Below are 922,746 nucleotides of genomic sequence, written 5' to 3' on the forward strand. Positions count from 1 at the left end.
CCGCGGCGAGAAACCCTTCCCGGCGCAGATTCGTGATCCACGGCAGGCTGCCGTTCAGCGTCCAGCCTGCTGTCACGCCGGCGCCGGACAGCGGCGCCGCGTTCATTTGCAGCGGTTCGATATTCGACAGATACTTCATCGCGTTCGACAGACCCGTCGCGCCCGCCAGTTCGCCACGCAAAAGCATCGGCAGTGAGCGCGTGCGCAGCGCTTCGTTGGGGCTTTGCAGCAGGTATTCGATGAACGTGCGCTGGCCCCAGAATACGAATGCCGCCGCCAGAGAATGCCCCGCGACACCGGCCACGGCTTCGATCGCCTCGACGGTCGTGCCGCCGAGGCCGCCCAGCTGGCCCGGCACACCGATCCGGAACAGCTCCGCGCGGCCGAGCTGCGGCAGGATCTGCGGCGCGAGTTCCTGGCCGGCGTCGATCGCTTCGGCGTTGGCATCGAGCCACGTGGCCAGTTGCGGCGTCACGGCGGTCAACGGTGCGTGATTCATGCGGCGTGAGCGCTGGCTTCCCAGCGATAGGCGGCGAGTTGCGGATTCAGTTCGTTCTGCGCGAGATTGTTGGCGAAATTGCAGAGCGTCGCCAGACTCACGCCGAGCACGATCTCGAGCGCGTGGGCGTCGCTGAAACCTGCGCGGTGAAATGCCGCGAGCTGTTCGTCGGCAACCGCGCCACGGGTGGCTATCACGGCACGGGTAAAAACCGCGACCGCGTCGAGGCGCGAATCGCTGAGCGTGCGCTGTTCGCGGATTGCATCGACGAGTGCCGGTTCGAGTTGCGCCTTCTTCAGCGCGACCGCCGTATGGCCCGCGACGCAGAAGCCGCAGCCGTGAATGCCCGCGGCCGTGATCTGCACAGTCTCGCGTTCGGCAAGCGTCAAACTGCCGCGGCCGTTGATTTCGGCAACGGTCAGATACGCTTCGAGCGCTGCCGGTGCATTGGCGAGCGACGCCACGAGGTTGGGCAGAAACCCGTTGGCGGCCTGCGCGCGTGCGAGGTACGGACGGCTCGCTGCGGGAGCGCTTTCGAGGGTTTGCAGTGGTAGACGGCTCATGTCGGATCCTTGCAGAAGAGCGTTCATTGTCGTCGATGGCCATGCGCACGACAATGCGCCGCTGTCCACGATTTCTGCGGATTCGTCTCGCGACGACGGACGCTTTGCGGAATCAGTGCAGCGTGGCTCGTCCGGCCTCGCGAGCAATACGCGCGCGCCGCCATGCGCCAGGCTGCACGCCTGTGACGCGCTTGAACGCCTGCGCGAATGCCGACTCCGACTGATAGCCAACCCGCTCGGCGGCGTCCGGCGTGCGCGCGCCCCCGCGCAGCATCGCGGCTGCCAGCTTCATCCGGATCAGCGTGACGAGTTGCGCGGGCGGCTGCCCCGATATCTCGACGAACTGCCTGCAAAAACGGGCTCGCGACATGTGCACGAAACTGGCCATCGTATCGGTGGTCCAGCGCTCGCCAGGGGACTCGATGATGGCGCTCAGCAGCGGCGCGAATTCGGCGCGGCGCATCAAGGCCCAGAAGCAGCGCGTGATCCCGTCGGTACCGTTCGAGGCGCGCAGCGCATAGACGAACAGCAGATCGGTCAGACGCGCGATGAGCGGTGAGGGCACATTCGGATCACGTAACGCTTCCGCGCGAATCAGCTCGAAGATCGCGCGGGCACCCTCCAGCGACGGATTGTCGCGGCGGGCCACCACGCGATCGGGCAACAGGCTGAGCAGCATGTTGTCGAGCCCCGAGTTGAATTCGAAAAAGCCACACGCGATGCCGACGCTTCCTTGCGCCGAAGCCCGTGCGTCCGCCGTCAAGGTCAGGGGCGACATGGTCCCGATGCGTTCGCTTTCGCGACCGCTCGCGGGTGGCTGCGGATCGGGAGAGAGGCAATGGGGCATGTCGTGTAGCAGGAATACCGCGTCGCCCGTTTCAAGTTGCAGGCTCTGTGCTTCGCCTTGCGGGTTGGCCGCCAGATGCAGCCAGCATTGACCGTGCAGGACAACATGAAAGCTCGCGCGACGGCGTCCCGCTGTCGACGCCTGCCAGGTCCCGCAATACTGGCCGACGTGAAATATCGTGCTCTTCAATTCGAGGCTGGAGAGCAGCCAGTCGGCAATCCTGTCGTCGTTGGGCAACATGACTTCACAAGCGAAATGGCGCGCCGACATGGCGCGCAGGCCTGTTACGTTAAGCCGGCATGGCGCGATAGCAACGATTTTTCTGTTGGAAGCTTATGAGCGCATTGCATTAGCGGGCTGGGGCCCGGCGTAGCGCTCCCGGCTGATGCTTCGTGGGCGGCAGAGGCGCCGGGCGCAGCGCGAAGCGGTGCGCAGGCCGCCATTGCCGCCCCGTGCGTGACGCCGTGTGCGAACCCTCGCCCGCGAGATAAGCAATGCGGATCCTGTTGGTTCCTTCCGCGTTCCCCAGACCGTAAGATCGGCGTGCGCCGTTCCCGGCGCCTCGCAGCCGGGTCTATCACTCTCCAGATATTGCATATATGACGCGTCATTCATCACCAGGCCGCCGCCATTTCATTGAGGCCGGGCTCGCGCTGGCTCTCGCCTCCGCGATCCCCGGCGCGCACGCGCAGGGCGGCGCGAGTTCGGCACGCGTGCTGCGGATCGGCTATCAGAAGGGGCCGTTTAGTATTCTCAAAGGTCGGGGCACATTGGATAAGCGGCTCGCGGCGCTTGGCACGCGAGTCGAATGGACCGAATTTCCTTCCGGACCGCCGCAACTCGAGGCGCTCAACGTCGGCTCGATCGACTTCGGCGACGTCGGCGAGGCGCCGCCGATCTTCGCGCAGGCTGCGGGCGCGCCGTTTGTCTACTACGGACAGACCGCAAAGCGGCCGGTCAGCGAAGCGGTGGTCGTGCCGGACGATTCGCCGGTTACGTCGTTCTCCGAACTGAAGGGGAAACGGATCGCGCTCGTCAAGGGCTCCAACACGCACTTTCTGCTGGTACGCCTGCTCGCCGCCGCCAAAATCGATTACCGCGACGTGACACCCGTGTGGCTGTCGCCGTCCGACGCGCGCGCGGCATTCGAGCGCAAGGCGGTCGACGCATGGGCAATCTGGGATCCGTTTCTCGCGGTCGCGCAGAAAACGGCGAATGCGCGGATCATTGCCGACGGGTCGGGCGTCGTCGCCAATCGTGCGTTCTATTTCACGTCACACAATTACGTGCAAAAGAACGACGACGTGTTGCGTGTAGTGCTGGGCGAGATCGGCGCGCTCGACAAATGGGTCGAGGCGAATCGCAGCGAAGCGGCCGGTGAGTTCGCCCAGCTATGGGGAGTGCCGCGCGAGATCGTCGAGGTAGCGCTCGCGCGCTTGCAATACGGCGTCGAGCCGATTTCGCGCGAAACCCTGGCGGACCAGCAGCGCATCGCCGACGCTTTCTATGAGCTGAAACTGCTGCCGAAGCGGATCGAAGTGGCGCATGCGGCGCCGCCGTCGCTTGCCTGATGTGCCGTGCCTGGCGCATGCGGGACGCACGTCGTGCGGTTACCGGCGCATGGTGTTCGGGGAACAGCGCGAAACGCGCACGGCACAGACCGAGCAATCCTGACGGAACAGGCGGCCCGCAACGGATGGCCGCCTAAACCCCGGTCTTCCGTTTTCGGGCGAACCCGTCGAGGAAGACCGGGATGCGTCCGGCTCGTGATCCTCGCCGAAACGTCATCGCGACAGCCTAGAACCGGTGCGTGATGCCAACGATCGCCGCGAGCTGGCGGTTGTTCGACGAGTAGGACGCGCCGCTAAAGTCCGCGACGGCCTGCTTGCCCGTCGAATCGACGCCTGAAGCGGTCTCGTAGAAGCCGATCGCGTAAAGCGAGGTCCGTTTGCTCAGTGCATAGATGGTGCCGAGGTTGACCTGGCTGTAGTTGGCGCTTCCCACGCCGTCCGCGCCGCTGTTGTGGGTGTAGATGTAAGCGCCGGCCAGCGTCAGCGCCGGAGTCAACAGGTACTTCACGTTCAATTCCCCGGAATTGAACGTGGCGGTGCCGCCGTTATATCGGGTGCCGAAGCTGCCCACCGCGTTCACTGTGCCGAGATTCTGGAACTGCGTGTTCGAGTACAGCACCGCGATCGTCGCCGCGCCGAGTGCATAGGAACCGCCGGCCGTGATGATCTGCTGCGAACCTGCCGACGCATAGCCGCCATAAATCCTGCTCGGCATGTTGTTGTTCGAGCCCGTCGCCGACGAGGTGGGTGTCGACGAGTTGCCCTGGTCGCCGAACGTGGCGTAGTACGGGTCCTTGGTGAACATGTAGCTCGCGCCGAGCTTGACCGGGCCATTGGCATACGAAACCGCGACGTCGGTCACGGCGTTCCTCGAGAACTGGCCGGCCTGACCGCCGAAGCTGTACAGCACGCCGAACGACAGGCCGCGGAATACCGGGCTTTGATACTTGAGCGCGTTCTGGATACGGTTGCTCGTGTCGACATTGTCGACGTCGCCCGCGCGCGTGCCGTAGCCGAGACCGGATGCGGCCCAGTCCGCGCCCGACGCGAACGACGAGGTTGCGTCGTTGCTCACGGAATACTGCCGGCCGGCCGTCAGCGTGCCGTATGTATCGCTCTTCAGGCCGACAAAAGCTTTTCGTCCGAAGAGCAGGCCGCCTTGTCCCAACGCGCCGGTGCCGACCGTATAGCCGTTTTCCAGAGTGAAAATCGCCTTGAGGCCGCCGCCCAGATCTTCCGTGCCGAGCAAACCGAAGCGCGACGAGGTGGCACTGGAAAGCGCATAGAGCTTCTCGCCCTTCACGTTGTTATTGAAGAGAAGCCCTGCATCGGCAACCCCGTACAGGGTTACGCTGCTCTGCGCATGAGCCGTGGCGGCAAACGTGCCGAGTGCCAGAAGGGTCGCTGTGGTTGTCTTTTTCATTTGTCTGACTCAGGTTGAGAGGAGAAAAAATCGCTTTTTCGACGAGAAGTTGATAAGTACACCAACGTTTTCCTGTCCGGCTAATGCCGGTGAGCAGCCCAAATCGGCGCACCCGGCTTCGCCGTGCAGCATAAAAGGCCAGCATGAAGCTCGATCGCCGCGTGCCGATTGGGGGCCGTTCGGGGATAGCGCTGCTGGAGCGTTGGCGGCTCAGAGTTTCGGCAAACCCGGCGGATTGGTGGATGCCTTGCTGATCGCCTCCGAACCGAGATTCCACTTGTCCAGCACATGCGTATACGTGCCCGACTTGATCAGGTCGTTCAGCGCGGTGGTGAGCGCATCGGCGAGGCCGCTTCCCTTGCGCGTCGTGATCGCGACTTCCGCGGTGCGCGGCCAGCCGCCGCTTACCGTGCCGACCAGCCTGGTCTTGCGTTGCTCCGCGGCCTGATACGCTTGCACCGCATTGACGCTGAACACGGCGTCGGCACGGCCTGACTGGATTGCCAGGTTCTTGACGGCGTCGTCGTCGTAATACTGCACGGTGATGGGCTTCAGACCGTGCGCGACATTCTGCTTGTCCCATTCCAACAGGATTTTTTCCTGGTTCGTACCTGGATCGGTGATGATCCGCAGGCCGGCAATGTCCTTCGGTTCCTGCAGCGACGTGATCTTGCTGTCGGACTTCACGTAGAAGCCGAGTTGGTCCTTGCGATAGGTCGAGAAATCGAATTTGGCCTTGCGCTCCTCGGTCACCGTGACGTTCGAAATCACCGCGTCGAACTTGCCCGATTGCAGCGCGAGCGGCCAGTCGGCCCACGCAACCGGCACCAGTTCGAGTTTTTTGCCGAGGCTATCCGCGATCACCTGGGCGAGATCCGCATCGAAGCCGACGATGGTCCTGGCATCGGTCGCATAGGTGCTGATTGGCGGAATGAACGGATGGATGCCGATGGTCAGCGTGTCGTCCTTGACGAAACGATACGAGCCGCCGACTGCGTTGATGGCCGCCGGGTCCTTCTCCACGCGGATCCGGTCGCGCTGCTCGGGGTTAAGATCCAGCGTGTTGGCGGCCAGCGCGAGCGTGCTGAGACTCATGGCGAGCGAGGCGATCGCGCTCAGGAAGATCGAGGCGGTGATACGTTGAGACTTCATGAAGGGACTCTCGTTGTGATAGTGGGCGGTATGGTCAAAGAACTGACCGCCTGGGCGATCGAGTGGGGATGCATCGTTATCCTACGAATCCAACAATCGTTTGGCCAGATCGGGATACTGTCGCGCGATTTCATAGCGCAACTCGTGAGCAGGGTGCGCATGCCCATAGTTGCGCGACGATCCTTCGTGTGGCGAGGTCACCGCATTCCAGCCCGTACGACCACCGCTGAGCAGATCGAGCGACGCGAATTGCCGCGCGAGCATGCACGGGTCGCTATACGAAGTCGAGACCGTACCGATCAGCCCGATTGGCAATATGGATTCCGGCAGCGCCGCGCTCGCCGGCTGATCCGCTCCGATTGGACTCTTGTCCAGCAAGCTCAGTGCGTAGCTCATCGTTGTCTGTTTGATTACCGCCTGTCGTTGCAGCGCACAGTTCCACGCGCCGGATGAAGTTGACGGCGGAAATCCTGTTGCGCCCGTTGGGGATTCGACAATAGCGTTTCGGCGAATGGCGGCGAACCAACGAATAAGAATAAGGATATCTAACCTTAACGACGTAGCGCCCTGCGGGATCGCGCTCTTCGCCTGATATGCGGCCTCTGCCGTGGCCAGCCGGCCTACCGGGCAGATCAGCTTCGGCAAGCCGAACGCGCGGCCGCTGGTGGCCTGACGTATCAGGCTGGCCCGGGTGCGCTTCGCACGCGGCGAGCGCTCATACCTTGCCGAGTACGCCTAACCACGCCTGGCCGATCACTTCATGCGTCGCATCGGCGTTTGGCGGGTGAAACGCGCCGGCACGCACATCGCGATAGAGTCGTTCCAGTTCGTTGTTCTTCGAGAGCGCGCCGGCGCCCGCGATTTTCAGCGCCAGGTTGACGACGCGCAACGCGCCGTCAACCGCATGCTGTTTCGACGCGAGCAATCTGGCGATCCACGGCTCGCCGTCCGGATAGCCTTGCCACCATTGCGCCGCCACACGTTCGACGAGCGCTTCGATGCTGTCCAGTTCGATGGCCGCCTGTGCCACGCTGAGTTGCGTCAACGGCTTGTATGCATACGTCTTTCCGGCCAGCGCCTGCGAGGTGCGCGTCTTTGCCGTCGCGATGGCCAGTTCGAGCGCCCGCTTTGCGATGCCGTAATACACCGCGGCAAGGCCGGGCAGCACGGCGCCCAGAATGCCGTCGACGAACGGGTCGTCCGGAATGCCCGCGGGCAAAACGCGAATCACATGCTGGTGCTGCGCGATTGCACCTTCCAGATAGGTGTCGTCACTACGGGTTGCACGCAGCCCGAGGGCGTCCCACGTTTCCACGGTTCGATGTCCGGCGGCGTCGCGATGAATGAACGCGTGGACGATTTTCGGCGCGGCAGGATCGGAGTCGTCGAGCCCGTGCACGCCGAGCCAGTCCCATGCGGGCGCAAGCGACGTCAGGATCTTGCGGCCGTCGAAACGATAACCGCCGTCGCCCAGCGGCGTGGCTTTGACGAACGAATGAGCGAGGCCGAGATCGTTGCCGGGCTCGCCGTGGCCGGCTGCAAAGACCTTGCCCGCGGCGGCTTCGGTGAGGATCCATCGCGCGGACGCGTCGCCGCGTCGATACAAATGCAGCGCCGCGCCGATCCAGTATAAATGCATGTTCAGCGCGAGCGCGGTGGCAGGTGCGCGCGTCGCGAGCCGGACCTGCTCGCGCAGCAGCTGCGGCAGCGTCAAGCCGAGCCCGCCCAGTTCGACGGGTACGCTCGCGCGCAGGAAGCCGACGCGTTGCAGATCTTCGAGGTCACCGGCGAAGAAGCGGTTTTCGCGGTCATAGCCTGCGGCGCGCGCGCCTATGGTCTCGAGAAGCGGGTGCGGCAGCAAAGTAGGCGGGGCAACGCTGGTCTGAAGCGCCGCGGATTGCGGGTTCGTTGCGGCCGCGTGGCCGGCGGGTTCGAGTACTGTGCTCATCGTCTGCCTCCGTTACGCCGCCGGACCGCAATACTTGTCGTCCGGCACGACACCGGCGGCAATGACGCGCCCGGCAAGCGGCAGGTTGTTGCCGTCCGCGCTGGAGAGATGCTCGAAATAACGGGTGAAACGGCGTGCGGTAGCCGCATTTAGCGAAAGCGCGCGGATCCCGTTGTCGCCGCCTTGCCGCGCGATGAGTCGCGCGGTCTCTCCGGCTAACGCGTCGTCATCGGGGACACCGAGGCGGTAAATGCGCCGTTGATGATTGTCACTCACGACCTCTGCCATTTTCACGCTCCTTGAGCGAAACAGTGGGAATTCGTGAATGCATTATGAGCAGCCGCTTTGCGCACAAGCCAATATCGATTTCCGATTTGCAAATCGATGCGCGCGCGATTCGATGCTGCGAAAGCGCGACACGCGCGATCGCGGAACGAGCTGGCGTCGGCGCGTGCGTCGCGATGCGCAGGCGGCCGCCGATGCACTGCTGCACGCCGCATTCACGCGCAACGGCCCACGGGCACCCGCCTGCTCCGACTGCATGAAGCTTGCCGCGTTGATTGCCGCGCGGCGTCGTCCGGCGAAGCTTCAGACGAAAACTTCAGACCGTGAAATGGCCTTCTGTCGCGATCGCGCTCAGAGGATTGCGCGGACTCGGAATCTCGCGCGCCTGAAGCGCCTCGGGCAGCGTCGATTTATCGCCCGGAAGGCCGATCGCGATGCCCGCCTCGATCGAGTACACGTCGGGCACCGCAAGTTCTGCGCGGATCCTTTCGCGCTCGATTCCGGCCAGGCCGTGAGCGTGCCATCCGGCAAGACTGGCCTGCAGCGCGAGATAGCCCCACGCCGCCCCGGTGTCGAACGAGTGGGTGGGCGCGGGCACTTCCTCGTTGCCGCCGGGCGGGACGAAAGTGCTCTTCGACAGCACGATGATGATGGCCGCCGCATGCTGCGCCCAGCCGCGATTGAAGTCGTTGAGAAAGCCAAGGAACCGTTCCCAGTGGGCGGTGCCCCGTCTCGCATAGACGAACCGCCACGGCTGGGAGTTGTACGAAGAGGGGGCCCAGCGTGCGGCCTCCAGAAACGTCAGAAGCGTGGATTCGGGAATCAGGTCCTGCGTGAAGGCGCGCGGCGACCAGCGGTTGAGAAACAGTCTGTCTACCGGATGGTCCGCGGTGCGCGAGTTCGATGTCGTCATAGATGAATCCGTTGAGGGGAAATCTGCAATGGTGAAATGAGGTGTCCCGGTGAATGGCCGTCCGCCCGTATGCGCTCAGTTCAGCGCGACCGCCGCGGCCGCGCTGACAGGCGAGCCTTCGATCGCCACTGATTGACGGCCATCGGGGCCGACCGGCACGTCGCCGACGAGCGTCGTGCGATATAACTGGCGGTCGAAGTCGAGATCGAAAATATCCGTGGGCGCCAGGTGAGCGGTGGCGCGGTTGTCCCAGAACGCGACACTGCCGGCTTCCCATTTGAAGCGCACGGTGAATTCCGGTCGCGTCGCATGTTCCCAGAGCAATTCCAGCAGCGCCTCGCTCTCGCGGGGCGTCACGCCAACAATCGATTTCAGAAAGCTCGGACTGACGTAGAGCACCCGTTCGCCGGTTTCCGGATGCACCCTGACGAGCGGATGCTCGGTCACGAGCACGCGCTGTTCGACGGCTTTGACAAACGCCTCGGTGCCGCTCGCGCCGGCCGGCGGCGTGAAGCGGTGAACGCCGCGCAGGCCGTCCACGAAAGCGCGCAGCGGCGCCGAAAGCTTTTCATAGGCGAGCGCCAGATTGGTCCACTGCGTATCGCCGCCGTAGGGCGGAATCGTCACGCCGCGCAGGATCGACGCCCACGGCGGATTGAGCGCCGCAGTCACGTCCGTGTGCCAGCCGGTCCACGGACGCAGCAGCGCCTGGCCCTCGAAACGCGTCGCCTTGCGGTACTTCGAAATCGAATAAACCTCGGGATGACCGTCGACATGACCGAATACCGGATGTCCCAGCGTCGGTTCGCCGAATTGAGCAGAGAACGCGACATGCTGCTCATGGGTCAGAAACTGCTCGCGGAAGAACACGACCCGCCACCTCAGTAACGCCGCGCGAATCTGCGCGACCTCGCTCGGGTCGAGCTTGCGCGTCAGGTCGACGCCGTGAAGCTCGGCGCCGATGTGCGCGGAGAGCGGCTTGACTTGAATCGACGGTGTTTCCTGCAATGCGGCTGCGCTCATGCAAGGCTCCTGGCGAGGGGAAACGTGTTGGCGGTCGGCTCACACGTTAAATTCGCCGCGGCTCGAATTCAACCAATCATTGCACATAAGAAAATCAGCCGAAGCGCGAATCCGGGCGCGCCCGGTCATCGTGTCAGGCGGCAGTGCGCAGGCACTGCGTAATTCCCGCTTTGCATAGATAAATTCGTCGTTTTGCCAGCACGGATCAGATGGCTACCATGCAACGCTTCAGTCATTCATCCGAAAACCGACATCATGTCCACAGTAGCTTTTCCGTCGGCTGCCGCCGACCCGCAAGCGCCCGCGGACAGCGCGGGCCGTGCCGCTGTCATCCGCAGCGCGCAGGACGTTGCGCGCATCGTCAATGCGGGTGCCGCAAAGGGTAGCAACGCCCGCATCGTGATCGCGATTGCACTCGGCGGTGTTTTCCTCGACGCCTATGACCTGACCTCGCTCGCCTACGGAATCAAGGACATCGCGCGCGAGTTCTCGCTGTCGCCGGTGCAGGTGGGGTTCGTCTCTTCGGCGATCACGTTCGGGGCCATTCTCGGCGCGCTGTTCGGCGGCTATCTGACTGACCGTATCGGCCGCTATCGGGTCTTCATGGCCGACATGCTGTTCTTCGTGGTCGCGGCGATCGCGGCGGGTCTCGCGCCGAACGCCTGGGTGCTCGGCGGCGCGCGTTTTCTGATGGGCTTCGGCGTCGGCCTCGATCTGCCGGTGGCGATGGCCTTTCTCGCGGAATTCTCGCGAGTGGCGGGCAAAGGTAACAAGGCGGCCAGCGTCGCTGCGTGGTGCCCGGCGTGGTACGCGGCCACCAGCGTCTGCTATCTGCTGATTCTCGGGCTGTACGCGATTCTGCCGGCACATCATCTCGGCTGGCTTTGGCGTTTGACGCTCGCTTTCGGCGCCGTGCCGGCCATCGCGATCATTCTCGTGCGTAGCCGCTATATCAGCGAATCGCCGGTATGGGCCGCCAATCAAGGTGATCTCGATGGGGCGGCGCGGATTCTGAAGCGCTCTTACGGCGTCGACGCGGTCGTCGAGCGCAGCGATACGCCGGTCAAGGCGCCGCGCGCCGCATCGTGGCGCAACTATGGGGTTCTCTTCAACGCGACCTACCGGCGGCGCACGATTCTCGCCGCGGTGATCGGCAGCGCCTCTTCGTTCGGTTACAACGCGATCATCTTCGGCTTGCCGGTGATCATTACGAGCTTTTTCCACCAGGGTCCGCTCACGACCATCATCGCGGCACTGGCGCTGAATCTGGCGTTTGCGTTCGTGGGCGGATTGATCGGCGTACGCACGGCGCCGACCGTCGGCGCGTGGAAGATGACGGTGCTGGGCCATGCGCTGCAATTCGTCTCGCTGATCGGGCTCGCGCTGATCGGCAAACCGGGCAACGGCGCGCTCGTCGTGCTCGCGCTGCTGCTGCTCGGCGGCTATCTGTTCGGCCAGGGTTTCGGGCCAGGCTCGCACTCGATGACGTATGCGTCGCTTAGTTATCCGACTTCGCTGCGCGGGATCGGCGTGGGCTTCAACCAGACGCTGGTGCGCTCCGCCTCAACGGTATCGCTGTTTCTGTTTCCGGTGCTGGCTGCCGCGTTCGGCACCAAGGTGTTCTGGGTGATCGCGATTGCGCCGCTAAGTTCGCTGCTCGTGCTGCTGGCAATCCGCTGGGAGCCGTCGGGCTATGACATCGATGGCGAGGACTACGCGCAGCCGCCAGTCACCGCAAAGACGGCGCACGCGTAGCGCGAAGCGGAATAAATAAGCAAAGCGAAATTTGTTGGTTTGGGACAGCCTTGTGCACCGCGATACTTGATCCCCGGGCGCAGGCGCCATCCGCTCCGAACCCGTTGAACCCGTCTCAACCCATCCACTTGCCCGCCGTTCAATTTCCTGGCCGAGCCCGACACCATGACGCTATCCACTCATCCCGATCAGCACGCGATCGATACCTTGCGCCTGATCGGCCCAGCGCCGGACAACTGGGTTCCGCCACGCGCCGGCATCGACCATAACGTGGTGATTGTTGGCGGTGGACAGACCGGCACTGCGTTCGCTTTTGCGCTGAGGCGCGCCGGCATCGGCCAGGTCAGCGTAATCGACGCCGCGCCTGACGAAGACCACGCGGGTGTGTGGCTGAATCGCGCACGGATGAACAAGCTGCGCACGCCAAAAACGCTGGTCGGTCCCGAGGCGGGGTTGCCGGGATTGAGCTTTCAGGCATGGTACGAAGCGCGCTTCGGCGCCGCTTCGTATGAGGAAATCGACCGGATTGCGCGCACGCGATGGGCGGAATATCTCGCGTGGTACCGGCATTTTCTCGACATTCCGATTCGCTACGGCACGCGCCTCACGCTGATCGAGCCGGTGGACGAGCATTTCCGTTTGCACCTGGAGGTGCGCGACGGCGCCACGGTCAAAAGCGTGGTGGAAACGGCGCGCAAGATCATCCTCGGCAACGGCGTGGCCGGCAATGGCGCGCCTTACATTCCCCCTGCGCTGAAGAACCTGCCACCCAGTCATCTGGCACACACCGCCGACGCTATCGATTTCGCGGCGCTGCGCGGCAAATCCGTGGCGGTGATCGGCGCCGCGGCATCCGCGTTTGATGCAGCGGCGACGGCGCTCGAAGCGGGGGCGGCCGAGGTTCATCTGTTCGCGCGGCGTGAACGTATTGCATCGGTGCCGGTGATCCGCACGCGCGCTTACCCCGGCGCCTACGACAATTATTTTCATCTGCCCGACGCGATTCGCTGGGCCCAGGCGCGGCGCTTTCGCCGTGCCGGCTCGACACCCCCTGTGGATGCCGTCGAGCGCGTCACCCGTTTTCCGAACTTCCATCTGCATCCCGGCACATCGTGGACCGAGGCAGACGTGAGGAACGGACGCGTCGAAACCAGCGTGGCGGGCGAGCCGTTCGCATTCGATTTCGTGATCGCTGGCACCGGGTATGTGGTCGACCCGGCGCTACGCCCCGAACTCGCGCAGTTGGCCGGGCGCATCCGTCTGTGGCGCGATCAATACGTGCCCGCTTCGAACGACAGCGACGACGCACTGGGTGCGTATCCGTATCTCGGCGCCGCGCTCGAATACCTGGAAAAGACCGAGGGAGACGCACCTTACCTGAGAAATATCCACGTTTACAACCCGGCCGCGTTCGTCAGTTTCGGCTTGCCGGTCGGTGACGTGCCGAGCATGAAGCGCGACATTCCGGCAGTGGTCCAACGCATTAGCCGCGATCTGTTTCTCGCCGATCTGCATGCGCATGAAGCGCGCATCAACGGCGACATCGCGGCGGATTTCGACGCTTCCATTTACGCCGGGAGCATATGGCAGCGCGACAAGGCCGACATCGCGTAAAGCGTTTGCACGCGCGCGCTCATCCAACCCAGTCAGGAGGACGAACCCCTATGTCCACCCAGTTCGAATCGATCGCGCCCCATGCTCCGGCCAGCGGCACGCCCGCTGGCGACGCGACTCGTGCCGCCCCCCGGCGGGGGCTTTCACGCGGAGTACTGAGCGCCGGCCTCGCAGCGATAGCGTGGCTGGCGAGCGCGGCGCAGACCACGTGGTGGCCGAGTCTCGACGACTGGCCGTACACACGGGAATTCATCGTGCTGAAGCTGGCGCTTGCGGCGTTCGCTGTCGCATTGGGCGTCGCGGGCTGGCGCGGCTCGCAAAGCCCGTCGCCGACAGCCGCGCGCGCGAGTGCGTGGCTTCGCGCGATGCCCTGGCTGCTTGCGCTGGCGCTTGGCGTCAGTGCATGGGAAGCCGTCACCGCGCAACTGGAGTGGCTGCCGCGGCCATTTTTTGCGCCGCCGCAGGCACTGATCGGTGTCTTTGCCGAAGACTATCCGCGGCTGGGTTCGAGTGTCGTGCATTCGTTCGGCTTGCTCGCGTATGGGTACGTGCTCGGCGCAGTGGCGGGTTTCGTGACGGGTGTGAGCATCGGCTGGTCGCAGGCCGTGAGCTATTGGGTCCATCCGGTTCTGCGCCTGATTGGACCGTTGCCGGCCACCGCATGGTTGCCGCTGGCCTTCTTCTTCTTTCCGTCGAGCTTCAGCGCGAGCGTGTTTCTGATCGCGCTGGCGACGGCTTTCCCGGTCGCCGTACTGACCTGGTCGGGCGTGGCCAGCGTCAATCCGGCCTACTACGATATCGCGCGCACGCTCGGCGCGCGGCCCAGCTTTCTGATCCTGCGCGTGGCGATTCCGGCTGCGCTGCCGTCGGTGTTCGTCGGGCTGTTCATGGGGCTCGGGGCGTCGTTTTCGGTGCTGATCGTCGCGGAGATGATGGGCGTGAAAGCGGGTCTCGGCTGGTATCTGCAATGGGCGCAAGGCTGGGCCGCGTATTCGAATATGTATGCCGCGTTGCTCGTGATGGCGCTGATGTGCTCCGGTCTGATTACGTTGCTGTTCCGCGTGCGCGACCGGTTGCTGGCCTGGCAAAAAGGATTGCTCAAATGGTAGCCGTACCCGAAGTGCTGAATCAGTCCGCCGCCGCTTCGCCGGTGCGCGATGCCGCGCGCATCGACGTACGCCACGTCAGCCATCGCTTTGCGTTGCGCGGCGCGGCACTGCCGGTGTTGCAGGACGTCAGCTTTACGGTGGAGCCGGGCGAGTTCGTCGCGCTGCTTGGCCCGAGTGGTTGCGGCAAGTCCACTTTGCTGCGGCTCGTGGCCGGGCTCGACGCGCCGACCCAAGGCAGCGTGCACGCCAATGGCGCTGCGATTACGGGTCCCGATCCGTCGCGCGTGGTCGTGTTCCAGGATCCGACGTTGTATCCGTGGCGTACGGTGCGCGGCAATGTCGCGATCGGTCCGCAGGCACAGCGCCGTCGCTTTGCCCGGCGCGACGCGGCGCAGGAAGATCACGCGCGGCAAAGAATTGACGCCGCACTGGAACTGGTCGGTCTCAGCGAATTCGCCGAAGCGTTTCCGCATCAATTGTCAGGCGGCATGGCGCAGCGCGTCGCGTTGGCTCGCGCGCTCGTCAATGATCCGGCGTTGCTGGTGCTGGACGAGCCGTTCGGCAAGCTCGATTCGCTGACACGCATCCGCATGCAAGGCGAACTGGCGCGGCTGTGGCAGGACGCCCGCTTTTCCGTGCTGCTGGTGACGCACGACGTGGAAGAAGCGCTGCTGCTCGCCAACCGCGTGATCGTCTTCAGCGAGCGCCCGGCACGGGTCGTCGCCGAAGTGCGCAACGACGCGCCGTATCCGCGCCATCGCGACGATCCGAAACTGGTGGCGCTGCGTCGCGAGGTGCTGGCGCAACTTGGACTCGACACCTGAACGAATAAAACAATCTATCGCGACCTGAGGAACAGTTAACCATGAATCCCTACAATGAATTTCCGCTGAGCCCGGCGCGCCGCGCATGGCTGCGCAAGACCGCCTGGAGCGCGGGTGCCGCCGCGCTGGGCGGCGCGGTGCTGAGCCTGCCGGGCTCGCTCGCGCTGGCGCAAACGCCGTCCGCGCCGCTCAAGCCGCTCAAGCTCTCATGGAATGCGGGCGCGATCTGTACCGCGCCTGTAGCGGTCGCGGTGAAGCAGGGCTTTTTCGCGCGGCACGGTTTGCAGGTCGAACTCGTGAATTTCTCGGGCTCGACCGATCAGTTGCTCGAAGCCATCGCGACGGGCAAATCCGACGCGGGCGTCGGCATGGCATTACGCTGGATCAAGCCGCTGGAACAAGGTTTCGATGTGAAACTGACCGCCGGCATCCATGGCGGCTGCATGCGCTTGCTGGCCACGCGCGCGTCGGGCATCGTCGACGTGGCGGGACTGAAGGGCCGCACGATCGGCGTCAGCGATATGGCCAGCCCGACCAAGAACTTTTTCGCCATCGTGCTGAAGAAGATCGGCGTCGATCCCGAGCGTGACGTGAGCTGGCGCCAGTATCCGGCGAACCTGCTGGGCGAGGCGCTGAAAAAGGGCGAAGTGCAGGCCATCGCCGACGGCGACCCGACCATCTGGTCGATCCGCGAATCGGATCATTTGTATGAGGTCTCGAATAACCTGTGCGGCGAATACCAGACGCGCTCCTGCTGCGTGCTCGGCGTGCGCGGGTCGCTGGTGCGGAAGGATCGTGCGACCGCACAGCAGTTGACCCAGGCGCTGCTCGAAGCGACCGAGTGGACCGCCAATCATCCGGCGGAAGCCGCCGCGATTTTCTCGGCTTATACGCCGTCCGCCGACGTGGGCCAACTGACTGCGATGCTCAAGACCCACACCGACCACCATCACCCCGTTGGCGACGCGTTTAAAAAGGAAATCTCGCTGTATGCCGACGACCTGAAGACGGTCGGCGTGCTCAATAGCGGAACCGATTCGAACCGGCTGGCGGACCGGGTGTTCTCGAACGTGCTGACTGCGTGAGGGGTCGGGCAGGTTCCGGTGCAACGCGCGGTAAGTACGCTGATTGCGGAACCGTGACGCATGGCGGATGCGGCCGGGCGCGTGCGCCCGGCAAACGCGGTAAGCGAGCGTGAATTGCGACGCCGCTCTGCCGTTCGCGCATTGGCGCAAGCCGGAACATGCGGTTGAAACGCTGTGAACGACGCGTTGACGCAGTGGCGCCGCCGCATCCATAGCGCTGCCATTCGTAGATGCGGATCAGGCCGGTGAAGCGTGTTCCGGCGAGTCTTTTTCGAGGCCAGGCAGCTTTGTTGCGACGCGATTAAACTGGCGCGACACGGCCTGCAATGGAGATGGACTCACATGACACGTCAGCTTCGCCTTGGCGCTTTCATGCGCCCTGCAACGATCCATACCGGCGCGTGGCGCTACCCTGGTGCCTATCCTGACGCGAACTTCAATTTCGCGCATCTGAAGCGCTTTGCGCAGACCCTCGAACGCGGACGCTTCGATGCGTTCTTCATGGCCGACCACCTCGCCGTGCTCAACATGCCGGTCGACGCGCTCAAGCATAGCCACACGGTGACGTCATTCGAACCGCTGACGCTGCTTCCCGCGCTCGCCGCCGTGACCGAAAAGCTGGGCCTCATCGCCACCGCGTCGACGACTTTCGACGCGCCCTACCATGTCGCCCGGCGCTTTGCATCGCTCGACCACATCAGCGGCGGACGCGCGGGCTGGAATCTTGTAACCACGTCGAATCCGGACGCGGCGCTTAATTTTGGTCTTGAAGAGCACGTCGAGCATGACGAGCGCTACCGGCGCGCGCGCGAATTCTTCGATGTCGTCACGGGCCTCTGGGACAGCTGGGCCGACGACGCATTTATCCGCGACACGGAAACCGGCACGTTCTTCGATCCGCAGAAGCTGCACGTGCTGAACTACAAGAGCGCCAATTTTTCAGTGCGGGGTCCGTTGAATATCGCGCGACCGGTACAAGGCTGGCCGGTCATCGTGCAGGCCGGTTCGTCGGAAGCGGGGCGCCAGATCGCGGCCGAGACGGCGGAGGTGGTGTTCACCGCGCAAAGCTCTCTCGCGGACGGCAAACGCTTCTACGCCGACGTGAAAGGCCGCATGGAGGCGCTCGGCCGGCCGCGGGACCATATGAAAGTGCTGCCGGCGGCGTTCATAGTGGTCGGCGACACGCTGGAGCAGGCGCGCGAGACGCGTGCGCGGCTCGATACGTTCGTGCATTACGAAAGCGGGACCGCGTCGTTATCGATTGCGTTGGGGCACGACATCTCCGGATTCGATCCGGACGGCCCGCTGCCTGCGATTCCCGAGACCAATGCGAGCCGGACGGCGCGGCAACGCGTCGTCGAATGGGCGCAGCGCGACGGTCTGACGATACGTCAGCTGGCGCAGCGCATTGGGGGTTACTCCGGGCTGGAAATGGTCGGCACGCCCGCGATGATCGCCGATCAGATGGAGCAGTGGCTGACGGAGGAGGGCTCGGACGGCTTCAATGTGATGTTTTCGCATCTGCCGGCGGGGCTCGATGACTTCGTCGACAAAGTTATTCCCGAGCTGCAGGCACGCGGCATTTTCCGGCGCGAGTATGAAGGCGCGACATTGCGCGAAAACCTCGGTTTGCCGCGGCCGGAGAACCGGTACTTTGCGCCGGGCAGTGAACGGGCGTGACGCGTTTTGCCAGTAGCGCCGGTATTCGCATCCAACTGCGCAGCGTTTGATTGATTCTCCGAAAATCATTCCACAAAAGCTTGTTTGCCCTTCGTCTTCCGGATAGCTAGATTGATTGGAAATGCATCAAATCGACGGAGGTCGCGTGATGGCACATTCAGCAATGGCTATCTGGGATGGATTTCGGCACCCACGTGCTTTTCTTCGGAGTTGGGTAAAGCGTGCGCCCGGCACGGCTGTGCTCCCGCACGAAGCGCAAGCGGCGTGCACGCATGCATGCAATTCGGCCGAGCGGCTTGAACGCATCGCGGCGTACGCACGAAGCGGCTATTTTCATATCGAATATACGGCCGGCATGTTCGTGGTGCCGCTCGACATTCCGCCGGATTGACGGGCCGCGTAAGACGGTTGTGCCGGCTCGGCGGCTGGCTGGGTCGCCACCCAAGCCCCAGCGGCCAAACCGATGCTTCTTTAGAAATGAAAATTAATTGGTTCGGGTTCGGCCGTATCTCTTTCATAGTGTCTCCTGATGGCTATAGGCGGTTGATATCGCCGATATGCCGGAACCTGCGCGCATTGATCGCGCGATATTGAAGGAGACGTCATGACGCTTGAAGTCGCAGAACGACCGACACATACGCTGCTCGAAGCCGCGCGCACGCGTGCAACCGAAGCGGGTCTGCCCTATGCCGGCGGCCTCGCGCCACAAGACGCGTGGGCGCTCGTCCAGACAGGCAATGCATTGCTGGTCGACGTGCGCACAGCCGAGGAGCGCAAGTTCGTCGGATTGGTGCCGGGCAGTCTGCACGTTGCCTGGGCGACCGGCACGAGCCTCACGCGTAATCCGCGTTTCGTGCGCGAACTCGAGGCGAGGACCGGCAAGGACGCCGTGGTGCTGCTGTTGTGCCGCAGCGGCAACCGTTCGGCGCTCGCCGCCGAGGCCGCCGCGAAAGCGGGCTTCACCCAGGTGTTCAATGTTCTGGAAGGTTTCGAGGGGGATCTGGACGGCGCGCAACGACGCGGCTCCAGCAACGGCTGGCGCTTTCACGGCCTGCCGTGGATTCAGGACTGATTTTCTCGCGGGTCCGCGCCGCACTATACGGGGAGTAACTTCTGTGGCTGTTTTCGATGTCGATGATATTGTCCTGGCGCTTCAGACGGTGCGCCAGCAATGGCGCGAAGTGCAGAAGCGCTCGCTCGAACCGGGCGGGCGCGAGTTGCCGGGACGCGAAGCACTGTCGCAGGTCGTCGACACGCTCAAAGGCGTGCTCTTCCCGATGCGGCTCGGGCCGCCCGATCTGCGCCAGGAAAGCGAGAACTTCTATGTCGGGCACGCGCTCGACGCCGCATTGCACGCATTGCTGAGCCAGGCGCGCCTCGAACTCCATTATCGCAGCCGGCATGCGCCGCCCGCGGCGGACGTCATCGAACGTGAGGCCAGTGTCGCGGTGCGCGCGTTCGCAGCACGCTTGCCGGCGATTCGCACGCTGCTCGATAGCGACGTGCTTGCCGCTTTCCACGGCGACCCGGCCGCGGGCAGCGTGGACGAAGTGCTGCTGTGTTATCCGGGCGTACTGGCGATGATCCACCATCGTCTCGCGCACGAGCTCTACCGGCTGGGCCTGCCGTTACTGGCACGGATCGTCGCCGAGCTCGCGCATGCGCAAACCGGTATCGACATTCATCCCGGCGCGCGGATCGGCGCGGGTTTTTTTATCGATCACGGCACGGGCGTGGTGATCGGCGAGACCTCGATCATCGGCGAGCGGGTACGCGTCTATCAGGCGGTGACACTAGGGGCGAAGCGTTTTCCACGCGATGCCGAAGGGCATCTGGAGAAGGGCCATGCGCGCCATCCGATCGTCGAGGACGATGTCGTGATCTACGCGGGCGCAACTATTCTCGGCCGCGTGACGCTCGGCCGCGGCGCGGTGATCGGCGGTAACGTGTGGCTCACGCAGGATGTCGCGCCGGGTTCGCATGTGACGCAGGCCGTATCGCGCAGCGAGGGAATCGGCGTGGTGTCTGCCGCGCCTCACAAGCCGGTGCCGCCCAATACGTTGGCTGAGGAACCGGCCGTGGCCGGGGGTGCACGGTGACCCTGATCGTCAGAAACTTCGGGGCGGCGGTGCGGCGCCTTCGCGAGTTACAGGGTTGGTCGCAGGAACAGTTGGCTGAATACGCCGGCCTGAACCGCTCCTATGTCGGCGAGATCGAGCGCGGTTCCGCGATTGCGTCGATCGTCACCGTCGACAAACTCGCACGCGCTTTCGGTGTGTCGATCGAATGTCTGTTGCGGTCTTCGTCCGATCAGGCGGGCGTGATTCTGCCCGAAGCGTCCGCCCCGATCAATCCGGCCCCCGCCAGCTAGAAATCCCATTTGCTGTCTATAGCATGTTGAGCGGCTTCGGCTCGCTGCCGATAATCGTGCTCGTTCATAAGCTTTCCCGTTTTTCTTCTATAGACCTCCGGAGCACGAGATGACAGCAACTGTGGGCGGCCTGACGGCGCTCGGCGATACCGCAGCACGGCAACTAGCGAATGCCACCAAAACCGTTCCGCAACTTGCCACGATCACGCCGCGCTGGCTGACGCATCTGCTGCAATGGCTGCCGGTCGAAGCGGGCATTTATCGCCTGAATCAGGTGAAGAATCCCGAAGCCGTGGTGGCGGCCTGCACCGCGCGCGAGGACGAAAGCATTCTGCCGCGCACTTTCGTGCCATACGAAGAGCAGCCGCGCGAATACTTCCTGAATGCGGTCAGCACCGTGCTCGACGTGCATACGCGCATTTCCGATCTGTATAGCAGCCCGCACGACCAGATCAAGGAGCAACTGCGCCTGACGATCGAGACGATCAAGGAACTGCAGGAAAGCCAGCTGATCAACAACCCCGATTACGGCTTGCTTGCGAATGTGGCAGAGGAGCAGCGCGTGTTTCCGCTGACCGGCGCGCCGACGCCCGACGATCTCGACGAGCTGCTGACGAAGGTATGGAAGGAGCCGGCGTTCTTCCTGACCCATCCGCTGGCAATCGCTGCGTTCGGCCGCGAATGCACGCGCCGGGGCGTGCCGCCGCCGACCGTGAGCCTGTTCGGTTCGCAGTTCCTGACGTGGCGTGGCATTCCGCTGATTCCGTCGGACAAGGTGCCGGTCGCCGACGGCAAGACCAAGATCCTGCTGCTGCGCGTGGGCGACAAGCGCCAGGGCGTAGTCGGGCTGTTCCAGCCGGGCGTGGCCGGCGAACAGGGGCCGGGCCTGTCGGTCCGCTTCATGGGGATCAACAATCATGCGATCGCCTCTTACCTGATCTCGCTGTACTGCTCGCTTGCCGTGCATTCGCCGGATGCGCTGGCGGTTCTCGATGACGTGGAGATCGGCAAGTACCATGACTACCCAGACACCTACAAGTAAGCCCATGGATAGCGTTCTGCCGCATGACGTGCCGTCCGGGCCCCCTGCTGGTCTGCCCGATCCTGCGCTTCTGGCAACGCTCGCCAATGCGTTTTTCTCGGCGCTGCCCGGCAGCGCGCCGCAGCCGGATGGCGGCGGTGTCGTGGGCGGTGCGCCCAGCCTGGCCGGCACATTGCCGCTGAGCGCGCCGGTGCTCGGTGAACTCAGCAATCCGGTGCCAGCCGGTTCTCCGCTTGCCGGCCCTGGCGGCGCGGGGACCGGCGTGCCAGGCGCGGCGTTGCCGCAAGGGCGCTTGCCGGGTGGCAACCTGCTGCCGTCCGCGCCCACGCATGTGCTGTCGCTGGGAAACCGGGCGCCGGCGCTGGCGCCGCACGCGGCGGCGCAGAACGGTCTGCCGGATAGCGCCGTGACGGTCGCGCCTGCGCTGGCCCCGCGCTTTGGCGGCGCCGCGCTGGGCGTGTCCGAAGGACATGGTGCGCAGCGTCCGTCGGCCGGCGGCGCGCCTGCGCCTTCGGCGGTTTCGTCGCCGTCCGCGTCGCCTTTTTACTTTCTCGGTGATGCGGGACCCGCGCATCCGGCCGCCGGCGCGTCATCGGATATCGTCGTGCCGGGCTGGAGCGAAGTGACCGCCCAATCGCTCGGGTTGCCGGGTGTCGACGAACCATTGTCCGGGCAGCGCTTTTCCTACGACCGGCCGGATGAGCCCGCGTCCGCGGCGAACACACATACGGCAAGAGCCGCGCAACCCGCTGGCAGCTCTCACTATTTCCTGAACGAAGCGCAAGCATCGCGCTTGCCAGGGCAAAAAAGCGGCATGGCCGACGCGGTGCCGCATGCCGGCGCGTCCGCGCATCCGCCGTTCGATGTGAACGCGATTCGCCGCGACTTTCCGATTCTTCAGGAGCGCGTCAACGGCCGGCAACTGGTGTGGTTCGACAACGCCGCAACGACGCACAAGCCGCAAGCGGTGATCGACCGGTTGGCGTATTTCTACGCACACGAAAACTCGAATATCCACCGCGCGGCACATGCGCTCGCCGGACGCGCCACCGACGCATACGAGGCGGCGCGCAGCAAGGTGCAGCGGTTCATCGGCGCGTCGTCGCCGGACGAGGTTATCTTCGTGCGCGGCACCACGGAGGCGATCAACCTGATCGCGAAGACGTGGGGCGCGAAGAACGTCGGCGAGGGCGACGAGATCATCGTGTCGCATCTGGAGCATCACGCCAATATCGTGCCGTGGCAGCAACTTGCCGCGCAAACCGGCGCGAAGCTGCGGGTGATTCCGGTCGACGACAGCGGCCAGGTGTTGCTCGACGAATACCGGCGGCTTCTGAACGATCGCACGAAGATCGTATCGGTCACGCAGGTATCGAATGCGCTCGGTACGGTGGTGCCGGTCAAGGAGATCGTCGAACTGGCGCATCGTGCCGGCGCGAAGGCTTTGGTGGACGGCGCGCAGTCGGTGTCGCATATGCGGGTGGACGTGCAGGCGCTCGACGCGGATTTCTTCGTGTTCTCCGGTCACAAGGTATTCGGCCCGACCGGCATCGGCGTGGTGTACGGCAAGCGCGCGATTCTCGAAGACATGCCGCCGTGGCAAGGCGGCGGCAATATGATTGCCGACGTCACGTTCGAGCGCACCGTGTTCCAGCCGCCGCCCAACCGTTTCGAAGCAGGCACGGGCAATATCGCCGATGCAGTGGGTCTCGGCGCGGCAATCGATTACGTGCAGCAGGTGGGCATCGAAAACATCGCGCGCTATGAGCACGATCTGCTGGCTTATGCGACCAGCGTGCTGCAACCGGTGCCGGGCGTGCGCCTGATCGGCACGGCGCGCGACAAGGCCAGTGTGCTGTCTTTCGTGTTGAAAGGCTACGAGACGGAAGAGGTAGGCCACGCGCTGAACGAAGAGGGCATTGCCGTGCGCTCGGGCCATCATTGTGCGCAGCCGATCTTGCGGCGTTTCGGCGTCGAAGCGACAGTCAGGCCGTCGCTCGCGTTCTACAACACTTGCGACGAGGTCGATGCGCTGGTGTCGGTTGTGCGGCGTTTGTCTGCGCGCCGATAGAAGTTCCGGCAGCTGACCGACGGCTGTCTATCGTGCTTTTCAAAATGAGGCAGGCGTTGTGCGGCCGGACCGAGGTCCGCCGCGCAATGCCTGTTGTCCGATCAAATAGCCGCTTCGGGCAATCCTCCGCGCGTCAAGCTCCGGCGCGTCATGCCACGCGCCCGCGTGGTGCGCCTTATCCGCCCGGATTCGGCGCATAACTTTTCACGATTCGTTATTTCCATCGCACGCAGCGATCGCCTAGTCTGAAATGGCAGATGACGCCTACTCATAGCCGCTCACGCATCGCGTGCCGCGGCTATATGCAATGGAGATTCCAATGACCGAACCCCTCGAGCGGCAAAACGACCACCCGCGTCTTGCGTGGATAGCCGGTGTCGGCGCGAGCGCCGGACTGGGGGCCGCGCTCGCTCGCCGCTTCGCCCGCGAGGGACTCACCGTTGTAGTGACCGGGCGCTCGCACGAGCGGCTCGACGCGCGGGTGGCTGAAATTCGCGGGGCCGGCGGCCATGCGCTCGCGTTGCCGGGCGATGTCACCAGCGAAAGCGATCTGGCCGCGATCACGCGGCAACTCGCCGACGCCGGCACCCTCGAAGTCGCCATCTTCAATGCCGCCGGCGCGACTCGCGCGCCGACGCTCGAACTCACCGCGGAGCAGTTCGAAGCAGCCTGGCGTGTCACGACGCTTGGTGGCTTTCTGTTCGCGCGGGCGGCGCTACAGCCGCTACTGGCGCGCGGGCACGGCTCGTTGCTTTTCACCGGTGCAACCGCGTCACTGCGCGGCCGGCCGCCGTTTGCGGCATTTGCCTCGGCCAAGGCCGGTTTGCGTTCCCTCGCCCAAAGCCTCGCGCGCGAATTCGGTCCGCGCAATATCCATGTTGCGCATGTGGTGATCGACGGCGGCATCGACGGCGAACGTTTGCGCACCTCCGCGCCGCAACGGGTGTCCGAGCGCGGTCCGGACGGTCTGCTGGACCCAGCCGATATCGCCGACGCTTACTGGTATCTGCACCGGCAGAGTCGTAGCGCGTGGTCGCAGGAAATCGATCTGCGGCCCTTCAATGAATCGTTTTAACGTGATGGGGACGTGAACATGAGCGACATCGTCATCGATACGCCTGCGTCGGCCACGACGATCGAGGCGGAGCTGAACTACCTTGAATTCACCGGTGAAAAGCCCGTGTCTTACCAGTACGAGCCGCCGCCCGGCGTGCCGAAGCGCAGTGGAGTGTACCGGCCGTACCGTGTGCAGATTTCGAACGCGCGCTTAGCGCCGCCGCCCGGTCCGTTGTCGCTGGATCGTAACGGTTTCGAACTGCATCGGCAGGCGAGTGCGCTCAGCGATTTTTCCGACCCGGCGAAAATCGAATCCATTTACTACCCGGAGGCGCAAACGCTACTCAAGCAGGCCACCGGCGCGAAGCGGGTGGTGGTGTTCGATCACACACTGCGCGACGGCAAGCCCGAGCGCGCCGCAGGCGTGCGGGAGCCGGTCAAGTACATCCATAACGACCAGACGTTTGTGTCGGGGCCGCGCCGCGTGCGCGATCATTTGCCGGCGGAAGAGGCGGAGCGGTTGTTGCAAGGCCGCGTGGCGATCGTCAATCTATGGCGGCCGATCGGCGAGACCGTGCAATCGTCGCCGCTCGCGTTGTGCGACTCGCGCAGTATCGCGCTCAACGATCTGGTCGCGTCCGATCTCGTCTATCCAGACAAGGTCGGCGAGACCTATGCGCTCGTGTTCAATCCGCGGCACCGTTGGTATTACTTTCCGCGCATGACGCCCGATGAATTCCTGCTGCTGAAAATCTACGATTCCGCGGGCGACCCGATTGCGCGCCTGTCGGCGCACTCGGCATTTGACGATCCGACTTCTCCAGCGAATGCGCCGGGCCGCCGTAGCATCGAGTTGCGCTCGCTGCTGTTCTTTTGATGTTTTGTGCAACGCGAAACAGGGACCGGTGTCCTCCTACGCCGTGCGGACTTCCGCAGGTCTCGATCACGGCGTGCGCCACTCCGGGGGCGCACGCCATTATGACTTCGCCGACTTAGCACCTGATAAATCGTTGGTTCGTCCCGAAGTCGCGCACTGCTACAGTCGCCGCCAAGGGCGCGGGAAGCGCCCGAAACAATACAGAAACATTGCATGGATAACCACGGGACCTGGATATGAAGATCTGGACTCGCAGCGCCGCTGTCGTCGGGCTGCTACTGACCTTGTCGGGCGTCGCGCACGCCGATCGACTTGACGATATCAAGAAAGCCGGCGTGCTGCGCGTTGCTACTTTCGACAGCAATCCACCATTCGGCTTCGTGGACCCGAAGACGAACCAGATCGTCGGCCTCGACGTCGACTATGCGCGCGCTGTCGCCGCGAAGCTTGGCGTCAAGCTCGAGATCCAGCCGACCAACCCCGCCAACCGGATTGCGTTTCTGAAGTCCAACAAGGTGGATCTGGTCTTCGCCAACTTCACGATCACCGACGAGCGCAAGAAGGAAATCGATTTCAGCACACCGTATTTCGCGTCGGGCACCCAGTTCATCGCGAAGAAGGGCGTGCTGAAGTCGCCGCAACAACTGGACAGCTTGAGGATCGGCGCCGACAAGGGCACGACGAACGAACAGCAGGTTCGCGCTCAGTTCCCGGCCGCGACCATCGTCGCCTACGACGACACGCCGTTCGCCTTCGCCGCGCTGCGTGCGGGCAACGTCCAGGCGATCACGCAGGACGGCCCGAAGCTGGTTGCGTTGCTGGCCAATGTACCGGACAAGGAAAAGTACGAGATCCCGCCGTTCACGATTTCGAACGACTACGAAGGTGTCGGCGTACCGAAGAACGAGGCGCGTCTGCTGAATGTCGTCAACGAGACGCTGGTGGGGCTCGAAGCAAACGGCAATGCCGCGAAAATTTACGACCAGTGGTTCGGTCCGGGCAGCAAAGCGCCGCTGCCCCGTCTGTTCAAGATTGGCGATCCGCAAAAGAGCTGAGTTTTTTCCGCGTTCACTGTCCGGCCTGCCGTTCCTACGACGGCGGGCCGGTTTGTTTTATTTCCGCTGCAGATAGTTTTCGGATGATGACGATGAACGCGTGGCTCGAACCTCGCTATGTCGCGTGGATATGGCGCGGCTTTGCGATGACGCTGGCGCTGTCGGCCAGCGTCGCCGTTTGTGCGACGCTGCTGGGCTTTGCGCTGGCGCTCGCCCGCAGCGCTCCTTCCGCCGCGTTGCGCCGTGCGGCGGCCGGCTACGTTCTGATATTCCGGAACTCACCGTTGCTCGTTCAATTGCTGTTCTGGTATTTCGGTGCGGCGGTCCTGTTGCCGGATGGCTTGATGAACTGGCTCAATACTCCGCATGTCGTCGTGCTTGGACCTGTCACGCTGAGTTGGCCGACGTTCGAATTCGTCGCGGGCTGGCTCGGTCTCACGTGCTATTCGACGACCTTCATCGGCGAGGAATTCCGCGCGGGAATGCGCGGCGTGCGCGATGGCCAGTATCAGGCGGCCGCCGCGCTTGGCTTGACGCGGTTCGCAACGTTTCGCCACGTGATTTTGCCGCAGGCGGTGCGGATCGCGACGCCGCCGCTCGCCGGGCAATATATGAATGTCATCAAGAATTCGTCGCTGACGATGGCCATCGGCTTCGCCGAATTGTCGTACTCGTCGCGCCAGGTCGAGACGGAGACGCTCAAGACGTTCCAGTCGTTCGGAATGGCGACCTTGCTCTACATTGCGGCGATCGCCACGATTGAAGTCGCGTTGCTGATCTGGCAGCGCCGCGGCGCGTATGGATCGGGTGGCGTGCGGTTTCCGCGCGGAGGCCGCTCATGAGCGCAGTGGACTGGCTGCCGATCCTGCGCTATCTGCTCGCCGGCGCGTTTCCCAATGGCCCGCTTGGCGGCATCGCGCTGACCGTGATGCTGACGCTGACGTCGGCCGCGCTGTCGGCGCTGCTCGGCCTTGCAGGCGGCGTCTCGCTGGTGATGACGCGGGGCTTGCCGCATCTGCTGCTGCTCGCCGTGGTGGGCTTGTTTCGCGCGATTCCGGTGCTGATGCTGATCTTCTGGACGTTCTTTCTGATGCCGGTGCTGCTGCATGTCGACGTCCCAGGACTCGCGACCGTGGTGTGCGCGCTCGCGTTGATCGGCGGCGCGTATCTGTCGCATTCGGTGCAGGCCGGTATTGTCGCGGTCGGCGATGGGCAATGGCAGGCCGCGCAGTCGCTCGGCATGACGCGCGGCCAGGCGCTGCGCCATGTGCTGCTGCCTCAGGCGATACGCACGATGACGCCGTCGTTCGTCAACCAATGGGTGTCGTTGATCAAGGACACCTCGCTCGCCTATATCGTCGGCGTGCCGGAATTCACGTTTCTGGCCAATCAGGTGAACAGCCGCCTGATGGTTTATCCGGCGCAGATATTCCTGTTCGTCGGTCTGGTATATCTCGTGTTGTGCTGCACTTTTCAGTGGGGCGTCACACGTCTGCTGAGCGGCGCGTTCGACGCGGGTGCAGCGCGCCGATAACGGCACGCGGCGGCCGTGGCGGCGCTACGGATCAATCGCGCAGCCAATCGGCGCTCCAGACGCTTACTACCGGGCGGCGACCGCTGCCGCGTTTTTTCCTGCCAGCACATGGCGATTCACCGGCCGCGGCAGTCCGGGATTTTCACGCAGCGTGCGCCCCTCGTATTCGGTTCGGAACAGTCCACGCCGCTGCAATTCCGGCACGATCTGTTCGGTGAATGCACTGAGCCCGCCGGGAAGCCACGGCGGCATGACGTTGAAACCGTCCGTTCCTTCTTCCTTCTCGCGCACGCTGACGCTGTTGGCGAAAAAGATTACGTCGAACTTCGCGCGCTCTGCAATCCGCGCGAGCTGTACATAGTGCTGGAAATCGGGTCCGCCGCTCGCATGCATGTCGGGATGCCGCCATGCGGCGATATGGTGGCCGGTCTCCATCAGAAAGGCGCCTGGCCTGATCTGCCGTTTGCTTTCGCTCATGGTCTGCTCCTTCGTGCCATGCCGCTGATCTTCGGTTGTGGGCCGCGCGTCACCACGCTAGCCGCCATTCGGTAATCGGTGGGTGCGCGGCCTCGACCGATGGCGAGCCGTCGTCGCCGTCGCTCGGCAGGTCGCCGGACTCTCCGAAATCCGCCACGATTTCGTCGCGCAGCCGGAGAAAGCGCGCGTCGCCGCGCTTGCGCGGCCGCGGCAACCCGACGTCGACGATTCGCTTGATGCGGCCCGGGCGCGGCGCCATCGTCACGACCCGGTCTCCGAGATAAACGGCCTCGTCCACGTCGTGCGTGACGAGAATCATCGTGATGCGTTCCTGTTCCCAGATGCGCTGCAATTCGTTTTGCAGGCGGCCACGGGTGAGCGCGTCGAGCGCGCCGAATGGCTCGTCGAGCAGCAGCACACGCGGCCGGTTGACCAGCCCGCGAGCAATCGCCACGCGCTGCGCCATGCCACCCGACAACTGATTCGGGTAAGCGTTCTCGAAGCCCGCGAGGCCGACGAGGGCGATGTGTTCAGCGACGGCGTCGCGCTTCTGCTTCGCCGTCAGCGGCGCATTGCGCAGCGCCGCCAGGATATTCTGCGACGCGGTGAGCCATGGGAACAGCCGGTGGTCCTGAAACACGATGCCGCGTTGCAACGAAGTGTCGCGCACCCGTTCGCCGGCAACGAAAATGTCGCCGCTGTAATCGGTATCGAGACCCGCTATCAGGCGCAGCAAGGTCGACTTGCCGCAGCCGCTCGCGCCGAGCACGCTGATGAATTCGCCGGGGCGGACCCGCAGCGTGATGTCGTCGAGCACATCCAGCGCTGTGCCACGCTGGACATAGCGCTTTCGCACATGACGGATGTCGAGTCCTTCCGATGTCGCAAGGGTCATGGGAGAGTCCGGTAAGAGTTGGCGGGCGCGTCTTGCATCGATCACGACGCGCGCAGCGGGCGGCGCGCGAAAATCGCCCGCTCGATCGCGCGGGCCAGCGCATTGAGAGCCCAGCCGGTCAAGCCCACTACGATGATGCCGAACAGCACGAGGTCCATCCGGAATTGCTCGCTACCGTCGATTAGCAGATTGCCGATGCCGCTGCCCGACACCAGCAGATATTCGGCGCCGAGCGTCGCGAGCCACGAATAGATCAGCGCGAGATAGATCCCGGTGAAAATCGACGGGAGTGCTGCCGGAAGAATCACATGGGCGATCAGTTGCAGCCGGGAATAGCGGAACGCGCGGGCCACCTCGACATAGCTGCGCGGCACCGCATGGATGCCGTCGCAGGTGTGCGCGGTAACCGGCAGCAGCGCGGCCAGCGACAGGAACACCACCTTCGCGGCATCGCCCAATCCGAACCATACCGAAATCAGCGGTATCCAGGCGAACAGCGAGATCTGCTTGAACGTGTCGAAGCTCGGTCCGACCATCCGGCGCGCGAGACGCGAAAAGCCGAGCAGGCTGCCGAGCAGCAAGCCGCCCACCGTGCCGATGACGAAGCCGCTCGCCTCGCGCGCGAGAGAAGCGGACAGCGCGCGCAGCAGAGCGCCGCTCACCGTTTGCTGCCAGCCGGTTTGCAGGACGGCGAGCGGGCTGACCAGCAGGCCGCTTTTCACGAGGTGCAACGCCGATACGGCGGACCAGAGTGCAATGGCGACAAGCGGCAACAGCACGCCGCGCCACGCGGCGCCGCGCCGGGTGACAACGGTTCTGATTTTCTTGCGTGGTTCCGGCAATGCGCAATCGCATGGCGGCGGTCCCTTTCTTCCTGAACGTCCTGGACCAGTTCGTGTGCGGAGCTTCGAAAGAAAACTCATGGGGTTCCTTTGCCTCGCGGCGGCTTCACTCGCGGAACGCGGACGGCTGTCCGCGCCGCAGACGCGCTTCGAGTGAATCGAGCAGGCGGTTCACGACGAGGCCGATCGCGCCGACCACGACGACCGACGCCATCACCAGATCGAGTTGAAACAGTTGCCGTCCATAAACGATCAGATAGCCAAGGCCCTCTGACGACGCGACCAGTTCGACGACGACGAGCGCCAGCCATGCCTTCGTGAAGGCCAGCCGCACGCCGGTCGCGAGCGTGGGAACGGCGGCGGGCAACACCACGTAGACAATCCGCTGCCATTCGCTGTAGCCGTATCCGCGTGCGACTTCCTCCAGGCTGTGAGGCGACTGGCGGAAACCTTGCAAGGTGCTGAGCGTGGCCGGTACGAGCGCCGCATGCGCGATCAGGATGTACTTGAGCGGCTCGCCGACTCCGACGAGCAGCAGCAGAAACGGCAGCCAACCGAGTACCGGAATCTGGACGAGCGCATTGAAGCCGGGCAAAACATAGGCTTCCAGCGTGCGCGACAGACCGAGCGCCGCGCCGATCGCAAAGCCCCCCATGGTGCCGATGCCGAAGCCGACCACGACCCGCTGCAAGCTGATCAGCGTGTGACGCACAAGGTCGCCGCTGTGCGCGAGTTCCATGAAGGTTTCATAGACGCGCGCGGGTGGCGGCAGAATTTGCGGGGCGATCCAGCCGCGCTCACAACCGATCGTCCAGAGCGCCAGCAGTGCCGCCGGCAGCAGCCACGGTGCGAGAAGCCAGGCGACGCTGCGCAGCCGTTCGCCTGTGCGCCGCGCTTTGTGCTGACTGCGCGCGTCGCCGCCAGCAGCCGTGGCGACGGGGATGGCTGTCTCGCTCATCGTCGGGCTCCGTTAGCTGAGCGGCTTGCCGGCCGCATCGTAGCGGGTCCAGTACCGATCGAGCTTCTGCGCATGCAATGCGTTGTCGAGATAGCGCGGTTCAAACCAGTTGTCGACATCGACCGGCTGGCGGATCAACTTCAGCTTGAGCGCGTCCTGAGCGACCGCCTTGTAGCGCGCGACAATGAACGCATCGATCAGCGGCGAGTTGCGGTCCTTCAGCGACTGGTGCGCGAACTCGGCTTGCCATGACGCATAGCTCACGCCGCTTTGAGCCCATAGCTTGAAAAGTGCATCGCGGTTGGCTTCGTCGGACGACCATTGCGCGCCCTTGACGAACGCGTTGACGACGCGCTGGACCACCTCGGGATGGGCATGCTCGAAGTCGTCCAGCACGAGCAGATGCGATTGCCGCGTGAATTGCGGGCCATCGGTCTGCGACTCGTAGATGATCTTCGCCAGGCCCTGGTCACGCAGCTTGTAGAGGTGGTAATCGTTGACCGACGCGTCGATACCCTTCGACGCCAGCGCTGCGAGCGAGCTTGCCGTGTCGAGGTTGATCACGCGCAGATCGCGTTCATCGAGCTGGTTCGCCGCGAGCGCGTTGTCGACCACCAGTTGCAGATTGGTGCCGCGGAAAATGGCGGTGCGGCGCCCTTTCAGATCCTTGATCGTATGAATGTCGGAGTCGGGTGGCACGGCGATCTTGATGCCGGCGCGAACACCGGATTCGAGCAGAATGCGCGTCTTCAGGCCATTGGCCCGCGCGAGCACCGCGGGCAGATCGCCTTGAAACGCGAAGTCGAGCGACTTGTCGGCGATCGCTTCGTTGACCGCGGGGCCGGCGCCTTTGAAGAAAAGCCACTCGACCTTGATGCCGTCCGCCGCGAATTCCTTTTCGAGCAACTGCTGCAATTGCACGGTCGCGGCGGGTGAGCCGCCGAAGGTGGGCGGGTCGCCCGCGCCTTGCTGCGCGACGCCAATGCGGATGACGGACAGCTTGTCGGCATACGCGTTAAGCGTCGCCGCTGCCAATGCGGCGCATACCGTCAGGGACTTCAGTAGCTTGAAATAGCGCATGTTTTCCGTGGTGTACGAGCTCGACCGGCGCATTCACGCGAGTGAGATGCGCCGGTGCGGGCAGAAGGTCAGAAGTCGTAGCCGGCGCCCGGGGCGCCCGGTCCAGCCGCGGACGTCGCCGGTGCCGGATCCTTCGGCGCTTCATATACGGTGGCGTCGGTGGTCAGCAGCAGCGCGGCGACCGATGCCGCGTTCTGCAGCGCCGTACGCGTCACCTTGGTCGGATCGAGCACGCCCGATTCGACCAGGTCGCCATACTCTCCGGTCTGCGCGTTGTAGCCGAAGTTGCCACTGCCTTCGGCGACCTTCGCGACCACCACGCTCGCTTCCTCGCCCGCGTTCGTCACGATCTGGCGCAACGGTTCTTCGAGCGCGCGCAGCACGATCTTGATGCCCGCATCCTGATCCGCATTCGCACCCTTGAGTCCGCTGATCGCATTTCGCACGCGGATCAAGGCGACCCCGCCGCCCGGCACGATGCCCTCTTCGACGGCCGCGCGCGTGGCGTGCAGCGCGTCGTCGACGCGATCCTTCTTTTCCTTGACTTCGATTTCCGTCGCGCCGCCCACCTTGATGACGGCCACGCCGCCGGCCAGCTTCGCCACGCGTTCCTGGAGTTTTTCGCGGTCGTAGTCCGAGCTGGCTTCGTCGATCTGCGCGCGAATCTGCTTCACGCGCGCTTCGATGTTCTTGTGTTCGCCGGCGCCGTCGATCACGGTGGTGTTTTCCTTGCCGACCTCGATGCGCTTGGCCTGGCCCAGTTCAGCAAGCGTTGCCTTTTCCAGCGTCAGGCCCGTTTCTTCGGCGATCACCTGGCCGCCGGTCAGGATCGCGATGTCTTCGAGCAGCGCCTTGCGGCGGTCGCCGAAGCCCGGCGCCTTCACCGCCACCGTTTTCAGAATGCCGCGAATATTGTTCACCACCAGCGTCGCGAGCGCTTCGCCTTCGACGTCTTCAGCGATGATCAGCAGCGGCCGGCTCGCTTTCGCAACCTGCTCCAGAACCGGCAGCAGATCGCGAATGTTCGAGACTTTCTTGTCGTGCAGAAGCACGTACGGGTTGTCGAGAACCGCGACCTGCTTGTCCTGATCGTTGATGAAGTAGGGCGACAGGTAGCCGCGATCGAATTGCAGTCCTTCCACCACGTCGAGTTCGTCGTCGAGCGATTTGCCGTCTTCGACGGTGATCACGCCTTCCTTGCCGACGCGGTCGATTGCCTCGGCAATGCGCTGGCCGATCGATTCTTCGCCATTCGCGGAGATCGTCGCGACCTGCGCGATTTCCTTGCTCGTCGTGGTCGGCTTGCTGATCTTCTTCAGTTCGTCGATGGCGGCTACCACCGCCTTGTCGATACCGCGTTTCAGGTCGAGCGGATTCAGGCCGGCTGCGACATACTTCTGGCCTTCGCGCACGATCGCCTGCGCGAGCACGGTGGCGGTGGTCGTGCCGTCACCCGCGGCGTCGCTGGTGCGCGAAGCGACTTCCTTCACCAGTTGTGCGCCGATGTTCTGCACGCGGTCCGGCAATTCGATTTCCTTCGCGACCGACACGCCGTCCTTGGTGACGACGGGCGAACCGAAGCTGCGCTCCAGAACCACGTTGCGGCCCTTCGGGCCGAGCGTCACCTTGACGGCGTTCGCGAGGATGTTCACGCCTTCGACGAGTTTCGAGCGTGCTACATCGCTGAAAATGATTTCCTTTGCTGCCATGTTCGAGGCTCCTTTATTGAGTAACGACGGCGACCACGTCTTCTTCGCGCAGCACCAGCAGTTCGGTGCCATCCACCTTCACCGACTGGCCCGCGTATTTGCCGAACAGCACACGCTCGCCAACCTTCAGATCGGGTTCGATACGCTTGCCGTCGCTATCACGCTTGCCCGGTCCGATGGCGATGACTTCGCCCTGGTCGGGTTTTTCCGCCGCGCTTTCGGGAATGACGATTCCCGATGCTGTTTTGGTTTCCTGATCAAGACGTTTGACGATCAGGCGGTCGTGCAATGGACGTAGGCTCATAAGTCGAATTCGCTCATGTGGAAATTTGGCACTCTTCACTGGTGAGTGCTGACCGGAGTCGAGTATAGGAATGTGCCGCCGCGTGCTCCAATAACGAATCCTCGAATCGTTATCGGCGTTTGTTATTTACGTTATGGGCTGGCGTGCAAACGTGTCGTAGCAGGAGACGAATGATTCGGGCGGCGGCGCGAAAGGCGACGTGGCAAAGCGGCCCGGCGGTCGCGCCGTGCTGAAGTGCACTAATCCAGAAGTGTGCATATTCATATTTCAATTCACTTGTTTTGCGGCGTTCGCGGCCTCCCTATACTGGTCCGTCGCGTTGGCATGGCCAGTTCGCACTTACGATTCATTCAGGTCAAACAGCCGGATCGCTCCGATCCGCGCGCATTTAAAGAGGAACGATCGCATGCAGGCATCTCTCGACACTGCGGCGCCGCCGACGCTTCATGCCGCACTGGCCGCATTGCCGGCGCTGGCCCGCGCAATCGGCGAAGACGCCGCGCAACGGGAAGCACGGCGTGAACTCCCGTTCGACCGCTTTGCGTTGTTCCGCCAATCGGGGCTCGGACTGCTGCGTTTTCCCGCCGAGTGGGGCGGCCTGGGTGGCTCGCTCGAAGATCTTTTTCATGTCGTTGCCACGCTGGCTGCCGAGGAGTCGAACGTCGCGCATGCGTTGCGAATTCATTACGACCTGACCGAGCAACTGTTGTTGTCGCCGCGCTCGGCGTTCAACGACACCCAGATCGAGCGCGTGCGCCAGGGTGCAATTTTCGGCGGTGCATCGACCGAACTCGGCACTTCGCGCCCGGGCGAAATTGTCACGGCACTCGTGCGCGACGGCGAGCATTTTCGAGTAACAGGCAAGAAGTACTATTCGACCGGCACGGCGTTTTCGGACTATGCGCGTATCAACGTGCAGGATGAAAACGACGAAAAAGCGTCGATCGTCATTCCAGTAGACCGTGAAGGCGTGCGCGTGCTCGACGATTGGGACGGCATGGGTCAGCGCATGACGGCGAGCGGCAGTCTCGTGCTGGACAACGTACAGGTGTTCGCACATGAAGTGGCCACGCGCGGTTATACGAGTCTCGCCGGCCGCCACGGCAGTGCGGTGCGGCAGCTGCATCTGGTCGCCGTGGCGGCCGGCATCGTGCGCAATATTCTCGCCGACGCGCGACGCTACGTGGTTCACTACGGTCGCCCCGTGCTTCACAGCCCGGCGCCGTCCGCCCGGGAAGACGGTTTCGTGCAGCAGGTGGTGGGCGATCTCGCCGCGCACAGCCTCGCGGTCGACGCGCTGGTTCAGCAGAATGCGCGAACGCTGGACCAGTCGGCGAATGCGATTCGCAGTGGCGCCGCCAACGCCGAGGAGCGGGTGCTGGAAGGGGCGCTCGCCACTGCCAAGACCCAGCTGGTGGTCAGCAAACTGGCGTTGCATGCGGGAGAGCGTCTGTTCGAGATCGGCGGCGCGTCGGCTACCGCACGCTCGCATAATTTCGATCGTCACTGGCGCAATCTGCGCACCATCTTCAGTCATAACCCGCTGCTGCATAAAGCGCGGGTGATCGGCGACTACGAATTGAACGGCGTCACGACTCATCTCACCGAAGGCCGCGTGTTCTGACGAATCACTGTTGTCGCCGTCTCTCTTTCACGCACTGTCCGTCATGGAAAAATCATGAGCCGAGATCTGCTGTTGTTGCTGGAACCGGGTTTCACCGATCCGAACCGTCCCGGTGAGCGTTTCATCTGTCCGGACGGCGCGCCCATTGAAGGTCTGCTGGCGAGCGACCCGGCACTCAACGCGCGACTGGATATTCACCGCCTGCCGTTCACGCGTCCGCGCGCGGCGGTCGTCGAGGCGCTCGATGCCGAACATCAGGGCCTGCCGGTGCTGATCTTTGGCGACGAACAGCCGGCGCCCGCTGATGCGCAGACGCTCGGAGACAAGCGTTTCGTGACCGATACACGCCGGATACTCGAACTGCTGGCGCAGCGCCATGGTTTTCCAAAGGTGCATTGAACAGGCAACGTCGAGCGGGCGGGGCGCGATACGAATCGCCGCGCCCGCCGGTCAATCGCCATGTAGACAGCTAATTCCCAATTCATTCTTTCATATTGTTGGTGGCGGTTGCTATCTTGCGACGCTTCCGACGCTTCCGATAGACGTCGCCTCGCGTGTCAGGCGGAGGTCAAAGGAACAGCCATGAATCGCGACGGCGCGCTTCATTCGGGACTTCGCAATGCGCTGACCGGACTTGCGGAAGTGCGCCGGTCTGGCTGCAACAGGTCACGCTGGTTAGCCGGCGCGTGCACCGTCACAGGGCCACGGCCGACGGTCTTGACGGCAATCTGTCCGACGTGTGCGTTGCGTGAGGCCGCGAGCCGGTGCGACGGCGGGTCCTTTGTCCGTGGCCTGCTTTGCATATGCGGAACCATTGGTTCTGTTGGCGCCGCAGCGGTTTTATCGTGAGCGTTGCAGCAGCACGGCCAACCACACAACTACGACACCACGACAACATACCCGGCGGCCCGCGCCGGCCGGCCCGTCGGCAACAAGGATCTGGATCACATGGCAGGACTGAATCGACGCGACTTTCTGATCTCATCGGGCGCGGCGCTCGCCGCGGCCAGCATGCCCTCATTGGCGTTCGCACAGGGCGAGGCCACCGCGCCGAAGCGAGGCGGCACCTTGAACATGCTGATCAACCCGGAGCCACCGGTGCTCGTGTCGATCTTCCAGACGACGGGCCCCGCACTCGTCGCGAGTTCGAAAGTGCTCGAGGGCTTGCTGGCCTATGATTTCGATCTGCGGCCGAAGCCGCAATTGGCCACCGCATGGACGGTTAGCGCGGACGGCCTGAAATATGCCTTTACGCTGCGTCAGAACGTCAAATGGCATGACGGCGAGCCGTTCACGTCGGCGGACGTCGCGTTTTCGATCGATCTGCTCAAAGCGGTGCATCCCCGCGGTCGCAGCACGTTCGCCAACGTGACGCGCGTCACCACGCCCGATGCGCGCACCGCGGTCATCGAACTGTCGAAGCCTGCGCCATACCTGTTGAAGGCTTTGTCCGCGGGCGAATCGCCGATCGTGCCGAAGCACCTGTACGCATCCGGCGATCCGCTGACGAACCCGCACAACAACGCGCCGATCGGCACGGGTCCGTATCGTTTCAAGGCATGGACGCGCGGCGCCAATATCGTCTATGAACGCAATCCGGACTACTGGGACGCCGGCAAGCCGTATATCGACGGCCTGGTATTCAAGGTGATCCCCGACGCGGCCGCCCGCTCGGCGGCCTTCGAAACCGGCGCACTCGATCTGGGCGGCGAAAATCCGGTACCGTTGACGGACCTGCCGCGTCTCACGCAATTGCCGCAACTGGCGGTGGAAACGCGCGGCTACCGCTTTCTCGAGCCTTTGTCCGAGATCGACTTCAACCTGGATCACCCGATCCTCAAGGATTTGCGGGTGCGCCAGGCGATTGCTCATGCGATCAATCCGCAAGTCGTGCAGCGCACGATTGCATACGGTTATGCGGACCTGTCGCCTACGCCCATCACGCCGGGTTCGCCGTATCACGATGCGAAGATCACCGCTTATGCGTTCGATATCGCCGGTGCGGAAAAGCTGCTCGACGCGGCCGGTTATCCGCGCAAGGATGGCGGCATGCGCTTCGGACTGACGCACGATTTCCTGCCTTACGGCGACCTGTATCGCCGCCAGGCCGACTACGTGAAGTCGGCGCTGGCGCGTGTGGGCATCGACGTGACGGTGCGTTCGCAAGACCTGCCGGCGTTTCTGAAGCGCGTCTACGCGGACCGCCAGTTCGACTTCACGAGCATCGGCGTGAACACGCTGTTCGATCCGAGCGTCGGGGTCCAGCGTCTCTACTGGTCGAAGAACATTCGCCCGGGCGTGCCATTTTCGAATGCGCCGCACTACAGCAATGCCGAGGTCGACCGCCTGCTCGAAAGCGCTTCCGTTGAAACCGACGAAAGCAGGCGCGTCGCGCTGTACCAGCAATTTCAGCAGATCGTTTATCGCGATCTGCCGATTCTCAACCTCGTCGCGCCGCGCATGATCACGCTGGCGAACCGGCGCGTGCACAACCACACCGTATCCGCGCAAGGCCTCGAAGGCAATCTCGCGGATGTCTATCTGAGCGCGTGACAGGAGATCGCCGATGAGCCGCAGTTTGCGTGTCGGCGCGATAGCGCGACGTACCGCGTGGCAGGTCTTGCCGACGGTGGTCGGCATCGTGATCCTGAACTTCTTTCTGCTGAAACTGATGCCTGGCGATGCCGCCGACGTGCTTGCCGGCGAGTCCGGCTCGGCAACGGCGGAAACGATGCAGGTGCTGCGTGCGAAGTTCGGGCTCGACCAGCCGGTGCTGCATCAGTTGTGGTCGTACCTGACGCATCTGTCCCATTTCAGCCTGGGTTATTCACCGCGTTACGACATGCCTGTGATGCAACTGATTCTGTCGCGCTTGCCGAATACATTGTTTCTGATGGGAGTGGCGCTGTCGTTGGCGATCGTGGCCGGCGTGACGCTCGGCGCGGTGATGGCCCATTGGGCCGGCAAATGGCCGGATCGGCTGCTGTCGGTACTGGCCTTGCTGTTCTATTCGACGCCGGGCTTCTGGATCGGTCTGCTGGCAATCGTGCTCTTTTCGGTGCACCTCGGCTGGCTGCCGAGCGGTGGCAACATCACACTCGGCGTGCAGTTGCATGGCGTCGCCTATCTCGCCGATGCGGCAAAGCACGTGCTGTTGCCCGCAGCGACACTGGCGACGTTTTTCGTCGCGATCTATGCGCGGCTTACTCGTGCCGCCATGCTCGAAGTGCAGCGTCAGGACTTCGTGCGGACCGCTCAGGCCAAGGGCCTGCATCCGTGGCGCGTGACGGTGCGGCATGTGCTGCGCAACGCATTGATGCCGCTGACCACCATCGTCGGGATTCATTTCGGTACGCTGCTGGGCGGCGCGGCGGTGACGGAGACCGTGTTCAGCTGGCCGGGCCTCGGACGCCTTGCGCTCGACGCGGTGATGGCGCGCGATTTCAGCGTGCTGCTCGGCGTGCTGCTGCTGTCGTCGCTGCTCGTGATCGTCGCGAATGTCCTCGTCGATCTGCTGCAGGCCTGGCTCGATCCACGCATTGCGTGACTATTGCTGACTGTCGGATGACTTTTAGCGTTTTCGCCGACACGTTGTTCACCTGAGGGACGCAATGGCTTCCGACTCTCCCGATCTGATCTCCAGCTCGCCTGAGCCGGGTGCTTCTTCGTGGCGGCGGCAACTGGCCGGCACGCTGTTCGGTCAGCGCCGCGCCGGCGCGGCACGCGCGCCCGGCCCGCAGCGGACGGGGCGCGGCGTGTGGCGCGCGCTGCTGCGCAATCCGTCGGCGCTCGCGGGGCTCGTGCTGTTCACCGCGTTCATCGCGCTCGCGCTCGGTGCGGGGCATCTGTTTCCTGGCGACCCACTCGATATGGTCGCGGCTCCCTTCGAATGGCCGGGCGCTGATCCGCAGTACTGGCTCGGCACCGATTCGCTCGGGCGCGATGTGGCTGCAGGCATTGCGCATGGCACGCGCGTGTCGCTGCTGATCGGCGCGGCGGCGGCGGCAATCGGGCTCGTGATCGGCACGCTGGTCGGCGCGGCGGGGGGCTTCTTCGGCGGAGTGGTCGACAACGTGCTGGTGCGCGTCACCGAACTCTTTCAAACCATTCCGTCGTTTCTGCTGGTAATCGTCATTGTTGCCATTGGCCGGCCGGGCGTGACGGTTATCGCGCTGGCCATCGGCATCGCGTCGTGGCCGACCGTCGCGCGGATCGTGCGCGCCGAATTCCGTACCCTGCGCGAGGCGGACTTCGTGCTCGCGGCGCGTAGCCAGGGGTTCAGCAACGCACGCATCATCTTCGGCGAAATTTTGCCGAATGCGTTGCCACCGGTGATCGTCACCGCGTCGGTCATGGTGGCGAGCGCCATCCTGATCGAGTCGTCGCTGTCGTTTCTCGGCATGGGCGACCCGAACGTCGTCAGCTGGGGCGGAATGATCGGCGCGGGCCGGGATTCGTTGCGCACCGCGTGGTATCTGACCGCAATTCCCGGCACGGCGATCGTCGTCGCGGTGCTCTCGCTGAATCTGCTCGGCGACGGCCTGAACGACGCGCTCAATCCGCGTTTGCGGGAACGCACCTGATCATGACACCGAGGACGCACGAAGTGGATAGAGCGGCAAACCTGCTGGAAGTACGCGACCTGCGCGTGAGCTTCGGCGCGCACGAAGCGGTGCGCGGCCTGAATTTCGAGGTCGCGCAAGGCGAGACGCTTGCCCTCGTAGGCGAATCGGGTTGCGGCAAATCCGCGACCGCGCTTTCGTTGATGCGGCTCGTGCCCGCCCCAGCGCAGGTGACCGGCAGCGTGTGTTTCGATGGCCGCGAACTGCTCGATCTGTCGGCGCCGGAGATTCGCGCGGTCCGTGGCCGGCAGATTTCGATGATTTTCCAGGAGCCGATGACGTCGCTTAATCCGGTGCTGTCGATTGGCGCGCAGATCGTCGAGACGCTGCGCCAGCATGAGCGTCTGTCCAAAGCCGCCGCGTGGAAGCGGGCGATCGAATTGCTGGAGCTGGTGCGGATTCCCGAACCGCAACGACGCGTATTCGATTATCCGCATGAACTCTCCGGCGGTCAGCGGCAGCGCGTGATGATCGCGATGGCGGTGGCCTGCCGGCCGCGTCTGCTGATCGCGGATGAACCGACCACGGCGCTCGACGTCACGATCCAGGCGCGCATTCTCGAGTTGCTCGACGGTTTGCGGCGCGAGTTGTCGATGTCGCTGCTGCTGATCACTCATGATCTGGGCGTGGTCGCCCAGCATGCGGATCGTGTCGCGGTCATGCTGGCGGGCGAATTGGTGGAAGAAGCACCGGTCGAGCAACTCTTCACGCGGCCCGGTCACGCCTACACCCAGGGCTTGCTCGGCGCTTCGTTGAATCTCGCCGACGATCTGCATTACCAGGGCTGGAAGCTGCCTGAGATCCGCCACGGTATTGCCGATGACGGCAAGCCGACGTTTGCCGTCGTACCGCGCTCGGCGCGCACCGGGCAGTATGTCACGCAGACGGCTGTTCGCAGCGCGGCGCATGACGATGCGCCGCTGCTGGCGTTGCATGACGTGCGGATCGACTATCCGCATCGGCATGGCAAGTCGACGCTGCGTGCCGTCGACGGTGTGTCGTTGCAGATCGCGCGGGGCGAAACGGTGGGGCTCGTCGGCGAATCGGGGTGTGGAAAGTCGACGCTATCGAAAGCGATCCTGCGGCTCATACCGGCCACGCGCGGTCAGATCCGTTTGCGCGGCACCGACCTGGTGCCACTACGCGAGCGCGAATTGCGGCCGTTGCGCCGCCACGTGCAGATGGTGTTTCAGGATCCGTATGCGTCGCTCAATCCGCGCCGCACGGTGGGAGAAATTCTGAATACGGTGCTGGTGGTCAATGGTGTGGACGACGCACGGCAACGCCAATTACGCATCGCCGCGATACTCGACCGGGTTGGGCTGCCCGGTTCGGCATTGGGCCGCTTTCCACATGAATTCTCGGGCGGACAACGGCAGCGCATCGGTATCGCGCGAGCGCTCGTGCTCGAACCGGATCTGCTGATCTGCGACGAACCGGTGTCCGCGCTCGATGTGTCGATTCAGGCGCAAATCCTGAACCTGCTGGTGGAGCTCAAACGCGATCTCGGGCTGGCCTACCTGTTCATCTCACACGATCTTTCCGTAGTGCGCTATATCGCGGACCGCGTGCATGTGATGCAGGCGGGGCGTATCGTCGAAAGCGGCGATCATCGCGAGATCTGGCGTGCGCCGCAGCACGCGTACACGCGCACGCTGCTCGAAGCGATTCCCGGCAGGAGCTTCGACGCGCAGGCGGCGTAAGCCGCCTGCGCCGTCTTTCACTTTACGCCCGCTCACGGGTTGCCGAAGTACGCCGGCAGGCGGAAGCCGTCATAAAAGTGGTTGCCGCGAATCGCCCGCTGGAATTGCACGGATTGATACGCCTGCACGATATCCTGGGTCGCGCGCGTTTTGCGGTTGGCCGCCTTGACGACGACCTGGTTGATATACGGCGGCGTCATCTGTTCGAGCGCGAGTGCATCCGTCAGCTTATGGCCGCTGAAAATCGCGAAGTTGCCCTGAATCGTCGCGTAGTCGACGTCGTCGAGCGCGCGCGGCGCCTGCGCCGATTCCAGCGGCACGATCTTGATGCCGGCCGGATTGGCGATCACATCGCGCTCGGTGACATCGACCGGGTTAGGGTTCGGCTTGATCCTGATCCAGCCGATGCGCTGCAGGATCTTCAGCGCGCGTTCCAGATTGACCGGATCGTTCGGTACGGCGACGCGCGCACCGGGTTTCACCTCGGAAAGCGAACGATGTCGGCTCGAATAGAGACCCATTGGCGGCGTCGGCACCTGCACGACGCCGACCAGATCGGTGCCGTTGCGATCGTTATACGACTTCAGATAGACCTCGTGCTGCATCACGTCCGCAATGATTTCACCGCGATATACCGCCTGATTCGCTTCGAGTCCCGTACTGAACTCAACGTACTGGATCGTGTAACCTTTCTCGCGCAGTTGCGGTTCGACGCCGGCCTTGAACTCGTCTGCATAAGGGCCGGGAACGAAGCCGATGCGCAACGGCTGCGCGGTGCTGCTGTCGGCCGCATGGGCGGCCAGTGGCGCGAGCGCGGCGAGCACGATGAACGCGCAGGCCAGGCGCGGGTTGAAAAACCTCAACAGTGCGGTTCGATAGAGCATCGTTGCGATGACCGGATAAAGTGAGTGGCGCGCTTATCGTCGTTAAGCGCAATAGGGCTCGTCCTGCGGCGCACCGCGGCGCGCAATCCGGCCACAGAACGGACGGCCCGGGTCGTTGAATTCCGGCGTCGACGGCTGGCCGCTCGCGACGAGCGAATCGACAAACGCTGTGTCTTCGGCAGTGAGCCGGTAACACAAGGCCGGCAGGTAGTCGTGCCATTGCGCCTCGGTGCGCCATTCGGTTTGCTGCAGCCGCCGGTTGATGCGCTGCTCGTGAGCCAGGTCGATGATGCGGGCGGCAGCGGCTTCGTCGGTGGGGCTGCCGAACATCATCGTGCCGAGCGTCAATGTCGAGACCTTGATACCGCAGCAGCCGAGCTGTCTGTATTCCATGTGTGACGTATTCCGTGAAATGAAAAGCGCGAAGCGGTTCAGTGCTGGAGCCAGAGATCGGCGAAACTCGCCGATACGCCGTCAGGCGAAATCGTATGGTTGTGCACCGCGCGCGAGTACACCGTGATGTATTGCGGGGACACCAGGTTGATATCTGGCAGATCGCGCTCGACGATGCGCTGGATCTGCGAAAACAGCTGCCTGCGTTTGACTTCGTCGGTTTCTTCGGCCACTTGGGAGAACAACTGGTCGATCTCCGGATTGCTGTAGTGCGAGCCATTGGTGAAAGGCACGCCGCGCCGGAAATTGCCGGTTGTGTAGAGCCGCGCGACCCCGACCACCGGATCGAACAGATTGCTCATGCCGTTGATGCTGAAATCGAAATCCCGGTCGGTGTAGATTCGCTTCAGGTAGGCCGGCAAGTCCTGGCTGCGCACCGTCACGGCAATGCCGACTCGCGCCAGCGCGGATTTGACGTAGGCGGCGGTGCGCGCCGGCAGGTCGCCGATCGGCAGCGGGTCGACGGTCAGCGCGAAGCGGGTACCATCGGCTTTGCGCGGATAACCGGCCTGGTCGAGCAATCCGTTCGCGTGTTCGACATTGAACGGATAGGGGGTCGGCGCCGGATCGTGGTAGGGATTCGATGGAATGATCGGACTCGCGAGCGGCGTCGCGTAACCATAGTAGATGACTTTGCGGATCACTTCGCGATCCAGTGCGGACGCAATGGCCTGACGCACTTTCGGATCCTTCAGCAACGGATTGTCGAGATTGAACTCGATGCGTGCCACGCCCGCCTGGAATTCGTACCCGCGCGACTCGATCCCGAGCTTCGGGTTGTCCTTCAGACGCGCAAGGTCGGACAACGGCACCGGCGTGTCGCCGCTCAGATCGACCGAGCCGTCCTCGAACGCGACGGTGCGGGCTGCCGGATCGTTGATGATCTTGACGACGATCCGGTCGAGCCACGGCTTGCCCTTGTCCCAGTAGTCGTCATTGCGCGCGTACTCGATATAGCTGCCGCGCACCCATCTGACGAAGCGGAAGGGGCCCGTGCCGATCGGCGCATTGTTGGCGGGATTGGCGAGTACGTCGGTGCCGTCATAGACATGCTTCGGCACGATAGGCGTTTCCGACGACGAAAATGCCTTGATCAGCCAGGGTGCGGATCTGGACAGCGTAATGATCACCGTATAGGGATCGGGCGTCGCGATATGGGTGACGTTGGCGAAGGTGGTTTTCGCGCGCGGATGGACTTGTCGGAGTGTCTGGATCGAGTACGCGACGTCCGCGGACGTGAAGGGCTTGCCGTCGTGCCATTTGACGCCGTGGCGCAGATGGAACACGTATTTGCGGCTGTCGTCGCTGATTTCCCATGAGGTCGCGAGCGACGGCTTCGGCGCGAAGTTGAAATCATACTCGAGCAAGCCTTCGGTCACTTTCGGACTGACCTTCAGCACATTGGTCGCCGTAGTCGCCAGATCGACTAGCGCAGTCGGTTCCGGTGTCACGACGAAATTGAGCGTGCCGCCGCGCGTCTGCGCCTGCGACGCCTGGCTGGCAAGCGCGACGACGAGCGTCATTGCAAATCCGAGTGTCCCGCTGAGTACCCGCTTGCCGTAGCGACGCAGTGCGGCCTGCGTGGTGACATGTGCCATTTTTTTGTCATGCAGGAGAAAAAGAGGAAACGGAATCGGCTCAAGCTGTCGACACAGCGAACGCCCGGCGTCGCTCAAGTGCCGCCGCGAGCGGAGCCGGCTCGACCCATGCATCGAAGTCGAAATCCGTCGCGATGAAACCCCACTTGAACAGGAAGCGCTTGAAGTCGGAAAGGGCGGCCAGCGCGTGTGGATCGAGGCCTATTGTCAACTGCCGGTGCAGACCACCCGGATACGCGCGTTCGACCCAATGCTCGGCGCTGCGAACCTCCCGGCCGACATAACTCGCGAGCTCGGCAACGTGGCCCTGGGCCCAGTCGCCGGCGGCGAGCGTGCGCGCCAGTACGCGTTCGACCAGGTCGGGACGTTCACGCAACAGTTGCGCGTCGACGGTCAGCGGTCGCGGCGTACCATTGTTCGCATGCAACGCGCGATTGGGTTGCGCGCCGATCTCGATGAGGATTTTCGCGTTGAGCAGGTTGGTAATATCCAGTCCGGTCGCGCCTTTGACGAACACGACATCGGCCTCACCGCGCAGAAGCGCCTCGGTTTCGCGGGCGAACTCATGCGAACGCTGAGCGTCGAGCCACGCGTCCAGCGGTGCGTCGCCGGCGGGCTTCGCGCCGTCGAGTCCGCGAGGCGTGTGCGGCAATTCGACAAAGTCGATATCTTCGAACTGCACGCCGAGCGCATTGAGCAGCGACGAGAACCCGCGCAGCGCGGTGGCGCGGTGAAAGTCCACCACGCCCCCCGCCCGGGTGCTGCGCGGAAATCCGAAGCGGCGTCCGGCGAGCGCGTGAGGCGTGGCGTCGAGTTGCCGGTCGAGCGTGATCAACGCCTGGAACTCGTCGACCCAGCTCAGGCCGATCAGGCGCGTGTCGCTGCCTTGAGCACGCGCCCATAGCGCCGGGATATTGCCGCCTTGCCGAAACGACCACGGCTGGCTATGCGTGAAATGAGAACGGCGGACCAGCACGTCGTCAGCATCCTGCAATGCCTTGACGTCGATGCCGTCGGCCGCGAACTCCTGCTGTAGCCAACCTTTTTGCGCCGCGATGCCGAACGGGGTGGGTGCGGGGCAGCGTGTGTACCAGATTCGGCTCATGCGGGTCACCTGTAAGGTTGCGGGGAGCATTGCTGTCGGGGGTGCCATGTCGTTGAACGCGGCACGGTTTGCAATCAATGTCGCAAGCCAGCGTCGCGCAGCAACGGCAGCACGCGGTCGCCGAAGAATTCAAGGTCGGGCTTGAAATCGAAAAAACTCAGTTGCACGCCGTCGATGCCGGCGCGATGCAAACGCACGATGTAATCGGCAATCTGCTGTGGGGAACCGACTATCGCGATGTTGCCGCCCACCGCGCGTGCGGCCGCCGAATTGCGTTGCCCGGCACCGCCGCGCCACGCATGCGCGTCGCTGTCGAAGCGATGAAAGCTGCCTTCGTCGCCGTGCGCGACGATTGCGTCGTGGTAAGCGCGAGCTTCGGCGGCCGTCTCGCGGCAGATCACCATTGGATTGATCAAGGTGCGGATCGGGCGGCCGTGCGCCGCCGCGGCGGCTTTCACGCGAGCGGTATGCGCGGGCAGCGCTGCTAGCGCAGCTTCGATCTCCGAACCTGCCGGACTCGTGATGAAGACCACGTCCGAATAGCGCGCGGCGAATTCGATACCGGCGTCCGAGCCGGTCGCGTTGACGAGCAGCGGGCGTCCAAAGCGCGGCTTCGGCGTGACGAAGGCCTTGTCCAGTTTCCAGCTCGACAGCTGCGGAGCGAAGCTGAAGTTGTCCGGTTGCGCCCACAGTTGCTGGACGGCATCGAGGAATTCCGCAGCCAGCTGATAACGGCGGTCGTGATCGATCCGGTGCCAGCCGAACATCTCGTGTTCGATCGCGCGATGACCGGTGACGACGTTGATGCCCCAGCGGCCCTTCGAGATGTGATCGAGCGTCGCCGTGAATTTGGCGAAATGCAGCGGATGCCAGGGCCCATACAATACATGACTGGTGGCGACGAGGATGATGCGTTCGGTGCGCGCGGTCATTGCCGCGAGCGACATGAACGAGTCGAGCGCTTGCCCATTGAATACGCCGCCGTAGCCTCCGTTGGGCAACCATTGCGACAGCGCGAACACGAGATCGAACCCGAACGCTTCGGCTTTTTGCACCAGTTCCAGGTTGTAGTCGAACGTCCAGTCGGTCGTGCGCGGCAACGTGGACGCGCTCCAGCCGCCTGCCTGGATCGGCAGGAACAGTCCCAGCAGCAACGGCTGCCCGAATGCGAGGGAGACGGGGCTTTGAGCGAAGGTAGCGGGCGAGCGCACCGGCACGAAAGGCGAAGCATCGCGTGCGCCGTCGGCATGGGGCGCCGATGCGCGCATGGGTGGGGTGACGATTGATTCAGGCACAGTGAGTATCCTTGCCATGCGGTAGGGAAGTGCGCGTGAAGTGGGAGGTTCGCGACACCGCCTGAGATCGTGCCGTGGGCGCGCGCATTAAACCTACGCGTCGCGGCGCCAGGAATCTGGCGCTGGAACAGTAAAGCACGTCGATGTTTGGAACGCCAAACAACGAAATCTGCTTTTTATCTGAAACGACGGATCTGTCCGGCGTATTTGTGTGGATCGGCTCTGCATGAAAGGTTCCCGCGGGAGCCGGTCGGGAAGCCATATTGGCGTTCCTGACGCGAGCCGCTGATCGCTGCAGACCGGTTCGATGCGCTGATGCGCTGATTCATGCAGATAAAGCGGAACGCCTGATGCGATCCAACCGACGGTTCAATGCATCGGCGATGCAAACGTGCCGGCCATACGAGGTTCATAAAGTTATGAGTTTCCCTTCGTTGCCATTCATAGCTCGTACCGCTAACTTCGACTGACCAGACGATCGGACCATTCAATCCGTCGCTGGTGTGCGCACCGGCTCGACGCCGCTCCGGAAGAGCAGGCGGCGCGACGTATCGTCAACCCTTCTTCGTGGACCTTCATGAGCAGACGTAGCGGGCAGTTGCGCCTCGGCGCCTTTCTTTATCCCGCGGGACATCACATTGCGGCGTGGCGGCATCCGCAAGCGCAGGCGGATGCCGGCGTCAATTTTCGCCACTATGTGCAACTCGCGCAGGCGGCCGAAGCGGCGAAGTTCGATCTTGTGTTTCTGGCGGACGGCGTGGGTACGCGTGGCGACAACGTCGACTTTCTGAGCCGCACGGCGCACAGCTACGTCGCGCAGTTTGAACCGATTACGCTGCTGTCGGCGCTGGCGGCGGTGACCGGACGCATCGGTCTGGTCGGCACGGCATCGACGAGCTTTAACGAGCCGTATCACATCGCGCGCAAGTTCGCTTCGCTCGACCACATCAGCGGCGGGCGCGCGGGCTGGAATCTGGTCACGTCGTCGAGCGAGCACGAAGCGAAGAACTTCAATCGCGACAAGCATTACGATCACGCCGAACGCTATGAGCGTGCGACCGAGTTCGCGCAGGTCACACAAGGACTGTGGGATAGCTGGGAAGACGACGCGTTTGTCCGCGACAAGGCCAACGGGCGTTTCTTCGACCCGCGCAAGCGGCATGTGCTGGAACACAAGGGGCGCTTTTTTCAGGTCAAGGGTCCGCTGAACGTCGCGCGTTCTCCGCAGGGGCATCCGGTCGTCGTGCAGGCCGGGTCGTCCGAAGCGGGAAGAGAGCTGGCGGCCAGCACGGCCGAGGTGATTTTCACCGCGCAGCAAACGCTGGAGGACGCAGTCGCCTTTTACGCGGACGTGAAGGAACGCATGCGAGCCTATGGCCGCGATCCGGACGATCTGAAGATCATGCCGGGCGTGTTTCCGATTGTCGGACGCACTGAAAGCGAGGCGAACGAGAAGTTCGAGCAGTTGCAGTCGCTCGTCGATCCGAAGGTGGGGCTCGCGCTGGTATCCGGGCTGACCGGTGGCTTCGATCTGTCGGACTATCCGCTCGACGGGCCGATTCCCGAGTTGCCCGAAACGAATGCTAGCAAGAGCCGGCAGTCCTTGACGATCGAACTGGCGCGCCGCGAGCATCTGACTATCCGCCAGCTCTATTTGCGGGTTGCCGGCGCACGTGGCCATTGGCAACTCGTCGGCACACCCGCGCAGATCGTCGATCAACTCGAAGAACGCTTCGTGAACCACGGCGCCGACGGCTTCAACGTCATGCCGCCAGTGCTGCCGCACGGTTTGACCGATTTCATCGAACTGGTATTGCCCGAGTTGCGACGACGCGGGTTGTTTCGCACCAGCTATGAAGGAAGCACGTTGCGCGAGAACCTCGGCTTGCGGCGGCCGGCGCATCGCGTTCGATAGACGTGCGCAGCGGCGCTGGACCCTGTCGTTCGGCGCTGCAGCGAGTGGCCACATCAATGCCAGATCAGCGGCGCTGCGATCGATATCACAATTGATCGGTTGGTGGCGGGGCACGGCATTGCTAGCATCACAGGCTTGCCTACGAAGCGCCCGCGCCATCATGAATGCCCGCAATATGCCGCTGAATCCATCGCCGTCACGCACTCGCCGCCGGCTGCTTGGCCGTCTGGCCGCAGGCGGGCTCGTTGCGTCGCACGCGGCGGCGGCCGCCGAACTGCTCAAGCCGCTCGAGGTCGCGCCGTCGAGTCGCGTGCCCGGCGCTCCCATACTCGAGCATCCCTACGGCGTGCCGTCGCCGCACGAGGCGAATGTCGTGCGGCGCAGCGCACGGGTGTGGCCGCTGCCCGGCGCGGCTTCGTCGATGACCCCGCTCGCCGATCTGCACGGTGCGCTCACACCGAACGGCCTGGTCTACGAACGTCATCATGGCGGCGTGCCCGACATCGATCCCGATCAGCACCGGCTGGCGATTCACGGACTGGTGCGCACCCCGAAACTGTTCACGATGGACGACCTGCTGCGTTTGCCGTCCGAATCGCGCATCCATTTTCTCGAATGCTCCGGCAACACCGGCAATGAATGGAGCGGTCCGAGCGGCCAGCCGGTGCAACTCACGCATGGTCTGCTGTCGTGCTGCGAGTGGACCGGCGTGCGTTTGTCGACCTTGCTGGAGGAAGTGGGCGGTCTGTCGAAGCAGATCGATCCGGCCCGCGGCTGGTTGCTCGCGGAGGGTGCGGACGCCGCGGTGATGGCGCGCAGTCTGCCGCTCGAACGGATACTTGACCGCGCGCTCGTGGTCTATGCGCAAAACGGCGAACGCCTGCGTCCGGAAAACGGTTATCCGTTGCGTCTGATCGTGCCCGGCTTCGAAGGCAATACGAACGTGAAGTGGCTGCGTCGGCTGAAAGTGGTCGACGCGCCGTTGCAAACGCGCGAAGAGACCTCGAAGTACACCAGCCTGCTCGCGAACGGCACCGCGCGCCAGTTCGCGTTCGAGATGGACGCGAAGTCGGTGATCACGCGGCCGTCGCCCGGACATCGCCTGACTACGCACGGTTATTACCCGATTACCGGCCTGGCATGGTCAGGGCGGGGCACCGTCCGCAAGGTCGAGGTGTCGACCGATGGCGGGGCGACGTGGCGTGTTGCGCGTCTGGACGGCGCGATTCGCGATCGCGCGCTCACGCGCTTTCAGGCGGATTGGCGCTGGGACGGAGGCCCCGCCGCGATTCTTTCGCGTGCGACCGATTCGACCGGCTATGTGCAGCCGACGCGCGCCGAACTCGTGGCCGCGCGCGGCCTGAACTCGCAGTACCACTACAACGCGATCCAGCAATGGCGGGTCGACACGAGCGGCGAGGTGCGTAATGCGTGAAGGCCGTTCCAGGTGCGTGCGGATGCATGCGGCGCTGGCCGCGTTTCTGTTACTGATGGCGCTGGCGTCCTGTTCGTCGATCGCGCCGGACGCGCCCGGCGCCCAGAACGCGACGGCGGGCCACGACATCGGCACGCCGGTCACCGCGCAAGAACTGGCTGCCTGGAACATCGACGTCGCGCCGGATGGCCGGGGACTGCCTCCGGGCAGCGGCGACGTCGCCACAGGCGCTCACGTGTTCGCGGCCAAATGCGCGGCTTGCCATGGCGCGCAGGGCCAGGGCGGTCTCGGCGATCCGCTGGTCGGCGGCCAGGGCACGCTGGCGAGTGCGAAGCCCAAGCGCACGGTGGGCAGCTACTGGCCCTACGCGACGACGCTGTTCGACTATATCCGCCGCGCGATGCCCTACAACGCGCCCGAATCGCTTTCCGCCGACGAGGTTTACGCGCTCAGCGCGTTCCTGCTCAACCAGAACGGCATCGTGGCGGCGAATACGCGGCTCGACGCGGCATCGCTGCCGCGCGTTGTGATGCCGAATAGGAACGGTTTCGTGATCGATCCGCGTCCGGCGCGACTGTGATGAGCTCCCGGCCTCGCGGATTGAGGGCAGGAGCAGCGGGAGCTTGCAGAATACTTACGCCAGTTGCATCTCGTTAAAGCAGCGGGTTTATCACTCCAGCAGATAAACGTATCGGATTTGCTTCGTTGTCGCCGCGTGCGCATGTCGGTAAATTCATTTGACTGCGCCCTCGACGGCGTCCTCAGAACAGATTCGACGAAGAGTTTCCTGTGACGACTGCCTTTGCATCTACTGCCGCGAGCCACGCTGGCCAGGCCATTGAAACCCAGCCCATCGAGATTCGCGCTTTCGACGGTCCCGTCGGCGCAGAGGTTTTCGGACTCGACCTCGGCCAGCCGCTGAGCCCTGAGGACTTCGCGCGCATTCATCGCGCTCACCTCGATCACCATGTGCTGGTGTTTCGCGATCAACGCATCACGCCGGATCAGCAAGTCGCCTTCAGCCGCCGTTTCGGCCCGTTGCAGATCCACGTGCTGCATCAATTCCAGTTGCCGGGCTACCCGGAAGTGCTGGTGGTGTCGAACATCGTCGAAGACGGCAAACCGATTGGTCTGGGCGATGCCGGCCATTACTGGCATTCCGACCTGTCGTACAAGGAAAAGCCGAGTCTCGGTTCACTGCTGCATGCGCAGGAACTGCCCGCCGAAGGCGGCGACACGCTGTTTGCCAACATGCACCTTGCGTGGGACACATTGCCCGCGCATTTGCGCACCGCGGTGGAAGGGCGTTCGGCCGAGCACACCTATCTCGCCAAATACGCGGAACTGCAGAAGCGCAGCCCGTGGCGGCCCAATCTGTCCGCCGAGCAGATCGCCTCGGTGAAACCGGTCGTGCATCCGATCGTGCGCACGCATCCCGAGACCGGGCGCAAGGCGCTCTTCGTCAGCGAGCATTTCACGACCCGCGTGATCGGTTTGCCCGAAGACGAGAGCCAGACCCTGCTCGACGAACTCTTCGCGCATAGCGTGCGCCCCGAGCATCTTTACCGGCACCGATGGGCGGAACACGACATGGTGTTCTGGGACAACCGCTCGCTGATGCATCTTGCGGCCGGCACGCCGGACCATCTGCGCCGCAAGCTTTATCGCACGACGATTGAAGGCGACGTGCCGTTCTAACGGCAACGTCGCCCGCTTTGACTACACTACACGCTGACCGGAGTTCCAATGCTTGCCAGGTTTCGCTCGACCGCCACGCGGTCGTCGTTTGGCCGCCGTTTCACCGCGGCGCTGCTGACTTTCTCGATGGGCGTCGCGGGCTTTGCCGCCACTGCACCCGCGCATGCCGAAGGGCAGATCCGCGTGGCCGAGCAGTTCGGCATTGTCTATCTGCTGCTGAACGTGGCGCGCGACCAGCAGTTCGTCGAGAAAGAAGGGCGTAAGCAGGGGCTCGACATCAAGGTCGACTGGGTGAAGCTCTCGGGCGGCGCGGCGGTCAACGACGCGCTGCTGTCCGGCGCGGTGGACATCGCCGGCGCGGGCGTCGGGCCGTTGCTGACGATCTGGGACCGCACGCGCGGCAAGCAGAACGTCAAGGGCGTCGCCTCGCTCGGCAATCTGCCGTATTACCTCATCAGCAACGATCCCAATGTCAGGACGATTGCCGACTTCACGGAGAAGGACCGCATCGCGGTGCCGGCTGTGAACGTTTCGGTGCAATCGCGCGTGCTGCAATATGCGGCGGCCAAACGCTGGGGCGACAAGGATTACAACCGGCTCGACAAGTTCACCCAGGCGTTGCCGCATCCCGATGCGGCTGCGGCGATCATTGCCGGCGGTACGGAAATTACCGGCCACTTCGGCAATCCGCCATTTCAGGAGCAGGAACTGGCGGGCAATCCGAAGGCGCATATCGTGCTGAATTCGTACGATGTGCTGGGCGGCCCGAGTTCGGCGACCGTGCTTTACGCAACCGAGAAATTCCGCGACAACAATCCGAAGACGTACCGCGCATTCGTCGATGCGCTGGCCGACGCCGCGCGCTTCATTACGGCAAATCCGGATGCGGCCGCCGATATCTACATTCGCACGAATCAATCGAAAATCGACCGCAATCTGCTCGTGAAGGTGATCAAGAACCCGCAGGTGCAGTTCAAGGTCGCGCCGCAGAACACGTTCGGGCTCGCGCAGTTCATGTATCGCGTCGGCGCGATCAAAAACGAACCGAAGTCGTGGAAAGATTACTTCTTCGACGACCCGGCGACCGCGGCGGGGAGTTGAGCATGTTGACCGTCGCCGGACCTGTATCGGTCCATTTAGTCCGCACACAGGGAACGATCTGATGGTGGCCAATCCTACGCTTCTGTTTCCAGACAGCGCCGGGCACCCCGGCGCGGCAACCAGCGCGAAACTACTCGCGGTCGAGCACGTCAACCTCGAATATCGCACGCGCGAGCGGATCGTGCGCGCGACCCACGATGTCAGCTTCGACGTCTACGGCGGCGATCGCTTCGTGCTGCTCGGGCCGTCGGGCTGCGGCAAATCGACGTTGCTCAAGGCCGTGGCCGGCTTTATCCAGCCGACCTCGGGCAGCATTTCGCTCGACGGCCAGCACGTGCGCGGCCCCGGCGCCGACCGGATCGTGGTGTTCCAGGAGTTCGACCAGTTGCCGCCATGGAAGACGGTGCTGCAGAACGTCGTATTCCCGCTGCGCGTCGCGAAAAAGCTGTCCCGCGCGGAAGCCAGGGAGCGCGCGCTGCACTACCTGGAGAAGGTGGGGCTGGCTTCGTTTGCGAACGCTTATCCGCATACGTTGTCGGGCGGCATGAAGCAGCGGGTCGCGATTGCCCGCGCGTTGGCGATGCAGCCGCGCGTGCTGCTGATGGACGAACCCTTTGCCGCACTCGATGCGCTCACGCGCCGCAAGATGCAGGAGGAACTGTTGCGGCTGTGGGAAGAGGTGAATTTCACGCTGCTGTTCGTCACCCATTCGATCGAAGAGGCGCTGGTGGTCGGCAATCGGATCCTGCTGCTATCGCCGCACCCCGGCCGCGTGCGTGCCGAACTCAACAGCCATCAGTATTCGCAGGACAGTTTTGGACGCAGCGACTTTCAGCGCAGCGCCGCGCATATTCATCACCTGTTGTTTGAGCAGACGGAGACTGTGCAATGAGTTCGCCCGCCACCTTGCTGCCCCCGGTTCGCGAAGAATATGAACGTCCGCTCGAACCGCTCGGTGAACTCGTTCTCGAAGCACCGCTGCCGCTCGGCAAGCGGCTCCTGGCGCAGAGCTGGCTGCGCAAGACACTGATTGCGCTGGTGCTGATCGCGGGGTGGGAGGTCGCCGCGCGCGTGGTCGACAACGATTTGCTGCTACCCACTTTCGGTGCAACGTTCAGCGCGTTCGTGCAGGGTGTGTGGTCCGGAGAATTGCTGCAGAAAACCGCAGTGTCGATGTCTGTGCTGCTGCGTGGCTATCTGCTTGGGGCCGCGCTCGCGTTCGTGCTGACCTCGCTCGCCGTTTCGACGCGAGTGGGCCGCGATTTACTGTCGATGCTGACCGCGATGTTCAATCCGTTGCCGTCGATCGCGCTGTTGCCGCTTGCGTTGCTATGGTTCGGGCTCGGCACGGGCAGCCTGTTGTTCGTGCTGGTGCATTCGGTGCTATGGCCGCTCGCGCTCAATACGTACTCCGGTTTTCAGTCGGTGCCGGCCACGCTGCGCATGACAGGGCGCAACTATGGGCTGACTGGCATGCGCCATGTGCTGTTGATTCTGGTGCCCGCGGCGCTGCCGTCGATTCTGGCCGGTTTGCGAGTGGGCTGGGCGTTTGCATGGCGCACGCTGATCGCGGCCGAACTGGTGTTCGGCGCAAGCTCGGGCAGCGGGGGGTTAGGCTGGTACATCTTCCAGAATCGCAACGAACTGTATACGGACCGGGTTTTCGCGGGCCTCGCAGCGGTGATCGTGATCGGCTTGCTGATCGAGCATCTGGTGTTCGATACGCTGGAGCGCATCACCGTGCGGCGCTGGGGTGTGCAGCAGTAGCCAGTAGCCGTTCAGGCGCGCGCTGCGGCAACACGGGCCCTCCGGCAACGGCCGGGCGGGGGGCAGACTCGAAGCGCCGTGCATTAGCGCTTCTCGTGTAACCATAGTGTGCCGCTCGTACCATACTTCCGCTCGATATCCGTCAGGTAGCGGAAAAGTCCGTTTCGAGCCTGTCGATCGCTAGCGCTTCAACCCCATCGCGCGTGACCCGAACCCGAGCGCAGTGACAGCGCGGACTCAGCGGCCGCACTGCGGCCGCCCCTTTTTACCCCGTCATTTGGGTGATTCATTCCAGGCTGGCAGCGTCGCTCCGTGATACACCCGGAGGATCTCCGCAGCGACGTTAGGCTCCTGATAACTTTCGACCAGAGCGTGGACCCACGGCGCTTTCTGGTCGTTTTCATTCACGGCGATGAAGTTGCGATAAGGATTGCCTGCGACCTTTTCCTGCGCGATCCGTTCCTGAGGGATTTTGATGCCGGCCTTGATGGCCCAGTCGGTGTTGATGACGGCTGCGTCCAGATCGCCGATTGCGCGCCCGACGATACCCGCGTCGAGTTCCTTGATGTGGATGTTTTTCGGATTGTTCGCGATATCGCGCACGGTGGGAAGGAGCCCCACGTCCGGACGTAGCGTGATCAGGCCCTGGGCCTGAAGCAGGAGAAGTGAGCGGCCTTCGTTGCTCGGGTCATTCGGCACGCCGATGGTCGCGCCGGTCGGCAAGTCAGCCACCGATTTCACCTTGCGCGAATACAGGCCGATCGGCTGAACGTAGGTATAACCCACCGGGATGATGCGATAGCCGCGCGCGGCAATCTGTGCATCGAGATAAGGCTTGTGCTGGAAGGAATTTGCATCCAGATCGTGCTGGGACAACGCCGCATTGGGTTGCGTATAGTCGTTGAACGTCGTCGTCTTTACCAACAGGCCGTGCTTTGCCGCGTTTGCGGCGACCACGCGCCAGACGTCTTCGTCTTCCCCGGACATGATGCCGACGCGCACGGTCTGATCCGCAGCGTGGGATAGCGGCGACGCCACAATGCCCCAGCCGAGTATCAGCGTGGCCAGCACGCTTCCAATGATCTTTTGCCCTTTCATTTTCTTCACCGCTTTCCTTTCCTTTGGTTGAGATTGCTACGGATGCCAGGCAGCGCAACTCTGCTCTGGTAAATATCTTTTCGGGGAAATCGTCAGAACCGCAATGGCGGTGCCGTCAACCGCGCGGCAATCGCCGGTTGTCGATCCACATGCGAGCCCAACGGGCCGCATACGCAATGGCGAGATCGGATTCAAAGAAATAATCCAGCGCGTCGAATACGTATGCACGTTTTTGCAGCGACGCTTCGTCCTGAATGACGAGATTGGCCGCGAATAATCCGCTCGGCAGCGCCTGTGCGGCGGGAGCGACTTCATAACCTTTGTAGTACATGCTCGTTTCACCCTCGCGATGCAATGGAGCGTGCGATCAGATTAGCGAGCCTCGCAAAACAAGGGAAACAAGCATTTGGCAGAAGCAAACCCGCTGCGGCGCCGAATTGAAAAGAAGCAGAAGTGGCGAAGCTTGCGCTGTGGGCAACGTGACTCCGGGCAACATGCCGACGCTATGCCGATTCACGCGCTGAATCGCCGTATGCGCGGCGGCCATGCAATCACCCGCGGCGCGAACCCGGCCTGATGCAAGCTTCGCTGCGGACCCCGGTCGAATCAGCTCCCGGCGGGTTCCGCGCGCTTCGTGGCGAAATCCCATCGCTGTGCTTCGCCCGTATCCACGCGTGCCGGCAGCAGGCCGGCCTGCAGGAACGTATCGGCGATCTTCTGCTGTTCGCTGAAATTCTGCGGGACGACGGGTCGCACCACATAACTGCGGCGCGCATTCGCCCGCTCGATTGTCGTGGTATCGAGTCCCCAGATCGGCGAGAGCGTTTTCGCGGCATCCTCGGGATGCGTGCGCAGCCACGTGCCCGCCTGAGACAACTGGTCGAACAGGATCTGAATGACTGCGGGGTGCGCCGCGGCGAAATTGCTCGAAGCGAGGTAGTAACGCTGATACGACGCGAGTCCGTTGCCGTCCGCGAGAATGCGCACGCTGGTGTCTCTGTCGACCGAAGCGACATACGGATCCCATGTGATCCAGGCGTCGACGCTGCCATGCTCGAACGCCGCCCGCCCGTCCGCCGGCGCGAGGTAGTGGATCGTCACGTCTGCCGGAGAAAGGCCGGCTTTGGCGAGCGCGGCGAGCAACAGATAGTGGCTTCCCGCCGCCTTCGTTACCGCGATGTGCTTGCCTTTCAGGTCGGCCAGCGTGTGCAGCGGACCGTCTTTTCTTACGATGATTGCCTGAGCGCCCGGCGACGGCGCTTCCTGCGCGATATAGACGAAGTTCGCATGCGCGGCCTGGGCGAAGACCGGCACCGTATCCGCGACGTCGGCGCTGAAGTCGACCGCATCGACGTTAAGCGCTTCGGTAAGCGGCAGGCCACTTGCGAATTCGTGCCACGAGACGTTCACGCCGAGCGGCGCGAGCGCCTGTTCCAGCGAGCCGCGCGCCTTGAGCAGCGTGATTAGCGTCGACGATTTCTGGTAGCCGATACGCAAGGCGACGGGAGACCCGGCCGTTCGCGATGCCTGGGCATGGCCCTGCGTGCCGGTGATGGTCAGTGCGGCAGCCAGCATGGCGCGCGTAAAAGCGCGCCGCGTCATTAACGTCATGAATCCTGTTCCTTCGAGCGGGTTGGAAAACCAGGCGGTTACCCTAGCAATTGTCGGGCCGAACGATAACCGACAAATTCAGCTATCGATCTGATGGAATGGCATAAGCACCGACGATTGCGCGTCGAGTTGCGCTGCTTGCGCCGAACCGGGCGCTCGGTGTCCCGTTCGCCGGCAGAAGCCTTTGACATCGACAGCAGCCCACCTCGCGGCGTGGCCTGACCGGCCTCTGAACCGGCTGTGCAACCGGAATGCGGCGCGCGCTTCATGCCGTGACGGCGGCCTCCTGCCCTGCCGGATGAGCACTGACGGGCCGCGGCAGCCCGAGGTGATCGCGCAGCGTGCTGCCTTCGTAGTCCGTGCGGAACAGTCCGCGCCGGCGCAGGATCGGCACGACGCCGTCCACGAACTGCTTCAAGCCGTCGGGCAGCGCGTCGGGCATCAGATTGAAACCGTCGGCCGCGCCACCCACAAACCATCGTTCGATGTCGTCGGCAATCTGCTCCGGCGTGCCGACGACGACCCGATGTCCGCCGCCGCCGGCGAGTGCCCGGATCAATTGCCGCGCCGTGTAGCCGTGGTTGCGCGCCTGCGCGAGCGTCGCGTTGAAGAACGTGTGATTACCGTTGCCGCCGCCGGGCAGCGGCAGATCGTCAGGCAGCCGCTGATCGAGTTCGAGGCGCTCCACAGGGAGTCCGAGGATGCCTGCGAGCCGGGTCAGACTGTAGCTCCACGGAATCAGATCCACCAGCTCATCACGCCGGCGCAATGCTTCGGTCTCGGTCGAACCGATGATCGTTGTCAGGCCCGGCAGGATCCTGATCGCGTCGGGACCGCGTCCCAGGGCGGCCGCGCGCGCCTTGAGGTCGCGACCGTAGGCGGCCGATTCGTCGAACGACTGCGCGGCCGAGAAGACGGCTTGCGCATGTCGCGCCGCCAGTTCGCGCCCGTCCGCGGAGCCGCCGGCCTGTACGAGCACCGGATGCCCTTGCGGCGAACGGGGCAGATTCAAGGGGCCGGCCACGTCGAAGTATTTGCCGTGGTGTGAGACCGGACGCACCTTGGTCGTGTCGATGAACCGTCCGCGCGTTTTGTCGCCGACCAGCGCGTCGTCTTCCCAACTGTCCCACAGCTTCTTGACAACCTCGGTGAATTCGGCCGCACGTGCATAACGCTCCGCATGAACCGGCACGGTTTCGCGCCCGAAATTGCGCGCGGAGCCGAGGTCGGCCGTCGTGACGATATTCCAGCCCGCCCGGCCGCCGCTTACGTGATCGAGCGTCGAGAAGCGGCGGGCAATGTTGTACGGCTCGTTGTAACTGGTGGATGCGGTGCCGATCACGCCGATTCGCGTGGTCGCCGCCGCGATGCTGGCAAGCAGCACCGTCGGCTCGAGCGCGGTGATCGGGCGGAAGTCGATCTGATCGGCAATCGATGCGTTGTCCGCGAGGAACACCGCATCGAACTTCGCCGCCTCGGCGATTTGCGCGACGCGGATGTAGTGCGCGACGTCGATGAACGCACGCGGGTCGGCGTCGGGAAGCCGCCACGCGGAGGGTACGAATCCGGAATGCAGGATGTTGACGTTCAGGTGCAGCCGGCGGGGCGGGGAAGTATACACAGGCGTCTCGCGGAAATGAGGAGAAAGCCGGAGTGGCGTCGCCGCGCCCGGCATCCTGCGATTTTCAGGCGGCGCAGCGGCCCTCGCCACGAATCATTTGGCGCATCGATATGCACGGAAGCAATAAGGAGGGCGGTTCGGCCGGATGCGTTGCGGGCCGGCCGCTCAACATATAACGCAAAGCTAATCACTTTTGCTTGTTTTTCGCGTCTTTCAAAACGCCTTAGTATCCGTAATTTTTATAATAAACAGGACGGGTATGAGCTTGCGGAACTCATCGCGGGGATATGTTTTCGGGGCGCTGTCTGCCTTCATACTGATTTGCGCCAGCTCGCTCCCCGTTCTGGCGGCACCCAATCATGGCGGCACATTGACATGGCTCGTCACGCCGGAGCCGGCGTCGATCATTCCTTTGACGAGCACCGCTGGCGGTAACGCGGAGATCGGGCCGAAGGTGGTAGAAGGCCTGCTGACCTACGACAAGGATCTCAATCCTCAACCGCTGCTGGCTACCGCGTGGTCCGTGAGCAAGGACGGACTTGAGTATCGCTTCACGCTGCGTCGTGGCGTGAAATGGCATGACGGCAAGCCATTTACTTCTGCCGATGTCGCATTCTCGATTCTGACGCTGAAGCAGGTGCATCCGCGCGGCCGAAGCACGTTCGCCAACGTGGTCGACGTCAGGACGCCCGACCCTTATACAGCGACGATCCAGTTGTCGAAGCCCGCGCCGTTTCTGCTGACCGCGCTGTCGGGCTCCGAATCGCCGATCATTCCAAAGCATTTATACGAAGGCACGGACATCGTTTCGAATCCGTATAACAGCGCGCCGGTCGGCACTGGCCCGTTCGTTTTCAAGTCGTTCGTCCACGGCAGCTACATTCTTCTCGAACGCAATCCGGACTACTGGGACAAGCCCAAGCCGTACCTCGACAAGATCGTCGTGCGCTTTCTCCCCGATGCGGCGGCCCGCGCGGCGGCGCTCGAATCGGGCGCCGCCAACCTCGGCGATCAGGCGATCCCGCTATCGGATGTCAAACGGTTCAGCGCGCTGCCGGAGTTCAAGGTGGACACGACTAACTGGCCGTATGTCAGCAATCACCAGCAGTTGATCTTCAACCTCGATACGCCGGTCCTGAAAGACAAGGCGGTGCGCAAGGCGATATCCCAGGCGGTCGACGTCAACGCATTGAACCGGGTGGTCTGGTACGGCTACGGCCAGGTGTCTGCGGCGGCGATCGGCGCGGCGAATACGAAGTACCACGACGCCGATATCCACTATTTTCCGTATGACATAGCTCAGGCCAATGCCGCGCTGGATGCCGCCGGATTGAAGCGTGGCCCGGACGGCAAGCGGTTCACGCTGCGACTGCTGTTCAATCCGTTCCAGGATCCCCGTGCCGCGGATTTTGTCCGCCAGTCGCTCGCGCGTATCGGCATCGACGGCGAAATCGAGAGTTATGACTTCGCGACGTATGTGAAGAAGGCCTATACCGATCGCGCATTCGACATCACACTCGAAGCGCTTGCGAATGTATTCGATCCGACGGTAGGCGTGCAACGCGTTTTCTGGTCGAAGAACTTCAAGATCGGACTGCCGTTCTCCAACGCGGCGCATTATTCGAATCCCGAGGTCGACCGTCTGCTGGAGGCGGCCTCGGCGGAAACCAACGAAGCGAAGCGCCGTCAGCTATTCATTCAGTTCCAGCAGATCGTCCACGACGATATCCCGTCAATCGAATTCGGCGCGAATCCCAACATCACCATTGTTTCGAAGAAGGTGAAGGACTACGCACCGACCGGCGAAGGTTTGCGCGGCAATTTTTCCGACCTGTACATTGAGCCATGATGCGCGGCGACGCGAACAGGAGCCTTGCGCGTGACGCGTCGTCAGGAAAAGTCCGGCGGGAAGAGACTGGCGCTCATGTCCATGTTGCCGGTCTGTGCGTAGATCAGGGGGCGCCCATGCGGGCTGACCACCGTTCCGTCGATCACGCGCCCCACCACTAGCCGATGATCACCGGCCTCGATGTCGCTGACCACCCGGCAGTCGAAGTGAGCCAGCGCGTCGCGCAACAGCGGTGCGCCCGATTTGCCGGGCCGCCAGGGTATCGACGCCAGTTTGTCGACGGTGCGGCCCGATTGGGTCCCGAAGTGCCTGGCGAGCGCCTGTTGTTGTTCGCCCAGCACATTGATCGAGAACACCCGGCCGCCGCCAAGAAGTGCATAAGACTCGTGTGCCGGACTGATACTGATCGCCAGAAGCAATGGGGAAAATGAAATCTGCATGATCGAACTCGCAGTGAATGCATTCCTGCGATCACCGTCCGCTACGCCGATGACATACACGCCCGCGGTCAAATGTCTGAAAAGATCTGCGATGCCGTTGCTCATGGTCCATTCTCTCCCGGTCTGGCGTGGCGAATCGCACGAACGCCAGGTTCATTGCAAAAAACGGAATCGGCACCGGCGTTCTGGAAGCGCGATTTCGCTGTCCGTCGTTCGCCCCCGGAACCATAGCTGACCAGGCCTTCTCCTGTCACGTCCCACGCGGAGGCTGGGGCGATAGGCAAAAAGGCACAAGGGCACAAGGACCGGCCTGCCCCGGATAGATGGTCTACCTGTTCGCCGGATTCACCGAGACAGGAAGGGCGCGCTTATGGCGGGTCGCCGTATGGAAACGGCGAATCGTGGTCAGCACCTCGTCGCTGACGGGTTTCCCTTCCAGGAAATCGTCGATGTCTTCATAGCTGATTCCATAACTGTCCTCGTCCGGCTTCTGGGGCGTCAGGGATTCGAGGTCCGCCGTCGGAACCTTGTTCGCGAGGCGCTCCGAGGCGCCCAAGGCCCGGGCGAGGGCACGCACCCGACGCTTGGTGAGCCCGGACAGTGGCAGAATGTCCGCGCCGCCGTCGCCGTATTTCGTAAAGAAGCCCATAAGGGACTCGGCGGCGTGGTCGGTTCCAATCACCACACCCACCCTGGCGCCGGCGATGGCGTACTGCGCGACCATCCGTTGACGGGCCTTGATGTTGCCGAGGACGAAATCTTCCTGGAAGTCGTCCACGTACTGGGCGCCGCCACGCTTCAGCGACTGCAGCATCGCGTCCGACGGCTCCTTGATATTCACCGTGAGCGTTTCGTCCGGACGGATGAATTCGAGCGCGAGAGCGGCGTCTTCTTCGTCGCGCTGGCTACCGTAGGGAAGGCGCACAGCGAGGAATTTCGCCTCATAGCCGCGAGCCCGAAGGCGATCGACGGCAAGTTGCGCAAGCCGGCCAGCCGTGGAGGAATCGACGCCGCCACTAATGCCCAGCACATACGTGCGGAGCCCCTGCGAAGCCAGATAGTCGCCGAGAAAGCCAATACGCCGCTCGCGCTCCGCGTCGACGTCGAAGTCGCGCGGCACGCCGAGCTCGCTTAGGACCTCCTGTTGCCACGCATTGCCGTAGGGGGAGGATGACGGGTTCATGACGTTCACCTCGTGTGTCGTTCCCGCCTCGCTGACGGGAGTTGATTGAAGTAGTGCTCGATGCGCGAGAGCGCGTACAGCGCCGCAGCGGAGCGGACATCGTTCCTGCCGCCGGAAAAGCGCCGCGTTTCGGAAAACGTGACGATATTCGCCTCGCGCATGCGAAAAGACCACGCGAAACACTGGGTGCCTGCGGGCGGACTGCCGGCGGCCGCTGGATCGGCAAGCCCTGTGTTGGACACCACCACGTCGGCACAGCAGCCTTCCTGACGAAGGGCGCCTTCCGCCATTTCGCGGGCGACTTCCTCGCTGGTCAGGCCGAACTGCTTCATTGTCGATTCCTTCACGCCGAGAAAGCCTGCCTTTCCCGAAGGGGAATAGCTGACAAAACCGACATCGAGGCATGACCCGCTGCCGGGCACGCTCGCGAGGTAAGACGCGATCTGACCAGCGGTGCATGACTCGGCGGTAGCCAGCTTGAGACCGCGCGACGACAGGAAAGACACGGCCTGCATGGGAATGTTCATGGCGTATTCACCTGAGCGTGAGTACCGTCGATGATTTGCAAACCCCTAGCAATTCGCGGTCCGCGACGGACGGGCTGGTTCGGACGGGCACCTGGAAGTCGTACCTCGTTGAAACACGCTCCGGTCGACGGAAGAGGCATAGCCATTGCTGGATCTTCGCAGGCTGTCGCGCGACAGCATAGTGTGCCCATCCGTTCGGCTCGCTAGGGCGGTGAGCCATTTCTTCTGACAGGAGTCGTCATGAACAAGGACCAGCGTGAAGGCCTCAAGGAGGAGCTCAAAGGTTACGTCAACAAGGGCATCGGCTCGATCACCGGAAACGAAGACCGGAAGGTCAAAGGCGAAGTGCAGATCACCAACGGCGACAACCGCAAGGATCTGGGCGATCAGGAAGACAGTATCGACAGGAACGCGATAGATCCGGGAAATCCATCAAACCTCTAGTGGGGCTAGCAGAGGGTGCATGAAGGGTGTGCGCAGGCCAGTGTCGCCTGACTGCATGCGGCCCTCGCTGTACCGGCGCGCTGCCCCGTCACGGCACACGAGTTGCTGGCGTCGATAGCCGCTATGCTGGTTCTTTCGCTCCACGGTATCGCGGGCGCAGCGATAGAACCGTTCCGCTGCCCTCCCCCAGGAGGGCAGCCGTGTCACACCGGGAGCAATGACATGAGAGCGCTTTGCTGGCATGGAAAAAAGGACGTCCGGATCGACAACGTCCCCGACCCGATGATCGAACATCCACGGGATGCGATCATCAAGGTATCGAGTTGCGCAATCTGCGGATCGGATCTTCACCTGTTCGACGGATTCATGCCGACGATGAAATCGGGCGACGTGCTTGGACACGAGTTCATGGGCGAGGTCGTCGAGGTCGGCGCGGAAAACCAGAAGCTGAAGATCGGCGACCGGGTGGTCGTACCGTTCACGATCGCGTGCGGCGAATGCGACCGGTGCCGCCGCGGCTTCTTTTCAGTGTGCGAACGCTCGAACCGTAACAAGGAGATGGCCGACAAGGTATTCGGCCACAGCACGGCGGGCCTGTTTGGCTACTCGCATCTCACGGGCGGATATCCGGGCGGACAGGCTGAATACGTGCGCGTGCCGTTCGCCGACTTCACGCCCGTCAGGATACCGGACGGTCTTACGGATGAGCAGGTGCTGTTTCTGGGCGACATCTTTCCGACCGGATGGCAGGCCGCGGCGCAATGCGAGATCGAACCCACGGATACGGTTTCGATCTGGGGCGCCGGGCCGGTCGGGCAGTTCGCCATCCGAAGCGCGATTCTGCTGGGCGCCCGGCAGGTCATCTCGATCGACCGCGTACCCGAGCGCCTGGCCATGGCCAGGGCCGCCGGAGCGATCACCATCAACTTCGACACCGAAAGCGTGCTGGACCGGCTCAATGAGCTGACTCAAGGCAAGGGACCTGAAAAGTGCATCGACGCTGTCGGCATGGAATCGCACGCGACGCGTTCGTTCGACGCGCTCTACGATCGCGCCAAGCAGGCCCTGATGCTCGAGACCGATAGACCGCACGTGCTGCGCGAAATGATCTACGTATGCCGCCCCGCCGGCATTCTATCGATCCCCGGCGTATACGGCGGCCTGATCGACAAGATTCCGTTCGGCGCGGCAATGAACAAGGGCTTGACGTTCCGCATGGGACAAACCCACGTCAACCGCTGGACCGACGACCTCTTGCGCCGGATACAGGAAGGGCAGATCGATCCGTCTTTTGTGATCACCCACACGGTGCCGCTCGAACAGGGACCGGAGATGTACAGGGTTTTCAGGGAGAAAGAAGACGGTTGCGTGAAAGTCGTTCTGAAGCCATCGCCGTCGATGGGTCAGTGAAGACCGGCAGTGCGCTGGCGGCCAGGCGGTCTTCACCATTGCGCGCAGCGGCCATTGCCGCGCTGAAGGAAATCGGCTCGACCGCGTTGTAGCGGCTACATCGCCCACGTGTAATTACTACAGGCGGCCGCCACCGCATGGCCGTGACGTCCGGCAGGAGCGATGCGCCGGCCGTCGGGCACCTGCGCTCAAGACGATCACAGGTGGCAACCGGCTACCCGCACGCGCTTTCATCTGTTGCCGCATCCGGTAATCAGGTACGTAAAGTGCTAAAACCGGCGCACACGAAGCTCACCTACCACAATGATCCCCGGCGTTGGATTCGACATGTGCGCGGCCGCGCCGCAATGCAGCATGGGCGCGTGGCCCAGGCGGAGACGGCTGGGGCCTCTCGCGGCCGTCTCGCTATGCCCCATGTCGTACGTCGCGAAGGTGGGGGCGCAGCCGCAGCAAAGCGCATTGCAGCCAGCAGGCGTACAGGCAGCACACATCGCGAAGCTGTGGAATCTGTCACTGATCGTCTGCGGGATCGTCTTCGCGCTCGTGCTGCTCGCCACGCTCGTCGCGCTGATCCGCAACGGACGACATGCCGCCACGCCGGCGCAGACGACCCAGCCGCCCGATCTGAGTTCGCTCACGCGGCCGGAGCATCGCACGCGGCGTATCGTCATCGGCGTGAGCGTGATGTCCGTCATCGTTCTCGTCGGACTGATCGTCGCGGACGTGCTCACGGACCGCGCACTGTCGAAGCTGCCGGTCGACGACCCATTGCGTATCGATATGGTCGGCGCGCAATGGTGGTGGCAGGCGTCATATCGCCCTGAAGGCGGACGGCCGGGCTTCGTCACCGCGAACGAATTGCATGTGCCGGTCGGCCGTCCGATCGTCGTATCGTTGCAGGCGGCCGACGTGATCCATAGTTTCTGGGTGCCGAACCTGCACGGCAAGAAGGACCTGTTGCCCGGCATCGATACGACGATCGAGTTTCGCGCCGACCAGCCGGGCGTCTATCGCGGGCAATGCGCTGAATATTGCGGCGCCGAACATGCGTTGATGGCGATGCTCGTCGTCGCCGAGCCGCGCGAGCGTTACGCGGCGTGGGTCGCACGCCAGGCGCGGCCCGCCGCGCAGAGCGCCGACGCCGTCGCGCTGCAGGGCCGCGCGGTGTTCGAGCGCGCGAGTTGCGCGCATTGCCATACGGTACGCGGCAGTTCCGCGCAGGGCACGCCCGGCCCCGACCTCACGCATCTGATGAGCCGTGAGACGATCGCCGCCGGTGTGCTTGCCAATACCCCGCAGAACCTCGCCGCGTGGATACGCGATCCGGACGCGCTGAAGCCCGGCACGACGATGCCGGCGGTGCCGCTCTCGGACACCGATCGCGTCGCCGTCGTCCGATGGCTTAGGACACTGCAATGAGCACGACCGAACCGCTACTCGACGCCGAAGCCGCCGCGCGGATCAAGGACGGCCCCGACGCGGACGCCGGCACGCTGGCGGCGCTGGCGCAGACATGGGCCGATCCGCGCGGCGTGAGCGGCTGGTTCAGCGCGATCGATCACAAGATCATCGCGCGCCGCTTCATGGTCACGACGTTCGTCTTCTTCGTGCTGGCCGGGCTGATGGCGCTCGTCATGCGCACGCAACTCGCGCGTCCCGCGAGCCACGTCGTGGGCCCGGACATGTACGATCAGCTCTTCACGATTCATGGCACGGCAATGATGTTCCTGTTCGCCGTTCCGGTAATGCAGGCCGTGGCGATGTACCTGATTCCGCTGCTGATCGGCGCTCGCAGTGTCGCCTTTCCGCGGATGAACGCGTACGCGTACTGGGTCTTTCTGTTCGGCGGCCTCACGCTCTTTATCGCGTTCCTGCTCGGTGCGGGTCCGCGTTCCGGCTGGTTCAGCTACGTGCCGCTCGCCGGTCCCGATTACGCGACCGGCAAGGGCAGCGACATCTGGGCGCAGATGATCACCTTCACTGAGCTGGCCGCGTTGCTTGTCGCAGTCGTGCTGATCACGACGATCCTCAAGATGCGCGCGCCGGGCATGTCGCTGAACCGGATGCCGCTGTTCGCGTGGGCCACGCTCGTCACGCAGTTCATGGTGATCTTCGCGATGCCCGCGGTGATGCTGGCGAGCACCGCGCTGATTCTCGATCGTCTCGTGGGTACACAGTTCTATAACCCGTCGCTCGGCGGCGACGTGCTGTTGTGGCAGCACCTGTTCTGGTTTTTCGGCCATCCCGAGGTCTACCTGATCTTCATTCCGGCGCTCGGTTTCATGTCTTCGATCATCGAGACGTTCTCGCGCCGCCCGATCTTCGGCTATTCGGCGATGGTGCTCGCGCTGATCGCCACCGCGTTCCTCGCGTTCGGCCTGTGGGTCCACCACATGTTCGCGACGGCCGTGCCCGATCTCGGCAAGACGTTCTTCACGGCGGCGAGCGTCATGATCGCGGTGCCTTCCGGCATTCAGATCTATTGCTGGCTGGCGACGCTGCTGACCGGCCGCCTGAATCTGAAGCCGCCGCTTCTTTTCGTGCTCGCATTCTTCTTCATCCTCGTGCTCGGCGGAATGACGGGCATCATGCTCGGTTCGGTGCCACTCGATCTGCAGGTGCACGACACGTATTTCGTCGTCGCGCATCTGCATTACGTACTGCTCGGCGGCGCGGTGTTTCCGCTTTTCGGCGCCTTCCATTACTGGTTTCCGAAGTTCACCGGACGCATGCTCGGCGAGCGTCTCGCGCATTGGCAGTTCTGGCTGTTCTTCATCGGCTTCAACGTCACGTTCTTTCCGATGCATCTGCTCGGCCTGCACGGTATGCCGCGCCGCGTATGGACTTACCCGGCCGGCATGGGCTGGGACGGCATGAACCTGATCGCGACGCTAGGCGCGTACATGATCGGCGTGAGCGTGCTGCTGTTTATCGTCAACGTGGTGATGAGCCTGCGGCATGGAGCGCGGGCCGCCGCGAATCCGTGGGGCGCGGGCACGCTCGAATGGAGCGTGCCCAGCGCGCCGCCGCCGCACAACTTCGACGTGCTGCCGGTCATCCACGGCCGCGCGCCGCTGTGGGAACCCGCGGCCGCGCCGCGCGCGGTGGCGGGCCTCGCCGTGCACGCGCGCGAGGTACTGACGACGAGCGCCCTCGACGCGCGGCCGGACACGCGTCCGCTTTTTCCAGGACCATCGCTCTGGCCGTTTCTCAGCGCCATCGCGACCACGATCTTTTTCATCGGCTCGATCTTCACGCCGTCGGCGGTGTGGTGGGGTACCGTGCCGGTTGCGGTGGCGATGATCTGCTGGTTCTGGCCTGGGCGGCGCGAGAATCGCGTCGCGCGCGCGCTCGAGCGCTGGCCCGCTTCGAGCGCCGCGCAAAGGGCCGCGCGGCGTGCGCCCGCGCGCCCATCGTCGCGCGAAGCGGCCGGGCGCGGCCCCCAGCCGCGGCTTGCCGTGCTCGACGTGCGCGCCTTACCGAGCTTCGGTTTCAGTCATCGCAGCTTGATGTGGTGGGCGACGGCGGGTTTGATGCTGATCGAGGGCACGGTGTTCGCGATGGCCGTCGGCATGTACTTCTATCTGCGCACGGTCAACGCCGCGTGGCCCATGAACGCGCCGCCGCCGTCGCTCGTGTGGGGCTCGCTCAATACGGCGGTGCTGGTCGCGAGCCTGTGGCCCAATCAGCTCGCGAGGCGCGCGGCGGAAAACGGTGAACGGGAACGGGCGCGCCTCTGGCTGCTGGTCTGCCTCGCGTTCGCGGTCGCGTTCCTCGTCGTGCGCGGTTTCGAATTCGCCGCGCTCAACGTGATGTGGTATGCGAATTCGTACGGTTCCATCGTCTGGCTGCTGCTCGGTTTGCACACGACGCATCTGATCACCGATACCGTGGATACGGCCGTGCTCGCAACGCTGCTCTACACCGGCCCGTTCGAGAAGAAACGTCTGCTCGACACCAGCGAGAACGCGGTCTACTGGTACTTCGTCGTGTTGAGCTGGCTGCCGATCTATGCGGTCATCTACTTCGTGCCGCGGATGCATCCATGAAGCGCACAGGCCTATCCGTGTGGCTCGGTCTACTCGCGGCGCCCGCAGTCGTGCTCGGCGCGCAGAGCCTCAACTACGCGCTCGTGCAGCTCGCCTGCGCGACCGGCCGGCATACCGCGCTCGACGCGGTGAGCGCGGTCGCGTTCCTGTTCTCGATGGTCGCGGCGTGGCTCGCCTACCGGCGCTGGCGCGGCACGGCCACCCCGTTTGACGCGAGCTACGTGCGGCGCGACGCGCGTCGGCCGTTTCTCGCGCTGATGGCGATGCTCGTGGCCGCGTTGTGCGCGGTGATCCAGTTGACGATGTGGTTTCCGCAATGGCTGCTTTCGCCCTGTCGATGACCGCGCGCCTTCACGCGGCCTGCCGCGTGGCCGGCCGCGCACGCGAGCGCGGCGCGCGCGCGGGGGTGTGCGCCGGGCTGCTGGCGCTGGCCCACGCGCCGCTCGCGTGCGCGCACGTGCTGACCGGCGCGGAGCGTGCCGCGCCGACCTTCGGCTGGTCGTTCGACGCGTGGGTGGTCGTGTTGATGCTCGCGAGCACGCTCGCGTATGCGGTGGGCTATGTGCGGCTGCGGCTGCGCGGCTCGCCGCGCAGCCGCGCAACGCGCGCGTGGCACGCGAGCGCGTTCGCGGCCGGCATGGCCGCGCTCGTATTCGCGCTGTGCTCGCCGCTCGACAGCTTGTCGGCGGCGCTCTTCTCGGCGCACATGGTCCAGCACGAAACGATGATGCTGATCGCCGCGCCGCTGCTGGTGCTCGGGCGCCCTCTCGGCGTATGGATCTGGGCGTTGCCGCGCGCCGCGCGTCGGCGTATTGGCCGCGCGGTGCGCGCGCCCGCTGTCGCGCGGGCGTGGCGCGGGCTTACCGCGCCCCTCGCCGGATGGACCCTGCATGCGGCCGCGCTGTGGGGCTGGCACGCACCGGTGATGTTCGAAGCCGCGCTGGCGCACCCGTGGGTGCATACGCTGCAGCACACGAGCTTCATGCTGACGGCGCTCGTGTTCTGGTGGACGGTGTTTGGCGACGGCGCATCCCGTCAGTCGGGCGGTCACGCCATGCTGTCCGTTTTCACCACGATGGTCCATACGAGCGCGCTCGGCGCGTTGATTTCGCTCGCGCCGGGGCTCTGGTATCCGTCGTACGTCGAGCCGACCAGCGCGCTCGGCATCGATCCGCTGCACGACCAGCAGGCCGGTGGACTCATCATGTGGGTGCCGGGCGCGATGGCCTATCTGATTGGCGGATTGGCGATCGCAGCGCGCTGGTTAAGGGGCCACGAGCCGCCGCGCGTCATCGCCGATCCCGCTGCGGCATTGCCGCAGGACGGTGGGCGATGAAGCCGCGTCCACTCATGGCAGGCGCGACCGCGCGTCGTCACGCGGCGCTGTGCGCGTGCATGGCCGCGCTGGCGGTAGCCGTTGCCGGCGTGGCGACGCGCGAGGCGCGCAGTGAAGAGGCGCGGGCGCCGGCCGGGCCGGCAACGGTCTTGCCGTCAGCTTCGGCGCGGCCTGCTTTGCCTCAACCTGCTTCCCCTCAACCCGACGCCGTCATGCTGGCACGCGGCGAGTACATTGCGAAAGCCAGCGACTGCGCGGGCTGCCACACCGCGCCGCAAGGCGGCGCGCCGTATGCGGGCGGCAACGGCCTCGGCTCGCCGTTCGGCACCATCATGTCGACCAATATCACACCTGATCCGCACTACGGGATTGGCCAGTACACCTACGACGACTTCGCGCGCGTGCTGCGCAAGGGCGTCGCGCGCGGCGGCAAGCGGCTCTATCCGGCGATGCCGTACAACGCATTCGCGAAGATCGACGACGCGGATCTGCATGCGCTATACGCGTACATGATGCACGGCGTCGCGCCGGTCGCGAAACCGAACCGGAAATCGGACGTCTCGTTTCCGTTCAACCAGCGCTGGGGCCTGTGGTTCTGGCAACTGGCGTTCGTCCCGCGCGAGCCGTATCAGCCGCATGCGGACCGCGACGCGCAGTGGAATCGCGGCGCGTACCTCGTGCAGTCGGTCGGCCATTGCGGGAGCTGCCACACGCCACGCGGCATCGCGTACCAGGAAAGAGGCACCGACGAATCGTCGTCGACGTTCCTCACGGGCGGCGTCAACGACCACTGGTTCGCGCCGGATCTGACCGGCGATGCGGGGTCGGGACTCGGCCGCTGGCGCGCCTCGGAAATCGCTGCTTTCCTGAAGACGGGGCATGGCGGCGGCAATATCGCGTACGGCAGCATGGTTGAGCAGATCGAGGACAGCTCGCAGTACCTCACCGACGACGATCTGCTGGCGATTGGCCGCTATCTGAAGTCGCTGCCGCCGCGCAATCCGTCGGCAACCTATGCGCCGCACGACGACGTGGCGCGTAAGCCGCTCAATGGCAGTCGCGTGCCGGAGGCGCTGTCGGTGGGCTACAACGTCTATCGCTCGTTCTGCGCGCAATGCCACGGTGGCGACGGTAGGGGCGTGCCGAACGTGTTCCCGGCGCTCGCGGGCAATTCGTCGGTGCTGGCGGAAGATACGACTTCGCTGATTCGCCTGCTGGTCGAAGGCGGCAACAGTCCGTCGACGCTCACCGGGCCGCCGCGGCAACAGATGCCGCGTTTCGCGGACACCCTCGCCGATGTGCAGATCGGTCAGGTACTCACGTACATACGCAGCGCGTGGGGCAACAACGCGCAGCCCATCACGGCGAACGACGTGAGTTCGCTGCGGCAAAAACTGCATAAATAGCGCCGTGCGTCGCCTGGCGAGGGTGGCCGCGAAGGGCGGCGGAACGCCGCTTGCTTGGGTCCATGTGCAAGGGCTGCCGTGCAGATGGGCGGCCGGCCCGTTCCCATTCCCTCTACCCAACCTCGATATGATCGCGGAAGCCGTCTGGTTCCTGCTGATTGGCGGGCTGCTCACGTTCATCGCGCTCGCGCGCGGACCGATCGGGCGTCTGCCGCTGACCGGCGCCATGATCTATCTCGTCGTCGGGGTGTTCATCGGGCCGGCTTTCGCGGGCCTCGTCGACGTCGACCTCACGCGCGATCCGGGCCTCGTGCGCATGCTCGCCGAAGTGGGTCTCGTCATCTCGCTGTTCGCGATCGGCATGCATCTGCGCGTGCCGCTGCGCGACCGGCTGTGGATGCTGCCGCTGCGGCTCGGCGGTCCCGCGATGCTCGTCACCATTGCATTGATGACCGCTTTCGTGATGCTCGTGGAGGGCCGCCCGCTCGGCACGGCGCTTTTTCTCGCGGCCACGCTCGCGCCAACCGACCCGGTCCTCGCGAACGAACTGCGTGTGAAAGAGGCTGGCGACGACGAACCGGTGCGCTTCGCGCTATCCGGCGAAGGCGGCCTCAACGATGGCGCGGCCTATCCGTTCGCGATGCTGGGCCTTGCATTGGTCGGGGCGCCACAGTTCGGAACCGGCGACGGCTTGACGTTCGCGGGATCGGTGGGATGGGGCGTCGGTAGTGCGCTCGCGATCGGCTGGGTGCTCGCAGTCGTGTTCGTGAAGACGGTGTTCTATCTGCGCACGCGTTATGGCGAAGCCATCGGCCTCGACGGCTTTCTCGCGCTCGGCCTGATGTCGGCCTCGTACGGCGCGGCGCTGATCGTGCATGCGTATGCTTTCGTCGCGGTGTTTGCCGCGGGCGTCGCGTTGCGTCACGAGGAGTTGCGCGCGACTGGCGACACCAACCCGGCGGAAGTGCTGGAAAACGTCGAGCGCGGCGCGCGCGTCGACGCGGCCAAAGACCCCGAGCGCGCGCACGCCTATCTGGCCGAAGCCATGATGGGATTCACGCTCGAGATGGAGCGCATCGCGGAGTTGTCGCTGATGCTGCTGATCGGCTGCGTCGTGTCCGCGCATTGGCGCGAGATGCTCGACGCAAAGGCAGTGTTGCCCGCGCTCTTTCTGTTCTTCGTCGCGCGTCCGCTGTCGGTCTATACGGCGATGGCGGGTTCGCAAGCCGATGGCGGTCAGAAGCGGATCATCGGCTGGATGGGCATACGCGGCGTCGGCGCGTTCTATTACGCCGTGCTCGGCATCCAGGAAGCCGGCGATACGCTGCGAGCGCTGCTGCCGGCGGTACTCGATACGATCGTGCTGTCGGTGTTGGTGCACGGATCGACCGCGGGGTATGCGTTGCAGCGGTATTTCAGGCGGTATCGCGAGCCGAAGGAGCAGGAGCAGCGGGCCTGAGCCGCACCAGGCCGCGTCCCGGTCTGGCGGTGGCCGCGCGCATCGTGGCGCGGTCTTGCTCAGGCGGCGACGCACACCGCACGCCGCGCGACCGTATCGGGCGGGAGGCGCCACGCGGCGGCGTTCCTGTTTTAAAAGAACGCGGTGCCGCCCGCCCTCCAGGTATGTCGTCTTACTGTCCGCCAGATGCCGCCGGCGCGGCGTCCGAAGCGGGCGGATTCGCGACCGACGTGCTGCCGGGTCCCGAGATCTTCTCTCCATTCGGCTTGCAACCGACGACGCCTGTTGAAAGAATGCCAATGAGTAGAGCGCGTACCGTCCAGCTTGAATAGAAGTGTTTCATCACGGGTTCTCCTTGCTGACCCGAGCGCTGCCGCAATTCTGGTGCCGCGTCCTGACCACCGGACGTGGCGGCTCTGTGTGAAACACGGGATTCCTTGCCGCATTGCCGGCCGAGGCACGAATTTTGCGTCCCGGCAGGGCAATTTGCCGCGCGTTCAACGGGTACTTCGCGACTCCACGCGACTGGGCGGGATCGAACCTCTTATCTCGCCGGCCCATCGTTTCCAACCTTGAAGGGTGATCCGGATGCACAGTTCCGCCTCAATTCGCGTAGCGCATTTGCTTAGCGTTCTGTTTGCCTCATTGTCGGGGGTGTACCTGCTGGTCGGCGGGATCTGGCTAGCGGCGACCGGCGGATCGCTGTACTACGTTTTCGCCGGTATCGTCATGCTCGTTACGGCGGTTCTGATTTATCGGCGTTCCCCACTAGCACTCGGCCTCTACGCATTACTGCTGTTGTGCACGATCGTGTGGTCGCTGTGGGAGGTCGGCACGGATTTCTGGGCTCTTGCCCCGCGTCTGGACGTACTGGTCGTCTTCGGCATCTGGCTGCTGTTGCCGTATGTCTATCGCGCGTTCGAGCCGTCCGCAAAAACGCATGGTCTCGCGCTCGGGGCCACGTTGATCGTGAGCGTCGCAGTGCTGGTTTTTGCAGTCTTCAACGACCCACAGGAAATCAACGGCACGCTGGCGAGCGCGCCTGCCCAGGCGGCGGCGACGCCCGCCGGCGAGCGCGTCGCCGAGGGCGACTGGCCCGCCTACGGCCGTACCCAGCACGGTACGCGCTACTCTCCGCTCAAGCAGATCAACGCGGATAACGTCAAGGATCTGAAGGTCGCGTGGATATTCCGGACCGGCGACATGAAGCGCTCCACCGACCCAGGTGAAATCACGAACGAAGTTACCCCGATCAAGGTGGGCGACATGCTGTATCTGTGCTCGCCGCACCAGATACTGTTCGCGCTTGACGCTGCCACCGGCCAGGAAAAATGGCGCTTCGATCCCAAGCTGAAGACCGATCCCAGTTTTCAGCATGTCACGTGCCGTGGGGTGTCGTACCATGATTCGACCGCTTCGGGCAGTAACAACGACAGCCCGGACCAGGCCCCGGCTACGGCGCCTGCAATCTGCGCGCGCCGCGTCTACCTGCCTGTCAACAACGGGCATCTGTACGCGCTCGACGCGCAGACCGGCCAGCTATGCCCGGACTTCGCCAATCACGGCGACCTCGACCTGCAAGTGGGCCAGCCCGTGACGACCGCGGGTCAATATGAACCCACTTCGCCGCCGGTCATCACCGGGAAGGTGATCGTAATCGCAGGCTCAGTCGAGGATAACTATTCGACGCGGGAGCCCTCGGGAGTGATCCGGGGTTTCGATGTCAACACCGGCAAACTGTTGTGGGCGTTCGATCCGGGCGCGAAGAACCCGGAAGCGGTGCTCGGCGCAGGCCAGCATTATTCGGTCAACTCGCCGAACTCCTGGGCACCGGCTGTTTATGACGCAAAGCTCGATCTTGTCTATCTGCCGATGGGCGTAAGCACGCCCGACATCTGGGGCGGCTACCGCACGCCGGAGCAGGAACGCTTTGCGAGCGGGCTGCTCGCGCTCAACGCGACGACCGGCAAGCTCGCCTGGTTTTATCAGACGGTCCACCACGACCTGTGGGACATGGACCTGCCGGCGCAGCCGACGCTCGCCGATATCACGGACCGGTCGGGCAACCTCGTGCCGGCGGTCTACGCCCCGGCAAAGACGGGCAACATTTTCGTTCTTGACCGCCGCACAGGCACGCCGATCGTTCCTGCTCCGGAGAAGCCGGTTCCGCAAGGCGCGGCGCAAGGCGATCACGTGTCGCCCACCCAGCCGTTTTCGGCGCTGACCTTCCGGCCGGACAGGAAACTGACCGGCGCGGACATGTGGGGCGCAACGATGTTTGACCAGCTCGTGTGCCGAGTGATGTTCCAGCGCCTGAACTATGACGGCACGTTTACCCCTCCGTCGGTGAAGGGCACCCTGGTTTTTCCGGGTAACCTCGGGATGTTCGAGTGGGGCGGCATAGCAGTGGATACCGATCGCCAGATCGCGATTGCGAACCCGATCGCACTGCCGTTCGTGTCCAGGTTGATGCCGCGTGGGCCGGGCAACCCGATCGAACCGGCCGCCGGCGGCACGGGCGGCAGCGGTACCGAATCCGGTATCCAGCCGCAGTACGGCGTGCCCTTCGGTGTGACGTTGAATGCCTTCATGTCGCCGCTCGGCCTGCCGTGCAAGCAGCCGGCGTGGGGCTACATATCCGCGGTCGATCTGAAGACCAACCAGATTGTCTGGAAAAAGCGCATTGGCACCGTGCGTGACAGTTCACCGCTGCCGCTGCCGTTCAAGATGGGGATGCCGATGCTCGGCGGCCCGATGACAACGGCCGGCGACGTGTTCTTCATCGGGGCCACCGCCGACAACTACATCCGCGCGTTCGACACCAACACCGGCAAGCAGTTGTGGCAAGCACGTTTGCCCGCGGGTGGCCAGGCGACGCCAATGACCTACGAGGCGAAAGGGAAGCAGTACGTGGTCATCGCGGCCGGCGGCCACGGCTCGTTCGGCACCAGGTTGGGCGACTACGTGATGGCTTATGCGCTGCCTTGATCATTCGCGGTATCGCGCCCCTCATCCATGAACAACAGCGTCAGTGGCGTATGGGTAGGGCACGGCTGGCGATCGATCATCGCGCGCGCGTCGTGCGTTTCACCCGAAGCGCGCCGAGAATGCCTCTCAGGATATCGAGGGGGGGCGGCGGACAACCCGGTATCGTGACGTCGACAGGAAGAAGTTTCGCGAGCGGTCCACATACGGCGTAGCTTTCCTTGAACATGCCACCGGTGCAGGCGCACTCGCCGGTGGCAACCACCAGCTTCGGATCAGGCGTCGCTTCGTATGCCAGCCGCACTGCTTCCGTCATGTTCACGGTCAGCGGGCCGGTGACCAGTAGCATGTCGGCATGGCGGGGACTCGCGACGAACCTGATACCCAGACCTTCAAGGTTGTAGTACGGATTGTTGAGCGCGTGGATTTCCAGTTCGCAGCCGTTGCAGGAGCCCGCGTCGATCTCGCGAATGCACAGCGCCCGGCCTAGCAGGTCGAGTATGTCCTGCTGGATCTGCTGGCTTTCGGTACGCCATGCGTCATCGCTTTCCGGCACGCGCGGGTCCGGAGTGCCGGTTCTCGCGATCTGTTTGAGAAGTTGCCACATTACAGGTCGTGTCCCGCGTAGTTCAGATTGAATGATTTGTTGATCAGCGGAAAATCGGCAACGATATTGCCGATGATCGCGTGCTCCAGGGCAGGCCAGTTGTGCCACGACGGATCATGGCAGTGACAGCGCAAAAGGGTCCCGTCGGCCCCGGTCTCGACTGCGATGAACACATCGCCCCGCCAGCCCTCGATCCAACCCACTCCGCAGGATGGCGCGCCGGCGTGTTCAACCGGCGTGACGACGTGGCCGCCCGGCAGGTCGGACAGGAGAGCCCGGAGCAACCGGAGCGATTCGTAGATCTCGTTGAAACGCACCGCGACGCGGGCTGCCACGTCGCCGCGGTCATCGCTGACCGCCCGGACCTGAACCTCGTGGTAGGGCGCGTACGGGTGATCGACGCGCACGTCGATTTTCCTTCCACTGGCGCGCCCGACCAGTCCGCACACGCCAAAGTGCTCCGCCACCTTCGCCGAAACAATGCCCGCGCCAGCGAAGCGGTCCTGCAGCCCGGACTGATCGTCGTAAATGGCTTGCATCGCGCGGACCTCGGCGTCGATCTGCTCGCACTGAGTCAGCATCGCGGGGATGCAGCGCGGATCGAGGTCCGTCGCCATGCCTCCCGGAGCAATCCGGTCCATCAGATAGCGGTGTCCGAAGCACTGATCGTTCACGCGCAGCCAGTCTTCCTTCAGGCGAGAAAACGCGGCCAGGCCGTAGGCGAAGCCGGCATCGTTGCCGAGCGCACCCAGATCGCCAAGGTGGTTGGCAATGCGCTCACGCTCGAGCAGCAGCGCCCGCAGCCACTGCGCGCGTGGCGGAATCCGCACCTCGAACGCCCGTTCGACCGCCATGCAGTATGCCCACGAGAACGCGACCGTGGAATCCCCGGCGATGCGCGCCGCCAGACGTTGCCCGAGCAACCAGGGCGTGCGTTGGAACAGTTTTTCGATGCCTCTGTGCGCATAACCCAGCCGCTCTTCGAGCCGCAGCACTTTTTCACCGACCACCGAGAAGCGGAAGTGTCCCGGCTCGATCACGCCTGCGTGGATCGGACCGACGGCGATCTCATGGACGCCGTCGCCCGCGACCGGCACGAACGGGTAATCCGCGTCCTGCGACGGCTCGAACCGCTCGGTCCCGGAAGAACGCTTGCGCAGCGGATGGTAATCGGCGGCCCAGTTGCCATGATTCAGCCACGGCCTCGTATCTTCGGCGCCGATCGCACGCAGTCCCAGCAGATCGTACACGGCGCGCTGCATGCGCGTTGCGCATGGAAAGACGGCCGACAGATCCGGGTAGCCGTAGCCGCCGCTCTCATGCCGATCATCCGCGGGCAACTGAAGCCACAAGATGCCATCTTCCAATGCGTAGGCGGCAGAGATGACGAATCGGTCCGCCGCCTCTTCCGTACCCCACACGGAGATCAGACGGCCGCCCGCGTCGCGCACGGTGCCGGCGGTGCGGGTCCACGTGTGCGCATCGACGCGCGCGCGAAATGCCGAAGACTTGCCCGCAAACGCGGACAGGCGGACCAGGCCGGGAAACCCGAATGCATTGATGCGCATATGTCACCCCGCGATCATGGCCGCCGCCTGCCGATACCACGTCGCGAGCCAGGGCGGAATGTAGAGTCCCAGCACGAGGCCGATGCCGAGATGGACGAACACCGGCAGCAATGCCGGCGGGTGTTCGAGAACCCTGGCCGTGGTGTCGCCGAACACCATGCGCTGCACCCGCACGAAGATGGCCGCGAACGCCACGGCAAGCGCGAGCAACAGGAACGGCGTGGCCCACGGGAGTTTGCTCATCGCGGTCGTCAGGATCAGGAACTCGCTCGCGAAGACGCCGAATGGCGGCATGCCCAGGATCGCGAGCGTTCCGAGCATCATGCCCCACCCGACAGTCGGGCTCACGCGTAACAACCCGCGGATATCGTCGATCGCCTGGGTGCCGGCCTTCTGCGCCGCATGCCCGACGGTGAAGAAGATGGCCGACTTCACGAGCGAATGCACGGTCATGTGGAGCAGCCCCGCAAACGTCGCGATGGGTCCGCCAAGCCCGAAGGCGAACGTCATCAGGCCCATGTGTTCGATCGACGAATACGAAAAAAGCCGCTTGACGTCTTTCTGGCGGAACAGCGAAAAAGTCGCGACCAGCACCGAGACCAGTCCGAAGCCGACCAGCAGGTATCCCGGCAGGCCGTTGCGGAGCGCGCCGTCGGCCAGCACCTTGCAGCGCAGCACCGCATAGAGCGCGACATTGAGCAGCAGGCCGGACAGCACGGCCGAGATCGGCGTGGGGCCTTCGGCATGGGCGTCGGGCAACCAGTTGTGCATGGGCACGAGGCCGACCTTCGTGCCATAGCCGATCAGCAGGAACACGAACGCGAGCGACATGATGGTGGGATCGAGGCTTCCTTTGACCGCGTCCAGACTGGTCCAGAGCAGCGCATCGGTACCGCCGAGCTGTCGGCTCGCCGCGAGATAAAGCAGGATGGTGCCGAACAGCGCCTGCGCGATGCCGACGCCGCACAGAATGAAGTACTTCCAGGCGGCTTCGAGACTTGCCGCGGTGCGATAGACGCTAACCAGCAGTACCGTCGCGAGCGTGGCGGCTTCCATGGCGACCCACAGGATGCCCATGTTATTGGTGAGCAGCGCGAGCAGCATCGCGAAGATGAATAGCTGATACATGCTGTGGTAAAGGCGCATGCGGGGGCCGGTCATCTTGCCCCGGTCCCGCTCGATGCGCATATACGGCCTCGAGAAGATCGAGGTGGTCCAGCCGACGAAAGCCGTTAACGCGACCAGAAATACGTTGAGCGGATCGACGAAGAAGAGCTTGCCGGGCGCGAATACGGATCCGTGTGTCTCGGTTTGCACCGCGAGCAGCGTGGCGGCGGCAAAGGTCAGGAAACTGAAGCCGACGTTGAGTTCCGGCGCGACAGGGCGTTGCCCCACGAGCGCGAGCGTTGCGCCCGCGAACAGCGGGATCGCGAAAACCAGCGGCACTAGCCAGGCTTCAGTCATCTTTGAGTTTTTCAAGGTGATGAATGTCCAGACTGTCGAACTGCTCGCGGATCTGGAACATGAACACCCCGAGGATCAGGATGCCCACCAGCACGTCGAGTCCGATGCCGAGCTCGACGATCATCGGCATGCCGTTCGTCGCCGCCGCCGCGGCGAAAAACAGGCCGTTTTCCATCGACAGGAAGCCGATTACCTGAGGGATCGCGTTGGCGCGCGTGATCATCATCATGAACGACAGCAGCACGCAGGCGAGTGCGATGCCGAGCGTGCCGCGGGCGACCGACGAGGCGAGCTGGCTGATCGGCGACGCGACATTGAATGCGACGATCACGAGCACGATGCCGATCAGCAGCGTGGCGGGAATATTGAGCAGGGGCTCGACGTCCGCTTTCACGTTCAGACGCTGCACCAGCCTGTAAAGAATCCACGGAATCAGGCCAACCTTGAGCACCAGCGTCAGCGCGGCGGAGATATACAGGTGCACGTCGGCGGTGACATATCCCAGGGTGACGTTGGCTGACACGAGTGTGAGGCCCTGCAGCGTATAGAGGTGGATCAGCGACAGGATGCGGCGCTGGCTGAGCATGGCAAACGACAGGAGCAGCAGGATGGCGGCGAGGAAGTTGATGATCTGCGTCGCGAAGCCGTGCATTCACGCCCCCAGCAGGAAGTGAACGAGCATGCCGATGACAGCCAGCAGGAACGCCGTCGCGAGGAACTCCGGCACGCGGAAAAGGCGCATCTTCGCGTTGCTCGTCTCGACGACCGCGAGCGCCGCGCCACCTGTCAGTAGCTTGATAAACAGCGCGGGTATCGCGAGCAGCAGCGCGGCCGGACTGCCGGCCTCCGCGATGCCCCACGGAATGAACAACGCGAGGCCGATGCAGGAGTACGCGAACAGCTTGAGGCTCGTGGCCCATTCCATCAGCGCGAGATGGCGGCCGGAATATTCGAGGATCAGCGCCTCGTGGATCATCGTCAGTTCGAGATGGGTGGTGGGGTTGTCGACCGGCAGACGCGCGTTTTCGGCGAGCGAGACCATCGCGAACGCGATTCCCGCGAACGCGAGGCTCGGATAGATCGCCAGCTCGCGATGACTGAGCGTGGAGACGATGCGGGTCAGCAGGGTGGACTGGGTGATCAGCGACGCCGAAAACAGCACCATCAGCAAGGCCGGCTCCGCGAGGAAGCCGACCAGCATCTCGCGGCGCGCGCCGAGCGTGCCGAAGGCGGTGCCGATGTCCATCGCGGCCAGCGAGATCATCACGCGGGCCAGCGCGAAAAGCCCGACCAGGGCGATCGCGTCCGCGGCCGGCGAAAGCGGCAGATCGGTGGACAGCGTGGGCACGATCGCACAGGCGAGCGTCATGCATGCCCAGACGACATAGGGCGCGCCGCGGAATAGCGGGCTGGCGTGGTCGGCGACGACCGACTCCTTGTTGAACAGCTTGTGCAGCATCCGGTAGGGCTGCCAGATGCTCGGCGCCCGGCGGTTCTGCAAGCGCGCGCGGCACAGGTTGACCCACCCTGTCAGCAGCGGAGCCGCCGCCAGTGCGAGCAGGATTTCCAGCCCCTGGGAGAGCAATCCGGAGAGCGTGATCATCGTCTCACCAGTATCAGCAGTGCGATCAGCACGAGAAAGCTGTGCGTCAGATAGACCGCGATGCGGCCCGTCTGAAGCATTCCGGCTAGTGCCGCGACGCGCTTGACCAGCCGTTCGAGCGGCTCATAGATCAGCGCCCACGTGCGATCTGTCACGGTGATGCTGTACACCGGCTGGCGGTCGAAAGGCGAAGGAAGCCGCCGTTCGATCCGGAACAGCGGCGCGAAGATCTCACGGATCGGTTGCCCGAACCCTTCGGCCGTGTCCTGCATGCGCGCGTTCACGAACGGATGGCCGCAGTTCCAGGGAGCCGCACGGCGCAGGCGTCCGTGGTAAAGACGGCGTACCAGCAGCCAGGCGAGTCCGCAGCAGGCAAAGAAGAACAGCAGGAATGCCGCCGGCATGTAGCTGGCCCGGTCCACGCCGGCAGGGGCGAGCAGCAGCCAGCCGTTTCTTGCGACGGCCTCTCCGATGCCCGCGCCAACCAGCAACTGCGTGACGCGATCCAGAACGGCCACGAATTGCACCGGCAATAGCCCGAGCAGCGCACAGATCGCGGCGAGCCACACAAAGCCGGCGCGTTCCCACGGACTTGCGTCCCGTGCGTCGCGCAGCTTCGCCTCGCGAGGCTGGCCGAGAAAGATGATCCCGAAGAACTTGACCATCGTGTAGCCCGCGAGCGCGGCCACGAGAGCAATCAGCGCGGCGGCGAGCGGGACCACCCTATTGAGGAACGGGTCCGGCAAGCCGGGGGTGAACAGAAAGCTCTGCAGCAGCAGCCATTCGGAAACGAAGCCGCCCAACGGCGGCAGGCCCGCGCTGGCCAGCACGCCCACCAGAGCGGCCCACGCGGTCCACGGCATGAAACGCAGCAGGCCGCCCAGGCGACCGAGATTGCGCTCGCCGGTCGCATGGAGTACGGACCCGGTGCCGAGAAACAGCAGGCTCTTGAATGCCGCGTGGCTGGCGATCTGGTACAGCAGGGCAGTCATCGACAAGGCGGCCAGCGCGCTCATCCCGTATGCGCGGCACAGGATCGCCAGCCCCATGCTGACGAACATCAGACCGATGTTGTCGATCGATGAGTACGCAAGCAGCCGCTTCATGTCCGTCTGGACGGCGCTAAACACCACCCCGAACAGCGCGGTGAAGAGTCCGAGTACCAGCATGAGTACGCCCCACCACGCAATCTGCACGTGCAGCAGATCGAACACCGTGCGTAGCACACCGTAGAGGCCGGCCTTCAGCACGAATCCGCTCATGAGGGCCGATACCGGCGACGGCGCGGCGGGATGAGCCTCGGGCAGCCAGACATGCAACGGGAAGATGCCCGCCTTCGTGCCGAAGCCGAACAGCGCCAGCAGAAACGCGAGGGACGCCCAGAACACGTCCAGATGCTGCTCGCGCATGTTGGCGAACGTATAGTCGCCGGTATTGGCCTGCAACAGGCCGAAGCACAGCAGGAGCGCGAGCGCGCCGACGTGGGAAATCAGGAAGTAAAGCCAGGCGGCGCGGCGGATCTCGGCAAGGCGGTGATTGGTCATCACCAGGAAGGTGGCCGACAGCGTCATGGTTTCCCACGACACCATGAAGCAATACGCGTCGTCTGCCAGCAACAGCATTGCCATGCTTGCAAGACACACGTGATATTCGAAGCACAACACGCCAGGCGGAGTGCCTTCGCCCTTGCGGAAATAGCCGGCGGAGAACGCGCTCACACCTGCGCTCACCACGCCGAGTACACAGAGGAAATAGGCTGACAGGCCGTCGAGCCGCAGATGGAACGGCAGGTGCGGCAGGCCGGGCGGCAGAACGGCTTGCTGGGGACCGGCGAAAACGCCGGCCAGACCCAGTCCGCACAGGAGCAGAGCGAATCCGGCGCCGAGCGGAAACAGGCTGTGCGCCACCACGCGTGTGCGATGCAGGTTGGCGAGCCCCAGCACACCGACGGCCAGCCAGCCCGCAATCACGAGCAATACGTAATGGATGACCAGCAGGTGTTCCATCAGCGTTGTCTCCGGTGCCGTCAGCGGTTTTGCTCAACGGCCAGCGTGTCGGATGAAGGGTGTTCAGAAACCGGTTCTACCCGGTGGTGACGTTCCATTTTTTTGACATACCGGCAAAGGTCGAGACCTGTCGACGCCGTGATGGCTTCCGCGCGGGCGTACAGGTCGGGCCAGCCCGGCCAGGTTGCCTGCCTGATTCCGATGGCGATCGTGTTGCCTTCGCGGCGCGCCATGGTACGGAACAGTTTTCCGTGGCATGCGCGGTGTATCCGGTCGAGATGGGCGCCGAGTCGCGGGTCGCTGCTCAGCAGGTTGGCCACCAGCACGCCTTCGTCGCGCAACGCGGCATGGCAGCAATCGTAAAAGTACTGGCTCGACAGGCTGGCCGGCAGTCCGGACGCGTCGAATCCGTCCAGCAGGATGACATCCGCGAGGCCAACCTTGTCCGGGAGATATGCCGCCGCGTCGGCGTGCACGATCCGGAATCGTTCGGACTCGGGCGGAATAAAAAACGCGTCGCGCAACGCGATCACGCGCTCGTCGATTTCCACCGTGGTTACCCGTGCGGACGGAAACTTGTGAAAGCAGTATTTCGACAGCGATCCTCCGCCCAGACCCACGATCAGAATGTCTTTGGGATCGGGGCAAAAGAGCTGGAACGACATCATGGCCCGCGTGTACGGCAGATCGAGTTCCAGCGGATCACTCGTGCGCATCGAGCTTTGTACGCCGGGAGCGCCGAAACACAGCGAACGCGTGCGCGGGTCCTCATGTATCACCGGCTCCCCGAAAGCCTTGCCCCATCGCTCGGTCAGGGCCCGTCTGAACGCGTTGTGATCGGCCGACAATTCATTGTTCTCCTGAGACTGTGCAGATCGGGCCTCCCGCCTCGCAACGAGACGCCCCTCAGTGGGTGTTCGTCAGGCGCATCGTCAACAGCATGGCACTTCTTTCCAATACGTCGCGCCACGTACCAGGCAACCTGCCGGCCGGCACTTGGAGTATACGTGTTACAAGGGCATCAAGTTAGAAGAAGATGATAATTGCGTTATCATCCTAGCAGCTTTATTGATCCGATTCCACAGCGATGATCCAGCGAGCCGCGCAACGGCCTTGCCGGCTTTGTTCGGGGTGCGCCGCGGGCATGGGTATCAACCGATGCCGGATCTGGAAGACCTTCTACCGCACCGGTGCGCTGCTTTGTCGGCGCACGGCCGGAACACGCGAACCCGGAGTCATTACCCGATGCCAGCACACTATTTCCGGAGCCTGACCGGAAAGAACCGGAGCACCGAGGCGGACAGGCAGCTCGGTTTCTCGCTCGCGTTCGTGGCGGGCGCCACTAATGCAGGCGGCTTTCTGGCGGTGAAGCAGTACACGTCCCATATGAGCGGCGTGGTGTCCTCGATTGCCGATCAGGCGGCGCTGGGCGACTTTTCACTGGTGCTGGCCGGCGCCGGATCGCTGATCTCGTTCCTGCTGGGCGCGGCCTGTTCCGCGGTGCTCGTCAACTGGGGGCGGCGGCGCCGGCTGCACAGCCAGTACGCGTCGCCGTTGCTGGTCGAGGCTGTTCTGCTGTTGTGTTTCGGACTGCTCGGCAGTCATCTGGCGCTGTGGGATACGCTGTTCGTACCGGCGACCGTTGTGCTCCTATGCTTCATCATGGGTCTGCAGAATGCGATGATCACCAAACTGTCCGGGGCCGGAATCCGTACCACCCACATGACCGGAATCGTGACGGACATCGGCATCGAACTGGGCAAACTCTTTTACTGGAATTCCGCGAAAGCCGATCCCGGGGTGTCCCTGGTGCTGGCGAATCGGGGGAGGCTCAAAGTGCAGGGGACGATGCTGGCCATGTTCGTCGTCGGTGGTTTTACCGGTGCGATGGGATTCAAGCATATCGGCTACGCCTCGACGGTACCGCTTGCGGGCGTGCTGATCGTGCTGGCCATCGTGCCACTGGTCGACGACCTGCGCGCGCAGGTCTACCGGCTCGACCGTTAGGCGCTGGGCACACGCCGTGCAACCGGTTCCATGTGCCGTGCGACAGTGAACGCTTCACGCTGGCCGGACTTGCGCCGCTCCCTTCGCGTTGCTCGCCACTCCATGATTCCGGCGCCCCGGAGATGACTCGTGGACACACGATGTATTATAATTTAATTAACATACTTGGACTTCGCCCCCGTCATGGAAACGAAAAGCGCTCGACTCACGATTCTGATCGATCCTGTGAAGAAGGAAGCGTTCGAAAAACTGTGCGCGGCGCAGGACCTGACGCCCTCTCAGGTGGTGCGGCAACTGATCCGCGACTATCTCGATCAGCATGGCGTCAGCTACCGGACCAAAAGCGCAATTGGCGCGCGTCCGCGCCGCAAAACCGCCTGAAGCACCCCGCACGCTATCAGCACTGGAATGCCGTGCAGGCATCGCACAGAAGCCTGGTTCCGCGGCGCTGCGGATCTGCTGGGCAGTCTGTTTCAACGCGCATCGGAAGATGCGCACGATGAGGCTGGCGTCAGGAGGTACGGCCGGCGCGCTCGCAACGATATGACAGGTCGCGGAACGCGCCGACTTGAGGCCAACGCGGAGCGGCCGTGCTGCGACGCGACGGAAGGTTGACGCTTGATGACCGTTCGGTGGCCTCGTGTCAACGGTTGCTGGGCAGTCAGCGGCATCATGGGTGTGCATTCCCGCCACGCGTGGCAGCGCATCGATGCTTGCCGGGCACGGGTTATGGTTCCAGGAGCCGATGCAGTCGAAGCTCTTCGAGATCGAGTTCAGCCTCCAGCCTGTGCAGTACGGAGTCCTGGATTTTGCCCTCATGGTGCAAGCCAAGGAGCGCCTGTCGCGATATGGCGACCAGGTCCAGTTCCAGGCGCAATTGCCGCGCGCGCAATTCGACGTGTTCTTTGCCCGCCTCGAAGGCCCTTTCGTTGTTGCTGACACGAACCTTGTATTCATCGATTAGCCGTTGAACCAGGGGCTTGTCGTCATCGGTGGCCGATTGGCTGATTTTCTCGATCTCCTTCAGCGATGCTCCGAATGTATGTGTGCGTGCCTCCAGTTCGGACATGGTTGTGCTCCGCACCGGGCGCAAACCGGTCAGACGGATAAGGAAGGCAAGACTTCCCCCCTGAATGACCAGCGTTGCAAAGATGACGAGAAAGGTACTGAATACAATCACATCCCGGCCTGGAAAGTTGTCGGGCAATGCGAGTGCCGCTGCAAGGCTCACGACACCTCTCATTCCGGCCCAGCCAAGAATGGCGGCTTCTCCGCGGCTCCACGGATGAGGCGATTTTCCCAGTCGTGAGGAAAGCAGGGAGGGCAGGTAGATCGCCGCCGCCACCCACAGGAGTCGGGCAAGAATAGCCGCGACCGTGGCGGGAAGGGCAACGCCGACGCCGGTTTTCAGCATGGACGAGACGTTGCCCATCCGGCTCACGATGCCCTCCAGGGCGAGTCCGATCAGGATGAACACGAGTGCATCCAGAACAAACACGATGACTTCCCATGTGGCGGTCGCCTTGATGCGCGTGTGCGCATCGAAAACGCGGTGCTGGTGAATGCCCAGGACGAGGCCGCACGTGACGACCGACAGGACTCCGGAGCCACCAAGTTCTTCCGCGACACTGTAACTGCCCCATGCCATCAGGAAGGTCAGCACGATGCGAAGCATCGGATCGGGAAGCCGTCTGATCAACCAGATCATTGCTTGTCCGCAGGCGGCACCCGTAGCGATGCCGATCACCATCAGCATGAGCAGCACGGTAGCGGCCCGGCTAACCGTGAACTGCCCGACGAGCACGGCCGCAATGGCCATTTGATAAAGAAGAAGCCCGGACGCATCGTTGACGAGGCTCTCTCCTTCGAGCACGGTAACCAGTCTCGACGGGAGAGGATAACGCTCGAGCATGGCTTTCGCCGCGACCGCATCAGGCGGAGAGACGATCGCGCCGAGCGCGAAGCAGGCGGGCCAGCTCAATGCGGGCTCGAAGGCGTGGACCGCGACCGCGACCGCCACGGTGGTGAATACGACCGCCCCCAACGCCAGCGATGAAATGGTCGCGATCTCGCGACGGAAGTCGCGCCACGCGGTGTAGAAGGAACTCGACATGAGCAGCGGAGGCAATACCGCCGTCAGGATGAGATTGGGGTCCATGCCGACGGTCATGTGCGGGCCGGATAACGCGACCGCCGAGCCGCCCACCAGCAACATCACGGCGGGTGGAATCGTCAGCCGCTCGGCGAGCCAGGTCAGCAGGCCCGCGCCGCAAACAAGTAGCAGCAGATAATGGAAAAGCTCGACGTTGTTCATTTTCCTGTTGGTTTCGCAGGTGGGTCATGACGATGCGGGGAGCGATTCGCGCGGGCAAACATAGGCATTCGTCATCGTGAAAGACTGCGGGAGGCGACATACCCCGTCGCGAAGCGGCAGCATGAAATGCGCCGCCGCAAACAGTGGCGGGGTTGCGTTGGCGTTGACTGCCGGCCTGGCAACATGAGATTCCGAATATCGTTGCGCTCGACCGGGAGCGATTGCCTGCTGCAATCGCTCCTGAAACGCGATCTCGCGGTGCCTTCAGCCGCGAGCCGGACGGGCGCTACACGGCCCAGCACGCGCATCCCAATGCGCCCCAGAAACTCTTCAGGTCGGCTGCCGGCACATTGTTCGTCCATGCCCGTGCGTGCGCATGGCCGTGCAACCCGCAGGCATGCGCGCATCCGCATTGTTGCGCGGCGGCCCGTTGCAGCGGCGTGCCTTCTTTGCCTTGCGCCGCGCCCCATCCCGCATAGCCGCCGTATGCGCGCACTGGCGACCAGTCGGGCATTGCCGGAGGCAGCGGCGCATCGAATTTCGCGAACGGCCCCGCGCCATACACGATCTTGCCGCCGACCACGGTCAGTAGCGAAGTCGTGCCGGCGATGTCGGACTCCGGGCAGCTCATGTAGTCGTGATCCGGCACGATCAGGTCGGCGAACTGGCCCGTCTCGATGCGGCCCTTCCTGCCTTCCTCGTTTGAGAACCATGTGACGTTCTCGGTCCACATTCTCAGCGCGGTTTCACGATCCAGGCAGTTGCGTTGAGGATAGATCCGCAGTCCCGACAGTGTCTTGCCGGTCACGAGCCAGGCGAGCGCGACCCAGGGGTTGTACGAAGCGACGCGTGTGGCATCAGTCCCGGCAGATGTCCTTACACCCTTTTCGAGCATGCGCGCGACCGGTGGCGTCGCCTCCGCAGCCTGCGCGCCGTAGCGCTCCACGAAGTACTCGCCCTGGTAGGCCATCCGGTGCTGCACGGCGATGCCGCCGCCAAGTGCGGCAATGCGATCGATCGACCGTTCGCTAATCGTTTCCGCATGATCGAAGAACCAGTTCAGTCCGTTGAGCGGAATATCACGGTTGACCTTTTCGAACACATCGAGCGCGCGACTGATCGTCTCGTCATAGGTCGCGTGCATCCGCCACGGCCAGCGATTTTCCGCCAGCACACGCACGACTCCTTCCAGCTCGCCTTCCATGTCCGGCGTCATATCGGGACGCGGCTGGCGAAAGTCCTCGAAGTCCGCTGCGGAAAACACCAGCATCTCGCCCGCGCCGTTGTGACGGAAGTAGTCGGTGCCCTGCTTGTACTTCGATGTCTTGGTCCAGTTAAGGAAGTCTTCCTTCTCGCCCTTGGGTTTCTGCGTGAACAGGTTGTAGGCGAGTCGGATCGTCAGTTGCCCTGCGTCGGAAAGCTTCTGGATCACCGCATAGTCTTCAGGATAGTTCTGGAAGCCGCCGCCGGCGTCGATCGCGCCGGTTACACCGAGCCGGTTCAACTCGCGCATGAAATGGCGTGTGGAATTGACCTGGTATTCGGGCGGCAGCTTTGGCCCTTTCGCCAGCGTCGCGTACAGGATGCCGGCGTTCGGCTTTGCGAGCAGCAGCCCGACCGGATTGCCGGCTGAATCGCGCACGATCTCGCCTCCGGGCGGTTCGGCGGTGTCCTTCGTATAGCCGACCACGCGCAGCGCGGCTGCGTTGAGAATCGCGCGATCGTACAGATGCAGGATGAACACCGGCGTATCGGGCGCCACGGCATTGAGTTCGTCGATGGTGGGCAGCCGCTTTTCGTCGAACTGGTGTTCGGTAAATCCCCCGACCACGCGCACCCATTGAGGCGGCGGTGTGATGGCGACCTGCGCGCGCAGCATGTCCATTGCGGTCGCAAGCGAGCGCACGCCGTCCCAGCGCAGTTCCATGTTGAAATTCAGGCCGCCGCGGATGATGTGCAGATGATTGTCGATCAGCCCCGGCAATACGCGTAGCCCCAGCAGGTCGATGACCCGGGTGGCGCTACCGGCGAGCGGCACGATCTCCGCATCGCTGCCGACGGCGGTGAACACGCGTTGCCGGATCGCGACAGCGGTGGCTTCCGGCCTGTTGCGGTCGAGCGTCGTGAAGCGGCCGCGATGCAGGATCAGATCGGGGAACTCCTTGTCACGGGTGCTCATGAGCGTTTCTCCGGTGAATTGACGGCAGCGGTGCGCGACGTGTCGCCGGTCTGGCGTCCGGGCAGCGCGCCGAACATATGCTGATCGCACTTCGACTCGTGCCACGCGGTATGGAAGGCGCTGCCCGACAGCATCTGTTTGGCGACCGGAATGAGCTGTTCGCCCGCAAGAATGCCGAGCAGACCGACTAGTGCGACGAGCGGCGGCGCCGGCGAGCGCACGTTGATGAGGCTGTAGATCACACCAACCAGAATGCCGGCAAGCAGGGAGAAGATATAGAGTTTCATCGGCTCGACTTCCTGTGGTTCACGTGTTGCACGGAGGGAGTGCGAACACGGGGTGGTAGGAAACGGCGACTGCAGGGTCCCCACGCCTGATGGCGGATTGATGGGAATGAAGGGGCGAATATGTGGTGAGCGCCATGCGGGCAACGCGGATCGCGCGGCGCATGATCCGCGGTGGAATCCACGCTACGCGAACACCAGGGCTGCAAACAGCAAACGGAACAGGCGACATGTCACGTTCCTTTGACGGCTGGATTCTGAGTGCATCGTTCCACCGCGCCAATGACTGCTGGCACGCAAAAGAGTATCGGGTTTAAAGCATAAATGAAAGAGGAAATGGCCGGCTTTACGAAAACCGCATTTCTGGAAATGTACCTATTCCATTTCTTTATCGATACTTCATCAGCCGGCCGGATACCCGCGTGCGTGCCGTATCAAACTGGACCGTGACGGAATCTGCCTATATAACCAATTTTAAGGATCGCAGAGCGTTTTAATACTCCAGTCATGTTACGGCTGAAGAACTGGAAGTTATTCTTCATTGAAAGGGATCCTTAGCATAAACTGTGTAGCGCGTTGGCTCCTTGACATGCCATCGGGCTGACCACAGCGATCCGCCTCGCCGGAAGCGTGGGCGCGGGCGATGTCTTTCTTCTATCGAAACGCGGATGGATCACACCATGAGCAACCCGAAGCTTGAAGTTCTGACTCCCGCTAACAGCCAGATCATTTTCATCGACCAGCAACCCCAAATGGCGTTTGGCGTTCAATCCATTGACCGCCAGGTATTGAAGAATAATGTTGTCGGCCTCGCCAGGGCGGCCAGCGTATTCAATATTCCCACTACCATCACGACGGTCGAAACCGAGAGCTTCTCTGGTTATACCTACCCCGAATTGCTGGACGTGTTCCCCGGGCATCCGCTGCTTGAGCGCACGTCGATGAACTCATGGGACGATCAGAAGGTGCGTGACGCGCTCGCGCAGAATGGCCGCAAGAAAGTGGTGGTATCGGGCCTGTGGACCGAGGTATGCAACAACACCTTTGCGCTATGTGCGATGGATGAGGGCGGCTATGAAATCTACATGGTTGCCGACGCGTCCGGCGGCACGTCGAAAGAGGCGCACGACTATGCGATGCAGCGCATGATCCAGGCGGGCGTCGTGCCCGTGACGTGGCAGCAGGTTCTGCTGGAATGGCAACGCGACTGGGCGCACAAGGACTCTTACGATGCGGTGATGGCTATCGTCAGGGAGCATTCCGGCGCATACGGCATGGGCGTCGACTATGCGTACACGATGGTCCACAAGGCCGCGCAGCGTGTGAGGGACAAGCACGAAGTGCGCGCGCCGGTGCCCGCGCCGATATCGAAGTAGATACGCCGCCACTGCGGTTGTGCGAGGTGAAGAGAAGTGAGGTGGTTTCTGACCTCGACACCTCCGGTTTCAGGTTAGCGGTGCCGCGGATCATGTCCGGCTGCGACGCTGGCCAGGCGGGCGACCCTCCGCGTTTGCCGGGAAGGGGGAATCATTCGTGTGTGCCCAGGGTGTGCTGGCGAGACATTCGCCGAGGTAGTCCAGCAGCGCCGTCACGCGTGCCGGCCGCAGGACGCCAGGTGGCGTGATCAGGTTGAGGTGAATCCTGGCAATTTGCCATTCGGGCAGGACTTCCTCCAGTTCGCCGCGGCTGAGCGCCTCCCAGACGACGAATTCCGGCTGTAGTGCGAGGCCATGTCCTGCGAGCAGGGCGGGACCCAGCGCCTCCGCGTTGTTGCTCCACATTTTTCCCTTGACCGGCACGGCACATTCTCCCTCGGTTGCGTGACTGAAGCGCCATAACCCGGGTGTCGGCAGATTGGTGTAGATCAGGCAGGCGTGGTGTTCCAGCTCGCGTGGGTGGCGAGGACGACCGTGGCGGTCCAGATAGCCTGGGCTTGCAACCAGTGGCCGGCGCACGGCGCAGAGTTGGCGTGAGCGCAATGACGAATCAGCGAGTTCGGCGATCCGTAATGCTACGTCGAACCCGTCCGCCACCACGTCGACCAGGGTGTCGTCGAGAGCAAGCTCGATGTTGACGTCCGGATACCGGTCGAGAAATGCAGGAACGAGCGGCGTGAGGTATTTGAGGCCAAACGACATGGGAGCCGCGACCCGCACTGTTCCGTGCGGCGTGGCGGCCTGCGCGGATGCTTCGGCTTCCACCGCTTCGCCTTCATTCATGATGCGGATGGCACGTTCCATCGCCATCCGGCCGGTGGGCGTCAACGAAAGCCGGCGCGATGTGCGGTACAGCAAGGCGGTACCGAGCCGCTGCTCGAGGCGGCTGATGGCCTTCGATATGGTGGGCTGGGACATCGCGAGCGACTCGGCGGCCTTGGCGAAGGAGCCGGTATCGACAACCCGGGCGAAGATGGCCCAGGCTTCAAAGTCGGGAAGTGGATGCATGGGCGAATGGAAAAATCAGAATGAATTGTATTCCATTCATTCTATTTATTTGACTGAAGAGGTCCAATACTATTTCTTCTCCGAGATTGATATGGCCGGCGTTGTCGATAGCGCGTACTGCACCTGTAGCGTGACAGGGGCGTCGACATGCGAGGTCGCGTCTCCTTAACTCAGCCTGGAGAGAACGATGTCTCAAGCTCAAGCGGACATCATCGATCGGACCTCGATGAATACCTCGGAACGCCCGCGGCTTGCCGACCGGGTGAATGCCATCGGCAAGCCGCGCATCGTGCTGGCTGTCTTTTCGGGGCGCGCCGGGTGGCGCCTGCTGGGCGGTTTGACGTGAGCAGCAGCGCGCGACAGAACCCGCGCTGGGTCGATGCGATCCTCGTCCAGCCATGGCTATTGCCGTTGGTGCGCATGGCGCTGGTTTCCGCGTATGTGATCGGCGGTCTTGCGAAGCTTGCTAACTTTCATGCCGCGGTCCTGGAGCAGGAGCATTTTGGCCTGCATCCCGGCTGGCTATGGGCCGTGTTCGCGATCGTCGTCGAGCTTGGCGGGTCGGTCTGTGTGATTGCCGACCGCCTGGTATGGCTGGGCGCGGGCGGGCTGGGCGTGCTGACCATGGTCGCGATGTTCGTCGCCAACGACTTCTGGAACCAGTTGGGCAGTGCACGCTTCATGGCGTTGAACTCCTTCTTCGAGCATCTCGGCTTGCTCGCTGCTCTCGTCATGGCGACATGCGTTGCTGGCGTTAAACAATCCGCCGGCACGGCCGGTGTTCAGAAAAACCCTTAAAGGATCCTCACCATCATGCGTAAGCTTCGTTCCCTGATTGTGACGACGCTGATTGCCGTCGGTCTCGCTGCATCGTCCGTTGCGCCGGCCAGGCCACCAGGTGGTCCGCAACTCGCGGTCGGGCCGCAGTACGACACCACGCATGTCTATGTGGCGCCGGCGGACTTCGACCGGTTTACCGACAGCCTGGTGGCGACCTTCGGCGGCCACAAGTCGCGGCAGGGCGTCTTCCAGGTAACGCCGACGCCGAGCCAGACGATGTCGCAGCTCGTTTTCACGCCGGTCGGCACGCTGTCGGTGTTCGGCTTCAAGACGCCGATTCCCTACCCCTTCGGTGACGAGCGCACCGGCTACCTCGTGACCGACATGGACGCGGCAGTCAGGTCGGCAAGGGCGCACGGCGCCGACATCACGGTTGCGACGTTCCCGGACCCGATTGGCCGCGATGCGATTATCGCGTGGCCCGGCGGAGTGCACATGCAGCTCTACTGGCATAACCAGGCGCCGAGCTACGATCCGCTGCAGACGGTTCCCGAGAACCGCGTCTACGTGTCGCCCGAACGGGCCGATTCGCTGATCCGCAACTTCGTCGCCTTTTCGCATGGCAAGGTCGTCTCGGACGAGCGCAACGCGCCGGGTGCCGAAATCGGCCGGCCCAACGACACCTACCGGCGCGTGCGCGTCGAGTCGGGCTTCGGCAAGATGACGGTGCTCGTGACGGACGGCCATCTGCCCTATCCGTTCGGCCGCGAGATGACGGGCTACGAGGTGGCGAACCTTGCCGACACGTTGCAAAAGGCGCAGGCGGCGGGCGTGACGGTGCTGGTTCAGCCGTTCACGTCAGATGGGCGGGAGGCCGCGCTCGTGCAGTTCCCCGGCGGCTACATCGCCGAAGTTCATGCCGCAGCACAGTAATTGTGCGGAGCGGTGCGCGGCGGTGCGGTCCGCATCGCGCTCATGCGCGTCGCTCGCGCGCCGCGCCAGCTCGCTGCGATCCCACGCGGCCGGGCGGGAGGCGATCGATGAAATCCGAAGACAGCATACTCGCGGCCATTGCAGGCTATGTGGACACCCTTGGCTTTGTCGCGCTCTTCGGCGTGTTCACTGCCCACGTCACCGGGAACTTCGTGCTGATCGGCGCCGAGGTGGCCGGATTCGGGCAGCGCGCGTTCATGAAGCTGATGGCGTTGCCGGCGTTTATCGCGGGGGTGGTGGTGAGCAGTGTTCTCTTAAGGAGTATGCAAGGAGCGACACCGAGCCGCGCAGCATGCGTTCTTTATGCTGTCCAGGCTGCCTTGACGCTGGCCTTTTGCCTCGCTGGCGTCGGCGTGTCCCCAGTCGTTCATGCAGACGGTGCGTCCGTCATTGTCTGCGGGATGGTCGGCGCTGCGGCAATGGGCGTACAGAATGCTCACAGCCGGCTGGTGTCGCGTCCCGGCATGCCTGACACGGTGATGACGGGCAACGTCACGCAGGTCGTGCCCGACATGACCGATATGTTGTCGCCGCAAACGCCACCCGGGATAAAGGTTGCCGCGCGAGCGCGCATAGGCAAGATACTGCCGGCCGTTCTGGCATTCGCTACCGGCGCGATCGCGGGTGCCGTGGCTTAGCGGCATGTGGCGTTCCGGGCATTGCTGCTGCCGTTTGCCGTCTTGACGTGGCTTGCCATCGCCACGTCGGGTAGACATCCTGGTGTAACGGCCTCCGCTACGGCGGGGGATTCCAGCGAGTAGGCGGGACAGACGAGGCGCGGGACAGGCGATCGCGCTGCACGGCCGTTCGAATGTTCCCGATGTTCTGAAGGTCCGCTGGCGGTGCGGTGGCGGGCCTGGCGCAGGCCAGCGCAGGTACAGCGGTCAGCGCGTCAGATGTTGCTTCAGCATGCAGGATTGTTCTCAAGGATGCGAGCCGAGCATCGTATCGCGTGATTTTCTTCATGACACGGAGACGACATGACGTGGGTCCGGCCGAAGCCGATTGCAGGTAAGGAGGCTGTTGCATATCTTTCGATCGTCGTCGCCGGCCTCGCTTTCGGACCAAGCGACGGCGCACGCGCAGAGACGGACGAAACGGCCGCAGTGGACGAGGCGGCGTCTGCCTGTACCGCAAAACGGCCGGTGGTATTGTTCAACCGCTGGCAGGAGGACTGGTCAGTGCTTGCCAATCCATGCGTGCCCCGGCAGCCGCTGGATAGTCTCAAGTACATCCGGCTGGGCGGCGATCCGGATTCGTACCTGTCGCTCGGCGCCAACCTGCGCGAACGCCTCGAAACCAATAATGCGCTGCTCTTCGGTATCGGCTCGGGGCATGCGGATACTTATCTGATCCAGCGGGCGCAGGTCAGCGCCGACGCGCGTATCGGCCAGCACCTGCAATTCTTCGTCCAGCTGGCCGATGCGAGAGCGTTCGGCAAGGACGCGGTGTCTTCCGTCGACAAGAACCCGCTCGATCTGGAGCAGGCATTCGTTGCGTGGGTCAGCCCGCTGGGGCCTGGGGTGGTGAAATTGCGCATTGGCCGTCAGGAGATGGCGTTCGACCTGCAGCGTTTCATTTCCGTTCGCGACGGCCCGAACGTACGGCAGGCATACGATGCCATCTGGGCCGATTACGAGTATCAGAAGTGGCGCTTCATCGGTTACGCGACGCAACCGGTGCAGTACCGGAACACCACGGTGTTCGACGATGTGTCCAACCGGCATCTCACGTTCAGCGGGGTGCGCTTCGAACGTCAGGAGGTCGGTCCCGGCGATCTGTCCGGCTACTACTCGCGATATAACCGCAGCAATGCAAGATTTCTGGACGCAACGGGCGACGAACATCGGGATGTCTTCGATCTTCGGTACACAGGAAAGACTGGCCGCACCGATTGGGACGTCGAATCGATGTTCCAGAGCGGGCACGTGGGCACCAGAACGATCGGCGCATGGGCGGTGGGCTCGCTCGCCGGTTATACGCTGGATCTGCCAGGGGCGCCGCGGGTAGGCGTGCAGATCGATGCTGCATCAGGAGACCGGCATCCGGGCGATGGGCGTGTGGAGACCTTCAACCCGCTGTTTCCGAACGGATACTACTTTACGCTCGCGGGGTACACGGGATATGCCAACCTCGTCCACGTCAAGCCGTCCATCACACTCAGGCCGACAAGCAAGCTGTCGTTGCTCGGAGCGCTGGGATTCCAGTGGCGCGAGACGACGGCAGATGCCGTCTACCAGCAGGCCAACGCGGTCGTTCCGGGCACGGCCGGGCATGGCTCGCGCTGGACCGGCATGTATGTGCAACTGAGGGCGGACTGGACGATTGCTTCGAACCTGACCGGTTCGGTTGAAGCGGTGCATTTCCAGGTGGGGGATTCGATCCGCAATGCGGGCGGCAGCAATTCGGATTATGTCGGTGTCGAAATGAAGTATGGGTGGTAACCGTCGGCACCTCTTCAGGTTTCGCGACGCATTTGAGTGACCTCGATCGTTCCACTCGAAGTGCAATCGTCCTCGAAGCAATTGGAAGGATCGAAGTCTCGAAGGCCGTTCGCGGCACGTCAATAGCCGACGCCCGGCAGTTGCGGCTGGATCTGCTCAGCCAGCAGTCCGCCAGGTCTGACCCGATGGATAGCAGTTTCAACTACGCCGAAGCGTTCCGAAGCCTCGATCTGGCCGCGGTGAAGAAAGACCTCGCGGCGCTGATGACCGATTCGCAGGATTGGTGGCTCGCAGACTTCGGTCACTACGGTCCGCTTTTCATCCGCATGGCGTGGCACAGTGCCGGCACGTACCGCATCGGCGACGGCCGTGGCGGCGACGGCCGTGGCGGTGCCGGCCGGGGCCAGCAGCGTTTCGCGCCGCTCAATAGCTGGCCCGACAACGTTAGTCTCGACAAGGGCCGCCGCCTGCTCTGGCCGATCAGGCAGAAATATGGGCAGAAGATTTCCTGGGCCGGTCCGTCAGGGCGGCCGCCCTGTGCCCTGACGGAGTAAGCGGCTTACGCCTCGACAGGTGGAGCATTGCCGCGCAGGGAAAAGGATTTCTCGCGTCAGGTATATCCGTTCAGGGCATCGCATTTTCGAAGAGATGCGGTCGTTTCCGGGCGTGCCTCGGTACGCAGAGGCTGCCCGCATCTGTCACTTCCGTTTCCTTTCGCTGACTGCGGCGCGCGCGCAAGACAACGGACAGATTGGATGACCGCTCCACGCCGCCGCGTGCGCAGTTATAACGCTGCGTCTGTGCCAGTGGCCTGAACGGCGTTGCGCCGATAGCCCGTGGTCGCAAGCAGCAGGTTGCGCGTGTACTCATGCTCGACCTGTCGCGCGCGAATGGACGCGATATCGCGCTGCTCGACGATCTCGCCATTGCGCATGACCGCGACGCGCGAGCAGAGAAAGCCGACCACCGCCAGGTTGTGGCTCACGAGGATCATCGTCAGATTGCGCTCGCGATGAAGCCGTCGCAGCAGGTTGAGAATCTCGGCCTGCACGGACACATCGAGCGCGGATGTCGGCTCATCGAGCAGCAGCACGCGCGGTTCGACAATCAGCGCCCGTGCGATCGCGACGCGCTGCCGCTGGCCACCCGACAATTGATGCGGATAGCGGAAGCGATACGCCGGACCCAGCCCGACTTCGCGCAGCGCGTCGACGATGCGTTCGTCCTGCCGGTCGATGCCGTTGATGGTCAGCGGTTCGCGCAAGGCTCGATCAACTGTGAAACGCGGATGCAGTGAGCCGTACGGATCCTGAAAAACCATCTGCACGTCGCGTCGAAAAGAGCGGTCGATCTTCTCTCCGGGCCCATGCGAGCCGATCTTCATATGGCCGCCGGCGAGGGGGGCGAGTCCGGTCAACGCGCGCAGGATCGTCGATTTGCCGGAACCCGATTCGCCGACCAGCCCGAACACCTCTCCTGCGCCGACATGAAAACTCGCCTCGCGTACTGCGTCGAAGTAACCGGTCCTGGTCCTGAAGCGGACCGTCAATGCGTCGACGTCGATCATGCTGACGCTCCTGCCGGTTGCGTGAGCCACGCTGGGTCCGGCTTCAGCACGGGCAGTTGATCGGGCGGATCGATCAGCGGCGGGCTCGCCGCGAGCAGCCCTCGCGTATAGGGATGCCGCGCGTGGACGAGATCGCGTGCCGCGCAGGTTTCCACCACGCGTCCCGCAAACATCACGACCACGCGGTCGCAGAACGACATCACGAGCGGCAGGTCGTGGCTGATAAAAATGAGGCCGGTATGGTGCTTTTCGATCATCTCGTCGAGAATTCCGAGCACCTGCATCGACACGAGCACGTCGAGCGCGCTGGTCGGCTCGTCGGCGACGAGCAGACGCGGCCCGGAGGAAACCATCATGGCGATCATCACGCGTTGCCCCATGCCGCCCGACAACTCGTGCGGATAGGCGTCGGCCACGCGCTCCGGATTGCGGATATGCACCGCTGCCAGCGCCGCGATGATCTGTTCGCGCATCTCGCGGCGGCCGAGCTTCGGGCCGTGCAGGTCGAATACTTCGCGCATCTGCTGCGCGACGGTCATCACCGGGTTCAGCGAATATTTCGGATCCTGCAGGATCATGCCCATCTGCTGGCCGCACAGTTGCCGGCGCTTGCGCGCTGACATCGACAGCAGATCCTGACCATCGAATGTCATCGCCTTCGCGCGATATTGTGCCGCGGGCGGCAGCAGGCCGAGCAGCGCACGCCCGGTCAGCGATTTGCCGGAACCGGATTCACCGACGATGCCAAGCCGCTCGCCGCGATGCAGCGTCAGCGACAGGCCGCGTACGGCTTCGGTCAATGCGCCGTCGTGACCGTGAAAGCCGATTCGCAGGTCGTCTATTTCACACAGGGGTTGGATCATGTCGGCTGGCATGTCAGTTTCCATGGCGCGGATCGAAGACGTCTCGCAGACCGTCGCCGAGCAGATTGAACGCGAGGCTCACCAGCAGAATCGCAAAGCCCGGAATGGTGGCCACCCACCACGAATCGAGCAGCACGTTGCGGCCCGACGCGACCATGAAACCCCACTCGGGGCTCGGCGGTTGCGCGCCGAGGCCGAGGAATCCGAGACCCGCGACGGTGAGAATGATGCCCGCCATATCGAGCGTCGCGCGCACGATCACCGACGACGAGCACAGCGGCACGATATAGCGCAAGAGGATGCGCGTCCGCGACGCCCCCTGCAACCGCGCGACGTGAATGAAATCGGCTTGCACGAGCCGCAGGGTCTCCGCCCGCGCGAGACGCGCATAGGCCGGCCAGGCCGTAATCGAAATGGCGATTACCGCGTTGACGACACCGGGCCCTAGCGCGGCCGCGAAAGCGAGCGCGAGTACGATCTTCGGAAACGCGAGCGCCACGTCGGTGAGCCGCATCAACACGTTGTCGACCCAGTCGCCAAAGAAGCCAGCCGTGGTGCCGATCAAAAGGCCCACCGGAACCACGATCACCACGACGAGAATCGCGATTGACAGCGTGAGCCGCGAGCCGTAGATGAGACGCGAGAGTATGTCGCGGCCAAGCTGGTCGGTGCCCAGCCAGTGCGACGAGGCACCCGGCGGCAGAAGCCGGTCGGAGAGGACTTGCTGCAGCGGATCGTGCGGCGCGATCAGCGGCCCGATTGCCGCGATGATGATCAGCAAGGCCAGGATCGCAAGGCCGAAGACCGACAGCGGATTGCCCGCGAAGCGTCGCCAGCGCCGGTAAGCGAGGCCGAGCGCGGCCTGTTTGCGTGACGCGGGGGTGTCGCTCAGCAGCCAGTCCTGCCATCGCCGGCGCACGGCATTCATCGGCCAGTCCTGCGTTTGCGTAGACGGATCGGTTGGGGGAAGCACGAAAGAAACCTCCGGAACATCAGCGGGCGCGCGGATCGAACACGCGATAGAGCGCGTCGGTCAGCAGATTGAGCGCGATGAACGTGACGCCGATTACGAGCGTGCTGCCCAGCACGGCGTTCATATCGGCATTCAGCAGCGCGCCCGTCAGATACGAACCGATACCGGGCCACGCGAAGACGATTTCGGTCAACACGGAGCCTTCCAGCAGATTGCTATACGTGAGCGCGGTCACGGTCAGAAGCGGCACGGCGATATTGCCGAAGGCGTGACGCCAGATCACCTGGCGCTCGGGCAAGCCTTTCGCGCGCGCGGTGGTGATGTACTCCTGGTTGAGCTGCTCCAGCATGAACGAGCGCGTCATGCGGCTCAGACTGGCGACCGAGTAGTAGCCGAGAATCGCAGCAGGCAGCGCGATATGCGAGAACGCGTTGAAGAACACGTCCCATTCGCCCGCAATCAGCGAATCGACCAGCAGGCTACCCGTGTGCGTATCGACCATCCCGTCGAACCCGGGATCGACGCGGCCCGGACCGGCTACCCAGTGCAACTTCGCGTAGAACAGCAGCAGGCCCATCAGCCCAAGCCAGAACACCGGTACCGAACTGCCGACGAGGCCGACAAAGCGCGCAACGTGATCGATCCAGCGGTTGTGGCGCACGGCGGCGATCACGCCCAGCGGCACACCGATCAGCACGCCGATGATGGTGGACAGGGTCGCGAGTTCGAGCGTCGCGGGAAACACACGCTGGATGTCTTCGATAACAGGATGCGCGGTCAACAGCGACATGCCGAAGTTGCCATGCAGCACATCGCGCACGTAGATCAGGAACTGCACGGCGAGCGGCCTGTCGAGCCCAAGCTGCAGGCGTGCCGCCGCGTAGGCCGTCGCCGACGCGCGGTCGCCGAGAATCGCCAGCACCGGGTCGATCGGCACTTTACGGCCGATCACGAACGTGACCGCCAGCAAGCCGGTGAAGGTGATCACGAGCGTGATGATCCAGCGCATGACGCGCAAGGTCCAGCGCAGGCCGGCGCTTTCAGATGAAAGCGCGCGCACGCGCTCGAAAGCCGTGAAGGGAGTCGACATGATGAGTTCCTCGGGCGAAGGCGAAGCCTGCAGCGTTTCGCCTTCGCCGCACAGGTTACTGCTTCTTCAGATCACGATACGACACGAGGTCGTTGATCGGCCCCACTTCGAGCCCCGTCACGCCCGGTCGCGCGGCCACCTGCGAGACCTGCTGGAACAGGATCACGAACGGGGAGTTCGCGAGCATCTGTTTCTGCATCGTCTGGTACAGCTCGGCGCGCTTCGCTGTCGACGATTCGGCGAGCGCCGCGTTGGTCTCTTTCGTCAGGTCAGGAATATCCCACGAGTTGCGCCATGCGAGCATCTTGTAGGCCGACTTGTCGGAATTGTCCGGATTCCAGGCGAAGCCCTGCGCATTGCTGTGCGGGTCGATGTAGTCCGCCGACCATTCGCCGATATAGATATCGTGGGAACGCGAGCGGTACTTCGCAAGCGTCTGTTTGTTGTCGCCCGGGATGATCTGAACCTTGATGCCGCCCTGGGCGAGATCGGCCTGCACGGCTTCGGCAATTTCGCTGTACGGATAGCCGTTACGCACGTCCATCGTCACGGAAAAGCCATTCGGAAGCCCGGCTTTTGCCAGCAGCGCCTTGGCCTTCGCGACGTCCTGCTGGTAGGGGTTTGTGTTCAGCACGCCGAGAAAGCCTTCCGGGAGGAACGTCTGGTGCACCTTGTAGGTGGTTTTCGCGACGTTGCTCTGGATACCGTTATAGTCGATCAGCCACTTCATCGCTTCCTGGACTTCCGGTTTTGCCAGATTCGGATTTCTGACGTTCAGGCCGAGGTACAGAAGCGTGGCCTGCGGCACCGCGGTCACGTGCGCCTTGCCGGACTTCGTCAACGCGGCGAGATCGTCCGGACTCAGATTGCGCGCCACGTCGACGTCGCCGTTCTCGATCAGCAGGCGCTGGCTGGAGGCTTCCGGCACATGACGCAACACGATACGCTTCATCGCGAGCGGTAAGCGATAGCCGTCGAAGCGCTGCAGCACGAGGCTGTCGTTGGCGGTCCACTTAACGAGTTTATAGGCGCCGGAGCCAGCCTCATTCGTGCGCAGCCAGTCGTTGCCGAAGTCGTTGCCTTTCTGGTGCGCGAGCAGCAACTGCTTGTCCACCACCGATGCAGGCCACGCGCCGAGTACGTTCAGCACGAACGTCGGCGCGTATTTCCGGTCTGTCGTCACGCTGACGGTAGTGTCATCAACCTTCTTCACGTTGGCAAGCACGTTGTCCCTGGTCAGGCCGATACCTTGCAGCACGGCCGCTGCACCTTTGTCGAGCAGGACCGTGCGCTGGATCGACCAGGCGACGTCGTCGGCGCTCAACGGATTGCCCGAGTGGAACTTGAGACCGGCACGGAGCTTGAACGTGAACGTCAGGCCGTCGGGGCTCACGGTCCATGATTGCGCGACATCGCCGTTGAACTTCGAGGGGTCCTTCAGATCGACCCGCACCAGCCGGTCATACGTATTCGCGACATATTCTTCCGGCACCAGCTCGTAGACTTCGCCGGGATCGAGCGTGGTGAATTCGTCGAGGAACGTCGCCATGACGAACATGTCTTTCGGCGTCGCCGCCGCAGCGGGGTCAGCCGCTGTGAACGAGCAGGTCAAGGCGGAGGCGAGCGCCGCCGCCGCGAGGACATTGCGCAATACCAGTTTCATAGTTGCTCCATAAGGAATGGGGTAGAGCCTGCCACGGAACCACGGATGGACAAGTCGAAAGCCACTACATGAGACGCAACGTGCCGCTTTCGCTGTCGTCGATCAGCGGTAGCGCACGGGAGCCTGGCAGCTCGTAATGCCACCATTCGTTCTTGATGTGGGCAAAACCGGCGGCGTGCATGATGCCAAGCAGTAACAGGCGGTTGCGCTGCACGTGCACGGGCAAGCCTGGATGGAAGTGCTCGGACTCGATGGTCATGGCGTCGAAGCCGGTGCCCATGTCGAGTTCGTGGCCACCGGCATCGAGCAGCGTCAGGTCGATCGCCGTGCCGCGGCTGTGGTTCGAACCACGCTCAGGCTCGGCGACGTACGTGGAATCAGGCAGGAAATCCCACAGCACCTGCTGCGCCTGGGGCGGACGGTAGGCGTCGAAAATCCGCAGCCTCAGACCGGCGTCGCGGGCAATCCCGATTGCGTTGCGCAAGCCGGCTTCGGCGGGTTCGAGCAGCAGACAGTGAGCTTCCTTGTAAATGGGCTTGCCGGTCAGGTTGCGCCCGGTGGCATAGACGAGGTCGATGTCGACGCCATGCGTGGCGGGGGTGATTTCGATAAGTCGCGATTTTGTCATGGAGGGCGCGGTGGGGTGGCCGGATGAGAGGGGGCTCAGAGAGCGCACGGGTTGAATTTACCTTGCGGTTGACGATTGCGCGCGACGATCGCGGTAATCAGCAGGTTGAACGAGCGGGGGCGCGGCGCCAGAGAGCCGGGACGGGTCAACGCCGGCTTTGACTCGCGTCTGGTCGCAGGCGAGTTTGCGAGCGCGGGGGAATAGATGTCGCTGGCCGGCGTAAACGGTACCCAGCGCGGCACCCAGCACTGTACCCAGCAGTCCGGAGTTCTGCTCATTTGACATTCGCCAGTGGGCAACGGGCGCTGCGCGTGGCTGTGGGGATCAACTGGGCAAAGCCGGCGTCGACGGTCTGTGCGAAAGCGAGCGGCATGTCAACGCAGGAGGATGGAGTTAGTTGACTGTCAATTATTGGAACAGCGATATACATCTCACAAGACCAATAAACTCAGCGCTAGCTTATTAAATTAATTGAAAGTGACTGTTTAATAGTCTTGAGCCCGCCGACCGGGAAACCCGGCACGCATGGCGCGCGAGCGGTTGATTACGGAGAAGGAAGCCGGGGCACTTGTGGAGCGCCTGGCTGCGCAACTTCTGTCTTCTTCTCATTCGCTTCGAGCGTCGGTCTGCGCCATTCACCAAGCACTTTTGAAACCCGGCTGTTCCATCGGCTGCTGGACCATCTTCACGCGTACAGAGCAGATATCCCGAATTTATCTCTTAGAAATTCTTCACAAATTTTGTCAACAATGCGCTGCGTTCCTACAGTTAGGGTCCGTGAAATGGGAAGTTTTGCGGGCGCATTGCGTTTGCTGTCTTCTGGCCGGCAATACCTCTTCCCTAATTAATCTGATACAAACTTGAAATGGCAATGTCTAAAAGAAACAATGCCGGGCTGGTGAGGTTAACGCTGATCGCTGGCGCCGTGGTAGCGCTATTGCACAATGGCACGAGCTTCGCCGGTTCGAGCGTCGACGCTGGGGCCGCGGACAACGAGCCGGCATCCACCCGGCAGAATGACGAGTCCACTGCGAAGCGCAAAAACTACAATCTGGATTTACTGCCGCAGCAGCCGTCAGATCTGATTTATCTGACGACCGTAACCGAGCCCGATTCTCTTTATCTCAAACTGACGTTCGACAGGGCCTCGCTGCCCGCGGGTGGCTACGTCCAGATCTCGAACGGCGCTTCACAGGATGTCGCCACCTACCGTGCTGAAGATCTGCTGACCGGACCGGTCACGGTACGCGGCGACACGGCGGTGATCCGCACCGTCCTGCCGCGACTGCGCGTGTTGGGGGAGTTGCATCTCAGTCACGTGGACTACGGGAAGCCGGCGGTCAACGCAAGTGTGCGTGCCCTGATCGGAAATGACGAGCGCCGTCAGCGCGCATGTTACGTGGGCACCGACATGTATCGCTATTCGCTCCCGGCAGTCGTGGCGATGGGCAGCGGGTCGGGCTCGGTGGTCGGCAACGGCAGGTACCTGCTGACCAATCAGCACGTCACACTGGGCGTGGCTGGGAAGACCGAAAGCCGTGGCATCGAACTCAACTATTTCCGAAACAGCTGCGATACCACGAGTGAGCCCAACGACCCGTTGCGCATCCGCACTGATCGCATCGTTGCGATCGGGGATGGCGGCAGTACCGACTATTCGCTTGTGTCGCTCAATGATTTCGACGTTCAGCATGCTCATACGAAGGAACTCTTCGGGAGCGCGCGTATTCGCCCGCTGGGCGACAATGCCTTGGGCGACGAAATCTACATTCCCCAATATGGGAATGGGGGGCTCATGCCCCAGGTGATCGGTGACTTGTTCGAGGGCAAGCACGCGGCGGTGACCAGTGTTGGCACGACCATCAAATACAACGCCGATACACAGTCCGGCTCGTCGGGTTCGCCGGTCTTATCGCGCGCTACCAATGAGATTATCGCGCTGCATTATGCTGGCAGCGATAGCGCAAACTATGGTGTACGCCTGACCACACTCCACAAAAACGTCCTTCCGTTCATCGAGCGGGAAAACGACAACATTGTCGGCGAAGGCAATGTGAAGTCGGTCGCGCTGGTCATTCCGCCTTTTGTTCTTGGCAAGTCGGTGGGTACCATCGCATCGGGCGCTATCGTCGCGCCCTTCCCGGATGTCCGGATGACTCACCACGGTGCGTATTCCGAAGCCCTGCTCGATAGTCAGGACGAGTTGACCCTGGACCTCGGCGCCGTACGCTATCAGCTTTACTTCCAGGGCCCAGCCGGTGCCCATGATCTGTCGTCGCAGGCGGTTGCGGGTGATGAACTCTTTATCCGTCTGGTCCCGCCGGCGACACCGTCAACGACGTTGTCCACGTCGCTGGCATGGTTGCCGCTGAAGGTTACCGACGCCCGGGGCACGCTACTGGAAAACCTGATCGTGCGGGTGGAGAATTCCGAATATGATCCCTTCACCGTACCGTTCGATGCCAGCTCGCCCGACGTGACCCGGCTGAGTTTCGACATCGCGAATGCGAAAAAAGACTACATGCTCGACAGTCGCTTCGACGGCGAACAGTACGGCTATGTCGCGCTCTATCCGGGTGAAGGGCCGGCGCAACTGGTCGGCTCCACGACGGAGCCGTATGCGTCGATCCAGCTGCCTTTGAAGAATCAGATGGGCAGAGCGGAGGTCGTGCGCTTGCGCGGCTATCGCGCTACCGCTTGCTCACGCCGCGCGATGCAGTCGACGATTGGCTGTGCCAGCGGTGAGTACAGCACATTGCGGCTGGAATACCTGGCGGCCGACAATCCCAATCTGTCCGCGGGTACTTACGATGGGTTTTTGCCCTTGCAGGCCCAGAGGAGCAGCGCCACGAGCAGGAAGATTCTCGCAGAGGTCCATCTGAAGGTGGCGAGTGATGCGCTGCCCGTAGCTAATGTGGGCGAGAGCGCGCGTACAGTCGTCGCGAGCAGCGTTGAACAGACCTATGCGCTGGACGGGACGGGCAGCCGCGACCCGGCGGACGAAAAGCTGACCTATAAATGGCGTGTGGCAAGCGGATCGTTCGGCATTCGCAATGCGGATCAGGCCAAGGCCCAGGCGGTCGTGCCGAAGAATGCGACGGGTGAGGGCGTCTATGAGCTGACCGTCACGAACGAGTCGGGCAAGACGGCGAAGGCGACGGTCAAGGTCACCGCGGTGGCGCCGCAGGTCACGATCAGCGGCGGTACGCAGCAGGTGAAGGACAACGAGCAGGCGAGCTACAGCGCGAATGCGAACTTCGACGGCGCGACCTACTCCTGGAAGCTGTCCAGCGCTGCCGGCAAGCAGGCGGCGACGGGTAGCGGGGCGCAATGGAAAACGCCGGTGGGTCTGGATGCGGGCACGTACACGGTGTCGCTTGACGCACGTAACGGCGCCGGCGACCGGAGCGCGAGCGCGCAGCAGAAACTGACCGTTGAGCGCACGGTAGCGCTTCCCGGACCGGAGGCCAACGCGGGCGCGGACCGCACGGTGGTGGCGACGAACGACACCGGGTTTGCGTATCCGCTCGTCGGCAGCGCAAGTCGCGACCCGAACGGGCAGGCGATCACGTATCAATGGCGCGTGGTGTCGGGCCCGTTCACGTTGCGCAACGGTGATCGTGCCGATGCGGAGGCGATCGTACCGAAGGGCACCACCGGCACGGGCGTGTTCGAGCTGAAGGTGACGAACGCGGCGGGCAAGACGGCGACGGCGACCACGAAGGTGACCGCGATCGCGCCGGCCGTGACGCTCACGGGCAGCACGACCGTGACCGGCAGCGGGGCAGCCAGCTACAAGGCGAACGCGAACTTCGAGGAAGCGACCTATAGCTGGACGCTCACCGATACGTCGGGCCAGCAGGTCGTATCGGGCAGCGGTGCGGATTGGAACCTGTCCGCTGACGTGAAGAACGGCAACTACACGCTCAAGGTGCTCGCATCGAGCGTCAAGGGGCAGCGTAGCGCGACGGCGACCCTGGCGCTGAAGGTGGAGCGCGCGGTGGCGCCCAAGCCGGTGGAGGCCAAAATCAGCGGTCCGGTTGAAATCAGGGCGGGCACGACCATCGAGCTTTCCGGAGCGCAATCGGTCAACCCGAACGGTACGCCGACCACTTACTTGTGGACCGTGCCGCCGCAGCTGGGCTCGAATGCCGAAACGCCGAGCGTCCGGTTGACGGCGCCTGCCAATGCCACAGTGGGCGCGCAGTACACCATCAAGCTGTCGGTGTACGACACGCAGAACAAGCTGTCCAGTACGGCGAGCTACACGGTGACGGTGAAAGCCGGCGAAACACCGGCCGGCCCAGCCTATCCGGCCTACAAGGCGGGTACGGAGTACAAGGCTGGTGAGCTGGTGCTCAACTACGGTCAGCTCTATCAGTGCAAGCCGTTCCCGTACGCCGGCTGGTGCAGTCAGGCGCCGCCCGCCTATGAGCCGGGTAAAGGCTGGGCATGGACGGATGCCTGGATCAAGAAGTAAAAAGCCAGTCCCAGGTTAATGCCGTTCGGTCAAGGTTCTTCTCAGGGAACCGGACGGCACGACGAGCAGGACGACACTTGACGGCCCGAGCGCATTTGCGCTCGGGCCGTTTTCCGTTGATGGGCGGCTTGAGAGGCTCGCGCAGGCGTACCCCAATGGTGCGAAACCACTCGCTAACCGACCAATTCGCTCGGGCCCGATTCCCTTCAATTGCGATCAGGCCGGCTGCGCAGTGCTGGATAAGGAATGCCAGAGGAGCAAAGGTTTGCCGGAAAGCGTCTGTGATCTGCTGACGCCCGACGATTTCAGGCGCGAAGAAAGCCGGCAGCACACCATCTTCGGGTACCAGGGGATCCGGAGGCTACAGGTGCCGGATCGACGGCGGCACGGGGCGCCCTGCCGGCCGATAGCCAAGCGCCGCCGAAATTTCGTTGGCACCTTCGTGGATGAGCGCCTTGAAGCGGTCCATCTGCGGAATGCCACGGCTGCTAGGCGTGCCCATCACCAGAACCGCAATCACCGAGCCGGTTTCGTCGCGAATCGGCGATGCGAAACCGACGACGTCGATCGAGCTCTGGTCAACCGTGACGGCTATATCAGTCTCTTCCGCTTCGTTGATCATGCGGCGAATTTCGCGCTTGTTCGTCACGGTGAAGGGTGTGTGGGCGACAAACTTAACCGACTTGAAGTAGTGCTCGCGCTGTTCCGCGGACATGTTGGCCAGCAGCACGCGGCCACCCGATGACGAATACAGTTCGCGGCGTTCGCCGAGTCCCGCAATGAAACGGATCGCCTTGCGGCTTTCTTCGGTCATCACATAGACGAGCGATGGGCGATCGCTGGCGAGTTGCCCGATCAGCACGGTTTCGCCCGCTTCGAGCGCGATCCGTTTCATGACCGGACGCGCCAGTTCGGGAAAACGCCGCTGTGCGACAATCGCCGCCCCCAGTTTGAATGCCTCGACGCCGAGCGTGTATTTTCCGTCCTGATGCACGAGGTATTGTTCGAATGTCAGGGCCCGCAGCAGTGCGAGCAAACTCGTTTTCGGCGTTGCACACAGTCCGGATAACTGAGTGAGCGTGGCTCCCTCCGGCTGCTCGGCCAGAATGCGCAAAACCTGGACGATACGCGCCGTCGCACGCGGACCCGGAGAGGTACCCGGCAAGTCGGAATCGTGTTCTTCGGCGTCGCTCGGCATTGAGGAAGAGGAGGGGAAAATGGACCGCAGATTATACATCCCGCTCCCAGCGCGCCCGGACTCGTCAGGGGTCGACATGCCGTTCCCTTATGCCTCTTCGTGCACGTCGGCAACGAACGGTACGCCGATCACGCCGGCCTGCGACAATCCGGCAATCTGTGCGGGTTCCATCCCGAGCAGATCGTGCAGCACGGCGGCCGTATGTTCGCCAAGCAGAGGCGGTGGCTGAACGTATTCGACGGGTGTCGCCGACAGCCGCAGCGGACTCGTGACCGTCGGTGCACTACCGGCCAGCGGATGTGCCATATGGCGCACCGCATTCCGGTGGCGCGCCTGCTCGGACTCGAATGCCTGCGCGATATCGTTGATCGGGCCGCACGGCACCCCGCACGCTTCGAGCGTGGTGATCCATTCGTCATTGCTGCGGGTGGCGAACAGCGACGCGAGCAGGGGAATCAGATCGGCACGGTTCACGCTACGCGCGCTGTTGGTCGCGAACCGGACATCCGTGGCGAGCTCCGGCCGGTTCATCGCGCCGCAGAGCGCGCGGAATTGACCGTCGTTGCCACACGCGAGGATGAGGTGACCGTTGTTCGTCGCGAAGGTCTGGTAGGGCACCACGTTTGGATGCGCATTGCCAAGCCTGCGCGGCGCGATGCCGGTCGTCAGATAGTTCATCGACTGGTTGGCCAGCATCGCGAGCTGGCAGTCGAGCAACGCAATATCGACGTGCTGGCCGCGGCCGCTCCTGGCGCGTTCCATCAGCGCGGCCAGTACGCCTGTGGTCGCATACATGCCGGCCATCAGGTCCGTCACCGCTACGCCGACTTTTTCCGGACCGCCGCCCGGGATGTCGTCGGGTTCGCCGGTGATACTCATGAGGCCGCCCATGCCCTGCACGAGAAAATCGTAACCGGCGCGCTTCGAAAGCGGCCCGGTCTGGCCGAAGCCCGTCACGGAGCAATACACGAGACGCGGGTTCAGTTCGGCGAGACTCTCATAGTCGAGTCCATATTTTTTGAGACCGCCCACCTTGAAGTTCTCGACCAGCACGTCGCAGGTTTTCGCAAATTCGCGCACCAGTGCCGCGCCTTCAGGCGAACCGATATCGATGGCCACCGACTGCTTGTTGCGATTCGCGCACAGATAGTACGCGCTCTCACTGGTGTCGCGCCCGCCGGCGTCGCGCAGGAATGGCGGCCCCCAGGAGCGGGTTTCGTCGCCGGCGCCAGGCCGCTCGATCTTGATGACCCGTGCGCCCAGATCGGCGAGATTCTGGGTACACCACGGCCCGGCCAGCACACGGGAGAGATCCAGCACACGGATACCTTCGAGCGGCCGTAGTCGTGAACCCGCAACATCATTTTGCCGGGACTGTTTCGACGATTCCTGCATTCTGCACCTCGTTTCAAACGGCGGTTTTCCGCACGGCCGGGCGGCCGTGCTCACTCAAGTTCGATGCCGCGCGTTTCGGGCATCCGCCAGTACGTAATCAGACTGACGGCTGCGCCCGCACACACGTAGGCCAGGAACCAGCCCTCGCGATGAATCGACTGCAGCCACGTCATCAGATATGGCGTGGTGCCGCCGAGCAGCGCGACCACGAGGTTGTACGCCGCACCGATGCCCACACCGCGCACGTCGGTGCTAAACAACTCCGCCATGATGGACGGTGCGATTGCCGAATAGAATCCGTATGTCAGCAAGCCAAAACATTCGACCAGCAACATCGACTGGAATCCCGGCCCGATCGATGTGACCACCGGATACAGAAACACCAGATACGCAGCGGCAAATGCGATCAGTTGCGGGCGACGTCCGATGCGGTCCGACAGCGCGCCAAAGAACGGCTGCGCGATCATGAAGATGGCAATGCTGGCGGTGCTTGCCGCGAAGGCGTCGCCGGGAATCGCGCCCGCGTGGCGGATCGCATAGATCGGCATGAAGCTGATGAACAGGTAGAAACTGAACGCACCTAGCACGCTGATACCCACGAGGCGGAGCACCGCACCGCGATGATGGTTCCACGTCCACAACAGCGAACGCGGTTCGATGCGTCCCTTGCGGCGTAGTTTTTCGAATGCGACGGTTTCGGGCACGTTGCGACGCATCCAGAAACCCAGGAGCGACCCGCAGCCGCCGATGAAGAACGGGATGCGCCAGCCGTAGTCCTCGAGCGCGGCGCGCGACATGAAGTGCGTCATGCCCCACGCCAGCGCGGAGGCCAGCAACAGGCCCGCTGCGATGCTGAAAAACAGGAAGCTGCCGTGAAATCCGCGCCGGCCGGCCGGTGCGGATTCGGCGAGGAAGGTAGTGGCCGCGCCATATTCGCCGCCGACCGACAAGCCCTGCAACATGCGCAGGACCGTCATGACGATCGGTGCGAGTACGCCGATTGTCCGGTAGGTGGGCAGAAACGAAATCAGCAGCGAGGACCCCGCCATCATCACGATGGTGATCGTGAGCGCGCTGCGTCGTCCGAAGCGGTCCGAAAAGGCGCCGATGGCCCAGCCGCCGAGCGGCCGCATGCCGAAACCGACAGCGAATACCGCGAACGTGGCGAGCAGCGATGCGGTGTCGTTGTCCGCGGGAAAGAACTGCTTGCTGAAGTAAATGGCGAAGGCGGTGTACACCGACCAGTCGAACCATTCCACCGCATTTCCAACGCTGCCCGCAAAGATAGCGCGGGCTGAACGCTGCCATGTTCTGGGGGCCGCAGCTAGCTCCTGCGTTGCCTGGGTATTCGTGTTCATCTTTCGCCTGTCTCCTGTCGACCGCAGTTAGCGCTTCGGCGCTTACCGCGGTCCCATGCAAGATGGTTGCTATCTTTCTAGCCGGTGTCCCGACCTCGTAGGAGCGTCCCCGGCAGGTCGCTCGCACCGGAAGGTTGTTCTGAATTTATCATTACTGTTCGAAAATAAGATCAAAACGTTGGTCGGCGTTAACCCTGGATTTTTGGTTATTGAAAAAATATTCAATAAAATCAATTCTTAAAACGTGATTGCGCAAAAAATATGCGCTTGGGCCGACATTTTGCGTTGCTGATATACGAACGAAATTCTAGAATCAGAACAAATGAGGGGCGGCCACTGTCTGCCCGCCTGTATCGCCAACACCCAGGAGAAGACATGAATTCATCGCAGGATCTGCAACTGCTCGGCCGTGGTTTTTACTGGCAGGAAATTCACGCGGGTCAACGCTTTCGCACGTTCCGGCGTACGGTCACCGAGAGCGACCTGGTCAATTTCATTTCGGCTACCGGCATGCTGGAAGCCATCTTTATCGATGCCGATTATGAACATGGCGCGATGCGCGGCCGGCCCGTGCCCGCCGCGTTGACCAGCGGACTGATCGAGGGTCTGCTGTTTCAGACGATGGTGCAGGGCACCGGCCTCGCGTTACTCGAATTTTCGATGAAAACGCATGGGCCGGTGGTCGTCAACGATGCCATCTACGGGATAGTCGAAGTCGATGAAGTGAAGCCGACCTCGAAAAACAACCGCGCGGTCGTCACGAGCCACGTCGACGTGCTCAATCAGCGTGACGAGCGGGTGCTCTCGTACACGGCAAAGCGTCTGCTTGCCGGTCGCCCCGAATAATGGGTCGGGCACGCGGCGCGGCCGCGCGTCGTTTCATATTCACGCATACGGGTGCTAATCCATGATCGATCAGTTTCCTCTTACCTGGATTCCTCCCGCCGACGAAACGTTGCGCGCGCCTGTGCGTGCGTTTCTGCGCGAGGTGCTCGGCAGCCGTTCGCCGGCGACGCGCGCGCGTTCATGGATGGAATTCGATGCCAGCTTCAGCCGTGCACTGGCTGAACAGGGCTGGCTTGGTTTGACGTTGCCGCGCGAGTATGGCGGCGGCGGACGCAGTCCGTTTGCGCGCTTCGTGCTCGTCGAAGAACTGCTTGCAGCGGGCGCTCCGGTGTCGGCGCACTGGATTGCCGACCGCCAGAGCGGTCCGCTGATCGCCCGGTACGGTACCTCGGCGCAGAAGGCGTTTTACCTGCCGCGTATCTGCGCTGCGGAGGCTTTTTTCTGCATCGGAATGAGCGAACCGAACGCGGGCTCTGACCTCGCGAGCGTGCGCACGCGCGCCGAGCGCACCGGGAACGGCTGGCGTCTGTCCGGTCGAAAGATCTGGACCACCAATGCCGATCGGTCGCATTTCATGATTGCGCTTGTCCGCACTTCCGGCACGCCTGAGGACCGGCATCGCGGACTGTCGCAAGTGATTGTCGATCTGTTCGCACCCGGCGTTCACATCGCGCCGATCGAAGATCTCGCGGGCGATCGCCACTTCTCGGAGGTCACCTTCGACGATGTCCAACTCGCTGACGATGCGCTGATCGGCACCGAGGGAGCGGGCTGGGAGCAGGTCACCGCCGAGCTGGCGTTTGAGCGCAGCGGCCCCGAACGCATTTATTCGAGCGTCGTGCTGTTAGAAGAGTGGCTGCGTACGCTGCGCGTCGCGGGGCTCGCCGGGAATGAGGTTGCCCGTAGCGACCGCCGCGCGCTTGGCGCGCTGATCGCGGAACTGTCGACGTTGCGTGAACTGTCGCTGTCGGTGACCGGCCGGCTCGCGCACGGCGCGAGCCCTGCGACCGAAGCGGCGCTGGTCAAGGATCTCGGCACGAGCTTCGAGCAATCGATACCGGCCGTCATTGCCGATGCGCTGGGCGCTCGTCCGTTTCAGCGTCCGGATGGCGATCTCGCGGACACGCTGGCGTACGTGACAAAGGTCGCGCCGTCGTATTCGCTGCGTGGCGGCACACGCGAAATCCTGCGCGGCATGATCGCGCGCGGGCTCGGACTGCGATAAGGATAAGGAGACCCTGATGGACGACATGCTGACCGACTCGATCGAGCCGGTACTCATTGACCGATGTACACCGGACCTGGTGCGTGAAGTAGAAAACGCACGCGATCGCAAAGCCGGACGCGACTTGTGGCAACAACTGGACGAATTGGGGTTCATCGACGCGCTGGTGGCCGAATCAGCCGGCGGCGCCGGTCTTTCGCTGGACGAAGCCGCGGGCGTGCTGTTTGCATTTGGACGCCACGGGATGCCCCTGCCTGCCGCTCATACGATGCTGGCGCGCCGGATGCTTGCCGACGCGGGCATACAGGCGCCACGTGGCCCCATCGCGCTCGCCGTGCTGAACGATGTGCAATCGCATAGGGCGTTCGTGCCGTACGGTTGTGTGTGCGACTCGGTGCTGGTGGAAAGGTCGGAGGGGATCTGGCTCGTCGATATCGATCACGTCACAGTCGAGCCGCACGACGAGTGGGGCACGCTCGGTGCGACGATCACGTTTTCCGCCGGAGTCGAGCAGCGGATCAAGGTGGCGCAGTCCGGACCTGCTCCATCTGAAAGCGTGGTGCTTGAACTCGGCGCGCGGGTGACGGCGGCGACGATGGCTGGCGCGATGGCGCGCGTCCTCGACATGACGATAACCCATGTGAACGATCGTCAGCAGTTCGGGCGATCGATCGGCAAGTTTCAGGCCGTGCAGCACAATCTGAGCGTGATGGCCGAACATGCGGCCGCGGCCTATATCGCCGCTCAGCGCGCATGTGCAGCCGAATCGACATCGCAACATCGTCTGTCTACCGCGATTGCGAAAGCGCGGGCGAGCCGCGCGGCACCGCTCATCGCGAATACCGCACATGCGCTGACTGGAGCCATGGGCATTACCGCCGAATACGACCTGCAACTGTTCACGCGCCGTCTGCATTCGCAGCGGGTGCAGTTCGGCTCGGAATCGTACTGGGACGAAGTGATCGGCTCGCATGCGATCGATCATTGGGACTCGGTCGTTCAGGGAATCGTGGGCTTGGAGGCGGCGTGATTCGTCGCGCGTTGTTCAAGGGCAGAGCCGAAAAAGGGGAGGGAGCTCGTTGGGGGGCGACGCCGGAAGCGCTGGGGGCGGTCATCGGGTGAACCATATCGGTCCGATGAGCTTGCCGATGCAGCGGCGAATGTTCGCGGTGGTCGGAGCTTCGGATTCTGTTCAAAGGCGCCGCCGTGCGCGCGCGTTTAATCGTCCGGCTGCATCGGCCTATTCCGCTTACTACGCCTTCACGCGGCGCACGGTCTTTTGCGTCGGGGTCCCTGCGCAACGCGGCTCAATAAGGATGAACCAGGCATGCGGCGCAGGCCCTGGTCCAATGCGCATCGGTGTCTCTGGAATTGCGGACAGAAGAAGCAGAGCGCGGCGGCGTCAATGGAATCGCAACGCCGGAACTCTGGCACGGGAGCGGTCCAGCCGCGTTGGGCACGTCCCTTGCGCACCGCAACGGAGCGTCAACCTGTCCTGCGAACGAGGTGCCACCATGCAAACCGATCCCACCGTCGACCCTGTCGCCGATCCTGCAAACCAGCCACTGGACGAGCCTGACACACATCCCCGTCCGCTGCCCGGCAGCCCGCCGGATACCGATCCACTCGCACCCGGGTCTTCGCCCGAAGACGAGGAGGAATTGGGGGACTCCCAGTCGAGCTCTCCCGTCCAGCGGGACTAACAGGTATCTGACGTTCTTTTTCGTGTAGATCTGATCGCATCCTGGGTCGCTGAGCCATGAGAAACCCATGGGCAGCGAGACTCAGCGTCGCGTGGGGGTGAAGCCACGCCAGCCTCACCCTTCGTAATGGCCGGGGCCGAACGGCTGTTTCAGGTTCTGATAGCCACGCTCGATGCGCCTGCACATTTTTCCTGTTTCGCCTGCACGGCGGCGCGATCAAAAGCGCGCAGATCCTTCAAGGCCGATCGCGTCGATGAACGGGTGGCAACACATCGATATCCAGGCGCTTACTGTGCGATGAGCGCATCCGTGCATCTCCTCCGGCCAGCGACGATAAAAAAGACGCACCGCCACGTTTGGCAGGAAAAGGACGCGTGCCCCTAAAGCAGTACCGACGACGGCGCCTGCGGTCGTCTGCGGCCCATCGAATGCGAACCGTCATCGAGTTTGTTCCGATGTCTCGTCACATCAGCTTGCCATTATTATTTTTACGCACATATAATTAAGCCGCGCTGTGAACCCGGATGCGTCCCGCTCGCCAGGAGTGATGCGTCAATGCGAGAAGTGCGTCAACGCGCTAAAGCGCTGAGCGGGCGTGTGGCCGCGGTCATGGCAACCATCACCATCATTCAGGAGGAAGCAGCATGGAACAGGAACTCGAAGTCTTGCGTGGCCAGATTCACGGTTTGGTCGCTGCAGTCAGTACCATCGCATCGGTGCTGCCCGATAGCGCGTCGGCCGATGCGGCCGAAGTGCTGGGCGAGATGATCGCGACGACCGGAAGTTCAGGGCTTTCCGCCACGGCGTTGGACGCGATGCACGCCACCATGCGACAGGTGAGCGGCGCGCTGGCCGTGTCGCTGCATCGCTGACCCGAGGTCTGGCGTTGCAGCGGATAGGGACCGCGCGGCTATTTCCGCTTCCTGACGGCTTTCGGCGGCTTGCCGCTGTGAGGTGCGGCAAGTCCACCGACGATGAACGCGGTCAACTGTTCGAGCGTTTCGGTGGCGTCTGCCGTATTGCACGCGCCTTCGCTCAGCACCTCGAGCCGATGACTGTCCGAGAATGCGTACAGGTAGGCGCCGATCATCAGCATCACACGCCAGTACAGATCTTTCTCCGGCACTTCGGGCAGTGCGGAACGAAACGCCGCGACGTACGCATGGGTCGATTCGTCGTAAGCGAGGCCGCGCAGGCGATAGGAGATCTCCGGCGGTTCGGTATGCAGGCGCGCGTGCAGCCGGATGAAAGCGCGTCCGCCGGGCGAACGCCGCAGCGTGAGCATCGGTTCGAGAAACGAGCGAACAATGTCGGACACCGATGGCTTCTGGCTGTTTTGCGCCAACTGATGCAGGAGTTCGAGGCGCTGTTCGGAGATCCGTGTGGCGCGCCGCAGGAAAACTTCCTCGAAGAGCCGGTGCTTGGTGCCGAAGTGGTAGGTGATGAGCGCCTGGGTCACGCCGCAGGCGTTGGCCACTTCCCGCAGCGTGGCGCCGGCGAATCCGTGGTCGGCGAAGTCGACTTCGGCCGCGTCGAGAATCTTTTCGCGTAGGTTGCTCACGCCGACCGGACGGCCAGGACTGTTGCGGCGCTTCGGTGCGACGCGCGAACCGGTGTTGCTCGAGATGTCTTTCGTCATTCGGTGTTGGACTGGGTTAAGAGTGCTATGACGTGTACGGCAAACCGCGCGCGCTCCGCATCGACGTTTCGCGCCGTTATTGTACGGCCTGTCATTGCCGTCACCGCCGGTTGTAAGGGGGGACGGCAAGGGTTATTCCTGGGCGCGACGTTCCTTGTAATTAATTTTACGTACATATAATATCGCCTGCAGCTCGATGCTGGTCAATCTTTAAGCAGGAGAGTAAGAATATGACGAGAAAACTTCGTGTCGGCGTGATAGGCGGCGGAATCGGCGGGCTCGCCCTAACCGCCGCGCTCGCGCAGCAAGGTTTCGATGTGCGCATTTTCGAGCGGACAGGTTCCTTCGGAGAAGTCGGTGCCGGCATTCAGGTGACCCCTAACGCGGTCAAGGTGCTCGAAGCGATGGGGCTCGGCGATGCGCTGCGTAAGGTGGCGTTCTTGCCGCAGGCGATCGTCGGGCGCAACTGGGACACGGCGAAGGAAATCTTCCGCATTCCGCTTGCGGAAGAATGCCCGCGCCTTTACAACGCACCGTTCTTCCATGTGCATCGTGCCGATCTGCATCATCTGCTGATCGACCAGGTGCCGGCGCACGCGGCGACGCTTGCAACCGCATGTGTCGACGTTCGCCAGACAGGCGAGACAGCGGTGGCGCGCTTCGAGGACGGCAGCGAATTCGAAGCCGATCTGATCGTTGGCGCAGACGGTGTGCGCTCGACCGTGCGCAGCAAACTGTTCGGCGAGACTGCGCCTGGTTTCACCGGCAACATGTGCTTTCGCGCCGTGGTTCCGGTGGAAGGCGACTTCGACTTCGTGACGCCAGACTCGTCCTTCTGGCTTGGGCCGAAATCGCATGTCGTGACCTATTACGTTCGCGGCGGCAAGGCGGTCAACATCGTGGCGGTGAATGAAACGGCCGACTGGGTCGAGGAATCCTGGAACGCGCCGAGTAGCCGCGAAGAATTGCTGGCCGCATTCGAAGGCTGGCATCCGAATCTGATCCAGCTGTTCGAGCGCGTCGAGTCGGTGTTCAAATGGGGATTGTTCGATCGCGATCCAATGCCGGCCTGGTCCAGGGGGCGCATCACGCTGCTCGGCGATGCGGCGCATCCCATGCTGCCGTTCCTGTCGCAAGGCGCGGCGATGTCGATCGAAGACGGTTATGTACTCGCGCGTTCGCTGACCGCGCATGGCTCCGACGTGGCCTCGGCGCTGCGCGATTACGAGGCTGAACGCCTGCCGCGCACGAGCCGCGTACAGCTCGAATCGCGTGAGCGCGGGCGCACCTATCATCTGCCGACGCGCTTCGCGCAGAGCAAGCGCGATCTGATCTATCAGTTCAAGTCGTGGCTCAATCCGCACGCTTCGGGTATTCAGGCCGACTGGGTTTATTCATACAACGCGACCGATTTCACGCCGCGCGTCGCCGCTGTCGCATGAGTTCACACCGCTAAAAGAATCGAGGTTGACGTCGAGATGAGCAAGAATATTTATCGTATTGGACAGATCGTCCCGAGTTCGAACACCACGATGGAGACGGAAATCCCGGCCATGCTGCTGGCCCGTCAGCAAATCCGTCCCGAGCGCTTCACGTTCCACTCTTCGCGCATGCGCATGAAGAAGGTGGAGAAGAGCGAGCTGGCCGCCATGGACGCCGAGTCGGACCGTTGCGCGGTCGAATTGAGTGATGCACGCGTCGACGTTCTCGGCTATGCGTGCCTGGTCGCGATCATGGCGATGGGCCATGGCTACCATCGGCAGTCGGAACAGCGGCTCAAGGCGCACACGGCGGAGAACGGCGCCGATGCGCCGGTCGTCACGAGTGCGGGTGCGCTGGTGGACGCACTCGGTGTGATCGGCGCGAAGCGCGTCGCGGTGGTGGCGCCTTACATGAAGCCGCTGACGAAGCTGGTGGTCGACTACATCGGCAACGAAGGCTACGAGGTGTGCGATTACCGCGCCCTCGAGATTCAGGACAATCTCGAGGTGGGCCGCCACGATCCGTCGCGGCTGCCGGAGATCGTCGCGGGCATGGACACGCGCGGTGTCGATGCAATCGTGCTGTCCGCCTGCGTCCAGATGCCGTCGCTGCCGGTCGTCGCGCAGGTGGAGGCGATGACGCGCAAGCCGGTGGTCACCGCGGCCGTCGCCACCACTTACGCGATGCTCAAGGCCCTCGGACTCGAGCGGATTGTGCCGGGCGCGGGCACGTTGCTGTCCGGCGCCTATTGAGGATCGCGCGATGAGCACTTTCCTGTATGGCGCCAACCTGCGCGCAAACGGCATCCGTCAGCACTATCTGCGCTATGGCGGCGCGTCCGGCGACCGGTCGGCGCGTGACGTGGTGGTAGTGCTGCCGGGCATCACGAGTCCGGCGATCACGTGGGGTTTCGTCGGCGAACGCTTCGGTGCGCATTTCGACACCTATGTACTCGACATTCGGGGCAGAGGCCTGTCGGAAGCGCACGACGAACTCGACTACAGCCTCGACGCGCAGGCGGCCGACGCGATCGCGTTCGCCGCGGCGCTCGGGCTCGAACGCTACGCGCTCGTCGGCCATTCGATGGGCGCACGCATCGCGATTCGCGCGGCCCGCTCCGCGCCCGCTGGACTGACCAGGCTCGTGCTGATCGATCCGCCGGTGTCGGGCCCGGGTCGCCGTGCTTATCCAGCGCAGCTTCCGTGGTACGTCGATTCGATTCGACTCTGCCGCGACGGCGCAGGTCTCGAAGCGATGCGCGCGTATTGCCCGAGCTGGACCGACGAGCAACTCGCGCTGCGCGCCGAATGGCTGCATACGTGCAGCGAGCGCGCGGTGCGCGAAAGCTTCGCCGCGTTTCAGACGGACGACATTCAGGCCGATCTGCCCGCGATCGAAGTTCCGATGCTGTTGATGGCCGCGCAGCGTGGTGACGTGGTGCGCGACGACGACATCCGGGAGATTCGCCGCCTGAATCCGCGCGTGGATGCAGTGCGCGTCGCCGACGCCGGCCACATGATTCCGTGGGACAACGAGGCGGGTTTTTATCAGGCCTTCGGTTCGTTCCTCGGCGTGCCGCTGAGCTAACGGCGTTTCCCGACTTATTTGGAAGACATCATGCCCGTCAGTGATTACGCCATGCTCGAAGCATGGAAAACAGTTCTCAGCCTGTCGAACCTCCAACCCGGTCAGACGGTTACCGTCTTGACAGGCGCCACCAGTCACCCGCAATCCGTGTCGACGGCGCTGACCGCCGCGACCGCCATGCGCGCCGTCGTCAATCGCCTCGACCTGCAGCCCATCAATGGCGAAAAGGCGCTCAGCCGCGATTCGCTTGCCTATCTCGGCACCACGCCTCTCACGGGTAACCGCGCTGCCATTGCCGCGCTCAGTGCAAGCGACATCGTGCTTGATCTGATGACGCTTCTGTTTTCGCCGGAACAGCACGAGATCCTGAAAAGCGGCGCGAAGATTCTGCTCGCAGTGGAGCCGCCGGAGGTGCTCGTGCGCATGGTACCGTCGGTGGAAGACCGCGGCCGCGTAAAGGCGGCGGCAGACAGGCTTGCGCGGGCGAAACTCATGCAGGTGCGCAACGACGCCGGCACTGATCTGCTGTGTCCGCTCGGGCAATATCCGGCCATCAGCGAATATGGTTTCGTCGATGAACCCGGACGCTGGGACCACTGGCCAAGTGGCTTCGCGCTGACCTGGCCCAACGAGGGCGAGACGCAAGGCACGATCGTGCTGTCGCCGGGCGATATCCTGCTGCCGCAGAAATCGTATATCCGTTCCGAAATCCGGCTGGTGATGAAAGACGGCTTCGCTGTGTCGATCGAGGGCGGTATGGATGCCGATCTGCTGTCCGAATACATGGCGTCGTTCGAGGATCCCGAGGCCTACGCGATGTCGCACATCGGCTGGGGACTTCAGCCGCGCGCTCACTGGTCGACGCTCGGTCTGTACGACCGTGAAGCGACGCTTGGGATGGATGCGCGCGCATTCGAGGGCAATTTTCTGTTCTCGCTCGGTCCGAACAATGAGGCAGGCGGCACACGCACCACCGCATGCCACATCGACATTCCAATGCGCAATTGCACGGTGACGCTCGACGGCGAACCCGTCGTGACGCGTGGCAAGGTGCATGCACAGCAACCAGGGAGCCAGAAGACCCATGCATAGCGAAGTGGAAACCTATCGCAGACAAGGGTTCGGTAACACGCTGCAGCCGCGTGCGCCTTTCGGCCTGCTTATCGTGGACTTCGTCAACGGATTCGCCGACCCGGCCGTGTTCGGCGGCGGCAACATCGCCGCAGCCATCGGGAATACGAGGCCAGTCCTCGCGGCGGCGCGGCGCAGGCAATGGCCGGTTGCGCATACGCGTATCGTGTTTGCGGACGACGACGCCGACAGCAATATTTTCGCGCTGAAGGTTCCAGGCATGCTGACACTCAAGGAGCGAGATCACAACAGTGCGATCGTCGACGAACTGGCCCCGCAGTCCGGCGAGATGGTGGTCCGCAAGACGGTGCCATCCGCGTTCTTCGGCACGTCCCTCGCGGCGTGGCTTGCGCAGCGCGGCGTGCAAACGCTGATCGTCGCGGGCGCGGTAACCAGCGGCTGCGTGCGCGCAAGCGTCGTCGATGCAATGCAGTACGGTTTCCGCCCGGTGGTGTTGTCCGACTGCGTTGGCGACCGCGCAATCGCACCGCACGAAGCCAACCTGTTCGACATGGAGCAGAAATACGCGGCGGTCATGGAGTCGTGCGTGCTGCTCGATCTCGTCGCGGGCAGTGAGGCGGCGGCGTAACCGCAAAACCCAGCAAATTTTTTTCCGCATTGCACTTATTATTTTTACGTTCATATAATAATGGCAGTTGAACTGCAAACGGGACGCGAGCGGCGGGGTCGCCCCGGGGTGAAGCCGAAGCCGGTCGCGATCAGCTAATCGATGTAAAAGAGCAGGTGCGTCACTCACCAACATAAAGACAGGATACCTACTTAAAATGAGCGGGAAATTCGAACCCACGCAGGGAACAGATGGAGGTAAGGCGAAACTGGCGCTGCTCGCGCTGTGTCTCGCTGGCGCGGTAAGCCAGGCCCACGCGCAATCGAGCGTGACACTTTACGGTGTGGTCGATGAAGGCATCGACTACGTGAACAACAGCGGCGGAAGCTCGCTCGTGCGGCTGCGCGACGGGACGTGGGACGGCATTTTCGGCAGCCGGTTCGGACTGAAGGGATCGGAAGACCTGGGCGGCGGACTCAAGGCAATCTTCAAGCTCGAATCCGGCTTCGACGCAACCAACGGCAAGAATCTCCAGGGCGGCCGCATGTTCGGACGCTCGGCATATGTCGGACTGTCGAACGATCGCGTCGGTACGGTGACCTTCGGACGCCAGTACGACCTGGTGACCGACTATCTGCAGCCGGTCACTTCGAACGGCCAGTTCACCGGCCCATTCGTGCATGCAGGCGACATCGACAACACCGCCAATACATATCGCGTCGATAACGCGGTGAAATACGCGAGCCCCTCCTTTGGCGGGTTGACGTTCGGCGGCATGTATTCGTTCTCCGGCGGCAACGGGCTCGGCACTACCGGCATGTGGTCGGTCGCGGCGGCATACGAACACGCGGGTCTGAATCTCGCAGCGGTGTACGACCATTTCAATAATCCCGGACTCCTCATCAACGACGGAAACTTCATCGGCAACACCACTGGTGCGGCGATTGGGGCGAGCGGAGCGTTCAGCTACGTGGGCAGCCCGAGGAATCAGCAGATCCTCGGCCTGGGCGGCAGCTACGAGATCGGCAAGGCGACCGCCGGCTTCACGTGGACCAACACGAAGTTCGACGACGCCAACGGCACCACGAGCTCGGTGGTGTTCAATAATTACGACGCCTGGCTCAAGTACAACCTCACGTCCAGCACTACCGTCGGCGGCGCGTATATCTACTCCGCTGGCCGCGTGAACTACAACGGCGAGCGGCCGAAATATCACACGGCCGGTCTGTTCGCGAGCTATTCGCTGTCGAAGACCACGATGCTTTACGCGATGGGTGCGTTCCAGCAGGCCGCCGGCGATGCGAAGCTGGCGGACATCTACGACTATGCAATTGCCGACGCATCGAGCACCAATCGCCAGCTGATGTTCCGCATCGGGATGAACCACCGTTTCTAGTCGCCTCATTAACCGGCCCGGTCGGCGCCTTCGCCCGGCCGTTTCCTCTGATTTGATCGGATAGCACTGTCAGCCATGCATAAGCCAAACTTCGTTTCCCCACTTGCAGGAAAGCGCGCCGTGACTTTCGCGCTGTGCGTTACCGCGGCGGGCACGCTCGCCTGTCAGGCAGCCAGGGCCGCCGAGCCCGTGCGTATCGGCCTCATCCAGCCGCTTACCGGATCGGTCGCCTATAACGGCCATGCGGACGTCAACGGCGCGAAACTCGCGGTTGCGGAGATCAACAAGGCGGGCGGCGTGCTCGGCCGGCCGGTAGAACTGAAAATCGAAGACGGCCAGTGCAATCCGGCGAACACCGTCAATGCAGCCGAGAAGCTGATTCAGAAAGACAGGGTGTCAGCGCTGATCGGCGCGTTCTGCAGCTCATCGACCGCCGCGATCATGCCGGTTGCGCAGAAGTATCACCTGCCGCTGGTGACTGGCGTGTCGTCCGAAGCCGATTTGACCGAGAAGGGCAATCCCTGGTTTTTCCGTGCGGCCGAAACCGACCAGTTGCTCGCGCACGCATTTGCGCCGACCATCATCAGGACCTTGCAGCTCAAGAGTGTCGCCTACGTCGGCGTGAACGACGACTGGGGGCGCGGCAGCGTTCAGGAGTTCCAGCAATCGTTGCAGGCGGGCGGCGTAAAAACCGTATCGACCGACTACTTCGACCACGGCGCGACCGATTTTTATACGCTGCTCACCAAGCTGCGGGCCTCCGGCGCCGATGCGGTTTTCGTGGCCGCCGAGACGCAGGATGGCTCGATTCTCGTCAAGCAGATCAAGGAGCTGGGCCTCCACATCAAGGTCTTTGGTGTCGGCTCGTGGGCGACCGCGGACTTCATCGATCTCGCGGGTCCCGCAGCCGAAGGGGTCTATGCGGCGGTGCCCTATGCGTCGACGCTGACCACGCCGGAGAACACCGCGTTCGTGGCGAGCTATCAGACCGCTTACAAGGCCGCGCCGGGCAAGTACAGCGCCGCCGGCTACAACGCCGTCGAGATCGTGGCGAAAGCGATTGCTCGCGCTGGTTCGACCGACGCTGACAAGATCCGCGCGGCGCTGGCACAGACCGATTTCGCGGCACCCAACGGCCGCTATCGTTTCACGGCGAAAGGGCAGGCGTATGGGTTCAGCGTCGTGCTGGTCCAGATTCACAACAAGGCGCCGCAGGTCGTGGCAACCACGCCGGTCAGCGCACCGCATTAAGCATTGTTTTTCAGCCGGACGGACTCCATGGATCTCCTTTTGCAGTTCCTGGTCAACGGCGTGGTCATCGGCGTGTTCTACGCGCTGTCCGCGCTCGGCCTGACCTTGATTTTCGGGCTCATGCGCGTGGTGAATTTTGCGCATGGCGAGTTCTATATGCTGGGCGGCATCCTTGGCTGGTTCGTCACGACGCGGCTCGGGCTCGATTTCTTCTCCGGGCTAGCGATCGTCGCGGTCGTGATGGCTGCCTTCGGCTGGGTGATTGACCGGCTGTTGATCGAGCGGGTCCGTCATCAGGGCGAGGAGGCGGGCATTCTGCTGACCATCGGCCTGTCGATCGTCATAGCGAACGTCGCGCTGCTCGTGGTCGGTACGGCGCCGCATAAGGTGGTGGGTCCGGTATCGGATGCTCCGGTCCTGCTGGGACCGGTGGTGCTCACGCGGGTCCGGCTGGTTGCGTTGGCAATCGCGGCGCTGCTGGTCGCCGCCGCCCATGGGCTGATTCACCGTACGACGCTCGGCCGCGCCATGCGCGCGACCTTCCAGGATCCGATGGCGGCGCGGCTGGCGGGCATCCGGACCGAGCGTATCTATGCGTCGACGTTCGCGCTTGGCACGACCATCGCCGCGCTCTCGGGCATGCTGCTCGCATCCATCTACTCGGCACAGGTAAGCATTGGCGGCACCGTCAGCCTGAAGGCGTTCGTCGTCGTGATTCTGGGCGGGATGGGCAGTTTCGCGGGCGCGATCGTCGGCGGTCTCGTGCTGGGTATTGTCGAGGCGATGTGGGGTGGCTACCTGTCGACGAACCTCGTGGATCTGGTGGGCTTTGTGCTGGTGATCGCGCTTTTGCTGTTCCGGCCATACGGCCTGTTTTCGCTACGCGCCGAGAGGGCCTGAAATGAAATTCGAACGTAACGGCATGCTGATCCTCGGGCTTGCGGCACTGCTGCTGCCGCTCGCGGTCCACGATCAGTATTTGATTCATCTCGGCGTGCTGACGCTGTTTTACGCGGTGCTCGCGACCAGCTTCAACCTCGTGACCGGATATGTGGGCGAGTTTTCGCTGGGGCATACGGCGTTTCTCGGGATCGGCGCCTACACGGCCGCAATCCTGTCCACGCGCTTCGGCTTCCCGATGTGGTGCACGGTGCCGCTCGCCGGCCTCGTCTCAATGATCGGCGGTCTCGCGATCGGCGCGATCACGCTGCGTTTGCAGGGGCCGTTCTTCGTGATCGTGACGCTGGCCTTTTCTGAAGCGCTGCGGCTGGTGGCAGACAACTGGGTCGCCGTCACGAATGGGCCGATGGGTATCGCGGGCGTGCCGCAACCCGAGTGGATCACGCGTCTCGGCAATGTGCACGCGACCCAGGTGTTCTTCTACATCGTGCTCGGCATCGCGATCGTGGCGCTGTATCTCGCGTATCGCTTCGTCTATTCGAGCGTTGGGCGTGCGGCCGTGACGGTGCGCGAAAACCGCTATGTCGCGCAGTCGGTGGGCATCTGGCCGTTCGCGATGGCGATGCAGGCCTTCGTGCTCGGCGCCACTCTCGCCGGTGTCGCGGGCGGCTTCTACGCGCACTACATTTCGTTCGTCGGTAGCGATGTATTCGGTTTCCCGTTCATGGCCACGATGATCATCATGGTGCTGGTCGGCGGCAAGGGGACCTTGCTCGGTCCGCTCGCCGGCGCGTTGCTGGTCACGCTGCTACAGGAGTATCTGCGCGAGGCGCAGGAATTGAGGCTTACGCTGTTCGGCCTGTTCGTAATTCTGATCGTGCTGTTCCTGCCGCGTGGTTTGATGGGTCTCGTCGCGAAACGCACGGCGAGCGCGAGAAGCCGCGACGGCGACGTGGCGGCGGCCGGAACACTTCGGGGAGGTGCGTAATGGAACAGGTTCGCACGGATTGCATCTTGCAGGTGGACCGGTTGTGCAAGCGCTTTGGCGGCGTCGCCGCGGTTCGCGACGTCAGTTTCGATCTGAAGCGGGGCGAAATTCTCGGGCTTGTCGGTCCGAACGGCGCGGGCAAGACCAGTTGCTTTAACCTTATCACCGGGTTTTATCGTCCGGACAGTGGCGACGTGCTGTTCGAAGGACGTCCGCTGACGGGCATGAAGCCGCACCGGATTGCGCGCGCCGGCGTGGTGCGCAGCTTCCAGAAAACCAACGTGCTCAAGCCGCTGTCGGTGTTCGAGAACGTTTTGGCTGGTCACTATCTGGCTGCGCGTCAATCGCTATGGCGGGTGTTTTTTCCAGGCCAGGCGGTGCGCGATGCGGAAACTCGCGTGCGGCGGGAAGCGAAACGGATCGTCGATCTGATGGGATTGGGCAAACGCATCGATTCGCCCGCGTATCTGCTGTCGTGCGGAGAGTTGCGCTTGCTGGAAGTCGCGATGGCGCTGGCCGCCAAGCCGCGCCTGCTGATGCTCGACGAGCCCGCCGCTGGGCTGAACACGCAGGAGGCCGTCGTGCTCGGCAAGGTGCTTCGCGAACTGCGTGACCGGGAAGTCGAGGCGATCATTCTCGTTGAACACAACATGAACCTCGTGACGAACACCTGCGACCGCCTCGTCGTGATGAACTTCGGCGAAAAGCTCGCCGAAGGCGCGCCACGCGATATTCTCCACGATCCGCGGGTGGTCGAAGCTTATCTTGGCAAGGCACACGCAGCATGAACGCATCGGCACAACCTGTTCTGACCGTCTCGGACATTCACGTCGCCTATGGCAAAACCAAGGCGTTGCACGGCGTTTCGCTGGAGGTCGCGTGCGGCGAAGTGATCGCGCTGATCGGCGCGAACGGCGCGGGAAAGAGCACCATGCTCCGGGCTATCTCCGGTCTGCTGCCGTTGAGCGCCGGCGCGATCCACTGGAACGGCAATTCGATCGGCGGCCTCGCGGCCGACCGGATCGTCGCGTCCGGCATCGCCCATTGCCCGGAAGAGCGGCATGTCTGGCCCGCGATGACGGTGCTGGAAAATCTGTCGCTGGGCGCGTATCTGTGCCGGTCGCGCGAAGTGGTCGCGCGACGCACGGAGCTTGCGTTCGAGCGTTTTCCCAGGTTGCGTGAACGGTCGTCGCAACTTGCCGGCACGTTAAGCGGCGGCGAACAGCAAATGCTCGCAATCGCGCGGGCGCTTATGTCGGAACCGCGCCTTCTCCTGCTCGACGAACCGAGCCTCGGCTTGAGTCCGAAGGTCGCGCACGAAATTCTCGACGTGATCCGCGCGATCAACGAGCATGGCGTGACGGTGCTGCTCGTGGAGCAGAACGTGCACAACGCGCTGTCGGTCGCGAAGCGCGCCTATGTGTTCGAGACCGGCCAGATCGCCGCGACGAGAACCGCCGAAGAACTGCTGGGCGATAATGAACTGCTTGCTGCGTATCTGGGAGGCTAGCACCGGGCGTTGGCAAAGGGCGCGCGGCAAGCATCACGAAGTCTGCGCGCCGCTCCGGTGTCGCTCGGCGAGCGGATCGTTGCACGTGATCGACAATCTCCTGGATGGAGCCGCCCGATTCTCCCGCTGCGCGCACCGCGGCAAAATCGTGGCTCGCGTGTGGTTCGACCCGCTTCGCGGGGCATTGAGGTCACGCCTATGATCAGCACCGAGACTCGCGGCCATTTTCAGTAATGGACGGCGGCCGTCGAGCACGCCATGAGGCTTCGGTGTCGAGATATCAGGCGGATGTCCTGACAGGACAGGCAAGCCATGCGAACGGCAGCACAGCCGCTATAACGGCTGCTTCGGCGCATGAGTGATTGCGCATGCCGCGCAATGGCCGATGCGCCGTCAAGGAATCGCTTGCGATATCGATCGCGGCCACGCGGAGATACGGCGTCGCGGGCATCGCATCTGTTCGGTTTTCCGACGGGGCAGTCGTCAGCCTGAGGATCGGTCACGGGTGCGAGTCCGTCACCACCGAGACGCGGCTGATGCCGGCGCGTTCGATCGCCGCCATGACCCTGGCGACGCTGCCATAGGGCACTTTGGTATCGCCCTGCAACACGACCGCGAGTTCGGCGTTATGGCTACGCTGCGCGCGCAATTCCGTCTCCACCGTGTCCGCCGGCACCTCGCGTTTGTCGAAAAATACCTTGCCGTGATCGTCGATGCTGATCGTCAGCGGACGCTTATCGTCGAGCGCAGCGGTGCGTGCGGTCTTCGGCAAGTTGACATGGATCGCGTTGTTGAGCAAGGGCGCTGTCAGAATGAAAGCAACCAGCAAAACGAGCATCACGTCGACCAGCGGCGTGATATTGATTTCGCTGAGCACCTGGTCGTCGTTGTTACCTGTCGAGAAGGCCATCAGACGTACGCTCCTTCAGAGGTGGCGTCGATCGGCGCCGTGGATTCGTCGGGCGCCGCGCGGTTGAACGGGCGAATCCTGAAGTTGCTCTTCTGCGCGAGGCTGATGAGATCGGTGCCGAAGTCATCGAGAACGCCTCCCGTCACCTTCAGGCGCCGGACGAAAAAGTTATAGGCAAGCACGGCTGGCACCGCCACCGCGATGCCGACGCCCGTCGTGACGAGCGCTTCGCCGATGGGGCCGGCCACCACGCCGATGTCGGCGGTACCGTTCTGCGAGATCGCGGTCATCGCGTGCACGATCCCGAACACGGTGCCGAACAACCCGACGAACGGCGCGGTGCTGCCGACCGATGCCAGTATCGCAAGGCCGCTTTCAAGCGAGCCGCGCTCCTTCACGATCTGCTGGCGCAGCAATCGTTCGAGCGATTCGAGCCGGTCCCAGCTATGTTCCAGATCGTGCAAACCCTCGGATGTCTCGGTCAGCGCGGTGAAGGCTGCGTGGGCCACGCGTCCGAGCGCGCTGTCCCGGGGGTTCCCGAGCGCGGCTGCCTGCGGTAAATCCCCCGCGGACCAGAACGCTTTCTGAAAACGCTGATTGTTACGGGCGACCCGCCAGCTTTGCGTACCCTTGGCGAGAATGAGCGCCCACGTAACGATGGAAAAAAGTACCAGCGCCCATAGCGCGCCTTTGACGATCAGACTTGAATACGTATCGGACATCGGAATCTCCAGGAAAAATAGCGGCCGCTTCAGCCAAGTTTGAAATCGAGCGGTACGTCGACCCAGCCGTCGATCGGGGTATCGCCGCGTCTGGCCGGCGCGAAAATCCAGTTGGTCACGGCATTCACCGCAGCGCGATCCAGCACCTTGCGGCCGCTCGACGTACGGACCTCCACGCTGTCTGGATGGCCGTTCGCGAGCACATGGACGGACAGTACGACATGTCCTTCCCAGCCTTGATCGCGAGCCATCGGCGGATAGTCGGGTGGCGGATTGTGCAGATACGCGGCCGAGCCGTTCGGCGGCACCACCTTCGCTTCGGCCGGCGCAGGGGCGAGCGCCGCAGGCGCGGGCGCGGCTGGCGGCGCGGGTACCGCCGTGGGCGCTGGGGCAAGCGGCACATCGCTCGGCGTGGCAGGCAGTTCCGGCCTCGCCGGACGTGGCGCGGCAACCGGGGGTGGTCTCACCGCGCGCGCCATTGGCGCGGCATGGGTGACGCGAGGCGGTGTTTTCGCCGGCGCGGGTGACGGAGGCGGAGGAGTGGGCGCTTCGGGAAGCGGTTTGGGCGGCGTGACCAGTTCGATCCTGACCGGCGGGAGCTTCACGGGCGTGTGTGGTGCGTGGCTGCGCGCGGCATGCAGCGCATGGATAAGCGCGAGATGTGCCGCGACCGCGACGAGCAGCACCGCCCACAATGTCCTGAAGCGCAGCGGATGGCGCCGGTCGCCCAGCGCGAGCGACGGCGGTATCAGCACGTTGACGTCGTGCACGAAGGGCCCCGCGGGCATCGCCGGCCGGAGCGCCGCGAGGCGGTAGCGACGGCGGGTCGATGGGAAAAGGAGCGTCGTTGAATTCATGATCAGGGAGTCCCGGCGGCAACGTGATGAATCGATGAAAGGGTGCGCAATGCAGTCATGCGGCCGGTTGGCGAGTGGGAATTGATGGGCGCTCGTGGTTTCGCATGTTTGAAACCGGATGACGGCTTTCGCGCAAGAAGCCGGAATGCAGTGCATCGAGCGTGCTGACGCCAAGCAGCGCCATGTCTCGTGCAATCTCGTCGCGCAACAGGGCGGCCAGATGCGCGACGCCCGGTGCACCGCCAACGGCTGCGGCAAAGTTGAACGGACGGCCGATGAAGACCATCTGCGCGCCGAGCGCCAGGGCCTTCAGAATGTCGGTGCCGCGCCGGATACCACTATCAATCATGACCGTCAGGCCCGCTGCGGCATCGACGATCTCGGGCAGCACCGTCAGCGGCGCAATCGCGCTGTCGAGCTGACGGCCGCCGTGATTCGAAACGATCACGCCGTCCACACCGTGTTCACGCGCGATTACCGTGTCGGCCGCCGAGAGAATGCCCTTGAGCACCAGATTGCCGCGCCACCGTTGCCGGATTCTGGCGAGATCCTGCCAGTCGAATGCCGCGCGCCGACTGAACTGATGTGCGGCCTCACTCGAGAACACTCGCGCGCCATTGCCGGCAGCGAGATTGCGGTAACGCGGCACACCGCCCATCAGCAGCGTTCTGGCGAGTGTGCCGACCAGCCAGCGTGGATGCGTCAACGCCTGCCACGCGAGCGCTGCGTTCGGCCGCAGCGGCGCCGTATAACCGCTGCGCTTGTTGTGCTCGCGATTGGCGGCGACGGGAACGTCCACGGTCACCACCAGCGTCTCGTAACCCGCAGCGGCAACCCGATCGAGGAGCGCAGCGTCGGCGTCCCGATCGGCGGACAGATACGCCTGGAACCACGCGTTCGACGCTTGCGCGCGGATTGCCTCGAGCGAAGTCAGCGCGGCACCGCTAACCACCATCGGAATGTCGGCGTGCGCGGCGCCCCGGGCCAGCGCGAGATCGCCGTCATACGCCGTCAACGCGACGCCGCCCATTGGCGCGATGCCGAAAGGCGATTGATACGAACGCCCAAATACCGTGACATGCTGCTGCACCCGCGCGACATTGCACAACACCCTCGGCACGAACCGATACGCCAGAAAGGCCTCGCGGCTACCGACGTGCGCATGATGATCCTCACTGCCGCCCGCGACGAAACTATAGAGCGGAGCGGGCAGACGTTTTTTCGCGAGCGCGTCGAAATCGTGAGCGCTCAGACAGTCGCGCGTCAGACGTGCGGGAAGGTGAAGCGTGGAAGGCGCCTGCAAATCAGGAACCGAACGGGATGACGTCGGGCAATGCGTGGCGACGTTAATCTCGTTCCGCTGGCAAGTATTCAACGCGAACTCCGTAGACAAACGTAAAGGGCGAGCCTCAATCTACGACACGTCGCGGTTTTTTTGTTATGCGTGGCGGATTTTATAAAAAGTTTGACTGCGTGGACCGAGGTTCGCTTTTGAGAGCGCCAATACTATTCGTCTCAGAGAGAACAGCGAGCCGTGCATGGCGTCTTTGCGGATGCCGATGTGAGGATCGTGCAATCCCTGCGTCGTTCTCTCACTGGTAGTGCCTGAGAGAACTTCATGACTGCGACGATTACTGGCAAGCCCACTTCGAAACAACGCAGACGCTTCATGCGCAACGCCGTGGCGGGTGCCGCGCTGAGCGGCGGCGTGCGCAGCGCAATGGCGCAACCAGTTGCGATCGGTGCAAGCGCAACCAGAAGTTCCGCGCCGGCGGTAGCGGCCGCGAACACGGCCGCGCCGATTGTCCCTGCGGGCTATGCATTCCTGCGGCCGGCGGAGGCGGACTTCGTCGAGGCACTCGTCGATCACATGGTGCCCGCCGATGAACTGACGGGTTCCGGCACCGCGCTCGGCTTGAATCAGTACTTCGATCGCACGCTCGGCGGCGCGTGGGGCGACGGCGCGGGACTCTATCTCGAAGGACCGTGGCACGCGGGCACGCCAGCGCAGGGCTATCAGTTGCCGCTCACCCCGGCCGAACTGTTTCGGGTCGGTACCGATGCGCTGCGGTCCTATTGCAGCGGGCACTTCGGCAAGCCGTTCGCTTCGCTCGACGCACAGCAGAAGGAAACCTTGCTACACGCACTGAACGACGGCCAGGTTGTACTCGAAGGATGCCCCGACACGAAGCGCTATTTCGCGTTGCTGCATCAACTCGTCAACGAAGGCCTCTTTGCCGATCCGCTTTACGGCGGTAACGTCGGAAAGGCCGGCTGGCGCCTCGTCGGCTTCCCGGGCGTGATAGCCGAGCACGAGAAAGACGTGCGGATCTATCGCAACAGCCCTTATTCCGCGCCGGTGCTCAGCATCGGCGATGCTAGCTGACGGGGCCGGCCGTGACCGACAGGATCGAAAAACCGGTTGACGCAGTGATCGTGGGAATGGGCTGGGCCGGTGGCATCATGGCGCGCGATCTCGCCGCGGCCGGGCTGCGCGTGGTGGGACTCGAACGTGGCGCGCCGCGCTCGACGGCTGAAGATTTCGCGTTACCGCGTATTCGGGATGAACTGCAATACGCGATCCGGATGGGCCTGATGCAGGACGTCAAACGCGAAACGCTGACGTTCCGCAATACCACCACGCAAGTTGCGTTGCCGATGCGCCGGCTAGGTTCGTTTTTGCCCGGCGACGGCGTGGGCGGCGCCGGCGTTCACTGGAACGGCCTCACATGGCGCTGGTCCGATCTCGACTTCCAGATTCGCACACTATACGAAGAGCAGTACGGCAAACGCTTTATTCCCGATGAAATGAGCGTTCAGGACTGGGGCATCACGTATGCCGAACTCGAGCCGTACTATGAAGCCTTCGAACGCCTCGCCGCCACTTCGGGACGCGCGGGCAATCTGCGCGGCGAGTTGCGTGACGGCGGCAATCAGTACGAGGCGCCGCGCCAGAGCGATTACCCGTTGCCGCCGTTGACGCGTGGTCTCGCCGCTGAAGTATTTTCCGGCGCGGCCTCGCAACTGGGGTACCGACCGTTTCCTGTGCCGGCCTCGAACGCATCGCGGGCTTATACGAATCCTGACGGAATTGCGTTCGGCCAGTGCCAGTATTGCGGCTTCTGCGATCGCTTCGGCTGCGAGGCGAACGCAAAGGGCAGTCCGCATCACACCGTCATTGCGGTCGCCCAGCGTTCGGCGGATTTCTCGCTACGGCCATGGTCGCGTGTCACGCGCATCGTGAAGGACAGTGACGGCTCGCGGGTGACGGGTGTGGAGTACGTCGATCTGCGTAGCGGCCAGCGCATCCTGCAACCCGCATCGATCGTCGTGCTGAGCGCCTATACGTTCAGCAACGTGCATCTGCTGTTGAACTCGCAGATCGGCACGCCTTACGACCCCCAGACGCAACGCGGCATTGTCGGAAAAAACTATTGCTACAACATCGGCGCGGGCGCGACGCTGTTCTTCGAAGATCGCGCGTTCAACCCGTTCATCGGTGCGGGCGGTTCGTCGGCGGCGATCGACGAGTTTTATACGAACCGCGCGTTCGACCGGTCGAAGGCGGGTTTCGTCGGCGGCTCGGTGATTGTCTCGGGACTGTTCAGCGGCAGACCGATCGCGCATCATCCGGTGCCGGACGGTACGCCGCCGTGGGGCAGCGAATGGAAACGGCAGGTCGCGCACTACTACAACCGCGCGATGCCGATTGGCGCGATGGGCAGTGTGATGCCGAACCGCTTCAACTATCTGGATCTCGACCCAACGTACCGCGACCCGTTCGGCGCACCGATGCTGCGTTTGACTTACGACCACCAGGAAAACGAACGACGTGTGGCCCGTCATGCAGCAACGGTGATCAATGAGATTGCGGCGGCTGCACGGCCCGACCGGCTCAACCCGGCGCATGCCAGCAACGCGCCGTATTCGATCGAGCGCTATCAAGGTACGCATAACACCGGTGGCGCGATCATGGGCGCGTCGCCCGCGCACAGCTTCGTGAACAAATACGGGCAAAGCTGGGCTTATCCGAACCTGTTCGTGACGGGCGGCGCGGTGATGCCGCACAACGCCGCCTATAACCCGACCGCGACCATCGGTGCGCTGACGCTGAACGCGGCGCGCGCAATCACGAGCCGCTATCTGCGTGGCGACGGACAGTTGCTGGTCTGAACGCGCATGCCGGATTCATGGGAATATTCCGCTGGTCCGGCCATAACTGCATCTTTAAAAAACTGATAATTATTACGGACAACTGTATATGCTTAGAAGAAAATATAACAAGCGAACCACCGGGAGTTTGCGATACGACGCGGCAGTGCTGCAATGCGGGCGTGAGTCCGGACGTTTCGCGTTGAACGCCGGTGCGATGAAATTGCTGCCGTTCTCGCTGATTTCAGCCCTCGCAACAGGATTCGCGCACGCGCAGGAGCCAACGGCGGCGCCGTCGGCTGCAAGCTCCACCACGGCTGCGACACCATTCGCGGCAAGCCAGGCCGCAACCGCGACCACGGTCTCCGCCACGGCCGCCACGTCGACCACGTTGCCCGAAGTGACCGTCACCGCCGAGCGTCACGTGACCGATCTGAAAAAGACCCCAGTATCGGTCGGCGTGCTCGGTGCCGATCGGTTCACGACTGGCGGTGTCGCGCAGCCGGGCGACCTGAACGCCGCCACTGCGAGTCTGGTGGCCGGCGGTCCGTCGCAACGCACGGCGGGCTCCGGCGGTATCTATATCCGCGGCATCGGCACGGGTTCGCCGACTTACAGCAGCGCCGTCGCGCTGTATGTGGATGACGTGTACATCCCGCGCTCGCTCGGCAACGGTTTGTATATGGCGTTCCCTGACGTCGAGCGCGTGGAAGTGCTGCGTGGCCCGCAAGGCACGCTGTATGGGATGAACAGCAGCGCCGGCGCGCGCAAGGTGATTTCGCTGGATCCGACCGACAACAGCGCATGGATTCAGGGCACGGCCGGCAGCTATGGCGCACTGGGCGTCAAAGCATACGTATCGCACGAAATCAAACCCGGATTGCTGTATTTCAGCCTCGCGTATGGGCGTTACAAGGACGACGGCTATACCAACGATCCGGTAATCGGCCGCAGTATCGACTCGACCAACACGGAGGTCCTGCGCGGCAAGGTGCGACTAACGCCCACGGCCGACACCGAAGCCTTGTTCTCGTATGACATCGAGCGCGACCGCTCGGACACTTACAGCTATATCGCACCGAATTATCCGGGCTCTGGCATCCGTACCAGTTATGAGAATACCGATCCGTCGATCGATCGTGACATTTCCGGCGTCTCGCTGCGATTGACAAAAAAATTCGGTGACCACCTGTCACTGCGCTCGATTACGGCGCACCGATGGATCTCGGACGGGCGCTATCCGCTCACGCAGGACGGCGTGCCGACCGACTTGTACGGCTGGCTGCTAAACATCGACCAGCATCAGACTTCGCAGGAGTTCCAGTTCAACGGCGACTACGACCGCTTCAGCTTCACGACCGGCGCGGTGTATTTCTCCGAGGATGTCACCGACTTTCGTCCGTCATGGACCAGCGGTGTTTATAAAGGTATCGTCAGCCAGATCGAGAACAAGAGTTACGCAGCCTATGCACAAGGGCACTACAAGATCACGCCGCAGTTTGGCGTGACGGCGGGCATCCGCGTCAACCGCGACGAACAGAACTATCAGAACACCGGCTTCGCCTCCAACGCTGCGTTGCAGGTGCTCGGCACGACGTTCCAGACCGGCCAGCTCACACAGAACGTGAACTCGGTGACGCCGAAGATCGGCATCGACTATCAGTGGAATCCGAACATCTTCTCGTACGCAAGCATTACCAAGGGTGAAAAGTCAGGCGGCTACAACCCGGTGGCGGCGAGCCTTGCGATCTCGCAGATCGCGGTATCGCCGGAACGTGTGCTGACCTACGAACTGGGCAACAAGCTCACGTTCTGGGGCGGCCGCGCGCAGCTGAACACCGCGCTGTTCTATAACGACTTCGATGACTACCAGGCCGCCATCGGCAACGCGATCATCAACGGCCAGCTGATCAACGGTTCGGTGACCGTCAACGCCGGCAAGGCGCGCACCTACGGCGCCGAGTTCGAACTGACCGCACGCCCGGTTTCGGACCTGAATGTGAACACGTGGCTGACGGTACAGCAGGCGGAGTTCCAGCAGTTCGTCAATCCGACCGGTGCGCCGACCGGCAACTATGTCGGCAACCAGCTGCCGTACGCGTCGCACATCATCGCTGGCGTGCATGCGACGTATCGTCTGCCGCTGCATGTGCCGGGCACCACCCGCATCGGCGCGACGGTGCGTTTCCTGTCGCATTCGTATATCGACATCGCCAACCAGCAGCCGCTCGGGGCGCAGACCTATATCGACGCGATGGCCGAATACACGTCGCCGTCGTCGAACTGGACCGCCACCTTCGAAGTGCGCAACCTGCTCAATCGCGCCTATGTGCTGGGCTATAACGTGACGCCGTCGATCGGATTGAACGCCTATAACTACAGCCCGCCGCGAACCTTCATGGTGAGCCTGCGCCGCGACTTCTGATTCAGCGTCTTTTCTGATTTCCAGTTATCGGACCGCTGAGCGCGGCCTGACGACGTCTTTCACAGGAATACTTGCACCATGGCAAATCGCAAACGCAAACTCAAGCTCGCCACGTTCCTCTCCGGTTTTTCGGGCATCGCCGGCTGGCGACATACCGATGCCTATGCGGATGGATCAGTCAACTTCGAAGCGTTCAAAAAAGTGGCGCAGACGGCCGAACGGGGACTCTTCGACTTCGCCTTCGTGGCGGACTCGGCGTATATCACCGAAGATTCGATTCCTTACTTTCTGAGCCGGTTCGAACCCGCGACCATTTTGTCGGCCGTTTCGGTAGTGACGCGCAATCTCGGCCTGGTCGGTACGTTCACGACTTCGTTCAGCGAGCCGTTCACCACAGCCCGGCAGTTGGCGTCGCTCGACAAACTGAGCGGCGGCCGAGCTGGCTGGAATGCGGTTACGTCCGCGCTGGAAGGGCTCGGGCGCAATCACAGTCACGAGCGGATTCATCCGCACGAACTGCGTTACGAGATCGCCAACGAGTATCTCGACATCGCGCTCGGCCTGTGGGATTCGTGGGAAGACGACGCGTTCATTCGCGACAAGCAGTCCGGCGTCTACGCGGACCTGAGCAAAATGCACCGGCTGAATCACAAGGGCAAGTTCTTCCAGGTGGAAGGGCCGCTCAACATGGAGCGTTCACCGCAGGGCAGGCCGGTGGTTTTCCAGGCGGGCGGCTCCGAGCCGGGTCGAGATCTCGCCGCGCGGCTGGCTGACGCGATCTACTCGCGTCATAGCGATATTCCACGCGCCACCGAGTTCTCCGAGGACATTCGCCGTCGCGCGGTGGCGTACGGTCGCGCGCCGACCGACATTCTGATCTTTCCGACTATCACGCCGATTGTCGGACGCACGCGCGAGGAGGCCAACGCCAAATACGAGGAGCGCATCCAGTACGTGAACATCGATCTGGCGATTCAGTACATGAGCCGCTTTTTCAGCTTCTACGACTTCACGCAACACGCGCTCGACGAGCCATTGCCCGATCTCGGCGATATCGGTAAAGACAGTTTCAAGTCGACCGCCGAGCTTTATCTGCGCTGGGCGAAGGAGGAGAACCTGACGCTGCGCCAGCTGGCGCTGCGCGTGGCGACGCCTCGCGGCGACTACATCGGCACACCGGTCGAGGTGGCCGACAAGATCCAGGCAATCTACGAAACGGGGATTATCGACGGTTTCATCATCGGTGACGGTCTTGAAGATTTCGTCGATGACGTCGTGCCGATTCTGCAGGAACGGGGTATCTACCGTACGGAGTACGAGTCGAGCACGTTGCGCGGCAATCTCGAACTCGACTACCCGGTGAACCGCTATGCGAAGAGCCGGGGTGAAGCATGAGCGCCGTGCCGCCTAAACCCCAGCCGCGCGTGTTCGACAATGTCGACGACGAGCGCTACGACCGCAAGCTGCGGCTGGCGGCAACCTTCCGCCTGTTCGCGCGCTTCGGCTTTCAGGAGGGGGTGATGGGGCATGCGTCGGTACGCGATCCCGAACGTCCGGACCACTACTGGACGAATCCCTACGCGACTGATTTCAGCTCGCTGACGCCGGACGATCTCGTGCTTTACAACCTGGATGGCCAGATCGTGGAGGGCAGTAACCGGTATATCCACGTCGGCGGCACGCAGATTCACATTCCCATTCTGAAAACTCGCAACGACGTCAACGCGGTCGTCCATACGCACTCGGTCCATGCACGCGCGTGGTCGGTGCTGAACCGCCTGATCGATCCGGTATCGGCGGAGTCCGCGGCGTTCTACGAACGGCACACGCTTTACGATACGTACCGTCATGGCGAAGGCTATTCGCTCGCCAACGCGATCGGCACGAACCGCGCGGTACTTCTGAAGAATCACGGCGTGCTGACGGTCGGCCAGACGATCGACGAGGCCGCCTGGCTGTTCGTCGCATTCGAGCGCGCGGCACAGGCTCAATTGCTGGCCGAGGCATCGGGCCCGATCGGGTGCATTCCACATGAAGACGCATTGACGATCTCGGAGCGCACGACGCCGGCGTTCGGCTGGTTGAACTTTCAGCCGCTGTTTCAGGGCGTGTTGCATGCCAATCCCGATCTGAAGCCGAGGCCGAACACCGTGCTCCGGCATGTCGGCCCGTAACGTTGGCCGCCGCTTTTTTTCCCGTACCTTGACACGACTACTCATGACGCCGACCCGCTCTGGCTGTTTTTTTGATCCGCTCCTGCGGCTTTTATCTGTCGTTTTGCTGTTCGTCACGTGTGCCGCGCATGCGGAAACACCGCCTCAGGTGATCCGCTTCGGCTCGCCGGAAATTTCGACCAACCGGGCGCTCGCCGGCGGTGTCATTGTCGGTATCGCCAACGAGAAAGGATGGTTGCGCGACGAGTTCGGCAAGGACAATGTGCGACTGGAGTTCGACACGTTCCGCAACGGCGCGCCGGCGGTGGGGCAGGCGCTGGCCAACAGGCAGCTGGATTTCGCCGTTCAGGGCGACCTGATGTCGGTGATCGGTCATGCGGCCGGTTTGCCCACTACGCTGCTGCTGCCCTCCGTGAAGCTGGGCAATGCGTATCTGGCTGTGCCCCCGCAGTCGTCGATTGCCCGCATCGCGGATTTGCGGGGCAAGAAAGTCGCCTACTTCAAAGGCAACTTCGTGCATCTGCAAGTGCTGCGCATTCTCGCGGCGAACGGCATGAGCGAAAAAGATATCCGCTCGGTGTTTCTCGACCCACCTACCTCGATCGCCGCGCTGGCTTCGGGGGATGTCGACGCGGTGTTCGGCGGTCCGGAATTGTTGCCGGCGCGCGATCGCGGTGCGCTGAAGATCGTTTACACCACGCGCGGCCAGTCGCCGACACTGACCGCGCAGTCGGGTTTTATCGCGCGGACCGAGTTTGTCAAAGCTTATCCGCAAACCACGCAACGCATCGTCGACGTGCTGGTCAAGACCGCGCGCTGGGCGTCGGACCCGGCGAATAAAGACCAGGTGTTCGCGCTCTGGTCGACCGACGGCCAGCGGCGCGCCGATCTCGAGGAGGACTACAGCGGCCGCCCGATCAGCGACCGTATGAGTCCGCTGATCGATCCGTTTTTCGTGGGCCGCTATCAGGCCACCCTCGATCAGGCCGCCGCGCTCGGCTTCCTGCACGGACCGAAATTCGATGTCGAGCAATGGATCGATCGGCGCTTCCTTCAGTCCGCGCTTACACGGCTCGGCCTGAACGATTACTGGCAACCGCTCGATGTGCACGGCGAGCGCGCCCGTCCATGACCGTATGCCGGCCAGCAGGCGCTGCGGCGCGCGCATCAGTTCATCGCCTGTGCGCTGCTCGCATGGTAGCGGCTCGGCGCAACCCCGAACGCTCGCTTGAACATCGTCGAAAACGCCGCGCTGTCCGCGTAACCGAGGTCCGCCGCGATACGCGACAGCGACAGACCGCTCCTGAGCAGATCGACCGCGCACGACAATCTGAGCTGCTGGCGCCACGCGCCGAAGGTCGTGCCGAGTTCGATCTGGAAGAGCCGTGCGAGCGTGCGCTCACTGGCGCCGGTGCGATGGGCCCATTCGCCCAGCGTCAGCGTCGAGCCGGGATCTTCCATCAGCGCCTCGCACAGCGACTTGAGGCGGCGGTCGCCCGGCAGCACCAGCGCGCTGGTGCGCCGGGTCGCGCGTCTGACTTCTTCGAGCAGGACATCGGTGAGTCGGCGACTGTGGTCCGTTGCGGGACCGTAGTCCGCGCCGAGCCATTGCATCAGTTCCCGCATCAGCGGCGAGACGTCGACCACGCAGCACTGGTTGGCCGGCAGCGGCGAATGTTGCGGATCGATGAAGACCGCGTGGAATTCCGTCGCGCCTACCATCGTCAGTTCGTGGTCGACGCCGGGCGGTATCCATACCGCGCGGAACGACGTCACGGTCCACACCTGACGTTCCGTCGTGACGCGCATGCTGCCCTTGAGCGGGCAGGTCAGTTGACTCCAGTTGTGACGATGCGAACTGATAATGCCGTCGAGCGGCGGCTTGCGGTGATGAACCGTCACTGGTTCGAATTCCGTCGGAGACCGTCGCCCGTCCGGATTAAAGTGAATGCGTGGCATACATTAAAAAGTTTTTGTCTGGCTGGCTAATCAACGAACTCGCATGGCGAGATACGATGCAGGCGAGTCGAGCCCGCAAAAGCGGTGCGCCAAAGGTCGAATGCAGGCTGACGACCTACGCGCCGGCACACAACTGGTGCGCGGATTCTGTGCACGTGCGCGGACACATCTCAATACGGAAAGTTTGCCGGAAATGCGGTCCGCGCGTTCTTTTGATTTATCGAAACGATAGTCGGGTGATTGCAATAGACGATGGTGAAGATAGCTGGATCGGGACTATGACATTCCATCAACGCGCCGTTTTCGCAGGCGCAGCGGGGCCGGCCGCGCGCATTGCCCGCTGGTTTGCCCGGTGGTTCGCTCGATGCGCGCCGCTGCGCCACCTGATCGCGTTGCCGTTGCCGCTGGCGCTGTTGCTGGTGTGGTGGACCGGTTATCGCGCCGCGTGGATCTCGCCGCAAGTGCTGCCGTCGATCGGTCAGGTTGTTCATGCGCTCGGTGCTGGCTGGCAAAGCGGCGACCTGCAACGCGACGCGGGAGTCAGCCTGCTGCGCGTGCTGGCCGGCTTCGTGCTCGGCGGTACGCTGGGTGTGCCGCTAGGCGTGGCGATGGGACTGTCGGAGCGCATCAGGGACTACGTCTATCCTTGCTTTCGGATCATCGCTTACGTACCGCTGCTCGGATGGCTGCCGTTGCTGGTGCTAGTGCTGGGTATCGGCGAAACGTTGAAGATCGTGCTGATCGCGAAGGCGGCGTTGGTGCCGATCACGTTGAACACGTACAACGGCATGCGCAATGTGCCGGCCGCGTATGGCGAACTCGGCGCGGTGTTTCGCTTCAGCCGCTGGCAGTTGATCCGGCACGTGGTGTTTCCCGCAGCGTTTCCGCAGATCTGGAGCGGTGTGCGTTACGGGTTGACCCAATGCTGGCTGCTGCTGGTGATCGTCGAATTCCTCGCCTCGGATTCCGGCTTGGGCTACATGATCATCAGCGGGCAGCAGCTATTTCAGATGGATACCGTGTTTGCGGCATTGCTGGTGATCGGCGTGATCGGCTTCCTGCTCGACCGCGGGCTGCGGTGGCTCGAGGCGTGCCTGTTCGGTGAGGAGCGTCGGCCATGAACGAGCTGGCAAACGTCGCGCGCACGGTGTCGGCGGGAACGGGTGCGCGCCGCTGGACCCGATTTCGACGCGGTGTCATCCTGCCGCTCGTGCTGGGCATCACATGGTGGGCGGTCTATGCATTCGGCTGGGCGCACTCGCGGATGTTCGTGCCGCCGGCGCAGGTTATCCGCACCGGACTCGCCATGTCGTTCGACGGCGAATTGCCGGGCGCGTGGCTGGCGAGCCTCGGCCGCGATCTGCTAGGACTGGCGATCGGTTCGCTGTGCGGCTTCGGCTTCGCGCTGTTCCTGAAAAGCGCACGCTGGATCGACGCGGCGATTGCTCCGACCTTCCACGCGATCAGGCAGGTCGCGTTATTTGCGTGGATCCCGTTGCTCGGCACCTGGTTCGGTCTCGGCGAGGTGGGCAAGGTGGTCTTCATCTCGCTCGCTGCGTTTTTTCCCGTGTGGCTGAATGCGGCGCAAGGACTCGAAGCCGTTCCGCGACATTACGACGAGCTGGCCGACGTATTTCGGTTCACACGCTGGCAGCGCTTCCGGCGCATCGTGTTGCCGGCGATCGTGCCGTCGCTTTTCAACGGCTTCTATCTGGCGCTCGTCACCTCATGGATCGCCACCCTCGGCGCCGAGCTTCTGATGACCTCGGGCGTCGGCATTGGCACCGTGCTGAACGACGGGCGCGAGAACTTCCGTATGGATCAGGTTCTGCTCGGTGTCGCGGTGGTCGGCCTGACCGGCTTCGCCTTCCATTCATTCGCGGCGGGCATCGACAGCCGCCTCGCGCGACGACGCGGCGCCGGGGCACGACCATGAACGCTTCATCCGCCAATTTCTATCTCAAGTCATGACTCGTTCGAAACCCGTCGACACGCTGACATTACGTTCCGTCAGCAAAGAATACGTCTCCGGCGGCGCCACCCGGCGCGTGCTGGACGACATCGATCTCAATGTGGCACGCGGCGAATTCGTCGGTATCCTGGGTGCGAGCGGCTGTGGCAAGTCGACGCTGCTGCGGTTGATCGCCGGGCTCGATCGCGATTATGGCGGCGACATCCTGATGCACGGCGAGCGTGTGGCCGGCACCGATCTGCGGCGCGGCATCGTGTTTCAGGACCATCGGCTGCTGCCATGGCTGAGCGTCGAGCGAAACATTGCGCTCGGTCTGATGAACGCACCGGGCACGAAGGCGCAAAAGGCACAGGCGGTGCGCGAGCATATCGCACTGGTGCAGCTCGAAGGATATGAAGCGGCGCGCCCGCATCAGCTGTCCGGCGGCATGGCGCAGCGCGTCGCAATCGCTCGCGCTCTGATCAACCGTCCTGAGTTGCTGGTGCTCGACGAGCCGTTCGGCGCGCTCGATGCCATGACGCGCAGCTACCTGCAACGCTCGCTCGCTTACATCTGGGCGAGCGAGCAGGCGACCATGGTTCTCGTCACGCACGATGTCGAAGAGGCGGTGCTGCTGTCGGACCGGGTGGTCGTGATGTCGGCGCGGCCTGGGCGCATCCGGCGCATCGTCGACGTACGGCTGCCGCGTCCGCGCGATCCCGCGAGTGCCGCGTTCGCCGCCATCAAGGCCGACCTGCTCAACGACTTCAAGGAGCTGCACAGCGATCCTGCGGCGGTAGCCGCGCCCGGCGCGCTGCGCAGAGCCGGACGTGCTGCTTCCCCGCACGAGGTTTCCATTGCGCGAGGCGCGCGTTGAGCGCGCGGCGCCACGATTTTTTGAAGAGGTGATCCATGACGCTCGATGCCCGCATTCTCATTCTGCCAGGCCGTGGCAGCTCCGGTTCTGATCACTGGCAAAGCCATTGGGAAGCGGCCAATCCGCACTATCTCCGCGTGCAGCAGGACGAGTGGGACAGTCCCGTTCTCGACGCATGGCTGCCGCGCCTGAACGCGGCGATTCAGGCGGAGGCGGTTCCCGCGCTGCTGGTTGCACATTCGTTGTCGGTGTCGCTGGTCGCGCACTGGGCTAGCCGTTACTCGGGGCCGGTTGCCGGCGCGCTGCTGGTTGCGCCGAGCGACGTGGAGGCGCCCAGCTATCCGGCCGGCACCTCCGGCTTCGCGCCATTGCCGCTGCGGCCGCTCGGTTTTCCGGCAATCGTGGTCGCCAGTACCGACGATCCGCGCGTGAGCGTCGAGCGAGCCCGGCAGTTCGCCGACGCGTGGGGGGCGAGGTTCGTATTGGCCGGCGCCTACGGGCACCTCGGCTCCGCGTCGCGGCTGGAAGACTGGCCGTTCGGTCAGCTACGGCTGGCTGAGCTGGCGAAGCTCGCCGGGGTGACATTGCCCGTCAACGCGGCCTGATTCTGCAGCCTGCAAGCGGGGCGGTCATCGCGCTTGCGAATGCTCGCGCAGATAGTCGACGATCGCGTCGCGCGTCGGTGCGTCGTCGACGCCCGAGAAGGCCATCCGGTTGCCCGGCACCGCGCGTTGCGGATCTTTGAGAAACAGCTCGAGGCTTTGCGCGGTCCAGACGATGCCGCTGCTCCGCATCGCCGATGAATAGCGGAAACCTTCCATTGATCCGGCCTGACGGCCGAGCACGTCGCCAAGACTCGGGCCCACTCGCTGATCGCCCTGTGCGACGCCATGACAGGCAGCGCAACGCTCGAACGCCTGGGCCGGCGCAACGGAGTCCGCGCTTGCCATTCCCCATCCGAAGCCCAGTGCACCGCAACAGCCGATCCGCAAGATGACGCGTGCGCATCCGTAATAAGACATGGGTTTCTTCCTCTCCTGTTAAGCGCGCAGGGCTCGATGGATTCACCATGCTCGCGTTGGCTGGTCGAATAGATTTCTGGAATGCTAGGCTATCGATCCACACCGAACCCGCGAAAAACTGCCATGTTGTTGATGAGAACCGTCAAGTTAACGCGCTCACATCGCGCCTGCCTCGGGGCAATCTTCGACTGTCTGCATTTCGAATAAAATTGACGCTCGCGACATGCCCGATTCTCTCTGGAGTCCATATGATGCTGCCGCGCCCTCGTGCCGCATAACGACCGGCGAAGGCGGGCGTCGCCGGAACCGCGATGGACGGTCTCCGGCAATCGGCGCGAGAACTCAACAGGAGATAAAGTGAGCAATTTTCGCGGAGTTATCTACGACAGCATCGTCGACACGATCGGCGCCACACCGCTGGTGCGGTTGAGCAAACTGGCGGCCGCCTGCGACTGCCGGGCCGATGTGGTCGGCAAGCTCGAGTTTTTCAATCCACTTGCCTCGGTGAAGGACCGGATCGGCATCGCTTTGATCGAGACGGCCGAGCGGGCCGGCAGGATCAAGCCAGGCACCTTGCTGATCGAGCCGACCTCCGGGAACACGGGCATCGGGCTCGCATTCGTCGCCGCGGCTAAGGGATATCCGCTCGTGCTGTGCATGCCGGAGTCCGCGTCGATCGAGCGCCGCAAGATGGTGGGCTTGCTCGGCGCCAAAGTGGAGCTGACGCCGGCTTCCGAAGGGATGGGCGGCGCGATCCGTCGCGCGGAGGCACTGAAGCGGAATCACCCGGATTCGCTGATTCTCCAGCAGTTCGACAATCCGGCGAATCCCGATGCGCACCGCCACACGACCGCCGAGGAAATCTGGAACGATACCGCCGGACGCGTCGATATTATCGTGTCGGGCATCGGCACCGGCGGCACGATCACCGGAATCGGCCAGACGCTGAAGGCGCGCAAACCGGAGTTGCAGATGATCGGCGTGGAGCCTTCGGGCAGCGCGGTACTCTCGGGGGGCAAGCCGGGGCCGCACAAGCAGCAGGGGATCGGCTCCGGTTTCCTGTCCAGCATCCTCGATCTCAGTGTGGTCGACGAGATTGTCACCGCGACCGATGAGGACGCGATCCAGACAGCCCGGCAGGCTGCTGCGCTGGAAGGCGTACCCATCGGCATCAGTTCGGGGGCGGCGCTATCGGTCGCGTTGCGGGTCGGGCGGCGCCCGGGTAACGCGGGCAAGCTGATCGTCGTGATCGTGCCCAGTTTCGCGGAGCGTTATCTGTCGACCGAACTGTTCGCCGACGTCTAGCGCGTCGCGAGGTTACGCAGGCGGCGCGCGGTTGCGGCTCATGCCGTCGGCGCGCAGCAGCCGGCGAGCATTGGCCGCCGCGATCAACACCTGTTGCGCGGGTGAAGCGCTTCACTGGAAATCAACGTAGTGCATTTCCCTTGATTCTCCCATCAGGAACGGCCTGTTCGCATCAGCGGCCGCCCGCAGATAGTCCCATAGTGATGCGACGCGGCGCAGTTTGCGTAGATCCTCGCGGCTGCTCAGCCAGAAGTGCCGCGTGACCACGATCTCTTCCGGCAGAATCGGGACGAGCCGCGGGTCAGGTGCCCCCATGAAGCAGGGCAGAATAGCGAGTGCGTTGCCCTGCAGCGCCGCGTAGTACTGGGCAATGACGCTGGTACTGCATAGCCTCGCCGTCACGTTGGGAATGGTCCGGTTCAGGTACAGCAGTTCATGGCTGAACGCGAGATCCGCGACATAGTCGATGAACGCATGGTTTCGCAGATCCGCCACCGCGCCGATCGGCGCGTGCGCCTCCAGATACTCACGCGTGCCATACAGCCTGAGCCGGTAATCGCACAGCTTGGTGAAGACGTACTGGCCACGTTCGGGGCGCTCAAGCGTGATGGCCATATCCGCCTCGCGCTTGGACAGGCTCACGAAATGGGGTACGGGCAGCAGGTCGATCGAGATACCGGGATGCCTCGCGGTAAAGCGCGTGAGTTGCGGCGACAGGAAAAAACAGCCGAACCCTTCCGTCGACCCGATCCGCACGTGGCCTGACAGCGATTGTGCCGCGCCAGCGAACTGCTCGCTTGCCGAATGCACGGAGGTTTCGACCGCGTCCGCATAGGCGACAAGGCGCTGCCCCTCCGCGGTGAGCACGAAGCCGTCCGCACGGGACTTGTCGAACAGCACGGTGCCGAGTGCCGCCTCCAGTTCCCTTACACGCCGGGCGACGGTGGTGTGGTCAACGCCCAGACGTTTCGCTGCACCGCTTGCGCGCTGAGTGCGAGCCACCTCGAGGAAATAACGCAGATCGTCCCAGTTCAGGTTCGCGTGGGCATTGCTTGTGTTTTTTTGCATGACGGATGGGCTTTTTCGTCTATATGCCGGGGATATTCGAATAACTATACTCGGTGTCAGACCACTGGAACAACCGGGGTCAGCGCCACCGCGCCATCAGCGCGTGGGCCGTCGAAGAAAAAATATACGGAGACATCCGGATGGAAATGCAATCGAACCCGCACGGGGCGGCGGTTATCGCACCTGTTCCGAAGCGCGCCAGGGACTACCTGCTTGCCGGTTGGGCAAGCATGGCGGGCACCACGATCGAATGGTATGACTTCTTCCTGTACGGCACGGCTGCCGCGCTCGTATTCAACAAGATCTTCTTTCCGACGCTCGATCCGATTCTCGGCACGATGGCCGCATTTGCGACCTACGGCGTGGGGTTTATCGGGCGGCCGATGGGTGGCATCGTATTCGGCCACTTCGGAGACCGGATCGGACGCAAGTCGATGCTGCTGGTCACGCTGCTGCTGATGGGCATTCCCAGCATGGTGATCGGCCTGATTCCGTCCTATCAGAGCATCGGCTACTGGGCCGCGGGCCTGCTGGTGGCGATGCGTTTCCTGCAGGGCATGGCGGTGGGCGGCGAATGGGGCGGCGCCGTGCTGATGGCGGTGGAGCACGCGCCGCCTGGGCGCAAGGGATTCTTCGGCAGCCTGCCGCAAACCGGTGTGGGCTTCGGGCTGATCCTGTCCTCACTGGCGATGGCCGCCGTGACCGCGTTGCCGGAAGCCGATCTGCTGGCCTGGGGGTGGCGTGTGCCGTTTCTCGCCAGCATCCTGCTGGTGATCATCGGCTGGGTGATCCGGGTGCGCGTGCCGGAGTCGCCGGACTTCGAACGCGTGAAGGCACTCGGCGAGCCGGTGAAGGCCCCGATCCTCGCTGCCATGCGACGCCATCCGCGTGAGCTTCTGATCATCCTCGGCGCGCGGACCGCCGAAAACACCTGGTTCTACCTGGTCGTCGCGTTCGCGCTCGCCTATGCGGCCAATCAGCTGAAGATTCCGAAGGCGGCCATCCTGCATGCGATTACCGCAGGTGCCGTGCTGTCGCTGTTCACAATGCCGTTTTGCGGTTACCTGAGCGATCGCATCGGCCAGAAGCGGCTCTTCCTGATCGGCCTTGTGATCATGTGCGTGTTTGCGGCACCGTTCTTCGCGATGCTCGCCACCCGTCACCCAGCCACTGTGTGGTGGGCGATGGTACTCGGGGTGGGCGTCGTGTTCCCGATTCTCTATGCGCCGGAATCGCAGTTGTTTGCTTCGCAGTTCCCTGCCGAGATCCGTTATAGCGGAATTTCCTTATCCGTACAGATCGCGGGGGTGCTCGGCGGTGGCGTGGCACCGATGATTGCGACCGCGCTGCTCGCGCTCGGTAGCGGCAATCCGCACTACGTGGTGGCCTATATGGTCGCGCTGGGGATCGTCGCGTTGATCTGCACGCTGTTGATGCGTGCGGGTGCGGAGTAGCGGTGACCTTCTTGCGGTGACGATTTCGCGCTGCTGCGAGAAGGCGGCAACGCGTAAGGTTCACCGTCTGTCTTCCTTTTCCGGAGCTTGTCCGGACCTGCAACTAAATTGAGAGAGTGAACCATGAATGCTGTGACCCGGGAATCCAGTGGGAACATTGGCACGGCGAGGCTGCTGATTGCCGGCGAGTTCGTCGAATCGAAGACCACCGAGTGGCGTGATATTGTCAACCCGGCCACGCAGGAAGTGCTGGCGCGCGTGCCATTTGCGACGGCCGAAGAAGTGGATGCAGCAATCCGTTCGGCGCACGCCGCGTTCGCCACCTGGAAGAACACGCCGATCGGCGCGCGCATGCGCATCATGCTGAAGTACCAGGCGCTGATTCGGGAACATATGCCGCGTATTGCAAAAACGCTCAGCGCGGAGCAGGGCAAGACGATTCCCGATGCCGAAGGCGATATCTTCCGGGGTCTGGAAGTCGTCGAGCACGCGGCCTCGATCGGCACGCTACAGCAGGGCGAATTCGCCGAGAACGTCGCGGGCGGCGTTGACACATACACGCTGCGCCAGCCGATCGGCGTGTGTGTCGGTATCACGCCGTTCAATTTTCCCGCGATGATCCCGCTGTGGATGTTCCCGATGGCCATCGTCTGCGGCAATACGTTCGTGCTGAAGCCCTCGGAGCAGGACCCGTTGTCGACCATGCAACTCGTCGAACTCGCGCTCGAAGCCGGCGTGCCCAAGGGTGTGCTGAACGTCGTGCATGGCGGCAAGGACGTGGTCGATGCGCTCTGCACGCACGAGCTCGTGAAAGCGATTTCATTCGTCGGCTCGACGGCGGTGGGCACGCATGTGTATCGCCTCGGCAGCGAGCACGGCAAGCGCGTTCAATCGATGATGGGCGCGAAGAATCACGCGGTGGTGTTGCCCGATGCGAACCGTGAACAGACGTTGAACGCACTGGCCGGCGCGGGTTTTGGTGCGGCAGGCCAACGCTGCATGGCGACCTCGGTGGTGGTGCTGGTGGGCGCGGCGCAGCAATGGTTGCCGGATCTGGTGGCGAAGGCGAAGACGCTCAAGGTCAACGCGGGCAACGAACCGAACACGGACATTGGTCCGGTGGTCTCGCGCGCGGCGAAGCAGCGCATTCTCGACCTGATCGAAACCGGCGTTAAAGAGGGGGCCACGCTGGCACTCGACGGCCGCGACGTGAAAGTGGCGGGTTACGAGCAAGGCAACTTCATCGGTCCGACGGTCTTCACCGACGTCACTACGGACATGGAAATTTACCGCCAGGAAATCTTCGGTCCGGTGCTGGTGGTGCTGAATGCCGCGACGCTCGATGACGCGATCGCGTTGGTCAACCGCAACCCGTTCGGCAATGGTGTGGGCCTCTTCACGCAGAGCGGCGCTGCGGCGCGCAAGTTCCAGAGCGAGATCGACATCGGCCAGGTCGGCATCAACATTCCGATTCCGGTGCCAGTGCCGTTCTTCAGCTTCACCGGCTCGCGTGGTTCGAAGCTCGGCGACCTCGGCCCCTATGGCAAACAGGTCGTGCAGTTCTACACGCAAACCAAGACCGTCACGGCTCGCTGGTTCGACGACGATACGGTCAACGACGGCGTCAACACCACCATCAGCCTGCGCTGAGCCCGCAACCCTGCACAACAAAGCGGAGACGCCATCATGAAGATCGGTTTTATCGGACTCGGCAACATGGGCGCGCCGATGGCGCACAACCTGCTCAAGGCGGGCCACACGGTCAACGTCTTCGACCTCAACGCGCAGGCGGTGCAGGCGCTGGTCGATGCGGGCGCTAGGGCGGCGGGTTCGCCGAAAGCAGCGGTGACGGATGTGGAGTGCGTGGTCACCATGCTGCCGGCGGCGGCTCATGTGCGCAGCGTGTTGACAGCGGACGACGGGGTACTCGCCGGCATTGCCAAAGGCGTGACGATCATCGATTCGAGCACGATCGATCCGGCGAGCGTCAAGGCACTCGCTGAACTCGCCGCGCAGCACGGCAACACCCTCGTCGACGCGCCCGTGTCGGGCGGCACCGGCGGCGCGGCGGCGGGCACGCTGACCTTCATGGTCGGCGGTAGCGCGGCGGCTTATGAGCAGGTCAAGCCGGTGCTGTCGGCGATGGGCAAGAACATCGTGCATTGCGGCGACACGGGCACGGGCCAGGTCGCGAAGATCTGCAACAACCTCGTGCTCGGCATTACGATGGCGGGTGTTGCGGAGGCGATGTCGCTGGGCGCGGCGCTCGGGATCGATCCGAAGGTGCTGGGCGGCATTATCAACACCTCGACCGGACGGTGCTGGAGTTCCGATACCTACAACCCGTTCCCCGGCGTGATCGAAGCGGCGCCGTCCTCGCGTGGCTACACGGGTGGCTTCGGCACGGATCTGATGCTCAAGGACCTCGGCCTCGCCACCGACGCCGCACGATCCGCGCGTCAACCGGTCTATCTGGGTGCGCTCGCGCAGCAGCTTTATCAAACCATGAGCACGAAGGGCGCGGGACGGCTGGATTTTTCCGCGGTGATCAAGCTGTACCAGTTCGAGGAAAAGCCCCGGTAAATGTCGTCGCGCCGGGTTTCTGCTGCTAACAGCGAGCCGGCATGGCTGGTGATCGGAATACCGGCGCCTTCCGGGCCGCTTTTGGGCTCGAAGGCGAACGGGAGCATCTGTAGCCTGATCGACTGCCGTTGGTATGCAGAATCCCGGCAGCGCAAGTCCGTTCCGTACGTGGCGGCGTCGTTACCATTGGCGCGGACGCATTGCCGGGTGTGGCCGCGTCGATGCCCTCATTGAATGATTTTAGGGGCAACGGGTCAGTGCTGCGTTGCTGCGTTGCTGCGTTGCTGCGTTGCTGCGTTGCTGCGTTGCCGTCAATTTCTTATCCGGTAGGCGCCCGGACGGGCGCCGGTCCATCTTCTGAAAGCGCGATGGAATGCACTCGGTTCGGCGAATCCGAGCTCAATTGCGATCTCATCGACGTTCTTCTTCGTATCGCAGAGAAAACCGATTGCCATGTCTCTGCGCAGTTCATCCTTGATGATCTGATAGGTCTGTCCTTCGTCCTTCAGCCGCCGGCGTAGCGTGGAAGCGCCCAAATCCAGGCTGGTTGCCAGTCCGTCGAACGTGGGCCACCGGTCGAGCGGTTGGGTCTTCAGTTTCTCCCGGATTCTTGCTGCCAGTCCATGCTGGTTCTTGTACTTCAGGACCACGTTTTCGGGAGCCGTGCGCAGAAAGCTCTTGAGTGTCTGTTCTGTCTGGATAACCGGTAGATCTAGATATGACCCGTCGAAAACGATATCGGTGCAGGGACAACCGAATTCAAGCACGGGCGAATACATCAGGTGGTATTCCGTACTGTAGGCGGGTTCGGGATAGGCAAAATGCGCGACGCGGATCCGGATGCGGCGTCCGACGAGCCAGCACATCAGTCCATGCAACATGACGAGCAGCGTTTCGTGCGCGAATATCCGCACGGGTGTGCCGGCGCGAACATGCAGCGTTATCCGCGCGTCAGCGCGCTCCACGCTGACGGTGCAGCTCAGATCGTCAAGCAGGAGATCAAAGTACCGCAAGGCCCGGCGCAGTGCCTGCCCGAGTGTCTGGCAATGAATCACGATATGACACAGCATCGCGAAACTGCCGACCTTCATGCGGCGCGAATCCTGGCCGAAGAATTCGTCGTCGAGCGCATGGTTGATCTGGCGCCAAAGCGTGCTGTAGCTTGCCGCCGATACGCGGGTTTGAGGTAATGCAAGCAGACGGGGCGCAATGCCTGCGGCCGCGAGAAGAACATCAATGTCGAGGCCCCGCTCGCGCACTGGCTGAAGCGCCTTCTCCACGAAGCAGATAGCGATGGTCCCTTTCGGCGCGGCCAATTGCATTTCCCTTTTACACGACGAGAGATTCTATCCAATATGGCAAATTCATCCAATCACTTTGAATGGTTCGGACATGGTCATTTTCCGCTCCAGCTCACATACTCGCCAAAGCGAATGAGGTTCTTCTTCCCGACGGAAACAGACACGTGATTCACCGGATGTCGACCACTGTCGGGCGTGGCTTTCCCACCCTTTAATTCTTGCTGACACCCGATGCCAGATTCCTTCACTGACGAGCAGCGAATGATCCGCGACGCGGCCCGCGACTTCGCCACGCAATGCCTGGCGCCGCACGCGGCGAAGTGGGATCGTGACGGCGACATTCCACAAAATATCGTTTCGCAGCTCGGTGAGCTGGGCCTGATGGGAATGACTGTTCCAGCGGAATGGGGCGGTACCTATACGGATTACGTCGCCTATGCGCTGGCCGTTGAAGAAATCGCGGCCGGTTGTGCCGCATGCGCAACGATGATGAGCGTGCACAATTCCGTCGGATGCAGCCCTATCCTGAACTTTGGAACCGACGAGCAGAAGTCGCTCTATCTGGCGGATCTCGCCAGTGGGCGCGCGATCGGCGCGTTTTGCCTGACGGAGCCTCAAGCCGGCTCGGAGGCGCACAATCTGCGCACCCGTGCGGTGTTGCGCGACGGAACGTGGGTTCTCAACGGGAGCAAACAGTTCGTGACCAATGGTCGGCGTGCCGCAGTGGCCATTGTGTTTGCGGTCACGGATCCGGATGCCGGCAAGCGCGGCATCTCCGCGTTTATCGTGCCGACCCATACGCCGGGGTTCAAGGTCGGCAAGCCGGAGAAAAAGTTGGGGATACGCGCATCGGATACCTGCCCGGTCACGCTGGAAGACTGCGCCGTGCCGGAGAGCACCCTGCTTGGCCGTCGTGGAGAAGGGTTGAAGATCGCGTTGTCGAATCTGGAGGGCGGCCGGATCGGCATTGCAGCCCAGGCGATTGGTATCGCGCGTGCAGCATTTGACGCCGCACGCTCATATGCAGCGCAGCGGATCCAGTTCGGAAAACCGATACGGGAACACCAGTCTGTCGCGAACATGCTGGCTGACATGATTACCCGTCTGAACGCCGCACGCCTGCTCGTTCATCATGCGGCGCGTCTGCGCAGCGCCGGGCTACCCTGTCTGTCGGAAGCGTCCCAGGCGAAGCTGTATGCATCGGAAGTGGCCGAGGAGGTTTGCTCACAAGCGATCCAGATCCACGGGGGATACGGCTACCTTGAAGACTATCCTGTGGAACGGCATTACCGGGACGCCCGGATTACGCAGATTTACGAAGGCACCAGCGAAGTACAGCGCATGGTTATCGCAAGGCAGCTTGATTGACGACGCATGAACGCCGCGCATCGTGCGGCCGGATTGCAGCCCAACAGACAGCCGGCGTGAAAATCGTTTCGCGCACCGTACATCACTATCAACAGGAGGATCACCAATGAGTGCCGAAATGATTGATGTAGACCGTTTGGACGACGGCAGGGTCGCCGTGCTGACGCTCAGGCGCCCGCCTGCCAACGCGTTTACGCCCGAGGGCTTGAGTCAACTGCAACGCACGGTAGAGTCACTGGATGAAGATGAACGGGTGCGCGCCGTGGTGATCACTGGCGAAGGCCCGAAGTTTTTCAGCGCCGGCGCGGATCTCAATGCCTTTGCCGACGGGAATCGCGACGTCGCGCGGGTGGCGGCCCAGCGTTTCGGCGCAGCCTTCGAGGCGCTGCAGAACGCAAGGCCGGTCGTGATTGCCGCGATCAATGGTTATGCAATGGGTGGCGGGCTTGAATGTGCGCTTGCGTGCGATATCCGGATTGCCGAGGAGCAGGCGCAACTGGCGTTGCCCGAAACGGCAGTCGGTCTGCTGCCATGTGGATGCGGGACCCAGACGCTGCCCTGGCTGGTGGGGGAGGGATGGGCCAAGCGGATGATTCTGACCGGCGAACGGGTCGACGCCGCGACAGCGCTTCGCATCGGACTGGTAGAAGAGGTCGTTGGGCGGGGTGCTGCGCGTGATGCGGCTGTCGCAATGGCGCAGCGCGTCACCACACTGAGTCCGCAGGCGGTGACGTTCAGCAAGGGATTGATCCATCACGCACGTAACGGTGTCCCCCGGACCGCCGCGCTGGCGCTCGAGCGCGAACGGTTTGTTGATCTGTTCGACGGAGCCGATCAGCAGGAAGGTGTGCGTGCGTTCCTTGAAAAGCGTGCGCCCAGGTGGCACAACACCTGATGCGCCAGTGAGGAGCAACATGAACGTGAACCAGCAGGCGGAAACAGCAGCGCAAGAACTGGTAATTCAGGAAATCAATCACGTGGGCGTTGTCACGCTAAACCGCCCCAAGGCTCACAACGCCCTTACGCACGCGATGGTACTCGCGTTGACGGAGCGTCTTTCACAATGGAAGGATGATCCCGCGATCTACGGAGTGGTGATTCGCGGTGCTGGTGACAGGGCTTTTTGTGCGGGTGGGGACATCCGGGCGCTGTATCAGAGCTATCGCGATGGCAGCCCGTTATATCGGGATTTTTTCGTCGACGAGTACCGCCTGGACCACATGCTTCATCAGTATCCCAAACCCTGTGTGGCCGTGATGGATGGCCTGGTGATGGGCGGTGGAATGGGCATCGCCCAAGGGGCGGCGCTGCGAGTCGTGACTTCGCGCAGCCAGATTGCGATGCCCGAGACAGCGATCGGGCTTTTTCCTGATGTCGGCGCGAGTTATTTTCTGGCGAAAATGCCGGTCGAACTGGGCCTGTATCTGGGGATAACCGGTGTGACGTTGAATGCCGCGGATGCATTGTTTGCGGGTCTGGCCGATACGTTCGCGGAGAGCAACCACCTGAATGATCTTGACGGGCTGCTATCTGCTATCACATGGACTCGTGAGCCGTTGGCCGATCTGCGCAATGCGATCCGGACAGGGCACCGCGCCGATTCCGGCCGGCCTTCACTGGAGGCGCTGATGCCGGCCATCCAGCATCATTTCGATCCGGCGCGAAGCATCGGCCAGGTTATCGACTCTCTGGATGCGGAACGTGATCCGCGTTACGGTGAATGGGCGAGCACTACCGCAGAGACGTTGCGCCAGCGCTCACCGCTGATGATGTGTGTAACCAGGGAGCAGCTGTTGCGGGGCCGGCATGCAGAACTTGCCGATTGCTTTCGCATGGAGCTGGGGATGGTCTATCGGGCGTTCGATGACGGAGATGTCATCGAGGGAATACGGGCGCTACTCATCGACAAGGACAAGGCACCGCGATGGCGTGCTGCAACTGTCGATGAAGTCACGCAGCCAATGGTCAGCAGATTTTTTGATTCCCCGTGGAGTCGCGACGGGCATCCACTACGGGATCTCGCCTAGACCTGCAGAATAAGCGATTCGGGTGCGTACCTACCGCGGTGGTTTCAGCTCTGTGTAGCGCTTCGACCCAAAGCGCTGAAGAAGCGGGATCATCGTTACTGATGCGTCGGGGACCGGCGTACGGCCGGAATTCGCCGGTCCGATAACCTGGGCAGACGATTTCGTTAGAGATTCAGGAGAGACTTTCCAATGAAGGTTGTGGTGGCAGTCAAGAGAGTGGTCGATTACAACGTGAAAGTCCGGGTGAAAGCGGACGGCACGGGCGTCGATATCGCGAACGTGAAGATGTCGATGAACCCGTTCGATGAAATCGCGGTTGAAGAAGCGGTGCGTCTGAAGGAAGCGGGCGTGGCGACCGAAGTGATCGCGGTGTCGGCGGGTGTGACGCAGGCGCAGGAGACGCTGCGCACAGCGCTGGCGATCGGCGCGGACCGCGCGATCCTGATCGAGTCCAATGAAGAGTTGCAGCCGCTGGCCGTGGCCAAGCTGCTGAAGGCGCTGGTCGACAGGGAACAGCCTTCGCTCGTCATTCTCGGCAAGCAGGCGATCGACGACGATTCGAACCAGACCGGGCAGATGCTGGCCGCGCTGGCGAATCTGCCGCAGGCGACGTTTGCGTCGAAGGTAGTCGTTGCTGACGGCAAGGCGACGGTGTCGCGCGAAGTGGACGGCGGTGCGGAGACGCTGTCGCTGACGCTGCCTGCGGTCGTCACCACCGACCTGCGCCTGAACGAGCCGCGTTATGTGACGCTGCCGAACATCATGAAGGCAAAGAAGAAGCCGCTGGAAGTGGTCAAGCCTGAAGACCTCGGTGTTGACGTCACGCCGCGCCTGAAGACGCTGAAAGTAGTCGAGCCGCCGAAGCGCCCGGCCGGCGTGAAGGTGCCGGATGTGCAGACGCTGGTCGGGAAGCTGAAGACCGAAGCCAGGGTGCTTTAGATAAAACGGTAACTGTGTTGCATGGGACTGGAATAAGCGCTAACTCCAGTCGACAGCTTTGCATGGGACTGGAATAAGCGCTAAAGCGCTAACTCCAGTCGACAGGAGATGGACGAAATGACGATTCTGGTAATTGCAGAACACGACGCCCCGAAGGAAGCCCCCTTGGGGGGCAACGCGTCGCTGAAGGCGGCGACCCTCAATACGGTCGCAGCGGCAGCAGTGATCGCGACACTCGCTGCTCACGACATTCATGTGCTGGTGGCCGGCCACAACGCGCAGGGCGCGGCGGAGGAGGCTGCAAAGATCGCGGGCGTGACCAAAGTGCTGCTGGCCGACGCGCCACAACTCGAAGCGGGCCTCGCGGAAAACGTCGCGGCGACGGTGCTGAACATTGCGAAGGACTATTCGCATATCCTCGCTCCCGCAACCGCCTATGGCAAGAACATCGCGCCGCGTATCGCCGCGAAACTCGACGTCGCACAGATCAGCGACATCACGGCAGTGGACAGCGCGGACACGTTCGAACGCCCGATCTACGCGGGCAACGCGATCGCAACGGTTCAGTCTCAAGACCCGATCAAGGTCATCACGGTGCGCACGACCGGTTTCGACGCCGTGGCAGCCGAAGGCGGCAGCGCAACGGTCGGGAAGATCGAAGCGGCTGCGGACGCAGGCGTTTCACAGTTCGTGAGCCGTGAAGTGACGAAGCTGGACCGTCCGGAGCTGACCTCGGCGAAGATCATCGTGTCGGGCGGCCGGGGTCTGGGCAATGGCGAGAACTACACGAAGGTGCTGGAACCGCTGGCCGACAGGCTGAACGCGGCGCTGGGCGCATCGCGCGCGGCGGTCGATGCGGGCTTCGTGCCGAACGACTATCAGGTCGGCCAGACCGGCAAGATCGTCGCGCCGCAGTTGTATATAGCGGTCGGCATCTCGGGCGCGATCCAGCATCTGGCGGGGATGAAGGACTCGAAGGTGATCGTCGCGATCAATAAAGACGAAGAAGCGCCGATCTTCAGCGTCGCCGATTACGGCGTCGTCGGGGACCTGTTCACTGTCGTGCCGGAATTTGCTAGTCAACTAGCCCAGCTGGATTGAACGTGCGCCCGCGACGGACGTGTTGCGGTTCTGTCGTGTTAAGGCGGCAGAGGTAGCAGTCGAGGCCGGTCATGATGCTTGAGTTGCCCGATGAAGAAGACCCAAACACCGCGAATGACGCTTGCCGCGGATATCGCCTGAGCGCTGAAGCGCCTCCATTATCCGCTTGATGTGATGTTGCTGCGCGTGAGGCGGTACGTCACCTGCTCACTCGGTTTCTGAAAAAGCGCCGTAGCCGAAGACGAAAACCGCTTCGCACGGGCGCTCCAGGCGATCGACCAGCAGTGTTGCCCCCCGCGGGACCGGCTGGTGCGGACCAGCACCAACGGTTACGATGGATGCGCAGGGGACATTCCTCGTACTGGTACTGCCGGTAATAAAGGTCGTCCGGGCTGTCCGGTGTTGTGGGTCCAGCGCCGGTGGCACGCGTGGTTGAAGCAGCGCTCGCTCGCCTGGGGCGCTTTCAATCAGATGCTGGCGATGTTCCCGTTGCCGAAGCCGCGCATCAGGCATCGCCATGCCACACGGTGAGCCAATTCTTGAATGAAGAACCGCCGGAGGCCTCGATCGGCGCGTTGGGGCCTGTCAGGGCCGCATGCCCGCGCGGGCGCGTGAGGCCCACATCGAGCGGGTAAATCATTTTGCGTACTCGAGCCACTGCCGCATTGCGCGTCTTCTTCAGGCTTTCAGTCGTTCATGCGGTGCCGCACGTCATAGCTCATCGCCTTCCTGCAACAGGACCCCGAAAAAGAGTATTAACGGCCCCATCGGAAATGCGTGTCCGGCGATAGCGGATGGAAATCGCTCCGGAAACGGACAGGTCGCGCTATCCTTGGAAAGCTGAAAAGGAGTCTAATCATGGCAGAACCACAACACACCGCGTCCGGCACCGTCGCTGAGCTGACTTATCCGTTCGCGGGGCCGCCAGCACCTGGCCAGACGCGGGAAGTAGCGCCGGGCGTGCTATGGATCCGGATGCCGATGCCTTTGGCGCTTGATCACATCAATTTGTGGGCGATTGCGGATGGCGCGGGCTGGACCGTCGTCGATACCGGCTTGCGCAATGCGGGTACGGCAGAAGTGTGGGAGCGTTTGTTCGAAGAGGCTTTAGGAGGCCGTCCGGTCACTCGGGTCATCGTGACGCACATGCATCCGGATCACATTGGCATGGCAGGATGGCTTACGCGCAGGTTTAACTGCCGGCTATGGATGACGCGTCTCGAATACCTGCACTGCAGGGTGCTGGTCGCAGACAACGGCCGGGAAGCTCCACCTGATGCGATCAGGTTCCTGCGCGGTGCGGGATGGGACGACTCGGCAATCGAGGGTTATCGCGCACGCTTCGGCAATTTCGGGAAGGGCACCTATGCGTTGCCAGACAGCTATCGCCGGTTGCGCGACAAGGAGGTGATACGCATTGGGCAACACGATTGGGCCGTGGTGGTGGGTAATGGCCACTCGCCCGAACACGCATGTTTGTGGTCGCCAGAACTGAAGCTGCTCATTTCGGGTGACCAGGTGTTGCCGCGCATTTCGTCGAATGTCTCTGTTCATCCGATCGAGCCGGATGCTGATCCAATGAGCGACTGGCTGATGTCGCTGAAAAAGATTGCGGGTAACGTACCGGACGATGTGCTCGTATTGCCAGGTCATAACGAATGCTTCCACGGTTTGCATGCGCGCCTTGCAGGCCTCGCAGCGGGACAGGACGCGGCTTTCGAGCGTCTGAGAGCGGCGCTGGCGAAGGGGCCTGGCCGTGTGGTGGACGTATTTCCGGCGTTGTTTCGACGACCCATTACTGGAAGTGATGCACAGTTGTTGGGGCTCGCGACTGGCGAGAGCCAGGCCTGCCTGAATTACCTGCTGTATCGGGGAGAAATCTCGGTGGACGTTGATGCCGATGGGGTGCGCTGGTATAGCCTTTGCGAGCCAGGAAGTGAAGCGAGTGGCAGTTGACGTCCGGGTGGCCGCTACTGGTGTCGTGAATTAGAACTTCGTTGAATCAATTCCCTGTTCTTTCCTGAACGACACAGTGCTGGTCAGTCGCAGCCCTTCCATGCACGGTATCGGTCATGCAGCGTCAGGTAGAGAAGCGCCACGGAAGCTTCATCCATTGCGTCGGTATTTATATGCGGGCAATTTCCGCGTCGGCTTGCCGGCCGTACTGTGCCAAGACATTGGTCTGGTAGACGGTATGGGGCGCAGGGCCGAATCCTCTGCCATGGTCGTTTCTGGCGTTCCCGCCGGGAACGCTGGACTCGTCAGGGCATCGCAAACGCCTTCCACCGTACGGATCCGATATTCATAGGGCTCCTTCCTGAAGGCCACAACATCCAGCGCCATCTGTCCGGCCTGTGGCCCCGGCGGCGACCTCGTGACCCGCCGGCTGATGATCCACCCGCAGTGCGGCATCCACGCGGGATGCGAGGATCATGGCCCCGGCATTGCCAGGGCGCGATGGCCGCGAGGACGGCTGGTAGACGGGATCTCCCCGGCTGATGGGCTCGCCACTGAGTACACAACTGGCGCGGCGCCTTGCCAGTGATGCATGCCAGGACTGGTATCCATAATAGCCAGAGAGCGGATCGCACCACGACACCGAGACCGTCCGGGCGCTGGTCCGCTCGATTACACGCACGGTGAGGGCTGGGTGGTGGCTCCAGGCGGTTTTCTGCGGATGGGCAGCTGCGATCCGTGCGAGCGTGTCCATCATCTGATGGGCAAGCCCATGATCGAGCAGGGCGACTGTCTGCGACCACGTATCCGTGTGTTCTCCATGCATTTCGCTGTTCCTTCGAGCGGATATCCGATGACGTTGCCGGTACGCCATTCCGGCGCAGCCCCGTCAACTGCGCAAGAGAGGCGAAAAGGAGAGCCAATCACGGACCTGCGCGAATCAGGGCGGACAAACCAGGCCGGACAGTCGCTTGCCCGACGGGTAACGGTGGCACTTGTTGCCCTCAGGCCGTCATCTGTACGTCATTTTCCTTTTGGGCGGACCGTTCCACACAGAAAATATTAAGCAACTGTTGAATTATGTTAGGGAAGGCGGATACAGTTGTCAACTGAGAAAAAACCGGGGCAAGCGCGGCGGGTGAAGGCCAGACGCTGTTGCCGATGAAGACGACAGGCAAGCTGGCGGTAGTACAGCAGGTGCCGGGTTGCCTGGCCGGCAGTGGGCAGATGTGAGGATACGGTCACGATCGTTCGATCGCTGGTATGCTCGACGCCGGAACATCTGGCAAACCTGAACGACAGGAGGCAGCATTCATGATTAATAGTCCTCGGGCAATCTTGCGCAAGAGGGTGGCGATAGCACTCATGGCCGCCACGACGGCCATGTCCGCCATACCCGCGATGGCGCAACACGACCGGCACGGAGGCGGAGGGCATGGCGGGGGTTATCACGGCGGTGGCTATCGCGGGGGTTATCACGGTGGGGGATATGACCGAGGCGGCCACGGCGGCGGTGGGGGCCTGATAGTGGGAGCGCTGCTGGGCGCGGTAGCCGCCGCTGCGGTGACGAGTGCCGTACAGGCGCCACCGGCCGTCACCTACGCCGAACCGCCTCCTCCGCCTCCGCCCGGGGTCGCCTATTACCCACCGGGCTATTAGGCTGGGCAGCCCCGCAATCAATGCGCAGCGGCATAAGGTAGCGTCGCCTGCGTATATCCGTTGTCATCCGATTACTTTTCCGAACTTCAAATATGAACAACATCCTTCGTAGTACCGCAGCGCCAGCGTTGCTGGTGCTTGCTTTTACAACCGGTTCTGCGTGGGCGCAGACGCCGGCAAGCGGCGCTGCTGCACCCGCTTCGACCGCGCAAACAGGCGGCCATGCCAAAAAGCATCAGGATTTTGTCGAGCAGAGGATCGACGAGCTGCATGCAGCGCTGAAGATCACTGACCAGCAGTCGCAGCAGTGGGACGCCTTTGCGCAAACCATGCGTGATAACGCAAAGGACGCAGATCAGGCGTTTCGTGAACGCGCAAGCAAGCTCGGTTCGATGACCGCCGACGAGGCGATGAAGTCCTATGCTTCCATTACCCAGCTACATGCGCAAAACATGCAGAAGCTGGCCACCGCGTTCAGCGCACTGTATGCGACCTTGTCGGACGACCAGAAAAAGACGGCGGACGTACTGTTTCGCAATGAGCATAAACACGGGAAGCGTCACGGGCCGCAGCGCCAGCACAAGCCCGCTGCAGGCGGGGCGGCTTCTGCCCCGGTGCCGGCCTCTGACTGAGCCGCAGCATGCGCGTCCCGCCTGAATCCTGCGCGGGACCCGCTGCGATCGAGTGGCAGGTCCCGCACCGGCAACCGGGGCGTCCGATGACAACGCGTTTCCCCCGCTCATTCCCGGCTGCCGCGTTCAACGCAGCGATCGCGGCGTTGAACGCAGTGCCCTTTCCTGCCGGGCAAGCTCGCGCTCCGGTTCTGCGATCGCTGGCGGCACCGCTTCGCGAAGAAATGCCACGAACACCCTGATCATCGCATCGACGTGTCGTCCCGGTGCGTAGAGGGCGAAGCCGTTGCTGGCGCGCGGCGAGGTTGCGGCAGTATGCGCGCGAGCGTCCCGTCACGCAGCCCTCGCAGCCCTCGCAGTGCTACGGCAACCGGCACGGGGCCGATTCCCATTCCTTCGGATCGCTTGAGGAAGAGCATCGGTAATGCGTTGCTGCCTGGGAATACGGTGCGAAGTGGACGCATGGCTTGCGGTCTGCAAGACGGCATGCCGGATACCCAGGGGGCGGCGCGACCTGATCACACTGGTTCTCGAATATGTCGCTGAGTGACCCGCGTGCAAGGTATTGGCACCGGTGCCGGAGTCGTATGGCATGGAGAAGCTCCCGGCGAGCGTGCGGGATCTGCTGGCGACTTTCGCGCCCGCCACGAAGCGTACCAGGCCCTCAGCGATTGCGCTTACCGTGACCGTATCAGCGAAGATTCCAGAAGGTTCCGTATGCCTGCCAATCTATTGTTGCACATGGCGCCGTCGTGTCTGGCGGCTGCTCTCAACCTGCTGCTTGTGCTGCTGGGAATGCCCAACCGGCTCGTGATACGAACCATCGGCAGATGTGCGGCGTTCGCGTTACTGACTGCGGCGATGCTGCATGACGGCATGGTGCCCACCCAGGCGCCCTGGCACCTGATGCTGCCCGAAGTCCGCTTTGTCTGGGGGGCGCTGGAGATTGCCTGGTGGCTGCTGGCGGCTTCGACGGTTGCGGCTGTGGTGCGGACCTACTACACGCTCGGTGGCCGGCTGCGCGAGCGCCGTTTCATGCTGGACGTGATCGGCACGTTGCTCTATCTGAGCGCGGCACTCGCGATCATCACGGACGTCTTCCATATTCCCCTGAAGGGCGTGCTTGCCACCTCGGGCGCGCTTGCCATCGTACTGGGGCTGGCATTGCAGAGCACGCTGTCGGATCTGTTCTCGGGCTTGCTGATCAATGCGACTGCGCCATATCGTGTGGGCGATTCCATTTCGCTCGACAGCGGCACCGAAGGACAGGTTGTCGAAATCACCTGGCGCGCGACGCATCTCGCGAAAGCCAATCGCGACCTGATCGTGGTGCCCAACAGCACGATCGCGAAGTCAAGAATCGTGAACGCCAGCCTGCCGCGCGGAGCCCATGCGTCGACCGCCCGCTTTCAGGCGCCGTCGAGGCTCCGGCCATCCGACGTGATGCATGCGTTGCAGCTTGCCGCCGAGACCTGCGTGGGTATCGCCGCGCGTCCCGCACCCGTGATTGTGACAAGGTCGGTCGGACTCGATGCCACGGATTATGAGGTCAGCTTCTTTGCCTCGGAACGCTGGCAGGCGGACGAAGCGCTCAACAGTTTTTACGATGCCGCGCATCGGCATCTGGAGTCATTCCATGCGTTGATTTCGCCTGCCGCGCAGGCGGACGACGCTTCCGCGGGCACCCTGGAGTATCAGCTCATCGCGGGTATACGGGTTTTCGGACTGCTCGCCAGGGAAGAGCGGATAAAGCTGGCCGCGGCACTCGTGAGGCGGGAATTGACACCTGGTCAGATCGTACTGGAAGCGGGCCAGATTCCTGATGCGATCACGATTGTAGGCTACGGGGTTCTGGCGGCTTCGCCCGGCGGAGACGATCACTCGGCTGACATTTTGCGTTTTGGTCCACGCGAATATCTCGGAGAAAGCGGGCCGATAGCGGGCGTGCCGCTCAGCGTCAGGGTCGTCGCCCGAACCTACGCGATTGTCTACGAACTGCCGGGCAACGCGGTCGCGGCGTTACTGAAGGAACACCCCGAGGTCGCGCATGCGCTGTCGGCGAGGCTGGCGGACCGCGAGCGCGAGGGCCGTGCGTTGATGCAGCCGCAGGCGGAAATGCCGGTGACCAGACATGGTCTGGCCAGCTGGATAGCCAGTTGTATCCGGGCGCTGCATCAGGGACATCGGGAGCCCTGAAGGCGTCGGGAAGCGACGCGGCGGATCGGCGCATCGCGAGGGCAGCATCAACTGATGCGTAATATCGGGAACGTCCGCGACGCAGATTGCGCCGGCAACGAGGGTTCAGCGGCGATGGCCCGGTGTCGTCCGGCGTGCGTTGTCCGGCGCATTCAGGCAAGCCCTGCGATGATCGTACTGGCTTCGCTCACAACGGCCTGTCGCGGAAAGATCTTGTCGAGCAGTACACGGTGAACTTCCGCATCGCTGTCGGAACAGCAGTCACCGACGACGAAAACGCGGTAATCCGCATCCGCCGCGTGGCGCAACGTCGAGAGCACCACACCGCTTGTCGCGATACCGGTGAGCAACAGGGTGTCGATGCTGTTTGCGCGCAGGATCATGTCGAGGTCGGTGCCCGCGAACGCGCTGACCCGATGCTTGGTAACGACAGTTTCGGCAGCACGCGGTGCCACGGCGGGGTGAACTTCAATGCTCGCGTCGTCAGTCGCGAAACGGCCCGACGTGCGGATTGCGCTGAAGGTCATGTTGCGCTCGCTCACTTCGGGATAGCCCGGCCGGAAGCCGACCACCACATAGATCACCATGATGCCGGCGTCGCGCGTTGCTTCGAGCAGGGTTGCGGTGCGGCTGAGAAGCGGCTCGCTTTCTGTCGCATAGCCATCGATGATGAGCTTCTGGAAATCCATGACAAGCAGGGCGGCGCGCTTGCGATCGATGGAAAGCGGTTGGGTCATCATGTCATTCTCCGTGGGATATGAATGGATCAGGCGCGGTTTCGAGGCTGAACGCGCTCAGCGGGATTATCGCTCCCGGTCGCTGATCGCGCATCGGCGGTGGCGGTTGCCAGCGGCGCGGATCAATCAGTGGGTGCCGCGGTTCTGGATGGGATGTTGGCCGATGAGTACGGTAGCAGCTGACCGGCTGTGTCTGGCAAATCCACGAATAACCAGCCGGCAGGCGAGAATGGATGTACAGCCACGCGTGCCTGTGCGGCCGCGAGGCGAGTACGACGATGACCGGAGGTGGGTCCGCATTCCGTCTGGGACCGCGACAGCGTGGGTTAAACTTTACGTCTGTCTGACTCTATCCGGCCGACTCCGAAAAATGACGACTACTGTGGCACGACCGACGCTGGCTTGCGCCGAAAAACGCTCGCGCGGCCGGCCCACGCGCAGCGCAACGATCGACCCCGATGCACTGCTCAGAAGTGCCCGACAGGTATTCGCAAGACAGGGATTCGAAGCGACCAGTGTGCGCGAGATCGCGCGGGATGCCGGTGTGGATCCCTCGCTGATGGCACATCACTTTGGTTCAAAGGAAGCGCTGTGGACCGCCGTAGTCGAACAGATCGCCCATCAGGCCGTACCGATGATCGAGGCGACCCGGAAACTGCGAATGCTTCGCGTGACGGCACGGGGGCGCGTCGAACGCGCTCTGGTGATCCTGGTTGAGCGGGTCTTCGAAGAACCGGACATCGGGTTGTTCTTCTCTACGGCAGCCACGGAGAAGGGCGAGCGCCTCGACGTCCTGATCGAACGTCTGGTGCGTCCTTACCACGACGTTTTTGCGCCGTTGCTGGCGGCAGGAATGGATTCGGGTGAGCTGGCGCAAAACGATCCGGAGGTGATGTACTGGATGCTGATCAACGCGGTCAGCAGGACGGTATCGTATGGTCACGTTCTCGCCACTTTTTCATCTCTTCCCCGACGTCCCCGCGATTTCAAGCGCGCCGTACTGGAGATCGCACGGGGCATGCTTGGCGCAGGCCCGAATGCCAACAGGCGCTATCAACAAAAGTCTCGCATGTAGCTCGCCCAGGAGGATGCGCATCCAGCGGAAGCGGTGACTGTCGTAACGCGAAAATGGCAAGTCGACCTATCCGGCGCCCATGCGGGTCTGCTCCACAAAGTTCTCCGTGGCGTCGTCGATGCGCCGCCCCTTGCGCCCGATCGGGCCGTGGACATAGAGGGCTTTCACATCGATTCGCTGCTCGGTGATACCGGGCGGCGGCGACATCGTGTAATGCACTTCGCGCGCATGATCGTTGAGTTGCAGTTGCGGATTGAAGACCGAGTTGAAACGCCACAGCATCCGCACGAAGTTGGTCTGGCCGCGCAGCAGCAGGTGACACGCGTGTCCCGCCGCACCCCGCAGCGCGGTCCAGCCCAGATGTTTGCGATTGAGCACCTGCTGCGTGCGCACCAGCTCCGCATAGAATTCCGGCAGCGGCAGCCGGGTCGGCAAGACCGCATGCTGGATGTCGTAGAGCCGGTAATCGAGACTGGTGAGCCGCCGTTGTTCGCGCAACCAGATCTCGGTGCCGGGGTAGGGCGTATTCACGCTGATATTGACGATTTCCGGTATCTCCAGACACCACTGCCGTACTGCTTCGAAGCGGTCATGATCCCAGTCGGGATCGGCTATCAGGTTGATGGCTACCGTGATGCCAAGCGACCGTGCGAAGGCCAGCGCCTCGAAGTTCCGGTCCAGATTGATGCGCTTGCGGAAGGCCTTCAGACCTTCGGCATCGATCGCTTCCATGCCGATGAACATGTACTGCAGCCCGAGACCGCGCCAGAACTCGAATACCTCCCTGTTGCGCAAGAGCACGTCGCCGCGCGTCTCCAGATAGTATTTTTTGCGGATGCCCCGGCGTTGTACGGCCTTGCCGATTTCCATACCGTGATCGGCGTGCACGAAAGCCACGTCGTCGACGATGAACACGCCCGGTTCGCGGATCGACGCGAGTTCCCCGGCCACCACTTCCGGACTGCGCGCACGGTAGCTGCGTCCGTAAAATGTCCAGGCGCTGCAGAAGGTGCAGTCCCAGGGGCAGCCGCGCGCAAATTCGATGGAAGCGCACGGGTCCAATGTGCCGATGAAATATTTGCGTCGGTGCCGCAGCAGGTCGCGCGCCGGACGGACCGGATCGAGGGACTCGACAAAGTGCGGCGGCGGCCCTTCGCCGTGCTGCGTGACGGCACCGGGGATTTGCAGCAGGTCAGCGCCGTGGCTGGCGGCCTCCAGCAATGCGACGACCGACGCTTCGCCTTCTCCCTTGAGTACGCAGTCCACCGCGCCTTCGGCATGCCGCAGGATATCGGCTGCCGTAAAAGATACGCTATGACCGCCAACGAACACGAAGCAACGCGGCTGTTTTTCCTTGACCGATTTCGCGAGGTCGACGATCTCCGGGATATTGGCGAGATAGTTGCCGGAGAAACAGACGGCGTCTGGTTGCCAGTTGCGTATCAGCCGGTGCAGGTCGCGATGAGTCTCGACCTGCAGATCGATCAGGCGGACCTCGTGGCCTGCCTCCCGCAGGACCGCCGCCACGGTCTCGAGACCGAGCGGCTCGAGACGAAGGAATACGCGGGTGTACATCAGGCCGCTGGGGTGAACGGTGAGCACTTTCATTTAAATTCCTCCCAATGCAAAGCGCAGCGCTGGACATGCGTCACTTATTCCCGGTCCTTGTTCTCCATTATGCGACGCCGCGGGCGACCTTTACTTCAGACGGATTTTCGGCTGGACCAGCGCGTTGATGCGTTCCGCCGTCCAAAGAAGACTGGCCTTGCCGAATCCGTGAAGGGCCTGTTGATGACGCCGGTACAGCATCGCATGGCTGATCTGGGCAAAACGTCCCCGGATGAATCCGCCCTTGAAGAATCCGAATTTCCCCAGGGTGCCGAATGCGTTGTAGTCGCTCAGCGACACCAGCGCGCCGAAATCGCGAAAAGTGAATTCTGGAAGCGGTTCTCCATTCAGCCAGCGTGGCAGATGCTTTGCCAGATGCTCTGCCTGCTGCGTGGCGACCTGTGCGGTGGGCGGCAGAGGTCTTTCATTGCCCGGTGGAGTCAGGCTCGCACAATCGCCGAGCGCGAAAATATGGTCGTCATGGGTGGTCTGCAGCGTTGGCCGCACGAAAAGCTGGTTCGCATGACTGGCTTCGATGCCTGGCAGTTTGCCCAGAAAATCGGGCGCTTTCACCCCTGCTGCCCAGACCATCAGATCGGCTGCCACCTCGCTACCGTCATTCAGGCGTAACCTTTGTGCGCGGGCCTCCGTGACTCGCGTGCGCGTATGCACCTCGAAGCCCAGCCTGCGCAGCAGGGCTTCGCTCGACGCGGAGATGTCCGGCGGGAATGCGGTAAGGACTCTGGGTGCGCTTTCATAGAGTCCAAGATGCAGGCGTGCGCGAATGCTGGCGTCCCCATAGCTCGATGCCACGTCCAGCAGGTGACTGAGTTCAGCCGCCAGTTCGACGCCGGTGGCGCCTGCGCCTACGATGGCGACTCGCAGCGGCTCGTTCTCGACCACGCTGCGTACGATGCGTGAACGGATTGCCTCATTGAACGCCTCGGCTTGCGGCTGGCTGTCGATGAAGTGGCAGTGTTCGGGCACGCCCGGCGTGCCGAAGTCATTGGCCCGGCTGCCGGTGCTGAGGACCAGGATGTCGTAGCCCAGCGTGCCCGGCCCCATGACCACTTCACCGTTGGGCATCGCGAGTGCAGCCAGCTGTATCTGCTGCGTGTCGCGGTCGATCCCGCACATCTCGCCTGGACGGTAGGTGAAGCCGTGTGCCCTGGCGTGCGTCAGATAGAAGACCTGCTGCTGGTGGACATCCGTGGTGCCGGCTGCAATCGTATGCAGCATCGGTTTCCAGATATGCGTGGGGCTGCGGTCCACGAGCGTGACGTGAGCCTCGCCCCGCCTCCCCAGGCGGTTGCCGAGCCGGGTTGCAAGCAACAGGCCGGCGATGCCGCCGCCGACGATTACGATTCGCACAGGCTGGGTCATTGATTATTCAGCATTCGATGAATTGGACCATAATAGGTGGCGCTGCGGCCGCTGTCAAAAGACAGGCTGCGCGTGGTCAAGGTTACACGGACAGAGTGCGGCACACGGCCATTGTTGCCACAGGTCGGACGCGAGGCGTTCCACGAGAGCGCCCGGCAGCGCAATCCGCTTCGATGGAAAGGCCGCATGGAGTTTTCGTTGAGGCGACAACCAGTTTTAAAATTTCCGGGCCTAGCGATTCTGCTGTTTTTATTTCACACACCGGCACAGCCAGTTTGGCTGGCTGCCACAGACGGCTTCAGGAATACTGGACGCAGCCGCCAATCAGCACTGAATGATTTCGCCGTCTTGGGCACCGCGCCCGGCCGATGATCGGACATCACCCCCGATACGCCGTTGCACGGTGAATTCGTGGTCGGGGATTTGAGTGACAGAAAAGTTCACGCTACCAGTCCATACTTCCGTGGCACGGAGGTTCACCTCGATTGATCGTCTGCCTGGATCGACGGCGTTAGTGTGGCGGTCGGGAGCGCAAAGCTGCAGATGGCCGACCGTGAGCTATTGCGCCGCGAGGAAACCGTGCCCGGCGAACAACAGGCAATTGCCGCGAAAAGTTCGGCGTGTTTCCCGGGCGGTCTTCAACCTGTTAAGCAAGGCGATTATCGTATGCGCTGCGCCGGGCCCGATAGTCGCGGATCCGGCGCGGCTTCCGTGGACGAAGCTCCGCGAACGCATATCTGGCTGTCGCCGCTGGAGGACCTCGCTTTTGAGAAGCGTCAGCCGCCCGTCTGGAAGACTATCGGCGATTGCGCCGGCTTCGCAGCGGGTCGCTCGAGGTCTGCTCGTCAGGCATCAGCCACGCAGCCGGTCATGTTAGTGTGAAAACGTGCCCCGCATTCCGCATCGCGTCGATTTCATGATCCGATAACTTCAACCTGCGAAGTATTTCGCGCGTGTGCTCACCGAAAAGCGGTGGGGGTAACTCAGCCGTCGCGCGCTGGCCATTGAACTTGACAGCCTGTGCTACGCCGGAGAGCTTCCCATAGGTCGGGTGACCGTAGTCCAGACGCATTCCGCTTTCGACAAGTTGCGGGTGTTCGGAAAGCTCTGCGAGTGTATGGATTGGCGAACAGGGAATTCCAGCGTTATTCAGACTGTCGACCCACTCATCGCGGGGACGGCGGGAAAGAATGTCCCTGACAAGCGCGACAGTTTCTTTCCGGTTTGACACACGGTCTGCGTTCGTTGCAAAGCGCGGATCCCGGCCCAGTTCGGCGATCCCTGCGAGTTCACAAAACGAGCGCCACAACGCGTCGTTGGCGATTCCCAGCATGATCGGCTTGTCCGCGGTCGCGAACGCTTCGTAAGGACAAAGGGACTCGTGTCCGGACCCATGCCGCTCGGGTTCGGTGCCTCTTTCCCAGAACGACTGCAGCAGATATCCCATGAAGCTGACGGAAGAGTCAAACAGTGATGCCTCGACGGCAGTCCCGCGATCCGTCCGGTTCCGCTCGAAAAGGGCGGCGAGTATGCCGGTGACGGCGTGATAGCCCGTGGCCTGATCGATCGGCGAGAAGGGAACCCGTATCGGTGGATCGCCTGGGTTTCCAATGATCCCCAGCATGCCGCTGAATGCCTGCAGGATGACATCGTAACCTTTTGCGAAACGCATGGGGCCCTCTGTCCCAAAACCGGAGATACTGCAATGCACGAGTCGCGGATTGATTTCGTGGAGCGTACCTGCATCGACGCCGAGGCGCTGCGCGACACCCGGCCCGAAGCTTTCGATGACGATATCCGCGCTTTCGGCAAGTCGTCTGATTACGGCACGCCCGCCTGTTGATTTCAGGTCAACAGCGATGCTCCGTTTGCCTCTATTGGCGCTCAGGAAGACCGTGCCGTCCTGGTTGTCCCCTTCCTTGCGGAAGGGGGGCCAGCGGCGTGTGTCATCGCCGCCTTCGATCGATTCCACCTTGATCACGTCGGCGCCCATGTCGGCAAGAATTTGCGTACAGACTGGTCCCGCCAGGACTTTGGAAAAGTCGAGGACCGTAATGCCCGCGAGCGGCGCCGGACGGGTTTTGGGTTCTGCCATTATTTGCCTCCTCTATGGTCCAATATTTGACAAAGACGATAATTGGAGCTATGTTAGCACCGTCAACTGAAGCGAGGATAGGATGCTGGGAGAAAAAAAGCTGCTCGGTGCCGTTCATGTGCCTAAGTCCAGCGACGTATTGGCCAATGAACTCCGGCAACGGATCGTCAAGGGGGAACTGACCGATGGAGACCTGTTGCCGCCCGAGCGCGATCTCGTCAGCCAGACCGGGCTGAGCCGTGGTTCAGTGCGCGAAGCACTGAGGATTCTCGAACTGGAGGGCTTCGTTGCGACGCGGCCGGGGCGGTATGGTGGAACGGTCGTCCGCCGCCCGACCGAAAAGCAGTTGTCACATTGCCTGAACCTTTATATCCAGGGAAACGGGGTAACGTTGAGCGAGATCGTGGCTGCCCGTGAGGCGCTGGGACCCACGCTGGCACAGTGGGCTGCGCTGCACCGCACCGATGAAGAGATGGCCGAGCTGGAGGCCGTTACGGCGAAGATGGAATCGTTGTACGAAGACGTGCCTGCGTTTCTCGAAGCTAACCTTGAATGGTATGCGGTGCTTGCGCGTGCCAGTCACAATGAACTGCTGCGGGTGTTCCTGGCTTCCATAACAAGCCTGATACACGAAGCGCTCAAGGTCGACAGTCTTGCGTCGGACGATGCCCGTTCGCTGGCACTGCTCGCGCACCGCCGGATCATGAACGCTATCCGGCAGAAGGATGCCGCAGCGGCAAGGCGGCGCATGGAACGTCATATCCAGGCGTACTCGGAGATCGTTCAAGCGGTCATCAAGGGTGCGGATGGGGATCTGAAAGTCTGATTTCGAGGGAGGGTGTGCATGTCAATCGATCTACGCACGGAAGGGCACGTGTGCGTTATCACGATCAACCGTCCAGAGCGGATGAACGCGCTGGACGCTGCTCATTACGATGATCTGTCTGCCGCGTGGTGTCAGGTCCGCGACGATACGAGAATTCGTGCGGCTGTCATCACCGGCGCCGGAGAGAAGGCGTTCTGCGCCGGGGCGGACCTGAAAAGCTTTGTTTCCTCGGCTCCGGAGCTTGAAGAAATCATGCTCACCCAAAAGTCGCAGCTTCTTAACCGGGGACTCGAAGTCTGGAAACCGGTAGTTGCCGCGGTGAATGGATACTGCCTCGGCGGAGGGATGACACTGCTTCTGGCGAGCGATATCCGTATTGCCTCGCGACATGTGAAATTCGGCCTGAGTGAAGTCAAACGGGGAATCTTTCCGGGAAACGGCGGTACTCAACGGATCGCGCAGCAATTGCCCCACGCCATTGCAATGGAGGTCCTGCTGGTCGGGGACACATTCAGTGCGGAGATGGCTGAGCGCTGGGGGTTGGTCAATCAGGTGACAGCCCCGGAAGATCTGATGGAGACCGCTCTTGTCTATGCGGAAAAGCTGGCAGCCAATGCTCCGCTCGCTGTGCAGGCTGCCAAGGAGCTCGCAATCCGTAGTCGTGACGTCGATCTTGCGACAGGCTTGCGGATGGAGCAGGTCATGCTGAGACTGCTTCAGACCTCCAGCGACGTAAAGGAGGGCGTAAAGGCTTTTGCCGAAAAACGTGCACCCGTCTTCGAGGGACGCTAAATAGCGGTCCGAGAAAGTATCTGATCCGAGTCACACATTTTGGATAACTAATTTTATGGCATCAAGATCCCTGTTGTTCATACCGGGTGACAGCGAGAAGAAGCTGGCCAAAGGAGAGTCAACTGCCGCTGACGCCTTGATTCTCGATCTCGAGGATTCGGTTTCAGCCTCGCGCCTGCAGATGGCGCGCGGGCTCGTACATGAGTATCTTGCCGCGCGCCGTAAGGATCGTCGTCAGAAGCTATGGGTGCGGATTAATCCACTGTCGTCCCCGCTCGCGCTGCAGGATCTCGCGCAGGTAATCCCGGGCAGACCCGATGGCATCATGCTCCCCAAGCTGAAGTCGGCAAAAGAGGTGGTGACGCTGGACAACTACCTGTCCGCGTTCGAGGCCGCTTCCGGCCAGGAGCCGGGACAGACGCAGATCATTCCCGTGGCGACCGAGACTGCCGCAAGCATATTCCGGCTCGGGGAGTACTCGGGGATCAGCTCACGAATCGCCGGCCTCACGTGGGGGGCGGAAGATCTCGCGACTGCATTGGGAGCCCGCGAAAACCGGCAGCCCGACGGCACATATGACCTTACCTATCAGCTCGCGCGCTCACTTTGTCTGCTTGGAAGCGCCGCTGCCTCGGTGCCGGCAATCGACACGATCACGGCGGATTTTCGTAACGAGTCCCTCCTGCGAAGCGAGTGTGATGACGCGAGGCGGGCCGGATTCAAGGCAAAGATGGCGATACATCCTGATCAGGTTCCCGTCATCAATGAGCTCTTTCTCCCGGGTGAAGCGGAAGTCGTCCAGGCAAGGCGGATCATCGAGGCTTTCGAACAGGCCGACGGCGCGGGGACGGTACAACTGGACGGCAGCATGCTTGACATGCCTCACCTGAAACGTGCGCGTGACGTCATCGGGATGGTCAACGGCTTGTCATGAGAACAACGGCGGCGATCGCCCCGCGTGATTCGGAGCGTGGCGCGAAATACGCCTGCAGCTAAAGAAGGAGACGCAATGCCAGTAGAACTCATACGCGCGGGCTCCGTCGCGACCGTACGGCTCTGTCGTCCGGAAAAATTGAATGCACTCGATGAGGAAATGCGCGAGCAACTTATCGAGCGGTTTGACGAATGCGCGCGTGACGCATCGGTTCGCGCTGTTGTTCTGACAGGATGCGGGCGCGGATTCTGCAGCAGCGGTGACGTATCGTCGATGGGTCACTTCACGCCGGAAACCGCCCGGAAGCGGCTCAGGCAGGCGCACCGAATGATCCTGGCGGTAGCCAATATCGACAAGCCGGTGGTCGCTTCCGTGAGAGGACCCGTTGCTGGTATTGGCTGGAGCCTGGCGCTTGCGTGCGACCTGGTTGTCGCATCTGTAACAGCGAAATTCATTCAGGTTTTCCGTAACGTCGGGCTCGTGCCGGATGGCGGGTCTGTTTATTTCCTCACCCAGATCCTGGGAGTGCAGCGCGCCAAAGAGATTGTGTACAGCGCCAGGCCGGTCTCGGCCCAGGAGGCGCTCTCTCATGGCCTGGTGATGGAGGTGGTTCCGGACGAAGAGCTTGACGCACGTTCGATCCGCCTTGCCGAAACGCTTGCTGAAGGCCCCCAGCTATCCTTCGCCATTTCCAAAAAAATGTTCAAGTCGATGTACTTGCCAACTCTCGAGAATTTTCTCGACACAGAGGCCTGGGCGCAGACCTCGTGCCTGCTAGGCGCCGAACACCGCGAGGGCGTTTCAGCGTTTCTGGAAAAGAGGCGGCCTGCCTTCAATCGTGACCTGGAGCAATGACAGGCCGTTGATCACGACATCACGACTCTAACAAATAGATTGGAGACATCATGCTTGAGACTCGTCGAAGTGCCGCAATGCGGCTGGATCGTCTACCGATCGGTCGATTCCATTGGCGGTTGCTGGGATTAATCGGTGGCGGCCTGTTTCTCGACGGATTCGAAGTGTACGTCGCCGGCGGTGTAGTCGGATTTCTCGTCAAGACGGGCTGGGCGAACATGCACTCTGCGGCGATGTTCGTGTCGGCCAGTGTGGCTGGGATGGCGCTCGGCACGTGGCTCGCAGGGGTATTAGGCGACCGCTTTGGCCGTCGGTTTACGTATCAGTTCAATCTGCTGCTGTTTGGTCTGGCGTCATTTGCAGCCGCGGTCGTTTCGTCGATGGATCAGTTGATTGTCGCCCGCTTCGTCATGGGGATAGGCTTGGGTGCGGAAGTCGTCGTGAGCTATGGCACCCTGGTCGAATATATACCACCGGCTCACCGGGGCAGATGGTCCAGCGGCCTGTCGCTATGCGGTAATGCGGCGCTATTCGTAGCCGCGCTGGTGGGTTATTTCGTCATACCGGACCTTGGCTGGCGGTGGCTGTTCGGTGGAGTCGGCGTTGCCGCCCTGATCATCTGGTACATGCGCAAGGCAGTTCCCGAGTCCCCGAGATGGCTCGAATCCCAGGGACGATTCGAAGAAGCAGACCGTATCCTGGACGACATTGAACAGGAACTCGCGTACGTCGGACAGCCGGGAGAAGCCGCTGTTCCCGCCTATGCAGTGGTGCCGGACCTGCCCCGACGCATGCTGGTTCCGCGGTTTATCATCGGCATTATGATGAGTGTGGCGGGTAACGCGGCATTCTACGGATTGATTGTCTGGCTACCGACCTTCTTCTTCAGGCAGGGATTTACGGTTGGAAGCTCGCTCGGATATTCGATGGTCATGTCCGCCGGAGGTCCTGCAGGTGCGCTGGTTGGCATGGCTATCGCCGATCGTGTCCGCCGCAAGCGTGCAATCATCGTTCTGTCGATCGTGGCTGCATTGCTTGGTCTTGTCTATCCGCTCTGCAAGACCCCGTTGAGCGTTCTGGTTACCGGCTTTCTGCTTGTGAGCGCGCTGTATGCGTTCGTCGCCGTGGCGTGGGCGTCATACCTGCCGGAGCTTTTTCCTACAAGAATCCGGCTGCGTGCCTCGGCCGTATGCAACGTGACCGGACGGCTTGCAGCGATCGCCATGCCATTCGCGGTCGTCCAGCTTTACGCGAAATTCGGTGTGTTTGGCGTGGTGGGCGCATTGGGGGGGATCCTGCTTGCCCAGGCTGCGGTGATTGCGTTGCTGGGCATCGACACCAACAACGTCTCTCTTGAGGAACTAACCGGCCAGTCCGCTGAAGAGATCGGTCCAGCCGCGAATCAACGCTTCCCGTCATCTCGGGACGGCAGGCTGGGGAGTCGCTCGTCGCAGTTCGGTATGAGCGGAATTGAAGATCAGTAACAGGAGGAGCAGAGAAATGAAACAGTCCAAAAAAATCATCATTACCTGTGCGGTGACCGGTTCCATTCACACGCCGACCATGTCACCTTACCTGCCCATAACACCCGAAGAGATTGTGAAAGAGGGCGTCGCCGCCGCAGAGGCGGGTGCCGCGATGCTGCACCTTCACGCGCGCGATCCTTTGAACGGGCGCCCGAGTCAGGATCCGGACCTGTTCATGAGGTTCCTGCCGCAGCTTAAGGAGCGGACAGATGCGATTCTGAATATCACTACAGGTGGAGGCCTGGGGATGAGCCTTGACGAACGATTAGCGCCGGCCAGGGCTGCGCGACCAGAAGTTGCCTCAATGAACATGGGTTCGCTGAATTTCAATATCTCACAGGCTGCGGCGAAGTTCGACACCTTCAAGTTTGACTGGGAGCGTCCCTATCTCGCTGGAACCCGGGACTTTATCCTTTCGAACACATTCAGCCAGATTGAGCGCGGAATGACGGAACTGGGTGCATCGGGGACGCGTTTTGAATTCGAGTGCTATGACGTCGGGCACCTTTACAACCTCGCACATTTCGTTGACAGGAAACTGGTCGAACCGCCGTTCTTCCTGCAGTGTGTATTTGGAATCCTGGGTGGCATCGGCGCTGATCCTGAAAATCTGCTGCATATGAGAACCATCGCCGACCGGTTGTTTGGGCAAGACTACTACCTGTCGGTACTCGCGGCCGGGCGACATCAAATGCCCTTTGTGACGATGAGCGCGATCCTTGGAGGCAATGTCCGGGTTGGACTGGAAGACAGCCTGTACAGCGGAAAAGGACAGCTGGCGACATCAAACGCCGAACAGGTGCGGAAAATCCGACGCATCATCGAAGAGTTATCCCTCGATATAGCGACCCCGGATGAAGCGCGCGCCATGCTGAAAACCAAGGGCGCAAACGAGACCTCGTTCTGATCGACAGGCGGGAGTGAATCGTGCCGCGGTCTGTCATCGGGCGTATTAAAGCAGGCTGGTTTGCCAGAAGCGGTTTCCCTGCTGGTGTGGCACGCTTCCAGGATGAGTCTCCGTAGCCCGGCTGGTGCGCGTTGAAATGAGGTAGCGGATCGCGCGTGGGGCGTGCGATCTGTCAAGGAATGGAGCGTGCCATCTGCACTGCGGTGAACGTGGCACCCGACAGGTGTGTATCCGCAACGGGACCATTTTCGTGATACCCGGCCGGGGGAGCTTCGGTTTGGAGCCAGGTATTTAGTAATACATAATTATATGGAGGAGCACATGAGAAAAATTGTCTGTCTTTCGGTTTTTGCCGCTGCCGTGTTTGGCGCACCTTCTGCTTACGCACAGAATTCCGTGACACTTTACGGCGTTATTGATGTGGGCATTAACTGGCAAAGCAATGCGGGCGGCAAGCATCTGTTCAGCATGGTTGATGGCATGGCCGGCGCGAACCGGTTCGGGTTAAGAGGGACCGAGGATCTTGGGGGAGGATGGAAGACGGTCTTTGTGCTTGAAAACGGATTTTATGCCATTAATGGCGCCACCCAGTTCACAGGCATGTTTGGTCGCCAGGCGTACGTCGGTTTGAGTAACGCCCAGTACGGGATGTTGACGCTGGGCCGGCAGTACGATTCGCTGGTAGATACGCTGCAGCAGTATTCGATCGTCGTAAAACTTGGCGGCGCAATGTTCTTTCATCCTGGGGACGTTGACAATATCGGCGATTCACACCGGGTGAACAATGCGATCAAATATACCTTCAAACGGGGGCCGCTTACTGCCACTGCGCTATATAGCATGGGCGGTGTAGCGGGGCAGTCCGGGCGGAATCAGATCTGGTCCGCAGGCGTGAATTATGCGGGCCCGTCGTTTTCGCTGGGAGCCGCGTACCTCGATGTCAGAAATCCGAATGTATCGTTTTTTCCAGTGAATAATGTTGGAGCGAGTGCCTCACTCGACAATATAGGTCCGAAGCCAGTGTTTTCTGGCTATGCTTCGGCCGCGACTTATCGTGTCATTGGACTGGGCGGCCATTACGTGTTCGATCCGGTGACATTCGGCATCGTTTACACGAATGTCCGGTTCGGTGGACTGGGCGACACCAGTTCGGGCCCCAATCCTCTGGGCTATACAGGAAGTGCGATATTCAATGGGGTAGAGGTGAGCGCCGATTACCGCCTATCGCGTTCGTTGTCAGCGGGCGTGGCGTACGATTACACGCGCAATAACGGCGCGTCCGGAAAAGGCGCCGCTACCTACAATTCGGTAATGGGCGGGGTAGATTATTCGCTATCGAAAAGAACGGATGTTTATCTCGTCGGAATATGGCAGTCGATGACAGGGGTGGATTCGGCAGGGGGGAGTGAGGCGCAGGCCTCGTTGTTTTCACCATCGTCGAATGGTCGGGAGGCGATCATCAGAGTCGCAATGTGCCATCGATTCTGACAGTCCCGCGGGGTACCCTCAATGGGTGATCCTGCGCGGAGCAGTCTGCCTTTGCGATACGAATCCTGACCTCAGCATACCTTCGAATTCGATTTCACGCGAAGATCTGCTGGAGCATACTACCCGTCCCCGTGCGCTCTATGGCGGTGTCGCCGGAAGGGAAGGCATGCGGGCCTCGATTCGCAAGCGATAGTCGATCGTAACCGAAGAGGTTTCCCATTCGCGTGTTCCCGATCCTATATTCCAGGGCACCGTTTTGGACGCTTACTCAGCCGCAAGACATGCAGCAATCCGGTAATACACCGTCCCCGGCCCCGTGCCGGAAGTCGGGCCATTGCTCGACGAAATGGTTCAGAACATGCAACAGGTCGACCTTGTTCGGATGGGTTCCCCAGCGACTGCCCCAAGAATACGAGGCGATCACGAACCAGGAATGCGGCGGAAAGAGGTCGTGCGAAACCACGCCGTCAGCAAAGATCCGGAGACGCCCGCTGCGCGTATGAAACTCCGCTTTGAACGAGGTCTTTCCGGCTTTCCTTCTCACGCGGGTTGGTTTGAACATATTTGCTCCTGTACATCGCGTATAGACGCCGCGCTCATGCGGTGTTGGTGGATTGCCGGCTGATCTGTGCGCTAGCGGCTCGCGTGACATGGGGCAGATTCACGATTTCGGGTGTGCCCACATGCATGCGATGTAACCGTGGAGAGCAAAGATTCGGCTTACTGCCTCTAACGAAATCCAATCCGGGCCGCTTCATTCGGCCCAACGCGTGGACGTCATCGACGGTCGCTCGATACAGGGAGGACACACGTCCACTTTTCAACCAGCTCACGCAGGCTTCTGGCTCGCCTGTTCATTTCGTACTCTCTGTCCAATGTATGGTTAAAAAAGGAGGAGCGTTCTAATTAGGCATCCAGATAAAAAGTCAGTTCGCTGATCATGACGTGACCAACGGCACCTTCATGAGGTCACGGGTTGGTATACGACAGTGCACATCGACAGATCCTTCCGGCTGTCGATGTGCACATCGCTGCCCATGACCAGTGCGGCTTTTCACAACTGCGCAAACTCGTACCTGCGGACGTCCTGTGACCTGTCTGGTACAAATCTGATTTCCTTCCAGGCAGGTTGGCAGCACCGTTAAAACATATGCCTGATGCCCACATTGACACCCACAGTCGTTCCTTGAGGCGGCGCAAAGCTGGTCGGAGCGTTCACCGCCAGGGTCGTGTTCATGTCCGCGTCGTTATGGACCAAGCCAACCTGGCCGTATAGCGTTGTGCGTTTCGAGAGGAAATACTGCGCTCCGACCCGATACAGCATGGACTTGTTCGCCCTGACATTGGTGTCCTGCGAGGCGTAGGCGATCGCGGTCAGCGCCACGGCCGGGGTTATCTGCCATTCCGCTCCAGCGCCAAACACGTTCACGTTGGTCAACGGAGCATCTGTCGACATGTTGCGAAACTTGCTGAACGACAATCTGGCCGTCACGGGACCTACCGCATAGCCTGCATTCGCCGTCAGGCCGCGATATGTCGAAGCACCGCTCACTGGATCGTCCTCGGTAAAGTATGCGATGGTGGCGCTGAACGGTCCGTTGCCATAGTTCGCCGAGGCGCCGGTATGGCTACCTGCCCTGAAGTTGCCGGCGACGTTTCCGAATCCGTGGTCGATCCGGATCTGCAGACCGGCGATAGTGGGCGAAGTATAACTAAGCCCGTTACTCACAATCGCGCCGGCAAGGCCAATGGCATTAATTTCCGTCGTCACTGCGCTCGCAAAGAATGATGTTCCTACCGGATCGGTCAGTGCAACGGCATTAAAGAAACTGGAGATTTCCAGGCCTGCGTGCAGCGTACCGTATGGCGTCTCGACTCCGACGTAAGCATTACGTCCCCAAAAATTGCCGTTTGAATTCCCAAACCCTCCGTTCACCGTTGAGAAGCCGCTCTCGAGCTTGAAAACGGCTTTGTATCCGGCACCCAAATCTTCGGTGCCTGTGAGCCCCCATAAGGTCGGATCGCCGCCCGCGTCGAGCGCGGAGAAACCCTTGCCAGCGTCGTTGGCGGTCCTCGACTGATACAGGACCCCAGTATCGAGAATGCCATATATGTTGACGCTACCTTGCGCATGGACTTCATTAGAGACAACGCCGAATACGGCGGATAGGACAAGAAGCTGCGACAGTTTCATTGAATCGTCTCCTTAAATCGTATATTTATTGCTATTAAATTAGTATTTCTAAATAGAACAATTCTGGATTGTGGCGATATGTGCATAGCGATCTTCCTGCCGCGATGGCACCGCTTTCACCCGTTAGCGATCAATGGCGACCCTAATGTCGAAGGCCATTTTTCCCCGTCGGCACAATGTCATTTGGCCGCGTGGCGCTCCTGAAAGTCGGCACCAGGATCCCGGCCGTTCCGATAGACATCACAGGTAGCTCGGCTCACCAGACCTCAGTCACTGCAACAAAATCGTTTGGCTACACGGCCGCCTCACGGCACAGACGCCGAACACTGCCGTCACCATCGCATGAAACGTAGATCGCCCCAGTCCTGTCGGCAGCGAGTCCTGCGAACGAATGCAAGGGCCCCGGCATCAGGTTCTTGATACCAGGTAGCTGTCTCGGGACGATGTTCGGAGCGGGACCAACCGGTAGGGAATGGGAGAGCTGTTCCGTGGAACCGTCCTCCAGCGAGACAGCGTATAGCGTCCTGGCACCCCGATCAAGGACGTACAGCGCAGCGCCTGCGATGGCCAGTCCGTGTGGTTCAACAAGCCCGTCGAGTACCGTCGAGACAACGCCATGGTGAAGTTCGACCACCCGCCCGCCGGCACCCTCGGAGACGAAACTGCGACCTTGCGCCGTGCAGGCGATGCCAGTCGGAAAACGCAAGCCACTCGCGAGCGTGTGAGTGCTTCCATCCGGCGCGTACTCGATGACGCGTCCGCGTCCTGCCTCGCACACGCGGATAGCTCCATTCGGTAGCGCGGCAAGACCCATGGGCTGATCGAGGTCGGGCAGCAGGAACGTGGCTTCCTCACCCGCACGATAACGCGCGAGCCCGCCCGCGCTATTGGTCACAAAAACGGTGCCGCCGTCGCTCACAGCGATGCCGCGAATGTAGCCGGGAAAGCCGTGATTTAGCAGGTTTGCTGGCTGGTGCAACTGTCCGGAAGTGTCGACAACTGCCAGCGTCATGCCGTCGGCGATGTAGACTGATCCACCGCCGTCGACCGCGATCCCGAATGGTCCGACGAGGCCGGGAGCGACCAGGGTCCGGATGTTGCCGTCAGCGCCGATCTCGGTGATGCCGCCGTCGGTGAAATGCGAAACGAACAGTCGGCCGTCTCCATCGAAGACAAGATTGTCCGAGCCGGGCCGCAACGTCGCGAGCGTTTTGCGCTTGCCACTGACAACGTCAACCCAGGTGACCTCGCCTGAACCCGCTTCAGTTACGACCAGTCCACCATTGCGCACGTCAAATTTCACTGCGGTGGGGATCGATAGACCGCTTACGACGCATTCTGGAGAGCCATTCTCGACAGCGACTCGCCAGACCTCGCCCGTGGCAACAAGCGGAAAATATAGCTTCCCATCGGGGCCCATCGACAGTGCGTTCGGCAGCGTGAGGTTTTCCGCGATTACGCGAGGCGAACGGCCATCGGTGTAGAGTTCGAGTACGCGACCGCCGACACGGAATTCGTCAACGAAAATGCGGTCGCCGTGAACCGTGATCCCGTTGGCTGTCGGCAGGCCATCGTTGAGCACGCGCACGGTGCCGTCGGCAGAGCGCATGCTCACGCGGTCTGTCATGACCTCCGTGGCGAACAGATTGCCTTTTGAATCGAAGGCAAGGTCATCAGGTGCGACGATGTCGCTGCCGACTGGCGTGACCGTGGTGGCCGCGCCATTACGTGTATCGATCGCGCTGATCTGACTGCCGAAGCATTGCGCGACATAGAGCTTGCCATCCGGGCCAAAGCGCATGCCATTGGCACCGTACAGAAGGCTCGGGGGAACAATCTCATCGCAGGTCCACCCCTTGGCTATATCAGCGGTGTGTGACGCGTAACGGCTTGGATTCAAGACAGCCTCCTATAAGACGTGTAGTGTGTCCCTGACCCTTCGGGATCAAGGAGAGCTTTGCTGTGCGCGGTTTCATCACCGTCGGGCTGCGATTAAGTGTGCCCACGACGACGGGTGGTTGCGCGATCAGCAAGCTTGCGTTGACGAGAGGTACTCAGGCAGGCTCGACAGTTTCCCCGGTGCGGGAAAAATTGAAACCCTCGAAGCCGTTAGCCGCGACGCGCTCGATATCGTTGAAGTACGCCTCGGCGCCTCCGAAGTAGAAGAGCACCGTTTGGGGCTTGCCGGGGATGTTGGCACCCATGTACCAGGATCGTTGCGTACCTGCGTGACGCAGCAGCGTAGCGTTCACCATGGTCTGCATCAGTTGCGCCCAGGACTCGACAGCTTCAGGGCTGGCTTCCATGCGGTCATAGCCCTTTTCCCGCATGTGAGTGATCGCGTGACCGATCCACGTCACCGCCGCTTCCACGATCGGCGGTACATTGGCAAACGGCGCCTGGGGGCCGGTAACGATGAACAGATTGGGAAAGCCGTCTATACCGATGCCAAGGCTCGTGCGCGGCCCAGCCTGCCATTTGTTTTTGATCGTCTCTCCACCGCGTCCGCGGACATCGAGATTACTCAGTGGCCCCGTCACCGCATCGAAGCCCATGGCAAAGATAATGATGTCGAGTTCGTGGTGGTCGGCGCCGACCCGGATGCCGCCGGGAACAATCTCATCTATCGGCGACTCGCTGATGTCGACCAGCGAAACGTTTGACCGATTGAAGGTCTCGTAATAGAAGTTGCATGTCGGCGGCCGCTTTAGCGCGATCGGATATTTGGGGCAGAGCTTTTCAGCGACGACGGGATCCTTGACGATTGCCCGGATCTTGTTTCGAACGTATTCGGAGGCGGCCGCATTGGAGCGTTCGTCGACAAAGATGTCGCAGAACGTTTCGAAGAGAAAGCGGAATCCACCGGCTTCCCAACCGGCATCCAGGATAGCCTGCCGCTGCTCATCATTCACGTCATCGTATCTGAGAGTGGAGTCTTTCATCGGAAATGCAAAGACCTGCTTACGGATCTGCGCAACAATGGCGTCGTAGTCGCGTTTGATCGATAGCTGGTCGGCCTCATCCAGTGGATAGTTGCGCGACGGCATCACGTAGTTCGGGGTTCGCTGGAACAGCGATACGTGTTTCGCAGTCTTGGCGACTGTCGTGAATATCTGCACCGCGGTCGACCCAGCCCCGACAATACCGACGCGCTTGCCGGTAAAGTCCACCGGCTTCTCCGGCCACCGGCACGACAGGTACCACTGACCAGCAAAGCTGTCCAGGCCCTTGAATTCCGGCTTCGTCGGTACCTCGAACCAGCCGATGGCGCTGATAAAATAGGTACAGGTGTAGCTTTCGCCCTGTTCCGTCGTAATGGTCCAGTGGTTTTCCTCTTCGTTGTAATGCGCTGAGCGCACTCGTGTGTCGAACTGCATATCCGTGCGCATGCCGAAGCGATCGACCGTGTAGCGCATATAGTTCTGCACATGCTGCCAGCTTGGCATGCGCTCAGGCCAGTTCCATTCCTCCATCAGTTCCCGGGAAAAATAGAAACAGTACGACCATGACTCGGAATCGGTGCGCGCACCGGGATAGCGGTTCCAGTACCACGTGCCACCGACATCCGACCCTGCTTCGAAAAGCCGGACTGACAGTCCGAGTTTGCGCATTTCATGTAGCGCCCGAATACCGCCGAAGCCCGCGCCGACAATGATTGCTTCAAAGTCGACCGATTTGGCAGGATTCTTGTCGTTTCCCTTCGTTGTCATTTCGTCTCCTTCATTTCCGTAATTGAATAGGAATACTATTTTTACAACATCTATCGACCTTCATCTGACGGCTTCTTACGCTGGCCGACCCGATAGGGGATGCGGTCTGGGCCAGAAGGATCCCGCGGTGACTTCTACGCGAACTCCATCATGTGTTGTCTCCCGTCCGTATCGTCCCGGACAGGCCCTTGTGCTGTTAGCGGCGCTCGTCACGCATAGCTATGGAAACCCCGCCCGCTCTTGCGTCCGAGGCGGCCCGCAGCCACCATTTCGCGCAGCAGTGGAGCAGGGCGATACTTCGGATCATTGAACCCTTCGTAGAAAACCTGCATAACCGCGAGCAGGGTATCCAGACCGATCAGATCGGCCAGCGCCAGAGGTCCGATAGGGTGATTGCAGCCGAGCCTCATGCCGGTGTCGATGTCGTCGGCCGTGGCCAGGCCCTCCTGCAGCGTAAAGATGGCCTCATTGATCATCGGGACCAGGATGCGGTTCACCGCGAAGCCGGGGCTGTTCCTGGCTGTGATCGCGGTTTTGCCGATCGTCTGCGCAAAGGCCAGGGTCTTCGCGTGGGTTTCGTCCGATGTCTGCAAGCCGCGAATGACTTCGAGCAGCGCCATCATCGGCACGGGGTTGAAGAAATGCATGCCAATGAAACGCTCCGGTTGCTTCAGCACGGCCGCGAGCAGCGTGATGGAGATCGAGGAGGTATTGGTCGCGATGATCGCGTCATCTTCCGCTGCTTCGTCGATTTGCCTCAGGATGCGCAGCTTGATCCCGGGATTCTCGGTGGCGGCCTCGATGATCAACCCGGCGCCCTTCAGCGCAGCGTAGTCAGTGTTACCACTCACCCGGGCGAGTGCCGCAGCCCGGTCCGCGGCGGATAGCTTGTCCTTGCGGACCAGCCGTTCCAGGCTGCTTTCGATGGTTGCGAGGCCGTCGGTGACGGCAGCGCCGGAAATATCGATCATTGCTACCTGCAGTCCGGCGACCGCACAGACCTGCGCGATGCCGTTGCCCATGGTTCCCGCGCCGACGACGCCTACTTTCTGGATACTCATGCTTGCCTCAGATGATTGAACGGTGGTGTCGCTGGAAGCACTCCGCCGCGGCGTGATGACGCGAGCTGGAGTGCGTCATGTCATTGACCGCTGAAGCTGATACTGCGCTTGCGAAGAAACCCCTGTACGCCAGCGCGGAAGTCTCTGGTCCTGGTGGCGGCCTTGAAGGCCGCGCGTTCGCGTTCAAGCTGATCGGTCAGTGACGAGGTGCTGGCCTGTTGCACCAGCCGCCTGTAGTGACCGTAGGCGCGGGTAGGACCGGCCGCGATTCGCGTGGCCCACTCATGTGTCATGGCGGCGAGCGCGTCCGCGGCAACGACCTGGTTGACGAGGCCGACGGCGAGGGCCTCTTCGGCGCTCAAGGTTTCCCCCAACAGATAGAACTGTGCGGCGCGGCGCCCGCCCAGCAGCCGGGGCAGATCGTAAGTGCCGCCACAATCGGGCGAAGCACCGACGCGGTCGTAGGCCATCACGAAGCGCGTGCCCTGGGCCGCCAGGACCAGGTCGCAACCCGCCATCAGCGACAAGCCCGCGCCGGCTACCGCGCCGTGTACCGCGGCCAGCACCGGCGCATCAAGTTGGCGCAACGTCAGGATGGCCGGATGGAGCGCATCGAGCAGTTCGTCGACGACGACGTCAGCGTGGTCGAAGTCATCGGCGAAGCGTGCCAGGTCGCCCCCCGCCATGAAGGCGCGGCCGTTGCCGCTGAGTACGACACAGCGCAGCCCGGTCTGCTGTGCGAGAGCCTGGACCCGCTCGTTCAACGCGCGCGCGAGCGGCACATCGAGCGCATTGAGCACCTCCGGCCGGTCGAAGGCGAGGCGGGCGATGCCGGTTGTGGCGTCGAAGTCCAACTGTACAAGGCTCACGATTGATCCTTTTTTCAGGTGTCGAGAATCGAGCGGGCGACGATCTCTTTCATGATTTCCGAGGTGCCGGCGAGGATGCGGTGAATCCGCTCGTCCTGATACAGGCGGCAAATCTCGTATTCGTCCATGTAGCCCGCTCCGCCGTGCTGCTGCACACCCTCGTCGACCATGCGACCGTTGAGCTCGCTGGTGAAGAGTTTGGCGCGCGCGGCATCCACCGCGTCGAGCTGGTCCGCGTTGTGTTCGGCCACGAGCCGGTCGACCCAGCTTTGCGCCACCTCGATCTCCGTGTCGAGTGCGGCGAGCTTGAAGCGGGTGTTCTGGAAACTGCTCAACGGCTTGCCGAACACCTTGCGCTCGCGCACGAAATCGCAAGTGAGGTGCATCGCAAGGCGCGCCGACGCGACGTTGAAGATCGCGGCGAGTAGCCGCTCTTCCGCAAGGCCGCGCATCAGATGCTGGAAGCCCGCGTGGACCTGGCCTAGCACATGACTCTTCGGAATCTTTACATCGTGGAAGAAGAGTTCGGCCGTGTCCTGCGACTTGAGGCCCATCTTCCTGAGGTTGCGGCCGCGTTCAAAACCCTCCATGCCTCGCTCCACGAGGAAGAGCGTCAGCCCGTGCGCCTTGGTGGGATGCGTTCGGGCCGCCACCAGCACGACGTCGGCGTTCAGGCCGTTGGAGATATAGGTTTTCGAGCCGTTGAGCACCCAGTAGTCACCGGTTTCCTCGGCGCGTGTCTTCATGCCCGCGAGGTCGGAACCCGCGTCCGGCTCGGTCATCGCGATCGCGAGTATCTGTTCGCCGCTGCGGATGCCGGGGAAATAGCGCTGTTTCTGCTCGTCGGTGCCGAAGTGTTCCAGATACGGCGCGACCAGGCGGCTATGCAGCCAGAAGAAGAAGCCCCGGTCGCCGTGGAAGATGTTCTCCTCGATCAGGATCTGCTCATAGCGCAGGTCCTTCAGGCCGAGGCCGCCGTGGCACTCGTCGATCCACATGCAAAGGTAGCCCATCTCGCCGGCCTTGCGGAATGCTTCGCGGTCCACCACGCTGGCCTCGCGCCAACGTTCCCGGTGAGGCGCGATCTCGCCGGCAAAAAACTTGCGGGCCGAGTCGCGGAACTGTTCCATCCCGGCGTCGAAACATGTGCGTTTCATGAGTATCTGATCTCGATGAGGGTTCCGGACATCAGGCGGCCACTGCGTGGAAGCGTTGGCCCCCGGCCGCCGCCTCGCGCAGGCGACCCGGCACCTCGAAGCGCGGGCCGTAGCGGGCCACCAGTTCGTCGCTGCGCTGCACGAAGTTGGTAATGCCGACGGTGTCGATAAACGCCAGCGGGCCGCCAAGCCATGAAGGAAAGGCCCAGCCCAGATGGGCGCCGAGGTCGGCTTCCCGGGCATCGTCGATCACGCCGTCAGTCCAGCAGCGCGCAGCTTCGAGCACCTGAGCGTAGAGCAGCCGCTCCTTGACCTGTCCGACTTCTGGCTGATCCGCTGCCACTGATAAATCCAGATCGCCCAGCTCAAGATGCCTGGGCTCGCCGGGCGGGTAGGCGAAGAAGCCCCGTCCGGCCTTGCGACCGAAGCGCCCTGCCAGTTCGAGCCGGCCGAGGATCGCGTTGCCAGCGCCGTGCTTGTCGTCGGCCCAGCGACCATGCTCGCGGTCGCGAAACAGACTGACAATGTGGTGCAGTACGTCGATGCCGACTTCGTCGGCCAGCGTCAGCGGACCCACCGGCATGCCTAGGGCAGTGCCAGCGTTCTCGATCAGGACCGGGTTCACCCCGTCGGCGAGCAGACGTACCCCTTCGCGGATGTACGCTTCGACGCAGCGGGTCGTATAGAAGCCGTAGCCGTCGCGCACGACGATGGGCGTCTTGTGAATCTGCTGGATGTAATCCAGCGAGCGGGCAAGTGTCTCGTCGGATGTGGCCGAGCCGACAATGACCTCCACCAGCGCCATGCGGCTAACCGGCGAGAAGAAATGCAGGCCGATAAAGTTCTGTGGACGCGCGCTGGCGGACGCCAGTTCGTTGATAGGCAGCGCGGACGTGTTGCTCGCGAAGATGGCGTGCGCAGGCAATGCCGCTTCGGTGGCACGGGTGACCGATGCCTTGACCTCGAAGTCCTCGAGCACCGCTTCGATGACCAGATCACAGTTCCCGAAAGCGGAATGGTCCGCCGCTACCTCGATGCGGCTAAGGATCTGATCGCGTACTGCTTCGCGAAGCCGGCCCTTGTCCACCTCGGCCTGCAAGGCTTTGGCAATGCTGTCGCGGCCGCGCCCGGCGGTTGCGAGGTCGCGGTCAAGCAGCACGACGTCGATGCCGGCCGCAGCCGAAACCTGGGCGATGCCCGCGCCCATGAAGCCGGCACCCACGATGCCAAGGCGGCGCACGGACTGCTTCGCGATGCCTGCAGGACGCCGGGACAGCTTGTCGGCGGCCTGCCTCGCGAAGAACAGGGTGCGGATCATGTTCTGCGCCACCGCGCCCTGGACGAGCTTCACGAACAGTTGCTGTTCCAGTTTCAGGCCCTTGTCGATCGGCAATCTGGTGCCCTCGTAGACGGCCCGCAGAATAGCCTGGGGAGCCGGATAGTTACCTTTCGTGGCGGCATGCAGCGACGCATTGGCGGCCATTAGCGCGTCGCTGTTCACGCGGCTGTACGCATCGCCACCGGGCAGCCTGAAACCTTTTTCGTCCCACGGCGCGATGGCCTTGACGCGGCCTTCGAGCAGCGCGCGGCTGGCTGCCTGGATAAGCTCGCCGGCCGGCACGACCTCGTTCAGGATGCCGAGCTTGAGGGCTGCGCGGGCATCCAGTGAGGTGCCTTGCGTCAAGAGCGGCAGGCTGGCGGCAATACCTATCAGGCGAGGCAGGCGCTGGGTGCCGCCAGCGCCGGGCAGCAGGCCCAAGCCCACCTCTGGCAGGCCGAAGCGGGCCTTGGGATCGTCCGTGGCGATGCGGTAGTGGGCACACAGCATCAGCTCCAGGCCTCCGCCCAGCGCTGTGCCGCTGGCCGCGGCGACCACCGGTTTGCCGCACGTCTCGATGCGGCGCAGCAGCCGGTTGTAGAGGCCGATCAGCCCCAACGCGTCCGCCTGACTCACGCCGGGCTTGACGAAGTCGCTCATGCGCGCGAGGTCGGCGCCGGCGACGAAGCTGGACTTGCCGGAGCTGATCACGATGCCCCGCACGGCTTCGTCGTCAACCAGCCTCGTCAATGCTTCGTCGAGCGCGTGTGCCAGTTCGGGGTCGAGGACGTTCATCGAGCGTCCGGGAACGTCGATCACGAGATGGCCGATCGGGCCTTCGGTATGGGTGGTGACCATGGTCAGAGGGTTCCTGTGTTGGGTAGCGCGCGTCAGATGCGCTCGATGATGGTTGCCACGCCCATGCCGGCGCCGATGCACAGCGTGACCAGGGCCGTGCCCTTGCCGGTGCGCTCCAGTTCGTCCAGCGCGGTACCGAGGATCATCGCGCCGGTAGCGCCGAGCGGATGGCCCATCGCGATGGCTCCGCCGTTGACGTTGACCTTGCCGTCATCCAGACCCAGTGCATCGATGAAGCGCAGGGCGACGGCGGCGAAGGCCTCGTTGATTTCGTACAGATCGATGTCGGACGCGGACATGCCGGCGCGCCTGAGCGCGCGTTCGGCGGCGAAGGAAGGCGCGGTGAGCATGATGGTCGGCTCCGAGCCGATCTCGGCGAAGGCCCGGATGCGGGCGCGCGGTGTCAGGCCAGCGGCGCGGCCCGCCGCTTCGGAGCCGATGAGCACGGCGCAGGCGCCGTCGACGATGCCCGACGAGTTGCCGGCATGATGGACGTGGCGGATCGTCTCCACGGTGGGATAGCGCTGGATCGCCAATGCGTCGAAGCCACCCTTGCGTCCCAGTTCGGCGAAGGAGGGCTTGAGCCCGGCGAGGTCGGCAGGCGTGCAATTGGGGCGCACTGTTTCATCTTTCGCCAGCAGTACCTCGTTCAGGACGCCTCTGACCGGCACGACCGAGCGGTCGAAGCGTCCTTCGGCCCACGCCTGTGCAGCCAGCCGGTGGCTGCGCACGGCGAAACCATCCACCTCTTCACGGCTGTAATTCCACATCGTCGCCAGGAGATCCGCGCTGATTCCCTGGGGAATGAAGTTGGAGGCAAAAGCGGTGACAGGATCGACACTCCACGCGCCACCGTCGGAAAACATCGGCACGCGGGACATCGATTCCGCGCCGCCGCCGATGACGAAGCCTTCCGCGCCGGCATGCACCTTGGATGCGGCCATGTTGCAGGCTTCCAGCCCCGAACCGCAGAACCGGTTGATCTGCACGCCCGCTGCCTCCTGCGCATAGCCGGCCTGCAGCGCCGCGACGCGTGGCAGGCATTGGCCCTGCTCGCCAACCGGGGCGACCACGCCGAAGACGATGTCCTCGACCTGACGGGTATCAAGGCCGGTGCGCTCGCGCAGGGCGGACAGTACCGTGGCTGCCAGATGGACGGAGGTCGCTTCGTGCAGCGCTCCGTCGGGTTTGCCGCGGCCGCGAGGCGTGCGCACATGGTCGTAGATGAATGGTGAAGACATGGGAAGGACTTTCTCCGGTTCGGTGCTCTGAATGATGGGTTGACGGTTGAGACGGCCGGGGCGCGATGGTTAGCAGACCGAGCCGCTGTTGAATAGCGCATCGACGGCATCGGCACTCAAGCCCCAGTCGCGCAGGATTTCGCGGCTGTGCTCACCCACCGAGGGCGGTCGGGTGGGCATGGTTGAAGGCGTGCGGCTGAAACGCGGTGCTGGCGCCGGCTGGATCACGCCGTCGACTTCGATGAACGTCTTGCGCGCAACGTTGTGGGGGTGGCGCGGGGCTTCCTCCATCTGAAGCACCGGGGCAAAGCAGGCGTCGGTGCCCTCCAGCAGCTTGCACCAGTCGTCGCGCGTACGTGTCCTGAAGACCTCGGCCAGCGTCGCGCGCAGTTGCGGCCATTGAGCCGGCTCCATCTGCACCTGGAGCGCCGGATCGCTCACGCCGCACAAGTCCAGCAGCTGCTTGTAGAACGCTGGTTCGAGCGGGCCGATGGCGACATGCCGTCCGTCCGCGCAGGCGAAGCTGCCGTAGAAAGGTGCGCCGCCGTCGAGCAGATTGGTCCCGCGCTGGTCCTGCCATTGACCTGCGGCTCGCAGACCGTAGAACATGCTCATCAGCAGCGCACTGCCGTCTGTCATCGCTGCGTCGACGACCTGGCCTTTGCCGGAGCATCGTGCTTCCAGCAGGGCGCACACAAGGCCGAAGGCGAGCAACATGCCGCCGCCGCCCAGGTCGCCCACCAGGTTCAGGGGTGGTGCGGGCGGGTGGTGCGGATCGCCGAGCGCCGCAAGGACACCGGTGAGCGCGATGTAATTGATATCGTGGCCCGCGACCTGGGCGAGCGGACCGTCCTGTCCCCAGCCTGTCATGCGGCCATAGACAAGACGCGGGTTCTGTTCAACACAGGTCTCGGGACCCAGGCCGAGGCGTTCCATCACGCCTGGCCGGAAACCTTCGATCAGCGCATCCGCGTGTGCGATAAGGCTTAGCACCGTTGCGACGCCTTCGGGTCGCTTGAGATTCACCGCTATCGAACGGCGGTTGCGGGCCTGCACGTCGTAGCGCGTGTTCAGCGCGCTGTACGGATCGGGCAAGGGCCCGCGACGCGGCTGGTCAACCCGGATCACCTCTGCGCCCATGTCGGCCAGCATCATCGCGCAAAAGGGCCCAGGGCCGATGCCTACCATCTCGACGACTTTCACTCCAGCCAATGGTCCGGCCATTTCTCATTCTCCTGCGCTCAATCGTTTTCGGCTTGCACGGCCCACGCCCGCAATTCGCGTTCGGCCATGCGGCCATACAGTTCCCCCAGTATCTGCAACGCGTGCTCGCGGGCCGCCGGTGCACCCTGGTCGGGTGTGCGCAGCCACTCTTCGAGCGACGCCAGAACCGCATGCAGCGCTTCGTTCAATACGCACGCGGCGGCCAGTGCGGGATCGTTGACCCCACGCACCTGGACCGCCGGACCGGGTGCCTGGGTTTCGAGCTGCCGGGCGATGGCGGCTAGCGAAGCAGCGGAAGCCGGCGCGGCGGCCTGCAGATCGGGCAGTACCGATTCGAGGGTCCGGCGCACGTCCGCGTTATCTTCGGCGAGGTAGGCCGGCCAGCGGTCCCACGAGCGCTGCAGGCGCCCTAGCGCATGCAGCGTCGCCTTCAACTGCCGCTGTGCTGCGCCGCCCGTTACAGCCGGCAGCACGGACTGTCGCAGGCCATCGGCCATGCCGGCCAGCAGCTCCCCTACGGTGGGTCTAAACACGGCTAGTCTCCTTGCGATGCTGCTCGGCCCAGGCGAGACAGCGATTCAGGCAGGGTGGGACGGTTGCGGCCCGATCCGCATGGCGCATGTTTGGCGTACTCGAGGTGATGAAGGCGCGGGCCGCCGTAAGAGAAATGACGGCGAACTTCAATTCGTTGAACACCCTGTAATAGAGAACATCGGACCACGCGATCTCACGTCTGGCCAGCGCCGCGTAGCGCTGCACGAATTCGCGCAGTGGTACGAAGCGCTCTGGACTCCAAAGCGGCCGGTAGATCCAGGCAAGGTCCTCGACAGGGTCGCCCAGATGTGCCATTTCCCAGTCGAGCAGGCCGCTCACGCGATCTCCTTCGTAGAGGAAATTGCCAGGCCGCAGGTCCCCATGGACGAGGCAGATGCGTTGTGGCTCGGGCAGGTGGCGGTACAACCAGCCAAACAGGCCGGACATAACGGGCAGCGGCTCCAGGCGCTGGGCCAGGAAGGTGTCATGCCAATGCGTGATCTGACGGAGCGCCACTTCGCGCGGCGACAGGCCTTCGAGAGCGGAATCGAAAGCGGCCGGCGTCCAGTCGACCGCATGCAGGTCCGCCACGACGCTTGCCAGATCTTCGGTCAGGCGCCGGGCCGCAGCGGGGTCCGGCGAATTGAGAAAGTCGACGGCGCTGGCCTTGCCCGGCAGACGTTCAAGCACGATCGTGGGTGCGCCGACAATCTCACCACGCGCGTCCATGGCTACCGCCGCAGGCGCGCGGGTGCCCTTGCCGTTGAGGCCGTGCAGCACCCTGAATTCCTGCGCCACGTCAGTCTCGATCTGCCGGTCGGCGCCCTGGATCAGCATCACGCAGGGGCGTCGCTGAGGCAGTCCGTCAAGCTGAAAGACCAGTTCCAGCGACCACGCCTTGCGTGCGTTTCCACCGAACATCGGAGCGATGCCCTGGACCGAGACATCGCGGGCATTGGGCAGATGTTGTGCGATTAGTTCTGCCAGGCGAGCGGCCAGACCGCTATCCGGCGACACGGATGTATTGCCAATAGAAGTATCACTCATGGGGCAGGTTCCGGTATATCGGCTCACGGCTCATAGCAGGCTCCAGCCAGGTTTGCCTTCGGCGCAGGCCTGATAGGCGTCGGGCTCAAGTGGCTGGAGTATTCCCGTGGTGATCTGGCCGTCGCATTCGATCTCGCAATGGTGTTCGTTCAGACCAGACAGGAAAGCCCGTACCTGTGGGTCCGTGAGGTCGTAGCAATCACCTTCCACGGTGCCGTCGGGCACCTCCATGCCGTGGTATATCTGTTTGTCGGGTGTGCCGCCGTACATCCCGCAGCGCATGTAAGCTGTCTGGTTAGCCAGGCGCCGGAAGCGAACCCGCTTGATCTCCCCTGTGTCCAGCGTGTAGTCGGACTCGCCCTCAAGGAAGATGTGTGTCTCCGGCTCGAAGCGCCAGCGTCGTTCCACGTGGCGCACCTTGCCCACACCGGGGCGCGCGTCACCGTAGTCGTAAAGCACGGTGTTGCCCCATATGCTCAGGTGGGGAAATGAAATCCAGTTGCCGCCGATCCAGCCAGCCTTCTTCGGACCGCCAATCTGCAAGGCCGGTCCGCCGACACCGCGCCCGATGCCCCAGTGGCGATCGCGCGTGCCGCGCAGTTCGCCGGCTTCAAAGCGCAGCGTCTGACCCGCTACCCGCACCTCGCCCCCGGCCATGCCGAAACCTTCGAAGCCAGCGGTTACGTCGCGTTGTCTGCCCTGCGGTGCAGAACGGGTGCCCAGCGACGCGTAGGCGGCGCTGTAGATCTGACGCTTGGTGTCTAGCCATTGCAGGTCGAAGGCGATGTCCCATTCGTTCCCAGCAAGCACGAACCGCCATTCGCGCATTCCGCGCACAATCTCATGCCGTAGCGGCCCGGTGTGCAGGTCGGTCCGGTCGGCGCCGAGGCGGCGCCATGCGCGTACCGAGCGTTGCTTGCCGCGGTGGGTGACGATTGCGTAGGCCTCGGCGCGGTCCAGATTGGGGTAAAAGCTGCCGCCCAGCGCGATCATCAATTCGCCGGTGTTGTCGTGCAGTACGCACCAGTACCGCTCGAAGAAGCGTGGGTCAGTGGACCAGACCACCCGCACCGGGTCTGGTGTCTGGTGCACCATGAAGTCGTCCATTGCCGACAGTGGAAACTGCTCGTCGAAATGTGCGTCGTTAAAGCTGGGAGGACTCATCGGGTTTGAGCTCGGATGAAACAAGGGGTTTGAACGACCGGCACTACCGACGGACCGGCAGTGCGCCTCGCGGGTAGCGCGTCAGCCCATACACCGTGCCGATCGCCCTGCGGCACGAAGATGAGCGCGCAGGCGACGTGCTGTTTTGCCGGGCTGACTGAAGCTGGATGGATCATTGCGGTTCAACCTTCTCCGCCGCGCCGGATCCCAGCAGGGCCAGCACCTGCTCCCGAAGGGCCTGCTTCTGTACCTTTCCGTAGATGGCGCGCGGCAGCTCGTCGCGGATCAGGAGCAGGCTGAGTCGCTGGTACTTCGAGAGCCGCTGGTTCACCCAGCGCATCAATACGTCGGGTTCCGCGCTCGCGCCTGGCTTGAGCAACACCACGGCGACGGGTGTCTCGCTCCACTTTTCGTGAGGTACACCGATTACAGCGACTTCGTGCACGGCCGGATGCTCTATCACGACCTGTTCCAGATCGGCTGCATAGATGTTGATGCCACCCGACTTGATCATGTCCTTGAGCCGGCCGTTGACATACAGGAAGCCGTCCTCGTCCATCTGGCCCAGATCGCCGCTGCGCATGTAGGTGCGGCCGGCAGGGCTGATCCAGGTCGCCGCCTCGGTCATGTCCGGGCGGTTGTAGTAGCCCTTCATCATTCCTGGCCCATATGCGACGATCTCGCCAGTTTCTCCAGGCGGTAACTCGCGGCCCTGCTCGTCGATGATGCGGACGTCGTCGAGAAAAGAGGGCTTGCCAACCGAGCCGGTCTTGCCGCGCGCTACGTCCTCTGGTATGGCAAGTGTCGAGAAGCCCTCGGTCATCCCGTAGACCTCGTAGATACCGGCATGGGGGAAGGCCCTGAGGAGGGCTGCATAAGTCGCGGGCAGGAGTGATTGACCGGCCGTGACCAACGCCTTGAGCGAGCCAAGGTCATAGTTCTGCAACGGTTGCTGCAGCAGTCCGATGTACTGCGTGGGCACCAGAAAACTATGAGTGCCGCGTTCCCGCCGGACTGCATCGATGAAGGCCTCTGGCGAGTATTGCGGCAGCAGAACGACGGTGCCGCCTCGATACATGGTCGGAAACATTGTGATCCATGTGCCCGACGCATAGATCGGCGTCGCGCAAACGGCCACCGAATAACGGTTGATCGCGAGGCCCATGGCGAATCCGTGCGGGTAATTCAGTCGTCCGAAATGTGTGTGCTCGATGCCCTTGGGAACCCCGGTAGTTCCGGATGAATAGATGATGGTCATTGAATCGGAAGGCAGGATCGTGACCTGCGGCGGCGTGGACGGCGCCGCATCGAACAGTGTCTGCGCACTGTTCCATCCGTCGCCTGGCGAATCGACGCTGTAGAAATGTTCTGGCGCGATGCCTTCGAGCCTGTCGCGCACTTCATCGACCAGAGTCCGGGAGCTGCCGCCGGCAAACATCGCCCGGGCGTCCGATGAATTCGTGATGCGCGCGAGGGCCGAGCCTTCGAGCATCGTATTCAGGCACACGACCACGCAGCCGGCTTTCACCACACCCCAGAAAAGCTCGAACAGGGCCAGTGAATTGGGCATGAAGAGGGCGATCTTGTCGCCCTTGTCGAAACCCAGCGCGCGGATGGCATTGGCAACCTGATTGGTGCGGATATCGAGTTCGCGCCACGTAAGGCGCTCCTCGCCGCACACGACGGCAATGGAATGGGCAAAGACCCGCGCATTGTGCGAAATCACATCACTGCAGAGGTAGTCGAACTCGTATCTGAGGCTCATCGGATGTTCCAGGGTTGACGGGACGATCGTTGGCGATACGCGGATGCCCGGGTTGACTCCGTTGTTCCCGGTTCATGTTTTCCCGATAGGTGCCAGCAGCGCGTTATCGAGAAGAATGAGAGCGAGCGCTCGCAATCGATGGATGAAATATATCCAAATCGCGGACACTGTGCATGGGGGAATACCCGCAAAAAAACGACTTTACTTTTAGCTTTTACCCATCGACAATTGATTTATGCGAGCGACCGCTCGCTCACATAAACGGCGGGGATTCGACATATTTTGACTGGATCCCTGATCTTGCGGCAGTACTTCAGGAGGAGTGGCGATGCGCCTTTCGATGATATCCGGGGCTCGGCGATGAGCGTACAGCCCGTGTACCCAGCTTATGCCAGTCTGAAACTCGATTGGCCTCTTGAGCGTGTGCTGCGCGTGACGATTTCGCGCGGCTCCATGAACTCGATGGATTACGAGTTGCACCACGATCTCGGTGGAATCTGGCGCCTGATCGATGCCGACCCGCAGGTCAGTGTTGTGGTGCTTACAGGAGAAGGGCGGGCGTTTTCCGCAGGTGGTGATTTCGACATGGTTGAACGCATTGTCAACGATCACTCCTTTCGCATGCAGATGTGGAAGGACGGCCGCCAACTGGTGGAAAACATCCTTGCCTGTGGCAAACCGATAGTCTCGGCGATCAATGGCGCGGCCGCGGGAGGCGGCCTCGCTGCGGCCCTGCTGGCGGACATTTCGATCGCCGGCCGCACGGTGAAGCTGGTCGACGGCCACACCACCCTTGGGGTGGCGGCCGATGATCATGCTGTGGCGATCTGGCCGCTGCTGGTCGGCATGGCCAAGGCCAAGTACTACCTGATGACCAATGAGCCTTTGACCGGCGAGGAAGCCGAGCGCCTTGGGCTGGTCAGCCTGTGCGTCGATAACGACAAGGTGGTGGACAAGGCGCTGGAAGTCGCCGGTCGCCTCGCGGCCGGTGCGCCCGAGGCGATCCGCTTCACGAAGCATGCGCTGAACAACTGGATCCGTTCGGCCTGGCCTGCCTTCGATGCGTCTCTGGCGTTCGGCATTCTGGGCTTCACCGGTCCTGAAGCGCGGGAGGGCCTGGCAGCCCTGAGGGAAAAGCGCCGACCCGTATTTCCGCAAACGACGCACGTGTGAATTTCGTCCGAACCCTGAATGGAGAATTTTCTGCAATGAGCCAAGTTTCACGTTCCTACATCGTCACCGGTGGTGGTGGCGGAATCGGCGGGGCCACCGTGCTGCGCCTGCTGCGCACCGGTGCGAACGTCCTCGCGATAGACATCAGTTCCAGACGCCTGAACGGTGTGAAAGAAGAGGCCGCCGCCTTGCCTGGCCGCATGGAGGTGCTCAAGGCGGATATCACTGCCGAGCAGCCGGTAGAACAGGCAGTGAAGCTTGCGCTGGAACTGTTCGGCGACCTGCACGGTGTCGCTAACGTGGCCGGCGGCATGCCCGACTACACGGGCACGGACATGGACCGCCCACTGGAGTCGATCAGCCTCGATTATTTCCATCGGATGTTCGCGCTCAACGTCGACAGTGCCTTCCTGATGAGCAAGGCCGCCACGCCACACTTCAGGAAGAAACAGTACGGCAAGATCGTCAACGTCGCCTCTCTGGCTGCGTTTGCCAACCGCCCAGAGCTTGGGAATGCCGCCTACAACCCGGCGAAGAAGGCGGTGATCGGCCTGGCCGAGACGCTGAGTCTCCTGCTGGGACCGGATGGCATCCGCGTTAATACCATCGCACCCGGGCTGGTGATGAGCGATAAGGCCAAGGGCGCGTTGGGTGACGAATACACCCAGCGACACCTCAAGCAGGTGCCGCTGGGCCGGCTTGCGACTACCAGCGACCTGGCGGAAGGGATTGCCTTCTTCCTCGAGCCGGCATCCGACGGCATCACCGGCGAAACGCTTCGGGTGGCCGCCGGCGTGCGTTGAACGGGTGCTCGATACAGCCAGCAGGACCGAATGAAGCAGCAATTTGTGAATGACCATGGATAAAGCGCAGGAAATTAACCTCGTCGTGCGGGCCATCACCCAGGAGGCTGATGGTGTGATCGGCCTGACACTTGCAGCCGCGGATGGGCAGGATCTGCCGGTGTGGACGCCAGGTGCCCATATCGGCCTCCTGGTCGACGGCGGGCTGGAGCGCCAATACTCGCTGTGCAGTGAACCTGAAGACCGCCGGCAATGGCGCATCGCGGTGCTACGCGAGCCTGAAAGCCGCGGGGGCTCCGCTTGGCTGCATTCCCGTCTCCAGGTTGGCGACATACTCCGTGCGACAGGGCCGGGCAACCAGTTCGAACTGGTGGATGCCGATCGCTATGTGTTCGTCGCCGGCGGAATCGGCATTACCCCGCTACTGCCGATGATCCGTGCCGTCGAAGCCCGGGGCGCACAATGGAGCCTGCTGTACGGCGGACGCCATCGCAGTTCGATGGCCTTTGCCGCCGCGCTGGAAGCATACGGCGAGCGGGTTCGGATCCAGCCAGAGGATCAGTGCGGGCTGCTCGACCTGAAGGCGGCACTCGGCGCGCCCCAGGCTGGAGTCGCTATATACAGTTGCGGTCCTGAACGTCTGCTCGAAGCGGTCGAGGCCACGTGCGTGGGCTGGCCGGAGGGTGCCTTGCATGTTGAGCGTTTCCGGCCCCGTCCCGGCGCGCTGGAAGGCGAGAGCGGCTCGTTCGAGGTCGTGCTCGCAAAAAGCAACCTGTCCTGCCAGGTCCGGGAAGGCCAGACCATCATTGATGCGCTCGATACGGCCGGGTTCCATGTGCCACGCTCGTGCGGTGAAGGCACGTGTGGAACATGCGTGGCGAAGGTGCTCGAAGGTGTGCCGGACCACCGTGATTCCTTCCTCATGGGCAAGAAGCGCGCGGCCAACCAGACCATCTGTGTGTGCTGTTCGCGCTCCCTCACACCACGGCTCGTGCTGGATCTCTAAGTCCGCACTGTGCCAACCTCGGGGTGGATAACCGCCGCGAATCCAGAAACAGGAATGAGCCATGACCTTCATCTACGATCCTAACGACCCGGACGTGCGCCGCGACCCGCATGCCGTGTTCAGGAAACTGCGGGAAACCGAACCCGTGCACTGGAGCCCAAAGCTGTCGGGCTGGGTGGTGACCAGCTACGAACTGGCCAGCGAGGTGCTGACGACTAACGGCACCTACTCCGCAGAACGGTTTACTGCGGTGCAGCAGCATCTGTCTGAAGAAAAACGCGTGACTGCTGCGGAGGTGATGCGCTGGTTCCAGCACTGGATGGTATTCCGCGATCCGCCTGACCACACACGTTTGCGACGGCACATGGCTAACACGCTGAATATCCCGGTGTTCGATGCCAGGCGCGAGACGGTGATTTCCGTGGTCAATGAACTGCTCGACCGCATTCCGGTGGGCGACGCGTTCGACTTCTTCCAGGCTTTCTCCTTGTGGATGCCTGGCATCGTCGTGGCCGATCTATTGGGGGTAGAGCGCGACAGACTGCTGGAAGTGAAGCAATGGTCCGACGATATGATGACCTTCATCGGCAGCGCGCGCGGGGTACCCGACAAGTACGAACGCGCCCGGCGCGGCGCGAATGGAATGGGCACGTATTTCCTCGATCTTATCGCCAAACGCCGGGCGGAGCCGCGCGAGGATGCACTGTCCAGGCTGATTGCCTCAGAGGTCGAGGGACAACGGCTCAGTGACGATGAACTGGTTGGCTGCATGATGATGGTACTCAACGGCGGCCACGAAACGACGGCCAATCTGCTGAACAACTCGATGCTGGCGCTTGCGGCTCATCCGCAGACGGTGCAGCACCTGCGTCAGCATCCGGACGAGATGGCGGCGGCAGTCGAGGAATTCCTGCGCTACGATAGCCCGGTACTTTCCATCGGGCGCATCGTCACGGAAGACACCGAACTCGGTGATCAGGAAATCGCTGCGGGCGATCGCGTGTTCGCGATGCTGGTTGGCGCGAACCGCGATCCGGAGGTGTTCAGCGATCCAGACGAATTACGGACTTCGCGAAATCCTAATCCACATATGGCCTTCGGCAAGGGGCCTCACTTCTGCCTGGGTACGCCGTTGGCCCGGCTGGAAGGGCAAATTGCGCTAACGGCGATTCTCGAGCGGTTCAGTAGCATTGAGCTATGCGAACCGGTGGAATCGATTCCCTGGCTCAATTCTCTGGTAACGCATGGACCGACGCGTCTGCCGCTACGTTTGAAGTAGACGGACGGGTAGCGCTGCGGCTGGATGTGATCGACGTGCGGCCTGCAGTGGCAGGCCGTCAGCCGGGACCCTGCGGAGAGGCTGCGGAGCGTGCAGTCTCTCCGACCTGGGGTAAAGTAGCGAGCGGGTGCTCGCAATTACTTATAATGTCGACATCCTTCACCCGCGACGGCGAACAAAGTACTGATGACAACCCCGGCTATTCCTGACACTACCTCTACGCCACGTGCGCAACGCGTCAGCGCGCGACGACGTCAACTTGTCGAACTGACAATGCAACTGTTGAAGGAAAAGGGCTTCGATCTGCTGTCCGTCAACGAACTGGCTGAGCGCGCCTCGATGAGCGTCGGTGGACTTTACCGCTACATCAAGACCAAGAGCGACCTGCTCGAGATGATCTGTGACGAGACGAACAAAGGGCTTAATGAGCAGATGATGGAGAGGACATCGGCAGTGCGGGGCGTCAAGGAAAAGCTGCGGGTGGGCTTTGAAGTCTACTGGCAGGGATGCTGGGATGCGGCCGAACCGATCCTGACTGCCTATAGGGAATGGCAGTCACTACCCGAAGCAGCCCAGCATCGATATATCGAACAGGAGAAGCGGGTGGCCGAATACTTCAGCGATCTGATCCGCGCCGGGGTGGCCAGCGACGAATTTCGCGTGGTCGATGCGAGGCTGCTGGCTGCGGAAATGATTTTCCTTGCACAGATGCGGGCAGTCAAAGGATGGGCCTTTCATGGGTGGGATCGCGTCGCCGTCTTTGCTGAGCATTGGGAATTGATCGAAAGCCGACTGCGCAAATAGGGCTCCAATTGGGAGAGCCTGTCAGATTTTTAGTGTGCGGAGGTCATGAGACGATAAGGGGAATAACGTTCTATGACCGAAGCAACCGTGACGAAGAAGAGCAAGAACCTGAAGGCGCCGAAGCTGTTTCCCGATGAGCTGATCGATCAGCTCCTTGCCCAGGTACAGGGCAAGGATGCCGAGTCGATCCTGGGCGAATCGGGGCTGGCCGGCCAGCTCAGGAAGCAGTTGGCGGAGCGCATGCTCGCAGCGGGGCTGAACCATCATCTGGAAACAGAAAGCGAGCAAGGCAAGGCGGGCAACCACCGTAACGGCACCAGCCCCAAGACGGTCCTGACGCCCAGCGGCGAATTGAAGCTGGATATTCCGCGCGAGCGGCAGGCGACGTCCGGGCCGCAACTAGTCGGCAAGTATCAACGCCGGCTGCCGGGTTTCGACGACCACGTCATCAGCATGTATGCGCGCGGCATGAGCGTTCGCGAGATCCAGGGCCATCTGCTGGAACTGTACGGGCTACAGGTGTCGCCCGGGCTGATTTCCACGATCACCGACGAGGTACTGGCCGATGTCGAGGAGTGGCAGCAACGCCCGCTCGAGGCCATGTATCCGATCGTGTACTTCGACGCGCTGCGGCTGAAGATCCGCGACGAAGGCACGGTCAGGAACAAGGCGGTCTATCTGGCGCTGGGTATCCGCGCCGACGGCCGCAAGGAAGTGCCGGGTTTGTGGATTGAGCAAACCGAAGGCGCCAAATTCTGGCTGAAGGTCTTCAACGAACTGAAGAACCGCGGCTTGCACGACATCCTGATCGCGGTGGTCGACGGTTTGCGCGGTTTCCCGGAAGCGATCGAGGCAGTTTATCCGGCCGCCCAGATCCAGACCTGCATCGTGCATCTGATCCGCAATTCGCTGAATCTGGCGGGCTGGAAAGACCGCCAGCCGCTGGCTGCCGCGCTCGATGCCTTTGCGCAGGGCGAGTGGGGGCGCAAATTCCCGACCGTCGCGGCGATGTGGCAGCGCCAATGGGAACAGGTGATTCCCTTCTTCGCCTATCCGCCCGAGATGCGTCGAATCGTATACACGACAAACGCCATCGAGAGCATGCACATGCAGTGGCGCAAGATCGTCAAGAACCGCGGCCACTTCCCGAGTGACGAAGCCGCCAGCAAACTGCTGTATCTGGCCTTTGCGCAACATCGAAAAGGACTGGAAGATGCCGCCTGTCACCTGGCGGCAAGCAGTCAACCAGTTCGCCATCCTGTTCGGCGAACGATTCACCTCCGCCATCAGCTGAGATTTTTAACCGGCCTCAGCACACAAGATTTCTGACACGTCCGCGTCCTGACCTGCCTCATAGCTCACAACATTTCGTGCGGTAGCCACGATCGCCCACTTCTGTCGGTGCTCATCAATCAGGCTGAGTACGGCCTGCAAGCGCGCACCGGCGCGGACCTGTGCGACCGTATGAACGGCGAGCCTTTCTCGCCGGCCATCGTTCAGCGCAACCTTCCATTACGTCGCCGCCGGCTCCAGCGATATGGCCGACACTCCATCGACGGCATCCGTCAAATCTGTCCGATCTGTGCGCATGATGCTCTCCTTTGAGCACGCCTGAACTCACTGATTCAGGCTCCAGTGAGTCGGCCTTCCCGCTGCATAGGCTCTAACGAGCCGAGCCCGTGTGCGAGATAGTTGATGCGTCAGCCGGCCGCGCGAATTTTCGGCTTTGCCGGCGCTGATTGACGCTGTCGTGAGAGCAATCCTATTGGCTCTGGGGCCGCGATGATTGCTACATTAGGTCACCCTGATTATCAGAGGCTGGCATCGCTGAATGGCTTCACCGTGCCGACGCGTCTGTCAAGTTGACCGGGAATGCTATTGCATTTGGCCGTTGCTAATCGAACAGCTTGGGACTACCCTCGAGCGCAAGTCTTGCCCGCCGAATATGGCTTAGCAGAACCCGTTCGCCATCGTCGGGATCTCGTCTCTTGATCGCATCGACGATCAGCCGATGCTCGTAAATTGCCCAGTTTCTTTCGTCGATTCCGAGCAGGTTCCAATAGGCTCGCCGATACTGTTGCGTAGTGTTCCAGAAACGCTCGACCATTGCACCTAGCAACGCCATCTGGCATCGCTGATAAGTCAGCAGGTGGAACTGCCTATCCAAGGCGAGAAAGTTGTCGATGTGCGAGGCCTTTTCGGTTTCTTCACATACGCGCTCTATTGACGCTATCTCGGCATCTGCCAGCTTAGGGATGCTCTCACGCAAGGCGAGTGGCTCAAGGCGCTCTCGAATCTTATAGATCTCGACGCACTCCGCCAGATCAAGCTTGGCCACCCAAGCACCACTGTTGGACTTAAGCAGAATAAGCCCTTCCGACTCAAGAATTCTAAGCGCTTCACGAACCGGCAAGCGGCTGGCTCCAAATCGCTCAGCGATCTCTTCCTGAAAAATCCTGGTGCCGGGAGAAATTAAGCCATTGAGTATCGCGCTACGGAGCTCATTAGCAATCCGCCGACTCGCGACTCCTTCCTTGGCCAAATCACTCATTGTTTTTTTGAGGGGTAAGTGGGCTCGTGCGTCCATACGATGAAAGCCTTGCAAATTCCAACCTGGCGAGGCGACCAAGCACGCTTTAGTGCATACAGTGAATTGTATCTTAACGTCGGACCTTTTCTGTTGCGAAGGTGTGACTGCCAAACATACGCCCCCCAACAATGGATCCACCGCTGCCCCTCGCCGCGCGTCTGTACCGCGCCATCGCGGACGATAGACGGTTGGGCGCGTCTCTCCATTTGGATCCAACTAAGCGATTAGTCTCGGTATTTTCCCCAATAAAGGACCGAAAAATTTAACTTATGGATCCATATGGGCTAGACTTCGGTGGACCAATCCAGCTGCGCTCACGGGCGCCCGGGGCAAGGAGAGGTATTTGACACCGATCGTGCTGTTTTGGTTGTGGCATGAATGGATCCAATTGCCTGTACTGGGTGTTGGGATGATCGGTTGTGAGAGTCCCATTCCCGCAGGAGGGGAAGGGATAGGCCGGGGGCGGTGTGGGCTGCCGGGGTCTACACAGGGAAAACGTAAAAAGGAGTGAGTTGGTGAAAACAGTACAAGTCGGCAGGGCGATTGTTAATGCGCTGCGCGCAGAGGGCGTGGACGCGCTATTTGGAATGCCTGGGGGGCACGTAATTCAGATTTACGATGCGCTGTACGACACGCCGGAAATCCGCCATTACCTTGTTCGGCACGAGGGTACGGCAGCAAGTATGGCGGCTGGTTATGCGCAATTGACGGGCAGGCCGGCGGTCTGTGTTGTGACAGCTGGGCCCGGCGCGACAAACGTGCTCACGGCGGTAGCTGAGGCCCATGTCGCGTCGCTGCCAATGGTCATAATTGCCGGCCGCGGTGCTACGACGACCTCCTACCGAGGGGCAAGTCAGGAAGTCCCCACGGAAAAGGTATTCGCTCCAGTGACCAAATGGTCGGTTAGGATCGATTTCGCCGATGATGCTATCCCCATTGTTCGCCGTGCGTTCGCTCTGGCGCGTAGTGGGCGGCCGGGGCCTGTCTACATCGATATTCCGCGCGACATTCTTGCTCTTGACTGCAATGTACCGGATACGTACGAGCCTGTATCTACACTGGCGCGCCCAAATGCATCTGAATGTATATTGGATAAGGCTTTCGAAGCTTTGCGAGCGGCGAGACGCCCAATCATCATAGCCGGTGGCGGCGCAGTCGCGTCGAATGCGTTTGAGGCGGTGCGCGAACTCGCTGAAGCGTTGGCGATCCCCGTGCTCACCAGCCTCGCGGGCAGAGGCATAATTTCAGACGAACACCCCCTGTCCGCAGGTGGCCTCGGCACAAACCGTAACGATCTGTCAAAGCAGCTATTGCGCGACGCAGATGTCGTTCTGGGCTTGGGGACCCGGTTTGAAGAGATGGAAACGAACTGGCGTGTGGGTTTCGTGCCGGCTGAGCAGGCCTGCTACATCCAGGTCGATATCGACCCGGGCGAGATCGGACGCAGTGTGCCGGCAAGCATTGGTATTGCGGGGGATATCAAAGCCGTGGTTTCCAGCCTCCTGACGCGTATCAAAGATGCTGGCGTTGGTCTGAAAGCCGGCGCTTATGCGACTCATCCGCGGACTCTCGATTGTGTGAAGACGATTCAACGAATCGAAAGGGAGATTGACGAGGTCGCTTCTTCGGTCGAATCGCCGATTCACCCGTTTCGCGTCATACGTGCTGCGCGCGCCGTTTTCCCGCGCGACACAACCGTGGCGATCGATGTCGGCTGTCTCTCGCAACATATGGTCGGCGCTCATCCTATTTTCAGAGTGTTTGAGCCGCGTTCCCTGATCGTCCCTTCAAGTTTTTACGGGATGGGGTTTGCCACTAATGCTCTTCCCGCAGCTTCTATCGTCTACCCGGACAGGCCCGCTCTTGGCTTTTCAGGCGACGGCTCATTCCAGATGGTGTTGCCAGTCCTGCCGGTTGCTGCGCAGTACAAGCTTGCAGTCACTTGGGTTGTGTTGAACGATCAAGCGCTCGGTTCTATCCGGGATATTCAGAAGTACGTCTACAAAAGCCGTTTCGTCGATACTGATTTCGAATTCCAGCCCGACTTTGCAACGATTGCAAAAGGTTGTGGCTGCTACGGCGAACGCATCGAGAAGGCCGACGATGTCGAAGCAGCATTGAAGCGCGCATTGGCCGCGAACAGGGCAGGAATTCCAGCTGTTCTCGACTTCTCGGTGTTTTCTGCACGCACGCAGGGCACTTTGGACCACTATGTCGCCTACGGTCTTGCAAGAGACTAATGGCCTATCAGCAAACGAATAGGGGACGAGGACACTATGTCACTCCGCAATGCCCAGACATTGTTGTATGGCCAGCCGGTAAACGGTATCACTCAGGTGGGTTACGTCGTTGAAAACATCGACGAAGCCATGCGAAGCTTTACGACTCAGCTAGGCGTCGGGCCTTGGTTTCTGAGTGGACCGTTCGAGACGACCGGAGCTGAGTATCGACGCAAGCCTACCAATATCCGGCTCAAACTCGCAGTCGCATTTAGCGGCCACATGCAAGTCGAAGTGATCCAGCAACTCGATGACCAGCCGTCGGTTTATCGCGAGCTTATCGAGCGCTCAGGCTACGGGTTCCATCACTTTGCGCTTGCGACGAAAGATATCGATGCCGAAATCGCGCGTTTGCAGGAGGGGGGGGCCGCAATCGCGTTTAAAGCTCGCTCACCAAGAGGGCCGCGCGTCACGTACATGGACGGAGTCAACGGCCTCCCAGGCATGATCGAACTGATCGAGATGACGCCGCGACAGGAGGAATTGTACGTACTCATGTATGCGGCTGCGTTAGCTTGGGACGGGAGTGACCTTGTGAGACCAGCCGAAAGAGCGTAGAGCCCGACGGTCACTTGAGGTCTTGGATGAGGGTTTCGATGACCGTGTCACCACTACAGAAATCACTGTGTTCAAGCCAGCCAGACAGCGCTTTTGAGGAATGGTAGGTGCCGCGTCGACTTTCACAGGAAAGAAACATGAATATTCTCGACCTGAAGACGCGCTCAGCCGTGGTTACGGGCGCGGCAGGCGCAATTGGAAAAGCCATCGCAAAACGCCTGCTCGACTCAGGCGCTGCGGTGTGTTTATGGGACATTAACGAGGAGGCGGTAAAGCAGTCGTGCGCCGAACTCACCGAATCCGGTCCAGTCGAGTGGGCCGTCGTGGATATCTGCGATCCTCTAGCGGTGTCCGTAGGGCTCGCGCGTGTCATTGAAAATGTGGGAAGAATCGACATTCTCGTGAACAATGCTGGCGTAAGTGGTGCCCAGGTGCCGTTGGAAGAATACGATCTGAGCGAATGGCGTCGCGTCATCGAATCGAACTTGACGGGCGCGTTTGTATGCTCACAAGCAGTAATCGGCGCCATGCGTGCCGGCGGCTACGGTCGGATTGTGAATGTCGCCTCGGTCGCCGGAAAGGAGGGAAGTCCAAGATTGAGTGCCTATAGTGCAGCCAAAGCAGGAATGATTGCGATGACGAAGTCTCTAGGAAAAGAACTGGCGATGTCCCCCGTTCTCGTCAATTGCGTCACGCCAGGACCAACCCGTTCGCGGATGACGGCAGAAACGCCAAAGGAACAGCTAGCTTTAATGCTCTCCAAAGCTCCGATGCAACGGATGATGGAGCCTCACGAGGTCGCAGCTATGGTGGCGTGGCTGTGTACTGAAGAATGCAGCTACACCACCGGCGCAGTTCATGACCTCTCGGGCGGACGCTCATCCTACTAATTAAAACTATGAACGAACTTACAGATACCTTGATTGCCATTACAGGTGGTGGTTCTGGACTTGGCGAAGCATGCGCTGAACTGCTGGCCCCTCGGGTAGCCGAACTTGCGTTGATAGATCGTGACCCGGACTCGCTTGCCAGTGTGCGGGCGCGGCTGTCGGGATTATGCGAGATATCCGTTCATGCTTGCGACATTGCTAACAGCGATGACGTCTCCACAACATTCAATCGGATCGAGCGAGAGTCTCGGGTAGTGAGCACACTTATTAACTGTGCAGGAATGAACGTGAAAGATCGACACTTCGGTGAGCTTACTCCCGACGGATGGAATCAGGTCATTGCAGTTAATCTGTCCGGGATGTACTACTGCTGTCAGGCGGTATTGAGTGGTATGCGGCGTCAGCAGCGCGGGACAATTATCAACGTGTCGTCTTGGGCCGGTCGACACGCGGGATTCTTCACTGGACCCGCTTACAACGCCAGCAAGAGGGGTGTCCTGGCTTTGACGGAGTCAATTAACCTGGAAGAGGGAATAAACAACGTCCGGGCGACAGCAGTCGTACCTGAAGCAATGGCGACCCCGATGATCCGGAAAATTCCGAATCCACCAAGCGAAGAGGCGATTGCGAAAATGATGCGACCTCTCGACGTGGCGAGGATGATCGACCTGATAATCAGTTTGCCGCAGGAAATGTGTGTAAACGAGGTTGTCATGAGCCCGACATGGAATCTGTCCTATCTCGGAGCCTACGAGACGGCAATCGACAGGATGGTTTAGAAGAACGGCTTTGTCCTGATATTGATCGCGGTCTCCGTTCGCCCGGTAAATGACTGAGTTATCAAGAATTTTTTTATAAAAAGACTGGAACATACAAATTCAATATTAAATACAATATTTAGGAATACAAATGGAATAAATATTCCTAAAGGTGACAAGGTTATAACGAATATTGGAGAACTAAGCATGGCGAAAGAAAGTACTGCCTTGACGGTAGAAGGAACGTCAGGCGCAATGAATGATTCTGCGTTGCTAATGAAGACGCTTAGAGCGAAGTCAATGGTTGCAGCCGGCGTTGGAAATACATTGGAATGGTTCGACTGGACTATGTATGCTACTTTTTCTCCTTACATCGCCGGCGCGTTCTTCGCTAAATCGGACCCCCGTTCGATGCTGCTAAGTGCCTTGGCAGTCTTCGCGGTTGGCTTTCTTTCGCGTCCGCTCGGAGGTATCGTTTTTGGCGTTCTGACCGACAAGCTCGGACGAAAAGGTACTTTGGTGACAACCGTACTCATTATGAGCGCGGCAAGCCTAACGATAGGCTTGATGCCAACCTATGCTTCGATCGGGGCTTGGTCGTCGTTACTACTTCTCATCGTCCGGCTTCTACAAGGTTTCGCACACGGCGGAGAGATGACCGCTTCGTACGCGTATCTGGCAGAGATTGCGCCAGCTCCGAGGCGCGCGTTCTGGTCTAGTAGCATGTATGTTTGCGCTGGTCTTGGCGGGTTGATCGCGACTATCCTTGCTACGGTTCTGACCAACTATCTAACGAAGGATGTGATGCAAGCTTGGGGTTGGCGTGTACCGTTTATTGTTGGCGCGGTATTGTCCATTGCAATTATCTTCATGCGTCGTGGGATGATGGAGAGCGACGTGTATGAGAAAGATCGGGAAGAAAGTCGGGGCACAAAATCTATTGAAGTAAGAAACAGATGGAGTCGTCGTAAAATCATTGCCCGTACGTGCGGAATGTTCATCTATGAGGCGTCGGCCACACTTCCATACTACGTGTGGACATCCTACCCCGCCGTTTTCGCGATTACGTACCGAGGGATGGCGCCTGGCAGCGCGTTCGCAGCCAGTCTGGGGGCGCAGATTATTAACATTATCTGTACGCCGGTTGCGGGATGGATCTCGGATCATGTCGGACGCAAGCCGCTCACAATTTTCTATTATCTGGCGAACGCCATTTTTATTTTTCCGTTGCTTGGTTTCATCAATGACGACCCATGGAGACTTTTTGCTGCCCAGTCATGCATGCTTGCGGTCAGTGCGTGCATAGGCGGAACACAGTCCGCAATCGCTTCCGAACAAATTCCCACGGCTTACCGGGCACGAGTTCTAGGGACGGCTTTCCCGATCGCGACAGCAATGTTTGGCGGGACGACTCCCTACCTCACCAGCCTGTTTTACGGTCGCGGTCAAGGCTGGATTTTTAACATGTATTTGATTGTGGTCTGCCTTATCGGCGCCATTGTAGTTGCTCGGTGGAAGGAGACCAAGGGCATCGACCTTCATCGCGTCGAATAGCCAGCAGGTACCCTCGCATTAGTTTCACTTATGACGATTCCGAGAACCGCACTTGGGTCGCCGGGTCGTCCAGGCTGCAAGGATGAAAATGATTAGCGAAGCATTCTTTGCCCGCTGGTCGTCGACTCCCAATGATTTCTCACACGGGGCAGTGTACCAGGCTACTTCCTTCAATCCTTCGATTCCTTTCGAAGGCCGGGTCACGCCAAAAAATAGCGAATGACGAAAAAACCCAATTACGGAGACTATGCATGCGTTCGTATACAAAGTGGTTAATACAGCTGTGCGGGGCTACAGCAATTATCAGTTCGTCGGCCCACGCACAGAGTTCAGTGACCCTTTATGGAATCATTGACGAGGGCATAATGTATCTCTCGAACTCGGGTGGATCGAGTCGAACATATCTCGATTCTGTAAACGGCATAGATAGCAGTCGCTGGGGTTTAAAAGGAAGTGAAGATCTGGGCAGTGGTTTCCGCGCGATCTTTCAGATTGAATCTGGCATTAACCTGAACAGCGGGGCGTTCGCTCAAGGTGGCACTCCTTTCGGGCGTCAGGCGTACGTCGGACTTAGCAGCGCACAATACGGTAGTCTGACGTTAGGGCGGCAGTACGACATGATCTTCTACTTTCCGGCCTCTATCAGCCCGGTTGCAATCGGCAGCGTTATTTTTGGCCATCCCGGAGATCTGGACAACACTGCTCACTCGCTGAGAGTCAATAACGCTGTGCGCTACATGAGCCCGAACTTTGGGCCCTTTACCTTCGGTGGCGAATACAGCGTAGGCGGTATCGTCGGGAACACGACATCCAATAGTGGTTATTCGCTGGGCGCCGAATTTGCCAACGGCCCACTTACAATAGCTGCAGCTTTTGAATACTTTAAAAATCCAACATCTGCAACAGCCGGATCGGGATTTTTCACAGGTAACTCTAACGGTATCTCGCCACTCGCGCTGTCGCTGAATTCGGCTTATACGTCGGCTACGGCATACCAGGTTTTCACCGTCGCTGGCAATTATGTGATTGGTCCATTCACGTTGATGGCGTCTGGATCGCAAACTGAATATGCAAACTTGGGCGGTGGATTCGCCGGTGCTGCGGCGCGCTTCAGGGATGTGGACGTCGGTGTCCAGTACAAGGCGACGCCATCGCTATTCTTTGCGCTTGCTTACAACTATCTGGCCGGAGCAGGTGTGCGGACGGCCGCAGGTTCCACCGTCGGAAATCAGCACTATCACCAGTTGGGCGCGATGGCCGACTACATCATTTCCAAGCGCACCGACATCTACTTCGATGCCGGTTGGCAACTTGCAAAGGGGACTTCTTCACTCGGAACAGTTGCAGTGGCGGACATCTCAAATCAAGGAGATTCGTCAAATAACCACCAGTTCCTATTCCGGCTCACTCTGCGTCAGAAGTTCTAAGTTCAGGGGAAGCGACTCTCGAATAAACTAGCCTAAGGTGTGTGGTTTTGAAAAATTCAGGAGCAGAATTATGGATTTTGAATCCATCAGAGAATAGGCCATGTGCTACTTGGTGGTTGACTAGCGTTATAGTCCGAAAGCCGCCGCCATTGACGGTGTGCCTGCAGTTCGTGCTTTCCTTTCCTCCCTTGATATTGAATCAGATATGAGATATTCAATAAAGCTCAACGATCAAGCATTGCTTCGTCAGCATGCATACATCAATGGTGAATGGCAGACCGCCGATAACGGATCCACCTTTACTATTACCGACCCATCGAGTGGAGACTTGCTGGCGCAGGTTCCAATGATGGGTGCTGCCGAAGCCCGTCGCGCCATTCACGCTGCTTGTATCGCGTGGTCGGTCTGGCGAAAAAAAACCGCGAAAGACCGTGCAATAGTTATGCGTAGATGGTTCAACCTGGTGTTGGAGAACGCCGACGACCTCGCGACCATATTGACGGCTGAACAAGGCAAGCCGCTAGCCGAGGCTAAGGGAGAGATTGCATATGCCGCGTCCTTCATTGAATGGTTCGCAGAAGAAGGCAAACGGGTTTCTGGTGATACGCCTGCTACTCCCGATGCAGACAAACGTATCATTGTTACCAAAGAACCGATAGGCGTGTGCGCTGCGATTACGCCATGGAACTTTCCAGCCGCAATGATTACGAGGAAGGTCGCGCCTGCGCTTGCCGCTGGTTGCACCATAGTCGTCAAACCGGCAGAAGCAACACCGCTGACGGCGCTGGCACTCGCGGTTCTGGCCGAACGAGCAGGCATCCCATCGGGCGTTCTTAATGTTATCACCGGGGATCCCAGGGCGATCGGAGCTGAATTGACTGCCAATCCTGGGGTGAGGAAGCTATCATTCACCGGGTCGACCGCCATTGGGCGAATGCTAATGGCGCAAAGCGCGCCCACGATTAAGAAGGTTACGCTGGAGCTTGGCGGCAATGCGCCGTTTATTGTATTTGATGATGCTGACATTGATAACGCCGTGGAAGGAGCGGTGGTGTCAAAATATCGGAACAGCGGGCAGACCTGTGTTTGTCCGAACCGCTTTTACGTGCACGATGCGGTGTATGACGCCTTTGTCGAGAAGCTGTCGAAGGCTGTTTTTGAGCTAAAGGTTGGGAGCGGACGCGATCCAGGCGTCTCTATCGGTCCGCTCATTAGTGAGGCGGCTGTGAAGAAAGTCGAGGCGCACATTGCAGACGCATTGCAGAAAGGCGCGAAACTTGAGGTAGGAGGGGCGCGACACGAACTTGGGCACAGTTTCTTTCAGCCGACGGTGTTGAGCGACGTTACACCAGATATGATGCTTTCCAGGGAAGAAACGTTCGGGCCGCTAGCCGCGGTATCCCGATTTTCTTCGGAGGATGAGGTCGTCCGGCTTGCGAATGATACCGAGTATGGCTTGGCAGCGTATTTCTATAGTCGCAATATCGCGCGAGTATGGCGGCTTGCTGAGGCGCTTGAGTATGGCATGGTAGGAATTAACACCGGCTTAATATCCAATGAGGTGGCGCCGTTCGGAGGAGTCAAAGAATCGGGAATTGGTCGTGAGGGGTCACGTTACGGGATTGAGGATTACCTGGTGATCAAGTATCTATGTCTCGCAAGTTAATTTATGGAGTCTTTACTTTTTTTCAGCCTTGGGGAGATCTTATGAGATGGATGGACGAAGCGCTGGATATACAGCATGTAAAGAACTGGGCTATTCTGAATCCGTCTATTGAAGACGGTTCCGAATCTTGTGTTCAGCAATTGGACGCTTTTTGTCGCTCTGCCCAAGGATTCCGCCGCTTCCCGGCACTCGAACAATTCCCGCTTGTGGCCCGAGGTCTTCCCGCTCGGGTAATACTCAATCCGGGGACGCAGTTGGCTGGCGTGCGCCGTCATGGTGATCGCGTTTCTAGTCTTCGAATCAATTGAACAGGAGTCGGCATGAACGTTACCCCCTCCTCCCGCCTCCTGGGCGACGACGTCTGGCACGGACGTATTTTCACCGGTTCGTGGTGCAATGGCGCTTCAGAGGCTGAAGTGAAAGAGCCCGCCTCGGGCAAACGCCTTGCGCGCATCGGCATGGCCGATGGAGCTCTTGTTGCTGCGTCGGCGAAGACGGCGTTCGAAGCGCAGCAAGAGTGGGCCGCGCTGCCCTACGATGAGCGCGCTGCCGTATTGCGTCGTGCCGCGCGTCTTGCGGAGGAGTCGGTCGAGGAGATCGTTGGATGGATCGTGCGTGAAAGCGGTTCGACGCGCGCAAAGGCTGCCTTCGAGACACAGGTGACGGTGAAGGCACTGCACGAAGCAAGTGCATTACCGTCGCGATCGGCTGGCGAGGTGCTGCCATCGGGTCCGGGGCGGTTGTCACTCGCCCGTCGTCGTCCGCTTGGCGTGGTGGGCGTAATTTCTCCGTTCAACTTCCCGCTGTATCTGGCCATGCGTGCCGTTGCGCCCGCACTCTCCCTCGGCAACGCGGTGGTCCTCAAGCCAGACCCGCGCACTGCGGTATGCGGCGGCTTTGTTATTGCGCGTCTTTTTGAGATGGCCGGCCTGCCGAACGGGGTTCTGCACGTGTTGCCCGGCGACGGTGCCGCGGGCGCCGGGCTCACGAGCGATCCGCACGTCGCGATGATTCAGTTCACAGGTTCGACGAACGCGGGTCGAAAGGTTGGCGAGGCGGCTGGGCGTCATCTTAAAAAGGTCTCGCTTGAGCTGGGCGGCAAAAACTCGCTTATCGTCCTCGACGATGCCGATCTTGATCGCGCCGTCGCCAATACGGCGTGGGGTGCCTATTTGCATCAAGGCCAGATCTGCATGGCGACGGGCCGTGTGCTTGTGCAACGCGCCATATATGAGCGCTTCGTCGAAAAGCTTGTGGCGAAGGCATCGAGTCTGACGGTTGGCGACCCCGCCACGGACGATGTCGCGCTTGGACCACTTATTAACGGGACCCAACGTGATCACGTCACGCGCGTGCTCGACGCCGCGCAGCAGGCGGGCGCGCGCGTCGAAGCGGGCGGCAGTTTCCGTGACCTTTTCTTCGAGCCGACGGTGCTCACCGGCGTGACTAAAGAAAATCCGGCCTTCAGCGAGGAAATCTTCGGTCCAGTTGCGGTGGTAGTTCCGTTCGACACGGACGAGGAGGCGATAGCGCTCGCCAACGACACGGAGTACGGACTCGCGATCGCCATCGTCACATCAAACGTAGGCCGTGCGCTGCGCATGGGCGAACGTCTGCGCAGCGGCCTTCTGCACATCAACGATCAGACGGTTAACGACGAAGTGATCAACCCATTCGGTGGTGTGGGTGCATCGGGAAACGGAACGAGCGTCGGCGGCCCAGCGAACTGGGAGGAATTCACGCAATGGCAATGGCTCACGGTCAAGGGCGAAGCGCCGCTTTATCCGCTCTAAGAAACTCTAACAGAATGAATTCAGGAGAGAACTGGTTCGCAGCTGAGAGGGGCGAAGCCGCATAATTCATCCAGCTATCGGATTCGTCAAACGAGGGCGAGGTCAGGGCTGCGCTGGGTGGGCCTACATTCGGTAATGTCGGTGAGCCACTTTTCATTCGGGGCTGCTGCACGGACGTCACGATTGATGAGCTTCTCCGGCGCAGGCCTATTTCGCCACGACATGAATACCTGCTGCTTACCCAATGGGGCGCGTATTCGACGATTTCTGTAGCAACGGTGATTGTGTTCGAAGATGCCCTCCGATATGGAGAGCCTCATGGTGAATCGGATGCAGAGGGCACATCCGATCCAGCGCAGGTCAACCCATGTGTCGCTGCAGCCGCTCCAGGCGAGGTGAGAGACCAGATTGTCCACGCGAACGACGGATAGAGGTAGCGTCGTGGCCTGGCCCATCGTCGTCGGATGTTCGTGCGTTCAGATCGGCGCGCGTAGAGCTTGCTGTGTTTCAATCATGATACGAGTGTGCTCCTCTCTTGAACCACTTTCGCGCTCGATCTCGCCGAGACGGCCGGACGCGCTCACGACAAGCCTTGCACGGTCGTAGTGTCGACCGGCATAGGCGATAAATGCGCCTTCGAGTGAGCGACGCCGCGCGAGTTCCTCGCTGAGGACGATCGCCCCTTCGACCGCAATACCGGCCCTGGAAGCCAGATGCGGCGTGGTCGCATGCACGGCATCACCAAGAAGCACGATACGCCCCTTGTGCCATGGCCCGTTAATCATGTGCCCGGCAAGCGGTCGATAAAGCAGCCGGTGGTTCATCAATGAACCGTCGAGTGGTCCGCGACGGAATTCACCCACCGCACCCCCGAACTCTTCGAGGAGTTCGGCAAGCATCATGGGCCATTGTTCCGGTGCGATGAAGTCCATGCCTTCCCGTTTGTCGAGGACGAATAGATAGCACTCGGTTTGACTGATCGGGTTCAATCCGGCCTTGGTTGTCTTCCCCATGTACATCAGGGAGTTCTCCTGAAGACGGGGCACAACTGCGCGCCATGAGCGCTGTCCGGTGAAGGGTGGACCTGGAAACTCGGGCTTCACATACTTGCGTACTGGGGAGTTGATGCCGTCCGCACCGATCACGAGATCGTATCGGGCGCGACTTCCGTCGTTAAATGACACCTCCACGCCTTCGGCGTCCTGTGTGAGCGTTTCGAACGTCACGCCAAGACGCGCATTGGTGTCGGCTTTGCGGGTTGCCCGGCCGAGAATTTCGGCGAGCGTGGTCCGCATGATGCCCGCGACACCCGGCAATTCGTCGGCGCCGACCGCTGGTGCGATAGGGACGGTGACTGTAAGGTTGCTATTGGCATCGCAAACGTCAACCGCATTCCAGAATCCGCCGCTCGCAAGTACTTCGTCTGCGACACCGACCTCACGAAGGCCGCGCAGCGTAGGGCCGCTGATTGTGATGCCAGCGCCGCCGGGCGCCCATAATGGGTTCAGTTCGACGAGATCGACCTGAATGCCTTGCCGGCTCAGAAGAATGGCGGCGCTCATGCCTCCGATGCCACCGCAGTCGGCGCGATCCCTACTTGTGGCTGAATTTTCGGTCGGCGTAAACAATGCCGAACGCCATGCCGTAGCGTGCAACATGGCGACCCGCGCCGCCCAGACCGACGATGCCGAGAGTGCGGCCATGACATGCGCTCGCGCATGACGCACAGAACATCGAAGTCCACCAGCTTGCCGCGAATGTCATCGGGTTCGAGTACTGAACCGCCCCGGGGCGGTTCACATCGATGAGCGCGAGCTTTGTCTCGGGCAAAGGCGAACACAGCAGACCCGCGACAATCGTCGCGACTGATCGCCGGTCTGCTGTGTCTGCAGCACGCCTTTGATTCGTCTGACGAGTATGTCGTCTGGTAATGGGTAGAGGACCCGTATTGCGTACGCCGGGAGACCGGCCGGCAAGGTTGCCTCGCCGCGTGGCAAACCGGTTGCCGACCTCTGATACCGTGGAAAGAGAGATGGCTGCACAAATCCGGACAGTCGAATAAACGGAACACCCGGGGACACTTAAGGATTTCGGACGACTGTCCGAACGAGTGAGGCCATTTTCCGGTTTCGCGCTTGGAGCGCGGTAGTTGACACCCACGTTGACACTTGCGCATGACGAAGATAACATCCCCAACAGTCCTTACGCGCAAGCATGGTTTTCCCGAAGTACCGCATGTCCGGTCGCAAGCGTCGTTTGAATGTCGTGCGTTGGTTCCAGACGCTGCCGTGGGATATCCACGGCAGGTGATCTGCATGGCGATACTGGCAGCGTGCAGTGGTTTGCGATATGTGTCGTGGTCGTAGTCGTAGTTGCGATCGACCCTGCACAACGATGGACAGTCCCCAGGCATCATTCTATTCAAGCTCTTAAAGCTGGTTTGTCCACGGTTGCCCGTCGTCAGGGTCCCCCGAAATGCAGCATATTTAAAGTCAAGGGTTATGGAAGAAGGTAGCAATATTTCGCGCAGGCGCAGGACGGCTCTTACTGAGGGTAGCGCCGATTACAAACTCAAGCGTGATGAAATAGTCCAGGCCGCAGTAAAATTATTCAAGGAAAAAGGCTACAAGTCCACAACGCTTAGCGATATCGCAAAGCGCGCAGGCCTTGACCGCGCTACGGTGTATTACTACGTTGGTAGCAAGGAAGAACTGTTTCACGAGGCGGTCAAAGGAATTCTGGATGAGAATGTCATTGAAGCAGAGCGCCTGCTGCGCGTTACCACGATGGGTCCGCGGGAGAAGCTCGAGCGACTGATCGAGCGCTTGATGACTTCCTACGAGGAGAACTATCCACACGTGTATGTCTACATACAGGAAGAGATGTTCGAAGTCGAAGGCGAGCGCACGCCGTGGGCAAAGCAAATGGTTCGACAGACCAGGCGTTTTGAAAGCGCTGTCTCCACTCTCCTGGATCAAGGCGTTACGCAAGGGATTTTTCGGGACGATATTCCTGTGAGGCTCGCCGCAAATGCAATATTTGGCATGTTCAACTGGACTCATCGATGGTTCAAGCCGGGCGGCAAGCAAACAGCTCGGCATGTTGCTTCAGCTTTCTGCAAGATTTTTTTCGACGGCATGCAAGATGCCAAACAACCATAAGGAAGGTCGGTAACGCTCCGCATGCTGGCTGCGGTATGCATTACTCTGAACGCGGTGACGATTGTCGGAACGACGAACTGCTACCCTGGAACGTGCTCGACAGGGTGCCCCGGCGCTGTTGGTCGACGCGTACTTCCTCGGTTGAGATGTGAATATTGTCCGCGCAAGCGCGTCGAAGATCTGCCACCGTTTCAATCGGCGGATCGTACGGTGGCGCGTTCAATCAGCGCGCACGGTATGACTATGTTGGTGGGGCGCACCTCGCCCGTCACCTGCTCGCAAACCAACGCGACGGTTGAGCCGATCATCTGTTCAAGATCCTGGCGCACAGTCGTCAACTGGTATGCGCCCCACGCCGCTTGCGGTACGTCGTCGAAACCTATGACGCCGACGTGACCAGGTGAGTGCAGTCCTAACTCACTACGAAGAACATCCAGCGCGGCGATAGCCATATGATCGTTCGCGACGAACAAGGCATCCGGCGCGCGGCCGGCTGTGAACAGGCGGCGCGTTGCCTCGCTCGCAAGTTTGAAGTCGTAGTGACCTGCTTCGCGGCGCGCGAGCGGCACGTTGCGAGCCGCCAGCGCATCGGTGAATCCACGTTCGCGCTCCAGACTGGTCGACGAATTATCGAGGCCGGCCAGAAATGCGATCCGCCGATACCCGCGATCGACGAGCAAATTGGCCGCCATCTGGCCGCCGCTATAGTTGTCTGATGTGATCGAGCTAAGCGTGTTCTGACTGCGACGCCGTGGGTCCGACACACGATTGAATTGCACGACCGGCACGCCGAGATCCGCACACGTTCGCGCCAGCCTCGGCGACAAATTCGCCGACGCCATGACTATACCGTCTACCTGATACTCCAGAATTTCGGCCAGAATCGCGTCCGCGTCTTCATCCATTTCGGCGATGAACATAAGAACGTGATATCCCTCTTTCTGGAACTTCTGCGACATTTTCTCAAGTGCCAGCGGATAAAATTGATTCTCGAGATAGCTCATCACCAACGCGACAATGTGACTTCGGCGCGTGATCAGGCTGCGCGCCAAGGCGTTAGGGCGATAGCCAAGTTTCTTTGCGGCCGCCAGAACTTTGCGACGCGTTTCCTCCGAGACACTGGCTCCTGGTGTAAAAGTGCGGCTAACCGCAGACTGCGATACCTTGGCCAGGTCCGCTACGTCCTGAGAGCGGGCTGCAGTTTTCATGCTGCCGTCCATCCCCCATCGAGCATCAGCGCGCTGCCTGTCATCAGGCTCGATGCATCACTGGCGAGAAAGACAACCGGCCCCATGATCTCGTGCATTTCACCCACGCGCCCCAGCGCAATGCGCTCGCAAACCCATTCGCGAAACCCTGGTTGAACAAACATCGGTGCCGTCATTGGGGTCTCGATGAATGTCGGGCAAAGACTGTTGACTCGAATCCGCGCCGCTCCAAGTTCCCATGCGAGCGCTTTCGTCATACCTTCGACCGCATGTTTGCTCGCGCAATAAAGTGAGCGGCGCGCGCTGCCGACGTGTCCCATTTGAGAGGAGATGTTAATGATCGATCCGCCGAGGTTGGCGTCGACCAGTCGCCGCGATACTGCGCGGGCGAGATAGAAAGCAGCCTTCACGTTGAGCCGAAGCACGGCGTCGATATCGTCGTCGGTCAAGTCGGTCAGCGGCTTCGGCCGATTCATGCCGGCACTGTTGACAAGAATGTCGAACGGCACCCGGGAGTTCACCTCCCGATCCACGGACGCCGAATCGGTGACATCGAGCACGAGCGCTTCGCACGCGACGCCTGTCGCCCGCAGTGCTTCGCATGCTACTTCAAGCTCTGCCCGTCGCCGCGCAGCTACCGTCACGTGTGCGCCAGCACGGCCGAGTGCAGCGGCCGCCGCAAGTCCGATTCCGCTACTTCCGCCCGTAACCAGCGCGCGCCGGCTGGCGAGCCCGAAATCGGGTCCTGCCGACGGCACGATCACGACTGCGCCTCCACCGGCCGGTACCAAGGGAGGTCTGGCCGGTTGCCATATCGGCGCACGCGGATGTTTGCCTGTTCCCCATGCCCGGCAAAGTTTTCCATGTGACAGAGGCGAGAACAATATTCGCCGATAATGGCACTGGCTTCGTTGGTCGTTACGCGCTGATAGGTACAGGTCTTTAAAAACTTTCCGACCCAGAGTCCACCGGTATAGCGCGCGCTGCGGTTGGTTGGGAGCGTGTGATTGGTGCCAATGACCTTGTCACCGAAGCTTACGTTGGTGCGCGGGCCGAGGAACAGCGCACCGTAGTTCGTCATGTTGTTCAAGAAGAAGTCTGGGTCTTCCGTCATGACCTGGACATGCTCCGAAGCAATATCGTCGGCCACTTGCAGCATCTCTTCGTACGTGTCGCACACGATCACTTCGCCACAATCAGCCCAGCTTTGCGCGGCAATCGAGGCGGTCGGCAAGATCTTCAACTGGCGTTCGATTTCCGCGAGCGTATCACGAGCAAGCTTTTCGCTGTTGGTCAGCAAAATGGACGGCGACGTAGCGCCGTGCTCGGCCTGACCGAGCAGATCGACGGCGCAGAGTTCACCGTCAACACTTTCGTCCGCAATAACAAGTGTCTCCGTGGGACCTGCGAAAAGGTCGATGCCAACCCTTCCGTACAGTTGCCGCTTGGCCTCTGCCACGAACATGTTGCCTGGGCCCACGAGCATGTCGACGGGCGCCACGGTGGGCGTTCCCACCGCCATCGCGACCACGGCCTGGATGCCGCCGAGTACGAGGATTTCGTCGGCTCCCGCCATGTCCATGGCCGTTACGATCGCCGGATGCGGCTTGCCCTGATAGGGCGGCGCGGTAGACACAACCCGGGCTACGCCCGCGACCTTGGCCGTCAATACGCTCATATGAGCGGACGCAAGCAACGGATACTTGCCGCCAGGAATGTAGCAGCCCACCGCGTTCATGGGGATGTGCTTATGGCCCAGCACGACGCCGGGAAGGGTCTCGGTTTCCACGTCGCGCATTGAATCGCGTTGGATCCGTGCGAAGTTGCGCACCTGGGTTTGCGCGAAAGCGATGTCTTCGATCTCGCGCGCTGAAAGCTGTTTGCGCGCAGTCTCGATTTCCGGGCGCGATAGCCGGAAGTCGCCCGGATCCCAGTTATCAAACTTGCGGCTGTATTCACGAACCGCCTCGTCGCCCTTTTCCTCGATGTGCTGAATGATGCTCTCGACGATGGCGCGCACCTTGGCGTCGCTGTCCGATTTGCCTGCTGCCGTGCGGCCTCGCTTGATGTACTTGACCATAGTGTTCGTCATCCGGGAAGTGGGTTAGCCGTCGATAGATGCGAACACTGTCGGGTCGTTGCATACGTATGCAAATAAGTACTAACCCTGTAGTCGCAGTTCAGTGTGCTGGTTACGGTTTGTCCTTCCAGGCAAAGACACGCTTTGGCGTTTTACGTCCGCGAGGCTTTCGGCAACGTTGCGAATCATGCCCCGGTTGAAGACCGCCTTGCGGTTTGGCCGGCATTCGCAGGCCCGGTCCAGCCAGACGGTTGCGCCCTGCTTCGCCGAGGCTGCAGGCGCTTTCAAGCACAAGCGTCCCCCTCGATTCACCGGTCGTCGATAAGGCGGTCAACGCCGACTCAGCGCTAGCGGACTCTCAGCCATGCTCGTTGCGGCGGCTCTCGGTCTGTACCACTCCAGTATTGGTGGCCGGGAGAAGAACCCGGATAGGGTTGCCATCGAGATAGGCGAGCACGTTCCGGATTGTCTCCGCGAAGAATTCCGTGTACACGTCCGTGCTTACGTATCCAATGTGAGGAGTCGGAACGACGTTGGGCAGGTCGAAGAAGGGATGCCCGGCCGGCAGCGGTTCACTGCAAAAAACGTGCACCGCAGCTCCCGCGATCCGCCCGCTCGTCAATGCCTCGACGAGTGCCGTTTCGTCGACGCGTTGTCCACGGGAGGTGTTAGCGAGGAAAGAGGAGGGCGACATTCGCTGCAACTGCTCACGACCGATCATCCCGGTCGACTCGTTGCTCAACACGGTATGCAGTCACGACATCGCTGCGTTCGAGAAGCTCTGAAAGATCGACGCGTTCGGCGCTACTCTCCAGTGCAGCCTCGCGCGTCAGATTACGGCTGGTCGCCAAAACGTTCATGCAGAACGCTCTACCGTAGCGTGCAACATGGCGACCCACTCCGCCAAGACCGACGATGACGAGGGTGCGACCCATACAGGGTCGAACCCACGGATGTCTGCCAGCGGCCGGCCCGCATCGCCCGGTCGTCCTGGGGAATGCGCTGGGCCAGCGCAAGGACGAGCGCCCAGGTCAATTCCGCGGTGGCGAGGCGGCCATTACCGTTCGTGGTGCCCGAAATGACCACTCCGTGGTCGCATGCCGCCTGTAGATCGGTGGCTCGATTGGCGGCCCCGGTCGTCACAACGCACTTTAGATTTGGAAGCAGCTTGAACGTCTCGCGCGTGGCCGACAGGCGCACGCGCATCACGCACAGGATATTGAAATCCACCAGCTTGCCGCGAATGTCATCGGGGTCGAGTATAGCTTCGTGAATGAAGGTCACGTCCGCTCGTGATCGAACCTCGTCCCAGTCGGCAGCACCTTGCGCGGCTACCTGATAGTCGTTCAGGACGGCGACGCGTAAGCGGCGTGTGCCGTGTATCGGGGTGACGCTTGCATCTGCTGGCGCCTTCCCGCCTCGAGGATCAACTGCCATGAAGTTCCCGCTGGAGATAGGGAAGAAGCCCACCGCAAACGAGGATGCCGTACGCCGGGCCTTGCGGTACGACTGCCGTTGCCGACATCCGTCGTGTGTCGTTCGTAAATCTGCCGGTGGCGAAATCCACGGAGACCAGCTCTCCTGTGGAGGCGGTAGAGCCCGCTTGCTCGTATTCTGCAATCAATAGCCCATGGCCTATCGCATGGCGGAAGAATTGCGGTGCGAACGAGTGTGCTATCACGCCGCCGACACCTGTCTCCTTGATGGCCAGAACCGCGTGGTCGTGGCCGGGCTCATGTCCGAAGTTTTGCCGGCAAACAGAATGTCACCTGGTTTGACATTGGGCCCGAAAAGAGGATCGACCGACTCGAGGCAGCGCCAGGCCCGCTCTGGGGGATCGAGCATGAAGCGCAAAGGGGAGATCGACTCGATGCCGATCCTGTCGCCACACTTCCAGGCTTTACCTCGCCGTATCATTCCCGTCATGACTATTCCTTTTGTCGGGCCAATGAAGCCGGTCAGTGGACATTCACGAACTGCCCGGCGACGGCCGCTTCTGCGACGACCAGCGGGCTGGCCAGATAGATCTGCGCGCTGGCGCTTCCCATGCGACCGCCGAAATTTTCCGTCGAAGTCGAGACACACACCTCGTTGTCCGCGAGAACGCCCTGGCCCCCGAAGCAACTGCCGCATGTCGCGGTTGTTACCGTAACTCCAGCCCCGGTCAATATCGACAGCAAACCTTCCTCGGCGGCGGCAGCCAACGTCGCCTGCGATCCGGGCGTGACGATCATCCGGACGCGTTGGTGGACGAACCGCCTCCGCAATGCCTCGGCTGCGACGCGGATGTCCTCCAGACTGCCCCGGCACACGATCCGACGAAGGCCTGGTCGATGCGAAGTCCGGCCAAAGACGGCAACGAAACGACGTTCAGTGGATCTGGCGGGGCCGCCACCACTGGCTCCAAGGTCGACACGTCGTAATCGCGCTCGGCCTCGTGGGCCGCCTCCGCATCGCTAAATAACGGATCCAGTGGCTCCGTGGTGCGTGAGCTCACATACGTGAGTGTCTTCTCGTCCGGATTCAAGATTCCCGTGACGGCCTGGACCTTGCGCGTCCAATTGCAAAGCGTCATGCGGCCTGAGATCGAAAGCTGCTCGACGGATGGGCCGACGAGCTCAATGACGCGGCCTAGGGCCACGTCTTCGCCGATGTCGCTCATGATGATCTGCGCGACATCTCTGATCAGGACACCGCGTGGCATTTTTCTTGATGTGTACCCTCACGCTCGGCGGGCAGTACCAGTTGGTGCCGGTCACCATGTCCGAGATGACGTCCATGCCGAGCGCTGTTGCGAAACAGCCCACTGCGCCGCACGTGTTAGCGGGTGTATCGACACTCACCTGAAACGTTCGGGGACGCGCATATCCTTTCTCGGCCGAGATCACGTGGCTGATGCCGTGATTGCCGATATCCCCTGATCGCGGCAAAACGCTCGCCAACGCCTGTGCATTTCGGCCGACTGCTGATTGACCGCAGGCACCGCGTGGGCGAAAACGACGACGACGCGCTCGGATTCGACTGTCTTCGCCCGCAGCTTCTCAATAGGCGGTCCGACGAGCGACCATCCGAGGTCGCAAACGATGATGCTGTCGGCTCGCGCGCGGATGTACTGTCCCGGCGCGGCACTCGTCAACCCAGTGGCGCGTGCGAGTATCTTCTCGCTGATTGTCATCGGCATGGCGACCTCGAGGACGTGGATCGATTCAGGGCGGCGTGCAGATTCGCGCCGCCTCGTGTCTAGCGTACTGTGTAGTCTTCCAGGTTCACGTTCTTGACCATTTCCCAATATTCGACGTTGAGGAATGGCATCACGAAGACGACACGTCCCTTGGAGTTCTTGTAGTAGGTCGACATGCCCGGATGTGTCCACACTGTCTTTGCGTGCAGTTCATCGACGAGTTCGTTGTACCTGTTGTTTGCGTCTTCGCGTGCGTCCACCGCCACAATCCCCTTTTTGAACATCTGCTTGAGGAGACGGCTAATGTAGCGCATCTGGACTTCCATGAAAAACATAAAGCTTCCGCTTCCGGGAAAGCTGTGCGGACCGCCCAGCATCAGAAAGTTCGGGAATCCCGGAACCGAAATGCCAAGATAAGCCCGCGGATCATCATCGTTCCACGCTGTACGCAGCGAGACCCCGCCTATGCCGCGAACGTCCATCGAGGAAACAAAGCGCGCCACGTCGAATCCGGTTGCCCAGATCACGACGTCAGCGGCGTACTCGTCACCGGAGGCGCTGACGAGTGAATGTTCGCGCACTTCGGTGACCGCCTCCGTAACCAGCGTCACGTTGTCCCTGCGCAGTGTTCGAAACCAGCCGTTGTCGAGCAGGATTCGCTTGCCGAAGGGCGGGTAGGTGGGAAGACACTTGTCGAAGAGATCCGGTCGACCGTCCAGTTCCTCCTTCAGATACCTCGTGAAGTAATCGCGATGCGCATCATTCCGGGCGTTGACGGACCTTTCAGGATGTGGCCAAAGCGGGTCTTTCCGGAGGGCCTCGATGACCTTGTCGCCAAATTGCCAGAACAACCTGAGCCAGTACCACGTACGATAGAGCGGACAGGATTGAATCAGCATTCGAAGTGGATCGAGGATCGCCAAGCCAAACTTGTCGAAGGGAGCGACCCACTGGGGAGAGCGCTGAAAGACTGTGAGATGGCCGACACGATCTCCGATAGCAGACACGATTTGCATGGAACTCGCGCCGGTGCCGACGACAGCGACCCGCTTGCCCTTCAGATCAATGGCATTGTTCCACTCAGCTGAATGGAACATCGTTCCCTGGAACTTTTCCAGCCCTGCAACCTTGGGAAGCGTGGGTCTATTGAGCACGCCCACCGCGCTCAGCACAACATTTGCCGTGAGAGTTTCAGAGACACCGGCCTGATTCTTGACGTGGACTTGCCAGATTTTCTTTTCTTCATCGTAGATTGCAGCCACTGCCTCGGTGTCGAATCGAACGCGATTCTCAGCACCTACCTTGCGCAGCGAACCCGCAATATAGCTTTGCACATCGTCGCGCAGTGCGAAGTGCTTTTTCCAGTCCACCTGGGCGAAGGAGAAAGAATAGAGATGGCTAGGAGTGTCGACACCGCATCCAGGATATGTGTTTTGCCACCAATTTCCGCCAGCTGCCTTCTGTTTTTCCAGAATCACATAGGAGACTCCCATGGCCTCCAATCGTTCAGCGGCCGCAACGCCCGCTACACCCGTGCCGATGACGATCACGTTGAAGCCTTCGGGGGGCTCCACATGTGTATTATCTTCGCCGGGAACCGGCGCACCAACGCGCCGCGCGAATTCCGAAGATAGCATCTGACCATAGATGGCATCGACTTCCTCACCCATGTAGACGCTCATCATGCGAATGAGTTTCTCCGGAGAGGGTGCAACGATCTTCGGAGCGATACCCGACTGCAATTTCCAGATAACATCGATGGCGGAATGTCGGATTTGAAGCTGTATCTCTTCCGGCAAGCCACCACTGTCGTGGTCCAGAAGACCTTTTCCGCGGGTCGGCAGATACGGGGTTTCGAGCCATCGGTCATCGCCCGTGAACTGATGTAGAACCATGAGCAGCGCCGGTACGTTGGCGATCGCCACGGCGTCCTTGATTTCCTCCAAAGTCATCGCACCCTGGTGAAAGGGAGTCGCGCCACTAGCACTACCGGCGGAACCGGTAGCCGATTGAAGTCCGTTGTTATGCATGCTTTGTCCTGGTGCTTGACTTCGCTGCCAGCGAAGCCGGGATTCATCACGATGATTCGACGTGCGTTGAAATTAATCTTTTACCAATGGAAATTCATAAAAGACAACAGCAATTGTTTTAATGCTCTCACCGTGGTTAATTATTGTCAACACGTAAGTTGACTGGGAGCGCAAAGTCGGGCATCCGTCCGTCATACAAGGTATTAAAGGTTCAGCGAACTCCGCTGTGCACAGGAGCGCGCGCCGCGATAGCGAGTACCTCGCGCAGGGCTGTTCGCCCGCATCCCAGCGTCAGCGCGTTGCCAACATGGATGCGAACGCCAGGAAGAAAGCGGTGCGATGGCGTTGCATCCACCGCGATGGATATCAATTCCTTGGTCAACGCCGGAACGGTTGCTTTATGCCAAGGCAGCGCGCAGAAATTGAAGAACGCCTCGAACCCTTCAGGAGAGAATCGGAGCAGCGAGTCCAGAAATCCCGGAATAGCCTCCTCGAATCGGCGCCAGTAGCTGGATTCGCCGACATATTTTTGATGCAACGCTTGTTGTTCGTTTGTCAGTGGCGCCAGCGTCATCGGCTTTCCGGCCGGAGAGCCGAGTCGGGCCAGCTTCGTCGAGCCGGCCATCAGGCTGTGGACTCCGAGTGCGGAGACCAGCAATAGAATCTCGTGAAGCTGGGCGGTTGTGGCTCCGAGAGACAGCGCCCGCTGCGCATGCTGTTCTGCGTCTTGTGTGTCGAGAGTCGTGACCGATGACCTGAGCGCGTACTCTATGAACTCGACCGTCAGAGGATCCAGGTGCTCGCCCGGCGGCGTGTCCGGCGGGATCCCGGCATCGACGAAAGCGCTAATCTCATGGATCGATAGCGTTGAATCGGGGATCACGTCAGACCCCGCTCTGAGGAGATGTGTTCAACGTGCATTTTTGCTGCCCGTTCGCGTAACTGCCGCTTGTCGATCTTCGTCGTTGACATCGGCCAGGTGCCGGTATCAACAAAATGTATTCGGCGAGGAATCTTGAAGCTGGCGAGCTGACCCCGGCAGAACGAGATCAGAAATTCGGCTTCCAGGGTGTTGCCGGCGGCAAGTTCGACAAACGCCACAGGCACCTCGTCGAGCCGCGCGTCCGCGATGCCCACGACCGACGCCATGACCACGGAGGGATGGGTGCACAGGAATGTTTCTATTTCAGCTGGAGCCACGTTCTCGCCGCCGACTTTTAACATGTCCTTGATGCGATCATGGAACATCAATCGACCATCGGGAGTACGGCTGTAAAGATCTCCGGTGTGCAGCCAGCCCTCGGCATCGAGTGCTTTCCTGGTATTGGCGGGATCGCGGTAATAACCTTCCATCACGCAATACCCGCGCAGGAGAATCTCGCCTGGCGTGCTGTCAGTCACCTCGCTTCCATCTGAAAGACTAACGATGCGTGCCTCGATGCCTGAACATGGCCTTCCGTGACCGGTCGCTCGTTGCTCGACCGTTTCCGAAACATCACTGACGGCATAGATTCCCGCCGTCTCGGTCATGCCGCATGAGGCCACCAGTTCCACCTGCGGAAGCGCCGCCTGCACTTTATCCAACAAAGGCCGCGGGCCGATCAGAAGAATGGAGCGAACGGACGACAGCTTCGCAGGGTCCCATTTCTCGTGATTCATGAGCGCCTGCATGATGGCTGGGAACCATGGGAACATGACTGTCGGCTTTTCCCGGATCAACAGATCGAGCGCACGGCCCGCGTCGAAGAACGCATCGGTGACGTAGGTCCCGGCCGCGCCGATCGAGCCGAGGAACGGCGACAGCGAGCCGATGTGGAACAGCGGCCCGGCGCCCCAGGTGACGTCCGCAACCTTGAGGCCGAAGCGTATCGTCGCCCGCTCGACGGGGCCGCGAGTCACGGCCTCATGACTCAGCAGGCAGCCTTTCGGATTGGCTGTCGTCCCGGACGTGTACAGAAGGAGGCCGATATCGCGCAAGCGCACGCGGCTGCGGGCAACATGCACGTCTTCCTCCGACACGCGCGCGGCAAGCTCCAGGAGGCGCTCGCGGCTGATGAACCCGGGCCGCTCACTGCCGCTTAACAGGATCACGTTGCGCAATCGGGGAGCGGATTCCAAATCGAGCCCCAAGGCCTCGGACGAAGACAGTTCGGGAAAGGCCTGGACAAATACGTCTGGAAAGTCGACGTAAGCGTCTGCGTCGCCGGTCGTCAGGATAGCCACCAGGTCCGCGTTCGAGGCGATGTATTTGAGTTCGTTCACTTTGTATCTGGCGTTGATCGGCGCAGCAACGGCCCCGGCCAGGGCGACTCCGAACAAGCCTTCGATGAACTCGATGCCGTTGGTGCAGAGGATGCCGACGTGGTCGCGCGGTCGAACTCCGAGGCTCAGAAGCCCGCGCGCCACCAGCATCGCTCGCCTGAGAACTTCCGCATAGGTGTAGCGATCGTCGGGAAATACGACCGCGTCCCTGTCGGGATGACGGCTGGCTGCACGAACCAGCAAATCGCCGATCGGGGTGACTTCGGTCCAAACATGCGCACTCATAGTGCCTCCGGTAACGTATTGTTTGTGGCTGTTGCTATTGATTGCGGGTCTTGCAAGGCGCCATGCGACGCACCGAGATAGATATCGATGACTTCGAGGCACTGCATGACCTCATGAGTCTCGCCCAAGGCGACAACCCGGCTGAAGCCGGGCTATCGGATCAGCGTAGCGATGACCGAGCGCTTTTCGCCGGTCATGCCGACGATCGGTCCGCCGGCCCCAGGTCTCCTCGCCGGGAGGTCCGAACGCTCAGGTGTTCCGGGCGGCCCGTAACGATTACAGACGACGGCCGTCATCGAATTAACACCCCGGTTCGGTGATCAGCGAATGGACTGGATCACGGGCGCGCTGAGCGCCGCGTGAGAGGCCATCGGATGGCAGGGACGCGTTAGCCGACCACGTCCCGACCCGATGCGAGTCGAACACGACGGTCCGTTCGTCGATACGCCACTCGCCATGACGTCGCGATAAGTTGTCGGGATGGCGAGTGTCCATCGCGTCTGCGAGCATTGGGTATGTGTCCCTACGCACAAAAGGGCGTCCTGACCGTTCCGGGAAAGCACCTCGTAGATGCCCTGCTTGTCGAGCGGTAGCTGAAAGCTGTCGTTCATGAAGATTCCCTGTGTTGAGCGCCATACGCGCGATGGTGGAGTGGCGCAGCGCGTCGCCGTGTGAAGCTCATTCCTTCAAAACGCGAAGCACCTCGCAATATCGGGTTTGCATCTGCTCGACATCGATGTCCAATTAGCCATTTCATTGAAAATCCTTGTGCGAAGAAGGGGGTGAAGCAACGCTGTTCGATTGTGTCGACTGCGAGTCAATACTTTCACGAGCTATCGCCTCGGACTGCGCCGTGATCGCGGTATCGCTATTGACACCATCAATTCGGGGGTGATAATGTCAACATCTATGTTGACGTACATCGTCGCAAAATGTGAGGCTTCCATGAATTCGCGTTTTCCCTTAATTGAGGGCATCTGAGATGCAGTCCGACTCCAACCCGCAGTACCAACACATCCGCCTTGAACACAAAGGTCCATTGACGTGGCTGATTCTGAATCGCCCCGACAAGGCTAATGCACTCTCGAACGAATTGCTGGATGAGTTTTCCGACGCTTTGCGGTGGCTCACCAACAACGGCGGACCCGTTATCGCGATTAGAGGGGAAGGTCGCGGGTTCTCTTCGGGATACGATCTAGGGCAGGTCGGGAAGTTGTCATCGTCGGCTGATCCGGTCGCGGACCGTGAGCGCCTTAGACGCAATGTCGAGCGCTATCTCGCCATCTGGGACCATCCCAAACCGATCATCGCGGCCGTCCACGGATATTGCGTCGCGGGAGCTACCCAAATGTGCGTATTCACCGACATGACGATCGTGGCGGAGGATGCGAGTATCGGCGAACCGACCATTCCCATCGGCGGCGGATATATCGCTCCGCTATGGGTACCGCTGGTCGGTCCCAAGCGCGCCAAGGAACTGGCGTTCGTGCCAGGCAACAGCATTGACGGCCGCACTGCGGTCGAATGGGGCTGGGCAAACCACGCGGTGCCTGCCGGGCAGCTCATTCAGTCGGTCGAAGATCTCGCGGAGCGCATCGCAAAGATCGCACCTGCAGTCCTGCGGATCAAAAAGCTCTCTATCAACCGGGCAGCCGAATCAATGGGATTCAGGGATGCCGCATCCGCTGTGTCGGAGATGGATGCATTGCTGCATATGACGCCCGCCGTTGTGCAACTGAAACAGTGGATCAGCGAGGTCGGTCTGAAGGAAGCTATTGCTCATTACAGGGTACCCCGAACCACCCCCTTAACTGTTACGCCGTCGGCGGATTCAAAGGAGCAGTAAAACATGGAAAGTATCGGTTTCTCGCGCGAAGGGCACATCGCACACGTTCGGCTCAATCGCCCCAAGTCGCTCAACGCGATAAACGAAGAAATGGACAGGGGGCTTTACGAGGCTTGGAACGAGATTAACAACGACCCTGACATCTGGGTGGCTGTGCTTTCGGCGGAAGGAGAACGCGCGTTCTGCGTCGGCGCCGATGTCAGTGGCGGAGCCGAGCGTCCGTCTCGCATGGCCCTTGGAGGTGGCCTCACCGGTGTGGGCGGTCCGCTGGTCACCCTGCGCAAGCCATTGGTCGCAGCGGTACAAGGCTACGCGCTCGGCGGAGGCTTCGAGCTGGCGATGTGCGCCGACGTGATCGTCGCCGCTACGACGGCCGTGTTCTCGATGCCGGAAACCAAGGTCGGTATCATCGGTGAATCCGGCATCATGCATCGTGCCATTCGCCAATTGCCATATCGAGTTGCGATGGCGATGATCCTTACCGGCGACAGGTTGCCTGCCAGGGATGCGCTTGCTTACGGTCTGGTCAACGAGGTTGTCGAACCCCAAGTGTTAGCGGAAGCGGCATTGCGTTGGGCAGAAAAAATCGCAGCCGCTTCCCCGCTCGCCGTGCAGGCTGCGAAGTCGGCAGTGCTGCAAAGACTGGACTGGCCTCTCGAGGTTGCACTCTCGACGCGGTTCGAACCCATCGAACAATACGCAACCAGCGAGGATCGGGTCGAGGGCCGGAAGGCATTTGCGGAGAAGCGTGCGCCGATCTGGCGTGGACGCTGATAAGCCCGTTGCGGGAAACAACAGCGGTCTGTGTCACTGATCGACGTCGGTGTATCGTGCACGCGAAATTGATGATTTCGCGCCCGCGCATACTTCGAGCACAGCGATCCGTTCGCGCTCGACTTTCCGTCGACAGAAAGCTGGCGAATTCTCTGAAAGAAGAGGTGGCTGCGCAAATGCGGACAGTCGGACGAATGGAACGCCCGAGGTGTCTCTGACGAGGAGGTCATGGCTGACCAATACTGGACGACGATCGCGGTCACTGATCCGACCGCTTCTGCCTTCGCAGAAATCGCGCCGGGCAAGGTACCGGGGCCGCTAGCCACTTGACGATCGCATCGTGCTGACAGGCGTCCTGTTCGTGCTGCGGTCCGACACCGCGAGGGAAATGCTTCCGCACGAAACGATGCGACTCGGCATGAGTTGCATGCTGCACGACTGGTAACAGGCAGGCGGTATGGGACCGGCTGCACGAAGTGCTGCCGGCGAAACCTCAAGCGGCCGATCGCGCTAGGACCACGACAAATACCGCGAGCCGCCGTACGCTGCCGGTACCGCCATGCAGATCGCCCGTCGGGGAGAGGCCCACGACTGCGGTCTGGGCAAGATCCGGTGGGTCATCGAACATACTTTCCATGGCGTCTCAATTTCGGACACCTGAGTATCCGGTTTGAGGGCTTCGAGGCGGTACACAAGACGTTCATGAGAATTGCAACTTGCATAATTTTCCGGTGGCATCTTCGAGCCCCTCATTCCGTCAGTGTTTCCAAATTTTTCACAGTAATCAACGATAATGTTGACTATATGGCTCGTTCGCACGCATACTTAGCGTCGACAACATGACCCAATCGGCGACTAAAAGCGGCGTGTCTAAGGACCTGTTGTCCAGCATCCGGTAGGTGGAGACCCCCGGGTGTTCGGCGGCTACAACTAGATCGAAAAGGTGAGATATGAGTTTGTCAACGGCTGATAATGGCGCGACGCGTCTTAACGACTCATCGGACGTAATGGGCAGTCGGACACTCTGGGATCTTGTTCAACATTGCGCGACGCTGCGCCCGAGTAGTCACGCGGTTCGTTATCTGAAGGATCAGGAACGTCCCGAGGACATGCAGGTATTTACATGGGACGAACTCGCTTCGCTTGTCTGGGAAATGCGCTGCCGTTTGGCCCATATCGGCGTCCGCGACCAGCGCACCGTTGTGCTGGCGCTGCCGGGTTCGCCGCTCACCATCGTACTCTGGCTGGCGATTGCGTCGAACGGCGCGGTCGTTCAGGCGGTCGATCCGGATGCGGGCGTGCTGCCCCTTTGCGCCGCGATCCGCGCGACTCAACCCGTGCTAGTCATCGCAAACCCGGGCAACGCCGAAGTGCTGTCGAAAGCTCTTGTGCAATCGGCGGTCAGCGCGACAATGATCGTTGTTAAGGACCTCTCGCTGGCGTCGCCGATGTCGGGGATCGATGGACTGCGCTCGGCCGGTCCACAGACGCCCCCCAGCGCTTTTGCCGAATCCGTCGCCGGCATGTTGCAGACGTCAGGTACATCTGGCGCGCCGAAGCTCGTGGAACTAACGCACGCCAACTACATTGCATCTGGCGAACGACTAGCGCGAAACAGCGGGCATAGGGCAAGCGATTGTTTCTATCTTTGTTCGCCTTTTTCGCATACCAATGCGCAGTTGTACTGCTGCATGCCGGCCATCGTGACAGGCGGGACGATCGCGGTGGTGGAACGCTTCAGTGCCAGCCTGTACTTCGACAGTGCTCGCCAGATGGGTGCAACGGTGAGTTCGATGGTGGCTCCGCCAATGCGGATGGCGCTTCACAAGGCGCTCGAGCGCGGCTCGCCTGTCGATGCAGGAAGCCTCCGTCTGATTCAATACGGAATGAACATGAGCGACGCAGATTGGCGTGCGTGGGATCGGTTGTTCCCGCAGATCGAAATGCGCCAGGTCTATGGCCAGACCGAATCGGTGTCTGCCGTATTGGGTGGTGCGCCTTGGGAAATCGATGACAGGCGCACTATCGGCAGGCCTTTTCTTGGCGTTGACGCGGTGCGCCTCGTAGGCGAGAACGGGGAACCCGTCAAGCCGGGGGAACAAGGCGAATTATGGGTACGCGGCGAGCGCGGCCGCACCTTGATGCGCGGCTACTATCAGAACGAAGCGGCCACTGCGGAAGCGATCGACGCTGATGGTTGGCTGCACACAGGCGATTACATGACGCAGGACGCCAATGGGCGCTTTGCATTTGTTGGACGACGCATGCACATCATTCGCCGTGGCGGGGAGAATCTGTCGGTCTATGAACTCGAATTGATGATGCAGAGTTGCCCGCTGATTGAAGAGGTGGCCATCAGTGCGGAAAAGGATGCGTTGCTGGATGCCACGCTGGTCGTCCACGTCATTCCAGCAAGCGGGTTCAGCGAGCAGGCCTTCGAGCAATGGTGCCGTGACGCGATCGGTCGGCGCGGAGTGCCCGACTCGATTCGGGTGCATCAGGCATTTCCTCGAACGATCAGCGGTCGAGTCATCATTCGGGAACTGAAGTAGGTTCTCGTGCACGCCTTTCTGGCGTGTCGGTCCGTCCGGGGCAGAAAGCGTGGGCTTCGGCCACGACAGGTGGGTCCGGTGTCGCGCAAAAACATTCCGCAGATTCTCGATCGCGCTTATCTCTGCGTTCTCAAGGCGGACAACATCATGGCAAGTGGACCTCCGGGTAATTTCACGATTCGCGCCTTTCGAAGGAGTTACTTTGACTTCCTATTCCGATCTGATTTTGCGTTGGCGCCATTCGGCGAAGGTTTTGCTCACTTGTGATGACACGGTGCTAACGTACTCGGAATGTGTCATGCGTGGTGACGAATTGGCCCGCGCCTTTCTCGGTCTCGGGCTCGAGCGCCCGGCTCGCGTTGCCCTCGTGTTACCTAATAGCGCCGAGTTCGTCATCTCGCTCTATGCATGCGCGCGCATCGGCATCACGGCAGTGCCAATAAGCACCTGGTCCAAGCCGTCCGAACTCAGACGGATCTTGCGCGATGCCCGGGTCGACCTGGTCCTTGCCAGGGACGCCTTTCCTGGACACGCAATCGCCGAATCCTTGCAAGCGGCTTGTGCAGACGATCCATCGCTGGATGCGCTCCAGGTCTATGAATGGTCAAGGGGACAGGGGGCTGCCAGTCCGGTTTCCGAACTGCTTTCGCATGGTTCTCGCTGCGATGATCGCAGATGGTCGATTGAGTCGGGTACTTCCGCGCACACGGACGCCGACCTGGTCGTCTTATATACGTCTGGCAGTACTGGAGCGCCGAAGGGGGTGATACTGCCGCAGTCATCGGTCGCGCTCAACGGTGTCGCCATCGCCGGGCGGATGGGTTTCGGTGGAAACGACCGGATCTTTTCCTACTTCCCGTTGTTCTTTAGCGGAGGGCTTTGCAATGCGTTGACCGGAGCGATTTCATGCGGTGCCGAATTGGTCACGCAATCCCGGTTCGATCCGGCCGGCGCCTTGTCTTTGATCCGCTCCAGACGATGTACAGGCCGCAACGTATGGCATGACGGCCTGGAACCGGTCGCTGCCGTGGAGGGCTTCCGGCCAGGCGATTTCAGCAGGATGCGGCGCGGCCTCCATGTTGATCCTGAACTCTATCGAAGGCTGAGCCTGGCTGTCGATGAAGGTATCAATATGTATGGGATGACTGAGACCGCGACGGCGTTCACCTGCGGCGACTGGCGCGAACCCGCCGATGTACGGCAATCGACCCACGGCAAGCCGTTTGACGGCTCCGATCTGCGGATCTGCAATCCGGACGAAACTTCGCCGCTCGGGGTTGGTGTGGAGGGGGAAATCTGTGTCCGAGGCTACAACCTGATGCGAGGCTACACCGACGGGTCGCATGTCGAGCGAATCGACGACGACGGATTCTTTCATACCGGTGATATCGGCTTCGTCGATCCCGCCGGCTATTTACATTTCGTCGGCCGCCGCAAGACGTTGATCAAGGTAAAAGGTCTGACGGTCCAACCCGAAGAAGTCGAGGCGACACTGCTGCGCCATCCTGCCATCTCAAAAGCAGTCGTCGTCGGCGAAGGCGGTGGACATGAGTCGAAAGGCGTGGTGGCTCTGATCGTGCTGCACGAAGGGGACCGCTGGGACATGCAGGCACTTCGAACCTATTGCCAGGAAGAACTGTCGTCATACAAAGTGCCGCGGCTGCTGGTGGTCGATGCGAATCGGTTCCCGTTGTCGGCGAGCCTCAAAATCGATCGAATCGGCGCGGCCACCCTGCTCAAGCAGATCGCAGCCGAAGTGGGCTGTGGCGATGCCGATTCGACGGAACAGAATTGAACGGTCCGTACGGGGTGGTGGATATCAAGCGGTTCAAAAAAATCAGCCAGGCAGGCAAATGCCCGGCGCGGGAGTGTCATGAGTAGAGTTCTGATCGCTAACCGCGGTGAAGTGGCCGTTCGTATCGTCCGCGCCGCTAAATCCGTAGGATTGCAAACTGTCGGAATTCATACTCCGGAGGAGGCGAATGCCCTACATGTGCGGGACTCCGATATCGCAGTAGCTCTGGCAGGCGTCGGAACCGCCGCCTACCTGGATATTGCTTCAATCATTGCGGCGGCGGTTCGCACGAATTGCAGCTTTATACACCCGGGCTACGGTTTTCTGAGCGAAAGTGCCGCATTCGCACGCGCCTGTGAACAGGCTGGGGTGACTTTCATTGGCCCATCACCGGACACACTCGACGTGTTCGGTGACAAAGCCTCGACACGTGAGCTCGCGATACGCCTGGACGTCCCCGTTCTCCCTGCCACGGCGGGACTCGCCGACGATGCATCGGCACTGAGTTTCATGCAATCGCTCGCGGCCCCGGTTATCGTAAAGGCGGTGGCCGGCGGTGGAGGCCGGGGAATGCGTATCGTCACGGACCCCACCGACTTGCCCGCTGCGTTGTCAAGGTGCCGGTCAGAAGCCGAACGGGGCTTTGGGCGCGACGATGTCTATGTCGAGCGCTACCTCCCGCGTTCCCGCCACATCGAGGTACAGGTGATCGGCGATGGCTCGTCCGTCGTGCATCTCGGGACGCGCGATTGCAGCCTCCAGAGCCGCCATCAAAAGGTGATCGAGATCGCACCTGCGCCCTGGTTGCCGGTCGAGATCGAGGAAGCCTTGCTGGAGCACGCTCTCCAGCTTGCCCGCGCGGTTCAATACCGGGGAGCGGGGACGATGGAATTTCTGATCGACGTTGACAATCCCTCACACTACTATTTCATCGAGGGGAATCCCCGCTTGCAGGTTGAGCACGGCATTACTGAACTCGTTACCGGACTGGATATTGTCGCGCTGCAATTCGCGATCGCGCGTGGCCGGTCGCTGGCCGACGAGGGCATCACCCAGGACAATGTCGTGACGAGCGGTGTGGCTGTCGAAGCGCGAGTAACGCTGACAACTCCCGGCACGATTGCACGGTTCGTTAGTCCCGGCAAGGGACGCGTCGACAGCGGCGCGTATGACGGGCTCGCAGTCGGCAGCGGCTTCGATCCGTTGCTTGCGAAGGTCATGGTGCATGAGCCGGATTACCCGCGCTGCATCTGTGCGCTGGCTGATTCCCTTGGTGAACTCGTCGTCGAAGGTCCGGCCACTAACCGCGATGGTCTGCTATCGCTGCTTGCCGATCCTCGCGTGCGCGCGGGAGACATCACGACGACGCTGATCGACGATCTGCCGGCCGCGTCGGCGACTGCATTGGTCAGCAAGGTCGCGGGTTCCGTCATTGCGGTGCTCGCGCGGCCCGGCGAGCCGTTGCGGCGCGGTCAGCCGATCGTCGTTGTCGAAGCGATGAAGATGGAGCACGAAGTCGTGGCTCCCGCCGCCGGCCGCCTCGAGGAGATGCTGGTCGCCGTCGGGCAGCAGATAACAACGGGCCAGCGGGTCGCAAGCATGGGCTATTCGGGCGCGGAGGCCGAGCACGACGCCGCACCGGGGGAGCCGGCGGCGCGGGCCGATCTGGCCGAGAATCTGCGGCGACATTCGATCACGCTCGACGAGGCGCGGCCCGAAGCGGTTGCTTCGCGGCACGCCCGTCACAAGCGCACCGCGCGCGAGAACGTGGCGGATCTCGTCGACCCGGGAAGCTTCGTGGAGTACGGCGCGCTCGTCATCGCGGCGCAGCGCAGGCGCCGCACTGTCGAAGACCTCGAACTCAATACGCCGGCGGACGGTCTGGTCGCCGGATTCGGAACGGTGAACGGGCAGCAGATTGCCGTCCTCGCCTACGATTATTCGGTGCTTGCCGGCACGCAGGGTGTTCAGAGCCACAAGAAGGCCGAACGGCTCTTTGAGTTGGCGCGCCGTCGTCATGCGCCTGTGGTCATCTTTGCCGAAGGCGGTGGAGGCCGGCCGGGTGACATTGACAATGCCGCCAAAGCGACCGGCATGGATCTTGGCACCTTTGTGGCGCTCGGTCGCCTCAACGGTCGCGTGCCCACAGTCGCGATCGCGTCCGGTCGCTGTTTTGCCGGCAATGCCGCGCTAGTCGGTGCATGCGATCTGGTCATCGCAACCGCGGATGCCAACATCGGCATGGGCGGCCCCGCGATGATCGAAGGGGGTGGCCTTGGCCGCGTCGAATCGCGCGATATCGGGCCGGCGGCGCGGCAGTTCGAGAACGGCGTGGTCGACGTGCTCGTTGCGGACGAAGCTGAAGCGACGGCTAGTGCAAAAAAATACCTGTCGTATTTTCATGCGGCGAAACGGAATTGGACGGCGGGTGAGCAACAACATTTACGAACCATCGTGCCCGAGGCACGCTCGCGCCCGTTCGATGTATTGCGCGTCATCCAGGTCCTTTCTGACGACGACGCCGTGCTCGAATTGCGAGCAGGATTCGGGCGCGGCATCATCACCTGCCTTGTTCGGATCGAAGGGGTAGCGATCGGCATCGTCGCCAACAACGGACTTCATCTTGGCGGCGCTATCGATAGCGATTCGGCTGACAAAATGGCTCGGTTTCTTGCGCTTTGCGACACGTATTCACTTCCTATCGTGTCGCTTTGCGATACGCCCGGATTCATGGTCGGGCCGGCCTCCGAAGAAACCGCCGCAGTGCGCCATTTCGGACGCCTCCTTGTTGCGGGCCCCAATCTGTCCGTGCCGCTTTGCACCGTCGTCATCCGCAAGGCCTGGGGACTCGGCGGTCAAGCCATGGCAGGTGGCGGCTTCCGCGTTCCCGACGCGATAGTGGCATGGCCGACAGCTGAATTCGGCGCGATGGGACCGGAAGGCGCGGTGCGGCTCGGCTTCAGGCGCGAGCTCGAAGCGATTGCCGATCCCGTGGCGCGTGACGCCGAGTTTGACCGGCTCGTGAAAGACTACGTCCGCGATGGGAGAGGGTACAACGCGGCGTCGGCGTTCGAGATCGATGACGTCATCGATCCCGCTGATACACGGCGATGGATCCTTGCCACCGTCAATCGTGCCGAACCGATACCACCTACGCGGCGTCATCTCGATACCTGGTGATGCGAAATAATCAGATTTCAGTCCACACTAGTGTTGACTAAGTCGCATGTCAAGGGTACGCTGGATACCTCGATTTACACAACATTGAGACACGCCATGATCGTCAATTCAGACAACTTGATTTCCAACGTTCAGAAACTGGTCGATAGGGCCGATATCGAACGCGTCCTGTACGAATACGCGTTCCATCTTGACGCGGCAGACCCGGAGCAGATGCTTCCGTTGTTCACGGCGGACCTGCATGTGGCCTATGGTCCCAACCATGGCGCAGTCGGCGCCGAGGCTTATCTTGAAACGCTTTCCAACGACAAGTCCGGCATTGCATCATTCTTCGCCGCTACGAGCCATCATGTGTCGAACGTCGTCATCGATTTTACCGGCGCCGACACCGCGACGGTTCGCTCAGTTCTGTATGCTTATCACAAGTACAATCGCGAGCGCCCAGACGGCATCGTCATGGGCCAATACCACGATGAATTTGTTCGTACACCGGAAGGCTGGAAGATCAAGCGACGCGAGCTGAAACACGCGGGTACCGAGAATTATCACGCCAAAGGCGCGGCGCTGAATCCAATTCCGCGAAAAAGCATTCAAAAGGCCTGAGTGCTTCGGACTTGTTTAGAAGGCTACCAGGAAAAAGAAGATCGTTGCATAAAGAGCAAGCCACTAGAGGCGTGTGCTTGCCGCTTCGATCAGCGGTTCCTGGTAGCGAGGCATTTGTGCAAGCGCCACCGGCGAGGCCCTCGCAGAACGGGACGTGAGGCTCGCACCTCATCCGGCTCCAGTTACCCAACCTCTCACCGAGCGTACGCCGGTGAACGAACAACCGCGGCGCGAGCTCCATCATCTTGTTGAACTTCCGACTTCTCCGGATGCGTCGTCAGCTCACATTCCTCCGGCCGTAATGCAATAAACCGCATTACCGCTTCAGCCTGCGCCTGGGGGCAGCGCACCACCGCATCGTCGGCGTAGCGCGCGAACGGACATTGTGGATTCGTCCGCTTCATCCCGCTACCGAACGCATAATGCATGAGCTGATTCAGCGGGATCGGACCGACCACGCGATCCCGTGCAACCCCTCGCGTCCGGGACAGATTCGTCCCGTCCACCATCTCGAACGGCGCAGGGAGGGTAGTGTGCCCCCGGTTTGAAAGGCGTTTTGATGCGTCATCGGTGGTTCACTTGCGCGTTCGTCTCTCTAACCCGTACATGACGTGTTTAATCACGCCTTTTAATCGTAACGTTCGCCACCGCCGCGTTTCCGACTGAGGCAGCTCACGGCTGTTTGGAGTCAGCGCTTGCGCGCCGACTCCAAAGGGCTTTCCATCTCAGGTAAAGCAGCATCGTGTCCCAGAGAATGCAGACACGGTCGTGGCACGCCACCGCCGAGCTTTTTGAACGCAGCAGCACCGGTGGTTTGAAGCCTGCCCCTGCAGGCCGACTTCGGGTGCCCGCTCCCATCCTTGATACGGCATCACCGGCTTTCACCCGTGTTAGTGACACAAGCTACGACCGTATAAGCGGCATTTAGAACCTATGCATGATGCCGATGCGCGTGACAAGCTGTTTGTCAGTCGTAGACGCTGTTCCCACTATCCCTTCGGCAATATCGGCCACCTTCGCATCTCCTGCCGCCTTTTCGAAATCGGCGGCGGCATAGATGGTCGTCGTCTTGGAGAGCGAATATTTTGCGCCCACACCAACCTGATGATATCTGGGCGACTGGCCCGAATAATTTACTTTTCCATCTGAGAACGTGTATCTCGCTCCTGCGCTAAACGCTGGCGTGATCGCGACACTTACCCACGCCTCGTAGTTATTGAAGATTACGGAACTAGTAGTTCCATTGGCATTGTCAAACTTCGCCTGGCTGAAGTTAAGCCCAATAGTAGTAGAACTAATTAAGTAATTCACGCCAAAACCGAAGACCTGCGCGTTCGATGGGTTGCCTACGTAGCTGAACGATCCAGTGGCACCGATTGCACTTTCCGTAGTATTCGGTAGAAAGTCGCCTCCCGGTAAAAGCACCGCGGGATTCTTCGCAAAGAAATACGCCGCGCCAAGGTACAGGGTACTGTTTGTGTAATTCGCCCCTACGCTCCACATCCCTGTCGTCCCAACGCTAGGCTCGTTCGAGTTCGTAAAAGCATACAGGCCTGTAAACGAAAAGCCATGGAGATTCGGACTGGTATACTTGACCGAGTTGTTTACCCGAAACGAATTGCCGCCGTTGTCGATGTCGCCAGCATGATAAAAAATGCCGCCGTAGTAGTGCGTGAAAGTCAATGGTCCGAAATCGTCGACGACTGCATCATACTGGCGACCCATAGTCAAAGTCCCAAAACGGTCACTTGCAAAACCAACGTAGGCCTGACGGCCAAACTCTCCGCCTCCCGCCCCGAGTTTGCCGTTGATCTCATTGAATCCGTTCTCCAGTCTGAAGATAGCCTTATAGCCGCCCCCAAGGTCCTCGGTTCCTAATAATCCCCAGCGGCTGCCCGCAAGTCCCGTGTACCCACCGTCCTGCATTTGGAACAATTTTCCGCCTCCGCTGTTATTAACATAATCGATACCGGTATCGATCAGGCCATACAAGGTCACACTAGCCTGCGCATGCGCAGCGCTCGACATCGCGCTTGCTACTCCTAGAGCCAACATCGCCTTTTTCATTGCCTCGTCTCCTGTACAAAAATTTTTTATTAATGTGAAAATGCGGCGCCAGCGCGGATACTGGGATCCGTGTCTTTGGCCGATAAAACAAATGTCCGCCTGCCAGACCAGAAGCGAACGGTTTTAATTAGCCAGAACGTCGAGGTGAGGCTTGCCTTTCACAAAGGCTAGTGCGATAAGACTAATAGCCGCACATCCGATCGTGTAGTACGCGGCGGCCAATGGATCGCCGGTGACACGAGCGAGGAAGGTGATAATGAAAGGAGCCGTGCCACCAAAGACCGCCACCGAGACTGCATAAATCACCGAGACCCCCGTTGCGCGATTGCGCGTACGGAATCGTTCGGACAACAGCGCCGGCATCGGACCTCCCAGGACCCCGATGAGCACGCCAGCGATTGCCAACGATAGGAGACTTAGCCCAAATCCTGCGCCCAGCAGCGCGTAAAGCGGATAGGACAAGAAAAAAACGCCGGCCGTGCCCGCAAGCAGCACCTGTTTTCGACCCACCCTGTCAGAGAGAGCGCCGAAGAACGGCATGGTCAGCGCGCCGATCAGGCCGGTTACCAGAGCAAGGAAATATGAGCTTCGGAAAGACATGCCATAGATGTGGGACAGGAACGAGGGCATGCCGACCATAAATGTGTTACCGGTGGCGTTCCAGACAACCACGATTCCCAAGGTTGCGAGCAGATGCACCAACGGACGGCCTGGGACCGCAGGCGTCGCGATAACTTCGTCAGGATTGGATTTCTCCAAGGTCGTGCTGACCTTCTTGAAGTTCGGCGTTTCGTCGATGTTCAGCCGCAAGTACAAGATGACGAGACCCAACGGAGCTGCCAGCAGGAAGCCGAGCCTCCATCCCCACGCATGCAGTATCTGGTCAGAGAATACGGTAGCCAGCAAGGTTGCCATGCCACCGCCGACCACATAACCCAGTGTGGTTCCGAGGAACGACCATGAACCGTACAATCCTCGTTTCCCTTCCGGTGCTGATTCAACCATTAGGGACACCGCTCCACCCATCTCTCCGCCAGAAGAAAGGCCTTGGGCAATCCTCAGCACGGTGAGAAGGATCGGCGCCCAGATCCCGATCTGGGAATAGGTCGGCAGTAGTCCAATGCACGTGGTCGCCACGGTCATGAGGCTGATGATCAATATGAGAATTGGTCGGCGACCGACCCGGTCGGTCAACCGCCCAAAGACCAGTGCTCCGACCGGTCGCAGGAAGAATCCTAGTGCGAAGATTGAAAACGTCGCCAGGAGATTCGCTGCCGGATCAGAGTTGTGAAAAAATAAGGGGGCGACAATCGGAACCATATAGGCATAGATCGCGAATTCGTACCACTCCAATAAATTTCCGAGCGAGCCCCCAATGAGAGCGTGACGCGACGCCCTGATATCGATGACTCTCATCGGACTTTCCTGTTTTAACGTCATAGTCTCCGCCATAGTTTTCATCCTCTTTTAACTGTCGATTGATCTTTGTCTAGCGTCAGTCGCTTCCAAAACGCTTCTTACCATTTGCATACTCAACTGAGGAAGCGACGAGTCACTATCGACACCTCGGACGACATTGACACAACCACTTCCTGTGCGCCCGACTGGCCACCAAGAGATTGTCCGATGATGGTTTTTCTGTCAACGAATTTGTTGATAGGTTAACCACTTAGGAGCTTTAGCCAACTGATGCCTGAGGGTTGTTTACTTCTCGGTCGCGCCTGTCAACCTGATTGTTATTTCGACAACGAAAAGGACATTGGCCAGACCCATACTCGACAACGAGCTCCAGGACACTCACCGAACCGTTTTTCCGCCGCCCAAACCTCAGCGCTCGCGGCAGCCGGGGTTCAAGCCGTTTGACAATCGCGCGATGCTGACTGGCATCCTGTTCGTTCTCAGACTGGTCTGTGCTGGGGTCTGCTATTGCGGGGAATGAGCTGCTGGCACCCCCTGCGCGAGTGGCAGGCACCCGGCTGCCGCAATCGACCGACTCGTCCATCATTCGACGATCTTCAGGATGAGTGGCGAAAGCTACCGCCGCCGCGCCGTCAGCGACAAACAGAACAGCGGGCGCCGACGATCACCGGCGACCATCGCGAACAAGGGGCGATAACCATGACTGGATACGCGTTGTCCCAGGATTTTTGGGCGCCAAGCGGTGCTGGTGTCTTATCGGAGCGAGATCGCGATAATCGGCGATTTGGATATTGGGCGATCATCGTCCGCCTCGATCAATACTCTCCCGGGTATTCGGAGGCGACCGGCTGTTCACGCACGGCTTCACGTGCCATTAAAGCTGGGGGACCGGCGCTGAAAAAAGGCATGGATTGCCTCAGCGAAGTCACGGGTACCTGCACTGGCTTCAAACGATTCCTGCTCCAGATCGAGTTGCTGGGCGAAACTGTGCTCAAAGGAACCCCGCAGGAGTTGCTTCATGCGGCCGTATGCCAATGTCGGGCCCTGAGCCAGATGACGAGCCAGTGCCCGCGTGGCGGCTTCGAGTTCGGAACTTTCCACTACGCGGTTGACCAGACCGATCATTAGCGCTTCCTGGGCGCCGATTGGCTCGCCAATCAGGGCGATCTGTAGCGCCCGGCGAAGTCCTACAAGCCGAGGTAAAGCCCATGAACCACCAAGATCGCAATTGGTTGCCACATTGGTGTAGGCGAGGTTAAAGCGAACGTTGTCAGCAGCGATAGCCAGGTCACAGTTCAAAGCGAGGCTCATACTTCCGCCGGCGACGTTTCCGTGCAGACTCGCGATAGTCGGTGCGTCAAGCGCGGCCAGCAACTTCAGACCACGATGCAACGGCTCAATAAGGCGAGAAGCGTGGGATGGCGCATCGCCGCTCCGGAAACCCTGGAGGTCACCGCCAACACCGAAGGAGCGACCTTCGCCGCGTATCACGACGACTCGCGTGCTCGGGTCATCAGCAATTGACCGACAGGCGGCCTCAAAAGCCACAGCGGTCGCAAGGTCCAGTGCATTGATCTGTTCAGGGCGGTTGAACACGACGGTGACGATGGATCCTTCGCGTTGAAGTACGAGAGGGGAATCGGACATTGTCTTCCTTCCTGGAGAGATGGAATTGGCAACCGCGAGCGAGATGACAATCGTGACCGGATTCAGGTGGTGCAGCGGATGGCCGTTCCTGCCGGACCCCGGGGTCGAAAATACCTACCTGTTCTTCATTGCTAGTAGCTGTAGAACCCATGTCCACTCTTGCGCCCGAGCCGTCCGGCGTCGACCATCTCTTTTAGCAGGGGGGCAGGGCGATACTTCGAATCGCGGAAACCGTCGTGGAGAACTTCCATTACGGCGAGCAGCGTATCCAGTCCAATCAGGTCAGCAAGAGCAAGCGGCCCAATCGGGTGATTGCATCCAAGCCTCATGCCCAGGTCAATGTCGTCCGCGGTTGCCAGACGCTCCTGAAGCACAAAGATGGCCTCGTTGATCATCGGTACGAGAATGCGGTTTACCGTAAATCCGGGATGGTTGCGTACTGTCACGGGCGTTTTTCCGATAACTTCCGCAAAGCCAATCGCGAATGCGTGTGTTTCATCCGATGTCTGAAGACCCCGAATTACTTCGACAAGTGGCATCACCGGCACCGGATTGAAGAAATGGAGCCCGACGAATCGCTCGGGCCGATCGAGCACGGCAGCAAGCTGGGTAATCGATATTGATGAAGTGTTGGTAGAGACGACGCCTGAGCCGCTGATGATGCCGTCGATCTGCCGAAGAATACGCAGCTTGAGCGGCAGGTTCTCGGTCGCTGCCTCGATGACCAGATCCGCGCCGGCTAACGCGTCATAGTCGACTGTGCCCGAGACACGAGCCAATGCAGCCTGCTTTTCTACCTCAGATAGTCTTTCTTTCCTGACGAGCGCGTCAAGGCTCGTGTCGATAGCGCGCAACCCGCGCTCGATGGCGGTTTCTGAAACATCGATCATTGAAACAGGAAGGCCTGCTATGGCGCAAACCTGAGCGATTCCATTGCCCATCGTGCCTGCACCAACGACGCCAATGCGTTTAATTTTCATGGTCCCGTCCGTTCGAAGATTGCAGCAATGCCTTGCCCTCCGCCGATGCACATCGTGACGAGCGCATATTTGCCGCCCGTACGGTGTAACTCGAAGATTGCCTTGGTGGTGATGATCGCGCCGGTTGCACCTACCGGGTGGCCCAGCGAGATTCCGGAGCCGTTGGGATTGACCTTTTTCGGATCGAGATCGAGCGCCTGGGTGACTGCGCAGGCTTGGGCTGCAAACGCCTCGTTTGATTCGATGACGTCCAGTTGTCCGGTCGTAAGTCCTGCGCGCTGCAGGGCAAGATGGGTAGCAGGTATGGGGCCGAGCCCCATCAACCGCGGATCGACTCCCGCGTGCCCATAACTGACAAGCCTCGCCAGCGGCTTCAACCCATGGTCCTTTACTGCGTTACCGGTGGCGAGAACAACCGCGGCGGCTCCATCGTTGATGCCAGAGGAATTGCCAGCAGTGACCGTCCCGTCATGCTTAAAGGCTGGCTTCATCGTCGACAGTTGCTCGAATGTGGTCTCAGGGCGCACGTGCTCATCGTTGTCGAATATCACGATGCCTTTGCGCGAAGGTATTTCCACCGGGATGATCTGCGACCGGAAGTAACCTTCAGCGATTGCGTGCGCAGCGCGACGCTGGCTTTCCACAGCCAGTACGTCCTGCATCTCGCGGGTAATGGCTTCCCGCTCGGCCACGTTCTCGGCGGTAACGCCCATGTGAATACGGTGCAACGGGTCATGCAGGATACCAAGCATATAGTCTGCGGCCTGCACGTCACCCGTTCTGGCTCCCCATCGCAGGGCCGGCAGCAGATAGGGGCCCCGGCTCATTGATTCGGCTCCAGCACCAATTGCAACCTGTGCGTCGCCGAGAAGGAGAGACTGTGCTGCCAGGATGATCGCCTGCAACCCCGACCCGCACAGGCGGTTGACATTTAACGCGGGCGTTTGCGCTGGAATACCGGCTTCCAGGGCGGCGATTCTCGACAGATAGGCGTCGCGCGGTTCCGTCGGAATTACGTTGCCGAGCACGATGTGATCCACGTGTGACGGGGCGATGCCGCTGCGCTCGAGCGTGCCGCGAACGGCAAGGATCGCGAGTTGCGCAAGCGGCACGTCCTTCAGTGAGCCGCCAAAGGTGCCAATTGCGGTACGTGCTGCAGCAACGACGAAGATGTCTGTATTACCAGTCACTGAAAATTCTCGCTCTGGGGTTGGCGTTTGAACAAGCGGTCGCTCAAATGAAGTCAAGGGCGACCGCCCCATGTTTCGCGCGGCTAGCAGCTACCGGGGAGGACACTCGCGCCCCGAAGTGTCATTGCTGCTGCGTGCGAATTCGGGGTAAAGCTGGGCGACTACCGGACCATCAAAAGCCCATGTCAGGCAGGTACCAAGATGTGATGGCGGTCGTCCGTCCAGTGACTGGAATACGTCCCCGTGTTGTTGGGCATGCCAAATGGGGATAGTCTGGTAGGCGACCGTGGCGACCTGAATCAGCAGGTCCCGAATGTGGGTACATCCTTTTACGGCGCCGATGTCATCTTCGACGCGCTTGCGCCATCCGCGACCCAAGGTTGCGCCCTCGAGGTTGGCAAGAGACGCCAGCGCGCCTGGGCACGTGTGGTAGGGAACGGCATTCATCGATGCGCTCACGGATTTAATTATGCAGTCGTCGTTCACCGTTACGCGCACGCATATGTCGTGTATCGGCTGGCCGGGAGGAATCTGTCCTTTTTCCGCCGACACTGAACTGTACGCGCGTTCATCGGTCATCCGGGCTTCGAGATCCCATAGACCATCTTTCCGATGAAATCCGCTCAGATGAACTTTGCGTTCATGCAATAGCTCACGTTCAGCAGGCGCTGGTAGTCCGTTAGCAGTCACGAGTCTACTCCCCTGTGTGCCCGGGATTCGCGACCGAAGGAGTCGTGTCCGGAGGCCAGCATTTGCCGGTGCGCATCGTGCATCGAATCGGCATACGCCGCGAAGGAACAAAGTGGGTTTCCGCTCTCGTTGGCGCGGTGCACGCTGCAGGCAGCCAGCGAAATCACGCTTTCCCGTACGCGTATTCGACGCTCGACGATGCCGTCGCCTGTCAGGGATACAGTGTCACTTGTTCCCATCACCGTGTCTCCGATGTAGATAGCCTGTTGTGAGATCGAGGCTGGCAGTTCGCTACGCGTTAATCGTGTCAGCGCTACGACACGGCCGCGCGTGGACATGAGTGTGTCAATGCAGCTTGTGTATTACGTCAGGCACAAGCGATTAATAGCGTTCGCTCCGCAATCAGGTTAACTATCGAACATCTCGTGCGATGTGTCAACATATTAGTTGACTACATTCGCCACGGTTTTTCATCGCAACGCTTTATGCGAGTTGGAGCGTTGCACTTCACCTTTGAAGACGGCCCGCAAAATGTGCTTCTGTGTGTCGGGAGCACGTTGAAAGATATTTCCTCGAGTGCCTATCTTTGCCGAAACCACCAATTTTTCATAGGCGGCAGATTGTCAACATGTATGTTGACAAAAGACGTGGAGAAGCTAGAATCAATGATAATGTTGAAGATGGGTCTGGGATGAATTCGCGCAATCCAGCGGTCCGGTGCCTGGTGAACGACGCAAGCATTAGCCGACTGCTTTGCGACTACGCGTACCACCTCGACATGAGCCATGCGGCGAACTCGAGGATCTGTTTGTCGACGACGGCGAGGTCGTCAATGGTTCGAACTTCGGGGCAAGCTGGCGCGGCCTACGTGGAGACACTGAAGGGGCGGTTAGTGCTTCGTGGCCAGGCTTTACGAAGCTTCTCCGTTAGCTGCACAGGCTGCCAGGGACACGGTTGGTTCGCGCGCTGATATGCCACTGGAGATCGCGCTGAGAACACGCTGCGAGTCAATCGAAGCGTATGTATTTGCCGCTGATCGGCAAGAGGGCTGGAAGGCCTTTGCGGAAAAGCACAAACGAAGTGACAAGGTCGATAGATAGACGGCAACGTGCACGTGAGGGAGTAAAAAAATCATGCTAAAAAAAATTGAAACGAAGACTTTCGACGTTGTGGTCGTGGGTGCAGGCATCACGGGTATCTACCAGGTCTATGTGTTGCGTAACATGGGCTTTACAGTGCAGGGCTACGAGGGTGGCGAGGACGTGGGCGGCACCTGGTACTGGAACCGCTATCCGGGCTGCAGGCTGGACACGGAAAGCTATGCGTACGGTTATTTCGCGTTGACCGGGATCATTCCCGAATGGAAATGGAGCGAGCGTTTCGCGGGGCAGCCGGAAATGCTGCGTTACGTTAACCACGCGGCCGACAGGATGGACGTGCGGCGCAGCTACCAGTTCAGCACGCGGGTCGTACGCGCAGACTGGAACGATTCCACGAACATGTGGGATCTTGAGCTGAGCGACCAGGGTCGGGTTTCGTGCCGCTATCTGATTTCCGCCGTGGGTCCGCTGTCGGCGACCCGCATGCCCAATATTGCGGGTATCGAGCGTTTCGAGGGAGAGTCGTTTCATACGTCGAGATGGCCGCGCGACCCGGATGATCCTCGCGGCGCCAGGAAAATCGATTTCGCAGGCAAGCGTGTTGGGGTTATCGGCACAGGTGCTACCGGGGTACAGATTATTCCCATTGTCGCTCGTACGGCGGCCGAACTGTTTGTCTTCCAGCGTTCGCCGAACTGGTGCACGCCGCTCGGCAACCATCCGATCTCAGATCAGGAGATGGAGAAGCTGCAGGCTGCGTATGAGGAGATTCTCGCCTTCGTGAAGTCCACCCCTACCGCGTTTCCGTATAACAGGCATCCAAAGAAGGCCAGTGAAACCACGGCCGAGGAACGGCAGGCGCTGTTCGAATCGTTATACAGCATGCCCGGCTACGGTATCTGGTTGTCGGGTTACCGCGACGTGCTGTTGTCCAGAACATCGAATGGCTATCTGGCAGAGTTCATTGCAGGCAAGATCAGGCAGCGCGTGAAGGATCCGGTGATCGCCGGCAAACTGATTCCCCGGGATCATCCATTTGGCACCAAACGCGTGCCGATGGAGACGAACTACTACGAAACCTATAACCGGCCGAACGTACATCTGGTCGATGTGCGCGAGACACCTATCACGTGTGTCACGCCTCGCGGCCTTCAGGTCGGCAGCAAGCATTACGATCTGGACATCATCATTTATGCAACGGGCTTTGATGCAGTGACGGGCTCCTTCGACCAGATCGATATCCGGGGAAAGGACGGCTTGTCGCTCAAGGAGACATGGCAGGACGGTCCGTTGACCTACCTGGGCCTGCAGACGCGAGGATTCCCGAACTTCTTCACCCTTGTGGGGCCGCACAATGGGGCCACGTTCTGCAATGTCGGGGTGTGTGGCGCCTTGCAGGTCGAATGGGTAAGCGAGATGCTGGGCTATATGCGTGAGCACGATCTGACATACTCCGAAGCGAGTCATGTGGCGCAGGAGGACTGGACCCGGCAGGTATACGAGGATTTCTCCAGGACGCTGCTGACCGAAGCCGATGCCTGGTGGATCAAGGTAAAGGTTCATCCTGACGGCACGCGCGAGCGTCGCGCACTGGTGCATGTGTCGGGGGGGCCGGAATATCGCGAGATCTGTGACGAGGTGGCCGCTGACGGTTACGCGGGTTTCGAACTACACTGACATGGTGACCGCACCCCACGCTCCGGCGTCGAACGCATCCAGTGCCGCGGCGGCGGCTTCGGCCGTCGGCGCACGGTAGACCTCCTTGAGTGCGGTGGCAGCCGCCTTGCGATCTTTCCAGCTCACGAAGTCCAGCGAATTGCGAATCAGATGGACGATACAGGTCTGGACCGTCGTTTCAGGAAACACCGCGTTAATCGCCTCAGGAAAGCCCTTCAAGCCGTCGACCACGGCAATCAGGATGTCCTGCACGCCGCGCAGCTTCAGGTCGTTGACCACCCGTAGCCAGAACCTGGCGCCCTCGGTCTACTCGATCCACAGGCCCAGCACGTCGCGCGTGCCGTCGCGGCGCACGCCCAGCGCCAGATAGATCGCCTTGTTGCGCACCACGCCTTCGTCACGGATCTTCACGCGCAGCGCATCGAAGAACACCACCGGATACATGGCCTCCAGCGGCCGCTGCTGCCATTCGCGCACTTCATCGATTACCGCGTCGGTCACCGTGCTCACGAAGTCCGGCGATACTTCAATGCCGTACCTCTCAAGCAGGAAACCCTGAATCTCCCGCACGCTCAGGCCGCGCGCGTACATCGCAATGATCTTGTCGTCGAATCCGGTGAAGCGCCGCTCGCCTTTGGCGATCAGTATCGGGTCGAACGTGCCTTCGCGGTCGCGCGGGATCGCGACGTCGAATGTGTCGTCATCGGTCGTGAGGTGCTTGCGGCTTATGCCGTTGCGGTGGTTCGTGGTGCTCGCCGGTTTGGCTTCGCCCTTCTCATAGCCCAGGTGATGGGTCAGCTCGCCGCCCAGGGCGCGCTCGAAGATCGCCTTCGTGAGCGCTGCGAGTTGCTCGTTAATGGTCGCCCGGTCCAGCGTCCCGGGTACCAGTTGCTTGATCAGCTCCGGGTCCAGGTCAAGCCCTTGCCCGGTTCTACCGTTGTTTCTTCTTTGCGTTTGCGTGGCATAAAGCGGCTCCTTGGCTGTCAGTTTATGCCTCACACACAGGAAATCAGATAGGCTCCAATTGGGATAACGCCTATCCGTGTATTGCGCCACGATGTGTTTACGCGTGTTATGCCTCTGCCTGCGATGGCAGCTTTGCCCAACTGCCGCACCTCCGTTCCCCCGCGACCCTTGCTTCAGCAGATCAACCTCAACGCTCTGAACATTAAACCCGCTGTTGCGCTTCACCCTTGCAACCGCCTCTTTAATCGATTCAATCAAACGTAATAAACTGCGCCGACGTCCACACCTTGCTGTCGTCTCGCTGACGCCCGAACACATATACCGGTCGGAAGCCGAAGGCAGCGTTCTGAGCCGACACGTCGAAACTTCCCGATAAGTCCACCGGCAGCGGCTTGTCCGTCAAACGCTCGACAGCAAGAAACAATTCCGTGCCGCCGAGTTCATGCCGTGCGGTGCCTTGGGCAAGCAGGTCGGCGCCGCTGATTTCCCAATGAAACATTGGCGAGTGAACGAACGGATTACCCTTCAACGGATCGCCAACCTTCACGAAGCCGTCGATCGTGCCTTCGATCACGATTCGCGCGCGCGCCAGATTGCTCACGTCGATCTCGATGTTGTCGGCATCGCCGTAGGTGTCACTGCTGAACTCGATATCGGTTGCTCCGGTTCGCCAGGCCGCCTCTTCGATATGTTCGAAACCGCCGGCCCCGAAGTTGTTGATCGTACCGTTGATGATCCGAATCCGGCCGCGCCACGCCGCCCACCGGTAACGATCGCGAATCCGCGCTCCGCCCCATCGGACGCGAATCAGGCGCTCGGCATAGCCGAGTTCCTCGTGCAGATTGCGCTCCACCAGCAGGCCGTCGTGATCGAATGCGGCGACATACTCCCATCCCGCGCGTCCCAGCAGGCGATAGTCGAGCGTCGCGGGACCGCTATGATTGAACTCATCACCTTGCTGATATTCGCCGCAGCGCACCAGCGCCGCGCTGTGCTCGCCCGTTGTCGCCCAGGTGTGGCGGGCACGTAGTGCACGTCCGACTGAGTGCCGGTCGAGTGAATCGGACAGCACGCCGGTGAGCCCGCCATGTACGCCGAATACACTGACGCCAGGTGCGCCACCGCCCGGACGGCCGCGATGTTCATCGCCACTCGCCGCGACTCCGAGTTTATAGCCGCGCGAGATAACGTCGCGATACAGCCAGTCGAAATGGCCCCAGGTCGACGCGATTTCCACGAGCCGTTCAAGTTCAGGATGGTGCCAGTCAGGAATATAACGACGGCCACCGACGTGCGGCATTACCAGATGGTTCGCCGCGTCATCGACATACGCGTCCCATAGTTCGTCGACCGGCCAGCGCCCGAGGTCCACGGCCGTGCCTTTCATGTCCTCGTTCCAAACCAGCGTGCGGTTATGTTCGCCGCGTGCGTTGTACGGAAAACCGGGGCGTTCGTCCCCAAGGAAGACCACGTTGTGGTCACCGCCCGCCGTCGAACTGCCGCACCACTCCTGCACCGGATAGACGACGAAGCGGCCCGCTTGGTTGAATTGCTCCGCAGTTTCGATGCCGAGTTGCCAGTTTGCGTCGGTGATCTGAAAGTCGTTGGCGGTGTAACCCAGCACGTCGATGCCGCCGATGTCGCGCGCATACGCAGCGTTGTAGGCAGGACTGTTGGTGCCGACGGTATCGTGCGCATGCACATGCAGGTCGGCGTAAAGCGAGCGTGCAACGGGCAGCGTGGCGTCTACTGTCAGGAAGACCTCGGCCGCGCGCACGTCGCCCTTCGACGGCACGTCAGCCACGATGCGCAGTGTCCCTGACGCGGTTGGCAGATCGTCCAGCGCGACGGTAGCCCATGCATCTCGCGGCAACGCAAGCTCGCGCTCGTAGACGATTTCGCTGCGCTCGTCATAAGCGCGCACCCGCACACCGCCGTCGATATCCTTGCATGCGTTACTCCAGCGGTCCTGCAGCGACACACGGAACGGCGCACGCTGGCCGGGTTGCACAAAGCGCGGCCCATTGAGCAACACCTGTGACGGCGCCCCGGCGTGAATGTCAATCACAATATCGCCCGGCACCGCGACGAAACGCGACGTACCCAACGGATCGATGTAGAACCGGAAGCGGAACTGATCCTCGACGAAAGTTTGCACCCGTGTTCCCGGGCCGCGTCGCCGGTCCCCCAGGCGGATCACGATGTGGTCGCCAGCATTCAGGTAACCGTCGGCGACGTCTACGATGATTGCTTTCTGAAAAGGCCGCTCATGTCCCTTCTGGTCGAAGCGCACGTTCAACGACTGGACAGTCGCGGGGCTTTGCCCCGGCACGAGTGGCGCCGCATGATATTCGGCGCTGATGAAGTTGGCGGCGCTCGGGTCACTGGTCTGGAACAACGCCCAATCGGAATAGAACTTAAAAGTTGCCTTGAGCCAGGCGCCGTCCGCAACGCCGGATGCGCCAACCTCGTAGTCGAGCATGATCTCGCTCCAGCTTCCCGCTTCGAGACGGTTGACGTTGCATGTCACGCGGCCTGCGAACGGCAACGCCTTGTGCCGCTCATACAGGCCGCGCGGTGCGATGTGAGGTCCAAGCCGGCTACGTAATGCGGCAGCTTTCGCTTCGATGTTTTGATGATCTTCGTTCACTTCAGTTTCTCTCGATGAGTGTGCGCGAAGCGCAAACCGGTCAATGGGCAAACGGCCACGGTGCGGTGGGATTCCACAGCGGAATGCCCTGATACGCATACCACGGCGCCATCACGCAAATGCCGTAGACGATCGCTATCAGCACGGAGACGATGCCGACTTTCGCGTAGTCGGCGGTCGTGAATTGGCCGCTGCTATATGCAATAACCCCGGCTGTGATTTGAGTGGGCAACAGATACGCGAAGCTGTCCGTATCGCTGATGAGCATGGTGAAAGCGACCGGGTGCAAACCGAGTCGAGGCGCGAGCGCCAGCGCGATCGGCGCGATCATCGTCACGGCCGCGACGTTGGACAGCATGCCGATCCGGATCACGTGGGTGCCGATCATCACGATGGCGAGCGTCATCCACCAGACATATCCGTGCGCGACCGCGTAGATGTGATCGGCGGCCCATTGGGCGAGCCCGGAATCGCTGATCGCGGACGACAGCGACAACGCACCGCCCAGCAGAAACAGCGTGCCCCAAATGGTCCGCTCCTGAATGTCCTTCCAGCCGAAGCGCATCACGCCGGGAGCGAACATCAGCGCAAGCGCGATCAACGCGACGATTTCGGATTGCAGATGGTGAAGCGACTCGGTCGCCCACATTGCCCCTACGAAGGCGAATACCAGAAGTACCGTCAAATCCTGGCGCGCGACCGGCGGCAGTTTGCGGCGCTCTTCAATGATTGCCTGCCGCCCGCCCGGGACCGGTACACCACGCGACTTGAAGTAGCGCTGAACCCAGAATTGCGTCAGGACGAACATCCCCAGATACGGCCACTGCAACCGGAGCCACGAGAAGTAGGAGATCCGCAGGCCCAACTGCTTTTCGAGCAGGCCAGAGACAACCATGTTCGGTAGATGCGCCGTCAGAATGCACATGCCGCTGATCATCGAACCGTAGACGAGTGTCTGGATTACGATGGCCTTTCGGGCGTCACGCTCACGCGCGCTGTTACCGAACAAGCCGATGATGCCGTTGGTCACGGGCAGCAACGCGGCGGCCCGTGCATTGGCGGCGGGAACAACCAGTGACATCACGAAGTTGACAATAAACATCGCCCAGATGACGCCGTTCGCGGAACGTACCTTGAGTTTGTCGAGCAGTACCAGCGCAATACGGCGGTCGAGGCCAGCCGCCTGCATGATCGCGGAGAACAGGAACGCGGCGAGGCACAGGAAAACGACCGGTGCGGCAAAGCCGCTGGCAGCCTTGGGAAAAGGCGTTACTGCATGCGACAACACCAGCAGCATGGGTAGCAAGATACCGCTGATGCCGACGGGAATGGCTTCGCTGATCCATACGATCGCCACCCACGCGACTACGGCGAGCGTGGCTCTGCCTTGATGGGTCAATCCTTGTGGCGTGGGTAATACCCACGCGATCACGATGAAGCACAACCAGGCAAGGAGGAAGCCAGCTCGTGCCTTCAATAACGATCTCGCGGATTCGCAAAAGGGCTCCGGTAGGCGACTATCAGGTATCGTTGCCGGCTGGCTTCCCCGTGCGAGTGATGGAAGCTCCGATGTTTCATGTGTCAATTCAGGCTCCTGTGATCGGGCCCGACCGCAAACGCCAGGCCTCCGGCATGGCTCGCCGGAAAGTTGGCATAATACGTATTAATACAAGTTATGGTTCCAAGCAGTTTTCATATCGTTATACGGCTTGGTGGATAGACCGCTTTGCTGCTTTTGGGGGACTACGTCGTCGCCCGCAAGGAAAATGAATGAGTTTGATCCGCGAGAATGCCACATCACTGTACGATCAGATTGCCGCCACACTGCGCGACGAGATCGAACGGGGTGGCTATGAGCCTTCGGGGAAATTGCCGTCCGAAGCTGAGCTAAGCGAGCGCTTCGGCGTGAGTCGCGTGACAGTTCGGCTCGCGATTGGAAAGCTGGTTAGCGACAGCCTTGTCGAGCGCAAACAGGGTAAAGGCACGTTTGCAACAGGTAAGCGCTTTCGGCATCGGCTCGACGCGCTGCATGGGTTTTACGATTCTCTGGCTCGTCAGGGCGTCCATCCGCAGATGAAGCTCTTGCGGATGGACCAGGCAAAAAAGCTGCCGCCAGCGATGCACGGCGTTTTCGCGCCTTCCATCAAGACGGCCGTCTATCTGGAACGCCTTCATTCTGTGGACGACGACGTGGTCGCACTCGCGCAAACCTGGCTGTTGCCCGAAGCCGGGGAGATTTCTGAACGGCTGGCGCAGACAAGGCCGACCTACGAAATCCTGGAGTCGTTGCCTGGATGGCGTCTTGCCCGTGCTGACATGAGCATTACTGCGGTTCCGGCGTCTGGGGCTATTGCTATTCAACTGCAGGTTACGGAGCACACCCCACTACTCGTAATGAAACGCACCTCGCGGTTAAGCGATGGCCGGGTTTGCGAAGCCACGCTATTCCATATCAGGCCTGAGCGCTATGAGTTCACGGTAAGTAGCGTCACGCATGCTTGATCTGGTGACAGCAGTAGCAGATTTTCTCGAAGCTTCCAGATCAGGGCAGACTCAGCCAGTTCAACTGGCGGGTGTGAGCCGGGGCACCTGGAACGGAACTCAGAATCAGGCCGGCGCTTTGTCGGCGAAGCCGCATGCCGGCTGGCCCCCTTCGAGCGCTTGCGGACAATAGCGCTCGACCGCCTGTCGCGAGCCAACGCCCGCATACCACGCGCGCAGCGCGGACAGGGGCGCAGTGTCGGGAAAGGGTCGTGGCGGCGCAACGTCTGGCATCCGGAGGTTATAGGCAATGGGATGGCCGCGGAGCTGCGGTCCGGTGTGACACGTTTCCCGAAATGGAAGTGTCTGCCAGAATGATCCTATCGATAATAAGGAGTATTGATAGGATATGATATCTTGCCTCCGATGCCAGCTACTGGATGATGGCAAGCTATGGACTTGACTCAATCCGGCAACGGAACTTACTTTCGTCTAGTGAGTCACCCCTGAGGGTACAGCGTAAAGAAACTTGTCGGTTATACACGCTGCCCCTTGCGCTGAATACAAAGAAGGAACAACAACATGAGTAAAAAACAACAAGCACTGCCAGGCGAAATGGTCGATTCGAGACGGCGTGATTTTCTGGCAACGACTTCGTTGTGGTCAGCAGCTACATTGGTGTTGCCGATTGGGGGATGTGGGAGCAGCATTGCGCAGGGGGTGTCGGATGCCGCCTATATGATCGATACGTCGATTCAGTCTCCGAACCAGGACTCGCGTGTGCGCACACTGGTGCTGCATTACACTGCCCAAACGCTTGCGGATTCCATCGCATCGCTGACGGACTCGCAAAAGCAGGTCAGTTCCACTATCTCGTACCTGATGAGGCCGACGGCGGTGAGCGCTTCCGTGTTTATGCGCTTGTGCCGGAACCTCGTCGCGCGTGGCATGCCGGTGTCAGCTACTGGCAGGGTGAGCGGATGCTCAATGCAAGTTCGGTCGGCATAGAGGTCGTCAACCTCGGCTTTCCCGCGCAGGACGAAAACGTGCCGCTGACGAATCGACGCTGGTATCCGTACGCACCCGCGCAAATCGCTGTGGTCGGCAAGCTCGCGGCTGATGTTGTCGCGCGTCACAAAATCCTGCCGCAAAAGGTCGTCGGGCATTCCGACATCGCACCGGGGCGCAAATTCGACCCGGGTCCACTGTTTCCATGGCAAAAGCTATACGAGCAGTACCAGGTGGGAGCGTGGCCCGACGCGGAAGCGATAAGCTATTACCGCAGCTATCAACCATTCCGCGGGGACATTGCAGAACTACAGGCGATGTTACTCGCGTATGGTTACGACACGCCGCAAACGGGCGTGCTCGATGCACAAACCCTCAGCGTCGTCGGGGCGTTCCAGATGCATTTTCGTCCCGCGCAATACGACGGTGTACCGGATGTCGAAACTGTGGCGATCCTCAATGCGCTACTGGAAAAATATTTTGGCCGAGGGCGTTCGCAGCTACGTCAAGCGGTGCCCGGACAGCTTGGCCCAGGAGGCGAAAACGAAAAAGGCGACGACTCGTAGCCTGCTCGGAGCGCAATCGGGCAACCGGGTTGGGGCGTTTTTTTGTTGCACCCGGCATTGACCGAACCGGCGAGGGCGCTCAGCGCCGTCTCGCCGGCCAGCAGTATCGTGCCGTGGGAGCAGTTGCGGTTACCGCGCGAGGTGGACGGCTCGGCTAGTGCCGATCGCGCGTCGCGCGCCATCTGCACATTCGATGCCACCTCGCAGCCAGGTTCGTTGCATGGAGCGAATTCGCCGAACTCACCCAAAATCCGTCGATGGCTTTCTGACAGATTGTCATATCTGCCCGCATGCCATCTCGTTCCCGGCAAGTTGACAATACCCTTCAGCATTGTCTTCCGGTACTCCGTGACCGCTTTGTTCATAGCTGCCGGAACTTGCCATTACGGCTGTCAGCGAACGGACCGACTGTGGGAACCGTCAGAAGTTATATTGCACATAAATCTCGCTGAAGTTGATACCCGGGTTCGGGTGCTCGAGGCCTGCGTTCGACAGATGCTGGAAGCGGAAACCGGCCTGATAGTTCTGATGGTCGCCGAATTGCGCACCGACACCGACCATGTCGGCGAACTGGAATGACGACGAGAACGTCCGGTCCTGCGTTTCCCGTACATGCGATAGCAGCCGGACACCCACTCCGGCCTCTATATATGGGCGGAACCAGCCCGAGCTCCTGACGAAGCGCAACACCGGCGTGAGTCCGAATTCCCAGATATCCGGATGGGTGGCGTGGTCTTCCCGGACGGCCCAGTAAGCGGCATGGGCTTCGCCAACAACGGTGAAATGATAGCCACCGATTTCCCACCATTTCAGCCCCGGGTCCCAGACGATACCCAGATCGCCCTTTTTCACGTCATGGTCCGCGACACCTGCCGCCAGTTGCACGCCGAATCCGTCGGCACGCGCGCTTATTGACGTCGCCGCCAGCGCCAGGACCGCCGCGAGGCGCAGAATATTGTGTTGCTGGCAAATCTTTCTTTTCTGCATGGATATCCTGAAAGGTTAAACAGCGGCGATTGCGCGCCTCGATGCCATCGGACGCCATGCGTGCGAACCCGGCTGACCAGCGGGTAATTAGCGACGAAAGCGGTCTTCTTTATCGCCAGAAGATGGCCAGTGCAATTGCGATGAACAGGCACCACTTCACAACGTAATAGACCGTGCGGTTCCACGCCTTCAGCCGCTTGCCCGCGCGGCGGACCATGTAAAGGTAACGGAAGATCCTGTTCAGTCCGCCAGTATAATCGCCGGTTTCGTTTGGCGACGCCGCCGCGCGCATCAGGAAACTGCCGATTGCGCGATTGATGGCCCGCGCCCAGCGATATTTCATCGGCCGCTCGATGTCGCAAAAGAGGATGATGCGGTCCTCCTGGGTGTCATTGAAGGCGTAATGCAAATAGGTTTCGTCAAAGACAATATCCTCGCCGTCTCGCCACGAGTATGTTTCGCCGTCGACGACAATGGCGCAGCCATCGTGGTTCGGTGTGGCGAGACCGAGGTGGTAGCGTAATGCGCCGGCGTAGGGATCGCGATGCAGTCCCAGCCGTCCGCCCGGGGGCAACTGGGCGAACATGGCGGCCTTCACGGAAGGTATCCGTCCGAGTAGTTCAACCGTGCGAGGGCAAAGCGCCACAGCCGACGGATGGGGCCTACCGTACCATTTCAGATAGAAGCGGCGCCAGCCGTTGCGGAAGAACGAGTTGAATCCAATGTCGTTATATGCTGTGGCGGCGCGGATGTGACTGGCATCGCGCAAGGCGAATGCTTCGTCGCGAATGGTTCGCCACTCCTCTTTTAGAAGCTTCAATTCGGGAAAGCGCGAGGGCGGCAGATACGGTTGTGCTGGAAGAGCGGAAAAGAGATAGACGAAACCGTTCAGCGGCGCGGTAAATGTCGAGTGATCCGACAGCTGCCGGAAAAATCCGTGACGCACCTTGCCGCGCGAGTGCGTCCAGGCCGCACTGACTGCAAACAGCAACAGGACAAGCCAGCGCATTGTTCACACCTGCGTACGTTTCGCGTGGGTGTCACTCACTGCCTCTGTCATCGCGACCACGGCATGGTGTGCGAGCGTGATCACGCGAGGCGATGGGCGTGCCATTACCCCGGCGTCCTGCGCTGCGCGCCTCACATCTGGCCGATGTGACGGCAGCGTACTCGCATAAAAACGGCTTCCAGTTCGTACGAAGATCATGGGCCTGTTTCCCGGTCGGTACGGTGGGCCATTGGAGCCCGACTGTACCGGCGCAATCGTCCCTGAAGGGACGGGTGACTGATCGATATCGGCCGACGTATCAGGCACAACGAACCCGTTATCCGTTACCCGGGTTCTGCGGATCGACGGGCCACCACAATATACCCTCCGGTTCCATACCCAAGCCGGAACACGTAATCGCCGGACAATCGCGACTTATATTCATTGCATGATGAATATAAGTCACTGGTATAGCGCTGTCAATCACGGGACAGGCGAGGTAAATACGCCAGCTCAGGTGCACGCACGTTCGCATCGTTGTTGCTTCCGATGCCGGTTGAGCCGCCTGACTGAGCGACGTCGATGATGACATTCGCTGCGGGGCGGTCCGGTTCCTGCTACGCCTCTTCCGCGTTCGCGGCAAAGGGGACGTAGGATCTGGTTACGGTATCGCGAGGCCACCGATCTGTAACGCATGGACCTCGGGGATGGCGAACTGGGACAGCTTTGCTTTGAGCCGTTGCTTGTACAATTTGCCTCTTGATCGAGGCAAGCCAGTTCTTGCCCGCGAAAATCCCGGGGTCGTTGGTTCGGTTCGCCCCGCCCCGGAACCTGCCTGACAGCAATCGATGGCTATCAGTATTTCATCAGGGTTCGTATGGCAAAGTCGGCGTTGCGCGTGCTGGAAATTATGGAGTTCGTCGCTACTCATAAGGCGGGATGTGCCACTCATACGGAAATTTCACAAGCGCTGGGTATTCCAAAAAGCAGCCTCACTGCCTTGTTAACGGACCTGCAGCGTCCCGGGTACCTCGAACTCGATCGCGAAACGGGACGATATGCGATCGGTTCGCAGGTCATGTTTCTTGCGCATGCCTATCTCCGGAACCTGAATATCGTTCGGCTCGGCACTCCCGTCGTTCATGACGTGTTCCTGAAGCTCAACGTCTACACGACGATGGTCATTCCGAAGGGCGACATGTGCCTCGTCGTTTGCTCGGAATCACTTCCTTCGCCGCTGGCACATTCGTTGAGCATTGGGCAGCATATTCCCATGCTGCATAGCGCGCTGGGTCGGGCCATTCTCGCGTTTCTCGAGCCCGAGGAAGTCGAGCGTTTCCTTCACGACTACACGCCGACTCCCTATACCGACCGCACGAAAACAGGTATTGAAGAAGTGCGCAAGGCGTTGGCACAGGTCCGCAAGGCAGGCTTTGCTCACATGCAGGGCGAGTACTTGCCGGGTATCATCGGCATTGCCGTGCCCGTGTTCAACCTGGAAAATCGCCCGATTGCCGCCATCGGCATAGGTATTCCGGCCGTGGAAGGCACCACGGAATTCGAAAAGCGTATCTGCAAGCAACTGCTGCACAGTGCCGATACGCTGTCGCGCCGGCTTGGCGCGAAACTCAAACCGACACCCAGCAAGCTGCTTCGCAAGGGCGAGGAGGAATAAACCCGCCAGGGCACGACGTTATCGCGCCTTGACGGGGTTCCCGCCGTTTCGCCGTCAGAAGGTCGTGCGCAGACTCAGACTGGCTCCCAGTACCTGACGTACGCCCGGGGCCGTGCCGAGCGGGGAGTTCGGGTCGTTGACCGACGCACCCGATATCCGGCTGTCGTCGACCTCCAGATAGAGATCGGTGTGCTTGCTGAGAATGTAGTCGGCTATGCCATATAGCGTCTGGAGCTGACCGTTGCGGCCGGGCGCCACGTTCCGCGCGTGGTCGTAGGCGTATGAAATGGTGAAACGCCAGTCGGGGAGCGGCTGGTAGGCCGCGCCGAGCCGGATGAACTGGTCGATCCGGTTGACGGTCTGGGCACCATACGCGGTCGTCGCATTGTTCATGATGTTGGTATTGGCGAGCGCTGCGGAGGTACCCGCTGCCCCGATCGCAAACCCGGCATCGCGCTTCGTGTAAATATAGTAGGCGTACAGCGATGTCTTGCCGAATCCATAGTTCGCGCCGGCCTGGCCCACTACCAGCTTGTGGGATGCGGCGTCTTTCGATTGCTGGCCGAAGATGCCAAGCTTGCCGCCGCCGAATCCGTAATACAACGCGCCCGAGGTGGTGCTCCCGATGCTGGTGTTGCCGGGTTGGCCGCCGAACGAGTGCTGCAGATTTAAACTGAGCGGGCCTAACTGGTTAGTGTAGTCGACGGTATTATCGTAGCGGCACCCCACCAGAAACAGTTCCCAGTCGGTTGCCGTGATGTTGCCTCCACCAATGGCGTCGAAGGTAAACGCATCGAAACTGAATGCGCTACCGTACTGGCGCCCGACCTTGAGCGTGCCGAATTTCTGGTTGGCGAGCCCCATCCAGGCGTAGCGGCCGAAAAGCTGACCCTGCTGGTCGATCTTCCCCGTCGCCGCGTTGAAGCCGCCTTGCAGGTCGAAAATCGCATGGGTTCCGCCTCCCAGATCCTCGTCGCCGCGCAGGCCGAAACGGTTTCCGCTGATCGCACCTTCCGACATGCCGACGCTCGCACCCCTCGTGCCGGTACCGCCCGGATTGCTCTGGTAGCGGATTGCCTCGTCGATTACTCCGTAAAGCGTGACGCTCGACTGTGCCATCGCGTGAGAACTCAAGACGATCGGCGCGACCAGAGCGAGATATTTTGCTTTCATACGTCTCCTAATGCCATCAAGCATGTTTTCTGTTTGATTTGTAATACTAAGTATTGAATTGGTAAAACCACCTTTATTTCGGTCTCTCGTGTTGCCCACTCCGGAGCAGAGGCGTCGCCAACGAGGCGACGCGCCATGCGAATGGTGCTGGAATTCCTGACCGATGCGCTATGAACGAGGCGCTGGTGCGTCGGCGGGCGCAAAGCGGATCAAGGTGAGCGTCGGGGAAACCGGGTCGAACCATGCCCGTACGCGCAGGCCTATCTGCATCTGCGGCCCAGGGTTGCCGGCCATGCTGCTCATATAACGTACGCCTTCGTCCAGCATGACCTGCACGACGGTATACGGAAGCTGGTCCCGGACCGATGGCCAGTACGCCTTATGGAAGGTGCAGAACGATTCGATGCGCCCGAGGCCGCTGAGCGCAACCCACTCTGCGTTTCGCCCGTGGCAATGCGCGCATTGCCACGCGGCGGGAAACCGGTGTGTTCCACAATCCGTGCAACGCTGAACCAGCAGAACGCCGCGAGTGGCCGCTTCCCAGTGGGGCCGGCTGTTCGGGTCGAGCGGAATTTCGGTCTGTACTGAACTCATTTCGGATCCTTTCCGTAGATGATCGACGTGACCACGGGGGACGCCGCCATATACTGTATGAAGTCGGCGCCGGCGATCTGCCTCGCGTCACATTCCCCCCGTAGTTGCCTGACGGCTTCGGCATTAAGGCCCCATCCCTGCAGATAAGACTCGGAGAGGTGACCGCCGCTGGTATTGGCCGGGAACCGGCCGCCGAGGCGCAGGTGACCTTCACTGACCCAGCGGCCACTCTCGCCGGTCGGGCAGAAGCCGAACCCTTCCAGCGAAAACAGCACCGTCGGCGTGAAGTTGTCGTAGATCATCAGCCCGTCCATGTCGTTGACCGTCGTCCCGGCCATCGAGTGAACTTCCTGCGCAACCTGACGCATCGGCCGGGCCCAGAAATCATCGGGAGGAAAGCCGCCACCGGTGAACTGCGACGCCTGGCCGACGCCGCGAATATAGACCGGCGGTTTGCGCAAGTCGCGTGCCCGCGATCCATTCGTGATAATCATGGCGACGGCCCCGTCATTGATCAGGCAGTAGTCGAGCAGCCGGAGCGGGTCACAGATAAAGCGGCTTTCGAGGTACTGTTCGAGCGTGAACGGGTCGCGCTTCACGGCAGCGGGATTCAGGCTCGCGTGGTGGCGGAACGTCATCGCCACTTCGGCAAGCTGCGAGGCCGTGGTTCCATGGAGATGCATATGCCGTTGCATCATCAATGCATGAAACGCACCCGGCGAAGTCATGCCGTAGGGCACCCAGTGACTGTCGGCGCCCCCATAGGCGCCGGCCGCTCCGCCGAACTGGCTGGCGTCGCCGCCATACGTGATGCCGGCGCTACCGCCGTCGTTGGCGTAGACGAGCGCCACGGTATTGACCGCGCCGCTCGAGACCAGCAGAGCGGCCGTCTGGATGCAGATGCCGCTGAAGCGGCCATGTCCCGGTGTCGCCAGCACGTATTGCGGATTCATGCCGCACTGGTCGGCGAAGTGACTGTAACTCGGGATCCGGTTGACGATCAGCCCATCGAGGTCCGCATGAGTCAGCCCACAGTCATCGAGCGCCTCGCGCAGAGCCCATTGGGCCAGTTCATAGATATCGTGCCCGGGTAGCTTTCCATAACGCGTGGTGCCCACGCCGGCCACGGCAGGCTCGTTTTGAAGTTTTGACAACATCTCGGTTCTTCCTCCAGCGAAAACCACGTTAATAGTCGAGCAGTGATTCGGGCTGCCCGGGACCGACCGCCTCGACTGCCCAGACCGCTCCCGTGCTGGCCGTCCCGGACACCGCTTCTCCATCGAGGTTCATCGAGGCCGACGTGACATAAAGCGTGTCGAGGCCAGGTCCGCCGAACGTGCAACTTGTCGGGAAGGCGGTCGGCAGTTCGATCGCACGGGCGAGTACGCCGTCGGGGCGGTAGCAATGCACGGCGCCGGCGCCGAAAACGGCAACCCACACGTTTCCGTTCGCATCGACCGTCAGTCCGTCGGGTCCTCCATGGCCAGAGATCCTGATGAATTCCCGCCGATTGGCGAGTGTTCCGCTCGTGCATTCGAAGTCATACGCGTGGACCGTTTTTGAATGCGTATCGGCAAAGTACATGGTGGTCTGCATCGGACTCCAGCCAATCCCGTTCGATAGCGTGAAGCCGCGATCGACCGGGTGTAACGCCCGGTCCGTGCCGAACCGGTATAACTGGCCAACTGGCGACACGAGGTCCCGGGCAAGGCTGCCTACCCACATCCTGCCTGCCTGATCGACCTTGCCGTCGTTAAGGCGGTCGGCATCGAGTGCGAACGGAACGGGTTCGGCAATGATGTCGCCCGGTGCCGGACGGTCGAGCAGCAGATAGCCTCGCCGGAACAGCAGCAGCAGGCCGCCGTTGCGCCGCAAGGCGATGACCGCTGGAGGTCGGGGCAACGACCATTGGTCGAGAGCACCGCTCGCGGGATCGTGCCGCCAGAGTGTGGGGTTGGCGACATCGATCCACCAGAGCGCCTGCTCCAGCGGACTCCAGATCGGGCTTTCGCCCAATACGTTGTGACAGTCCACGGCGCACGCCAACGTGGGAGTGGTTTGCATGAGTGACACAAGCAGTCCTACGGGTTGGTGGAAACGGGCTTCGAGGCATCCTTGTCGTGCGGGATCGCGCCGTGCTGGATTACGCCCGCTGCCCGCGGCGTATCCCAGCGCTTGTGCGCGAGCACGGCAACCGCGGCGATGAGCGCCGGAATGACGAGGGCCGTGAAGATATCGGACATGGACCATCCAAGGCTCAGCATCTCGGCGCCCAGCATCGCGCTGAGAATCGCCCCGATACGGCCGATGCCAAGCATCCAGCTGGATCCCGTGGCGCGGGCTTCCGTGGGGTAGTAGCCGGTGGCGAGCGCGGTCATGCCCACACTGCCGCCGCTCATGCAGAAGCCGACGACGAGGGCGAGGCCACAGAGTGCCAGGTAGTATTGCGAAGTCTCGCCGATGGCGGCCACGCTGGCCGCGCCGATCAGAAATACGCCGGCCAGTATCCAATGCTTGCTCCATCGGTCCATGGCCCAGCCGATGGCAAGCGAACCGATCGGACCGCCAACCTGAAACATGGCCATCGCAATGGCGCTTTCGGACACGCTATAGCCGCCTCCTTCCTTGACCAGCGTCGGTAGCCAGCTGCTCAGCAGATAGATCAGGAACAGGACACAGAAGTAGCCGCACCACAGCATGGCGGTCCCCATCCGGTATTGCGGCGCGAGCACGATGCGGATCGAACTCGACCGGTGAGGCGACTGCGCATCCTGCACCAGTTCGTAAGGTGTCCGTGCGATTTCCGGGGCAATACGCGCGACGATCGCCTTCACGGCGGCGGCCCCCTTTTTTCGTGCGACCAGGAAGCCGAGCGATTCTGGCATCAGAGCCATCAGGATGACGCCGAGTATGACCGGTAGCACGCCCGCTGCGAGAACCACGCTGCGCCAGCCGAAAGCCGGGATCATCCATGCCGAGATGAAACCGCCTCCCGCGCCTCCCGCTGTATATCCGCAGAGCGTGACGGTGATCAGGAATGAACGCATTCTCTGCGGGGCGTATTCCGAGATCAGCGTGCTCGTATTCGGAATTGCTGCGCCAAGACCCAGGCCGGTGAGGAAACGGAAGATCACCATGCCCCTGACGTCGGATGACATCGCGGTCGCCAGCGTCCATATGCCGAAAAACAGCACATTGCTGACCACCACGGGCTTGCGGCCGTACCGGTCGGCCAGCGGGCCGCCGGCCATCGCGCCGATGGCCTGGCCGATCAGCCCCGCGCTCAATACCGCGCCCAGCGACTCATGGCTGAGTCCCCAATCGAGTTTCAGCTGGGGCGCGATGTAGCCCATGACGACCGCGTCAAAGCCGTCGAGGACGATAGTCATGAATCCCAGAAAAACCAGCAGGGTCTGGAAGCGCCCGAATGGACGCCCGTCGATCAGATCCCGCACGCTCAACCTTCGCAATGATGTCATTGACTGTCTCCTGGCAACTGTGCTGCCAGCGCAGCCCAGTCTGCCTTTGCTTGTTTCGTAGACGGCGTGCTTGCCCGATACCGATGCAGCATCGGTTGTCTATCGAGCTTCCTTGACGCCGTGACGAAAATGTATCAGCATAAGTTCTCAAATGCAAACCTAATTCGTATTTGTGAACTGACGGGTCAAAGCCCGTGCGTTTCATTTCCTCATCGATGGAGACAAGCAGTGAGTAACATCCCCGAAAGCCGAACCATTCCTCGATTGCTGCGCGAACTCGTGGCGAACCACGGCAACCGTGAGGCGCTCGTCGGGCAGGGTGAGCGCATGACTTATCAGCAACTGGGTGAGCGCGTGGAGGCACTTGCCGCGAGGCTGATACGCACCGGCGTCAAGCGGGGCGAAAAGGTGGGCGTCCTGATGGGCAATCGGCCCGAGTGGGTGATCAGCGCCCTCGCGATCACGAGTATCGGCGCAGTGCTCGTGTCACTCAATTCCTGGGCCACCGCGCGCGAGCTGGCCTATCTGCTTTCGCACTCGGGCTGTCGTCATCTGATTGCCACCAGGCGTTATCTCAAGTACGACTATGCGGTGATGCTGCGAGACATGGATCCGGCCATCCGCGGCCGCCTTGCCACGGTGATCGGCGTCGACGCCGATCTGCCCGACGGTTGGCTTCCGTTTGACGATGCCGCCGACGTGGCGCGCGTGGAAGCCGGCGACGCGGTACGGGCGGCGGGCGAGCAGGTGGGCAGCGACGATATCGCCTTCCTCCTCTATACGTCGGGGTCGACGTCGGCGCCGAAGGGAGTCCAGCTTGCGCATGGCGCGTTGATCGTCAATGGCTGGCACATCGGCGAGCGGCAGCGCATCGTACCGGGAGACCGGCTGTGGCTTGCGGTTTCGCTCTTCTGGGCGCTCGGCTGCGTGAACGCCATGATGAATCTGCTGACGCATGGCGGCTGCATCGTATTGCAGGAGGCCTTCGACGCAGGCGAGGCGCTTCACCTGATTGAAGCCGAGCGGTGTACGGTGTTTTACGGAACGCCCAACATGGCGCAGGCGCTGTACGACCATCCCGAGCGCGAACGGCACGACCTGGGCTCGTTGCGTACTGGTGGAACGCTTGGTTCGCCGGAGCAGATCGCACGCGTCATCAAGTTGGGCGTGAGCCGTGTGTGCAACATCTATGGGCTTACGGAGACCTACGGGAATTCGCATGTCACAAGTGCGGACGACGACGAGGCATTACGGCTTGTGTCCTGCGGCCAGCCGCTACCCGGAGTCGAGCAACGGATCGTCGACGCGAACGGGATCGATTTGCCCCCAGGCGAGATTGGAGAAATTCGCGTGAAAGGGCGCGTTATCGACGGGTACTACGGAAACGAGGAGCTGACGAAAGCGTCCTTTGACGAGCAGGGCTACTTCAGGACCGGAGATCTCGGCTACGTCGATTCGCAGGGTTATCTCTACTATCGTGGCCGTTCGAAGGAGATGATCAAGACGGGCGGCATCAACGTTTCGCCCGCCGACGTCGAGTCCGTGCTGAGCGCGCATCCGGCGATCTATCTCGCCTATGTCGTCGGCGTGCCCGACCCGGTGAGGGACGAGGAGATCGGGGCTCTCGTCGTCCTGGAGAACGGCGCCAGCATGGCTTCCGATGAAATCCTGCAATACTGCAGGCAGAATCTCGCCGCCTACAAGGTTCCCCGCCGGCTTCGCTTCGTCTCCGAGGGCGAACTCCCGATGACCACCACCGGGAAGGTACAGAAGAACAGGCTGGCTGAAATGTTCTTTCCCCCGGCGTAGGATCGGCCCCCGCTGCTGTCCCTTCGGAACTGCGCACCCGATCCCGGCAAGCTCGTCGAGCGTCAGCGTAATATTCGCGCCGCCGATGGCCTCGGCGGGTCGGTCTCTGCGCCGCGCCCCGATCAATGGCACCGAGTCGTCCGCTGTGCGGCGGCTCACGCAATAGCGAGCTGTGCCACGGTCACGCCCTTGGCGTCGCCAATCTCGCGCAGCGCATCGACGAAAACAGGATTGCGTTAGACATTCCCCCGCGGGAACCGCGGCGAGTGGGCGCGAAAGTCACCGGCCCCCGAGGAGCCTTGCCAGCGATCGCTGATGAGCCCTCCGCGACAGCACGCCAAAGGCGGTGATGCTGATGCCTGGCTCGCGACAAGCGGCGAAATTGCCGTCTTCGATCCCTCGCGACAACAGTGAATATTCAATCTGAAGTTCGCCGCCCGGATGTCCCGAAGCTGCCCGACGAATCGTGCTAGCCCCATTTTCGACGGGCCAACATGACGGTAGCCCAGCCTCCCCCTATCAGCGATGGCGCCAACGGTATCCTCGATGGGTACGCTGGATCGAAGCAGGGAGGGCGGTAGACGTCGATGTGGTCGAGGCCGAGCCGTTGCAGCGAATAGGCGAGAAAATACTTCACCGCAGCGGGACGTGCTTCGTATCGGCTGCAGCCGCCGGCCGGATTGCGCATGGCGCCCATTTCACACTGGTCATGAAATTTTCGCGGGAGTTCTCTCGCCAGCAATCGTTCCCGATGGCGCAGGGCGTGCAGACTGGTGGTCGTCGCAACGCAGCGACGAAGAGCGTTCCCCAGCGAGCTTACGATCCGGATAGAGGCGGCGGTGCCGCGCGTTAGCGGGCGTGCTGCGCATTAGCGGACGTGTTTCACATTGGAGCACTCAGGCCGGATTCAAATTACGTTCCAGCTTTTTCACACGCTCAATGGAATGCCGTACCGCCATCTACAGCGAGAATCTGACCCGTCATCATCTTCGCGCCGTCGCTGACCAGATAAAGGCAGGCGGCAATCAGATCTTCGGGTTGCTCGCGATTGGGGATGCTCTGTGCGGCGATGGCCTGGGCTATCAGTTCATCGGAATAGGCTTCATTCCTTTGAACGCCTTCGGTCATGGTGAGGCCGGGCGCGATCGCGTTTACGGTGATCCCGTCGCGTCCAAGTTCGCGCGCAAGCCCCCGGGTCATAATTGCGACTGCCCCCTTGCTGGCGACGTAGTGCAACATAGGCGGCATGCCGATAAAAATCGTCGCCGACGTGAGATTAACGATACGCCCCCATTTGCGTTCACGCATGCGCGGAGCGACCGCCTGACTGCATAGGAACGGCGCCATCGTGTTGATTGTCATTACCCGCAGCCATTCCTCGGGCGCGATGTGCTCGAACGGCGTCGGCGCCAGCTCGGAAGCCAGCGCCGCATTATTGATGAGGATATCGACTGGCCCGTGGGCAGCTTCAATGTTGGCAACACAAGTCTTGACGCTCATTGGGTCAGCGACATCGCACTGAGCTCGTTCGACGCAGCCTGCCTGCTGAGCGCCATCCCATGCGATGTCGACGCCGATGACTTCCGCACCGCTCGACGCCAGCGCTTGCGCCAGAGTAGCGCCGATGCCGGTCGCCGCACCGGTTACCATCGCAATCTTTCCCTTGAGACTCATCATGTTTTCCTTTCAAACCTTGCAGGTGAGGAAGGTGGCCTCTGCGGGCACCAGACCGGTTGGCCGCTTCCCTCCGCCTGGCGTACCGTTGTTTCAATCGGACGGCAGCGCCCATTGCTTCGGCTGCATGAACAAGTGCCGTTTGCCGGCACGGTGATATAAGGTTACTCCTTAGTGTCCAGGGTCTGTTTAAAATGTGTTTACGTCCTCTCTTTTGCGTAAGCGGGACGGGATGATTCGAACGCTGCTGAGTGACGACGCCTGGAAGAGAGTCGAAGCGATCTTGCCGGGCAAGGACGGCGATCGTGGTGGAACGGCTACGGACAATCGCTGGTTCGTCGAAGCGGTGCTGTGGATAGGCCACACCGGCGGCCCGTGGCGCGACCTGCCAGCGGAATTCGGTCGCTGGCACCCGTGTAAATGCGCTTTTCCCGATGGCGACGCAGAGGTATCTGGCAGCGCGTCGCGCTTGCGCTGGCTGGGAAGCGATTACGCGGAAGCTGGCCTGGAATAAAGGGAAGTCGCCACGGTGTTATGACGCCACGAGTGCGGCCACGGCTTATCGCGCGCACCGTGAGAAAAGTCGGCGGCAGCGCAAACTGCGTGCAGGAAGCAGGCTGTATTGGGACGTGCATCATCACCTGGTCTATCGGCGCTGGTTCCCCTCAGCAAATTGCTGCCAGATTACGGGAAATGTACCCGGACAACCCGAGTCAGCGCGTAAGTCACGAGACGATCTACGCTGCGATTTACACCCGCCCTCGCGGTGGCTGGGAGCCGGCCATGATCGAGGCACTGCGCCAGCAAAGGCCCACGCGCGGCGCCACCCGCGGGACCCTCGCTCGCTAAAGCTTCGTGCCCGAAGAGCTGCGCATTGTTCATCGGCTTGAGGAAATCGCAACGCGAAAATGGGCTGGACACTGGGAAGGCGACCTGATCAAAGGCGCTTTCAATCGCTCCTGCGTTGGAACGTTGGGAAGGCGATGGTCATGGAATCGGCTGCCGCTGGATTGGCAAACCGTTGCACTTGACTCCTGTGAGCGCCCGGAGATCGTATGGTCGGCAGCTCGGGCGGTCCTACGTGTCGTCGTGAGCTACGAGGTGGCCCAGGACGCGTTCTGGATCTATCGTGGCAGGCTCGCGGGATCGAATGGTATGTCGTCGATCCCGCGAGCATCCCGATTGAACGCCAGAAGCGGCGCGCCAGGACGGACCGGCTTCAGGCCCTCGCGGCTGACTGCAACAGGCCACCATCCATTCCGCGATGCAGCGGAAGGAATTACACACATTAGTCGAGAGGTTAGCTCGGTAACGACCTGACAAACTACTACTCATAGAAGGTTACGTTGAATCCAGTTCCCATTGCAGGGAAAGTGGCGGAAAATGCTCGCCAGGAGAGCAGATCGACCGATGCTTTCGCTACAGCCGACCCTTGCTTACTTTGAAAAAGAGCCGCAGGCGATGCTGCGGCCGACAAACACACACATCGAACGTTGGGGACGCTGACATGCCTTGTTATGTTATCCAGGCTCGCTGCAGATGCAAACCGGGTGTCTTGAGTGATGACTTCCGTCTTTGCGCCAAGACATGCTGGATATGCATGTGGCGGTACTTCACCGGCAGGGTGGTCACATAAAAACCACACAGAGCCATCCGCGAGGGCTAAAAGGGCAGTATCGTCCGGCAACCTGTCGCGGCTCGAGCTCTCCTGAAGTTTGGCTCCTGTGGTTCGTCGCAGGCAGCCCAAAACGGGATTCATGTCCTCTCTGCCAATGACCCAGCGCCCATCGCACGAAGACGAGGGACAGTTCGCGCTGTGGCGCTCGAAGTGTCCAGCCAGCGCTGTCGATTCCCTAAGCGTAGTCGTAGCCCATACGGAAATTCCGGTAGGAGAGTCGATAGCGTTGCTGCTGAGATTGCGAGGTTTCGCTGCCGTAGCCATGTCGAGTATGGAAAACCTGGAGCTGATGCTTGAGCATTGGAAGCCGCGCGCGTTGCTGATCGACACGCGCCTGTGTCAGGCGGATGACTTCCGGCTCGTCCGCCATGCAGCTAGCGACACTGCCTTTAGTAGTGTTCTGATTGTCGCGCTGACTAACATTTTCCCCGAAGAGAGCCCGCAAGACATCAAGCGGATTGGCTTTGATGGCCTATGTCGCAGGCCATGCCCGGTGTGGAGACTTGCGGATGTGCTTGACGGGCATTTTCACCCATAGTCAGCTTCGCCGAGGTCGCGGCAAATAGCTACGCTGGATATTCTTCGATGCCTGCCGGGAAGGGGATCCGCGGAGCACTGAGTTCCTGTGGCTCTTCAGGACGTATTCGAGGTAGGCGCGCGGGTTGATATCGTTCAGCTTGCATGTTCCGATCAGGCTGTACATTGCGGCGCCCCGCTCGCCGCCGCTGTCGGAGCCGGCAAACAGGAAGTTCTTCCTTCGGGGGCTCACGCAGCGCAGGGCGTTTTCAGCGAGGGCGTCGCTGATTCCAACGCGTCCGTCTTGGCAGTACAGAACGAGCACGTCCCATTAATTGAGCGAATAGCCGTTCGGTAGCCGGCTTGCCCAGGATATCAGCCCCTATGCCATAGAACTTGCCGATCGGCTCGAGTGCGTGTCTTGGCGCATCGGTCGGCGTGCGGAACTGAACGTCGTATATATAACGTCTCGCGTGATCCCAGCATGCGGCTTCAACGCGATCTAAGAGGGTGAACTCAACACGCTACGTTCAACGGTTCGATATCCTGAGGGCAGTCTGTATATGTTGAACGTCAGCGTTGCTGATATCCGTCTTCTCACAGATGCCCGCTGCAGGTGTGCTGGTCCAGGGCTACCTCAACGGGCATGCAATCTGCTTATCGGTGCACTTGCTCTTCTTCACAGCATGACCTCCGTCGCAGTTCCTGAATCATGCCGCTTTTTCGGCTCTGACTGCCCAAAGTCAGTCGGCCGCCCGAGAGGCCAATTCGATAAACCTCTTCGTTCTCCTGTTGACACCAATTTAACAAGGACCTTTCAATAACTGGATCTGTCGATCTTTCGAATCCGGTTGATTGATCCGTTCGCTGTGAAGCAAATGGACGACGGAATCGATGCAACAGGCCACCTTAGAGTGTGCCATCTAAATTGCCGTGGAAATCCGCACGATGCCTGAATAGACGTTGTGCCACCGGGTGTCGACAGATGCCTTTATGAGGCTTGAGCCATATGATCATAAAGGTGTACGTACGGTTATTGGGGGCGTACCGCAGCAATGCGGTACGGCTACCCTGCCAGGACCATCGAAACGTCAAGTCCAGGACGAAGGTCATGCTTTTTCTCAAGCAGTTTAAGAGCACCGCGACCACGATTTCAGGCATCGAGTTGACGCGTCGCATTCACGAGGGGTCAACTCGATCTCGCAAAGCGGACCCTCAAGGATGCCGCTGTGTCGGCCGTACGGAATGCTATCCTGTCCGCTCGATAAGGTATCCTGCCTATAGGAAACTTATCGACCGGCTTACCTGTTTGCAGTAAAAGCTCTTAAGTAAACTTGACGAATTGCTAAGCATCATCCAAAAATGAACCCTATGAGCTAAGGGGCATCGCGGATCGCCACTGCGCAGGCATGGAGCTTCCACATGAATGACGAAGTTCGTAAGTCCGAAGAGCTGCGCAGTTTCCTGTTCCTGACCGTCGTCATGGTGCCCGTGTTGACGGTTGTATTAATCGCCACGTACGGTTTTATGGTCTGGTTCTACCAGTTGATGATTGGTGGGCCGCCTCATTGACTTCCATTTTCTGATCAGTGCGTTGCTGTGCGATAAGTCGGGTGTAAACCGGAGTCAAACTTATGCCTGTTGTCAATGGATCGACAGTAACAACAGTCGTAACGGGCGACGAATTACATATTGCCGGCATTGTGGTCCATGTGCAGCCGCGGCGGATTGCTGGCGTCCGGCAAGCGATCGGCATGCTGCCTGGTGCGGAGATTCATGCGATCAGCGAACTGGGTAAGCTGGTTGTCACACTCGAAGGCGGAACCGCGTCTGAAGTCGCCGAACAACTCCATGCCATCCATGCGTTGCCTGGCGTCTACTCCGCAGCACTTGTCTATCAGCATCACGAAGACATTGAATCGTTGAACGAGGAGCTAGCCGATGACGCTGTCCCGTCGCGCGTTTATTAAGCAGACCGCCGCGGCCACGGCCGCTTCAGCGGCAGGGGTTGTGCTGCCGGGCGTGGACGCCCTGGCTGCGTCGGACAGCCTGACCTGGTCAAAGGCTCCGTGCCGATTTTGCGGGACCGGCTGCGGTGTCAGCGTGGGCGTGAAGAACGGCAAGGTTGTGGCAACCCAGGGTGACCCGCAGGCCGAGGTCAATCGGGGCCTCAACTGCGTGAAAGGCTACTTCCTGTCGAAGATTATGTACGGCCAGGATCGTCTGACCACACCGCTGCTGCGCATGAAAGACGGCAAGTATGCCAAGGACGGCGAATTCGCGCCGGTCTCGTGGGATCAGGCCTTCGATGTAATGGCCGATCACTTCAAGCGCACCCTGAAAGAAAAGGGCCCGACAGCAGTGGGAATGTTTGGCTCGGGACAGTGGACGGTGTGGGAGGGCTACGCTGCCGTCAAACTTATGAAGGCGGGCTTTCGCAGCAACAATCTCGACCCCAACGCGCGTCACTGCATGGCCTCGGCCGTCACCGGCTTCATGCGCACGTTCGGTATGGACGAGCCAATGGGCTGCTATGACGATATCGAGCAGGCTGATACCTTCGTGCTGTGGGGCTCCAACATGTCGGAGATGCATCCCATCCTGTGGACCCGCATTACCGACCGCCGGCTCAGCACGCCCACGACGCGCGTGGTCGTGCTCTCGACCTTCGAGCATCGCAGCTTCGATCTGGCCGACCAGACGATTATTTTTACACCGCAATCAGATCTGGCGATTCTGAACTACATCGCGAATTACATCATCCGCAACGGCAACGTGAATCGCGATTTCGTCAACAGGCATACGGTTTTCAAGCAAGGCAACGCCGACATCGGTTATGGCCTGCGGCCCGACAACCCGTTGCAGAAAACGGCCAGGAATGCGGGCGACCCAAATGGTTCGCAGCCGATTACGTTCGACGAATTTGCGAAATTCGTCTCGAAGTATGACGCGGCCTATGTGACGAAGCTCTCAGGTGTGCCGCAAAACAAGCTCGATCAACTTGCCCGGCTGTATGCTGATCCGAAGGTCAAGGTGATGTCGTTCTGGACCATGGGCTTCAACCAGCACACGCGTGGCACGTGGGCCAACAACATGGTCTACAACCTGCATCTGCTGACCGGCAAGATCGCCACGCCCGGCAACAGTCCGTTTTCGCTGACGGGGCAGCCGTCCGCATGCGGTACGGCGCGCGAAGTGGGGACCTTTTCGCACCGGCTGCCGGCCGACATGGTGGTCACCAACCCGAAGCATCGTGAGGAGGCCGAGCATATCTGGAAACTGCCGGCAGGCACGATTCCGGACAAACCGGGCTATCACGCAGTCCTGCAGAACCGCATGCTGCGCGACGGCAAGCTCAACGCCTACTGGGTGCAGGTGAACAACAACGTGCAGGCTGCTGCCAATATCAATGGAGAAGCGTTGCCGGGTTATCGGAATCCACAAGCCTTCGTGGTGGTGTCGGATGTGTATCCCACAGTCACCGCGGTGGCGGCAGACCTGATCCTGCCCTCGGCGATGTGGGTTGAAAAGGAGGGCGCGTACGGCAACGCCGAGCGGCGCACCCAGTTCTGGCATCAACTGGTCGACGCACCGGCCGGCGCCCGCTCCGACCTGTGGCAACTGGTCGAGTTTTCAAAGCGCTTCAAGGTCGAAGAAGTCTGGCCTGCGGATTTGCTCGCGAAGAAGCCAGAGTACAGGGGCAAGACGCTCTACGACGTGCTGTATCGTAACGGCCAGGTCGACAGGTTTGCCCTTACGGAAACTGATTCCCACTATCGGAACGACGAAGCCAAGGCGTTTGGTTTCTACATTCAGAAGGGCCTGTTCGAGGAGTACGCAAGCTTCGGCCGTGGCCATGGCCATGATCTCGCGCCATTCGACGCGTATCACAAGGCGCGCGGTCTGCGCTGGCCGGTGGTCAACGGAAAGGAAACGCGCTGGCGCTATAAGGAAGGTTCCGATCCTTACGTGAAAACAGGCACCGGCTGGCAGTTCTACGGCAATCCCGATGGCCGCGCGGTGATCTATGCGCTGCCTTACGAGCCACCCCCAGAAGTTCCGGACAAGGAGTATCCATTCTGGCTCGCTACCGGTCGTGTGCTGGAACATTGGCACTCGGGTTCGATGACGCGGCGCGTGCCCGAGCTGTACCGCGCGTTTCCAAATGCGGTGTGCTTCATGCATCCCGACGACGCGAAAGCAATGGGTGTGCGGCGCGGAGTAGAGGTCAAGGTAATGTCGCGGCGCGGCTACATCCTGACGCGGGTCGAGACGCGCGGACGTGACAAGCCGCCGCGCGGGCTGGTCTTCGTGCCATGGTTCGATTCAAGCCAGTTGATCAACAAGGTGACGCTGGACGCAACTGACCCGATCTCGCTACAGACCGACTACAAGAAGTGCGCGGTCAAGATCGTCAAGGTATAGGAGCCTGTCATGCGGGCCTGGATCGTACTTGCCGTCATTTCGATGATTGCGCTTACGGCGAGCGCTCAGCCGACCGTTCCGGCTGAGCCGTTCCACGATACGTTGCGCGGACTGACGCCACTCGACGAAGAGGCCAAGCCGCCGCTGATCGCGCCGGTCGACAACAGGGACGTGATCCGCGCACGCGCGTACGCGCAGCAGCCACCGACGATTCCGCACAAGATCGATGGCTACCAGCTCGACCGCAACGCGAACCGTTGTCTGGCCTGCCATGCGCGCAGCCGTGCGGCGGAAAGCGGGGCGGTGCCGGTGGCCGTCTCGCACTATACGGACCGGACTGGCGAAACACTTGAGCACATCTCGCCGCGCCGCTATTTCTGCACGCAGTGTCATGTCACGCAGGCCGATGCGAAACCGCTAGTCGCCAATACGTTTACCGATCTACCGGACGTCAGGTTGCCGCCGGCGCGGCAGACGGTAAAAAAATAGAGGCGTCAAGATGCGCGATCTGATCCGGCGCTACTGGAAAACCATCAACCGGCCGACTGCATACTACAGTCTGGGCTTCCTGACGCTGGGTGGCTTCATTGCGGGCGTGGTGTTCTGGGGGGCGTTCAATACGGCGATGGAGTTAACCAATACCGAGGCATTTTGCACCGGCTGTCATGAAATGCGCGATAACACTTACGCCGAGCTGAAAACCACTATTCACTACAGCAATCGCAGTGGCTTCCATGCGAAGTGCTCGGATTGCCACGTGCCGCATGAATGGACCGCGAAGATCGCCCGCAAGATGCAGGCGTCCAAAGAGGTTTGGGCGAAGGTGTTCGGCGTAGTGAATACGCGTGAGAAGTTCGAGGACAAGCGGCTCGAGCTGGCGGAGCACGAATGGGCACGCTTCAAGGCCAACGACTCGCTGGAGTGCCGCAATTGCCATCAATTCGAATATATGGATTTCACGCGGCAGAGTCCGCGCGCGCAGGAGGCGCATCAGCGTTTCCTGGCGACTGGCGAGAGAACCTGTATCGATTGCCATAAGGGGATCGCTCATCAACTGCCGAACATGACGCAGGCGCAGGCTGACGCGGATGCAAAGCAGGCGGCCGGGCACTGATCATGTGGGGCGAGGGCGATTCTTCCATCACTGCAACCAGCATGACGGTGCGCGATGCTTTCAATTGAGAGGCTGGGCGTGGGACGGGGCGGCCAGATGGTTGCCAGCGGCATCGACCTGTGTATTGAAGCGGGTTGGGCCTTGCAGATTCATGGCGCGAACGGCAGCGGCAAGACTACGCTGCTGCGCGTGCTGGCCGGCCTGATGCCGCCGGCGGGCGGCCAAGTCAGCTGGTACGGAGCGAACGTGCGCGCGCATCCGGAGAAGTTTCGGCGCGACCTTGCATTTGTGGGGCACGCCAATGGCGTCAACGATGACCTCACCGTACTCGAAAATCTCCGCTTCGCCACGCTGCTAGGGGCCGGTTCGGGCGCACCTGACGGCACCTCCTCCGTGCCGGCGTCTGGCCGGTCGGGCGTGGCTGCGCCGCCGTCCAGGCGCGACATGCTCGCGCGTGCGGGCATGTTGCCGCTACAGCACACACGGGCGGGCTGTCTCTCGCAAGGTCAGCGCCGCCGCGTCGCGCTCGCCCGGCTGATGCTCGATCGCAAGCCGCTGTGGTTGCTCGACGAGCCGGGCGACGCGCTCGACGACAGCGCATCGGGCTGGCTTCACGAGTGCCTCGCCCTCCATATGCAGGACGGCGGCATCGTAGTGGCCACGACGCACCGGTCGCTGCAAACACCGGCCGCCCGAACGCGGCATCTACATCTTGAACGGAGCGGCGCATGGCTGGACTGACGTTGGGCGTGATCCGCCGCGAACTCGCGTTGACCTGGCGCAGGCGCACGGTCACGCTCGGCAGCCTGATGTTCTTCGTGATTGCATCGAGCCTTTTCCCGCTCGCCGTAGGCCCCGATCCGAAGCTTTTGCAGGCGATCGCCCCCGGCGTGCTATGGGTCACCGCATTGCTCGCCGCGATGCTGTCGGCTGGGCATCTGTTCGCTCAGGACTTCGCGAGCGGCACGCTCGAACAGATGCTGCTGTCGCCTTGGCCGCTACCTGGCATCGTGTTCGGCAAGATCGTCGCGCACTGGCTGACAGGCGGCCTCGCCCAGGTGCTGCTTGCACCGGTCGTGGCGCTGCAATACGAGCTCGGCTGGCGCGCTACGCTGCCGCTGATGGGCTCGCTGCTGCTCGGCACACCGCTGCTGAGCCTGATCGGCTCGATGGGCGCGGCGCTGACACTCGGCGTGCGCGGCGGCGGTGTGACGCTCGCGTTGGTGATCCTGCCGCTCTACGTCCCTGTGCTGATCTTCGGCGTCAGTGCGTCCGATCCAGGGACAAGCGCAGCCTGGTCCAAAGCGAACTTCTCGCTGCTTGGCGCAGCGCTGTGCGCCGCCGGCTTGCTGTGTCCCTGGGCGAGCGCTGTGGCATTGCGAATCGCTTTGGAGTGAGTAATGCACATGACCCGGATAAACTGGTTTCACTACGCATCACCGCGCGTGTTCGATGGTCTTGCCGCCCGCCTCGCGCCCTGCTTCGCGGTGGTATCAGGCGTACTCATACTCGCCGGGCTCGCGATTGGGCTCGTGATTGCACCCACTGATGCGCTTCAGGGGGACGTCTACCGGATCATGTTCGTGCATGTCCCCGCGGCATGGATGTCGATGTTCATCTACGTCGTGATGGCCATGTACTGCGCGCTGGGTCTTGTATTCAATGCGCGGCTTGCCGCGATGATGGCGTTGGCGCTGGCGCCGACCGGCGCGCTTTTCACGTTCATTGCGTTGCTGTCCGGCGCCCTGTGGGGCAAACCGACCTGGGGCGCATGGTGGGTCTGGGACGCACGCCTGAGTTCCGAGCTGATCCTGCTTTTTCTGTACATTGGCTTTATATCGCTGCACGCCGCAATCGACGAGCCACGCCGGGCCGATCGTGCGTGTGCCGTGCTGGGTTTGATCGGTGTGGTCAACATCCCGGTGATCTATTTTTCGGTGCAGTGGTGGTACACGCTGCATCAGGGGCCGTCGCTGGGTTTCGGTAGCGGCGTCTCGATGAGTGAGTCCATGGTGTGGGGCATCGTTGTGATGAGCTTCGGCTTCTGGGCATACTCGATCGCCGTGACCTTTGTGCGCGTGCGCGTGATCATCCGCACGCGTGAACGTACCTCGCCCTGGGAGGCGCGGCTTGAGGAGCGTCCAGCATGAGCGACTTGTCTGGCGTAGCGGCGATGCTCGCGCACACTCCCTATCTGAGCGCGGCGTTGTTGAGCACCTTTGTGCTGCTTGGGCTCGAAGCGTGGTGGGTGCGCTCGCTCTATCGTGAGCGGGGCGATTCGAACGTGCCCGGCGCCGATCCAGGACCCCCGGATGAGACCTAGAAGCTGGCGTCTCGTCTGGGTCGTCGGCGGCGTAGCTGTCGCGGGACTCGCCTGCGCGCTCGTGCTGAACGCCTTCCGGGCCAACGTCGTGTTTTTCGTCAGTCCGAGCCAGATTGCGGCGCAGGAGATACCGGTGACGCGGCACTTTCGTCTGGGTGGCCTTGTCGAGCGGGGCTCGCTCAGGCGCGACGGCGACGGTTTGACCGTGCACTTCGTGGTGACCGATACCGCAACGGAGATCGCGGTGATCTATCACGGCGTGTTGCCGGACCTGTTTCGCGAAGGCAGCGGCGTCGTTGCGCAAGGCACGCTAGGCGGTGACGGTCAGTTCCATGCCGATCAGGTGCTTGCCAAACATGACGAGAAGTACCAACCGCCGGAAGTCAGCGGCGCGTTGCGCCGCGCACAAGGCGGCCGGCAAGGATTGACCACGCTGCACGCCGCTGCCGGCAGGACTGAAGGAGGAACCGGGCCTTGATTCCTGAAATCGGGCACTTTGCGCTGATCCTCGCGTTGCTGCTCGCACTCACGACTGGTGTACTGCCGGTGATCGGTGTGCAGCGCGGCATCGATGGCTGGATACGTCTTGCCTGGCCGGCGGCGCGCGCGCAGTTTGCTTTCGTCGCGATTGCTTTTGGCTGTCTGTCATGGTCGTTCCTCATCAATGACTTTTCCGTCCTCTACGTGGTGGAGAACTCGAATTCCGCGTTACCCGCCGTCTATCGTTTTACTGCGGTCTGGGGCGGTCATGAAGGCTCGCTGCTGCTGTGGGTGTTGCTGTTGACGCTTTGGATGGTGGCCGTCACCTGTTTCAGCAAGCAATTGCCGGTGACGATGGTGGCCACGGTACTGGGTGTGATGAGTTGGATTGCGAGTGGCTTTTTGCTGTTCATGCTCTTCACGTCGAACCCATTCAGCCGCCTGATTCCGCAGTCCATGGAGGGCCGCGATCTGAATCCGCTGCTGCAGGACCCTGGCATGGTCATTCATCCGCCGGTGCTCTACGCGGGCTACGTCGGTTTCTCGGTGGCTTTCGCATTTGCGATTGCGGCGTTGCTGTCGGGCCGGCTTGACGCGGCATGGGCACGCTGGTCGCGCCCGTGGACCACGGCCGCCTGGGTGTTCCTGACGCTGGGCATCATGCTGGGCAGCGGCTGGGCTTACTACGAACTTGGCTGGGGCGGATGGTGGTTCTGGGATCCGGTCGAAAACGCTTCATTCATGCCGTGGCTGGCGGGTACGGCCTTGATCCATTCGCTCGCGGTCACGGAGAAGCGCGGCAGCTTCCGCAGTTGGACCGCTTTGCTGGCGATCTGCGCGTTTTCGTTGAGCCTGCTAGGCACGTTCCTCGTGCGTTCCGGCGTGATTACCTCGGTCCATGCATTTGCGTCCGATCCGACCCGCGGCGTGTTCATCCTCGGGTTTCTTGCGCTGGTGGTGGGTGGCGCGCTGCTTCTCTTTGCCTGGCGCGCGCCGCAGATCGGCCTGGGGGCCGGCTTTGAGCCCGTGTCGCGGGAGGCCTTGCTGCTGTCGAACAATGTGCTGTTAATGGTGGCTGCCGCGTCGGTGCTGCTCGGCACGCTTTATCCGATGGTGCTGGATGCACTTGGACTCGACAAGATTTCGGTCGGGCCGCCGTATTTCGACAGCGTGTTCGTGCCGTTGATGACGCCGGCTATCTTTCTGATGGGCGTGGGACCGCTTGCCCGCTGGAAGGCGGCTCGCGTGCCCGATCTCGCGGCGCGCCTGCGCTGGGCCGCGGCGGTCAGCGTCGTCACAGCGCTGGCGCTGCCGTTCACGCTCGGCAGTTGGCGGCCGCTCGTCAGTCTTGGCCTGCTGCTCGCGACCTGGAGCTTCGCGACGGTCGCGGTGAGCATGCGTGAGCGCATCGGTAGCCAGCAGGGCCGTCCTCTTCTGCGATTCAGGCGCGTACCGCGGGCGAGCTACGGCATGTGGCTCGCGCACGCTGGGATCGGTGTGTTTATCGTGGGTGTGACGCTGGTCAAAGGTTACGAGTCGGAGCGCGATGTGCCGATGCGCAGGGGCCAGACCGTCGAGGTTGGCGGCTACCAGTTCCGTTTCGACGGGGTCCGCGATGTCGACGGGCCGAACTACCGTGCGACGCGCGCCTCGATCGCAGTGAGTCGCGAGGGGCGACCGGTTACGACGCTCTATCCGGAGAAGCGTCTTTTTCTCGTGCAGAAGATGCCCATGACCGAGGCTGCGATCGACCACGGCGTGCTACGCGATCTGTACGTGGCAATGGGCGAGCCGATTGGCGAGGAAGCATGGACCTTGCGGATCCAGATCAAGCCATTCGTTCGCTGGATCTGGGCGGGTTGCCTGCTGATGGCATTGGGCGGAATGCTTGCCGCCAGCGACCGGCGATATCGGTTGTTTCCGGGCCGGCGCGTGCTGCAGATGAACGAGGCTGCGCGTAGTGCTGGAGTGCGGCCCCTTGCTGCAAACGAAATTCGCCAAACCGGCGCGATCGGAGCGCCGGGCGTGATAGCTGCCGCGCCACACCATCCCGTCAACGAGGACCGCGGATGAAACGCGTGTTCGTTCCGCTTATCGGTTTTGCGGTGCTGGTGGCAGTGCTGGCAGCCGGGCTCAGGCACGATCCGCGCCGCTTGCCGTCCGCGCTGATCGGTCAGCCGGCGCCGTCATTCGATCTCCCCGGCTTGGGGGCTACGGACAAGCGGGTGTCGCCGCAAGTGCTGCGCGGGCAGGTGTGGATTCTGAACGTGTGGGCGTCGTGGTGCGAATCGTGCCGGGACGAACACCCGTTGCTGGTCGATCTGGCCGCGCGCCGGATCGCGCCAGTCTACGGCATGGACTACAAGGATGAGCGCGCGCCCGCGCTGCAGTGGCTTGCCGAGGCAGGCGATCCCTATACGGCTTCGTTCGTCGATCACAGTGGCCAGACCGGTATCGACTACGGCGTGTACGGTGTGCCCGAGACTTTCGTGATCGACCGCGCAGGAATCATACGCTACCGGCACGCGGGACCGTTGACGCGTCAGTCGCTCGACGGCGTTATCCTGCCGCTCGTCAGGCAATTGCAGCATGAGGACATAAATGGTTCGTGATCCGAATGGATGGCCAATGCGTTGGACAGCGGTTGTGCTGCTTCTGGTCACACTGAACTGTGCTGCGTGGGGAGCCGCCGGGTCGTCCACGGACGATTCCCACTATCAGGCCCGCGTGCGCCAACTTGCCGAAGGCTTTCGGTGCCTCGTGTGCCAGAACCAGAGCCTCGCAGACTCCAATGCCGATCTCGCAGCCGATTTGCGTGCGAAGATCGGCGAGGAGGTTCGGCAAGGCGCGACCGACGCTCAGGTGCGGGCTTACATGGTGCACCGATACGGAGATTTCGTGCTGTACCGGCCACCAGTGAAACCCGCAACGTGGGCGCTGTGGTTTGGACCTTTCGTTGCGTTGATGGTGGGGGTGAGCGTGCTCTGGCGAACCATGCTGCGCCGTCGCAACGTGCAGCCGCGCCTGCTGGACGAGGATGAGCGCCGGCGTGTCAATGAGTGGCTCCCGGCCCAGGATGAGAGCCCGCTGCGATGATCACCTTCTGGATGATTGCGGCAGCCATGCTGATCGCGGCGCTCACGTGCGTGATTGCACCGCTGCTGCGCCGCGCGGCAACGGACGACGACGAACGGCGGCCGACTCGCGAAGGCGTAGTGCTCGCTGCGGCGATCTACCGGGCGGAACTCGCCGAACTCGAACGCGAATTCAACGCAGGGCATCTTTCTGCCCAACATCGAAGCGAGGTCAGGCGCGAGCTTGAAGCGCGCTTCGCTGATGAGATCGGTGCGGGAGGCCGACCTGCTGGCAGTATAGATGACGTTGCAACGGGCGCTGCCAGCAGGCTGTCGCGCGCGGGCACGGCTGCACTGCTGCTGGCATTACTGCCGACGGCTGTCCTGGTCCTGTACATGCAACTGGGCTCCCCGCTTTCGCTGGCGGTAGAAGGCGGCGGCGACGCCGGACAGATGGCCGTCCATGCTGCCTCGCAAGGCTCTCTGGCGGTGCTGGTGGGACGGCTCGCGACCCGACTGCAACGGCAACCCGACGACGCGCAAGGCTGGGCGATACTGGCGCGTTCCTACGCGGCGTTGGACCGCCCCGACGACGCCATTGCAGCGTATCAGCGCGCGCTCATGGTGAGCCCGCGTGATGCGCAATTGCTGGCCGATTATGCTGACGCGCAGGCTAGCGCCGACGACGGCGATCTGAATGGCGTCGCGCTGCAGAGCATCGAGGCCGCTCTTGCGCTGGATCCGGAGAATCAGAAAGCGCTGGCGCTCGCGGGGTCGGCTGCATTCGACAGACGCGATTACCCGCTCGCCATTCACTTATGGGAGCATCTGGAGTTCGTTGCGGGCACTGATTCGGAGATTGCCGGAATAGCGCGGAAGAACATCGACCGGGCGCGTGTGCTTGCTGCCAGCGGCTCGGCGGATGCGAGCGGGCATCCCGCCGGAGACACGAACTAATACGGGCAGCGCACGCGCGTTTTGAGGCCATTGGCTCCGAATTTCCCCGGAATATACTGTGCAGGCGCCCACATTTCGTGGTGCAGTGAGCGAATCGTTCAAGCAGTGCACCCTCTGTGCCGTTAAACCACGTTGTGCAAGGAGCGTGCGAGGAGTTCACGCTTGCCCGCTGCGGGCTGGAAGACTAACTTCATGACAGTCACAGACGATTGCAAGCTAACCAAAGCGGCACGCAAGTTGATACTGGATGCCGACGACGTTTTCGTCAGTAGCGCCAGTATGTGATCAAGGCGGTACTTGGCAAGCTCGACGTGGAGGTGAACCTGTTGTTTCCGTAATCCAGGCGGGCGGCTTCGTGGAGTTGCCGGTGCGGGCGCTTCACGCGGCGAGGGTTCGCGATCTGCCCGACATTCACCGCGATCCGTTCGACCGGCTTCTGGTGGCACAGGCTCTCTCGGAACCGTTGGGTTGGCGGCTCCTGACAGCTACTTAGCGAAGTACACCGATCTGGTTATCACCGTGTAGGAAAAACGCTCGCGCCGGTCTCGCGGGCCAAACAGGAAAACGGATAAGCAGAATGCCGACATGAGCAAAGAAGTGGAACATAAGCTCGCGCCTGCAGAATTCGACCAGATGGCGGGTCGCATGTATGAGTGCGTAGACATTCATAGCGATATTGAAGAGGGTCATTTCAAAGCGCTTGGTAATGTTCTTGCCTTCGTGAAGGCACGATCTGGATATTCCGCGCTTCGACTGCGTCGCCATCGCTTCACCACCTATCTCACTCCGGTCCGATCGGCGATCAGCCGCCTCCGCTGATTAACCTCATCAACCAATCGCCATGGTCCGCGCACAACGCCGACCGCGTCGGACGATCCTGCAGTTTCCTCCCTGGAGGTTTATTCGACGCCCGCCTACCGGCGCTGCAGCACACGCACAGTCACTTGAATGAGGGCAGGCATCGAATCACCCGATATGACTTTCCATGTCAATCGGAATGTGTAGTTTGCAGTGCTCTCATAAGTGAACGAATTCGCTGAGGGCGGCATAGCATCATCATATTGATGGCACCGGTGTATCGATGTGGCCATTTCTGAAACCGTGGCAACTTGCTGTACCGTTTCCGCGAGAGCCGATTCTGCCCGCGCAAGAACCACGTCACGTGCTCCGAGCCAACGGTTTCGATCGACAGTCCATTACGGTTGCGTAATCCAGTGACGGACGTACGTGAGCCGGATACCGCTGCTGGATCCGTGGTTGTTCAACACCATGCTTCAGACCGGTGGGCACCGCTTGGCGGGCACGGCATGAATTGAACAAGGCATTCAATCTCATAGGTCCGGATTCACGCTGATCTTTCTTATGCGCCAACAGGAATCCAAATCTGAAATTCTTTGTTCACTGAAATGCCGGATCTCGGTAACCTGGCTTTCTCTATTGTGTTGCGCTTTCGCCAAGACGGTATTGCGGGTTCGGCTCCCTGTCGCTCTCGGTGGGAGTATGGTAGCCCGGCGCAAAAAACGTGAGCAAGGTTTTTTGCAAATTTCAGGAGGGCGGTCGTGAGCGGTACAGGTGCCAGCTATCGGAGTGATGTATGTCCACAGAGGTGATTTCCAGATCGGGCCGGTTAGCGGGGCGCCCACCCCGGTATGGGAATCGCCAGCGGAATCCGGTACGCCGTTACGCCGGTATTGCTGTCGTCGTGCTCCTGCACATCCTGTTCATCTGGGCGTTGATGAATGGTCTTGCGAACAAGGTCGTGCAGATCGTGCAGAAGCCGATCGAGACGAAGATCATCGAGCCGGTGAAGCCACCTCCCCCGCCGCCGATGCCGACGGTGCAACTGCCGCCGCCGAAGTTCACGCCGCCACCGCCGCCGTTCGTGCCGCCGCCTGAAGTGGCGGTCACGCCGCCGCCAGCACGCGCGCCGACCATCACCCACCAGGCCGTGCCGATACCGACGCCGGTCGCGCCGCCACCGCCTGCGCCGGTCGCGCCGCCGGCTCCTGCGAAGCCGGTCAGTCACGCGGTGGGCGTGGTGTGCCCGAACTCGGACGAGGTCCGGCGCTCGGTAGGCTATCCGCAGGAAGCGCAGGATAACGACATCAGCGGCGACGTCATGATCTCGTTTGTCGTCGACCCGCAGGGTCATGTGACCGACGAGAAAGTCGAGCAGTCCGCTGACCCGATTCTCGACCGGGCAGCTTTCAGCGCGGTGAAGAAGTTCAACTGTATTTCGCAAGGGCAGCCGGTCCGCGTACAGGTGCCGTTCTCGTTCAAGCTGAACTGAGCGTCGCGTGCACAGCCCGGGCCTGCCCTGATCCAACCCGTTCGATATCGATGGATGCACCCTCTGGAGCATGTATGAAGAAGCGTTCCTTTGCCGCTGTGGCGGCCAGCTTGCTGATCCCGGCCACGGCCGTCAGCGTCCTCGCCGCCGCCGTTGTGGCTCCGCAGGCCGTCTGGGCGCAGACGAGCGCTCCGGCCACCAATAACGCACCAGCGACGGCCGGCGGCTCGGGTTCATCGGGCGCGGATCAGTCCGCGGCGACGCCGCAGACGGCAACGGCCGCCGAGCCGCCGCCGCTCGCGGCGACGAGCACCGAAGTGACAAATCCGTACGGTCTCGGCGCGCTGTGGAAGAACGGGGACCTGGTTGCGCGCTTCGTGCTGATCCTGCTCGTGATCATGTCGATGGGAAGCTGGTACATCATGATCACCAAGTTCCTGGAGCAGTTGCGTGCGAACCGCCGTGCGAAGTCGGCCGACGAGCAACTGTGGAGTGCGCCGTCGCTCGCCCAGGGCGCGGAACAGCTTGACGGGAACTCGCCGTTCCGTTTCATCGCCCAGGTGGGGATCGAGGCCGGCGCCCATCACGAGGAAGCGCTGCTCGAAGCGGTGGATCGCAACACGTGGATCGACGTGTCCATCGACCGTGCCATTACCAACGTGTCGAACCGCCTTCAGGACGGGCTCGCGTTCCTCGGCACGGTGGGCTCGACAGCGCCGTTCGTTGGCCTGTTCGGCACGGTGTGGGGCATCTATCACGCGCTGACTGCTATCGGCATTGCGGGCCAGGCGTCGATCGACAAGGTGGCGGGCCCGGTCGGCGAGGCGCTGATCATGACGGCGATCGGTCTTGCCGTCGCGGTGCCGGCGGTGCTGGGCTACAACTTCCTCGTGCGTCGCAACAAGTCGGTGATGGAGCGTGTACGCGCGTTCGGCGCGCAGCTGCATACGGTGCTGCTGTCGGGCACGAAGCGCCAGGTGCGCGCGGTCGCGAATGCGAAATAAGCAACAGCAGCGCAGGCGGAGCAAGAAGCCATGGCCATGAACGTTGGACAGGACGGTGACGAGGACGAAGTCATCGCTTCCATCAACACGACGCCGCTCGTCGACGTGATGCTGGTGTTGCTGATCATCTTCCTGATCACGATCCCGGTCGTCACGCACACGGTGCCGGTGCAGTTGCCGGCTCAGACGGTGAATCCGCTGCAGACCAGGCCGGACAGCATTGAGATCGCAGTCAACAAGGACGGTTACTTCTTCTGGAACGAGAAGCTGGTTGACGCGCCGACGCTACTCGCGCGGCTGAAGGTGGCGTCGGTGAAGCTGCCACAACCCGAGGTGCATGTACGCGGTGACCGGGCGACACGCTACGAATTCATCGGGCGCGTAATTACCGCGTGCGAGCGTGCCGGGATAGCAAAGGTTTCATTTATTACTCAGCCGCCAGCGCGCGGCGGCTAGGAGTCCGGAATGGGAATGAACGTATCTTCGGGTGGCGGCAGCGGCGAACCGGAGGTGATGGTCGACATCAATACCACGCCGCTGATCGACGTGATGCTGGTGTTGCTCATCATGCTGATCATCACGATTCCGATCCAGATGCACTCGGTGAAGATGAACCTGCCGGTCGGCAATCCACCGCCGCAGGCTGTACCGCCGCCGGTCGTACAGATCGACATCGATTTCGACGGGACGATCACGTGGAACGGCGCGCCGGTTGCAGCCGGTGCGGACCTCGAGAAGCACATGGCCGACGTCGCGGCGCAGCCGGACCAGCCGGAGATCCACCTGTTGCCGAACAGGCTCGCTCCGTACAACGACGTGGCCGCTGTGCTGGCCGCCGCACAGCGTGAAGGCGCGACGAAGATCGGGCTCGTGGGCAACGAACAATATATGCAATGAGCGCGCTGGGGCAGTACGCGCAACAACCACTCAAGGTCAGGAAAGGATGCAGGCACCATGATGCTACGTAGCGTGAGACGTACCGCAGCAGTGGCGGCGCTTAATGGCTTACTTGCGCTGGCGGGGTGGCCCGTCGTCTCTCATTCGGCCGACACGCTGCGTCCTGAAGTGGCGAGGCCGTTGAACGACGCGCAGAACCTGTACCGCGCGCGCAACTATCGCGGTGCGCTCAGCAAGGTTTCGCTGGCTGCGGCGGTGCCGGGCAAGACGGCGTACGAAACGCGCGTGATCGGGGAGATGCAGGGTGCGGCCGCGATCGCGGCCGGCGACACCGGTGTCGCTGCCGGGGCTTATGAGGCGCTGCTGTCGTCGGGCGCACTTGACGGCGCGAGCACGCAGCAGTACTCGGCGGCGCTCGCAGGCATCTACTTCCAGCAGAAGAATTATGCAGCGGCGATCCGCACCGCACAGCGTTACCAGAAGGCGGGTGGCACTGACCCGCAAATGCGCGAACTGCTGCTGCAGTCGTATTTTCTGTCTGGCGACTGCGGGAATGTCGTCGCGGCGCTCAAGCCGGGCATCGACGCCGCGTTGAAGGGCGGCCGTGCGCCCGTCGAGTCGCAGTTGCAGATGCTCGCGCAGTGCGCGCAGAAAACAAAAGATGACAGCGCGCATGCTGACGCCCTGGCGGCGCTTGTTGCGTACTACCCGAAGCCGGCGTACCAGGAGCAGTTATTCAATACCGTGCGCGGCAAGCCCGGTTACTTCGCGTCGCTCGACCTCGACATCTATCGTTTGCGGCGCGCGACCGGTACGCTGACGACAGCCGAGCAGTACATGGAGATGACCCAGCTCGCGCTCGTGGCCGGGATACCCGCTGAGGCCAAGCAGGTGATCGACCAGGGCTTCGCGTCGGGCGTGCTGGGACACGACGCGCAGGCCGGACGTGAGAAGCGTCTGCAGGCGCTTGTCATCCGGCGTTTGCAGGGGCAGAGCGACCCCAACAACTTGCCGGTAGATCCAGTAGATGGCGCGTTGAACCTCGTGTTTGCGGGACAGGTGCAGCAGGGGATTGGTGCGGGCGCCGCCGCGGTCGGCAAGGACGCTGCGCATCAGGATGCGGCACGCCTGCGTCTGGGCGAAGCGTATTACTACGCGGGACAGAAGGCGCACGCGGCGCAGGTGTTCGGTACCGTGAAGGGTGCCGACGGCTCGGCCGACCTTGCGCGCCTGTGGGCGCTGGTCGCCGATAGACGGAGTGAGTAGTTTGCCAGTCGTTATGGGTCGGCTATTGGACGCTTATCCGGCGATAAACCGGCGTTGTCCGGCCACATGACCAAACGTTTGACTGATAGCCCGCATAACGGAGACCTGATGAGTTCCATTCACAATGAGATCGACCTGGATGCTGATGGGCATCACGTCGGCTATCTGCGGCTGCCTTATTCGATTCATCGTTCTGCGTACGGCTGGATTCCGATTCCGGTCGCATCGATCCGCAATGGCGACGGTCCCGTCGTGCTGCTGATGGGAGGCAATCACGGCGACGAATACGAGGGGCAGGTGATCGTCTCCAGCCTGATCCGTGAAATCGAGCCGCAGTGGGTGCGTGGGCAACTGATCTTCTTACCGATGGCGAATTTTCCCGCTGCAGCCGCAGGCTTGAGGACTTCGCCGCTCGACGGTGGCAACCTGAATCGCAGTTTTCCGGGGGATTCACAAGGTGCGCCGACGGCCGCGATCGCCGATTACATCGAGCACACGCTGCTCGTCCACGCGCAATATCTGATCGATCTGCATTCGGGTGGCAGTTCGCTTCTCTACGACGGCGCCAATATGCTGGCCATCGAGCCGCGAGACCCCGAGGAGGAGGAACGGCTCAAAGCATTGCTCGGCGCCTTCGGGCTGCCGCGTGCGTTTCTGCATCGGCCGAATCCGGTCCACGCGGCGACGGCCGCACGCCGGCAGGGTGCCATCTCGATCGTCACAGAACTCGGGGGAGGCGGTACCGTGCAGGCGAGCCTGCTGCGCGATGCGCGGCACGGGCTGCTGAATCTGCTCGGTTTTATCGGACTGCTGAGCGGGCCGCTGGTACCGGCCGGGCCGCCCGCGCAGACGCGTTTCTTCACGGTCTCCGGCTCACGTCATTACGTGTATGCCTATGATCGCGGCGTATATGAACCACTCATCGAGCTGGGCGACCAGGTTGTGGCGGGCCAGCCCGCGGCGCGCATTCATTTCCCCGACACGCCGCTACGTGAACCGGTCACTGCCTTTTTCGCGGCAGCGGGCGAGGTTGTCTGCAAACGCGTGCCGGCCGCCGTGGAGCGTGGCGACTGCCTGTTCCATCTCGCCGAACCGATTCAAAACTAATACGACGTATATCCGCTGTCGCTATCGTGAAATTGACACGCGTCGTCGGCGGTGAAAATCGCGCGGTAGCGACTCAAATCGCGTAGTCACAGAGTAAATAATAGTGTGAATTATATATACGGATTCCTTTGAATAACGATTCGTTAAATGTTTGGTTCATTCCTCATTGGCTGCCTGTTATGGTGTTTTTAGTTCGACAGTAATGCAGATCGGACGTGATAGATATTCAACGACAAGATCAACGGGTATGAGTTATCCCTTTATCCGCCATGAGCTACGAGATTATTGATGCCACGCTGCTGGATCCAGTTGCGCGGCCCCTCCTGGATGCACTGCAGGTCGAGTACGCGACACGCTACCGCGAGTTTCGGCCGGACAGCGCTGCATCAGCGAGTGAGGAACTGGTGCGTTATCCGGCCGAATTGTTCGCGCCACCCGAGGGAGCTTTCATCGTGATCGTGCTTGACGGGGAAACGGTCGGCGGCGGGGCATTCAAGCGCTATGACGCGACGACCGCAGAGCTCAAGCGTATCTGGACGCGCGCCGACCAGCGGCGTCAGGGAGTGGCTCGCCGCATCGTGACGGAACTCGAGACGCGTGCTCGGCGCCAGGGATACCGCCGCATCTATCTGACCACGGGCTTCAGGCAGCCGGAAGCGTCCGGACTCTACCTCAACACGGGCTACGAACCGTTGTTCGATCGTTCGATCGCGCCGGAGATCCACTTTCGTCTTCCGTTCGGCAAGGATCTGCTGGAGCCGGGGCGCACCGATTCGCTAGACGATCTGCGCCAGTCCGAGCCGCTCGGCCAACCGTAGCGACGAGCGTAATCCCTCAATCGAACTTTCTATTTCAACGGGACATCAACTCATGAAGCATAGCCGGAATATCCTGTCGGCAGTGGCCGGAACGTTGGCCGCATTGGCGATGGGTATAGTGGGCACGGCGCTGGCGGCAACCACATTCAATCTGAGTCCGGACCAGCATGACCGCGTCCGGACCACGCCTGATGCTGCAGCAATCAAAGCCGTACCTCCATCGTTTCCGTTTGTCGGAAAGGACGAACTGGTTATCGGCATGACAGTGGGGGCGCCGCCGCTTGCTGCGTACGCGACCGATGAGAAGACGGTGGTCGGTTTCGACCCGGACCTCGCACAACTGGTAGCTGATGGTTTGGGGCGCAAGCTGAAAATCGTGGTGCTCGCGTGGGAGGACTGGCCGCTCGCTCTGCAATCGGGCAGGGTGGACGCGATTTTGTCGAACGTGACTGTTACTGAGGAGCGCAAGGAGAAATTCGACTTTTCGACCTATCGGCGTGACGTGCTCGGTTTCTACGTGGCCAACTCAAGCCCGATTAAGGCAATCCGTGAGCCGAAGGACGTCGCCGGGCTACGTGTCATTACCGATTCAGGAACGAACCAGGAAAAGATCCTGCTCGAATGGAACAAGGAAAACGTTGCGCGCGGGCTGAAGTCGGTGCAGGTTCAGTATTATGACGATCTCGCCGTGAGGGATGTGGCGCTGCGCTCGGGGCGTGCTGACGCAATCCTCAGCGTCAACTCGTTTCTCGCCTACGAGGCCGCGCAGAGAGGGGAGGTGCGCGCAGTCGGCACCATCAGCGGCGGTTGGCCGATTCTGGCAGACGTCGCGATCACGACGCGCAAGGGTAGTGGATTTGCTGCGCCACTCACGCTGCTGCTGAACGACCTCATTCGCAGCGGGAAATACACCCAGGTACTTGACCGCTGGAATCTAGGTTCCGAAGCGATCGATACGGCGAAGACGAATCCTCCAGGGCTACCCAAAAGCTAAGTCATTGAGGCAGCGGTAGTAGCTGCTTCGACGATGATCTGCTCTGACTAATCAGTAATACAAAATAAGGGTATACGGATTTAATGGTTGATGGGGCACCTTCACCCCATCAATCTGATACCACCCTCAGATGGTTGATAGATCGACTCCGTAGTTGAGTTCCTCTGCGAAGTCCGGCAGTCCGTAACCGATGGTTTTCTTGTAGAAAGGAGAGACCTTCGCAGTCGGTGCCTTCTTCTTGTGCTTCGTGGTGTAGAGCATTCGTGCCCGCATCACCTCGAAGGAGTAACCGCGCCCTTCACGGTTCTTGTCCTTGGCCAGTCGGTTGATGGACTCCGTGTAAGCGTTGGTGACGGGCATGTCCGTCTCGAAGTAGGTCATGGTCTCTTCGCGCCAGTTTCCCACTGCCCTGACCAGATCGCTCCAGACTTCCTTTTGGCCCTTCGGGATGGTGGCTATCCACTCGTCCAGGGCGGCTTCTGCCTGGAGCCGTGTGGTGGCGTCCCAGATGCCGTAGAAGCGCTCCTTGTGCTCGTAGGCGGCCAGCAGTTGCGGGAACGCGCCTGTCCAGGTCTCCATGATGAGGCGCTCCCGGTCTGAGACTTCGTGAGCGCGTTTCAGCAGGATTTTCCGGTCTCCCTTGAGAGTCCGGCTCTGGGACGGTTTCAGCTCCTTTCTGAGGCCCTTGCGCACTCTCTCTAGGGCATCGTTGGCCATGCGCACCACATGGAACTTATCGACCACGATACGGGCCTGGGGCAGCACAGCCTTGACCGCTGCCCGGTAGGGGTTCCACATGTCCATGCTGACGATCTCGACCTTCTGCCGGTCTTTCAGCTTCATCAGGTAGTTGGTCACCACGTCCTGGCGGCGGGTGGCCAGCAGGTCGAGCAGGGTTCGCTCCTCAATGTTGGTCAGAATGCAGCGGTAGCGCTTGTTCAGGTATAGCTCGTCAATGCCCAGGATGCGGGGCGTCTCGAAGCGGTGCCAGCGCCCCAGGAACTCGGCGCGGGCGTTGAAGATGTCGCGCACCGTCTTCTCGTCCAGGCCGGTCTGTGCCGCCACAAAGGTGTAGGGGTGGTTGAAGGATTCCTTCTCCACGTACTCATGCAGCCGCAGTGTCATACGGAATCCGTCCACCATCTCCGGTAGCTGGGGCCTGAATGTTGTCTTGCAGGCCCGGCAGGTGTATCGGCGGCGGACCACCCAGAGAGTGACCCGCTTGCCGTGGATGGGCAGATCACGATAGGGAACGTCACGCTTGCCGAACCGTACGAACTCACCCTGCACGCCGCATTCCTCGCAGGCGATGGGATCGGGCACGTCCACCTGGAAGTGCATTTCGTCGTCGGTTGATTTGCAGCCCAGTACTTGGTATTGCGGCAGGTGAAGGATGTTGTCGGGAAGTTCGGTCATGGTGTTGTATAGGCGTAGGTGTCAGTCAGATCCATCCGGCTCGGCATTGGTGTTTGCTTTTTTACCCAACAAGCTGCTGGAAACGAAAAGTAAGGCACCGAGGACAATTGCAATATCAGCCAGGTTGAAGGCCGGCCAATGCCAGTCTCGCCAATAGAAATCAAAGGAATCCACAACATAGCCGCGAAAGACCCGGTCAATCAGGTTGCCCATGGCGCCACCGAGGATAAGACTGTAAGCGATGGCTTCTCCTTTATGACGATTTTCAAGGATCAGCTTGATCAGAAAAATCGAGACCACTACCGCGATTCCGATAAAAAAGTAGCGCTGCCAGCCTCCACCATTCGCAAAAAGACTGAATGCGGCACCGGTGTTCCATAGGTGCACCCAGTTAAAGAACGGGGTCACCGAAACATACTCGCCATAGGCCATTGATTGCTGCACCAGCCACTTTACAGCCTGATCAGACGCTGCCAGCAGGCCCGATATGGACAATAGGGCATACGGCGAGAGCTTTTTGCCAATAATGAGCATTATTTAACCCTTCAACGCCAAAATGCGTCTGGCACCGTTAAGTACAATGCCCCCCGCGATGGTGCCGATAATCAGATCCGGATAATTGGAACCGGTCCACGCGACCAGGGCGCCGGCGGTGATGACCCCCAGGTTGATCACCACGTCGTTGGCCGAGAATATCCAGCTTGCCTTCATGTGCGCCCCGCCTTCCCGATGTTTGGATATGAGCAGCAGACAACTGGTATTGGCAATCAATGCGACGAATGCGATAGCCATCATCACCAGCGATTCAGGCTCACTACCGAATACAAAGCGTCTCACCACCTCTACGAGCACGCCCACAGCCAAGATCAGTTGCAGTACACCAGCAAGATGCGCGGCACGTACCTGCATTTTCACGCTATGTCCAACCGCATAAAGGGCAAGCCCGTACACCGCCGCATCGGCAAAATTGTCCAGGGATTCTCCAATCAGGCCGGTGGACTGGGCGATCAGACCGGCAGTCATTTCCACCACGAACAGAAGTGCATTGATGCCGAGCAACCAGCGCAGGGTCCCGGATTCTTGCTTAGCAGAAGCTGCCGAAAACTCGGCGGCCTTGATGGTCTCCGGATTTGCAGCGACGGTTTCCTGAAGCGAGGCGCCTAGCCCCAAGGTCTTCAGTTTCGAGGTGACGGGCTCGACCTCGCCGTCATGCACGACCTTCAGCCGGCGGTTCGACAAGTCGAAGGACAGCGCCCGAATCTCCTCAAAGCCGTTCAGGGCTAGGCGAATCATTCGTTCTTCTGATGGACAGTCCATCTTCGGCACGGCATAAACACTGACCCATCTCCCTGGCGCCTCGGAGGAGGCCTGTATATCGGTATCCGCTGCGGACGTTGCATCACCGCCACAGGCGCCACCACAGGATTTGCTCATGATACGACTCCACTTGAACAATGTTGTGGTACCATTTAAAACTATAAAGCTACTATAAGGTCAATAGAGTAAAGAATCCGTTGGGGAGGAGGCTGATGCGCATTGGTCAGTTGGCGCAGTTGGTAGGGGTCGAAACACAGACGATCCGCTTCTATGAACAGCAGGGCTTGTTGCCGCCGCCTGATCGGCAGGACAACGGTTACCGTGTCTATACCGAGAAGCATGGTGAGGGGCTGGCCTTCATCCGTCGCTGCAGAATCCTGGGCCTGTCACTGGCTGAGATTCACGAACTACAGAGCTATCAGGACGACCCTCATCAGCCTTGTGCCGCCGTCAACGCCTTGCTCGATGATCACATCTCTCATGTGCGGTCGCAGATAACCGCTCTGCAAGCGCTTGAGAAACAACTCGTTTCACTGAGAGCGAGTTGCAACGATGACCGGGAAGTTGAGGCGTGTGGGGTTCTTGCTGGAATTAGCGAAGGAAACATGCACCAGCAGTAGGTGAAGCATCAACCAGATAATCCGATGAGATGCCGGTCTGTCTCACTCTCATGCAAAGGTAAGATCAACCATTTAATCCGCTTACCCCAAAATAATTGCTTCGAACATGGCTTGTTTAAGCCAGCGTACTGGAGCCTCGTATCCACCTATAACCAACGGGACAGCCGATGCGCGTGGAAAACATGAAGAATCGGGCCGGCCAGCCCGTCATTGGAGGGCGTCGGAAAATGCTGCCGGTTGCCATGCTGGCAATCACGTGCAACGGTGCGGCATGGGCGCAGGGCGCGACTGCACCGACGGAAGCGAGCGACGTCTTTGCTGCGGCACCCGAGGCTCAGCCCACGCAAACATCGCCGGCCCCGGCGCCGCCCGCGACCAGTCAGTCCATGGCCCGGCCGCCTGCGGGGAGGCAGCCTGGCTCTGTCGATACGGTGCAGCAGGATACCGTGGTGGTGACCGGCACACGCACCACCACGAAGGCGAGCCAGAGCCTGACCCCGGTGGATGTAATCAGCGGTGCGCAACTACAGGCCACCGGGCAGAGCAGCCTTCGGGATGCGCTCGTCAAGCTGTCACCGTCGATCTCGCGGGAAACCTATGCCGGCGATACGGCGCAACTGACTGATGCGCTGTCGCTGCACGGCCTGACCCCGGATCACGTGCTGGTGCTGGTGAATGGCAAGCGTCGCCATACCACGGCGAATATCGCCCTTGACGGCGGTCTGAACCAGGGTTCGACTGGTGTCGACGTCGACATGATCCCGGTTGGGCTTATCGACCACATCGAAATCCTGCGTGACGGTGCGTCTGCACAGTACGGATCGGATGCGATTGCCGGCGTGATCAACATCATCCTGAAGAAAAATTCGCGAGGGGGGACGCTACAGACGACGACCGGCCAGACCTATGCGGGCGACGGCTTGAAGAACGGCGAGTCCGCCAATATCGGCCTGAATCTTGGTGATCGCGGATACCTCGACCTGGCGGCGGAATATGATCGCCAGAACCATACGGTGCGGACCGGACCAGACGATAACTTCGGGGAGTTCCAGCCGGGGCATGGTTTCCGCAATCCGATCGAGGGCGATCCGGCCAGCACGCGCGAATCGGTGGGCTTTAACGCAGGGTATTACCTCGGCGACGATGTGGAACTGTATGGTTTTGGCACCTATGCGCATCGCGACGCACAGGCCTACCAGAACTACCGCGCGCCTTCAGTCCTTCCCACGGTGTATCCCAACGGCTTCGTGCCGACGGAGACGGTCAACGAGAACGACTATTCAGTCACCGCGGGTGTCAAGGGCCAGAATCTGCTCGGCTGGTCCTGGGATCTGAGCACGACCTATGGCGGCGACCATGATGGAATGGGATTGACCGACTCCGCCAACACCGGACTCTACGCCGCCCAGGGGTTCACACCGACCAGCTTTCGTCTGGTGACTGTCAGCAACACGCAACTGACGAACAATCTGGATTTCTCGCGAGCGTTCCATCTTCCGCTGCTGGCGGCACCGGTAAATGTGTCGTTCGGTGTGGAACAGCGGCGCGAGACTTATACGATCGGCTCGGGCGATGAGTATTCCTATCTGTTGGGTGGCGCCCAGGCGCTGCCGGGGCTTGCCCCCGTCAGTGCGAGTGACAACTCGCGCAACGTGCTAGGCACGTATATCGACCTGTCGACTCACCTGGCACCGAAATGGACGGTTGATCTGGCAGGGCGCTTCGAGCATTACAGCGATGTCGGCGATACCCATAACGGCAAGATTTCGACACGCTACGACTTTACGCCGCAGATCGCCGTGCGTGGCAGCGTCAGTACGGGATTTCGGGCGCCGTCGCTGGCCGAGGAGTATTACAGCAACGTCAACGTGTCGCCGGCATCGGTCAGCGGCCTTCTGGCAGCCAACTCGGCGGCGGCAAGGCTGATCGGCGCCCAGTCGCTGAAACCGGAAGAGTCGACCAACTACAACGTCGGCCTCGTGCTGACGCCTGTAAAGAACCTGAATCTGACGATCGACGCTTACCAGATCGACATCCGCAACCGGATCGTCGAAGGCGGGACGGCGTCGGGCCAGGCCGCGATCGCAGCGATGGGGGCCGCTGGACTGTCAGTGCCGGGTACGGTCCCTGCATCAGCCGTCTCCGCGAGTTACTTCACGAACGGCGCGAGCACGCGTACTCGCGGGATCGACCTGACCGGTACCTACCATACGGGCTTTGGAGAGTATGGGCAGGTGGACTGGGATCTGGGCGTGAACATCAACAACACCTCGGTCAAGCATGTGTCGGCCGGAGCGAACGGTCAGCCCGAACTCAATGCGCAGCAGATCGGCTGGCTGAGCACGTCAACGCCAAAGAACAAGATCATCATCGGCGGCACGTGGCATAGCGGCAAGTGGGGGGTGACCTTGCACGAGACACGTTATGGCTCTACGTCGAGCCAGGAAACGTACATCGTCGGGCCCAATGCTTTCTCGACGACGCAATTTCTCCATTTCGAGAATGCGGCGAGGTACATCACCGACCTCGAGGTCCGTTACGACGTGACGAACAAATTCCAGATAGCGGTGGGGGCCAACAACCTCTTCAACGTGTACCCGAATAAATTGCCCTACGAGGCGCAACTCGAAGGCTCGCAGTACGACTCATTTGCTTCCACGATCGGCGAGAACGGTGGTTTTTACTACCTGCGTGCCCGTTACCAGTTCTGAGATTTCTTGATATGCATAGCAAAATTTGCTCGAACGATGTCGAACCCCGATAGCGATAATGGAATGAGCGGTGTCGTTCAGAAAATCTCCTGAAACTTTTTCCCAATGCACCTGCTGGTGCCCTGGAAGGGTCCGATATGTCCTATTCACTTTCGATTCTCGACAAGAGTCCGATCGCCGACGGAACAAGTGCGTATGATGCGCTGCGCTTTACGGTCCGGCTTGCGCAGCGCGCAGAGGCGTTGGGTTACAAGCGTTACTGGATCGCCGAGCACCACGGGGCGTCAGGGCTCGCCAGTTCCGCACCGGAGATTGTCGTGTCCCATCTGCTCGCGCACACATCGCGCATCCGGGTTGGCTCCGGCGGCGTAATGCTTCAGCATTACAGCCCTTTCAAGGTTGCGGAGTCGTTCCGGGTGCTTGCATCACTGGCGCCGGGTCGCGTTGATCTCGGCGTTGGCAAGGCCCCGGGCGGGTTGCCGTTGACGACGCGAGCGCTGCAATGGTTTCACGACAAGGCGAAGAAGCCCGATTTCGCGCATCAGCTCGCTGAGCTCGACGCGTTCCTGAAGTTTGGCGTCGCCGAAGATCACCCGCTGGCGGGGGCAGTTGCGCTGCCCACGCCGCCGGAGTCTGCGCAGGGCTTCCTGCTAGGAGGCAGCCCTGAGAGCGCGGCGCTCGCCGCGCAGCACGGCTGGCAGTTCTGCTATGCCGGCCATTTCAATCGCGACGAGGCTAACCTGAAGCGTTCGATTGACACCTATCGCAGCGCGACCGGTCGCGCGCCGCTGCTCGCGCTCTACGCTTTTGCAGCGGAGTCGAAGGCCGAGGCCGAACGTCAGGTCGGACCGCTGCGTATTTTCAAGCTGCAGCTCTCAACCGGGCAGAGTGTCAATCTCGGCAGTTCCGAGGCAGCTGCAGAGTTCGCCCGCCAGGTTGGCGTGACGGACTACCGGATTGACGAATTGCATCCGCACCTCATCACCGGCACGTCCGACGATGTGCGCCAGGAACTCAACGCATTGCACGAACGCTTTGGCATCGAGGAATTCGTGCTTGACAGCCCGGTTGCGGACTACGCATTGCGCCTGGCTTCGGTAGAAGCGCTGGCCGGTGCGGAGCAGGCCGCGCGAGTCTGATTTTTTCGCCTCCCATTCCCGTTTAATGGATCAAGACATGAACCAGCGAAATCTTACTTTCGGCATCATGCTGCACGGTGCAGGTGGCCACATGAATTCGTGGAAGCATCCCGCCGGACCTGCGGATGCCAGCGTCAACCTCGATTTCATCACCGGCATCGCGCAGAAGGCCGAAGCCAACGGTGTTGCGTTCGCATTCGTGGCCGATGGCCTCTATATCAACGAGAAATCGATTCCCCACTTCCTGAACCGCTTCGAGCCGATCTCGATCCTGTCGGCGCTGGCGACCGCGACCTCGAAGATCGGTCTTGCGGGTACGCTTTCGACTTCGTACAGCCATCCATTTACCGTGGCGCGGCAGTTCGCGTCGCTCGACCTCATCAGCGGCGGCCGTGCGGGTTGGAACGTCGTCACGTCGCCGCTTGAGGGTTCCGCGAAGAACTATGGTGGGGAGCATCCGGATCACGAACTGCGCTACGAAATAGCCGACGAATACCTGGAGGTGGTACAGGGACTGTGGGACAGTTGGGATGACGATGCGTTCGTGCGCGAGCGCAAGAGCGGGCGCTTCTTCGACCGCGACAAGCTGCATACGCTCGATCACAAGGGCCGGTTCTTCCAGGTTGCCGGTCCGATCAATATCCAGCGCTCGCCGCAGGGTCAGCCCGTGATCTTCCAGGCAGGCGCGTCGGATTCGGGGATCGCACTTGCCGGCAAGTACGCGGATGCGGTGTTCACGCCTTCGCCATCGCTTGAGGAAACGCGGCAATTTTCAGAGCGGGTACGCCAGAGCGCGATCGAGCACGGGCGCGAGGCGACGGACGTAAAGATCTTTCCAGGCATTGGCCCGATCGTCGGCGAGACGGCGGCCGAAGCCGACGCGAAGTATCGCGCGATCCGCGACCTGCTGACCATCGACGATGCGCTCGCATATCTGGGGCGCTTCTTTGAGCACCACGACTTTACGCAATACCCGCTCGACGAGCCATTCCCGGATCTGGGCGAGCTTGGCACAAACAGCTTCCGTTCGGCGACCGATCGCATCAAGGCCGACGCCAAGCGCACGGGTTCCACGCTGCGCGAGGTCGCGCTGGAAGTGGCGACGCCGAAAACGCAGTTCATCGGTACTGGCGAGCAGATCGCCGACGAGCTGATCCGCTGGTTCGATGCCGGTGCGGCCGACGGCTTCATTCTCGGCTTCCCGGTGCAAGCCGAGGGATTCGCCGATTTCGTCCAATACGTGATTCCGGCGCTGGAGGCACGTGGCCGCTACAGCCGTACGCTGACCGGGACAACGCTGCGCGATCACCTCGGCTTGCCGCGCCGCGAGAGCCGCTACGCGAAGGTGGAAACGTCATGACGACGGGCGCGCAACACAGGAGGGCCGGATCATGAGCGACACCAGCCAGCGGCTTGCCGGTTCCACCCGCGCGGGCCACCTGAACGAAGACGCGGCAGATCGCGAATACGCACACTATCGGATCGTTCCGGCAAGACATCATGCGCGCACAGCCGGAACGGTGCTGGCCATCGTGCTGATCGGTGTCGTACTGAATTCGGTACTGGGTAATCCGCGCTGGGGCTGGGGCGTCTTTGCAGAGTGGTTTTTCGCCGGGCCGGTGCTCTCTGGCCTTGGTCGGACGCTCGTGCTCACGGCGCTCAGCGCGCTCTTTGGCTTTGCGTTTGCGATCCCGCTTGCTCTCGCGCGTGTATCCCGTTCGCCGTTGCTGACTGGCTGTGCGTGGGCGTTCATCTGGCTGTTTCGCTCGATCCCGCCGATCGTGCTGCTGCTTCTGCTGAACAACCTCGGCTATCTGTACGAGACGATCTGGATCGGTGTGCCGTTCACGCACATCACACTGCTGGATGAATCGACCACCAACCTGATCAGTCCATTCTTCGCTGCGGTGCTCGGGCTCACGCTGAACGCTGCGGCGTTTTCGGCAGAGGCGATCCGCGGGGGGATCCTGTCCGTCGATCAGGGGCAACGTGAAGCGGCCGCCGCACTCGGCTTGCCGGGCGGCCGTCAGGTGCGGCGCATCGTGCTGCCGCAGGCGATGCGCGCGATTCTGCCGACCGCGTTCAACGACGTAATTGGCTTGGCGAAAGGCACCTCGGTCGTCTACATCCTCGCGATGCCAGACCTGTTCTACACGGTGCAGATCATCTATCACCGCAACCTTGAGGTTATCCCGCTGTTGATGGTCGCAACCGTCTGGTATCTGGTCATCCTGACCGCGCTGTCGGCAATCCAGGTTCATATCGAACGGTACTACGCCCGCGGCGCGACGCGCGAGCCGGTGGTGAACTCGCCGCTGACCGCGCTGTTCGGGCGGTGGGGTGGCGCACGCGCCGCACGGAGAGAAGGAATTGCACCGCCAGCAGGGCAGGATCGTTCTGCAGCTGAAGCGGGCACGGCGGGCTGGGCGCAACTGCGTGTTGGCGGCAAGGTGGGTATCCATAACGTGTCGAAGAGCTTCGGTACGCTGAAGGTGCTCGACGACGTCTCGCTGGCGTTTCCATCGGGAAGCGTCACTGTGATCCTCGGCCAATCGGGCTCGGGCAAGTCGACCCTGCTGCGCTCGATCAATCACCTTGAACGCGTCGACGATGGCTTCATCGACATTGATGGCGAACTGGTCGGGTATCGCCGGGAAGGGCGCACGCTCTACGAGCTCAAGGAAAAGGACATTCTGGAGCGGCGCCGCGCTGACGTTGGGATGGTGTTCCAGAGCTTCAACCTGTTCCCGCACCTGACTGTGCTCGAGAACGTCGTCGAGGCACCGCTGGCGGCCGGTGTGCCGCGCGCTCGGGCCGAGGCGGAAGCGCGCACGCTACTCGCGCGCGTGGGACTCACCGGCAAGGCTGACGCGTGGCCGCGCCAGCTATCTGGAGGCCAGCAGCAGCGCGTGGCGATCGCTCGCGCGCTTGCGCTAAAGCCGAAGGTTCTTCTATTTGACGAGCCGACGTCGGCACTCGATCCGGAGCTCGTCAACGAGGTGCTCGATGTGATTCGCCAGCTTGCGCGTTCCGGCACGACGCTGATCATTGTCACGCACGAGATCGGGTTCGCGCGCGAGGTCGCCGACACGATCGTATTCATGGACGGCGGACGCATCATAGAATCCGGTCCACCGGCCCGAGTGCTTGGCAATCCGGCTCACCCTCGCACCCGCGAATTTCTTTCCAAGGTGCTGTAGCACTTCCGGCGCCTTAAATACTGCCATTCGAAGAGTCGAACCCATGACACCACGTAGGAAATTTCTGGCGAATTTTGCGGCGCTTTCTGCCGTATCAATGGTCTGGCCGGCGGGACGGGCACTAGCCGATATCCGCTCGTTCGACTTCAGTCCAGAACAGCGTGGACGGTTGCGAGCCCAGAAGAACCCCGCTGCAGTGCGCCTGTTGAGCAACGGATACCGTTTTGTCGAGGCGGGCGTGCTGACGGTTGCCGTCGCGCCCTTTGCCGCACCGCTCGCAAGCTATGCCACCGACGCGCGCACGATTGTCGGTTCGGATCCAGACTATGCGCAGCTCGTGGCCGACGCGCTTGGCCTAAAACTGGCATTCGTGCCTGTCGCATGGCCGGACTGGCCGCTGGGGCTTGCTTCCGGCAAGTACGACGCAGTGATCTCGAACGTGGGCGTGACGGAGCAGCGCAAACAGAAATTTGATTTCACGACCTATCGGCTCGGTTTGCATGCGTTCTATGTACCCGTGGTCAGTGCAATCCAGTCGATACACGAGCCGAAGGATATCTCCGGGCTGCGCATCATCACAGGTTCGGGAACGATCCAGGAGCGCATCCTGCTGGAATGGAACAAGCAGAACATAAGCCACGGACTCAAGGAAGCATCGCTCCAGTACTTCGATGATCTGGACTCCGCCTCGCTCGCGCTCCTGTCCAATCGCGCCGATGTGATCTTCAATCCCCATGCGCCGCTCGCCTACGCGGCTGCGACGCAAGGAAAGATCCGCCTCGTTGGAACCGTCAATGCCGGTTGGCCGCTCAGGGCCGACGTAGCGATTGCGTCGCGCAAGGGCGCTGGACTCGCGCAGGCGCTGACCGAGGCGACCAATGGCTTGATCGCTGGAGGTCGATATCAGGCGGCGCTCGCCCGATGGGGGCTTGAAACCGAGGCAATCGAGCACTCAGAGACAAATCCACCAGGATATAAGGACGCCTGATCAAGTGGCATGGAGTTTTTTTGTCCGATAAAACCAATACGCGAAAAGACAGAGGTTCGACATGTGCGCCGCGCGCGTTGATCATATTGCATTTTTGACACCCGGGAATTACTCCGACGATGAGCCGGAAGCAGGTTTCGAGCGAACGCTCGAACTGTTTCGCGTGGGTGAGTCGCTTGGCTACGACAGCGCCTGGGTGCGTCAGCGCCATCTCGAGCGTGCCGTATCATCCGCCGCGACCTTTCTGGCTGCGGCAAGTCAGCGTACCACGCGAATCGGACTGGGTTCGGCCGTCATCCAGATGGGGTACGAGAATCCGTTCAGGTTGGCTGAAGACCTCGCGACCGTGGATGTGTTGTCGAAGGGGCGACTCAATGTCGGGCTCAGCGCGGGTGCGCCGAACCACGGTGCGTTGCTGGGTGAGCGGTTATTCGACAGCGATCCAGACCTGGTCGATTTCTCGCATGAACGTATAGCCCGCTTGCGCCGGAATCTGGCAGGGGACTGGCTCGGACACGAGGACACCTTTGTCGAATCGGCGGCCGGGCGGGTTCGACCGCGCGTATCCCCGTACGCGCCGGGGCTGAACGACCGGCTCTGGTATGGGGGTGGCTCGCGGCGATCGATCGAGTGGGCGGGTCGTAACGGCTTCAATCTGTTGATCAGCAACATTACCTTGGGTGAGGGGACCGATGATTACCGTGAGGCCCAATTGCGTCAACTTGATCTGTTCCACTCCAGCTGGAACGAAGCGCGTGCGCCGCGTGTCGCGCTGGGGCGCGTAATCGTCCCTGTTGATGGCGCCGACATCCGGACACGGCAACGCTATCAGTCCTTCGCGGAAGGGCGCTATGCGCGTACGCTGATGCCGCATGGCGAGCGGCGCATATTGTTCGTTCCTGACCTCGTCGGGACGGCGGACGAGATTGTCGAGCGCTTGCTTACGGATCCTGTGGTGGAGGGAGTACGGGAACTGCGGCTCGAGTTGCCGTACGATCTGCCGTTCGAGAACTATCACCAGATTCTTGAAGATTTCATTACACGCATTGCGCCCCATCTCGGCTGGCGGCCACCGGCCGAGCGGGAACCTGTGGCTGCATGAGCGCGACAAGCAGGCGGCTCCTGGTAGGGATTGCCTGCAACGGGATGGGGTTGCGACCGCGCGTATTCGATCCGCTATCGTAGGACCCGGCCAACCCGCCGCAAGTCGGTAATGCATCGTCTCCAGCGGCTACGTCGCCTCGGCTCCTCATCACCGACCGGGAACCTTCGCCGCTAGTCTTGCCAACTTGATTGGCATTGTTCAGATCAGCCCGGCGTGGCTGGCTATCTTGTCGTGCTGTCGAACCGGGCAGTGCGAACTTATTTTTTACAACGTTTCGCCATGCCGATGATTCTTATAAGAACGCGGAACGGTGCATAAGAACGCGAAACGGCACACAAGATATCGGCGCGCGCCGGACATCGACGCATATGTATATACATCGTTGAATTTATGACTATCCCGAAAATAATTGGTTGGAGGAGTCGACTTTGATGGACCACTATCTGCCCGCTTAACTAAATAATCCGTGTGCTTGCTCGCGCAATGATGCTGGCGCCGCGCATGGTGTCCATTTGTCTATCGGGGTCGATTATGAATAAAAAAATTTCGGCAATGCCGGGTTGCGGAGCTATTGCGAGGTGGCGGCACAAGACGATTTCGCTGGCAGTCGCCACCTACGCGTGCAGCGGTGCCGCCTACGCGCAAAGCGAGGCCGTGCCGCCAGTGGCGCAACCGGCTAGCCCCGCGCAGCAATCGGGTGGGCAGGACAACGTGCAGATCCAGGATCGGGTGGTGGTGACGGGAACGCGTACAGCGACCAAGGCTTCCAGGAGTCTGACGCCGGTGGATGTGATTACGTCCGAGCAGTTGCAGAGCACGGGCCAGACTGATCTGCGCGACGCACTGGTTTCGCTGTCCCCGGCAATCCAGCGTCAGGCCATGGGTGGCGCGCAAGCCGCTTTGGTCGACGTGCTGACGCTACACGGCCTGACGCCAGACCAGGTGCTGGTGCTCGTGAACGGCAAGCGCCGGCATTCGACCGCGACTATTTCCCTAAATCCCGGTCCGCAGCAAGGATCCACGGGTGTCGACATCGATCTGATTCCGGTGAGTGCTGTCGACCACGTGGAAATCCTGCGCGACGGCGCCGCCGCACAGTACGGTTCGGATGCGATCGCAGGGGTGATCAACATCATTCTCAAGTCGGACACCAAGGGGGGGTCTATCGAAACGTCGACCGGGCAAACCTATCAGGGCGATGGTCTTCATCAGGACGAGTCCGCGCATTATGGACTCGCCCTCGGTGCCGGCGGATTCCTCGATCTGAGCGCAGAAGTGTCGCATGAGAATCACACGGACCGGACGTCTCAGTATGCTCATACCGGGGCGCTTGCCGGATCGATCAGCAACATATATTTTGGCGATCCGGAGAGTACCCGTGAGGTTGTCGGCTTCAACGCAGGTTATTACCTTGGTGACAATGTAGAGCTTTACGGGTTCGGCACCTATGCTCACAAGGACGCGGCCAGCTATCAGTCGATCCGGGGCTCTGTCGTTTTGCCGGCGGTCTATCCGAACGGGTTTATACCGCAAGACCTGCTTGGCGAAAACGATTTCTCGGTCACCGCCGGTGCGAAGGGTGACAATCTGCTGGGCTGGAAGTGGGATTTAAGCACGACCTACGGTGGCGATTACGCTCACTTCAGCCAGGCGACGTCGGAGAATATAGGCTTATATCAGGCAACGGGCCAGACGCCGACGAACTTTTACATCGGCAATCAGCAGAGCACCGAGTGGACCAATAACCTTGATTTCACGCGGCCGTTCAATGTTCCTCTATTACCGGCGCCTGTGAACGTGTCGTTCGGCTTTGAGCAGCGCACTGAGGGCTATTCGGTCGGTGCGGGCGAGCCGAATGCGTATCTGTACGGCGGTACGCCGGCGCTGGTCGGTTTGACGCCCGCGAGCGCGAGCAACAATACGCGTGACGTACTCGCCACCTATATCGATCTGGCGACCAGGCTCACGCAACAATGGCAACTCGATCTGGCAGGACGTTTCGAGCACTATAGCGACGTGGGCAATACCACGAACGGCAAGATCTCGACCCGTTACGATTTCACTCCATGGCTCGCGCTGCGCGGTAGTGTTGGCACCGGGTTCCGCGCACCCACGCTCGCAGAGGAATATTACACAACAATCAGCCCGACGCCGACTTCGGCGTTCGCATTGCTTGCCGCGAATTCGTCGGCAGCAAGATTGCTCGGCGCACAGGCCCTGAAGCCCGAGAAGTCGACCAGCTACAACCTGGGTCTTGTGTTGACGCCCGCGCGCGATATCAACGTGACTCTCGATGCCTATGAAATTAGTATCCGCAACCGTATCGTCGAGGGCGGCTCGCAGGTGGGCCAGGCAGCAATCAATGCCATCGGCCTGGCGGGATTCTCTACTCCGCTGGGGATCCCGGCGTCAGCTATCTCGGCCAGTTATTTCACCAACGGCGCGAACACTCGCACCGACGGCATCGATCTGGCCGCTACCTACCATACCTACATCGGGCAATATGGCACGATCGATTGGGACGTGGGTATCAACTTCAACAATACGACGTTGACGCATCTCGCTGCCGGAGCAAATGGCCAGCCGCTTCTTAATTCCAGGCAGATTGATTACCTGACCAGTGGGACACCGAAGAGCAAGATCGTTATCGGCGGAGTCTGGAATTGGGGCAGGTGGGGCGTATCTCTGCATGAGACACGGTTCGGTACCACATCCGCAGAAGAATCTTATAGCACTGGTCCTAACGCGGGCTCGGTCTCCGTATTCATACCGTTCACCAACAAAGTGGAATACACCACCGACCTTGAGGCTCGTTACGAAGTTACGAAGCACTTTGAGGTGGCGGTGGGCGCGAAGAATCTATTCAATGAATATCCAAACAAGTTACCGCTGGCAGCTCAATATGCGGGAGCCGATATCGATCCGACGACGTCTGCGATTGGTATGGACGGAGGTTTCTACTATCTGCGCGCGAAGTACCTTTTCTAGTTCGGTTTGGCCGGGGAAGCTGGCCATTTTCGCCGATTTCAGGAAAACACATTCTGTACGCGACACAGGTTCGTGACCGTTGCGGCACTCTCCGCTGCGCAGGAAGTGGCGGAGAGGGGAGGGATTCGCCGGATCTCGTCGCCGCTTAGCAGAACCGTTCATATTGCTGGATCAATTTCTTCGTGGCTATTGGGGTACTGAACCCGGAGAATCTTTGTTTCTCTGACCGGACCCAAAGGGGATTGCTGACCATGAGCCGAGATTTGCTGCTGTTGCTGGAACCGGGCTTCACCGATTCCGCTCACCCGGGCGAGCGCTTTGTCTGTCCACACAGCGTGGCGATTGAAGGGCTGCTTGCGAGCGACCCCGTGCGGATCGCGCGACTCGACGTGAAGCACATACCGTTTTTGCGACCGAGGCGCGACGTGATCGCAGCTCTCGACGATGAGCATCAGGGCCTGCCGGTACTGGTGCTCGGCAGCGAGCATCCCGTACCCGAGGACGCGCAGACGCTCGGCGACAAGCGCTTCGTCACCGACACCAAGCGGATTCTTGCGTTGCTGGCCGAGCGGCACGGCTTCCCGAAAATCCATTGAACTCTTCAAATCTATTGACACGCCGTGCTGGTTTGCTGCGAGCACAACTACCTCGATCATTCTCAGTGTCCGCGGGAGTTCATCATGTCTGCGCTGGATACTGCCGTATTCCGGCCACCGGACAGCCCGGGCAGACTGCCCTTGACTGGATCCGCACGCTCGTGTCGGCTCTATGGACGGGGCACCTGCGACACGAACGGTTTCGTTGGCAGCATGCTTGCGCTGCTGCCGGAGATGCTCGACGGCAAGCTCCCGCAACCAGTGCACTCGCGCTGTCGTATGACGAGGAAATCGGCTGCGGCGGTGCACCGAACATGGTTGCCGATCTGAAGAAACGCGGTTTGAGAGTGTTTCCTGCGGCATCTGATTTGCAGTCCGAAGGAGCCATACGGCGTCGATCGACGTAAAGACGGCGGACAATCCGCTCTATGACCGGTGTGCCACTGCTGTTGCAGGCTCGCACCTTTTTCGTCAATGTCAGGTGATTACCTTATGAATCAGGCGAGCCAGGCGACATCCGCCTCCGTTGCCTCACGGCAGATTCACCTCGGTACTGTTATCGGTGGCCCCGGGAGCCATTACGCCGGCTGGCGACATCCCGATGTGGTGATCGATGCGAGTATCAACCCCGACTTCGTCAAGGACGTGGCACGCAAGGTGGAAGCCGGCAAGTTTGACTTCGTGCCCGTCGCCGATGGACTTCACATCAACGCGAAGTCCGTTCCGCACTTCCTGAACTGCTTTGAGCCGCTCACCCTGTTGTCGGCGCTGGCCGCGATGAATCGCTACGCGCAGGCATAGGGGTAAGGCATGGCAGCCACATCCCCATCAACGCTACAGGATGAGCGCTTCGTCTATGTTTCGGTCCACGATCCATTGGCTCGCCCCTTGTTCGATGAACTGGTCTACGAGTACAGCAGCCGTTACGAAGGGCTGATCAAGCCGGGAGATATCGAAAACGAATTGCTGCGTTATCCGGCCGAGGCGTTTGCCCCGCCGCACGGTGCCTTCGTGCTGCTGTTGCGAGACGGCCAGGCGATAGCGGGAGGCGCACTCATGAGCCATCCCGATCCTGGCACCACCGAGTTCAAGCGCATCTGGGCCAGCCGCAGTCATCGCCGTCAAGGCCTTGCGCGGCGTGTGCTGGCCGAACTGGAGGCGCAGGCCGTTCGCCAGGGCTATACGCGGGTGTTCCTCGGCACCGGTCCTCGCCAGCCTGAGGCCATAGCGCTATATCGGACCAGTGGCTATACCTTGCTGTCCGCGCACGACTTCGGTGAGGACGAACCACCTGGCTTCCTGTTCGAGAAATACCTGTCCCCGCTGCAAACTGGTTAGCGCCGGCGAACTCGCTGAGAGAATGATCCCAGGAGCGAAAGCGAAGTGACGGCGTGCCGGTCGTGATCAACCAGCGATTCTGAATGGTGTGCGCTTGCGCGGGCACACGCTCTGCGGGCGGGTACCGCCATATTCCGCACGAAAGGTATAGTTACCCCGGAATCAGCTCAACATAGAGATCAGCGTCGCCAATCGAAAAGGCGAATTTGACGAAGCCGTCGGCGCATACGTACGTAAGCGCATGCAGTAGGTTGCCAATGAAGCCCTAAAAGAATAGTCGAACGCTTAGGGACGGGAGTGCATGAGGATGCTAACCGGCAACGTAGCGGCAGGTATCGTCGTGCTTGCGCTGCTTTAATGACCGGTTTATCGTTGCACGTCGACTTATGAATCGCGCGGAAGAGCCCAGCATCCCGGATGCTGGCGCCGACGGAGCAACCGCCCCGGAAACTCTCAGGCAACCAGGACCGCGCGATCAGGACAATCTGGAGAGAGGCGCGAGGCGCCCACCGAAGGGGAAACCGGCTCATGCACGCCGCCGGTCAAGCTCTCAGGTACCCGTACAGATGGGGTGTCACTGCCGTGTGGCAGTGACCACTCCCTGTTCGGACCACCATGACCCGAATCGCTGTTATTGGCGCCGGAATTACCGGCGTCACCTCCGCCTACACACTCGCCCGAGCCGGTTACGACGTCACTGTCGTCGACCGTTGCAGGTATCCGGCAATGGACACGTCGTTTGCGAACGGCGGCCAGCTTTCCGCGAGCAATGCTGAAGTCTGGAACAACGGTGCCACGTTGCTGAAGGCGCTGCGATGGATGTGGACGGCGGGCGCGCCGCTGCTGCTCAATCCCGTACCTGGCTGGCACAAGTACACGTGGCTCGCCGCATTCGTCGCGAATATGCCGCGGTACCGGGTCAATACTGTCGAGACGGTGCGCATGGCAATCGCCGCCCGCCAATATCTCCATGCGATGGCGGAAGAGGAAGGCATCGACTTCGATCTCGAACGCAGGGGCATTCTGCACATCTACCCTGACCGGCGTGCATTCGAGGCGGCGAAGCGTGTCAACGCGCTACTTCGCGAAGGCGGTCTCGAGCGCCACGCAGTGACGCCTGCCGAAGTGCGCTCGATTGAGCCGTCGTTGCGCACGGCGTGCCATGGAGGGTTCTATACGCCGTCGGACTCGACGGGGGACATTCACAAGTTCACGCGTGGTCTCGCAGACGCCTGCCGACGTCGCGGAGTGAAGTTCGTCATGGAGCAGGAGATCGCACGGATAGCGCGCGACGGCGAACGGTTTCTGCTGATGCCTCGCACGGCGGACGGATCGGTCGCGAGCGACGGGGCGTTCGACGGTCTCGTCGTCGCGGCCGGAGTCGCCAGTCGCCGTATTGCTGCAATGCTGGGTGACCATGTGAACGTCTATCCGGTCAAAGGGTATTCGATCACCGTTCATCTCGACGACGACGCCAGCCGGCAGTCGGCGCCATGGGTCAGCCTGCTCGACGAGGAACGCAAGATCGTCACGAGCCGTCTCGGTGCGGACCGGTTTCGCGTGGCGGGCACCGCGGAGATCAACGGCGAGAACCGGAACATTCGGGCCGACCGGATCGCGCCGCTCGTCGACTGGGTGCGCCAGCATTTTCCGGATGTCGGCACGTCGCGCGTGGTACCGTGGTGCGGACTCAGGCCGATGATGCCCGACATGATGCCGAGGGTCGGCCCTGGCAGGATGCCCGGTGTCTTCTACAACACCGGCCACGGTCACCTCGGGTGGACGTTGTCGGCAGCTACCGCGCAGATTCTGGCTGCCGCGGTCGCAGCGGGATTGCCGGCGTAGCGCGGTATCGGGCCGCGTCGTCGTCAGTCGCTGACGACCTACGCAGCCAAAGGCACGCCGACTTCAGGAAGAAGCCGGCGGTGTCGGCGGACGCGGCATCGTGAAGAGGTTCGACGTACGTGCATATTCGCCCCGCCCGTGCATCCGCGCGACGAGGCCGAGCGCGGGCGTGTCGACATAGCAGTTGTCCCGGTCGAGCACGGCTGCATCGTCGATGTAGACGGAGCGGACGGTGGCCGCAATCAGCATCCGCCCGTTGCCGAGTTCGATGTACCGCATCGGAATGCATTCGAGCGCGACGGGGCTTTCGGCAATGCGCGGAATCGCGATCGTCGGGCACGGCGCGGTGGCGAGATCTGCTGCTTGCAGTTCGTCGACCCCGTGCTCGTATTCGCACGCGGTTGCGTTCATCTGGTGAGCCAGCCGTTCGGGTACGAGGTTTACGACGAATTCGCCACGTGCGCGGATGTTTGCTCCAGTGTCCTTCTGCTGTCCCGCGCGTCCCATGATGCCAAGACAGATCACGGGCGGGTCGTCGCTGAACAGGTTGAAGAACGAGAAAGGCGCGGCGTTGAGGCGGCCGTTGGCATCGGCGCTGACCACCCATGCAATCGGACGCGGTACGATGGTTGAAGATAGCAGCTTGTAGCCGTCGCGCGGCGATAGCTGGCTCAGGTCGAACCACATGAGTGAACTCCGTCTAGATGTCGAGGCGCAGCACCGGCGTGCGGGCGCGCGAACAGCAGATCGTGATCTTCGCGTTTTCCGCCTTTTCGGCGGCCGTCTGGTACTCGTCGCGATGCTCGGGAATGCCTTCCAGAACCGGCGTCAGACACGCGCCGCACAGCCCCTGTTCGCACGAGGTCAGCACCTGCACGCCCGCTCTTTCGAGTGCCCGCGCGATCGATTCATTTTCTCCGACGGTCACCGTCGCGCCGCTACGAACGGCTTCGACGACGAACGAACGGCCGCAGGACGCGTTGTTTTCCGCGGAGAAATGCTCGACATGAATGCGCTCCGCGGCAAAACCTCTCGCGATGGCCTGCTCGCGGACCTTGTCGATGAAGCCGGTCGGGCCGCATAGATAGATGTGGGCGATCCGCTCGGGCGCGAGCGTCTCGTCGGCAAGCGGCAAGCTGGCCCCGTCGCCGTCGAAATGAAACCGCACGGCCGCCGCGAACGGCTCCGTGGCAAGCGCATCGCGAAACGCGGCGCGCGATACGCTGCGGGCAAAGTAATGCAATTCGAAATCGATGCCGCGTAGAGTGAGCGCATGCGCCATCGCCTTCAGCGGAGTGATGCCGATGCCGCCTGCGACGAGCAGCTTCGTTCCGTTCTCCGCATCCAGAGGAAACGCATTACGAGGGTGGCTGATTATGAGCAGGTCGCCCACCTTCAAATCATGCATACGGGCTGATCCGCCGCGCCCGCTGGGCTCCCGTAGCACCGCGATCACATAGCGGTGCCGCTCGCCGGGCGGGTTGCACAGGGAATATTGCCGGATCATCGGGCCCGGCAGATGCACGTCGATGTGGGCACCGGCATCGAAAGATGGCAACGCCGAGCCGTCGGCGGTCCGCAGTTCGAACGAGGCGATGCCGTCGGCTTCTTCTGTCCGCACACGCACGACGACTTCGAGTTCGCCGGGCGCGGCTGTGATATCTGCTTCGCTCATGAACGGTCGAGTCCTCGCATCAGGCTGATTGCGGGCCGAACAGCCGTTCGAGGTGGTAGCCCAGAGCGTGATGGATCGCGTTCTCCATGAACGACATCCTGCCGGGTTCGAAGCCGCGCGTGTTCATCGCACGCTGGAGTGACAGGATCATGCCGCGGTCTTCGTCGAGTACCTGTTCAACGAATTTCACATATGTCTGGATCTTTTCCTGGAATTGCGGATCGGCGATCTTGTCTTCCGGAAAGAGGAAGTACGCGACAGAGTGCGTCCTGTTGACCGCGGTCGGCCAGTGAGTGACCGGTCGGACGTAGTCGCAGCGGGCGAGCATGGTCAGGTTCGGCGGCAGGTAGCCGATGCGGGCGAAGCTGTCGTCGTCGATCCACGGCAGCCTGCCGAAAAGTGACGAACCCGTCTCGGACATCGTTTTTGCCCGGTAGTGGATACTGGCACGGCCGCGCGGCAGCTGCAGATACCGGTAGCTGCTTTGATCCTGGTACCGTCCGATTGTGTCCGCATGCGTGACGCCGACATGATAGATGTCCATCAGGTTTTCGTAGACGAATTTCCAGTTGCAGTCGAAATCCGTTTCCCACCTAAGCCCGAGCCGCAGTTCGCCCTGGCGCAACATCCCGAACTCCTGCTCGTACTCGGCCATATAGCTCGAGAGCGGCTCGGCGTCCGGGTCGAACGAGATGTGGATGAAGCCGCCCCAGGTGTCGAGGCGGACCGGCTTGAGGCTGCAATTCTTCTGGTCAAACCCCTGGGCTTCCTTCATGAACGGCACGCCGATCAGCTTGCCGTCCAGATCATAGGACCAGGCGTGGTAGGGGCACTTGAAGATCTTTGCGTTGCCCCTGCCTTCGGCGACTTCGACGCCGCGGTGGCGGCACTGGTTGTAGAACGCCTGCAGCACGCCGCTGCGATTACGCACGATCAGCACCGGCTCGTCGATGACGGTGTGAGTGACGAAATCGCCGGGGTTGGGCAACTCGTCGACGTGCGCGATACACAGCCAGTCCTTCATGAAGATGCGCTCCTTTTCGCGCCGGAGCACGTCCGGGTCGCCGTATATATAGCCCGGAGCGTGGCTTGCCTCGTTGAGCGGGCGCTGCGTGTGTTCGATTTCCGCAGGCTTTGACATGAAATGAATGGGAGAGGCGTGGACGTTTTCGAGGGTGGACATGGGGTCTCCGGATGCATGGACGGGCGAGCTAGGCTTCGCGCACGAGTGCGATGGGCGGTGGTGCGTCCTGCCGCGTGACCAGTACGCGGCGCAGGAAGTCGCGCGTGCGCTCGTGGCGCGGCTGGTTGAAAATCTCCGCGGGGGTGCTTTCTTCGAGGATGATGCCGCCATCGAAGAACACCACCCGGTCGGCGACTTCGCGTGCGAATCCCATCTCATGTGTGACGACGATCATCGTCATGCCTTCGTCCGCGAGCTGCTTCATGGTCTTGAGTACGTCGCCGACGAGTTCGGGGTCTCCGCCAGGAGATCTTCCCGGAGCATCCCGCGATGTCCCGGGACTAACCCCGGAAGGCCGCCACATGGGCCTTCCGGGGTTTTTTCTTGTGCCGGACCTTCCCGCTCAATACCCATCAATCGCAAGTCAAAGTATGGGTAGAAGTATGGGTACGAGGGAAGCAGGCTTCACGACACATTCACGTTCCATCCACCGCCTTTCCGCACCCGGCGTCGCGCGCCTGAGAAGGCCAGGCTACTACTGCGATGGTGGTGGACTCTATCTTCAGGTGTCACCCGCAGGCGCGCGTTCCTGGGTCTATCGTTTCAGGCATGAAGGGCGACTGCGCGAGATGGGCCTTGGTGGACTCCTGCGCGTGTCGCTGGCCGACGCCCGCGAGCGCGCGCAGCAATGTCGCAGGCAGCTCGGCTGTGGGCTCGATCCCATCGAGGAGCGACGAAAGGAACAGGCGCAGCGCGCTGCGCAGCTTGCGCGTACGAAGACCTTCGATGAATGCACCACGGCATACATCCGGGCCAACCGCGCGGGCTGGAAGAATGAAAAGCACGTGGCCCAGTGGGAGAGCACACTGGACACCTATGCCTCGCCGGTCATCGGCAAGCTCCCGGTACGTGACATCGACACGACGCACATCGTGCGCGTGCTGCAGCCGGTCTGGGAAGCAAAGCCCGAGACGGCGAGCCGCGTGCGCGGGCGCATCGAGTCGGTACTGGACTGGGCAACGGCTCACAAATACCGGGAAGGAGAGAATCCGGCCCGGTGGAAAGGCCACCTCGACAAGATCCTTCCAGCACGCACGAAGGTGCGCAAGGTCCAGCATCATGCGGCTTTGCCTTATGCGCAGGCGGCAGCGTTCATGAAGGCGCTCAAGGCCCAGGAAGGTCTGGCGGCGCGGGCCCTGGAACTCGTGATTCTCACCGCGGCCCGGACCAACGAGGTCATCGGGGCGACGCGCAGCGAATTCGATCTTGATGCGGGGATGTGGACGGTGCCGGCCCAGCGGATGAAGGCGCAGCGCGCGCACCGGATTCCCCTGTCGGAGACGGCGCTTGATCTGGTGCGCAGGCTGCTGGACGGAGTGCAGGACGAACTGTTGTTCCCGGGAGCGAAGAAGGGCAAGCCACTGTCGAACATGGCGATGCTCACAGTGCTGCGCAGGATGAAGCGCACGGACCTGACAGTCCATGGATTCCGCTCGACCTTCCGTGACTGGGCGGCAGAGTGCACGACGTATCCCAACGAGATGGCAGAGATGGCACTGGCGCATGCCGTGGACGACAAGGTGGAGGCCGCCTACCGTCGGGGTGACATGTTCCAGCGACGCCGGCAGATGATGGACGACTGGGCCGCATACTGCGCACGGCAGGCGGACGGGGAATGACGGCGACGGGCGGATGTGCCGCATCCGCCTCTCGTTGTCGTTATCCATGAACGGGCGGGCGACCGCGACGCAGTGTGCGTTGGGCGTAGCCCGCCCGTACCGTCGCCACGTGTCGCGCGGCGGCCCCGGCGTCGCCTTCCGCTGTCTTTACAGGCAGATGTGAGGCGGCTGCTGTCCACTGTCGGAGCGCTTTCGGATAACGCCTGTCAGGTCTCGAGGTCAAGGATCAAATTGCCATGCAGCATTCCATTTACATAGTGATCCTGATCAATGTGAAGTCTGCTGTTGCGCAATATGCAGTAGGGCAATGAAAGAGGGGGCTCCTGATACACGGCTTCGCAACGGGAAGGAGCGGCTGTGGCGACACCTGGCCGAGTGGGATCGGAGGGCAGCCTCGAGACCAGCAGGAATTCCCGGACCATGCCGCAATGTCCCGGAAACAGCCGGAGAGGCCCGCCACGCGGGGCTCTCCGGGGTTTTCACTTGTGCAGGTCCGCGTCGCCCTGTACGCTTTAACCGCATCTGCGGATATGGCCTGACAGGAGGCACCATGGGTACCCTTTACCGTCTTTCCTCACTCGGTGTCGCACGTCTGAAGAAGCCCGGTCGTTACTGCGATGGTGGCGGGCTGTACCTGCAGGTGTCGACGGCACGTACACGCTCGTGGGTCTATCGTTTCAGACGCAGGGGTAGGTTGCGCGAGATGGGCCTCGGGCCATTGCATGCCATGTCTCTTGCCGACGCGCGCGAGACGGCCGCACAGTACCGGAAGATGCTGCTTGAAGGTATTGATCCAATCGAGTCCCGTCGTGCCGAGCGCATGCTGCAGCACGCGGCAGCTGCGCACAGCAGGACGTTTGATGAGTGCAGCAGGGCGTTCATCAGGGCCAATCGTGCAGGATGGAAAAGCGAAAAGCACGCGATGCAATGGGAAAATACGCTGGGCACCTACGCGTCACCGGTCATCGGGCCGCTTCCCGCACGCGATATCGATACGGCGCTCGTCGTGAGGGTACTTGAGCCGATCTGGCAGGTGAAGCCCGAAACAGCCAGCCGAGTGCGCGGACGCATCGAGTCGGTGCTCGACTGGGCGACGGTGCACCGGTACCGCGAAGGCGAGAACCCGGCACGGTGGAAAGGGCATCTCGACAAGATCTTTCCTGCACGCGCCAGGGTACGGAAGGTCCGGCATCACGCCGCTTTGCCCTATGCGCAGGTGGCCGCGTTCATGAACGCGCTCAGGGCACAGGAGGGTCTCGCCGCGAGGGCACTCGAACTGCTTGTCCTGACTGCCGCGAGGACCAGCGAAGTCATCGGTGCGGTTCGCGGTGAGTTCGATCTTGACGCCGCGACCTGGACGGTCAGTGCGGAGCGAATGAAGGCTGGCCGTCCGCACCGGATTCCGCTGTCGGGGCCCGCGCTTGCCCTCGTGCGTGGACTGCTCGATGGGGCGGAAGGCGATCTGGTTTTTCCAGGCACGAGGAAAGGCAGGCTGCTGTCCAACATGGCCATGCTGACGGTGCTGCGCCGGATGAAAATTGCTGGTCTGACGGTGCACGGATTCCGGTCGACGTTCCGTGACTGGGCGGCGGAATGTACGCGCTATCCCAACGAAATGGCTGAGATGGCGCTGGCGCACGCAGTCGATGACAAGGTAGAGGCTGCGTACCGTCGCGGCGACATGTTCCAGCGGCGCAAACAGATGATGGACGACTGGGCTGTTCACTGTGGAGGCAATGTGTAGTGGTGCAGACTGGTCACGGAGCTTTGAAGCGGCATGCCTGCGTGTGCGGTCTGTCGCTCAGGCATGTATGGAACGCGGCTGCGTGCCTCCCATGGGACGAATCTGCTTCTGAAAGGTACAGCGGTACTGCCGGAAATAGCGAAGTTTTTTTCTCTAATCGGTCGCCTGAGCAAGAACCGTTCGTTCGGTCACGATTGATGGGAACCGCTGGGAAACGATGGGATGTCGGCGGCGAGCGGGTCACTCAGGATTTCAGGAATGATTCTCCTGACCGGATGTTTGATGCATTCGCTGGTGCAGGCTAGATTGGCAGTGTCTGGTGGCGTCCGGACGCAGTCAGGAGGGCCTGAATCATGAACGAGCATATGAGTGGGCACAGCGGCGCGAAAGCGCGTCTCATTCGCCTTCGAGAGGTTCGCACCCGCGTGGGTCTTGGGGCGAGCACGGTCTACCGGTATCTGGCGGCAGGGAAATTCCCGCGGCCGGTGGAGATCGGTGGCGGGAGGGTGGCGTGGGTTGAAAGCGAAATTGATGCGTGGATTGCGAGCCGCAGGGAAGTGGTCGGGCGGGGCACCATGTGAATGCCGAGCTCCTGAAAGGAATGGGCGGGGCGTCTCATCAGCGCCACATGCCGGGCCTTTGCTGTCAGTCGGTGTCCTTGCGTCGCCACTGCTGGATGTAGTGTGCCGCCATCGCATCGTCGGCACACGTTCTCGGTCACTGTATAACCAGTCTGGTGCGCCGGCGTACGCGCCCCCGCCTTTGTCGGTCGGATTTCATCGCGGTGATTTCGTGTCTGGGCATACCGTACGAACGCCTCGTCGTCTGGCGCATCGGACAGACTGTACTCGTAGGTAACGTGATACTCCATGGCGGCGACGCTGGAAATTTCGAGCCCGAATTGTACCTTTGCCACGCAGGCCAAAGACGCGCTGTCGCAGCGGATCGGGAGCATGTGCTGGTGATGCCGCCACGGTAACGCGGCATCACCTTTTTGGTCTAGGCATGCGCGCCGTCTGCTCTCACTGGCGGAACTCTTCCAGGCTGCTGGACGCAATGGTGCGTCCGGAACGCGCGCCCATGCACCGTAGTGCCCGTATCGCGCGCCCGCCGACCCGGCAAGCGGGGATCACCTGTACTGTCTGTATTTCTCTGCTGAGTACACAGGCTGATTCAGATGTGGCACACCCTGCCGTTTTTTGCAGTTGATATTTCGTCTGAGAAAACCGAAAAAAGATACGTGGGTGACGCCAGATAACCGTCGCGATTAAACGTGACGACTGGTGGCGGAAACTCGATGTGTCATCGTTCCCGCTCTGCAGCGGGAATAGGCGCAGCCGGAACGATATAGGCATGCGCATTTGAAGCAGGGTACGTCATGAAAGAACTCAATGCATGGACAGGCACCGGCATAGACAGCGCCCCGCTGATGCTGTCGGAAAACGCTACTTCTGATCAGCGCTTGCAACGGGCCGAAGCCGAGGTTCGCAGGTTAGCCCGATGCATGGAGATGAAGGACCGGCAGCTCTGCGAGCTACGCAAGGCGCTTGCGCATTCGGCGACAGTTCATTACTCATTTGAAGATCGCCTGCAGCGTGAACTCGATTCCCTGCGGATCATGATGCCCACGACCGACTTCCGGGGGCATTGGGACACGCCCGCTAGCGAACAATCAGACGAGGGCTTCGTCGTGAAGCTACCGTACGTGACGTCGATACTGTCCGTCCTGTTTGATGCAATGTATACGTTCTGGGCAGGCTGCGACCACGATCATCCGCCTAAGTCCACGACCGTCGCGCACGCGATCGACGAGCGTCTGGGCTTGACTTCACAGTCGAATGGCGAAGCTTCACGCAGCGGGCAGGCATATGCATCGGCGATCAGACCTGACCGGGTAAAGGAGGCCGACAACCGGCACCATGGTCGGTCACCGGGGGGACGCTGATATCCGAGTGCAGGGAGCCAATTTAAATTGCCCGTTCCGTGCGGGCTGTTCCGCTGCCGCAAGCCGGGAAACTCGTCTCGTCCCTGGAGACAGCAGAATGTAGTCCCTCTTCTTTCGCCTTCAAAGGAGCGCACAAGCTCTGCTGGGGCCGCGGGAGATGTCCCAGGCATGAGATCGATCTCAGCAGACTGTCGGCATCGCATTGAAGTTTATCGAAGGTGGCGGTCGTGAGGTCGATTGCACACGCAACGATGTCGGCGTGCCCGGGCGACGAGCTAGCACCGATATGGCGGAGGTCGAGCCCGAACCGGCGATACAGACGCGCAACAGGGCGCGTGACGACGCCGATCAACCGTGTCGCGCCGAAGGACCGCGCGAGCGACATTGCGTAAGGGAACAACGACATGCCTGAGGCGGAGCCGGTGCGATGGTCGGTCAGCCCCGATCCGGCGAATCGTGACATTTCCCATACCGACGGTGATGAAGGTGGGGAACCCGCGCCAGTGAGTTCCGGGAAGACATCACGGAGCAGATAGGGTCCTGTGGTAGGCATCAGGCGAGCGCATCCACAGACCCTGTCGTTCGCCGACAGGGCAACCAGATGGACGGTACTGCCTCCATCGAATTCATCCCATTCGCTGATGGCATCGCGCGGTACGCCCGGTATTTCCCAGTGCAGGCGCTGGATAAACACCTGATGGCGGAAGGTTCCAAGATCGTGACGGATATGTGATGGCAGGTCATCGAGCCTGCCGGCAACGACGAATGACATGGGCCCCTCCTCGTGTTAGCCGTTGAAGCGACGCTATCAGCGCGTTTGCGGCTCAGATACTCGGAGATTTAGGAGGGTGCCAGTTAGCATGCGCGAGTGTGCACTGACCCGCGCCGCGTACAGGGCGACGGGCAGCTTGGATGGTAGAACCGGGGAAAGCAGCTTCAGGGTTTTATGAGGCCCTGTACCGTCGCCTGAACGGCCGCAGCCGTCCTGCCCCAGATGTTGAGTGCCTCCATCGCTTTCTTGACGTGGTAGTCAACGGTATAGTGAGAGCATCCGAGAATTTCGCCGATCTCGGCCGAGGTTTTTCCGCGGGCGACCCAGGTGAGGCATACGATCTGGCAAGGTGTAAGCAGGCGTGCGGCTCTTCTTGAATGTATCAGCCCGAGGCGGTGCAGTTCGAAGTTAAACTGCGCGCTCATCAGGCATGCCCGCCGGGCGTTGATTTCGCTGTTGACGGAATGTAGAGGCCCCGCCAGGTTGAACAGCAGGACACTGCCATCGGACTGGTGGACCGGGATGCTGAGTCCCGCGGGTAGTCCTGCCTCGCTTGCTTCGCCAAGAAACCGGTGGTCGGCTTTGGTGAGGTCGATGATGTCGTGCCAACGGTAGGGCGCCGACTGGAAGAACGCCGCCCGATGAACAGGATCGGTTAACGCGTAGTCCCGCCGCTGGTAGTGCTGCACCCACTCCTTCGGATAGTGCGAACCGATCATTTCGAGTGCCGTTTGCGGTGCGCGGGTCGAGCGGCTGCGCGTAACGCGGCTGATCACGTAATGGGGGAAGCCGAGTTTGCCAGCCGCATGGCCGAACGACTCAACGAGAGAAGGGATATCGGTGGCACATGCAAGACGCTTGAGCGGTGCCGGCGCGCCAGCCTGCTGGCGATCAGAGACGGTCGATGGCCGGTGCGGGCCCTCGTTCGAACGGCGTCGAGAGATAGGTGTCATCCTGGCTACCTCGGTGCCGCCCCACAGAGCACGGGACTCTGGTTGCCACATGAAAGCCATGCATACCCGCAACGATAGCGTGGCTCACGCGACATGCGTTCCCGGGAGTGAGGGGCCAGTCAGAGGCCCGCATACGATTGCCGCAGAAGCGGCCCCCGCGAGGTCAACTGAACACGTGCCGCGTACGTATTCAATCGCATTCGCATTTAAGATTTATTATAGTCTGCAGAAAGCGGACCGGCGATTCATGTAAGGGATTACACCATATTCACTGTGCGTTGATGGCACGTGGACGGAGCGGGGTTGGATCGATTGTCGGCTAACGGACCAGCAGCGCTGCTGCTGAAAACCCGCCTACGCCGCGTGCAAAAAGCAGAAACGGCCTGCCAGGAATCAGTCCGTCGCAGTCGGCCAGATTGATGAAGGCATCGCTGACGGTGACGTGGCCGATTCGCGCAAAATTCTTCTCGAACAACCGCTCCCGCGGGAAGTGAAGAGAGTCGAGCAGGCGGTGCCATGCGGGTAGATCGAGATGGTGAGGCAGGATGCGCTGGATATCGTTCAGTGTGCAGTGCGCCTGCTGGATTGTCTGCGTGATCAGACCACGTGCAGCGAGGAAATATTGCGCTGCGAGGCGCTGTTCGTCTTTGGACAGTACTCCACGCCAGCCCAGGCCGCTGGCATGCGTCGCGATTGCGAGCAGGCGGTTGACAGCGGCATCGCGCTCGATGAATGCAGCAAACGCTCCATCACCCAGAATCCCCTCTGCTTTCATCAACCTTTCTGAATCGAGCGGCATTACGTCGGCGCCGACGAGCAGGACCCGTTTCATGTGGGGCCGGGCAATGAACATCGCGCGAATCACGCGCAGCGCGCCAAGGGCGGATGCACAATGCTGCTGCGCGAACGAGAAAGCTTCCGCGTTGGTGAAGCCAAACCGGTCACAGAGCAGGCCGGGCAGCGACTGCGGTGGTGGCGCGATGCTGCCCTGGAGCGTATGCACGTAGACGATGCAGTCGACTTCAGGAGGTGCGATACCGGAGGCGACCAGAAGACGCTGGATCGCGCTGGCCGCAAGTCCAATTGCGGTCTGTCCATTCGCATTGCGGTAGTAACGCATCCCGGCCCGCTCCAGGTTCTGCACGGTGGCGATCGTCTGCCGGGTCCTCTTTCCCCAGCCCCGGACGTCGTCGACACGCTGGGGGAGATGAAAGGCGACGTGCGGTATGCCGAGATCGGGGATCATGAGACGGACCAGACCGCATCCTGCTGACAGCGGAAGGGTGCGCAGCACGCCTCCAGCAACACAGTGCCGACAGATCCGCCGATTCCATAGCCCCATAGCAACATGCGGTGTCGCTGGCGAAAGGTGCCGCGGGTGAGCGTCTGCGCAAGTCTTACGATGGATTCAGCCGCGCCGAGATGAACGCAAACCGCATGCTGCGCCCGGGCGGCGGGCCGGTTGAGAAGTTCCCCTACTGAACGTGTGAGCGACGGAATGCCGGGATGCCCAACGACCTCGTCAATATCCTCGTGACGGAGGTCGTGCCGGGCGAGCAGGAAGTCGATCATCGAAGTCAGGGCGGATGTGGGTGTATCGGGGATCCCCGATGCACGGATCCCGATGTCAACGGGAACGTGCCGGGTTGCAGCATCGAGCAGTTGCAGGTTGGTTCCTCCCTGGTGGGTCCTTTCGATCAGCAGCGCACCCGCGGCATCACCGTGCACGATGCCAGGTCCGCACATTCTTGAAAACGGTGGACGCCACTTTTCCGCGGCGACAATGAGTATCGTGTGGATGTCCGGTTCGGCGATGAACAGGTCGGATGCGATCCGCAATGCTGTGAATGGCGATACACCATGTTGCTGCGAGATCGAAAAAGGAAAGCATGGTGTGCCGACTTCGGCACACAGGCGTCCGGCGACCGTGGTCGAAACGTGTTCATCGAGGCTGCTGTGACAGAACACGATGATCTCGACTGGTCGTGCGTCCGGTGGGCGTGCGCGACAGATCGCTTTTGTCACTTTTGCGGCGAGCCCTGACAGATCGGTACCGGTCTCAACCGGCACCATGCAGTTCATGTCGGGCGTTACCAGACCCGCCAGGTGCACGGGGGGCGAACCGGCGGCCTCCTCACCCGGCCATGCCTCTAGCCAGTGTCCGTAGTCGGGGTGCCAGGACCGCATCCAGGCGTCCCAGCCGGGATGCCCGGTCGCGCGCAGTGAGGACTCCATTGCCGTCCACCGGGACAGGGGTATGGCGTCTGGCACCCAGGCCGTCACTGCGGTGATGACGGGCGGCTTCATGCGCCACGCTGGGGTGAGCCGGTGTCGTCGACGAGATCGGCTGGCAGCAGATCATAGTGTACGCGTCCATACCGGGAGCCATACATGACGTGGCAATCACGCTGCTGCCCGATCAGGTGAAAGCCGATCCGCTCGAGCAGATGTCGCGAGCGCACGTTGCACTCCACGGCCCACGCCGTGATGCAATGCAGCCGGTCGGCTTCGAACGCCTCGCGCAGCAGCATGGTGGACGCGGTAAATGTCATGTCCCTGCAGGCAGGTCGTCGGCTGTCGCGCAGCACCCAGAATGAGCCGGTGCCGAATGCATGCGCCAGGTCGCTGACGGCCACGAGACCACTTGCGGCCTCGTGGCCTGCGGGCCCAAACATGCGTATGCGGTGCCGACCGCTCTGGATCATGAACCGCACGGCCAGCACGGAAAGCGTTTGACGGCCCTGCCCGAAATCGAACCACTGGTTGATGTGCTGTTCGGCGAGCCAGGCAGCGATGTCATTGACATCGTCAGAGTCGGGTTCACGAAGCCAGCATGAACCGGATTCTCCGCCGGTCCGGTGGGGTCCGTCAGTGCGATGTGCGGGTTCCACCGCCGGGTCCTGGCTGCTCACGTCAACTGTCCCGCTGGTGGACGTCTGGCGCAGCGAGCGCGCCTAGACCGGCTTCGAGCTTGATCAACAGCATCGCAAACCAGTGCACCGTCTGGAACCGTGCAGCAGGCGGCATGCTTCCCACATAGCCATGACCGCCGCAAAGCTGTACAAGCTCGCGCGTAACGTCCAATGCCTCGGTGGCAACGTGGTGGGCCATGGACCGCACGGGCGCGATATCCGTCTGCGGATCCTGTGCTGCGATGGATCTGAGAAAAAGGTGAATGGTATGCGCCGATATCAGCATGTCGGCGAGCCGTACGGCGACGAGCTGGTGCGCGGCTATTGGCTTGCGAAACGTCTGCCGGTAAGCGCTGTAGGCAAGGGCGAAGTTCACGCCCTGCTTGACGGCGCCCGACAGCAGCGCTGCGAGGTAGGTTGCTGCGTCGACAAGCCACTGCCGTACCGGATTGCCTTCCGTGGTCGCGTCGTCGGACACAACCCGAAGCAGCGTATCGCCTGTCGGCACGGTTGTGTATCGCTCGATGGAGAGTGGCCCTGGCAGGGCAACGGAGAAGCAACGCCCGGTGCCCCGCCTCCCGGTCAGCGTAGCGAGCACGAGCTGCGGACGTTCACCGTCCATCCGGACCATCATTGCCTGCGAGCATGCATGCTGGCGCAACACCCAGAAACCCGAGGCGTCGACGTCAGGGATACCTGGTGCGATCGACGTTGTGCCGTCAAGGTAATGCTGGATAGTCTGATCGGGTAGCAGGTCGAGTGCACCGTATTCGCGCAGCGTCATCAGCGCGGCGCTGCTCAGTGTCAGTTCTGCGGCCCGTTCGAGCGGACCTGCTGCGAACTGCTCAATGACCAGTGCAAGGTCGTGCCGGCTGATTCCCATGCCGCCTCTCGGTTCCGGCAAGATCATGGTCGCGAGGTCGAGTGTCGCGGCAAGCCGGACCGTTTCGCTCCAGCGGGCGGAGTCGGGCGCGCCACCCAGCAGTGGCTCCAGGCGTTCACGAGCAAACTGTCTTGCGGCCGTAACCAGCCCCTGCTGCTCGCCGTTGAGTCTCCAGGATCCTGGTGCGAGGTCTGTGACCACGGGTTGGCGGAATGGCATGACGTTTCTCCGGATGGTGCGGTGTTACACGAGCATTTCGACGGGTTCCGGGTGGCTGAGAAAACGCACAGGACTCGCCGAACGGCCATAGGCACCCGATTGCATAATCACCACGAAATCCCCGATGTGCGCTTCGGGAAGTTCAACCTCGTCCGCAAGACGATCGAGTGGCGTGCAGAGGCACCCGACCACATGACACCGCTCGCGTGGCACGCCGTCGGGGCGGTTGCCGATCACGACCGGAAAGTTGCGGCGCAGGACCTGGCCGAAGTTGCCGGAGGCCGCCAGGTGATGATGCAGTCCGCCGTCGGTGACGACGAACGTCCTGCCGCGCGACACTTTCCGGTCGATGACACGGCACACGTAGATACCGGCCTCGCCCACGAGGTAACGGCCGAGTTCGAGGATCGGCGTCGTTCCGGGCAGACGTTCGCAAAGCGGCGGCAGCCAGTCCTGCATCGCCTCGCAGACCGCCTTTACATCGAGCGGGGTTTCGCCCGGAAAGTAGGGGATGCCAAAGCCGCCGCCGAGATTCACGAACCGCAGCGGCCGCGGCACCCCGCTGGCGAGTCGAAGGATGAGATCAGCACTCTGGCGCTGGGCTTTGATGATGGTTGCCGCATGCAGGCACTGCGAGCCCCAGAAGACGTGAAAGCCAGCGAGGGCGACTTCCCGCGCTTCGAGTTCGCGCAGCAGTGCCGGGACCTGGTCGACATCCACGCCGAACGGTGCGGCACCGCCGCCCATGCGCATGCCGCTGTGTCCAACCTGAAAATCCGGATTGACGCGGATCGCCACGCTGGGCTGCACGCCCAGCTCCCACCCAAGGGCGGTGACAAGCCGCAACTGGGTTTCCGACTCGACGTGAACATTGATGCCGCTGGCCACTGCGCGGCGCAGGTCGTCGTGAGACTTGCCCGGCCCGGCGAACCCGATTGCGTCCGGAGCGGTGCCGGCATCGAGCGCCAGCGCCATCTCCTGTGCGGAGGCAACATCGAACCCGTCGACCCGTTGGGCGAGGTGGTGGATCACGGCGGGCATCGGGTTCGCCTTGATCGAGTAGTGAAGATGCATGCCGGCGGGCAGCAGGTTGCGTAGTTCCCGCACGCGGATGTCAATCGCAGAGCGGTCGTAGGCGAAGAACGGCGTACGCCCGGCGCGGTCGGCCAGCTGGCGCACGTCGAGGCCGCCGAACTGCAGCCCGGGGGGGCGCCTGACAAAGGTGAGGGTCACGATGCTTTCTCCTCTGGGCCGCGTTTGAGTGAGGCGAGGCCGGACGACGCAACCGTGCTACGCAGGGCCGCCCTGTCGAATTTACCGTTGGCGTTGCGTGGAATATCCGGATAACTGGCGATATGGCGAGGAACCATGTAACGCGGCAGGCGCTGCGTGCACCAGTTGCGTAGCTCATCGATATCTGAATCACCGGCGAGGACGACGAGCAGCACAACCGCTTCGCCGAGCTCATCGTCCGGGACGCCCAGCGCGACGGCTTCCACGACAAGGCCGCTCGAATGGACTGTTTCCTCGATCTCTTCCGGGCTGATCCGGTAGCCGGAGCTCTTGATCTGGGCGTCGTTGCGGGCGATGAAATAGAGAAAACCTTCGCTGTCGCACCGCACGAGGTCCCCGGACCACACCGCCATGTCACGCGGCGCGCCACCGGGTTTCGCCTCGGGCGAAGGGCGGTAGCGTTGCGCGGTGCGCACGGCGTCGTTCCAGTAGCCGAGGGTGACGCATGCGCCGACATGCACCAGTTCGCCGGCTTCGTCCGGGTTGCACGGTGTGCCATCCTCGCGAACGACGAGTACCCGCGCATTGGGCACGGCCTTGCCGATCGAGTCGGGTCGACGGTCAACCTCGGCAGGGTCGAGGAAGGTGGAGCGGAACGCCTCGGTCAGCCCGTACATCAGGAAGGGCGTAGCGTGCGGAAACAGCGCCCTCAGCTTCTGCAGAACAGGCAGCGGAAGACGCCCTCCCGTGTTCGCGAAGTAGCGCAAAGTATTGCGCGCCGCGTCTGACCAGGTTGCGCCGGTGAGTTGCATCCACAATGGCGGGACACCCGTGATCGCAGTGATATGTTCGCGCTCGCACGCGAGGACAGCATCATGAGCCGTGAGATAGTTCAGCAGCACTGCTGTGGCGCCTGCCGACCACGCCGAGGTTAGCTGGCTGAGGCCCGCATCGAAGCTCAGGGGCAGGACGGCAAGGACTCGGTCAGACGGATCAAGCCGAAGATACTCGGCGACGCTCCAGGCGCCTTCGAGCAGGTTCCGGTGGCTGAGCATCACGCCCTTGGCCAATCCCGTCGAGCCGGATGTATAGAGGAGGGCGGCAAGGTCGGTGTCAATGCATGTTACGGCCGGGGCCGGCACCAGCGCGTCGTCGGGGCTGGAGATGCAGTCTGGCCAGCGGTGAACCCTGACCGCGGTCGGCTGATCAGGAGTAACCTGGTCCGGTTCGTCTACGAGGATCAGGTCGGTTACCGGCGCAACGCCCTCCGCGGCCAGGGCGCGGACACGCAATGCGGTGGTCACGAGGCACCGGGCGCCGCTGTCGCGAAGCACGTGGGCCACCTGTTCCGGTTTCAGGAGCGGATTAACCGGAACGAAAACGCATCCTGCAGCACAGGCGCCGAGCATCGACACGACAGTCTCCATTCGCTTGTCGAGAAAGATGGCGACGCGTCCGCCCGGAGCCACACCGAGGGAAGACAATACCTGTCCGAACGCACGGCTGCTTTGCAGCAGTTGGCGGTAGGTGAGGCGGACATCGCCGCAGACGAGCGATTCCGCATCGGGTGTGCGGCGCGCCGCCGACTGGATGAGATCAATGAGGTTTCTCATGGCTGGATAGCGATCAGGTTCGGGATCAGTGGCGGATCACCATCGCGCCAAAGCAGCCGGCAAGTCCGCTGGAAAACAGCAGGGAGTGCGAGCCCGGTTCCCCGCGTGGCGCGGTGTGGAAATTGATGAACGGGTCGGCGCCGAACACGTGGCCGAGGCGTCCGAAACCCGCGGTGAAAAGACGCTCCTGAGGCGCGGACAGCATGGTCATGAGGCGCGACCAGCCGGGCAGGTTGACGTGGTGAGGCAGGACACGGACGAGCTGGCTTCCCGTGATGCCTGCCTGTCCCAGTGCCGCACGCATCGTCGTAAATGCTGACCAGTAGTAACGATCATCCGGCACGGGCTGAAGGTCATCGTCGGTGCCGCGGAAGTAGCGAGCGTCCGTATAAAGGTGCAACCCCACGATGCAGTTGCGATCGACACAGCGCTCCAGCAGGAGCGCACATGCGCCGTCGCTGTGTAGCGCGAGGTCCTGGATGGCGCGCAGATGATCGCAGCCCGAGCCCATCACGTCCGCGCAGACAACGATCGCCCGCTGGATGGGACGACCCGCGACGGTGAGCATGCGCAGCAGGTGGACGGCGGCCATCGGCGACACGCAGTTCTGCTGCATCACCGAGAACGCGAGGGCGCGCTCCAGGCCCAGGCGGGACTGGATGAACGCCGCAGTGCCGGCGGGCGGTGCCAGGACATTGCTCTGGATTGTGTGGGTGTAGATGAGGGCATCGATGCTTGCTGGCGTCGTGCCGGTGTCCTCGAGCAGGGCGGATACCGCTTCGCACGCGAATGCGACGGGGGATGTCGCTGTAGCATCGTGGAACTGCTGCACACCATTCTTCAGCAGCGCATTTGCGCGCGCCTCGGGAAATCCGCAGCGACGGGCCCAGATGTTCGCATCGACTGTTCGTACCGGCAGGCTGGATGCGACGCCGGACAGCGACAGCACAGAAGGGAGTGGCGTTGCAGACATCGCTATCTCCCGTGGTATTCGAGAACGGCGCATGCCGCCTGCCCCTGGAAGCCGGCCGACCACAGCAGGATGCGTTGCCCGTTAGCCGGAACAACCGTTTGCAGCAACACGTGGAGCTGCGCCGGCGCGTCCGCGGCGCACAGATACCCGATATCGCCTGGCTCCGGATACCACATTCGCCAGACTGGCAGTCGGGCCTCTGCGCTGACGTTGCATGCCAGGGTGGTGTTGATGCGCGGCGGCACGATCCAGTCAAATGTAGTGGGCTTAACCCCTGCCTGTGCGCACGTCTGCCCAATGACTTCGACTACGGCCGCTTCGTCGATACGGATATCCTGCGGCGGGATGGACACAGAGGTGCAAGGCGTGCATACCGTGAGACTGCGTACGTGCCATCCGGGACACGACCCACGGCTGACCAGGATCGCCGCCGCGCCATCAGCCAATACGGTCAGCGAACCGGTCTGACGGGAAAACGGCGGGAGCCAGCGTTCGGCCGCGACGATCAGTGTCGTGTGCATGCGCTCGTCACTGGCCATCATGTCGGCCGCCACCTGCAGCGCAAGAAAGAAGGACACGCCCTGGATCTGTCCAATCGCGAACGGCACGCCCGTCGACCCGAGTTCGCTGTGCAGGCGACCCGCGCACGACAGCGCGAGATCATGTTCAAGACTGGTTCCACATACGATGATCTGGTCCGGCGCATGGTCTTCTTTTGAGGGATACCGCCGGATAGCTTCGCCGGCTACGGCGGAGGCCATTTCCGAGAGGCTGAGGTGTGGCTCGCTGGCGACATGAGCCGGCATCGCCGGGTGGACGGACCGGGACGGATGATTTGCGGCGACAGACGGTGTCGCCTGTTGGCGCCAGCGCAGCGTATCGGCATGGACCGATCGCATCACGGCGTCGCGCATGGAGATGGCCGTTGCCACTGGCTTCTGTGGCAGCGCTTCGGGGTGCACACGTGCCTTCGGCACATACCGCGCTGTCGACGCAATGCAGATTTGCCCGTGGCCGTGATCAGTTGCGATGTACATGGGATTCAACGAAGGAGACAAGGTTGCCAAACCGCAGGAACAGATCGGCTGTGAGGTCCTCCGGTGCGAGTGTGAAGCCAAAGCGCTGCTCGAGTTCAAGAAGCAGGTCAGTCATGTTCATTGAGTCGACGCCGACGTCGAACAGGTTCGTGTCGTCGGCGATCAGGTCCGCAGCCATCGTGCTGCCGACGGCCGACAGCAGGCATGACCTGATGGTGGTGGCGATTTCCTCGCGTCCCGGGCCGTGCGTGTCATGTGTCATGAGATGTCTCCTGCCCGGATCGGTGGGCGTTGTCGACGTCGGGTGGTGAGTCAGGCTGGGCGGGGCAGCCGGCGGGCGATGCCGTGATGTCCCAAGGGCGTGAGGTTGATCGCTGCGCTGCCCGCGCAATCATAAGCCGCTGCAGGTCGCCGGTACCTTCCATGATGTCGAACGCTTTGGCGTCCCGGTAGGCTTGTTCAAGTGATGGAAAGGCAGTGATGCCGTCGATGCCGGCGAGGTCCATCGCAGCGCGCGTCACCCGCGCGGCCATGCGCGAGGCAAACGCCTTTGTCATGGATGAATCCATTGACGTTGCGGCGCCGCGATCTGCTTTCCAGGCCGTGCAATGGCACAGCAGCCATGCGGCCGCAATCTGGCGGTCGATGTCGAGCAGGGACGCTTCCACGCTCGCTACGCTGCGATGCCTGTCCGCGGGCGTGCCGCCGGCATCGAGCCAGGCCACAAGGTCCGCACGGACCCGCCGGCAAGCGCCGACCATGACGGCGGAAAGCAGTGGCCTGAAATAATCCCAGGACCGCTGCGCACCCGAGAAAGCGTCATCGAGGGGCTTTTCGTCGCCGCGGGCAAGCAGCGCATCATCGGTGAGCTCGCAGTCGGCGTAGGACAGCGCGGCGAGTTGGGTCGCGCGCAGGCCAGCCATGCGTTCGATGCGCGACACCGTGAATCCCGGTGTATTGCAATCCACCAGGAATGCGCGGATCCCGTACCGACCCATCTGCGAATTGATCGTTGCAAACGTGATCACGCAGTCGGCGCGCGCGCCGTTCGTGATAAAGCACTTGGTGCCATTCAGGACCCAGCCGCGACCCGTCTTTCGTGCACGGGTACGCATGGCAGTCGCGTCGGAACCGTAGTCCGGCTCGGTGATGGCGAAAGCGCCCCAGAGCGGCGCGCCCGACTGGAACCGCTGGAAGAACCGGGCCTGCTGCTGCGTCGAGGCGAGCGCAACGACAGGCGGCATGGCGAGCCCCGGGCCCGGCAGCGCCAGCGCGAGGCTTGCGTCGGCCTCCCCGAGGAAGGCCATCAGTGTTGCCTGTGCCACGAGGGACTGCAGCGCCGGGCAGCCGCCGTACCGGGTGGGCACGAGGTTCATGTTCAGGGCGCTTACGTCATCCGCACCCCAGGGAGGACCGACGATCTCGCCGGTTGCGTCCGATTCGGGACTGACGGTGCGCATACGCGTCGCAAGCAGGTCGAGATCGAGCCCGCGATCGGCGAGCGCTGTGCTGATGTCGGCGATCGCGTGAGCCTGCTGCGACGTGTGTAAATGTGGCGTCATGACGCCTTCTCCCAGGCGGGCGCATCTGCGCCCAGGACCGATATTCGCGCGAACCCACGGATGAGGTTTGCGTGTCGTATGGCAATGAGCGTAGGTATGAGGGCGAGAGGCGTCACCTCCGAACATTAGGAGGGTGTTGTACCGGGGGCGTGCCAGGGGACGTTCTGGCGGTCACGCGGCAGCGGATGACCGATAATGGCATTCAGACCAAACGATGGTGGCCAACTACGGGTATGACGTATGGCAGCGCGAAAACAGACGACAGAGAAAAAACCGGTGCTTCAGCCAGACAACAAGGGGCCGCGTACGACCAAGCGGGGAGATCAGGTGGCCGAGCTGATCAAAAGCTGGATTACCGATGGAAAGCTGCGCCCCGGCATGCGACTGAACAAGGAGGCGGAGCTTCAGGAAATGTTCAACGTCAGTCGAGGTTCCATGCGGGAGGCTCTCAAGGCCCTGGAGGTACAGGGCCTCGTGCGTCTGAGTACGGGACCGGAGGGTGGTGCAACGATTACACGCGTTCCGCTCGCCCGCGCGTTCCAGTCGCTGCAGAACTACCTCTTTTTCGAGAGCATCAGCCTTGAGGACATTTACGCCGTGCGGCGTGTGCTGGAGCCGCTACTTGCGGCGGGAGCGGTGGAGCACCTGACGGACGCGGATCTGGAGGCGCTCGAGCGCAGCGTGGAGGTGTGCGAGCCGTTTGCCGCGAGTCATGAACGTGCCCTCGATCAGCGCCAGGAAGACATCCGTTTTCATGACGTGCTGGCAGGGGCCAATCCGAACGCGTTCCTTCGGTGCACCTGTCAGATCATCAACCAGATTCTGCACACCCTCGTGATCGTCGCCGGCAATGTGACGCAAGACGACTATCAGGCGTTTGGTCGGCAGACTGTTGCTGCTCATCGCGCGATCCTGGAAGCGGTAAGGTGCCGTGATGCAGCGGCGGTCGAGAAGCTTATGGTGGCTCACATGGAAGAAGCGGAGGCGCAGCTTCGCAAGGTGCATGCAGCCTTGCGGCAAAAGCTGGTACTGGATTCGGACCTTGGGCTGCACGCGGGCAGGAAGGGCGCGTAGTGTCAGTGCGTTTTGCGGCCACTAATGGATGAGGAAAGCGTGCGCGCCAGTTGAGCTAGCGGAGCGCGTCCGAGCGCGAGTTCCAGGATGTGGCTTGCCCAGAGCACGAGCGCATCGGCGTGACGGCCGCCAACGATCTGTATCCCGATCGGTAGGCCGTCTGAAGTGCTGCCCGCATAAACACTTGCTGCAGGAAGCCCGAGCTGGTTGCACCATGCGGTGAAGTGGGGAAACAGTTCCTTGCTGGCCTGGAGTTCCGCAAGCGACATGGCCACGCGGGGATACACCGGGCAAATAACAAGGTCGTACCGTTCGAAGAATGCGTTGACGGTGGCGCCAAGTTCGCCTCTCTCGATGAGTGCGGCAAGCAACGTCTGGCGCGATATTGTCGCGCCCGCCTCAGAGTAGGCCTGTAACGACGGATCGAGCGTCGCGCCGCCGTCAGCCATGCCTTCGGTGAGCTGGCGACAGCAGGCTGGCCAGATGGTGGAGTGGATCGCGTTACAGCGAGCAATACCCGGCGGATCTTCCGGCTGAACCCTGGCGCCAAGCTCACGGAAGGTGTCGACTGTACGCATGAGCGCGTCGTGGACGGCAGTTTCGGGCGTGACAGCGAGGCCCAGGGACGAACTGTACGCTATACGGACACCACCTGGTGTTGGCTTGCACTTGAGACCAAGTTCATAGTCGCTGGCGTCGAACGGCAAGGCGTACCAGTCGCGGCTGTCAGGGCGACTGATGACGGTCAGTATGCGTGCGGCATCGGCCACGCAGCGGGTCATGGGGCCAACGTGGCTCAACAGCCCGAACGGCCCGCGTGGCGCATGCGGAACGCGTCCGAAGCTCGGCTTGAAACCAAACGTGCCCGTGAACGCAGCTGGAATCCGGATCGATCCACCGCCGTCGGTGCCGATGGCAGCGGGCGCCATGCCAAGCGCGACCGCGGCGGCGGCTCCGCCACTACTGCCGCCTGGAGTACGGTCCGTATCCCAGGGGTTGCGCGTGACGCCCGTAAGCGGACTATCGGTGACGATCTTGTGGGCGAAATCAGGCAGGGTGGTCTTGGCAAAGCAGATCGCACCGGACTCGCGAAGCCGGGCTACGCAAGGGCTGTCGTGGGGTGACGGCGTTTCGTCCGTGGCGCGGGAGCCGTATCGTGTAGCAAGTCCGGCGACAGCGACGTTGTCCTTGATGCTGACCGGGACGCCGTCCAGCGGGCCAAGCGGGCGCTTGTGTTGCCAACGTTTCTCGGATTCACGCGCCATGTCGAGTGCATCCGCTGCTATCTGGCAGAAGGCATTCACGGCGGGATCGAGCTGTTCTACGCGCAGCAGCACGGCCTGCATGACCTCCACGGGGGAGGTGGTGCCCGTTTTGTAAAGCGCATGAAGCTCCTGTGCTGTCAGATCGCAGATGTCATTACCCATGTTGTCTCCTAATTAATCATCATAAATAGACCATAGATGTGAGACTCGCCCATGTCAAGTGATCTTGAAGTGCTGAAAAATCAGGGTAAACGAGCGATTCAGTGGTGTTGACATCCAGATTCTGTGGACGTAATTTATGATCACAAATCGCCGAGCGAGCCTGCTGCCGGTGACCGGTAGTGTCGGCCTGGTACGTGACGCAAGTTTGAAGGGCGTCGTGGTTTGGCGGCACGAAGCGGTTCACACGGGTTGTTCATCAATCGAGGCAAATGCTGCGATCGGGCGAGGGCGGCAATTATGGCGTCGCCTGCGGTTGGTCCGGAGACTCAGGAAATCTTAGTTTATTCCTGGGCCAGTTTCTCGGCGCTGGCGAGGAGGGCTCTCTTCTTTTCCTTGCTGAGCCTGCCGGCGATCGCCAGCAGGTTCGCCAGCAGATCGTCGTCCTCGTAGAGGAAGCCCGTGGGGACAAGGAGTGCCCGCGCCAGACGCTGGCTGGTCTGTATGGCAGGGGTGTGTTTGCCCTTTTCGTACTGGTTGACGCGGGCGCTGGCTGAGAATTCGTCGATACCGGCGTGGATGCCAAGCTGCTCCTGGGTCAGGCCCGAGCGCAGTCGCGCCTGTTTCAGGCGTCGAGGGAAGACGGCATCAGAAGTGGGTGTGTCGCGCGACATCCGGCGAGTGTCCCGGATTCGCTCAGGGATTTTACTAAGTAATTCTTAGTCGAAAGGCTAAACATTACTTGGTTTTGTCGTCCTGGAGGATGCTGATTGTCTCAGCGCCTCGGCATTCGCGAGGAGGATCTTCTTCTTTCCCCGCGTGAGCCGGGCCGCAACTATGAGCAGATCGGCCAGCAGATCGTCCTCCTCGTAGAGGAAAGACGTCGGGACGTGGAGCGCCCTGGCCAGACGTTGCCCCATCAACAGGTGGGGCAGGTGCTTGCCTCTTTCGTACTGGTTGATGCGGGCACTGGCGGAGAATTCGTCGATTCCCGCATTGATACCGAGCTGCTCCTGGGTCAGGCGCGCGCGTACCCGTGCCTCTTTCAGGCGTTTGGCAAAAATGGAGGATGTCGTGTGCTTGACCGGCATCCTCTGAGTCTCTGGGATTCGCTTGCTGTTTTTACTAAGATTTTCTTAGTGAGCCGCCTAAGAGATTCTTGGGTGTGGGGAGGTGCCGCAATGCGGCTCGTTTGCCAATTACACGCGCGGGGTAACAGCTCCGCAGACATGAAGACCGGGACTTATTCATATGACGACGATTCTGAACATTCTGGGGTACGTGAGCATTCTGATGCTGGTGGCGCTTGGACTCGCGGTCGTCTTCGGCATGATGGACATCGTGAACCTTGCACATGCCGAGTGGGTCACGATCGGCGCATACGCGTTAGCCATCGCCCAGGCGGTTGGCGGGCAGCAGGCTTTCTGGCTTGCCCTGGTTGTGGCGCCCGCCGTCGGCGCCGCCCTCGGATGGTGCCTCGAGCGTTTCATCATCCGGCTGCTCTACGACCGGCCACTGGACACACTCCTCGCGACCTATGCGGTGAGCCTGATCCTGCAGAAGGTGCTGGAACTTATCTTCGGCACGCAGCCGATGCTCGTGTACGCCCCGTTCAGCGGGGTGGTGCCGGTCCCCGGCGGAAGCTATCCGGCCTACCGGATCTTCGTGATCGGCGTCGCGCTGACCGTGACGGCAGGCTGCTGGCTGCTGTTCGCCTGTACGCGTGTTGGTACCCAGTTGCGTGCCGTGATCCAGCACCGGGCGATGGCCGAGGCCACTGGCATCGACACCCGACGCCTGAATCGGATTGCCTTCTGTGGCGGCGCGGGGCTCGCGTCGCTTGCCGGCGTACTCGTCGCACCCATGGTCTCGGTCGAGTCGCATCTGGGCGTGTCCTATCTTGCCAAGGCGTTTTTCGTGATCGTGCTGGGCGGTATCGGATCGATCGCGGGCAGCATCCTGGGCAGCGCAGTCATCGGTACTGCCGAGACGTTACTGAGCTATCGCGTCGATCCCTCTCTTGCCTCGGCGATGGTGCTGGTCCTCTCCATTGTGGTGATCCGGTTCAGACCGCAAGGGCTGATTCCAGGATTCAGTGCCGCGCATCAGCTGCTCGGTAAAGGATAAAGCGTATGTCTGGAAAACATGCAGGCTGTCTGCGGCTCTGGCTCTCGCAGCCTGCCCTCGGCCCAAGGGATGTTTCAGCGCTGCTGATGTGGAGCGTGGCGATGGCCGCCGCGGCGCTCGTGCCTTTCTTTGCCGGTCCCTGGCTGCTGTCGACGGTGCGCGATGCACTGGTCATGGGGATCCTCGCATTGAGCTATGACCTGCTCTGGGGGCGGGCCGGGGTCCTCACGCTCGGCCACACGACGTTCCTGGGCCTCGGTGCCTATGGATTCGCCGTCGCGACTGTCCAGTTCGGGCAGGCGCCTGTGACGGGGCTGGTGGCCGGTGTGCTCTGCGCCGCGGCTGTTGCTGCTGTGATTGGCTATTTCCTGCTCTTTGCAGGGGTGAGGCTTCACTTCTTCGCCATCATCAGCCTGGCCGTGCTGATCGTCGCCCAGCAGCTCGCCGTCAGCTGGCAGTCGGTGACCGGGGGCGACACGGGCATCCTGGGCATCCCGGGACTGTCATTCAGCGCGGGCGGTCACACGCTCGACATGAGCGGTCCTCGCGCCTCCTGGTACACGGTGGCCATTGTACTGCTTGCCGCGACCGGCCTGATCTGGCTCGTGTGCCGCAGCCGCTACGGCAAGGTGCTTGATGCGATCGCGGCTAACGAGTGGCGCGCGAAGGCGTGCGGCTATCACACGTCGTTTCACCTGCTGCTCGTCTTCGTCGCCTCGGCCGCGCTTGCCGCAATCGCTGGCGTACTGATGGCGGCCTGCTCGGGGGTGGTGGCACCGGACGTGTTCTCGCCGATCCTTGCGACCGAAGTGATCCTCTGGGTGGCCATTGGTGGCAGGGGAAGAACTGGTGGACCCGTCGTCGCCGCGGTCGTGCTGACGCTGCTCAGGCAGACCGTCTCCAGCTACAGCACGGACGGCTGGCCCCTGATCCTCGGCGGTCTGTTTCTCGCCTGCGTGCTGTTCTTGCCCAACGGACTGCAGCTCCACGAACTGTTGGAGGCTGCGCGTCGGGCTGCTCGAGCGGTATGGAGCCGGCCACCGGTTCACCGCGCGGAACACGCACGGGAGGAGCGGTAATGGACGGCCAGTTTCTGCAGGGCACCAACCTGTCGCGCGCGTTCGGTGGAATCAACGCCGTGGCGGGCGTCGACATCAACATCGCGCCACGCGACCTGCTATGCGTGATTGGCCCGAACGGCGCGGGCAAGAGCACGCTTGTCGGCCTGCTCTCAGGCGCGATTGCCCCTGGTTCCGGCGAACTGACTCTCGATGGTGAGCGGATGACCGGTCGCCCGATGCACGCGTTCTGCCGGCGCGGCGTGGTGCGCAAGTTTCAGGGGACGAACACCTTCCTCACGATGACGGTGCGCGACAACCTGGTGGTGGCGGGTCTTGGCGTCGCGGCTTACCGGGCGACACCCATGCCCGATCCCGACGCGGTGCTGGAGGAGGTGGGTCTGGCCGGGCAGGCGGGCGAGCTCGCATCGTATCTGCCGCATGGTGAGCGGCAGTGGCTCGAAATCGGCATGGCGATCATGTGCCAGCCCGCATTGCTGCTGCTCGATGAACCCGCAGCCGGTCTGTCCGCGAAGGACGCACAGCGGCTGGTGCGGCTTATTCACCGGTTGCGCGAGCGATGCGCGGTGCTCGTCATCGAACACGACCTCGGCTTCGTGCAGTCCCTCGCGTGTGAGACCTGGGTGATGCACCGGGGAGAGGTGGTTCGACGCGGATCGTATGCGGAGATCGCAGCCGACGAGGAGATCCGCCGCATCTATCTGGGGAGGGGGGCGACACATGCTGCGCATTGAAAACCTGTGCGCCGGATATGGCGATGTGGATGTGGTTCACAACGTCACGCTGGACGTGCTGCCAAACGAGGTGGTCGGTGTGCTCGGCTGCAACGGCGCGGGCAAGACCACGCTGGTGAAGGCGGTCATGGGGCTGCTGCCGCGTGTGAGCGGGCAGGTGTCTTTCCTGGACCAGCCGGTGACAGGCCTGCGCACGCACGAGATCGCGCAGCGCGGCATCGGTCTGGTGCCGCAGGGGCGGTGGATCTTTCCGAAGTTGACCGTGCGGGAGAACCTGCTGATGGGTACGCAGGCCGCCGGCGGGGCGGACATCCTCGATGAGGTATTCGATTACTTCCCGGTGCTCAAGACGCGCCTATCGCAGCAGGGCGGCACGCTCTCGGGTGGCGAGCAGCAGGTCCTCGCCATCTCACGCGCCCTGTGCGGCCGTCCAAAACTGCTCTTGCTGGATGAGCCCTCCGATGGTGTGCAGCCCAATCTGGTCGAGCGTATCGGTGAGGTGATTCCCGAGCTCTGCCGCCGCTCGAAACTGGCGGTGCTCCTCGTCGAACAGAACCTCGACCTCGTCCTTCAGAGCGCACGCCGCTGCATCGTGCTCAGCAACGGGCGACTTGTGCATGCCGGCGCCGTTGAGCCGCGACACAGCGGGAAGGGCGAACACCCGCTCGCGCGCTATCTCTCCCCGGCCGCGGATGCCGCGCCGGACTTCCGCCCTGAAAACATCCAGTGACATCCAGTGAGAAAAAGCATGAACCGACGTGAATTTTCCCGAACCGTGCTGCTTGGCGCAACGGCATCCCTCGCCGCATCGGCCGTTGCTCCATTCGCACGTGGCGCCGAGCCGTTGAAGATCGGGCTGCTCGCGCCACTCAGCGGTCCACTGACGCGAGTGGGACAGACTAATCGAAACTGTGCCGCGCTGGCGGTGGACGAGATCAATGCACAGGGTGGGCTGCTTGGCCGACCGCTGCAACTGAGCGTGGAGGACACACAGATGTCGACGGCCGTCACGTTGCAGAAGGCGCGGCAGCTTTTCATGCGCGACGACGTGGCGATGATCACGGGCATGGTGCTGCCATCCGAGCGCGAGGCGGCCCTTCAGGCGGCAAGGGCCGCGCGAAAGCTCATCGTCTATCCGAACTTCGACGAGGGGCGGTGCGACCCGCAACTACTCACGACTGGCCTCGCCACGAGCCAGCGGATCGAGCCGCTCATTGCTTGGCTCATGCGTGACGGTGGACGGTCTGTCTGCGCGGTCGTCTCGGACATCGGCAGCAACCGGAAGGTGCTGGTCCCGCAGTTGCAGGCGGCGGTGACCCGTCATGGCGGGAAGTTCCTCGACGTCTTCTGGCTGCCCTTCGGCACACGCGACTACGGTGCCGTCCTGCAACAGGTCGCGAGTGCCAGGCCGCAGATCGCATGGCACAGCATCGGGGACGACCCCGTGACGTTCGTGAAGCAGTACCGCTCGTTCGCGATGAAACCACAGTTGGTGACCGACATCGCACACGAGTCTCTCTCGATCGCAACCACAGGTGCATCGACCGGCACGATCGGCGTGTCGTCGTACTTCATGAGCATCGACAACCCGGAAAACCAGGCGTTCCTCACGCGCTATACAGGCCGTTACGCCGATGCACGCGATCCTCGCCTCGGCCGCTATGCCGTGGTGCTGCCGCATGGCGAGAACACCTATGCAGGTATTCGTCTTTTCGCCGAAGCCGTCCGGTCGGCGGGAAGTGTTGATGCCGCTCGTGTCAAGGCCGTGTTGCCGGGTGTGTCAGTAGCACTTCCACGTGGCAAGACGGGCGTGAGCCGCGATGGTGGTCATGTGCTTTGCCAGACACGGATCGGCCAGGCGCTTGCCGATAACAGCTTTTCGATCCTGGAATCCACGGGCCCGGTGATGCCGGTCTGTGAAGGATAGACATGTCCTCGCCACGCTTTGGAATCGTTTGTACCAAGAGATAAGGACTACAAAATGAGCGAAATTGTCATGCTGAATATAGCTCAGCTGGTTGCCGGCTTCCGGCAGCGTAGCCTCTCGCCTGTGGAGGTCATGTGCGCGGTACTGGACCGGGTCACGAAGCTCGATCCAGCGGTCAACGCCTTCTGCGCCCTCGACGAGGAAGGGGCGATGTCTGCCGCCTGCGAGGCCGAGCGCCGGTGGACGCGGGGCGAGCCGTGCGGTCCGCTTGATGGCGTACCGGTATCGGTCAAGGATCTCGTCGCCGTGGCCGGTTTTCCGACACGGCATGGGTCATGGACCGCTTCGCCGGACCGCGAGAGCGTCGATGCGCCGGCCGTGGCGCGGCTGCGGCGTGCGGGCGCCATACCGTTTGGCAAGACGACGACGTCCGAGTTCGGAAACAAGATCGTCACCGATTGTCCGTTGACAGGTGCGACGCGCAATCCGTGGGACACGCGGCTCTCGCCTGGGGGCAGCAGCGGCGGCTCCGCGGTCGCGGTCGCGCTGGGCATGGGTCCGCTGTCGCTGGCCACGGATGGGGGCGGGTCCATCCGGATTCCGGCCTGCTGGAGCGGCGTGGTCGGGTTCAAGCCTACGTTCGCGCTGGTGCCGGCGGGCAATGCGGCGTCGTGGACTGCACTGTCCACCCTCGGCCCGATCGCGCGAACCGTGCGCGACGCAGCGTTGATGCTCGATGCGATGACCGGCGCGAACAACGACGGGTCTTCCGAAGGAGGGAGTCCGGCGGGCTATTCCGCCGCGCTGGACGACGGCGTGGTGGGTCTGCGGATCGGCTGGTGCCCCGCCCCGGACGGTGTGCCGGTGGCGCCGGACATTGCGGCGTGTGTCGGGAGGGCAGCGGACACATTCGGGGCACTCGGCGCGACGGTCATCCAGACCGACGTCGCGCCGATCGCGGACTACTACGGCAATGGCCGCATGCATTCGGTCCAGTGGTGCGTGTTCTTCGCACAACGTGTGCGGCATATGGAGGCAGCCGACAGGACGCTGCTTGATCCCGAGCTGACGGCACTTGCGGATGCAGGGGCACGGATCGACACCGCGACATTCGTCGATGCACTGCTTGCCCGTCACGCACTCGGCGCATCGATGGAAACCTTCTTCGAACGTTATGACCTGCTGCTCACGCCGACGTTTCATTGCGGACCGCCTCCGGTTCCCGGCTTGCCCGGCCATCTGCGCAGTGCACCGCTTCTGACGGCGTGGTGCAACCAGGCCGGCCTACCTGCGATATCCGTGCCGTGCGGATTCGCGGGCGACCTGCCGACCGGCCTGCAGATTATCGGGCGTCGGGGCAGCGATGCCCTGGTCTTGCGGGCCGCGCGCGCGTACGAACTGGCGAGAGGAGATTTTCCGGCACCGGGACCGGAACTGCAGCTTCCGGGCGACGTGGAGATCGCGCCATGAACGTGCAGATCGCGCGGATCGTAGTCCATCTCGTTGAGCGGTGTGCGGAGCTCGGTACGCCGGTGACCCCACCGCACCGTCAGGTAGTGGCCGCTGCGGTACTGAAGACGACCGATCAGGATGTTGCCTGGGAGCTCGAGGCGCTCTATGCGACGGGCGCCGACCTTGGCCAGATGCTCACCGGACGGGCGCTGCTTGCGCTCGGTTGTGCGGGGGAAGACATCCAGGGTTACGGGAAGGCGGCGCTCGCAGGCGCAGGAGTACCGCTCGAATGGGGAGCGGCGCTGCTTCATCCGCGACTCGGCAAGGCGGTGCGCGACTGCCTGCCTGGCGCGTCCTCGATCATGCCATCCGTCACGAAGCGTGGGCCTGCGGGTGCCTGCATCGACATTCCCATGCACAGCGTCACAGACATGTGGAGCTTCGACCACTTCGACACGGTGTCGCTTTGCATACCCGACTCGCCGGCACCGGACGAACTACTGGTTGCCGTCGCGCTGGCCGAGCGAGGAAGGCCGCTCGCACGCGTCAGGCCGGGATGACGCGCGGCGACAAACCATGCCATCAGGCAGGCACACATCGAACGAACACTCACAAGCGATCAAGGAGAAAAACATGCGCAGGGATGTGCGGGGAAGATGGAGCAAGGCGCTGGCGGCGCTGTCGTTGTGCATCTCAGCGGGCGCCGTGCACGCGCAGTCGTCAGTGTCCCTCTACGGGCTGGCCGATGCATTTGCGGGAGTGGTGCGCACGCCTGGCTCAGCGGGCAACGCCTGGCAGGTGGGGTCCGGGGGCCTCTCGACATCGTATTGGGGTATGTCGGGCGCCGAGGATCTGGGCGGCGGCATGAAGGCGATCTTCACGCTCGAGAGTTTTTACCGGATCAACGGTGGTCAGTCAGGCGCGTACGATGGACAGTCATTCTTCGGGCGCAGGGCGTTCGTCGGCCTGAGCGGGCAATTTGGTCAGGTGACGCTGGGGCGTAACGATTCACTGCTGTTCGTCTCCACGCTGCTGTTCAACCCGTTCGGCAACTCGTTCGTCTTCTCGCCCATGGTGGCCCACACGTTTCTGGGTTCCGCGATGGGTGCTGCGTCCGTGCAAAGCGATACGGCAATTGACGACTCGATCGTCTACCAGACGCCGGAGGTGGGTGGTCTGACAGGAAGCGTGCTGTACAGCAATGCGGGCATCGCGGGCCACGCCGGGCAGGCGAACTACAGTGCGAACGTGCTCTACTTCGCGGGACCGTTCTCGGCGACCGCCGCAATCCAGAGTCTTCACACTGCGTCGCTTTTCCTCAACGGCGCCACGGAGCAGACGGCGTGGCTGGCTGGTGCGGCGTATCGCCTGCAGGCGGTGAAGCTCTATCTCCAGTACGAAAGGGTAACCAACAACAATGACCTTACCGACGATACCGTTCAGGTAGGGGCAAGCGCGCAGGTCGGCACGGGTAGCATACTGCTGTCATGGGCGGGAACGCTCCGGCGGCCTGCGCAGGGCGCGGATGTGCGCTGGTCGACAGTGGTGCTCGGATACGACTACCCGCTCTCGAAACGCACGGACGTTTACGCCGCGTGGCGGTACGACACGATGACCAGTGTGTCGTCAGGCAACAGCCTGGGAGCGGGCATCAGGATGAAGTTCTAGCCGGCCCGCTCCGGCAGGTTTGCATGGCCGGGTCGCGTTGACCGAGCCGGCTTCAGTGGGTGCGGGAGTCTGCGAAGCCGGCACACTTGTGGTTGTATTAGGCGTCGTGGCCCAAGGATTCACCTGCCGCTTTGCAGAACGATACATCAGGCGTCGATGTGCTCGTTGTTGCTTCCCGGCGCGTACCCGATCAAGCCGAACATGGCCTTGAATTCGCACCCGCAGTATTCGCACACATACTCCTGGTAGATCGCTGTCTGCACGGACAGCACAAGCGGCCGGGTCACGGTCGGCGAGTTGCAGGACGGGTAGCGCACGACGCCATGCTCAACGGTACGCTCTCGCTATTCACCGCAAGACAGCACGACTAACTCTCCTGGTTGATGCGACTGATGTGGCCTTTGCCGAACGAGCATCATAGGTCTGGTGTTGAGGATTCTACGCGCGGGGTGCGTGGGGTTGACCGCGATTATTGCTGTTCTTGAAAGCGGATATGTGCTGGCCATCCGTACGTCGTTTGCTTGGTCCGACGGGCGCTTCCCGTCGATAAGACGGGTTTGGCGTTAGCGCCAGTCGCTGCTTGAATGCCCTCATGTTCCGGCCACTGCGGACCGGAACGATTCCTTGGGGGTAAGCCATGTCAATCGAGGACAGTGGCACGGACAGGATCCTGCGCCGTCGAGAGGTCGAGGCGCGCACGGGGCTGTCGCGCTCGACCATCTACCGTCGCATGCAGGCCGGAACGTTTCCGCCGGCGATTCCATTGGGCGGTCGGCTGGTCGGATGGCGTGCGAGGGATATCGACGCATTTCTGGTGAATCCCTCCCGCTACCGCGTGCCGGTACGGCTTCGCGAAGGCGGTGCGGGAGGCGTGCCATGAGTCGGGACCTTGCTTCAGCGCCGCTCGGCCGGCGTCTGGCGAACTGGGGCAACGCCGCGCGGGGCGCCTACGATCCGGTCGATGCGGCGCGGATCACGAAAGCATGGGAAACGCTGCATCCCCGGCATCGCGACATGCTCCGCATGGTGCATCTCTGGCACGCCGACCAGGAGGTCATCTGCCGGCGCCTGCGTATACCGCGCCGGCCGGCGCAACGCTTCGCACTGGAACTTGCGGCCGCTCGCGCAGCGCTCGCTCGGGCGCTGGAGACCGGAAACCAGGATCGTGCGACCGGCTCGCCGCCAGGGGACCGCGGGAACTAGGGGGCTCGTCCTGCTGCGGAGCGTGGAGTGTCGGGATTGGCGGCCCAGATATCTGAAGAACCTGCAGATATCTGGCGCTTCGCAAGCTTCAGTTGATTCCGGAGACGTTGATACGAAAGCACAGAACGGTCACGAGGCGTCACCATTCGATGCCTGACCCGGGCTTCGAACGGCGACGACGGGCAGTGCATTATCCGGCCGCAGCCATCATCAACGTACCGGCGGCTCCAAATGTAGCTCTCTCGCAGCGGTTGCAAACCTGGCAATCGCTAGAAGTCGTTCCCAGTTCGAAAGCGGACGCCACGGCCAGCGCAGTGCCGGTCAGAACATCGATCTCGTTGCGAAGTTGAGCGACGCTGTCAGGCTAACCGCCTGATTCAATTCTCACGTAACGAGTCTTACCGGGCGCGGCGGCTACCGGTCAAGCCAGTTCTCGATCGTGAGACCGCGAATGCGGCTGAACTCTTTCGTGTTGTCAGTCACGAGTGTCAGCCCCAATGCGTAGGCATGAGCGCCAATCAAAAGGTCGTTTGCACCGATCGGCTGGCCGGCGGCCTCAAGCTCCGCGCGGATGCCCCCGTATTCCGTGTCGGCAGGGACGTCCAGCGGCAGCACGGGAATGGTTGCAAGGAGACTTTCGACTCTGGCCAGCAACTTCGCGGACCCCTTTTTTGCACAGCCATAGCGCAGTTCCGCCGCGACGACGACGCTCGTGCAGATCGCCCTGGGATCAATCTGCTCAATACGGGCGGCCACCTGTCCGAACGGATTCCGGATCATGTCGCTGATGATGTTCGTGTCGAGCAGATAGCCGCTCAAAGTACGTCCTCCGGTCGAACTGGCGGATCTTCGATATCCGGAAACTGGTCATCAGGTCCGGGCGGCAGCTCCTGTCTCCACGCGGCGAGCAGTTCGATGATGTTCGCGGGCGTCCTCACCGGTTCGATGATGAGCTTGTCGCCCTCCCGGTGGATCAGAACGCGATCGCCCGGCAGCTCGAACTCGACAGGGATGCGTACCGCCTGGCTGCGGTTGTTGCGGAACAGCCTGGCCTCCCTGGGCCGGGCGGATGGCGTTGGGATTGGCACGATCACCTCCTTTGTATATGCAAATTGTATATGCCACGATGCGGACGGTCAAGCCCGGACCCCGCCGTGAGCCAGATTTCCGCCATGGCATCAAGGCGCGCTCGCAACGGCGCTCACGGCATGAGCAACGATCCGGGAAAGGGTTGCGGCATCCCGGTGCCCGAACCCGGGTGTCAGGATGCCGCCGATGCTGTCCGGCAATCCGGTTTGCGCTAGAAGACTGAATAGCCGGCCGGCGCAGCGGGCGTGGGATGACTATGTCCGCATTTTTAATGCAATTTTTTATAGAGGACGAAGAATGAAATCTGCAAACGACGGCCCCGTTGGAATTGAGACTGATGGCGGCGCAGGGGCCGGATCTTCCCGCAAAAAAATATCGGACTGGCCCCGGGCAGTAATCGCATCAGCGCTTGGGCTTATTATGGCGGGGATCGCTTATTCACTTGGAGATGCTTATTGCAACGCGTATCTGGCCGGTTTTTCTGTCCACAGCGGCGCATTTCCGGCGGATCACCCAACACATTTCGTGCTCGCGGTTTGGGGAGGATTACACGCGACCCTTGCGCTCCAGCAGTGGCTTGGTGGACACGTCCTCAGGCTGGTGTGCATGACTGCCGTGTGCCTGATCTACTTCGCTGCGCTACCCGTAATATTTGCGGTGATATCACCTATTATCGCAAACGGCAGGGGCCACGTAGAAGGCGCACGCGCACTGCTTGGAAAACGCCCGCTCCTGCGCAAGTACGCCGGGACGGTTATGGCCATCATGTTCTTCTTCCTCACTGCCTTGTGGTTTTTTCTGTTTGTTCCGCGGCGATATCTATTCCCTCCGCTATCGGTGAGGCCGTTGGCACGGATGTGGCGAAACTGGATCTGAAGGACTTCGACAGAGGGTGTGGTCACTCAAGGGCGAAGTGTTATCAGGCGATCAGGAATGGAAAGGAAATAGCGCGGGGGTACGTCATTGCACAATCACCCGGTCGCGTCGCCGTTTATTACATGGGCAATACGAGTCAGTTCCCGCTTGGGGATGTGATGCTGCGCACGCTCGATGCGGCCGCGGCACAAAGTCCTGCGAAACCGTAGGTATGGGTATCCGCGCCGGAACGGACGGTGCGCGCCCCGTGGGGCGCAATACCGGAGCGGACGTTCAGGCGCGTCAGCTACGGAGCCCAATTTCTCACGATGAGCGTAAAGGCGGTGTGTTTACCGGGATGGTCCCATCCGGCGACTGTCGACTACCCGGACGGAACCGTCGATCGTCCTGTCGTGACCGCGCTGTGCGCATGGGATAAAACGTCGTTCCACGCGGCAACGGGTACCGTGCACAAACAGAAATGACTTACCAAATCCGGGTATCCAGATTTTTTTGGGAACACGTGGGAACACCTGGGAACACCTGGGAACACGTGGGTAAAGGCTGGGATGGCGGGGCGCCTGAGGATACTTGCATTGCGTCGCGCACTCACCTACATTGAACCCAACAATCTGATCCGGTCAACGTGCCCCGCACGACCGAGTACGCGTTAGCGGCCCCGCAGTTCGATGTCTGTGCGACGACGTGGTGTGCCGTGACGCATTCGCAAAAAGCCTGCATCTGCAGGCTTTTCTGCTTTCTGGCGCTGATGCAATGATCCCCCGTTGAGCCCGCGGTCAGCCTCCCTGGCGCCGCGGGTTCTTTTTTCTTCGCAGGTTCATCGACCGCGGGTGCGGCTGAGGACGATGAACCATGAAATCGCTTCTGATCATTTCGGCAGAGGGTAATTCGGGCAGAACGATGCTGACCTGCCTGTTTGCCCGTCACCTGCATCGCATCAACCATTGGCGCGTGCTCGTGCTGGACCTGGCTGAGCCGCCGTGCTGCGCACAGATGCTCGCCGGCTGCGGACTTGACACGACAGGCTCCGGCAACCGTGCGCCGGATCTGCACGAGTGCGCCAGCCCGCTAACGGGTGGGTGCCTTCGCGTCCTCAGCGCCGACGCCATCGACGCTCTGCGCGCGCGCGATGATCCCGCATGCACCCGCTATTACGCGAACCTTCGTCACCTGCTGTCTGTCGTGGCGCCGTGGTTCGACGTGTGCCTGATCGATGCGCCTATCCTGCCGGACTTGCGCGCTGTCTGTGCGGAGGCGCTGGCGGATGCGGTGCTGAGCCCACTCGCGATGTCGCCGGACTGTATCGGATGCGCTTCCGAGGTCATCAACGGCACATACGGAATCCGCAATGTCCGCGCGCGACTGAATCCGGCATTGCGCTTTGCCGGGCTTCTGCCGGTTGTCGACGTCCCTTCGTCGATGGAAGAGGCGTGGGTGAAGGTGATGGAAACGACGCTGCGTGAGTGGCTGATCGTGGACCGGGCCTTTCCCCACGGATACGCGTGGCTGCCTCGTATGTGGTCCGTTATGAGGTCCGTCGGGCGCGTTGAAAAACGCCCGGCGCCGCACGGTTACGTTGCCGCGCAGGACGTCGGAGTAGCCGAAGCGTCGCGGACGGTGACGGCCTGTCTGAATGTGCTCACACGGCGGCTTGCTGCAATCGGGAAGGATGCGGTGCACGGCTTCCGCGATGCGGAGGTGTGTGATGCATGACGCTGCCATCTCATTCGATATTGCGGTCACCGGTCGAGCGTTGCTGCGGGCGTTGCGCCGCTGGTCAACCGCCATCGCAGCATTCGTCGGTATATCAATCCTGGCGCCGGGCACTGCCCGTGCCGACGACTGGGGCTGCCAGGTGGTCCTGTGCCTGTCCAATCCCGGTGGTCCTGAACAGTACGGTGAGTGCGTCCCGCCAATCGAGAAACTGTGGGCGGCCTTGCGCCACGGCGACCCTTTTCCGACCTGCGACTTCGGCGCAGGCGGCGCACAGGGAACGTCGGCCGTGAACATTTTTGCGAGTGCCGGTTACTGCCGCGAGGATCTGCTGTACTGGGGGGGCCCCGAGCAGAGCGAGCTGCTGTGCAATGCGCGTGGCGCGATTAACGTCGAGATCGACGGCGCACTGTACACGCGGGTCTGGTGGGATGCGAGAGGCGCGGACCGCACGATCACGGAGTTCTACGGGGCTGGCAGTACGGCGGTTCCGTATGAGCCGACCCGGTCGGCGCGCCTCTTTCTCGAGCGGGAGTACGGGGGCTCGGGCGGACAGGGAGGTGGCGAATGATTCCGCTCGCCGCATTTCTTGCCCTGACACAGCAGTGCGCGCCGGCCGTGGCGCCCGCCACGATGGCAGCCATCGTGCGGGTCGAGTCAGGCTTCGACCCGTACGCGATCGGGGTGGTACGCGGCCGCCTCGAGCGGCAGCCCGCGAACCTCGATGAGGCCATAGCGACAACACGTGCGCTGGAGGCCGGCGGATGGAATTACAGCGCAGGACTCGCACAGGTGAACCGCGCGAACTGGGTCCGGCTCGGGCTGACGCCGCAGGCCGTTTTCGATCCTTGCCGCAATCTCGCTGCCGGGGCGGCCATTCTCCAGGGCTGCTTCGAGCGCGCGCGGCTCAGGCACCCGGAAGCGCAGAACGCATTGCGCGCGGGGCTCTCGTGCTACGCGAGCGGAGACTTTTCCAGCGGATTCCGGACGGGCTATGTGCAGCGGGTCGTCGCCCAGGCTGCGCGGCCGGATCCGGTGGTTCCGGCCATTACCACCGATGTTCCGCCCATTCGCGTCATTCCGTCCAGTCCGCAGGACGCACGTTCTGGCGCCTTGCGAATTCCGGATGGAACGCCTTCGACCACAGACGGCAGGCGAAATCGCCCGATCGGTGAACCCGGTGACGTGACTCAGGAAAGTGCTGTCGTCTTCTGACGGCGCAGAACCGATATGTGTAACAGGAGCATCCCATGAAATCAGGACTACAGATGAAATGGAAAACTATCCGGTTGGCGACGCGGGTTCTCGCGTCGGTGCGAGCCGGTCGCAACGGGCTCGCGGTCGCTGCTCTGCTGACGGTGACGCCGGCATACGCGCAGCTCTCGCAGGTCAACACGCTGCTCACGACGATCCAGACCACGCTGCTTAGCGTGGGCGCGGTGGTGTGCTCGATCTCGATCATCTGGGCGGGCTTCAAGATGATGTTCCAGCACGCGCGCTTTGGCGACATTGCCAACGTGTTCATCGGCGGCCTGTTCGTGGGCTGCGCCACGGTGATCGCGGCGATGCTGATCCCGACGAGCTGAGGCGGAGGCGCACATGAGTCCGCGCATGAATCCACTGCGGGATCCCGTCTTCAAGGGCTGCACGCGTCCCGCGATGCTCTGGGGGGTGCCGCTCGTACCGTTCCTCATGGTGGGCAGCAGCATTCTGATCCCGGCGATCTGGGCGCTGCTCGCGAGTCCGCCGGTGGGTGTCGGGATCGTGCTGCTCCTCATTCCCGTCTTCGTCACGATGCGCTCGATCACGCGGCACGACGACCAGCGTCTCGCGCAATACGCCCTATGCGCTCGCATGGCAATTCGCCAGCGCAACCGTCGTTTCTGGGGCGCGCACGCCTACGTGCCGGTTCGCGTCAAGAGGAGGGGCTGACATGAGTGCACAGCCGCAACTCATCGAGGTGGCCGAACGTGAGGTGGTGCTCGCGGACTTTGTCCCGTTTTCGTCGCACGTGACCGATCACGTGATCCGCACGCGGGAAGGGGATTACCTGAGTGTCTGGAAGATCGCGGGCATTGCCTTCGAGGCGGCCGATCCAGGCGACATCCTCGTGCGTCACGAAGGATTCAACCAGCTCGTGCGCAGCCTGCCGGGAGGTCACGTCGGCCTGTGGTCGCACCGGATCCGCCGGCGCGTGACGGACCACTTTGCGACGCCGTACGGCCACCCGTTCTGCCAGGAGCTCGCCACGCGCTACTACGCGAGCTTTGCGGGCTACCGGATGATGGCCAACGAACTGTACCTGACGCTCGTGTACCGGCCGCGCCGCACGCGCCTGGGGCGTCTTTTCAGCCAGGCGGCGCGGCGGACCCTCGATGATATTCGGCGGGACCAGCACGAGGCCCTGAAGGTGATGGCGGAGCTTGCCGCGCAGGTCGAATCGGGCCTTAAGCCCTGGGACCCGGTGGCGCTTGGTGTCTACAGGAAGCAGATCCGCTACACGCAGCGCCCCGTGCGTTTCTCCGCGGCGCTGGAGTTCCTGGGCTATCTCGTCAACGCCGCATGGGAGCCCGTGCCGGTGCCGTCTGGCCGCATTGCCGAGGCACTGCCGACGTCGCGGCTTTTCTTCCGCACCGAGAAGGTCGAGATCCGCATGGCCGATGCGACGCGCTACGCCGCGTTGCTCGACCTGAAGGACTACCCCGAGGAAACCGAGCCGGGGATGCTCGACGGTCTGCTCTATGGCGACTTCGAATACATCGAGACCCAGAGTTTCACGATCCTTGACCGTCCCACGGCAAAAGAGGCACTCGAGCGTCAGCGCAACCAGATGATTGCTGGCGAGGACGTGGCGGTCTCGCAGGTCCAGGCTATGGACCAGGCGCTGGACGATCTGATCAATGGTGATTTCGTCCTCGGTGAATATCACTATTCGCTCGCGGTGCTCGGTGACAGGCCCGACGAGGTCGCGCGGCATGTGGCGAAGGCGCGCACACAACTCGCGGACGTGGGCTTCCAGACGGCGCTGGTCGATCTGGTAGCGGATGCGGCCTGGTTCGCGCAGCTGCCTGGTAACTGGCGCTACCGGCCACGGGAGGCGAAGCTCACCTCGCGCAACTTCTGCGGACTCGCGAGCCTGCACAACTTTGCGACCGGCAAGCGCGAAGGCAATCCGTGGGGCGAGGCGATCACGATCGTGAAGACGCCGAGTGGGCAACCGCTGTACCTGAACTTCCACGCCACGCCGGAGAAGAAGGAGTCCGCTGACGAGAAGGCGCTCGCCAACACGCAGATCATCGGACAGGCGGGTGCCGGCAAGACGGTGTTGGAGCTGTTCCTGCTGGCAATGGCGATGAAGTATGGCCTCACCGGCGTCGTCTACGACAAGGACCGGGGCACTGAGATCGCGATCCGGGCGATGGGAGGCCGCTACACGGTGTTTCGACGGGGTGTCCCGACGGGATTGAATCCGTTCCAGCTCGACCCGGACGAGACGGTACTGGACTTCTGGGAGCGGCTCGTGCGCCGTCTGGTCGACACCGGCACGCTGTTGTCGGCGAAGGACGAACTCGACATTTCGCGTGCAGTGCGGGAAGTCGCCCGCATGGAGCGCCCGTTGCGCCGCCTGTCGATGGTCCGGCAATTGCTGCCCGCCGTGGGCGAAAACAGCCTGCATGCACGCCTCACGAAGTGGTGCGCAGGCGGACGACTCGGCTGGGTGCTGGACAACCCGTCGGACCTGCTGGATTTCAGCCAGAACCGTCTCTTCGGCTTCGACGATACGGAGCTGCTCGACGATCCGGAGGTGTCGACGCCGGTCACGATGTACCTGTTGCAGCTGACCGAAAGCCTGATCGACGGGCGGCGCTTTGTGTATGTGATGACCGAATTCTGGAAGCGCCTGGGCGATCCGGTCTTCACGGATTTCGCAAAGGACAAGCAGAAGACGATCCGCAAGCAGAACGGTCTGGGGATCTTCGACACGCAATCCCCAGCCGATGTACTGCGTAGCGACATCGCGCGGGCGCTGGTCGAGCAGACCGCCACGTTCTTCTTTCTGCCGAATCCGCGTGCCGACTACGACGACTACGTGCATGGCTTCAAGCTGACCGAGGCCGAATTCAACATCGTCCGCTCACTCGGCGAGAACAGTCGCCTGTTCCTTGTGAAGCAGGGCCACCGTTCGGCCATCGGCAGGCTGGATCTGGCCGGCCTCGGTGACGTGCTCGACGTGCTGTCGGGGACGACGGACAACGTTGAGCTGCTCGACGGGATCCGTGCCGAAGTGGGCGACGATCCCGGCGTGTGGCTCCCCGTGTTTCATGAGCGGCTGGCGAAGCGTCGTGCGACCGGGGGCGCCCTGAATGCACTGACGCCGCGTCTGTCGGGAAGAGGTGCACGATGAGCGGCCTTTTCACTGCAGTCGGCGGCACGCTCGAGAACGGCATGTCGACGTATGTCACGAGCGTGTCCTCAGCCCTGTCCAGCGCGCTGGTACCCGTTGTCACGACGGCCCTGTCGATCTGGATCATCACGTACGGGTTCGCCGTAGTACGCGGCGAGGCCCATGAGTCGGTACCTGCATTCGCGTGGCGTGGCCTGAAGGTGGCCGTCATGCTCGCCTTCGCGCTCGGCGCGGGCATCTATCAGTCCCAGGTTGTCACGGCAGTCGAAGGGGCGACGACGGGCCTTGCCCAGACGATCCAGACCGCGGCGGCCAATGCCGGTGCTGGCAACCCCGGTTGCGGAACGGCGAGTGGCAGCAGCGTGACAGGCACGAGCGCGTCGGCCATTTACCAGACGCTCGATTGCTATGACCGTCAGATCGATCTGGTGATGGATGCGTACTTCAACAAGGCGACGCACGAAGGTTTCAGCGTCGCCGGAATCGTCGCGGGCATCGGCGATTTTGCCTGTGGGCTGGTGGCGGCACTCGGCGCGTCGGTCTTCCTCATTGTCCTCGCATTCGAAGTGGTGATGGCGAGGCTCCTGCTGGATCTGGTGCTCGGCCTTGGTCCCCTGTTCATCGCCTGCGGGGCATTCAGCCCCACCGCCCGGTTCTTCGAGGCGTGGACCGCAAAGATTGCCAATTACGCGCTGCTGCAGGTGCTCATCGCAGCGTTTCTGGGCATGGCCTTGACGGCGTTTTCAGCGGATCTTGCGCCGTTCCAGGTGACGAGCGCGTCGCCCGATGCCAACGCCTCCACGCTGACGGCGGCTGTCCAGGGCGCGCTCGATAACGCCGCATCCTGGGGGGCAGGACTTGGGATGTGCGCAGCTGGGGTGTTGCTGGCCACCGTCGGTTGGCAACTGCCAGCGGTCGCCTCAGGACTTGCCGGAGGCGCCACGATGTCCGGGTTCGGTGCCTTCGTTGCAGGATACGCAGCGCGGCAGGCACTTCGCGGCGTCGGCGCCGCCATGCGCTTCGGACACGGTCCGCGGGGGCCAGGCGGAAAAATTTCGGATGGCGGAGCGGGAAGCGGTTCGATACCACTCTACCAGCGTGCTGCCCGCGAGCATATGGGCGATCAGGGAAACGATGGAGGATCAACATCATGATCGCTTCAGGTGTACGCCGCACTCTCGTAGCCATTGCGGCAGCAACGACCAGCAGCCTGTCTTCCGGCGTCCATGCACAGGGCATTCCAGTCTACGACGCGCAGAACGTCATACAGGCGATCGCGACTGTCGGTCAACTGAAACAGGAAGTGCAGCAGGAACTTCAGCTGTATCAGTCGCTCAGCGGCACGCGCGGGTTTGGCGAGCTGATGAGCAATCCGGTCCTGTCGAATTCACTGCCGTCGAACTGGCAGTCGGTGTACACAGCGATCCAGCACGGCGGGTATGCGGGCCTGACGGGCAGCGCGCAGACGCTGCGCTCGGCGAGCGAAATCTACAACTGCGAGGACCAGAGCGGCATTGACCAGCAGGTCTGCCAGCGCGCGCTGAACAAGCCGTTTCAGGACAAGGCCTTCGGCACACAGGCGTACCAGACGGAACTCGATGAACTCGACCAGATCCAGGGCCTGATGCAACAGATCGATGTGACGCAGGACCAGAAAGGCATCGGGGAACTGCAGGCGCGCATCCAGATTGAGAGCACGGCGGTCGGCAATGAAATGACGAAGCTGCAGCTTTTCAGGATGCTCGCAGATTCGGAGGACCGGCTGATTGCCGAGCAGCAGCAGGAGCTTGTGCTCAAGCGCGCCGGAAATACCGCACGGCTGCAGGACCAGATGGTGCCTGCGGGCTTTGGCAACTGAGTTTGGTAACTGAGTTCGGAAACTGAGTTCGGAAACTGAGGAGGCTGGCATGATCCGTTCCGTTGTGGCGGTCGTTATCATTCAATTAGTGATACTGATAAATGGCTGCTCGGGAAATCCACCCAAACCTGTCCTGCCAGATGGCTTGCACCGTGTTCCAGTGAACCGCGTGCCCCCGGTTCCCCAGTCCGATGGAGGCGGCCATGAGTAGTGAGCGTGACGCCCGCGAATCACGTGATTATCGCCGGGCACTCGATTTCGAGGTGTCGGTCGCGCACCTGCAGGAGCGCTCGGAGCGTCGGGCATGGCACGTGGCTATGGGCTCCGTGGTGGTCGCGATCCTGTGTGCTGTCGCACTGGCCGTGATGGTCCCGTTCTATCGGGTGGTGCCGCTGCCGATCGAGGTCGACCGTCTGACCGGTGAAGCACAGGTGATCGACGTGCTCGACGCGAAGCAGACGCACATGCGGGATATCGAGGACAAGCACTGGGTGGAAGCGTACGTGCGCTCGCGTGAGCGCTACGACTGGGGCCTGCTGCAGATGGACTACGACCGCGTGCTCGACATGAGCGACGACCGTGTCGCGCGGGACTACCGGTCGATCTACAGCGGCCCGGATGCACTGGACCGGCAGCTCGGGGCGAACACACAGCGGCGTATCCGCATCCTCTCGACGACGCTCGTGCCCGACGAACCCGGCCGTGCTGTCGTGCATATCGAACGCACGACGCGGAAGAACGGCATCGATAACGCGGAGCCCCCGCAGCGCTTCGTCGTCACGCTCGCCTTCACATACCGGCCGTCCGTCTTCACGCGTGAGCGCACGGCCATCGAGAATCCCTTCGGCTTCAGGGTGACGGCGTATAGCCGCGATCCCGAATACACCCCCACGGCGGTGTCGCCCGCGTCGTCGCCGACATTGTCACCTGCTCCGGGAGGTGCGCCATGAGACTGAACACTCTGGTGAGAGCCGCCGCGCTGGTGGCAGGACTGGTGGGGAGCTGCGCCGGCGCCTTTGCCTACGACATGCCTGGCTGGTCGGGCGACTCCCGCGTGCGGCAGGTCGTGTACCGGCAGGACGAGGTGGTGCGGGTCATCGCGCAACGCGGCTTTGCCACGCACATTGCGCTGGATCCGGCCGAGCACATCCTCGTCGTAGCCCCGGGCGACCGGGACGGATGGCAGGTGGTCGCAAACCGTGGCGACCACGACGTCTACCTCAAGCCGCAGCTTGCTGCGCACGACACGAACCTCGAAATCCGGACGGACCGGCACAGCTACAGCTTCGACCTGGTCGTACTGCCGCTGAAGGCCCGTTTCGGTAGCGACGACGAGATGTACCGGATCACGTTCGTCTATCCGGACATGCAAGCCGCGAAGACAAAGGCCGCAGACGATGCCGTCCTCCTGCGCAAGCGTCTCGACCAGGCGCCGGTGGTGCGCAACACCGCTTACTCGATGCAGGTGATGCCGCACTCGGAGGATATCGCGCCGACGGCGGCATGGGATGACGGGCGCTTCACCTACATCCGCATTCCGAACAACCGCCGTATCCCGGCGATCTTCCGCGTCGCCGATGACAGCAGCGAAAGCGTGGTTGACCGGCACATGGAAGCCGACGTGATCGTCGTGCATGAGGTGGCCCGGCGGTTCGTCCTGCGGTTGGGCGACGAGGTGGTCGGTCTGTGGAACGACGCGTTCGATGTAGATGGCGTGCCACCGGCGGATGGCACGACGGTCAGCGGTGTGAAGCGTGTTTTGCGGAGCGACGGCCATGAATGAAGAAACGTCGCGCAATGTTATTGCGCCTGACACTGACCCGGCGAAGGTCACCGATACCATAAACGGTGACCTCCCGAACCAGCCGATCGATCGCGGCATGCCGGAACTGGGGCAGCAGGGTGGCCGAGCCCGTGCCTGGTGGCTTGCGCCGCTGGTCATCGTGGCTCTCGTGATCGGTGGAGCGGCCTGGACGATCCACGGGTTTCTCGTGCGGCACGATGCGGCGGAGAAGGCCAGGCGCGATGCGGTGCAGGATCAGCCGTCCCAGGGACGGGTGTTCGGCGACGGGAACCCACCGGCATCGGCTGCTGCTGCCGCTGCCGCAAGCAGCCCGGCGGGAGCAGCCACCGTTGCGTCGGCTCCCGCTGCGGTGTCGACGCGGCAGGTACCTGTGCACACTGCACCAGCTCGCAGCTACTACGACGCACCGCTACTCGCCACCGGAGGTGCGGGCGCTGGCAATGGCCCCGCCGACGAACGGGCAGACCCGGCGGTATCAGCGGCAGGCGTTTCGCCAGGAGCGACTGTCGTATCCGGCAGCCAGTCTCAGGGAAGCGGTCCTTTGGCCCGGGCATTGACGCCGACGGTGACGCCCAAAGTGCGCGCGGGGTTTCTCGGCAATCGCAGCATGATCCTCGCGGAAGGCGCCAAGATCGACTGCGCCGGCGATACGGCATTTGATTCGACCCAGGCGGGTATCTCGACCTGCACGGTGACGAAGAACGTCTATTCGGATGACGGCCGTGTCGTGCTGATCGAGCGCGGCTCGCAGATCAACAGCGAGTACCGCTCGAACCTGGCGCCCGGACAGAAGCGGGTGTTCATCCTGTCGGCACGCATCAGGACCCCCGAGGGTGTGACGGTCGAGATCGATTCTCCCGCGGCGGATGCGCTGGGGCGCATCGGGGTGAGCGGATACGTGAACAACCATTGGGGCGAGCGTATCGGCGCGGCCATGCTGCTTGGCATGACGCAGGACGCGATCGGGTATCTCGCGACGCGTGGCGGCAACAGCAACGGCTCGGTCGTATTCGAGAACACGCAGCAGCAGGGCAACGACATGGCCTCGCGCGTGCTCGACAGCACGATCAACATTCCGCCCACCCTGACACAGAACCAGGGGGCCGAGTTCACGATTATCGTTGCCCGGGATCTGGACTTCAGTCCGGTCTACGCGCTGGAGCCGGGGGGTACGCGATGAAAGCATCGGCCCATATCCTGAGTGAAGCGCCGGTACCGGCTGACGGCCTGCTGCCCAGGCTGGCAGAGGATGCTTCGGTGCGCGAGCTGATGCGCCCACTCGCGGGGCTGCTCGCAGACCCGGCGCTCACGGAGCTGGTGATCAACCGGCCGCAGCGCGTGCTGACCGAAACCCATCTCGGATGGCAGGCACACGACTGTGCGGACCTTGACTTCGAGCGCCTGATGTCATTCGCGGTGGCGATCGCCACGCTCACAAACCAGGAGGTCTCGGCGCTGCATCCGGTGCTCTCCGCGCTGCTGCCCGGTGATGCGCGCGTCCAGGTCGTGATCCCGCCGGTGGTGCCCCCGCGTACCGTGTCGGTGACGATCCGCCGTCCGTCGTCGCGCGAGAAGACACTCGACGCCTACGGAAACGAGGGCCTGTTCTCGCAGACTAGATGGCACCGCCCGGCTGGACTTGATGAGGCGATGCCGGCACTGCGCCCCCTGGATCGGGATCTCGCCAGATGCCTTGAAGCGCGCGAGTTCCCGGCTTTCTTCGAGCGGGCGGTGCGCGGCCGGCTGAACCTCGTGATCGTGGGCAGCACAGGCTCGGGCAAGACGAGCTTCATGAAGACGCTGTGCCGGTCCATCCCGGCTACCGAACGCATCGTGACGATTGAGGATGTGCGCGAGCTCTTCATCCATCACATCGAGAATTGCGTCCACCTGATTTACAGCAAGGGTGGCCACGGCCAGGCGCGGGTGACGCCTGCCGATCTGATCGCAAGCTCGATGCGCATGCGCCCTGATCGAGTGCTGCTCGCCGAACTGCGGGGCAGCGAAGCGTACGACTTCCTGAAGCTGCTGACGACCGGGCACTCCGGTTCGATCACGAGCTATCACGCGTCGAGTGCCGCCGTTGCGATTGAACGCTTTGCGTTGATGGCGAAGGAACATCCCGAAGCCGCCACATGGGACGACGTCGCACTGCGCCGGCTGCTCTTCATGACGATCGACGTTGTGGCGCACATGGAGTCCACCGCGCTCTTCGATGAGACAGGCGTGCAGACCGGCCGGCGCTGGTCGATGACGGAGGTCTGGTTCGATCCGCTGCGCCGCCATCAGACGGACTATCACGCGGATTTCCGGTGAAAGGGGAACAGGCCATGGACATCGGAAAGGGAACTGGAACGGGACGGTCGGCCAGCAAGGCGATCAGGTACCACGCGATGCTTGTGCTGGTCACGCTCGCGGTCATGGCCGCTGCGGCAGCCGGGCTGACGCTTGCCCTCTGGCTGGCTTCGTTTTTCTTCGCCGCGAGCCAGCACGTCAACCCGCTTCATGCCGGGTTTCATGCGTGGCCGGATGCTGCGCTGGCCTGGCATGACGGCCGCCTGCCGAAGGAGGGGCGGCGGCTCGCCGGCGCCGCGTTGTTCGGCCTGCTGCTGGCGTTTGGCGCACCCGCGCTCGGCGTCTACACACTTCTGGAACAGTCCGGGCGCCGGCGCCTCTATGGCAGCGCACGGTTCGCAAATGAGGCGGACGTCCGCCGGGCAGGACTACTATGAGCGCGGCGACGCATTCAGGCGGATACGGTGGACCTCCTCTGGTCGTGGGCGTCTGGCGTGGCCGCTATCTGCGGTTCACCGGCCAGCAGTTCGTGCTGCTCGCGGCACCGGCGCGCTCGGGCAAGGGCGTGGGCATCGTGGTGCCCAATCTGCTCAGCTACCCGGATTCGGTGGTTGTGCTCGACATCAAGCAGGAGAACTTCAACCTGACCGCAGGATTCCGTCGTGCGCACGGGCATGACGTGTACCTGTTCAACCCGTTTGCCGAGGACGGCCGTACGCACCGGTATAACCCGCTGTCGGCGATTTCGGATGGCGTATTCCGCGTTGGCGACATCCTGGCGATCGGCTACGCGCTGTATCCGGTTGGCGGTCACGACGACTTCTGGAAGGACCAGGCACGCAATCTCTTTCTCGGGATCGTGCTGCTGCTGTGCGAGTGGCGCGATGCGTGCCGCACCGGCAACACCGATGTGCCCGACTACCCGGTGACGATGGGCGAGGTACTGCGGCAGTCATCGGGCAACGGCATGCCCGTCAAGGCATACCTGCAGCAGGCGCTGCTGCAGAACCGGCGACTGCTCAGTGGCGCGTGCGTCGATGCGCTCAACCGCTTTCTCGCGAACGACGACAAGGTGCTCGCGAGCATTCTCGCAACCTTCAATGCGCCGCTCACGATCTGGGCCAATCCGATTGTCGACGCCGCGACGAGTGCCAATGACTTCGACCTGCGCGATGTGCGCAAACGGCGCATGTCGGTCTATGTCGGGATCACGCCGGACCACCTGAGCGAGGCAGCGCTGCTCGTCAACCTTGTGTTCTCACAACTCGTCAACCTTAATACGCGACAACTGCCCCAGGACAGTCCGGAGCTGAAGGTCCAGTGTCTGCTGCTGATGGACGAATTCACGTCGGTTGGCAAGATTCACATCATTGCCCGCGCAGTCGCCTATATGGCGGGATACAACCTGCGGCTGCTCTCGATCGTGCAGTCGGTGTCGCAGCTCGAGTCGGTCTATGGCCGGGCGGACGCCAGGACGTTCGTCACCAATCACGCGATGCAGATCATCTATGCGCCGCGTGAGCAGAAGGACGCGAACGAATACTCGGAGATGCTCGGTACCTTCACGGACCGCTCGCGCAGCGTGAGCCGGTCGAACGCGGTATTTGGCGGGCGCGGCGGGTCGAGCGAGAGTTTCTCTGAGCAGCGCCGTCCGCTGCTGCTGCCGCAGGAGCTGAAGGAACTCGGACGTGAGAAGGAAATTATCCTGCTCGAAAATACGAAGCCGATCCTGGCGGAGCGGATCTGCTACTGGCGCGACCCTGTTTTCACGTCACGTCTGGTGGCTGCGCCAGCGATTCCAGCGATGGATCTCGTGCGCTTCATCGCCCAGGTTGAGCGGCGGGTGAGGGATGTGCAACCGGACGACGTGGACGAAGCCGGCGTGATGCACATTCCCCCGGAGTATCTGGAAGTGCTGCAGGCCTGGGATCCACGCGACCTGCCACGGCATCTCAACGACGTGACCGACGAAGAGGCGGCCGCCTACGTCGAGCGACATTTCATGCTGCTGGGCGTGCCCGCTGCGCGCGTGGCCGTGGCAGCGCGCCGCCTGTCGCCGTCCGATCTTGATGTGGCGGAACTGCGCCCCGCGGATCGAGCGCCGAAACGCAAGTCCGCGCGCAGCACAGGTGCCTCGCGGAAACAACACGGGCCCGCGACATCGCGCCCAACTGACGGCTCGAACGTGGTGCCGCTTCACGGAGAACGCCGATGAATACACGGTACCTGAGCGAAGAAGAACGTGCCCGTGCGGCGCTCGCCATGATCCCTGCCGAGGACTATGCGACGTGGGTCGATATGGCTTTTGCGCTCAAGCAGGGATTCGGCGAGGCCGGCTTCGACATCTGGGACGAGTGGAGCCGTACCGCCCACAACTACAGCGAGCGTGCGGCGCGGGTAACCTGGCGCTCGGCCGGTGAGTCAGGTGGGAAGACGCTCGCCTCTCTCTTCTGGCTCGCGCAGCAGCACGGTTTCGATGTCAGGGGCTCGCGTGCGGCGATGGATCCTGCGGAGAGGCTGCGCATGTCGCCGACCCATCCGTCCGTGGACCGGGCGCAGCAGGCGGGCGGGGTTGAGGCTCGTGTGCGCGCGCGACAGGCTGCGGTCGCGCGGGAGGCGCTGGCGATCTGGAAGTGGGCCCGCCCGGTAGGCCCCGGAAATCCCTACCTCGAACGCAAGCAGGTCAGGTCGGTCCCGACGCTACGCGAACTGGAGGCAGAGGAGCTGCATGCGCTGCTCGGATACGCGCCGCGTAGCGCCGAAGAGCTGCTCACCGGGCGCGTGCTGGTCGTGCCGGTGCGCATCGGCGACACCCTCTCGACGCTGGAACTGATCGATGCTCACGGGCGCAAGTCGGCCCTCGCGGGTGGCGCGAAGTCGGGCGGCTACTGGGTGGTGGAACCCGACCGCTTCCGTGATGGCGCCGTGACGCCCATCCTGATCGCCGAAGGCGTGGCAACAGCCCTGGCAGCGTGGCAGGCGACCGGCTGGTTCAGCATAGCCGCACTGTCGAGCGGCAACCTGCGGCCGGTGGCGGCGATGTGGCGCGGCCGGTACCCGGAAGCGGAGATGCTCGTGCTCGCCGATCTCGGCGCCGGGTATGAACATGCGAAGCAGGCCGCGCTCGGCACGTCATCGCTGCTGGCCGAGCCGCGCTTTGCACCGGAGGCGCGTATTGCCGGCGAAGTCCCGACTGACTTCGACGACATGGCTGTGCTGTCGGGGTTCGGTGTCGTTGGTGAGCTTTTACGGGAGGCGCTCTACGGAGTACCGCAGCGGGATGCAGCGGCTGGAGAAACCGACGGACAGGCCGTGATTGCACAGGGATCGGACGATGCACTGAAGGAAGACCATGCACTGAAGGAGGACCATGCAATGAGCAATGTGAGAGAGAAACTCGTGGGTGATGGAGGCGTGTCGGGCCGGCGCCGTACTTTGCGGCGCCGGGCCAGCAGTCAGGATGCACCGGAACCAGCACCGTCGCAACCAGCACCGCAGGAAACCCCGGCACCGGCGGCTGGGCAGGCACTGTCCCAGCCGCCGGAACCGGATCGGCGTGAAGCCGATGCGCCGAGGGCTGAGCCACCACCCGAGCGTGCGACCGGTGCATCGTCACGGCGTCAGGTGGGCGAACCGCTGTACGGACTCGATGAGGTACCGGGCGAGATCAAGGCGCTTGCGCAACACCGCTTCGGCGCGCAGATCCGTATGGCGACGCCCCGCGAGAACGGCGGTCCGTATCGCGGCGAGGTGTTCAACACCGAGCACTACCTGATCCAGGAAGTGTCCACGCGCAGCGTTGTGTTCCACGCGAAGGCGAACGTGGAGTTCGTCTCGGACCGGCTGCGGTGGATGGACGAGAACCAGCGCCTCAACGGGGCGGAGGTGCAGGTCGGGTACGACGGCACCCACGGGAAGGTGTATCCGTGGGACCGTGCGCGCGACCTGCTCGAGCGCACGGTGGCATCGCTGAAGAAGTCCGCCCGTGAGGCGGGTTTCGGTAACGACCTCGACGCAACCCTTGACCAGCTGCAGGCCACGTCGTGGACGCGGGTGAGGGAGGCACGGGCGGCGGCACTCGCGCAGTCAAAGGAGCGCGCCGGCCGCGAGCAGGAGCAGGGACCGGGACCGGGGCATCAACGCTGAGCGTGCGACGCTTTGCCCGCCAGTGCAGTCATCAGAGGGAGATCCATGATGGATGAAACAGCAACTTCTTCCGGCCCGCGTGCAGACGAACCGGTCATCAACGTGATCGAGCCGGACCCGCCACCCCTCCCGGATCCGCAGGGCGGCGCCGCGGGCGCGGAGCGCTTCGATCGGACCGCGGCCGACGTACTGGCCGCACGCCGGCGCCGCGAGTTCGATGCAGTGCGGGCGCGGTTGCGCGATCAGGCCATCCAGGCGGATGCCCCGTCGCAGGCCACGGCACCGCAAACGCCATCGCAGCAGACCTCGCAGCAGGCAACACCCCATGGCGCCGACGATGTATCCGCGACGCGCTGGGCGCCGCTTGGCGATCCGCCGGAGACGGTACGCAAGCGCTACCTGAGGGCCGGCAACCAGTATTTCCTGAAAGACGCGCCGCATCAGCTCGCGTTTGAGGATATCGGTCCGTACCTCGTGACGGAACACAACCGACCCGATGTCGTTGAGTCGATGGTGGACATGGCCCGTGCGAAGGCGTGGGGGCGCATCCGGGTGTCAGGCCACGAGCAGTTCCGCCGCGAAGTGTGGGTTCAGGCAACGCTGCTCGGCATCGAGGTGAGCGGATACGAGCCGAAGGCAGTCGATTTGGCGCGTCTGGCCGACGGCCGTCGTGATCGGATGACGAACCGCATCGACGTGATGGAACCGAGCGCGGCCGCGCAGGCTCCTGCGAATCGACAAGAGGCGCCCAAGGCGGCGCGTGGCTCTGCGGAGTCACAGGCGACGCAACCAGCGAGGCGCGATGCTTCCCGGGCGCCAGAGGCTCGTGGGTCGGCCCCACCCGCGCCCGCGGAGCCGCCCCGAACTGCTCCAGTCGCCGAAACGGTACCACGGGTTGCCGAGTCCGAGGGGCAGGAGCGGCAGCGCTACATGGGTGAACTGGTCGAGCACGGCGGCGCGCCCTATCAGCACAATCCGGCGCGCAGCGACTCGTATTACGTCGTCTATCGCGATACGGGTGGCGCGGACCATGTCGTGTGGGGTGTGGACCTGGAACGGGCCGTAGCAGACTCGGGCGCGCTTGCGGGACAGCAGGTCATGCTCGAAAACCTTGGCCGCCGTCTCGTGACAGTGACGGTTCCGGTTCTCGACGCGACGGGAAATGTGATCGGCGAAGAGGAGAAGGAGGTCTATCGCAATACCTGGCAGGTCGATGTGGCAGGGCAGGAGCGGGCGCAGTCGCGCCCCGGGGCGACAGAGAGACAGGGCGATGCCGGAAGAAGTGAAACCGCGGCGCCGGAAGCGCCGGAGCAGGCGCAGGCCGCCCGTCGGCGCGAGTCTTCCGTCGTGCCGGGCGAGGAGCGTGCCGTGCAGATGGCGGTGCTGAGCGCCGCGATGCGGCAGCAGGGTTTCAGCGAGCGATCCATTGCACGCGTGCAGCAGCATGCGCAACGGCTGATGGCCGCGTTCGTGGCCGAGGGCGTGTCGGTTCCGCGACCGCGCGTGTTTGATCCCGAGGCGCCCTCTGCACGCAGTCGCCGCGCCCGCACAGCAGCGGAGCGCGCCCCGGGCCGTGAGGTGGAACGTGGGCCAGCAGAGCCCGCGCCTCCGTCCCTGTAGGAGCACAGACATGGCCTCGCGTGCGCGATTGTGTGTGGATCTCGGGCCGGCGAAATCACGCTGGGAAGCATGGTGTGCCCTTCACGGTCTAACGGCGGCCGATGGGGTCCGCCAACTGGTCCACGGTGTGCTGAGCCGGGACGAGTCGTCAGAAGGGGTAACTGAGCGTGAACGTCATCGCCTTCTCGTCGAGGGGCATCGCGAACGCGTCGAAATCCGTCTCACCCAGGAGGAACTCGAAGCAGCCAGCCAGCGTGCGCTGGCGAGTGGACTGAATGTCAATCGCTGGATGGTCGCGGTGATCCGCGCGCAGCTCGTGCATGAGCCGCAACTGGGCGAGCGCGAGATGCGACTGCTTGCGGACTCGAACCAGCATCTGGCCGTGATCGTGACGGTGCTCGGACGGTTGCAGGCGCATGGTGGTGCGAGCGACGCGGGGTGCGTGCTCAAGGACACGCGTGCCGTGATTGATACGCACCTGCGCACAGTGACGCAGGTGTTGCGCGCCAACCTCGATCGCTGGAGCCGCTAGCATGTCGTTCCCGAAGACATACGTCGACCAGATGCTGCTGAACTGGGGAGACCGGCTTTTTCATGATCCGCTGCGGCACCTGCGTGCGCCGCGCATGTCACGCGGCGAACTCCGACGCGATGTGCGACGCATGCGCGAGCAGCTCGCCCGCACGCTCAGGCGCACCCCCGAGGTGATGGTGAAGATCACGAACAGGGCGGCGGGCGCGCAGGGCATGGGCGCGGTACGCCGTCATCTGCGCTACATCTCGCGTAACGGACGGGTCGAACTCGAGGACCAGGATGGGATGACCGTGCTCGGCCGCGAGGCACTGCACGATCTCACGAATGCGTGGCATCTCGGTGGCTGGGGTATCCCGGAAGAAAGCCGCAGGCGGGAAGTGTTCAACGTGCTGCTCTCGATGCCGCCGGGGACAGACCGGCAGGCGGTACGCAACGCCGCGCGCGCGTTCGCGACGGAGGAGTTCGGCGACGGCCGGCGGTACGTGTTTGCCGCGCACGATGACGAGGCGCATCCCCATGTGCATCTCAGCGTTCAGGTACGTGGACCGGACGGAAAGCGGCTCAATCCGCGAAAGCAGGATCTGCAGCGCTGGCGCGAGCGGTTTGCAAGCCAGTTGCGTGAGCACGGTGTTGAAGCCAATGCGACGCGCCGACTCGCCAGGGGCGAGACACGACGTTATCCGAAACAGGCCGTCGTACATATGACGAAGCGGGGTGAAATGCCGCGTTACTGGCGATCGAAGGCGGACGAGCTGACCCGTCACGCCTTGTGGGCCGCGCATGCCGCGCCGCTTGAAGCATGGCAGGGCGTGGTTCATGCGATGGCCGGCTCGCAGAGCGCCGATGATCGGAGCCTGGCAGCACTGGTTACGGACTTCGTGCAGACGATGCCCGTTCAGCGCGATCGGCCCGACATGGGCCGCATCGACCGCAATGAAGGGGGGCGTCGCCGCAATCCATTGCGCGAGCACGGATTGCGACACGCCGAGCGCAGTGAGACCCAGCGGGAACTGTTTCCCGACGACCCGGACGCCCGGGTGGAGCGCTAGGCAGAGGAGGTCTTGATGGCGATGCCGATCATTCCGTGGATAGGTGGCAAGCGGCGGCTTGCGGACATACTTATTCCGCGATTTCCTCCGCACCGCTGCTACGTTGAGGTGTTTGCCGGTGCGGCCGCGCTATTTTTCATGAGGCCGGCCGCCGAGGTAGAAGTCCTAAATGATGTTAATGACAATCTGATTAACTTGTACCGCGTGGTGCAGCATCATCTGGAGGAGTTCGTGAGGCAATTCAAATGGGCCTTGAGCAGCCGCGAGGTTTTCCGGTGGCTGAGCGATACGCCACCACACACGCTCACTGACATCCAGCGTGCTGCGCGCTTTTATTACCTGCAGCAGAACTGTTTCGGCGGCCGCGTGGAAGGGCGCACGTTCGGCACGGCCACGACCTCGCCGCCGGGGCTCAATCTGTTACGTCTCGAAGAGACTTTGTCTGCCGCACATCTTCGACTGTCGGGTGCGTATATTGAAAAACTGGACTGGCAGACGTGTGTGGCTCGGTACGATCGGCCCCATACCTTCTTCTATCTTGATCCGCCGTATTGGGAGACAGAAGGCTACGGTGTGCCGTTCGAATTCGGACAGTATGAACGTATGGCAGTAGTTCTTAAGGAGCTTCAGGGACGTGCCATCCTGACAATCAACAATCATCCGGCTATGCGCGCGCTATTTACGCAGTTCGAGATGGAGTGTGTCGATATCCAGTATACCGTTGGCGGCGCGGGGAATACCGCGCCGCGTAGTGAACTCATTATCTATAGCTGGGACAGAACGAAAGATCCCGTGGGACTGTTCTGAAAAAGAAAATGACACCAGCTAGCAGTTCTCCAGTACCGGTCTCCGGACATAACGAAGAACGTGCCTATGTTTCGGCTTCAGCGCTCGATGAATAATGCGGGGCCAGCCTTGTATGAGGCGACGAGCACGAAGACCATGCCCATGATCAGCAATGGGAAGCTGTAGAGCGCGAGAGGAAGAAAGAGTACCAGCTGCAGGGTTGAGCCGCCAATGCCGTGGACGATATCCGTTTCACGGATGTTCTCGTACAGGAGCCATGCAATGGCGACAATCCCGAGAACCATGAGAATGATTCCATCAGACGTCGTCGTGTGGTGAACGAATGCAGTTCCCCAGAAGTAGAAGCCCCACCAGAGCAGGTTGATGGCGATGGCTGCGAGCCAGAATCCGCGCGTCGTAAAGAATGAGTGACCGAAGCGGCGCCGGCAATGCCTGTTGAAAAGCTGAATGCCTTTGGCAACACCTACGACGACAGCGATGATCAGCGCGAGTTTCAGGACACCCATGATGCGCTCCTTCAGGGGCGGAATTGGAACGTCAGAATGCTCCGGCTACAAAATACGGCTCGGACGGGAGCGAAGTTTCTTCTGCTTAATATAGACGTTTGACTGACGAATGCAACGTGGCTCCAGCCCGACAGAACCCGCGGACAAAGGAACGCATCGCCTGAGTGACCGCATACTCATAATCTCGCTGTTGTTCCGCAGTTCTGCCCACCGTCTCCTGTGGGTTCTTCTTTGTGATCGGTAGGCAAGATCTGGCGCGGTCGCACAATAGGGGAACGGCTGAGAACGCGTCAGTCCTTGATCCAGCCAAACGCGTCTACCCGCGTAACGATTTGCGGAAGAGCCACTGCGGCCGCGATCTTGCCCGGCGTCCGCAGATCCAGGATATGGCACCGTTGATCGGTTGCCGTATCGACGATGGCAACTGCTCCGGATGCAGCTGTGATTGCTGGTTTTGGCGCCAGGATTCCCAGCGACGCCAGGCGCGAAAGGCTTGCGTGAAGGACGTGCTGTTGCAGTGGTTCGGCCAGTGTTTTCGCGAAGAGTTGTTCTGGAAGCGCAGTCGTGTCGGCATGAAGATTGGTGATTGGCGGTTCTTTCATGTGCATCGATCTGGTCACGGGCACGGAAGCCGCGATTCCGATTTCGGTAACACTGAGGCCCACAATAATCCAGACGCCAGCGTAGGTAATATGGATACATAGCGGGGAGCTACGTTCTGGCCGGTGCAGAAGGGGTTATCCGTCCGCTCCGTCGCCAAGCACGACGGTACCTGGCCCACAGTCAAGCATGCGAGACAGAATCTGTCGTAGCGTTGCGCGTCCCACCAGATAGCGTTTCGCGGCCGCACGATTAGGATAACGCTTCGCTCGTTCACGCTTGGCAACGGAGAGCCAGGAATATGCCTCATCGCGTGACGCCGAGCGCCAGTCGGCCCGAAAACGCCACAGGATTAGGTGCCCCGAGGAAGGAAGGTTTGTGGACTCGGGGGTCACGCAGGCGAAGATTCCGTCGGTCCTGAAGTGACGCACTGCACGAAGGTCCGATGAATTCGGTGTCCCCGTCGCATTTGTGAATGGCGGGTTCCTTTCTCTCGAAGCGGAGTTCAACATGATTTCAAGCCGGAACGAAGTGACCGAAATGATTGTTGCCGCGAAAGTGGCCAAAGGCATCACGTGGGCCGACGTCGCGACGAAGGTCGGGTTCAGCAAGGAATGGACGACGGCGGCCTGTCTTGGCCAGATGACGCTTGACGAACAGCAGGCGAAGGTCGTCGGCGACATCTTCGGGTTGCCTGAAGATGCGGTTCGCTGGCTGCAGGTCGTGCCGTACAAGGGCGCATTGCCAACGGCGGTCCCGACTGATCCGTTGATCTACCGCTGGTATGAAGTCGTTAGCGTGTATGACTCAACCATGAAGGAGTTGATCCACGAAGAGTTCGGCGATGGAATCATGAGCGCCATTGACTTCTCGATGGACATCCAGCGGGAGCCGGATCCGAAGGGCGATCGCGTACGTGTCGTGCTGTCGGGAAAATTTCTTACGTACGAGACCTGGTAGGGATCTTTTGGGCCGGGGCCGGACGACGGAATGTCGAAGTGCATGTGCGGATGACGTTTCACTGCGGCTCGACAGCGCGATGATAGGCATGCTGGATCCTGGGCGCATGTGGACGATTTTTGGGTGTGCGCAGCAGATTGATGCGGACCCCTTTTTTCTGCGCTGCTATTGACAACGCGCAAAATCCAAAGGAGACTCATCACCATGTCTACGCCACCCTTCATCGCCATCGCGATTGAAAACCGAGTAACCATCCGCCGTGATGGTCACCCGGAGGCGTGTGCGCGTTAAACAGCAATAGCGAACCAGGCACAAGGCCTCACCGGAAACGGATGAGGCCTTTTTCTTGGGGTGGCCTCTCCGTCCGGCGACACAACTTCCGGAGATGGAGATGAACGAAGCCCCACCGCACCTCACGTGTTCCAGCGCATCTGCGCCTCCCGGCCATTGCGGCGAGCCCTCGTTGAACAGGATCGCAATTCACCTGGCACTGCTGCCCGGGCAGACCGTGTCATGGCGAATCGTGGCCGATTCCGAAATCAGTGCGCATGGCTCGCGCGTCTGGCTCACCCGTTCTTTCTCCCCGTACGACTACTGGATGCAGCCGGGCGATGTGCTGCGGGTCACGCGCGGTGAGCGTATCTGGCTAAGCAGTGAGGGCGGCGGCACGACGGAAGTCACCGTGACGAGCGAGCATGCCGGACGTCTGGCGTCGACTGGCGGGTGGCTGTGTCGCCTGAGGGAGATCGTCTTCGATCTTTCGTTTCCCCGTGCGCGATGACATTCAGGCGAGATCGGGCTCCGTGAACGCTGGTTGCTGACAGCGAGAGCCCATCGTCAGCGGGTGAATGTCAGACATGCAAATAGGAGTACAAAATGAATAACTGCAAACCAGAATTCCATGAAACCGGGAAAATATCTCAAGGCGATGACAACTTGCAGCATTGCATCGCGGGCGTTTGCCTGACGCTGCTCCTGATCACACTGTTCGTCATCGCCGGTGTTTGCATGCGGCAGGAGCCTCGCGGCGTTGACGGGGAATGTCTTCAGCGGGTGACGAACGGTGAACACGCGAGCCTTGAGGCATTTTTTCAGAATCCTGTACAGCGGGATGCGATGGCACAGGCCATCAATGCATGTTCCGGCAGAGGAGCAGCGGCGATGTGGGCGCACGAAACAACCGGGCTGGGCCGTGTGAGAATATCAGCTCATCGACTCGGATCACGGAAGGCATTGCCGACGACGGCTCACGCGAACCCGGCCGAGGGTACCAGGATTTGTACGACGGTGCGGATGACGAGATTGAGCTAACGTGTAGCGTACTGCTCCCGGCGGTCTCGTCGCCGGGTCAACCAGGAGGTGCATCATGGCTAGAAAGCCGCTAGGGGTTGGCATTGTCGGACTGCAGCCGGGAAGAAGCTGGGCGGCGATCGCCCATGTGCCGGCGTTGCGTAGTTTGCCCGACGATTACGAAATCGTCGGCGTGGCCAATTCCAGTCCTGCCAGCGCAAAGCAGGCGGCCCAGGCCTCCGATATTCCGTATGCGTTCGCCGATGTCGCCGAACTGGTGGCTTCGCCGGCGGTCCAGATCGTGACGGTGACTGTCAAGGTTCCCCATCATTTCGAGCTTGTGAAAGCGGCCATCGACGCCGGCAAGCACGTCTATTGCGAATGGCCGCTCGGGAATGGACTGCAGGAAGCGCAGGCGCTGGCCGATATGGCGCGAGCCAGGGGGGTGCTTGCTGTCGTGGGGACGCAGGCGCGAGCTGCTCCGGAGATCGAGTATCTGACCGGGCTGATCGCAGGCGGCTATGTGGGCGAGGTACTGTCGTCCACGCTGGTTGGGTCGGGCCGGATCCTCGGTCCCCATGTCAACCAGGTAGGCGCTTATATCCTCGATGTCCGTAATGGCGCCAACATGCTGACGATCCCGCTTGGCCACACGCTGGCTGCGATGCGCGACGTACTCGGCGATGTGGTCGAACTCTCGGCAAGCCTGATTCACCGGCGTACTTCTGCGACCGTGGCTGAGACGCAGGAAGTCGTGCCGATGACTTCGCACGATCAGGTGCTCGTGAACGGCACGCTGCACAGCGGCGCACCGGTCTCTATCCATTACCGTGGTGGACTATCACGTGGGACGAATCTTCTTTGGGAGATCAACGGGACCGAGGGAGACATTCAGGTGAGCGGTCCGAGCGGCCACACCCAGATGGTCCAGCTTTCCCTTAAGGGCGCACGAGGAGAGGCGTCATCAGTGGAGCCGATCGAGGTCCCGCCTTCTTTCTACGAAGGCTGGCCAAAGGAGCCATCGCCCCGGAATGTGGCCCGTGTCTATGCCCGGATGGCGGCAGATCTGCGCGATGGTACGACGAGCGCGCCGACTTTCGACGACGCGCTGGCGGTGCACCAGATCATTGCGGCGATTGAGTCCTCGGCCGGGAGCGGGCTGCGGGTGCCAGTATTGCTGCCCGGCCGCCCGGCATCTGACACCTGAGCTTTCACAAACCAGGACGAGGCGAGCGTCTTCTTCGGGGTAAACGGTCGGAGCGACCAGTTTCATCGCGTATTGTTTGTTGCACCGTGCCTTGAGTTGCCGCTGCGCCACTCCGGGCGCGGATTCTAGAGCGAAAGTTGGGCTGTAGTCAGTGCAACGACACCACCGTCGGCGCGTGGCTAGGCAAACCGGCCTTTCTCCAGACGCTTCGCAAACAAACATAGCCCGCCGTCGCACCAGTAAAGCGCCTTCAGTAGATCGCCTCGCTTGCCTCTGAAGAGGAAGATGTTTCCGCCGTACGGGTCTTTTTCCAAAGCCGTCTGCACCTTCGCAGCCAGAGAATTGAAACCGCAGCGCATGTCGGTCGCCCCTGCGGCAATCCATATCCGGGTGTTCGGCGGGATCACTTCAGGCAGTCCTGCAGAAATCGCTCGGCGAGATCCATCGACAGTCCACGAATGCGAACGCGGCGCTTGCCAACCTCGATCTCCACTTCGCAACTGGCGCTCGTTATCATGGGCGGCTCGCTCGTAGGCGGTGACGGTACGTCGATCACGTTCACCGGCAACAACGCCGTGCCTGCCTCGGTCGGGCCACCAATCCGTGCCGCTTGCGCCTCCAATTCCTTGCGGTATCGCTGCCGCCACTTAAAGACCATGTTGACGTTCAGATCGTGCTCCCGTGCAATGCGCGACGCAGATGCACCGGGTTTCAAGGTCTCCTCTACAATGGCCCGGCGAAATGCCTCCGTAAAGTTCGGCCGTTTCGGCTCCGCTGCGACCACATCGTCAGGTCTGTCCATTTTCGCTCCCGCAAATTATTTCGCGGGCACCATATTGGACAACCACTGTCAGCATTTCCAGACGGCCTTGCTCAGGCGCTTACTTTCTATCTCGCCACGAAGAAGACGCGATCGGTGCTTGCGTTCAGCGTGCTCGTGCAACGCCATTCGCGCGCATCTGCGTGTGTGGCGCCCAAAACCGGCGCAAGCCTATCCTGCAATACCGTGTTTTCCGTGCGTTTTTTGTCGCCCGGCGTAAACGTTTTGCGCAGAGGTTTCCGTCAGGGCGTAAACCTCTGTTGAGGCCCCGAAGTATCGCGTGCGAATGGCGTGCGAACCGTGTGCGAAGGCCGTGCGAAACCGCTGCGCAGAGGTCTCCCTTAGCGCGCAAACGAAATGCGTATGCCGGTGTGCAAACGGACGCGCTTCCCGTGCGCAGTACTTTCGCGTTTATCGGTTCATTCCGTGCGCATGGCATGCCCACGATTGTGCGTATGTCGTCATGCTAAACGCAGGTGTGACGTGTGCAGAAGTGGCGCGACACCGGGTGCCGGTCTGGCGTTGCCGCGTCGCAGGCCATTTACAGGTCGGGTGTTATGGATGTCCAATCCACGTCGCTGCCACGTTCGCTGATCTTGCGCTGTCGATACTCATCCATTGCCTATCGATGATCGACGTCCGTGCGTAACGTGAGGCCACACCATGCGAACCTGGTGCGTAGCGCGAGCGAACCTCGATGCGTAACGGGGCGTCAATAGCGCATGTGTCGCGCGTGTACGACAGGCGTTAAAAAGTGCGCTGTGCTCACCGCTTCCCATGACGTCCTATACGTTCCCGTATCCGTTTGCTGCGCGAAAACAGGTAGTTGACGGGTGCGTTTGCTGTGCGCAGGATGGTGACAGGTCCGTGTGTTAGCGGCGCGCAGGAAGATGTGCACGGGAGGGTGACAATGCCTGTCGCGAGGGTCTATACGAAGTCGCAATGGGAAGCGTTTGCCCGTGCGCTCGACGCGCTGCCCGAGAAGCCCGATGCGGAACGCGGCGTCACGGTGCGCGATGCGATGAAAGAGATGCGCGCACGCGTACGCGCGGCGCAGGCGAAGGGCTACACGCTGGAGCAGATCGCGGAGCAGGCGAAGTCGCATGGAATCGACATCACGGTGGGCGCTATCCGCTACGGGCTGCGTGCAGCCGGGAAGGGCGGCGGCGCGAACGGTACACGCGCGGCGTCAGGGGGGAGAGCAGCGGCACATCCAGGCCCATCAGTGGCGCGTTCGCCTGACAGTCCACCGCGTCAGAATCAGGTCCGCAAGGATGGGGGAAAGACCGTAACCGGACAACCCATGCCGGTGCAGGGCACGCTCGGATTTGCAATCCGGCCCGACACCGACGACCTGTAGGGAGTCACCATGAACAAGACAGTCGACATGACAGTCAACACCATCTATCTCGTCGGCGGTGGCAAGGGCGGCGTCGGCAAGAGCGTGGTCGCGCTCGCGCTCGTGGATCACCTGCAGCGCCGGGGCGTGAATACTGTGCTGGTGGAAAACGACACATCGAATCCTGACGTGATGCGCGCAGTACACGAAGAGATTGCGTGTGCATCGTTCGATCTGGACACGGCGGGCGGCTGGATTGACATGGTGAACTATTGCGACGGGCATCGCGATGCGGTCGTGGTGGTCAGCACGGCGGCGCGTAACCAGGATGGGGTCACGCGCTACGGCGCGACACTGGGCAGCACACTCGATGAACTCGGGCGTCGGCTCGTCGTCTTCTGGGTCATCAACCGGCAGCGCGACAGTCTCGAACTGCTGCGGCAGTTCAGCGAGACGTTCCCGGATGCGACGGTGCATGTCGTGCGCAATGGCTACTACGGTGCGCCTGAACGGTTCGTGCTGTATCAGGATTCGAAGCTGCGCAAAAGCATCGAGGCGAAGGGCCGGTCGCTGGATTTTCCCGAGCTCGCGGACCGGGTGGCCGATGATCTGCGCAGCCACCGGCTGTCGGTACGCAAGGCGGTCGAAACCCTGCCCATCGGGCAGCGCGCTGAACTGCTGCGCTGGCGGGCGTGCTACGACGCGATGTTCTCGCAGGTGACGGACGATGCGTGAGCGGCGTTCGCGGCGCACGCGCCCGGCTGATCCGCTCGCGCGGCTCTTTCTCGAAGTGAGCGGCGCGCCGCCGGATGACGCGAGCCTGCTGCGCATGCGCCGCGTGTCGGCGGCGCTGAACCTGCGGGACAACGATGCCTTGTGGTCGGTGCTGGCGGTACTGGAATACTACGTGCGCCTCTACGAAGCGATGCCGGAGCGCATCCGGCAGGCGGGTGCAGGTGGCGTCGATGCCGCGCGCGCCGAAGCGTATGCCGCGACGCAGGCGCTGATGGTGCAGCACCGCGAGGCACTCGCACGCTGCAAGGAAACGATCACGCTCGCGGAGAGGATGACCGCCGAGCACGAGGCGCGCTACCGGGCGGCGCTTGCGGCGTTAAGCGATGAGGCACTGTCGGCGCTCACCCAGCACGCGGCTGACCGGATCGCGCGCGTTGCCGGAAACCGGATTGTGGGAGCGGCGGCGGTCGCGGCGCGTGAGCAGCGGCAACGGCTCGACGCGGCACTCGCGTCATTCGAGCGGGTCGCCATGCGACGCCTGGTAAGGGCGTGTTACGGCCTGGTCGCGGGCGGTCTGGTCGTCGTGCTGCTGGCGGCGGGCGCTGGCTGCGTGGCCGGCTGGTGGGCTGGCATTCATTGGACACAGGCAGACGGCTCCCCGCCTGTCCGGACAGGCGACACCTCGCCGGTGCCGCGCCCAACCATGCGGCAATGAATCACGAAGCCCGGACGGTGCGGGCCGGACGGGACACCCGTCAGCGCGATCCCGTCGCTTACCCGGCGCGCCGCAGATGCCCCCGGCCCGTTCCCGGTGGCTGCAGTTGTGTTCATGCTGTCCCGTCTTGCCGAGCAGTCTCTTTCGCGGCGGCGACCCCGGCCAGGTAAGCCGCTTCAAGTGCGGCCCTGATGGACCAGACGGCGGTGTCATGGAAGTCGAGCCGGTCAGCGTAGCGGGTTTCGAGGGTTTCGATGGCGAGCGTGGTCCTGGCGATTTCGGCGATCTGCTTTCTTGCGGCGGCGGGCACGGCGGGCATGTTCACGATGATCTCCCGGTTGCGTTTGAAAGACGGTTGCGACGACGTCATTCACGCGCGGTTGCGCGGGAACATCAAGCGTTTTTGTCTGTGCGGCGAGCCGTCGGGCCGTTGCGGTGCCGAAGGCCGCCCCTGGGGCTGGCAGGCGCATGGCGGGCTGCGAAGCGCAGACGGCGAGCCGTCTGCCAGCGCGGCTCAGACTTCGTCGGTTTCACCCTGCTTGAAAGCGAGGGCATGCCGAAGCGCCCCAGCGGCCGCGTCATTGTGGTCGAACGCAATCATCGGCGCGCGATAGCCTTCGTCCTCGGCGCGCGCGATTGCCATGTCGTAATGCAGACCGTGTCCGTTTTGCAGGTCAGTGGCGTGAACGAAGGTCAGATAGAGGTCGGGCGAGCCTTCAGCATTGATCGCGACCACGGTCATGCGGATGCGGTTGAACATGATATTGCTCCTGTTGAGGTCAGGTGCGCAGGCAGCAGGGCGTGACCCGGTGATATGACTCAGGCCCGTGCCGCCTGTCCTGCCCCATTGCCTGGGCAACAGGGCAGGGCTCGCGGGGAATTGCCGTCAGGCCGCGAGGGGGCCGGACTGCCCGATGCTCACGCCGTCAGTGGTCGGGGAGGGCGACGTCGAGTGCGGGCTGGTTGGGGCGTTCACGGCTGCCGTATCGGGTGGCGTGTCGTTGATGTGCTCCGCTCCGCTACCGGGTTCCGTATCGGCATCGTCGCCGTCCTGTGCGTCGGTGCCGTCTGCGCTATCTGCGCCATCGCCGTCCGTGCCGCTGTCGTTGTCTTCGTCCCTGTCCTCCTCGTCCTCCTCGCCATCCCGGCCACCCCAGGACGGGACGGCGGGAATTTCCCGGTCGGTGAAGATTTCCGGCACCCAGGCAACTTTCGCGAGTCGCAGTTCGGCGGCGGCTGCAGCGTCGGCCTTCTTCATCTTTTCGAGGTCCGTTGCGGCCTTCGGTGACACGGCGGTGGCGACGACTTCGGCGATGCGCGCCTTGCTGACGTGGTCGAAATACGTGGCGCGGGTCGGCGTCCAGTACCGCGTCATGTCGAGGTTCAGCGCGCCTGCGAGCGCGTTGATCGCATGGGGTCGTTCTTCGCCCGTGATCCCGTCGAGCAGGGTCCCGGTGCAGAAGGCGAGCAGATCGAGCAGGGTCGCGCCGGGGTCCTGCTGGACAAGCCAGGGCAGCAGATCGGCGCGCTTCGCGGGCAATTCTGCGACCCAGCGCGCGCGTTGCGCCTCGACGGCGCTCCACGCGGGGCTGGTGCCCAGGTCGTCTGCGGCCCGCAACAGGCTGTCCTGATTATTGGTGCCGGTGAGCGCGAGGAAGTCGGGCGCGGACATACGCCCGAAGTGCTCGGGCAACGCCTTGGGCACCAGATAGTGCAGCAGGGCAGCGAGCGCCACGGCGGGCTGCGCGAGCAGTTCTGCGTGGACGGCGGCGGTACGGTGGGCGGTGAGACGCTGGCAGAGCTTCGCGTTGTGAATGGGCCGGAGCTTCGGTGCCTGTGCGGATGCCGGATCGTGCGCCTGTGCCTCGGGCGTGCCGGTCACGTCTGCGCCCGCCGCTTCGAGGACGCTGGCGTCCTCGCGACGCACGAGGCCGCGCTCGATGACCAGCTCACCCTGTGGTCCGACGACGACGAATACGCCCGCCCCGCCCATCTGCGTTTCGTCCCATACCAGCGCGACGCTTTCGAGGGCGATGAGCGCTGCATTGACGCGCTCGATTTCCTCGTTGAGGCGGTCGGCTTCCTCGTAGGCGCTCTCGTCGTCCTCCGAAAGGGCTTCGAGCTTTTCGGCCAGTTCGTCCTGCTGTGCGGTGAGGGCATCCATCTGCTTCTGCTCGTCATCCGTGTAGGGGCGCTGGACCGGGCGAAGCCTGCCGTAGCGGTTCAGTTCGAGGAAGTCGCGCTCGACACGTGTCTTGATCCAGCCCCAACCTTCGGCGCGCACTTCTTCTGCAGCGGCATCGAGCTTCTGCGCTACGAGCTTCTGCAGCAGTTCTGCGTCTGCGATGTAACCGGCGTTCTCATCATCGCTGAAGAGGTCACGCCTCACGTACCCGCCCGCTGCTTCATAGGCGGCGAGGCCCACGAAGCGCACGAGGCGGCTGCGGCTCGCATCGATTTCGGCGCGCGTGATCGCCTGACGCAGATAGTTCGGCTGGCGCTGCCATTCGTTCGCATCGAACCAGATGTGTTCCTGCGTTTCATGGTCATCCGCGAGGGCGAGGGCGGCAAGCTGGTCGAGCGTGATCGCGTCCTCGCGCAGCAGGCCGAGCAGCTTTGGTGACACGTTGGCGAGCTTCATGCGGCGCTTCACGGTAAGCGGCGACGCGGAGAAAAGCGCAGCGATGTAATCGACGCTGCGCCCTTCCTCGGCCAGCATCCGGTAGGCGCGCAGCACGTCGAACGGATCGAGTCCTTCGCGTTCGCTGTTCTCGATCAGCGAAATGGCGAGGGCTTCGCCGTCGCTGACGATGCGCACCGGCACCGGGTAGTCGGCGGCGATGTGTTTCTGCGCATACAGGAGGTCGAGCGCGGCTTCGCGGCGCTGGCCCGCGCAGACGCCGTATTTTCGCTGCTTGCCGCGCCCGCCCTTCATTTCGTGAACGACGAGATTTTGCAACAGGCCCTTGGCGTGGATGTTCGCGGCGAGGCCCTCAATGCCCGAGAGCGGTCGGGTGCGGGCGTTCAGCGGTGAGGGGTGCAGGCTCGAATACGGCACGGCGACGACGGGCTGTTCGTTGCCGAAACTGGTTTCAAGCGGTGTTGCTGATCCGGCGGTGTCAACGACAGGGGTTTCGACTTGGGCTTGCATGACTGACTCCAGAAAGTTGGAAAGAAGATTCCGGGTCGGCACTGCGGGATGAGTCAGGACTTGACCCGGAAAGGAGTCCTTATCAATCAGGGAAAGGCGGCGCAATATGCCGCCCGCTAGTCGTTACGATTTCATCTGCCGCATGGCGTCAGCCAGCATCCACAGCGCGCGGTTGAGCTTCACGTTCTGGTCGATGCCGGTGATGGGACGCGTGGACATGGAGCGTCCGCTGCGCGAGCGTCCATGCAGTCCGCCCTTGGTGAGGTTTTCCTGCGTTCTTTGAAATACCGTCCACAGGTCGTCCCGGCGGTCCTCGAAGCGACGCGGGGCGAGTAACTGGCTTTCGGTGACGGGGGCGGGTGCTTCGGTGTCGGACGGGTCGTAGCGCAGCGCGAGGGCGGAGCGCGCGAACGCGTACTGTTCGTCGCGATCGAGCGTGACGGCTTTCATGCCGTCCTTCTGTTCGCGGATCAGGTCGAAGCCGTCGAGCACATCGAACGCGCCGTTGATGACGTTCTGCACGATGTTGCCCCTGTGCGGGACGCGGACCTCGCCGATGGTTTCGCCCGCAACCATCCCGTTCTGGCAGACGAAGCGATAGACGCCACCGAGCAACTGGAATCCGCTGGACCCATCGTGCGAATTGAGGAGGATGACTTCGTTGACATCCTCGCCGGTAATTTCGCTCGCGGGGCGCATGCGGATCAGATGCTTGGTGAATTCGCGCTTGTCCTGGGCGCGCACGCGGGTCTGGCACACCATGAACGGCTGGAAGCCTTCGTTGCGCAGACCGCGCAGCACGTCGATGGTGGGAATGTAGGTGTAGCGGTCGGAGCGGCTTTCGTGCTTGCCGTCCGCGAAAATCGAGGGAGCAACACGGCGGATCTGGTCGTCCGACAGCGGCGAGTCGGAACGGAGCATCGGGGAACCGTAACGGAAGGAGGAAGCGAGTTGCATGACACTCTCCACAGCAAAAAGGTTGAGGGGTGTTGCGCTGACCGGGCCCCAAGATTCCGCCCGCCTCGTAGGGGTTGGGCTCGTCCCGGTGGAACCCGGGGTTGGCAGTGCTGCCGCCAGTCCCCTGAGTTCGCGCCCGTGCGACTGAAGGAGCCGATGGCCGCCCGGTGTCAAGGAAAAAGGCGAGGGAGGGGTGCGGGCAACACGGTCCCTCGCCCCTTGACACCGGGCGGTCATCGGCTACGGTCGCGGGTGTCGGGCGGGAACTCAGGGGGCAGGCGGCTGCGAAGCTCCGGGTTTGACCGGGATGAGCCGCCGCGCGGCGAGCGCGATCGTGGGGGCCGCCTGTGCGGCCTCCACCTAACCAGGTCTTTCAGGGGTTAAAAGGGGGGTGCGTCAGGGATTGATGCCCGGCAGGGCCGGGACGCCGCGGGCGGCCCGGTGCGCAGGCACGAAAGCCCGGCCCGCAACGTGAGTGGAGGGAGACGTCCGGCTGGCCGTCACATGCAACACAATCGCCCGTCAGTCGGGTCATCGTGGGCGAAACGGCCTGCCATGCGCAACCGGAAGCCGGTGCAGGACTCATCGTCCGTGGACGTTCCACGCGGTTTGCATCCCGGGTCAGTCCATCAGGGGAAACTGCCGTGCCGCGTATTACTGTTGCGGTGCCGGTAACGGGTGCGAACGGTGTGACGGCATGGGATGAATCAGGTGATCGCGCGATGGCCATTGCTGCTGATGAGAGAATCCCCGGCGGCACCGCCGCGGGCTCGTCGCAGGGCGCGTGCTTGCTACAATAGCAACCCGTTCAAGCAACGAAAGCAGCGTGACATAGCGATGCCTGTGCAGCCAGAGAGTGAAGCCGCGGACGTTCCCCCGGGCAGCGGACAGGCCCCGGCGGCTAACGCTTGCCAGCGCGCTGGCGCAACGGGAGCGAACAAGCGCATTCATCGGCTCGCGCATCCATGCGGACGTGTTCGAGCTTGAGGTGGTGGACATCGGGCCATACCCGGATCGAGACGGAAACGTCGTGACTTTCCTTGCGCGCCCGGTCGGGGATGCCGTGCCGCGCACCGGTGACATCCTCAGAACCGCCTGGGGTATCTGCAGGATTGTGGAGTGACCCCCGCACCGCGCGTCGACGGCACGCCGGTGCGCGCGCAACCGGTCGTCAGCCAGGGGCATGAAGAAGTGACCGGGGAGAAACGCAGATGCAGGTTCCTCCACGGTCCCCTATAGCGCCGTCAGTCAGACGCTGCCTACGCTCTCAACGAGGAGAATGCGCGCCTCGCCCCGCGGATGGGCGACGTGTTCGCAGCCAACTCCCGCGTAAAAGACATCTCCGGCGGCCAGTGTGGCGACCTGTTCTTCGCCCGCCTCACGATAATGCATGTCTACCGTTCCATCGAGCACAGCGAACACCTCTTCGCCGTCGTTCACGTGCCAACGGTACGGCTGGTCCGTCCAGTGCAGACGTACGCTGATGCCCTGCATCGTTGCGATGTCGAGCGCACCCCATGCGCGGTCTGGCGTGAACTCGCGGCTGCGGATGACTTTCATGGCCTGCTCCTGACCGAAGACGTATCCATCGTAGCCTGGGGTGCCCATAACCGTGCTGGCGGCGAGCTTCGCGACGCGGCGCGCATGAAGGGGGCCCGATGATCGGTTACAGGCGCCGCGCGCCCGACGTGCCCGCGAGCTGTGAAGGCGGGAAGCCGAGTGCGTGGCGGAACATGGTGGAGAAGGCCGGCGCATTCGCATAGCCGAGTTCAGCTGCGACCACGTGCAAAGGGACGCCGCGGCCGATGAGGTCGATGGCGCGTGAGAGCCTGAGCTGCCGGCGCCAGATTGCAAAGCTCGTATTCAGCTCGCTCTGGAAAAGCCGGGCCAGCGTCCTGTCGCTCGCGCCGACAACGCGGGCCCATTCCTGGAGCGTGCGGTCCGAGCCGGGCTCCTCCATCATCGCGGCGCACAGCGTGCGCAATCGTCTTTCTGAAGGCAACGGCAAGCCCAGCGGCAGCGTGGGTGCTTCACGGATTTCCTCGAGCAGCAGCTGCATGGCGAGGGACCGGTGGCGGGGCGAAGCCGGCGTGCTGCCGGCGACCGATTCGGTCAGCACGCGCATCAGGTCCGAGACTTCGATGACCGAACACGCATCGGGCGGCAGCGGCGATGCACCCGGCTCGATATAGAGCGCGTGAAACTCGACGTGCCCGAGCATGACCACCTGGTGGTCGATGCCGGGCGGAATCCACACCGCACGCCAGAGCGGCACGATCCACATCATCCCGGGCGCGCTGACCCGGATGCTCCCGACCCGCGGGCAGGCGAGCTGCCCCCAGGTGTGCCGGTGCCATTCGATGATGCCGTCCGGCGGCGGCAGGCGCAGATGCGCCATGACCGGCTCCTTGCGGGTGGGCACTCTCTTGGGCTGCGGATCCCAGGCATCGCGTCGTGGCATGTTTTCGTAAGAAGATGTCTGTCAGTCGAATCATCGCCATAGTACAACTGCCTATGATGAAAGTGAAAGCAGTTCAGCCGGAAAACGAAGGCCGGTGACGAGGAGGCGGCAGTGGGCGAACTGAAGGCAGCCAGGGTCGAAGTGGAGGGACCTGCGCGCAAACCCGGGCGCAGGTCGGTGCATGCGCGTTACGGGGAGCAGATCGGCACGGGCCTGCTGATCCTGTGGGTGGTGGCGGCGCTTATCCTGACGCGGTATGTACCGCTTATCCGCGGCTATCCGGTGGCCATGTCCCAGGCGGCGATCCTTGTGTTCTTCACGGTCTGTTCATGGGCGCTCGGGTTGCTGAAAGAGCCCGTCACGACGCTGCTGTTTTTCCTCTTCGCGATGCTGTTCAGTGTCGCGCCGGCGCAGACCGCCTTCGCGGGCTTTTCGTCGCCCGCCTGGTGGCTGGTGTTCGGCGGCGCGATAACGGGCGTGGCGGTGCGCGTGACAGGGCTCGCGGGCCGTTTCAGCCATGTCCTGCTGGCCGCGAGGATCGACACATACGGGCACTATGTTGCCGCGGTCGCGCTCGGTGCCGTAGCCCTCGCGTTCGTGATGCCGTCGACGACGGGTCGGGTCCTGCTGCTCACGCCGCTCGCGCTGACCCTGGCGGACCGCCTGGGTTTCGGGCCCGGACGTCGCGGACGCACGGGACTGGTGATGGCGGTCGCTGCGGGAAGCTACATGCCGCCGACGACGATCCTGCCTGCGAACATCCCGAACTCGGTGCTGCTTGGCGCGGCGCAGTCACTCTATGGCGTCCACCTGCATTACGGCCCGTACTTTCTCCTGCATTTTCCCGTGCTCGGCGCGCTGAAGACCGTCGTCCTTGTCTGGCTTATCTGCCGCCTGTTTCCGGACCGCGTCGAGTCTGTTTCCGGGCCTGAAGCGATTGACGGGCGGCTGTCGGGACGGGAATGGACGCTCACAGTCATCCTTGGACTGTCGCTGCTGTGCTATGCGACCGACTTCTGGCATGGCATCTCTCCGGCGTGGGTGAGCCTCGCCGCTGGCGTGGCGTGCCTGCTTCCGCAGACGGGAATCGTGCCGGCGAAGGACTTCAGCGAGCAGGTCCACGTTACGCCACTCGTGTACGTCGCCGGATTTCTGGGGCTCGGAGCGCTGATTTCGGAATCCGGGCTCGGGGGCTGGGCGGCCGGTCTGATACTGCACTGGGTGCATATGATGCCGGGCCACACGCTCGCGAACGTAATCTGGCTTGAGCTGACTGGCGCATGCATCGGACTGCTGACGACATTGCCGGGACTGCCCGCGGTTCTGACACCGGTGGCGGGGCAGTTCGCGCATGCGAGTGGATTACCGCTGTACACCGTGCTGATGCTTCAGGTGCCGGTGTTCTCAACGGTTTTCCTGCCGTACCAGTCTCCACCCATGATGATCGCGATGCATATGGGCGGCGTTTCCCTGCGGGACGGGACGAAGCTGTGCATCCCGCTTGCGGCGATCACGGTGATTGCCCTCCTGCCCCTGGACTGGATGTGGTGGAGGCTGCTGGGCATGGTGTGAGGTATTCCCGCGGTGAACGCGTCTGTTGCGTCATGTCCGGGCCAGGATGTGCCTGGAGCGGCGAGGGACGAGCGTGGCCGGTCAAGCACGCAGCAGCATACCGGATAGGCAGGTGACGATCGTGTGGGCAGAACGATATGCTGGACCTGAGACGATTGCGCTATTTTGTGGCCCTGGCCGACGAGTTGCATTTCGGGCGTGCCGCGCAGAGGCTGCATGTCGCGCAGCCGCCTTTGACACGTCAGATCGGGCTGCTGGAGGCCGAACTGGAATTTCCGCTGTTCCAGCGGACGAGCAGGACCGTTCAACTGACGACGGCGGGTGCGAGATTTCTGCCGTTCGCGCGTGCCATCGTGGACGACTGCGTACGGGCCGAGGATTACGCGAGGAAGCTCGCGCAGGGCACTGCCGGATCGGTGACGATTGGATATTCCGCTTCCGTCTCGCTGGACGCCGGATTCGGTGCCGCACTCAGATCGGCAGCGTTACAGTTCCCCGATATCGGATGGTCACTGGTGGAGATGCCGTCAGGCATCCTGAACGAAAGTGTTCGGGGCGGGCAGGTCGACATCGGCATATCGCGTCTTGCGCCGGGCACCGAGCGGGCTGATGTTCGCATCGAGCGGCACCTGACGGAGCACGTCGTCGCCGCGCTCGCACTGGATGATCCGTTATCGACGCATGAAGGTAAGCGGTAGTTTCTGCCGCGCCTAGCGCGGCCGGGTCAAGAAGATCAAGCTGCGTCCGCAACCTCAACATTGCGGACGAATTGAAATGAACGCGTCCCTCCCGTGAACGTAAGAATAAAGGGAAGGCGGATCCTCTCGGGCCAACGGCATCGATGAGCCCATGTGGAAAAATATGGAACTTTCCCTGGCAACCGGAGGATCCAGATGAATCGTACGGCGGTGGGTGTGGATATCGCGAAGTCGGTGTTTCAAGTGCATTACGTTGATCCGGAAACCGGGGAGATCGTGAACAAGCCGATCAAGCGCGCGAAGTTCTTGGAGTTCTTTGCGAACCGGGCACGTTGCCTCATTGGTATGGAAGCGTGCGGCGGCGCCCAACACTGGGCCCGACAACTGATGAAAATGGGACACGAGATCAGGCTGATGCCGGCGGAATTCGTCAAGGCCTTCAACATCAGGAACAAGAACGACGCGGCGGACGCGCGGGCAATCTGGCTTGCTGTGCAGCAGCCCGGCAAGCCGGTCGCTGTCAAGACAGAGATGCAACAGGCAATGCTGGCACTGCACCGCATGCGCCGACAGCTCGTGACATTTCGTACGATGCAGATCAACGGTCTTCGAGGCTTGCCGACGGAATACGGTGAAGTCATGGGACGAGGCCGTGCAGCCTTGGACAAGGCAATACCGGAAGTACTCAGGCGCGTCGCAGAACGTTTGCCCGCAGTGGTAATTGACACGCTGCGCGAGCAATGGAATGGACTAACGAAACTCGATGAGCAGGTCGCCTGCATCGAGCGCCGGATGCGCGAGTGGAAAAAGCAGGATAAGGCCGTGCAAGCGATCAGTGAGATTCCCGGTGTCGGACTGCTGACAGCCACGGCGGCAGTTGCGATGATGGGCGATGCGAAGGCATTCAGTTCGGGGCGGGAATTTGCCGCATGGGCCGGTCTTGTGCCGAAGCAAACCGGTTCAGGTGGCAAAGTGAACCTGCACGGTATATCGAGGCGCGGGGACACGTACCTGCGCACGCTACTGATTCACGGGGCGAGAAGCGTGCTGACGCACGCGAAGGATCCAGGGCCGTGGGTTGAGCAGATGAAGAAACGGCGCCCGCTAAACGTGGTCGTAGTTGCCTTGGCAAACAAGATCGCGCGCACAATCTGGGCAGGGACATTTCTGCGGTACTCATATAATTTCCCTTGATTTATGGCAGGCTGGATCTGGCACGCGTCGCGCCCGACCTCACATACACCCTCCCGTAGAAAACCACTCACCGACAATCATCGTCGAGGGACATCATGTCCGAAATAGCGCACGCCCTCCGGCCATGCACCTGGATGATATGCAAAGGCCGTCCGCGCATCGATTCGCAAATAGTTCTCCGCACCTGCCTGCGTCACCTCTGGCCCTCGGTCCCGCAACGCGTCGGAGGAAATGGCGGAAGGTCGAACGATCGCGATGTGTCCGGGCGTCTTCAGGTTCGGACTTTCGTAGGCCACCACAACGAGTTTTCCCTGATTCGCGAGTGACTGGGCTTGACGCAAATCTGCAATCGCGAACCATCCTGCGCCCCGTCCTTCCGGACTGTTAAACCAGTGCGTCTGTGCACTCGCGAGAAGGATTTGACTGTGCTCCGGCGGCCTTAACATGTATACGTTCAACCGTTCGCCGATGGCTGCCGCGAATGCACTGCAATGCGTGTGTTTGCCTGGCCCGGCATATCCCTCGGGCTCGTCAGGCTCGCCCGTTTCCCAATTAATGTGCCGGTGGTTAGGCCAGAGGTGTTCGACGTTCGAGTTGTCGAGCATCCCGAGAATCGTTTGTGCAGCGGGCGAAATAGGCCCGCAGCATGGCTCCGCGATGGTTGTCGTGCTGACGCCTTGCAATCGAGACCCAGAATCCCCCGACGTGCATCCCGTCGCCATCAATAGCGAGAGGACGACCACTAACGCCGCATAGATTATGGTTGTTCGCATTGTTGTGCCTTATGGTTCGAGAAAACGTTTCTAGCTCCTGCCAGAGCTACAGGTTTAGCACCAGCATCGCTGCCAATGCGAGAGGAAAGCATTTCTCTCATCGCTTGGCGCTTGTGTCGGGTCCAGCAGCAAAAGCAGGAAACTATAATCGGCTGTTGCAACCCGTCAAAACTTCTTGCCGATTCCTGCGGTCAGTAGGATCTGGTGATTATTGGACGACGCTGTGCCACTCAACTGAGCTTGATGCGTCGCGCCACCAGCGCGTTGCCAACCCGCCATGAAGAACAGATGGGTGGTTTTTGAGAAAAAATAATCTGTTACCACAGCGACCTGATTGAAATTAGATTTCGAATTAGAGAATGAAAGGGACTTCCCCGTCCCGAGGCTGCGGCGGAAGCCGCGAGTCGGCATCAATGTGCCAAGATGAAGTTGCGAACGTTCATCGACACCAGCGAGAGGGGAAGTCCATGCCTATTGTCACTATCGGAATCGATCTTGCCAAGAATATATTCGCGGTTCACGGTGTGGACGAAGCCGGTAAAGCGATGCTGATCAAGCCACGTGTGCCGCGTGATCAGCTGGCGACGTTGATTGCGCAGTTGCCAGCGTGCCTCATCGGCATGGAGGCCTGCTCCGGTGCGCATCACTGGGCCCGCCTCTTCCAGCAGCATGGCCATACCGTCAAGCTCATGGCGCCCAACCTTGTGGCGCCTTATCGCATGTCGGGCAAGCGAGGCAAGAACGACGCGGCGGATGCTGCTGCGATCTGCGAAGCCGTGGCGCGCCCAAGCATGCGTTTCGTGCCGCTGAAGGACGAACATCAGCAGGCAACGCTTTGCCTGCACCGGACACGACAAGGTTTCGTTGAAGAGCGAACCGCGACCTACAACCGGTTGCGAGGCCTGCTCCCGGAATTCGGTGTAGTGCTACCCCAGAGCCCGGAGAAGTTGCGTAGGTACGTCACGGAACACCTGGACGCATTGCCAGGCTGGGCGAAGCGTAGCATCGGCGATCTGCTTGAGCATGCCGGCCATATCGAGGATCGCCTGCTCGAATACGACCGTGCGATCGCTGAGATCGCGCGTGAGGATGCGCGCAGCAAGAGACTGATGCAGTTGCGCGGCGTCGGCCCAACCACGGCCAGCGCGTTGCTCGCCAGTATCGGTGCCGGGCGCGACTTCAGAAACGGCCGACAGGTAGCAGCCTGGATCGGACTCACGCCCGGTCAATACAGCAGTGGCGGCAAGGCGCGGCTGGGCAGCATCACGAAGGCAGGCGACGCCTATCTGCGCGGGTTGCTGGTCAACGGTGCCCGCGCCGTCATTGCCAATCTCGGCGAGAAACAGGATCGTTTCAGCCGTTGGGTCCGAACCCTGATCGAGCGCCGTGGCTACTGGCGAGCTGCTGTCGCGATTGCCGCAAAGAACGCGAGATTGGCTTGGGCCTCGTTGAAATATGGCGAGGACTTCAAGCTCGAACCTGCGGCAGACTGAGTTCGATTCGAGCCTGTCGATCTACCAATGCCTGGACGCGAGCACGGACATCATGAGCACATAGAAGCGATCACTTTGCACTGCCAGCGGTGATGTGAAGCGGGTTGGACCCGCGCGGGGCGTACCTGGCTAACACGGCGGGGATATCCATTCCCGGCTAGAGAATGAGACCCCTGCGCGCGTCTTTCATCAGGGTCCGGGCCATTGGTCCAACATGACCGGTTGTAGAACCGCAGTCCTTCACCTTCTCACATACACCAGCGCGGCATTGCAGCATGTATCGACATGCAAACCTCGATTGAGCTTGTGCTCAACGGGGAAGCCCTTGTAGCGTGTTAGGTACTTTGGATAATGGGCACAGCATGGACGAGCATGAGCATGGCGAATACGACGAAGTGCAGGCCTGCCAGGGTTTCGGGCAGGCGCTCGTAGTCGCGTGCCAGCCGCCGGAAGCGGTTAAGCCAGCCGAAGCTGCGTTCAACCACCCAGCGACGCGGCAACAGCACGAAACCTTTCTTCGCCTCGGGCAGTTTGATGACCTGCAATTCCATGCCTTCGTCGCGCGCAGCCTGTGCAGCGGTATCACCCGTATAGCCCTGGTCGGCAAAGGCGAGTTTCACCGTCTGACCCGTGACGTGCTGAACCTGACGCGCCAGCTCGCCCACCTGCGCGCGCTCCTGTTCGTTGGCGGGCGTGATGTGTACCGCGAGCAGCAGGCCCAGCGTGTCAACGGCCATATGGACTTTGCTGCCTCGTTTGCGTTTGTGACCGTCATAGCCTGCGCGTGGTCCGCTTTCGCACGTGGACTGCAACGTGCGCCCATCGAGAATCACCGCACTGGGCTGGCCCTGGCGCTCCTGTGCCACACGCAGCACCGAGCGCAAATCGTTGACCATCGCCTTGAAGCAACCCGCATTGAGCCAGCGCTGCGTTTGTTGATAAACCAACTCCCACGGCGGGAAGTTGGTCGGCAGCATGCGCCACGATGCTCCGGCGCGCGCCATCCAGCGCAGCGCGTTGAACATTTCACGCAGTTCGTATCGGCGCTGCGGCGCGCCTTCGTTCATCAAGACCAGGTAGGGAGCGGCGAAGCTCCATTCCTCGTCCGAAACGTCCGTGGGGTATGGCTTGCGTTCTGGCATTGCGCCAGGTTACCAGGTTTGACACAAAGTGCCTAACACGCTCTTCTATGGGGAACTAAAAGTCAAGCCCGGTTATAAACATTCTGTTATACGAAGTAAATCTCCTTGTCCGGCCTCTACGGCCAGCCTGCGCGGTCACCTACCATGACCAGGCGCAGGCTGGCCGTAGAGGCCGTTGCGTAAAGAACGGTACCGACGCTCATCGCGTAAACCTTGTTGCAGCCGGGCATGTCAATGTCATTCAGGTCAGGGTGTCTGTTGACCGGTCAGTGCCGGGTCGACCTTCTATCCGTGCCGGCCTGACAGGCCGGTCACCTCATGCCGCATGCGCGAAGCGCTGGCGCCACCCTGTTACCGACGCGCCCCATCTAGGGAAACGGCCACCCGCAGTGGGTAGCCCGAGCGTGTTCCGGGCGCGTTGACCTTTACATGCTGTTGCTGCATCCGATGTCATTCAGTCATTCAGGCCCTCACGGTGTTGACGTCGCGCGGCTTGAATATCGCGCCGACGGGGATCTCGCCGTGCTCGAGATAACGCCACAGGGCGATCGCCAGACGGCGTGCGAGCGCGACGATACCGATGCGCCGCATCCGCTTGCCGGTACCGGCAAAGCGCTCGTTGAACCAGTGGCTGAGCTGGCTGCCGGGCTGCAGGCGCAGCCAGCTCCAGGCGAGCTCGACCATCAGCCAGCGACATCGCCGGTTGCCCGCCTTGCTGATACCGAGTTCAACCTCGCTGGTGCCGCTGGCGTACGGCGTGGGCGTCAGGCCCAGACAGCCGGCCACTTCGCGGCGGTTGCGAAACTGCCGCCAGCCGAACAGTTCCCTGACAAGCGTCCACGCGCTGCCTGCACCGATGCCGGCAAGCTGGGCGAGCAGCGCCATGCCGGGATGTGCGCCGCTGCGCACCTGCCGCTCCTGCTGCACTTCGAGCAGGCGGATCTGCTGGTGCACCAGCACGAGCCGCTCACATTCGCGGTCAATCTCGGCGCGCAGCCCGGGCGCCAGCAGCTCGCGCTGACTGGTCCACCAGTGCGTCCAGATGCGACCGCCGACAGACCGGATCCGAAGGTTGTGCAGTACCAGCAGGGAGCGGATCCGGTTGGTGTGCGCGGTCTGCTCTTTGCGCAGGCGTTCGAGCTCACGGTGCAGGCGCCGGTCGTCCTCCTGCTCGGGCGTGGGAATGCGTGCCACCGCCCACACGCGCCGCTCGCCCGCGTAATAGCGCATGAGCATCGACAGCAGCTTGTCGCTGTCAAGCCGGTCTGTCTTGGCGCGACGCGCACGGCGGTTCACCTCGATGCTGGCCGAATCCACCACGAGATTGACGATGCCCTGTTCAGCCAGCCAGCGGTGCAGCCAGAAACCGTCGCGGCCTGCTTCATAACAGCTGTAGACGGGTGCGTCGGCGCCGAGATGGCAACGCGCCCTGGCGTTGGCGATGGCGGTGAGAACCGCCGCGGTATCGCCGGCGGCGACCGTACAGCGGCTGGGCGCGCGCTGGCCATCACCCAGTGAGAGCTTCCAGTTCCTCTCGCCCAGTTCAAAAGCCATGTACAGGCGGCCACCTGCCGTCGTATTCTGCCCACGGAGGGCTGTGTCAGGCGTATCCATTTGCGTGCTCCTTCGGAGAAAACGAGTGTGCAAGTCCCGTTTTACTCCAGTCGGGCTTTCTGTCGCTGCCCTCCCACATAGCATCTAGCGGGGAATGCGCACGGTCAGGTCGGCCAACGTGCCAATGCCGGGCGCGCGCAGCGCCTTCGCAGTTCTCGCGGAGAACTATCATTCGATATCGCTGCTGATCTGCGGCTCCGGCGCTGACAATGACCGGAGCATCCCGATCGCGTGCGTCACCGCCGTGGCACGCTTGATACGTTCGGAGGCTGAACGGCCGAACAGCATGGCGAGATCGTCGCGGTGAAGACTACGGGCCACAGCAACCGGCTGGCGACGGATGCGCCGCGCGGACTGTCCCTCGCTTACGCGACAGGACAGGTAACGCCGGACCGCTTCCCGCGCCGCCAGGCCTGCATACCAGCCGCGCAGCGTAGCCAGCGAGTCGGCATCGGGAAAGCCGTCCGTTGTCGGCGCGGAAGCGGGGAGGAGGCGAGGCGGATTTTCATGACCTCGAGCTTAGTCCATCAACGTGTGCGTTGAGATAAGAAAACTTATCTTCATAGATCGGTCAGCAAACTGCAACCGCAGCCTCACCGCCTATGAGCACATCGCCGGGGGCTGCTTCCGCCTTCACGACCGCGTTTTGTCGACCCAACTCGGTTGTTTGACATGCCTCCTTCGAAAGGGTCGCTTTCGAAGCACAACGGCCACACAGGTTTTGCGATTCAACCGGTGTCGGACGTTGATAACGGAAACACCCACGCGTTTGAGAACATGTTGATTGCGTGTCGATGTTCGCAAATCGCAAATGCCTTCCGGCCTTTTGATAGCGGCCCTTCAGTGTTTCGAATGCAACTATCGCGGAGTGATCAGCCACGGGCAAATACTGGCAATCAACGATGATTTTTTCACATCGGTGGGGATAAAAAGAGGATGAACAGAGGATGATGATCCCGCTCGCCGCTCCTGATAACCGTTTCGTTGCCAGTCTTATCGGCAGTTCGTCGATGAATTTTCTGCAAGCAACGGTGGAGGGTGACGGCCAGCTCACGCGAGGCCAGGTTTCCAGTTAGCCGTGTCGGACCATATCGCCGCATGCTCAAGGAATCGTCGGAAACGAAGGTCGTCGCCGACATTCGTTCCGAGCATCTTTTTCCGGTCACGGACGGTGACACGGCCAGAGACTCTGCCGGCGGCTGGGTGCAAGGGCGTATCGAACTGGTCGAACCACCCGGTTCGCTGGTGATGGTTCAGGTCATGGTGGGCTACTCGGTGATCGTTGCGCAGTTCGAGCGTCCGCCCGGCTTCGATGTAGGCAGGGCGATCATCTTGCAGCACAAGATCTACGCGCCGCACGCATTTGACGTCGGCACAGAGCGCTCCGTACTTGCTGCTCCCCTCAGAGTCCCCTGCGGAGTTTGGCAGTGCATGAGCGAACGCTTCGAACCGTACTCCTAACGAACTGAAAAAGTCATAGCAGCCAGCCATGAAAAAAATTTTCAATGATCCATCGAATGTTGTCAAATCAGCGCCGCGGTATTGCCGGGACGGTACCCGCCGATGCTCTGACGACACCGAGCACCGCGCTTGCAGCGCTGGGGACTGCTTTGCGCGGGGCGATTGCGGGGCAGTTCCGGGCCGGTCTATGCCACCGCGCTGGTTCGTGCCTCGCGTAGTTTCTCCGACTCCTCTGCTCCAACCGCGCAGCAATGGGTCGCCGCCTTCAGGAGCGCCGCTGATGCCATCAGTGAGCTACGCGGGGCTAAGCCGGCCGACCGCACCATGCTCGACGCCCTCGTCCCCGCAATCGAGGCGTTCGACAGTGGCCTCTAATCCGGTCTGGACGCATCTGGCGCCTGGGGAGTGGTGGCCGTCGCGAAGGCTGCCGCTGTATCGCTACTTCGGCGGCTCGGGCGCGATGCAACTGCCGGTGCCGATGATGAACATCGTCAACGGCGGCGCGCACGCGAACAACAGCCTGGATATCCAGGAATTCATGATCGTGCCGGTCAGCCAGCCGAGCTTCCGCGAAGCACTGCGCTGCGGCGCCGAAGTGTTTCACGCATTGAAGAAGATCCTGTCGGATCGCGGCATGAGCACGGCGGTGGGCGATGAAGGCGGCTTCGCGCCGAACTTCGGCAGCAACGACGAATGCCTGTCGACCATCCTGCAAGCAATCGAAAAAGCAGGCTACCGTGCCGGCGAAGACGTGCTGCTCGCGCTCGACTGCGCAGCCAGCGAGTTCTACCACGACGGCAAGTACCAGTTGGCCGGCGAAGGCCTGCAACTGTCGTCGACGGAATTCGCGGACTACCTGGCGAATCTCGCCGACAAGTTCCCGATCGTGTCGATCGAGGACGGCATGCACGAAAGCGACTGGGCGGGCTGGAAGACGCTGACCGACAAGCTCGGCAAGAAAATCCAGCTGGTGGGCGACGATCTGTTCGTCACCAACACGCGCATTCTGAAGGAAGGCATCGAGAAGGGCATCGCGAACTCGATCCTGATCATGATCAACCAGATCGGCACGCTGACGGGAAACTTTCGCGGCGATCGAAATGGCCAAGCGCGCCGGCTACACGGCTGTGATCTCGCATCGTTCGGGCGAAACCGAAGATTCGACGATTGCGGATATCGCCGTCGGTCTGAACGCCGGGCAGATCAAGACGGGTTCGCTGTCGCGTTCGGACCGCATTTCGAAGTACAACCAGTTGCTGCGCATTGAAGAAGACCTTGGGGCGATATCGCCGGCTACCCGGACAGATCGGCGTTCTACACCATCCAGGGCGCGAAGTCCCGAGGGCGTCAAGCCTGCCGCAAAGCGAAGTGTGCAGCAACTCCCCGGCGCGCAAGCGCGTAGATCAACATGGAGATCGAAATGCGCAAAAAGTGGTGATGGGCAACTGGAAGATGAATGGACAGCTTCAACCAATAGCCGCCTGGCGCAGATATCAAGGACGACCCGTAGCGGTATGCGTTTCCTTTCTTCAGGTGCCCGAAACGCGAGCGATATGCGTCGCTACGAAGGAAAGTGATTGGAGCATGCTTCCTCACGGCATTATGGTTATCCCGAGTCACCTCTTGCTGCAGGATTTCCCATCAGCTTTTGTTATAACGTCAAGGAAGATTTGGTATTGGCAAATTAAGGGGGGGCCGCCTAAATTCACTGGTAGGCCGACGGCGGGGTAGCTACGTCGAATTAGCAATCGTCACGACCGTGCTGCCATCTGTGCATGGCTGTCATATCAGCCGCAGAGCACGAAATACCACCAGTAAAGAAGCACAGTTCGAAATGGCGGCGAATCATGACGCAACGCAGGTGCGGCGAGAGACTCAAAAGATCCTCCGCAACCGATGTCGGCCCGACTACCGCACACGTTGCAGCGCCATTAGAACGCATAGGGAGATTATTTTGGAACCAGCCTGCATCTCACAAATCGCCTGATTTTTATAATTCTTCGCTGAAAAAGAGTGATTTTTCAAAAATAAAAAAGTAGATTTCCGCGAAAGATAAACGGAAATTTCCATACTGAAATAACGCGGCAAGATCGCACGCTAGCGTAAAAGTATCAAGATTGAAAAGTCAGTGTTCCAGGTGTCACTACCATTGCCTGGAAAAGTATGAAAAAAGCCGTTGTGGCAAGGTTTTATTCAAGGTTGTGACAAAGATAAGATTATTAAAATATATGGAGACTTATTTTGAAAACGAAACTGATGCCTTTAGTGGCGGCGGTATTGACTGCTATCACTGGAACCGCACATGCGCAATCTAGCGTAACTTTATATGGTTTGATAGATGAAGGCGTGCTCTATAACACAAATGCCAAGGGAGGGCATCAATATGCTATAACCAATAGCACCGCACAGGGAGATCGATGGGGTCTGATTGGAAGAGAAGATTTAGGTGGAGGTCTACAGGCTATATTTCGTCTGGAAAATGGCTTTAACATAGAGACCGGCGCCCTGGAGCAAGGCGGAGCTGAATTCGGTCGCCAGGCGTACGTGGGTTTCGCGGGAAAATTTGGCCAGGTCACGTTTGGCCGCCATTACGATCCGATTGTCGACTCGGTATCAGGATATATATTAGCGGGTAGTACGCATCAGGGTGGTGCCGGGCAAGTTGGCGGAGTGTTTTCCTCCCACCCAGGGGACATGGATAATCTGGACAACAGTTATCGTGTCAATAACTCAATCAAATACTATAGCCCTGTATTCGATGGCTTCCAGAGCGTTGCCTTATACAGCGTTGGCGGTGTGGCTGGAGATTACTCGAGGAATCAGATATGGGCACTAAGTGCATCCTATAATTCGGGATCTTTCAGTGCGGGTGCTGCTTTCGAAAAAATAAACGAACCTAATTTCTCGCTATTTGGAAACAATCCCAGTTCGAGTGCAACTGGTAACAATATGGCTGCGACGCCGGTTTATAGCGGTTACGCATCCGCAAAAAGCCAGCAAATTGCAACTGCCGGAGCCTCTTATGCTGTTGGTGCGTTTTCAATTGCAGCGATTTATTCGAACGTCCGCTTCAGTGATCTTGGATCTGTCGGAGGGGGCGTTCTGAACCCCAACAATTTGTCTGGTACGGCGGTGTTCAATACGGGCGAACTGAATGTAGGTTATAGAATAACGTCTTCGTGGATGGTCGGACTCGGCTATACCTATACTCAGGGAACATCTTTCGATAGCTTGCCTGCCGCAAAATATAAACAAATCAACATCGGCACGGATTACATCCTTTCCAAGCGAACCGACCTCTTTGCTATGTGCAGCTATCAGCGAGCGAGCGGCTATGACTCCACGCTGAAGCCCGCTGTTGCATCAATTTACACCGCCACCCCATCCGCAAGCAATACGCAACTGGTTGCGACAGTCGGGATTCGAACGAAATTCTGATTCGGCATAGTCGCAATTGTTCTGATTCCGACTATTGCTGGTATTTAACCACATTTATTAAATGCTGGCTGAACTCATTTTGGTGACGAAAATGGCCTTCCTGAGAAGATTATTTGACTGCCGTATCTCACGACACGTCCTTTCGCTCGGCGTGCTGATTTTAGGGATCGGCACCTTGCTTGCCCTGCCGGTAATGGCGGTTGAGCCTTTCAAAATTGTGGGAATAGTTGCTTTGAGCGGCACTTATGGGATTTATGGCGACGACATGCGGAAAGGTCTGGATCTGGCTGTCGCACAGCGTAAAACCGTTTTAGGAAGACCAATACAAGTCGTCTGGGAAGACACCCAAAGCAAGGCTGACGTTGCGTCGCAGAAGGCTATCAAAGCCGCATCTTCAGGCGCTGATCTTATCTTTGGCTCCGTCGCTTCATCTGAAACGCTCGCGCTCGAACAGATCAGTGAATCGCGAAAAATTCCACTACTGATCACACAATCATCAGCAGATGCAATCACCGCTAAACCACATCGCTATGTCTTTCGCACGAGGGAAAAGTTTAGCAACGAGGTTTTGATGGTGCAGCACTATATAGAAAAAAACAAGTCTGCCTCGGTTTACGCAGTCGTAGCTGACGCATCAGTTTTCCGCGACGGTTGGACGGAGATTCAACACGGCTTGGTCGCAGATGGTGTGGCATTGAAAGGTGACGACGTCGTGCCGTTTGGAGCAACCGATTATTCGGTTGTAGTCGGTAAAGCGGCCGCCTCTGGCGCAAATACCCTTGTGCTATTCCTTGCAGGGAGTGATGCCGTCACGTTTATCAAGCAGGCCGCCGCCGTGCGACTGATGGACCACATGCGCGTTGTCGGGCCGACCATTATGGACGACAGCATGGCAAAAGCGGCTGGCGATGCAGCGCTTGGAGTGGTTTCAGCAGTGGGCTATCACCACAGCATAGACAATGATGCAAATAGAAAGTTTGTCAGCGAATATCGAAAATCCTATTCCGGAATTGCGCCCTCGTTTGGTGCCGGGGAGGCCTACGAAGGTATTAATTGGATGCTTGACGTTATCGAAAGGACACACTCGAGCGATCCGGCAGTCTGGATCTCGGCTATGGAAAAATCAGCTGACCCAAACAGTATCGAAGGCGCTAAACGCATGAGATGGTGCGACCATCAGGCAGACAGGGTGAGCTATATGGTTGAAGGCGTGAAGGGATCGGGAGCTCAACCCGAGCTAAAGATTATCGGTGCATGGACGGACGGTGAACTGGGTCAAAAACCCTGCCCGGTCGGGCAAGGGCGGCCATGAGCACGATCGTTATCGGTCTGAGCATCGGAATGCTCCTATTTTTGCTTGCTTCCGGGTTGACAGTCATTTTCGGAACATTGGGTGTAGTGAATTTCGCTCATGGCGCGATGTATTCGTTTGGTGCATACCTGACGTGGCAAGCGATCTCATGGACAAACAGCTTCTGGCTCGGCCTTGCATTTGCACCGCTTGTTATGGCCGCAGTCGGGTTTGTGTTCGAAATTCTGTGTCTGAGAAAAACTTATTCTCGCGATCATGTTCTGCAATTACTTGTGACATTCGGACTCGTTCTTATTTTAGAAGAGGTGGCAAAGGTCATTTGGGGCCTCGATTACAAGAATGTATCGACTCCGGGCATACTGGCGGGAACATGGAGCGTGGCAGGTACTGAAGTCGCAATATATCGCCTGTTCGTCATCGCATTTGGGAGTGTCATCTCCTTTGCGTTGTTTGCCGTGATAGATCACAGCCGTGCGGGAATGATTTTGCGCGCTGCTGAGACACATGCTCCCATGGTTCGATGTATGGGTATCAAGGTCGATTGGGTCCGAACTGCAGTCTTTGCCGTAGGATCGGGTCTCGCCGCGTTGGGGGGGGCCATTGCGTCGCCTTTACTTCCTGTTCAGCCCGGAGCCGGCTTCACCATCATCATCGATAGCTTCCTCGTGGTTCTGATCGGAGGCCTGGGTAATATACGTGGAGCCATCTTCAGTGCGCTTGCTATTGGCATGGGAAGGGCCCTGGGTCAAAGGTGGCTGCCGGATTGGGTAGATATCCTTACTTACGCGATACTTGTCGGCGTACTCATGCTGTCGCCGCAAGGTCTGTTTAGTCGTGGGCCGGGGAGGAAGGGATGAAGATCCGTTACACGGGCTTAATTGTTGTCGCCGTCGGGCTGATCGCCATTGGCTTTCAGTATCTGAGAGGTGACGGTGGTGCGGCATTCCTGGTGGGATTAATGTTGGTCTGGGCGATTGCGGCACTGGGTTATGACCTGGTGTTTGGCCTGAGCGGTTTGCTGTCGTTCGGACATGCTGCATTCCTTGGCTCTGGTGCCTATGCAGTCGCGATTCTGACTACCCAATGGATGCTGCCTTTCCCGGTTGCCCTTTTTATTTCCGCAGTCCTGGGAGCCTTGCTTGCGCTCGTCTTTGGTGCTGCGGCGTTGCGGGCTAGCGGAATTTATTGCGGGTTGCTCACGCTTGCGTTGGCGCAGCTCACAAATATTCTTCTCACCGTGCGGCTTCAGGGATTGACGGGAGGTGACGATGGAATTTCCGGCGTGAGCAGGCCGATTAAATACCTGCAATTCCTGACGGACGATCTCAATTATGTCGTGTACGTTGGGTGCATTTTTCTTGGTGCATTGGCTTTATCTGCCTTGTTACGGCTATCCCCGTTTGGACAGGTTTTGCGAGCGGCAAGTCAGAACGAGGTGAGAGCGGAACAACTCGGGTGGAATGTTCGGCGATACAGATTGGCGATCTTTGCCGTGTCTGGCGCTTATACGGGGATAGCAGGGGGACTGATCGCCGGTCTGACGCAATTTGCCGGACCTCAACTCATGCAGTGGAGCAACTCGGGTGACCTCATCATAATGACCCTTTTGGGAGGCCGCGATTCACTCCTGGGTCCGGTAGTAGGTGTAGTTTTGACGATTCTGCTCCGTGAGGTGGTTGGTTCATACACCGAGCATTGGGCAGGCATCCTGGGCGTCGTTTTCGTTCTCTGTACGCTATATATGCCCGTCGGCGTCATCGGGCTCTGGAGAAATTTTCGTGGAAAAGGCGCTACATGAACGCTTCACCAGTCAGTCATATCGCAGGTTCGATCGAACCCTCGCCGGTGTTGCTCTGCGAGAATATCAGTGTCGACTTCGCAGGATTTCAAGCGCTGAGGGAAGTGACCGTATCCGTTCGCAGCGGGCAGACAATAGCGCTCATTGGCCCTAATGGCGCGGGAAAATCTACGTTGATGAACGTGATGTCTGGGCTTTTGAGTCCGACGGCCGGGAGTATCCGGTTGCACGACCGCGATGTTACATCGAGTTCTCCAAGCAAGCTGGCTCGACTGGGCGTCGCACGAAGTTTTCAGAATATCAGCTTATTTGCGAGCATGACCGTGTACGAGAACCTTCGACTCGCGGTGCAGCGTCAGCTTTTCGATATCGCACCTTTCTGGAAACCCGTGGCCGGATATCGCCGTTTGAACGAAGCGACTGATCTGGCATTAGAGCGGTCGCATTTGACGACTCATCGTAATCGACTTGCTGCAGAGCTGTCACATGGTCAGCAGCGCGCTCTGGATCTTGGGATGACGTTGATTGGTGATCCCAAGATCCTTCTGCTCGATGAACCATTGGCGGGCGTGGGACACGATGACCTCGATTTCTTTCTAACCCTCCTTCGTAAAGTCTGTTCAAACCGAACGGTACTTCTTGTCGAGCACAACATGGATGCTGTAATGGGACTGGCTGACGAGGTCGTGGTGCTTGTCGGCGGGCAAGTTCTAACGAAAGGATCACCAGCCGAAATTCGTGCGAACCCGAAAGTACGCGAGTCTTACCTAGGTTCGGGAGAAGAATCATGAACCCTGTCATAGCCCTGGACGGTGCTGACGTTTTTTATGGCAGCACGCAGGCTCTCTATGGAGTATCTATTGCTGTGCGGCCGGGCGAAACTGTGGCCTTGGTCGGGCGTAATGGAGCCGGTAAGTCGACCGCTCTTCGCGCACTGATGGGTTTGCTACCCTGTCGACGTGGACGGCGTTTGATCGACGGTATGGACGGGTCGTTACTCGGTCCTGAAGCTGTCAATCGACTTGGTGTCGCATACGTTCCCGAAGATCGGCAGGTGTTCTCCAATCTCACAGTTGAGGAAAATCTTCGGATTGCCAGTTTCGTGCGGCGCCGATGTGACGCACCTCAATGGAGGCTGGATGAAATCTGGGAGCTTTTTCCCCGTTTATTCGAGCGGCGCTCGGCACGAGGTCAAACTCTTTCGGGTGGCGAGCAGCAAATGCTTGCGCTCGGACGCGCCTTACTTTGTAATCCTAGAGTGATCCTTTTAGACGAGCCGACTGAAGGCTTGGCACCATTGGTTGTTGGATCGTTGGTGACCGCAATGAAAAAGATTGCGGACAGTGGAGTCGCTACCATTCTGGTTGAACAAAACTTCGTTGTCCCCGGGCATGTTGCCAACCGTTTCCTGATCGTGGATAACGGTGTTGTAAAGTGGGGCGGTGACAGGGTGAGCTTCTTGGCGCAGCGGGAGAAGCTCGAGAATTTATTGAGTGTCTGACGGGGGTTCCCTGGGGCAACACAACAATGGACACCGGCCTGGCAACTGACGAAATCGAGCAGTCGCAGTATTCGGACAGAGGTGAGTTTCACTGAACAGCGGACACAGTCATGGACAAGGTCAATCTTTATATCAGACTGGACGTGCACAAGGACTCGATTGCAATCGCATTCGCCAGGGTGCATTCATGAGACGCCCTCTGTTCGTCGGCACGACCCGCTATAGCGTCATTTCGCTAATCGAAGCGCCTTCGAAGCTCGGCGCACCATCGGAGATCAGCGCTTGCCATGAAGCAGCCTCTGCGGGTATAGGTTAGTCCGGGCACTGCGCGAGCAGGATCATCACCGTGGGGTGGTTGCTCCGTCGGGTCACGCGCCGGCTGGCTGACAGAATCAGGGCGAACCGTCGCAATGTACTATTGTACTGCTGCGCCAATTCAGCCAACGTCCGCCCACCCTTGACCGCCGCCATAGTCACTTTGCCTTTGAACGCCGCTGCGTGCTTCGGGTTACGCCTATCCATGAGCGTAGCCGTCACCTGTTTGACGCATCCCGGCGCCGGCCCTCACTCGACGTTGTCCCATCCGCAGATTTTACGCACAGCCGGTTGCAATTCGAGACCTACGGTGCGGCGTCAAGGCCCTCGGTCATCTCAGTGCCGGGCCTGATCAGACGACCAGAAAGCCACTCTCCCGATGTTACTTTCTGGGCGATCTCCCGGCGCATCAGGTCGAGCACGACCCGAGCCCCGACGGAGAGAGGGCGCACGCTCGAATAGCAGATGGAAACCTGCCAACTGAGAGTCGGGTTGATGATCGGAAGAGCAACTACATGGCCTGCGCGGATCGATTGCTCCGCCGATCCTGCTGGAAGGATGGTCGTGCCGTCTCCCACTCTTGCGAGTTCGATCATGAGCGATGTCGAGTCGACTTCCAGGATCTCTACTTTTTTCAAATGAAGGCTGTCGATCAGTTCGCGGAGAATATGCGGACGGTGTGGCAGGATAAGCGGTGTGTTCTGCAGATCCTGTGCGTTCACAAAGTTCTTTTTACGGGAGGTCTTGGTGGCGGCAGAAATCGCGACAAGATCTTCCACGAGAACCGGCAGGCTAGTCAGGAGCTTTGGCGTGTTCGAACCGAACAGCACGGCCAGGTCAAGGCTCCCACTTAAAAGCCATTCATGCAGCAGCGCACTGAAGCCTTCCGCGAAGCGCACGGACAGTCCTGGGTACGACTTCCGTGCAGCGTGTAGTAGCTTCGGAGTTGCGAACCGTGTCGCAGGCGCTGGCAGTCCCACACTGACCAGACCCATCACAGCCTTGTTTGCTCCAGTCGACCGAAAGTCGTGTCGCAACTGCTCAAATTCGCTGAGCACGTCCCGGCAGCGAGCGAAGAACGCAACACCTTCGTTCGTCAGTTCTACCCCATGCCCGTGACGAAGGAACAGTTTCAGGCGCAGTTCTTCCTCGAGCAATCTCATTTGCCGGCTCAAAGCAGGCTGGCTTACATGGAGGAACGCGGCTGCGCGCGTGTAGCTCCGCAATTCGGCGATATAGACGAATGTCCTGATTTGTCGCAAGTCCATTGAAGCGCTCCTCTTTCGGGATGCCTATCAGTTTCGGTTATATCACACGTGATCACTTGATATTGGCTCAATGCGGAAGGCGCGCCTAAAGTAATGCCATGTCACGGTGCATACCTCACCGACGTTGGGCACCAAATACAAAGGAGGCGTCAGGCAATGGCAGTTGAGAAACCTCAGACCGAACTGGTGGCGCAAGGCCATCACGTCCATAGTCTCTACCTGGGTGACTTTGATCCCCACTTTATCAACCATCCGCATGTAACGGGTCGCAGCATACACACAGAAGGCTTTAGCGCGGAATTTTTGGACGAGGCGCTCGAACAGGTTCAATACCCGCTGTTCGGAAAATGGGGACTTATTGGGGAGAAGGGCGGCAATGACATCTACGCAGATCGCTGCAGTGTCTATATCTTCGGGCAGTACTACGGCCGCGACGGTCTCGATCTCAAGACACGGGGTCTGCTGGTTGTCTCCGCGCTGGGCGTGCTTATGCGCGAGGGCGTATTGCCGACCTGGACGAACGCCTGTCGCAACCTCGGGTGGACAGAAGATCAGCTGAAGGAGCTCGGCGCGGTCATCTCCCACGTGGGCGGTTTTCCTGTGTCACGGGGGTCGCTCATGATGATGGATGAAGTCTTTGAAAAGCGTCGCAAGATGACGGGCGAGCAGGTAGCAGAGGTTGGCAGCGGGGAAACACGCAGGGATTTGTACGTCGCCGCCTGCGAAACGGCTCAGCGTCTCTTCGGTAATCCGGACGGGGACTTCGACGACGTCGCATTGCCCGAGGGCGACAACTTCCGCAAACAGATGGTGACCTGGGTTTTCGGCTATCTGTTTAACGAGCGAAATCTGATTCCAGAACGCGCGAAGGTTCTGTCGGTGATCGTCATGAGCACTGTCATTGGCCGGATCCCGATGGCGAAGCGCTGGATGGGCGCTGCGCAGCGCATCGGACTCAAGCGCGTCGAGGTCCAGGAGAGCCTGCTCACAGCAGCTTTGTACGGCGGGTGGCCAACTGCGGCCGAGGCGCTTGGCGCGCTCGCCGAAGTTTGGCCCCTTGGCGATTAAGAGGAAAACAGGCATGAAGCTTCAGACCACAATCCAGCATGAACCCAAAGACGGCAGCGGGTTTGATCGCGGCCTTCGCGAGTTCTTCGAGTACCGCGACACTGGCGTGAACGAGGCGACTGGCGGAATGTTCGGCGCGCACGTTATCCGCGCCATTCCCGGCAAGGAGGCCAAGCCGACCTGGCATACCCATACCGTCGGATTTCAGCTGTTCTACGTCTTGAGAGGCTGGGTCGAGTTCGAATACGAGGACATCGGCGCGGTCATGCTTGAGGCCGGCGGCTCGGCTTTCCAGCCGCCCGGGGTGCGCCACCGGGAATTGCGCCATAGCGACGATCTGGAGGTGCTTGAAATTGTGTCGCCTGCCGGCTTCGCGACAAGCGTGGTCGATCTGGAGGAGGCGCGAAAGCCATGACCATGATGTATGACTGGAACCGGCTGCCGCGCGAGGTGGTTCGTCCGGGCGTGGAGCGTTGCGGTTTTCGGGGGGACGACAGCATCCTCGTGATGAACTGGATTTCGCCGGCCATTGACGTACGCCCTCATCAGCACGAATTCGAGCAACTGGTTGTGTGTGTCCAAGGCAGTTTCAATTACCACGTAGGTGACCGGGTGTTCCACATGGCGCCCGGATGCATGCTGCGGGTGCCGCCCCGGACCGTGCATTACATTGAGCCGGTCGGCCATGAAGTAGCTTTGAACCTGGACATCTTTGCGCCGATGCGCGACGACTACAGGCACCTCGTAGAATACCAGGCGGGTGAATTTCCGGGCAACAGGGGCAACGCGTGACGATGGTAGAGGGGCGCGCGTTGCGCGAGCGCCTGCGTGCCGGAGAGCGCTTGATCGGCACCTTTGTGAAAACGCCTGCGCCTGCGGTCGTTGAAGTGCTTGGCCGAACCGGCATCGACTTCGCCGTGCTCGATGCGGAACATGCTCCGTTCGATCGGACCCATGTGGATGCATGCGTGCTGGCGGGATACGCAGTGGGTTTGCCGGTGCTGGTGCGGCTGCGGGCAGCGTCCGCTCAAGCGGTCCAGTCGGTTCTCGACTTGGGCGCTGCGGGGGTCATCGTTCCGCGTGTTAACGATGTGGCCACTGCAAAAGCCATGCGCCAGGCGTGCGAATACTCCGACGCGGGGCGTGGCTTCTCTAACTCGCCGCGAGTCGGCAACTACGGCACTCTGGAGCAGTCAGCACTCGTCGCACAGGAGCGTCAGCGGCCGATCGTGATCTGTCAGGTCGAGGACGCCGCGGCCGTCGAGCGCATTGAAGACCTCGCCGCTCTCGACGATGTGGACGGTTTCCTGCTGGGACGGGCCGACCTGGCGGTATCGCTCGGTTGCGGCTCTCTGCAGGATCCCGCTGTGCAGCGAGCGGTCGACCGCGTAGTTGCCGCCTGTAGGTCCGCGCAGAGGGCCGCCGGCATTTTTCTAGGACAGGCAGCGGAGATACCGGAATACATCGACAAGGGCGTGCATTTCTTCGTGGTGGGTTCCGACCAGAGCGCGATGCTCTCGTATTTCCGTGCAGTGGCGCGAAGCGTCGAGGATTGAACATGGGTGACAGCAGATTGACAGTGAATACAGGCACGCTTGACGAAGTGGATGTCGTCGTGGTTGGTTCCGGCGCGGCGGGAATGACGGCTGCAATCCTGGCGCACGACCATGGCGCAAGGGTCATGATTGTGGAGCGCACTGACAAAGTGGGTGGTACGACCGCGGTTTCTGGCGGCGGAATCTGGATTCCGTTGAACCACCGGATGGGTGAACTCGGGTTTTCAGACTCGCGGGCGGAAGCGCTGGCTTATCTTACCCAGCTTGCGATGGGCCGAACTGATCCGGAACTGCTCGAGACCTTCGTTGACACCGCGGCGACGATGATCAAGTACCTTGAGGACCACACACCTCTCGTATTCGGCGCCATGACGGCGACCGATTACCAGCCTGAGCTTCCCGGAGGGAAATTCGGCGGCAGATCGCTTGAGCCAAAGCCTTTCGACACCAACCTGCTGGGAGATTGGCGTTCCAGGCTGCGTCCGCCCAGCGCTTTTGCCTTCCCGCTCACGCGGGAGGAGGCATTCGGCAAATACGACACATTCTTTCGTCCCTGGCTGGTGCCGCAGGATCTGGCTGCAGAGCGTCTGATGAAGGGTGTTGTCACGATCGGTCAGGCGCTCGCCGCGGGGCTTCTGAAGGCAGTGCTGGATCGCAACATTCCAATCATGCTCGAGACGCGCGTCCGTCAGTTGCTAGTCGAGGGGGACCGCGTGGCGGGAGTGATAGGCGAGCAGGAGGGAACCAGACAGCAGATCGTGCGGGCGCGCGCCGCGGTCATTCTAGCCAGCGCCGGGTTCGAATGGAACCCGCGCCTGCAGGCGCAGTTTCTCACGGCACCGATTGAGAACCCCAACTCACCGCCTTTCAACGAAGGGGATGGACTGTTGATGGCCATGGAGGTGGGCGCTGACCTGGGCAACATGGCAGAGGCTTGGCATTACCCGTCGCTGATGATTCCCGGGGAAACGTATGAAGGGAAGCCGTTAAGCCGCCCAGCGCTTGCAGAGCGCAACGGACCCCATGTCATCTGGGTGAATAGAGATGGCCGACGTTTTGTTAATGAGGCGGCTAACTACAACTCCGTGGGTCGTTTGTTCCATGAGATTCGGACCGATGGCCCCGTGTTTCGGAATCTGCCGGCCTGGGCCCTAATGGACAGCCAATACCGGAGCCAATATGTGCTCGGCACGACCATGCCCGAAGATCCGGATCCGCAGTGGTTGATCAAGGGGGCCACCCTGGAAGAATTGGCGGGTAAAGTGGGTATCGATGTAAAGCAATTGCTGGCAACGGTGCAGGAATGGAATGACTGCGTGCGTCAGGGGGCCGATCTTCGGTTCGGCAAGGGAACGAGCTCCTATGACCGGTCACAAGGCGACAAGCAAGCGATGCATCCGAACCTCGGCACAATCGAAAAGGCACCCTTCTATGCTGTGCCGATCCATACTGGAGCGCTGGGCACGAAGGGCGGACCTCGCACCAATTGCCGGGCGCAGGTGCTTCACGTCCGCGGCCATGCGATTCCCGGCCTGTACGCGGCCGGTAACGTGGCAGCGAGCATTACCGGGCCGGGTTATCCCGGCCGTGGGGCCACGCTCGGACCGGGGATGACCTTCGGCTATATCGCGGGGATCGACGCGGCTGGGGAAGCAAAGCGGTTGGTGGAAAAGGCTGCGAAATGATCTCCACCCAACGCGAGATCGTTGTCCAGCAGCCGCCTGCGCAGGCCTGGATCTTTGTCAGGGAGATCGGCAACTGGGCTGCGCAGATGCCTGGGTATTTAAAGCATGAGGAAAAGGGGCCGGACGATTCCGTGTGGACGCTCGATATACACCTCGGCCCTTTCTCGCGACCTGTTGAGCTGTCAGTGCACGTGGTGCGCTGGCTGCCGGGAGAAGGCGCGGACTTCAGGCTGAAGGCAACTTACGAACCCTTCCACGGCGAAGGCTCGTTTCGTCTGACTGCTGTGCCCGGCGGAACGAACATGGTGATGATTCTCGGCACGGAGGTCACTGGCTCGATGAGTAAATTGTTGACGGCGATGGCGGCTCCGGTCCTCGAAAAGGTAGCCGACGAGTTTTCACGAAACCTGGTGGCGGTTCTGGGAGGGGCGCCTGAGCTCGCCTCGCCGTCTGACCGGCCCGCGCAAAATGATACCCGTACCAGCATTGTCTCTGCGTTTCGCGGATGGCTGGTGGGGATTCACCGCCGCCTGACGAGGGCAAAAACCTGACCCGATATGCACTGCAAAATAAAGCGGGGCAATCATATTGTGCGATGAAGTCGAGGAGCGAATGAAAGACGAAACGAATCAGGAGGCCAGGCCGGTGCGCCCGCATCCGGTGATGACCATGGATACTGAGTTTTTCTGGAATGCCGCACGCGAGCACAAGTTGGCGATCCAGCGCTGCTGCAATTGCGGGAAGTTGCGCCATCCGCCGATGCCCTCGTGTCCCCACTGCTACTCGTTCGAGTGGGACACCGTCGAATCGGCTGGCAACGGAACACTCCTAAGCTACACGGTGGTGTACGCCCCCCTTGTGACGCCCTTCACGAAGCCCTATGCGGTAGGGCTGGTCGCCCTCGATGAAGGAACCCGTCTGGTGGCGGAACTGGTCGATGCGAACTTCGACGAACTTCGGATTGGCATGCCTGCCATGCTTGATTTCATGGACTGTGAGGGAGACCTCACGTTGCCCGTCTTCCGCGTGCAGCGGGAGCGCTGAGAACAGAGCGAAATATGGACATATCACAAGCAGCGATTGCCGGAATCGGGGCAACCGCTTTCACCAAGAAGTCGGGTGTCAGCGAATGGCGCCTTGCAGTTGAAGCAGTCAAGGCGGCCCTTGACGATGCCGGCATCGCGCCGACAGAAGTGGATGGACTCGTAACGTACTCAATGGACACCAATCCGGAAGTCTATATCGCACAGGCGCTAGGCATGAAGGATCTGACGTTCTTTAGTCGCATCCACTACGGGGGTGGCGCCGCCTGCGCTACGATTCAGCAGGCGGCGCTTGCAGTGACGAGCGGTGTGGCTAAAGTCGTCGTCTGTTATCGTGCGTTCAACGAGCGGTCGGGGCTACGGCTGGGTTCGGGAGTCATGGCGGAAACCCAGGCGGTAACCACCGAATCGTTGCGCTACGGCTGGGTCGCTCCGTATGGTCTGAAGACTCCAGCCAGTTGGGTGGCCCTCTTTGCTCAGCGCTACATGCATGTATATGGAGCGACGTCGGAGTCATTTGGGCATGTTGCGGTCTCCAGCAGGAAGTACGCGGCGACGAATCCGAAGGCACACTTCTACGGCCGGCCGATCACGTTGGAGGATCATCAGCAATCGCGCTGGATCTCCCATCCCTTGCGGCTGCTCGATTGCTGCCAGGAGACGGATGGCGGCCAGGCGCTTGTGGTCACGACCTTGGACCATGCTCGTACCCTGCGGCATAAACCGGCCAGGATTGTCGCATCGGCTCAGGGCTCAGCACCGCAACAGCACCCGATGACCAGCTTTTACCGTGATGACCTGACTGGACTGGCGGAGATGGGAGTTGTGGCGAGGCAGCTGTGGGCACAGTCGAAGCTCAAGCCGTCTGACATTGACGCTGCGATCATCTATGACCACTTCACACCCTTGGTGTTGATGCAGCTTGAAGAACTGGGGTTCTGCGAACGAGGCGAGGCCAAGGACTTCGTGAAGGGGCACACCTTTGACCTGACTGGCGAACTGCCGATGAACATGAACGGCGGCCAGTTGGGGGAAGCCTACCTGCACGGTATGAACGGCATCGCGGAAGCGGTGCGTCAGATTCGAGGCAACGCGGTCAACCAGGTGTCCGATGTCAATCACGTTCTGGTTACCGCCGGCACCGGCCCCCCGACTAGCGGTCTCATTCTGGCCGCCGAGCACTGAACTGATTGCATACGAATTAAACTAAGGAGACCTGGTAATGGGAGCCGATTACGCTTCTGCAGTGAGTTATACCCGAACGGGAAGCGGCGACGATTTGCCGGATTGGGTGGGGCGCGAATTCGTGATCCACGCCCCATTTCCCGTGGAGTCCAGCCGAATCGCCGATTTTTGCGCCATGCTGGAAGACCCGAACCCCCTCTATTGGGATATTGAGGCAGCAACGCAGAAGTTTGGCCGACCGATCGCCCCTCCTGCGACTCTGACAGCCTGGCGATGGCCGGCACCCTGGAATCCCTACGGCCGGCCCGAGCACGGGTTTCCCGCCACGGTCGAAGTGCCATGTCCCACCGATACACTGGTGAACGTCGAGTTTGCCTGCGAATACCTGCAGCAGATCGGTGTCGGCGACAAGCTGACCTACGTGGACCGCATCGCCGCGATTTCCGACGAAAAGATGACCGCGCTGGGAAGGGGCTACTTCGTTACCGCGGACACGGTGGTCACCAATCAGGAAAACCAGGAGGTCGCGAGGTACCGCAACGTCATGCTGCGGTACAAAAGCGGGACTGGCAAGGCCGCTGATAGCCAGAAAGTGCAGCAGCCAGCCCCAGAGAAAGTCCCGACCGACAGCGAGAGGCCGATCCCAGCCTTGAGCATTCCTGTGACATGGACCCTGTGCACACAATTGACGGCCGCCACTCGAGATTACTTCCCGGGGCACCACGATCCCGACTACGCCAGGTCGCAGGGTGTCTTAAATCCTTATCCGAACACCGGTTATTACTGCGGGCTGATGGACCGGGTGGCGCTGGAATGGGCAAATTTCGACGGCGTGCTGAAGCGGCGGGTGCTGCGAATGTTCACACCTGCACCAATCGGCACCACTTTGCGTACCAGTGGGAGAGTTCTCTCGCGTCAGACTGTGGAAGGTACGGAGCATGTGGAACTGCAGATCGAAGTCCGGAACGAAGAAGCGCTCATCGCCCAGGCGCGCATAACCCTCAAGATGGGAGCTTGACTTGAACTCCAACCTGATTGAAACCAGTGCTGAACATCAGCAAATTTACGACAGCGTTGCAAAGATCACGCGAGCATACGGCCATGCTGCATTCGCCAAGGCCGGACGGCGTGGCGAGGAAGCGCGCGAGCTTTGGCAGAACCTGGCCGAAGCGGGCTACCTGGGTATCTCGGTCCCCGAGGAATACGGCGGGAGCGGACAGGGCGTTGAGGAACTCGCGATCGTCCTGGAGGCCACCGCGGCGCAGGGTTGCCCAATGACTTCATTTGTCGTACTGCCGATTATCGTCTTTGTGCTTTCGAAGCATGCAACGGAAGCACAGAAAAGGGAAATTCTTCCTGCAATCGCGACTGGAGAGAAGCGCTTAGCCTTTGCGATTACAGAGCCTGACGCCGGAACGAATACTCACAATCTGAAAACCAATGCGGTCAGGACCGCGAATGGCGGGTGGAGGCTAAGCGGCTCGAAGTACTACATCACCGAGGCCGAAGTGGCCGATGCGTTGCTGGTCGTGGCCCGAACCGGTGTCGACGAGGCTACCGGTCGGGGGAAACTATCACTCTTTCTGGTGCCGAAGCATCTGAAGGGCGTGACCCTTCAGAATCTCCCGACGGAACTAATTGTGCCGGAACGGCAGGCTAGCGTCTTCTTTGACGACGTCGAACTTCCGGCAGATGCCTTAATCGGCGCGGAAGGCGAAGGTTTGAGAAATGTTTTCGCGGGTCTCAACCCGGAACGTATTGCAGTGGCGGCACTCTGTAATGGGCTGACCACGTACGCTCTTACCAAGGCCTGCGAGTATGCCAAAGTGCGAAAAGTATGGAAGACGCCTATCGGCGCGCATCAAGCCGTTGCTCATCCGCTGGCTGAAGCCTACGCCCGTCTTCAGCTATCGAAGATGGCGACCCAGCGCGCCGCGCAACTCTACGACGCGGGGCGGGATGCCGGCGACGCTTCAAACATCGCGAAGCTGACTGCTTCAGACACCGCAGTGTTTGCATTGGACCGTGCTATCCAGACTCACGGAGGCAACGGTTTCTCACAGGAATTCGGACTGGGTGACTTATGGTTTGTGGCCCGGGTTCAGCAAACCGCCCCGGTCAGTCGGGAAATGGTCTTGAACCATATCGCTCAACATAACCTGGGACTCCCAAGATCATACTGATGCCGCCGTCGGCATGACAAAAAAAAGATACAGGAGACAAAATGATTTACGGGATCAGGAATGCTATCGCCGCATTGATGCTGGGCGTGACGTTTCCCTGCATGGCCCAAATCTCGGAAAATGTCATCAGAATAGGGGTGCTTACCGATCTATCGGGACCCTACATGGACGTAGATGGTCCGGGAGGAGTCGAGGCTATCCGCATGGCCATCGCCGATGCTGGCGGCACCATTGACGGCAGAAGGATCGAACTTCTGGTTGCGGACCATCAGAACAGGACGGATCTCGCCGTCTCAAAGGCCCGCGAATGGATCGACACGCGTGGCGTTGACGTCATCTTCGCGGGTGGTGCGTCGGCAGCCGTGCTTGGGATGGCACAGGTCGCCAAGGAAAAGAAAAAGCCGCTGATAGTGAACGGCGCCGGCAGTGCGAGACTAACAAATGAGGACTGCTCGCCGTACACCGTGCACTATGCTTATGACACAGTTGCATTAGCAAAAGTCGGCGGTGCCGCGCTTGTTAGGCAAGGCCTGAAGTCCTGGTTTTTTGTTGCGCTTGATACGGCGTTCGGCGCATCCACAGTTAGCGACACCTCCGAAGTACTGCGGGCCAACGGCGGAAAAGTCATCGGAGTAGTCAGGCATCCTGTGAACCTCCCTGACTTTTCGTCGATCATGCTTCAGGCCCAAGGTTCTGGGGCGCAGGTTCTGGCTCTGGCGAACGCCGGCTCCGATGCGGTGAACGCAATCAAGAGCGCAAAGGAATTCGGCGTTATGCGGAGCATGAAGGTGGCGGGGCTAAACCTGTTCATTGGGGACGTGTACTCCTTCGGCCTCCCTACGGCCCAAGGCTTGTACCTGACGGAAAACTGGTACTGGGACATCTCGCCAGAGTCCCGTGCCTGGTCAAAACGCTTCTTCGAGAAGATGAAAAAGATGCCGGCTGGCACCCAGGCCGCGCAGTACTCCGCAGCTTCTCACTATCTTGCCGCTGTGAAGGAAACAAGGTCGGATGATGGCGACAAGGTGATGGCAGCCATGAAGTCGATGCCGATCAACGACATGTACGCAAAAAACGGAAGGATTCGCGCGGACGGCAGGATGATCCACGAGATGTATCTCATGCAGGTTAAGACGCCAGCGGAGTCTCATTACCCGTGGGATTACTACAGGATCGCGGAGCGCGTGCCCGCGGAGGAAGCGTTCACCACGAAGGCACAGTCGAAGTGCCCTCTGTGGAAATAGGCGTTTATCCAGCACATCCGTAGGGAGAAGGCGTCCCTTTCATCTGGACGAGCCGAAACAGGCGCAGCGTTGCACTGAACCTGAAAGCCATTCGTACAAGCCGGTGATAAGGGGCATTGATCCGGAGGCCGACTATATGGCAGGAAAAGGTTGCTGGTCGAACGATTGTTGAATGCGTGAACGGAAAGGAGCAGACATGAAGAGCAATAAACAGTACTCGTCCTTGGGGATATCGGAGAGCAACGGTGTCCTGCGTTGCGTTTTGGCCCCCGGCCATCGGCTCAACCTCATCGACGCAGCAACGCATGAGGAGCTTGAGGAATTCTTCGCCGACCTCGTGCACCGGGAGGATGTGCGAGTGGTGGTGCTTACCGGCGCGGGCAATGTATTTTCGTCGGGTGGTGATCTTCGCAGTGTTGCTAACGACGAATACCACAAGGGGCTTCCAGGCGGCGCGACGACTCGCGCGGGCCTGCGGATGATCCGGAACCTGGTGAGCGTCCCGCAGCCGGTCATCGCCGCGCTCAACGGCGATTGTTGCGGCCTTGCTGCCTCGATTGCATTGCATTGCGACATCATCGTCGCGCACGAGCGTGCGCGGATTGGCGATCCCCACGTGTCGGTGGGAGCCGTGGCAGGAGACGGTGGCGCCGTGGTCTGGCCACTTCAGGTCAGCCTCAGTCGCGCGAAGGAGTATCTGATGCTCGGTGAACTCATCCCGGCCCGCGAGGCGGAACGCATCGGCCTCATCAACCACGTCTATGACGACGCAACTTATGACGCAGCCGTGGAGAGGCTAGCTACCCGCCTCGCGTCGGGGGCGATGTATGCCATTCGATGGACGAAGGCCGCGATCAATAAGGTGCTGATCGAACGCGTGAATATGGTGCTGGATACCAGTCTGGCACTCGAAGGCCTGTCGTTCACCACCCAGGATTACAAGGAAGGCATGTCCGCCTTCCTCGAGAAACGGCAACCTATGTTCAAGGGACGGTGAAACCATGACCAGCATTCTAGACCAGCCCGACATCCTGTTTCCGGACGTAATCCGCCACAATGCCAGATTCCACGGTATCAAAACGGCTGTCGTCTGCGGCGACGATCGCCTGAACTGGCGTGAGTTTCACCTTCGTACGAACAAGGTCGCCAATGCACTCGTGCGAGCCGGACTTCAGAAAGGGGACCGCGTATGCTTCTTCATGCAGAACTCCATGGCGGCCTTCGAGTTGATCTGGGGCACGATTAAGGCCGGAGGCGTGGTCTCGCCACTGAATGTCATGATGGCCGCTGATTCGCTACCGGCCATGATCGATAACGCTGCGCCGCGTTTCATATTCGTCGACAGCGAGCTCGCTGGCGCGGTCGATGCAGTCCGGGGCGCCGTGCGGAATAAGCCGGATATTTTTTACGCGGAGTCTGGCGCGGTTGAGGGCTGGCAATCATACGTCGAACTGGTTGAGGCCGGTTCCGAGGCGGAGTACTTTCCGGATCTGAAGCTGTCCGATACGATGACGGTGCTCTACAGTTCCGGGACCACTGGTGTTCCGAAAGGCAGCGAGCATACGCACGCAGCGCGCCACTTCTATTCGCTCGGCTGCGGTCCTGCCCTGCGAATGGATCCTTACAGCGTGGCGCTCTGCGCAACTCCGCTGTACACAAATGGAACCTGGATCACCCTCCTTCCAGCGCTGTACCTCGGCGGCACAGTAGTTCTCGCCCGCAAGCTGACGCCTCAAGCCTGGCTGGAACTGGTGGCGCGCGAGCGGATCACCCATGCATTCCTGGTTCCCACTCAGTGCATCGGGATCGTGGAGCGTGCGTCACCCGAATATGACGTTTCATCGCTGCAGGGAATTCTTTATGGTGGTGCGCCGATGACCAGCCAGACAGCGGCGGCCATGGCGAAGACCTTCCCGAACACCCGCATGTACGAGATCTACGGGATGTCCGAGGGGTGGTGCACGCTCGCATATCCTGAGGATCGCGCGCACGGCAGGAGTTCCACCGTGGGCAAACCGGTGTTCGGAGGCGATATTTGCGTCATCGATCCAGAAGGCAGGGAACTGCCACCCGGAGAGCAAGGCGAACTTGCCGGCTGGAGCGCTGGGCTTATGAAGGGATATCTTGGCGACCCGCAGCGCACCGCAGATATCGTCTGGAAGGGCCCGCATGGGCGCACTTATCTGCGAAGCGGCGATATCGGATACATGGACACGGAAGGGTTCTTCTTCGTGAACGGCCGAGTGAAAGACATGATCATCTCTGGCGGCATCAACGTGTTTGCATCGGATATTGAGGAGGTCTTCATGCAGCACCCCGCGGTGGCCGAAGCTGCGGCCATCGGGATTCCGCATGACAAATGGGGTGAAACCCCGATCGTTATGGTTATCCTGCGGCAGGGCCATCAGATCGATGCAGTTGCACTCAAGGAGTGGGGCAACCATCGCCTCGGTAAGTTCCAGCGAGTGAGCGAGGTGAAATTCGTTGATGATTTTCCACGGGCCAATTACGGCAAAATTCTCAAGCGGGTGCTGCGCGAGCCATACTGGGAAGGGCGCGAGCGGAGTATTTGATGAAGCGCTGCGGTTCGGACGGGAGTGATCTTCACATCGCGCTGGTATGTCACAACCGATTGCTTGCGTCCGCGACCACGACACTCACGTTCAGCTCGTCGACGAGGTATTTCAATTTTCAACGACGCGCATTGCTTGGGGCTGAGGAGGTCGCACATGAATCAGGAAGATGATGCAAAGCTGGCATATCTAATGGCGGTGAACGCCATCCAGATGACCAAGGCGCGGTATTGCCGCTTCGTCGACACGAAGCAGTGGGATCGCCTGCGAACGTTATTCACGGCCGATTGCCGATTTGAAGGGTTGGGATCAGCCCCTGACAGAGCAGATCTCGACATCTTCATTCAGGGGATTTCGCGTCGACTGGCGCATGTTGTCTCTGTCCATCATTGCCACATGGGCGAGATCGAACTCGTCGGCGCCGACGAGGCCAAGGTCATTTGGGCGATGGAGGATCATCTGGAGTGGCAGGACAGTGGTGAAGTAGTCGAAGCTCCGGGCAACCGGGGCTTCCGCGGCTATGGACACTACGAGGAGTGCTATGTCCGGCAAGGCGATACGTGGAAAATTTCGCTGCTTCGCCTGACCCGGCTTGGAATCCACCCGATTCCGGATGCACAGCCGCGCCTCGGGACCGGGCGCCTCGGAGCCAACCCAGATTGGCTGCCGTCTGACAGGCGTCTGCGATGACAGCTGAGCGGAAGCATCTCCATTCGCGCTGCATCACGTGTGAAGCGTACTTGTGCGAAGACGGTTCGGTCGAGCTTGAGGGCATGCTGACGGATACCAAGTCCCACCCCTTCAACGTGGGTGATCAAGGCGTGCTGCCGACAGGCCATCCGGTCCACCAGATGCTCGTGCGCCTCCGTGTGGCCTCGGATTTCCGAATCACCGAGGCGGAGGCACGCACGATTCATGGGCCGTACAGGGTGTGCGGTGATATTGCACCCCAATACAGCAAACTTGTCGGCCTGACCATCGGGCCCGGCTTCAATGCTCTGGTGAAGCGAATGTTCCGGGAACGGTTGGGCTGCACGCATCTGACCGAACTTCTGCCGGTTATTGCCACGGTTGCTTATCAGGCGATCTGGTCGGAGTTTCGCAGCTTCGAGAAATTCGACCCTGCCAACGCGGCGGAACGACGGTCCACCCCGCTCGGGGGCTGCCATGCACTCCAACCGGATGGGGAAGTGGTGCGCCTGCATTTCCCCGACCGCTATAAGCCGCCCGACCCCTCCGCCTAGTGTTCCGCCCCAGAAATAACTTTGTAGGCGAGGAGAGCCTGGGCATAAGTGAAGTGGTTGAAGCCGACGAAGCTGCGGTTTGTTACCGCGCCAGCGAGACGTCCCAGGCGTCGCGTGAGAAAGCGATCGAGTTCCGCCTGATCAACCACCTTGCGATCATTACGCTCAAGCGGCCTGGCGGATTCAACCGGTCGTCGCAACACCAAATTTCGAGTGCTCCATCGGGATAAGTCTGTGCCGTTTGGGAAGTACTGTCGTAGAAGGCCATTCGTGTTTTCGTTCGTGCCACGCTGCCATGGGCTGTGCGGGTCGGCGAAGAATACCTTTACACCGGACTCGATAGTGGAGCGTGCGCGATCGGACAGCCTACGATACACCGGCTGAATACATCAAGCACTACAGCCAGATACAGAAACCCTTCGCCGGTCAAAATGTAGGTGGCATCAGCCACCCATAGCACGTTCGGCGCGGCGACGCTGAAGTGGCGGTGCACCAGAATCGGGCGCGCGCCCGAGCGGTGACGGGGGTGCCGCTCATATGGCTTCCAGGTCAGGCAACAGCCTGTCGCATTCACGCTTCACGACGCCGTAGCATTCGCACACGCGTTTTTCGAGCCCAGGTCTATCCAGCACCTCGATGTGCCCATGGCTGTAACGGATCAGGCCCGCGTCCTGCAGCTTCACCGCCGCTTCTGTCACGCCGGCGCGGCGCACACCCAGCATGTTGGCAATCAGTTCCTGCGTCATGTTCAATTCGTTCGAGGGCAGACGGTCGAGGCTGAGCAGTAGCCACCGGCATAGCTGCTGGTCGATCGAATGGTGCCGGTTGCAAACCACGGTCTGCGCCATCTGCGTGATCAATGCCTGGGTGTAGCGCAGCAGCAGCCGTTGCGCGGGACCGGCGCGATGGAATTCCTCTTTCAGGATGCGGGCATCCAGCCGGTATGCGCGCCCCGCGCTTTGTACGACCGCACGGTTCGGCATCGTTTCGCCACCCATGAAAAGAGCGATACCGATCATCCCTTCGTTACCCACAATCGCAATCTCTGCGGACGCGCCGTCCTCCATCACGTAGAGCAGTGAAACGATAGCTGTCGACGGTAAATAAACATGGTCGAGCCGGTTGCCCGACTCATACACGACCTGTCCCAACGCCATGTCCACCGGCACCAGGTGGGGGGCGAGGCGCGCCCACTCTGTCTGCGGCAATACCGCGAGGAGATGGTTGCCGTTCCGATTGTCTTCCTTCAACATCAATACATCCCCTGCGGAGGGCCTGACGGCCAGGCCGCTTTTCGACCTGTTCCTGTTTGTGATCCATGATGCAAAGCAGTGAAACAAGCACATGGTGTGTCGAAGAAATGGTGAGGGGCTTGACTTACCTCAAGCCCGCTTTCTTCGTACGCCTCGCGTGGTAAAACAACCCCGGTGCAACGCCAGCGCGCCAGACTTTCTCCAGCCGCCATCTGTAACCGGCTACACTGATGCTCCAGCAGCCTAAAGCGACGTGTCATGAATGATGCCAGTAATATTTCTCCGACACCTGGAGCTGCTACTGGTCCCCGGATCGTCGCCATCGGGGCATCAGCCGGTGCGCTTCATGCGTTAAGCCTATTTTTTCGTGCGGCTTGCACGATCCCACACGACATTGCCTTCGCGGTCGTGGTACATCTGGCGCCCGGCGCCGAAAGTCACCTCCCGGAGTTGCTGGCCAAAGATACGTCTTTTGCCGTGTCGGCCATCGAGGACGGCGCGACGCTGCGGCCGGGGCACGTCTATGTTATCCCGCCGAAAGTGTCCGTCGTTATCGAGCAGGGCGCGTTCAGGCTGCGGCCCGCGGTTGAGCGTCCGACGATTCCGATGCCGATCGACGCGTTCTTCACGTCGCTGGCCACCGACCAGCATGATCGCGCGATCGGCATCGTGCTCACTGGTGCAAACGCGGACGGTTCGGCGGGCCTGAGAGCCATCAAGGCTGCTGGTGGAATGGTGATGGCGCAAGCGCCGGAGACGGCCGAACACGATTCAATGCCCACGCATGCGATCGCCACCGGGCTGGTCGACTACGTGCTGCCGGTCGAAAAAATGCCCGCTGTACTGTTTGATTACATTGCGCGTTCCACCGAAGAAATGTCGTCGGTGTCAGGCAAACTCGAGGTACAGACCGATCTCGAACCGGTGCTCCGGGCCCTGGCGGCTGCCGGCTCTGATTTCAGGGGGTACAAACGGGGCACTCTGGGGCGTCGCATTGCCCGGCGCATGGCGGTCAATCAGGTGGACAGCCTTGACGCGTATTGCGAGATCCTGAGGACTTCGGTCGAGGAAGCTCAGGCACTGAGTCTGGACATGATGATCGGCGTGACGGAATTCTTTCGCGATCCCGAGGCGTGGAAGGCCCTGGCTGAACGCGTCGTGGACAGTCTTCTCGGCGAGCAGAAAGGCGATCAGCCGCTGCGGATCTGGGTACCCGGATGTGCAACGGGGGAGGAGGCCTATTCGATGGCCATGCTGCTCACGGAGGAGATCGAGAAACGCAAGATCACTCGATCCTTCATGATTCTTGCATCCGATGTGAACCGGATAGCCCTCGCGCGTGCCCGCCAGGGCATCTATCCGCCGGGTGTCGCGTTACCCGTCGGTGAGGAGCGGCTCGAACGCTTTTTCCGCGCACACGGCGATGGCTATCAGATCGACCAGGCGCTGCGCGAAACGATCCTGTTCACACCACAGAACCTGATTGCCGATCCGCCTTTTTCCCGCGTCGACCTGATCAGTTGCCGCAACCTGCTGATCTACCTCGAACCCGCAGCGCAGCAGCGTGTGTTCGAGGTATTCCATTTTGCGCTCAATCCGAAGCGCTATCTGTTTCTGGGGCGATCGGAGAGCACCGATCCGGACTCCAGCCAGTTTCAGGAAGTCTCCAGGACCTGGCGTATCTACCAGCGCAGTCCGGCCGCCACAGCGGTTGTGTCCGGCTACCGGTTCTCCGCCACAGGGGGAAGGCGAGAGGAATTTCCGTCCGCAAGCCGTGGCGGAGCCCGTAGCAAGGGGTACGCAGAACTGGTCAACGGCACCCTGCTTGCAGAGCACCACGCAGCATCGGTGCTGATCAATTCCGCTCACCAGGTGCTCTATGTGAGCGGTTCGACCGACGAGTACCTGAGACAACCCGCTGGCGAGCCGACGGGCAACATTCTCGACATGGCGCGCGAAGGCCTACGTCTGAAGTTGCGGATCGTCTTGCGCCGCGCGACCCAGGATCAGACTGTTTCGCCGGTCAGCGAGGTCGTATCGGACGGGGGGGCCCCTGGGGTGAAGATTACGGTGACCCAGCCATTCGACACGGCGCACACGGGCAAAGCGTTGCTCGTCGTCTTCGCAAGGGTTGCGGTGGCCGACCGGCCTGCTTCGCTGGCGCCAACCGGCGTGGACTCCGATCTCTGGCATCTGGAGAGCGAACTTCGCACCACGCAGGTTGAGCTTGGCAGCACGATCGAGGAACTGGAAGAAAGCAATAGCGAATTGCGAGTGTCGAACGAGGAAATCCTTTCAATGAACGAGGAGTTGCGCTCGGCGAATGAAGAACTCGAGACATCGAAAGAAGAACTGCAGGCCCTTAACGAGCAACTGAATGTGGTCAATTCCCAGCTTGGGCAGAAGGTCCACGAGTTGGAGATGCTCAGCGAAGACGTGACGAATCTTCTAGCCAGCACAGAAATCGCGACCTTGCTTCTCGACGGGCACGCGGTGATCAAACGTTTTACTCCGCGTGCCGCGCGGATTTTCGGTCTGGCGTTGGCAGATATCGACCGCCCGATCACGAATGTTCTGGGGAATCCTCTGGGCGATGCGCTGCTGGAGGATGTTCAACGGGTACTGTCAGCGCAGACCGGCCAGGCAGAAAAGGAAATCGAAACGGTGACCGGAGAGTGGTACGTTCGACGCATCACGCCGTATATCGCGGTTAAGGGAGCATCGCCCGCAGGGGTGGTGGTGACGTGGAACGATATCACCCATGTGAAGGCGTCCGACGAGCGGTCCCGCCGTCTTGCCGCGGTCGTCCAGGATTCGAACGATGCCATGACGGTGTTCGATCTGAACGGGCGTCTGATGGCCTGGAACCGGGCCGCGACCGCGATGTACGGTTATACCGAAGCCGAAGCGCTGGGCATGACGGTGTCCGATATGCTGCCACCGGGCGCCAGACAGGATCACCTCGATTTCATCCGTTACGCCGCCCACAACGAGGCACTGCATTCCTATGAAACACAGCGGGTCACGAAAGGCGGTCGCGTGGTCGACATCTGGATCACCCTGTCGATTCTCTCGGACGATCAGGGTCATGCCGTGGCTATTGCCACGACGGAGCGAGAACTCACTGATCGCAGCCTGAGCAACGCCCAGCTTCGGGAGCGTGCCGAACGCCTGGCGCAGGCCGACCGGCGAAAGAACGAATTTCTGGCGATGCTTGGACACGAACTGCGTAATCCGCTCGCTGCCCTGTGTTCCTCTGGAGATTTGCTCGCCTCGGAAACCATCGATCCGCGACAAAAGTCCTGGGCCGTCGGCGTCATCCAGCGGCAAGGTCGATCGATGACGCAACTGGTCAACGAGATGCTGGATCTCACGCGTATTACGAGTGGCAGCATAGAGTTGCGTCGTCAGGCGGTCACGCTGAAAGCGGTCATCCAGAGCGCGGTCGAGGTTTGCCAGCCGATTATTGACGAACGGCATCACACCTTGTCGGTGTCGCTACCGGACGAGCCGGTGTTGATGTACGTCGACCCCACCCGGCTATCGCAGGTCGTCGAAAACATCGTGATCAACGCAGCCAGGTACACGGAACCTGGCGGCCATATCAGTCTCACAGCGACAAGAACCGGCCGTCGGCTTTCGCTTCGTGTCAAGGACAACGGAAGGGGAATTCCTGCTTCGATGCTCAGCACGCTTTTTGACATGTTCGTCCAGGGGCCGGTGCCCTACGGTCAGCTTCATAATGGGCTGGGAGTCGGCCTGTCCGTGGTCCGGCGGTTGGTTGAGTTACATGGCGGATCGGTTCGGGCCATCAGTGATGGCAGGACAGGTAGCGAATTCATCGTCGATCTTCCGCTGGGCATGATCCCGCCCGGCGTGGAACAGGCCGGTACACCGCAGGAACCGGTCAACGCGGGTCCGCGCAAGATACTCATCATTGACGACAATGCCGACGCGAGCGAGGCCCTGGCCATGCTTCTGGCGGCGGAAGGGCATGTGGTGGAGACACGGCTGGATGGCCCCGGGGGGCTCGAAGCCGCTTCGACTTTCAGGCCGGACGTTGTGCTCCTTGACATCGGATTGCCCGGCATGGACGGCTATGAGGTGGCGAAGCAGTTGCGCGACTCTGTGGCCACGTACGACACGATGCTGATAGCCGTCACCGGCTACGGGCAACCAGGCGACCAGCTCAGATCCGCAGAGGCGGGACTTGATTACCACCTGGTCAAGCCAGTGGATATCAACGCGTTGACGCGTCTGCTTGCTGTGCAGGTGAAACCCCGCGGCAGATAAATAAAGAGACTGGACAGATGCCGCCGCAAAGCTTGCGGGCGTGCCGCGCACCGGAAGCGTTTCTGCGGGTACCCGGCGTCAACACGTGCCACGCAATGGCGAACAGTTGTTGCCCATAGCGGAAATCCGCCACTGGACCAAGAGAGTATTTCCGCACTGGTGTCCCAATGTCCGGCCCGTTGCTTCATTTCTCGTCTTGACGGTACGTCACCGAGCCGACTGCTCTTCCGGTGATGGGGCGATTGCGACCGATTGGCGCCGGGAAACATTGCCAGCAATCCTGAAGGCGACGGCACATGAGTGCTGCTGACTACGCATTGCAGCGACGATCCCGGTCGTGAACCGCAACCGTCGACGTATATCTTGACGCAGATTCACGGAAAGCACGGCACCGTACCGATTTCCATCCTGTGAAAGAGCAATGTCTCTGCTAACGTCTTCGGCCCCAGCTTCGTCGAGGCCCTGGGCAGCGACGCGCAGATCCAGCTTTTTTCGTTCATTCACCGTCTACCGCCCTTTCCAGCACGGAGGAGTCACTGTGTCTTCGATATCGGCTCGAGCAGCCCGACACGATTTGCGGATGGCCCAGGTAGCAACACAGGCGAATGACTACCTCGACCTATGCGCCAGATCGAGGTGTTCATGGTGCGTCGGCCAGTCAGGATGAGCCTTTCAGGCTAACCATCGATGTTTCGACTCAAGCGTGCTTGAGCGTATTCCGCGAACTGCAGCACACTTCATTGAAAGAGGGCAACACCATGACCTATCAGAGCGTCAACCCGAATACCGGCAAGACATTGAAGAGCTTCGACGAGCTGAACGATCAGCAGCTTGAAAAAGCGCTGTCCACCGCTCAGTCATGCTTCCATGTGTGGAAGAAAACCAGCTATGCGCAGCGCGCCGCGATTATTTCCAGGGCTGCCGGGCTGATGCGTGCAAATGTTGACGAATTCGCCAAACTGGCAACGCTCGAAATGGGCAAGCGCATTGACGAGGCGCGGGGAGAGGTCAACTTCAGCGCCGACATTCTCGACTACTACGCGAGGCATGCGGAAGCGTTCCTGGCACCGACGAAGCTCCATCCGAAAGTCGGCGAGGCCCATATGGAGACGAGTCCATTCGGCGTGCTGTTCTGCGTGGAGCCATGGAACTTTCCGTACTATCAGCTCGCGCGCGTCGCAGGGCCACAACTGATGGCGGGTAACGTGCTGGTGGTCAAGCACGCAGGCTGCGTACCGCAATGTGCGATTGCCTTCGAAAAGCTTCTGATTGACGCGGGTGCACCGGTGGGCGCTTACACGAACCTCCTGATCTCGCATAAACAGGCTGAACGGATCATCGATGACCCGCGCATTCAGGGCGTGGCGTTGACGGGTAGCGTCGCGGCCGGCAGAAGTATTGCGGCGCGAGCTGGCCAGAACCTTAAAAAGACGTCGATGGAACTTGGCGGCAGCGATGCGTTCATCGTGCTCGACGACGCCGATCTGGAGAAGACCATTCCGTGGGCAGTTTGGGGCCGCATGTATAACGCCGGCCAGACCTGTTGCGCCGCGAAGCGCTTCATCGTCCTCGATTCGATTGCGGACAGGTTTCTCGAGAAATTCAAGGCCGCGCTCAACGAACTGAAGCCTGGCGATCCGATGGATGAAAAGACCACGCATGGTCCGCTGTCGACCGAGGCGGCCCTGACGCAATTGCTCAAGCAGGTCGACGATGCGGTCGCAAAGGGTGCCACGCTGGTGATGGGCGGAAAGCGCATCGACCGGCCCGGCTCGTTCATGCAGACGACGATCCTGACGGATATCAAGCCCGACAACCCGGCCTTCCGTGACGAGTTTTTTGGCCCGGTCGTCTCATTCTTCCGCGTCAAGGACGAAGCCGCCGCGATTGCACTGGCCAACGACTCGGACTTTGGTCTGGGCGGCTCGGTCTTCACGGCGGATGCCGCACGCGGCAAGCGCGTGGCGAGCGGAGTCGATACCGGGATGATGTTCATCAACAACATCGACTGGTCCGATGCCGAACTGCCGTTTGGCGGTATCAAATATTCCGGTTACGGGCGCGAACTCGGCAACATGGGCATCCAGGAGTTCGTCAATACCAAGCTGGTCCGTACCGCCCACCTCAACGCACCGGCCTGAGCGCCGCTGGGAACGCCTGCCATGTATATCAACGTTGCCGTGCTGACGGAGACCCGGGCACACGAGCGCCGCGTGGCGCTCGTGCCTTCCGTGGCCCAGAAACTGATCAAGCTGGGGGCCCGGCTGCACATGCAGCCGGGGGCAGGCGCAGCCATTCATCTGGACGATGCCGCGTTCGAGAACGTGGCCTTCATCGCCGATCGCACTGCCCTGGTTAAAGACGCCGACGTCGTGCTCGCCGTGCAGCCACCCGCACTCGATGTGGTCAGCGCGATGAAGGAGGGTGCGATCCTCGTCTCATTCATCTATGCGCACCACGAACCCGCGCTCGTGAAGCGTTTGCTCGAAAAGAAGATCACGTGTTTCGCGATGGAGCGCGTGCCGCGCATCACACGTGCGCAAGCTATGGATGCGCTGTCGAGCCAGTCTGCGCTGGCGGGCTACTACGCGGTGCAATTAGGCTCGACGCATCTTGCGCGCGTGGTGCCCAAGGTTACCGGCGCGGCGGGCTCGATCGGCCCCGCCCGCGTGCTGGTCATGGGCCTTGGTGTGGCGGGGCTGGAAGCGATTGCCACCGCCCACAGGCTTGGCGCAATCGTCGAGGGCTACGATGTGCGCCCCGAAACCCGGGAGCAGGCGCTTTCGCTGGGCGCCACGTTCGTCGATACCGGTGTCGACGCACGCGGCAAGGGCGGCTATGCGCGCGAGCTGCACGCCGATGAAAAGATCAAGGTTGCAGCCGTGCTCACGAAGCACATCCAGAGCGCGGACCTGATTATCACGACCGCCGCCATTCCCGGCAAGGCTTCTCCGAAACTCATCAGTCACACGCAGGTTCTGGGCATGAAGGCCGGCGCGGTGATCGTCGATCTGTCCGCCGAGGGAGGCGGCAACTGCGATGACACACGGCCGGGGGAGACCGCGCAAATCGGGCAAATAACCATCGTGGCACCGCTGAACGTCCCTTCGCTGCTTGGCGAGGATGCGAGCGAACTGTATGCGAAAAACCAGTACAGCCTGCTCGCATTGATGATGAAAGACAACGTCATCGAGATCGACTGGAGTGACGAAGTCCTCGCCCGGACGGTCCTGACACATGCGGGCGAGAACAAGGCCGAGGCGGACGGCAAGACGATGAAAGTCGCCACCCCTCCCGCCAGTGCGCCAGCGGTTGCACCGACTCAGGCGTGAACCCACCGAGGATACCGGCATGAATTTCCAGATCAGCATTTCAGGCTTTGTCGCACTTTACATCTTCATGCTGGCGGGCTTCGGGGGCTGGGTGATCATCGGACGCGTACCGGCCATCCTGCACACGCCCTTGATGTCCGGCTCGAACTTCGTGCATGGCATCGTCGTGGTTGGCGGCATCTATGCGCTGCTGAACGCGAGCACTGTGCAGGAGCAGGTCATCGGCTTCTTCGCGGTGCTGCTCGGTGCGGGCAATGCGGCGGGCGGCTATGCGGTCACCGACCGCATGCTCGCCATGTTCAGGACCAGCGGCCATCCGGCTGGGCCTGCCCACCATCGCAAGGCCGGCAGTATCAAGTCCGTCCACGTGAAGAAGCACTAGGAACGCCGCCATGCTGACCCTCCTCCCACAGCTTGGTATCGGCATCGCCGATCTCGCTGCCGCGTTTCTTTTCCTGTACGGCCTGCACCGGATGTCCTCGCCTGTCACCGCGCCATCGGGCATTTTCGTGGCGGGCATCGGCATGGCGGTTGCCGTGCTGGCCAGCTTTCTGTACGCCTTCGGAGTGGATGCCGCTGCTCGGCCCGACCTCCCGGTCAACCTCGTTCTCGCGCTTGTAGCGCTTGCGATCGGCGGTGGCGTGGCCTGGTGGGGCGGCCGCAAGGTGGCCATGACGGCAATGCCGCAGATGGTCGCGATCTACAACGGCATGGGCGGCGGCGCGGCCGGCGCGATAGCTGCCGTGGAACTGTTCGGCAACAAGGCGCGGGGAGTAACCGAACTCGTCGCGACCCTGGCAGGCGCATTCATCGGTGCGGTGTCGTTGTCGGGGTCGCTGATTGCCTGGGCCAAGCTCGATGGGGTCATCAACAAGCCAGTCCGGGTGAAAGGGCAGCAAGTCTTCAACGGGCTAGTGCTGCTTGCTACCGTCGCGGTCGGTGCCTGCATCGTCGTCGCGAGCCTGGATCAGCGGGCATTGATCCTGGCAATGCCGGCGTGGATTTATGTGTTCTTTGGCTGCGCGCTGGCGGTCGGGATCTTGATGACGCTGCCGATCGGCGGTGCCGACATGCCGGTTGTGATTTCGATCTTCAACGCGTTTACCGGCCTTGCGGTGGGCATCGAAGGCTACGTGCTGCAGAATCCGGCCCTGATGATAGCGGGGATGGTGGTCGGCGCGGCCGGCATGCTGCTGACCCTTCTGATGGCCAAGGCGATGAACCGCTCGGTGAGCAATGTGGTTTTTACGAATTTCGGTGAAGTCGCCAGCCGCAAGCAGGGCAAGATAAAAGGCAGCCTGAAGCCGGTTCAACCCGGCGACGCTGGCATCGCGATGCGCTATGCAGCCTCGGTCATCATCGTGCCGGGCTACGGACTCGCGGTTTCTCAGGGCCAGGGCAAGCTGTTCGAATTCGTCAAGCTGCTGCAGGCGGGCGGCGTATCGGTGAAGTTCGCGGTTCACCCGGTTGCCGGGCGCATGCCGGGGCAGATGGACGTGCTGCTTGCCGAGGCCGGCGTGCCTTACGACATGATCTTTCAGCTCGAAGATATCAACGAGCAGTTTGCCAGCACGGATGTCGCGCTCGTTATCGGCGCTAACGACGTGGTGAACCCGGCTGCCCGGACTGACAAGTCGTCGGTCATCTTCGGCATGCCGATCCTTGACGCCGACAAGGCCAAACAGGTGTTCGTGATCAAACGCGGCGAAGGCAACGGCTATGCCGGCATCGTCAATGCCCTGTTCTATGCCGACACCTGCAGCATGGTCTACGGCGATGCCCAAGGCGTACTGGTCAAGATGATCGAGGCAGTCCGAGGTCTCGGCCTGCCGGCAGTCGCCTGATTCAGAAGCGAATCCAACCGGGAAACACATCATGAAAACGCACATGCAAGCCGCTGTGGTCGAACAGTTCGGCAAGCCGCTGGTACTGAAGGAGCTCGCCATTCCGACACCGGGTCCGGGCCAGGTGCTGGTCAAGACCGAGGCCTGCGGCGTATGCCATACCGATCTGCATGCGACCAACGGCGACTGGCCGCTCAAGCCCGGTTTGCCATTCACGCCGGGGCATGAGGGTATTGGTATTGTCGCCGCCCTCGGCGCGGGTGTGACGGCGGTGAAGGAGGGCGACCGGATCGGCGTGCCCTGGCTGTATTCCGCCTGTGGGCACTGCGAGTACTGCCTTGCGGCACGCGAGCCCGTCTGCGCCGAAGCACAGTTCGGCGGCTACACGAAGAACGGCGGCTTTGCCGAATACATCGTGGCTGACCCGAACTACGTCGCTCACATACCGGCAGGTCTGGCTGCCCGCGAAGCAGCACCGCTCATCTGCGCCGGCATCACTTCGTACAAGGGCATCAAGGAGACCCAGGCGCGGCCGGGTGAATGGGTCGTGATCTCAGGCGTCGGCGGACTAGGGCACCTGGGTATCCAGTACGCCAAAGCGATGGGCTTGCAGGTGTGCGCCGTCGATATCGACGACGGCAAGCTAGCCCATGCGAAACGCCTCGGCGCCGACGCCGTGGTTAATGCGAACGACGGCGACCCGATTGCCGCCGTGATAAGGGCCACTGGCGGCGGCGCGCATGGCGTGCTGATTACGGCGCCCTCTCTTGGGGCGTTCAAACAGGGCGTCGGCATGACGCGCAAATGCGGTACCTGCGTGCTGGTCGGACTGCCGCCGGGTGAATTCCCCACGCCGCTGTTCGATGTCGTGGCCAACTGCATCACGATTCGCGGCTCGTTCGTCGGCAATCGCCGCGATATGGCGGAAGCGCTGGCCTTTGCCGCCGACGGCAAGGTCAGGGCCGACATCGAGCTGCAGCCGCTGTCGGCGATCAACAACGTGTTCCAGCGTCTGGGACACGGCGATGTACCGTCGCGCGTGGTGCTCGAGTTCGCGAGCCACTGACCGTGGACGCGCCGGGCATGCAGGGGAGAGCTAACGTGGCTGTCGAACCCGATCTTCAGTTGAGCCCCGGACCTGCCAGTCTGAAATCCGGGTCGGTCGACGCTTTACTGTTGCGCGCGAGGCATGATCCTCATGCGCTGGTCCAGATCCTTCGCGAGGCGCAGGCGCGGCACACCTGGCTGTCACGCGAACTGCTGGGCTATATCGCCGGCGCGCTCGGCCTGACTCTCGCGCATGTGGAAGGCGTCGCAACGTTCTATCGCTTTTTCCATACGAGCCCCGCCGGCGAGTATCGCGTGCTGTTCAGCGACAACATCACCGACCGCATGCAGGGTAACGCGGCCTTGCTGGATGACCTCTGCCGACGCCTTGGCGTCCAGCGCGGGCAGATGCGCGAGGATGGCAGAGTCAGCGTCGATTTCTGTTCCTGCACGGGCCTCTGCGATCAGGGGCCGTCCTTGCTGATCAATCATCATCAGGTCGTCACCCGGCTCGACGCCGGGCGCGTCGCGCAGCTTGCCGAATTCATTGAATCGCGGGTGCCGGCAGCGCAATGGCCGGCGCACTGGTTCCGAGTGGACGATCACGTGCGGCGCGCCGATGTCCTGCTCGGCACGCCGCTGATACCGGGTGCCGCGATTGCGGCTGCGCTGGCACGCGGCGTGCCGGCGCTGTTCGATGAGATGAACCGCTCCAACCTGCGCGGGCGTGGCGGCGCCGGCTTCGTCACCGGCATGAAATGGCGGCTCTGCCGCGACGCGCCAGGCACCGAACACTACATCGTGTGCAACGCGGACGAAGGCGAACCGGGCACGTTCAAGGACCGCGTATTGCTGACCCGCCACCCCGACATGGTGGTCGAAGGGATGACGATCGGCGCGCTGGCGATCGGCGCGCGGCGCGGCATGCTGTATTTACGCGGCGAATACCGCTACCTGCTTGAGCCGCTGCTCGACGTGCTGCAGCGCCGTCGCGAAGCGCACTTGCTGGGGGCTTCGATTCTGGGCCACGCAGGCTTCGATTTCGACATCGATATCCACGTCGGCGCCGGGGCCTATGTGTGCGGCGAGGAGTCGGCGCTGATCGAATCGCTGGAAGGCAAGCGCGGCACGCCGCGCATCCGGCCGCCGTTTCCCGCGGAACACGGCTATCTGCAACAGCCGACCGTGGTGGATAACGTCGAAACCCTGTGCGCCGCCACGCACGTCGCGTTGCAAGGCGGTGCGTGGTGGTCGGCCATTGGCACGCCGAAATCCACCGGCACCAGCCTCCATTCGGTTTCGGGAGACTGCGAGCGGCCGGGCATCTACGAATATCCGCTGGGCACCAGCGTAGACCGGATCCTCGAAGATTGCGGCGCGCGCGACACGCAGGCGGTGCAGGTCGGCGGGCCGTCCGGGAAGTGCCTGTCGGCGATCGAATTTGGCCACCGGATTGCGTTCGAAGACGTGCCATCGGCGGGGGCCTTCATGGTATTCGACCGCTCACGCGACATGTTCGAGGTGGCGCGCAACTATGCCGGTTTCTTCGCCGAAGAAAGTTGCGGGTTCTGCACGCCGTGCCGGGTCGGTACCGCGCTGGTAGTGAAAAGCATGGACAAGCTCGCCGCCGGCCGGGGCTCGCGTCACGACGTCGAGCTGCTGTCGGACATCGATATCCTGATGCACGGCACCACGCATTGCGGCTTGGGCGGCTCGGCTTGCAACGCGCTGCACGACACCATCGTGAAGTTCCGGCCCGCGTACGAACGGCGTCTGAAGTCGCTGGAATTCGAGCCTGCATTCGATCTGGACGCCGAGATAGAGGCGGCACGCCGTGTGACCGGGCGGGACGACGACACGGTCACGCAACGGGAGAGCGCAGCATGAGCACACCTGCCAACGCGGGCAATACCAACGGTACCAGCCACGCTTTCCCGCTCGATGGAGAGGACGTCCCGTTCGAGCCTGGCGACACCATCCTGCAAGCCGCACGGCGGGCTGGCCGTTATATCCCACACCTGTGCTGGCATCCGGATTTTCATCCGCAGGGTTCGTGCCGTGTGTGCACCGTGAAGGTCAAGGGCCGCCCTGGCTCGGCCTGCACGATGCACGCCGCTGATGGGCAAAAAGTCGAAAGCAATACCGACGAGCTGAACGCGGAGCGAAAGATGCTGCTGCAGATGCTGTTCGTCGAGGGCAATCACTTTTGCCCCTCCTGCGAAAAAAGCGGCAACTGCCTGCTGCAAGCGACGGCCTACGAGATGAACATGGAGGGCGTGCTGTTCGACGAGTTCTATCCGCGCCGGCCGATCGACGCCAGCCACCCCGACGTCATGATCGACTTCAACCGCTGCATTCTGTGCGAGCTCTGCGTGCGGGCGAGTCACGACATCGACGGCAAGGACGTTTTCGCCATTGCCGGGCACGGCAGCGGCACCCACCTGGTGGTCAACAGCGTCAGTGGAAGGCTCGCCGACACCGAGATGGATCTCGCCGACCGGGCCACCAGCATTTGCCCGGTTGGGGCGATCCTGCCGAAGCGGCGGGGCTTCCTGATCCCGATTGGCGAGCGCCGATACGACCCGCAGACGGCCGCCGATCCCGACACGCAGGAGGCGTCATGAGCACGGCCACGAGCGCGGAGGTCGATGCGGCCCACCGGCCTCGCAAGCTGAAGGTGGCGACGGTCTCGCTCGCCGGTTGCTTCGGCTGCCATACCTCGTTCCTCGATATCGACGAGCGCCTGCTGGAACTGGTGCAGCACATCGAGTTCGACCGCTCGCCGCTCACCGACATCAAGGAGGTCGGGCAGTGCGACATCGGTCTGATCGAAGGCGGTGTCTGCAATTCGGAGAACGTGGAGGTGCTGCGGGCGTTTCGCGCGCACTGCAAGACGCTGGTGGCCATGGGCGCCTGTGCGATCAACGGCGGCCTGCCGGCCGAGCGCAACCGTTTCGCGCTGGCGGACGTGCTCAACGAGGTCTATCGCGATCGCGCCGGACTTCGCGAAGGCAGCGCGATTCCCGACGATCCGGAATTGCCGGTCCTGCTCCAGCAGGTGCGCCCGATTCATGCGGTGGTTCATGTCGACTACTTTTTGCCAGGTTGCCCGCCGTCTGCGGATGCGTTCTGGAGCTTCCTGAACGACCTGATGGCCGGGCGCACGCCGCATCTCGGCCACGCCCTGATGCACTACGATTGACGATCGGAAACCGGAGAGCACCGCATCATGAGCTTCGACCTCGAAACGGCCGCCAATCCGAAAGGATTGCGGCGTGTGGCCATCGACCCGGTATCGCGCGTCGAAGGGCACGGCAAGGTGACGATCCTGCTGGACGAGCAGCAGCGCGTGCAGCAGGTGCGTTTGCATATCGTCGAGTTCCGCGGCTTCGAGAAGTTCATCGAAGGGCGGCCGTACTGGGAGGTTCCGGTGATGGTGCAGCGTCTATGCGGCATCTGCCCGGTGTCGCACCAGCTTGCGGCGTCCAAGGCGATGGATCGGGTCGTGGGCGCACGGCCGGTCACCCGCAGCGCGGAGAAAATCCGGCGGCTGATGCACTACGGTCAGGTCATGCAGTCGCATGCGTTGCACTTCTTCTACCTGGCATCGCCCGATCTTCTGTTCGGCTTCGATTCGGAGGTCGACTTGCGCAATATCGTCGGCGTGGCGCAGGCGTATCCCGACATCGCGAAACAGGGCATCCTGCTGCGCAAATTCGGGCAGGAGCTGATCCGGGCCACCTCGGGCAAGCGTATCCACGGCACCGGTTCCATACCGGGTGGCATGAACCGGTATGTCAGCCAGGCGGACCGCGACATGCTGTACCGGGACGTCGATCAGATGACCGGTTGGGCGGCCGATGCCGTGGACATCGCCAAACAGCTTCACGCGCAGAATCCAGCCCTCTATGACAGCTTCGGCAGCTTTCGTTCGAACATGCTGTCGCTGGTGCGCGCGGACGGCGCAATGGATCTCTACGACGGTGTACTGCGCGCCCGCGACGCCGACGGTGGGATCATTTTCGACGGTGCGAGCGATCAGGACTATATGAGCCTGATCGAAGAAGAAACGCGCCCCTGGACCTACATGAAGTTTCCGCATCTGCGCAGCCTCGGACGCGATACCGGCTGGTATCGCGTCGGACCGCTGGCGCGCGTGCAGAACTGCGACTTCATCCCCAGTCCGCTGGCCGAAGCGCAGCGCAAGGAGTTCGTCGACTGGGGCAAGGGCTCGCCGGTTCATGCGACGCTCGCCTACCACTGGGCCCGCATGATCGAGGTCTTGCACGCGGTGGAGGTCATCAAGGATCTGCTCGACGATCCCGATATCCTTCAGGGTGAGTTGATGGCGAGCGGCGAGCGCCGCGCCGGCGGGGTGGGGATCATCGAAGCGCCGCGCGGCACGCTGATTCACGACTATCGCGTGAATGCCGACGATCTCGTCACGCACTGCAACCTGATCGTCTCCACGACGCACAACAACCAGGCCATGAACGAGGCCGTGCGCTCGGTGGCACGCGAATACCTGGATGGCCAGAGGTTGACCGAGGGCCTGCTCAACCGCATCGAAATCGCGATCCGTGCGTTCGACCCGTGCCTGTCCTGCGCCACCCACGCATTGGGACGGATGCCGCTGGATGTCGTGCTGCTGGGACCTGGCGGCGAGCCGTTCGACCACATGACGAAGTCGCACGACGGCGAGGTGATGCGCCATTCGCCGGCAGGCATGGGAGCGATGGCATGAACGCACCGCTGCTGATATTCGGATGGGGCAATCTGAGCCGCGGGGACGACGCACTCGGTCCATTGTTCGTGCAGCAACTGCGCCTGCTGGCTGGGACCGGGGCCGGCAGCCGGGTGGATTTCCTGGAGGACTACCAGTTACAGATCGAACATGCACTCGATCTGGCTTTTCGCGAGCGCGTGCTGTTCGTGGACGGCAGCGTCAATTGCGCGACGCCTTTCGAGGTGACCGCACTGCGCCCATCGCGCGACACCAGCTTTACGACACACGCGATTTCGCCGCAAGCAGTGATGCACGTGTATCGGGACCTGTACCACGCCGAACCGCCTGCGTGCACGCTGCTGGCCATACGCGGCATGCATTTCGAATTAGGGGCGCCCCCCGGTTCCCTCGCGCTCGATCATCTGGCTCGCGCGTTGGCATGGGGCCAGTCCTGGATCGAACGGCGCGCGGTGGCGCCTTCCGGCTTGTCCGGGATCGCTCATGCATGAACTCAGCCTCGCGGGCGGCATCGTGAGCATGGTTGAGGCAGCCGCCGCGCGCGAGGACTTCCGGCGGGTTGCGCAACTGCGTCTGGAGATTGGCGCGCTCGCCGGTGTCGAGCCTCAGGCCCTGCGTTTCGCGCTGACCGCCATGATGCCCGGCACTTGCCTCGCGGGCGGCGAGATTACGATCGACGAGATTGCCGGCATGGCCTCGTGTCTGCACTGCGGCGCCAGCGTAGAGATCGAAAGCCACACCGAAGCGTGCTCGCGGTGCGGCCAGTTCACGCTGAAGGCCACGGCGGGTACCGGCCTGCGCGTAGTTGACATCCTCGTATTCGACGATTGAAATTTTTCAGGAGAGAACGATGTGTGTCGTCTGTGGTTGTGGTACCGGGGCCGACCCCGAAACTGTTCACGCCGATGATGAGGAGGCCGGCACTTCGCACGTCGCGCCGACGTCTCTCAATGGTGAGCTGCATTACGGCGCCGGCGTTGCACGGCTTTCGGTGCCCGGCATGAGCGAGGCGCGGGCGATTCGCATTGAAACCGACGTGCTGGACGAAAACAGACGTCACGCTAACCGCAATCGGGCGCATTTCGCATCGCACCGTGTCACGGCACTGAACCTGGTATCCAGCCCGGGTTCAGGCAAGACAACGCTGCTTTGCGCCAGCATCGAAGCGCTGAAGATACGTCGGCCAGGTTTTGCCGTCGCGGTGATCGAGGGCGACCAGCAGACCAGCGTCGATGCCGAGCGGATTCGCGCCACGGGTGCGCCGGCCATTCAGGTCAACACGGGACGCGGGTGTCACCTGGACGCGCAAATGGTGGGCGAAGCCTTCGCGCACCTTGATCTTCACACAGCCGCGCATCACGCTCGCCACGCCGGGGCGATGCTGTTCATAGAAAACGTCGGCAATCTGGTCTGCCCCGCGTTATGGGATCTGGGCGAGGCCGCCAAGGTCGTGGTTCTGTCGGTGACCGAGGGCGACGACAAGCCGCTCAAGTATCCGGACATGTTCGCCGCCGCGACGCTGATGATCATCAACAAGATCGATCTCTTGCCCTATGTCAGTTTCGATGTGACCCGATGCATCGAGTATGCGCGGCAGGTCAATCCCTCCATTGACGTGCTCCGCGTTTCGGCCACGCGCGGCGACGGCATGGACGACTGGCTGGGCTGGTTGCTGCCGCCGCGCGTTGAACCGCGTTTCCGAACCTGGAAAGCGTCCTCCCAGCGGCGCACTGTCTTGCAACGGGTCAGGTGATGCAGATGCCTACCCGCGTGCACACCGTTCGCGATGACGAGCCGCTGGTAAGCAAGTGGGGCGGCGAGGCAATTCGGGTGCGCGGATTGGTGCAGGGCGTTGGCTTTCGGCCCGCCGTCTGGCGTCTCGCGCATGACTGCGGCGTGAGCGGCACCGTCTGCAACGACGGGGAAGGTGTACTGATCCGCGCGTGGGCGGACAGGCCGGTGCTCGAGCGCTTCGTCGCGGGCTTGCATGGCCGCTGTCCGCCGCTTGGACGGATCGACTCGGTGGAGCGACGCGCGGTCCCGGACGTGGCGCCAGCGCCCGGCGAATTCACGATCGTTGAAAGCGGCGGTGGTCCTGCGCATACCGGCGTGGTGCCCGACGCGGTGACGTGCCGGGCCTGTCTCGATGAGACGCTCGATCCATCGGGGCGCCGCTACCGTTATCCGTTCACCAACTGCACGCATTGCGGGCCGCGCCTGTCGATTGTCGGTGCGATCCCCTATGATCGTTGCGCTACGACAATGGCCGCCTTCCCTTTGTGCGGCGCGTGTCGCCGGGAATATGACGATCCGGGGGACCGGCGCTTTCATGCACAGGCGGTAGCCTGTCCGGCGTGCGGGCCACGAATATGGATCGAGCAGGCCGACGGCTCGCGGGAACGAGGCGATCCGCTCGAGGTCGCGTGTCGTTATCTGCGGCTCGGCGGCATCGTCGCGATCAAGGGACTGGGCGGTTTTCAGCTTGCGTGCATGGCGACGGCGCAGGCGGCGGTCACGAAATTGCGCGTGCTGAAACACCGTGCACGCAAACCGTTTGCGTTGCTGGCGCGAGACGTGACGATGGCCGAACGTTATTGCAGCGTGAGCAATGCGGACGCGGCGTTGCTGCGGAGTGCCGCGGGTCCGATCGTCATCATGCCGGCGATCGGGCGGACCACGGCGGCCGATCTTTCCGGCGTGGCGCCGGGCACCGCAACGTTAGGCTTCATGCTGCCGTCGACGCCGTTGCATCATCTGATCATGCGTGCTCTCGATGCGCCGATCGTGCTGACCAGCGGTAACGTCGCCGACGAACCGCAATGTACGGCGAATGACGATGCTCGGATCCGGCTCGCGGGCATGGCCGATGTGTTTCTGATGCACGATCGCGAGATCGCGTCGCGCATCGACGATTCGGTGGCGAGGGTGCTGCACGGCGTGCCGCGCCTGTTGCGCAGCTCACGTGGCTATGCGCCAGCACCGCTGCGCATGCCGCATGATTTCGCCGCTGCACCGCCGGTGCTGGCGATGGGTGCGCAACAGAAAAACGCGTTCTGCCTGCTGCGCGAAGGCGAGGCGCTGGTTTCGCATCACATCGGCGAGCTGGAAAACGGCGAGACTTATCGCGACTACAAGGCGTCACTCGCGCGATACGAAAAACTGTTCGGGCACGACGCGCGCGTGGTGGCGGTCGATCTGCATCCCGAGTATCTGTCACGTAAGCTCGGGATCGACATCGCGCGGCAACGGAGTCTGCCGCTTGCGGAGATCCAGCACCATCACGCGCATTTCGCCGCATGTCTCGCGGAAAACGATATCGGCCTCGCGTCGAATATCCTCGGCGTCGTGCTCGATGGCCACGGTATGGGCACTGACCGTCGCCTGTGGGGCGGCGAATTTCTGCTGGGGGGATACGTCGACTGCACGCGCGTGGCCAGCTTGACGCCGGTGGCGTTGCCCGGCGGCATGCGCGCAGTCCTTGAGCCGTGGCGCAATACGTATGCACATCTGCGCGCCAGCCTGGGGTGGGAATGGGTCGCGCGGCGATACGCGAAGCTCGACCTCGTCCGCTTTCTTGCCGGCAGGCCGCTAGCGCTGCTCGAGCAGATGATCGAAGGCGGCGTGAACAGTCCGGTCTCAAGTTCGGCTGGACGCCTGTTCGACGCGGTCGCCGCGGCAGCCGGCGTGTGCCGCGAGCGGGTGCAGTACGAAGGGCAGGCCGCAATCGAATTCGAAGCGCTGATCGACCGGCGGACGCTGCATGATGAAGATGACGCACTCGCTTATCCGTTCCGCATTGGTGAAGCGTCGGACGCGGCATACCCGCTTCTGATCGACGCGAAACCGATGTGGCTTGCGCTGCTCGATGACCTGATGCGCGCGACGCCGGCACCGGTGATAGCCGCGCGCTTTCATAAAGGGTTCACGATCGCGATCGTGCAGATGGTCAAGCGCGCGCTCGGGTCGAGACTGCATGGATCGGCGCCTGCGGTGCGCACGGTCGCGCTGTCCGGCGGCGTCATGCAAAACGCGGCGCTTTTCGAACAGCTTTCGGAGCGGCTTGCCGCATGCGGCCTGGTGGTGCTGGCTCATCGCCAGGTGCCCGCGAATGACGGCGGCATTGCGCTGGGGCAGGCCGCGATTGCCGCAGGGCGTGCGCTGGCGCACGTAGAGCAAAGGAACACGTTATGTGCCTAGGCATTCCAGGACAGATCATCGCCATCCACGATGCGGTCAATAAGCTTGCGCTGGTCGAGGTGAGCGGAGTCCGGCGGCTGATCAACATCGCCTTCATTGTCGACGAAGATCTGCCTGCGGCTGCGTATGTCGGCGACTGGGTCCTTATCCATGTCGGTTTCGCCATGAGCCGTCTCGATGAGGCGGAGGCGATGCACACACTTGCGTTGTTGCGCGAACTGGGCGAGTCGGACGAGTTGGACGATCGGCGGATCGCGACCGACGCTTTCAGCGCGACAGGAAGCACACCATGAAATACGTCGACGAATTCCGCGATCCGGACAGAGCCCGTGCGCTGACGCACGAGATTCGCCGGCTAGTCGAGCGGATCGCACGCACACGCGGTGGCCTGGAGCGACCGTTGCAGATCATGGAGGTTTGCGGCGGTCATACGCATTCGATCTTTCGGTACGGGATTCACCAGATGCTGCCGCCGGAGGTCGAGTTCGTTCATGGTCCCGGCTGCCCCGTCTGCGTGCTGCCGATGGGACGCGTCGACGACTGTGTGGCGCTCGCCAGGCGGCCCGAAGTGATCTTCACGACGTTCGGCGACGCAATGCGAGTACCGGGCTCCAGCACGAGCTTGCTGAAGGCCAAGGCCGATGGCGCTGACGTGCGGATGGTCTATTCTCCCGTCGACGCGCTGGCGATTGCACGTGCGAATCCGCATCGCGAAGTGATCTTCTTCGGGCTCGGCTTTGAAACCACGATGCCGGGCACGGCAATGACGGTGCTGCAGGCGCACGCCGGGCGCGTCGAAAACTTTTCGCTTTTCTGCAACCACATCACTATCGTTCCGACGATCAAGGCGATTCTCGACTCACCGGACCTGCGCCTCGACGGATTTCTCGGCCCGGGGCACGTCAGCATGGTGATCGGAACCCGTCCGTATCGCTTCATTGCGGAACAGTACCGGAGGCCGATTACCGTCGCCGGATTCGAGCCGCTCGATGTGCTGCATTCGGTCTTCATGGTCTTGCGCCAGATCGCAGAAGGCCGCAGCGAGGTGGAAAACCAGTATGCCCGTATCGTGCCCGAGAATGGCAATGCACAGGCGCTGTCGGCGATCGGGCAGGTGTTCGAGCCGCGCGAGTTTTTTGAATGGCGCGGGCTTGGATCGATTGAGCATTCGGGTGTGCGGATTCGCGATGCGTTTGCCGCGTTCGATGCGGAGCGCAAGTTTCCTGTAGCCAACCTGCAGTTGGCCGATCCGCAGGCGTGTCAGTGCGGCGAGGTCCTTAAAGGCGTCATCAAGCCGCCTCAATGCAAGGTGTTTGGCACTGCGTGCACGCCGGACAGGCCGCTTGGCGCCTTGATGGTATCGAGCGAAGGTGCGTGCGCGGCGCACTATCGCTACGCACGCATCGATACATCGGCGCTGACCGCGGCAGCTGCTGTTTGTCCTGGACCCGCTCCGGCGGCGCTGCGAGTGCAAGCATGAATGACAGGGTCAACAAACTGAGGGACGTGACGATCAATCTCGGGCACGGCGGGGGTGGCCGGGCGATGCGCGATCTGATCGAAGACGTGTTCGTCGCTGCATTCGACAATCCCGCGCTCGCGGCGCTGGAGGACCAGGCGGTTTTTCCGCTTGCCGAACTCGCGCGCCACGGCGACCGGCTTGCATTCACTACCGATAGTTACGTGGTCGATCCGCTGTTCTTTCCGGGCGGCGACATCGGCGCGCTGGCGGTATCGGGCACCGTCAACGATCTTGCGATGTCGGGCGCCAGGCCGCTTTTCCTTTCATGTGGGATGGTGATAGAAGAGGGGCTTGCTGTCGATACACTGCGTCGCGTAGCGGCCAGTATGCAGCGGGTGGCGATCGAGGCGGGCGTATCCATCGTGACCGGCGACACCAAGGTGGTCGAGCGTGGCAGTGCGGACAAGCTGTTCATCAACACCGCCGGGATCGGCATCGTACCTGCGGGAGTGAATATTTCCGCCCGCCGCGCCCAGGTGGGAGACGCCGTGATTGTGAACGGCTTTCTTGGAGACCACGGCGTGGCGATCCTGATTGCAAGGCAACAACTCGCCTTGCAGGCCGACGTTGCCAGCGACTGCGGGCCGCTGGGCTCGCTGGTGGCGACGATGCTCGGCGCGTGTGACGACATTCATTGCATGCGGGACGCGACGCGCGGCGGCATGGCGACTGTATTGAACGAATTCGCCGTTTCGTCGGGCGTGGCGATTCATATCCGGGAGACCGCGATACCGGTGCGGGACGAAGTCAGAGGCGCATGCGAAATTCTCGGGCTCGATCCGCTCTATCTGGCCAACGAGGGCAAACTGATTGCGCTGGTACCCGCGCGCTGCGCGCAGCGGCTACTTGCAGCAATGCGCCGCCATCCGGCGGGAAGAGACGCGGCTATCATCGGCGAGGTGGTGGCGCTGCCCGCAGGGATCGTGGTCCTGCAAACGGAGTTCGGCGGCCAGCGGATTGTCGACATGCTGGTCGGCGAACAACTGCCACGAATCTGCTAGCGCGGTCGCCCTTGCGACTGTCGGCGGGGCGGCGGCCATCTGCCGTGGAAGAGAACCACCAGGAGAAGAAATGATCACGTTATATGAGTTCGACGACCAGCAGTCCCAATCCAACGCGCTGGCGAAGGCAGTGGGGGACGCTTTACAGGTGTCCCTCACCGCTCAGGCAGCCTCGGCCGCCAAGGGCCCGGGCCACGTTACGCTCGCAGTTTCCGGCGGCAGCAGTCCGCGTCCATTCCTGCAAACGTTGTCCACGCAACCGTTCGATTGGGCACGCATTGCCGTGACGCTCGTCGACGACCGCTGGGTTGCCGAAACGGACAGCGCGAGCAACGCGCGTTTCGTACGCGAGGCGCTGCTGCAGCACGCGGCGAGCAGCGCCGTGTTCTGGCCGCTTGTCGACACCGCGCAGGCGCTCGACGCGCATGTCGCCGCGCTGAACGCCGACCCGGCTCGCCTGCTGCCGGACATCGCTGTTCTGGGCATGGGGGAAGACGGCCACACGGCATCGATCTTCGCGGATTCACCCGAATGGGACGACGCAATTACCACGACTGCACACTTCATTGCCGTGCACCCGGGGAGCGCGCAGCATGCCCGGGTGAGCTTGTCGTTATCCGCGCTGAAACGGATTGACCACCTGTTCTTACTGATTGCCGGCCCTCGCAAGCGCGATGTGCTGAAAGCGGCGACCTCTACACTCCAGAGAAATGCCATCTCACAGTTGGCTCACGCCAGCGAAGCGCAATTAAACGTCTACTGGTCTGCAAATTAGCGTCAAGTCCCCCCATCTCACAAGGAACGACCATGAACACCGATACCGACAAGAGAATATTCGCGGAGTTCGACGATTTCGCTTCGAAAAGCGAGGACGTCAACGTTCAGTTTTTGATTCAGGCGATGAAGCTTCACGCTGAGATCACCAATTCCAGGCTTGCCGACATCGAGCAAGCTTTGCTGGCGCTGCGCAATTCGAGTTCCGCCACGCAGCGGTGACGACGCTGGCGTATCACGTCGGGGGCTGCCGTGAGCTCCTGGGGTGTTGTGCGCGCGCGTCGCCGCGCCGCGGATGCCAGCCAGCGTGCTCGCAAGCGTCAGCAGGTACGAGGGCATGGCGACTGCCCTCAGGTGCAAGGCATTCCGTCGTGATGTGGCGCCGTCGTCCCGATTGAACCGCCGGGGTACGGGACCGTACCGACATTCCGGACCGTTGCGTGCATCGTAAGGGGAATCATCCGTGCATGACGCGGTGAGGCAATCAGGGCGCGTACCGAACAGGACGTCCAATTTCCCGGTCAGGATTGCCGCCGGCCTCACGAAGCGATAACAACCATGAATCCGCTAACACTGTTTCTTCTCACTGCGTTTGCTTTTGCGCTCCTCGATTTCCGCCAGTCGATCTGGTCCGGCTCCGTCATGCCACGGCGAATCGGAGAGATACGCTACCCACACGAAGAGTAAAGTGCGAATGCCACAGGGTGGCCAAACGCAAGGCCGACCGGCGGCTGCCTCAATTTCCCGGGAGACCCCAACTGGTCAGCCTCACCGCCGCTGATACGATACCGGGTAAACCAGCTCGACTCCTCGCCATCCTGTGATCGCGGGCTATCGGTAACAGATCAGCGGTAATCTCGCGGAAGGTCGACGGACTCCAGGGATCTAGACCCGAACGGTTGAACGCGTCTTGCTAAAACATCGTGATCAAGGGGATCCTCGTTAGCGGCGCTTTAGCGGGGCCACCACGCGGTCAAACGACACCTTTAAAAAAAGAAATCGCGCAGAATGTTTCGTTCACTCAAAAGGCCAGGCCATGTCCGATTCCACTACCGTCAGGCTGGAAGCATTTAGCGATGGTGTATTCGCGATTGCAATTACCCTGCTTGTGCTGGAAATCAAGGTACCGTCCGCCAGTGATCTGAGCCAGGTCAGCGGTCTTTGGCATGCACTTGCGGAACGTTGGCCCAGTTATGTCGGCTTCGTCGCCAGTTTCTTTATTGTCGGCGTGATGTGGGCGAACCATCACGCGCTATTCGAATACATACGGCGGGTGGATCGCCGCATGTTGCTGGCGAATCTGTTTCTCCTCATGGGCGTCAGCTTTCTTCCATATCCCACGGCCGTACTGGCACAGAATCTCGCGAACCCCGCGACCCGCACGGACGCGACCGTGTTCTACGGCGTCACGCTCGTCTTCACCGCGTTGACATACAACGTTGTCTGGTGGCTGGGGCGCTACGGGCAGGCGCGGCTCGAGCCGCACGTTCATGAGACGGGATTGCGGATGATAACTCGACGCTACAACATGACGCTGCTCGGCAGCCTGGTTGCGACCGGCTTCGCGTTCGTAAACATCTGGCTGAGTCTTGTCATGCATCTTTCCCTGTACGTACTGAGCGCACGTTCGGAGCCGTTGAAGGAAAGGGACTGAATCGTGCTGTTCCTGCGTCGAGTTCAACGACCTGTTTCGCAGCGGCGGCGTTTTCTGCCGGATTTCGGTCGGCGACCGCCCGGGCTGCTGATTTTCACGCTCGCCCGCGCTATTCGCACCACAACCCTCACCGCTTTGTCACAAAGCCTTCAGATCTGGCAATAGTCGATCGAATTCCTGCTTTACCACGTTGTAGCATTCGCAAACGCGCTTTTCGAGCCCGGGGCGGTCCAGCACTTCGATATGACCATGGCTGTAGCGAATCAGCCCCGCATCCTGCAGTTTCAACGCCGCTTCGGTGACCCCGGATCGGCGCACGCCCAGCATGTTGGCGATCAGTTCCTGGGTCATTCTAAGTTCGTTTGACGGCAGGCGATCGAGGCTAAGCAGCAACCAGCGACACAACTGCTGGTCGATCGAGTGATGACGGTTGCAAACCGCGGTCTGCGCCATCTGCGTGATCAACGCCTGGGTGTAGCGCAGCAATAACCTCTGCACAGGCCCTGCGCGGTGAAACTCCTGTTTCAGGATCCTGGCATCGAGCCGGTACGCCTCGCCCGCGCTTTGCACTATCGCGCGGTTGGGGGTGGTTTCGCCGCCCATGAAGAGTGCAATACCGATGAGCCCTTCGTTGCCGACGATCGCAATCTCAGCGGAAGAGCCATCTTCCATGACGTAGAGCAGCGAGACGATCGACGTGGTGGGGAAGTAGACGTGATGGAGCCGGTCGCCCGATTCGTATATCACCTGCCCCAAGGGCATATCGATGCGGACCAGATGGGGAGAGATGCGTGCCCACTCTGCTTCGGGCAAAACGGACAGCAGGTGATTCTGTTTGGGATCTTGCTCGTTTGTCATGTATTGCTCTCCCTGACATGCTGTCCAGAAACCGCCTCGCTCGCGGATCGTTCTTAACAATATCGGGTCTCGACGGCAGTTGAATGAATGTTCCCGACGAAACTGGCGAGGACGCCGCGGCGTCGCAACACGCGACCAGAATTATCGTTCAATTATAGTTCGTGCGCAGCGCGGCAGCGTACCAGGCGACGGCCTCAATTATGGCTCGCTGCGTCTACATTGACCCTTCCTCCAGCGGAACGCGTGCCGTCGCCGGTGTGCTCCGTTGCAGACTGGGCGGTTGCGGATGACAACCGCCGTCAGGCAGGCTCGTCAGCCCCGCGCCTTTCGATCACGATGGGCAGCCGGAGCGTGAATTCACTGCCGGCACCGGGCCCCGCACTGGTCGCCGACACGGTTCCGCCGTGCGATTCGGCGACGGCTTTCACGACGGCAAGACCCACTCCCAAACCGCCAGCACTGGCCGCAATCGTTCTGCTCGATTGAGCGAAGAGGTCGAAAATATGTGGCAGAAGTGCTCGTGATATGCCCAGACCATTGTCCGTGACGGAGACAATGAGGTCCTTTCCGTCCGAATGTACGTTCACCGTGATGCAACCATGGTCGGGTGTGTATTTCGCTGCGTTATGCAGGAGGTTGTCGATGGCCTGTGCAAGACGGACCGCGTCGCCTTCAACGCGTAGCGTCCGGTCGGCGAACTGCAGCGTGAATGTCTGGCCGCGTTTGGCCGTCGCCAATGCAGCGGCGGCGAGTGGGGCGGCCAGAAACCCGACCACGTCGAGGTGGTCCCGGCTTATGCGAAGGACGTTCCGGTCGATCCGGGTAGCGTCCATCAAATCCTGCGCGAGCCGGGCTATCTGTGCGATTTGCCGATCGATCATGTCAAGCGACCGAAGCACTTCCGGTCGGTCCGCCGACGCCCGGCGCATGAGCTGAGTGGCGAGTTGCAGCGGAGTGAGCGGTCCGCGAAGCTCATGCGCCACCATAGCCAGAACCTGATTCTTCAGTTTCGATGCGCTGGCATGGTCGCCGACCGTACGGGACGCATTGAAGGCCACGACGGTAGGCTGTCGCACAGCGGGTTCGATAATTTCATCCCTCTCATCCGCATGGCGCGCGCCGTGAGCGCTAGTAGGCCACCGGAAAGACGTTGGATGGACTGACATGTTGTTCCCCATATCGCACCCTTCAGGGCGCGATGCGCAAAGAGCCGGTGGTTCACCAATGCCTGCCTCGTGAGAGTGATCTGAAGCTGAAGATCGCTGTAACGCGCAGGTTGAAATAGCATGGTCCTCCGACCGATACGGTAAATCTGTACGGTGGCGTTCAGGTGAGTAAAAGCAACCGCATCGCTCGCCGGGTGAACGGCGAATGTCTGCCGACAGGGTGCGCTCCGGGTCCGCTAGATTGTCTACGGTCTATACGCTCGCGGACTCGTGATGCGGCCGTCCATCCGCGTGGTCGCGCCTGGCCGGTACGGCACCGTACCGACTCCGGTCCCAATGATGGGCACCGTGTCTCTGATGTCCTGAATTTGTAATTTCCAGATCTCCAGACACGGTGAGGTGACACACGATCCTGTTCGATCGCTGTCGCCGACTGCGGTTCTCCACAAGACGGGGTTGGTAACCATGAATCCGATTACGTTGTTTCTGTCAGTCGCATTGGTGCTGGCCGGTGCTGTCGCCGGCCAATGGCTCAGCATCTATCTGGCGCCTCCGTTGATCATCGTCGGTATCCTGATCGGACTGTCCGTGAAGGTGGCCAATGTGTGGGAGAAATTCGTGATCCTGCGGCTTGGCAAGCTGCAGAGCGTCAGGGGTGCAGGCTTTTTCATGATCATTCCGCTGCTCGATCACATCGTGGCGATCATCGACGAACGCATCCAGACCACGGCTTTCAACGCGGAGCAGGCGCTGACCAAAGACACGGTGCCGGTCAACGTCGACGCAATCATCTTCTGGCATGTTGCGGATGCGAAAAAGGCGGCGCTCGCCATCACCGATTATCGCCAGGCGATTGATCGAGTGTCTCAGACCACGTTACGCGAATTGATCGGATCATCGATGCTGGCTATGCTGCTGTCGGATCGGATCTATGCGGATGCCCATCTAAGAGACGTGATTGGCAGCAAGACGGCGGAATGGGGCATTGCGGTCGGTTCCGTGGAGATTCGAGACGTAGCGATTCCGGTCGCGCTGCAAGACGCGATGTCCCGTCAAGCGCAGGCTGAGCGGGAAAAGCAGGCGCGCGTCATTCTGGGTTCCGCAGAAGCCGCCATTGCTGCGAATTTCGTCGAGGCGGCTCGTGTCTATGAGAACCAGCCAGGTGCGCTTCAACTTCGCGCTATGAACATCATTTATGAAACTACCAAAGAGCGCGGTGCGACCATCCTCATGCCGACGTCGATGGTGGACAGTCTGAATCCGGCGCTGGCGCTAGCGATCGCCGGCCGCGATCCTGCTACCGGCGCGGCGGTGAGCCCGCTCAAGACGGCAGCCTAGATGAACCCGCGCATTGCAACACGGCGACTCATGACGCGACAGTTCGACCTGTGCGTTGATCCGGCGTCAGCGCCGTGGTGGCAGACGTTGCGGTCATGATGCGCTATTATCCATGGAACTCGCGATGAATATCAGTCCTCTTGCCGGCAAGCGCTTGCCTGATGCAATGCTGGTGAATGTGCCGCGGCTTGTCACCGCGTACTACACCGACAAACCAGATGCCGCGATCCCGGCGCATCGGGTCGCGTTCGGCACCTCCGGGCATCGCGGCTCGGCGTTCGCGCGCAGCTTCAACGAGTGGCACGTACTCGCCATCACGCAGGCCATTTGCTACTACCGGAAGCAGCAGGCTATCGACGGGCCGCTCTTTATCGGCATCGATACCCATGCACTGTCCGAGCCCGCTTACGCGAGTGCGCTGGAGGTACTGGCTGCAAACGGCGTGGAGGTCATGATCGCGCAGAACGGCGAATACACACCCACACCGGCGGTGTCGCACGCCATCCTTGCGTACAATCGCGGCCGGTCCGCGGGGCTGGCGGACGGTATCGTCATGACGCCATCGCACAATCCACCGGAAAGCGGCGGTTTCAAGTACAACCCGCCGAACGGCGGCCCGGCCGATGAGACGGTGACCGGCTGGATCGAAAGAGCGGCGAACGGATTACTCGAAAGCAGGCTTGATGGCGTGCTGCGCATCTGTTTGTCAAAAGCGCTGCGCGCCACGACGACGCACCGGCACGACTTCCTCAACGCCTACGTCGGCGATCTCGTCAACGTCCTCGATATGGATGTGGTGCGTGGTGCGCCAATCCGCCTCGGAGTCGACCCGCTCGGCGGTGCGGGGGTGCACTACTGGGGGCCGATTGCCGAGCGCTATAACCTGAATCTCAGCGTGGTCAACGACGAGGTCGATCCGACCTTCCGTTTCGTGAGCGTCGATTGGGACGGACGGATTCGCATGGATCCGTCGTCGCCGTATGCGATGCAAACGTTGATCGACCAGAAGGATCGCTTCGACGTGGCCTTTGCGTGCGATACCGATCACGATCGCCATGGCATCGTCACGCGGCACGCGGGGCTGCTGCCGCCGAATCACTATCTTGCGGTCCTCGTCCATTATCTGTACGCGAATCGACCGCAATGGCGCGCTCATGTGGCGGTTGGCAAGACCATCGTCAGCAGCCAGATGATCGATCGTGTGACGGAAAAACTCGGCCGCACGCTTTACGAAGTGCCAGTCGGCTTCAAATGGTTTGTCGATGGGCTGCTCGACGGTTCCCTGGGTTTCGCAGGTGAAGAGAGTGCGGGCGCCAGTTGTCTGCGGCTCGACGGCACGGCGTGGAGTACCGACAAGGACGGTATCGTGCCCGCTTTGCTGGCGGCCGAAATGACGACCCGCACTGGCCGGGATCCTGCCGAAATTTACCGTGATCTGACCCAGCGACTGGGCGAGCCGGTCGAACGCCGCGTCCAGGCGGCGGCGACGGCGCCGCAACGCGCGCTGCTTGCACGGCTGTCGCCGGCACAGTTTCCTCACACTGAACTTGCCGGCGAAAAAATCGAGCAGGTGCTCGACCGGGCGCCGGGCAATGGCGCAGCCATAGGCGGCATCAAGGTGGTCACGAAGAGCGGCTGGTTCGCTGCGCGCCCGTCAGGCACCGAAGATGTCTATAAGATCTATGCGGAAAGCTTCCGCGGCGAGGCTCACCTGACACGCATCGTTGGCGAAGCCCAGGCGATGGTCGACAGCGTGTTCGAGGCACAGGTTGCCACGGATGATGGCGCCCGGCCGTGAACGCGGAAAATGCAAGGCCTTGGCCGCAAGCGGGCTGGCCAGCCACCTCTGCTTTTGATCGCTAACAGCCCATGCCAGCGCACGCGGTACGACCGCGTACGAATTGCCCGGTTTCCAATCTGTCTTTGCAATCCGGCAGCACGTTGCCGATCGCCTGGTTTCCAGCAAGGTCCATCAGCGTACAGACGCGAGAGCGGGTTGGCGGGATGATCAATGCCTCGCGACGACTCCGATCGCGCGACTTCGGAGCCGCTCATGCAATACCCGCTGTATGTCCATCGAAAATGGCGAGCCGATCCATCGCGGCAGCTTTCCCCGACTTTCCCGGTGCCGACGTGTGCGAAAACTCGTTCGAAGAACTCGAACGCGATGCGCAGGACAAGGTGCAGCAGATGCATGACTCGAAGCGAGTACGTTACTCCCGTGCAGCATGCGTGCGAGTCTGCTGCAGAATATCGACGCGACGGCACGGGCGCGGCACATGACGCAGTGCGTTCCTTCAGTTACCGACAGACGAACATGGCGGCACGCACCGGCCGTTTTAGCCGGTATCTGTGCAACCCGGGAGAACCACCCCATGACCCCGGCGACGGCGATAGCGCCACTTCCTGCAACCGATCCGGCGGGCTCACCCGCAGCACCGCCCGTGGCTGGACTGAGTAGCGCGGAAGCGCGCCGCAGGCTGGCTGAGTCCGGTCCGAACGCGATGCCGGAGACTTCCGCGCATCCGTTGCGCAGGGCCTTGGGCAAATTTTGGGCACCGGTGCCGTGGATGCTGGAAGCCGCCATCGTGCTGGAGTGTGTCCTCGGAAAATTTGTCGAAGCGGGGATCATTGCGGCGCTGCTGGTGTTCAATGCGGTGCTCGGGCTGGTTCAGGAAAGCCGCGCACAGGCGACGCTGAATGCGCTGAAATCGCGCCTCGCGCTCAATGCGTCGGTTCAGCGCGATGGAGCGTGGTCGATCGTGCCGGCTGCGGATCTGGTGCCGGGCGACGTGGTCAAGCTCTCGCTGGGCGGTGTGGTCGCGGCAGACATGAAGCTGGTCTCGGGCAACGCGCTACTCGATCATTCGATGCTGACCGGCGAATCGGTACCGGTCGAAGCCGCGGCCGGCGCGCAGACATTTGCCGGTGCGCTGGTGCGGCGCGGCGAGGCCGTGGCGGTGGTGACGGCGACGGGCGCCCGCACGCGCTTCGGCCGCACGGCGGAACTGATCCGGACCGCGCATGTGGTCAGCTCGCAGCAGAAGGCGGTATTGCTCGTCGTGCGCAACCTGGCCGTATTCAGCGTCGTCGTCATCGCGATGCTGGTTGCGTGTGCGCTGTCTCTGCACCTGCCGCTCGCCGATATCGTGCCGCTCGTGCTGACGGCCGTGCTTGCATCGATTCCGGTGGCGTTGCCGGCCACTTTCACGCTTTCGGCGAACGAGGGTGAAATGAAAACCAGATCGGTAGATCTCCGCATGCAAGCGGGCGCTGAAGTTAGTCCTGGCAAATGGCCAACGATGGCGAGTCCCTTCTACACGTCAAAGGAGCACTATCAGGAACTGCTCAGCGCGCACGTGACGCGGCTGAATTCGCTTCAGCCTCTGTTCTACGCATCGAACCGCCATGCGCTTCTGCTGATCTTCCAGGCGATGGACTCGGCCGGCAACGATGGTGCGATCAAACATGTGATGTCGGGCGTGAACCCGCAGGGTTGCCAGGTATTCAGCGTCAAGCATTCCATGCCTACCGGGCAGAAACACGACTTTCGCCGGCGTACTACGCGCGATTTTCCGGCTCGCGGGCAAATCGGCATCATCAACCGGTCATACTACGAGGAAGTTAGGGTCCCGCACGGCGACAGTGACGAGCATGACGGGATCCACGAATTTATGCATGTGACATGCCCAGCACCCGGGATGGGTGTCAGCGATTGACATTGGAGAACCACCATGAGCAAAAAACGCACTGACGCGGAACTCGCCAGGACTCAAACCACCCAGGCGGCGCTTGTCGCACTGGCCAGTCACATCCAGACCCTTGTAGCGGATCAGTCGCTGGACAGTCGATGTGCCGCGAAGCTCGTTAGACGGCTGAAGAAGGAAGCCGCGACTCTGGAAGACAGCAGCGCTGGAACCAAGGCAAGCCGAAAAATGCTGGCGATGACGTTGGACGCACTCGATACGGCGCTGTTCGACCAAGGTGCGATGCTGCTGGTGGCGGCCAACGCGACGCTTCGAGCAGATGACGTGTCAGACGGGGCCACCACGCAAAGGACCTAATGCCCGATTCCAGGCAATGCCGTCGTCCCGACTTTTTATCGCAAAGGGCGCTCGGCTCCACGCTGGCCGTCACGGACCGAAAGTGACGAAAGGATCTGCGCGACGCGTTTCCACGACTTTCCACGACGAAGCGCGCTTCAGTACGCCGGATGGCTGTAATAGCGGAGGTACCCGATTTCATGCTGACGGGACGCCGGCTTATGCGCGTCGATATTCGGACTGTCCCTCACCTGCTGTCGGGTCGGACTGACTTGGACCGCGTGGGACCACGCGGCCGGCGTTTGACGCGGCGCCCCTGTCCGACCATGAACCCGGCATCGATGACCGACAGAAATGCCGGCACGCCGTGAGCCTTGCGGATCAGTTCACGCGAGCCGTTTGTCGCGACATACAGCCGCCTAAGTGTCGAGTCGACGCCCCGCATCAATCGTACGGCGCTTGTCCCTTGGCTGACGGCGGGCGTCGATCGGACTCCCGACCGCGCGTTAGCGGCAGCAGCTGCGGTCCGGCAGCGTACAGACGCGAGGTTTTATTGACTGCACCATGCATTCCTGCTTTCCGGTCGTCATTCCGCGCTCCGCCAGAGGTGTCGATGCACTGCCTGCGCTGAGCCGTCTACCTCTTTTAAGGGCATGCCATGACATACGCAATGTGGGGAATCCTGATGGGGATGGCGCTGATTTTCGGCGTTTCTTTTTACCGGTATGGGCACCCGCTCGAGCCTGGGCAGCGTCTCTACCGTTCAACCGGAGAGCGCGAGCATGACAGGCTGCGCGAGCGATACGGCCTGTAGCTCCCTTGCCTGATACACGCCTGCCCGGATTACCTGAGTTGGCTCGTCCGGACCGCGTCTGCCGGAGGTCTGTCCGGTGTCGGACCGCATCTTCGTCCGCTCCGGAGCAGGATCGATGCTACGTGACGCTCCGTATCAGGCCATGCTTGCCGTTGATGAAGGGGACCTCCCCGCAGACTAATCAGGCGCATATCTGAATTCGGGTAATGCCTTTAGCGATTCTTTCGTTGCGTCCGGCAAACGCATCTGGCGGTTGACGATCTGCAGGCTATTCCATGGGACCGCGACCAGGTGAGTTCCCATTCCGAGAAACCCGCCCACCGACAGGATCGCGTAGGGTATCGGATTGTTGGGGCTGGTGATCAGATCGTCGATTGTCCCGATCTTGTCCTGGGTGCGGTTAAACATAGGAGATCCATCGATCTTCGAGGCCCGATATCCAGTCGCCAGCTGTACCATGTCAACGTGCTGTGCGTTGATCGGCTGTGGTGTGCCCTGAGCCCGGAGCGTGCCGCTCGTGAGGGCCAGGATAAGCAGCGTCGCCAGCGGCGGCGCGATATGGCTTTTCATGTTGAACCTCGCTGTTCGACGCCAGACATCTTTATGTCTGGCATGCGCTCGACGTCAACGTGATATCCAGAGGCGAAGCTGGCCTGGTTGTACGCAGCGCACAAAAAGGATGCTCGCAAGCTGAATTGAAGTCGGTACGGTTGCGTACCTGCAGATGGAAGGCAGGCGCGTTGATCTGGCCGTGCCAAGGCGATGCGGCACTACCAATCGAAGCCGAGGTGAAACACCTCGAACAGATCGCGTCGCGGCTAGTCCGCGGAAGTCCTGTTTAGTTGTTCCCGAGTTACGACAGGCCACGATGGTGCCGAGGAATCGCACGTTCAACTCCGGGCGCCACGAGAAGGGATGCGCCCGCGACCACGTTCATGAACTGAATGGCAAGACGATGGTTATCGTGTTGCTTCAATTCATCAATAAGCGCAAGTGTGACGAATGCATAGCGCGTCATGCGGCGCTCTTTCGCCCTTGCATCGACTTGTTGAAGAAGGCTCTCAAGCAGATTGGCTTGAATGCCCACGGATTTGGAGGTAACACGCGTCAGATCGATGTCGACAAATATCCAGATCCCGTTGCCATCGTCCATCTGGAGCGCCTGCAATTCCAGTGTATTACGGGGATAAGTTGCTCGCAGCGAACAAACATCGCTTCGACGGTCGCCTGCGCATTGTGCGTCAGTTCGTTAAACGAATTGCCACTCGCGTCGGCGGTGGGAAAATCGGCGAAGCTGGTGCGAAGGCCAACAGACAGCTCGCTGTGCAGCGTCACGCCAGGGTGTTGGGTGTACAACCTGCGGCTGACCGAGTCCGCACGCACGTTTCATCAGACGCTTCGCGTACGAATACGCAACGACTTTTCTTGTGTCATTGCTATGCCATCTCGACGAAAGGTCGAAGCGGCCGACCCGGAGAGGGAATTGCCTGGTTGGGCACTAAACCAACGTGAATTTCGAACCCAATATATTCGATGGGGAAACCGAGGGCAAGCGGGGCCCCAGGCGTTGAGCCTCAGGATATGCGCGAGGAAAACAGCGCGGTTGTTGTCCAGCAACCATCGATCCTTGCTGCCTGTCCGTGTCCACCAATTCGCGTTAGATTATCCGGGCGCGGACTCGCTCCCGGTACTAGATGTGACCGAGGCAGGACTAATTGGTGATTGCATGATGGAAGCCCAAGGCAGGAGGTCGCTCAAGACGACCGGTCCCCTCACTGCATACCATTTTGAGTGGCACTGCGGCCTCTCTTTTCTGAACCCGGGAGCGCGAGCGATGGGAAAGCTACTGAAGTTTGTGGGGCAGAAAATCCGGCCTGGAACAGACAGTTGAGCGGACAGTGCACATCCCATGAGTAGCACCACCTTGCACTCAATGGTGATGTATTGCAACGAACATATCGCGTGGCACGCGGCGGTGCGGTACGGCACCGTACCGACTTCGATCGGTCCTGCGCGCACCGTGATTGCGGAAACTTTCCGTTCTACCCGATATCACCATTCCGTTCGCTCGCTGTTCCTTCACGAAGCCCGCTTCGCTCATTTCGAATCAGGAATCTCACGCCATGACCTTTCTCAAGTCCCCGCCACCCACGCCCGATGCCGTCGCCGACGAATACGCCGCGATGATCTCCGGTTCTTCACTACCGAAGTACCGGATCCCGGAAGCATCGTCCGATCGCCGCGCCGTATTCGATCTGGTGCGCGACGAACTGTTCATGGACGGCAACTCACGGCAGAACGTCGCGACCTTTTGCACTACATATGCCGACGACGAAGTGCGCCGCCTGATGGATCTGTCGATCGACAAGAACATGATCGACAAGGACGAATATCCGCAAACCGCCGAAATTGAAATGCGCTGCGTGCATATGCTTGCCGATCTGTGGCATGCCACGAAGTCGTGGAAGACCACCGGGTGTTCGACGACGGGTTCGAGCGAGGCCTGCATGCTCGGTGGTCTCGCGCTCAAGTGGCAGTGGAAAAAGCGTAGGGAAGCGCAGGGTAAGCCGACCGGCAAGCCGAACTTCGTCTGCGGACCCGTGCAGGTATGCTGGGCGAAGTTCGCCCGCTACTTCGACGTCGAGATGCGCCAGGTGCCGCTCAGCGGCGATGCGACCGGACTACGGCCGGAAGATCTGGCCCAGTACTGCGACGAGAACACGATTGGCGTCGTCGCCACGCTCGGCATCACGTTCACCTGCGTCTATGAACCGGTGAAGGCGCTGGCAGGCGCGCTCGACGCCTTGCAAGCCAATGTCGGGCTCGATATTCCCATTCACGTCGATGCGGCTAGCGGCGGCTTCGTCGCACCGTTCATTCAGCCTGACCTCGAATGGGACTTCAGCGTGCCACGCGTCAAGTCGATCAATGCGTCGGGCCATAAATACGGGCTCGCGCCGCTCGGCGTCGGCTGGATAGTCTGGCGCAGCACCCAGGATTTGCCTGACGAACTGATTTTCCGGGTCGATTATCTGGGCGGCGACATGCCGACGTTTGCATTGAATTTCTCGCGGCCGGCCGGCCAGATCATCGCGCAGTACTACATGCTGCTGCGCCTGGGCCGAGAGGGCTACCGGCACATCCAGCAGGAGTGCGCCGATACCGCGCAAGCGCTGGCCGACGGTCTCGCGAAGATCGACGCGCTCGACATGATCTACGACGGGCGAGGCGCGTTGCCGGCCGTTTGCTACAAGCTGAAGCATCCGGATACCGCGGGCTTCACACTGTTCGATCTGTCCGACCGGGTACGCATGCGCGGCTGGCAGATCGCGTCATACGAACTGCCTGCCGGGCGCGAGGACACCATCGTGCAACGCGTACTGATCCGGCGCGGCGTGACCCGCGACATGGCAGCGATGCTGCTTGAGGACATTAAACACGCGATCGCGCATCTGACGAAGAACCCGGTGCCGAATTCGACCGCCGGCCCGACCTTCCATCACGACTGATGTCGCCTCTTCAGAGGAGTGCACGAAATGGATAACACCGTAGCCACCGCCGCCGCGTTGCCGGCCGCGAATGCCGCTAAACGCGGCAAGTACCTGAGCGTCACGTCGATCGGTCTGATGACGGCCGCCGCCGTGGTCACCAGCCTGCGCGGACTTCCGTTGCTGGCGAAGGAGGAGATGACGATGTTCGTTTATCTCGCCTTTACCGTGGTTTTCTATCTGATCCCCGCGTCGCTGATTTCGGCCGAACTGGGCGGCGCGTTTGCCGACCGGCGCGGCGGCATCTACACGTGGGTCGCCGAAGCGTTCGGCACCCGCTGGGGCTTTCTCGCGATCTGGCTGCAATGGATCCAGAACGTCGTCTGGTATCCCGTGGCGCTGACCTTCGGTGCGGCGGCGCTTGCGTACACGATCGGCCGGCCGGATCTGGCGAAGAACGGCGTCTACGTCGGGATCTTCTGCATCGTCGCATACTGGCTTTCGACATGGTTGGTGTTGCAAGGTGTCGAAGTATTCGCGCGGATCGCCAACTGGACGTTTGTGATCGGCACCATCGTGCCGGGTGTCGTGCTGCTCGCGCTGCTCGGCTACTGGATCAGCAGTGGCCATCCGCTCGGCTGGCAGCATCTGAACGATGCCGCGCTGTCGCAAGGGGGTCACGCGCGATTCTGGCCCGCGATTCACGGCTTCGGCACGATCTCGTTTCTCGCCGGTATCGTGCTGTTGTTTGCCGGCGTGGAGGTGCAGGCCGTTCATGTGATCGACATGCGCAGCCCGAGTCGCGGTTATCCGGCGGCCATCGGCCTCGGTGCGCTGATTTCGGTGCTGATCTTCGCGCTGGGCGCGTTGCCGATCGCAGCGATCCTGCCATACGAGAAGATCTCGTTGCAATCCGGCGTATTCGATGCGTTCAGCGCCGTGCTCGTGGACCTCTGGCACATGGGCTGGGCTGTGTCGGCCCTGTCGCTGCTGGTTGGCGTCGGCGCGATCAGCGGCGTGCTGGCCTGGTTGGGCAGTCCGTCGCGCGGTCTGCTCGAAACCGCGCATGAGGGCGAGCTGCCGCCGATCCTTCAGGCGAAGAACCGCAAGGGTATGCCCACGCATATCCTGCTGGTGCAAGGGCTGATCGTGACGGTGATCTCATGCTTCTACTTTGTGATCCGGGATGTATCGGTCGCGTTCTTTCTGATCTCCGCGATGACCATCGCGCTCTACCTGATCGCGTACATGCTGATGTACGCGGCGGCAATCAGGCTGCGCTATAGCGCACCGGCGTTGACCCGGCCTTTCACCGTGCCCGGTGGCCTGGCCGGCATGTGGCTGACCGCCGGCATTGGTTTTGTCGGCGTGCTGTTCAGTTTCGTGGTGTCGTTCTTTCCGCCGGACCAGTTGCCGGTCGGCTCGCCGTGGCTTTATACGGGACTGGTCGTGCTGGGCATCGTCGTGTTCGCGGGCATTCCGTTGATCATCCACCACGTGCGCCGCAGTGGCTGGGCGACGGCTCATGACGCGCCGCTTACCGGTCCCGCGGCAACACCGCTGAAATAGGCACGCGTGGCCTCTCTGGCAGGTCTTCGATATGAAATACAAAGACTATTACGAAGCGCCGGGCGTGCCGCGCAGCGCGACGCGGGACGATATCACGCGTACTTCGAGCCGCCGCCTCCGTGGGAGGTGAAGTTCACGCTGCTCGAATTGTGCCGCGTCTCCGGCGCTTCTGAAATGCAGATCTTCGAATGGATCGCGCACGGCGCGATCGAGCCGACATGCGTCAGCGAGAAAGATGGCCCGCACTTCGACAGTGTCTCATTGCGACGCGTCCGTAGGCCGCCGTCTCGCGCAGGATCTCGGGATTAACGCTACGGGCATCGCGCTGGCACTCGATCTGCTCGATCAAATCTTGTCTTGCGAGCGCAATAGTCGCAGCGATAGAGCGGGTCGCTCACGCGAACCAGGTGACTCCCATCGCCACGACCGTTGCCGCCATCACACCGGTCGCAACCCAGCCGAGGATACGGAGTGCCGGCGGCAGCGTGAGACCGGACATGATGCGGGTACGCATCGAGAGATGCATCATGACGATCATCACGGGTACCGCAACGACACCGTTGAGCACGGCGCTCCAATAGAGCGCCTTGACCGGATCGACCGACGTGAAGTTCAGGCCGGCGCCGATTGCCGTTGCGGCGGCGATCACACCGTAGAACGCTTTAGCCTGCGACGGCAGGCGCGCGAGGCCCACGCGCCACGCGAACAACTCGCCCAGCGCATATGCGCCAGAACCGGCCAGCACAGGCAGCGTCAACAAGCCGGTGCCGATGATGCCGGCGGCGAATACAAAGAACGTGAACGGACCTGCTACGGCACGCAGCCCTTCCGCGGCCTGCGCCGAAGTCTGAATATTGGTGAGGCCGTGCGCATGCAGGGTCGTCGCCGTCGTTACGACGATGAAGAACGCGACCACATTCGAGAGCGCCATGCCGAGGTAGGTATCGACGCGGATCCGCGCGAACTCCGCGGGCGCTTCCCACGGCGCGTGGATCAATGGATGCGCGCCGGGCCGTTCCTTTTCGTCCTCGAGTTCCTGTTCGGCTTGCCAGAAGAACAGGTAAGGGCTGATCGTCGTGCCCATGACGGCGACAATAGCCACGAGGTAGTCCGGTTTGATGGACAGCGCGGGCAATAGCACGGCGCGGCCAACCTGATCCCACGGCACTTTAACGACAAACGCGCAGATTACATAGCTGAACAGCGACAGGCATAGCCATTTGAGAATCGACACGTAGCGGGCATAGCGGGTGAATATTTCCAATACCACCGACAGCAGCCCGAAACCGCACACGTAGAGCAGTGCGGGACCGGCGATCAGCAGCTTCAGCGCCGAGCCCATTGCGCCGAGGTCCGCCCCCAGATTGATGATGTTCGCGACGAGCAGCATCCCGACTACGCTGGTCGACAGCCAGCGCGGATAGTGCTGACGCAGATTGCCCGCGATACCGCTGCCGGTCACGCGCCCGATGCGCGCACTGATCTCCTGAATCGCGGCCATCAGCGGGTAGCTGAACAGGAGAGTCCACGCGAGGCCGTAGCCGAATTGCGCGCCGATCTGGGAATACGTTGCGATACCGCTCGGATCGTCGTCCGATGCACCGGTGATGAGGCCGGGCCCCATCACCTGCAGCAGTTTTGGCCGAGCCGGCTGCTTGACCGGATCGTGAGTGAGCGTGTCCATGAGTTGGGCGCTTCTGGTAGCTGGTTCAGTCGTACCGGCCCGTCAGATGGTTTCGGGCGTGGCGGCGTCGGTAGGCGTGACACCCTCATGCAAGTCGAGCCGCGCCGGTTGGTGGGTCGCGAGGACGGCTTTGGCGCGTGCCATTTCATCCGGCGTGCCGTGGGCCATCACGATGAAGCCATCGGCCTTGATGGCGGCCTCGTAATGGACGACGCTTTCTTTCGGCAGCCCCACATTGACGAGCGTGGCGCCCAGTGCGCTGAGGGTGCCGACGACGACCGCCCCTTCGACAGCCGACACGATGACGACAGCAAGATGACCCAGCACCACGATCGGGCCGAGTGCCGGAATCGTCAGAAACACGCCGCCCATCAGCAAGCCCCACAGGCCGCCCCAGAATGCGCCGTACTTGCCCCACATTTTCATGCGATCGCCGACGGTATAGAGACCGACGATCTTTTCTTCAGTGTGGTAGCCCTTGCCGACCACACTGAAGTTCTTCATGTCGAAGCCGCCGTCTATCAGCTTGCGCACCGCGGCATCGGCTTGATGATGGTCATTGAAGACTGCGATCACGACGTCATAGGGTGTCATGCGAGTATCCTTGAATAGAGGAGAGTAGGCAGGTTATTGCGCTGCGCACGCGTCGTGTGCGGTGCTTGAAATGATTCTGTCCGCCATGCCACCGCCCGTCTGGTTGACCGGCGGTCGCACTGCCCGTCGTCCGGGCCGAAAAAGTTCGAGGTTCGTCAACCATTGTCAACGCCGCATATCCCGAACATATGTCGTTTACGCGCGCTCCGGGACCGCCCGGCGCAGGCGGGGACCGCGTTCTGCGCGCGACGCCTCACTCCAATGCAACCCGCTCGCCGGTATCGGCATCCGACCAATAGCCGTGCCTGTCGTAAAACCGGTGCAGCATGACTTCGTAATGCCGGTCGATCGGCATCGAGTCGTCGTAAGCGGGACTATTCCAAATGACATCACGCGTTAATGCCGTCGATACGGTCGAATCGAGCCAGTCGACAACGTCGATCCAGTGAATCGCGATCAGCACGGCTTTGCCACCTGGCCACCAGTCGTGCGTCTCCACGACCAGATAGCGAATCGCCCAGTCGGTGTCGTCGTAAATGAAGTCCGAGACGTGCCCGATGCCACCGTCCGCTGTTTTGAGGTGGTATCCCTTGACCTCGCCGGTACTGCGCAGATGAACGTCCGCTTGCGGCTTGTTCGTATGCAAGGTTGGCCGTGAAGGTTCATCGAGCAGCGAGTCCGGCGCAACTCCAGTCGGATCGTAGGCCGGATAGGCACCCATGCCCCACAGGTTCGGGCCGCCCCAATACGTCGGATAGCTGTAGTAGCGCAGATATTCGATCTCGTGCTGCCGTGACACCGGCTTATGAGTGTCGAGAATCGGGCTGTCCCGCACTTGCTGCCGGGAAAGGTTCACGTGCACGACGCTCGATCCCGGGTCGGTGTGTTTCACCGAATACGGCGAAACCAGCACTTGCCGGTCGTTGAGCCAGTTGCCTGTTTCGACCACCAGATAACGCACTCCCCAGGACTCGTCGTCGAAATAGACCTGGTTGACCGAGCCGATGTCACCGTCCAATGCGTGCACGGTGCTGCCGTGCAGGTCGCTTATGCTTCGTAACATGGTTTCTCCGCGGGGATGAGAAGGGGCGCGCATTACGCCGCGCCCAGGGTTGCTTCAAAGCAACGCGAGCCGCGTGACTTTGGAGCCTTCGAGCGACTCGCCCACCATCAAGCCGTGGCTGGTCAGCACGAAAGCGTTGACTTGACCGGTGGCGGTGCTCGTGTCGAGGTTGCCGTTCGCGCCGATCCGCAGCACGGCCACGGACGTATCGCCGCCCGCCGACCTATCCGTCTGTACTACGCGGAAGCGGCTGAGCGACTCGTCGCTCATGAACACGACGACGATCGCGCGCGATTGCGCGCAGATTTGCCAGCCGATCGATCCGGTCGCCGTGCTGTAGTAGCGAACCGTGTGTCCGCCGACGCGCAAGGAACCTTCGCCATACTGACCGCCGACCACGAAGCCGGCGTCCAACCCCGAGGGGGAACACCAGGGCTCCGTGCGCGTTGCCGACCAGTTCACGCGAGCCGCTCGCGATGTTGTACAGGCGTGCGAACGTCGAGTCGACGCCTGCATCGATGGTGTGGCGCTTGTCCATCTGCTTCCTGCGGCTCGCATCGGAAGAAGAGGTAGTGGCGCAGCCTGAGAGCGCCGCCCCCAGTGCGGGAAGCGATCCGGGTGTGCTCCAGATGAAGGTCCGTCCAAGCATGATTTTCGCTCCGCTGATCGACGATAGAAGCCAGGCTACACGCAAGCGCGCGAGATTGCGGTACGTCAACGTACAGACTTCTGTCTATCTTCGAATGCACGATCCGCATGAATCGTCGGCGGACTTTCCGAAGTTTCTGTCGGGTCAGGACCAACGACGGCTCACCTGCGCCTTGCGAAACATGCGCATGTCCTGCAACAGCAGCTGGCTTCTGGATCAGGAAACCGACCACGGTGTAAAGGCAGACGAGTTGGCGACGCTGTTCGAATCTCTTTTCGCCTGGCTGGAAGCGAAAGCGGTGGTGTTCAGCCAATGGACTGCACCCACGAGATCGGCATCCGCCGGCTCAGGAAACTGGGCATCCGCTGTGCGGTCGCGCGCTTTTGCGTTGAGCGCGGCGGCAGCGGCGTCATGGTTGTCGCTTGCGCTCGAACTCTGGCGTGCAGCTCGTCCCGATCTATTGGGTACTTTGATGCGACATTGCTGGCCGTGGACCGCCGGCGCGAATGGCGCGGGTTGTGGACCCGATGAGGAGCCTGGCGAGCAGGCGGCCGGTTGGAACGACGCCTATTTCGCAGCCGCGCTCACAGCCGCAGTCTCGATCGGAGACTCTGGCATTAAAGAGTACGTGCTCGATCAGCTTGGAGCGCCCGTCTCGCCGGCGGTGCTTGACAGCGCTGAACTTACCGCTGTCGGGGACATCCTGGTGCAATGCGGTAAGCCATTGGCCAGCGCGCTCGAGGAACGCCTCGCAACGGATGTTGCCTCGGCACAAAATGGTCCAATTTCAGCACCGTGAACATTGACTCGGTAAAACCATCTGGCCCGCGCATCCGTTCTGTCTCACTCATCATTGATGACATCAGTTCAACGCTTACGTCTGCGACCGGATGACTGCTCCACGAGGTATTTCAACGGCCTGTTAGCGACGGCGATAAACTTCGCCCTCGTTTCGGAATATTGATGAGCTGTTGGCTTGTCCGACACCAACAGCCCAAGCAGTTTACCACGGGCGGTGATGCTTCTGACGGCGTCTTCCACAGTGCCGCGCGCTTGCCACGTACGCAGTGTGACGCATATGGCCTAGGCCGGCCGCCAGATCCGCCGGGCCTATAAACAGCCCGTCAACGGCTGCTAAACGGGGAGTTTCCTCGAGGTCGTCAAGACCGGACGCGTTTCGATCTGTACGAGAACACAGAGCTGCCCGGCCGACTCCGTTGACAGGGTACTGGTTGTCTCGAACGGGTGGCGCGGACTGTCGATCCACTAATTCCACGCAGTCCGCCAGCCGGATAGCGTGTTGCTGCAATCGAGCGTTGTGCATGAAACAACGAGGCGCTGGCGGAAGGAGCCGTTGGGCGCCGTATAATCTGCACGTTTTCCGCTGCGTCCTCCAAAACATGTTCATGAAATGTCGCTAAACAGTTGCCATGACTCCCACGCTTCCCGATCGTAAACAAAATCCGCCATCCGCCCCTGCAGCGACGGTAAGCCTCAGGCTGCTGGAAATTTTCATGCTTGTCGCACAGGAAGGCTCGGTGAGCGCCGCAGCCAATCGTCTCAATCTTACTCAAGCAGCGGTTTCGCAGGCAATCACGGTGCTGGAGCAGGCGCTGGACGTCAAGCTGCTTGACCGCTCGGTCCGTCCACCTCTGCTGACTTTACGCGGGAGTACCGCACTACAATACGCCCGGGAGATACTGGCGAAGGTGCACGAATTCGAAGATGCGATGCGCTATAGCGGGTCGGGTCGCGTGCCACTGCTGCGAATAGGAATGCTCAACAGCTTTGCCTCCACCGCGGGAGCATTCGTGCTGAACCAATTGCGCGACATCGCCGCTGAGTGGACGGTCGCTTCCGGGTTCCGGGAGACGTGCATACAAGCTCTGCTGGACCGGCAATCGGACGTAATCATTACCACGGACGAAACTCCCGCTCCCAGCGAAATCGAGGTTTTTCCTATTTTTTCGGAGCCTTTCGTGGCAGTGGTTCCTGCCTCCTTTGATGGAAAAACTGAACGCCTACAGGATATCGCAGACAAGCTCGACTTCATTCATTACGGCCATGACAGTCATATGGGCTCCAAAATAACGAACTACCTTAAAAAAATCGGTACCGTGCCTGCCAGGCGCTACCAGTTCGACACCACCGATGCCGCGTTGCATATGGTCGCCGGCGGTTTTGGATGGGCCATCGTCACACCGCTCATCTATCTGAAGTCCCGCGTGGAAGGAAGCGGGGTCCGCGTTGTGCCCTTGACCAGATTGCCAATTCATCGCACTTTCATTGTGGGCATGCGGCGGGGAGAAGGGTCTGATATCGCCCAGCGCGTCCGTACAGCAGCTATTATTACCTTGCGCGACGTCATATTGCCGCAGATCGAGGCGGTGTTACCCGAAGCCAGTAAGGGCGTCTCCGTTGCCGAGATTGAGCCGAAAGCGTCTACAGGCAAACGCAAGGGATCCCGACGCGATTCTGCCGGATCGTAACCGGAATCTTCCCCGGCAGCCTGAAAAATGATCTGATGTTTTCGCGAGCGTCTTTGTCTTCAGCGAATCATGTATGAATACATTCGCTGCCGGAATCGGGATTTCAACCAGCATGACGTCGGGTCCTCGCAAGGGCGACCATACGCTCGGCACGAAGCACAACGGGGCGATCCACCATCTTCCCGTCGACTGTGATCACTGTGCCGCTTGCGTTACCCACAGCCTCCAGTACCGTGTGGGCCCATTCCAGTTCGGCGTCGCTCGGACGATAGCACTGGTTGACGATCGATACCTGCTTCGGATGGATGCACATCTTTCCTCCAAAACCCAGGCGCTTTCCGGCTAGTGTTTCCTTTATCAGCTGTCCGGCATCGCCAATATCGGGCGAAACACCGTCTATAGGCGGTTCGAGCCCTGCAACCCGCGAGACGAGCGCCAACTGCGAACGGAAGGCAGCCAGTTCTTCTCCATGACCGCTCATGCCAATGTCCGCGATGAAGTCAAGGGTGCCGAACAGTAATTGCTTGACAAACGGCGCCTTGGCTATCTCCAGTGCGTTCCACAGCGCTTTCCCGGTTTCTATCATAGGGTAAACGGGGATTCTGGCTCGCGATCCAGCGATCAGCGTGATCACGTCATCAGCGGACCCGGTTTTGGGCAGAACCATACCGGCGATGCCGCGCAGGTGCCCCAGCCTTGCGTCTTGGGCAAACCATGGCGTGTCGCTGGCATTCACGCGTACCAGAACGGGGCGATCAGGCGAAACCCACGACGCAACAGCGTTGCGTGCATCGTCTTTTGCGTCGGGTGGGACCGCGTCTTCAAGATCGATGATGACAGCGTCGGCACCACTCGCCAGCGCCTTTTCAAATCGTTCGGGGCGATTACCAGGAACGAACAGAAAGGACTGGTTGGGAAACAGGCTACTTTTGGGCATTGCGACTCCGGTTCAATATGACGCGGTTGATCGTGGATGAAGGGACAATCGTCGATACCCGCGTGGTCGCGAACCGCGTCCCATTGCATCCCACAGCGGGCCGCGCCAGCAATCCGCAGCTTCGGCGCGCACACCGTCTCGCGCAAATCGGCGCAGTGTGTGGGGTGAACAGATAGTTCTGTCTGTCGCGCCGGTCAGCCTCCCCGTCTGTTCCCGGGACGGGTGATTCCGATTCCCGCAGTCCTGTTGACTTAAGATAAATCAAGTTCTAATATAGAAAAAAGTTTACTACAGAGCCGACGCAAGCGTCCATCTGCGTGATGAACGGAAAAAGGTTGCCCGTACCCCGCGAGGTGACCAGAATCGAAAATGATGTTGCGTTTTCAACCAAGGAGACTGGTTGTGAAAATTTCCGTCAAACCCGTGCGTGGATCGCACGGTTGCAGCGCGGGATTCATTGGCGCCATGGCATCAACCGTCACCCGGAACTGTCCAGCGCAACCTGTCAGGTTTGTTCAACGCCTTTCTCCTGCTTCGTCGGGCGTTCACATTCATCGCGCGGGAGTTCCGCGGTCTTTCGGCACAGTCGTATCCCTTTCCGAGTCCAGATACTTTGAGTGCTGTTGGTGTCCGGTTATCGTGTTTGCTTACAGCATGTGAGCGGTCGCTGGCATGATGGGGCATCGGGTAGGGTGTCGGTCCGCCGTTCCGGGGTTGCGGGATTCCGGGCACCTCCATAAATACGCTCGCATAAAAGATTGCAGATTGCACCTAGATCGCTGGAGACAATGAAAAATGGCGTTATATTCAAAAGTACTATGCCGCTTGCTTGCTTGCGTCGTGGCGGCAACTGCAGTGACAGATTCGACCGTCTATGCCGATGATATGAAGACCATCGATATCGGTATGATTTCCTCACGGTCTGGCGTCTATCAGGCGTTTGGAATTCCAGCGGAAGACGGTGTTCGTCTGGCTGTTTCGGAGATTAATCGAACAGGGTTTGAGGTGGGGGGGCAGCATTACAAGCTCAACCTGATTATCCGGGACGATCGCAGTACGGAAGTGGGCGCTACCACGATCGCTACGGAATACGTGCGCGATCAGAACATCAAATTCATCTTTGGTGGGATTGGAAGACTCGCGCCTCTGATCGTGCAGATCACAGGACCGGAAAAGGCCATTTTTGCAACAGCGAGCGGGGCAGCAGCTTCCCAGTTTTCAGGAAAGCCGGCAGGCAGGTATCTTATCTCGACCTTACCTCCAATCGAATCCAGGGCCCGGATAGTTGCTGAAGCGATGCGCTATTACTTTCCGAACGCAAAAAGCGTTCAGCGGCTAGGTCCACAGACGGCGGATAATCAGGCGATATTTCCGCTATTGCCTGAACCACTTCGGGCGAAGGGATTTTCAAATATTCCGGACCCCATATACTATCAGCCCGATACGACTGATTTCAGCGGAATCCTGACCAATCTGAAGCAATCCAGACCAGATGTCATCTTCCTGGGGCAACTGGATCCGGCACGGGCCTCGGCAATCATCAAACAGAATGACGATATCCAGGCGACAGGTGGCTGGTTCGCCTGGGGGCTCGATTGCAATGCGAATGCCACTGCCGGGACGAAAACACCATACGTCGGATTCCCAACTGTAGGCGCGATGGTCGATACCCCGCAGACACCACAAGCCAGGGAATTTGTCGAAAAAATGAAGAAAATGACTGGGACATTGCCGCCATATCTTTATGCAGCAACCTATGATTACGATTTTGTATTTACCCTTGTAGAAGCCATGAAAAAGTCGAATACCGTCACTGATACCGACAGGATAATAGGAGCGCTCCGGGGATTGACTTACAACGGACTGGTTGGCCAGATTACTTTTGATGCAGAAAATCGGGCTCAGTATGGTTTGGATGCGTGCAAGATCACCAGTGCTGGCGTAAGTGAAGTGCGGCATTTTAATATGTCCAGAAACTAGGGCGCATCGACCATGAGCTACATTGGACAACAACTCGTTAATGCGCTGACACTCGCAGGCCTGTATTCGCTGGTTGCGCTGGGTGTGTCGCTGACGTTCGGACTTACCCGCCTCGTGAATTTCGCGCATGGCGAAATTCTGATGCTGGGAGGATACATGACCTTCTCCTGCATGTCGCTGGGTGTTCCGTTCAGCCTCGCACTCGTCCTTGCCTTTCTCGGAACGTTCCTCGTCGGTCTGATACTGGAAAGGTCGTTATTCAGGTTTACGTTATCTAAACCTATCAATGGATTCATAATTTCCCTGGGGCTGATCATCGTAATCCAGAATGCGGTGATCATGTTTTACGGGTCCGAGCCGCAGATGATTTCTTCGCCGTTGAAAACGGTATGGTCGCTTGATGGTGTCCGGATTCCTTCCGCACGACTGGTGGTCTTTATTGTCGCGGCCGCCCTGATTGCGGGCTATCTCGCTTTCACGAAATACTCCCGATGGGGGCGCGCGCTGCGAGCATGCAACGAAGATCGCGAAGGCGCCGCTTTGCTCGGCATTCCTACCAACCGTATCATTATGTGGACCTTCGCTGCGGGAAGCGGCGTAGCAGGGTTGGGAGGCGGTTTGCTTGCAGCGATGCTTCCCATCAGTGCGGGGGAAGGGGGACTGGTTATTGTGAAGGCGTTCGCGATTGCGCTGGTGGGCGGCTTGGGCAGTCCAAATGGCGTAGTGGCGGGTTCCCTGATCGTCGCGCTTCTTGAAACATTCTTGCCTGGTGCAGTGATGCCGGTCGAATGGGCTCCTGCCGTACCGTTCATATTGATTGTAATCGTGCTGCTCGTACGTCCTCAGGGATTGTTTAAGGGCGGCGAAGGATCCCCCGTATCATGAAACATATGAATATCTGGACGCAACGGACATTCTGCATAGCAATCGTCCTGATTGTCGTGGTGGGGTTTGCGCTTCCGTGGACGGGGGTCAGTAATTCCGCGCTCTTCCTGACGACCATGATAATGATTTATGCGATCGTCGCTCAGGGTACCAATTTTCTTTATAGCACCGCAGGTATTTTGTCGGTCGCGCAGGGAGCCCTTTGGGGCGTCGGTGCCTATGTGGCTGCAATTGGACTGCAACGGTACAACATTGGATTCGGATTTGCCCTTCTACTTTCCATCCCTGCAGGAGCGATAGTCGCGATTCTCACCGGATATCCAGCCAAGCGTGTTCAGGGGCACTACTTTGCTATCGTCACGTTCGCTTTTGCAGAAATCTTCGTTATTGTCGGAAACAATGCCGTTGGGTGGACGGGGGGCAATCAGGGCCTTATCGTGGCTGGGCGTCCGTTAGCCGGGCTATCGTTTCTTTCCGATCTCCAGGCGAATTATCTTGTTGCATTCCTGTGTTTTCTGGGAAGTTTGATTGCGGCCGTATTGCTCCAGCGCTCAGGGTTCGGGACTCGTCTGGCCGCAGCGAAGACGAACTCGGCGCTGGCCGTCTCGCTTGGGATGAATGTCGTCCGTGACCGTCTGATTGCATTTGCAGTCAGTGGTGCGGCGGCAGGAATAGGTGGCGTTCTATACGCCTATCTGACCAGATATGCCCAACCCGGCAGCTTTGATGTCTGGGCAGGGATAACGTCACTGCTTATCGTCATGCTCGGTGGCCGGGGCTATCTTCTTGGACCGTTCATCGGGTCCGCTGTCACGCTTTATGTCCCTGCGGCACTGGATCTGAATCCAAATCTGAATCAGATTTTGTATGGATTATTACTGGTCGGTGTCATGCTGGTTTTGCCGCAGGGGCTTTTAGGGGTAACCGCTCAGCTGCTAGGCGCTTCGCGCCGGGTGACTACCCGGGTTGCTGGTCAAAGGAGCGAACCAAGATGACCCTGAAAATCGAAAGGCTGGTCAAGAGGTTCGGGGGGCTCGTGGCCGTTAATGGCCTGACCTTTGAATATACGGGAGATGCTCCGCTTGGCATTGTTGGACCGAATGGCTCCGGCAAGACAACGTCATTTAACCTTATAACGGGATTTCTGAAATCAGATACCGGGACCATCCGGCTTGGAGATCGGGATATCACGAACCTCGCGCCGGCCGCTATTGCCCGGCTTGGTCTTCGGCGAACGTTTCAGCAAACGATGTTTTTTGCAGGCCGCACCGTCCGGGAAAGCCTGGAAATTGGTATGTACGCGATTGGTTCCGGAGCGAGGGACGCCGCTTTTGGTGGTGAGCCGGATCCGATCGATTTTCTTCTCGACATGTGTGGACTCAGTCAGCAGGCGGAGCGGATCGCTGACGAACTGCCGTTCGGGTATTCGAGGTTGCTCGGCATCGCTATGGCGCTGACAGGGCCTTGCCGTGTTCTGCTTCTGGACGAGCCTGCTGCTGGTATGTCGGATGCGGAAGCCGATACACTCGCCCGCGTTGTTCGACAGATTGGAGCGCGCGGGGTTGGCATCATCATTGTTGACCATAACACGTCCTTTCTCTTCGACCTTTGCCCTCGTGTTCTTGTTCTGGATAAAGGCGAGCTAATTGCAGACGGAGGTCCGGCAGCGATACGAAATGATCCGAAAGTTGGCGCTGCATATCTGGGGGTTGCGGATGCTTGATCTTGGAAATGTGAATGTGGCTTATGGACGGCGACCTGTTATTCATAATATGCATTTGAAGGTCGGCGAAGGAGAAGCTGTCTCGGTGCTCGGACCGAATGGGGCGGGCAAGACGACGCTGCTGCGCGCAATATCCGGCATGATACCGGTCAAGACAGGTAGCATTCGCCTGAACAGTCAGGAACTCGCAAATGCCTCGCCGAACGCCGTTGCGAGGCATGGGGTAATGCATGTTGCTGAGGGGAGGCGCCTTTTTGGCAACATGACATGTCGGGAAAATCTTATGCTGGGGGGCTACATGCGTAGTGGGCCCGCCGTGAATCAGGATTTCAGGAGGCTGTTGGACGTTTTCCCCGAAATTGAACCGAAGCTCGATGTTCGGGCAGGTGCGCTTTCAGGAGGCCAGCAGCAGATGCTCGCAATTGCACGCGGATTGATGAGCAGACCAAAGATCCTGATGCTTGACGAGCCGACGATCGGACTGAGTCCGCTTGTCGTGCAAAGACTTAAAACGGTTTTAACCAGCTCCGCTCGTGAGTTTTTCGGATCTCTACTCCTGGTTGAGCAGGATCTCTCCCTCGCGCTCGCTGTAACATCACGCGTCTACGTAATCCGGAATGGCAGGATCGTCCATGAGGGCGCTGTCCAGAATATCCAGCGAGAGAATCTGGTCGAGCAGTATTTCGGTGTCGCTTAGATCGAGTCCCGCTCTGGCAGGACCATGAACACCCAATGCCTGTTCCAGTGACGCTCGCAACGCATGCGGCCGCGTCGCGGCAACAAAAAACATCGCCCGTTTGTTGACTTAAGTAAAATTGAGTTCTAGTATAGATAAAACTTTACTTCAAATAGGGCGTTTCGAGAGTCCGGGATCTTAAGCCGCTGACTTCAACCTGGAATCGTCTGGAATCCAAATCATCCGAATTTTCGGTGAGAATGACGGTTACATGGCACTCGCACAAATGTCCGATGTAATTAGTATTACTTATTTCGCTGGGGATTGGTGACGTCGCATTTCAGGGAGAAGGTTACCAGGTCTGACGCATGTGGCGGACCAGCAGATCTGGCGAGCGAAAATAGTGATGCAGTTAAAAAATGTGTAATAGAGGATGCAAATTATGTCCGATGAGAATGCGCCAGAATTTCTTTATATCCTGTACGAAGTCCGCAACCGGGTCGGCTATATCACGCTAAACCAGCCACAAAAGCTGAATGCCTTTCACCTCCCGATGTACCATGAAATTCGTCGAGCTTTCGATATGTCTGCCGCTGACGATGCGGTACGGGTAGTCGTCATAAAAGGTGCTGGGCGCGCGTTCTGTGCCGGACGTGATTTCAAGTACAGCGCAGACCTGCAACTGGAAGGCGGATTGTCGGCCTGGCGGCGGGAATATAAATTGTTCGGGGGCGTTACCTGGTTTCACCCCAAACTTGTTATAGCGCAAGTACATGGTTACGCCCTTGGTGGAGGCGGCTCGCTGGCGCTACTGTGCGATTTGACTTTCGCTGCTACCGGCACGAAGTTCGGGTATCCGGAGACACGTCATGGCATTGCCAGCAAAACCATGGTTTGGCCATGGACCCTGGGCGTGAAGGTCGCTAATGAGGTCGTAGCCTCTGGTCGTCTTGTCAGCGCGGACGACTGCAAGCATCTGCATCTCGTCAATGAAGTTTTCCCGCCAGATGAACTGGGTGAACGGGTAGATGCCATTGCGCAGTCCATCGCCAGTTCGCCCGTAGGTGTTCCCGAGCTGGTTAAGCGCATGGTCAACTGGGTTATGCGAGATCAAGGCCGTGTCACTCAGCAGGATCGTCAATACGATGTTGATACCGCGCACTGGGACGCGGCAGGTGTGGTGCCGTCGGACTGGATGCAAAGCGCTATCGCAGCAAGGCGAACAGCGCTGCTTGATAGCCTCAAGAACCATTGAATAAATAGGGATCACCGGTCCCAGGAGTATTTCATGTCTGCATCTGAAGTTGAATATGCCGTAAAGGACGGTGTGGCCACCATCACGCTCGCGCGGCCAGATAGAGCTAACGCCATTGATCTTTCCATGTATGGAGCTATCTGTGAGCGCCTTGCTCAGGCAGGTGCCGATACAGAAGTTCGCGCCATCCTGCTCGAAGCCAGGGGTGCCGATTTTTCTATCGGCGAAGACTTTGAGTATCTGGGAGAACTCGAAAAAAATCAGCGCTATGGCGAGTGGTCACAGAATTACAAGGGTTGGATACCAGTAACATGGCATAACCCAAAATTCGTTGTCGCATCGGTGCGTGGACGCGCCTTTGGAATTGCATGTGAACTGGCATTGCTCGCAGATGTTACCTACGCCTCGGAAGGCGCGAGTTTCGGTCATCCGGAAACGCGAGTGGGCATGGTCAGTCACACCGTTTGGCCATGGCTTGTCGGTCCGAAGATCGCAAAGGAGTATCTCGCTAGTGGTGTGTCAATGTCTGCGTCGGTCGCACATAGTAAAGGGTTGATTAACGCTGCCTTCAGGGAGGAAGAACTGGACGAACATGTACATGCGTTCGTCGCCGATCTGGCTACCATGCCGGCTGGCACCCCGGGAGCAAACAAGAAACGTATCAATTGGGCGTTCCGGGATGTTAGCCGGATTTTGCACGACGACCGATTTTATGACGTCGATTTCGAATGGACGACCGCAGCCCGGGAAGTCGACTATGCGTTCTACAACAGCGTAGCCAATGAGGGCGTGACGAAAGCGATTAAGGCAAGGGACAGGAAGTTTGAGGACAAGTGACCATGCACGCTGAATTTTTCAACTATTTGATGGCGCCGGGATCGATGGCTATCATCGGCGCATCCGAAAGAAATTTCTATTCACGCAATGCCTTGCAGCGCCTGCAAGACTGTGGCTATGCGGGAAAAGTGCACCTGGTCAATCCTGGAACATCCGAAGTGTTCGGCAAGCGTTGCCACGCGAACGTCAAGGATATCGGTGAATCGATCGATATGGCGCTCGTCGTGGTACCACGTACGGCTGTAATCGGGGCGTTGCGGGATTGTGTGGAGGCGGGCGCAAAAGCCGCAGTCGTCGTATCGACCGGATTTGGCGAAAGTCACGACGCTGTAGGCCTGGCGTTGCAACGGGAATTATCAGAATTTCTTGATGAGCACCCTATTGCACTGTGTGGTCCGTCCTGTCTGGGTGTTGTGAACATGATAGACGGGTTCCAGGCCTTTGGAGGACATCCCGGCACTGAAATCTTGCCAGGGAGCATTGGGCTGGTTTCTCAGAGTGGCGCAAATGTTCATAGCTACATCGGTGCGGCATCTGCCAGAAATCTGGGGTTTTCGTATGTCGTTTCCAGCGGCAATGAGGCTGGCATGGATGCGACAGACTACATTGACTGCTTTCTCCGCGATCCGGATACGAAGGTCGTATGCGCGTATATCGAGAGTTTCAAGTCCTCCGATGCCTTGATTCGCGTAGCCGAGCAGGCACTGAAAGTCAGCAAGCCGCTCATCGTTATCAAGATCGGTCGCTCACCGTCGGCGGTTCGCGCTGCGTTGGCTCACACTGGGGCCATGACGGGTCCCGACCACTACTTTGATACGCTGTTCCGTCAGTATGGAATCATTCGGGCGAATACCATCGAGGAGTCGCTGGATCGGGCTTGTATCTTTGCGTCCTCTCAGGAAGCATATTGGCCTTCCGGAAGACGAGCTGGCGTTGTATCTGTCTCGGGCGGATTTGCTGCGACGCTGTCGGACCTGTCCCGAGATGGTGGGTTCGATGTTCCAGAACTTGACGCGAGCAGTGTCCGGAAACTGCTCGAAGTTCTACCGGCTAACGTTAATCCACAGAACCCGATAGATATCTCAACCCAGGTCCGGCGTGACCGTTCCGATGCGTGGGAGCGCACCGTGAACTGCATGGCCGACGATCCTAATGTGGATTTCGTGTTGAATGGCGAAGCTGTGCCACTGGACGACGATCGCTTGCAGGAACTGACCAGTATCCGATTGCGTACTGGTAAGCCCGTGTTGCTTGCCAGTACCTCACCGCATATCCAGATTCTCAATGATGCCCAGAGGGCATGGTGCCGGGAGCACCGTCTCCCCGTGGTGGTTGGCGTAGAAGGATGCCATCGAGCCATCCAGTCCACGCTAGATTTTACGGCGAAAGTCGTGCTGGCGCGTGATTCGGTAAAGAGATCGGAAATGCCGGTTGCCGCATTACCCAGGCCTGCCGGGCATGTCCTTCATGAAGTTAAGGCACGCGAGTTGCTCCTTCGCTTCGGCATTCGAGGCCCAGAGAGCGAATGCGTCTCAGATGCCAGTGAGGCTTCGTCGGCGGCAGCGAGGATCGGCGGCCGGTTGGCCGTCAAGATCGTATCGGATTCGATTACGCATCGAACGGACCGTGGGCTGGTGCACCTGAATGTTTCCCCCGCGACAGCGTTTGAAGTGGCCAGCGAGATTGAGCTACGCGTCAAGCAAGAGGAACCGGCGAACCCTCGCTGTCAGATTCTCGTGCAGAAGATGGTGGAAGAGGGGGTGGCGGAATTGTTTATCGGCGTGACCCGGAGGTCTGGGCACCGACCGACGTTACTTGTCGGAATGGGGGGAATCCTTGTTGAACTGTTCGGTGATCACGTTTCGCGGATCTGCCCCGTGGACCCGGTTCAGGCCGGGGAGATGTTACGCGAACTGCGTGGATTTCCGTTGCTCGACGGATTTCGAGGCCGTCCGAAAGCCGATTTGCAGTCTGTAATTCGCACTCTTTGCGCCATGTCGGATTTTGCTATGGCCGCCTCACAGTGGTTAGGCGAAGCCGAAATCAATCCTCTCATCGTTTTGCCAGAAGGCCGGGGTGCGCTGGCAGTCGATGCACTCGTTGTCGTCGACAGCAACGAGTCTCACTGAGGAGTACTGCGTCCTGGGCGCGAATCGATAGCGGTTCCGGCGGCGCTGGATCTTTATGCTTTAACAGATGAAAACATCTTTGAATAAATAAGGAGCACAAAATGGATCAAGAATCGAACGCGACATCTCAGGACATCCTGAAGCAGCACGCAGCGCATTATGAAAGCGATATGGGCGGGCTACCCGAGGCGCTGGTCCAGCTTGCGGAGTATGCACCAGAGACGTTCGACGCCTATTCGCGTATGCGCACGACGATGCTCAAGTCTGAGGCAGATGGCGCGAAGTTGCCCCTGAAGTATAAGCATCTGATCCTGGTTGTACTGGACGCTATCCGTGATGAACCTATCGGCATCGTAAACCACACGCGTGCAGCGATGAACGCCGGGCTATCGGTTGACGAACTTATTGAAGGAATATTGCTGGGTATTATCGTCTATGGAATGCCAGCGTGGGGAAAGACCGGACGTAAGGCCGTCACCTTTGCTGTCGAGTTTGAAAAAGAGCTGGCAGGCAAACGCACGTAAATCGGCCGATGTGAACGTCGCTGCTTTTTTGCGGCGTCGCACGCGCAGAGCTCTGGCTGACATGCGATGGGCACGGTTTGTATCCGCATCGTGATATGAGTGTCAGGCAACGTAAGCTATCGTGGCGGCTGCATACTTTCAGTCCGGTAGTTTGTGCATGGATGCGGGGCCTTGCCGTGCTAGTGTCGCCAGCCACCGACCTGCGTCGACGCCGTTTACCTTACATTCGTCCAGGTATCCAGAATGATATTCGCCCTTGACGTAAATTAAATCTATTTCTACTATAGAAAAAAATTACGACGGAAGCGTTGAGGGTCAACGGGTGGCGTGGGCGCCCGGTTGCTCGCTCCGACGAATAACCCGGGCATCATGAACCGATCGCCCATGCAGGGACGGTCGATCAATCAATTAGTTATTCTTAAGAGATGGCGGACGGTGCGCCTGTTGTTCTCCGTGGCTGGGGAGCGCGGACAGATGAAGCGGGACGAGACGAAGAGGCCGATGCCTGAAGGGTCTCAGGACGAACGTAGATACGAAAAAAATTAAATGACTGGAGACACTTCAATGAAAAGCTATTTATTTTTGTTTCTCGCTGTTCTGGCCGCTGACGTGCATGCACAAAGCAGCATTACGCTCTATGGTGTGATTGACGACGGTATAAATTACGTCACTAACGAAAACGGACATTCGGCCTGGCAGATGGCGAGTACCGTTATGCAGGGGGAGCGGATAGGATTTAGAGGCGTCGAAGACCTCGGTGGCGGTGTAAAGGCGATATTTACCCTGGAGGACGGTTTTGACGTGAATAGTGGGGGGTTGCTGCAGGGGAAGAGGCTTTTCGGCCGGCAGGCATTTGTCGGATTAAGTTCCGACGTTGGCACGATTACGTTGGGCCGCCAGTATGACCCAACGGTAGATTATGTCCAACCGCTCAGTAACAACGCTTTCTATGCTTCCTATGGGGGGCATCCGGGTGACAATGATAATCTGCAGGACAACTTTCGCATCAACAATGCTGTAAAGTTCAAAAGTGCTACATACCATGGAGCTAGTTTCGAGGCGATGTACGCGTTCAGCAATGCAGCTGGCGCCTTCAGCGGAAATAGCGCCTGGAGCCTTGGTACTGGATACAGCCAGGGGCCGATTTCCGCAGGCGCTGGCATCCTGAAGCTAAATCATCCGGCGTCGAACACCAGCGGTGCGGTCGGCAGTTCGGGTGAGGGTATCGGGTCCGATTACGTCTCGTTTGCAAATACATTTGTGGCGGGCACTGTAAATGATGAAATCATAGCGGACGGCGGCATCAACTATCTGTTTTCGAAAGGGTCGGTCGGTGTAGTGATTTCTCATGTTTTGTACGACCTGTCGGTTTCCAGGGTGACATTCAATAACTATGAACTGAACGCAAGCTACTTTTTTACCCCGGCCCTGCGTCTTGCGGGTAGTTATACCTTCACGGACGGACGCGTACCCGTCATCCATGAGAGCCCGAAATATCATCAGTTGTCGTTTGCGCTGGATTATTTTTTATCGAAACGCACCGATGTTTATGTAATGCTCGCTGCCCAGAAAGCCATCGGCACGTTTGCAGACATCATTGACATTGCTCCCTCCAATAGCGACAAACAGCTCGTTGCCAGACTCGGTATGCGGGTGAAATTCTGACCGGTGGGATCGGGTAGCCGGATGGCGGTTAAACGGATACCGTAGAGTATCGGCGATTGACTGGCGAAAACGAAAGAGCGGAGAAATCTGTGGATAGTTGTTACCGGTTGCAACGCAAAAAGGCGCCGATCACGGGTGCTTCGGGCGGACTTGCAGCCTATTTTGCTAGCATAATCGCCGGGCATGATGCCGACGTAGCATTGGCGTTCGAGTGGGCTCGCCATGGTATCCGCGTAGAAACGTTCGCGCCGGGCTATTTTGAAACCGAACTTAATCGGGATTTCTGGCAAACCGCTGCGGGAGAATCGCTGATCAGGTGCATCCCGCAGAAGCGGCTGGGCCAACTACCGGATCTGGATAGCCCGCTGCTCCTGCTCGCTTCGGATGTGTCACGCTATATGACGGGCCCGACGCTGGTTATTGACGGCGGTCATATGGTCAGTAGTCTATAGGCATCGTAATGGCAAATATCCTCTACGCGGACGCCGCGAGTGCACTTGAAGGCCTGTTGTTCGACGGTATGACGATCGCAGCGGGGGGCTTCGGCCTGTGCGGGATTCCCGAGACGTTGATCGATGCGATTTGCGCAAGCGGTGTCGGGCAGCTCACCGTCATCTCAAACAATGCCGGTGTCGACGATTACGGACTTGGCATTCTCCTGGCATCGCGACAGATTTCGAAGATGATCAGTTCATACGTAGGAGAGAACAGGGAATTCGAGCGTCAGTATCTTGCGGGAGAACTGGAGCTTGAATTCAATCCTCAGGGTACGCTGGCGGAGCGAATGCGAGCCGGAGGGGCCGGCATACCCGGCTTTTACACAAGAACGGGAGTGGGAACACTGATTGCCGAGGGCAAGGAAATCAGGGTGTTCTCAGGCGAATCCTGTTTGCTCGAAACTGGACTGACGGCTGATCTTGCCATCGTAAAAGCGTGGCGCGGTGATCCGTACGGCAACCTCGTGTATCGGAAGTCTGCCCGAAACTTCAATCCTCTCGCTGCGTCGTGCGGGCGCGTTACCGTAGCGGAGGTAGAGGAAGTCGTTGAGGCAGGCGGGCTGGAACCGGATCATATCCATACTCCTGGCGTCTTTGTCCAGCGGCTGATCCGTGCAACGCGCAATGAAAAGCGGATTGAAAAGATAACCGTACGACAGGAGTCGCGCTGAATGGCCTGGACGCGAGACGAAATGGCGGCGCGCGCTGCGCGCGAACTCAGGGATGGCGATTACGTCAATCTGGGTATCGGTATCCCGACCCTCGTTGGCAATCACATCGCCACGGGCATAGACGTGACCCTGCAGTCGGAGAACGGTATGTTGGGGCTCGGGCCTTTTCCTGCCAGATCGCAGGTCGATGCGGACATCATCAATGCCGGCAAGCAGACCATTACGGAACTGGACCGGACGAGCTACGTGTCTTCTGCGGACAGTTTTGGCATGATCCGCGGCGGACACATCGATCTCTCCGTGCTGGGAGCAATGGAAGTGGCCGGGAACGGCGATCTCGCTAACTGGATGATACCGGGCAGGATGATCAAAGGTCCTGGGGGTGCTATGGATCTGGTGGCGGGCGTCAAACGGATTGTCGTCCTGATGGAACATGTTGCCCGCGACGGCGCTCCCAAGTTTCGCAAGGCATGCACACTGCCGCTGACAGGAGCCAACGTGGTGGACATGCTCGTTACTGACCTGGCAGTGTTTGTACGGAATAACCGTTATGGGCGATTCCGGTTGATCGAGTTGGCGCCCGGCATCGACGCTGGCCAGGTTCGGGCACTTACCGAAGCGGATTATGAGGATTGAGTTCGATGAGCACGCTCGCCGGAACAGAACGTGGTCGCAGGTATCTTGCGCGCATCGCCGCGATCGAGGGCGGATGCAGTGAAGGCATACCGGCCTTCAACGTCAATCGCCGGTGCGGTTCTGGGCTGCGGCCCGTCATTTCGGCGAGCCAGTCCATCGTGCCTGGTGACACTGAGATTGCCATCGGCGGCGGTGCAGAGAACATGAGCCGCACCCCCTACATTGCAGCCGCCGCGCGCTGGGGCGCCCGCATGGGCGATAGTACGATGATCGACATGATGCCCGGTGCGCTGCACGACCCCTTCCATGGGATCCATATGTGTGTGACGCTGGAGGACATGATGCGTCTCAAACCCGCGTTTGTCATGGAAAACGGAACTGTTACCGCTGGCAACGCGTCGGGTATCAACGACGCGGCGGCAGCACTCGTTCTGATGGAGCATATTGCCGCCGAGGAGCGCGGCACCAAACCGCTGGCCCGACTGGTCGCGTACGCGCATGCCGGCGTCGACCCCAGATACATGGGTATGGGATCCGTGCCGCTCACCCGGTTGGCGCTACAACGGGCTGGCCTTGCGGTGGATGGACTTGACGTTATCGAGACCCACGAGGCTTTCGCGGCACAGGCATGTGCGGTGACTCGCGCGCTGGGGCTGGACCCCGCCAAGGTTAATCCGAATGACTCGGAAATCCCGTTGGGCCATCCGGTCGGGGCAACCGGTGCGGTGATTACGATAAAAGGCCCTGCACGAACTGCTACGGACAGGCGGCCGTTACGCGCTGGTGACGATGTGTATCGGTGACGGACCGGGTATCGCGGCTGTCTTCGAGAATCTCAATACGACTGAAACCGCCGGCATTGCATCGCTGTCTTGGTGCTAGGTTTTCAGGCATCCTGGTCCGCCTGAAGAGTTCAGATAGTGCACCGTACTCCCGCTCATGCGATGAAATGACTGTGTATCAGACGTCGTGCCGCAGGGGGTGTCGCGATTCTGCCTCACCCTATTTGCCTGCGGTAGACGCGGTGTGTTTGCCTAACCGCTTTTCTATTGGTGCGCTGTCTGTGGAAAACTACTCAAGCTGGATTGGAAGAAATGAAACCCGCCAGGACGTCGCTACGCTTCAGCCGGCTTTGGCGCTCGGGGCTACCCTGGACAGGGCGACAATCTTCCTGAATGGCCGGTCCGAACTGCCGCCACTGTCGCATTGGCTGTATTTTCTTTCGACAGCGCCTATGTCCCGGTTGGGCACCGACGGGCATCCCAGGCGGGGAGACTTCCTTCCACCGATTTCGTTGCCTCGCCGAATGTGGGCTGGAAGCCGCATCGATTTCCTGGTCCCGATCGTTATCGGGGCACCCATCGAGCGCACCAGTACAATCGTCCGTGTCAACGAGAAGAGAGGGCGCTCCGGCACATTGTGTTTTGTGACTCTTTTACATGAAGTGAAAGTTGACTCCATACTCGCGGTACGCGAAGAGCAGGACATCGTCTACCGGGAAGCATCGCCGTTGGGAGATCCACTGACGAAGGGCGTCGCGGTTACGGAATCTGCAGCGCTTGCATCACCCGACTGGACACGTACGGTCATGCCGGATCCTGTCCTGCTGTTCCGCTATTCGGCACTGACCTTCAATGGACATCGAATTCACTATGATCGGGACTATGCGACGAAGGAGGAAGGCTATCCCGGCCTGGTCGTGCATGGGCCGCTCCAGGCTACCCTTTTGCTCGATCTCATCAGTCGTAGCAGGCCCGCTGCTACCGTCAGGAAATTCAGCTTTCGAGCGAAAAACCCACTGTTTGACGGCAAACCGTTGGAGTTGTGCGCCTCTCTTTCCGGGCATATGGTAAAGCTTTGGACAGTCCAGTCAGCCCATGTAGGCATCGAGGCCGACGCCGAATTGGAATAGCATTGCCCGAAATTGCACAATTCAGCTGATTCTGGCTGAAAGGGATACGGGTACTCCCAGGTTCTTCAAGATTTTTTTCGCATATCCGGATCACCTGCTTTTAACGGCCTCCCGACGATCAGGATGTTAAACATGAGCAACGTTCCCAATGATTCTGTGGAAGAGGATGGAAGACTTCCTACAGGAAAACTTCCTTCTGCTATCGGCAAAAATCATCGCATAGCAGTCGTTGATACCCACTTTCATCTATGGAAAAGTCAGGAGATCGCTCCGCCTTCGGGCATTATGGCCGACCCATCCCTATTCAGGGATTTCGACTGGAGCGATTATGAATTGGCCATGCAAGGTGTTGCACTGGAAGCGGCGATTCACGTACAGGTTCACCACGGAAGCGAGAAGGCCAAAAGTGAATACGGTAGGGTGGAGCGATTTGCAGCCGAACATGCGCCAATCGCAGGGATGATTGCCTGGGCTCCGCTCGAGTCTCCGGGCGTCGAGCGTGAGATTGCGGAGCTTGCCCAATCTCCTCTCGTAGCAGGCGTCCGGCGTCTTACTCAACAGGAGCCGGATGAATTGTTTTGCGCAAGGCCGCAGTTCGTCGCAGGAGCAAAACTGCTCGCTTCGTACGGATTGGTTTGCGAGGTCTGCGTGCTGGAACATCAACTCAAAGGTGTAATTGCCCTTGCATCGGCCTGCCCCGAGTTGACCATTATCCTGGATCATCTTGGAAAACCCCATCTCGCAGAGCCACCGACCGAGCATTGGCTCGAGAATATGCGAATTTTGGGAATGCTGGAAAATGTAGTCTGTAAAGTTGCTCCAACACCTCTTTGGGCTTCGGATCCTCCATTGACCGCAGCGCACGCGGCACCATTTATCGAATACGTCGCAGAGCATTTCGGTTGGGATCGCTTAATATATGGAAGCAATTGGCCACCGCTGCGCATTCTGACGGACGATGCTTCTCAATGGGCCGATATAGTCTTTAAGACTTTGCATTGGGCGAAGGCCGATGAACTTGGCAGGTTATTTAGCGAGAACGCACGGCGAATATTTCGCCTGAATAAGGGCCATCGATAACAAGCCAAGGGAGAGTTGAAAACGCTGCCCGATGGGCAGATCTCGCTGATTGACCCTGATGCTAGCTCCATGGCGACAAGCGGCCCTGGCTCGGGATGGTGGGCTGTAACGTGCAGGCAGCTGTAGAGATGCCAGGCACCATCTCATCGCTCGTTGCCACGCGCAGCGACACGCGCTGGAGGCAGAACTGGCGCGGGTCCATGCGGCGCTGGCCGCGCGCGACCGCGAACTGATGGCGGCAGGCGAAAGGTTTTCGCGCGATCTGGAGAAGCAGCGGGAAGTGGCCGAACGTGCGGAGGAGCGGCTCAGGGCGTCCGAAAAGCGCGCCCTGCTCGAGATCGACCGCGAGCAAAGTACCGCGACGAAGGTGCAGAAGAAGCTGGACGAAGCCGTGCGTTTTCTGCTGTCCTGGCCTTCAGCGCTGTCAGGTATGGCTTGACGCGGGTCACTATCGAACCACCGAATGAGAATGAAGTGGCACAAGCGCATGATGCACGACTTCTGCTGCCTGTTCGCGGGGCCTCGATTCCGCCGCGCGGAGCAGACTGCGGCGGAAATAACCGGTCAGCAACGCATGGATCATGCTCGCTTCGTGCCGCGAATCGATGTCTTCGCTGATTTCCCCCATATCCTGTGCGGCTCGCAACGCGGTTGCAATGCGCGCTTGCGCGATCTGACCCGCTTCGTCGAGGGTTTCCGCGGATGCGATGGTATTGTTCATTGGCCTCGCCAGCAGGATGCGATAAAGCCGCCGCGTTGTGCCTTCGCATAATACTGTGTGCAGCCTCGTTTGCAGGTCTTGCCGTAATCGTTCGAGGGGGCTGTCGCAATTCTCGAGCACCGGCACCATGAATGGGTCTAACGGCAATGCGGCACGCTTCAACAGTGCATCCAGCAGCGCCGCCTTGTCGTCGAAGTGGCCATAGATCGCGCCGCGCGTCACCAGCGCCGCGCGCGCGACGTCTTCGAGTGACGTGTGCTCCGTTCCGTACGCGGAAAAAGCCAGCTCGGCTGCGTCGAGTATCTTTTCCCGCGTGGCGAGGCCCTGTAACTTGCGATTCATTGCGAGGCATGCAGCTAGCGCGCGGGCGTAGTCATTGGCAGACGGGGACGTCACGGCTTGACGACTCGTATGCCCGGAAGTCGAATCCGGGTGTACGCGCGTCGGCGACGCGCAGTGCCGTTCCTCGGGCTAGTAGTTTGCGTGCCGCCATATGATCGGTTGCGCGATTGCATGATTCGACCGCGATCAGCCGGTCCTCCCGGAAGCAGAGCACGCTGAACTGTCTCTGCTCGATCGAGCCGATCACGACTGCTTCGTCGTGGCCACCCGAGAGTCCGGCGATTTGCAGCTTGAGGTCGCCCTGGTCGCTCCAGAACCAGGGGAGGGCATTGTACGGTGCAGGTGTTCCGACTAGCCTGGCGGCAACCGCACGGGCCTGATCGACGGCGTTCTGAACCGACTCCAGCCGTACCCGCGTCGCGCTCCACGCACAGGGGAAGCTGACTGCGTCGCCGATTGCCGAGATTGCCGGATCGCTGGTGACGAGCTGCTCGTCGACGCAGATGCCGTTGTCGACGCAAAGGCCCGCCGCTGCGGCGATTTCGGTATTGGGCAGCACGCCGATCCCATATACGACGAGATCCGCCGGCACCCACTCGCCACTGCCCGTTTCGACCGCAGTGACCTTGCCGTCCTTGCCGATGAAACGCGTGACGGTTTGCCCGAAATCGAACACAACGCCCCAGCTGCGATGCGCATCGCCGAACAGCGCGGACATCGGTTCCGATAGCGCGCGGGCCATCGGCCGCTGGCCGAGTTCGATCACGCGCACCGACAAGCCCTTCGCAGCGGCCACCGCCGCGAATTCGAGGCCAATGAACCCTGCGCCGATGACAACCACGTTGCGCGCGGCGTCGACTCGCGACGACAATGCGTCGGCGTCGGCGAGCGTGCGGATGCCGAACACACCGTCGAGCTCGATGCCGTCGACGGAAGGCACACGGTTGCGCGCGCCGGTCGCCAGCACCAGATGGTCGTAGGCCAATCGTGCCCCGTCCGCGAGGACCACGCAGCGTGCGTCCCGATCGATCGCGGCAACCGTTGCCTGGAGACGCTCGACGTGCTGTTGATCGAACCATTCGTCGGGCCTGAAACGCAATGCGGCCGTCCCGATCTTGCCGAGGAGATAGGCCTTCGACAGCGGCGGCCGTTGATAGGGCACGCCCGGCTCGTCGCCGACGAGGGCGATGCCGCCCGTGAAGCCGGCCTGCCGGAGCGAGGCGGCGGTCTGAAAGCCGGCCTGACCGGCGCCCACAATGACAAGGTGTTGTACTGACATGGCTGATTATGCAAGGGTGACTGGATCGAACTTCGGATAGCGGCCGAGCGGCAGCAACAGCAGTGCGCCGCACAGGAACGCCGCGCCGCAAGCCGCTACCATCGCCGCGTAGGTACCGGTCGACGCATAGAGCCTGGCGGAGCACCACGGAGCGAGCGCCGCGGCCGCGGTGATCAGGGAGACGTGCACGCCGAACAGGCGGCCGTAGTCACGCATCCCGAAGTAGCGCGAGACGAGATAGGCGCCGATGTCGAACTCGGCGCCGGCACCCACGCCGACGAGCATCGTGGCAAGCGTCAGCAAGCCGGTCTGCGATGCTGCTGCGCTGCTGAGCAGCACGCAGCCGAACGCCGGGATGGCGAGCGTCACGGCGGCGACACCGGGCGCCCACAGCCGGTCGAACAGATAGCCGACGATCAGCCGGCCGACGATCAACGAGACGCCGAAACTGCCGAATATGCGACTCGCCCCGGCGGCGGAAAGCCCCTTGTCGCAAAGCAGCGGCACGGTGTTGCTTATCATCGCGACGACGGCGGCGACAACGAGCGCGAGCGCAATGTTGAGCGTCCAGAAGCGCGTCGACAGCACGGCGGTCCGAAAGCACACGCCTTCTTCGCTGCGGATCGGTGCGGCGACCGCTATTGCGGCCGGGCGTGGCACGGGCACCCTCATCCAGGCCATCGCCAGAGGCAGGACGGCGAGCGGCGCGAGGGCGAGCAGCACGAAGCCGCCTTGCCAGTGCCAGCGCGAGATGGCCCATGTAACGGCGGACGGATAGACCATCGCCGCTAACCCGGTGCCGGACAGCATCGCGGCCAGCGCGAGACCGCGATTGCGCGAGAACCAGAGGATGATGAGATGCGCCCACGTGACCTGTGTCGCACCCGCTCCGGCGAGCGGCAGGAGCACGCACATCAGATAGAGCCAGCCGATCGAATGGCCGAGCTGCGTCATCAGCGCGTAGCAGAGCCCCATGCCGACGAGCGAGAGCGCCGTGACGCGCAGCATGCCGAAACGCGCGTTGAGGCTGGCGACCGCTTGCGTGCTGACGATCGTGCCGGCGAACAGACAACTGATCGCCGGTTGCAATTCCGCGCGACTCCATCCGAATGCGTGCTGCAAGGGAATCACCAGTGCGCCGAACGAATAGAGCAGGGACGCGCTGGCCGACACGCCCAGCCCGAGCACCGCGACCAGCACGATGCGCCAGGCGCCGAGGAACTCACCGGGATCGATTGCCGTAAGACGGGAACGACGGGAGCGGGGCATTGAGATAATCCTTGGGATCCTGCTGGATGACGGATGGGTTGCCTGACCTTATTCCCGGACGAGCAGCAGGCTCGCGCCGAGCGGGCCGCCGCCGGCCGCGGCGAGCGCCACGTCATGCGGCGCGACCTGGCGCTCGCCCGCGCGGCCCCATAGCTGGGTGCACGCTTCGTGGACGTAGCCGAGGCCATGCGTGCGGCCCCCGGACAGCTGTCCGCCGTTCGTATTGACAGGCAACTGCCCACGGCGCGAGATCCGCTCGCCGCCCTCCACGAACGCACCGCTTTCGCCTCGCGGGCACAGTCCGAGTCCTTCCAGCCAGAGCATCGTCAGGATTGAAAAGCCGTCGTAAAGCTGCGCGGTGCCGACATCCTTCGGTTTGAGATCGGTGCGTGACCACATCATGCGGCCGACGTCGAACGCCGCCATTTCAGTCAGCGAAATCTGGTCCCACGACCAGCGCTGATGCAGTGCCGAGCCGATCGCCTCGATGCGGATCGGGGGATGAGGGCCTTCGCGCGCGAGGTCCGTGCGCGAGAGGACGATTGCTGTCGACGCGTCGCAGTGCACGTCGCAGTCGAACATTCGCAGCGGGCTCGAAATCATGTTCGAGGCCAGGTAGTCGTCCATCGTCATTGGCTTGCGCATCACCGCCTTCGGATTGAGCGCCGCGTTGCTGCGGCAGGTGAGAGCGATCTGAGCCAGTTGTCCGGATGTCGTGCCGTACTCGTGAAAATGCCGCTGTGCATAGAGCGCCATCAGGTTGACGGCCGAGATGACGTTGAACGGCGTATACCACTGCCAGAAGTAGCTGCTGTCGCGTCCGGCGGTCTTGTTCGTCAACGCGCTGGCGCTTTTGCTGCGCTGCCGCGCCGTTGCCTCGGTGATCGTGCGGAACACAAGCACATGCCGGCACAGGCCCGTCGCGATCGCCATCGCTGCGTTGACGATGCCCGTCAGCGGTCCCGGTCCTTCATAACCCGCGCCATACCAGTTCACGTTCAGCCCGAGCACGTTCATCAGCGCGTTTGGACCGACCGGCGAGAACGGGTTGCCATTGTCGTTGTCGCCCGGCCAGCTGGCGATACCGTCGATGTCGCTTCGTTCGAGCCCGGCATCCGCGATCGCTTCGAGCGCGGCGTCCACGCTCAACTGGATGGCCGAGCGGTTCGACGGCCGGCCGATTTCCGACTGGCCGATGCCGGTGATGGCAACGTTCTTTTCGAATAATCGTTCCATCAGGCGTGACTCCGCTCGTCGTCGAGCTCGAAGAGCGGGAGCCAGACATCCTCGATCTGCTCGAACGTGACGCGCACCGGCATGCCGATGTGGATCTCGTCTACGGGGGAACCGACGACATTGCTGACGAAACGCAGCCCGGGCTGTTCTGACAGTTCGACGATCGCCACCACATAAGGGACTGCAAGGTCCGGCGTCCACCGCTGTTGATTGACCGTGAAGCTGAATACGTGGCCGCGTCCTGACACCGGCCGCGCCCCGACCTCGGCCGACAGGCAACGCGGGCAGATGGGCGCGGGCGGATGAAAGAAGCGTTCGCACCGGGCGCAGTGGTAAATATTCAGCACCCCTTTTGAACCGCCTTGCCAGAACGGCGCGGTCTCGGGAGTGAGGGACGGTAATTTTCTCTCCATGAACGCTTCCGGTTTTTTGATTGTTCTGTCGCTGACGGTGGTTGACCCACCTCGATTGCCACCATAATATATGAACAGAAACTCAAAAACTGTATTAAATGAGGCTCGCGGCGACAGGGTTTTCCCGATAGGTATCGCTGACGCTGCCGTAAAACTGGAGACAGACCATTCTATGGACACGAGGCAGTTGGCGCACCGCACGATAATCGTCACGGGCGGGCTGGGCGCGTTGGGGCGCAGCGTCGGTGCAGTGCTGGCCGCACGGGGCGCGCGTGTTGTGCTGATCGATCGCGCAGAGCCAACCGCGGTAGCGGGTGTCGCCGCGGTCGTCGGCAAGGTCGATCTGGGAGAGCGCGAGAGCACCGCGCACGCTTTCGCGGACGTGGCCCGGCAACTGGGCGGCTTCAACGCACTTGTGAACGTCGCCGGCGGCTTCGCCTGGGAAACGCTGGAAGGCGGCAGCGTCGAAACATGGGACCGCCTCTACGCGATGAACCTGCGCAGCGCGGTCGTCGCGTCTCGCGAAGCGCTGCCCCATTTGCTGCGCCAGCCTCCCGGGCGCATCGTCAACGTCGGCGCGCTCGCCGCGCAGAAGGCCGGCGCGGGCATGGGTGCCTATGCCGCCTCGAAGGCCGGTATCGCGCGTTTGACCGAAGCGCTCGCCGACGAGCTCAAGGATCGCAATATCAATGTGAACGCCGTGTTGCCGAACGTTCTGGATACTCCGGCAAACCGCGCCGACATGCCGGATGCCGATGCGACGCGCTGGGTATCGACCGAAGCGTTGGCCGCCGTGATCGCCTTTCTGCTGTCCGACGACGCCGGTGCGGTAACGGGCGCGTGCCTGCCCGTCGCGGGACGCATGTGATGGCGGCGCGCGCTCTCGCAAACGGCCATTCACCGGTGGCAGCGGAGGAAACGTTCGGCTGGAGCGACCGCTTCCTGCTTGGCTTTGCCGCGATGGACGAAACCCATCGCGAGTTCGTCGATCGGGTCGCGGCGCTCAAGCGTGCGTCCGATGCCGAATTGCCCGCGCGGCTCGCGGAATTCGCGCAGCACGCCGTCGCTCATTTCGCGCAGGAAGAGCGCTGGATGACGACCACCGCGTTTCCCGCCGCGCAGTGCCACGCCGACGAACACGCGGCGGTGCTGCGTTCGGTGCGTGAGGTCGAGCAGATGCTGCGCGACGGTGCGGCGCTCACGCTCGCACGTGATCTGACCCAGGCGCTGATCGACTGGTTTCCCGCGCACGCCGATTACATGGACGCAGCTCTTTCCCACTGGATGAGCAAGCGCACGCACGGCGGCCTGCCTGTCGTGCTGCGGCGCGGCGTCGCCGGGCCGGCCCGCGTCTCCCACTTCTAACGGACTCTACCCCGATGAGACTCGTAACTTTCCAGACGGCCGACGGCGTGCAACGTGCCGGCGCGCTCTTCGACAACGACCAGGCGGTGCTCGATCTGCGTGCGGCGCTGATGTTGACGCGCGGCGGTGACGGGCTCGCGCTCGCGAGCGTGCAGGCGTTGATCGAAGGAGGCGACGCCGCTCTCGACGAAGCGCGTGCGCTGCTTGCACGAGCGCCTTCCGGCGCGGTGCTTGAGCGCCGCACGCTCAAGCTGCTCGCACCGATCCAGCCGCCGACGCAAATGCGCGACTGCTCGTGCTTCGAGCTGCATCTGCGACAGAGTTTCGCCGCCGCGCGCCGCGCCCGGGCACTGCGCACGCCGGATCCGGAGGCAACGCTCAAGGCCATGAACACGCGCGCCGACGATCGCGTGATCGATACGTTCAATCGTCAGCCGATCTACTACAAGTGCAACCGCTTCGCGGTGATCGGCCCCGACGACGACGTCATCTGGCCGGACTACAGCAACGCGCTCGACTTCGAACTCGAGTTCGGCTGCTATATCTCGACGCGCGCGAAGGACGTGCCGCGCGACCTGGCGCGTGCGCATATCTTCGGCTACACGATCTTCAACGACATCAGCGCCCGCGACGCCCAGGCGATCGAGATGGGCGGCATGCTCGGCCCGGCGAAGGGCAAGGACTTCGATACGGCCAACGTGATGGGACCGTGCCTGGTGACCGCCGACGAGCTTGGCGATCCGTACGACCTGACGATGATCGCGCGCGTCAACGGCGAAGAGTGGGGGCGCGGCACCACGCGCGACATGCGCTGGACGTTCGAAGACGTCATCGCGCACATCTCGCGCTCGGAAACGCTGTATCCGGGCGAATTCCTCGGTTCGGGCACGGTCGGCAACGGCTGCGGGCTCGAACAGTTGCGCTACCTGAAGCCCGGCGATGTGGTCGAGCTCGAAGTGGAGCGCATCGGCGTGCTGCGCAGCCGTGTGGTGCGGCCGGCGAAGCGCGCATAGGGAATTGCCCCTGGTTTCAAATACGTTTATGCACATATGTTGAAAATGTGTTTATATTGGATGCGAAGAACAACCGAAGGAGACAAGCATGTTGACTAAGTCCGGGCCGACACTGGCCGACGGAACCAAGGTCGCGGATCTCGTGAATCTCGAAACGCGCGAAGTGCAGATGCGTACATTATCGGATCCCGAACTTTACGAGCTGGAGATGGAGCGCATCTTCGGCAAGACCTGGCTGCTGCTCGGGCACGAGAGCGAGATTCCTGCCCAGGGCGACTTCATGGTGCGCGACATGGGCTCCGATTCGGTTCTCGTCACGCGCGACAAGGCGGGTGAGATTCATGTGCTGCTGAACGTCTGCTCGCACCGGGGGATGCGCGTGTCGACCGTGGATGCGGGCAACACGCAGATTCACACCTGCATCTACCACGGCTGGGCGTTCACGACCAATGGGTCGTTCCTCGGCGCGCCCGTGGAAAAGGAGTGCATGCACGGCAAGATCCGCTCGAAGGCGGAACTAGGCTTGAAAAAGGCGCGCGTGACGCTCTATGGCGGGCTCATCTTCGCCACCTGGAATATCGATGGTCCCTCGTTCGAAGACTTCCTTGGCGACGCGAAGTGGTATTACGACATGCTCTTCCAGCGTAGCGACAAGGGCCTCGAAGTGCTCGGGCCGCCGCAACGGTTCGTCGTGCGCGCGAACTGGAAGGCCGCGGGCGAGCAGTCCGCGGCGGATGGCTACCATACGCTGACGCTGCACCGCTGGCTGGGCGAAGTCGGCAACTACTCGCACGTCAAGGACAAGGATTCGGGCGCGAACGACCTGACGCAGCAGATGTACGGTGTCGAAATCAGCTCGCCGCACGGGCACGCGCTGCGTTGCCAGGACCTCGCGCGCAAGATCCGGCGCCTGACCGGCAAGGAGCCCGCCGATCTGACGCCCGAAGAGCGGTTCAGGGTGCTGCCGCCGCCCGGCATGACGGCCGACATGGTGCCGCAGTTGCTCCGCCATCTGGGCAAGGAGCAAATCGACGTGATGGCGTCGATGCCCCCCCAGGTCGGCGGCATCTTTCCAAACGTCCTGTTCGCGTTCCTCTATCTGCCGCAGCCCGACGGCTCGTCGCTCGGCGCAATCGCGCTGCATACCTACGTGCCGCGCGGCCCCGACAAGCTGGAATTCACGAACTGGGTCTTCGTCGAGAAGGACACGCCTGCCGACGTGCGCGAGAAGATGCGCAAGCAGTCGACGCAGTTGCTGGGCACGACCGGCATGGTCGAGCAGGACGACTCGGACACGTGGCCGCATATGACCCTCGCCGCAAAAGGCGCGATGGGCCGGAAGATGACGTTGAAGTACCAGGCTGCTTACGAGACCGGTGCGCCCGAGGGTTGGCCGGGGCCGGGCATCGTCAACGAAGGATTCACGAAGGACGACACGCAGTGGCATTGGTGGCAATACTGGCTGGAACTGATGACCGCCGACACCGACGCCTGAGTGGCCGCCACACCGTTCAAGGAGAACAATCGATGAGTGCAGTGAACGCCGGGATTGAATCGGCCGACGTGGGAGCACGCGTGCGGATCGGCTCGCCGGTCTACAACGGGGTGCTGGAGTTTCTGTACGAAGAGGCCGCGATGCTGGACGATCTCCGGCTGCAGGACTGGGTCGCGACGCTTGCGGAGGACCTGATCTATACCGCACCGACGCGGCAGACACGCCCGTTGGCAAAGCTCGAGCAAAGCGTGGTCCGTACGATGCAGCATTACGACGACGACTACCGCTCGATCCGGGGACGCGTGATGCGTCTCACCGAGACGAAGAGCGCATGGGCGGAGGATCCGCCGTCGCGCACGCGGCGCCTCGTGACGAACGTCCGGGTGTCCGAAGCCGGACGGCCCGGCGAGTACGAGGTGCGCAGCAATCTGCTCGTGACGCGCAGCCGCTTCAACTTCGATGCGTTCGATCTGGTCAGCGCGGAGCGGCGCGACCTGCTGCGCGCGCACGGCGAATCGTTTCTGCTCGCACGCCGCGAGATCCTGCTCGATCAGGTCGTGCTCGGTACACCGAATCTGGCGATCTTCCTCTGACGATCGCGAGCCTGCGCGGCGTCGTTCAGGTCGTCGAACCGTGTCGCGGGCGTTTCGATGCGAGGCAGCAGCGATGACTTTCATCCGACGGATGGACCACTTCACGGTGGTGACGGACAAGCTGGACGACACGCGCGCGTTCTACGAGATGCTCGGGCTGAAAGTCGGGCCGCGGCCCGACTTTCCGGTGCCGGGCCTGTGGCTTTACACGGCCGGACGCGCAGTGCTGCATCTCGTGGCGGTCGGCAAGATGCCGCAGCCGCGGCGTGGTGCGCTGGATCACATGGCGTTCTACGGTGAAGACATCGCCGCCACGCTGGCGCTGCTCCGGTCGAAGCGGATTCGCTATCGCCTGGTCCGGGCGCCCCGGCCGTTCAGCACCTGGCAGGTCTTCTTCGAGGACCCCAACGGCGTCGAGGTGGAAGTCGACTTCGATCCACAGGAGAGCGTCCCGCCGCACCTGAAGGACGGGGATGCGGCGGCAACGTAGTATCGAACGCGGGTCGGGGTCTCGCGAGGATCCGCGCGGCACGAAAGACGGGGAGCGCAAATGGATCTGGGAATCGACGGCCGCCGGGCGATTGTCTGCGCGTCGTCGCGCGGTCTTGGCAAGGCTTGTGCGCTTGCCCTCGCGCGCGAGGGCTGCGAGGTGTTCATCAACGGCCGTGACGAAGCGAGGCTCGGCCAGGCGGCGCGCGAGATCGAGCAGGCCAGCGGGCGCCGTCCGACTCCCGTCGTCGCCGATCTCGACTCCGATGCGGGACGCGCCGCGCTGCTCGCCGCGTGTCCGCAGCCTGACATCCTCGTGAACAACAATGCTGGCCCAGCGCCCGGCGAACTGGAGCAATGGGATCACGCGGCGTGGCTGGCGGCGCTCGAGGCGAACCTGCTCGCGCCTATCCTGCTGATGTCCGCTGTCGTTCCCGGCATGCGGACGCGCAAGTTCGGCCGCGTCGTCAATATCACGTCGGCGGTCGTCAAGTCGCCGCGCCTCGGCATGAGCCTGTCCACGACCGCGCGCACCGGGCTGACCGCATTCGCCAAGGGCCTGTCACGCGAAGCGGTCGCCGACAACGTCACGATCAACAACCTGCTTCCCCAGCATATCGACACGGACCGGCAGGAATACATGGCCCGGCGGATCATGGAGGACCGCGGGATCACCTTCGCACAGGCGCGCTCGCTTCAGGTGAAATCGGTGCGTGCGCGCCGGCTCGGCAGGCCCGAGGAATTCGGCGACGCCTGCGCGTTTCTCTGTTCGGCACAGGCATCGTTCATCTCGGGACAGAACCTGCAACTCGATGGCGGCTCGTATGACGGGCTGTTTTGAACGCGTGCCGGCGTGATCCGCTCAGGCGAATGCGAGCCACGCCAGATCGTCGGCACACAGGTCGGCGGGGCGGGCCGCGAAATCCAGTGTCGAGCCGACCACCCGTATCGCCTGCGGGGCCCGTTGCGGCTGCTGCACGAAACAGTTGCCGGCGGGCTGCGCATGAACCTGCGCGTCGAGGTTCATGCCGCGCCCCCTGGAAATGCCCGTGCCGCGCCTGAGCACGAGCGCGGCCTCGGCCTGCTCCGCGTCCAGTGTGCTCAATGCCCAGCGCGCCATGCCGTGATAGAGGCTCACGCCCGCATAGGGGGCGGGTCCTTCGATGACCGAACCCGCCACGTTCCATTCGAGGCAGGGGATGCCGTCGCGCGCTAGTGTCGGATGCGTGCGGTCGGCCACGCGCGCAGGCACGGCGACGTCGTATTGACGCCTCGGCGTGCCGCGCGAGGCCGCGGCGATCGCCAGCCCCGCCAGTTCGAGAAGATGCGTGCACTGGACGGTGGGATCGGTGATGCGCGTGACTTCGTGGCTGTTTCCGGCAAGCGGCATGCCGATCAGCGCCTCGAGCTGTCCGATTGCCTGCGAGCACAGTGTGTAGGGCTTGCGCGGCGCTTCACCGCCGATCTTCGAGACGCGGCCCCCGATGCCTGTCACCTCGACGCGGAAATGGTGGAAGTCGTCCTCGAGCGCTGCTCGCGTGACGGTCTGCGAGCCGTCCGTCCGGTTGCTGATGATGATGCGACGTCTGAACATGAAGGCGAACCCCGGAAAACGGATAGAGGACAGCGGCGTTCAAATGCTGACACCATTATCGTTAAAGTGTACGATATTGCAATATCTGTTCAATAACATGAGGTGACAGTATGGGACTGCTTGAGCAGCGAGTGGCACTCGTGACCGGAGCGGGCGGCGGAATTGGCCGCGGCGTTGCGCGCTCGTTCGGTAACGAAGGTGCAGCGGTGATTATCGCGGAGATCAACGAAAGCACGGGCCGCCAGGTCGAGCAGGAAATCCGCGAGATGGGGGGCCGCTCGCTGTTCGTCAAAACCGACGTCACGAGCAAGGCGTCGATTGAAGCAGCGGTGCGCAGTGCCGTCGAGCAGTTCGGCAGTCTCGACATTCTCGTCAACAACGCGTTTGTTCCGACGCCGAATGTGCTACTCGAAGAGAAGACCGACGAGATGCTGGAGCAGACGCTCACGACCTCGTTGTGGGCGACCTGGTGGGCCATGCGCGCCGCGTTTGTGCCCATGCGCGAGCGGCGCTGGGGGCGCATCGTGAACTTCTACTCGATCGACACCGAGACAGGCGCATGGCTCCATGGCGATTACAACACGGCGAAGGCGGGCATCGTCGGGCTGACTCGCAGCGCCGCATCGGAATGGGGACGCTTCAACATCACCGTTAACGCGATCGCGCCGACGGCAATGGGTGCGACCTTCTTCGAGCTGGCGGCGAAGAACCCGGAGTTTGCCGAACGCTCGGCCGCGGCGCGGCCGCTCGGGCGCAGCGGGGACCCGGAGCAGGACATCGGGCCTGCCGCGGTGTTCTTTGCGTCCGAGATGTCACGCTTCGTTACGGGCGAAACACTGCATGTCGACGGTGGCCTGCATCTTCCGGGGTACAACTCACGGCCAGCCGGGATCAAGCCGCGTGAGTATTGAGGCGACCTCCCGCAAATGCGGCGCGCCGGTCGATGCCGGCGCGCCGCGTTGGGGATGGGGTGAAGACGGGGCTCGCGCCCCGGAGCCGTTCAGCGCCTCGCCACCTTGATGCCGGTGGCTTCGAGATCCCAGGTATCCGGCGTCTTGCCCTCGTCTCGCAACTGGTACTTGAGAATGCGGCCTTGCGGGTTCTTGGGCAGTGTGTCGCGGAATTCGATGTAGCGAGGCAGCGCGTAATACGGCACGGCGTCAGTTGCCCAGTGAAACAGTGCTTCGGCCGTCAGCGCGGCATCCGGGTTGAGAACGGCTGTGACCTTGACGTCGTCCTCGCCCTTGTCCGACGGGACGGCATGCACGGCCACTTCGGCGATGTCGGGATGACGTGAAAACGCCGATTCCATCTCGAAGCTGGAAATGTTCTCGCCGCGCCTGCGCAGATAGTCTTTTTTCCGGTCGACGAAGTAGAAGAAACCATCGTCGTCGAACTTGCCAATGTCGCCTGTATGAAACCACAAGTTTCGCATCAGCTTGAGCGTGTCCTCCGGCCGGTGCCAGTAGCCCATGAACATCACGTCGGGGTGCAGTGGACGGCAGACGATTTCGCCTGCCTGGTTCGCGGGCAGCTCACGGTCGAGTTCGTCGACGATGCGTACGTCGAACTCGGGAATGCGCTTGCCCGAGGAACCCGGCGCCGCATACTCGCCGGCCGGCAGCGACGTGATCACGCACGCCTCGGTCAGCCCGTAGCCGTTGCCGCCGACCTGCCTCGCGCCGAAGCGCTCGCGCCATATCTGCTTGGTCGCTTCGGTAAACGGGTTGCCGCGAACCGTATGAATCTGTCCGTAGCATCGTTTCGCAGCTTCGTCGTCGGGCGCGTTGGCGAGCAGACCGCCCATGCCGCCGAGAATCGATGCGATGGTCGCGCCGCTGCGCTCGACCTCGGACCAGAATTTCGATACCGAGAAGCGCGGCACGATGGCGACGCGCGCGCCCACGAGTATGTTCGAGAGCACGCCGACCGCAAGCGCGTTCATGTGAAAGAGCGGCAGCGGCGTGATCGTGATGTCGTTCGCCGTTGCCGGGCCCGCCCGCAACTGCTGGCGCGCGAGATTGCACATGAAGTTGTAGCTGATCATGCAGCCTTTGGACGGCCCGGTCGTGCCCGAGGTATAGATGAGGCTCGCGAGGTCCCACGGATTCGGCTTGCGGCTGAGCGGCGTGTCGTCGCTGCCGCGGTGCTGGTCGAGAGGCGCGAGCGCGAGCGCGCCGCATTTCCTGACGGTGGTCGCGCCGCGATGCAGTACGCGTGTGGCTTCCTTGAGCTGATCGGCAATGGCCGCGATGCGTTCGACGTAATCGCCCTCGCAGATGACGAGCCGTGCACTCGCGTCGTCGAGCTGGTGACGCAGGAATTCGCCGCGCAGGGCGGTATTGATCGGCACGCTGACCGCACACAGCTTGTTGATCGCGAGCCATGTGATCACGGCGTCGAGATTGTTGTCGAGCATCGTGACGACCGTCTGGCCCGCCGTCACGCCGAGCTCGGCGAGCGAATTGGCAAGACGGGTGGACAGCCCGTCGACCTGTGCATAGGTGTACAGATCGCCCGAGAAGTCGAGCAGCACCCGGTCCGGATGTGCGGCAACGGCTCGATCGAGTGCCGCAATAACAGTGTCCTGTTCGCCGAGCGACCAGGTGTCAGACCTTCCAGTTCCTGCCATATCGTCGTCTCCGGTAGCGATGCGGGGACTTTGCCCCTTGATTCTGAAATCAGAATGGAATTCTAGTATTTACATCGTCGTCGTGGTCTGCGGATAAACCCGAACACTTTTTGCGAATCTATTCAAATTATGTCGAAAAATCTTACGCCGCCGAAGGCGGCCGCAGCAGTCCGCCATGCAACGGGCGACGCCAGGTCCAGCCCGGAACCGGTCTCCGCGAAAGGCCCGCGCCGCAATTCCCACACGAGCGACGGGGCTCCCAAGGCCAGGCGTCGCGCGGCGGTGAAGCGGGTCGAGGACGACGCGCCCGCTGCGCCGCCAACGCCCGCTCCAGCGCCGCGCCGGCGGCGCAGCAACCGGCGTTCCGGGCAGACCATCGAGAACATCTTCGCTGCGACGGAGAAGGTCGTGCTCGAGTCCGGTGCGGAACGCATCTCGATCCTGCAAGTCTGCGAAAACGCCGGTATTTCACGCGGTACCTTCTATCGCTACTTCGCATCGCAGGACGAACTGCTCGAAGGGTTTTCGCGGCACCGGCGCGAGCATTTCCACCGTATGGCCGTGGCGTTGCTGGAGTCGGACGAGGATCCCGACCGGCGTTTCCTCGCGCTCATTCACTATCTGCACGACTACCTGAGGGCCGGTAGCCCGCGGCGCCTGATCGTGGTCGCTCCCGAGTTCGCGCTGCGCTTTTACAAGCGGATTTTTCACGACTCGGCGATCCGCTTTCAGGTGCTGCTCGCGCCGGTGTTCGACGTCTGGGACGGTCGCCTTGGCGTGAAGCTCGATCGCGAGCTGGTCTGCGACCTGATCATCCGCTTCGTGATGAGCGAGCAGATCATCGACAGCGAGGCGGATCTCGACGAGATGCCACGCCGCATCGGACGGCTGATCGACGCGCTGCGTTCTGGCGGCCTGACACGGACGAGACGCTAGCTGACAACGCGTTGACAATTAAGTTAAACACATTTGCATTAAATGACTAATATTGGCATGATGACGACAGTCTGAGCGGCTTCGCATATCCGGTTGTCGTGTGTCCGGAGACGAGGCCCGCGCTGGACGGGTCTTTCTTCTACACATCTGCGCCATTACAGGCGCAAGGAGACAACATGCTCATCGACCTTCATGCTCACGCACCGCATCCGGGCTATTACAACCAGCACCCTCATTGGGGACCCTTTTTTGAACGGCACGAAGACGGCGACGTCAAGTTGCGCGTAGGCGACTGGATCCTCACGCTGGGTTCGCCCGAACGCAAGGCGCTCGTCCGCGCGGGGAAGGGGCCGACGGTCGAGGAGTATCAGGCGCGCTGGGCCGACCCGAAGGTGCGGCTTGCAGGCATGGATGCGGCAGGCCAGAACGCGCAGGTCGTATCGGTGCCCTCGCATTGCTACATGTACTGGGCAGAGAAAGAGTTCTCCGTGCCGTTCGCGACGAAGGTCAACGATACGTTTGCCGAATACTGTTCCGCGGCACCGGACCGGCTCATGTTCTGGGCGCATGCCGCGCTGAATGCGCCGGAACAGGCCGCGCTCGAACTGCGCCGGGCTTGCACCGAGCTGGGCGCGAAGGGGCTCGTGGCCGGTGGCGCGAATTTCGGCGGCCTCGAGTTCGATTCGCCCGAACTCGACCCGGTCTGGAAAGTGCTTTGCGATCTCGATCTGCCGATGTTCATTCACGGCTATAACCAGTCGGTCACCTGGGGCAAGAAGGCAAACGACGACCGTTACGAAACGACTGCGATCGTCGGCATGCAGTACGACGAGACGCGCTGTTTCTGGAACCTGGTGTGCGGCGGCGTGCTGGACCGCTTTCCCGGCCTGAAGGTCTACATCACGCACGGCGGCGGCTACGTGCCCTATCAACTCGGGCGCCTCGCGCAGTGCAACGGCAATCTCGACGTCGCGCACAACAAGAAGCCGGTGCTGGAGTACCTGAAGAACAACTTCTACTTCGACGTCGAGTTGCACGAAGTTCCGATGCGTCAGGCACTGATCGACATCATCGGCGCAGACCGCGTGCTGTACGGCAGCAACTTCGGCGGCAGCGACGCCGTGCGCCACGACCTGACCGAGGGGCTGCGGCTTTCGGACGACGACCTGCAAAAGATCCGCTGGAAGAACGCATGCAAGCTGCTGCATCTCGATCCTGCGAAGATCGGCGAGCCCGCGAAGAAGCAGGCGGTAAGCGCATGAAGCTCGCGCGTTGCAGCGACGGCGGCACGCCGTTCTGGGCCGTGGTCGACACGGCTCGCGCCGCACTGAGGCCGATCACCGGAGGCCCCGCGGACTGGGGGCCGGCGCTCGCGCGCGGCGAAGGAGAAAGTGCGTTGACGTTCACCGGAGCGCAGCGGCTGCTCGCGGAAGTGCGATTGCTTGCGCCGATCGAGCCCACGAACCGCGTCGTGGTGGCGGGCGCGAACTACGCGAAGCATCTGAAAGCCGATTTCGGCATGCGTAGCCACAGCCAGCCGGTCGCGTTCCTGAAGGCCTATGGCGCGCTGATCGGCGCGCACGACCCGATCCGCTACCCGCCACTCACGAAGGAGCTGGATCACGAAGTCGAGCTCGTCGCGGTGATCGGCGCGGAGAAGGTCGACCGCAACGATCCGCTTTCGGGCGTGCTCGGCTACACGGTGGGCAACGACGTGAGCGCCCGCGATCTTCAGCGCAGCGGTCCACCGGGTGTCGGAATGGACCTGTTCGCCGCGAAAAGCCAGGACCGGTCCACCGGTCTCGGCCCATGGATCGTGACGCGCGACGAATTTCCGGACGGCAGCCCCGTGCTGCGCATGACGCTCAAGGTGAACGGCGAGACGCGTCAGGACGCTTCGTGCGGCGAGATGACCTGGAACGTGGCCGAGCTGGTGCGCTTCGTCGACGAGCGCTCGAGCTTCGCGCCGGGTGACGTGCTATTCACCGGCTCGCCCGAAGGCACGGGTCAGGGCACCGGGCGCTTTCTCAATCCGGGGGACGTCGTGGAGGCGGAGATAGAGGGCATCGGCACGCTGCGCAACGTCGTGACGGTGATCGAATCAGCATGAGGGGAGAACAGGGATGACATTGAAGAACGACAAGGTCGTGGTGGCGGGCGCGGGGCTGATGGGCACCGGCATCGCTCATGCGTTCGTGAGTTCGGGTTTTTCGACCGTGCTGGTCGACACCGACGACAACGCGCTCGAGCATGCCCGTCAGGCAATCGGCAAGATACTCGACGACGGCGTGCGGCTCGGCAAGGTGCAGGCAGCCGACGCGCAAGCTGCGCTGAGCCGGTTGTCGATCGAGCTCGAGCTGAAGAAGGGCGCGGCGGGCGCCCGGCTGCTGGTCGAGACCGTGACGGAGAAGCTGCCCGTCAAGCAGGCGGTGCTGGCCGAGGCGGCGGCGGTGATGGCGGACGAGGCGCTCTACGCGACCAACACGTCGGCGCTCAGCGTGACCGAAATCGCGACGGCCGTGACGAAGCCGGAACGCGTGATCGGCATGCACTTCTTCAATCCGGTCCACAAGATGAAGCTGGTCGAGCTCGTGCGCGGGCTCGCGACGAGCGACGAAACGGTGGCCGGCGCGCGCGAATACTCGGACGCGCTCGGCAAGACCTCGATCATCGTCAACGAAGCGCCGGGCCTCACGACGAGCCGCATGTCGGCGCTGCTCGGCAACGAGGCCATGTGGATGCTCCAGGATGGCACCGCGAGCGCCGAGGACATCGACACCGCCTTGCGTCTCGGCTTCAATCATCCGATGGGGCCGCTCGAACTCGGCGACCTCACCGGCTGGGATACACGCCTGTCCGTGCTGAAGTATCTGCATCAGACGCTTGGCGAGAAGTTCCGGCCGTGTCCGCTCGTCATCAAGATGGTGGCGGCAGGGCGTCTCGGCCGCAAGACCGGGCACGGCGTCTATCGCTACGAAGACGGGCAGCGCGTACCTGGTTCGGGCCTCAAGGGGAGTGCGCTATGACACGTGACACACGTGACGTCGTCATCGTGGATGCCGTACGTACGCCGATCGGCAAGTTTCGCGGCGCACTCGCCGGCGTGCGTGCCGATCATCTCGGCGCGCTTGTCATCGATGAGCTGATTCGGCGCGCGGGCGTAAAGCCGCAGGCCGTCAACGACGTCGTATTCGGCTGCGTCACGCAGATCGGCGAGCAGTCGGCGAACATCGCCCGGACCTCCGTGCTCGGCGCGGGCTGGCCCGAGACCATTCCGGGCCTGACGATCGATCGCAAGTGCGGTTCCGGCGAAGAGGCGGTTCACATCGCCGCGGGCCTGATCGCGTTCGGCGCGGCCGATGTAATCGTCGCGGGCGGCGCGGAGAGCATGAGCCGCGTGCCGATGGGGAGCAACCGCGACCTGCACGGCGAAGCGTTCGGCTGGATGGCGAGCGAGCGCTTCGAGCTGACGAGCCAGGGCGAGGCGGCGGAGCGTCTGTGCGATTGCTGGGCGCTCACCCGCGCGCAACTGGACGCGTACTCGGTCGAGAGCCATCGCCGCGCGGCCGCGGCTGCGGCCGAAGGCTGGTTCGCGCGCGAGATCGTGCCGGTGCCGGTCGGCCAGGTGCGCGAGAAGTCGCTCGAAGGCGAGGCGGCGCTTTTCGCCGCCGACGAGACGATCCGTCCGGGGACCAACGCGGACAAGCTCGCCACGCTGAAATCGAGCTTTCGCAGCGACGGCCGCCTGACGGCCGGCAACTCATCGCAGATCTCTGACGGGGCGGCTGCGCTCCTGCTGATGTCGTCGGACAAGGCGCGCGAGCTCGGCGTGAAAGCGCGCGCGCGCGTGCGCGCGGTGACGACCGTCGGCTCGGACCCGACGCTGATGCTGACCGGCCCGATCCTGGCAACGTGCCAGGTGCTGGAAAAGGCGGGTCTCGGGCTGAGCGACATCGATCTGTTCGAGATCAACGAGGCCTTCGCGCCGGTGCCGCTGGTCTGGATGAAGGAATTTGGCGTGCCGCACGCGAAGCTCAACGTGAACGGCGGCGCGATCGCCCTCGGTCATCCGTTGGGCGCAAGCGGCGCACGCATCATGACGTCGATGCTGCACGAACTGGAGCGCCGTGGCGCCCGCTACGGTCTGCAGGCAATCTGTTGCGCCGGCGGCATGGGCACGGCGACGCTCATCGAACGGCTCGATTGAGCCCGTACGCAACGCCCGATGTCGAGGAGACGATATGGCCTTGCTGCCGCTGATTCCGCTGGCGCAGTTCCCGAATGAGCTTGCCGACGCGGTGCGACGCGGGCTGAGCACGCGCATGCTGAGCTCGACCACGCCGGTCCAGGTGTGGGCGCACCGCCCCGAAGTCGCGGCGGCCTGGCTTGCCGTGCTCGATCAGATGCACAACCACGGCGTGCTCGACGAACGGCTGCGCGAGCTCGTGCGACTGCGCATTGCATCGTTCACGACGTGCCGCGCCTGCCAGACGGCGCGCAAGTCCGCCACCGTGACCGACGCCGATCTGGCGTGCCTCGCGTCGTCCGACCCGCGCTTCAGCGAGGCGGAGCGCGCGGCGTTGCGGTTCGCGGAACTGTTCGCGGCCGATCCGCTCGCCATCGACGAAGCGATCTTCGCCGATCTCCGCGCGTGGTTCAGCGTGGCGCAGATCGTTGAACTCAACATGTTCTGCGCGCTGATGCTGGCGGGCGGGCGCATGACCCGGGCCCAGCAGGCCTATGAAGCGTGATTTGCGCGACGTGCAGCGCAAACGACAACACTAATGGAGACCGGAATGACCAGCCCCGCCAAGTCGAACGCACTCGAAAGTGCATTTGAAAGCACCGCGAGCAACTATCGCGGCAGCGATGTCGATCTGAACGCGATATATCGCGACATGCGCAGAAACTCGCCCGTGATCGCGCAGGATTTCATGGCAAGCCTCGGGGTGCCCAATATCGCAAAGCTCGACCCGAACCGGCCGACCTTCACGCTCTTCAAGTACAAGGACGTGATGTCCGTGCTGCGCGACGCGGCCAACTTCACGAGCGGCTTTATCGCCGAAGGGCTGGGGTCGTTCTTCGACGGCCTGATCCTGACCGGCCTGGACGGTGAAGCGCATCGCCGTGCGCGCGCGCTGCTGCAGCCGGTGTTTCTTCCGGAGGTGGTGAACCGGTGGCGCGAATCGAAGATGGAGCCGATCGTGCGCAACGAGTTCATCGGTCCCATGGTGCCGCAGCGGCGGGCCGACCTGATGCATTTCGGCCTGCATTTTCCGATTCGTCTCATCTATTCGCTGATCGGCTTCGCGGACGACCGGCCGGAACAGGTTGAGCAGTACGCCGCGTGGGCGCTGGCGATTCTGGCCGGCCCACAGGTCGATGCGCAAAAGGCTGCGATCGCGCGCAAGGCCGCGATGGAGGCGGCCGAGGCACTCTACGCGGCGATCCGGAGCGAGGTTGCCGTGGTGCGCGCGAAAGGCGCAGAGGGCGAGGACCTCATTTCCCGCCTGATCCGCGCGGAATACGAGGGGCGCCGTCTCGACGACCACGATATCGCGACGTTCGTGCGCTCACTGCTGCCGGCGGCGGGCGAGACGACGACGCGCACCTTCGGCTCGCTGATGACGCTATTACTCGAACGGCCCGCGCTGCTCGAGCGGGTGAAGGCGGACCGCAGCCTCGTGTCGAAGGCGATCGATGAAGCGGTACGCTTCGAGCCGGTCGCGACCTTCAAGGTGCGTCAGGCCGCGGTCGATACCGGCATCGGCGGCGTGTCCATCCCGAAGGGCGCGATGGTGCAGTGCATCGTTTCGTCGGCGAATCGCGACGAAGAGGTGTTCGAAAACAGCGAGACGTTCGACATCGATCGCAAGCCGAAGCCCTCGTTCGGGTTCGGATTCGGGCCGCACATGTGCATCGGGCAGTTCATCGCGAAGGTCGAGCTGCAGGTCGCGGTCAACGCGATTCTCGATCTGCTGCCGAACCTTCGCCTCGATCCGGACCGGTCGCCGCCGAAGATCGTCGGTGCGCAGTTGCGCGGGCCGGACGCCGTGCATGTGGTGTGGGACTGAGCGGTAGTCCGTCGACGCCGGGGGCGGGTGCTTCCCGGCGAACATTCTCGTGCTTCGACTCTCCGCGAGAATGTTCGCCTGCGTCGTCAGCCAGCGATGAGGCCAGCGCCGGCGAGCGCCTCGATCTCCGCCTCGGGCAACCCGAGCGCCGCCAGCACCTCGCGGCTGTGCTCGCCGAGCGCCGGCGCGGCACGCTCGGGCAGGGCGCGCGCGTCGCCGAGATTCCAGAAGGCGCCGATCTGCTCCAGCTGACCCTGGGTCGTGTGCTGTGCGCTCATCACGAGGTCTGCAGCGCGATTGCCGGGGTCGTCGAGAAACGCGTCGTGCTGGTCTTCGCGAACCACGGAGGCCGCAATGCCGGCGTCTTCGAGCAGGGCCTCCACGGCATACCGGTCGCGGGCGGCAAAGAACGCCTGCGCGTCGTCTTGCACGAGCTTCGCGAAGCGTATCTGCTCGTCATCCGTCAATGCCGCAACGGCGACCCAGCCGTCCTTGCATGCATACAGCCGGTGAAAGGACGACACGCCCGTCTGCTCGCGGTCGAGGCGGGCGAATGCGTCGACACCGCCATCGGCGTGAACCACCGTCTCGCCGGTGCTGAGAATCGTTGCGCCGAGCAACGACGCGGACGTCATCTGGCCCGCGCCCGTCCGGTCGCGATGATAGAGACCCAGCAGCAGCGCATAGGCGGATGCCAGCGCGGCGAGGTGATCGCAGACACCGAAGCGCAGCCACATCGGCGGATTGCCGTCGCCGCCGTTTTCGACTTCCCAGCCGCATGCGGCCTGGAAGAGCTGGTCGAAGCCGGGCCAGTCGGCGCGTGCGCCGGCGGGTCCGTACGAGCTGATATGACAGCCGACGAGGGCGGGATTGGCGGCGCGCAGGCTCTCGTAGTCGAGACCGAGCTTGCGCGCGGCCGGCAGGCGCATGTTGTGATGGAACGCGTCGGCCCAGCGCGCGAGTGCCTCGACGACCGGCCGGATGCGCGGGTCCTTCAGGTTCAGCGCGACGCTGCGCTTGCCGCGCTGGCAACCGCAGAAGACGCGGTCCAGGTAACGCATGACGTCGCCGCTGGTCGGCTCGACCTTGATCACGTCCGCGCCGAGGTCCGCGAGCAGCATTGCGCCGAACGGTCCCGCGAGATACGCGCCGAAGTCGAGAATACGGATTCCTTCGAGGGGCGGCGCGGTCGCGGCGCCGGCCATCGCGGCGGTCGGTCGGGGCGCCAGCGTCTCGAACACGGCTTGCGTGTCCGCGCCCAACGGACGCAGACCGTCGTGAGCGACCCTGGCGGGCGGCGTGACCGAGTAAGCGGGGCCGGGCTGCAGGGTCATGCCGAACTGCGGGTCGTCGACCTCGGCGATATACCCGTTCACGCGCGCCTGTTCGTCGAAATAGACCGCGCCAAAAGGCGCGGCGGGCTGTGCGGCGACGTCATGGGCCCACAGGTGTTCCAGCCATTCGCGGGCAGGGCGCGTCGCGAAAATCTCGCGGTTGGCGCCGAAGTTCGGCGCGGTGTGGTTCTTGCCCCAACGGGCGTTGGCTGCCGCGACGCCATCCGGGCCCAGTGCGTCGAGGGCCTCGCGCATGTAGGGCGCGGCGTCGGGTGCGTAATGGACATGAATCCATTCGCCGTCCGAACATTGGTGAATGGCGACAGCGACGGACTTGTCGAGACCCCTGGCGAAGGACGCCGAGGGGGTTTCGGCGCGTGCCCAGTGCATCGTCATGGGAATCAGTGCGCCCTGGGCGAGGCTCGTGTGCGCGGGGCCGACTCCACGCCCGCGCCCGCGCTGGATCAACCGCGCGACGACGCCGATCGCGCAGAGCCACGCCGTGCAGAAACTCGCGTACGGCATGCGGATGAAAACCGGACCCGCTCGATGACCGGGTTGCTCCGCCATCAGGCCGAGCCGCGCGAGCACAAGCGTTTCGCGCGGCGGCCGCTCGGCGTCGGGGTGGCTCGACGGCCAGCCCGACGCGGCGGAGACGATCAGGTGTGGAAAGCGCGTGCGCAGGGCGGCATCGTCGAGACCGCGTGCGCTCGCCTCGCGAGGCGTGAACTCGTGGATCAGCACGTCCGATGCGGCAAGCAGCCGGTCCAGCGACGCACGGTCTTCGGCGGTCGCAAGGTCGAGCACGACGCTTTTTTTACCGCGGTTCCACACCGCAAAGCCGGGGCTGCCGCGCAGCGGCGCGCCGCCGGGCGGCTCGATCTTGATTACCTGCGCACCCGCTTCGGATAACTGCAGCGCTGCGACCGACCCGGCTGCACCCGCTGCAAGGTCGAGCACCCGCACGCCTTGCAGAATTCCCTTCGACATGTTCGGCCTCCGTGAGGCACGCGCAATGACCCGCTTGCACGCCGCCTTCGTCAGATTTGCGTGGCGGGCAGATGGACCACCAGCCCGTCGAGTTCGGCGCGCATCGTGAGCTGGCACGACAGGCGGCTATTGGCGCGGCGCGGCTCGGCGGTGCTGTCGAGCATCGCATCCTCCATTTCGTCCATGGACGGCAGCCTGGGCTGCCACGCCTCGTCGACGAAAACGTGGCAGGTGCAGCACTGGCATGCACCGCCGCAGTCCCCGCTGATTCCGCCGATGCCCCGTTCGAGCGCGATCTGCATGAGCGTGACACCGTCGGCCGCCTCGACTTCGGTCGTGACGCCATCGTGTGAGGTGAATGAAACTTTGGGCATGGGAGAGTCCTCTGTTGGGTTGCCGTTGAGCGAGCGGCATGGTCAAAGCGAGCGACCGATGATTTCCTTCATGATTTCCGAGGTACCGCCATAGATACGCGCGACGCGCGCATCCACCCACGCACGGCTGATCCGGTATTCGCTCATGAAGCCGTATCCGCCGTGCAATTGCAGCAGCTCGTCGAGCAGCTTGCCTTGCAGCTCGGAGCCCACCAGCTTGCACATCGCGCCGACCTCGGCGGTCAGCTCTCCGCTCATGGCCTTGCCAAGGCAATCGTCGACGAACGCGCGCAGCATCGTGGCCTGTGCCTTGACCTCGGCGAGCTTGAAGCGTGTGTTCTGAAAGTCGAACAGCCGCTTGCCGAACACCTGACGATCACGTGTGTACCCGACGGTTTCGTCCAGCAGCGAGTCGATGGAGGCCGCCGCGCGAATGCCGATGATCGTGCGCTCCCAGGCGAGCTGATGCGTCAGGTAGCGAAAGCCGTTGTTTTCCTCGCCGAGCCGGAATCCGGCCGGCACGCGGACGTTGTCGAAGAACAGCTCCGCCGTGTCCTGCCCCTTGAGCCCGATCTTCTCCAGCAGCTTTCCCCTGGAGAATCCGGGCATGTCTTCCTCGACACAGATCAGCGTCAGGTCCCTGGATTGCGGATCGAGCTTGGTCGCGGTCACGACGAGGCCGGCATTGCCACCGTTCGTGATGAAGGTCTTCTGGCCGTTGACGATGTAGTCGTTGCCCTCGCGCTGAGCGGTCGTTCGCATCGAACGCAGATCGCTGCCGATGCCGGGCTCGCTCATCGCGATTACGCCGACCAGCTCGCCCGCCGCCATGCGCGGCAACCACCGGCGCTTCTGCTCCTCGGTGCCGTAGGCGACGATGTAGGGCGCAACGATCTCCGAGTGCGTCGTGAATCCGACTGCCGTCGCATTGACGCGCGCCAGTTCCTCGATCATCACGGCCGAGTGGCCGAAGTCGCCGCCGCTGCCGCCATACTCCTCCGGGACGGTAGAGCAGAGCAGGCCGATTTCGCCGGCCTTGCGCCAGAGTTCCTTCGGCACGATGCCGGCGTGTTCCCATTCGTGCAGATGCGGGACGATTTCGTTTTCGATGAAACGACGCGCCTGCTGGCGGAATAGTTCGTGATCTTCCCGGAATACGGTTCGCATGTCGGTTATCCTGCGATTCAGTCGGTCTCGTGTAAGGACGGAGCGCGTGCTAGCGGTCCGTGAATTGCGGCGCGCGCTTCTCAAGAAACGCGTTGACCGCTTCGAGGTGGTCATGCGTGTGATGCGCGAGGGCCTGATACGCCGCCGACATCTCCAGCAGCGAATCGAGGCGCATGTGCTGGCCTTCCCGCAGCAGGCGCTTGGTGAGCCGCAGCGCGTGCGACGCATTGCCGGCGATGCGCTGCGCGAGGCCCAGCGCATGCGTGATCAGCCGGTCGGCGGGTACTACTTCGGCGACAAGCCCCCATTCCAGTGCCTTCGCGGCGTCGATCGTTTCGCCTGTGAACGCCATGAGGCTCGCGCGCTGCATGCCGATCGCGCGCGGCAGCAGCCATGCGCCGCCGTCGCCCGGCACGATGCCGACCTTGACGAAGCTCTCGGCGAACAGCGCCTTGTCCGATGCAATCCGGATGTCGCACATGCAGGCGAGATCGAGCCCCGCGCCGATCGCCGGTCCGTTGATCGCTGCGATCACCGGCACGTCGAGCTCGTAGAGCGCCAGCGGAATGCGCTGGATGGTGTTGCGGTAGCTCTCGCGCAGATCGTGCGGCGAACCGGCGAAGATGCCGCCGCGCTCGCGCATGTCCTTTACGTTGCCGCCCGCGCAAAACGCGCTACCTTCTCCGCTCAGCACGACCGCCTTGACGGTGCGGTCCCGCCGCACCCGGTTGCACAGCTCGACCAGCTCGTCCATCTGCGCGGGTTCGGACAGCGCGTTGCGCGTTTGCGGGCTGTTCAGACGCGCGCTCAGCACGGCGCCTTCATGCTCGACGATCAGAAACGGTTCGGTCATGCTGCGGCTCCTTTGGTCTGAACGTACCGGTCGAGCCGGCCGGCGGTGATGGCGGGCCACAGCGCCGGCGAGCCTCCGGCGCAGATCGCCGTGCCGAGCCGCTGCGCCCATGCGGTGGTGTTGCCGAATTCGCTGCGCCACGACCACAACCGGCGCGTGGAGGAATGCAGTGCGTGTTCGTGCGTGAAGCCGATGGCGCCGTGGACCGTGTGCGCGATCGCCGCGCCGATGCTCGCCGCCTCTCCGGCGCAGATCTTCGCGGCCGCGATCGGCAGCATCGCGAAGCAGCCAGCGCCGTTGAGCGAGCTGGCGAACGCACATTCGGCGGCCACGGCGGTTGCCGCCGCGTGTTCGGCCAGCACGGCGATTTGCTGCTGCAGCGCCTGGAACGAGGCGATGGACTTGCCAAACTGCACGCGCTCGGTCGAGTAGCGGACGGTCAGATCGACGATTGCCTGCAGGGCGCCCGCAATCTGCGCACAGCGCAGCATCGCGCCGCCGAGGTGTAGCGCGTCCGGCTGAAGATCGGACGGAAGCGGGGCGCAGCTCACGCACGCTGCGCGCTCGAAGCGCAGCTCGTCGCGCGGCTCGCCCGCGGTATTGAGACGCCGCGTGCACTGCGCGTCGCCTGCGTCGAGCAGGACGACCATGGGCTCGTTCGCGCCGGCAATCGCCACCACATGCCGTACTTCGCGCCCCCAGGGCACATCGACCAGCGTCCCGCTGACACGGCCCTGGGCCAGCGTCAACCGGCCACTGCCAGCGATGCCGAGGGGCGCGTTGATTGCATCGAGACCGCACTCGCCGAGCAGCGCATTCGCGAGCAGCGTTTCGGGCAGCGGCGCAGGCAGGCAGTAGCGGCCCGCGACGCGCACGACACCGAACAGATCGTCCCAGCTTGCGCCCGCTCCGCCGGCGACTTCCGGCGCGGCCGCGACGGCGAAGCCCGACTCCTCGAGGGCGCTCCACAGCGGTGACGACCATTCGCCGGCTTCACAACGATGCAGCAGGTCGGGCGTGACCGTATCGATGAGCACGCGCTCGATCGTAGATTCAAAAATTGCTTTCATGGCCGTTACCGAAGTCCAAGTCCGCGGGCGATGATGCCCCGCAGGATTTCGCGTGTGCCGCCTCGCAGCGAGAACGAAGGTGCCATCTGCATGAGGTAGGCGAGCACGCGCGCGTGATCGGAGCCGCCCGCGGTGCTGGGCGGGACATCGAGCAGCAACTGCGCCACTTCGGGAATCTCCTGCTCGAATGCAGTGCCGAGATCCTTCACGCAGGAAGCGGCCCACGCGGGATTGCGGCCCGCCGCGAGCTCCGCCGTGACCGACAGCGACATCTGCCGCAAGGTGAACAGGCGCGCAGCAAGGCGGCCGATCTCGCGAGCCTGCAGCGCGTCGGGCCGCTTGCCGATGGCGTCGATCATCGTGTGCAGCAGGGCGATGCTGCTCAGGAAACGTTCGGGACCGCTGCGTTCGAATGCCAGTTCTGCCGTGACCTGTTCCCAGCCCTGGCCCTCGGTGCCGATCAGCGCGTCGGGACCGAGCTCGACATCGTCGAAAAAGACTTCGTTGAAGTGCTCGCCGCCGGCCAGGTCGCGAATCGGACGGATTGTCACGCCCGGCGCCTTCAGGTCGATGACGAACTGCGACATGCCTTCGTGACGCGACGCCGTCTTCGCGGCGGTTCGCACCAGCGCGATCATGTAGTGGGAATAGTGCGCGTTGGTTGTCCAGAGCTTGTGCCCGTTGAGCACCCAACCGTCGCCGGCGTGCTGCGCATGGGTACGGATCGAGGCCAGGTCGGAACCCGAGTTCGGCTCGCTCATGCCAATGCAGAAATAACTTTCGCCGCGGCAGATGGCCGGCAGATACCGTTCGCGTTGCGCGTCGGTGCCGTAGCGCAGGATCAGCGGACCGCTCTGGCGATCGGCGATCCAGTGCGCCGATACCGGTGCGCCGGCGGCGAGCAGTTCCTCGATGACGACGTAGCGCGCAAACGGTCCGGCTTCTCTGCCGCCATAGCGCTTCGGCAGCGCCATGCCGATCCAGCCGCGCTCGCCGAGCTTGCGGCTGAACGCCGGGTCGGCGCCCATCCACGATTCGGCGCGCTGCAAGGGCGCCCGGTCGCACAGCGCATCGGCAAGGAACTCACGTACCTCCTTGCGTAATGGTTCGTCATCCAGAGGAATGGGGTGATAGCGAAATTCAGTAACGGACATGGTGCGATCAAGGCGCGGGTACGCGGGCGCCGCCTGCCAGGCAAGGCGCTTCGGTCTCGTTTGACGAAGGGCGCAGCGAGGTCCACGGACACCATCGTGGCCTCGCTGCGCAAGAGGAGCGTCTACAGTGCGGTCTGCGCGTCGGCGGCGGCGAACATGCGGTTGATGTCCCCCGAGGTTACCGGCTTGTTCGGGTCGCGCACCGGCGCCGCTCCACCCAGGCCCAATGCCGGTTCTATGCTGACATGCTTCGCCTGGGCGCGCAGCGCGCCGACGGTGCAGTTTTCACGGCCGAGAATCGCGAACGGATCATAGGAGAACTCGCGCATCGCGTTCAGGTGCGTGATGCGGTTGATGACGTCGTCGGAGATGTTCTGCGCCGATGCCTGTTCCCAGAATACATCCGCCGAATTCGGCCATGTGCAGTCCGAATGGGGGTAATCGCACTCCCATGTGACCTTGTCCAGGTTGATCGAATCGAGATTCTTCAGGCCGAACCTGTCCTCGATGAAGCAGGTGATGAAGTGCTCGTTGAAAATGTCGCTCGGCATCTTGCCGCCGAAGTTCGACATCGTCCATGCGTGATGGTGACGGTGCGTGAAGTCCGCGCGCTCCAGCAGGTACGGAATCCATCCGATGCCGCCTTCGGACAGCGCCATGCGCAGCCTGGGAAATTTCTTCCACATCGGCGCCCAGATCCAGTCCGCCGCGGAGTTCGAAATCGCGATCGGCATCGACGTGATCCAGGCGTCGATCGGCGATTCGTCGGATGCATGGGCCGCTTTCACACCGGTGCCGATATGGCAGCAGATCACGACGTCGTTGTCCGCGCAAGCCTTCCACAGCGGGTCCCAATAGTCGTTGTGGATCGACGGATAGCCGTGAACAGTCGGGTTGTCCGAGAGCGTCAACGCATGCACACCCTGTTTGGCCAGCCGCTCGACTTCGGCCGCGGCGGCCTGCATGTCCCACCACGGCGTGAGCATCAGCGGAATGAAGCGGCCGGGTGCTGCATTGCACCAGTCATGCAGATGCCAGTCGTTGTAGGCCTGGATCGCCGCAAGCGAAATATCGCGGTCCTCGTGCACCTGAAAACGCTGGCCCGCGAAGCCGGGGAAAGTCGGAAAGCAGAGCGAGCCGAGCACGCCGTTCGCGTTCATGTCATCGACGCGCGCCTTGATGTCCCACGTGCCACGACGCATGTGTTCGTAGCTGAGCGGCTCCATGCCGTACTCTTCCTTCGGACGCCCAACTACCGAATTGAGCCCCATGTAACCCGTCGCCTTGGCTTCGAATTCCCAGACGTCGCGGCCGCCGCGTTGGACGACCTTTGGTTCGCGGCCTTTGTATCTGGCCGGCATGTGATGGGCGAATGCGTTGGGCGGCTCGATCGCATGGTCGTCCACGCTGACGAGAATGAGGTCTTCCAGTTTCATCAGGGTTCCCCGTGTTGGTGGCAATCGCAAGGGATTGCCGGGTGGAAGTGAGTGGGTGTCCTGAAATACTAGATAAGAAGTTATACACAATCAACAGTTATGTACATTTTATTGGCGGAAAAGGCTGGTTTTCAGGGTTAACAGGGAGACGGAATGGCAACAAACAGCGCGGCGGGTGCATGTACCGCAGGCGTGTTGTCGCGACGGTACAGGGAATTGGCGCGCCGTCGATCACGACGGCGGAGGGCGGAACTGGCGTGGGCGGGAGAATGTTGCGGTACCGGCGTTCGACACGCTTGCCTGGCCGCAGCGAGGCTGTGGCCAGGCTGGTTTCAAAGGAGCACTGATTCGAGCCTCTGTCCCAGTTCGCGGACGGCTTCGCCCAGCGCGTCGACCTGTTCGTCGGCACGGTCGCCGCGGATCATCACGGTCGATACCGTGAATACGATATTGCCCGCGCGATCGCATACCGGGGCTGCAATCGCGCGCACGCCGGTGGCGAAGTAGCCGTCGTCGCTCGCCCAGCCTCGCCGGCGCGCGCGGTTGACTTCGCGCTGGTAGGCTTCGAAGGACATGGGCCGGACCCAGCGCAGCCTGGCGAACTCCGCACGCATCTGTTCCTCGGTGAAATCGAGTTTCGCGGCGAACAGGCGGCCACTCGCACCCATGAGGATAGGGAGCCGCTGGCCGGCGGGCATGCCGATATGTAGATCGGTCGGACTCGACTCCGAGCAGACGAGCACGATGCGGTCGGTGCCGAGCCGACGCCATAGCGTGACCGTGACGCCGAACTCGGCGGCGAGATCGTGCATGAGCGGCGCGGCGAGCTGCAGCTTTTGCCCTTGCGTGACGAGCTGCTCGACCAGCCGCGCGAGCCCGATACCCGCCGAATACGTCTTCGCGAGCGGATCGAAATCGACCACGTCTTCGGCCACCAGCGTGCGAAGAATGTTGAAGCACGTGCTGGGATTGATCTTGAGGTGACGCGCGATGTCCGTCGCGCGTTCAGGCGTGCCGGTCTGCGTCAGGTAACGCAGGATCTGGATGGCGCTCGCCACCGGCTTGACGATGACGGCATTCGTTGGGCCGTTCTTGCGGAGTTCAGGTGCGGGGACGGTTGCCGGGGCGGTTTCGGCTACCTCTGTTTTCTGCGCGGTTGCGGTGCTTTTTCTCATACCTGGGCGTAGCGGCCTGATAAATGCTGGCGGACGTAGGGCGGCGCACCGCCGATAGCTGGCTTCTGTCCCGCGAGGACAAGGCGCGCGTCGTTTCGGCGTCGTGCCGGGTTCATTCTAAAGAAAGGTCTTCGTATTCTGGATGGAGAATAAATCAAATCCTGTGATTCCGTTCATAGTGCTTACCCGAGCGGAAATCCGGCGCATCCTGTGCGCCTGATTGCACACCGGAGGTTCGCCCTGCGAAGTGAATCATGCTACATTCAAGACAATTTTTGTAATTATGTTTATATAAATATTTCCGCAATGGCGCCATCGCGTGCGACGCCGGCAAAAAAACAGGAATATCGTCAAGAGGAGTAAGCGATGAAGCTTGCAAGAGTGCGTGAGGCATCGGGCGAAGCGTTCTGGGCGCAGGTGGACGCGGCCGCGCAGCATGTGCGCCGGGTTCGCGCGCCGTTCGACGTGTGGGCGCCGGCGCTTGCGCAATACGGTGAAGCGGCGCTCGACCTGGATGGCGCGCTGCGCCCGCTCGTGGCTTTGCAACTGTGTCCGCCGGTGCATCCCGGTGCGCGCGTGTTCGGAGTCGGGCTCAACTATCTGACGCATTTGACGCGGCTCGGACGCAAGGAGCCGCCGCCCCATACGATCGCCTACATCAAGCCGTCTTCGGCGCTTGTCGCTCCGGGCGGCGAGATTCAGTACCCGGCCGTGACCGGACAGCTCGACTACGAGGTCGAACTGGTCGCGGTGGTGGCCCGGCCGCTCGCCGGGGAGCCGCAGGCGAGCGCGTGCCTGCTCGGATATACCGTCGGGAACGACATCAGTGCGCGCGACGCCGGCAAGCTGCTGGGTTCTCTCGACCTGTTCACGCAGAAGGCGCTCGACCGCACTGCGCCGGTAGGTCCGTGGATTACCACGCTCGATGAGTTCGGCGGCGCGGGACAGCCACGCGTCACGATCAGCCTGCGCGTGAACGGCGAAGAACGCCAGAGCGACACGACCGACCACATGATTTTCCCGCTCGACGAACTGCTCAACTACGTCGACGCACGCATTGAGCTGCAACCGGGCGACCTGATCTTTACCGGCTCGACGTGCGGGGTCGGGCTCGAGGACGGCCGCTTTCTGCAGCCGGGCGATACGGTCGAAGCGGAGATCGAGGGAATCGGCGTGCTGCGTAACACGATCGGAGCGAAACGCGTGCTGGCGAGCGCGCGCCGCGCTGGACGGCTCGGCATCGCGGGCTAGCGCGCGCGGAGTGGCGTGGCGTGGCGTACGGCGCCCGCGCGGCGGCTAGTCCATGGGACTTCTGCGCCGCCGCGAATTCAGCGCGATGCGCTGTGCAGCGCAGCGTACGTGCGCGCATAGGGCCGCAGCCCGGAGCCGATCAACCAGAGACCGAGCAGCGCCGAAGGAGCGGCAGTCAGCGCGAGCGAATAGCGCAGCGCGGTATCCTGATGAAAAAGATGTTCGGTGAGAAGTGCGACGGCGGTCGGGCCGAGGCCGATTCCGAGCAGCCCCGCAAGCAGCAGATAGAGTGCGATCGCCTGGCCGCGCAGGCGGTTCGGCACGACTGCCTGAATCGATGTCGGAGCCGCAGCCTGTGCGATCGACAAGCCGAGCAGGTTGACGAACAGCAGCGCTAACGCGAGCGGCGCATTCGGCATCAGTGGCCACAGCGCGGAAGGGACGGCGAACAGGCACGCTCCGGCCAGCGCCACGCGAAATCGGGCAGCCACTATGCCACGCGCGGCCCATCGGTCGCTCAACGCGCCGCTGGCGAGCGTGCCCGCGGCTCCCGCAACGGCGACGATGATGCCGAGCAGTGCGCCCGAGTGCGAAGGGGGCATGCCGAAGCTGCGTGCGAAGAGCGCGGGTGCCCACGCGAGCGCGCCATAGCCGATGATCGACAGGAGTGCCGGATAGGTCAGCACGCGCGTGAACGTGCCGGCATGAGTGCGCAGATAGTGCGCGAATTCGCGCACGGACGCCGCGCGTTCGTCGGCGACGGAAGCCGTAGTCTCGTGACGTACGGGCTCGCGCACGGACGCGAGCATGAGCAGCGCGAGCGGCAACGAGGGCAGCGCAGCGGCAACGAAGGCCACGCGCCAGGCCGGCACTTCGCCGAATCCGGCCACCGCTATGCCGGCGGCGGGGATGATGGCAAGCAGCCAGCCGCCGAGCAGCAACGACGTGCCGGAGCCTATGGCGAGCGATGTGTAGTAGACCGCGAGCGCGCGGCCGCGTCGGGCAGGCTCGACGCAATCGGCGATCAGCGAATAGGCGGCCGGCGCCAGCACGGCCTCGCCGATGCCTACGCCGACACGCGCCAGCAGCAATTGCGTGTAGGTCTGGCCGAATGCGAACAGCGCGGTGGCGACGCCCCAGAACACGAGGCCCGCACAAATCAGATTGCGTCGGCTGCCGCGATCGACGAGGCGTCCGAGCGGCAGCCCGGCGAGCGTGTAGAAAACCGCGAACGCATAGCCCTGAAGCAGGCTGAACGCGGTGTCGGAGATGCCGAACTCCCGGCGTAGCGGTCCGACGACCAGCGACGGCAGCTGGCGGTCCATCTGGGACATCAGCGTGACGACGAACAGCACGCCGATCACATACCAGGCATAGCTGGCCGATGGATATTGCGCGGCCGTTTGCGCCGCTGACGACGCCCAACGTTCGTCCGGCGTCCGGGATATCGGGGCAGGTTGCAAATCAGTCTCCGTCGTGAGGGGGCAAAGCGGCATGCGCGCGGCGCGATGGTTCCCGGTGCGGCCCGCGCGCGTTAGCCTGCTTCGGGCTGCGGTACTGCGCCGCGCGCCTTGACCGCCTCGTAGAAGTCGCGCTTGAGCGTCGGGTAGTAGGCGATTTGCCCGCCCATGCCGCCGGCAATGTCGATCGACGCCGCGCTGATGAAACTGGCGTAATCGCTTGCGAGAAACAACGCCATCCCCGCGACGTCCTCAGGCTTGCCGAAGCGTCCAAGCGGCACGACTTTCAGGACCATCTGGTCGAACTCCTCTCGCGAGCATCCCGCCGGCATCTCACGGTAGTGTCGGTCCCACTGGCCAGTATCGATCCAGCCCATGTTGAGCGTGTTGACGAGGATGTTGTCCTTTGCGAGCGACATGCCGAGCGACTTCGACATCGCGATGCAGGCTGCGCGGTTGACCACCGATGGAATGCCGTCCGGCGTCGGCACCACGCCGGCCAGCGCGTTGATTTCGACGATGCGTCCCCAGCGCTGTTGGCGCATGTGCGGCACGACCGCCTGCACGAAACGGAAGTGTCCCATTTGCAGCACGTTCGCGTGTTCGAGAATCTGCTCGGGTGTCAGGGTTTCCAGATTGCCGCCACGCCCCTGGCCGGCGTTGTTGATCAGCACGTCGACCCCCCCCCAGCGCGCGGCGATGTCTTCGACGAATTGCCGAACCCCGGCCGTGTCCGTGACGTCGACGGCGCGGGCGATCACGTCGCCTGCACCGCGAGACTGAAGGTCCGCGCCGGCGGCTTCGAGGTCGGCGGCGGTGCGTGCGCAGATGGCGACACGCGCGCCTTCCGCGGCGAATGCGCGGGCAATCGCGCGGCCGATGCCGCGCGACGCACCGGTGACGATGACACGCTTGTTGCGAAGGTCGATATGCATCAGGTCTCCTGATTCGGTCGCGGCGAGCGACGCGTTCGTTGGATTGTCCTTGCTGGCCGTGCGCCTGGCGGCCACGGACGATGGATTGTCCGTCAAATTATAGACACATATACATATTGTGTTCAATATTATTGGGCCAGGGATAACCGGAGTTGCAAACGATCGCGAGATACCTGCACGAAGTGAAAATCTGTGCGAGTTAGCGGCGGCATCTTCGGTATGACGGGCCGTATCGCTGTGATCGCGTTGTTCGCATCGTCGTCACTGTCGTCACTAAAGGAAGACAGCGGGTGCGCTGCACCATTCATCAATGCCGGGCCGACGGAGTTTGCGTTGTAATGGGCAGAATGCACGTGTTGTCGGTTTGGTGGTATCGCGAGCGCATGTCCGCTTCGGTCGTTTGAGGTTCCGTCAAGCAGGCCTCCATGGGGCATTCGTTTCGGGCGCCCGTCCGGGTGATACACAGTAGACACAAATCGAATAAGTGTGTACGTTTTTGAATGCCGGGCGATCCTTTGAATGCCGCGCAAGCCGGTTACGCAATGAATCAAGGCATCTCGCCGTGAGAACAGGATAGAAGAAACTGTGCGCAAGCAAATGTCAGGAAAGCATGGCAGGCATTTCACGACGGGGAATCTGTTTGCTGACGGTTAGCGCACGGCGTCTGAAGCGGATTCGCAGCAGCCACGTGCTGGAAAGGCATTGCCAGGCTGGCTAAAGCGTCCTGAAATTATCCTGATAATTAAGACGTCCTTATCGATGGACGATGGTGCCGGTATCCGTGACTGTCTGATTCTGGCAGGTGGAGAACCGCGACTTGAGCTTCTTGCGGTCGCTCAAGACACCACTGAACGACAGTCCTGCCATGGTCATGGATATCCCCTATGCAACTGTCTCCGGTGCAAGCCGATAGTCACGGATTGAGGCGCCTCGGTGCCGGACGATACGCTACGGAACAATCATGCTAAAAAATCTGAGTATCCGCAGTCGGCTGGCGGTTTTTGCCGCCATCTTCGTTGTGCTGATGCTGATGGTGATCGCCATTGCGTCCGGCACGCTCAAGTTGACCAACGGGACCCTGCGTGACGCGCAGCGCAGTTCTGCGGCGATGATGTCGCTCAAGTCCAGCGCTGAACAACTGCTGCGGGTGCGCGTCGAACTGGGCGGCTACGAGACGGAGACGCTGTTCGGCGCCGGCAAATCAACCGAGGGTCTGCTGCAGCGCGCGCATCAGATGTTGATCGAGTCGAACGACGAGTTTCGCGCGTACGCAAACGGTCCGTTCCACAGCGAGGACGAGGCGCGCCTCGCGCGGGCCGCCGCGCAGGCGCGCACGGCATTCGTCGAGCACGTGCTCGAACCGGAACACAAGGCGCTCGTCGACAATGACTTCAACACGTTCCGCTCGATCGAGGGCGAAGGGGCCGCGCGCTATTACGCGGCCTACACGAAGACAATCGACGAGCTCGAGCAGTACCAGACACAGGTTCAGCAACGGGACACCGACACGGCTACCGCACGCTTTCACTATTCGCTGGTGGTGTTCGCGGTGCTCGCCGCGCTCGGCGTCCTGATGGCCCTTGCTGCCAGCAGACGGGTGACGGCGGCGATCGTGAATCCGGTTGATCAGGCAATCCGCCATTTCGAGAGCATCGCCGCCGGTGATCTGACGATCGACGTGCGCGTGCGCTCGCGCGACGAATTGGGCCGCCTGCTGACCGCGCTCATGCAAATGCGTGAGGGGCTTTCAAACACCGTGTCGCGCGTGCGCGGCAGCACCGATGCGATCGCGCTCGGCGCGAACGAAATCGCCGCCGGCAACGCCGATCTGTCGAGCCGCACGTCACAGCAGGCCGCCGCGCTCGAGGAGACAGCGGCAAGCCTCGAAGAGCTGTCAGCGATGGTCAGGCAGAACACCGCCAGCGCGAAGCAGGCGAACCACTTCGCACAAGGTGCGTTCGATACGGTGACGCGCGGCGCCGACTTCGTCACGCGCGTGACCGAGACGATGAGCGAGATTTCGACTTCGTCGCGCAAGGTCGCGGAAATTACCGGCATCATTGAAGGCATCGCGTTCCAGACCAACATCCTTGCGCTGAATGCCGCTGTCGAGGCGGCGCGTGCTGGCGAACAGGGACGCGGCTTCGCGGTGGTGGCCTCCGAGGTGCGGAGTCTGGCGCAACGCTCGGGCACCGCCGCGAAGGAGATCAAGGATCTGATCGCGGAATCGGGCGCGAGCGTCGAACAGGGCACGATGCTGGTCCACGATGCACGCCGCACGATGGAAGAGGCACGCGAAGCCGTGGGCCGCGTGACCGGCATCATGGGAGAGATCGAGGCCGCGGCGCTGGAGCAGAGTGACGGCATCGAGCAGGTCAACAAGTCGATCGCACAGATCGACAAAGTCACGCAGCGCAACGCAGCGCTCGTCGAGGAGGCGGCGGCAGCAGCGAATTCGCTCGAGGAGCAGGCCGACGTACTGCGCAACGCGGTGGCGGTGTTCCGGACCGGCGGCGATGCCGGGGCGCAGCACGGCAGTGCGGCGTACCTGGCGGGCAGCGTGGAGCCCGCGCTGAGTTAGCGCAGAGACGGGATTCGACGGCAGCGCTCGCGTGCCTGGCTGGCCGCGAGCGATACCTGCACGTCAACGCACGTCCTCCTCGTTGACCTGGCGTTATACCGTCGTCCCATATACCGTCGTCCCAATCAGGCATGGAGTTCTGAAGTGGGCAAATCGCACGGGTGGTGCGCTTCTGGTCCGCCATGCCGCTTGCGGTCTCCTAGTCCGCCTCGCCGCTGTTGACCTGAATGAGGAAGTGCCGCAACTGCTGGGCGGCAGGCGCGAGCGCGGCACCGGGGCGCCATATCAGGCCCACTTCCATGGGCGGGATGGAATCCACGACCGGGCGCGCGTCGATGCGCGTGCCGTCGAGCGACCATGCCCGAAAGAGCATGTCCGACAGCACCGTCACACCGAAGCCGTTCGCGACCAGCCCGCGCACGGCTTCCATCGAGCCGGTCCGGAACGCGATATTCGGTTGCATGCCCTTCGCTTGCCAGTAGCGTGTCGTCGACGCTTCGCCTTCATCGACAGTAAGCAGGATGTACGGATGCATGGCGATGTCGGCCAGCGACATGCTGGCGGCGTGCGCGAGCGGATGCGAGGGTGCAGTCCAGAGCTGGCGTCGCGAGCGGATCAGGATCCGATGCTCGAACGCGTCGAGCCTCGGTGTGTTCGATACGAGCGTGACGCCGAGATCGATCGTGCCGTCCAGCACGGCATTCTCTATTACGGCGCGATCCATGTCGCGCAGGTCCAGTTCAATGGCTGGAAAGCTCGCGCGAAAGCGCGCGAGCAGCTCCGGCAGGAAGTAGCCGAGCACCGCATAGGAGGCGGCGATCCGCACCGTTCCGGAGGTCGCGCGCGCGCCAGCGCGTGGCTTGTGCATCGCGTCGCGCACCGAATCGAGGACGTGGCGCGCGTGATGATAGAAGTCGTGGCCGTCGACCGTCATGGTGACGCCGTGCGCGCCGCGATCGAAGAGCTTCGTGCCGAGCGCCTGTTCCAGCGCAATTACCGCGTTCGTGATGGCGGACTGCGACACGTGCTCGTTCGTGGCGGCCATCGAAAACTGTCCCGCGCGCGCGGCGGCGATGAAGTAGCGAAGCTGTCTCAGTGTGATGTCTTTTGCCATGCGTTTTTCGGATGCGAGGCTTGCGTATTTGTGGTTTTACCAGCCAAACCGGCCTCTCTATACTGACCCGAAACATCTATCGGGGACAAGTGCCATGAATGCGCCAGTATCGCCTTCGCACGCGGCGGAGCTAGCCGCCGTCACGCTCGACGACAAGTACACGCTCGAGCGCGGACGCATCTACATCAGCGGCACGCAAGCGCTCGTGCGCCTGCCGATGCTGCAGAAAGAGCGCGACCGGCGCGCGGGCCTGAACACCGCCGGCTACATCTCGGGCTATCGCGGCTCGCCGCTCGGCGGTCTCGACCTCGCGCTATGGAATGCGAAGCAGCATCTGCACGAGCATGACGTCGTGTTCCAGCCGGGCGTCAACGAGGATCTCGCCGCGACCGCGGTGTGGGGCACGCAGCAGATCAATCTGTGGCCCGGCGCGCGGTACGACGGCGTGTTCGGCATGTGGTACGGAAAGGGGCCGGGCGTCGACCGCAGCGGCGACGTGTTCCGTCACGCGAATTCCGCTGGCACGGATGCGCGTGGCGGCGTGCTCGTGCTCGCGGGCGACGATCACGGAGCGAAATCGTCGTCGGTTGCGCACGAGTCCGAGCACACCCTGATCGCGAGCGGCATTCCGGTACTGTACCCGTCGAGCGTGCAGGAGTACATCGATTACGGGCTGCACGGCTGGGCGATGAGCCGCTATTCAGGCTTGTGGGTCGCGATGAAGTGCGTGACCGATGTGGTTGAATCGACCGCTTCGATCGACATCGACCCCGAGCGGGTGCAGATCCGGGTGCCGGATGACTACCCGTTGCCGGACGGCGGTCTCAACATCCGCTGGCCGGACCCGCCGCTCGTGCAGGAAACGCGTCTGCTCGATCACAAATGGTACGCGGCGCTCGCGTATGTCCGCGCGAACCGGCTCAATCGCATCGTGATCGACGCGCCGAACCCGCGCTTCGGCATCATGACGGCGGGCAAGGCCTATCTCGACGTGCGGCAGGCGCTGCTCGATCTCGGGCTCGACGATGCAACCTGTGCGCGCGTGGGCATCCGCGTGATGAAGGTCGGCTGCGTGTGGCCGCTCGATGCGCAGGACGCGCGCCGCTTCGCGCAAGGGCTGGAGGAAATTCTGGTTGTCGAGGAAAAACGCCAGGTCCTCGAATATGCGTTGAAGGAGGAGCTCTACAACTGGCGCGAGGACGTGCGGCCGAAGATCTACGGCAAGTTCGACGAACGCGACAACGAAGGCGGTGAGTGGTCGGTGCCGCGAGGTGACTGGCTGCTGCCCGCGCATCACGAACTGTCGCCGGCGCTGATCGCGAAGGCGATCGCGCGCCGGTTGGCGAAGGCCGATCTGCCGCCCGAGGTCGCCGCGCGCATCGCCGGGCGGGTCGCCGTCATCGAGGGCAAGGAGCGGGACGCCGCGCAGCCGCGCCTCGCCGCGGAACGTCCGCCGTGGTTCTGCTCGGGCTGCCCGCACAACACCTCGACGAAGGTCCCCGAAGGCTCACGTGCGCTCGCCGGCATCGGCTGTCATTACATGGCGATGTGGATGGACCGCCGGACCGAGACGTTCAGCCAGATGGGCGGCGAGGGCGTCGCATGGCTCGGCCAGATGCATTTCACCGGCGAGCAGCACGTGTTCGTCAACCTGGGCGACGGCACGTACTTTCATTCCGGCTCGCTCGCCATTCGCGCGGCGGTTGCTGCACGCGCGAACGTTACCTACAAGATCCTCTATAACGACGCGGTGGCGATGACGGGCGGACAGCCGGTGGACGGTGTGCTGAGCGTGCCGCAGATCGCGTTTCAGGCCGTCGCGGAAGGCGTGGCGCGCGTCGTCATCGTGACCGATGAGCCGCAGAAGTACACCTCGGCCGTGCGCTTGCCGGAGGGCGTCGGCGTGCACCATCGCGACCGGCTGGATGCGATCCAGCATGAGCTTCGTGCCACGCCTGGCACGACCCTGCTGATCTACGACCAGACCTGCGCGACCGAGAAACGCCGGCGCCGCAAACGGGGCACGTATCCCGATCCCGCCAGGCGGGCGTTCATCAACGATGCGGTCTGCGAGGGTTGCGGCGACTGCTCGGTGCAGTCCAACTGCCTGTCGGTCGAGCCGCTCGATACACCGCTCGGTACCAAGCGCAGGATCAATCAGTCCTCGTGTAACAAGGACTTTTCCTGCGTGAAGGGATTTTGTCCGAGCTTCACGACTGCGGAAGGCGCGCAGCCGCGCAAGCCGTCCGGCGTCGGGGGCGCGGCACCGTTGCCCGACTTCACGCAACTGCCGCAGCCGCGGATCGAAGCGACTGACCGGCCGTACGGCATTCTCGTGGCTGGCGTGGGCGGCACAGGCGTCGTGACGATCGGCGGCCTGCTCGGCATGGCCGCGCATCTCGAACGCAAGGGCGTTGTCGTGCTCGATATGGCCGGCCTCGCCCAGAAAGGTGGCGCGGTGACGAGCCACGTGCAGATCGCGCCCACGCCGGCCCACTTGCACGCGACGCGGATCGGCACGGGCGAAGCGCGTCTCGTGATTGGCTGCGACGCGATCGTGTCGGCGTCGGCGGAGGCGTTGTCGAAGATGCGGCGCGGCATCACGCGTGCCGCGATCAACAGCGGCGCGACCCCGACCGCCGGGTTCGTCCAGAATCCCGACTGGACGTTCCCGGGCGCGCAGACCGAACAACTGCTGCGCGAAAATATCGGCGAAGACTGCTCGTTCGTCGATGCGAACCAGCTGGCGCTCACGCTGCTCGGCGATACGATCTATACCAATCCGCTGCTGCTCGGCTTCGCATGGCAGAAAGGCTGGCTGCCGCTCGGCTACGCGAGCCTGACCCGCGCGATCGAGCTCAACGGCGTGGCCGTCGAGAAGAACCGTCTTGCCTTCGACTGGGGACGCTTCGTGGCGCAACATGGTGCGGACGAAGCGGCGCGCGCTGCTGGGCGGCGCGACGCGCAGCAGGCGATCGTGCTGCGGTTACCCGAAACGCTGGACGCGCTGATCGCAAACCACGCGCAATGGTTGACCGATTATCAGAACGCGGAATACGCAGCTCGCTATCTGGCGATGATCGAGCGGATTCGGGCGAAGGAGGTGGCGCTCGGGATCGGCAAGTCATTGCCGCTCACCCGTGCCGTCGCGCAGAATCTCGCGAAGCTGATGGCATACAAGGACGAATACGAGGTGGCGCGTCTCTATGCGGCGCCGGCATTCATGGACAAGCTGCGCGCGCAGTTCGAGGGCGAGCCGGGCAAGAACTATACGCTCAGCTTCTACTTCGCCCCACCGCTTTTCGCACGACGGGACGAGCACGGGCATCTCGTCAAGCAGCGCTTCGGGCCCTGGGTGCTGCCGATGCTGCGCGTGCTGGCGAAGTTGAAGGTTACACGCGGCACCGTGTGGGACCTCTTCGGCAAGACGGCCGAGCGCCGTACGGAACGGCGCCTGATTGGCGAGTACATGGCGCTGGTCGACCAGTTCTGCGTTTCGCTGACTGCCACGAACCGGGATGTAGCGATCCGTCTCGCACAACTGCCCGCCGCGATCCGCGGATTCGGCCATGTGAAGGAGCGCAATCTGCTGGCCGTCGGGAAGCAGCGCGAGGCGCTGATGGCCGAATACCTTGCATCAGGTGACGAAACCGGAGAGCGCCGCGCGGTATGAGCGAAGGCTGCCCGGGTGCCGGGCAGCCGGCTTCAGTTCAGGCCAGATTCAGCGAGTCGAACTTCGGGTAGCGGCCGAGCGGCAGGAGAATGAGCGCGCCGAGCAGGTACGCCGTGCCGCAAATCGACAGCATCACCGTGTACGAACCGGTCAGTATGTACAGGTATCCGAAAAGCCAGGGCGACAGCGCGCCGGCGAGCGTGATCAGCGCAACGTGTACGCCGAAAAGCCGGCCGTAATCGCGCATGCCGAAGTAGCGCGCGACCAGATAGGCGGCGATGTCGAACTCCGCCCCCGCGCCGACACCGGTCAGCAGCGTCGCCATCGTGAGCAGGCCGGTCTGCCCGGCGCTGGCGGTCGACAGCAGCAGGCAGCCGAGCGCGGGCATCGCGAGGGCGGCGGCCGCCACGGCGGGCGCCCACAGACGGTCGATCAGATAGCCGACGATGAGACGCCCGCCGATCAGCGCAATGCCGAAGCTGCCGAAAATGTGGCTGGCATCCGCCGCCGACAAGCCCTTGTCACGCAGCAGCGGCACCGTGTTGCTGACCATCGCGACGGTGGCCGCCACCACCAGTGACAGGCCTGCATTGAGTGCCCAGAAGCGCGTCGAGCGAACCGCCTCGCGAAAGACGAGCCCCGCACGCTGCGTCGCGCGCGTCATGTGTTGCGCGGCCGAAGCCCGTTCTTCGTCGGGCGTCTGCATCCACCACAGCACGAGTGGCAACACGAGCACGACGGGCAGGAACGCGAGCAGGAGAAAAGCGGCTTGCCAGTTCCAGCGCCCGATCACCCATGTGACCGCGGAGGGTATCAGCATGGCCGACAAGCCGGTGCCCGAGAGCATCACGGCAAGCGCGAGGCCGCGATTGCGTTCGAACCAGAGATTGACCAGATGCGTCCACGTGATATGCATCGTGCCCATCCCGGCGACCGGCAGCAGCGCGCACATCAGATAAAGCCAGACAATCGAGCGCCCCATCAAGGGCATCAGCGCATACGTGGCTGATAGCGCCAGCAGCGATACGACTGTCACGCGGCGCATGCCGTAGCGCGCGTTGAGCCAGCCCACCAGCTGCGCACCGATCACCGCGCCGCCGAACAGAAAGCTGACCGCCGGCTGCAATTCGCCACGGCTCCAGCCGAATGCATTGTGCAACGGGATCACGAGCGAGCCGAACGCGTAGAGCAGCGAAGCATTGGCCGCGACCCCGAGCCCGAGCATGGCCATCAGCACGGTGCGCCAGCCTGTGCGGAATTCGGTGAGATCGAGTGCGGCGCCACGCGATGAGTCGGAGAGGGACATCGACGGGTTCCTTGGAGGGTTGGCCTGAACGTCGCAACTATTTGCGCGGCTTGGAGCAATGGCCGGGGGATCGGAGGGGAATTCCAGATTCAGAAATTCATTCTATCGACGAATTTTGAACAGTAACTCGGTAAATGCCCTGGTTAGCCGTCGTGCGTGCCGTTCCGGCCTGCCCTCGACGACGGCTCAAGTGCGCGGAAGCAGCATGTTCTTTATTTTTTTCGTTTGACGGCAGTTGACCGCCATTCGATCCGAATCTAGTATGTGAACACATTTTATAAAAATGTATCGAATATCGCGCACCCGCATGGCCTGCAATTTCGTCAGGGCCGGCCGCACAAAGCGCGACGGAGACAAACCGAATGAACGAACTGGACTTCTCGGGCAAGACGGTCCTGGTGGTCGGGGGATCGAGCGGCATCGGCAATGGCATTGCGCGTGCGTTTCTCGAGCGCGGCGCCACGGTCCATGTCTGGGGCACGCGCCGCAGCGCGTCCGACTATGCGGACTCACCCGATTCCAGCCTGACGGACCTGCACTACGCCCAGCTCGACGTTTCCGATGCAGCCAGCGTCGAGCGCTGTGTGCTGCCGTTCGCGTCGCTCGACGTGCTGGTCCAGGCCCAGGGCACCGTGCTCTACGACCGTCAGGAATTCAAGGCGCCGGCGTTCAGGAAGGTGCTCGACGTCAACCTGACGAGTCTGATGGCATGTGCGGATCGCTGCTTCGAGGCACTGAAGGCGGCGCGCGGCGCGATGATCATCGTCAGCTCGGCCGCGGCGTTTCATTCGACGCGTGGCAATCCGGCCTACAACGCGTCGAAGACTGGCGCGTTCGGACTGACGCGCACGCTTGCGGAAGCCTGGGCGCGCGACGGCATCCGCGTGAACGGCATCGCGCCGGGCCTCGTCGACACGAAGCTCACGCGCGTGACCACCGCGGATCCGAAGCGCCTCGACGCGGCCTTGCGCCGCATCCCGCTCGGGCGTCTGGGCACAGCCGCCGACATGGCCGGTGGCGCGCTGTTTCTCGCCTCGCCGCTGTCGGCGTACATGCTCGGACAAACCTTGCTGCTCGACGGCGGCATGTTGCTGGCCTGACGCCGAACCTGACAAAGGAACCGTATGTCCTGGGACTTCGAAACCGACGCCGATTTTCAGGCCGAACTCGACTGGATCGACCAGTTCGTGCGCGAGGAGGTCGAGCCGCTCGAACACGTGCTGGGCAGCCCGTGGAATATCCACGATCCGGCCTTCAAGGCGCTCGTCAAGCCGTTGCAGCAGCGGGTCAAGGAGCGCCGGCTGTGGGCCTGTCACCTCGGCCCCGAACTGGGCGGCCCCGGCTATGGACAGGTGAAGCTCGCGCTCATGAACGAGATTCTGGGCCGCGCGCTGTTCGCGCCGATCGTGTTCGGCTGCCAGGCGCCGGACTCAGGCAACGCGGAAATCCTCGCGCATTACGGCACGGAGGCGCAGAAGGAGCGCTTCCTGAAACCATTGCTCGCCGGCGACATCGTGTCCTGCTTCGCGATGACCGAGCCGCAGGGCGGCGCCGACCCCAAGGTGTTCACGACCCGCGCGGTGCGCGACGGCGATGCGTGGGTGATCAACGGACGCAAGTGGTTCGCGTCGAATGCGCGCTACGCGGACTTCTTCATCGTGATGGCGATCACCGATCCGGAAGTGTCGGCGTACAAGGGCATGTCGATGTTCATCGTGCCGGCGAACACGCCCGGCCTGAGCATCATCCGCAATGTCGGCATGGCCGACGAGCCGGAGGCGACACACGCGTACCTGGCGTTCGATGACGTGCGCGTGGCGGACGAACAGATGCTGGGCGCGCCGGGCGACGCGTTTGTCGTCGCGCAGGTGCGGCTTGGCGGCGGCCGGGTGCATCATGCGATGCGCACGATCGGACTCGCGCAGAAGGCGCTCGATGCGCTATGCGAGCGCGCGCTGTCGCGCCATACACAGGGCGGCGCGCTCGCCGACAAGCAGATGGTGCAGGAGAAGATCGCCGACTCCTGGCTCGAACTCGAACAGTTTCGTCTGCTCGTGATGCGGACCGCGTGGCGCATCGACCGTTACCAGGACTATCAGAAGGTGCGCAAGGACATTGCCGCCGTGAAGGCCGCGATGCCCAGGGTATTGCACGACATTGCCGCGCGCGCGCTGCATGTGCATGGGTCGATCGGAGCCTCGTCGGAGATGCCGTTCGCGGGAATGATCTCGCGTGCGTTTCAGATGGGGCTGGCCGATGGGCCGACCGAGGTTCACAAGGTGACGGTGGCGAAGCAACTGCTGCGCGACTACGCGCCATGCGAGCAGATGTTTCCCGCCTACCATCGCCCGACGGCCGCCGCCGCCGCACGCCGGAAATTCGCGGCGGCGCTCGCTCAGGGAGCGGCACGATGACGAACGAGGCGTGGCAAAGCGCGGTGAACGTCGAGCGGCTCGCGCACTGGATGGACGCGCAGCGGCTCGGGCGCGGTCCGATTACCGGCGCGCGGCTGCTGACCGGCGGAACGCAGAATATCCTCTTGCGCTTCACGCGCGGCGCACACGAATTCGTGCTGCGCCGGCCGCCGCTGAACGCAAGGCCGGAAGTCTGCGCGACGATTGCACGTGAGGCACGCGTGCTGGCGGCATTGGCCGGCACCGAGGTGCCGCATCCGACGCTCCATGCGTCCTGCACGGACGACGACGTGCTGGGCGCGCCGTTCTACCTGATGGCGCCGATCGACGGCTTCAACGCGTCGGCCGGGGTCTTGCCCGAGCTGCACCGCGATCCGGCCATTCAGCAACGAATGGGGCGCTCGATGGTCGATGCACTGCTGCGTCTTGGCGAAGTCGATCCGCAGGCGGTGGGTCTCGGCGATTTCGGCAAGCCGCAAGGTTTTCTCGAACGCCAGGTGGCGCGCTGGCGGGGCCAGCTCGAACACTATCAGGTTCACGCAGGCTGGCCGGGGCCGTCGTCGCTGCCCGGCGTAACCGACGTTGCGCAATGGCTCGAAGCCAACCGGCCCGCACCATCGCGCACCGGCATCCTGCACGGCGATTTCCATCTGGCGAACGTGATGTTCTGCACGAAGTCCGCCGAACTGGCCGCGATCATCGACTGGGAACTCGCGACGGTGGGCGATCCGCTGCTCGATCTCGGCTGGCTGGTCGCGACGTGGCCGGATGCCAGCGGGCAGGGCGCCGGCACGATACGGGTGACACCGTGGCACGGCTTCGCGTCGGCGAGCGAGCTGGTCGGGTATTACCGCGAGCGCAGCACGCGTGAGCTGTCCGCGATCGACTGGTACGTGGTGCTCGCCCGGTTCAAGCTCGGCATCCTGCTCGAAGGCAGCTACGCGCGTGCCTGCGCGGGCCAGTCGCCTGCCGGACTCGGGCAACGGCACCACGCATCCGCGCTGCGCTTGATCGAGCAGGCGCGAGAGCGGATCGCGCAGCTCGCATGACGGGCGCAGCGGGCCCTGACGCGCCCGCTGCGCGTAGCCGCCGCGAATATGACGAAAACAAGGAGACAGGCGTGGTGAATCTCGAAGGCAAGCGCGTGATCGTGACAGGCTGCGCAAGCGGCATTGGCGCGAGCGCCGTCAAGGCACTGGTACGGGCCGGCGCGGAGGTGGCGGCGCTCGATCTGAGCGACGAGGCGGGCCGCGCCGTAGCCGCGGACGCTTCGGCGGCGGGCCCGGGTGTGGCGCACTACTTCAGTTGCGACGTCAGCCGCAAGGACCAGGTCGACGAGGTCTTCCGCTCGGCCGTCACGCGCCTCGGCGGGCTGGATGCGCTCATCAACATCGCGGGTGTCGAGCGCAAGGCGCCGGCCGAAGCGGTCACGCAGGACGATTGGGACCTGATGTTCGACGTCAACGCGCGCGGCACGCTGAACACGAACCAGGCGGCATTCGCGTGGCTGCGCGAGCACGGCGGGCGCATCGTCAACTTCGCCTCGGCGGCTGGCGTGATGGGCGTGCCGGGGCTTGCGCACTACTCGGCATCGAAGGCCGCGGTGCTCGGCTGGACGCGCACCGCCGCGAAGGAGTGGGGCAAATACGGCATCGCGGTCAACGCCGTGGCGCCCGCGATGTGGACGCCGATGTACGAGAAGTTCCGCGCGCGGCTCGACAGCGCGCAACTGGCCGCGCACGACGCCATGATGGCGCAGCAGGTTCCGCTAGGGGGGCGGCTCGGCGACCCGGACAAGTCGATGGCGCCGGTGCTGGTGTTTCTGGTCAGCGACGGCGCGAACTTCATCACCGGACAGACGCTGGCCGTCGACGGCGGTCTGATGATTCCCTGAGCGAGGAGGTCCGATGAGCGAACGTCTGAAGGACCGTGTTGCGCTGGTGACCGGCGCGGCGAGCGGCATCGGCGCGGCCACCGCCCGCCTGATGGCGCAGGAAGGCGCCTTCGTCGTGCTCGCCGACGTGGACGAACACGCCGGGCAGGCGCTGGCGCGCGAACTGCGCGACGCGACGTTCGCGTACACGGATGTGAGCGTTGAGGCGCAGGTGGCGGCTGCGGTCGACGAGGCACTGCGGCTGCATGGCCGGCTCGATTGCATGGTGAATAACGCGGGCTTCGTCGGCGCATATGGCTCGATTCTCGAAACGAGCGCGGCCGCGTGGCACGCGACGCTGGGCGTGCTGCTCGATGGCGTGTTCTACGGAATCAAGCACGCGGCGCGCGCGATGGTCAAGCAGGGAAGCGGCTGCATTCTCTCGGTGGCGAGTACCGCGGGCGTGATGGGCGGGCTCGGTCCGCACGCGTACACGAGCGCCAAGCACGCCGTCATCGGATTGACCCGCTCGGCGGCTTCGGAACTTGCGCCGCGCGGCGTGCGCGTCAATGCCGTCGCGCCGGGCACGACGGTCACCGAAATGATGGTGCAGGGCCGCGGCAGCAGGCAGGCCGCAATCGACGCGGCGACCCGGGCTTCGCCGCTCGGCACGCCGCTGATGCCGCAGGAGATCGCCGCGGCGCTCGTGTATCTCGCGAGCGACGACGCGCGCCATGTGAACGCCCACACGCTGGTGGTCGATTCGGGTGTCACGGTGGCGGGTGCGTCGGGTGGCGCCGTGTTTCATAACCGGCCCGCGGGCTTCATGGGCCGCATGCCGGGCGGCGCGAACGCCGACGCCCGCTGAGGCGCGCCGCGATGCGTCGATGCGACGCGGCGCGCAACACCTCGTCGGGACGAAGCGAGGCAGGACAGGACAAGACAGCGCGGGTACATGCCCCGAGCCGGATGGCGATCCGCGCTTCACGCGCCGTCAGTGGTCACGCGCATTTTCACCCTACTCAGGAGAGTCACCCATGTTGATCGACGTTCACGCGCACCTCTTCACCCCCGGCATGCTCAAGCGCCACGATTTCTGGGGGCCGTTCATGAAGACCCGGGGGCTGACGGTCGGGCACTTCTCGCTCGGCACCACCCAGCCCTCGAAAGCCCGCGATGACGACGAAGCCGAAGCGAACCTGCTCGCGCGGATGACGCACGCGGCGCGCCGCAAGCTGATGGCCGAGCGCGGTGTCGACAAGCTCGTGCTCTCGACGCCGTCCCATGCGTTCATGTACTGGGCCGGCGAGTTCGGCGACGAATACGCGAGCATCTGCAACGACGAATTGTCGGCGTTCTGCGCGCAGGATCCGGAGCATTTCGCATTCTGGGCGCACGCGAACCTGGCCAACCCGGCGCAGGCCGTGCGCGAGATCGGGCGCGCGGTGACGCAACTGGGCGCGAAGGGCGTGTGCGTCGGCGGCGCGAACTTCAACGGTCTGGAGGCCCACAGCGAGGAGCTTTTCCCGGTATGGGAGGCGCTGTCGAAGCTCGACGCGCCGATCATGGTGCACGGCTTCAACCAGTCGATCTACTGGGGCGAGAAGCACACCGACGACAAGTTCGAGACCACCTCGATCGTCGGCGACTGCGTCGACGAGACGCTGTTCTTCTGGAACCTGATCAACGGCGGCGCACTCGACACCTTTCCGAACCTGAAGACCTACATCACGCATGCGGGCGGCATGGCGATCTTTCAACTGGGGCGCCTGAACGACCTGAACCGGGTAATGGCGCCTGACTCGCGCAACCAGCGCGAGCTGATCGAATATCTGCCGAACTTCTATTTCGATCTCGACGTGCACGCGCCCGGTCTGCGACGCGGCGTGGTCGACGTGGTCGGCGTCGATAACCTCGTCTACGGCACGAACTTCGGCGGCGCCTACGAGCATGGAGACCTGACCGAGGGGCTGGGCCTTACCGACGGCGAGCGCGAGAAGATCCGCAGCGGCAATGCGCGCAGGCTGCTGAAGCTCGACGCTCACGAGCCGGTCGCGGCATGAGGGCATGAGCGCGCGCAGCGCGACACCGTTCACATCATGAGAAGGAAGGAGACACGAATGACGACCGGTAGCTGGTGGGCCGCCGCACTTGCGGAATCTGTCGATGCCAGCCGGCCGCTCGCGGTCGTCTGCAATGGCGAAGCGCTCGTGCTGTTTCGCGACGCGTCGGGTGCAGCCTGCGCTCTGGAAGATCGCTGTCCGCACCGGCGCGTGCCGCTCGCGCTCGGCAAGGTCACGCCGAAGGGCTTGCAGTGCGGCTATCACGGCTGGACCTTCGACGGCAAGACAGGGGCCTGCACCGCAATCCCGAACCTGAGCGCCGACGAGCGGGTGCCGCCGCGCTATGGGGCGCGCAGCTATCGGGTTGCGGAGGCGAGCGGCTTCATCCACGTCTGGCTCGGCGACGGCGAGCCAGACGACGCCCGATTGCCGGGCTCGCTTTACCACCCGCAGGGCGAAGAGCACACGGGGGCGTCGATCGTGAACGTCGCCGCGCACGAATATCTCGACGCCATGCTCGACGGACCCGACTGCCTCGTGTCCTTCGACGGCGTTCGCATCACCGACTTCTTTCTCGGCGACGCGCGGACCGGGGACGGATGGTTGACGGTCGACCGCGGCGCGGTCTGGAAAACGCGCATGTTGCCGCCTGCGTTCGTGACCGATCATCCGTTGATCGTGCGGACCTCCGTGTCGCTCGCGGGAGGCGCTGCGCTCGTCGGCCTGCTCGATGCCGACGAGACGCCGCTCGTTACGGTGTTCGTGGCGAGCAGTGCGAACCGGCGTGGAACGACGAGCCTCTGCTGGCGCGGTTTCCGGCACGATGCTCGCGTGGCCAGCGCGCCGCTGCGCTGGCAGATTGCCCGCGCGACGGGGCGCGCGCCGTTCACGGTTCGCGAGCAGATCGACGGCGCCGCGCTGGCTGCGCTGCTGGTTGCGCCTTCGCGCGATCTGGCCGCCGCGCGCACCGCCATCCGCGCGCCGATTGCTTCCATCGCGTGAACGCGCGGCACGGCGTTGCCGGCCAGAAATGCACCCATCGCACACCAATCGACAAGGAGGATCGCCATGAACACAGCGCTCGACAGCGGCGCCCCGGCCCCCGCCGGGAATGCCGACGCACAGGGACCCGGCGACGCCACGCCGCGCAAGGCCGGGCGACGCGACTGGACGCCGGTCAACTACGATCTGCGCGATGCGTGGTTTCCGGTATCGCACAGCCGCGACGTGACGCAGCGGCCGATCCGCCGAATCATCCATTCGCAGCCGTATTACCTGTGGCGCGACGACGGCAAGCCGGTCGCATCGGAGTTCCGCGCGGACACGCCGCAGTCGGCGCGCGCCCGCGCGAGCGCGTTCACCGGCGGATCGGGGTTTTATCCGGTGGTTGAACGCTACGGCTACGTCTGGGCGTGGTACGGCAATCCCGATTGCGCGGATGTCTCGCTTCTTCCGCACATTCCGTTTCTGCCGCTCGACGACAGCCTGCCTCGCTATACGCAGCGCACGGTGCGCTTCGACGCGGCGTCGGCGCTCTCGGTCGAGAACCTGCTCGATCTCACGCACGCCGATTTTCTGCATGCAGGCACAATCGGCGACGGGATATCCCAATCCGATATCGTCGAGGTGGAATGGACTTCGGAGACGGTGACGCGCACGCGCATCGTCACGCAGAAGTCGGTTGCGCCGATCATGCGCTGGGTCGGCGGGGTACGCGCGAGGTATCAGGACTTTCGCGCCGTGCTGCACGTGCACCTGCGCAGCAACGTTTGCATTTCGTATCCGCGTTTCCGGCCCGGCTACGACGTGCCGAACCTGCAGCCGTTCCTGCCTGTGGGCCGGCATCGCTCGCGCTGCGACGTCACGTTCAACACGACGGCGGCACCCGTGCCGCTGCGCTACGTGATGCCGCGCATCGCGTTCGTGATCCAGCCTCAGGACAATTCGGTCGTGCGGCCCCAGAACGAGCGCTATTTCGATCCGGACGAGCGTCGGGACCTGCACTCACGTTTCGACACGCCGGGCACGCGTTACCGGTTCCAGATGGAACTGCTGGCGCAGCGCCAGCAGCGGGGCGACTTCTCATACGGACCCGATGCCGATCCGGGCAGGGACATCAGCGGACTGCTCGGCATGAACGACTGAGCGTCGAGAGTCGCGCGCGCCGCGCGCGAGTCCAGGGCCGCAGCGGGCACCGGCCGCCCGGATCACGTGCGGCCGCCGTGGAAGGCCGTATGGACCGGCGGCGAAGTCGAATGGATGAACTGCCGGGCGAGATCGAAAAACGCGTGGCGCGGGTCGGCGAACGCCTGCACCACGTCGAAGTGATCGCAGTCCTCGACCGTGTAGCCCGGCATCGGGCGCAAGGCCGTCCCGAATGCGGTCGCGTAGGCGCGTGCCTGCTGGTGAAACGCCGCCGTTTCCGCGCCACCTACGGCGATCAGTTGCGGCGCGTCGCTCGCCGGCGGGTGGGCGAGCGCGCTGGCTGCGCGCGCCTCGCCGCGGCCCATGCCGAGCCCGTGGTTGATCGACGTCTCGCACAGCGGCTCCAGGTCGAACAACGCGGAGATCAGGATCGCGCCATCCAGGAGCTGCGGCGGCAGGTCCGCGCCCACGGCAGGCCACTGCGTGGCCATCAGGCGGGCGGCGAGATGGCCGCCCGCCGAGTGCCCGCTCACGATCCAGCGTGCGCGCGCGCATCCCAGCGCATCCGCGTGCCGCCAGAGCCAGGTGAGCGCGCGCTGGCTCTGCGTGACGATGTCGCCGATGCGGACCGCCGGGCACAGCGTGTAGTTGACGAGCGCCACCGAGATGCCCGCCGCGACGAACGGCTCCGCAACGAAGCTGTACACGGACTTGTCGCCGCGCTGCCAGTAGCCGCCGTGAAAGAACACCAGCAACGGCGCATCGGTCGCGGCGGCGGGAAAGTAGTCGAGGCGGTCGCGCTCGCCATCGCCGTACGCAAGATCGAGCGAGCCGCCGCACGAACGTCTGAACCGGTCCGAGCGGGCGAGCCACTCTTGCAGCATGCCGGCTTCGAAGTCCGGGCGTAGCGCGCGCAGGTTGTACTGCGCTTCGAGATCGGGCGAGATGGGCATCGACAGGTGGTCAACGGAAAGGGGATGGGTGGCCCGCGGCGCCGACGCCGCCGCGGGGTCGTGGGTCAAAGCGGCACGGAGCCGGGCGCCTGCCGGAAGCGGGTTTTCATGTCGTTGCATGACGCGGGATTCCTGCAGGGGAAGACCGCGCCGCGGCGCGGCAGGACTCAGGCGGCTTCGTCAATGACGGGATTGCACAGCGTGCCGATCCCGTCGATCGTGATTTCGCAAACGTCTCCAGATAGAAGCGGGCCGACTCCCGAGGGCGTGCCGGTCAGGATGACGTCGCCGGGCAGCAGCGTTACCGCCTGGCTCAGATACGACACGATATGAGGCACGGTGAACAGCAGGTCGGACGTGTTGCCGTCCTGTCTGGGCGAGCCGTTCACGCTGGCGCGCACGCGCAGGTTGCCGGCGTCGAGCCCCGTCGCGATGACGGGGCCGAGGGGGCAGAAGGTGTCGAACGCCTTGCCGACGAGCAGGCAGCCGTAGCCCATTTCGCGGTTCTGGATCACCCGTTCGCTGACGTCGTTCGCGCAGGTATAGCCGAACACGTGGTCGAGCGCGCGCTCGACGTCGATGCGGCGCCCGCGGCGCCCGATCACAATCGCCAGCTCCGCCTCGTGGTGGACGACCTGCGCCTCGCGCGGCCGGACGATCGCTTCGCCGGGGCCGATGGCGGCTGTCGTCGGCATCATGAAGAACTGCGGAATCACGGGCGTTTTCGCGCCCGCTTCGGCAATGTGGCCGACGTAGTTCATGCCGACCGCGAAGAGCCGCGGCGCGGGCAGCGGACATAGCAGTTGCGCGTCGGCCAGCGCATCGCGCGGGCCGGCTGGCGTGAGCGAAGCAAATGGCGAGCCGTTCAGGCGCTGCAGCGACTTGCCTTCGAGCACGCCGTAATGGACGGCGTCGTTCAGGCGATAGCGGGCGATTTTCATCGACGGTTTCCTCATAGCTTGCCGAACTCGAGAAATGCGTCATACGGGTCGCGGCCGCCGCGGATGGCGGTACGCATGCGTGAGTCGGTGCTCATCGTCTTGACGGTCTCGGTGATGACGAACCCGGCATGCTCGCGCTCGATCAGCAACGTGCCGTCGCGGTCTCCGAGCACGTAGTCGCCGGGCGAGATCGTCACGCCGCCGATGACCACGGGAACGTTCGTCGCCTCCAGCCGCCAGCTGCCGACGATGTCGATCGGGCTCGTATAGCGGGCGAATACCGGGAAGCCGATCGACTCGATTTCGTCGGCATCGCGCGAGCCGCCGTCGATGTAGTAGCCGCGGATGCCGCGCTGCTTCAACGCTTCGGCCGCGAGGTCGCCCATCGCCGAACGCGCATGATCGTGCGGCTGGCACACCACGACGTGACCGGCCGGCGCGCCTGACAGCACCCGGGAGATGAACAGTTCGAGCGATTCCGCCACGCTGATGGTCGGATCGGACCGCCCGGTGACGGTGAATACCGGGCCGGCGAGCTTCATCGCGGGCGAGAGCCCGCGGATTTCGCGCGGCAGTTCGCGCACCGGCAAGCCGTGGCTGCGTAGTACATCGAAGAGGCCGGGCGTGTTGCAGGTGGCCAGTTGGTCGGCGAGTGAGGTCATGGTCGGGTTTTCGCTACCGGATAGGGCGATTGCGGGCGACGGCCGCGCTTCGCTGGGGTGTCTGCTGCCCGCGCATAAGGGTCGGGCCATTCTGGAAGCCGCTGCGCTGGCCTGCCGAATACCAGATGTTTCACTCCGGCGTCCTGCACGACGCGACGATTTTGTGCCCGTCCAGATCGCGGATGTAGGCGGCATACGCGTTGGGCGCAAACGGGCGCGGTCCCGGCGGCCCTTCGCAGACGGCGCCGAGTTCGAGCGCGCGACGATGAAATTCCCGCACCGCTTCCCGGTCCGGCGCGGCGAGACCCACGGTCAGCCCGTTGGCCGCCGTGGCCGGCTCTCCATTGCGCGGGTACAGCACCATCAGTTGCGGGGCCTCCTTGCCCCAGCCGCAGACTTTCCCTTCTATCGAGAATAGCGATTTGAGGTTCAGCGGTTCGAGAACCCGGTCGTAGAACGCCTTCGCGCGATCGAGATCGCGTGTGCCCAACGTGAAATGCGTGAAGATACTCATGGTTGCTCCGTGTGATCCAGCTGTTCCCCACGTTTTTAGACAAAAATGCAAATAGTGTCAATTATGATCGGACCTGGGCGCGTGGCGGCCGGTTCGGTCATCGATCGCGTGCGTGCCATTACAATATCGCCTCGTACGCTGCTGGATGGGCGCCGCGCGCGCGGCGACCGCAACGATGGAACTCCTCTGGGCGCGGCAGTCCGCGCTTTGATGCTGCCAGCGGCATTTTTCTTTCTGATCAGCGGCAGATCCGCACACTTTTGGAAGATTCATTGAACTATGGCTAAAGCGATGGCGTCCTCGAAAACCCGCACCCGAAAGGCAGATGCTGCGCCGCCTGCGAAGCCGCGCACGGCTGCCGGCAAGCGGCCGAAGGCGGTCGCGCAGGCGGTTGTCGAGGCGCCAAAGGCAAGACGCCGGCGCGCCCCGGAGCCCGCCGTCGCGGAACCCCCGGTTGCCGCGCCCGCGCCGCGCCGCCGGCGCAGTAACCGGCGCTCCGAGCAGACCATCGACAACATCTTCGCGGCGACCCAGAAGGTGGTGCTGGAATCCGGCGCCGAGCGCATTTCCATTCTCGAAGTCTGCGAGACTGCCGGCGTTTCGCGCGGCACGTTCTACCGCTACTTCAGCTCGCAGGAAGAACTGCTCGAGGCCTACTCGCGCCATGCGCGCGAACGCTTTCACCGGACGCTGAGCGAACTGCTCGCGCCTTACACCGATCCCAACGAGCGGCTCGCGCGGCTCATCCGGTATCTCCAGGATTTCCTCGACGCCGGGACCGCGCAGCGCATGCTGGTCGTCGCTCCCGAGTTCGCGCTGCGCTTTCTCAAGCGCATCTTCCACGACTCGGTGGTGCGCTTTCAGGATCTGCTCGCTCCGATGTTCGACGCGTGGGATGAGGAGCTCGGTGTCAAGCTGGACCGGGAGCTGATCTGCGACCTGCTGATCCGCCTCGTCATGAGCGAGCTGCTCGTCAGCGGCGAATCGGAGGGCGGCGTGATGCCGCGCCGCATCGGCCGGCTGATCGACGCGCTGCGCTTTGGCGGCGTCACCCGGGCCCGGCGCTAGGCGGCGCAGCCGGGCGCGGCGAAGGCGCTATTGCCTGATGAAGTAGCGCACGTGCAGCCGGCCCGCATCGAAGCGATAAAGTTCGATGGTTTCGATCGCACTCCCGGTGCCGATGATCACGTTGCGGACGTAGCAGGCCGCTTCGTTTCCGTTCACGATCTTCGCGACGGGTTCGACGCGAATCCTGTCGCGTTGCTGGCGCCACATGTGGTCGAGCACGGCCCAGCCGTCCTGAGGCGGACGGCCGACGTATTCGATCGTGAGGCCGTCGGGCGCGGCGCGCCGGTAGTCGTCCAGAAATGCCTGTTTGTCGCCTGCGTTCCAGTGGTCGGTCTGTGCAAGCAGGAACGCTTCGATGTGTCCGGTATCCGCCATGATTTGCTTCCTTCGATGAGCCGCGCGCGAGTGTCGTGCGAGTGTCGCGCCGCGTCAGGGTTGAATGCCGCGCACGTTGCGCGCGGTGCCGTTGCGGCGATCCGATTCGCCCCAGCCCACCCAGCGATCCGCTTCGCGCGTGTCGCCGACGCGCCGCCAGCGGCCTTCCTGCTGCGCGGTAATCGGAAATCCGCCGACAAAGTCGATCATTTCGCCCTTCGGACACGGCAGAAACTCCCACTCCTCTTCGCCGTCCAGCACGATCCGCGCGCTTTCGACGAAATAGCTGCCGTCCTTGTGCTGCACGCGGCCGTCGATGTCGGTGGTGGTGCGAATCTCGCCCTTGTCGTTCTGGAAGATCGCGTAGCCCAGATGGTCATGCCCGACCATGAACGAGCCCACGTCCCAGCTGCCGTCCTTGTAGACCGTTGCGAACGACCACCAGATCACGTGCATCTGGTGGTTGACCACGAGGTCCTTGCTGAAGTGGATAGCGCCGCCCTCGGCCATGTACGCCTGGTCGAAGCACATGAGCCCCTTCACGCGCCGGCCGTCGCAGATGCCCGCGATGTCGTAGATCTGCGAGACGTAGAACGTGCCCCAGTCGACTCCGGGCAGATACCATTGCATGCCCTGGCCAAGCAGCGGGCCGCCGAGTTCGAAGAGCCCCTCTTCGGTCCAGCTGAGCCGCTCGCCCGATGCGCTCAGTTGCCAGCCCGCTCCGGGCTCGCCTTCCAGGCTCGACCAGCACGCCGTGTCGCCCTCCAGCCAACGGCGCGGAAACAGCGTCGTCGCGCGCGGCTCGATGCGCGATTTGTCGATGCGCAGGTGCTGGCCGTCCACGCGTGTCGAAAGATAGATGAAGCGCGTCGGGTTCGGCGTGCTGCCCGGCTCGTTGACGGCGCGCACGAACGCGTAGATCTCGCCGTCCTCGTCGCGCACGCAGCCGAACGGCATGCCCTTGGTGAGTTGCAGGCCGTAAAAGCCGCGCAGGTCGTGCATTGCGCGGCCGCTGACCTTGTGGGGCGCGACGAGGGTCTGGTAGCGGAAGTCGCCGCGCTGCGGAACGGTTTTGAAGGATTTCATGGCTCTATGGGCAGGCAGGGCAGATGAAAAAGTGGGGTGCGCGAGCGTGGAGAACGGGCGCGCGCCGGTAAACGGCGGCCGCGCCGCAGCCTAGTCCCAGATCACCGGCACGGATTTGGCCCCGCGCAGTTGCGCTCCGGCGATCTTCGGCGCGGGTCTGGCGGGATCGAGCCGGACGTTCGGGAACAGGTCGAGGATTGCGTTCACCGCGCATTGCAGCTCGATCTTCGCGACGAACTGGCCGATGCACATATGCGCGCCGAACCCGAAGCCGAACGAGGGTTTCGGCTTGCGGTCGATGTCGAACGTATCGGCGTTCTCGAAGACGTCCTCGTCCCGGTTCGCCGACATCACCATGCATTGCACCAGCCCGCCGCTGCGCACCTTGACCCCGCCGATCTCGATGTCGCGTGCCGCCTGGCGCACCTTGAAGGTCGCGACCGGCTCGTAGCGCACCGCTTCGTCGATCAGGCGGGGGATCAGGCTGCGGTCGTTGCGCACGCGCTCGACGAGTGCCGGGCGCTCGAGCAGCAATGTGATCACCGAGCTGAACGTGCGGGTCGTGGTTTCGCCCGCGGCCGGCAGCAGCGAGCGCACGAAGGTCGTCACTTCGTGATCGTCGAGCTTGTGGCCCTCGTATTCGGCGCGCATCAGGCGGCTGATCAGGTCGTTGCCATCGGCGCCGGCGGCGCGGCGCTGCAAGACGACTTCCATGACGGCGTCATAGAGGTGCTTGACCGCCGCGGCCGCAATCGGGCCAAAGATCCGGATCTTCCCGGGATCGATCTGGTTGCCTGCCACCATCGCCAGCGCCCACGTCGCGTACTGGTTGAACTTTGCCGTGTCGTCGGTCGGAAAGCCCATCAGCGCATACATTTCGCGGATCGGGAAATACAGGCCGAAGTCCATCAGGTCGGCGTGCCTGTTCGGCACGAGCGGCGCGAGAAAGTCCTCGCGGATCACGCGGTCGAGTTCCGGGCGCCAGCGGTTCACGGTCTCCGGCATGAACACGGGTTGCAACAGGCCGCGCGCGCGACGGTGCGCATCGCCGTCCATCGCGAGAATGATCAGCCCGTCGAAAAATCCGCCGAGCCCTTCGGCGATGAAACCGTTCGTGAAGGTGGTGGCGTCGCGCATCACCGCCAGCACGTCCTGATACCTGAAAAGCGTCACCTCGCACTTTGCGGCGCTGGCGCCGGCATTGGTGGGAATACCCAGATGCGTCGCGACGAAGTCGCCCTTCATGACCGGGTTCTTGTGACGCATTTCGCGACACAGCGCCTGCAGATCGATATCGGGGCCGCGATAGGTATCGGAGACGGCGTGGTACGCCGCCTCGAGGTCCAGCATGGGGTTTTCGAGGGTGGTGCTCATGTGTCTCCTCCGTCGGCCCGTGTCGGGCCTTGTTTAGGCCCTGCAATATGGGCGATCTCTGCGGGCGCTTCGAATGGGTACTTCAAATGAGGTATGTCGTGCAGCTTAACGGCGTCGGATGCCGCTGTCCGCCGCGTTCGTTTGACGCCCCGTCAAACGACGGAGGACGTTGCATCGCGAGGGGGCGGGTTTATGAAAATAGACAATTTGTTTATAAGTGTGTACTTTTCGTCGATGATGAACCGGCTGGCCGCCTGGCGGCCGCATTGACGAATACGCGATGGAATCAGCCGTCTCAGATCTCTACACCGTGGCGGGCGACGATCATCTGGTCCGGCGCCCGCGGATGCCGTCGTCACGTCTGTCCGTGGACGCGCATATCTGCACGCCGCGCTTCGAGGTCAATGTGCGCACGCTTCGGCTGGACGATCCGCTCGACGCGTATTTCCGGCCGCCGGCGGGATATCTGGACATGTCACTGGACGAGCGTTCGCAAGGGCGCTACGGCGCATTTCGCGGCGACGCCGGCGACACGGACTTCGCGCCGCTCGGTGCGAGCGTGTTCGTGCCGGCGGGGCAGACCTTTCACGTGCGCTGCGCGCCCATGCGGCGGCGCGTCATCTGCTGCATGTTCGACGCGGACTGGCTCGATGAACTGCGCGACTGGCCGTGGGAACCGTCGCGGCTCGGCCGGTGCCGCGACCTGCGGATTCCCGCAGTACGCGAGGCGATGTTCAAGCTCGCGCACGAAGCGCTTGCGCCGGGGTTCGGCGCGCGGGTACTCGCGGAATCGCTTCTGCTGGCGATCCTCGTCCAGCTCGCGCGCCATTTCCACGACCGCGGCGGCGACGCCAGGGAGCGCGGAGGAACACAGCTCGCGTCGTGGCAGTTACGGCTGATCCGCGAGCGCGTCGAGGGCGCGCGCGGCCCGTCGCCCGGCGTGACCGAACTGGCGCGCGCGTGCCGCATCAGTGCGCGCCATCTCGCGCGCACGTTCAGGAACAGCACGGGCAGCACGCTGGGCGCCTTCATCGCCGACGCGCGCGTGCGTCAGGCGAAGGCGCTGCTCGCGCAGCGCGACGTGATGATCAAGGCGGTTGCGTTCGAGTGCGGCTTTCAGAGTCCCGCCGCGTTCGGCGCCGCGTTTCGCAAGATCACCGGGCGTACGCCGCGTGAATACCGGCTCGACATGCTCGGGCTGCAAACGGCACACGACACGAAATGTCCGTTTGAAGATAGTTTGACCGTCCGGAGCGACAACTAGCGGTTCAATCGGGCGCGGGCTTTTATAGCATTGTCGTGAGCACTGCAGTCACGGTGCGCCACGCCAATATGGAGACACCATGTCGACCCTGTATTCCAGACTGCTCGACGAGCCGACCGCGCTCGTCGGCGCCTGCTACGACGAAGCGTTTCGCCTCACGCCCCAGCAGATTCTCGATATCCAGCTGAGCGGCGCGCGCCGGCGCTTCACCGATCTGCGCGCGAGAATTCCGGTACTCGACAGATTGGGCTCGGAGCAGGGCATCGACGACATCCAGCGAATCGAGGATGTCGCTCCACTGCTGTTCGCGCACACGGTCTACAAGTCGTACCCGATGTCGTATCTGGAACGCGGTCAATTCGACCGGCTCACGCGCTGGCTGAACGGTTTGACCGCCGAGGACATCAGCCATGTCGACGCCTCGGGCATCAAGCTGATCGACGACTGGATCGACCTGCTCGACGCGCAGACGAATCTGCGCGTCTTCCATACATCCGGCACGACCGGCAAGCTATCGTTCCTGCCTCGCACCGATCGCGAATGGCGCCAGAACATCGCGTTGTCGGCGAATCGCATTCGCGACTGGCGCGGCCCCGGAAGCGGACCGGACCTGCTCGCGCAGGAGCGTCCGCTGATCGCGCCCGCGTATCGTCTGGGCGCGAGCGCCGCCGCGCGCGGTGGCGGCTATCAGGTCGAGATGTACGCGGGGGGCGAGGAAAACGCGCTCTTCATGTATCCGGACGCGCGTTTTTCGGCGGACGTCGCGTCGCTGTCGGGGCGGTTGTCCGTCGCGCAGGCGCAGGGCGAGCTGGGGGCGCTGCAGATCTCACCGGCGCTGCTCGCGAAGCGCGACGAGCTGGTTCGCATCGAGCGCGAGCGCCCCGAGCAGTTGCGGCGCTTCTTCGCCGAGGCGATTCGCCGGTTCGGCGGCAAGGACGTCTATATCGGCGCCGTCTGGAGCATCCTCTACGACACCGCGACCGAAGGGCTCGCGCGCGGCGCGCGCGGCGTGTTCGGCAAGCACAGCGTGCTGCACACCGGCGGCGGCAAGAAAGGCAAGAACATGCCGGAAAACTGGCGGGACCGGCTGGTCGAGTTCCTCGGCTTCGACAACTTCTACGAGTTCTACGGCTGCAGCGAGCAGATGGGCTTTTGCATGCGCTGCGAGGAAGGCCACTACCACGTGCCGCCGACGACCATCGCGTTCCTGCTCGATCCCGCGACGGGCAAGCCGCTGCCGCGCAAGGACGGCTTGACTGGTCGCTTCGCGTCGCTTGATCTTTTGCCCGGCACGTATTGGGCCGGCCTGGTGACAGGTGACGAGATCACGATGGGCGGCCTCGAAAAGCCCTGCCGATGCGGGCGCAGCGGTGCGTACCTGCTGCCCGCGATTCGCCGCTATACGGAGAAGGAGGGCGGCGACGACAAGGTGATCTGCGCGGGCGCGCCGGCCGCGCACGACGAGGCCCTGAACTTCCTGACCGAACTTTCGGAGTGAGCCATCGATGACCAGCACCTGGAAAGTGCCGCTGATCATCCGCGGCAACGTGATCGAGAGCGACGAGCAGCATTTCGGCGGCCGGCGCGGCGGCGTGTCATTCACGGCGCCCGACGTGCGCCGCCATGCGGACGAGCTGACGCTACGCGGGCCGTCGATGATGGCGGACCTCTACACGCTGAGCCTCGATGAGATCGTCGATTTTCTCGTCGAGCTCGGGCAGCACCTGAACTTCGCCGACAATCGCCACCTGCAGCATGCATTCGAACTGGCGTGCACGACCTCGGGCCTCTCCGAAAGCATCCTGCGCTTTCACTACGCGCGCACGCCGCGACTGTTCCAGCGCGACGAGCTTTATGCCATCGTCGCGCGTTCGGTGGGCGCCGATTACCTGGAGGGCTGGGTCGAGCAGCCCGGCAAGCTGATTCCGGGCGTCACGGCACGCACCCGCGCGTTCGGCGCGCGTTGCGTGCACGTGATCGCCGGCAACGCGCCGGTGGTCGCCGTGCTGACCGTGATCCGCAATGCGCTGACACGTTCGGACGCGATCATCAAGGCGCCCTCGAACGACCCGCTGACCGCGACGGCGATCGCCCGCACGATGATCGACATGGCGCCCAACCATCCGCTGACCCGGCACCTGAGCGTGGCCTACTGGAAAGGCGGCGACGAAGCAGTCGAACAGCGCATCTACGATCCGCGCCGGATCGAAAAACTGGTTGCATGGGGCGGGTTCGATTCGGTCAAGCACATCACCCGCTATCTGCAACCGGGCATCGACCTGATCACGCTCGACCCCAAGCTGAGCGGTACGATCATCGGCAAGGAAGCATTCGCGGACGACGCCACGCTGGCGAGTGTCGCGAAGCGGCTCGCGCTCGACATCGGCGCGCAGAACCAGGAGGCGTGCGTGAGCGCGCGCGTGGCCTACGTGCAGTCGGGCACCGACGAGGCTGGTCTCGCGCGCTGCGCGCGGCTCGCCGGGCTGACGTTCGAGGCGCTGCAGCGCCTGCCGGACACGCTGTCGACGCCGCACAAGGCGTTCGATCCGGTGCTCAAGGAGGAACTGGACGGCATCCGCATGTTCGCGGACGAATACACGGTGTACGGCGGCCGCGGCAACGAGGGCGCCGTGATCGTGTCGAGGGACGGTACGCCGGTCAGCTTCTCGCGCATCCTCGGCTGCCGGGTCGGCAACCTCGTGCCGGTCGATGACATCTCGACCGCGGTGCGCTCGGTCAACGCGTATACGCAGACCATCGGCATTTTTCCCGAGACGCTGAAGGCCGCGTTGCGCGACCGGCTGGCGTGGCAGGGCGCGCAGCGTCTCGTGTCGCTCGGCGCGGCGGCGACGCTGCAGCACAACCTCGAGCGGCAGGACGCCATCGAACCGCTGCGCCGGATGGTCAAGTGGGTCACCGAGGAGTCGGCCGACCCGGCGCTGATCGAGTCGCTTGCGGGCTGAACAGCCCGCAGGCCTTTCCACTTATTGAAGGTAACCATGCATATGAATCCGATTGAAGACAAGGTTGTCATGATCACGGGCGCGAGCAGCGGCATCGGCGAAGCAACGGCGCGCCGGCTCGCGCAGCAGGGCGCGAAACTCGTGCTGGCGGCGCGCAGGAGCGAGCGCCTCAGTCGGCTGGCCGCCCAGCTCGGCGGCGCCGACCGCGTGCTGTGGGACGCCACCGACGTGACGAAGCCCGAAGCGCTCCAGCAACTCGCGGCGACGGCGCGCGAGCGTTTCGGGCACCTCGACGTGCTCGTCAACAACGCGGGCATCATGCCGGTTTCGCTGATCGCGCAAGGCCGCGTCGACGACTGGAACCGCATGATCGACGTGAACATCAAGGGCGTGCTGTACGGCATTCATGCGGTGCTGGGCGCCATGCTGGAGCGGGGGGTGGGGCACATCATCAATATTTCGTCGGTGGCGGGCCTGAGCGTCGGGCCGGGCGGCGCGGTCTATTCGGCGACGAAGTTCGCCGTGCGCGCGATCAGCGAGGGGCTGCGCCAGGAATGCGCGGGCAAGGTGCGCGTCACCTCGATCTGTCCGGGACTCGTGGCGAGCGAGCTGCCGGACAGCATCACGGTGCCCGCATTCCGCGAGCGCGCGCAGAAGCTGTTCGAAGGGGCGATGCCTGCCGACGCGGTCGCCGATGCCATCGTCTACGCGCTCACCCAGCCCGAGCAGGTCGCGGTGAACGAAATCGTCGTGCGGCCGCTGACCCAGAGCTTTTGAGCACCGGCCCGCGCAGCGGCGAACGCGTGCACCGGACGGGTGATCGACACTACAATGCGCAAGTCGATGCGGTTCCCCGCCGATTGCACCTGTCCTCCGGTTCGCCCATGTCCTCGCCGTCAGCCGATACCGCCTCGCCGAATTCGTCCACTTCGCCCTCGCGCAAGCGGGCGACAATCGCGCGCCTGCTCAAGGAGGCGCGCCGGGCGTTCTCGGCGCACGGCCTCGCAGGCGCGCGCATCGACGACATCGCGCGCGCCGCTGGCGTCACCAAGCAACTGGTCTATCACTATTTCACCAGCAAGGAGGCGCTGTTCGCGAGCGTGCTCGACGAATCGGCGCAAGACGTGCTGGCGGATCTGCTGGCGCTCGAACTCGATCATCTGCCGCCGGTCGACGGACTTCGGGTGCTGTTGCGGCACGGCTTCGACCAGTATCGGCGCGATCCGACACTAGGCTCGCTGGCGCAGGAGAGCCTGCGCTTTCACGAACATCATGCGTGTGCTACACAGCGCAACCGCTTTGTCGATCTGGCGCCCGCGCTGGTTGCGCAGATGGAGCGCATTCTGTTGCGCGGCATCGCGAGCGGCGACTTTCGCTCCGGCGTCGACGCGCGGATGTTCTATGCGGCCTCGGCGCTGCTGACCACGGGCGGCTTCACCAATCACTATACGGTGTCGGCGGTGGCGGGCTTCGATACGACTTCGGCGGATGGCGCGGTGGCGTGGCGCGAGTATTCGATCGATTTCGTGCTGTCCACCGTGCTCGCGCACGAGCGGCCGCCGTTGACGCGGCCGCGTGCGCCGTCTTCGCGCTCAGCCGATGCCCCACGCGCCGAGGACGGCGGTCACGACGCCTAGCGCTCGCGTGCCGCGGCGCTCGTTTCGCCCCAGCCAGCGCTGCACCCGGTGCGCTGCGATGCGGCCCGGCATGCCGTTCACGCCGCCGCCCGGATGGATGCCCGCGCCACCGAAGTAAAGCCCCGGCACCGGCAGGGTTGCGCCTCCGAGGCCATAGGCGGGCCTGAGCTTGCTCGAGCGCATCGTGGTGGTGTCGATATGCACCACGCAGCCATTGACCGTGTTCAGCCGTCGCGTGAAGTCCGGCGCCGCCTCCATCCGGCGAGCGATTTCGAACTCCTTCAGCCCGTCGACATATTCGCTTGCCTGGTCGATCACCTGCTGTGCGACGCGCTCGCGGATCGCGTCCCAGCCCTCGCGCGGATGCGCGGGCATGGCGGGCGGATAGATGTAGACCGTGTCCTGCCCGGCGGGGGCCTGCGAGGGATCGATCGCACCTGGCGCCGCGAGGCTCAGATAAGGCAGCGTCGGCACCTCGCCGCGCGCCGACGCACGGAAATTCTCCAGTACCGCCTCGGCGGTGCCGATCAGCAGACAGGTCTTGCGCAAATCGAGGCCGTCGCCGCGCTTCGCCTCGAAGCGCGCAAGCGAAATCTGCCCGCGCAGCGCCATGTCGAGCTTCAACGGCGACGCGCCGTGGGCGTTGGCCGGTGCATGGCGGATGCGGGTCAGCAGGCGCTGGTCGATGCGGCCCGGCGACACCAGTTCCAGCGCGACCTGCGGGTGGCAGCTCGCGATCACGGCCCGCGCGCCGAAGGTGCGGCCGTCGGCGAGACGCACGCCGCGCAGCGCCCGCTCATCGGCGACGATTTCCTCGACGCGGGCGGATGTCAGCACTTCGCCTCCCAGTTCGCGCAGGCGTGCGGCCATCGCATTCGAGAGCGCCTGCATGCCGCCGACCACCCGGCCGACACCGAAGCGATGCAAAAAGCCCAGTAGTGCGTAGTAGATGCCGCTGCCGTCCGCAGTAATCGGTCCGGCAAGTCCAGTCAGGGAGCACATTGCCGAGATCGTGACGGGATGTTCGAAGTGCTCGAGCGCGGCCTGATAAGCCGACCCGGTCAGCAGCGCCATCAGCTCCGGCTTGAGCTTGCGGTTGCGCAGCGCGGCGCGCAGCGACTCGAAGCGCGCGCCCAGGTTGCGCTCCGCCGGATCGACGCGCATCATCGGCAGGGCCAGGTCGAGGAAGGCGAAGACTACCTTGATGAACGCGAGGAAGGATTCCGCGTCCTTCGGGCTGTAACGGCGAATCTCCTGGGCGGTCTTCCCGGGGTCGCGCCAGAACACCAGTGACGTGCCGTCCGGATGCAGGTAGACGTAGCCGGGCGTCATCTCCACCTGCCGAAAGCCATGCCGCTCAAGTTCGAGTTCGCGCGGAACGCGTGAATGAACGCGCATCGACATCATGTCGAGCGCGCAAGGATGAATGAGATGTTCAGGCGCCTCGGGCAGCAGATAGCCGGAGGAGGCCATGCCGCCGACCTTCTCCAGCGCTTCGAGCACCAGTACCTTCTTGCCGGCTGCCGCCAGATAGCATCCGGCGGACAGGCCGTTGTGACCGCCGCCGACAATCACGACATCATGGGTCTGACTGGTTGACATCTGTCTCCATCCTTCTTGTTGTTGGAGCCGCGCGGACTTCGTGGCCGCGCGGCCGTATGATCGGGTCCTGCTCGAACAAGTGGATCATATGTGAGGTAACTGTTCAATATAATGTGCTGACCGGGAGTAAAACAAATGCGGAAGACCCGTCCGAAGGTCGTCCGATATGGGAAACCGGTGGTTATGGCGGCACGTGCGGCGCCAGGGACAACCCGAACGTTAAATTCAACACTTATATTGAATCTGTGCATATAATTTCCTCGCCAATGCCGGCGTAGCCGGCGATCAACAGGAGGAGACATGGGTTCGGAAATCAGGGAGACGGCCGTGCTGTACGTGCGTGCCGATCGCAGCCGCTGCTGCGGATACGGGCTGTGCGCGCAACTATGCCCTCAGGTATACAAGCTCGACGAAAACGGCATCGTCTATCTCGAGTCCGACACGGTGCCGCGGGAACTCGAAAGCGATGCGCGGGAGGGCGCCGCCGCCTGTCCGGCGGAGGCGCTCACGATCGAAGCGGCCGGCGCGTAACCGCGCCCTTTTGACCAGGAGGTGGCGGATGGGACGGCTCGAAGGCAAGGTTGCATTGATCAGCGGCACAGGCGGCGGACAAGGCAGGGCGGCGGCGCTACGGTTCGCGCGTGAAGGCGCGAAGGTGTTCGGCTGCGACGTCGATGCGGCTGCGCAGCAGGAGACCGTGGCGCTCGCGCGGGCCGGGGGCCTCGAAGTGGCCGGCGGCGGCAGCGTGGACCTGGGGGACGCGCAGGCCGCGCGGGCGTGGGTCGAAGAGGCGGTCGCCGCATACGGCAGGATCGACATCCTGTACAACAACGCGTCCGCCGCGCGCTTCGGCGCTGTCGGCGACATGTCGGTCGACGACTGGCGCTGGACCATCCGCAACGAACTCGATCTGGTCTTCTACAGCACGCACTATGCGTGGCGGCATCTCGCCGAACGCGGCGGCGTGATCGTCAACATCTCGTCGGTGGCGGCGTGGGGCGCTTCGGGCACGACCGGCATCGGCGCACACTCTGCGGCGAAAGCGGGTGTCGTGGCGTTGACCCGGCAGCTCGCCGTCGAAGGCGCCCGGCATCGCATCCGGGCGGTCAGTATCAGTCCGGGCGTCGTCGCCACCCCCGGCACCCGGCCGTTTCTCGACAACCCCGCGACGCGAGCGGCGCTGCTGGCCGGGGTGCCGGTCGAGCGAGCGGCCGAGCCGGAAGAAATCGTCGCCGTCGCGCTGTTCGCTGCGTCCGACGAGGCTTCCTACCTCACCGGCGCCGACATCGTCGTGGACGGCGGAATGCTGTCACTGTGACAGCGCATGCATGCGCGAGCAAGAACGCACAAGGAGACACTGTGGACATCATCGGCATTGGATATCTCGGCTTTGAGACGGCTAGAATGGACGAATGGCGCACATATGGCCCCGAAGTCCTGGGCTGGCAGATCGGCGAGTCGCCTCAGACCGATCGCGACTCGCTTTATTTCCGCATGGACGACCGGCGGCATCGCTTCGCGTTTCATCCGGGCAAGACCGACCGGCTGGCCTACATCGGCTGGGAAGCGCGCGGCAAGCTGGAATTTCAGGCTGCCGTGCAGCGCCTGCGCGAAGCCGGTGTCGAAGTCACTGAAGGAGACGCCGGATTGCGCGGCGTGCGGGAGGTCGTGCGTTTTCGCGATCCGGTCGGCTATCAGCACGAGCTGTTCTACTCGCAGAAATGGATGCCGCGCTCGTTCATCCCCGGACGGCCGCACGGCGGCTTCACTGCAGGCGCGCGCGGACTCGGCCATATCGTCGTGATCACGCCGGAGTTTCCGCCTGAACTCGAACACTTCCTGACCGTGGTGATGGGCTTTCACTATTACGGCGCAGGCGCTGGCAAAGGCAAGACCGCGTTCTACCGCTCGAAGCTCAACAACAGTACGAGCCACGATATCGCGTACGGTCATGGACCGAACAGGATGGGCGTCCAGCACGTCGGCCTTTTCGTGAACAACCTGCGCGACGTCGGTGAGACCTACGACATCGTCAAGCAGCGCAACCTGCCGATGATGATGACGCTCGGGCAGCACACGCAGGACCCGCACGTGTCGTTCTATCACTTCTCGCCTGGCGGCTTTGCATTTGAAATCATCACCGAGCTCGAACCCTGGCATGACGATGGCTTCGAGCTGAACCCCGAAAAGCTCAGCACATGGGGACACGAGCAGGTCGGCCCGATCCTCGGTCCGAGCGTGCGCGCACCGGAGGAAGTCCTCGACCCGCAAGGGCTGGAGATTCTCGCGCGCTGGCGCCAGCCGGCGTAAGCGAACGGCTGAGAGCGCGGGGCAGGTCCCCGCGCTCTCAGCAGCGCCCGAGTATGATCTGCGCGAGTTCGACCGGTTCGCTGATCATCGCGTCATGGCAGGTGTCCAGCTCGATCACTTCGTCCACACCGCCCAGGTTGGCGATGAACCTGCGCTGCAGATCCGGACGCAGCGCGCGATCGCGCTTCGTCAGCACCCACGACCTTGGTACGTCCGGCAACATGGAGCGGTCCACCGGTTCGGTCGTCACCTTCGTGCTTTCGGCACACAGGCCGCGAATCACCTGCTGCTTCTGATCGCGCGTCATGCCGTTGCCGAACACCCATGACGCGACGAACGCCGGTAGCGGAGCGCTCACGGCTTCGCGGCGCGCCGCGCGCTTCGCAATGAAATTCATCGGCGGCCCAAGCGTGTCGAGCACGCACTGGCCGTTCGGCGGAATGCAGCATGCGACGAAGATCATCCGCTTGAGCGCTGTGCCGAGCTTCGCGGCAACGCCGGGCAGCGTGATGCCCGCCAGGGAGTGCCCCACCAGCACGACGCTTTTCGCGCCGCTGCTTGCACGTGACGCGTTGATTTGCGCCAGCACGCTCTCGACGCATTGCGCGATCGTGAGCCGCGCCAGGTCGCCGGGTTCGTTGCCGTGTCCCGGCAGATCGACGGCGAGAACCGGCGCGTGAGGATTGAGCGTGTTCAATGCGGCGACCGTGGGGTCCCAGCAGGTGCGCCTGTGCTGGCCGCCGTGGACGAGAACGATGATCGGCTGGTCGGTCACGCGAGGAGTTCCATGGGAGAGGCGTCCCGCCCGGGCGGCGGGACGCATACGTGATCGATGCGCGGCAACGGCCGCTCAATAGGCTGCCTTGCCGCGGGCGGCGAAGAGGGCACGCAGCGGCGCGAGCGTCGGCGCGTGGCTCGAGAATCCGCCGTCCACCGCGAGCGTGTCCCCGGTGATGAACGCCGCTTCGTCCGACGCGAGAAAGCACACGACGTCGGCGACATGCTTCGGATCGCCCAGATAGGGCGTGAGGTGCCCGTCGAGGATCACACCCTTGATGTCCTCGGGAAGCGGATGGTCCGCGACCACGAGGCCGATCTGGATCGTGTTCGAGCGGATGCGCTCTTTCCCGTACTGCGCGGCCACCGACTTGCTCAGCATCGCGAGCCCCGCCTTGGAGGCTGCGTAGGCGCTCATCGTAAAGTCGCCCTGCGCGCCGAAGCCCGAGGACGAGTGAATGATCGAGCCGCCTCCACCACGCAGCATCGCCGGGATCGCATGCTTGCAGCACAGCATGGCACCGCGCAGATTCACGGCCATTGCCCGGTCCCACACTTCCACGCTCATGTTGATCACATCGCGGTCGCCGGCCCGCTGTGCGTCGTCGAGCACAGCCGCATTGTTGTGCAGGATGTCGATGCGCCCAAAATGTTCCAGCACGGCGCTCACCATCGCCTTGACCTGCGCCTCCGACGACACGTCGGTACGCACGCTCATCGCGCGCTCGCCGATGTCGGCCGCCACGGCGGCGGCCGCTTCGCCGTTGATGTCGACGACCGCGACGCGCGCGCCGTGTTGCGCCAGCGCGCGGGCGCACGCGGCGCCGAGTCCCGCACCCGCGCCGGTCACGATCGCGACCTTGTTTTCCAGCTTGCCGCCGGCCTTCTCATTGCTCATCACAGGTCATTCTCCGGTGAAGACAGGTACGCGCTTTTCCTTGAAGGCCAGCGCCGCTTCCTTGACGTCCTGGCTCGGCGCGAGCAGCGCGAAGAGATCCAGTTCGCGATCCAGCCCGCGCCGCAGATCGAGTTCGAGCGCCGTGCGCGCGGCCTGCTTGGCATAGGCCGTCGCCATCGGCGAGCGCACGGCGATACGGTCGGCCAGTGCCTGCACTTCCTCGAAGAGGCTGGCGGGCGCGGCCGCAATGCGCGAGACGAGTCCGATTTCCTGCGCCCGCCGTGAGTCGAGCCGCTCGCCGGTCAGGAGCATGTCCATCGCCATGCCGTGACCGACAAGACGCGAAAGCCGCTGCGTGCCGCCGCCGCCAGGAATCAGGCCGAGGCCCGTTTCCGGCAGCGCCATCACTGTATCGGGTGCGGCGTAGCGAATGTCGCAGGCGAGCGCGAGCTCCATCCCGCCGCCCATGCAAAATCCGTGCAGCGCGGCAATCACGGGCTTCGCGACCCGGTCGAGCGTCTCGATCCAGCGCGAGTGCTCCATCCGCCGCCGCACCTGCAGCGACGATTCCGGACCGCGCTTTTCCTTGATGTCTGCGCCGGCGCAAAAGCCGCGCGGCCCTTCGCCGCGGATCACGATCACGCTGACCGCCGGGTCCGCGTCCAGCTCCAGCAGCGCGCGCGGCACGGCCTCGCGGATTTCGTCGTTGATCGCGTTGATCTGCTCCGGCCGGTTCAGGACGATCCAGGCGGTCCTGCCGTTTCGTTCGACCCGCACGGCTGCATTGTTTGTCTTTGCGTCCATCTCTTCTCTCCCTGTCTGGTCGACGCTATCAGGGGGCCTGGAACTCTTCGAATTCGAAGAGCTGTCCGTCGAGTTCTGAAGGATGGATGCGGAGCAGGGAGCGTCCGCCGACTGCTTCGCATGCTTCGATCCAGTCAAAGCGGACGCCGCGCGACTTCAGTTCCTCGGCCTTCACCTGCAGACCGTTCACGGCAATGCGCACGAAGTACGGACCCGGCCCCCAGTTGTTCAGGTAGAGGCCCGCGTCGCTGTTCCAGCGGGTCGGCTCGATGACGTCGAGCGACGCGCTGTTCTGCAGCGTGAAGCCCATGCGCGCGCGCCGGTAGCCCTCGACGTCGAGCTGCTCGACCGGGCCGGCCGGGTCCCAGCCGAGATTGGTCGAGCAGCGGCGCAGCGTGTCGTCGAGATCGCGCACGAGATAGCCGCGCGCCGTTACCCGCACCAGTTGGCCCGGCTGCAGATCGCGCGGTTGCGGGGCGGGAATCGCGAACGTCTCGGGCGGCAGCTGCAGCGGCTCGACCGGCATGATCTCGATGCACAGGCCGCCGTCCACCGAAGGCTCGTAGCAGGGGCGTTCCGGCGTGACGCCGACCCACAGGCGGTCGAACGGCATCTCCGGCGTGCGCTGCGCGAGCCGGAACGGCTGGCGCAGGCGTGCGAGGCGCTCCACCGTCTGCTCGAAGTGCGGCTTGCGTGAGGCGACGACGATCGAATGCGTGAGGATCGGCCGATGCTTGCCCTGGTAGGTTTCGAGGCTCTTCAGGAAATCGTGGAAGAGCGGGTCGCCCGGGTTGGGCCGGTCGAGGTGAACCTGCGGCTCGACGCGAGTCGGCGCGACCGCAAGCGACTTGTGCACGCGCAGGAAATGCGCGATGTACGGGTGGTTGTCGAACGCCTGCCGCCAGTTGGGGTGCTTGTGAATGCCCAGTTTGTTGACCAGCAGTTCCGTCATTCGGTCCGGGTCTGGAACCATCATGTCGGCGGTCATCAGCAAGTCGAACATAGGTGTGAATCTCCAGGAGTGTAATAGGGATCAACGACCCGAGGTCACGGAGACCTGGGTCATCCGCGCAGGCGTTTTCGCGCCGGGTTGGGCCATCGGTGCGGCCGGCTCCGGGTCGGCGTCGCGGCGCAGCCGTTCGGTCTTCGGACGCAGCAGGAACCAGGAAAGGGCGGGGATCAGCACGAGCGCGCCGATCATGTTCCAGATGAACATGAAGGTCAGCAGGATGCCCATGTCGGCCTGGAACTTGATCGGCGACCAGACCCAGGTGACGACGCCGCCCGCGAGTGTGAAGCCGACCAGCATCACGACCTTGCCGGTGAACTGCAGCGCGTCGCGATACGCTTCGCGCAGCGTTGCGCCCGCGCGCTGCCGCGCGAGCTGCACCGAGAGCAGGTACAGCGCGTAGTCGACGCCGATGCCGACGCCCAGCGCGATGACCGGCAGGGTGGCGACCTTCACGCCGATGCCGAGCATCACCATCAGCGCTTCGCAGAGCACCGAGGTCAGCATCAGCGGAATCAGCGCGACCACGACGGCGCGCCACGTCCTGAACGTGATGAAGCAGAGGATCGCCACCGACGCATAGACGAGCGCCAGCATCTCGCGGTTCGCCTGCTCCACGACGATGTTGGTTGCCGCCTCGATGCCGGCGGAGCCCGCGGCGAGCATGAAGTGACGCTCGGCGGTGTCGTGTCCGGCAGCGAAGTCCTGCACGACCCGCACCACGCGGGCGAGCGTTTCGGCCTTGTGATCGGTGAGGAACACCAGCAGCGGCCCCACCGTGCGATCGGCGTTGGTGAGCTCGGGCAACGCGACCACGACCTGCGCGAACGCGTCACCCGTCACGAACGGGTCGCGGTTGATCGAAAGCCACTTCGGCGAGCCTTCGAAACTGCCGGCAACGTACTGTCGCACGACGCTTGCCGCCGATTCGGTGCCGCGCACGCCAGGCGTGTTGCGCAACTGCGTTTCGAGGCGGTCCATTTCAATCAGCGTCGGGAAGCTCTCGATGCCGCCGGGCGGCGTCTTGACAATCACCGCGAACACGTCGCTCGACAGGTTGTAGTGTGCGTTGATGAACGCGTTGTCGAGGTTGTAGCGCGAATTCGCTTTCAGCTCGGGGGCGCCCGCGTCGAGATCGCCCACCTGGAGATGCAGGCTGACCGCGTAGCCGCCCGCGAACAGGACCAGGGCGCCGAGCAGCGCGCTGATCGCCCAGCGGCGTGTCGAGAAGCGCTCGAACGCCTGGTAGCCGCGCACCGCGAAGCTGCGCCGCGCGCCGGGATTCTCGCTGTTGCGCGCGCGCCGGATCGCCGATGCGCTCACGCCCGTGTAGGACAGCAGCACCGGCAACAGCACGAGGTTCGTGAAGATCAGCACGCCGACGCCGATGCTCGCGGCGAGCGCGAGATTGCGGATCACCGGCACGTCGATAATCATCAGCACGGCGAAGCCCACCACGTCGGCGAGTAGCGCGGTCAGGCCGGCGAGGAAGAGGCGCCGGAACGTGAACCGTGCGGCGGCGTAGCGATGGGCGCCGCGTGCGACATCGCGCGTGATCCCGTTCATCTTTTGCGCGCCGTGCGACACGCCGATCGCGAACACGAGAAACGGTACGAGGATCGAGTACGGATCGAGCGGAAAGCCGAGCAACTGCACGATGCCGAGCTGCCACGTGACGGCTGCCGCCGAGCATAGCAGTACCAGCAGCGTGCTGCGCGCGCACCGCGTGTAGCCGTACAGCGCCAGCGCCGCGATTAGCGCCGAGATGCCGAAATAGATGATCACGCGGTCGAGGCCGTCGATCAGGTCGCCGGTCAGCTTGGCGAAGCCGACCACGTGCACCTTGATGCCGGGCGCGCCGAGCGTCTCGATCTGCCGTTGCAGCTCGTGTGACAGCTCCCGGTAATTGAGCGGCTGGCCGGTAACCGGATCCTTGTCGAGCAGCGGCACGAAGATCATGCTGGAGCGCTCGTCGTTGGCGACCATCGAGCCGCCGAGCCCCGCGCGAGCTACGTTGCGTCTGAGCTCGGCCATTGCCTTCACGGAGCCGTCATAGCCCTCGGGCATCACCGGACCGCCCTTGAAGCCGTCCTCGGTCACCTCGGTCCAGCGTACCGAGGGGGTCCAGAGCGACTTCATCCAGGTGCGGTCGACGCCGCGCATCAGGAAGACATTGTCGTTGATCTTCTCGAGCGTGCGCAGATAGTTCGCGTCGTAGATCGTGCCGTTCGTGTTCTCGACGGAGATGCGCAGCGAGTTGCCGAGCGAGCGCAACGAGCCTTCGTTGTCGAGATAGTTGCGCACGAACGGGTGCGACTGCGGAATCATGTTCAGGAAATTCGCGTTGACTTCCAGCCGCATCGCACGTACGCCGAACAGCGCCGTAAGCAGGATGCAGATGACGACGATGAATGCGCGATGATTGAAGATCAGCCGCTCCACCGGGCCGCCCGAGCGGCGGTCGAATGGCTGCTGCGCGACGGAGGGACGCTGCTCTTGCGCGGCAGCGCTGTCTTGAGGTTTATCCATGTTCAACACCTGTGGTCTTGCACTGCAACGCCCTTACCGGCGCGCCGGGATTGATTCGATCATCACGCCGCTCGAACCGCTGAGCGCGACCTGTCCATCGCCGTTCGTGGCGATGCCGGCGAACATCATCGGCGTATCGGCCGACACGCGGCGCAGCTCGCCCGTGACCGGGTCGCCTGCCAGCAATAGCGCCCGGCTGCCGCAGATCACGACGGTGCCATCGGCGAGCGTGGCGGCGTCGTTCAGCGACGAGTCGGTGCCCGAGCGCGCCTGCTGCCAGGTGTCGCCGCGATCGGTGCTTTCATAGACCGTGCCGCGCAAGCCGAAAGCGAAAAGCCGCTTGCCGTTTCCGGCGATGCCGAAAAAGCTGCCGGTATAGCCCGACGAAAGGCGCTCGAAGCGGCCGCTCGACCGGTCGAGCCGGAACACCGTGCCGCGTTCTCCGGCGATGAAGATGTCACCGTTGATGCCGCGAATGGCGTTGAGATTCAGGAAGTCGGGGTTGTCGACGTACTCGAGGCCGGGCAGCCAGTTCTTGCCGCCGTCGGTGGTGACTGCGACGATGCCGAACGAGCCGACCGCGTAGCCGCGTTGCGGCGTGTCGAACCATACGTCAAGCCAGGGCAGCGATGCCCCGGCTTTCGCATTGCGCTCCTCCTGCTGCAGCAGGGGAGCGGCGTTCGTGTTGCCCGATGCCGCCGCCGCGCGATAGAACGCGACGAAGCGCGCATTCGCGATGCGCCCGTCGAGCTGCTTGACCCACGTCTGGCCGCCGTTCGAGGAATGCAGGATCACGCCGTCATGGCCGACCGCCCAGCCCTCGGTGGCGCTCGGAAAGGTGACGGCCGTCAGGTCGCTCTGCACCGGGCTCGGCACCTGGCGCCACGTCTGGCCGCGATTGTCCGACACGACGATGACGCCCCGCTGGCCGACCGCGACGAGGCGCGAGCCGGCATAGGCGACGGCTGTCATCGGCTGGCGTGCGGGCGAGACGGCCACCGCAGCGGGAGCGTCCAGTGGATCGACGAAAGCGGGTTTGCCGCTTCCGGCCGCGAGGCCGGGCACACAGGCGCCGATGAGCGCCAGGCCGACAGCTGCCGCGCGTTGCAGCGTCCGGATAAACATATTCAGAACCTCCGCAGGACTACCGTGTTCGAAATAGCGTTGCCGCGAAGCCGACGCACGTGGCGCGCGGGCTTCGCGGAGGCGACCACTACCGTTATCGCACGCCGGCGTTCAGCAGTGCCTGCGTGTTGTAGTTACCCATGTTCGGCAGGTCGTCGAAGGGAATCATGTGCTGGGAGGGCGTGCCCTGATCGGCCGTCACCGAGTAGTTACCCTTGGTCAGGTCGTACATGATCGCGTTGGGCTGGCCGACGCGCGGCTTGTCATACGGAACGATGTCGAGCGTATAACCGGCGCGGTACAGCGCGTTGCTCTGGTCATAGGCTTCGTAGCCGACGATGAGCCACGTGTCCTCGTCGATGTAGTAGGTGCGATGGCTGTAGATATTGCGTTCGCCCGGCTTGAGCGTGGCCTCCACTACCCAGACACGGTGCTTTTCCCAGCGTACGTCGTCCGGATTTGCATACTTGTCGCCGACGAGATCGGACGAGTTGTAGGCGCGATAGTTGTTATAAGGCACGAACATTTCTTTCTTGCCCACCAGCTTGAAGTCGAACCGGTCCATGCGCCCCTGGAAGCCACCGACCTCGTCGAACAGGAGGGTTCCGCCGATCGCCGCCATCGGCGTGTCATATTTGTATTCTGGCGCTACGCGTACGCGCCGCTGGCCCGGCATATAGATCCATGTCGTGTCGTCGTCGGTGCCGTCGTTGATGCTGTATTTTGCGAGCGTCATCATGCCCACTTCCGACGGTGGCCCATAGAAGCGGGTGAAGCCCGTGCGGAAAAAATTGTCGGGCAGTTTGCTGCCATTTCGATCGTAATACTGGTAGATGAACTGTGTTTCGTTGTCACCCATCAGCGTCTTGTGACCGGACTCGTCGATGAGGATCGTGCGGAAGCGGAAATCCGTGCGCACACCCTGGTAGCGCAGATTCTGATTCCACATGACTTCGTAGCCGTTCTTGGGGATGGGGAACGGAATACACGCGAACGCACCTTCGACGCCGTCGCCCGTCACGGAGCCAACCAGCTTCGCCGTCCGCGCGCAGCCGACGGTGTTCTTCAGCACCCAGTCGGGGTAGGCCATCGTGCGGTGTGTCTTGTAGACGTCGATGCGAAAGCCTGGCAGGCGTTCGAGCAGCGCCTTGGTGCCCGGCATCAGGAACTCCGCGTACTGGGCTTCGTTCGCCTTGGTGATTGACACGAGCGGCTTTTCGTCCTTGAACGGATCGGGATAGTGGCCGCTGCCAGGCTTGAAGTCCGCCGGAATCGCGAGGTCCTTGACGCCGCCCGTATACGGCGGGATCGAGCCGTCGGCATTGCCGGCCTTCTCCGCGCCGAACTCGGTCAGTTTGTGCCCGAGTTCCTTCGCTTCCTCAGCGCTGACTGCGGCGATTGCGTGAGCGCTGACGCAAAGAGCCGAAGCGAGTGTCGTCAATATCAGTACGCGTTTCATTGATCTGTCTCCAAAGTTTCTATTGCTGATGCCTGACATGTTCCACGCCGCGCGTCCGTGACCGCCATCGTGGCGATGTGGCTCGCGATGCCCTGGCAAGCCACTTCATCCATCAGAACGCGGCGGAGAACGTCAGCGATACCCAGCCGCGATCGTTGTAGAAGTATGTGCTGTTGCCGCCCGCATAGTACGACGGGCCGCCGCCTGGCAGGCCATTGGCGAGACCGAAATTGGTCTGGCCGCCGGCATGCGCGTGATAGCCGTTGTACTGCAGCGTGACGTTGTACTTGTTCTGAATGAGCGCATGGACACCGATGGTGTACTGCAGCGTTCCCTGGCCGGGCGATGGCTCCACCGTCGCCTGGTTGCCCCAGATGCCGTACTCGAGGAAGATCGGCATGTCGAGATCGATGCCGGGGTACACCTGCAACCATTGCGGATCGAACTGAACCGCGATCGCAACAGCGCTATTGGTCGAGCAGCCGTCCCACTTGTTGCCGCCCGGACAGGCGAGGGAATTGCCCACGCCGTTATAGAGGGCACCGTTGCTGGTGGTCTTGAGCTTCTGCGTATAGCCCAGTTCGACGACTGCGCTGCCGGTGTCCCACAGCGGCGTGCGCGTGAGGCCCGCCATCACGTTGCCGATCACGTTCAGTACGTCGCCGCGCGCGCCGGCCTGGCCGCTCAGGTCGCCCGGCAGCGGCCCGGTCGAGCTGTTAAGCGCTGTGTTATGACGGTACGAGACATCAAGCCCGGTACTGTACGGGCCGATCTGCTTGTCGAGGCTGAAGCCGTAGAGCTTGACGTCCGAAGCGTATCCCAGATGATAGTTCGTGGCGCCCGTTGCGGGATTCACGCCGAGCAGCACCCATGGATTGGTTTCGGTGAGGTTGCGGTAATAGAAGCCCATCGTACCGTTGAGCCAGGTGGGTGACCACGTGGCCTTGAGGCCGTAGTCCGAATGAAACCCGTTGGTGGGCTGGACGGGAGCACCCTGCGGAATCTGTCCGTCCAGCAGGTTTGGCCCCTGGAACAGGAACCCGGCCGTGCCGAGGTAGGTACCGCCTTGCGGGAACATACTAGGCTTGTATTCGGCGAAGTATTGCGCTGCCAGCGAGACAGTCGGGGTGATGTTCGTCTGGAAAAGCACCTGAGCCCGGGGAACCGTCAGCTCTTTCAACTGCGTGCCCGGTACGGCAGCACCCTTGATGCCGTCAATGGCGTTTTGTCCGTAAGCGATGCCGCTGAAGAACAGCGCATTGCCCCAGTACTGGGTCAGGCGGCCCACCTTGATCGAACTTGGCGCACTGCCGAGGTTGAAGTTGTAGAACACGAACGCGTCGAGCAGTTCCGCGCCTTGCTGGTAGTAGCGCTCGGTGTAGCTGCTGTAGCGGTTGTTCGCATAGGAGTTCAGCGTCGAGTAGGGGGTGCCCGGATAGGCCATGCCCGGATTGTTGCTCACGCCGCCGCCGTAGGCGAAGTCTTTCCAGAACGAGGCGCTGACCCGGAAGCCGAATTTGTTCTGGAACACCGCGTCGAACTCGGACAGGTCGGACACCCGGTTGGTGACGATGTCGCCCGCGTGTGCAAACTTGTAGTCGGATTCGCTGAATGTCGGGTTGTTGCCGATGTTGGGGTTGATCCCCTGGGCACGCATGCCGATGTTGTAGCTGATCGTATTGTCCCAGTTGATGTCCCAGTCGGGGATGGCCCCGAGCGGCATCGCGCTCGCTGACGCAGCCCAGCATCCGAGCGCGGCGGCAACGCCAACGCTTACCCTGTTCCTCTTCAGTCTTGCGCGGCTAGTCATTCCGTTCATCTCCTTGTCTCCTTGGCTACCTGATATGCCTGGTTTTTTCATTGGAGGCGCGCGTCTGACGCGAATCGCTTCCGGTCCACTTCGATGACAGGTGAACACATTCTTCGCAGGTGTTTATTTTTTTGTTCAGCTAGGTATGGAATCGAATTCTAAAGAGAGAATGTGGCCGGTGATCTTGTCGTTTTCCCTTACCCGCATCAATTATTTGAACAGATTGTGAAATGGTGTTCCTATGCGGATTGATGGCAATGCCGGGCGGACACGGTCCCCCCGCGCAGCGCGTGACGAGCTATCCCGCGTCCGGACGGGCTTGCCGCAGGGGGGTGGCACGGCGTGAGCGAGTCTTGCCGCCGGCGGGCTGGAACGAACAAAACCCTTGGAATAGAAGGCTTATAGGGCTGCTTCGAGATGCTTAACCAGGGATTCTCCTGACGCGCTTTCGCGCGCCTGGAACGCGCGGGGCCCGAAATGCCACGGAGGATTGGGCCGCCTGGGGGGATCAGCGAAGTAACAGATAGAACATAAAATCAATTCTTGTCTAATATAAATCCGGACGCTGGGTGCCGGGCATGCATCCCAGGTGCAGTCCTGGTGGGCCAGACGTCCGGCCGGCGAGGAGCGTCGGCGGCAAACCGCTGCGGCCTCACGGCAAGCCGCGGTTCATGAATTCGCTGTGTGCCGCTTACCGGCGTTCGGCTGCGACCGCGAGGCCATGAGCTGGGTAGCGAGCACCGGCGGCTACACCAGCGCATGGTGCGTGACGTGATGCTTCAGGCCGTCGAGAACCGCTTTCACGACGTGCTAATACGCTCGCGCCGCTAACTGTGGGCCGCGCCGACGCGTCCTCTCATGCAAATCGGGGCGCCGTCATTGCGTGACGTGGCACAGTATCCGCACATCCAGTTGACGGCGGACGGGTTAGAGCAGTCGACCCGGCGCTACTGGAAAAGGAAGCGGATTGCGTCAGATATCGCGTTTCGCACCAGTTCAATGGAAGCCTTACGGGCGCTGGTGCGCACGGTTCCGGCATGGCCATACTGTCAGACAGACGGATCGACGCGCGTGCCGCGCTTGACGCAATTCCGCAGATGGAAGCCAGCGTGGTCTGGCACGCGAAAGTACCCTTGCGCAATCCGGGCCGCCTCCTTGCAGTTCCTTATCCACGCCTGTGTAAGTTAAGGATGGAGTACGCATCTGACCGGCAGGACAGCGGACATAGCAGGAATGCATATCCGGCGGTCACCATCGGGATGCATCTCGACGAGGTCGCGCTAATGCATTCTTCAGATGCACTGGCACGGAGGCCGTGCTCACCCACGCTGCTGATTCCGCGGCTACTTTCTTTTCTCTCGTCGGGCGGGGCGCTGGGTCCGTTGTGCAAGTCCTTCGATGAACAGTTCAAGTCGAAAACGGATCACTGTCTGGACGCGCTCGACAGTGTAGTCGGCATCAATCATCGAAAGCCGCACGTCCACCATCAGCGCATGAAAGGCGCGCGCCACCTCGTGCGTGTCCTTCAGTCCGCCGTACGTCCCGTCCAGCCCACTTGCTTCGTACAACGCTTTCTGAACGAGAGGAATCAGTCGCGTGTCGGTGGCTGCGGCATAAGGCTGAATCAATTCTGGCCGCGTCAGGCGCGCCCACATCACCAGCCGCAGGAATATGTCCACCCAGCTACCGGTCGCCCATTGTGTATAGAACGTCACCAGCCGCTCGCGCGGATCCCGGGTCCTGTCGTCCAGCATCGATTTCCATTCCACTAGCAATTTGTCGACCGGGAAAACATGTTCGTACACACGGCGGATCAGTTCGTCCTTGGTATGAAAATAGCGATAAAGAAGCGGCTGCGTCACGCCTAGCCTTGAGGCCAGTTCCGGCGTACTGGCCTCGAATCCGTGTTCGGCAAAAAGCTTCGTTGCTTCTTCCAGAATAAGTCTCTCGCGTTCGTCGGGCCTCAGGCGTATTGCGCCCGGCGCTGTCTTTTGAGCTTGCTTGCCCTGTTCCGGTGCCGCAGTTTTCGTTCGCGTCATGAATGCCGTTGTCGATGCTCGTATGGTGTACGGTGTGCCTGGTTGAAACTGGCTGGCCGGACCTGTCGTTGATCAGGCTATAACATACACGAGAACGCCACCTGAGCGCGGTTTACAACATCGGGCGTCACGGGGCTGTATCGGACTCACGAGCTTGCCCATCCTATACGACGCATCACGAAGCGCCACCGCAGGAGTCGACCAGCGACAAGTGACGTTCTGGCGTCGACCAGATGCCGGGAGCTGGGCGCGGTACACGCGCCATCCAGTCCGCTGACGTTCGCGCCGTCGACCGGATACGAACGTTCCCCTATAAGACCTCTCTCTACCCTGGGTATTCGCCGGACCGCGATGCTCTCTTCGCGTTCGACTTCTTTTTCAGCCTGTTACGGATGTCATCAAGCCGACTGCCAGACGGGCTGCGTGAGGGTATTCCATGATTCCTGTTCCCTTGAAAACAGCAAAGGTTCGTCATAAGCTGTTGTTAACTTATAGACCTATAAATAAGTTCCGATCGAATCCGAACCTTATCGTCAATTTCACTGTAAAGGAACGTTGCGAATGCTGATCGACCTGCATGCCCATGCACCCCATCCCGGTTACTACAACCAGCACCCGCACTGGGGACCATTCTTCGAAGAAGATGATCGTGGTCATATCCGGATGCGCGTAGGACACTGGGTACTTACGTTAGGCCAGCCGGAGCGAAAGGCCGCAGAGGCGGCCGGCACTGCGCCGCGCCTGGATGAATGGATGTCCGCCTGGGCGGATCCCTCAACGCGCATCAAGGCTATGAACGCTGCTGGCCAGGACGCCCAGGTGGTTTCGCTGCCCTCGCACGCGTACATGTACTGGACGGATCCGGAGTTCAGTGTGCGCTTTGCGCGCAAGGTGAACGACACCTTGGCGGAGTACTGTTCTGCGTACCCTGACCGGCTTTTCTTCTGGGCGCATGCACCGCTGAATGCGCCTGTAGAGGCGGCCCGTGAGATCCGGCGCGCCGTCACTACGCTGGGCGCAAAAGGGTTGGTCGCAGGCGGCGCCAATTTTGGTGGCCTTGAGTTTTACGACGAGGCCATGCACCCGGTCTTCGAGACGCTCTGCGAGCTTGATGTGCCGATGTTCGTGCATGGCTACAACCAGTCTGTTACGTGGGGCGAAAAAGCTAACGAGGATCGTTTCGAGACAACGGCGATTGTGGGAATGAACTACGACGAGGCGCGATGCTTCTGGTATCTCGTCTGTGGCGGCGTGCTCGACCGGTTTCCGGATCTCAAGGTCTATCTGACTCATGCGGGAGGCTTTGTGCCGTATCAGATCGGCCGTCTTGCGATGACCAATCCGAATCTGGAAGATGCCCTGAACAAGCGGCCTGTGGAGGAATATCTGAAAAACTTCTGGTTCGATCCCGAGTTGCACGAGTTGTCGATGCGTCAGTCCCTGGTCGATATTGTGGGTGCCAATCACCTTGTTTACGGAACGAATTTCGGCGGCAGCGATGCTATCCGGTCGGACATGACGGAAGGTCTTCGGCTCTCGCAGGAAGATCTTGATCGGATCCGTTACAGGAACGCCTGCGACCTCCTGCATCTTGCACCGGCCAGCATTGGTCGCTGTCCGGGACAGAACGAAACCACGGCTGGAATCAGGTCATGAAGCTGCTTCGCTGCGAAAACGGAGACGTCAGTTTCTGGGGCGTGCTGGAGAATAGCGGTTCGACAGTACGCCCGATCTCCGGTCGTTTCGCCGAATGGGCACCGGCTCTGACCCGTTCGCTCGACATGGAGACGCTGGTCTTTTCCGGGGAAGCGGTGCCTCTCGAACGGATTCGGCTGCTTCCGCCCATCGAAAGGACCAGCAAGGTGGTGGTCGCCGGAGCGAACTACATGAAGCATCTCACCGATTTCGGACTGGAACGGCCGAAGCAGCCGTTTGCCTTCCTCAAGTCCTACGGCGCGTTGATCGGAGCGAATGATCCTATTCAATATCCGCCGCTCACGCATGAGCTGGATCACGAGGTGGAACTCGTGGCCGTGGTCGGTGCAGACCGGGTTGATCCGCAGTGCCCGATGGCCGCAGTACTTGGGTTTACTGTCGGCAATGATGTCAGCGCACGTGATCTGCAACGAAGCGGGCCCGCAGGGATTGGCATGGATCTCTTTTCGGCAAAAAGCCTGGACCAAACCACAGGCGTGGGTCCGTGGATCGTTACACGCGACGAATTTCCCACAGAACTTCCGGATCTGCGTCTGACGTTAAGGGTTAACGGCGAAATCCGCCAGGACAGCTTTACATCGCGCATGATCTGGAGCGTGCCGGAGTTGCTTCATTTCATCAATGCGCGTTGCCGTTTTGAATGCGGCGACATCCTGTTCACCGGTACACCTGAACGGACCGGAGAAGGGCACATCTCGTACCTCAATCCGGGCGATGTCGTGGAAGCTGAAATCGAAGGAATCGGAAAGATCCGCAATGTCGTGAACGGCTAAACCTTCCCGCTTGCGCCTCGTGAGCCCTGTCGAGGCGACGCGACACAGCAGGGGTCTACCTCATGGCAACCGCATCCCATCCTGTGGCCGGTTGTCCCGGCAGTAACTGTTCCAATGACCCGTACTGGGAATCCCGGCGCAGGACTTTACAGACGACGGCCGGCCAAACGTTGTCACAACAAGGAGACATATAGTGCGTACCGTAGCCCAACAGACGGTCCGGCTCGTCACCCGGCGACTCGGCGTTTTCATGCTTGTCGTGTACCTGTTGAGTTCGATGGATCGCGTCAATGTGAGTTTTGCTGCGTTGACAATGAACGACGATCTGCATTTTGACCCCGGAATATATGGCTTTGGTGTCGGCCTGTTCTTTGTCAGTTATATGCTGTTCCAGTTGCCTGGTGCTGCACTGATCAGGCGCTTTGGTGCCGCCAGGCCGCTGGCGATCATGATGGTGGCGTGGGGTTTTTGTGCGTCACTTATGAGCTGCATCAACGGACGCTTCGATTTCTACGTGTTGCGCTTTCTGTTGGGGCTTGCGGAAGCGGGTGTCGTTCCTGCTGCCACGTTTTATCTGGCCAACTGGGTGCCGCGCCAAAACCTTGGACGAATCATGACCTGGGCGGCGCTTTCCCTTCCCATGGCGGTTATCATCGGTGCGCCTTTATCTGGCTGGTTGTTAACGCAGCACTCGATCGTCCACAGTCTGCCCGGCTGGCGATGGATGTTCTTCGTTGAAGGTCTTCCAACAGTCATCCTTGGGGTCGTTGCATATTTCCGTCTGACTGAATCACCGGCCGAAGTACGCTGGCTGACGCACGAACAACGTGAGTGGCTGATGCGTGAACTGGAAAAGGATCGCCCGAAGCAATCCCTTTCCACATACTCTTCCGGCCAGACCGCCGGACTATGGACGGTCCTGTCCGACAGGAACATCCTGACCATCGCGTTAGCGTACTTCTGTATCGCGATGGGTACCTATGGATTGCTCTACTGGTTGCCACAGGTTATCAAGGCCGCATCAACCGGATTGAGTCCGATGGCGGTTACCTTGGTGAGTACGATGCCATGGATTGCCGCCGCAGCGGGCATGCTGCTGAATGGCTGGCATTCTGACCGGAACCAGGAAAGATGTCGCCATGTAGCGACGGGCGCGCTTATCGGCGCGCTCGGCCTGATATTGAGCTGCGCCTTCAGCAGTCCATGGCTTGCATTGCTTGGGCTGGTCGCCACGGGCTTCGGCCAGGGCGCGGCTCAGGGCCTGTATATGGCGATTCCGATTGATCTTCTCCGCGGCAATCCAGCCGCACCGACAGCTTTCGCGCTGATCAACATGATCGGCAACTGTGCCGGCCTGGTCGGCGCGAACCTTATCGGCTGGCTGCGTAATGCCACGGGGTCCTTCAGCATGCCAATCGAGGTTCTGGCGGCGGTGCTGGTGGTGGGCGCACTTCTGCTGGTATCGCTTCCCCGGCTGACACCCGGCCGTCAGCTTGCGCACCAGTAATCGAAAAAGTGGCGAATTCCACATAAACACTAAAACTCAGTAATGCCAATGTACTGATGCGAGTCAGTACCAAATCATATTGAGCGGGAGACAAATATGCGAGACGACACAATGTGTCGGCGTCACGACTTTTTTTTATGTATCCGGTCGCTGTTCGGTGCTGTGGCTATCGGCATGTCATGTATCGCCATGACCGGTGCCGCGGCGGAAGAGGTAGCACCATCACCGGTGGTGCAACCCGCACCCGCCGCAGAAACGACAGACTGCGCGCGACTGGACGCGCTGAACACGCGCAGCCGGAGTGCAGAGGTTCAAATGCCGGTGTGTCAGACCATGCTGTCAGACATCGGTGGATGGCGCACCTGGCTTGCGGATCGTGGTATCGGTTTTCAGGCATCTGCTCTCGCAGGTGTCAACTACGACGTGCTAGGTCATGCGCGAACCCCGCAACTTTACGGCGGACAGAGTCCAACTTATAACACCTCGTCATACGCGCTGTTCACCTACGATCTTACCCGGCTCGGAATGCCTGGCGATGCACAGCTCACAGTCAAGGCAGACTGGTACACAAACAGCTACTTCCCCTCCATACGTTATTCCGGCTTTACGGCCGTGGCGATAAATCAAAGATTTCTGAATGGCGATGTCGAATTACAATACGGCTACTTCGACCTGTCGCATAGTTTTTATGGGACTGTCCTTGGTGGCAATCCCGCGGTTGCTTCTTTTGGGCCGCAAAGCAATGTTCTCTATTCTGCAGGTATAAGCTCGGAGTCACCGACGCCAGCGGCCCAGATCATTCTCCGGGATCCAGCAACCCAACACTTCTATAACAATTTCATTGTTTCCCGAAGCACTAGCCCCGACGGACAACTGGTGGAAAATCGGGCGAATCCCGTTGGCCTGCGGTTTTCGATTCCCGGCGACGGAGCGCTTTTCGTCGACGAAGTCGGGTACAAGAGGGATGCATCTGTCAGTTCGCGGAGCCTTTGGGTACGCGGGGGTGCCGTGATCAACACGAGCGACTACCCGGCGCTTGACAAGACCAGATCACAAACGTCTTCACTTCACAACAGGGCCTTTTATGGAGCCGCGACCGCGCAACTTACGTCACCATACAGCGACGCGCGCGGCCTGTATGTTGATGCGAAAGTCGATTATTCTCCGAGCGACGTCGCACTGTTCGCGCATGACTATAGTCTGACCGCCTTCATTCTTGGACCATTCAGCACACGCCGGAAAGATATGGTTTCACTATCGTGGTCCCAAAGCTTTTTCAGTCCGGAGGAACGCAGAACGCTGCAGGCCCGTGGCGCGGATTCCGCGCATTCCACCAGTTCACTGGAGATTTCCTACGCATTGAATCTTGCCCGCGGCGTCTATCTGATAAGTTCCCTGACCAGGACCTGGAATCCGGTATTTGCCCCGCTTCAGCCACCGGCCCTGTTTGTCAATGAATCGGTGTCAGTGACGTTCTAACAATCCGCCACCTCGCTATGTTACGTCTACGGGTTGTCAGCAGTCGGAGTTACAGGTCCGTCGGTCATCAAAGTCAACTCGCTCGTACCGGGGCGTAGTGGCGGACCGACCGAAACGGCACTTGTCGAGGCATGGTATCCGTTTGATTGCCGATAACACCAGTCAAGACAGGGATGTCTGCTTCCGATCTCAAGGTCGTGGCCGAAACGCAAAACCAATCATCCGCTACGCGGTAAGATCCGAGCTAACACTCGCTTTTCACTGGGTCGCATCGTGACAAAAAAACATGCACGCTTAGGCACGCTATCGCCCTGAAGCAGGGTGCTCCCTGGAAACGGTGTCGTGACCTGTTGCCGATCGTATATCGACACCTTGCAAGGACTTGACGGTACTCAAACAATTCGAACCTCCGGTTTGTCATGGGCGCTCCGTTCAGAAAGAACGGAGCGTACCCATCTGGAAGGTTCGAATCGCGTTTAACACCCGGCTAGTCTTGGTCTGGTTTGCATTCCTTATGAGTACGGTTTGCCGTCTTGCATGGGGAACGATGGCTGCGTCTGTCGGATCGTCGCTAGGTCTCCAGGTGGAATGCTGGGAATTTTTGTGACTTCGTTCTACGCAGGATACGTTATTTCAAATATCTTCAGCGAAGTCGCGTCGGACGTATTCGGCGCAGGCTCACCTTGGCGCTCTCGCTTCCAGGTCTCGGGATTTTGAGTATCAGATTCAGCCTGACTCCGAACGCGTGGGTTGGGTTACCCCTGCAGGCGCTGATGGGCATGGCAGCGGGCTGCCGATTATTCCGCAGCCGTCAAGTTGATTCGCACGTGGTTTTCGGCGCACGAGCGCGGAAAAGCGATTGGCCTGTTCATGACGTCGAGTTCGTTTGCGGTCGTCGTGACGGATATGAGTGTACCGGTGATGACGCAATATCTAGGCTGGCAGAATTCATACCGGGTTCTTGGGGCAACCACAATCGTTCGAGCACTACACAGTAGGGTTCTTGGCATGGGCGAATGCTTTAATGATCAAAGGTCATCACGTATCCACAGTGGACGCGGGAATCGTCAGTGCGATTTCCGGAGCCGGAGCAGTTGTCTGTAAGCCGATAATTGGTGTTATATATGACCGTTTTTTCCGGCTAAGAAAAAATATAACAATTGGCGCGCTCATCTTTTTCGTGGCTACACTGTATTTTTCGGGCATTTGACGCAGCTCAGGGATAGGAAAAGCGGCTCTCGCCGCGCAACGAGGAAAGCGGCGACCACTGGCATGTGGAAATGCTTCGGCTGACGGCGGCTTCGGGCCTGGCGTTGTCGAGCGCAGCCGGTTCAGCGCGAGCGTCCGCTAATTGCCCAGCAAGATGCCCAGCAAGACCGGGCAAAGACTCCTTCAAAACGAACGCGGAAACTCCAATATGTGCTCTGCCACATAGGACAGAATCAGATTGGTCGAAATGGGCGCGACCTGGTACAACCGCGTTTCCCGGAACTTGCGTTCCACGTCGTATTCGGCAGCGAAACCGAAACCGCCGTGAAACTGCAGGCACGCATTGGCGGCCTCCCATGAGGCGTCCGCGGCCAGCAGTTTGGCCATGTTGGCCTGGGCGCCGCAGGGCTGTCGCGCGTCGAAACGCTCGCAAGCCTTGTAGCGCATCAGGCTGGCGGCTTCTATATTGACGAAGGCGCGGGCGATCGGAAACTGGACGCCCTGGTTTTGCCCGATGGGGCGGCCGAACACGACGCGTTGCTTCGTGTATTCGGTGACCTTGTCGACGAACCAGTAGCCGTCGCCGATGCATTCCGCCGCGATCAAGGCGCGCTCGGCGTTCAGGCCGTCGAGGATGTATCTGAACCCCTTGCCTTCCTCGCCGATCAGGTTTTCGGCGGGAATTTCGAGGTTATCGAAAAACAGTTCATTGGTCTCATGATTCACCATGTTGCGGATCGGTTGCACCGTCATGCCGTGGCCGATCGCTTCGTGCAGATCGACGAGAAAAATCGACATGCCCTCGCTCTTCCTGCCGACCTCGGCGAGCGGCGTGGTGCGCGCCAGAAGAATCATCAAGTCCGAATGCTGCACGCGCGAAATCCAGACTTTCTGCCCATTGATGACGTAGCGATCCCCGTTGCGCTGCGCGGTAGTCTTGATGCTGGTGGTGTCGGTGCCGGTTGTGGGTTCAGTCACGCCCATCGATTGCAGTCGCAGATCGCCCGAGGCGATGCGGGGCAGGTAGCGGTTTTTCTGCTCGTCGGAACCGTGCCGCAGCAAGGTCCCCATGTTGTACATCTGCCCATGGCAGGCGCCGGAGTTGCCGCCGCAACGGTTGATTTCCTCCATGACGACCGAAGCCTCGGTCAGGCCGAGGCCCGAGCCGCCGTATTCCTGCGGAATCAGCGCGGCGAGCCAGCCGGCTCGGGTCAGGGCGTCGACGAACTGCTCGGGATAGCCGCGCTCCTCGTCGATGCGCCGGAAATAGTCGGCGGGAAACTGGCTGCACAGGTCGCGAATGGCGTCGCGTATGTCCTGGTACGAATCGTTTTCGATATGCATGAAAAACCCTTGACGATGAATTTACGCGCGGCTTGCACCGGCGAGTGTGGCCTGCGCGCTCATGGTCAGCGCACCTTCATGGTCGCTGACCCACAATTCCACGGTCGAGCCGTCGGCGGCGGGGCGGCCGCATACGGAAAACGGCTGCCCCAGAAAAAGCGGGCGAACCGCCCTGAACAAGAACGTCTCAAAGGCGCGGCCCGGTAGATGGCGTTGCACGAGGTCGGCGAGCAGCGCCGCCTGCAGCGGGCCGTGCACGACCAGATCCGGATAACCTTCGACCTGCGTGACATACGTCCTGTCGTAGTGGATCCGGTGCGCGTTGAAGGTCAGCGCCGAATAGCGGAATAGCAGCGTCTCGTCCGGCTCGATCAGTCGCCGCCAGGTTGCGTCCGTCCTGGCAGGAATAGGCGCAGGCGCGGAGCTGCCGGGCTGAGGGGGCTCGCGATAGACGATGTGTTGTTCCTCGTCGATCAGCAAGCCTTTCGCGCCGGCGATCTCGTGCCTGACCGTGACGAACCCGAGGCGGCCGCTACGTCCGGCTTTTTCCGTAAAAGACGTCACAGCCGAGCGGCGCATGATGGCCTCGCCGATTGCTATCGGCGCGATGAAGCGCAGCCGTCCGCCGGCCCACATCCGGCGCGGCAGCCCCAGATCGGGGAGAAACGATCCTTTGAGGGGATGGCCGTCGGCGCCCAGCGCCGATTGCCGTGCACGGGGCCAGAAATACAGCCAGTGCCATAGCGGCGGCAACGCGTCGCCGGTGCGCAGCGAAACGGGATGATCGAGCGTGGCTTCCAGCGCGCTCGCGGGGGCGAGCGTGACGACGTCTTCGATGGAGATCGTCTCGTCGTTCATATCGTTCTCCGCCGCTGCAGGGCTTCGATTTGGGCGTCGCCATAACCCAGCTCCCGCAGAATGGCCTGCGTGTGCTCGCCCAGCCCGGGCACGGGGTCCATGCGCGGCTGGCTCGCGGCGGTCATGCCCGCCGGCAGCAGAGCAGGAATCGGCCCGACCGGCGTCGACACTTGGGTCCAGCGTTCGCGCGCGCCCAGCTGGGGGTGATTCCATAGCTCGCTTACGTCGCGCATGTGTGCGTTCGCGATGCCGGCCGCATCGAGCCGCTCTACGATCTGTTCGACCTTCAGTACCGAAAACGATTCGAGAATGATCTGTTCAAGCAGCCTGCGGTTTTCATGGCGCCGGCTGTTGCTGCTGAATCGCGGGTCCTGAAAGAGCTCCGGGCGCTGGATTACCATCCGGCAAAACACCTCCCATTCGCGCTCGTTCTGCAGCCCCAGCATCAGCGATTTGCCGTCGCCGGCGGCGAACGGGCCATAGGGATAAATGGTGGCGTGCGACGCACCGTGCCGCTGCGGTGCGGCCTGGCCGCCATAGGTGTAATAGAGCGGATGGCTCATCCACTCGACCATGCTTTCGAACATCGAGATATCGATGTGTGTGCCTTTACCCGTGCGGGCGCGTTGCAGCAGGGCCGCAAGGATACTGGAGTAGGCATGCATGCCGGCCGAGATGTCGGCGATCGAGCAGCCGGCTTTGGCCGGCTCGTGGGCCGTGCCGGTGGCGTTGAGAAAACCCGATTCGCTCTGGATCAGCAGATCGTAGGCTTTCTTGTTGCGATAGGGGCCGTCGAGCCCGTAGCCTGAGATGTCGCAGACTACAAGGCGTTCATAGCGCTGGCTGAGCGACGCGTAATCGAGGCCCAGGCGCCGGCTGGCTCCGGGCGCGAGGTTCTGCACGAACACGTCGGCTCCCGCGAGCAGCGCATGGACAATCTGCATGGCCTCGGCCTGTTTGAGATCGAGCGTCAGACTCTCTTTCGAACGATTGACCCAAACGAAGTGGGACGACAGGCCGTGGACACGCTCGTCGTACTGGCGCGCGAAGTCGCCAGTGCCTGGCCTTTCGATCTTGATGACGCGCGCGCCGAGATCGGCAAGCTGCCGCGTGCAGAAGGGCGCCGCAATGGCATGCTCGAATGTGACAACTTTGATTCCGTCTAATGGACGCATGCAAAAACTCCGGATTGAGCGGTAACAGCCTAGGTCTCTAATCTAAAAGAACTCACCGCTTGGCGGAAATATGGATTGACTGCGGTGGCCATAGGAATATCTTCTGCCCCGTATTGGCACATACTCTACAAATCATGGATACCCGACAACTGAAATACTTCGTCGCCATCGTCGAATGCGGCAGCATGGGGAAGGCGGCGGAAAAGCTCTATGTGGCGCAGCCCTCGTTGAGCCAGCAGATGGGCCGGCTCGAAAGCGAGTTCGGCACGAGCCTGTTGCTGCGCAGTCAGCGCGGCGTGACGCCCACCGCCGCCGGCCAGGCGCTGTACGCACGCAGCCGCGCGATCCTCCGGCAGATGGAGCAACTGAAGCAGCACGTCAAGGAAGGCGCTAGCGCCGAATCGGGCACCGTCGCGGTCGGCTTGCCGACCACCATGGTGTCGGTGCTCGCCATGCCGCTCATCGAACGCGTGCAGCAGCGTTATCCGGGAATTCATCTGCAATTGATCGAAAGCATGAGCGGCGCGATTACCGAATTGCTGGCGAGCGCCCGGCTCGATCTGGCGATCCTGTTCCGCGCTTCCGACACCCTGGGCGTGACGGCATGGCCGCTGCTGGAGGAGCAGCTCTTCGTGATGGGCGAGCCCGGTGACGGCGTGGCCGCGGAGGCGCAGAGCTGTGCGTTGAGCGCACTCAACGGCGTCAGGATGGTGGCGCCGGGCGCCACAAACGGTTTGCGCCTGCTGCTCGAACGCGTTTTCGCGCGAGAAAATCTCGAACTGAACATCGTCGCCGATATCGACTCCCTGCCCACCCTGCTTTCGATCGCCGAATCGGGCCACGCCTGCACGATCCTGCCGGTTTCCGCACTGGCCCAGCGTGAGGCCGCCCGCTGTCCGAAGATCCGCGCCATCGTCGCGCCGGAGCTTCGCCGCCCCGCCAGTGTGTGCTGGTCCAGCACCACGATGATGAGTTCCGCCACGGTCGCCGTGTGCCGGATGATCGTCGAACTGGTGGAAGATCTCACGGCAAGCGGTGTCTGGAAGGGGATTTCGCTGCCCGACGAGCAGTCGCGCCGCACGCTCGCGGAGGCGCTGCGCGCACCCGAGCGCCACGCCTGAGCCCGGCGCGCCCGCGCGCGGCTTCGCACTGCGCCGGCAGCCCCGCACCGGCCGCGAAGGCGCGAGCGCGCCGGGCTCGCCGCCTAGCTGGACTTTGCCTGCGATTTTTCGTGCACCACGTAGCCCGATTTTTCGGCGCCGTACTTCCGCTCCATTTCCTCCGGCAGCAGGAATTCGCTTTCCAGCTGGTCGATGAATGGATAGCCCATCAGATCGGTGATGTCGTCGATGCTCGCGAGCAGGTCGGGACGATCGTGCGCGATGCCTTTTTCCATGCCGTCGCGAAACAGTTCGAGCGCCTGCTTCATCGCCATGATCGAGGCCGCCGGCAGCATGCGCGCAAGCGTGACCCGGGCGACGCCCAACTCCTTGAGCCGGCGCACCGGAATCAGCGGGGTAGTCGGCCGCGAACGGATGCCGAAGCCCATGTTGATGCTGACCGGCAGCTTGACCGCGTCGACGAAGCGCTTGATCTGCTCTTCCGAAGCAATCGCATCGGGATAGATCATGTCCGCGCCCGCCGCCGCATAAAGCCTGGCCCGCTCGATGGCGGCGTCGATGCCCTCAACGGCGATGGCATCGGTTCGCGCATTGATGATAAAGCCGGCATCCGATTTGGCCTTGACCGCCGCCTCGATCTTCTTCGCCATTTCGCGCGCATCGATGACTTCCTTGCCGCGCATATGCCCGCAACGTTTCGGGCTCACCTGGTCCTCGAGGTTGACGCCCACCACGCCGGCCTCCTCGAACAACTGCACGGTGTGATAGACGGAGACGGGATTGCCGTAGCCGGTATCCGCGTCGGCCATCATCGGAATGGAGACCGAACGCGCGAGCCATTTGCAGGCCTCGACGTTTTCGGTCAGCGTGAAGATGCCGATGTCCGGCTCGCTCAGGCGCGAATTGGCGAGGCCCGCGCCGGTGGTCGAGGCTGCCTCGAAGCCCATGCGTTCGATCACTCTCGCGCTATAGCCGTCGTACACGCCGGGTGACACGATGACGTCGCCTGCTGCGAGTAGCGCACGCATCTTCTGGATCTTTGGATTGTTCATGACTTGCGTTGCCTCCGTAGGAGAATTCGGTGTTCGCGAGCGCGCGGCTCAGAAGCGATATAGCCGGGCCGGATTGCCGCTCAGGATCTGATTGCGCAGGTGCGCGTCGGGTGCCCATTCGGACAGCAGCCCAAGCAGGACCCCCATGTTCGGCATCGTGCCTTTGAACGAAGCATGCGGCCAGTCGCTGCCCCAGACCAGCCGGTCGGGCCGTGTCGCGATCATCGCGCGCGCGTAAGGCGCAACAGCGGCGTAGGGCGGGACAGGGTCGCCGAGCCGGAACGGCGCCGACAGCTTGACCCAGCAGCGCCCGGTTTCCAGCATGGCCAGCAAGCCGCGGAAGGCCGGCTGGTCGATGCCGTCCTCCACCGTCAGGCGCCCAAAGTGATCGATCACGACGTCCACCGGAAGCTGGGTGAGCCGCGCGCCGAGCAGCGCGAGTTCGCGTCCGTTCAGATGAAGCTGCAAATGCCAGCCGAGCGGCGCCACGCGGCGGGCCATCGCGTCGATTTCCTCGATCGAGGCGCCCGCATGCAGCCGCACGCCGCGGAATCCCGCCACGTCGAGGCGCGTCAGTTCTGCGTCGGAGACATCGGCCTTAAGCTTCGCGATGCCGCGCCACTGGCCGGCCATTTCCTGCAGCACGTCCAGCGTCGCCTGATTGTCGTGATAGATGGTGGGCTGAACGATGACGGCGCGCCGGATGCCGAGCATATCGAGCGCTTGACGGTACTGCGCGAGTCCGACCGGCGCCGGCGTGTAGCGGCGATTCTCCCGATACGGATAGCGCTCCGGCGGCCCGTAGATATGGGCGTGACAGTCGCACGCCAGTTCCGGCAGCTCGAAGCCGGGCGCGACGGGCGAGGCGTCCGGCGACTGGCAAAGCGGCGGCTCGGGAGCCGTGCCCGGCGCGATGGATTCGGATCGGGTCATGTCGGCCATCCCTCGGGCGACGGCCGCGGCCGTCGTGGGTCATTTCTTTTCATGAGCGGCGTCTCCATATTTCTGCAGGTATTGTTCGCTCGTCAGATAACGCTGCTCGATCTGCTCAAGTTCCTCGATCCCGACCAGTTCGTTCAGTTCTTCGAAGGAAACTAGCAGCTCGGGCCGCTCCACCACCGCGCCGGTGTCCAGCGATTCCTGCAGGGCCGCGATGGCGTTCTTCATGCCCTGGATGGCCGCCGCCGTCAGCATGCGTGGATACACGACTACCGCGACGCCGAGATCCTGCAGTTCCTTCGCGGAGATGAGCGGAGTCGTCGAGCGCTGGCGGATGCCGAATCCCATGTTGACGCACAGCGGTTTCGAGACGTTCTTCACCACGGTGGCGATATGTTCGCGTGACAGCAGCGCGTCGGCGAACAGCAGATCCGCACCCGCTTCGGCATAGAGATTCAGGCGGCGGATCGCTTCGTCGAGGCCGTGCGTGGCGAGCGCATCGGTGCGCGACATGATGAGCGTTTCGGGGTCGAGCCGTGCCTCGGCTGCCGCACGGATCTTGCCGGCGCCTTCCGCGGCGGAGATGACCTGCTTGCCCTTCATGTGCCCACAGCGCTTCGGCCAGACCTGATCCTCGATCATCACGCCCGCGAGGCCGGCGTTCTCGAAGGCGCGCACGGTGAAGTGCACGTTGACGGCGTTGCCGTAACCGGTGTCGGCATCGGCGATGACCGGTACGTCGCAGCACGCGGCCAGCGCGCGCGAGACGCGTAGATTTTCCTCGAGTCCCATGATGCCCTGATCGGCCCAGCCGAGGCTCGCCTCGCTGATGCCCGCGCCGGTGATGAAGCCGGCCGCGAAGCCCGACGCCTTGAGCAGGCGCGTGCTGTATCCGTCGAAGATGCCCGGCAGCACCAGGATTTCGGGGGCGGCGATCAGCCTGCGTAGTTCACTTTTTTTGCTCATGTCTCGTTCTCCTCGTCTCCAAAGGGCGGCTTACTTCGTGATGTACAGATCCTTGCGCCAGCGGTCCTTGAAAATGCCGATTACGTCGATCTGGTCGACGTAATAAAGAATCTTTCCTTCGATGGTGGAAGGGAACTTCGGCGATTGCGGCGAGTGCGTCAGCAGGACGTGCACGACCTCATCCGGAACGCCGTGGCGCAAGGCCAGATGGGCGGCCCAGAAAGCGTGCGGATAGTGCTTGCTCAGCGCCGTGGCCGCCACCTTGCCTTCGGCGCCCGGCTCCATTTCGACCACCTTGCTGGCGTCTTGCAGGACCGCGGCGGCGATCAGATAGTCGCGATTGACCTTGAGGCCGTGATGGCGCTCGAACAGGTCCGCGACGGACATCGCCATGTCGAGCACACACTGGTTATGCGGCAGGGTCGGATAGGGAATCTCGGGTGAGGTCGGCACTTCCTCCAGCCGCTTCCATGCACTCATTTCCCACAGCTCTTGCCAGACCACCACGACAGCCTTGCGCAAGGCTTCGTCCTGGATATCCGCGACCTGCGGAAAGAGCGCCACCACGTCGATGGGCTGTTTGGTTTGCTGCGTACTGCTCGCCATGCTTTGCTCCTCGTTCTGAATGGAAAATGAACGGGCTCGACCGGCATGTCCTCACGCCGGGATCGGGCTTATGTCGATGCGAGATGGGGCTCGGATGGGCCGGAATGGGATTGCACGCGCCGGAACAGCGCTTCCTGTGGGGAGTCTCCTTGTGGCCTGAAGTGCGCCGACGACGAGTCAGAGTATAGGGGGCGCTTTTCTGATGCGGAAATAGCGATTGCCGGAGACGGACATAACTGCAGCCTATGACAGGCCGGTTCTGCGCGGCACCCTCGGGAAGCGAAGGTTACGCGTCTTTCGGATGGACGATGCCGTAGAGATCGCCTTCGTCAATCAGCCGTGCGAACAACGTGCGCAGTTCGTGCTCGAGTACTTCCATGCTGTGCGTGACGGGCCGCTGCGCAGCGGTGGCCAGCACCAGTCGCGTATGCAGTTTCGGCGCGTGCAGCAACCGCGCGTTGAGCGTGCCGGCGGCCAGTTCGCTGAGCACGGCGGGCCGTGCGAGGATCGTGCAGGCGAGCCCCGCGACGACGATCTGCTTCAGCAATTCGAGCGTGTCGACCTCATAGCGGACGTCGAGTTTTATTTTCTCTTTCGCCGCGGCGTATTCGATCGTCCGGCGCAGGCCGTGGTTGTGCGTGGGCAGCGCGAGCGGCACCTTGCCCAGCGACGCGAGCGTTGGCTGTGCGGGGCGCTCAAAGGTGGTTTCGGCGCCCGGTGAGACGAAGAACAGTTCGGCGGCTGCAAGCGGATCGACGGCTACCGTCGGCGAGCGTCGCGCGTCGTGCAGGATCGCCATGTCGAGGCGCCCGCCCACCAGCCATTCGAGCACGTAGCCGCTGTAGCCGGACACGACGTGAACCACCAGCCGCGGATATTTCTGCTTGAGCCCGGTCAGCAATTCCAGGCCGAGCAGATGGCAGACGGTCGGCGTGAGACCCACCGTGACGAGCCCTTCGGGCGACTGGCGTTCCAACTGCAGATCGGCCGGAATGGCTGCCAACTGCTTCACCAGCGGCCCGGCGCGTTCGATCAGCGCCTGCCCCTCCGGCGTCAGCGAGACACCTCGCCCATGCCGGTACACGAGCCGCAAGCCGCATTCTTCCTCGAGCTTCCGGATCTGCCTACCCAACGCGGGCTGGGCAATGCCGAGCACGGTTGCGGCCTTCGACAGACTTCCCGCAGCGGCTACCTGCATCATCAGTTCCAGTCGTCTCAAATCCATGTGTCACCTCTGCCGGAATGGCATAGCTGATAGTTCGGCTATGCCAATTGTTCGCCTGGGACGAGGCATCGATAATAGCCGACATTCGCTGCCGTCTTCGCGGCCATGCCCCTGTCCTCTCACCTCTTCATCCGGAACATGAACCTACCTGTGCCAGTAAGCAGCGCCTCGCACGCAATGCTGTCGGTCTTCGCGGCGAACGGCATCGATCGCGTCTTTCTCGTGCCCGGTGAGAGCTATCTCGGCATCCTCGATGCCCTGGGCGATTTCCCGTCGATCGATGTGGTGACCTGCCGCCACGAAAGCGGAGCGGGATTCATGGCCTGCGCCGATGCACGGCTCACGCGCCGGCCCGGCGTGGTGATGGTGAGCCGGGGACCGGGTGCCGCGAATGCCGCGATCGCGATTCACACGGCCGAACAGGATGCGATCCCCCTCATCCTTGTGGTGGGGCAGGTGCCGAAGCAGCGTCTGCGCAAAGGTGCGTTCCAGGAGATCGACTACGGCAGGATGTACGGTTCGGTCGCGAAGCACGTGATCGAGGTGACCGAGCCAGAAGCGCTCGCGGCCGCCGCCTTCGATGCCATCCGCATCGCCGGCGCCGGCACGCCGGGCCCGGTCGTGCTGGTCGTGCCCGAAGACATCCAGCAGCAGGCCGTCGAGGCCAGTGCGTGGCGAGCCACGCCGGCCGTGCCAACGCTGCCCGAGCCGGTGCGCGTGCTCGAACTCGCCGGACGGCTCGAGCGCGCGCAGCGCCCGCTCGTCATCGCGGGCGGCGTGCTCGACGTACCGGGCGGCCGTGAAGCGCTGCGCCGGCTGGCGGAGCATTTCGCCGTGCCGGTCGCGGTCTCGTTTCGTCGCCACGACCTGTTTCCGAACGATCACGCGCTCTATGCCGGCGACCTGGGTCTCGCCAATCCCGAGGAGCAGATGCGCCTGTTCGAGTCGAGTGATCTGGTGATCGCGCTCGGCAGCCGCGTGGGTGACATCACTACGCAAGGCTATCGATTCCCGTCTCACCCCGTGCCCGCGCAAAGCTTCGTGCACTGCCATCCCGATAGCGCTGTGGTCAACCGACATCTAGCCGCCGAGATGGGGTTCGTCTGCGATCCCGCGAGCCTCGCGGCGGCGCTCGTCGCAAGCAATCCGTCGCCTTCTGTCGGGGGGCGGCGAGCGCAATGGTGCGAGCGTCTGCGCGATTTCGCAACCGGCTACGCGCGTTGGCCAGAGCCGGCCGCCGATGGCGCTGCCCGCGCGGTCGACGTGGCGCGCATACTGGCGAAGCAGATGCCCGGCGATGCGGCGATCTGTCTCGATGCGGGGGCCTTCGCCGCGCCCGTCTATCGGCATTTCCCGTTCTGTTTTCCGCGCCGGCTGATGGCGCCGCTTTCGGGCGCCATGGGATACGGCGTGCCTTCCGCAATTGCCACGCAGTTGCGCTATCCTGGCCAGAAGACGGTCTGCCTCGTGGGCGACGGCGGCTTCCTGATGACCGGCAATGAAATCATCGCCGCCGTGGAGCGCAGGTTGCCGATCCTGTTCATCCTGGTCAACAACCAGTGCTACGGGTCGATCCGGATTCATCAGAACCGGCACTATCCCGGGCGTCACGTCGGCACCTCGCTGAGCAACCCCGATTTCGTGCGCATTGCCGAGGCTTACGGGCTGCAAGCCCGGCGCGTGACGCGCGAATGCGAGCTGGACGAAGCGATTGCGCAAGCGTTCGCCGCCGACGAGCCTTGTCTGATCGAAGTGGTGACAGAGCCGCCGGGTGGCCCGTTGCCGTCCTGAGTGAATTCTTCGCGGCGCACGCCGGCTGGCGGCGCTGAAACATGAACACGAAGTGACTGAAGGAGGACTGGTATGAATGCGAAGGCGCGTGAGTCGATTCCCGCCACCCTGATTCCGGGCGACGGGATCGGCCCGGAGGTGACGCAGGCGACGGTCAGGGTGCTCGAAGCGCTGGGTGCCCCATTCAAGTGGGACATCCAACAGGCGGGCATGGCCGGCATCGACGAATGTGGCGATGCGCTGCCGCAAGCGACGCTGGACAGCATCCGCGAAACGAAGCTGGCGCTCAAGGGGCCGCTGACGACGCCGATTGGCGGGGGCTTCCGCTCCGCCAATGTGCGCCTGCGCGAAGCGTTCGAACTCCACGCGAACATCCGGCCGGTGCGCACGATCGTGCCCGGCCGCTACGACGATATCGATATCGTGCTGGTGCGCGAAAACATTCAGGGGCTCTACGTCGCGCACGAGCATTACATTCCGATCGGCGACGATCCGCGCGCCGTGGCCGTGCTGACCGGCATGAACACCCGCGAAGGGGGCCGCCGCATTGCGCGCTGCGCATTCGACTATGCGCTCAGGCACGGCCGCAGGAAGATCACCGTGGTGCACAAAGCCAATGTACTGAAGGCGCTTACCGGCATTTTCCTGGAGGCGGCTCGCGAGGTTGCCGCCGACTACGCAGGACGGGTCGCGCTCGACGACCGCATCGTTGATGCCTGTGCGATGCAGTTGGTGCTCAATCCCTGGCAGTTCGACATGCTGCTCTGCACGAACCTGTTCGGCGACATTCTCTCCGACCAGCTTGCCGGCCTGGTCGGCGGGTTGGGGCTCGCGCCCGGCGCCAATATCGGCAAGGACACGGCGCTGTTCGAAGCGGTGCACGGATCCGCTCCCGATATCGCCGGTCGCGGCATCGCCAACCCCGTCTCACAACTGCTGGCGGCAGGCCTGATGCTGGACCACGTGGGGCTCGACGAGGACGCGAAGCGCCTGAGGCGGGCGATCGCCGATACCCTCAACGAGGACAAGGTGCGCACTCCCGATCTGGGCGGTCAGGCGACCACGCGCACGTTCACCGACGCGCTGATCGAACGGCTCGGCCATTGACAGCGCCGCCGACCGGCCAGACCACCCGCCGCGCCGCGGGACTTATTGCGGCGCAACTGAACCATCAGGAGTTCGACATGAACGAGGCCACCGCACGCAAGCCGCATCCTCTCGACAAGCTGAAAGATCCTTCCCTGCTTCGCACGCAGGCCTATGTCGATGGACGATCGCAGGGCGGCGCACAGGAGTTCGCCGTGTTCGACCCGGCAACCGGCGCAGAGATCGCGCGGGTGCCCAATCTCGCCGCCGCCGAGGCACGCCAGGCGATCGATGCGGCGAACGCCGCGCTACCTGCCTGGCGGGCCTTGACGGGCAAGCAGCGCGCCGCGATGCTGCGGCGCTGGTATGAGCTGATCGTCGCGCACGCCGCCGATCTCGCCGCCATCATGACGGCCGAGCAGGGCAAGCCGCTGGCCGAGGCACGCGCCGAGGCGCTGTACGGAGCGTCGTTCGTCGAATGGTTCGCTGAGGAGGCGAAGCGCGTCTCGGGCGACGTGCTGGCCAGTCCGGCCGACGACCGGAAAATCGTCGTCATCCGGCAGCCGATTGGCGTGTGCGTATCGATCACGCCGTGGAATTTTCCGCTTGCGATGATTACCCGCAAGGTCGCCCCGGCGCTGGCCGCCGGTTGCACTATCGTCGTCAAGCCCGCTGAGCAGACGCCGCTTTCCGCGCTGGCGCTGGCGGAGCTGGCGCATCGCGCCGGCCTGCCGGCAGGCGTACTGAACGTGCTGACGGGCGATGCCGCGAACGCTATCGAGATCGGCAAGGTCTTCTGCGAGAGCGAGATCGTCCGGCATCTGTCCTTTACGGGCTCGACGCCCGTGGGGCGACTGTTGATGCAGCAATGCGCGCCGACCGTGAAAAAGGTCGCGCTGGAGCTGGGCGGTCACGCGCCCTTCATCGTGTTCGACGACGCGGACGTTGACGCAGCGGTACAGGGCGCGATGGTCTCGAAGTATCGCAATGCGGGCCAGACCTGCGTATGCGCCAATCGTTTCTACGTGCATGACGCCGTCTACGAGCGTTTCGTGCGGCAGTTCGCCGAGGCCAGCCGGGGCGTGAAGGTCGGCAATGGCTTTCTCGAAGGCGTCGACCAGGGGCCGTTGATCGACGACGATGCCGTCGCGAAAGTGCGGCAGCACGTCGACGATGCACTCGCCAAAGGCGCGCGACAGGTCATGGGCGGCAGGATCGAAGGGCGCTTCGTCGAGCCTGTGCTGCTGGCCGAGGTGACCCACGACATGCTGATCGCGCGCGAGGAGACCTTTGGGCCGGTCGCGGCTGTGTTCCGCTTTCGCGACGAAGCGGAAGTGACCCGCCTCGCCAACGATACGCAGTTCGGCCTCGCCTCCTACTTCTACAGCCGCGATATCGGCCGCGTATGGCGGGTGGCCGAGGCGCTCGAATACGGCATGGTCGGCATCAACACCGGCTTGATTTCGAACGAGGTGGCGCCGTTCGGCGGCGTCAAGCAATCGGGTCTCGGCCGCGAAGGGTCGAAATACGGCATCGAAGAATACCTGCAGATCAAGTACCTGTGCATGGGTGTTTGACGCAGCCCCGGGCTCTCGAAGGCATAGGACGTATCTATGTCTACCTCATTTAATTGATATTTCTGACTCCGCAGCAGGTCGGCTATAGTCGATTGACGGTAAAGCGCATCGACCCGATGTGGAAGGTTCTGACGCCGCTCCCTGGAACCCCGAAATAACTAGTCGAGACCAGGTAGACGCAAGTATCGCTGACGCCGCGGTATCGATACCGGACTTGAATCCTTGGAATAAAGTTCGGAGTATTAAATAAAAGAAAATTGCATAATCAGAGACAGGAGACAATATGAAAATCCGACTTGCAATGTTTTCGACCGCGCTCGCCATGGGTATCGCTGCGCCCGTGTTCGCGCAGTCGAGCGTGGAGATCTACGGCATCATCGACGAAGGCCCTGAATACAGCAGCAATGCGGGCGGCCATCCCCTCTACAGCATCACCACGGCGGCGCAAGGCGGCAGCCGGCTCGGGTTTCGTGGCACCGAGGATCTGGGCGGCGGCCTGAAGGCGCTGTTCAGGCTGGAGAACGGCTACGACCTGGGCACCGGCAAGCTGGGGCAGGGCGGCCTGATGTTCGGCCGCCAGGCCTATGTCGGCCTCGAAGCAAGCCATTACGGCACGGTGACCCTGGGGCGTCAGTATGACGATATCGTCGACTTCATCGGACCGTTGACGGTCGGCGATCAGTGGGGCGGCACGATCGGCTCGCATCCCGGCGATCTCGACAATTTCGACAACAGTTTCCGCACCAACAATTCGGTGAAGTACGCCAGTCCCAACTACGGCGGCATCAGCTTCGGCGGCATGTACAGCTTCGGCGGCATCGCCGGCGATACCTCAGCGAACCGCGTATGGTCCATGGGCGCAGGCTACACGGGCGGCCCACTGCAACTGGGGCTGGGCTACCTGAATGTGCGCAACTCCAATGTGAGTTTCTTCGGCAACAGCGGCGTGACCGCCACCACCAACAATATCGCCAGCCCGGTGTATAGCGGTTATGCGTCCGCTACCACTTACGAGGTGTTCGGCGCGGGCGTCAACTACACTTTCGGTCCGGCTCTGGTCGGGCTTCTCTATTCGAATATCCGCTTTCTGTCGCTCAACAATACAGCGCAAAGCGGACCGAATCCGAATCATCTGGACGGCGATGCCGCCTTCAACGACGTCGAAGTGAGCTTCAGATATCACCTCACTTCGGCTCTCCTGCTGGGCCTTGAATACAACTACACTCGGGGGAATTCGATGAACGGTCAGGATCCCGCGCAATATCATCAAGGGACGCTGGGCCTGGATTATTTCCTCTCCAAACGCACGGACCTCTATGTAGTGGTGGCTTACCAGAAGGCATCCGGCGTCGATTCGACTGGCAAGGCTGCGGTGGCTTCGATCAATACCGTCACGCCTTCGAGCAGCGACCGGCAGACCATCGTATCGCTCGGTTATCGACACAAGTTCTGAACGCCGTCAGCGGTATCTGTTTGGGCCGCCCCGCCGGGGCCAGGTCAAAGCGCCTTATTCACGCAAGGACAACCGATGAGTACCCATCTGCGCACCTCCGTCGCTGCCCGGCTCGAGCGTCTGCCGGACTCGCGCTATCTGCGAACCGCCGTCATCCTGATTTCGCTGGGGACTTTCTGGGATTCCTACATGCTGTTTTCCGTCGGTCCCATCTCAGCGCACTTCTTCGCCTATCTGGGACAGCCGCATCTGGCGACAGAGCTACCGCTCGCGCTTTTCCTCGGTACCTTCGTAGGCGCGGTCTGCCTGAGCACGGTAGCCGACACCATCGGGCGGCGCGCGGCCTTCACGCTGGACCTGTGCACGCTGGCCGTCGGCGCGCTGGTGGCGGCGTTTTCGCCGAACGCAACCGTGCTGCTGATTGCGTTGTTCGTGGCCGGCATCGGCACGGGCGCGGAGTTGCCGCTCTCCACCACCTACGTCCAGGAACTCTCGCCCGCCAAGGCGCGCGGGAAGAAGTCGAGCTTCGCGCTGACGATCGGTTTTTTCGGGGGCACTGTCGGCGGGTTTGCTTCGCTGTTGCTCGTGCCGTTGACGAACCTGCCGATCCAGGGGTTTCGCATCGCCTTGCTGCTTGCAGCGCTGGGCGGATTTTCCTCGCTCCTCTTGCGGATCAGGCTGCCTGAGTCGCCGCGCTGGCTGGAGCGGGTCGGCCGCCACGAGGAAGCCGACCGCGTGGTCGAGGAGATCGAGCGCCGGGTCATGCGCGACACAGGGCTTACTGCGTTGCCGCCGGTTCCGGCGGGCAGTCACGACGTGGCGAGCGGCGCTTCGCCGCTGCGGATATTGATTTCCCGCGCCTATCTGCGGCGCACCATCAGCGCGGGTGCGATTGAATTGCTGCAAGGGTTCGGCGCCTACGGATTCGCGACCTTCGTACCTTTTTTCCTATATTCGCGCGGCTATTCCGTGATCCACGCGCTGGCCTATACGGCGATCATCCAGATTTCGTATCCGACCGGCTGCCTGATTTCCGCCTATATCACCGACAGGATTCAGCGCAAATGGGGCATGGCGCTGGCGTATACCATCAACGTCGTGTTCGGGCTCTGCTTCCTGCTCGTCGATTCGACCTTCCTCATCGTGCTGTTCGGCTTTCTGACCGAGACGATGATCTTCATCAACGGCCCGCTGCTGCATACCTATGAAGCGGAAATCTATCCGACCGGCGTTCGTGCGCGTGGCGCCGGCATCTGTTTCGCACTGAGCCGGCTGGGAGGGTTCCTTGCGCCGATCGTGGCCTCGATCCTGCTGGCGGGCGGGGCCAACGGCGGCTGGCTAATCGCCATCGGCGCGGCCGCGTGGTTCGGCTGCGCGCTGGTGGCGGCATTCGTCGCGGTGGATACGACCAACATCAGCCTCGAGGATCTGGAAGCCAAGGTGGGAGATGCCAGCGAGGCCGACGCGGCGGCCGGTTACGGGATGGTCAAGAAACGATGAAGGCGGCGCGGGGCCCGGGTGCGAGGGCCGCTCGTGCCCGAGCTCGTCGAGGAACTCGATTAGATACAACAGTCCTACGCAGCATCCCTGAGCCGATGAGCCGGGGACGCGCGGAAATTTACGGAATTAAACGCATATGTCTCGAATCGGTCGGCAGCAGCATCGGTCTTTTCTGTTCGTTCCGGGGAATCGCCCCGAGCGTTACCTCAAGGCCTGGGAGAGCGATGCCGGCGCCGTGATTGTCGACCTGGAGGACGCCGTTCCAATCGAGGAAAAAGACCGTGCGCGAGCGGCCGTGGCGAACTGGATCAGCCCGGAAAGGCCGGTGCTGATCCGCGTGAACGGATTGGCCACGCCCTGGTTGGAAGAAGACGCCCGCGTCGCCAGGCTGCCGGGCGTCGCGGGCGTCGTGCTGCCGAAAGCGGCGAACGCGTCGGACGTGGCCGCGCTGCTTGCGCGGATCAAGCGCGATATCCCCGTCTATCCGCTCATCGAAAGCGCGGCAGGAATGTGGAACGTGCTCGAAGTCGCGAGTGCTCCAGGCGTTCGGCAATTGATGTTCGGTACGTTGGATTTCTGCGTCGATATGGGCATGACACTGGAGAGCGGCACGCTGAGTCCGTTTCGCGCAGATATGGTCATGGCTTCCCGGGTGGCCGGCATCCGGCCGCCTGTCGATGGCGTCACGCCGGACATCGATGACGACGAGCTGTTGCGAACGGAAACCGTCGAAGGCAGGAAATGGGGATTTGCCGGCAAGCTCTGCATCCATCCCCGCCAGGCGCCGGTGGTGAATGGTTGCTATGCGCCCAGCGAAACGGAACTGGCGTGGGCGAGACGCGTGCTCGAGGCGTTCGAGCGAGCCAACGGCGCCGCCGTTGCCGTGGAGGGAAAGATGGTCGATCGTCCGGTGATTCTGCAGGCACGGCGCATTCTTGAGGAAGACGAGCCTGAGGCTTGATGGGTCGGTGAATCGTTACGTCGACAAGACGCTATTTCGCCGATGACGGTCGAGAGCGTCCACCGGGCGCCGAACTTCGGCAGTCGACCTCCAGGGACAATCTGGACCTCTTGAACCGCTGAAACGATAGGGACCGCTTCCGACGGGATTGGGTTGAAAAAGAGAACGCTGAACCATGACGTCCGAAAAAGCTTGGGCATCCGATGACATATCGAACCATGAGGCGGGCGCTTGGGGATGCAAGCAGATGGGCCATCAATCTGGGAGTTTTTATTTGACATAATATAAATTATCAACATGCAGCGTGTAGCGGCTTCATGTAAATGTCGTGTTCTGGCCAGATAGAAATGTCGTGTTTTTGAACGCTGGCATGCTGGTCGGTCCGTTGCGAGATTTCGGAGTCGGCCATGTGTCCAGCCACACTGGTGACATTGAACATGCGCGAACTCGACCGTTTGAAGGTCATCCAGGCCATTGTCGACATGGGCCTCAAGCCTGGTCGCGCGGCCGAACGTCTGGGCTTGACCGTGCGTCAGGTTGAGCGCCTGGTGATCCGCTATCAGGAATCCGGTGCGGCGGGACTGGCCTCGCGCAGACGTGGCCGTTCCGGCAACCGGAAGCTGGACGAAGGACTGGCTCAGCGGGCGCTGGCGATCATTCGTGAGCGCTACGCCGATTTTGGGCCGACGCTGGCCTGCGAGAAGCTCTGGGAGTGCCACGGCATCCGGATGGCCAAGGAAACCGTCAGACGGCTGATGACGGACGCCGGTCTGTGGATACCACGCCGGCAGAGGCCGCCGAAGATCTACCAGCCGCGGGCGCGTCGTGCGTGTCTGGGCGAACTGATCCAGATCGATGGCAGCGATCATCGCTGGTTCGAGGAACGGGCGCCAGCCTGCACACTGCTGGTGTACGTCGACGATGCGACCAGCCGGCTGATGGCGCTGCATTTCACGGCGACCGGATCGACCTTCAGCTACTTTGAAGTGACCCGGGCGTATCTGGAACAGCATGGCAAGCCGGTGGCGTTCTATAGCGGCAAGGCTGGCGTGTTCCGCTCGACGCAGACGGCAACGACGGGCGGCAAAGGCGTGACCCACTTCGGCCGGGCGATGTTCGAGCTGAACATCGATGGATTATGTGCGAATTCAAGTCAGGCCAAGGGGCGCGTTGAGCGGGCGAACCTGACGCTGCAGGACCGGCTCGTCAAGGAACCAGGGTTGCGTGGCATCGATACGCAGGAAGCGGCCAACGCCTATGCGCCCCGCTTCATTGCCGATTACAACACGCGCTTTGGCAAGGTGCCACGGAGCGCCTTCAATGCGCACCGGCCGCTACGTGAGGATGAGAATCTCGACACTATCCTGACGTGGCGTGAACCGCGGCGCGTCACGCGTTCGCTGACGCTGCAGTACGACCGGGTAATCTACCTGCTCGATGACACAGAGGCGGACCGCAGGCTGGTAGGACGCTACATCGACGTGTATGAGTATCCGGATGGGCGCATTGAGGTCCGCGCCGACGGTGTCGCCCTTCCCTGCAGGCCTTACGACCGGCTCTCCGAGATTGATCAGGGCGCGGTGGTCGATCACAAGCGGCTGGGTCACGTGCTGCAGGTCGCGCAGCTCGTTCAGGCCGATCGCGATAACCGGCGCGCGTCAGGCTCGCCGTCACGGACCAACCAGGGGCAGGCGCCCAAGCTGAAGGAACGCAAGGCTGGGACAAAGAAGCAGCGGGAGATCACGGTCGGGGATCTGAACACCGCGATTGGCAGAACGCCGGTCAGCCTCCAGGATTCTGTACTCAAAACCTCGTCAAGGAGATAGCAAAGCTACAACTACGACACTTCTACTTTGCTGCCGCTACGACATTTGAGAATGGCCTCGACAGCTAGTATGTTTGGAACTGTTGCGTTTTTCGGGTATCCGGCAACGGTAGATCAAGGCTTGCGGCCGGAATCAGAAACGCAACTTGATTTCTAGTACGTGAGTGCCGCAGGCGCGTCTGCCAGCTCGGACTGGGGGTCCGGGGAACAACTGGACAGCCAACCGACTTGAGGCAACGTTGGCTACAGTGTCACCGCGTGTAAGGCACTGCAGGCCAAGTGATCTGCTGGCGCAACGGTCCCACCTTAGTTAGTTTTCGCCGTCATCGATCACAGCGGGTGTTGCCGCCGACCCGGCCAGGAGCCCACCGTCAATGTTGAATTCACTACCGGTGATGTACGTCGCCTCATCCGATGCCAGCAACAATGCGAGGGCGGCAACTTCCTCAGGCGTGCCGAACCGCCGGAGTGGGGTATCACGGACCAGTGCAGCCATTCGTTCCTCGCGGCCGGCGTCGGTGCCCAACATGGGTTCCCAGATGGGCGTGAGGATGGCGGCTGGGTGAATCGAGTTGCACCGAACTTCGAGGTTTTGTCCCGCGCAGTAGAGCGCAACAGTCTTTGTGTGGTTGCGGACTGCGGCCTTTGACGATGCATATGCCGCCGCACCTGGAATGCCGACCAGGCCAGAGCGTGAAGAGATGTTTATGATCGAGCCCTGTCCATGACGTCGCATGGCACGTATGGCGTACTTGCAGCCGAGAAACACTCCGTCGAGGTTCGTTCGATGTACAGCGCGCCACTCCTCAAGGCTCGCGTGCTCTGGATCATGCGGCACGACACGAGCCTCAAAGCCAGTAATCCCTGCGTTGTTGACCAATACGTCCAGTCGGCCGTGTTTTTCCAGGACATGCGTCGTTACACGCTGCCAATCGCCTTCTTCTCGAACGTCAAGTGGCAAATACGCAGCGCAATCGCCAATCGACGTCGCCACTGTTCTGCCAAGCTCATCGTTGATATCAGTGACGTAGACGAAGCAACCGTTCTGTGCGAATGACCGTGCAACCGACGCACCTATTCCTTGGGCTGCCCCAGTGATGACCGCAACCTTGGAAGCAAGTCTTTCTTTCATATAAATGTCCGGGGCGAATTGAACCGAGCCTTTCGGCAATCATTGAGGGAGAGGAATGAACAACTTCGCTTGCTATGCCACATTCGGCTGGCGTGCAAGGGTTCGGTACACGGTTGGACGCGAAACGGTTTTGTCGCGATAACGAGATGGGGTAAGATCTTCAGATGAAAAATCCGCCAGAATTTAACGCACCTCGCCTGGCCGAAGGAATTCCATTGATTGATCAGGTTGGCAATCACGAGGCCTTCCTGAACTTGTGATGCGATGCGGCGAGTCAGCAGCGCATCGCCGAGACAGCGCTTGATGCGCGAGAATTGCGCCTCAACGCGAGCGCGCAGGCCATAACCATATTTGTTCTGGAATGCATACTGTCCTTTCTCGTTCCGATAGCACACAAGCTGATCGTGCCAGCGGTTTTGATCGGGGTCGTCGACCGCATCAGACTTAGGTGGAATCACCGGCACAACGCCGCTGGCGGGTAACTGTTCATTGCGTTCGATCTGGTAATACGCCGTATCGACAATCAGCCGATCGATCTCGCCCACTTGCGGCAACAGCACATCGAGCCCGCTGCTATCCCCGGTCTCGGTGTCCGTGATTTCCCCCGCCAGCACATCACCTTCAGCATCCATCGCCAGATGCATCACGCGCCATGGCGTACAGGGCGCTTGCTTGCCGTATTTCTTCTCATACCATGCACCCGCATGGGAAAAGCGCAAGCCTGTGCTATCCACGATCACCGTCACCGGCTCGCCTTCCTTCAAGCGCTCGGCCGCACGGGCGCATTGCTTGCGTATGGTCATGTCCAGCGCAGCAAACAGGTCAGACAGGTGGCCGAAGCTCGCAACGGGCAGCGCAACACCGCGCCCGCGCCAGTAGTCGTGCATGAATCCCGCGAATTCCCGCAGACCCAGCCTATGCATGCGGTACAGCATAAACAGCAAGCTCACGTAAGCTGGAGTATAGACAGACTCACGACCCGACACGCCCTTTTGATAGGACTCTTCATTGATCAACTGAGGTTCCCTCGGTTTTTCGCCTTCCAGAGGCCCCGGGTTATGCAGCCGCATCCCTTGTCCGCTGAGCCACAACCCAGTCTTGCATGGACGGCTTCGCGTTGCGTGCGGTACCTCGTGCCATGCACTCGCTCGTTCTTCAGACTGTTGAAGAAGCTTTCCGTCGGCGCGTTATCCCAGCAACTGCCTTTGCGGCTCATGGAGCATTGCATGCCGTACGAGTTGAGCTTGCGCTGGAAGTCGTGGCTGGCGTATTGACTGCCCCTATCCGAGTGATGCAGCGCACCAGGCGCGGGCCGACGGCGGAGCCATGCCATCGTCAGCGCGTCGATAACGAGCTCCGTGGTCATGCGCGGCTTGACAGACCAGCCCACGACCTCCCGGTTGAACAGGTCCAGCGTGACGGCCAGGTACAGCCAACCTTCGTCGGTCCAGATGTACGTGATGTCCGAGGTGAACAGCTGATTGGGTCCGGCCGGCGCGAAGTTGCGATTCAACACGTTCGGCGCGACCGGCAGCTTGTGCCGGGAATCGGTTGTTACGCGGTAACGGCGCTTGTGGCAGGCTCGAATACCGTTGGCGCTCATCAACCGCTCTACCCGTGCCTTGCTGGCTGGGAAGCCGCGAGAGCGAATCTCTTCGGTCATGCGCGGCGAGCCGTACGCGCCTTTGACCTCGGCGTGAATCGTCCGAATCAATGTGAGCAACTGCGCATCGGTCAGCCGCTGACGCTCGGGCGTGCCGCCGCGCTTCCAGGCGCGATAGCCATTAACGCTCACGCCAAGGACCTCGCACAGCGCCAACACGGGATATTGCCGGCACTGCGTGTCAATCCAGGCAAACTTCACAGGAGGTCCTTCGCGAAGAACGCCACGCTTTTTGCGATTTCCAGCTCCATCTGCAAGCGCTTGTTCTCCGCTCGCAGCCGCGAGAGCTCCATTTGCTCCGCCCTAACGACTTTCGCCCCCGGACCGTTGAGCTTGCCGGCCTCCGAGGCCTTCAGCCAGTTGCGCAGAGTCTGCGTCGACATACCCAATTCCCGGGATACGGCGCTCAGGCCTTGCCCGTCCTTGACTCGTTGCACGGCGGCTTCCTTGAACTCTGTCGTGTACACCTGGTGCGGTACCTTGAACATCTATGCTTTCCTTCCTTTGGGTCGAGTTTATACGCGACCTGCTGGAAGGCGAAATTTCAGGGGAAGCTCATTCTTCGCCCATACCGATTGCCTGAGCTACGACGTTGATAACCAGCTCGGCTTGCGATTGGCTCAACGAGAGACTGTCTTGTTCCCCCTGAGTCACGGTCGCCCTGAGATACTCGCAGGCATTGATGAAGTCGTGTCTGCTCATGTGTACATGCTCCTCTGAATCGACTACTGGCCAATTGTCGGGGCGCTGCGTGCCTAATGCACCGAGAACCGCGCGGAGTGGTCAGCTTGGGCCTGTTGCATTCCGTTCACACGATCGGTAATCAATCGAACCAGCAGCAGCGCATCTACCAGGTCGCTCTTCGGTGCGGTGAATGCTTTGTAGTAGTTTGCGGTTGTGTCGACGGTGATTCGTGGCAGGCGCTCCAGCCTGCGCCGTCCTTGCCATGTTCCAATGACTTTTCCAAGCATCGTCAGTTATCCAGAGGTGCTGCGTGCGTTTGCGTGCGTTTATTTCTTACGTTTTTGCGGGTGCCGTGACGCGCTTGGTGGAGTGGATGGCGAGCACGTTGCAAACAAACCGCGTGCCGCCATGCCGTGCTGCGATCGCGGTCAGGAAGTACTGCGCCGCGAAGATCGCACAGGCGATCCATGCGGCGTTCGTGCTCGCGCCGTCACCGGAGCAGGAGTGGCAACGCGATGACAAGAGGTAGCGACAGCGCAGCCGCATCACGCCACAGTAGATACATCTTGCGCGCGTCGACCACCGGAACCTCCGACTCAACGCGTCTGTAAAGCTTGTACCAGAACGCGTTCTGTTCGGCCGGCTCGACCGGTAGCGCCCCTACGTTCTTTCTTAAAGTGGTCATGTCGACGCGTGGGTCAGCCGGGCCAAACCTCGTGAACGCTTCATGGCCGGGAAGAGCGTTCATGAGTTTCCAGTACACCAGCATCGCTTTGACGTTGTCGGGACCAGACCCCACAGCAGCAGGACAGCAACCGGCAGGACCATCATGAGCGCCGCACGCACGCTCATCAGCAGCTTTAATGATGCCGCCTCGATAACTGCTGGAAAAGCAAAGACCAGCAACAGCACAATCTCCAGCAGCGCCAGCGCCACCAGCCAGGTCATGTTGCCGGCCTTCAACGACCGTTGTGCTCCGCTTCTCATCCCTTGTACTCGGTGTCGATGTTGTAGCCGTTGTCAAGAACGGTGAACTGAATCCAGCCATCGCGGCGTGTCGTCAGGACATGACGTCTTTTTCCGGTCGTGTTCACGTACGCGCCCTGCTTGCGAACGACGGCGCGGTAGTCGGGCACCGTCTCCTGCGTGGCGTGCACGATCGCCTTGTCCGAAATCACGACGCAACTCGGGGTGAAGTAGGCGAAGATATCCTCGCAGAAACCGTTCTCCCGGCCATGGTGAGATGCGACCAGCACTTCCGTACCCGCCAACTCAGCGCGGAAACTCGCCTGCTGCAGCAATGCGCGCCAACCAGCTTTTTCAAGATCTCCCGCAAAGAGGATTTTGAACCACCTGTACTTGATGAAGACCGCCAAACTCAGGTTGTTCGTGTCAATGAACTGCGGGTAGGTGTTCCAGAATGCCGACATGGTGATGCCGCCCATGTTCTGGTCGAAGGGTTCAGCGATGGCCCCATTGAAACCTTGGCAAATCTGGACAAATCGCTCGGCGTCACGCGTCAGTGGCCCACACTGCTCTTTGATGACGCGCATCGTCGCCGCAGACGGGCTGGGATTGCGGTGCACACTGGCACAAAGATGCCAGCATCCCACAGCCCCTGAAGGTCGCTCATGTGGTCCTCATCGGCGTTCGTGATGAACAGGTAGTCCAGCCGGTTACGCCCCAAAGTCCTCGTGATGTACTCGCCAGGGCGAAAGGATGTGCCATGCCCCGAATCGATCATCGCCAACCGGCCGCCCTGCGCACCTAATCCTGTTTGAATGACGTGCTGAATCATGGCGCAGGCGCCATGCTCGACGTCCCAGATTCGAATGCGCATTTCTCCCGGCATACATCCCCCGTCGATTCACCGTATCGTGTGGCTCTACTGGCTCAATCATGGTGTATTCCGATCGGCTCCCATGGATTGAGAATGTCGACGCCCGTCTGGACGAAGTCGCCTACGTTCCGTGTGACAACCGTCATGCCATGCACAAGAGCTGTAGCGGCGATCAGTGCATCGCGCTCCGCGCGCTGATCGGGCACATGAAGCCTTGCACAGCGTTGCGCGACGGCAATATCGACGGCCAGCACACGGCCGGCGAAAGCCGGCAGGACATGACTGTCCAGCCAGGCGCGAAGAATGGCGCCTTGCGTTGCGTCGCGACGTTCCATCAGAAGTACGCCGGTTTCAAACTCCAGGATCGTAATGGCCGACAGAAAGAGGGCGCCAGGCGATACGCTGGCTGCCCAAAATGCCACGTTCCTGTCGGCCTTGCCGGCTTTTGCCTTCCGCAATTCTGAAACGACGTTGGTATCGAGAACAAACATCAGGACAGGTCCGCCGGACGGGAAAGCGTGCCTGCACGCGGCGGATCGAATTCGATCTGTTCGACGCCGGGCATGGCCAGCATATCGATGATGCTGGCAGGTCCGCCAATCAGCTTTTGATATTCCGCGATGGACAACAGGACGTGTGCCGGCCGACCGCGATCGGTGATGAACACCGGTCCCTCATTAGCTGCCTTTTTGGCGCCGCTGGCGTCTTGATTGAACTCGCGGCTGGATAGGGTCGTAATGGTCATTGGATACCTCAACTACACATTATCAATGTAGATATGTTACTACATTGATGGTCGTCTTGCAACTCCCGGCTGGTCCGTACTCTTCGGGTTGGGTGATGGTGGGCGGGCGCGCGCCGGCTCCCCGCCCCTGACGTGCCTCACTGGGGGGCGCGTTGAAGATCGCGTTCATTGTCGTGCTCGTGGTTGCGCTTTTTCATAACATAACGTATCAAAAAGGAGTCGCAATGGGACGCGAAGCAACCATTACCGCCGAACAGGTCAATGCCATCGCCGACGCAATGAAGGTCGAGGGCATCAAGCAACGTCGCGCGCCGTGCGGGAGCGCCTGGGAAATACCGGCAGCATGGGCACGATCAACAGGCTCCTGCAGCAATGGAAAGCGGGGCAGGCTCGACAGACAACGGCCGTGCTGACGCTCCCGCCTGTGCAGCGCGTGTTCGACATCGTCGAGGACATCACCGGCACACGGCCCGCGGTGGGTACCGCCCCATACTTCTCCGATGCAAGCGCCCTGCAGCCGCTGATCAACGGCGCCCCGACGCTGATCCTGGGCCCGGGCGAACTGACGGCGATGCACCAGACCGACGAGTACTGCGAGGTCGTCAAGCTCCGGGACGCGGTGCGCATCTACGAGGCCTTGATCCATATGAGCGTCGACGCTGACGCGCGGCTGGCGGCCTTGCCCGCCGTCGCCGAGGAATAGCGTAACCGGGGTGCCCCTTCGAACTCCAACTTCATTCTCACGGAACCCTGCGATGTCCGCCCAACACTCGAATGCCTCCTGCCTGCGTGCCGCGAACGTGCTGCTGCGCGACCACTTCTGTACGAAGCCAGGCGAAAACGTCGTGCTCACCACTGACGAAAACTCCGACACGGACCTCGTGCGAGCGCTTGCCGATACGGCCGCCGCGCTCGGCGCGAAGACATGTGTAGTCGACATGCCCCGCCTGCCATTCCAGGGGTCGCTGTCGGACCCGTACATTCCGTCTCCGGTCGAGGCGGCCGTGATGCATAGCGATGTCTGGCTCGACCTGACGTTCCCCTACATGGCCGGTTCCGGCGCGTTCGATCGCGCGATGGAGCACAAGCGCACCCGCTACCTGCTGGTCGGCGATGCGAGCGCTGCGGGTTTCGCGCGGCTCTATGGCAGCGTCGATTTCGACGCGCTGTTCGACCTTCAGGAAGCAGCCGATGGTTTCTTCCGGGAAGCCCAAGGCAAGCATTGCCGCGTGACATCGGCGGCCGGCAGCGACTTCTCGTTCGTGATGGGACGCCCCGCCACCCGCAAGGACCGGCGCGCGACGCAGCCGGGTTCGCAGACCATACCGGGCTCGGCCATCTTCTATCCGGAGCTGGAAACGGTTAAAGGAAAGATCGTGCTCGAAGCCGCATTCCACGAATACTACACACCACTGCGCGAGCCACTTGTACTCGAGGTGGATGGACGGGTCCGCTCCGTCAGCGGAGGCAGCGCGGCGAAGGTGATGGACCGCGCGCTGCGCCGCGCAGGCGGCGGTGAATACGGCAATGTGATCCACCTGACGGTAGGCCTGAATCCGGGCGCCGCGTCCACCGGGCGCTCGTTCATGGAAGACATCCGCGTAATAGGCTGCAATGCCATCGGGCTTGGCCTGCCCTGGTGGTTGCCGGGCGGCGGCGAGAACCACCCGGATGGTGTCGTGATGAACCAGTCGCTATGGATCGGCGAGCAGATGATCGTCGAAAACGGGTTGCCCACGCTGGCTGCGCCGTTTTCGGCTGAATTCGAGAAACTCGTTTCCTGAAAAGGCTTACCTTCCCCACAAGACCGGACCCGCACACGGAACAATAATGATCAGCTATCCACACAACGCCGGATCGGCGATGACGCGCGTCATCCAGGGCGGGCTCGACGGCCCGGTCGTCGTCCTGCTCCACGGCCTGTCCGCACGCGCAGATCGCTGGAAGCACAATCTCGACGCGCTGGGGCAGGCCGGCGTGCGCGCCATGGCCATCGACTTGCCAGGACACGGCTTCGCCAGCAAGCATGAAGACTTCGACTACTCTGCGCACGGCTACAGCCGGTGGCTCGATCAGTTCGTCCAGACACTCGGCGTGGAGAAGCTCGTGCTGGTCGGAACGTCGTTCGGCGGCTTCGTCGCTGCGCACTACGCAGCCGATCACCCGGAGCGGGTCGCGGGACTGATGGCGGTGGGCGCCATTGGTCTCGTCCCGGCCGGGGAAGCGCGCCGGATGAAGACGGTCCAGTGGCTCGGCGAAATGCAGAAGGAACAGATCCGCAGCCGCATGTACCGGGGCGTGCTGGATCCGCAGCTGATCAGCGAGGAACTCGTCGAAGAGGACTACCGGATCAACAACTCGGCCGGCGCCGCCGAAGCGTTTGCGGCCCTCGCTCGCTACTACCGCGAGCGCCTCGACGATGACGCGGTTGCCGCCCGCCTCGCGGATGCCGCGAGCCGCTTCCCGGTAAGCATCGTATGGGGCCGGGACGACCCGTCCGTCTCGCCCGACTATGGAGCCAGGGCGCACCAGATCATTGCCGGTTCGACGCTGACCTTCGTCGACGACTGCGGACACTTTCCATACTGGGAGCGTCCGGCTGAATTCAACGCATTGCTCACAAATTTCGTGAAGCGCTGCATCTGAACCTGACGGGATACGCTCATGAATTATCATTTTCACTGGGGCATCGTTGGCCAGAACCTCGGGTATCTGCTCCACGGCATATGGCTCACACTCGCTGTAACGGCCGTCTCCCTCGCCGTTGCCATCGTGATCGGTCTCGTCATTGGCATCATGAGGATTTCCTCAAAAGGCGTACTCAAGCGAGTGGCAGGCGTCTATGTCGAGGTGTTCCGCAACACTCCGACGCTCGTCCAGCTCATCTGGGTCTATTACTGCTTACCCGTGCTCACAGGCATCAATCTGAGCCCGACGAGTTCCTGCATCTTCGCGCTGTCGATCAACAGCGCCGCGTATGTGGCCGAAATCTTCCGCGCCGGCATCCAGGCTGTCCCCAGTGGTCAGCTTGAAGCGGCCAGAAGCATCGGTATGTCCTATTCGAAGGCCATGCGCAAGATCATTCTGCCGCAGGCCGTCCGACAGATGATTCCGCCGTTCGTCAACGAATTCGTCTCGCTGCTCAAGTATTCTTCGCTCGTGTCGGTGCTCGGTGTAGCGGACCTGACCTATCAGGCACAGACCCTCAGCACGACCACGTTCCGGCCGATCGAGATATTTACCTTTATCGGCGTCGTCTATTTTCTTCTATGCTGGGCCATCTCTGCGGCTGCGCACGTTCTCGAACAGAAAATCAGGGTGATCGCATGAGACATTCTCCCGGCGACGAACCGATGGTCTCCATTCAGGGATTGAAAAAACGCTTCGGCGATCACGCCGTGCTCAAGGGCGTCGACCTGACCGTTAGCAAAGGCGAGGTGCTCGTCATTATCGGCGCGAGCGGTTCGGGAAAGAGCACGCTGCTTCGCTGCATCAACCTGATGGAAGTCCCGGATCATGGGCAGGTTAGCGTAGGCGGCGAGCCGATGGGCGAAATGGCTGGAGACGGCCGGTTCCGGATGTTTCCGGAGCGGATCGTCAACGCACGGCGTGCGCGCATCGGGATGGTGTTCCAGCACTTCAACCTGTTCGCCCACCTTCGCGTCATCGACAACGTAACCATCGGCCCAGTCGAAGTCAACCGGATGAGCCGTATCGACGCGCGCGAACTTGGCATGGCCATGCTCGAAAAGGTGGGTATGGCCGCAAAGGCTGATGCGTTCCCGTCGCAACTGTCCGGCGGACAGAAGCAGCGCGTCGCGATCGCACGGGCACTCGCCATGCGCCCGCGGCTGATCCTCTTCGATGAGCCCACCTCGGCACTCGACGGAGGGATGCCAAATCGCCCGGAAACCTTTTACAGGCAAGGCTCCGAAAAATCACCTTTCCGCTACCCATACTTCTACCCATATTCAAAAGGACCCGTTTTTCCGCTGTCTAGGAGGTCCGATCCCGATTTCAACCCGCCAAAATACGGTTCGAATCCCAATTCAACACCGCCCACGGATCGATGACTGCTATTTCACACCCGGAGAAATCCTTCACATTGCGCGGCCAGTGCGGCCCCTCTTGAACGCGCACAAGCAGCGATCATGGCGTCGAGCTGGCTGATCGGTCTCCCCGGGGTTTTTACGCGTCACCGCAATCCTTGCGTACCCGTCCGCCGCATCGTGGTCGAAGCCCAGAAGCCGGCCTGCAAAGTCCTCGGCGAAAATCGCATCGACTGCTAGACAACGCTCTCCTCCGGGGTGCCATCCGGCCGAAGATCAAAGACCGTAGAGGATGTCGGCACGGATTACTGTCGTCGTGAAAAGCGCCGCGCGCGGCTGTGCAGCTAGCCACGCCATCACTTCGACGCCAGGCAGACGCCTCAACATCTCCGACAGAACGTTCGTGTCAAGAACGATCATGCGCCGCAGTCCACTCCTTCCCGAATCCGTCGCGTGGCGGAAATTCCAGGTCGATGCCCCCGAGCGGCTCGATCCGGCTCCGGATCGATTCAGCCAGGTTGTGCTGAAGATCGATGGAGTCGGTCGAGAGAGCAGCACGGAGACTATCTCGAGCCTCGTCTCCTATTGATAGTCCATGCTGCGCCGCCTCACCGCGCAGACGCGCTTTCAGTTGTTCGCCAATATCTCGGGTCGTCGTGCTCGACATCTTGGCCTCCGTCATTGGCGGCACTTTAATCAATGATGGCATGATTTTCAACTGATGGTACTTGGCTGCTGCCTATGTTGACAGGACGCCGCAGACGAAAATGTGGTTCTCAGCGTGGCAAGCTCACGATTTGTGCGCGCCAATCCGGTAATTTGTGTCAATCCAGCGCTTCGCCCACTCGATGCCACGCCCGTAGGCTTGCTATCGATAGACCCGGTTGCCCGGATCAGAGAACACGAACCGCTCTCCGTCGTCACGTTCGATTACCACGACGGTCATCCGTAGGCCGAGTACGCCGACAATGATCGTGATGGCGGCGCAGTTGACGTGCTCATATGCGAGCATCTGCTTCAGGGTCTTGCTGGTGGGGCCGACGCGTTTCGCGATCTCCTTCGTGCCTTTGGCTTTTTGACGGCGTGGCCGAGGGACGTACGGATTTCTCCTGAGTCGCCGCTCTCGAAGGCCTCAGCGAGGTAGTGGCGGATGGTCTCGTCGTCGGTCAGCTACTCGGACGCGTCGAATGGTTTTGCTTTTGTCATGTGGTCAAAATAAAGAAGCCCGCGATGCTGGTCGGCGTGTCGCGGGCTTGGTGCCGTGAGTAGGGGTGTCAGGCGAACGACATTTCGAGGCTGATGCCTGAATAGTTCACCCGCGGTGCGACCTCGCGGCCATCGCCCTTCTCGAAGTACACAATGCCGTACCGCTCCATCGTCTTAAGCGTGCGCGAAAGGTTGGACTTGGCCCGTCCGGACGTTATGGACAGCTCCGTCAATGAAGCCGGATTCGTCTTGGCAATCAGAGCGAGCAACGCCTGATTTTTTCCCGACAGCACTTGCGCGAACGACTCAGGCGACGAAAACCAGATCTTCGGCTCGTCAGGTGACGGCTTGTATTCGCCCCGCGCGATTGCCATCGTCCGGGCCTTGAATTGCTCCATCGGGGCAATCCCGACTTTCAGGATGTGTTCGTTAGTCATCGCTCTCACTCCTTTCCTTCATCACTGTTCGACTTCGGTCCAGAAGTCTGCAAGCAGTCTCGCGGCATCCATGTAATCGTAAAACCGGATGCGCTCGCCAGCGTGCTTGTGGTCGTACTCGATCCGCGTCCGTGCGCCGGGGCCTGCACCCATCCCTGACCGGATGCGCGTTATCGAATCCCAACAGACGCGTACCCTTCTCATCGTGCAACGTCAGGGAATATTTCAATCCGTGTGGGCGCTCCGGTGATACTGCGATGCGCGCTACTTCAAATTTCACCCAGCAACACCCGGTATCGTCGACGGTGTACATCACGCCGTCCAGCTCGAGCAGGGTGTCCAGGCTGTGGTCTCGATCTGTCATGGCCTGTATGTTATCATCGGATGACAACTAAAGCAAAGAATGCCCCGATTCCCGGGAAAACCCGAGCACGCGCGGCCTCGATGGCCCTTGCACCGCCTGCGCAGCCTCACACCGCTGACCTGAACTCGACTGGAATGAAAGATGCCGGTAATCAGAATCGCAGTTGATGAAGACGATCCAGACGCTGGCCGGTATGCGGCTGCAGTAATGGCTGCGACGCTCGCGATGGCGGCTGAGCCATTACCGGAATTGCCGGCGCAGGGTAAGCAGAGCAAGCCCGAAAAACCGCTGCCGGAGAACAAACATCAGCTGACGCGCAAGCAGCACGTCTTTCCCGTGCGCAGCATCGAACGGTTTGTCGATCAAGGCGGGCGCGTCGCCGTATTCGACATGCTCAGGGTCAAGGAGCGCCCTGCTCGACCGGAGGACATCGTGTTTTGCGCGCGACGTGCATGGGACCAGCAGACAGAAGATGACATGACGCAGATCGAAAACAGATTTCAGGAGGTCGTACAGCCGATCACTGAAGGCCTGATCAACACGATAGCGCCCGAACACAAGCCCGCGATCGATGCCATGTTTGCGCTTTGGGTTATGCGGACACGCTTCCGGGGACTTGCTGCCCAAGAACTTCAACTGTTCGGTGTTCCTGCATACGACATGAGCAAGGCTCGCGCGGAGCATTTGGAGAGCGCTGATCGCGTGTTCGTGAGAAAAGGGGGAAAGGTACCCACGCGGCAGATCAACGGGGCACAACTGCGAATGCGTGTGAGTGGTTACACGCGCGATCTTGCCGCCGCGCTCGGCGGATGAGGCGTCGTTCATGCGCAAGCTGGCGAATTCATTGTGCCGGACGTTCCGACGCTCAAAATGACCACCTTCCTCCCGCTGTCCCCGATGTTGGCCCTCATCGGTGCCGTCCCGGATGGAGATATCGTTGAAGAAAGCGTGGCGGAAATAAATAGCCTTCTCAAGGCAGGTAGCCAAGAGTATTACTTCGCACATGACCTGGTGAAACGCCCGTTTTTTTAGCTGCTCACTTCGCGAGACCGGCCCATCAGTCGGAACTCGACATAGGCCAAAACCTCCGTGTTTCCCGGAAGTACGCGCATAAGGAAGGCACGAAGCGCGGGTGGCAGAAGTCACCGAAGGCCGCTGCTGTACCGCAGAAGGCGCTTGCGATTGCTTTGGGTGGAGAAGTCGAAAGGCCTGCGCATGGCTCGGATCGCGCCGCCTTTGTTGACCGATCGGCTGAAATGTTTTCGGATACCGACGACGCTGACACACAGCCCGCACAAACCGCTGCTGAAGCTCCCCTGGATCAGGCCCCGATCAGCCTCAACCCGCTAACCAAATGACTTTGTTCGATATTTAACCGGACACTACTACTGTGTCATAAAATTCATGTCATTATAGGAGCTTCTTCATCCTTTACATGAGGAAGTGATGAACTGGGAGACTTCGTTCGACGAGTACCTGGAACACCTATGCAAGGTAGTCGGGCACAGTGATCGCCGCGCCGGGCTGACTGGCTATTGCAGGGGGCTGATGCGGCCACTCGGGCGCAAGAGCGTCGAGCCGTTGGCAGCCCATCTGGAGCCGCATCGCGTAAGCGCGCGGCACCAGTCGCTGCATCACTTCGTGTCAAAGTCGGAATGGTCTGACGCCGCGCTACTCGAACAGGTGCGCCGCTGGGTGTTGCCGCACATGGACCCGGCAAAGGGCCTGTACTGGATGATTGATGACACGGGCTTCCCGAAGAAAGGCAGGCATTCGGTCGGCGTAGCGCGGCAATACTGCGGGCAGTTGGGCAAACAGGATAACTGCCAGGTTGCCGTGAGTCTGTCCGTAGCCACCGAAGCGGCGAGCCTGCCCGTCGCTTACCAGCTTTATCTCCCACAGGAATGGACCGACGATCCGACAAGACGGCAGCAGGCCGGCGTGCCCGATGAGATCGGGTTTGCGACCAAGCCCCAGATCGCGGTCACGCAGTTGCGCGAGGCACGGCAAAGCGGTGCCCCGGACGGGGTTGTACTGGCCGATGCGGGTTACGGAAACGACACCGCGTTTCGCGATGCCCTTGGCGAACTCGGCCTGCAATATGCGGTGGGTATCCAGTCGGGCACCCGCGTGTGGCCACCAGGCCTCGCCCCGCTGCCAGCCGAATCCTCGCAGGGCAAGGCTGGCCGGCCGCGAAGCCTGCAGCGCCGCATACCAGGACATGATCCCGTCCCGGTCAAGGACCTGGCGCTGGCACCCGAACCATCCCGCTACCACACGGCTTCATGGCGCGAAGGCACGCGTGCCACACTCAGCTCGCGATTTGCGGCTGTTCGGGTTCGCGCCTCACACCGCGATTACTGGCGTGCTACCCCACGCGACGAAGAATGGCTGCTGATCGAGTGGCCCAACGGGGAGTCTGAGCCAACCAAATACTGGCTTTCAACATTGCCCGATGACACACCAGTAGAACGTCTGGCTTACGTTGCAAAAATGCGCTGGCGCACCGAGCGCGACTACCAGGATCTCAAGCAGGAGTTCGGCATTGGCCACTTCGAGGGACGAGGATGGCGCGGGTTTCATCACCATGCATCGCTGTGCATTGCCGCTTATGGGTTCCTTGTCGCACAACGCCTCATTCAAGGGGGCAGTAAAAAAAACGCCGAAATCCGCAACCCGGTTGCCTTACCCGCGGACTACGTCCCACGCGGCTCCCCAGCGCGCGCAGCGACACGTACCTGATTCGATCGCAACGTTGCGCTGGTGCATTGCTGTCCACATCTCCAGGCAGCTGCAGCGATGTCCGTTTTGCTGCGCTACTTCAGATAACTTTATGACACAGTAGTACTACTTGTCTGGTTGCGGAACGTCATTGGGATCAGGTAGCATGGGCTGTAGCCGAGTACGCGTGGTGCTTTCAACCTGTGATTGATGAGGTGCGGGCATGATGCAAATCCATCCCCAGGCTCGAACGACCCCTGTGGTACGAGCAGAAATCGCACGATCCACGGAACCAACGAGCGTCGTCGCCAGGCGCTACGGCATCAGCGCTGAGACAGTGCGCAAATGGCGTAAGCGCGGTGAGCAGGCATGCCAGGACCGATCGAGCAGACCCAAACGCCTGCGATGGCGTGCTAGTGAGGAGGAACGCGCCATCATCTGTGCGGTGCGGCGTGCTACGGGCTTCCCCCTTGACGACCTGGGCTTCGTGCTGGGCCATTTCCTGCCGCATCTCAATCGCGACAGCATCTACCGCGTGCTGAAATCTGAAGGCCTCAACCGGCGCCCTCCAAAGCCGACGTCACTTCCTGAGAAAGGTCAGGGGCGCTTCAAGGAATACGATCTCGGCTACGTCCATATCGACGTCAAACACTTGCCAAAGCTGCGCACCGCTGACGGCGAGGTGCGCAAGCGCTACCTCTATGTCGCCATCGATCGCTGCTCTCGCTTTGTGCACCTCGCCGTTTACGACGCCGAAAATACAACCAATGCAATCGCCTTCCTGGCACAAGCGCGAAAGGCCTTTCCCTTCCGCATCACCCATGTGCTGACGGATCGCGGATCCTGTTTCACCGCTGATGACTTCGAGCGCGCCTGCGCGAAACTCAAAGTCACCCGTCGCGTAACCAAACCCTATACGCCACAAACTAATGGCATGGTCGAGCGCTTCAACGGCCGCGTCGCAAGCGAAGTCCTTGGCATCAACATTGCCGGCCATGCAGATCTTGAAGTCTTGTTGAAAAGCTTCAACCGTGCCTACAATCGACGACGACAGCGAGTCCTTAAAGGAAGCTCACCCATCGACAAAGTCGACCAACGTCTCAAGCTGAACGGATGCCTTGCCAACCCGCTCTACAAGCCCCCAGCAGACCAGGAATACCTTCTATCTAAAGTAGACCGAATCTTGGTTTACGCCAATGAGGTCTCGCAACCAGACAACTACTGCCTTGCTGTATATTTCAAATCGATGTTATAGGGGTCGGACGCATAGCCTGCGTGTTCCGGCAAGCGGACGCGACGGCAGGCATTGCCGCGCCGCTTCACTCATCTCACCTCACCCGAGTGCCCGCTCCGATTCCGGCGACGCCACGAAATGCCCCGGTGTAACGCCAACCACGCGCCGGAAATGCCGGCCGAAATGGCTCTGATCGAAAAACCCGACCTCGGTCGCGACCGCGCAAGGCGGAACGCCGTCGCGCAACAACCGCCGCGCGTGCCCGATCCGCACCAGACACACATAGCGATGCGGCGGCATGCCCACCTCCTTGCGAAACAGCGTCGCGAACCGCGACACGCTCAGCCCTGCCGCGGCTGCGAGCGTCGCTAGACTGACCGGCTGTGCGAACGAACTTTCGATCAACACGATGCTGCGCCGGATCGCGCGTGACATCGACGCCGATGAATTGCCTGCCGCGTAGTCGACGACTCCGCCCATGTCATCTTCCCCTTGCGCTACGTTGTCAGGCGCCGATTGTCCGGTTGCACGGATGCGTTGCCTCACTGCGCCGTTGCCGTTGCCGCCGTTGACCACCCCACCCCCCCGCATCGATAAGCCCCACGCTATGCCACCTTCAATGTCGCGTACGTCTCGCACAACTGAGCGAATAGTCGATGTACGAGCGCAGCATTGCCGTCATCGGTCTCGCCTCTCGCGGTGCGTTCCGCGAGGTTCGCGTCGAGTGCTTCGAACAACCGGTGCTTGATGAAATGCCGCCATTGCACCGGCACGCGCGCAAGGATGTCAGTCAACGCGACATAACGTTCGTGGGTCCATTTCGCCTCGAACGCATCGCGGTACGGGCCATACGTAAACTCAGGCACTTCCGCACCGGTGAGGCGTCCACGCATCGCATGGCGCAACGCGTCGGTCGCTGCTTCATCGACCGCATCGCCGGCCAGCACGACGCCGTAGACTTCACGCGCTGTGTCCGCAGACACATAGCCGCGAAGCACGTCGTCGCGTACCCGCTGCGGCTCGCGATCGACAGGCCATCCATAGCCGCCCGCGCCCGCGCCGATCAGCCGGATCACGTCGCCCGGCATGCAGACGACCAGATCGTTGTTGTCCAGCTCTTCCGCATGCGGCGTATCCGGATTGCGCGTGAAGCGCGCGTTCGCGCCCGCGTGGCCGCCGCGCACGCCCCACGACGCAAACCGCGTGCGGTCGCGGTTGCGCGCGGTGACGAGCGTATTCGGCGAAAACACCTTGAACTCCATCACGAGCCCCTGTCCGCCGCGATACTGTCCCGCGCCGCCCGAGCCCGGCGCCACGCCATAACGCAGAATGCGGATCGGCACTTCGGCCTCGTTGATCTCGACCGGCGTGTTGCGCAGAAACGCGTTGTTCGCGCCAGAACCATCCTCGCCGTCGTCGTTGGGACCGCCGCCCGCGCCGCCGCCAATCGGCCCGATTGACGCCATCACGGTCGCGCCTTGCGCGCCCGTCGTCTTCACGCTGAGGATCGACAGCCCGCCCGCCGGGCACGCACCGAGCCGCTCGGGCACCGCCTGCGAGAACGCGCCGAAAGTCAACAGATGGGTCAGTTTGCAGGTCAGACTGCGCATGCCGACCGCGGCCGGCGCCTGCGCGTTGACCACCGTGCCTTCGGGCAGGATGCAGCGCGCGACGCGCAGCATCCCCGTATTCAGCAAAATCTCCGGATTCAGCGTGTACAGCACGTAGACGAGTCCGACGAGCGCGAGCGCATGCCGTTCGCGTCCGCCTGTAGGCATGTTCAGCGACGACTGCAATTGCGGATCGCTGCCGGTGTAGTCCATTTCCACGAGGCCGTCGCGGATGCGCGCGGTCAGCGCGACGCGCATCGGCTTGCCATTGACCGAATCTTCATCGGCGAATTCGGCGAAGAAATAATCGCCGTCGGGAATCGCGCGCAAGATGGTGCGCGCCTGTTCCTCCGAATAGTCGAGCAACGCGCTCATTCCGGCCTTGAAGCCATCGATGCCGAAGCGCTCGACGATCTCCAGCACGCGGCGCTCACCGGTATGCAGCGACGCCAGTTGCGCATGCAGGTCGCCGGTATTCTGGCCGGGCACGCGCACGTTGGTCGCCATCAGCCGGATCAGCGACTCGTCGACTACGCCCTTGCGCACGATCTTGCACGGCGGAAACCGGATGCCCTCCTGCTGGATCTCCGTCAGCGTGCGCGACAGCGAGGCCGGCACGGCGCCGCCCATATCGGTGTTGTGAATATGGCCGCCGACGAAACAGATGATCTCGCCGCCGTAAAACACCGGCTTCCACAGTACGATATCCGGCGTATGCGTCGCGACGAAGCCGCTATACGCATCATTGGTCATGCCGATGTCGCCCGGCTCGTAATCGTCGATCATGCCGATCACAGCGCTGTAATCTAGGCCGACGTACCACGTCGCGCCGAGCGTTTTCGGCGACGCGAACGTGAGTCCCTCGGGCGTCGTGATCGCGCATGAGAAGTCTTCCGTCTCCTTCACGAAGGTCGAATGCGCGGTGCGCACGAGCGTGTAGGCCATGCTCTCGGCGGCCGCCACGCAATAGTTCGCAAAAATCTGAAGCACTGCCTTGTCGAATTGCATAAGTTCGGCTCCCTGTGCGGTCAAATGAGCGTGAAAACGAGGTTGCCGAAGCGGTCGACCCGGCCGCGAAAACCGGGCAGCACGCTGGTCGTGCAATCGTCCTGAGCGACCACCGCGGGTCCGTCGAACTGCTCGCCCGCCTTGAGGTCCGCGCGCCGGTAGAGCGCGGCGTCGTGAAACTCGCCATCCATGTAGACGCGGATCGTGCCCAGCGGGACCGGCGCGCCGTCGCCCGCCGCTATCGGCACCGGCACCGGCTTCGGCGTCGCCGCGCTGATGACGAGACGCAGCGCGATCACCTGCACGGTCGCGCGCACGTCGCGGTGCCCGTACAGTCGCTCGTGCTCGCGATGGAACGCCTCGGTCAGCGCGCCGAGATCGCCACCCGCGAGCCACGCGGCGTCGAGCGGGGTGTCGATTTCGAACGACTGGCCCTTGTAGCGCATATCGGCAGAAACGATCAGATTCGCGCGCACGTCGTCGCCGACCTGTTCGCGCAGCCACGCGCGCGACGCCGTGTCGAGCGCATGCAGGTCGTCAGCGAGACGCGCGAGCGTGCCGCTATCCAGGTCGTAGTAGGTGGTTTTGACGAAGTCGTTGCGGGTGTCGGCGATCAGTCCGCCGAGCGCGCTCAGCACGCCCGGCGCGGTCGGCACGACGATGCGCTCCATGCCGAGCGCCCGTGCGAAATAGCACGCGAGCATCGGCCCCGCGCCGCCGAATGGCAGCAACGCGAACGCTCGCGGATCGATGCCGAAGCGCGACACGATTCGGCTGACGCCGGTGTACATGCCAGACACCGCGACATCGACGACCGCCTCGGCCGCCGCATACACGCCGATGCCGAGCCTGTGCGCGAGCACCTCAATCGCGCGATGCGCGGCGTCGTGATCGACGCTCACCGAGTTGTAGCCGAGGCTCGCATTGCCAATTACGCCTAGCACGACGAACGCGTCGGTGATCGTCGCGCGGGTGCCGCCGCGTCCGTAGCACACGGGTCCGGGATTCGAGCCCGCGCTTTCGGGCCCAACCTTGAGCACGCCAAAGTCGTCGACCCACGCAATCGACCCGCCGCCGTCGCCGATCGACGACACCGACACGGACGGGATATGAATCTGGAAATCGCCGATATATTCGCCGCTCGCATACTGCGGCTCGCCGTCGACGATCAGCGCGACGTCCGCGGTCGTGCCGCCGATGTCGAGGCTCATGCAATGATCGATGCCGCTTTGCCGCGCGACATAAGCCGCGCCAATCACGCCGGACGCGGTGCCCGACAGGATCATCTGCACGCAGTTGGTCTTGCCCGCCTCGGCGCTCATCACGCCGCCGTTCGACTTGGTGACCTTCATGTCGGCGGTGATGCCGGTCTCGACCAGCGCGCGTTGTAGCGAACTCAAATAGTGCGACACCTTCGGCTGCACATAGCCGCCGATCACCGCCGTCGACGTGCGCTCGTATTCGCGGATGATCGGCCACACGTCGCTCGAACAGGACACGAAGAAGTCCGGCATCGCGCGCTCGATCAGCGCCTTCACCGCATGCTCGTGCGCGGGATTGCGGTACGCATGCAGCAGCGCGACCACCACGCCTTCGCAGCCGGACTGCTTGAGCCGCGCGAGCGCGTCGAGCACGCTCGCTTCGTCGACCGGCGTCTCGACGCTGCCGTCCGCCGCGAGCCGCTCGACCACGCCGAACACGCGCTCGCGCGGCACCAATGGCCCGGGCCGCTTCGACAGCAGGCTGTACATGTCGGGGCCTTTCAGGCGCGCGAGATCCAGCACGTCCTCGAAATGCCTCGTGGTGATCAGGCCGAGCCGCAGGCCCTTGCGCTGCACGACGGCATTCACGCCGACCGTCGTGCCGTGCGTGAAGTACATCACGTCGGCGGGATCGATGCCGTCGCGCTCGCGCAGCTGTTCCATGCCGCGTAGCACTTCACTGCCGGGGCTATCCGGCCGCGAGAACACCTTGAGCGTTTTAAGTTCGCCCGACGCATCGTCCAGCACTGCGAAATCGGCAAACGATCCGCCGATGTCGACTCCGATTCTCAAGCCCATTGACCCGTATCCTCGCAAAATGTCCGGCAATCGCGTGCCCCGGACGAGACACACCGCGCCCCTGCCGCGCAGCGCAGCGCAGAGGGAGCACGTACAGAAACGTTGATTCGCAGTAACGGTGCGCGTCGTGTGTTCGAGTTACGTGCGCAAACCGGGCGGCACGCTGCTCGCGTTGCGCGCGCAGGCAACCGACGCCTGTCAAGCGTCCGCACTACCCGCGCAAGCGCGGGCACGCACACGCACTGCCGCACGCACCGCGCGACGCCCACTCGGATACCCTCAACCCCGCACGCTCGCAGACTCCGCGAGCACGGCCACGGCCGCCGCGTCATCGCCCGGCATGCTCTGGTATTGCTCCAGTTCCGCCTCGCTGCGATGACACAGCACCTGCGCGCCGCTCGCGAGCGTGCGCTCGGTCGGCGCGGTGCGATTGCAAACCCCGTCGATCCGCATCGGGCAACGCGCGAGAAACGTGCACAACTCCGGCTCGTGCGTCGCTTCGCCAATCGGCGGCAGCGCGCGATGACAACGTTCGTCCGCTTCCTCGAGCCACCCCGCGCGCAACTCCGGCGCGGACGACACGAGCAGATGCGAATACGGGTGATACGGCGGTGCCGACAGCGCGTCGCGAGTGCCAGTCTCGACCCGGTGCCCCGCATACAGCACGACGATGTCATCGCTGATCGCGCGGACCTTGGCAATGTCGTGCGTGATGAACAGGTACGACACACCGAGCTTTTTCTGCAGATCGCGCAGCAGTTCGAGGATCGCCGCGCCGACCACCGTGTCGAGCGCGGACGTCACTTCGTCGCACAGGATCAGTTGCGGTTCGGCGGCGAGCGCCCGCGCCAGATTCACACGCTGCTTCTGTCCGCCAGACAATTCGCCGGTACGGCGCTGGGCGAGTTCGGCGGGCAGCCGCACGAGATTGAGCAGTTCGGCCACGCGGCGCTTCGCGGCGTCGCCCTTCATGCCGTGATAGAACTTCAGCGGCCGCGCAAGCGTGCGCTCCACGGTATGGGTCGGGTTGAGCGCGGTGTCGGCGTTTTGGAACACGATGTGGATGCAGCGGAACTGTTCGCGGCTGCGACGGCGCAGGTCGGCCGCCAGCGGCTTGCCGTCGAGCAGCAGCGTGCCGCGCGCCATCGGCACCAGTCCGGCGATCACCTTCGCGAGTGTGGTCTTGCCCGAGCCGGATTCGCCGATCACGCCGACCGTCTGTCCGCGGCCGATCACGAGGTCCACGTCGTTCAGGATCACCTTGTTCGGCCAGCCTTTCGCATTGGTGCCGCCGTAACCGGCGGTCAGACGGCGCAGTTCGAGCAGCGGCGCGGCGGCTGGCCGAGGTTGCAGCGCGGACCCGTCAGCCACCGCGGTCGCGGCCGTACCCGCCGGCACCGGCGCAAACGGCATATCCGGCATAACCGGCGTAACCGCGGCAATCAGGCTCTGCGTATAAGGATGCGCCGGCGCATGCAGAATCTGCTCCGTGCGGCCCGTTTCGCGAATCTCGCCGTTGCTCAGCACGACGATCCGATCCGCCATCTGCGCGACCACCGCCAGATCGTGCGACACGTAGACCGCCGTCATCCCGCACTGACGGATCACGCGGCGGAACGCCTGCAATACGTCGATCTGCGTGGTCACGTCGAGCGCCGTGGTGGGTTCGTCGAGGATCACGAGTTCCGGATCGGTGATCAGCGCCATCGCCGCCATCAACCGCTGCAACTGTCCGCCCGATACCTGGTGCGGATAGCGCCGCCCGATCGTCTCCGGTTCCGGCAGGGCGAGCGCCCGGAACAGTTCGACCGCCTTTTCCTGCGCCGCGCGTTTGGCGAGCGTGCCGTGAATCAGCGCGCTTTCGATCACCTGGTCCATGATCGTGCGCGCCGGGTTGAACGCGGCGGCCGCGCTCTGCGCGATATACGCTACCTTGCGGCCGCGCAGGTCGGCGAGCGCTATCGGTGACAACCCGAGCACGTCGGTGTCGCCGACCTGGATTGCGCCGCCCGCGATCCGGCAGCCGCTGCGCGCGTGGCCCATCAGCGACAGCGCGATCGTGGTCTTGCCCGAGCCGGATTCGCCGATCAGCGCGAGCACCTCGCCGCGCGCGATCTCGAAGTCGATGTCGTGGACAATCGTCGTATCCGGCTCGCCCGCACGGCTGCCGACCACGCGCAACCCGCGCACCTCGACGAGATTCGACGACGGCAACGGCGCGCCGCCCGATCTGGCCATGAAGGCCGCATGGGCACGTCTGAAAAGATGGGCCTTCATCAATGACCTCCATCGGCATCGGCCGCGCCTTTGAGGCGGCCCCGGTGCGGCAGCCCGTCGATCAGCAGGTTCACGCCGACCGTCAGGACGGCGATCGCAATAGCCGGCAGGATCACGACCGGCACGCCTTCGCCGAGACCGGCAATGTTCTCGCGCACCAGCGACCCGAGGTCCGCATACGGCGGCTGCACACCGAGCCCGAGAAAGCTCAGGCTGGAGAGCAGCAGCACGACGAACGTGAAGCGCAGTCCGGTGTCGGTGAGCATCGGGTGAATCATGTTCGGCAGCATCTCGAAGCACGCGATGTACAGCGCGCTTTCGCCGCGCGCCTGCGCCACCTGCACGTATTCGAGCGTGCCGATGTTGACCGCGAGCGAGCGCGCGATCCGGTACGAGCCCGGCATGTAGCTCACCGCGGCCGTCATGATCAGCAACGGCAGCGACGAACCGAACGCGGCGACGATCATCAGCGCGAACATCTTCGACGGAATCGATGTGACCGCGTCGAGCAGGCGGCTCATCGTTTCGTCGATACGACGGCCGGCGACGGCCGCGAGCAGCCCGAGCATGGTCCCCGTGAGCGCCGCGAGCAGCGCGGCGGCGAGCGCGAGCACGACCGTCAGCCGCATCCCGTAGATGATGCGGGTCAGCATGTCGCGGCCGAGGTAGTCCGAGCCGAGCGGCAACTTCGCGCTGAAACCGGCGAACACGTCGGGCGTCAGAATCGCGCCGACCGGATGCGGCGCGATCCACGGTGCGAACGCGGCGACGAACAGCGCGGAGCCGACCATCGCGAGGCCGATCCAGCCGCCTGTCGACAGGTTCATTCGCTGCGCGACGCTGCGCCGGCGCACCCGCTGCGGTGCCGGGCCTCCACCGCTGCCCCACGGGCGGCCGGGCTCGGTGCCTTGCGGCAACATGCTGCTGCGGTGCACCGGTTCGAGCGCGCCGAGCCGGTGCGGCGTTTGGGAAGAAGGTGGAAGTATCGTCATGTCCGCAGCCTCGGGTTGGAGATGATGGCGCACAGGTCGGCAAGCAGCACGAGCAGCAGGTAGCCGAGACAGAACAGCAGCGTGCAGGCCTGTACGAGCGGAAAGTCGCGGTTGCTCACCGCATCGACCATCAGGCTCGCGAGGCCCGGATAGTTGAAGATGGTCTCGACGACGATCACGCCGCCGAGCAGATACGACAGGCTCAGCGCGACCGCGTTGGCGATCGGGCCGATCGCGTTCGGCAGCGCGTGGCGCAGCACCACGCGCGCGGGGCTGGCGCCCTTGAGCATCGCCATTTCCACGTACGACGAACTCAGTTGCTCGATCACCGCCGCGCGCGTCATCCGCGCCATCTGCGCGATGACCACCGCGCAGAGCGTGACGACCGGCATCGCGTAGGCGCGCAGAAAATCGTGCAGGCTGTCGATCTCGCCGCTATACGACAGCGCCGACAGCCAGTGCAGCTTGACGGCCAGCACCAGCACCGCGAGCGTCGCGATCAGGAACTCCGGCGTCGCCACCAGCGACAGCGTGCCGAGGCTCACAATCCGGTCTATCAGCGACTCGCGGTTGACTGCCGCGAGAATGCCCGCCGACACCGCGATCGGCACCGACACGGCGGTCGTGATCGCGGCGAGCGTCAGCGACTTCGGCAGACGCCCTTCGATCAATTCGGTCACCGGCAGATTGTTCGACAGCGACACGCCGAAGTTCGCGTGCAGCAGGCCGATCAGCCAGTGGATATAGCGCAGCCACGCGGGCTGGTCGAGGCCGAACTGCTGGCGCAGCGCCGCGACCGTTTCCGCGGTCGCCGACTGGCCGAGCGCGGCCTGGGCGGCGTCGCCGGGCAACAGGTTGGTGATCACGAAAATGATGATCGAGACGATCAGCAGCGTCAGCGCGGTGACGGCGACACGCCGGCCGATCAACTGGGCGATGTTCCGGTTCATGGGCAGGACCTCCTCGGTTGCGCTGCGGGATGGCTGTGGTGTTGCCGCGGGTTGCCGTGGTGTTGCGCAAGGCCAGCCGCCGCGCTCGCGCGCGCCGGCTTCGTGCTCAGCGCATCACGCGTTCCACCACACGTACTCGGCGAAGTTGAAGCCCATCATCGCGCCAGTCGGCACCGGTGCGAGACCTTGCAGCTTCTTGTCGTTCGCATCGAGCAGGCTCAGGAAGGTCGGAATGCCGATGCCGCCGTGCTCCGACACCAGCACCTGCATGTCGCCGTACATCTGCTTGCGCTTCGCGTCGTCCGTTTCGGAACGGGCGGCGCCCAGCAACTGGTCGAACTTCGGATTGTTCCAGCCTGACTCGTTCCACGGCGCGTCCGACTTGAAGAACTGCGTGAACAGCACGTCGGCGCTGGGGCGCGGATTGACGCTGCCGAAGCCAAGCGGATGCTTCATCCAGTGATTCGACCAGTACCCGTCGGCCGGCACACGATTGATGTTCAGATTCACGCCGATCTTCGCGGCGCTTTGCTGCAGCAGCTCGCCCATTTCGACCGAGCCGTTCGCGTCGGTCGTCGCGTAGATCGGCGGCAGCGTCGTGCCGATCGCGCCCGCCTTCTGGAAGTGGAACTTCGCCTTGTCCGGGTCGTGCGGCCGCTGCGGCAGCGACGCATTGAAATAGCGGTGTCCCGGTGGAATCGGCTGATCGTTGCCGATCACCGCATAGCCGCGAAACACCGCGCTGCGCACCTGGTCGCGGTCGAACAGATACTTCATCCCCTGCACGAAGTCGGGGTTGCCCGACATCGGATTGTCGCGGCGCATGATCAGGTCGGTGTAGAGGCCCGACTTGGTCTCGCGCACCTCATAGCCGGGCGTCGCCGAAATGCGCTGCGTCGAGCGCGGATCGACGGAATTGATCAGATGAACGTCGCCGGAGAGCAGCGCATTGACCCGCGCCGCGTCGTCGCCGATCCCGATCAGTTCGATCTGGTCGAGATAGGGGCCCGCGCCCGTTTTCCAGAAGCTGTCGTTGCGCACTCCGACCGTCGAGACGCCCGGCTTGAACGTCTTCACCTTGTACGGGCCGGTGCCGACCGCCGTCGTGAAGTCGGTCGTGCCGTCCTTGACGATCACGAATTGCGGCGTAGCGAGAATTACCGGCAAGTCGGCGTTGGCCGACGTGAGCGTCAGCGTGACTTCGTTCGGGCCGGTCTGCTTCGCATCCACGAACTGGTCGGCGAGCGTCTTCACCTTCGACGCGGTCGCCGGATTCTTGTGGCGCATCAGCGAATAGACCACGTCGGCGGGCGCGAGCGCCTTGCCGTCGTGGAAGATCACGCCCTTGCGCAGCTTGATTACCCACACCTTCGCGTCGCTGCTGTCCACCGACTCCGCAAGGTTCATCTGCGGCGTCAGCGACGCGTCGAGCTGCGTCAGGCTGCTGTAGAACATGAAGAAGCGGATGTAGTCGGAGCCGGCCGAGCCCTTGGCCGGGTCGAGCGTATCCGCGGTAGACGATGCGTCGTAGGCGACCCGGATCTTGCCGCCCTTCTTCGGCGTGGGCGCGGCGAACGCCGGGTTCGCCGCCGCCAGCAGGCCTCCCGCACCGGTGGCGAGCATGCCGCCGGCGGCCAGCAAACGCATCATGTCACGGCGGCTGAAACCGCCCTTTTTGATTTCGTCGTCGTACATGCGAACTGCTCCTCACTCGAAATTGAACGCGGGATATCCAGCATTGGTGTTCGACGGCGCGCCGCGTGCTGGTCGCGGCGCGGTGTGACTGCATGAATCGATTTAAGCACTGCAAAAACTGCCGTTGATCGCGTATCGACAGATGCGACCATTCGAAAACGCGGTTTTGAGTGCTCCAAACAGCATGTTTTGCCGCCCCTGGCATAGACCCTGATATGCGCTTCGCGCACTGGGCTCCGCCACCGCGGATAAACGCCGCTGCATGAACATCATCGTAGGAGCGAGTGCGCCGCAGATTGCACCGACAAAATTGGCCGTTTCAGCACGCCGCACGCGATCTGAACCGCTTGACCGCGCATTTCGTATCGCAGGCCCCGAGGCTGCGAATGACCACCGCTTCGTTGTGCGCGATGCACCACGATAAAAAATTCGTACTAGTCACCGGGCGGGCAACGTGCAACAGTCGCGGCACGGCCGACTACTCTGGGAGCGCCCCGTGTCCGATCCGACCACCCACGCACTGTTCACCTGTCGACGCCTGAGTCCCGACGACATCCCCGCCGCGCAGCGGTTGTCGGCGGCGATCGGCTGGCCGCATCGCCGCGAGGAATGGCGCTTTTCGGCGCGCACCGGGATCGGCTTCGTCGCCGAGATGGCGGGCGCGCTGGTCGGCACGGTGGTGTGCTGGATGTTCGGCAGCGACCGCGCGACGCTCGGCATGCTGCTGGTTGCGCCGGAACATCGGGGCAAGGGGATCGGCGAGGCGCTGTTCGCGCGCGCGCTCGACGAACTCGGCGAACGCGACATCACGCTGTACGCGAGCGATGCCGCGCGGCCGCTGTGCGAAGCGCTCGGCTTCGAGGCGTGCGGCGCGCTCGACCAGATGCAGGGCGCGGCGTTCAGGCCGCCGCTCGTCGCACTGCCCACCAACGAACGGTTGCGTCCGCTCGGCGCGCGCGATACGGCACAACTGGTCGCGCTCGCGTCGCGCGCAAGCGGTCTCGACCGTAGTCTCGTGCTGCCGCCGCTGCTCGATCTGGCCGATGGCATCGCGCTCGATCGCGACGGCGAACTGCTCGGTTTCTCGCTGTTTCGACGCTTCGGACGCGGGTTCATCATCGGCCCGGTGGTCGCTGGGGACGCGCCGGACGGCGTTCATGCGAAGGCGCTGATCCGCCACTGGCTCGCACTGAACGAAGGCGCGCTGATCCGTATCGACGCGCCGCATGGACACGGCTTGGACGCGTGGCTGAGCGGGCTCGGAATCGTGCGGACGGAGACGGTGGTGAAGATGCGGCGACTTGCCGATGCGACGCGTCGGAGGGAAACGGATATTGCCGACGGCGCGTTGCATCAATATGCGGTGATCATGCAGTCGCTTGCGTGATTGGGGCGCGTGGGTGGGTTGGGTTGGCGTTGGCGTTGCGCCTGATGTCTTATTGGTTTGTTGCCCACTCTCGCGCCTGTCATTGCCCTTGTCACTGCGCTCGTTCTTACGCACATCGTCGCGTTCGTCAAGTTCGTCATCGCGCTCATCACACCGTTTGCCCCCATGCTTCTCCAGCATCCCACATGCAATCAGGCAGCCTCCCCAAAACCAACCCGCCTCACCGACACGCTACCCCGCTATCAAGCACTTGCAGCACAAAATGCTGTCTGCGGGTCCAAAACGCTGCACGCACGCTCTTTAGGCTTTTTTTTGGCGGAACGGCACGCATGCGGCTCTCGCTACTATCAGGGGGTGAGTCTTACCGTTCGTAACGTGCCGGGAATTACCATCATGTCAAAAACATCGCTTATCGCCGCCGACCGCAAGCATCTGATCCACCCGGTCATCAACTACCGTGCGCACGAAGCGCGCGGCGCCACCGTACTCGAATCCGGCCAGGGCGCGTATCTGCGCGACATCGACGGCAACGAGCTGCTCGACGCGTTTTCGGGCCTGTGGTGCGTGAACGTCGGCTACGGCCAGCAGAGCATCGTCGAAGCGGCGACGCGTCAGATGACGAAGCTGCCGTATGCCACCACCTATTTCCACTTTTCGTCGGAGCCCGCGATCGAACTGGCCGACAAGCTGGTCGCGCTCGCGCCCGCTTCGCTGCAACACGTGTACTTCACGCTTGGCGGCTCCGACGCGGTCGACTCCGCGATCCGCTTCATCACGCATTACTTCAACGCGACTGGACGTCCGTCGAAAAAGCAGATGATCGCGCTGGAGCGCGGCTATCACGGCTCGTCGTCGGTCGGCGCGGGACTCACCGCACTGCCCGCGTTCCATCGCAACTTCGATCTGCCGCTGCCGCACCAGCATCATCTGCCGTCGCCGTATGCGTACCGTCAGACGCATGGCGACGACGCGCAGGCGCTGATCGCCGCGTCGGTCGCCGCTCTCGAAGCCAAGGTCGCGGCACTCGGCACAGACAACGTCGCGGCGTTCTTCTGCGAGCCGATCCAGGGATCGGGCGGCGTGATCGTGCCGCCGGTCGGCTGGCTGAAAGCGATGCGCGACGCGTGCCGGCGTCTGGACATCCTGTTCGTCGCCGACGAAGTCATCACGGGCTTCGGCCGCACGGGTCCGCTCTTCGCGTGCGAAGCGGAACAGGTCGAGCCGGATCTGATGACGGTCGCGAAGGGACTGACCTCGGGCTATGCGCCGATGGGCGCCGTGCTGATGTCGGACGAAATCTACCAGGGCATTGCCGGCGACGCACGCGACACCGCGATCGTCGGTCATGGCCAGACCTACTCCGCGCATCCGGTCAGCGCGGCGATCGGCCTCGAAGTGCTGCGTCTTTATCAGGAAGGCGGTCTGCTCGCGAACGGTCAGGCGCAGGCGCCGCGCTTTGCCGCCGGCCTCGACGCGCTGCTCGGGCATCCGCTCGTGGGCGACTCGCGTCATCGCGGCCTGCTCGGCGCGCTGGAACTGGTCGCCGACAAGGATTCGCGCGCCCGCTTCGACCCGGCGCTCAAACTGCCGGACCGGATCGCGGCGGCCGCGTACCGCAACCGCCTCGTGTTCCGCGCATTCGGCGACAGCATTCTGGGCTTCGCGCCCGCGCTGTGTTTCGGCGAGGCCGAATTCGAGCAGATGTTCGGCCGCCTGAAGCGCACGCTCGACGAAGTGCTCGACGAAACGGAGGTGCGCGCCGCGTTGCGCACAGCGGGCCGCGCGGCTGCCTGAGCCGCCTGAGCGCGTGATAACATCGGCCTGCGCGGCACTTCACCGGGCCTCACCCGGGCGACGCGCGACGAAGCGACAAGCAGAACCTTCGACGGGCAGACCGATACATGACGACAAGCGGCGACACCAAGTTGGACCGGATCGACCTGCGTATTCTTTCGCAACTCCAGAAGAAAGGCCGTATCACGAACGTCGAGCTTGCGGACGCCGTGGGGCTCTCGCCGAGCCCCTGTCTGATCCGCGTGAAGCGCCTCGAAAAGGCCGGCTACATTGTCGGCTACGGCGCGCATATCCAGCTTCAGAAACTCGGTGACGTACAGATCGTGTTCGCCGAGGTCACGCTCGCCGACCATCGCCGGGAAGACTTCGCCAAGTTCGAGGCGGCGATCCGTCCGGTGGACGAAATCGTCGAATGCCATCTCGCGAGCGGCGGCTACGACTACCTGCTGAAGTTCGTCACGCGCAGCGTCAACCACTATCAGAGCGTGATCGAGGGACTGCTGGAACGCGATATCGGCATCGAGAAATATTTCAGCTACGTCATCATCAAGACGCCATTCGTAAAATCCGAATACCCGCTCGAAACGCTGTTCTCGCAACAGCATCAGTGAAATCGGGTGCATGAAAGACGAAAGGTCACCGGCGTGATTGCCGGTGGCCTTTCAGTTTCTGGTCAGCGTTAATGGTTGGCTGGGTCGGCCAGGTTGGCGGTGAGCCGTCGGTGATCAACCGCTGGCGCTCAGCCACTCCCCCGGCGTTCTGCCGAGCACGCGCTTGAAATGCCGGCACAGGTGACTCTGATCGAAGAAGCCGACTTCGGTCGCGACAATCGACGGCGGCAGGCCGCGCCGCAGCAGACGCTGCGCATGCCGAACCCGTACCAGCCGCACGTACTGCTGCGGCGACACGCCGATCTCGGCGCTAAAGCGCACTGCAAACCTCGAAATGCTCAGGCCGGCAACGGCCGCGAGTTCGGACAGGCTGATCGGATCGGCAAAACACGCGTCGATGAAATCGAGCGCACGCTGCACCGCGCGGCTCGCACGGTCCGGTGCGGACGACGTCGACGGTGACGACAGCGCCCACGAAGATGCAGACGAGATCGGGCTCAGGCTCAGCATCGGCGCTCCATTCAAGCGGCTCGCGACGCGGGCGGCACCGGCACCGCATCACGGCTGGCCGCAAAGCGGCGAATATCGAATGGCTCGATCGGCGTGCTGGTCGCACCGGCGTCGATCAGTTCCGCCATCGTATCGCCGACGCCCGGCCCCAACTGGAAGCCGTGGCCGCAAAAACCGAACGCATAGAACAGGCCGCTCGTCGTGCCGCTCGCACCCATGATCGGCTTGTCGTCCGGCATATAGCCTTCGACACCGCTCCACACGCGGATGATGTTCAGATTGCGCAGCATCGGCGCGACCCGCTGCGCCTGCCTGAATTGCAGCAGCGTGCTTTGCGGCAGCACCTTCGCCCGGCGTTCGTCGAGAAACGCGGGCGCCCGCGCGCAGCCGCCGATCACGATATTGCCGCGCGCGACCTGGCGGAAGTACACCACCTCTTCGATCTGCGGTGACGACACGCCGACCACCGGCTGGATCGCATACGGCACCGGCTCGGTCACGGCCATCTGCGGACCGTTGACGGCGATCGGCACCGCTTCGCCGAACTGCTGCGACAGCAGACTGCCCCATGCGCCCGCCGTAATCAGCAACACGGGGGCGTGGAACATGCGGCCGTCGGCGCTGGTCGCGCGAAACTCGGCGCCTTCCTTTTCGACGGTCACGACATCGCAGTTTTCGACGATCCGCGCGCCCGCCCGCGCAGCAGCACGCGCAAACGCGGGTGCCGCGAGGCGCGGATTCGCGTGCCCGTCCATCTGCGAATACGACCCGGCCAGCACCTCGCGGCCGAGAAACGGAAACCTGGACCGCAGCGCGTCGCCGCGCAGCAGATCGAGTTTGAGGCCGTAATGCGCGGCCTCTTTCGCATAAGTCTCGAACTGGTCAGCCTGCTCGTCGCGATAACAGACACGCACGTGACCGGACATCAGGAACTCGGCGTCGTGCTGGATCAGTTCCGGCAGACGGCCCCAGATTTCGCGCGAGCGGTTCGCAAGCGGCAGTTGCGGCAGAAAGCGCCCCTGGCGGCGCACGTTGCCGAAGTTGGTGCCGCTCGCCTGCTGCCCGACCAGTTGCCGTTCGAGCAGGATAACCGAGCGGCCCCGCTGCCTCAGAAAGAATGCGGCGGAGGCTCCCATGAAGCCGCCGCCCACGATCAGAACATCGGCCTGTACGTGGTTCACGCTCACTCGGTATCCTCCACAGTCGCAATGGCCAGCGGCTTGACGGGCGCCTGCCCGCGCAACCTGCCGACCTGTTCGAGCGGCACGCTCGCCGCCGCCGCGATCACCTCGGCGCCCGCGTGGCCGCAGTACCGCCCCTGGCAGCGTCCCATGCCGACCCGGCTGAATGCTTTCGCGCGATTCGCTTCCTGAGCGCCTTCTTCCCGCACCACGCGGCGCAGTTCGCCCGCGGTGATGCCTTCGCAGCGGCAGAGGATCGTATCGTCGGACAAACGCGCCGCCTGCGCGGCAGGCCACGCGAACGCTTCGGCAAGACCCAGCCGGAAGCGATCTATCTTGTGCTGTTCGCGGCGCAATGCGTCGAGCGTCACGGCCGGCACCGCATGTCCGAGGTCGCTCAGCGCCGCATACGCCGCGAGCCGACCGGCGATCTCGGCGCCGTCCGCGCCGAGCACGCGTGCGCCGTCGCCCGCGAGATACACGCCCTTCTCGCTGCTGCGGCCGAGTTCGTCGATCTGCGGCACCCATTGCCGCGTGAGCGCGTCGAAACGGAACGCACAGCGCGCGAGATCGGCGAGCTGGGTTTCGGGCCGCAGGTGATAGCCGAGCCCGACTGCATCGCACTCGATCTGCGCGACTTCGCCGCGCGCATTGCGATAACGGACGCCGTGCACGCCGTCGTCCGGATTGCCCACAATTTCAAGCGGCTCGATGCCGTTTTCGACGCGCACACCCGCGCGCTTCAACCCGTTCACGAGCGCGCGGCCCTTGCGCAGAACATCGACCCGCGCAAGCAGCCTCGGCAGCGCGCGCAATCGCGCGGCGGTCTTCGACGTATCGAGCACCGCGGCGACCTTCGCGCCCGCCTGCACGTACTGGTGCGCGACCAGGTATAGCAGCGGCCCGGTGCCCATGAACACGACCTGGCGGCCAATCGCGCAGGCCTGCGACTTCAGCGCGATCTGCGCGGCGCCGAGGCTATAGGTGCCGGCGAACTGCCAGCCCTTGACCGGCATCAGCCGGTCGGTTGCGCCGGGGCACAGAATCAGCGCGTCGTAGGCGAGCGCGCTCGCGTGTCCGTCATGGACGATATGCAGCTTGCCTTGCGCGACGTTCCACGCGAGCGTCTGCGGGCGGTAATCGATCTGCGCGCGCAGGCGCTCGAAGCTCTGATGCAGATTCTCCGCGCGCGCGGCTTCGGTGCCGTACAGCTTCACGTACGGCCGTGTGAAACCGTCGGGCTGGCGCCGGTAGATCTGGCCGCCGTCGCGCCGCCCTTCGTCGACGACGATCGGGCGAATCCCGGCGGCCAGCAGTGTTTCCGCACAGCGCACGCCCGCAGGCCCCGCGCCGACGACTACGATGCGAGGTTCGCCCATTGCGCCTCCGGTTGCGTCGTGACGACGCGCATGCCCGCTTCGACCACGGTGGTGCAGGCGCGCAAGCGCTCGCCGTCCGCCGTCCAGACCCAGCAATCCTGACATGCGCCCATCAGGCAGAATCCGGCGCGCCTTTCGTTGCCGAATTCGGATTGCCGCACATGACGCACCGAGCACAGCATCGCGGTGAGCAGCGTGTCGCCGGCGAGTGCGGCGACGTGCTCACCGTCGATCGTCAATTCGACTGTGGCGCGCGCCGTTTCGCCGATACGTACGAAGCGGCCGCTCATATCGCCGCTCCCCCGACGCCGCCGGGCGCCAAATCATCGTGCGCGCCGCCGGAGAGCGCACCGCCAGCGGGGGCGCCGCCGTCATGCGCGTCATGCCCGTCGCTGCGATTGGTCAGCACATGGCGCAGGAATTCGCGGGTGCGCGCCTCGCGCGGCGAACCCAGCACCTGCTGCGCGGTGCCTTCTTCGATGATCAGGCCCGCATGCAGAAAGCAGACCCTGTCCGCCACTTCGCGCGCAAAACCCATTTCGTGCGTGACGACCAGCATCGTCATACCTTCGCGTGCGAGCGTGCGCATCACGCCGAGCACTTCGCCGACCAGCTCCGGATCGAGCGCCGAGGTCGGCTCGTCGAACAGGATCGCCTTCGGCTTCATCGCGAGCGAACGCGCAATCGCCACCCGCTGCTGCTGGCCGCCCGACAACTGATTCGGATACGCATGCAGCTTGTGGCCGAGCCCGACCTTCATCAGCAGTTCGGACGCCTCGCGCTGCGCATCGGCGCGCGGCATGCGTTTGACATGCACCGGTCCTTCCATCACGTTTTCGAGCGCGGTCCGGTGCGGAAACAGATTGAAGCGCTGAAACACCATGCCGACCTGGGTGCGCAACTGGTTGATGTTGCGCGCGCGTTGTTCGACAGGCTGGCCGAGCAGACGGATTTCGCCTTCGTCGTACGATTCGAGCGCGTTAATACAGCGCAGCAGCGTCGACTTGCCCGAGCCCGACGCGCCGATCAGGCAGACCACCTCGCCCTGACGGACGTTCAGCGAAATGCCCTTCAGGACCGGCACCGCGCCAAAACTCTTGTGCACATTCGTGATTTCGATCATCGCATCCTCACTTCGAACTTATCTGGCCTTACCTGATTTACCTGGCCTTATGCCGACCGAAACGTCGTTCGAGCGTGCGTGTCATGCTCATCAGCGGCAGGCTCATCGCCAGATAGCCAATCGCGACGAGCGTATAAACCGTCAGATTCTGGAACGTCGACGCCGCGATCAACTGCCCTTCGCGTGTCATTTCGGCGACCGTGATGGTCGAGGCGAGCGACGAGTCCTTCAGCATCATCACGAGCGTATTGCTGTACGGCGGCAGCGCGACCTTGATTGCCTGCGGCAGGATCACGCGCACCATCGTTTTGACGCGGCCCATGCCGATGGACTGCGCGGCTTCGTACTGGCCGGGATCAACCGCCTCGATCCCGGCGCGGAAAATTTCCGCGACATACGTCGAGTAGCCGAAACCAAGCCCGATAATGCTCGCCTGCAATGCCGACACCTGAATGTGAATCTCGGGCAGCACGAAGTAGATGTAGAACAGCAGCACGATCATCGGCAGACCGCGCACGACGTTGATCATCGTGCTCACGCCGCGAACGACGAGCGGGTAGCGCGACATCTTCAGCAGCGCCCAGGTCAGTCCGAGCACCGTGCTCAACAGCAGGCAACCGAGCGTGATGACAATGCTCATCACCGCGCCCTGAATCAGAATCGGTACAAAGTCGACTATATCGTGCCAGTGCATGTGGTGCCTTTCGTTGTTCGTCGCATGTTCGTCGCATGCTCGTCGCGTGCTGGTTGCATTCTCGCCGGATTCGTTCAGCCCGCCGCGCCACTCGCTGGCGGACCTTGCCAGGCGCACCTCGCTGCAAGGCGAGATACCCGCCTGGGCCTCTTCAGGCTCTTACTACAACATGCCAATCAACCCGCGAGATGCCACTTCTTCAAAATCGCGTCGAGCGAGCCATCGGCTTTCATCTTCGTCAGCGCGTCGTTGATCTTCGCGAGCAGCGCACTGTTGCCCTTCTTCACGGCGACCGCGATATCGAACTTTTCCATCGGCACATAGGCGTCGTCGACGCGCGTTCCCGCCATCGCGCCCGCGGCTTCCTGCGCCTTGAGGATCGGATAGTCGTTAAAGCCCGCGACAATCCGGCCAAGCGCCACGTCGCGCGTCATGTCGGCGGGGCTGTCGTACATCTTCACTTCGGTGAAGATGCCGAGCTTCTTCAACTGGTCGCCGTAATCGGTGCCGGTCGGCGCGCCGACGGTCATACCCTTGAGGTCCTGCACCGACTTGTAGTTGGTTTTGTTGGTGTCCTTGACGATGATGCCTTCGCCGAACGCCGTGACCGGCTGCGAGAAGTCGACTACTTCGGCGCGCCTGGCCGTCGGCGTCATGCCCGCGACGATGATGTCGATCTTGCCCGACACCACCGACTGGATCAGCGCCGAGAACGGCACCGCGTCGTACGACACGTTAAATCCCTCGCGTTTGCCGATCTCTTTCACGACATCGGGCATCAGCCCTTCGATCTGCTGTGTCTTGACGTTCATGAACGTGGTCGGTGCGCTCGACGGCGGCGAACCGGCGGTGAGCGTGGCGGCTTCGGCGCCGTGCGTGACTTGCGCGGCGCCGATCATCATCGACATCGCGAGACCCGCGCCGGCCGCCAGGCGCTGCACGGCGTTGAAGCGAACGGCGGAAGCAGGCTGGAACATGAAACGCAACATGGAGTTACCTCTGGAAATAGTGATTTTCAATCTGCGCGTTGCCTGGCCGATGAGCGGCCGGGCTCGCCGAATCCATTTAATGCAGCACATCCTGCAACCGGTAATACGCGCCGACCAGCGGCAGAAACCACGCGCGTCCAAAATGTCCTGGAATCGCGGGCCATTCGAGCGTTCGCCACGGATTGCGCGAGGCGGCGCCGAACATCACGTCGGCCATCAGACGGCCCATGTGCACCGACATCTGCACACCATGACCGCTGTAGCCCATTGAATAGAACAGTCCTTCGTGCTGCCCCGCGCGCGGCAGACGGTCGGCCGTCATGTCGACGAGACCGCCCCAGCAATAGTCGATACCCACATCGGCCAGTTGCGGAAAATAGCGCGCGAGCGCATCGCGCAGAATGTGGCCGCTCTTTTCGTCCGAACGCGGATTCGACATCGCGAAGCGCGCGCGCCCGCCGAACAGCAGACGCTCGTCGGGCGTCGCACGAAAATAGTTGCCGATATTGAGCGTCGTCACATACGAGCGGCGCGTGGGCAGGAGCGCATCGAGACGCGCGCTGCCGAGCGGCTCGGTCGCGACGATGAAGCTGCCGACCGGCGCGATACGACGGCGAAACCATTGCAGCGGTCCCACCTGCGACGCGCCCGTCGCGATCAGCACGCGCTCGGCGCGCAGCGTGCCGAGCGGGCTGCTGACCTCGAACGCATTGCCGCCGAGCGCCTTCAGGTTCGTGATCGGCGTGTTCTCGTAGATCTGCGCGCCGCGCCGTGCCGCTGCTTCGCCGAGGCCCACGCCGAACTTGCCCATGTGCATCTGCATGCCGTTACGCTGCACGAGTCCGCCGAAAAATCCGTCCGACCCGATCTCGTCGCGAATCCGCTCGGGCGGCACGAGTTCGACATCGGGATCGACTTCGCGCTTCAACACCTCGTACGAGTTCGCGAGCGACGCGAAATGCTGCGGCTTCGCGGCGAGCTTGATCTTGCCGGAGTGACGCAGATCGCAGTCGATCTGCTCTTCGGCGATGATCGCCTTCACCGTGTCGACCGCACCCGCGTAGGCGCGATAGAACTCCGACGCGCGCTCGCTGCCGATCCGCGCCGACAACGCGGCGTAGTCCTGCGCGACGCCCGTGTTGCAATGACCGCCGTTGCGGCCGGACGCTTGCGCGGCGAGCCGCCCCGCCTCGAACACGACCACCGACATGCCGCGCTTCGCCAGCTCCAGCGCCGCCGACAGCCCGGTGAAACCGCCACCGACCACGGCCACGTCCACCCGCTGCGGGAGCGGGCCTTGCGCGGCCTTCGTAAAGCGTGGCGCGGTGTCGAGCCAGTAGGAATCGAGCTTCATCGTGATGCGTTCCTGTCGGTGGGTTGCGCTGGGCTCAGCGGGCCGTGTCAGTGGATCAGAGACCGAGCAACGATGCCAGTTGCGGAATGCCCGATACCTCATTGACGCCGTAGTACGGGTTCAGCGGCTCGTGGCGGCGGTTGACGAACGCCTTGTGCCTGATGCCCATGTCGTATGCGGTCATCAGGTCGTAGCGGAAGCTCGACGACACGTGCAGCACGTCCTCGGGATTGCAGTCAAGTTGCGAGAACATGTACTCGAACGCTTTCTGCAGCGGCTTGTATGCCTGCGCCTGCTGCGCGGTGTAGACCTTGTGGAACGGCGCGCCGAGCTTCCCGACGTTGCTGTGAATCTGGTCGTCCGACGCATTCGACAGAATCACGAGCTTGTATTTCGACGCGAGACGCGACAGCCCTTCCGGCACGTCCGCATGCGGGCCCCAGCCCGGCACCGCCTCGTAGATCTTCAGCGCGGTCGCTTCGTCGAACGGCACGCCGGTGCGCTCGCAGGTGCGGCGTACCGAATTCACGACCACGTCGCGATACGGCTTCCATGCACCCAGAATCTCGTCCATCCGGTAGCCGCGGAAGAACTCGACAAACTCGTCCATCTTCGCGGGGTCCAGCTTGTCGCCGTAAAGCTCGCGCGCGCTCTGGCCCATCTGGAAGTTGGTCAGCGTGCCATAGCAGTCGAAAGTGATGTACTTCGGCTCGAAATCGATCATGGTCAACATCCTGTCGTCGTGACGAACCTGGTCGCAGGTTCGGGGTTCAGTTTCGGGTTGAATCGGTACGGGTGCTGCTTGCGTCAATCCGCTGTAAGGCCGCGCTTCACAGTGTTTCGAAATCGATCAGCACGCTCTTGTGGCGCATGCTCGCGACCATCGCCTCGCGGCCGAGATCCTTGCCGATGCCGGACTGGCCGAAGCCGCCGGTCGGAATGATCATGTCGCCGCTGCGGCCATAACGGTTGATCCAGATCGTGCCCGCGGCGATACGGCGCATCGCGCGCAGCGCCTGGCCGATGTCGCTGCTGTGAATACCCGCCGCGAGGCCGTAAATTGGATGACCGGCGAGCGCGATGCCCTCGTCCTCGTCGTCGAATGTCTGCACCGTCAGGACCGGGCCGAACAGTTCCTCGCGCACGGCGGGCGTCGCGTCGGTCACGTTGGCGAGCAGCGTCGGGCGATGAAAAAAGCCTTCGTCGGTGCCGTCGAAAAAGCCGCCGCCGAAGATCACTTCCGCGCCGCTGTCGCGGCTCTGGTCGATCAGCGTTTCGATACGGCGCGCCTGGGCGGGGCTGATGATCGGTGAATAGGTGGTGCGGCTGTCCCACAGCGGACCGGGTTTGATCGACTGCAATTGACGTTGGATAGCCCCGACGAGCGGCTCGGCAATGCGCTTGTGCACGATCAGCCGCGTGCCGGCCACGCAGGCCTGGCCGCCGTTCGCGGTAAAGCCGCGGGCGATGCAACCCGCCGTGAAGTCAAGGTCGCGTACGTGTTCGAACACCAGTTGCGGGCTCTTGCCGCCGAGTTCCAGCGTGACCGGCTTGGTGCCGTGCATCGCGGCGTCGCTCATGATCGCGGCGCCGGTGCGGGTCGATCCCGTGAAGCTCATCTTCGAAATACCGGGGTGACGCGTTAGCGCCGCGCCGGTGGTCGCACCACGGCCGTTCACGACATTGAAGATGCCGGGCGGCATGCCGGCTTCGATCGCGAGTTCGGCGAGACGCAACGTCGAGAACGGCGTCATTTCCGACGGCTTCAGCACGACCGCGTTGCCGGCCGCGAGTGCCGGGCCGCATTTCCACGAACACATCGACAGCGGGAAATTCCACGGCGTGATCGCACCGATCACGCCGTACGGTTCCGACGCGACGAAGCCGAGGCTGTCGCGGCGCGTGGCCGCGATATCGCCGCCGAGCTTGTCGGCCAGTTCCGCGAAAAAACGGATCGCTTCGGCGGTGAACGGCACGTCCGATGCATAGCTTTCGGCGACCGGCCGCGTCGAGCTGACCGTTTCGAGTTGCGCCAGGCTCACCGCATCGCGATCGATCAGGTCGGCCCAGCGGCGCAGCACCTTCGCGCGTTCGCGCGGCGAACGGGTACCCCAGCCGCTCGTCTTCCATGCAGCGAGCGCGTTGCTGACCGCGTGATCGACGGTGGCGTCGGTCGCGTCCGGCACATGGCCGAGCAGCGCGCCGTCCGACGGCCGATGAACGGCGATCTGCGCCTCGCCCGTCGAATAGTACGCACCGCCAATAAAATGCCCTTGCGGCAACGGTACGGCTGATGGATCGAAATCGAGTGACGGAGTAGACATGCCCGGCCTGATCAGTAGGTTCAAATCTGCGATGCCGCGCGCGCTGAACAAGTTGCGACGCATGGCATCACCCGGTACTGCCGTTCGTCATCGCAACCGCCGAATGAACGAACATCCAATGAAGTTCATTTTAATGAACACAAAATGAATTACTAGTGATCAAAAACAAACTTTGCGAAAAGTTCGTTGTGCGCTGCGGCAGCGCGCGCACCGTCTTCATGCGCGGCGCGAGAACGTAGATGACGTCGTAAGCGTTGACGGATAAGGCGCACGCATGCACGCACGGGCGACACGTTCAGCCGATCGTGCAGCGCAAAAATGAACAGCAGAGAGAATGGACGCGATACCAGGAGAGGCGAGCCGCCAACCGGATCGAGCGGGCGGGATGCATCGGAAGAAGCGGCGGGGAGTGAACGAATGAAGCGGAGCGATTGAAGAGAAAGAATGAGGCGAAACGGATGAAGCGCCGCTGCGCCGCGAGAGGAAGAACCGCTCGCGGCTCCTTTAAAACCCGAAGGAAAGCGGAATCAGAGGTGAATGACGGGCGGCTGCGTGTTCATGATCCACAGCAATCGCGCGGTCTTGTTGCTCTCGTTGCGCACGCTATGTGGCACCGTACTCCTGAACTGGAAACTGTCGCCCGCACGCAGTTCGGAGCGGCGATCGCCGACGTTCAGCACGACCGTGCCTTCCAGCACCAGGCCGGCCTTTTCGCCGATACCGACCAGCACTTCTTCCGAACCCGAGCCGGCCGGCAGCATGATGATCATCATCTGCAGATCGTGGTCGCCGTGCGGCGACAGCAACTCTTTCTGCATACCGTTCTTGCCGACCTCGAACAGCGGCCGCTCGGCCGCCTTGCGCACGAAGTCGCCGGTGATCGGGTCCGAGACCGCGTCGTCCTCTTCGAGCAACGCGGTGAGCGGCACTTCGAGCGCCTGACGCAGACGTTCGAGAATGCGCACCGACGGATTCGCCTTGTTGCGCTCGACCTGGCTGACGGTGCCGACCGACACGCCCGCACGCATCGCCAGTTCGTTGACCGACAGACCCTGCGCGACGCGCAGCGCCCGCAGACGGGCGCCGACGTCGCCGTGACTCAGGTCGACCGCGCGTTTTTTGCCAGCTTCTGTTCGCTGCATGTGTTTCCTGTTGATGACGGTGCAGCCGGCCCGCTACGCCCACCGCTGCTGTTGTTGTGCCCGGTTCGAAGCCGTCGCAGCTACGGCGGTGGCCGCCGCCCACTGCAATGAACATCCGCAAGAATTGCGATCATTATATTGAATTCGTCATTATTGCGGTGAACGTCAAAAATAACCGCGCGAATCGGTTCATCGGGATTTCGCGTCGTTTAGCGTGCGCCGATGACACTGTCGACGGCCACCGTCGAATAACAAAAAGATCGTCCTATGAAGCGGCCACCGGGAATGCGACAGTCTAGGCTGATCATGCCGCCAGCAGGAGTTTGCAGTGTCCGAATCATCTGTGAAGAAATCGCCCGCTTACCGCCGTTTCACGTCCGCCGACATCGCCGCCGCGCACGGCCTCTCGCTCGCGGTGCGCTGGCCGCATCGCGCCGACGACTGGCGCTTCATGTTCGACGCCGGCACCGGCTTCGTCGCCGAAGACAACGGCAACGTGATCGGCACCGCGCTGTGCTGGAAATTCGGCACGGACCGCGGCACGCTCGGCCTCGTGATCGTGTCGCCCGACGAACAGGGCCGCGGCATCGGCCGCAAGCTGATGGAACTGGTGCTCGAAGAACTGGGCAGCCGCGTGACCTTCCTGCACGCCACCGTGGCAGGCAAGCCGCTCTATGAAAAGCTCGGCTTCGTCACCTGCGGCGGCCTCACCCAGCATCAGGGCACGCTCGCCAGCATCGCGGCGGTCGCGCCGCCCGCCGGCGAGCAACTGCGCGCCGCGACGCCCGCCGACACCGCGAAGCTGATCGAACTCGCGTCGCAAGCGAGCGGGTTCGACCGCAGCGCGACGATTCCCGCGCTGCTCGACTTCGCGCAAGGCGTGGTGCTCGAACGCGACGGCGAAGTGCTCGGCTTCTCGCTGTTCCGCCCGTTCGGACGCGGTTATGCAATCGGACCGGTGGTCGCTCTGCATTCGTCGGACGACCAGCGCGCGCGCGCACTGATCTCGCACTGGCTCGCGCAGCACGAAGGCGATTTCGTGCGGATCGACGTGCCGGGAGATGCCGGCATCCACGACTGGCTGAGCGGCCTCGGCATGAGCCGCGTCGACTCGGTCGAAAAGATGGTGCGCAACGCGTCCGCCGACCTGCGCGAAGCAGCGCCGGACACGACGTGGCGTGCGTACGGCATCGTCAATCAGGCCATGGCGTAAGCGGCGATGACCCTCCTCTACAAGGCCGACCCGGTACGCGGCGCGCTGTGGGCCGAGCGCTTCGCGCAACTTGCGCCGCAGATCCCGTTTCGCGTGTGGCCGGATCTCGGCGACCCCGCGGCGATCCGCTATCTGGTCGCGTGGCAGCCGGGCGACCTCGCGCTCACGCTGCCGAATCTCGACGTGGTGTTTTCGGTCGGCGCGGGCGTCGACCAGCTCGACCTGTCGCAGATCCCCGCGCATCTGCCGGTGGTGCGGATGATCGAACCGGGCATTGTCGACGGCATGGTCGAATATGTGACCGAGGCCGTGCTGGCGATTCACCGCGATCTGTTCGATTATGCGCTGCAGCAGCAGGCGCGCGTCTGGCAGCCGAAACCGCTGCGCGCGGCCGCGTCACGGCGCATCGGCGTGCTCGGCCTCGGCATGCTCGGCACCGCAGTGCTCGACCACCTGCAGCTGTTCGGCTTCGCGTGCGCGGGCTGGAGCCGCTCGCAGCATCGAATCGAAGGGGTCGACTGCTATGCGGGCGACGAAAGTCTGGACGCGTTTCTCGCCCGCACCGACGTGCTGATCTGCCTGCTGCCGCTCACCGACGCGACGCGCCGGCTGCTCGGCCGCCGCGTGTTCGACACGCTACCGCGCGGCGCGTCGCTGGTGCATGTCGGACGCGGCCCGCAACTGGACAGCGCCGGGCTGATCGACGCGCTCGAACGCGGGCAGTTGCACAGCGCGGTACTCGACGTCACCGACCCCGAGCCGCTGCCCGCCGACCATCCGCTGTGGGCGCAGCCGCGCGTGCGCATCACGCCGCATATTGCGAGCGCGACGCGGCCGGAGTCGGCGGTCGACGCGGTGCTGGAGAATCTGCGCCTCTTTCACGCGGGCGAACGGATGAACGGCCAGATCGACCGGACACGCGGATACTGAGCCCTTCTATGGCATTCACGAACCGCGTTCACGAGATTCACGACACGGCACCCATGCGCGCACCAGCGCGCGCGTCGGCCAGTACATCGGCAAGTGCGTCGGCTCGCGCATCGGCGCCCCACCCTATTTCGCCCCCTGCGCGGCGTCAGCCGACGGCGCGCGCTCACGGCAAGGAGAACCCCGTATGACCCGCAAATACCGCATTGCCGTCATTCCCGGCGACGGCATCGGCAACGAAGTCATGCCCGAAGGTCTGCGCGTGCTGGACGCCGCGTGCCGGCGCTTTGACATCGGCATCGAATACCGTCAGATCGGATGGGCGTCGTGCGACTACTACGCGCAGCACGGCCAGATGATGCCGGACAACTGGAAAGAGCAACTGCAGGATTGCGACGCAATCCTGTTCGGCGCGGTCGGCTGGCCGGAGAAGGTGCCCGACCACATCTCGCTGTGGGGATCGCTGCTCAAGTTCCGCCGCGAGTTCGATCAGTACGTGAACCTGCGCCCCGCGCGTCTGTTCGAAGGCGTGCCCTGCCCGCTCGCTAACCGCAAACCGGGCGATATCGACTTCATGATCGTGCGTGAAAACACCGAAGGCGAATATTCGTCGGTGGGCGGCACGATGTTCGAAGGCACCGAGCGCGAAGTCGTGATGCAACAGTCCATCTTCACGCGCCACGGCACCGAACGCGTAATGAAGTTCGCGTTCGACCTCGCGCAGCGTCGCGCGAAGAAGATCACCGTGGCGACCAAGAGCAACGGTATCGCGATCAGCATGCCGTGGTGGGACGCGCGCGCCGACGAAATGGCCGCCCGCTACCCGGACGTGAAGATGGACCGCCAGCACATCGACATTCTGTGCGCGCGCGTCGTGCTGAACCCGGACCGCTTCGACGTGGTGGTCGCGTCCAACCTGTTCGGTGACATCCTGTCCGATCTCGGCCCGGCGTGTACCGGGACCATAGGCATTGCGCCGTCGGGCAATCTGAATCCCGACCGGCGTTTTCCGTCGCTGTTCGAGCCGGTACACGGCTCGGCGCCCGACATCGCCGGCAAGGGCATTGCCAATCCGGTCGCGACGATCTGGTCGACGGCGATGATGCTGGAGTTTCTCGGCAACGGCGCGCGTGTCGAGCGCGACGCGCATGACGCGATCGTCGCGGCGATCACCGAGGTGCTGAAGGACGGCCCGCACACCGGCGACCTGGGCGGCCGCGCGTCGACCACCGAGGTCGGCGCGGCGATCGCGGCCCGCGTCGCGCAAGCCGGCTGATCCCGCGCGGCATCGGCCACACCGGCTGCATCGGCCGCACCGGCCGCATCGACGGCCCGGCACGCGCCGGGCCCCTCGCCACCGCACGTCGCAAGGCATGGAGAGTCTCATGAGCACGAATCTCGAACAGTTGGCCCGCGCGCTGATCCGCACGGACAACTTCATCAACGGCCAGTGGATCGCGGCGGCAAGCGGCCGGCGTTTCGCGGTCACCGACCCGGCCACCGGCAACCTGATCGCCGATGTCGCCGACAGCGGTCCGGCCGACGCGCGCGCCGCCACCGACGCCGCCGCGAAAGCGCTGCCCGCCTGGCGCGCGCTGCTCGCGAGCGAACGCGCGGCGATCCTGCATCGCTGGCACGCGCTGATCGTCGCCAATCGCGACGCACTCGGCGCGCTGATCTCGCTCGAACAGGGCAAACCGCTCACCGAAGGGCGTGGCGAGGTGGGTTACGGCGCGTCGTATGTCGCGTGGTTCGCCGACGAAGCAACGCGCATCTACGGCGACCTGATTCCGCAGCAGCAGCGCGGCAAACGCATGAGCGCGGTGAAGGAGCCGATCGGCGTGGTCGCGGCGATCACGCCGTGGAATTTTCCGCTCGCGATGATCGCACGCAAGATTGCGCCGGCGCTCGCGGCAGGCTGCACGGTGGTTGCGAAACCGGCTGAAGACACGCCGCTCACCGCCATCGCGCTCGTGATGCTCGCGCACGAAGCGGGCGTGCCGGACGGCGTACTCAACCTCATTTCGGCGTCGCGCGCGGCTGCCGCCGAAACGGTCGGCGACTGGCTCGCCGACAGCCGCGTGCGCAAGATCACGTTCACCGGTTCGACGCCGGTCGGCAAGCATCTCGCGCGCGAATCGGCGGGCACGCTGAAAAAGCTCTCGCTCGAACTCGGCGGCAACGCGCCGTTCATCGTGTTCGACGACGCGGACCTCGATGCCGCCGTCAACGGTCTGCTGGCCGCGAAGTTCCGCAACGGCGGACAGACCTGCGTATGTCCGAATCGCGTCTACGTGCAACACGGCGTGTACGAGCATTTCGCCGCGCTGCTGCGCGCGAGGGTGGCGGAGTTGCGGGTCGGTCCGGCGAGCGATCCCACGTCGCAGATCGGTCCGATGATCAACGTGCGCGCGGTCGACAAGATCGCCCGCCATGTCGACGATGCGGTCGAACACGGCGCGGTCGTGCTGACGGGCGGCCGCCGCCTTACCGAGCTCGGGCCGCACTACTACGCGCCCACGGTGCTCGGCAATGCAAGTGCGTCGATGGCGCTGTGCGGCGAGGAAACCTTCGGGCCGGTCGTGCCGCTGTTCCCGTTCGACACCGAACAGGATGCCGTGCAGGCCGCGAACGACACCCCGTTCGGCCTCGCGTCGTATTTCTACAGCGAAAACATGCGCCGGATCGAGCGCGTGTCGCGCGCGCTGGAGGCCGGTATCGTCGGCATCAACGAAGGCGCGCTCGCGTCCGAAGCGGCACCGTTCGGCGGCGTGAAGGAATCCGGTTACGGCCGCGAAGGGTCGAAGTATGGACTCGACGACTATCTGTCGATCAAGTATCTGTGTCAGGGAGGATTGCAGTAACCATGGAAGCCTATCCGATCGAAGTCGAATTTCCGGACATCTCCGCGCACGCGGCCGGCAATACCGGCATTGCGTACGTGCATACGTTCGACTCCGGCGTGCCCGGCCCGCACGTGATGATCAACGCGCTCACGCACGGCAACGAGGTGTGCGGCGCGATCGCCGTCGACGGCCTGTTGAAGAGCGGCCTGCGGCCGCGCCGCGGCACGCTCACGCTGTCGTTCGCGAATGTCGACGCGTATGCGCGCTTCGATCACGCGTCGCCCGACAAGGCGCGTTTCGTCGATCAGGACTTCAACCGCGTGTGGACCGCCGCGAAACTCGACGACGTCGCAAGCCGCTCGTCGGAACTCGACCGTGCGCGCGCGATGCGGCCGGTGATCGACACGGTCGACCTGCTGCTCGACCTGCATTCGATGCACGAGAAAAGCGCGCCGCTGATTGTCGCGGGGCCTTTGGCGAAAGGAGCTGAACTGTCCGGGAAGCTCGGTACGCCCGCCACCGTGATCCAGGACGAAGGCCACCCGGAAGGCCGCCGTATGCGCGACTACGAAGGCTTCGGTGACGAAGCAAGTGCGAAGAACGCGCTGCTGATCGAATGCGGCCAGCACTGGGAAGCCAGTGCTGTGACGGTTGCGCGCGATTGCACCGCGCGCTTCCTGCTGCTGTCGGGCGTGGTCGAGGCGGAAGATCTGCCGGCCGGCTGGATCGTGCCGCTGTCCAATGAAATGCGCATCGTGCGCGTGACCGAGCCGGTCGTCGCGAAGAGCATGGATTTCCGCTTCGCGGGTCCGTACACCGGCCTCGAAACTTTCGACAAGGCCGGCACCGTGATCGCGTGGTCCGACGACCAGCCGGTCGCAACACCCTACGACGACTGCATGCTCGTGATGCCCTCGCTGCGCCAGTTGCGCCCAGGCGTCACCGTGGTCCGGCTCGGCCGGATCGAACGACGCATCGACCTCACCTCCAGAGAACAGGAACACGCCGCATGAAAGTCCAGCAGATCAAGCAAGCCGTCGACGTCACCGCCCTCGAAGACTGGGGCGCCGCCGGGCTGCCCGGCACCGAACCCGCACGTGTGACGGGGCGCCAGTACGTGATTCCGGGCTCGGAAGCGGTCGATACCGGCGTGTTCGAATGCTCGCCCGGCACCTACCGTCGCTCGGTCAAGCAGGCCGAGGTGATGCACTTCATCAAGGGCAGCGGCAGCTTCACGCCCGACGGCGAGGACACGATCCGTTTCACGGCCGGCGATACGCTGTTCTTCGAAGCGAACACCGGAGGCTTGTGGAACGTCGACGACACGATGCGCAAGATCTACGTGATCTTCTGAGCGCGCCGCGCGCGTCGTCACTGGCCGGTCATGTCAATCACGGTTGCTCAAACATGCTAAGAATCGACGAAGTTCCGAATAGCGACGGCTTTCCCGATCGCTGCGACGTAGCCGTGATCGGCGGCGGCATTATCGGCGTCAGCACCGCTTACGAGCTTGCGCGGCGCGGCATATCGGTCGCTCTGCTGGAGAAAGGCATCATTGGCGCGGAACAGTCGGGGCGCAACTGGGGTTGGGTGCGCCAGCAGAACCGCGACCTCTACGAGTTGCCGCTCGCCATGCAGAGCCTGAAGCGTTGGGCTGAGTTGAGCGACGAACTCGGCGAGGAAATTGGTTTTCGCAAGAGCGGCATTCTATACGGCAGCGAGCAGCCCGCCGACGTCGCGCAGTGGGAAACGTGGCTCGGCAAGGCGCGTGCGCTCGGCTTCGACAGCCAGTTGCTGTCCGCGCGCGAACTGGCCGCGCGAGTGCCGAATGGCCGCGCGAAATGGGCGGGCGGCGTGTGGTCGTATTCCGATGGACGCGCAGAGCCGTCGAAAGCGGCCCCCGCCATCGCGCGCGGCGCGCAGCGGCTCGGCGCGCGCGTGCATCAGATCTGCGCGGTTCGCGGGCTCGATATCAGCGCGGGACGGGTATCCGGTGTCTGGACCGAGCGCGGGCTGATCGCGGCGGACAGCGTCGTGCTGGCGGGCGGCGCATGGAGCGCACTGTTCTGCCGGCATCACGGGATAGATCTGCCGGCGGTCAACGTGATCGGCACCGCGCTGCGCACGGCCGAAGCGCCCGCCGTGATCGACGGTTGCTTCTCCGGACCGAACTTCGCGATGCGGAGGCGGCTCGACGGCGGCTACACGATCGCCGTGCCCGGCTATGGACGCATGGAAATCGCGCCGCAGAACCTGCGGCACGCGGTCAAGTTCCGCAAGATGTTCCGCAGCAAACTGAGCAAGAAGCTCAAATTCCGGGTCGCGCAGCGGTTCTTCGGTGGGCCCGAAGGCAGTGCGACCTGGCGTCACGACGACATCACGCCGTTCGAGGAGATGCGCGTGTTCAATCCTTCGCCCGATGCCGAGTGGCCAACTCGCGCGATCGATCACGTCGCGGCGGTGTTCCCCGATCTGTCGGGGTTGCGGGTCGCGCATGCTTGGGCCGGCGCGATCGACACCACGCCGGACCTCGTGCCGGTCATGTCGCGCGTCGACAGCATGCCGGGGCTCGTGATTGCGTCCGGGTTCAGCGGACACGGTTTCGGACTCGGACCCGGTGCGGGTATGCTGGTGAGCCGCATCGTCACCGACGACGTGAGCGGCATCGATCTCAATCCTTTTCGCCTGACGCGTTTCTCCGACGGCACGCGGCTCGCGAGTCCCGAGCTGATGTGACACGTTGGTTTTGCGGGCCACAGCGGACAACACGTCGGCTCGCACACGTCACATCAACGCCGTCTCTTCTCTTTGCCTCTCTCGGCAACGCAGTGCCCATATCCAGATTTCTCGCGAAAACTGTGCACCGTCGTACGCGACGCGTTGCCGCTTTGCATCGGAATCCGCCAGGAAAGACGGTAGGCCAGCCACGCCGGCAGCTGCCTGAGTCGCTGCCAGATGACCATTGATCACTGATTTCGCTAGCAATCGGTCTCCCCTTTGCAAAGCTCATCAACCACTTCTGTTTGGTGCCACAGAAAGTGAAAACTGTGCCAAGTAAGTGAAAAACCGCTGCAGAAGATAGTGAAAAAGTTCCAGCGGCAGCAGCGTCTTACCAGCGGACTATAGTACGGACGGTCATGCACGGCGTCCCAGCATCCACCGCAGCTTTCCGCTCGCCAAAGCTGTTCCGAAAAGCACGATCGCGCAGTCGGCGATCATCACCGAGGTGATCACCTCCCCCAGGAAAGCCGCGCCCCAGATCATTCCAAAGATCGGGATAAGAAAAGTGACAGATGCGGCGTATGAGGCACCGACACGCTCAACCAGCCTGAAAAACAGCACGTACGCAAAGCCGGTACACACCACACCAAGTGCTGCGACGCATGCCCAGGTCGACGGCTCGACGGCGTGCTTTGGCCAAAAGAACAGCGCGAGTGGGGACAGCAAGATTGAGGCAAACAGTTGACTGCCAAAAGCGACAACGAACGGATTCACGCCCTCCAGATGACGAGGTAACTAGGGCAACTGAGGATAGTGAGGAATTGCCTGACTAAGGCAAACCCATGGTTGCGCACTAGATGTCCAGATATCTAGCATCGGCCGAAACTCCGAGGGATTGTCCAGGGTAGAGAAACGGATGGACATAACTTCTGGAGCCGTCTCGCCACGCGTGAACAGAGGGGAGCCGCAATCGGCGCAAAAGCTGCGAGTCGCGAGCATGCCACTGCCAGCACGAACCGAACATATCCTCGGCGTGCCGGTGATCGTCATGTCCGACACCCGCACGATGAAGCCGGAAGCGAAAGGAGCACCTGAGCGCTGGCAGTCCTGGCAATGGCAGTTGAGAGACGCAACTGGCGCGCGCGAGCATACATAGCGAATCGATCCGCATGCACACCCGCCGGAAAATGGAGCAGTCATATTGCTGTTTCCCCCTGCCGCCTGACTCGTTTTCACTGGCATTTGACCGATGCCCCGCCGGAAGCTTGCTATTTAGCACCCGCCTTACCGCCCGCGCAGTGTAGCGCCGCCGACATCACAAGGCAAATGGCCGGTTTCCATCTCGCGGACGTCCGGTTAAGGCAATCTTGACTGCCCGCTCCCGGTCGACTGCCGCCCGGCGTGGTCGTCGCCAGTCGGCCAGCATCTGCCATTTGCCGCCTCCCTCGATGGGACTTTCGAGCGTCTATTTCACACCGAAAATCAGCCGGACGACGATCCGACATACGTTCCGGATGAATGCACGCGTTGTAGCTCGCGTCCGCAATTAGACAGGTAACCTTGCAAGGTTTATCTGTCTTGATTTACGCTTCACGCATGGCTCCCTCTCGCGCATCCACTCCGCCGCTGGAATGCGCTGTCTCCGATCTAACGCTGGCTGTCGGCCAGCTTTTACGTCGGCTGCGCAGCGCCAATCCCGGCGGCCTGAACCTGTCACAGTCCGGCGTGCTCGCGCGGCTGGAGCGTGAAGGCCCGATGACTACCGCAGATCTCGCGCGCGCCGAAATGATGAAGCCGCAGTCTATGAAAACCATCCTTGCGGGCCTCCAAGAAGAGGCATGCGTCGAGCGCGAGCCGCATCCCACGGACCGCCGTCAGATCCTGTTTGCGATCACGCGCAAAGGGGTGGACGAACGCAAGCAGCGCACGGCGGCCAAACGTGAATGGTTGCTGGCGAAGCTCGAACAGTTTGATTCGCAGGACGTCGCGACGCTTGCTGCGGCCATTCCACTCATCAGGCGGCTCGGCGATTCCACGCTTTCCTAGCTTTTCCGGCTTTCCTTGAAAGGACGAATCATGAGCTTCGTTGCGATCTTTTTCGCGGGTGCCTTCCTGTGCAACGCGATGCCGCATCTCACCGCAGGTCTGCGCGGCGAGGTGTTCCCTTCTCCGTTCTCGACGTCGCATGGCAAGGGGCCGTCCTCGCCGCTGGTCAATTTCCTGTGGGGCATGCTGAACGCATTGATCGGTCTGGCGCTGCTGGTCCACCATCCGTTCGCGCCCGGCGTGAACGTTGATAGCGCGATGCTGCTCTTCGGCGTGCTGGTCATAGGTGTGTTCACATCGGTTCATTTCGGCCGTGTGCGTCGCGAAGGTTCGTTGTGAGCGCGGCGCAACGCGATCACCTCGACCCGCTGGTCTGGAAAATCACGACCGTCGCCGTACTCGGCTCGCTGCTCGCGCAGATCGATGCGACTATCGTGAACGTATCGCTGTCGAATCTCGCGCAGGATCTTCATGCCACGTTGCCGGCCATTCAGTGGGTGACGAGCGGATATCTGCTCGCACTCACGCTGGTGCTGCCGCTCAATGGCTGGCTGATCGACCGGATTGGCGGCAAGGCGCTCTACCTCTGGTGCTTCTCGTTGTTCACGCTCAGTTCACTGCTGTGCAGCCTTGCATGGTCGGCTGACGCGCTGATCGGCTTCCGTCTGTTGCAGGGCGCGAGCGGCGGTCTGCTCGCACCGATGGCGCAGTTGATGATGAAGCGCGCGGCGGGTAACCAGTTCACACGCGTGGCCGGCTACGCGACAGTGCCGATCCTGTTGGGGCCATTGCTCGGGCCGGTGATCGCCGGCGTCATTCTTCGTCATGCGTCATGGCGTTGGCTGTTTCTCGTCAACCTGCCGGTCGGCGTGCTGGCGCTCGTGTTGTCGATGCTGTTCCTGCCCGACGATCGTGAGGATCTTCGGCCGCGCGAGCTGGATTGGCTCGGTCTGGTCCTGCTGTCGCCTGGACTCGCATTGATATTGTTCGGCGCAGAGCGCGTCCGGCAGCATGTGGGCATCGTAGCGATGGTTGCGGGCATCGTCCTGCTCGTCTTTTTTTTGCGGGTGGAAGCGCGCAAGGCTGAGCGGGCGCTGATCGATCTGAGCCAGTTTCATAACCACACGTTCGCGGTGGCGGCGGCTGTGCAGTTCCTGTCGAACGGTGTGATGTTCGCAGGGCAGATGTTGATTCCGCTCTTTCTCATCCAGGCGTGGGGCCGTTCTCCCGTTGAGATGGGCTGGCTGCTCGCGCCGCTCGGCCTGGGAATGATGATCGCGTTTCCGCTGCTCGGTTTTCTGACGGGGCGCTTCGGCGGTCGTGCGGTCGCGACCGGTGGCGCGTTGCTGTCGCTTGCCGCGACGTTGATGCTGGCGTGGCTCGCTTCACGTCCGCTGCAGGTGGCAACGCTCGTGCCGGCGCTGTTCGTGCGCGGCGCCGGGCTCGGAGCGACTGCGCTGCCGGCGATGTCGGCGGCCTACGCGTCGGTCGAGCAGCGCAATCTGCCAATGGCGACCACGACGCTCAACATCCTGCAGCGGCTCGGTGGGCCGACCTTGACGACGCTCTGCGCACTGGTGTTGGCGGAGTTGCTCGGCGCGCACCCGACGCTTGATGGGTTGAACGCGTGGGAGGTAACGTTTCTGCTGCTTGCCATGCTGCATGCGTTGATGGCGGTGACGGCGGTGCGGCTGCCGGGGCATGTGAGCGGGAGAGGATGACGCGAGAGTACGTTTTTCGAAAGTGGATCTGGCGCGATGATCAGCGGCCCGTTCGGCGCATTCGCGCTGGCCTCTTGATCCCGTTGTTTCGACACTTCAACGGCCCGCGTTGCCTCTCACAACGGCCATACGCTTCCCGATGTCCCCTTAGGGTCGACTTGGGCCTGATATGGGCGCATCGCTGTCGGCCGGTTTGTGCATTTTTCATCGGACGGGGTTCGGCCGAGGCTGTGTAAAAAACTCTAATGATCGCCTAGACTGAATCAACCTGCTGGAATGAGAGGCGCAGATGGGGCGATTTGTCGAAGGTGCGCAACGCAGTCAGACGACACTGCTGCCGGAGTGTCTCGATGACTTTATCGCTGAAGGTAATCCTGTGCGGATTGTCGACGCATTCGTCGAAGAACTCGAACTGGCATCCCTCGGATTCGACGGAACAATGCCCGCGAGCACAGGGCGACCTTCTTACCACCCCGCAGTGCTGCTCAAGATATATATCTACGGTTATCTCAATCGGGTGCAGTCTAGCCGACGCCTGGAGCGGGAGTGCCAGCGCAATGTTGAATTGATGTGGCTGACCGGCCGGCTTGCGCCAGACTTCAAGACGATTGCCGAGTTCAGGCGAAGCAATGACGAAGGCATTCGCAACGTGTGCCGTCGCTTCGTGATGATATGCCGGGACCTGAAGCTGTTCACACAAGCGGTCGTCGCCATCGACGGCAGCAAGTTCAAGGCTGTCAACAGCCGCGACAATAACTTCACGCCCAACAAGATTGCACGACGTCAGGAGCAGATCGAGCAAAGCATCCAACGTTATCTGGACGCGCTGGAGACCGCCGATCGCACCCCAACCAGCCGAGGTAGAAGCGAAGACTGAACGGATACGGGAGAAGATCGAAACGTTGCGTGAACAGATGCGTGATCTGAATCGTGCTGCTGAGCTTCTGAACGATCTGCCGGAAAAGCAGATCTCGCTGACCGACCCGGACTCACGCTCAATGATCTCTCAAGCCAAGGGTACGGGCGTGGTTGGCTATAACGTTCAGGTCGCCGTCGACGCCCGGCACCATCTCATCGTTACCCACGAAGTCACGAATGTCGGCAACGACCGGACGCAGTTGAGCCCAATGGCCAAAGCAGCGCGCGACGCGATGGGCAAAAAGAAAATCAGGGCACTGGCAGACCGTGGATACTTCAGCGCACCAGAGATCAAGGCATGCGACGACGCGGGTATTGCGGCCCTCGTGCCCAAATCACAAACCTCTGGGGCAAAGGCTGACGGCCGCTTCGACCGGGCCGACTTCATTTACATCGCCAGAGACGACCAGTATCTGTGTCCGGCGGGGCAACGCGCGATATACCGCTACACGTCGTTGGAGAGTGCCAATCTGCTGAAATTGCGGACCTACTGGAGCAGTGCCTGCCCACACTGTCCACTCAGAAAACAGTGCACGCCGGCCCCGTATCGGCGCATTCGCCGATGGGAACACGAAGCGGTACTCGACAGAATGCAACGCAGACTGGATCGTCAGCTTGACGCGATGACAATACGGCGACGAACGGTCGAACACGTGTTTGGCACGCTGAAGCACTGGATGGGCTCAACCCACTTCCAGATGCGCAGGCTTCGGAACGTCTCGACTGAAATGAGCTTGCATGTGCTGGCGTACAACCTCAAACGCGTCATGAAGATCCTCAGATTTGCAAAGACACTGCGAGCGATGAAGCTAGCAGGCGCGTAATCTCACAGCTGCCTATGCTTGCTGGCGTGGCGCAATCAGTTCAGTCGTAGAAAGCACGAAGCTGCGAAGGCGCAGCCTCACCAGTCGCTCGACAGACTGCCGGCTCACGCGTTTTTACACGGCCTCGGCCATGAGCGGTCGATCACCTGTTGGCGCTTGACGACCGCTTCCGGGCTGCGTTGCGGTCGTTCGATACTTTGGCGTCAAAGATCGTGTGAGGGATTGGGCGGGGTGCTACGAAAATGCCCCCGCCCCTACTGCTTCTTGCATGGAGGCTACGGGACGACCTTGGCATCATCAGACATATTTCACCCGAGGTTCATATGGGAAGGAATATTGCTCGTAGATGTTTATACCCGTGCGCAAAACCGTTCGAGGCTAGCGAGAATTTCATCGGCTGACTTGCTCCAGACGAACGGTCGGGGATTCGCGTTATTGACGTCGAGGTAATGCCGGATCGCTTCTTCAAGCTGCCGCGTCGATCGATGCGTGCCACGTCGGATGTATTTTTCGGTAAGCGTAGCAAACCAGCGTTCCACCTGATTGAGCCACGATGCCGACGTTGGGGTGAAGTGAACATGGAACCGCGGGTGTCGAGCGAACCAGTTTTTGATAGAAGGCGTCTTATGCGTGCCGTAGTTATCCATCACCAGATGAACTTCCAGATCGGCGGGCACGCAGGCCTCGATAGTGCGCAGGAACTGCAGGAATTCACTGCTGCGATGGCGACGGTGCAATTCACCAATGACTTCGCCAGTGGCAATGTCCAACGCGGCAAACAAGGTGGTGGTGCCGTGGCGCATATAGTCGTGAGTACGGCGCTCGGGAATGCCAGGCGCCAACGGCAATATGGGCTGCGTATGATCGAGGGCCTGGATCTGGCTCTTCTCGTCAACACACAGCACCATCGCCTTGAGTGGCGGATCGAGGTACGGGCCGACGATGTCGCGAACCTTGTCGACGAACAGCGGATCGCTCGAAAGTTTGAGGTTTCCTGCCGATGCGGCTGCAGGCCGAAAGCTCGCCAGATTCGCGACACCGCAGTCTGCGAAAGACTCGTCTCCCGAGCCATCGTGAGCGTACTCCAGTGCGTTGCTCCCGCAGGTAGGGACTCCAGTGTCTTCGCGATCACGGCATCAACGTGCGCGTTCCTCGATCGATCTGGGTGCACCCGGACGCGGTGCGTCGAGTAGACCATCGAGCCGGCGCGTCACGTAGCGCGCACGCCACTTCGAGACAGTTTGCTCAGTAACGCGAAGTTTCGCCGCGACCATCTTGTTGTCGATGCCCCCGGCACAGGCCAGCACGATCCGCGCTCGCAGTGCCAACGCCTGAGCCGTCTTGCGACGCATCGTCAGGGACGTGAGTTGATCGCGCTCCCTTTCACTCAACACAAGTTCTGCCTTCGGTCGCCCGCGCATTGCCGCCTCGTCATGTTCGTGCTTCACCAAACACTACTACAGGCGACAATTTATTCAATGAATTTCTAACTCACAACACTAGCGCGTCATCAAGTCCAGGGCAGGAGAACGTCGCGCCCGACATACCGTGATCAGAAAACAGCAGATCACAACCCGCCTTTTTTAGCGCGTCGATCTGCAGATGCAGGTTCTGCTCTTCCGTCGATACGCGTGCGTAACCGATCTTCATGTAACTGAATTCCTGGGTCTGCGGAAAGGCGTGAACATAAAAACCAAAGACCCGGAATCCGCCTTGCCTTGCACTCGACATTGACAGAAAGGGTCATTTCCATCCGGCACCTCTTTCAAAAAAAAAGCCATGTTGCTCAGACACTTGAATCTCGATGACAGCAGTCAAATGAAGCGTAGCACAACGGACCCATCCCACCCTCAGTTGTACTGACCAGATACCTTCCTGTCCGGTACTACCGCATGTTTAAACGGGCCCGTTTGCTCTGCAAGCGCTCTGGAATATGGCTTGTCCCGATGCTCGGCATCCAGGCCCGGGCGGGCGCTATTGTAGTGACGATTACCGGTACGCGCTGCGATAGTACGTCTCTCCTACCCCTTGCTGCCGCGGGTGAGACGCGACGTCAGGCACCACACGGATTGGCCCTTCATGCCATGGGGCCAATTTTGATCCGAATCAATGTTTATCCTAGTTTCATGCAGCGACAATGGTATTCAGAGCAGCCAGACCCCGGTGAAATGCACCCGGGTTCGTTGCGTCCACGAACACTGGATGCTCACCTGCCGTTACACGGGCCTGCCTTTCCGTGTCATGCCAATCGGGCTTTCGGATAGGAGAAGAAAATGAAGGACGAGGTAGACCCAGCGCGGAGCGGTATCGTATCCAGCCGACCGCATTTTCCGAGCGACGAGAGCTTCCGGTTACTCGTGGAAGCCGTCGATGATTACGCGATCTACATGCTGGACATGTCGGGCAAGGTCGTGAACTGGAATGCAGGCGCGCAAAGGATGAAGGGGTACTATGCTGACGAAATCATCGGCCAGCACTTCCGCGTGTTTCACACACCCGAGGACATTGCGGCGGGCCAGCCCGACTCGCTGCTCGCTGCGGCTGCGGCGGACGGCCGGGTCGCCAGCCAAGGCTGGCGGGTCCGCAAGGACGGCTCGAAATTCCGGGCCAACGTGGTCGTCTCCGCCATCCGTACGGCCTCGGGTGAGTTGTGTGGTTTTGCCAAGGTGACGCAGGACCTGACTGAACAAAATCGCCTGGCGGAGTTCGAGCAACTCAGACGGTTGGCGACCCATATCCAGGCTACACGGGAAGAAGAGCAGATTCGCATCGCGCGCGAACTTCATGACGACCTCGGTCAGCAGCTCGCGGCGCTCAAGATGGCGCTCGCCGACCTTGAAACCATCCTCCGTGACAACGGAGCGATCGCTGCGCTGACTTTGACGCACACGAAGGACATGCATCATCTGATAGACGTGACCGTCGCCTCGCTGCGGCGGATTGCGGCTGGCCTGCGCCCGATCGTGCTCGAGACGCTGGGACTCGTCCCAGCGCTCGAATGGCTTATCGGAGATTTTACGCAGCGCTATCACATTGACGTCAATGCGCGGATTCAGACCGATGACATGAACGTCAGCGAGGCAGCCAGCGAGGCTCTGTTCCATATCATCCAGGAAGCGCTGACCAACGTCGCCCGACATGCGCATGCAGACGAGGTGACGGTGGAACTGGCCCGCGGTGGCAGGACATGTGTCTTGCGTGTCGAGGACAACGGACAGGGAATGGCGTCGGCGACGCTGCCGCGGGAAACCTCGTTCGGCCTGCTTGGCATGCGCGAGCGCGTTCACCGCCTGAATGGCTCGCTATCAATCGACAGCACACCTGGCTGCGGTTTCCGTATCGCCATCACGTTCCCCCTGGAGACGCTTGAGCGTGTGCCTCCCGGCCGTCCCGGAACTTCCGCGCCTTCGGTCTCGCCGTCATACTGAACGGCCTGGAGCTACGCTCCCGGTCATCCCATCACTCGCCCTGGTTCTTCCAACGTAGCGTTTCCGCTTCGGTCATGCTCAAGGCCCACGACAGGTCGATGACGATCCCACCGGTTTTAAAAAGCCACACGGCGATTTCAAGAAAACAGGCACGACGCAATATCTCTTCGAGACGAGGGACTGCGCGCGGTCCCGCCCTGATACACCCACCCATGGGCGATTGATATAGATCAGCGGTATCGATTCATCAACCCGCTACAGTCTTTTTGCGCAGCGCACCATCGCATCATTGATACGCAAATACCACGCCCTGGAAGGCGTATGAGTTCCGGTTTTTCATGCGGTAACCCGGTTCTGTCGCCGACGTGTGTCTGGACAGTTATCGGAACAGCCACGTCAGCCCGTTGCCAGCAAAGCGCAACACACCCGAGGTAAGTCAGATGGACATCCGTACGACGCCCGTCCCTGCTCAAAACGCCGTGCTCGCCGACGGCCCGTACATCGCGGCATCCCCAGCGCCTTTCCGTGCACTGGACCACGCGAAAGAAGCGTCGATTGCGCGCATGACAGCTGGTCTCTCGCCGACGGCGCTAGCGCTCGCGGTCGCCGACTGGCGTATCCACGTTGCGGCCGCACCCGGCAAACAGCTGGAACTGGCGTCGCTCGCGCTGCTGAACGCAAGGCGGGTCGCCGATTATATGGCCCATGCGTTTCTCGGACTCTACGCTGCGTCCCTCGTCGAACCCTCCCGCGGGGATGACCGCTTTCACGCCGACGTATGGCAAACCGGAGCCTTATCGGCTCTGGCAACAGACGTTTCTTTTCGCCGAACAATGGTGGAACACCGCCACCCGCGACGTGCCGGGCACAACGCGTCACCATGAAGACGTTGTCTCGTTCGGCACGCGTCAGTTGCTCGACATGTTCGCGCCCACGAATTTCCTGCTCACCGATCCCGACGTTTCCCAGCGCGCCGTTTCAACGTTCGGCATGAGCCTGCTTGAAGGCGCGCGCAACGCGCTTGAAGACGCCGGCCACCAGGCAAAGGGCCAGCCACCGGTAGGCCTCGATCAGTTCAAGGTCGGCGTCAATCTCGCCGTGACGCCAGGGCAAAGTCGTCTTTCGCAATCACCTGATCGAACTGATCCAGTACAGCCTCACCACCAGCAAGGTACTCGCCGAACCGGTGCTGATCGTGCCTGCGTGGATCATGAAATACTACATACTCGATCTTTTGCCGCATAACTCGCTGATCCGCTAGCTGGTCGAACAGGGCCATACGGTGTTTCGCATCTCGTGGCGTAATGTCGATGCCGAAGACCGCAATCTCAGCCTCGGGGATTACCGGCAACTGGGCGTGATGGCGGCGCTCGATGCCATCTCCGGCATCGTCCCGGATCACAAGATCCATGCAACGGGTTATTGCCTCGGCGGCACACTTCTATCGATCGCCGCAGCGGCAATGGCAGGTGCGGGTGACGACCGGCTGGCGTCCGTCACGCTGTTCGCCGTCCAGACGGATTTCACCGAGCCGGGCGAATTGCAGCTTTTCATCGACGACAGCGAAGTCTATTTCCACGAAAGCATGATGTGGTCGCCCAGCCGAGCATCTCGTCACGATCGAGGGGATCGGCCGGATCGCCGCCGTACTGGCGAGCGAGGCCGGCATGACGCTGACTGGCTCGACGATCTATGCCGATGCAGGGTTTCATATAAAGGCCTGAGCGTGGCGAGCGCATTCATACATTTCCATGCGATGCGCCCATGTTATTGTTCGTAGCAGAAAGGAATGCGCGTGTGTGAGGGTTCCCTCCCGAAACCGGTTCGCACGACATCCCTGCTCCATTTATCGCGGAGTTCTGTGCCTGAACCGGCAGGAAATCGCCGCCGGTGACACCCGGCACAAGTCCCCCGTGAAACACGGAGCGCGAATGAAACCTATCTGACCCTGCGCGCCCCCATGGACAACGTGTCTCGAGAGACTGATCCCAATGCCGCCGATCCGGTCGTCGGCCCATCCAAACCACGACTTCTGGGCGTTTTAGGTCCTGGGCTCATCACTGGCGCCTCCGACGACGATCCGAGTGGCATCGCCACCTATAGTCAGGTCGGTGCCGCGTTCGGTTATGGACTCTCGTGGACCCTGCTGTTCAGCTATCCGCTGATGGTCGCGATCCAGATGATCAGTGCCCGAATCGGCCGCACCACGGGGCACGGCATTGCCGGCGTGCTGCGGCGACATTATCCGAACTGGCTGCTGCAATGGGTGGTCGTGCTCCTGCTGATCGCCAACGTCATCAATCTGGGCGCCGACCTCGGCGCCATGGCCGACGCGATGGCGCTTCTGCTGCCCGGACCAAAATGGCTGTATGTGCTGTTTTTCTCAGTGATCTGCGTCTGCATGCAGTTGCTGCTGCAGTACACCCGATACGTCGCGGTACTGAAATGGTTCACTCTGTCGCTTTTCGCGTATTTCGCCGTACTGGCGGTGGCCCACGTCGATTGGATTCATCTCGCCAGCCATTTCTTTATCCCTCATCTAAGCTGGACGTCCACGTATCTGACCGCCGTCGTGGCTGTGTTCGGGACAACCATCAGCCCTTATCTTTTCTTCTGGCAATCCGAAGAGGAGGTTGAAGACATGCGGGCCCACCCGCGGCGCCAGGACCTGTTTGACGCCCCGGAACAAGGAACGGCCGCGTTACATCGCATCGAGATCGATACGATGACCGGCATGGGACTCTCCAACCTGGTGGCGCTTGCCATTCTGGCTACCACCGCGGCCACTCTCAACGCTCACGGCATCACCGACATTCAAACCTCGTCGCAGGCAGCGCAAGCTTTACGCCCCATTGCAGGTTCGTTCGCGTCACTCTTCTTTACGACCGGGATCGTCGGGACCGGACTGTTATCCGTCCCCGTGCTGGCCGGTTCAGCCGCCTATGCAATCGGTGAAGCGCGTGACTGGCCGGTCGGGTTCACCCGCAAGGTGCAGGAAGCCAAGGCCTTCTATGCGACGATCGCCATTGCTACCCTGATCGGCATGATCGTCAACTTCACCTCGATCAACCCGATCAAGGCGCTCTACTGGAGCGCAGTGATCAACGGCATTGTCGCCGTACCGGTCATGTTCGTCATGATGCTGATCGTGGCGCGCGTGGACATCATGGGGCGTTTCGTCGCCCGCGGCTGGCTGCGTATGCTGGGATGGCTTGCAACGATCGTCATGCTGGTCATCGCCCTGGCTATGCTGGCAACTTCGTTCTGACCGCGCTGGGGTTCCTGAGGACGCTCACAGATGAGATGAAAGTGCCGGAACAGCGACACCCCTATTCCTGAGCTGCCAGTTTGCGAAGCTTCGCCGGGTCGAGTACTTCTATCAAACGCGTTCCCTTGCGTCGGATCACACCCTGCGTTTCAAGAAAACGCAAGGCACGACTGACCGACTCAACCGATAAAGCAACATAATCCGCGATATCGTGCCGTGCCATCGGCAGTGTCACCTCGCCCTCGATCCGTCCCGGGTCGGCATAGGCGCGCTGGATCCAGAGCAGAAAGCTTGCAAGCCTAGCCGGAGCGTCATTTTTCGATACGGTGATCGTGTGATGCTGTGAGCGCCGCAGTTCGTGACACAGCTTGCAAAGCAGGCCAATGTCGAGATGCGGATCGCGCTCGAGAATCGCCTCGAGCGCGTCAACCGGAATCCGGTACGCAACCAACGGCGTCAGCGACTGCGCAGTCGCCACATAGGCTCCGTTCATGCTGAGCCCCATTACATCGCGCGGAAAAAGAAACGCGGTGATCCGCCTTTCGCCGTTGGCAAGAAGCTGATAGGTCTGGGCGACACCGCTGACGATGTTATAGACAAACCGAGCCTCTCCGCCTTCCGGATAAAGTACCGTGTGGCGCCGGACACTGACAAGCCGCGATACGTCGACCAGGGCGTCCTGCTCGGCGACGGAGAGCAGTTCCACCGCAGTCCCATCGCCATCCTTCTGAAACGGTGAGGCGAAGATCGACGGTCGATAACGCGCCGGCTTTGACGGTTCATCTTTCATGGGGAGTCTGTTCTTTGACGTTTTCGTCTAACTGCCACATCGGCGGTATCGCAAGCATAACTGGATGAAGCAACATCCGGCGCAACAGCGGCGACTACCCGTCTGGCTCGCCCTTGACGATTCCGATCTGATCGCAGGTAATGGTCGTGCCGGCGGTTCCGGCGATCAGGCGATCGATATCGGCAAGCGCGCCGATCACTGCACGGTGCCCCGTGCGTCTGGCGAAGTCGCATGCCGCCTCGACCTTCGGCCCCATCGATCCCGCCGCAAAACCCAGCGCATCGAGCGCGTCCGGACTGGCTCGCCGTATCGGCCGTGAAGCCGTCGTGCCCCAATCGACGTACACGCTACTAACGTCCGTCGCGATCACGAAGAGGTCCGCCTCGATTTCCCGCGCCAGCAGTGCGGCGCTGCGATCCTTGTCGACCACAGCCTCCACCCCGCGGCGGCCGTCCTGCTCTGCGACAACGGGGATGCCGCCGCCCCCTGCGCAAATCACAATGGCGCCACGTTCCAGCAACCAGCCTACCGATTGGATCTCCACGAAGCGGACCGGCTTCGGACTCGCCACGACGCGCCGGTATGCCGGACCATCGGGTGCCATCGTCCAGCCCTTGTCGCGGGCAGCCTCTGCCGCAGCCTCTTCGGTAAATACAGCACCGATCGGCTTGTCCGGGTGATCGAATGCGGGGTCTTGCAGATTTACCTCGACCATCGTGAGCAGCGTGGCGCACGCCCGCTCCTCGGAAAGCAGATTGCGCAACTCCAGTTCGAGCATATAGCCGATCATGCCCTCCGTCTCGGCGTCAAGCATATCGAGCGCAAAGCGGGCGGCCTGTGGCGCACTTTCGGCTTGCGAGGCCAGCAATCCGACCTGTGGCCCGTTACCGTGGACGATCGCCAGATCGTTTCCTGTCGCGGCCTTCGCCAGCTGGGCGGCCGCCAGCCGGACGTTACGCTGCTGGGCCTCGGCACTGACCGGCTCACCGCGCCTGAGTAGCGCATTGCCGCCGAGCGCTATGACGATTCGCATCGAGCGTGTCCTTTTGACGTTAGCCGGTGAGCGTAGCGACCAGAATCGCCTTGATCGTATGAAGGCGGTTCTCCGCCTGCTCGAAGACGATCGAAGCGTCGGATTCGAACACGTCGTCGGTCACCTCGACGCCGTTCGGGAGCCCATATTGGTCAGCAATCTGCTTGCCGACGTGGGTGTTCGAGTCATGAAACGCCGGCAGGCAATGCATGAACTTCACCCGCGGATTACCACTTGCAGCCAGCAGTGCGGCATTCACCCGGTACGGCAAAAGCTCCTCGATCCGCGCGCCCCACTTCTCGAACGGCTCGCCCATCGATACCCATACGTCGGTATAGATGAAGTCGACGCCTTTCACGGCCTCCTCCGGCTTTTCGGTCAACGTCAGGCGCGCGCCCGTCGTGGCCGCGATTGCCCGGCACTGTTCGATCAGTTCATCGTGCGGCCACAGGCAGCGCGGAGCACACAGGCGGACATCCATGCCGAGCTTGGCGCCCACAATCATCAGCGAATTGCCAGTATTGTTGTGCGCGTCGCCTATGTAGCAATAGGCGATGTCGTGGATCGGCCTGTCGCTGAACTCGTGCATCGTTAGCACGTCGGCCAGCATCTGCGTCGGGTGGAACTCGTCAGTCAAGCCGTTGTAGACAGGCACGCCGGCATACTTCGCAAGCTCTTCGACGATCTCCTGACCGAATCCACGATATTCGATCGCGTCATACATGCGGCCCAGCACCCGGGCGGTGTCCTTCATCGATTCCTTGTGGCCGATCTGCGAGCCGTTCGGGTCGATATAGGTGACATGGGCGCCCTGGTCGTGCGCCGCCACTTCGAATGCACAACGCGTGCGCGTCGAGGTCTTCTCAAAGATCAGCGCGATATTCTTGCCGTTCAGGCGGGGCGTTTCGGTTCCGGCATACTTGGCGCGCTTCAGATCGCGGGACAGGTCGAGCAGGTAGCGAATCTGGCGAGGCGTATATTCGATCAGCGTGAGGTAGCTGCGGTTGTGTACGTTGAACATGATCAGGTCCGTTAGTATTGGATGGCGGGCGAACGTTAGATGGGAATCGCATCCCGTTCGATCGGACAACTCAGGCAATGGCTGCCGCCCCGGCCCCGGCCGAGCTCGCCGCCGGGAATTTCGATGACCTCGACGCCTGCCTGGCGCATCTTGCGGTTGGTGTAGGTATTGCGGTCGTATGCAAGGACGACCCGCCGGTCGAGCGCCAGCACGTTGTTGCCGTCGTCCCATTGTTCCCGTTCGGTCTCGTAGGTGTCGCCCCCCGTAGTCAGCACACGCAGCGAGCCGACGCCCAGTGCTCCGGACACGACGGCGAGAAACTTATCCTCATGGCGTTCATAGCGAATCTGGCCGAGGTCATCTCCCGGATAAAGACTGGTACACCGGATATCGTCAGCCACGTCCGGATAAACGCTCACAAAATCGACATCGAGAAACGAGAACACCGTATCGAGATGCATCGACGATCTCGCTTTCGGAAGCTGGCAGGCAATCACCCGCCTCGCGCCGTTACCGGCAAACAGGGCTCGCGCCACCTGGGTCACCGCCTGGGGACTCGAGCGTTCGCCCATGCCGATCAGTACGACGCCATTGCCGATCGGCATCACATCTCCGCCTTCGAGCGTCTCGACCCCGAAGTTTGTATCGGGGCCACCCCACCACGTTCTGACCTTTCCCGCAAAGCGGGGATGAAACGCATACACCGCCGCGAGCAGCAGGGTTTCCTTACGTCGGGCCGGCCAGAACATGGGATGCAAGGTCACGCCGCCATAGATCCAGGCGCTCGGATCACGCTGGAACATCAGGTTGACGAGCGGCTGGATTACGAACTCCGAGCGCTCCAGATAGCCGCCGAACAACCCCCGTGCATCGAATGGCAGTTCAGCTTTTGCCACACCGCCGATCAACACGTCAGCGAGTTGCTGCGCGGGCATGTCCTCGAGCCACAGCCGTAACTCGCGCAGCATACCCGTCCCCACTTCCTCCTCGACGATGCGCCGGTTGAGAATCCAGTCGCGTGCGGTTGTGTTCAGACAGACTTCGGCCAGCAGATGATGAAATTCAAGCACCTCGATGCCCCGTTCGCGCAGCAGGCGGGTGAACGTCTGATGGTCCTCGATTGCCTTGTCGACCCAGATGACATCGTCGAACAATAAGGCGCCGCAATTGGCGGGCGTGAGACGGCGGTGCGCGAGACCGGGAGCACACACCATGACGGTGCGTAGTCTGCCGGCCTCCGAGTGGACGCCTAGCGTCATGGTTGCTTCTCCGGAAATGGGTTATTCGGTCACGACGTAGGTGTAGAGTCGCATGCTTCCATCGCTTTCGGTCTTCCGATAAATGCCCTGAATCTCGTTTTCAAAACCCGGAAAACGGTTGCCGCCGTCCTCGAACATGCGGAAATAATCCAGCATCGGCAACGCCCGCTCGTCATATCTTTCACCGGGTACGATGACCCCGATGCCGGGTGGATAGACCAATGCGAGGGTGGCCGCGATGCGGCCGCGGATCTGATCGATCGGCAACAACTCGACGTTGTTGCGCACGAGTTCATGCATCGCTTGCTGCGGGGGCATCGCTGCTTCAGGAAAATGCGCCGCGCGAAACTGTTCCCGCTGAAGGCGGCTGACGTTTCGCTCCCGATAAAAGTCATGCATCTGCGCACACAACCGCCGCAAGCCGACGCCTGCATAGCGCGCACGATGCGCTGCCACAAATGAGGGAATGACGTCCTCGAGCAACGCGTTGTCGTCGTGTAACTGCTTGAAGCGAACCAGTGCCGACAGCAGTGTGCCGGCCTTCGACGATTCGAGCCCCGGCGTCAGCAGGAAAAGGATGCTGTTCAGGTCATTCTTCTCCGGGACGATCCGCACTTCCCGAAGAAACTCGGCCAGTACCGCCGCCGGAATGCCATGCTCCGCGTATTCACCCGTCTCGCGGTTAAAGCCCGGTGTCAGCAGCGTCAGCTTGTTGGGGTCGGTCATCACGTAGCCCGGGGCGAGTGCCCCATAGCCATGCCATTTCTGCCCGGGAGCCAGTTCCCAGTAACGCGTGCTGGCGGCGAGTTCGTCGGTCGGAATGTCCTCCCAGCGTTCAATCCTGTCTTGTCCCTGGACCACATCCGGTACGAACGGATCAAAAAACCATTGTCGCGCCACGTCCGTTTCCGTCGCTTCATATTCGCGACGCAAGGCGCGGATCTTCTTGCGCATCTCGATACCGAGCTTGATCGTGTCATCCCACAAAACCTCTCCGGAGCGGCCACGCATCATTTGCGCGCCGACATCAAGCGAGGCGAACAGCGGATAGAACGGTGAGGTCGACGAATGCTGCATGAACATCTCGTTGAAACGCCGGTGACTGACCTGCCTGCGTTGCCCATCGAGATGCGCATCCTTCACATGGATCTGGGAGGCCTGCGAAAAACCCGCCAGCTGCTTGTGCGTCGACTGTGCTGCGATAATGCCAGGTGCATCCGCTCCCAGAGCTTCGAGACCCATCGCGAAGTGTCCCTTGAACAGTGGATGGAATTTCATGAAGCCGGCCCATGCTTCGTCGAACATGATGTACTCGCACAGCGGACCGAGCTTTTCGACGAGCATCTGCACGTCGTAGATCGTGCCGTCGTAGGTGCATTGCTCGATGATCGCAACCCGGAACGGCCGCTTCCGCTGCCAGGCTTGCGGGTCCTTGATCAGGGGGTTGCGCCGGATGCTGTCACGAATGCGCGTCTCGTCGAGCGTCTCGAAATCAATCGGGCCGATCATCCCGTGCACATTGCGCACGGTGGGAAGATAAACCGGTAGGCCGCCGCCGAGCAGCAGCGCGCCATGATGAGCCGCCTTGTGGTTATTGCGGTCGAACAGCACGAGGTCGCCCGGCGCAACCAGCGCGGTCAAGGCGATCTTGTTCGAGGTTGACGTGCCGTTGAGCACGAAATACGTCCGCTCCGCGCCGAAGATCCGCGCGGCGGCCTTTTGTGCGGCCAGTGCCGGGCCTTCGTGCACGAGCAGATCGCCCAGTTCGATGACTGAATTATCCAGGTCATTGCGGAATACGGCCTCGCCTAAATGCTTGACGAACGCGCGACCAATCGGGCTCTTCTGGTAGAACACCCCGCCGTTGTGACCTGGGCAGGTCCACATCTGGTTGGCCTGCTCCGCGTAGTCGACCATGGCACCGAAGAAAGGTGTCTTTAACGAATCGGCATAGCTGTGCAGATGACTCACCAGATTGCGGGCGACGAATTCCGGCGTGTCTTCCTCGATGAATATATAACCCGTCACATGACCCAGCACCGCCACCGGAATTTCCTGGAGCAGGTGGCGCTCCACCAGAATGAACACCGGAACGTCTAGGCCACGCTCGCGCACGAACCGTACAAACGCTTCGACCTCGTTCTCCGGTTCGGTTAGCGACCATTCGACGACGATACAACCCACCGATGCGTCGCTGCGAATCGCGGAGCTGGCCTCCGCGGTCTCGGCTGTAATCGTTGTGCCGTAGCCTAGCCGGCCGAGTTCGTCGACGATGCGTTGCAGCCTCGACGAGGGAAGTGTTGGCGGCAATGGCATCGCGCAACAGAACAGGAAACCAAACATCTGGTCGTATAACATCATGATTCCTGGTGAAATATCGTGATCCAACGGGTTATCAGCGGCTAAGCTGAACCGGCTAACTGACCTTGACTGTTCCGCGCGCGAACAGCACGAGCGCGACGACCGCCAAGATCACGAGGATGACTGCGATGACAGCCTCGCGGCGGGTAAAGACCGGCTCACTGGGCGCATGCTCCTTGCGTGCCCACCAGAACACGGGAAACCCGAGCGAGAAGAGGATGGTCGACATCAGGACAAACTGGGGGCCGGCGGCGTAAAGCAGCCATACGGCATAAACTGTTCCGAGCACGCCGGTCCAGATGGACTCACGGGCGGTTTCTCCGGAACTCGTCTCATACTTCGATTGCGACGCATATCGCCACAGGAAAGCCGTACTGGCTAGGTAAGGCGGCAGGATCATGACGCCCGTGATAGAGATCAGCCAGCTCCATGCGTCGTGGGCAAAAAGCACCACGAAGACCGCCAGTTGCATCGTAATGCTCGAAACCCAGAGAGACGGCGCCGCAGCATGATGACGGTTTTCACGCGCCAGAAATTTCGGAAATACGCCGTCTTTCGCGCCTTCGAAGGGCAATTCCGCAACCAAGATCGTCCACGCAAGCCAGCAACTCAGCAGGGAAAGCATGAGAGCCACAGAAATAAACACCGCGCCCCAATCGCCGACGGCCGCTTTCAGCACGTACGCGGCCGAGGGCGACGCGAGCCCGGCGAGCTGCGCCTGATGCATCACGCCAAAAGGCAACGCGGAAAGCAGGAAGTACAGCACCGTGCAGACGACCAGACCCAGAAACGTTGCAACGCCCACCTGCGATGCCTTGCTTGCGCGATCCGATACCACAACGGCGCCCTCGATGCCGATGAACACCCAGAGCGTAACGAGCATCGTGCTCTTGACCTGTCCGAGCATGCTGCCCAGATGCTCCTGCTGCCCCCAGAAATCATAGGAGAACATCCCACCCCTGATTGCCACCGTCATTGCGCACAACGCAATCACAATGGTGCCGATGTTCAGCACACTGGAAACTACGTTCAGGATCGCCGCCCTTTTCACCCCGGACAGCACGACGAAATTCATCACCCAGATCAGCAGCGAGGCACCGATGATCGATGGCCAGTTATTGCCGCTCTTGAAGATCGGGAAAAAATAGCCAACGGTCTGCATAAACAGCACGGCGAACGCGACGTTGCCGAACGCTGCCGATAGCCAGTATCCCCAGGCCATCTCGAAGCCCGCTAGCGAGCCGAAGCCCTCCTTCGCGTACGAATAGATGCCGGCCTTCAGGTCTGGCCGCTTGTCGGCCAGCGTGCGAAAGGTGTTCGACAAAAAGAACATCCCGACGAGGGTAATGATCCACGCGATGACGACGGCGGCCAGTCCCGCACCTTGCGCCATGTTCTGCGGCAGATTGAATGCTCCGCCACCGATCATCGACGCGATAACAACACCCGTTAGAAGAGGCAGGCTAAGCCGCCTGGTATTGGCTTGCGAAGCAGCTTGTGACCCGGGTTTTGAAGCGCCAGAAGGTTGAGCCTGTGTCGTGGCCGACAGTCCGTGCGGTTGATCCATGTCTTTTCTCCGGATTTCTGTTTTGCGTGCGGCAGCACTTCAGGTTCAACCTGCGATTGGGATCCCAGTCTGCGACCGCGATGGCGCCGCGCCGAGACCACTACCTAGAATCCAGAATAGAAGAGCATCGGCCCCGCCCAATTGATCTGTATCAAGCTGCGACAAAGCCGCGCTGCGTAAAGTGGAATCGGTCTCAGACGGCCGAAGATGGCCCTCAGCTCAACCAGCGATCATCGCAACGCGGCAGGCGACGCGCGCGCAAGGAATACGTCCGCAGCCGGGCCAGCAGCCGGCTCTGCTCAATCCGCGTAGCGCGTCTATGCGCCGCGCTTCCTCGCCATGACTACCGACACGCAGAGCACAGCCATAACCCCGAATGAAACGCACACTGCCGGCATAAGTCACATTCGCCGCCGCGCCGGCCATTTTTAGCTCATTGGTGGGGGTATCGCTTCGCTTGCAGCAGCCGCATTTCTGGTCCGGGACGCTGACGTGCGCGGTCATAAGATTACGGTTCCGGAGCAGCTCGACAGTTCATTCTTCCAGACCAACTTCTGGTTCATGTGGTGCACAACCTTCGCCTTCCAGCCCTGGCATAGCGCGATCGATTTCAGACGATATCTGCTGCATTTTTGCGCACATGATCGGCGGGTTCAACCAGTTGCAGGGAATCATGCGCACTGTCTACAACCAGTACGACTCGATGGTGCGCCCGCTGCACAAATGGCTCGACCAGCACGGCGTGCGGTTTGAACTGAATACCCGCGTGACCGATCTTGGCTTTTGCGAGATGGACGCAGCAAATGCGTGGAATGCATCGAATACGAGCGGGAGGGACGCTCCGGAAAAATGAGAGTGAACGAGAACGACGCCATTATCGTTACGCTGGGTTCGATGACCGAGGCGTCCAGCACGGGCGACATGGATCGTGCCCCCGTCCGTAACGGCAAGACCAACGGCGGCGCCTGGACGCTGTGGGAAAGGATCGCCAGCAGCAGGCCGGAATTCGGTCGCCCGTCGACGTTCGCCGACCATATCGCGGATTCAAAATGGGCGTCCTTCACCAATACCCTGAGCGACACGGCGTTCTTTCGTCTCGTGCGCGACTTCACGGGCAACGTGCCAAGGGAAGGCAGCCTCGTGACGTTCGCCGAATCGGGCTGGCTGGCCTCCATCGTGCTACCGCATCAGCCCCAATCCATTGATCAGCCGGATGACGTGGCAAGTCTTCTGGGGCTACGGCCTGTCCGTCGAGCAGCCTGGGGACTTTGTGAAAAAGCCGATGGTAGGTTCAATGGATCGTTGCAACACCTTCCTATTAATATCGAATGAGGGAGGGTTGGCGAATGGCGCAAATGGGACGGCCAGGGTTGCCGCCAGAAGGCAAGTCAGAGGTTTGGCGGCGGTGGCGGGCAGGTGAATCGTTTCTTGGTATCGGAAAGGCTCCAGGCAAGCCTGCAGGCTCGATCTACGGCGTGATCCGACTATGTGGTGGATACACTCCCGTTCCTCGCAAGCGATCGTTGCGCGCATTGACCTTGAGTGAACGTGAAGAGATCTCGCGTGGTGTCTCCGCTGGGCTTTCAATTCGAGCGATAGCCCATCAGCTGAACCGCGCGCCTTCCACGATTTCCCGAGAGATTGCGCGTAACGGCGGAACAGGCCACTATCGAGCTCTGGAAGCGGATGAGCGAGCCTTGCAGACTGCTCTGCGCCCCAAACACTGCATTCTGAAGCAGAACCGGCGCTTACGCTATGCAGTCGAGCGTAAGCTGCGCCGCGAATGGTCTCCAGAACAAGTGAGCGGTTGGCTTAAGAATCGATATGCTAATGATGAAGCGATGCGCGTGTCTCACGAGACGATCTATCGCAGCCTGTTTGTGCAAGCGCGCGGTGTTTTGAAGAAGGAGCTGCAATATCACCTGCGGACCCAACGGAAGATGCGTCACTCGCGCTTCTCTAGCACGAAGGGTGCTCGCAATAAGATTGCGGACGCGGTTTCGATTCACGAGCGACCACCTGAAGTAGCCGACCGTGCGGTGCCTGGCCACTGGGAAGGAGATCTCGTCAGTGGCGCCAGCAATACCCATGTCGCCACTTTGGTCGAGCGGCGTTCGAGGTTCACCATCATCGTCAAGGTAAAGGGAAAGGACACGGTGAGTGTTGTGGCCGGCCTGAAGCGCGAGGTTAAGCGGTTGCCGCAGCATCTACGCAAGTCACTCACCTGGGACCGCGACATGGAGCTGGCGAACCATAAAGACTTCACGATCGCCACGGATGTGAAGGTCTACTTCTGCGATCCACGAAGTCCTTGGCAACGCGGTACCAACGAAAACACGAACCGACTCCTGCGTCAGTACTTGCCCCACGGTACGCAACTTGATCACTACTCGCAGGCGGACCTGAACAAAATTGCAGCACGGCTCAATGAAAGGCCCAGAAAAACATTGGGCTTCAGGTCTCCGGCCGATAAACTACGCGAGGCTGTTGCAGCGACTCATTGAACCTACCGCCGCTTTTTTTGCGATTTCCAGCTCCATCTGCAAGCGCTTGTTCTCCGCTCGCAGCCGCGAGAGCTCCATTTGCTCCGCCGTAACGACTTTCGCCCCCGGACCGTTGAGCTTGCCGGCCTCCGAGGCCTTCAGCCAGTTGCGCAGAGTCTGCGTCGACATACCCAATTCCCGGGATACGGCGCTCAGGCCTTGCCCCTCCTTGACTCGTTGCACGGCGGCTTCCTTGAACTCTGCCGTGTACACCTGGTGCGGTACCTTGAACATCTATGCTTTCCTTCCTTTGGGTCGAGTTTATACGCGACCTGCTGGAAGGCGAAATTTCAGGGGAAGCTCATTGCTCCAGCATGTGAGCCGCGTCGTCTACCGGGATAAGCCGCTGTACTACGGCCGCGACGGCACCAACCGCTATGACGCTCCGACGCGCAACTATGGCGTGCTCTACCTGGGCCGCGACCTCCCCACGGGGTTGATGGAATCGGTGTTTCACAAGCACCAGTGGGACAAGGACACCAAGCGCTCGATCGCGCAGGCGGAAGTCCAGAGCCGGCTGGTACGTGCGGTCGGTGTGCTGGAAGAACTACATCTGGCGGACCTCACGGCCGAAGGTGTGATGGCAGGCTATTTCGGCTTGAATCTGGAGCAGTTGGCCAGCCGTGACTACACGTACACGCAGCAGGTATCCGCCCAGGTGCATGCGCTACTCGGAAAGGATGGACTGCCACTGTTCGATGGGGTGCTTTAGCCATCGCGCAATAACTATCCCGCTGCCAGCATCGCCCTGTTCGAGCGCGCCGAGGCGAAGATCAAGGTCATTGAGGACATCGACCTGGTTGACCATGTGGGGTGGCCCGATTTCGTTTCGAACTGCCGCATCGGCGTTGAACCTGATCCGGGTCCGGCAGATCGTGATGATGACGCGACCTGAAACAGGACGGCGACGCATTGAGGTCACATACGGAACCGATTGGAGCAAGCTGAAGTCGTCCATCGCGCATGCAACAGGTGACGACCATGAACACGAAAACCCGGCACAACAGCAACGCAGAGCAGAGCGCTTCGGCCACTGGCTGGGCGGAATGTGGCGTGGCTACGCGCGCCGCGAGCGGCAGGCCAAGGCCTCGTTGGTCGTTCGGTGCGTGCCATCCGACGGTGCCGTCGCATTGCTGTGGGTCGTCAAGCTCGGCGTGCTCGTTGTCCTGTTCTATGTCGCCTTCTGGCTGGCGCTGCTGATCGTGTTTGTACTAATTGCAGCTTGGCTGGCCCGAAGGCCGACAATAGCGGAAGAAAATGATTTCCTAGGGCGCGAGGCGGAGGAGCGGGATCATCGCGACAGCCTGTTTTACCATCCTGCGTCCTACAACGATGATCCCGATCCGCGATCTGAGGATGATTGAATCTTGGGTCGCTCTATTTCTTCGCTGCGCTGGTGAGCAGACCTGAACCTTTACCACCTGCTTGCTCAGCATCTGGTCGAAGTCCCTCACTCGTCGTGAATATCCCAATCTGTCTCCTGCCCATCACGTCTTGCCGCGAATGATCCCTTACCCTTGTTGAGTCCGGATGTCTCCATCGACAAGGTGCAATAGTGACGTCCCGGACAATCCTGAGTGTGGTTTGAGCGGCGGCTTCGCAAAACTCCCCTTTGTCGCGCGAATTGGCCTGAGGCGGGTCAGGACTTCTGCCTGAGCCAAGGCGCTGGAAACGCCATCCACGACTGGAACAGGCAAGCGGTGCGCCACGCTGCGCGCGAGGCCCGCGAGCGGTGCGCCCGCGAGTATCAGCACGTCGGTGCCATCCTGCTGGACCGCTTCATGGCATAGTTCAACGAGCCGCGCGGCGTAATCGTCCTGAACCGTTGACGGATCGCGCAACGGTCCGTCGAGGTGCCGGATGCCGGCCAGGCGGCCAAGCACGCCATATCGCTCGATGCATTCCCGATACCACGCGGTGATACGCCGGGAGATCGCGACGATGCCGATACGCTGACCGAGTTGCGCGGCGGTCATCAACGCCGCTTCCGTCATACCGACCACGGGCACGTCGAGTACTTCGCGCAGTTCCAGTAGCCCCGGATCGCCAAAGGCGGCCACCATCAGGGCATCATACTGGCCGACCCGCTCGCTCGCTATCGTCGCGGCGGCATACGCGCCGAGCAGCGCCTCGAACCGCGTTTCGATGTAAGCGACGCCGATCGTGGCCGTCGCCATCTGTATCTCTGTGTCGGCACGTGCGACCCGTCGCGCCTCGGCCTCGATCAGGTCGGTCACGCCGGACGAGATGTTCGGATTAACTATCAATAGCCTCATAACAACTCCTGCAGGACGGTGGAAGGACAGTTGGTCATCCGAAGATCGCGGACAAATCGACCTCAATGTCTTCAGGCAGCGCGAGATCAAGCGTCGCTTCAATATGATCGAGGTGGCCGATGGCGGCAGCGACCGCGCCGTCGATATCGCCCTTCTCCATGTGTTCGATGATCCCGGTGTGTTCGTGGTTCGGACAGGCTGGCACGTTCGGCGAATCGAACAGCAGGATGATCAGACAGGTCAGCGAAGCCAGTTCGCGCATCAGCCGCGTGAGTGGAGGGCTGCCCGCCATCTCGGCGATCAGCAGATGAAACTCGCCCGACAGCCGGATGACTGCGTGCTTGTCACCCTTATCGCGTGCGGCGCGTTCTTTCGCGACATGGGCATGGAGGCGGCGAAAGTCGTCGACGTTCGCACGCTCGACGAGCGTGCGGATCAGGGCCGGCTCGAGAATTCGTCGCGCCTCAAAGACGTGGCGCGCGTCCTGTACCGATGGACTTGCTATGTAGGCACCGCGGTTCGGAATGGTCGTGACGATGCCTTCGTGCGTGAGCCGCGCGAGAATCTTGCGGATCTGCGTCCGGTTCACTTTGAAGACGTTCGCCAGCTTTTCTTCCACAAGCTTGGTGCCGGGAATCAGCCGGTGCTCCATCACGGCCGTCAGGATGCGCCCGTAAATCGTATCGAGACCCTCGTCCGTGCCGAGGAGCTGCTCGGTTGTGCGCCGCTTGCGCGGGCGCAGGTTTTCTTTTTCGGTGAACACGCTGAAGTCCTTGGTTGCTTCTCATTGTGACAATATATTTAAATATAGTCACAATTCAACCCTGAGTTATTGAATTTGCACCGTCAACGGTCACAAGCCCCACCGACGATCCGGCTAAGCACCATGTCAGTGCTGCACCAGCCAGGCTCGCGAACTATTCTGGCCTCACTCATGCATTCCGCCGCAAGCTTCGCGTTCCCGTTGTCTGAGGCGCAACAGGCATTCAACGCGATAGTCGGAAGTATGCCAGACGGCAGGCCGCATTAATGGCACAGCTATTGCTTACTTTGTCACAAAATCATACTATTTTGTGACAATAATGGAGTTCTCCCAATGCAATTTGTCCGTTCCCTTTTCTCCGCACTGAGGCGCGTCGTCCACTCGCTCATCGTGCCACTCACGGTCGCCGCTGCTTTTTTGCCATCCGCCAGTCACGCGAAGGACGCTGAGCCTGTCATGCTCGGCTACGCGAAATGCGCGCATTGCACACCATTGTCCTTGACGCCACAGTACGCCACAGGCGTCAAGCTCTCTGCTATCCCATTTAACACGGGCAACGACGTGCTGACGGCGCTTCTCTCGAAGAGCATCGATGTCGCGCAGGTGACCTATCTGCACTACGTCACCGCGCTCGACAAGGGTTTCAAGGTCGTCGCCATCTCCGGCCAGATCAACGGCGGTTCGCAGATTCTCGTCGCTAACAACCTGCCGGTGCAGTCGGGCGACTGGGACGGCCTGAAGAAGCTGATCATGGAGTACAAAAAGGAAGGCAAACCGTTCCGGGTCGCCGCGTCGCGCGGTAACGCCCAGGACATCCACATGCGTGGGGCATTCCTTACGCACGGTATCGACGTCAACAAGGACGTCCAGTTCGTCAACATTCCAAATCCGGCCGACCACGTTCAGGCGTTGCGCCGCGGCGAAGTGGAACTGATCACGTCGGTCGAACCATACGCCACGCAGATCCGCGAAGTGAAGGCCGCGAAATTCTTCGCGTTTCCGTACGACCAGTCGGCTGGCAAGCTGAGCAACCTGATCATCACCCGACCAGACGTGATTCAGAACAATCCACAAGGCGTGCTCGAAACGGTGCGCGCGATCGTCAAGGTCGACGATCTGATGGCCAGCAACAAGCCGCTCTTCATCGACACGATCCAGAAAGTGACGGGCCTCGACAAGGTCGTCGCGACAGGCGCAGTCGACAACCTCGAACCGGATTACAGGATGTACCGTACACCGGCCGTCGCCATCGCGAAAATGATGCACGAACTGAAGTACGTGAACTCCGACGTAAGCGACGCTGTACAGAACAATCTCGACTATAGCTTCCTCGAGAAAGTGACTGGCAAACCCAAATCACAACTCGGCTACTGATCGGGAAAGCGCAATGTACTCCAGGTTTTCATCGCGTTTTTATCGGCGCATTGAACGTGGCATCGTCCCGGTGCTGTTACTGGCTGGCTGGGAAGCTTTCTCACGCTCGGGCATCCTTCCTGCGGCCCTGCTACCCGCCCCGTCCCAGGTGCTTATCGCATGGGCCGACTGGATTTTCGCGACCGACGGCAACACGCAGACCTATTCGGGTCACTGGCTGTTCGACATCGCCGCGAGTTCAGGCCGGGTATTCGCGGGCTTCGGCATTGCCACGGTGCTGGGTGTAGCGATCGGCATGGCAATCGGTTGGTCTCGTGCGGTCGAATCGCTCGTCGAACCTACCTTGCAAACGCTGCGCCCGGTCCCGCCGGTGTCATGGATCCCGCTAGCGATCATCTGGTTCGGCATCGCCAACAAGCCTGCAATTTTCCTCGTGTTCATGGGCTCGTTTTTCCCGGTGCTGCTCTCGACCATCCATGGCGTAAAGACCTGCGACCGCGATCTGCTACGTGCCGGCGCGATGACAGGCGGTAGCCCACAGATGCTGCTGCGTCACATTGTGTTTCCGGCGGCACTGCCGAGCATCTTTTCGGGCTTGCGCATCGCTATCGGTTCGGCATGGATGCTGACGGTGACCGCAGAAATGGTCGCAGTGAAAAGCGGTGTCGGTTACGTACTGTGGGATTCGTATTACTTCCTGCGCTACGACATCGTGATCGCGTCGATGGTCAGTATCGGTCTGCTCGGTTTTGCGAGCGACTACGTAATCAAGCGCATCGCCGCGCGTATCCTGCGCTGGCAGCGCGGCTCCACTCTTCAGGCCCGTGAAGGTTAAGAACATGGCACTTATCACAATCGACGGTGTATCGCGCACGTTCGAAGACACCAGGCGAAAGCAGACTGTCACCGCACTGGACGACGTGAGTCTGGAGGTCGAACGCGGCGAATTCCTCTGCCTGCTCGGCCCGAGCGGTTGCGGGAAATCGACACTGCTGAACATGATCGCCGGCTTCGACAAGCCATCTTCGGGTTCGGTAAGCGTCGGGGGCTCGGTCGTCACCGATCCTGGCGCGGACCGTGGGGTCGTGTTCCAGCAGGCCAACCTGATGCCGTGGTTGCCGGTATGGGAGAACGTCGCGTTCCATCTGAAGATGCGCAACGTCGCGAAACCGGAGCGCCGCGAACGCGCGCAGCGTTACATCGAGATGGTCGGTCTGACGGGCTTCGAAAACCACTTCCCAAGCGAGCTGTCGGGTGGCATGAACCAGCGCGTCGGCATCGCCCGCGCGCTGCTGATGAACCCCGAGGTGATCCTGATGGACGAGCCGTTCGGTGCGCTTGACGAGCAGACCAGGATGGACATGCATGCGGAGTTGATCCGCATCTGGCGGGACAGTCGCAGCACAATTGTATTCGTCACGCATGGCATCGACGAGTCGCTTGCACTCGGGACACACGTCGCAGTGATGTCGGCGCGGCCTGGACGCATCCGTGAATTGCTGCGGGTCGAACTTGGCCGTCCGCGCGATCCGACCAGCGCCGAATTCAATGACTACAAGCGTCACATCCTGTCGCTTCTGCGTCCCGAAGCAATTGCGGAACCGGTGGGCTAACGGTAGTCGTTACAGGCAACTGCGCCCACGTGATTTCCCGCCAGTTGTCCGCGGCTGCCTGGAAGCCACGAAGCGTTGACGACAACCTTGGACCATTGAGCGAAGCGGCATCGCGGGTGTCCGACACCGGGCATGGCACCGTTCGCGATAGCGACTGTCAAGTATCGCCACCGGAGCCACACGAATGGATGCGCGGTGTGCTCGCTGCGCGCAGCAGCGGTGTTTCTTTCCCTGAGTTAACTTCTCCTACATATGAGCCGACGCATTCGTCTGGGCATTCTCACGCCATCTTCCAACACTTCGCTCGAACCGCTTACACAGGCGCTAGTCTCGGACCTCACGGGAGTGAGCGTACATTTCTCGCGCTTCTCCGTCACACAGATTTCACTCGGTGGTGACGCGCTCGGCCAGTTTCAGCCGCAGCGCATTCTCCAAGCCGCGCGACTGCTTGCCGACGCCCATGTGGACATGATCGGATGGAGCGGTACATCCGCGGGATGGCTTGGTTTCGACCACGACGAAGCGCTGTGTGCCGCGATCACCGAGGCAACGGGCATACAGGCGAGCACATCGGTGCTGGCACTCAATCGGGCGTTGAAAGCATTCAACGTCGAACGTCTGGGCCTCGTGTCGCCGTATCTGAACGATGTGCAGCAGAAGATTATCGCGAACTACGCCGGACTCGGCATCGACGCCCGCTGCGAGAGTCATCTGGGCATTCGGGAAAACTTCGCTTTCGCGCTCGTTGACGAACAGACGCTCGACCGCCAGGTAGCCGATGTTGTCGCTGCGGGCGCGCAGGCCGTTACGACATTCTGCACGAATCTCTACGCTGCGCATCGGGTCGCGCACTGGGAAAGCGAACATGGGGTACCCGTGTTCGATACCGTCACCACCGTCGTGTGGGACATGCTTCGCCGACTCGGTGCGGATACTCGCCGCATCGACGGCTGGGGCCAACTTCTCCAGGAAATCTGATATGCCTGCTTTTGACACTGTTGTACGCAACGCCCGTGTGGTCACTGCCGCGGACACCTTCACAAGCGACATCGGCATTCGCGACGGCCGTATCGTTGCACTGGGCCTTACCCTCGACGCTGGCGTGCGGGAAATCGACGCGGCGGGCCGTCACGTGACACCCGGCGGCGTGGACAGTCATGTGCACTTCGACCAGCCGACAGGTGACGGCTCAATCATGGCCGACGACTTCCTCTCTGGCACGACCTCGGCCGCATGCGGCGGTACGACGACCGTAATTCCGTTCGCGTGCCAGCAAAGAGGCCATACGCTTCGCGAAGCGATTGACGACTATCACCGCCGCGCAGGCGGCAAGCCGCTGATTGACTATGCGTTTCACCTGATCATCACGGATCCGACGCCGCAGGTCCTGAAAGAAGAGCTGCCTACACTGATCGCGGAAGGCTACACATCGTTCAAGATCTACATGACGTACGACGCGCTCAAGCTGAGTGACCGCGAAATGCTTGACACACTGTCGGTCGCACGAAATGAAGGTGCGATGGTGATGGTCCACGCGGAAAACGCAGACTGCATCGCATGGCTCACCGAGCGGCTACTCGAAGCCGGCCATACTGCACCGCGCTACCATGCAACGTCCCGGCCGATGCTCGTCGAGCGCGAGGCAACGCATCGCGCCATTGCGTTTGCGGAACTGATCGACGTGCCGATCCTGATCGTGCATGTATCGGGGCGCGAGGCGGTTGAACAGATTCGCTGGGCGCAGAGTCATGGCCTGAAGGTTTACGGCGAAACCTGTCCACAATATCTGTTTCTCACGGCAGATTCGCTGGGTTGCGACGACAGCTTCGAAGGAGCGAAGTGTATCTGCAGCCCGCCGCCGCGCGATAAGGCTAATCAGCAGGTCATCTGGGACGGACTTGAAAACGGTACGTTCGAGGTGTTCTCGTCCGATCACGCGCCCTTCCGTTACGACGGCCCGGACGGCAAGAGGGTACATGGCGACAACGTGTCGTTCGACAAGATATCGAATGGCATTCCCGGCGTGGAGACGCGCATGGCGCTGCTCTGGTCGGAGGGTGTGCGAACCGGCCGCATCACTGCGCAAAGTTTCGTTGCATTGACATCGACCAATGCCGCAAAGCTTTACGGACTTTACCCGCGTAAAGGCAGCATCGCGATCGGCGCAGACGCGGACCTCGTGATCTGGAACGAGGGGGGCGAGTATCCGGTTGAGAATACACGGCTGCACCATAACGTCGACTACACGCCCTATGAGGGAATGCGCCTGACTGCGTGGCCCGCGATTACGCTGTCGCGTGGGGACATCGTGTGGGACGGCGACAGGCCATGCGGTGAAACAGGTCGTGGAAAGTTCCTGCGTTGCATCCCGCCCGATCCAGCCCGGCCACGGCGGCGAAAAGCGATATTGCCGCTCTAGTTCCGATCCGGTACCGTGGTGACGGAAATGGCCGGGTTCATTCATAGCGTGGAAAGACTCGCCGCGCGTATTTAAAAGGCCTTAATCCGGCGTGTTCATTCGGCCTGGATGCGCCACCGCCTCACACGCCTGCCCGGTGCGGGCATGGGCAGATTTTTCGCCATCGCATCCCGTACGAATTGTGGCTTGCAAAGGACCCTCGCCACCGCTATCGTTGAGTAGCCATTCGCACTGGAGCAATGAAGAGCAAAGGGACAACAGATACCGTGCTGGTACAGGCTTTTGAAATGCGGATCGGCACAGCAACGTCCATACAGTGCGGAGTTCTTCCGCCATTACCGGCACCTTTCCCTAATGCGGCACAGGCTGCTTCGTTTCCCTTCGCGGCTCACCCTAATAGGGTGTAACTGAACATCCGATCCCCGGCCTTCCTGATCTCTTCAATTCAGGCTGCCACGCCGGGGCGCTTTTCAGGTTGAGTGTCGGTAACCGGTTCTCCCAGTCGGTAAGATCCCTCGCCGAAATGGTGTCGCGCCTGGTATTAAATCCAGGCGCCCTTCTACCTGACTTAGCCGCTCGCAACTGGCAGCGAATATCGATCGCATGCGTAGCCCGGCGGCTCGCGCCGTGTCCCGGTGCGAAGCGCCGAGATGTTCAGAACCGCGTTCGAATGCCCACGGCCACTAGCGTCTGGGTGCTCCCTCCACCGATGCCTGTCGACGGCAGGATGAAAATCTGCGCGGCGTTTCCACCGGATGCTCGCTGGTAAATCGCCATCGCATAAACGTCCGTCCGCTTCGAAAACGAATAATCGATATCGATACCTGCCTGATTATGATTCCCTCTCAGGATTACGTTAGATGCGTCGTGGTTTGGAAGCATAAAGGCATAAGCCGCTCCCACATAGACCGCCGGCGTGAATTGATATTTGACGCCCGCTTCAAAGACCTTTACCGAGTCAGAGGTACGCGAATACTGCGTGCTTGTGTAGAGCGCGGTGAGCGTCAGACTTCGAATGACATAGTTTGAGCCTACCGCCCAGGTTACATAGTTGCTGGTGCCATCGGCCTCCTTGAAGTTCGTATAAGCCGCACCAACTCCCAGCGCCTTACCCTGATAGCGGACGCCAGCGCTCACCGTACTCCCATCAGACAGCGTTCCAGGTTGACCTCCAAGCCCGACCATACTTGAAAAGGTCCAGCCCGGTATTGCCGAGGTCGACACCTTGACCGAATTGTCTACACGAACTCCTCCCAACCGGTCAAAGTCGGCCGAACTGCCATTCGCACCCACGAGGTTCGCTGCGGTACCCGGTCTGTACCAGTATGGCGAAAGATACGACGCAGCGGAATAGGAAAACATGTCGTACATCATGTCGTACTGGCGCCCAGCGGTGACAGTCAAAGCTGGAAATTGAAGGCCAACAAAAGCTTGCCGGCCGAAAATTCTTGTAGTCCCGCTACTGCCTTGGCCGATCGTTCCGTCGTTGACGTTAAAGCCGTTCTCCAGCGTAAAGATGGCATAGCTGTTTCCGCCTAGCGCCTCCTGCCCACGCAGACCGAACCGGTCGGCGACTGTGCCAGGGATCTCTCGAACACTCGAATGGCCGGAGACGTCACTCACGTATCCAACAGCCGCATCCACAATGCCGTACATCTGCACAAAATTTTCATCTGCATGCGCAGTCGAGCACCAAGGTACGAGCGCGATACCCGAGATTGCTATAGTGATCGCCAACTGATCCCGGTTAAAGGTACTTTTCATTCGTGATCTCCAGTTTCAAATGCACAATTAATTAGTTGTACGACATATAAGAAAGACGACTGTGAGCCTCCGCTGCAATCGGTTACGACCTGATCCAAAGAGAGGGCAATTTTTCCCTCGCGATCACCGCGTCGCTCGACGCAGCACAGGCTCTTTTACGGCATTACAATGTTGTCGCCGGCAGACGCCGCTGCTTTAGCCGGTCGCTGTTACAAACGCGCGCGACACAGCCACGCGTATATCGCTGTTTACCCGGGAAGGGAATTTCAAGTACGGTCGGCGTGCTGCATTTACCGCGACTAACAAAAAATTGAAAAACGCTTTAGGCCCGAGTGCAACTCTGGCGTCCGTTGCACTGCAGCCATCCACTCCCTCACACCGTCTGCGCTTCAGCCCCGAACGCGCGGCACGCATGGTCATCCACATCGACAATCATCGTCGACCATTTTGGTCGACCAAAATTCTTTGCAAAATGAATTTTTGTGCGGGCCACTCATCGGTGATAAAACGTGACGGGAAAAGAAACTACGAATGGGCGAACGGCCGGGCAGTTACAACAGCTTGAAAAGGACGATGACCGAAAAGGGCGCAACCGCTCCGGCAATACCGGGACGCGTCTGACACGTTTGCCACATCGCCAGCGGTGGTTTTGTTCACCATCGTGACCCATTAACGTTCGTCCTCCCAATTCGCCGGCCCTGGTACCCGGGCAATGCGTCCCCCTGCGACCGATTCACGACTGCAACCGGAAACTTTCAGGCGACGTGCCAGCTCAGCGTTGGGACCTCCTCAATCCTGCCGTTCTTCCGCGGTAGCTTGACGCCACCGTTCGGCGAAACGCTTACCAAGCTGAACACAACAGCTGCCAGCCATAACAGATCCATCTCGTTAGTGAATGCCCCCACCGCGCCCGAGTTTTACAGTGGGGCGTTGCCACCGGTGACCCAGTAGTCGTTCAACCTCGGCCGACAACCCGAGCACCATGCGGTCTGAATACATGGGCCCGACGATTTGCAAGCCCGCCGGCAACCCATGTTCTGCGAGACCGCACGGGACCGAGCAGGCTGGCACGTATGTATGATTAAAAAGAGGCGTGAAAACTGCATGATCGCGTGGCCCCACAGGCTTACCCTCGATACGCTGCGGCGCGTTGTTTTCAATGCGCCACGCAACGCAGGGTGCGGTTGGCGTTAGCAAGCAGTCGACACGGTCGAACAGGCTACACATCGCGGCAAACAACCTCTTGCGCAATTCGAGTGCCCTGGTTACTGCCACTGCTGGCAGCGACAGCCCGGCGTCAATCTGCGCTGCTATATCGGGATCGAAACTTTCCCGATTGTTGCGGAAGGCGTCGGCGTAAATTGTCGCCAGGCCGGCCAGTTGCAAGGGCATCAGGTCGGCCTCCTGCACGTTTTCAAACCAGGGCGGGTCGCGATACTCCACGGCATGCCCCGCGTCGGCTAGCAGCCTCACAGCGTGCTCGACGGCCTGCGCTATGCCCGGGTCCACGGCGAAGCCAAGCCCGAGCCGCGGACTGAAAGCGATTTTCAGACGCTGACCCGTCCCGTCCCGCCCCAGCATCGCCGACGATACGCTGGCCGGATCCCGCGGCTGATGACCGTGCAACTGTTCAAAGACAAGACGGACGTCGCCAACGCTGCGAGCAAGAATACCGATCGTGTTGTTGCCATAGACCGGTTCCGCAAAGCCTGGACCATGAGCGATGACGCCAGCCGTAGGCTTGAACCCGACAACACCGGTATGCGCCGCCGGACGCCGGACGGAGCCTCCCGCATCCGTAGCAATGGCAACGGCACATAGCCCTGCCGCAACCGCCGCAGCCGCGCCACCGGAGGAGCCCCCTGGAGTGCGCTGCGCGTCGAGCGGATGACGCGTCGCGCCGTAAAGAATGTTCGTCGTATTCCCTTTGCACGCGAATTCCGAGCAGTTACTTGAACCAATCAGTACTGCTCCGTTGCCGCGCAACCGGGCTACGCATAACGCGTCTTCAGGGGCGATGAAGTCGCTAAACAATCGGGAGCCGTTAGACGTACGCCTGCCGCCGACCCAGATATTGTCCTTCACCGAAACCGGCACACCGCCGAGCGGTTGCTCGAATCTGTTGAGTGACTGTTCCCATGCGTCCCGCTCCACACGTACCAGCGCATTAAGGTGTGGATTAACGTTGTCGATGTGCTGAAGATACTGCAGGGCGACGTCCTGCCAACCGAAACGCCCTGATACAAGCCCCGAACGCAACTCGACGGCGCCGAGTGCAACCAGCTCTGGAATAGTCTCGCGCATGATCATCCGTCCCTGAGTCCGCTAATGAGCATCGCGCCAGAGCGCCTCGCACACCTGTTCGGCTTCTGCGCAGATCTCGTCCATGTCGACCCGCGTCGGCCTTCCCCCCTCCACAAGAATCGAGCCATTGACCATCACCATCTCGACATCACGACCTTGGCCCGTATGCACAAGGGTACCAAGCGCGTTTGTCCGCGGCGTCAGATGTGGTCTGCCGAAATCGAACATAACCAGATCAGCATCCTTGCCTGTTTCGAGGCTGCCAATGCGGTCAGCCATCCCGACCGCATTGGCTCCCCCAAGCGTGGCCATATGAAATGCGTGCTGCGGCTGCCAGTCGCTGTTGACTGCACCCTCCTGGACGCGCGCTGTCATAAGCGCCCAGCGCATCAGTTCGACCATGTCGCCGTGCTGCGTGTCGGTTGCAAGTGCCAGGTTGATACCTGCCCGTTTGATCTTTGGAGTCGGTGCAAGGCGCCCCGATGTCGCATTACACTTGGGAATGTGGACTGCATGCGCACCGGCACCGGCCATCAACGCGATATCGCTATCGGTGACGTAAATGCAATGACCACCCAGTAGGCGCTCATTCAACAGCCCCACATCGTTCAGCACCTCCGTGGACGTCTTGCCCGTACGCTCGCGGACCCGTTCGACTTCTAGTCTGCTCTGGCCGAGGTGCGTGTTTACTCGCAGCCCGCGCTCGCGTGACGCGTGCGCGATCTCCCGGAGAAAGGCGTCCGAACACGTATCGACCGCGTGGGCAGCAAGCTGCACATTCACGAGCGGATGGTCTTTCCACCTGTCGGCCAGATCGAGCCCGGCCTGCAACAACTGAGCGCCAATGCGTGTGCTGTACTCCCAACGTCCGTCTGCCACTTTCGTGAAGTCAACATCATGGATTCGCCAACTCGGAGTTAGACGCATTCCCAGGTCCGCCATTGCTTCCGTGGTGAGGTCGGCATACACGAAATTATCGCCAATCAGCGTCGACCCGAACATTAGCGCTTCCAGCGCGCCAAGCCGCGCCAGAACACGGGCCTGCTCCGGCGAGACCTGCGTTCCCTTCGGAATTCCCGGCGTATAGGACGGTGCAAAACCCAGATCTGCGGCGACGCCGCGAACCATTGTCAAGATTGAATGCGTGTGTACGTTGACAAACCCTGGAGTGATGACCTTTCCACGCGCGTCGATGATGCGTTTGCAGCGCGCATGTTCTGGCAAATCTGGCCCGAGCCAGGCGATTTGCCCTTTCGCGACTGCAAGCGTCGCGTCCCGCAATTCCCGCTGCGCCGGATCGCCCGTCAGCAGCGTCGCATGAGTGAATGCGATATCAAATTCCTGATTCTCCACGCAGTTGTCCTCCGCATTTTTCGGTCGCCCATCTTGTTTAAAATTGTCGACCGATTCTGTCGACAAAAAAATACCGCGTCAAGTGGATCACAAGTGGACGAAGGTCTCGGCGCAGTCCTTGACCCGCAAACCCGGCAGGGTCAAGGGGACCCCAATGTGCAGCACTGCCTCACCGAAAAGGCGACGTGGCAGGATCAATCAATATGGGAAAGGGAGATGATTGCGGAATACGAAGGGATGTATTCCGCGAAACAGGGAGAGAAGTAACCGGGTCTCTCTGGCCGGAACCGTGAGCCCGAAGGCGCTCGGCTCGTCACCGGCGCGGCGGCACGTGCGAATGCTGGTCCGCAACTCAGGCGACACCTACGCGAGGTTTAGCAACAGGTCGCTCCGCCAAAGGTGAGTCATATTCGGTTCGGGCATACGTGGGCGCTGCTGCCCGCAGCCCGACAGAGATCCCGTCCAAGTCACGTCATGCGACGGGGCTCCTACCCTAATATCGATCGAAGATAGCCTTGAGGTCTTCCTGGTCTTGAAGCGCGACACGTCGCGCCACCCGTGCCTCGATTTCGTCGAGGTGGCTGACCATCGCATCGACTGCCACGGTGGTTTTCCCCTGGGCAAGCGCATCGACGATTTCCCGGTGTTCGGCTGGTGCACAACCCGATTCGTCATGCGACTCGTACAAGGCTACGAAAATCTGTGTCCGGGCGACCAGCCGCTGCAGGAACGCTGCCAATTCGTTGTTACCAAGAATCTTCGTCAGACGGGTGTGGAAGGCACCAGCCAGTCGAACGGATTTCTCGCGATCGCCAGTGCGATGCGCTTCCTCCTCGTGTCTCACATGCTGTTCAAGCTCATGAAGTTGAACCTTGTTCAGGCGGCCCGACAGCAGCATCAAGATGCCCGTCTCCACCGCGCGCCGGGCGTCATAGAGGGTATGGATATCGTCTAACGTGGGTTGTGGGACGAAAGCGCCGCGGTTTTGACGTAACTCCACCTTGCCTTCACGTTCGAGGACAACCAGCACTTTTCGCACGGCTGTTCGCGTCGCGTTGAATGTGTCGGCCAGCACGCGCTCACGCAGCGGCGTGCCCGGTCGTAACTTACCGTCGAGCAGCGCGCCGGAAATCGAACGATATATCCGCGCTTCGTTATCTGACAGCGCCTCCGATGGTTCATTAGCGGGCATCGACCACGCTTCTGGAAATTCGCCCGTTGAACGGGGTGAAAGTGGAGTGACGCCCTTGGGCTGCGATTTTTCTCTCACGGCAGGAAGGAATACAAAAGTGCGGGCATGGGCTCGAGATCAACAAAATCACCGATTATATGCGTGAGTCCCGCATTTGATTCAATCGGGAGCAGGCCGTAACCCGGCCGGCGTATCGCTGAGCCTCGAGGCGACTCCAAGGTACGCTACGGGCAGATCAGCAGGAATACTTCCATTGCTCAGTCCGATCTTTACACCGATTCCGTAACCGATGCGTCTGTGCGATATTGTGAACTGCTATTGCGCGTGTGAGCAGTCCGGATCTCCACTCGCGGCTTTCTGTCAGCAGAAGTCCCGGCTCGCCGTCACCAGCATGCCAAGAAGACCGGTCAGGTCGATAAGTCGCTGAACAACCAGGTGATGAACATCGCCCTCCCGCTGCCACACCCCGTAGACTCCCAGCGGCGAGGCACCGAGAACCTCTTGCTTTTGCGCCCTCAACACATCGGGCCGGATGATCACATTCACATTGCCCGTCTCGGCCTCCATCGTGATGAAGATCACGCCCTTTGCGGTGGCCGGTTGCTGGCGCACGGTGACAATTCCGCATCCCCGAGCCAACTGTCCATTGCAGTAGCCGTGAAGTACGCGCGCAGGCATCAACCGCAGCTTCGACAGTCACGGGCGTAGCAGTTCCAGAGGATGACGTCCCAGCGTCAGGCCGACAGCCCGGTAGTCCGCGACGATGCTCTCCGCTTCAAACGGTGTGCCGAGCGCCGGTGTGCCATCACGAATCGCGGCCGCCGCCAGCATGTCCCTGTCGGGCACCGCCGCCGCAGCCTGCCATCGGGCCTCGCGCCGGTTACCGGCCAGTGACAACAGCGCGTTTGCATCCGCCAGTACCTGAAGATCATGCCGGTCAAGTTCCGCGCGCCGGGCAAGATCCGGAACCGACGTGAATGGTCGCACCGCCCGAACCAGTTCGATCCGCTGAGCAGCACCATCACGCATGCCGCACAGCAGCGACAGGCCAAGCCGCACCGCTGGCCGCAACGACGCCCCGATCCGCTCGAACGACGAGTCCCAGCCACTGATTGTTACGTCTACGGGTAGTACCGGTACCCCATGTCGGCGTGCGTCCTGCACCAGTTGCGATGGCGAATAGAACCCCATCGGCTGGCTATTGAGCAGTGCCACCAGAAACGCTTCCGGTTCGTGACATTTCAACCAGCTACACGCGTGCACGACAACGACGATTGGCGTCCACTGGCCTCCATCAACATCCATTGAGTTAATCTAAGTCTGTGTTTTTAAAGGTCTTATCGTCCACCAACTGCTTTGAACAGCTGGACAAATCCGGTACCTATGTCTGTAATGATGTGTGTAACGGGTCGGTTTGAAGGCGTTATACACATAGCACTCACTGCTCTCAATCTTCTCTCAGCGCGCAAAGTGGAAACGGCGCAGCCCAAGCCCAAGGTGTACCAACCCGGGACGGTGGCAGCCTCTTTTGCGCGTGCAACCCAATGGCTCCAAGCTCTGGCGGTATCGCTACCGGCTGGGCGGTGCTGAGCAGGTGTACTCTCGATCGGGGTGTACCCGAAGATCACGCTGGAGGCGGCCCGTGCTGAACGTGACCGGGCAAAGGCGTTGGTCAAGAGGGGGCTCGATCCCATCGTGGAGAAAAAGACACTATGCAAAATCGCGCTTAACGCTCAATGCTTTTGAGTGCTGTGCACTGGAAGGGCGCAGGCGACACTAGACCGCTTGGCTGCACGAACGTCAGCGTCGTGACATAGTTCACCTCGCTGTATTTCTCGCCCTGGCGGTCGTTAGCACTCTTGTCGAGAGTGTTGGTAACCGCTACGTACTGACCTTTCCAGGGCAGATCGAAGTGCACCGTGCCATCCTCGCCGGTGCGTCCCTCACGCGACCTGCCCGACGGAGACAATAGCGTAACCTTAGCTTTGGGCAGGGGTGCGCCGTTGAACACCGCGCGAAGTTCGCCCGCCTTACCCGTGGGCACCAGGTCCAGCACGGTACGCCTTGCGTCCACAGGCTGCGAAGGATTTGCCACCCAGCGTGCCGCAAGGTGCCACCCAAGCGGCGGTAGGTTTTGCGAGGCCCGTTGAATCGGCGGATGGTCACCGTCGGCAAACAGCGTCTCGACTGGGTTGGAGGCTGTGTAGGTGAAGTAGCTGGGCGTAAGTTTGCCACCGGTCACGGCCTCGGCCTTACCATTCGTGTATTGCTGCTCCATGGTCGGAACGCCCATGAATTCGTCGAGCCGCCCAGGAGAGGTTTCGCGCAAATTGCTCGCGTACTTACCAAAATACAGATGTACTTGCTCTCCTTCGTCTTCGATCCAGAGCTGATGAGCCTGTGCAGCGTTGCTCAAGCGGACGAGAAGCAGAGAAGCGACAAGGGGTGAACGCGGATCATGCGGGTACCTCTCAGGTGATTGTCAAAAGTGGTCAATGAAAAGCGCGGCCCGTGCACGCAAGGACCGGTGCTATCAAAAAATTGAGCGAGGTTTTCTTAAATCAGGTGGGCTGACCCGAGAGCATCGGGTCGAGACGGCAGTCCCAATTACTGATAGAAGTTCAAGGTCAACATCGCCGATCTGCCCGGTGCCCAGGTCGCGTAGATGGGATAGGCAGTCGAGAAGTATTTGCGATCGAGGATGTTGTTCACGTTCAACTGCAAATCAATGCTCTTTGTCACGCGATATGTCGCCACCGCATCGACACGCGCGTAGCCTGGCGTCCACTTCAACACAGTCGGCGACACTGAAGCGTACGACTTACTCGCCACGGCGACGCCGGCGCCGACCTTGAGCTTTGGCATCACGTCATAGAACGACCACAGCGTGAAGTTGTGCCTGGGCACCATCACCATCGGCAAGCCGGACGACGCGGCGTTCGCCGCGCCCGCATCGACGGTGATCGCATCGAGATACGAGTAACCGCCGAAAATGCTCCACTCACCGGTGATATTGCCCGCAGTGCCCACTTCCACACCGCGCACCCGCTGATGGCCGGCGTTGATCGTGCCGCCCAGACCATCGGACACGCGCGCATTAGTCTTGTCGGTCTGGAACAGCGCCAGGTTAAGCGAAAGGCGATCGAGGACGTCCCACTTTGCGCCCACTTCGATATTGCGGCTGCGCTCCGGCGAAAGATCCTGGTTCGTCGCGGTGATCTGATCGGTCCCGCCGCCGATACCCGAATTCGCGCCCGGTGGATTCGCCGACGTGCCGTACGATGTATACAGGCTCACCGACGGCAGCGGCTTGTACACGAGGCCGAGCTGATAGCTGAAGAGATTCGAATTGTTGGTGAGGTCCTGCGCGCCCGCTTGCGTCGCCGTGACGTCGAAGCGATCGAAGCGCGCGCCGGCATTGAAGAGCCACTGATCGGTGATCTTCACGCTATCGAAAAGATATGCCGACGCGACGTTCGTCTGCGTATGCGTCGCCGCACCGGGAAAACCCTTGTCGCCGTTGAGCAGAATACTGCCCAGCCACGGATTATCGGGGTTCCATGCGTTGATCGGCGTGCAGTTGTACGCCACGGAGCACGGACCGCCCGAGCGGATGTTATTGCCTGTACTGTCAGTCACGAGATAGCCCTCGTAAAGGCTGCGCTCATGGCTGAATTCGACGCCCCCCGTCATCGTGTGCTGCATGCCGAGAAGCGTTGCTTGACCAGTCAGCTCGGTCTGATTCGTAATGCTGTTGGTCGCGTACTTGCCGCTCTTCGCCTGCAGACTCAGTATATTCGGATTTGCACTGGTCAGTTGCGGATTGGTCGCGATGTAATCGAGCGTGGAGCGACCAAACATCGTCGTGTTCTTGAGCTTCAAATTGTCGTTGAAGCGATGCTCGACCCGTACTTCGCCTGTATCAGTCTGTCCGTAGCGATAATCGCGGTTGTTGAGGCCGTAGAACTGGCCGCGGTCGCTGTTGATCGGCGTACCGCCCGTCGAGCGGAACGGTACGCTGAAATCCGGCATGTCGTACGAGTTCAGATGGTAATAGCTGACCGTGACCGTCGTGGGGCTGTTCAGGCCAAATGCAACGGACGGCGCCACGCCCCAGCGCTTGCTGTAGACATTGTTGCGGCCTGCCTGATTCGCGTCGTGCCCCATTGCGTTGAAGCGAAACGCGTTGTCGTCGCCGAACTTCTGATTCACGTCCAGCGTCAGGCGCTTATACGCATCCGTACCAACGCCGGCACTGCCAGTGATGAAGTTCTCGTTCTTCGGCATCTTGGTTTCTATATCGATGGACCCGCCCACCGCACCGCGCCCGGCGTATACCGAATCCGGGCCCTTGATGACGGTAATGTTCTCGATGTCGAAGGTCTCGCGATTCTGCACGCCTGAATCACGAATGCCATCCACGAAGATCGAATTGCGCGATTCGAAGCCGCGGATCACCGGGCGGTCCGCGGAAGGATTCGCCGCTGCATCACCGCCGAGAAACGTGATGCCGGGCACAGTCTTGAGCGCGTCCGCGAAAGTCGTCGCGTTGGTTTGTCGAATCAGCTCTTCGGGAATGACTGTGATCGAGCGTGGCGTGTCCAGCAGCGGCGCGGTGAACTTGTATGACGGCAACTTCTTGACTTGCATATCCGATTGGACGGCCGACGCGTTCACGTTTACTGCGGGCAGCGTTTGCGGCGAAGAATCGACAGGGTCCTGTACAGCCGCGGCCTGCGCGACCACCTGAGACGGCGCGAGGAAGCTTGCACAATAGAGGGCACCGACGGACGCGAGTAAGCGCGTCCGCGTCTTGAACAGAGCGGGCATGGTGACTCTGGCTGGAAATAGATGGAACCCCACATTGCATGGGGGCGTGCGGACACAACAGACACCGGGCTGGAATCTTAATGCGAATAAGTCTCAATCCGGAATGAAACGAATTGTAATGTTTGTCTGCAAATCTGTAAACAGGTTATGAAAAGACGTCGAAGTACGCCGCACGGTGGCGCCCTGTCGTGTCGGGTCCAACGCCATGAGCGCCACGCCCACTCGGCCACCGCAAGCGTCTGCGCTATGCTGAACAGATCAACGCGATACGCCGGAATCACACCGAACTCGTCGTTGTCGATCAGAAATGGCGCACGCCGAAGGCTACCGGCATGAAGTTGAAGCGCGAGCCCGTCACGTCTGCTGGCGGGAGGTTTAACATCGACGCAAAACGATGCGCCGGCGCCACCACGGCGCAAAGCTGCGGCACAGCGAAAGAATGGAGGGTAGATAGGCCCCGGAGCGGTTTGAGAGGTGGAGATCGATCGCATCACCACGCATGATCGAGAACACCATGGGTGTCGAGCCATCGCGGATTTCGCCGGGGATATCGGGGTACGTCATCGAAAAGCACTGCAACGCTCGCGCGCTCAGGTTGCCGATGAATCCTCTCCACGCCGAGCGCGACGCACCTGCAGCACAAATGAGAGTACGCCTCTAGACGCGCGACCAGGTAGTGCCGAACTGCACGGCGTGTTGTGGTCGATCACTGGGGCCATAAATGCCCCTGCTGAGGGATATAGCCGCGTACTACGTCCGCGCCGCCTGCACCAGCGGGCTAGGCGAGCGCGGCGGCGCAGCAGGCAATGCCAGCGTCGAGATGCGCTTTCGCTACAGCCCCGATGCCAAGAGCCTGCGCGCCATGGTGCCAGCCGTGATTCCCCCCGGTTGCTGCTCATGCTGCCGGCGATGCTGACCTCCCTGGCGGTGGTGCGCCAGAAAGCGACGGGTTCCATCACCAATCTGTACGTGACGCCAGTGACGCGCATCGAGTTCCTGCTCGGTAAGCAACTGCCCTTATGTCGGCTTAGCCAGATGAACATCCTGCTGATGACGCTGCTCGCGGTCACCATCTTTGACGTTCCGGTCAAGGGCAGCTTTTTCAGGATATTCGGATTCAGCGGTTGATGCCCACAATGCGTGTTGCATTGCGACAATCGCGCATTTTGGGCATTTACGGAACATCGGGCGCATAGCGTTAAGGGTTATTCGATGCCTGCCGTCGGCCACAGGAACGTGACGGTACCTCGGCGCGTGCCGGCAGGCGTCGAATAACCCTTAACGAACTGAGCCGAATGAAGACGGGCTCAGTTCGACCCGGAAGGGACGGTCGTCCGTGCGCAAAGGGGCCATTCAGATAGGCGCCCATCGGGCGCTTTGCTAACGAAACGCCTGCCGGATACCCAGCGCGACAATGAGGCATCCACATGCGCGGTCGATCCAGGCCTTCACGCGACGATACGCCGTCGCAATCGCCGCGTGCGATAGGACAAGTGCGACGGCTCCGTACCAGCAAGTCGCAGTTGCACCGACCGTACCGAGCATGGCAACGAAAGTCGGCGTGGAGACGTGGGCGGGCGCTGCGGAGGAAAACACGGCTGCATAAAAGGCGATGGACTTCGGGTTTGCGATATTTGTCGCGACGCCTTGCAGGAATGCGGCACGAAATGGCGGCGATTTCGGAGGGTGAGGTGCTGCTATGTCGCTTGACCGCGCTGACACAACGAGCCGCAGCCCAAACCAGATCAGATAGGCAGCGCCGGCAAGCCTGACGCCCACAGCGAGCCATGGGAAAATGGCGAACACCATTCCGATACCGAGGATGGCGCAAGTCGCCCAGAACAGATTGACTATCACGATTCCAGCGACAAGCGCGAGCGTATCGGAGCGTCTGCCGGAAACTGCCTTGTGAACGACTGCGACGAAGTTCGGGCCAGGTATGACGACACCCGCCGCGTAGACAGAAAAAACCGTCGCAACAGCAGACGAATCGATCATCTGTTCCCCTCAGTGGAGCGTGGTTGTATGGAGTCAAGAAGCCGCTTCAATCGTCGGTATTCTGAAGCAATTCGGAATTGACCGCTGCTGACCGACTCCGGAAGTATAAGGTCAGCGGTGCCAGCCGCGGCAGACGGCTAGACCGAACTTTTGTAGTCGACCCGCATCGGCCGTTCCATGCACGGTCTGACGGATGTCTCTTGTACCGCGGTCAAACCCCTCAGGCTTTCGTATCAGACGACAACCGGAGACGAACTCGGATCGAGTGCGACCAAAGACCATGCGCCACGCCGTCGATTGCACGCACGAGGTGGCCGATATCGTGCTCGCGCGTGGTGTCGATACGCACGGTGAGATCGCCTGCCGCGATACGCATGGCTCCGCCGATGGTGCCCAAGGTCATTCGCAGCGAGATTCCTCCCGGCGCGAGCACCGGCGAAGTGGTCGCCCAACTCTCAAGTCAACGCATCAAGGCCCCGTCGCGTCAACGAGGAACGCCACATGCGCAAGGAAGCCGACGGCCTCGACCTTTAGCCATGTCGTGTTCCTTCATGCCTTGTTGGTCATGTCGTCGTGCACGTGCCGCGCTTCATCCCGCCAGCCTTGCCGCGCCCGGCGCATGGTCGCGATGGCCAGACGCGCGACCTTGTGCCATGCGTAAGGCCGCGGATCGGCGATCATGCTGAGTGCCCGGGCATAGTCGAGCGTGAGCCCCGGCGTCCAGGCCATGGTGACGGCGCGCTTGCGAATCTGCGCGGCAACCCATAACTCCGGCGTCACGATGATCCTGAGCAAAACGCCCCAGCCCGCGCGTGCGCCATACAGGCGGCCCGCCGCGCCTTCCAGCGTCGCTTCGAGCGCACGTGACACGCTGCTGGAACAGTTTCGATGCGTGAGGTTATAGGTCGTATCTTCCCTGTAGATGCGCCAGAACCGTTCGAGTCGCAGCGGATCGTAGTTGCGAATGCGCACGCGCACAGTGGAAGGACACCACGCCTTCGACTCGATTGCATAGCTTGGCTGGAACATGCCGGGCACATCGTTCTCGCGTGTTGCGCGCAGCAGACGCGCGAAATCATCCGGAGAACGATCTATCTCGATTGCCGGATAAAGACTCACATATATACCGCCCGGCGATTCGAGCGCGGCGTGTCCCGTCGAAATCACGCCGTTCCGGTCGACGGCCGCGATATACCGATCCACCAGCAAGCGCCGCTGCGCTTCCTGCTTCGACGAACCTACCGGCGTCCACACATGCACCGTCAGCGCCGGTTCGTCGTCGGCAGGCGGACCGTCCCATTCGTGTTTGTCGAACGCGGGAAGCGCCGGTGCATCGTGGGAATTTTCGAAGCTCGCCGTTGCGGCGCCGGCTTCGCCCGATAGCGCGGGGTTGCGGGTGAGCTTGCGCACGCGCAAGGCGATAAGAATCAGGTTCCAGCCCGCGAAGATGCACAGCGCGCCGATGCAATACGGCACCGTGCCGATATAGTGCGTCGGATAAGGTTGAAACATGAAGATGGCCAGTGCGACTTCGAAGATCGCAAAGCCGAGCGCAGTGCGCCAGCGCCGATAACGCACCACTAGGGCGGATGCCGCCTGCAATGCGCCATCGCTAAGCAATACCGCGCCGATCAACACAGAAAGAATGAAATGGCCATGATGCGATCCCTCCAGGATCAGCACCGCCGCGACGACGAACGTGATTCCCTTCGCGTACCGCAGCCTGCGCTGCCCACCCACGCCCGACCATGCCACCGAAAGCGTCACGAGCCCCTCGGCGAGCAGGAGCCAGCCAACCCATGAAATGGGAAAGCCCAGCGCGCCGTCCAGTGCATCGATGAGCACGCCGACCCCAAGCAACGACAACAGCGCGCCCGCCACCATCAGGCTGCACCAGCGATTGCGCAGAAAGTCCGTGCCCAGCAGAATCAGGATCAGTTTGACCATCGTTCTCGGCTCTCTCTATCGGATGCGGCTAAAAACGCTCAATACGACGTATGGTATTGCAGGACAGTTACATTGCGCCATTTTCGTGCGGTCATCCGCATGCGTTCGAAGTGATCGCTGACGCATCGGGCCTCTTTCGTCCTGCAAGACCGCGGCTACTTGGTGCGATGTGCCAAGGTATCCCGTCATTGCGACCACAGGCAAAGCACCAAAACGCGATGAGATGCGATTGAATGGCTACTCCTCAAAGGGTTGCTGACGCTGGAATTTCTCACCTCGCTTCATGATAAACGTCTCTTTGTGGCCGACTACCGCCCGATGGGGTCGACCGTAGTCGACCCACAAGGGACAGCCAACCGCCCAATAAGCGGGCATTCATTGTGTACGGTGAAATGTTACGAGCCCAAGGGTTATCCCACCGATGTGGATCGAGCAACGCTCTTTGGCGAACTTGCGGCGCCAGGCGAAGCTCCGCGTGTTGTGGTCGAAGTAGGCCAGCATGTCGCCGTCGTCCTGTCAGAATGCCGCAGTGCCGCAGTGCCGATAAGGCAACCCGCCTGCGCATAACGAATCGTAACTTGAGCTTGCGCACTGTGTCTTCTGTGGAGGCGCGGGATCCCAGCTAAGCAGTTTGGACAACAAGCAGCTTTGCGATTTCCCCTGCGAGCAGCTGGCTTGCTACGTCCGGGATGATCAGGTTGAATTCAACGTGAGGCAGCTTGGGCAGAGTTTTGATGCTTCTGAGAGGTACCACATCGTCCGGTATCGCCGACGCGTTCAGGCAGGAAAATCCTAGTCCGGCGGACAGGGCCGACTGGAGTCCCGCGACACCCGATGCCGAATGGGCGATGAAGTAATCTGCCCCCGCCTCGTTGAGCCGCGCCAGCATGTAGCGTTGCAGCGAACACGTGTCTGGCAGGGCGACTAGCGGCAGAGGGCCGTGAGGTACCCGCTCGAACGAAGGTGCCGCCACCCACTGCAGCGGTTCACGGCGAATCATGATACTGGCCAGTCCGTTCTTTTCTACGGGACTTTCATTTCCGGCCGGATCGGCAACGCGCATCGATACGCCGATGTCGAAATTACCGGAGCCCGCGTCGCGTCGGATCAGCGCGCTTTTGTACACGGAGACGTGCAGGCGCAAGGATGGATATTGATCACCAAGCTGCTTCAATACCTTGGCAATATCTGTAGGGCGGAAATAGTCGGTGATGGCGAGTCTCAAGTCGCCCGCAAGAGACAGCCCCTGCATGTCGCGGTAAGCCACGTCGTTGAGCAGCAGAAGCTTGCGCGCATGGTCAAGCAGCCTGGCACCGGCCGGCGTTAGCGACGCACCTTTCTTGCCGCGCAAGAACAGAGCAAGCCCGCACGACTCTTCGAGTTTTCTGATCTGTTCGCTGACGGCGGATTGGGAGCGATGCAGTTGCACCGCAGCAGCGGACAGGCTGCCAGCGTCGGCCACCACTGACAGTGTGTTCAAAAGTTCGAGATCGAAACGACGCATCATTATCCATCATTTTTTCCGATGGATAAGATCATAACTTCCCGCTTTTCTGTTGGAAAGGGGAGTGTCACGATAGGCCTTCCATGTTGACAGGGAGGCTCACATGCCAGGAATCAAGCTAACCGTTTCGGGAAACGGCGATACAGGACTGTCCGAGCATCTGGCTACGGAGGTCAGTGCACTGACCTGCTCCGTGCTTGAGAAGGAGTTGGGCAAGACGATGGTCGTGATCCGATACATTCCCCCTGAGCAATGGTTTATCGCTGGTCGCTCCCTCGCATCGCTTGGGAAGAACTCGTTCCGGCTGGAAGTGACCATCACGGAAGAAACGAATACGAAAGGTCAAAAGGCCGAGTACCAGCGGCAGGCGTTTGAGTTGCTGTCCACGCTCATCGGAAATGTGCACCCGCACTCCAACGTACACGTCATCGATTGCGCCGCGACGAGCTACGGTTACGGTGGTTTGACGCAGGAATATCGTTATCAGCGCGGGGGCTGACTACACGCATGTATCGAATGAACAAACTGGTTGATTCGGGCCGCTCTACATCGGTTCTTTGGCGCAGTCAGGTCGCGATGCTGGCGATAGGGACATTCGCCGTCGGCACGGACGCCTTTGTCATCGCTGGGGTGCTGCCGTCGATAGCGTCGAGCATGCGGGTAAGTCTCCCGGAGGCTGGTCAACTGGTAACCGTCTTTTCTCTGGCCTATGCGCTGAGCGCGCCGATCACGGGGGCGCTTTGCGATGGACCGCGACCCTGAAGTGGTTAAATTTGTCGCCGAACCATGGAATGATCACGAGGCACACGCGCGTTTTCTGAAGCACCGGATTGAGGCCGACTTCGGAAGGGGACTCGGATACTGGTCGATTTTCCCGAAGGAGAATCCTGTGCAGTTTCTCGGCTGGGTCCTGCTCACACCCTACGATGCCGTCGGACCTGGAATCGAGATCGGCTGGCGTCTTGCCCGGAAAGGGTGGGGACACGGCTACGCCACGGAGGCCGCACGCCGTGTGGCCACACTAGATCCAGATCGCCCAGCTCAAGATGCCTGGGCTCGCCGGGCGGGTAGGCGAAGAAGCCCCGCCCGGCCTTGCGACCGAAGCGCCCTGCCAGTTCGAGCCGGCAGAGGATCGCGTTGCCAGCGCCGTGCTTGTCGTCGGCCCAGCGACCATGCTCGCGGTCGCGAAACAGACTGACAATGTGGTGCAGTACGTCGATGCCGACTTCGTCGGCCAGCGTCAGCGGACCCACCGGCATGCCTAATGCCGTGCCAGCGTTCTCGATCAGGACCGGGTTCACCCCGTCGGCGAGCAGACGTACCCCTTCGCGGATGTACGCTTCAACGCAGCGGGTCGTATAGAAGCCGTAGCCGTCGCGCACGACGATGGGCGTCTTGTGAATCTGCTGGATGTAATCCAGCGAGCGGGCAAGTGTCTCGTCGGATGTGGCCGAGCCGACAATGACCTCCACCAGCGCCATGCGGCTAACCGGCGAGAAGAAATGCAGGCCGATAAAGTTCTGTGGATTGCCGGTCTTGCCTGCGGTGTCGATACAACAGTTGTGCGGGGCGACGTCGATTCACAGCGCTTTTCGGTATTCGGACTCAGACAGGACCGGCTCGTCGCGGTGGAATCGGTAGGCTCTTCCGGCGACCATATGGCCGCGCGACGGCTACTGGCAGACGGTAAGGAAATCACTCCAGGAATGATTGCTGATCCACGCATCAGCCTGCGGGATCTATGACTTCTCACATGCAGTACGTGTGCAGATATCCGGCAACCAGTCGCATCAGCGCGAACTGGCCTGTAGCAGGCACTTCGGACTGGTCAGCCATGCCCTACCGTTGCTGGACAACCATTGCAGCCGTAGCCATCCGCAGGCCTGCGGTGCGCTCAGCGGTGCTCCGTGTCGGTGACGAATCCCTGAAGGGCCGAAAGGCGCTCAGCGGCGTGCTGTACCACCTCCCGCAAACGCTCAAGGCCTGCGACGGCGCGACTTGTCGGAGCCGCGAGAACCAGCGCCAGTTCCACGCTGCCCTGTCCGTCGAAAATCGGCGCTACCAGTCCCGAGCCCCCTTCGGCCATTTCGTCGATCGACACACACACGCCCTCGGCACGCACCTGCTTCAGACGCTGCAGCAACTGCTTGCGCGACGTGACCGTCCGGCTGGTGATGGGATCCATCCTGACCCGCTTCAGATAGTCATCGACAAATGCTCCTGGCGCATAGGCGAGCAACAGCTTGCCCAGCGCCGAGGCATACAACGGCCTCGTGTCACCCACTTCGGGAGCGAAGCGCACAGGATGCGGACTCACTACGCGCAGCTTGTAGACAGCCGCATTCCTGTCCTGCGAGAACGTCCCGATCAGCGCAGTCTCTCCGGTAAGTTCCGCCACTTCCTGCAATACCTGACGCGCGGTCGACTCAAAGTCGCTGGCCGAACCGATACGTGCCGCGAGCCGGTGGCTTGCCATGCCGAGTTCGAATCCGGCCGCTGTGCGGCGCACGTAGGCCGCTGCCTCCAGCGCCCTTAGCATGTGCATCGCGCTCGTCTTCGGCATGCCAAGTTCAACGCTCAGTGCGCCGAGCGACATTGGACTGTTGGCCAGTGCCTCGAGCACCTGCATTGCCCTAACCGGAGCGCGGGGGGGCGTGCGAGTGCCTGTGTCGGTGGCGGCGTTCGCGTTCCGATATACCGTTCGCGAGAGTTCGTCTGTTCTCATATGGAAATAGTGTACGAATATGAAAATGAATTTTAGAATGAGTTTAACAAGATAGCCATCACAAAATTGCTGGAGACAACGATGAAGTACCTCATACGCATCTTCTCCCCTTGACCGTTGAAAACCGGGTATTGGCGCCTGCGGCGGCGATACCGGGCACGCAAACGTCTTCCGCTGTGAATGGCGGGCCGCTGGCAGAACGCGTTGCCCCCCGCAGTTGCGCGGAGATGTCGTCAATTGAAACACCAACATTTGAAACTGGCAGGAGGCAGCAGGCCATGGAACTGAAGGTCACGCAATACGAGATCAACGCGGACGGCGTCGCGACAGTGCGCTTTGACCGACCCAACCGAGGAAACTCCTGGACATCCCGCATGAATGCGGAGTACCGCTGGATCATGAATGAGGCAGACCAGGACCCGGCCGTGCGCGTCATCGTGCTGACGGGTGCGGGTAGGCATTTCAGTGTCGGCGCGGACCACAAGGCGCTCGACTTCTACGCGGAAGGCGACAAGGACTATGTGGCGAGCGTGAACCCGGAGGCATTTGCGCAACCGGGTCACGGTGTGCGACCGGAGTTCGATCATGAACTCGTATGGCATTGGGGCCTTCAAAAACCCGTCATCGCTGCGATCAATGGTGCATGTGCCGGCATTGCGGTGGGCATCGCGGGTTTCTGCGACCTGCGTTATGCCGTTGCCGGAGCCAAGCTGACGACCGCCACCGCCCGCCTCGGGTTGCCGGCCGAATACGGTCTTTCCTGGCTATTGCCTCGCCTGATTGGCGTCACCCATGCAGCGGATGTCCTGCTTACAGGCCGCATTTTCACGGCCGAGGAGGCGTACCACATGGGATTCGTCAACGCGGTCTTCACACGCGAAGAGTTCGACAGCAGGATCAGCGAGATTGCAACCTCCATTGCGCGTACCGTGTCGCCACGCTCAGCGCGCACAACCTGAGCGTGAGCACGTAAATCGATGGGAATTCGGGGCGTTTTGAGCAGCTTGCGTGATGTAGCGGAGGGGGTCTCCCTCAGGTATCTTGCACAAACGACGCCCAAGGGAGAGTCTCGTGTCTGCCAAGAACCGAGACTTCCAGAGTGTGCCACGTGAGTGCCCGCGATCCCACCTTCTATCACCTGCTGTTACGTATCGATCAGGACTACGCCGAACAGACCCGCGCGCAGCGTTGTCGCTGCGGTGGCGTACTCCATAGCGCCCGCTACCCGCGCAAGCCGCGCGGAATTTCATACGAAGCCCGCTGCCACTGCGAGTTCCGCTACAGCTTCTGCTGCGCCGACTGTCGCCGTCGTACCACGCCATTCTCGGTGCGCTTTCTCGGCCGGCGCGTCTATACCGCCGCAATCATGATTGTCGTCAGCGCCACGCGTGCGAGCGCCGGTACGGCCGCGGCAATGCGCCAGCTCGATGCGCTGGGCGTGCCACCCTCGACGATCGCACGATGGCGGCACTGGTGGACGACCGGGTTTGTCGGTACACCGCTCTGGGCGCTCGGACGGGCGGCGTTCGTGCCACCCGTCGAGACCGCACAGGTGCCGGCAAGCCTGCTCGAGCGCTTCGCTACCACGCAGCCTGCCGAGCCATTGCCATGCCTGCTGCGCTGGCTCTCGCCGCTCACCAGCGGCAGCGCCGTGAGCACCCTGCGTGAGGGACGGTAACCGCCCGCAGAACTTGTCGCTCGCCCCCCTCGGACTGCGCCGGTAGTCTCGCCTCTCCCCCGAATCGCGGCGCGGTGCGCCGCATCCCTGGAGAGAGCATGACTGAACTTCACGATTTACCCCTGCGGGATCGTTGGGCGCGCCTGCGCTTTGCGGTCGTGGGCCCCTTGCTGGCAGCACCGCCTGACCCCGGGCAGGTGCGCGAACTCATCACCGCGCTGGCCGCCAAACGCTGGCGTCATCCCGTCACTGGCGACGATGTCCAGTTCGGCCGCTCCACCGTTGAGCGGTGGTTCTACCGGGCCCGCAAGGCGGCCCACGATCCGGTTGCGAGCCTGCGCGACCGCAAGCGCCCCAGCGGCGCCGGCGCAAGCCTGTCGCCTCAGGCGGTACAGGCGATTCGCGCGCAGTACCGGGAACATCCCGGCTGGACCTGCCAGTTGCACTTCGACAATCTCAAGGTCACGCTCGGCCAGGCGTTCCTGCCGTCGTACACGACGGTGCGTCGTTATCTGCGTGCGCAGGGCCTGTACCGTGAACGCAGGCCGCGTCATACCAGCACCGGCGCGATGCTCGCACGCGATCGCCTCGAGAAGCTCGAGGTCCGCAGCTTCGAGGTCGAACACGTCAACGCGCTCTGGCATCTCGATTTCCATCACGGCTCGCGCAAGCTGCTCACGCATGATGGCCAGTGGATCACGCCGATGCTGCTGTGCGTGCTCGATGACCGTTCGCGCGTCGTCTGTCACGCGCAATGGTTTCTCGATGAGACCGCACGTAGTCTGATCCATGGGCTCACCCAGGCGCTCCAGCGTCGTGGCCGGCCTCGCGCACTGATGACCGACAACGGCGCAGCAATGCTTGCCGAGGAGACGACCGCCGGCTTGCTCGCGCTCGGCGTGCTGCACCAGACGACCTTGCCATATTCGCCGTACCAGAACGCGAAGCAGGAGACGTTCTGGGCCCGCATCGAAGGGCGCGTGATGGCCATGCTCGAAGGCGAGCCCAATCTCACGCTCGAACTGCTCAATCAGGCCACCCACGCGTGGATCGAGCGCGAGTACCACCACGCGCATCATTCCGAGATCGGTGGCACGCCGCTCAAACGCTATCTGGCCGGCCCCGATGTGGGTCGCGAATGCCCGTCGAGTGACGCGCTGCGCGCCGCATTCCGTATCGACGTGACGCGCGCCCAGCGGCGCTCGGATGGCACCGTGAGTCTGGCCGGCACGCGCTTCGAGATCCCCTCGGCCTACCGGCACCTGCAGCGCGTGCACCTGCGCTACGCGCGCTGGGACCTGAGCGGCGTCGATCTCGTTGACGCCGATAGCGGCACCGTGCTGTGCCCGCTGCGGCCGCTGGACAAGGCCGCCAATGCTGATGGCCAGCGTCGGCGACTCGATGCCGTCAATGTCGAGCCGCCACCGGCCAGTGCGCCCGGCATCGCGCCGCTGCTACGCCAGATGCTGGCCGACCACGCTGCAACCGGGTTGCCGCCAGCCTGGATTCCCGCCAGTTGGCAGGAGGAGGCATGAGCCAGCGTCTGCAAGCCCTCTACGGCCTGAAGTGGAACCCGTTCTCGCCGGAGCTTCCCCTCGAGGCACTGTACGTGCCGCCGCGCGTCGAGAACTTCTGCTGGCGCATCGAGAACGCGCTCGTGCGCGAAGGCGGCTTCGCGATGATCCACGGCGAGCCGGGTACCGGCAAGAGCGTGGTTATGCGCGTGCTGGCCGAGAAGCTCGAGCGACTGACCGATCTGACAGTCGTCTCGATCAATCATCCGCAGAGCAACCTCGCCGACTTCTATCGCGAGATGGGCGACATCTTCGGTCTGGAACTCCGGCCGCACAACCGCTGGGGCGGCTTCAGGTCGCTGCGCGACCGGTGGATGTCGCACCTGCAAAGCACGCGCCGGCGCCCAATCCTATTGATCGACGAAGCGCAGGAAATGAGTCCCGGCGTGCTCAACGAACTGCGGCTCATGGCCAGCGCCCGCTTCGATTCGCAGCCCCTGCTGTGTGTGGTGCTCGCCGGCGACACGCGCCTGACCGACAAGCTGCGGCGCGACGAACTGCTGCCACTGGGCAGCCGTATCCGTTCCCGCCTGGGGACCGAGAAGGCTTCGGCCGACGACCTGCTGGCCTGCCTCGATCATCTGCTCGCCAGCGCCGGCGCCCCGCAACTGATGACGCCGCCGCTGCGCCACACGCTGTGCGAACACGCGCTGGGCAACTACCGCGTGCTCACCACGCTCGCCAACGAACTGCTCACCACCGCCGCGCAGCGCGAACTGTCCGAACTCGACGAGAAGCTGTACTTCGAGGTCTTTGCACCATCAACACAGTCCTCGCGCCGCACGCCAGCGCGTCAACCCAACGGAGCCCGATGACATGTCCCGTAAAGCATCACCTCACAAACCCAACGCCTCCCGGCGCCTGCCATTGCCCGAGCTCTCCGACGAGGCAGCCTACATGATGCAGTTCTTCATCGAAGACCTCTATCTGTGGTTCAGCCGCACCTACGCCACCCAGATCCGCCGCTATCGCGAGCCCTGGTACCGCGGTCCGACACAGCCGCCACACCAGAGCATCGACGAGCCATTCTGAAACGACAACGGGAGCTTCATCGCTCCCGTTTTACTTCGTCCCTCGAACATCATTTATGTTGCTCATTGCCCCATCGATTTACGTGCTCACGCTCACACAACCAAGCGTCAGATCTATGGCGAGTTGATGGAGTCGAACGTCGGCCTCTGCATTGAGGATTCCAAACGTCTCATCGGCAAACTCATGCTGGAAAGCGATTTTCCCGAAGGCGTCGCCGCCCTGCAGCAAGGCCGTGCACCGAAATTCGCAGGCCTTGGTGCAGGTTCTGACAGCACGACGGAGCAAGAGGCATGACGATTGAAACAACTGAAGCTGCACCGCGCTGGGGTACCCGCGTGGTACAAGGCATCGTTGCCGGTCACGAATGCAAGGTGTACGAGCAGCGGCCCCGGTCAGTGGCGGAACTGCTCGTCGACGCGCAGCGCTGGGCGGAACGCGATTTCATCGTCCAGGGCGCCCGGCGAATCACCGGCGCTCAGCATGCGCATGCTGTCGCGCGAGTGGCGCGAATGCTTCGCGAGCATGGCGTGCGCACGCGCGACCCCGTTGTCCTGCTCGGCTACAACCATATCGAATGGCTGGTTACATTCTGGGCACTCCAGGCGCTAGGCGCGACCGCTGTCCTGGGCAATGCCTGGTGGAGCGATACCGAGACGACCACGGTACTCGAAACGGTCCGACCGACGCTGGTCATTTCTGACCGTGCACGCGAACGGTTCGGACCGGGCGACGCCGGCTTCATCTCCTTTTCGGAACTGCGCCCATTCGTAGAAGCAGGGGAAGAACTACCGCTCGATCTGACACCAGTGGACGAAGAATGGCCGGCATGGGTGATCTTCAGCTCTGGCACGACCGGCCACGCCAAAGGCGTGGTGATGAGTCACCGCAGCGTGATTGCGAACATCCAGAATGTCCTGACACTCACAGGCCGTCTGCCAAGCGAATTGCCCCCGAGCCATCGAGGCACGGTCAGTCTCGTGAGCATGCCGCTATTTCATCTGGCCGGAATCCAGATCTCCCTGATGAGCATGCTCTCAGGAGGAAAGCTTGTGTTTCTCGCTGGCAAATTCGACCCGCTCGAAGTGCTTCGGCTGATGGAGCGGGAACGCGTGCGCTCCTGGGGCAGCGTACCCACCATGGTTTCCCGGGTCATCCAGCATCCGGATTTTGGTAAATACGATACGTCAAGTGTTTCGAGTGTTCAGATGGGCGGAGCCGCAGTTCCACACGCATTGCGCCTGGAGGTCCAGCAGGCGTTCCCGAATACGCGCCGTCGCGTTGGCAGCATGTATGGCTTGACCGAAGCCGGTGGGGTACTCGCGGCGGGCTCGGGCGATGATCTGGAAGGCAAACCCGGTTGCGTGGGCAAACCGCTGCCGTCTGTCGAAATCGTCATCCGCAACCCTGACGCACAAGGTGTGGGAGAGATTGCAGCCCGAGCACCGAGTGCGACGAGCGGCTATCTCGGCGATCCGACGCCGATCGCGGACGCGGACGGCTGGGTCCTCACGGGAGACCTTGGACGTTTCGACGACGCCGGGTACTTGTACATCGTCGGTCGTTCGAAGGACACCATCATCCGCGGCGGAGAAAACATCGCCAGCGTCCACGTCGAATCAGTGCTACGAACCCATCCGGACGTCCTCGACGTGGCGGTCGTACCGCTGCCCGATGCCGATCTCGGTGAAGAAGTCGCAGCCGCGGTCGTACTAAGACATGGCGCAGCCATCTCAAGCGAAGATCTGCGCGCTTACGCATCCCGCGAACTCGGCAAATTTGAAGTACCGTCCCGATGGTGGCTACGCCACGATCCGCTGCCGACCAATGCGTCGGGCAAGACGATCAAACGCGAAGTCATCGCCCGATGGCCAGCAAACGAAGCAACAGGAGTCATGCAATGACCGGCATTCTGCAGGGCATTCGGGTACTCGACATGACACAGATGGTCGCCGGACCGCTCTGTACCATGCTCCTGGGCGACCTCGGTGCTGACGTAATCAAGGTCGAGCCGCCTGGCGGCGACAGTAGCCGCGGTATTGGACTGAACCGTCCATGTGGTGAAAGCGATTATTTTCTGAGCGTGAACCGCAACAAACGCGGTATCGTACTCGACCTGAAAAAGGCGGAAGACGTTGCGACCTTCAGGGCTCTCGCGGACACTTCCGACATCCTGGTCGAAAACTTCCGGCCCGGCACTCTCGAGAAGCTCGGCATCGGCTTCGAGACGCTTCGACAAACCAATCCGAGGCTAATCTATTGCGGAATGTCGGGATTCGGTACGGACGGTCCATACCGTGACCGCCCCGCCCTTGATCCGGTCATTCAGGCCATGTCCGGCATCATGCAGTTGACCGGCACGGCTGCCAGCGGGCCGTTGAAGACCGGGATACTCACATCGGACTTTGTTCCGCCGCTGTTCGGCACAATTGGCATTATTGGAGCGCTGTACGCGCGCGCGTCCACCGGCCAGGGGCAGCGCGTAGACGTTTCAATGCTTGATGCGACCGTGTTTTCAATGTTACCGCGTGAAGGATTTTACTTCTCCACCGGCAGGACACCCGAACGCCTCGGCAATGCGCATTACCAGTTGGCGCCGTGGAACAGTTATGCCACAAGTGACGGCCGGCACCTGATTATCGTCGCGCACACCGACAAGTACTGGCGCGCGCTGCTTGGTGCGATCGGTCATGGGCCGCTCGCGGCGGATCCGCGCTTCCTTACCAATGCGCTGCGACTTGCAAACCGCGAGGCACTTGATGCGTTGATCAGCGAAGCGTTTGCCACCGAAAGCCTCGCCACGTGGTCTGAACGCCTGACAGCGGCCGGTGTGCTCTTCGCGCCGGTACGCGACTTTGATGAGGTTTTTTCGGATCCGGCGGTACGCGATACGATGGTCGCCCAGATACCGCATCCGACTGCTGGAGAGATTTCCGTGTTGCGCAATCCCATTCGGCTGTCGGACAACCCGACTTCGATACGAGCCGCGCCGCCGTTGCTCGGACAGCATACCGGGGAAGTGCGCGCAGAGCTCGCACAGGCCGCAAGCACCTTGGAACATCAACGTGTATCAGGAGCACAGAGATGAGACTTGAAAGGAAACGAACATTGATTACTGCAGCGGCATCGGGTATGGGCGCTGCGGGCACGCGCCTGTTTGCTGAACACGGTGCGCGCGTTGCCGCTCTCGACCGCGACGGAGCCGCCCTGCAACGCGTGGTCGATGACGTAAAGAGTCGGGGAGGCGAAGCCCGGGGCTTTGTGGTCGATCTGACCCACCGGCAGGCGACGCTCGACACAGTGCGCGAGGCTGTCGAATGGCTCGGCGGAATTGATGTTTTGTGGAATCACGCCGGGATGCCTGCACCCTCGAACATCGAGGACTTCGAATTCGAACAATACGAGCGCTCCATCAATCTGAACGTGACCTCGGCGGTGGTGATATCCAGTGCAATCCTGCCGTGGATGACTGCGCAGAAGAGCGGCTCGATTATCTTCACTTCGTCGACGTCGGGGCTCGTTGGGTCAGCGTTAAGCCCGCTCTACTCCGCTTTCAAATCCGGCATTGTCGGTTTGACGAAGGGACTGGCCGTCAGATACGCGGCGCAGAACGTCCGCGTCAATGCATTGTGTCCGGGCCCGGTGTCAACGCCAATGTTGCACAACGACTTCATCGCCGGCGACGCCAGGTTCGACAAGGAAGAAAACCTCAAGCGCGTCATCTCGGTCGTCCCCATGGGACGTATGGGTGAGCCAGTCGAGATCGCCCATGCCGCGTTGTGGCTCGCCTCCGATGAATCGTCGTTTGTCACGGGCGTCGCCTTGCCGATCGACGGTGGCCAGACAGCCCGCTGAACCCGTACACATTTCAAGTCACCCAGGACAGCCCGCCCCGGCATATCGTCGGCTGGCTCCCTTTTTTGGACCACGTCATGAATGACTTTTCTCTGCTGATCGACGGACAACTGGTCGCGGGCGATCACACGATACCGGTGTTGAATCCTGCGACCGGAAAGGTTGCGGCGTCCGCGCCGGCAGCATCAGTACAACAGCTGGAACGCGCAATTACGGCAGCGAACCGCGCTTTTGCGGGCTGGCGGGATACCCCGTTCGCTGAGCGGCGCGCCATCGTGCTCAAAATTATCGACATCATCGCAGCAAACCAGGGTGAACTGTCGCGACTGCTGACGCTCGAGCAAGGCAAACCACTCGCCGCGGCCGCGGGAGAAGTCTCCGCCACGATCGACTATTTCCGCTACTTCACGACCCTGTCGCTCGCGCCGGAAGTCCGGCAGGATAACGAGACGCGCTATGTCGAGGTGCGCCGCGATCCTCTGGGTGTGGTAGCCGCGATCATTCCGTGGAATTTTCCCCTTCTGCTCGCCGCCTTCAAATTGCCTGCGGCCTTGCTAGCGGGCAACACCGTCGTGCTCAAGCCCGCTCCGACCACCCCGCTCGCGACCCTTCATCTCGGGCGCCTGATTGCCGGAGCGGTACCTGCCGGGGTCGTCAATATCGTCTCGGGTGGAGACGAACTGGGACCCGTACTGACCTCCCATCCGGGGATTCGCAAGGTCAGTTTCACCGGCTCGACGGAGACAGGCAAAAAAGTGATGGCATCTGCTGCGACCCATCTGGCGCGGGTGACCCTCGAGCTCGGCGGCAACGATCCGGCCATCCTGCTTGACAAGGTCGATCTGGAGCATACTGCAACGGCCATCTTCGCATCGGCGTTCGGCAATAGCGGACAGGTCTGCCGCGCGATCAAGCGCGTTTACGTGCCACGGCCAATCTACGAGCCCTTCTGTGCAGCGCTCGCGGAACGCGCCCGCGCGGCAGTGGTCGGTGACGGCCTCACCGATGGCGTGCAATTCGGCCCCGTACAGAATGCAGCACAATTTGAGCGTCTCAAAGAGCTTCATGCCGACGCGCAGCAACGCGGCACCGTCATGCCTGGCGGCGGCCCGGTGAAAGGACCTGGCTACTTCTTCCGGCCAACCATTGTGAAGGACATCGCGTCTGACAGTCGTCTCGTCGTGGAGGAGCAGTTTGGACCCATCCTGCCAGTTATTGCCTACGACGAACTCGAAGAAGCAGTTGAGATGGCAAACAACAGCCAATACGGGCTGGCCGCGTCGGTCTGGTCAACTGATTCACAGGCGGCTTTTGCCGTCGCGGACCGGATTGTCGCGGGAACTGTCTGGATCAACAAACACACGGACCGTATGCCAGATCTTCCGATCGCGGGTGCCCGACAGTCCGGCATGGGCGTGGAACTCGGCGAGGAAGGATTACACGAATTCACCCAGATCAAGATCGTGAATCTCTCGAAGGCTGCATAAAAGTGGTGTCGCCAGAGTATCTTTTCGAGTTCATATAGGGCGAACATCCGCTGAGAGCCGCGCGCAGCCTACGACGTCAGTGTCTGCGCGCAGGCATCATCGCGCACCGAACCAGGCTCTCATTGATATACGCCGACGACCGGCTGTTTCGCGAGCACGAGCTCCGCAGGCCACCGCGTGCGTAACGGACCGTCTCGCCTTGCAGGCATTTCGCTCCATTGGCAGTTAGCGACGGCCTCCTGGCCTGAAGACCTCTGCACGATTTCAGAGCGTTGTGAGAAATCTCGCAATGGACATCATTTCAAGTGGGAGGGAACAAACAGCGATGCCACGGGACGGGCTGAAAGTTCTCGTTTTTTCACGCTTCCTGCCTGAGCAACTCTGTACGTGGATGCTTGCTGACTTCGGTGTACGCGTAATCCGCGTCGAAAATCCTTGAGACCTGGAAAAACTCTCGGCCGCCTTCAACCTTGGCCGTCGCGAGAAACTGGGAAAGCGTCGTTGCGGACCTCGGAGCGCTTCGGACTCTCAAGGGAAGAAGGCGTCCCCTAGCACCTTGCAGCAGCGTTCCTGACTGGTTCTCCCGACGATGGCACCGCGACTCCAAACACTCGATTTCGCAACCCTATTTCAGCCGTTCTAATGTCGCAGGACGGAGCAGCCCCAAGACAGGAACGATAGAACCGGTCATCGACAATAAGCCTGATATCAAATCGACTGATTGAGTATTGCTAACGCGGCGAGCAGGGCTTGAAGCATCACGCCGGAATGTGATGCAACACAAGACGCAAACCCGACGACTCGTGAACTCCCAATGTCCCGGTAGGGACGAGGCAAGTCTGATCGATGGCCCGACAGTGGCCCAGTCCCGAGGTAGCCTGCCAGCGCTCGTCATCGGTCTCCCGGCGCGGTTCCGAGGCAACCTCCGTTCGTCGCTGGGCGACGGTAGTTTTCCCGTCCACCTCAGCCTTGGGCTACCCGTATGTAAGAGCCTTCAGGCGAGCTACTTCGATCTTGCCCCCGCGAGATACTGGCAGTGTCACGCGAGCACCGAAGCGTCGCTTCTGGCATCACGACGCCGTTCTTCGAGAATCCGCACGATGCGCTCGCGATGCTGTGGTGGCGATCCCAACAGTTCGGCATTGGCGCGGGCGCGTTTGAAATAAAGATGATTTCTCATTTCCCATGTGAAGCCGATCGCGCCGAAAACCTGAATACTGCGAAACGCCGCGTCCCGATACGCGTCACTCGCATAACTCTGGGCCATTGCGACTGCGAGTGGCCCAGCCTCGTCGCCCTCCGATAGTGCCCAGGCAGCATAAAGAACGGCGGTCGATGCGCATTCGGCCTGCGCCAGCATATCGGCCAGCGAGTGCTTGATCGCCTGGTATGCCCCAATGGGCCTCCCGAACGCGACTCTCTCCTTCGCATACGCCACAGTGTCGTCCATTACAGCGTGCAAGCCACCCGCGCTTTCGGCAGCAAGCACCAAAAGAAGCCGGTCCCGGATCCACGGCCAGGGATCGCCTTCACGCCGGTCAACGCTGGCAAGCGGCTCTGCGTCCGCGCCCCGAAGATGAACGCGGCACACTTGCCGCGTGATATCTCGCCAGTCCAGCATCTCGATATCTACCCCAGCGGCGGTGCTGTCGACAAGCCAGCACCGCCGCTGTCCGGCTCGTCCCGCAACCACGACGATCCTGTCAGCCGCGGCTGCGTCGACAACGAAGCTGCAGGTGCCGGTGAGGCGACACCCTTCCGGGGTTTCACTGATGTGCATGCCGCCACCGGACAATTCGCACACGTTGTCGAGTTCAGGCAGCGCGAGGGCCAGCTTCAAGCCGCCCGTTGCGACCTCGGGAAGCCACCGTTCCTTTTGCGTATCCGAGCCGAAAACCTCGATCGCCCACGTACCGGCCAGTGTGCCGAATAATGGCAGCGGTGCCAGAAAGCGGCCGCATTCGCTCACAATCATGGATAGGTCGAGCATCGACATACCGAGGCCGCCGTAGGTCTCTGGTACGATCATCCCGGGCCAGCCCAACTCCGTGACACTGGACCACAGGCGGTCGTAACCCGCTTGGGCGACCGTGGCGCCGGGCGTGAGGAGGGGCGCCAGGTCGACCTCCTTGCCGAGAAAAGCGTTCGCGCTCTCGCGTAGCATCAGTAAATCGTCAGTCAGTGAAAAATTCATGGTGTCGTTATTCCAGATTGACTTAGATCACTCACTTAGCACGTGCTGCGAGAACCTCTGTCCAAGGCAGCTTTCGGGTAGGGTCACCTTCGCGCGGCAACCCGAGCACACGCTCGGCCACGACATTCTTGAGAATTTCCTGCGTACCCACCCCAAGGGTAACAGCAGGACTCCACCAGAAAGCATGATCCCAGTTTGAAAAAGGGCCGCGCTCTCCTGGCGTCATGGGGAGCACATTGCGGTCCCTGACGAGTCCGCTCACACCCTGGCTTCGTTTGGCGAGGTCAAGCAGCTTCTGTCCATGCGGCGCTGCAATGAGCTTGCGCACCGCGCCCTCAGGGCCTGCTTCCTTCGCATTCATGCGATCACTCAGGGAGCGCAGCGCCAGGAGACGCAATATCTCTCCTTCGATATAGATGCGCGCCGCTTCGTCACGCAGCAGAGGCTCGGCGATGCGGCCCGCGGCAATCAGGCCATCGATGAGGTCACGCGCCGATGGCCCAGAACCCCAGATCGCCCCCGGCCGCGAGAGTGCGACCCGCTCGGTCTGCAACTGCTGCATGCTGATCTTCCATCCTTCCCCTTCTTTCCCAAGCAGCCGGTCGGCGGGCACGATGACGTCGTCGAAAAAGACCTCGTTATATTCCCCGCTCTCGCCGGTCATGTCGACGATGGGTCGAATGGTAATCCCCGGGCTGGCCATGTCGACGAGAAACTGCGACAACCCCTCGTGCTTGGGGACGCTGGAGTCGGTGCGAGCCACCAGCACGCCGAGTTGGGCACGGTCGGCCAGCGACGTCCATATCTTCTGGCCACGGACGACATAGTGATCCCCCTCGCGACGCGCGCTGGTGCGCAATGCGCCGACATCGGACCCCGCGTCCGGCTCACTGAACAGCATGCACCAGATCTCCTCGCACGCCAGTGCTGGCTCCAGAAACCGTTGACGCTGTGCTGGCGTGCCATATTTGAGCAGTGACTGGCCGCAGTTATTAATCGGCACGGGATTAATATGGTGGGGCGCCCGGATGCCTGCGCGACCTATCTCGTCATCAACGATGAGTTGCAGTTCCGGATCTGCGCCAAGGCCCCATGGCGCGGGCCAATGGGGTACGGTGAAACCACGCTCAGCAAGCTGCCGGTAACTGCAACCCGGATGTTGGCCAAGCCACTGGCGCACTTCGATACGGCGCGGATCATCGTCTGCCGGTAGATTGAAGTCCATGACTCGTTGTCCGTGCGTTATTCGTCTGCGTTCGATCGTATGTAGAAATCTTCACGTTCGTGGGTAGAGGCGCGTACGCCCGACACCCGACGCTCCTTCATGAAATTGAACTCGCCGGGTTCATAACGGACATTTGTCGCCAGCGTATGCAGGATGTGCCCGTACGAGAACTGACCGGTCACGCCAAGGGACTCGAGCGCCAGTGTCGTCGCAGCCTTTCCGAGCGCGATGCCATCGCGAGGCAGGCGCACGATACGCTCAGCCCACTGTTCTCCGCGCTCGTCCAGTTCTGCCACCGGCACTACACGGTTGACCAGCCCCGCCTCACGAGCCTCCTGTGCGGACCATACATCTGCCATCAACAGCAGTTCCCGCGCCTTCCGGGCACCCAGCGTAATGATTTCCCAAGCGTCGAAATATGCGGCACCGGATAGCCCGAGTTTCTGTTCGGGGTGCCCCAATTTTGCGGTGTCCGCCGCAATGACCAGATCAGCTGATTCGGCCAGATACAATCCACCACCCAGACAGTAGCCCTTCACCAGCGCAAGCGTCGGTTTGAGAAAGGTGAAGATACGCTGGAACCGCTCGACATAGGCCTTGTCGTACCTGAGCCGTGCGCGCTGGCTGGGTCGACGGCGCTGGCCCTCGGCGTCGGTGCCGCCATCACCGTACTGGTTGCCGACTTCGGACAGGTCGTGCCCGGCACAAAAATCGTCGCCAGCGCCACGCAGGATAACCACACGAACATCATCGTCGGCTTCTGCCTGGTCGTAACACCGCATCAACTGCGCCCACATCGCATCGCTCATCGCATTTCGCTTTTCCGCACGATTCAGTGTTATATAGGCACGACCGTCTCTCGATGAATATTCAACGCTTCCGCTACTCATACTGTCTCCTCTTACCTGCATGAAAATTACAACGACGTCCGGGTGCGCCTGACCCGGACAGCCCTTCCGGGCTGTATCGCAGAAGTTAAAAATGAAGCACAGCCTGGCTTCCTGTTCATCGTTATTTGCCGGCACGCGCGTTGCATCGCTAGTCCAGTGCAGTTTTCATGCTATCTGGCGTTCTCTTACGCGTATAGCATTTCCATAAGAGAACGTCGCTTTGCATTGACTCGCACCCTTGGGTCGGCGCTGGATATCATCTGCCGGGAAGGCCGTATCGTCCAGCCGGCCCCTGTCCTGTCCGCCCACGCATGCGGGGAATCTGCGCTTTTGATGACGCAGACCGACCGCCTAAAGAACACGAAGCATGATGTATTGCTAACCCATTTGCCGATGACGATGAGCCGTTTGCGGGCACAATCATCCAGGGTCTTTTTTGGCAACGCGGCGCGCAACGCCTGCCCGTAGCGAGCAGACCACACTGTTTTGACCGCCGGCTCTGGGAGCTATGACCGGATCTGCTTTGATTTCAAGATCGAATCACGCCGGATCACCGTTGCCCGCGCGTTACCGGCTCGCTATCAGAACAACACGCACGGATCCTACCAAGTAGGACACCACCTCGCGTCGTGCCCGGCCGCGATGTCTGGAACCGCTCAGCCTGAATCGGCGCACATACGCGAAGCCAACAGGTGTAGTCTACTGTTGACATAGTTTGTCGCGAGTATGTACCGATAGTGTACCGATGGCGACTGGACCCGATTGCCTCGAAAGATCGCCCCAGTTCCTCGAAGCATCGAAGCGGATGAGGATACACATACGGTCAGCCCGGCAGGTCGCGCTTGCTCACACCGAACCATGCGGCGGGCACAAGCGGCACCAGTAGTACACGACGACGCCGATCGCCCACAGACCGTCAGCAATGCGCCTCGAGCGCCCAACGTGAAATGCGCCGTGCACAAGCACATAAATTGCTAGTCAGCTGAGCACCTTCCTTCAAATCACGACATTAGAAAACTACGTTTCAAAGCGCCACATCGAGCGATTTACATCCTGGGTAGTCCACGCCAGATTAAAGGACCGGCCTCCGCCGAATTTCCTCGCATCGACCTGGTCTGTACGGACAATTTTGGACACATGCCGGCCTAAGGCGCGGCATGCGACGTTTCCGGTTCAAAGTCTCCAGGACGACCTCCCGGCCAACTTTTACCATTAGCCGCGTACAGCCCGCCGCACAGATCTGCATCCGGCTGTGCTCTGCTGGACATGCTGCAATCGGCGCAACATGGCCGCTACCAACGATGCGTCTGGAGACAAATCCCCGGCACATTCCGTCCCACCGTCAGAAGTTGTGCCTTATTCCGACGTCCACAGCCACTGTTCCGCCCTTCGCGATTGCAAACGACGGCGAAGCGTCGATCGCGAGGACCGTGTTCATAGCTGCCTCGTTATTGACATAACCAACCTGCCCATAGATGACGGTACGTTTGGACAAGGCGTACGACAAACCGCTGCCATACATCATTGACCGGTTCGCACTTACGTTACGGTCCCGGGTCACGTACATTGCCGCATTCGCGGTCAGCGCTGGTGTGATGTTCCAATCGGCCCCCGCCTCGTAAACGTTCAGGTTAGTCAATGGCGCATCAGTCGACATGTTGCGGTATTTCTGATAAGCCACTTTTACTGTAACCGGACCAATACTGTACCCAGCTCCCACATTTTGACCGTGATACGTCGAGGCTCCGGTTTCGGAATCCTTGGCCGCGAAATAGGAAGCAGTAGCAGTGAATGGCCCGTTTTTGTAGTTGACCGACGCGACCTCGTGACTCCCGGCTGTTGTGTTACCCGCGACATTACCGAACGCGTATTCAAGGGAGAAACTGAGGCCTGCAAACGTTGGGGAATCGTAGACAACCGCATTGCTTTCGAAGGCACCGTTGAGTCCGAAGGCGGTTACGTAGGGACTCACCGAACCGGCAAAAAACAGCGCGTTCCCCCGCGGGTCGGCCATTACAATGGACTCGTAAAAGGAAGAAATCTGCAGGCCAGCCTTCAACGTACCGAAACGGGAACCCACGCCAACATACGCTTGCCGACCCCAGAAGTTACCGTTGGAATCGCCGATGCCACCTGTATTGGAAGAGAACCCGCTCTCGAGCTTGAATATCACTTTTGTTCCGTCGCCGATATCCTCTGAACCCGTTATACCCCACCAGGTTGGCCATAGACCGCTACTAAGCGTACCAAACGCTTTCCCGTGATCATCAGCGGTTTTTGACTGGAACAATAGTCCAGTATCGATAGAGCCATACAGCGTCACACTACTTTGCGCATGAGCATTTCCCACGATACAACATAAAGCAAAGCAGGAAAGCGAAAAAAGCCGGTATTTCATCCAAAGTCTCCGCATAATAATAATAGTTATTTTAAATCTTAACTTTACTTTGTAATGCGAATTAAATGTCGACGAACTTCGCATATCTTTCGGGCTGGCCCTGAGCACTGCGACTTCACAAGATGACCTGAGTGAACTATCTTCTAGATCGAAATATCGTTAGAGGCATCCGTCGATGCGCAACCGACCACATCCTGTCCTCGCGGCACAAAATCCTTGGTACGCAGAGCGAATCTTGCAAGCACCGCCGCAAGGAGACCCATTACGGCAATGTAGTAAGCGGGGGCCAGGTGGGAAAATCGCGCAGTCAGCCACGTGCCAACGAACGGGGCCGTGCCCCCAAACAACGTGTATGCAAGCTGGAACGGGAGCGCGCTGGCCGAATAGCGCACACTGACCGGAAAGCGTTCAACAACCGCAGTCGCCGACACGATCATGGTCGAGTACTGGATCACTGCGTAGATGGACATCGCGAATGTTGCTGCAATCAGACCACGGTCAAGGAAACTGAAGGCGGGCACACTCCAGACTGCAGTCGCGAGCGCCAGCGTGACTGCAAAAGTCGAACGTTCAGTCCGGTCGCACCACGCCCCGATGCCGGGTACGACAAGAACCGCAACGACGTGCGCCACGATGAGCATGACCAGGGCAGTTTTGACCGGATAGTGCTCGACGGTAACCAGACGCGAGAGCATGAATCCGACAAGAATGTAGCCAGCTACTGACTGCATGGCTACCCACCCGAAAAGAACGAGCATCTGCTTCCAGGCCAACCTGAATGCCTCGGCTATCGGCGCGTGACGCTGCCTGCTCGCCTCCAGCTCACGAGCCGCCGCCAGATAGACCGGTGAATCCTCAATATCAAGCCGCAGGTAAAGTCCGATCAGACCAAGAGGGACTGCGATGAGAAAAGGCACCCGCCAGCCCCACGCATGCATCTCGGCGGGAGTCGTCATCGTGCTCATCACCAGGCCAAACATAGCCGCCGCGCCGACGCCCCCTATGACGGAGCGAATGAGACTTGCCGCGTTCTTCCCCCCGTTCTCTTTCCGGAGAGTGTTCAACCACGAGGACAAATGCACCGGTCTGTTCGCCGCCAGCCGAAAATCCCTGTACCAGCCGGCAGATGAGCAGAAGAGCCGGTGCCAGTACACCGACCGTCGTGTAAGTAGGTAGCACTCCGATCGCTGCAGTGCTCGCGCTCATTAAGCCAACCGCAATCAGGAGCGCGCGCTTTCTTCCCCACCTGTCGCCGATGTGCCCAAAAGCGATAGCTCCAAGCGGCCGGATAAAGAAGCCTACACCAAACAGGGCAAAAGTTGACAGCAGGCCAGCCACGCTATCGAACCTGGGGAAAAACAGCTCTGCTATGGTCACCGCGAAAAAGCCATAGAGCGTAAAGTCGTAAAACTCGATGAAGTTCCCGATTGCCCCCGCGCGTGCTACCTTTTTTCTTAACTCGCGTTCATCCGGCTGTGAAACAGCAATGGCGTTCGACAAGTCGTATCTCCTTATTTATCTGGTGACTGCTTTCACCGTCGGTATTATCCGGGACGGCTGCACTCGATCATCCACACCCGTCGTCGTTACCCCTCTGACCATCATGAGCAGGGAATATCTTCGTGAGGTAACGCATCACTCGTGTCTGCGCTATTTGCACCTTTATTCACTGGCTGCCGCTTCGCATCATAATGCCCGCCACTTCAGCACCTGAAAACGAACATCAGTTAAATCGATAAATTACTATTTAGGTAGTAATACTAATGAAATTTTTTAAACTGGACGAAAACCCGTCCCACCCAACTCTACCGGTATAAGAGGGTTACTACGGCTTGATCATCACCCTATCGCCCGCCAGGACTGTACCGATATGGATACCGGGTCTGGCCATATGTCCTGCACTAGCAAACAGCCTGCGATAACGACCATACGTTGGACCAATGGTATCACCAACGAGGCGAATGACTATTCGGGTAACTTCTATTGATGTTTACCCCCCCTTCCCGGGAAGCCCGCTTCGGGCAGTGATCACCTTTGCGAACGGTGGAATGGCTCAGTTGGTGTTGGCTTCCGGTACCGAGTCCACCCGCTCATGAAAACAGCGTCGTCTGTGCCGGCAATGCACCGCCCCCAGACTGTTGTCGTGCTAGCCGGTTTACAGCTCGATGATGATGCGCGGTGGGGTCATCGGCGGCTGAAGGATCAAGGCGTCGCTACGCGGCCAGTCGCAACACCCAGCGGGATATCCTGAAATTCATTATGGACGTGCGATTTCTCAGTACCGTGATAGATACCGCGGTTCAAGGCGGGCCACCGGCATTTCTGAAGCAAACGGAAGATTCCAATGCCAAAGCGGTGCCTCTACCCGTTGTGTGCATCCACAGGATCGCAGGTGGGAACGGTCATGGGATAAAGACTGGAAACCGCGTTCCGGCGGCGCAAATGGCCGCTGAAGGCGCGGAGCGCCTGACGGCGCCACCTGGTCTGGTACGCGAGGCGAATCAACGGTGACGCCTCGCATGGGTAAGTATCGTGATTGCCCGCTTCATTTCAATGCCCAGAGCGGATTAAGGCGCCGGTCATGGCGAAGGCGCGGCCTTCGATTCATTCACTTTCTTTTGGGCTTGCTGAATATTCTGCGGGTAGTTAAGCTGATCCTCGCCCGGTCGATAGCCGTTCTTTTCGAGATCCTTTAGTTCGGCATTCTTCCGCACCCGGGCCTGTTTGCGCTGTGCCTTACGTATCTGTTTGGGCGTCGACGCACCAGTATCGGATGCCTGGGCGCTTGCGGTTAGCACCCACGTCACGTTGAGGCAGGCAACTGCAGCAATGGCTACTGAGAGTACACGCAATCCGGACATATATGGATCTCCGTTAGATAGACCATTTTTGGAAACCGGCTATCGGGAATATGAAATCATTCTTGCGCAGCCTTGTTCCATGAATGGTGGCCGCACAAACTGCATCTTAGCGAACGTCAACTGCCCGGACAACAGATCTCTCCACTGCCATCATGAAGAAATCCTCAGAGTGCTGCTGCGAACAATCGGCTCCCGTCGAAGGCATCCCCCGGAGCAAACGGTGTACGGCAGACCCTCCTTCAAAGTCGTGTTACCACTCGGTCGGCTATTTATCAGGTTCAAATTCGCGCAAGCGTACAGCATCGGGCAACAATAACGGGCTGTTGAGCAAAGAGTCCAAATCCCTGCTGCCTCAGCGCGAAAGGCGATGGCCTGTCTGATACAGCTTCGTCGCGCCGGTGCCCCTCCCACAGTATCTTCCCCCGTTCAAGTGCGGGTGTAGCGCACTGCCATACTGCCTAAGATTGACTCCATGGGATGGACGGACGGTTGGTCGGATGGTCCGACCGCGTATAATCAGGTCCCAACAGGAGGTTAAATATGAATTTTTCCATCAAAAGCAAAGGCGGTTTCCCCGAATTTGGCCCCGTGCAGTCGCATCGAGCTTCCGACGAAATAGCGCAACGAATCCGGCTGCTTGTTGCAACAAAGCAGTTGAAGACCGGAGACCGTCTGCCCCCGGAGCGAGAACTTTCGGGCGCATTTAACGTCGGCAGAAACACCTTGCGCGAGGCGTTGCGCTCGCTCGAGATCGCCGGACTGATCGAGATGAGAAAGGGCGGCTCAGGTGGAGCGTTCATCACCGCTGGCGGCTCTGATGCTGTCGTCAGCAGCCTGCTTGACCTGTACCATCTAGGGACCATCACACCGACGCAATTGACGGAAGCGCGCCTCTGGATCGAAACGATCGTCGTTGAGGTGGCGGCGGCTCGGCTGACCGAAGACGATCTTGCTGCCCTCGAAGTTAACATCGAGGAAACCCAGCGGGCAGAGGATGCTGGCGACTTCGCCACAAGAGCTGCGGTAGGTCTGGAATTTCATCTGCTGCTTGGAAAAGCCACGAAGAACCCGATTCTGGCAATAATGATGCAAGCGCTCATCGAACTCACCCGGCAGTATGTTGCCACGTTGGGTCCAGAGCCAAACCGATTTGCATTGCCATCAAAACTGTCTGGTTGCGAGACCTCATTGGCGTAAACCAAGATTCGGTCTACTTTAGATAGAAGGTATTCCTGGTCTGCTGGGGGCTTGTAGAGCGGGTTGGCAAGGCATCCGTTCAGCTTGAGACGTTGGTCGACTTTGTCGATGGGTGAGCTTCCTTTAAGGACTCGCTGTCGTCGTCGATTGTAGGCACGGTTGAAGCTTTTCAACAAGACTTCAAGATCTGCATGGCCGGCAATGTTGATGCCAAGGACTTCGCTTGCGACGCGGCCGTTGAAGCGCTCGACCATGCCATTAGTTTGTGGCGTATAGGGTTTGGTTACGCGACGGGTGACTTTGAGTTTCGCGCAGGCGCGCTCGAAGTCATCAGCGGTGAAACAGGATCCGCGATCCGTCAGCACATGGGTGATGCGGAAGGGAAAGGCCTTTCGCGCTTGTGCCAGGAAGGCGATTGCATTGGTTGTATTTTCGGCGTCGTAAACGGCGAGGTGCACAAAGCGAGAGCAGCGATCGATGGCGACATAGAGGTAGCGCTTGCGCACCTCGCCGTCAGCGGTGCGCAGCTTTGGCAAGTGTTTGACGTCGATATGGACGTAGCCGAGATCGTATTCCTTGAAGCGCCCCTGACCTTTCTCAGGAAGTGACGTCGGCTTTGGAGGGCGCCGGTTGAGGCCTTCAGATTTCAGCACGCGGTAGATGCTGTCGCGATTGAGATGCGGCAGGAAATGGCCCAGCACGAAGCCCAGGTCGTCAAGGGGGAAGCCCGTAGCACGCCGCACCGCACAGATGATGGCGCGTTCCTCCTCACTAGCACGCCATCGCAGGCGTTTGGGTCTGCTCGATCGGTCCTGGCATGCCTGCTCACCGCGCTTACGCCATTTGCGCACTGTCTCAGCGCTGATGCCGTAGCGCCTGGCGACGACGCTCGTTGGTTCCGTGGATCGTGCGATTTCTGCTCGTACCACAGGGGTCGTTCGAGCCTGGGGATGGATTTGCATCATGCCCGCACCTCATCAATCACAGGTTGAAAGCACCACGCGTACTCGGCTACAGCCCATGCTACCTGATCCCAATGACGTTCCGCAACCAGACAAGTAGGTGTTCCAACCTGCCGCACCCTTCCGCCTTCCATCACGATCATGCGGTCGGCCATGGTAAGTGCTTCCTCCTGATCATGCGTCACCATGAGTGTCGTTAGTCCAAGGCGCTGTTGCAGGCCACGAATTTCCTGCCTCACATCGTGCCTCAGTCTCGCGTCGAGATTCGAAAGTGGTTCGTCGAGCAGGAATACTTTGGGACTAACAACGAGGGCCCTGGCAATCGCAACGCGCTGCTGCTGCCCGCCGGTGCCGGGGTAGTCACACGCCTGCGGTTTGGGGCAGGCGTCCAACAATCCTGATATGACTTTTTGTGTCAATCGGAATATGTGGTTCGTATGTTTCTTATGTGCAAATGAATTCCCTGACGGCGGCGTAGCAGTAAATCTCGACGGTGAATCATCCTGATATCCGCGGGTTGGTTACCGCATTACAGGGGACCGTCTCATGAGCCTGCCGCATTCTTAAGCCGCAAATCGGGTAATATCCGTTGCGGGGTTGTGCCGCGGGTTACTCGAGTAACCGGGCTACGCCGCCTTCAGGAAACTCGTGGAGCATCGGGTGAGTGCTGTGGTCTTTCGCAATCAAGTTGCCCCTGTGCTACGAGGCAACGCGAGCGACATCGCCAGGCGCCCGATGTCCCAGATGAAGCCTGACAGTTCACGGGCGACGGCCACGACCGTGGTGTTGGCATTCTTGCCACGCGCGGCCAGCCTCCGGTATCGGCGACATAGTCGAAAATGCGCGTCCCAGGCGCGATCAATGATGGCCTTGGGAATGCCTTCGTGCCGACGCTGGATATCGGCGCTTACACGTGCGGGGTGCCGGTAGCTCCAGGCCGCTTCCACGAGCAACTTTCTTGCATAGCCATTGCCGGTCTTGGTGATGCTTCCTTGCCGTCGCTTGTCACCCGATGAGTGTTCTGACGGAGTGACGCCGAGCCACGCCATCAATTGGCGCGGATGGTCAAAGCGCGACAGATCTCCGAGTTCGGCGAGCATTCCGACGGCCGTGGTGAACTGCACACCGCGCATGGCCTGCAGGCCCAGGACGGCCGGATAGAACCGCCAGTTGGTCACTGCCTCACGCAAGGCGGTCTCAACACGCTGGCATTGCGCGAGTCGATCTTCAATCGTGCGCCGCAGTTCCTCAAACGCGAATTGTTGCCATTCGCTGCCGAACGCATACTGGCTCACCGAGCGCCGGTGAGCTGGTCCCCAGTCGGCGTGACCGGCATAGCGTACATCGTGTGCGAGCAGAAACGATTTGAGCCGTTGCCGCGCCTGTCTCAAATCATCCTTGGCCGTCATCCATGCTCGGGCCAGGTCGCGAAACGCCTCGTCCTCGACGGTCGGCACGTGCACCTCTGACAGGTCCCCGGCCCGTAGGGCGCGTACAAGCTTGACGGCATCGCGCCGATCCGTCTTGACGCGCTCGCCGGGCTTCCTGGGAATCAACGACGGTGCGCACACCATGCAGTCGAACCCCTTCTGGACCAGTTGCCGGTAAAGGCCGTAGCCACATGGCCCTGCCTCGTAGACGACGCGGACGTGGCGAGCTTTTGATTGAAGACGTTTGCACAGTCGATCAATATCCGTCTTCGTCGTACCGATACAGCGTGCCGCCCGGAATCGCGCCGACGTTGTTTACCAGGACATCGGCATGGCGCGCGAACGCGACGATTTCGGCGATCGCGCCCGCTCCTGTCATGTCCAACGCCAGCACGCCGACGTCCACGGCGTAGACGGACCGCAGCTCGCGGGCCAGCGCGTCGAGCTTCTGCGCCGAGCGTGCGACCAGCAGCACCTTGCATCCCTCCCGGGCAAACGACCTTGCCAGCCCTTCGCCGATGCCTTGCGACGCGCCGGTAATCAGCACGCTTTGCCCCGCGATTCCCATCTCCATCGTGTCCTCCTCAGATCGGTGCCACGGCTCGCGCGCGGGTTGACCCGCCGCATCGACACATGCCCGGCGTCGTGAACGATTGCGGTGGCCGCGCACCTTTTCATTGTGGTCCGTAGGTTACCGCTACCGATCCGGCAATCCAATTGATCATTCTCGAACCGCCACCTTCCGAGAGACGAATCCTCGCCAAAACGTTTCCCGACGTGGCGGCGCGGGCGATCCGCGCATCGCGGTCGGCGCCCGGGCCCGTCGTTGAATGAGCCGCCGACGGCAGCAGGATGCATGCGAGCGGCTCGCGCTCACGCCCCCATTTCGAGCAGCTTGTTGCGCATGATCGTGAGCGTGCGCCGCAGCTGGTCGATCTCGTCCTGCGAATTGCCGCTCGTCACGACGTTCGTCAGCATGTCCACGAGCGGTTTCGCCTTCCTGAAGAGCGCGGCGCCCGCCGGCGTGATCGACACCAGCACGCTGCGGCGGTCGCTTTCCGTGCTCTCGCGCTTCACCCAGCCGTTGTCCTCCATGCCGTGCAGGATGTGCGTGAGGCGCGTGCGTTCATACGACGTCCACGACGCCAGTTCCAGCATCGACAGCGGTCCTTTGCGCAGCACCGCAGACAGCACGCGGAATTCCGTGGGCATCAGCCCGACCGGCCTGAGCGCGCTCTGGATCGCACGGTTGCGCCGATGCACCACCTGCGTGCACAGGAAGAAAACGTTGTCCTCCAGCTCCATCGAGAGGATCTCTTCCATCGCCCTGTCTGCTGGTTTACGTGAAGATTTACTCATTAATTTTGTCCAGTTATGGCTGTCTCACGACGCGCAGTTTCACCCGTTGCACGCTTTTTTTCAATACTCGCACGCTTGCGGCGCCGCTTTTTCACGCGTCGATTTATGTGAAAGTTGACGCATATTTTTTTGACACCTATAGTCAATTCGCACATGAGGCACGCAGCGCCTCCACGCTGCTCCGCACGAGCGGCAGTCTCGCGACAACGCTGCCAGACACACCATCCCGGGAGGTATTGCATGAATGACGTACAGGGTTTCATCGCGCGGCTGGGCGACATGCCGGTCATCTCCGATCCGGACGTCGTCCGCCGCCGCAGCCGCGACATGTCGATGAGCTTCTCGCCGATCATCCGCCGCGACGCCGCCGACAAGGTCGCCGAGCTGATCGTGCGCCCGCGCGACAAGGCCGACGTGCTGGGCATCGCCAGCGCCGCCGCGCGAACACGCATGCCGCTGATGATGCGCGGCGCGGGCACCTGCAACCTCGGGCAAGGCGTGCCGCTGCGCGGCGGCGCCATCGTCGACATGACCGCGCTGGCGCAGGTGCTGTGGACGAAGCCGGGCCGCGTGCGGGCGCAGGCCGGCACGCGCCTCATCGACATCGACGCAACCACGCGGGCGTCGGGATGGGAAATCCGCATGCACTCGTCCACGAAGCGCGCGGCGACCGTTGCCGGCTACATCGGCGGCGGCCATGCCGGCATCGGCAGTTGCACGTACGGCATCCTGCGCGATCGCGGCAATATCCTCGGGCTCGAAGTCGTGAGCGTCGAGGAAGCGCCGCAGGTGATCGAGCTGCGCGGCGACGACGTGAACCTCGTGCATCACGCGTACGGCACGAACGGCATCATCACCGAGGTGGAGCTGCCGCTCGCCCCCGCCTGGCCCTGGGTGGAGGCGGTCGTCAACTTCCGCGGCTTCATGGACGCGGTGCACTTCGCGTATGCGCTCGCGGCATCGGACGGTCTCATCAAGAAGCTCATCTCCATCGACGAGTTTCCGAACTGGCAATACATGGAGGCGATGCGGCCGTTCGGCCGCGACGGCCACAGCATGGTGCGCTGCATGATCGCCGAACACTGCATGGAAGGCTTTCGCGGACTCGTCACCGAAGCGGGCGGCGCGATCGCCGTCGAGGCGCCCGAAGGGCAAGGCCCGTACGGCGCACCGCTGTGGGAATTCGGCTGGGGCCACGCGCGCATCCAGGTCAACAAGACCCGGCCGGACATCGTCAACAACATCGGCCTCTATCTCGACCCGAACCTGATCGACGCCGTCGAGCGCAGCTACCGGCGCTTCCAGGGCGTCGGCGGCATGCATCTCGAAGTGAAGCGTTACGGCGGCCGCATCGCGTTCCAGGGCTCGCCGTATTACGGCTTCGTCGACGAGGCGCAGGTGGCCGGCGTGATCAGCGGCATGATCGAGGACGGCGCGATGGTCGCGAACAATCACACGTTCTTCGTGAAGGAAAACGGCATGAAGCATGTCGACGAGCGCGACGCCGATTTCAAGCGCCGCATGGACCCGTATGGGCTGATGAATCCGGGCAAGTTCGAAGCCGACGACATCGAGCCGAAGGAAGGCGCGGGCCTCGCCTTGCCTACCACGGGCTGGTCGTACGACGGCGCGAGCGCGCCGCAGACGAGCGCCTCGCGCGGCTGAATCCGCCCTCATCCGACTACACCAACAAGGAGCTACGCATGCAAGCAGTCAGCCGTTCCCGTCGCGCGATGCTGCTCGCCGGTGCCGCCGCGCTGGCGGGCGCGCCGTTCATTGGCAACGCGCGCGCGCAGGGCGCCGAAAAGCTCGTCTATCAGACCGGCTGGCTGCCGCAGCCGGACAAGGGCGGGCTTTATCAGGCGCTCGCAACCGGCCTGTACCGGCAGGCCGGGCTCGACGTGGAGATTCGCCCCGGCTCCGCGCAGATGAACGTCAACGCGCTCTTTCTCGCGGGCCGCGCGGACTTCGCCGACTCCGACAGCTTCCGCGTGCTGAACTTCGTGCGCCAGGGGCTGCCCGCCGTCGCGGTGGCGGCGTTCGGGCAGCGCTCGCCGCACGCGCTCGCCTCGCACGCCGGCACGGGCGCGGACACGCTGGCGGCGCTGAAGGGCAAGCCGATACTCGTTTCGGCCATCGGCCGGCAAAGCTACTGGCTCTGGTTGAAGGCGCGCTACGGCTATACCGACGACCAGCTTCGCCCCTATACCGGCAGCCTCGCGCCGTTTCTCGCGGACAGATCGCTCGCGACCGAATGCTTCGTCACCAGCGATCCCTACGAGATGCAGCGCGCGGGGGCCAACGTGAACGTGCAGTTGCTGGCCGATCACGGTTTTCGCAACTACTACGGCGTGATGGTCACCCATCCGCAGCTCGTCGCCGACAAGCCCGATGTGGTCCAGCGCTTCGTCGATGCGACCATCAAGGGCTGGCAAAGCTATCTGCACGGCGACCCCGGTCCCGCCAATGCGCTCATCAGGCAGGGCAACCCGGAGATGACCGACGCGAAGCTCGCGTACTGCCACGACGCGCTGCGCAAGTACGGCATCGTCGCCTCCGGCGACGCCGACACGCTCGGGCTCGGCGCGATGACCGACGCGCGCTGGAAGGGCTTCTACGACGACATGGTCGCGGCGCAGGCGATGCCGCCGGGCCTCGACGTGCGGCGCGGCTACACGCTGCAATTCATCAACCATCGCGTGGGATTGGGCTGAACGACATGGACCAGACGACAACGGCCGCCTCGCTGGCCGCAGCACCGTTCGCAGACGGCCGCGCGCCGCTGCTCGAAATCGAACGCGTATCGAAGCGCTTCTCGACCGGCACGCTCGCGTTGCAGGGCATCGACCTGCGGGTCGGCCGCCATCAGTTCGTTTCGCTGCTCGGCTCGTCGGGCTGCGGCAAGAGCACGCTGCTGCGCATGATCGCGGGGCTCGGCACGCCGAGCGCCGGCACGATCCGCTGGCCCGACGAAGCCGGCAACGCGCGAGGCAAGATGCCGGAAGTATCCTTCGTGTTTCAGGAGCCCACACTGATGCCCTGGGCCAGAGTGATCAACAACGTGGACCTGCCGCTGCGGCTCGCGAAAGTGCCGAAGGCCGACGCGCAGGAACGCGCACGCCGGGCGCTGGCTTCCGTCGGCCTCTCCGGCTTCGAGCGCGCGTGGCCGCGCGAACTTTCGGGCGGCATGAAGATGCGCGTCTCGATTGCGCGGGCGCTCGTCACGCGCCCACGCATCCTGCTGATGGACGAACCGTTCGCCGCGCTCGACGAAATCACGCGGCTGAAACTCAACAACGATCTGCTCGAGCTGTGGCAGCGCGAGAACTTCACGGTCGTCTTCGTCACGCACTCCGTGTTCGAAAGCGTCTTTCTTTCGCAGCGCATCGTCGTGCTGGCACCGCGGCCGGGACGCATCTGGACGGAAATCGCCGTGGACGCGCCCTATCCTCGCGACCTGCGCTTCCGCACCTCGACACACTACGCCGAGTGCTGCGAGCAGGCCGCCCACGCACTGGAAGCCAGCATGACCGAAGGAGAACCGGCATGAACGTCGATCAACCGATGACCGCCTGCACGAGCGCGAGGCCCGCGCCGCGCGATGAAGCCGCCGCGTCCGCCGCATCGGCTGTGCGCGCGCCGCGCGTGCTCGGCGTGCCGCGCGCGCTGCTGCCGAAGATCGGTGTGCCGCTCGTGACCGGTATCGCGCTGCTCGTGCTATGGGAAGCGGTGGTGCGCGCGGCCGGTGTGCCGTCGTTCATACTGCCCGCGCCGAGCGACATCTTCGGGGCGCTGATCGACAACTGGGCGTCGTTCGCGGGCGCGCTATGGATCACGCTGTCGATCTCGCTCGCCGCGCTGAGCCTCGCCATCGTGGTGGGGCTGCTGCTCGCGATTCTCTTCACGCAGTCGAAGTGGATGGAGCTCGCGTTCTTTCCGTATGCCGTCGTACTCCAGGTCACGCCCGTCGTCTCCATCGCGCCGCTCATCATCATCTGGGCGAACAACGTCGTGGTCTCGCTGCTGGTCTGCGCGTGGCTCGTCGCGTTCTTTCCGATTCTCTCGAACACGACGCTCGGCCTGAACTCGGCCGATCACAACCTCGCCGATCTGTTCCAGCTCTACAAGGCCTCGCGCTGGCAAACGCTGCGCTATTTGCGGCTGCCTTCCGCCGCGCCGTATTTTCTTGCCGGCGTGCGCATCTCCGGCGGCCTTTCGCTGATCGGCGCGGTCGTTGCGGAGTTCGTGGCCGGCACCGGCGGCACGAAGTCCGGACTCGCGTCGCGCATTCTCGAATCGGGCTATCAGTTGCAGATTCCGCGCATGTTCGCCGCGCTGTTTCTCGTGTCGATGTGCGGCGTCGTCATTTTCGTCTGTCTGTCGGTCGTGTCGCATCTCGCGTTGCGCCGCTGGCACGACAGCGCGGTAAAACGGGAGAACTGAATTGAGCGCGACCTTCTTTGCCGTGCCGGACGTGCGCCGCTACGCGCTGCGCAACGTGCGCGTGCCCGCTTGCACGACCGCGCAGCCCGCGCATAGCGGCGATTTCGTCGAAGCCGATCTGCTGATCGAAGACGGCCGCATTGCCGCCGTCGCGCCGGCCGGAACCGTGCCGGCGGCCGACGGACCCGACCTCGGCCGGTCGCTCGTGCTGCCGGGCATGATCGATTGCCACACGCACCTCGACAAAGGCCACATCTGGCCGCGCCAGCCGAACCCCACCGGCGACGTGCCGGGCGCTGCGCACGCGACCGGCGTGGACCGCACGGCGCGCTGGAACGCGGAGGACGTGCGGCGGCGTATGGAGTTCGGCCTGATGACCGCGTGGGCGCACGGGGTGGTCGCCATCCGCACCCACCTCGATTGCCTCGCGCCGCAGGCCGCGATCTCGCTGCCGGTGCTCGAAGCGCTGCGCGACGCGTGGGCCGGCCGCATCGCGCTGCAGGCGAACGTGCTCGTTCCGCTCGACGTCTACCTGACCGACGAGGCCCGCGCGCTCGCCGACGCCGCGCAACGCGCGGGCGCGACGCTCGGCGCGGTGGCGCGCTTTCGCACGCTGCCGAATCACCCAATCACACCGCAATTCGACGTGGCGATGACGCGTCTTTTGCGACTCGCAAGCGAACGCGGTCTCGACGTGGACCTGCATGTCGACGAGTCGACCGATCCCACGAGCCGCATGCTGCCCGAAGTCGCGCGCATCGTGCGGCGCGAGCGTTTCGACGGACGCGTTCTGTGCGGCCATTGCTGCTCGCTCGCGTTGCAGGACGAGCGCTATGTCGACGCGACGCTCGACGCGCTCGCCGCCGCGCGCATCGACATCGTGAGCCTGCCGACGGTCAACCTGTATCTGCAATCGCGCGCGCCGGGCAAGACGCCGACCTGGCGCGGCGTCACGCTGCTCCACGAAATGCGCGCGCGCGGGCTGCGCGTCGCGGTAGCGGGCGACAACTGCCGCGATCCGTTCTACGCCTATGGCGATCACGACATGCTCGACACGTTCACGCAGGCGGTGCGCATTCTGCAGCTCGATCACCCGATCGGCGACTGGCTCGCGGCAGCCACGCGCACGCCCGCGCAGATCATGGGTCTCGAAGCCGGGCCGCGCGGCGTCGTCGCCGCAGGCGAGCCGGCGGACGTCATCGTCACGCGCGCCCGCGACTATTCGGAGTTGCTGTCGAGGCATCAGTTCGACCGCGTCGTGCTGCGCGCCGGCAGGCCGATCGACACGACGCTGCCCGACTACCGCCTGCTCGACGACCTGATGGTCTGATGACCTGAAAGGACGCCCGGCCCGTTCACGCCGCGCTGCTCCGATCGATTAACTAAGGACTACTTTTCAAGTAGAACGACATGAACCCACTCATTGCCGTTCGCGTCGCCCGCAAACGTATCGAAGCGGCGGACATCGCGAGCCTCATTCTTGAATCCGCCGACGGCGCGCCGCTTCCGCCCGCCGGCCCCGGCGCGCACATCGACGTGCATACGCCGTCGGGCTGCGTGCGCCAATACTCGCTGTGCAATCTCGCCGACGAGCACGGCCACTACCGCATCGCGGTGCTGCGCGACTCGGCCAGCCGGGGCGGCTCGATTTCGATGCACGACGACGTGCTCGAAGGCGGCAAGCTGTCGATCAGCGCACCGAAGAACCATTTCCCGCTGCGCGAGGACGCACGTCATTCGATCCTGATCGCGGGCGGGATCGGCATTACGCCAGTGATCGCGATGGCATCGGCGCTGCATGCGCGCGGCGCGAGCTTCGCGCTGCACTACCGCACACGTTCCGCCGCTCGCACCGCATTTCTGCGCGAACTGACGCACGGCGCGCTCGCACCGCATTGCGCGCTCTATCACGACGATGCTCCCGCGCTGCGCAAGCTCGAACTGATGCCATTGCTGGAAGCCGCGCCGCCCGACACGCACGTCTATGTCTGCGGGCCGAAGGGCTTCATGGATGCGGTGATTTCGACGGCCCGCGCGCAGCACTGGTCCGAAGACCGCATCCACTTCGAGTATTTCGCCGGCGTCGCGACACCGGGCGCGAACGCGAACAGCTTCGAAGTCGTCCTTGCGAAGAGCGGCCAGGTCGTGCAAGTCGCGCCGTCGCAGACGATCGTCGAAGTCTGCTCCGCGCACGGCGTCGCGATTCCCACGTCATGCCTGCACGGCATCTGCGGCACCTGCATCACGCGCGTACTCGAAGGCGAAGTCGAGCACAAAGACTTCTATCTGACGCCGCAGGAACGCGCGAGCCATACGCAGATGCTGCCGTGTTGCTCGCGCGCGAAATCGCACCGGCTCGTCCTCGATCTCTAACCTCCCCTCCCTTCACCGCTACAGGAAAAACATGAAATCACAGCTACAACGACGCAACCGCCGCTGGCTACGTGAGCTCGGCGGCTTCGCCCTGGCGGGCAGCGCATGCGCGCTCGCCGGCACCGCGCATGCGCAGTCGAGCGTGCAGCTCTACGGCATCGTCGATATGTGGGCCGGCGTGCAGAAGCTGCCGTCGCAGGCCTCCGCCGCCGTCGCCGCGGGCAACGGCATGTCCACATCGTTCTGGGGCCTGGGCGGCAAGGAGGATCTGGGCGGCGGTCTGCAGACCGTCTTCGCGATCGAAGGCTTCTTCCGGCCGAACAATGGCGCGGTCGGCTCCTTCGACGGCGACCCGATGTTCTCGCGCAACGCCTACGTCGGCCTGCAATCGTCGACGTACGGCGCGCTCACGTTCGGCCGGCAGAGCAGCCCGCTGTATCTGCAGTCCACGCTCTTCAATCCGTTCTATGCATCCTTCACGTTCTCGCCCACCGTCAATCACCTGTATGGGGGCGTGGGAACGTACCCGGCATTCAAGACCGACCAGGGCGTGTTCGGCGGCACCGCATGGGCAAACGCGATTCAGTTCGCCACACCGGATTTCAACGGCCTGACTGGTAAAGCCATTTATGCGTTCGGCAATACCGCGGGCGAGAACGGCAGCAGGAAATGGTCCGCGCAGATGGCGTACACGCACGGCGCGTGGAGCATCAGCGGGGTTTATCAATACCTGAACTTCAGCAGCACGCCGGGCGACCTCGCGCATTTCATCGCGGGCGAGAAGAGTCAGTCGGTCGCCGAAATCGCGACGTGGTACGACTTCGGCTTCGTGAAGCTGTACGGCGAGTACACGTGGACCGGCAACGACCGCACGGCCGACAGCTTCCACGTGAACTCGTATCAGGCGGGCGCGGCCGTGCCCGTGGGACTCGGACGCGTGCTCGCATCATGGGGGTATTCGCGCAACGCCGGCGGGCTCGACCTGACGCGACAGACGGCCACGATCGGCTACGACTACCCGCTGTCCAAACGCACGGACCTGTACGCGAACTACATGTACGACCATCTGACCAACACGTCGAGCGGCTACACCACGGGCGTCGGGCTGCGCACACGTTTCTAGCCGGCTCGCGAAGCCGCTCCGGCCCGCGCGATCGGAGCGGAAGCGGTCCGGCCGCCGGGCACGGGCGCGAGCATGGACCGCATGCCGGGTCGATCGTGGGCCGGCATCGAAGCTTCGTGCGCGAGAGCGAGGCCGACGACGACGCGCCGCCCGGCGACCGCGCGCCGCGCTCTCACTTAAATTCATAGTAAGCGCCTCGCGTGGGCCGTTCGCGATGTCTCGCACGCATGAGGCACGATAGTGATGGCGCGCTGAGGGTAACGGATAGTTTCCGGAAGACCGCCGGGAGATCAGACTGTGGGCGGCGGAGTGGGTTGCGTGGTCAACTTGTTGGCCACGTTCCAGGGCAGCAGTTCGTCGATGCGATTGATCTTGTGGTCAGCGATGTGGGTCAGGACGTATTCGAGGTAGGCGCGCGGGTTAATGTCGTTCAGCTTGCATGTCCCGATCAGGCCGTACATTGCGGCGGCCCGTTCACCTCCGCTGTCGGAGCCTGCAAACAGGAAGTTCTTCCTTCCCAGGCTCACGCAGCGCAGGGCGTTTTCGGCAAGGGCGTTGCTGATCTCAACGCGCCCGTCTTCGCAGTACAGAACGAGCGCGTCCCATTGATTGAGCGAGTAGCGTATTGCCTTGGCCAGTTCAGACTTCGTCGACAGCGTTGCGATCTTGTCCGCCATCCACGCCTTGATGGCTGCGAGCACCGCGACGCTCCTCTGCTGCCGTACGTGCAACCGTTCGACGGCTGGCTTGCCGCGGATGTCAGCTTCAATACCATAGAGTTCGCCGATCAGCTCGAGTACGTGCCTTGTCGCATCGGTCGGCGTACGGACGTGAACGTCGTATATGTACCGTCTCGCGTGATCCCAGCACGCGGCTTCGCGGATCTTGCCACCCGCATATAGCTCGTTGAAGCCGCCGTAAGCGTCGGCCTGCAGGATGCCCTTGAATCCGGCGAGATGAGTCTGTGGATGAATGCCTTTGCGGTCAGGCGAGTAGGCAAACCAGACTGCAGCCGGTTCCGTTGAGCCCGATCGGGTATCGTCGCGAACGTAGACCCACAGGCGCCCCGTGCGGGTCTTCCTGTTGCCCGGTGCAAGCACCGGAATCGGCGTGTCATCCGCGTGCAGCTTGAAGGATGCCATCGTGTAGATCCGCAGCGCTTCGGTCAACGGCTCGCACAGGGCCTCGCACTGGCCGACCCAGCGCCCCATGCTGGCAGGGTCGAGCTTCACGCCGTCGCGTGCGGCAATCGCCGACTGTCGGTACAGCGGTTGATGGTCAGCGAACTTCGAGACGAGGATGTCGGCCAGCAGGCTCGGATGCGCGATGCTGCGCTCAATCGGCAGACCCGGCATCGGCGGCTGCGAGAAGTGATTGCAGCAGGTGCAGACTGCCTTGCGCCGAATCGTGCGAATCACCTTGAACATTGGGGGGTGCGGACAAAATCTTGGACTACCTGGAGGTAGTTCATGTTCTCATACGAAGATCGCATTCGAGCGGTTCGACTTTGCTTGAAGCTGGGCAAGCGCATCGGAGCTACCATTCGGCAGCTGGGCTACCCGACCAAAAATTCTCTCAAGGCCTGGCATCGCGAATACGAGCAGTGCCACGATCTACGGGCGGGCTATGTCCGTTCAAGGCTGAGGTATTCTGATGATCAGAAGAAGGTGGCCATCGATCATTATTTGAGCCATGGGCGCTGTGCTGCCGCAACTTTGAGGGCTTTGGGTTATCCGAGTCGCGAGACGCTTGCGATCTGGATTGAAGAATTGTGTCCAGAAATCAGCAAACGTATTGTTGGCCGAGCCGTTGGAAGCGTTCCAAAATCACAGAGGGTGAAGCAGGCAGCAGTCATTGAACTGTGCACCAGAGAGCAAAGCGCACGCGTGGTTGCCGAGAAAGCCGGTGTAAGCCGGCCAACGCTGTATAACTGGAAGAATCAGCTACTCGGTCGAGAGGTTCTGGCATCTATGAAACGCAAAAAGAAACCAGCATCGGACCATGAGCGTGCGGAGCTGGAACAACAAGTCGAATCGCTTCGACGCGACATCCGACAGCTGCAGCTTGAGCACGATATCCTGAAGAAGGCGAACGAACTGATAAAAAAAGGAATGGGCATCAACCCGCAACTCCTGAGCAACCGGGAGAAGACAATGCTGATTGATGCCCTGAAACAAACCTATGCGTTGCCAGAATTGCTAGCCGCTTTGGGTCTTGCCCGTAGCTCTTACTTCTATCACCGTGCACGGCTGTCGGTTGCTGATAGGCATGATGACGCGCGGCGCGCCATCGCGGACATCTTCGAACTCAATCACCGTTGCTACGGTTATCGTCGGATTCGCGCGGCATTGATCAGGCAACAGGTCTTCATTTCGGAGAAGGTAGTGCGTCGCTTGATGCGACAGGAAGGTCTGGCCGCCGCCACGACAAAGCGACGTCGCTACGGCTTCTATCGTGGAGAAATTAGTCCTGCGCCGGAGAACATCATCAATCGTGACTTCTACGCCGCTGTTCCTAATCAGAAATGGCTCACGGACCTTACCGAATTCCAAATCCCGGCTGGCAAAGTGTATCTGTCGCCGGTTATCGACTGCTTCGATGGTCTCGTTGTGAGCTGGTCAATCGGTACGCGGCCGGACGCCGAGCTCGTCAACACCATGCTGGATTCGGCAATCGAATCAATGGCTGGCTGCATGGAGCGGCCCGTAGTTCACTCGGATCGTGGTGCGCACTATCGCTGGCCAGGATGGCTCTCGCATATGCAGGCTGCCAGACTGACTCGCTCGATGTCGCGCAAGGGATGTTCGCCGGACAATGCGGCCTGCGAAGGCTTCTTCGGGCGACTCAAGACGGACTTGTTCTATCCTCGTGATTGGCGTGCCACGACCATCGATCAATTCATCGAGATCGTTGACTCGTACATCCGCGGTACAACGCAAAACGGATCAAGGTCTCGCTCGGCTCCCTCAGCCCTATCGAATACCGGCAAAGTCTTGGAATCGCGGCATAAATCAGTCCAAGAATTTAGCCGCACCCGTTTGAGTCCCGCTGCACCAACCCTGGATTCATGTGTTTCATACCTAACCATTGCCCGTTCACTTCTCGCCCTCGATTGATGATATTTCGCGCATGATAGCGAATAAGGAACAGAGCAGCTGGTGTGTGATCTGGTGAAACAAGGCTAAATAGCCCCGACATGACTAGGGCACGCTTACGGAGAGACGGGAGGGTGAGTTAGCGACGCAGGAAACTGCAGCCCGGCTGCTCGATGTGTCCAAGGGTAACAATGAGCCGCATTGCCGACGTTTATCGTCCCCAACAACTTACCGGCCGATATGCCGCGTGAATGGCCGTTCCAGTTTACAACCCGCCATAGGCCTCGCGGCGGATCGAAAGGCGGTTGTGGGTCGCCTACGGCCTTTTGCTTGATGTGGGCGTAGGCAATGCGGGGATGCTCGGCGTCGGGCAAAGATCGGCCATGAGCGGTCTCTCACGCATTGTCGGCGAACGACTGCTAATGAGCCATCAACCGCCCATCAGGCAGTAGCACGCGTGATTTTTGGATCAGAGGGTCGTAGGTTCGAGTCCTACCTCACCGACGACAACGGCTCTCCCACCGAGTGAGCCAATCAGCCATCCGACGATTTTTAGCTTGTCCATATCGGCCCTTAGGTTTGATCGGTTAGATTTTAATTGCACCGAACAGCAGGATGACAAGGGTGTCAGGGTTCGGTGCTCGTTTCCGCATGGCTTATGATTGCATCAGTCCCACGACCAGACACCGAAATGGATTCCGCCAAGGTCATTGCCGAGATAGAAGCGCAAGTTAACGCCGCCATGGATGAGGCTAGCAGGGCGATTGCTTTTCATGAGTCGTGGCGACCCATGGCATACGACGAAGAACTGCACATGCGCATGGGGAATTCGTTCGCGGCGGGAACCTTCGTAGTGATTCGGCAGGCTCTACGGCGTGAAATGCTTTTGGCCCTGCTGCGAGTCTGGGACGATCAGCAAAAATCTTTGAGTCTCCGGCGTACCTTCGAAGCGTTGCGCATCCCCGCTGTTCTCGATGCGCTGATTGAGAAGCGCACAAAGGACCGCACGGGGTCGAATGCATTCGACAAGATACTGGCCGAGCATATTGCCGGTTCCTGTACCGATTACATCGAGAAAGCGGGCGATCTGTTCGACAAGTACTGGAAGAAGGGTGAAGCCTCGCACGTCATGCAGCATCTTCATGTGCTCAGAAACACGATGCTGGCTCACAACCAACTCGCACCCCAACGTGTGAAGGGCAAAGACGCAAGGGACGACGAAATCGAGGCTTTCTATCGAGACACCCGCACTATCGTGGAATGCTTGCTTCATGCCGTTCACGCTACGGCACTCGATATGAACGATACGCAAGGCGTCTACGAAACCTATGCCCGGTTCTTTTGGGAGAGTGTGAGAGGTGAATCCACTCCGGGGCATCCTAGCTATCGAGCACCGTTCGACTCGACAGGAGTCGAACAATGAAGTTCACGGCGGGAGATGATACAGACCGCGCCTTGTGCGCGACGATCAGTCACGAGTATCTTCGTTGCGATGATGCCTTACACGAGTTCGCACGCTTGCGTGAGCAGATGATGGCGACGGGCGATGATAGGCGCTTGTCCTACGCGGCGTATAACGCCTACGCCCGGTTCATCCATCATCTGTACGAGTTCAACATCGCATGTGCGCAGCGAGACTTTCACGACACGTCATTTCAGCCGAAGAACGATGAAGCCGACCGACTGATTGCTTCTCATGCTGATCGAGCCATACGAGTGAGGCGGCAGGCATACAACCAACATGCCTTCGGCGCACGCCCTTTCGAACCCTTCCCGGTGCTGATTGAGTTCGCGAAGGCGTTTCGTACGGCTCGCAACACGACAAACGGTCACGCCAAGCACCAACGCTATACGTTGAATCTTTCCGACTTCTTCACACGCTACCATCGGTTTTTGCTGGATATGCACAATGCTGCCCGCCACATGTGGTTGCAGCAGGGTGACCAGTTTCCCGATTGGGGTGAGATCACAGCGTTCTCTGTGGTAGTCAAGGCTACCGTTCTACCTACCGACGATGATTAAGCGGGTGGGGCATCTGTCGTATAGAAGTAAGGCAGATGAAATCCGCGTATTGGCGGAGCGTCGAACGGCTCGGCGCTTTCTATTTTCGCTTGTGTGTCCTTGTGCTTCGCGTACAGACTTCCGAGATAAGCATTCAAATTCTCAACGATGAATTCCACGAGCGCAGTCGAAAGCTCATTAACGGTGTTCGTCATCTTCCGTACGGCCTCGGTCCATTCATCGTCCGACTCCATGTGATAGGCCTGAACCGCGACTTCCGCAGACGTCTGATATAGGTAGTTCCCCGCAACGCGGTCCCTGAGGAACACGTAGCTGCTATCCGTAGTCTTCATCTGTTCCATCGCTGGCCGAAAATCGTTGAGACTTGGATAGTGCATGGCATGCGAGTTTCGTGCATCCGATAGCCATTTGCAGTCGCCTGCCATCTTGTTGAATGTGCGTTTTAGTGTTTCACCCATGCCGTTCGGCATGTGCGGATAGCACCGTTCGCGCAGAAAACTGTTCATTTCGGGCTTGTTGATTCGCTCTTTCGCTTCGTGCAGCTTGCCGCTAAGCATGCGGGTTATGAACAGTGTCCGTGAAACCCGGCCTATTTTCTCCGGCGTTTCAGGATCGCCGGGATGTGGTGTAGAGACTATAGCCAGCTTCTGTAGGGTCATCACTTCGTTGAAGATGTGTCCAAGCAGGAGCACGGCATAGCGTGTCTCTTCTGACTCCGTATTCCATACATCGTGAGAGATTTCGAAGTGCTCAACCTGAAGCTTCCCCATGCTGGTCTCCTATGTGGTTTGACAAATCTACCACGCCTGCATTCTGAAAAACGAAAACCGCACAGGTGTATATCAGCCCTTGCTACTCCAACGAGTCGACTGGCAGAATCGGGTCTCCACGAACAGCGTCCGCACGGCGGAGGTTCAGACTGGTTCGGGCTGGACGACTCGACGTACGGCACGCACACGATGCGTCGCACGAAGGCATCACTGATATATCGCCGCACCAAGCCTGCCTGCGGTGCAGATACTACTGGGACACACGAGGCTCGAGAGTACCGTGGGCCTTCTCTCGGGATCGAGGTCAACGACGCACTCGAGATGGCCAAACAAACGGAAGTATGACGTGCACTGCGATCGGCGAAGAGGCGCTCGTCGGCCACCGAGGGACCGTCGATTAGTTTCATCAAATGCCGAAGTTCGGCGTATATTCGACGCCGAATGGATCCGCCACGCGCGACAGGGGAACGCAATGCCGAACATACCCGCAATGCTTGTGGCCGCGCACGATATAAAGGCACAAATCGACGGGCTGCTGTTGCGTGGACGCGTGCAGGATAGTGGCGAACATCGCGTCGCTGCAACGCTGTGTCTGACGATCGCCGAGCAGTTTGCGGCGACCCTGCATTTGATAGAGGGCGGCTTCTCGTCCCATGCACCAGTCACGGTGCGTTCAATGCTAGAGGGACATGCGAATCTGCTAAACCTAGTAAGCGATCCTGCATTCGTCGACCAGATCAGGTACGACAACGCGCGTGCCGATGTCGTGTTGTTCACTGAATATGCCGCGGACCCCGAGATGCAGGGCAACGTGGACGCGCAGGAAACATTGGCCAGATGGAAAGCCGTTGCGGAACCGGTGCGTGATGAGTTGGAAGCAAAGGGCTATGGCAAGCTCGACGTGTACCAGCGATTCAAGAGAGCAAAGATCTTGTCTACATACGTGGCCTACCGCGTCTTTTGCTCGTTCGCACATAACCAACTCACAACATTGTTGGCGCGTCATGCTGACCGTTTCGAGCTTCGCTACCATGTCGAAGCGCCGAATGCGCTAACTGCCAGCCTGCTGAATGTGGCCGTCAGCATTTTGTGCCAAGCGGTTGTGACGGCATCGCACTACACCGACCTGACCGACGCCGAGCTGCGGGAAGTAATCGACGCTGCCGACGCAACATGGAGCACAGCGCAGGCACTCGTCGAGTAGGTGTCGGTTACCCGTATAACATGGAGTGGGTCGATGAGCCCACACACCAGCTCAGCAAGTTCAACATCATGCTTGAATTCCCGAGAGCACACGGGTATCCAGAGCGACTAGTCGTTTCCCTCGAATACCGGCACGTCGAGCGCGTGCTGCAGTTAGTGACGGTTTCATGAGTTATCACATTCGCGTGAGAACGTCGGGGTCTTGACCTGCAGCCGAATCGCGCAATTCCAGAAGGCCGCTGGACCGAAAGATGCCGCTCTGTTTGGGCACCGGTCCCCAAAAATCGTGGGGATGTTGCGTCCGATATTCGCTGCATTGCCGCCGTTGAGTGGTATATGGCGAACGGCCACACTGGGTCGGGTAGCGACCGTCCGTAGGCGCACACTCAATCTCCCGTTGTTTGAAAGGAGATTGTCATGAAACCCGAGAATGTCGCCGTTAGCCATCGTGTGCCATGGAACAAGGGCAAACTTACCGGGCAGAAGCCGCCGCTAAAGCTCCGAGAAATTTGGGCGATCCGGACGAGGCTTCAGATGGCGTCGAACGTCCGTGAGCTTGCGATGTTCAATCTCGCAATCGATAGCAAGCTTCGAGCGTGCGATCTCACGCGATTGCAGGTGCGGGACGTCCATCACGGAAGCCACGTGGCAGCGAGGGCCACCGTCATGCAGCAGAAGACCCAGCGGCCGGTCCAATTCGAGATCACGGAACAGACCCGCGAGAGCCTCGAAGCATGGATCGAAGCGCGAGGACTGAAGGAGGCGGATTTTCTGTTTCCGAGCCGGTTGCATACGTCGCCGCATCTGTCGACCCGGCAATACGCTCGGATGGTGCATCGCTGGGTCGCATCGATTGGTCTCGACGATACCGCATACGGTACCCACACTATGCGGCGCACAAAGGCTTCACTGATCTACCGGCGAACGAAGAATCTTCGGGCGGTACAGCTGCTGCTCGGGCATACGAAGCTGGAAAGCACGGTTCGCTACCTCGGCATCGAGGTCGACGATGCCCTTGAGATGGCAGAGCAAACCGAGGTTTGATGTGCCTCGGCCGGCGAGCGGTCGCTTGCCGGCCATGAAGAGGCATTCACTCGTGTCGGCATCAAGTCATTCGAACGGCGGTTGCTCAGCGCTCAGCGGCCATTGACAATAAGTTAGCTCTCTAACGAATGCAGCCTTATTCAAACTGGTCACCACTATCGAGAACTTTCTTCCTGCCACTTGCGTACCAACCGTTCAGTCAGATCGGTAGCCGGTAGTATTCTTGGGAGCGGAGCGCCTTGACCTTCCCACCGCGCTGCGAATTCATGAGTACCCTGTGCGCTGGCAACGGTATGAAGCGCTTTGGCCGCAGCACCAGGTCCGGGTTCACCATCACGTTGACCGGAAACCGCAGCCGTACCGTCCATGTCGGCTGGACGCTCAGATTTACAGCGTGCGATCTCCTGACCGGCCTAGTCTCGACGATCCTGTGCCGGTCAGGCAGTGAAGCCGCCGTTCACATCAATGACGGAGCCGGTTATAAAACCGGCATCCGGCCCCGCCAGAAAGACGACGGCTGCAGCGACCTCGCTCAATTCGGCGAAGCGGTGGATGGCATGGCTTTCCATGATGATCGGAGGCAGCTTGCCCTTCGATCCGGCAGCCATGTCGGTGTCCATCATCCCGGCCTGGACGACGTTGACGGTAATGTTCCGGCCGCCGAGATCACGCGCGGCTCCCTTGGAGTAACCGACCACCGCAGCCTTCGTGGCGGCATAGTCGGCGGTGCCGGGGAATGCGATGCGTGTGCCGAGGCCCGAACCGATGGAGATGATGCGACCACCCTCGGGCAGCACCTTGGCGGCGGCACGAATGTTGGCGATCACGCCAAAGGTGTTGATGGCCCATTGCCGATCCATTGCCGCATTGTCGATGGCGGGGTCGTCGATGGTTTTGCCTTGCAGTGCAACGGCAGCGTTGTTGACCAGGATGTCGAGCTTTCCGAGCTTCGACAGCACTTCGCGCACCATCGGTTCCGCGGCGGCCGGATCGCCCTGATCGGCCTTGATCGCAATGGCACGCACGCCCTTCGCTTTGATGCTTTCAATGACGGCCAATGCCTTTTCCCCGGAAGCGACATAGCTGATGGCGATGTCCGCGCCCTGATCGGCCAGCGCGGCAGCGGTCGCCGCACCGAGCCCGCGCGATCCACCCGTGACGAGGGCAACCTTTCCAGCGAGTTTCCTGCTCATTTCAGATTCCTTTTTTGTTGATTGGAGGGTGGGAGGTTCTCGTTCACCACGGCAGCCGTTCATCGAGGAAGAAGAAGCCGCCGGTGGGGCCGTCTTCACCAAGGCTGGCGTACTTCACGACGGCGTGCGCACCGTCCTCTGCGCTCATGTTTGCCCGTTCACCGCCCATGCTGGTTCGCAGCCAGCCGGGATGAACCGCATTGATCTTGATCGGCGTGTCTCGCAGTTCCGCGGCGATCAAAATAGTGAAGGCGTTGAGCGCGGCCTTGGATGTGTCATAGCCGAGAGCCCGGATCGGGTAGACCGGCGAGCACGGATCGGATAGATGTGCGAGCGACCCTCTGATGCTCGACACGTTCACGATCCGGCCAGCACTCGACCGCCGAATCAGCGGCAGCAGGGTTTGTGTTAGAAAAACGGGAGCAAAGAAGTTCGCCTCAAAGGTGTCGCGCACCACGTTGGGCAGTGCCTCGCTCGGCTGTCGGGTAGCTGGTGTGCCGCCGTCGGGGCTATCCAGCAAAATTCCGGCGTTATTGATCAGAATGTCGAGCCTGCCGTGCGCTCTGTCGATTTCGGCGTAGGCCGCCTGCCGATCCTCATCGCTCGTGACGTCGAGCTTGAGCGCGGATACTGCATGGCCCAGGTTGCGCAACTCGGTGGCGACCGCCTCGGCCTTCGCCGTGTCTCGTGCGCCGATGATGACGTGCGCGCCCAGCGTTGCAAGCTGCTGGGCAATCTCGAGGCCGAGACCGCGTGCGCCGCCGGTCACAAGCGCGAACTTCCCATGTAGCGAGGAGGTTGTGTTCCCATTGGGCACTACACTTGCTCCTTGATCTTCCGGATTAAATTCCGATCGTTATCGTAACGAACGGTATTGTATTGGCCCAAGGGTGTCAAGTGTTTTATACTGATCGTTACTAAAACATCCGTGTGAGCTTAAAGATGGGGCGTCACAGACAGTTCGACGAAGGCGAGGCGCTCGAAGCTGCGCTGTCGGTCTTCTGGCAGAAGGGCTACGAGGGCGCTTCGTTTGAAGATTTGTCCCAAGCCACGGGCGTGGCACGCCCTGGTCTCTATTCGGCATTCGGCAACAAGGAAGCACTCTTCATCAAGGCGCTCGATCTCTACGACGCCAGGTACATGGGCTTCATGAGCGAAGCACTGAGCGAGCCTACGTCCTTGAAGGTTGTGGAGCGTATTCTGCAAGGCTCCGCCAACATCCATACCATGGACTCAGCCCATCCGGGTTGCCTGGGTATTAACGGTGCGCTCGCCTGCTCGGACGATGCCGAACCCATTCGCCGTGAACTCATCCGACGCCGCGCCGCAACGCAATTGGCACTCCGTAAACGCCTGGAACGTGCTCAACGAGAAGGCGAACTACCCGCTTCAGTCGATGGGGCAACACTGGCCTCGTTTGTAATGGCTATCTCACAAGGCATGGCGGTGCAAGCCAAAGCTGGAGCGTCAAAGAAAGCACTTGAAGGATTGGTTGAGTACGTTATCAAGACCTGGCCGTCGGCGTCCAGATAGTATCCACCAGCACTTAGGCGTTGCCTATAGACAGAGGCCTTTTAACGGGAGGCCTGGCCCAACGGATCGCCCCTCTCTGTTGAATGATGTCCCATGACACTCCATGGTTACATACCGCAGCGGCGAGCTGCTGCCCGAGCTGTTTTTCAATCGCCGGCTTCCGCGGCACCAGCGAGTGTTGTACCTTGAAAGCGGCCGTTGCAGCCGCACGGTGATGTGCGGCAGTTTAGGGTCGGGCATGGTCCTTCGGTGGTTGGCGCAAACTGAATCTCCCTCAATTCGCGTACGGTCTCCTGCTTGATGTCGGCATAGGGAGTCCGGCCGTGCGAGGTATCCGGGAAAGTTCGGCCACTTTCGGCCGTTCGATATCGGCGCCTAGATCGACGACAATAGATACCGACCGTACGTCGGTACTCGCCAAGGGCTATAGAGGAAAATATCTCGGCAACTGCAGATCTCGACGATTAGAGCCGTTAATTTCGATAAAAATTAAAGATCCGGTAGCAACTGCCGTTGAACGATCGTCTGTAGACAATGAGAGTCTCCCGCCGAATATGCTTGTTCGGCCGCCACAACCATTCATCACCGAATTCGCAAACAGATGACGGAGCCGCCAGAATTTCGACCCAATTTCCTATTCATTCAAGCGAGGGCTCGCCTTAAGGATTTCTTCATAACCTCGCTGTGGTTGTCCTTGATGTTAGCGGGCTTGACCGGTTGGTGGGGTGTAGAGGGTGACGCGCTCATGCTTCACCTGGCTGCAATTCTTGCGGTGCTGTTTTTATGCCTTTTCATATCGTTTATAGTCGTGTGCATTGTGCGCAAAAGGCATCCCATTGCGGAGTTGCGCCAGTTGGTGTCATTTAAATCCGTATTATATTTTGGATTGTCGTTAATATTTTTTGTTTTGCTGGGAGCTGTCGCGGTTGTATTATCGACCAAGAAGTGAGCTGTTGTTAAATAGCGTAATAATAAAATGAGTGAAACGACGAACACGCCTCTGTAATTCTACGACCGTTGTCGAGAAAGCCGACCGTCGCTTCCGGGTCGACTGCTGCCGATCGCGACCGTGCGAGATTCGGGCAGTCTATGCGATTTGCATGAGGCAGTGGTCGGCCATCAGGCGTCACCCACGTAGGGCGCCTACATGACATTCGAATGTCGCTTTGCTCTGTTACTGGCCATTCGCACGCCGATTATGCAGGTCGCTTCATCGTAGAAGCCTTTTTCTTGCGGAACGAAGCTGCAGGTCTTCGTGGGACCCAAGCTGGAACATCTGCTCCGAATTCTATGCCGCCATTGGCCTGGGCTCGGTCCAAGGCCCCGACGCCGGCAGCTTCCCGGCAGCGGTTAGAGAAATCGCGTCAGTTGCGTAACGGGTCGCCGGTTGAGCGGAGTTGCCCGTGCATCCACCGCGCAACCTGATTCACCGTGCCAATATCGGTATGCGAAAGATAGGGCTAAAGAGTTTGTATTTGCTGACGATAAACGAGGATGAGCATACAGCCGTACTAGCGCCCGCACGACTAGCGAGCAACAAGAACGCATTGGAGAGCCATGACTACTCTATCGTCCCTGAACACTGCCACGACCGCCGCGCTTGCTCCACTCGTGGATTCTGCAAACCGTTCTCCCGTCGTGTCGGCGAACGTCATCGACGGGCAGAGTATGGCGCTGTCTTCGCCGTCGACCGTTGTCACGATTCCTTCCTCCACCGGCGTTGTGGCGCTCGAAACCTATACGCCGGAGGTGACGCTGGCCGGCGTCACGCCGACAGTAACCACGGCCAGCGACAGTCGTGACGCCGTGACGCTGCAGATGCTGGGTAGTTACACCGCCGCGCAAACGATGACGGGGCAGTTCTCCGGTGTCGGCAGTGCGCTGCTCGACCGTTTCAAGACCACGGGCAGCGATTTTTCGCAGTCGGTCAGCATGACCGGCGGCATTGTTCCGTCGTCGCCGCAAGGGCCCGAGGGCAAGATCGATCTGACGGTTAAAACGAAAAGTGGCGTGACGGTCGACATTGAGATCGACAGCGGGGGCGGCAGCCTTTCGGCCAGCATTAAGAGCAGCGGCAAACTCAGCGACAGTGAACGCAGCGCCGTGGCACAGCTTGCCGACGGATTTCAGCAGGCCATCGATGGCTTGAGCGCCGCTCCGCAAAAACTCGACCTGAGCGGCCTCGCGCAATTCGACGCGTCGGCGCTCGCTTCCGTGAACTTTCAGTACAACGTCACCAACGACGGCAGCGCGAACATTTCGGCCAGCTATTCGCAAAGTAGCGCCTCTCGAAGCTTGAGTATCAAAAGCGCCGAAGGTGCCATTGACGTCAGCGTCGACACGAGCAATTCGGCGCTTTGGGGGACGAGTTCGCAGCGCGCCGCGTCCATTGCCAGCTATCTGCAGCAGTTCGATCAGGCGAATTCGGGCGGACACGGCAATGGGGCGCTAATGTCGATGTTTGAAGACGGTTTCGCGCAGATGAACGAGGACTATGGGACGCCGTCGGGCCAGGTGTTGCCCGGTGCCGCCTACGCGCCAGCGCTGCAGCAGGCGGATCAGGCGATGTTGACTGGACTCGGCGATTTCAGCGCATCGATCGCGGATGCGGCGACTTCTCCCAATCCGATGCGCCCCGGTGAAGTTAACTCGTTTTCCTATCAGGTATCCCAAACCACGAAACTCGCAGGCTCGCAACTCGACGGACAGATAACCCAGCACCAGCAGTCTCATCTGAGCGCGAGCTACCATCAGGCCTCATCGGGCGGCGGCGAACCGGTGTTGACATCGTCGCGCTCGTCGCAGAACTACGACTACGTGCAAATCGACGATAGCACCGACAGCACAGTGCAGATCGCAACGGAACGCGGTGCGCTGCTGGATGCGTCGTTGAATCAGTCGTCTGACCGGAAGACACGTGACTCGAAGTACGAAGAAGGCGAACTGATTTCGGATGTGACCACGCCGGAAGAAACGTCCCAGTCGTCGGACCTGCTCGCGTTGCTCAAACCGCTGATTGACAACGGCGACGCTACGCGCGATAGCGTTGAGTGGCAGCAGGCGCTTTCGCGTATCCATGGAATGATCCAACTTGGCGCGTAATTTTCGCCGGCAATTGGGAGGTTGGGTCATTTGAAAGAACTGATATCACCTTCACGATCCCTCAGGTTTCTGGATCTCTTTCGAAGGCAAACGCCTGAATGACGGGTGGCTCTGCCGTGTGAGTCACGCTGGAAACGAGTGGCCGTTAAGCTTCATAAGCGAGCATAAAAGCAGAGTCCGGCCCAGCGGCTGAATTGGGTCGACCACGGTCCGAAGCGAGTCGATCTCTGGCGAGCGCCGTATGCAATCAGCATTGGACCGGGGTCGGCCATAAAGGGACGCTCGCACGTGCAAGTAGAATCGCTAACAATCGGCTCCAGATTTGATGGCCGTTCCCATTTCGCGAGAAACAGCGATGAAGGTAACGATTGCATACATCGAAGAACCTCCGTTCGGTTGGACGGAAGCAGACCGTATCGCAACTGGCGCCGACATTGAATTGGCCAAAGTGGTTCTTCGGGCGATCGGAGCCACCATGATCGATTATCGTCTGACGACGTTCAGCGAACTGTTGCCCGGCGTTGAAGCCGGCCGCTGGGATATGAATGTCCCGCTATTCGTTACCCCTGAGCGCGCCAATCTGGTCGCGTTCAGCGTGCCGGTGTGGGCGATGGGGGATGGATTCCTGGTTCGGGCTGGAAATCCGAAATCGCTCGACAGCTATGCGTCGCTGGCCAGGCGCGGCGATGCGCGCCTTGGCATCATTGCCGGACAGGTGCAACATGACTCGGCGAGAGCGTCCCGTGTAAGTGAAGATCAGATAGAAATCTTCGAACACCAGGCCGACGCTATCGAAGCCGTCCGTTCGGGCGCTATCGATGCTTACGCGAGCACAGCTTTGGGAAACCGCATACTGGCGGATCGTATCGGCGGGTCGGTGTTCGAGGCCGTGGAGCACAAACCGGGAACGAATGGCAAGCAACACGAGCTTCCGTTCGGAGCATTCTCATTCAACAGGGGAAACAGCGACCTGCGTAATGCGGTAAACGCGCAGCTTCGTTCATATCTCGGCTCCCCAGACCATCGAGCACGCATGGCTAAATTCGGCGTGACGAGCAATGAGATCGATCCCGTTCTCGCACGTTGAGTGTGGGACGGCGTGCGGCCATGAGCGGCCCCTCGGTTCGACCACCCGGTCGGGGCGCAGCAGCCGCCCCGTCCCAAATTGGAAGGAGCCAAACGTGCAAATCAAACGGGTAGTTGCCAACTTCAGGGCGCTCGATCTCACTCGGGCCCGGGCGTTCTATCGAGATATCCTCGGCCTCGAGCTTTTGATGGATCACGGATGGATCCAGACCTATGGTTCTCAGACCGAGATGACTATCCAGGTGAGCTTCGCCTCCGAGGGAGGTTCCGGCACGCCAGTACCGGACCTGTCGATTGAAGTAGACGATGTGGACGCAGCACTTGAACGCATGAAAGCTGCCGGCTTTGCCATCGAATATGGTCCGGTTGACGAACCTTGGGGCGTCCGCCGGTTCTTCGTTCGCGACCCATTCGAGAAACTGGTCAATATCCTTGCGCACGCCTGAGCGCCGTTCACGGTTGGGCGAAATCGAAGGGGAATTGAACGTCCGCTTCGAAGCGTCGCGAATTTCCCGCTTCGGGTCGACTGCTGCCGGCCATGTCCGTTAAGGGTTGTTCGACGCCTGCCAACGCGCGCAGGAATGTGATGCGCCACCGCGCTTCGCTGGCAGGCGTCGAACGAGCCTCGATGGAGGAAACCGCGGAGTGCCTCGATGCGCTCGGAATCTTTGAGGCTATGGCGATTGATAGGCAGGGATGCCGGGTAATGTTGATGAATGCGTGGTCAGGCGGGACGCTGGATAGACGCTGACGCGGTGATGAAGCGGTGCAGTGGCACCGTTGTGATGGCGAAGCGGACATGCGAGGGACTGCGCGGAGCGACAGGCGCAAACGTCCGCTCGTGGGCCGCGTTGCCGCAAAGCCGACGGTCGGGTTGGACGTACAGGAAGCATTGCACTCATGTCTCAGCTCGCCGCATAGGTGGTGCGCGAATGGGCGCAGTGCGTTCCAGTATTTCAATGACGTTCATCGGTGCACCGCAGTGCCGGCAGACGAAGACCGGAGCGGCAGCAACCTCGCGATCGTCGGGCTGGGTGGCGACCTCGGGTGCGACGTGCAGCAACTCACGCACCTTCGCGAGGCTGGCGCGGCGCACCGGGTTGGCCAGCAGTCCGTAGTGACGGATGCGATGGAAGCCGCCGGGCAGCACGTGCAGCAGGAAGCGGCGCATGAACTCGCCGGCTTCGAGCGTCATGGTCTTGTAGCGCGTGTGTCCCTTCGCGCGGTAGTCCTTCCAGCGGAAGGTTACGCCGCGCTCATCGAATGCAACCAGGCGCTGGTTGGAGATCGCGACGCGGTGGGTATAGCGTGAGAGGTACTCCAGCACCGCTGCCGGTCCGGCGAAGGGACGTTTGGCGTAGACCACCCACTCGCAGGTGCGCAGCGGCGCAAGCCACCGCGCAAAGGCAGTCGCATTGGCAAGCCCCGTGTACTCGCCGAAGAACTGCAGCTGGCCGCGTCGATGTGCGTCTGCGAGTGCTTCGAGGAAACGCCTGCGGAACAGGCGCGAGAGCACACGCACCGGCAGGAAGAAGCCGGGGCGGCAGGCGATCCACCGCTGACCATCGGGCGACAGGCCGCCGCCGGGAACGATACCGTGCACGTGCGGATGATGCGTGAGTGCTGAACCCCAGGTGTGCAGCACCAGCGTGGCGCCGATCTGTGCGCCCAGGTGTCTCGGATCCGCAGCGATGGTACGCAGGGTTTCGGCGGCGATGTCGAACAGGAGCCCGTAGATGACCGCCTTGTTGTACCAGGCGATCGCACTGATTGGCGCGGGCAACGTGAACACGACGTGGTAATACTCCACGGGCAACAGGTCGGCCTGACGTGCCTCGAGCCAGCGGCGTGCGGCACTCGCCTGACACTTCATGCAGTGCCGGTTGCGGCAGGAGTTGTACGCGACCTCGATGTGGTCGCACCCTGAACAGCGCAGCACATGCCCGCCCAGCGCCGCGGTGCGGCACTGTTCGATGGCTGACATGACCTTCAGCTGCCCCAGGCTCAGCCGTACTGTTCGTCGCCAGGCTGGCCCGTGGCTGCGGAAGATGTCCGCAACCTCCAGCATGAGGCGCTACAGGGCGCGGGCTTACTCGGAGGGTAGGCGGTCCAGCGGACTGGTGACCTCGTGCAGCAGGTCGGTGGCCACCTGCACGTAAAGCGCGGTGTTCTCGAGCTTGGCGTGGCCGAGCAGCACCTGGATCACGCGGATGTCGACCTTCTGTTCGAGCAGGTGTGTCGCGAAACTGTGTCGCAGCGTATGCATGGAGACGCGCTTGTCGATCTGCGCGGCCTCGGCGGCAGCATGAATTGCGCGGTTCAGCTGCCGCGTGCTGAGCGGGTCGACGGGATCGAGCCCGGGGAAGAGCCATCCGCCGTCGGGCATCCTGCCCTGGGCCCGGGCCACGTGCCACCAGACGCGCAGGCGCTCCAGCAGCACTGGCGAGAGCATCGCGTAGCGGTCACGGCGACCCTTGCCCTGCTCGATGCGCAGTGTCATGCGCTGGCTGTCGATGTCGGTGACCTTCAGGGCCACCACTTCGCTTGCGCGCAGTCCTGCGCCGTAGGCGACCGACAGCGCGGTCTGGTGCTTGAGGTTGCCGGCTGCCTCGATGAGACGGCGCACTTCATCGGGACTGAGCACGACGGGCAGTGTGCGGGGCACGCGTACCGGGTGCATCCTGACCATCAGGTCAGGCCGGTCAAGCGTGACTTCGAAGAAGAACTTCAGGCCGGTAATGGCGTGATTCAGTGACACGGGCGATGTGCCGTGATCGACCAGATGCAGCTGGTAGCGCCGCAGATCCTCGACGGTGGCCGTGTCAGGTGAGCGCCCGAGAAAGCGGGCAAACTCGCGCACGATGCGCAGATAGGTGTCCTGCGTCTTCGGCGACAGCTGGCGCATGCGCATGTCGTCGGTCATGCGCTGGCGCAGTGGACTGGCGTTTGCCTGTGGAGAAGTCATGATTGGGCTCCTGCTGGAAGACGAGGCGGATTGCCTCATTCGCCAACATACGGAACCGCGCGGCGGACCTCCCATGAACCGCACGCGCTGCCCGGAGCCCTCTACCGCGCGAGCGGTTTCGTTCTTCGGCAAAATTCGGCCATGAGCAGTCGGTGAAGTCGGCGACACGAATGTCGGGTATCGCCGCTGTAGCTGCCACGCCTAGTCGTTACTATGTAAATTCGCGTTCAAACCGCCCCACCGTGCCGAATTGGTCGGCAACACCTCGACCGCGCCTGTTTGACTGTTTCTGCGAAACAGCAAGCCGTGTCGACCGGACAATTCCCGCGCCGCGAGTATGGTGCCGTCTGGCAGTTTTACCTTCGTGCCGGCCGTAACATACAGCCCAGCTTCGACGATACATTCGTCGCCTAGAGATATTCCGATTCCGGCATTCGCTCCCAGCAAGCTGCGTTCGCCGATCGAATTCTTACTCTTGCCACCACCCGACAACGTCCCCATGATCGATGAGCCAGCACCTACATCTGAGTTCTTGCCAACGACCACACCTGGGGTAACGCGGCCTTCGACCATCGATTCGCCAAGCGTGCCAGCATTGAAATTAACGAAGCCTTCGTGCATCACGGTAGTCCCGCTAGCTAGGTATGCACCAAGTCTCACGCGGTCTGCGTCGGCAACTCTGACGCCGTCAGGAATAACGTAGTCCGTCATGCGTGGAAATTTATCGACCGATGTAACCATTAGATGGTGATACTCGTCAGCCAGCCGATCACGTAGTTCATCAACGCGAGAAGGGAGTACGGGACCGGCCGATGTCCAGGCTATGTTTGGTAGTAGGCCGAAAATCCCGTCAAGATTGATCTCGTTTGGTTTGACCGACCTCTCAGATAGCAAATGCAGCCGTAGATAGGCCTCTTCAGTCGATACGGGCGGCTGCTCGAAGGATTCGATGGAGACGCCAACGAAGTCACCCTGAATGATGCCGACTTTCTCTGCCAGACAACGACGTCCCTTACCTTCCGCCGAAGAGGGAAACCACGCGTCGAGCGTCTTGCCGGTCTCTGCGTCGCGATAACGATGTCCTGGTCTCTGAATTTTCATGTAAGTAACGGTCACGGTGACGATGTGTCAGTAACTTTGGTCTGCCCAAAGCGCGGTTGAAGGAGCGTACCGGTGATGGCTCGCAACACTGTATAGGGATCTGGAGGAGTCAGGCGATCAAAATCTATTTTTGAGGGGATCCTGCATATGACTATTATCGATTTCAATTCCCTAGCATCGAATAAGCTACAGGCGTGGAAATCGTCTGTTGTCGGCCGCGTGGGCGCGGCAAATATCAAGGTTTTGCGCATGGACGGCCAGCCGTACGCAGAGGAGACACACGACTATAACGAGGCTCTGCTTGTCATTGACGGAAAGCTTCTACTTCGGGTGGAGGGGCGGAAGATCATTGTGGAATCTGGCCAGATGTACCTTGCTTTGGCGGGAACACCGCATTCAGTGCTTCCGGGCAGTTACGGAAGCCTCGTCATTATCGACGTTTAGAAAGCAGTCTCTTCGGACCTTCGGCTTGCCGCCTCTCTTTTCTTCGGGAGGAAGCGAAACACCGTCGTCGCTTGGGTTTCGAGCGCCGCTCTTCGTCGGCTCGAAGCGAATGCTCATCAACGCAGCTTCCATATGCTCGATGTCAACTTTCAGCCACCTATCAGACGTTTGATGCGAGAAGCTGAAAGGCGCTTCCGGGTCGGCTGCTGCCGGCCACGTCTGGCAAAATTCGGCCAGGAAAAGCCATCCGGATTAATCGTTCCGCGGATGCCTGGTCGTCTGCTTTTTCACCGAAGCAGACAACCGACAGGAATCGTTCATTCGATCTTGGCAGCGTGTCCCGCCACAACCCGACGGACTAAACCGCTCGCGCGGTAGGGGCTACGATCCGACGCTGGAGGTGAAGGTCAAGCCGGTCACGCGGTTTATGTTGGCGAACGAGGCAATCCGCCTCGCTCTTCAACAGGAGCCGAATCATGACCTCCTTACCGGCAAACGTCAGCCCATTGCGCCAACGCATGATCGACGACATGCGCATGCGCCAGCTAGCCCCCAAGACGCAGGACGTCTATCTGCACATCGTGCGCGAGTTCGCCCGGTTTCCCGGGCGCTCACCTGACACGGCCACCGTCGAGGACCTGCGCCGCTACCAGCTCTATCTGGTCGATCACGGCACATCGGCCGTGTCGCTGAACCACGCGATCACCGGCCTGAAGTTCTTCTTCACCGTCACGCTCGACCGGCCCGAGCTGATAGTCAGGATGCAACCGGTGCGCGTTCCCCGCATATTGCCAGTCGTGCTCAGTCCCGACGAAGTGCGCCGGCTGATCGAGGCAGCCGGCAACCTCAAGCACCAGACTGCGCTGTCGGTCGCCTACGGTGCCGGGCTGCGCGCGAGTGAAGTGGTAGCGCTGAAGGTCACCGACGTCGACAGCGAACGCATGACACTGCGTATCGAGCAGGGCAAGGGCCGCCGCGACCGCTACGCCATGCTCTCGCCGGTGCTGCTCGAGCGGCTGCGCGTATGGTGGCGCATGGCCCGTGCGCAAGGCAAGATGTTTGACGGCGGGTGGCTGTTTCCCGGGCTCGATCCACTCGACCAGTTGAGCACGCGACAGTTGAACCGCGCCATTCATGCTGCTGCCGAAGCCGCGCATATCGACAAGCGTGTATCCATGCATACCTTGCGCCACAGTTTCGCGACGCATCTCCTCGAACAGAAGGTCGACATCCGCGTAATCCAGGTTCTGCTCGGCCGCGCCACGGCGCGGTCGTGACGGGTCACTCGGAATCGTTCAATATTTCCTGAACGCGCGACGCTATGATCACGATCGCTGGGAGCATTATGCCGACGGGTCGGAGTCGCTCGGTTTCATCTGGATCAAGTCGATGGCGCAATGTCACAACTTCGCGGCTGACATTCGAGCGGGCGGCGACGACGCGACGTTCCTGCACCTGCCCGAGATCGGCATCCACGGCAATGCACACATATTCGCGCTCGATCGCAACAACCTGCAGATCGCCGACCTGCTGCTAAACTGGATCGATATGCACGTCAAGCATCTGCCCGCGCATCCCGCCGTGATGTAGGCCCAGCCGCGAGGTGGACATGATTGAAGCGAAGCGGCCGGGCTGAAGCATAACGGCGGCGGCATCCAGGTACACGCGCCCGACGTGCCGGATTCAGCTCAGTCCTGCAACGCAATGCTTTCCAGCGAACGCTGGCTGGTTTCCTCGCTGAACAGACCGACGGTCACGATCAGCAACAGCAACACCCCGGCCACCATCGAGGTCACGCCGGACACGCCGAACCGCTCGAACAACATCACCGTCAGGTAAGGCATTCCAATCGACGCACCGCGCGAACACACACCGCACCAGCCCGTGCCACGCAGCCGGATCGCGGTCGGGAACAGCTCCGGGATGAAGCCATACAGCCCGATCGTCGCCAGGCCATAGATCGTGCCTTCGACCAGGAAGCCGACCGTGCCGATCAGCACCTGACCCTGGAGGTGCGAGTACGCGACGCCGAGCACCGCGGACACAGCAGCAAAACCAATCAACCCCTTCTTGCGCCCGACCCGATCGGTGAATAGCAGCCCAGCCAGCACACCCAGCGGACCCCCGAACGCGATGATCGTGGCGAAACCCAGCGACGTCGATACCTCGAGGCCCTGCTTGACGAGGAAGGTGGGGATCCACGACAAGAAGCCGTACAGCGCGATGTTGATCGTGACGCCGGTCACCGTGCCGACGAGCGTCTTGCGCAACTGGCCACGAGCGAAGAGTGCGGCCAGTGACGAGCGACCGTCAGCGGCGGCCGTGACCGACGGCTGCAACTGCACCGGCGGCAACGACCCGTGGTGTCGGGCGACCTCCGCCTCGATGCGCTCCAGCACCGCCTGGGCCTCGGCTTCGCGACCGACCGATTCGAGCCAGCGCGGCGATTCGGGCATGCGCTTGCGCATGATCCAGATCACCAGCGCGCCCAGAGCGGCGATCAGGAACATCACCCGCCAGCCGAAGCGTGGGATGATCAGGTAGCTCAGCCCGGTCGCGGCCAGCACGCCGATGTGAATCATCAGGCTCATCAGCGCCGCCCAGCGACCGCGATACGCCGGCGGCACGAACTCGCACAGCGTGCCGGTGGCCACCACCACCTCGGCGCCCAGCCCGACGCCCATGATGAAGCGACCCACGATCAGCATCGGCATGTTCGGCGCAAGCCAGCATCCGACCGCCGCGAGCCCGAAGACCAGCAGATTGGTCTGATACGAATAGCGCCGCCCGAAGCGGTCGCCGACATAGCCAGCGGCGCCGGCACCAATCAGCATTCCGGTGAACGTCAGCGAGATGAACAAGGCGCCCTGGTGCAACGTCGCAAAGCCGGTCTTGACGGTCGCCGCCATCACTGTACCGCCCAAATAGATGTCGAACGCATCGATCGCGACGCCAGCGCCGATGAGGAAGAGGATTTTCCAGTGAAAGCGGCTGATGGGTAATCGGTCGAGCCGGGCGCCCGCATTAACGGATGTCGACATGTCGCACTCCTGTTGGCCGTGCGCGGTCGCGCAGTGTTGTCGCGGACCCCGTACGAAATGATGGAAACATTCGCTTGCGTGCTGCAGCGAGTCGGGAAGAGCACATCAGAAGAGGTGCCGTATGCCGATCTGCACCGCATACACCGCGTCGCCGAATGGCAGCGAGCCAGCGCTCTGGCTCGCGGGCCAGATACCGAAGTTGGTCTTCAGACCATTCTTCAGATAGCCGAGCTGCGTATAGACCGTGGTTCGCTTCGACAGCGAGTAGAAATAGGCCAGCGCATACAGCGTCGCGGCCGACTGTGCGCTCCCCGGCACATCGCGGTGCGCGACCGAGCCGCGGATATCGGCTGCGCCGATCGGCACGTCGACGCCGACGTCGTAACCAAACATCGTGCTGGTCCCCTCGATCATGTTGCGTTCGAGGTGTCCGTATAGCGTCAGCAGGCTGAATTCGTAGCTCGCCCCCAGCCCATAGCTGCGCGAACTGACCGAACTCACCGGCAGCCCGGCGGCATCGCCTGCGATCCGCGCGCGCGTGTAGTAGGCACCCGCATACAGCTTGTGAGCGTTGTACTCGACACTGAATGCATTGGACGAGCCGAGGCCGCCGTTGGCGAACGCATACATCGCGCGGCCGGTGAACCCGTGGAACGACGGCGTGATGTACTGGACCGCGTTGTTATAGATGGATGGAAAGCCGCGCGGATTGCTGCCGAGGTTCTGCAGCAGCGTGAAGATCGAGCCGGTGCCGCGACGCGCGAACACATCGGTCTTGCCGGAGATCCACACGGTCGGCGCGAACTGGCTGCCGAGCTGCAACGACCCGTAAGTCGTTGAACTCAGGCCGACATACGATTCCCGATTGAAGAAAGCGGTCGCGCTGGTCTGTGCACCATTGTTGATGTTGAAGCCGTTCTCCAGCTTGAAGTACGCGCTGAGCCCGCCGCCCAGGTTCTCGGTGCCCTTTATCCCGAACAGCGAGGTGTCGCTGCTCAGGTAGGTCCCGTTTGCCGATTTCGCGGCACCCTGCCCGGAGTAATGCTGGAAGTTTACCGACGCATCGATGATCCCGTACAGGATTACCGAGGACCCGTCGCCCGCGCTCTGCGCGCAGGCGACGCCCGGCATAATGCCGGCCATCAGCAGTGCGGCCGCATAGCCTGACCACCGGTGATTCACTCTGCTTTTCATTTTTTTGATTTGCTTCTGTGGTGGGATCGCCCCGCCGGTCCACGCCGCATCCCGGCACGGGCGATCGGTTGTTGTCTCCTGCTCCTCCTGCGTGCCCCACCCGATCTCACATGCCGAACAGATCGGCCTTGAGCAGCGTGTTGCGCAGCAGTCGCACCAATGCGACGTCGACCATCAGGCCGTTGTGCGAAAACGCACCGACCCCCTGGCTCTCGTGCGCGGCAAACGCGCCCGAGACCTCGCGCGCGAAACGCACTTCTTCCGCCGACGGCGAGAATTCGTCGAGCGCCACCGCGATCTGGTCCGGATGCAGCGCCCACTTGCCATCGAAGCCCAGCAGCGCAGCCTCGCGCGCCTGGCGTCGGTAGCCGTCGAGATTCTTCAGATCGACGAACGGGCCGTCGATGGCCTGCACGCCGTTCGCGCGACAGGCGACCACCAGCTTGAAGCGCGCGTAGTGCCACAGGTCCCCCGGATAGTCCGGATGGCCATTGATCGCCCGCCGATCGATGCGCTGCGAGGCCGAGTAGTCGCCGACCCCGAGGACCGCCGCCTCGAGCCGCGGGCTCGCCGCGCAGATCGAATCGACGTTCAGCAGGCCAGGCACTTCCTCGATCAGGATCTCGATGCCAATCTGTCGTTGCAGGCCGGCGCGCGTCTCCAGCATGCCGAGCAACCGGTCGACGAACTGCAGGTCGGCGGGGGTCATCACCTTCGGCACCATGATTGTGTCGAGCACGGTGCCCGCCTTCGCGACCAGCTCGCTGACATCGTCGATGAAGTGTGGCGATGCGAGATCGTTGACGCGCACGCAGCGCACCTTGCCGCTCCAGTCGAGCGAGTGCAGCGCATCGATCACCATGCCGCGCGCGCTGTCCTTCATGCTCGGCGCAACCGCATCCTCGAGATCGAGGAACACATGATCGGCAGCACTCGCGGCGGCCTTCGCCATCATTCGCTCATTGCTGCCCGGTACTGCTAGCTGCACGCGGCGTGGACGTTCCTTCACTTGCTTCATCAGCTTTCTCCTGGTGGTCTTCGGATGGGGGTGTGTCAGATGGTTGCAGCGGGCGCACGCGAGCGAGCACCTCGGCGGTGTGCTCGCCGAGTTGTGCGGCGCCCCGGGCCACACGCCCCGGCGTGCGCGACAGCTTCAGCGGCACGCCGGCGATCGCCAGCGGTTCGCTGATGCCGGGATGGGCGACGCGCGGGAGCATCTCGCGCACCGCGAAGTGGGGGTCGTCGAAGATGTCAGCGGCGTTGTACACGGGGCCGAACGGGATCTTGCCGCCGAGCAGCGCGATCAGCTCGGCCTTGGTGTGGCGCACCGTGAATTCGCTGACGAATCTCGTGATGTCGGTGCGCCGCGCGAAGCGCTTCGGACCGTCGCTCAACGTCGGATCGTCGCGCAGGTCGGTGCGGCCCATGATGTCGCACAGCAGCCCCCACTGATGCTGCGCGACGCAGCCGATCGAGACTACGCCGTCGAGCGCCGGAAACAGCCCGAACGGCGCGAACATCGGGTGGTTGCCGCCTTCTGGCTCGCACACCACGTGCGCGTACGAGTAGTGGTGGACGATGCGCTCGCACAGCGCCAACATCGTGTCGACCATCGAGACGTCGACGTACTGGCCGAGGCCGGTGCGCTCGCGGTCACGACACGCGGCCAGCACGCCGAACGCGGCAAGCAGACCCGGCATGATGTCGCCGACGCCGGGACCGGTCTTCACGACGGAGGTCTTGTCGAGTCCGGTGATTCCGATTAGCCCCCCCATCGCCTGCGCGACCACGTCGAACGCCGGCCACTCGGTGTACGGACTGATGCCGCTGCCGCCGTGGCGATCGCCGAATCCGCGTACCGACGCATAGATCAGGCGCGGATTCTCGGCCGAGAGCATCCCGTAGCCGACGCCGAGCCGATCCAGCACGCCTTCGCGGAAGTTCTCGACCACCACGTCGGCCTGGCGCGCGAGCGCGATGAAATCGCGGCATCCGTCCGCCGATTTCAGGTCGATCACCACACTCTTCTTGTTGCGATTGACGCTCTGGTAGTAGCCGCCATGCGACCGCAGCGTGTCAGCGGGATGGAACGGCCCGAAGTGACGCGTCGCGTCACCTTCCGGCGGTTCGATCTTGATGACCTCGGCACCGTGGTCGGCCAGCATCTGCGTGCAGAACGGGCCGGCCAGCATCTGCGTCAGGTCGAGCACGACCAGTCCGCGCAGGCTGCCGAACGCGTCATCCGTCATGACGTTCCCCGGTGCGACGCTTGATCAGCACAGTTCGCTCCGCCTCGCACACGATCTGCTCGCGCTGGTTCATCCCCCAGTGGCGAAAGCGCACCACGCCGGCATCGGCCCGATCCGGGGCCGGTGTAGCCGACAGCACTTCGCTGTAGGCGCTCAGCGTGTCCCCGTGGAACACCGGCGACTGCAGCCGCAACCGGTCGAGCCGCAGTTCCGCGATCGCCTGTTCGGCGGTGTCCTGACTGGCGAGGCCGATGACCATCGACGCGGTGATGCCGCCGAATACCAGCCGCTGACCGAACGCGGTATCCTTCATCGACTCCTCGTTGAAGTGTGCCTGCGCGGTGTTCATCGTCAGGTGGGTGAGCAGCACGTTGTCCATCTCGGTCACGGTGCGACCGCGGAAATGCGCGAAGCGCCGACCGGGCGTGAAATCCTCGAAGAAAAGCGACTCGACTTTCTCAATTACCTGGTTCATCAACAGTTCTCCCTGCATTGAATGAGTGTTCGTATCGATCGCGACGGCCGCGAGCGGCTCATGCGACCTTGCCCAGCAAGTGATCGGAAATGATGCGTAGCTGGATCTCAGAGGTGCCCTCGAAGATCTTGGTCAGGCGTGCGTCGCGCCAGTAGCGCTCGACCGCGAAGTGGGTCGTGTAGCCGGCGCCGCCGTGGATCTGTAACGCATCGCTGGTGACCGTCTCGCTGATCTCCGCTGCGTAGTACTTGGCCATCGCGGCTTCCTTCTCGCAGCGCACGCCGCTGTCGATCTGCTCGCACACCGAGCGCAGCAGTTGCCGGGCGGTCTCGACACGCGTCGCCATGTCGGCGAGACGGAAACGCAGCGCCTGAAAGTCACCGATTGGGTGGCCGAACTGCACGCGCTGGGTCGCGTAGTCGAGTGCATCCTCAAGAGCGCCCTGAGCCAATCCGATCGAGCGCGCGGCGGTATGCGCGCGTGCCGTCTCGAGGCCGTGGGCAACGTAGTAGAACGCGCGGCCCGGTTCGCCGATCAGCGTCTCAGGGCCGACGTAGACGTCGTCGAACGACAACTCCCACGTCTTCCAGCCGTAGTAGCCGATCTTCGGCATCGGCGAGCCGATCACGCCCGCCGGCAATGCGCCACGGGGCTTCTCGATCAGGAACGCGGACAGCCCCTGATGGCGCCTCGCCACGTCGGTGACCCGCGCGGTGCGCGCGATCACGACGATGTAGTCGGCGCCATCGGCAAATGTGCACCAGCATTTCGAGCCCGTGATGCGCCAGCCGTCGCCGTCCGGTATCGCGCGTGTGGTGAGCGCGGCCACGTCTGAGCCGGCGTTGGGCTCCGACATCGCCAGCGCACCGAGGAATTCGCCGCATGCCATGCGCGGCAGCCAGCGCTGCCGCTGCCCGTCGGTCATCCCCTGCACGACCATCAGCCCGAGGTTGCGGATGATGCTGCCGACGCTCATCCAGGCCCGCGATAGCTCCTCCGTGATCAGGCAGTACTCGGACACGCCGAGCCCGAGCCCGCCGTATTCCTCCGGGATCAGAATGCCGAAGTAGCCGAGTCCGGCCATCCGCTCGCGCAAGGACATCGGGATATCCTCCTTCAGCGGATCGAGCCGGTTGGCGAGCGGCAACACCACCTCGCGCGCGAACTGCCGGGCCGACGCCTGGATCAGCCGGCGCTCCTCGGTCATGAACGTCATACGTTCACCGGCTCGCGCATGTACACCAGATTGGTCCGCGTGAACGTGACCACGCGCTCGCCGGACGCGTCATGGCCTTCGGTCATCCAGGTGACAATCCCGAAGCCGGGGCGGCTGTCGGACACGCGTTGCGCCTTCACAACGCTGCGCGCGCGCAGGGTCATGCCCGGATAGACCGGACGCTCGAATTGCAGGTCGTCGACGCCCAGGAAGGCGCCCCCTTTCTCGCTGAGGTCCTCGACCGACAGACCCAGCACGGTCGCGAATACCAGATACGGATGGATCGGTATCTCGGCGTGGCCCAGCGCTTGCGCAGCGGTCACATCGAGGTAGAGCGGATTCAACTGGACCGTGAGCGCACCGTAGAGCACGTTGTCCGCGCGGGTCATCGTGCGGCCCCGCGCGTGGTCGAAGGTCCGCCCGGGAGTAAAGTCCTCGAGGAAGTTACCCTTTCCAGCTATCGGGAATTTCTTTAGTTCATTAGGAGTCATGATCGATTAAATCGGATGTGAGTAAAAGAGAAGGCGAGCGGCTAGCGGAACCTCACCGGCCGGCGCGCCAAACTGGCATTGATCGCGGCGATCTCCTCGTCGATCGCTGCGTGCAGCACGGCACTTGCCGGCCGCATCAGGCGTTTCATGTCACGCAGCGCAAGCGCATCCTGCGCCGCCAGTTCGTCGGCCCGCGCCAGCGCGCGCGCCTGGACCTCGGCCGTCGGCGCAAGTTCGTGGATGAGTCCGGCGGCATGGGCGTCGGCGCCGCTGAATTCGTGCCCTCGCATGAGCCAGCCACGCGCCCGGCCCCCCCCGACCGCGCTGGCCAGCAGCAGCGAACTGCCGGCCTCGGGGCCGATGCCAAGTTCGACGAACGGCAGCCGCAACCGGGCGTCGGCACTCCCGACGCTCCAATCGGCATGCAGCAGCGATGTGGCACCAAAGCCCATCGCGACGCCGTGCACCGCAATGACGACCGGCTTGCTCAGGCTCGCGAGCGCGTGCAGCGCCCGCGGCACCGGATCGCCCGGGTGCTGCGGCCAGCGCGTGAAATCCTCGAGGTCATGGCCGGCCGTATAGTGCCCACCGGCGCCGCACAACACCACGACGCGCACCGATACATCGTCCTGCGCCGCTTCAAGCCGGTCCGCCAGCGCGGAAAACATCTCCAATGTCAGAGCATTGCGCTTATGCGGTCGCATGATCGTCACGATACACACGGTGCCGTCGCGGGCAGCGCTGCAAGTCACGTCGGGTAAGGCGGCATCCATGGAGGGCGTCTCTTATGTTCGAATAATTAGCGTTTACACATTATGTTCGAATAATTTAGACCGCGTCAATAGATTCGAATAATTAGCCAATTTGCAGTGAGGTGAGAAGCCGGCTATCATCCGGCCACCGCCCGCATTCCCTTCCATGAGTAGCGAACCTGAACACGACAAGAATGCCCCGCTGCGCCACGCGGATGTGCATGCCACCCTGACACGTGAACTCGCGGACGGGCGGTTTCCCGTGGGCAGCCGGTTTCCGAACGAGGAGGAGCTGCAGAAGCGCTTCCAGGTCGGGCGCCACACCGTGCGCGAGGCACTAAAGAAGTTAGCCGACCAGGGTTACATCGACCGCCGCCGCAAGAGCGGCACGGTGGTACTGTCGAATGAGCCGGCGGTCCGCTACATCCAGCTACTCGGCACCATCAGCAATCTATTCGATTTCGGAACCCATACCGAGCTGAAGGTGCGCTCGTTCGGCTTCGTGCGGCTACGCGACCCACACCTGTGTGAATTGCTGAAGCTGCCGCCGGACGAACGATGGCTGCGCATCGCCGGCGTGCGTATGCAGCCGGACAATCCGGCGCCGCTGTGCTGGTCCGAGTACTATCTGCCACCCTGCTATGCAATCAGCCGTGAAGATCTCGACCGACTGGTCGGACCGATCTATGCGCAGGTCCTGAAGCGCCACGGACTGCAACTCGATCACGTCGACCAGGAAATCGGTTCGACAGCGCTGCGCGCCAATGCCAGCGCGCTGTTGCAGGTGCCGCGCGGCTCGCCTGCGCTGACCGAAGTCCGGCGCTATTTCGAAGGTGCAGGCGCGTTGATGGAGGCCACCATCAACCTGTATCCGGCTGGCCGCTACGTGGTGCGCAGTCGGATTGAACGCCAGTCAGACATCAAGAGTGCGCAATAGGCAAGACGACATAATCTTTTGGCATAACGTCTTTTGCTGCTAGCCGGTGTAGAGGGCCTATCCGAAGACAAGCGGTCGGTTGGTTGGCGCACCGGCGAGTGGCCGCCATCCGGAAATGCGAGTGTCCCATTTGGGTCGCAGATTAGGGGTAGGAAACGGCGATCGCCGTCCCCTCCCTCCGAACCCGGTGTGCAGTTTTCCAGCGACGGGCTCTCCAGTCAGTTGTTTCCATATAGGGATTAGCGCGCCAACCGATGAGCCTCGGACATCGTGAACAGCCCAAGATTAGCGAAGAAGGCATTTGGCCATCGCCGGTGATCGTGAAGGCAGTGACCCTGACCCGGACGATGAAGCTGTCGGCGCAAGATCGCTCGCAGACGGCGACCATCGCCTCGAAGCAACCCGCGTTGAGCCAGCGTTGCGTTTGCTGGTAGACCAGTTCCCACGGTGGGAAGTTAGTCGGCAGCATGCGCCACGACGCACCGGCGCGCGCCATCCAGCGCAGTGCATTGAACATTTCGCGCAGTTCGTATCGGCGCTGCGGCGCGTCTTCGCTCATCAGGGCCAGGTACGGAGCGGCGAAGCTCCATTCTTCGTCCGAAACGTCCGTGGGGTATGGCTTGCGTTCTGGCATTGCGCCAGGTTACCAGGTTTGACACAAAGTGCCTAACACGCTCTTCTATGGGGAACTAAAAGTCAAGCCCGGTTATAAACATTCTGTTATACGAAGTAAATCTCCTTGTCCGGCCTCTACGGCCAGCCTGCGCGGTCACCTACCATGACCAGGCGCAGGCTGGCCGTAGAGGCCGTTGCGTAAAGAACGGTACCGACGCTCATCGCGTAAACCTTGTTGCAGCCGGGCATGTCAATGTCATTCAGGTCAGGGTGTCTGTTGACCGGTCAGTGCCGGGTCGACCTTCTATCCGTGCCGGCCTGACAGGCCGGTCACCTCATGCCGCATGCGCGAAGCGCTGGCGCCACCCTGTTACCGACGCGCCCCATCTAGGGAAACGGCCACCCGCAGTGGGTAGCCCGAGCGTGTTCCGGGCGCGTTGACCTTTACATGCTGTTGCTGCATCCGATGTCATTCAGTCATTCAGGCCCTCACGGTGTTGACGTCGCGCGGCTTGAATATCGCGCCGACGGGGATCTCGCCGTGCTCGAGATAACGCCACAGGGCGATCGCCAGACGGCGTGCGAGCGCGACGATACCGATGCGCCGCATCCGCTTGCCGGTACCGGCAAAGCGCTCGTTGAACCAGTGGCTGAGCTGGCTGCCGGGCTGCAGGCGCAGCCAGCTCCAGGCGAGCTCGACCATCAGCCAGCGACATCGCCGGTTGCCCGCCTTGCTGATACCGAGTTCAACCTCGCTGGTGCCGCTGGCGTACGGCGTGGGCGTCAGGCCCAGACAGCCGGCCACTTCGCGGCGGTTGCGAAACTGCCGCCAGCCGAACAGTTCCCTGACAAGCGTCCACGCGCTGCCTGCACCGATGCCGGCAAGCTGGGCGAGCAGCGCCATGCCGGGATGTGCGCCGCTGCGCACCTGCCGCTCCTGCTGCACTTCGAGCAGGCGGATCTGCTGGTGCACCAGCACGAGCCGCTCACATTCGCGGTCAATCTCGGCGCGCAGCCCGGGCGCCAGCAGCTCGCGCTGACTGGTCCACCAGTGCGTCCAGATGCGACCGCCGACAGACCGGATCCGAAGGTTGTGCAGTACCAGCAGGGAGCGGATCCGGTTGGTGTGCGCGGTCTGCTCTTTGCGCAGGCGTTCGAGCTCACGGTGCAGGCGCCGGTCGTCCTCCTGCTCGGGCGTGGGAATGCGTGCCACCGCCCACACGCGCCGCTCGCCCGCGTAATAGCGCATGAGCATCGACAGCAGCTTGTCGCTGTCAAGCCGGTCTGTCTTGGCGCGACGCGCACGGCGGTTCACCTCGATGCTGGCCGAATCCACCACGAGATTGACGATGCCCTGTTCAGCCAGCCAGCGGTGCAGCCAGAAACCGTCGCGGCCTGCTTCATAACAGCTGTAGACGGGTGCGTCGGCGCCGAGATGGCAACGCGCCCTGGCGTTGGCGATGGCGGTGAGAACCGCCGCGGTATCGCCGGCGGCGACCGTACAGCGGCTGGGCGCGCGCTGGCCATCACCCAGTGAGAGCTTCCAGTTCCTCTCGCCCAGTTCAAAAGCCATGTACAGGCGGCCACCTGCCGTCGTATTCTGCCCACGGAGGGCTGTGTCAGGCGTATCCATTTGCGTGCTCCTTCGGAGAAAACGAGTGTGCAAGTCCCGTTTTACTCCAGTCGGGCTTTCTGTCGCTGCCCTCCCACATAGCATCTAGCGCCAGTGGTGGAAAGCAGTGCCGGGCCTCGGTCCGGCGGCGGCACGACGGATCGAGGCGTTCTTCGCCGCGCAGCCCGCGCTGACCGAGCGCGCGCGTCCTGATCGCAACTGCCAGTACGGGCGCCGTTGTTCCGTGGGAATCGCTGCGGCCGCCGCACGAGGTCGATGGCTCGTCGGGCGCCTTTCGTGCGCCGCGGCACACCTGCACGCTCGATGCAGACAACGATTACGCAGCCGTTCAGGCATGGCTGTAGCTGCACGAATCCGCTGCCCGTCCCACGCTTTTACCGGGGGCGAGTGGATGCTCGTGCGAACCATTGCAGACGGGTTCGGGTGGTCTTATGGCTGGGAAGCGCCGGCGGCACAACGCCGGCGCTTCGTGCTGGACTTCGCGTAGGCGACTGGCCTGCGCGTCAGCGAACTGGTTGGAGCCTGCCTCGGCAACATCGGGACCGACACCCACGGCGATCATTGGGTGAGCGTTATCGGGCAAGGTCGCAAGGCGGGTAAGGTTGCGTTGCCGCCCAAAGCCCGCACCGCGCTGGACTGCTATCTGCTGGAACGAAATCTATCAGTCACGCCGGCCCGGTGGCATCCCGATACGCCGCTCATCGGCAGCCTCGAGCAGGACAGTGCGGCGGGGATCAGCGGTGTACGGCTATGGGAGACTACGCGGCGATTCTTTGCGAAAGCGGCGGAAGTCATCGAGTCAGACAACCCGGTGTTTGCGGAAAAGCTGCGTCGTCCAAATCCTCACTGGGCGCGGACTCGGCATACCCATGCAACGCATGCCCTCGCGCGCGATGTTCAGCTCACAACCGTGCGCGATAATCTGCGCCATGCGTCGATTGCAACGACATCGATCTACCCCGCACAGCGATGACGTGAAGCGCGCCAGGCAAATCCGCGACGCATTCGCTGAGCGAGAGACGCTCAAGCTTGCCTGGTGTTCGCGTGGCGGTATCAACCTGACAGACGATTGTTACTTGATGGAAGGGTTACAACTTTACGTCAATCACCCGCAAACCCCTTGCCCATTAAAGGCCGCCATCGCCACCTTCTTAGAGAATCGATAAAATCTCAACTTTAGTAGAAAATTCGCACCAATTTAGTTCGTTCGACAACTGGTGACAGACAGCAGCCACACCCTACCGCCTGATCTGGAAGTTGTCGGCCGAGAGCCTAACGGGTTCAGCCGGACACAGGCGCACCTTTCTTTTAGCGACTGCGATCATGCGGTGCCGCCCATCCGCAGATGCCTTGAGCATGCGGAGCTGGTCAGCGTCTCTGGGCGGCACAGAATTGTGCTTCGAGCTCTGTCTGCCCCACGGGAGACGGAGTTTGCGGTTGACGGGGGATGCAGACACGCCAGACGGTTAGTTGCATTATTACTGACATGGGTCTCCATCCAAGTCGTTGCAGGAGATGGACTTCACTGCGATGCGAAGATGCAGTCAACTGATACAGTCGGCAATCGTAAATGGTGCCTCCTCACGTGGGATGAGCGTGCGATCCCCGGCGCCCCGCATAAGCACGTAATTTCCGGATGCGAAAATAGCTATTCCAAAATCAGAAATAAAATTCGCATTGAAATTGCAGACGATTGCCTAATTGTTATCAAATATCGCAAATATTAATTTCCCGATCCTTAATTAATCTCCGCAATGTGGGATTCTGTACCGCTTCTGCGACGGGTAAACCCTTTAAACCGAATACCCTCGATGGAAGGTTCGTCAGAGGAGACATTTACCATCCCATTAGCAGTGTGGCGGTTTTGGAACAGTCTGATGTTTCTCATATCGATTTTTGTGCCTGTGAATGGGCGCTTTGCTAGACTGCTGACTAACAAAAGAACGCTGATTAAAAGTAGTTTCACTCCATGCGAAAGATAATCGCAGTCGGCCAGCGGGAAATCGGAGGCGGTCGGAAGACCCGTGTAATTCTCCGCCGAACCCCCTCGCGAACCGCCCGCGAACTCCCTAAAGAAATAGATAGATAGCTGCCCGATGCTTGCGGGACTGCTCGTGGGTGATGTTCCCTTTGATATGTTATGGAGGAGAAGATGGAAATGAAGAAGACTTTGCTTGCCGCTGCGCTGATGACGGCCGGTGCTGTTGCCCACGCGCAGAGCAGTGTGACGCTATATGGCCGACTGGATGCTGGTATCGAGTACATGCACGGCTTGCCAAACAATAACGGCACGGGATCCACCTCGCGCTGGAGGCAGGAAAGCGGAGACTGGGGCACCAGTCTATGGGGCATCAAAGGCATAGAAGACCTGGGTGGTGGAAACCGGGCGCTTTTTCAATTGGAAGGTGCGTTTAGTACTGCCAATGGATCCCTGGGGCTATCGGGTTCGCTCTTCGACCGGATAGCGAATGTCGGCCTCGCCAACGATAACTTCGGTACAGTGCTGTTGGGCCGACAACTGCAGATCGCCAACGGCGACTGGGACTTCGATCCGTTCGGCCAGTCGAACTGGTCGTCCGCCTCTCTGGTTCGCGGGCGCAACTGGGAACATACGAGCAACAACATTTCGTACCAGTCGCCAAAACTCTACGGCTTTGACGTCTATGGCCAATACGGATTGTCGAACTCGACCAACTGGAATGCCGGCGCGCCGGGTGCAGCGACGGGACGCACGGATGGCATCCAGTTGACGTATTCCAACCCGCTCTTCCAGATCCGAGGTATTTACGACGAAATCCGCGACCCGCTCAACGGCCAGCTAGACAATCCGTTTACGGCTTCGCGCGAATATTTCGTCGGCGCGAACCTGTTCCTGGGACCGTTCAAGATACAGGCCGCTTACACGGCTGAGCGGACCTCTGGCGGCGTAATCACCCCAACAGGTTCACCGACTTCACCGACGACCGCCGACATGGAATGGGGCGGCGTGACGTGGCAAGCCACGCCAGTTGCCGCGTTGATCGCGGCGGTATATCACGTCAATGCGAACAACGGCGGCGGCAACGCCACGATCTATACCGTTGGCGGTTCGTACAACCTGTCCAAGCGTACATTACTCGATATCCAGATTGCGACGGTGCGTAACAGCAAGACGGCCAACTTCGGCCTCGATGCCAACAATGAAGGCCCGGGCGGCTTGAGCGACGGCACGTTCAATGAGAATCCGGTGCCGGGCCGCAGTCAGACCGGCGTGTATGCAGGGATTCAGCATTTGTTCTAGAGTTATCCCGGCAACCTTGGCTGTTATTTTTTACGCTGCTGCGAGAGGCGCGTGCCGGCGCGATGTCGTAAGGCATTGCGCCGCTTTTTTCTATCCCGCATGGTGGCGACAAACGCGACTGCCTATGCGCCAATCCCGCATTTTTTCCAGTGGCAAATTCAACCTGCGGCCGCGCATCTCGGTGCGCGACAGCTCGTCCAGACGCTGCAGCGCGGCCACCGCGCCTTGCACGTCCTCGACGATATAACCCGTCACGCCGTGGTCGATCACTTCCGGCACCGAACCGCGGTTGAACGCGATCACCGGCGTGCCGCATGCCATGGATTCGATCATCACGAGGCCGAATGACTCCGACCAGTCGATCGGGAACAGCAGCGCCTTGGCGCTGGACAGAAACTCGGGTTTCTGCGCTTCGTTGATCTCGCCGACGAATTCGACATGCGCCATCGACAGCAACGGCTCGATTTCGCGTTTGAAATATTCCTGGTCGACCTTGTCCACCTTGGCGGCGATCTTCAGCGGCAAACCGCTTTGGGCAGCGATCCTGATAGCTGTATCGACGCGCTTTTCCGGGCAGATACGGCCCAGGAAAGCCAGATATTCCGGCTTTTTGTGCGCTTGCGGAGTCAGCAACTGCTCCGGCAGACCGTGATAAATCGTGTTGAGCCAGTTTGCCTGCGGCAGCGGCTGACGCTGCGAATCGGAAATCGACACTACCGGCACGTTGGAACACGCGTCGAACACCGGCTGCAACTCCGGCAAATCGAGTCGGCCGTGCAGCGTGGTCACGAACGGCGTGTCCATCGTCGTAAAGAGCGGGAACGGCATGTAGTCGAGGTGAAAATGCAGCACGTCGAACTCATGCGCGACCTTGCGCACCTTTTCCATCATCAGCATGTGCGGCGCCAGTGCGTCGCGGATCGTCGGATCGAGGCGCAGCGCACGAGGCCAGCACGCGTCGAGTTTCGCGGACGTAATCGAGTCGCCGCTCGCAAACAGCGTGACGTCGTGGCCGAGATCCACCAGGGCTTATAATATGAGCGACGCTCATATTCTTTCAAGGAACCGAAAAAAGCTGGCACTGGAACGCGGGGATTGCAGCCGGACGGAATGGCGTGGTGCAACTGATGCCTCTGTTTCTACTGTGAGCTATCAGCCAACGATTATGAACCCCTTTGCCGGCCTTGCGAAAGTGTGGATTGGCTCGACCTGGCAGTTCTTTCTGACAGAAAAGGTGTCGCCCTACTTCCCGGGTATGAAGGTTTGAGCAAAAGGCTCACTCAGCACCTCGCGACCGGCCCGCGCTGGAATTCTTCTCGTCACATTCGCTCCTCCTGTGAAGTCAGGCAGGACCTCAATCAATGCGCAGACGCAGGGATAAAGCGCGCATCGAACACGACGCATCCTGACATACCATGACAGACGGTTTCCGCCTTGCATACCAAGCCAAACCGTCAGCCGTCCATTCGAAGATATTGCTACGGAAATAAGAAAGATGGAGATTGTATGAGTCGCCTGGTTGTGGTCTCAAATCGTACGGTCGACCCACGTAAAACTGCTGCCGGCGGCCTCGCTGTCGCTGTGCGGGAAAGTCTTCAGCGCACCGGTGGCCTTTGGTTCGGCTGGAGCGGGAAAATCTACGACGAGTCGGATGAGATGACAAGCCGGCGTGGCGTTCACGTGCAAACACTCGGCAATGTCACACTCGCCACAGTCGATCTGAGCCAGCAGGATCATGACAACTACTATCTCGGCTATGCGAACGGAGTGCTGTGGCCGGTCTTTCACTATCGGCTGGATCTCGCGGACTTCGACACGCGCTTCGCTGCCGGTTACCGGCGCGTGAACCAGCTGTTTGCCGAGAAACTCCTTCCACTGCTCAGACCCGATGACATCATCTGGGTGCACGACTATCACCTGATTCCGCTTGCAGCGGAATTACGCGCAATAGGCTGTGGTAACCGTATCGGGTTCTTTCTGCATATTCCAATGCCGCCGCCGATGATCATGGCAGCCATTCCGGAACACGAATGGTTGATGCGTTCGTTGTTCGCCTATGATCTCGTGGGCTTCCAGGGGCAGATCGACGTCGAGCACTTTACGCATTACGCCGAATCCGAAGCGAACGCCAGACAGGTCGGCCCGCAACAACTCCGTGCATTCAATCGCACATTGAGACTGGGTGCGTATCCCATCGGAATCGATGTGGAGGAGTTCGTCAGTCTCGCCAATGGCAAGGAAGCGCGCGAGATGTTCACGCGGATGCGTGACGAGTATTCGCGTCGACGCCTGCTGCTAGGCGTCGACCGGCTCGATTACTCCAAAGGCTTGCCTCAGCGCATTCACGCGTTTCGAGAACTGCTTGCACACTATCCAGAGAATCGCGATAGCGCGACCTTGATCCAGATTGCGTCGCCTAGCCGCGAAAGCGTGGCTGCCTATGACGATCTTCGTCGTCAGATGGACAGCCTGTGCGGCGCGATCAACGGCGACTACGGTGAACTGGACTGGATGCCGGTTCGCTACATTCACCGGCACGTGGCACGCAAGCGCCTGCCTGGTCTTTATCGCGCGAGCAAGGTCGCGCTGGTCACTCCGCTGCGCGACGGGATGAATCTCGTCGCCAAGGAATTTATCGCCGCACAGGATCCGTCTGATCCCGGCATGTTGGTACTGTCCCGTTTCGCCGGCGCCGCGGAGCAACTCAAGGAAGCGTTGCTGGTCAATCCCTACGACACGCAAGGCACCGCGCATGCCATCCAAAGGGCGCTGACCATGCCGCTCGATGAACGTCGCAATCGTCATGCTGCACTGATGAAAAGGATTCGCGAGCATGACGTCCACTGGTGGTCTTCCAGTTTCCTGGACACACTCCAGGATATTCCTTGAGCGAAGAAAATACGTAAGGCCGATGCATGCAGACGTAGCACCGTATTCTCCACCGGACACGGCGCGACATCTGCATGCTCAATCATGGGAAGCGCGTCAGTCAGAATTTATGACCTATTCCGAGATTGTATTATCCGGAAGTAACATCGTTTCGTGACGCAACACGGCTCGTCAGGCAGTGCGGGAGTTTGCTCACCGGTTGCGTCGTCCAGCGTCACCGCCGGATCCCAGTCATGTCCAGCGATCCAGTCGCGACGGCTCGCCTCCGATGCACCAGCGTGCCCGGCAGCGGCGCCCGCTCGCGCTTCTTGCTCAAGTCGCACAATATCAATGTTGTGGCGGATCGGCCTGGTGTAGGAAAGAATCTGACCGACCACCCTTCGATCGCGATCGCCAGCTATCTGCACCCGGCAGCACGCCGAAATCGCCTGACCCGTCGACACATGGTGCCGGGTTGGCGCTACTCATCCCAGATCGGTTCCGCGAAACACAACATGTTTGCGGTTGCAAGCGGTCAAGGCGCGTGGCATGCCGTGGGCAAGCAGATTGGTTCTGTTCTGGTTATCGTCGATAAGACCTTCTCGAATAGTGGAGAAGTGACCCTTCGCTCTGCCGATTGGCGCGACGAGCCTTCAGTCGACTTCAGACTACTCTCTGGTGCGCGTGATCTGGAACGGCTCGCGGATGGCTTTCACCGAGTCGCGGCGCTGCATGCATACCCTGCGGTATCGCAGATTACCGACTGGATTCTCAAATCGATATCGCCGACGACCAGCAACGCCTCTATCGATTTCATCGGCGACGTGGCCCTACAAATCTCCATACTCAAGCGGACCAAGGCGACCCGCCAGGCCTGAAGCACCGGCTACGGCCAGGGTTCGGGTCCGCAAGCGACGATACCTCGCCTCACACGATTATTCGCTGCGCGGCCTGCCGTCGCTTCTCGGGGTCTAGCGCAGGCGAAATAGCGCAACTGCTTCGTGTAACTGACGACTTTGCTCTTCTAGTGACATCGCTGCTGCCGATGCCTGCTCGACCAGCGCGGAGTTCTGCTGCGTCATCTGCTCCATTTGCGCGACTGTCACGTTCACCTGCTGGATGCCCGTTGACTGCTCTTTCGATGCCAGGCTGATTTCCGCCATGATCGCGCTCACCTGCGTCACCGCCTGCACCACTTCTTTCATCGTGGAGCCCGCGTTCGCGACCAGCTCGCTTCCGTCCTTCACGCGCGAAACCGAGTCACCGATCAGTTCCTTGATCTCCCTGGCCGCCGATGCCGAGCGCTGCGCCAGGTTCCGCACTTCGCTCGCGACTACCGCAAACCCGCGTCCTTGTTCGCCTGCGCGCGCTGCCTCAACGGCTGCATTCAGCGCGAGAATATTGGTCTGGAACGCAATTCCTTCGATCACGCTTACGATCCCCGCGATCTTCCCCGAACTGCCTGAGATAGCGTCCATCGTGGCCACCACGCGGTTGACGACATCGCCGCCGCGCAGCGCAATGTCCGATGCGCCCGCCGCCAGTTCGCTCGCGCTGCGCGCGTTATCCGCATTCTGACTGACCGTGGCAGTCAGCTGCTCCATGCTTGAGGCCGCCTCCTGAAGCGAAGCCGCCTGCTGTTCCGTTCTCCTCGACAGGTCCACGTTGCCACCCGTGATCGCGCGGGTATCCAGCATGATCGTCTCGGCACTGGACCGTACCTTCTGCACCGTCCCGGCGAGGCTGTTCTGCATGCTTTTCAACGCGTCGAGCATGTGGCCCATTTCGTCGTGCCGCTGCCTTTCGACGATGCCGGTCAGGTCACCTGCCGAGATCCGGCCAAAATGATTCACGGCCATGTTGACGGGGCCAACAATCGCCCGGATCAAACTCCGCTGCAACAGAACGCCGATGGCAAGAACCAGCGCGCCCGCGGCGCCAAGGGTCCAGAGCGTCGCGCGGAACGTCGCATCAGCTTGATAGAACCGCCCTTTTTGGCGATCGACCTGATAGTCTTCAAGAGCGGTCAGCGCGTTCTGGTATTGCGAGAACAGTTCGACCGGCGCTTCGCGCTGCGTCGCGAGAAAATCGACCAGATCGTCCTGGTCGAGTTGTGCGAGCGCCTTGTTGAACACATCGGATAACAATTCCTGCCGATCCTTCTGCAGCGCATCGAACAACGCCCGCTCCGCGGGTTGCGCTTCATGCAGCTTGCCGTAAGCGGCAAGCTCCTCGTTGCTTTCGCCCAGAACCTTGTGCAATCGCGCGATCTCGTCCTTCACGGGCTTGCCCGCGTTGATCAGTTGCTCCACTTCGCCGAGCCCGCCGCGCAACACGAGCAGGCGTTCCGAACTGGTCTTCAGGTGCAACAGCGAAGCGGTATCGTCGCGATACATTTGCTCCAGCGCCGCATTATTGCTTTTGAGGCCGGCCATGGCCACCACGATGACCAGGATGAGCAGTACGGTATAACCGGCGATAGTCGTGGCCACGCTGCCACGAATGGTTAGCTGTTTTGTCATAGGTCAAGGACCGCCGCCGATCCGGAGATCCCCACATGGCGGTTAAAAAAGCTCCGGTATCAGGAAAGGTTTCAACGACGCAACGCATACCCGTTTAACGGTCGTTCACGGGGCGAGCATTTATCAAAAACCGACGGGCATCTGTCCAAAACCGCCATAGGGGCTACCGGTGATGCCGGATAATGCTTTTTTTGGGGAGAAGTATCCGTCGAATAGAGCGAGTGCCTTCCCTTCGACGTCGAAACGCCTGCTCAACAGCGACTGGTGCCGCGCGCTCACACGCTGCGGCTCCAGGTGCGCTGCCAGCGGTTCAACCGCTTGCGCCGGATCGGCAGCAGCAGCCCCCGACCATAGCCCATCACTCCGGAGCGGCGATGGCTATGCCGGACTGCCTCACATGGATATTCCAGATACTCGTCGAGCGATGTTTCCACCCGATTGTAAATAGCTGGCTGAACCCCTGTGCCGTGGCACTTCGCGCGAATTTGCGGGCACCGGCACCGCCAGCCATACCGACATTTTCTTCCGGCCATCAGCGGCTTCGGCGGCCCTCGTCCGAAGCATGCTCAGAACCGGTGAACCATAGCCACACGTATCACACCCTGGTTCACACTGGACGAGAGGCCCGCTCCGATCAGCGGGATCTGCGCGAAATCGAAATCGGTGCCGGTATGGGCGCTCACCACATGCTGATACGCTCCCTGCAAATACACAGCCGTGCGCTTGCTCAGGTCGTAGTTCAACATGAGTGCGAGTTGATGCCACTTGGGGCTGTATTCGCCCACTGTCGATGCGAGCCGCGCAGCCGTGAACGTGTATGCGGCACCGACGGAGAAGCCGTGCGGCAAGAAATACTGGCCGTTCACCTCGATATTGTTGAACTTCCACGCATTCCATTTGCCCCCGCGAGGTTGCACTCCGGCCGCGGGCAACCAGACACCAGCCGTCGGGTCATACATATCGACATGCGAATAGGCGAGGCTCACCTGGGCCTTTTCAAACCTGTACGAGACACCCGCGTCGATGTTCTGCTCCGATGAGCCGGTAAACACGGTATCGCTGGTCACGGCTCCGGTCGCCAGGCCGCCATTGTTGATCTTGAGATAGGCAGCCGCCGCTCTCAGTCCACCGTTCTGATACTGAACGGCGGCGCTATACAGACGGTTGTCGGCGAAACCGCCGGCCTGATCGCTGAACGCATACATGCCTTCGACGGTCAAGCCATGCCAGTTCTGGCTCACGTACTTGATCGCATTGTTGACGCGGAAATCCCAATCGGTATTGTCGTTGTCGAACGGATGACCCGCGGCAACGCCCGCCCAGCTGCCCGCTCCCGTGAAGCCACTGAAGAGGTCGACGGTCGGGTCGTATTGGCGGCCGAGCGTCAGCGTGCCGTAGCGATCGGATGCGAGACCGACGTAGGCCTGCCGTCCGAATTCCCGGCCGCCCTGTTGCAAGGCGCCCGTATTGACGTCGAACCCGTTTTCGAGCCTGAAGACCGCCTTGTAGCCGCCGCCGAGATCTTCGCTTCCCAACAGTCCCCAACGACTGTTCGGCACATCGCCGCTTTGCATCCGAAAACTCGTATGCCCTCCACCATTGCTCGTAAAGTTCAAACCATCTGTCACAACTCCGTAGAGCGTGACGCTGCTCTGCGCATGCGCCGCGCCGGCGATCAGGAACATGACAGCGCACGCGTGTTGATAGCGGATCGGTTTCATCGTCTCCATCTCCTTTAGTTCAGCGTTTGATTCGCTGTTTCTCGACATCAACCAACGATTAACGTAGGGTTACTGATTAAATATTACGTACCCGCGCCACGGAATCTCAACCATGGTGCGTCTTCAATCTTGTCCGGCAGACTCGCGCCGCAGGCCGCCGTACGCCGCCCATGACCCCGCGATCAGATAGCCCGCATCGACCGGGAGATTGACGCCTGTAATCGCGCTCGCCCGTTCCGAAGCGAGAAAGACTACCGCTTCGGCGATCTCGTTTGCGGAGACGATATGGCCGAGCGCCGCCGCGTCGCGCAGCACATCGGCTTTCAGGGTATGGGTAGTGAAACCCCGTTCGAGCGCGGGCGTCTGCGTGAAGCCTGGCGATACGCAATTGACCCGCACGCCTTTCGGTCCCCACTCGCCCGCGAGCGTTTCCGTGAGGCTGATGACGCCGGCTTTGGCCGGTCCATAGGCGTGTAGCGGACCCGATCGCATCCCGGCCACCGACGCGATGTTCACGATGCTGCCGCGCCGGCGGTCGGCCATCGGCGCGCCGAAGGCGGCGCAGCAAAGGTATGTGCCGCGCAAGTCGATGCGCGAGACGACGTCCCATTCGCGCTGCGCCAACTCACCGGGCGGGAGTGTCCGTTGCAGGACGCCAGCGCAGTTGACGAGCACATCCGCCACACCGTACCGGGCGCGCACTTCGTTCGCCGCGGCCGTCACCGACGCATCTTCGCCCACGTCCAGCACCAGCGTTTTTCCGCCGGTGGCGCGCGCTACCCGCGTCGCCGCTTCAATGTCCCGGTCGGCGACGATGACGTTCGCGCCGCTACGGCTCAGCAACTCCGCACAGGCGCGGCCGATGCCGCTGCCCGCCCCCGTGACCACGGCGATCGCGCCGTTGAATTCAGCGCTGGCCGTCATGGTCGCTCTCCTTGAGCAGTTCGTCGCGCAGCACGCGCTTGAGGACCTTTCCAGAAGGATTGCGCGGCAGTGCGTCGCGCAGGATCAGTTGCCGAGGCGTTTTGAATCCGCCGAGACGGCCTTCGCAGTGGGTCCGCAGCGCGTCCAGCGTCAGTGTCGCTCCGGCTCGCAGCACCACGACGGCTGTCACCTGTTCGCCCCAACGCGGATCGGGTGCACCGATCACCGCGGCCTCCGCCACCTCGGCAAGCTGATAGATCACCCGCTCCACTTCGGAAGAGGCGATGTTCTCGCCGCCGCTGATGATCATGTCCTTCTTGCGGTCGGTGAGATACAGGAAGCCTTCCTCGTCCATATAGCCGACGTCGCCGGTGCGAAACCATCCGTCAACGAAGCTTCTTGCGGTTTTTTCCGGGTCTTTCCAGTAACCTTGGGTGACTTTTGGACCGCGCACGCAGATTTCGCCTTGCATGCCGGGCGCAAGCATCCGGCCATCGTCGCTCATGATCGCCAGTTGCACGTGAGCCAGCGCCCGCCCCGTGGAGCCGATCTTGTCGAGCTCGCGCCCCTGCTCCATCAGCGTATCGCCGGAACAACTTTCCGTCAGTCCGTAAGCGTCGATATAGCGGGCGCCCGTGAATAGGGATCCGAACTCACGAATGCGTTGTTCCGGCGTACGCTCGCCCCCGCCGACCACCCAGCGCAAACTGCCCAGGTCGAAGCGGTATCGTTCGGGCAATGCCAGAATGCGGCTCAGCATGACAGGTGCCAGCCACGCGCCGGTCAGACGCTCGCGCTCGATCGCTTCCAGCACAGCCTGCGCGTCGAAATCGCGCATGATGCGCAGCATGCCGCCTTGCGCGAGCACGGCAAGCCCCGGCAGATCGCACGCACCGACGTGATAAAGCGGGCCGACTACGAGAAGCCTGTCGTCTTTCGTGATACCCAACGCGGCGATGTGATCGAAGCTTTTCCACGCCACGTTGCCGTAGGAATGCATCACCCCTTTGGGGCGATCCGTCGTGCCGGAGGTGTACATCAGTCGATACAGATCGTCGGGGCGGGACGGATAAGCTTCCGTACAGGGTTCGTGACCGGCGGCAAGCACACTCGTGTCCGACTGCGCCGCGCCGGTCACGGCCTGCGAATGCACAAGGCCGGGGGGCACTTCGAACTCCTCATCGTGAAACAGCAGTTTCGCACCCGAATGCTGGAGAATATAGGCCACCTCGTCCGGACCTAGCCGATAGTTGATGGGAAGAATGACGGCGCCTGCCTGCGAGACCGCCAGCATGATCTCGACGAAGGCCGCGCTGTTCTTCATCAGCAACGCGACGATATCGCCACGACGGATTCGGGTACCCTTCAACATCCCGGCGGTGGCCTCGACGCGCCGCTGCAGATCGCCATACGAAATTGACTGATTGCCGTACATCAATGCGGTACGGGACGGATTCGTGCGCGCCCACCAGGCGACGCTGTCGCTCAATGAAACCATATCGATCCCCTTGTGAAGGACCTGCGCTCAGTACGAGCGCGGCATCTTCAGATCATGATTCGCGACGTAGTTCAGGATCATTTCTTCCGAAACCGGTGCGAACCGGAACAGGCGGCAATCGCGCCATAGGCGCTCGACGTGAAACTCCTTCGAATAACCCATGCCACCCATCGTTTGCATCGCGCGCTCCGTCGCGCGGCTCACGGCCTGCGCGGCCAGGAGTTTGGCGGCATTGGCCTCGCTGCCATACGGAAGACCCATGTCGAACTGCGTCGCGGCCTTATAGTTGAGCAGGCGCGCGGCTTGCACTTCCACGTGACACTGTGCGAGCGGAAACTGCAAACCCTGGTAGGCGCTGATGGGTGTGTTGCCGAATACCTTGCGGTCGTTTGCATAGTCGACGGCGAGCTGGATCGCCAGCTCGCCCGTGCCGACGAGACCCGCGGTCGTCACGATGCGCTCCGTGTTCAGCACGTCCAGCAACTCACGCCAACCTTGATGCAGCGTGCCGATCAGTTCGGTGGGCTCAATCGCGACGTCGTCGAAAAACACACTGCTGGAATCGAGCGTGCAGGTGCCGAGCTTATCGATGGGTGTGAAAGACAGGCCTTCGCGTTGCACATCGATCATGAACATCGAGAGGCCATCGGTTCGCGAGGTCGAGTCCGCGACCTTTTTCGTGCGCGCAACGATCAGCATCTTGTTCGCCGATTGCACGCCCGTGATCCAGATCTTGCGGCCGTTCAGGCGCCAGCCGTCGCCGTCGGCACTGGCGAAAGTGCGGATCTCCAGCGTGTTGGTGCCCGCATCCGGCTCGGTGAGCGCCATGCAACAGTTGATCTCGCCGCTGATGATGCCCGGCAGCAGTTCTTTTCGCATTGCCTCGGGGCCGAAGCGGGCAATCGACACGCCGCCGAAGATCGGATTGATCATGAAGAGCTGACCTACGGTGGAGCCGCCGCCGGTCGCCGCGAGATTCTCGACGATGAGTGACATCTCCATCATGCCGAGCCCGCTTCCGCCGTATTCCTCGGGCAGCGCCACGCCGCACAAACCGGCCTCGCAGACCGTGCGCCAGTATTCGGCCGGAAACGACCTGGCCGCGTCCTGCTTGCGCCAGTACTCCAGACCGAAGCGTTGGCCAATCTGGCGCGCCGTGTCGATCATCATTCGCTGTGACTCGTCAAATCGAAAGTCCATGAGGTCTCCTTCGAACCTGCGCGCGGCAACCGCACGCGTGCTCAGATGTGCAGCGGCCTGCCAAAAGCTGCCAGCACCGATTCGTGCATTGCTTCTGACAAGGTCGGATGAGGGAATACGGTTTCAATCAATTCGCTTTCCGTCGCCTCCAGCGTCGCGGCGAGCGTGAAGCCGTGAATGAGTTCGGGCGCTTCGGGACCGACGATATGCGCGCCCAACAGCTCGCCACTAGCGGCGTCGAAGATCGTTTTCACAAAGCCGCTGGGGTCGCCCAGTGCGATCGCTTTACCGTTCGCGTCGAGGGGAAAGCGGCCAACGCGCAACGCGCGGCCGGTGCGTCGCGCCTCGTCTTCCGTCAGGCCGACGCTCGCGGTTTGCGGATGGCTGTAGACGCAGCCGGGTATCTTCGGCGACGCGTGACGCTCGCCGCGATTGACCTCCGCAATGCGCTCGACGCAGGCGATCGCCTGATGGCTCGCCTTATGCGCAAGCATCGGCGCGCCGGTGACGTCGCCGACGGCATGCACCACGGGATCGCTCGTCGCGCCGGCAGCATCGGCGATGATCAGCCCGCGCTCGAACGCGACTCGCGTGTGCTCCAGCCCCAGTCCTTCGGTGTTGCCGTCCAGGCCAACCGCGACCAGCACGCGCTCGAACTCCCGCTGCTCTTCAGCGTTCTCCGAGCGGAACATCACGCGAACGCCCTCCGCGTGAGCGGCGCTGTGGACCACGCTGCACCCGGTGCGTAGGCGGATACCGTCACGCTCGCACGCTCGGGCAACGAACTCCGAGACATCGGCATCGCTCGCCGGCAAGATACGCGGCGCGACTTCGACGACCGTGACTTCGGTTCCCATCGCGGCGTAGAAGCCCGCGAACTCCATTCCGATCGCACCGGCGCCGACCACGAGCAGCGATTTCGGCACGGCCGTCGCAGCCAGCGCCTCGCGATACGTCCAGATCCGCTCGCCGTCCCACGGCAACGCCGGCAATTGCCGCGCGGCCGCGCCGGTCGCGACGATCGTATGGCGCGCCTGCAACGTCCGAAGCGCGCCGTCGGCACCGTGCACGCGAACCGAACGGTCCGCGGCGAAGGCGGCCGTGCCGGCAAGCACCGTCACGCCCGCCTTGCGCAGCAGATGGCTGACGCCGCGATTGAGCTTCTGCGCGACCTCTCGCGAGCGTGCCATCACCCGTGTGAAGTCGACGACCGGATCGTCGATCCCGATACCGAGATGCGCGGCTTTGCGCACCGTTCGCAAGGTGTCGGCCGTGTGCAGCAGCGCCTTGGTCGGAATGCACCCCCAGTTCAGGCAGATCCCGCCCAACTGGTCACGCTCGCACAAAGCGGTGCGCCGGCCGAGCTGTGCGGCGCGCAAGGCCGCGACATAGCCGCCGGGGCCGCCGCCGATCACGATCACGTCATAATGGTCGTCCATCACGTCACCAGCAGACTGGCAGGACGCTCGATCGCCGCTACGACCTGCCTGAGAAACTTCAACGCGGTCACGCCGTCGAGCACCCGATGGTCGACGGACAGCACGAGTCCCACTTCGTTCTTCAGCGCCGGTTGCCCGTGCGCGTCCGGGCGGAACACCTGGCGAACGCTGCCGACGCCGAGGATCATCGACTGCCCAGGATTGATGATCGAGGTCATCAACGTGACGTCGTGCATGCCCGCATTGGAGACGGTGATCGCGCCGCCTGCCATCTCGGCCGCGTTCAGTTGTCCGGCCTGTGCACGCCCGATTGCCTCGCTGGCGTGACGCGCGACCTCGCCGAGTGCCTGGCGGCCGACGTCGCGTAAGACCGGCACCAGCAAGCCACGTTCGGTGTGCACGGCGACGCCGACGTCCGTCGCGGCAAAGCTGGTGATGCCGCTGTCGTCCCATACGCGATTGGCCTCTGGCACCAGTGCGAGCGCACGGCCCACTGCCGCCACCACGAAATGATTGACGGTGAAGCGCCGATTCGATTGCGCGTCATTCAGCTGCGAGCGCAAACGCTGGACGGCGGATATTTCGGCTTCGACGGACAGGTAGAAATGCGGAATAGTCTGCTTGGACGTGACGAGACGGCGCGCGATGGTTTTTTCGATCGATGTTGCCGCACGCACCGTCGCGGCCTGCGCGACCTGCGCGGCGCGCGAAGCGGTCGCCGGCAACGGCACATCAGGCGCACTGGCCGGCGAATTCGCCGGCGCCAATTCCACGTCGCGCGCGCGGATCCGTCCGCGCGGGCCGCTGCCCGCGAGGTTGGTCAGATCGATTCCCCGCTCGCGCGCGAGGCGGCGCGCAAGCGGCGTAGAAATACCGCGCGCGCCGCTCTGGCCGCTCTGGCCGCTCTGGCCGTTCATAGCGGCGGGCGGGCGGCTTGTCTGCGCGGACGGCGCGGCATTGGCTGCGTTGCTATCGGGTGAAGACGCCGAGGCGGCGGCTGCGTGCGCCGAGGGTTCAGCACGAACCGCATGATTCGTTGCCGCTTGCGGATCGTCGTCCCAATAGCCGATCACCGATCCGACACTCAACGGCATTCCCAGTTCGGCAGTGACTTCCAGCAGGACGCCAGACCCTTCCGCCGATACTTCGTTGGCCGCCTTGTCCGACTCGATCACATACAGGCCCTGGTCCGCATCGAAGCGGTCCCCCGGACTGATCATCCACTCGATCAAGGTCCCCTCGGTCATCGTGAGGCCCAGCTTGGGCACGAGCAGTTCGCGACGCATGACTCAGCGACCGGTGAAATTGGGTGGCCGCTTGTCGAGAAATGCGCGGCAACCTTCGTGTGCGTCTTCGCTGTCCAGTACCAGGCCGATCATTGCCTGCTCATGTGAAAGCGCCGAGGCGAGAGGCATCTCGAGCCCATCGCGCAGCGTACGCTTGAGCAGCTTGAGCGTCAGCGGCGACTTCTGCGCAATCCTGGCGGCCATACCCAGCGCTTCATCCAGCAGATCGGCTCGCGGCACGGCGCGATTGCACAGACCGATCGACACCGCTTCGTCGGCGTCGATCTGTTCGCCGACGAACATCAGTTCCTTCGCGCGGCACAGCGGAATCTGCCGAATCAGGCGTTGCGAACCACCGGCGCCGGGAAACAGGCCGAGCGTGATCTCCGGCACACCCACGCGGGCCTCTTTCGCCACCAGACGGATGTCCAGCGCGAGCAGCAGCTCAGTGCCGCCGCCTAGCGCCCAACCGTTGACCGCCGCGATGGTGGGCTTGTCGGTCAGCTCAAAACGACGGAACACGCGATGGATCACTTCGGCGAACTCCTGGTAGTGAGCGAGTCCACGCCGGCTGTCCAGATCGCCGATGTCGCCGCCCGCCACGAAGGCACGCTCGCCGCTGCCCGTGACGACGATCACGCGAATGGCGGGGTCGTTCTCCAGATCGGTGAGCGCTGTTTCGAGCTGAAGCAAGGTCGCAATATTCAACGCATTGAGCGCCTTCGGCCGGTCGATCGTGATCAGACCCACGGCGCCGCGTCGTTCGCATTGCACCAATGTTTCGGTTTCGGTCATGGAATACTCCCTGTTATTCAGTTGAGCGTTTCGCGAGCCACGGCGACGATTTTTTCAGCATCAACCGCGTAGCCTTTCTCAAGCGAACTGGCAAATGGAACCGGCATGAATGGCGCGCCGACCCGTCGCACGGGCGCATCGAGGTCGTCGAAGCCTTCGTCCGAAAGCGTCGCGGCGATTTCGGCGCCGACGCCGAAGGCACTTACCGCCTCGTGCACGATCACGGCCCGATGCGTGCGTGCCAGCGAGGCGAGCACCGCCGCCTTGTCCCACGGCTGGATCGAACGCAGATCGATCACCTCGGCCTCCACGCCCTCGGCGCCAAGGGTACGCGCGGCATCGAGACAAGCGGCAACGGTCGCGCCATAGCTCACCAGCGTGAGATCGCGCCCCGCACGAACGATCGAAGCCTCGCCGATGCGACCGACAACCGGTTCGACCACCCCTTTGCGGGCATACAGTCCCTTATGCTCGACGACGATCACCGGGTCGGGGTCCGCGATGGCCGCTCGCAACAGTGAGTACGCATCCTGCGGCGTGGACGGACAGACCACCTTGAGTCCCGGTACGTGTGCGAGCCACGCTTCCAGGCACTGCGAATGTTGCGGACCCGCATTCATGCCGCCACCGTGCGGCGTGCGCAACACCATTGGCACGCTGCCCTGGCCACCGAACATGAAACGCGCCTTGGACGCCTGATTCACCAACGCATCCATCGCCAGCGTGATGAAATCCATGAACATGATTTCGACGACCGGGCGCATGCCGGTCAGCGCGGCGCCCACCGCCGCGGACACGATCGAAGCTTCCGAGATCGGCGTATCCCGCACGCGTTGCGGACCGAACGCATCTAGCAGTCCACGAGTCGCTTTGAACGAGCCGCCGGCGGCCGCAATGTCCTCGCCCATCACCATCACGCTTTCGTCGTCCCGCAAACTGTCGTGAAGCGCCTGCGCGACAGCCTGCGCATAGCGAATCTCCGGGGCGCTCATACAATGGCCTCCCGCCCGGTGTAGACGTCGCGACTCGCCTCGTCGAAGTCGGGCAACGCGTCCGCACGCGCCGCTTCGATCGCTGCCTCGACGCGAGTCAACACAGCCCGGCCGATCTGATCGATCTCACTCGCGGACACGCCGGCCGATTCCAGATGCGTGTGCATCCGTTTCAGCGGGTCCTTCCCCGCCAGACCGTCCAGCTCGGTCGGGTCACGGTATTTCTGCGGATCGCCTTCGTAGTGCCCCCGCACCCGATGCGTGACGCACTCGAGCACGAACGGTCCGGCTCCGCTGCGCGCGGCGGCCGCCGCAATCCCCGACGCTTCGCTGACCGCGACCGCGTCATCGCCATCGACCCGTTTATAGGCAATGCCGAAGGCGCCTGCCAGCGCTTCGAGGCGGGCGGCGAACTGCCGTTCGGTGGGCGAGAATTCCGACCAGCCGTTGTTTTCGCAGACCAGCAACAGCGGCGCCTTCCATAACGCAGCCATGTTCATCGTTTCGTGCAGTACGCCTTCGGCCATCGCGCCATCGCCGAAAAATGCGACCGCAACGCCGCGGGTCTTGCGCACGTGATGCGCCACCGCGCTGCCGAGCGCGATCGGGATACCGGCGCCCACGATGCCATTCGCGCCGAGCACCCCGAGCGCCAGATCGGCGACGTGCATCGAGCCGCCGCGCCCCTTGCACAAGCCTCCCACGCGTCCCATGATTTCCTTGAAAAACCCACCGACGTCGATGCCGCGAGCCAGCACGTGACCGTGTCCACGATGCGTGGTCGCCAGCGTGTCCTGGACTTCGAGCACGCTCGCGACGCCGGCGGAAACGGCCTCCTGTCCGAGACTCAGGTGAATGAAGCCCGGCACCTCGCTGTCGGCAAAAAGACGGCTCAAGGACAATTCGACCTCGCGCACGAGCACCATCGTTCTGTATATATCGATGAGCTTCCGACGGTCCGCTTCGAGCGCCGACGGTTGCCTGCTGGAAGACCTGCTCATGGATTGTCCTCAGTTATCCCGCTCTGTTATTTCGAAACGTCGCCGTGCCGACGATGCGCTCGGCGCCATCGTCGCCCTTGACCCATACGCTATAGCGGCCGGGCTGGTCCGCCTGCTCCTCGCCCCCCGCGTGCACGCGTTCGCCGACTACGACCGGCTTGATAAACCGAACATCCAGTTCGACACGCTCCAGCGCATCCGGCCCGAACGTCCGGTACAACGCTTGCCACACGAGGCCGAGCGTCATCGTCCCGTGGACGATGCATTGGCGCAGCGGCGTGCAGGCCGCGAACGCCGGGTCCAGATGAATGGGATTGAAGTCTTCGGTCAGCTCGGCATACGCCTGCGTGACAATGGCGTCCGTCGTCAGCGACACTTTCTTGAGTTTTGCGATCATGCTCAGGCCGCCCAGATGAGACTCATCACGCCGACGAACAGCGCGCGGCCGTCGCCGGATTTGCCGCGGACCTGAAGATCGACATAGCGCCGCTCGCGTTTGAGTTCTTTCGACAGGCAGGTCACGGCCAGATTGATCCGGTCGCCGGGCCGCGGCAGGCTGTCGATCGTCAAACGCTGGCGCGCATGCAGATTGCCCGGCGGCCTCGGCGTCACGACGTGCAGATAGCCGCGCATCATCAACGCGGTGGCGATGCTCGCGGCCTCGGCGGCGCTGCAGGCGTCGTCCGGCCCGAAGATGCGCTCCCACGACCGCGACAGCGATTTGCAATAAGTCAGCGTCGTGGCGCCGAGTAACACGCCCGGCTGGAAGTGTTCCCACAGAATCGGTCTGTTCACTCGACCACCTCGGCATGCGGCACCGCGATCCCATCGAGCTGACGGAACCCGATCGACACACGCGAGCCAATCTGCAGCGCCGCGCTCGCTCCTCCGCTCACGTTGACCATCAGACGAAAGCCCTCGTCCATGTCGACCAGGGCGATCGCGTACGGCAGTTCGCTCCTGAATGATTCGCTGGGCGCGCGATACACGATCGTGAAGGTCAGTACGGATCCCCGGCGGTCGGAATCCAGCCAGTTCAGATCGAGACTCTGGCATTCGCTGCACAGTGCGCGCGGGATCAGTTGCACAGCGCCGCAACGGGCGCATCGTTGATAACGCAGCTTCTCTTCCGCACAGCTTTCCCAGAAGGGAGCGGTCTCGGCGGTAGCGCGCGGCAATGGGCGAGACATCAATGAGCTCCCAGAACGAGCGAGCAATGCGCGGACAGAATGCCGCCATCGCCGTGGACGAATGCGAGCTTCGCGTCCTCGACCTGACGGGCGCCGGCGTCGCCGCGTAGTTGATGGACCGCCTCGACCGCGTGGAACATGCCGCCGGCTGCGCCTGAATGGCCGTACGAAAGCAAGCCGCCGTGCGTATTGCACGGTAGACGGCCGCCCAGGCCCAGCTCGCCACGCGCGGCCGCGACGCCCGCCTCGCCTCGCTCGAAAAAACCCATCGACTCGAGCTCCACCGCCAGCGTGATGGTGAACGAGTCGTAGATTTCGGCAACGTCGATCTCGGCCGGACCGACGCCCGCCCGCGCGAACGCGCGCTGCGCGGAAGCCTTGCAACCGAAACTCGTGAGGCTCGGCGCGGCGATGATGTGTTCGTGCGTGTGTCCCTGCCCGGCGCCGAGCACGACGATGGGCGCGACGCGCGTGTCGCGCGACGCTTCGCCGCTGCTGATGACGAGCGCCGCGCCGCCGTCCGAAATCAGGCAGCAGTCCAGCATGTGCAGCGGCGTGGCGATCGGCTTCGACGCGAGCACGTCGGCCACGGTAATCGGCTCTTGCCTGTGTGCTTTCGGGTGACGCGCCGCGTGGCGCCGCTGCTCGACCGCGATCGCGGCCAGTTGCTCGGACGTGACTCCGGTTTCGTGCATATAACGCCGCGCCACCAGCGCGTATGAAGCGGGCACGCTGATGCCGAACGGGCGCTCGAACTGCGGATGCCCCACTTCGGCGAGCGCCGCAACGGCGCCGTCGCGCGACAGGCCACTGAGCCGGTTGTCGCCCGTGACCACGAGCACGTGCCGGCATTGCCCGCTTGCGACGAGCGCAGCGGCCTGCATGACCATGATGCAGGCGGTGGCGCCGCCCGCCTGCAGCGCCGCGCAATAGCCCGGATGGATGCCGAGCGCCTCACAAAAAACGGAACCGAGCATCAGATGCGGCTCGGTGAATGAATAGGCGCACAACACGCCGTCGATGTCGGCTAGCCGGAGGCCAGCGTCACCGATCGCACCGAGCGCCGCTTCCGTGTGCAGCGACATGCAACTGCTACCCGGCAACTTCCCCACTGCCGTGTCGTAGGCGCCCGTGATGAAGGCGTTCATTGTCATGGCTCGCTCGTCTCCCGGATCGTCGGTCAAAGCCGACTGCGATAATTCTCTATACAAAACATAATTCGTTGTGTCGAATGGTATAGTCGGCTTTGCAGGACGTCAACAAGAAGTTCGTCGGCTGCGGGTCGAGTCCAACAGGGTTCGAATGGATTCCTCTCTGGAACAGCCGAAATTACACTGGTGCAGCGCAATCGAGCAGGCGATCTAGCGGACGGGCGCGCATCGCCGCGTGGGGAATCATGCCGCCGCCCACCCGGATACCCGTCCCAGATGCGCACGAATACAGAGGTTGACGCCAACGATTTCGCGTTACTATAATTTGCTTCAGCGAATTATATTCGCTATAACGAATAAATGACGTTGAGGACTATCAGCGGACCGACCAAACAGGAGAGTCCGCCTGCTCTCGTAGCTGTTAAAAAAACGCGCAGGAGTCGCATCAATCGCGCGAATACAAGGAGACACCATGCAACGCGCTCGTTTCGTGACCATCGCGCTCGTGCTGACGCTGGCGTGCTACGCCGCGGCCGCCGAGGCCGTGGTCAAGGTCGGTGTGGTCATTCCGCTGTCGGGCATGACGTCGCAAATCGGCGACAAGGTCAAGGCGGCCTACAGCCTCGCGCAACAGGAAATCAATGCCGCCGGCGGCATCAATGGGGAGCCGTTGCAGTTCGTCTTCGCCGACCACCAGGGCAAGCCGGACGTCGGCGCGCGCGAGGCCGAACGGCTGATCGAACAGGACAAGGTGCAGGCGCTGACTGGTTCCTATGAGAGCGGCGTGACACTGGCGGTCGCGCAGGTGGCCGAGCGCCGCAAGGTTCCCTACCTCGTGCCGTACTCCGCCGCGGACCGCATCACGGAATCGGGCTTCAGGTACACGTTCCGCACGCGTCCGCCGTCGCGCGTCTGGGTCGACACGATGTTCGACTACCTCGCCAGCGCCGCGGCGCAAAGCGGCAAGCCGTTCAACACGGTGGCCATATTGTCGGAAGACGGCGCGTATGGGCAAGGCATCGTCGAAGACATCAGGCAGTCCGCCGCCGCCCACCACAAACAGATCGTCGATGTCGAAACGTTTCACGGCGGCGCGCAGGATCTGACTGCGCAAATCAGTAAAATCAGGGCGTCGGGCGCCGACGCGATTCTGGCCGCGTCCTATCTGAACGACACGATGAAAGCCGTGCAGACGATGAACATGCTGCAGTTCCGGCGTCCGTACATGACGATCGGTACCGGCGAGATCGATGCCGGTTTCTTTCAGCTCGGGCCGCTAGCGGAAAACCAGGTCGGTACGACCGCGTGGCTGCCCGATATCAAGGTGCCCGGCGCAGCCGATTTCGCCGCGCGCGTGAAGAACGCGCTGAAGATCGACGCGAACGACGATGTCGCCTATGCGTACTCCTCGGCGTATGTCTACAAGGAAGCGGTGGAAGCCGGCAAGTCCGCCGCTCCGGAAGCCGTGCGCCAGGCGCTCGCCACGCACACGTTCACTTCCGCGCGCGCGAACCTGGTACCGCACCAGGGAGCCTATCTGAAGTTCGACGCCAAAGGACAGGCCAATACCGTCATCCTGGCCGCGCAGGCGCAAGGCGGCCGCTGGGTCACCGTCTGGCCGGCGGCACTGGCCGGCGCGTCGAACAGGCTTGGCCAGTGGGTGCCCGGCAACCGCTAGGTGCGCCTTTCTCTCTCAGTCATCGCTTATCCCTATGTACATAGTCATTGCGCAGGCGGTCATCGACGGGTTGCTGAATGCCGGTATTTTCGGCCTGGCGGCGGTGGGTCTCACGCTGTTGTTCGGCGTGATGCGGGTCGTGAACTTCGCCCACGGCGACCTGTTGATGGTCGGCATGTACGCGACCTACGTGCTGTACAGCGCCGGTCATATCCATCCCTATCTGTCGGCCGTCATTGTCGTGCCCGCGCTCGCGCTGCTCGGCGTGGCCATGTATCGCTTCCTGCTGCGTCCGCTCTCCGGCGCGCCCGAGCACGCCCAGTTGCTGGTCACGCTCGGACTCTCCATGGTGCTGCAAAACGTCGTGCTGTCGCTGTTCGGCGCGGATTTCCGTTCGATCAACGTGCCGGTCAGCAACGAGGCGTTCGAGCTCGGCGCGATCGTTCTGCCGGCCGCGCGTCTGTATGGCTTTGTTGTCGGCATGGGCGCGTGTATCGCCCTGTACCTCTTTTTGCGCTACACGGACTTCGGCGTCATCACGCGCGCGGCAGTGCAGGATCGCACTGCCGCGGCGCTCGCCGGTATCGATGTCGAGCGAGTGCTGGTGATTTCCACGGCAATCGCGGTGGGCCTGCTCGGTCTCGCAGCCGCGTGGCTGGTGCCGATGGTGTATCTGTCGTCCGAGGTGGGCCACACGTACCTGCTGCCCTCGTTCATCATCGTCATTCTCGGCGGCATGGGCAGTGTACGCGGCGCCATTCTCGGATCGATCGTCTATGGTCTGAGCCAGAGCCTGGGAGCCGTGCTCGTACCCGGTTCGCTGGGCATTCTCGTGCCGTTGATCACCTTCGTCGCGCTCTTGCTGGTTCGGCCGAGCGGCCTTTTCCGGGGAACCGTATGATTTCCAGAAGCATGGCGTTGTGCACGACGGTGATCGGCATCGCGGTGCTGGGGTTGCCGTGGATCGGCAACAGCTTCGCCGTCACGACAGCGATCGCCGTACTCTACCTGGCTTACCAGGCCCTTGCATGGAATCTGACCGGCGGGCTCGCCGGCCAGTTTTCGCTCGGCAATACGATCTTTATCGGTGCCGGCGCCTATACGTCCACATACCTCTTCCTGACCTTCGGTCTGTCGCCATGGTTCGGCCTGATTGCCGGCGCACTGCTCGCGGTGGTGCTCGCTTATCTGATTGGCCTGCTCACGTTCCGGCTGAACCTGCGCGGCCTGTACTTCGCGATGGTCACACTCGCGCTGGCGCAGATGGTTCAGGTACTGGTCGAGAACATGCCGTCCCTTGGTGGTGCCTACGGTCTGCTGATTCCCGTGCGCGGCACCAGCTTCGCAGCGTTCCAGTTCGAATCTCGCGCAGCGTATTACTACATCGTGCTCGGCATGGTAACGGGCGCCGCGTGTCTGATGACCGCCATTCGACGCGGACGTGCTGGCCTCATGCTCGACGGACTGCGGGAAAACGAGAACGCGGCACGCGCGGTCGGCGTGCCGATCGTGCGCAACATGCAGATCGCGTTCGGGCTCAGCGCGTGCCTCGCGGCGGTGGGCGGAACCTTCATCGCGCAGTACACCCTTTTCATCGACCCCAAGTCCACCTTTGCATGGACCGAGGCGGTGTATTTCCTGCTGCCCGCCGTCGTCGGCGGTTCGCGCCACTGGTGGGGTCCGGTGATCGGCGCGATTCTGCTCGGCGTGGTGTCGGACGGCACGCAACTTCTATTCGGCGACTCGATCAAGGGCCTTCCACAAATCATCTACGGCATCGTCGTGATCATCGTTGTGATGCGCACGCGCGTCGGCATCGCGGACTGGTTCCTGCAACAGTGGCACGCGCGCCAGCACGCGGCGCAAGACACCGCACCGGAGAAATCTCGTGGCGCTGCTTGAAGTCAACCATCTCACCAAACGTTTCGGCGGCCTGACCGCGGTCAACGACGTATCGTTCTCGGTCGACGAGCATCAGATTCTCGGCGTCATCGGTCCCAATGGCGCCGGCAAGAGCACCCTATTCACGCTGCTCACCGGCTTCACGCGCCCAAGCGCGGGCGAGTGGTCGATCGCCGGCGTATCGCTGCACGGACGCAATCCGGAGCAGATCTGCAAAGCCGGCATCGTGAGAACGTTCCAGATCGTTCAGCCGTTCTGGAGCATGAGTGTGTTCGAGAACGCGATGGTCGCGGCCGTACATCGGAGCCGGTCACGAGCCCAAGCTCGCGAACTGGCGGAAGAATCGCTCGCCTGGGTCGGACTGTCGGCGAAACGCGACTATCCCATCGGCAGTCTGACGATCGCCGACAAGAAAGCGCTTGAAATGGCCAAGGCCTGCGCGTCGGGCGCCCGTGTCATCCTGCTCGACGAAGTCATGGCCGGCTTGCGGCCTGGCGAAGTCGACCGCGTCGTGCAGACCGTGCTCACGCTGCGGCGCGAACGCGGCCTCACCTTTCTCGTCGTCGAACATCATATGGATGCCGTCATGACCCTGTCCGATCAGATCCTCGTACTCAATTTCGGCGCGTTGCTCGCCAAAGGAACGCCGGAACAGATCCAGCGCGACACGCGGGTCCAGGAAGCGTATCTGGGAGTGACGCTGCATGCTTGAACTCATCGACGTGCATGCCGGCTACGGCGACACCGAAATCCTGCACGGCGTCTCGCTCGAAGTGCGGGCCGGTACGCTGGTTGCGCTGGTGGGCGGCAATGCCGCCGGCAAATCGACACTTGCGGGCAGCGTCGCCGGAACCGTTCCGGTGCGCGGCGGGCGAGTTCTGTTCGAAGGTCGCGACCTTGCGTCGTTACGCGCCCACGAACGCGCGCGGGCCGGTATCGTGCTCGTGCCGGAAGGTCGCAAGCTGTTTCCCCAGCTCTCGGTCGAGGAAACCCTGTTGACCTCCTCCTCGTTCGCACCGGCGCGTACGCATCGCAAGCAGAACATCGAGCGGATGTATGCGCTCTTTCCGCGTCTGGTCGAGCGGCGCAAGCAACTCGCCGCCACCATGTCCGGCGGCGAACAGCAGATGCTGGCGATCGCCCGTGGTCTGATGTCGGAACCACGATTGCTGATTCTGGATGAACCGTCACTGGGTCTTGCGCCCATGATGGTGGAGCAGATCTTCGTCGCGGCGCAGGCCTTGCAGGCGCAGGGGCTGACCATCCTGCTGATCGAACAGCATCTGAACGAAGCCTTGAAGCGCTGCGACTTCGCTTACGTCGTGGAAAACGGCTGTGTGGTGCTGTCGGGCTCGGGATCCGAACTGCTTGCCGATGCCCGACTGCGCGAGGCCTACCTGGGCAAGTCCGGTCGCGTCGCGGCGTAGAGACCGCGCAGGGACCGCTGGCCGTCCCTCGTATGGATCCCGCAGCGTGAGCGTTCAGGCCGCCCTGACCCGCCCGGAAATCGCTCGGGAAGCCTCGATTGCGCGCGCTCCCAGATCTTCTCCGAGCGCCCGGATGGCCGCCCGGTTGAGCTGGGCGCTGAAGCTCACGGCGCTGATCGCCATCACCGCGCGCTTGTTCGCGTCGATCACGGGCGCTGAAACAGTGGTGACGCCTTTCACATAATTGCCGTTGTCGACCGCATAGCCACGCTCCTTCACGTCCTGAACCTCCGCGTAATACTCTTCGAACGACGGCGCGTTTTCCCAGCGAAAACTTTCGATGCGGGTACGCAGCTCGTCCGCGCTGAGTTCCGAATAGGCGGCCATGCAACGGCCCAATGCGGCGAGGTACATGGGCAGGCGTTGCCCGATGCTCATGTGGACGCGCATTGCCGCGGGATTGTCCGCGAGGTCGACGAGTACGACGCGCTCATTGCGAGTGCGCTCCCATAGCGTTGCCGTCACCTTATGCTGTTGCGCGATGCTTTCGAGTTGCGGCCTGAGCAACCGCGCGAACGACGCCTGATCCAGTGCGCCCTTCGCAAGCTCCACCAGACCGATGCCGATGGTATAGGTCTTGGTGCGCTCGTCGAATGTCACCAGACCTTCGTGCACGAGGGTCTTGAGAAGGTTGAAGCAGGTGCTCGAGTTGAGTTCGAGGTCGCGCGCGACTCGCGTGACGCCTACCGGTGTAGGCATCCCCGCGAGATAGCGCAGCACGGCAAGGCCACTACTCAGCGCGCCGACGAGTTTTTCTGCCACTGGAATTTGAGACATGAGACGTAAGTGGTCCGCTTGTTCTGACCTGACGGTCGTGGTTGAAAAATGAAGCACCAGGACGTTTCGGATACTTGAGAGATTGACGCGGCCGAAACACTATCACTATAATTCCCTACAGCGAATTCTATTCGCAATAAAGAATAAAAGCCATCCCTAAAGCGGAGCGCCTGGTTCGTGAGATGAACCGGGGCCTGCTTGCCGGGGCATGTCATAGCTGGTGAAAAAGGCGCGTCCATGCGCGCACCCAGGAGACTTCATGCTACACGTCGCCACTCTTCATTGCCTCGTCCCGCCCGGGAAAGTCCGGCTGATATGCGCATACGAATCCTGTTCGATCTCACCGGCCGCGCAACATGGAGGAAGTGAACACAATGAATGATCTGAACGAATTCACCTATCCGCACTTCCTCGCGCGGCAGAGGCGCGAGCGACCCGAGGGTCTGGCGGTGAGCACCCCCGGGCACCAGGCCACGTGGCGGCAACTCGCCATCGACGTCGAGCGGCACGGCGCGGCGTTGCAGTCGCTTGGCATTATTGCGGGCGCGAAGGTCGGCATTCTCATGCCGAACGGTTATGAGTGGGTTGTATGGGCTTATGCCGCCGCAAGCATTGGCGCGGTCGTCGTCCCGCTCAATACGCGCTTTCTCGCCGCTGAGCTCGCCTACCAGCTTGCCACGGCGGATATCGAGATTCTGGTGCTTTCGCCGATCATCGGCGACACGGATTTCCTGGCCATCGTTGCAGCGATGGTTCCTGCGTTGAGCGAAGCACAACCAGGCGCCTGGCGAAGCGAGACGCTGCCTCGCCTGCGCCATATCGTGACGACAGGCACGAGCACAACTTTCGTGGGCGAACTGAGTGCGGGGAGCCTGACGGCCTCGCCCATCGACCCTGCGGCAATCATCCGGGTGCACGAAGCGGCAGCGAAGGTGAAGCCTGACGATCCCGTGCTGATCCAGTTCACATCGGGCTCCACTGCGCTGCCGAAAGGCGCGATGCTCAGCCATCAAAGCACGTTGCGTAACGCGCACGACGTTGCGGCTCGCCTTCACATCACGCACGCCGATCGCATCTTCGTGCCGGGGCCGTTCTTTCACGTTGGCGGACTGACGCTCGGTATGCTGCTGGGTTTGTCGACCGGTGCGCCGATCCATACACTCGCGCGCTTCGATCCGGCCGCCGTCCTGGCGACCATCGCGCGCGAGCAAATCACCGTCTATAGCGGCGTCGATTCGCTATTCATCACGCTTTACAAGTATCCCGGGTTCCGTCGCGAGGCGATCGCGTCGGTAACCAAAGGCTGGATCGCCAGCAGCCCCGACATTGTGCGCATGGTGCAGACGGAGATGGGACTGACCGGCATCAGCAACGTATTCGGCATCAGCGAGGCGTCGCCGAACGTGACGATCGGCGACCTCGACGAGCCGCCCGCATTGCGGGCAGCGACTTGCGGCCGGCCTCATCCCGGGTGCGAGGTGAAGATCGTCGACCCGGCGACAGGTGAAACCGTACCCGCGGGCGAATCCGGCGAAATTCTCTACCGTGGCTACTCGCTGATGTTGGGTTACTACAACAACCCCGCGGCGACCGCAAAAGCGATCGATGTCGACGGCTGGCTGCACACAGGCGACCGGGGCATCCTGCGTGCGAGCGGTCACCTCGAATATCACGGTCGCATCAAGGACATGCTGCGTGTCGGCGGAGAGAACCTGGCGCCGGCCGAGGTCGAAGAAGCGCTGTGCCGCCATCCAAAGGTGCGCCAGGCGGCTGTCATCGGTTTGCCCGACGAGCGCCTCGTGGAAGTGCCCGCCGCCGTCGTCGAACTGAAGGAAGGCGAAACCTGTTCCGCGGAAGAGATCACCGCGTGGTGCGCGGCGCGGCTTGCCGCGTTCAAGGTACCGCGTGTGATCGCGTTCGTCGAACAGATGCCGATGACGGGCAGCGGCAAGATACAGAAGACCCGAATGAAACAAGAAGTATTCGGCATCTCAACCTCTCAATAGGTGTGAGCGCAATGGCACTTCCTGATTCCGGTGTTGAGCGCAGCGCCGACGGCGCGCTGCTGATCGAAGTCATCGACAACGTCTTGCGTCTGACGCTCAATCGACCCTCGCATCGCAACGCGATCTCAGCCGCCATGTTTCGCGCGATCGTCGATGCAGTTGCCGCGTCCGCGAACGATCCGCGGGTTCGCGTCATCGAGATCCGTTCGGCATTGACGGCCATGTTCTGCGCGGGTGCCGACGTGGCGTCGCTGTCCGATCCCGCGCCCGATGCACTCACCGTCGGCTTTCGGCATCTGGAAGACTGCGTCGCCGCATTACGGGACTCGCCCAGGCCGGTCGTGACCGTGGTGACCGGCGACTGCCTCGGGGCGGGCTGCTCGATCGCGGCGGCATCCGACGTTGTCATTGCAAGCGAGGATGCGCGCTTCTGCCTGCCCGAGATTCGCCTGGATCTGGCGCCCGTGCTCGCGGTCGCGGCTCTCCATCGCGTCGTTCAACCGCGCCGGCTGGCCTTGTGGGCGGCCACGGGCCGTCTGTTTTCCGCGCGGGAGGCATTCGAAGGCGGTCTGGTCAGTGAAGTCCACCCGCTCGCGGCAGCGGAAGCCGCGGCTGTCACCGCCGTTGCCGAACTCTCACGGCCCAGCAGTTTCACGCTCGACCGTCTGAAACGCACACTGGCACTGCTCGCGAACTCGCATGCGCCCGATGAGGCGCAACTTTTCGAACTGATGCTTTCGAGCGCGACCCATCCCGCCACCCAGGCCGCGGTTGCGGCGTTCCTCGCCCGCAGACAGAACAAACCGGACAATAGGGCCGCCTAGCCAGAAGCCTTTTCGAAGGACACGCTGAACGCCGTCGGGCAACGCGCCTTCGTATTTTTCCAACCCTCCCGACCGGCAGAGTTGATGTGCCGCGCCCTGCGGCGCACCTGGAGAAAACATGAACAAGATCCTTATCGTCGGCGCACTGGGCGCGGTTGGACAATGCGCGCTCGAGCACTTCGAATCATTGCCCGAGTGGCAGGTCGTCGGCGCGTCGCGCCGCAAACCCGTCTTCCCGACGAAGGCCGAATGGGTGTCGGTCGACCTGCGTGATCGTGCCGATTGCGAGGCTAAACTCGGCCAGTTGCGCGACGTCACGCACATTGCGTACACGGCCGTCTATGAGAAGGCGGATGTCACGCGCGGTTGGTCCGAGATGGACCATGTGCAGATCAATCTCGACATGTTGAAGAATTGCATAGAGGTCGTTGAAAAGGCATCGACCAATCTACGTCACATCACGATGCTGCAGGGGACTAAAGCCTATGGTGGACATCTCGGCCCATTCAGGCAGCCCGCGCGAGAGAGCGATCCGCGCTACATGGGTCCGAACTTCTATTACCCGCAAATGGACTGGCTGGCCGAACAGCAAAAGGGTAAGGACTGGTCGTGGACGATTCTGCGGCCGCAGATCGTGTGCGGCATCGCACTGGGCAGTCCCTTGAATATCGTCTCCGCGATCGGCGTGTATGCGGCCATCTCTCGCGAGTACGGCATACCGTTGCGTTTTCCGGGCGGAGCGTCGCGCATTGGCGAAGCCACCGACGCGCGCCTCATTGCGAAAGCGATGGCATGGGCCGGCACGCATTCCGCCGCCGCGAATCAGACGTTCAATATCACCAACGGCGATGTGTATGTGTGGGAAAACATCTGGCCACGAATCGCAAAGCTGTTCGACATGGAGACCGCGCCGGCGCATCCCTTCTCGCTCGCGCGAGTCATGCCGCAAAACGAGCCGATCTGGGACAAGATTGTTCAGAAGTACGATCTGGCGCCGAACACTTACGCGGAGATCGTGCCGTCGTGGCAATTCGCCGACTTTCTGCTGGGCTATGGCCAGCGGCCGAATCCGCATCACATGAGCACCATCAAGATCAGGCAAGCCGGTTTCAACGATTGCATCGACAGTGAAGAAATGTTCGTCGAGCTAATCTCCGATTTACAGCGCCGCCGTGTGTTGCCCGCTTGAGGAAACCTGGTACCGGCGATGCGCGTCCGTGGTCACCGCTCCACAGCCGACTCAACCGTTGGGGCCCCGTCACGGACTCGAATTGCTTCGTATGGCGGGCAGTTCGGTTCCCATTGTGCTGATATGGAAGGTGGCCCGCATCTGCCACCGCTTCGGCACGGGAGCGGTCCGATACTCGCTCCGATTCGGGGAGACTCGAACCCGCCCTCACCGATGAATCTGGACGGTCGTTCAGGCTCGCGATGGGCCTGCTTTTCAACGTTCGCAGTTGAGCCCGAAGAGGAATCCGGCCGTGATTTGATGGTCGCTGTGCGGGTCGCCGAAAAACAAATCCCGCAGAGCCTTAACGCTGCAAGGGGCCGCCGCTATCACTGGGAGAGGCGGGAACCGATAGCACGAACCGGCTGAACGGTTGCGCCGTATTCCTGGCCAGCCCCGGTAGCGCCCCTTGCGATGCCGGAACAGGTTTTTGACGACATGAAACGGGCGCTCCGCCCGCGCGCGAATCTGTGCCGTGGTCCGCTCGGCGCGATCACCAGATTTCAGCACACCGTCAGGCATCGCCCTGATCTTGCCGCGCCGGCGCGGCCACGTGCCACTTCACCGTCTTGCGCTTCATCCGCTCGCGCTTGTCCACGCCGGTGTAGCCTGCGTCGCCAAACGCTTCCTGCGCATGGCCGTGCAGCAGCGTGTGAGCCTGCGATACAGCCGGCTCGTCGGCCGCCGTGGTGACCACGCTCTGCACCGGACCCGAGTCGGCGTCCACGCCGATGTGAGCCTTGACGCCGAATGCCACTCGTTGCCTTTCTTCGCCTGGTGCATCTCCGGGTCCCGGCTCTTCCCCGCATTCTTTCGACGGCGGAGCCTCGAAGATCGTCGCATCCACCAGCGTGCCTTCCTTCCTCATCAGTCGCGCTCGCACAGCTCGATGCCGATCCCGTCGAACAGCTTTCGCGTCAGTTCGGGCTCGACCAGCAGGCGCCGCGATTGTCGCCTTCGGGTCGGGCGCGATTTGTGCTCGCGGCGATGGCGCGAGGAAGCTTTTGACCGAGGCACTCGTGAACGATTGGCATTGGCAGGCGGTCCGGCCCGCGGAAAGCAATGCTGTTCATATCAGAATGAGAACACCAATGGCACACCAACGAAAACCAAAACGTCAAAACCCCCATTCTTACCGATCTATCTACATGCTCGATCTTGCGCGAGGAAGTTCGCATATCGCCAGTGCGCTTTCCGCTGTTTCGCAGCACGCTGCCATTGACGAAGTGATAAGCGAATTTCGTCAGCGACACACCGACGGCGATCTGTACGGTTTCTTACAGCTACTGGCGGAAAATCTTGAAAAGCGCGGAAAGGCAGTGCCTGCTGCCACTGTCCGCGACATGGCGTAAATCGCTCGACCCGGCGGGCCGGGCGTGGCCGGTACGGGAGCGCGTCGATCGGATACCGCTCGCGCGCGCCTTCCCACGCGCCCGCGCCGGTACAATTTTCGTCGCCAGCAAGCCTCCACGCGGATACCCCCGAGCGGTGCTGGACCGCGTTGTCTAGTGGATTGACGATCAATGGGCGCAGCCAGGCGCCCTCCCGTTAGGAGGCCACCGCGGTGGGCGGAAAACTCAGCCAGCGTTTCCAGTTGCTGGCGACCGGATGAAGCGCGACTACCTGTTCGGCATCGAGCGCACATGCGTTCCGGCAGGCAGCAGGCCCTGAGCCAGATGAGCCTGCCGCCGCAAACGGCCTTGGCCAAGGCACGCCGACCGAAGATGCAGGGCCGCCGCGTAGCATTATCAGCAAGGCGCGCAACGACAGGCTCGTATTAGCCGACGCCCGATCAGTCGCACATCTGTTCACGACCCTGTTTCAGCAGCCAGCCGCGAACCGCGGCTACCGGCCCCGGATGTCGAAGTCGCCGCGGGGTGACGACGTAAAAACCGGAGCCCGTTCGAAGCTCGACGTCGAATATGCGGCTCAATCCACCCATTGCGATGGCCCGCCCGACGAACGCAAACGGAGCCAGGGCGATACCTTGTCCCGCCATCGCGGCGTCAATGGCGAGAGAAGTCTGGTTGAAGCGGATGTTCTTTTCGCCAATTGCCGCCGACTGCTTCAGCACTTCCTGCAGAAATGGCGGCCACTGATTGTGGGCATCGTGCAAAAGCGGGTACCGTGCGAAAAACCTGGCGGCACCTGACGATCTGAGCTCATTGGCGAGTCGCGGGCTGCCGACAGCGACGAGCACACTTTCGAACAGGCATTCGGCGTTCAGGCCCACGCCGAACGGCGGTTGTCCGTAGCGCACCGCCAGATCGATAGCGTCGGTCTGAAAGTGCGATAGCCGATCGGTCGCGATGATGCGCAGGTCAATCTCAGGGTGTGCGGCAGTAAAGTCCTGAAGCCTGGGAATCAGCCATTTTGCGGCAAATGTAGGCGTGACACTGATCGTAAGTTGCAACGGCTGCGGGCGCAAAGCCTGCGTCGCTTCGACCAGCAAGTCGAACGCGCGCCGCACACTTGCCGCATAGCTGCGTCCATTCTCTGTCAGCACCAGCGCACGGGGACGGCGCTCGAACAGCACCAGACCTATCGACGATTCGAGCCCTCGCACATGCTGGGCCACGGCACCTTGCGTGACACCCAGTTCGCCAGCCGCCAACCGAAAATTCAGATGCCGGCTGGCCGCCTCGAAGGCTCGTAGCGCGTTCAGTGAAGGAAGCGGATCTAGCGGATCGTTCATCGGATAGTTTTTCTACTGCATCAGGCCAGTAAAAATGAGCCCTCTCCAGTGCGTCATGATGTTAGTCTGGGCATTCTACTCCCGCGATTGACCGGAGTGATTGCGACGAACTGATGAGGCACGGTACCAGATATGACAGTAGAAAAAGTAGCAGTGTTCACGGCAGCCGGCAGCGGAATGGGCGCTGCGGCAGCCCGCCGATTCGCGGCTGATGGCTTCAAGGTCGGCATCCTTTCATCTTCAGGTAAAGGCGAGGCGCTGGCTGCGGAACTGGGAGGTCTGGGAGTGACGGGATCGAACCGGTCGAACGACGACCTCGCCCGGCTCGTCGAATTGGTCATTTCGCGCTGGGGGCGCATCGACGTGCTAGTCAACAGCGCGGGGCACGGTCCGCGCGCCCCGGTTCTGGCACTGACCGACGAGGACTGGCATACAGGCATGGAAACGTACCTGCTCAATGTTATCCGTCCGACACGGCTGGTCACGCCGGTTATGCAAAAGCATGGAGGGGTGATCGTCAACATCTCCACGGCCTGGGCCTTCGAGCCGAGTGAGCTGTTCCCGACTTCGGCGGTTTTTCGCGCGGGCCTCGCGGCGTTCACGAAGATCTTTTCCGAGAGTCATGCGAAGGACAATATTCGCATGAACAATGTGCTACCTGGCTGGATCGACAGCCTCCCAGCCACCGATGAGCGCCGGCAAAGCGTGCCGCTGCAGCGTTACGGAACCAGCGAGGAAGTCGCCGCGACCATCGCTTTTCTCGCCTCTGAAGGCGCGGCCTACATCACTGGGCAAAATATTCGTGTCGATGGCGGTGTGACCCGTTCTCTATGATGGCGATAAAAAGTCCGGCCTGTTCGGATCCGGCAGCATTGCATGATGGCTAACGCGGATCACTCCAGTTTCGGTCTGCCACCGGGTAATTCCCGGGAGTGCTTGCAAATAGGTGGGCACGTTGTCCACACACGATAGTTAGCCTGCCGAAGATCCGGTTTGGGCGAAGACAGAGAAATGGTTCGTTATGTGATGGTTGTCACGTGAAAGAGCAAAGTAAATCGCTATGCTTCTGGCGACATAAGATGGAGAAACAGACCTCAATAGTCAAGCGAGCCTTGAGGATATTCGGCAAAAAGGTCGGGAACCTTGCGCACCGGAAAATCAGTGATAACACAATGGGTAAAAGATGCCGGAATGCCCCTGATATGTGCCAGCGACTTCCATTAATTGAAATCGCAAAACACGCCGGCTATATCTGGTTGGCACTCTTTTTTGAAGCCGGTTGACAAGGAACATTTTCATGGCAACGCAAGCATCCATCGATCTGATTCAAGAACTTTATATCGCTTACTATGGTCGTCCGGCCGATGCCGGAGGTCTCACCTTCTGGGCGACAACATTGGAGCAAAATGGTGGAAGCCTGGCCAGCGTCGTGAACGCGTTTGCCACTTCAGCGGAATCCGCGGCGCTCTATGGGTCCAACGTGACGCCCGAGGCACTGATAACCGCCATTTATCAGAATCTGCTGCATCGTGCCCCGGACGCTGCCGGCCTTACGTTCTATACCAACGCGCTGGCAACGGGCACGTTCACTGCCGGCAACCTGGCGTTGGCCATTCTGGGCGGCGTTCAGAACGCGGATGTCTTGACGGTCCAGGCCGAACTTACCGCCGCGAACCAGTTCACCGCAGCAGCAACCACCTATTCTGGCGACACCGCTGCCGTAATCGGCCGCACGTTTCTGTCACAAGTGAGTACTGATGGCACGACGGAAGCTGCGCTGCTGACCCACCTCTCGTCATATGTGAACGCCACGTCTGCGGCAACCACCGACCCGACGCAGTTTGCCAACGAAATTTCTCCTGATGGCCTTCTGACCAGCACCACGATTGTGGATACCTACGCGTCCGGTACTACCCCGACCACCGGTATCACCGTGGCGCAGGCCGCTTCATTAACGCCAGGCTCTACCTACAGCCTGAATGACACGTGGTCGAACGTGAGTAATGCGGCCAACGCCGCCATCGTGGGTGGGGCAGCGGGCTATGCCATCAGCGACATCGGCGCGCAGACGAATATCACCGTGGCACAAGCCAGCGTGCTCGCGCATGCGAGCAACTATGCATCGGGCACCGACACGTACACGCTGTCCGATACGGCCGCCAATCTGGCCGCCGACGCCGCAACGAATAACGGCGCAGGCACGTACGTAACGGCGGGTCACGACGTGACCGTGACCGACGCGGCTTCCATCGCGCAGATATCAGCCATCAAGGCCGCCGACGCCACCGGTACGCTAACCTACAACCTGGCAGACTCGTTGACTAACCTGGACCGCCCGGCCAACAGCGCGATCGTGAGCGGGCATGACTACACCCTGACCGACCCGGCGGCGCTGGGTGCGCTGTCGGTGGCGAATGCCGCCGTGGCGGCGGGCGCGAGCAACTTCGTGTCGGGCGGTTACGGCTACAGCCTGTCCGACACGGCCGCCAATCTGGCAGCCGACGCCGGGACGAATGGTGGCGCGGGTACCGTCGTGACGGCGGATCATAACGTGACCGTGACTAACGCAGCCTCGATCGCGCAGATCACCGCGATCCACCATGCCGACAGTACCGGTACGCTGACATACAGCCTGAAGGACACGCTGGCTGACCTGGATAATGCGGCCAACAGCACGATGGTGAGCGGGCATAGCTACAGCCTGACCGACCCGGCGGCGCTGGGTATCCTATCGGTGGCGAATGCCAGGGTAGCGGCGGGTGCAAGCAATTTCGCGTCTGGCAACTACACCTACAGCCTGTCCGACACGGCCGCCAATCTGGCAGCCGACGCGGCGATGCATGATGGCGCAGGTACCGCGGTGACGACGGGCCGTAACGTGACCGTGACTGACTCGGCCTCAGTCGCACAAATAATGGCGATCCGCCATGCCGACGCTACCGGTACGCTGACCTACAGCCTCGCGGACTCGTTAGCTAATCTGGATAACGCGGCCAACCGCACGCTCGTGAGCGGGCATAGCTATAGCCTGACCGACCCGGCGGCGCTGGGTGCGCTGTCGGTGGCGAATGCCGCCGTGGCGGCGGGCGCGAGCAACTTCACGTCTGGTGGCTATATGTACAGCCTGAACGACACGGCGGCGAATCTGATAGCCGACGCCGCGACGAACAACGGCGCAGGCACGTACGTAACGGCGGGTCACGACGTGACCGTGACCGACGCGGCTTCCATCGCGCAGATATCAGCCATCAAGGCCGCCGACGCCACCGGTACGCTAACCTACAACCTCGCAGACTCGTTGGCTAACCTGGACAACCCGGCCAACAGCGCCGTCGTGAGCGGACATAGCTATCGCCTGACCGACGCAACGACGCTGGGTGCCCTGTCGGTGGCCGATGCCGCTGTGGCGGCGGGCGCGAGCAACTTTACGTCGGACGACTACACCTACAGCCTGTCGGACACAGCTGCCAATCTGGTAGCCGACGCTGCGACGCATGGCGGCACAGGCACGTATGTGACGACAGATCAGAATGTGACCGTGACTGACGCGGCCTCGATCGCGCAGATAGCAGCGATCGAGACTGCTCGGCCCCAAACGCTGACCTGGCACAGCCTGTCCGACACGGCTGCTAATCTGGCATCCGACGCCGCGACGAATAACGGCACGGGTACATTCGTGGGGGAAGGGCTCGACGTGACGGTGACCGATTCGGCCTCCGTCTTGCAGATCAAAACGATCGGGCATGCCGACAGCACCGGTACGCTGACCTACAGCCTGTCGGACACGTGGTCGCACGTGAGTGACGCGAACAACGCGGCCATCGTAAGTGGGGCAACGAGCTACAGCATCAGCAACATCGCCGCAGAGACGGGTATCACCGTGGCACAGGCTGGTGTCCTTACGCATGCCAGCAACTATGACGCAGGCACGGACACGTACACGCTGTCGGACACCTCCACAAACATTCTGGACTCCGGCGCGAGCGCTGTGGACTCGGGTGCCTCCGCGATCACGATGAGTGTGGATGGGACCGGCAGCGGCGTGCTGGCCACGACAGGCGCCGCCACGCTCAACATCACTGGGAGCGCTGCTCTTACCTTGACTCTTCTCACCGGAGCTGCGGATACGGTGATTGCAACCGACTTTGCCGGTAGCTTATACCTGACCGATTCCGCCCATGGCGACACGATCACGACTGGCTCCGGTACTGCGACCATTACCGAAAGCAGCAATACCACGGTCGCAGATAGCATCACTTTCGGTTCGCATGGTACGAACACGGATACGCTGATTCTGAATGCGGCCGGTCAGCAGACGGATAGCGTGACGGGTTTTGTCGCAGGGCAGGATGTAATCCAGTTAAGCGGGGCTGCGACGATGGCTGTAGGTAACGAACTCAGCGCGAGTGGCGGCCTGGTGCCATCGGAAAACTACACCAACGCAACCCAATTTAACCTTGCTGTGCAAGGCGTCACCGGTGCGAGCGCGGGCGATGCTATCGCGTGGCTTGATGGCGCAAACGGCAACACGTACGTGGCAGTATTCGAGGGAGCCACACCCGGTCACGCGCATGTCGTTGAGTTGGTGGGCATGGCCACGTGGACCGGCATGACCTCCACAGGCAACGGCATTCATGTAGGCAGCACGCTGTCGCCGTCATAGAAAGTGCCAGAGGAAGACAGCAAAGTGATGTCCCTCTTTTCCCGTTTAATTCGCCTGGTGCCGGATAGGGCTCATTCAGCCTGACTGGCTTGCGCCGGCAGCCCTAATCCTTCTAACTCACTCCGGATGTGGTCAATCAATGCCATGAGCAGACGGCGTTGCCGATGCGATTTGGCGAATTGCGCGCGAAACCAAAATTCCGGAAGTGCAAAATTTTCCAGGACCGCTATCAGCCGACCATTCTCTAGCGCTTTCTGAGCTGCATAACCCGGCAGGATTCCAATGCCGAGGCCGTCAGTCACGGCCTGATGCATGACCTGTATATCGTTCGTCTGAAAAGTGCTATTCACATGAACATCGACCTGGCCATGTCTTCCGTTGAGGGTCCAGGTCATCCCCGCGGACAGGTAAGAATATTGAAGACAACGATGGTGCGCCAGATCTTCGGGCTGCAGCGGCGTGCCCATTTCCGCCAGGTATTCAGGAGAAGCGAACAACATCCGCTGGATCGGGAATAGCGGAATTTCGTCGATCTGATCGTACGAGGGGGGCAGCCCGGTGATTACCAGATCGAAGCCCTCCGTGGCGGGATTCACAGGCCGGTCAATCAGCAACAGTTCTAACGTGACCTTGGGATGGCGAATCAGAAACCGGTTGATCACTTTAGCGAGATGCAGATAGGTCAGCGCAGACGGCGCTTTCACCTTGAGACGGCCGGACAGTTCGGAAACGTCGCCCGTCATGTCGCCGGTCATCCGGTCATAGGCCAGCACCATGTCCCGTGCGTGCGCGAGGGCCGCCTTTCCGGTTGGCGTCAGTTCGACGCGTCGGGTCGTCCGCACGAATAGCGGACGCCCGATCTCGGCTTCCAATTGAGTAACGCGCTTGGTGACAACCGAAGGAACTACCCGCAGTTGCCTTGCTGCTGAAGAAAACCCACCGGTTTCCGCAACCAGCAAAAAAGCCCGTGCCTGGTCGATGGCATCCATTGTCTCCGCCTGTGTGCCTGATGCATTCTGTACTTTGGCGTCATTGTAGCCGCACGTGCCAAACCAGGTCATCCACCGCCGGCGGCGCGGCAAGCTGACATGTAGACAGCATCAGCGCCCGGTCAGTTACGTTATAGAGGTCGTAGCCCCGGCGCATGGCAAGTACGGTCAGACAATCGCATGCTGTTCCACCAACGCCTTGCGCAACGCATCGCTCGACACAATCGCGCGATTGTCAACGCTCAGCGCGGCCGATACCCCTGCCGCATGACCCGTGGCGAACGAGGTTCCCATCACCCGAATCGAACCATACGCCTCCCGGTCACTCCCAATCACCCGGCCCGCGAGCCGAAGATTGGCGACGCCTTTCGGTAGTAAAGCCTGGTGCGGAATATCGAAGAATCCCGCCCCTCCGATCGGCGTGTAGCGAATACGGCCGGGGCTTTCATGAACCTCCATTGGCCAGCAACCCCGGCCTATACCATCGCTCGAACGGCTACCCTGTCTGGCATCGACGACATTTACGTCGCGCACCGATTGCGGATGCCGCGTCTCCCTGATGCCCAACTGCGGTCCGGTGGATACGATGTACGCGCTTTCGAATCCGGGATGCCCACGCAATATGCTGAGGTAGCGCCACGCCAGTTCACGGGCCTGAGTCTCGGCACGGGCCAGATCTTCACCCCCCAGTCCGCCGGTGCCGAGATCGACGTTCATCCACCAGACGTCCCCGGACAGCGGCAAACTCAGAATCACACCGCCGTCCTCGCGAGCCACAGGCTCATCCGCGCTTTGATTGTATTGTTTGATCAGCTGCGTCAGGCGCGTCCGGTCAAGCAATGCCCCGTTGGCAATGCCGGCGATCCGCATCGGCAGCGAAGCGGGTTGCAACGATACATCATGGGCCGGGTGACGTAGATCAACGCCGGCATACGCGGACAGACTCCCCTCGCCACTCGCGTCGACGAAGCATGCGGCCTGTATCTCATGCATGCCGTCGTGATCCGCTACGATGATCGCTGTAATGGTGTCACCGCTTCGTTGCACACCGACCAGCCGGGTGTGCAGTCTGAGTGCCACCTGATCGGCGAGCAGCAAACGGTCGAAGGCAAGCTTCGTCGCTTCCACGTCGAGCACGACGATCCAGTTGCCGGTACGGGAGTACAACGGCTTCGTGTCGACACCCAGCACGCGCAACTCGCGCAGCACGTCCTCACCGACTCCGGCTACCTGCTGGACCGCGATCTCTCCCTGACCGTAAAAGCCGCAATAAGCGAGCACCTGCGAATGGGTCGCAGCGCCGCCGAGAAAGCCATAGCGCTCCACCAGCAGCGTATGCGCGCCGGTCCTCGCCGCGCCCACCGCAGCGGCGGCGCCAGCCGCCCCGCCACCGACGACCACCACGTCGTAGCGTTCCTTCCTTGTCAGATTCATGATGGTTACCCAGCTAGCTCCGCACTCGTGTGGTCCGGCAGCATGACTTGCATGAAGGCGCCCAGCGCTTGCATCTGGGCCGCAGCCATTTCAATCCCGGTCTGAATCCTGCAACCCAGTTCCTGCGCGCGTAACAGCAAGGGCGTCATGACTGGCGAGGTCACGACATCGGCCACCAGTACGTGTGGCGCACAGGCCTTCAGCAAACCGGCAGGCACAGGGAAAGCCGTGGTGCCGTCCATACCGGCAGGTGTCGCATTGACGAGCAGATCGGCGTGGCTCGCGCCGGTCAGGCCGACGTCAATTTCGACCTCGGGAAATGCCTGCCCCAACCGCTTCGCCAGCAAATCGGCGCGCGCGCGGTCGATGTCGCCCAGCGTCAAATGTCCGATTCGGGCTTCGCAAAGCGCATAGGCGATCGCACTGCCCGCGCCGCCCGCACCGGCGATCAACGCCGTCTGTCCTGCGGCTCGAAATCCGTGCGCCTGCGCGGCGGCGAGAAAACCGGCGCCGTCCGTCATATCGCCGATCAGTCGTCCGTCCGCTTCGCGCCGGATGACATTGACGGCACCCAATGCGGCAGACCGCGCGCTCAACGCATCCAGATGAGGCACCAGCGTCTGTTTGTACGGCACGGTCACGACACAGCCGAGCAGGTTCTTCCAACCGCGCAACAACACCGTGAAGGCGTCGATGGCCTCAGCGTCGATGTCCAGCGGAATCATCGCGATGTCGGCGCCGGTCGTGGCGAAGTGCGCATTGAAGTTGGCCGGCGACGCAACTTGCGAAACCGGCGAGCCAACGATCCCCACCAGTCGGGTTGATCCAGTAATCAAATGATCCTCATGCATGAAAATCGAAATCGGGCTGCGTTAGGTCGGACCCGGCAGCCCGCATTGTTCAGAACGAGTGACGAATGCCGACCCGCATGGCGAGCTGATTCGCCGTCGTGGATGCGCTCAACGTGGAAATCGCCGCGACTGCCGGTTTGCCAAGCGAGTTTTCACCCGATGCATGCTCCCACGCGGTGATGAAATACAGGAAGGTCGCTTTCGACAGGTTGTACTGCGCGCCGAAGTTGATCTGGCTGTAATGCGCCGACGAGGCCTCGGTGTAGTCGTAAGAAATGCCCGCGTCAGCGAACGGCGTGAACTGGTACATGTAGCTCACTTCCGCATTAGCGAAGCGGGCCGAGCCGACGTTCGGCGTCGCCGCCGTGTGTACCATGTCGTCAAAGAGCGTCAGCGAATACTGCGCGCCCAGCGTCGACGCGCCGATCGTGTACAACCCGCCGATCGACGCGACCTGCATGCGGTTCGCCGACACATAGCCGCTGAAAATCGGATTGGTGATCGGATTGGCGAAAGTGCCACCGGTCGCCGGGACAGTCGCGGCGCCATACAGGGAAATAGCCGGATCGCGCAGATTCAGGTAAGTGGCGCCCAGTTTCAACGGACCGCCGACATAGCCCGCGCCGAACTCATAGGCGCTGTTACGCGACGTATCGCCGGCTACGCCGCCCACACTGATCATCGTCGAGGCAGTAAAGCCGTGAATCGTGGGCGTGGTGTACTTGATGTCGTTATCGAGTTCGTAAGTGCCCCACAGGTTGTCCACGTCGCCTGCGTGGGTCGCCAATGCGCCGGAGAAGCGCAGCGCGTCGGTGAGTCCCTGGGCATAGTCGATCGCGAGGTCGTACTGGCGGCCGACGGTCAGCGTGCCGAGCGGGCCGGTGAGGCCAACGTAGGCATAGCGGCCGAATTCGCGGCTGCCGAGCATCGCCCCGGTGGCGGAACTGATCGCGCCTTCCAGGTCGAAGATCGCTTTATATTGATTGCCGAGATCTTCCGCGCCCTTGATACCCCACTTGCTGGCGCCACGCGAGCCGCTATTCTCTTGCCAGGACGCGCCGCCGCCCTGGTTGTTCGTATAGGTAATGCCCGTGTCGAGCGTGCCGTACAGCGTCACGCTGCTTTGCGCGTGACAGGCCAGCGCGGAGCACAGTAGAGGTACAGCCGTAACGAATTGCTTACGCATAAAGGTCTCCATTTTTGATTGTCTGGATGAAGCAGATTTCTTTTTCTCTACGTCTTCTTTTAATTGGTGGCCACGGCCGGATTGTGTCCTTCGATGGGAGCACGCAAGCCCGCCACGCACAGCGCCGCGACGAACGCGGGAATCGAGACGACGGCGAACAGCGTACCGTAGCCCCAGCCACCGCCAAGCAGAATGCCGCCCAGCAGCGAGCCGGCAATCGAACCGAGTCGGCCTATACCGGATGCCCATGCCACGCCGGTCGCGCGTATCGCAGTCGGATAGCACAGCGCGGCCATCCCGTTGACACCCACTTGCGAGCCGCTAATGCAAAAACCCGCGAGAAAAATCGCCGGCGCGAGCAGGTACGGCGTGCTGATCAGATGGCTGATCGAAAGGATCAGCAGGGCGGCAATCACATACGCACAAGCCAGCACCCGGTGGGGCACCACCCGGTCCATGGCTCGACCGAGCAGGATTGCGCCACACGTGCCACCGATCGACCAGGTCGCCGTCAACAGCGAGGCCGAGCGCACCGAGCCGCCGGCATTGGACACGATCGTCGGCAACCAGCTCGAAAACAGGTACAGCACGAGCAGGCCCGCAAAAAAAGTAATCCACAGCAAGATCGTTTCCCGAGCGCGGCCCGCGACCAGCAGATCGCGCACCGGCGAGCGGCGGGCAAGCGTTTCCGTGACGAAAAAAGACGAAGCGTCGACGGGTGTCGCGGAAATCCGCGCCAGCATCGACTGAAGGCGCGGCCGATTTGCGTCGCGCCGTAACGCAAGGAAACGAATGGATTCGGGTAGCAGAAAATAGAGAACCGGCCACAGCACCAGCGGCACTACCCCGCCGAACACCAGCATCGCACGCCAGCCCGCATGACCGATTAGCAGCGACGCCACCAGTCCGCCAAATGCCGAGCCTAGCGACAGTCCGCAAAACATTATGGGGGTAAGCGGATTAAATGGTTGATCTTACCTTTGCATGAGAGTGAGACAGACCGGCATCTCATCGGATTATCTGGTTGATGCTTCACCTACTGCTGGTGCATGTTTCCTTCGCTAATTCCAGCAAGAACCCCACACGCCTCAACTTCCCGGTCATCGTTGCAACTCGCTCTCAGTGAAACGAGTTGTTTCTCAAGCGCTTGCAGAGCGGTTATCTGCGACCGCACATGAGAGATGTGATCATCGAGCAAGGCGTTGACGGCGGCACAAGGCTGATGAGGGTCGTCCTGATAGCTCTGTAGTTCGTGAATCTCAGCCAGTGACAGGCCCAGGATTCTGCAGCGACGGATGAAGGCCAGCCCCTCACCATGCTTCTCGGTATAGACACGGTAACCGTTGTCCTGCCGATCAGGCGGCGGCAACAAGCCCTGCTGTTCATAGAAGCGGATCGTCTGTGTTTCGACCCCTACCAACTGCGCCAACTGACCAATGCGCATCAGCCTCCTCCCCAACGGATTCTTTACTCTATTGACCTTATAGTAGCTTTATAGTTTTAAATGGTACCACAACATTGTTCAAGTGGAGTCGTATCATGAGCAAATCCTGTGGTGGCGCCTGTGGCGGTGATGCAACGTCCGCAGCGGATACCGATATACAGGCCTCCTCCGAGGCGCCAGGGAGATGGGTCAGTGTTTATGCCGTGCCGAAGATGGACTGTCCATCAGAAGAACGAATGATTCGCCTAGCCCTGAACGGCTTTGAGGAGATTCGGGCGCTGTCCTTCGACTTGTCGAACCGCCGGCTGAAGGTCGTGCATGACGGCGAGGTCGAGCCCGTCACCTCGAAACTGAAGACCTTGGGGCTAGGCGCCTCGCTTCAGGAAACCGTCGCTGCAAATCCGGAGACCATCAAGGCCGCCGAGTTTTCGGCAGCTTCTGCTAAGCAAGAATCCGGGACCCTGCGCTGGTTGCTCGGCATCAATGCACTTCTGTTCGTGGTGGAAATGACTGCCGGTCTGATCGCCCAGTCCACCGGCCTGATTGGAGAATCCCTGGACAATTTTGCCGATGCGGCGGTGTACGGGCTTGCCCTTTATGCGGTTGGACATAGCGTGAAAATGCAGGTACGTGCCGCGCATCTTGCTGGTGTACTGCAACTGATCTTGGCTGTGGGCGTGCTCGTAGAGGTGGTGAGACGCTTTGTATTCGGTAGTGAGCCTGAATCGCTGGTGATGATGGCTATCGCATTCGTCGCATTGATTGCCAATACCAGTTGTCTGCTGCTCATATCCAAACATCGGGAAGGCGGGGCGCACATGAAGGCAAGCTGGATATTCTCGGCCAACGACGTGGTGATCAACCTGGGGGTCATCACCGCCGGCGCCCTGGTCGCGTGGACCGGTTCCAATTATCCGGATCTGATTATCGGCACCATCGCGGGGGGCATTGTACTTAACGGTGCCAGACGCATTTTGGCGTTGAAGGGTTAAATAATGCTCATTATTGGCAAAAAGCTCTCGCCGTATGCCCTATTGTCCATATCGGGCCTGCTGGCAGCGTCTGATCAGGCTGTAAAGTGGCTGGTGCAGCAATCAATGGCCTATGGCGAGTATGTTTCGGTGACCCCGTTCTTTAACTGGGTGCACCTATGGAACACCGGTGCCGCATTCAGTCTTTTTGCGAATGGTGGAGGCTGGCAGCGCTACTTTTTTATCGGAATCGCGGTAGTGGTCTCGATTTTTCTGATCAAGCTGATCCTTGAAAATCGTCATAAAGGAGAAGCCATCGCTTACAGTCTTATCCTCGGTGGCGCCATGGGCAACCTGATTGACCGGGTCTTTCGCGGCTATGTTGTGGATTCCTTTGATTTCTATTGGCGAGACTGGCATTGGCCGGCCTTCAACCTGGCTGATATTGCAATTGTCCTCGGTGCCTTACTTTTCGTTTCCAGCAGCTTGTTGGGTAAAAAAGCAAACACCAATGCCGAGCCGGATGGATCTGACTGACACCTACGCCTATACAACACCATGACCGAACTTCCCGACAACATCCTTCACCTGCCGCAATACCAAGTACTGGGCTGCAAATCAACCGACGACGAAATGCACTTCCAGGTGGACGTGCCCGATCCCATCGCCTGCGAGGAATGCGGCGTGCAGGGTGAGTTCGTACGGTTCGGCAAGCGTGACGTTCCCTATCGTGATCTGCCCATCCACGGCAAGCGGGTCACTCTCTGGGTGGTCCGCCGCCGATACACCTGCCGGGCCTGCAAGACAACATTCAGGCCCCAGCTACCGGAGATGGTGGACGGATTCCGTATGACACTGCGGCTGCATGAGTACGTGGAGAAGGAATCCTTCAACCACCCCTACACCTTTGTGGCGGCACAGACCGGCCTGGACGAGAAGACGGTGCGCGACATCTTCAACGCCCGCGCCGAGTTCCTGGGGCGCTGGCACCGCTTCGAGACGCCCCGCATCCTGGGCATTGACGAGCTATACCTGAACAAGCGCTACCGCTGCATTCTGACCAACATTGAGGAGCGAACCCTGCTCGACCTGCTGGCCACCCGCCGCCAGGACGTGGTGACCAACTACCTGATGAAGCTGAAAGACCGGCAGAAGGTCGAGATCGTCAGCATGGACATGTGGAACCCCTACCGGGCAGCGGTCAAGGCTGTGCTGCCCCAGGCCCGTATCGTGGTCGATAAGTTCCATGTGGTGCGCATGGCCAACGATGCCCTAGAGAGAGTGCGCAAGGGCCTCAGAAAGGAGCTGAAACCGTCCCAGAGCCGGACTCTCAAGGGAGACCGGAAAATCCTGCTGAAACGCGCTCACGAAGTCTCAGACCGGGAGCGCCTCATCATGGAGACCTGGACAGGCGCGTTCCCGCAACTGCTGGCCGCCTACGAGCACAAGGAGCGCTTCTACGGCATCTGGGACGCCACCACACGGCTCCAGGCAGAAGCCGCCCTGGACGAGTGGATAGCCACCATCCCGAAGGGCCAAAAGGAAGTCTGGAGCGATCTGGTCAGGGCAGTGGGAAACTGGCGCGAAGAGACCATGACCTACTTCGAGACGGACATGCCCGTCACCAACGCTTACACGGAGTCCATCAACCGACTGGCCAAGGACAAGAACCGTGAAGGGCGCGGTTACTCCTTCGAGGTGATGCGGGCACGAATGCTCTACACCACGAAGCACAAGAAGAAGGCACCGACTGCGAAGGTCTCTCCTTTCTACAAGAAAACCATCGGTTACGGACTGCCGGACTTCGCAGAGGAACTCAACTACGGAGTCGATCTATCAACCATCTGAGGGTGGTATCAGATTGATGGGGTGAAGGTGCCCCATCAACCATTAAATCCGTATACCCCATTATGGTCACCAGCGAAAGTCGGCGCGCCTTGGGCGAAAACTCGGCCGTCAATGTCACGGCGTTGGGCGCGGCGCCTCCCAGTCCAATGCCCGCGACGAGGCGCAATGCAGTCAGTTGGGTAACATCATGGGCAAGCAGCGTAAGCAGCGTTGCCGCCGCGAATACGAGTACCGATGCCAGCACCACTGGACGACGTCCATAGCGGTCGGCCAACGGCCCGAACACCAGCGCACCCAACGTGAGGCCGATCAGGCCCGAGACGAAGATCGGCGCGAGTTGCTGGGCGGAAAGTCTCCATTCATGCCGCACAGAAGGCGCGATATACGCGGCAAGACCGAGGTCGATACCGTCGATGGCCACGATCAGAAAGCAGAGCAATATCGTGCGAATCTGAAACCGCGAGAGCGGCACCGAGTCGATGAAATCCTGTATGTCCACAGGACGGTGCGCCGTCATGTTGTCTCCTCGATTATTAATTAAAATCCTGAATACGAATGCCGAATCGAAGTCTATCCAGGGGCAAGCACAATAGGAAGCCACCCGCAGGGAAATCGATTGTTGCCCGATCGCGAAAAATCGGCGAGGCGGCATGAAGCGAATCTCCGCAATTGCCAAGCCGCTTATGGGTTTCTGATTACATTTTGCCGACAACTGGCGTCGCGCCCTTCGGAAATCGGAGACATCACCGGACCGCCGCCAGGATAGTTCAGGCTATCGGTCCAGCTTGACCGCCCGATACAGTCAGCCTTCGTCGGTCCGGATGGGATGTGCGGGCCGAACACCTGATTGGGTCAGGCCGGCGGGGAGTTGCGGTTGAACATATTCGGCGCGACCGGCAGCTTGTGCCGGGACCGGCTGTCGCGGATAACGGCGTTTGTGGCGGGCTCGGGTACCGTTGGAGTTTATCAGCCGCTCTACCCGCGCCTTGCTGGCGGGAAGGCCGCGAGAGCGAACCTCTTCGGTCATTCATGCGGACCCTGCACGCCGTGCGGCAATGCGAGCGCGATCGCGAGTCGGGCAATGTCCGGATGAAACCGGCCAGCTCGCGCGCTACGGTAACGACTGCGATGTTGACATTCTTGCCGCGGGAATCAGCGAAGGCGCACAGACCCTACTCTGGAAGCCGCGCTCCGCCCGTTGCCGGTACAGCCCGTAGCTGCACGGGCCAGCCTCATCATCACCCGCGCGTGTGACGTCGGAGATTATCGGTATCAACTTCGAACCGGTCGCTCATGATTCAGTCCCCATCGCTTGCTCCCAGATGCGTCGGCGCAGCAGCAAACTCGCACGGTATCGCTCACCGCGATACAGCGCATCAAGATGATCGAGCAGGTTACACACTGTCGGCGCTCCGAGCTTCTCAAGCCATTCGAACGGCCCCAACGGATAGTTGGTACCGAGCTTCATGGCGGTATCAGTTGAGGCTTCGTCGCACACACCCTGTTGCACGGCGTCTGCGGCCTCATTGGCGAGCATGGCGACCGTTCGCGCTACGACCATTCCCGGCGCATCGCCGATTTGAATCGGCTTGCGGCCCGCCGTCTCGAGGAGATTGCACACAACCGCGCGTTGCTGTTCTCCGCAACTGGGCGCAAACGCGACGCAAAGCGGGCCGGCGTCGTCACGGAGGATAAGGTCAATGACGGCGACATGGCGGTGACCAGATTGTGCAGCGATCTGTGCGGCAGGACGGCCGTCCGTTACGCAAATTAGCGTATCGCCAGCAAGCAGCGTGTCCTTCATCAATATATTGTCGGTACGCCCCAGTGAGGCACCGGCGGGATCGGCATATTCGACGTCCCATCCCTCGCCGGACAGTTCAGCGCCTAGCGTTGCAATGGTGAAGCTGTCACCGGACACGCTCACGCACGGTGGGTCGGTATCGACCTGTGCGGGCATCGCAGCAGCTTCTGCCAGGGGTTCCGCCGGGTAATCATGGAAACCTCGCCCGCTCTTGCGGCCCAGCAAGCCACCATCTACCAGTTCTCGCTGGACGATGGATGGGGTATAGCGCCGGTCAAAAAAGCTGGCCGCAAACATCGACTCGGTCACCGAGAAATTGACGTCGTGACCGATCAGGTCCATCAACTCACAAGGGCCCATCCGGAAGCCCGCGGCACGCAGCGCAGCGTCGATTTGCGACGGCGTCGCATATTGATCCTGCAGCAGAAGCAGCGCTTCCGCGTAGAACGGCCTGGCAATGCGGTTGACCACAAAACCCGGAGTGGAGCGTGCGTGGATCGGCACCTTGCCCCAACGCACCGCCAGATCGGCCACCGCGTGCGCAACAGCGCTGTCGGTCGCCGCGCCGGAGACGACTTCGACGAGTTTCATGACAGGCACCGGGTTGAAAAAATGCATCCCGACGAGCCGTTGCGGCAAGCGCAGATCACGACCTAACGCGGTAACGGAAATCGATGATGTATTGGACGCAAGGATCGTCCGGTCAGCCACGAGACTCTCGAGTTGCGCAAGCAGTTCACGCTTGGCGTCGAGACGTTCAACAATTGCTTCAATCACAATACCGGCTTCGCTGACGGCGGCAATAGCATCGACAGGCTCGATTCGCGCAACCAGGGCCCTGGCATCAGTGGAATCGAGTTTTCCCGCGTCGACCCGCTTTTTCAGATCAGCGTTGAGCTTATCCAGTGCCTGCGCCGCAGCGCCGCTCCTCGCGTCGAAGAGCAGGACCCGATGTCCGGCTGCTGCTGCGATCTGCGCAATGCCTGCGCCCATTGTCCCGGCGCCGATAATGCCAACCGCCGCGTCATTCCTCAGCCCGGAAGCGTCCCGATTCATTTGACACTCCAGGCTGCGGGCCGTTTGTCAAAAAATGCGGAGAACCCCTCTTTCGCCTCTTCCGTGGAACGGACCCGGGCGATGGTCGCCGCGGTGAGATCTGTGACGTTCCCGTCAATCGGACGGCCAGCGATATCGCCGAACAAGGTCTTTATTTCCTGCAATGCAGTCGGACCATTTCCCGTCAGCCCGGACACAACCTTCTGCACCTGCCCGTCCAATCCTTCGCTCGTGGTTACATAGTGAACGAGACCCAGGTCGCGCGCCTCGGCCGCGTCAATCAGCGATGCGGTAAGTGCAAGACGTCTCGCCTGCCGCACACCGACCGCCTCAATCAGGTATGGCCCAATCACAGCGGGCAGAATCCCAAAACGCGCCTCGGTGACAGCAAAGCGGGCCTGCTCGCTCGCAACCACAATGTCGCAGACGCAGATCAGGCCCACGCCACCGCCAAACGCCCCGCCCTGCACCCGCGCGACAATAGGCCTGGAACATGCATGAAGCGCCTGCATCATGCTGGCGAATCGCCGTGCATCCTGGATGTTCGCATCGGCACGGTTAGCGCTCGCCCGTTTCATCCAGTTGAGGTCCGCGCCGGCACAAAACACGTTGCCGGCCGACGCAAGTACGATCACCCGGACGCCGTCGTGCGAACCCAGTTGCAGAAAGCAGCGCGTCAACTCCTCGATCATCGCCTCGTTGAACGCGTTATGCACGTCGGGGCGGTTTAGCGTAACGCGGGCGACACCCGTCTCGTCGACAACGCAATCAAGGGTCGCGAAGTTGTCGTCAAATGTGTTCTTTTCAGTCACCGGGATTTCCATTCGCTTACGGCGGCAACCTGTCGTGCCGTCCCTTACACCAACCGGGCAATGCGGCCGTCAGAATCAACTGCGGCACCCGGTTGGCACTCGCGTCAATCAATATGTTTCAAGATGCAGACGCCCTTCGCGCCTCAGGCGCGGCCAAAGCGTCGCCCAGTCGAGACCGTTCCGTTCCGCAATCTCCTGCAGCGCCTGCAGCACGCCGTCCTCCATGCCCTTCAGGCCGCAAACGTAGATGTACGTGCCGTCGCTCTTCAGCAACTGTGCGATATCAACCGCTCGCTCGCGCATCGCGTCCTGCACATAGCGCTTCGGCTGTCCGGGCGTGCGGGAAAACGCAAGGTTCGTATCGATGAAGTCCTTCGGTAAATTGGTCAGAGGTCCGAAGTACGGTAACTCTTCTTTCGTGCGCGCTCCGAAGAACAGCATCAGCTTGCCAGTCGCACCCTTCAGGCGCCGGCGCCGGCGGTATTCCGTCATGGCGCGCATGGGCGCCGAGCCCGTACCGGTGCAGATCATCAGCAGATGAGAGTCCGGGTGGTTCGGCATCAGGAAGGTGCTGCCGAATGGCCCAATCACGGTAACCTTGTCGCCCTTTTTCAGGTCGCACAGGTAATTCGAGCACACGCCGTCGGTCGCATTGTCCTGATAGTCACGCGTGACGCGTTTGACTGTCAGCGATACATTGTTATAGCGGGGACGCTCGCCATCGCGTGGACTGGCGAGCGAATACTGGCGCGCGTGATGTGGCTTGCCGTCCTTCGTGGTGCCCGGCGGCAGAATCCCGATCGACTGTCCTTCAAGCACGGGAAACGGCAAGGTGCCGAAATCCAGCACGATATGATGGATGTCACTGTCGGCCAATTCGTCGGTAAGACGGTAATTGCCCACGACCGTCGCCGTAGTCGGCGCCTTGTGCGTATACAGGTTCACGTAGGGCTTCGCCGCCGACCACGGCGGCACGGTCGAGCCGCGCGCAGCATCGACTTCGATGCCACTCGCTGTTTCGCCCGTTTCGTCGTCCCCGTTTGCTTGCGCTGTCGCATCAAGCGCGGCGTTCGCGGTCGTGTTCTGCGCCGGCAGCTCGTCCCAGCTGAACTGCTCGTCGATGCTATACGCGTCGGCCTTGAGCACGGTACGCCAGTTGTCGATGGCGCCGGTGGGGCACGGCGACACGCATGCCATGCAGCCATTGCACACGTCCGCCTTCACGACGTAGTTGTTATCGTCATGCGTAATCGCGTCGATCGGACAGGTCTCTTCGCAGGTGTTGCAGCGAATACAGATTTCCGGGTCGATCAGATGCTGCCTGAGCACTTCTATTGGAACTGGAGCATTCATGGTTGTCTCTCCCTGCGTCCGGTCCCGCTGCCTGAACGCTCAGCGTGGCCGGACGCCTGATATGGCGCAGATACGGCTTTGGCCAGATCAGTTGAATCGCACATATTCGAAGTCAATCGGCTGGCGGTTGATGCCCATCGCCGGCGGTGCAATCCAGTTGGCGAACTTGCCCGGCTCAACCACGCGGCCCATTAGCGACGCGACATACGCGCGGTCTTCCGGTGTCGCGAGCCATTTCGCCTCATTTGCGGCCCATTCGGTTTCGCTGACGACGCGCCCGTCCGGCGCCACGCGCGTGCCGGCAAACGTACCGATCTGGCGATTGAACGCCTTGTGCGGCACCGTCAGGCGGAACTCGATGCCGGCCTTCTCCAGCACCTTGTTCCAGCGGTTCACGCCCGCCACCGAGTCCTTGATGTAGTCGTCGCGCAGCACTTCGTTCATCGCGTTGAGCATCGGCACTTCGCGTTCGACCAGCTTGCCGTCCTGGACGTCGAGCAGTTTGTAGCTCTGCCCGCCAAGCTGATGGTCGTCGTCGCGTTTGGTTTCCTCATAGCGGCCCTTCAGGCCCGAGCTATAGAAGGTCGCCGCATTCGACGAATGATCGGCACCGAACAGGTCGATCGTCACCGAGTAGTGGAAGTTCAGGTAGCGCTGGATCGTCGGCAGATCGATCACGCCCGCGGCGCGGATCTGGTTGACGTCATCGGTCTTCAGTTCGTTCATCACCTGGGCAGTACGCTGCACAACGCGCGAGACGCCAGACTCCCCGACGAACATGTGATGCGCTTCTTCGGTCAGCATGAACTTCGTGGTGCGGGCGAGCGGATCGAAACCCGACTCCGCGAGCGCCGACAACTGGAACTTGCCGTCGCGGTCCGTGAAGTACGTGAACATATAGAACGCCAGCCAGTCCGGCGTTTTCTCGTTGAATGCGCCGAGAATGCGCGGATTGTCGTCGTCGCCCGAGCGGCGGCCGAGCAATGCTTCGGCTTCTTCACGGCCGTCACGACCGAAGTAGCGATGCAGCAGGTACACCATCGCCCACAGGTGACGACCTTCCTCGACGTTGACCTGAAACAGGTTGCGCAGGTCGTACATCGACGGCGCGGTCAATCCGAGGTGACGCTGCTGCTCGACCGACGCCGGTTCCGTGTCACCCTGCGTGACGATGATGCGGCGCAGGTTCGCGCGATGCTCGCCGGGCACGTCCTGCCACGCCGCCTCACCCTTATGCTCGCCGAACTGGATCTTGCGGTCCTGCTCACCCGGCGTGAGAAAAATGCCCCAGCGATAATCGGGCATCTTCACGTGATCGAAGTGGGCCCAGCCTCCTGCATCGACGCTCACCGCCGTGCGCAGATAGACGTCATAGCCATGCGAGCCGTCCGGGCCCATATCGCCCCACCACGACAGGAAGTTCGGTTGCCACTGTTCGAGCGCGCGTTGCAGCGTGCGGTCGTCGGCAAGATTGACGTTGTTCGGAATCTTTTCGCTGTAGTTAATCGTTGACATGGTCGGTTCCTTGATCGGGAAACAGCAGTGCTTGAGATGAGAGGCACGTATTGACGGCGGACTGCGGGCAGCGGAGTCAGACCCGCGAGACGTCGAATTGCGCCTTGCTGCCCTTGCCGTACACCTTGAGCGCGCCCTTCTCGCCCACTGCATTCGGCCGGTTGAAAATCCAGTTCTGCCATGCGGTCAGGCGGCCGAAAATGCGCGTCTCCATCGTCTCGGGACCGTTGAAACGCAGGTTCGCTTCGAGACCGGTCAGCGCGTCCGGCGACATCGCCGCGCGTTCCTCGAGCGCGATGCGGATTTCGTCGGCCCAGTCGATGTCGTCCGGCGCTGCGGTCACGAGGCCAAGGCGTTCAGCCTCGACCGGCTTGACTGCCTGGCCGATCTTCGCGCGCACGGCGTCGAGCGGTGCGGTCTCCTCGTAGAAGCGGCGCGCAAGGCGTGACTGGTGCGTGACCAGCGGATAGAGGCCGAAGTTGACTTCCGACAAGGTGATCGCCGGTTCTTCGTCTTCGTTACTGGGAATTGCCGCCATATAGGTGCGATCAGCGGCAAACGCGAGTTCGGCGAACGTGCCGGCAAAGCATGAGCCCGGTTCGATCAATGCAAAGAGCGAGCGGGATGAGACATCGATGCGCGCCAGCGTGCGGCGCAGCAGACCGATCGTTTCGCGCACAAACCAGTGATTCTGGTGCTGGATGAGCGTCGCATCGGCGGCGAGCACAGCGCGGGCGTCGCCTTCGGTCCTGAAGATCCACGTGCCAATCTCCAGTTCGTTGGTGCGCATCGACAGGATCGCGTCGTCCAGTTCGCGGGCGAACCGCAGCGGCCACCAGTTCGAGCCGGCGGCGACGATGGCGTCGATGTCGGTCGGTTGCGGGCTCGCCGGCGCCTTGGCGGTGAAGGTAGCGGTACGCTTTGCACGGTCAATCGTGACGTCGACGGTCTGGTAGCCCAGACCATCCGCGCGCTCGGTGCGTTCGATAAAGGTCAGCGCCACGCCCTTCGCATCGGCAGGACGGTCGCTTTGCGCGGCGAGTTCCAGCGCGCGCGCGGCAATCGCCCGATCGAACTGGTTGGGCTTCACGACTTCATCCACCAGACGCCATTCTTTTGCGCGTTCACCGCGAATACCTTCGACCACCGTGCAGAAAATATCGGCGCGGTCGTGGCGGACACGGCGTTTGTCGGTCACACGAGTCAAACCGCCCGTGCCGGGCAGCACGCCGAGCAGCGGCACTTCCGGCAATGACACCGACGACGAGCGGTCATCCACCAGATAAATTTCGTCGCATGCCAGCGCCAGCTCGTAGCCGCCGCCCGCGCAGGCGCCGTTCACCGCCGCGAGGAACTTGAGGCCCGAATGACGCGACGAGTCTTCGAGACCATTGCGCGTTTCGTTGGTGAATTTGCAGAAGTTGACTTTCCATGCGTGCGTGGACAGACCCAGCATGAAGATGTTGGCGCCCGAGCAAAAGACGCGGTCCTTCAGGCTCGTGACCACCACCGTTCTGACTTCGGGATGCTCGAAGCGGATGCGCTGGATCGCGTCATGCAGTTCGATGTCGACGCCCAGATCATAGGAATTCAGTTTGAGCTTGTAGCCGTCGCGAATGCCGCCGTCTTCGGCGATATCGATGCCGAGCGTCGCAACGGGACCGTTGAACGTCAGCTTCCAATGCTTGTATTGCGAGGGACTGGTACGGTAATCGACGCGTTGCGCCGCGCCGATGGCGGTTTCTGCTGAGGACATGGGGCGTCTCCTGGACTGGACGATGCAAGATTGTTTTGTGAACAATAATGCACCGTCACACCCATGTAAAGCACTTTACTTCATTTTATATCGTAAACCCTTAGACGAATCCCGCAATTCAGTTCACGTGTGCGTCATCCGGCGCTTCGGCCGCCAGTCGTGCGGCAAGACGGTCGCGCAATTGCAGATAGGCATCTGCGAGGGTCTTCTCACTGGTGTCGTAAGTCATGTCCGCTCGTCCATACAGTTCGCTGCGGCCCGCCAGGATTCGCTTCAGATCGTCCATCGCTTCCTTGTTGCCCGACATCGGCCGCAGGTCGCCTTGCGCAACCACCCGCCGCATATGCTCTTCCGGGGTGGCCTGCAACCATACGGTGAAGCAGTGCGCGAGCAGCATGTTGAAGGTGCCCGACTCCGAAACCAGCCCACCCGGCGACGCGATGACCGCCTTCTCATGCTCCTGGATCACCGCCTCGAGCGCGCGGTGCTCGTAGCGCCGGTAAGCGCTCGCGCCGTACAGCGAATGAATTTCGGAAGGCGGGCAGCCCGCCAGTTGCTCGATCACCCGCGTCAGCTCAACGAACGGCACCTTGCGCTCCTGCGCGAGCATGCGCCCAAGCGTCGACTTGCCCGCGCCGCGCAAACCGATCAATGCGATACGGTCCTTGCGGTGAGGGTCGCGCGGCGCCTGCGCGAACATCTCGGCCAGCGCGACGCGCGCCCGCTGCAGCGCGGCCTGATCACGCCCGTGCAGCAACTCGCGGATCAGCAGCCATTCTGCCGACGCAGTGGTCTCGTCGCCGATCACCTCGGCAAGCGGGCAATTCAGTGTGCTCGCGATCTGCCGCAGCACCAGCACCGACGCGTTGCCCACGCCCGACTCCAGATTGGCCAGATGCCGTTCGGACAAACCCGTCTCGGTTGCCAGGGTCTTGCGGGTCATGCCGCGGCGCGCGCGCAGGAGCCGCACGCGCTCTCCCATCGCCGTCAGGAAAGGATCGCGTTCCGCCCGCGTTGCGTCCTCCGGACGCTCGTCCAGGGGCACGGCTGAGTCAGTTTGATTCATGTTTTCGGACCTCACGACTTCTATATATGTACTATAGTGCTTGACACGCAACCGGCGAACGGTTAATTTTCGCCAAATATTGATCCAATCACAAACGCCGCGCAGATTTTTTGAGCGGCGTCTCGGAGACGGCTAGCGCACGCACATGAACTCAGGTGCGTGCCAGCGCTTTTTAGAGGCTCGCATGACCCCACAAGACTTCCAGCGCCTCGTCGCGGGCGTCACAGAACAACTCGTCGATCGCCCGTTGGACGACGAACTGGCGCGGTGGCTGAACAACACCTTGCCCGCCGGTGGCACGACTTTCCGCGAACTCGCCGACGCCTGCCGCGATGGCGTCGCCGCAGGCTGGCTGTGCAACCGCGAAGGTGGCGGCATCCGCTACGGACGCATCTTCAAGGCATTGCCCGACACACACGGCTTTTCGGTCGACGTGGTCGACATGAAAGATATTGCCGGGCCGCACCATGTCCATCCGCACGGCGAGATCGATCTGATCATGCCGCTCACCGAAGGCGCGACCTTCGACGGCCATCCGGCCGGCTGGTGCGTCTACGGACCCGGCAGCGCGCATCGCCCGACTGTCGCCAACGGCCAGGCGCTCGTGCTGTATCTGCTGCCGCAAGGCGCCATTGAGTTCACTCCTGCCTGAGAGCGCCATCATGACTGAATTGCTGAAGAATTACGTGGCGGGCCAATGGGTTGCCGGAAATGGCGAAGGCAGCACGTTAACCGACCCGGTGACGGGCGAAGCGCTGGTGCGGGTGTCGAGCCAGGGGCTCGATCTTCCACGCGCCTTCGATTTCGCCCGCGAGCAAGGCGGCGCCGCGCTACGCGCGCTCACTTATGCCGAGCGCGCCGCGCGTCTTGCCGACATCGTCAGGCTGTTGGAGGCGAAGCGCGACGATTACTACGCCATCGCCATCGCGAACTCCGGCACCACCCGCAACGATTCCGCGGTGGATATCGACGGCGGGATTTTCACGCTTTCTTATTACGCGAAACTCGGCGCGACGCTGGGCGACGTGCACGCGCTGCGCGACGGCCCCGCCACCTCGCTCAGCAAGGACCAGTCGTTCAGCGTGCAGCACGTGCTCGCGCCCACACGCGGTGTCGCCCTCTTCATCAACGCGTTCAATTTCCCGTCATGGGGGCTGTGGGAAAAGGCCGCGCCAGCGTTGCTGTCCGGTGTGCCGGTGATCGTCAAACCGGCCACCGCCACCGCCTGGCTCACGCAACGGATGGTCGCCGATGTGGTCGAGGCAGGTATCCTGCCGCAGGGCGCGCTGTCGGTCATCTGCGGCAGCTCCGCGGGCCTGCTCGATCAGGTGCAGGCCTTCGACGTGGTGTCGTTCACCGGCTCCGCTGAAACCGCCGCGATACTCCGCGCTCACGCTGCCTTTGTTCAGCGCGGCGCGCGCCTGAACGTCGAGGCCGACAGCCTGAACAGCGCGATCCTGTGCGCCGACGCCACACCCGATACGCCAGCCTTCGAACTGTTCATCAAGGAAGTGGTGCGGGAAATGACGGTGAAGTCGGGACAGAAATGCACGGCGATCCGGCGTGCGTTCGTGCCTGAGGCCTCACTCGAAGCGGTGCTCGATGCGCTGAAGGCAAAGCTCGCGAAGATCACCGTCGGCAATCCGCGCAACGACAGCGTACGCATGGGCTCGCTCGTGTGCCGCGAACAGTATGAGAGCGTGCTTGCTGGAATCGCCGCATTACGCGAGGAAGCCGTGCTCGCGTATGACGGCTCGGCCGTGCCACCCGTCGACGCGGACCCCGCGATTGCCGCATGCATCGCGCCGCATCTGTTCGTGGTCAACGATCCCGATCGCGCGACGCTGCTACACGACGTCGAAGTCTTCGGACCGGTCGCTACGGTTGCCCCGTACGAGCCGGCCAGCGACGCCAGCGAACTGCGCGAAGCACACGCCATCGCGTTGGCGCGGCGCGGCCGCGGCTCGCTCGTCGCCTCGGTCTATTCGAATGACGACGCGCACCTCGCCCGGGTCGCGCTGGAACTCGCCGACACGCACGGTCGCGTCCATGCGGTCTCGCCATCGGTGCAAGGCAGCCACACCGGCCACGGCAACGTGATGCCAATGTCGTTGCACGGCGGTCCCGGCCGCGCGGGCGGCGGCGAGGAACTGGGCGGCTGGCGGGCGCTGGCGTTCTATCATCGGCGCGCCGCCATCCAGGCATCGAGTACCGGCATCGATGTATTGACGCAAATGGCCCATTCGCTCGAAACCTGAGCACGGCGGCTGCCTTACGCAACCCCGCCCCTGCCCGAACTCACGCAGCACACGACACGCACTGGCGCACACCGGTTACGCCGGGAATTCGAGCGGTTCCCGTGCCTGTGAGCCGGGCGACCGCCTCACCCGATGGAGGAGACACATGGAAGCCCTGCTGGAATCGCCTGCCAGTCAGCCCGAGCCCGCCTTGACGGCCGAGCCGCCGCCGGCGCAATTCAATTTCGCCGCGCACCTGTTCCGCCTCAACGAGACACGTGCCGGCAAGCCCGCGTACATCGACGACCGCGGCGTCACTACCTACGGACAACTCGAAGAAAAGGGCCGCCGCTTCGCCGCTGTGCTACGCACGCTCGGCGTGCACGCGGAAGAACGTGTACTGCTGGTGATGCAGGACTCCGTCGAATTGCCAATCGCGTTTCTCGGCGCGCTGTATGCCGGCGTCGTCCCGGTGGTCGCCAACACGCTGCTCGGCGCGCCGGACTATGTCTACATGCTCACGCATAGCCACGCTCGCGTCATCATCGCTTCGAGCGCGGTGCTACCCGCGGTCGAAGAAGCGCTTGCCGTCGCCGACCATGATGGCTGCCAGTTGATCGTAGCGCAGACGGCCAGTAGTAAGACCCACGTACCGCTCCTGAGCGAACTCATCGATGCGGCCACGCCCGCGCCCAAAGCTGTTGCGAGCGGCTGCGACGATATCGCGTTCTGGTTGTATTCGTCGGGCTCGACGGGCAAGCCCAAGGGCACCGTGCATACTCATGCGAACCTGTACTGGACCGCTGAACTGTACGCGAAGGCGATCCTCGGCATCGTCGAACAGGATGTGGTGTTTTCCGCCGCCAAGCTGTTCTTTGCGTATGGACTGGGCAACGGACTGACCTTCCCGCTTTCGGTCGGAGCAACTGCGGTGCTGATGGCCGAACGCCCTACCCCCGACGCGATTTTCGCGCGTCTCACCCGGCACAAACCCACCGTTTTCTACGGCGTGCCCACGCTCTATGCGAGCATGCTGGCCTCGCCCAATGTCCCCGCGCGCGAGGACCTCGCGCTGCGCATCTGTACGTCGGCGGGCGAAGCGCTGCCGCGCGAAATCGGCGAGCGCTTCACCGCGCGCTTCGGCGCGGAGATTCTCGATGGCATCGGTTCGACCGAGATGCTGCATATTTTCCTGTCCAATCGCGCCGGCAGTGTCGAATACGGCACGACGGGCACTCCGGTGCCCGGCTACGAGGTTGAACTGCGCGACGAGAGCGGACATGCGGTAGCTGACGGCGAAGTGGGCGATCTTTATATCAAGGGACCTAGCGCCGCGTTGATGTACTGGAGCAATCGCGAGAAGTCGCGCGCAACTTTCCTCGGCGAATGGATCCGGAGCGGCGACAAGTATCGCCGGCTGCCAAACGGCTGCTATGTCTACGCGGGACGCAGCGACGACATGCTGAAGGTGAGTGGGCAGTACGTCTCGCCGGTGGAAGTGGAAATGGTGCTCGTGCAACACGATGCGGTACTCGAAGCGGCCGTCGTCGGCGTCGATCACGGCGGTCTCGTGAAGACACGCGCCTTCGTCGCGCTGAAAGGCGAGTTCGTGGCGTCTGACGCATTGGCGGACGAACTGAAGGCGTTCGTCAAAGGGCGGCTCGCGCCGCACAAATACCCGCGCGATATTGTATTTGTCGACGATCTGCCGAAAACGGCAACCGGCAAGATTCAACGCTTCAAACTGCGCGAACAGCTTTGAGCTGGCTAACGAGGTGGTTCATGCACAATCCTGCAACAACGGCAACCGATAGCGAACTGGCTGTGCTCCCTGCTACTGCCACACGTGATCCGCTGAACATCGAATACCAGTGGCTCAATCCCGAACTCAGCGCTGCACCCGTTGCCGTGTTCCTGCACGAGGGACTCGGCTCGATCGCGATGTGGCGAGACTGGCCGCAGACGCTGTGCGACCAGCTCGGCATGCGTGGCCTCGTCTATTCACGGCCGGGCTACGGACGCTCGACAGCGCGACCTCACGACACGAAATGGCCGGTGGATTTCATGACCGTCCAGGCGCGCGACGTGTTGCCGGCCTTGCTGGACACGCTTGGCGTCGATAGTGCCGAGCGTTCGCGGATGTGGGTGATCGGCCATAGCGATGGCGGGTCAATCGCTCTGCTTTACGCGTCCTCTTTTCCCGGCGAGCTGGCCGGCGCCGTGGCGATCGCCCCGCACGTATTCGTCGAGGACATTTCGGTCGAAAGTATCGCGCAGGCGAAGGTAGCCTATGAGCAAGCCGGTTTGCGCGAAAAACTCAGCCGCTATCACGCCGACGTCGATTCGGCGTTCTATGGCTGGAACGACATCTGGCTGAATCCGGCGTTCAGGACGTGGAATATCGTCGACACCTTACGGGCAATCCGCTGCCCGTTACTTGCTGTTCAGGGTCATGACGATCATTACGGCACCATGGCGCAGATCGAGGCGATCGCAGAACAGGTGCCGCATACACAATTGGTAAAGCTGGATGCTTGCGGACACTCTCCACATCGCGATGCGCCCGAGGCGTTGAACCGCGCAATCATCACTGTGATCAGATCCGTCGCTGCTACGAGCCATGGCACCATGGCGCGCCTCGATTGACAATCCGGTTTCCTGGTCCATCTCATCTCACACTTGTTCGGACAGCAGGCGTAACGGCCCGCATCAGCAAACCAGTTGAATCCGGGTCCACCTTTTTCAACCGGCTTCAATGCGTTCGCCGAGCAGATCGCTGGAAACCTCCTTCAGGCACGCATTGAATAACTGTGCGGCCGGCGTCGTCGAACCCAGCCGCCAATAGGCGACGATTTCCCCCAGCGGCTGCAGCGGTGGCAACGGCAACACGCGCATGTTGCCGCGCATCACCTGAGGTCGCGCGACGGACATCGGCAGGATCGACACGAAGTCGCCGCTGCGGATCAGCGCGACGTTCAACGCCAGCGAACTCGATTCGACCGCGCCGGGGTCAGGGGTTAGATCGTGCACCGCGAGGGCCTCGACCAGCGTAGCGTAAGCGGGCGAGCCATGCATTGGCGTGATCCAGCGACATCCACGTAAGTCCGCCCATGTCGTCGGCCGATCGGGATCGCCCAGCGGATGATGCGCTCCCGCAACGAACACGAACGGCTCGCGGTGCAGTATTTCCTGCTTTAGCGTGGACTGGGCGCTGTTTGCGCCGGCAATGCGGTTGCGGCCAAGCGCGATGTCGAGTTCGCCGTCGTCCATCATCCTGATCAGCCGGTCCAGCGTCGATTCGGCAAAGGAGAGCGAAGCGGATGGCGCGCGCCGGATGAACAGTTGCACTGAGTTGGCAATCAGCGGTTCGGGAATGGTGACGACCGCTCCGACCCGGACATGCCCCGCCGTACCCGACGCCAGCGCACTCACGTCGCGTTTGGCCAGTTCGATATGGCGCAGCACTTCCCGTCCGCACGAGACGATTACCTGACCGATACCGGTTAACTCCAGTGCATTGCCCACACGGTTCACCACCGCGACACCGAGCGCGTCTTCGATCTCCGCGATCTGCTTTGAAATGGCGGGCTGCGTGACATGAAATGCCGCGGCCACCCGCGTAACCTGACCAAGATCGGCAAGGCTCACGAGAATCCGCAGATGCGGCAATTTCAGACCGCTCCGAAAAAATCGCTCGATTGGATCGCTGTTTGACATATAGGGTTTTCCCCAGAATCAACGGATGACATAACTAGATGGTTATAACTTTCGCCTAATTCGTGATTTGCAGCAATGGCTGCCGCATCGCTAATCTTGAAACGCTGGACGCCATGCAGCCTATGGCGACGCCGCAATCAGTCAGCACCAGTCTCAGGCGGGAGAAGCTTTCACGCTACCCACAAGAAAGCGTCCGCCGCACAATACGCGGTGCAAGGCGAGACGACAACGGAGACATCGTGCCGGCGGCACGAACAAGACAGATATGAACACTGATTCATACGGAAATGGCCTTGCCATCGGCAAGGAGCTCGACGATCCGGCCGATGCCGCACTCTACGGCAAGCTTACGCGGCGCATCGTGCCGTTCCTCTTTCTGGCGTTCGTGGTCGCCTACATCGACCGCGTGAACGTCAGCTTCGCGAAGCTGCAAATGCTTGCCGACCTGTCGCTGAGCGAGACCGTCTATGGCGCAGGCGCCGGGATTTTCTTCGTTGGGTACTTCATCTTCGAAGTGCCGAGCAATCTCATCCTCCACCGCGTCGGCGCGCGGCTCTGGATCGCCCGGATCATGGTGACGTGGGCGGTGGTGTCGAGCCTCACGGTGTTCGTCACCGACGCAAGCTCGTTTTACCTGCTGCGCTTTCTGCTGGGTATCGCTGAAGCCGGGTTCTTTCCCGGCGTCGTGCTGTATCTGTCGAACTGGTTCCCGTCACAGCGACGCTCGCAGATCATCGCGCTGTTCATGGCGGCGATTCCGGTGTCAGGTGCGATAGGCGGTCCGCTGTCCGGCTGGCTGATGGCGCATCTAGCCGGCGTCCACGGTATCGCGGGCTGGCGCTGGCTGTTTCTGGTCGAAGGGCTCGGCTCGCTGGTGGTGGGCGTCGCCGCATTCTTCGTGCTGACCGACAGGTTCGCCGACGTGCGTTGGCTGAACGCCGAAGAAAAATCGCGGATCGCCGCCGACCTCGCCCGCGACGCGCTGACGCGCACCCACACCTCGGCGCGCGGCGCGTTTGCCAGCGTGCAGGTGTGGTTGCTGGGTCTGCTGTATTTCTGCATTGCGATGGGCAACTATGGGCTGGCTTTCTGGGTGCCCACGATCATCAAGGCGAGCGGCGTCGCGAGCATCGGCAATATCGGCTTGCTATCGGCGGTGCCGTCGCTCGTCAGCGTGATCGCGATGATCTGGATCGCGCGCCATGCCGACCGCCGCAACGAGCGACGCGTACACGTCGCGCTCTGCTGCGTGATCGGTGCGGCCGGCCTCCTCGCATCCGTGCTGTGCGCCGCCAACGTGACCGTCTCGATCGCCGCGCTGGTCGTCGCCGCGATCGGGATCAACTCGATTGCGCCCGTGTTCTGGGGCATTCCTACTGCGCTGCTCGGCGGTGCCGGCGCGGCCGCCGGTCTGGCGGTCATCAACTGCACCGGCAATCTGGCGGGCTTTGTCAGCCCGTTCATTGTCGGACGGCTGGCCGATCTGAGCGGCGGCAAACTGCTTCCCGGCATGCTGGCGATTGCCTGCGCACTGGTGGTCGGCGCGGCGATCGTGCTGTTCATGCCTTCTCATCGCACTTCCCAAAGGACGTTCAAATGACGCAATCCAGCACGCCCGTCTGCGTGATTACGGGTTCGGCTTCCGGCATTGGCGCGGCGACCGCGCTGCGCTTCGCACAGGCGGGCTGGTCGGTCGCCATCGGCAACTTCGACGACAGCACGCGCGACGCGGCGTCGACGGTCGAGGCGTTGTGCCGCGACGCGGGCGCACAGACACTGATCTTCGACGCGGACGTCGGCAAGGATGCCGACTGCCGGCACGCGGTCGATATGGTCGCGAGCCGCTGGCAGCGGATCGATGCGCTGATCAATTGCGCGGGCACCACCCGCGTGATTCCGCACAATGCCTTCGATCAGATCGACGACTTCGAATTCGAGCGTGTCTATCGCGTGAATCTGATCGGCCTTTACCAGATGACGCGGGCGGCCGTACCGCTGCTGCGCGAATCAGCGAGCGCGACGCGCAGTACCAGTGTGGTCAACGTGTCGTCGCTGGCGGGGTTGAACGGCACGGGTTCGTCGATCGCGTATGCGGCTTCGAAAGGCGCGGTGAACACGTTGACGCTGTCGCTGGCGCGCAATCTCGCGCCGCACATTCGGGTGAACGCCCTCGCACCCGGTATGGTTGATGACGGCTTGCTGCTGCGTGTGCTCGACGCCGCCGCCTACGACGGCGTGCTGTCCCGGATGACGGAGAGCGCGCCGCTCAAACGCGTTTCCCGGCCCGCGGAAATCGCCGAACTGGCGTGGTTCCTCACGGCACACGCCCCGGCAATCACGGGGCAGGTGATCGCGGCGGAAAACGGCCTGCTGCTGGGCGGCGCATGACGGTCAGGCGAGCGCAGTTTGCGCCGCCGCTGCCTGCTCCGCTCTCACAGTACCAGGCCTTTCACATAAAAGCGAAACCCCACCCATGACCAATCTGCATAAACACCGCTCCCGCATGGTGACCGATGGTGTGACGCGTGCGCCGCACCGTGCCTTTCTGCGCGCGACAGGCCTCGACGATGCGTCGATGCAAAAGCCGTTCGTCGCGATCGTCGATACGTTTGGCGAGAACACGCCGTGTTCGATGTCGCTGAACCAGGTGTCCGATAACGCACGTCTCGGCGTTGCCGCTGGCGGCGGCATACCGATTCGCGGCTCGGCGATCTCGGTGTCGGACGGTACCTCGATGAATCATTCGGGGATGCGCATGAGCCTTGTATCGCGCGAGATCGTCGCGGACAGCGTCGAGCTGTTCGTGCGTGCCCATGCCTACGATGCGCTGATCGGCGTGGCCGGCTGCGACAAGACGCTGCCCGGCATCCTGATGGGCATGGTTCGCGTCAACGTGCCCGGCGCGTTCCTGTTCGGCGGCGCGATGCTGCCGGGCGTGGCGCCCGGGCAGATCCCCGGCGGAGGCGGCACGGGCCAGCAACGCCAGGCAACGATCCTCACGACCATCGAAGCGGTGGGCACCGCGCAGCGCGGCGACATCACCCGCGCGCAGCTCGACGCCATCGAAAAGCAGTGCACGCCGACCGCCGGCTCATGTCCCGGCCAGTTCACCGCGAACACCATGGCGATGGTCGCGGAAGCGCTGGGACTCGCCCCGCTCGGCTCGGCGATGGTGCCGGCCGTCTATAGCGAACGCATTGCGATTGCGCGGCGCGCTGGCGAAACGGTGATGCGCACGCTCAAGGAAGGCGCCCCGCTGCCACGCGATCTGGTTACGCTGAAAAGCCTGGAGAATGCCTGCGCCGCCGTTGCCGCGACGGGCGGCTCGACCAACGCCGCGCTGCACATTCCGGCGATCGCGCATGAAGCCGGCATCCGCTTCACGCTCGACGACGTGCAGCGCGTGTTCGCGCGCATTCCGCTGATCGGCGACCTGCAGCCCGGCGGCCGCTATCTCGCGCAGGACCTGCATCATGCGGGCGGCGTGCCGGCGGTGCTCAACGCGTTGCTGGCCGGTGGCTATCTGCATGGCGACGCCCTCACGCTCGACGGCCTCACGCTGGAAGACGCGTTGCGCGGCTACGCCGGTCCCGATGGCACGGTGGTGCGTTCATGCGATGAACCGCTCGGCGAGAACGGCGGCCTCGTGATCCTGCGCGGCAATCTCGCACCGGACGGTGCGTGCCTGAAAATCGCCGGGCTCAAAGCGCTGACCTTCTCAGGTAAGACGCGCATCTTCGAATGCGAGGAAGACTGCATGGCGGTGGTCGCTGCACGCGATTATCGCGAAGGCGACGTCCTCGTGATCCGCAACGAAGGGCCGAAGGGCGGTCCCGGCATGCGGGAGATGCTCAGCGTGACCGCGGCGATCTACGGACAAGGCATGGGCGAGAAAGTCGCGCTGCTGACCGATGGACGCTTTTCGGGGGCGACGCGCGGCATGTGTATCGGTTATGTCGGACCGGAAGCGGCGGTGGGCGGTCCGATTGCGCTGCTGCGCGATGGTGATCGGGTGCAGATCGATGCGCGCGCGGGAACGCTGCGCGTCGAGCTATCCGACGACGAACTCGCGCGACGCCGTGCGGATCTGCCGGCGAGGCCAAGGCGCCGGCTCGCCGGCGTGCTGGAGAAGTACGAGGCGCTGGTGCGGCCTGCGCATCTCGGGGCGGTCACGCATTCGGGCAATCTCGATTGGCCCTACGATGCGCCGACGCATGGCGACGACGGAGCCGCCGCGTGAGCGCCCGGCCTGTCGGTTTCTGCGGCCTCGGCCGGATGGGGCTGCCGATGGCGCGCCGTCTCATTGAAGCGGGGCAAAGCGTGCGTGTGTGGAATCGCTCGTACGAGAAGGCTGCGGCGCTGGCGGCGGCGTCGGGCGGCGGCGCAACCGGGACGCGCTGCATCGCATGCAGGTCGCCTGCCGAACTCGCCGAGGCTTCCGACATCGTGATGCTATGCCTCGCCGATGCTGCCGCGGTCGAAGCCGTCGCGTTCGAAGCGGAAGGGCTCGCCACCCGCGCGCGGCGTGGTGCCACGCTAGTCGACCATTCGACGCTCGCGCCGTCGCAGACCATCGCCTTTGCCCAACGCTGGCATGCGCTGACAGGCGGCAACTGGCTCGATGCGCCCGTTTCCGGCGGCACGGCGGGCGCGGCAACTGGCACGCTGGCGGTTATGGCAGGCGGCTCGGAGGAGGCAATCGAATCGGTCGCCTCCGTCATCGGCGCATACGCCGCGCGGGTCACCCGCATGGGCGACAGCGGCGCGGGACAGGCGACCAAGCTGGCCAATCAGGCCATCGTCATGACGACCATAGCGGCGCTCGCGGAAGCGACACGCCTCGCGCAACACGCCGGGATCGACGCCGCGCGGATGCCCGTGGCCTTGCGGGGCGGCTGGGCCGATTCGGTGCTGCTACAAACACTGATGCCCAGAATGATCGAACCGCCGGTTCACGCATCCGGGACGATCCGCACGATGCTGAAGGATCTCGATGCCGTCGAAGCCCTTGCCGATGAAGCACGCGTGAGCCTGCCCGTGGCTTCGCTGGTGCGGCGCTGGCTCGCGCACGCAGTGGAACAGGGGCTGGGCGATGAGGACATTTCGCAGATCGTGCGAGTGTCGGTCGAAGGCTGGCGCTGAGACACGGAAGGACAGCGGCACAGTAGCACCCACACCGGCCGCCGCACCGCATGGCGGGCGCGCCGGATTACCCACACAAGCCATGCGTCAGGAGACACGATGCGAACCCTCGAACCCGCCACCGCGCGTGGCACGTCATTCGACAGGTTGAGCGCGAGCCAGTGGCGGCTCATCATTCTCGCGAGTCTGGGCGGCGCGCTGGAGTTCTACGACTTTGTCGTCTATGGCGTGTTCGCCCAGTTCATCGGCCACGCCTTCTTCTCGATGCTCGATCCGATGATGGCGCTGTTGCTGTCGTTTGCCGTATTCGCGATCGGCTATCTGTCGCGGCCGATCGGCGGCGCCGTGCTGAGCTGGTTCGGCGATCGCTACGGACGGCGGCGCGTGTTCATCGTCTCGGTGATCGTCGTGTCGCTATCGACAATCGGCATGGGACTGGTGCCAACCTACGCCAGCTGGGGTATTGCCGCCACCGTGACGATGGTGCTGCTGCGCCTGATTCAGGGCTTCTGTCTCGGCGGCGAATTGCCGGGTTCAATTACCTACGTGGTCGAAACTGTGCCGCGCAGAGCCGGCTTTGTCTGCGGGATCGTGTTTTTTTGCGTGAATTCGGGTGTGCTCCTTGCTGCCGCCGTGAACCTCGGCGTACACGCGGTCCTCGCGCCGGGCGATGTGGCCGCTTATGGCTGGCGCATAGCGTTTATCTTTGGCGGTGCGATCGGCTTGCTGGGTTTCTGGCTGCGCCGCAAGCTCGAAGAAACGCCCGAATTCGCGCAGATGAAAAACATGACCGCGAAGCATCCGTTCGCCGAACTCATGCGCGATTACTGGCGGCCCGTACTGATCGGTATCCTGACCACCGCCGCGACCGCCGCTTATAACGGCTTGCTGTTTGCGCACATGCCCGCCTATCTCGACAAGGTCTTGCACTACGATCCGCGGCAGGTCGCGCTCGGTCAGAATGTCGCGCTGGCTACAGCCTCGATAGGGATTCTGCTGGTTGGCCGGCTCGGTGACAGTATGGCGCGCCGTCACCTGATGCGTGCCGGCGCAGTGCTGCTGATCGCGCTGACCATGCCGTTCTATCACGCGGCGGTCAGCCACCGGATCGATCTGATCGCGCTAATGTTCGTTGGCGGACTGGGTGCCGCACTGATTAACGGCACGTTCGCGTGCATCATCGCCGACATGTTTCCGACGCGCGTGCGTTTCAGTGGCGTGGCGCTCGCATTCAATCTGAGCTTTACGGTTTTCAGCGGCACAGCGCCACTAATCGGCACATGGTTGATCCGCCGTACCGGCGACCTCGCCGCGCCCGGTTACTTCATGGTGGCGTGCGCCGTGCTGACGTTTCTGGCGTCCTTTGGTCTGAAGGCGTTGAGTGGACGCATCGGAGATCCGGTGATGGTTGCCGCTTCAACCGACTGCTGAGACCTTCGTTTGGCGATTGACGAGTCATCGTACTGCAGGGTGCCAGCGGCGGCAGATCGAATCCACCCGGGCTCCGGAGATGTAAACCAAAGCAGCACTTCAGGACGAGACCCTTACACCATCGCGTTGGAAACCAGTGTGTCCGCGCTGCCATCGTGACGGAAACCCAAGGCCTCGGCGCCCGGTGTCAGAAGCGGCGGATACGCACCGAATAGCCGTTCGACTGCCTCGACAGGCGCGTGGCTAACCAGCGCGCGGCGGTCTTCGCCAAACCGCCTCACGAGCGCGTCAACCACCCCGGCCATGGAAAGCCGCAGCACAGGCAGCGCATAGCTGCGGTTTGCGTTCAGGCGCGACGGGTCGATGGTCGCGGCGTGAATCAGGTTTTCAACACAGCGCGTAACCGAGATCCACCACGCGGTGGCGTCGGGCGAGACCGGCAGCACGATCGGCTCGCCGTCGCGCAGTTGCCAGAACAGGTCGCTCATGAAAGCGGAGATCAGTCCGGACGGACCCTGCGGGCGGGCGACCACCCCGGGCAGGCGCAACGAACAGCCCTCCACCCAACCCTTGCGGCTTGCATCCGCGACCAGATACTCGCCGATGAGCTTGTGCGCCCCATAGGTGAGAGCCGGTGCGGGAAGGGTCTGCTCGTCAATCAGCGCCGGCAGTTCTGCCCCGTATACCGCCACGCTGCTCGCGAACACGAAACGGGGCGGCGTCGACTGTGAGCGCAATCGCTCGAGCAACGCGAGCGTAGCATCAAGATTGATCCGTCGCCCGAGTTCGTACTCCCTTTCGGCGGTGCCGCCCGGCACGCTCGCAAGGTGAAATACCGCATGCACATCGCCCGACAGCGCCCCGGCGATCGTCGCCGCATCGTCCAGATCGCCCGCGATGCGCGTCACCTCGACATTGCCGGGAGCGCGCCCCACTGTGTCGTCAAACCCGAGATCGACCAGCGTGAGTTTCGTTATGCGAGCGCTCAGCTGTGTGCCGGGCGCATCAAGCAGTCGCCTGGCAAGCGCCCGGCCGACAAAACCATTTGCGCCAGTAATGACGACGTTCATCCCGACACCTCCTTGTTGACCGGCACAAAGCGATGGTCGATCGCACCGAATATCGACGCGCCATGCGCGTCAAACATCTCGAAACGCAAGCGCTCTCCAAAGCCGATCCACGGTGTCGTCGACTCGCCCGTGCGGATCCTTTCGATGGCGCGCTGTTCCGCCAGACACGCGGAGCCGACTGTCGCATAGTCAGCATTTGAGAAAGTCCCGGTGCCGATTATCGTGCCGGCGCGAAGATTCCGGTTATAGGCAAAATGCGCGATCAACTGGTCAAAACCGAAGCTCATTTCGCGACCATTGGGATGTCCGACAGCCTTGCCGTTGCGCTGAACATGCAGATCGAGGTTCACACGCGCGTTCGCCCACGCGTCGCCAAGCTCATCGGGCGTCACGGCGACGGCGGCAAAGGCCGTCGCGGGTTTCGCCTGGATGAAACCAAAGCCAAGGCTCATCTCGCGAAACAGATGACCGCGCATGCTCACGTCGTTGAAGAGCGTGAACAACTTTATGTGAGAGAGTGCGTCGGCCGTCGCCGTACCTTGCGGGACATCGTCGAGAATCGCACCAATCTCGCCCTCAAAGTCGCACTGGTCGTCCTCGGTGGGAAAGGCATAATCATCCAATGGCCCACGAAAATCGTCACCCTGGCGCTGGATCAATACCGGGACAACGGTATCAGGCTTGTTTGCAAGCTGGTACGCCTCCGTCATGATCCGCCCGTGATTCAGGAACGCCGAGGCATCGACAAATTGATGTGTCCGCGGAAGCGGCGCGCCGCATTGCGCCGGGTCGAAGTCGAAGGCGCCGGCTGCGCGGTCCGCGTTCAGCGCATCCGACAGCCGTTGCAGTTCGGGCTGACAGACCAGCCAGTCATCCAGCGCGGCACGCAGTGTCGGAGCGGCAGACCCGGCAAGTACTGCCCGGCGCAGATCGGTGGACACGACGATTAGCTGTCCGTCGCGACTGGATGCAGTGAGCGATGCGAGTTTCATCGTAGACTTCCGTATCAAATTTGTTCGGATTTCATCTGAGTAACCATGCCGGATTCGGGGGTCGCTTCGACCACTAATGCGTGAGCTGCAAGCCGGCCACCGGCGACGGATGCCTGATAGCGTGTCACCCGCGAAACTGCGGGGATACACCCGGTTCTGGCCAGTTCTGCTTCGTCGCCGTCCTGCCCGCTGCCGCACCGTGAATCATCGCGCGTCGCGTGGAAGCCGCGATGTCTTTTTTCAGGTGCACCGGCTCAACGGCTTTGATCGCTGCCATCTGGCTGACGCGTAACGCACGCATTGAGTCAAACGCCCCGTAACGCGTCAGGCGGTCGTACCGTGCAACTGCTCGGCGAGCCAGTCGGCGATATAACTTCCCGCATTGGTCGGATTGTCGAGACTGCTGTGCTCCACGCCCCCTTCACGTGCCGTGAAGATTTTCAATTCACGCCGCGGACTGTTAGCAAGTTGCTCATAGGTCTGATGCGCGTATTGGACTGGAATCTGCCTGTCGTTCTCACCATGCGTGACAAGGAATGGGACCTTGATACGATCGAGGACCCCGTTCAGGTGCATCGCTTCGGCACATTGCATGAAATCGTCCAGGTCGCTCGCGCCGAACACCCATTCCACGTGCTTCCAGTAATGCGGCACCGGGTTCTCGCCTTCTCGCGCGAGCCGGCGCTTCTGCACTTCACGCCAGTCATGATTCGCCCCCCATACCGCGCCCGCAGCAAAACGCGGTTCGAACGCAACCGCGCGAGGCGCGTAATAACCGCCCAGAGATACGCCAAGCGCGCCGATGCGCACAGGATCTATGTCAGTGCGCGCCTGCAGATAGTCGACGATTTTCGACGCCCATATTTCCGTCTGCGGAATCGCGTGCAGTTTCTGCAAGCGCAGTGCCTCGCCGGTTCCCGGCTGATCCACGAGCAGGACGGCAACGCCGCGCCGCGAGAGGTAGCTGGTGATGCAACTGCGGTACAGCATCTCCTTTGTACTGTCGAGACCGTTCATCACAACCACGACAGGCGCACGACCCTGCACGCCAACGGCTCGCACGTAAAGACCCGAGATATGCCGGTCCTGATACGGAATCTCGATTCGCTCGCAGTTCTCGCGAGCAAGCCTCACACCCTCGAGGAATACGTCGAGCGAATGCTTGTATAGCGCAAGGCGGCCGTCAAAGTCGTGCGCCTGCATCCGCTCTGCGATGATGTAGTAGAGCGCCGCGCGCCCCAGTTTCTCCCCCGCAGACAGCAGGCGGCCGCCGCTCTTGTCCTCTTCGGCGAGCTCGGCGAGCTTGTCGGCACCGCTCTTCCATGCGTTGAAAAATGCCAGCGTGCCGGGGTCGTTGCCTGCGCGCGCCGCATCGACCAACGGTGCGCACATCTGATCCACCTCCCCTATCTGGCCGCCGTGCGTGAGCGCGATCATCGCCGAAAGGCTCCATACATAATTGGTCGGAAAGTACTGAAACATGTTCGCGTCCTTTACTCACTTGATGATTGATTGGCTTGTTCCGACGGTGCCCGCGGCAATGCCGACGGTACAACCACTACGCCCGCCTGGACCTGCACCGACACTTTCACTAGCCATTGCTCCATGCACGGCCCGTGAAAAGCACCGACCGATGGGGATATCTCGAGGTTCTTCTCGATGTCTGCGATGATCTTTTCGACGGTCGCGCGTACCTGTGCATTGTTGTCCGCCTTGACCTGGGCGCTCTGGCCTGTTTTGATGTGCTCGAGCATGTGGGTATTCCGTTCAGTCAGTAGCGGGTCGCGCAGCGGCGATCACTGCGGCCGGTGTATTGGCGGATACGCGCTCGTAGTGCAGCACCGCGGGCGGATCCGCGAAGAAGGGTTGAAGTAGCGCACGCCATTGCGCAAAGCGCGGCGATTCACGAAAACCGTGGAGGTGGCCTTCCACGATGTTTCAGTGCACAGGCAGGCGGTATTCGCACGGATCCTCGATGCAACGCTGCAGTTCGTGACCGAGATAGCCCGGCGTCGCGACGAGCAGTGCCTGCGCAATGGAGAAGGCTGCTTCGAACCCGTCATTGCCGTGACTGATAATGCGAAAGTGCGCGAGTTCGAGAATCATGACCGCCTCCAGTGTGCGAGCGGCAGGCCTGCCACAGGTGAGCGGAAGCTCGCCAGCGTCGTGCCGCCCAGGCTGCCCAGGTACACGGTACGAAGATCCGGGCCGCCAAAGGTGATGCTCGCCATCATCGGCGCCAGGGTCCCGCGGCATGCGCCCATCAGTTCCGGAGTCGTCGTGCCTTGCCGGTAATGTTCCTCGTAGCGCGCCAGTGCTTCCGGATTGCCGTCGTCGAGCAGCGTCAGGATTTCGCCCTCCGGTGTCAGCGCGATCAGCTTCTCCGTGAGGATCAGGGTAATCCACAGGTTGCCGTGTGCATCGAATGCGAAGCCGTCCGGGAAGCCACCGAGATCAGCGGGGCCATAGATCTCGCGCTCGGTGAGAGACCCGTCGTCGCCGACGCGCAGGCGCGAAATGCGTCGCGCGTTCGTCTCGACCACGTACAGCCACTCTTCGCCGGCGTCGAGCCGGATCTCGTTGGTCCCGACGAAGCCGTCCGCCACGATGCGGATCCCCCGTTCGTCAATCAGACCGACATAGCCGTCAGCAGTCTTTTCGTTGATGGACTTGGTCCACGGGACCTGGCGCGTAGTAACGGTGAACCAGATGCGGCCTTTCGAGTCAGTCAGCACGAAGTTCGTCTTACCGAGCGGAGCGGCGTCAATGCTCTCGTAGAGCGTGCGCGAGTGGCCGTCGCGCGTCATCAGTTCGATCGCGTCCGTACCGAAGTTCGCGATCACGATGTTCCCTTCACGATCGAATGCGAGTCCGTTAGGCAAGGTCTTGCCGAGCACCAGTTGCGCGGTGTCGTCGGACGAGGGTGCACGGAGGGATCCATCCTGCTGGGCGATCAGCGTTTGCACGCCGTCCGGCGCGATGCGCATCACCCCGCCACGCGCATCGGCGGTCCATAGCGTGCCGTCCGGCTCCGCCAGAATGCACTCCGGCCGCATCAGGTCGTGTCCGACGCGGGAAATTTCGCGGCGGTCGACCTGCCAGCCACGCAACGGATTAACGGAGTTGGGCATACATATTTCCTTCACGAACAAAAATTCGATCAAACGTTCTTCCGGTTACGTAAATCAGCGGGCCACGACCTGATCAACGAAAAACCGTTCTAGCAATTCAATAAGACGCTTCAACGGCGCGCACCTCATCCCCAGCTTCACCCATACGTGCGCTCATCCCAATGGAGAGATCAACTGAGAGACTCCACACGTACCAGGGCCGAAAATTGACGAACCATCGAACGTGCTCAGGGCGCGATGTCCTCTAGCCGCAAACCCTTCGTCTTGATCATCCCGATCAGGCTAGCCAGGAATCCGATTGCAGAGACCCCAGCAAAGACAGCAAAGACGCCAGAGATTCCGTGCCGTGGTAACAGATAACCGATGACCATCGGTGCCAGAACCGACGCAACGCGTAACCAGAAGCTGGCAAAGCCTGCGCCTATACCACGCATGCGAGTCGGATAAATCTCCGCGGTGTACAGAAATAGCCCGAAGCTAACGGTCACAGAGAGAACGAACGCCGCCAACCCAAGGATGAGGAATGGAACGAGCTTTCCGTCACCCATTGCAAGCCAAAGGGAAAATAGAGCCGCCGCCCCGGCAAACGCCCCAATGAACCAATGTTTCGGTCCAATCCGGTCGATCAACGCTACGCACGCTATGTTCCCGCACAGACCTAACGTCGCACTCAACAGAGCGATATTCAGGGTTTCCTGGAGAGGGAGGTGGTAGACCGTTTTAAGCAACGTAGGCAGCCAGTTCGTCATTCCATACACGACAAAGTAGGTTGCTGCCCACAATATCCATAAATTTATGGTACGTTTTCTGTAAACCGGTGAGAAAAGCTCCCTCACGCTCGAGTCGCGATTCAACACCGGGCCAGCCGTCGGCGCTACATCTGACAACGTGACTTTTCCGTTTTTGGAAACACGTTTTTCTATTTCCCATAACGCTGCGTCGCTCTCCTCCAAACGACCTCGCGACGCAAACCAGCGCGGAGATTCCGGACACAGCCGACGGAGGACAGGGAGAAGAATGATCGGTAACGACCCGACGATAAAGATAGACTGCCAGCCGAATCGCGGAACAATCCAGGCGCCCATGAGCGACGCGGCGACAAAACCGGCCGCGTACATAAACTGAAACGAAAGTATGAAAGCTCCGCGACGTTCTACAGGTGCGATTTCACTGATATACGCGAGGGCCGCAGGCCCCTCTCCGCCGAGACCAATACCTCCGATGACGCGCATCGCGCAAAGCCAGGCATAGTTCGGCGCAAACGCGGATGCCAGGCTGGCGAATGCGAAAATAACAATCGTGAGCGATATCGTCTTGATGCGGCCAATGCGCTCAGCTACCGATCCGAACAGTAAAGCGCCGATAGCTTGCCCGACATATCCGGATGCAATGAGAATGCCAATCGACATGGACGTCAGATGCCACCTTGTCGAGAGGACCGGCAACACGAGTGCAATACTCAAGGCGTCAAACGCATCGAAAAATACCGTTGCACCAACAACACATCGAACGAGAATATGCCAACCTGAATTCGGTAACCGGTCAAGTCTCGCCGCGATAAAACCTGCCGAGGAATAAGTAGCTTGATCCATCATATGTTCCCGTGAACTTGCGCCTAGAAGCTGTGTTCTATACCAACACGGACTAGCGCTTGCAGGTCCGTCGACGACGGTGTCATCGATGTCAATGCCGCTCGCACATTCGGTCCACTTGCCTTGATTAGAGAGCCATCGAGGTAAAGGGTCGTCCTCTTTGAGAGGGAATAATTGGCCGCTGCGTTGCCGGAGTTCCAGTGGTAACCATCAAGACTGGAGTAAACGTAACCAATCCCGAACTTCAGGTCGGGCCGAGGTAACCAGCCAACCCCGGCGTCGTAACTGGACAAACGCTCTGTCACTCCGCCTGCCTTCATTCGAGTGTTGCTATAGACGGCCGAAAGCCTCCACGCTTCAAGCGTCACCGCTGCGCCCGCGGTAAAGATATCGCTGTGAGTGAGGTTGAACGTCGTTGATGCCGACAGGGAATGCCCAAAGAGCTCTGGAACGCCAATATCATTGTATGGCGTCACTGCAATTCCGTTTATGCTCCCGTAGACGGTGGAAGCACTCACAATGCTGTTCTTGTAATTTGCCGCAACCTCGAAAGCACGCCCGCCGTTAGTCGTACCGGAATCAGCGGATCCGAAGCTGTAGAGACCATCCAGCCTGAACCCGTCGATGGTTGGTGATGCATACTTGACTGCATTATTAAGAAATACAACGGCCAACCGGTCGTAGTCTCCAGGATGAAGGCCGTCAATCGCGTTCGCGTAGAAGGTACTGGTGAGCTGGGTCACGTTGGCATAAAGGTCGATCTGCCTTCCAAGGGTGAGGGTCCCAAACTCATTCGAGGACAGGCCGACCATCGAAGTTCGAGCGTACGAAGAACCTGTGTTCAGATTCAGCCCCTCTTCGATCTTGAATACTGCACGCAAACCCGCGCCGAGATCCTCAGCACCGGTCAGCCCAAAGTAATTCGGCCACTGCTTCTGACTCTGCATCCCGACAAATTTGCCGCCCGCAACATTATTGACGTAGGTAAGGCTATCATCGACCACGCCATATAACGTTATGCTCGACTGGGCATAAGCCGACTGGCAGACAGGAATAATCGACAACATAAAAATAAAAATTTTATTCATTTTTTGTCTCCTGTTTTTTATAAAACCGATCAATCATCGTTGTTTTGTTTTAAGCAATGGACGACCTTATAGTTTTAAAATCCTTAACGCACAAATCTACCGGATGTGACCGTCCTCAATCGCCTCACGAAGCAGCTTGCGCGCGGCATCGGTATCGTCCAGCAACCTGAGCGAGCGACGCTTTATCTCCCAATGGTCGCCGCGACGTTCCAGGTCCCAACGGTTCGCAGTAACGCGAAACACCTTAAATCCAGCCGACTCGCCGTGGGCCGGCACGGCGACCAGCGGGGCATCAGGTGCAGGAATAAGAATTTGCAGATAGCCTATTGCAACGGCGGTGTCGTCGCTTACGCTAATATATGGAAGTGAGAGGAAGTGAGAAATACCAGATTGAATTGCTTCGCGATGCGCAGGCCCGGTAATCCCCGTCGCAAATGCGACTCTACCGAACGCGCCAGACAAGCCGACGCCCCGGTCGAGAACAGTGTCTTCGGACATATTCTCCGCATATTCCGCACTACCCGTATCCACACATGGCGGATGTGCCGCAATTAGATTCAGGATATTGAGGTGGTCTTCCACCTGACGAAGACGTCGCAAGACGTCATCCCTCTCGATACTCGTATGTTCCACGCCTGACCTCCTGGTAGCCGAATTTTCCTGACGCGTCGATCTGGGTCAGCGTCCAGGTGGTGGGCAGTATAGAATTGACCTTCTGCGGCGTGTTTAGATTTACTGCTACCTCTATTAGAGATATTGATGTCATGAGAAGGAACCCCCGAGTCGACACACTGGACATCAAGCTCCTGCTCGTGTTTGATGCGCTATTGAGGGAACGAAGCGTATCGCGGGCCGCCGATGACGTCGGACTGACACAGTCTGCTGTCAGCCAGAAGCTCGGACGTCTCAGAGACATCTTTAGTGATCCGCTTTTTATCCGTACCGCTAACGGAATGGAGCCAACACCGCATGCGTTGGTCCTATCTGCCCAATTGGCCGAGCTTCTAGCAAGGTGGAAGTCGCTTGTAAGCAGTCAGCAGCGCTTTGAGCCCGCCACCGCGGAAAGAAATTTCCGGGTCGCGCTGTCAGACGGAATGAGTTACCACTGTTTGCCGCCTGTTGTTCGCCGCATTCGCGAGATCGCACCCAATCTCAGGATTACGATCGTCCATGTCGGACCACGAGGAGGCCAGCGTGAGATCGAGTCTGGATCGGCAGACCTGGCGCTTGGCGTCTTTCAACAGCCACCGATCGGTATCTCGACCTGCGAGCTGTTCAGATACACACTGCAGTGCGTCGCAGACAAGAACAACCCGCGGCTGAAGCAGGGCACGATGTCACGCGATGAGTATCTCGAGGCGTCTCACATCGCGGTGGGTGAAAACAATGTACCCGGAACCTTAGTCGAAGTGATCGTCGAGGCTCTTGGGCTCAAAAGAAAGATCGCACTGGTCACTCCTCATTTCGTATCGATCCCAAATCTCGTCCTTGGAACCGACCTCATTGGGACATTTCCATCAAGTGCGCAGGACGCTTATCCGTTCTCAAATCAACTATGCTTCTTCCCGATCCCGTTCCCAATCTCGGAATCTATCGCGATGGCCATGTGGCACCCCCGATTCGACGGAGACCCCGGCCACATGTGGCTGCGCAACTTATTCGCAGACACGCTACTTGCGGGGTCAGGTCGGCTGCATTGATACGATAGAGGATCAAACGCACCGGAGATTCGTTCAGAAGCAGGTGACGCCGGCTTCAGTTAGACGGCCAGCTTGAATGCCGCGACTGCTCCAGTCAGGGACGTGGCCTCCTCATCAAGCAACTGGGCCGCAGCAGTCGCCTCCTCCACCAGTGCTGCGTTCTGCTGCGTTACCTGGTCCATCTGGACAATTGCCTCGCTAACCTGCTCAATTCCGCGCGCCTGCTCCTCGGACGAATTGGCTATCTCGCCAATCAATGTTGTTACTTGATCGACAGCACCGAGGATCTCATCCGTAGCGTCGCCGACCTGCTTCGCTTCTTCCGCACCGCGCCGCACCGTGTCAACGGAGCCGGCAATCAGCGCCTTGATTTCCTTCGCAGCGCCGGATGAGCGCTGAGCGAGCGCACGAACCTCACCCGCGACTACTGCGAAACCCCGTCCCGGTTCGCCCGCCCGTGCGGCCTCGACCGATGCGTTTAGCGCGAGAATGTTGGTCTGAAAAGCAATCCCGTCAATCATCGTCGTTATTTCGGCAATCCTCTCAGACGCCAAGGAAATCTGTTCCATGGTTCTAGCCATACGCTCCACCAGGACATGACCAGACCTGGAGCTCTCGGCCGCACGAGCCGAGAGTTCGCTTGCTGCACGAGCCGTCCCGACATTCTGTCGAACAGTGGCAGTCAGTTGCTCCATGCTCGCAGCGGTCTGCTCAAGCGCGGCAGCCTGCTCCTCCGTGCGCGCGGAGAGATCCGCGTTCCCCGTAGCCATTTCGTGCGCACCGGCGCTCACCGATTCCGCGCTTCGACGGACCAGACTGACTGTCTGCGACACACGCGCCAGCAACATATTGAACGCCTTCGCCGTTTCTCCAACTTCGTCATTGCGGCGAACGGTTGCCGGAACGCTAAAATCAAGCGTGCTTCCCACGCGCTGAAAGGTATTTTTCATGAACTGCAGCGCGCGCGTGATGATCCGATACGCGCTGATACCGATCGCACCGGTGACAATCAACCCGAACGTCGCGGCGACAAGCAGAATCCACGAGGCTCGAACGAATCCGTCGGCCATGGCCTCGCGTTCCGTATTCTCTCGTTGACGCTCATGTTCAGCATGTCTCTCAACGGCGGCAAGCAGTTGAGCGCCTGCGATATCGACAGCGCCGCCGGGATTCAGACGAGACGTCGCGTCGGCACGGTCACCGCGTCGAACGACGTTCATGAACTCGCCTCGAGCGCGGCGAAGCACATCTAGCGCAGCTAAATCTCTCTTCACAAACTGATCTCCGGTGCCAACGGTATACCGAAGCTTTTCGTACGCCCCAAGCCGATCGCCGAGAACTGCATCCGCTTTTGCCTCCTCGTCCTCAATCTCTGTTCGTTGAGATTTATCTGCGGCGGCAAGGTAGCGTAAATCCAGACGATATAGATTAGCGACGGCAATCTCGGTCTTGCCCCGCATTTCACCGTAAGGCAGCGAGGCGGCCTGCAGCTCATTGATACGCTGCGACGCACGGCTCAGTTCCAGAATACCGTAGCCGCCAGTGATCAGAATGGACAGCATTGCAACACAAAGCGTTAGCAACAAACGTTGGGCGATCGTCATGAGGAAACGGTTCGGCGAAGATATATTTTCCCGAGATTGCCGGGATCGAATTAAGTGGCGGATATCGGATTGTTCCCGACTCCAGACAGGTCGTGCTGTGCAAGACCTGTCCGGCAGCCTTTCGGGCGATACGTAGAGATTCGGCCGGAGTTCCCCAGGAAGCTATTGAGGAATATCTTCCAGTACGCGATTACGCGTTTCAGTTACGAACAGGGCACCGCTTCCGCCTATCACAAGTGCTACCAGTCCCAGCATCAGAAAAATCTGCGAAAACTCGGCGTGCTGCATTATCGCGCCGATAGCCAGGGGACTGGTAATGGAGGCGAGTCGCGCGAATGATGTTGCAAATGCGCTTCCCTTTGCCCGTACCGTCGTGGGATAAATTTCAGGCGTGTACAGGTAAAGCGTGACCGAGATTGCAGCGTTGAAAACAAACGCTCCCGCAATTAACGCCATCAGGGCAATTTCATTGCCTGCCATGCTATAGGCGCAGAAAAGGGCAATGCTCACGCCAGCAAAAGCCACTCGGAAATATATCTTTCGCCCCAATCTGTCGACAAGCACTGCCGTACCAAGAGTTCCGCAAAGGTACAAAGTCTGGAGCACAAACGAGAACAGCAGCGCCTGCTGCAAGGGTAAGTGCAGAGCAGTCCGCAAGATCGTGGGAGCCCAGGTCCCCACGCCGTATGACAGAAAATAGCATGCAAACCACATTGCCCAGACTGACAGACTTCGCACCAGGCTCGTTCGGGTCAAAATACGCGTTCGCGCCATCGCTGGCCGTGGAACTGCTTTGGCTGGCGGAGGCAGCGTCTTGCCTTCTTCTTCTACGCTACGCTCAATCCGCGAGACGACTTCATCGGCCTCGGCAAGGCGCCCGTGCTCCGCAAGCCAGCGTGGAGATTCGGGCAGACTGCGACGCGCCCAAAGGATAATGACAGCCGGAACAGCACCCAAAGCCAGCAACACCCGCCACCCCATTTGCGGCACGATCCAGGCGCCTACGAGGCTTGAAAACACCAAACCCAACGTGAAGCTCGCTTCATATAGCACGAAGGAACGCCCCCGTCCCTTGGCCCGGCTAAATTCGTTGATGTAAGCCGCCGCAATCGGCACTTCGCCCCCAAGCCCCACCCCCTGAAGAAATCGGCACGCGCACAGCCAGGTATATGACGGCGCGAGGGCACAAAGCGCGGAAAACAACGTGAAAATCGCCACAGAGATAAGGGCCGCGTTGGTTCGACCCCGCGCCTCGGCCAAGCGACCGAGTACCAGTGCTCCCAGCAGTTGGCCGGCATAGCCAACCGAGATCAGCACACCCATGTCAGTCGGCTTCAGATGCCAGATTGCCGACAGCGCCGGCAACGCTGCCGCAATAGCCAGCGAGTCGAAAGCATCGAAAAAAGTCGCCATACCCATGGTCAACCGCAGTTTGCGGAACCATCTCCCTGGCGGTATGCGCTCCATACGAGCAACGATCGTCTCAGTCGAGATCGTGGTATCTGCCACTTGCGGTTCCGTGGCAAGTTCGTTGAGTTTCAACTTCGGTCTCCCTCATTCTCTGACTGGCCAGAGGCCTGAGGCTAGTATCTCAGGCTTCGATATTTCAATACACCTTCAGGAGGGCGGCCGCCCCTTGTCCGCCACCCACGCACATCGTGACGACCGCGTATTTCGCACCCCGGCGCCTGCCTTCAATCAACGCATGCGCGCAAAGCCGCGTACCGGACGCGCCATACGGATGACCAAGGGCAATCGCGCCCCCGTTCACATTGACGCGCTCCTCCGGAAGACCAAGTCGGTCGATGCAGTAAAGCGCCTGGGATGCGAACGCCTCATTGAGTTCCCACAAGTCAATATCCTCAACGCGAAGGCCCGCGCGAGCAAGGAGTTTTGGCACCGCCTGTACCGGACCGATTCCCATTTCGTCGGGCTCCACGCCGGCGACCGCGAAACCGCTGAACGCTCCAAGTGGCTGCACGCCGTGTCGCTCGGCGTACCGGGAATCGGCGACGACGACCGCCGCGGCACCGTCCGAGAACTGACTGGCATTGCCACCGGTAACCACACCGCCTTCGATCGCTGGCTTAATGGCCGCAAGCGCTTCGTACGTGGTAGCTGGACGCAGCCCCTCGTCGCCATCGACCAGCACATCGACCGTTGATGCTTCGCCGGTCTGAGGATCCACCCGCGTCATCGTCGCCCGCACGGGAACAATTTCATCTGCCGTCAAACCAGCCTCTGCAGCCGCGCAAGCGCGCTGCTGGCTGCGAACACCAAACAGGTCCTGGCGTTCGCGCGTAATTCCGTACCGTCGCGCAACGACCTCCGCCGTTTGAAGCATGGTGTCGAAACTCGAAGGATGGCTTGCCTTGAGCGCCGGATCCTCTGCCATAAACGAATTCGCGTACTTCTGCACGCAGGAAATTGACTCGACGCCACCGGCCATGAACACCTCGCCCTCGCCCGTCCATATTCTCTGCGCAGCCAGCGCGATCGTCTGTAGTCCGGAAGCGCAGTATCGATTCAGCGTCATGCCAGGCACCTTGGTCGGCAGTCCGGCAAGCAACCCGATCTGCCTGGCGATATTGCCGCCCGTCGTACCTTCTGGATTGCCACATCCCATCAATACGTCCTCGAAAGCGCCAGCCTCCACACCAGATCTGGCAAGCGCAGCACGTACGGCGTGGGCTCCAAGCGTTGCACCGTAAGTAGTATTGAAGCTCCCTTTCCAGCTCCTGGTGAACGCGGTCCTCGCCGCTGAAACGATCAACGCCTCTCTATACATTTTCATCCCTTAAAAATAGTGCTTTACACCTACTCGCACAATTGCCTGCGATCCCGTACTTGACGGTCCGCCTGACATATACAATTCGGCAGTCTGCCCATGACCACTGGCATGCTCATAGTCAGCAGTAAGATAGATGTCGGTTCCCTTGGACAGGTAATAGTCCAACGTCGCCACCAGTTGATTCCACCGGGAAGAACTCAAGCGCGACGTGCTAGCGCCAGCTTCAAGGAGAAACGCGGGTGTAAAGCGGTAAATGCCTCCAAGCGTGAGCGTCTGCAGAGCGCCGGATTCGCGAACGGAGTCCATGTGCACATTGGTATAGGTCACCATACCGGTCAGCTTCTGATAGGTATAGCTCATGCCTAACGCCGCAATACTCAAACTGTTTAGCGGCACCACGGTCGATGCACCCAGCCCCAACTGGTAACCCAGAAAGGAGGAAGAACCGATCGACGAGGCGGGCGCCACGCTTACACCGTGAATATCGGTGTAAACGGCAAGAGCGCGGACAGATTGATTCGTGTACCGAAGTTCGAAACTGCGAGCAGTACCGTTAGCGGCCGTTCCGGTCCCGGAGTTCGAAAACGCGTACATTGCACCCAACGAAATACCCGTACCCAAACCATAACGGTACTTGATCGAGTTGTTCAGTTGCCCACCGCCGATGCGATCCAGGTTGCCCGGCGCGAGCGAGTACAGGGTCAAATACTGTTCGCGATCTGAAACGAGATACAGGAAGTCGTTCATGAAGTCGCTTTGACGGCCGAGCGTCACTTGCCCGTAGTCCTTGTTCGCAAGACCGACGATAGCCAGTCTGCCAAAGAGCAGTCCTCCATATCCCATCGCACCGGAATTAATGTCAAATTGATCCTGCAGATTGAAGACGGCGTCCCAGCCTCCTCCGAGATCTTCCTGACCTTTGATACCCCAGTATGTCGGCCACTTGATGCCACTGGCCGTCTTCGTCGAGCTCGATCCTTTAATGTTATTTGTGTAACTCACACCTTCATCCAGAATGCCAAATAGCGTAACACTGGACTGGGCAACAGACGACGACGCATAAGTCAGCAGTACTATATACAACGCAAAAAAAGCCTTTTTCATATTGTCTCCATATATATCATATTGTTTTTAAATCAGGCGTTACGCTCCTCATTCATTGTCCGAATCGACAACATTGTGAGCGCTTCATAATGTTTTCCTCCCTCGACCATCCGGGAGACTTCATTCCCGGAAAGAGCTCGCAAGACCTTCGCAGGAATGCCCGTTGCCAAATGGCGGTCTGGGAGGAGCGTGCGCGCGGTTAAAAGCGACAGCGCCCCCAAAATAGCCTGACTACCAACCACCGCTTCATCGAGGACCACCGAACTGATTCCAACCAGCGCCCCTTCCCCGATACGGGCACCGTGAACCACAGCGTTGTGGCCAAGACAACTGCCGACCTCGAGCACGGCATTTCTGCCATGAATGGTGCAACTATCCTGCACGATCGCGCCTTCACGCAGAAGAATGACTCCTCCGTCACCTCGCAGGGTCGCGTGTGGTCCTATATAGCAGTGGTCGGAAATCGTCACTCGGCCAATGAGCACCGCCGTCGGATGCACAAATGCAGAGCCCGATACTTCGGGACTAACTCCATCGAAAGAGTAATATTTTCCGGCCATTGCTGATAGAGGTTCGTTTTTTCGACGTCCTGAACGAAAACCGGCTATTCAAAGTAGCGCTGCGCGTTCTCGAAAAGGACCTTGCTCAACACAGCCTCGGTGTATCCCTCGTTTAACCAGTCGGGGATTACCTTTTCGAAACGCAAAGCAGGGAAATCACACCCGAACATGATCCGGTCCTGCATCCGGCCGCCGATCTCCTTCTTCAGGGCGGGCGAGAACTGACGCGGGCCCCAGCCATGCAGCTCATAGTGAACGTTGGCCTTGTGCAGCATTACCGCGATCATTTCGTCTTGCCAGGGGTAAGCCGGACGGGACGCCAATACCTTGAGCTCAGGGTAACGTGCCGCTACGGCGTCGACATGGCGGGGATGCCCGTGATCGAGAATGATGCCTTTGCCACCAGGCAAGCCCTGGCCAATTCCGGTCAGTCCGCAAAGGATCAGAACCGGCGTGCCATGGTCCACTGACCGCTCATAGAACGGAAACCATGCCGGATCGCCTGGAGGCACACCCGTAACCTGACCGTTCACGCAAAACCCGGTAAAACCAAGGGCAGCGCTTTTGACGCGTTCGAACTCCTCCAGTGATTCTTCCGCCCGATGCGGCTCGAACTGCAACCAATGTCCGGCAACCGTATCGGGATATTTCCTCTGGTAATCCAACGCGTAGTCGTGAAATTGCCGTATTTCTTCAATGGGCAATGTCTTGGTAAACGAGAGATCAAGAATGGCTTTTGCCTGGTGCTCGCGAAAATACGCGGCCTGCTCCTCTTGCGTCAAATAGAGAATATCCGTTCCCCAGACATGACGTACCCGGGCTAGCTCCTCTTCCGTGCGCATCACGTAAGCTTCCCGGGTTGCCCAGTGGGAATGGCAATCAAAAATCTTCATAGTCTTTACTTGTCTTGTTTACGTTTATCGACGAGTCGAACCACTTTCGTGCTGGTATCGATCCTGGTTATGCTCGCGAGACTGCCGACAGGTTGAGCCGTCGCTTGAACCTTGAGCCCAACTCCCTCTCTCAATCGCTCCGCAGCATGCACTGCGTGCAATTCACGCGCATCTTCCGATGCGGTACTCTCGAAGAGAACCTGCATTTCGTCTTGACCGGTAGCTGAGCGCTCTACGATACAGACGAACTCACCGTTGGTATCGCCCATGGCCTTCAGCAATTCACCGATCGCCTCCGGAAATACGCTGATGCCCCTCAGCTTGATCATGTTGTCGGCACGTCCGGCCATGCCCGTCAGCCTCTTTCCTTTGCATCCGCAATTGCAGTCACCAGCATGAAAGCTGAACATGTCATTGGTGTTGAAGCGAATCATCGGCGCCAGATGCTTGAACAGCGTTGTGACGTGCAGTACACCTGGCTCGCCCGACGCTGCGGGTGTTCCCGATTGACGATCGAGGATCTCTACATGGAACGCATCTTCAAAAACATGGAGTCCTGATTTTTCAGCGCATTCAGCGGCTACTGTTCCAAGCTCGTTGGTTCCATACCCGTCGTAAACATCTGCGTTCCACAGGCTTTCAAGCTCTTCCCGACTTTCACCACCCAACCACGTGATGATCTTCTTCACACTCGATTCCCGCACGTCGAAATCCATCTCCGACTGCGCTACGTTAGCCATGTAGCGATAGTATGCGGGGCTGCCGCAGATTACCTGTACGTTCCATCCACGAATCAGCTCGATCTGACGTCGTGTAGGTGTTTGTGCTCCAGTGCCAGCCATGATGGGAACCGCACCTGTGTACTTCCACAGTCCTTCCCGTGCCAGCAGTCCCGCATTCGTCAAGCCAAGAGCCAACGAAACAAGCACCAGGTCGAACGGACGAACGCCTTGCAGATAAAATCTGCGCCCCATCAGGATGTTCATGACTTCGCGGTCGCGGGGCGAGTAAAGCATGGGACGAGGCAGTCCGGTGGTCCCACCACTGGTCTGAAAAACGAGAGGTAGCGGCGCGTCTACCAACGGATCAAGCCCCACCAGGCTTCCCCACGGTGGGGTTTGGGCGAGTGCCTCACGAAGGTCGTGTACCGAGAACGTCGGCAAGCGGTCGATATCCTCCAGGCCACGAATGTCTGCCCGCTCAATACCAGCCTCGCCCCAAAGCGACTGGTAAAACGGGATCTCCCACGCACGGTCCATCTGCGCGATAAATCGCCGATTCTGTTCAGCATGGATTCGATCGGGAGACCAAAGATGCGTATCGCTGGCATAGCGATCCGCAGGCGGGAATTCACGACAAAGTGCGTCGAAATCCAGTGACTGGTGGTAGATGGGAATTGATCCCTCAAACTGTCTCATTGGTGTTTCGCCTACCGATACGTTGTTGCGTTTATAATGATGTAACGATAGTGTAGTCCTTGTGCCGTGTCAACCAATCGGCGTCGGGAGTTTTCCCTATCTGGACGCTACCAGGGGCGCCCGTGGCAGGCCGACCATGGTCGTTATAATTTCCGCTCATAACATTGCAACATTGGAATATCAGCCCATGCCAAAGATCAGTGACTCCGGGGAACCGGTCGAAGGAGTACAGGCGGTTGCTCTCACCCTGAAGATCCTGGAGGCCCTCGCCAATGCCAGGTCGACAGTCGGTGTGACGGAGTTGTCAAAGCAGATTGGCGCAGGAAAAGCTCGCGTCTATAGACATCTTCAAACGCTCGTCACCCTGGGTTACGCACTTAAAGATGAAGAAAGCGAGCGCTACTCAACCGGGCCTCAGCTACTGAGGCTAAGTCACACCTTGAGCTATCGGCTGGACGTCGTCGAAGCAGCGCGCCTGCCGGCGCGCAAGCTTTCCGATGCGACAGGACTTACGGCCGTCGTTGCGCGCGTCGAAGGCGATGCGATTGTTGTGGTACACGCAGAATACAGTCGTGCCGATACCATGCGCTCACCCCGAATAGGCACCACCATGCAGTTTCACTACACGGCACTAGGGAAAATCGCTCTGGCTTTCGGGCCGGCGGAATTGCGCTCCCGTGTGCTGAATGAGCCGCTCGAGCAACTGACTGCATACACCATCACCGACCGGCGGGATCTGATGAAAAAACTGGAGAAGATTCAGGAACTCGGCTGGGCAAGTAGCGCGAACGAAGGGATGGTCGGCTTTAATGCGCTTGCAGCTCCGATCACGGATGCCCACGAACGCCTCGTTGGGATGATCTGCGTCGTGGGTTCGATAAAGCAATTGCCCGCCACGCCACCGCAGAACTACCTGGATGCCCTCCTGTCAACAGCGGACGACATCTCCGCTTACTTCGGGCATGTCAGCCGCATGCCAAGCTGAGAGTACAGTTGCCGTCGACCGGATAGCGCGGCACGGACCCGGGGGCAGGCGGCCTCTTTGGTAGCGATGAGACAGTGGGGCGGCCCGTCCCACATACCTGGCTGCGAGCGACATCAACGCATGGCCGACGCAGTTGTCCGAGAGAATCGAGAGAATCGCGACGGGCTTGGCAGACTGGCCCGCAAATCGAGCAGGTCCGTCCGATCGATCTTCTCCTCGCGAGCGCTACCGGACACGTCACGATATGCTTGAGTGTCTGCGCGATCACCGTCGAATCGGTGTGGACATGGCGCTCCATGTCTGTCATCTGGATGCCGCGCGCCCGCCCCCGGTCTGCATGTCCTTTTCCCACCAATGCTTAGCCGTCGCATGCCTCCGTGTCTGATCGATTTCGTTCGCGGCGGATGCTATTGCATCGCGAAGTCGGGCCGTGGTCCGCTGCTGCGCGGGAGCCCCATGATTTCACGCGCTTCGCGAGGCGTTGCTGGCTCGTAACCCATCTCGCGTACGAGCCGCACGACCCGCTCGACCAGTTGCACGTTGGTCGCGAGTTCGCCCGCGCTGTAATACAGATTGTCTTCGAGGCCCACGCGAACGTGGCCACCGAGCAAAAGGGAGTTCATTGCCGATGGCAATTGCGCCGGCCCGATACCGCTCACGCAGAAGATGCTGCCCTTTGGTAGCAGGTCCACCATCGACTGCAGAACACGAGGCGAATAAGGCATCGCATTCTGAAAGTTACGATGGACACCAAGTACCAGATTGATGAAGAACGGTTCCTCGTCGAAACCAGCCGCCGTCAACGCTGCAACGTCCTGCACGATATGCGTCGGACTGAAGACCTCCCACTCGGGTTTGATGCCGCGCTTCTTCATCTCGACGGCGAGGTGCTTCGAACGTTCCGGCGACGTGTGCATCAGCAGCTCCTTGCCGCCAAAGGTCGCGATGATGGTCGTCGCGTCTAACGTGCACAATTCCGCACCCGCATCCATGCCCTTTAGCCGTTCCTCCCAAAGGATCTCCCAGTAACCGTTCGATGCTTGCCCGATCATCTCGCCGTGCACGCCGCCACCGGTCGAGTTATTGATCACGATGTCGCATTTCGCGCGGATACGGGTATTGATATCGCGATAGATTGCCGCGTCGCAGGTCGCGCCGTCGTCGGGACGCCGCGCGTGTACCGCCACCACGCTTGCGCCCGCGTTGTAGCAATCATAGACGTCACTCGCGATTTCTTCAGGCTGCGTGGGCAGATGCGGGTTCTGCTGCTTGCTGGCCATGCCGCCGGTCGGCGCGATGGTGACGATGACTTTGGGTCTGCTCATGTTGGTCTCCATTATTTTGGGTAGAAGGCCTTGCACGTCCGTCACGGAATGGCCGACGCGGCAGCCTTCGCACGTAGCACGTCGAGAATGATCAGGTCGCGTTGCGCAGCCAGGTCGCTGTCCTTGCGGCCGGCAAGCGCGGCATCGACACCGTCGATCACCATCCGCTTCAAGTCGGGCGTCATGGCCGGCGTGCCCAGTTGCGCCCACCAGTTCTCGATCGGGGCGCCCAGATGCTCGAGCAGGTGCCGCATTCCCTCGGCTCCGCCTGACAGATGCAGATTCGCAAATGGTCCCATCACGGCCCAACGCAAACCTGGCCCATACGCGATCGCATCGTCGATGTCCTGCACGGTGGCAGCGCCGATCGACACCAGATGGAACGCCTCCCGCCACAGCGCAGCCTGCAACCGGTTCGCGATATGGCCGGAAATTTCTTTTTGCGGGTTAATGGGGCGCTTGCCGATCGCACGATAGAAATCGATCGCGGCGCGAATCGCGGTCTCCGACGTCAAGCGTCCGCCGATCACCTCGACGAGCGGAATCAGATGCGGTGGATTGAACGGATGACCGAGCACGACCCGCTCCGGGTGCCGGCAGGCGGTTTGCACATCGCTGATCAGCAATCCCGATGAGCTCGATGCAATTACCACATCGCTTGCCGTAGCGGCGTCGATTGCGGCGAACAGCTCACGCTTCGCGTCGATGCGCTCCGGGCCATTTTCCTGAACGAACTGCGCACCTTCCAGCGCAGCATCGAGCGAATCGTGGAACGTGAGATTGCCCAGCGACGCGCCGGATGCGAGCCCGGCCGTGACGAGCGTCGGCCAATGCTGCATCACGGCGTGCTCCAGACGCTGGCGTGCGCCGCTCGAAGGATCGGTCGCGGCAACCTGCAGACCGCGCGACAGAAAACAGGCGGCCCAGCTCGCGCCAATCACCCCCGTTCCCACTACCGCTACGCGCCGTATCGTGGCAGTACTCATCTCGGCTCCGTTCCGTCCTGCGCACGCGCGCCGTCGAGGAACTCGCGCATTCTGATGTGTGCGTCAGCGCCGCTTTGCGTCAATGCAGCCGTCAACGATTCGGTGAAAAGACCGTCACTCATCGACATGTCATGGATGCGCGACACGGCGTTGATCGCCGCCCAGTTCGACAGCGACGCGTTGGCGGCCATGCGTCTTGCGAGCTGCACGGCCATTTCCCTTCCGCCACCCGCCTCTGCCATGTAATGCGCAAGCCCGAGACGCTGTCCTTCCTCGGCGCTGTAGCTGCGCCCGGAGAGCATCATTTCCGTCATCCGGTCGGCGCCAATCAGCCGTGCCACACGCACCGATGCGCCTCCGCCGACGAAAATGCCGCGCCGCGCTTCAGGAAGCTGAAAGAACGCGTCGGGTTCCGCGATGCGCGCGTGCGTAGCGAGCGCGAGTTCCAGTCCACCGCCGATCACCGCGCCTTGCATGACCGTGACGATTGGGCGATCAGAAAACTGCATGCGCTGAAACACGCGATGCCACCGCTGCGAAGTACGCAGCACGTCGATCGGCGCACGGGTGCTGTTTTCCGCAAGGTCGAGCCCGGCACAAAAGTGCGCGCCGGCTGCGGTCAGCACGACCGCGCGGACGTTTTCACCGAACCCGGTGAAAGCGGCGTCGAGTTCGTCGAGCAGTGCGTCATTGATCGCATTGCGCTTCGCGGGCCGGTTCAACTCCACGTGAGCGAGAGGACCGTCGTACTGCAACTTGAGAAATTCGTAGCGCATGCGGGCACCGGATTCGTTTTGTTGAATATATCTTATAAGATATATAACCATGGCGGCAAGCGGTACCATATCGGGGTTTACCCAGTAAGCTTTCGAAGTTTCAATGAACCTGGTCTGGCCGCTCACTTCCTGAAATAAATCTTATATGATATTCAGATTCCGCAGTCCACGCTTGCGCGCACGTCAAAACAAACGGCGTCGGGACGCAGCGCCGGTACCGTAAAATGCAACTTTCAAGTCAAGAATGGATATGGCGACCCGTACAACCTCCGCGACCGCGGCGCCATCGGCGAATCCCGCTTCTGATCCTGTGCTTTCAGAACTGGCTCGGCGCATCCGTACACTTCGTGCCCAGCGCGGGATGACCCGAAAGCAGCTTGCGCTGCAATCGGGTGTATCGATTCCTCATCTCGCGCGCATTGAAAGCGGCGAGGGCAATGTCTCGGTGTCCTTGCTGCAGAAACTTTCCGTTGCGCTCAATCTGCCGATTCAGGATCTGCTTGCCGACGGGTCGTCGCAAAACGCCGACCTGACAATGCTCATCCAGTTTCTCAAACAGCAAACTCCCGCCGAACTCGCCCGCTTGCGACAAATGCTGACCTCCATCCCGGTAGTCGCGGCGGCCAGCCGACGCCAGCGGATTGCGCTGATCGGCCTTCGGGGCGCCGGCAAATCAACCTTGGGCGCGCTGCTTGCGAAACACCTCGATGTCCCCTTCGTCGAACTCGACAGGATGATCGAGCAGGAAGCCGGCATCGCCATAGGCGAGGTCATCACACTGTATGGACAGGCTGGCATGCGGCGGCTCGAACGGCGATGCATCGAGAAGATCATCGAAACGCATCCCGAAGTGGTCGTCGCAACGGGCGGCGGGATCGTCGCCGAGGCCGCAACCTATGAACTCCTGCTTCGGACCTTCCGTACCATGTGGCTGAAAGCGCGGCCCGAGATTCACTTCGCGCGCGTCATGGCGCAAAACGATGCGCGCATCGCAACGCAGACGCTGCGTAACGATGCGTTGGAGCACATCCACCGCATGCTCGACGCGCGCGAGCAGCTTTACCAGCTCGCTAACGTGACACTGGACACTTCCGATCTGACCGTCGAACAGGCACTACAACGAGCGGTGGAGTGCATCGAGCTGAACGTACCGGTGCTGCAAACACACAAGACCGCAAGTCTGCCAGTTTCGATCGAAGCCAAGTCGGCACGATAATCAGCGGCCCTGCGAGCTTCACGCAACGATCGGCCAGTTGGCGCTGGGAATGATTTTTTATCCGGCGCGCTCGCCAGCGATCCACTCGAACTGGAGCGCTGACGCGCGCCAGTTCAACTGCTATTCGGCGCGGCGGCATTCTGCACGACGCTCGTGCCACTCGGTGCGATCGTGACAACGTCTTTTATGCACACACTATCAGGCGCGTTGAGCGGATCCAACCTGACGCTCGCGCATTTCACAGCGCTCGACGGCATGGCGATGGGTACGCTCATGCTGGCGATAAGCGGCCTGCTGCTCGCGCCCGCATCGCTCTGGGCACGGCGTCTCGACACGCTACCCTGAATCGCGCCGCGCCGGCGGCAGAGATACGCCGATGCAGCAATACCGCTCAGCGTCACGGTCGGGTGGCGTGTTGATCCAGCGACAGGCCTTCAATACGGATCCCATCGACGCTCGACAACCGCTTTCCTAGAATCGATGCCGCAGATTCAGGCGAACCGCTACCTGACTGTTCGTGCTCGATGCCGTCAGACTGGCGATACTGGCTACAGCAGGCTTACCAGTCGAATCAGTGCCCGACGCGCGTTGCCACACGCCGACCAGACCGATGTCCGTCCGTTTCGACAGCGCGTAGTCCGCGCCCAGATTCCACTGCAGGTAATTCGCCGTTTCCCCCTTCGTGTAGATAAAGGCTGCACCGGCAAGAACGCTCGGCACGATCCGGTAGCTGCCGTTCAGTTCCACTGTGTTGAACTGCGCGGTGCCGCCGCGATAGGGCGTCGTGGCGGTCGGCACAACGTTCTGGTAGCGCGTGTTCGTATAGATCGCATCGAGCCGTACGCCGGAGAATTGCAGATTGGCGCCGGCGCCGACGATCTGCAGCGTATCCGCCGACGCATAACCGCGGTATATCGGACTCGTCGCCGGCGACGTATAACCTGCCTGACCTGGCAGAATCGATCCCGCATACGCCGACTCGGACGGATCGTTCATGTTCAGATATGCGGCCGACACGCCGCCATAAGCACCCTGCCAACCCGCGCCGAAGCTCATCGCGCGCGCACGCGAGAAGTCGCCTGCCACGCCACCCGGCGCGAACATGGCCTTGAACGAGAAGCCGCCGTAGGTGAGGCTCGTGTACTCGACGGAGTTATTAAAACGGATCGTCGATTGCATGTTGTCGATGTCGCCCGGATGCGCGCCTGTCCATCCAGCCCACTGCAACGCGCTGCTCAAGCCGCCGAGATACTCGCTGACCGGCTCATATTGCCGGCCCGCGGTCACGGTGCCGTAAGGCGTCGCGAGGCCGACGCTCGCCGTCCGGCCGAACTCGAGTCCGCCCTGGCCTAATTTTCCCGTAGAGGCATCGAAGCCGTTCTCTAACGTGAACACGGCCCGGTAGCCGCCGCCCAGATCTTCCATTCCGCGCACGCCGAAGCGGCTCGTATTGGTCTGGCCAGTGGTGGCCTGGATGTTCGCGTGGCCTTGCTGGTTGTTGGTATAAATCAGGCCGTCCTCGACGAGGCCGTAGAGCGTGACGCTGCTTTGCGCATAAGCGTTGACCGCAACTGCCGACAGCAACGCGAAAGCCGCCGTGGGCAGTAGGGTTGTTTTTCTGAATGACGTCATGTTTGGCGATACCAGCGTGGTGTTTAACTACATCGGATGCCTAACTGCTCTAGCGAATGAACCGCCAATCAGGCATCGACAAGTCAAAGGTCAAAGAAAAATCCCGCACCCTTTCGAACGCGGGATCGGGAAACATCGTGCTCTTGCCTGTTGCCGGCACGAGCCGGCGCGCTTACTCCAGCGCCCGCATGATCGCGCGATGCACGTCGAAAAGCGCGGGGTCGTCGGGATTGCGCGGACGTGGCACATCCACGTCAATCGTGGCGGCGATCTGCCCGGAGTGACGGCCGATCACGACGATCCGGTCGCACAGAAACGCCGCTTCGAGCATGTTGTGCGTGACGAGCACACCCGTGGGCCGCTCGCCTTCGGCGCCCAGCCACATGTCCTGCAGCAGTTCGCGCAGCTTGCGGGCAGTGAGTTCGTCGAGCGCGCTGAATGGTTCGTCAAGCAACAGCACGTCGGGCCGCACCGCGAAGGCCCGTGCAATCGCCACGCGCTGCTTCTGCCCACCCGAAAGAAACTGCGGATACGAGCGGCGCTGCGCGAGCAGTCCCACCTTGGCGAGCAAATCCTGTGTGACGGCGTCGCGATCGCCGGCCACGCCGCCAACCCGGTCGAACGCGATCGAAACGTTCTGTTCGACGGGCAGCCAGTCGATCAGGCGCGGCTGCTGGAACACCACGCTCAACGCGGGCTCATGTGTCGCCCCGGCGGCGCCAAACCGGATCGCGCCGCCGGACGGCCGGTCGAGTCCGGCGATCATGTTCAGCAAGGTGGACTTGCCGCAGCCGGACGGACCGACCAGCGCGACCAGCTGCCCGGCGGGAATATGCATGTCGATACCGCCGAACACCGTGAGCGCCGGTGCATGCGAAGAGGCTTCGAAGCGTTTGTGTACGCCTTCGATGGCGATGCTACTGCTCATGCGATAGTCCTTTCTTCCAGCGGTTGGCATGTCGTTCGATCGGTGCGAAGATCAGGTTCTCGACCACCAGCATCGTGGCCCAGAACGCAACTGTCCACGCGATCACGCCTTCCACGTTTTGCGTGCTGAACTGCGCATTGAGCTGATAGCCGACGCCATCGGACATGCCGAAAATTTCGACCAGCACGATGACTTTCCAGGCAATCGAGAAGCCGACCCTCGTGCCCGGCACGATGAACGCATACAGAACCGGCAGCCAGATTTTGCGCAATACGGTGATGCGTTTGAGACGAAACACTTGCGTCATCTCGACCAGTTCACCGCTCAGCGAGCGGATGCCTTCCTGTACCGAAATGACGAGCGATGGCAACACCCCAAGCGCGACCGAAATCACCGGCGAGAGCAGACTGGTACCGAACCAGATGACGCACAACAGCGCCCATACGAGCCCCGGCACAGTCAGCCCGAGCGTGATTCCCGGCTCGACAAAGCGCGAGATCGCTTTCGAGCGGGCAGTGGCAATGCCGATCGGCAATGCGACGACCAGCGCCAGCAGAAAGCCGAGCGCCATGCGCGAAAAGGTCACCCAGATCTGCACGAGCGCGGCGCCCGTCTCGACGATTTCCAGCAACTGCGCGTAGATGGCGCGCACGTCCGGCACAAGCGGCGAATGCAAGCTTCTCGCCATACCCTCCCAGACGACAATCAGCACCGCGAAGAAGAGCACCGACGGCACAATACGCCGTACGATCGGCATCAGATTCCCGCTGCTGCGCGCAGCGCGTCCGGCGCCTCGTGTGAGAGAGGGTTTGACGGCATCGCTCATGATAATTTCGTATAGATCGGACTGGCCGGCCGCTTGCCGAGAATGCCCAGCGACACAGCGGTGTCGATCTGTTTGTCGATGGTCGCGAAGGTCTGCGCGTCCCACGTGGTCGCATAGGCGTCGGTCAGACGCTGCGGCAACAGCGCCGCGGCAGCGGTCTCGCCCGGCTTGAGGCCGATCTGCGTGGCGATCTGCGTGAGCGTCTGCGGCTGCTGATGCACGAACGAATTGACCTGTACAAACATCTTCGCAATGCGTGCCGCCGTGTCGCGATTCGTATCCAGCCATTTGCGGCTGGCCGCGAGACCGACCAGAAATGGCGAATTACGCTCTCCCGTCGCATGTTTCCAGATGTCCGCGACCCGCGCGATCTCGCGCGCGCCCTGGGCAACCAGACGGCTCGCGGTCGGCTCGAGCGTGACGATAGCCTCGACGTCGCCACGCTGGAACAACGCGAGGTTGGCGGTAGGCGAGCCGTGGATCACCTTGAAGTCCTTGCGCAGATCCAGGCCGTCGAGATGAGCGGCAATCAGCGCCTGTTGCCACGTCTCGCTGGTTTCGGCAGTCGACGCGATGGTCTTGCCCACCAGATCGTGCGGACTGTGATACGGACTGTCGGCCTTCACCAACCAGCGGCCGTGATTGTTGAGCGCCGGGCCGAACAGCACGATATCGCTTCCCCTGTTGACGAGCGTCGCGAGACCGACCGAGCCGAACACGCCCACATCCAGCGAACCCGCGGTCAGTTGAACCTGCATGCTGCCCGGATCGGCGGTAATCCAGCGCAGATTCAACCCTGTGTCGAAATGATTCTGTTCGATCAGCGGACGCCAGACCGAGCCGGCGCTCCCGGTCGAGGGCAGCGTGATGCGGATCGGCGCGTCCGCAGCGGCGCGCGCGGCGCCGGCCGTGCCTCCGGCGAGACCCAACGCGGCAAGGGTCTTGAGAACTTCACGGCGATTCATGAATGACTTCCGTAGCGTCGTTTCTGATTATGGTCGCCTGCCGGACCATGCCGGCACGCTTCGATGGTCCCTTCCCGGTCATTCGACAACCGCGCGCAGCAGCACGCGGTGCCCTTCGCCGTAGTCGCCGACGCCGCGATGCTGGACGACGCGGTTATCCCAGATCAGCACGGAGCCTTCTTCCCAGCGGTAGCGCGTCAGCACCTCGGGCGACTTGATCAGGTCGAACAGAATGCCCAGGATGTTCTGGCTGGCGATACGCGAGAGGCCGAGAATGCGCTGCGTGTACAGTTCGTTCACGTAGATCTGCTTCTTGCCGGTGTCCGGATGCACGCGGATGAGCGGCGTTCTGATCCACGGAAAGCGGGCCTTCTGCCGCGCCAGCTCTTCTTCCTCCCGATACGCGAGCGTTAGAAAGCCCATCGTCTCGACATCCTGCGCGACCGACAACGTCTCCAGGTATTGCGCGAAGAGCGGGTCGAGTAATTCGTAGGCCGCCGTAGCGTTGGTAAATACCGTATCGCCGCCGAAAGGCGGAACCTTCTTGCCGAACAGGACCGTGAAGCGCGGCGGCTCCGGCCGGAACGCCTGATCGATGTGCCAGATGAAATTCATCCGGGTTTTCTTGACCTTGGAGTCGATCGTGTTGACGTTCGAACTCTCCTCGGCGACCGGCGTATAGGGCGTGCCCGTGTACTCGGAGTGGCCGAACAGATCGACCAGGTACGCGAACTCGGCGGCCGAGACGGTGCCGGGTTCGAAGGCCAGGAAGCCGTAACGCGTCAGGCTGTCGTAGAGAAACGCACGAACCTCGGCAGGCACCGTTTCCTTGCCATTGATCCGCAGTCCGCGAACCCGTGCGCCGACCACCGGCGAATAGGGTTCAACGTGAATGCCGAAGCGCGATTCGCTCTGCGCACTGTAGCTATGTTCAGGCAACTGGCGTTGCTGGAGAAGTTCGAAATCGTCTTGCAAAAGCGTGGCCATGGTCGGAGGCTCCGTCTGGATGATGTTGTTATTCGACTGCGGGGGCGCGTTCACCATCGACTTCGACGGGCAGTTCGGCGCTTGCGCCCCACTCGCCCCACGAGGCCTGATAGACGCTGACGTTCGTATAGCCCGCATGGCGCAGCGCGAGCCATGTGCGCGATGCGCGAGGACCGCTGCCGCAATACGTCGCAATGGGCTGACCGGGCTCAAGGCCCAACGCGCCAAAGCGGGCCGCGAGCACAGTGGGCGTGTCGATGCGGCCGTCTGCGGACACTTCCTGACGGTTGTCCCAATGCAACGCGCCGGGAATATGGCCACGTCGCGCCGGGTTGGCACGCGTGCCGCGATAGTCGTCGAGTTCACGCGCATCGAGAACCCGCGTGGTGGCGTCCGCAAGATTCGCGGAAAGACCGGAGGCGGTGGCGAGAAGGTGACGCCGCGGGTTCAGCGTCAGGTTCACCGCCGTCGTCTGGGGCCCGATCGTTTCCAGCTCCACTCCTCGCAAAGCTTCAAACGGGCCGTTGAATACCGTGACCCGCGCGAGCCCGGCGTAATCCAGTGCCCACGCAACGCGTGCCACGCCGCCGTCAAGGGTCTCGCCGTAGATCAGCACAGTCGAGCCGGTCTGGACGCCAAGCGTCGAGAGTAGCCACTGGAGCCGGCTGTCGTACTGTTGTACCGACGCACGGTCGGTCTTAGGCAGCGCGGCAAGAGAAGGTTCGACCCGCAGCGCGCCTTTGAGGTGGCCCTGCCAGTAAGCGTCGTGTGAACGCACGTCCAGAATCACTGCGTGCTGCAGCAGGCGCGGCAGATCTGAAATTTCGACTAATGAAAGGATTGTCATGTCAGATGTAAGGAGAAGACCGCAATCTCATTGGCGCACATCAGGTTAGTGCACAAACCATGAGTTGGTAATCCGGGGGAAGTTCGTTTGGCGAAATCGTATTGGAAAACCGTCAGACGGCAAATCTCGAATACTTGTTAGCATAGTGATAATCTGCATTTAGATTCATTAAAATAGGCGTCAAACTGATGTACGACCGTGCTCGCACATCTCCCGATGTCTACGGCCAGGGACCTGTCATCTTTAGTTAGTGTGCAAACCTCAAGCTTATTTCATGCTCGACGCTAAAACGGATTTTCGTCCGCTATCGCTGCTAGTCGGCAGCGCTTTCTTCATGGAGCAGCTCGACTCCACGATCATTGCGCCTGCTGTGCCTCAAATGGCCAAGGCGCTCGGCGTCGGACCTTTGAGCCTCGACCTGAGCATGACGGTCTACCTGCTATGCAGCGTGATCTTCATTCCGTTAAGCGGCCTGCTAGCCGGAAGAATGGGAACGCGCAGCACGTTGCGACTCTCGCTGCTGGTCTTCGTGCTGAGTTCCGCGGCGTGCGGCATCGCGAGCAATCTTGCGGTGCTGATCGCCGCGCGCGCAGTGCAGGGGTTCAGTGGAGCGCTGATGGTCCCGGTCGGGCGCATCGCGATAGTACGTACCACGCCACGGGAGATGCTGGTCCCTGCGCTCGCCTGGATGATTACACCGGCCATGCTCGGGCCCTTGCTAGGGCCGCCACTCGGGGGCGTCATTGCGACGTTCGCCTCATGGCGATGGATCTTCTTTCTTAACATACCCATCGGTCTTGCCGGCTGCATGCTGGCCGAGCGCATCGTGCCGCAGATTATTGACGACGAGAAACCTTCGTTCGACTGGCGGGAATGGACGTTCCTATCGCTGGCGCTCGCCGCGCTCGTCGCCCTGCTAGAGCTGGCGCATCATACGGACGTGCGTTGGCAGTTGTCTGCCGCGCTCGCGACATTGCTGGGGGTTTCGACAGGACTTTATCTATTTTTCGCGCGGCGCAGCGCGACCCCGCTACTCGACTTTTCGCTTTTACGCTTCGAGACATTCCATACATCGTTCTGGGCCGGAAGCATCGTGCGGATCGGCTACGGCGCAGTGCCATTCCTGTTGCCGCTCATGCTGCAGATCGGCCTGGGCTATAGCGCGATAGAAAGCGGAGGGGTACTCCTCGCGAGCGGCGCGATCGCGCTTGTGACGAAAACACAAACAACAGGCTTATTACGTCGTTTCGGCTTTCGTAACCTTTTAATCCTCAATGGCATCCTGTGCTCGACTGCCCTCGTGCTGTGCGCAGCTTTTCGCTCGGATTGGGGTATTCTCCTGATCGCGCTCGCCGTGTCGGCCGGCGGTTTCTCGAGGTCAGTGCAGTTCAACGCACTGGCGGCAATTGCCTATGCTGATCTTCCAACACAGAAGGTCAGCGCGGCGACCACGCTCAACACCGCCGCACAGCAGCTTGCGGTGCTGCTCGGTATTTCGCTGGCGGTCGTCATCGTAGGTCTATCCGCGCATCTCGGGTTGCGCGCGAAGCCGGACGCACTCGATTTTTCCCACGCATTCGTCGTGGTAGGACTTATCGCGATGGCCAGCGTGCCCTTCTGCTTCCGCCTTAGCGCTCACGCGGGACTTAAGATGAGTGGCCACATTGCGCGTAACGGATAGACAAGAGAATGCAAGCAAGGCACCGGAAGGAAAAAGTTCGCATCATTCGGCAAGGCAACTATCTGCTGCTCACGTTGCCGGAGAGCACGATCGAGGCGCTCGCCTTACGCGAAGGCCAGGAGGTCGAGATCGGCATGAACGACCGGGGTCGTTTTGAGGTCGACTGCACAATCGATCCGCCGGCGCCGCTGAAACTACTCCGCCAGTTCCGGGGACTGCTTGCCGGCAGTTCAACGACCGAAGGCGCTTCGTCATGACCCGCAACTTCGCTGACGCCAGCGTGCTCCGGTTGCTGTTCGGCGACGACTCCGCTCGTGCCGACCAGGCCGAGAACGTCATCGCGCAAGGCGTTGTCGTCACCACGCAGGTACTGGAGGAGCTCGCGCAGGGATTGCGCAGCGAGGCGCAGTTGGGCTGGCCAACAATCCGCGAGATCCTCGCAACCATCCGTACACATTGCCGGACCGTCCCCACACACGAGGACCTTAACGGCGCGATCGCACTGGCAGAGGCACACAGTCTGAGCTTGACACAAAGCACGCTGGCCCTGGGCGCACTCGCCGCCGGCTGCACGTACTGGTACTCGGCGCGCTTGTCGGATGGCCAGACGATAGGCGAGAAGCTAACCGTCCGCAACCCGTTTGGAGATAGTGTCAAGACGGAGAGGAACACAAGCGCCGCTCTGCGCAACAAGCCACGAGATGCAAAGCAGAGGCTCGCCCTGCTCTATGCCCGCCCCGGCTTCATGTTACGCCGGGCGAATCAGATCGCCGTTGGCATTTTTGAAAACGCGTGCGCGGGCGTTGGACTCACGGGGGGGCAACTTTCGGTGCTTACCGTCGTCAATGCTCATCCGGGTATCGATCAGGCTACCCTTGCACGAGCGATCGGCTTCGACAAGGTGACGACTTCGCACCTTGTGCGCGGATTACAAACCCGAAGCTTGATAACCAGAGCGGCGGCTGATCACCGCCGCGGGGTATCACTACAACTGACCGCTGATGGAAATGAGCTGCTCGATCGTGCTGATCCGTTCCTTGAACTCGCCTATAAACAACTGGCGTCTGCGCTGGCACCTCGCGAATATGCGCAATTGACTGAATTGCTCGGCAGACTGAACGAAAGACTCGACTCAAGGGCTCGTGCACCGTTACGCCCACTTTGATGCCTCCGACTTCTCCATCAGGTGCGCGCTAAATCCGTGGCGACCCGCCAGGGACGTTGGGAGACTGGAGGCAGCCCCAGGCGCTGCAGACTACGACGCACGCGTTCGGCACTCGCCAGCTGGCCGTGGGTGCACAATTGCCGCGCGATACGAGGACGGCCGTAGCTGGCGCGACTGGCGCGATGAAGCGCCGCCACCCTCGTATCGAGTCCTGTGTTGGCCGGCGCTCGCTGGCTCGGCCCATGGATATGCCACTGGCAATATCCGGCCCGACTGATTCGGCAAGCCGGATGACCTCAACCTGAATTCGCCCGTGTACCGCCGTTTCGACACCTCTATGTATTCAGATGAGCCGGGCCGCAGGCGTCTCTCGCCATATCATCCATGACGGATTCGCTCGCGCCCGGCAGACCATCCAGCAACAGGGCCACGGTCCGACAAAGCGAATCGTTTCATCAAAATAGATGCAAAATACCCAACTGCAAGCCGATCAGGTTCCTTCCATTAATGTCCGATCCGGTGAAATTGGGTGGAGCTCCGGAACCACTAAACCGGAATCCAGCATTGTTTTCGTTTTTCATTAATCCCGCTGAACCGTAGAAGCTGGTTCGCTTTGAAACACTATAGATGAATCCGACATTTCCCCCATACACGTCATTCCCTTGACCGCTTTGGTCACGAATCATACCGATGAGAGCACCAATGGTAAAAGCGGGAGAGATTCGATAATCTACGGATACCTGAAACACGTTATAAAATCGCTGGACATCGGGGGTGGTCCCGAGAACATAATTGTTCGGAACACTAATCGCGCTCAAGATTCCCACTGCGTCATTCCCACTGGCACTCGATGTCGCATTGTTGCTGTGAATGTAGGCAAAGTAGAACTTGCCTCTGCCATAGTCATAGTTGGCAGTAAATTGATGATATTGAACCACCTCTTTATAGATTGCACTGGCTAGCGGGACCGCGACGGTTCCTACGTAGGCAGCCTGATATGGCCCGTGCGCCCAGTCGACCCAGATTTGATAAACGGCACCGCGATTCAACCCACCTCCCGCGATACCGGGCATTGCATAGTGCGCCTCAATCTGAAAGTCATAAACACGTGGTGACTTGTACACAATGTCATCGTCGTAGCGCCCCGGAAGACCGAAATTGTTCACAATAGAGGTCAGCATCGCGCGAGATGACCAGTCAATTTCCGGAGAACTATTAAATGCCGCCGAGTTCTGTCGGCCGACGCGAAATTGCCCAACCGGCGTGTTGATGCCGACCCATGCCTGCCGATCAAAGAGCCGGCTGCTGTCTGCCAATGCGCCGCTATCGGCGTTGAACCCACTTTCCAGTTGAAAGATAATTTGATAGCCGCCACCGATATCCTCAACTCCCTTGAACCCGATTCTGCTGCGAGCGAGTGCGCCGTCCCCCAAGGCCACCAGCGACTTACCGCTGCTTGTGTGCTCATAGGCTACGAACTGGTCCAGGATACCGTATAGGGTCACAGAGGACTGTGCTCGACAGACAGTGCAGAAAGACAGGAATAACATTAGTAATGCAAATTTTCTGATCATGAAATTGTCTCCAAATCGTTATTCATATTTAAAGCTACAGAGATTCAATCAACGTCGGCCTTTCCAGCATCATATTTCGATGCATGCTTGACAACCGACGCTAATGTTCTTCGTATCAGTCTGAACCGGCAACGCATCGGATTCGCTGCCCGAAGCGGATGTGCCGATACTTCCCGCACGCTACGTGTCGACTGCGTGGCGACCGCTTATAACGCTCGATGCTTGACACAATTAATTCGATCCATCCGGAGAAACAGCATCCGGAGCTGACAACCGTGTCACGCCGACCGTGGTTGCCCGCGCCGCCGGGCGACTGCGCCGGTAGCGCCTGCGTTCGAAGAAATCGAGCCATGTACCGACCACGCCCTTGCGTAACGTGAGCACGCACAGCACGAATGTCACACCCTGGATGATCAGCACCCAGGAGCCTGTACTGGCCAGGTAATGCCCCATCGAGACCACGATGACAGCTCCGACCACTGGTCCCAGAATCGTCCCGGCTCCTCCGATCAGGACAATCAGCAAGACCTCCGCGGAAGTCGTAAAAAACAGGTTATTGAGTGTTGCAACCTGAAAGACGATTGCCATCGTGCCGCCAGCGAGGCCCGACAAACCAGCGGATATGGTGAAGGCGATCAGCTTGAGCCGGTCGGTGTCGTAGCCGAGCGAGACCGCTCGCTGCTCATTGTCGCGAATTGCTCTCAATACTTTTCCAAACGGAGAGCGAACCGCTCGGTGAACTACCGCGAAACCTGTCAGGAACACCGCGAGCACGAAATAGTAGAGCACCGCATCCTGATGAAGGCTGAATAGCCCGAACAACTTGCCGCGCGGCACATCTTGCAGACCGTCTTCGCCCTTGGTCCAAGACGCCTGCACACCATAAAAGTAGACCAGTTGTGCGAGCGCCAGCGTAATCATCGCGAAGTACAAACCCCGGCGCCGGATCGCTATCGCACCGACGACCAGTCCGAGCATCGTGGACGCCAGCGTGCCAAGCAGGATGGCGAGTTCCGGCGAAATGCCCCAGAACTTCGCGGTCTGGGCGGCAACATAGATTGCCGCACCGAAGAAAGCCGCATGACCGAAAGCCACCAGCCCGACATAGCCGAATATCAGGTTGTAAGCGCAGGCGAACAGCGCAAAGCACAGGATTTCCATCAGGAAAGTCGGGTATACGAAGTGAGGCGCCACGATACCGAACCCACCGAGGAACAGCAGATATAGCCATTCCCGATGCGTGCCGAGCCGGCTGGAATCCGTACTGGCGGTACCTGGTACGGCCGTATGTGTCGATTCGCTGAAAACGCCGAACAGCCCTTGAGGCCGCACCACCAGGACAATCGCCATGATCACGAAAATCACGGTGCTCGATGCTTGCGGATAAAAAACCTTCGTTAGTGCTTCGATCAAACCAAGCGCAAAACCACTAAAGATGGCGCCGAAGATCGATCCCATCCCGCCGATTACGACGATCGCGAATACCACAATAATAATATTCTGGCCCATCTGCGGACTGACCTGGTAGATCGGCGCCGCCATGAGTCCGGCCAACCCTGCCAGTCCGACGCCAAGCCCATACGTCAACGTTAGCATCCGCGGCACGTTGATGCCGAACGATTCCACCACGACTGGGTTCTCGGTGGCCGCGCGTAGATAAGCCCCAAGGCGCGTGCGCTCGATCAGATACCAGGTGCCGAAGCAGATCAGCATCGAAGCCGCCAGCACCCATGCCCGGTAAAACGGCAAATACAGGAACCCGAGGTCCCAACCGTTTGCCAACTCCAGCGGCACGTCATAAGGCTTGCCGGACGAGCCAAACCCAACATGAAAGATGCCTTCAATAACAAGCGACAGGCCGAGCGTCAGCAGCACGCCGTACGACGGATCGAGCTTGTACGCCCTGCTGATGAACAGCTTTTCGGTCAGAACGCCCACCGCACCGATGGCGAGCGGAACGATCACGAGGGCCGGCCAGTAACCGACCGAAGGCAGTCCCAAACCCGGGAACAGCGTCGGCAAGCCTAACAGGAACCAGCCGAGGAACGCGCCCAGCATGAACTGCGCGCCGTGCACAAAATTGGCGATCCTCAGCATTCCGAAGATCACCGCGACCCCAAGGCTCATCAGCGCATAAAACGAGCCATTGACCAGCCCGATCAGCAATTGGCCGGCAATCGCACCAATAAAATCAGCGTTCATCACTGCCCTCATACGCCAAGGTAGTTGTGGATTTTTTCGCGGCAGGCGTGCAGTTCGTCGCGCGTGAATTGATCGATCACACGACCGTTTTCGACGAAATACGCGTGGTCCGCAACCGTCGCCGCAAAATTGAAGTTCTGTTCAACCAGCACGATCGTGAAGCCTCGCCGCTTCAGGGTTCGAATGATTTCGCCGATCCGCTTGACGATCACCGGCGCCAGACCTTCAGTCGGCTCGTCAAGTAGTAGCAGCCGTGCCCCGGTATGCAGAATTCGTCCGATCGCGAGCATCTGCTGCTCACCACCCGACAACTGGGTTCCCTGCGCTTTGCGGCGTTCGATCAGGTTGGGGAAAAGCGCATGGATTTCCGCAACCGGCATTCCGCCAGCACGGATGACGGGCGGCAAGCCCAGGTTCTCCTCCACCGTCAGGCTGGAAAAGATCCCGCGCTCCTCCGGGCAAAACGCAATCCCGTGCCGCGCGACATCGAACACGCGTTTATCGATCAACTCCTGCCCATTGAAGCGGATTGATCCTGACTTCTTGCGGATGATTCCCATGATCGCCTTCAGCGTGGTCGATTTTCCCGCGCCGTTGCGACCCAGGATCGACGTCACCTCCGCTTCGCGCACGTTGAACGCCATCCCATGAAGCGCCTGGCTATCATCGTACCAGGCGTTAAGGTCGCGTACGGCCAGTAGCACGCCGGGCTGTTTCGCGGCATCAGACATCGGTGGTCCCCAGGTAGATGCTCATTACGTCGGGATTCCCCGACACTTCGGCATACGATCCTTCAGCAACGATCTGCCCGCGGCTAAGTACCGTGATCGAATCCGACAGGTCGGCAACCACGGATAAGTTGTGTTCGACCATCAGTGTGGTTCGGCCCGCCGATGCCGACTTGATCAGGTCTGCGATCCGCCCCACGTCCTCGTGCCCCATCCCCGCGGTCGGCTCGTCGAGCAGCATGACCTCGGGTTCGAGCGCCAGCGTGGTCGCGATCTCGAGTGCACGCCGACGGCCATAAGAAAGCTGGCCGGCCAGCGTTCCGCGGTCGGCCAGCAGACCGACCGAATCTAGAAGTCTGTCCGCGTGTTCATGAAGCGGCTTGAGGATGGATTCCGATAACCAGAATTTGTAGACACAGCGTTTCTTTCGCTGCAGTGCGACCAGTACATTCTCGTGAGCGCTCATGTGGGCAAAGACCGCCGAGATCTGAAACGAACGCACCATCCCGTGTTGGGCAATACGCGCCGATCCGAAATGGGTAATGTCCTGCCCTTTGTAGAAGATCTGGCCGGACGTCGGCTGGAGGAATCTGGTGAGCAGGTTGAACGCGGTGGTCTTACCCGCGCCATTCGGACCGATCAATGAATGAATCGTCCCTGGTCGAACGCGAAGACTCAATCCGTTGACCGCGACGAAGCTCCCGAAAGACTTAACCAGGTTGCGCGTTTCAAGGATGTAGTGCGAGTTCGGCAACTGGCTCATCTCTGCCCCGCCCATCTGGCATGCACGAGCACTGTCCGCAGGCTTCGCATATTGAAGCGCTTGTTCATAAGTGTCTCCAGACCAATTTGCGCGAACGGTTATTCGCGCGGCCCGCTCTACGGCGGGTTTGCAGTGTCGATCGTTCAGCGCCTCACCGGTGTATCCATCGGTGTGGTGTCGTAGTCGACGGGAATCTGCAATTGCAGCGCCCAGTAGTCGCTCGAAAAGGAGCCCGCGTTATGTCCGCATCCGGCAGGAATGCAAATCGCGTCACCGGGTTGCTGGCGCACCGGCTCCTTCACCCCTTCGATGTCGAGCAGAGCCCATCCCGACAGGCCGTAACTCAACTGGGCCATCGTATGGGAATGCCAGCCCGTGCCGCCTTCCCGCGCCTGTTGCGCACGGATGACCTGCACCTCGATGCGGCGGCCCGTGATGTCGGCCAGACCCAGGTTCCGGTAGTCGAAGAAAGCTCGTGGCCCGGCGCCTCTGACATGCGCATCAGGCGTATCGAATGAGACCAATTCGCGGGATTCACCCGGCCCCGGCAATACCTCTGACGCAAGCGGAGTGTCGAGCACCTGGATCTCGACGAACTCGAAATCCAGCGACACTTCGGCGATACTGGTAGCCGAAAACGGCACCTGACAAATCGAGTCATGCCTGTGCAGCGTGACCAGCCTGTCGCTCAGCCGCAGCACCGCGTAGCCGTCGAGCACATAAATGCACGTGAAGCGTGCGTCGCGATTGCTGAAGATTTCGCTGATCCCCCATTGCCGTCCGGTTTTGACACGCCTCGCGGAAAACACACCGGAAGTCGCCTCATAGAGGCCGAGCTCACGACTGGCAACTCGCTCGGGCTGCCTGCCGAATTCATCCAGCCGACCGGTCTGTACGACTTGCAGCGTCATTGGAATCGGTCTCATGCAACTGCTCGCTGTCATTTATCTGCTCCGTGTCATTTATCGGTTAATCGAACGTGACCGCATCAAGACAGACCTGAATATCCTGATCAACGATCCGGACGGCATAAGTTTGCAGGTCGCAATTGATCGGCGCGCAAAGCCCCTTTCCCGTGGTGACGTCGAACTGCCCCGCATGGAGCGGGCACTCGATCACCTTCCCTTCCAGCCAGCCCTCGGTCAGGAAAGCGACCTCGTGAGTACAGATATTGCTGGTTGCGTAGAACCGCCCTTCGACGTTGTAGATCGCGACATTCACACCCCCGATTTCCACGCTGCGCATTTCGCCCAAACCGATCTCGCCAGCGGCGATGGCCTTCTTCCAGAGGTTTTTTTCCATTGAAAATTCCACGGTGTTGACTAACGGCGCGCCGGCGATCCGCAGCCGCCGGTGCGCGGTTCGCTGCGCGCCGTATGCGCGACGCAGCTTCGCTCGATGCCGGTCGATTACAACTGCATTTCCCGGCGATAGAACTCGTAGAACGCACGCAGCGGCGACTCGGTGATCATCGTGTGCCCTGCTTCGACGCCATGCCCGCCCATCTCGATCACATGATTGCCGCCGAATTCCTCGACGATCGGCTGCAGCGTCGAGATGATTTCGGTGTCCTCGGCCGAGATGAATCCTGACGGGCCCACGAGGTTGCTGTGCCTGACACGCGCATTCACCATCTGCTCGTCGTCTTCCTCGTAACCGAAGAAATTCCATGACAACTCGTGTGTCGTCGCAGTCTTCGGAATGATGTGGCGCACCACCAGGCTGCTGAAGAACTGCTGAACCACCACAGTCGGAAAAATCTGGTAGGCCGTGTTTGTGTTGTCGCCGTACTCGTCCAGGTACTGGCTGATCACGCGCTTGTCGACCAGGTCGTAGTCGTTCTGCATCTTCGCGAGCTGCTCGGTCGCTTCGTTGCGCGTCTCCCGCAACTCCTTCGAGTATCTGGTCGTGTACAGGATGTGCCGGCCGCGCTCGGTCGGGATCGCATGATAATCGCCATCCGGACGCCACAATCCGAACTTCGGAATGAACGTATGCAGGAACGCGGCGTGGTAACCGTCGTGCGTGTTGTCGGTGTAGAACTTCCAGTTGCTGGGCACGATCTGCCGGGCGATACCCAGCAGCTTCAGCTTTTTGCCATTGAAAATCCGGTCGAACCATTGGAGGATTTCTGGACCGACGAATGTGGCGAAATCCGGGGTCTGCTCTGAATAGGTCGCCCAGATCGTGCCGCCTCGTGTCGTCACCCTGAGCTTTTTCAGGCCATGCTCGCCGCGGTCGAAACTGGCCGGCATTCCAGGGTTGCCGTTGATGCCGCGAAAGTACGGCATGGTCTTAAGATTACCCGCCAGATCGAACGTCCAGTTGTGGTACGGGCAGATCATGAGATTGGAGTCGAACTTGCCGCACTCCTTCCACGTGAACTGCGATTCGCGGTGCGCGCACCGGTTTTCGACGACGTGGATCTCACCTTGCTCGTCGCGCGTGACCAGCACACTGCGCGGTCCAATCCAGCTGCGTTTGAACGACCCTGCCGCAGGCAACTCGCATTCGAGACCGACATAGTTCCAGCTGTTTCCATAATGGAACGTCTCAAGTTCCCGGCGAAACACCTCTTCATCGTGGTAGATAAAATTCGGAATCCGGATTACACCTTCTTCAGGCCACTTCCGCTCAGTTACGTTAACCGGCATTTTCAATCTCCTCAGTAAGCCGCACCGTATCAAGCCGGTGCATAGAGCGTGGTATGGATACGGTAATTATCGTAGACGCAATCGCGCGACTTGATCTTGAAAGAGCCATTGGCGTGGACGAGCGTGTCGACGTACTGACCGAGCATGTTGACGCGTGGCTCCCGATCCATCAGCGATTCGTACAGCAGGAAATTGGCGCGTGATTCGATTACCCCGCCCTTACTCGACAACAACTGGATCGAACTGACAAAGCGGCGCCAGACGCGCGGCTCGTAGACCAGTACCTTCACCAGCGCGGTGACACGGTCGTGGATCATGCCGACGCCTTCACAGGTCATCGCGCCAAGCGGAAGTCCGCGGGTGAAGTCCTCGCGAGAAATGATCCGGTACCGTGCGTCGTCCAGGAAAAACGAGGGCCAGCGCTCAAAATCATTGCTATCCAGGCACGTGCTGTAATCCTCATAGAAATCGCGCAACTCCCGCATCAAATCGTCGTTCTCTCGTGTTTGCATGATCCAGATGTCCCCAGAAATTGATTGATACCGGGCTTCATCCTATACCCCGCGCATCGGCGCTCCGTTGCTTGCAGTCGCACAGGTAAGTCGTTTTTTTTATGCATCGGCGATTCTGCCGCGCGGACCAGGACGGTATGAATCCGTTATCGGATTTGTGAATGCACCGGTGTTCAATGTGCAGCCTTTTGACACGGGCACCCATGCTAAAAACAGAATGTCCGTTGGACCAGGCTGGCATGGCCGTCACTCACTGCAGGATGCAGTCGGCCATCCGTCGATAACGAAACAACAGGAGATGTGATCTTGAATCAGCGCAACAGACTGACCAACCCGGAATTGAGTCCCGGCCATGCGTCGTATATCACCTGGGAGAATTACCGACGCGGGTTCCAGTGGCGCACGGCTCATAGCGAAGGGCGGGAACTGCACCGGATCGAATACCCCGACTTCGATGGTCCGGATTTCTTCGGGCGTCTTATCGTGCTACCTCCGGGCCAACGCAGCGAAGTGCGCAAGGAACCGGGTGACCTGGTACTGCTCGCCCTGGAGGGCGATATCGAGGTTACGATCGGCGCGAACATCCATGTGCTCAAGCCACTCGATCTGCTCGCCATCCCAGCAGGCACGGCCTTTAGCATGGCCAATGTCGGGCTGCCAAACGGCGTGGTGTTCGGAACCTTTGCTCGCGGCGACGGAGCCGTTCCCGAACCCCGCGGCGAGATTCAGCACATGGTCTGGGAACAATACCGGCGAGACTTCCGCTGGACCTTGCCGCTCGCCGAGCAGTGGGGATACCACCGCGGCTCCGGCCCGCTGATCCGGCCTGAAATGCTGCGCGGCCATACGGTACGGATGCCACCCGGGCAAACCACGCCGTGGCATGCGCCAGCGCGTGACATGATGTTTATGGGCATTTCCGCTGAAGTCGAGTTCGCCGCCGGCGGTGGTGTGTGGCCGCTCAAGCGCTTCGATCTGCTGCTGATTCCTGCCGGCACCCCGTACGCATATACGAACTACGGCCTTTCGGAGACGGTGTTCCTGTCGATCGGCGGAAAGCTGCCACCCGGCAGGAAGAGCACCTATTTCGCCGAAGACCCAGGGTGGCCGCCGCGCGAAGGTGTTCCAGTCATTGAAGTCGAGATCGACGCCCACGGCGATGCACGCGTGAAAAACGCCTGACCCGCGCAGCCGCAGTTTAAGCAGCAGCGATCGTCAATATTCATCGAGAAGGAGACAGCCGTGCCGGCGAACGACATAGTCGAGGTTCCAGCAGGCGCACCCGCGCCTTCAGTGGTAGTCACTATCCATCCGGAAAAATGCATCGGCGCAGGGTATTGCGTCGAGGAAGCAGCCGATGTATTCGCACAGGACGACGACGACGGGATGGTGGTCCTGCTCGTCAGCAATCCGTCGCCTGAGCGCAAGGCCGCCGTGCTCAACGCCGCGCGCCGATGTCCGGTGATGGCGATTGAAATCAGGGAGTGACAGACCGCCAGGCCTCCTTTCGAGGCCTGGCCACGTTATGAAGCGCCTTAACGCAGCTCGTGAGGAAAACCATGACTTCTGCGATCAACGACGTTCGCCCGCAAACGACGTCGACATTTCCGTTTGCCCGTACCGGCAGCCCGCTGCATCCGCCTGCTGAATATGCACGCTACCGCGACGGCCAGCCCGTTACCCGTGTCCAGATGTGGGATGGACGTTACGCGTGGATTTTTACCCGAATGGAGGACGTCAAGGCCGTGCTGTCCAGCCCGCATTTCAGCGTGGTGCCTTCGAAGCCGGGCTATCCGTTCCTGACGCCGGCGCGCGCGGCTACGGTAAAGAGCTACCAGACGTTCATCACGATGGATCCGCCGGACCATACCCGCTTCCGCCGGATGCTGACCCGCGACTTCACGCAGAAGCGGATGGAGGAATTGCGCCCGCAGATCGCGGCGTATGTGAACCGCCTGATCGACGAGATGCTGGCCCGGGGCTCGCCAGGCGACCTGGTTTCGGCACTGGCCCTCAAGCTGCCGGTAACGGTGGTCTCCATGCTGGTCGGCGTGCCATACGAAGACCACGAGGATCTCGTCAAGTGGAGCGGCCAGCGACTCGACCTCGAGCAGAACCCCACGGTGTCGGAGTCAGCTGCCGACAACATGCTGGCATACTTCGACGGGCTTCTGCAGCGCAAGGAGCGGGATCCCGGCGACGGCGCCGACATGCTGAGCCGCCTCGTGATCGAGCAGATCAAGCCAGGCCACTTGTCCCGTCTGGAGGCCATCCATATGGTCAACCTGCTCTATTTCGCGGGCCACGAAACGACTGCCAACCAGATCGCGCTCGGCACGCTCAGTTTCCTGCTCGATCCGAGGCAGCGGGCTTTGCTGGAGAACAACCCTGGCTTGTTGAAAAACGCGATCGAGGAGATGCTGCGTTTCCATACGATTTCGCACTACAACTCGTGCCGGGTCGCGACCGCCGATGTCGAAGTCGGCGGCACACTGATCCGCGAGGGCGAAGGCGCCTATGCGCTGATCATGGCAGCCAATCGCGACCCGGCGGCATTCCCCGCACCGGACCGGTTCGACATCGAACGGCCCAACTCGCAGGAGCACGTCGCGTTCTCCTACGGTTTGCATATGTGCCTCGGCCAGCCGCTGGCACGGCTCGAGTTGCAGGTTTGCTTCGAGGCGCTATTCCGGCGTCTGCCCAGGCTGCGCCTTGCAGTACCGCTTGAAGAACTTCCGTTCAAGCGCGAGATGTACGTGTACGGGCTACATGCGCTGCCGGTCACCTGGTGAAAAACCCGCGAGCCGGCAGTCGCACCGGCTCACCTCACCGATCTTCGCGACGACAAAAAACAGACTGTCCTGGAGACTGATGCATGATCGAGTACGACTACATCATCGTAGGCGCAGGCTCGGCCGGCTGCGTGCTGGCGAATCGCCTGTCGGAGTCCCCGTCGAACAAGGTGTTGCTGGTCGAGGCCGGCGCCGGCGACCGACATCCATACATCGGCATTCCCAAAGGCATCGCGAAACTGCGCATGCATCCAAAGTACTCATGGCGCCTGCCCACTGAGCCGACGCTCGGCCGTGCGCAAGGCGAATTCTGGCCACGCGGCCGGGTGATCGGCGGCACCAGTTCGATCAACGGGATGTTCTACATCCGCGGGCAACCCGAAGACTATGACGAGTGGGAGACGCTGGGCGCCAAAGGCTGGGGCTGGAAGGACATCGCGCCCTGCTTCAGGAAAATGGAGGATCACGAACTCGGCGAAACGCCATTGCGCGGTGTCGGCGGCCCGTTGCACGTAACGCTGCCGTACCATGAACATCCGCCGCTAAACGAAGCGTTTTTGCAGGCTGGCGAGCAGATTGGATTGCCGCGCAAGGAGGACTTGAACCAGGGTGATCAGGCCGGCATCGGCTACTATCCGGTCAACATGTGGAAAAACCGGCGCTGGAGTGCGGCCGACGCGCATCTGCGGCCGGCACTGAAGCGGCCCAATCTGACCGTGCTAAAAGGCGTCCATGTCGATCGCGTGCTGTTCGACGGGCTTCGCGCAGTCGGCATTGCCGCCCGCATCGGCGACGCACGCAAGGAATTTCGTAGCCGCGGCGAAATCATCCTGTCGGCCGGCACCTTGAAGTCGCCACAAATCCTGCAGTTGTCCGGGGTCGGGCCGGGCGACGTGCTGCGCGCCGCAGGGGTGCCAATAGTCGCAGATCGTGCCGACGTGGGCCGCAACATGCTGGAACACCTGAGCATGACGGTAGTGAACCGGCTCGTCGGTACGGCCGGAGAAAACCGCGAGTACCGGGGCTGGCGGCTCGCGAAGAACGCGCTGAAATACTATGTGCGGCGCAACGGCGTACTGAGTTACAGCACCTTTCCCATCGGCGGCTTCGCGCGCTCGTCGCCTGAACTGGAGCGTGCCGATATCCAGTTTTTCCTTGGCGGTCTAAGCTTCGAAATGGGCGGCCTGAAAAGCGTCGCGGCGCGCGTGCAGACCGGCAAGCTGCCAGGCCTGACCTGCTTTGCCTATTTCATGAAGCCCGAAAGCCGGGGCAGCGTCGCGATCAGCAGCGCGGATCCCGACGCGCCGGCAGTGATCCGGCCGAACTGGCTCGACACGGAGAATGACCGGCAGGCTGCGATCCGGGTCGTGCGCTTCATGCGGCGGATCGTCCATGCACCAGCACTAAAGTCGTATGTCGGCGATGAGGTAATGCCCGGGCCGGCGACCAGCGACGACGACGACGCACTACTTGCCGCCTATACGCGTTTCGGTAGCACCGCCAACCACGCGGTCGGAACTTGCCGGATGGGCGGCGACGCAGCGTCGGTGGTCGACGGGAGGCTGCGCGTACGGGGTGTCGAGAATTTACGGGTGGTCGACTGCTCTGTGATCCCCACGCCGATTTCCGGCAACACCAACGGTCCGGTGATGGCGCTTGCGTGGCGCGCTGCGGACCTGATCCTGCAAGGCGAGCGGTAGCGGGATGATCAACGCGGCGGCACGTCGAGTCGGTAGAAACGCGACGCGCTGCCGAGAAACAGATCGCTTTTTTCAGTCTCTGATGCGCCTGCGGCGAGGCGCTTGAATGTGTTCCATAGCACGACGTAGCTACACGACGCCTTGTCGACTGGGAAATTGCTTTCGAACATGCATCGCGCTGCGCCGAAAGCTTCGATGCAGGTATCGATCCACGGCCGCCATGCGTGGGCCACTTCCAGCGAGCCGGGTTGCGGCGTCTGCCCATGAAAGCGAAAGCCCGAACGCCTCATGCCCAGTCCACCGAGCTTGATCCACACGTTCGGGCGTCGCGCCAGTTCCCCGATCGAAGCCCGCCACGCCTGAAACAGTTCGTCGCGCCGCCCGGCATACGGGCCGATACCCAGAGTGCCACCGACATGGTTGACGACGATCGGCTGATACCTGAATGCATCAGCGAGGCCAATCACATCGTCGAGCTGAGTCTGGAACAGCATCGCGTCGAAGCCCAATCCGAAACGCTCGAGCAACGCAAACCCTTGCCGGAAGCGCCTGTCGGCATACAGATGAGGGGCACAGACCGGCGGGCCGCCCATCACGTCGCGATCCGGATCCCATGACGCGACGTTGCGTATTCCGCGCAGGCGTCCGCCGGCAGCTTCGAGATGGGCGGCAAGCACGGGTTCTGCCGCCGCACCGAGCGACAGGTCAACATAGCCGACGATCGCGGCACAGGCGCTGCTCGGGCCGGTCGCCGCCGCGTTTGCCGCGGCCGCGGCAAACTCCGTTTCCCCCAGCGAGCGCAACCGGACTGGCCCAACAGTCCGGTAGTGCGAGCGCCACTCGACGTAGACCGTGCTGGTTATCCGATGCCCGGTGCCGAGATCACTGAGCAGATCGGGCAAAAGATAGCGATTGCCTTCGACGTTCCATAAATGGTGGTGCGCATCGCAGATCGCTCTTTCCGGCTCGATGACCGGCTCGGCGTGGTTGAGCCGGACGTCCGACGTCAATGCGTCCGTCATTTTTTGGTGACGCCTGAAGACATCGCTATTTCAGCGACCGGATGGGGTAACGGCTTGCGCGGGCGCAAGCTGCCCTCCTCGCCGCCATGCACCAGCCGCCGCACGTAGTCGGTGCGCAGGAAATCGTGCGGGAATCCCAGTTCGATGCAGCTGACTGCATCGAGGCGTTCCTGCATCGCGGGTTCGAGCCGCAATTGCAGACACCCGAGATTGTCTTCCAGTTGCGTCACGTTACGCGCGCCAATGATCGGCACCACCGGGCTGCCATGCGTCCGGGCGCGGACCCACGCCAGCGCAATCTGCGCCGGGCTCGCACCGACCTCCTGTGCGATCGCGCAAACTTCGTCGGCGATGTTGAGCAGTCTCGCGGGAAGTGCTGCTGCATCCCTGCGTCCGCGCTGCGCCGCGCCGTTCGCGCCGCGATACTTGCCGCTGAGCGCTCCACCCGCCAGCGGCGACCATGCGGTGACGCCCAGCCCGAGTTCGGCCGCCATCGGCAACAGATCCCGTTCAGCCGTACGCTCACCCAGGCTGTATTCGATCTGCACGCCGACGAATGGCGACCAGCCGCGCAATTCGGCCATCATGCTGGCCCGGCTAATCTCCCACGCCGGGGTGTCGGACACGGCGGCATAAACGATCTTGCCGGCCCGCACCAGATCGTCCAGCCCTCGCATCACCTCGTCCCAGGGGGTCGTGAAGTCCCACACGTGCAGCGAGTAGAGGTCGATCCGGTCGGTGCGCAGACGGCGCAGACTCGCTTCGACCGCACGAACCATGTTGCGCCGGCTGTTGCCGGAACAGACGACGCCCCCGTTGCGAGCCACCGACCATTTGGTCGAAATCACAAAGTGATCGCGGTCCGCGCCGACGAACTGCCCGACCAGCCGCTCGGACTCGCCATCCGCGTAATGATCGGCGGTATCGATAAAAGTGCCGCCAGCCTCGGCGAACCGGTCGAAGACGGCCTTGCTGTCGTCGCTCGAAGCACCGAGTTCGCGCGGGTCGCCGAATATCATGCTGCCCAGGCACAATTCGGAAACACGCAAGCCGGCGCGGCCAAAAAGCACATGCTGCATTGACGGATCTCCCAAAGATGACTTGTCTGCGCGAGCCGCGAGATCGCGGTCCGCACCGTAGCCTGCTGTCTTACTTGTCCATCGCGCACCTGCTTTCGGACAGGGGTCCGAATGCCTGCTCGGGCCCGATTGTCGCGACCACGTCGTAGTAGTCCCAATCGCCCTTCTGGTCTTCGGGCTTCTTCGCTCTCACCAGATACATGTCACGCACCAGGCGGCCACCCGGACGCAGCGTGCCGTGACGCGTGACCGCGTCGTCAAATTTGATTGTCTTCAAGTAGGCAAAGACCTTCTGCGGATCCTTCGAACCGATCGCATTGACCGCCTTCAAATATTGCAGCGCCGCCGAGTAACCCCCTGCCTGATTATTGGTCGGCATCTTGCCCATCTTCGCGTAGAAACGTTTCGCGAAGGCACGGGTACGGTCGTCCATGTTCCAGTAGAACGACGTCGCGTACTCCTGACCCTGCATCACGCGCAGGCCGGCCGACTTCACATCGGTAAGGATGTCGATCATTCCGCCGACCTTCTGCGTCTTGCTCGGCAGGCCAAACTCGCGCGCCTGCTTCATGATGTTGATATTGGCCGCCCCACCGGAAGTGGATACGATCAACTGTGCCCCGGATGCCTTTGCCTGCAGCAGATAAGATGAAAAATCCTGGGTTTCAAACGGGAACCGGACCGATCCGACGATCTGGCCACCACCCGCCGTGAGTTCGCGCCGGATCGCGGCGTTCATCAGATCGCCATAGGCGGCGTCCGGCAACATCAGGAACCAGGTCTTGTATCCCTTCGCCAGTTGAGCCTGAACCACGGTTTTCACGATCGACGTGAAATTGTAGAGAAAACCGATTCCATAGCCATTGCATTCGGTGCCTCCAATCTGATCGGCGGCGGCGGCGGTGATAAACGCGAGCTTCTTTTTATCCTTGACCAGGTTGTTGATCGCCAGTGCGGTGCCGGAATTGACCACATCGAAGATCGCGTCGACACCGTCGCGGTCAAACCACTCGCGCGCAATCGACAGTGCGACATCGGTCTTCATCTGGTAATCGGCCGAGACCAGCTTGACCGGCTGTCCCAGAGCCTTGCCGCCGACATCTTCGATTGCCAGCTGAACCGCCGCAACCGATCCCTTGCCAGCCGAATCGGCGTACACGCTCGACATGTCGGTTAGCACGCCCAGCGTCACCTGGCCAGTCGACTGCGCGGACGCGTTTGCCATCGCAAACGCCGAGAATAGAACCGACAACAGATAACCTCTAACCATGTCTCCTCCAGGATTGAACGATCGCACTCTGCTTCGGGCGATTTCGGTCTTTTGCATCGCTGCGTTGCCGTGCAGCGCAGCGATCCTCAGTGTGCACGAGTGCAACCGGCAGACTGTTCGATTCCGCAGCACGGTCGATTCGATTTCGCCGCTCATGGGAGGCCGCAGAGGTTCCGGGGTCGTCATTCGAGAAACGAATCTGCTGTGGATCGCTAAGCAACCTTTGCGTGGCGACAATTCAGTTACGCTCGATCGTAGCCATACGCACATCTTTTTGTGCGCGCCCAGTTTCTTATCCGATTCTTGAGAACAACCCGTCCTATGAGCGCACTAACGCGTCAACCGGCAGCTCCCGACGCCTGTATCCACGCGTCGCCCGATCTGTTCAAGACGGCAATGCGTCGCCTCGCAGCCACCGTGTGCGCATTGACAACATGCCATGAAGGCAGACGCTGGGCGATGACAGCAACCGCCGTGAGTTCGCTGACTGCCGAGCCGCCGTCGCTGATCGCCTGTGTCAACCGCTCAGCGTCCGCCCATGATGCAATCCTCGCGTCCCAATGCCTGTGCATCAATATCCTCACCGAGCAGCAGCACGAAACGGCGAAGCGCCTGTCGGGCGCACTCGGACACTCCGGCGAGCGGCGCTTCGAAGACGCGGACTGGTACACGCTGGCAACCGGGGCGCCGGCATTGCGGGGCGCCGCAGCGGCGTTAGACTGCACGATCGCCAGGTCGTTTATCTACGAAACGCACACCGTGCTGATCTGCTTGCCGCGTGCAATCGAACTGGGAACGATGGAACTGCCGCTGCTCTATTCCGATCGCAGTTACACCAAGGTACGCCCGTGGTAGCGCTGTGACGAACGCCGATGTGGATACCAGACCAGGGAGAAACCAGAAAGTGCGAATCGTAATTGTCGGTGCTGGACAGGCGGGCGGCTGGGTTGCCAGGGCGTTGCGCGATGAAGGGTTCACAGGCCAGATCACACTGGTCGGAGAAGAAGCGCATCCGCCTTATCAGCGTCCGCCGCTATCGAAAGAAGTGCTGCTAGGCGACGTGCCGCCCGAACACTGCTATCTATGGCCTGCGGGCCTCGATGCGGAACTGCGGCTCAACACGCGGGTTCGCTCGATCGACCGCTCGGCACGCCAGCTTCGCCTTGCCGATGGCGGCACCATCGCGTACGACCGGCTGTGCATCGCCACCGGGGGCCGGGTGCGCAGGCTCGACATGCCGGGTGCACATTATCTGCGCACGATCGATGACGCACTGGCCTTACGCGCTGCGCTGCTGCGGGGCGGCAGCGTACTGGTGATCGGCGGCGGATGGATCGGGCTCGAAGCCGCCGCGGCTGCACGCCGCTTCGGCTGCTCAGTCACGGTTGTCGAGGCAGCCGCTCGGCTGTGCAGCCGCGTAGTGCCGCCGATGCTGTCGGAGTATCTGCATGGACTTCATCACCGCAATGGCGTGACGATCGCCTGTAACGCGACCCCTGACGTCGCCGCACACGATACGATCATCGTCGGTATCGGCATCGTGCCGAACACTGAGCTGGCGGAGGACGCCGGACTCGAGGTCGCCAACGGCATCGTGGTGGACGAATATGGCACGACCTCCGATGCCGATATCTTCGCGGTGGGCGATGTGGCCGCTCTCAATGGTCAACGGATCGAGTCCTGGGCCAACGCACAGAACCAGGCGATCGCAACGGCCCGCTCGATGCTTGGCAAGTACACCCCCTATAGCGAGATTCCGTGGTTCTGGTCGAATCAGTACGATGTCAATCTGCAGTTCCTCGGCTTTGCGCGGCCAGAAGATGAGGTGGTGGTCCGCGGTGACGTCGCGAGCGACCGCTTTTCACTGTTCTTTCTGTCCAGCGACAGGATAAGCGCAATGATCGCCGCGAACAGCATGAAGGACATTCGCGCCGGCAAACGGCTGATCGAGCGAGGTATCAGCGTGAGTCCGGACAGACTCGCTGATCCTTCTCAATCGTTGCAGGATCTGCTGAAAGCCTGAGGGCGAAGCGGCACGCTTACGTATCATGTAGCAGACTCGCAGCGGACTCGCACAACACGGCGCGGGGAGCCGCGGACCGGCCCGCCGCGGCAAGGAATCGCGAGCCGGAGGTACGCGCCCCGCGTGCACGCGTTCCGGTTGACTACACAGCTGTCGCAGACACAGCCAGTTCTTGCGCGCATCGATACGCGGCAATATCCGCGATCGAGATGACCGGCAGCCGGTGAATCGCTGCGAAACGCACAATCTGCGCGCCGCGCGCCATCGTGCCGTCCTCGTTCATCAGTTCGCATAATACGGCCGCAGGCTTCAGGCCGGCCATGCGGGCCAGGTCAACCGCCCCTTCAGTGTGGCCCCTTCGCTCAAGCACGCCATTAGGCCGCGCCATTAACGGAAAGATGTGTCCAGGGCGCGCCAGATCTTCCGCTCGCGCGTGATCGGCAATCGCCGCACGAACCGTCGTCACGCGGTCTGCCGCAGATACGCCGGTGGTCACCCCCACCTTCGCTTCTATCGAAACCGTGAACGCTGTGCCGTGGCGGCTTTCGTTGCGCTCCACCATCGGCGGCAATTGCAGCCTTTGCAGGGTCTCGCCGGTCAGGCAAAGGCACACGATTCCGCTACATTCGCGAATCATCAGCGCCATCGATTCAACTGTGATCCGTTCGGCGGCAATTACCAGATCCGCTTCGTCCTCGCGGTCCAGATCATCGACCACGACGACCGGACGCCCGTCGCGCATCGCGCTCAGCGCCCGTTGTACCCGTCCAGTCAGACTTCGGTGAGTCTGTTGGCTGGACAATGCAAAGAGATTAGACATGGATATTCTCACCTTGCGTGCTCGACCATGATGTTAGCGGCGCCGCCGCGCCAGGCAGCGCACGGAGGTCTCCTCTCCTACGCGTTAGCTCGCGCCGGTCAAACGTGGCGCGGCGCCGTCGCTACGAGCCGTTGTTACCTCGAAGCAGCCGAATGGATGTCCAGCGCACGGTTAATCTCGGCAAAGGGCCCTTTATCCCATTTCTTGATTACCGGAAGGACTTTCCCGGCGAACAGACGCATTCCCTTTTCCGCCTGGTCGAACGGCATCCCCCCGAAACGGAAGTGCGTGATGATCGCGCTCAGGTCGAGAAACGAGTCGACTTCGCGGATCTTTTCGATCACCTGCTCCGGCGTTCCGTAGGGCATCAGATCGACGAACTCGCGAATCTTCGACTCTGGCACGTCCTCGAAATCCGACGCGTTCTGCGCATAGTGTTCGTAGCCCTTGAGATTGGCAAAATGCTTGCCACCAAAATCATAGTTCTTCAATACGCCCTTGTAGTGGTTGCCGATATACTTCATCGCGTTTTCCTCCGCGCGGCCCGCGTCCTCGTCGATCACGCAGAAGCCGACCGTGACCGGCTTGGGCGGTAACGTGCCGGGACGCAGCTCCTGCCATACTTCCTTGTACGTGTTCAAGTTGGCACGCACGCCTTCCCACTCCTTGAACGGGAAAACGATCACCCCCACGCCCAGCCTCGCCATTACGGGCATCGATTCCGGCGAATGACCGGCTCCGTAGGTTCGGCCGAGAAACGACTGGAACGGCGCCGGGCGGATGTCGCGCCGCGGCTGCTTGACGTAGTCGCCGTCGAACTCCATATGGCCGTTCCGCAGTGCGGTGAGCAGAGCCTCCGCGCTCTCGTTAAACAGGCCACGCGTATCGTTCATATCCACCTTCCAGCCGTCCATTTCGTATGCGCCGAGGCCGCGCCCGATGCCCAGCACGAGCCGGCCGTTCGAATAATGATCGAGCTGCGAGACATTCTCGGCTACGCGTAACGGGTTATGCCATGGCAGCACGACCACCATCGAGCCGAGCCGTGCGTTGCGCGTCCTGCCCGCCATGTAGCTCAGGAACTGCATTACATCGGGCGTCATTTCGTAATCGGTGAAATGGTGTTCCGACTGCCAGATCGATTCGAAACCCAGCGGCTCGGCCAGTTCGGCCAAACGCAATTCCTGGGTATAGACTTCTCGATCAGAGAGTTCATTACCGAGGTTCTGAAAAATCGGTGAATATCCTACATGCATAGCAGGCCTTCCATTTAGGTTGGTTATGGATATGAATAGCGGGCGAGGCTCGCTGCAAATGGAGCCGTGTACGGACCCGCGCACGCACTGCGGCGGTTTGTTCGTTACGCTTCAGGATCCGATTGCTCGCAGTTAGTCTAATCTGCAGCACCCGCCTGTGTCGCCCATAGTCAGTAGTACGCTTCATGCCATTTTTTGATGGCAACATGCAAGGGGGCGCGCATGCGAAAATTGCGTTCACTCCATCAATTTAATTCGTTTGCGTATTGGATCCCGCAGCGCTCTAATTTTCTGCGAAATACCCTTCGGCGATCATCCGATCGGCTTTCTCTCGACTTTTAATGTATCCGGAGATCTGCATGTATATGAAAATCGGCTGGGGCAAGATTCGCCCCGGAGAATGGGCGGAGTTCGAAACGGCCTACGCAACGGCGGTCTGCTCGCCGATCAAGGGACTACGGGGCCGATGGCTGGCGCAGGATTCGAACGATCCCGATGGTGCCCATTCGATCACCCTTTGGGACGATCTGGAATCGCTGCGTGAGTACGAGCAGAGCGAGGTGTACAACGAGATCATCGTGCCCGCGTGCGAACGCTATTTCGACAACCGGCTGACGGTTCACGTGTCGGAAATCAAAAGACAATGGTGACGCACGGTATTCGATGTCAAACCACGACATCGCCCAGCACGGCCAACAATGAGCTCGGGTAAGAGGGTCCCGTCCACAAGTTCATCATCACTTCAGGAGACCACTATGACTGGTTCAAACAAGGTCATCATCAGTTGCGCCGTAACTGGCTCGATTCACACGCCGACGATGACCCCGTATCTTCCCATCACGTCAACCGAAATTGCCAACGCCGCGACAGGCGCAATCGATGCCGGCGCTGCGATAGTGCATCTGCACGCCCGGCATCCGGACGATGGACGCCCAGATCAGACCGTCGGAGCATTCAGACCGTTCATCGAGCATATCAAGGCGCATACCGACGGCATTATCAACTTGACGACTGGCGGTGCACCGACGATGTCAGTCGAGGAGCGCTTGCAACCCGCGCTGCATCTGAAGCCTGAAATCGCTTCGCTGAATATGGGGTCGATGAATTTCGGGTTGTTCCCGATGCTGAACCGCTACAAGGAGTTCAAGCATGAATGGGAGCGGCACTATCTGGAAGGGACCCGGGATCTCGTATTCAGGAACACTTTCAAGGATATCGAATACGTGCTTTCGTCTTGTACCGGCAACGATACCCGTTTTGAATTCGAATGCTACGACACCGCTCATCTGTACAACCTCGCGCATTTTCTGGACCGCAAGCTCGTGACGCCACCGCTGTTCGTGCAAACGGTGTTCGGTATCCTCGGCGGCATTGGCAGCCACGCAGATGACGTCGCGCACATGAAGCGCACCGCCGATCGCCTGTTCGGCAGTAACTATGTGTGGTCGGTCCTCGGCGCCGGTCGTGCGCAAATGCCCGTCGCCAGTATTGCGGCGGCTCAGGGTGGAAACGTACGCGTCGGTATCGAAGACTCAATCTGGAACGGACCGGGGCAACTGGCCAAGGCGAACAGCGATCAGGTGCGCAGGGTTCGCCAGATCCTCGAAGGCATGGGCCTCGCAATAGCGACGCCCGACGAAGCGCGCACGCTGCTCCACCTGAAGGGTCGCAACAACGTCGCATTCTGACTATTCCGCCGATGTGGTGCGAAAGCCGGAGGGAACACGCCGGCCTTGCTTCTCCCTGTTACTCGTCCAATTCGATCTCGTGCTGGGCGAGACATTCGATCGCGCGCACCAGCGCGGCATGGTCGGACTCCGCATGGCCGAGCGCCGCGGCAGTCTGCATCAATTGCGCGGCGTTCGCCGCTTGCGGCAGCGCCAGCGAAAGCGTGCGTGCGCTTTGCAACGCGATATTCAAATCCTTCTGGTGCAAGCGGATGCGGAATCCAGGCTGAAAAGTACGCTTGATCATCCGTTCCCCGTGCACTTCAAGCACGCGTGACGCAGCGAATCCACCCATCAGCGCCTGCCTGATCCGTCCCGGATCTGCACCCGCCCTTGAAGCGAAGACGAGCGCCTCGCTGACCGCCACGATATTCGAGGCGACAATGATCTGATTGGCAACCTTGCAGATCTGACCGTCACCCACGCCGCCGACCCGTGTGACGTTCTTTCCCATTAACAGCAGCAGTGGCTTGATACGCTCGAACGACTCCTCCGCACCGCCGACCATGATAGTCAGACTGGCCGCCTTCGCACCGACTTCGCCACCCGACACCGGCGCGTCCAGATAGTCGCCGCCGACTTTGCCGATCCGCTCGGCGAATGTTCTTGTCGCAAGCGGATCAATCGAACTGCAATCGACCACGAGCTTGCGCGTTGCGCCACCATGATCGCCCAGTCCGGTTGCAACGCCTTCCGTGCCAAACAGGACCTGTTCGACATCCGGCGTATCGGGCAACATCAGGAATACGACGTCCGCCTGTCCGGCGACCGCTGCCGGTGTTGCACAGATTACTGTGTCACCTTGCGCGATTGCGTCCGGCACCTTGCTCCGGGTATTGACGAAAAGCCGATGGCCCGCTGCCAGCAGATGTGCGGCCATCGGTGAACCCATGATGCCGAGTCCGATGAATCCAACCTTCAGCTCATTGCTTGCCATGGTCATACTCCGCTTGAATCGAGTCCTTCAGCCAATCAAGGCTGTTGATCGTCGTACTGGCGGGGATATATTCGCAACCGATGTATCCGTCATAGCCAAGTGTGTCGATATAGGGCAACAGCCACCGAAAATTGATCTCGCCTGTACCGGGCTCGTGACGCCCCGGGTTGTCGGCCAACTGCATATGACCGATCAGCGGAAGATGCCGCTGGATCGTGTTAGCGAGTTCGCCCTTCATCCTCTGCGCATGATAAATGTCGTATTGAACAAAAAGATTGAAAACGCCTGCGTCATGAATCAGCGATACCGCATCGTCGGTGTTCGTCAGCACGAAACCAGGAACATCAAACGTGTTGACCGGCTCGATCAGCAACGCAATTCCCACCTTTTCAAGTTTAGACGCAGCCCATTTCAGGTTCGCCAGCAATGTGCTTCTGGCTTCGTCATCGACAACGCCGGCGGGCAATTTGCCAGCGAGACAGTTTAGGCGCGAACAGCCGAGCACCTGCGCATACTCGAGCGCAAGCCATACCCCGTCACGAAACTCGCCGACCCGGTCGGGATGGCAGGCGATCCCACGTTCGCCGGCCTCCCAGTCGCCCGCGGGCAAATTGAACAATGCCAGTGCAAGCCCGTTTTCGTTCAGCGTGGAGGCCAGCTCGTGCTTGTCCAGCGCATAGGGAAACTGGCATTCGACAGCTTTGAACCCTGCGCTGCGCGCCGCTGCAATGCGTTCGAGAAACGGCACGTCAGTGAAGAGCATCGACAGATTGGCAGCGAAGGTTGGCATGGCGGTTGGAACCCGGCAGTTTAAAGGGTCGGCGACGCGAGTGTCGTCGCTTCCATTGCCGGCTCATTAGAGGGCATCGGATCCGCCAGATCAAACAAAATATTTTGATGCCGTGTTCGCGTATTCTCGGCGGCTATGGCGGCGCCTTGCTCAGGGCCTTCCACATGGCGGTTGTATCGGCTCGAAATGCCGAGGCCTCGGGCGCATTGCGTCCGGAGCGGCGCAGAAATACGATCAGTCCCTGCCAATGAGAAAAGAGCAGCGCTCCGCGGACGCGACATGCCTCTGGCGTAAGCTCGGCGTTGATCTGTGCGACGAGCGAGCCGAACAGATCCTGAAACTCCCGGTTTATCTCGACCAGCAACTCGCGCACCGATGACTGATGCTCGGCAAGGCACCAGCACTCGAAAGAAAACGGGCTCACGACGTTCTCCCGTGCATCAAGCGCCGCGAACGTCTCATCCAGGATCTCGTCCAGCCGCGCCTCCGCGGACCGTGAGTCGTCGTTGGCCAGCAGACGATAACGCTTGAGGTTCTGGTTGGCCATCTCCTCGATCGTAGAATGGAGCAGCGACTCCCGGTTGCCGAAGTAATGCTGCAGCGTGCTAAGCCGAACCCCTGCCTCAGAGGCGACCCGGCGCTGCGTGAATCCCATGTTTCCCTCGACGGCAAACACACGCATCGATACCGCGAGGATCGCCGGCACGCGAGTGGTCCGATTGCCTCGCCGTCTGACGCCATTGGTCTGAATACTACGGGTTTCTTCAGCGATCAAGGTCATCTGTTTCAACTCGAAGCGTTCCGTGTCCATGAGAACGGGTCGACTCGTTCATCTCGACACCGCCCGGCTACCATATCCATTCTCGTCAAACAAAGCCAATCGAATATATGGGTCAGATTCTATACGCGTCCTCCTGCGTACCGGTCGAACATGCGTCTGGGCGGCGCAACGCTGATCGCTGATTCGATCCGCAATGCGCGCAAGCTCGCGTAACCCTTAATTCTTAGCTTTGCAAAGCTTTCTGTCGGACAAAGTTCCGAAACCAGCTCCGAAGCGCGTGGGTTAAATATTTCTTCCGTCTTGCCTAACGCGGGTTTCTCCCTATCGTCACCAAACTTGATAATTAGTTGATAGGCCACTAACATTTGGTCAGGAGACCGGTTTCGTCTCAAGGATAGCAACGGGGAAGCGTATCGAACCAGAATTGAGAATCGACTCTTTGGGATTGCGGATTCTCTCAAACCGCTCCGCGCTCCCCGCCGGCGTAGTTCGACAGCGCGCCCGCTCGGACAGGAACAAGTTTCCTTGCAAACACTCACAGACAAAAACGAAATCCCCCGTCGATAGTTCAGCACGGAGCTTGAAGTTTGATATCTGGAATCCTTAATATTATTTCTGGGCCCCGTCACGGATGCTACATCTTAATCTTCTTCAGGTATTTATCTCGGTCGCCGAGAACTCAAGCTTTACGCTCGCCGGTAGTGAGATGCATCGAACCCAGTCGGCCATCAGCATGAAAATCAAGCGCCTCGAGGAGATTCTGGGTGTGCCGGTTTTTGAACGAAGCGGCAAGAGCATCGAACTCACGAAAGAAGGCGCCATCTTTCTTACCCATTCACGACGAATCCTCCAGTTAGTCGACGAGGCTATGAGCGCGGTCGGCGCGGTACGCAAGTCCAACGTCGTGCGCCTCGGTTGCGTCGAAGATTACGCGGTACGTACCATTCCAAAAATTCTGGTCGACTTCTGGGTCGAGCATCCCGACGTGCATATCGAAATGGGAACAGGTGACTCCGCCAGCCTCCTGGACCGCCTCGGCGACGACTTCGACGTGGTGCTCGCAGAGCATCCGCTCAACAGCGGCGAGGGAGAAGTCGTCTGTACCGACTCGCTCGTGTGGGGCGCCTCCGCCAATCATTCGCCGCATCTGCAGGAGCCGATTCCGGTCGCGTTCCGCTCGCAGGGTGCGCTCGAACGCCAATGGGCCTGCAGTGCGCTCAATGCGGCCGGGCGGCCGTGGCGTCTCGCGTGTCTTAGTGCGGGCATCGGCACGTTGCAAACCGCAGTCGATGCGGGTCTGGCAGTGGGAGTGTTCAAGGCGTCCACACTGGCAGGCGCACTGAATCGCCTTACGCCCGCAGACAATTTCCCCCAGCTCCCCGATGTTGAAATGGCGCTGCACGTAATGAATGATGGCTTCTCACAACCGTCCATCATGCAGTTGGTCAAGAAGCTCAGGGAGAGCTTGCAGAGACCGCAACTTGCTGCCGCCCACGAATGATTCAGGCATCCAGTCTCGACGTACACCGGCGCCGGCACGGCAATACAGCCCGTCCTCATCAGGATTAAATTGAATGCAGGAGATATACCCCCCGATGAAAGAGCAAGAAATTTTTTCATGGAACGACGGATTCAAACTTGGCTATTCACCGATGGACAAAACCCACGAAGAATTCGTCGAGATCGTCAACACAATGCTGACCTGCAGCGACAGTAAGCTCGCGCAGCATCTCGACAGCTTCGTAGCCCATGCCGAAGATCATTTTTCGCAGGAATTGTGCTGGATGAAGGAGACCGACTTTCCGAACACCGCTTGCCACGCCGAGCAACACGACGCCGTCATGCATTCGGTGCGCGAAGTTCGCGAACACCTGCGGACCGGCGGCGATCCCGAAGCCGCCCGGCGATTGGCAGCGGCGCTAGCGGAGTGGTTTCCTGGCCATGCGGACTACCTCGACGCCGCGCTTGCGCAATGGATGGTCAAGAAACGCGTAGGCGCCGTGCCGATCGTGCTACGCCGCAATTTAGGTTTCCGTGAAGACAAGCGCGACTGACGGCACTATCCTGTTCGTGGCAGCGCTCATATGCAATCGGCCATCAACGTAATTCGACATCGTGACGCCTGACCAGTACCAGTATCAGCACCCACAAGCACTGCTATTCAAAACAGAAAGGTTCAGGAGACAACCAGATGCAACTGAATGTATTGCGATACTTCCTTGAGGTATCACGGCATGGCTCGGTGCGCAAGGCGGCGGAACACATCCATATCACGCCGTCGGCCGTCAGCCGGCACATCGCGATTCTCGAGGGAATGATTGGCGCGCCACTGTTTGAGCGACGCTCGCGCGGAATGGTCCTTACCCCGGAAGGCGAAATACTATTCAAATACGCTGACAGGATCATCGGTAATCTCGACATTGTTAAATGTGCCGTCGGAGAAATCCGGGGAATGAAAAAAGGAATCCTGCGTATATTCGCCATTGAAGCTGTCGCCTCTTCGATCCTGTATCCGGCCATCCGGGATTTTATCGTCAAGCACTCCGGCGTCACCATTCAGGTCGACGTGGTCGGTCGCGACAACAACGACGTTGTCCATGCTCTGGTCCGGGACGAAGCAGACCTGGGCATCATGTTCAGACTCAACCGCAACGCGGAAATCGACTATCTCGACGAATTCGATATGCCATTCGTTGCGCTAGCCGCGCCAGGCCACCCTTTAGCCGCAAGAAGTAGCATTTCGGTTCGGGATCTGGCCGACACGCTGGTCGGGGGATTGCCGCCGTCATCCGCAAGCCGGAGCATTACCGACGATGTGATGCGTTCTTTAGGAACGCAAATCAGATATACCCTGACGGTCAACAGCATGGAGATGGCAAAGGAATTCGCACGCACCGGCGTCGGCATTGCGATACTTCCGTCCGTTTGTGCACAGGAAGAATGCAAAACCGGCGCTCTGGTTGCGGTTCCATTTATCGAATGGGGGCTGCAAACTGTGCGCGCAACCGTTTGTGGCCATCGTGGCCGGGAACCATCAGCCGCCGCGAAGGCGTTTCTAGACATACTCAAGACATACTATCTTCCCCGATCAGATACTCCGGCGCACCATCCACCGGCTACGAGTGCAATGTGCTCACCGGGGAGGCCATGGGACGTCGCGCAGATGTCGGCCGGAAGGTCGCTCGCGAGCCAATGAGCGCGGCGGCCATCGTATAGCGGAAGGCGATGGAAGTCTTTTTCGCCCACGCGCGGACCGGCGACAAGCGCCATCATTTCAACATCGGGCTGTTCGCCTATCGCCCGGACGACTACCTGCTGCTGGTCGAACATATCACCGAGCGAAGAGCAGTGCGCACCAGGTCGCGCGGGTCCGCGCGCCGACGAAGGCCTGTCGCTCGGGATCGTGACGCCGGCCGAAGCCGGCGTCACGACGATCGCGGTCGGACTGATCGTCGATCCGCGCCAGGCAGAGGACGTGCTCGCCGCGCAGAGCGCCGATCTGATCGCGATCGGCCGTCAGGCGCTACTCGAACCGAACTGGCCGCTATATGCGCGGCGCGTGCCCGGTGACGACACCAGCTACGCGGCGTGGCCCGCGCAATGCGGCTGGTGACCCGCGCGACGCTCCGGTCACGGCTTGACATTCGGAGCGGCTGATGGCCGTCCTGGTTTCTGGTCGCCGTGATCTCGGCTAGCGCTCGTTTTCGAAAGCCTGCGACGTCTCGGCACTGTGGCTGCGAAGCAGCATCTGTCACGGCTTTGAATTCAATGTCCGGTCCGGCGGCATCTACAGTAACCGGCGAAATCAGCCGCAGCTCCACCAGGTTCAATGCTCCGCTTCTGGACTGATGCCGCAGGCAACGATCATTCGGGAGACCATGTTATAAGCTGCACCTGTCGCAATCGCTTCAACAATGGCCTGATCGCTGCCTAGCGCCGCTCTCGCACGCGCGAGCGTCTCCGGCTTGATCCTGACGTTACGCGTCATTTCGAGTGTCAACTGAATGGCGGCCCGTTCGGCTTCGTTAAAAAGACGCTCGCTGCTCGCAGCTTTCGTGACATCGCGTAGCGCGTCCACCTGCTCTTGCGTTCCGCCCGCTTTCAGCAACTCCGGCGCGTGATGATGAAACTCGTATTCCGCGTCGTTCAAAATGGCCACGCAGCAAATGATAATTTCACGTAGCTTCGGGTCAATCGACAAACGTTGACGCACCGCGCCGAGATAAGTGTTCCAGCCCTGCGCCAGATTCGGACTGTGAAGCAGGATCCGGTCGAGGTTCGACAATGTTCCTCCCCGGCGGGCGCGGACAGCGTCCACGATTTCTTTGGGTTCGGCAAGGTCGATGGGCACGTAAGAAATACTGGACATCCTGAACTCCGATAAGGTTCCAAGCAAAGAAACATTAACCTGCAAGCAGACCAGCCACGCCCGGCGTCGACGCGGGTGGCCAGGTACAGTTCAGAAGTTGACGTTCTGCGGGCCTTTCAGACCCAACATGGTCCGGGCCTCCGCGGGCGAAGCAACTTCCAGTGACAGGCCTTCAATAACCTGCCGGATCTTTCGCACCTGTGCGGCATTCGTTTCCGCCAATTCGCCGGGCGCGATCCACAGCGAATCTTCCAGCCCGACTCGCACGTTGGCGCCTTGCGCTGCGCCAATGGACGCAAGCGGAATCTGATGACGTCCCGCGCCGAGAATCGACCACACATAGTCGGCTCCGAACAGACGGTCCGCGGTCCGTCTCATATGCGCGAGGTCTTCGGGGTGCGGTCCGATTCCGCCCAGAAGACCGAACACCGTCTGCACAAAGAATGGCGGCGTCGCAAGCTTGCGGTCGACGAAATGCGCGAGGTTGTACAGATGCGAGGTGTCGTAGCACTCGAATTCAAAACGCGTGCCGTTACCACCGCAGGTTTTAAGAATGAATTCAATGTCGGCAAAGGTGTTCTTGAAGACGAGATCCCGGCTACGCTCCAGATGCTCGCGCTCCCAGCCATGTGCGAATTCCTTGAAGCGTTCGAGCATCGGATAAAGCCCGAAGTTCATCGACCCCATATTGAGCGAAGCCAGTTCGGGCATGTAGTGCGTGGCGGGGCGCAGCCGCTCTTCGACCGTCATATGCGGACTGCCGCCGGTGGTCAGATTGATCACGGCGTCGGTATTGCTCTTGATGCGAGGCAAGAACTCGGCGAAAGCCGCCGGGTCCTGGGTCGGACGGCCGTCGCGGGGATCGCGTGCGTGAAGGTGAATGACTGCGGCGCCGGCTTCGGCCGCGCCGATCGATGCCTGCGCAACTTCGTCGGGCGTGACCGGCAGATAGGGCGACATTGACGGTGTGTGAATCGCGCCCGTAACGGCGCAGGTGATGATGACCTTACGTGATGAACCCATATGCGACCTCCGCGATAAGCGAACGTGCCATGCCGGCGCGTTCTTCCATATTATTGACCGCTGCTGTACGAGTGGCTGCGCTCCGTGGTGGGGGCGCCCGGCACGCCGGAATCGAGATCTTCGAGCCGCTTGCCACGGGTCTCGATCCGTATCGCCCACACGGCGAACGCCAGTAAAAGCTGAGCCGCGACGACCGAGCCTACCACCATCAGTACGCCACCCTTCGTGAACAGCCAGAGAATGAAGAATTGGCAGCCTGCGCTGGCGAGCCGTCCCGCGGTCATGCAAACGCCCGTCCCCCGCAACCGGTACGAAGTCGAGAACAGCTCGGGTACGTAAGCGCCTTGTCCAACCGCCACCAGCACATAGATGGAGCACACCAGCAGGAAGCCCACCCCCATCAGCGCGAAAGCCGAGTCGACCTGCTGGTAAATCAGGCCGCAAACCGCTGTAACGACGCACGACGCGATGATCGCGGGACGCCGGCCGACCCGATCCGACACCGCAACGCCGAGCAGGGAGCCCACCGGGCCGCCCAGCGTGATAACCGTCGTCCATGTCAGCGACTTGACGATATCGAAGCCCTGCTGGATGAAGAACGTCGGGAGCCAGTTGATCAGCCCATAGATGCTGAAGCCGATGCAGACAAGAATGGCTGAACCGACGAGCGTACGCACAAGTATCGGCGGCGTGAATAACACGCCAATGGACACTTGCGGCGTTGGCGCGGGCACTTCGTGTGCATACGAAGGCAGTTCACCGCCGCGCGCGACGCTGCGCTCGATCCGTTGGAGAACGACCTCCGCCTCGTCGATACGCCCTTTTGTCTCGAGCCAGCGCGGCGATTCCGGAATCGAGCGGCGCACGATCCACAGCGTGATGGCGAGAATGCCCGCGATGACGAAGACGTAGCGCCAGCCCAGATGGGGAATAACCCAGAGATTGACCAGCGAACCGACGAACACCGCGGAATTTCCGAACACCGACAGGAATGCCAGCATGCGGCCACGAAAGCCCGGCGGCACGAACTCGCCAAGCATGCCGTACGAAATAACGGCCTCTGCGCCGATACCGAGACCCATCATGAAGCGGATTGCGCTGAGCCAGTACATGTCCGGCGCAACCGCCGCTGCAAACGACGCGATGCCGAACACCACGAGATTGATCTGATAGGCCAGGCGGCGGCCGTAACGGTCGCCGATAATCCCCGCCATCATCGCTCCGACGGTCAAGCCCGCGAACGTCAACGTGCCGAAGAGCGCGTTGAGCTGCAGTGTCGACCATCCCTGTTTGAGCAATACGCCGACAATGGCGCCGCCCGTGTACAGGTCAAAAAATTCAAGGAATAGCCCGAAGCCGATGACGCACAGCAAACGCCAGTGGAAGCCGCTTAAAGGTAGGCGGTCGAGCCGGCTGGCCGCGTAAGCGGTAGATTGCATTTCTGTCTCCAGGCGTGGTTTTGCGGCTAACGCATGGTCGATGCGGACCCGCCATCGACCAGGATTTCCGTCGCCGTGATGTAGCGCGCTTCGTCGGAAGCCAGAAAAGCCGTGGCATTGGCGACGTCCCAGGCGTCCCCCTCCTGCGCCAGCGGAACCTGCGCATTGCGGCGCTTCAGATAACTCTCGTAATCGCCGCCGCCGAACTGCTGCGCGAGCCGCTGCACAAGCGGCGTCGTGATGAGGCCCGGGATCACGCAATTGAGCCGCACATTGTGTTCGCTGTGCATCAAGGCCGCCATCCGGGTGAATTGAATCAGCGCCGCCTTGCTCGCCGAGTAGGCAATCTGCGGTTTGCCGCTATAGCGCAACGCGGAAAGCGACGACACGTTGACGACGTTACCGCCGCGTTGCCTGTCCATCAGCGGCAAGACCGCCTTGCACATCAGGAATACGCTCTTCAGATTGATGTCGAACTGGCGGTCCCATATCTCCTCGGTCATATCGACTACACCGCCTGGCGCGGAGACACCGACATTGTTCACCAGCACGTCGATACGGCCGTACGCGTCAATCGTCTCGCGCACCACCCGGTCAATGCTCGCCGGGTCGGTCACGTCGCATAACAGCGCCTTCAGCTTGCCGCCCTCACCTTCGATGACAGCACGCGTGTCCGCAAGCGCCTGTTCGTTCACATCGAGACCCACCACCTGGGCACCCTGGCGCGCGAGCAACGCGGCGATCGCCTTGCCCGTGCCCCAGCCCGGCAGCGAGGAGCCGCAACCGCTCACCATGACAACCTTATTATCAAATCTCAGCAAGCTCCTTCTCCCTTTAATAAGTCACCGACGATGTGCTCGCGCTGCAGTTTCGCGCCACTCGTTAGTCTGGGTAACTGATCCAGATTCCAGTTTCCTCACGCGTGCAAAGATTGGGACGCGAGCCACGCGCCTTTCCTTGCCGCTCAGACGCCGGAGTACATCCGGCGCCCTGGCACCGGCATCGCCGCTTTCAGGATCGTTCCGCTTTCCGATTCGGTAATGAACAAGGTCTTGCGGTCAGCGCCACCGTAAGCAACGTTCGTCGTGTGATAGCCGATATCGGACTGAATCCGGTACATCGGCTCGCCACGCGCCGAGAAAAGCCACACCGCGCCGATGCCCACATGCGCGATAGCAAGATTGCCTTCCTCGTCCAGAGCGAGGCCATCCGGCCCGCCGCCACCCGACATCTGAATGAAACAGCCGACCTTGGCGGTTCTGCCGCCACGCAGCAGGGGGATGCGCCAGATCGCATTCGCTCGCGTGACGGCGACATAAAGCGCCGATTCGTCATGGTTCAGCACCAGTCCATTCGGACTCGGCACGTTGTCGACGAGACAATCTATCTGTCCATCCGTGCGCAGACAGAACACCCGGCCGTTCGGGTTATGCAGGCCAGACAGCCCCTGGTCCGTGAAATACAGATCGCCGTTCGATGCGAATACCAGGTCGTTGACGGCTCTGAGCCGCTCGAGATGAACCCGTTCCAGAACCGGTCGAACGGTCTTTTCAACGGGATCGAACAGCATGATGCCGTTCTTGTAATCGGCGATGAAGATCCGCCCATCCTGATGAATCTTCAGCCCGTTGGGTTCGCCGTCATACGAATGCACCAGCTCGAAGCTGCCGCGAGGACTAATGCGAAAAATACGGCCCCACGGAATATCCACGCACCACAGGTTGCCGTGTTTGTCGAATGACGGTCCTTCAAGCAGCGAATGACCGGGCATGCCCGCCGGCTGCTGGCTGTGCCACTCCGATGATGCTTCGGGATGTCTGAATGGGTCGGGCAGCGTCGCGAATACTTCGGTCGTAACACGCTTCGGTTCTGCATACATGGCAAGACGTCTCCGGCATTTTAATTTTCTGATTGGCCGGCGTGGAGAAAGACGACGGGCGGCCTGTTGAAACAATTATGTCGGCAGTGAATGCCATCCACAATCGCTCGTTCGTTATCGATTGATGCTGAAATCCGATCAATCGGTGCAAGCTACTGCCGCACCGCGCGCAAAGGCGGCGTCCGCTCGCCGAGCAGCTGCCGGAACGCCTTACTACCGGGCGATTCCGAGCGGTTTGTCATGCGTGCCACCCCGATCATGCGTCCCACGTGTTCCTCCAGCGAAAGCACCGTGCAGCGCGACACATCGAGCTTGCCGAGGCAAATCTCAGGCACGATTCCCATGCCGAAGCCCTCCTCGACCAGTCGTACGAGCGTCGACATATTCCAGGTCTCCTGATGAGCGACCGGCGTCGCACCGCAGGCCGCAAACGCGCGCTCGATGATCTGCCATAGGGTGGTCCCCCTGGGACTGGCCATCAGAGGAAAGCTCGCTGCTTCGCGTAGCGAAATGCTGCGCCGCTCGCCAAGCGCATGCGTTCGCGGTACGACGAGGAAGCATTCGTCCCGGAAGAGCGGCTCGAATACGATGTCGTGACGGTCTTCGAGATCGGACACGATGGCGAGATCGACACTGCCTGCTTCCATCATCTCGATGCACCGTTGGGAATCCACATCGAGCAACTTCAGCGTCACGCCCGGATAGCGGCGATGAAACTCGCCCATGATGGTGGGCAGCACCGTCTGGCCAATCGATGGGACAGCGGCGATCGTCAGTTCACCGCTCTGAAGAGCCGCTTTCTTCCGCAGGGATTCGGCCACCCGCTCCATATCCTCGACGGCGGTCCTGGCGACAACGAAGAGTTGCAGACCTTCAGCCGTCAGCGTGACCTGCCGTGTCGTCCGATGGAACAGGCGCACACCAAGCCGGTCTTCAAGCTGGCTGACCCGGGCGCTGACAGCCGACTGAGACGTGTGCGTGTGTTCCGCCGCCCGGCGGAAACTGAGCGTTTCCGCCACGGCAAGAAACGTGATGACGTTGTTGAGGTTGAAGGTGAGCGCCATGAGTTGAATAAACAGTACGCCGGTATGGGATGCGCTGAAGATACCAGCGCTCGCCTCACCACTTCGAAACCGGCTACAACGGCATCGAGAACCCGTTCAGGTTCGACACGGGCAGGCGGTCAGTCATGGTCCACCTGAAGCGCTTCGAGGAACCGGGATACCAGGTTATATGCGGCAATCGTCGCCGTCAGCTCGACGATTTCACGCTCGCAGAAATGCGCATTCACCTGTTTGAAAACCTCGTCGGCGACATGGACCTCGCGCGTCATCGCATCGCAATAGCGTAATACCGCCTGGTCGCGCTCGCCGAACACCGTCAGCGTCGGAACCCGCAATGCGTCGATCTCGGCATCGTTAATTCCCACGGAACGGGCGATAGGTTGATGCTGCTGAAACTCATAGTCGGCGCCGTTGACGATCGCAATGCGCATGATGACAAGCTCCCGGATCCGCGCGGGCAATGACGATTGCTGCCGGATCGCAGTCAGGAGCGCCAGCCAACCCGCGCAAACAGGCGGGCTATGCAGCAGCATCGAATACAGGTTGAGCATCTTGCCGCGCTCGGCGACGATGCGCTCGACAAGCATGGCGGTATCGGGCGAACGGGTATCCGGATAGGGGATGCGGGCCATCAGGGCTCCTGGAATAAGTAACTGGAATGGGCGTTGCCACGCGGCGAGGCGGGCGCCGGTCGATAATGCAGGCGTCAATCGCAGCGGGCGCTCATCCCGCCGTCGACCACGATTTCGGTGCCGGTAACAAAACGCGCTTCATCCGATGCAAGAAAGAGCGCCGCATTGGCCGTGTCGCGGCCGTCTCCCATGAAAGGCATTGGAATGCGCGCCTGGCGCTTCCTGAGCAGCAACTCGACATCGCCGCCGGCCTGGTTGTGTGCGATCTTCGTATCGACCATTGGCGTATGCAGCAGACCGGGCACTACCGAATTGACACGAACGTTCTTCGCCGCATATTCGACGGCCACGACGCGGCCCATCTGGATCATGCCGGCCTTCGCGGCGGCATAGCCGACCTGCGCCGCGCCCGTCCAGCGGATGCCCGAGGTGGAGGCGATATTGACGATCGCGCCGCCGCCCTGCTGTTCCATCACCGGCAGCACGTATTTGCACATCAGGAATGCCGTCGTCAGATTCAGTTCGAGTTGCATCGCCCACTGCGCCTCGTCAAGCGCAACCGGTCCGCCCGGCGACGGAGCGCCGACATTGTTCACGAGGATATCGACGCGTCCGCAGCGTGCCACGCTGTCGGCGACGAGGCGCTCGACCGACGCACTGTCAGTCACGTCGCACAGGCAGGGCGTTACGCTCCCGCCCGCAGCGCGGACGAGTTCGAGCGTCGCGTCCATCGAGGCCAGGTCACGATCAACGGCAATCACATGCGCGCCTTCCTCGGCAAAGCGAACGGCGATCGCGCGTCCGTTGCCCCAACCCGGGCCGATGCATCCGGCACCCGTGACAAGCGCGACCTTTCCCTGCAATCTTCCTGCTGAACTCATTCCAGTTTTCCTCTATATCTCCGCGCAAGCGCGCAATCGGTGTCAAAAGTAAAATCGCCGCTGCCCGATTGACTATCGGACAGCAGACCGTGCACCGGGACTGGCGTCGTCCTGCTCGCTCAGAATCGGTGAATCATCCCCAGTACTCCTTCGAACAATGAGTTGTAACCGTTGAACGACTGCGTAAATCCGGAACTCGATGCCAGTTTGATCCACTGGCCGGTCAGATGGTTGTAGTTGAACCCCGTGTACAGATCAGTTCGCGTGGAAAGGTGATAGAAGAGGATCGGGCCGGTCGTGATGCGCGTTCCTTCGCCGGCCGCATGGTGGAGAATGTCCACATAGACCGCCTCCCTGATTTCCCAGGCCGGGGTGAACCGGTATGACGCGCCGAGCGACATCGAGTCGTCCCGGTAATCCGCCGGATAGACATGGCTGTAGATGTACTGCGCGTACAGGGTCGCGCGATTCGTCGCCCAGCTCGCACCCGCCATGAAGAGCTTCTGCGTGCTGTCCGGAATGGCGACCCCAAAGTAAGTGTTGCCGTATGCACTATCCGCCGGCACGGCGCCGCCAATGTCGTTCACGACCTGGTAGACAGCGCCGATGCTCAATGGGCCATGGTCGTAGCTAACGCTCACGGCCGGCGACGAATTGCGATGCACGTCGCCCGCCGCGCCGCCGAATGTATACGCGCCATTCACCTTGAAGCCATGCAAGCTGTCGGAGCTGTATTGCACCGTGTTGTCGAGGCGCGCGCCACCCACGAGGCCGGCGGACTGGAATCCCCAGGTAGCGGCATAATTCGCGAATGCGAACGTGTCGTGCGATGCGCCCATCGTGTAAGCGAGCAGATACTGGCGGCCGAACGTCAGCGTGCCCCAGCCGGACTGCGACAGCCCAACGAAGGCCTGCCTGCCGAATTCCCGGGTCTGCCCGTTCGGCGTCGGGAATGCCATCGCACCGGTATTCGCAATGAAGCCCGATTCAAGCGTGAAGAGCGCCTTCGTTCCGCCGCCCAGGTCCTCCACGCCGCGCAGCCCCCAGCGGCTTCCGAGGATGGCTCCGCCGGTTCCCATCGTGATGTTATGGCCACCCGACGGCGTTTGATGATTATCAAACCGGATCGCCTCGTCAATCAGCCCGTAGAGCGTGACGGAGGACTGGCTGTAAGCTGAGGAAGCATAGGCGGACAATGCGGCGACAGCGATGATAGGAATCTTCTTCATTTGGTATTCCGTCTCCTTGGTCTTGATTTCCTGTTCGAACGACACATCGCGATCCCTGCCGGATTGCGTCATTCGACGAACGATTATTAATTTCGTATTCCTGATCCAGATACAAACTCGTTTTGTTTATCTATCGTTTTCTGATGCGTTACGGTGAGCTGATGATTTACTTCCATTCGCGAGAATCGGGCTGGTCCACCGGAAATATGAAGGATCTCGTGAGCCGGATTCCCGCAGTGGGTTTAATGCCCGACATCCACGATCTGCCGCCGGTTGTCTGCCGCCAGCGTGGTGCCCTCGTCGACCGTTTCTTCGAGACGCAAACCGCTTGTTTCTATTTTCAGCAACCAGACTGCCAGCGCGAGCAGCAACTGGATGCCGATGACGGAGCCGACCACCATGTTGACGCCGCCGATAGAGAACATCCACAGCACAAAGAACTGGCACAGCGCACTGGCCGCGCGGCCCGCCGTGCCGCACACACCGCTGCCCCGCAAACGGTACGAGGTCGCGAACAACTCCGGTACGTACGCACCCTGTCCCACCGCGACCATCACGTAGATCCCCGCCACCAGCAGGAAGCCCGCGACCAGCAATGCGTTGGCCGAACTCGCATGCTGATAGAAGACACCCATGACGGCCGTGACAAGCGCTGCGCCGATGATCGCCGGACGTCGCCCGACCCGGTCCGCGAGAAGGACGCCAATGATGGTTCCCGCCGGCGCCCCCAGCGACATCACGGTGCTGTACGTCAGCGACTTCACAATGTTGAAGCCCTGTTGCACGAAGAACGACGGCAACCAGTTGATCAGCCCGTAGATGCTGAAGCCAATCGTGATCATGATCAGGGAGCCGACAATCGAACGCCACAGCACCGGCGGCTGAAAAAGCACGCCGAGCGGCACCTTACCGGTTTGCAGCACATCGTCGCGCGAGTAATCGGGCAGCGTGTGCGTGAGCGCGATTTTCCCCTCGATGGAATCGAGGAGCGCGTCTGCCTCGGCAAGGCGCCCTTCGTTTTCGAGCCAGCGCGGCGATTCCGGCATGGACTTGCGCATGAACCACACGATCGTTGCCGCAATGCCCGTGATCGCGAACATATACCGCCAGCCGAAAGCCGGGATGATCCACAGGCTCGCCAGTGAAGCGACGAACACGGCCGAATTGGCGAACAGCGACAGCGCCGCCAGCAAGCGGCCCCGATAGCGAGGCGGTACGAACTCGGACAGCATGCCGTACGAGATAACGATCTCCGCCCCCATACCGATCCCCATGATGAACCGCAGCCCAATGAGCCAGTACATGCTGGGCGCGAACACGGCGGCCAGCGACGCGCCGCCGAAGATGATCAGATTGACCTGATACGAAAACCGCCGGCCAAACCAGTCTCCCAGCAGACCTGCGGCCCACGCGCCGACCATCAGCCCGGCGAAAGTCATCGTGGTGAACCACGCGTTCATTTCAAGGGTCGACCATCCGGACTTCAGCAGCGCGCCGGTGACGACGCCGCCCAGATAGACGTCGAACGCATCGAGAAAGAGGCCCGAACCGATAAGGAAAAACAGACGCCAATGAAATGCACTCAACGGTAATCTGTCGAGGCGCGCGCCGGCATGGATCGTCTTCTGCACTTTTTGTCTCCGCAATCTTGTTATTAGGAAATCTCGGGAAAGGTGGCGCTGCGCGCGGCCGGGTATCAGAAGCGGGTCACTTCGACCGGCAGCGCAAGCAGCAGGAAACTGAATGATTTGCCGTGAAAGTCGAGATTGAGCGACGCGTTCACGCCACCCTCCAACGCGTCGTGAATCACGAAATTCAGTCCGTGCAAGGCCGGCACTTCGAACCGTTCGATACGCCCGCCGAACAGCTTCGGGTACGTCGACGCGATCAGTTCCGGCGTCAACGCGGCCTTGAGGTCCTCATAGTGGCGCGGGTCGTATGGCCACACCGAAACGCACGAAATATTGCCCTTGTCGCCCGTGCGAGCCGACGCGACCTCTCTGAGCTGAACTGTCTCCTTCATGATTGCAACACCTCCACCTTGAGCCCGATTGAATCGCGGTCGACATACACCGCATGCGTGGTCACCGAAGCGTTGATGCTCCCTCGATAACCGCCGCCGCCCGCCGGTCCGGCGACCCATAAACTTTCCACTTCCGCCAGCAGCGTTTGCGCCATCTCGCGATCGAGCGTGCGCATCGCCGCCCGCAAGCGCACATCCTGCGTCTGTGCCACGCGTTGAATCGCGGTGGCGTGCAGCGCATTCACGCCAATGAGATCGAGACGGATCGTCTCGCTGCAACGATGGATGGTGCGCATCCGCTCTTCGACGATCGCCGACGCCAGCCGCGCCCGCTCGACCGCGCCGGGGCCCGCATAGCTGAATTCCGCTTCGGCGAGAAAGCCACCGTCGAAGCCCACAATGGTCTTCAGCTTTTCCGGGCGAGGCCGCCCCGTCGCGCCGCTCACGGCGACCCGGTCGGGCGCCTGTTCCACCACCCCTGTCGTCGAGAAATCAGCGCTGACATCCGGCGTCAGATAGGCGGCCGGATTGTGAACCTCGTACAGGAGTTGTTCTTTCACCGTGAGTTCGGTCACGCAGCCGCCGCTGCCCGCCAGCTTCGAAATCACCGCCCGGCCATCGGCTTCCACTTCGGCGAACGGAAAGCCGACATACGCAAGATTGGGCACGACCTTGTAGGGCGGATCGGCGAAATAGCCACCCGTCACCTGCGTCGAGCATTCGAGCAGATGCCCGACCACGGTGCCCGCGCCGAGTATCGGCCAGTCGTCCGGCTTCCAGCCATAGCGGTGCATCAAGGGCGCGAGGAAAAGCGACGGATCCGCGACGCGCCCGGTAATCACCAGATGCGGTTCGGCGTCGAGCGCGGGAAGAATCGCTTCCGCCCCCAGATAGGCGTTCGCACCGACCAGCCGCAGCCCGGATTCGTCGACGGTCTTGCCGATCTCGGGAAGCAAGGTCGAACCGGAAATCTGCGCGCTCACGTCGTCGCCCTCCACGACCGCCACGCGAATCCGGAGTCCCATGCGGCGCGCCAGTTCGACCGCAACCCTGCCCGCCGCGCGCGGATTGGCGACGCCCATATTGGTGACGATCGTGGTGCCGTTGCTCACGCACGCCTTCAACACCGCGGCCAGCCGCTTTTCGATTAGCGGGTTATAGCCGCGCGCCGGATCCTGTTCGCGCTGCAGATGCCCATACGCGAGCGTTCGCTCCGCCAGGCATTCGAAGACCAGGTAGTCGAGTTCGCCCCGCTCGGCCAGGTCGCGGGCCGGATCGATGCGGTCTCCCGCAAATCCCGCACCGACTCCAATACGTACAGCCATGTCATGTCTCCCAGTGCCTGACGCACATGTTCCGAAAAGTTCGTATCGTTCTCAATTCGGAACATTAAACGTCCGAACTGGCGGTCGTCAAGCAGTTTCGTTTCGAAAATCGCTTTGACTTCCGATATCGGAACGCCTAGCATACCCAGCGGTAAACTCGGGCAGCAACGGCACGCGGGAGACAGCGTGCTGTTTGAGGCAATGCCGATGCGTTTGCGCCCGGGCTTGTGCCTGGCAGTTGGAATCGCCCGTCAAACCGGGCACCTCTCTGGTAATCAACATGACCATCAATAGAACCCCTCCGCGCGCGAACCCTCGCGGATTCCGTCGGGACATCAGCGCGCCGTCCTTTGCTCTTCCCCCAGGCGCGTGCGACGCGCACATGCACATCGTCGGACCCTTCGAGCGGTATCCGCTGCGTGAAACGCGCTCGCTACGTCCGCCCGAGTCGACATTCGACGATTACGTCGCGATGAAGCAGGTGACCGGCATTGAACGCAACGTCATTGTCCAGCCCAGTTTTTTCGCGAAAGACAACGCCTGTACGCTGGATTCTGCTGAGCGGATGGGCGATCAGGCACGGGCGATCGTGGTGGTCGACAGCGACGTCAGCGAAGAGACGCTTGCTGCGATGCATGCGCGGGGTGCGCGGGGCGTGCGGTTGCAGCGGGTTGTCGCGGGCGGCACGAGCGTCGATGAAATCGCGGAAATCGCAGCGCGGATCAAGCCGTTCAACTGGCACATCCAGCTCTTCATCGATGCGGAGGATGTCGAGGCACTGGCGCCGCGGCTGCGTCAATTGCCGGTGGACGTCGTATTCGATCACATGGCGCACGTCTACCGGGAAAGCTCCACCACCTCGGCCGGATTTCACGCGGTTCTCGATCTCATCGCGTCGGGCAAGGCGTGGGCCAAGCTTTCCGCATGGCGCTTCGCGGCGGACAACGCGCATGCGCCTGCCCTCATCGCGGCCAACCCGGAACGGATCTTATGGGGAAGCGACTGGCCCCACGTATCGTATGAGGAAGAAGTGCCCGACGATGGGCGACTGTTGGACCAGCTCGCCGAATGGGCGCCTGACACGGCCACGCTGCATCGCATACTCGTCGATAATCCGGCGCGGCTTTATTTCGCCGCTTAAGGGAGCACTGGGAAACGGCGAAACACTCGCCGATACCCGCGGGGACGCCTGACATTGCCTGATGTCACGCGGCCGGCGCGAGTCCGGGCCACCGGTTTTGCATTGGCCACTGAAGCAGGGCCGGCGTTTCCGGTCGCGCTGATGCCTTATCGCATGGCGCGCGGACACAATGCGCCGGGCCCCGCCACCCCCACGAAAGGCCCGTATAAAAACAGCACTTCGCTATAATTGGCGGCCTTCATCCACTCAGCCACGTCCGAAGCCAACGCTTCAAACGCCGGTACACAGCGACGGCGTGACAGCCCGATGCGGCCCGGATCCGGCCACCATGCAGAGATGACCACCAAGAAAGCGGACACAAAAAGCGTGACCACTGCAAAACAGTATGAGACGACGCGCTCTCCCGCGCGTGTACTGCAAGTGATCTACGAACTCGCGACCAGTGCGAACGGCTTGTCGCTTGCCCGCCTCGCGTCGTTGACGCATCTTCCGAAAACCAGCCTTCTGACGTTGTTGCGCTCGCTGGAAGCTTCCAATTACGTGGTCAATATTTCGGGCATGTATCGCCTCGGCTCGGATACCTACGCGATTGCAGCGGCGATCGCCGCCAAGGAGCGTTTCCTGCCGACAGTGCGTCCTCCGTTGCAGGTTCTGTTTTCCGAAACTGGCGAGACAGTCCAGATCGGCATCCTTGCGCAGGACGAACAACTGGCCGAAACCATCGAGATGATCGAGACGCGCAAACCCGTCCGCTTCTCGTTGCCGGTCGGACTGCGCCGCCCGCTTCACTCAACGTCGATCGGCAAACTGCTTCTGGCCTATCAGCCGCCCGAATGGATCGACGATTTTCTGGCTCACACCGAACTGGTCTCCTTCACGCCCCATACGATTACCGACGCTACCGATCTGCTCGCGGAACTGGCGAGAATCCGGCAAATCGGACTGTCCATTTCACACGAGAGCATGTTCGAGGACATGAGCGGAATTTCAGGCGCCATCTGGAACGAAACCGGTCGCATGGTGGCCGGTATCAGTGTGACAGGGCCTACGTACCGCCTTCGCAGCAACGAGGCACACATTCGCGAACTCGTGCGGGCCGCCGCCGAGGATGTATCGCGCCGGCTTGGCTATACGGGCACGTACCCCTGTCTCGCCGCCAACGTGGATGAAGCCGGGCAGGGTTAGCGCGCGTCCCGTATTCACCGCGTCGATCGGGACTGCGCTTTCGAGTTCAAAACATTTACCGGAAATAATCGCTCGCACAGGAAGTCGATAAACACGCGCAACCTGGGCGCGAAATGCTTTCCCGAAGGCCACATGATTCGAAACATCGTGTCGGCTTCAGAGCAACTGGGCATCACATGAATCAACCGGCCAGCAGCGAGATGCTGCCTGATCGCGAAGTCGGGCAGGTAGGCAATTCCCAGTCCTTGTAGCGCGAAGAAAATCCGGGTTTCGAGATTGTTGCAAATAATCGCGGCCGACAATTGAAGGTCCGCTGTAATCTCGTCCTGATCGAGTGGCCACACTTGCAACTTGCCGGTGTTCGGGTAGCGAAACTGAATGCATGCATGCTGCGACAGGTCGCTGGCTGTCTCGGGGGTACCACATCGGGCCAGATAGTCGGGCGACCCCACCAGCAACATGCTGAACGAGCCAAGACGGCGTGCTGTCAGGCGCGAGTCTGGCGCATCGCCACTTCGGATGACCGCGTCAAAACCTTCGTCAATGACGTCCACCCGGCGGTCCGTGAATTCAAGATCGAGATCGACGTCCGGATACGCCTGCTTGAACTGCGCCATCACCGACAGAAAAGGCTCGGCCACCAGTGGCAAACTGACCTTCAGGCGCCCGCGAGGGCTCAGGTTGACCTGTGATAGCTCTGCCTGCGCCGCTTCGATCTCTCCGAGTATCCGGCGGCTACGCTCCAGAAACAGCCCGCCTTCGGCCGTCAGCGCGACGCTGCGCGTACTGCGATGGAACAGGCGTACGCCGAGCTGCTCTTCCAGCGCGCTGACCCGTTTGCCGACGGCCGACGCGGAGATACCCAGCAGCCGGCCTGCAGCAGCGAAACTGCGTGTCTCGGCCACCTGCACGAATACGTTGATGGCACTGCTTTCCATAAAGCCCCTGATTGCGGAGGATCGACTCCGTACAGAGCGGAACTCTACCCTACTTATTCCCGAATGCAGAACTCCCTAGCATTGAGCTTTCTTCCATTGAGCAAGCAGGTTCATCATGAACAGCACCATGAATCGCTGGGAAATCCCGTCGCTGGGTCTCGATAAACTTGTGCGACGTGAAGTGCCCCGTCCGGTACCGAAGGCGGGCGAAATCGTCGTTGAAGTCAACGCGGTCTCGCTCAACTATCGCGATGCCGAAGTGGCCGAAAACGGCATGGGCAACGCGCTGAGTTTTCCATTCACACCGGCTTCCGACATGGCCGGCCGCATCGTCGCAGTGGGCGAAGGCGTCACGCGCTTCGCGGTCGGCGATCGGGTCATTTCGGCCTACATTCCGGGTTGGATAGATGGTGTGCCGCTATCGTGGACGGTAGCGCCGACCCAAGGCGGCCCGATCCCAGGGGTGCTCGCGCAATATGTCGCCGCGCCGGCCGAATGGTGTGTGCGTGCCCCGCGCACCTTAAGCGCCGTCGAAGCCAGCACGCTGCCGGTTGCGGCGCTGACCGCATGGATGGCCCTGGTTGAACTGGGCAACCTGCATGCAGGCCAGACCGTCGTCGTGCAAGGCACGGGCGGCGTATCGCTGTTTGCGGTTCAATTGGCTGCGGCTCACGGCGCGCGGGTGATTGTCACGAGCGGCAGCGACGAGAAGATTGCCCGGGCGATCGCCCTCGGCGCACGTCATGGGATCAATCGCAACACGACGCCCGACTGGCAGCACGCGGTGCTCGAACTGACTGGCGGGCGCGGCGCCGACCATATTCTGGAAATGACCGGCGGCGACAATGTCGAGCGCTCCTTGCAAGCCGTCGTGCAAGGCGGACGCATTTCGGTCATCGGCCTTCTGGACTCGGACCGGCTCAGCCTGCCCATTCTTTCACTACTTGCCAGCCGTGCCTCGATTGTCGGCATCGCCGTCGGACCGCGCCGCGCGCTCGAGGACCTGGTGCGTGCCGTCGATCTGCTGGGAATCAGGCCGGTCATCGACGCCACCTATGCGTACTCGCAGGTGCCGGAAGCCTTCGTGCATCTGCGACGCGGAGCGTTCGGCAAAATTGTGGTGCAGTTGAGCGAAGCATGAACGCGCGTGCAAACAGAGCTTCGACCCCATGACGAACTCCATGAAATCCGCAGCGGCCATGCCCGCCAGAAGAAGCGCAAAGCGCATGCGTTGGCTCAGGCGCTCATCGGCACGGGATAAGCAATATCAAGCTCAACCCGCTTCGCCATGAACGGTCCTTGAAAGGAGTTCGCCGTCCGGGAAACCAAGGTGATGATCCCGGACAGGAACAATGACACGGCGATATGCGTCAGAACTGAAAAGCAAAGCATAAAAAACTGTTTGCCATCGCAATACCCGTCGGCCTCTAATGACAGGCTCGCCTTCGCGAGGCATCACCCTTTTGCCGATAGAGATTTCGCTATCCGGATCGCTGGGCAAATTAATCCGCCCTGAGGTGTGTTGACCGTACTGGCTCCATCTCGGAGCAGTCCTTTTTCGTGGCTAATCTGGGACCGACATGGCTGACGTCACTTATTCCCGCAAGAGCTATGTCGCTTCGACCCGGTTGTACCTCGGGGTTTCGAAAGGTGCGCTCTACAGGTGGCTTTCGTGGATCGTTCCCGCGCTGGTGCTGGTGCTGTGGCAAGTCGCGGCACGCGTCGGACTGATTGCCCCTCAGGTTCTTCCAGCCCCAAGCAGCGTCGCGGCGACCGCGCTGGATCTGGCCAGAAACGGCGATCTCTTCGTTCACCTCGGCGTTTCGCTGTTGCGTGCCGCTGCGGGTTTTGCAATCGGCGGAACGATCGGACTTGCGCTCGGTGTCCTCGTCGGCTTCTCGCCGCTAGCGCAGGCGCTACTGGATCGCTCGATCCAGATGGTGCGCGCCATTCCTTTCCTCGCGATGTTGCCGCTCGTCATCGTCTGGTTCGGTGTCGGCGAGGTGGCGAAAATCTTTCTGGTCGCGCTCGCGGTACTGTTCCCCATCTACATCAACACCATGCTTGGTATTCGCCAGATCGATCCGAAGCTGATGGAGCTCGCGAAGGTCATCGGGTTGGACCGAACTGCGGTCGTGCGACGGATCATTCTGCCCGGTGCGATGCCATCAATCCTGACGGGCGTGCGTTATGCACTCGCTCATGCGTGGCTCGCGCTCGTCATCGCCGAAACGCTCGCGACGACAAAAGGCATCGGCTTTCTGGCCATGGATGCCCGCGAATTCCTCCAGACCAATGTCATCGTATTGACCATCGTCATCTACGCGTTCATCGGCGTGGTGGCGGACGCGCTGGTGCGGCTGCTTGAAGCGCATTTCCTCTCATGGCACGCGAATTACGCCAAAGGAGTGCACAAGTGACCCTTGATTTTGCACTGTCCCAGGATGCCGCCGTTCCGGCTTTCACCGAGGAGCCAGTGAACCCGTCGCCACTCGCCGTATCGGTGCGCGGCCTGCAGCGCCGCTACGGTGCCCGTGTCGTCATCGATGCGCTGGATCTCGATATCCGCGAAGGCGAATTTGTCGCGCTGCTCGGGGAAAGCGGATGCGGGAAGACCACTCTGTTGCGTGCGCTGGCCGGGCTCGATCTGCCCGACGCTGGCCAGATCCGCGCGCCCGAACGTCCTTCCGTCGTGTTCCAGGAGCACCGGCTGCTGCCTTGGGCGACGCTGTGGGAGAACGTCGCGCTCGGTCATGAAACGACAGTCGGTCGTGCCGGGGCGGCGCGTGCGTTGGCCGAAGTCGGGCTTTCCGGCCGGGAAGACGACTGGCCGCGCAACCTGTCGGGGGGTCAGGCGCAACGCGTGGCGCTGGCGCGCGGCCTCGCCCGCGATCCCGCATTGCTGCTGCTCGACGAACCGTTCGCGGCGCTTGACGCGCTCACGCGAATCAAGATGCACGGACTCGTCAAGGAACTCGTCGCCCGCCATCACCCCGGCGTGCTGCTCGTGACCCATGACGTCGACGAGGCGCTCACGCTCGCCGACAGGATTCTTGTCATGCGCTCGGGGCGTATCGCTGCTTCCTTCCAACCCGAAACCCACACGCCGCAGGCACTGCGGTCGATTCTGCTCGAAGAACTCGGCGTTCAGTCTCTCTGAGCGCTTTTCTGCATGACTCCAAGGACCTGACAAGGATGAACGATTCTTCGCTGAGCCGCCGCCAACTGTTGCGCGCGGCGGGTGGCCTGCTGGCCGGCGCCGCCGCCGGCAGCCTGTTTCCGGCTCGCGCGGCCGAGCCGCGCAAGCTGACACGCAATACCGATACGGTTCGTGTCGGATGGGGATACGGTAGCCTGCCGGACATTGCCAGGCAGCGCGGCGTGTTCGAGAAGACCCTGGCTGCAAAGGGCATCAAGGTCGAATGGGTCGGGCCGTTTCCGAATCATGCGCCGTCGATTCAGGCAGTCGTCGGCGGCAGCGCGGATTTCGGCTTCTGGGGATCGACGACGCCGGCACTGGCCGCGATGCTGGCCGGCTCACCACTCGTGTTCAATGCGTTCGACATCTATTCGCCGCGCTCGACCGCGATCATCGTGAAGAAATCGAGCGGTATCAATTCAGTTGCCGACCTCGCGGGCCGCAAGGTCGCGATCAACCGGTCGGGATTGGGTGAATTCCTGCTGATTGCAGCGCTGGAGAAGAATCACATCGACCGCAGCAAGGTCGAGTTCGTCTACCTGAATCCGCCCGATGCCGCGCCGGCGTTCGCGCAAGGCGTAGTCGACGCCTGGTCGATGTGGTCCCCGGCCGTGGATATCGCACGCTATACCAACAACGCCAAGGACATTTTCAACGAAGGACGCGACCTCGATTTCCTGATCGATTACAGCTCCCTCGTAACGCGCCGAAAATTCACCGAAGAGAATTCCGAGCTGATTCGCGCAGTAATCGATGCGTACTACGTCGAAGGCGCGTGGCAGTCGGCGCATTCTGCCGAATCCGAGCAGCTCGTGCAGAAGGAAGCCAAATATCCGGACCAGGTGCGCGACTATCTGACGAGCCTGAAGCGCGTGAATCAATTCCACGAGCCCGACGACGCCGCGTTCATCGCGCAGTTCCAACATGCCGCCGACTGGCTCGCGGAACGCAAGATCATCAACTCGCGAATCAGGGTCGCGGATTACAGCGTCAAGGTTTGATGAGACACGCCATGGGAATCACGCTTGTCTCGCCATTGTCCGCAACACTCGGCTTCGCTGAGACCATCGCCCATATCGCATTGACTGCGGCGGAGCGGGAACGGAATCACCGTTTGCCGCACGAGGAGATCGCGAGGCTCAAGGAGCTCGGCTTCGGCGCGCTGCGCCTGCCGGTCGACGCCGCCGGGCGAGGCGTGTCGTTGAGCGGGCTTTTCGTCGTAGCGCGCGACGTTGCGGCGGCGGATTCGAACATCGCTCACGCCTTTCGCAATCATCTGTGGCAAGTCGAAGCAGCGCTCAGACGCCCAGATCACCCGTTCCATGCGCACGTTCTCGATCTGACGAGGAAGAAGAAAACCGTCGGCCTCAGTTTCACCGACAGCGACGCCGTGGCGGCCGGCGCGCGTCCGAGCCAGGTGCTGAGCCGGCTCGAATGGGACGAAGCGCGGCGCGTATATATCGGCTCGGGCGAGAAGGTCTACGCGACCGGCAACCTCTACAACGACGCATTCGTTGGCCTCGCGGTGGAAAGCCGTGAGGGCAGGACCGTGCAATACGTGTTCGACCGGGGCCGGGGCGTCAGCAACGATGATGACTGGCAGGGATTCGGTCAGCGCCTGACGGGCTCAGGCACGGCGAAGTTTCATGCAGTGACGGTGCCCGCGGCTCATGTCTATCCGACAGACCCACCGCGAACTGGCGATGCAGCGCCTTGGGGATACACCTTTCACCAGGTCTATCTGACCAGTTGCATCGCAGGCATCGTGCGGCGGGTGGCGTTGGACGCCGTCGAGGTGCTGCGCGCCCGCGGGCGCAATTTCTATCACGGCGATGCTGCGCATCCCACCGACGAGCCTGTACTGCAAACGCTGCTTGGCCGGATTCGCGCCTATGCGGCCAGCGTCGAGGCCACTGCTGATCGCGCTGTGGCAGCGCTTCAGCGCGCCTGGGATAGCTATGGAACAGCCGACGAATATGACACTACGCTGGCCGCCACACTCTCGGCGGCGGAAGCCAAGGTCGTGATCGACGATCTCGCCCCTCAGATTGCCAGTTGGCTGATCGACCTTGGGTCGGGCTCGGTCGTATCTCGCGTGGGCGCGCTGGACCGGCATTGGCGCAACATCAAGGTAATTGCTTCGCACAATCCGCGCCTATACAAGGAACGGCTACTCGGACAGAACCTGCTGACCGGACAGCTTCCGCCCACTGGCGCGTTCTTCTGATCGCGCACCCCGTCGCGCGTGATTCGGGACCGGCTGCGCTCAGTGCGAAAGGAGCCGGTGAACGCGCGGCACGACCTCTTCTGCAAAGCTGCGCATGTCGGCTTCGAAAGGCTGGAACTGCAGCATGAAGAGTTCGATGCCCGCCCGGTGAAACGCGGCAACGCGCTGCGCGACGGCGTCGTAATCGCCAACGAGCCCCGCGGCCGTGCCGCCATTCGAACCGACACGCGGCGATTGCGCGAAAGTCTGGTGCATCACGGCTTTCGGATCGATATTGGCCTTCTGTCGCTCGCGTAGCGGCTTGTCCAGCTCGGCCAGCGCGAATAGATGCGCGAGGTGAGCCTCGGCCCGCGCCTGTGTTTCGTGCGCGATCACGAAGGCCGACAGACCGAAACGCAACGCATCCTGCCCGGCGGGACGCGCGCGAGCGGATACATCGGCGATCAGACGCGCGACGTCGTCGTGCGGCTGACCGTTGATGAACCAAACGTCGCCGTGCGCCGCGACGAGTTCGCGCGCCGGCTCCGACTCACCGCCGACATAGATGCGCGGACGCGCGCGAAACGGGTCGGCGGGACGCAACCGATATTCGTCGATACGAAAGTTCTCACCGTGATGATTCACGACTTCGCCGCGCAGCAGCGCAGCGACGACTTCGATCCATTCGCGGCCGTACGCGTAGCGCGCATCGTGCTCGGGAAAGCCAATGCCGGCACGTTCGAGCTCCGGACGATTCCACGCGTTCACCAGGTTGATCGCAAAACGCCCGCCACTGATGTGCTCGATCTGCTGAGCCATCTTCGCGAGCACGACCGGGTGATAGAGATAGGGCTTGATCGCCGTGATGATCTCGATGCGCGACGTGAGCGCCGCCAATGCTGCCGATGCGGTCCACGCCTCGAGCTGGTCGAGCGAAGGGTCATGCGGATTGATCGTGTGTTGGGCGACGAGCACCGAGTCGTATCCGAGGCGCTCGGCCTCGAGGACGAGGGCCTTGTTGCGAGCCCACGAGGCGTCATAGGGTTCTGCGGGATCCTGCAACGCAGCGCGGCTGCCGTGCACGAGTGCCCAGACGCCGAAGCGCGGAAGTTTGGCTGACATCGCTTTGATACGCGGTGAAGCGGAAGAGCAAAACGCGCATGTTAACCCTGCCCGCGCGCACAGCCTTCCAATTTCTATCGATATAGAACTGACGGAAAGGCATTAAGGTCCACGTTGCATCCGCTTCAATTGCCCGGCGGAACCGCACCTTCGAGCGCATCGCCTGCTACGGGCGTCCATCAAGGTCCGCCGGGCTTGGCGGCGACTCCGGACGGGTAAAGCGACACCCGAAAGCCGGATAGTTTCGCTAGCGTCGGTTGGCCCGTGATTGCGAGCCATGCATCGACGTGTCCGAAGCAATGATTCATATCGCAACGGGTAGCCTGCTTCGACGAAAAATCGCTTAGCCATGATTTTTCAAAGGGCTCGTATCTGAGTCACCCTTGAAATATCGTTGTTGCTCGTCCCCGCTCGCCTTGTCACGACAAGACCCATGAAATCAGTCTGTGGGGTGCCCGGCCGCCATTGCACCATCGACCAGACTCCAGATAAAGCGGCCCGATGGTTCACGCTGCTCTTCCGCGACGTGAGCAATCAGTCCGGCAGCACGGCTGAGTACCGCAAAGCCGCGCATCAGCGCGGCGGGAATACCGATGTCACCCAGTATTGCGGCAATAGCACCGGTTGCATTTATCGTGATATGACGTCCCGATGCTGCGTCCACCTCGATCGCCAGTCGTTCAAGGGCGCAGCAGCGTGAGCCGTAGGTGCCGACCTCGCGTGCTAGCGCGAGCAGCGCAATCGCACGTGGATCGTCCGGACGGTGCAGGTGGTGTCCGAAGCCCGGCACCGGTTCCCGGCGGCTCCGGAAATCGCGCGCAATGGTTCGCGCCTCGTCGGCGCCCTCGGCGTTTGCACCGACGATCCGGTCCAGAAGCTCCGCAGCCGGCTCCATCGTGCCGACGAAACGGCTGGCCACCGCTAGCAGGCCGGCGGCAACGGCGGCCTGGAGATTTTCGGGCGAGCTCGAGTAAATCATGCGCGTCGCAATCGCGCTGGGGGTCATGCCGTGTTCCATCAGCGTGACCAGCACAGCATCGACAATACGGCGCTCCGCGGCGGTCGGCACCCTGCCGAATGTCTGTTTCATGAATACGTCGACGAAGCTGGCCTGACCGAGCAGATCGCGCACAAGGTCGTCGTCGCCGTAATACACCGCCTGCGTCGTGTGATGGCTCAACGTAGTGCGAGGCGTATGCGTTTTGTCAGAGGAGTTCATCACTGGCCTCGCCTGTTAAGGATGGTATTACGGACTTCTGTCTTCAGAACCTTGCCCACGGCGCTGCGCGGCAACGACTCGAACAGATGCACATGCCTGGGCGTCTTGACCGGGCCCAACTCGCGCCTGACGAGGGCAACCAGATCGGCGGTATCCACTTGCATGCCCGAGCGCAGTTGCACTGCGGCATGAACCGCTTCGCCCCACTTTGCATCCGGGACACCCACTACCGAACAGTCGGCCACGGCGGGGTGCGCCGATAGCACCGCTTCCACGTCGCTGGGGTAGACATTAAAGCCTCCGGTAATGATCACATCGCGGATGCGGTCGCGGAGAAAAAGGTAGCCTCGTTCGTCGAAGACCCCGGCATCGCCCGTGCGCAACCAGCCGTCGACAAGCGTCTTGCGTGTTTCGTCCTCGGCCTTAAGGTAGCCGCTCATCACCAGATCGCCGCGCACCGCGATCTCTCCCTGCTGGCCTGTCTCAACAGGCTCGCCGTCCTTGTTCATGATGGCCACCCTGGTGAGCAGCGATGGCCGTCCCACGGAAGTCAGCGTATCGCCATTCATTTCGGCCGGCGGTAAAAACGTAATGATCTGAGGTGCTTCCGTTTGCCCGAACGTGGTGCACAGCACCGGGCCAAACACCGACTGAGCGTCGCGGATCTGTTCCGCGCGCATCGGCGCGCCGCCATACACAAGATATCGGAGGCGTCGTAGCAACCGCGGCGACCGGCGCTGCTCTTCCGCAAGGGCAACGATCAGCGTGGGGGGCGCGAAAAGAATCGTTGCTCCGTGAGCATCGGCTGCGTCCAGCAGCGCGGCCGCCTTTGCCTGCTCCGGGGGGATGATCAACGCACCGCCAACGCCCAGCAATGGCAGCAGATACGTCGATGTGCCATGCGACAGCGGCGCGGCAACCAGATACCGGTCGTCAGGTTTCAGGCCAAGCTCATGGATCTGCGTGGCGATATTGGTATTCCATGCCCGCAACGGCTGGATCACGCCTTTTGGAAATCCGGTCGTGCCGCCGGTGAACTTGATCGCCTGCGGTTTATCCATCGCGACGCCACCACTCGAGCGCGGGCCCATCACGACCGCGCCGACGTCGCCGGCCTGCTGCGTCAGTGACTCGAGCGAGCGCAGCGCAGCCGTCGTGCCGGATAGTCGATTTTGCATCTCCGCATCTGCTAGCACCAACGACGGTTCGACGAAGTCGAGAATGCGACGCAACTCTGGATCGCCATTGCGCGGATTGAGCGGCACCCATACCTTTCCGGCTGCAAGCACAGCCAGAATGGCAATCAGATGATCCATGCCATTGGACGCACCCACGCATATCCGGCCGCCGCGCACGGGATCGATTTGGGTCAGCGTGGCCGCGCGATCGAGAACCTGAGTTCCCAGTTCGCGAAAACTGAGGTTGCCGCCAGGCCCGAAAACAGCCGTCCGGTTCGGATACCGATCAACGGCACGCCACAGGAAATCGATGGGATACATGCGCTTGTTTCTCCACGAGCGGCCGAATCGACACGGGCAACGGCAATCACCTTTGTAGCGGTGAACGCATTTCTTAATGATTCGAATGTTCGAACACAATCACTAATCGTGATCGACCTGCAGCGCCTCGAGAAAACGCGAGACCATATTGTAGGCGGCGATCGTCGCGGTCAATTCGACGATTTCCCGTTCGCCTAGATAGCGTTTTACCGGGTCAAAAACTTCATCTGTCACATGAACATTCTTCGTCATCATGTCGCAATAGCACAGGACGGCGCGGTCGGTGTCTTCCAACCCCTCCAGATCGTCCACTTGCAATGCGTCGATCTGCGCTTCGCTGAGACCCGCGGCGAGCGCAATCGGCCGATGCTGCTGGAATTCATAGGCCGCCCCATTGACAACGGCAATCCGCATGATGACCAGTTCCCGTATGCGCGCCGGCAAGCTGGACTTCTGCCGGATCGCAGTCAGGAATGCAAGCCAGCCTTCAGCGACAGGCGGGCTGTGCAGCAGCATCGAATAAAGATTGAGGAGTTTGCCGCGTTCGGCAACGATGCGTGTGGCGAGCGGCGCAATGTCGGGCGAATGCGTGTCGGGGTATGCAATGCGGGCCATCGGAGGTCTCGGATTGATTGGAATAAAGACATCAGCTTTTGTGGTCATTCAAAGGCCGTGCCGCTTTTACGTCAATGACGGCGCTCCCGAGCCGCTGCGGGCCGCCACCTCAGTGCCGGCGACGACAGGCGTTTCATCCGGAGCGAGCAATAGTGCCGATTCGCGATATCGCAGCCATCCTCCTTAAGACAGTGCGGAATGCGACCAGCGGCTGTTTCTCGCTTGGCCGCCCGGCCAGCCTTCCAGATCACGTGGCATTTCTCTTCCCCCCGCCCAGCTGCGCGACAGGCAACAACAGGCTTGCTGCCAGCGTGATCACCGATGCGCCGATCACGTAGTAAGCCGGAGCAGAGAGAGAACCCGTCTGGCGAATCAGCATGGTTGCCGCGAGAGGCGCGAAGCCGCTGAACAGCATCACCGACGCGTTGTACGAAAGCGCAATTCCACTGAAGCGGATCTGCACCGGAAAGAGATCGGCGAGAACCGAGGCCCACGTGCCGCTAGCCAGCGAAAACACAAGAGCGGCCAGTACGAATAGCACGACGGGGTCGACGGTATGCTTGACGAGCGCTTGATAGAACGGATAGGTCAGGACGACGAGTAGAGCAGCCGAAGCTCTCAACAAATAGCGGCGCGGTATTTTGTCGCCGAGCCAACCCGCGGCAAGAAGGCCGCACGAACTGACAACGAGGTAGGCGTTCTGCGCGAGCGCGGCGGTCCGCGGCACGTAATGAAGCTGCTGGACAAGGTAAGCGGGCATATGGCCGTACAGAATGCCATTGATGCCGGCCATCACCGCAATTGACAATGCGCCTACCGCTACCCTCTTGCCGTGGTGACGCAACGTTTCGCGGAAAGGTTGCTTCTCGACTGCGCCACGCATCTCCTTGAATTCGGGTGACTCGTCAAGGTTACGCCGCATCCACCAGGACACGACTCCGCACACGCCGCCAAACAGGAAAGCAATCCGCCAGCCATACGCGGCTGCATCGGCCGCGGTCAGCCAGGTCTGTATCCCGAGGTTCACCAGCGTTGCCAGCAACACACCCGTATTGACTGCACAGATAATGATTCCCGCAGCTAGTCCAGCGCGCCGGGGCGCGGCTTCGACCGCATAGGTGACTGCCCCCGGCATTTCCCCGCCAACGCAAAAACCCTGCACCAGACGCAGCAAGATGAGCAGAATAGGCGCAGCAAGGCCCCAGCTTTGATAGTTCGGCAGCAAGCCGAGACAGATGGTCACCGTGGTAACCACGATAATCGAACCCAGAAAGACGGGTCGACGACCATAACGATCGCCCCAACTGCTAAGCACAATCCCGCCAAACGGTCGTATCACGTAGCCAATTGCAAGAACGGAAAACGAAAACAGCAGGCTGATGACCGACGATGCATTGGGAAAGAACTGCGCCGCGATGAACTGCGCAAAGAACCCATAGACGATGAAATCGTAAAACTCGAGCGAGCCGCCAAGGCTCGCGATCAGGATCATCTTCCACTGCGCGCGTGATATTTCTCCGGACTCCGGATGACCGGAAACGCCAATCTCATTTCGAGCGATGTCCACTTGCTCCTCCAATATTGTTGTCGGCTTTTTTGCCGCTAATCGTTCACCGTCCTGAAGACCGTTTCTATCTCCATGAGAGGAGCCGTAGTGCCGGCCTGACTTCTTCCTCCAGTCACTTTCCGTTGCCGTCCGACCCGGAGCGCAAATAGTCGCCACAGTCGTACTGTCATACGCCTTCTGTCTGCCGTCTCGGCAATGCACTCTCAATGAGAGACTCCAACGATTCGATGTTGCGGGCAATGCCATGCACGTATCGATCGGGCCTTACGAGCACGGCGACGGCGCCAAGTGTGCCAAGCCAGCTGCGAACAGGTTCGCCGCCATCGGCAACGACGCTCAGGTTCGCCTGCGCAACCAGATCCGTGATGTCATCGAGCTGTTCGCGATACTCCGGCAACAGCACCAGTGCAAAGCGGTAGCCCACTGCATCGTCCAGCAACCGGCCGTCTGCGAGCCGCGGTTGATGTGAAATGGTGCCGCCAGTTCCGGTTTGTCCGGCAAGCCAGGCGCCCGGTCCGAGCGCCGGCTGCGGAGTCACGAAGTTGCGGATCGAGTCACTGCCCTCTCCGTCTCCCATTACCACGAGGTCCGGGTCCGTCGCCTGAATGATCGCTCCAAACTGCACGGCCGTTTCGATGAACTCCCGCACATGCGGCGAACGCTCCGACTCGAGCGTGTCGAGCAGCTCATCGGATGCGTCGCCGCGAAGTACAGTGCCAAGCTTCCATGCCAGATTGGATGCATCGCGGATGCCGGCGGACATTCCCTGACCCATGAAGGGCGGCGTCTGATGCGCAGCATCACCCGCCAGCAGGAGCCTGCCGCGGCGCCATCCGTCCGCCACGACCGAATGAAATGTGTAGACCGCCGAGCGCTCGAGCCGTGCATCGGCTGGCGAAATCCAGCGCGCAAGCTTGTCCCACAACCATTCTGGCGTTCCGACCTGGCTCGGGTCATCGCCCGGCATCACCATGATTTCCCAGCGGCGCCGGCTGCCAGGACCGCGCGTATAGGTAGTCGGGCGGGCAGGTTCACAATATTGAATCGTGTAGTCGCCCAGATCCGGGCGTGGTGTATTGAGCAGAACGTCGACCACCACCCAGCGCTCATGTGACTTCAGGTCCGTGAGTTCAGTGCCCATGAAACGTCGCACGATCGAGCGGGCTCCATCACAGCCGACGACATACCGTGCCGTTGCACGACCGAGCTTGCCACGGCTCATATCCTCGAAGCGCACCACCACGCCGTCAGTCGCTTCGTCGAGCGCAAATGCTTCATGGTGCAGACGGACATCAACGCCAGCCTGCTGCGCGAGACGCTCACGCAGGGCGACTTCCAGATCGGGTTGGTGGAATTTATAGCTCGCGCACCAACCCTGCGGACCGATACCGGCAGGACGCGTCCAATCGATCAGGAGCTTGCCCGCCCCATTCAAAAACCTCACGCCCAGCGCAACAAACAGATTCGGCAATAGCGTCCCGGCAATGCCGATCGTCTGGAACACACGCATGCACTCTCCGTCGAAATGGACCGCGCGCGGCAGCGCAAAAATATCCTTGTCGCGTTCCAGCACGAGCACGCGCAACCCTTCAATGGCAAGCAGATTGGCAAGCGTGGCCCCGGTAGGACCAAGCCCGATGACGGCGACGTCGTAATCGCAAGCATGCTTCGAGGTCATTTTTTCTGACATATCTGGATTTGCTGGATGAGACGCCGGCGCAGCCGGCAGGCAGATCCGGCACGGCGGCCATCAGGTCGGGTTAGGCATCTTCAGCAATCGGGTTGGACAGCACACCAATGCGATCGACTTCGACTTCCGTCACGTCACCCGGCTTCATGAAGAGTGGCGGATCGCGCCTCGCGCCCACCCCGCCAGGCGTACCGGTTACGATCACGTCGCCCGCAGAAAGGGGAGTGAAGGTCGACAGATAGGCGATCAGTTCCGCAAAACCGTGAATCAGCATATCCGTCGTCGCACGCTGCATCTCGTTGCCGTTCAGGCGCGTGACCAGCGTCATCGACGCGCCGGGTTCGATTTCATCGCTTGTCACCATCCACGGACCGAACGCGCCGGTGCGATAAAAATTCTTGCCGGGACCCCACTGCCCTGTATGACGCTGCCAGTCGCGGATCGACCCATCGTTGTAGCAGGCGTAACCTGCAATGTGTCTCCATGCATTTCGCTCCGCGATACGGCGTCCACCCTGCCCGATGATGATGGCGATCTCGCCCTCGAAGTCGAATTGCTGCGACTCGGGCGGGCGCAGCATTGCTTGCCGGTGGCCGACCTGCGACGGTGGGAAGCGCATGAAGATCGCCGGATTCTCCGTATTCTCGCGACCCGTTTCCTTGATATGGTCGGCGTAATTAAGACCGACACAGAAAATCTGCCCGGCGTTGGGAATGACCGGCAACAGCGTCACGTCTGACAGCTGGAAATCACCTTGACCCGCGTCTATCACCTGCGTGGCCTGGGCAAAGGCGTCAGCCGCAATGAATGTCTTCATGTCGGGGTAACGGCCATTCAGGCGCTTGCCGAGATCAAACACCGCCTGATCGCGGACGATGCCGAACGACGGACCTTCACGAGTCGAAAAGCTGGCGAGTTTCATAGTGCTCCGGAGACGGGAAAGGAAGTTGCCAAACGTTTAAGATCAGACCTTAAGTTAGCGTTTTTATCGTATAGTGATAATACGTAGATCAATGTAGCGGAAAAATACGCTGATCTGTATAAGGGTTTATCATAAATAGGAGGGACGACATGAAGGGCGCAACGCACGGGTTAACGCTGAACCACATGGGTTTTTACGTACACGACATGGCGCGTATGGAGGATTTCTATACGCGTGTACTTGAATTCACGGTGACCGATCGCGGCAAGCTGGAAACGGCGCGCGGCACGGTGCAACTTGTATTCTTGAGCCGCGACCCCACTGTCCATCATCAGATCGTGCTCACCACGGGCCGGCCTGAACATCTCGCATTCAATCCGATCAACCAGATCTCATTTGAAGCAGATAGCCTCGCCACGCTGAAGGTTTTCTATCAAAGGTTCGTGTCCGAAAAGATGGAAGAGATCACCCCGGTCACACATGGCAATGCAATCTCGTTCTACGCGCGCGACCCCGAAGGCAACCGTCTGGAAGTGTTCATTGATACCCCTTGGTATGTCGATCAGCCGATGCGCGTGCCCGTTGACTTTGGCCTGTCCGACACTGAACTGATGATTACCGTGGAACGCCACGCGCGCACGTTGCCCGGCTTCAAGCTGCGCGGCGAATGGGAAGCGAACATGGCGGAGCGGATGGGCCTGGCATGAACCGTGGTCCCGGTCTCACACGAGCAGTGCGAGACGAATCTTTCGTTGCCGGTTCGAGGTTTCTGCGCCCTGTATCGGCCACGGCAACGCAGTACTCGTTTTGTGACCGCAAAAAAGCTGAACGAGGCGCAACGCTCGCTCGGCTTCCGTCGCGCCAGCCACTTCTGTTTCAGCCCTCGATCACTGCGCGCGCGCGCTGGGAAGTGCGTGCCGCGGCCTCCTGGATCGACTCGATAAGCCGGCTCAGGTTGGCGAAGTCCAGGCGCGGCGTTGGAATCACCAATGCAAGTGATCCAACTGCCTCGCCGGAATCGTCGGTGAAAAGCGGCGCTGCAACCGCAGACACGCCTTGCGCCAACTCATTCCTTGACAGATAAAAACCCGCCCGCCTGATCTTCAGCAACGACGAGCGAAACTCATCCAACGTTGTCCCGAGTCCGCTTTGCGCGATGTCGTCGCTACGTTGTTCGAACAGGGTCGCGAGTTTGGCTTTCGGAAAGGTAGACAGAACGACTTTCGGCGCTGCGCCGAGAAACAATGGCCGGGGCCGGCCTCGACCGTACCGGAGGTCGAGCGTTGCATCGCGCGTCTCGCGATGCGTATCGACGAGTTCGTCGCCGTACCAGCGTGACATGACAACGTCGAACCCCGAATGCTTGCTCAGCTCATTCATGATCGGCTGTCCGACGGCGAGCAATTGATCGGAAATTCTCTGATAGTAATCGAGCTTGATGATGCGAGGGCCCAGACCGTACTCTCCCCCCGAAAACCGCACCAGCAAGCTTGAGTCGACGAGTTCACGCACATAGCGATAGGCCGTTGGAATAGAGCAGCCGAGTTCGGCCGCGACGTCCTCTGCAGAAAGGAACGGTTTGCCTTCCGAGAGCACCTCAAGTATAGATAAGAGCCGAGTGATGCTTGACATCTGAGCGGAGGATTCCCATAAGTGACGCCGTGATTATATCGAGGTCAGTCTGTGGCTGATTTCTGCTTCCTTTCTGCTTCCCTTTGCCTGAATCAATCGCAATCCGGCCGGCGTCAGGGAGATCGATAGTCGATTGGACACTCGATCTATACATGATCGACCGTTGCGCTTATATTCGACCCATCGCAGGCTGCGGGACTCGCCAAAGTAACGGCTAAGGCTCAGGGGACATGCATGAATTCGAAATTGAGCGTTGAACGCGAAGTCCGGGACACGGCGACGCGCACGAGGCTGACGAATGAGCTGACCTATCAAACGGGGTTCGGCAACGAGTTCTCAACTGAGGCAATCAGCGGCGCATTGCCGATTGGACAGAACAATCCGCAAAAACCCGCATTCGGACTGTACGCGGAACAATTGTCGGGCACGTCATTTACCACGGCCCGCGCGACGAATCTCAGAACCTGGATGTATCGGATACGACCTTCGGTGCTGCAAGGGACGTATCGGCTTATTCGCAAGGACTCCAACGCTCTGGCGCCGCTGGACGTTGCACCGCTGCCTGAAGCGCAGCGATGGAACCCGCAACCGCTGCCGGATACGCCGGTCGATTTCGTAGACGGCTTAAACACGCTCGCGATCAGCGGCGACCCCGCTACCCTTTCCGGCGCCGCCGTGCATTTGTATGCGGCAACCATCGACATGGACCGCAAGGCGTTCGTGAATACCGATGGCGAGATGCTTATAATCCCGCAGCAGGGAACGCTATGCCTCATTACCGAATTAGGCATGCTAACCGCCAAACCGCGCGAGATCGCGGTGATCCCGCGGGGCCTGAAGTTCGCGGTTCATTTGCCGGACGGCCCAAGCCGCGGCTATGTCTGTGAGAATCATGGGAGTGCTTTCAGGCTGCCTGATCTCGGCCTGATCGGCGCGAGCGGGCTGGCCAACCGCCGCGATTTCCTGACTCCGGTCGCGCGATTCGAAGACAGTGATGCCGCACACGAACTCATTGCCAAGACAGGCGGCCAACTGTGGTCGACGACGCTCGATCATTCGCCATTCGATGTGGTCGCCTGGCATGGCAACGTCGCGCCTTACAAATACGACCTCGATCGTTTCCAGTCGATCGGCTCAATCTCATTCGACCACCCCGATCCGTCCATTTATACCGTGCTGACTTCGCCGTCCGACACGCCCGGCACGGCGAACGCGGATTTCTGCGCGTTGACGACGCGCTGGGCGGTGGCGGAACACACTTTTCGTCCGCCTTATTTTCACCGCAACGTAATGAGCGAATTCATGGGCCTGATCTGCGGCGCGCACGACGCCAAAGCAGGCGGGTTTGTTCCTGGCGGAGCAAGCATCCATAACGCGTTCACCCCGCACGGGCCCGACGCCGAAACCTACCGCCGCGCGCGCGATACCACTCTCGAACCTCACAAGATCACGGAATCGATCGCGTTCATGTTTGAAACGCGGCTGCCCCTGCGCCTGACCGCCTGGGCCGTGCAAACGCCACAACGACAACACGACTACCAGCAATGCTGGTCGGCGCTCGCTAAACAGTTCGATGGAGACCGCCATGCAACTGAATGAAACACACGACGTGGCATTGACGAGCTGGGTCGAAAGCGCGAACGCACCCGGTTGTGACTTTCCAGTCCAGAACCTGCCGTTCTGCTCGTTTCGCAAAAGAGGCTCGGGAGAGTCCTATCGGGTCGGCGTGGCGATCGGTGACCAGATCGTCGATATACGCGCGTCGCTCGCCGCCGGTTCGTTCAATGGCAAAGCCGCGGAAGCTGCACGAGCCGCTGCGGATGCGCAGCTTAACCGGCTAATGGAACTCGGCCATGCCGCATGGTCTGCGCTGCGGCTCGAATTGTCGCGGAGCCTGAGACACGATGCGCGTCACGCGACACGCCATGCGATCGTCCTCGCGGCACAAGGAGACGCCGAATATGGGCTCCCCGTGAAAATCGGCAACTTCACGGATTTTTACTCGTCGCTTCATCACGCCCATGCATGCGGGATGCGGTTCCGTCCTGACACGCCGCTGTTTCCAAACTATCGATGGATGCCCGTGGCCTATCACAGCCGCGCATCATCGATTCGAATCAGCGGTCAGGCGCTGCGCCGCCCGCAAGGTCAGTCAAGAACTGCCGGCTCGGATATCCCCGCGTTCGGCCCGACGCAAAAGCTCGATTTTGAACTGGAACTCGGTGTGTATGTGGGAGCCGGCAGCGAATTAGGGACCCCCATTCCAGTCGATGAAGCCGAACACCATCTGTTTGGCGTCTCGCTTCTCAACGACTGGTCCGCTCGCGATCTGCAGCAGTGGGAAGCTACGCCCATTGGACCGTTTGCATCGAAAAACTGGGGCTGTTCCGTGTCGCCGTGGGTGGTGACGCTCGAGGCGCTGGAGCCATATCGGCTACCGTGGTCGCGAACAGCCCAAGACCCGGCGCCGCTGCCGTATCTGAACGGAACCGCTCACGCGAGCCGCGCGCATCTGGACATCGATCTTGAAGTTCATCTCCATACTGCGAAAATGCGCAAGGATGGAGATCCGCCCTCCCGTCTGACGGCGTCCAATTCGCGGCATCTCTACTGGTCCGTTTTCCAGATGCTCGCGCACCATACATCAAGCGGTTGTGACTTCGCGCCGGGCGACTTTTACGGCACCGGCACGCTTTCCGGGCCGCAGCCAGAACAGGCAGGCTCGCTGCTTGAATTGTCGTTTAACGGAAAGAAAGAAGTGAAGCTCGCCAACGGCGAACGGCGCGCTTTCGTTGCCGATGACGACGTCATCATCATCCGGGGCGCGGCCGACAAGCCCGGCGCCGCGCGAATCGGCTTCGGCACGTGCGAGGCGCAAATTCTGCCGGCACTGCCGTTCCCGTTGCCGTCTGCCGAATTGACCCCGCCAACGGATAGGGACGCGACGGGCAGAGGACGCACACAAAATGCCTGACGGGACGACCATCGCATTTCTGTTGCAGGACGGTCTGACTTCGGGCGTGGTCTATGCGCTGGTCGCGCTGGCCATGATCCTGATCTTTTCCGTCACACGGGTCCTTTTCATTGCACAAGGTGAATTCGTCGCCTTCGGCGCGCTGACGATGGCGTCGCTCGAGCAACGGCAGATTCCGGGCACCGTATATATCCTGCTGATCTTCGGCGCCTGCTGTGCGGCTTCCGATTGCTGGGCAATCCTGCGGCCCGGGGCGCGCATCGCCGCGCAACCGGCATCGTGCACGCGACACCTTGCGCGGATTGCCTTCCGTGATCTGGTCATACCGGGAATGATCGCAGCGCTCGTCGTATTGCTGGCGCCATTGCATCTCGGCCAATTGGTGAACGCGGTGCTGGCCGTTGCGCTTGTGACGCCGCTGGGCGCCATGACCTACCGGCTGGCCTTCCTCAAAATCGCTGACGCGGGGCCACTCGCGCTACTGTTCGTCAGCGTGGCAGTTCACTTCGTTCTTCTCGGGATAGGCCTTAGCGTATTTGGCGCGGAAGGCTGGCGCACGCAGCCGTTCCTGCGCTCAGGAATTACCCTTGGCAATTTTTCGATCCAGGGACAAGTGATCGTCGTGTGGTGCGCCAGCGGATTGATGCTGCTCTCGCTGTGGCTGTTCTTCTCCAAAGCCTATCTCGGTCGGGTGCTCATCGCGACCGCCCGAAACCGGCGCGCGGCCAAGCTAATGGGCGTGCGCCCGGAACTTGCCGGCAAGGCGGCGTTTGGCGTTGCAGCGGCAATCAGCGCGCTGTCGGGAATCCTGATCGCGCCTTCGATTACCGTCTACTACGACTCCGGCTTCCTGATTGTCCTGAAGGGACTCGTCGCGGCGGTGATCGGCGCTATGTCGAGCTACCCACTGGCGGCGCTCGGGGCGCTTATCGTCGGCGTTACCGATTCATCGGCCGCATTCTTCGCAAGCACGTTCAAGGACACGATCGTCTTCCTGCTGCTAATACCGTTCCTGCTGTGGATGTCCGTGCGCGTCGGCCGGGTCGCCGAAGTCGATGAGGAATGATATGAAGAGAAAATGGCTCGTCGCGGTTGGATGCCTGGCGCTTGTGGTCGCTCCGCTCGTGCTCCCGGATTTTTACACCACTTTGCTCATCTATACAGGACTTGCCAGCATTGTCGTGCTGGGACTGGTCGTGCTGACCGGCGTAGGAGGCATGACCTCGTTCGGGCAGGCGACTTTTGTCGGCCTGAGCGCTTACACCACGGGCGCGATCTCAACCACGCTCGGATGGTCGCCCTGGGTCACGCTGCCGATAGCCGTGCTCCTGACCTGTCTGGCTGCAGCAGTGATCGGTCTGTTGACCGTCCGTTTGTCAGGTCACTACCTGGTACTCGGCACAGTTGCATGGAGCGTGGGGCTTTATTATCTGTTCGGCAATCTGCCATTTCTGGGTGGCTACAACGGTATATCCGACATCCCGCCGATCACCTTTTTTGGGTTTTCGCTCGCGGGTTCCCGCCCGTCTTATTACCTGATATGGGCCGTCGTCGCTGTCGCGGTGGTCTGCACCATGAACCTGCTCGATTCGCGCACGGGCCGTGCCATCCGTTCACTGCGCAATCCGGTGCTCGCCGAGAGCTTTGGCATTGACATCTACCGGCTTCGACTGCCGGTGTTTATCTACGCGGCGTTCCTCGCAGCCATTTCCGGATGGCTGTATGCCCATTATTTCCGCTTCGTCAATCCGGCACCCTTCGGCTTCGACGGCAGCATCGATTACGCATTCATGCTGGTGCTCGGGGGCGCGACCCAGGTATTCGGCGCGATAGTCGGCGCATTCGTGCTCGTGGTCGGCAAGATGCTGCTTCAGATCGGCCTGACGCATGTCCTTCCGGGGCCGGTACACTGGGATCAAATCTTCTTCGGCTTGCTTATCATTGGATTATTCCATCATGCGCGCTCGGGCATCCTGTCGGCACGTCGCATGGGCGCAGCCAGTCCAGATAATCACGAGGCCGACACGGAGGACACTGTCTGGATCCCAGCGGAAATCCCTTGCCGGTTTTCATCATCCCAGGCCAATGCACTCGCGGCGCAACCGTCGGCCACGCTGCGCGTGGAGAAGGTGAGCCGACGTTTCGGGTCGCTGCTTGCGGTGAATGGCGTGAGCTTTGACGCGGCGCCGGGACAGGTCGTCGGTGTAATCGGACCGAACGGAGCGGGTAAAAGCACCCTCTTTAACCTGATCGCGGGCACGCTTTCCGTCGACCAGGGCGAGGTCTGGCTAGGCGAGCATTGTCTGAGCCGCCTCAGCCCCCATCAGGTGATACGCCATCGTGTCGCGCGCACTTTCCAGCACGTGCAACTCCGGCCCGGGCAGAGTGTGCTCAGCAACGTCGCGCTGGGTGCGCACTGGCTCGGCAGAAAGGGCTTTATCGCGTCGCTGCTGCGCCTCGACCGCCACGAGGAACGCATGCTGAAAGCGCGGGCCATGGCGGCCATCGAGCGCGCGGGGCTAAAAGACGTCGCCTTCGCCGATGCCCATACGCTGCCGCTCGGCCGCCAGCGTGTGGTGGAGATCGCGCGGGCGCTAAGCGCGTCACCGTCCGTCCTGCTGCTTGATGAACCTGCCGCGGGGCTTCGGCATCAGGAAAAACGGGCGCTCGGCGCATTGATCCAGCAGTTGCGCGAAGAAGGGCTTACCGTGCTGATCGTGGAACACGACATGGAATTCCTGATGGATCTGGTCGATAAAATAGTCGTGGTAAATTTCGGCACCAAACTATGCGAGGGGATGCCCCAAACAGTGCAAAGCGATCCGCAAGTGATCGAAACTTATCTGGGAGCAGAATGATGAAAGCGGCTGTACTTCATGAGATCGAGCCGCCGTCGTCAGCCGTCCCAGCCGCGGTGGAAAAACCCTATGTCCTCGAAGTGAACCGGCTTTGGGCCAGCTATGGGCGAATTGAAGCATTGCGCAACCTTTCTCTGCGGGTGCGCGCGGGACAGATCGTCACCATCGTGGGGGCCAACGGCGCGGGAAAGTCGACCCTTCTAAATGCCCTGATGGGCACCATGCCATGCAAGGGCGAAATGTTGTATGAAGGGCAGTCGCTGCACGGAAGCTCGATTGAAGAGCGCGTGTTTCGAGGTATCTCGCTCGTGCCGGAGACCCGGGAACTGTTCCCCGATATGTCCGTGTACGACAACCTTGCGCTCGGCGCATTCACATCCTACGTGCGCGGCGAGCGCAATCTCGCGCAACAGATCGGGCCGGTCTTCGAGCGCTTTCCTCGCCTGCGCGAGCGCCGCAATCAGAATGCCATGACCCTGTCCGGTGGCGAAAGGCAAATGCTGGCGCTAGGCCGTGCGCTGCTGTCCCGGCCGCGCTTGTTGATGCTCGACGAACCTAGCCTGGGCCTCGCGCCGCTAATCGTAAAAGATATCTTCGAGATGATTGGCGGACTACGCTCGACGGGCGTGTCGATTCTTCTCGTCGAACAGAATGCGCGCGCGGCGCTCAAGGCCGCCGACTACGCGTATGTGATGGAGAACGGAGAAGTAAAACTGGAAGGCGCAGCGAGCGAACTCATTAATGACGCCTCTGTCATTGGCGCCTATCTTGGACGGCGTAGCGCCTCGCCTGGATCATCCAGACCGGTATAGCCAGGAATTACAGAATGCAAATGTTCAAGGTCGTAGTGAATCGGGTAGACGAACTAGCCGCTGGCATCAGGTCGTACGAACTCGTTGCGGAGCCGCATGCAACGTTGCCGCCGTTCGAGGCTGGCTCGCATATCGACGTCATCACGCCAGCAGGGCATACGCGGCAATATTCGCTGTGCAATGATGAACAGGAACGGCATAGGTATGTCATCGCGGTCAAGCGGGAGCCTCAATCGCGCGGCGGCTCCGCCTCGATGCACGACACACTGACCGCGGGCACGACGTTGACGATCGGCTATCCGCGCAACAACTTTGAGCTTGATGCGCACGAACCCGCGGTCATCCTGCTGGCGGCCGGTATCGGTATTACGCCGCTGCTCGCCATGGCCTTTCGTCTAGGCACCCAGGGCCGCACGTTTGCGCTGCATTACTTCGTGCGCGGCGACGAGCATATTGCTTTCAGGGATATCCTGTTGTCGCCGCGCTTTTCGCGTTGGGTCGAGCTGCATCGTGGCCTCGACGCCGCAGCGACACGCGCGACGCTCGCGAAAATCCTGGCGGCGCCTCCCGCAGGTGCCGGCGTCTATCTCTGCGGCCCATTGCCGTTCATCGAGGCGGGTCAGCAATGCATGGCCGGCAAGTCTGGGTGCAACCTGCACGTCGAATACTTTGCAGCGCCCCCTCAAGCGCCGCACGACGGCGACCAGCCGTTCGAGGTGATACTCGCCCGCACCGGCAGAACGCTTGTGGTCCCGCCCGGAAAATCGATCGTGGACACCCTGGCGGACGCCGGAATCCACGCCGACGTCTCGTGCGAGCAAGGCGTATGCGGCACCTGTATCACGCCAGTACTGGGCGGCGTGCCCGATCATCGCGACGTCTATCTGACGGACGAGGAAAAAGCATCGGGTAAGTGCATGATGATCTGTGTATCGCGCGCGCGAGGAGCGCGTCTCGAGCTTGACCTGTGATCCCCGGCAACCTCAATCAGGCAACCGCGTGGCATGAAACGAAACAAATAACCATTCCCCGGAGCAGAGACGCGCGACCTGGGTGACAAACATGGGTATGGACTCCGGTTCGCTCCTTCCTGGATACACCACAGTATTGACCACCTTTCCGGTCAATACGGCGACATCCCCGAATACCCTGACCTGCAGCGTGCATCGATCCGTGCTGCGCGGCAATGCGCGCAAGTGAGCGATAAATTCCGCCTTGTTCTCTACCAGCCCCGTTGCGTGAACATGCACGAGATCGGGCGCGAGGAGGCGCTCGATCGAATCCACATCATGACGTCCGAGTGCGTCCAGACGTGCCTGCTCCAGCGCGCGGATGGCCGCTTCCGTGTTGGTGGTCGATCCGCTATTGTCCTGTTCCATCGCTCAGCGCTCAAGCCGGGCAAGCATGTCGCGGGACCAGGCTTGCCGTGTCTGCAAAGTGGGATCACTGCGAATGGCTGTCTCCGTATTAGCGATAATGGCTTTGTCGTCCTGCGAAAGATCGAGCGGACGGGAGTGCGGCTGCGCCACCTGCCACGGCGAGTCGAGATACACTTCGATGCCATTGCCGTCCGGGTCCGCCGAATAGATGGACCAGGCGTTGCCATGATCGATCGGCTGGATCGGCGCAACGGCCGCGGTCTTCATGGCCTCGTACATGGTTCGCAATGCACCGAGCGAATCGACCCTGAAGGCGATCTGATTGATACAGCTCGGAGCGGATTGATCCGGCCTGGCGACGAGCGCCACCTGATGATGTGCGTCAGAGCTCGCGCTCATGAATACAATCTCCGCATTGCCCAAGCGGGGCACGCTCCCCCGATCGGTCACGATCAAGCCCATTACGTCCACGTAGAACCGCTCCATCGCTTCCATACGCGCGGTGTAAAGGCCGAGATGATTGAGTTGCGGGCGAAGTAAGCTCATCTTTCCTCCAGCATGAAAGCGAGATTGGCACGGTTGAATACCTCCGGGTTTTCGAATTGCGGCCAATGACCTACTTCGTCCATTTCGAGCAGGCGTGCATCGGGAATCAGTCTGACGATGGTTCGTGCCGTGTTCAGGAATAGTGGACGGTCGCGAAGCGAAAGCACCACCATGACTGGCGCCCGTATCTTTTTCCAATCCTCCGGGGCGATGAGATTACGTCCCAGTAACTCGGGCGAAAACAGGTTGAGAATATGATTCGATGCGGCTTTCGCATTGGGCTCGAGATACATGGCCTGCCTCAGCCCGATGATGTCGGGAATGCGCTTCTCCGGGCGAAAAATCAGATTGTCGAAGATGGTCTTGATGTTCTCCCAAGACGGATCCTCGAATGCGCGGCCGCGCCGTTCACGAATGCCCGCTATTTCCTGCGCGTCGTCGGAGAGACCGAACGGTGCGTTCATGGTTATACGGTCAACCCGTTCAGGATACTGCAGTGCAAAACGCGCCGCCACCCAGGTGCCAAGCGACACGCCGATGAACGAGGCTC

At 61.6% G+C, this 922,746-nt stretch carries 825 protein-coding genes, 47 pseudogenes and 2 riboswitches (2 of these 874 running past the window's edge); of the genes and pseudogenes, 471 read left to right on the forward strand and 401 right to left on the reverse strand.

Annotated features, from left to right (window positions below; genetic code table 11):
* The 3 genes from BXE_RS37255 to BXE_RS37265 form a co-directional block, all read right to left on the reverse strand.
* A protein-coding gene (locus BXE_RS37255; RefSeq protein WP_011493288.1) for an acyl-CoA dehydrogenase family protein crosses the window boundary here: on the reverse strand, window positions 1–499 show its 5' portion. 605 nt of this gene lie to the left of the window's left edge; the window shows 499 of its 1,104 coding nt (coding positions 1–499); the start codon lies at window positions 497–499; the stop codon falls past the left edge of the window.
* Window positions 496–1,062 (reverse strand): carboxymuconolactone decarboxylase family protein, encoded by a 567-nt coding sequence (locus BXE_RS37260; RefSeq protein WP_040123588.1) that lies wholly within the window; start codon window positions 1,060–1,062, stop codon window positions 496–498. The genes BXE_RS37255 and BXE_RS37260 overlap by 4 nt, the downstream gene beginning before the upstream one ends.
* A 112-nt stretch (window positions 1,063–1,174) precedes the next feature.
* On the reverse strand, window positions 1,175–2,149 hold the full coding sequence (locus BXE_RS37265; RefSeq protein WP_011493290.1) for an AraC family transcriptional regulator: 975 nt from the start codon (window positions 2,147–2,149) through the stop codon (window positions 1,175–1,177).
* Window positions 2,150–2,508: 359 nt separating this feature from the next.
* Here BXE_RS37265 and BXE_RS37270 point away from each other — a divergent pair, with 359 nt between their 5' ends.
* Entirely contained in the window at window positions 2,509–3,480 is a 972-nt protein-coding gene (locus tag BXE_RS37270) for a sulfonate ABC transporter substrate-binding protein (protein WP_011493291.1), read from the forward strand.
* A 226-nt stretch (window positions 3,481–3,706) separates the two neighbouring features.
* Here the strand turns inward: BXE_RS37270 and BXE_RS37275 are convergent, their stop codons facing one another.
* From BXE_RS37275 to BXE_RS37310, 7 genes and pseudogenes are all read right to left on the reverse strand, one after another.
* Window positions 3,707–4,903 (reverse strand): porin, encoded by a 1,197-nt coding sequence (locus BXE_RS37275; RefSeq protein WP_011493292.1) that lies wholly within the window; start codon window positions 4,901–4,903, stop codon window positions 3,707–3,709.
* A gap of 210 nt (window positions 4,904–5,113) precedes the next feature.
* Complete coding sequence (locus BXE_RS37280) at window positions 5,114–6,055, reverse strand: ABC transporter substrate-binding protein (protein WP_011493293.1); 942 nt, start codon at window positions 6,053–6,055, stop codon at window positions 5,114–5,116.
* An 84-nt stretch (window positions 6,056–6,139) separates the two neighbouring features.
* A pseudogene (locus BXE_RS37285) lies at window positions 6,140–6,391 on the reverse strand (LLM class flavin-dependent oxidoreductase); the annotation flags it as partial.
* Window positions 6,392–6,770: 379 nt separating this feature from the next.
* Window positions 6,771–8,003 (reverse strand): acyl-CoA dehydrogenase family protein, encoded by a 1,233-nt coding sequence (locus tag BXE_RS37290; protein ID WP_011493294.1) that lies wholly within the window; start codon window positions 8,001–8,003, stop codon window positions 6,771–6,773.
* A gap of 12 nt (window positions 8,004–8,015) precedes the next feature.
* Window positions 8,016–8,291, reverse strand: a complete 276-nt coding sequence (locus tag BXE_RS37295; RefSeq protein ID WP_011493295.1) for a hypothetical protein — start codon at window positions 8,289–8,291, stop codon at window positions 8,016–8,018.
* A 313-nt stretch (window positions 8,292–8,604) separates the two neighbouring features.
* Window positions 8,605–9,201 (reverse strand): nitroreductase family protein, encoded by a 597-nt coding sequence (locus BXE_RS37305; protein ID WP_011493296.1) that lies wholly within the window; start codon window positions 9,199–9,201, stop codon window positions 8,605–8,607.
* 75 nt (window positions 9,202–9,276) lie between these two features.
* Window positions 9,277–10,224, reverse strand: coding sequence for a TauD/TfdA dioxygenase family protein (locus tag BXE_RS37310; RefSeq protein WP_011493297.1), 948 nt, complete (start codon window positions 10,222–10,224; stop codon window positions 9,277–9,279).
* Between the two features lie 255 nt (window positions 10,225–10,479).
* On the opposite strand from BXE_RS37310, the gene BXE_RS37315 reads away from it, so the two are divergent.
* The 17 genes from BXE_RS37315 to BXE_RS37390 all read left to right on the forward strand — a co-directional run bounded on the left by BXE_RS37315 (window position 10,480) and on the right by BXE_RS37390 (window position 28,297).
* Complete coding sequence (locus tag BXE_RS37315; protein WP_011493298.1) at window positions 10,480–11,979, forward strand: MFS transporter; 1,500 nt, start codon at window positions 10,480–10,482, stop codon at window positions 11,977–11,979.
* A gap of 165 nt (window positions 11,980–12,144) precedes the next feature.
* The gene (locus BXE_RS37320) at window positions 12,145–13,593 is read left to right on the forward strand and encodes a SidA/IucD/PvdA family monooxygenase (RefSeq protein WP_011493299.1); all 1,449 of its coding nucleotides are present in this window, start codon (window positions 12,145–12,147) and stop codon (window positions 13,591–13,593) included.
* 50 nt (window positions 13,594–13,643) lie between these two features.
* Entirely contained in the window at window positions 13,644–14,702 is a 1,059-nt protein-coding gene (locus tag BXE_RS37325) for an ABC transporter permease (protein WP_011493300.1), read from the forward strand.
* Window positions 14,696–15,526 carry an ABC transporter ATP-binding protein gene (locus BXE_RS37330; protein ID WP_011493301.1) on the forward strand — a complete coding sequence of 277 codons (831 nt, stop codon included), beginning with the start codon at window positions 14,696–14,698 and terminating at the stop codon, window positions 15,524–15,526. The genes BXE_RS37325 and BXE_RS37330 overlap by 7 nt, the downstream gene beginning before the upstream one ends.
* Before the next feature lie 41 nt (window positions 15,527–15,567).
* Window positions 15,568–16,611 carry an ABC transporter substrate-binding protein gene (locus BXE_RS37335; protein WP_011493302.1) on the forward strand — a complete coding sequence of 348 codons (1,044 nt, stop codon included), beginning with the start codon at window positions 15,568–15,570 and terminating at the stop codon, window positions 16,609–16,611.
* Between the two features lie 342 nt (window positions 16,612–16,953).
* The gene (locus BXE_RS37340; protein ID WP_011493303.1) at window positions 16,954–18,291 is read left to right on the forward strand and encodes an LLM class flavin-dependent oxidoreductase; all 1,338 of its coding nucleotides are present in this window, start codon (window positions 16,954–16,956) and stop codon (window positions 18,289–18,291) included.
* A 238-nt stretch (window positions 18,292–18,529) separates the two neighbouring features.
* On the forward strand, window positions 18,530–18,682 hold the full coding sequence (locus tag BXE_RS46770) for a hypothetical protein (RefSeq protein ID WP_158340970.1): 153 nt from the start codon (window positions 18,530–18,532) through the stop codon (window positions 18,680–18,682).
* Between the two features lie 213 nt (window positions 18,683–18,895).
* Window positions 18,896–19,363 (forward strand): rhodanese-like domain-containing protein, encoded by a 468-nt coding sequence (locus BXE_RS37345; RefSeq protein ID WP_011493305.1) that lies wholly within the window; start codon window positions 18,896–18,898, stop codon window positions 19,361–19,363.
* 43 nt (window positions 19,364–19,406) lie between these two features.
* Window positions 19,407–20,390, forward strand: a complete 984-nt coding sequence (gene epsC, locus BXE_RS37350; RefSeq protein ID WP_011493306.1) for a serine O-acetyltransferase EpsC — start codon at window positions 19,407–19,409, stop codon at window positions 20,388–20,390.
* Window positions 20,387–20,662: a helix-turn-helix domain-containing protein gene (locus BXE_RS37355; RefSeq protein WP_011493307.1), complete on the forward strand. Its 276-nt coding sequence runs from the start codon at window positions 20,387–20,389 to the stop codon at window positions 20,660–20,662. The genes epsC and BXE_RS37355 overlap by 4 nt, the downstream gene beginning before the upstream one ends.
* Window positions 20,663–20,771: 109 nt before the next feature.
* Window positions 20,772–21,704, forward strand: a complete 933-nt coding sequence (locus tag BXE_RS37360) for a family 2A encapsulin nanocompartment shell protein (protein ID WP_011493308.1) — start codon at window positions 20,772–20,774, stop codon at window positions 21,702–21,704.
* Window positions 21,679–23,775, forward strand: a complete 2,097-nt coding sequence (locus BXE_RS37365) for a family 2A encapsulin nanocompartment cargo protein cysteine desulfurase (RefSeq protein WP_040123585.1) — start codon at window positions 21,679–21,681, stop codon at window positions 23,773–23,775. Before BXE_RS37360 ends, BXE_RS37365 begins: the two co-directional genes overlap by 26 nt.
* Before the next feature lie 319 nt (window positions 23,776–24,094).
* Window positions 24,095–24,850 carry an SDR family NAD(P)-dependent oxidoreductase gene (locus tag BXE_RS37370; RefSeq protein ID WP_011493310.1) on the forward strand — a complete coding sequence of 252 codons (756 nt, stop codon included), beginning with the start codon at window positions 24,095–24,097 and terminating at the stop codon, window positions 24,848–24,850.
* An 18-nt stretch (window positions 24,851–24,868) separates the two neighbouring features.
* Window positions 24,869–25,708: a CmcJ/NvfI family oxidoreductase gene (locus tag BXE_RS37375; RefSeq protein WP_011493311.1), complete on the forward strand. Its 840-nt coding sequence runs from the start codon at window positions 24,869–24,871 to the stop codon at window positions 25,706–25,708.
* A 236-nt stretch (window positions 25,709–25,944) separates the two neighbouring features.
* Window positions 25,945–26,763: an ABC transporter substrate-binding protein gene (locus BXE_RS37380; protein WP_011493312.1), complete on the forward strand. Its 819-nt coding sequence runs from the start codon at window positions 25,945–25,947 to the stop codon at window positions 26,761–26,763.
* A 92-nt stretch (window positions 26,764–26,855) separates the two neighbouring features.
* Window positions 26,856–27,605, forward strand: a complete 750-nt coding sequence (locus BXE_RS37385) for an amino acid ABC transporter permease (RefSeq protein WP_040123788.1) — start codon at window positions 26,856–26,858, stop codon at window positions 27,603–27,605.
* Window positions 27,602–28,297 (forward strand): amino acid ABC transporter permease, encoded by a 696-nt coding sequence (locus tag BXE_RS37390; RefSeq protein WP_011493314.1) that lies wholly within the window; start codon window positions 27,602–27,604, stop codon window positions 28,295–28,297. Before BXE_RS37385 ends, BXE_RS37390 begins: the two co-directional genes overlap by 4 nt.
* A 282-nt stretch (window positions 28,298–28,579) precedes the next feature.
* Here BXE_RS37390 and BXE_RS47010 read toward each other — a convergent pair.
* The 7 genes and pseudogenes from BXE_RS47010 to BXE_RS37425 form a co-directional block, all read right to left on the reverse strand.
* A pseudogene (locus BXE_RS47010) lies at window positions 28,580–28,774 on the reverse strand (nitrilotriacetate monooxygenase); the annotation flags it as partial.
* 49 nt (window positions 28,775–28,823) lie between these two features.
* Window positions 28,824–29,669 carry an ABC transporter ATP-binding protein gene (locus tag BXE_RS37400; RefSeq protein WP_011493316.1) on the reverse strand — a complete coding sequence of 282 codons (846 nt, stop codon included), beginning with the start codon at window positions 29,667–29,669 and terminating at the stop codon, window positions 28,824–28,826.
* 41 nt (window positions 29,670–29,710) lie between these two features.
* On the reverse strand, window positions 29,711–30,592 hold the full coding sequence (locus BXE_RS37405; protein WP_011493317.1) for an ABC transporter permease: 882 nt from the start codon (window positions 30,590–30,592) through the stop codon (window positions 29,711–29,713).
* Between the two features lie 25 nt (window positions 30,593–30,617).
* A complete protein-coding gene (locus BXE_RS37410) occupies window positions 30,618–31,469 on the reverse strand; it encodes an ABC transporter permease (protein WP_011493318.1) in 852 nt (283 codons plus the stop codon).
* 12 nt (window positions 31,470–31,481) lie between these two features.
* Entirely contained in the window at window positions 31,482–32,549 is a 1,068-nt protein-coding gene (locus BXE_RS37415) for an ABC transporter substrate-binding protein (RefSeq protein WP_040123786.1), read from the reverse strand.
* Between the two features lie 68 nt (window positions 32,550–32,617).
* The gene (gene groL, locus BXE_RS37420; RefSeq protein WP_011493320.1) at window positions 32,618–34,258 is read right to left on the reverse strand and encodes a chaperonin GroEL; all 1,641 of its coding nucleotides are present in this window, start codon (window positions 34,256–34,258) and stop codon (window positions 32,618–32,620) included.
* A gap of 13 nt (window positions 34,259–34,271) precedes the next feature.
* Window positions 34,272–34,562, reverse strand: a complete 291-nt coding sequence (locus BXE_RS37425; RefSeq protein WP_011493321.1) for a co-chaperone GroES — start codon at window positions 34,560–34,562, stop codon at window positions 34,272–34,274.
* Window positions 34,563–34,968: 406 nt separating this feature from the next.
* On the opposite strand from BXE_RS37425, the gene BXE_RS37430 reads away from it, so the two are divergent.
* The 6 genes from BXE_RS37430 to BXE_RS37455 all read left to right on the forward strand — a co-directional run bounded on the left by BXE_RS37430 (window position 34,969) and on the right by BXE_RS37455 (window position 42,511).
* Complete coding sequence (locus tag BXE_RS37430; RefSeq protein ID WP_011493322.1) at window positions 34,969–36,186, forward strand: acyl-CoA dehydrogenase family protein; 1,218 nt, start codon at window positions 34,969–34,971, stop codon at window positions 36,184–36,186.
* 54 nt (window positions 36,187–36,240) lie between these two features.
* Entirely contained in the window at window positions 36,241–36,585 is a 345-nt protein-coding gene (locus BXE_RS37435) for a DUF3088 domain-containing protein (RefSeq protein ID WP_011493323.1), read from the forward strand.
* Between the two features lie 549 nt (window positions 36,586–37,134).
* Window positions 37,135–38,739 carry an ABC transporter substrate-binding protein gene (locus BXE_RS37440; protein WP_011493325.1) on the forward strand — a complete coding sequence of 535 codons (1,605 nt, stop codon included), beginning with the start codon at window positions 37,135–37,137 and terminating at the stop codon, window positions 38,737–38,739.
* A 13-nt stretch (window positions 38,740–38,752) separates the two neighbouring features.
* Entirely contained in the window at window positions 38,753–39,733 is a 981-nt protein-coding gene (locus tag BXE_RS37445; protein ID WP_011493326.1) for an ABC transporter permease, read from the forward strand.
* 64 nt (window positions 39,734–39,797) lie between these two features.
* Window positions 39,798–40,769, forward strand: coding sequence for an ABC transporter permease (locus BXE_RS37450; RefSeq protein ID WP_011493327.1), 972 nt, complete (start codon window positions 39,798–39,800; stop codon window positions 40,767–40,769).
* 2 nt (window positions 40,770–40,771) lie between these two features.
* Complete coding sequence (locus tag BXE_RS37455; protein ID WP_011493328.1) at window positions 40,772–42,511, forward strand: ABC transporter ATP-binding protein; 1,740 nt, start codon at window positions 40,772–40,774, stop codon at window positions 42,509–42,511.
* A 32-nt stretch (window positions 42,512–42,543) separates the two neighbouring features.
* On the opposite strand, the gene BXE_RS37460 is transcribed toward BXE_RS37455, so the two are convergent.
* The 5 genes from BXE_RS37460 to BXE_RS37480 form a co-directional block, all read right to left on the reverse strand.
* Window positions 42,544–43,395, reverse strand: coding sequence for a MetQ/NlpA family ABC transporter substrate-binding protein (locus tag BXE_RS37460; protein ID WP_011493329.1), 852 nt, complete (start codon window positions 43,393–43,395; stop codon window positions 42,544–42,546).
* 42 nt (window positions 43,396–43,437) lie between these two features.
* Complete coding sequence (locus tag BXE_RS48345) at window positions 43,438–43,788, reverse strand: aldo/keto reductase (protein WP_011493330.1); 351 nt, start codon at window positions 43,786–43,788, stop codon at window positions 43,438–43,440.
* Window positions 43,789–43,826: 38 nt separating this feature from the next.
* Complete coding sequence (locus BXE_RS37470; protein ID WP_011493331.1) at window positions 43,827–45,446, reverse strand: ABC transporter substrate-binding protein; 1,620 nt, start codon at window positions 45,444–45,446, stop codon at window positions 43,827–43,829.
* A gap of 40 nt (window positions 45,447–45,486) precedes the next feature.
* Window positions 45,487–46,551, reverse strand: coding sequence for an ABC transporter substrate-binding protein (locus BXE_RS37475; protein WP_011493332.1), 1,065 nt, complete (start codon window positions 46,549–46,551; stop codon window positions 45,487–45,489).
* A gap of 74 nt (window positions 46,552–46,625) precedes the next feature.
* Complete coding sequence (locus tag BXE_RS37480; RefSeq protein ID WP_193352983.1) at window positions 46,626–47,819, reverse strand: LLM class flavin-dependent oxidoreductase; 1,194 nt, start codon at window positions 47,817–47,819, stop codon at window positions 46,626–46,628.
* Window positions 47,820–48,423: 604 nt separating this feature from the next.
* On the opposite strand from BXE_RS37480, the gene BXE_RS37485 reads away from it, so the two are divergent.
* The 7 genes from BXE_RS37485 to BXE_RS37515 all read left to right on the forward strand — a co-directional run bounded on the left by BXE_RS37485 (window position 48,424) and on the right by BXE_RS37515 (window position 55,762).
* Window positions 48,424–49,761, forward strand: coding sequence for an LLM class flavin-dependent oxidoreductase (locus BXE_RS37485; protein ID WP_011493335.1), 1,338 nt, complete (start codon window positions 48,424–48,426; stop codon window positions 49,759–49,761).
* Window positions 49,762–49,921: 160 nt separating this feature from the next.
* Complete coding sequence (gene soxC / locus BXE_RS37490; protein ID WP_148223089.1) at window positions 49,922–51,196, forward strand: sulfite dehydrogenase; 1,275 nt, start codon at window positions 49,922–49,924, stop codon at window positions 51,194–51,196.
* Window positions 51,189–51,776 carry a c-type cytochrome gene (locus tag BXE_RS37495; RefSeq protein ID WP_011493337.1) on the forward strand — a complete coding sequence of 196 codons (588 nt, stop codon included), beginning with the start codon at window positions 51,189–51,191 and terminating at the stop codon, window positions 51,774–51,776. The genes soxC and BXE_RS37495 overlap by 8 nt, the downstream gene beginning before the upstream one ends.
* 209 nt (window positions 51,777–51,985) lie before the next feature.
* A complete protein-coding gene (locus BXE_RS37500; RefSeq protein WP_011493338.1) occupies window positions 51,986–52,894 on the forward strand; it encodes a TauD/TfdA dioxygenase family protein in 909 nt (302 codons plus the stop codon).
* 48 nt (window positions 52,895–52,942) lie between these two features.
* On the forward strand, window positions 52,943–53,995 hold the full coding sequence (locus tag BXE_RS37505; RefSeq protein WP_011493339.1) for an ABC transporter substrate-binding protein: 1,053 nt from the start codon (window positions 52,943–52,945) through the stop codon (window positions 53,993–53,995).
* A gap of 61 nt (window positions 53,996–54,056) precedes the next feature.
* Entirely contained in the window at window positions 54,057–54,887 is an 831-nt protein-coding gene (locus BXE_RS37510) for an ABC transporter ATP-binding protein (RefSeq protein ID WP_011493340.1), read from the forward strand.
* Window positions 54,884–55,762, forward strand: a complete 879-nt coding sequence (locus tag BXE_RS37515) for an ABC transporter permease (protein ID WP_011493341.1) — start codon at window positions 54,884–54,886, stop codon at window positions 55,760–55,762. Before BXE_RS37510 ends, BXE_RS37515 begins: the two co-directional genes overlap by 4 nt.
* Before the next feature lie 273 nt (window positions 55,763–56,035).
* Here the strand turns inward: BXE_RS37515 and BXE_RS37520 are convergent, their stop codons facing one another.
* The 4 genes from BXE_RS37520 to BXE_RS37535 all read right to left on the reverse strand — a co-directional run bounded on the left by BXE_RS37520 (window position 56,036) and on the right by BXE_RS37535 (window position 60,146).
* The gene (locus tag BXE_RS37520) at window positions 56,036–56,860 is read right to left on the reverse strand and encodes a MetQ/NlpA family lipoprotein (protein WP_011493342.1); all 825 of its coding nucleotides are present in this window, start codon (window positions 56,858–56,860) and stop codon (window positions 56,036–56,038) included.
* Between the two features lie 115 nt (window positions 56,861–56,975).
* On the reverse strand, window positions 56,976–57,191 hold the full coding sequence (locus BXE_RS37525; protein ID WP_011493343.1) for a hypothetical protein: 216 nt from the start codon (window positions 57,189–57,191) through the stop codon (window positions 56,976–56,978).
* Between the two features lie 275 nt (window positions 57,192–57,466).
* Complete coding sequence (locus tag BXE_RS37530) at window positions 57,467–58,471, reverse strand: aliphatic sulfonate ABC transporter substrate-binding protein (protein ID WP_011493344.1); 1,005 nt, start codon at window positions 58,469–58,471, stop codon at window positions 57,467–57,469.
* Between the two features lie 265 nt (window positions 58,472–58,736).
* Entirely contained in the window at window positions 58,737–60,146 is a 1,410-nt protein-coding gene (locus tag BXE_RS37535) for an LLM class flavin-dependent oxidoreductase (protein ID WP_011493345.1), read from the reverse strand.
* A gap of 205 nt (window positions 60,147–60,351) precedes the next feature.
* On the opposite strand from BXE_RS37535, the gene BXE_RS37540 reads away from it, so the two are divergent.
* Window positions 60,352–61,941 carry an ABC transporter substrate-binding protein gene (locus BXE_RS37540; RefSeq protein ID WP_011493346.1) on the forward strand — a complete coding sequence of 530 codons (1,590 nt, stop codon included), beginning with the start codon at window positions 60,352–60,354 and terminating at the stop codon, window positions 61,939–61,941.
* Between the two features lie 41 nt (window positions 61,942–61,982).
* On the opposite strand, the gene BXE_RS37545 is transcribed toward BXE_RS37540, so the two are convergent.
* From BXE_RS37545 to BXE_RS37555, 3 genes are all read right to left on the reverse strand, one after another.
* Window positions 61,983–62,486, reverse strand: coding sequence for a flavin reductase family protein (locus tag BXE_RS37545; RefSeq protein ID WP_011493347.1), 504 nt, complete (start codon window positions 62,484–62,486; stop codon window positions 61,983–61,985).
* Window positions 62,487–62,709: 223 nt separating this feature from the next.
* On the reverse strand, window positions 62,710–63,564 hold the full coding sequence (gene nadE / locus BXE_RS37550; RefSeq protein ID WP_011493348.1) for an ammonia-dependent NAD(+) synthetase: 855 nt from the start codon (window positions 63,562–63,564) through the stop codon (window positions 62,710–62,712).
* Between the two features lie 5 nt (window positions 63,565–63,569).
* The gene (locus tag BXE_RS37555) at window positions 63,570–64,091 is read right to left on the reverse strand and encodes a CinA family protein (protein WP_011493349.1); all 522 of its coding nucleotides are present in this window, start codon (window positions 64,089–64,091) and stop codon (window positions 63,570–63,572) included.
* 240 nt (window positions 64,092–64,331) lie between these two features.
* Between BXE_RS37555 and BXE_RS37560 the strand changes: the two genes are divergently transcribed.
* From BXE_RS37560 to BXE_RS37600, 9 genes are all read left to right on the forward strand, one after another.
* Window positions 64,332–64,535 (forward strand): CsbD family protein, encoded by a 204-nt coding sequence (locus BXE_RS37560; RefSeq protein WP_011493350.1) that lies wholly within the window; start codon window positions 64,332–64,334, stop codon window positions 64,533–64,535.
* 222 nt (window positions 64,536–64,757) lie between these two features.
* Window positions 64,758–65,945 carry a zinc-dependent alcohol dehydrogenase gene (locus tag BXE_RS37565; RefSeq protein WP_011493351.1) on the forward strand — a complete coding sequence of 396 codons (1,188 nt, stop codon included), beginning with the start codon at window positions 64,758–64,760 and terminating at the stop codon, window positions 65,943–65,945.
* Between the two features lie 414 nt (window positions 65,946–66,359).
* Window positions 66,360–67,364: a cytochrome c oxidase subunit II gene (gene coxB, locus BXE_RS37570; RefSeq protein WP_233518873.1), complete on the forward strand. Its 1,005-nt coding sequence runs from the start codon at window positions 66,360–66,362 to the stop codon at window positions 67,362–67,364.
* Window positions 67,361–69,994, forward strand: coding sequence for a cytochrome c oxidase subunit I (gene ctaD, locus BXE_RS37575; RefSeq protein ID WP_011493353.1), 2,634 nt, complete (start codon window positions 67,361–67,363; stop codon window positions 69,992–69,994). Before coxB ends, ctaD begins: the two co-directional genes overlap by 4 nt.
* The gene (locus BXE_RS37580; protein ID WP_011493354.1) at window positions 69,991–70,335 is read left to right on the forward strand and encodes a hypothetical protein; all 345 of its coding nucleotides are present in this window, start codon (window positions 69,991–69,993) and stop codon (window positions 70,333–70,335) included. The genes ctaD and BXE_RS37580 overlap by 4 nt, the downstream gene beginning before the upstream one ends.
* A complete protein-coding gene (locus BXE_RS37585) occupies window positions 70,311–71,330 on the forward strand; it encodes a cytochrome c oxidase assembly protein (RefSeq protein ID WP_233518872.1) in 1,020 nt (339 codons plus the stop codon). Before BXE_RS37580 ends, BXE_RS37585 begins: the two co-directional genes overlap by 25 nt.
* Window positions 71,327–72,736, forward strand: coding sequence for a c-type cytochrome (locus BXE_RS37590; RefSeq protein WP_011493356.1), 1,410 nt, complete (start codon window positions 71,327–71,329; stop codon window positions 72,734–72,736). The genes BXE_RS37585 and BXE_RS37590 overlap by 4 nt, the downstream gene beginning before the upstream one ends.
* A 127-nt stretch (window positions 72,737–72,863) precedes the next feature.
* Window positions 72,864–74,195: a cation:proton antiporter gene (locus tag BXE_RS37595; RefSeq protein WP_040123582.1), complete on the forward strand. Its 1,332-nt coding sequence runs from the start codon at window positions 72,864–72,866 to the stop codon at window positions 74,193–74,195.
* A gap of 588 nt (window positions 74,196–74,783) precedes the next feature.
* A complete protein-coding gene (locus BXE_RS37600) occupies window positions 74,784–77,183 on the forward strand; it encodes a glucose/quinate/shikimate family membrane-bound PQQ-dependent dehydrogenase (protein ID WP_011493358.1) in 2,400 nt (799 codons plus the stop codon).
* A 76-nt stretch (window positions 77,184–77,259) separates the two neighbouring features.
* Here the strand turns inward: BXE_RS37600 and BXE_RS37605 are convergent, their stop codons facing one another.
* From BXE_RS37605 to BXE_RS37635, 7 genes are read right to left on the reverse strand one after another with little or no spacing between them, the layout of a single operon-like run.
* Window positions 77,260–77,787 carry an NADH-quinone oxidoreductase subunit B family protein gene (locus BXE_RS37605; protein ID WP_011493359.1) on the reverse strand — a complete coding sequence of 176 codons (528 nt, stop codon included), beginning with the start codon at window positions 77,785–77,787 and terminating at the stop codon, window positions 77,260–77,262.
* The gene (locus tag BXE_RS37610; protein WP_011493360.1) at window positions 77,787–79,355 is read right to left on the reverse strand and encodes an NADH-quinone oxidoreductase subunit C; all 1,569 of its coding nucleotides are present in this window, start codon (window positions 79,353–79,355) and stop codon (window positions 77,787–77,789) included. The genes BXE_RS37605 and BXE_RS37610 overlap by 1 nt, the downstream gene beginning before the upstream one ends.
* A 3-nt stretch (window positions 79,356–79,358) precedes the next feature.
* Complete coding sequence (locus tag BXE_RS37615; RefSeq protein WP_011493361.1) at window positions 79,359–80,819, reverse strand: hydrogenase 4 subunit F; 1,461 nt, start codon at window positions 80,817–80,819, stop codon at window positions 79,359–79,361.
* Window positions 80,812–81,471, reverse strand: coding sequence for a formate hydrogenlyase (locus tag BXE_RS37620; protein WP_011493362.1), 660 nt, complete (start codon window positions 81,469–81,471; stop codon window positions 80,812–80,814). The genes BXE_RS37615 and BXE_RS37620 overlap by 8 nt, the downstream gene beginning before the upstream one ends.
* Entirely contained in the window at window positions 81,472–82,422 is a 951-nt protein-coding gene (locus tag BXE_RS37625; protein WP_011493363.1) for a respiratory chain complex I subunit 1 family protein, read from the reverse strand. It abuts the gene before it with no gap.
* Window positions 82,419–84,428, reverse strand: a complete 2,010-nt coding sequence (hyfB, locus tag BXE_RS37630) for a hydrogenase 4 subunit B (protein ID WP_011493364.1) — start codon at window positions 84,426–84,428, stop codon at window positions 82,419–82,421. Before hyfB ends, BXE_RS37625 begins: the two co-directional genes overlap by 4 nt.
* A gap of 20 nt (window positions 84,429–84,448) precedes the next feature.
* Window positions 84,449–85,144 carry a spermidine synthase gene (locus BXE_RS37635; RefSeq protein ID WP_322787468.1) on the reverse strand — a complete coding sequence of 232 codons (696 nt, stop codon included), beginning with the start codon at window positions 85,142–85,144 and terminating at the stop codon, window positions 84,449–84,451.
* Window positions 85,145–85,673: 529 nt separating this feature from the next.
* Between BXE_RS37635 and BXE_RS37640 the strand changes: the two genes are divergently transcribed.
* The gene (locus BXE_RS37640) at window positions 85,674–86,435 is read left to right on the forward strand and encodes a YoaK family protein (RefSeq protein WP_011493366.1); all 762 of its coding nucleotides are present in this window, start codon (window positions 85,674–85,676) and stop codon (window positions 86,433–86,435) included.
* Window positions 86,436–86,618: 183 nt separating this feature from the next.
* Window positions 86,619–86,816: a ribbon-helix-helix protein, CopG family gene (locus BXE_RS37645; protein ID WP_011493367.1), complete on the forward strand. Its 198-nt coding sequence runs from the start codon at window positions 86,619–86,621 to the stop codon at window positions 86,814–86,816.
* Window positions 86,817–87,162: 346 nt separating this feature from the next.
* Here the strand turns inward: BXE_RS37645 and BXE_RS37650 are convergent, their stop codons facing one another.
* The 3 genes from BXE_RS37650 to BXE_RS37660 form a co-directional block, all read right to left on the reverse strand.
* Window positions 87,163–88,749: a Na+/H+ antiporter gene (locus BXE_RS37650; RefSeq protein WP_011493368.1), complete on the reverse strand. Its 1,587-nt coding sequence runs from the start codon at window positions 88,747–88,749 to the stop codon at window positions 87,163–87,165.
* Between the two features lie 286 nt (window positions 88,750–89,035).
* Complete coding sequence (locus tag BXE_RS37655) at window positions 89,036–90,928, reverse strand: amidohydrolase (RefSeq protein WP_011493369.1); 1,893 nt, start codon at window positions 90,926–90,928, stop codon at window positions 89,036–89,038.
* On the reverse strand, window positions 90,925–91,215 hold the full coding sequence (locus tag BXE_RS37660) for a XapX domain-containing protein (RefSeq protein ID WP_011493370.1): 291 nt from the start codon (window positions 91,213–91,215) through the stop codon (window positions 90,925–90,927). The genes BXE_RS37655 and BXE_RS37660 overlap by 4 nt, the downstream gene beginning before the upstream one ends.
* A gap of 677 nt (window positions 91,216–91,892) precedes the next feature.
* On the opposite strand from BXE_RS37660, the gene BXE_RS37665 reads away from it, so the two are divergent.
* A complete protein-coding gene (locus BXE_RS37665) occupies window positions 91,893–92,588 on the forward strand; it encodes a hydrolase (RefSeq protein ID WP_040123780.1) in 696 nt (231 codons plus the stop codon).
* Window positions 92,589–92,678: 90 nt separating this feature from the next.
* Here the strand turns inward: BXE_RS37665 and BXE_RS37670 are convergent, their stop codons facing one another.
* Window positions 92,679–93,656 carry a LysR family transcriptional regulator gene (locus tag BXE_RS37670; RefSeq protein ID WP_011493372.1) on the reverse strand — a complete coding sequence of 326 codons (978 nt, stop codon included), beginning with the start codon at window positions 93,654–93,656 and terminating at the stop codon, window positions 92,679–92,681.
* A 208-nt stretch (window positions 93,657–93,864) separates the two neighbouring features.
* Between BXE_RS37670 and BXE_RS46140 the strand changes: the two are divergent.
* From BXE_RS46140 to BXE_RS37695, 6 genes and pseudogenes are all read left to right on the forward strand, one after another.
* Window positions 93,865–93,954: pseudogene (locus tag BXE_RS46140) on the forward strand (hydrolase); the annotation flags it as partial.
* Between the two features lie 44 nt (window positions 93,955–93,998).
* Window positions 93,999–94,454: a DoxX family protein gene (locus tag BXE_RS46145; protein ID WP_040123581.1), complete on the forward strand. Its 456-nt coding sequence runs from the start codon at window positions 93,999–94,001 to the stop codon at window positions 94,452–94,454.
* A gap of 15 nt (window positions 94,455–94,469) precedes the next feature.
* Entirely contained in the window at window positions 94,470–95,369 is a 900-nt protein-coding gene (locus BXE_RS37680) for a hypothetical protein (protein ID WP_011493374.1), read from the forward strand.
* A 107-nt stretch (window positions 95,370–95,476) separates the two neighbouring features.
* Complete coding sequence (locus BXE_RS37685; protein WP_011493375.1) at window positions 95,477–96,067, forward strand: YoaK family protein; 591 nt, start codon at window positions 95,477–95,479, stop codon at window positions 96,065–96,067.
* A gap of 342 nt (window positions 96,068–96,409) precedes the next feature.
* The gene (locus tag BXE_RS37690) at window positions 96,410–97,873 is read left to right on the forward strand and encodes an alginate export family protein (protein WP_011493376.1); all 1,464 of its coding nucleotides are present in this window, start codon (window positions 96,410–96,412) and stop codon (window positions 97,871–97,873) included.
* Between the two features lie 80 nt (window positions 97,874–97,953).
* Window positions 97,954–98,388: pseudogene (locus BXE_RS37695) on the forward strand (peroxidase family protein); the annotation flags it as partial.
* A gap of 269 nt (window positions 98,389–98,657) precedes the next feature.
* Here BXE_RS37695 and BXE_RS37700 read toward each other — a convergent pair.
* From BXE_RS37700 to BXE_RS37730, 7 genes are all read right to left on the reverse strand, one after another.
* On the reverse strand, window positions 98,658–99,440 hold the full coding sequence (locus BXE_RS37700) for an ABC transporter ATP-binding protein (protein ID WP_011493377.1): 783 nt from the start codon (window positions 99,438–99,440) through the stop codon (window positions 98,658–98,660).
* The gene (locus BXE_RS37705; protein ID WP_040123579.1) at window positions 99,437–100,315 is read right to left on the reverse strand and encodes an ABC transporter ATP-binding protein; all 879 of its coding nucleotides are present in this window, start codon (window positions 100,313–100,315) and stop codon (window positions 99,437–99,439) included. Before BXE_RS37705 ends, BXE_RS37700 begins: the two co-directional genes overlap by 4 nt.
* Before the next feature lies 1 nt (window position 100,316).
* Window positions 100,317–101,231, reverse strand: a complete 915-nt coding sequence (gene nikC / locus BXE_RS37710; RefSeq protein WP_011493379.1) for a nickel transporter permease — start codon at window positions 101,229–101,231, stop codon at window positions 100,317–100,319.
* Between the two features lie 64 nt (window positions 101,232–101,295).
* Complete coding sequence (locus tag BXE_RS37715; protein ID WP_011493380.1) at window positions 101,296–102,366, reverse strand: ABC transporter permease; 1,071 nt, start codon at window positions 102,364–102,366, stop codon at window positions 101,296–101,298.
* A gap of 55 nt (window positions 102,367–102,421) precedes the next feature.
* On the reverse strand, window positions 102,422–104,029 hold the full coding sequence (locus tag BXE_RS37720) for an ABC transporter substrate-binding protein (protein ID WP_011493381.1): 1,608 nt from the start codon (window positions 104,027–104,029) through the stop codon (window positions 102,422–102,424).
* Window positions 104,030–104,093: 64 nt separating this feature from the next.
* On the reverse strand, window positions 104,094–104,657 hold the full coding sequence (ddpX, locus tag BXE_RS37725) for a D-alanyl-D-alanine dipeptidase (RefSeq protein WP_040123578.1): 564 nt from the start codon (window positions 104,655–104,657) through the stop codon (window positions 104,094–104,096).
* Between the two features lie 35 nt (window positions 104,658–104,692).
* Window positions 104,693–104,935 carry a hypothetical protein gene (locus tag BXE_RS37730; RefSeq protein WP_148223090.1) on the reverse strand — a complete coding sequence of 81 codons (243 nt, stop codon included), beginning with the start codon at window positions 104,933–104,935 and terminating at the stop codon, window positions 104,693–104,695.
* A 593-nt stretch (window positions 104,936–105,528) separates the two neighbouring features.
* Here BXE_RS37730 and BXE_RS37735 point away from each other — a divergent pair.
* A complete protein-coding gene (locus BXE_RS37735) occupies window positions 105,529–109,137 on the forward strand; it encodes a PKD domain-containing protein (protein ID WP_040123576.1) in 3,609 nt (1,202 codons plus the stop codon).
* A 361-nt stretch (window positions 109,138–109,498) separates the two neighbouring features.
* Here BXE_RS37735 and BXE_RS37740 read toward each other — a convergent pair whose 3' ends face one another.
* The 3 genes from BXE_RS37740 to BXE_RS37750 all read right to left on the reverse strand — a co-directional run bounded on the left by BXE_RS37740 (window position 109,499) and on the right by BXE_RS37750 (window position 113,088).
* Window positions 109,499–110,302: an IclR family transcriptional regulator gene (locus tag BXE_RS37740; RefSeq protein ID WP_233518871.1), complete on the reverse strand. Its 804-nt coding sequence runs from the start codon at window positions 110,300–110,302 to the stop codon at window positions 109,499–109,501.
* 120 nt (window positions 110,303–110,422) lie between these two features.
* Complete coding sequence (locus BXE_RS37745; RefSeq protein ID WP_011493388.1) at window positions 110,423–111,730, reverse strand: CaiB/BaiF CoA transferase family protein; 1,308 nt, start codon at window positions 111,728–111,730, stop codon at window positions 110,423–110,425.
* 50 nt (window positions 111,731–111,780) lie between these two features.
* Window positions 111,781–113,088 carry an MFS transporter gene (locus tag BXE_RS37750; RefSeq protein ID WP_011493389.1) on the reverse strand — a complete coding sequence of 436 codons (1,308 nt, stop codon included), beginning with the start codon at window positions 113,086–113,088 and terminating at the stop codon, window positions 111,781–111,783.
* Between the two features lie 375 nt (window positions 113,089–113,463).
* Here BXE_RS37750 and BXE_RS37755 point away from each other — a divergent pair, with 375 nt between their 5' ends.
* The 4 genes from BXE_RS37755 (at window position 113,464) to BXE_RS37770 (ending at window position 117,734) form a co-directional block, all read left to right on the forward strand.
* On the forward strand, window positions 113,464–113,934 hold the full coding sequence (locus BXE_RS37755; protein WP_011493390.1) for a MaoC family dehydratase: 471 nt from the start codon (window positions 113,464–113,466) through the stop codon (window positions 113,932–113,934).
* A 61-nt stretch (window positions 113,935–113,995) separates the two neighbouring features.
* A complete protein-coding gene (locus tag BXE_RS37760) occupies window positions 113,996–115,159 on the forward strand; it encodes an acyl-CoA dehydrogenase family protein (RefSeq protein ID WP_011493391.1) in 1,164 nt (387 codons plus the stop codon).
* A 16-nt stretch (window positions 115,160–115,175) separates the two neighbouring features.
* Entirely contained in the window at window positions 115,176–116,189 is a 1,014-nt protein-coding gene (locus BXE_RS37765) for an acyl-CoA dehydrogenase family protein (RefSeq protein ID WP_011493392.1), read from the forward strand.
* A 1,317-nt stretch (window positions 116,190–117,506) separates the two neighbouring features.
* Complete coding sequence (locus BXE_RS37770) at window positions 117,507–117,734, forward strand: hypothetical protein (RefSeq protein ID WP_011493395.1); 228 nt, start codon at window positions 117,507–117,509, stop codon at window positions 117,732–117,734.
* A 38-nt stretch (window positions 117,735–117,772) separates the two neighbouring features.
* Here the strand turns inward: BXE_RS37770 and BXE_RS37775 are convergent, their stop codons facing one another.
* The gene (locus BXE_RS37775) at window positions 117,773–118,501 is read right to left on the reverse strand and encodes a TetR/AcrR family transcriptional regulator (protein ID WP_011493396.1); all 729 of its coding nucleotides are present in this window, start codon (window positions 118,499–118,501) and stop codon (window positions 117,773–117,775) included.
* A gap of 230 nt (window positions 118,502–118,731) precedes the next feature.
* On the opposite strand from BXE_RS37775, the gene BXE_RS37780 reads away from it, so the two are divergent.
* The 11 genes from BXE_RS37780 to BXE_RS37830 all read left to right on the forward strand — a co-directional run bounded on the left by BXE_RS37780 (window position 118,732) and on the right by BXE_RS37830 (window position 129,314).
* Window positions 118,732–119,943: an FAD-dependent monooxygenase gene (locus BXE_RS37780; RefSeq protein ID WP_011493397.1), complete on the forward strand. Its 1,212-nt coding sequence runs from the start codon at window positions 118,732–118,734 to the stop codon at window positions 119,941–119,943.
* Window positions 119,944–119,979: 36 nt separating this feature from the next.
* Window positions 119,980–120,735 carry a maleate cis-trans isomerase family protein gene (locus tag BXE_RS37785; protein ID WP_011493398.1) on the forward strand — a complete coding sequence of 252 codons (756 nt, stop codon included), beginning with the start codon at window positions 119,980–119,982 and terminating at the stop codon, window positions 120,733–120,735.
* A gap of 10 nt (window positions 120,736–120,745) precedes the next feature.
* Complete coding sequence (locus BXE_RS37790; protein ID WP_011493399.1) at window positions 120,746–121,570, forward strand: alpha/beta fold hydrolase; 825 nt, start codon at window positions 120,746–120,748, stop codon at window positions 121,568–121,570.
* Window positions 121,571–121,600: 30 nt separating this feature from the next.
* Window positions 121,601–122,662, forward strand: a complete 1,062-nt coding sequence (locus BXE_RS37795) for a 2,5-dihydroxypyridine 5,6-dioxygenase (RefSeq protein WP_040123575.1) — start codon at window positions 121,601–121,603, stop codon at window positions 122,660–122,662.
* The gene (locus tag BXE_RS37800; RefSeq protein ID WP_011493401.1) at window positions 122,655–123,290 is read left to right on the forward strand and encodes an N-carbamoylsarcosine amidohydrolase; all 636 of its coding nucleotides are present in this window, start codon (window positions 122,655–122,657) and stop codon (window positions 123,288–123,290) included. The genes BXE_RS37795 and BXE_RS37800 overlap by 8 nt, the downstream gene beginning before the upstream one ends.
* A 196-nt stretch (window positions 123,291–123,486) precedes the next feature.
* On the forward strand, window positions 123,487–124,665 hold the full coding sequence (locus BXE_RS37805) for a porin (protein ID WP_011493402.1): 1,179 nt from the start codon (window positions 123,487–123,489) through the stop codon (window positions 124,663–124,665).
* A gap of 120 nt (window positions 124,666–124,785) precedes the next feature.
* Window positions 124,786–125,916 carry an ABC transporter substrate-binding protein gene (locus BXE_RS37810; RefSeq protein ID WP_011493403.1) on the forward strand — a complete coding sequence of 377 codons (1,131 nt, stop codon included), beginning with the start codon at window positions 124,786–124,788 and terminating at the stop codon, window positions 125,914–125,916.
* 27 nt (window positions 125,917–125,943) lie between these two features.
* On the forward strand, window positions 125,944–126,816 hold the full coding sequence (locus BXE_RS37815; protein WP_011493404.1) for a branched-chain amino acid ABC transporter permease: 873 nt from the start codon (window positions 125,944–125,946) through the stop codon (window positions 126,814–126,816).
* 1 nt (window position 126,817) lies between these two features.
* Window positions 126,818–127,804 carry a branched-chain amino acid ABC transporter permease gene (locus tag BXE_RS37820; RefSeq protein ID WP_011493405.1) on the forward strand — a complete coding sequence of 329 codons (987 nt, stop codon included), beginning with the start codon at window positions 126,818–126,820 and terminating at the stop codon, window positions 127,802–127,804.
* On the forward strand, window positions 127,804–128,592 hold the full coding sequence (locus tag BXE_RS37825; RefSeq protein WP_011493406.1) for an ABC transporter ATP-binding protein: 789 nt from the start codon (window positions 127,804–127,806) through the stop codon (window positions 128,590–128,592). The genes BXE_RS37820 and BXE_RS37825 overlap by 1 nt, the downstream gene beginning before the upstream one ends.
* Entirely contained in the window at window positions 128,589–129,314 is a 726-nt protein-coding gene (locus BXE_RS37830) for an ABC transporter ATP-binding protein (protein WP_011493407.1), read from the forward strand. The genes BXE_RS37825 and BXE_RS37830 overlap by 4 nt, the downstream gene beginning before the upstream one ends.
* Before the next feature lie 499 nt (window positions 129,315–129,813).
* Here the strand turns inward: BXE_RS37830 and BXE_RS37835 are convergent, their stop codons facing one another.
* From BXE_RS37835 to BXE_RS37850, 4 genes are read right to left on the reverse strand one after another with little or no spacing between them, the layout of a single operon-like run.
* Window positions 129,814–130,224, reverse strand: a complete 411-nt coding sequence (locus BXE_RS37835; protein WP_011493409.1) for an ExbD/TolR family protein — start codon at window positions 130,222–130,224, stop codon at window positions 129,814–129,816.
* On the reverse strand, window positions 130,224–130,946 hold the full coding sequence (locus BXE_RS37840; RefSeq protein WP_011493410.1) for a MotA/TolQ/ExbB proton channel family protein: 723 nt from the start codon (window positions 130,944–130,946) through the stop codon (window positions 130,224–130,226). The genes BXE_RS37835 and BXE_RS37840 overlap by 1 nt, the downstream gene beginning before the upstream one ends.
* 29 nt (window positions 130,947–130,975) lie before the next feature.
* Entirely contained in the window at window positions 130,976–131,803 is an 828-nt protein-coding gene (locus BXE_RS43690; RefSeq protein ID WP_011493411.1) for an energy transducer TonB, read from the reverse strand.
* A 55-nt stretch (window positions 131,804–131,858) separates the two neighbouring features.
* Window positions 131,859–133,154 carry an alpha-hydroxy acid oxidase gene (locus BXE_RS37850; protein WP_040123773.1) on the reverse strand — a complete coding sequence of 432 codons (1,296 nt, stop codon included), beginning with the start codon at window positions 133,152–133,154 and terminating at the stop codon, window positions 131,859–131,861.
* Between the two features lie 267 nt (window positions 133,155–133,421).
* On the opposite strand from BXE_RS37850, the gene BXE_RS37855 reads away from it, so the two are divergent.
* The 6 genes from BXE_RS37855 (at window position 133,422) to BXE_RS37880 (ending at window position 141,686) form a co-directional block, all read left to right on the forward strand.
* Complete coding sequence (locus BXE_RS37855) at window positions 133,422–134,189, forward strand: gluconate 2-dehydrogenase subunit 3 family protein (RefSeq protein ID WP_011493413.1); 768 nt, start codon at window positions 133,422–133,424, stop codon at window positions 134,187–134,189.
* An 11-nt stretch (window positions 134,190–134,200) separates the two neighbouring features.
* The gene (locus tag BXE_RS37860; RefSeq protein WP_011493414.1) at window positions 134,201–135,976 is read left to right on the forward strand and encodes a GMC family oxidoreductase; all 1,776 of its coding nucleotides are present in this window, start codon (window positions 134,201–134,203) and stop codon (window positions 135,974–135,976) included.
* An 88-nt stretch (window positions 135,977–136,064) separates the two neighbouring features.
* Window positions 136,065–138,380, forward strand: coding sequence for a TonB-dependent receptor (locus tag BXE_RS37865; RefSeq protein ID WP_011493415.1), 2,316 nt, complete (start codon window positions 136,065–136,067; stop codon window positions 138,378–138,380).
* Window positions 138,381–138,458: 78 nt separating this feature from the next.
* The gene (locus BXE_RS37870) at window positions 138,459–139,775 is read left to right on the forward strand and encodes an LLM class flavin-dependent oxidoreductase (protein WP_011493416.1); all 1,317 of its coding nucleotides are present in this window, start codon (window positions 138,459–138,461) and stop codon (window positions 139,773–139,775) included.
* The gene (locus tag BXE_RS37875; protein WP_011493417.1) at window positions 139,772–140,554 is read left to right on the forward strand and encodes a class II aldolase/adducin family protein; all 783 of its coding nucleotides are present in this window, start codon (window positions 139,772–139,774) and stop codon (window positions 140,552–140,554) included. The genes BXE_RS37870 and BXE_RS37875 overlap by 4 nt, the downstream gene beginning before the upstream one ends.
* 43 nt (window positions 140,555–140,597) lie before the next feature.
* A complete protein-coding gene (locus BXE_RS37880) occupies window positions 140,598–141,686 on the forward strand; it encodes an ABC transporter substrate-binding protein (RefSeq protein WP_052115903.1) in 1,089 nt (362 codons plus the stop codon).
* A 35-nt stretch (window positions 141,687–141,721) separates the two neighbouring features.
* On the opposite strand, the gene BXE_RS37885 is transcribed toward BXE_RS37880, so the two are convergent.
* The gene (locus tag BXE_RS37885) at window positions 141,722–142,456 is read right to left on the reverse strand and encodes an AraC family transcriptional regulator (RefSeq protein ID WP_233518870.1); all 735 of its coding nucleotides are present in this window, start codon (window positions 142,454–142,456) and stop codon (window positions 141,722–141,724) included.
* Between the two features lie 335 nt (window positions 142,457–142,791).
* On the opposite strand from BXE_RS37885, the gene BXE_RS37890 reads away from it, so the two are divergent.
* From BXE_RS37890 to BXE_RS37905, 4 genes are read left to right on the forward strand one after another with little or no spacing between them, the layout of a single operon-like run.
* A complete protein-coding gene (locus BXE_RS37890) occupies window positions 142,792–143,634 on the forward strand; it encodes an ABC transporter permease (protein ID WP_011493420.1) in 843 nt (280 codons plus the stop codon).
* A complete protein-coding gene (locus BXE_RS37895; RefSeq protein WP_011493421.1) occupies window positions 143,631–144,449 on the forward strand; it encodes an ABC transporter permease in 819 nt (272 codons plus the stop codon). Before BXE_RS37890 ends, BXE_RS37895 begins: the two co-directional genes overlap by 4 nt.
* A 31-nt stretch (window positions 144,450–144,480) precedes the next feature.
* Window positions 144,481–145,341: an ABC transporter ATP-binding protein gene (locus tag BXE_RS37900; protein WP_011493422.1), complete on the forward strand. Its 861-nt coding sequence runs from the start codon at window positions 144,481–144,483 to the stop codon at window positions 145,339–145,341.
* A 35-nt stretch (window positions 145,342–145,376) separates the two neighbouring features.
* Complete coding sequence (locus tag BXE_RS37905; protein WP_011493423.1) at window positions 145,377–145,946, forward strand: RBBP9/YdeN family alpha/beta hydrolase; 570 nt, start codon at window positions 145,377–145,379, stop codon at window positions 145,944–145,946.
* A gap of 24 nt (window positions 145,947–145,970) precedes the next feature.
* Here BXE_RS37905 and BXE_RS37910 read toward each other — a convergent pair whose 3' ends face one another.
* Entirely contained in the window at window positions 145,971–146,363 is a 393-nt protein-coding gene (locus BXE_RS37910) for a c-type cytochrome (RefSeq protein ID WP_011493424.1), read from the reverse strand.
* A 357-nt stretch (window positions 146,364–146,720) separates the two neighbouring features.
* On the opposite strand from BXE_RS37910, the gene cysK reads away from it, so the two are divergent.
* On the forward strand, window positions 146,721–147,668 hold the full coding sequence (gene cysK / locus BXE_RS37915) for a cysteine synthase A (RefSeq protein WP_011493425.1): 948 nt from the start codon (window positions 146,721–146,723) through the stop codon (window positions 147,666–147,668).
* A gap of 111 nt (window positions 147,669–147,779) precedes the next feature.
* On the opposite strand, the gene BXE_RS37920 is transcribed toward cysK, so the two are convergent.
* A complete protein-coding gene (locus BXE_RS37920; protein ID WP_011493426.1) occupies window positions 147,780–148,736 on the reverse strand; it encodes a LysR family transcriptional regulator in 957 nt (318 codons plus the stop codon).
* Between the two features lie 140 nt (window positions 148,737–148,876).
* On the opposite strand from BXE_RS37920, the gene BXE_RS37925 reads away from it, so the two are divergent.
* The 3 genes from BXE_RS37925 (at window position 148,877) to mmsB (ending at window position 152,773) form a co-directional block, all read left to right on the forward strand.
* Window positions 148,877–150,190 carry an MFS transporter gene (locus BXE_RS37925; RefSeq protein ID WP_011493427.1) on the forward strand — a complete coding sequence of 438 codons (1,314 nt, stop codon included), beginning with the start codon at window positions 148,877–148,879 and terminating at the stop codon, window positions 150,188–150,190.
* Between the two features lie 123 nt (window positions 150,191–150,313).
* Window positions 150,314–151,840: a CoA-acylating methylmalonate-semialdehyde dehydrogenase gene (locus tag BXE_RS37930; RefSeq protein ID WP_011493428.1), complete on the forward strand. Its 1,527-nt coding sequence runs from the start codon at window positions 150,314–150,316 to the stop codon at window positions 151,838–151,840.
* 36 nt (window positions 151,841–151,876) lie between these two features.
* Window positions 151,877–152,773 carry a 3-hydroxyisobutyrate dehydrogenase gene (mmsB, locus tag BXE_RS37935; protein ID WP_011493429.1) on the forward strand — a complete coding sequence of 299 codons (897 nt, stop codon included), beginning with the start codon at window positions 151,877–151,879 and terminating at the stop codon, window positions 152,771–152,773.
* A 311-nt stretch (window positions 152,774–153,084) separates the two neighbouring features.
* On the opposite strand, the gene BXE_RS37940 is transcribed toward mmsB, so the two are convergent.
* Entirely contained in the window at window positions 153,085–154,095 is a 1,011-nt protein-coding gene (locus tag BXE_RS37940; protein WP_011493430.1) for an AraC family transcriptional regulator, read from the reverse strand.
* A gap of 210 nt (window positions 154,096–154,305) precedes the next feature.
* Here BXE_RS37940 and BXE_RS37945 point away from each other — a divergent pair, with 210 nt between their 5' ends.
* From BXE_RS37945 to BXE_RS47525, 6 genes and pseudogenes are all read left to right on the forward strand, one after another.
* On the forward strand, window positions 154,306–155,442 hold the full coding sequence (locus BXE_RS37945) for an acyl-CoA dehydrogenase (RefSeq protein ID WP_011493431.1): 1,137 nt from the start codon (window positions 154,306–154,308) through the stop codon (window positions 155,440–155,442).
* A 118-nt stretch (window positions 155,443–155,560) separates the two neighbouring features.
* Window positions 155,561–156,337, forward strand: a complete 777-nt coding sequence (locus BXE_RS37950; protein WP_040123766.1) for an enoyl-CoA hydratase — start codon at window positions 155,561–155,563, stop codon at window positions 156,335–156,337.
* A 19-nt stretch (window positions 156,338–156,356) separates the two neighbouring features.
* Window positions 156,357–157,469 (forward strand): enoyl-CoA hydratase/isomerase family protein, encoded by a 1,113-nt coding sequence (locus BXE_RS37955; RefSeq protein ID WP_011493433.1) that lies wholly within the window; start codon window positions 156,357–156,359, stop codon window positions 157,467–157,469.
* Window positions 157,470–157,658: 189 nt separating this feature from the next.
* The gene (locus tag BXE_RS37960; protein ID WP_011493434.1) at window positions 157,659–158,408 is read left to right on the forward strand and encodes an electron transfer flavoprotein subunit beta/FixA family protein; all 750 of its coding nucleotides are present in this window, start codon (window positions 157,659–157,661) and stop codon (window positions 158,406–158,408) included.
* Window positions 158,409–158,525: 117 nt separating this feature from the next.
* The gene (locus BXE_RS37965; RefSeq protein WP_011493435.1) at window positions 158,526–159,509 is read left to right on the forward strand and encodes an electron transfer flavoprotein subunit alpha/FixB family protein; all 984 of its coding nucleotides are present in this window, start codon (window positions 158,526–158,528) and stop codon (window positions 159,507–159,509) included.
* A gap of 90 nt (window positions 159,510–159,599) precedes the next feature.
* Window positions 159,600–159,722, forward strand: a pseudogene (locus BXE_RS47525) (IS6 family transposase); the annotation flags it as partial.
* A 292-nt stretch (window positions 159,723–160,014) separates the two neighbouring features.
* Here the strand turns inward: BXE_RS47525 and BXE_RS47975 are convergent.
* Window positions 160,015–160,149 carry a hypothetical protein gene (locus tag BXE_RS47975; RefSeq protein ID WP_267886378.1) on the reverse strand — a complete coding sequence of 45 codons (135 nt, stop codon included), beginning with the start codon at window positions 160,147–160,149 and terminating at the stop codon, window positions 160,015–160,017.
* Between the two features lie 218 nt (window positions 160,150–160,367).
* On the opposite strand from BXE_RS47975, the gene BXE_RS37970 reads away from it, so the two are divergent.
* Window positions 160,368–161,465: an MBL fold metallo-hydrolase gene (locus BXE_RS37970; protein ID WP_011493437.1), complete on the forward strand. Its 1,098-nt coding sequence runs from the start codon at window positions 160,368–160,370 to the stop codon at window positions 161,463–161,465.
* A gap of 346 nt (window positions 161,466–161,811) precedes the next feature.
* Here the strand turns inward: BXE_RS37970 and BXE_RS48350 are convergent, their stop codons facing one another.
* Entirely contained in the window at window positions 161,812–162,339 is a 528-nt protein-coding gene (locus tag BXE_RS48350; protein WP_011493439.1) for a DUF3331 domain-containing protein, read from the reverse strand.
* A gap of 877 nt (window positions 162,340–163,216) precedes the next feature.
* Here BXE_RS48350 and BXE_RS37975 point away from each other — a divergent pair.
* Complete coding sequence (locus tag BXE_RS37975; RefSeq protein WP_011493441.1) at window positions 163,217–163,756, forward strand: Spy/CpxP family protein refolding chaperone; 540 nt, start codon at window positions 163,217–163,219, stop codon at window positions 163,754–163,756.
* Window positions 163,757–164,473: 717 nt separating this feature from the next.
* Entirely contained in the window at window positions 164,474–165,952 is a 1,479-nt protein-coding gene (locus BXE_RS37980) for a mechanosensitive ion channel family protein (RefSeq protein WP_011493442.1), read from the forward strand.
* 152 nt (window positions 165,953–166,104) lie between these two features.
* Here BXE_RS37980 and BXE_RS37985 read toward each other — a convergent pair whose 3' ends face one another.
* Window positions 166,105–166,692, reverse strand: a complete 588-nt coding sequence (locus tag BXE_RS37985; RefSeq protein WP_011493443.1) for an isochorismatase family cysteine hydrolase — start codon at window positions 166,690–166,692, stop codon at window positions 166,105–166,107.
* Window positions 166,693–167,059: 367 nt separating this feature from the next.
* Between BXE_RS37985 and BXE_RS37990 the strand changes: the two genes are divergently transcribed.
* A complete protein-coding gene (locus BXE_RS37990) occupies window positions 167,060–167,764 on the forward strand; it encodes a TetR/AcrR family transcriptional regulator (protein ID WP_011493444.1) in 705 nt (234 codons plus the stop codon).
* Window positions 167,765–167,830: 66 nt separating this feature from the next.
* On the opposite strand, the gene hpnR is transcribed toward BXE_RS37990, so the two are convergent.
* Together hpnR and BXE_RS38000 are read right to left on the reverse strand one after the other, a co-directional pair.
* Window positions 167,831–169,372: a hopanoid C-3 methylase HpnR gene (gene hpnR / locus BXE_RS37995; RefSeq protein ID WP_011493445.1), complete on the reverse strand. Its 1,542-nt coding sequence runs from the start codon at window positions 169,370–169,372 to the stop codon at window positions 167,831–167,833.
* Between the two features lie 90 nt (window positions 169,373–169,462).
* Window positions 169,463–170,755: an NAD(P)/FAD-dependent oxidoreductase gene (locus tag BXE_RS38000; protein WP_011493446.1), complete on the reverse strand. Its 1,293-nt coding sequence runs from the start codon at window positions 170,753–170,755 to the stop codon at window positions 169,463–169,465.
* Window positions 170,756–171,298: 543 nt separating this feature from the next.
* Between BXE_RS38000 and BXE_RS46775 the strand changes: the two genes are divergently transcribed.
* Window positions 171,299–171,637 (forward strand): hypothetical protein, encoded by a 339-nt coding sequence (locus BXE_RS46775; protein WP_148311803.1) that lies wholly within the window; start codon window positions 171,299–171,301, stop codon window positions 171,635–171,637.
* On the opposite strand, the gene BXE_RS38005 is transcribed toward BXE_RS46775, so the two are convergent.
* Window positions 171,624–172,850: a CaiB/BaiF CoA transferase family protein gene (locus tag BXE_RS38005; RefSeq protein ID WP_011493448.1), complete on the reverse strand. Its 1,227-nt coding sequence runs from the start codon at window positions 172,848–172,850 to the stop codon at window positions 171,624–171,626. The genes BXE_RS46775 and BXE_RS38005 overlap by 14 nt on opposite strands.
* A gap of 82 nt (window positions 172,851–172,932) precedes the next feature.
* Here BXE_RS38005 and BXE_RS38010 point away from each other — a divergent pair, with 82 nt between their 5' ends.
* The 7 genes from BXE_RS38010 (at window position 172,933) to BXE_RS38040 (ending at window position 180,178) form a co-directional block, all read left to right on the forward strand.
* Window positions 172,933–173,676, forward strand: a complete 744-nt coding sequence (locus BXE_RS38010; RefSeq protein WP_011493449.1) for a FadR/GntR family transcriptional regulator — start codon at window positions 172,933–172,935, stop codon at window positions 173,674–173,676.
* A gap of 18 nt (window positions 173,677–173,694) precedes the next feature.
* Window positions 173,695–174,468: an enoyl-CoA hydratase/isomerase family protein gene (locus BXE_RS38015; RefSeq protein ID WP_011493450.1), complete on the forward strand. Its 774-nt coding sequence runs from the start codon at window positions 173,695–173,697 to the stop codon at window positions 174,466–174,468.
* A 55-nt stretch (window positions 174,469–174,523) separates the two neighbouring features.
* Window positions 174,524–175,402 (forward strand): HpcH/HpaI aldolase/citrate lyase family protein, encoded by an 879-nt coding sequence (locus BXE_RS38020; RefSeq protein ID WP_011493451.1) that lies wholly within the window; start codon window positions 174,524–174,526, stop codon window positions 175,400–175,402.
* A 75-nt stretch (window positions 175,403–175,477) separates the two neighbouring features.
* Window positions 175,478–176,257, forward strand: a complete 780-nt coding sequence (locus BXE_RS38025) for an enoyl-CoA hydratase/isomerase family protein (RefSeq protein WP_011493452.1) — start codon at window positions 175,478–175,480, stop codon at window positions 176,255–176,257.
* Window positions 176,258–176,307: 50 nt separating this feature from the next.
* Window positions 176,308–177,741 carry an MFS transporter gene (locus tag BXE_RS38030; protein ID WP_011493453.1) on the forward strand — a complete coding sequence of 478 codons (1,434 nt, stop codon included), beginning with the start codon at window positions 176,308–176,310 and terminating at the stop codon, window positions 177,739–177,741.
* 16 nt (window positions 177,742–177,757) lie between these two features.
* Window positions 177,758–178,690, forward strand: coding sequence for a 3-keto-5-aminohexanoate cleavage protein (locus BXE_RS38035; RefSeq protein WP_011493454.1), 933 nt, complete (start codon window positions 177,758–177,760; stop codon window positions 178,688–178,690).
* Between the two features lie 321 nt (window positions 178,691–179,011).
* Window positions 179,012–180,178, forward strand: a complete 1,167-nt coding sequence (locus tag BXE_RS38040) for a porin (RefSeq protein ID WP_011493455.1) — start codon at window positions 179,012–179,014, stop codon at window positions 180,176–180,178.
* A gap of 268 nt (window positions 180,179–180,446) precedes the next feature.
* Here the strand turns inward: BXE_RS38040 and BXE_RS38045 are convergent, their stop codons facing one another.
* The 14 genes from BXE_RS38045 to BXE_RS38110 form a co-directional block, all read right to left on the reverse strand.
* A complete protein-coding gene (locus tag BXE_RS38045) occupies window positions 180,447–180,740 on the reverse strand; it encodes a hypothetical protein (RefSeq protein ID WP_040123572.1) in 294 nt (97 codons plus the stop codon).
* Between the two features lie 579 nt (window positions 180,741–181,319).
* Window positions 181,320–182,372: a porin gene (locus BXE_RS38050; RefSeq protein WP_011493457.1), complete on the reverse strand. Its 1,053-nt coding sequence runs from the start codon at window positions 182,370–182,372 to the stop codon at window positions 181,320–181,322.
* Window positions 182,373–182,664: 292 nt separating this feature from the next.
* Window positions 182,665–184,272 carry a hypothetical protein gene (locus BXE_RS38055; RefSeq protein ID WP_040123571.1) on the reverse strand — a complete coding sequence of 536 codons (1,608 nt, stop codon included), beginning with the start codon at window positions 184,270–184,272 and terminating at the stop codon, window positions 182,665–182,667.
* Window positions 184,273–184,426: 154 nt separating this feature from the next.
* The gene (locus BXE_RS38060; protein ID WP_011493459.1) at window positions 184,427–186,082 is read right to left on the reverse strand and encodes a flavin-containing monooxygenase; all 1,656 of its coding nucleotides are present in this window, start codon (window positions 186,080–186,082) and stop codon (window positions 184,427–184,429) included.
* A gap of 209 nt (window positions 186,083–186,291) precedes the next feature.
* The gene (locus tag BXE_RS38065) at window positions 186,292–187,143 is read right to left on the reverse strand and encodes a 3-hydroxybutyryl-CoA dehydrogenase (RefSeq protein ID WP_011493460.1); all 852 of its coding nucleotides are present in this window, start codon (window positions 187,141–187,143) and stop codon (window positions 186,292–186,294) included.
* A gap of 80 nt (window positions 187,144–187,223) precedes the next feature.
* Complete coding sequence (locus BXE_RS38070; protein ID WP_011493461.1) at window positions 187,224–188,012, reverse strand: enoyl-CoA hydratase/isomerase family protein; 789 nt, start codon at window positions 188,010–188,012, stop codon at window positions 187,224–187,226.
* A gap of 14 nt (window positions 188,013–188,026) precedes the next feature.
* Window positions 188,027–189,169, reverse strand: a complete 1,143-nt coding sequence (locus BXE_RS38075) for an acyl-CoA dehydrogenase family protein (protein ID WP_011493462.1) — start codon at window positions 189,167–189,169, stop codon at window positions 188,027–188,029.
* Between the two features lie 31 nt (window positions 189,170–189,200).
* A complete protein-coding gene (locus BXE_RS38080; protein ID WP_011493463.1) occupies window positions 189,201–191,345 on the reverse strand; it encodes a 3-hydroxyacyl-CoA dehydrogenase NAD-binding domain-containing protein in 2,145 nt (714 codons plus the stop codon).
* A 32-nt stretch (window positions 191,346–191,377) separates the two neighbouring features.
* Window positions 191,378–192,586 (reverse strand): acetyl-CoA C-acetyltransferase, encoded by a 1,209-nt coding sequence (locus tag BXE_RS38085; protein ID WP_011493464.1) that lies wholly within the window; start codon window positions 192,584–192,586, stop codon window positions 191,378–191,380.
* 69 nt (window positions 192,587–192,655) lie between these two features.
* Window positions 192,656–193,810 carry a CaiB/BaiF CoA transferase family protein gene (locus BXE_RS38090; RefSeq protein WP_011493465.1) on the reverse strand — a complete coding sequence of 385 codons (1,155 nt, stop codon included), beginning with the start codon at window positions 193,808–193,810 and terminating at the stop codon, window positions 192,656–192,658.
* Between the two features lie 17 nt (window positions 193,811–193,827).
* A complete protein-coding gene (locus tag BXE_RS38095; RefSeq protein WP_040123569.1) occupies window positions 193,828–194,343 on the reverse strand; it encodes a hypothetical protein in 516 nt (171 codons plus the stop codon).
* A complete protein-coding gene (locus BXE_RS38100; RefSeq protein WP_011493467.1) occupies window positions 194,336–195,391 on the reverse strand; it encodes a phosphotransferase family protein in 1,056 nt (351 codons plus the stop codon). Before BXE_RS38100 ends, BXE_RS38095 begins: the two co-directional genes overlap by 8 nt.
* A gap of 30 nt (window positions 195,392–195,421) precedes the next feature.
* Window positions 195,422–196,555 carry a hypothetical protein gene (locus BXE_RS38105; protein WP_011493468.1) on the reverse strand — a complete coding sequence of 378 codons (1,134 nt, stop codon included), beginning with the start codon at window positions 196,553–196,555 and terminating at the stop codon, window positions 195,422–195,424.
* A gap of 172 nt (window positions 196,556–196,727) precedes the next feature.
* Complete coding sequence (locus BXE_RS38110; protein WP_011493469.1) at window positions 196,728–198,320, reverse strand: class I adenylate-forming enzyme family protein; 1,593 nt, start codon at window positions 198,318–198,320, stop codon at window positions 196,728–196,730.
* Window positions 198,321–198,680: 360 nt separating this feature from the next.
* Here BXE_RS38110 and BXE_RS38115 point away from each other — a divergent pair, with 360 nt between their 5' ends.
* The 6 genes and pseudogenes from BXE_RS38115 (at window position 198,681) to BXE_RS38140 (ending at window position 204,679) form a co-directional block, all read left to right on the forward strand.
* The gene (locus BXE_RS38115; protein WP_011493470.1) at window positions 198,681–199,493 is read left to right on the forward strand and encodes an enoyl-CoA hydratase/isomerase family protein; all 813 of its coding nucleotides are present in this window, start codon (window positions 198,681–198,683) and stop codon (window positions 199,491–199,493) included.
* Window positions 199,494–199,528: 35 nt separating this feature from the next.
* Window positions 199,529–200,296: an SDR family NAD(P)-dependent oxidoreductase gene (locus BXE_RS38120; RefSeq protein WP_011493471.1), complete on the forward strand. Its 768-nt coding sequence runs from the start codon at window positions 199,529–199,531 to the stop codon at window positions 200,294–200,296.
* Between the two features lie 49 nt (window positions 200,297–200,345).
* Entirely contained in the window at window positions 200,346–201,302 is a 957-nt protein-coding gene (locus tag BXE_RS38125; protein ID WP_040123568.1) for a PDR/VanB family oxidoreductase, read from the forward strand.
* 61 nt (window positions 201,303–201,363) lie between these two features.
* Window positions 201,364–202,581 (forward strand): cytochrome P450, encoded by a 1,218-nt coding sequence (locus BXE_RS38130; protein WP_011493473.1) that lies wholly within the window; start codon window positions 201,364–201,366, stop codon window positions 202,579–202,581.
* Between the two features lie 273 nt (window positions 202,582–202,854).
* Entirely contained in the window at window positions 202,855–203,385 is a 531-nt protein-coding gene (locus BXE_RS38135) for a TetR/AcrR family transcriptional regulator (RefSeq protein ID WP_040123567.1), read from the forward strand.
* A 72-nt stretch (window positions 203,386–203,457) separates the two neighbouring features.
* Window positions 203,458–204,679: pseudogene (locus BXE_RS38140) on the forward strand (IS256 family transposase).
* A gap of 600 nt (window positions 204,680–205,279) precedes the next feature.
* On the opposite strand, the gene BXE_RS38145 reads toward BXE_RS38140, so the two are convergent.
* On the reverse strand, window positions 205,280–205,972 hold the full coding sequence (locus tag BXE_RS38145; protein ID WP_011493476.1) for a GntR family transcriptional regulator: 693 nt from the start codon (window positions 205,970–205,972) through the stop codon (window positions 205,280–205,282).
* Between the two features lie 518 nt (window positions 205,973–206,490).
* Here BXE_RS38145 and BXE_RS38150 point away from each other — a divergent pair.
* From BXE_RS38150 to BXE_RS38190, 9 genes are all read left to right on the forward strand, one after another.
* Window positions 206,491–208,215, forward strand: coding sequence for a thiamine pyrophosphate-binding protein (locus BXE_RS38150; protein WP_199577092.1), 1,725 nt, complete (start codon window positions 206,491–206,493; stop codon window positions 208,213–208,215).
* A 36-nt stretch (window positions 208,216–208,251) separates the two neighbouring features.
* Window positions 208,252–208,812 carry a VOC family protein gene (locus BXE_RS38155; RefSeq protein ID WP_011493478.1) on the forward strand — a complete coding sequence of 187 codons (561 nt, stop codon included), beginning with the start codon at window positions 208,252–208,254 and terminating at the stop codon, window positions 208,810–208,812.
* Window positions 208,813–208,949: 137 nt separating this feature from the next.
* A complete protein-coding gene (locus tag BXE_RS38160; protein ID WP_011493479.1) occupies window positions 208,950–209,702 on the forward strand; it encodes an SDR family NAD(P)-dependent oxidoreductase in 753 nt (250 codons plus the stop codon).
* Window positions 209,703–209,710: 8 nt separating this feature from the next.
* A complete protein-coding gene (locus BXE_RS43695; RefSeq protein WP_011493480.1) occupies window positions 209,711–210,481 on the forward strand; it encodes an SDR family oxidoreductase in 771 nt (256 codons plus the stop codon).
* Window positions 210,482–210,667: 186 nt separating this feature from the next.
* Window positions 210,668–212,014, forward strand: coding sequence for an MFS transporter (locus BXE_RS38170; RefSeq protein ID WP_011493481.1), 1,347 nt, complete (start codon window positions 210,668–210,670; stop codon window positions 212,012–212,014).
* A gap of 251 nt (window positions 212,015–212,265) precedes the next feature.
* Window positions 212,266–213,441 carry a porin gene (locus BXE_RS38175; RefSeq protein WP_011493482.1) on the forward strand — a complete coding sequence of 392 codons (1,176 nt, stop codon included), beginning with the start codon at window positions 212,266–212,268 and terminating at the stop codon, window positions 213,439–213,441.
* A gap of 205 nt (window positions 213,442–213,646) precedes the next feature.
* The gene (locus tag BXE_RS38180; protein ID WP_011493483.1) at window positions 213,647–215,107 is read left to right on the forward strand and encodes an NAD-dependent succinate-semialdehyde dehydrogenase; all 1,461 of its coding nucleotides are present in this window, start codon (window positions 213,647–213,649) and stop codon (window positions 215,105–215,107) included.
* A 50-nt stretch (window positions 215,108–215,157) separates the two neighbouring features.
* The gene (locus BXE_RS46155; protein WP_148223091.1) at window positions 215,158–215,415 is read left to right on the forward strand and encodes a hypothetical protein; all 258 of its coding nucleotides are present in this window, start codon (window positions 215,158–215,160) and stop codon (window positions 215,413–215,415) included.
* A gap of 12 nt (window positions 215,416–215,427) precedes the next feature.
* Entirely contained in the window at window positions 215,428–216,900 is a 1,473-nt protein-coding gene (locus BXE_RS38190) for a benzaldehyde dehydrogenase (RefSeq protein WP_011493485.1), read from the forward strand.
* A 476-nt stretch (window positions 216,901–217,376) separates the two neighbouring features.
* Here BXE_RS38190 and BXE_RS38195 read toward each other — a convergent pair whose 3' ends face one another.
* Window positions 217,377–218,528, reverse strand: coding sequence for an FAD-dependent oxidoreductase (locus BXE_RS38195; RefSeq protein WP_272942408.1), 1,152 nt, complete (start codon window positions 218,526–218,528; stop codon window positions 217,377–217,379).
* Between the two features lie 873 nt (window positions 218,529–219,401).
* Here BXE_RS38195 and BXE_RS38205 point away from each other — a divergent pair.
* A complete protein-coding gene (locus tag BXE_RS38205; protein ID WP_011493488.1) occupies window positions 219,402–220,061 on the forward strand; it encodes a TetR/AcrR family transcriptional regulator in 660 nt (219 codons plus the stop codon).
* A 191-nt stretch (window positions 220,062–220,252) separates the two neighbouring features.
* Here BXE_RS38205 and BXE_RS38210 read toward each other — a convergent pair whose 3' ends face one another.
* The 8 genes and pseudogenes from BXE_RS38210 to BXE_RS47985 all read right to left on the reverse strand — a co-directional run bounded on the left by BXE_RS38210 (window position 220,253) and on the right by BXE_RS47985 (window position 226,011).
* Window positions 220,253–221,269, reverse strand: coding sequence for a LacI family DNA-binding transcriptional regulator (locus BXE_RS38210; protein ID WP_011493489.1), 1,017 nt, complete (start codon window positions 221,267–221,269; stop codon window positions 220,253–220,255).
* Window positions 221,266–222,033 (reverse strand): SDR family NAD(P)-dependent oxidoreductase, encoded by a 768-nt coding sequence (locus BXE_RS38215; protein WP_011493490.1) that lies wholly within the window; start codon window positions 222,031–222,033, stop codon window positions 221,266–221,268. The genes BXE_RS38210 and BXE_RS38215 overlap by 4 nt, the downstream gene beginning before the upstream one ends.
* Window positions 222,030–223,349: a histidinol dehydrogenase gene (gene hisD / locus BXE_RS38220; protein WP_040123562.1), complete on the reverse strand. Its 1,320-nt coding sequence runs from the start codon at window positions 223,347–223,349 to the stop codon at window positions 222,030–222,032. The genes BXE_RS38215 and hisD overlap by 4 nt, the downstream gene beginning before the upstream one ends.
* Before the next feature lie 358 nt (window positions 223,350–223,707).
* Window positions 223,708–224,284, reverse strand: a pseudogene (locus tag BXE_RS47530) (NAD(P)-dependent oxidoreductase).
* Complete coding sequence (locus tag BXE_RS46165) at window positions 224,220–224,786, reverse strand: hypothetical protein (RefSeq protein ID WP_148223092.1); 567 nt, start codon at window positions 224,784–224,786, stop codon at window positions 224,220–224,222. Before BXE_RS46165 ends, BXE_RS47530 begins: the two are co-directional and overlap by 65 nt.
* 240 nt (window positions 224,787–225,026) lie before the next feature.
* Complete coding sequence (locus tag BXE_RS44935) at window positions 225,027–225,275, reverse strand: hypothetical protein (protein ID WP_049782387.1); 249 nt, start codon at window positions 225,273–225,275, stop codon at window positions 225,027–225,029.
* A gap of 32 nt (window positions 225,276–225,307) precedes the next feature.
* Window positions 225,308–225,661 (reverse strand): aconitase family protein, encoded by a 354-nt coding sequence (locus BXE_RS47980; protein WP_267886385.1) that lies wholly within the window; start codon window positions 225,659–225,661, stop codon window positions 225,308–225,310.
* Window positions 225,580–226,011, reverse strand: a complete 432-nt coding sequence (locus BXE_RS47985) for an aconitase family protein (protein ID WP_267886384.1) — start codon at window positions 226,009–226,011, stop codon at window positions 225,580–225,582. Before BXE_RS47985 ends, BXE_RS47980 begins: the two co-directional genes overlap by 82 nt.
* A 35-nt stretch (window positions 226,012–226,046) precedes the next feature.
* Between BXE_RS47985 and BXE_RS46785 the strand changes: the two genes are divergently transcribed.
* Window positions 226,047–226,196, forward strand: a complete 150-nt coding sequence (locus tag BXE_RS46785; protein WP_158340967.1) for a hypothetical protein — start codon at window positions 226,047–226,049, stop codon at window positions 226,194–226,196.
* Window positions 226,197–226,589: 393 nt separating this feature from the next.
* On the opposite strand, the gene BXE_RS38245 is transcribed toward BXE_RS46785, so the two are convergent.
* The 3 genes from BXE_RS38245 to BXE_RS38255 form a co-directional block, all read right to left on the reverse strand.
* Window positions 226,590–228,560: a flavin-containing monooxygenase gene (locus tag BXE_RS38245; protein WP_011493492.1), complete on the reverse strand. Its 1,971-nt coding sequence runs from the start codon at window positions 228,558–228,560 to the stop codon at window positions 226,590–226,592.
* Window positions 228,561–228,771: 211 nt separating this feature from the next.
* Entirely contained in the window at window positions 228,772–229,443 is a 672-nt protein-coding gene (locus BXE_RS38250) for a carboxymuconolactone decarboxylase family protein (RefSeq protein ID WP_011493493.1), read from the reverse strand.
* Window positions 229,440–231,107: a class I adenylate-forming enzyme family protein gene (locus tag BXE_RS38255; protein ID WP_011493494.1), complete on the reverse strand. Its 1,668-nt coding sequence runs from the start codon at window positions 231,105–231,107 to the stop codon at window positions 229,440–229,442. Before BXE_RS38255 ends, BXE_RS38250 begins: the two co-directional genes overlap by 4 nt.
* 982 nt (window positions 231,108–232,089) lie before the next feature.
* On the opposite strand from BXE_RS38255, the gene BXE_RS38260 reads away from it, so the two are divergent.
* The 7 genes and pseudogenes from BXE_RS38260 (at window position 232,090) to BXE_RS38285 (ending at window position 241,857) form a co-directional block, all read left to right on the forward strand.
* A complete protein-coding gene (locus tag BXE_RS38260) occupies window positions 232,090–232,953 on the forward strand; it encodes an enoyl-CoA hydratase-related protein (RefSeq protein ID WP_011493497.1) in 864 nt (287 codons plus the stop codon).
* Between the two features lie 3 nt (window positions 232,954–232,956).
* Window positions 232,957–233,727, forward strand: coding sequence for an enoyl-CoA hydratase-related protein (locus BXE_RS38265; RefSeq protein WP_011493498.1), 771 nt, complete (start codon window positions 232,957–232,959; stop codon window positions 233,725–233,727).
* 232 nt (window positions 233,728–233,959) lie between these two features.
* Window positions 233,960–234,471, forward strand: a pseudogene (locus tag BXE_RS46930) (transposase); the annotation flags it as partial.
* A 206-nt stretch (window positions 234,472–234,677) separates the two neighbouring features.
* A complete protein-coding gene (locus BXE_RS38270) occupies window positions 234,678–236,279 on the forward strand; it encodes a class I adenylate-forming enzyme family protein (RefSeq protein WP_011493499.1) in 1,602 nt (533 codons plus the stop codon).
* Window positions 236,280–236,481: 202 nt separating this feature from the next.
* The gene (locus BXE_RS44940) at window positions 236,482–238,074 is read left to right on the forward strand and encodes a class I adenylate-forming enzyme family protein (RefSeq protein ID WP_158340966.1); all 1,593 of its coding nucleotides are present in this window, start codon (window positions 236,482–236,484) and stop codon (window positions 238,072–238,074) included.
* 78 nt (window positions 238,075–238,152) lie between these two features.
* Entirely contained in the window at window positions 238,153–241,254 is a 3,102-nt protein-coding gene (locus BXE_RS38280) for a carboxyl transferase domain-containing protein (protein ID WP_011493501.1), read from the forward strand.
* 96 nt (window positions 241,255–241,350) lie between these two features.
* Window positions 241,351–241,857: a nuclear transport factor 2 family protein gene (locus BXE_RS38285; protein ID WP_040123558.1), complete on the forward strand. Its 507-nt coding sequence runs from the start codon at window positions 241,351–241,353 to the stop codon at window positions 241,855–241,857.
* 924 nt (window positions 241,858–242,781) lie between these two features.
* Here the strand turns inward: BXE_RS38285 and BXE_RS38290 are convergent.
* Window positions 242,782–243,924: a porin gene (locus tag BXE_RS38290; protein WP_011493503.1), complete on the reverse strand. Its 1,143-nt coding sequence runs from the start codon at window positions 243,922–243,924 to the stop codon at window positions 242,782–242,784.
* Between the two features lie 123 nt (window positions 243,925–244,047).
* A complete protein-coding gene (locus tag BXE_RS38295) occupies window positions 244,048–245,340 on the reverse strand; it encodes an MFS transporter (RefSeq protein ID WP_040123557.1) in 1,293 nt (430 codons plus the stop codon).
* A gap of 343 nt (window positions 245,341–245,683) precedes the next feature.
* Here BXE_RS38295 and BXE_RS47540 point away from each other — a divergent pair.
* Window positions 245,684–245,901: pseudogene (locus tag BXE_RS47540) on the forward strand (IS5/IS1182 family transposase); the annotation flags it as partial.
* A gap of 306 nt (window positions 245,902–246,207) precedes the next feature.
* Here BXE_RS47540 and BXE_RS38300 read toward each other — a convergent pair.
* The 4 genes from BXE_RS38300 to BXE_RS44945 form a co-directional block, all read right to left on the reverse strand.
* Window positions 246,208–246,990, reverse strand: coding sequence for an enoyl-CoA hydratase/isomerase family protein (locus BXE_RS38300; RefSeq protein ID WP_011493505.1), 783 nt, complete (start codon window positions 246,988–246,990; stop codon window positions 246,208–246,210).
* Window positions 246,991–247,121: 131 nt separating this feature from the next.
* On the reverse strand, window positions 247,122–247,970 hold the full coding sequence (locus tag BXE_RS38305) for a 3-hydroxybutyryl-CoA dehydrogenase (protein WP_040123556.1): 849 nt from the start codon (window positions 247,968–247,970) through the stop codon (window positions 247,122–247,124).
* The gene (locus BXE_RS38310; RefSeq protein ID WP_011493507.1) at window positions 247,967–249,232 is read right to left on the reverse strand and encodes an acetyl-CoA C-acyltransferase family protein; all 1,266 of its coding nucleotides are present in this window, start codon (window positions 249,230–249,232) and stop codon (window positions 247,967–247,969) included. The genes BXE_RS38305 and BXE_RS38310 overlap by 4 nt, the downstream gene beginning before the upstream one ends.
* A gap of 18 nt (window positions 249,233–249,250) precedes the next feature.
* A complete protein-coding gene (locus tag BXE_RS44945) occupies window positions 249,251–249,850 on the reverse strand; it encodes a DUF2889 domain-containing protein (RefSeq protein WP_011493508.1) in 600 nt (199 codons plus the stop codon).
* A gap of 1,133 nt (window positions 249,851–250,983) precedes the next feature.
* Between BXE_RS44945 and BXE_RS38315 the strand changes: the two genes are divergently transcribed.
* Window positions 250,984–252,627 (forward strand): flavin-containing monooxygenase, encoded by a 1,644-nt coding sequence (locus tag BXE_RS38315; protein ID WP_011493512.1) that lies wholly within the window; start codon window positions 250,984–250,986, stop codon window positions 252,625–252,627.
* 12 nt (window positions 252,628–252,639) lie between these two features.
* On the opposite strand, the pseudogene BXE_RS38320 reads toward BXE_RS38315, so the two are convergent.
* The 3 genes and pseudogenes from BXE_RS38320 to BXE_RS38330 all read right to left on the reverse strand — a co-directional run.
* Window positions 252,640–253,539: pseudogene (locus BXE_RS38320) on the reverse strand (IS256 family transposase); the annotation flags it as partial.
* A 304-nt stretch (window positions 253,540–253,843) separates the two neighbouring features.
* Window positions 253,844–256,243, reverse strand: coding sequence for a hypothetical protein (locus tag BXE_RS38325; RefSeq protein ID WP_011493513.1), 2,400 nt, complete (start codon window positions 256,241–256,243; stop codon window positions 253,844–253,846).
* Window positions 256,244–256,283: 40 nt separating this feature from the next.
* Entirely contained in the window at window positions 256,284–257,720 is a 1,437-nt protein-coding gene (locus BXE_RS38330) for an SLC13 family permease (RefSeq protein WP_233518920.1), read from the reverse strand.
* A 293-nt stretch (window positions 257,721–258,013) separates the two neighbouring features.
* Between BXE_RS38330 and BXE_RS38335 the strand changes: the two genes are divergently transcribed.
* Together BXE_RS38335 and BXE_RS38340 are read left to right on the forward strand one after the other, a co-directional pair.
* Window positions 258,014–258,745 (forward strand): GntR family transcriptional regulator, encoded by a 732-nt coding sequence (locus BXE_RS38335; RefSeq protein WP_011493515.1) that lies wholly within the window; start codon window positions 258,014–258,016, stop codon window positions 258,743–258,745.
* Window positions 258,746–259,306: 561 nt separating this feature from the next.
* Window positions 259,307–260,298: pseudogene (locus BXE_RS38340) on the forward strand (N-acetylmuramoyl-L-alanine amidase).
* A gap of 420 nt (window positions 260,299–260,718) precedes the next feature.
* Here the strand turns inward: BXE_RS38340 and BXE_RS38345 are convergent.
* Entirely contained in the window at window positions 260,719–261,285 is a 567-nt protein-coding gene (locus tag BXE_RS38345) for an acyloxyacyl hydrolase (protein ID WP_011493518.1), read from the reverse strand.
* 109 nt (window positions 261,286–261,394) lie between these two features.
* Complete coding sequence (lpxO, locus tag BXE_RS38350; protein ID WP_011493519.1) at window positions 261,395–262,294, reverse strand: lipid A hydroxylase LpxO; 900 nt, start codon at window positions 262,292–262,294, stop codon at window positions 261,395–261,397.
* Window positions 262,295–263,150: 856 nt separating this feature from the next.
* On the opposite strand from lpxO, the gene BXE_RS38355 reads away from it, so the two are divergent.
* Window positions 263,151–263,948 (forward strand): IclR family transcriptional regulator, encoded by a 798-nt coding sequence (locus BXE_RS38355; RefSeq protein ID WP_011493521.1) that lies wholly within the window; start codon window positions 263,151–263,153, stop codon window positions 263,946–263,948.
* Window positions 263,949–264,002: 54 nt separating this feature from the next.
* Here BXE_RS38355 and BXE_RS38360 read toward each other — a convergent pair whose 3' ends face one another.
* The 5 genes from BXE_RS38360 to BXE_RS38380 form a co-directional block, all read right to left on the reverse strand.
* Entirely contained in the window at window positions 264,003–265,121 is a 1,119-nt protein-coding gene (locus BXE_RS38360) for a porin (RefSeq protein WP_011493522.1), read from the reverse strand.
* A gap of 168 nt (window positions 265,122–265,289) precedes the next feature.
* The gene (locus tag BXE_RS38365; RefSeq protein WP_011493523.1) at window positions 265,290–265,715 is read right to left on the reverse strand and encodes a Zn-ribbon domain-containing OB-fold protein; all 426 of its coding nucleotides are present in this window, start codon (window positions 265,713–265,715) and stop codon (window positions 265,290–265,292) included.
* Entirely contained in the window at window positions 265,712–266,872 is a 1,161-nt protein-coding gene (locus BXE_RS38370; protein WP_011493524.1) for a thiolase family protein, read from the reverse strand. Before BXE_RS38370 ends, BXE_RS38365 begins: the two co-directional genes overlap by 4 nt.
* A 28-nt stretch (window positions 266,873–266,900) precedes the next feature.
* Window positions 266,901–267,779, reverse strand: coding sequence for an SMP-30/gluconolactonase/LRE family protein (locus tag BXE_RS38375; RefSeq protein WP_063719371.1), 879 nt, complete (start codon window positions 267,777–267,779; stop codon window positions 266,901–266,903).
* 17 nt (window positions 267,780–267,796) lie between these two features.
* A complete protein-coding gene (locus BXE_RS38380; protein ID WP_011493526.1) occupies window positions 267,797–269,194 on the reverse strand; it encodes an MFS transporter in 1,398 nt (465 codons plus the stop codon).
* Between the two features lie 264 nt (window positions 269,195–269,458).
* Here BXE_RS38380 and BXE_RS38385 point away from each other — a divergent pair, with 264 nt between their 5' ends.
* Window positions 269,459–271,003 (forward strand): class I adenylate-forming enzyme family protein, encoded by a 1,545-nt coding sequence (locus BXE_RS38385; RefSeq protein ID WP_199577105.1) that lies wholly within the window; start codon window positions 269,459–269,461, stop codon window positions 271,001–271,003.
* 936 nt (window positions 271,004–271,939) lie between these two features.
* Here the strand turns inward: BXE_RS38385 and BXE_RS38390 are convergent.
* The gene (locus tag BXE_RS38390; RefSeq protein ID WP_011493528.1) at window positions 271,940–272,680 is read right to left on the reverse strand and encodes an SDR family NAD(P)-dependent oxidoreductase; all 741 of its coding nucleotides are present in this window, start codon (window positions 272,678–272,680) and stop codon (window positions 271,940–271,942) included.
* Between the two features lie 229 nt (window positions 272,681–272,909).
* Between BXE_RS38390 and BXE_RS38395 the strand changes: the two are divergent.
* From BXE_RS38395 to BXE_RS38405, 3 genes and pseudogenes are all read left to right on the forward strand, one after another.
* Window positions 272,910–273,163: pseudogene (locus BXE_RS38395) on the forward strand (transposase); the annotation flags it as partial.
* A 594-nt stretch (window positions 273,164–273,757) separates the two neighbouring features.
* Window positions 273,758–273,906: pseudogene (locus BXE_RS47550) on the forward strand (IS110 family transposase); the annotation flags it as partial.
* Window positions 273,907–274,581: 675 nt separating this feature from the next.
* Complete coding sequence (locus tag BXE_RS38405) at window positions 274,582–274,893, forward strand: hypothetical protein (protein ID WP_233518919.1); 312 nt, start codon at window positions 274,582–274,584, stop codon at window positions 274,891–274,893.
* Here BXE_RS38405 and BXE_RS48355 read toward each other — a convergent pair whose 3' ends face one another.
* Both BXE_RS48355 and BXE_RS48360 read right to left on the reverse strand, forming a co-directional pair.
* On the reverse strand, window positions 274,894–275,058 hold the full coding sequence (locus tag BXE_RS48355; RefSeq protein ID WP_407668651.1) for a transposase domain-containing protein: 165 nt from the start codon (window positions 275,056–275,058) through the stop codon (window positions 274,894–274,896). It abuts the gene before it with no gap.
* Window positions 275,059–275,130: 72 nt separating this feature from the next.
* Window positions 275,131–275,332 (reverse strand): annotated as a pseudogene (locus tag BXE_RS48360) (hypothetical protein); the annotation flags it as partial.
* A 961-nt stretch (window positions 275,333–276,293) separates the two neighbouring features.
* On the opposite strand from BXE_RS48360, the gene napE reads away from it, so the two are divergent.
* The 24 genes and pseudogenes from napE (at window position 276,294) to BXE_RS38520 (ending at window position 295,620) form a co-directional block, all read left to right on the forward strand.
* Window positions 276,294–276,443, forward strand: a complete 150-nt coding sequence (gene napE / locus BXE_RS38415; protein ID WP_011493532.1) for a periplasmic nitrate reductase, NapE protein — start codon at window positions 276,294–276,296, stop codon at window positions 276,441–276,443.
* A gap of 62 nt (window positions 276,444–276,505) precedes the next feature.
* Window positions 276,506–276,841, forward strand: coding sequence for a chaperone NapD (locus BXE_RS44955; RefSeq protein ID WP_011493533.1), 336 nt, complete (start codon window positions 276,506–276,508; stop codon window positions 276,839–276,841).
* The gene (gene napA / locus BXE_RS38420) at window positions 276,813–279,296 is read left to right on the forward strand and encodes a periplasmic nitrate reductase subunit alpha (RefSeq protein WP_011493534.1); all 2,484 of its coding nucleotides are present in this window, start codon (window positions 276,813–276,815) and stop codon (window positions 279,294–279,296) included. Before BXE_RS44955 ends, napA begins: the two co-directional genes overlap by 29 nt.
* Before the next feature lie 9 nt (window positions 279,297–279,305).
* Complete coding sequence (locus BXE_RS38425; protein ID WP_011493535.1) at window positions 279,306–279,785, forward strand: nitrate reductase cytochrome c-type subunit; 480 nt, start codon at window positions 279,306–279,308, stop codon at window positions 279,783–279,785.
* Window positions 279,786–279,795: 10 nt separating this feature from the next.
* Complete coding sequence (locus tag BXE_RS38430; protein WP_011493536.1) at window positions 279,796–280,410, forward strand: NapC/NirT family cytochrome c; 615 nt, start codon at window positions 279,796–279,798, stop codon at window positions 280,408–280,410.
* A gap of 54 nt (window positions 280,411–280,464) precedes the next feature.
* The gene (gene ccmA, locus BXE_RS38435; RefSeq protein WP_011493537.1) at window positions 280,465–281,151 is read left to right on the forward strand and encodes a heme ABC exporter ATP-binding protein CcmA; all 687 of its coding nucleotides are present in this window, start codon (window positions 280,465–280,467) and stop codon (window positions 281,149–281,151) included.
* A complete protein-coding gene (gene ccmB, locus BXE_RS38440) occupies window positions 281,139–281,807 on the forward strand; it encodes a heme exporter protein CcmB (RefSeq protein ID WP_011493538.1) in 669 nt (222 codons plus the stop codon). Before ccmA ends, ccmB begins: the two co-directional genes overlap by 13 nt.
* Before the next feature lie 9 nt (window positions 281,808–281,816).
* Complete coding sequence (ccmC, locus tag BXE_RS38445) at window positions 281,817–282,560, forward strand: heme ABC transporter permease CcmC (RefSeq protein ID WP_148223095.1); 744 nt, start codon at window positions 281,817–281,819, stop codon at window positions 282,558–282,560.
* Entirely contained in the window at window positions 282,557–282,733 is a 177-nt protein-coding gene (locus BXE_RS46790; RefSeq protein ID WP_158340965.1) for a hypothetical protein, read from the forward strand. The genes ccmC and BXE_RS46790 overlap by 4 nt, the downstream gene beginning before the upstream one ends.
* Window positions 282,723–283,211 carry a cytochrome c maturation protein CcmE gene (ccmE, locus tag BXE_RS38450; RefSeq protein ID WP_011493540.1) on the forward strand — a complete coding sequence of 163 codons (489 nt, stop codon included), beginning with the start codon at window positions 282,723–282,725 and terminating at the stop codon, window positions 283,209–283,211. Before BXE_RS46790 ends, ccmE begins: the two co-directional genes overlap by 11 nt.
* Window positions 283,208–285,286, forward strand: coding sequence for a heme lyase CcmF/NrfE family subunit (locus BXE_RS38455; RefSeq protein ID WP_011493541.1), 2,079 nt, complete (start codon window positions 283,208–283,210; stop codon window positions 285,284–285,286). The genes ccmE and BXE_RS38455 overlap by 4 nt, the downstream gene beginning before the upstream one ends.
* Window positions 285,283–285,825: a DsbE family thiol:disulfide interchange protein gene (locus BXE_RS38460; protein ID WP_011493542.1), complete on the forward strand. Its 543-nt coding sequence runs from the start codon at window positions 285,283–285,285 to the stop codon at window positions 285,823–285,825. Before BXE_RS38455 ends, BXE_RS38460 begins: the two co-directional genes overlap by 4 nt.
* 34 nt (window positions 285,826–285,859) lie before the next feature.
* Complete coding sequence (locus tag BXE_RS38465) at window positions 285,860–286,309, forward strand: cytochrome c-type biogenesis protein (protein WP_272942403.1); 450 nt, start codon at window positions 285,860–285,862, stop codon at window positions 286,307–286,309.
* Window positions 286,306–287,244 (forward strand): c-type cytochrome biogenesis protein CcmI, encoded by a 939-nt coding sequence (ccmI, locus tag BXE_RS38470; RefSeq protein WP_011493544.1) that lies wholly within the window; start codon window positions 286,306–286,308, stop codon window positions 287,242–287,244. Before BXE_RS38465 ends, ccmI begins: the two co-directional genes overlap by 4 nt.
* A 192-nt stretch (window positions 287,245–287,436) precedes the next feature.
* Window positions 287,437–287,769: pseudogene (locus BXE_RS47560) on the forward strand (type II toxin-antitoxin system VapC family toxin).
* 60 nt (window positions 287,770–287,829) lie between these two features.
* Complete coding sequence (locus tag BXE_RS38480) at window positions 287,830–288,063, forward strand: hypothetical protein (protein WP_041744345.1); 234 nt, start codon at window positions 287,830–287,832, stop codon at window positions 288,061–288,063.
* A gap of 775 nt (window positions 288,064–288,838) precedes the next feature.
* On the forward strand, window positions 288,839–289,534 hold the full coding sequence (locus tag BXE_RS38485; RefSeq protein ID WP_011493548.1) for an energy transducer TonB: 696 nt from the start codon (window positions 288,839–288,841) through the stop codon (window positions 289,532–289,534).
* Window positions 289,535–289,608: 74 nt separating this feature from the next.
* Complete coding sequence (locus BXE_RS38490) at window positions 289,609–290,538, forward strand: MotA/TolQ/ExbB proton channel family protein (protein WP_011493549.1); 930 nt, start codon at window positions 289,609–289,611, stop codon at window positions 290,536–290,538.
* Between the two features lie 30 nt (window positions 290,539–290,568).
* A complete protein-coding gene (locus tag BXE_RS38495; protein WP_011493550.1) occupies window positions 290,569–290,994 on the forward strand; it encodes an ExbD/TolR family protein in 426 nt (141 codons plus the stop codon).
* Window positions 290,995–291,003: 9 nt separating this feature from the next.
* Entirely contained in the window at window positions 291,004–291,435 is a 432-nt protein-coding gene (locus BXE_RS38500) for an ExbD/TolR family protein (RefSeq protein ID WP_011493551.1), read from the forward strand.
* A gap of 57 nt (window positions 291,436–291,492) precedes the next feature.
* Window positions 291,493–292,701: a tetratricopeptide repeat protein gene (locus BXE_RS38505; RefSeq protein WP_011493552.1), complete on the forward strand. Its 1,209-nt coding sequence runs from the start codon at window positions 291,493–291,495 to the stop codon at window positions 292,699–292,701.
* Between the two features lie 108 nt (window positions 292,702–292,809).
* Window positions 292,810–293,808: a succinylglutamate desuccinylase/aspartoacylase family protein gene (locus tag BXE_RS38510; RefSeq protein ID WP_011493553.1), complete on the forward strand. Its 999-nt coding sequence runs from the start codon at window positions 292,810–292,812 to the stop codon at window positions 293,806–293,808.
* 269 nt (window positions 293,809–294,077) lie between these two features.
* Entirely contained in the window at window positions 294,078–294,626 is a 549-nt protein-coding gene (locus BXE_RS38515; RefSeq protein ID WP_011493554.1) for a GNAT family N-acetyltransferase, read from the forward strand.
* 52 nt (window positions 294,627–294,678) lie between these two features.
* The gene (locus BXE_RS38520) at window positions 294,679–295,620 is read left to right on the forward strand and encodes an ABC transporter substrate-binding protein (RefSeq protein ID WP_011493555.1); all 942 of its coding nucleotides are present in this window, start codon (window positions 294,679–294,681) and stop codon (window positions 295,618–295,620) included.
* Window positions 295,621–295,746: 126 nt separating this feature from the next.
* On the opposite strand, the gene BXE_RS38525 is transcribed toward BXE_RS38520, so the two are convergent.
* Genes BXE_RS38525 through BXE_RS38535 form a run of 3 tightly spaced genes read right to left on the reverse strand, consistent with a single transcriptional unit; the run spans window position 295,747 to window position 298,470 of the window.
* Window positions 295,747–297,036, reverse strand: coding sequence for an ISL3-like element ISPpu12 family transposase (locus tag BXE_RS38525; protein ID WP_004574636.1), 1,290 nt, complete (start codon window positions 297,034–297,036; stop codon window positions 295,747–295,749).
* Window positions 297,037–297,057: 21 nt separating this feature from the next.
* Complete coding sequence (lspA, locus tag BXE_RS38530) at window positions 297,058–297,570, reverse strand: signal peptidase II (protein WP_004863699.1); 513 nt, start codon at window positions 297,568–297,570, stop codon at window positions 297,058–297,060.
* 3 nt (window positions 297,571–297,573) lie between these two features.
* Window positions 297,574–298,470 (reverse strand): cation transporter, encoded by an 897-nt coding sequence (locus BXE_RS38535; protein ID WP_004574643.1) that lies wholly within the window; start codon window positions 298,468–298,470, stop codon window positions 297,574–297,576.
* Between the two features lie 95 nt (window positions 298,471–298,565).
* Between BXE_RS38535 and cadR (BXE_RS38540) the strand changes: the two genes are divergently transcribed.
* The 12 genes and pseudogenes from cadR (BXE_RS38540) to BXE_RS38595 all read left to right on the forward strand — a co-directional run bounded on the left by cadR (BXE_RS38540) (window position 298,566) and on the right by BXE_RS38595 (window position 313,038).
* On the forward strand, window positions 298,566–298,973 hold the full coding sequence (gene cadR / locus BXE_RS38540; RefSeq protein ID WP_011487781.1) for a Cd(II)/Pb(II)-responsive transcriptional regulator: 408 nt from the start codon (window positions 298,566–298,568) through the stop codon (window positions 298,971–298,973).
* 182 nt (window positions 298,974–299,155) lie between these two features.
* Window positions 299,156–301,684, forward strand: a complete 2,529-nt coding sequence (locus BXE_RS38545; protein ID WP_040123754.1) for a TonB-dependent receptor plug domain-containing protein — start codon at window positions 299,156–299,158, stop codon at window positions 301,682–301,684.
* A 137-nt stretch (window positions 301,685–301,821) separates the two neighbouring features.
* The gene (locus tag BXE_RS38550; protein ID WP_011493557.1) at window positions 301,822–302,823 is read left to right on the forward strand and encodes an LLM class flavin-dependent oxidoreductase; all 1,002 of its coding nucleotides are present in this window, start codon (window positions 301,822–301,824) and stop codon (window positions 302,821–302,823) included.
* A gap of 37 nt (window positions 302,824–302,860) precedes the next feature.
* Window positions 302,861–304,183 carry an LLM class flavin-dependent oxidoreductase gene (locus BXE_RS38555; protein ID WP_040123550.1) on the forward strand — a complete coding sequence of 441 codons (1,323 nt, stop codon included), beginning with the start codon at window positions 302,861–302,863 and terminating at the stop codon, window positions 304,181–304,183.
* A gap of 31 nt (window positions 304,184–304,214) precedes the next feature.
* On the forward strand, window positions 304,215–306,023 hold the full coding sequence (locus tag BXE_RS47990) for an amino acid ABC transporter permease/ATP-binding protein (protein ID WP_011493559.1): 1,809 nt from the start codon (window positions 304,215–304,217) through the stop codon (window positions 306,021–306,023).
* 43 nt (window positions 306,024–306,066) lie between these two features.
* Window positions 306,067–307,011, forward strand: coding sequence for an ABC transporter substrate-binding protein (locus BXE_RS38570; protein WP_011493560.1), 945 nt, complete (start codon window positions 306,067–306,069; stop codon window positions 307,009–307,011).
* Between the two features lie 61 nt (window positions 307,012–307,072).
* The gene (locus BXE_RS38575; RefSeq protein ID WP_011493561.1) at window positions 307,073–308,113 is read left to right on the forward strand and encodes an LLM class flavin-dependent oxidoreductase; all 1,041 of its coding nucleotides are present in this window, start codon (window positions 307,073–307,075) and stop codon (window positions 308,111–308,113) included.
* Between the two features lie 534 nt (window positions 308,114–308,647).
* A complete protein-coding gene (locus BXE_RS38580) occupies window positions 308,648–311,104 on the forward strand; it encodes a TonB-dependent receptor plug domain-containing protein (protein ID WP_011493562.1) in 2,457 nt (818 codons plus the stop codon).
* 251 nt (window positions 311,105–311,355) lie between these two features.
* Window positions 311,356–311,700 carry a DUF3088 domain-containing protein gene (locus BXE_RS38585; RefSeq protein ID WP_011493563.1) on the forward strand — a complete coding sequence of 115 codons (345 nt, stop codon included), beginning with the start codon at window positions 311,356–311,358 and terminating at the stop codon, window positions 311,698–311,700.
* 162 nt (window positions 311,701–311,862) lie between these two features.
* Window positions 311,863–312,044 (forward strand): annotated as a pseudogene (locus BXE_RS47575) (M20/M25/M40 family metallo-hydrolase); the annotation flags it as partial.
* Window positions 312,045–312,192: 148 nt separating this feature from the next.
* Window positions 312,193–312,501: a hypothetical protein gene (locus BXE_RS44970; protein ID WP_407668652.1), complete on the forward strand. Its 309-nt coding sequence runs from the start codon at window positions 312,193–312,195 to the stop codon at window positions 312,499–312,501.
* Between the two features lie 9 nt (window positions 312,502–312,510).
* Window positions 312,511–313,038, forward strand: coding sequence for a GNAT family N-acetyltransferase (locus BXE_RS38595; protein WP_011493564.1), 528 nt, complete (start codon window positions 312,511–312,513; stop codon window positions 313,036–313,038).
* 151 nt (window positions 313,039–313,189) lie between these two features.
* On the opposite strand, the gene BXE_RS48365 is transcribed toward BXE_RS38595, so the two are convergent.
* Window positions 313,190–313,297: a phenol hydroxylase subunit gene (locus BXE_RS48365; protein WP_148223142.1), complete on the reverse strand. Its 108-nt coding sequence runs from the start codon at window positions 313,295–313,297 to the stop codon at window positions 313,190–313,192.
* Window positions 313,298–313,424: 127 nt separating this feature from the next.
* Window positions 313,425–313,518: riboswitch (glycine riboswitch) on the forward strand.
* 1 nt (window position 313,519) lies between these two features.
* Window positions 313,520–313,608: riboswitch (glycine riboswitch) on the forward strand.
* A gap of 45 nt (window positions 313,609–313,653) precedes the next feature.
* Here BXE_RS48365 and BXE_RS38600 point away from each other — a divergent pair.
* A complete protein-coding gene (locus BXE_RS38600; RefSeq protein WP_011493565.1) occupies window positions 313,654–314,883 on the forward strand; it encodes a D-amino acid dehydrogenase in 1,230 nt (409 codons plus the stop codon).
* Window positions 314,884–314,946: 63 nt separating this feature from the next.
* Here the strand turns inward: BXE_RS38600 and BXE_RS38605 are convergent, their stop codons facing one another.
* The 4 genes and pseudogenes from BXE_RS38605 to BXE_RS38620 all read right to left on the reverse strand — a co-directional run.
* Complete coding sequence (locus BXE_RS38605; protein ID WP_011493566.1) at window positions 314,947–315,570, reverse strand: flavin reductase family protein; 624 nt, start codon at window positions 315,568–315,570, stop codon at window positions 314,947–314,949.
* A 13-nt stretch (window positions 315,571–315,583) separates the two neighbouring features.
* Window positions 315,584–316,558: a PDR/VanB family oxidoreductase gene (locus tag BXE_RS38610; RefSeq protein ID WP_011493567.1), complete on the reverse strand. Its 975-nt coding sequence runs from the start codon at window positions 316,556–316,558 to the stop codon at window positions 315,584–315,586.
* 19 nt (window positions 316,559–316,577) lie between these two features.
* Window positions 316,578–317,741 (reverse strand): aromatic ring-hydroxylating oxygenase subunit alpha, encoded by a 1,164-nt coding sequence (locus BXE_RS43525; protein ID WP_011493568.1) that lies wholly within the window; start codon window positions 317,739–317,741, stop codon window positions 316,578–316,580.
* Between the two features lie 28 nt (window positions 317,742–317,769).
* Window positions 317,770–318,039: pseudogene (locus BXE_RS38620) on the reverse strand (hypothetical protein); the annotation flags it as partial.
* Window positions 318,040–318,184: 145 nt separating this feature from the next.
* Between BXE_RS38620 and BXE_RS38625 the strand changes: the two are divergent.
* The 4 genes from BXE_RS38625 (at window position 318,185) to BXE_RS38640 (ending at window position 323,109) form a co-directional block, all read left to right on the forward strand.
* Entirely contained in the window at window positions 318,185–319,420 is a 1,236-nt protein-coding gene (locus BXE_RS38625; protein ID WP_011493569.1) for a tyrosine-type recombinase/integrase, read from the forward strand.
* Between the two features lie 550 nt (window positions 319,421–319,970).
* The gene (locus tag BXE_RS38630) at window positions 319,971–321,164 is read left to right on the forward strand and encodes a tyrosine-type recombinase/integrase (protein WP_011493570.1); all 1,194 of its coding nucleotides are present in this window, start codon (window positions 319,971–319,973) and stop codon (window positions 321,162–321,164) included.
* Between the two features lie 353 nt (window positions 321,165–321,517).
* Window positions 321,518–321,745: a helix-turn-helix transcriptional regulator gene (locus tag BXE_RS38635; RefSeq protein WP_011493572.1), complete on the forward strand. Its 228-nt coding sequence runs from the start codon at window positions 321,518–321,520 to the stop codon at window positions 321,743–321,745.
* 797 nt (window positions 321,746–322,542) lie between these two features.
* Window positions 322,543–323,109: a hypothetical protein gene (locus BXE_RS38640; RefSeq protein WP_011493574.1), complete on the forward strand. Its 567-nt coding sequence runs from the start codon at window positions 322,543–322,545 to the stop codon at window positions 323,107–323,109.
* 22 nt (window positions 323,110–323,131) lie between these two features.
* Here the strand turns inward: BXE_RS38640 and BXE_RS38645 are convergent, their stop codons facing one another.
* The 12 genes from BXE_RS38645 to BXE_RS38700 form a co-directional block, all read right to left on the reverse strand.
* Window positions 323,132–323,881: an acyl-homoserine-lactone synthase gene (locus tag BXE_RS38645; RefSeq protein ID WP_011493575.1), complete on the reverse strand. Its 750-nt coding sequence runs from the start codon at window positions 323,879–323,881 to the stop codon at window positions 323,132–323,134.
* Between the two features lie 164 nt (window positions 323,882–324,045).
* Complete coding sequence (locus BXE_RS38650) at window positions 324,046–324,834, reverse strand: LuxR family transcriptional regulator (RefSeq protein WP_011493576.1); 789 nt, start codon at window positions 324,832–324,834, stop codon at window positions 324,046–324,048.
* A gap of 319 nt (window positions 324,835–325,153) precedes the next feature.
* Entirely contained in the window at window positions 325,154–326,080 is a 927-nt protein-coding gene (locus BXE_RS38655) for a 3-oxoacyl-[acyl-carrier-protein] synthase III C-terminal domain-containing protein (RefSeq protein WP_011493577.1), read from the reverse strand.
* Window positions 326,077–327,069, reverse strand: a complete 993-nt coding sequence (locus BXE_RS38660; RefSeq protein WP_011493578.1) for a 3-oxoacyl-[acyl-carrier-protein] synthase III C-terminal domain-containing protein — start codon at window positions 327,067–327,069, stop codon at window positions 326,077–326,079. The genes BXE_RS38655 and BXE_RS38660 overlap by 4 nt, the downstream gene beginning before the upstream one ends.
* Window positions 327,070–327,137: 68 nt before the next feature.
* Entirely contained in the window at window positions 327,138–327,746 is a 609-nt protein-coding gene (locus tag BXE_RS38665) for a GNAT family N-acetyltransferase (RefSeq protein ID WP_011493579.1), read from the reverse strand.
* Between the two features lies 1 nt (window position 327,747).
* Entirely contained in the window at window positions 327,748–328,848 is a 1,101-nt protein-coding gene (locus tag BXE_RS38670; RefSeq protein ID WP_011493580.1) for an acyl-CoA dehydrogenase family protein, read from the reverse strand.
* Between the two features lie 24 nt (window positions 328,849–328,872).
* Window positions 328,873–330,081 (reverse strand): pyridoxal-dependent decarboxylase, exosortase A system-associated, encoded by a 1,209-nt coding sequence (locus BXE_RS38675; RefSeq protein WP_011493581.1) that lies wholly within the window; start codon window positions 330,079–330,081, stop codon window positions 328,873–328,875.
* Window positions 330,078–331,694 (reverse strand): acyl-CoA ligase (AMP-forming), exosortase A system-associated, encoded by a 1,617-nt coding sequence (locus BXE_RS38680; RefSeq protein WP_011493582.1) that lies wholly within the window; start codon window positions 331,692–331,694, stop codon window positions 330,078–330,080. Before BXE_RS38680 ends, BXE_RS38675 begins: the two co-directional genes overlap by 4 nt.
* Window positions 331,695–331,719: 25 nt before the next feature.
* Window positions 331,720–332,667 carry a 3-oxoacyl-[acyl-carrier-protein] synthase III C-terminal domain-containing protein gene (locus BXE_RS38685; RefSeq protein WP_011493583.1) on the reverse strand — a complete coding sequence of 316 codons (948 nt, stop codon included), beginning with the start codon at window positions 332,665–332,667 and terminating at the stop codon, window positions 331,720–331,722.
* A 2-nt stretch (window positions 332,668–332,669) separates the two neighbouring features.
* A complete protein-coding gene (locus BXE_RS38690) occupies window positions 332,670–333,704 on the reverse strand; it encodes a 3-oxoacyl-ACP synthase (RefSeq protein ID WP_011493584.1) in 1,035 nt (344 codons plus the stop codon).
* On the reverse strand, window positions 333,688–333,966 hold the full coding sequence (locus BXE_RS38695; protein WP_011493585.1) for an acyl carrier protein: 279 nt from the start codon (window positions 333,964–333,966) through the stop codon (window positions 333,688–333,690). Before BXE_RS38695 ends, BXE_RS38690 begins: the two co-directional genes overlap by 17 nt.
* Complete coding sequence (locus BXE_RS38700; RefSeq protein ID WP_011493586.1) at window positions 333,956–335,266, reverse strand: acyl-CoA dehydrogenase family protein; 1,311 nt, start codon at window positions 335,264–335,266, stop codon at window positions 333,956–333,958. The genes BXE_RS38695 and BXE_RS38700 overlap by 11 nt, the downstream gene beginning before the upstream one ends.
* A 240-nt stretch (window positions 335,267–335,506) precedes the next feature.
* Between BXE_RS38700 and BXE_RS38705 the strand changes: the two genes are divergently transcribed.
* Window positions 335,507–336,340, forward strand: a complete 834-nt coding sequence (locus BXE_RS38705; protein WP_011493587.1) for a FadR/GntR family transcriptional regulator — start codon at window positions 335,507–335,509, stop codon at window positions 336,338–336,340.
* A 2-nt stretch (window positions 336,341–336,342) separates the two neighbouring features.
* Here the strand turns inward: BXE_RS38705 and BXE_RS38710 are convergent, their stop codons facing one another.
* The 3 genes from BXE_RS38710 to BXE_RS38720 all read right to left on the reverse strand — a co-directional run bounded on the left by BXE_RS38710 (window position 336,343) and on the right by BXE_RS38720 (window position 338,855).
* The gene (locus tag BXE_RS38710) at window positions 336,343–337,767 is read right to left on the reverse strand and encodes an amidase family protein (protein WP_011493588.1); all 1,425 of its coding nucleotides are present in this window, start codon (window positions 337,765–337,767) and stop codon (window positions 336,343–336,345) included.
* Between the two features lie 341 nt (window positions 337,768–338,108).
* Complete coding sequence (locus BXE_RS38715; RefSeq protein ID WP_011493589.1) at window positions 338,109–338,438, reverse strand: helix-turn-helix domain-containing protein; 330 nt, start codon at window positions 338,436–338,438, stop codon at window positions 338,109–338,111.
* Window positions 338,439–338,495: 57 nt separating this feature from the next.
* Window positions 338,496–338,855, reverse strand: a complete 360-nt coding sequence (locus tag BXE_RS38720) for a helix-turn-helix transcriptional regulator (RefSeq protein WP_011493590.1) — start codon at window positions 338,853–338,855, stop codon at window positions 338,496–338,498.
* Window positions 338,856–339,015: 160 nt separating this feature from the next.
* Between BXE_RS38720 and urtB the strand changes: the two genes are divergently transcribed.
* From urtB to BXE_RS38760, 8 genes are all read left to right on the forward strand, one after another.
* Window positions 339,016–339,891, forward strand: a complete 876-nt coding sequence (gene urtB / locus BXE_RS38725; protein WP_011493591.1) for an urea ABC transporter permease subunit UrtB — start codon at window positions 339,016–339,018, stop codon at window positions 339,889–339,891.
* 5 nt (window positions 339,892–339,896) lie between these two features.
* Window positions 339,897–340,970 (forward strand): branched-chain amino acid ABC transporter permease, encoded by a 1,074-nt coding sequence (locus BXE_RS38730; protein WP_011493592.1) that lies wholly within the window; start codon window positions 339,897–339,899, stop codon window positions 340,968–340,970.
* A complete protein-coding gene (locus BXE_RS38735) occupies window positions 340,970–341,704 on the forward strand; it encodes an ABC transporter ATP-binding protein (protein ID WP_011493593.1) in 735 nt (244 codons plus the stop codon). Before BXE_RS38730 ends, BXE_RS38735 begins: the two co-directional genes overlap by 1 nt.
* Window positions 341,691–342,434 carry an ABC transporter ATP-binding protein gene (locus tag BXE_RS38740; RefSeq protein WP_011493594.1) on the forward strand — a complete coding sequence of 248 codons (744 nt, stop codon included), beginning with the start codon at window positions 341,691–341,693 and terminating at the stop codon, window positions 342,432–342,434. Before BXE_RS38735 ends, BXE_RS38740 begins: the two co-directional genes overlap by 14 nt.
* Before the next feature lie 18 nt (window positions 342,435–342,452).
* The gene (locus BXE_RS38745) at window positions 342,453–343,631 is read left to right on the forward strand and encodes an ABC transporter substrate-binding protein (RefSeq protein ID WP_011493595.1); all 1,179 of its coding nucleotides are present in this window, start codon (window positions 342,453–342,455) and stop codon (window positions 343,629–343,631) included.
* Window positions 343,632–343,685: 54 nt separating this feature from the next.
* Entirely contained in the window at window positions 343,686–345,101 is a 1,416-nt protein-coding gene (locus BXE_RS38750; protein ID WP_011493596.1) for an amidase family protein, read from the forward strand.
* Entirely contained in the window at window positions 345,098–345,643 is a 546-nt protein-coding gene (locus BXE_RS38755) for an amino acid synthesis family protein (protein WP_011493597.1), read from the forward strand. The genes BXE_RS38750 and BXE_RS38755 overlap by 4 nt, the downstream gene beginning before the upstream one ends.
* 73 nt (window positions 345,644–345,716) lie before the next feature.
* Window positions 345,717–346,751, forward strand: a complete 1,035-nt coding sequence (locus BXE_RS38760; protein ID WP_011493598.1) for a porin — start codon at window positions 345,717–345,719, stop codon at window positions 346,749–346,751.
* 146 nt (window positions 346,752–346,897) lie between these two features.
* Here BXE_RS38760 and BXE_RS46795 read toward each other — a convergent pair whose 3' ends face one another.
* The gene (locus BXE_RS46795; protein WP_158340964.1) at window positions 346,898–347,068 is read right to left on the reverse strand and encodes a hypothetical protein; all 171 of its coding nucleotides are present in this window, start codon (window positions 347,066–347,068) and stop codon (window positions 346,898–346,900) included.
* A gap of 320 nt (window positions 347,069–347,388) precedes the next feature.
* Between BXE_RS46795 and BXE_RS38765 the strand changes: the two genes are divergently transcribed.
* Window positions 347,389–347,631, forward strand: a complete 243-nt coding sequence (locus BXE_RS38765) for a helix-turn-helix transcriptional regulator (RefSeq protein WP_011493600.1) — start codon at window positions 347,389–347,391, stop codon at window positions 347,629–347,631.
* A complete protein-coding gene (locus tag BXE_RS38770) occupies window positions 347,628–347,954 on the forward strand; it encodes a hypothetical protein (RefSeq protein WP_040123546.1) in 327 nt (108 codons plus the stop codon). The genes BXE_RS38765 and BXE_RS38770 overlap by 4 nt, the downstream gene beginning before the upstream one ends.
* A gap of 414 nt (window positions 347,955–348,368) precedes the next feature.
* Here BXE_RS38770 and BXE_RS38775 read toward each other — a convergent pair whose 3' ends face one another.
* Both BXE_RS38775 and BXE_RS38780 read right to left on the reverse strand, forming a co-directional pair.
* On the reverse strand, window positions 348,369–348,773 hold the full coding sequence (locus tag BXE_RS38775; RefSeq protein WP_011493602.1) for a type II toxin-antitoxin system VapC family toxin: 405 nt from the start codon (window positions 348,771–348,773) through the stop codon (window positions 348,369–348,371).
* Window positions 348,770–349,042: an AbrB/MazE/SpoVT family DNA-binding domain-containing protein gene (locus tag BXE_RS38780; RefSeq protein WP_040123745.1), complete on the reverse strand. Its 273-nt coding sequence runs from the start codon at window positions 349,040–349,042 to the stop codon at window positions 348,770–348,772. The genes BXE_RS38775 and BXE_RS38780 overlap by 4 nt, the downstream gene beginning before the upstream one ends.
* A gap of 298 nt (window positions 349,043–349,340) precedes the next feature.
* Between BXE_RS38780 and BXE_RS44975 the strand changes: the two genes are divergently transcribed.
* The 20 genes from BXE_RS44975 to BXE_RS38880 all read left to right on the forward strand — a co-directional run bounded on the left by BXE_RS44975 (window position 349,341) and on the right by BXE_RS38880 (window position 370,150).
* Window positions 349,341–349,919 (forward strand): hypothetical protein, encoded by a 579-nt coding sequence (locus BXE_RS44975; RefSeq protein ID WP_148223096.1) that lies wholly within the window; start codon window positions 349,341–349,343, stop codon window positions 349,917–349,919.
* A 900-nt stretch (window positions 349,920–350,819) separates the two neighbouring features.
* Window positions 350,820–351,632 (forward strand): ParA family protein, encoded by an 813-nt coding sequence (locus BXE_RS38790; protein WP_233518918.1) that lies wholly within the window; start codon window positions 350,820–350,822, stop codon window positions 351,630–351,632.
* A complete protein-coding gene (locus BXE_RS38795) occupies window positions 351,625–352,203 on the forward strand; it encodes a hypothetical protein (protein WP_011493606.1) in 579 nt (192 codons plus the stop codon). The genes BXE_RS38790 and BXE_RS38795 overlap by 8 nt, the downstream gene beginning before the upstream one ends.
* Entirely contained in the window at window positions 352,200–352,847 is a 648-nt protein-coding gene (locus BXE_RS38800) for a lytic transglycosylase domain-containing protein (protein WP_011493607.1), read from the forward strand. Before BXE_RS38795 ends, BXE_RS38800 begins: the two co-directional genes overlap by 4 nt.
* A 35-nt stretch (window positions 352,848–352,882) precedes the next feature.
* Entirely contained in the window at window positions 352,883–353,218 is a 336-nt protein-coding gene (locus tag BXE_RS38805; protein ID WP_011493608.1) for a TrbC/VirB2 family protein, read from the forward strand.
* Between the two features lie 25 nt (window positions 353,219–353,243).
* On the forward strand, window positions 353,244–353,564 hold the full coding sequence (locus tag BXE_RS38810; RefSeq protein WP_040123545.1) for a type IV secretion system protein VirB3: 321 nt from the start codon (window positions 353,244–353,246) through the stop codon (window positions 353,562–353,564).
* Window position 353,565: 1 nt separating this feature from the next.
* Window positions 353,566–356,037: a VirB4 family type IV secretion/conjugal transfer ATPase gene (locus tag BXE_RS38815; RefSeq protein ID WP_011493610.1), complete on the forward strand. Its 2,472-nt coding sequence runs from the start codon at window positions 353,566–353,568 to the stop codon at window positions 356,035–356,037.
* Window positions 356,034–357,191 carry a type IV secretion system protein gene (locus BXE_RS38820; RefSeq protein WP_011493611.1) on the forward strand — a complete coding sequence of 386 codons (1,158 nt, stop codon included), beginning with the start codon at window positions 356,034–356,036 and terminating at the stop codon, window positions 357,189–357,191. The genes BXE_RS38815 and BXE_RS38820 overlap by 4 nt, the downstream gene beginning before the upstream one ends.
* Window positions 357,188–357,895, forward strand: coding sequence for a P-type DNA transfer protein VirB5 (gene virB5, locus BXE_RS38825; RefSeq protein WP_011493612.1), 708 nt, complete (start codon window positions 357,188–357,190; stop codon window positions 357,893–357,895). The genes BXE_RS38820 and virB5 overlap by 4 nt, the downstream gene beginning before the upstream one ends.
* 203 nt (window positions 357,896–358,098) lie before the next feature.
* Window positions 358,099–358,845 carry a virB8 family protein gene (locus BXE_RS38830; protein ID WP_011493613.1) on the forward strand — a complete coding sequence of 249 codons (747 nt, stop codon included), beginning with the start codon at window positions 358,099–358,101 and terminating at the stop codon, window positions 358,843–358,845.
* Window positions 358,842–359,678 (forward strand): TrbG/VirB9 family P-type conjugative transfer protein, encoded by an 837-nt coding sequence (locus tag BXE_RS38835; RefSeq protein WP_011493614.1) that lies wholly within the window; start codon window positions 358,842–358,844, stop codon window positions 359,676–359,678. The genes BXE_RS38830 and BXE_RS38835 overlap by 4 nt, the downstream gene beginning before the upstream one ends.
* Window positions 359,671–360,879, forward strand: coding sequence for a type IV secretion system protein VirB10 (gene virB10, locus BXE_RS38840; protein ID WP_011493615.1), 1,209 nt, complete (start codon window positions 359,671–359,673; stop codon window positions 360,877–360,879). Before BXE_RS38835 ends, virB10 begins: the two co-directional genes overlap by 8 nt.
* Window positions 360,876–362,015 (forward strand): P-type DNA transfer ATPase VirB11, encoded by a 1,140-nt coding sequence (gene virB11, locus BXE_RS38845; RefSeq protein ID WP_011493616.1) that lies wholly within the window; start codon window positions 360,876–360,878, stop codon window positions 362,013–362,015. Before virB10 ends, virB11 begins: the two co-directional genes overlap by 4 nt.
* 14 nt (window positions 362,016–362,029) lie before the next feature.
* Entirely contained in the window at window positions 362,030–362,431 is a 402-nt protein-coding gene (locus BXE_RS38850; RefSeq protein WP_011493617.1) for a hypothetical protein, read from the forward strand.
* A complete protein-coding gene (locus BXE_RS38855; protein WP_011493618.1) occupies window positions 362,428–364,209 on the forward strand; it encodes a type IV secretory system conjugative DNA transfer family protein in 1,782 nt (593 codons plus the stop codon). Before BXE_RS38850 ends, BXE_RS38855 begins: the two co-directional genes overlap by 4 nt.
* Complete coding sequence (locus tag BXE_RS38860; RefSeq protein WP_011493619.1) at window positions 364,206–366,140, forward strand: PriCT-2 domain-containing protein; 1,935 nt, start codon at window positions 364,206–364,208, stop codon at window positions 366,138–366,140. Before BXE_RS38855 ends, BXE_RS38860 begins: the two co-directional genes overlap by 4 nt.
* A 45-nt stretch (window positions 366,141–366,185) precedes the next feature.
* On the forward strand, window positions 366,186–367,760 hold the full coding sequence (locus BXE_RS38865) for an LPD7 domain-containing protein (protein ID WP_011493620.1): 1,575 nt from the start codon (window positions 366,186–366,188) through the stop codon (window positions 367,758–367,760).
* Window positions 367,761–367,770: 10 nt separating this feature from the next.
* Window positions 367,771–368,292: a hypothetical protein gene (locus BXE_RS38870; RefSeq protein WP_011493621.1), complete on the forward strand. Its 522-nt coding sequence runs from the start codon at window positions 367,771–367,773 to the stop codon at window positions 368,290–368,292.
* 1 nt (window position 368,293) lies between these two features.
* Entirely contained in the window at window positions 368,294–369,343 is a 1,050-nt protein-coding gene (locus BXE_RS38875; protein ID WP_011493622.1) for a relaxase/mobilization nuclease domain-containing protein, read from the forward strand.
* Between the two features lie 15 nt (window positions 369,344–369,358).
* Entirely contained in the window at window positions 369,359–370,150 is a 792-nt protein-coding gene (locus tag BXE_RS38880) for a DNA adenine methylase (RefSeq protein WP_011493623.1), read from the forward strand.
* Window positions 370,151–370,227: 77 nt separating this feature from the next.
* Here BXE_RS38880 and BXE_RS38885 read toward each other — a convergent pair whose 3' ends face one another.
* Window positions 370,228–370,656, reverse strand: a complete 429-nt coding sequence (locus BXE_RS38885; RefSeq protein WP_011493624.1) for a hypothetical protein — start codon at window positions 370,654–370,656, stop codon at window positions 370,228–370,230.
* A gap of 290 nt (window positions 370,657–370,946) precedes the next feature.
* Window positions 370,947–371,258, reverse strand: coding sequence for a hypothetical protein (locus tag BXE_RS38890; RefSeq protein ID WP_148223097.1), 312 nt, complete (start codon window positions 371,256–371,258; stop codon window positions 370,947–370,949).
* 508 nt (window positions 371,259–371,766) lie between these two features.
* Here BXE_RS38890 and cynS point away from each other — a divergent pair.
* From cynS to BXE_RS38910, 4 genes are all read left to right on the forward strand, one after another.
* Entirely contained in the window at window positions 371,767–372,216 is a 450-nt protein-coding gene (gene cynS / locus BXE_RS38895) for a cyanase (protein WP_011493627.1), read from the forward strand.
* A 391-nt stretch (window positions 372,217–372,607) separates the two neighbouring features.
* On the forward strand, window positions 372,608–372,997 hold the full coding sequence (locus tag BXE_RS38900; protein ID WP_040123544.1) for a DUF2917 domain-containing protein: 390 nt from the start codon (window positions 372,608–372,610) through the stop codon (window positions 372,995–372,997).
* 95 nt (window positions 372,998–373,092) lie between these two features.
* Window positions 373,093–373,527 carry a hypothetical protein gene (locus tag BXE_RS38905; protein WP_011493629.1) on the forward strand — a complete coding sequence of 145 codons (435 nt, stop codon included), beginning with the start codon at window positions 373,093–373,095 and terminating at the stop codon, window positions 373,525–373,527.
* Between the two features lie 55 nt (window positions 373,528–373,582).
* Window positions 373,583–374,713 carry a Gfo/Idh/MocA family protein gene (locus BXE_RS38910; RefSeq protein WP_011493630.1) on the forward strand — a complete coding sequence of 377 codons (1,131 nt, stop codon included), beginning with the start codon at window positions 373,583–373,585 and terminating at the stop codon, window positions 374,711–374,713.
* 179 nt (window positions 374,714–374,892) lie between these two features.
* Here the strand turns inward: BXE_RS38910 and tnpB are convergent, their stop codons facing one another.
* On the reverse strand, window positions 374,893–375,120 hold the full coding sequence (gene tnpB, locus BXE_RS38915) for an IS66 family insertion sequence element accessory protein TnpB (RefSeq protein WP_011493631.1): 228 nt from the start codon (window positions 375,118–375,120) through the stop codon (window positions 374,893–374,895).
* Window positions 375,117–375,515, reverse strand: coding sequence for an IS66-like element accessory protein TnpA (gene tnpA / locus BXE_RS38920; protein WP_011493632.1), 399 nt, complete (start codon window positions 375,513–375,515; stop codon window positions 375,117–375,119). Before tnpA ends, tnpB begins: the two co-directional genes overlap by 4 nt.
* A gap of 928 nt (window positions 375,516–376,443) precedes the next feature.
* On the opposite strand from tnpA, the gene BXE_RS38925 reads away from it, so the two are divergent.
* From BXE_RS38925 to BXE_RS38935, 3 genes are read left to right on the forward strand one after another with little or no spacing between them, the layout of a single operon-like run.
* A complete protein-coding gene (locus BXE_RS38925) occupies window positions 376,444–376,893 on the forward strand; it encodes a hypothetical protein (RefSeq protein WP_011493633.1) in 450 nt (149 codons plus the stop codon).
* Between the two features lie 9 nt (window positions 376,894–376,902).
* Entirely contained in the window at window positions 376,903–377,607 is a 705-nt protein-coding gene (locus BXE_RS38930) for a P-loop NTPase (RefSeq protein WP_011493634.1), read from the forward strand.
* Entirely contained in the window at window positions 377,600–378,322 is a 723-nt protein-coding gene (locus BXE_RS38935; RefSeq protein ID WP_011493635.1) for a hypothetical protein, read from the forward strand. Before BXE_RS38930 ends, BXE_RS38935 begins: the two co-directional genes overlap by 8 nt.
* Window positions 378,323–378,434: 112 nt before the next feature.
* Here the strand turns inward: BXE_RS38935 and BXE_RS38940 are convergent, their stop codons facing one another.
* The 6 genes from BXE_RS38940 to BXE_RS38970 form a co-directional block, all read right to left on the reverse strand.
* Window positions 378,435–378,641 (reverse strand): DUF6900 domain-containing protein, encoded by a 207-nt coding sequence (locus BXE_RS38940; RefSeq protein WP_049782505.1) that lies wholly within the window; start codon window positions 378,639–378,641, stop codon window positions 378,435–378,437.
* Between the two features lie 195 nt (window positions 378,642–378,836).
* Complete coding sequence (locus BXE_RS38945; RefSeq protein ID WP_011493636.1) at window positions 378,837–379,082, reverse strand: hypothetical protein; 246 nt, start codon at window positions 379,080–379,082, stop codon at window positions 378,837–378,839.
* A 126-nt stretch (window positions 379,083–379,208) separates the two neighbouring features.
* The gene (locus tag BXE_RS38950) at window positions 379,209–381,473 is read right to left on the reverse strand and encodes a ParB/RepB/Spo0J family partition protein (protein WP_011493637.1); all 2,265 of its coding nucleotides are present in this window, start codon (window positions 381,471–381,473) and stop codon (window positions 379,209–379,211) included.
* A gap of 123 nt (window positions 381,474–381,596) precedes the next feature.
* Window positions 381,597–382,430 carry a DUF932 domain-containing protein gene (locus BXE_RS38955; RefSeq protein ID WP_011493638.1) on the reverse strand — a complete coding sequence of 278 codons (834 nt, stop codon included), beginning with the start codon at window positions 382,428–382,430 and terminating at the stop codon, window positions 381,597–381,599.
* 1,248 nt (window positions 382,431–383,678) lie between these two features.
* Entirely contained in the window at window positions 383,679–383,990 is a 312-nt protein-coding gene (locus tag BXE_RS38965) for a cupin (RefSeq protein WP_040123541.1), read from the reverse strand.
* A gap of 106 nt (window positions 383,991–384,096) precedes the next feature.
* Window positions 384,097–384,828, reverse strand: coding sequence for an AraC family transcriptional regulator (locus BXE_RS38970; RefSeq protein WP_233518917.1), 732 nt, complete (start codon window positions 384,826–384,828; stop codon window positions 384,097–384,099).
* Window positions 384,829–385,002: 174 nt separating this feature from the next.
* On the opposite strand from BXE_RS38970, the gene BXE_RS38975 reads away from it, so the two are divergent.
* The 3 genes from BXE_RS38975 to BXE_RS38985 all read left to right on the forward strand — a co-directional run bounded on the left by BXE_RS38975 (window position 385,003) and on the right by BXE_RS38985 (window position 388,355).
* On the forward strand, window positions 385,003–386,463 hold the full coding sequence (locus tag BXE_RS38975; RefSeq protein ID WP_011493643.1) for an SLC13 family permease: 1,461 nt from the start codon (window positions 385,003–385,005) through the stop codon (window positions 386,461–386,463).
* Between the two features lie 137 nt (window positions 386,464–386,600).
* Complete coding sequence (locus BXE_RS38980; RefSeq protein WP_011493644.1) at window positions 386,601–387,161, forward strand: LysR family transcriptional regulator; 561 nt, start codon at window positions 386,601–386,603, stop codon at window positions 387,159–387,161.
* Window positions 387,162–387,356: 195 nt separating this feature from the next.
* Window positions 387,357–388,355 carry an IS110-like element ISBfun2 family transposase gene (locus BXE_RS38985; protein ID WP_011493645.1) on the forward strand — a complete coding sequence of 333 codons (999 nt, stop codon included), beginning with the start codon at window positions 387,357–387,359 and terminating at the stop codon, window positions 388,353–388,355.
* Between the two features lie 77 nt (window positions 388,356–388,432).
* Here BXE_RS38985 and BXE_RS44980 read toward each other — a convergent pair whose 3' ends face one another.
* The gene (locus tag BXE_RS44980) at window positions 388,433–388,960 is read right to left on the reverse strand and encodes a hypothetical protein (protein ID WP_148223098.1); all 528 of its coding nucleotides are present in this window, start codon (window positions 388,958–388,960) and stop codon (window positions 388,433–388,435) included.
* A gap of 333 nt (window positions 388,961–389,293) precedes the next feature.
* Window positions 389,294–389,539 (reverse strand): hypothetical protein, encoded by a 246-nt coding sequence (locus BXE_RS46180; RefSeq protein WP_148223099.1) that lies wholly within the window; start codon window positions 389,537–389,539, stop codon window positions 389,294–389,296.
* A gap of 56 nt (window positions 389,540–389,595) precedes the next feature.
* Here BXE_RS46180 and BXE_RS38990 point away from each other — a divergent pair, with 56 nt between their 5' ends.
* Window positions 389,596–390,621 carry an IS110-like element ISBfun1 family transposase gene (locus BXE_RS38990; protein ID WP_011493648.1) on the forward strand — a complete coding sequence of 342 codons (1,026 nt, stop codon included), beginning with the start codon at window positions 389,596–389,598 and terminating at the stop codon, window positions 390,619–390,621.
* A 335-nt stretch (window positions 390,622–390,956) separates the two neighbouring features.
* Here the strand turns inward: BXE_RS38990 and BXE_RS38995 are convergent, their stop codons facing one another.
* The 3 genes from BXE_RS38995 to BXE_RS46800 form a co-directional block, all read right to left on the reverse strand.
* A complete protein-coding gene (locus BXE_RS38995) occupies window positions 390,957–391,763 on the reverse strand; it encodes an IS5 family transposase (protein WP_011493649.1) in 807 nt (268 codons plus the stop codon).
* 462 nt (window positions 391,764–392,225) lie between these two features.
* Entirely contained in the window at window positions 392,226–393,377 is a 1,152-nt protein-coding gene (locus tag BXE_RS39000; protein ID WP_011493650.1) for an IS110 family transposase, read from the reverse strand.
* 571 nt (window positions 393,378–393,948) lie between these two features.
* Entirely contained in the window at window positions 393,949–394,431 is a 483-nt protein-coding gene (locus tag BXE_RS46800) for a hypothetical protein (RefSeq protein ID WP_148311802.1), read from the reverse strand.
* 44 nt (window positions 394,432–394,475) lie between these two features.
* Between BXE_RS46800 and BXE_RS39005 the strand changes: the two genes are divergently transcribed.
* The 9 genes and pseudogenes from BXE_RS39005 to BXE_RS39040 all read left to right on the forward strand — a co-directional run bounded on the left by BXE_RS39005 (window position 394,476) and on the right by BXE_RS39040 (window position 402,887).
* Window positions 394,476–394,838 (forward strand): hypothetical protein, encoded by a 363-nt coding sequence (locus tag BXE_RS39005; RefSeq protein WP_040123539.1) that lies wholly within the window; start codon window positions 394,476–394,478, stop codon window positions 394,836–394,838.
* A gap of 162 nt (window positions 394,839–395,000) precedes the next feature.
* Window positions 395,001–395,213 carry a DAK2 domain-containing protein gene (locus BXE_RS45330; RefSeq protein WP_041744351.1) on the forward strand — a complete coding sequence of 71 codons (213 nt, stop codon included), beginning with the start codon at window positions 395,001–395,003 and terminating at the stop codon, window positions 395,211–395,213.
* Between the two features lie 49 nt (window positions 395,214–395,262).
* A pseudogene (gene eno, locus BXE_RS39015) lies at window positions 395,263–396,165 on the forward strand (phosphopyruvate hydratase); the annotation flags it as partial.
* A 914-nt stretch (window positions 396,166–397,079) separates the two neighbouring features.
* Window positions 397,080–398,276 (forward strand): porin, encoded by a 1,197-nt coding sequence (locus BXE_RS44985; RefSeq protein ID WP_167540903.1) that lies wholly within the window; start codon window positions 397,080–397,082, stop codon window positions 398,274–398,276.
* A 61-nt stretch (window positions 398,277–398,337) separates the two neighbouring features.
* On the forward strand, window positions 398,338–399,588 hold the full coding sequence (locus BXE_RS39020; protein ID WP_011493655.1) for an ABC transporter substrate-binding protein: 1,251 nt from the start codon (window positions 398,338–398,340) through the stop codon (window positions 399,586–399,588).
* Window positions 399,585–400,445 carry a branched-chain amino acid ABC transporter permease gene (locus tag BXE_RS39025; protein ID WP_011493656.1) on the forward strand — a complete coding sequence of 287 codons (861 nt, stop codon included), beginning with the start codon at window positions 399,585–399,587 and terminating at the stop codon, window positions 400,443–400,445. Before BXE_RS39020 ends, BXE_RS39025 begins: the two co-directional genes overlap by 4 nt.
* Complete coding sequence (locus tag BXE_RS39030; RefSeq protein ID WP_011493657.1) at window positions 400,442–401,386, forward strand: branched-chain amino acid ABC transporter permease; 945 nt, start codon at window positions 400,442–400,444, stop codon at window positions 401,384–401,386. The genes BXE_RS39025 and BXE_RS39030 overlap by 4 nt, the downstream gene beginning before the upstream one ends.
* Window positions 401,383–402,177, forward strand: a complete 795-nt coding sequence (locus tag BXE_RS39035; protein ID WP_011493658.1) for an ABC transporter ATP-binding protein — start codon at window positions 401,383–401,385, stop codon at window positions 402,175–402,177. Before BXE_RS39030 ends, BXE_RS39035 begins: the two co-directional genes overlap by 4 nt.
* The gene (locus BXE_RS39040; RefSeq protein ID WP_011493659.1) at window positions 402,174–402,887 is read left to right on the forward strand and encodes an ABC transporter ATP-binding protein; all 714 of its coding nucleotides are present in this window, start codon (window positions 402,174–402,176) and stop codon (window positions 402,885–402,887) included. Before BXE_RS39035 ends, BXE_RS39040 begins: the two co-directional genes overlap by 4 nt.
* 620 nt (window positions 402,888–403,507) lie before the next feature.
* On the opposite strand, the gene BXE_RS39045 is transcribed toward BXE_RS39040, so the two are convergent.
* Entirely contained in the window at window positions 403,508–404,470 is a 963-nt protein-coding gene (locus BXE_RS39045) for a LysR family transcriptional regulator (RefSeq protein ID WP_011493660.1), read from the reverse strand.
* Between the two features lie 156 nt (window positions 404,471–404,626).
* Between BXE_RS39045 and BXE_RS39050 the strand changes: the two genes are divergently transcribed.
* The 15 genes from BXE_RS39050 to BXE_RS39120 all read left to right on the forward strand — a co-directional run bounded on the left by BXE_RS39050 (window position 404,627) and on the right by BXE_RS39120 (window position 418,251).
* Window positions 404,627–405,538, forward strand: a complete 912-nt coding sequence (locus tag BXE_RS39050; protein ID WP_040123536.1) for a carboxymuconolactone decarboxylase family protein — start codon at window positions 404,627–404,629, stop codon at window positions 405,536–405,538.
* Window positions 405,539–405,551: 13 nt separating this feature from the next.
* Window positions 405,552–405,953 (forward strand): cupin domain-containing protein, encoded by a 402-nt coding sequence (locus BXE_RS39055; protein WP_011493662.1) that lies wholly within the window; start codon window positions 405,552–405,554, stop codon window positions 405,951–405,953.
* Window positions 405,950–406,330 carry an AraC family ligand binding domain-containing protein gene (locus tag BXE_RS39060; RefSeq protein ID WP_011493663.1) on the forward strand — a complete coding sequence of 127 codons (381 nt, stop codon included), beginning with the start codon at window positions 405,950–405,952 and terminating at the stop codon, window positions 406,328–406,330. Before BXE_RS39055 ends, BXE_RS39060 begins: the two co-directional genes overlap by 4 nt.
* A 2-nt stretch (window positions 406,331–406,332) precedes the next feature.
* On the forward strand, window positions 406,333–407,094 hold the full coding sequence (locus BXE_RS39065) for an HpcH/HpaI aldolase family protein (protein WP_011493664.1): 762 nt from the start codon (window positions 406,333–406,335) through the stop codon (window positions 407,092–407,094).
* Between the two features lie 2 nt (window positions 407,095–407,096).
* A complete protein-coding gene (locus BXE_RS39070; protein WP_011493665.1) occupies window positions 407,097–408,779 on the forward strand; it encodes an FAD-dependent oxidoreductase in 1,683 nt (560 codons plus the stop codon).
* Window positions 408,776–409,330, forward strand: coding sequence for a CoxG family protein (locus tag BXE_RS39075; protein ID WP_011493666.1), 555 nt, complete (start codon window positions 408,776–408,778; stop codon window positions 409,328–409,330). Before BXE_RS39070 ends, BXE_RS39075 begins: the two co-directional genes overlap by 4 nt.
* Window positions 409,331–409,391: 61 nt before the next feature.
* Window positions 409,392–409,823: a Zn-ribbon domain-containing OB-fold protein gene (locus BXE_RS39080; protein WP_011493667.1), complete on the forward strand. Its 432-nt coding sequence runs from the start codon at window positions 409,392–409,394 to the stop codon at window positions 409,821–409,823.
* Between the two features lie 14 nt (window positions 409,824–409,837).
* Entirely contained in the window at window positions 409,838–411,007 is a 1,170-nt protein-coding gene (locus BXE_RS39085; protein WP_011493668.1) for a lipid-transfer protein, read from the forward strand.
* 37 nt (window positions 411,008–411,044) lie between these two features.
* Entirely contained in the window at window positions 411,045–412,025 is a 981-nt protein-coding gene (locus BXE_RS43535) for an FAS1-like dehydratase domain-containing protein (RefSeq protein WP_011493669.1), read from the forward strand.
* A 1-nt stretch (window position 412,026) separates the two neighbouring features.
* A complete protein-coding gene (locus BXE_RS39095; RefSeq protein ID WP_011493670.1) occupies window positions 412,027–413,190 on the forward strand; it encodes an acyl-CoA dehydrogenase family protein in 1,164 nt (387 codons plus the stop codon).
* Between the two features lie 41 nt (window positions 413,191–413,231).
* Complete coding sequence (locus tag BXE_RS39100; RefSeq protein ID WP_011493671.1) at window positions 413,232–414,434, forward strand: ABC transporter substrate-binding protein; 1,203 nt, start codon at window positions 413,232–413,234, stop codon at window positions 414,432–414,434.
* Between the two features lie 196 nt (window positions 414,435–414,630).
* On the forward strand, window positions 414,631–415,431 hold the full coding sequence (locus BXE_RS39105; protein ID WP_011493672.1) for an enoyl-CoA hydratase/isomerase family protein: 801 nt from the start codon (window positions 414,631–414,633) through the stop codon (window positions 415,429–415,431).
* Window positions 415,432–415,435: 4 nt separating this feature from the next.
* Window positions 415,436–417,007: a class I adenylate-forming enzyme family protein gene (locus BXE_RS39110; protein ID WP_011493673.1), complete on the forward strand. Its 1,572-nt coding sequence runs from the start codon at window positions 415,436–415,438 to the stop codon at window positions 417,005–417,007.
* A 156-nt stretch (window positions 417,008–417,163) separates the two neighbouring features.
* Window positions 417,164–417,697: a nuclear transport factor 2 family protein gene (locus BXE_RS39115; protein WP_011493674.1), complete on the forward strand. Its 534-nt coding sequence runs from the start codon at window positions 417,164–417,166 to the stop codon at window positions 417,695–417,697.
* Window positions 417,694–418,251: a DUF2889 domain-containing protein gene (locus BXE_RS39120; RefSeq protein WP_011493675.1), complete on the forward strand. Its 558-nt coding sequence runs from the start codon at window positions 417,694–417,696 to the stop codon at window positions 418,249–418,251. The genes BXE_RS39115 and BXE_RS39120 overlap by 4 nt, the downstream gene beginning before the upstream one ends.
* 203 nt (window positions 418,252–418,454) lie before the next feature.
* Here BXE_RS39120 and BXE_RS45530 read toward each other — a convergent pair.
* From BXE_RS45530 to BXE_RS39125, 3 genes and pseudogenes are all read right to left on the reverse strand, one after another.
* Window positions 418,455–418,583, reverse strand: a pseudogene (locus BXE_RS45530) (IS30 family transposase); the annotation flags it as partial.
* 32 nt (window positions 418,584–418,615) lie between these two features.
* Window positions 418,616–418,783: pseudogene (locus tag BXE_RS48370) on the reverse strand (IS3 family transposase); the annotation flags it as partial.
* A 1-nt stretch (window position 418,784) separates the two neighbouring features.
* Complete coding sequence (locus tag BXE_RS39125) at window positions 418,785–419,504, reverse strand: Crp/Fnr family transcriptional regulator (RefSeq protein ID WP_011493676.1); 720 nt, start codon at window positions 419,502–419,504, stop codon at window positions 418,785–418,787.
* Between the two features lie 258 nt (window positions 419,505–419,762).
* Between BXE_RS39125 and BXE_RS39130 the strand changes: the two genes are divergently transcribed.
* The 20 genes from BXE_RS39130 (at window position 419,763) to BXE_RS39225 (ending at window position 443,912) form a co-directional block, all read left to right on the forward strand.
* Window positions 419,763–423,797 (forward strand): CheR family methyltransferase, encoded by a 4,035-nt coding sequence (locus BXE_RS39130; protein WP_011493677.1) that lies wholly within the window; start codon window positions 419,763–419,765, stop codon window positions 423,795–423,797.
* Window positions 423,798–424,555: 758 nt separating this feature from the next.
* Complete coding sequence (locus BXE_RS39135; protein WP_011493679.1) at window positions 424,556–425,938, forward strand: NAD-dependent succinate-semialdehyde dehydrogenase; 1,383 nt, start codon at window positions 424,556–424,558, stop codon at window positions 425,936–425,938.
* A 21-nt stretch (window positions 425,939–425,959) separates the two neighbouring features.
* The gene (locus BXE_RS39140) at window positions 425,960–427,129 is read left to right on the forward strand and encodes an NAD(P) transhydrogenase subunit alpha (RefSeq protein WP_011493680.1); all 1,170 of its coding nucleotides are present in this window, start codon (window positions 425,960–425,962) and stop codon (window positions 427,127–427,129) included.
* A gap of 19 nt (window positions 427,130–427,148) precedes the next feature.
* On the forward strand, window positions 427,149–427,511 hold the full coding sequence (locus BXE_RS39145; protein ID WP_011493681.1) for an NAD(P) transhydrogenase subunit alpha: 363 nt from the start codon (window positions 427,149–427,151) through the stop codon (window positions 427,509–427,511).
* A 10-nt stretch (window positions 427,512–427,521) separates the two neighbouring features.
* Complete coding sequence (locus BXE_RS39150) at window positions 427,522–428,973, forward strand: NAD(P)(+) transhydrogenase (Re/Si-specific) subunit beta (protein ID WP_011493682.1); 1,452 nt, start codon at window positions 427,522–427,524, stop codon at window positions 428,971–428,973.
* A gap of 31 nt (window positions 428,974–429,004) precedes the next feature.
* On the forward strand, window positions 429,005–430,039 hold the full coding sequence (locus BXE_RS39155; RefSeq protein ID WP_011493683.1) for a zinc-dependent alcohol dehydrogenase: 1,035 nt from the start codon (window positions 429,005–429,007) through the stop codon (window positions 430,037–430,039).
* 35 nt (window positions 430,040–430,074) lie between these two features.
* Entirely contained in the window at window positions 430,075–431,907 is a 1,833-nt protein-coding gene (locus tag BXE_RS39160) for an NAD(P)H-dependent oxidoreductase subunit E (protein WP_011493684.1), read from the forward strand.
* Window positions 431,904–432,644, forward strand: coding sequence for a 2Fe-2S iron-sulfur cluster-binding protein (locus BXE_RS39165; protein WP_011493685.1), 741 nt, complete (start codon window positions 431,904–431,906; stop codon window positions 432,642–432,644). The genes BXE_RS39160 and BXE_RS39165 overlap by 4 nt, the downstream gene beginning before the upstream one ends.
* Entirely contained in the window at window positions 432,641–433,222 is a 582-nt protein-coding gene (locus BXE_RS39170; RefSeq protein ID WP_011493686.1) for an NADP oxidoreductase, read from the forward strand. Before BXE_RS39165 ends, BXE_RS39170 begins: the two co-directional genes overlap by 4 nt.
* 27 nt (window positions 433,223–433,249) lie before the next feature.
* Window positions 433,250–434,764 (forward strand): Ni/Fe hydrogenase subunit alpha, encoded by a 1,515-nt coding sequence (locus BXE_RS39175; protein ID WP_011493687.1) that lies wholly within the window; start codon window positions 433,250–433,252, stop codon window positions 434,762–434,764.
* Entirely contained in the window at window positions 434,761–435,255 is a 495-nt protein-coding gene (locus tag BXE_RS39180; RefSeq protein ID WP_011493688.1) for a hydrogenase maturation protease, read from the forward strand. The genes BXE_RS39175 and BXE_RS39180 overlap by 4 nt, the downstream gene beginning before the upstream one ends.
* Window positions 435,248–435,595 (forward strand): hydrogenase maturation nickel metallochaperone HypA, encoded by a 348-nt coding sequence (locus BXE_RS39185; protein ID WP_011493689.1) that lies wholly within the window; start codon window positions 435,248–435,250, stop codon window positions 435,593–435,595. The genes BXE_RS39180 and BXE_RS39185 overlap by 8 nt, the downstream gene beginning before the upstream one ends.
* A 19-nt stretch (window positions 435,596–435,614) precedes the next feature.
* Complete coding sequence (gene hypB, locus BXE_RS39190) at window positions 435,615–436,517, forward strand: hydrogenase nickel incorporation protein HypB (RefSeq protein ID WP_011493690.1); 903 nt, start codon at window positions 435,615–435,617, stop codon at window positions 436,515–436,517.
* A gap of 5 nt (window positions 436,518–436,522) precedes the next feature.
* Window positions 436,523–438,961: a carbamoyltransferase HypF gene (gene hypF, locus BXE_RS39195; protein ID WP_011493691.1), complete on the forward strand. Its 2,439-nt coding sequence runs from the start codon at window positions 436,523–436,525 to the stop codon at window positions 438,959–438,961.
* The gene (locus BXE_RS39200) at window positions 438,952–439,254 is read left to right on the forward strand and encodes a HypC/HybG/HupF family hydrogenase formation chaperone (RefSeq protein WP_011493692.1); all 303 of its coding nucleotides are present in this window, start codon (window positions 438,952–438,954) and stop codon (window positions 439,252–439,254) included. The genes hypF and BXE_RS39200 overlap by 10 nt, the downstream gene beginning before the upstream one ends.
* A complete protein-coding gene (gene hypD, locus BXE_RS39205) occupies window positions 439,251–440,441 on the forward strand; it encodes a hydrogenase formation protein HypD (RefSeq protein ID WP_011493693.1) in 1,191 nt (396 codons plus the stop codon). Before BXE_RS39200 ends, hypD begins: the two co-directional genes overlap by 4 nt.
* On the forward strand, window positions 440,438–441,484 hold the full coding sequence (gene hypE, locus BXE_RS39210; protein WP_011493694.1) for a hydrogenase expression/formation protein HypE: 1,047 nt from the start codon (window positions 440,438–440,440) through the stop codon (window positions 441,482–441,484). Before hypD ends, hypE begins: the two co-directional genes overlap by 4 nt.
* A gap of 70 nt (window positions 441,485–441,554) precedes the next feature.
* Entirely contained in the window at window positions 441,555–442,259 is a 705-nt protein-coding gene (gene pgl, locus BXE_RS39215) for a 6-phosphogluconolactonase (protein WP_011493695.1), read from the forward strand.
* Between the two features lie 32 nt (window positions 442,260–442,291).
* Window positions 442,292–442,480: a hypothetical protein gene (locus BXE_RS39220; protein WP_040123533.1), complete on the forward strand. Its 189-nt coding sequence runs from the start codon at window positions 442,292–442,294 to the stop codon at window positions 442,478–442,480.
* A gap of 814 nt (window positions 442,481–443,294) precedes the next feature.
* Entirely contained in the window at window positions 443,295–443,912 is a 618-nt protein-coding gene (locus tag BXE_RS39225; protein WP_011493697.1) for a TMEM175 family protein, read from the forward strand.
* Between the two features lie 138 nt (window positions 443,913–444,050).
* Here BXE_RS39225 and BXE_RS39230 read toward each other — a convergent pair whose 3' ends face one another.
* The gene (locus BXE_RS39230; protein WP_011493698.1) at window positions 444,051–444,770 is read right to left on the reverse strand and encodes a Crp/Fnr family transcriptional regulator; all 720 of its coding nucleotides are present in this window, start codon (window positions 444,768–444,770) and stop codon (window positions 444,051–444,053) included.
* Window positions 444,771–445,069: 299 nt separating this feature from the next.
* Window positions 445,070–445,828 (reverse strand): sensor histidine kinase, encoded by a 759-nt coding sequence (locus BXE_RS39235; RefSeq protein WP_049782407.1) that lies wholly within the window; start codon window positions 445,826–445,828, stop codon window positions 445,070–445,072.
* A 573-nt stretch (window positions 445,829–446,401) separates the two neighbouring features.
* Here BXE_RS39235 and BXE_RS39240 point away from each other — a divergent pair.
* The 4 genes from BXE_RS39240 (at window position 446,402) to BXE_RS39255 (ending at window position 451,338) form a co-directional block, all read left to right on the forward strand.
* On the forward strand, window positions 446,402–447,274 hold the full coding sequence (locus BXE_RS39240) for a slipin family protein (protein ID WP_011493700.1): 873 nt from the start codon (window positions 446,402–446,404) through the stop codon (window positions 447,272–447,274).
* Window positions 447,275–447,398: 124 nt separating this feature from the next.
* The gene (pgm, locus tag BXE_RS39245) at window positions 447,399–449,072 is read left to right on the forward strand and encodes a phosphoglucomutase (alpha-D-glucose-1,6-bisphosphate-dependent) (RefSeq protein ID WP_040123724.1); all 1,674 of its coding nucleotides are present in this window, start codon (window positions 447,399–447,401) and stop codon (window positions 449,070–449,072) included.
* A 577-nt stretch (window positions 449,073–449,649) separates the two neighbouring features.
* Window positions 449,650–450,993 (forward strand): HAD-IC family P-type ATPase, encoded by a 1,344-nt coding sequence (locus BXE_RS47585; protein ID WP_081958720.1) that lies wholly within the window; start codon window positions 449,650–449,652, stop codon window positions 450,991–450,993.
* A gap of 15 nt (window positions 450,994–451,008) precedes the next feature.
* Window positions 451,009–451,338: a hypothetical protein gene (locus BXE_RS39255; protein WP_011493703.1), complete on the forward strand. Its 330-nt coding sequence runs from the start codon at window positions 451,009–451,011 to the stop codon at window positions 451,336–451,338.
* A 140-nt stretch (window positions 451,339–451,478) separates the two neighbouring features.
* Here the strand turns inward: BXE_RS39255 and BXE_RS47590 are convergent.
* Window positions 451,479–451,589, reverse strand: a pseudogene (locus BXE_RS47590) (PRC-barrel domain containing protein); the annotation flags it as partial.
* A gap of 386 nt (window positions 451,590–451,975) precedes the next feature.
* On the opposite strand from BXE_RS47590, the gene BXE_RS46805 reads away from it, so the two are divergent.
* Window positions 451,976–452,131 (forward strand): hypothetical protein, encoded by a 156-nt coding sequence (locus BXE_RS46805; RefSeq protein WP_158340963.1) that lies wholly within the window; start codon window positions 451,976–451,978, stop codon window positions 452,129–452,131.
* A 177-nt stretch (window positions 452,132–452,308) separates the two neighbouring features.
* Here BXE_RS46805 and BXE_RS39260 read toward each other — a convergent pair whose 3' ends face one another.
* The gene (locus BXE_RS39260) at window positions 452,309–452,701 is read right to left on the reverse strand and encodes a PRC-barrel domain-containing protein (RefSeq protein WP_011493704.1); all 393 of its coding nucleotides are present in this window, start codon (window positions 452,699–452,701) and stop codon (window positions 452,309–452,311) included.
* 283 nt (window positions 452,702–452,984) lie between these two features.
* Complete coding sequence (locus BXE_RS47600) at window positions 452,985–453,284, reverse strand: type II toxin-antitoxin system HicB family antitoxin (RefSeq protein WP_011493705.1); 300 nt, start codon at window positions 453,282–453,284, stop codon at window positions 452,985–452,987.
* A gap of 970 nt (window positions 453,285–454,254) precedes the next feature.
* Here BXE_RS47600 and BXE_RS39270 point away from each other — a divergent pair.
* Entirely contained in the window at window positions 454,255–455,640 is a 1,386-nt protein-coding gene (locus BXE_RS39270) for a glutamate decarboxylase (protein WP_011493706.1), read from the forward strand.
* A gap of 27 nt (window positions 455,641–455,667) precedes the next feature.
* Window positions 455,668–457,188, forward strand: a complete 1,521-nt coding sequence (locus tag BXE_RS39275) for an amino acid permease (protein WP_011493707.1) — start codon at window positions 455,668–455,670, stop codon at window positions 457,186–457,188.
* Between the two features lie 394 nt (window positions 457,189–457,582).
* Here the strand turns inward: BXE_RS39275 and BXE_RS39285 are convergent, their stop codons facing one another.
* The 4 genes and pseudogenes from BXE_RS39285 to BXE_RS39300 all read right to left on the reverse strand — a co-directional run bounded on the left by BXE_RS39285 (window position 457,583) and on the right by BXE_RS39300 (window position 461,178).
* Complete coding sequence (locus BXE_RS39285) at window positions 457,583–458,872, reverse strand: NRAMP family divalent metal transporter (RefSeq protein ID WP_011493709.1); 1,290 nt, start codon at window positions 458,870–458,872, stop codon at window positions 457,583–457,585.
* Between the two features lie 42 nt (window positions 458,873–458,914).
* Window positions 458,915–459,466: a general stress protein gene (locus BXE_RS39290; RefSeq protein ID WP_011493710.1), complete on the reverse strand. Its 552-nt coding sequence runs from the start codon at window positions 459,464–459,466 to the stop codon at window positions 458,915–458,917.
* Window positions 459,467–459,719: 253 nt separating this feature from the next.
* The gene (locus BXE_RS39295) at window positions 459,720–460,529 is read right to left on the reverse strand and encodes a PRC-barrel domain-containing protein (RefSeq protein ID WP_011493711.1); all 810 of its coding nucleotides are present in this window, start codon (window positions 460,527–460,529) and stop codon (window positions 459,720–459,722) included.
* 54 nt (window positions 460,530–460,583) lie between these two features.
* Window positions 460,584–461,178, reverse strand: a pseudogene (locus BXE_RS39300) (YSC84-related protein).
* Here BXE_RS39300 and BXE_RS47605 point away from each other — a divergent pair.
* Window positions 461,060–461,977: a hypothetical protein gene (locus tag BXE_RS47605; RefSeq protein WP_233518942.1), complete on the forward strand. Its 918-nt coding sequence runs from the start codon at window positions 461,060–461,062 to the stop codon at window positions 461,975–461,977. The pseudogene BXE_RS39300 and the gene BXE_RS47605 sit on opposite strands and share 119 nt — an antisense overlap.
* Window positions 461,978–462,608: 631 nt before the next feature.
* Window positions 462,609–463,667 carry a LysR family transcriptional regulator gene (locus BXE_RS39310; RefSeq protein ID WP_011493714.1) on the forward strand — a complete coding sequence of 353 codons (1,059 nt, stop codon included), beginning with the start codon at window positions 462,609–462,611 and terminating at the stop codon, window positions 463,665–463,667.
* A 103-nt stretch (window positions 463,668–463,770) separates the two neighbouring features.
* On the opposite strand, the gene BXE_RS39315 is transcribed toward BXE_RS39310, so the two are convergent.
* Complete coding sequence (locus tag BXE_RS39315; RefSeq protein WP_011493715.1) at window positions 463,771–464,604, reverse strand: HpcH/HpaI aldolase/citrate lyase family protein; 834 nt, start codon at window positions 464,602–464,604, stop codon at window positions 463,771–463,773.
* Window positions 464,605–465,399: 795 nt separating this feature from the next.
* Here BXE_RS39315 and BXE_RS39320 point away from each other — a divergent pair.
* The 17 genes and pseudogenes from BXE_RS39320 to BXE_RS39400 all read left to right on the forward strand — a co-directional run bounded on the left by BXE_RS39320 (window position 465,400) and on the right by BXE_RS39400 (window position 481,513).
* A complete protein-coding gene (locus BXE_RS39320) occupies window positions 465,400–466,584 on the forward strand; it encodes an ABC transporter substrate-binding protein (RefSeq protein ID WP_011493716.1) in 1,185 nt (394 codons plus the stop codon).
* A gap of 12 nt (window positions 466,585–466,596) precedes the next feature.
* The gene (locus BXE_RS39325) at window positions 466,597–467,469 is read left to right on the forward strand and encodes a branched-chain amino acid ABC transporter permease (protein ID WP_011493717.1); all 873 of its coding nucleotides are present in this window, start codon (window positions 466,597–466,599) and stop codon (window positions 467,467–467,469) included.
* Entirely contained in the window at window positions 467,466–468,464 is a 999-nt protein-coding gene (locus BXE_RS39330) for a branched-chain amino acid ABC transporter permease (protein ID WP_011493718.1), read from the forward strand. The genes BXE_RS39325 and BXE_RS39330 overlap by 4 nt, the downstream gene beginning before the upstream one ends.
* Window positions 468,461–469,192, forward strand: coding sequence for an ABC transporter ATP-binding protein (locus tag BXE_RS39335; protein WP_011493719.1), 732 nt, complete (start codon window positions 468,461–468,463; stop codon window positions 469,190–469,192). The genes BXE_RS39330 and BXE_RS39335 overlap by 4 nt, the downstream gene beginning before the upstream one ends.
* Complete coding sequence (locus BXE_RS39340) at window positions 469,146–469,889, forward strand: ABC transporter ATP-binding protein (RefSeq protein ID WP_081435632.1); 744 nt, start codon at window positions 469,146–469,148, stop codon at window positions 469,887–469,889. The genes BXE_RS39335 and BXE_RS39340 overlap by 47 nt, the downstream gene beginning before the upstream one ends.
* Window positions 469,890–470,310: 421 nt before the next feature.
* Window positions 470,311–471,123: an enoyl-CoA hydratase/isomerase family protein gene (locus BXE_RS43545; RefSeq protein ID WP_049782412.1), complete on the forward strand. Its 813-nt coding sequence runs from the start codon at window positions 470,311–470,313 to the stop codon at window positions 471,121–471,123.
* A gap of 33 nt (window positions 471,124–471,156) precedes the next feature.
* Entirely contained in the window at window positions 471,157–471,960 is an 804-nt protein-coding gene (locus BXE_RS43550) for an enoyl-CoA hydratase/isomerase family protein (protein ID WP_011493722.1), read from the forward strand.
* A 2-nt stretch (window positions 471,961–471,962) separates the two neighbouring features.
* Window positions 471,963–474,089 (forward strand): acetate--CoA ligase family protein, encoded by a 2,127-nt coding sequence (locus BXE_RS39355; protein WP_011493723.1) that lies wholly within the window; start codon window positions 471,963–471,965, stop codon window positions 474,087–474,089.
* A 101-nt stretch (window positions 474,090–474,190) separates the two neighbouring features.
* Complete coding sequence (locus BXE_RS39360; RefSeq protein WP_011493724.1) at window positions 474,191–474,613, forward strand: carboxymuconolactone decarboxylase family protein; 423 nt, start codon at window positions 474,191–474,193, stop codon at window positions 474,611–474,613.
* Window positions 474,614–475,177: 564 nt separating this feature from the next.
* The gene (locus BXE_RS39365) at window positions 475,178–476,278 is read left to right on the forward strand and encodes a porin (RefSeq protein ID WP_011493725.1); all 1,101 of its coding nucleotides are present in this window, start codon (window positions 475,178–475,180) and stop codon (window positions 476,276–476,278) included.
* A 56-nt stretch (window positions 476,279–476,334) separates the two neighbouring features.
* The gene (locus BXE_RS48375; RefSeq protein WP_081435633.1) at window positions 476,335–476,730 is read left to right on the forward strand and encodes an SDR family oxidoreductase; all 396 of its coding nucleotides are present in this window, start codon (window positions 476,335–476,337) and stop codon (window positions 476,728–476,730) included.
* 8 nt (window positions 476,731–476,738) lie between these two features.
* Window positions 476,739–477,446, forward strand: a complete 708-nt coding sequence (locus tag BXE_RS39375) for a CoA transferase subunit A (RefSeq protein ID WP_011493726.1) — start codon at window positions 476,739–476,741, stop codon at window positions 477,444–477,446.
* Complete coding sequence (locus BXE_RS39380; RefSeq protein ID WP_011493727.1) at window positions 477,447–478,082, forward strand: 3-oxoacid CoA-transferase subunit B; 636 nt, start codon at window positions 477,447–477,449, stop codon at window positions 478,080–478,082.
* Window positions 478,083–478,096: 14 nt separating this feature from the next.
* Window positions 478,097–478,964 (forward strand): annotated as a pseudogene (locus BXE_RS39385) (acetyl-CoA C-acyltransferase); the annotation flags it as partial.
* A 181-nt stretch (window positions 478,965–479,145) separates the two neighbouring features.
* On the forward strand, window positions 479,146–479,994 hold the full coding sequence (locus tag BXE_RS39390) for an FAS1-like dehydratase domain-containing protein (protein ID WP_011493729.1): 849 nt from the start codon (window positions 479,146–479,148) through the stop codon (window positions 479,992–479,994).
* A gap of 132 nt (window positions 479,995–480,126) precedes the next feature.
* Window positions 480,127–481,074 carry an amidohydrolase family protein gene (locus BXE_RS45020; RefSeq protein ID WP_233518915.1) on the forward strand — a complete coding sequence of 316 codons (948 nt, stop codon included), beginning with the start codon at window positions 480,127–480,129 and terminating at the stop codon, window positions 481,072–481,074.
* Window positions 481,075–481,306: 232 nt separating this feature from the next.
* Complete coding sequence (locus BXE_RS39400) at window positions 481,307–481,513, forward strand: hypothetical protein (RefSeq protein WP_011493731.1); 207 nt, start codon at window positions 481,307–481,309, stop codon at window positions 481,511–481,513.
* Between the two features lie 9 nt (window positions 481,514–481,522).
* Here BXE_RS39400 and BXE_RS39405 read toward each other — a convergent pair whose 3' ends face one another.
* From BXE_RS39405 to BXE_RS39425, 5 genes are read right to left on the reverse strand one after another with little or no spacing between them, the layout of a single operon-like run.
* Window positions 481,523–482,137, reverse strand: a complete 615-nt coding sequence (locus tag BXE_RS39405; protein ID WP_011493732.1) for a TetR family transcriptional regulator — start codon at window positions 482,135–482,137, stop codon at window positions 481,523–481,525.
* 31 nt (window positions 482,138–482,168) lie between these two features.
* A complete protein-coding gene (locus BXE_RS39410; protein WP_011493733.1) occupies window positions 482,169–483,416 on the reverse strand; it encodes an NAD(P)/FAD-dependent oxidoreductase in 1,248 nt (415 codons plus the stop codon).
* Window positions 483,417–483,422: 6 nt separating this feature from the next.
* On the reverse strand, window positions 483,423–484,685 hold the full coding sequence (locus BXE_RS39415) for an MFS transporter (protein ID WP_011493734.1): 1,263 nt from the start codon (window positions 484,683–484,685) through the stop codon (window positions 483,423–483,425).
* A 48-nt stretch (window positions 484,686–484,733) separates the two neighbouring features.
* Window positions 484,734–485,921 carry a thiolase family protein gene (locus BXE_RS39420; RefSeq protein WP_011493735.1) on the reverse strand — a complete coding sequence of 396 codons (1,188 nt, stop codon included), beginning with the start codon at window positions 485,919–485,921 and terminating at the stop codon, window positions 484,734–484,736.
* Window positions 485,921–486,334: a Zn-ribbon domain-containing OB-fold protein gene (locus BXE_RS39425; protein WP_011493736.1), complete on the reverse strand. Its 414-nt coding sequence runs from the start codon at window positions 486,332–486,334 to the stop codon at window positions 485,921–485,923. The genes BXE_RS39420 and BXE_RS39425 overlap by 1 nt, the downstream gene beginning before the upstream one ends.
* Before the next feature lie 172 nt (window positions 486,335–486,506).
* On the opposite strand from BXE_RS39425, the gene BXE_RS39430 reads away from it, so the two are divergent.
* The 7 genes from BXE_RS39430 (at window position 486,507) to BXE_RS39460 (ending at window position 492,130) form a co-directional block, all read left to right on the forward strand.
* Entirely contained in the window at window positions 486,507–487,202 is a 696-nt protein-coding gene (locus BXE_RS39430) for an SDR family NAD(P)-dependent oxidoreductase (protein ID WP_011493737.1), read from the forward strand.
* Complete coding sequence (locus BXE_RS39435) at window positions 487,202–487,699, forward strand: bacteriohemerythrin (RefSeq protein WP_011493738.1); 498 nt, start codon at window positions 487,202–487,204, stop codon at window positions 487,697–487,699. Before BXE_RS39430 ends, BXE_RS39435 begins: the two co-directional genes overlap by 1 nt.
* A gap of 14 nt (window positions 487,700–487,713) precedes the next feature.
* Complete coding sequence (locus BXE_RS39440; RefSeq protein ID WP_011493739.1) at window positions 487,714–488,712, forward strand: fumarylacetoacetate hydrolase family protein; 999 nt, start codon at window positions 487,714–487,716, stop codon at window positions 488,710–488,712.
* Between the two features lie 88 nt (window positions 488,713–488,800).
* Window positions 488,801–490,207, forward strand: coding sequence for an aromatic ring-hydroxylating dioxygenase subunit alpha (locus tag BXE_RS39445; RefSeq protein WP_011493740.1), 1,407 nt, complete (start codon window positions 488,801–488,803; stop codon window positions 490,205–490,207).
* A 32-nt stretch (window positions 490,208–490,239) separates the two neighbouring features.
* The gene (locus BXE_RS39450; protein WP_011493741.1) at window positions 490,240–490,800 is read left to right on the forward strand and encodes an aromatic-ring-hydroxylating dioxygenase subunit beta; all 561 of its coding nucleotides are present in this window, start codon (window positions 490,240–490,242) and stop codon (window positions 490,798–490,800) included.
* Window positions 490,801–490,873: 73 nt separating this feature from the next.
* A complete protein-coding gene (locus BXE_RS39455) occupies window positions 490,874–491,290 on the forward strand; it encodes a VOC family protein (RefSeq protein ID WP_011493742.1) in 417 nt (138 codons plus the stop codon).
* 60 nt (window positions 491,291–491,350) lie between these two features.
* Complete coding sequence (locus BXE_RS39460; protein ID WP_011493743.1) at window positions 491,351–492,130, forward strand: SDR family oxidoreductase; 780 nt, start codon at window positions 491,351–491,353, stop codon at window positions 492,128–492,130.
* Window positions 492,131–492,151: 21 nt separating this feature from the next.
* Here BXE_RS39460 and BXE_RS39465 read toward each other — a convergent pair whose 3' ends face one another.
* Window positions 492,152–492,883 (reverse strand): DUF2889 domain-containing protein, encoded by a 732-nt coding sequence (locus BXE_RS39465; RefSeq protein WP_011493744.1) that lies wholly within the window; start codon window positions 492,881–492,883, stop codon window positions 492,152–492,154.
* A 110-nt stretch (window positions 492,884–492,993) separates the two neighbouring features.
* Between BXE_RS39465 and BXE_RS39470 the strand changes: the two genes are divergently transcribed.
* Complete coding sequence (locus BXE_RS39470; RefSeq protein WP_011493745.1) at window positions 492,994–493,794, forward strand: SDR family NAD(P)-dependent oxidoreductase; 801 nt, start codon at window positions 492,994–492,996, stop codon at window positions 493,792–493,794.
* An 89-nt stretch (window positions 493,795–493,883) separates the two neighbouring features.
* Here the strand turns inward: BXE_RS39470 and BXE_RS39475 are convergent, their stop codons facing one another.
* Window positions 493,884–495,515, reverse strand: coding sequence for an ATP-dependent acyl-CoA ligase (locus BXE_RS39475; protein WP_011493746.1), 1,632 nt, complete (start codon window positions 495,513–495,515; stop codon window positions 493,884–493,886).
* Window positions 495,516–495,644: 129 nt separating this feature from the next.
* On the opposite strand from BXE_RS39475, the gene BXE_RS39480 reads away from it, so the two are divergent.
* From BXE_RS39480 to BXE_RS39510, 7 genes are all read left to right on the forward strand, one after another.
* Window positions 495,645–496,451, forward strand: coding sequence for a TetR/AcrR family transcriptional regulator (locus tag BXE_RS39480; RefSeq protein ID WP_011493747.1), 807 nt, complete (start codon window positions 495,645–495,647; stop codon window positions 496,449–496,451).
* Window positions 496,452–496,627: 176 nt separating this feature from the next.
* Window positions 496,628–497,713 carry an amidohydrolase family protein gene (locus BXE_RS39485; RefSeq protein ID WP_011493748.1) on the forward strand — a complete coding sequence of 362 codons (1,086 nt, stop codon included), beginning with the start codon at window positions 496,628–496,630 and terminating at the stop codon, window positions 497,711–497,713.
* Window positions 497,710–498,561: a fumarylacetoacetate hydrolase family protein gene (locus BXE_RS39490; protein ID WP_011493749.1), complete on the forward strand. Its 852-nt coding sequence runs from the start codon at window positions 497,710–497,712 to the stop codon at window positions 498,559–498,561. Before BXE_RS39485 ends, BXE_RS39490 begins: the two co-directional genes overlap by 4 nt.
* Before the next feature lie 13 nt (window positions 498,562–498,574).
* Window positions 498,575–499,477: a 3-hydroxyacyl-CoA dehydrogenase gene (locus tag BXE_RS39495; RefSeq protein ID WP_011493750.1), complete on the forward strand. Its 903-nt coding sequence runs from the start codon at window positions 498,575–498,577 to the stop codon at window positions 499,475–499,477.
* On the forward strand, window positions 499,474–500,658 hold the full coding sequence (locus BXE_RS39500; protein ID WP_011493751.1) for a thiolase family protein: 1,185 nt from the start codon (window positions 499,474–499,476) through the stop codon (window positions 500,656–500,658). Before BXE_RS39495 ends, BXE_RS39500 begins: the two co-directional genes overlap by 4 nt.
* Window positions 500,659–500,692: 34 nt before the next feature.
* Window positions 500,693–501,202: a carboxymuconolactone decarboxylase family protein gene (locus BXE_RS39505; RefSeq protein WP_011493752.1), complete on the forward strand. Its 510-nt coding sequence runs from the start codon at window positions 500,693–500,695 to the stop codon at window positions 501,200–501,202.
* Between the two features lie 45 nt (window positions 501,203–501,247).
* Window positions 501,248–502,525 carry a cytochrome P450 gene (locus BXE_RS39510; RefSeq protein ID WP_011493753.1) on the forward strand — a complete coding sequence of 426 codons (1,278 nt, stop codon included), beginning with the start codon at window positions 501,248–501,250 and terminating at the stop codon, window positions 502,523–502,525.
* Window positions 502,526–502,611: 86 nt separating this feature from the next.
* On the opposite strand, the gene BXE_RS39515 is transcribed toward BXE_RS39510, so the two are convergent.
* From BXE_RS39515 to BXE_RS39550, 8 genes are all read right to left on the reverse strand, one after another.
* On the reverse strand, window positions 502,612–504,849 hold the full coding sequence (locus BXE_RS39515) for a CoA transferase (protein ID WP_011493754.1): 2,238 nt from the start codon (window positions 504,847–504,849) through the stop codon (window positions 502,612–502,614).
* Window positions 504,850–504,899: 50 nt separating this feature from the next.
* Window positions 504,900–505,223 carry a 2Fe-2S iron-sulfur cluster-binding protein gene (locus BXE_RS39520; RefSeq protein ID WP_011493755.1) on the reverse strand — a complete coding sequence of 108 codons (324 nt, stop codon included), beginning with the start codon at window positions 505,221–505,223 and terminating at the stop codon, window positions 504,900–504,902.
* Window positions 505,224–505,265: 42 nt separating this feature from the next.
* Window positions 505,266–506,390: an acyl-CoA dehydrogenase family protein gene (locus tag BXE_RS39525; protein WP_011493756.1), complete on the reverse strand. Its 1,125-nt coding sequence runs from the start codon at window positions 506,388–506,390 to the stop codon at window positions 505,266–505,268.
* A 49-nt stretch (window positions 506,391–506,439) separates the two neighbouring features.
* On the reverse strand, window positions 506,440–507,243 hold the full coding sequence (locus BXE_RS39530) for a crotonase/enoyl-CoA hydratase family protein (protein WP_011493757.1): 804 nt from the start codon (window positions 507,241–507,243) through the stop codon (window positions 506,440–506,442).
* The gene (locus tag BXE_RS39535) at window positions 507,240–508,313 is read right to left on the reverse strand and encodes an acyl-CoA dehydrogenase family protein (RefSeq protein ID WP_011493758.1); all 1,074 of its coding nucleotides are present in this window, start codon (window positions 508,311–508,313) and stop codon (window positions 507,240–507,242) included. The genes BXE_RS39530 and BXE_RS39535 overlap by 4 nt, the downstream gene beginning before the upstream one ends.
* 5 nt (window positions 508,314–508,318) lie before the next feature.
* Window positions 508,319–509,467, reverse strand: coding sequence for an acyl-CoA dehydrogenase family protein (locus tag BXE_RS39540; RefSeq protein WP_011493759.1), 1,149 nt, complete (start codon window positions 509,465–509,467; stop codon window positions 508,319–508,321).
* Window positions 509,468–509,589: 122 nt separating this feature from the next.
* Window positions 509,590–510,903, reverse strand: coding sequence for an amidohydrolase family protein (locus tag BXE_RS39545; RefSeq protein WP_011493760.1), 1,314 nt, complete (start codon window positions 510,901–510,903; stop codon window positions 509,590–509,592).
* A 332-nt stretch (window positions 510,904–511,235) separates the two neighbouring features.
* Window positions 511,236–512,078: an IclR family transcriptional regulator gene (locus BXE_RS39550; protein WP_011493761.1), complete on the reverse strand. Its 843-nt coding sequence runs from the start codon at window positions 512,076–512,078 to the stop codon at window positions 511,236–511,238.
* A 366-nt stretch (window positions 512,079–512,444) separates the two neighbouring features.
* On the opposite strand from BXE_RS39550, the gene BXE_RS39555 reads away from it, so the two are divergent.
* The gene (locus tag BXE_RS39555; protein ID WP_011493762.1) at window positions 512,445–513,329 is read left to right on the forward strand and encodes a fumarylacetoacetate hydrolase family protein; all 885 of its coding nucleotides are present in this window, start codon (window positions 512,445–512,447) and stop codon (window positions 513,327–513,329) included.
* 77 nt (window positions 513,330–513,406) lie between these two features.
* On the opposite strand, the gene BXE_RS39560 is transcribed toward BXE_RS39555, so the two are convergent.
* Both BXE_RS39560 and BXE_RS39565 read right to left on the reverse strand, forming a co-directional pair.
* Window positions 513,407–514,792, reverse strand: coding sequence for an MFS transporter (locus BXE_RS39560; RefSeq protein WP_199577104.1), 1,386 nt, complete (start codon window positions 514,790–514,792; stop codon window positions 513,407–513,409).
* A gap of 71 nt (window positions 514,793–514,863) precedes the next feature.
* On the reverse strand, window positions 514,864–515,724 hold the full coding sequence (locus BXE_RS39565) for an SDR family oxidoreductase (protein WP_011493764.1): 861 nt from the start codon (window positions 515,722–515,724) through the stop codon (window positions 514,864–514,866).
* Between the two features lie 961 nt (window positions 515,725–516,685).
* Between BXE_RS39565 and BXE_RS39570 the strand changes: the two genes are divergently transcribed.
* Entirely contained in the window at window positions 516,686–518,305 is a 1,620-nt protein-coding gene (locus tag BXE_RS39570; RefSeq protein WP_011493766.1) for a methyl-accepting chemotaxis protein, read from the forward strand.
* Window positions 518,306–518,504: 199 nt separating this feature from the next.
* Here BXE_RS39570 and BXE_RS39575 read toward each other — a convergent pair whose 3' ends face one another.
* Window positions 518,505–519,419: a LysR family transcriptional regulator gene (locus BXE_RS39575; protein ID WP_011493767.1), complete on the reverse strand. Its 915-nt coding sequence runs from the start codon at window positions 519,417–519,419 to the stop codon at window positions 518,505–518,507.
* A 94-nt stretch (window positions 519,420–519,513) separates the two neighbouring features.
* Between BXE_RS39575 and BXE_RS39580 the strand changes: the two genes are divergently transcribed.
* Window positions 519,514–523,092 (forward strand): indolepyruvate ferredoxin oxidoreductase family protein, encoded by a 3,579-nt coding sequence (locus BXE_RS39580; RefSeq protein ID WP_011493768.1) that lies wholly within the window; start codon window positions 519,514–519,516, stop codon window positions 523,090–523,092.
* A 37-nt stretch (window positions 523,093–523,129) separates the two neighbouring features.
* On the opposite strand, the gene BXE_RS39585 is transcribed toward BXE_RS39580, so the two are convergent.
* Complete coding sequence (locus BXE_RS39585; protein WP_011493769.1) at window positions 523,130–524,398, reverse strand: MFS transporter; 1,269 nt, start codon at window positions 524,396–524,398, stop codon at window positions 523,130–523,132.
* A gap of 362 nt (window positions 524,399–524,760) precedes the next feature.
* Here BXE_RS39585 and BXE_RS39590 point away from each other — a divergent pair, with 362 nt between their 5' ends.
* The 8 genes from BXE_RS39590 (at window position 524,761) to BXE_RS39625 (ending at window position 532,893) form a co-directional block, all read left to right on the forward strand.
* Complete coding sequence (locus BXE_RS39590; RefSeq protein WP_011493770.1) at window positions 524,761–525,498, forward strand: SDR family NAD(P)-dependent oxidoreductase; 738 nt, start codon at window positions 524,761–524,763, stop codon at window positions 525,496–525,498.
* A gap of 24 nt (window positions 525,499–525,522) precedes the next feature.
* Window positions 525,523–526,812, forward strand: a complete 1,290-nt coding sequence (locus tag BXE_RS39595; RefSeq protein ID WP_011493771.1) for an acyl-CoA dehydrogenase family protein — start codon at window positions 525,523–525,525, stop codon at window positions 526,810–526,812.
* Window positions 526,809–527,861, forward strand: a complete 1,053-nt coding sequence (locus tag BXE_RS39600) for a phosphotransferase family protein (RefSeq protein WP_011493772.1) — start codon at window positions 526,809–526,811, stop codon at window positions 527,859–527,861. The genes BXE_RS39595 and BXE_RS39600 overlap by 4 nt, the downstream gene beginning before the upstream one ends.
* Window positions 527,862–527,932: 71 nt before the next feature.
* The gene (locus tag BXE_RS39605) at window positions 527,933–528,706 is read left to right on the forward strand and encodes an SDR family NAD(P)-dependent oxidoreductase (RefSeq protein ID WP_233518914.1); all 774 of its coding nucleotides are present in this window, start codon (window positions 527,933–527,935) and stop codon (window positions 528,704–528,706) included.
* Window positions 528,707–528,719: 13 nt separating this feature from the next.
* Window positions 528,720–529,553, forward strand: a complete 834-nt coding sequence (locus BXE_RS39610; RefSeq protein WP_011493774.1) for an SDR family oxidoreductase — start codon at window positions 528,720–528,722, stop codon at window positions 529,551–529,553.
* A gap of 169 nt (window positions 529,554–529,722) precedes the next feature.
* On the forward strand, window positions 529,723–530,748 hold the full coding sequence (locus tag BXE_RS39615; RefSeq protein WP_011493775.1) for an amidohydrolase family protein: 1,026 nt from the start codon (window positions 529,723–529,725) through the stop codon (window positions 530,746–530,748).
* Window positions 530,749–530,805: 57 nt separating this feature from the next.
* Window positions 530,806–531,750, forward strand: coding sequence for a Rieske 2Fe-2S domain-containing protein (locus tag BXE_RS39620; protein ID WP_011493776.1), 945 nt, complete (start codon window positions 530,806–530,808; stop codon window positions 531,748–531,750).
* 66 nt (window positions 531,751–531,816) lie between these two features.
* On the forward strand, window positions 531,817–532,893 hold the full coding sequence (locus BXE_RS39625; RefSeq protein WP_011493777.1) for a hypothetical protein: 1,077 nt from the start codon (window positions 531,817–531,819) through the stop codon (window positions 532,891–532,893).
* Window positions 532,894–532,955: 62 nt separating this feature from the next.
* On the opposite strand, the gene BXE_RS39630 is transcribed toward BXE_RS39625, so the two are convergent.
* The 4 genes from BXE_RS39630 to BXE_RS39645 all read right to left on the reverse strand — a co-directional run bounded on the left by BXE_RS39630 (window position 532,956) and on the right by BXE_RS39645 (window position 535,963).
* Window positions 532,956–533,966, reverse strand: a complete 1,011-nt coding sequence (locus tag BXE_RS39630; RefSeq protein WP_049782421.1) for an alpha/beta hydrolase — start codon at window positions 533,964–533,966, stop codon at window positions 532,956–532,958.
* A gap of 47 nt (window positions 533,967–534,013) precedes the next feature.
* Window positions 534,014–534,787 carry a fumarylacetoacetate hydrolase family protein gene (locus tag BXE_RS39635; RefSeq protein WP_011493779.1) on the reverse strand — a complete coding sequence of 258 codons (774 nt, stop codon included), beginning with the start codon at window positions 534,785–534,787 and terminating at the stop codon, window positions 534,014–534,016.
* Between the two features lie 11 nt (window positions 534,788–534,798).
* Window positions 534,799–535,449: an RraA family protein gene (locus tag BXE_RS39640; protein WP_040123528.1), complete on the reverse strand. Its 651-nt coding sequence runs from the start codon at window positions 535,447–535,449 to the stop codon at window positions 534,799–534,801.
* 130 nt (window positions 535,450–535,579) lie between these two features.
* A complete protein-coding gene (locus BXE_RS39645; protein ID WP_011493781.1) occupies window positions 535,580–535,963 on the reverse strand; it encodes a VOC family protein in 384 nt (127 codons plus the stop codon).
* A 291-nt stretch (window positions 535,964–536,254) separates the two neighbouring features.
* On the opposite strand from BXE_RS39645, the gene BXE_RS39655 reads away from it, so the two are divergent.
* A complete protein-coding gene (locus BXE_RS39655) occupies window positions 536,255–537,031 on the forward strand; it encodes a TetR/AcrR family transcriptional regulator (RefSeq protein WP_167540904.1) in 777 nt (258 codons plus the stop codon).
* Between the two features lie 27 nt (window positions 537,032–537,058).
* Here BXE_RS39655 and BXE_RS39660 read toward each other — a convergent pair whose 3' ends face one another.
* From BXE_RS39660 to BXE_RS39670, 3 genes are all read right to left on the reverse strand, one after another.
* Entirely contained in the window at window positions 537,059–537,406 is a 348-nt protein-coding gene (locus BXE_RS39660) for a hypothetical protein (RefSeq protein WP_011493783.1), read from the reverse strand.
* A 54-nt stretch (window positions 537,407–537,460) separates the two neighbouring features.
* Window positions 537,461–538,492: a hypothetical protein gene (locus BXE_RS39665; RefSeq protein ID WP_011493784.1), complete on the reverse strand. Its 1,032-nt coding sequence runs from the start codon at window positions 538,490–538,492 to the stop codon at window positions 537,461–537,463.
* A gap of 90 nt (window positions 538,493–538,582) precedes the next feature.
* Window positions 538,583–539,866, reverse strand: coding sequence for a cytochrome P450 (locus BXE_RS39670; RefSeq protein WP_011493785.1), 1,284 nt, complete (start codon window positions 539,864–539,866; stop codon window positions 538,583–538,585).
* Between the two features lie 280 nt (window positions 539,867–540,146).
* Between BXE_RS39670 and BXE_RS43555 the strand changes: the two genes are divergently transcribed.
* From BXE_RS43555 to BXE_RS39695, 5 genes are all read left to right on the forward strand, one after another.
* Entirely contained in the window at window positions 540,147–541,130 is a 984-nt protein-coding gene (locus BXE_RS43555) for a helix-turn-helix domain-containing protein (protein WP_011493786.1), read from the forward strand.
* Between the two features lie 79 nt (window positions 541,131–541,209).
* On the forward strand, window positions 541,210–542,628 hold the full coding sequence (locus BXE_RS39680; protein ID WP_011493787.1) for a hypothetical protein: 1,419 nt from the start codon (window positions 541,210–541,212) through the stop codon (window positions 542,626–542,628).
* A 7-nt stretch (window positions 542,629–542,635) separates the two neighbouring features.
* Window positions 542,636–544,093 (forward strand): acyl-CoA reductase, encoded by a 1,458-nt coding sequence (locus BXE_RS39685; RefSeq protein ID WP_011493788.1) that lies wholly within the window; start codon window positions 542,636–542,638, stop codon window positions 544,091–544,093.
* Window positions 544,094–544,129: 36 nt separating this feature from the next.
* A complete protein-coding gene (locus BXE_RS39690) occupies window positions 544,130–544,870 on the forward strand; it encodes an SDR family oxidoreductase (protein WP_011493789.1) in 741 nt (246 codons plus the stop codon).
* A gap of 107 nt (window positions 544,871–544,977) precedes the next feature.
* Window positions 544,978–545,730 (forward strand): TetR/AcrR family transcriptional regulator, encoded by a 753-nt coding sequence (locus BXE_RS39695; RefSeq protein ID WP_011493790.1) that lies wholly within the window; start codon window positions 544,978–544,980, stop codon window positions 545,728–545,730.
* Here the strand turns inward: BXE_RS39695 and BXE_RS39700 are convergent.
* The gene (locus tag BXE_RS39700; protein WP_011493791.1) at window positions 545,686–547,332 is read right to left on the reverse strand and encodes a phytoene desaturase family protein; all 1,647 of its coding nucleotides are present in this window, start codon (window positions 547,330–547,332) and stop codon (window positions 545,686–545,688) included. The two genes, BXE_RS39695 and BXE_RS39700, sit on opposite strands and share 45 nt — an antisense overlap.
* A 300-nt stretch (window positions 547,333–547,632) precedes the next feature.
* On the opposite strand from BXE_RS39700, the gene BXE_RS39705 reads away from it, so the two are divergent.
* From BXE_RS39705 to BXE_RS39715, 3 genes are read left to right on the forward strand one after another with little or no spacing between them, the layout of a single operon-like run.
* Window positions 547,633–547,863 carry a ferredoxin gene (locus BXE_RS39705; RefSeq protein ID WP_011493792.1) on the forward strand — a complete coding sequence of 77 codons (231 nt, stop codon included), beginning with the start codon at window positions 547,633–547,635 and terminating at the stop codon, window positions 547,861–547,863.
* Between the two features lie 28 nt (window positions 547,864–547,891).
* Window positions 547,892–548,650: an SDR family NAD(P)-dependent oxidoreductase gene (locus BXE_RS39710; RefSeq protein ID WP_040123526.1), complete on the forward strand. Its 759-nt coding sequence runs from the start codon at window positions 547,892–547,894 to the stop codon at window positions 548,648–548,650.
* 41 nt (window positions 548,651–548,691) lie between these two features.
* On the forward strand, window positions 548,692–549,642 hold the full coding sequence (locus tag BXE_RS39715) for a VOC family protein (protein WP_040123525.1): 951 nt from the start codon (window positions 548,692–548,694) through the stop codon (window positions 549,640–549,642).
* 37 nt (window positions 549,643–549,679) lie between these two features.
* On the opposite strand, the gene BXE_RS39720 is transcribed toward BXE_RS39715, so the two are convergent.
* The 9 genes from BXE_RS39720 to BXE_RS43560 all read right to left on the reverse strand — a co-directional run bounded on the left by BXE_RS39720 (window position 549,680) and on the right by BXE_RS43560 (window position 562,092).
* Window positions 549,680–550,417, reverse strand: a complete 738-nt coding sequence (locus tag BXE_RS39720) for an alpha/beta fold hydrolase (RefSeq protein WP_040123524.1) — start codon at window positions 550,415–550,417, stop codon at window positions 549,680–549,682.
* A gap of 75 nt (window positions 550,418–550,492) precedes the next feature.
* Window positions 550,493–551,317 (reverse strand): SDR family NAD(P)-dependent oxidoreductase, encoded by an 825-nt coding sequence (locus BXE_RS39725; RefSeq protein ID WP_011493796.1) that lies wholly within the window; start codon window positions 551,315–551,317, stop codon window positions 550,493–550,495.
* Window positions 551,318–551,323: 6 nt separating this feature from the next.
* Entirely contained in the window at window positions 551,324–552,121 is a 798-nt protein-coding gene (locus BXE_RS39730) for an enoyl-CoA hydratase/isomerase family protein (RefSeq protein ID WP_011493797.1), read from the reverse strand.
* Window positions 552,122–552,149: 28 nt separating this feature from the next.
* Complete coding sequence (locus BXE_RS39735; RefSeq protein ID WP_011493798.1) at window positions 552,150–553,124, reverse strand: lactoylglutathione lyase; 975 nt, start codon at window positions 553,122–553,124, stop codon at window positions 552,150–552,152.
* Between the two features lie 30 nt (window positions 553,125–553,154).
* Window positions 553,155–555,659 carry an efflux RND transporter permease subunit gene (locus BXE_RS39740; RefSeq protein WP_011493799.1) on the reverse strand — a complete coding sequence of 835 codons (2,505 nt, stop codon included), beginning with the start codon at window positions 555,657–555,659 and terminating at the stop codon, window positions 553,155–553,157.
* Window positions 555,660–555,692: 33 nt separating this feature from the next.
* Entirely contained in the window at window positions 555,693–556,784 is a 1,092-nt protein-coding gene (locus tag BXE_RS39745) for a WD40/YVTN/BNR-like repeat-containing protein (protein ID WP_011493800.1), read from the reverse strand.
* Window positions 556,785–556,878: 94 nt separating this feature from the next.
* Window positions 556,879–558,243: a DUF1329 domain-containing protein gene (locus BXE_RS39750; protein ID WP_011493801.1), complete on the reverse strand. Its 1,365-nt coding sequence runs from the start codon at window positions 558,241–558,243 to the stop codon at window positions 556,879–556,881.
* Between the two features lie 112 nt (window positions 558,244–558,355).
* Complete coding sequence (locus BXE_RS39755; protein ID WP_011493802.1) at window positions 558,356–560,062, reverse strand: DUF1302 domain-containing protein; 1,707 nt, start codon at window positions 560,060–560,062, stop codon at window positions 558,356–558,358.
* Between the two features lie 1,334 nt (window positions 560,063–561,396).
* Entirely contained in the window at window positions 561,397–562,092 is a 696-nt protein-coding gene (locus BXE_RS43560) for a TetR/AcrR family transcriptional regulator (protein ID WP_011493803.1), read from the reverse strand.
* Window positions 562,093–562,653: 561 nt separating this feature from the next.
* Here BXE_RS43560 and BXE_RS39765 point away from each other — a divergent pair.
* The 5 genes and pseudogenes from BXE_RS39765 to BXE_RS48380 form a co-directional block, all read left to right on the forward strand.
* Window positions 562,654–563,748 (forward strand): amidohydrolase family protein, encoded by a 1,095-nt coding sequence (locus tag BXE_RS39765; RefSeq protein ID WP_011493804.1) that lies wholly within the window; start codon window positions 562,654–562,656, stop codon window positions 563,746–563,748.
* The gene (locus BXE_RS39770) at window positions 563,745–564,581 is read left to right on the forward strand and encodes a fumarylacetoacetate hydrolase family protein (RefSeq protein ID WP_011493805.1); all 837 of its coding nucleotides are present in this window, start codon (window positions 563,745–563,747) and stop codon (window positions 564,579–564,581) included. Before BXE_RS39765 ends, BXE_RS39770 begins: the two co-directional genes overlap by 4 nt.
* Window positions 564,582–564,774: 193 nt before the next feature.
* The gene (locus tag BXE_RS39775) at window positions 564,775–566,088 is read left to right on the forward strand and encodes an MFS transporter (RefSeq protein ID WP_011493806.1); all 1,314 of its coding nucleotides are present in this window, start codon (window positions 564,775–564,777) and stop codon (window positions 566,086–566,088) included.
* A gap of 96 nt (window positions 566,089–566,184) precedes the next feature.
* On the forward strand, window positions 566,185–567,567 hold the full coding sequence (locus BXE_RS39780) for a carbohydrate porin (RefSeq protein ID WP_049782428.1): 1,383 nt from the start codon (window positions 566,185–566,187) through the stop codon (window positions 567,565–567,567).
* A gap of 801 nt (window positions 567,568–568,368) precedes the next feature.
* Window positions 568,369–568,671, forward strand: a pseudogene (locus tag BXE_RS48380) (hypothetical protein); the annotation flags it as partial.
* A 288-nt stretch (window positions 568,672–568,959) separates the two neighbouring features.
* On the opposite strand, the gene BXE_RS39785 reads toward BXE_RS48380, so the two are convergent.
* From BXE_RS39785 to BXE_RS39795, 3 genes are read right to left on the reverse strand one after another with little or no spacing between them, the layout of a single operon-like run.
* Entirely contained in the window at window positions 568,960–570,120 is a 1,161-nt protein-coding gene (locus tag BXE_RS39785; protein WP_011493809.1) for an acyl-CoA dehydrogenase family protein, read from the reverse strand.
* A gap of 21 nt (window positions 570,121–570,141) precedes the next feature.
* A complete protein-coding gene (locus BXE_RS39790; protein ID WP_011493810.1) occupies window positions 570,142–570,978 on the reverse strand; it encodes an FAS1-like dehydratase domain-containing protein in 837 nt (278 codons plus the stop codon).
* Window positions 570,975–572,153 (reverse strand): CaiB/BaiF CoA transferase family protein, encoded by a 1,179-nt coding sequence (locus BXE_RS39795; protein WP_011493811.1) that lies wholly within the window; start codon window positions 572,151–572,153, stop codon window positions 570,975–570,977. The genes BXE_RS39790 and BXE_RS39795 overlap by 4 nt, the downstream gene beginning before the upstream one ends.
* Before the next feature lie 134 nt (window positions 572,154–572,287).
* On the opposite strand from BXE_RS39795, the gene BXE_RS39800 reads away from it, so the two are divergent.
* Window positions 572,288–573,274: a LysR substrate-binding domain-containing protein gene (locus BXE_RS39800; protein ID WP_011493812.1), complete on the forward strand. Its 987-nt coding sequence runs from the start codon at window positions 572,288–572,290 to the stop codon at window positions 573,272–573,274.
* Between the two features lie 83 nt (window positions 573,275–573,357).
* Here the strand turns inward: BXE_RS39800 and BXE_RS39805 are convergent, their stop codons facing one another.
* The 5 genes from BXE_RS39805 to BXE_RS39825 form a co-directional block, all read right to left on the reverse strand.
* Window positions 573,358–574,326 (reverse strand): isocitrate lyase/PEP mutase family protein, encoded by a 969-nt coding sequence (locus tag BXE_RS39805; protein WP_011493813.1) that lies wholly within the window; start codon window positions 574,324–574,326, stop codon window positions 573,358–573,360.
* Window positions 574,327–574,374: 48 nt separating this feature from the next.
* Window positions 574,375–575,259 (reverse strand): amidohydrolase family protein, encoded by an 885-nt coding sequence (locus BXE_RS39810; RefSeq protein WP_011493814.1) that lies wholly within the window; start codon window positions 575,257–575,259, stop codon window positions 574,375–574,377.
* A gap of 39 nt (window positions 575,260–575,298) precedes the next feature.
* Window positions 575,299–576,231, reverse strand: coding sequence for an isocitrate lyase/PEP mutase family protein (locus tag BXE_RS39815; RefSeq protein ID WP_011493815.1), 933 nt, complete (start codon window positions 576,229–576,231; stop codon window positions 575,299–575,301).
* Window positions 576,232–576,261: 30 nt separating this feature from the next.
* Window positions 576,262–576,837 carry a hypothetical protein gene (locus tag BXE_RS39820; RefSeq protein ID WP_011493816.1) on the reverse strand — a complete coding sequence of 192 codons (576 nt, stop codon included), beginning with the start codon at window positions 576,835–576,837 and terminating at the stop codon, window positions 576,262–576,264.
* Window positions 576,838–577,123: 286 nt separating this feature from the next.
* Window positions 577,124–578,062: a LysR family transcriptional regulator gene (locus tag BXE_RS39825; RefSeq protein ID WP_011493817.1), complete on the reverse strand. Its 939-nt coding sequence runs from the start codon at window positions 578,060–578,062 to the stop codon at window positions 577,124–577,126.
* 138 nt (window positions 578,063–578,200) lie between these two features.
* Here BXE_RS39825 and BXE_RS39830 point away from each other — a divergent pair, with 138 nt between their 5' ends.
* The 7 genes from BXE_RS39830 to BXE_RS39860 all read left to right on the forward strand — a co-directional run bounded on the left by BXE_RS39830 (window position 578,201) and on the right by BXE_RS39860 (window position 588,256).
* Window positions 578,201–579,853, forward strand: a complete 1,653-nt coding sequence (locus BXE_RS39830) for a thiamine pyrophosphate-dependent enzyme (protein ID WP_040123523.1) — start codon at window positions 578,201–578,203, stop codon at window positions 579,851–579,853.
* Between the two features lie 72 nt (window positions 579,854–579,925).
* The gene (locus tag BXE_RS39835) at window positions 579,926–580,960 is read left to right on the forward strand and encodes an isocitrate/isopropylmalate dehydrogenase family protein (RefSeq protein WP_011493819.1); all 1,035 of its coding nucleotides are present in this window, start codon (window positions 579,926–579,928) and stop codon (window positions 580,958–580,960) included.
* 77 nt (window positions 580,961–581,037) lie between these two features.
* On the forward strand, window positions 581,038–582,516 hold the full coding sequence (locus BXE_RS39840) for an NAD-dependent succinate-semialdehyde dehydrogenase (protein ID WP_011493820.1): 1,479 nt from the start codon (window positions 581,038–581,040) through the stop codon (window positions 582,514–582,516).
* Between the two features lie 283 nt (window positions 582,517–582,799).
* Window positions 582,800–583,969 (forward strand): porin, encoded by a 1,170-nt coding sequence (locus BXE_RS39845; RefSeq protein WP_011493821.1) that lies wholly within the window; start codon window positions 582,800–582,802, stop codon window positions 583,967–583,969.
* A gap of 75 nt (window positions 583,970–584,044) precedes the next feature.
* Window positions 584,045–585,469 carry an MFS transporter gene (locus tag BXE_RS39850; RefSeq protein WP_011493822.1) on the forward strand — a complete coding sequence of 475 codons (1,425 nt, stop codon included), beginning with the start codon at window positions 584,045–584,047 and terminating at the stop codon, window positions 585,467–585,469.
* Window positions 585,470–585,605: 136 nt separating this feature from the next.
* Entirely contained in the window at window positions 585,606–586,430 is an 825-nt protein-coding gene (locus tag BXE_RS39855; protein ID WP_011493823.1) for an HpcH/HpaI aldolase/citrate lyase family protein, read from the forward strand.
* Between the two features lie 407 nt (window positions 586,431–586,837).
* Window positions 586,838–588,256 carry an ISNCY family transposase gene (locus BXE_RS39860; RefSeq protein ID WP_040123522.1) on the forward strand — a complete coding sequence of 473 codons (1,419 nt, stop codon included), beginning with the start codon at window positions 586,838–586,840 and terminating at the stop codon, window positions 588,254–588,256.
* Between the two features lie 309 nt (window positions 588,257–588,565).
* On the opposite strand, the gene BXE_RS39865 is transcribed toward BXE_RS39860, so the two are convergent.
* From BXE_RS39865 to BXE_RS39910, 11 genes and pseudogenes are all read right to left on the reverse strand, one after another.
* Window positions 588,566–589,387, reverse strand: a complete 822-nt coding sequence (locus tag BXE_RS39865; protein ID WP_011493825.1) for a glucose 1-dehydrogenase — start codon at window positions 589,385–589,387, stop codon at window positions 588,566–588,568.
* Window positions 589,384–590,403, reverse strand: a complete 1,020-nt coding sequence (locus BXE_RS46200; RefSeq protein WP_052115898.1) for an IS5 family transposase — start codon at window positions 590,401–590,403, stop codon at window positions 589,384–589,386. Before BXE_RS46200 ends, BXE_RS39865 begins: the two co-directional genes overlap by 4 nt.
* A 40-nt stretch (window positions 590,404–590,443) precedes the next feature.
* Window positions 590,444–591,538: pseudogene (locus BXE_RS39875) on the reverse strand (IS3 family transposase).
* 67 nt (window positions 591,539–591,605) lie between these two features.
* Window positions 591,606–591,752 carry a hypothetical protein gene (locus BXE_RS46810; RefSeq protein ID WP_158340962.1) on the reverse strand — a complete coding sequence of 49 codons (147 nt, stop codon included), beginning with the start codon at window positions 591,750–591,752 and terminating at the stop codon, window positions 591,606–591,608.
* A 53-nt stretch (window positions 591,753–591,805) separates the two neighbouring features.
* A complete protein-coding gene (locus tag BXE_RS39885) occupies window positions 591,806–592,021 on the reverse strand; it encodes a hypothetical protein (RefSeq protein WP_040123521.1) in 216 nt (71 codons plus the stop codon).
* A gap of 203 nt (window positions 592,022–592,224) precedes the next feature.
* Complete coding sequence (locus BXE_RS39890) at window positions 592,225–592,482, reverse strand: hypothetical protein (protein WP_040123520.1); 258 nt, start codon at window positions 592,480–592,482, stop codon at window positions 592,225–592,227.
* Entirely contained in the window at window positions 592,479–592,682 is a 204-nt protein-coding gene (locus BXE_RS39895; RefSeq protein ID WP_148223102.1) for a hypothetical protein, read from the reverse strand. The genes BXE_RS39890 and BXE_RS39895 overlap by 4 nt, the downstream gene beginning before the upstream one ends.
* 35 nt (window positions 592,683–592,717) lie before the next feature.
* Window positions 592,718–593,287: a hypothetical protein gene (locus BXE_RS39900; protein ID WP_233518913.1), complete on the reverse strand. Its 570-nt coding sequence runs from the start codon at window positions 593,285–593,287 to the stop codon at window positions 592,718–592,720.
* Window positions 593,254–593,574: an MBL fold metallo-hydrolase gene (locus BXE_RS47615; protein WP_233518912.1), complete on the reverse strand. Its 321-nt coding sequence runs from the start codon at window positions 593,572–593,574 to the stop codon at window positions 593,254–593,256. The genes BXE_RS39900 and BXE_RS47615 overlap by 34 nt, the downstream gene beginning before the upstream one ends.
* A gap of 53 nt (window positions 593,575–593,627) precedes the next feature.
* On the reverse strand, window positions 593,628–594,068 hold the full coding sequence (locus tag BXE_RS39905) for a type II toxin-antitoxin system VapC family toxin (RefSeq protein WP_199577107.1): 441 nt from the start codon (window positions 594,066–594,068) through the stop codon (window positions 593,628–593,630).
* Window positions 594,065–594,319: a type II toxin-antitoxin system Phd/YefM family antitoxin gene (locus BXE_RS39910; protein WP_011493834.1), complete on the reverse strand. Its 255-nt coding sequence runs from the start codon at window positions 594,317–594,319 to the stop codon at window positions 594,065–594,067. The genes BXE_RS39905 and BXE_RS39910 overlap by 4 nt, the downstream gene beginning before the upstream one ends.
* A gap of 343 nt (window positions 594,320–594,662) precedes the next feature.
* On the opposite strand from BXE_RS39910, the gene BXE_RS39915 reads away from it, so the two are divergent.
* The 5 genes from BXE_RS39915 to BXE_RS39935 are packed head-to-tail and all read left to right on the forward strand — an operon-like array spanning window position 594,663 to window position 598,392.
* A complete protein-coding gene (locus tag BXE_RS39915) occupies window positions 594,663–595,022 on the forward strand; it encodes a hypothetical protein (protein WP_011493835.1) in 360 nt (119 codons plus the stop codon).
* Between the two features lie 52 nt (window positions 595,023–595,074).
* Complete coding sequence (locus BXE_RS39920) at window positions 595,075–596,103, forward strand: hypothetical protein (protein ID WP_011493836.1); 1,029 nt, start codon at window positions 595,075–595,077, stop codon at window positions 596,101–596,103.
* A 46-nt stretch (window positions 596,104–596,149) separates the two neighbouring features.
* On the forward strand, window positions 596,150–596,965 hold the full coding sequence (locus BXE_RS39925; RefSeq protein WP_011493837.1) for an alpha/beta fold hydrolase: 816 nt from the start codon (window positions 596,150–596,152) through the stop codon (window positions 596,963–596,965).
* A gap of 18 nt (window positions 596,966–596,983) precedes the next feature.
* The gene (locus tag BXE_RS39930; RefSeq protein ID WP_011493838.1) at window positions 596,984–597,649 is read left to right on the forward strand and encodes an amino acid ABC transporter permease; all 666 of its coding nucleotides are present in this window, start codon (window positions 596,984–596,986) and stop codon (window positions 597,647–597,649) included.
* Window positions 597,646–598,392 carry an amino acid ABC transporter ATP-binding protein gene (locus BXE_RS39935; protein WP_011493839.1) on the forward strand — a complete coding sequence of 249 codons (747 nt, stop codon included), beginning with the start codon at window positions 597,646–597,648 and terminating at the stop codon, window positions 598,390–598,392. Before BXE_RS39930 ends, BXE_RS39935 begins: the two co-directional genes overlap by 4 nt.
* Before the next feature lie 252 nt (window positions 598,393–598,644).
* On the opposite strand, the gene BXE_RS47620 is transcribed toward BXE_RS39935, so the two are convergent.
* The 3 genes from BXE_RS47620 to BXE_RS39950 all read right to left on the reverse strand — a co-directional run bounded on the left by BXE_RS47620 (window position 598,645) and on the right by BXE_RS39950 (window position 600,011).
* A complete protein-coding gene (locus tag BXE_RS47620; RefSeq protein ID WP_011493840.1) occupies window positions 598,645–598,788 on the reverse strand; it encodes a recombinase in 144 nt (47 codons plus the stop codon).
* Complete coding sequence (locus BXE_RS39945; RefSeq protein ID WP_233518911.1) at window positions 598,775–599,077, reverse strand: FitA-like ribbon-helix-helix domain-containing protein; 303 nt, start codon at window positions 599,075–599,077, stop codon at window positions 598,775–598,777. The genes BXE_RS47620 and BXE_RS39945 overlap by 14 nt, the downstream gene beginning before the upstream one ends.
* 565 nt (window positions 599,078–599,642) lie before the next feature.
* On the reverse strand, window positions 599,643–600,011 hold the full coding sequence (locus tag BXE_RS39950; protein WP_011493842.1) for a helix-turn-helix domain-containing protein: 369 nt from the start codon (window positions 600,009–600,011) through the stop codon (window positions 599,643–599,645).
* A 505-nt stretch (window positions 600,012–600,516) separates the two neighbouring features.
* Here BXE_RS39950 and BXE_RS39960 point away from each other — a divergent pair.
* The 4 genes from BXE_RS39960 (at window position 600,517) to BXE_RS45030 (ending at window position 604,351) form a co-directional block, all read left to right on the forward strand.
* Window positions 600,517–601,188: a hypothetical protein gene (locus BXE_RS39960; protein WP_011493844.1), complete on the forward strand. Its 672-nt coding sequence runs from the start codon at window positions 600,517–600,519 to the stop codon at window positions 601,186–601,188.
* A gap of 57 nt (window positions 601,189–601,245) precedes the next feature.
* Window positions 601,246–601,407 (forward strand): hypothetical protein, encoded by a 162-nt coding sequence (locus BXE_RS46815; RefSeq protein WP_158340961.1) that lies wholly within the window; start codon window positions 601,246–601,248, stop codon window positions 601,405–601,407.
* Between the two features lie 414 nt (window positions 601,408–601,821).
* On the forward strand, window positions 601,822–603,117 hold the full coding sequence (locus BXE_RS39965; protein WP_011493845.1) for an IS701-like element ISBfun4 family transposase: 1,296 nt from the start codon (window positions 601,822–601,824) through the stop codon (window positions 603,115–603,117).
* 202 nt (window positions 603,118–603,319) lie between these two features.
* Window positions 603,320–604,351: an IS481-like element ISBxe4 family transposase gene (locus BXE_RS45030; RefSeq protein ID WP_011493846.1), complete on the forward strand. Its 1,032-nt coding sequence runs from the start codon at window positions 603,320–603,322 to the stop codon at window positions 604,349–604,351.
* A 78-nt stretch (window positions 604,352–604,429) separates the two neighbouring features.
* Here the strand turns inward: BXE_RS45030 and BXE_RS39975 are convergent, their stop codons facing one another.
* The 7 genes from BXE_RS39975 to BXE_RS40005 form a co-directional block, all read right to left on the reverse strand.
* Window positions 604,430–604,810, reverse strand: coding sequence for a helix-turn-helix transcriptional regulator (locus tag BXE_RS39975; protein WP_040123693.1), 381 nt, complete (start codon window positions 604,808–604,810; stop codon window positions 604,430–604,432).
* A 125-nt stretch (window positions 604,811–604,935) separates the two neighbouring features.
* Window positions 604,936–606,948, reverse strand: coding sequence for a hydantoinase B/oxoprolinase family protein (locus tag BXE_RS39980; RefSeq protein WP_011493848.1), 2,013 nt, complete (start codon window positions 606,946–606,948; stop codon window positions 604,936–604,938).
* Window positions 606,949–606,968: 20 nt separating this feature from the next.
* Entirely contained in the window at window positions 606,969–609,008 is a 2,040-nt protein-coding gene (locus tag BXE_RS39985) for a hydantoinase/oxoprolinase family protein (RefSeq protein WP_011493849.1), read from the reverse strand.
* A gap of 279 nt (window positions 609,009–609,287) precedes the next feature.
* A complete protein-coding gene (locus tag BXE_RS39990; protein WP_040123692.1) occupies window positions 609,288–611,246 on the reverse strand; it encodes an ABC transporter ATP-binding protein in 1,959 nt (652 codons plus the stop codon).
* Between the two features lie 38 nt (window positions 611,247–611,284).
* Window positions 611,285–612,277 carry an ABC transporter permease gene (locus BXE_RS39995; protein WP_011493851.1) on the reverse strand — a complete coding sequence of 331 codons (993 nt, stop codon included), beginning with the start codon at window positions 612,275–612,277 and terminating at the stop codon, window positions 611,285–611,287.
* The gene (locus BXE_RS40000; RefSeq protein WP_011493852.1) at window positions 612,274–613,227 is read right to left on the reverse strand and encodes an ABC transporter permease; all 954 of its coding nucleotides are present in this window, start codon (window positions 613,225–613,227) and stop codon (window positions 612,274–612,276) included. Before BXE_RS40000 ends, BXE_RS39995 begins: the two co-directional genes overlap by 4 nt.
* Before the next feature lie 114 nt (window positions 613,228–613,341).
* Window positions 613,342–614,922, reverse strand: a complete 1,581-nt coding sequence (locus tag BXE_RS40005; RefSeq protein WP_011493853.1) for an ABC transporter substrate-binding protein — start codon at window positions 614,920–614,922, stop codon at window positions 613,342–613,344.
* Window positions 614,923–615,418: 496 nt separating this feature from the next.
* Here BXE_RS40005 and BXE_RS40010 point away from each other — a divergent pair, with 496 nt between their 5' ends.
* The 3 genes from BXE_RS40010 (at window position 615,419) to BXE_RS40020 (ending at window position 618,714) form a co-directional block, all read left to right on the forward strand.
* Window positions 615,419–616,309 carry a GNAT family N-acetyltransferase gene (locus BXE_RS40010; protein ID WP_011493854.1) on the forward strand — a complete coding sequence of 297 codons (891 nt, stop codon included), beginning with the start codon at window positions 615,419–615,421 and terminating at the stop codon, window positions 616,307–616,309.
* 393 nt (window positions 616,310–616,702) lie between these two features.
* The gene (locus tag BXE_RS40015; protein ID WP_011493855.1) at window positions 616,703–618,103 is read left to right on the forward strand and encodes an aspartate aminotransferase family protein; all 1,401 of its coding nucleotides are present in this window, start codon (window positions 616,703–616,705) and stop codon (window positions 618,101–618,103) included.
* A gap of 107 nt (window positions 618,104–618,210) precedes the next feature.
* Window positions 618,211–618,714, forward strand: a complete 504-nt coding sequence (locus BXE_RS40020) for an Lrp/AsnC family transcriptional regulator (RefSeq protein WP_011493856.1) — start codon at window positions 618,211–618,213, stop codon at window positions 618,712–618,714.
* A 114-nt stretch (window positions 618,715–618,828) separates the two neighbouring features.
* On the opposite strand, the gene BXE_RS40025 is transcribed toward BXE_RS40020, so the two are convergent.
* The 10 genes from BXE_RS40025 to BXE_RS40070 form a co-directional block, all read right to left on the reverse strand.
* Window positions 618,829–619,224 (reverse strand): helix-turn-helix domain-containing protein, encoded by a 396-nt coding sequence (locus BXE_RS40025; protein ID WP_011493857.1) that lies wholly within the window; start codon window positions 619,222–619,224, stop codon window positions 618,829–618,831.
* Between the two features lie 11 nt (window positions 619,225–619,235).
* Complete coding sequence (locus tag BXE_RS40030; RefSeq protein WP_040123691.1) at window positions 619,236–620,405, reverse strand: NAD(P)/FAD-dependent oxidoreductase; 1,170 nt, start codon at window positions 620,403–620,405, stop codon at window positions 619,236–619,238.
* A 2-nt stretch (window positions 620,406–620,407) separates the two neighbouring features.
* Window positions 620,408–621,784 carry an NAD(P)/FAD-dependent oxidoreductase gene (locus tag BXE_RS40035; RefSeq protein WP_011493859.1) on the reverse strand — a complete coding sequence of 459 codons (1,377 nt, stop codon included), beginning with the start codon at window positions 621,782–621,784 and terminating at the stop codon, window positions 620,408–620,410.
* Entirely contained in the window at window positions 621,763–622,074 is a 312-nt protein-coding gene (locus BXE_RS40040) for a (2Fe-2S)-binding protein (RefSeq protein ID WP_011493860.1), read from the reverse strand. The genes BXE_RS40035 and BXE_RS40040 overlap by 22 nt, the downstream gene beginning before the upstream one ends.
* Window positions 622,071–622,907, reverse strand: a complete 837-nt coding sequence (locus tag BXE_RS40045; RefSeq protein ID WP_011493861.1) for an amino acid ABC transporter ATP-binding protein — start codon at window positions 622,905–622,907, stop codon at window positions 622,071–622,073. Before BXE_RS40045 ends, BXE_RS40040 begins: the two co-directional genes overlap by 4 nt.
* A gap of 37 nt (window positions 622,908–622,944) precedes the next feature.
* Window positions 622,945–623,601, reverse strand: a complete 657-nt coding sequence (locus BXE_RS40050; RefSeq protein WP_011493862.1) for an amino acid ABC transporter permease — start codon at window positions 623,599–623,601, stop codon at window positions 622,945–622,947.
* Between the two features lie 176 nt (window positions 623,602–623,777).
* A complete protein-coding gene (locus BXE_RS40055; protein WP_011493863.1) occupies window positions 623,778–624,590 on the reverse strand; it encodes an ABC transporter substrate-binding protein in 813 nt (270 codons plus the stop codon).
* Between the two features lie 76 nt (window positions 624,591–624,666).
* Window positions 624,667–625,944: an NAD(P)/FAD-dependent oxidoreductase gene (locus BXE_RS40060; protein WP_011493864.1), complete on the reverse strand. Its 1,278-nt coding sequence runs from the start codon at window positions 625,942–625,944 to the stop codon at window positions 624,667–624,669.
* Window positions 625,945–625,999: 55 nt separating this feature from the next.
* Entirely contained in the window at window positions 626,000–626,668 is a 669-nt protein-coding gene (locus BXE_RS40065) for a haloacid dehalogenase type II (protein ID WP_011493865.1), read from the reverse strand.
* 106 nt (window positions 626,669–626,774) lie between these two features.
* On the reverse strand, window positions 626,775–628,268 hold the full coding sequence (locus BXE_RS40070) for an aldehyde dehydrogenase family protein (protein WP_040123689.1): 1,494 nt from the start codon (window positions 628,266–628,268) through the stop codon (window positions 626,775–626,777).
* Between BXE_RS40070 and BXE_RS46820 the strand changes: the two genes are divergently transcribed.
* Window positions 628,267–628,416 (forward strand): hypothetical protein, encoded by a 150-nt coding sequence (locus tag BXE_RS46820; RefSeq protein ID WP_158340960.1) that lies wholly within the window; start codon window positions 628,267–628,269, stop codon window positions 628,414–628,416. The genes BXE_RS40070 and BXE_RS46820 overlap by 2 nt on opposite strands.
* A gap of 379 nt (window positions 628,417–628,795) precedes the next feature.
* Here BXE_RS46820 and BXE_RS40075 read toward each other — a convergent pair whose 3' ends face one another.
* Window positions 628,796–629,410, reverse strand: a complete 615-nt coding sequence (locus tag BXE_RS40075) for a cupin domain-containing protein (protein WP_011493867.1) — start codon at window positions 629,408–629,410, stop codon at window positions 628,796–628,798.
* A gap of 328 nt (window positions 629,411–629,738) precedes the next feature.
* On the opposite strand from BXE_RS40075, the gene BXE_RS40080 reads away from it, so the two are divergent.
* The 7 genes from BXE_RS40080 (at window position 629,739) to BXE_RS40110 (ending at window position 637,132) form a co-directional block, all read left to right on the forward strand.
* Window positions 629,739–630,623: a GNAT family N-acetyltransferase gene (locus tag BXE_RS40080; RefSeq protein WP_011493868.1), complete on the forward strand. Its 885-nt coding sequence runs from the start codon at window positions 629,739–629,741 to the stop codon at window positions 630,621–630,623.
* Between the two features lie 6 nt (window positions 630,624–630,629).
* Window positions 630,630–631,553 (forward strand): 2-hydroxyacid dehydrogenase, encoded by a 924-nt coding sequence (locus tag BXE_RS40085; RefSeq protein ID WP_011493869.1) that lies wholly within the window; start codon window positions 630,630–630,632, stop codon window positions 631,551–631,553.
* Window positions 631,554–631,737: 184 nt separating this feature from the next.
* The gene (locus BXE_RS40090; protein ID WP_011493870.1) at window positions 631,738–632,826 is read left to right on the forward strand and encodes a tartrate dehydrogenase; all 1,089 of its coding nucleotides are present in this window, start codon (window positions 631,738–631,740) and stop codon (window positions 632,824–632,826) included.
* A gap of 109 nt (window positions 632,827–632,935) precedes the next feature.
* On the forward strand, window positions 632,936–634,414 hold the full coding sequence (locus tag BXE_RS40095) for an NAD-dependent succinate-semialdehyde dehydrogenase (protein ID WP_011493871.1): 1,479 nt from the start codon (window positions 632,936–632,938) through the stop codon (window positions 634,412–634,414).
* Window positions 634,415–634,416: 2 nt separating this feature from the next.
* Complete coding sequence (locus BXE_RS40100; protein ID WP_011493872.1) at window positions 634,417–635,409, forward strand: M14 family metallopeptidase; 993 nt, start codon at window positions 634,417–634,419, stop codon at window positions 635,407–635,409.
* Complete coding sequence (locus tag BXE_RS40105) at window positions 635,406–635,750, forward strand: cupin domain-containing protein (protein ID WP_011493873.1); 345 nt, start codon at window positions 635,406–635,408, stop codon at window positions 635,748–635,750. The genes BXE_RS40100 and BXE_RS40105 overlap by 4 nt, the downstream gene beginning before the upstream one ends.
* A gap of 53 nt (window positions 635,751–635,803) precedes the next feature.
* Window positions 635,804–637,132 carry an NAD(P)/FAD-dependent oxidoreductase gene (locus BXE_RS40110; protein ID WP_011493874.1) on the forward strand — a complete coding sequence of 443 codons (1,329 nt, stop codon included), beginning with the start codon at window positions 635,804–635,806 and terminating at the stop codon, window positions 637,130–637,132.
* Window positions 637,133–637,531: 399 nt separating this feature from the next.
* Here the strand turns inward: BXE_RS40110 and BXE_RS45340 are convergent, their stop codons facing one another.
* Window positions 637,532–637,891, reverse strand: coding sequence for a DMT family transporter (locus tag BXE_RS45340; RefSeq protein WP_011493875.1), 360 nt, complete (start codon window positions 637,889–637,891; stop codon window positions 637,532–637,534).
* A gap of 21 nt (window positions 637,892–637,912) precedes the next feature.
* A complete protein-coding gene (locus BXE_RS48385) occupies window positions 637,913–638,182 on the reverse strand; it encodes a GFA family protein (protein WP_407668653.1) in 270 nt (89 codons plus the stop codon).
* On the opposite strand from BXE_RS48385, the gene BXE_RS47625 reads away from it, so the two are divergent.
* From BXE_RS47625 to BXE_RS40135, 5 genes and pseudogenes are all read left to right on the forward strand, one after another.
* Window positions 638,115–638,273, forward strand: a complete 159-nt coding sequence (locus BXE_RS47625; RefSeq protein ID WP_233518910.1) for a hypothetical protein — start codon at window positions 638,115–638,117, stop codon at window positions 638,271–638,273. The genes BXE_RS48385 and BXE_RS47625 overlap by 68 nt on opposite strands.
* Window positions 638,274–638,713: 440 nt before the next feature.
* A complete protein-coding gene (locus BXE_RS40120; RefSeq protein WP_011493877.1) occupies window positions 638,714–639,163 on the forward strand; it encodes a MarR family winged helix-turn-helix transcriptional regulator in 450 nt (149 codons plus the stop codon).
* 30 nt (window positions 639,164–639,193) lie between these two features.
* Window positions 639,194–639,502 (forward strand): hypothetical protein, encoded by a 309-nt coding sequence (locus BXE_RS40125; protein ID WP_011493878.1) that lies wholly within the window; start codon window positions 639,194–639,196, stop codon window positions 639,500–639,502.
* A complete protein-coding gene (locus BXE_RS40130; protein ID WP_011493879.1) occupies window positions 639,499–640,884 on the forward strand; it encodes a DHA2 family efflux MFS transporter permease subunit in 1,386 nt (461 codons plus the stop codon). The genes BXE_RS40125 and BXE_RS40130 overlap by 4 nt, the downstream gene beginning before the upstream one ends.
* 289 nt (window positions 640,885–641,173) lie before the next feature.
* Window positions 641,174–642,626, forward strand: a pseudogene (locus BXE_RS40135) (IS1182 family transposase).
* Between the two features lie 350 nt (window positions 642,627–642,976).
* Here the strand turns inward: BXE_RS40135 and BXE_RS40140 are convergent.
* Both BXE_RS40140 and BXE_RS47630 read right to left on the reverse strand, forming a co-directional pair.
* Window positions 642,977–644,047 (reverse strand): annotated as a pseudogene (locus BXE_RS40140) (IS630 family transposase).
* Window positions 644,048–644,126: 79 nt separating this feature from the next.
* Window positions 644,127–644,276, reverse strand: a pseudogene (locus tag BXE_RS47630) (recombinase family protein); the annotation flags it as partial.
* Window positions 644,277–644,899: 623 nt separating this feature from the next.
* Here BXE_RS47630 and BXE_RS40150 point away from each other — a divergent pair.
* From BXE_RS40150 to BXE_RS40165, 3 genes and pseudogenes are all read left to right on the forward strand, one after another.
* Complete coding sequence (locus BXE_RS40150; protein WP_011493883.1) at window positions 644,900–646,054, forward strand: PAS domain-containing sensor histidine kinase; 1,155 nt, start codon at window positions 644,900–644,902, stop codon at window positions 646,052–646,054.
* 440 nt (window positions 646,055–646,494) lie between these two features.
* Window positions 646,495–647,672: pseudogene (locus tag BXE_RS40160) on the forward strand (PHA/PHB synthase family protein); the annotation flags it as partial.
* A gap of 342 nt (window positions 647,673–648,014) precedes the next feature.
* The gene (locus BXE_RS40165) at window positions 648,015–649,322 is read left to right on the forward strand and encodes an NRAMP family divalent metal transporter (RefSeq protein WP_011493884.1); all 1,308 of its coding nucleotides are present in this window, start codon (window positions 648,015–648,017) and stop codon (window positions 649,320–649,322) included.
* 61 nt (window positions 649,323–649,383) lie between these two features.
* Here BXE_RS40165 and BXE_RS40170 read toward each other — a convergent pair whose 3' ends face one another.
* The 6 genes from BXE_RS40170 to BXE_RS40195 all read right to left on the reverse strand — a co-directional run bounded on the left by BXE_RS40170 (window position 649,384) and on the right by BXE_RS40195 (window position 657,353).
* Window positions 649,384–650,112: a Crp/Fnr family transcriptional regulator gene (locus tag BXE_RS40170; RefSeq protein WP_011493885.1), complete on the reverse strand. Its 729-nt coding sequence runs from the start codon at window positions 650,110–650,112 to the stop codon at window positions 649,384–649,386.
* A gap of 94 nt (window positions 650,113–650,206) precedes the next feature.
* Window positions 650,207–651,145 (reverse strand): carbamate kinase, encoded by a 939-nt coding sequence (locus BXE_RS40175; RefSeq protein ID WP_011493886.1) that lies wholly within the window; start codon window positions 651,143–651,145, stop codon window positions 650,207–650,209.
* A 19-nt stretch (window positions 651,146–651,164) separates the two neighbouring features.
* Window positions 651,165–652,169, reverse strand: coding sequence for an ornithine carbamoyltransferase (locus BXE_RS40180; protein WP_040123684.1), 1,005 nt, complete (start codon window positions 652,167–652,169; stop codon window positions 651,165–651,167).
* A 32-nt stretch (window positions 652,170–652,201) separates the two neighbouring features.
* Complete coding sequence (locus BXE_RS40185; protein ID WP_011493888.1) at window positions 652,202–653,425, reverse strand: arginine deiminase; 1,224 nt, start codon at window positions 653,423–653,425, stop codon at window positions 652,202–652,204.
* Between the two features lie 21 nt (window positions 653,426–653,446).
* Window positions 653,447–655,786 carry an ornithine decarboxylase gene (gene speC / locus BXE_RS40190; protein WP_199577101.1) on the reverse strand — a complete coding sequence of 780 codons (2,340 nt, stop codon included), beginning with the start codon at window positions 655,784–655,786 and terminating at the stop codon, window positions 653,447–653,449.
* 55 nt (window positions 655,787–655,841) lie between these two features.
* A complete protein-coding gene (locus BXE_RS40195) occupies window positions 655,842–657,353 on the reverse strand; it encodes a basic amino acid/polyamine antiporter (protein ID WP_011493890.1) in 1,512 nt (503 codons plus the stop codon).
* A 435-nt stretch (window positions 657,354–657,788) separates the two neighbouring features.
* Between BXE_RS40195 and BXE_RS48390 the strand changes: the two are divergent.
* The 3 genes and pseudogenes from BXE_RS48390 to BXE_RS45045 all read left to right on the forward strand — a co-directional run.
* Window positions 657,789–657,854: pseudogene (locus BXE_RS48390) on the forward strand (oleate hydratase); the annotation flags it as partial.
* Window positions 657,855–657,884: 30 nt separating this feature from the next.
* Window positions 657,885–658,638: pseudogene (locus BXE_RS48395) on the forward strand (oleate hydratase); the annotation flags it as partial.
* Between the two features lie 61 nt (window positions 658,639–658,699).
* On the forward strand, window positions 658,700–659,857 hold the full coding sequence (locus BXE_RS45045) for an IS30 family transposase (RefSeq protein ID WP_011493891.1): 1,158 nt from the start codon (window positions 658,700–658,702) through the stop codon (window positions 659,855–659,857).
* 9 nt (window positions 659,858–659,866) lie between these two features.
* Here BXE_RS45045 and BXE_RS40210 read toward each other — a convergent pair.
* Window positions 659,867–660,130, reverse strand: a pseudogene (locus tag BXE_RS40210) (transposase); the annotation flags it as partial.
* A 70-nt stretch (window positions 660,131–660,200) separates the two neighbouring features.
* Between BXE_RS40210 and BXE_RS40215 the strand changes: the two are divergent.
* Window positions 660,201–660,791: pseudogene (locus BXE_RS40215) on the forward strand (RES family NAD+ phosphorylase).
* Window positions 660,703–661,260 (forward strand): DUF3742 family protein, encoded by a 558-nt coding sequence (locus BXE_RS40220; protein WP_233518937.1) that lies wholly within the window; start codon window positions 660,703–660,705, stop codon window positions 661,258–661,260. The pseudogene BXE_RS40215 and the gene BXE_RS40220 overlap by 89 nt, the downstream one beginning before the upstream one ends.
* A 147-nt stretch (window positions 661,261–661,407) precedes the next feature.
* Here BXE_RS40220 and BXE_RS40225 read toward each other — a convergent pair whose 3' ends face one another.
* On the reverse strand, window positions 661,408–662,172 hold the full coding sequence (locus tag BXE_RS40225) for an aspartate/glutamate racemase family protein (protein WP_011493894.1): 765 nt from the start codon (window positions 662,170–662,172) through the stop codon (window positions 661,408–661,410).
* A 34-nt stretch (window positions 662,173–662,206) separates the two neighbouring features.
* Window positions 662,207–662,935 (reverse strand): GntR family transcriptional regulator, encoded by a 729-nt coding sequence (locus tag BXE_RS40230; RefSeq protein ID WP_011493895.1) that lies wholly within the window; start codon window positions 662,933–662,935, stop codon window positions 662,207–662,209.
* 333 nt (window positions 662,936–663,268) lie between these two features.
* Between BXE_RS40230 and BXE_RS40235 the strand changes: the two genes are divergently transcribed.
* The 5 genes from BXE_RS40235 to hydA all read left to right on the forward strand — a co-directional run bounded on the left by BXE_RS40235 (window position 663,269) and on the right by hydA (window position 668,341).
* Complete coding sequence (locus BXE_RS40235; protein WP_011493896.1) at window positions 663,269–664,309, forward strand: ABC transporter substrate-binding protein; 1,041 nt, start codon at window positions 663,269–663,271, stop codon at window positions 664,307–664,309.
* A 13-nt stretch (window positions 664,310–664,322) separates the two neighbouring features.
* Window positions 664,323–665,144, forward strand: coding sequence for an ABC transporter permease (locus BXE_RS40240; protein WP_011493897.1), 822 nt, complete (start codon window positions 664,323–664,325; stop codon window positions 665,142–665,144).
* Between the two features lie 4 nt (window positions 665,145–665,148).
* Window positions 665,149–665,922: an ABC transporter ATP-binding protein gene (locus tag BXE_RS40245; protein WP_011493898.1), complete on the forward strand. Its 774-nt coding sequence runs from the start codon at window positions 665,149–665,151 to the stop codon at window positions 665,920–665,922.
* A 252-nt stretch (window positions 665,923–666,174) separates the two neighbouring features.
* On the forward strand, window positions 666,175–666,900 hold the full coding sequence (locus tag BXE_RS40250) for a maleate cis-trans isomerase family protein (RefSeq protein WP_011493899.1): 726 nt from the start codon (window positions 666,175–666,177) through the stop codon (window positions 666,898–666,900).
* Between the two features lies 1 nt (window position 666,901).
* Window positions 666,902–668,341, forward strand: a complete 1,440-nt coding sequence (hydA, locus tag BXE_RS40255) for a dihydropyrimidinase (RefSeq protein WP_011493900.1) — start codon at window positions 666,902–666,904, stop codon at window positions 668,339–668,341.
* A gap of 654 nt (window positions 668,342–668,995) precedes the next feature.
* Here hydA and BXE_RS40260 read toward each other — a convergent pair.
* The 5 genes and pseudogenes from BXE_RS40260 to BXE_RS45050 form a co-directional block, all read right to left on the reverse strand.
* Window positions 668,996–670,105 (reverse strand): porin, encoded by a 1,110-nt coding sequence (locus tag BXE_RS40260; RefSeq protein ID WP_011493902.1) that lies wholly within the window; start codon window positions 670,103–670,105, stop codon window positions 668,996–668,998.
* An 888-nt stretch (window positions 670,106–670,993) separates the two neighbouring features.
* Window positions 670,994–672,409 carry an amidase gene (locus tag BXE_RS40265; RefSeq protein WP_011493903.1) on the reverse strand — a complete coding sequence of 472 codons (1,416 nt, stop codon included), beginning with the start codon at window positions 672,407–672,409 and terminating at the stop codon, window positions 670,994–670,996.
* Between the two features lie 21 nt (window positions 672,410–672,430).
* Complete coding sequence (locus BXE_RS40270) at window positions 672,431–673,762, reverse strand: amidohydrolase family protein (RefSeq protein ID WP_011493904.1); 1,332 nt, start codon at window positions 673,760–673,762, stop codon at window positions 672,431–672,433.
* Between the two features lie 493 nt (window positions 673,763–674,255).
* Window positions 674,256–674,954 carry a GntR family transcriptional regulator gene (locus BXE_RS40275; protein ID WP_011493905.1) on the reverse strand — a complete coding sequence of 233 codons (699 nt, stop codon included), beginning with the start codon at window positions 674,952–674,954 and terminating at the stop codon, window positions 674,256–674,258.
* 360 nt (window positions 674,955–675,314) lie between these two features.
* Window positions 675,315–676,223: pseudogene (locus BXE_RS45050) on the reverse strand (error-prone DNA polymerase); the annotation flags it as partial.
* Between the two features lie 342 nt (window positions 676,224–676,565).
* Here BXE_RS45050 and BXE_RS47635 point away from each other — a divergent pair.
* Complete coding sequence (locus tag BXE_RS47635) at window positions 676,566–676,700, forward strand: integrase arm-type DNA-binding domain-containing protein (RefSeq protein ID WP_233518908.1); 135 nt, start codon at window positions 676,566–676,568, stop codon at window positions 676,698–676,700.
* Here BXE_RS47635 and BXE_RS40290 read toward each other — a convergent pair.
* The 3 genes from BXE_RS40290 to BXE_RS46205 all read right to left on the reverse strand — a co-directional run bounded on the left by BXE_RS40290 (window position 676,681) and on the right by BXE_RS46205 (window position 680,348).
* A complete protein-coding gene (locus BXE_RS40290; RefSeq protein ID WP_011493906.1) occupies window positions 676,681–677,370 on the reverse strand; it encodes a TonB-dependent receptor in 690 nt (229 codons plus the stop codon). The genes BXE_RS47635 and BXE_RS40290 overlap by 20 nt on opposite strands.
* 191 nt (window positions 677,371–677,561) lie before the next feature.
* Window positions 677,562–679,784, reverse strand: a complete 2,223-nt coding sequence (locus tag BXE_RS40295) for a TonB-dependent receptor (RefSeq protein ID WP_011493907.1) — start codon at window positions 679,782–679,784, stop codon at window positions 677,562–677,564.
* A 375-nt stretch (window positions 679,785–680,159) separates the two neighbouring features.
* Complete coding sequence (locus BXE_RS46205) at window positions 680,160–680,348, reverse strand: hypothetical protein (RefSeq protein WP_148223105.1); 189 nt, start codon at window positions 680,346–680,348, stop codon at window positions 680,160–680,162.
* A 235-nt stretch (window positions 680,349–680,583) separates the two neighbouring features.
* On the opposite strand from BXE_RS46205, the pseudogene BXE_RS40300 reads away from it, so the two are divergent.
* A pseudogene (locus BXE_RS40300) lies at window positions 680,584–680,894 on the forward strand (ABC transporter ATP-binding protein/permease); the annotation flags it as partial.
* Window positions 680,895–681,164: 270 nt separating this feature from the next.
* Here the strand turns inward: BXE_RS40300 and BXE_RS40305 are convergent.
* From BXE_RS40305 to BXE_RS40320, 4 genes are all read right to left on the reverse strand, one after another.
* The gene (locus tag BXE_RS40305) at window positions 681,165–681,782 is read right to left on the reverse strand and encodes a LysE family translocator (RefSeq protein WP_011493908.1); all 618 of its coding nucleotides are present in this window, start codon (window positions 681,780–681,782) and stop codon (window positions 681,165–681,167) included.
* 220 nt (window positions 681,783–682,002) lie between these two features.
* Window positions 682,003–682,185, reverse strand: a complete 183-nt coding sequence (locus BXE_RS46210) for a HAMP domain-containing protein (RefSeq protein WP_040123510.1) — start codon at window positions 682,183–682,185, stop codon at window positions 682,003–682,005.
* A 146-nt stretch (window positions 682,186–682,331) separates the two neighbouring features.
* Complete coding sequence (locus BXE_RS40315) at window positions 682,332–683,729, reverse strand: HdeD family acid-resistance protein (RefSeq protein ID WP_011493909.1); 1,398 nt, start codon at window positions 683,727–683,729, stop codon at window positions 682,332–682,334.
* Window positions 683,730–684,351: 622 nt separating this feature from the next.
* A complete protein-coding gene (locus BXE_RS40320; RefSeq protein WP_011493911.1) occupies window positions 684,352–685,236 on the reverse strand; it encodes a LysR family transcriptional regulator in 885 nt (294 codons plus the stop codon).
* 100 nt (window positions 685,237–685,336) lie between these two features.
* On the opposite strand from BXE_RS40320, the gene BXE_RS40325 reads away from it, so the two are divergent.
* From BXE_RS40325 to BXE_RS47640, 3 genes are read left to right on the forward strand one after another with little or no spacing between them, the layout of a single operon-like run.
* A complete protein-coding gene (locus tag BXE_RS40325) occupies window positions 685,337–685,732 on the forward strand; it encodes a tautomerase family protein (RefSeq protein ID WP_011493912.1) in 396 nt (131 codons plus the stop codon).
* Between the two features lie 17 nt (window positions 685,733–685,749).
* Complete coding sequence (locus BXE_RS40330) at window positions 685,750–685,995, forward strand: MFS transporter (protein WP_148223106.1); 246 nt, start codon at window positions 685,750–685,752, stop codon at window positions 685,993–685,995.
* A complete protein-coding gene (locus BXE_RS47640) occupies window positions 685,979–686,431 on the forward strand; it encodes a GNAT family N-acetyltransferase (protein WP_237712056.1) in 453 nt (150 codons plus the stop codon). The genes BXE_RS40330 and BXE_RS47640 overlap by 17 nt, the downstream gene beginning before the upstream one ends.
* Here BXE_RS47640 and BXE_RS47645 read toward each other — a convergent pair.
* A pseudogene (locus BXE_RS47645) lies at window positions 686,361–686,714 on the reverse strand (3-hydroxyacyl-CoA dehydrogenase family protein); the annotation flags it as partial. The gene BXE_RS47640 and the pseudogene BXE_RS47645 sit on opposite strands and share 71 nt — an antisense overlap.
* A gap of 21 nt (window positions 686,715–686,735) precedes the next feature.
* On the opposite strand from BXE_RS47645, the gene BXE_RS40340 reads away from it, so the two are divergent.
* On the forward strand, window positions 686,736–686,978 hold the full coding sequence (locus BXE_RS40340; RefSeq protein ID WP_041744364.1) for an oxidoreductase C-terminal domain-containing protein: 243 nt from the start codon (window positions 686,736–686,738) through the stop codon (window positions 686,976–686,978).
* Window positions 686,979–687,127: 149 nt separating this feature from the next.
* On the opposite strand, the gene BXE_RS40345 is transcribed toward BXE_RS40340, so the two are convergent.
* Entirely contained in the window at window positions 687,128–687,862 is a 735-nt protein-coding gene (locus BXE_RS40345) for an IclR family transcriptional regulator (protein WP_040123507.1), read from the reverse strand.
* A 374-nt stretch (window positions 687,863–688,236) separates the two neighbouring features.
* Between BXE_RS40345 and BXE_RS40350 the strand changes: the two genes are divergently transcribed.
* The 11 genes from BXE_RS40350 (at window position 688,237) to BXE_RS48400 (ending at window position 698,020) form a co-directional block, all read left to right on the forward strand.
* Entirely contained in the window at window positions 688,237–688,917 is a 681-nt protein-coding gene (locus BXE_RS40350) for an enoyl-CoA hydratase-related protein (RefSeq protein WP_011493915.1), read from the forward strand.
* Between the two features lie 149 nt (window positions 688,918–689,066).
* Entirely contained in the window at window positions 689,067–689,636 is a 570-nt protein-coding gene (locus tag BXE_RS40355) for a hypothetical protein (RefSeq protein ID WP_007175957.1), read from the forward strand.
* 98 nt (window positions 689,637–689,734) lie between these two features.
* Window positions 689,735–691,171, forward strand: coding sequence for a DDE-type integrase/transposase/recombinase (locus BXE_RS40360; protein ID WP_007175956.1), 1,437 nt, complete (start codon window positions 689,735–689,737; stop codon window positions 691,169–691,171).
* Window positions 691,168–692,025: an ExeA family protein gene (locus tag BXE_RS40365; RefSeq protein ID WP_007175955.1), complete on the forward strand. Its 858-nt coding sequence runs from the start codon at window positions 691,168–691,170 to the stop codon at window positions 692,023–692,025. The genes BXE_RS40360 and BXE_RS40365 overlap by 4 nt, the downstream gene beginning before the upstream one ends.
* Before the next feature lies 1 nt (window position 692,026).
* The gene (locus BXE_RS40370) at window positions 692,027–692,242 is read left to right on the forward strand and encodes a hypothetical protein (protein WP_007175954.1); all 216 of its coding nucleotides are present in this window, start codon (window positions 692,027–692,029) and stop codon (window positions 692,240–692,242) included.
* Between the two features lie 126 nt (window positions 692,243–692,368).
* Complete coding sequence (locus BXE_RS46825) at window positions 692,369–692,536, forward strand: hypothetical protein (RefSeq protein WP_158340959.1); 168 nt, start codon at window positions 692,369–692,371, stop codon at window positions 692,534–692,536.
* Window positions 692,533–694,143, forward strand: a complete 1,611-nt coding sequence (locus BXE_RS40375; protein ID WP_011493916.1) for a class I adenylate-forming enzyme family protein — start codon at window positions 692,533–692,535, stop codon at window positions 694,141–694,143. The genes BXE_RS46825 and BXE_RS40375 overlap by 4 nt, the downstream gene beginning before the upstream one ends.
* Window positions 694,140–695,327 carry a CaiB/BaiF CoA transferase family protein gene (locus BXE_RS40380; RefSeq protein WP_011493917.1) on the forward strand — a complete coding sequence of 396 codons (1,188 nt, stop codon included), beginning with the start codon at window positions 694,140–694,142 and terminating at the stop codon, window positions 695,325–695,327. Before BXE_RS40375 ends, BXE_RS40380 begins: the two co-directional genes overlap by 4 nt.
* Entirely contained in the window at window positions 695,324–696,094 is a 771-nt protein-coding gene (locus BXE_RS40385; protein ID WP_011493918.1) for an SDR family NAD(P)-dependent oxidoreductase, read from the forward strand. Before BXE_RS40380 ends, BXE_RS40385 begins: the two co-directional genes overlap by 4 nt.
* A 77-nt stretch (window positions 696,095–696,171) precedes the next feature.
* Window positions 696,172–697,581 carry an aldehyde dehydrogenase family protein gene (locus tag BXE_RS40390; protein WP_011493919.1) on the forward strand — a complete coding sequence of 470 codons (1,410 nt, stop codon included), beginning with the start codon at window positions 696,172–696,174 and terminating at the stop codon, window positions 697,579–697,581.
* 325 nt (window positions 697,582–697,906) lie between these two features.
* Window positions 697,907–698,020 carry a CoA transferase gene (locus tag BXE_RS48400; protein ID WP_407668654.1) on the forward strand — a complete coding sequence of 38 codons (114 nt, stop codon included), beginning with the start codon at window positions 697,907–697,909 and terminating at the stop codon, window positions 698,018–698,020.
* Window positions 698,021–698,620: 600 nt separating this feature from the next.
* Here the strand turns inward: BXE_RS48400 and BXE_RS40395 are convergent.
* The 7 genes from BXE_RS40395 to BXE_RS40425 all read right to left on the reverse strand — a co-directional run bounded on the left by BXE_RS40395 (window position 698,621) and on the right by BXE_RS40425 (window position 707,149).
* On the reverse strand, window positions 698,621–699,775 hold the full coding sequence (locus BXE_RS40395; protein WP_011493921.1) for an acyl-CoA dehydrogenase family protein: 1,155 nt from the start codon (window positions 699,773–699,775) through the stop codon (window positions 698,621–698,623).
* Window positions 699,776–699,806: 31 nt separating this feature from the next.
* A complete protein-coding gene (locus BXE_RS40400) occupies window positions 699,807–701,000 on the reverse strand; it encodes an acyl-CoA dehydrogenase family protein (RefSeq protein WP_011493922.1) in 1,194 nt (397 codons plus the stop codon).
* A 17-nt stretch (window positions 701,001–701,017) separates the two neighbouring features.
* A complete protein-coding gene (locus BXE_RS40410) occupies window positions 701,018–701,890 on the reverse strand; it encodes an enoyl-CoA hydratase/isomerase family protein (RefSeq protein ID WP_011493923.1) in 873 nt (290 codons plus the stop codon).
* Between the two features lie 1,342 nt (window positions 701,891–703,232).
* The gene (locus BXE_RS40415) at window positions 703,233–704,288 is read right to left on the reverse strand and encodes a porin (protein ID WP_011493925.1); all 1,056 of its coding nucleotides are present in this window, start codon (window positions 704,286–704,288) and stop codon (window positions 703,233–703,235) included.
* Window positions 704,289–704,431: 143 nt separating this feature from the next.
* A complete protein-coding gene (locus tag BXE_RS45065; RefSeq protein WP_267886382.1) occupies window positions 704,432–705,244 on the reverse strand; it encodes an MFS transporter in 813 nt (270 codons plus the stop codon).
* Complete coding sequence (locus BXE_RS48020; RefSeq protein WP_148311800.1) at window positions 705,150–705,788, reverse strand: MFS transporter; 639 nt, start codon at window positions 705,786–705,788, stop codon at window positions 705,150–705,152. The genes BXE_RS45065 and BXE_RS48020 overlap by 95 nt, the downstream gene beginning before the upstream one ends.
* Window positions 705,789–706,867: 1,079 nt before the next feature.
* Window positions 706,868–707,149: a DUF4148 domain-containing protein gene (locus BXE_RS40425; RefSeq protein ID WP_011493927.1), complete on the reverse strand. Its 282-nt coding sequence runs from the start codon at window positions 707,147–707,149 to the stop codon at window positions 706,868–706,870.
* Between the two features lie 540 nt (window positions 707,150–707,689).
* On the opposite strand from BXE_RS40425, the gene BXE_RS40430 reads away from it, so the two are divergent.
* Window positions 707,690–708,346 (forward strand): FadR/GntR family transcriptional regulator, encoded by a 657-nt coding sequence (locus tag BXE_RS40430; protein ID WP_011493928.1) that lies wholly within the window; start codon window positions 707,690–707,692, stop codon window positions 708,344–708,346.
* Here BXE_RS40430 and BXE_RS45075 read toward each other — a convergent pair.
* The 5 genes and pseudogenes from BXE_RS45075 to BXE_RS40455 form a co-directional block, all read right to left on the reverse strand.
* A pseudogene (locus BXE_RS45075) lies at window positions 708,319–709,311 on the reverse strand (IS481 family transposase); the annotation flags it as partial. The gene BXE_RS40430 and the pseudogene BXE_RS45075 sit on opposite strands and share 28 nt — an antisense overlap.
* Before the next feature lie 95 nt (window positions 709,312–709,406).
* A pseudogene (locus BXE_RS47650) lies at window positions 709,407–709,667 on the reverse strand (ATP-binding cassette domain-containing protein); the annotation flags it as partial.
* A 324-nt stretch (window positions 709,668–709,991) separates the two neighbouring features.
* Window positions 709,992–711,020: pseudogene (locus BXE_RS40445) on the reverse strand (IS110 family transposase); the annotation flags it as partial.
* Window positions 710,995–711,312: an SDR family NAD(P)-dependent oxidoreductase gene (locus BXE_RS40450; RefSeq protein WP_011493930.1), complete on the reverse strand. Its 318-nt coding sequence runs from the start codon at window positions 711,310–711,312 to the stop codon at window positions 710,995–710,997. The pseudogene BXE_RS40445 and the gene BXE_RS40450, both read right to left, overlap by 26 nt.
* Window positions 711,313–711,611: 299 nt before the next feature.
* Window positions 711,612–712,061 (reverse strand): MarR family winged helix-turn-helix transcriptional regulator, encoded by a 450-nt coding sequence (locus BXE_RS40455; RefSeq protein ID WP_148223109.1) that lies wholly within the window; start codon window positions 712,059–712,061, stop codon window positions 711,612–711,614.
* Window positions 712,062–712,337: 276 nt separating this feature from the next.
* Between BXE_RS40455 and BXE_RS40460 the strand changes: the two genes are divergently transcribed.
* The 7 genes from BXE_RS40460 (at window position 712,338) to BXE_RS40490 (ending at window position 720,036) form a co-directional block, all read left to right on the forward strand.
* Entirely contained in the window at window positions 712,338–713,762 is a 1,425-nt protein-coding gene (locus tag BXE_RS40460) for an FAD-binding oxidoreductase (RefSeq protein ID WP_011493932.1), read from the forward strand.
* A gap of 38 nt (window positions 713,763–713,800) precedes the next feature.
* Window positions 713,801–714,811 carry an ABC transporter substrate-binding protein gene (locus tag BXE_RS40465; protein ID WP_011493933.1) on the forward strand — a complete coding sequence of 337 codons (1,011 nt, stop codon included), beginning with the start codon at window positions 713,801–713,803 and terminating at the stop codon, window positions 714,809–714,811.
* 5 nt (window positions 714,812–714,816) lie between these two features.
* Window positions 714,817–715,647, forward strand: a complete 831-nt coding sequence (locus tag BXE_RS40470; protein ID WP_011493934.1) for an ABC transporter ATP-binding protein — start codon at window positions 714,817–714,819, stop codon at window positions 715,645–715,647.
* The gene (locus BXE_RS40475) at window positions 715,644–716,540 is read left to right on the forward strand and encodes an ABC transporter permease (protein ID WP_011493935.1); all 897 of its coding nucleotides are present in this window, start codon (window positions 715,644–715,646) and stop codon (window positions 716,538–716,540) included. The genes BXE_RS40470 and BXE_RS40475 overlap by 4 nt, the downstream gene beginning before the upstream one ends.
* A 1-nt stretch (window position 716,541) precedes the next feature.
* Window positions 716,542–717,870, forward strand: a complete 1,329-nt coding sequence (locus BXE_RS40480) for a cytosine deaminase (protein ID WP_011493936.1) — start codon at window positions 716,542–716,544, stop codon at window positions 717,868–717,870.
* Between the two features lie 80 nt (window positions 717,871–717,950).
* The gene (locus BXE_RS40485; protein ID WP_011493937.1) at window positions 717,951–718,913 is read left to right on the forward strand and encodes a PDR/VanB family oxidoreductase; all 963 of its coding nucleotides are present in this window, start codon (window positions 717,951–717,953) and stop codon (window positions 718,911–718,913) included.
* 31 nt (window positions 718,914–718,944) lie between these two features.
* A complete protein-coding gene (locus tag BXE_RS40490; RefSeq protein WP_011493938.1) occupies window positions 718,945–720,036 on the forward strand; it encodes a porin in 1,092 nt (363 codons plus the stop codon).
* A gap of 290 nt (window positions 720,037–720,326) precedes the next feature.
* Here the strand turns inward: BXE_RS40490 and tnpC are convergent.
* Window positions 720,327–721,460, reverse strand: a pseudogene (gene tnpC / locus BXE_RS40500) (IS66 family transposase); the annotation flags it as partial.
* A gap of 45 nt (window positions 721,461–721,505) precedes the next feature.
* Here tnpC and BXE_RS40505 point away from each other — a divergent pair.
* From BXE_RS40505 to BXE_RS40515, 3 genes are all read left to right on the forward strand, one after another.
* Window positions 721,506–723,046, forward strand: a protein-coding gene (locus tag BXE_RS40505) for an IS3 family transposase (RefSeq protein WP_095211919.1) whose coding sequence is annotated in 2 segments (ribosomal slippage) — window positions 721,506–722,964 and window positions 722,964–723,046 — 1,542 coding nt in all. Because the reading frame shifts where the segments join, the coding sequence is not laid out codon by codon here.
* Window positions 723,047–723,822: 776 nt separating this feature from the next.
* Window positions 723,823–724,554 (forward strand): hypothetical protein, encoded by a 732-nt coding sequence (locus BXE_RS40510; RefSeq protein ID WP_049782447.1) that lies wholly within the window; start codon window positions 723,823–723,825, stop codon window positions 724,552–724,554.
* Entirely contained in the window at window positions 724,551–725,153 is a 603-nt protein-coding gene (locus BXE_RS40515) for a hypothetical protein (RefSeq protein ID WP_011493942.1), read from the forward strand. The genes BXE_RS40510 and BXE_RS40515 overlap by 4 nt, the downstream gene beginning before the upstream one ends.
* On the opposite strand, the gene BXE_RS40520 is transcribed toward BXE_RS40515, so the two are convergent.
* Window positions 725,150–725,923 (reverse strand): hypothetical protein, encoded by a 774-nt coding sequence (locus BXE_RS40520; protein WP_011493943.1) that lies wholly within the window; start codon window positions 725,921–725,923, stop codon window positions 725,150–725,152. The genes BXE_RS40515 and BXE_RS40520 overlap by 4 nt on opposite strands.
* 156 nt (window positions 725,924–726,079) lie before the next feature.
* Between BXE_RS40520 and BXE_RS47655 the strand changes: the two are divergent.
* The 3 genes and pseudogenes from BXE_RS47655 to BXE_RS40535 all read left to right on the forward strand — a co-directional run.
* Window positions 726,080–726,268, forward strand: a pseudogene (locus BXE_RS47655) (integrase); the annotation flags it as partial.
* A 127-nt stretch (window positions 726,269–726,395) separates the two neighbouring features.
* Window positions 726,396–727,127 (forward strand): DUF5677 domain-containing protein, encoded by a 732-nt coding sequence (locus BXE_RS40530; protein ID WP_011493944.1) that lies wholly within the window; start codon window positions 726,396–726,398, stop codon window positions 727,125–727,127.
* A 416-nt stretch (window positions 727,128–727,543) separates the two neighbouring features.
* Window positions 727,544–728,170 (forward strand): tyrosine-type recombinase/integrase, encoded by a 627-nt coding sequence (locus BXE_RS40535; protein WP_011493945.1) that lies wholly within the window; start codon window positions 727,544–727,546, stop codon window positions 728,168–728,170.
* Window positions 728,171–728,607: 437 nt separating this feature from the next.
* Here the strand turns inward: BXE_RS40535 and BXE_RS40540 are convergent, their stop codons facing one another.
* Window positions 728,608–729,363 carry an SDR family NAD(P)-dependent oxidoreductase gene (locus tag BXE_RS40540; RefSeq protein ID WP_011493947.1) on the reverse strand — a complete coding sequence of 252 codons (756 nt, stop codon included), beginning with the start codon at window positions 729,361–729,363 and terminating at the stop codon, window positions 728,608–728,610.
* Between the two features lie 43 nt (window positions 729,364–729,406).
* Entirely contained in the window at window positions 729,407–730,132 is a 726-nt protein-coding gene (locus tag BXE_RS40545; RefSeq protein ID WP_237712053.1) for an SDR family oxidoreductase, read from the reverse strand.
* 173 nt (window positions 730,133–730,305) lie between these two features.
* Here BXE_RS40545 and BXE_RS40550 point away from each other — a divergent pair, with 173 nt between their 5' ends.
* Window positions 730,306–730,896 carry a TetR/AcrR family transcriptional regulator gene (locus BXE_RS40550; protein WP_011493949.1) on the forward strand — a complete coding sequence of 197 codons (591 nt, stop codon included), beginning with the start codon at window positions 730,306–730,308 and terminating at the stop codon, window positions 730,894–730,896.
* A gap of 13 nt (window positions 730,897–730,909) precedes the next feature.
* On the opposite strand, the gene BXE_RS48095 is transcribed toward BXE_RS40550, so the two are convergent.
* Complete coding sequence (locus BXE_RS48095) at window positions 730,910–731,065, reverse strand: hypothetical protein (protein WP_407668648.1); 156 nt, start codon at window positions 731,063–731,065, stop codon at window positions 730,910–730,912.
* A gap of 1,388 nt (window positions 731,066–732,453) precedes the next feature.
* Between BXE_RS48095 and BXE_RS40560 the strand changes: the two genes are divergently transcribed.
* The 3 genes from BXE_RS40560 to BXE_RS40570 all read left to right on the forward strand — a co-directional run bounded on the left by BXE_RS40560 (window position 732,454) and on the right by BXE_RS40570 (window position 735,530).
* Entirely contained in the window at window positions 732,454–733,998 is a 1,545-nt protein-coding gene (locus BXE_RS40560) for a hypothetical protein (RefSeq protein WP_011493952.1), read from the forward strand.
* 355 nt (window positions 733,999–734,353) lie between these two features.
* A complete protein-coding gene (locus BXE_RS40565) occupies window positions 734,354–735,085 on the forward strand; it encodes an ectoine/hydroxyectoine ABC transporter substrate-binding protein EhuB (RefSeq protein ID WP_040123500.1) in 732 nt (243 codons plus the stop codon).
* Between the two features lie 94 nt (window positions 735,086–735,179).
* A complete protein-coding gene (locus BXE_RS40570; protein ID WP_011493954.1) occupies window positions 735,180–735,530 on the forward strand; it encodes a VOC family protein in 351 nt (116 codons plus the stop codon).
* 452 nt (window positions 735,531–735,982) lie between these two features.
* Here the strand turns inward: BXE_RS40570 and BXE_RS40575 are convergent, their stop codons facing one another.
* The 3 genes from BXE_RS40575 to BXE_RS40585 all read right to left on the reverse strand — a co-directional run bounded on the left by BXE_RS40575 (window position 735,983) and on the right by BXE_RS40585 (window position 739,150).
* Window positions 735,983–737,152, reverse strand: coding sequence for an IS91 family transposase (locus BXE_RS40575; RefSeq protein ID WP_011493955.1), 1,170 nt, complete (start codon window positions 737,150–737,152; stop codon window positions 735,983–735,985).
* 21 nt (window positions 737,153–737,173) lie between these two features.
* Window positions 737,174–738,049, reverse strand: coding sequence for a tyrosine-type recombinase/integrase (locus BXE_RS40580; protein WP_011493956.1), 876 nt, complete (start codon window positions 738,047–738,049; stop codon window positions 737,174–737,176).
* A gap of 201 nt (window positions 738,050–738,250) precedes the next feature.
* Window positions 738,251–739,150, reverse strand: coding sequence for a DapH/DapD/GlmU-related protein (locus BXE_RS40585; RefSeq protein ID WP_011493957.1), 900 nt, complete (start codon window positions 739,148–739,150; stop codon window positions 738,251–738,253).
* Window positions 739,151–739,297: 147 nt separating this feature from the next.
* On the opposite strand from BXE_RS40585, the gene BXE_RS40590 reads away from it, so the two are divergent.
* From BXE_RS40590 to BXE_RS40600, 3 genes are all read left to right on the forward strand, one after another.
* A complete protein-coding gene (locus tag BXE_RS40590; protein WP_011493958.1) occupies window positions 739,298–739,594 on the forward strand; it encodes a cupin domain-containing protein in 297 nt (98 codons plus the stop codon).
* A gap of 476 nt (window positions 739,595–740,070) precedes the next feature.
* The gene (locus BXE_RS40595; RefSeq protein ID WP_011493960.1) at window positions 740,071–740,871 is read left to right on the forward strand and encodes a site-specific integrase; all 801 of its coding nucleotides are present in this window, start codon (window positions 740,071–740,073) and stop codon (window positions 740,869–740,871) included.
* Between the two features lie 112 nt (window positions 740,872–740,983).
* A complete protein-coding gene (locus BXE_RS40600; RefSeq protein WP_040123499.1) occupies window positions 740,984–741,184 on the forward strand; it encodes a hypothetical protein in 201 nt (66 codons plus the stop codon).
* 98 nt (window positions 741,185–741,282) lie between these two features.
* Here the strand turns inward: BXE_RS40600 and BXE_RS40605 are convergent, their stop codons facing one another.
* The 8 genes from BXE_RS40605 to BXE_RS40640 all read right to left on the reverse strand — a co-directional run bounded on the left by BXE_RS40605 (window position 741,283) and on the right by BXE_RS40640 (window position 749,033).
* Window positions 741,283–742,635 carry an MFS transporter gene (locus tag BXE_RS40605; protein WP_011493961.1) on the reverse strand — a complete coding sequence of 451 codons (1,353 nt, stop codon included), beginning with the start codon at window positions 742,633–742,635 and terminating at the stop codon, window positions 741,283–741,285.
* Window positions 742,636–742,740: 105 nt separating this feature from the next.
* Complete coding sequence (locus BXE_RS40610) at window positions 742,741–743,829, reverse strand: porin (RefSeq protein ID WP_011493962.1); 1,089 nt, start codon at window positions 743,827–743,829, stop codon at window positions 742,741–742,743.
* A 106-nt stretch (window positions 743,830–743,935) separates the two neighbouring features.
* On the reverse strand, window positions 743,936–744,847 hold the full coding sequence (locus BXE_RS40615) for an HpcH/HpaI aldolase/citrate lyase family protein (RefSeq protein ID WP_040123497.1): 912 nt from the start codon (window positions 744,845–744,847) through the stop codon (window positions 743,936–743,938).
* Window positions 744,789–746,078, reverse strand: coding sequence for a CaiB/BaiF CoA transferase family protein (locus tag BXE_RS40620; RefSeq protein WP_011493964.1), 1,290 nt, complete (start codon window positions 746,076–746,078; stop codon window positions 744,789–744,791). Before BXE_RS40620 ends, BXE_RS40615 begins: the two co-directional genes overlap by 59 nt.
* Window positions 746,068–746,553, reverse strand: coding sequence for a MaoC family dehydratase (locus tag BXE_RS40625; RefSeq protein WP_011493965.1), 486 nt, complete (start codon window positions 746,551–746,553; stop codon window positions 746,068–746,070). Before BXE_RS40625 ends, BXE_RS40620 begins: the two co-directional genes overlap by 11 nt.
* Before the next feature lie 58 nt (window positions 746,554–746,611).
* Entirely contained in the window at window positions 746,612–747,769 is a 1,158-nt protein-coding gene (locus tag BXE_RS40630) for an acyl-CoA dehydrogenase family protein (RefSeq protein ID WP_011493966.1), read from the reverse strand.
* Complete coding sequence (locus BXE_RS40635) at window positions 747,766–748,260, reverse strand: MaoC family dehydratase (protein WP_011493967.1); 495 nt, start codon at window positions 748,258–748,260, stop codon at window positions 747,766–747,768. Before BXE_RS40635 ends, BXE_RS40630 begins: the two co-directional genes overlap by 4 nt.
* Window positions 748,261–748,301: 41 nt before the next feature.
* Window positions 748,302–749,033, reverse strand: coding sequence for an enoyl-CoA hydratase-related protein (locus BXE_RS40640; protein WP_040123496.1), 732 nt, complete (start codon window positions 749,031–749,033; stop codon window positions 748,302–748,304).
* A 145-nt stretch (window positions 749,034–749,178) separates the two neighbouring features.
* Between BXE_RS40640 and BXE_RS40645 the strand changes: the two genes are divergently transcribed.
* Window positions 749,179–749,949, forward strand: coding sequence for a GntR family transcriptional regulator (locus BXE_RS40645; protein ID WP_011493969.1), 771 nt, complete (start codon window positions 749,179–749,181; stop codon window positions 749,947–749,949).
* Window positions 749,950–750,229: 280 nt separating this feature from the next.
* Here BXE_RS40645 and BXE_RS43720 read toward each other — a convergent pair.
* Window positions 750,230–750,583, reverse strand: a pseudogene (locus BXE_RS43720) (transposase); the annotation flags it as partial.
* Between the two features lie 462 nt (window positions 750,584–751,045).
* On the reverse strand, window positions 751,046–752,197 hold the full coding sequence (locus BXE_RS40655) for an IS110 family transposase (RefSeq protein WP_011493650.1): 1,152 nt from the start codon (window positions 752,195–752,197) through the stop codon (window positions 751,046–751,048).
* Between the two features lie 88 nt (window positions 752,198–752,285).
* Here BXE_RS40655 and BXE_RS45085 point away from each other — a divergent pair.
* Both BXE_RS45085 and BXE_RS40665 read left to right on the forward strand, forming a co-directional pair.
* Window positions 752,286–753,213 (forward strand): annotated as a pseudogene (locus BXE_RS45085) (tyrosine-type recombinase/integrase); the annotation flags it as partial.
* Between the two features lie 1,142 nt (window positions 753,214–754,355).
* Window positions 754,356–755,477 carry a porin gene (locus BXE_RS40665; protein WP_040123665.1) on the forward strand — a complete coding sequence of 374 codons (1,122 nt, stop codon included), beginning with the start codon at window positions 754,356–754,358 and terminating at the stop codon, window positions 755,475–755,477.
* 165 nt (window positions 755,478–755,642) lie between these two features.
* Here BXE_RS40665 and BXE_RS40670 read toward each other — a convergent pair.
* Window positions 755,643–756,503, reverse strand: a pseudogene (locus tag BXE_RS40670) (glycosyltransferase family 4 protein); the annotation flags it as partial.
* Window positions 756,504–756,513: 10 nt separating this feature from the next.
* On the opposite strand from BXE_RS40670, the gene BXE_RS46220 reads away from it, so the two are divergent.
* The 3 genes from BXE_RS46220 (at window position 756,514) to BXE_RS40680 (ending at window position 759,223) form a co-directional block, all read left to right on the forward strand.
* Window positions 756,514–756,744 (forward strand): hypothetical protein, encoded by a 231-nt coding sequence (locus tag BXE_RS46220; RefSeq protein ID WP_148223110.1) that lies wholly within the window; start codon window positions 756,514–756,516, stop codon window positions 756,742–756,744.
* Between the two features lie 239 nt (window positions 756,745–756,983).
* Complete coding sequence (gene otsA, locus BXE_RS40675) at window positions 756,984–758,366, forward strand: alpha,alpha-trehalose-phosphate synthase (UDP-forming) (RefSeq protein ID WP_011493975.1); 1,383 nt, start codon at window positions 756,984–756,986, stop codon at window positions 758,364–758,366.
* Between the two features lie 233 nt (window positions 758,367–758,599).
* Entirely contained in the window at window positions 758,600–759,223 is a 624-nt protein-coding gene (locus BXE_RS40680; protein ID WP_011493976.1) for a hypothetical protein, read from the forward strand.
* A gap of 93 nt (window positions 759,224–759,316) precedes the next feature.
* Here the strand turns inward: BXE_RS40680 and BXE_RS40685 are convergent, their stop codons facing one another.
* From BXE_RS40685 to BXE_RS40750, 15 genes and pseudogenes are all read right to left on the reverse strand, one after another.
* A complete protein-coding gene (locus BXE_RS40685) occupies window positions 759,317–760,867 on the reverse strand; it encodes a methyl-accepting chemotaxis protein (protein ID WP_011493977.1) in 1,551 nt (516 codons plus the stop codon).
* A 255-nt stretch (window positions 760,868–761,122) separates the two neighbouring features.
* Window positions 761,123–761,301, reverse strand: a pseudogene (locus BXE_RS46225) (IS701 family transposase); the annotation flags it as partial.
* Between the two features lie 132 nt (window positions 761,302–761,433).
* A complete protein-coding gene (locus BXE_RS40690; protein WP_011493979.1) occupies window positions 761,434–762,588 on the reverse strand; it encodes a porin in 1,155 nt (384 codons plus the stop codon).
* 123 nt (window positions 762,589–762,711) lie between these two features.
* Entirely contained in the window at window positions 762,712–763,512 is an 801-nt protein-coding gene (locus BXE_RS40695; protein WP_011493980.1) for an SDR family NAD(P)-dependent oxidoreductase, read from the reverse strand.
* Window positions 763,496–765,010: an AMP-binding protein gene (locus BXE_RS40700; protein WP_011493981.1), complete on the reverse strand. Its 1,515-nt coding sequence runs from the start codon at window positions 765,008–765,010 to the stop codon at window positions 763,496–763,498. Before BXE_RS40700 ends, BXE_RS40695 begins: the two co-directional genes overlap by 17 nt.
* 27 nt (window positions 765,011–765,037) lie before the next feature.
* On the reverse strand, window positions 765,038–766,210 hold the full coding sequence (locus BXE_RS40705; RefSeq protein ID WP_011493982.1) for an acyl-CoA dehydrogenase family protein: 1,173 nt from the start codon (window positions 766,208–766,210) through the stop codon (window positions 765,038–765,040).
* 41 nt (window positions 766,211–766,251) lie between these two features.
* Window positions 766,252–767,649: a dihydrolipoyl dehydrogenase gene (lpdA, locus tag BXE_RS40710; RefSeq protein ID WP_011493983.1), complete on the reverse strand. Its 1,398-nt coding sequence runs from the start codon at window positions 767,647–767,649 to the stop codon at window positions 766,252–766,254.
* Window positions 767,649–768,935, reverse strand: coding sequence for a dihydrolipoamide acetyltransferase family protein (locus BXE_RS40715; protein ID WP_011493984.1), 1,287 nt, complete (start codon window positions 768,933–768,935; stop codon window positions 767,649–767,651). The genes lpdA and BXE_RS40715 overlap by 1 nt, the downstream gene beginning before the upstream one ends.
* Before the next feature lie 3 nt (window positions 768,936–768,938).
* The gene (locus BXE_RS40720; protein ID WP_011493985.1) at window positions 768,939–769,730 is read right to left on the reverse strand and encodes an enoyl-CoA hydratase/isomerase family protein; all 792 of its coding nucleotides are present in this window, start codon (window positions 769,728–769,730) and stop codon (window positions 768,939–768,941) included.
* A 17-nt stretch (window positions 769,731–769,747) separates the two neighbouring features.
* Entirely contained in the window at window positions 769,748–770,722 is a 975-nt protein-coding gene (locus BXE_RS40725; RefSeq protein ID WP_011493986.1) for an alpha-ketoacid dehydrogenase subunit beta, read from the reverse strand.
* Window positions 770,719–771,723, reverse strand: coding sequence for a thiamine pyrophosphate-dependent dehydrogenase E1 component subunit alpha (locus BXE_RS40730; RefSeq protein WP_011493987.1), 1,005 nt, complete (start codon window positions 771,721–771,723; stop codon window positions 770,719–770,721). Before BXE_RS40730 ends, BXE_RS40725 begins: the two co-directional genes overlap by 4 nt.
* Before the next feature lie 13 nt (window positions 771,724–771,736).
* A complete protein-coding gene (locus BXE_RS40735) occupies window positions 771,737–772,120 on the reverse strand; it encodes a MaoC family dehydratase (protein ID WP_011493988.1) in 384 nt (127 codons plus the stop codon).
* Window positions 772,121–772,122: 2 nt separating this feature from the next.
* Window positions 772,123–772,518, reverse strand: coding sequence for a hypothetical protein (locus BXE_RS40740; RefSeq protein ID WP_040123495.1), 396 nt, complete (start codon window positions 772,516–772,518; stop codon window positions 772,123–772,125).
* Window positions 772,515–772,913 (reverse strand): Zn-ribbon domain-containing OB-fold protein, encoded by a 399-nt coding sequence (locus BXE_RS40745; protein WP_011493989.1) that lies wholly within the window; start codon window positions 772,911–772,913, stop codon window positions 772,515–772,517. The genes BXE_RS40740 and BXE_RS40745 overlap by 4 nt, the downstream gene beginning before the upstream one ends.
* Window positions 772,913–774,067 carry a thiolase family protein gene (locus BXE_RS40750; RefSeq protein WP_011493990.1) on the reverse strand — a complete coding sequence of 385 codons (1,155 nt, stop codon included), beginning with the start codon at window positions 774,065–774,067 and terminating at the stop codon, window positions 772,913–772,915. Before BXE_RS40750 ends, BXE_RS40745 begins: the two co-directional genes overlap by 1 nt.
* 469 nt (window positions 774,068–774,536) lie before the next feature.
* Between BXE_RS40750 and BXE_RS40755 the strand changes: the two genes are divergently transcribed.
* The 5 genes from BXE_RS40755 to BXE_RS40775 are packed head-to-tail and all read left to right on the forward strand — an operon-like array spanning window position 774,537 to window position 779,071.
* Complete coding sequence (locus BXE_RS40755) at window positions 774,537–775,742, forward strand: ABC transporter substrate-binding protein (protein ID WP_011493991.1); 1,206 nt, start codon at window positions 774,537–774,539, stop codon at window positions 775,740–775,742.
* Between the two features lie 34 nt (window positions 775,743–775,776).
* Complete coding sequence (locus BXE_RS40760; protein ID WP_011493992.1) at window positions 775,777–776,643, forward strand: branched-chain amino acid ABC transporter permease; 867 nt, start codon at window positions 775,777–775,779, stop codon at window positions 776,641–776,643.
* A complete protein-coding gene (locus tag BXE_RS40765) occupies window positions 776,640–777,644 on the forward strand; it encodes a branched-chain amino acid ABC transporter permease (protein WP_011493993.1) in 1,005 nt (334 codons plus the stop codon). Before BXE_RS40760 ends, BXE_RS40765 begins: the two co-directional genes overlap by 4 nt.
* On the forward strand, window positions 777,631–778,356 hold the full coding sequence (locus BXE_RS40770) for an ABC transporter ATP-binding protein (protein WP_011493994.1): 726 nt from the start codon (window positions 777,631–777,633) through the stop codon (window positions 778,354–778,356). The genes BXE_RS40765 and BXE_RS40770 overlap by 14 nt, the downstream gene beginning before the upstream one ends.
* On the forward strand, window positions 778,349–779,071 hold the full coding sequence (locus tag BXE_RS40775) for an ABC transporter ATP-binding protein (RefSeq protein ID WP_011493995.1): 723 nt from the start codon (window positions 778,349–778,351) through the stop codon (window positions 779,069–779,071). Before BXE_RS40770 ends, BXE_RS40775 begins: the two co-directional genes overlap by 8 nt.
* A gap of 54 nt (window positions 779,072–779,125) precedes the next feature.
* Here BXE_RS40775 and BXE_RS40780 read toward each other — a convergent pair whose 3' ends face one another.
* Window positions 779,126–779,908, reverse strand: coding sequence for an IclR family transcriptional regulator (locus tag BXE_RS40780; protein ID WP_011493996.1), 783 nt, complete (start codon window positions 779,906–779,908; stop codon window positions 779,126–779,128).
* Window positions 779,909–780,282: 374 nt separating this feature from the next.
* Here BXE_RS40780 and BXE_RS40785 point away from each other — a divergent pair, with 374 nt between their 5' ends.
* The 3 genes from BXE_RS40785 to BXE_RS40795 all read left to right on the forward strand — a co-directional run bounded on the left by BXE_RS40785 (window position 780,283) and on the right by BXE_RS40795 (window position 783,927).
* Complete coding sequence (locus tag BXE_RS40785; RefSeq protein ID WP_011493997.1) at window positions 780,283–781,914, forward strand: AMP-binding protein; 1,632 nt, start codon at window positions 780,283–780,285, stop codon at window positions 781,912–781,914.
* A gap of 11 nt (window positions 781,915–781,925) precedes the next feature.
* Window positions 781,926–782,738, forward strand: coding sequence for an enoyl-CoA hydratase/isomerase family protein (locus tag BXE_RS40790; protein WP_011493998.1), 813 nt, complete (start codon window positions 781,926–781,928; stop codon window positions 782,736–782,738).
* A gap of 118 nt (window positions 782,739–782,856) precedes the next feature.
* Entirely contained in the window at window positions 782,857–783,927 is a 1,071-nt protein-coding gene (locus tag BXE_RS40795; protein ID WP_011493999.1) for an SDR family oxidoreductase, read from the forward strand.
* A gap of 553 nt (window positions 783,928–784,480) precedes the next feature.
* Here BXE_RS40795 and BXE_RS45090 read toward each other — a convergent pair.
* Entirely contained in the window at window positions 784,481–784,834 is a 354-nt protein-coding gene (locus BXE_RS45090) for a transposase (protein WP_081435643.1), read from the reverse strand.
* 223 nt (window positions 784,835–785,057) lie between these two features.
* On the opposite strand from BXE_RS45090, the gene BXE_RS40805 reads away from it, so the two are divergent.
* Window positions 785,058–785,318, forward strand: coding sequence for a hypothetical protein (locus tag BXE_RS40805; RefSeq protein ID WP_049782461.1), 261 nt, complete (start codon window positions 785,058–785,060; stop codon window positions 785,316–785,318).
* A 440-nt stretch (window positions 785,319–785,758) separates the two neighbouring features.
* Here the strand turns inward: BXE_RS40805 and BXE_RS40810 are convergent, their stop codons facing one another.
* Window positions 785,759–786,661 carry a LysR substrate-binding domain-containing protein gene (locus tag BXE_RS40810; RefSeq protein WP_011494001.1) on the reverse strand — a complete coding sequence of 301 codons (903 nt, stop codon included), beginning with the start codon at window positions 786,659–786,661 and terminating at the stop codon, window positions 785,759–785,761.
* Window positions 786,662–786,793: 132 nt separating this feature from the next.
* Between BXE_RS40810 and BXE_RS40815 the strand changes: the two genes are divergently transcribed.
* The 3 genes from BXE_RS40815 to BXE_RS40820 all read left to right on the forward strand — a co-directional run bounded on the left by BXE_RS40815 (window position 786,794) and on the right by BXE_RS40820 (window position 791,324).
* A complete protein-coding gene (locus tag BXE_RS40815) occupies window positions 786,794–787,495 on the forward strand; it encodes an SDR family oxidoreductase (RefSeq protein WP_011494002.1) in 702 nt (233 codons plus the stop codon).
* 245 nt (window positions 787,496–787,740) lie between these two features.
* A complete protein-coding gene (locus tag BXE_RS46830) occupies window positions 787,741–787,944 on the forward strand; it encodes a hypothetical protein (RefSeq protein ID WP_148311799.1) in 204 nt (67 codons plus the stop codon).
* Window positions 787,945–787,958: 14 nt separating this feature from the next.
* Window positions 787,959–791,324, forward strand: a complete 3,366-nt coding sequence (locus BXE_RS40820; protein WP_011494004.1) for a DUF4214 domain-containing protein — start codon at window positions 787,959–787,961, stop codon at window positions 791,322–791,324.
* Window positions 791,325–791,395: 71 nt separating this feature from the next.
* Here BXE_RS40820 and BXE_RS40825 read toward each other — a convergent pair whose 3' ends face one another.
* The 6 genes from BXE_RS40825 to cadR (BXE_RS40850) all read right to left on the reverse strand — a co-directional run bounded on the left by BXE_RS40825 (window position 791,396) and on the right by cadR (BXE_RS40850) (window position 797,228).
* Entirely contained in the window at window positions 791,396–792,313 is a 918-nt protein-coding gene (locus BXE_RS40825; protein WP_063719373.1) for a LysR family transcriptional regulator, read from the reverse strand.
* A 168-nt stretch (window positions 792,314–792,481) separates the two neighbouring features.
* Entirely contained in the window at window positions 792,482–793,717 is a 1,236-nt protein-coding gene (locus BXE_RS40830) for an FAD-dependent oxidoreductase (RefSeq protein ID WP_199577100.1), read from the reverse strand.
* 35 nt (window positions 793,718–793,752) lie between these two features.
* Window positions 793,753–794,583 carry a shikimate dehydrogenase family protein gene (locus BXE_RS40835; protein WP_049782510.1) on the reverse strand — a complete coding sequence of 277 codons (831 nt, stop codon included), beginning with the start codon at window positions 794,581–794,583 and terminating at the stop codon, window positions 793,753–793,755.
* A 64-nt stretch (window positions 794,584–794,647) separates the two neighbouring features.
* A complete protein-coding gene (locus tag BXE_RS40840) occupies window positions 794,648–795,784 on the reverse strand; it encodes a porin (protein ID WP_011494008.1) in 1,137 nt (378 codons plus the stop codon).
* Window positions 795,785–795,843: 59 nt separating this feature from the next.
* A complete protein-coding gene (locus tag BXE_RS40845) occupies window positions 795,844–796,728 on the reverse strand; it encodes an MFS transporter (protein ID WP_040123494.1) in 885 nt (294 codons plus the stop codon).
* A 92-nt stretch (window positions 796,729–796,820) separates the two neighbouring features.
* On the reverse strand, window positions 796,821–797,228 hold the full coding sequence (cadR, locus tag BXE_RS40850; RefSeq protein WP_011487781.1) for a Cd(II)/Pb(II)-responsive transcriptional regulator: 408 nt from the start codon (window positions 797,226–797,228) through the stop codon (window positions 796,821–796,823).
* A 95-nt stretch (window positions 797,229–797,323) separates the two neighbouring features.
* On the opposite strand from cadR (BXE_RS40850), the gene BXE_RS40855 reads away from it, so the two are divergent.
* The 3 genes from BXE_RS40855 to BXE_RS40865 are packed head-to-tail and all read left to right on the forward strand — an operon-like array spanning window position 797,324 to window position 800,047.
* Window positions 797,324–798,220 (forward strand): cation transporter, encoded by an 897-nt coding sequence (locus BXE_RS40855; RefSeq protein ID WP_004574643.1) that lies wholly within the window; start codon window positions 797,324–797,326, stop codon window positions 798,218–798,220.
* Between the two features lie 3 nt (window positions 798,221–798,223).
* Window positions 798,224–798,736, forward strand: coding sequence for a signal peptidase II (gene lspA / locus BXE_RS40860; RefSeq protein ID WP_004863699.1), 513 nt, complete (start codon window positions 798,224–798,226; stop codon window positions 798,734–798,736).
* Window positions 798,737–798,757: 21 nt separating this feature from the next.
* On the forward strand, window positions 798,758–800,047 hold the full coding sequence (locus BXE_RS40865) for an ISL3-like element ISPpu12 family transposase (protein WP_004574636.1): 1,290 nt from the start codon (window positions 798,758–798,760) through the stop codon (window positions 800,045–800,047).
* Here the strand turns inward: BXE_RS40865 and BXE_RS40870 are convergent.
* From BXE_RS40870 to BXE_RS40900, 8 genes and pseudogenes are all read right to left on the reverse strand, one after another.
* Window positions 800,016–800,699, reverse strand: coding sequence for an MFS transporter (locus BXE_RS40870; protein WP_233518906.1), 684 nt, complete (start codon window positions 800,697–800,699; stop codon window positions 800,016–800,018). The genes BXE_RS40865 and BXE_RS40870 overlap by 32 nt on opposite strands.
* Before the next feature lie 203 nt (window positions 800,700–800,902).
* Window positions 800,903–801,074, reverse strand: a pseudogene (locus BXE_RS47665) (IS3 family transposase); the annotation flags it as partial.
* Between the two features lie 264 nt (window positions 801,075–801,338).
* A complete protein-coding gene (locus BXE_RS40875) occupies window positions 801,339–802,907 on the reverse strand; it encodes a 3-hydroxyacyl-CoA dehydrogenase (protein ID WP_011494010.1) in 1,569 nt (522 codons plus the stop codon).
* Window positions 802,904–803,731, reverse strand: coding sequence for an enoyl-CoA hydratase-related protein (locus BXE_RS40880; protein ID WP_011494011.1), 828 nt, complete (start codon window positions 803,729–803,731; stop codon window positions 802,904–802,906). Before BXE_RS40880 ends, BXE_RS40875 begins: the two co-directional genes overlap by 4 nt.
* 96 nt (window positions 803,732–803,827) lie before the next feature.
* Window positions 803,828–805,072: a benzoyl-CoA 2,3-epoxidase subunit BoxA gene (gene boxA, locus BXE_RS40885; protein ID WP_011494012.1), complete on the reverse strand. Its 1,245-nt coding sequence runs from the start codon at window positions 805,070–805,072 to the stop codon at window positions 803,828–803,830.
* Between the two features lie 87 nt (window positions 805,073–805,159).
* A complete protein-coding gene (gene boxB, locus BXE_RS40890) occupies window positions 805,160–806,587 on the reverse strand; it encodes a benzoyl-CoA 2,3-epoxidase subunit BoxB (protein ID WP_011494013.1) in 1,428 nt (475 codons plus the stop codon).
* Window positions 806,588–806,663: 76 nt separating this feature from the next.
* On the reverse strand, window positions 806,664–808,343 hold the full coding sequence (gene boxC / locus BXE_RS40895; protein ID WP_011494014.1) for a 2,3-epoxybenzoyl-CoA dihydrolase: 1,680 nt from the start codon (window positions 808,341–808,343) through the stop codon (window positions 806,664–806,666).
* 118 nt (window positions 808,344–808,461) lie between these two features.
* Window positions 808,462–809,409, reverse strand: a complete 948-nt coding sequence (locus BXE_RS40900) for a helix-turn-helix transcriptional regulator (protein WP_011494015.1) — start codon at window positions 809,407–809,409, stop codon at window positions 808,462–808,464.
* 184 nt (window positions 809,410–809,593) lie between these two features.
* Between BXE_RS40900 and BXE_RS40905 the strand changes: the two genes are divergently transcribed.
* The 4 genes from BXE_RS40905 to BXE_RS40920 all read left to right on the forward strand — a co-directional run bounded on the left by BXE_RS40905 (window position 809,594) and on the right by BXE_RS40920 (window position 814,292).
* On the forward strand, window positions 809,594–810,061 hold the full coding sequence (locus BXE_RS40905) for a DUF4863 family protein (RefSeq protein ID WP_011494016.1): 468 nt from the start codon (window positions 809,594–809,596) through the stop codon (window positions 810,059–810,061).
* A gap of 10 nt (window positions 810,062–810,071) precedes the next feature.
* Window positions 810,072–811,667, forward strand: a complete 1,596-nt coding sequence (locus tag BXE_RS40910) for a 3,4-dehydroadipyl-CoA semialdehyde dehydrogenase (protein ID WP_011494017.1) — start codon at window positions 810,072–810,074, stop codon at window positions 811,665–811,667.
* 145 nt (window positions 811,668–811,812) lie between these two features.
* Window positions 811,813–813,408, forward strand: a complete 1,596-nt coding sequence (locus BXE_RS40915; RefSeq protein WP_011494018.1) for a benzoate-CoA ligase family protein — start codon at window positions 811,813–811,815, stop codon at window positions 813,406–813,408.
* Between the two features lie 20 nt (window positions 813,409–813,428).
* Window positions 813,429–814,292: an alpha/beta fold hydrolase gene (locus tag BXE_RS40920; RefSeq protein WP_011494019.1), complete on the forward strand. Its 864-nt coding sequence runs from the start codon at window positions 813,429–813,431 to the stop codon at window positions 814,290–814,292.
* A 96-nt stretch (window positions 814,293–814,388) separates the two neighbouring features.
* Here the strand turns inward: BXE_RS40920 and BXE_RS40925 are convergent, their stop codons facing one another.
* On the reverse strand, window positions 814,389–815,363 hold the full coding sequence (locus BXE_RS40925; RefSeq protein WP_011494020.1) for a LysR family transcriptional regulator: 975 nt from the start codon (window positions 815,361–815,363) through the stop codon (window positions 814,389–814,391).
* Between the two features lie 265 nt (window positions 815,364–815,628).
* Between BXE_RS40925 and BXE_RS40930 the strand changes: the two genes are divergently transcribed.
* The 5 genes from BXE_RS40930 (at window position 815,629) to BXE_RS40950 (ending at window position 821,936) form a co-directional block, all read left to right on the forward strand.
* Window positions 815,629–816,963, forward strand: a complete 1,335-nt coding sequence (locus BXE_RS40930) for an MFS transporter (RefSeq protein ID WP_011494021.1) — start codon at window positions 815,629–815,631, stop codon at window positions 816,961–816,963.
* Window positions 816,960–817,751 (forward strand): SDR family NAD(P)-dependent oxidoreductase, encoded by a 792-nt coding sequence (locus BXE_RS40935; RefSeq protein ID WP_011494022.1) that lies wholly within the window; start codon window positions 816,960–816,962, stop codon window positions 817,749–817,751. Before BXE_RS40930 ends, BXE_RS40935 begins: the two co-directional genes overlap by 4 nt.
* A gap of 85 nt (window positions 817,752–817,836) precedes the next feature.
* Entirely contained in the window at window positions 817,837–819,603 is a 1,767-nt protein-coding gene (gene ilvD, locus BXE_RS40940; protein ID WP_011494023.1) for a dihydroxy-acid dehydratase, read from the forward strand.
* The gene (locus tag BXE_RS40945) at window positions 819,600–820,505 is read left to right on the forward strand and encodes an NAD(P)-dependent oxidoreductase (RefSeq protein ID WP_011494024.1); all 906 of its coding nucleotides are present in this window, start codon (window positions 819,600–819,602) and stop codon (window positions 820,503–820,505) included. The genes ilvD and BXE_RS40945 overlap by 4 nt, the downstream gene beginning before the upstream one ends.
* 99 nt (window positions 820,506–820,604) lie before the next feature.
* Window positions 820,605–821,936, forward strand: a complete 1,332-nt coding sequence (locus tag BXE_RS40950) for an MFS transporter (RefSeq protein WP_011494025.1) — start codon at window positions 820,605–820,607, stop codon at window positions 821,934–821,936.
* A gap of 113 nt (window positions 821,937–822,049) precedes the next feature.
* Here BXE_RS40950 and BXE_RS40955 read toward each other — a convergent pair whose 3' ends face one another.
* The 10 genes from BXE_RS40955 to BXE_RS40995 all read right to left on the reverse strand — a co-directional run bounded on the left by BXE_RS40955 (window position 822,050) and on the right by BXE_RS40995 (window position 830,442).
* Complete coding sequence (locus BXE_RS40955; protein ID WP_011494026.1) at window positions 822,050–823,006, reverse strand: NAD-dependent epimerase/dehydratase family protein; 957 nt, start codon at window positions 823,004–823,006, stop codon at window positions 822,050–822,052.
* Entirely contained in the window at window positions 823,003–823,998 is a 996-nt protein-coding gene (locus BXE_RS40960) for a fumarylacetoacetate hydrolase family protein (protein ID WP_011494027.1), read from the reverse strand. Before BXE_RS40960 ends, BXE_RS40955 begins: the two co-directional genes overlap by 4 nt.
* A gap of 124 nt (window positions 823,999–824,122) precedes the next feature.
* Window positions 824,123–824,275, reverse strand: coding sequence for a hypothetical protein (locus BXE_RS46835; RefSeq protein WP_158340957.1), 153 nt, complete (start codon window positions 824,273–824,275; stop codon window positions 824,123–824,125).
* 47 nt (window positions 824,276–824,322) lie between these two features.
* Window positions 824,323–825,480 (reverse strand): alpha/beta hydrolase family protein, encoded by a 1,158-nt coding sequence (locus tag BXE_RS40965; RefSeq protein WP_011494028.1) that lies wholly within the window; start codon window positions 825,478–825,480, stop codon window positions 824,323–824,325.
* 11 nt (window positions 825,481–825,491) lie between these two features.
* Window positions 825,492–825,752, reverse strand: coding sequence for a hypothetical protein (locus BXE_RS40970; protein WP_040123493.1), 261 nt, complete (start codon window positions 825,750–825,752; stop codon window positions 825,492–825,494).
* Between the two features lie 184 nt (window positions 825,753–825,936).
* Window positions 825,937–826,104, reverse strand: a complete 168-nt coding sequence (locus BXE_RS47025; protein WP_199577099.1) for an antibiotic biosynthesis monooxygenase family protein — start codon at window positions 826,102–826,104, stop codon at window positions 825,937–825,939.
* On the reverse strand, window positions 826,101–827,129 hold the full coding sequence (locus BXE_RS40980) for an SMP-30/gluconolactonase/LRE family protein (protein WP_011494030.1): 1,029 nt from the start codon (window positions 827,127–827,129) through the stop codon (window positions 826,101–826,103). Before BXE_RS40980 ends, BXE_RS47025 begins: the two co-directional genes overlap by 4 nt.
* Before the next feature lie 227 nt (window positions 827,130–827,356).
* Complete coding sequence (locus BXE_RS40985; protein WP_011494031.1) at window positions 827,357–828,724, reverse strand: MFS transporter; 1,368 nt, start codon at window positions 828,722–828,724, stop codon at window positions 827,357–827,359.
* 20 nt (window positions 828,725–828,744) lie between these two features.
* Window positions 828,745–829,809, reverse strand: a complete 1,065-nt coding sequence (locus tag BXE_RS40990; RefSeq protein ID WP_011494032.1) for a porin — start codon at window positions 829,807–829,809, stop codon at window positions 828,745–828,747.
* A 96-nt stretch (window positions 829,810–829,905) separates the two neighbouring features.
* On the reverse strand, window positions 829,906–830,442 hold the full coding sequence (locus tag BXE_RS40995; protein WP_011494033.1) for a nuclear transport factor 2 family protein: 537 nt from the start codon (window positions 830,440–830,442) through the stop codon (window positions 829,906–829,908).
* Window positions 830,443–830,573: 131 nt separating this feature from the next.
* On the opposite strand from BXE_RS40995, the gene BXE_RS41000 reads away from it, so the two are divergent.
* Window positions 830,574–831,509: a LysR family transcriptional regulator gene (locus BXE_RS41000; protein ID WP_011494034.1), complete on the forward strand. Its 936-nt coding sequence runs from the start codon at window positions 830,574–830,576 to the stop codon at window positions 831,507–831,509.
* A 59-nt stretch (window positions 831,510–831,568) separates the two neighbouring features.
* On the opposite strand, the gene BXE_RS41005 is transcribed toward BXE_RS41000, so the two are convergent.
* The 7 genes from BXE_RS41005 to BXE_RS41035 form a co-directional block, all read right to left on the reverse strand.
* Window positions 831,569–833,113: a methyl-accepting chemotaxis protein gene (locus BXE_RS41005; protein WP_011494035.1), complete on the reverse strand. Its 1,545-nt coding sequence runs from the start codon at window positions 833,111–833,113 to the stop codon at window positions 831,569–831,571.
* A 162-nt stretch (window positions 833,114–833,275) separates the two neighbouring features.
* The gene (locus tag BXE_RS41010) at window positions 833,276–834,655 is read right to left on the reverse strand and encodes an MFS transporter (protein WP_049782472.1); all 1,380 of its coding nucleotides are present in this window, start codon (window positions 834,653–834,655) and stop codon (window positions 833,276–833,278) included.
* Between the two features lie 64 nt (window positions 834,656–834,719).
* On the reverse strand, window positions 834,720–835,901 hold the full coding sequence (locus BXE_RS41015) for an acetyl-CoA C-acyltransferase (protein ID WP_011494037.1): 1,182 nt from the start codon (window positions 835,899–835,901) through the stop codon (window positions 834,720–834,722).
* Window positions 835,902–835,910: 9 nt separating this feature from the next.
* A complete protein-coding gene (locus BXE_RS41020) occupies window positions 835,911–837,008 on the reverse strand; it encodes a porin (RefSeq protein ID WP_011494038.1) in 1,098 nt (365 codons plus the stop codon).
* Window positions 837,009–837,040: 32 nt separating this feature from the next.
* A complete protein-coding gene (locus BXE_RS43725) occupies window positions 837,041–837,568 on the reverse strand; it encodes a transferase hexapeptide repeat family protein (protein ID WP_011494039.1) in 528 nt (175 codons plus the stop codon).
* 44 nt (window positions 837,569–837,612) lie between these two features.
* A complete protein-coding gene (locus BXE_RS43585) occupies window positions 837,613–838,461 on the reverse strand; it encodes an amidohydrolase family protein (RefSeq protein ID WP_049782475.1) in 849 nt (282 codons plus the stop codon).
* Window positions 838,462–838,466: 5 nt separating this feature from the next.
* Window positions 838,467–839,879 (reverse strand): phenylacetate--CoA ligase family protein, encoded by a 1,413-nt coding sequence (locus tag BXE_RS41035; RefSeq protein ID WP_011494041.1) that lies wholly within the window; start codon window positions 839,877–839,879, stop codon window positions 838,467–838,469.
* Between the two features lie 187 nt (window positions 839,880–840,066).
* Between BXE_RS41035 and BXE_RS41040 the strand changes: the two genes are divergently transcribed.
* The gene (locus BXE_RS41040) at window positions 840,067–840,864 is read left to right on the forward strand and encodes an IclR family transcriptional regulator (protein ID WP_040123491.1); all 798 of its coding nucleotides are present in this window, start codon (window positions 840,067–840,069) and stop codon (window positions 840,862–840,864) included.
* Between the two features lie 407 nt (window positions 840,865–841,271).
* Here the strand turns inward: BXE_RS41040 and BXE_RS41045 are convergent, their stop codons facing one another.
* The 3 genes from BXE_RS41045 to BXE_RS41055 are packed head-to-tail and all read right to left on the reverse strand — an operon-like array spanning window position 841,272 to window position 843,951.
* Window positions 841,272–842,189 carry a 3-keto-5-aminohexanoate cleavage protein gene (locus BXE_RS41045; protein WP_011494043.1) on the reverse strand — a complete coding sequence of 306 codons (918 nt, stop codon included), beginning with the start codon at window positions 842,187–842,189 and terminating at the stop codon, window positions 841,272–841,274.
* Between the two features lie 41 nt (window positions 842,190–842,230).
* Window positions 842,231–843,175, reverse strand: a complete 945-nt coding sequence (locus BXE_RS41050) for a 3-hydroxyacyl-CoA dehydrogenase NAD-binding domain-containing protein (protein ID WP_011494044.1) — start codon at window positions 843,173–843,175, stop codon at window positions 842,231–842,233.
* The gene (locus BXE_RS41055) at window positions 843,172–843,951 is read right to left on the reverse strand and encodes a crotonase/enoyl-CoA hydratase family protein (RefSeq protein ID WP_040123490.1); all 780 of its coding nucleotides are present in this window, start codon (window positions 843,949–843,951) and stop codon (window positions 843,172–843,174) included. Before BXE_RS41055 ends, BXE_RS41050 begins: the two co-directional genes overlap by 4 nt.
* A gap of 250 nt (window positions 843,952–844,201) precedes the next feature.
* Here BXE_RS41055 and BXE_RS41060 point away from each other — a divergent pair, with 250 nt between their 5' ends.
* Both BXE_RS41060 and BXE_RS46840 read left to right on the forward strand, forming a co-directional pair.
* A complete protein-coding gene (locus tag BXE_RS41060; RefSeq protein WP_148223111.1) occupies window positions 844,202–845,167 on the forward strand; it encodes a helix-turn-helix transcriptional regulator in 966 nt (321 codons plus the stop codon).
* Window positions 845,168–845,338: 171 nt separating this feature from the next.
* Window positions 845,339–845,512, forward strand: coding sequence for a hypothetical protein (locus BXE_RS46840; RefSeq protein ID WP_158340956.1), 174 nt, complete (start codon window positions 845,339–845,341; stop codon window positions 845,510–845,512).
* A 126-nt stretch (window positions 845,513–845,638) separates the two neighbouring features.
* Here BXE_RS46840 and BXE_RS41065 read toward each other — a convergent pair whose 3' ends face one another.
* The 6 genes from BXE_RS41065 to BXE_RS41090 form a co-directional block, all read right to left on the reverse strand.
* A complete protein-coding gene (locus tag BXE_RS41065; protein ID WP_011494048.1) occupies window positions 845,639–846,799 on the reverse strand; it encodes a porin in 1,161 nt (386 codons plus the stop codon).
* Window positions 846,800–846,971: 172 nt separating this feature from the next.
* The gene (locus BXE_RS41070; protein WP_011494049.1) at window positions 846,972–847,727 is read right to left on the reverse strand and encodes an ABC transporter ATP-binding protein; all 756 of its coding nucleotides are present in this window, start codon (window positions 847,725–847,727) and stop codon (window positions 846,972–846,974) included.
* Window positions 847,717–848,553 (reverse strand): ABC transporter permease, encoded by an 837-nt coding sequence (locus BXE_RS41075; protein WP_148223112.1) that lies wholly within the window; start codon window positions 848,551–848,553, stop codon window positions 847,717–847,719. Before BXE_RS41075 ends, BXE_RS41070 begins: the two co-directional genes overlap by 11 nt.
* Complete coding sequence (locus BXE_RS41080) at window positions 848,550–849,518, reverse strand: ABC transporter substrate-binding protein (protein ID WP_011494051.1); 969 nt, start codon at window positions 849,516–849,518, stop codon at window positions 848,550–848,552. The genes BXE_RS41075 and BXE_RS41080 overlap by 4 nt, the downstream gene beginning before the upstream one ends.
* 78 nt (window positions 849,519–849,596) lie before the next feature.
* Complete coding sequence (locus BXE_RS41085) at window positions 849,597–850,505, reverse strand: TauD/TfdA dioxygenase family protein (RefSeq protein ID WP_040123488.1); 909 nt, start codon at window positions 850,503–850,505, stop codon at window positions 849,597–849,599.
* Window positions 850,506–850,533: 28 nt separating this feature from the next.
* Window positions 850,534–851,352 (reverse strand): sulfurtransferase, encoded by an 819-nt coding sequence (locus BXE_RS41090; protein WP_011494053.1) that lies wholly within the window; start codon window positions 851,350–851,352, stop codon window positions 850,534–850,536.
* 274 nt (window positions 851,353–851,626) lie between these two features.
* Between BXE_RS41090 and BXE_RS41095 the strand changes: the two genes are divergently transcribed.
* From BXE_RS41095 to BXE_RS47670, 3 genes are read left to right on the forward strand one after another with little or no spacing between them, the layout of a single operon-like run.
* Complete coding sequence (locus BXE_RS41095; RefSeq protein ID WP_011494054.1) at window positions 851,627–853,033, forward strand: MFS transporter; 1,407 nt, start codon at window positions 851,627–851,629, stop codon at window positions 853,031–853,033.
* A gap of 8 nt (window positions 853,034–853,041) precedes the next feature.
* Complete coding sequence (locus tag BXE_RS41100) at window positions 853,042–853,290, forward strand: AbrB/MazE/SpoVT family DNA-binding domain-containing protein (RefSeq protein WP_011494055.1); 249 nt, start codon at window positions 853,042–853,044, stop codon at window positions 853,288–853,290.
* The gene (locus BXE_RS47670) at window positions 853,287–854,198 is read left to right on the forward strand and encodes a MarR family transcriptional regulator (RefSeq protein ID WP_011494056.1); all 912 of its coding nucleotides are present in this window, start codon (window positions 853,287–853,289) and stop codon (window positions 854,196–854,198) included. The genes BXE_RS41100 and BXE_RS47670 overlap by 4 nt, the downstream gene beginning before the upstream one ends.
* A 32-nt stretch (window positions 854,199–854,230) precedes the next feature.
* Here BXE_RS47670 and BXE_RS46230 read toward each other — a convergent pair.
* From BXE_RS46230 to BXE_RS41145, 9 genes and pseudogenes are all read right to left on the reverse strand, one after another.
* A pseudogene (locus BXE_RS46230) lies at window positions 854,231–854,476 on the reverse strand (IS3 family transposase); the annotation flags it as partial.
* 177 nt (window positions 854,477–854,653) lie between these two features.
* A complete protein-coding gene (locus BXE_RS41110; RefSeq protein WP_011494057.1) occupies window positions 854,654–855,772 on the reverse strand; it encodes a porin in 1,119 nt (372 codons plus the stop codon).
* Window positions 855,773–856,003: 231 nt separating this feature from the next.
* Window positions 856,004–857,974 (reverse strand): ABC transporter permease, encoded by a 1,971-nt coding sequence (locus BXE_RS41115; protein ID WP_011494058.1) that lies wholly within the window; start codon window positions 857,972–857,974, stop codon window positions 856,004–856,006.
* An 8-nt stretch (window positions 857,975–857,982) separates the two neighbouring features.
* A complete protein-coding gene (locus tag BXE_RS41120) occupies window positions 857,983–858,705 on the reverse strand; it encodes an ABC transporter ATP-binding protein (RefSeq protein ID WP_011494059.1) in 723 nt (240 codons plus the stop codon).
* Complete coding sequence (locus BXE_RS41125) at window positions 858,698–859,465, reverse strand: ABC transporter ATP-binding protein (RefSeq protein ID WP_011494060.1); 768 nt, start codon at window positions 859,463–859,465, stop codon at window positions 858,698–858,700. The genes BXE_RS41120 and BXE_RS41125 overlap by 8 nt, the downstream gene beginning before the upstream one ends.
* Before the next feature lie 143 nt (window positions 859,466–859,608).
* Entirely contained in the window at window positions 859,609–860,391 is a 783-nt protein-coding gene (locus BXE_RS43590) for a cupin domain-containing protein (protein WP_158340954.1), read from the reverse strand.
* Window positions 860,392–860,434: 43 nt separating this feature from the next.
* Complete coding sequence (locus BXE_RS41135; RefSeq protein ID WP_040123487.1) at window positions 860,435–860,767, reverse strand: non-heme iron oxygenase ferredoxin subunit; 333 nt, start codon at window positions 860,765–860,767, stop codon at window positions 860,435–860,437.
* A 107-nt stretch (window positions 860,768–860,874) separates the two neighbouring features.
* The gene (locus BXE_RS41140; protein ID WP_011494063.1) at window positions 860,875–862,119 is read right to left on the reverse strand and encodes an aromatic ring-hydroxylating dioxygenase subunit alpha; all 1,245 of its coding nucleotides are present in this window, start codon (window positions 862,117–862,119) and stop codon (window positions 860,875–860,877) included.
* A gap of 29 nt (window positions 862,120–862,148) precedes the next feature.
* Entirely contained in the window at window positions 862,149–862,631 is a 483-nt protein-coding gene (locus BXE_RS41145) for an aromatic-ring-hydroxylating dioxygenase subunit beta (protein ID WP_011494064.1), read from the reverse strand.
* A 306-nt stretch (window positions 862,632–862,937) separates the two neighbouring features.
* On the opposite strand from BXE_RS41145, the gene BXE_RS41150 reads away from it, so the two are divergent.
* The 4 genes from BXE_RS41150 to BXE_RS41165 all read left to right on the forward strand — a co-directional run bounded on the left by BXE_RS41150 (window position 862,938) and on the right by BXE_RS41165 (window position 867,123).
* On the forward strand, window positions 862,938–863,813 hold the full coding sequence (locus tag BXE_RS41150; RefSeq protein WP_011494065.1) for a cupin domain-containing protein: 876 nt from the start codon (window positions 862,938–862,940) through the stop codon (window positions 863,811–863,813).
* 60 nt (window positions 863,814–863,873) lie between these two features.
* Entirely contained in the window at window positions 863,874–864,119 is a 246-nt protein-coding gene (locus tag BXE_RS41155; protein ID WP_011494066.1) for a ferredoxin, read from the forward strand.
* A gap of 71 nt (window positions 864,120–864,190) precedes the next feature.
* The gene (locus tag BXE_RS41160) at window positions 864,191–865,423 is read left to right on the forward strand and encodes a cytochrome P450 (RefSeq protein WP_011494067.1); all 1,233 of its coding nucleotides are present in this window, start codon (window positions 864,191–864,193) and stop codon (window positions 865,421–865,423) included.
* 83 nt (window positions 865,424–865,506) lie between these two features.
* The gene (locus BXE_RS41165) at window positions 865,507–867,123 is read left to right on the forward strand and encodes a GMC family oxidoreductase (RefSeq protein ID WP_011494068.1); all 1,617 of its coding nucleotides are present in this window, start codon (window positions 865,507–865,509) and stop codon (window positions 867,121–867,123) included.
* A gap of 8 nt (window positions 867,124–867,131) precedes the next feature.
* Here BXE_RS41165 and BXE_RS41170 read toward each other — a convergent pair whose 3' ends face one another.
* The 3 genes from BXE_RS41170 to BXE_RS41180 form a co-directional block, all read right to left on the reverse strand.
* Window positions 867,132–868,145 carry an amidohydrolase family protein gene (locus BXE_RS41170; RefSeq protein ID WP_011494069.1) on the reverse strand — a complete coding sequence of 338 codons (1,014 nt, stop codon included), beginning with the start codon at window positions 868,143–868,145 and terminating at the stop codon, window positions 867,132–867,134.
* Window positions 868,142–869,224 carry an aldo/keto reductase gene (locus tag BXE_RS41175; protein WP_011494070.1) on the reverse strand — a complete coding sequence of 361 codons (1,083 nt, stop codon included), beginning with the start codon at window positions 869,222–869,224 and terminating at the stop codon, window positions 868,142–868,144. Before BXE_RS41175 ends, BXE_RS41170 begins: the two co-directional genes overlap by 4 nt.
* A gap of 70 nt (window positions 869,225–869,294) precedes the next feature.
* Entirely contained in the window at window positions 869,295–870,449 is a 1,155-nt protein-coding gene (locus tag BXE_RS41180) for an ABC transporter substrate-binding protein (RefSeq protein WP_158340953.1), read from the reverse strand.
* 441 nt (window positions 870,450–870,890) lie between these two features.
* Here BXE_RS41180 and BXE_RS41185 point away from each other — a divergent pair, with 441 nt between their 5' ends.
* Window positions 870,891–871,349 (forward strand): flavin reductase family protein, encoded by a 459-nt coding sequence (locus tag BXE_RS41185; RefSeq protein ID WP_063719393.1) that lies wholly within the window; start codon window positions 870,891–870,893, stop codon window positions 871,347–871,349.
* A 49-nt stretch (window positions 871,350–871,398) separates the two neighbouring features.
* The gene (locus BXE_RS41190; protein ID WP_011494073.1) at window positions 871,399–872,517 is read left to right on the forward strand and encodes an NAD(P)/FAD-dependent oxidoreductase; all 1,119 of its coding nucleotides are present in this window, start codon (window positions 871,399–871,401) and stop codon (window positions 872,515–872,517) included.
* A 142-nt stretch (window positions 872,518–872,659) separates the two neighbouring features.
* Here BXE_RS41190 and ribB read toward each other — a convergent pair whose 3' ends face one another.
* Complete coding sequence (gene ribB / locus BXE_RS41195; protein WP_011494074.1) at window positions 872,660–873,337, reverse strand: 3,4-dihydroxy-2-butanone-4-phosphate synthase; 678 nt, start codon at window positions 873,335–873,337, stop codon at window positions 872,660–872,662.
* Window positions 873,338–873,471: 134 nt separating this feature from the next.
* Entirely contained in the window at window positions 873,472–874,677 is a 1,206-nt protein-coding gene (locus BXE_RS41200; protein ID WP_148223113.1) for an LLM class flavin-dependent oxidoreductase, read from the reverse strand.
* 275 nt (window positions 874,678–874,952) lie between these two features.
* On the opposite strand from BXE_RS41200, the gene BXE_RS41205 reads away from it, so the two are divergent.
* Window positions 874,953–875,243, forward strand: coding sequence for an antibiotic biosynthesis monooxygenase family protein (locus BXE_RS41205; RefSeq protein ID WP_011494077.1), 291 nt, complete (start codon window positions 874,953–874,955; stop codon window positions 875,241–875,243).
* A gap of 105 nt (window positions 875,244–875,348) precedes the next feature.
* On the forward strand, window positions 875,349–876,281 hold the full coding sequence (locus BXE_RS41210) for a 3-keto-5-aminohexanoate cleavage protein (protein ID WP_011494078.1): 933 nt from the start codon (window positions 875,349–875,351) through the stop codon (window positions 876,279–876,281).
* Window positions 876,282–876,339: 58 nt separating this feature from the next.
* Here BXE_RS41210 and BXE_RS41215 read toward each other — a convergent pair whose 3' ends face one another.
* The 3 genes from BXE_RS41215 to BXE_RS41225 all read right to left on the reverse strand — a co-directional run bounded on the left by BXE_RS41215 (window position 876,340) and on the right by BXE_RS41225 (window position 878,858).
* Entirely contained in the window at window positions 876,340–877,257 is a 918-nt protein-coding gene (locus BXE_RS41215) for a 2-hydroxy-3-oxopropionate reductase (protein WP_011494079.1), read from the reverse strand.
* Entirely contained in the window at window positions 877,244–878,047 is an 804-nt protein-coding gene (hyi, locus tag BXE_RS41220) for a hydroxypyruvate isomerase (protein ID WP_011494080.1), read from the reverse strand. Before hyi ends, BXE_RS41215 begins: the two co-directional genes overlap by 14 nt.
* Window positions 878,048–878,180: 133 nt before the next feature.
* On the reverse strand, window positions 878,181–878,858 hold the full coding sequence (locus tag BXE_RS41225) for a TetR/AcrR family transcriptional regulator (RefSeq protein ID WP_011494081.1): 678 nt from the start codon (window positions 878,856–878,858) through the stop codon (window positions 878,181–878,183).
* A 601-nt stretch (window positions 878,859–879,459) separates the two neighbouring features.
* Here BXE_RS41225 and BXE_RS41230 point away from each other — a divergent pair.
* From BXE_RS41230 to BXE_RS47675, 4 genes are all read left to right on the forward strand, one after another.
* Window positions 879,460–880,329, forward strand: coding sequence for a LysR family transcriptional regulator (locus tag BXE_RS41230; protein ID WP_011494083.1), 870 nt, complete (start codon window positions 879,460–879,462; stop codon window positions 880,327–880,329).
* A gap of 94 nt (window positions 880,330–880,423) precedes the next feature.
* Window positions 880,424–880,882 (forward strand): hemerythrin domain-containing protein, encoded by a 459-nt coding sequence (locus BXE_RS41235; RefSeq protein WP_040123484.1) that lies wholly within the window; start codon window positions 880,424–880,426, stop codon window positions 880,880–880,882.
* Between the two features lie 137 nt (window positions 880,883–881,019).
* Window positions 881,020–882,024: a LysR family transcriptional regulator gene (locus tag BXE_RS41240; protein ID WP_011494085.1), complete on the forward strand. Its 1,005-nt coding sequence runs from the start codon at window positions 881,020–881,022 to the stop codon at window positions 882,022–882,024.
* A 207-nt stretch (window positions 882,025–882,231) separates the two neighbouring features.
* On the forward strand, window positions 882,232–882,441 hold the full coding sequence (locus BXE_RS47675; RefSeq protein ID WP_040123483.1) for a hypothetical protein: 210 nt from the start codon (window positions 882,232–882,234) through the stop codon (window positions 882,439–882,441).
* 213 nt (window positions 882,442–882,654) lie between these two features.
* Here the strand turns inward: BXE_RS47675 and BXE_RS41250 are convergent, their stop codons facing one another.
* The 12 genes from BXE_RS41250 to BXE_RS41305 form a co-directional block, all read right to left on the reverse strand.
* Window positions 882,655–883,197: a carboxymuconolactone decarboxylase family protein gene (locus tag BXE_RS41250; RefSeq protein WP_011494086.1), complete on the reverse strand. Its 543-nt coding sequence runs from the start codon at window positions 883,195–883,197 to the stop codon at window positions 882,655–882,657.
* Between the two features lie 90 nt (window positions 883,198–883,287).
* The gene (locus BXE_RS41255; RefSeq protein WP_011494087.1) at window positions 883,288–884,220 is read right to left on the reverse strand and encodes a 3-keto-5-aminohexanoate cleavage protein; all 933 of its coding nucleotides are present in this window, start codon (window positions 884,218–884,220) and stop codon (window positions 883,288–883,290) included.
* Window positions 884,221–884,270: 50 nt separating this feature from the next.
* Window positions 884,271–885,659 (reverse strand): MFS transporter, encoded by a 1,389-nt coding sequence (locus BXE_RS41260; protein WP_011494088.1) that lies wholly within the window; start codon window positions 885,657–885,659, stop codon window positions 884,271–884,273.
* Window positions 885,660–885,685: 26 nt separating this feature from the next.
* Window positions 885,686–886,480, reverse strand: coding sequence for an SDR family NAD(P)-dependent oxidoreductase (locus BXE_RS41265; protein ID WP_233518904.1), 795 nt, complete (start codon window positions 886,478–886,480; stop codon window positions 885,686–885,688).
* Window positions 886,481–886,623: 143 nt separating this feature from the next.
* The gene (locus tag BXE_RS41270; RefSeq protein WP_011494090.1) at window positions 886,624–887,538 is read right to left on the reverse strand and encodes an SMP-30/gluconolactonase/LRE family protein; all 915 of its coding nucleotides are present in this window, start codon (window positions 887,536–887,538) and stop codon (window positions 886,624–886,626) included.
* A 152-nt stretch (window positions 887,539–887,690) separates the two neighbouring features.
* Complete coding sequence (locus BXE_RS41275; RefSeq protein WP_011494091.1) at window positions 887,691–888,602, reverse strand: LysR family transcriptional regulator; 912 nt, start codon at window positions 888,600–888,602, stop codon at window positions 887,691–887,693.
* 119 nt (window positions 888,603–888,721) lie between these two features.
* Window positions 888,722–889,234 (reverse strand): carboxymuconolactone decarboxylase family protein, encoded by a 513-nt coding sequence (locus BXE_RS41280; RefSeq protein WP_011494092.1) that lies wholly within the window; start codon window positions 889,232–889,234, stop codon window positions 888,722–888,724.
* 74 nt (window positions 889,235–889,308) lie between these two features.
* Window positions 889,309–890,115, reverse strand: a complete 807-nt coding sequence (locus tag BXE_RS41285) for an SDR family NAD(P)-dependent oxidoreductase (protein ID WP_011494093.1) — start codon at window positions 890,113–890,115, stop codon at window positions 889,309–889,311.
* Window positions 890,116–890,234: 119 nt separating this feature from the next.
* Window positions 890,235–891,344 (reverse strand): porin, encoded by a 1,110-nt coding sequence (locus BXE_RS41290; protein WP_040123638.1) that lies wholly within the window; start codon window positions 891,342–891,344, stop codon window positions 890,235–890,237.
* Between the two features lie 242 nt (window positions 891,345–891,586).
* Window positions 891,587–892,975, reverse strand: coding sequence for an MFS transporter (locus BXE_RS41295; RefSeq protein ID WP_011494095.1), 1,389 nt, complete (start codon window positions 892,973–892,975; stop codon window positions 891,587–891,589).
* A gap of 65 nt (window positions 892,976–893,040) precedes the next feature.
* Window positions 893,041–893,367 carry an AtuA-related protein gene (locus BXE_RS41300; protein WP_040123482.1) on the reverse strand — a complete coding sequence of 109 codons (327 nt, stop codon included), beginning with the start codon at window positions 893,365–893,367 and terminating at the stop codon, window positions 893,041–893,043.
* Complete coding sequence (locus BXE_RS41305; protein WP_011494096.1) at window positions 893,364–894,692, reverse strand: acyclic terpene utilization AtuA family protein; 1,329 nt, start codon at window positions 894,690–894,692, stop codon at window positions 893,364–893,366. The genes BXE_RS41300 and BXE_RS41305 overlap by 4 nt, the downstream gene beginning before the upstream one ends.
* A gap of 382 nt (window positions 894,693–895,074) precedes the next feature.
* Between BXE_RS41305 and BXE_RS41310 the strand changes: the two genes are divergently transcribed.
* On the forward strand, window positions 895,075–895,833 hold the full coding sequence (locus BXE_RS41310) for an amidohydrolase family protein (protein WP_233518903.1): 759 nt from the start codon (window positions 895,075–895,077) through the stop codon (window positions 895,831–895,833).
* A 366-nt stretch (window positions 895,834–896,199) separates the two neighbouring features.
* Window positions 896,200–897,018, forward strand: coding sequence for an IclR family transcriptional regulator (locus BXE_RS41315; protein WP_233518902.1), 819 nt, complete (start codon window positions 896,200–896,202; stop codon window positions 897,016–897,018).
* A 14-nt stretch (window positions 897,019–897,032) separates the two neighbouring features.
* Here BXE_RS41315 and BXE_RS41320 read toward each other — a convergent pair whose 3' ends face one another.
* Window positions 897,033–897,956, reverse strand: coding sequence for a LysR family transcriptional regulator (locus tag BXE_RS41320; protein ID WP_011494099.1), 924 nt, complete (start codon window positions 897,954–897,956; stop codon window positions 897,033–897,035).
* Window positions 897,957–898,071: 115 nt separating this feature from the next.
* Between BXE_RS41320 and BXE_RS41325 the strand changes: the two genes are divergently transcribed.
* A complete protein-coding gene (locus tag BXE_RS41325) occupies window positions 898,072–899,097 on the forward strand; it encodes a zinc-dependent alcohol dehydrogenase family protein (RefSeq protein ID WP_011494100.1) in 1,026 nt (341 codons plus the stop codon).
* 95 nt (window positions 899,098–899,192) lie between these two features.
* Here BXE_RS41325 and BXE_RS45560 read toward each other — a convergent pair whose 3' ends face one another.
* The gene (locus BXE_RS45560; RefSeq protein ID WP_407668649.1) at window positions 899,193–899,348 is read right to left on the reverse strand and encodes a lipid II flippase family protein; all 156 of its coding nucleotides are present in this window, start codon (window positions 899,346–899,348) and stop codon (window positions 899,193–899,195) included.
* Window positions 899,349–899,536: 188 nt separating this feature from the next.
* Here BXE_RS45560 and BXE_RS41330 point away from each other — a divergent pair, with 188 nt between their 5' ends.
* Genes BXE_RS41330 through BXE_RS41345 form a run of 4 tightly spaced genes read left to right on the forward strand, consistent with a single transcriptional unit; the run spans window position 899,537 to window position 903,382 of the window.
* A complete protein-coding gene (locus tag BXE_RS41330) occupies window positions 899,537–900,376 on the forward strand; it encodes an ABC transporter permease subunit (protein WP_011494101.1) in 840 nt (279 codons plus the stop codon).
* A complete protein-coding gene (locus tag BXE_RS41335; protein ID WP_011494102.1) occupies window positions 900,373–901,116 on the forward strand; it encodes an ABC transporter ATP-binding protein in 744 nt (247 codons plus the stop codon). The genes BXE_RS41330 and BXE_RS41335 overlap by 4 nt, the downstream gene beginning before the upstream one ends.
* A 35-nt stretch (window positions 901,117–901,151) precedes the next feature.
* Complete coding sequence (locus BXE_RS41340; protein ID WP_011494103.1) at window positions 901,152–902,156, forward strand: NrtA/SsuA/CpmA family ABC transporter substrate-binding protein; 1,005 nt, start codon at window positions 901,152–901,154, stop codon at window positions 902,154–902,156.
* Window positions 902,157–902,167: 11 nt separating this feature from the next.
* Window positions 902,168–903,382 (forward strand): acyl-CoA dehydrogenase family protein, encoded by a 1,215-nt coding sequence (locus tag BXE_RS41345; RefSeq protein ID WP_233518901.1) that lies wholly within the window; start codon window positions 902,168–902,170, stop codon window positions 903,380–903,382.
* A 39-nt stretch (window positions 903,383–903,421) separates the two neighbouring features.
* Here the strand turns inward: BXE_RS41345 and BXE_RS41350 are convergent, their stop codons facing one another.
* The 7 genes from BXE_RS41350 to BXE_RS41380 all read right to left on the reverse strand — a co-directional run bounded on the left by BXE_RS41350 (window position 903,422) and on the right by BXE_RS41380 (window position 911,995).
* The gene (locus tag BXE_RS41350; protein WP_011494105.1) at window positions 903,422–904,483 is read right to left on the reverse strand and encodes an LLM class flavin-dependent oxidoreductase; all 1,062 of its coding nucleotides are present in this window, start codon (window positions 904,481–904,483) and stop codon (window positions 903,422–903,424) included.
* 439 nt (window positions 904,484–904,922) lie between these two features.
* On the reverse strand, window positions 904,923–905,702 hold the full coding sequence (locus BXE_RS41355; RefSeq protein ID WP_011494106.1) for a citryl-CoA lyase: 780 nt from the start codon (window positions 905,700–905,702) through the stop codon (window positions 904,923–904,925).
* A complete protein-coding gene (locus BXE_RS41360) occupies window positions 905,702–907,201 on the reverse strand; it encodes a class I adenylate-forming enzyme family protein (protein ID WP_011494107.1) in 1,500 nt (499 codons plus the stop codon). The genes BXE_RS41355 and BXE_RS41360 overlap by 1 nt, the downstream gene beginning before the upstream one ends.
* Window positions 907,202–907,303: 102 nt before the next feature.
* A complete protein-coding gene (locus BXE_RS41365; protein WP_040123481.1) occupies window positions 907,304–907,816 on the reverse strand; it encodes a carboxymuconolactone decarboxylase family protein in 513 nt (170 codons plus the stop codon).
* Window positions 907,817–908,063: 247 nt separating this feature from the next.
* Window positions 908,064–909,329, reverse strand: a complete 1,266-nt coding sequence (locus BXE_RS41370; RefSeq protein ID WP_407668655.1) for an MFS transporter — start codon at window positions 909,327–909,329, stop codon at window positions 908,064–908,066.
* A 220-nt stretch (window positions 909,330–909,549) separates the two neighbouring features.
* Complete coding sequence (locus tag BXE_RS41375; RefSeq protein ID WP_011494110.1) at window positions 909,550–911,073, reverse strand: bifunctional 3-(3-hydroxy-phenyl)propionate/3-hydroxycinnamic acid hydroxylase; 1,524 nt, start codon at window positions 911,071–911,073, stop codon at window positions 909,550–909,552.
* 70 nt (window positions 911,074–911,143) lie between these two features.
* The gene (locus tag BXE_RS41380; protein ID WP_011494111.1) at window positions 911,144–911,995 is read right to left on the reverse strand and encodes a fumarylacetoacetate hydrolase family protein; all 852 of its coding nucleotides are present in this window, start codon (window positions 911,993–911,995) and stop codon (window positions 911,144–911,146) included.
* Between the two features lie 149 nt (window positions 911,996–912,144).
* On the opposite strand from BXE_RS41380, the gene BXE_RS41385 reads away from it, so the two are divergent.
* The gene (locus BXE_RS41385) at window positions 912,145–912,702 is read left to right on the forward strand and encodes a VOC family protein (RefSeq protein WP_011494112.1); all 558 of its coding nucleotides are present in this window, start codon (window positions 912,145–912,147) and stop codon (window positions 912,700–912,702) included.
* Between the two features lie 169 nt (window positions 912,703–912,871).
* On the opposite strand, the gene BXE_RS41390 is transcribed toward BXE_RS41385, so the two are convergent.
* The gene (locus tag BXE_RS41390) at window positions 912,872–913,627 is read right to left on the reverse strand and encodes an IclR family transcriptional regulator (RefSeq protein WP_011494113.1); all 756 of its coding nucleotides are present in this window, start codon (window positions 913,625–913,627) and stop codon (window positions 912,872–912,874) included.
* Window positions 913,628–913,861: 234 nt separating this feature from the next.
* Here BXE_RS41390 and hmgA point away from each other — a divergent pair, with 234 nt between their 5' ends.
* From hmgA to BXE_RS41420, 6 genes are all read left to right on the forward strand, one after another.
* On the forward strand, window positions 913,862–915,226 hold the full coding sequence (gene hmgA, locus BXE_RS41395) for a homogentisate 1,2-dioxygenase (protein ID WP_011494114.1): 1,365 nt from the start codon (window positions 913,862–913,864) through the stop codon (window positions 915,224–915,226).
* The gene (gene fahA, locus BXE_RS41400) at window positions 915,213–916,601 is read left to right on the forward strand and encodes a fumarylacetoacetase (protein WP_011494115.1); all 1,389 of its coding nucleotides are present in this window, start codon (window positions 915,213–915,215) and stop codon (window positions 916,599–916,601) included. The genes hmgA and fahA overlap by 14 nt, the downstream gene beginning before the upstream one ends.
* Complete coding sequence (locus BXE_RS41405) at window positions 916,594–917,667, forward strand: branched-chain amino acid ABC transporter permease (RefSeq protein ID WP_011494116.1); 1,074 nt, start codon at window positions 916,594–916,596, stop codon at window positions 917,665–917,667. The genes fahA and BXE_RS41405 overlap by 8 nt, the downstream gene beginning before the upstream one ends.
* Window position 917,668: 1 nt before the next feature.
* Window positions 917,669–919,459, forward strand: coding sequence for a branched-chain amino acid ABC transporter ATP-binding protein/permease (locus tag BXE_RS41410; protein ID WP_011494117.1), 1,791 nt, complete (start codon window positions 917,669–917,671; stop codon window positions 919,457–919,459).
* A complete protein-coding gene (locus tag BXE_RS41415) occupies window positions 919,456–920,271 on the forward strand; it encodes an ABC transporter ATP-binding protein (RefSeq protein ID WP_011494118.1) in 816 nt (271 codons plus the stop codon). Before BXE_RS41410 ends, BXE_RS41415 begins: the two co-directional genes overlap by 4 nt.
* A gap of 104 nt (window positions 920,272–920,375) precedes the next feature.
* Window positions 920,376–921,242, forward strand: coding sequence for a PDR/VanB family oxidoreductase (locus BXE_RS41420; RefSeq protein WP_233518899.1), 867 nt, complete (start codon window positions 920,376–920,378; stop codon window positions 921,240–921,242).
* Window positions 921,243–921,254: 12 nt separating this feature from the next.
* On the opposite strand, the gene BXE_RS41425 is transcribed toward BXE_RS41420, so the two are convergent.
* The 3 genes in view from BXE_RS41425 to BXE_RS41435 are tightly spaced (at most 3 nt apart) and all read right to left on the reverse strand, a layout consistent with a single transcriptional unit that may run on beyond the window.
* Window positions 921,255–921,650, reverse strand: a complete 396-nt coding sequence (locus tag BXE_RS41425) for a nuclear transport factor 2 family protein (RefSeq protein WP_011494120.1) — start codon at window positions 921,648–921,650, stop codon at window positions 921,255–921,257.
* Between the two features lie 3 nt (window positions 921,651–921,653).
* Window positions 921,654–922,196, reverse strand: a complete 543-nt coding sequence (locus tag BXE_RS41430; protein ID WP_011494121.1) for a VOC family protein — start codon at window positions 922,194–922,196, stop codon at window positions 921,654–921,656.
* Window positions 922,193–922,746: the 3' portion of an alpha/beta fold hydrolase gene (locus BXE_RS41435; protein ID WP_011494122.1), read on the reverse strand. Its footprint extends 325 nt past the window's final position; the window shows 554 of its 879 coding nt (coding positions 326–879); its start codon lies off the right edge, out of view; it ends in the stop codon at window positions 922,193–922,195. Before BXE_RS41435 ends, BXE_RS41430 begins: the two co-directional genes overlap by 4 nt.

The sequence above is a fragment of the Paraburkholderia xenovorans LB400 genome (assembly GCF_000013645.1).
In the GTDB taxonomy this organism is placed as follows: domain Bacteria; phylum Pseudomonadota; class Gammaproteobacteria; order Burkholderiales; family Burkholderiaceae; genus Paraburkholderia; species Paraburkholderia xenovorans.

Coding starts and splice junctions, on each gene's coding strand:
- BXE_RS38030 (WP_011493453.1), top strand. CDS start 176,308: ATGCTTGAGACTCGTCGAAGTGCCGCAATGCGGCTGGATCGTCTACCG.
- BXE_RS37875 (WP_011493417.1), top strand. CDS start 139,772: ATGAGCGCCGTGCCGCCTAAACCCCAGCCGCGCGTGTTCGACAATGTC.
- BXE_RS38045 (WP_040123572.1), bottom strand. CDS start 180,740: ATGTTCAAACCAACCCGCGTGAGAAGGAAAGCCGGAAAGACCTCGTTC.
- BXE_RS37305 (WP_011493296.1), bottom strand. CDS start 9,201: ATGACGACATCGAACTCGCGCACCGCGGACCATCCGGTAGACAGACTG.
- BXE_RS40990 (WP_011494032.1), bottom strand. CDS start 829,809: ATGAATAAAATTTTTATTTTTATGTTGTCGATTATTCCTGTCTGCCAG.
- BXE_RS37755 (WP_011493390.1), top strand. CDS start 113,464: ATGAATTCATCGCAGGATCTGCAACTGCTCGGCCGTGGTTTTTACTGG.
- BXE_RS46805 (WP_158340963.1), top strand. CDS start 451,976: ATGACATACGCAATGTGGGGAATCCTGATGGGGATGGCGCTGATTTTC.
- BXE_RS45045 (WP_011493891.1), top strand. CDS start 658,700: ATGGCGCAAATGGGACGGCCAGGGTTGCCGCCAGAAGGCAAGTCAGAG.
- BXE_RS40245 (WP_011493898.1), top strand. CDS start 665,149: ATGGCACTTATCACAATCGACGGTGTATCGCGCACGTTCGAAGACACC.
- BXE_RS40630 (WP_011493966.1), bottom strand. CDS start 747,769: ATGACGTTCATGACCGAGGAGCGCCGGCTGATCCAGGCGTCGGCCCGG.
- BXE_RS40450 (WP_011493930.1), bottom strand. CDS start 711,312: ATGGAGATGGGAATCGCGGGGCAAAGCGTGCTGATTACCGGCGCGTCG.
- BXE_RS38870 (WP_011493621.1), top strand. CDS start 367,771: ATGGCCTCGCGTGCGCGATTGTGTGTGGATCTCGGGCCGGCGAAATCA.
- BXE_RS37690 (WP_011493376.1), top strand. CDS start 96,410: ATGACGTGGGTCCGGCCGAAGCCGATTGCAGGTAAGGAGGCTGTTGCA.
- BXE_RS37665 (WP_040123780.1), top strand. CDS start 91,893: ATGAGCAACCCGAAGCTTGAAGTTCTGACTCCCGCTAACAGCCAGATC.
- BXE_RS40685 (WP_011493977.1), bottom strand. CDS start 760,867: ATGACAAAACAGCTAACCATTCGTGGCAGCGTGGCCACGACTATCGCC.
- BXE_RS41425 (WP_011494120.1), bottom strand. CDS start 921,650: ATGGAACAGGACAATAGCGGATCGACCACCAACACGGAAGCGGCCATC.
- BXE_RS37365 (WP_040123585.1), top strand. CDS start 21,679: ATGACTACCCAGACACCTACAAGTAAGCCCATGGATAGCGTTCTGCCG.
- tnpA (WP_011493632.1), bottom strand. CDS start 375,515: ATGGACAGACCTGACGATGTGGTCGCAGCGGAGCCGAAACGGCCGAAC.
- BXE_RS45560 (WP_407668649.1), bottom strand. CDS start 899,348: ATGCTTTGCTTTTCAGTTCTGACGCATATCGCCGTGTCATTGTTCCTG.
- BXE_RS40045 (WP_011493861.1), bottom strand. CDS start 622,907: ATGATCGAAATCACGAATGTGCACAAGAGTTTTGGCGCGGTGCCGGTC.
- BXE_RS39150 (WP_011493682.1), top strand. CDS start 427,522: ATGCTGACCCTCCTCCCACAGCTTGGTATCGGCATCGCCGATCTCGCT.
- BXE_RS43550 (WP_011493722.1), top strand. CDS start 471,157: ATGTCTGCATCTGAAGTTGAATATGCCGTAAAGGACGGTGTGGCCACC.
- BXE_RS40360 (WP_007175956.1), top strand. CDS start 689,735: ATGACTGAACTTCACGATTTACCCCTGCGGGATCGTTGGGCGCGCCTG.
- cynS (WP_011493627.1), top strand. CDS start 371,767: ATGATTTCAAGCCGGAACGAAGTGACCGAAATGATTGTTGCCGCGAAA.
- BXE_RS39155 (WP_011493683.1), top strand. CDS start 429,005: ATGAAAACGCACATGCAAGCCGCTGTGGTCGAACAGTTCGGCAAGCCG.
- BXE_RS38635 (WP_011493572.1), top strand. CDS start 321,518: ATGAACGAGCATATGAGTGGGCACAGCGGCGCGAAAGCGCGTCTCATT.
- BXE_RS37750 (WP_011493389.1), bottom strand. CDS start 113,088: ATGAACACGAATACCCAGGCAACGCAGGAGCTAGCTGCGGCCCCCAGA.
- BXE_RS38795 (WP_011493606.1), top strand. CDS start 351,625: ATGCATGACGCTGCCATCTCATTCGATATTGCGGTCACCGGTCGAGCG.
- BXE_RS39400 (WP_011493731.1), top strand. CDS start 481,307: ATGGCGGCAGGCGAAAGGTTTTCGCGCGATCTGGAGAAGCAGCGGGAA.
- BXE_RS38035 (WP_011493454.1), top strand. CDS start 177,758: ATGAAACAGTCCAAAAAAATCATCATTACCTGTGCGGTGACCGGTTCC.
- BXE_RS39325 (WP_011493717.1), top strand. CDS start 466,597: ATGAGCTACATTGGACAACAACTCGTTAATGCGCTGACACTCGCAGGC.
- BXE_RS37370 (WP_011493310.1), top strand. CDS start 24,095: ATGACCGAACCCCTCGAGCGGCAAAACGACCACCCGCGTCTTGCGTGG.
- BXE_RS40105 (WP_011493873.1), top strand. CDS start 635,406: ATGAAAGTCCAGCAGATCAAGCAAGCCGTCGACGTCACCGCCCTCGAA.
- lpxO (WP_011493519.1), bottom strand. CDS start 262,294: ATGCGCTGGCTTGTCCTGTTGCTGTTTGCAGTCAGTGCGGCCTGGACG.
- BXE_RS37960 (WP_011493434.1), top strand. CDS start 157,659: ATGAAGGTTGTGGTGGCAGTCAAGAGAGTGGTCGATTACAACGTGAAA.
- BXE_RS40275 (WP_011493905.1), bottom strand. CDS start 674,954: ATGCCCGCTAATGAACCATCGGAGGCGCTGTCAGATAACGAAGCGCGG.
- ccmE (WP_011493540.1), top strand. CDS start 282,723: ATGAGACCTAGAAGCTGGCGTCTCGTCTGGGTCGTCGGCGGCGTAGCT.
- BXE_RS39850 (WP_011493822.1), top strand. CDS start 584,045: ATGAGTACCCATCTGCGCACCTCCGTCGCTGCCCGGCTCGAGCGTCTG.
- BXE_RS38485 (WP_011493548.1), top strand. CDS start 288,839: ATGTCCACAGAGGTGATTTCCAGATCGGGCCGGTTAGCGGGGCGCCCA.
- BXE_RS41110 (WP_011494057.1), bottom strand. CDS start 855,772: ATGATCAGAAAATTTGCATTACTAATGTTATTCCTGTCTTTCTGCACT.
- BXE_RS40565 (WP_040123500.1), top strand. CDS start 734,354: ATGAAGGTAACGATTGCATACATCGAAGAACCTCCGTTCGGTTGGACG.
- BXE_RS40085 (WP_011493869.1), top strand. CDS start 630,630: ATGACCCTCCTCTACAAGGCCGACCCGGTACGCGGCGCGCTGTGGGCC.
- nadE (WP_011493348.1), bottom strand. CDS start 63,564: ATGAACCCGTCATCCTCCCCCTACGGCAATGCGTGGCAACAGGAGGTC.
- BXE_RS39230 (WP_011493698.1), bottom strand. CDS start 444,770: ATGACAAACGAGCAAGATCCCAAACAGAATCACCTGCTGTCCGTTTTG.
- BXE_RS38040 (WP_011493455.1), top strand. CDS start 179,012: ATGAGAAAAATTGTCTGTCTTTCGGTTTTTGCCGCTGCCGTGTTTGGC.
- ccmB (WP_011493538.1), top strand. CDS start 281,139: ATGGCTGGACTGACGTTGGGCGTGATCCGCCGCGAACTCGCGTTGACC.
- BXE_RS39755 (WP_011493802.1), bottom strand. CDS start 560,062: ATGAACGGAATGACTAGCCGCGCAAGACTGAAGAGGAACAGGGTAAGC.
- BXE_RS38265 (WP_011493498.1), top strand. CDS start 232,957: ATGGAAAGTATCGGTTTCTCGCGCGAAGGGCACATCGCACACGTTCGG.
- BXE_RS37520 (WP_011493342.1), bottom strand. CDS start 56,860: ATGAAAGGGCAAAAGATCATTGGAAGCGTGCTGGCCACGCTGATACTC.
- BXE_RS37390 (WP_011493314.1), top strand. CDS start 27,602: ATGAGCGCAGTGGACTGGCTGCCGATCCTGCGCTATCTGCTCGCCGGC.
- BXE_RS41170 (WP_011494069.1), bottom strand. CDS start 868,145: ATGACGGACGCATTGACGTCGGACGTCCGGCTCAACCACGCCGAGCCG.
- ccmI (WP_011493544.1), top strand. CDS start 286,306: ATGATCACCTTCTGGATGATTGCGGCAGCCATGCTGATCGCGGCGCTC.
- BXE_RS37585 (WP_233518872.1), top strand. CDS start 70,311: ATGGCTGCTTTCGCCCTGTCGATGACCGCGCGCCTTCACGCGGCCTGC.
- BXE_RS37470 (WP_011493331.1), bottom strand. CDS start 45,446: ATGGCACATGTCACCACGCAGGCCGCACTGCGTCGCTACGGCAAGCGG.
- BXE_RS40865 (WP_004574636.1), top strand. CDS start 798,758: ATGACCGAACTTCCCGACAACATCCTTCACCTGCCGCAATACCAAGTA.
- BXE_RS41215 (WP_011494079.1), bottom strand. CDS start 877,257: ATGGCAAGCAATGAGCTGAAGGTTGGATTCATCGGACTCGGCATCATG.
- BXE_RS41250 (WP_011494086.1), bottom strand. CDS start 883,197: ATGTCCAGTATTTCTTACGTGCCCATCGACCTTGCCGAACCCAAAGAA.
- BXE_RS37760 (WP_011493391.1), top strand. CDS start 113,996: ATGATCGATCAGTTTCCTCTTACCTGGATTCCTCCCGCCGACGAAACG.
- BXE_RS37805 (WP_011493402.1), top strand. CDS start 123,487: ATGAGCGGGAAATTCGAACCCACGCAGGGAACAGATGGAGGTAAGGCG.
- BXE_RS40970 (WP_040123493.1), bottom strand. CDS start 825,752: ATGCTCGAGCACATCAAAACAGGCCAGAGCGCCCAGGTCAAGGCGGAC.
- BXE_RS37980 (WP_011493442.1), top strand. CDS start 164,474: ATGCCTGCCAATCTATTGTTGCACATGGCGCCGTCGTGTCTGGCGGCT.
- BXE_RS40040 (WP_011493860.1), bottom strand. CDS start 622,074: ATGAGCGGCCGCTTCGTACGTATCGGCGAAACGGCGCGCGCCACAGTC.
- BXE_RS38075 (WP_011493462.1), bottom strand. CDS start 189,169: ATGAAACGCACATGTTTCGACGCCGGGATGGAACAGTTCCGCGACTCG.
- BXE_RS38645 (WP_011493575.1), bottom strand. CDS start 323,881: ATGTCATTCGTCGTTGCCGGCAGGCTCGATGACCTGCCATCACATATC.
- BXE_RS37315 (WP_011493298.1), top strand. CDS start 10,480: ATGTCCACAGTAGCTTTTCCGTCGGCTGCCGCCGACCCGCAAGCGCCC.
- BXE_RS46810 (WP_158340962.1), bottom strand. CDS start 591,752: ATGAGCAGACACGACTTCATCAATGCCTGCGAGTATCTCAGGGCGACC.
- BXE_RS41390 (WP_011494113.1), bottom strand. CDS start 913,627: ATGTCAAGCATCACTCGGCTCTTATCTATACTTGAGGTGCTCTCGGAA.
- BXE_RS39985 (WP_011493849.1), bottom strand. CDS start 609,008: ATGGGCTTGAGAATCGGAGTCGACATCGGCGGATCGTTTGCCGATTTC.
- BXE_RS40825 (WP_063719373.1), bottom strand. CDS start 792,313: ATGGATGCCATCGACCAGGCACGGGCTTTTTTGCTGGTTGCGGAAACC.
- BXE_RS40020 (WP_011493856.1), top strand. CDS start 618,211: ATGACGACAAGCGGCGACACCAAGTTGGACCGGATCGACCTGCGTATT.
- BXE_RS41330 (WP_011494101.1), top strand. CDS start 899,537: ATGGCTGACGTCACTTATTCCCGCAAGAGCTATGTCGCTTCGACCCGG.
- BXE_RS40985 (WP_011494031.1), bottom strand. CDS start 828,724: ATGATGGATCAAGCTACTTATTCCTCGGCAGGTTTTATCGCGGCGAGA.
- BXE_RS39820 (WP_011493816.1), bottom strand. CDS start 576,837: ATGGCGAGCAGTACGCAGCAAACCAAACAGCCCATCGACGTGGTGGCG.
- BXE_RS37990 (WP_011493444.1), top strand. CDS start 167,060: ATGACGACTACTGTGGCACGACCGACGCTGGCTTGCGCCGAAAAACGC.
- BXE_RS40915 (WP_011494018.1), top strand. CDS start 811,813: ATGGAAGCCCTGCTGGAATCGCCTGCCAGTCAGCCCGAGCCCGCCTTG.
- BXE_RS47025 (WP_199577099.1), bottom strand. CDS start 826,104: ATGATTCTCGAACTCGCGCACTTTCGCATTATCAGTCACGGCAATGAC.
- BXE_RS40700 (WP_011493981.1), bottom strand. CDS start 765,010: ATGGTTTCATTGAGCGACAGCGTCGCCTGGTGGGCGCGCACGAATCCG.
- BXE_RS39920 (WP_011493836.1), top strand. CDS start 595,075: ATGTCCGCCCAACACTCGAATGCCTCCTGCCTGCGTGCCGCGAACGTG.
- BXE_RS40755 (WP_011493991.1), top strand. CDS start 774,537: ATGCAACGCGCTCGTTTCGTGACCATCGCGCTCGTGCTGACGCTGGCG.
- BXE_RS38120 (WP_011493471.1), top strand. CDS start 199,529: ATGAGCCAAGTTTCACGTTCCTACATCGTCACCGGTGGTGGTGGCGGA.
- BXE_RS40475 (WP_011493935.1), top strand. CDS start 715,644: ATGAACGTCGATCAACCGATGACCGCCTGCACGAGCGCGAGGCCCGCG.
- BXE_RS40220 (WP_233518937.1), top strand. CDS start 660,703: ATGTGGGGTGGCCCGATTTCGTTTCGAACTGCCGCATCGGCGTTGAAC.
- BXE_RS39915 (WP_011493835.1), top strand. CDS start 594,663: ATGGGCACGATCAACAGGCTCCTGCAGCAATGGAAAGCGGGGCAGGCT.
- BXE_RS41260 (WP_011494088.1), bottom strand. CDS start 885,659: ATGCAATCTACCGCTTACGCGGCCAGCCGGCTCGACCGCCTACCTTTA.
- BXE_RS38625 (WP_011493569.1), top strand. CDS start 318,185: ATGGGTACGAGGGAAGCAGGCTTCACGACACATTCACGTTCCATCCAC.
- lspA (WP_004863699.1), bottom strand. CDS start 297,570: ATGCTCATTATTGGCAAAAAGCTCTCGCCGTATGCCCTATTGTCCATA.
- hypE (WP_011493694.1), top strand. CDS start 440,438: ATGAATGACAGGGTCAACAAACTGAGGGACGTGACGATCAATCTCGGG.
- BXE_RS41320 (WP_011494099.1), bottom strand. CDS start 897,956: ATGGAAAGCAGTGCCATCAACGTATTCGTGCAGGTGGCCGAGACACGC.
- BXE_RS38155 (WP_011493478.1), top strand. CDS start 208,252: ATGTCACTCCGCAATGCCCAGACATTGTTGTATGGCCAGCCGGTAAAC.
- BXE_RS37720 (WP_011493381.1), bottom strand. CDS start 104,029: ATGAAACTGGTATTGCGCAATGTCCTCGCGGCGGCGGCGCTCGCCTCC.
- BXE_RS39595 (WP_011493771.1), top strand. CDS start 525,523: ATGTCCTGGGACTTCGAAACCGACGCCGATTTTCAGGCCGAACTCGAC.
- BXE_RS41360 (WP_011494107.1), bottom strand. CDS start 907,201: ATGTATCCCATCGATTTCCTGTGGCGTGCCGTTGATCGGTATCCGAAC.
- BXE_RS40330 (WP_148223106.1), top strand. CDS start 685,750: ATGAACAAACTGGTTGATTCGGGCCGCTCTACATCGGTTCTTTGGCGC.
- BXE_RS37435 (WP_011493323.1), top strand. CDS start 36,241: ATGAGCCGAGATCTGCTGTTGTTGCTGGAACCGGGTTTCACCGATCCG.
- BXE_RS38660 (WP_011493578.1), bottom strand. CDS start 327,069: ATGGAGTCCTCACTGCGCGCGACCGGGCATCCCGGCTGGGACGCCTGG.
- BXE_RS38180 (WP_011493483.1), top strand. CDS start 213,647: ATGAGATATTCAATAAAGCTCAACGATCAAGCATTGCTTCGTCAGCAT.
- BXE_RS38610 (WP_011493567.1), bottom strand. CDS start 316,558: ATGAGCGAAGCAGATATCACAGCCGCGCCCGGCGAACTCGAAGTCGTC.
- speC (WP_199577101.1), bottom strand. CDS start 655,786: ATGATGTTATACGACCAGATGTTTGGTTTCCTGTTCTGTTGCGCGATG.
- BXE_RS38525 (WP_004574636.1), bottom strand. CDS start 297,036: ATGACCGAACTTCCCGACAACATCCTTCACCTGCCGCAATACCAAGTA.
- BXE_RS37555 (WP_011493349.1), bottom strand. CDS start 64,091: ATGAACATTCCCATGCAGGCCGTGTCTTTCCTGTCGTCGCGCGGTCTC.
- BXE_RS38285 (WP_040123558.1), top strand. CDS start 241,351: ATGATCGTCAATTCAGACAACTTGATTTCCAACGTTCAGAAACTGGTC.
- BXE_RS38710 (WP_011493588.1), bottom strand. CDS start 337,767: ATGGGTAATGACATCTGCGATCTGACAGCACAGGAGCTTCATGCGCTT.
- BXE_RS38600 (WP_011493565.1), top strand. CDS start 313,654: ATGACCCGAATCGCTGTTATTGGCGCCGGAATTACCGGCGTCACCTCC.
- BXE_RS38850 (WP_011493617.1), top strand. CDS start 362,030: ATGGACATCGGAAAGGGAACTGGAACGGGACGGTCGGCCAGCAAGGCG.
- BXE_RS38695 (WP_011493585.1), bottom strand. CDS start 333,966: ATGACACATGACACGCACGGCCCGGGACGCGAGGAAATCGCCACCACC.
- BXE_RS38970 (WP_233518917.1), bottom strand. CDS start 384,828: ATGGCGCATCTGCGCCTGCCGCCGCCGGACGGCATCATCGAATGGCAC.
- BXE_RS44970 (WP_407668652.1), top strand. CDS start 312,193: ATGAATCAGGCGAGCCAGGCGACATCCGCCTCCGTTGCCTCACGGCAG.
- BXE_RS41095 (WP_011494054.1), top strand. CDS start 851,627: ATGCTCGACGCTAAAACGGATTTTCGTCCGCTATCGCTGCTAGTCGGC.
- BXE_RS38770 (WP_040123546.1), top strand. CDS start 347,628: ATGAGTCGGGACCTTGCTTCAGCGCCGCTCGGCCGGCGTCTGGCGAAC.
- BXE_RS47975 (WP_267886378.1), bottom strand. CDS start 160,149: ATGATTTACCCGCTCGATGTGGGCCTCACGCGCCCGCGCGGGCATGCG.
- BXE_RS40615 (WP_040123497.1), bottom strand. CDS start 744,847: ATGAAGCAAGTGAAGGAACGTCCACGCCGCGTGCAGCTAGCAGTACCG.
- BXE_RS41235 (WP_040123484.1), top strand. CDS start 880,424: ATGAAAGAGCAAGAAATTTTTTCATGGAACGACGGATTCAAACTTGGC.
- BXE_RS37730 (WP_148223090.1), bottom strand. CDS start 104,935: ATGAGCAGAACTCCGGACTGCTGGGTACAGTGCTGGGTGCCGCGCTGG.
- BXE_RS41365 (WP_040123481.1), bottom strand. CDS start 907,816: ATGGCCCGCATTGCATACCCCGACACGCATTCGCCCGACATTGCGCCG.
- BXE_RS40055 (WP_011493863.1), bottom strand. CDS start 624,590: ATGTTGCGTTTCATGTTCCAGCCTGCTTCCGCCGTTCGCTTCAACGCC.
- BXE_RS41000 (WP_011494034.1), top strand. CDS start 830,574: ATGAGAAGGAACCCCCGAGTCGACACACTGGACATCAAGCTCCTGCTC.
- BXE_RS40780 (WP_011493996.1), bottom strand. CDS start 779,908: ATGTCTCAAATTCCAGTGGCAGAAAAACTCGTCGGCGCGCTGAGTAGT.
- BXE_RS37735 (WP_040123576.1), top strand. CDS start 105,529: ATGTCTAAAAGAAACAATGCCGGGCTGGTGAGGTTAACGCTGATCGCT.
- BXE_RS39685 (WP_011493788.1), top strand. CDS start 542,636: ATGACCAGCACCTGGAAAGTGCCGCTGATCATCCGCGGCAACGTGATC.
- BXE_RS40655 (WP_011493650.1), bottom strand. CDS start 752,197: ATGGATACGCCTGACACAGCCCTCCGTGGGCAGAATACGACGGCAGGT.
- BXE_RS40965 (WP_011494028.1), bottom strand. CDS start 825,480: ATGTTTCAGTACTTTCCGACCAATTATGTATGGAGCCTTTCGGCGATG.
- BXE_RS40375 (WP_011493916.1), top strand. CDS start 692,533: ATGACGATTGAAACAACTGAAGCTGCACCGCGCTGGGGTACCCGCGTG.
- BXE_RS37865 (WP_011493415.1), top strand. CDS start 136,065: ATGCTTAGAAGAAAATATAACAAGCGAACCACCGGGAGTTTGCGATAC.
- BXE_RS37900 (WP_011493422.1), top strand. CDS start 144,481: ATGACTCGTTCGAAACCCGTCGACACGCTGACATTACGTTCCGTCAGC.
- BXE_RS37450 (WP_011493327.1), top strand. CDS start 39,798: ATGGCTTCCGACTCTCCCGATCTGATCTCCAGCTCGCCTGAGCCGGGT.
- BXE_RS40340 (WP_041744364.1), top strand. CDS start 686,736: ATGCAGGCCGATAAAGTTCTGTGGATTGCCGGTCTTGCCTGCGGTGTC.
- BXE_RS37265 (WP_011493290.1), bottom strand. CDS start 2,149: ATGTTGCCCAACGACGACAGGATTGCCGACTGGCTGCTCTCCAGCCTC.
- BXE_RS39415 (WP_011493734.1), bottom strand. CDS start 484,685: ATGCCCCGCTCCCGTCGTTCCCGTCTTACGGCAATCGATCCCGGTGAG.
- lspA (WP_004863699.1), top strand. CDS start 798,224: ATGCTCATTATTGGCAAAAAGCTCTCGCCGTATGCCCTATTGTCCATA.
- BXE_RS38135 (WP_040123567.1), top strand. CDS start 202,855: ATGCAACTGTTGAAGGAAAAGGGCTTCGATCTGCTGTCCGTCAACGAA.
- BXE_RS38375 (WP_063719371.1), bottom strand. CDS start 267,779: ATGCAAACCACTCCCACGTTGGCGTGCGCCGTGGACTGTCACAACGTA.
- BXE_RS39035 (WP_011493658.1), top strand. CDS start 401,383: ATGAACGCTTCACCAGTCAGTCATATCGCAGGTTCGATCGAACCCTCG.
- BXE_RS40905 (WP_011494016.1), top strand. CDS start 809,594: ATGACCCCACAAGACTTCCAGCGCCTCGTCGCGGGCGTCACAGAACAA.
- BXE_RS37505 (WP_011493339.1), top strand. CDS start 52,943: ATGCTTGCCAGGTTTCGCTCGACCGCCACGCGGTCGTCGTTTGGCCGC.
- BXE_RS40075 (WP_011493867.1), bottom strand. CDS start 629,410: ATGCAGCGAACAGAAGCTGGCAAAAAACGCGCGGTCGACCTGAGTCAC.
- BXE_RS38430 (WP_011493536.1), top strand. CDS start 279,796: ATGCGCGATCTGATCCGGCGCTACTGGAAAACCATCAACCGGCCGACT.
- BXE_RS39840 (WP_011493820.1), top strand. CDS start 581,038: ATGAACGAGGCCACCGCACGCAAGCCGCATCCTCTCGACAAGCTGAAA.
- BXE_RS37560 (WP_011493350.1), top strand. CDS start 64,332: ATGAACAAGGACCAGCGTGAAGGCCTCAAGGAGGAGCTCAAAGGTTAC.
- BXE_RS39140 (WP_011493680.1), top strand. CDS start 425,960: ATGTATATCAACGTTGCCGTGCTGACGGAGACCCGGGCACACGAGCGC.
- urtB (WP_011493591.1), top strand. CDS start 339,016: ATGACGACGATTCTGAACATTCTGGGGTACGTGAGCATTCTGATGCTG.
- BXE_RS39525 (WP_011493756.1), bottom strand. CDS start 506,390: ATGCGAACCGTATTCCGGGAAGATCACGAACTATTCCGCCAGCAGGCG.
- BXE_RS39815 (WP_011493815.1), bottom strand. CDS start 576,231: ATGAGCAAAAAAAGTGAACTACGCAGGCTGATCGCCGCCCCCGAAATC.
- BXE_RS38690 (WP_011493584.1), bottom strand. CDS start 333,704: ATGTACATCGCAACTGATCACGGCCACGGGCAAATCTGCATTGCGTCG.
- BXE_RS41055 (WP_040123490.1), bottom strand. CDS start 843,951: ATGCGCTACGAATTTCTCAAGTTGCAGTACGACGGTCCTCTCGCTCAC.
- BXE_RS40000 (WP_011493852.1), bottom strand. CDS start 613,227: ATGAACCGGAACATCGCCCAGTTGATCGGCCGGCGTGTCGCCGTCACC.
- BXE_RS39680 (WP_011493787.1), top strand. CDS start 541,210: ATGTCGACCCTGTATTCCAGACTGCTCGACGAGCCGACCGCGCTCGTC.
- BXE_RS39100 (WP_011493671.1), top strand. CDS start 413,232: ATGATTTACGGGATCAGGAATGCTATCGCCGCATTGATGCTGGGCGTG.
- BXE_RS40875 (WP_011494010.1), bottom strand. CDS start 802,907: ATGAATCGGGACGCTTCCGGGCTGAGGAATGACGCGGCGGTTGGCATT.
- BXE_RS47670 (WP_011494056.1), top strand. CDS start 853,287: ATGACCCGCAACTTCGCTGACGCCAGCGTGCTCCGGTTGCTGTTCGGC.
- BXE_RS39115 (WP_011493674.1), top strand. CDS start 417,164: ATGAATCAGGAAGATGATGCAAAGCTGGCATATCTAATGGCGGTGAAC.
- BXE_RS41070 (WP_011494049.1), bottom strand. CDS start 847,727: ATGAGCAGTAGCATCGCCATCGAAGGCGTACACAAACGCTTCGAAGCC.
- BXE_RS40910 (WP_011494017.1), top strand. CDS start 810,072: ATGACTGAATTGCTGAAGAATTACGTGGCGGGCCAATGGGTTGCCGGA.
- BXE_RS46210 (WP_040123510.1), bottom strand. CDS start 682,185: ATGACCTTGGGCACCATCGGCGGAGCCATGCGTATCGCGGCAGGCGAT.
- BXE_RS39475 (WP_011493746.1), bottom strand. CDS start 495,515: ATGGCAGGAACTGGAAGGTCTGACACCTGGTCGCTCGGCGAACAGGAC.
- BXE_RS39420 (WP_011493735.1), bottom strand. CDS start 485,921: ATGGAACGATTATTCGAAAAGAACGTTGCCATCACCGGCATCGGCCAG.
- BXE_RS38390 (WP_011493528.1), bottom strand. CDS start 272,680: ATGATGAGTCTCAAGGGAAAGATTGCGATGGTAACCGGTGCGGCGACC.
- BXE_RS40165 (WP_011493884.1), top strand. CDS start 648,015: ATGGACAACGTGTCTCGAGAGACTGATCCCAATGCCGCCGATCCGGTC.
- BXE_RS37975 (WP_011493441.1), top strand. CDS start 163,217: ATGAACAACATCCTTCGTAGTACCGCAGCGCCAGCGTTGCTGGTGCTT.
- BXE_RS39380 (WP_011493727.1), top strand. CDS start 477,447: ATGGCCTGGACGCGAGACGAAATGGCGGCGCGCGCTGCGCGCGAACTC.
- BXE_RS37855 (WP_011493413.1), top strand. CDS start 133,422: ATGACTGCGACGATTACTGGCAAGCCCACTTCGAAACAACGCAGACGC.
- BXE_RS38705 (WP_011493587.1), top strand. CDS start 335,507: ATGGCAGCGCGAAAACAGACGACAGAGAAAAAACCGGTGCTTCAGCCA.
- BXE_RS47625 (WP_233518910.1), top strand. CDS start 638,115: ATGCCACTGCCAGCACGAACCGAACATATCCTCGGCGTGCCGGTGATC.
- BXE_RS41380 (WP_011494111.1), bottom strand. CDS start 911,995: ATGAAACTCGCCAGCTTTTCGACTCGTGAAGGTCCGTCGTTCGGCATC.
- BXE_RS48350 (WP_011493439.1), bottom strand. CDS start 162,339: ATGGCGTACCGGCAACGTCATCGGATATCCGCTCGAAGGAACAGCGAA.
- BXE_RS41115 (WP_011494058.1), bottom strand. CDS start 857,974: ATGAACGCTGATTTTATTGGTGCGATTGCCGGCCAATTGCTGATCGGG.
- BXE_RS39440 (WP_011493739.1), top strand. CDS start 487,714: ATGAGACTCGTAACTTTCCAGACGGCCGACGGCGTGCAACGTGCCGGC.
- BXE_RS38650 (WP_011493576.1), bottom strand. CDS start 324,834: ATGACACCTATCTCTCGACGCCGTTCGAACGAGGGCCCGCACCGGCCA.
- BXE_RS38175 (WP_011493482.1), top strand. CDS start 212,266: ATGCGTTCGTATACAAAGTGGTTAATACAGCTGTGCGGGGCTACAGCA.
- BXE_RS37625 (WP_011493363.1), bottom strand. CDS start 82,422: ATGATCACGCTCTCCGGATTGCTCTCCCAGGGGCTGGAAATCCTGCTC.
- BXE_RS39855 (WP_011493823.1), top strand. CDS start 585,606: ATGTCTCGAATCGGTCGGCAGCAGCATCGGTCTTTTCTGTTCGTTCCG.
- BXE_RS47640 (WP_237712056.1), top strand. CDS start 685,979: ATGGACCGCGACCCTGAAGTGGTTAAATTTGTCGCCGAACCATGGAAT.
- BXE_RS40810 (WP_011494001.1), bottom strand. CDS start 786,661: ATGAACGATCCGCTAGATCCGCTTCCTTCACTGAACGCGCTACGAGCC.
- BXE_RS38595 (WP_011493564.1), top strand. CDS start 312,511: ATGGCAGCCACATCCCCATCAACGCTACAGGATGAGCGCTTCGTCTAT.
- BXE_RS45020 (WP_233518915.1), top strand. CDS start 480,127: ATGAGCAACGTTCCCAATGATTCTGTGGAAGAGGATGGAAGACTTCCT.
- BXE_RS39810 (WP_011493814.1), bottom strand. CDS start 575,259: ATGACCCGATCCGAATCCATCGCGCCGGGCACGGCTCCCGAGCCGCCG.
- BXE_RS38990 (WP_011493648.1), top strand. CDS start 389,596: ATGCCTATTGTCACTATCGGAATCGATCTTGCCAAGAATATATTCGCG.
- BXE_RS40470 (WP_011493934.1), top strand. CDS start 714,817: ATGGACCAGACGACAACGGCCGCCTCGCTGGCCGCAGCACCGTTCGCA.
- BXE_RS39145 (WP_011493681.1), top strand. CDS start 427,149: ATGAATTTCCAGATCAGCATTTCAGGCTTTGTCGCACTTTACATCTTC.
- BXE_RS38355 (WP_011493521.1), top strand. CDS start 263,151: ATGGCAAAGTCGGCGTTGCGCGTGCTGGAAATTATGGAGTTCGTCGCT.
- BXE_RS39725 (WP_011493796.1), bottom strand. CDS start 551,317: ATGAGCAATGAGAAGGCCGGCGGCAAGCTGGAAAACAAGGTCGCGATC.
- BXE_RS39555 (WP_011493762.1), top strand. CDS start 512,445: ATGAAGCTTGCAAGAGTGCGTGAGGCATCGGGCGAAGCGTTCTGGGCG.
- BXE_RS39105 (WP_011493672.1), top strand. CDS start 414,631: ATGAAGAGCAATAAACAGTACTCGTCCTTGGGGATATCGGAGAGCAAC.
- BXE_RS38110 (WP_011493469.1), bottom strand. CDS start 198,320: ATGAGCCTCAGATACGAGTTCGACTACCTCTGCAGTGATGTGATTTCG.
- BXE_RS39980 (WP_011493848.1), bottom strand. CDS start 606,948: ATGCAATTCGACAAGGCAGTGCTTCAGATTTTTGCGAACTATTGCGTG.
- BXE_RS39580 (WP_011493768.1), top strand. CDS start 519,514: ATGAATGCGCCAGTATCGCCTTCGCACGCGGCGGAGCTAGCCGCCGTC.
- BXE_RS39450 (WP_011493741.1), top strand. CDS start 490,240: ATGAGTGCAGTGAACGCCGGGATTGAATCGGCCGACGTGGGAGCACGC.
- BXE_RS39935 (WP_011493839.1), top strand. CDS start 597,646: ATGAGACATTCTCCCGGCGACGAACCGATGGTCTCCATTCAGGGATTG.
- BXE_RS37455 (WP_011493328.1), top strand. CDS start 40,772: ATGACACCGAGGACGCACGAAGTGGATAGAGCGGCAAACCTGCTGGAA.
- BXE_RS38935 (WP_011493635.1), top strand. CDS start 377,600: ATGCGTGAGCGGCGTTCGCGGCGCACGCGCCCGGCTGATCCGCTCGCG.
- BXE_RS38335 (WP_011493515.1), top strand. CDS start 258,014: ATGAGTTTGATCCGCGAGAATGCCACATCACTGTACGATCAGATTGCC.
- BXE_RS38085 (WP_011493464.1), bottom strand. CDS start 192,586: ATGTCTTCACCATTCATCTACGACCATGTGCGCACGCCTCGCGGCCGC.
- BXE_RS40900 (WP_011494015.1), bottom strand. CDS start 809,409: ATGAATCAAACTGACTCAGCCGTGCCCCTGGACGAGCGTCCGGAGGAC.
- BXE_RS47585 (WP_081958720.1), top strand. CDS start 449,650: ATGACCCCGGCGACGGCGATAGCGCCACTTCCTGCAACCGATCCGGCG.
- BXE_RS37445 (WP_011493326.1), top strand. CDS start 38,753: ATGAGCCGCAGTTTGCGTGTCGGCGCGATAGCGCGACGTACCGCGTGG.
- BXE_RS41345 (WP_233518901.1), top strand. CDS start 902,168: ATGGGAATCACGCTTGTCTCGCCATTGTCCGCAACACTCGGCTTCGCT.
- BXE_RS40095 (WP_011493871.1), top strand. CDS start 632,936: ATGAGCACGAATCTCGAACAGTTGGCCCGCGCGCTGATCCGCACGGAC.
- BXE_RS37545 (WP_011493347.1), bottom strand. CDS start 62,486: ATGAGCAACGGCATCGCAGATCTTTTCAGACATTTGACCGCGGGCGTG.
- BXE_RS41020 (WP_011494038.1), bottom strand. CDS start 837,008: ATGAAAAAGGCTTTTTTTGCGTTGTATATAGTACTGCTGACTTATGCG.
- BXE_RS40235 (WP_011493896.1), top strand. CDS start 663,269: ATGCAATTTGTCCGTTCCCTTTTCTCCGCACTGAGGCGCGTCGTCCAC.
- BXE_RS41255 (WP_011494087.1), bottom strand. CDS start 884,220: ATGGGTTCATCACGTAAGGTCATCATCACCTGCGCCGTTACGGGCGCG.
- BXE_RS38245 (WP_011493492.1), bottom strand. CDS start 228,560: ATGCATAACAACGGACTTCAATCGGCTACCGGTTCCGCCGGTAGTGCT.
- BXE_RS39780 (WP_049782428.1), top strand. CDS start 566,185: ATGCGAGACGACACAATGTGTCGGCGTCACGACTTTTTTTTATGTATC.
- BXE_RS41270 (WP_011494090.1), bottom strand. CDS start 887,538: ATGTATGCAGAACCGAAGCGTGTTACGACCGAAGTATTCGCGACGCTG.
- BXE_RS38985 (WP_011493645.1), top strand. CDS start 387,357: ATGAATCGTACGGCGGTGGGTGTGGATATCGCGAAGTCGGTGTTTCAA.
- BXE_RS40690 (WP_011493979.1), bottom strand. CDS start 762,588: ATGAAACCGATCCGCTATCAACACGCGTGCGCTGTCATGTTCCTGATC.
- BXE_RS37440 (WP_011493325.1), top strand. CDS start 37,135: ATGGCAGGACTGAATCGACGCGACTTTCTGATCTCATCGGGCGCGGCG.
- BXE_RS46180 (WP_148223099.1), bottom strand. CDS start 389,539: ATGCCGACTCGCGGCTTCCGCCGCAGCCTCGGGACGGGGAAGTCCCTT.
- BXE_RS40425 (WP_011493927.1), bottom strand. CDS start 707,149: ATGTCCGGATTGCGTGTACTCTCAGTAGCCATTGCTGCAGTTGCCTGC.
- BXE_RS37870 (WP_011493416.1), top strand. CDS start 138,459: ATGGCAAATCGCAAACGCAAACTCAAGCTCGCCACGTTCCTCTCCGGT.
- BXE_RS40370 (WP_007175954.1), top strand. CDS start 692,027: ATGTCCCGTAAAGCATCACCTCACAAACCCAACGCCTCCCGGCGCCTG.
- BXE_RS37920 (WP_011493426.1), bottom strand. CDS start 148,736: ATGCAAAAAAACACAAGCAATGCCCACGCGAACCTGAACTGGGACGAT.
- BXE_RS38065 (WP_011493460.1), bottom strand. CDS start 187,143: ATGAGTATCCAGAAAGTAGGCGTCGTCGGCGCGGGAACCATGGGCAAC.
- BXE_RS39510 (WP_011493753.1), top strand. CDS start 501,248: ATGACCAGCCCCGCCAAGTCGAACGCACTCGAAAGTGCATTTGAAAGC.
- BXE_RS38745 (WP_011493595.1), top strand. CDS start 342,453: ATGAACCGACGTGAATTTTCCCGAACCGTGCTGCTTGGCGCAACGGCA.
- BXE_RS37985 (WP_011493443.1), bottom strand. CDS start 166,692: ATGATGACCCAACCGCTTTCCATCGATCGCAAGCGCGCCGCCCTGCTT.
- BXE_RS39075 (WP_011493666.1), top strand. CDS start 408,776: ATGATCTCCACCCAACGCGAGATCGTTGTCCAGCAGCCGCCTGCGCAG.
- BXE_RS40465 (WP_011493933.1), top strand. CDS start 713,801: ATGCAAGCAGTCAGCCGTTCCCGTCGCGCGATGCTGCTCGCCGGTGCC.
- BXE_RS38555 (WP_040123550.1), top strand. CDS start 302,861: ATGAACCAGCGAAATCTTACTTTCGGCATCATGCTGCACGGTGCAGGT.
- BXE_RS39425 (WP_011493736.1), bottom strand. CDS start 486,334: ATGGAGAGAAAATTACCGTCCCTCACTCCCGAGACCGCGCCGTTCTGG.
- BXE_RS39130 (WP_011493677.1), top strand. CDS start 419,763: ATGAATGATGCCAGTAATATTTCTCCGACACCTGGAGCTGCTACTGGT.
- BXE_RS39170 (WP_011493686.1), top strand. CDS start 432,641: ATGAGCACGGCCACGAGCGCGGAGGTCGATGCGGCCCACCGGCCTCGC.
- BXE_RS43690 (WP_011493411.1), bottom strand. CDS start 131,803: ATGAATTCAACGACGCTCCTTTTCCCATCGACCCGCCGTCGCTACCGC.
- BXE_RS39020 (WP_011493655.1), top strand. CDS start 398,338: ATGCTGGCTGAACTCATTTTGGTGACGAAAATGGCCTTCCTGAGAAGA.
- BXE_RS40305 (WP_011493908.1), bottom strand. CDS start 681,782: ATGATCGATTCGTCTGCTGTTGCGACGGTTTTTTCTGTCTACGCGGCG.
- BXE_RS38500 (WP_011493551.1), top strand. CDS start 291,004: ATGGGAATGAACGTATCTTCGGGTGGCGGCAGCGGCGAACCGGAGGTG.
- BXE_RS40705 (WP_011493982.1), bottom strand. CDS start 766,210: ATGGACTTTCGATTTGACGAGTCACAGCGAATGATGATCGACACGGCG.
- BXE_RS38050 (WP_011493457.1), bottom strand. CDS start 182,372: ATGAAACTGTCGCAGCTTCTTGTCCTATCCGCCGTATTCGGCGTTGTC.
- BXE_RS40090 (WP_011493870.1), top strand. CDS start 631,738: ATGACCCGCAAATACCGCATTGCCGTCATTCCCGGCGACGGCATCGGC.
- BXE_RS39565 (WP_011493764.1), bottom strand. CDS start 515,724: ATGCATATCGACCTTCGCAACAAGCGTGTCATCGTCACCGGTGCGTCG.
- BXE_RS40455 (WP_148223109.1), bottom strand. CDS start 712,061: ATGGAAGAGATCCTCTCGATGGAGCTGGAGGACAACGTTTTCTTCCTG.
- BXE_RS40490 (WP_011493938.1), top strand. CDS start 718,945: ATGAAATCACAGCTACAACGACGCAACCGCCGCTGGCTACGTGAGCTC.
- BXE_RS38930 (WP_011493634.1), top strand. CDS start 376,903: ATGAACAAGACAGTCGACATGACAGTCAACACCATCTATCTCGTCGGC.
- BXE_RS47620 (WP_011493840.1), bottom strand. CDS start 598,788: ATGATCGTTCTTGACACGAACGTTCTGTCGGAGATGTTGAGGCGTCTG.
- BXE_RS40315 (WP_011493909.1), bottom strand. CDS start 683,729: ATGGTCAAACTGATCCTGATTCTGCTGGGCACGGACTTTCTGCGCAAT.
- BXE_RS46825 (WP_158340959.1), top strand. CDS start 692,369: ATGGAGTCGAACGTCGGCCTCTGCATTGAGGATTCCAAACGTCTCATC.
- boxC (WP_011494014.1), bottom strand. CDS start 808,343: ATGTCCTCAGCAGAAACCGCCATCGGCGCGGCGCAACGCGTCGATTAC.
- BXE_RS40730 (WP_011493987.1), bottom strand. CDS start 771,723: ATGAGCAGGTCTTCCAGCAGGCAACCGTCGGCGCTCGAAGCGGACCGT.
- BXE_RS39845 (WP_011493821.1), top strand. CDS start 582,800: ATGAAAATCCGACTTGCAATGTTTTCGACCGCGCTCGCCATGGGTATC.
- BXE_RS40960 (WP_011494027.1), bottom strand. CDS start 823,998: ATGAAACTCGCATCGCTCACTGCATCCAGTCGCGACGGACAGCTAATC.
- BXE_RS38115 (WP_011493470.1), top strand. CDS start 198,681: ATGAGCGTACAGCCCGTGTACCCAGCTTATGCCAGTCTGAAACTCGAT.
- BXE_RS39045 (WP_011493660.1), bottom strand. CDS start 404,470: ATGGACTTGCGACAAATCAGGACATTCGTCTATATCGCCGAATTGCGG.
- BXE_RS38460 (WP_011493542.1), top strand. CDS start 285,283: ATGAAACGCGTGTTCGTTCCGCTTATCGGTTTTGCGGTGCTGGTGGCA.
- BXE_RS39005 (WP_040123539.1), top strand. CDS start 394,476: ATGCTCAAGGAATCGTCGGAAACGAAGGTCGTCGCCGACATTCGTTCC.
- BXE_RS41165 (WP_011494068.1), top strand. CDS start 865,507: ATGATCGAGTACGACTACATCATCGTAGGCGCAGGCTCGGCCGGCTGC.
- BXE_RS37460 (WP_011493329.1), bottom strand. CDS start 43,395: ATGCTCTATCGAACCGCACTGTTGAGGTTTTTCAACCCGCGCCTGGCC.
- BXE_RS37430 (WP_011493322.1), top strand. CDS start 34,969: ATGCAGGCATCTCTCGACACTGCGGCGCCGCCGACGCTTCATGCCGCA.
- BXE_RS40585 (WP_011493957.1), bottom strand. CDS start 739,150: ATGAAAATTCAGAGACCAGGACATCGTTATCGCGACGCAGAGACCGGC.
- BXE_RS38360 (WP_011493522.1), bottom strand. CDS start 265,121: ATGAAAGCAAAATATCTCGCTCTGGTCGCGCCGATCGTCTTGAGTTCT.
- BXE_RS38805 (WP_011493608.1), top strand. CDS start 352,883: ATGAAATCAGGACTACAGATGAAATGGAAAACTATCCGGTTGGCGACG.
- BXE_RS40575 (WP_011493955.1), bottom strand. CDS start 737,152: ATGCTGGAGGTTGCGGACATCTTCCGCAGCCACGGGCCAGCCTGGCGA.
- BXE_RS38425 (WP_011493535.1), top strand. CDS start 279,306: ATGCGGGCCTGGATCGTACTTGCCGTCATTTCGATGATTGCGCTTACG.
- BXE_RS41160 (WP_011494067.1), top strand. CDS start 864,191: ATGACTTCTGCGATCAACGACGTTCGCCCGCAAACGACGTCGACATTT.
- BXE_RS37790 (WP_011493399.1), top strand. CDS start 120,746: ATGAGCACTTTCCTGTATGGCGCCAACCTGCGCGCAAACGGCATCCGT.
- BXE_RS39625 (WP_011493777.1), top strand. CDS start 531,817: ATGAACACAGCGCTCGACAGCGGCGCCCCGGCCCCCGCCGGGAATGCC.
- BXE_RS38830 (WP_011493613.1), top strand. CDS start 358,099: ATGAGTAGTGAGCGTGACGCCCGCGAATCACGTGATTATCGCCGGGCA.
- BXE_RS37825 (WP_011493406.1), top strand. CDS start 127,804: ATGGAACAGGTTCGCACGGATTGCATCTTGCAGGTGGACCGGTTGTGC.
- BXE_RS38885 (WP_011493624.1), bottom strand. CDS start 370,656: ATGGGTGTCCTGAAACTCGCGCTGATCATCGCTGTCGTCGTAGGTGTT.
- BXE_RS40295 (WP_011493907.1), bottom strand. CDS start 679,784: ATGCCCGCTCTGTTCAAGACGCGGACGCGCTTACTCGCGTCCGTCGGT.
- BXE_RS39660 (WP_011493783.1), bottom strand. CDS start 537,406: ATGGCGGATACCGGACACATCGAAGCGTTCCTGCTTGCACAGACCGAC.
- BXE_RS41075 (WP_148223112.1), bottom strand. CDS start 848,553: ATGAGCGATGCCGTCAAACCCTCTCTCACACGAGGCGCCGGACGCGCT.
- BXE_RS41290 (WP_040123638.1), bottom strand. CDS start 891,344: ATGAAGAAGATTCCTATCATCGCTGTCGCCGCATTGTCCGCCTATGCT.
- BXE_RS37715 (WP_011493380.1), bottom strand. CDS start 102,366: ATGTCGACTCCCTTCACGGCTTTCGAGCGCGTGCGCGCGCTTTCATCT.
- BXE_RS38000 (WP_011493446.1), bottom strand. CDS start 170,755: ATGACCCAGCCTGTGCGAATCGTAATCGTCGGCGGCGGCATCGCCGGC.
- BXE_RS38950 (WP_011493637.1), bottom strand. CDS start 381,473: ATGCAAGCCCAAGTCGAAACCCCTGTCGTTGACACCGCCGGATCAGCA.
- BXE_RS37640 (WP_011493366.1), top strand. CDS start 85,674: ATGCCAGCACACTATTTCCGGAGCCTGACCGGAAAGAACCGGAGCACC.
- BXE_RS40015 (WP_011493855.1), top strand. CDS start 616,703: ATGTCAAAAACATCGCTTATCGCCGCCGACCGCAAGCATCTGATCCAC.
- BXE_RS39790 (WP_011493810.1), bottom strand. CDS start 570,978: ATGAACGACGAGACGATCTCCATCGAAGACGTCGTCACGCTCGCCCCC.
- BXE_RS40185 (WP_011493888.1), bottom strand. CDS start 653,425: ATGACGCTAGGCGTCCACTCGGAGGCCGGCAGACTACGCACCGTCATG.
- BXE_RS41045 (WP_011494043.1), bottom strand. CDS start 842,189: ATGAGCAGACCCAAAGTCATCGTCACCATCGCGCCGACCGGCGGCATG.
- BXE_RS38025 (WP_011493452.1), top strand. CDS start 175,478: ATGCCAGTAGAACTCATACGCGCGGGCTCCGTCGCGACCGTACGGCTC.
- BXE_RS47990 (WP_011493559.1), top strand. CDS start 304,215: ATGAGCGACACCAGCCAGCGGCTTGCCGGTTCCACCCGCGCGGGCCAC.
- BXE_RS39220 (WP_040123533.1), top strand. CDS start 442,292: ATGAACACCGATACCGACAAGAGAATATTCGCGGAGTTCGACGATTTC.
- BXE_RS39655 (WP_167540904.1), top strand. CDS start 536,255: ATGGCGTCCTCGAAAACCCGCACCCGAAAGGCAGATGCTGCGCCGCCT.
- BXE_RS39405 (WP_011493732.1), bottom strand. CDS start 482,137: ATGAATCGCAAGTTACAGGGCCTCGCCACGCGGGAAAAGATACTCGAC.
- BXE_RS38865 (WP_011493620.1), top strand. CDS start 366,186: ATGATGGATGAAACAGCAACTTCTTCCGGCCCGCGTGCAGACGAACCG.
- BXE_RS38815 (WP_011493610.1), top strand. CDS start 353,566: ATGAGTGCACAGCCGCAACTCATCGAGGTGGCCGAACGTGAGGTGGTG.
- BXE_RS37840 (WP_011493410.1), bottom strand. CDS start 130,946: ATGTCCGATACGTATTCAAGTCTGATCGTCAAAGGCGCGCTATGGGCG.
- BXE_RS38940 (WP_049782505.1), bottom strand. CDS start 378,641: ATGCCCGCCGTGCCCGCCGCCGCAAGAAAGCAGATCGCCGAAATCGCC.
- BXE_RS38545 (WP_040123754.1), top strand. CDS start 299,156: ATGAAGAATCGGGCCGGCCAGCCCGTCATTGGAGGGCGTCGGAAAATG.
- pgm (WP_040123724.1), top strand. CDS start 447,399: ATGAATATCAGTCCTCTTGCCGGCAAGCGCTTGCCTGATGCAATGCTG.
- BXE_RS40060 (WP_011493864.1), bottom strand. CDS start 625,944: ATGAAGCTCGATTCCTACTGGCTCGACACCGCGCCACGCTTTACGAAG.
- BXE_RS41275 (WP_011494091.1), bottom strand. CDS start 888,602: ATGGCGCTCACCTTCAACCTCAACAACGTCATCACGTTTCTTGCCGTG.
- BXE_RS38750 (WP_011493596.1), top strand. CDS start 343,686: ATGAGCGAAATTGTCATGCTGAATATAGCTCAGCTGGTTGCCGGCTTC.
- BXE_RS41310 (WP_233518903.1), top strand. CDS start 895,075: ATGCACATCGTCGGACCCTTCGAGCGGTATCCGCTGCGTGAAACGCGC.
- BXE_RS38640 (WP_011493574.1), top strand. CDS start 322,543: ATGAAAGAACTCAATGCATGGACAGGCACCGGCATAGACAGCGCCCCG.
- BXE_RS43555 (WP_011493786.1), top strand. CDS start 540,147: ATGGAATCAGCCGTCTCAGATCTCTACACCGTGGCGGGCGACGATCAT.
- BXE_RS41005 (WP_011494035.1), bottom strand. CDS start 833,113: ATGACGATCGCCCAACGTTTGTTGCTAACGCTTTGTGTTGCAATGCTG.
- BXE_RS38605 (WP_011493566.1), bottom strand. CDS start 315,570: ATGTGGTTCGACCTGAGCCAGCTATCGCCGCGCGACGGCTACAAGCTG.
- BXE_RS39360 (WP_011493724.1), top strand. CDS start 474,191: ATGGATCAAGAATCGAACGCGACATCTCAGGACATCCTGAAGCAGCAC.
- BXE_RS38700 (WP_011493586.1), bottom strand. CDS start 335,266: ATGACGCCACATTTACACACGTCGCAGCAGGCTCACGCGATCGCCGAC.
- BXE_RS44975 (WP_148223096.1), top strand. CDS start 349,341: ATGAAATCTGCAAACGACGGCCCCGTTGGAATTGAGACTGATGGCGGC.
- BXE_RS37650 (WP_011493368.1), bottom strand. CDS start 88,749: ATGAACAACGTCGAGCTTTTCCATTATCTGCTGCTACTTGTTTGCGGC.
- BXE_RS38735 (WP_011493593.1), top strand. CDS start 340,970: ATGGACGGCCAGTTTCTGCAGGGCACCAACCTGTCGCGCGCGTTCGGT.
- BXE_RS37780 (WP_011493397.1), top strand. CDS start 118,732: ATGACGAGAAAACTTCGTGTCGGCGTGATAGGCGGCGGAATCGGCGGG.
- BXE_RS40955 (WP_011494026.1), bottom strand. CDS start 823,006: ATGAACGTCGTCATTACTGGCGCAAATGGTTTTGTCGGCCGGGCGCTT.
- BXE_RS39910 (WP_011493834.1), bottom strand. CDS start 594,319: ATGACCATTACGACCCTATCCAGCCGCGAGTTCAATCAAGACGCCAGC.
- BXE_RS38670 (WP_011493580.1), bottom strand. CDS start 328,848: ATGCCATTCCGCCAACCCGTGGTCACAGACCTCGCACCAGGATCCTGG.
- BXE_RS39495 (WP_011493750.1), top strand. CDS start 498,575: ATGACATTGAAGAACGACAAGGTCGTGGTGGCGGGCGCGGGGCTGATG.
- cadR (WP_011487781.1), top strand. CDS start 298,566: ATGCGCATTGGTCAGTTGGCGCAGTTGGTAGGGGTCGAAACACAGACG.
- BXE_RS40175 (WP_011493886.1), bottom strand. CDS start 651,145: ATGCGAATCGTCATAGCGCTCGGCGGCAATGCGCTACTCAGGCGCGGT.
- BXE_RS38060 (WP_011493459.1), bottom strand. CDS start 186,082: ATGACAACGAAGGGAAACGACAAGAATCCTGCCAAATCGGTCGACTTT.
- BXE_RS40460 (WP_011493932.1), top strand. CDS start 712,338: ATGAATGACGTACAGGGTTTCATCGCGCGGCTGGGCGACATGCCGGTC.
- BXE_RS38495 (WP_011493550.1), top strand. CDS start 290,569: ATGGCCATGAACGTTGGACAGGACGGTGACGAGGACGAAGTCATCGCT.
- BXE_RS39830 (WP_040123523.1), top strand. CDS start 578,201: ATGAACCTACCTGTGCCAGTAAGCAGCGCCTCGCACGCAATGCTGTCG.
- BXE_RS46220 (WP_148223110.1), top strand. CDS start 756,514: ATGAGCGACGCTCATATTCTTTCAAGGAACCGAAAAAAGCTGGCACTG.
- BXE_RS37635 (WP_322787468.1), bottom strand. CDS start 85,144: ATGCGCACGAGTGATCCGCTGGAACTCGATCTGCCGTACACGCGGGCC.
- BXE_RS40880 (WP_011494011.1), bottom strand. CDS start 803,731: ATGGAAATCCCGGTGACTGAAAAGAACACATTTGACGACAACTTCGCG.
- BXE_RS40510 (WP_049782447.1), top strand. CDS start 723,823: ATGGATTCCGCCAAGGTCATTGCCGAGATAGAAGCGCAAGTTAACGCC.
- BXE_RS38880 (WP_011493623.1), top strand. CDS start 369,359: ATGGCGATGCCGATCATTCCGTGGATAGGTGGCAAGCGGCGGCTTGCG.
- BXE_RS41405 (WP_011494116.1), top strand. CDS start 916,594: ATGCCTGACGGGACGACCATCGCATTTCTGTTGCAGGACGGTCTGACT.
- BXE_RS37380 (WP_011493312.1), top strand. CDS start 25,945: ATGAAGATCTGGACTCGCAGCGCCGCTGTCGTCGGGCTGCTACTGACC.
- BXE_RS38270 (WP_011493499.1), top strand. CDS start 234,678: ATGAGTTTGTCAACGGCTGATAATGGCGCGACGCGTCTTAACGACTCA.
- BXE_RS39765 (WP_011493804.1), top strand. CDS start 562,654: ATGCTGATCGACCTGCATGCCCATGCACCCCATCCCGGTTACTACAAC.
- BXE_RS39995 (WP_011493851.1), bottom strand. CDS start 612,277: ATGACGATACTTCCACCTTCTTCCCAAACGCCGCACCGGCTCGGCGCG.
- BXE_RS39025 (WP_011493656.1), top strand. CDS start 399,585: ATGAGCACGATCGTTATCGGTCTGAGCATCGGAATGCTCCTATTTTTG.
- BXE_RS40610 (WP_011493962.1), bottom strand. CDS start 743,829: ATGAAAAGCAGAGTGAATCACCGGTGGTCAGGCTATGCGGCCGCACTG.
- hyi (WP_011494080.1), bottom strand. CDS start 878,047: ATGCCAACCTTCGCTGCCAATCTGTCGATGCTCTTCACTGACGTGCCG.
- BXE_RS38305 (WP_040123556.1), bottom strand. CDS start 247,970: ATGAAAATTAAACGCATTGGCGTCGTTGGTGCAGGCACGATGGGCAAT.
- BXE_RS40400 (WP_011493922.1), bottom strand. CDS start 701,000: ATGGACTTCAATCTACCGGCAGACGATGATCCGCGCCGTATCGAAGTG.
- BXE_RS48400 (WP_407668654.1), top strand. CDS start 697,907: ATGCCACGGGACGGGCTGAAAGTTCTCGTTTTTTCACGCTTCCTGCCT.
- BXE_RS38860 (WP_011493619.1), top strand. CDS start 364,206: ATGAATACACGGTACCTGAGCGAAGAAGAACGTGCCCGTGCGGCGCTC.
- BXE_RS40170 (WP_011493885.1), bottom strand. CDS start 650,112: ATGAAAGATGAACCGTCAAAGCCGGCGCGTTATCGACCGTCGATCTTC.
- BXE_RS39705 (WP_011493792.1), top strand. CDS start 547,633: ATGGGTTCGGAAATCAGGGAGACGGCCGTGCTGTACGTGCGTGCCGAT.
- BXE_RS37685 (WP_011493375.1), top strand. CDS start 95,477: ATGAAATCCGAAGACAGCATACTCGCGGCCATTGCAGGCTATGTGGAC.
- BXE_RS40025 (WP_011493857.1), bottom strand. CDS start 619,224: ATGCTGAGCCTGAGCCCGATCTCGTCTGCATCTTCGTGGGCGCTGTCG.
- BXE_RS39895 (WP_148223102.1), bottom strand. CDS start 592,682: ATGACCTGGCTGGTGGCGCTGGCGCTGCTGGAGATTGTGCTGTTGCTG.
- BXE_RS39355 (WP_011493723.1), top strand. CDS start 471,963: ATGCACGCTGAATTTTTCAACTATTTGATGGCGCCGGGATCGATGGCT.
- BXE_RS40535 (WP_011493945.1), top strand. CDS start 727,544: ATGAAACCCGAGAATGTCGCCGTTAGCCATCGTGTGCCATGGAACAAG.
- BXE_RS43585 (WP_049782475.1), bottom strand. CDS start 838,461: ATGAAGATTTTTGATTGCCATTCCCACTGGGCAACCCGGGAAGCTTAC.
- BXE_RS40980 (WP_011494030.1), bottom strand. CDS start 827,129: ATGCCCAACTCCGTTAATCCGTTGCGTGGCTGGCAGGTCGACCGCCGC.
- BXE_RS41205 (WP_011494077.1), top strand. CDS start 874,953: ATGTATATGAAAATCGGCTGGGGCAAGATTCGCCCCGGAGAATGGGCG.
- BXE_RS37495 (WP_011493337.1), top strand. CDS start 51,189: ATGCGTGAAGGCCGTTCCAGGTGCGTGCGGATGCATGCGGCGCTGGCC.
- napE (WP_011493532.1), top strand. CDS start 276,294: ATGAATGACGAAGTTCGTAAGTCCGAAGAGCTGCGCAGTTTCCTGTTC.
- BXE_RS40250 (WP_011493899.1), top strand. CDS start 666,175: ATGAGCCGACGCATTCGTCTGGGCATTCTCACGCCATCTTCCAACACT.
- BXE_RS38100 (WP_011493467.1), bottom strand. CDS start 195,391: ATGAGTGATACTTCTATTGGCAATACATCCGTGTCGCCGGATAGCGGT.
- BXE_RS46815 (WP_158340961.1), top strand. CDS start 601,246: ATGACCACCTTCCTCCCGCTGTCCCCGATGTTGGCCCTCATCGGTGCC.
- virB10 (WP_011493615.1), top strand. CDS start 359,671: ATGAATGAAGAAACGTCGCGCAATGTTATTGCGCCTGACACTGACCCG.
- BXE_RS38290 (WP_011493503.1), bottom strand. CDS start 243,924: ATGAAAAAGGCGATGTTGGCTCTAGGAGTAGCAAGCGCGATGTCGAGC.
- BXE_RS39600 (WP_011493772.1), top strand. CDS start 526,809: ATGACGAACGAGGCGTGGCAAAGCGCGGTGAACGTCGAGCGGCTCGCG.
- BXE_RS39635 (WP_011493779.1), bottom strand. CDS start 534,787: ATGAAAATCGCCCGCTATCGCCTGAACGACGCCGTCCATTACGGCGTG.
- BXE_RS40795 (WP_011493999.1), top strand. CDS start 782,857: ATGAACAAGATCCTTATCGTCGGCGCACTGGGCGCGGTTGGACAATGC.
- BXE_RS37775 (WP_011493396.1), bottom strand. CDS start 118,501: ATGACGAAAGACATCTCGAGCAACACCGGTTCGCGCGTCGCACCGAAG.
- BXE_RS39665 (WP_011493784.1), bottom strand. CDS start 538,492: ATGAAATCCTTCAAAACCGTTCCGCAGCGCGGCGACTTCCGCTACCAG.
- BXE_RS40715 (WP_011493984.1), bottom strand. CDS start 768,935: ATGCGTCGCGAACTGCTCGTGCCCAAGCTGGGCCTCACGATGACCGAG.
- BXE_RS40110 (WP_011493874.1), top strand. CDS start 635,804: ATGCTAAGAATCGACGAAGTTCCGAATAGCGACGGCTTTCCCGATCGC.
- BXE_RS38570 (WP_011493560.1), top strand. CDS start 306,067: ATGACACCACGTAGGAAATTTCTGGCGAATTTTGCGGCGCTTTCTGCC.
- BXE_RS40620 (WP_011493964.1), bottom strand. CDS start 746,078: ATGACGGATGACGCGTTCGGCAGCCTGCGCGGACTGGTCGTGCTCGAC.
- BXE_RS39165 (WP_011493685.1), top strand. CDS start 431,904: ATGAGCACACCTGCCAACGCGGGCAATACCAACGGTACCAGCCACGCT.
- BXE_RS40540 (WP_011493947.1), bottom strand. CDS start 729,363: ATGAGCAGGAAACTCGCTGGAAAGGTTGCCCTCGTCACGGGTGGATCG.
- BXE_RS37610 (WP_011493360.1), bottom strand. CDS start 79,355: ATGCGCATCAATGCATTCGGGTTTCCCGGCCTGGTCCGCCTGTCCGCG.
- BXE_RS37480 (WP_193352983.1), bottom strand. CDS start 47,819: ATGCGCGCATCGGCGCCCCATGCCGACGGCGCACGCGATGCTTCGCCT.
- ribB (WP_011494074.1), bottom strand. CDS start 873,337: ATGTCTAATCTCTTTGCATTGTCCAGCCAACAGACTCACCGAAGTCTG.
- BXE_RS46205 (WP_148223105.1), bottom strand. CDS start 680,348: ATGACGTACCCCGATATCCCCGGCGAAATCCGCGATGGCTCGACACCC.
- BXE_RS41325 (WP_011494100.1), top strand. CDS start 898,072: ATGAACAGCACCATGAATCGCTGGGAAATCCCGTCGCTGGGTCTCGAT.
- BXE_RS38490 (WP_011493549.1), top strand. CDS start 289,609: ATGAAGAAGCGTTCCTTTGCCGCTGTGGCGGCCAGCTTGCTGATCCCG.
- BXE_RS38090 (WP_011493465.1), bottom strand. CDS start 193,810: ATGGCCGGACCATTGGCTGGAGTGAAAGTCGTCGAGATGGTAGGCATC.
- hypB (WP_011493690.1), top strand. CDS start 435,615: ATGTGTGTCGTCTGTGGTTGTGGTACCGGGGCCGACCCCGAAACTGTT.
- BXE_RS39825 (WP_011493817.1), bottom strand. CDS start 578,062: ATGGATTTGAGACGACTGGAACTGATGATGCAGGTAGCCGCTGCGGGA.
- nikC (WP_011493379.1), bottom strand. CDS start 101,231: ATGAATGCCGTGCGCCGGCGATGGCAGGACTGGCTGCTGAGCGACACC.
- BXE_RS41100 (WP_011494055.1), top strand. CDS start 853,042: ATGCAAGCAAGGCACCGGAAGGAAAAAGTTCGCATCATTCGGCAAGGC.
- ctaD (WP_011493353.1), top strand. CDS start 67,361: ATGAGCACGACCGAACCGCTACTCGACGCCGAAGCCGCCGCGCGGATC.
- BXE_RS38730 (WP_011493592.1), top strand. CDS start 339,897: ATGTCTGGAAAACATGCAGGCTGTCTGCGGCTCTGGCTCTCGCAGCCT.
- BXE_RS39645 (WP_011493781.1), bottom strand. CDS start 535,963: ATGAGTATCTTCACGCATTTCACGTTGGGCACACGCGATCTCGATCGC.
- BXE_RS41125 (WP_011494060.1), bottom strand. CDS start 859,465: ATGAGCCAGTTGCCGAACTCGCACTACATCCTTGAAACGCGCAACCTG.
- BXE_RS37705 (WP_040123579.1), bottom strand. CDS start 100,315: ATGCCAGCCGACATGATCCAACCCCTGTGTGAAATAGACGACCTGCGA.
- BXE_RS39550 (WP_011493761.1), bottom strand. CDS start 512,078: ATGAGAAAAAGCACCGCAACCGCGCAGAAAACAGAGGTAGCCGAAACC.
- BXE_RS37835 (WP_011493409.1), bottom strand. CDS start 130,224: ATGGCCTTCTCGACAGGTAACAACGACGACCAGGTGCTCAGCGAAATC.
- BXE_RS37880 (WP_052115903.1), top strand. CDS start 140,598: ATGACGCCGACCCGCTCTGGCTGTTTTTTTGATCCGCTCCTGCGGCTT.
- BXE_RS40530 (WP_011493944.1), top strand. CDS start 726,396: ATGCCGAACATACCCGCAATGCTTGTGGCCGCGCACGATATAAAGGCA.
- BXE_RS38480 (WP_041744345.1), top strand. CDS start 287,830: ATGAGCAAAGAAGTGGAACATAAGCTCGCGCCTGCAGAATTCGACCAG.
- BXE_RS44955 (WP_011493533.1), top strand. CDS start 276,506: ATGCCTGTTGTCAATGGATCGACAGTAACAACAGTCGTAACGGGCGAC.
- BXE_RS40815 (WP_011494002.1), top strand. CDS start 786,794: ATGACAGTAGAAAAAGTAGCAGTGTTCACGGCAGCCGGCAGCGGAATG.
- BXE_RS40600 (WP_040123499.1), top strand. CDS start 740,984: ATGGCGCAATGTCACAACTTCGCGGCTGACATTCGAGCGGGCGGCGAC.
- BXE_RS39340 (WP_081435632.1), top strand. CDS start 469,146: ATGATCCGAAAGTTGGCGCTGCATATCTGGGGGTTGCGGATGCTTGAT.
- BXE_RS41085 (WP_040123488.1), bottom strand. CDS start 850,505: ATGGCCACGCTTTTGCAAGACGATTTCGAACTTCTCCAGCAACGCCAG.
- BXE_RS39570 (WP_011493766.1), top strand. CDS start 516,686: ATGCTAAAAAATCTGAGTATCCGCAGTCGGCTGGCGGTTTTTGCCGCC.
- BXE_RS40750 (WP_011493990.1), bottom strand. CDS start 774,067: ATGACAATGAACGCCTTCATCACGGGCGCCTACGACACGGCAGTGGGG.
- BXE_RS40325 (WP_011493912.1), top strand. CDS start 685,337: ATGCCAGGAATCAAGCTAACCGTTTCGGGAAACGGCGATACAGGACTG.
- BXE_RS38575 (WP_011493561.1), top strand. CDS start 307,073: ATGTGCGCCGCGCGCGTTGATCATATTGCATTTTTGACACCCGGGAAT.
- BXE_RS37260 (WP_040123588.1), bottom strand. CDS start 1,062: ATGAGCCGTCTACCACTGCAAACCCTCGAAAGCGCTCCCGCAGCGAGC.
- BXE_RS40345 (WP_040123507.1), bottom strand. CDS start 687,862: ATGCAGGTGCTCGAGGCACTGGCCAACAGTCCAATGTCGCTCGGCGCA.
- BXE_RS40265 (WP_011493903.1), bottom strand. CDS start 672,409: ATGCGCGAGACTATTCCAGAGCTGGTTGCACTCGGCGCCGTCGAGTTG.
- BXE_RS38875 (WP_011493622.1), top strand. CDS start 368,294: ATGTCGTTCCCGAAGACATACGTCGACCAGATGCTGCTGAACTGGGGA.
- BXE_RS38080 (WP_011493463.1), bottom strand. CDS start 191,345: ATGGTCACCACCCATACCGAAGGCCCGATCGGCCATCTCGTGATCGAC.
- BXE_RS40680 (WP_011493976.1), top strand. CDS start 758,600: ATGTCCAGCGATCCAGTCGCGACGGCTCGCCTCCGATGCACCAGCGTG.
- hmgA (WP_011494114.1), top strand. CDS start 913,862: ATGAATTCGAAATTGAGCGTTGAACGCGAAGTCCGGGACACGGCGACG.
- BXE_RS40590 (WP_011493958.1), top strand. CDS start 739,298: ATGACTATTATCGATTTCAATTCCCTAGCATCGAATAAGCTACAGGCG.
- BXE_RS40935 (WP_011494022.1), top strand. CDS start 816,960: ATGACGCAATCCAGCACGCCCGTCTGCGTGATTACGGGTTCGGCTTCC.
- BXE_RS37345 (WP_011493305.1), top strand. CDS start 18,896: ATGACGCTTGAAGTCGCAGAACGACCGACACATACGCTGCTCGAAGCC.
- BXE_RS39500 (WP_011493751.1), top strand. CDS start 499,474: ATGACACGTGACACACGTGACGTCGTCATCGTGGATGCCGTACGTACG.
- BXE_RS38995 (WP_011493649.1), bottom strand. CDS start 391,763: ATGCCAGAACGCAAGCCATACCCCACGGACGTTTCGGACGAGGAATGG.
- BXE_RS37745 (WP_011493388.1), bottom strand. CDS start 111,730: ATGCAGGAATCGTCGAAACAGTCCCGGCAAAATGATGTTGCGGGTTCA.
- BXE_RS37280 (WP_011493293.1), bottom strand. CDS start 6,055: ATGAAGTCTCAACGTATCACCGCCTCGATCTTCCTGAGCGCGATCGCC.
- BXE_RS39485 (WP_011493748.1), top strand. CDS start 496,628: ATGCTCATCGACCTTCATGCTCACGCACCGCATCCGGGCTATTACAAC.
- BXE_RS37485 (WP_011493335.1), top strand. CDS start 48,424: ATGAGCAGACGTAGCGGGCAGTTGCGCCTCGGCGCCTTTCTTTATCCC.
- BXE_RS37415 (WP_040123786.1), bottom strand. CDS start 32,549: ATGCGCTATTTCAAGCTACTGAAGTCCCTGACGGTATGCGCCGCATTG.
- BXE_RS41040 (WP_040123491.1), top strand. CDS start 840,067: ATGCCAAAGATCAGTGACTCCGGGGAACCGGTCGAAGGAGTACAGGCG.
- BXE_RS41140 (WP_011494063.1), bottom strand. CDS start 862,119: ATGCCGGTTAACGTAACTGAGCGGAAGTGGCCTGAAGAAGGTGTAATC.
- BXE_RS39445 (WP_011493740.1), top strand. CDS start 488,801: ATGTTGACTAAGTCCGGGCCGACACTGGCCGACGGAACCAAGGTCGCG.
- BXE_RS38585 (WP_011493563.1), top strand. CDS start 311,356: ATGAGCCGAGATTTGCTGCTGTTGCTGGAACCGGGCTTCACCGATTCC.
- lpdA (WP_011493983.1), bottom strand. CDS start 767,649: ATGGACGACCATTATGACGTGATCGTGATCGGCGGCGGCCCCGGCGGC.
- BXE_RS37890 (WP_011493420.1), top strand. CDS start 142,792: ATGACATTCCATCAACGCGCCGTTTTCGCAGGCGCAGCGGGGCCGGCC.
- BXE_RS39040 (WP_011493659.1), top strand. CDS start 402,174: ATGAACCCTGTCATAGCCCTGGACGGTGCTGACGTTTTTTATGGCAGC.
- BXE_RS39805 (WP_011493813.1), bottom strand. CDS start 574,326: ATGAACAATCCAAAGATCCAGAAGATGCGTGCGCTACTCGCAGCAGGC.
- BXE_RS37700 (WP_011493377.1), bottom strand. CDS start 99,440: ATGATCGACGTCGACGCATTGACGGTCCGCTTCAGGACCAGGACCGGT.
- BXE_RS40410 (WP_011493923.1), bottom strand. CDS start 701,890: ATGAGTAGCGGAAGCGTTGAATATTCATCGAGAGACGGTCGTGCCTAT.
- BXE_RS41145 (WP_011494064.1), bottom strand. CDS start 862,631: ATGCAAACACGAGAGAACGACGATTTGATGCGGGAGTTGCGCGATTTC.
- BXE_RS39585 (WP_011493769.1), bottom strand. CDS start 524,398: ATGTCCCTCTCCGACTCATCGCGTGGCGCCGCACTCGATCTCACCGAA.
- BXE_RS40065 (WP_011493865.1), bottom strand. CDS start 626,668: ATGATCGATTTCGAGCCGAAGTACATCACTTTCGACTGCTATGGCACG.
- BXE_RS39770 (WP_011493805.1), top strand. CDS start 563,745: ATGAAGCTGCTTCGCTGCGAAAACGGAGACGTCAGTTTCTGGGGCGTG.
- BXE_RS37605 (WP_011493359.1), bottom strand. CDS start 77,787: ATGTGGCAACTTCTCAAACAGATCGCGAGAACCGGCACTCCGGACCCG.
- coxB (WP_233518873.1), top strand. CDS start 66,360: ATGTCGTACGTCGCGAAGGTGGGGGCGCAGCCGCAGCAAAGCGCATTG.
- BXE_RS40855 (WP_004574643.1), top strand. CDS start 797,324: ATGAGCAAATCCTGTGGTGGCGCCTGTGGCGGTGATGCAACGTCCGCA.
- BXE_RS37620 (WP_011493362.1), bottom strand. CDS start 81,471: ATGCACGGCTTCGCGACGCAGATCATCAACTTCCTCGCCGCCATCCTG.
- virB5 (WP_011493612.1), top strand. CDS start 357,188: ATGATCGCTTCAGGTGTACGCCGCACTCTCGTAGCCATTGCGGCAGCA.
- BXE_RS39785 (WP_011493809.1), bottom strand. CDS start 570,120: ATGCATATCGAAAACGATTCGTACCAGGACATACGCGACGCCATTCGC.
- BXE_RS43525 (WP_011493568.1), bottom strand. CDS start 317,741: ATGTCCACCCTCGAAAACGTCCACGCCTCTCCCATTCATTTCATGTCA.
- BXE_RS41240 (WP_011494085.1), top strand. CDS start 881,020: ATGCAACTGAATGTATTGCGATACTTCCTTGAGGTATCACGGCATGGC.
- BXE_RS40870 (WP_233518906.1), bottom strand. CDS start 800,699: ATGCCGCCTCGCCGATTTTTCGCGATCGGGCAACAATCGATTTCCCTG.
- hypF (WP_011493691.1), top strand. CDS start 436,523: ATGCCTACCCGCGTGCACACCGTTCGCGATGACGAGCCGCTGGTAAGC.
- BXE_RS39065 (WP_011493664.1), top strand. CDS start 406,333: ATGGTAGAGGGGCGCGCGTTGCGCGAGCGCCTGCGTGCCGGAGAGCGC.
- BXE_RS39225 (WP_011493697.1), top strand. CDS start 443,295: ATGTCCGATTCCACTACCGTCAGGCTGGAAGCATTTAGCGATGGTGTA.
- hydA (WP_011493900.1), top strand. CDS start 666,902: ATGCCTGCTTTTGACACTGTTGTACGCAACGCCCGTGTGGTCACTGCC.
- BXE_RS41135 (WP_040123487.1), bottom strand. CDS start 860,767: ATGGAAAAAAACCTCTGGAAGAAGGCCATCGCCGCTGGCGAGATCGGT.
- BXE_RS40625 (WP_011493965.1), bottom strand. CDS start 746,553: ATGAACCAGGTAATTGAGAAAGTCGAGTCGCTTTTCTTCGAGGATTTC.
- BXE_RS39735 (WP_011493798.1), bottom strand. CDS start 553,124: ATGTTCGACTTGCTGATGACCGCCGACATGATGGTTCCAGACCCGGAC.
- BXE_RS39410 (WP_011493733.1), bottom strand. CDS start 483,416: ATGTCAGTACAACACCTTGTCATTGTGGGCGCCGGTCAGGCCGGCTTT.
- groL (WP_011493320.1), bottom strand. CDS start 34,258: ATGGCAGCAAAGGAAATCATTTTCAGCGATGTAGCACGCTCGAAACTC.
- soxC (WP_148223089.1), top strand. CDS start 49,922: ATGAATGCCCGCAATATGCCGCTGAATCCATCGCCGTCACGCACTCGC.
- BXE_RS39540 (WP_011493759.1), bottom strand. CDS start 509,467: ATGTCCGTTACTGAATTTCGCTATCACCCCATTCCTCTGGATGACGAA.
- BXE_RS39470 (WP_011493745.1), top strand. CDS start 492,994: ATGGGACTGCTTGAGCAGCGAGTGGCACTCGTGACCGGAGCGGGCGGC.
- BXE_RS38580 (WP_011493562.1), top strand. CDS start 308,648: ATGAATAAAAAAATTTCGGCAATGCCGGGTTGCGGAGCTATTGCGAGG.
- pgl (WP_011493695.1), top strand. CDS start 441,555: ATGATCACGTTATATGAGTTCGACGACCAGCAGTCCCAATCCAACGCG.
- BXE_RS37800 (WP_011493401.1), top strand. CDS start 122,655: ATGCATAGCGAAGTGGAAACCTATCGCAGACAAGGGTTCGGTAACACG.
- BXE_RS39275 (WP_011493707.1), top strand. CDS start 455,668: ATGGATAACACCGTAGCCACCGCCGCCGCGTTGCCGGCCGCGAATGCC.
- boxA (WP_011494012.1), bottom strand. CDS start 805,072: ATGAATGCTCCAGTTCCAATAGAAGTGCTCAGGCAGCATCTGATCGAC.
- BXE_RS39070 (WP_011493665.1), top strand. CDS start 407,097: ATGGGTGACAGCAGATTGACAGTGAATACAGGCACGCTTGACGAAGTG.
- BXE_RS37410 (WP_011493318.1), bottom strand. CDS start 31,469: ATGAGCGAGACAGCCATCCCCGTCGCCACGGCTGCTGGCGGCGACGCG.
- BXE_RS40380 (WP_011493917.1), top strand. CDS start 694,140: ATGACCGGCATTCTGCAGGGCATTCGGGTACTCGACATGACACAGATG.
- BXE_RS37820 (WP_011493405.1), top strand. CDS start 126,818: ATGAAATTCGAACGTAACGGCATGCTGATCCTCGGGCTTGCGGCACTG.
- BXE_RS41300 (WP_040123482.1), bottom strand. CDS start 893,367: ATGAAGGAGACAGTTCAGCTCAGAGAGGTCGCGTCGGCTCGCACGGGC.
- BXE_RS39180 (WP_011493688.1), top strand. CDS start 434,761: ATGAACGCACCGCTGCTGATATTCGGATGGGGCAATCTGAGCCGCGGG.
- BXE_RS39465 (WP_011493744.1), bottom strand. CDS start 492,883: ATGTTCAGACGTCGCATCATCATCAGCAACCGGACGGACGGCTCGCAG.
- BXE_RS37955 (WP_011493433.1), top strand. CDS start 156,357: ATGAACGTGAACCAGCAGGCGGAAACAGCAGCGCAAGAACTGGTAATT.
- BXE_RS39435 (WP_011493738.1), top strand. CDS start 487,202: ATGGCGGCGCGCGCTCTCGCAAACGGCCATTCACCGGTGGCAGCGGAG.
- BXE_RS39890 (WP_040123520.1), bottom strand. CDS start 592,482: ATGAACGCTCTTCCCGGCCATGAAGCGTTCACGAGGTTTGGCCCGGCT.
- BXE_RS46820 (WP_158340960.1), top strand. CDS start 628,267: ATGCCCGGCCTGATCAGTAGGTTCAAATCTGCGATGCCGCGCGCGCTG.
- BXE_RS40725 (WP_011493986.1), bottom strand. CDS start 770,722: ATGAGCGCCCCGGAGATTCGCTATGCGCAGGCTGTCGCGCAGGCGCTT.
- BXE_RS39695 (WP_011493790.1), top strand. CDS start 544,978: ATGTCCTCGCCGTCAGCCGATACCGCCTCGCCGAATTCGTCCACTTCG.
- BXE_RS37670 (WP_011493372.1), bottom strand. CDS start 93,656: ATGCATCCACTTCCCGACTTTGAAGCCTGGGCCATCTTCGCCCGGGTT.
- BXE_RS40050 (WP_011493862.1), bottom strand. CDS start 623,601: ATGCACTGGCACGATATAGTCGACTTTGTACCGATTCTGATTCAGGGC.
- BXE_RS38550 (WP_011493557.1), top strand. CDS start 301,822: ATGTCCTATTCACTTTCGATTCTCGACAAGAGTCCGATCGCCGACGGA.
- BXE_RS40260 (WP_011493902.1), bottom strand. CDS start 670,105: ATGAAAAGTACCTTTAACCGGGATCAGTTGGCGATCACTATAGCAATC.
- BXE_RS40415 (WP_011493925.1), bottom strand. CDS start 704,288: ATGAAATACCGGCTTTTTTCGCTTTCCTGCTTTGCTTTATGTTGTATC.
- BXE_RS40765 (WP_011493993.1), top strand. CDS start 776,640: ATGATTTCCAGAAGCATGGCGTTGTGCACGACGGTGATCGGCATCGCG.
- BXE_RS45065 (WP_267886382.1), bottom strand. CDS start 705,244: ATGACGACTCCCGCCGAGATGCATGCGTGGGGCTGGCGGGTGCCTTTT.
- BXE_RS40930 (WP_011494021.1), top strand. CDS start 815,629: ATGAACACTGATTCATACGGAAATGGCCTTGCCATCGGCAAGGAGCTC.
- BXE_RS38760 (WP_011493598.1), top strand. CDS start 345,717: ATGCGCAGGGATGTGCGGGGAAGATGGAGCAAGGCGCTGGCGGCGCTG.
- BXE_RS37795 (WP_040123575.1), top strand. CDS start 121,601: ATGCCCGTCAGTGATTACGCCATGCTCGAAGCATGGAAAACAGTTCTC.
- ddpX (WP_040123578.1), bottom strand. CDS start 104,657: ATGACAAAATCGCGACTTATCGAAATCACCCCCGCCACGCATGGCGTC.
- BXE_RS41065 (WP_011494048.1), bottom strand. CDS start 846,799: ATGACGTCATTCAGAAAAACAACCCTACTGCCCACGGCGGCTTTCGCG.
- BXE_RS45090 (WP_081435643.1), bottom strand. CDS start 784,834: ATGAGGAAGGAAGGCACGCTGGTGGATGCGACGATCTTCGAGGCTCCG.
- BXE_RS39730 (WP_011493797.1), bottom strand. CDS start 552,121: ATGGACGCAAAGACAAACAATGCAGCCGTGCGGGTCGAACGAAACGGC.
- BXE_RS41375 (WP_011494110.1), bottom strand. CDS start 911,073: ATGTCAGAAAAAATGACCTCGAAGCATGCTTGCGATTACGACGTCGCC.
- BXE_RS46835 (WP_158340957.1), bottom strand. CDS start 824,275: ATGGCAGCGATCAAAGCCGTTGAGCCGGTGCACCTGAAAAAAGACATC.
- BXE_RS37330 (WP_011493301.1), top strand. CDS start 14,696: ATGGTAGCCGTACCCGAAGTGCTGAATCAGTCCGCCGCCGCTTCGCCG.
- BXE_RS37475 (WP_011493332.1), bottom strand. CDS start 46,551: ATGAGCCGAATCTGGTACACACGCTGCCCCGCACCCACCCCGTTCGGC.
- BXE_RS41430 (WP_011494121.1), bottom strand. CDS start 922,196: ATGAGCTTACTTCGCCCGCAACTCAATCATCTCGGCCTTTACACCGCG.
- BXE_RS39945 (WP_233518911.1), bottom strand. CDS start 599,077: ATGCCATCATTGATTAAAGTGCCGCCAATGACGGAGGCCAAGATGTCG.
- BXE_RS40760 (WP_011493992.1), top strand. CDS start 775,777: ATGTACATAGTCATTGCGCAGGCGGTCATCGACGGGTTGCTGAATGCC.
- BXE_RS41305 (WP_011494096.1), bottom strand. CDS start 894,692: ATGGCTGTACGTATTGGAGTCGGTGCGGGATTTGCGGGAGACCGCATC.
- BXE_RS38680 (WP_011493582.1), bottom strand. CDS start 331,694: ATGAGAAACCTCATTGATCTCATCCAGTCGGCGGCGCGCCGCACACCC.
- BXE_RS38505 (WP_011493552.1), top strand. CDS start 291,493: ATGATGCTACGTAGCGTGAGACGTACCGCAGCAGTGGCGGCGCTTAAT.
- BXE_RS37785 (WP_011493398.1), top strand. CDS start 119,980: ATGAGCAAGAATATTTATCGTATTGGACAGATCGTCCCGAGTTCGAAC.
- BXE_RS40605 (WP_011493961.1), bottom strand. CDS start 742,635: ATGTCGACATCCGTTAATGCGGGCGCCCGGCTCGACCGATTACCCATC.
- BXE_RS37970 (WP_011493437.1), top strand. CDS start 160,368: ATGGCAGAACCACAACACACCGCGTCCGGCACCGTCGCTGAGCTGACT.
- BXE_RS41050 (WP_011494044.1), bottom strand. CDS start 843,175: ATGAGTACTGCCACGATACGGCGCGTAGCGGTAGTGGGAACGGGGGTG.
- BXE_RS40785 (WP_011493997.1), top strand. CDS start 780,283: ATGAATGATCTGAACGAATTCACCTATCCGCACTTCCTCGCGCGGCAG.
- BXE_RS39175 (WP_011493687.1), top strand. CDS start 433,250: ATGAGCTTCGACCTCGAAACGGCCGCCAATCCGAAAGGATTGCGGCGT.
- BXE_RS38925 (WP_011493633.1), top strand. CDS start 376,444: ATGCCTGTCGCGAGGGTCTATACGAAGTCGCAATGGGAAGCGTTTGCC.
- BXE_RS39135 (WP_011493679.1), top strand. CDS start 424,556: ATGACCTATCAGAGCGTCAACCCGAATACCGGCAAGACATTGAAGAGC.
- BXE_RS44980 (WP_148223098.1), bottom strand. CDS start 388,960: ATGCTCGACAACTCGAACGTCGAACACCTCTGGCCTAACCACCGGCAC.
- mmsB (WP_011493429.1), top strand. CDS start 151,877: ATGAAGATCGGTTTTATCGGACTCGGCAACATGGGCGCGCCGATGGCG.
- BXE_RS37515 (WP_011493341.1), top strand. CDS start 54,884: ATGAGTTCGCCCGCCACCTTGCTGCCCCCGGTTCGCGAAGAATATGAA.
- hyfB (WP_011493364.1), bottom strand. CDS start 84,428: ATGGAACACCTGCTGGTCATCCATTACGTATTGCTCGTGATTGCGGGC.
- BXE_RS37360 (WP_011493308.1), top strand. CDS start 20,772: ATGACAGCAACTGTGGGCGGCCTGACGGCGCTCGGCGATACCGCAGCA.
- BXE_RS38020 (WP_011493451.1), top strand. CDS start 174,524: ATGGCATCAAGATCCCTGTTGTTCATACCGGGTGACAGCGAGAAGAAG.
- BXE_RS38900 (WP_040123544.1), top strand. CDS start 372,608: ATGAACGAAGCCCCACCGCACCTCACGTGTTCCAGCGCATCTGCGCCT.
- BXE_RS38515 (WP_011493554.1), top strand. CDS start 294,078: ATGAGCTACGAGATTATTGATGCCACGCTGCTGGATCCAGTTGCGCGG.
- BXE_RS37600 (WP_011493358.1), top strand. CDS start 74,784: ATGCACAGTTCCGCCTCAATTCGCGTAGCGCATTTGCTTAGCGTTCTG.
- BXE_RS38315 (WP_011493512.1), top strand. CDS start 250,984: ATGCTAAAAAAAATTGAAACGAAGACTTTCGACGTTGTGGTCGTGGGT.
- BXE_RS40070 (WP_040123689.1), bottom strand. CDS start 628,268: ATGTCTACTCCGTCACTCGATTTCGATCCATCAGCCGTACCGTTGCCG.
- BXE_RS38630 (WP_011493570.1), top strand. CDS start 319,971: ATGGGTACCCTTTACCGTCTTTCCTCACTCGGTGTCGCACGTCTGAAG.
- BXE_RS40350 (WP_011493915.1), top strand. CDS start 688,237: ATGGAACTGAAGGTCACGCAATACGAGATCAACGCGGACGGCGTCGCG.
- BXE_RS40125 (WP_011493878.1), top strand. CDS start 639,194: ATGAGCTTCGTTGCGATCTTTTTCGCGGGTGCCTTCCTGTGCAACGCG.
- BXE_RS38905 (WP_011493629.1), top strand. CDS start 373,093: ATGAATAACTGCAAACCAGAATTCCATGAAACCGGGAAAATATCTCAA.
- BXE_RS37270 (WP_011493291.1), top strand. CDS start 2,509: ATGACGCGTCATTCATCACCAGGCCGCCGCCATTTCATTGAGGCCGGG.
- BXE_RS39710 (WP_040123526.1), top strand. CDS start 547,892: ATGGGACGGCTCGAAGGCAAGGTTGCATTGATCAGCGGCACAGGCGGC.
- BXE_RS39515 (WP_011493754.1), bottom strand. CDS start 504,849: ATGTCGAAGGGAATTCTGCAAGGCGTGCGGGTGCTCGACCTTGCAGCG.
- BXE_RS39310 (WP_011493714.1), top strand. CDS start 462,609: ATGACTCCCACGCTTCCCGATCGTAAACAAAATCCGCCATCCGCCCCT.
- BXE_RS40430 (WP_011493928.1), top strand. CDS start 707,690: ATGAATTTTTCCATCAAAAGCAAAGGCGGTTTCCCCGAATTTGGCCCC.
- BXE_RS39030 (WP_011493657.1), top strand. CDS start 400,442: ATGAAGATCCGTTACACGGGCTTAATTGTTGTCGCCGTCGGGCTGATC.
- BXE_RS39050 (WP_040123536.1), top strand. CDS start 404,627: ATGGCAGTTGAGAAACCTCAGACCGAACTGGTGGCGCAAGGCCATCAC.
- BXE_RS39455 (WP_011493742.1), top strand. CDS start 490,874: ATGACTTTCATCCGACGGATGGACCACTTCACGGTGGTGACGGACAAG.
- BXE_RS39865 (WP_011493825.1), bottom strand. CDS start 589,387: ATGAAAGAAAGACTTGCTTCCAAGGTTGCGGTCATCACTGGGGCAGCC.
- BXE_RS38965 (WP_040123541.1), bottom strand. CDS start 383,990: ATGAAAGTCATCCGCAGCCGCGAGTTCACGCCAGACCGCGCATGGGGT.
- BXE_RS40515 (WP_011493942.1), top strand. CDS start 724,551: ATGAAGTTCACGGCGGGAGATGATACAGACCGCGCCTTGTGCGCGACG.
- BXE_RS40720 (WP_011493985.1), bottom strand. CDS start 769,730: ATGACCGAAACCGAAACATTGGTGCAATGCGAACGACGCGGCGCCGTG.
- BXE_RS43695 (WP_011493480.1), top strand. CDS start 209,711: ATGAACGAACTTACAGATACCTTGATTGCCATTACAGGTGGTGGTTCT.
- BXE_RS41060 (WP_148223111.1), top strand. CDS start 844,202: ATGGCGACCCGTACAACCTCCGCGACCGCGGCGCCATCGGCGAATCCC.
- BXE_RS38510 (WP_011493553.1), top strand. CDS start 292,810: ATGAGTTCCATTCACAATGAGATCGACCTGGATGCTGATGGGCATCAC.
- BXE_RS39480 (WP_011493747.1), top strand. CDS start 495,645: ATGTCGAAAAATCTTACGCCGCCGAAGGCGGCCGCAGCAGTCCGCCAT.
- BXE_RS39270 (WP_011493706.1), top strand. CDS start 454,255: ATGACCTTTCTCAAGTCCCCGCCACCCACGCCCGATGCCGTCGCCGAC.
- BXE_RS39315 (WP_011493715.1), bottom strand. CDS start 464,604: ATGCCCAAAAGTAGCCTGTTTCCCAACCAGTCCTTTCTGTTCGTTCCT.
- BXE_RS43545 (WP_049782412.1), top strand. CDS start 470,311: ATGTCCGATGAGAATGCGCCAGAATTTCTTTATATCCTGTACGAAGTC.
- BXE_RS46775 (WP_148311803.1), top strand. CDS start 171,299: ATGGCCGACCGTGAGCTATTGCGCCGCGAGGAAACCGTGCCCGGCGAA.
- BXE_RS37945 (WP_011493431.1), top strand. CDS start 154,306: ATGCCAGATTCCTTCACTGACGAGCAGCGAATGATCCGCGACGCGGCC.
- BXE_RS37770 (WP_011493395.1), top strand. CDS start 117,507: ATGGAACAGGAACTCGAAGTCTTGCGTGGCCAGATTCACGGTTTGGTC.
- hisD (WP_040123562.1), bottom strand. CDS start 223,349: ATGGTCAAGTACATCAAGCGAGGCCGCACGGCAGCAGGCAAATCGGAC.
- BXE_RS40365 (WP_007175955.1), top strand. CDS start 691,168: ATGAGCCAGCGTCTGCAAGCCCTCTACGGCCTGAAGTGGAACCCGTTC.
- BXE_RS37290 (WP_011493294.1), bottom strand. CDS start 8,003: ATGAGCACAGTACTCGAACCCGCCGGCCACGCGGCCGCAACGAACCCG.
- BXE_RS38300 (WP_011493505.1), bottom strand. CDS start 246,990: ATGTCCGATTCCCCTCTCGTACTTCAACGCGAAGGATCCATCGTCACC.
- BXE_RS38810 (WP_040123545.1), top strand. CDS start 353,244: ATGAATCCACTGCGGGATCCCGTCTTCAAGGGCTGCACGCGTCCCGCG.
- BXE_RS41285 (WP_011494093.1), bottom strand. CDS start 890,115: ATGAGTTCAGCAGGAAGATTGCAGGGAAAGGTCGCGCTTGTCACGGGT.
- BXE_RS38190 (WP_011493485.1), top strand. CDS start 215,428: ATGAACGTTACCCCCTCCTCCCGCCTCCTGGGCGACGACGTCTGGCAC.
- BXE_RS38345 (WP_011493518.1), bottom strand. CDS start 261,285: ATGCAGAAAAGAAAGATTTGCCAGCAACACAATATTCTGCGCCTCGCG.
- BXE_RS39885 (WP_040123521.1), bottom strand. CDS start 592,021: ATGCTTGGAAAAGTCATTGGAACATGGCAAGGACGGCGCAGGCTGGAG.
- BXE_RS38310 (WP_011493507.1), bottom strand. CDS start 249,232: ATGGGGCGGTCGCCCTTGACTTCATTTGAGCGACCGCTTGTTCAAACG.
- BXE_RS37615 (WP_011493361.1), bottom strand. CDS start 80,819: ATGACTGAAGCCTGGCTAGTGCCGCTGGTTTTCGCGATCCCGCTGTTC.
- BXE_RS40390 (WP_011493919.1), top strand. CDS start 696,172: ATGAATGACTTTTCTCTGCTGATCGACGGACAACTGGTCGCGGGCGAT.
- BXE_RS38005 (WP_011493448.1), bottom strand. CDS start 172,850: ATGGCAGAACCCAAAACCCGTCCGGCGCCGCTCGCGGGCATTACGGTC.
- BXE_RS43590 (WP_158340954.1), bottom strand. CDS start 860,391: ATGAGACCGATTCCAATGACGCTGCAAGTCGTACAGACCGGTCGGCTG.
- BXE_RS37815 (WP_011493404.1), top strand. CDS start 125,944: ATGGATCTCCTTTTGCAGTTCCTGGTCAACGGCGTGGTCATCGGCGTG.
- BXE_RS40665 (WP_040123665.1), top strand. CDS start 754,356: ATGAAGAAGACTTTGCTTGCCGCTGCGCTGATGACGGCCGGTGCTGTT.
- BXE_RS39965 (WP_011493845.1), top strand. CDS start 601,822: ATGAACTGGGAGACTTCGTTCGACGAGTACCTGGAACACCTATGCAAG.
- otsA (WP_011493975.1), top strand. CDS start 756,984: ATGAGTCGCCTGGTTGTGGTCTCAAATCGTACGGTCGACCCACGTAAA.
- BXE_RS38260 (WP_011493497.1), top strand. CDS start 232,090: ATGCAGTCCGACTCCAACCCGCAGTACCAACACATCCGCCTTGAACAC.
- BXE_RS38365 (WP_011493523.1), bottom strand. CDS start 265,715: ATGAGTTCAGTACAGACCGAAATTCCGCTCGACCCGAACAGCCGGCCC.
- BXE_RS40820 (WP_011494004.1), top strand. CDS start 787,959: ATGGCAACGCAAGCATCCATCGATCTGATTCAAGAACTTTATATCGCT.
- BXE_RS39860 (WP_040123522.1), top strand. CDS start 586,838: ATGTGTCCAGCCACACTGGTGACATTGAACATGCGCGAACTCGACCGT.
- BXE_RS39285 (WP_011493709.1), bottom strand. CDS start 458,872: ATGGACACGCTCACTCACGATCCGGTCAAGCAGCCGGCTCGGCCAAAA.
- BXE_RS39085 (WP_011493668.1), top strand. CDS start 409,838: ATGGACATATCACAAGCAGCGATTGCCGGAATCGGGGCAACCGCTTTC.
- BXE_RS38160 (WP_011493479.1), top strand. CDS start 208,950: ATGAATATTCTCGACCTGAAGACGCGCTCAGCCGTGGTTACGGGCGCG.
- BXE_RS38520 (WP_011493555.1), top strand. CDS start 294,679: ATGAAGCATAGCCGGAATATCCTGTCGGCAGTGGCCGGAACGTTGGCC.
- BXE_RS37530 (WP_011493344.1), bottom strand. CDS start 58,471: ATGACGTTAATGACGCGGCGCGCTTTTACGCGCGCCATGCTGGCTGCC.
- BXE_RS41410 (WP_011494117.1), top strand. CDS start 917,669: ATGAAGAGAAAATGGCTCGTCGCGGTTGGATGCCTGGCGCTTGTGGTC.
- BXE_RS39185 (WP_011493689.1), top strand. CDS start 435,248: ATGCATGAACTCAGCCTCGCGGGCGGCATCGTGAGCATGGTTGAGGCA.
- BXE_RS40920 (WP_011494019.1), top strand. CDS start 813,429: ATGCACAATCCTGCAACAACGGCAACCGATAGCGAACTGGCTGTGCTC.
- BXE_RS39200 (WP_011493692.1), top strand. CDS start 438,952: ATGTGCCTAGGCATTCCAGGACAGATCATCGCCATCCACGATGCGGTC.
- BXE_RS38835 (WP_011493614.1), top strand. CDS start 358,842: ATGAGACTGAACACTCTGGTGAGAGCCGCCGCGCTGGTGGCAGGACTG.
- BXE_RS38130 (WP_011493473.1), top strand. CDS start 201,364: ATGACCTTCATCTACGATCCTAACGACCCGGACGTGCGCCGCGACCCG.
- BXE_RS39950 (WP_011493842.1), bottom strand. CDS start 600,011: ATGACTAACGAACACATCCTGAAAGTCGGGATTGCCCCGATGGAGCAA.
- BXE_RS41350 (WP_011494105.1), bottom strand. CDS start 904,483: ATGTCAGCCAAACTTCCGCGCTTCGGCGTCTGGGCACTCGTGCACGGC.
- BXE_RS40560 (WP_011493952.1), top strand. CDS start 732,454: ATGACTACTCTATCGTCCCTGAACACTGCCACGACCGCCGCGCTTGCT.
- BXE_RS37385 (WP_040123788.1), top strand. CDS start 26,856: ATGAACGCGTGGCTCGAACCTCGCTATGTCGCGTGGATATGGCGCGGC.
- BXE_RS41175 (WP_011494070.1), bottom strand. CDS start 869,224: ATGCAGCATGTGCTTTTTGGCCGCGCCGGCTTGCGTGTTTCCGAATTG.
- BXE_RS38740 (WP_011493594.1), top strand. CDS start 341,691: ATGCTGCGCATTGAAAACCTGTGCGCCGGATATGGCGATGTGGATGTG.
- BXE_RS39745 (WP_011493800.1), bottom strand. CDS start 556,784: ATGTTTATCCGGACGCTGCAACGCGCGGCAGCTGTCGGCCTGGCGCTC.
- BXE_RS41230 (WP_011494083.1), top strand. CDS start 879,460: ATGCTACATCTTAATCTTCTTCAGGTATTTATCTCGGTCGCCGAGAAC.
- BXE_RS40805 (WP_049782461.1), top strand. CDS start 785,058: ATGGCACACCAACGAAAACCAAAACGTCAAAACCCCCATTCTTACCGA.
- BXE_RS41355 (WP_011494106.1), bottom strand. CDS start 905,702: ATGAACTCCTCTGACAAAACGCATACGCCTCGCACTACGTTGAGCCAT.
- BXE_RS37965 (WP_011493435.1), top strand. CDS start 158,526: ATGACGATTCTGGTAATTGCAGAACACGACGCCCCGAAGGAAGCCCCC.
- BXE_RS46165 (WP_148223092.1), bottom strand. CDS start 224,786: ATGGCAGTTGATCCTCGAGGCGGGAAGGCGCCAGCAGATGCAAGCGTC.
- BXE_RS38955 (WP_011493638.1), bottom strand. CDS start 382,430: ATGCAACTCGCTTCCTCCTTCCGTTACGGTTCCCCGATGCTCCGTTCC.
- BXE_RS40395 (WP_011493921.1), bottom strand. CDS start 699,775: ATGAATTTTTCACTGACTGACGATTTACTGATGCTACGCGAGAGCGCG.
- BXE_RS38855 (WP_011493618.1), top strand. CDS start 362,428: ATGAGCGCGGCGACGCATTCAGGCGGATACGGTGGACCTCCTCTGGTC.
- BXE_RS39615 (WP_011493775.1), top strand. CDS start 529,723: ATGTTGATCGACGTTCACGCGCACCTCTTCACCCCCGGCATGCTCAAG.
- BXE_RS38800 (WP_011493607.1), top strand. CDS start 352,200: ATGATTCCGCTCGCCGCATTTCTTGCCCTGACACAGCAGTGCGCGCCG.
- BXE_RS37765 (WP_011493392.1), top strand. CDS start 115,176: ATGGACGACATGCTGACCGACTCGATCGAGCCGGTACTCATTGACCGA.
- BXE_RS37660 (WP_011493370.1), bottom strand. CDS start 91,215: ATGAAACTCTATATCTTCTCCCTGCTTGCCGGCATTCTGGTTGGTGTG.
- BXE_RS37425 (WP_011493321.1), bottom strand. CDS start 34,562: ATGAGCCTACGTCCATTGCACGACCGCCTGATCGTCAAACGTCTTGAT.
- BXE_RS40580 (WP_011493956.1), bottom strand. CDS start 738,049: ATGACTTCTCCACAGGCAAACGCCAGTCCACTGCGCCAGCGCATGACC.
- BXE_RS37595 (WP_040123582.1), top strand. CDS start 72,864: ATGATCGCGGAAGCCGTCTGGTTCCTGCTGATTGGCGGGCTGCTCACG.
- BXE_RS37645 (WP_011493367.1), top strand. CDS start 86,619: ATGGAAACGAAAAGCGCTCGACTCACGATTCTGATCGATCCTGTGAAG.
- BXE_RS41225 (WP_011494081.1), bottom strand. CDS start 878,858: ATGGACACGGAACGCTTCGAGTTGAAACAGATGACCTTGATCGCTGAA.
- BXE_RS39520 (WP_011493755.1), bottom strand. CDS start 505,223: ATGCCCAAAGTTTCATTCACCTCACACGATGGCGTCACGACCGAAGTC.
- BXE_RS39690 (WP_011493789.1), top strand. CDS start 544,130: ATGCATATGAATCCGATTGAAGACAAGGTTGTCATGATCACGGGCGCG.
- BXE_RS40745 (WP_011493989.1), bottom strand. CDS start 772,913: ATGTCTCGCCCATTGCCGCGCGCTACCGCCGAGACCGCTCCCTTCTGG.
- BXE_RS38255 (WP_011493494.1), bottom strand. CDS start 231,107: ATGAGTGCGCATGTTTGGACCGAAGTCACCCCGATCGGCGATTTGCTG.
- BXE_RS39535 (WP_011493758.1), bottom strand. CDS start 508,313: ATGAAAGCAATTTTTGAATCTACGATCGAGCGCGTGCTCATCGATACG.
- BXE_RS40320 (WP_011493911.1), bottom strand. CDS start 685,236: ATGATGCGTCGTTTCGATCTCGAACTTTTGAACACACTGTCAGTGGTG.
- BXE_RS37535 (WP_011493345.1), bottom strand. CDS start 60,146: ATGCCGGGCGCGGCGACGCCACTCCGGCTTTCTCCTCATTTCCGCGAG.
- BXE_RS37565 (WP_011493351.1), top strand. CDS start 64,758: ATGAGAGCGCTTTGCTGGCATGGAAAAAAGGACGTCCGGATCGACAAC.
- BXE_RS40645 (WP_011493969.1), top strand. CDS start 749,179: ATGAGTAGCGAACCTGAACACGACAAGAATGCCCCGCTGCGCCACGCG.
- BXE_RS37580 (WP_011493354.1), top strand. CDS start 69,991: ATGAAGCGCACAGGCCTATCCGTGTGGCTCGGTCTACTCGCGGCGCCC.
- BXE_RS37400 (WP_011493316.1), bottom strand. CDS start 29,669: ATGACCCTTGCGACATCGGAAGGACTCGACATCCGTCATGTGCGAAAG.
- ccmC (WP_148223095.1), top strand. CDS start 281,817: ATGACCCGGATAAACTGGTTTCACTACGCATCACCGCGCGTGTTCGAT.
- BXE_RS40150 (WP_011493883.1), top strand. CDS start 644,900: ATGAAGGACGAGGTAGACCCAGCGCGGAGCGGTATCGTATCCAGCCGA.
- BXE_RS40640 (WP_040123496.1), bottom strand. CDS start 749,033: ATGGATGCCGCCTTACCCGACGTGACTTGCAGCGCTGCCCGCGACGGC.
- BXE_RS39490 (WP_011493749.1), top strand. CDS start 497,710: ATGAAGCTCGCGCGTTGCAGCGACGGCGGCACGCCGTTCTGGGCCGTG.
- BXE_RS38010 (WP_011493449.1), top strand. CDS start 172,933: ATGCTGGGAGAAAAAAAGCTGCTCGGTGCCGTTCATGTGCCTAAGTCC.
- BXE_RS46155 (WP_148223091.1), top strand. CDS start 215,158: ATGGACGAAGCGCTGGATATACAGCATGTAAAGAACTGGGCTATTCTG.
- BXE_RS39335 (WP_011493719.1), top strand. CDS start 468,461: ATGACCCTGAAAATCGAAAGGCTGGTCAAGAGGTTCGGGGGGCTCGTG.
- fahA (WP_011494115.1), top strand. CDS start 915,213: ATGCAACTGAATGAAACACACGACGTGGCATTGACGAGCTGGGTCGAA.
- BXE_RS39375 (WP_011493726.1), top strand. CDS start 476,739: ATGGCAAATATCCTCTACGCGGACGCCGCGAGTGCACTTGAAGGCCTG.
- BXE_RS41120 (WP_011494059.1), bottom strand. CDS start 858,705: ATGTCTGATGCCGCGAAACAGCCCGGCGTGCTACTGGCCGTACGCGAC.
- BXE_RS40735 (WP_011493988.1), bottom strand. CDS start 772,120: ATGATCGCAAAACTCAAGAAAGTGTCGCTGACGACGGACGCCATTGTC.
- BXE_RS38945 (WP_011493636.1), bottom strand. CDS start 379,082: ATGTTCAACCGCATCCGCATGACCGTGGTCGCGATCAATGCTGAAGGC.
- BXE_RS39545 (WP_011493760.1), bottom strand. CDS start 510,903: ATGAAACTGGAAGACCTCATTCTCGTCAGCGTGGACGACCATGCGATC.
- BXE_RS38205 (WP_011493488.1), top strand. CDS start 219,402: ATGGAAGAAGGTAGCAATATTTCGCGCAGGCGCAGGACGGCTCTTACT.
- cadR (WP_011487781.1), bottom strand. CDS start 797,228: ATGCGCATTGGTCAGTTGGCGCAGTTGGTAGGGGTCGAAACACAGACG.
- BXE_RS37320 (WP_011493299.1), top strand. CDS start 12,145: ATGACGCTATCCACTCATCCCGATCAGCACGCGATCGATACCTTGCGC.
- napA (WP_011493534.1), top strand. CDS start 276,813: ATGACGCTGTCCCGTCGCGCGTTTATTAAGCAGACCGCCGCGGCCACG.
- BXE_RS38125 (WP_040123568.1), top strand. CDS start 200,346: ATGACCATGGATAAAGCGCAGGAAATTAACCTCGTCGTGCGGGCCATC.
- BXE_RS37375 (WP_011493311.1), top strand. CDS start 24,869: ATGAGCGACATCGTCATCGATACGCCTGCGTCGGCCACGACGATCGAG.
- BXE_RS39080 (WP_011493667.1), top strand. CDS start 409,392: ATGAAAGACGAAACGAATCAGGAGGCCAGGCCGGTGCGCCCGCATCCG.
- BXE_RS39505 (WP_011493752.1), top strand. CDS start 500,693: ATGGCCTTGCTGCCGCTGATTCCGCTGGCGCAGTTCCCGAATGAGCTT.
- BXE_RS40035 (WP_011493859.1), bottom strand. CDS start 621,784: ATGGGCGAACCTCGCATCGTAGTCGTCGGCGCGGGGCCTGCGGGCGTG.
- BXE_RS39575 (WP_011493767.1), bottom strand. CDS start 519,419: ATGGCAAAAGACATCACACTGAGACAGCTTCGCTACTTCATCGCCGCC.
- BXE_RS39990 (WP_040123692.1), bottom strand. CDS start 611,246: ATGGCCAGATCGGGCGGCGCGCCGTTGCCGTCGTCGAATCTCGTCGAG.
- BXE_RS37930 (WP_011493428.1), top strand. CDS start 150,314: ATGAATGCTGTGACCCGGGAATCCAGTGGGAACATTGGCACGGCGAGG.
- BXE_RS38655 (WP_011493577.1), bottom strand. CDS start 326,080: ATGATCCCCGATCTCGGCATACCGCACGTCGCCTTTCATCTCCCCCAG.
- BXE_RS39000 (WP_011493650.1), bottom strand. CDS start 393,377: ATGGATACGCCTGACACAGCCCTCCGTGGGCAGAATACGACGGCAGGT.
- BXE_RS40635 (WP_011493967.1), bottom strand. CDS start 748,260: ATGACTCCTAATGAACTAAAGAAATTCCCGATAGCTGGAAAGGGTAAC.
- BXE_RS46790 (WP_158340965.1), top strand. CDS start 282,557: ATGAGCGACTTGTCTGGCGTAGCGGCGATGCTCGCGCACACTCCCTAT.
- BXE_RS38765 (WP_011493600.1), top strand. CDS start 347,389: ATGTCAATCGAGGACAGTGGCACGGACAGGATCCTGCGCCGTCGAGAG.
- BXE_RS40385 (WP_011493918.1), top strand. CDS start 695,324: ATGAGACTTGAAAGGAAACGAACATTGATTACTGCAGCGGCATCGGGT.
- BXE_RS44935 (WP_049782387.1), bottom strand. CDS start 225,275: ATGACGGGAATGATACGGCGAGGTAAAGCCTGGAAGTGTGGCGACAGG.
- BXE_RS38370 (WP_011493524.1), bottom strand. CDS start 266,872: ATGTTGTCAAAACTTCAAAACGAGCCTGCCGTGGCCGGCGTGGGCACC.
- BXE_RS41415 (WP_011494118.1), top strand. CDS start 919,456: ATGATGAAAGCGGCTGTACTTCATGAGATCGAGCCGCCGTCGTCAGCC.
- BXE_RS37510 (WP_011493340.1), top strand. CDS start 54,057: ATGGTGGCCAATCCTACGCTTCTGTTTCCAGACAGCGCCGGGCACCCC.
- BXE_RS37925 (WP_011493427.1), top strand. CDS start 148,877: ATGGAAATGCAATCGAACCCGCACGGGGCGGCGGTTATCGCACCTGTT.
- BXE_RS39900 (WP_233518913.1), bottom strand. CDS start 593,287: ATGCGCGTCATCAAAGAGCAGTGTGGGCCACTGACGCGTGACGCCGAG.
- BXE_RS39670 (WP_011493785.1), bottom strand. CDS start 539,866: ATGAGCACCACCCTCGAAAACCCCATGCTGGACCTCGAGGCGGCGTAC.
- BXE_RS39110 (WP_011493673.1), top strand. CDS start 415,436: ATGACCAGCATTCTAGACCAGCCCGACATCCTGTTTCCGGACGTAATC.
- BXE_RS38015 (WP_011493450.1), top strand. CDS start 173,695: ATGTCAATCGATCTACGCACGGAAGGGCACGTGTGCGTTATCACGATC.
- BXE_RS39460 (WP_011493743.1), top strand. CDS start 491,351: ATGGATCTGGGAATCGACGGCCGCCGGGCGATTGTCTGCGCGTCGTCG.
- hpnR (WP_011493445.1), bottom strand. CDS start 169,372: ATGAAAGTGCTCACCGTTCACCCCAGCGGCCTGATGTACACCCGCGTA.
- BXE_RS37295 (WP_011493295.1), bottom strand. CDS start 8,291: ATGGCAGAGGTCGTGAGTGACAATCATCAACGGCGCATTTACCGCCTC.
- BXE_RS38715 (WP_011493589.1), bottom strand. CDS start 338,438: ATGTCGCGCGACACACCCACTTCTGATGCCGTCTTCCCTCGACGCCTG.
- BXE_RS37830 (WP_011493407.1), top strand. CDS start 128,589: ATGAACGCATCGGCACAACCTGTTCTGACCGTCTCGGACATTCACGTC.
- BXE_RS48355 (WP_407668651.1), bottom strand. CDS start 275,058: ATGTACAGCCTGATCGGAACATGCAAGCTGAACGATATCAACCCGCGC.
- BXE_RS43725 (WP_011494039.1), bottom strand. CDS start 837,568: ATGGCCGGAAAATATTACTCTTTCGATGGAGTTAGTCCCGAAGTATCG.
- BXE_RS41015 (WP_011494037.1), bottom strand. CDS start 835,901: ATGTATAGAGAGGCGTTGATCGTTTCAGCGGCGAGGACCGCGTTCACC.
- BXE_RS38890 (WP_148223097.1), bottom strand. CDS start 371,258: ATGAAAGAACCGCCAATCACCAATCTTCATGCCGACACGACTGCGCTT.
- BXE_RS39255 (WP_011493703.1), top strand. CDS start 451,009: ATGAGCAAAAAACGCACTGACGCGGAACTCGCCAGGACTCAAACCACC.
- BXE_RS37950 (WP_040123766.1), top strand. CDS start 155,561: ATGATTGATGTAGACCGTTTGGACGACGGCAGGGTCGCCGTGCTGACG.
- BXE_RS38790 (WP_233518918.1), top strand. CDS start 350,820: ATGCTGACCTGCCTGTTTGCCCGTCACCTGCATCGCATCAACCATTGG.
- BXE_RS37895 (WP_011493421.1), top strand. CDS start 143,631: ATGAACGAGCTGGCAAACGTCGCGCGCACGGTGTCGGCGGGAACGGGT.
- BXE_RS40695 (WP_011493980.1), bottom strand. CDS start 763,512: ATGACGGCCAGCGCTGAATTCAACGGCGCGATCGCCGTGGTCACGGGG.
- BXE_RS37335 (WP_011493302.1), top strand. CDS start 15,568: ATGAATCCCTACAATGAATTTCCGCTGAGCCCGGCGCGCCGCGCATGG.
- BXE_RS39430 (WP_011493737.1), top strand. CDS start 486,507: ATGGACACGAGGCAGTTGGCGCACCGCACGATAATCGTCACGGGCGGG.
- BXE_RS39960 (WP_011493844.1), top strand. CDS start 600,517: ATGCCGGTAATCAGAATCGCAGTTGATGAAGACGATCCAGACGCTGGC.
- BXE_RS39700 (WP_011493791.1), bottom strand. CDS start 547,332: ATGTCAACCAGTCAGACCCATGATGTCGTGATTGTCGGCGGCGGTCAC.
- BXE_RS40790 (WP_011493998.1), top strand. CDS start 781,926: ATGGCACTTCCTGATTCCGGTGTTGAGCGCAGCGCCGACGGCGCGCTG.
- BXE_RS38820 (WP_011493611.1), top strand. CDS start 356,034: ATGAGCGGCCTTTTCACTGCAGTCGGCGGCACGCTCGAGAACGGCATG.
- BXE_RS46830 (WP_148311799.1), top strand. CDS start 787,741: ATGGAGAAACAGACCTCAATAGTCAAGCGAGCCTTGAGGATATTCGGC.
- BXE_RS39125 (WP_011493676.1), bottom strand. CDS start 419,504: ATGTTGAAGGAAGACAATCGGAACGGCAACCATCTCCTCGCGGTATTG.
- BXE_RS38755 (WP_011493597.1), top strand. CDS start 345,098: ATGAACGTGCAGATCGCGCGGATCGTAGTCCATCTCGTTGAGCGGTGT.
- BXE_RS39060 (WP_011493663.1), top strand. CDS start 405,950: ATGACCATGATGTATGACTGGAACCGGCTGCCGCGCGAGGTGGTTCGT.
- BXE_RS40485 (WP_011493937.1), top strand. CDS start 717,951: ATGAACCCACTCATTGCCGTTCGCGTCGCCCGCAAACGTATCGAAGCG.
- BXE_RS38145 (WP_011493476.1), bottom strand. CDS start 205,972: ATGGACGCACGAGCCCACTTACCCCTCAAAAAAACAATGAGTGATTTG.
- BXE_RS41185 (WP_063719393.1), top strand. CDS start 870,891: ATGCGTCGCCTCGCAGCCACCGTGTGCGCATTGACAACATGCCATGAA.
- BXE_RS39055 (WP_011493662.1), top strand. CDS start 405,552: ATGAAGCTTCAGACCACAATCCAGCATGAACCCAAAGACGGCAGCGGG.
- BXE_RS39925 (WP_011493837.1), top strand. CDS start 596,150: ATGATCAGCTATCCACACAACGCCGGATCGGCGATGACGCGCGTCATC.
- BXE_RS47985 (WP_267886384.1), bottom strand. CDS start 226,011: ATGAGCGACATCGGCGAAGACGTGGCCCTAGGCCGCGTCATTGAGCTC.
- BXE_RS40550 (WP_011493949.1), top strand. CDS start 730,306: ATGGGGCGTCACAGACAGTTCGACGAAGGCGAGGCGCTCGAAGCTGCG.
- BXE_RS37275 (WP_011493292.1), bottom strand. CDS start 4,903: ATGAAAAAGACAACCACAGCGACCCTTCTGGCACTCGGCACGTTTGCC.
- BXE_RS40925 (WP_011494020.1), bottom strand. CDS start 815,363: ATGTCAAACAGCGATCCAATCGAGCGATTTTTTCGGAGCGGTCTGAAA.
- BXE_RS39120 (WP_011493675.1), top strand. CDS start 417,694: ATGACAGCTGAGCGGAAGCATCTCCATTCGCGCTGCATCACGTGTGAA.
- boxB (WP_011494013.1), bottom strand. CDS start 806,587: ATGTCAACGATTAACTACAGCGAAAAGATTCCGAACAACGTCAATCTT.
- BXE_RS37590 (WP_011493356.1), top strand. CDS start 71,327: ATGAAGCCGCGTCCACTCATGGCAGGCGCGACCGCGCGTCGTCACGCG.
- BXE_RS48345 (WP_011493330.1), bottom strand. CDS start 43,788: ATGGAATACAGACAGCTCGGCTGCTGCGGTATCAAGGTCTCGACATTG.
- BXE_RS40840 (WP_011494008.1), bottom strand. CDS start 795,784: ATGCGTAAGCAATTCGTTACGGCTGTACCTCTACTGTGCTCCGCGCTG.
- BXE_RS39835 (WP_011493819.1), top strand. CDS start 579,926: ATGAATGCGAAGGCGCGTGAGTCGATTCCCGCCACCCTGATTCCGGGC.
- BXE_RS39590 (WP_011493770.1), top strand. CDS start 524,761: ATGAACGAACTGGACTTCTCGGGCAAGACGGTCCTGGTGGTCGGGGGA.
- BXE_RS39530 (WP_011493757.1), bottom strand. CDS start 507,243: ATGACCGAACCGTTTCTGATCGTCGAGCATGAAGGCGCCGTGCTGAGC.
- BXE_RS37325 (WP_011493300.1), top strand. CDS start 13,644: ATGTCCACCCAGTTCGAATCGATCGCGCCCCATGCTCCGGCCAGCGGC.
- BXE_RS39620 (WP_011493776.1), top strand. CDS start 530,806: ATGACGACCGGTAGCTGGTGGGCCGCCGCACTTGCGGAATCTGTCGAT.
- BXE_RS45030 (WP_011493846.1), top strand. CDS start 603,320: ATGATGCAAATCCATCCCCAGGCTCGAACGACCCCTGTGGTACGAGCA.
- BXE_RS41280 (WP_011494092.1), bottom strand. CDS start 889,234: ATGGCCCGCATCCCCTATCCGGATACCCGTTCGCCCGATACCGCCATG.
- BXE_RS40520 (WP_011493943.1), bottom strand. CDS start 725,923: ATGGGGAAGCTTCAGGTTGAGCACTTCGAAATCTCTCACGATGTATGG.
- BXE_RS39640 (WP_040123528.1), bottom strand. CDS start 535,449: ATGACCTCACTCGCCGACCAACTGGCCACCTGCAACACGCCCGGCCTC.
- BXE_RS39630 (WP_049782421.1), bottom strand. CDS start 533,966: ATGCAACGACATGAAAACCCGCTTCCGGCAGGCGCCCGGCTCCGTGCC.
- BXE_RS39750 (WP_011493801.1), bottom strand. CDS start 558,243: ATGAAACGCGTACTGATATTGACGACACTCGCTTCGGCTCTTTGCGTC.
- BXE_RS38295 (WP_040123557.1), bottom strand. CDS start 245,340: ATGAGAGTCATCGATATCAGGGCGTCGCGTCACGCTCTCATTGGGGGC.
- BXE_RS39240 (WP_011493700.1), top strand. CDS start 446,402: ATGAATCCGATTACGTTGTTTCTGTCAGTCGCATTGGTGCTGGCCGGT.
- BXE_RS39290 (WP_011493710.1), bottom strand. CDS start 459,466: ATGACACCCTATGACGTCGTGATCGCAGTCTTCAATGACCATCATCAA.
- BXE_RS37910 (WP_011493424.1), bottom strand. CDS start 146,363: ATGTCTTATTACGGATGCGCACGCGTCATCTTGCGGATCGGCTGTTGC.
- BXE_RS40845 (WP_040123494.1), bottom strand. CDS start 796,728: ATGTTTTGCGGACTGTCGCTAGGCTCGGCATTTGGCGGACTGGTGGCG.
- BXE_RS39930 (WP_011493838.1), top strand. CDS start 596,984: ATGAATTATCATTTTCACTGGGGCATCGTTGGCCAGAACCTCGGGTAT.
- BXE_RS37655 (WP_011493369.1), bottom strand. CDS start 90,928: ATGAGCACCCGTGACAAGGAGTTCCCCGATCTGATCCTGCATCGCGGC.
- BXE_RS41080 (WP_011494051.1), bottom strand. CDS start 849,518: ATGAATCGCCGTGAAGTTCTCAAGACCCTTGCCGCGTTGGGTCTCGCC.
- hypD (WP_011493693.1), top strand. CDS start 439,251: ATGAAATACGTCGACGAATTCCGCGATCCGGACAGAGCCCGTGCGCTG.
- BXE_RS43535 (WP_011493669.1), top strand. CDS start 411,045: ATGGGAGCCGATTACGCTTCTGCAGTGAGTTATACCCGAACGGGAAGC.
- BXE_RS39975 (WP_040123693.1), bottom strand. CDS start 604,810: ATGGGCGGAGTCGTCGACTACGCGGCAGGCAATTCATCGGCGTCGATG.
- BXE_RS43560 (WP_011493803.1), bottom strand. CDS start 562,092: ATGACGCGAACGAAAACTGCGGCACCGGAACAGGGCAAGCAAGCTCAA.
- BXE_RS38910 (WP_011493630.1), top strand. CDS start 373,583: ATGGCTAGAAAGCCGCTAGGGGTTGGCATTGTCGGACTGCAGCCGGGA.
- BXE_RS38105 (WP_011493468.1), bottom strand. CDS start 196,555: ATGAGTCCTCCCAGCTTTAACGACGCACATTTCGACGAGCAGTTTCCA.
- BXE_RS47600 (WP_011493705.1), bottom strand. CDS start 453,284: ATGGACGATGGCAACGGGATCTGGATATTTGTCGACATCGATCTGACG.
- BXE_RS40100 (WP_011493872.1), top strand. CDS start 634,417: ATGGAAGCCTATCCGATCGAAGTCGAATTTCCGGACATCTCCGCGCAC.
- BXE_RS41180 (WP_158340953.1), bottom strand. CDS start 870,449: ATGGCAAACGCGTCCGCGCAGTCGACTGGCCAGGTGACGCTGGGCGTG.
- BXE_RS38535 (WP_004574643.1), bottom strand. CDS start 298,470: ATGAGCAAATCCTGTGGTGGCGCCTGTGGCGGTGATGCAACGTCCGCA.
- BXE_RS37940 (WP_011493430.1), bottom strand. CDS start 154,095: ATGCAATTGGCCGCGCCGAAAGGGACCATCGCTATCTGCTTCGTGGAG.
- BXE_RS40225 (WP_011493894.1), bottom strand. CDS start 662,172: ATGAGGCTATTGATAGTTAATCCGAACATCTCGTCCGGCGTGACCGAC.
- BXE_RS37525 (WP_011493343.1), bottom strand. CDS start 57,191: ATGTACTACAAAGGTTATGAAGTCGCTCCCGCCGCACAGGCGCTGCCG.
- BXE_RS38685 (WP_011493583.1), bottom strand. CDS start 332,667: ATGTCTGCAACGCCACTCCCTTCTGTGCTGTCGCTGTCCGGCGTCGCA.
- BXE_RS37540 (WP_011493346.1), top strand. CDS start 60,352: ATGAGCTTGCGGAACTCATCGCGGGGATATGTTTTCGGGGCGCTGTCT.
- BXE_RS41090 (WP_011494053.1), bottom strand. CDS start 851,352: ATGACAATCCTTTCATTAGTCGAAATTTCAGATCTGCCGCGCCTGCTG.
- BXE_RS39295 (WP_011493711.1), bottom strand. CDS start 460,529: ATGTTACGAAGCATAAGCGACCTGCACGGCAGCACCGTGCACGCATTG.
- BXE_RS39800 (WP_011493812.1), top strand. CDS start 572,288: ATGGATACCCGACAACTGAAATACTTCGTCGCCATCGTCGAATGCGGC.
- virB11 (WP_011493616.1), top strand. CDS start 360,876: ATGAAAGCATCGGCCCATATCCTGAGTGAAGCGCCGGTACCGGCTGAC.
- BXE_RS39320 (WP_011493716.1), top strand. CDS start 465,400: ATGGCGTTATATTCAAAAGTACTATGCCGCTTGCTTGCTTGCGTCGTG.
- BXE_RS40005 (WP_011493853.1), bottom strand. CDS start 614,922: ATGTACGACGACGAAATCAAAAAGGGCGGTTTCAGCCGCCGTGACATG.
- BXE_RS40120 (WP_011493877.1), top strand. CDS start 638,714: ATGGCTCCCTCTCGCGCATCCACTCCGCCGCTGGAATGCGCTGTCTCC.
- BXE_RS40950 (WP_011494025.1), top strand. CDS start 820,605: ATGCGAACCCTCGAACCCGCCACCGCGCGTGGCACGTCATTCGACAGG.
- BXE_RS37310 (WP_011493297.1), bottom strand. CDS start 10,224: ATGAGCGCAGCCGCATTGCAGGAAACACCGTCGATTCAAGTCAAGCCG.
- BXE_RS38280 (WP_011493501.1), top strand. CDS start 238,153: ATGAGTAGAGTTCTGATCGCTAACCGCGGTGAAGTGGCCGTTCGTATC.
- BXE_RS38720 (WP_011493590.1), bottom strand. CDS start 338,855: ATGCCGGTCAAGCACACGACATCCTCCATTTTTGCCAAACGCCTGAAA.
- BXE_RS37340 (WP_011493303.1), top strand. CDS start 16,954: ATGACACGTCAGCTTCGCCTTGGCGCTTTCATGCGCCCTGCAACGATC.
- ilvD (WP_011494023.1), top strand. CDS start 817,837: ATGACCAATCTGCATAAACACCGCTCCCGCATGGTGACCGATGGTGTG.
- BXE_RS38210 (WP_011493489.1), bottom strand. CDS start 221,269: ATGAAAACTGCAGCCCGCTCTCAGGACGTAGCGGACCTGGCCAAGGTA.
- BXE_RS39610 (WP_011493774.1), top strand. CDS start 528,720: ATGAGCGAACGTCTGAAGGACCGTGTTGCGCTGGTGACCGGCGCGGCG.
- BXE_RS39740 (WP_011493799.1), bottom strand. CDS start 555,659: ATGGATAAACCTCAAGACAGCGCTGCCGCGCAAGAGCAGCGTCCCTCC.
- BXE_RS40595 (WP_011493960.1), top strand. CDS start 740,071: ATGACCTCCTTACCGGCAAACGTCAGCCCATTGCGCCAACGCATGATC.
- BXE_RS41210 (WP_011494078.1), top strand. CDS start 875,349: ATGACTGGTTCAAACAAGGTCATCATCAGTTGCGCCGTAACTGGCTCG.
- BXE_RS41035 (WP_011494041.1), bottom strand. CDS start 839,879: ATGAGACAGTTTGAGGGATCAATTCCCATCTACCACCAGTCACTGGAT.
- ccmA (WP_011493537.1), top strand. CDS start 280,465: ATGCTTTCAATTGAGAGGCTGGGCGTGGGACGGGGCGGCCAGATGGTT.
- BXE_RS40775 (WP_011493995.1), top strand. CDS start 778,349: ATGCTTGAACTCATCGACGTGCATGCCGGCTACGGCGACACCGAAATC.
- BXE_RS39260 (WP_011493704.1), bottom strand. CDS start 452,701: ATGAAAAGCCATATCGCGCCGCCGCTGGCGACGCTGCTTATCCTGGCC.
- BXE_RS40195 (WP_011493890.1), bottom strand. CDS start 657,353: ATGGATCAACCGCACGGACTGTCGGCCACGACACAGGCTCAACCTTCT.
- BXE_RS37905 (WP_011493423.1), top strand. CDS start 145,377: ATGACGCTCGATGCCCGCATTCTCATTCTGCCAGGCCGTGGCAGCTCC.
- BXE_RS41340 (WP_011494103.1), top strand. CDS start 901,152: ATGAACGATTCTTCGCTGAGCCGCCGCCAACTGTTGCGCGCGGCGGGT.
- BXE_RS39795 (WP_011493811.1), bottom strand. CDS start 572,153: ATGCGTCCATTAGACGGAATCAAAGTTGTCACATTCGAGCATGCCATT.
- BXE_RS38380 (WP_011493526.1), bottom strand. CDS start 269,194: ATGACATCATTGCGAAGGTTGAGCGTGCGGGATCTGATCGACGGGCGT.
- BXE_RS37680 (WP_011493374.1), top strand. CDS start 94,470: ATGCGTAAGCTTCGTTCCCTGATTGTGACGACGCTGATTGCCGTCGGT.
- BXE_RS39365 (WP_011493725.1), top strand. CDS start 475,178: ATGAAAAGCTATTTATTTTTGTTTCTCGCTGTTCTGGCCGCTGACGTG.
- BXE_RS40240 (WP_011493897.1), top strand. CDS start 664,323: ATGTACTCCAGGTTTTCATCGCGTTTTTATCGGCGCATTGAACGTGGC.
- BXE_RS37405 (WP_011493317.1), bottom strand. CDS start 30,592: ATGAGTTTTCTTTCGAAGCTCCGCACACGAACTGGTCCAGGACGTTCA.
- BXE_RS41385 (WP_011494112.1), top strand. CDS start 912,145: ATGAAGGGCGCAACGCACGGGTTAACGCTGAACCACATGGGTTTTTAC.
- BXE_RS38170 (WP_011493481.1), top strand. CDS start 210,668: ATGGCGAAAGAAAGTACTGCCTTGACGGTAGAAGGAACGTCAGGCGCA.
- BXE_RS38980 (WP_011493644.1), top strand. CDS start 386,601: ATGCTGGACCTGAGACGATTGCGCTATTTTGTGGCCCTGGCCGACGAG.
- BXE_RS47615 (WP_233518912.1), bottom strand. CDS start 593,574: ATGCGCATTCGAATCTGGGACGTCGAGCATGGCGCCTGCGCCATGATT.
- BXE_RS39330 (WP_011493718.1), top strand. CDS start 467,466: ATGAAACATATGAATATCTGGACGCAACGGACATTCTGCATAGCAATC.